At 69.1% G+C, this 920,301-nt stretch carries 861 protein-coding genes, 5 tRNA genes, 27 pseudogenes and 3 riboswitches (1 of these 896 only partly in view); of the genes and pseudogenes, 436 read left to right on the forward strand and 457 right to left on the reverse strand.

The genetic code is table 11. The annotated features are described in order from the left end of the window. The 3 genes in view from HEB94_RS05325 to HEB94_RS05335 are tightly spaced (at most 5 nt apart) and all read left to right on the forward strand, a layout consistent with a single transcriptional unit that may run on beyond the window. Positions 1-466 carry the final stretch of an MMPL family transporter gene (locus HEB94_RS05325; protein ID WP_192748878.1) on the forward strand. 1,757 nt of this gene lie to the left of the window's left edge, so the window shows 466 of its 2,223 coding nt (coding positions 1,758-2,223); its start codon lies off the left edge, out of view; it ends in the stop codon at positions 464-466. Positions 467-471: 5 nt separating this feature from the next. Continuing rightward, positions 472-1,656, forward strand: a complete 1,185-nt coding sequence (locus HEB94_RS05330) for a sensor histidine kinase (RefSeq protein WP_192748879.1) — start codon at positions 472-474, stop codon at positions 1,654-1,656. Between the two features lies 1 nt (position 1,657). Then, positions 1,658-2,323, forward strand: coding sequence for a response regulator (locus HEB94_RS05335; protein WP_192748880.1), 666 nt, complete (start codon positions 1,658-1,660; stop codon positions 2,321-2,323). Between the two features lie 240 nt (positions 2,324-2,563). Here HEB94_RS05335 and HEB94_RS05340 read toward each other — a convergent pair whose 3' ends face one another. The 3 genes from HEB94_RS05340 to HEB94_RS05350 all read right to left on the reverse strand — a co-directional run bounded on the left by HEB94_RS05340 (position 2,564) and on the right by HEB94_RS05350 (position 5,322). Continuing rightward, positions 2,564-2,857 carry a GlsB/YeaQ/YmgE family stress response membrane protein gene (locus HEB94_RS05340; protein ID WP_192748881.1) on the reverse strand — a complete coding sequence of 98 codons (294 nt, stop codon included), beginning with the start codon at positions 2,855-2,857 and terminating at the stop codon, positions 2,564-2,566. 542 nt (positions 2,858-3,399) lie between these two features. Next, positions 3,400-3,639, reverse strand: a complete 240-nt coding sequence (locus tag HEB94_RS05345) for an STAS domain-containing protein (RefSeq protein ID WP_192748882.1) — start codon at positions 3,637-3,639, stop codon at positions 3,400-3,402. Positions 3,640-4,143: 504 nt separating this feature from the next. Next, positions 4,144-5,322, reverse strand: a complete 1,179-nt coding sequence (locus tag HEB94_RS05350) for a S1 family peptidase (protein WP_192748883.1) — start codon at positions 5,320-5,322, stop codon at positions 4,144-4,146. Positions 5,323-5,514: 192 nt separating this feature from the next. Between HEB94_RS05350 and HEB94_RS05355 the strand changes: the two genes are divergently transcribed. Both HEB94_RS05355 and HEB94_RS05360 read left to right on the forward strand, forming a co-directional pair. After that, the gene (locus tag HEB94_RS05355; RefSeq protein ID WP_202896150.1) at positions 5,515-6,438 is read left to right on the forward strand and encodes an NAD(P)H-binding protein; all 924 of its coding nucleotides are present in this window, start codon (positions 5,515-5,517) and stop codon (positions 6,436-6,438) included. Positions 6,439-7,189: 751 nt separating this feature from the next. Further along, on the forward strand, positions 7,190-7,564 hold the full coding sequence (locus tag HEB94_RS05360) for a hypothetical protein (protein ID WP_192748885.1): 375 nt from the start codon (positions 7,190-7,192) through the stop codon (positions 7,562-7,564). Positions 7,565-7,860: 296 nt separating this feature from the next. Here HEB94_RS05360 and HEB94_RS05365 read toward each other — a convergent pair whose 3' ends face one another. The 3 genes from HEB94_RS05365 to HEB94_RS05375 form a co-directional block, all read right to left on the reverse strand. Then, the gene (locus HEB94_RS05365) at positions 7,861-8,355 is read right to left on the reverse strand and encodes a hypothetical protein (protein ID WP_192748886.1); all 495 of its coding nucleotides are present in this window, start codon (positions 8,353-8,355) and stop codon (positions 7,861-7,863) included. Positions 8,356-8,561: 206 nt separating this feature from the next. Next, positions 8,562-9,440, reverse strand: coding sequence for a cytochrome c oxidase assembly protein (locus HEB94_RS05370; RefSeq protein WP_202896151.1), 879 nt, complete (start codon positions 9,438-9,440; stop codon positions 8,562-8,564). Beyond that, positions 9,437-10,024 (reverse strand): DUF2243 domain-containing protein, encoded by a 588-nt coding sequence (locus HEB94_RS05375; protein ID WP_192748887.1) that lies wholly within the window; start codon positions 10,022-10,024, stop codon positions 9,437-9,439. The genes HEB94_RS05370 and HEB94_RS05375 overlap by 4 nt, the downstream gene beginning before the upstream one ends. A gap of 235 nt (positions 10,025-10,259) precedes the next feature. Here HEB94_RS05375 and HEB94_RS54375 point away from each other — a divergent pair, with 235 nt between their 5' ends. After that, complete coding sequence (locus HEB94_RS54375; protein ID WP_420481579.1) at positions 10,260-10,760, forward strand: methyltransferase; 501 nt, start codon at positions 10,260-10,262, stop codon at positions 10,758-10,760. On the opposite strand, the gene HEB94_RS05385 is transcribed toward HEB94_RS54375, so the two are convergent. Both HEB94_RS05385 and HEB94_RS05390 read right to left on the reverse strand, forming a co-directional pair. Then, the gene (locus tag HEB94_RS05385) at positions 10,672-11,244 is read right to left on the reverse strand and encodes a hemerythrin domain-containing protein (protein ID WP_192748888.1); all 573 of its coding nucleotides are present in this window, start codon (positions 11,242-11,244) and stop codon (positions 10,672-10,674) included. The genes HEB94_RS54375 and HEB94_RS05385 overlap by 89 nt on opposite strands. 56 nt (positions 11,245-11,300) lie before the next feature. Next, positions 11,301-12,290, reverse strand: coding sequence for a manganese catalase (locus HEB94_RS05390; RefSeq protein WP_192748889.1), 990 nt, complete (start codon positions 12,288-12,290; stop codon positions 11,301-11,303). 1,085 nt (positions 12,291-13,375) lie between these two features. On the opposite strand from HEB94_RS05390, the gene HEB94_RS05395 reads away from it, so the two are divergent. The 3 genes from HEB94_RS05395 to HEB94_RS49020 all read left to right on the forward strand — a co-directional run bounded on the left by HEB94_RS05395 (position 13,376) and on the right by HEB94_RS49020 (position 15,534). Next, on the forward strand, positions 13,376-13,609 hold the full coding sequence (locus HEB94_RS05395) for a hypothetical protein (RefSeq protein WP_192748890.1): 234 nt from the start codon (positions 13,376-13,378) through the stop codon (positions 13,607-13,609). Positions 13,610-14,341: 732 nt separating this feature from the next. Next, entirely contained in the window at positions 14,342-15,346 is a 1,005-nt protein-coding gene (locus HEB94_RS05405; protein ID WP_192748891.1) for an SDR family NAD(P)-dependent oxidoreductase, read from the forward strand. Positions 15,347-15,351: 5 nt separating this feature from the next. After that, on the forward strand, positions 15,352-15,534 hold the full coding sequence (locus tag HEB94_RS49020; protein ID WP_202896153.1) for a flavodoxin family protein: 183 nt from the start codon (positions 15,352-15,354) through the stop codon (positions 15,532-15,534). Between the two features lie 67 nt (positions 15,535-15,601). Here the strand turns inward: HEB94_RS49020 and HEB94_RS05415 are convergent, their stop codons facing one another. The 7 genes and pseudogenes from HEB94_RS05415 to HEB94_RS05445 form a co-directional block, all read right to left on the reverse strand. Further along, positions 15,602-16,393 carry a transposase gene (locus HEB94_RS05415; RefSeq protein WP_238361430.1) on the reverse strand — a complete coding sequence of 264 codons (792 nt, stop codon included), beginning with the start codon at positions 16,391-16,393 and terminating at the stop codon, positions 15,602-15,604. A 203-nt stretch (positions 16,394-16,596) separates the two neighbouring features. Then, positions 16,597-17,152: pseudogene (locus tag HEB94_RS05420) on the reverse strand (dihydrofolate reductase family protein). 232 nt (positions 17,153-17,384) lie between these two features. Continuing rightward, positions 17,385-18,089, reverse strand: a complete 705-nt coding sequence (locus tag HEB94_RS05425) for a VOC family protein (protein WP_192748892.1) — start codon at positions 18,087-18,089, stop codon at positions 17,385-17,387. Between the two features lie 171 nt (positions 18,090-18,260). After that, positions 18,261-18,866: an IS110 family transposase gene (locus tag HEB94_RS05430; RefSeq protein WP_337917482.1), complete on the reverse strand. Its 606-nt coding sequence runs from the start codon at positions 18,864-18,866 to the stop codon at positions 18,261-18,263. A gap of 23 nt (positions 18,867-18,889) precedes the next feature. Continuing rightward, positions 18,890-19,288 (reverse strand): VOC family protein, encoded by a 399-nt coding sequence (locus HEB94_RS05435; RefSeq protein WP_192748893.1) that lies wholly within the window; start codon positions 19,286-19,288, stop codon positions 18,890-18,892. A gap of 107 nt (positions 19,289-19,395) precedes the next feature. Then, positions 19,396-20,289 carry a glucose 1-dehydrogenase gene (locus tag HEB94_RS05440; RefSeq protein WP_202896154.1) on the reverse strand — a complete coding sequence of 298 codons (894 nt, stop codon included), beginning with the start codon at positions 20,287-20,289 and terminating at the stop codon, positions 19,396-19,398. Positions 20,290-20,314: 25 nt separating this feature from the next. Then, positions 20,315-20,860, reverse strand: coding sequence for a hemerythrin domain-containing protein (locus tag HEB94_RS05445; RefSeq protein WP_192748894.1), 546 nt, complete (start codon positions 20,858-20,860; stop codon positions 20,315-20,317). A 1,086-nt stretch (positions 20,861-21,946) separates the two neighbouring features. Between HEB94_RS05445 and HEB94_RS05450 the strand changes: the two genes are divergently transcribed. The 3 genes from HEB94_RS05450 to HEB94_RS05460 all read left to right on the forward strand — a co-directional run bounded on the left by HEB94_RS05450 (position 21,947) and on the right by HEB94_RS05460 (position 23,935). After that, positions 21,947-22,498: a hypothetical protein gene (locus HEB94_RS05450; RefSeq protein WP_192748895.1), complete on the forward strand. Its 552-nt coding sequence runs from the start codon at positions 21,947-21,949 to the stop codon at positions 22,496-22,498. 424 nt (positions 22,499-22,922) lie between these two features. Continuing rightward, entirely contained in the window at positions 22,923-23,498 is a 576-nt protein-coding gene (locus tag HEB94_RS05455; protein ID WP_192748896.1) for a hypothetical protein, read from the forward strand. 8 nt (positions 23,499-23,506) lie between these two features. Continuing rightward, the gene (locus tag HEB94_RS05460) at positions 23,507-23,935 is read left to right on the forward strand and encodes a hypothetical protein (protein WP_192748897.1); all 429 of its coding nucleotides are present in this window, start codon (positions 23,507-23,509) and stop codon (positions 23,933-23,935) included. 1,036 nt (positions 23,936-24,971) lie between these two features. Here HEB94_RS05460 and HEB94_RS05465 read toward each other — a convergent pair. The 3 genes from HEB94_RS05465 to HEB94_RS05475 all read right to left on the reverse strand — a co-directional run bounded on the left by HEB94_RS05465 (position 24,972) and on the right by HEB94_RS05475 (position 27,199). Then, positions 24,972-25,613: a hypothetical protein gene (locus HEB94_RS05465; protein WP_192748898.1), complete on the reverse strand. Its 642-nt coding sequence runs from the start codon at positions 25,611-25,613 to the stop codon at positions 24,972-24,974. Between the two features lie 646 nt (positions 25,614-26,259). Further along, entirely contained in the window at positions 26,260-26,430 is a 171-nt protein-coding gene (locus HEB94_RS05470; RefSeq protein WP_192748899.1) for a hypothetical protein, read from the reverse strand. A gap of 163 nt (positions 26,431-26,593) precedes the next feature. Continuing rightward, positions 26,594-27,199, reverse strand: a complete 606-nt coding sequence (locus tag HEB94_RS05475) for a hypothetical protein (RefSeq protein ID WP_192748900.1) — start codon at positions 27,197-27,199, stop codon at positions 26,594-26,596. Positions 27,200-27,461: 262 nt separating this feature from the next. Between HEB94_RS05475 and HEB94_RS05480 the strand changes: the two genes are divergently transcribed. Next, complete coding sequence (locus HEB94_RS05480; protein ID WP_192748901.1) at positions 27,462-27,950, forward strand: nuclear transport factor 2 family protein; 489 nt, start codon at positions 27,462-27,464, stop codon at positions 27,948-27,950. 37 nt (positions 27,951-27,987) lie between these two features. Here HEB94_RS05480 and HEB94_RS05485 read toward each other — a convergent pair whose 3' ends face one another. After that, entirely contained in the window at positions 27,988-29,304 is a 1,317-nt protein-coding gene (locus HEB94_RS05485) for a cytochrome P450 (RefSeq protein ID WP_192748902.1), read from the reverse strand. 54 nt (positions 29,305-29,358) lie between these two features. Beyond that, positions 29,359-30,987, reverse strand: coding sequence for an FAD-dependent oxidoreductase (locus HEB94_RS05490; RefSeq protein WP_192748903.1), 1,629 nt, complete (start codon positions 30,985-30,987; stop codon positions 29,359-29,361). Positions 30,988-31,389: 402 nt separating this feature from the next. Between HEB94_RS05490 and HEB94_RS05495 the strand changes: the two genes are divergently transcribed. Then, a complete protein-coding gene (locus HEB94_RS05495) occupies positions 31,390-32,475 on the forward strand; it encodes an L-dopachrome tautomerase-related protein (protein ID WP_192748904.1) in 1,086 nt (361 codons plus the stop codon). 55 nt (positions 32,476-32,530) lie between these two features. On the opposite strand, the gene HEB94_RS05500 is transcribed toward HEB94_RS05495, so the two are convergent. Next, on the reverse strand, positions 32,531-33,088 hold the full coding sequence (locus HEB94_RS05500; RefSeq protein WP_202896156.1) for a hypothetical protein: 558 nt from the start codon (positions 33,086-33,088) through the stop codon (positions 32,531-32,533). 303 nt (positions 33,089-33,391) lie between these two features. Here HEB94_RS05500 and HEB94_RS05505 point away from each other — a divergent pair, with 303 nt between their 5' ends. Next, positions 33,392-34,513: a DUF418 domain-containing protein gene (locus HEB94_RS05505; RefSeq protein WP_192748905.1), complete on the forward strand. Its 1,122-nt coding sequence runs from the start codon at positions 33,392-33,394 to the stop codon at positions 34,511-34,513. Positions 34,514-34,591: 78 nt separating this feature from the next. On the opposite strand, the gene HEB94_RS05510 is transcribed toward HEB94_RS05505, so the two are convergent. Further along, positions 34,592-35,485, reverse strand: a complete 894-nt coding sequence (locus HEB94_RS05510; protein WP_192748906.1) for an NmrA family NAD(P)-binding protein — start codon at positions 35,483-35,485, stop codon at positions 34,592-34,594. 404 nt (positions 35,486-35,889) lie between these two features. Here HEB94_RS05510 and HEB94_RS05515 point away from each other — a divergent pair, with 404 nt between their 5' ends. Continuing rightward, a complete protein-coding gene (locus tag HEB94_RS05515; RefSeq protein ID WP_192748907.1) occupies positions 35,890-36,033 on the forward strand; it encodes a hypothetical protein in 144 nt (47 codons plus the stop codon). Between the two features lie 186 nt (positions 36,034-36,219). After that, positions 36,220-36,348, forward strand: coding sequence for a GntR family transcriptional regulator (locus HEB94_RS05520; protein WP_192748908.1), 129 nt, complete (start codon positions 36,220-36,222; stop codon positions 36,346-36,348). Between the two features lie 195 nt (positions 36,349-36,543). Here HEB94_RS05520 and HEB94_RS05525 read toward each other — a convergent pair whose 3' ends face one another. Continuing rightward, positions 36,544-36,723: a hypothetical protein gene (locus HEB94_RS05525; protein ID WP_192748909.1), complete on the reverse strand. Its 180-nt coding sequence runs from the start codon at positions 36,721-36,723 to the stop codon at positions 36,544-36,546. 662 nt (positions 36,724-37,385) lie between these two features. Then, complete coding sequence (locus HEB94_RS05530) at positions 37,386-37,736, reverse strand: hypothetical protein (RefSeq protein ID WP_192748910.1); 351 nt, start codon at positions 37,734-37,736, stop codon at positions 37,386-37,388. Between the two features lie 174 nt (positions 37,737-37,910). Between HEB94_RS05530 and HEB94_RS05535 the strand changes: the two genes are divergently transcribed. After that, on the forward strand, positions 37,911-38,894 hold the full coding sequence (locus HEB94_RS05535; RefSeq protein WP_192748911.1) for a quinone oxidoreductase family protein: 984 nt from the start codon (positions 37,911-37,913) through the stop codon (positions 38,892-38,894). 7 nt (positions 38,895-38,901) lie between these two features. On the opposite strand, the gene HEB94_RS05540 is transcribed toward HEB94_RS05535, so the two are convergent. Then, positions 38,902-40,005 (reverse strand): IS630 family transposase, encoded by a 1,104-nt coding sequence (locus HEB94_RS05540; protein ID WP_192748912.1) that lies wholly within the window; start codon positions 40,003-40,005, stop codon positions 38,902-38,904. A gap of 176 nt (positions 40,006-40,181) precedes the next feature. Here HEB94_RS05540 and HEB94_RS05545 point away from each other — a divergent pair, with 176 nt between their 5' ends. Next, positions 40,182-41,699 (forward strand): IS1380 family transposase, encoded by a 1,518-nt coding sequence (locus HEB94_RS05545; RefSeq protein ID WP_420481580.1) that lies wholly within the window; start codon positions 40,182-40,184, stop codon positions 41,697-41,699. A gap of 459 nt (positions 41,700-42,158) precedes the next feature. On the opposite strand, the gene HEB94_RS05550 is transcribed toward HEB94_RS05545, so the two are convergent. The 6 genes from HEB94_RS05550 to HEB94_RS05570 all read right to left on the reverse strand — a co-directional run bounded on the left by HEB94_RS05550 (position 42,159) and on the right by HEB94_RS05570 (position 48,644). Beyond that, positions 42,159-43,565 carry an amidase gene (locus HEB94_RS05550; RefSeq protein WP_192748914.1) on the reverse strand — a complete coding sequence of 469 codons (1,407 nt, stop codon included), beginning with the start codon at positions 43,563-43,565 and terminating at the stop codon, positions 42,159-42,161. Between the two features lie 136 nt (positions 43,566-43,701). Beyond that, the gene (locus HEB94_RS05555) at positions 43,702-44,283 is read right to left on the reverse strand and encodes a haloalkane dehalogenase (RefSeq protein WP_202896157.1); all 582 of its coding nucleotides are present in this window, start codon (positions 44,281-44,283) and stop codon (positions 43,702-43,704) included. After that, positions 44,270-44,398 (reverse strand): hypothetical protein, encoded by a 129-nt coding sequence (locus HEB94_RS52265; protein ID WP_273374944.1) that lies wholly within the window; start codon positions 44,396-44,398, stop codon positions 44,270-44,272. The genes HEB94_RS05555 and HEB94_RS52265 overlap by 14 nt, the downstream gene beginning before the upstream one ends. Before the next feature lie 510 nt (positions 44,399-44,908). Continuing rightward, entirely contained in the window at positions 44,909-47,179 is a 2,271-nt protein-coding gene (locus HEB94_RS05560) for a xanthine dehydrogenase family protein molybdopterin-binding subunit (protein ID WP_192748915.1), read from the reverse strand. Next, entirely contained in the window at positions 47,176-48,162 is a 987-nt protein-coding gene (locus HEB94_RS05565; protein ID WP_192748916.1) for an FAD binding domain-containing protein, read from the reverse strand. Before HEB94_RS05565 ends, HEB94_RS05560 begins: the two co-directional genes overlap by 4 nt. Further along, complete coding sequence (locus tag HEB94_RS05570) at positions 48,162-48,644, reverse strand: (2Fe-2S)-binding protein (RefSeq protein WP_337917483.1); 483 nt, start codon at positions 48,642-48,644, stop codon at positions 48,162-48,164. Before HEB94_RS05570 ends, HEB94_RS05565 begins: the two co-directional genes overlap by 1 nt. 94 nt (positions 48,645-48,738) lie before the next feature. Between HEB94_RS05570 and HEB94_RS05575 the strand changes: the two genes are divergently transcribed. Further along, the gene (locus HEB94_RS05575) at positions 48,739-49,404 is read left to right on the forward strand and encodes a TetR/AcrR family transcriptional regulator (RefSeq protein ID WP_192748917.1); all 666 of its coding nucleotides are present in this window, start codon (positions 48,739-48,741) and stop codon (positions 49,402-49,404) included. A 123-nt stretch (positions 49,405-49,527) separates the two neighbouring features. Here HEB94_RS05575 and HEB94_RS05580 read toward each other — a convergent pair whose 3' ends face one another. Further along, entirely contained in the window at positions 49,528-50,124 is a 597-nt protein-coding gene (locus HEB94_RS05580) for a DUF4232 domain-containing protein (protein WP_192748918.1), read from the reverse strand. Positions 50,125-50,833: 709 nt separating this feature from the next. On the opposite strand from HEB94_RS05580, the gene HEB94_RS05585 reads away from it, so the two are divergent. The 4 genes from HEB94_RS05585 to HEB94_RS05600 all read left to right on the forward strand — a co-directional run bounded on the left by HEB94_RS05585 (position 50,834) and on the right by HEB94_RS05600 (position 55,749). After that, the gene (locus tag HEB94_RS05585) at positions 50,834-51,340 is read left to right on the forward strand and encodes a (2Fe-2S)-binding protein (RefSeq protein WP_192748919.1); all 507 of its coding nucleotides are present in this window, start codon (positions 50,834-50,836) and stop codon (positions 51,338-51,340) included. Then, positions 51,328-53,598 carry a xanthine dehydrogenase family protein molybdopterin-binding subunit gene (locus tag HEB94_RS05590; protein WP_192748920.1) on the forward strand — a complete coding sequence of 757 codons (2,271 nt, stop codon included), beginning with the start codon at positions 51,328-51,330 and terminating at the stop codon, positions 53,596-53,598. The genes HEB94_RS05585 and HEB94_RS05590 overlap by 13 nt, the downstream gene beginning before the upstream one ends. Beyond that, positions 53,576-54,463 carry an FAD binding domain-containing protein gene (locus tag HEB94_RS05595; RefSeq protein ID WP_192748921.1) on the forward strand — a complete coding sequence of 296 codons (888 nt, stop codon included), beginning with the start codon at positions 53,576-53,578 and terminating at the stop codon, positions 54,461-54,463. Before HEB94_RS05590 ends, HEB94_RS05595 begins: the two co-directional genes overlap by 23 nt. 128 nt (positions 54,464-54,591) lie before the next feature. Beyond that, positions 54,592-55,749, forward strand: coding sequence for a CapA family protein (locus HEB94_RS05600; RefSeq protein WP_192748922.1), 1,158 nt, complete (start codon positions 54,592-54,594; stop codon positions 55,747-55,749). 251 nt (positions 55,750-56,000) lie between these two features. Here HEB94_RS05600 and HEB94_RS53345 read toward each other — a convergent pair whose 3' ends face one another. Continuing rightward, positions 56,001-58,688 (reverse strand): metallophosphoesterase, encoded by a 2,688-nt coding sequence (locus HEB94_RS53345; RefSeq protein ID WP_192748923.1) that lies wholly within the window; start codon positions 58,686-58,688, stop codon positions 56,001-56,003. Positions 58,689-58,978: 290 nt separating this feature from the next. On the opposite strand from HEB94_RS53345, the gene HEB94_RS55065 reads away from it, so the two are divergent. Then, on the forward strand, positions 58,979-59,590 hold the full coding sequence (locus HEB94_RS55065) for a VOC family protein (RefSeq protein ID WP_238361434.1): 612 nt from the start codon (positions 58,979-58,981) through the stop codon (positions 59,588-59,590). Positions 59,591-59,802: 212 nt separating this feature from the next. Here the strand turns inward: HEB94_RS55065 and HEB94_RS05615 are convergent, their stop codons facing one another. The 3 genes from HEB94_RS05615 to HEB94_RS05625 form a co-directional block, all read right to left on the reverse strand. After that, a complete protein-coding gene (locus HEB94_RS05615; protein WP_192748924.1) occupies positions 59,803-60,273 on the reverse strand; it encodes a group II truncated hemoglobin in 471 nt (156 codons plus the stop codon). A gap of 111 nt (positions 60,274-60,384) precedes the next feature. Then, positions 60,385-61,170, reverse strand: coding sequence for a phytanoyl-CoA dioxygenase family protein (locus HEB94_RS05620; protein ID WP_192748925.1), 786 nt, complete (start codon positions 61,168-61,170; stop codon positions 60,385-60,387). Positions 61,171-61,305: 135 nt separating this feature from the next. Continuing rightward, positions 61,306-61,872, reverse strand: coding sequence for an RNA 2'-phosphotransferase (locus HEB94_RS05625; protein WP_192748926.1), 567 nt, complete (start codon positions 61,870-61,872; stop codon positions 61,306-61,308). 334 nt (positions 61,873-62,206) lie between these two features. Between HEB94_RS05625 and HEB94_RS05630 the strand changes: the two genes are divergently transcribed. Together HEB94_RS05630 and HEB94_RS05635 are read left to right on the forward strand one after the other, a co-directional pair. Further along, positions 62,207-68,671, forward strand: a complete 6,465-nt coding sequence (locus tag HEB94_RS05630) for an RHS repeat-associated core domain-containing protein (RefSeq protein ID WP_192748927.1) — start codon at positions 62,207-62,209, stop codon at positions 68,669-68,671. A gap of 13 nt (positions 68,672-68,684) precedes the next feature. Further along, positions 68,685-69,239 (forward strand): hypothetical protein, encoded by a 555-nt coding sequence (locus HEB94_RS05635; RefSeq protein WP_192748928.1) that lies wholly within the window; start codon positions 68,685-68,687, stop codon positions 69,237-69,239. A gap of 78 nt (positions 69,240-69,317) precedes the next feature. On the opposite strand, the gene HEB94_RS05640 is transcribed toward HEB94_RS05635, so the two are convergent. Beyond that, positions 69,318-69,911, reverse strand: coding sequence for a hypothetical protein (locus HEB94_RS05640; RefSeq protein WP_192748929.1), 594 nt, complete (start codon positions 69,909-69,911; stop codon positions 69,318-69,320). Between the two features lie 258 nt (positions 69,912-70,169). Between HEB94_RS05640 and HEB94_RS05645 the strand changes: the two genes are divergently transcribed. Then, the gene (locus HEB94_RS05645) at positions 70,170-70,985 is read left to right on the forward strand and encodes a hypothetical protein (RefSeq protein WP_192748930.1); all 816 of its coding nucleotides are present in this window, start codon (positions 70,170-70,172) and stop codon (positions 70,983-70,985) included. Between the two features lie 9 nt (positions 70,986-70,994). Here HEB94_RS05645 and HEB94_RS05650 read toward each other — a convergent pair whose 3' ends face one another. Then, a complete protein-coding gene (locus HEB94_RS05650; RefSeq protein WP_202896158.1) occupies positions 70,995-71,921 on the reverse strand; it encodes a zinc-binding dehydrogenase in 927 nt (308 codons plus the stop codon). A gap of 100 nt (positions 71,922-72,021) precedes the next feature. Here HEB94_RS05650 and HEB94_RS05655 point away from each other — a divergent pair, with 100 nt between their 5' ends. Further along, positions 72,022-72,597: a TetR/AcrR family transcriptional regulator gene (locus HEB94_RS05655; RefSeq protein ID WP_192748931.1), complete on the forward strand. Its 576-nt coding sequence runs from the start codon at positions 72,022-72,024 to the stop codon at positions 72,595-72,597. 107 nt (positions 72,598-72,704) lie between these two features. Here the strand turns inward: HEB94_RS05655 and HEB94_RS50260 are convergent, their stop codons facing one another. Next, positions 72,705-72,845: a hypothetical protein gene (locus tag HEB94_RS50260; RefSeq protein ID WP_238361435.1), complete on the reverse strand. Its 141-nt coding sequence runs from the start codon at positions 72,843-72,845 to the stop codon at positions 72,705-72,707. A 32-nt stretch (positions 72,846-72,877) separates the two neighbouring features. Further along, positions 72,878-73,291: a dihydrofolate reductase family protein gene (locus tag HEB94_RS05660; RefSeq protein ID WP_202897939.1), complete on the reverse strand. Its 414-nt coding sequence runs from the start codon at positions 73,289-73,291 to the stop codon at positions 72,878-72,880. 153 nt (positions 73,292-73,444) lie between these two features. Between HEB94_RS05660 and HEB94_RS05665 the strand changes: the two genes are divergently transcribed. After that, positions 73,445-73,975, forward strand: a complete 531-nt coding sequence (locus HEB94_RS05665) for a sigma-70 family RNA polymerase sigma factor (RefSeq protein ID WP_337917484.1) — start codon at positions 73,445-73,447, stop codon at positions 73,973-73,975. Here HEB94_RS05665 and HEB94_RS05670 read toward each other — a convergent pair. Next, positions 73,944-75,026 carry an IS630 family transposase gene (locus HEB94_RS05670; RefSeq protein WP_202896160.1) on the reverse strand — a complete coding sequence of 361 codons (1,083 nt, stop codon included), beginning with the start codon at positions 75,024-75,026 and terminating at the stop codon, positions 73,944-73,946. The two genes, HEB94_RS05665 and HEB94_RS05670, sit on opposite strands and share 32 nt — an antisense overlap. Positions 75,027-75,148: 122 nt before the next feature. Here HEB94_RS05670 and HEB94_RS05675 point away from each other — a divergent pair, with 122 nt between their 5' ends. Then, entirely contained in the window at positions 75,149-75,634 is a 486-nt protein-coding gene (locus tag HEB94_RS05675; RefSeq protein ID WP_202896161.1) for a nuclear transport factor 2 family protein, read from the forward strand. A 180-nt stretch (positions 75,635-75,814) separates the two neighbouring features. Then, a complete protein-coding gene (locus HEB94_RS05680) occupies positions 75,815-75,955 on the forward strand; it encodes a mycothiol transferase (RefSeq protein ID WP_337917485.1) in 141 nt (46 codons plus the stop codon). A 529-nt stretch (positions 75,956-76,484) separates the two neighbouring features. Here the strand turns inward: HEB94_RS05680 and HEB94_RS53355 are convergent. From HEB94_RS53355 to vanH, 4 genes are all read right to left on the reverse strand, one after another. Next, a complete protein-coding gene (locus HEB94_RS53355; protein ID WP_337917486.1) occupies positions 76,485-76,907 on the reverse strand; it encodes a M15 family metallopeptidase in 423 nt (140 codons plus the stop codon). Positions 76,908-77,231: 324 nt separating this feature from the next. Beyond that, positions 77,232-77,852: a D-Ala-D-Ala dipeptidase VanX gene (gene vanX, locus HEB94_RS05690; protein ID WP_192748933.1), complete on the reverse strand. Its 621-nt coding sequence runs from the start codon at positions 77,850-77,852 to the stop codon at positions 77,232-77,234. Further along, positions 77,849-78,889: a D-alanine--(R)-lactate ligase gene (vanA, locus tag HEB94_RS05695; protein WP_192748934.1), complete on the reverse strand. Its 1,041-nt coding sequence runs from the start codon at positions 78,887-78,889 to the stop codon at positions 77,849-77,851. Before vanA ends, vanX begins: the two co-directional genes overlap by 4 nt. Beyond that, the gene (gene vanH, locus HEB94_RS05700; RefSeq protein ID WP_192748935.1) at positions 78,882-79,922 is read right to left on the reverse strand and encodes a D-lactate dehydrogenase VanH; all 1,041 of its coding nucleotides are present in this window, start codon (positions 79,920-79,922) and stop codon (positions 78,882-78,884) included. The genes vanA and vanH overlap by 8 nt, the downstream gene beginning before the upstream one ends. Before the next feature lie 86 nt (positions 79,923-80,008). On the opposite strand from vanH, the gene HEB94_RS52280 reads away from it, so the two are divergent. Both HEB94_RS52280 and HEB94_RS05705 read left to right on the forward strand, forming a co-directional pair. Continuing rightward, positions 80,009-80,134 (forward strand): hypothetical protein, encoded by a 126-nt coding sequence (locus HEB94_RS52280; protein WP_273374953.1) that lies wholly within the window; start codon positions 80,009-80,011, stop codon positions 80,132-80,134. Further along, positions 80,131-81,474 (forward strand): UDP-N-acetylmuramoyl-tripeptide--D-alanyl-D-alanine ligase, encoded by a 1,344-nt coding sequence (locus HEB94_RS05705; protein WP_192748936.1) that lies wholly within the window; start codon positions 80,131-80,133, stop codon positions 81,472-81,474. The genes HEB94_RS52280 and HEB94_RS05705 overlap by 4 nt, the downstream gene beginning before the upstream one ends. Positions 81,475-81,493: 19 nt before the next feature. Here the strand turns inward: HEB94_RS05705 and HEB94_RS05710 are convergent, their stop codons facing one another. From HEB94_RS05710 to HEB94_RS05720, 3 genes are read right to left on the reverse strand one after another with little or no spacing between them, the layout of a single operon-like run. Continuing rightward, complete coding sequence (locus tag HEB94_RS05710; protein WP_337917487.1) at positions 81,494-81,979, reverse strand: GNAT family N-acetyltransferase; 486 nt, start codon at positions 81,977-81,979, stop codon at positions 81,494-81,496. Between the two features lie 20 nt (positions 81,980-81,999). Further along, positions 82,000-83,130: a peptidoglycan bridge formation glycyltransferase FemA/FemB family protein gene (locus tag HEB94_RS05715; protein WP_192748938.1), complete on the reverse strand. Its 1,131-nt coding sequence runs from the start codon at positions 83,128-83,130 to the stop codon at positions 82,000-82,002. Next, complete coding sequence (locus HEB94_RS05720) at positions 83,127-83,642, reverse strand: M15 family metallopeptidase (RefSeq protein ID WP_192748939.1); 516 nt, start codon at positions 83,640-83,642, stop codon at positions 83,127-83,129. Before HEB94_RS05720 ends, HEB94_RS05715 begins: the two co-directional genes overlap by 4 nt. Before the next feature lie 87 nt (positions 83,643-83,729). On the opposite strand from HEB94_RS05720, the gene HEB94_RS05725 reads away from it, so the two are divergent. Both HEB94_RS05725 and HEB94_RS05730 read left to right on the forward strand, forming a co-directional pair. Further along, positions 83,730-84,425, forward strand: coding sequence for a response regulator transcription factor (locus HEB94_RS05725; protein ID WP_192748940.1), 696 nt, complete (start codon positions 83,730-83,732; stop codon positions 84,423-84,425). Beyond that, a complete protein-coding gene (locus tag HEB94_RS05730; RefSeq protein ID WP_192748941.1) occupies positions 84,418-85,602 on the forward strand; it encodes an ATP-binding protein in 1,185 nt (394 codons plus the stop codon). The genes HEB94_RS05725 and HEB94_RS05730 overlap by 8 nt, the downstream gene beginning before the upstream one ends. A 47-nt stretch (positions 85,603-85,649) precedes the next feature. Here HEB94_RS05730 and HEB94_RS05735 read toward each other — a convergent pair whose 3' ends face one another. Further along, the gene (locus tag HEB94_RS05735) at positions 85,650-86,252 is read right to left on the reverse strand and encodes a TetR/AcrR family transcriptional regulator (RefSeq protein WP_337917488.1); all 603 of its coding nucleotides are present in this window, start codon (positions 86,250-86,252) and stop codon (positions 85,650-85,652) included. A gap of 168 nt (positions 86,253-86,420) precedes the next feature. On the opposite strand from HEB94_RS05735, the gene HEB94_RS05740 reads away from it, so the two are divergent. Both HEB94_RS05740 and HEB94_RS05745 read left to right on the forward strand, forming a co-directional pair. Beyond that, positions 86,421-87,440, forward strand: a complete 1,020-nt coding sequence (locus HEB94_RS05740) for an aldo/keto reductase (RefSeq protein WP_192748943.1) — start codon at positions 86,421-86,423, stop codon at positions 87,438-87,440. Positions 87,441-87,461: 21 nt separating this feature from the next. After that, positions 87,462-88,355: an LLM class flavin-dependent oxidoreductase gene (locus HEB94_RS05745; protein WP_192748944.1), complete on the forward strand. Its 894-nt coding sequence runs from the start codon at positions 87,462-87,464 to the stop codon at positions 88,353-88,355. A gap of 3 nt (positions 88,356-88,358) precedes the next feature. Here the strand turns inward: HEB94_RS05745 and HEB94_RS05750 are convergent, their stop codons facing one another. Beyond that, entirely contained in the window at positions 88,359-89,090 is a 732-nt protein-coding gene (locus tag HEB94_RS05750; RefSeq protein WP_192748945.1) for a hypothetical protein, read from the reverse strand. Positions 89,091-89,345: 255 nt separating this feature from the next. Continuing rightward, the gene (locus tag HEB94_RS05755; protein ID WP_238361436.1) at positions 89,346-89,873 is read right to left on the reverse strand and encodes an ArsR/SmtB family transcription factor; all 528 of its coding nucleotides are present in this window, start codon (positions 89,871-89,873) and stop codon (positions 89,346-89,348) included. A gap of 11 nt (positions 89,874-89,884) precedes the next feature. Between HEB94_RS05755 and HEB94_RS05760 the strand changes: the two genes are divergently transcribed. After that, a complete protein-coding gene (locus tag HEB94_RS05760) occupies positions 89,885-90,454 on the forward strand; it encodes an IS607 family transposase (RefSeq protein WP_192748946.1) in 570 nt (189 codons plus the stop codon). 293 nt (positions 90,455-90,747) lie between these two features. On the opposite strand, the pseudogene HEB94_RS54380 reads toward HEB94_RS05760, so the two are convergent. From HEB94_RS54380 to HEB94_RS05790, 6 genes and pseudogenes are all read right to left on the reverse strand, one after another. Continuing rightward, a pseudogene (locus HEB94_RS54380) lies at positions 90,748-90,945 on the reverse strand (IS3 family transposase); the annotation flags it as partial. 31 nt (positions 90,946-90,976) lie between these two features. Then, positions 90,977-91,471 (reverse strand): annotated as a pseudogene (locus HEB94_RS05770) (IS30 family transposase); the annotation flags it as partial. Positions 91,472-91,544: 73 nt separating this feature from the next. Beyond that, positions 91,545-93,347: a group II intron reverse transcriptase/maturase gene (ltrA, locus tag HEB94_RS05775; protein WP_192748948.1), complete on the reverse strand. Its 1,803-nt coding sequence runs from the start codon at positions 93,345-93,347 to the stop codon at positions 91,545-91,547. A gap of 682 nt (positions 93,348-94,029) precedes the next feature. Continuing rightward, positions 94,030-94,908: pseudogene (locus tag HEB94_RS05780) on the reverse strand (transposase); the annotation flags it as partial. Between the two features lie 59 nt (positions 94,909-94,967). After that, positions 94,968-95,576: pseudogene (locus tag HEB94_RS54385) on the reverse strand (IS3 family transposase); the annotation flags it as partial. A gap of 8 nt (positions 95,577-95,584) precedes the next feature. Beyond that, positions 95,585-95,902, reverse strand: coding sequence for a transposase (locus HEB94_RS05790; protein ID WP_192748950.1), 318 nt, complete (start codon positions 95,900-95,902; stop codon positions 95,585-95,587). Here HEB94_RS05790 and tnpB (HEB94_RS05795) point away from each other — a divergent pair. After that, entirely contained in the window at positions 95,786-97,117 is a 1,332-nt protein-coding gene (gene tnpB, locus HEB94_RS05795) for an IS607 family element RNA-guided endonuclease TnpB (protein ID WP_273374957.1), read from the forward strand. The genes HEB94_RS05790 and tnpB (HEB94_RS05795) overlap by 117 nt on opposite strands. On the opposite strand, the gene HEB94_RS05800 is transcribed toward tnpB (HEB94_RS05795), so the two are convergent. The 5 genes from HEB94_RS05800 to HEB94_RS05820 all read right to left on the reverse strand — a co-directional run bounded on the left by HEB94_RS05800 (position 97,118) and on the right by HEB94_RS05820 (position 99,089). Further along, positions 97,118-97,612 carry a hypothetical protein gene (locus tag HEB94_RS05800; protein WP_192748952.1) on the reverse strand — a complete coding sequence of 165 codons (495 nt, stop codon included), beginning with the start codon at positions 97,610-97,612 and terminating at the stop codon, positions 97,118-97,120. It lies immediately after the preceding gene. A gap of 252 nt (positions 97,613-97,864) precedes the next feature. Continuing rightward, positions 97,865-98,002: a hypothetical protein gene (locus HEB94_RS05805; protein WP_192748953.1), complete on the reverse strand. Its 138-nt coding sequence runs from the start codon at positions 98,000-98,002 to the stop codon at positions 97,865-97,867. Between the two features lie 141 nt (positions 98,003-98,143). Then, positions 98,144-98,341 (reverse strand): DUF397 domain-containing protein, encoded by a 198-nt coding sequence (locus tag HEB94_RS05810; RefSeq protein WP_192748954.1) that lies wholly within the window; start codon positions 98,339-98,341, stop codon positions 98,144-98,146. A 117-nt stretch (positions 98,342-98,458) separates the two neighbouring features. After that, on the reverse strand, positions 98,459-98,689 hold the full coding sequence (locus HEB94_RS05815; RefSeq protein WP_192748955.1) for a hypothetical protein: 231 nt from the start codon (positions 98,687-98,689) through the stop codon (positions 98,459-98,461). Positions 98,690-98,771: 82 nt separating this feature from the next. Beyond that, positions 98,772-99,089, reverse strand: a complete 318-nt coding sequence (locus HEB94_RS05820; RefSeq protein ID WP_192748956.1) for a hypothetical protein — start codon at positions 99,087-99,089, stop codon at positions 98,772-98,774. A 214-nt stretch (positions 99,090-99,303) separates the two neighbouring features. Between HEB94_RS05820 and HEB94_RS05825 the strand changes: the two genes are divergently transcribed. Together HEB94_RS05825 and HEB94_RS05830 are read left to right on the forward strand one after the other, a co-directional pair. Then, positions 99,304-100,164, forward strand: coding sequence for a helix-turn-helix domain-containing protein (locus HEB94_RS05825; protein ID WP_192748957.1), 861 nt, complete (start codon positions 99,304-99,306; stop codon positions 100,162-100,164). After that, positions 100,161-100,361, forward strand: coding sequence for a DUF397 domain-containing protein (locus tag HEB94_RS05830; RefSeq protein WP_192748958.1), 201 nt, complete (start codon positions 100,161-100,163; stop codon positions 100,359-100,361). Before HEB94_RS05825 ends, HEB94_RS05830 begins: the two co-directional genes overlap by 4 nt. Before the next feature lie 62 nt (positions 100,362-100,423). Here the strand turns inward: HEB94_RS05830 and HEB94_RS05835 are convergent, their stop codons facing one another. Further along, positions 100,424-101,050 carry an MBL fold metallo-hydrolase gene (locus HEB94_RS05835; RefSeq protein WP_238361439.1) on the reverse strand — a complete coding sequence of 209 codons (627 nt, stop codon included), beginning with the start codon at positions 101,048-101,050 and terminating at the stop codon, positions 100,424-100,426. Positions 101,051-101,186: 136 nt separating this feature from the next. Here HEB94_RS05835 and HEB94_RS05840 point away from each other — a divergent pair, with 136 nt between their 5' ends. Beyond that, positions 101,187-104,873 (forward strand): beta-galactosidase, encoded by a 3,687-nt coding sequence (locus tag HEB94_RS05840; protein WP_192748959.1) that lies wholly within the window; start codon positions 101,187-101,189, stop codon positions 104,871-104,873. Positions 104,874-105,248: 375 nt separating this feature from the next. On the opposite strand, the gene HEB94_RS05845 is transcribed toward HEB94_RS05840, so the two are convergent. Then, a complete protein-coding gene (locus tag HEB94_RS05845) occupies positions 105,249-105,614 on the reverse strand; it encodes a YybH family protein (protein ID WP_192748960.1) in 366 nt (121 codons plus the stop codon). A 165-nt stretch (positions 105,615-105,779) separates the two neighbouring features. Then, complete coding sequence (locus HEB94_RS05850; RefSeq protein ID WP_192748961.1) at positions 105,780-106,760, reverse strand: WYL domain-containing protein; 981 nt, start codon at positions 106,758-106,760, stop codon at positions 105,780-105,782. A gap of 93 nt (positions 106,761-106,853) precedes the next feature. On the opposite strand from HEB94_RS05850, the gene HEB94_RS05855 reads away from it, so the two are divergent. Continuing rightward, positions 106,854-107,312 carry a VOC family protein gene (locus HEB94_RS05855; RefSeq protein WP_192748962.1) on the forward strand — a complete coding sequence of 153 codons (459 nt, stop codon included), beginning with the start codon at positions 106,854-106,856 and terminating at the stop codon, positions 107,310-107,312. A gap of 113 nt (positions 107,313-107,425) precedes the next feature. Then, positions 107,426-107,752 (forward strand): VOC family protein, encoded by a 327-nt coding sequence (locus HEB94_RS05860; RefSeq protein ID WP_192748963.1) that lies wholly within the window; start codon positions 107,426-107,428, stop codon positions 107,750-107,752. Here the strand turns inward: HEB94_RS05860 and HEB94_RS53360 are convergent. Together HEB94_RS53360 and HEB94_RS53365 are read right to left on the reverse strand one after the other, a co-directional pair. Beyond that, positions 107,638-108,201 carry a PhoD-like phosphatase N-terminal domain-containing protein gene (locus tag HEB94_RS53360; RefSeq protein WP_192756265.1) on the reverse strand — a complete coding sequence of 188 codons (564 nt, stop codon included), beginning with the start codon at positions 108,199-108,201 and terminating at the stop codon, positions 107,638-107,640. The two genes, HEB94_RS05860 and HEB94_RS53360, sit on opposite strands and share 115 nt — an antisense overlap. 151 nt (positions 108,202-108,352) lie before the next feature. Further along, a pseudogene (locus tag HEB94_RS53365) lies at positions 108,353-109,557 on the reverse strand (aldo/keto reductase). A gap of 97 nt (positions 109,558-109,654) precedes the next feature. Here HEB94_RS53365 and HEB94_RS05875 point away from each other — a divergent pair. After that, positions 109,655-110,242 (forward strand): TetR/AcrR family transcriptional regulator, encoded by a 588-nt coding sequence (locus HEB94_RS05875; RefSeq protein ID WP_192748964.1) that lies wholly within the window; start codon positions 109,655-109,657, stop codon positions 110,240-110,242. A gap of 10 nt (positions 110,243-110,252) precedes the next feature. On the opposite strand, the gene HEB94_RS05880 is transcribed toward HEB94_RS05875, so the two are convergent. Continuing rightward, entirely contained in the window at positions 110,253-110,633 is a 381-nt protein-coding gene (locus tag HEB94_RS05880) for a DUF6223 family protein (RefSeq protein WP_192748965.1), read from the reverse strand. Between the two features lie 267 nt (positions 110,634-110,900). On the opposite strand from HEB94_RS05880, the gene HEB94_RS05885 reads away from it, so the two are divergent. Next, a complete protein-coding gene (locus HEB94_RS05885; RefSeq protein ID WP_192748966.1) occupies positions 110,901-112,160 on the forward strand; it encodes a sensor histidine kinase in 1,260 nt (419 codons plus the stop codon). Continuing rightward, positions 112,157-112,849 carry a response regulator gene (locus HEB94_RS05890; RefSeq protein WP_192748967.1) on the forward strand — a complete coding sequence of 231 codons (693 nt, stop codon included), beginning with the start codon at positions 112,157-112,159 and terminating at the stop codon, positions 112,847-112,849. Before HEB94_RS05885 ends, HEB94_RS05890 begins: the two co-directional genes overlap by 4 nt. Positions 112,850-112,899: 50 nt before the next feature. Here the strand turns inward: HEB94_RS05890 and HEB94_RS05895 are convergent, their stop codons facing one another. Next, a complete protein-coding gene (locus tag HEB94_RS05895) occupies positions 112,900-113,823 on the reverse strand; it encodes a LysR family transcriptional regulator (RefSeq protein WP_192748968.1) in 924 nt (307 codons plus the stop codon). A 157-nt stretch (positions 113,824-113,980) separates the two neighbouring features. On the opposite strand from HEB94_RS05895, the gene HEB94_RS53370 reads away from it, so the two are divergent. The 3 genes from HEB94_RS53370 to HEB94_RS05905 are packed head-to-tail and all read left to right on the forward strand — an operon-like array spanning position 113,981 to position 114,765. Beyond that, entirely contained in the window at positions 113,981-114,145 is a 165-nt protein-coding gene (locus tag HEB94_RS53370) for a dihydrofolate reductase family protein (protein WP_202896164.1), read from the forward strand. Positions 114,146-114,184: 39 nt separating this feature from the next. Continuing rightward, the gene (locus HEB94_RS53375; RefSeq protein WP_202896165.1) at positions 114,185-114,526 is read left to right on the forward strand and encodes a dihydrofolate reductase family protein; all 342 of its coding nucleotides are present in this window, start codon (positions 114,185-114,187) and stop codon (positions 114,524-114,526) included. Positions 114,527-114,555: 29 nt separating this feature from the next. Next, the gene (locus tag HEB94_RS05905) at positions 114,556-114,765 is read left to right on the forward strand and encodes a DUF4287 domain-containing protein (protein ID WP_192748969.1); all 210 of its coding nucleotides are present in this window, start codon (positions 114,556-114,558) and stop codon (positions 114,763-114,765) included. Between the two features lie 42 nt (positions 114,766-114,807). Here the strand turns inward: HEB94_RS05905 and sigJ are convergent, their stop codons facing one another. After that, positions 114,808-115,740 (reverse strand): RNA polymerase sigma factor SigJ, encoded by a 933-nt coding sequence (gene sigJ, locus HEB94_RS05910; RefSeq protein WP_192748970.1) that lies wholly within the window; start codon positions 115,738-115,740, stop codon positions 114,808-114,810. 189 nt (positions 115,741-115,929) lie between these two features. Between sigJ and HEB94_RS05915 the strand changes: the two genes are divergently transcribed. Both HEB94_RS05915 and HEB94_RS05920 read left to right on the forward strand, forming a co-directional pair. Further along, a complete protein-coding gene (locus HEB94_RS05915) occupies positions 115,930-116,460 on the forward strand; it encodes a carboxymuconolactone decarboxylase family protein (protein WP_192748971.1) in 531 nt (176 codons plus the stop codon). Positions 116,461-116,616: 156 nt separating this feature from the next. Continuing rightward, the gene (locus HEB94_RS05920) at positions 116,617-116,982 is read left to right on the forward strand and encodes a hypothetical protein (protein WP_192748972.1); all 366 of its coding nucleotides are present in this window, start codon (positions 116,617-116,619) and stop codon (positions 116,980-116,982) included. A 51-nt stretch (positions 116,983-117,033) separates the two neighbouring features. On the opposite strand, the gene HEB94_RS05925 is transcribed toward HEB94_RS05920, so the two are convergent. Continuing rightward, positions 117,034-117,807: an SDR family oxidoreductase gene (locus HEB94_RS05925; RefSeq protein WP_192748973.1), complete on the reverse strand. Its 774-nt coding sequence runs from the start codon at positions 117,805-117,807 to the stop codon at positions 117,034-117,036. A gap of 177 nt (positions 117,808-117,984) precedes the next feature. On the opposite strand from HEB94_RS05925, the gene HEB94_RS05930 reads away from it, so the two are divergent. The 3 genes from HEB94_RS05930 to HEB94_RS05940 all read left to right on the forward strand — a co-directional run bounded on the left by HEB94_RS05930 (position 117,985) and on the right by HEB94_RS05940 (position 119,876). Next, positions 117,985-118,863, forward strand: coding sequence for an RNA polymerase sigma-70 factor (locus HEB94_RS05930; protein WP_192748974.1), 879 nt, complete (start codon positions 117,985-117,987; stop codon positions 118,861-118,863). Positions 118,864-118,991: 128 nt separating this feature from the next. After that, positions 118,992-119,363: a DoxX family protein gene (locus HEB94_RS05935; RefSeq protein ID WP_192748975.1), complete on the forward strand. Its 372-nt coding sequence runs from the start codon at positions 118,992-118,994 to the stop codon at positions 119,361-119,363. Positions 119,364-119,417: 54 nt separating this feature from the next. Next, the gene (locus HEB94_RS05940; RefSeq protein WP_192748976.1) at positions 119,418-119,876 is read left to right on the forward strand and encodes a YybH family protein; all 459 of its coding nucleotides are present in this window, start codon (positions 119,418-119,420) and stop codon (positions 119,874-119,876) included. A gap of 40 nt (positions 119,877-119,916) precedes the next feature. Here the strand turns inward: HEB94_RS05940 and HEB94_RS05945 are convergent, their stop codons facing one another. Then, positions 119,917-120,846, reverse strand: a complete 930-nt coding sequence (locus tag HEB94_RS05945; protein ID WP_192748977.1) for a LysR family transcriptional regulator — start codon at positions 120,844-120,846, stop codon at positions 119,917-119,919. A gap of 247 nt (positions 120,847-121,093) precedes the next feature. Between HEB94_RS05945 and HEB94_RS05950 the strand changes: the two genes are divergently transcribed. The 3 genes and pseudogenes from HEB94_RS05950 to HEB94_RS05955 all read left to right on the forward strand — a co-directional run bounded on the left by HEB94_RS05950 (position 121,094) and on the right by HEB94_RS05955 (position 123,641). Further along, the gene (locus tag HEB94_RS05950) at positions 121,094-122,713 is read left to right on the forward strand and encodes a GMC family oxidoreductase (RefSeq protein ID WP_202896166.1); all 1,620 of its coding nucleotides are present in this window, start codon (positions 121,094-121,096) and stop codon (positions 122,711-122,713) included. Beyond that, a pseudogene (locus tag HEB94_RS52290) lies at positions 122,710-122,865 on the forward strand (SDR family NAD(P)-dependent oxidoreductase); the annotation flags it as partial. The gene HEB94_RS05950 and the pseudogene HEB94_RS52290, both read left to right, overlap by 4 nt. Before the next feature lie 152 nt (positions 122,866-123,017). Beyond that, positions 123,018-123,641 carry an SDR family NAD(P)-dependent oxidoreductase gene (locus HEB94_RS05955; RefSeq protein ID WP_337918509.1) on the forward strand — a complete coding sequence of 208 codons (624 nt, stop codon included), beginning with the start codon at positions 123,018-123,020 and terminating at the stop codon, positions 123,639-123,641. A 61-nt stretch (positions 123,642-123,702) separates the two neighbouring features. Here HEB94_RS05955 and HEB94_RS05960 read toward each other — a convergent pair whose 3' ends face one another. Further along, positions 123,703-124,230, reverse strand: a complete 528-nt coding sequence (locus HEB94_RS05960) for a DUF1707 SHOCT-like domain-containing protein (protein WP_192748978.1) — start codon at positions 124,228-124,230, stop codon at positions 123,703-123,705. 146 nt (positions 124,231-124,376) lie between these two features. Between HEB94_RS05960 and HEB94_RS05965 the strand changes: the two genes are divergently transcribed. Both HEB94_RS05965 and HEB94_RS05970 read left to right on the forward strand, forming a co-directional pair. Beyond that, the gene (locus HEB94_RS05965) at positions 124,377-125,636 is read left to right on the forward strand and encodes an acyltransferase family protein (RefSeq protein ID WP_192748979.1); all 1,260 of its coding nucleotides are present in this window, start codon (positions 124,377-124,379) and stop codon (positions 125,634-125,636) included. A gap of 40 nt (positions 125,637-125,676) precedes the next feature. Next, entirely contained in the window at positions 125,677-125,883 is a 207-nt protein-coding gene (locus HEB94_RS05970; RefSeq protein ID WP_337917489.1) for a DUF397 domain-containing protein, read from the forward strand. Positions 125,884-125,963: 80 nt separating this feature from the next. On the opposite strand, the gene HEB94_RS05975 is transcribed toward HEB94_RS05970, so the two are convergent. The 3 genes from HEB94_RS05975 to HEB94_RS05985 all read right to left on the reverse strand — a co-directional run bounded on the left by HEB94_RS05975 (position 125,964) and on the right by HEB94_RS05985 (position 128,352). Beyond that, positions 125,964-126,653 (reverse strand): maltokinase N-terminal cap-like domain-containing protein, encoded by a 690-nt coding sequence (locus HEB94_RS05975; protein ID WP_192748980.1) that lies wholly within the window; start codon positions 126,651-126,653, stop codon positions 125,964-125,966. Positions 126,654-126,751: 98 nt separating this feature from the next. Next, entirely contained in the window at positions 126,752-127,732 is a 981-nt protein-coding gene (locus tag HEB94_RS05980) for an LLM class flavin-dependent oxidoreductase (RefSeq protein ID WP_192748981.1), read from the reverse strand. Between the two features lie 5 nt (positions 127,733-127,737). Beyond that, complete coding sequence (locus tag HEB94_RS05985; protein ID WP_192748982.1) at positions 127,738-128,352, reverse strand: TetR/AcrR family transcriptional regulator; 615 nt, start codon at positions 128,350-128,352, stop codon at positions 127,738-127,740. Positions 128,353-128,647: 295 nt separating this feature from the next. Here HEB94_RS05985 and HEB94_RS05990 point away from each other — a divergent pair. From HEB94_RS05990 to HEB94_RS06000, 3 genes and pseudogenes are all read left to right on the forward strand, one after another. Beyond that, positions 128,648-129,364: pseudogene (locus HEB94_RS05990) on the forward strand (class I SAM-dependent methyltransferase); the annotation flags it as partial. 137 nt (positions 129,365-129,501) lie between these two features. Then, positions 129,502-131,019 (forward strand): GMC family oxidoreductase, encoded by a 1,518-nt coding sequence (locus HEB94_RS05995; RefSeq protein WP_192748983.1) that lies wholly within the window; start codon positions 129,502-129,504, stop codon positions 131,017-131,019. Between the two features lie 173 nt (positions 131,020-131,192). After that, positions 131,193-132,005, forward strand: coding sequence for a hypothetical protein (locus HEB94_RS06000; protein ID WP_192748984.1), 813 nt, complete (start codon positions 131,193-131,195; stop codon positions 132,003-132,005). A 119-nt stretch (positions 132,006-132,124) separates the two neighbouring features. Here HEB94_RS06000 and HEB94_RS06005 read toward each other — a convergent pair whose 3' ends face one another. Then, entirely contained in the window at positions 132,125-133,552 is a 1,428-nt protein-coding gene (locus HEB94_RS06005) for a cellulase family glycosylhydrolase (protein ID WP_337917490.1), read from the reverse strand. A gap of 1,060 nt (positions 133,553-134,612) precedes the next feature. Between HEB94_RS06005 and HEB94_RS06010 the strand changes: the two genes are divergently transcribed. Next, entirely contained in the window at positions 134,613-135,212 is a 600-nt protein-coding gene (locus HEB94_RS06010) for a LysM peptidoglycan-binding domain-containing protein (protein ID WP_192748986.1), read from the forward strand. Positions 135,213-135,457: 245 nt separating this feature from the next. Next, positions 135,458-137,326 carry an erythromycin esterase family protein gene (locus HEB94_RS06015; protein ID WP_192748987.1) on the forward strand — a complete coding sequence of 623 codons (1,869 nt, stop codon included), beginning with the start codon at positions 135,458-135,460 and terminating at the stop codon, positions 137,324-137,326. Positions 137,327-137,346: 20 nt separating this feature from the next. Here the strand turns inward: HEB94_RS06015 and HEB94_RS06020 are convergent, their stop codons facing one another. Beyond that, complete coding sequence (locus HEB94_RS06020; RefSeq protein ID WP_192748988.1) at positions 137,347-138,069, reverse strand: SDR family NAD(P)-dependent oxidoreductase; 723 nt, start codon at positions 138,067-138,069, stop codon at positions 137,347-137,349. Between the two features lie 95 nt (positions 138,070-138,164). Here HEB94_RS06020 and HEB94_RS06025 point away from each other — a divergent pair, with 95 nt between their 5' ends. The 5 genes from HEB94_RS06025 (at position 138,165) to HEB94_RS49040 (ending at position 142,013) form a co-directional block, all read left to right on the forward strand. After that, positions 138,165-138,641 carry a MarR family transcriptional regulator gene (locus HEB94_RS06025; RefSeq protein WP_202896167.1) on the forward strand — a complete coding sequence of 159 codons (477 nt, stop codon included), beginning with the start codon at positions 138,165-138,167 and terminating at the stop codon, positions 138,639-138,641. A 33-nt stretch (positions 138,642-138,674) separates the two neighbouring features. Beyond that, positions 138,675-139,664: a phosphotransferase gene (locus HEB94_RS06030; protein ID WP_192748989.1), complete on the forward strand. Its 990-nt coding sequence runs from the start codon at positions 138,675-138,677 to the stop codon at positions 139,662-139,664. 141 nt (positions 139,665-139,805) lie between these two features. Beyond that, positions 139,806-140,720: an SDR family oxidoreductase gene (locus tag HEB94_RS06035; protein WP_192748990.1), complete on the forward strand. Its 915-nt coding sequence runs from the start codon at positions 139,806-139,808 to the stop codon at positions 140,718-140,720. Positions 140,721-140,773: 53 nt separating this feature from the next. Beyond that, positions 140,774-141,301 carry a TetR/AcrR family transcriptional regulator gene (locus HEB94_RS06040; protein WP_192748991.1) on the forward strand — a complete coding sequence of 176 codons (528 nt, stop codon included), beginning with the start codon at positions 140,774-140,776 and terminating at the stop codon, positions 141,299-141,301. Positions 141,302-141,338: 37 nt separating this feature from the next. Further along, complete coding sequence (locus HEB94_RS49040; RefSeq protein ID WP_202896168.1) at positions 141,339-142,013, forward strand: serine hydrolase; 675 nt, start codon at positions 141,339-141,341, stop codon at positions 142,011-142,013. Between the two features lie 200 nt (positions 142,014-142,213). Here HEB94_RS49040 and HEB94_RS06055 read toward each other — a convergent pair whose 3' ends face one another. After that, entirely contained in the window at positions 142,214-142,942 is a 729-nt protein-coding gene (locus HEB94_RS06055; RefSeq protein WP_192748992.1) for a GbsR/MarR family transcriptional regulator, read from the reverse strand. A gap of 312 nt (positions 142,943-143,254) precedes the next feature. Between HEB94_RS06055 and HEB94_RS06060 the strand changes: the two genes are divergently transcribed. Then, positions 143,255-144,439, forward strand: coding sequence for a serine hydrolase domain-containing protein (locus HEB94_RS06060; protein ID WP_238361441.1), 1,185 nt, complete (start codon positions 143,255-143,257; stop codon positions 144,437-144,439). 30 nt (positions 144,440-144,469) lie between these two features. Here the strand turns inward: HEB94_RS06060 and HEB94_RS06065 are convergent, their stop codons facing one another. After that, positions 144,470-145,429 (reverse strand): DNA glycosylase AlkZ-like family protein, encoded by a 960-nt coding sequence (locus tag HEB94_RS06065; RefSeq protein ID WP_192748993.1) that lies wholly within the window; start codon positions 145,427-145,429, stop codon positions 144,470-144,472. 225 nt (positions 145,430-145,654) lie between these two features. On the opposite strand from HEB94_RS06065, the gene HEB94_RS53380 reads away from it, so the two are divergent. Beyond that, on the forward strand, positions 145,655-147,382 hold the full coding sequence (locus tag HEB94_RS53380) for a phosphodiester glycosidase family protein (protein WP_192748994.1): 1,728 nt from the start codon (positions 145,655-145,657) through the stop codon (positions 147,380-147,382). Here HEB94_RS53380 and HEB94_RS06075 read toward each other — a convergent pair. Beyond that, complete coding sequence (locus HEB94_RS06075) at positions 147,346-148,317, reverse strand: hypothetical protein (protein ID WP_192748995.1); 972 nt, start codon at positions 148,315-148,317, stop codon at positions 147,346-147,348. The two genes, HEB94_RS53380 and HEB94_RS06075, sit on opposite strands and share 37 nt — an antisense overlap. 326 nt (positions 148,318-148,643) lie before the next feature. Further along, positions 148,644-149,288, reverse strand: a complete 645-nt coding sequence (locus tag HEB94_RS06080) for a TetR/AcrR family transcriptional regulator (protein WP_192748996.1) — start codon at positions 149,286-149,288, stop codon at positions 148,644-148,646. Between the two features lie 91 nt (positions 149,289-149,379). Here HEB94_RS06080 and HEB94_RS06085 point away from each other — a divergent pair, with 91 nt between their 5' ends. Next, a complete protein-coding gene (locus HEB94_RS06085; RefSeq protein WP_192748997.1) occupies positions 149,380-150,096 on the forward strand; it encodes a carboxymuconolactone decarboxylase family protein in 717 nt (238 codons plus the stop codon). Positions 150,097-150,181: 85 nt separating this feature from the next. Here HEB94_RS06085 and HEB94_RS06090 read toward each other — a convergent pair whose 3' ends face one another. Next, positions 150,182-150,565, reverse strand: a complete 384-nt coding sequence (locus HEB94_RS06090) for a winged helix-turn-helix transcriptional regulator (RefSeq protein WP_425550416.1) — start codon at positions 150,563-150,565, stop codon at positions 150,182-150,184. Positions 150,566-150,633: 68 nt separating this feature from the next. Between HEB94_RS06090 and HEB94_RS06095 the strand changes: the two genes are divergently transcribed. After that, complete coding sequence (locus HEB94_RS06095) at positions 150,634-151,533, forward strand: NAD(P)-dependent oxidoreductase (RefSeq protein ID WP_192748998.1); 900 nt, start codon at positions 150,634-150,636, stop codon at positions 151,531-151,533. 8 nt (positions 151,534-151,541) lie between these two features. Here the strand turns inward: HEB94_RS06095 and HEB94_RS06100 are convergent, their stop codons facing one another. Beyond that, positions 151,542-152,510, reverse strand: coding sequence for a GDP-L-fucose synthase family protein (locus HEB94_RS06100; protein ID WP_192748999.1), 969 nt, complete (start codon positions 152,508-152,510; stop codon positions 151,542-151,544). 198 nt (positions 152,511-152,708) lie between these two features. Here HEB94_RS06100 and gmd point away from each other — a divergent pair, with 198 nt between their 5' ends. From gmd to HEB94_RS06115, 3 genes are all read left to right on the forward strand, one after another. Further along, positions 152,709-153,800: a GDP-mannose 4,6-dehydratase gene (gene gmd, locus HEB94_RS06105; protein WP_337917491.1), complete on the forward strand. Its 1,092-nt coding sequence runs from the start codon at positions 152,709-152,711 to the stop codon at positions 153,798-153,800. After that, positions 153,797-156,307, forward strand: coding sequence for a glycosyltransferase (locus HEB94_RS06110; protein WP_192749001.1), 2,511 nt, complete (start codon positions 153,797-153,799; stop codon positions 156,305-156,307). Before gmd ends, HEB94_RS06110 begins: the two co-directional genes overlap by 4 nt. Positions 156,308-156,451: 144 nt before the next feature. Next, positions 156,452-159,205 carry a methyltransferase domain-containing protein gene (locus tag HEB94_RS06115; RefSeq protein WP_192749002.1) on the forward strand — a complete coding sequence of 918 codons (2,754 nt, stop codon included), beginning with the start codon at positions 156,452-156,454 and terminating at the stop codon, positions 159,203-159,205. Positions 159,206-159,231: 26 nt separating this feature from the next. On the opposite strand, the gene HEB94_RS06120 is transcribed toward HEB94_RS06115, so the two are convergent. Next, the gene (locus HEB94_RS06120; protein WP_192749003.1) at positions 159,232-160,215 is read right to left on the reverse strand and encodes a sigma-70 family RNA polymerase sigma factor; all 984 of its coding nucleotides are present in this window, start codon (positions 160,213-160,215) and stop codon (positions 159,232-159,234) included. A 146-nt stretch (positions 160,216-160,361) separates the two neighbouring features. On the opposite strand from HEB94_RS06120, the gene HEB94_RS06125 reads away from it, so the two are divergent. After that, on the forward strand, positions 160,362-160,925 hold the full coding sequence (locus tag HEB94_RS06125; protein WP_192749004.1) for a dihydrofolate reductase family protein: 564 nt from the start codon (positions 160,362-160,364) through the stop codon (positions 160,923-160,925). A gap of 93 nt (positions 160,926-161,018) precedes the next feature. Here the strand turns inward: HEB94_RS06125 and rph are convergent, their stop codons facing one another. Further along, positions 161,019-163,628: a rifamycin-inactivating phosphotransferase gene (rph, locus tag HEB94_RS06130; RefSeq protein WP_192749005.1), complete on the reverse strand. Its 2,610-nt coding sequence runs from the start codon at positions 163,626-163,628 to the stop codon at positions 161,019-161,021. Between the two features lie 182 nt (positions 163,629-163,810). Between rph and HEB94_RS06135 the strand changes: the two genes are divergently transcribed. Beyond that, positions 163,811-164,452, forward strand: coding sequence for a TetR/AcrR family transcriptional regulator (locus tag HEB94_RS06135; protein ID WP_192749006.1), 642 nt, complete (start codon positions 163,811-163,813; stop codon positions 164,450-164,452). Positions 164,453-164,497: 45 nt separating this feature from the next. Here HEB94_RS06135 and HEB94_RS06140 read toward each other — a convergent pair whose 3' ends face one another. After that, positions 164,498-165,190, reverse strand: a complete 693-nt coding sequence (locus tag HEB94_RS06140; RefSeq protein ID WP_192749007.1) for a VC0807 family protein — start codon at positions 165,188-165,190, stop codon at positions 164,498-164,500. A gap of 549 nt (positions 165,191-165,739) precedes the next feature. On the opposite strand from HEB94_RS06140, the gene HEB94_RS06145 reads away from it, so the two are divergent. Continuing rightward, complete coding sequence (locus HEB94_RS06145; protein WP_202896169.1) at positions 165,740-166,888, forward strand: DUF3800 domain-containing protein; 1,149 nt, start codon at positions 165,740-165,742, stop codon at positions 166,886-166,888. A gap of 93 nt (positions 166,889-166,981) precedes the next feature. Here the strand turns inward: HEB94_RS06145 and HEB94_RS06150 are convergent, their stop codons facing one another. Both HEB94_RS06150 and HEB94_RS06155 read right to left on the reverse strand, forming a co-directional pair. Then, entirely contained in the window at positions 166,982-168,727 is a 1,746-nt protein-coding gene (locus HEB94_RS06150) for a helix-turn-helix domain-containing protein (RefSeq protein WP_192748393.1), read from the reverse strand. 693 nt (positions 168,728-169,420) lie between these two features. Next, a complete protein-coding gene (locus HEB94_RS06155) occupies positions 169,421-171,430 on the reverse strand; it encodes an ABC transporter substrate-binding protein (protein WP_192749008.1) in 2,010 nt (669 codons plus the stop codon). 212 nt (positions 171,431-171,642) lie between these two features. On the opposite strand from HEB94_RS06155, the gene HEB94_RS06160 reads away from it, so the two are divergent. Next, on the forward strand, positions 171,643-172,440 hold the full coding sequence (locus tag HEB94_RS06160; RefSeq protein WP_192749009.1) for a hypothetical protein: 798 nt from the start codon (positions 171,643-171,645) through the stop codon (positions 172,438-172,440). A gap of 75 nt (positions 172,441-172,515) precedes the next feature. Here HEB94_RS06160 and HEB94_RS06165 read toward each other — a convergent pair whose 3' ends face one another. From HEB94_RS06165 to HEB94_RS06180, 4 genes are all read right to left on the reverse strand, one after another. Next, positions 172,516-173,079 (reverse strand): P-loop nucleotide/nucleoside kinase family protein, encoded by a 564-nt coding sequence (locus HEB94_RS06165; protein ID WP_192749010.1) that lies wholly within the window; start codon positions 173,077-173,079, stop codon positions 172,516-172,518. 280 nt (positions 173,080-173,359) lie between these two features. Further along, positions 173,360-173,998, reverse strand: coding sequence for a nucleotidyltransferase domain-containing protein (locus HEB94_RS06170; RefSeq protein ID WP_192749011.1), 639 nt, complete (start codon positions 173,996-173,998; stop codon positions 173,360-173,362). Between the two features lie 284 nt (positions 173,999-174,282). Beyond that, complete coding sequence (locus HEB94_RS06175; protein WP_202896170.1) at positions 174,283-175,449, reverse strand: enolase C-terminal domain-like protein; 1,167 nt, start codon at positions 175,447-175,449, stop codon at positions 174,283-174,285. Beyond that, positions 175,449-176,231 (reverse strand): NAD-dependent epimerase/dehydratase family protein, encoded by a 783-nt coding sequence (locus HEB94_RS06180; RefSeq protein ID WP_192749012.1) that lies wholly within the window; start codon positions 176,229-176,231, stop codon positions 175,449-175,451. The genes HEB94_RS06175 and HEB94_RS06180 overlap by 1 nt, the downstream gene beginning before the upstream one ends. A gap of 317 nt (positions 176,232-176,548) precedes the next feature. Between HEB94_RS06180 and HEB94_RS06185 the strand changes: the two genes are divergently transcribed. From HEB94_RS06185 to HEB94_RS06200, 4 genes and pseudogenes are all read left to right on the forward strand, one after another. Beyond that, positions 176,549-176,935 (forward strand): DoxX family protein, encoded by a 387-nt coding sequence (locus tag HEB94_RS06185; protein ID WP_192749013.1) that lies wholly within the window; start codon positions 176,549-176,551, stop codon positions 176,933-176,935. A 123-nt stretch (positions 176,936-177,058) separates the two neighbouring features. After that, positions 177,059-177,763: pseudogene (locus tag HEB94_RS50290) on the forward strand (NAD(P)/FAD-dependent oxidoreductase); the annotation flags it as partial. A 502-nt stretch (positions 177,764-178,265) separates the two neighbouring features. Further along, positions 178,266-179,159, forward strand: a complete 894-nt coding sequence (locus HEB94_RS06195) for an RNA polymerase sigma-70 factor (protein ID WP_192749014.1) — start codon at positions 178,266-178,268, stop codon at positions 179,157-179,159. A 109-nt stretch (positions 179,160-179,268) separates the two neighbouring features. Next, entirely contained in the window at positions 179,269-179,742 is a 474-nt protein-coding gene (locus HEB94_RS06200; RefSeq protein WP_192749015.1) for a carboxymuconolactone decarboxylase family protein, read from the forward strand. 85 nt (positions 179,743-179,827) lie between these two features. Here the strand turns inward: HEB94_RS06200 and HEB94_RS06205 are convergent, their stop codons facing one another. Both HEB94_RS06205 and HEB94_RS06210 read right to left on the reverse strand, forming a co-directional pair. After that, on the reverse strand, positions 179,828-180,262 hold the full coding sequence (locus HEB94_RS06205) for a VOC family protein (RefSeq protein WP_192749016.1): 435 nt from the start codon (positions 180,260-180,262) through the stop codon (positions 179,828-179,830). Further along, positions 180,216-181,142: a CPBP family intramembrane glutamic endopeptidase gene (locus HEB94_RS06210; protein WP_192749017.1), complete on the reverse strand. Its 927-nt coding sequence runs from the start codon at positions 181,140-181,142 to the stop codon at positions 180,216-180,218. The genes HEB94_RS06205 and HEB94_RS06210 overlap by 47 nt, the downstream gene beginning before the upstream one ends. 174 nt (positions 181,143-181,316) lie before the next feature. On the opposite strand from HEB94_RS06210, the gene HEB94_RS06215 reads away from it, so the two are divergent. Next, complete coding sequence (locus HEB94_RS06215; RefSeq protein ID WP_192749018.1) at positions 181,317-182,657, forward strand: sensor domain-containing protein; 1,341 nt, start codon at positions 181,317-181,319, stop codon at positions 182,655-182,657. Further along, a complete protein-coding gene (locus HEB94_RS06220) occupies positions 182,630-183,310 on the forward strand; it encodes a response regulator (RefSeq protein ID WP_425550407.1) in 681 nt (226 codons plus the stop codon). The genes HEB94_RS06215 and HEB94_RS06220 overlap by 28 nt, the downstream gene beginning before the upstream one ends. Positions 183,311-183,314: 4 nt before the next feature. Here the strand turns inward: HEB94_RS06220 and HEB94_RS06225 are convergent, their stop codons facing one another. The 3 genes from HEB94_RS06225 to HEB94_RS50295 all read right to left on the reverse strand — a co-directional run bounded on the left by HEB94_RS06225 (position 183,315) and on the right by HEB94_RS50295 (position 186,319). Beyond that, a complete protein-coding gene (locus tag HEB94_RS06225) occupies positions 183,315-184,328 on the reverse strand; it encodes an LLM class F420-dependent oxidoreductase (protein WP_202896171.1) in 1,014 nt (337 codons plus the stop codon). Between the two features lie 93 nt (positions 184,329-184,421). Continuing rightward, positions 184,422-185,072 carry a response regulator gene (locus HEB94_RS06230; protein WP_192749019.1) on the reverse strand — a complete coding sequence of 217 codons (651 nt, stop codon included), beginning with the start codon at positions 185,070-185,072 and terminating at the stop codon, positions 184,422-184,424. Next, positions 185,057-186,319 (reverse strand): sensor histidine kinase, encoded by a 1,263-nt coding sequence (locus tag HEB94_RS50295; RefSeq protein ID WP_192749020.1) that lies wholly within the window; start codon positions 186,317-186,319, stop codon positions 185,057-185,059. The genes HEB94_RS06230 and HEB94_RS50295 overlap by 16 nt, the downstream gene beginning before the upstream one ends. A 324-nt stretch (positions 186,320-186,643) precedes the next feature. Here HEB94_RS50295 and HEB94_RS06240 point away from each other — a divergent pair, with 324 nt between their 5' ends. Then, the gene (locus tag HEB94_RS06240; RefSeq protein WP_192749021.1) at positions 186,644-187,006 is read left to right on the forward strand and encodes a hypothetical protein; all 363 of its coding nucleotides are present in this window, start codon (positions 186,644-186,646) and stop codon (positions 187,004-187,006) included. A gap of 133 nt (positions 187,007-187,139) precedes the next feature. Here the strand turns inward: HEB94_RS06240 and HEB94_RS06245 are convergent, their stop codons facing one another. Genes HEB94_RS06245 through HEB94_RS06260 form a run of 4 tightly spaced genes read right to left on the reverse strand, consistent with a single transcriptional unit; the run spans position 187,140 to position 190,663 of the window. Beyond that, positions 187,140-188,363 (reverse strand): ABC transporter permease, encoded by a 1,224-nt coding sequence (locus HEB94_RS06245; protein ID WP_192749022.1) that lies wholly within the window; start codon positions 188,361-188,363, stop codon positions 187,140-187,142. Next, positions 188,357-189,049 carry an ABC transporter ATP-binding protein gene (locus HEB94_RS06250; RefSeq protein ID WP_192749023.1) on the reverse strand — a complete coding sequence of 231 codons (693 nt, stop codon included), beginning with the start codon at positions 189,047-189,049 and terminating at the stop codon, positions 188,357-188,359. The genes HEB94_RS06245 and HEB94_RS06250 overlap by 7 nt, the downstream gene beginning before the upstream one ends. Continuing rightward, positions 189,046-190,143 carry a peptidoglycan-binding protein gene (locus HEB94_RS06255; protein ID WP_192749024.1) on the reverse strand — a complete coding sequence of 366 codons (1,098 nt, stop codon included), beginning with the start codon at positions 190,141-190,143 and terminating at the stop codon, positions 189,046-189,048. Before HEB94_RS06255 ends, HEB94_RS06250 begins: the two co-directional genes overlap by 4 nt. Then, complete coding sequence (locus HEB94_RS06260; protein WP_192749025.1) at positions 190,136-190,663, reverse strand: hypothetical protein; 528 nt, start codon at positions 190,661-190,663, stop codon at positions 190,136-190,138. The genes HEB94_RS06255 and HEB94_RS06260 overlap by 8 nt, the downstream gene beginning before the upstream one ends. Positions 190,664-190,786: 123 nt before the next feature. On the opposite strand from HEB94_RS06260, the gene HEB94_RS06265 reads away from it, so the two are divergent. From HEB94_RS06265 to HEB94_RS06275, 3 genes are all read left to right on the forward strand, one after another. Then, a complete protein-coding gene (locus tag HEB94_RS06265) occupies positions 190,787-191,437 on the forward strand; it encodes a response regulator (protein ID WP_192749026.1) in 651 nt (216 codons plus the stop codon). Then, entirely contained in the window at positions 191,434-192,618 is a 1,185-nt protein-coding gene (locus HEB94_RS06270) for an ATP-binding protein (protein ID WP_192749027.1), read from the forward strand. Before HEB94_RS06265 ends, HEB94_RS06270 begins: the two co-directional genes overlap by 4 nt. A gap of 73 nt (positions 192,619-192,691) precedes the next feature. After that, the gene (locus tag HEB94_RS06275) at positions 192,692-192,862 is read left to right on the forward strand and encodes a hypothetical protein (protein ID WP_192749028.1); all 171 of its coding nucleotides are present in this window, start codon (positions 192,692-192,694) and stop codon (positions 192,860-192,862) included. A gap of 97 nt (positions 192,863-192,959) precedes the next feature. Here the strand turns inward: HEB94_RS06275 and HEB94_RS06280 are convergent, their stop codons facing one another. Then, positions 192,960-193,349, reverse strand: a complete 390-nt coding sequence (locus tag HEB94_RS06280; RefSeq protein WP_192749029.1) for a VOC family protein — start codon at positions 193,347-193,349, stop codon at positions 192,960-192,962. Positions 193,350-193,480: 131 nt separating this feature from the next. Then, positions 193,481-194,725, reverse strand: a complete 1,245-nt coding sequence (locus HEB94_RS06285; protein WP_202896172.1) for an MFS transporter — start codon at positions 194,723-194,725, stop codon at positions 193,481-193,483. 144 nt (positions 194,726-194,869) lie between these two features. On the opposite strand from HEB94_RS06285, the gene HEB94_RS06290 reads away from it, so the two are divergent. Together HEB94_RS06290 and HEB94_RS06295 are read left to right on the forward strand one after the other, a co-directional pair. Continuing rightward, positions 194,870-195,796: a LysR family transcriptional regulator gene (locus HEB94_RS06290; protein ID WP_192749031.1), complete on the forward strand. Its 927-nt coding sequence runs from the start codon at positions 194,870-194,872 to the stop codon at positions 195,794-195,796. A 406-nt stretch (positions 195,797-196,202) separates the two neighbouring features. After that, a complete protein-coding gene (locus tag HEB94_RS06295; RefSeq protein ID WP_192749032.1) occupies positions 196,203-196,406 on the forward strand; it encodes a cold-shock protein in 204 nt (67 codons plus the stop codon). A gap of 151 nt (positions 196,407-196,557) precedes the next feature. Here HEB94_RS06295 and HEB94_RS06300 read toward each other — a convergent pair whose 3' ends face one another. Continuing rightward, the gene (locus HEB94_RS06300) at positions 196,558-196,812 is read right to left on the reverse strand and encodes a hypothetical protein (RefSeq protein ID WP_202896173.1); all 255 of its coding nucleotides are present in this window, start codon (positions 196,810-196,812) and stop codon (positions 196,558-196,560) included. Positions 196,813-197,248: 436 nt separating this feature from the next. Beyond that, entirely contained in the window at positions 197,249-198,127 is an 879-nt protein-coding gene (locus HEB94_RS06305; protein ID WP_192749033.1) for an SDR family NAD(P)-dependent oxidoreductase, read from the reverse strand. 121 nt (positions 198,128-198,248) lie between these two features. Between HEB94_RS06305 and HEB94_RS06310 the strand changes: the two genes are divergently transcribed. The 19 genes from HEB94_RS06310 (at position 198,249) to HEB94_RS06400 (ending at position 217,763) form a co-directional block, all read left to right on the forward strand. Beyond that, positions 198,249-198,833, forward strand: a complete 585-nt coding sequence (locus HEB94_RS06310; RefSeq protein WP_192749034.1) for a WHG domain-containing protein — start codon at positions 198,249-198,251, stop codon at positions 198,831-198,833. A gap of 131 nt (positions 198,834-198,964) precedes the next feature. Further along, positions 198,965-200,662, forward strand: coding sequence for a S8/S53 family peptidase (locus tag HEB94_RS06315; RefSeq protein ID WP_192749035.1), 1,698 nt, complete (start codon positions 198,965-198,967; stop codon positions 200,660-200,662). Then, positions 200,662-201,327, forward strand: coding sequence for an RNA polymerase sigma factor (locus tag HEB94_RS06320; RefSeq protein ID WP_192749036.1), 666 nt, complete (start codon positions 200,662-200,664; stop codon positions 201,325-201,327). Before HEB94_RS06315 ends, HEB94_RS06320 begins: the two co-directional genes overlap by 1 nt. After that, a complete protein-coding gene (locus tag HEB94_RS06325) occupies positions 201,324-201,830 on the forward strand; it encodes a hypothetical protein (protein ID WP_192749037.1) in 507 nt (168 codons plus the stop codon). The genes HEB94_RS06320 and HEB94_RS06325 overlap by 4 nt, the downstream gene beginning before the upstream one ends. Positions 201,831-201,857: 27 nt before the next feature. Next, entirely contained in the window at positions 201,858-204,515 is a 2,658-nt protein-coding gene (locus HEB94_RS06330; protein ID WP_192749038.1) for a CHAT domain-containing protein, read from the forward strand. 155 nt (positions 204,516-204,670) lie between these two features. Continuing rightward, entirely contained in the window at positions 204,671-205,012 is a 342-nt protein-coding gene (locus HEB94_RS06335; RefSeq protein ID WP_192749039.1) for a hypothetical protein, read from the forward strand. Between the two features lie 69 nt (positions 205,013-205,081). After that, positions 205,082-205,915, forward strand: a complete 834-nt coding sequence (locus HEB94_RS06340; RefSeq protein WP_192749040.1) for a hypothetical protein — start codon at positions 205,082-205,084, stop codon at positions 205,913-205,915. 2 nt (positions 205,916-205,917) lie between these two features. After that, entirely contained in the window at positions 205,918-207,192 is a 1,275-nt protein-coding gene (locus HEB94_RS06345) for a phage tail sheath family protein (RefSeq protein ID WP_192749041.1), read from the forward strand. A 1-nt stretch (position 207,193) separates the two neighbouring features. Further along, positions 207,194-207,688 carry a phage tail protein gene (locus tag HEB94_RS06350; protein ID WP_192749042.1) on the forward strand — a complete coding sequence of 165 codons (495 nt, stop codon included), beginning with the start codon at positions 207,194-207,196 and terminating at the stop codon, positions 207,686-207,688. Beyond that, positions 207,669-208,832 carry a hypothetical protein gene (locus HEB94_RS06355; protein WP_192749043.1) on the forward strand — a complete coding sequence of 388 codons (1,164 nt, stop codon included), beginning with the start codon at positions 207,669-207,671 and terminating at the stop codon, positions 208,830-208,832. Before HEB94_RS06350 ends, HEB94_RS06355 begins: the two co-directional genes overlap by 20 nt. Next, positions 208,832-209,707, forward strand: coding sequence for a CIS tube protein (locus HEB94_RS06360; protein ID WP_238362000.1), 876 nt, complete (start codon positions 208,832-208,834; stop codon positions 209,705-209,707). Before HEB94_RS06355 ends, HEB94_RS06360 begins: the two co-directional genes overlap by 1 nt. Then, positions 209,707-211,380, forward strand: coding sequence for a phage baseplate assembly protein V (locus HEB94_RS06365; RefSeq protein ID WP_192749044.1), 1,674 nt, complete (start codon positions 209,707-209,709; stop codon positions 211,378-211,380). The genes HEB94_RS06360 and HEB94_RS06365 overlap by 1 nt, the downstream gene beginning before the upstream one ends. Then, positions 211,377-211,742, forward strand: a complete 366-nt coding sequence (locus HEB94_RS06370) for a hypothetical protein (RefSeq protein ID WP_192749045.1) — start codon at positions 211,377-211,379, stop codon at positions 211,740-211,742. The genes HEB94_RS06365 and HEB94_RS06370 overlap by 4 nt, the downstream gene beginning before the upstream one ends. Continuing rightward, the gene (locus tag HEB94_RS06375) at positions 211,739-212,308 is read left to right on the forward strand and encodes a GPW/gp25 family protein (RefSeq protein ID WP_192749046.1); all 570 of its coding nucleotides are present in this window, start codon (positions 211,739-211,741) and stop codon (positions 212,306-212,308) included. The genes HEB94_RS06370 and HEB94_RS06375 overlap by 4 nt, the downstream gene beginning before the upstream one ends. Further along, positions 212,289-214,886, forward strand: a complete 2,598-nt coding sequence (locus HEB94_RS52300) for a baseplate J/gp47 family protein (RefSeq protein ID WP_192749047.1) — start codon at positions 212,289-212,291, stop codon at positions 214,884-214,886. Before HEB94_RS06375 ends, HEB94_RS52300 begins: the two co-directional genes overlap by 20 nt. Then, positions 214,867-215,355: a phage tail protein gene (locus HEB94_RS06385; protein ID WP_192749048.1), complete on the forward strand. Its 489-nt coding sequence runs from the start codon at positions 214,867-214,869 to the stop codon at positions 215,353-215,355. Before HEB94_RS52300 ends, HEB94_RS06385 begins: the two co-directional genes overlap by 20 nt. 32 nt (positions 215,356-215,387) lie before the next feature. Continuing rightward, on the forward strand, positions 215,388-216,464 hold the full coding sequence (locus HEB94_RS06390; RefSeq protein WP_192749049.1) for a COG1470 family protein: 1,077 nt from the start codon (positions 215,388-215,390) through the stop codon (positions 216,462-216,464). 24 nt (positions 216,465-216,488) lie between these two features. Then, on the forward strand, positions 216,489-216,986 hold the full coding sequence (locus HEB94_RS06395) for a hypothetical protein (RefSeq protein ID WP_192749050.1): 498 nt from the start codon (positions 216,489-216,491) through the stop codon (positions 216,984-216,986). After that, positions 216,987-217,763: a hypothetical protein gene (locus HEB94_RS06400; protein ID WP_192749051.1), complete on the forward strand. Its 777-nt coding sequence runs from the start codon at positions 216,987-216,989 to the stop codon at positions 217,761-217,763. 18 nt (positions 217,764-217,781) lie between these two features. On the opposite strand, the gene HEB94_RS06405 is transcribed toward HEB94_RS06400, so the two are convergent. Next, positions 217,782-219,257: an LCP family protein gene (locus HEB94_RS06405; protein WP_337917492.1), complete on the reverse strand. Its 1,476-nt coding sequence runs from the start codon at positions 219,255-219,257 to the stop codon at positions 217,782-217,784. 559 nt (positions 219,258-219,816) lie between these two features. Here HEB94_RS06405 and HEB94_RS06410 point away from each other — a divergent pair. Then, complete coding sequence (locus tag HEB94_RS06410; protein WP_273377672.1) at positions 219,817-220,608, forward strand: caspase family protein; 792 nt, start codon at positions 219,817-219,819, stop codon at positions 220,606-220,608. A 10-nt stretch (positions 220,609-220,618) separates the two neighbouring features. On the opposite strand, the gene HEB94_RS06415 is transcribed toward HEB94_RS06410, so the two are convergent. The 4 genes from HEB94_RS06415 to HEB94_RS06430 all read right to left on the reverse strand — a co-directional run bounded on the left by HEB94_RS06415 (position 220,619) and on the right by HEB94_RS06430 (position 225,144). Beyond that, positions 220,619-221,065, reverse strand: coding sequence for a DUF3995 domain-containing protein (locus HEB94_RS06415; protein WP_192749053.1), 447 nt, complete (start codon positions 221,063-221,065; stop codon positions 220,619-220,621). 62 nt (positions 221,066-221,127) lie between these two features. Beyond that, on the reverse strand, positions 221,128-221,607 hold the full coding sequence (locus HEB94_RS06420; protein ID WP_192749054.1) for an SRPBCC family protein: 480 nt from the start codon (positions 221,605-221,607) through the stop codon (positions 221,128-221,130). Continuing rightward, on the reverse strand, positions 221,604-222,161 hold the full coding sequence (locus HEB94_RS06425) for an RNA polymerase sigma factor (RefSeq protein WP_192749055.1): 558 nt from the start codon (positions 222,159-222,161) through the stop codon (positions 221,604-221,606). The genes HEB94_RS06420 and HEB94_RS06425 overlap by 4 nt, the downstream gene beginning before the upstream one ends. Positions 222,162-222,381: 220 nt before the next feature. After that, a complete protein-coding gene (locus HEB94_RS06430; protein ID WP_192749056.1) occupies positions 222,382-225,144 on the reverse strand; it encodes a LuxR C-terminal-related transcriptional regulator in 2,763 nt (920 codons plus the stop codon). 214 nt (positions 225,145-225,358) lie between these two features. Here HEB94_RS06430 and HEB94_RS06435 point away from each other — a divergent pair, with 214 nt between their 5' ends. From HEB94_RS06435 to HEB94_RS06465, 7 genes are all read left to right on the forward strand, one after another. Beyond that, positions 225,359-226,417 (forward strand): questin oxidase family protein, encoded by a 1,059-nt coding sequence (locus tag HEB94_RS06435; RefSeq protein ID WP_192749057.1) that lies wholly within the window; start codon positions 225,359-225,361, stop codon positions 226,415-226,417. A 71-nt stretch (positions 226,418-226,488) separates the two neighbouring features. Beyond that, on the forward strand, positions 226,489-226,911 hold the full coding sequence (locus HEB94_RS06440) for an SRPBCC family protein (protein ID WP_192749058.1): 423 nt from the start codon (positions 226,489-226,491) through the stop codon (positions 226,909-226,911). 164 nt (positions 226,912-227,075) lie between these two features. Continuing rightward, positions 227,076-228,623 carry a TIGR02677 family protein gene (locus HEB94_RS06445; RefSeq protein WP_202896176.1) on the forward strand — a complete coding sequence of 516 codons (1,548 nt, stop codon included), beginning with the start codon at positions 227,076-227,078 and terminating at the stop codon, positions 228,621-228,623. Further along, positions 228,620-229,747: a TIGR02678 family protein gene (locus HEB94_RS06450; protein ID WP_192749059.1), complete on the forward strand. Its 1,128-nt coding sequence runs from the start codon at positions 228,620-228,622 to the stop codon at positions 229,745-229,747. Before HEB94_RS06445 ends, HEB94_RS06450 begins: the two co-directional genes overlap by 4 nt. Continuing rightward, positions 229,744-233,916, forward strand: a complete 4,173-nt coding sequence (locus HEB94_RS06455; protein ID WP_192749060.1) for a TIGR02680 family protein — start codon at positions 229,744-229,746, stop codon at positions 233,914-233,916. The genes HEB94_RS06450 and HEB94_RS06455 overlap by 4 nt, the downstream gene beginning before the upstream one ends. Beyond that, positions 233,913-235,163: a TIGR02679 family protein gene (locus HEB94_RS06460; protein WP_192749061.1), complete on the forward strand. Its 1,251-nt coding sequence runs from the start codon at positions 233,913-233,915 to the stop codon at positions 235,161-235,163. The genes HEB94_RS06455 and HEB94_RS06460 overlap by 4 nt, the downstream gene beginning before the upstream one ends. 143 nt (positions 235,164-235,306) lie before the next feature. Further along, a complete protein-coding gene (locus HEB94_RS06465) occupies positions 235,307-236,359 on the forward strand; it encodes a nucleoside hydrolase (protein ID WP_192749062.1) in 1,053 nt (350 codons plus the stop codon). A gap of 19 nt (positions 236,360-236,378) precedes the next feature. On the opposite strand, the gene HEB94_RS06470 is transcribed toward HEB94_RS06465, so the two are convergent. The 5 genes from HEB94_RS06470 to HEB94_RS06490 are packed head-to-tail and all read right to left on the reverse strand — an operon-like array spanning position 236,379 to position 237,610. Next, entirely contained in the window at positions 236,379-236,543 is a 165-nt protein-coding gene (locus HEB94_RS06470; RefSeq protein ID WP_192749063.1) for a hypothetical protein, read from the reverse strand. Then, positions 236,537-236,758: a hypothetical protein gene (locus HEB94_RS06475; RefSeq protein WP_192749064.1), complete on the reverse strand. Its 222-nt coding sequence runs from the start codon at positions 236,756-236,758 to the stop codon at positions 236,537-236,539. Before HEB94_RS06475 ends, HEB94_RS06470 begins: the two co-directional genes overlap by 7 nt. A gap of 4 nt (positions 236,759-236,762) precedes the next feature. Continuing rightward, positions 236,763-236,903, reverse strand: a complete 141-nt coding sequence (locus tag HEB94_RS06480) for a hypothetical protein (protein WP_192749065.1) — start codon at positions 236,901-236,903, stop codon at positions 236,763-236,765. A gap of 1 nt (position 236,904) precedes the next feature. Continuing rightward, positions 236,905-237,081: a hypothetical protein gene (locus tag HEB94_RS06485; protein WP_192749066.1), complete on the reverse strand. Its 177-nt coding sequence runs from the start codon at positions 237,079-237,081 to the stop codon at positions 236,905-236,907. A 58-nt stretch (positions 237,082-237,139) separates the two neighbouring features. Continuing rightward, positions 237,140-237,610, reverse strand: a complete 471-nt coding sequence (locus tag HEB94_RS06490) for a MarR family winged helix-turn-helix transcriptional regulator (protein WP_192749067.1) — start codon at positions 237,608-237,610, stop codon at positions 237,140-237,142. A 147-nt stretch (positions 237,611-237,757) separates the two neighbouring features. Between HEB94_RS06490 and HEB94_RS06495 the strand changes: the two genes are divergently transcribed. After that, positions 237,758-239,371 carry an MFS transporter gene (locus HEB94_RS06495; protein WP_202896177.1) on the forward strand — a complete coding sequence of 538 codons (1,614 nt, stop codon included), beginning with the start codon at positions 237,758-237,760 and terminating at the stop codon, positions 239,369-239,371. Positions 239,372-239,437: 66 nt separating this feature from the next. Here the strand turns inward: HEB94_RS06495 and HEB94_RS06500 are convergent, their stop codons facing one another. The 7 genes from HEB94_RS06500 to HEB94_RS06530 all read right to left on the reverse strand — a co-directional run bounded on the left by HEB94_RS06500 (position 239,438) and on the right by HEB94_RS06530 (position 244,904). Beyond that, complete coding sequence (locus HEB94_RS06500) at positions 239,438-239,851, reverse strand: acyl-CoA thioesterase (RefSeq protein WP_192749068.1); 414 nt, start codon at positions 239,849-239,851, stop codon at positions 239,438-239,440. A 19-nt stretch (positions 239,852-239,870) separates the two neighbouring features. After that, a complete protein-coding gene (tnpB, locus tag HEB94_RS06505; RefSeq protein WP_192749069.1) occupies positions 239,871-241,250 on the reverse strand; it encodes an IS607 family element RNA-guided endonuclease TnpB in 1,380 nt (459 codons plus the stop codon). Continuing rightward, positions 241,247-241,459, reverse strand: a complete 213-nt coding sequence (locus HEB94_RS54390) for a recombinase family protein (protein WP_420481581.1) — start codon at positions 241,457-241,459, stop codon at positions 241,247-241,249. Before HEB94_RS54390 ends, tnpB (HEB94_RS06505) begins: the two co-directional genes overlap by 4 nt. A gap of 211 nt (positions 241,460-241,670) precedes the next feature. Continuing rightward, complete coding sequence (locus tag HEB94_RS06515; protein WP_192749070.1) at positions 241,671-242,960, reverse strand: DMT family transporter; 1,290 nt, start codon at positions 242,958-242,960, stop codon at positions 241,671-241,673. A 207-nt stretch (positions 242,961-243,167) separates the two neighbouring features. Continuing rightward, positions 243,168-243,629 carry a YbaB/EbfC family nucleoid-associated protein gene (locus HEB94_RS06520; RefSeq protein ID WP_192749071.1) on the reverse strand — a complete coding sequence of 154 codons (462 nt, stop codon included), beginning with the start codon at positions 243,627-243,629 and terminating at the stop codon, positions 243,168-243,170. Between the two features lie 64 nt (positions 243,630-243,693). Next, positions 243,694-244,605 carry a hypothetical protein gene (locus HEB94_RS06525; RefSeq protein ID WP_192749072.1) on the reverse strand — a complete coding sequence of 304 codons (912 nt, stop codon included), beginning with the start codon at positions 244,603-244,605 and terminating at the stop codon, positions 243,694-243,696. Then, positions 244,602-244,904, reverse strand: a complete 303-nt coding sequence (locus tag HEB94_RS06530; RefSeq protein ID WP_192749073.1) for a hypothetical protein — start codon at positions 244,902-244,904, stop codon at positions 244,602-244,604. The genes HEB94_RS06525 and HEB94_RS06530 overlap by 4 nt, the downstream gene beginning before the upstream one ends. A gap of 137 nt (positions 244,905-245,041) precedes the next feature. Between HEB94_RS06530 and HEB94_RS06535 the strand changes: the two genes are divergently transcribed. After that, a complete protein-coding gene (locus tag HEB94_RS06535; RefSeq protein ID WP_192749074.1) occupies positions 245,042-245,782 on the forward strand; it encodes an aliphatic sulfonate ABC transporter substrate-binding protein in 741 nt (246 codons plus the stop codon). A 36-nt stretch (positions 245,783-245,818) separates the two neighbouring features. On the opposite strand, the gene HEB94_RS06540 is transcribed toward HEB94_RS06535, so the two are convergent. Further along, positions 245,819-246,664 carry an NAD(P)H-binding protein gene (locus HEB94_RS06540; RefSeq protein WP_192749075.1) on the reverse strand — a complete coding sequence of 282 codons (846 nt, stop codon included), beginning with the start codon at positions 246,662-246,664 and terminating at the stop codon, positions 245,819-245,821. Positions 246,665-246,777: 113 nt separating this feature from the next. Between HEB94_RS06540 and HEB94_RS06545 the strand changes: the two genes are divergently transcribed. Next, the gene (locus HEB94_RS06545) at positions 246,778-247,383 is read left to right on the forward strand and encodes a TetR/AcrR family transcriptional regulator (RefSeq protein WP_337917493.1); all 606 of its coding nucleotides are present in this window, start codon (positions 246,778-246,780) and stop codon (positions 247,381-247,383) included. A gap of 39 nt (positions 247,384-247,422) precedes the next feature. Here the strand turns inward: HEB94_RS06545 and HEB94_RS06550 are convergent, their stop codons facing one another. Then, the gene (locus HEB94_RS06550; protein WP_192749076.1) at positions 247,423-248,847 is read right to left on the reverse strand and encodes an FAD-dependent monooxygenase; all 1,425 of its coding nucleotides are present in this window, start codon (positions 248,845-248,847) and stop codon (positions 247,423-247,425) included. A gap of 95 nt (positions 248,848-248,942) precedes the next feature. Here HEB94_RS06550 and HEB94_RS06555 point away from each other — a divergent pair, with 95 nt between their 5' ends. Both HEB94_RS06555 and HEB94_RS06560 read left to right on the forward strand, forming a co-directional pair. Continuing rightward, positions 248,943-249,527 (forward strand): TetR/AcrR family transcriptional regulator C-terminal domain-containing protein, encoded by a 585-nt coding sequence (locus tag HEB94_RS06555; RefSeq protein ID WP_192749077.1) that lies wholly within the window; start codon positions 248,943-248,945, stop codon positions 249,525-249,527. Between the two features lie 294 nt (positions 249,528-249,821). Next, positions 249,822-250,385, forward strand: coding sequence for a GNAT family N-acetyltransferase (locus HEB94_RS06560; protein WP_192749078.1), 564 nt, complete (start codon positions 249,822-249,824; stop codon positions 250,383-250,385). Between the two features lie 20 nt (positions 250,386-250,405). On the opposite strand, the gene HEB94_RS06565 is transcribed toward HEB94_RS06560, so the two are convergent. After that, positions 250,406-251,161, reverse strand: a complete 756-nt coding sequence (locus HEB94_RS06565; protein WP_192749079.1) for an SDR family oxidoreductase — start codon at positions 251,159-251,161, stop codon at positions 250,406-250,408. 70 nt (positions 251,162-251,231) lie between these two features. Here HEB94_RS06565 and HEB94_RS06570 point away from each other — a divergent pair, with 70 nt between their 5' ends. Next, positions 251,232-252,104: a LysR family transcriptional regulator gene (locus HEB94_RS06570; RefSeq protein WP_202896178.1), complete on the forward strand. Its 873-nt coding sequence runs from the start codon at positions 251,232-251,234 to the stop codon at positions 252,102-252,104. 191 nt (positions 252,105-252,295) lie between these two features. Here the strand turns inward: HEB94_RS06570 and HEB94_RS06575 are convergent, their stop codons facing one another. Then, entirely contained in the window at positions 252,296-252,730 is a 435-nt protein-coding gene (locus HEB94_RS06575; RefSeq protein ID WP_192749080.1) for a PASTA domain-containing protein, read from the reverse strand. A 405-nt stretch (positions 252,731-253,135) separates the two neighbouring features. Between HEB94_RS06575 and HEB94_RS06580 the strand changes: the two genes are divergently transcribed. From HEB94_RS06580 to HEB94_RS06590, 3 genes are all read left to right on the forward strand, one after another. Continuing rightward, positions 253,136-253,342 carry a hypothetical protein gene (locus tag HEB94_RS06580; RefSeq protein WP_192749081.1) on the forward strand — a complete coding sequence of 69 codons (207 nt, stop codon included), beginning with the start codon at positions 253,136-253,138 and terminating at the stop codon, positions 253,340-253,342. Further along, positions 253,339-254,913 carry an amidase gene (locus tag HEB94_RS06585; RefSeq protein ID WP_192749082.1) on the forward strand — a complete coding sequence of 525 codons (1,575 nt, stop codon included), beginning with the start codon at positions 253,339-253,341 and terminating at the stop codon, positions 254,911-254,913. Before HEB94_RS06580 ends, HEB94_RS06585 begins: the two co-directional genes overlap by 4 nt. Positions 254,914-255,108: 195 nt before the next feature. Further along, positions 255,109-255,384, forward strand: a complete 276-nt coding sequence (locus tag HEB94_RS06590; RefSeq protein ID WP_192749083.1) for a hypothetical protein — start codon at positions 255,109-255,111, stop codon at positions 255,382-255,384. Between the two features lie 20 nt (positions 255,385-255,404). Here the strand turns inward: HEB94_RS06590 and HEB94_RS06595 are convergent, their stop codons facing one another. Beyond that, a complete protein-coding gene (locus HEB94_RS06595; protein WP_192749084.1) occupies positions 255,405-255,803 on the reverse strand; it encodes a DUF2218 domain-containing protein in 399 nt (132 codons plus the stop codon). Between the two features lie 150 nt (positions 255,804-255,953). Between HEB94_RS06595 and HEB94_RS06600 the strand changes: the two genes are divergently transcribed. From HEB94_RS06600 to HEB94_RS06610, 3 genes are all read left to right on the forward strand, one after another. Further along, positions 255,954-256,544 (forward strand): TetR family transcriptional regulator, encoded by a 591-nt coding sequence (locus tag HEB94_RS06600; protein ID WP_192749085.1) that lies wholly within the window; start codon positions 255,954-255,956, stop codon positions 256,542-256,544. A gap of 325 nt (positions 256,545-256,869) precedes the next feature. Continuing rightward, positions 256,870-257,040: riboswitch (cyclic di-AMP (ydaO/yuaA leader) on the forward strand. Between the two features lie 11 nt (positions 257,041-257,051). After that, positions 257,052-258,152 (forward strand): NlpC/P60 family protein, encoded by a 1,101-nt coding sequence (locus tag HEB94_RS06605; RefSeq protein ID WP_192749086.1) that lies wholly within the window; start codon positions 257,052-257,054, stop codon positions 258,150-258,152. A 171-nt stretch (positions 258,153-258,323) separates the two neighbouring features. Continuing rightward, entirely contained in the window at positions 258,324-259,334 is a 1,011-nt protein-coding gene (locus HEB94_RS06610) for a serine hydrolase (protein ID WP_192749087.1), read from the forward strand. 42 nt (positions 259,335-259,376) lie between these two features. On the opposite strand, the gene HEB94_RS06615 is transcribed toward HEB94_RS06610, so the two are convergent. From HEB94_RS06615 to HEB94_RS06655, 10 genes and pseudogenes are all read right to left on the reverse strand, one after another. Next, complete coding sequence (locus HEB94_RS06615; protein WP_192749088.1) at positions 259,377-261,305, reverse strand: APC family permease; 1,929 nt, start codon at positions 261,303-261,305, stop codon at positions 259,377-259,379. A gap of 175 nt (positions 261,306-261,480) precedes the next feature. Beyond that, a complete protein-coding gene (locus tag HEB94_RS06620; RefSeq protein WP_192749089.1) occupies positions 261,481-262,584 on the reverse strand; it encodes a cytochrome P450 in 1,104 nt (367 codons plus the stop codon). A 256-nt stretch (positions 262,585-262,840) separates the two neighbouring features. Then, entirely contained in the window at positions 262,841-264,181 is a 1,341-nt protein-coding gene (locus HEB94_RS06625; RefSeq protein ID WP_192749090.1) for an RNA polymerase sigma factor, read from the reverse strand. Next, complete coding sequence (locus tag HEB94_RS06630; protein ID WP_192749091.1) at positions 264,178-264,531, reverse strand: YciI family protein; 354 nt, start codon at positions 264,529-264,531, stop codon at positions 264,178-264,180. The genes HEB94_RS06625 and HEB94_RS06630 overlap by 4 nt, the downstream gene beginning before the upstream one ends. Positions 264,532-264,716: 185 nt before the next feature. Next, positions 264,717-264,983, reverse strand: coding sequence for a YciI family protein (locus tag HEB94_RS50310; protein ID WP_238361446.1), 267 nt, complete (start codon positions 264,981-264,983; stop codon positions 264,717-264,719). A gap of 33 nt (positions 264,984-265,016) precedes the next feature. Beyond that, a pseudogene (locus tag HEB94_RS54395) lies at positions 265,017-265,151 on the reverse strand (YciI family protein); the annotation flags it as partial. A gap of 257 nt (positions 265,152-265,408) precedes the next feature. Then, positions 265,409-265,531 carry a type B 50S ribosomal protein L36 gene (gene ykgO, locus HEB94_RS06640; protein WP_192749092.1) on the reverse strand — a complete coding sequence of 41 codons (123 nt, stop codon included), beginning with the start codon at positions 265,529-265,531 and terminating at the stop codon, positions 265,409-265,411. Between the two features lie 303 nt (positions 265,532-265,834). Continuing rightward, a complete protein-coding gene (locus HEB94_RS49045; protein WP_202896179.1) occupies positions 265,835-266,035 on the reverse strand; it encodes a hypothetical protein in 201 nt (66 codons plus the stop codon). A 130-nt stretch (positions 266,036-266,165) separates the two neighbouring features. Next, positions 266,166-267,257, reverse strand: coding sequence for an IS110 family RNA-guided transposase (locus HEB94_RS06650; protein ID WP_192748806.1), 1,092 nt, complete (start codon positions 267,255-267,257; stop codon positions 266,166-266,168). 206 nt (positions 267,258-267,463) lie between these two features. Beyond that, on the reverse strand, positions 267,464-268,432 hold the full coding sequence (locus HEB94_RS06655; protein WP_202896180.1) for an IS110 family transposase: 969 nt from the start codon (positions 268,430-268,432) through the stop codon (positions 267,464-267,466). 271 nt (positions 268,433-268,703) lie between these two features. Here HEB94_RS06655 and HEB94_RS06660 point away from each other — a divergent pair, with 271 nt between their 5' ends. Next, entirely contained in the window at positions 268,704-270,113 is a 1,410-nt protein-coding gene (locus HEB94_RS06660) for a YncE family protein (protein WP_192749093.1), read from the forward strand. Between the two features lie 169 nt (positions 270,114-270,282). Further along, entirely contained in the window at positions 270,283-271,704 is a 1,422-nt protein-coding gene (locus HEB94_RS06665) for an alkaline phosphatase PhoX (protein ID WP_192749094.1), read from the forward strand. A 331-nt stretch (positions 271,705-272,035) separates the two neighbouring features. Here HEB94_RS06665 and HEB94_RS06670 read toward each other — a convergent pair whose 3' ends face one another. The 4 genes from HEB94_RS06670 to HEB94_RS06685 all read right to left on the reverse strand — a co-directional run bounded on the left by HEB94_RS06670 (position 272,036) and on the right by HEB94_RS06685 (position 274,942). After that, entirely contained in the window at positions 272,036-272,416 is a 381-nt protein-coding gene (locus tag HEB94_RS06670) for a type II toxin-antitoxin system death-on-curing family toxin (RefSeq protein WP_192749095.1), read from the reverse strand. Further along, positions 272,413-272,616, reverse strand: coding sequence for a DUF6290 family protein (locus tag HEB94_RS06675; RefSeq protein ID WP_192749096.1), 204 nt, complete (start codon positions 272,614-272,616; stop codon positions 272,413-272,415). Before HEB94_RS06675 ends, HEB94_RS06670 begins: the two co-directional genes overlap by 4 nt. 137 nt (positions 272,617-272,753) lie before the next feature. Beyond that, the gene (locus tag HEB94_RS06680; RefSeq protein ID WP_192749097.1) at positions 272,754-273,848 is read right to left on the reverse strand and encodes a Gfo/Idh/MocA family oxidoreductase; all 1,095 of its coding nucleotides are present in this window, start codon (positions 273,846-273,848) and stop codon (positions 272,754-272,756) included. Positions 273,849-273,871: 23 nt separating this feature from the next. Further along, the gene (locus HEB94_RS06685) at positions 273,872-274,942 is read right to left on the reverse strand and encodes a Gfo/Idh/MocA family oxidoreductase (protein WP_192749098.1); all 1,071 of its coding nucleotides are present in this window, start codon (positions 274,940-274,942) and stop codon (positions 273,872-273,874) included. 156 nt (positions 274,943-275,098) lie between these two features. On the opposite strand from HEB94_RS06685, the pseudogene HEB94_RS50315 reads away from it, so the two are divergent. The 3 genes and pseudogenes from HEB94_RS50315 to HEB94_RS50320 all read left to right on the forward strand — a co-directional run. Beyond that, positions 275,099-275,836, forward strand: a pseudogene (locus tag HEB94_RS50315) (GMC family oxidoreductase); the annotation flags it as partial. A 77-nt stretch (positions 275,837-275,913) separates the two neighbouring features. Next, positions 275,914-275,961 (forward strand): annotated as a pseudogene (locus HEB94_RS54400) (hypothetical protein); the annotation flags it as partial. A gap of 228 nt (positions 275,962-276,189) precedes the next feature. Beyond that, on the forward strand, positions 276,190-276,684 hold the full coding sequence (locus tag HEB94_RS50320) for a GMC oxidoreductase (RefSeq protein ID WP_238361449.1): 495 nt from the start codon (positions 276,190-276,192) through the stop codon (positions 276,682-276,684). On the opposite strand, the gene HEB94_RS06695 is transcribed toward HEB94_RS50320, so the two are convergent. Together HEB94_RS06695 and HEB94_RS06700 are read right to left on the reverse strand one after the other, a co-directional pair. Beyond that, positions 276,681-277,718 carry an aldo/keto reductase gene (locus HEB94_RS06695; protein WP_192749099.1) on the reverse strand — a complete coding sequence of 346 codons (1,038 nt, stop codon included), beginning with the start codon at positions 277,716-277,718 and terminating at the stop codon, positions 276,681-276,683. The genes HEB94_RS50320 and HEB94_RS06695 overlap by 4 nt on opposite strands. A gap of 118 nt (positions 277,719-277,836) precedes the next feature. After that, positions 277,837-278,856 (reverse strand): metallophosphoesterase, encoded by a 1,020-nt coding sequence (locus HEB94_RS06700; protein ID WP_337917494.1) that lies wholly within the window; start codon positions 278,854-278,856, stop codon positions 277,837-277,839. Positions 278,857-279,309: 453 nt separating this feature from the next. Between HEB94_RS06700 and HEB94_RS06705 the strand changes: the two genes are divergently transcribed. Further along, positions 279,310-280,845 (forward strand): FAD-binding oxidoreductase, encoded by a 1,536-nt coding sequence (locus HEB94_RS06705; protein WP_192749101.1) that lies wholly within the window; start codon positions 279,310-279,312, stop codon positions 280,843-280,845. Between the two features lie 99 nt (positions 280,846-280,944). Here the strand turns inward: HEB94_RS06705 and HEB94_RS06710 are convergent, their stop codons facing one another. After that, on the reverse strand, positions 280,945-283,062 hold the full coding sequence (locus HEB94_RS06710) for a Xaa-Pro dipeptidyl-peptidase (protein WP_192749102.1): 2,118 nt from the start codon (positions 283,060-283,062) through the stop codon (positions 280,945-280,947). 331 nt (positions 283,063-283,393) lie between these two features. Between HEB94_RS06710 and HEB94_RS06715 the strand changes: the two genes are divergently transcribed. From HEB94_RS06715 to HEB94_RS06725, 3 genes are all read left to right on the forward strand, one after another. Continuing rightward, positions 283,394-284,491 (forward strand): helix-turn-helix domain-containing protein, encoded by a 1,098-nt coding sequence (locus HEB94_RS06715; RefSeq protein WP_202896182.1) that lies wholly within the window; start codon positions 283,394-283,396, stop codon positions 284,489-284,491. Between the two features lie 2 nt (positions 284,492-284,493). Continuing rightward, complete coding sequence (locus tag HEB94_RS55070) at positions 284,494-284,994, forward strand: PIN domain-containing protein (RefSeq protein WP_475555079.1); 501 nt, start codon at positions 284,494-284,496, stop codon at positions 284,992-284,994. 120 nt (positions 284,995-285,114) lie between these two features. Beyond that, complete coding sequence (locus HEB94_RS06725) at positions 285,115-286,284, forward strand: hypothetical protein (RefSeq protein WP_192749104.1); 1,170 nt, start codon at positions 285,115-285,117, stop codon at positions 286,282-286,284. A 74-nt stretch (positions 286,285-286,358) separates the two neighbouring features. On the opposite strand, the gene HEB94_RS06730 is transcribed toward HEB94_RS06725, so the two are convergent. Further along, positions 286,359-287,150, reverse strand: coding sequence for a L,D-transpeptidase family protein (locus HEB94_RS06730; RefSeq protein WP_192749105.1), 792 nt, complete (start codon positions 287,148-287,150; stop codon positions 286,359-286,361). 97 nt (positions 287,151-287,247) lie between these two features. Between HEB94_RS06730 and HEB94_RS06735 the strand changes: the two genes are divergently transcribed. The 5 genes from HEB94_RS06735 (at position 287,248) to HEB94_RS06755 (ending at position 292,466) form a co-directional block, all read left to right on the forward strand. Continuing rightward, complete coding sequence (locus HEB94_RS06735; protein WP_192749106.1) at positions 287,248-288,057, forward strand: SDR family oxidoreductase; 810 nt, start codon at positions 287,248-287,250, stop codon at positions 288,055-288,057. Further along, positions 288,054-289,637 (forward strand): N-acyl-D-amino-acid deacylase family protein, encoded by a 1,584-nt coding sequence (locus HEB94_RS06740; RefSeq protein ID WP_192749107.1) that lies wholly within the window; start codon positions 288,054-288,056, stop codon positions 289,635-289,637. The genes HEB94_RS06735 and HEB94_RS06740 overlap by 4 nt, the downstream gene beginning before the upstream one ends. Then, positions 289,634-290,638: a lactonase family protein gene (locus HEB94_RS06745; RefSeq protein ID WP_192749108.1), complete on the forward strand. Its 1,005-nt coding sequence runs from the start codon at positions 289,634-289,636 to the stop codon at positions 290,636-290,638. The genes HEB94_RS06740 and HEB94_RS06745 overlap by 4 nt, the downstream gene beginning before the upstream one ends. 115 nt (positions 290,639-290,753) lie before the next feature. Beyond that, positions 290,754-291,197 (forward strand): Rrf2 family transcriptional regulator, encoded by a 444-nt coding sequence (locus HEB94_RS06750; protein WP_192749109.1) that lies wholly within the window; start codon positions 290,754-290,756, stop codon positions 291,195-291,197. Positions 291,198-291,269: 72 nt separating this feature from the next. Further along, entirely contained in the window at positions 291,270-292,466 is a 1,197-nt protein-coding gene (locus tag HEB94_RS06755) for a globin domain-containing protein (protein WP_192749110.1), read from the forward strand. A gap of 52 nt (positions 292,467-292,518) precedes the next feature. Here HEB94_RS06755 and HEB94_RS06760 read toward each other — a convergent pair whose 3' ends face one another. Then, positions 292,519-292,827: a GYD domain-containing protein gene (locus tag HEB94_RS06760; protein ID WP_238361450.1), complete on the reverse strand. Its 309-nt coding sequence runs from the start codon at positions 292,825-292,827 to the stop codon at positions 292,519-292,521. Between the two features lie 152 nt (positions 292,828-292,979). Between HEB94_RS06760 and HEB94_RS06765 the strand changes: the two genes are divergently transcribed. Then, positions 292,980-293,348 carry a DUF488 domain-containing protein gene (locus tag HEB94_RS06765; RefSeq protein WP_192749112.1) on the forward strand — a complete coding sequence of 123 codons (369 nt, stop codon included), beginning with the start codon at positions 292,980-292,982 and terminating at the stop codon, positions 293,346-293,348. Between the two features lie 17 nt (positions 293,349-293,365). On the opposite strand, the gene HEB94_RS06770 is transcribed toward HEB94_RS06765, so the two are convergent. Continuing rightward, positions 293,366-294,097 carry a TetR/AcrR family transcriptional regulator gene (locus HEB94_RS06770; RefSeq protein ID WP_192749113.1) on the reverse strand — a complete coding sequence of 244 codons (732 nt, stop codon included), beginning with the start codon at positions 294,095-294,097 and terminating at the stop codon, positions 293,366-293,368. An 80-nt stretch (positions 294,098-294,177) separates the two neighbouring features. Here HEB94_RS06770 and HEB94_RS06775 point away from each other — a divergent pair, with 80 nt between their 5' ends. The 5 genes from HEB94_RS06775 to HEB94_RS06795 all read left to right on the forward strand — a co-directional run bounded on the left by HEB94_RS06775 (position 294,178) and on the right by HEB94_RS06795 (position 296,980). Then, entirely contained in the window at positions 294,178-294,594 is a 417-nt protein-coding gene (locus tag HEB94_RS06775; protein ID WP_192749114.1) for a nuclear transport factor 2 family protein, read from the forward strand. Next, positions 294,591-294,956 (forward strand): VOC family protein, encoded by a 366-nt coding sequence (locus HEB94_RS06780; protein WP_192749115.1) that lies wholly within the window; start codon positions 294,591-294,593, stop codon positions 294,954-294,956. The genes HEB94_RS06775 and HEB94_RS06780 overlap by 4 nt, the downstream gene beginning before the upstream one ends. Before the next feature lie 13 nt (positions 294,957-294,969). Then, positions 294,970-295,839, forward strand: coding sequence for a TIGR03560 family F420-dependent LLM class oxidoreductase (locus HEB94_RS06785; RefSeq protein ID WP_192749116.1), 870 nt, complete (start codon positions 294,970-294,972; stop codon positions 295,837-295,839). 178 nt (positions 295,840-296,017) lie between these two features. Beyond that, the gene (locus HEB94_RS06790; RefSeq protein ID WP_202896183.1) at positions 296,018-296,314 is read left to right on the forward strand and encodes an alpha/beta fold hydrolase; all 297 of its coding nucleotides are present in this window, start codon (positions 296,018-296,020) and stop codon (positions 296,312-296,314) included. Between the two features lie 27 nt (positions 296,315-296,341). Then, entirely contained in the window at positions 296,342-296,980 is a 639-nt protein-coding gene (locus HEB94_RS06795; protein ID WP_192749117.1) for a DsbA family protein, read from the forward strand. A 42-nt stretch (positions 296,981-297,022) separates the two neighbouring features. Here the strand turns inward: HEB94_RS06795 and HEB94_RS06800 are convergent, their stop codons facing one another. Then, positions 297,023-297,649 (reverse strand): GNAT family N-acetyltransferase, encoded by a 627-nt coding sequence (locus tag HEB94_RS06800; RefSeq protein WP_337917495.1) that lies wholly within the window; start codon positions 297,647-297,649, stop codon positions 297,023-297,025. Positions 297,650-297,966: 317 nt separating this feature from the next. On the opposite strand from HEB94_RS06800, the gene abc-f reads away from it, so the two are divergent. Beyond that, a complete protein-coding gene (abc-f, locus tag HEB94_RS06805; protein WP_192749118.1) occupies positions 297,967-299,604 on the forward strand; it encodes a ribosomal protection-like ABC-F family protein in 1,638 nt (545 codons plus the stop codon). Here abc-f and HEB94_RS06810 read toward each other — a convergent pair whose 3' ends face one another. Then, positions 299,605-300,483, reverse strand: coding sequence for a LysR family transcriptional regulator (locus HEB94_RS06810; RefSeq protein ID WP_192749119.1), 879 nt, complete (start codon positions 300,481-300,483; stop codon positions 299,605-299,607). It lies immediately after the preceding gene. A 480-nt stretch (positions 300,484-300,963) separates the two neighbouring features. Continuing rightward, on the reverse strand, positions 300,964-302,343 hold the full coding sequence (locus HEB94_RS06815) for an IS1380 family transposase (RefSeq protein WP_192751886.1): 1,380 nt from the start codon (positions 302,341-302,343) through the stop codon (positions 300,964-300,966). Between the two features lie 242 nt (positions 302,344-302,585). On the opposite strand from HEB94_RS06815, the gene HEB94_RS06820 reads away from it, so the two are divergent. Next, positions 302,586-303,434: a class I SAM-dependent methyltransferase gene (locus HEB94_RS06820; RefSeq protein WP_192749120.1), complete on the forward strand. Its 849-nt coding sequence runs from the start codon at positions 302,586-302,588 to the stop codon at positions 303,432-303,434. A 111-nt stretch (positions 303,435-303,545) separates the two neighbouring features. Beyond that, positions 303,546-304,631 (forward strand): S66 family peptidase, encoded by a 1,086-nt coding sequence (locus HEB94_RS06825; protein ID WP_337917496.1) that lies wholly within the window; start codon positions 303,546-303,548, stop codon positions 304,629-304,631. Positions 304,632-304,650: 19 nt separating this feature from the next. Here the strand turns inward: HEB94_RS06825 and HEB94_RS06830 are convergent, their stop codons facing one another. Further along, positions 304,651-305,694 carry an NAD(P)-dependent alcohol dehydrogenase gene (locus HEB94_RS06830; protein WP_192749121.1) on the reverse strand — a complete coding sequence of 348 codons (1,044 nt, stop codon included), beginning with the start codon at positions 305,692-305,694 and terminating at the stop codon, positions 304,651-304,653. A 97-nt stretch (positions 305,695-305,791) separates the two neighbouring features. On the opposite strand from HEB94_RS06830, the gene HEB94_RS06835 reads away from it, so the two are divergent. After that, entirely contained in the window at positions 305,792-306,379 is a 588-nt protein-coding gene (locus HEB94_RS06835; protein ID WP_192749122.1) for a TetR/AcrR family transcriptional regulator, read from the forward strand. A gap of 38 nt (positions 306,380-306,417) precedes the next feature. On the opposite strand, the gene HEB94_RS06840 is transcribed toward HEB94_RS06835, so the two are convergent. Beyond that, positions 306,418-307,494, reverse strand: coding sequence for an LLM class flavin-dependent oxidoreductase (locus tag HEB94_RS06840; protein ID WP_192749123.1), 1,077 nt, complete (start codon positions 307,492-307,494; stop codon positions 306,418-306,420). A gap of 171 nt (positions 307,495-307,665) precedes the next feature. Here HEB94_RS06840 and HEB94_RS06845 point away from each other — a divergent pair, with 171 nt between their 5' ends. Beyond that, a complete protein-coding gene (locus HEB94_RS06845; protein ID WP_192749124.1) occupies positions 307,666-308,928 on the forward strand; it encodes a GAF domain-containing protein in 1,263 nt (420 codons plus the stop codon). A 24-nt stretch (positions 308,929-308,952) separates the two neighbouring features. On the opposite strand, the gene HEB94_RS06850 is transcribed toward HEB94_RS06845, so the two are convergent. Then, on the reverse strand, positions 308,953-310,461 hold the full coding sequence (locus tag HEB94_RS06850; protein ID WP_192749125.1) for a GMC family oxidoreductase: 1,509 nt from the start codon (positions 310,459-310,461) through the stop codon (positions 308,953-308,955). A gap of 222 nt (positions 310,462-310,683) precedes the next feature. On the opposite strand from HEB94_RS06850, the gene HEB94_RS53385 reads away from it, so the two are divergent. From HEB94_RS53385 to HEB94_RS06865, 3 genes are all read left to right on the forward strand, one after another. After that, positions 310,684-311,520 carry an MmyB family transcriptional regulator gene (locus HEB94_RS53385; protein ID WP_192749126.1) on the forward strand — a complete coding sequence of 279 codons (837 nt, stop codon included), beginning with the start codon at positions 310,684-310,686 and terminating at the stop codon, positions 311,518-311,520. 184 nt (positions 311,521-311,704) lie between these two features. Beyond that, a complete protein-coding gene (locus HEB94_RS06860; RefSeq protein ID WP_192749127.1) occupies positions 311,705-313,771 on the forward strand; it encodes an ABC transporter substrate-binding protein in 2,067 nt (688 codons plus the stop codon). Beyond that, positions 313,771-315,783, forward strand: a complete 2,013-nt coding sequence (locus HEB94_RS06865; protein WP_192749128.1) for an aldo/keto reductase — start codon at positions 313,771-313,773, stop codon at positions 315,781-315,783. Before HEB94_RS06860 ends, HEB94_RS06865 begins: the two co-directional genes overlap by 1 nt. Here the strand turns inward: HEB94_RS06865 and HEB94_RS06870 are convergent. From HEB94_RS06870 to HEB94_RS06880, 3 genes are all read right to left on the reverse strand, one after another. Continuing rightward, on the reverse strand, positions 315,780-316,262 hold the full coding sequence (locus HEB94_RS06870) for a peroxiredoxin family protein (protein WP_192749129.1): 483 nt from the start codon (positions 316,260-316,262) through the stop codon (positions 315,780-315,782). The two genes, HEB94_RS06865 and HEB94_RS06870, sit on opposite strands and share 4 nt — an antisense overlap. A gap of 42 nt (positions 316,263-316,304) precedes the next feature. Continuing rightward, the gene (locus tag HEB94_RS06875; RefSeq protein ID WP_192749130.1) at positions 316,305-317,063 is read right to left on the reverse strand and encodes an SDR family NAD(P)-dependent oxidoreductase; all 759 of its coding nucleotides are present in this window, start codon (positions 317,061-317,063) and stop codon (positions 316,305-316,307) included. A 220-nt stretch (positions 317,064-317,283) separates the two neighbouring features. After that, a complete protein-coding gene (locus HEB94_RS06880) occupies positions 317,284-318,438 on the reverse strand; it encodes a lactonase family protein (RefSeq protein WP_192749131.1) in 1,155 nt (384 codons plus the stop codon). 167 nt (positions 318,439-318,605) lie between these two features. Here HEB94_RS06880 and HEB94_RS06885 point away from each other — a divergent pair, with 167 nt between their 5' ends. Both HEB94_RS06885 and HEB94_RS06890 read left to right on the forward strand, forming a co-directional pair. Then, a complete protein-coding gene (locus HEB94_RS06885; RefSeq protein WP_192749132.1) occupies positions 318,606-319,307 on the forward strand; it encodes an RNA polymerase sigma factor in 702 nt (233 codons plus the stop codon). Then, positions 319,304-319,543, forward strand: a complete 240-nt coding sequence (locus HEB94_RS06890) for a hypothetical protein (protein WP_202896184.1) — start codon at positions 319,304-319,306, stop codon at positions 319,541-319,543. The genes HEB94_RS06885 and HEB94_RS06890 overlap by 4 nt, the downstream gene beginning before the upstream one ends. A gap of 33 nt (positions 319,544-319,576) precedes the next feature. On the opposite strand, the gene HEB94_RS06895 is transcribed toward HEB94_RS06890, so the two are convergent. Then, positions 319,577-321,319, reverse strand: a complete 1,743-nt coding sequence (locus HEB94_RS06895; RefSeq protein ID WP_192749133.1) for an MOSC and FAD-binding oxidoreductase domain-containing protein — start codon at positions 321,317-321,319, stop codon at positions 319,577-319,579. A gap of 231 nt (positions 321,320-321,550) precedes the next feature. After that, entirely contained in the window at positions 321,551-322,309 is a 759-nt protein-coding gene (locus tag HEB94_RS06900; RefSeq protein WP_192749134.1) for a hypothetical protein, read from the reverse strand. A 149-nt stretch (positions 322,310-322,458) separates the two neighbouring features. Here HEB94_RS06900 and HEB94_RS06905 point away from each other — a divergent pair, with 149 nt between their 5' ends. After that, positions 322,459-323,502 carry a hypothetical protein gene (locus tag HEB94_RS06905; RefSeq protein WP_192749135.1) on the forward strand — a complete coding sequence of 348 codons (1,044 nt, stop codon included), beginning with the start codon at positions 322,459-322,461 and terminating at the stop codon, positions 323,500-323,502. A 33-nt stretch (positions 323,503-323,535) separates the two neighbouring features. Here HEB94_RS06905 and HEB94_RS06910 read toward each other — a convergent pair whose 3' ends face one another. Both HEB94_RS06910 and HEB94_RS06915 read right to left on the reverse strand, forming a co-directional pair. Next, positions 323,536-324,699, reverse strand: a complete 1,164-nt coding sequence (locus tag HEB94_RS06910) for an oligogalacturonate lyase family protein (protein ID WP_192749136.1) — start codon at positions 324,697-324,699, stop codon at positions 323,536-323,538. A gap of 14 nt (positions 324,700-324,713) precedes the next feature. Continuing rightward, a complete protein-coding gene (locus HEB94_RS06915; protein ID WP_192749137.1) occupies positions 324,714-326,720 on the reverse strand; it encodes an ABC transporter substrate-binding protein in 2,007 nt (668 codons plus the stop codon). 258 nt (positions 326,721-326,978) lie between these two features. Here HEB94_RS06915 and HEB94_RS06920 point away from each other — a divergent pair, with 258 nt between their 5' ends. The 4 genes from HEB94_RS06920 to HEB94_RS06935 all read left to right on the forward strand — a co-directional run bounded on the left by HEB94_RS06920 (position 326,979) and on the right by HEB94_RS06935 (position 330,075). After that, positions 326,979-327,248: an MDR/zinc-dependent alcohol dehydrogenase-like family protein gene (locus tag HEB94_RS06920; RefSeq protein ID WP_192749138.1), complete on the forward strand. Its 270-nt coding sequence runs from the start codon at positions 326,979-326,981 to the stop codon at positions 327,246-327,248. 13 nt (positions 327,249-327,261) lie between these two features. Beyond that, complete coding sequence (locus HEB94_RS06925; protein ID WP_192749139.1) at positions 327,262-327,882, forward strand: zinc-binding dehydrogenase; 621 nt, start codon at positions 327,262-327,264, stop codon at positions 327,880-327,882. Positions 327,883-327,970: 88 nt separating this feature from the next. After that, on the forward strand, positions 327,971-328,927 hold the full coding sequence (locus HEB94_RS06930; RefSeq protein WP_192749140.1) for a dihydrodipicolinate synthase family protein: 957 nt from the start codon (positions 327,971-327,973) through the stop codon (positions 328,925-328,927). Next, positions 328,924-330,075, forward strand: a complete 1,152-nt coding sequence (locus HEB94_RS06935; RefSeq protein WP_192749141.1) for an enolase C-terminal domain-like protein — start codon at positions 328,924-328,926, stop codon at positions 330,073-330,075. The genes HEB94_RS06930 and HEB94_RS06935 overlap by 4 nt, the downstream gene beginning before the upstream one ends. A 41-nt stretch (positions 330,076-330,116) precedes the next feature. On the opposite strand, the gene HEB94_RS06940 is transcribed toward HEB94_RS06935, so the two are convergent. From HEB94_RS06940 to HEB94_RS06950, 3 genes are all read right to left on the reverse strand, one after another. After that, entirely contained in the window at positions 330,117-331,223 is a 1,107-nt protein-coding gene (locus HEB94_RS06940) for a CapA family protein (protein WP_192749142.1), read from the reverse strand. A gap of 64 nt (positions 331,224-331,287) precedes the next feature. Continuing rightward, positions 331,288-334,257, reverse strand: coding sequence for a glycoside hydrolase (locus HEB94_RS06945; RefSeq protein ID WP_192749143.1), 2,970 nt, complete (start codon positions 334,255-334,257; stop codon positions 331,288-331,290). A gap of 263 nt (positions 334,258-334,520) precedes the next feature. Beyond that, positions 334,521-335,105 (reverse strand): ArsR/SmtB family transcription factor, encoded by a 585-nt coding sequence (locus tag HEB94_RS06950; RefSeq protein ID WP_192749144.1) that lies wholly within the window; start codon positions 335,103-335,105, stop codon positions 334,521-334,523. Between the two features lie 68 nt (positions 335,106-335,173). Between HEB94_RS06950 and HEB94_RS06955 the strand changes: the two genes are divergently transcribed. Together HEB94_RS06955 and HEB94_RS06960 are read left to right on the forward strand one after the other, a co-directional pair. Beyond that, positions 335,174-335,755: a dienelactone hydrolase family protein gene (locus HEB94_RS06955; RefSeq protein ID WP_192749145.1), complete on the forward strand. Its 582-nt coding sequence runs from the start codon at positions 335,174-335,176 to the stop codon at positions 335,753-335,755. 182 nt (positions 335,756-335,937) lie between these two features. Continuing rightward, positions 335,938-336,717, forward strand: coding sequence for a DUF899 family protein (locus HEB94_RS06960; protein WP_192749146.1), 780 nt, complete (start codon positions 335,938-335,940; stop codon positions 336,715-336,717). 222 nt (positions 336,718-336,939) lie between these two features. Here HEB94_RS06960 and HEB94_RS06965 read toward each other — a convergent pair whose 3' ends face one another. From HEB94_RS06965 to HEB94_RS06985, 6 genes and pseudogenes are all read right to left on the reverse strand, one after another. Beyond that, positions 336,940-337,539 carry a hypothetical protein gene (locus HEB94_RS06965; protein ID WP_192749147.1) on the reverse strand — a complete coding sequence of 200 codons (600 nt, stop codon included), beginning with the start codon at positions 337,537-337,539 and terminating at the stop codon, positions 336,940-336,942. Positions 337,540-337,541: 2 nt separating this feature from the next. After that, complete coding sequence (locus HEB94_RS50335) at positions 337,542-338,585, reverse strand: helicase-related protein (RefSeq protein ID WP_273375024.1); 1,044 nt, start codon at positions 338,583-338,585, stop codon at positions 337,542-337,544. A gap of 437 nt (positions 338,586-339,022) precedes the next feature. Continuing rightward, a pseudogene (locus HEB94_RS52310) lies at positions 339,023-339,661 on the reverse strand (DEAD/DEAH box helicase); the annotation flags it as partial. Between the two features lie 287 nt (positions 339,662-339,948). Continuing rightward, positions 339,949-340,332: a VOC family protein gene (locus tag HEB94_RS06975; RefSeq protein ID WP_238361452.1), complete on the reverse strand. Its 384-nt coding sequence runs from the start codon at positions 340,330-340,332 to the stop codon at positions 339,949-339,951. 141 nt (positions 340,333-340,473) lie between these two features. Beyond that, positions 340,474-340,797, reverse strand: coding sequence for a tetratricopeptide repeat protein (locus HEB94_RS06980; RefSeq protein ID WP_192749149.1), 324 nt, complete (start codon positions 340,795-340,797; stop codon positions 340,474-340,476). Positions 340,798-340,932: 135 nt separating this feature from the next. Beyond that, on the reverse strand, positions 340,933-341,814 hold the full coding sequence (locus HEB94_RS06985; protein WP_192749150.1) for an MBL fold metallo-hydrolase: 882 nt from the start codon (positions 341,812-341,814) through the stop codon (positions 340,933-340,935). A gap of 129 nt (positions 341,815-341,943) precedes the next feature. On the opposite strand from HEB94_RS06985, the gene HEB94_RS06990 reads away from it, so the two are divergent. From HEB94_RS06990 to HEB94_RS07000, 3 genes are all read left to right on the forward strand, one after another. After that, positions 341,944-342,372, forward strand: a complete 429-nt coding sequence (locus HEB94_RS06990; protein WP_192749151.1) for a MarR family winged helix-turn-helix transcriptional regulator — start codon at positions 341,944-341,946, stop codon at positions 342,370-342,372. Between the two features lie 226 nt (positions 342,373-342,598). After that, complete coding sequence (locus HEB94_RS06995; protein WP_192749152.1) at positions 342,599-343,630, forward strand: LLM class flavin-dependent oxidoreductase; 1,032 nt, start codon at positions 342,599-342,601, stop codon at positions 343,628-343,630. Positions 343,631-343,665: 35 nt separating this feature from the next. Then, complete coding sequence (locus HEB94_RS07000; RefSeq protein ID WP_192749153.1) at positions 343,666-344,412, forward strand: NADPH-dependent F420 reductase; 747 nt, start codon at positions 343,666-343,668, stop codon at positions 344,410-344,412. A 44-nt stretch (positions 344,413-344,456) separates the two neighbouring features. Here the strand turns inward: HEB94_RS07000 and HEB94_RS07005 are convergent, their stop codons facing one another. The 5 genes from HEB94_RS07005 to HEB94_RS07025 all read right to left on the reverse strand — a co-directional run bounded on the left by HEB94_RS07005 (position 344,457) and on the right by HEB94_RS07025 (position 347,771). Beyond that, on the reverse strand, positions 344,457-345,122 hold the full coding sequence (locus HEB94_RS07005) for a shikimate kinase (protein ID WP_202896185.1): 666 nt from the start codon (positions 345,120-345,122) through the stop codon (positions 344,457-344,459). Positions 345,123-345,313: 191 nt separating this feature from the next. Further along, complete coding sequence (locus HEB94_RS07010) at positions 345,314-345,934, reverse strand: nitroreductase family protein (protein ID WP_337917497.1); 621 nt, start codon at positions 345,932-345,934, stop codon at positions 345,314-345,316. Continuing rightward, entirely contained in the window at positions 345,931-346,482 is a 552-nt protein-coding gene (locus tag HEB94_RS07015; RefSeq protein WP_238361453.1) for a DinB family protein, read from the reverse strand. The genes HEB94_RS07010 and HEB94_RS07015 overlap by 4 nt, the downstream gene beginning before the upstream one ends. 68 nt (positions 346,483-346,550) lie before the next feature. Further along, entirely contained in the window at positions 346,551-347,357 is an 807-nt protein-coding gene (locus HEB94_RS07020) for a methyltransferase domain-containing protein (RefSeq protein ID WP_192749154.1), read from the reverse strand. Positions 347,358-347,474: 117 nt separating this feature from the next. Beyond that, entirely contained in the window at positions 347,475-347,771 is a 297-nt protein-coding gene (locus tag HEB94_RS07025) for a WhiB family transcriptional regulator (protein ID WP_192749155.1), read from the reverse strand. A 559-nt stretch (positions 347,772-348,330) separates the two neighbouring features. Here HEB94_RS07025 and HEB94_RS07030 point away from each other — a divergent pair. Beyond that, positions 348,331-348,690: a MerR family transcriptional regulator gene (locus HEB94_RS07030; RefSeq protein ID WP_192749156.1), complete on the forward strand. Its 360-nt coding sequence runs from the start codon at positions 348,331-348,333 to the stop codon at positions 348,688-348,690. Between the two features lie 58 nt (positions 348,691-348,748). On the opposite strand, the gene HEB94_RS07035 is transcribed toward HEB94_RS07030, so the two are convergent. From HEB94_RS07035 to HEB94_RS07055, 5 genes are read right to left on the reverse strand one after another with little or no spacing between them, the layout of a single operon-like run. Beyond that, entirely contained in the window at positions 348,749-349,300 is a 552-nt protein-coding gene (locus tag HEB94_RS07035) for a DUF6328 family protein (protein WP_192749157.1), read from the reverse strand. A gap of 49 nt (positions 349,301-349,349) precedes the next feature. Continuing rightward, entirely contained in the window at positions 349,350-351,110 is a 1,761-nt protein-coding gene (locus HEB94_RS07040; RefSeq protein WP_192749158.1) for a glycoside hydrolase family 15 protein, read from the reverse strand. After that, positions 351,107-352,249 carry an enolase C-terminal domain-like protein gene (locus HEB94_RS07045; RefSeq protein WP_337917498.1) on the reverse strand — a complete coding sequence of 381 codons (1,143 nt, stop codon included), beginning with the start codon at positions 352,247-352,249 and terminating at the stop codon, positions 351,107-351,109. The genes HEB94_RS07040 and HEB94_RS07045 overlap by 4 nt, the downstream gene beginning before the upstream one ends. After that, positions 352,246-352,629: a hypothetical protein gene (locus HEB94_RS07050; protein WP_192749159.1), complete on the reverse strand. Its 384-nt coding sequence runs from the start codon at positions 352,627-352,629 to the stop codon at positions 352,246-352,248. Before HEB94_RS07050 ends, HEB94_RS07045 begins: the two co-directional genes overlap by 4 nt. After that, positions 352,626-353,675 (reverse strand): SDR family oxidoreductase, encoded by a 1,050-nt coding sequence (locus HEB94_RS07055; protein ID WP_337917499.1) that lies wholly within the window; start codon positions 353,673-353,675, stop codon positions 352,626-352,628. Before HEB94_RS07055 ends, HEB94_RS07050 begins: the two co-directional genes overlap by 4 nt. Positions 353,676-354,024: 349 nt before the next feature. Between HEB94_RS07055 and HEB94_RS07060 the strand changes: the two genes are divergently transcribed. The 4 genes from HEB94_RS07060 to HEB94_RS07075 all read left to right on the forward strand — a co-directional run bounded on the left by HEB94_RS07060 (position 354,025) and on the right by HEB94_RS07075 (position 356,159). After that, positions 354,025-354,357: a plasmid stabilization protein gene (locus tag HEB94_RS07060; protein WP_192749161.1), complete on the forward strand. Its 333-nt coding sequence runs from the start codon at positions 354,025-354,027 to the stop codon at positions 354,355-354,357. Between the two features lie 80 nt (positions 354,358-354,437). Further along, a complete protein-coding gene (locus tag HEB94_RS07065; protein WP_192749162.1) occupies positions 354,438-354,713 on the forward strand; it encodes a Rho termination factor N-terminal domain-containing protein in 276 nt (91 codons plus the stop codon). 74 nt (positions 354,714-354,787) lie between these two features. Next, the gene (locus HEB94_RS07070) at positions 354,788-355,744 is read left to right on the forward strand and encodes an LLM class F420-dependent oxidoreductase (RefSeq protein WP_192749163.1); all 957 of its coding nucleotides are present in this window, start codon (positions 354,788-354,790) and stop codon (positions 355,742-355,744) included. 4 nt (positions 355,745-355,748) lie between these two features. Then, positions 355,749-356,159 carry a DUF6098 family protein gene (locus HEB94_RS07075; protein ID WP_192749164.1) on the forward strand — a complete coding sequence of 137 codons (411 nt, stop codon included), beginning with the start codon at positions 355,749-355,751 and terminating at the stop codon, positions 356,157-356,159. A gap of 103 nt (positions 356,160-356,262) precedes the next feature. Here HEB94_RS07075 and HEB94_RS07080 read toward each other — a convergent pair whose 3' ends face one another. From HEB94_RS07080 to HEB94_RS53390, 6 genes are all read right to left on the reverse strand, one after another. Beyond that, positions 356,263-359,394 (reverse strand): FAD-binding and (Fe-S)-binding domain-containing protein, encoded by a 3,132-nt coding sequence (locus HEB94_RS07080; protein ID WP_192749165.1) that lies wholly within the window; start codon positions 359,392-359,394, stop codon positions 356,263-356,265. Between the two features lie 12 nt (positions 359,395-359,406). Then, a complete protein-coding gene (locus tag HEB94_RS07085) occupies positions 359,407-361,200 on the reverse strand; it encodes a thiamine pyrophosphate-requiring protein (RefSeq protein WP_192749166.1) in 1,794 nt (597 codons plus the stop codon). 329 nt (positions 361,201-361,529) lie between these two features. Continuing rightward, positions 361,530-362,075, reverse strand: coding sequence for a hemerythrin domain-containing protein (locus tag HEB94_RS07090; RefSeq protein ID WP_192749167.1), 546 nt, complete (start codon positions 362,073-362,075; stop codon positions 361,530-361,532). 559 nt (positions 362,076-362,634) lie between these two features. Next, a complete protein-coding gene (locus tag HEB94_RS07095) occupies positions 362,635-363,312 on the reverse strand; it encodes a DUF6766 family protein (RefSeq protein ID WP_192749168.1) in 678 nt (225 codons plus the stop codon). 93 nt (positions 363,313-363,405) lie between these two features. Beyond that, complete coding sequence (locus tag HEB94_RS07100) at positions 363,406-363,789, reverse strand: hypothetical protein (RefSeq protein WP_192749169.1); 384 nt, start codon at positions 363,787-363,789, stop codon at positions 363,406-363,408. Positions 363,790-363,965: 176 nt separating this feature from the next. Next, the gene (locus HEB94_RS53390; protein ID WP_192749170.1) at positions 363,966-364,736 is read right to left on the reverse strand and encodes a GNAT family N-acetyltransferase; all 771 of its coding nucleotides are present in this window, start codon (positions 364,734-364,736) and stop codon (positions 363,966-363,968) included. A 122-nt stretch (positions 364,737-364,858) separates the two neighbouring features. Between HEB94_RS53390 and HEB94_RS07110 the strand changes: the two genes are divergently transcribed. Together HEB94_RS07110 and HEB94_RS07115 are read left to right on the forward strand one after the other, a co-directional pair. Beyond that, positions 364,859-365,437: a carboxymuconolactone decarboxylase family protein gene (locus HEB94_RS07110; protein WP_192749171.1), complete on the forward strand. Its 579-nt coding sequence runs from the start codon at positions 364,859-364,861 to the stop codon at positions 365,435-365,437. Further along, positions 365,434-366,300: an RNA polymerase sigma-70 factor gene (locus HEB94_RS07115; RefSeq protein WP_192749172.1), complete on the forward strand. Its 867-nt coding sequence runs from the start codon at positions 365,434-365,436 to the stop codon at positions 366,298-366,300. The genes HEB94_RS07110 and HEB94_RS07115 overlap by 4 nt, the downstream gene beginning before the upstream one ends. Positions 366,301-366,399: 99 nt before the next feature. Here the strand turns inward: HEB94_RS07115 and HEB94_RS07120 are convergent, their stop codons facing one another. The 4 genes from HEB94_RS07120 to HEB94_RS07135 form a co-directional block, all read right to left on the reverse strand. Further along, a complete protein-coding gene (locus HEB94_RS07120; RefSeq protein WP_192749173.1) occupies positions 366,400-367,101 on the reverse strand; it encodes a hypothetical protein in 702 nt (233 codons plus the stop codon). Between the two features lie 78 nt (positions 367,102-367,179). Continuing rightward, positions 367,180-368,385: a hypothetical protein gene (locus HEB94_RS07125; RefSeq protein ID WP_192749174.1), complete on the reverse strand. Its 1,206-nt coding sequence runs from the start codon at positions 368,383-368,385 to the stop codon at positions 367,180-367,182. Positions 368,386-368,549: 164 nt separating this feature from the next. Then, positions 368,550-369,623 carry a molybdopterin-dependent oxidoreductase gene (locus HEB94_RS07130; protein WP_192749175.1) on the reverse strand — a complete coding sequence of 358 codons (1,074 nt, stop codon included), beginning with the start codon at positions 369,621-369,623 and terminating at the stop codon, positions 368,550-368,552. Between the two features lie 5 nt (positions 369,624-369,628). Further along, positions 369,629-371,101 (reverse strand): catalase, encoded by a 1,473-nt coding sequence (locus HEB94_RS07135; protein ID WP_192749176.1) that lies wholly within the window; start codon positions 371,099-371,101, stop codon positions 369,629-369,631. Positions 371,102-371,428: 327 nt separating this feature from the next. On the opposite strand from HEB94_RS07135, the gene HEB94_RS07140 reads away from it, so the two are divergent. Continuing rightward, positions 371,429-373,504 carry a transglycosylase domain-containing protein gene (locus tag HEB94_RS07140; protein ID WP_192749177.1) on the forward strand — a complete coding sequence of 692 codons (2,076 nt, stop codon included), beginning with the start codon at positions 371,429-371,431 and terminating at the stop codon, positions 373,502-373,504. 116 nt (positions 373,505-373,620) lie between these two features. Here the strand turns inward: HEB94_RS07140 and HEB94_RS07145 are convergent, their stop codons facing one another. Beyond that, positions 373,621-374,457 carry a phytanoyl-CoA dioxygenase family protein gene (locus HEB94_RS07145; RefSeq protein WP_192749178.1) on the reverse strand — a complete coding sequence of 279 codons (837 nt, stop codon included), beginning with the start codon at positions 374,455-374,457 and terminating at the stop codon, positions 373,621-373,623. A gap of 338 nt (positions 374,458-374,795) precedes the next feature. On the opposite strand from HEB94_RS07145, the gene HEB94_RS07150 reads away from it, so the two are divergent. Continuing rightward, positions 374,796-375,608: an alpha/beta fold hydrolase gene (locus tag HEB94_RS07150; protein ID WP_337917500.1), complete on the forward strand. Its 813-nt coding sequence runs from the start codon at positions 374,796-374,798 to the stop codon at positions 375,606-375,608. A gap of 12 nt (positions 375,609-375,620) precedes the next feature. Here HEB94_RS07150 and HEB94_RS07155 read toward each other — a convergent pair whose 3' ends face one another. Both HEB94_RS07155 and HEB94_RS07160 read right to left on the reverse strand, forming a co-directional pair. After that, a complete protein-coding gene (locus HEB94_RS07155) occupies positions 375,621-376,010 on the reverse strand; it encodes a nitroreductase/quinone reductase family protein (RefSeq protein ID WP_192749180.1) in 390 nt (129 codons plus the stop codon). A gap of 105 nt (positions 376,011-376,115) precedes the next feature. Then, entirely contained in the window at positions 376,116-376,823 is a 708-nt protein-coding gene (locus HEB94_RS07160) for a DUF2470 domain-containing protein (protein ID WP_192749181.1), read from the reverse strand. Positions 376,824-377,092: 269 nt separating this feature from the next. Here HEB94_RS07160 and HEB94_RS07165 point away from each other — a divergent pair, with 269 nt between their 5' ends. The 3 genes from HEB94_RS07165 to HEB94_RS07175 all read left to right on the forward strand — a co-directional run bounded on the left by HEB94_RS07165 (position 377,093) and on the right by HEB94_RS07175 (position 378,962). Continuing rightward, positions 377,093-377,815: a DUF4097 family beta strand repeat-containing protein gene (locus HEB94_RS07165; protein ID WP_238361455.1), complete on the forward strand. Its 723-nt coding sequence runs from the start codon at positions 377,093-377,095 to the stop codon at positions 377,813-377,815. Positions 377,816-377,973: 158 nt separating this feature from the next. After that, entirely contained in the window at positions 377,974-378,168 is a 195-nt protein-coding gene (locus tag HEB94_RS07170; protein WP_192749182.1) for a hypothetical protein, read from the forward strand. 23 nt (positions 378,169-378,191) lie between these two features. Continuing rightward, on the forward strand, positions 378,192-378,962 hold the full coding sequence (locus HEB94_RS07175) for a hypothetical protein (RefSeq protein WP_192749183.1): 771 nt from the start codon (positions 378,192-378,194) through the stop codon (positions 378,960-378,962). Between the two features lie 17 nt (positions 378,963-378,979). Here the strand turns inward: HEB94_RS07175 and HEB94_RS07180 are convergent, their stop codons facing one another. Further along, positions 378,980-381,841: a family 78 glycoside hydrolase catalytic domain gene (locus tag HEB94_RS07180; RefSeq protein WP_192749184.1), complete on the reverse strand. Its 2,862-nt coding sequence runs from the start codon at positions 381,839-381,841 to the stop codon at positions 378,980-378,982. Positions 381,842-381,867: 26 nt separating this feature from the next. Next, positions 381,868-382,128: pseudogene (locus HEB94_RS55075) on the reverse strand (glycoside hydrolase family 78 protein); the annotation flags it as partial. A 189-nt stretch (positions 382,129-382,317) separates the two neighbouring features. On the opposite strand from HEB94_RS55075, the gene HEB94_RS07185 reads away from it, so the two are divergent. The 5 genes from HEB94_RS07185 to HEB94_RS07205 all read left to right on the forward strand — a co-directional run bounded on the left by HEB94_RS07185 (position 382,318) and on the right by HEB94_RS07205 (position 385,374). Then, positions 382,318-382,671 (forward strand): hypothetical protein, encoded by a 354-nt coding sequence (locus HEB94_RS07185; protein WP_202896186.1) that lies wholly within the window; start codon positions 382,318-382,320, stop codon positions 382,669-382,671. A gap of 160 nt (positions 382,672-382,831) precedes the next feature. Continuing rightward, complete coding sequence (locus HEB94_RS07190; protein ID WP_192749185.1) at positions 382,832-383,269, forward strand: VOC family protein; 438 nt, start codon at positions 382,832-382,834, stop codon at positions 383,267-383,269. Positions 383,270-383,453: 184 nt separating this feature from the next. After that, a complete protein-coding gene (locus HEB94_RS07195) occupies positions 383,454-384,671 on the forward strand; it encodes an inorganic phosphate transporter (protein WP_192749186.1) in 1,218 nt (405 codons plus the stop codon). 39 nt (positions 384,672-384,710) lie between these two features. Further along, positions 384,711-385,019: a hypothetical protein gene (locus tag HEB94_RS07200; RefSeq protein WP_192749187.1), complete on the forward strand. Its 309-nt coding sequence runs from the start codon at positions 384,711-384,713 to the stop codon at positions 385,017-385,019. Between the two features lie 31 nt (positions 385,020-385,050). Continuing rightward, positions 385,051-385,374 (forward strand): DUF3349 domain-containing protein, encoded by a 324-nt coding sequence (locus HEB94_RS07205; RefSeq protein WP_192749188.1) that lies wholly within the window; start codon positions 385,051-385,053, stop codon positions 385,372-385,374. A gap of 41 nt (positions 385,375-385,415) precedes the next feature. Here HEB94_RS07205 and HEB94_RS07210 read toward each other — a convergent pair whose 3' ends face one another. Further along, positions 385,416-386,564: a GAF domain-containing protein gene (locus HEB94_RS07210; RefSeq protein WP_192749189.1), complete on the reverse strand. Its 1,149-nt coding sequence runs from the start codon at positions 386,562-386,564 to the stop codon at positions 385,416-385,418. Between the two features lie 576 nt (positions 386,565-387,140). On the opposite strand from HEB94_RS07210, the gene HEB94_RS07215 reads away from it, so the two are divergent. The 3 genes from HEB94_RS07215 (at position 387,141) to HEB94_RS07225 (ending at position 390,902) form a co-directional block, all read left to right on the forward strand. Next, positions 387,141-387,584, forward strand: a complete 444-nt coding sequence (locus HEB94_RS07215) for a DoxX family protein (RefSeq protein WP_337917501.1) — start codon at positions 387,141-387,143, stop codon at positions 387,582-387,584. A gap of 362 nt (positions 387,585-387,946) precedes the next feature. After that, positions 387,947-388,483: an NUDIX hydrolase gene (locus HEB94_RS07220; RefSeq protein WP_192749191.1), complete on the forward strand. Its 537-nt coding sequence runs from the start codon at positions 387,947-387,949 to the stop codon at positions 388,481-388,483. Positions 388,484-388,994: 511 nt separating this feature from the next. After that, entirely contained in the window at positions 388,995-390,902 is a 1,908-nt protein-coding gene (locus HEB94_RS07225; protein ID WP_192749192.1) for a glycoside hydrolase family 15 protein, read from the forward strand. Positions 390,903-391,013: 111 nt separating this feature from the next. Here HEB94_RS07225 and HEB94_RS07230 read toward each other — a convergent pair whose 3' ends face one another. Together HEB94_RS07230 and HEB94_RS07235 are read right to left on the reverse strand one after the other, a co-directional pair. After that, entirely contained in the window at positions 391,014-392,270 is a 1,257-nt protein-coding gene (locus HEB94_RS07230) for a glycosyltransferase (RefSeq protein ID WP_192749193.1), read from the reverse strand. A 638-nt stretch (positions 392,271-392,908) separates the two neighbouring features. Continuing rightward, the gene (locus HEB94_RS07235) at positions 392,909-394,168 is read right to left on the reverse strand and encodes an APC family permease (protein WP_273375035.1); all 1,260 of its coding nucleotides are present in this window, start codon (positions 394,166-394,168) and stop codon (positions 392,909-392,911) included. A gap of 137 nt (positions 394,169-394,305) precedes the next feature. Between HEB94_RS07235 and HEB94_RS07240 the strand changes: the two genes are divergently transcribed. Both HEB94_RS07240 and HEB94_RS07245 read left to right on the forward strand, forming a co-directional pair. Continuing rightward, positions 394,306-395,079 carry an arsenate reductase/protein-tyrosine-phosphatase family protein gene (locus HEB94_RS07240; RefSeq protein WP_192749194.1) on the forward strand — a complete coding sequence of 258 codons (774 nt, stop codon included), beginning with the start codon at positions 394,306-394,308 and terminating at the stop codon, positions 395,077-395,079. A gap of 12 nt (positions 395,080-395,091) precedes the next feature. Then, on the forward strand, positions 395,092-395,469 hold the full coding sequence (locus tag HEB94_RS07245) for a VOC family protein (protein ID WP_192749195.1): 378 nt from the start codon (positions 395,092-395,094) through the stop codon (positions 395,467-395,469). A 52-nt stretch (positions 395,470-395,521) separates the two neighbouring features. Here the strand turns inward: HEB94_RS07245 and HEB94_RS07250 are convergent, their stop codons facing one another. From HEB94_RS07250 to HEB94_RS07290, 9 genes are all read right to left on the reverse strand, one after another. Next, positions 395,522-396,364: an SDR family NAD(P)-dependent oxidoreductase gene (locus HEB94_RS07250; RefSeq protein ID WP_238361456.1), complete on the reverse strand. Its 843-nt coding sequence runs from the start codon at positions 396,362-396,364 to the stop codon at positions 395,522-395,524. Between the two features lie 165 nt (positions 396,365-396,529). Beyond that, entirely contained in the window at positions 396,530-397,132 is a 603-nt protein-coding gene (locus HEB94_RS07255) for a hypothetical protein (protein WP_192749196.1), read from the reverse strand. Beyond that, positions 397,129-397,464, reverse strand: a complete 336-nt coding sequence (locus HEB94_RS07260; protein ID WP_192749197.1) for a hypothetical protein — start codon at positions 397,462-397,464, stop codon at positions 397,129-397,131. The genes HEB94_RS07255 and HEB94_RS07260 overlap by 4 nt, the downstream gene beginning before the upstream one ends. A 683-nt stretch (positions 397,465-398,147) precedes the next feature. Beyond that, positions 398,148-399,524: a hypothetical protein gene (locus HEB94_RS07265; protein ID WP_192749198.1), complete on the reverse strand. Its 1,377-nt coding sequence runs from the start codon at positions 399,522-399,524 to the stop codon at positions 398,148-398,150. Beyond that, complete coding sequence (locus tag HEB94_RS07270) at positions 399,508-400,395, reverse strand: SRPBCC family protein (protein ID WP_192749199.1); 888 nt, start codon at positions 400,393-400,395, stop codon at positions 399,508-399,510. The genes HEB94_RS07265 and HEB94_RS07270 overlap by 17 nt, the downstream gene beginning before the upstream one ends. Further along, positions 400,392-400,727, reverse strand: a complete 336-nt coding sequence (locus HEB94_RS07275; protein ID WP_192749200.1) for a metalloregulator ArsR/SmtB family transcription factor — start codon at positions 400,725-400,727, stop codon at positions 400,392-400,394. The genes HEB94_RS07270 and HEB94_RS07275 overlap by 4 nt, the downstream gene beginning before the upstream one ends. Positions 400,728-400,813: 86 nt before the next feature. Then, the gene (locus tag HEB94_RS07280; protein ID WP_202896187.1) at positions 400,814-401,695 is read right to left on the reverse strand and encodes an SDR family NAD(P)-dependent oxidoreductase; all 882 of its coding nucleotides are present in this window, start codon (positions 401,693-401,695) and stop codon (positions 400,814-400,816) included. A 249-nt stretch (positions 401,696-401,944) separates the two neighbouring features. Next, entirely contained in the window at positions 401,945-402,790 is an 846-nt protein-coding gene (locus HEB94_RS07285) for a CPBP family intramembrane glutamic endopeptidase (RefSeq protein ID WP_192749202.1), read from the reverse strand. 430 nt (positions 402,791-403,220) lie between these two features. Then, positions 403,221-404,648 (reverse strand): aminopeptidase P family protein, encoded by a 1,428-nt coding sequence (locus tag HEB94_RS07290; protein WP_192749203.1) that lies wholly within the window; start codon positions 404,646-404,648, stop codon positions 403,221-403,223. Positions 404,649-404,956: 308 nt separating this feature from the next. On the opposite strand from HEB94_RS07290, the gene HEB94_RS07295 reads away from it, so the two are divergent. Further along, complete coding sequence (locus HEB94_RS07295; protein WP_192749204.1) at positions 404,957-405,439, forward strand: GNAT family N-acetyltransferase; 483 nt, start codon at positions 404,957-404,959, stop codon at positions 405,437-405,439. Between the two features lie 340 nt (positions 405,440-405,779). On the opposite strand, the gene HEB94_RS07300 is transcribed toward HEB94_RS07295, so the two are convergent. Continuing rightward, complete coding sequence (locus HEB94_RS07300; protein ID WP_337917502.1) at positions 405,780-406,403, reverse strand: hypothetical protein; 624 nt, start codon at positions 406,401-406,403, stop codon at positions 405,780-405,782. 770 nt (positions 406,404-407,173) lie between these two features. Here HEB94_RS07300 and HEB94_RS07305 point away from each other — a divergent pair. Together HEB94_RS07305 and HEB94_RS07310 are read left to right on the forward strand one after the other, a co-directional pair. Further along, positions 407,174-407,737 (forward strand): hemerythrin domain-containing protein, encoded by a 564-nt coding sequence (locus HEB94_RS07305; protein WP_192749206.1) that lies wholly within the window; start codon positions 407,174-407,176, stop codon positions 407,735-407,737. A 958-nt stretch (positions 407,738-408,695) separates the two neighbouring features. Continuing rightward, positions 408,696-409,118: an Hsp20/alpha crystallin family protein gene (locus HEB94_RS07310; RefSeq protein WP_192749207.1), complete on the forward strand. Its 423-nt coding sequence runs from the start codon at positions 408,696-408,698 to the stop codon at positions 409,116-409,118. Positions 409,119-409,458: 340 nt separating this feature from the next. On the opposite strand, the gene HEB94_RS07315 is transcribed toward HEB94_RS07310, so the two are convergent. Next, positions 409,459-410,409 (reverse strand): trypsin-like serine protease, encoded by a 951-nt coding sequence (locus tag HEB94_RS07315; protein ID WP_192749208.1) that lies wholly within the window; start codon positions 410,407-410,409, stop codon positions 409,459-409,461. 132 nt (positions 410,410-410,541) lie between these two features. Here HEB94_RS07315 and HEB94_RS07320 point away from each other — a divergent pair, with 132 nt between their 5' ends. Beyond that, positions 410,542-411,513, forward strand: coding sequence for a sensor histidine kinase (locus tag HEB94_RS07320; RefSeq protein ID WP_192749209.1), 972 nt, complete (start codon positions 410,542-410,544; stop codon positions 411,511-411,513). 71 nt (positions 411,514-411,584) lie between these two features. Here HEB94_RS07320 and HEB94_RS07325 read toward each other — a convergent pair whose 3' ends face one another. Beyond that, positions 411,585-412,082: a hypothetical protein gene (locus HEB94_RS07325; RefSeq protein WP_192749210.1), complete on the reverse strand. Its 498-nt coding sequence runs from the start codon at positions 412,080-412,082 to the stop codon at positions 411,585-411,587. Between the two features lie 446 nt (positions 412,083-412,528). Between HEB94_RS07325 and HEB94_RS07330 the strand changes: the two genes are divergently transcribed. Both HEB94_RS07330 and HEB94_RS07335 read left to right on the forward strand, forming a co-directional pair. Further along, complete coding sequence (locus HEB94_RS07330; protein WP_192749211.1) at positions 412,529-413,314, forward strand: mechanosensitive ion channel family protein; 786 nt, start codon at positions 412,529-412,531, stop codon at positions 413,312-413,314. Between the two features lie 41 nt (positions 413,315-413,355). Further along, positions 413,356-413,964: an FMN-binding negative transcriptional regulator gene (locus HEB94_RS07335; RefSeq protein WP_192749212.1), complete on the forward strand. Its 609-nt coding sequence runs from the start codon at positions 413,356-413,358 to the stop codon at positions 413,962-413,964. Positions 413,965-414,054: 90 nt separating this feature from the next. Here HEB94_RS07335 and HEB94_RS07340 read toward each other — a convergent pair whose 3' ends face one another. The 4 genes and pseudogenes from HEB94_RS07340 to HEB94_RS07355 all read right to left on the reverse strand — a co-directional run bounded on the left by HEB94_RS07340 (position 414,055) and on the right by HEB94_RS07355 (position 417,126). After that, positions 414,055-414,276, reverse strand: a complete 222-nt coding sequence (locus HEB94_RS07340; protein WP_192749213.1) for a hypothetical protein — start codon at positions 414,274-414,276, stop codon at positions 414,055-414,057. A gap of 388 nt (positions 414,277-414,664) precedes the next feature. Beyond that, positions 414,665-415,015, reverse strand: a complete 351-nt coding sequence (locus HEB94_RS07345) for a hemerythrin domain-containing protein (RefSeq protein ID WP_192749214.1) — start codon at positions 415,013-415,015, stop codon at positions 414,665-414,667. 51 nt (positions 415,016-415,066) lie between these two features. Further along, a pseudogene (locus tag HEB94_RS07350) lies at positions 415,067-415,891 on the reverse strand (manganese catalase family protein); the annotation flags it as partial. A gap of 50 nt (positions 415,892-415,941) precedes the next feature. Then, positions 415,942-417,126, reverse strand: a complete 1,185-nt coding sequence (locus HEB94_RS07355; protein WP_192749215.1) for an MFS transporter — start codon at positions 417,124-417,126, stop codon at positions 415,942-415,944. A gap of 702 nt (positions 417,127-417,828) precedes the next feature. Here HEB94_RS07355 and HEB94_RS07360 point away from each other — a divergent pair. Next, a complete protein-coding gene (locus HEB94_RS07360) occupies positions 417,829-418,932 on the forward strand; it encodes an IS630 family transposase (RefSeq protein ID WP_192756249.1) in 1,104 nt (367 codons plus the stop codon). A 55-nt stretch (positions 418,933-418,987) separates the two neighbouring features. After that, complete coding sequence (locus tag HEB94_RS07365) at positions 418,988-420,091, forward strand: IS630 family transposase (RefSeq protein WP_192749216.1); 1,104 nt, start codon at positions 418,988-418,990, stop codon at positions 420,089-420,091. A gap of 21 nt (positions 420,092-420,112) precedes the next feature. Here HEB94_RS07365 and HEB94_RS07370 read toward each other — a convergent pair whose 3' ends face one another. From HEB94_RS07370 to HEB94_RS07380, 3 genes are all read right to left on the reverse strand, one after another. Continuing rightward, positions 420,113-421,006, reverse strand: a complete 894-nt coding sequence (locus HEB94_RS07370) for a glucose 1-dehydrogenase (protein WP_202896188.1) — start codon at positions 421,004-421,006, stop codon at positions 420,113-420,115. A 196-nt stretch (positions 421,007-421,202) separates the two neighbouring features. Next, positions 421,203-421,532, reverse strand: a complete 330-nt coding sequence (locus tag HEB94_RS07375) for a hypothetical protein (protein WP_192749217.1) — start codon at positions 421,530-421,532, stop codon at positions 421,203-421,205. 609 nt (positions 421,533-422,141) lie between these two features. Next, on the reverse strand, positions 422,142-422,495 hold the full coding sequence (locus HEB94_RS07380) for an MmcQ/YjbR family DNA-binding protein (RefSeq protein WP_192749218.1): 354 nt from the start codon (positions 422,493-422,495) through the stop codon (positions 422,142-422,144). A 556-nt stretch (positions 422,496-423,051) separates the two neighbouring features. Between HEB94_RS07380 and HEB94_RS54405 the strand changes: the two are divergent. Then, a pseudogene (locus HEB94_RS54405) lies at positions 423,052-423,267 on the forward strand (DUF4331 family protein); the annotation flags it as partial. Between the two features lie 50 nt (positions 423,268-423,317). Continuing rightward, the gene (locus HEB94_RS07385) at positions 423,318-424,061 is read left to right on the forward strand and encodes a DUF4331 family protein (RefSeq protein WP_202896189.1); all 744 of its coding nucleotides are present in this window, start codon (positions 423,318-423,320) and stop codon (positions 424,059-424,061) included. 288 nt (positions 424,062-424,349) lie between these two features. Here the strand turns inward: HEB94_RS07385 and HEB94_RS07390 are convergent, their stop codons facing one another. Together HEB94_RS07390 and HEB94_RS07395 are read right to left on the reverse strand one after the other, a co-directional pair. Further along, positions 424,350-424,745, reverse strand: coding sequence for a Rieske (2Fe-2S) protein (locus HEB94_RS07390; RefSeq protein ID WP_192749219.1), 396 nt, complete (start codon positions 424,743-424,745; stop codon positions 424,350-424,352). 9 nt (positions 424,746-424,754) lie between these two features. Next, a complete protein-coding gene (locus tag HEB94_RS07395; RefSeq protein ID WP_202896190.1) occupies positions 424,755-425,846 on the reverse strand; it encodes an amidohydrolase family protein in 1,092 nt (363 codons plus the stop codon). Positions 425,847-426,472: 626 nt separating this feature from the next. Between HEB94_RS07395 and HEB94_RS07400 the strand changes: the two genes are divergently transcribed. From HEB94_RS07400 to HEB94_RS07410, 3 genes are all read left to right on the forward strand, one after another. Then, positions 426,473-426,760 (forward strand): type II toxin-antitoxin system prevent-host-death family antitoxin, encoded by a 288-nt coding sequence (locus tag HEB94_RS07400; protein ID WP_192749220.1) that lies wholly within the window; start codon positions 426,473-426,475, stop codon positions 426,758-426,760. Further along, complete coding sequence (locus HEB94_RS07405; RefSeq protein ID WP_192749221.1) at positions 426,757-427,002, forward strand: type II toxin-antitoxin system RelE/ParE family toxin; 246 nt, start codon at positions 426,757-426,759, stop codon at positions 427,000-427,002. Before HEB94_RS07400 ends, HEB94_RS07405 begins: the two co-directional genes overlap by 4 nt. Before the next feature lie 724 nt (positions 427,003-427,726). Then, positions 427,727-428,113: a VOC family protein gene (locus HEB94_RS07410; RefSeq protein ID WP_192749222.1), complete on the forward strand. Its 387-nt coding sequence runs from the start codon at positions 427,727-427,729 to the stop codon at positions 428,111-428,113. Between the two features lie 1,077 nt (positions 428,114-429,190). Here HEB94_RS07410 and dgoD read toward each other — a convergent pair. The 6 genes from dgoD to HEB94_RS07435 form a co-directional block, all read right to left on the reverse strand. Continuing rightward, complete coding sequence (gene dgoD, locus HEB94_RS07415; protein WP_192749223.1) at positions 429,191-430,345, reverse strand: galactonate dehydratase; 1,155 nt, start codon at positions 430,343-430,345, stop codon at positions 429,191-429,193. Between the two features lie 67 nt (positions 430,346-430,412). Then, entirely contained in the window at positions 430,413-432,101 is a 1,689-nt protein-coding gene (locus tag HEB94_RS07420; RefSeq protein WP_192749224.1) for an ABC transporter substrate-binding protein, read from the reverse strand. A 927-nt stretch (positions 432,102-433,028) separates the two neighbouring features. Then, positions 433,029-433,316 carry a hypothetical protein gene (locus HEB94_RS07425; RefSeq protein WP_192749225.1) on the reverse strand — a complete coding sequence of 96 codons (288 nt, stop codon included), beginning with the start codon at positions 433,314-433,316 and terminating at the stop codon, positions 433,029-433,031. A gap of 1,320 nt (positions 433,317-434,636) precedes the next feature. After that, entirely contained in the window at positions 434,637-434,762 is a 126-nt protein-coding gene (locus HEB94_RS52315; RefSeq protein WP_273375048.1) for a hypothetical protein, read from the reverse strand. Positions 434,763-434,925: 163 nt separating this feature from the next. Continuing rightward, on the reverse strand, positions 434,926-435,168 hold the full coding sequence (locus HEB94_RS07430; protein WP_192749226.1) for a phage antirepressor KilAC domain-containing protein: 243 nt from the start codon (positions 435,166-435,168) through the stop codon (positions 434,926-434,928). 209 nt (positions 435,169-435,377) lie between these two features. Further along, entirely contained in the window at positions 435,378-435,809 is a 432-nt protein-coding gene (locus HEB94_RS07435; RefSeq protein WP_192749227.1) for a hypothetical protein, read from the reverse strand. A gap of 971 nt (positions 435,810-436,780) precedes the next feature. On the opposite strand from HEB94_RS07435, the gene HEB94_RS07440 reads away from it, so the two are divergent. The 3 genes from HEB94_RS07440 to HEB94_RS54410 all read left to right on the forward strand — a co-directional run bounded on the left by HEB94_RS07440 (position 436,781) and on the right by HEB94_RS54410 (position 439,945). Continuing rightward, positions 436,781-437,977, forward strand: coding sequence for a helicase-associated domain-containing protein (locus tag HEB94_RS07440; RefSeq protein WP_202896191.1), 1,197 nt, complete (start codon positions 436,781-436,783; stop codon positions 437,975-437,977). Positions 437,978-438,257: 280 nt separating this feature from the next. Further along, a complete protein-coding gene (locus HEB94_RS07445; RefSeq protein ID WP_192749228.1) occupies positions 438,258-439,616 on the forward strand; it encodes a DUF2786 domain-containing protein in 1,359 nt (452 codons plus the stop codon). Positions 439,617-439,723: 107 nt separating this feature from the next. Further along, on the forward strand, positions 439,724-439,945 hold the full coding sequence (locus HEB94_RS54410) for a type IV toxin-antitoxin system AbiEi family antitoxin domain-containing protein (protein ID WP_192749229.1): 222 nt from the start codon (positions 439,724-439,726) through the stop codon (positions 439,943-439,945). A gap of 136 nt (positions 439,946-440,081) precedes the next feature. On the opposite strand, the gene HEB94_RS07455 is transcribed toward HEB94_RS54410, so the two are convergent. Continuing rightward, positions 440,082-441,473 (reverse strand): IS1380 family transposase, encoded by a 1,392-nt coding sequence (locus HEB94_RS07455; protein WP_192749230.1) that lies wholly within the window; start codon positions 441,471-441,473, stop codon positions 440,082-440,084. Positions 441,474-442,089: 616 nt separating this feature from the next. Between HEB94_RS07455 and HEB94_RS07460 the strand changes: the two genes are divergently transcribed. From HEB94_RS07460 to HEB94_RS07470, 3 genes are read left to right on the forward strand one after another with little or no spacing between them, the layout of a single operon-like run. Continuing rightward, the gene (locus HEB94_RS07460) at positions 442,090-443,019 is read left to right on the forward strand and encodes a nucleotidyl transferase AbiEii/AbiGii toxin family protein (protein ID WP_192749231.1); all 930 of its coding nucleotides are present in this window, start codon (positions 442,090-442,092) and stop codon (positions 443,017-443,019) included. Positions 443,020-443,047: 28 nt separating this feature from the next. Continuing rightward, positions 443,048-443,209 carry a transposase gene (locus HEB94_RS07465; protein WP_273375052.1) on the forward strand — a complete coding sequence of 54 codons (162 nt, stop codon included), beginning with the start codon at positions 443,048-443,050 and terminating at the stop codon, positions 443,207-443,209. 10 nt (positions 443,210-443,219) lie between these two features. Beyond that, positions 443,220-443,552: a transposase gene (locus tag HEB94_RS07470; protein WP_202896192.1), complete on the forward strand. Its 333-nt coding sequence runs from the start codon at positions 443,220-443,222 to the stop codon at positions 443,550-443,552. Positions 443,553-443,662: 110 nt separating this feature from the next. On the opposite strand, the gene HEB94_RS07475 is transcribed toward HEB94_RS07470, so the two are convergent. Together HEB94_RS07475 and HEB94_RS07480 are read right to left on the reverse strand one after the other, a co-directional pair. After that, entirely contained in the window at positions 443,663-444,346 is a 684-nt protein-coding gene (locus tag HEB94_RS07475; protein ID WP_202896193.1) for a maleylpyruvate isomerase family mycothiol-dependent enzyme, read from the reverse strand. Then, positions 444,336-445,316: an RNA polymerase subunit sigma-70 gene (locus HEB94_RS07480; RefSeq protein WP_202896194.1), complete on the reverse strand. Its 981-nt coding sequence runs from the start codon at positions 445,314-445,316 to the stop codon at positions 444,336-444,338. Before HEB94_RS07480 ends, HEB94_RS07475 begins: the two co-directional genes overlap by 11 nt. Before the next feature lie 109 nt (positions 445,317-445,425). Here HEB94_RS07480 and HEB94_RS07485 point away from each other — a divergent pair, with 109 nt between their 5' ends. From HEB94_RS07485 to HEB94_RS07495, 3 genes are all read left to right on the forward strand, one after another. Beyond that, positions 445,426-446,130 (forward strand): hypothetical protein, encoded by a 705-nt coding sequence (locus HEB94_RS07485; protein ID WP_192749233.1) that lies wholly within the window; start codon positions 445,426-445,428, stop codon positions 446,128-446,130. A 572-nt stretch (positions 446,131-446,702) separates the two neighbouring features. Continuing rightward, positions 446,703-447,962, forward strand: a complete 1,260-nt coding sequence (locus HEB94_RS07490) for a cellulase family glycosylhydrolase (RefSeq protein WP_192749234.1) — start codon at positions 446,703-446,705, stop codon at positions 447,960-447,962. 1,572 nt (positions 447,963-449,534) lie between these two features. Next, on the forward strand, positions 449,535-449,813 hold the full coding sequence (locus HEB94_RS07495) for a type II toxin-antitoxin system prevent-host-death family antitoxin (protein WP_192749235.1): 279 nt from the start codon (positions 449,535-449,537) through the stop codon (positions 449,811-449,813). 9 nt (positions 449,814-449,822) lie between these two features. On the opposite strand, the gene HEB94_RS07500 is transcribed toward HEB94_RS07495, so the two are convergent. Both HEB94_RS07500 and HEB94_RS07505 read right to left on the reverse strand, forming a co-directional pair. Next, the gene (locus HEB94_RS07500) at positions 449,823-450,035 is read right to left on the reverse strand and encodes a hypothetical protein (RefSeq protein WP_192749236.1); all 213 of its coding nucleotides are present in this window, start codon (positions 450,033-450,035) and stop codon (positions 449,823-449,825) included. A gap of 137 nt (positions 450,036-450,172) precedes the next feature. Beyond that, a complete protein-coding gene (locus tag HEB94_RS07505; protein ID WP_192749237.1) occupies positions 450,173-450,526 on the reverse strand; it encodes an MmcQ/YjbR family DNA-binding protein in 354 nt (117 codons plus the stop codon). A 209-nt stretch (positions 450,527-450,735) separates the two neighbouring features. On the opposite strand from HEB94_RS07505, the pseudogene HEB94_RS07510 reads away from it, so the two are divergent. After that, positions 450,736-450,975 (forward strand): annotated as a pseudogene (locus HEB94_RS07510) (IS1380 family transposase); the annotation flags it as partial. An 87-nt stretch (positions 450,976-451,062) separates the two neighbouring features. Continuing rightward, positions 451,063-451,266 (forward strand): hypothetical protein, encoded by a 204-nt coding sequence (locus HEB94_RS07515; protein ID WP_192757188.1) that lies wholly within the window; start codon positions 451,063-451,065, stop codon positions 451,264-451,266. On the opposite strand, the gene HEB94_RS07520 is transcribed toward HEB94_RS07515, so the two are convergent. From HEB94_RS07520 to HEB94_RS07545, 7 genes are all read right to left on the reverse strand, one after another. Beyond that, positions 451,236-451,835, reverse strand: coding sequence for a TetR/AcrR family transcriptional regulator (locus HEB94_RS07520; RefSeq protein WP_192749238.1), 600 nt, complete (start codon positions 451,833-451,835; stop codon positions 451,236-451,238). The genes HEB94_RS07515 and HEB94_RS07520 overlap by 31 nt on opposite strands. Further along, positions 451,832-453,373 (reverse strand): FAD-dependent monooxygenase, encoded by a 1,542-nt coding sequence (locus tag HEB94_RS07525; RefSeq protein WP_192749239.1) that lies wholly within the window; start codon positions 453,371-453,373, stop codon positions 451,832-451,834. Before HEB94_RS07525 ends, HEB94_RS07520 begins: the two co-directional genes overlap by 4 nt. Positions 453,374-453,529: 156 nt before the next feature. Beyond that, positions 453,530-454,198 (reverse strand): class I SAM-dependent methyltransferase, encoded by a 669-nt coding sequence (locus HEB94_RS07530; protein ID WP_337918510.1) that lies wholly within the window; start codon positions 454,196-454,198, stop codon positions 453,530-453,532. A 6-nt stretch (positions 454,199-454,204) separates the two neighbouring features. After that, positions 454,205-454,360 carry a hypothetical protein gene (locus HEB94_RS07535; RefSeq protein ID WP_192749241.1) on the reverse strand — a complete coding sequence of 52 codons (156 nt, stop codon included), beginning with the start codon at positions 454,358-454,360 and terminating at the stop codon, positions 454,205-454,207. Beyond that, positions 454,357-454,647, reverse strand: a complete 291-nt coding sequence (locus tag HEB94_RS49060) for a hypothetical protein (RefSeq protein WP_202896195.1) — start codon at positions 454,645-454,647, stop codon at positions 454,357-454,359. Before HEB94_RS49060 ends, HEB94_RS07535 begins: the two co-directional genes overlap by 4 nt. Before the next feature lie 17 nt (positions 454,648-454,664). After that, positions 454,665-454,859: a hypothetical protein gene (locus tag HEB94_RS49065; RefSeq protein WP_202896196.1), complete on the reverse strand. Its 195-nt coding sequence runs from the start codon at positions 454,857-454,859 to the stop codon at positions 454,665-454,667. A 180-nt stretch (positions 454,860-455,039) separates the two neighbouring features. Further along, positions 455,040-455,360 carry a hypothetical protein gene (locus HEB94_RS07545; RefSeq protein ID WP_192749242.1) on the reverse strand — a complete coding sequence of 107 codons (321 nt, stop codon included), beginning with the start codon at positions 455,358-455,360 and terminating at the stop codon, positions 455,040-455,042. Between the two features lie 130 nt (positions 455,361-455,490). Between HEB94_RS07545 and HEB94_RS07550 the strand changes: the two genes are divergently transcribed. Beyond that, positions 455,491-456,048 (forward strand): hypothetical protein, encoded by a 558-nt coding sequence (locus HEB94_RS07550; protein ID WP_192749243.1) that lies wholly within the window; start codon positions 455,491-455,493, stop codon positions 456,046-456,048. Positions 456,049-456,288: 240 nt separating this feature from the next. Beyond that, entirely contained in the window at positions 456,289-456,540 is a 252-nt protein-coding gene (locus HEB94_RS07555) for an SMI1/KNR4 family protein (RefSeq protein WP_202896197.1), read from the forward strand. A gap of 113 nt (positions 456,541-456,653) precedes the next feature. Here HEB94_RS07555 and HEB94_RS07560 read toward each other — a convergent pair whose 3' ends face one another. Continuing rightward, positions 456,654-457,052, reverse strand: a complete 399-nt coding sequence (locus tag HEB94_RS07560) for a hypothetical protein (RefSeq protein WP_192749244.1) — start codon at positions 457,050-457,052, stop codon at positions 456,654-456,656. Positions 457,053-457,540: 488 nt separating this feature from the next. On the opposite strand from HEB94_RS07560, the gene HEB94_RS07565 reads away from it, so the two are divergent. Together HEB94_RS07565 and HEB94_RS07570 are read left to right on the forward strand one after the other, a co-directional pair. After that, positions 457,541-458,002 (forward strand): hypothetical protein, encoded by a 462-nt coding sequence (locus tag HEB94_RS07565; RefSeq protein WP_192749245.1) that lies wholly within the window; start codon positions 457,541-457,543, stop codon positions 458,000-458,002. A 233-nt stretch (positions 458,003-458,235) separates the two neighbouring features. Beyond that, a complete protein-coding gene (locus HEB94_RS07570; RefSeq protein WP_192749246.1) occupies positions 458,236-458,715 on the forward strand; it encodes a hypothetical protein in 480 nt (159 codons plus the stop codon). Positions 458,716-458,762: 47 nt separating this feature from the next. On the opposite strand, the gene HEB94_RS07575 is transcribed toward HEB94_RS07570, so the two are convergent. Further along, the gene (locus HEB94_RS07575; protein WP_192749247.1) at positions 458,763-459,272 is read right to left on the reverse strand and encodes a hypothetical protein; all 510 of its coding nucleotides are present in this window, start codon (positions 459,270-459,272) and stop codon (positions 458,763-458,765) included. Positions 459,273-459,683: 411 nt separating this feature from the next. Between HEB94_RS07575 and HEB94_RS07580 the strand changes: the two genes are divergently transcribed. Then, on the forward strand, positions 459,684-459,962 hold the full coding sequence (locus tag HEB94_RS07580; RefSeq protein ID WP_192749248.1) for a hypothetical protein: 279 nt from the start codon (positions 459,684-459,686) through the stop codon (positions 459,960-459,962). A 188-nt stretch (positions 459,963-460,150) separates the two neighbouring features. On the opposite strand, the gene HEB94_RS07585 is transcribed toward HEB94_RS07580, so the two are convergent. From HEB94_RS07585 to HEB94_RS07605, 6 genes are all read right to left on the reverse strand, one after another. After that, positions 460,151-460,582, reverse strand: a complete 432-nt coding sequence (locus HEB94_RS07585; protein WP_192749249.1) for a hypothetical protein — start codon at positions 460,580-460,582, stop codon at positions 460,151-460,153. A gap of 312 nt (positions 460,583-460,894) precedes the next feature. After that, the gene (locus HEB94_RS54415; RefSeq protein ID WP_202896198.1) at positions 460,895-461,383 is read right to left on the reverse strand and encodes a phosphotransferase family protein; all 489 of its coding nucleotides are present in this window, start codon (positions 461,381-461,383) and stop codon (positions 460,895-460,897) included. Next, complete coding sequence (locus tag HEB94_RS52320; RefSeq protein ID WP_202896199.1) at positions 461,380-461,898, reverse strand: phosphotransferase; 519 nt, start codon at positions 461,896-461,898, stop codon at positions 461,380-461,382. Before HEB94_RS52320 ends, HEB94_RS54415 begins: the two co-directional genes overlap by 4 nt. A 196-nt stretch (positions 461,899-462,094) precedes the next feature. Further along, positions 462,095-462,215, reverse strand: a tRNA-Ser gene (locus HEB94_RS07595). Positions 462,216-462,464: 249 nt separating this feature from the next. After that, positions 462,465-463,373: a nucleotidyl transferase AbiEii/AbiGii toxin family protein gene (locus tag HEB94_RS07600; RefSeq protein ID WP_192749250.1), complete on the reverse strand. Its 909-nt coding sequence runs from the start codon at positions 463,371-463,373 to the stop codon at positions 462,465-462,467. Continuing rightward, positions 463,370-464,071 (reverse strand): type IV toxin-antitoxin system AbiEi family antitoxin domain-containing protein, encoded by a 702-nt coding sequence (locus HEB94_RS07605; protein WP_192749251.1) that lies wholly within the window; start codon positions 464,069-464,071, stop codon positions 463,370-463,372. The genes HEB94_RS07600 and HEB94_RS07605 overlap by 4 nt, the downstream gene beginning before the upstream one ends. Positions 464,072-464,348: 277 nt before the next feature. Between HEB94_RS07605 and HEB94_RS07610 the strand changes: the two genes are divergently transcribed. After that, on the forward strand, positions 464,349-464,480 hold the full coding sequence (locus HEB94_RS07610; RefSeq protein ID WP_337917503.1) for a hypothetical protein: 132 nt from the start codon (positions 464,349-464,351) through the stop codon (positions 464,478-464,480). 404 nt (positions 464,481-464,884) lie between these two features. Here the strand turns inward: HEB94_RS07610 and HEB94_RS49080 are convergent, their stop codons facing one another. The 4 genes from HEB94_RS49080 to HEB94_RS07630 all read right to left on the reverse strand — a co-directional run bounded on the left by HEB94_RS49080 (position 464,885) and on the right by HEB94_RS07630 (position 468,698). After that, positions 464,885-465,085, reverse strand: a complete 201-nt coding sequence (locus tag HEB94_RS49080; protein WP_202896200.1) for a hypothetical protein — start codon at positions 465,083-465,085, stop codon at positions 464,885-464,887. Between the two features lie 130 nt (positions 465,086-465,215). After that, positions 465,216-466,307, reverse strand: a complete 1,092-nt coding sequence (locus HEB94_RS07620) for an IS110 family RNA-guided transposase (RefSeq protein WP_192748806.1) — start codon at positions 466,305-466,307, stop codon at positions 465,216-465,218. Positions 466,308-466,513: 206 nt separating this feature from the next. After that, positions 466,514-467,449 (reverse strand): IS110 family transposase, encoded by a 936-nt coding sequence (locus HEB94_RS07625; RefSeq protein WP_337918511.1) that lies wholly within the window; start codon positions 467,447-467,449, stop codon positions 466,514-466,516. A gap of 115 nt (positions 467,450-467,564) precedes the next feature. Further along, on the reverse strand, positions 467,565-468,698 hold the full coding sequence (locus tag HEB94_RS07630; protein ID WP_192749252.1) for a GAF domain-containing sensor histidine kinase: 1,134 nt from the start codon (positions 468,696-468,698) through the stop codon (positions 467,565-467,567). Between the two features lie 613 nt (positions 468,699-469,311). Here HEB94_RS07630 and HEB94_RS07635 point away from each other — a divergent pair. Beyond that, positions 469,312-470,727 carry an IS1380 family transposase gene (locus HEB94_RS07635; protein WP_192749253.1) on the forward strand — a complete coding sequence of 472 codons (1,416 nt, stop codon included), beginning with the start codon at positions 469,312-469,314 and terminating at the stop codon, positions 470,725-470,727. Positions 470,728-471,154: 427 nt separating this feature from the next. Here HEB94_RS07635 and HEB94_RS07640 read toward each other — a convergent pair whose 3' ends face one another. Both HEB94_RS07640 and HEB94_RS07645 read right to left on the reverse strand, forming a co-directional pair. Beyond that, the gene (locus HEB94_RS07640; protein ID WP_192749254.1) at positions 471,155-471,682 is read right to left on the reverse strand and encodes a DUF302 domain-containing protein; all 528 of its coding nucleotides are present in this window, start codon (positions 471,680-471,682) and stop codon (positions 471,155-471,157) included. Then, positions 471,679-472,617: an NAD(P)H-binding protein gene (locus HEB94_RS07645; protein ID WP_192749255.1), complete on the reverse strand. Its 939-nt coding sequence runs from the start codon at positions 472,615-472,617 to the stop codon at positions 471,679-471,681. The genes HEB94_RS07640 and HEB94_RS07645 overlap by 4 nt, the downstream gene beginning before the upstream one ends. Positions 472,618-472,810: 193 nt before the next feature. On the opposite strand from HEB94_RS07645, the gene HEB94_RS07650 reads away from it, so the two are divergent. The 5 genes from HEB94_RS07650 to HEB94_RS07665 all read left to right on the forward strand — a co-directional run bounded on the left by HEB94_RS07650 (position 472,811) and on the right by HEB94_RS07665 (position 476,205). Beyond that, positions 472,811-473,122: a hypothetical protein gene (locus HEB94_RS07650; RefSeq protein ID WP_192749256.1), complete on the forward strand. Its 312-nt coding sequence runs from the start codon at positions 472,811-472,813 to the stop codon at positions 473,120-473,122. A gap of 30 nt (positions 473,123-473,152) precedes the next feature. After that, positions 473,153-474,160 carry an AraC family transcriptional regulator gene (locus HEB94_RS07655; protein ID WP_337917505.1) on the forward strand — a complete coding sequence of 336 codons (1,008 nt, stop codon included), beginning with the start codon at positions 473,153-473,155 and terminating at the stop codon, positions 474,158-474,160. A gap of 266 nt (positions 474,161-474,426) precedes the next feature. Further along, positions 474,427-474,714: a nitroreductase/quinone reductase family protein gene (locus HEB94_RS54420; protein WP_202896202.1), complete on the forward strand. Its 288-nt coding sequence runs from the start codon at positions 474,427-474,429 to the stop codon at positions 474,712-474,714. Then, positions 474,711-474,869: a hypothetical protein gene (locus HEB94_RS49085; RefSeq protein WP_202896203.1), complete on the forward strand. Its 159-nt coding sequence runs from the start codon at positions 474,711-474,713 to the stop codon at positions 474,867-474,869. Before HEB94_RS54420 ends, HEB94_RS49085 begins: the two co-directional genes overlap by 4 nt. Before the next feature lie 307 nt (positions 474,870-475,176). Next, positions 475,177-476,205 (forward strand): aldo/keto reductase, encoded by a 1,029-nt coding sequence (locus tag HEB94_RS07665; protein ID WP_192749257.1) that lies wholly within the window; start codon positions 475,177-475,179, stop codon positions 476,203-476,205. Between the two features lie 258 nt (positions 476,206-476,463). On the opposite strand, the gene HEB94_RS07670 is transcribed toward HEB94_RS07665, so the two are convergent. After that, complete coding sequence (locus tag HEB94_RS07670) at positions 476,464-476,676, reverse strand: pyridoxamine 5'-phosphate oxidase family protein (protein WP_238361461.1); 213 nt, start codon at positions 476,674-476,676, stop codon at positions 476,464-476,466. 16 nt (positions 476,677-476,692) lie between these two features. On the opposite strand from HEB94_RS07670, the gene HEB94_RS07675 reads away from it, so the two are divergent. Further along, on the forward strand, positions 476,693-477,094 hold the full coding sequence (locus HEB94_RS07675; RefSeq protein WP_192749258.1) for a transposase: 402 nt from the start codon (positions 476,693-476,695) through the stop codon (positions 477,092-477,094). A 53-nt stretch (positions 477,095-477,147) separates the two neighbouring features. On the opposite strand, the gene HEB94_RS07680 is transcribed toward HEB94_RS07675, so the two are convergent. Beyond that, complete coding sequence (locus tag HEB94_RS07680; protein ID WP_192749259.1) at positions 477,148-477,867, reverse strand: hypothetical protein; 720 nt, start codon at positions 477,865-477,867, stop codon at positions 477,148-477,150. Between the two features lie 358 nt (positions 477,868-478,225). Here HEB94_RS07680 and HEB94_RS07685 point away from each other — a divergent pair, with 358 nt between their 5' ends. From HEB94_RS07685 to HEB94_RS07695, 3 genes are all read left to right on the forward strand, one after another. Continuing rightward, positions 478,226-478,414 carry a hypothetical protein gene (locus HEB94_RS07685; protein ID WP_192749260.1) on the forward strand — a complete coding sequence of 63 codons (189 nt, stop codon included), beginning with the start codon at positions 478,226-478,228 and terminating at the stop codon, positions 478,412-478,414. Between the two features lie 265 nt (positions 478,415-478,679). After that, positions 478,680-479,189: an SRPBCC family protein gene (locus HEB94_RS07690; protein WP_202896204.1), complete on the forward strand. Its 510-nt coding sequence runs from the start codon at positions 478,680-478,682 to the stop codon at positions 479,187-479,189. 245 nt (positions 479,190-479,434) lie between these two features. Then, positions 479,435-480,202, forward strand: a complete 768-nt coding sequence (locus tag HEB94_RS07695) for a transposase family protein (RefSeq protein WP_192749261.1) — start codon at positions 479,435-479,437, stop codon at positions 480,200-480,202. A 198-nt stretch (positions 480,203-480,400) separates the two neighbouring features. On the opposite strand, the gene HEB94_RS07700 is transcribed toward HEB94_RS07695, so the two are convergent. Together HEB94_RS07700 and HEB94_RS07705 are read right to left on the reverse strand one after the other, a co-directional pair. Beyond that, entirely contained in the window at positions 480,401-480,892 is a 492-nt protein-coding gene (locus HEB94_RS07700; protein WP_192749262.1) for a hypothetical protein, read from the reverse strand. A gap of 669 nt (positions 480,893-481,561) precedes the next feature. Further along, positions 481,562-481,909, reverse strand: coding sequence for a phage antirepressor KilAC domain-containing protein (locus HEB94_RS07705; protein WP_192749263.1), 348 nt, complete (start codon positions 481,907-481,909; stop codon positions 481,562-481,564). Positions 481,910-482,631: 722 nt separating this feature from the next. On the opposite strand from HEB94_RS07705, the gene HEB94_RS07710 reads away from it, so the two are divergent. Together HEB94_RS07710 and HEB94_RS07715 are read left to right on the forward strand one after the other, a co-directional pair. Beyond that, positions 482,632-482,907 (forward strand): type II toxin-antitoxin system prevent-host-death family antitoxin, encoded by a 276-nt coding sequence (locus HEB94_RS07710; RefSeq protein WP_192749264.1) that lies wholly within the window; start codon positions 482,632-482,634, stop codon positions 482,905-482,907. A 145-nt stretch (positions 482,908-483,052) separates the two neighbouring features. Beyond that, entirely contained in the window at positions 483,053-484,129 is a 1,077-nt protein-coding gene (locus HEB94_RS07715; RefSeq protein ID WP_192749265.1) for an aminoglycoside phosphotransferase family protein, read from the forward strand. Between the two features lie 20 nt (positions 484,130-484,149). Here the strand turns inward: HEB94_RS07715 and HEB94_RS07720 are convergent, their stop codons facing one another. Then, positions 484,150-484,296, reverse strand: coding sequence for a helix-turn-helix domain-containing protein (locus HEB94_RS07720; protein ID WP_192749266.1), 147 nt, complete (start codon positions 484,294-484,296; stop codon positions 484,150-484,152). A 131-nt stretch (positions 484,297-484,427) separates the two neighbouring features. Then, complete coding sequence (locus tag HEB94_RS07725) at positions 484,428-485,795, reverse strand: cellulase family glycosylhydrolase (protein WP_192749267.1); 1,368 nt, start codon at positions 485,793-485,795, stop codon at positions 484,428-484,430. A 1,175-nt stretch (positions 485,796-486,970) separates the two neighbouring features. Here HEB94_RS07725 and HEB94_RS07730 point away from each other — a divergent pair. Next, positions 486,971-487,279, forward strand: coding sequence for a hypothetical protein (locus HEB94_RS07730; protein ID WP_192749268.1), 309 nt, complete (start codon positions 486,971-486,973; stop codon positions 487,277-487,279). 830 nt (positions 487,280-488,109) lie between these two features. Here the strand turns inward: HEB94_RS07730 and HEB94_RS07735 are convergent. The 3 genes from HEB94_RS07735 to HEB94_RS49095 form a co-directional block, all read right to left on the reverse strand. Beyond that, positions 488,110-488,490, reverse strand: coding sequence for an endonuclease/exonuclease/phosphatase family protein (locus tag HEB94_RS07735; RefSeq protein ID WP_337918512.1), 381 nt, complete (start codon positions 488,488-488,490; stop codon positions 488,110-488,112). Positions 488,491-489,369: 879 nt separating this feature from the next. Further along, entirely contained in the window at positions 489,370-489,789 is a 420-nt protein-coding gene (locus tag HEB94_RS49090) for a site-specific integrase (protein WP_202896206.1), read from the reverse strand. Then, the gene (locus tag HEB94_RS49095; RefSeq protein ID WP_202896207.1) at positions 489,783-490,211 is read right to left on the reverse strand and encodes a site-specific integrase; all 429 of its coding nucleotides are present in this window, start codon (positions 490,209-490,211) and stop codon (positions 489,783-489,785) included. Before HEB94_RS49095 ends, HEB94_RS49090 begins: the two co-directional genes overlap by 7 nt. Positions 490,212-490,400: 189 nt before the next feature. On the opposite strand from HEB94_RS49095, the gene HEB94_RS07745 reads away from it, so the two are divergent. Then, positions 490,401-491,105 carry a hypothetical protein gene (locus HEB94_RS07745; RefSeq protein WP_192749270.1) on the forward strand — a complete coding sequence of 235 codons (705 nt, stop codon included), beginning with the start codon at positions 490,401-490,403 and terminating at the stop codon, positions 491,103-491,105. 783 nt (positions 491,106-491,888) lie between these two features. Here the strand turns inward: HEB94_RS07745 and HEB94_RS53395 are convergent. The 6 genes from HEB94_RS53395 to HEB94_RS07775 all read right to left on the reverse strand — a co-directional run bounded on the left by HEB94_RS53395 (position 491,889) and on the right by HEB94_RS07775 (position 497,792). Next, complete coding sequence (locus HEB94_RS53395; protein ID WP_192749271.1) at positions 491,889-492,704, reverse strand: HupE/UreJ family protein; 816 nt, start codon at positions 492,702-492,704, stop codon at positions 491,889-491,891. Positions 492,705-492,714: 10 nt separating this feature from the next. Then, positions 492,715-493,038, reverse strand: coding sequence for a hypothetical protein (locus HEB94_RS07755; RefSeq protein WP_192749272.1), 324 nt, complete (start codon positions 493,036-493,038; stop codon positions 492,715-492,717). 182 nt (positions 493,039-493,220) lie between these two features. After that, entirely contained in the window at positions 493,221-495,452 is a 2,232-nt protein-coding gene (locus HEB94_RS07760) for an outer membrane protein assembly factor BamB family protein (protein ID WP_192749273.1), read from the reverse strand. Next, positions 495,442-495,846 carry a metallophosphoesterase N-terminal domain-containing protein gene (locus HEB94_RS07765; protein ID WP_192749274.1) on the reverse strand — a complete coding sequence of 135 codons (405 nt, stop codon included), beginning with the start codon at positions 495,844-495,846 and terminating at the stop codon, positions 495,442-495,444. The genes HEB94_RS07760 and HEB94_RS07765 overlap by 11 nt, the downstream gene beginning before the upstream one ends. A gap of 520 nt (positions 495,847-496,366) precedes the next feature. Next, entirely contained in the window at positions 496,367-496,516 is a 150-nt protein-coding gene (locus tag HEB94_RS07770; RefSeq protein WP_192749275.1) for a hypothetical protein, read from the reverse strand. Between the two features lie 1,063 nt (positions 496,517-497,579). Further along, positions 497,580-497,792 (reverse strand): hypothetical protein, encoded by a 213-nt coding sequence (locus HEB94_RS07775; RefSeq protein ID WP_192749276.1) that lies wholly within the window; start codon positions 497,790-497,792, stop codon positions 497,580-497,582. 1,009 nt (positions 497,793-498,801) lie between these two features. Here HEB94_RS07775 and HEB94_RS07780 point away from each other — a divergent pair. Further along, on the forward strand, positions 498,802-499,353 hold the full coding sequence (locus tag HEB94_RS07780) for a sigma-70 family RNA polymerase sigma factor (RefSeq protein ID WP_192749277.1): 552 nt from the start codon (positions 498,802-498,804) through the stop codon (positions 499,351-499,353). Continuing rightward, a complete protein-coding gene (locus HEB94_RS07785) occupies positions 499,350-500,168 on the forward strand; it encodes a hypothetical protein (RefSeq protein WP_192749278.1) in 819 nt (272 codons plus the stop codon). Before HEB94_RS07780 ends, HEB94_RS07785 begins: the two co-directional genes overlap by 4 nt. 45 nt (positions 500,169-500,213) lie before the next feature. Here HEB94_RS07785 and HEB94_RS54425 read toward each other — a convergent pair. Next, positions 500,214-500,309, reverse strand: a pseudogene (locus HEB94_RS54425) (transposase); the annotation flags it as partial. 351 nt (positions 500,310-500,660) lie between these two features. Here HEB94_RS54425 and HEB94_RS07795 point away from each other — a divergent pair. Beyond that, positions 500,661-501,566 (forward strand): N-6 DNA methylase, encoded by a 906-nt coding sequence (locus tag HEB94_RS07795; RefSeq protein ID WP_192749279.1) that lies wholly within the window; start codon positions 500,661-500,663, stop codon positions 501,564-501,566. Continuing rightward, the gene (locus tag HEB94_RS07800) at positions 501,559-501,810 is read left to right on the forward strand and encodes a hypothetical protein (protein WP_192749280.1); all 252 of its coding nucleotides are present in this window, start codon (positions 501,559-501,561) and stop codon (positions 501,808-501,810) included. The genes HEB94_RS07795 and HEB94_RS07800 overlap by 8 nt, the downstream gene beginning before the upstream one ends. Here the strand turns inward: HEB94_RS07800 and HEB94_RS07805 are convergent. The 5 genes and pseudogenes from HEB94_RS07805 to HEB94_RS54430 all read right to left on the reverse strand — a co-directional run bounded on the left by HEB94_RS07805 (position 501,800) and on the right by HEB94_RS54430 (position 504,570). Beyond that, on the reverse strand, positions 501,800-502,372 hold the full coding sequence (locus tag HEB94_RS07805) for a hypothetical protein (RefSeq protein ID WP_192749281.1): 573 nt from the start codon (positions 502,370-502,372) through the stop codon (positions 501,800-501,802). The two genes, HEB94_RS07800 and HEB94_RS07805, sit on opposite strands and share 11 nt — an antisense overlap. Before the next feature lie 17 nt (positions 502,373-502,389). Continuing rightward, positions 502,390-502,950: a hypothetical protein gene (locus HEB94_RS07810; RefSeq protein WP_192749282.1), complete on the reverse strand. Its 561-nt coding sequence runs from the start codon at positions 502,948-502,950 to the stop codon at positions 502,390-502,392. A 590-nt stretch (positions 502,951-503,540) separates the two neighbouring features. Further along, positions 503,541-503,894, reverse strand: coding sequence for an iron chaperone (locus tag HEB94_RS07815; protein WP_192749283.1), 354 nt, complete (start codon positions 503,892-503,894; stop codon positions 503,541-503,543). A gap of 129 nt (positions 503,895-504,023) precedes the next feature. Then, positions 504,024-504,213 (reverse strand): annotated as a pseudogene (locus HEB94_RS07820) (IS481 family transposase); the annotation flags it as partial. Positions 504,214-504,297: 84 nt separating this feature from the next. Next, on the reverse strand, positions 504,298-504,570 hold the full coding sequence (locus tag HEB94_RS54430) for a helix-turn-helix transcriptional regulator (RefSeq protein WP_420481519.1): 273 nt from the start codon (positions 504,568-504,570) through the stop codon (positions 504,298-504,300). Positions 504,571-505,083: 513 nt separating this feature from the next. On the opposite strand from HEB94_RS54430, the gene HEB94_RS07830 reads away from it, so the two are divergent. The 4 genes from HEB94_RS07830 (at position 505,084) to HEB94_RS07845 (ending at position 508,732) form a co-directional block, all read left to right on the forward strand. Then, positions 505,084-506,043, forward strand: a complete 960-nt coding sequence (locus tag HEB94_RS07830) for an NAD-dependent epimerase/dehydratase family protein (RefSeq protein ID WP_192756301.1) — start codon at positions 505,084-505,086, stop codon at positions 506,041-506,043. Between the two features lie 1,087 nt (positions 506,044-507,130). Further along, the gene (locus HEB94_RS07835) at positions 507,131-507,418 is read left to right on the forward strand and encodes a type II toxin-antitoxin system prevent-host-death family antitoxin (protein WP_192749285.1); all 288 of its coding nucleotides are present in this window, start codon (positions 507,131-507,133) and stop codon (positions 507,416-507,418) included. Positions 507,419-507,854: 436 nt separating this feature from the next. Continuing rightward, entirely contained in the window at positions 507,855-508,298 is a 444-nt protein-coding gene (locus HEB94_RS07840; protein ID WP_192749286.1) for a hypothetical protein, read from the forward strand. Between the two features lie 296 nt (positions 508,299-508,594). After that, complete coding sequence (locus HEB94_RS07845; RefSeq protein WP_192757189.1) at positions 508,595-508,732, forward strand: hypothetical protein; 138 nt, start codon at positions 508,595-508,597, stop codon at positions 508,730-508,732. A gap of 789 nt (positions 508,733-509,521) precedes the next feature. Here HEB94_RS07845 and HEB94_RS07850 read toward each other — a convergent pair. From HEB94_RS07850 to HEB94_RS54435, 3 genes and pseudogenes are all read right to left on the reverse strand, one after another. Continuing rightward, positions 509,522-510,536, reverse strand: a pseudogene (locus tag HEB94_RS07850) (IS481 family transposase). Positions 510,537-510,781: 245 nt separating this feature from the next. Continuing rightward, positions 510,782-511,108: an endonuclease domain-containing protein gene (locus tag HEB94_RS50365; protein WP_238361462.1), complete on the reverse strand. Its 327-nt coding sequence runs from the start codon at positions 511,106-511,108 to the stop codon at positions 510,782-510,784. A gap of 93 nt (positions 511,109-511,201) precedes the next feature. Then, positions 511,202-511,645, reverse strand: a pseudogene (locus HEB94_RS54435) (zinc-ribbon domain-containing protein); the annotation flags it as partial. On the opposite strand from HEB94_RS54435, the gene HEB94_RS07860 reads away from it, so the two are divergent. Beyond that, positions 511,614-513,029: an IS1380 family transposase gene (locus HEB94_RS07860; RefSeq protein WP_192749287.1), complete on the forward strand. Its 1,416-nt coding sequence runs from the start codon at positions 511,614-511,616 to the stop codon at positions 513,027-513,029. The pseudogene HEB94_RS54435 and the gene HEB94_RS07860 overlap by 32 nt on opposite strands. Before the next feature lie 110 nt (positions 513,030-513,139). Here the strand turns inward: HEB94_RS07860 and HEB94_RS07865 are convergent, their stop codons facing one another. Then, positions 513,140-514,021 carry a zinc-ribbon domain-containing protein gene (locus HEB94_RS07865; RefSeq protein ID WP_192749288.1) on the reverse strand — a complete coding sequence of 294 codons (882 nt, stop codon included), beginning with the start codon at positions 514,019-514,021 and terminating at the stop codon, positions 513,140-513,142. Positions 514,022-515,745: 1,724 nt separating this feature from the next. On the opposite strand from HEB94_RS07865, the gene HEB94_RS07870 reads away from it, so the two are divergent. Beyond that, complete coding sequence (locus HEB94_RS07870) at positions 515,746-516,132, forward strand: VOC family protein (RefSeq protein WP_192749289.1); 387 nt, start codon at positions 515,746-515,748, stop codon at positions 516,130-516,132. A gap of 133 nt (positions 516,133-516,265) precedes the next feature. Here HEB94_RS07870 and HEB94_RS07875 read toward each other — a convergent pair. Further along, positions 516,266-516,409, reverse strand: a pseudogene (locus tag HEB94_RS07875) (helix-turn-helix domain-containing protein); the annotation flags it as partial. A gap of 374 nt (positions 516,410-516,783) precedes the next feature. On the opposite strand from HEB94_RS07875, the gene HEB94_RS07880 reads away from it, so the two are divergent. From HEB94_RS07880 to HEB94_RS07890, 3 genes are all read left to right on the forward strand, one after another. Next, complete coding sequence (locus HEB94_RS07880) at positions 516,784-518,169, forward strand: IS110 family RNA-guided transposase (protein ID WP_337918514.1); 1,386 nt, start codon at positions 516,784-516,786, stop codon at positions 518,167-518,169. 810 nt (positions 518,170-518,979) lie between these two features. Further along, the gene (locus tag HEB94_RS07885) at positions 518,980-520,788 is read left to right on the forward strand and encodes an ABC transporter substrate-binding protein (protein WP_337917509.1); all 1,809 of its coding nucleotides are present in this window, start codon (positions 518,980-518,982) and stop codon (positions 520,786-520,788) included. 54 nt (positions 520,789-520,842) lie between these two features. Continuing rightward, complete coding sequence (locus HEB94_RS07890) at positions 520,843-522,297, forward strand: sulfatase-like hydrolase/transferase (RefSeq protein WP_192749290.1); 1,455 nt, start codon at positions 520,843-520,845, stop codon at positions 522,295-522,297. A gap of 438 nt (positions 522,298-522,735) precedes the next feature. Here the strand turns inward: HEB94_RS07890 and HEB94_RS07895 are convergent, their stop codons facing one another. The 3 genes from HEB94_RS07895 to HEB94_RS07905 form a co-directional block, all read right to left on the reverse strand. Further along, complete coding sequence (locus tag HEB94_RS07895) at positions 522,736-526,527, reverse strand: NACHT domain-containing protein (RefSeq protein ID WP_192749291.1); 3,792 nt, start codon at positions 526,525-526,527, stop codon at positions 522,736-522,738. Between the two features lie 1,232 nt (positions 526,528-527,759). Next, positions 527,760-527,921, reverse strand: coding sequence for a hypothetical protein (locus tag HEB94_RS07900; protein ID WP_192749292.1), 162 nt, complete (start codon positions 527,919-527,921; stop codon positions 527,760-527,762). Positions 527,922-528,178: 257 nt separating this feature from the next. Continuing rightward, positions 528,179-528,269, reverse strand: a tRNA-Ser gene (locus tag HEB94_RS07905). Between the two features lie 219 nt (positions 528,270-528,488). On the opposite strand from HEB94_RS07905, the gene HEB94_RS07910 reads away from it, so the two are divergent. Beyond that, complete coding sequence (locus HEB94_RS07910) at positions 528,489-529,325, forward strand: carbon-nitrogen hydrolase family protein (protein WP_192749293.1); 837 nt, start codon at positions 528,489-528,491, stop codon at positions 529,323-529,325. A 21-nt stretch (positions 529,326-529,346) separates the two neighbouring features. Here the strand turns inward: HEB94_RS07910 and HEB94_RS07915 are convergent, their stop codons facing one another. Next, complete coding sequence (locus tag HEB94_RS07915; RefSeq protein ID WP_192749294.1) at positions 529,347-530,783, reverse strand: FAD-binding oxidoreductase; 1,437 nt, start codon at positions 530,781-530,783, stop codon at positions 529,347-529,349. A 171-nt stretch (positions 530,784-530,954) separates the two neighbouring features. On the opposite strand from HEB94_RS07915, the gene HEB94_RS07920 reads away from it, so the two are divergent. The 5 genes from HEB94_RS07920 (at position 530,955) to HEB94_RS55080 (ending at position 535,711) form a co-directional block, all read left to right on the forward strand. Then, the gene (locus HEB94_RS07920) at positions 530,955-531,548 is read left to right on the forward strand and encodes a phosphotransferase-like protein (protein ID WP_192749295.1); all 594 of its coding nucleotides are present in this window, start codon (positions 530,955-530,957) and stop codon (positions 531,546-531,548) included. 614 nt (positions 531,549-532,162) lie between these two features. After that, the gene (locus tag HEB94_RS07925; RefSeq protein ID WP_192749296.1) at positions 532,163-533,266 is read left to right on the forward strand and encodes an ABC transporter substrate-binding protein; all 1,104 of its coding nucleotides are present in this window, start codon (positions 532,163-532,165) and stop codon (positions 533,264-533,266) included. After that, the gene (locus HEB94_RS07930) at positions 533,263-534,156 is read left to right on the forward strand and encodes an ABC transporter permease (protein ID WP_192749297.1); all 894 of its coding nucleotides are present in this window, start codon (positions 533,263-533,265) and stop codon (positions 534,154-534,156) included. Before HEB94_RS07925 ends, HEB94_RS07930 begins: the two co-directional genes overlap by 4 nt. Continuing rightward, positions 534,132-534,974: an ABC transporter ATP-binding protein gene (locus tag HEB94_RS07935; RefSeq protein WP_192749298.1), complete on the forward strand. Its 843-nt coding sequence runs from the start codon at positions 534,132-534,134 to the stop codon at positions 534,972-534,974. Before HEB94_RS07930 ends, HEB94_RS07935 begins: the two co-directional genes overlap by 25 nt. Then, the gene (locus HEB94_RS55080; protein WP_425550384.1) at positions 534,971-535,711 is read left to right on the forward strand and encodes an LLM class flavin-dependent oxidoreductase; all 741 of its coding nucleotides are present in this window, start codon (positions 534,971-534,973) and stop codon (positions 535,709-535,711) included. The genes HEB94_RS07935 and HEB94_RS55080 overlap by 4 nt, the downstream gene beginning before the upstream one ends. Before the next feature lie 12 nt (positions 535,712-535,723). Here the strand turns inward: HEB94_RS55080 and HEB94_RS49100 are convergent, their stop codons facing one another. From HEB94_RS49100 to HEB94_RS07990, 11 genes and pseudogenes are all read right to left on the reverse strand, one after another. Further along, positions 535,724-536,530 carry an RNA-guided endonuclease InsQ/TnpB family protein gene (locus tag HEB94_RS49100; RefSeq protein WP_202896211.1) on the reverse strand — a complete coding sequence of 269 codons (807 nt, stop codon included), beginning with the start codon at positions 536,528-536,530 and terminating at the stop codon, positions 535,724-535,726. Beyond that, positions 536,527-537,228 (reverse strand): helix-turn-helix domain-containing protein, encoded by a 702-nt coding sequence (locus tag HEB94_RS49105; protein ID WP_202896212.1) that lies wholly within the window; start codon positions 537,226-537,228, stop codon positions 536,527-536,529. Before HEB94_RS49105 ends, HEB94_RS49100 begins: the two co-directional genes overlap by 4 nt. Beyond that, positions 537,228-537,722 (reverse strand): annotated as a pseudogene (locus tag HEB94_RS07950) (IS607 family transposase); the annotation flags it as partial. The pseudogene HEB94_RS07950 and the gene HEB94_RS49105, both read right to left, overlap by 1 nt. 131 nt (positions 537,723-537,853) lie before the next feature. Next, positions 537,854-538,633: an endonuclease/exonuclease/phosphatase family protein gene (locus HEB94_RS07955; RefSeq protein WP_192749299.1), complete on the reverse strand. Its 780-nt coding sequence runs from the start codon at positions 538,631-538,633 to the stop codon at positions 537,854-537,856. Positions 538,634-538,657: 24 nt separating this feature from the next. Then, a complete protein-coding gene (locus tag HEB94_RS07960; protein WP_337917513.1) occupies positions 538,658-539,506 on the reverse strand; it encodes an endonuclease/exonuclease/phosphatase family protein in 849 nt (282 codons plus the stop codon). A 206-nt stretch (positions 539,507-539,712) separates the two neighbouring features. Continuing rightward, on the reverse strand, positions 539,713-540,693 hold the full coding sequence (locus tag HEB94_RS53400; protein WP_192749300.1) for a Gfo/Idh/MocA family oxidoreductase: 981 nt from the start codon (positions 540,691-540,693) through the stop codon (positions 539,713-539,715). Next, positions 540,690-541,937 carry a DegT/DnrJ/EryC1/StrS family aminotransferase gene (locus HEB94_RS07970; RefSeq protein ID WP_192749301.1) on the reverse strand — a complete coding sequence of 416 codons (1,248 nt, stop codon included), beginning with the start codon at positions 541,935-541,937 and terminating at the stop codon, positions 540,690-540,692. The genes HEB94_RS53400 and HEB94_RS07970 overlap by 4 nt, the downstream gene beginning before the upstream one ends. Next, positions 541,937-543,298: a hypothetical protein gene (locus HEB94_RS07975; RefSeq protein ID WP_192749302.1), complete on the reverse strand. Its 1,362-nt coding sequence runs from the start codon at positions 543,296-543,298 to the stop codon at positions 541,937-541,939. The genes HEB94_RS07970 and HEB94_RS07975 overlap by 1 nt, the downstream gene beginning before the upstream one ends. 165 nt (positions 543,299-543,463) lie before the next feature. Further along, a complete protein-coding gene (locus tag HEB94_RS07980) occupies positions 543,464-544,831 on the reverse strand; it encodes a CynX/NimT family MFS transporter (RefSeq protein ID WP_337917514.1) in 1,368 nt (455 codons plus the stop codon). Positions 544,832-545,236: 405 nt separating this feature from the next. Beyond that, the gene (locus HEB94_RS07985; protein WP_192749303.1) at positions 545,237-545,983 is read right to left on the reverse strand and encodes a WecB/TagA/CpsF family glycosyltransferase; all 747 of its coding nucleotides are present in this window, start codon (positions 545,981-545,983) and stop codon (positions 545,237-545,239) included. A gap of 144 nt (positions 545,984-546,127) precedes the next feature. Continuing rightward, positions 546,128-546,940, reverse strand: coding sequence for a carbon-nitrogen hydrolase family protein (locus HEB94_RS07990; RefSeq protein WP_192749304.1), 813 nt, complete (start codon positions 546,938-546,940; stop codon positions 546,128-546,130). Positions 546,941-547,042: 102 nt separating this feature from the next. Between HEB94_RS07990 and mobA the strand changes: the two genes are divergently transcribed. The 5 genes from mobA (at position 547,043) to HEB94_RS08015 (ending at position 550,674) form a co-directional block, all read left to right on the forward strand. After that, entirely contained in the window at positions 547,043-547,753 is a 711-nt protein-coding gene (gene mobA, locus HEB94_RS07995; RefSeq protein WP_192749305.1) for an NTP transferase domain-containing protein, read from the forward strand. 125 nt (positions 547,754-547,878) lie between these two features. Next, a complete protein-coding gene (locus HEB94_RS08000; RefSeq protein ID WP_202896215.1) occupies positions 547,879-548,178 on the forward strand; it encodes a DUF6457 domain-containing protein in 300 nt (99 codons plus the stop codon). A 24-nt stretch (positions 548,179-548,202) separates the two neighbouring features. Next, entirely contained in the window at positions 548,203-549,315 is a 1,113-nt protein-coding gene (locus HEB94_RS08005; RefSeq protein WP_192749306.1) for a potassium channel family protein, read from the forward strand. Between the two features lie 4 nt (positions 549,316-549,319). After that, on the forward strand, positions 549,320-550,306 hold the full coding sequence (locus HEB94_RS08010; protein WP_192749307.1) for an NAD(P)H-quinone oxidoreductase: 987 nt from the start codon (positions 549,320-549,322) through the stop codon (positions 550,304-550,306). A 200-nt stretch (positions 550,307-550,506) separates the two neighbouring features. After that, entirely contained in the window at positions 550,507-550,674 is a 168-nt protein-coding gene (locus HEB94_RS08015) for a hypothetical protein (protein ID WP_192749308.1), read from the forward strand. A 100-nt stretch (positions 550,675-550,774) separates the two neighbouring features. Here HEB94_RS08015 and HEB94_RS08020 read toward each other — a convergent pair whose 3' ends face one another. Further along, on the reverse strand, positions 550,775-551,455 hold the full coding sequence (locus HEB94_RS08020) for a DUF998 domain-containing protein (protein WP_192749309.1): 681 nt from the start codon (positions 551,453-551,455) through the stop codon (positions 550,775-550,777). A 246-nt stretch (positions 551,456-551,701) separates the two neighbouring features. Between HEB94_RS08020 and HEB94_RS08025 the strand changes: the two genes are divergently transcribed. Further along, entirely contained in the window at positions 551,702-552,307 is a 606-nt protein-coding gene (locus HEB94_RS08025) for a bacterial proteasome activator family protein (protein WP_420481520.1), read from the forward strand. Positions 552,308-552,438: 131 nt separating this feature from the next. Here HEB94_RS08025 and HEB94_RS08030 read toward each other — a convergent pair whose 3' ends face one another. Next, positions 552,439-553,251, reverse strand: a complete 813-nt coding sequence (locus HEB94_RS08030; protein WP_337917515.1) for a Cof-type HAD-IIB family hydrolase — start codon at positions 553,249-553,251, stop codon at positions 552,439-552,441. 163 nt (positions 553,252-553,414) lie between these two features. Here HEB94_RS08030 and HEB94_RS08035 point away from each other — a divergent pair, with 163 nt between their 5' ends. Beyond that, the gene (locus HEB94_RS08035; RefSeq protein ID WP_192749311.1) at positions 553,415-554,368 is read left to right on the forward strand and encodes a TIGR03619 family F420-dependent LLM class oxidoreductase; all 954 of its coding nucleotides are present in this window, start codon (positions 553,415-553,417) and stop codon (positions 554,366-554,368) included. Positions 554,369-554,434: 66 nt separating this feature from the next. Further along, positions 554,435-554,923, forward strand: coding sequence for an NUDIX domain-containing protein (locus HEB94_RS08040; protein WP_192749312.1), 489 nt, complete (start codon positions 554,435-554,437; stop codon positions 554,921-554,923). Positions 554,924-555,023: 100 nt separating this feature from the next. Here HEB94_RS08040 and HEB94_RS08045 read toward each other — a convergent pair whose 3' ends face one another. From HEB94_RS08045 to HEB94_RS08055, 3 genes are all read right to left on the reverse strand, one after another. Next, complete coding sequence (locus HEB94_RS08045; protein WP_192749313.1) at positions 555,024-555,743, reverse strand: hypothetical protein; 720 nt, start codon at positions 555,741-555,743, stop codon at positions 555,024-555,026. Between the two features lie 58 nt (positions 555,744-555,801). After that, positions 555,802-557,427, reverse strand: coding sequence for a methionine--tRNA ligase (gene metG, locus HEB94_RS08050; RefSeq protein ID WP_192749314.1), 1,626 nt, complete (start codon positions 557,425-557,427; stop codon positions 555,802-555,804). A 158-nt stretch (positions 557,428-557,585) separates the two neighbouring features. After that, positions 557,586-558,062, reverse strand: a complete 477-nt coding sequence (locus HEB94_RS08055) for a hypothetical protein (protein ID WP_192749315.1) — start codon at positions 558,060-558,062, stop codon at positions 557,586-557,588. Between the two features lie 91 nt (positions 558,063-558,153). Between HEB94_RS08055 and HEB94_RS08060 the strand changes: the two genes are divergently transcribed. Beyond that, positions 558,154-558,357, forward strand: a complete 204-nt coding sequence (locus HEB94_RS08060; RefSeq protein ID WP_192749316.1) for a hypothetical protein — start codon at positions 558,154-558,156, stop codon at positions 558,355-558,357. An 800-nt stretch (positions 558,358-559,157) separates the two neighbouring features. Here the strand turns inward: HEB94_RS08060 and HEB94_RS52340 are convergent. Genes HEB94_RS52340 through serS form a run of 3 tightly spaced genes read right to left on the reverse strand, consistent with a single transcriptional unit; the run spans position 559,158 to position 561,803 of the window. Further along, the gene (locus tag HEB94_RS52340; protein WP_192749317.1) at positions 559,158-559,631 is read right to left on the reverse strand and encodes an NUDIX domain-containing protein; all 474 of its coding nucleotides are present in this window, start codon (positions 559,629-559,631) and stop codon (positions 559,158-559,160) included. Positions 559,632-559,644: 13 nt separating this feature from the next. Continuing rightward, the gene (locus HEB94_RS08070; protein WP_337917516.1) at positions 559,645-560,532 is read right to left on the reverse strand and encodes an HAD family hydrolase; all 888 of its coding nucleotides are present in this window, start codon (positions 560,530-560,532) and stop codon (positions 559,645-559,647) included. Continuing rightward, positions 560,529-561,803 (reverse strand): serine--tRNA ligase, encoded by a 1,275-nt coding sequence (serS, locus tag HEB94_RS08075; protein WP_192749318.1) that lies wholly within the window; start codon positions 561,801-561,803, stop codon positions 560,529-560,531. Before serS ends, HEB94_RS08070 begins: the two co-directional genes overlap by 4 nt. A 132-nt stretch (positions 561,804-561,935) precedes the next feature. Here serS and HEB94_RS08080 point away from each other — a divergent pair, with 132 nt between their 5' ends. Then, positions 561,936-564,341, forward strand: coding sequence for a diacylglycerol kinase family protein (locus tag HEB94_RS08080; RefSeq protein WP_192749319.1), 2,406 nt, complete (start codon positions 561,936-561,938; stop codon positions 564,339-564,341). Positions 564,342-564,358: 17 nt separating this feature from the next. Here HEB94_RS08080 and HEB94_RS08085 read toward each other — a convergent pair whose 3' ends face one another. Further along, positions 564,359-567,559: a sacsin N-terminal ATP-binding-like domain-containing protein gene (locus HEB94_RS08085; protein WP_192749320.1), complete on the reverse strand. Its 3,201-nt coding sequence runs from the start codon at positions 567,557-567,559 to the stop codon at positions 564,359-564,361. Positions 567,560-567,655: 96 nt separating this feature from the next. Then, positions 567,656-567,741, forward strand: a riboswitch (ZMP/ZTP riboswitch). 29 nt (positions 567,742-567,770) lie between these two features. Here HEB94_RS08085 and HEB94_RS08090 point away from each other — a divergent pair. Further along, a complete protein-coding gene (locus HEB94_RS08090; protein ID WP_192749321.1) occupies positions 567,771-568,805 on the forward strand; it encodes a 5-aminoimidazole-4-carboxamide ribonucleotide transformylase in 1,035 nt (344 codons plus the stop codon). 57 nt (positions 568,806-568,862) lie between these two features. Here HEB94_RS08090 and HEB94_RS08095 read toward each other — a convergent pair whose 3' ends face one another. After that, positions 568,863-570,554 (reverse strand): FAD-dependent monooxygenase, encoded by a 1,692-nt coding sequence (locus HEB94_RS08095; RefSeq protein ID WP_192749322.1) that lies wholly within the window; start codon positions 570,552-570,554, stop codon positions 568,863-568,865. A 203-nt stretch (positions 570,555-570,757) separates the two neighbouring features. Here HEB94_RS08095 and HEB94_RS08100 point away from each other — a divergent pair, with 203 nt between their 5' ends. After that, the gene (locus tag HEB94_RS08100) at positions 570,758-571,495 is read left to right on the forward strand and encodes a TetR/AcrR family transcriptional regulator (protein ID WP_192749323.1); all 738 of its coding nucleotides are present in this window, start codon (positions 570,758-570,760) and stop codon (positions 571,493-571,495) included. Between the two features lie 18 nt (positions 571,496-571,513). On the opposite strand, the gene HEB94_RS08105 is transcribed toward HEB94_RS08100, so the two are convergent. The 4 genes from HEB94_RS08105 to pheA form a co-directional block, all read right to left on the reverse strand. Next, positions 571,514-571,807 carry a hypothetical protein gene (locus HEB94_RS08105; RefSeq protein ID WP_192749324.1) on the reverse strand — a complete coding sequence of 98 codons (294 nt, stop codon included), beginning with the start codon at positions 571,805-571,807 and terminating at the stop codon, positions 571,514-571,516. Then, entirely contained in the window at positions 571,792-572,520 is a 729-nt protein-coding gene (locus HEB94_RS08110) for a phosphotransferase (protein WP_192749325.1), read from the reverse strand. The genes HEB94_RS08105 and HEB94_RS08110 overlap by 16 nt, the downstream gene beginning before the upstream one ends. 197 nt (positions 572,521-572,717) lie before the next feature. After that, positions 572,718-573,149 carry a DUF4446 family protein gene (locus HEB94_RS08115; RefSeq protein ID WP_192749326.1) on the reverse strand — a complete coding sequence of 144 codons (432 nt, stop codon included), beginning with the start codon at positions 573,147-573,149 and terminating at the stop codon, positions 572,718-572,720. Positions 573,150-573,165: 16 nt separating this feature from the next. After that, the gene (gene pheA / locus HEB94_RS08120; RefSeq protein ID WP_192749327.1) at positions 573,166-574,104 is read right to left on the reverse strand and encodes a prephenate dehydratase; all 939 of its coding nucleotides are present in this window, start codon (positions 574,102-574,104) and stop codon (positions 573,166-573,168) included. Between the two features lie 140 nt (positions 574,105-574,244). Here pheA and HEB94_RS08125 point away from each other — a divergent pair, with 140 nt between their 5' ends. Next, positions 574,245-575,240: an aldo/keto reductase gene (locus HEB94_RS08125; RefSeq protein ID WP_192749328.1), complete on the forward strand. Its 996-nt coding sequence runs from the start codon at positions 574,245-574,247 to the stop codon at positions 575,238-575,240. A gap of 323 nt (positions 575,241-575,563) precedes the next feature. Further along, positions 575,564-576,076 carry a hypothetical protein gene (locus HEB94_RS08130; RefSeq protein ID WP_192749329.1) on the forward strand — a complete coding sequence of 171 codons (513 nt, stop codon included), beginning with the start codon at positions 575,564-575,566 and terminating at the stop codon, positions 576,074-576,076. A gap of 52 nt (positions 576,077-576,128) precedes the next feature. Here the strand turns inward: HEB94_RS08130 and HEB94_RS08135 are convergent, their stop codons facing one another. The 4 genes from HEB94_RS08135 to HEB94_RS08150 form a co-directional block, all read right to left on the reverse strand. Further along, positions 576,129-576,584, reverse strand: a complete 456-nt coding sequence (locus HEB94_RS08135) for an RpiB/LacA/LacB family sugar-phosphate isomerase (protein ID WP_192749330.1) — start codon at positions 576,582-576,584, stop codon at positions 576,129-576,131. 77 nt (positions 576,585-576,661) lie between these two features. Next, the gene (gene gndA, locus HEB94_RS08140) at positions 576,662-578,140 is read right to left on the reverse strand and encodes an NADP-dependent phosphogluconate dehydrogenase (protein WP_192749331.1); all 1,479 of its coding nucleotides are present in this window, start codon (positions 578,138-578,140) and stop codon (positions 576,662-576,664) included. Then, on the reverse strand, positions 578,082-579,572 hold the full coding sequence (locus tag HEB94_RS08145) for an anhydro-N-acetylmuramic acid kinase (protein ID WP_238361463.1): 1,491 nt from the start codon (positions 579,570-579,572) through the stop codon (positions 578,082-578,084). Before HEB94_RS08145 ends, gndA begins: the two co-directional genes overlap by 59 nt. A gap of 429 nt (positions 579,573-580,001) precedes the next feature. Further along, on the reverse strand, positions 580,002-580,184 hold the full coding sequence (locus tag HEB94_RS08150; protein WP_192749332.1) for a hypothetical protein: 183 nt from the start codon (positions 580,182-580,184) through the stop codon (positions 580,002-580,004). A gap of 194 nt (positions 580,185-580,378) precedes the next feature. Here HEB94_RS08150 and HEB94_RS08155 point away from each other — a divergent pair, with 194 nt between their 5' ends. Together HEB94_RS08155 and HEB94_RS08160 are read left to right on the forward strand one after the other, a co-directional pair. Then, positions 580,379-581,401 carry an SRPBCC family protein gene (locus HEB94_RS08155; protein ID WP_192749333.1) on the forward strand — a complete coding sequence of 341 codons (1,023 nt, stop codon included), beginning with the start codon at positions 580,379-580,381 and terminating at the stop codon, positions 581,399-581,401. Between the two features lie 63 nt (positions 581,402-581,464). Next, positions 581,465-581,830 carry an ArsR/SmtB family transcription factor gene (locus HEB94_RS08160; protein ID WP_192749334.1) on the forward strand — a complete coding sequence of 122 codons (366 nt, stop codon included), beginning with the start codon at positions 581,465-581,467 and terminating at the stop codon, positions 581,828-581,830. 31 nt (positions 581,831-581,861) lie between these two features. On the opposite strand, the gene HEB94_RS08165 is transcribed toward HEB94_RS08160, so the two are convergent. The 4 genes from HEB94_RS08165 to HEB94_RS08180 form a co-directional block, all read right to left on the reverse strand. Next, positions 581,862-582,797, reverse strand: coding sequence for a S1C family serine protease (locus HEB94_RS08165; protein ID WP_192749335.1), 936 nt, complete (start codon positions 582,795-582,797; stop codon positions 581,862-581,864). 139 nt (positions 582,798-582,936) lie between these two features. Beyond that, entirely contained in the window at positions 582,937-583,185 is a 249-nt protein-coding gene (locus tag HEB94_RS08170; RefSeq protein WP_192749336.1) for a hypothetical protein, read from the reverse strand. A gap of 318 nt (positions 583,186-583,503) precedes the next feature. After that, positions 583,504-583,731, reverse strand: coding sequence for a hypothetical protein (locus HEB94_RS08175; protein WP_192749337.1), 228 nt, complete (start codon positions 583,729-583,731; stop codon positions 583,504-583,506). A gap of 82 nt (positions 583,732-583,813) precedes the next feature. Then, a complete protein-coding gene (locus HEB94_RS08180) occupies positions 583,814-584,131 on the reverse strand; it encodes a hypothetical protein (RefSeq protein WP_192749338.1) in 318 nt (105 codons plus the stop codon). 237 nt (positions 584,132-584,368) lie between these two features. Between HEB94_RS08180 and HEB94_RS08185 the strand changes: the two genes are divergently transcribed. From HEB94_RS08185 to HEB94_RS08195, 3 genes are all read left to right on the forward strand, one after another. After that, positions 584,369-585,220 (forward strand): helix-turn-helix domain-containing protein, encoded by an 852-nt coding sequence (locus HEB94_RS08185; protein WP_192749339.1) that lies wholly within the window; start codon positions 584,369-584,371, stop codon positions 585,218-585,220. A gap of 9 nt (positions 585,221-585,229) precedes the next feature. Continuing rightward, a complete protein-coding gene (locus HEB94_RS08190; RefSeq protein WP_337917518.1) occupies positions 585,230-585,427 on the forward strand; it encodes a DUF397 domain-containing protein in 198 nt (65 codons plus the stop codon). 159 nt (positions 585,428-585,586) lie between these two features. After that, positions 585,587-585,784, forward strand: coding sequence for a DUF397 domain-containing protein (locus HEB94_RS08195; RefSeq protein ID WP_192749340.1), 198 nt, complete (start codon positions 585,587-585,589; stop codon positions 585,782-585,784). Between the two features lie 102 nt (positions 585,785-585,886). On the opposite strand, the gene HEB94_RS08200 is transcribed toward HEB94_RS08195, so the two are convergent. Further along, positions 585,887-586,873: a WYL domain-containing protein gene (locus HEB94_RS08200; RefSeq protein ID WP_192749341.1), complete on the reverse strand. Its 987-nt coding sequence runs from the start codon at positions 586,871-586,873 to the stop codon at positions 585,887-585,889. 133 nt (positions 586,874-587,006) lie between these two features. On the opposite strand from HEB94_RS08200, the gene HEB94_RS08205 reads away from it, so the two are divergent. The 3 genes from HEB94_RS08205 to HEB94_RS08215 all read left to right on the forward strand — a co-directional run bounded on the left by HEB94_RS08205 (position 587,007) and on the right by HEB94_RS08215 (position 589,410). Then, positions 587,007-587,753: an alpha/beta fold hydrolase gene (locus HEB94_RS08205; RefSeq protein WP_192749342.1), complete on the forward strand. Its 747-nt coding sequence runs from the start codon at positions 587,007-587,009 to the stop codon at positions 587,751-587,753. A 100-nt stretch (positions 587,754-587,853) separates the two neighbouring features. Continuing rightward, a complete protein-coding gene (locus HEB94_RS08210) occupies positions 587,854-588,870 on the forward strand; it encodes a helix-turn-helix domain-containing protein (RefSeq protein WP_192749343.1) in 1,017 nt (338 codons plus the stop codon). Positions 588,871-589,014: 144 nt separating this feature from the next. Continuing rightward, positions 589,015-589,410 carry a peptidoglycan-binding domain-containing protein gene (locus HEB94_RS08215; RefSeq protein ID WP_192749344.1) on the forward strand — a complete coding sequence of 132 codons (396 nt, stop codon included), beginning with the start codon at positions 589,015-589,017 and terminating at the stop codon, positions 589,408-589,410. 259 nt (positions 589,411-589,669) lie between these two features. Here HEB94_RS08215 and HEB94_RS08220 read toward each other — a convergent pair whose 3' ends face one another. Further along, positions 589,670-590,653: an aldo/keto reductase gene (locus HEB94_RS08220; protein ID WP_192749345.1), complete on the reverse strand. Its 984-nt coding sequence runs from the start codon at positions 590,651-590,653 to the stop codon at positions 589,670-589,672. Between the two features lie 151 nt (positions 590,654-590,804). Then, on the reverse strand, positions 590,805-592,115 hold the full coding sequence (locus HEB94_RS08225; protein WP_192749346.1) for a hypothetical protein: 1,311 nt from the start codon (positions 592,113-592,115) through the stop codon (positions 590,805-590,807). A 54-nt stretch (positions 592,116-592,169) separates the two neighbouring features. Here HEB94_RS08225 and HEB94_RS08230 point away from each other — a divergent pair, with 54 nt between their 5' ends. Continuing rightward, complete coding sequence (locus HEB94_RS08230; protein ID WP_192749347.1) at positions 592,170-594,011, forward strand: MBL fold metallo-hydrolase; 1,842 nt, start codon at positions 592,170-592,172, stop codon at positions 594,009-594,011. 36 nt (positions 594,012-594,047) lie between these two features. Here HEB94_RS08230 and HEB94_RS08235 read toward each other — a convergent pair whose 3' ends face one another. Beyond that, positions 594,048-595,796 carry a methyltransferase gene (locus HEB94_RS08235; protein WP_192749348.1) on the reverse strand — a complete coding sequence of 583 codons (1,749 nt, stop codon included), beginning with the start codon at positions 595,794-595,796 and terminating at the stop codon, positions 594,048-594,050. A gap of 398 nt (positions 595,797-596,194) precedes the next feature. Between HEB94_RS08235 and HEB94_RS08240 the strand changes: the two genes are divergently transcribed. Further along, positions 596,195-596,674 (forward strand): hypothetical protein, encoded by a 480-nt coding sequence (locus tag HEB94_RS08240; protein ID WP_192749349.1) that lies wholly within the window; start codon positions 596,195-596,197, stop codon positions 596,672-596,674. Positions 596,675-596,791: 117 nt separating this feature from the next. On the opposite strand, the gene HEB94_RS08245 is transcribed toward HEB94_RS08240, so the two are convergent. Then, the gene (locus HEB94_RS08245; RefSeq protein WP_192749350.1) at positions 596,792-596,935 is read right to left on the reverse strand and encodes a hypothetical protein; all 144 of its coding nucleotides are present in this window, start codon (positions 596,933-596,935) and stop codon (positions 596,792-596,794) included. Between the two features lie 16 nt (positions 596,936-596,951). On the opposite strand from HEB94_RS08245, the gene HEB94_RS08250 reads away from it, so the two are divergent. Next, positions 596,952-597,881, forward strand: coding sequence for an alpha/beta fold hydrolase (locus HEB94_RS08250; RefSeq protein ID WP_202896217.1), 930 nt, complete (start codon positions 596,952-596,954; stop codon positions 597,879-597,881). Between the two features lie 76 nt (positions 597,882-597,957). Here the strand turns inward: HEB94_RS08250 and HEB94_RS08255 are convergent, their stop codons facing one another. The 5 genes from HEB94_RS08255 to HEB94_RS08275 form a co-directional block, all read right to left on the reverse strand. Next, on the reverse strand, positions 597,958-598,569 hold the full coding sequence (locus HEB94_RS08255) for a D-sedoheptulose-7-phosphate isomerase (RefSeq protein ID WP_192749351.1): 612 nt from the start codon (positions 598,567-598,569) through the stop codon (positions 597,958-597,960). A 139-nt stretch (positions 598,570-598,708) separates the two neighbouring features. Then, complete coding sequence (locus HEB94_RS08260) at positions 598,709-601,231, reverse strand: alpha-mannosidase (protein WP_192749352.1); 2,523 nt, start codon at positions 601,229-601,231, stop codon at positions 598,709-598,711. A gap of 80 nt (positions 601,232-601,311) precedes the next feature. Further along, the gene (locus HEB94_RS08265; protein ID WP_202896218.1) at positions 601,312-602,412 is read right to left on the reverse strand and encodes a substrate-binding domain-containing protein; all 1,101 of its coding nucleotides are present in this window, start codon (positions 602,410-602,412) and stop codon (positions 601,312-601,314) included. A gap of 152 nt (positions 602,413-602,564) precedes the next feature. Then, positions 602,565-603,542 (reverse strand): helix-turn-helix domain-containing protein, encoded by a 978-nt coding sequence (locus tag HEB94_RS08270; RefSeq protein ID WP_192749354.1) that lies wholly within the window; start codon positions 603,540-603,542, stop codon positions 602,565-602,567. Next, the gene (locus tag HEB94_RS08275; protein ID WP_192749355.1) at positions 603,539-604,312 is read right to left on the reverse strand and encodes a phytanoyl-CoA dioxygenase family protein; all 774 of its coding nucleotides are present in this window, start codon (positions 604,310-604,312) and stop codon (positions 603,539-603,541) included. The genes HEB94_RS08270 and HEB94_RS08275 overlap by 4 nt, the downstream gene beginning before the upstream one ends. A gap of 214 nt (positions 604,313-604,526) precedes the next feature. Between HEB94_RS08275 and HEB94_RS08280 the strand changes: the two genes are divergently transcribed. Both HEB94_RS08280 and HEB94_RS53405 read left to right on the forward strand, forming a co-directional pair. Beyond that, positions 604,527-605,444 (forward strand): hypothetical protein, encoded by a 918-nt coding sequence (locus tag HEB94_RS08280; protein ID WP_192749356.1) that lies wholly within the window; start codon positions 604,527-604,529, stop codon positions 605,442-605,444. Beyond that, on the forward strand, positions 605,441-606,439 hold the full coding sequence (locus HEB94_RS53405; protein WP_202896219.1) for a PfkB family carbohydrate kinase: 999 nt from the start codon (positions 605,441-605,443) through the stop codon (positions 606,437-606,439). The genes HEB94_RS08280 and HEB94_RS53405 overlap by 4 nt, the downstream gene beginning before the upstream one ends. On the opposite strand, the gene HEB94_RS08290 is transcribed toward HEB94_RS53405, so the two are convergent. Both HEB94_RS08290 and HEB94_RS08295 read right to left on the reverse strand, forming a co-directional pair. Beyond that, entirely contained in the window at positions 606,376-607,239 is an 864-nt protein-coding gene (locus HEB94_RS08290; RefSeq protein WP_192749357.1) for an ABC-2 transporter permease, read from the reverse strand. The two genes, HEB94_RS53405 and HEB94_RS08290, sit on opposite strands and share 64 nt — an antisense overlap. Next, positions 607,236-608,156, reverse strand: a complete 921-nt coding sequence (locus HEB94_RS08295) for an ABC transporter ATP-binding protein (protein WP_192749358.1) — start codon at positions 608,154-608,156, stop codon at positions 607,236-607,238. The genes HEB94_RS08290 and HEB94_RS08295 overlap by 4 nt, the downstream gene beginning before the upstream one ends. 134 nt (positions 608,157-608,290) lie before the next feature. On the opposite strand from HEB94_RS08295, the gene HEB94_RS08300 reads away from it, so the two are divergent. Further along, positions 608,291-609,466, forward strand: coding sequence for a sensor histidine kinase (locus tag HEB94_RS08300; protein WP_192749359.1), 1,176 nt, complete (start codon positions 608,291-608,293; stop codon positions 609,464-609,466). Then, positions 609,463-610,122, forward strand: coding sequence for a response regulator (locus tag HEB94_RS08305; RefSeq protein ID WP_192749360.1), 660 nt, complete (start codon positions 609,463-609,465; stop codon positions 610,120-610,122). Before HEB94_RS08300 ends, HEB94_RS08305 begins: the two co-directional genes overlap by 4 nt. 12 nt (positions 610,123-610,134) lie before the next feature. Here HEB94_RS08305 and HEB94_RS08310 read toward each other — a convergent pair whose 3' ends face one another. After that, positions 610,135-610,863 carry a flavin reductase family protein gene (locus HEB94_RS08310; RefSeq protein ID WP_192749361.1) on the reverse strand — a complete coding sequence of 243 codons (729 nt, stop codon included), beginning with the start codon at positions 610,861-610,863 and terminating at the stop codon, positions 610,135-610,137. A gap of 65 nt (positions 610,864-610,928) precedes the next feature. Here HEB94_RS08310 and HEB94_RS08315 point away from each other — a divergent pair, with 65 nt between their 5' ends. Further along, complete coding sequence (locus HEB94_RS08315) at positions 610,929-611,624, forward strand: ArsR/SmtB family transcription factor (RefSeq protein WP_192749362.1); 696 nt, start codon at positions 610,929-610,931, stop codon at positions 611,622-611,624. A gap of 83 nt (positions 611,625-611,707) precedes the next feature. On the opposite strand, the gene HEB94_RS08320 is transcribed toward HEB94_RS08315, so the two are convergent. Further along, positions 611,708-612,205 (reverse strand): GNAT family N-acetyltransferase, encoded by a 498-nt coding sequence (locus tag HEB94_RS08320; RefSeq protein ID WP_192749363.1) that lies wholly within the window; start codon positions 612,203-612,205, stop codon positions 611,708-611,710. A gap of 282 nt (positions 612,206-612,487) precedes the next feature. Between HEB94_RS08320 and HEB94_RS08325 the strand changes: the two genes are divergently transcribed. Next, positions 612,488-614,743, forward strand: a complete 2,256-nt coding sequence (locus HEB94_RS08325; RefSeq protein WP_192749364.1) for an anthranilate synthase component I — start codon at positions 612,488-612,490, stop codon at positions 614,741-614,743. 40 nt (positions 614,744-614,783) lie between these two features. On the opposite strand, the gene HEB94_RS08330 is transcribed toward HEB94_RS08325, so the two are convergent. Beyond that, the gene (locus tag HEB94_RS08330; RefSeq protein WP_192749365.1) at positions 614,784-615,356 is read right to left on the reverse strand and encodes a TetR/AcrR family transcriptional regulator; all 573 of its coding nucleotides are present in this window, start codon (positions 615,354-615,356) and stop codon (positions 614,784-614,786) included. 91 nt (positions 615,357-615,447) lie between these two features. Between HEB94_RS08330 and HEB94_RS08335 the strand changes: the two genes are divergently transcribed. Next, positions 615,448-615,819 carry a DUF4267 domain-containing protein gene (locus HEB94_RS08335; RefSeq protein WP_192749366.1) on the forward strand — a complete coding sequence of 124 codons (372 nt, stop codon included), beginning with the start codon at positions 615,448-615,450 and terminating at the stop codon, positions 615,817-615,819. Positions 615,820-615,841: 22 nt separating this feature from the next. On the opposite strand, the gene HEB94_RS08340 is transcribed toward HEB94_RS08335, so the two are convergent. The 3 genes from HEB94_RS08340 to HEB94_RS08345 all read right to left on the reverse strand — a co-directional run bounded on the left by HEB94_RS08340 (position 615,842) and on the right by HEB94_RS08345 (position 617,513). Continuing rightward, positions 615,842-616,738 (reverse strand): hypothetical protein, encoded by an 897-nt coding sequence (locus HEB94_RS08340; RefSeq protein WP_202896221.1) that lies wholly within the window; start codon positions 616,736-616,738, stop codon positions 615,842-615,844. A gap of 260 nt (positions 616,739-616,998) precedes the next feature. Beyond that, a complete protein-coding gene (locus tag HEB94_RS49110) occupies positions 616,999-617,157 on the reverse strand; it encodes a hypothetical protein (protein WP_202896222.1) in 159 nt (52 codons plus the stop codon). Next, positions 617,154-617,513, reverse strand: a complete 360-nt coding sequence (locus HEB94_RS08345; RefSeq protein ID WP_420481521.1) for a recombinase family protein — start codon at positions 617,511-617,513, stop codon at positions 617,154-617,156. The genes HEB94_RS49110 and HEB94_RS08345 overlap by 4 nt, the downstream gene beginning before the upstream one ends. A 254-nt stretch (positions 617,514-617,767) precedes the next feature. Here HEB94_RS08345 and HEB94_RS08350 point away from each other — a divergent pair, with 254 nt between their 5' ends. After that, positions 617,768-618,271, forward strand: coding sequence for a cupin domain-containing protein (locus HEB94_RS08350; RefSeq protein WP_192749367.1), 504 nt, complete (start codon positions 617,768-617,770; stop codon positions 618,269-618,271). 62 nt (positions 618,272-618,333) lie between these two features. Here HEB94_RS08350 and HEB94_RS08355 read toward each other — a convergent pair whose 3' ends face one another. After that, complete coding sequence (locus tag HEB94_RS08355) at positions 618,334-619,308, reverse strand: ornithine cyclodeaminase family protein (RefSeq protein WP_192749368.1); 975 nt, start codon at positions 619,306-619,308, stop codon at positions 618,334-618,336. Positions 619,309-619,522: 214 nt separating this feature from the next. On the opposite strand from HEB94_RS08355, the gene HEB94_RS08360 reads away from it, so the two are divergent. Next, positions 619,523-622,429, forward strand: a complete 2,907-nt coding sequence (locus HEB94_RS08360) for an FAD-binding and (Fe-S)-binding domain-containing protein (RefSeq protein ID WP_337917520.1) — start codon at positions 619,523-619,525, stop codon at positions 622,427-622,429. Positions 622,430-622,564: 135 nt separating this feature from the next. On the opposite strand, the gene HEB94_RS08365 is transcribed toward HEB94_RS08360, so the two are convergent. Then, complete coding sequence (locus tag HEB94_RS08365) at positions 622,565-625,840, reverse strand: S41 family peptidase (protein ID WP_192749369.1); 3,276 nt, start codon at positions 625,838-625,840, stop codon at positions 622,565-622,567. A gap of 128 nt (positions 625,841-625,968) precedes the next feature. Between HEB94_RS08365 and HEB94_RS08370 the strand changes: the two genes are divergently transcribed. After that, positions 625,969-627,099 carry an amidase gene (locus tag HEB94_RS08370; protein ID WP_192749370.1) on the forward strand — a complete coding sequence of 377 codons (1,131 nt, stop codon included), beginning with the start codon at positions 625,969-625,971 and terminating at the stop codon, positions 627,097-627,099. Positions 627,100-627,136: 37 nt separating this feature from the next. On the opposite strand, the gene HEB94_RS08375 is transcribed toward HEB94_RS08370, so the two are convergent. From HEB94_RS08375 to HEB94_RS08390, 4 genes are all read right to left on the reverse strand, one after another. Next, positions 627,137-627,970: an NmrA family NAD(P)-binding protein gene (locus HEB94_RS08375; protein WP_192749371.1), complete on the reverse strand. Its 834-nt coding sequence runs from the start codon at positions 627,968-627,970 to the stop codon at positions 627,137-627,139. Between the two features lie 139 nt (positions 627,971-628,109). Continuing rightward, the gene (locus tag HEB94_RS08380) at positions 628,110-628,976 is read right to left on the reverse strand and encodes an alpha/beta fold hydrolase (RefSeq protein ID WP_192749372.1); all 867 of its coding nucleotides are present in this window, start codon (positions 628,974-628,976) and stop codon (positions 628,110-628,112) included. Between the two features lie 103 nt (positions 628,977-629,079). Beyond that, complete coding sequence (locus HEB94_RS08385; RefSeq protein ID WP_192749373.1) at positions 629,080-629,490, reverse strand: ester cyclase; 411 nt, start codon at positions 629,488-629,490, stop codon at positions 629,080-629,082. Between the two features lie 90 nt (positions 629,491-629,580). Then, positions 629,581-630,219: an NAD(P)-dependent oxidoreductase gene (locus HEB94_RS08390; protein ID WP_192749374.1), complete on the reverse strand. Its 639-nt coding sequence runs from the start codon at positions 630,217-630,219 to the stop codon at positions 629,581-629,583. 138 nt (positions 630,220-630,357) lie between these two features. Here HEB94_RS08390 and HEB94_RS08395 point away from each other — a divergent pair, with 138 nt between their 5' ends. Then, entirely contained in the window at positions 630,358-631,017 is a 660-nt protein-coding gene (locus tag HEB94_RS08395; protein WP_192749375.1) for a TetR/AcrR family transcriptional regulator, read from the forward strand. Here the strand turns inward: HEB94_RS08395 and HEB94_RS08400 are convergent. Next, positions 630,974-632,125 carry a dienelactone hydrolase family protein gene (locus tag HEB94_RS08400; RefSeq protein ID WP_192749376.1) on the reverse strand — a complete coding sequence of 384 codons (1,152 nt, stop codon included), beginning with the start codon at positions 632,123-632,125 and terminating at the stop codon, positions 630,974-630,976. The genes HEB94_RS08395 and HEB94_RS08400 overlap by 44 nt on opposite strands. Before the next feature lie 133 nt (positions 632,126-632,258). Next, positions 632,259-633,500, reverse strand: coding sequence for an FAD-dependent monooxygenase (locus tag HEB94_RS08405; protein WP_238361465.1), 1,242 nt, complete (start codon positions 633,498-633,500; stop codon positions 632,259-632,261). Positions 633,501-633,601: 101 nt separating this feature from the next. Here HEB94_RS08405 and HEB94_RS08410 point away from each other — a divergent pair, with 101 nt between their 5' ends. Continuing rightward, complete coding sequence (locus tag HEB94_RS08410; RefSeq protein ID WP_192749377.1) at positions 633,602-634,312, forward strand: TetR/AcrR family transcriptional regulator; 711 nt, start codon at positions 633,602-633,604, stop codon at positions 634,310-634,312. Positions 634,313-634,333: 21 nt separating this feature from the next. Here HEB94_RS08410 and HEB94_RS08415 read toward each other — a convergent pair whose 3' ends face one another. The 4 genes from HEB94_RS08415 to HEB94_RS08430 are packed head-to-tail and all read right to left on the reverse strand — an operon-like array spanning position 634,334 to position 638,445. After that, positions 634,334-635,134 carry a GntR family transcriptional regulator gene (locus HEB94_RS08415; protein WP_192749378.1) on the reverse strand — a complete coding sequence of 267 codons (801 nt, stop codon included), beginning with the start codon at positions 635,132-635,134 and terminating at the stop codon, positions 634,334-634,336. A gap of 57 nt (positions 635,135-635,191) precedes the next feature. Beyond that, on the reverse strand, positions 635,192-636,220 hold the full coding sequence (locus HEB94_RS08420; protein WP_192749379.1) for an N-acetylglucosamine kinase: 1,029 nt from the start codon (positions 636,218-636,220) through the stop codon (positions 635,192-635,194). Beyond that, entirely contained in the window at positions 636,221-637,522 is a 1,302-nt protein-coding gene (locus HEB94_RS08425) for a family 4 glycosyl hydrolase (RefSeq protein WP_192749380.1), read from the reverse strand. After that, positions 637,522-638,445: a 6-phosphogluconolactonase gene (locus tag HEB94_RS08430; protein WP_337917521.1), complete on the reverse strand. Its 924-nt coding sequence runs from the start codon at positions 638,443-638,445 to the stop codon at positions 637,522-637,524. Before HEB94_RS08430 ends, HEB94_RS08425 begins: the two co-directional genes overlap by 1 nt. A 167-nt stretch (positions 638,446-638,612) precedes the next feature. On the opposite strand from HEB94_RS08430, the gene HEB94_RS08435 reads away from it, so the two are divergent. Continuing rightward, the gene (locus HEB94_RS08435; RefSeq protein WP_192749381.1) at positions 638,613-639,878 is read left to right on the forward strand and encodes an acyltransferase family protein; all 1,266 of its coding nucleotides are present in this window, start codon (positions 638,613-638,615) and stop codon (positions 639,876-639,878) included. 12 nt (positions 639,879-639,890) lie between these two features. Here the strand turns inward: HEB94_RS08435 and HEB94_RS08440 are convergent, their stop codons facing one another. Together HEB94_RS08440 and HEB94_RS08445 are read right to left on the reverse strand one after the other, a co-directional pair. Continuing rightward, a complete protein-coding gene (locus HEB94_RS08440) occupies positions 639,891-640,250 on the reverse strand; it encodes an ArsR/SmtB family transcription factor (RefSeq protein ID WP_192749382.1) in 360 nt (119 codons plus the stop codon). A 116-nt stretch (positions 640,251-640,366) separates the two neighbouring features. After that, positions 640,367-640,624, reverse strand: a complete 258-nt coding sequence (locus HEB94_RS08445) for an SRPBCC domain-containing protein (protein ID WP_192756316.1) — start codon at positions 640,622-640,624, stop codon at positions 640,367-640,369. 6 nt (positions 640,625-640,630) lie between these two features. Here HEB94_RS08445 and HEB94_RS08450 point away from each other — a divergent pair, with 6 nt between their 5' ends. Next, positions 640,631-641,029, forward strand: coding sequence for a YccF domain-containing protein (locus HEB94_RS08450; RefSeq protein WP_192756315.1), 399 nt, complete (start codon positions 640,631-640,633; stop codon positions 641,027-641,029). Between the two features lie 48 nt (positions 641,030-641,077). Here the strand turns inward: HEB94_RS08450 and HEB94_RS08455 are convergent, their stop codons facing one another. After that, the gene (locus tag HEB94_RS08455) at positions 641,078-641,641 is read right to left on the reverse strand and encodes a TetR family transcriptional regulator (RefSeq protein ID WP_192749383.1); all 564 of its coding nucleotides are present in this window, start codon (positions 641,639-641,641) and stop codon (positions 641,078-641,080) included. Between the two features lie 94 nt (positions 641,642-641,735). Here HEB94_RS08455 and HEB94_RS54440 point away from each other — a divergent pair. The 5 genes and pseudogenes from HEB94_RS54440 to HEB94_RS08475 form a co-directional block, all read left to right on the forward strand. Continuing rightward, positions 641,736-642,176 (forward strand): annotated as a pseudogene (locus HEB94_RS54440) (MFS transporter); the annotation flags it as partial. A 241-nt stretch (positions 642,177-642,417) separates the two neighbouring features. After that, on the forward strand, positions 642,418-643,086 hold the full coding sequence (locus HEB94_RS50375) for an MFS transporter (protein WP_273377706.1): 669 nt from the start codon (positions 642,418-642,420) through the stop codon (positions 643,084-643,086). Positions 643,087-643,175: 89 nt separating this feature from the next. Then, positions 643,176-643,541 carry a nuclear transport factor 2 family protein gene (locus HEB94_RS50380; RefSeq protein ID WP_192749384.1) on the forward strand — a complete coding sequence of 122 codons (366 nt, stop codon included), beginning with the start codon at positions 643,176-643,178 and terminating at the stop codon, positions 643,539-643,541. Between the two features lie 216 nt (positions 643,542-643,757). Continuing rightward, positions 643,758-644,138: a VOC family protein gene (locus HEB94_RS08470; protein ID WP_192749385.1), complete on the forward strand. Its 381-nt coding sequence runs from the start codon at positions 643,758-643,760 to the stop codon at positions 644,136-644,138. Positions 644,139-644,268: 130 nt separating this feature from the next. Beyond that, positions 644,269-644,805 (forward strand): DUF6886 family protein, encoded by a 537-nt coding sequence (locus HEB94_RS08475; RefSeq protein WP_192749386.1) that lies wholly within the window; start codon positions 644,269-644,271, stop codon positions 644,803-644,805. 45 nt (positions 644,806-644,850) lie between these two features. Here HEB94_RS08475 and HEB94_RS08480 read toward each other — a convergent pair whose 3' ends face one another. The 4 genes from HEB94_RS08480 to HEB94_RS08490 all read right to left on the reverse strand — a co-directional run bounded on the left by HEB94_RS08480 (position 644,851) and on the right by HEB94_RS08490 (position 648,568). Further along, positions 644,851-645,360 (reverse strand): DUF3995 domain-containing protein, encoded by a 510-nt coding sequence (locus HEB94_RS08480; protein WP_192749387.1) that lies wholly within the window; start codon positions 645,358-645,360, stop codon positions 644,851-644,853. 200 nt (positions 645,361-645,560) lie between these two features. After that, the gene (locus tag HEB94_RS49115; protein WP_202896225.1) at positions 645,561-645,857 is read right to left on the reverse strand and encodes an anthrone oxygenase family protein; all 297 of its coding nucleotides are present in this window, start codon (positions 645,855-645,857) and stop codon (positions 645,561-645,563) included. After that, positions 645,830-646,030: an anthrone oxygenase family protein gene (locus HEB94_RS49120; RefSeq protein ID WP_202896226.1), complete on the reverse strand. Its 201-nt coding sequence runs from the start codon at positions 646,028-646,030 to the stop codon at positions 645,830-645,832. The genes HEB94_RS49115 and HEB94_RS49120 overlap by 28 nt, the downstream gene beginning before the upstream one ends. Before the next feature lie 102 nt (positions 646,031-646,132). Then, positions 646,133-648,568: a replicative DNA helicase gene (locus HEB94_RS08490; RefSeq protein WP_192756317.1), complete on the reverse strand. Its 2,436-nt coding sequence runs from the start codon at positions 648,566-648,568 to the stop codon at positions 646,133-646,135. Between the two features lie 676 nt (positions 648,569-649,244). On the opposite strand from HEB94_RS08490, the gene HEB94_RS08495 reads away from it, so the two are divergent. After that, on the forward strand, positions 649,245-650,600 hold the full coding sequence (locus tag HEB94_RS08495) for an MATE family efflux transporter (protein WP_192749388.1): 1,356 nt from the start codon (positions 649,245-649,247) through the stop codon (positions 650,598-650,600). A 308-nt stretch (positions 650,601-650,908) separates the two neighbouring features. Here HEB94_RS08495 and rplI read toward each other — a convergent pair whose 3' ends face one another. The 5 genes from rplI to HEB94_RS08520 form a co-directional block, all read right to left on the reverse strand. Further along, entirely contained in the window at positions 650,909-651,355 is a 447-nt protein-coding gene (gene rplI / locus HEB94_RS08500; protein ID WP_192749389.1) for a 50S ribosomal protein L9, read from the reverse strand. Between the two features lie 18 nt (positions 651,356-651,373). Next, positions 651,374-651,610: a 30S ribosomal protein S18 gene (gene rpsR, locus HEB94_RS08505; RefSeq protein WP_192749390.1), complete on the reverse strand. Its 237-nt coding sequence runs from the start codon at positions 651,608-651,610 to the stop codon at positions 651,374-651,376. A gap of 78 nt (positions 651,611-651,688) precedes the next feature. Then, positions 651,689-652,219 carry a single-stranded DNA-binding protein gene (locus tag HEB94_RS08510; protein ID WP_192749391.1) on the reverse strand — a complete coding sequence of 177 codons (531 nt, stop codon included), beginning with the start codon at positions 652,217-652,219 and terminating at the stop codon, positions 651,689-651,691. A 15-nt stretch (positions 652,220-652,234) separates the two neighbouring features. Beyond that, complete coding sequence (rpsF, locus tag HEB94_RS08515) at positions 652,235-652,525, reverse strand: 30S ribosomal protein S6 (RefSeq protein WP_192749392.1); 291 nt, start codon at positions 652,523-652,525, stop codon at positions 652,235-652,237. Between the two features lie 130 nt (positions 652,526-652,655). Beyond that, positions 652,656-653,693, reverse strand: coding sequence for a serine hydrolase domain-containing protein (locus tag HEB94_RS08520; protein ID WP_192749393.1), 1,038 nt, complete (start codon positions 653,691-653,693; stop codon positions 652,656-652,658). A gap of 91 nt (positions 653,694-653,784) precedes the next feature. On the opposite strand from HEB94_RS08520, the gene HEB94_RS08525 reads away from it, so the two are divergent. From HEB94_RS08525 to tyrS, 4 genes are all read left to right on the forward strand, one after another. Continuing rightward, positions 653,785-654,585, forward strand: a complete 801-nt coding sequence (locus tag HEB94_RS08525; RefSeq protein WP_192749394.1) for a deoxyribonuclease IV — start codon at positions 653,785-653,787, stop codon at positions 654,583-654,585. A gap of 105 nt (positions 654,586-654,690) precedes the next feature. Continuing rightward, the gene (locus HEB94_RS08530; protein ID WP_192749395.1) at positions 654,691-655,821 is read left to right on the forward strand and encodes a peptidoglycan bridge formation glycyltransferase FemA/FemB family protein; all 1,131 of its coding nucleotides are present in this window, start codon (positions 654,691-654,693) and stop codon (positions 655,819-655,821) included. A 9-nt stretch (positions 655,822-655,830) separates the two neighbouring features. Further along, on the forward strand, positions 655,831-656,865 hold the full coding sequence (locus HEB94_RS08535) for an alanine racemase (RefSeq protein ID WP_192749396.1): 1,035 nt from the start codon (positions 655,831-655,833) through the stop codon (positions 656,863-656,865). A 148-nt stretch (positions 656,866-657,013) separates the two neighbouring features. Continuing rightward, on the forward strand, positions 657,014-658,270 hold the full coding sequence (gene tyrS, locus HEB94_RS08540; RefSeq protein WP_192749397.1) for a tyrosine--tRNA ligase: 1,257 nt from the start codon (positions 657,014-657,016) through the stop codon (positions 658,268-658,270). A gap of 85 nt (positions 658,271-658,355) precedes the next feature. On the opposite strand, the gene HEB94_RS53410 is transcribed toward tyrS, so the two are convergent. Then, positions 658,356-660,125: a mannosyltransferase family protein gene (locus HEB94_RS53410; protein WP_337917523.1), complete on the reverse strand. Its 1,770-nt coding sequence runs from the start codon at positions 660,123-660,125 to the stop codon at positions 658,356-658,358. A gap of 109 nt (positions 660,126-660,234) precedes the next feature. Between HEB94_RS53410 and HEB94_RS08550 the strand changes: the two genes are divergently transcribed. Beyond that, entirely contained in the window at positions 660,235-660,528 is a 294-nt protein-coding gene (locus HEB94_RS08550) for a hypothetical protein (RefSeq protein WP_192749398.1), read from the forward strand. A 355-nt stretch (positions 660,529-660,883) separates the two neighbouring features. Here the strand turns inward: HEB94_RS08550 and HEB94_RS08555 are convergent, their stop codons facing one another. The 3 genes from HEB94_RS08555 to HEB94_RS08565 form a co-directional block, all read right to left on the reverse strand. Beyond that, positions 660,884-662,296, reverse strand: a complete 1,413-nt coding sequence (locus HEB94_RS08555; RefSeq protein WP_337917524.1) for a glycosyltransferase family 87 protein — start codon at positions 662,294-662,296, stop codon at positions 660,884-660,886. A gap of 163 nt (positions 662,297-662,459) precedes the next feature. After that, positions 662,460-665,222 carry a transglycosylase domain-containing protein gene (locus HEB94_RS08560; protein WP_192749399.1) on the reverse strand — a complete coding sequence of 921 codons (2,763 nt, stop codon included), beginning with the start codon at positions 665,220-665,222 and terminating at the stop codon, positions 662,460-662,462. 69 nt (positions 665,223-665,291) lie between these two features. After that, positions 665,292-665,708 carry a DUF5318 family protein gene (locus HEB94_RS08565; protein WP_192749400.1) on the reverse strand — a complete coding sequence of 139 codons (417 nt, stop codon included), beginning with the start codon at positions 665,706-665,708 and terminating at the stop codon, positions 665,292-665,294. A 241-nt stretch (positions 665,709-665,949) separates the two neighbouring features. Here HEB94_RS08565 and HEB94_RS08570 point away from each other — a divergent pair, with 241 nt between their 5' ends. From HEB94_RS08570 to HEB94_RS08580, 3 genes are all read left to right on the forward strand, one after another. Further along, positions 665,950-666,558: a helix-turn-helix transcriptional regulator gene (locus tag HEB94_RS08570; protein ID WP_192749401.1), complete on the forward strand. Its 609-nt coding sequence runs from the start codon at positions 665,950-665,952 to the stop codon at positions 666,556-666,558. Between the two features lie 130 nt (positions 666,559-666,688). Further along, positions 666,689-667,774 carry an inositol-3-phosphate synthase gene (locus HEB94_RS08575; RefSeq protein WP_192749402.1) on the forward strand — a complete coding sequence of 362 codons (1,086 nt, stop codon included), beginning with the start codon at positions 666,689-666,691 and terminating at the stop codon, positions 667,772-667,774. A gap of 172 nt (positions 667,775-667,946) precedes the next feature. After that, complete coding sequence (locus HEB94_RS08580) at positions 667,947-669,269, forward strand: MFS transporter (protein WP_192749403.1); 1,323 nt, start codon at positions 667,947-667,949, stop codon at positions 669,267-669,269. Between the two features lie 95 nt (positions 669,270-669,364). Here the strand turns inward: HEB94_RS08580 and HEB94_RS08585 are convergent, their stop codons facing one another. Continuing rightward, positions 669,365-670,813, reverse strand: a complete 1,449-nt coding sequence (locus HEB94_RS08585) for a CCA tRNA nucleotidyltransferase (RefSeq protein WP_337917527.1) — start codon at positions 670,811-670,813, stop codon at positions 669,365-669,367. 108 nt (positions 670,814-670,921) lie between these two features. Here HEB94_RS08585 and HEB94_RS08590 point away from each other — a divergent pair, with 108 nt between their 5' ends. From HEB94_RS08590 to HEB94_RS08625, 8 genes are all read left to right on the forward strand, one after another. Continuing rightward, on the forward strand, positions 670,922-673,309 hold the full coding sequence (locus tag HEB94_RS08590; protein ID WP_192749404.1) for a DUF6049 family protein: 2,388 nt from the start codon (positions 670,922-670,924) through the stop codon (positions 673,307-673,309). Next, complete coding sequence (gene murJ / locus HEB94_RS08595; protein ID WP_192749405.1) at positions 673,306-675,000, forward strand: murein biosynthesis integral membrane protein MurJ; 1,695 nt, start codon at positions 673,306-673,308, stop codon at positions 674,998-675,000. Before HEB94_RS08590 ends, murJ begins: the two co-directional genes overlap by 4 nt. Positions 675,001-675,181: 181 nt before the next feature. Continuing rightward, positions 675,182-676,942, forward strand: a complete 1,761-nt coding sequence (locus HEB94_RS08600; RefSeq protein ID WP_192749406.1) for a protein kinase family protein — start codon at positions 675,182-675,184, stop codon at positions 676,940-676,942. After that, positions 676,939-677,691 carry an RNA polymerase sigma factor SigM gene (gene sigM / locus HEB94_RS08605; protein WP_192749407.1) on the forward strand — a complete coding sequence of 251 codons (753 nt, stop codon included), beginning with the start codon at positions 676,939-676,941 and terminating at the stop codon, positions 677,689-677,691. Before HEB94_RS08600 ends, sigM begins: the two co-directional genes overlap by 4 nt. Beyond that, positions 677,688-678,509, forward strand: coding sequence for a zf-HC2 domain-containing protein (locus HEB94_RS08610; RefSeq protein WP_192749408.1), 822 nt, complete (start codon positions 677,688-677,690; stop codon positions 678,507-678,509). The genes sigM and HEB94_RS08610 overlap by 4 nt, the downstream gene beginning before the upstream one ends. A 124-nt stretch (positions 678,510-678,633) precedes the next feature. Further along, positions 678,634-679,605, forward strand: a complete 972-nt coding sequence (gene trxB, locus HEB94_RS08615) for a thioredoxin-disulfide reductase (RefSeq protein ID WP_192749409.1) — start codon at positions 678,634-678,636, stop codon at positions 679,603-679,605. A 22-nt stretch (positions 679,606-679,627) separates the two neighbouring features. Further along, complete coding sequence (trxA, locus tag HEB94_RS08620; RefSeq protein WP_337917528.1) at positions 679,628-679,957, forward strand: thioredoxin; 330 nt, start codon at positions 679,628-679,630, stop codon at positions 679,955-679,957. Between the two features lie 512 nt (positions 679,958-680,469). Next, positions 680,470-681,627 (forward strand): N-acetylmuramoyl-L-alanine amidase, encoded by a 1,158-nt coding sequence (locus HEB94_RS08625; protein WP_192749410.1) that lies wholly within the window; start codon positions 680,470-680,472, stop codon positions 681,625-681,627. A gap of 318 nt (positions 681,628-681,945) precedes the next feature. Here the strand turns inward: HEB94_RS08625 and HEB94_RS08630 are convergent, their stop codons facing one another. Further along, on the reverse strand, positions 681,946-682,569 hold the full coding sequence (locus tag HEB94_RS08630) for a GNAT family N-acetyltransferase (RefSeq protein ID WP_192749411.1): 624 nt from the start codon (positions 682,567-682,569) through the stop codon (positions 681,946-681,948). Positions 682,570-682,610: 41 nt separating this feature from the next. Further along, positions 682,611-682,853, reverse strand: coding sequence for a hypothetical protein (locus tag HEB94_RS08635; protein ID WP_192749412.1), 243 nt, complete (start codon positions 682,851-682,853; stop codon positions 682,611-682,613). 123 nt (positions 682,854-682,976) lie between these two features. On the opposite strand from HEB94_RS08635, the gene HEB94_RS08640 reads away from it, so the two are divergent. Beyond that, positions 682,977-684,296 carry an aminotransferase-like domain-containing protein gene (locus HEB94_RS08640; protein ID WP_192749413.1) on the forward strand — a complete coding sequence of 440 codons (1,320 nt, stop codon included), beginning with the start codon at positions 682,977-682,979 and terminating at the stop codon, positions 684,294-684,296. Positions 684,297-684,333: 37 nt separating this feature from the next. Further along, a complete protein-coding gene (locus tag HEB94_RS08645) occupies positions 684,334-685,311 on the forward strand; it encodes a D-alanine--D-alanine ligase family protein (protein ID WP_192749414.1) in 978 nt (325 codons plus the stop codon). A 1,917-nt stretch (positions 685,312-687,228) separates the two neighbouring features. Here the strand turns inward: HEB94_RS08645 and HEB94_RS08650 are convergent. The 8 genes from HEB94_RS08650 to rpmH all read right to left on the reverse strand — a co-directional run bounded on the left by HEB94_RS08650 (position 687,229) and on the right by rpmH (position 692,666). Further along, positions 687,229-688,056: a ParB/RepB/Spo0J family partition protein gene (locus HEB94_RS08650; RefSeq protein WP_420481522.1), complete on the reverse strand. Its 828-nt coding sequence runs from the start codon at positions 688,054-688,056 to the stop codon at positions 687,229-687,231. 188 nt (positions 688,057-688,244) lie between these two features. Continuing rightward, positions 688,245-689,285 carry a ParA family protein gene (locus HEB94_RS08655; protein ID WP_192749416.1) on the reverse strand — a complete coding sequence of 347 codons (1,041 nt, stop codon included), beginning with the start codon at positions 689,283-689,285 and terminating at the stop codon, positions 688,245-688,247. A 242-nt stretch (positions 689,286-689,527) separates the two neighbouring features. Beyond that, positions 689,528-690,184, reverse strand: coding sequence for a 16S rRNA (guanine(527)-N(7))-methyltransferase RsmG (rsmG, locus tag HEB94_RS08660; protein ID WP_192749417.1), 657 nt, complete (start codon positions 690,182-690,184; stop codon positions 689,528-689,530). 73 nt (positions 690,185-690,257) lie between these two features. Further along, positions 690,258-690,833, reverse strand: a complete 576-nt coding sequence (locus tag HEB94_RS08665) for a Jag family protein (protein ID WP_192749418.1) — start codon at positions 690,831-690,833, stop codon at positions 690,258-690,260. Between the two features lie 71 nt (positions 690,834-690,904). Then, the gene (yidC, locus tag HEB94_RS08670) at positions 690,905-691,867 is read right to left on the reverse strand and encodes a membrane protein insertase YidC (protein WP_192749419.1); all 963 of its coding nucleotides are present in this window, start codon (positions 691,865-691,867) and stop codon (positions 690,905-690,907) included. A gap of 12 nt (positions 691,868-691,879) precedes the next feature. Beyond that, on the reverse strand, positions 691,880-692,131 hold the full coding sequence (yidD, locus tag HEB94_RS08675) for a membrane protein insertion efficiency factor YidD (protein WP_337917531.1): 252 nt from the start codon (positions 692,129-692,131) through the stop codon (positions 691,880-691,882). Further along, complete coding sequence (gene rnpA, locus HEB94_RS08680; protein WP_192749420.1) at positions 692,128-692,496, reverse strand: ribonuclease P protein component; 369 nt, start codon at positions 692,494-692,496, stop codon at positions 692,128-692,130. The genes yidD and rnpA overlap by 4 nt, the downstream gene beginning before the upstream one ends. 35 nt (positions 692,497-692,531) lie before the next feature. Next, complete coding sequence (rpmH, locus tag HEB94_RS08685; protein ID WP_084678165.1) at positions 692,532-692,666, reverse strand: 50S ribosomal protein L34; 135 nt, start codon at positions 692,664-692,666, stop codon at positions 692,532-692,534. A gap of 639 nt (positions 692,667-693,305) precedes the next feature. Here rpmH and dnaA point away from each other — a divergent pair. The 11 genes from dnaA (at position 693,306) to HEB94_RS08740 (ending at position 705,523) form a co-directional block, all read left to right on the forward strand. Beyond that, on the forward strand, positions 693,306-694,811 hold the full coding sequence (gene dnaA / locus HEB94_RS08690) for a chromosomal replication initiator protein DnaA (RefSeq protein WP_420481523.1): 1,506 nt from the start codon (positions 693,306-693,308) through the stop codon (positions 694,809-694,811). A 554-nt stretch (positions 694,812-695,365) separates the two neighbouring features. Continuing rightward, positions 695,366-696,514, forward strand: a complete 1,149-nt coding sequence (gene dnaN, locus HEB94_RS08695; RefSeq protein WP_192749421.1) for a DNA polymerase III subunit beta — start codon at positions 695,366-695,368, stop codon at positions 696,512-696,514. A gap of 54 nt (positions 696,515-696,568) precedes the next feature. Next, positions 696,569-697,507, forward strand: coding sequence for a phosphogluconate dehydrogenase (NAD(+)-dependent, decarboxylating) (gene gnd / locus HEB94_RS08700; RefSeq protein ID WP_337918518.1), 939 nt, complete (start codon positions 696,569-696,571; stop codon positions 697,505-697,507). Between the two features lie 18 nt (positions 697,508-697,525). Next, positions 697,526-698,638 carry a DNA replication/repair protein RecF gene (recF, locus tag HEB94_RS08705; protein ID WP_192749423.1) on the forward strand — a complete coding sequence of 371 codons (1,113 nt, stop codon included), beginning with the start codon at positions 697,526-697,528 and terminating at the stop codon, positions 698,636-698,638. Continuing rightward, complete coding sequence (locus HEB94_RS50385) at positions 698,628-699,278, forward strand: DciA family protein (protein ID WP_192749424.1); 651 nt, start codon at positions 698,628-698,630, stop codon at positions 699,276-699,278. Before recF ends, HEB94_RS50385 begins: the two co-directional genes overlap by 11 nt. 399 nt (positions 699,279-699,677) lie before the next feature. Next, on the forward strand, positions 699,678-701,636 hold the full coding sequence (gene gyrB, locus HEB94_RS08715; protein ID WP_337917533.1) for a DNA topoisomerase (ATP-hydrolyzing) subunit B: 1,959 nt from the start codon (positions 699,678-699,680) through the stop codon (positions 701,634-701,636). Between the two features lie 153 nt (positions 701,637-701,789). After that, complete coding sequence (gene gyrA, locus HEB94_RS08720; RefSeq protein ID WP_202897086.1) at positions 701,790-704,315, forward strand: DNA gyrase subunit A; 2,526 nt, start codon at positions 701,790-701,792, stop codon at positions 704,313-704,315. Positions 704,316-704,620: 305 nt separating this feature from the next. Beyond that, positions 704,621-704,941, forward strand: a complete 321-nt coding sequence (locus HEB94_RS08725) for a DUF3566 domain-containing protein (RefSeq protein ID WP_192749426.1) — start codon at positions 704,621-704,623, stop codon at positions 704,939-704,941. A gap of 140 nt (positions 704,942-705,081) precedes the next feature. Then, positions 705,082-705,155: transfer RNA gene (locus HEB94_RS08730), tRNA-Ile, on the forward strand. Between the two features lie 115 nt (positions 705,156-705,270). Beyond that, positions 705,271-705,411 carry a DLW-39 family protein gene (locus HEB94_RS08735; protein WP_192749427.1) on the forward strand — a complete coding sequence of 47 codons (141 nt, stop codon included), beginning with the start codon at positions 705,271-705,273 and terminating at the stop codon, positions 705,409-705,411. 36 nt (positions 705,412-705,447) lie between these two features. Beyond that, positions 705,448-705,523 (forward strand) — tRNA-Ala (locus HEB94_RS08740). Between the two features lie 332 nt (positions 705,524-705,855). Here the strand turns inward: HEB94_RS08740 and HEB94_RS08745 are convergent. The 3 genes from HEB94_RS08745 to HEB94_RS08755 form a co-directional block, all read right to left on the reverse strand. Further along, positions 705,856-706,698: an alpha/beta fold hydrolase gene (locus HEB94_RS08745; protein ID WP_192749428.1), complete on the reverse strand. Its 843-nt coding sequence runs from the start codon at positions 706,696-706,698 to the stop codon at positions 705,856-705,858. 267 nt (positions 706,699-706,965) lie between these two features. Then, positions 706,966-707,358 (reverse strand): hypothetical protein, encoded by a 393-nt coding sequence (locus HEB94_RS08750; protein WP_192749429.1) that lies wholly within the window; start codon positions 707,356-707,358, stop codon positions 706,966-706,968. Between the two features lie 118 nt (positions 707,359-707,476). Beyond that, on the reverse strand, positions 707,477-707,815 hold the full coding sequence (locus HEB94_RS08755; RefSeq protein ID WP_192749430.1) for a VOC family protein: 339 nt from the start codon (positions 707,813-707,815) through the stop codon (positions 707,477-707,479). Between the two features lie 192 nt (positions 707,816-708,007). Between HEB94_RS08755 and HEB94_RS49130 the strand changes: the two genes are divergently transcribed. Continuing rightward, positions 708,008-708,532 (forward strand): hypothetical protein, encoded by a 525-nt coding sequence (locus tag HEB94_RS49130; RefSeq protein ID WP_202896230.1) that lies wholly within the window; start codon positions 708,008-708,010, stop codon positions 708,530-708,532. Positions 708,533-708,856: 324 nt separating this feature from the next. Here HEB94_RS49130 and HEB94_RS08765 read toward each other — a convergent pair whose 3' ends face one another. The 4 genes from HEB94_RS08765 to HEB94_RS08780 form a co-directional block, all read right to left on the reverse strand. Then, complete coding sequence (locus tag HEB94_RS08765) at positions 708,857-709,309, reverse strand: DUF1707 domain-containing protein (protein ID WP_192749431.1); 453 nt, start codon at positions 709,307-709,309, stop codon at positions 708,857-708,859. Positions 709,310-709,466: 157 nt separating this feature from the next. Next, the gene (locus HEB94_RS08770; RefSeq protein ID WP_192749432.1) at positions 709,467-710,258 is read right to left on the reverse strand and encodes a GNAT family N-acetyltransferase; all 792 of its coding nucleotides are present in this window, start codon (positions 710,256-710,258) and stop codon (positions 709,467-709,469) included. A gap of 97 nt (positions 710,259-710,355) precedes the next feature. Continuing rightward, a complete protein-coding gene (locus HEB94_RS08775; RefSeq protein ID WP_192749433.1) occupies positions 710,356-711,075 on the reverse strand; it encodes a bleomycin resistance protein in 720 nt (239 codons plus the stop codon). Continuing rightward, positions 711,075-711,515: a MarR family transcriptional regulator gene (locus HEB94_RS08780; RefSeq protein ID WP_192756326.1), complete on the reverse strand. Its 441-nt coding sequence runs from the start codon at positions 711,513-711,515 to the stop codon at positions 711,075-711,077. Before HEB94_RS08780 ends, HEB94_RS08775 begins: the two co-directional genes overlap by 1 nt. Before the next feature lie 504 nt (positions 711,516-712,019). Here HEB94_RS08780 and HEB94_RS08785 point away from each other — a divergent pair. Continuing rightward, on the forward strand, positions 712,020-712,805 hold the full coding sequence (locus HEB94_RS08785; protein ID WP_192749434.1) for a hypothetical protein: 786 nt from the start codon (positions 712,020-712,022) through the stop codon (positions 712,803-712,805). 67 nt (positions 712,806-712,872) lie between these two features. Here the strand turns inward: HEB94_RS08785 and HEB94_RS08790 are convergent, their stop codons facing one another. From HEB94_RS08790 to HEB94_RS08805, 4 genes are all read right to left on the reverse strand, one after another. Beyond that, positions 712,873-713,415: a dihydrofolate reductase family protein gene (locus HEB94_RS08790; protein WP_192749435.1), complete on the reverse strand. Its 543-nt coding sequence runs from the start codon at positions 713,413-713,415 to the stop codon at positions 712,873-712,875. A gap of 63 nt (positions 713,416-713,478) precedes the next feature. Next, a complete protein-coding gene (locus HEB94_RS08795) occupies positions 713,479-714,552 on the reverse strand; it encodes a sigma-70 family RNA polymerase sigma factor (RefSeq protein ID WP_337917535.1) in 1,074 nt (357 codons plus the stop codon). 154 nt (positions 714,553-714,706) lie between these two features. Continuing rightward, positions 714,707-715,231, reverse strand: coding sequence for a GNAT family N-acetyltransferase (locus HEB94_RS08800; RefSeq protein ID WP_192749437.1), 525 nt, complete (start codon positions 715,229-715,231; stop codon positions 714,707-714,709). A gap of 81 nt (positions 715,232-715,312) precedes the next feature. Then, complete coding sequence (locus HEB94_RS08805) at positions 715,313-716,233, reverse strand: aminoglycoside phosphotransferase family protein (RefSeq protein ID WP_192749438.1); 921 nt, start codon at positions 716,231-716,233, stop codon at positions 715,313-715,315. Positions 716,234-716,352: 119 nt separating this feature from the next. Here HEB94_RS08805 and HEB94_RS54445 point away from each other — a divergent pair. The 5 genes and pseudogenes from HEB94_RS54445 to HEB94_RS08825 all read left to right on the forward strand — a co-directional run. Continuing rightward, positions 716,353-716,991 (forward strand): annotated as a pseudogene (locus HEB94_RS54445) (ABC transporter permease); the annotation flags it as partial. Between the two features lie 317 nt (positions 716,992-717,308). Further along, complete coding sequence (locus HEB94_RS54450; RefSeq protein ID WP_420481582.1) at positions 717,309-717,551, forward strand: ABC transporter permease; 243 nt, start codon at positions 717,309-717,311, stop codon at positions 717,549-717,551. A gap of 33 nt (positions 717,552-717,584) precedes the next feature. Continuing rightward, entirely contained in the window at positions 717,585-718,238 is a 654-nt protein-coding gene (locus HEB94_RS08815) for a hypothetical protein (protein WP_192749439.1), read from the forward strand. 153 nt (positions 718,239-718,391) lie between these two features. Further along, a complete protein-coding gene (locus HEB94_RS08820) occupies positions 718,392-719,099 on the forward strand; it encodes an HAD family hydrolase (protein ID WP_192749440.1) in 708 nt (235 codons plus the stop codon). Between the two features lie 63 nt (positions 719,100-719,162). Continuing rightward, positions 719,163-719,732: a hypothetical protein gene (locus tag HEB94_RS08825; protein ID WP_192749441.1), complete on the forward strand. Its 570-nt coding sequence runs from the start codon at positions 719,163-719,165 to the stop codon at positions 719,730-719,732. Between the two features lie 27 nt (positions 719,733-719,759). On the opposite strand, the gene HEB94_RS08830 is transcribed toward HEB94_RS08825, so the two are convergent. From HEB94_RS08830 to HEB94_RS08850, 5 genes are all read right to left on the reverse strand, one after another. After that, positions 719,760-721,169, reverse strand: a complete 1,410-nt coding sequence (locus HEB94_RS08830; protein WP_192749442.1) for an MFS transporter — start codon at positions 721,167-721,169, stop codon at positions 719,760-719,762. A gap of 73 nt (positions 721,170-721,242) precedes the next feature. Continuing rightward, a complete protein-coding gene (locus HEB94_RS08835) occupies positions 721,243-721,917 on the reverse strand; it encodes a hypothetical protein (RefSeq protein ID WP_192749443.1) in 675 nt (224 codons plus the stop codon). Beyond that, positions 721,914-722,102, reverse strand: coding sequence for a hypothetical protein (locus HEB94_RS08840; RefSeq protein ID WP_192749444.1), 189 nt, complete (start codon positions 722,100-722,102; stop codon positions 721,914-721,916). Before HEB94_RS08840 ends, HEB94_RS08835 begins: the two co-directional genes overlap by 4 nt. A gap of 168 nt (positions 722,103-722,270) precedes the next feature. Then, complete coding sequence (locus tag HEB94_RS08845) at positions 722,271-722,882, reverse strand: class I SAM-dependent methyltransferase (RefSeq protein WP_192749445.1); 612 nt, start codon at positions 722,880-722,882, stop codon at positions 722,271-722,273. Beyond that, positions 722,879-723,481, reverse strand: coding sequence for a phosphotransferase-like protein (locus HEB94_RS08850; RefSeq protein ID WP_192749446.1), 603 nt, complete (start codon positions 723,479-723,481; stop codon positions 722,879-722,881). Before HEB94_RS08850 ends, HEB94_RS08845 begins: the two co-directional genes overlap by 4 nt. A gap of 442 nt (positions 723,482-723,923) precedes the next feature. Between HEB94_RS08850 and HEB94_RS08855 the strand changes: the two genes are divergently transcribed. Continuing rightward, positions 723,924-724,625: a DedA family protein gene (locus HEB94_RS08855; RefSeq protein WP_238361469.1), complete on the forward strand. Its 702-nt coding sequence runs from the start codon at positions 723,924-723,926 to the stop codon at positions 724,623-724,625. Positions 724,626-724,654: 29 nt separating this feature from the next. Here HEB94_RS08855 and HEB94_RS08860 read toward each other — a convergent pair whose 3' ends face one another. After that, positions 724,655-725,299 (reverse strand): response regulator, encoded by a 645-nt coding sequence (locus HEB94_RS08860; protein ID WP_192749447.1) that lies wholly within the window; start codon positions 725,297-725,299, stop codon positions 724,655-724,657. Next, the gene (locus tag HEB94_RS08865; protein ID WP_337917536.1) at positions 725,290-726,543 is read right to left on the reverse strand and encodes a sensor histidine kinase; all 1,254 of its coding nucleotides are present in this window, start codon (positions 726,541-726,543) and stop codon (positions 725,290-725,292) included. The genes HEB94_RS08860 and HEB94_RS08865 overlap by 10 nt, the downstream gene beginning before the upstream one ends. 226 nt (positions 726,544-726,769) lie before the next feature. On the opposite strand from HEB94_RS08865, the gene HEB94_RS08870 reads away from it, so the two are divergent. The 8 genes and pseudogenes from HEB94_RS08870 (at position 726,770) to HEB94_RS08905 (ending at position 735,467) form a co-directional block, all read left to right on the forward strand. Further along, complete coding sequence (locus HEB94_RS08870) at positions 726,770-727,408, forward strand: LysE family translocator (RefSeq protein WP_192749448.1); 639 nt, start codon at positions 726,770-726,772, stop codon at positions 727,406-727,408. A 322-nt stretch (positions 727,409-727,730) separates the two neighbouring features. Then, positions 727,731-730,772 (forward strand): alpha/beta fold hydrolase, encoded by a 3,042-nt coding sequence (locus tag HEB94_RS08875; protein WP_202896233.1) that lies wholly within the window; start codon positions 727,731-727,733, stop codon positions 730,770-730,772. Then, a complete protein-coding gene (locus tag HEB94_RS08880) occupies positions 730,769-731,683 on the forward strand; it encodes an ABC transporter permease (protein WP_192749450.1) in 915 nt (304 codons plus the stop codon). The genes HEB94_RS08875 and HEB94_RS08880 overlap by 4 nt, the downstream gene beginning before the upstream one ends. A 121-nt stretch (positions 731,684-731,804) precedes the next feature. Next, complete coding sequence (locus tag HEB94_RS08885; protein WP_202896234.1) at positions 731,805-732,344, forward strand: MarR family transcriptional regulator; 540 nt, start codon at positions 731,805-731,807, stop codon at positions 732,342-732,344. Further along, positions 732,337-733,239, forward strand: a complete 903-nt coding sequence (locus HEB94_RS08890; RefSeq protein WP_337917537.1) for an ABC transporter ATP-binding protein — start codon at positions 732,337-732,339, stop codon at positions 733,237-733,239. The genes HEB94_RS08885 and HEB94_RS08890 overlap by 8 nt, the downstream gene beginning before the upstream one ends. Then, positions 733,196-734,020, forward strand: coding sequence for an ABC transporter permease (locus HEB94_RS08895; protein WP_192749451.1), 825 nt, complete (start codon positions 733,196-733,198; stop codon positions 734,018-734,020). The genes HEB94_RS08890 and HEB94_RS08895 overlap by 44 nt, the downstream gene beginning before the upstream one ends. Positions 734,021-734,139: 119 nt before the next feature. Continuing rightward, positions 734,140-734,499: pseudogene (locus HEB94_RS54455) on the forward strand (sulfatase-like hydrolase/transferase); the annotation flags it as partial. 119 nt (positions 734,500-734,618) lie between these two features. Next, positions 734,619-735,467, forward strand: a complete 849-nt coding sequence (locus tag HEB94_RS08905; protein WP_273377718.1) for a sulfatase-like hydrolase/transferase — start codon at positions 734,619-734,621, stop codon at positions 735,465-735,467. Between the two features lie 28 nt (positions 735,468-735,495). Here the strand turns inward: HEB94_RS08905 and HEB94_RS08910 are convergent, their stop codons facing one another. Then, on the reverse strand, positions 735,496-736,365 hold the full coding sequence (locus HEB94_RS08910) for a DUF5324 family protein (protein WP_192749452.1): 870 nt from the start codon (positions 736,363-736,365) through the stop codon (positions 735,496-735,498). Between the two features lie 216 nt (positions 736,366-736,581). Here HEB94_RS08910 and HEB94_RS08915 point away from each other — a divergent pair, with 216 nt between their 5' ends. Together HEB94_RS08915 and HEB94_RS08920 are read left to right on the forward strand one after the other, a co-directional pair. After that, a complete protein-coding gene (locus HEB94_RS08915; protein ID WP_337917538.1) occupies positions 736,582-737,112 on the forward strand; it encodes a peptidylprolyl isomerase in 531 nt (176 codons plus the stop codon). A gap of 7 nt (positions 737,113-737,119) precedes the next feature. After that, complete coding sequence (locus tag HEB94_RS08920) at positions 737,120-738,043, forward strand: rhomboid family intramembrane serine protease (RefSeq protein ID WP_192749454.1); 924 nt, start codon at positions 737,120-737,122, stop codon at positions 738,041-738,043. 607 nt (positions 738,044-738,650) lie between these two features. On the opposite strand, the gene HEB94_RS53415 is transcribed toward HEB94_RS08920, so the two are convergent. Continuing rightward, positions 738,651-738,908: a cell division protein CrgA gene (locus tag HEB94_RS53415; protein ID WP_192749455.1), complete on the reverse strand. Its 258-nt coding sequence runs from the start codon at positions 738,906-738,908 to the stop codon at positions 738,651-738,653. Positions 738,909-739,004: 96 nt separating this feature from the next. Between HEB94_RS53415 and HEB94_RS53420 the strand changes: the two genes are divergently transcribed. The 3 genes from HEB94_RS53420 (at position 739,005) to HEB94_RS08940 (ending at position 742,833) form a co-directional block, all read left to right on the forward strand. Continuing rightward, a complete protein-coding gene (locus HEB94_RS53420) occupies positions 739,005-740,513 on the forward strand; it encodes a DUF881 domain-containing protein (RefSeq protein WP_337917540.1) in 1,509 nt (502 codons plus the stop codon). 126 nt (positions 740,514-740,639) lie between these two features. After that, the gene (locus HEB94_RS08935; protein ID WP_192749456.1) at positions 740,640-742,136 is read left to right on the forward strand and encodes an IMP dehydrogenase; all 1,497 of its coding nucleotides are present in this window, start codon (positions 740,640-740,642) and stop codon (positions 742,134-742,136) included. Between the two features lie 67 nt (positions 742,137-742,203). Then, complete coding sequence (locus HEB94_RS08940) at positions 742,204-742,833, forward strand: aminodeoxychorismate/anthranilate synthase component II (RefSeq protein WP_192749457.1); 630 nt, start codon at positions 742,204-742,206, stop codon at positions 742,831-742,833. Positions 742,834-742,925: 92 nt separating this feature from the next. On the opposite strand, the gene pknB is transcribed toward HEB94_RS08940, so the two are convergent. The 6 genes from pknB to HEB94_RS08970 form a co-directional block, all read right to left on the reverse strand. Continuing rightward, positions 742,926-744,893: a Stk1 family PASTA domain-containing Ser/Thr kinase gene (gene pknB, locus HEB94_RS08945; protein WP_192749458.1), complete on the reverse strand. Its 1,968-nt coding sequence runs from the start codon at positions 744,891-744,893 to the stop codon at positions 742,926-742,928. Between the two features lie 33 nt (positions 744,894-744,926). Further along, positions 744,927-746,378, reverse strand: a complete 1,452-nt coding sequence (locus HEB94_RS08950) for a peptidoglycan D,D-transpeptidase FtsI family protein (protein WP_192749459.1) — start codon at positions 746,376-746,378, stop codon at positions 744,927-744,929. Positions 746,379-746,385: 7 nt separating this feature from the next. Next, entirely contained in the window at positions 746,386-747,822 is a 1,437-nt protein-coding gene (locus HEB94_RS08955) for an FtsW/RodA/SpoVE family cell cycle protein (RefSeq protein ID WP_337917542.1), read from the reverse strand. Further along, complete coding sequence (locus HEB94_RS08960; protein WP_192749461.1) at positions 747,819-749,378, reverse strand: PP2C family protein-serine/threonine phosphatase; 1,560 nt, start codon at positions 749,376-749,378, stop codon at positions 747,819-747,821. The genes HEB94_RS08955 and HEB94_RS08960 overlap by 4 nt, the downstream gene beginning before the upstream one ends. Before the next feature lie 135 nt (positions 749,379-749,513). Next, positions 749,514-749,987 carry an FHA domain-containing protein FhaB/FipA gene (locus HEB94_RS08965; protein ID WP_192749462.1) on the reverse strand — a complete coding sequence of 158 codons (474 nt, stop codon included), beginning with the start codon at positions 749,985-749,987 and terminating at the stop codon, positions 749,514-749,516. Continuing rightward, complete coding sequence (locus HEB94_RS08970) at positions 749,987-750,766, reverse strand: FhaA domain-containing protein (protein ID WP_192749463.1); 780 nt, start codon at positions 750,764-750,766, stop codon at positions 749,987-749,989. Before HEB94_RS08970 ends, HEB94_RS08965 begins: the two co-directional genes overlap by 1 nt. A gap of 231 nt (positions 750,767-750,997) precedes the next feature. Here HEB94_RS08970 and HEB94_RS08975 point away from each other — a divergent pair. The 4 genes from HEB94_RS08975 (at position 750,998) to HEB94_RS08990 (ending at position 754,377) form a co-directional block, all read left to right on the forward strand. Further along, a tRNA-Leu gene (locus tag HEB94_RS08975) sits at positions 750,998-751,081 on the forward strand. A 151-nt stretch (positions 751,082-751,232) separates the two neighbouring features. Then, complete coding sequence (locus HEB94_RS08980; protein WP_192749464.1) at positions 751,233-752,669, forward strand: amidase; 1,437 nt, start codon at positions 751,233-751,235, stop codon at positions 752,667-752,669. 38 nt (positions 752,670-752,707) lie between these two features. Beyond that, positions 752,708-753,643, forward strand: a complete 936-nt coding sequence (locus HEB94_RS08985; protein WP_192749465.1) for a beta-ketoacyl-ACP synthase III — start codon at positions 752,708-752,710, stop codon at positions 753,641-753,643. Between the two features lie 155 nt (positions 753,644-753,798). After that, positions 753,799-754,377 carry a VOC family protein gene (locus HEB94_RS08990; RefSeq protein WP_192749466.1) on the forward strand — a complete coding sequence of 193 codons (579 nt, stop codon included), beginning with the start codon at positions 753,799-753,801 and terminating at the stop codon, positions 754,375-754,377. Between the two features lie 19 nt (positions 754,378-754,396). Here the strand turns inward: HEB94_RS08990 and HEB94_RS52360 are convergent, their stop codons facing one another. Then, complete coding sequence (locus HEB94_RS52360) at positions 754,397-754,840, reverse strand: MarR family transcriptional regulator (RefSeq protein WP_192749467.1); 444 nt, start codon at positions 754,838-754,840, stop codon at positions 754,397-754,399. A gap of 47 nt (positions 754,841-754,887) precedes the next feature. Next, positions 754,888-756,402 (reverse strand): MocR-like pyridoxine biosynthesis transcription factor PdxR, encoded by a 1,515-nt coding sequence (pdxR, locus tag HEB94_RS09000; protein WP_192749468.1) that lies wholly within the window; start codon positions 756,400-756,402, stop codon positions 754,888-754,890. Between the two features lie 243 nt (positions 756,403-756,645). Here pdxR and HEB94_RS09005 point away from each other — a divergent pair, with 243 nt between their 5' ends. From HEB94_RS09005 to HEB94_RS09020, 4 genes are all read left to right on the forward strand, one after another. Continuing rightward, positions 756,646-757,575: an ABC transporter ATP-binding protein gene (locus HEB94_RS09005; RefSeq protein WP_238361470.1), complete on the forward strand. Its 930-nt coding sequence runs from the start codon at positions 756,646-756,648 to the stop codon at positions 757,573-757,575. Positions 757,576-757,593: 18 nt separating this feature from the next. After that, positions 757,594-758,328 carry an ABC transporter permease gene (locus HEB94_RS09010; RefSeq protein WP_192749469.1) on the forward strand — a complete coding sequence of 245 codons (735 nt, stop codon included), beginning with the start codon at positions 757,594-757,596 and terminating at the stop codon, positions 758,326-758,328. A gap of 145 nt (positions 758,329-758,473) precedes the next feature. After that, positions 758,474-759,850, forward strand: coding sequence for a sensor histidine kinase (locus HEB94_RS09015; RefSeq protein ID WP_202896237.1), 1,377 nt, complete (start codon positions 758,474-758,476; stop codon positions 759,848-759,850). Beyond that, positions 759,847-760,515, forward strand: coding sequence for a response regulator (locus HEB94_RS09020; RefSeq protein WP_192749470.1), 669 nt, complete (start codon positions 759,847-759,849; stop codon positions 760,513-760,515). Before HEB94_RS09015 ends, HEB94_RS09020 begins: the two co-directional genes overlap by 4 nt. A gap of 111 nt (positions 760,516-760,626) precedes the next feature. On the opposite strand, the gene HEB94_RS09025 is transcribed toward HEB94_RS09020, so the two are convergent. The 5 genes from HEB94_RS09025 to HEB94_RS09045 all read right to left on the reverse strand — a co-directional run bounded on the left by HEB94_RS09025 (position 760,627) and on the right by HEB94_RS09045 (position 768,496). Beyond that, positions 760,627-761,793 (reverse strand): NAD(P)-binding protein, encoded by a 1,167-nt coding sequence (locus tag HEB94_RS09025; RefSeq protein WP_192749471.1) that lies wholly within the window; start codon positions 761,791-761,793, stop codon positions 760,627-760,629. A gap of 111 nt (positions 761,794-761,904) precedes the next feature. After that, positions 761,905-762,843, reverse strand: a complete 939-nt coding sequence (locus HEB94_RS09030) for an RNA polymerase sigma-70 factor (RefSeq protein ID WP_192749472.1) — start codon at positions 762,841-762,843, stop codon at positions 761,905-761,907. A gap of 131 nt (positions 762,844-762,974) precedes the next feature. Beyond that, entirely contained in the window at positions 762,975-764,621 is a 1,647-nt protein-coding gene (locus HEB94_RS09035; RefSeq protein ID WP_192749473.1) for an extracellular solute-binding protein, read from the reverse strand. A gap of 357 nt (positions 764,622-764,978) precedes the next feature. Next, positions 764,979-765,746 (reverse strand): GNAT family N-acetyltransferase, encoded by a 768-nt coding sequence (locus tag HEB94_RS53425; protein WP_192749474.1) that lies wholly within the window; start codon positions 765,744-765,746, stop codon positions 764,979-764,981. Between the two features lie 383 nt (positions 765,747-766,129). Next, entirely contained in the window at positions 766,130-768,496 is a 2,367-nt protein-coding gene (locus HEB94_RS09045; protein WP_192749475.1) for an esterase-like activity of phytase family protein, read from the reverse strand. Positions 768,497-768,841: 345 nt separating this feature from the next. Here HEB94_RS09045 and HEB94_RS09050 point away from each other — a divergent pair, with 345 nt between their 5' ends. The 10 genes and pseudogenes from HEB94_RS09050 (at position 768,842) to HEB94_RS09095 (ending at position 778,637) form a co-directional block, all read left to right on the forward strand. Beyond that, a complete protein-coding gene (locus HEB94_RS09050; protein ID WP_192749476.1) occupies positions 768,842-769,330 on the forward strand; it encodes a glutathione peroxidase in 489 nt (162 codons plus the stop codon). 156 nt (positions 769,331-769,486) lie between these two features. Next, positions 769,487-770,377 carry an LLM class flavin-dependent oxidoreductase gene (locus tag HEB94_RS09055; RefSeq protein WP_192749477.1) on the forward strand — a complete coding sequence of 297 codons (891 nt, stop codon included), beginning with the start codon at positions 769,487-769,489 and terminating at the stop codon, positions 770,375-770,377. A gap of 226 nt (positions 770,378-770,603) precedes the next feature. Beyond that, a complete protein-coding gene (locus tag HEB94_RS09060) occupies positions 770,604-771,749 on the forward strand; it encodes a glycoside hydrolase family 6 protein (RefSeq protein ID WP_192749478.1) in 1,146 nt (381 codons plus the stop codon). A 111-nt stretch (positions 771,750-771,860) separates the two neighbouring features. Beyond that, a complete protein-coding gene (locus HEB94_RS09065) occupies positions 771,861-773,513 on the forward strand; it encodes a type 2 periplasmic-binding domain-containing protein (protein WP_192749479.1) in 1,653 nt (550 codons plus the stop codon). Between the two features lie 211 nt (positions 773,514-773,724). After that, positions 773,725-774,828, forward strand: coding sequence for a FecCD family ABC transporter permease (locus tag HEB94_RS09070; protein WP_192749480.1), 1,104 nt, complete (start codon positions 773,725-773,727; stop codon positions 774,826-774,828). Then, positions 774,825-775,907: a FecCD family ABC transporter permease gene (locus HEB94_RS09075; RefSeq protein WP_337917544.1), complete on the forward strand. Its 1,083-nt coding sequence runs from the start codon at positions 774,825-774,827 to the stop codon at positions 775,905-775,907. The genes HEB94_RS09070 and HEB94_RS09075 overlap by 4 nt, the downstream gene beginning before the upstream one ends. Before the next feature lie 20 nt (positions 775,908-775,927). After that, positions 775,928-776,764, forward strand: coding sequence for an ABC transporter ATP-binding protein (locus HEB94_RS09080; protein WP_192749481.1), 837 nt, complete (start codon positions 775,928-775,930; stop codon positions 776,762-776,764). 93 nt (positions 776,765-776,857) lie between these two features. Continuing rightward, complete coding sequence (locus HEB94_RS09085; RefSeq protein WP_192749482.1) at positions 776,858-777,496, forward strand: class I SAM-dependent methyltransferase; 639 nt, start codon at positions 776,858-776,860, stop codon at positions 777,494-777,496. Between the two features lie 111 nt (positions 777,497-777,607). Then, positions 777,608-777,844, forward strand: a pseudogene (locus tag HEB94_RS54460) (alpha/beta fold hydrolase); the annotation flags it as partial. 16 nt (positions 777,845-777,860) lie between these two features. Then, positions 777,861-778,637 carry an alpha/beta fold hydrolase gene (locus HEB94_RS09095; RefSeq protein WP_202897097.1) on the forward strand — a complete coding sequence of 259 codons (777 nt, stop codon included), beginning with the start codon at positions 777,861-777,863 and terminating at the stop codon, positions 778,635-778,637. 37 nt (positions 778,638-778,674) lie between these two features. Here HEB94_RS09095 and HEB94_RS09100 read toward each other — a convergent pair whose 3' ends face one another. From HEB94_RS09100 to HEB94_RS09125, 6 genes are all read right to left on the reverse strand, one after another. Then, the gene (locus HEB94_RS09100; RefSeq protein WP_192749483.1) at positions 778,675-779,037 is read right to left on the reverse strand and encodes a nitroreductase/quinone reductase family protein; all 363 of its coding nucleotides are present in this window, start codon (positions 779,035-779,037) and stop codon (positions 778,675-778,677) included. Positions 779,038-779,246: 209 nt separating this feature from the next. Beyond that, the gene (locus tag HEB94_RS09105; RefSeq protein WP_192749484.1) at positions 779,247-780,287 is read right to left on the reverse strand and encodes an ABC transporter substrate-binding protein; all 1,041 of its coding nucleotides are present in this window, start codon (positions 780,285-780,287) and stop codon (positions 779,247-779,249) included. Positions 780,288-780,443: 156 nt separating this feature from the next. Then, positions 780,444-780,845, reverse strand: a complete 402-nt coding sequence (locus HEB94_RS09110) for a rhodanese-like domain-containing protein (RefSeq protein ID WP_192749485.1) — start codon at positions 780,843-780,845, stop codon at positions 780,444-780,446. Continuing rightward, positions 780,842-781,405 carry a cysteine dioxygenase gene (locus HEB94_RS09115; protein ID WP_192749486.1) on the reverse strand — a complete coding sequence of 188 codons (564 nt, stop codon included), beginning with the start codon at positions 781,403-781,405 and terminating at the stop codon, positions 780,842-780,844. The genes HEB94_RS09110 and HEB94_RS09115 overlap by 4 nt, the downstream gene beginning before the upstream one ends. A gap of 143 nt (positions 781,406-781,548) precedes the next feature. After that, positions 781,549-781,722: a hypothetical protein gene (locus HEB94_RS09120; protein WP_192749487.1), complete on the reverse strand. Its 174-nt coding sequence runs from the start codon at positions 781,720-781,722 to the stop codon at positions 781,549-781,551. A gap of 8 nt (positions 781,723-781,730) precedes the next feature. After that, complete coding sequence (locus HEB94_RS09125; protein WP_337917546.1) at positions 781,731-783,173, reverse strand: aminotransferase class V-fold PLP-dependent enzyme; 1,443 nt, start codon at positions 783,171-783,173, stop codon at positions 781,731-781,733. Between the two features lie 38 nt (positions 783,174-783,211). Further along, positions 783,212-783,328: riboswitch (SAM riboswitch) on the reverse strand. A gap of 105 nt (positions 783,329-783,433) precedes the next feature. Here HEB94_RS09125 and HEB94_RS09130 point away from each other — a divergent pair. The 4 genes from HEB94_RS09130 to HEB94_RS09145 all read left to right on the forward strand — a co-directional run bounded on the left by HEB94_RS09130 (position 783,434) and on the right by HEB94_RS09145 (position 788,060). After that, positions 783,434-784,954, forward strand: a complete 1,521-nt coding sequence (locus HEB94_RS09130) for an ArnT family glycosyltransferase (RefSeq protein ID WP_192749488.1) — start codon at positions 783,434-783,436, stop codon at positions 784,952-784,954. Between the two features lie 61 nt (positions 784,955-785,015). Beyond that, on the forward strand, positions 785,016-786,077 hold the full coding sequence (locus tag HEB94_RS09135; RefSeq protein ID WP_337917547.1) for a ketopantoate reductase family protein: 1,062 nt from the start codon (positions 785,016-785,018) through the stop codon (positions 786,075-786,077). A 58-nt stretch (positions 786,078-786,135) separates the two neighbouring features. Continuing rightward, entirely contained in the window at positions 786,136-787,398 is a 1,263-nt protein-coding gene (locus HEB94_RS09140) for a sensor histidine kinase (protein WP_337917548.1), read from the forward strand. After that, positions 787,395-788,060 (forward strand): response regulator, encoded by a 666-nt coding sequence (locus HEB94_RS09145; protein ID WP_192749489.1) that lies wholly within the window; start codon positions 787,395-787,397, stop codon positions 788,058-788,060. The genes HEB94_RS09140 and HEB94_RS09145 overlap by 4 nt, the downstream gene beginning before the upstream one ends. Before the next feature lie 143 nt (positions 788,061-788,203). On the opposite strand, the gene HEB94_RS09150 is transcribed toward HEB94_RS09145, so the two are convergent. From HEB94_RS09150 to HEB94_RS09170, 5 genes are all read right to left on the reverse strand, one after another. After that, on the reverse strand, positions 788,204-789,265 hold the full coding sequence (locus tag HEB94_RS09150; protein WP_192749490.1) for a hypothetical protein: 1,062 nt from the start codon (positions 789,263-789,265) through the stop codon (positions 788,204-788,206). 115 nt (positions 789,266-789,380) lie between these two features. Then, on the reverse strand, positions 789,381-790,217 hold the full coding sequence (locus HEB94_RS09155) for a carbohydrate ABC transporter permease (RefSeq protein WP_192749491.1): 837 nt from the start codon (positions 790,215-790,217) through the stop codon (positions 789,381-789,383). Then, complete coding sequence (locus tag HEB94_RS09160; protein ID WP_192749492.1) at positions 790,214-791,179, reverse strand: carbohydrate ABC transporter permease; 966 nt, start codon at positions 791,177-791,179, stop codon at positions 790,214-790,216. Before HEB94_RS09160 ends, HEB94_RS09155 begins: the two co-directional genes overlap by 4 nt. A gap of 1 nt (position 791,180) precedes the next feature. Further along, positions 791,181-792,461: an extracellular solute-binding protein gene (locus tag HEB94_RS09165; RefSeq protein WP_192749493.1), complete on the reverse strand. Its 1,281-nt coding sequence runs from the start codon at positions 792,459-792,461 to the stop codon at positions 791,181-791,183. Between the two features lie 188 nt (positions 792,462-792,649). Continuing rightward, on the reverse strand, positions 792,650-793,330 hold the full coding sequence (locus HEB94_RS09170) for an EcsC family protein (RefSeq protein ID WP_238361471.1): 681 nt from the start codon (positions 793,328-793,330) through the stop codon (positions 792,650-792,652). A 294-nt stretch (positions 793,331-793,624) separates the two neighbouring features. On the opposite strand from HEB94_RS09170, the gene aat reads away from it, so the two are divergent. After that, positions 793,625-794,344 (forward strand): leucyl/phenylalanyl-tRNA--protein transferase, encoded by a 720-nt coding sequence (gene aat / locus HEB94_RS09175; RefSeq protein ID WP_337917549.1) that lies wholly within the window; start codon positions 793,625-793,627, stop codon positions 794,342-794,344. On the opposite strand, the gene HEB94_RS09180 is transcribed toward aat, so the two are convergent. Further along, a complete protein-coding gene (locus tag HEB94_RS09180; RefSeq protein WP_192749495.1) occupies positions 794,263-794,613 on the reverse strand; it encodes a hypothetical protein in 351 nt (116 codons plus the stop codon). The two genes, aat and HEB94_RS09180, sit on opposite strands and share 82 nt — an antisense overlap. 175 nt (positions 794,614-794,788) lie before the next feature. Here HEB94_RS09180 and HEB94_RS09185 point away from each other — a divergent pair, with 175 nt between their 5' ends. From HEB94_RS09185 to HEB94_RS09225, 9 genes are all read left to right on the forward strand, one after another. After that, complete coding sequence (locus HEB94_RS09185) at positions 794,789-795,667, forward strand: Fpg/Nei family DNA glycosylase (protein ID WP_192749496.1); 879 nt, start codon at positions 794,789-794,791, stop codon at positions 795,665-795,667. Between the two features lie 254 nt (positions 795,668-795,921). Beyond that, positions 795,922-797,313 (forward strand): lipopolysaccharide biosynthesis protein, encoded by a 1,392-nt coding sequence (locus HEB94_RS09190; protein ID WP_192749497.1) that lies wholly within the window; start codon positions 795,922-795,924, stop codon positions 797,311-797,313. Continuing rightward, positions 797,310-799,436: a DUF5693 family protein gene (locus HEB94_RS09195; protein ID WP_192749498.1), complete on the forward strand. Its 2,127-nt coding sequence runs from the start codon at positions 797,310-797,312 to the stop codon at positions 799,434-799,436. The genes HEB94_RS09190 and HEB94_RS09195 overlap by 4 nt, the downstream gene beginning before the upstream one ends. Further along, positions 799,433-800,494, forward strand: coding sequence for a polysaccharide pyruvyl transferase CsaB (csaB, locus tag HEB94_RS09200; protein WP_192749499.1), 1,062 nt, complete (start codon positions 799,433-799,435; stop codon positions 800,492-800,494). The genes HEB94_RS09195 and csaB overlap by 4 nt, the downstream gene beginning before the upstream one ends. A 250-nt stretch (positions 800,495-800,744) precedes the next feature. Next, complete coding sequence (locus tag HEB94_RS09205; RefSeq protein ID WP_192749500.1) at positions 800,745-802,082, forward strand: hypothetical protein; 1,338 nt, start codon at positions 800,745-800,747, stop codon at positions 802,080-802,082. A 300-nt stretch (positions 802,083-802,382) separates the two neighbouring features. Beyond that, positions 802,383-803,840, forward strand: a complete 1,458-nt coding sequence (locus HEB94_RS09210) for a conjugal transfer protein (protein WP_192749501.1) — start codon at positions 802,383-802,385, stop codon at positions 803,838-803,840. 87 nt (positions 803,841-803,927) lie between these two features. Continuing rightward, complete coding sequence (locus HEB94_RS09215) at positions 803,928-804,206, forward strand: hypothetical protein (RefSeq protein WP_192749502.1); 279 nt, start codon at positions 803,928-803,930, stop codon at positions 804,204-804,206. Between the two features lie 63 nt (positions 804,207-804,269). Then, positions 804,270-804,806 (forward strand): hypothetical protein, encoded by a 537-nt coding sequence (locus tag HEB94_RS09220; RefSeq protein ID WP_192749503.1) that lies wholly within the window; start codon positions 804,270-804,272, stop codon positions 804,804-804,806. 2 nt (positions 804,807-804,808) lie between these two features. After that, positions 804,809-807,778: an ATP-binding protein gene (locus HEB94_RS09225; RefSeq protein ID WP_192749504.1), complete on the forward strand. Its 2,970-nt coding sequence runs from the start codon at positions 804,809-804,811 to the stop codon at positions 807,776-807,778. Between the two features lie 44 nt (positions 807,779-807,822). Here the strand turns inward: HEB94_RS09225 and HEB94_RS09230 are convergent, their stop codons facing one another. Genes HEB94_RS09230 through HEB94_RS09245 form a run of 4 tightly spaced genes read right to left on the reverse strand, consistent with a single transcriptional unit; the run spans position 807,823 to position 813,327 of the window. After that, on the reverse strand, positions 807,823-809,610 hold the full coding sequence (locus HEB94_RS09230; protein WP_192749505.1) for a dipeptide ABC transporter ATP-binding protein: 1,788 nt from the start codon (positions 809,608-809,610) through the stop codon (positions 807,823-807,825). Next, positions 809,607-810,629: an ABC transporter permease subunit gene (locus HEB94_RS09235; protein WP_192749506.1), complete on the reverse strand. Its 1,023-nt coding sequence runs from the start codon at positions 810,627-810,629 to the stop codon at positions 809,607-809,609. Before HEB94_RS09235 ends, HEB94_RS09230 begins: the two co-directional genes overlap by 4 nt. Beyond that, positions 810,626-811,603 carry an ABC transporter permease subunit gene (locus HEB94_RS09240; RefSeq protein WP_192749507.1) on the reverse strand — a complete coding sequence of 326 codons (978 nt, stop codon included), beginning with the start codon at positions 811,601-811,603 and terminating at the stop codon, positions 810,626-810,628. Before HEB94_RS09240 ends, HEB94_RS09235 begins: the two co-directional genes overlap by 4 nt. Next, positions 811,600-813,327 (reverse strand): ABC transporter substrate-binding protein, encoded by a 1,728-nt coding sequence (locus HEB94_RS09245; protein ID WP_192749508.1) that lies wholly within the window; start codon positions 813,325-813,327, stop codon positions 811,600-811,602. Before HEB94_RS09245 ends, HEB94_RS09240 begins: the two co-directional genes overlap by 4 nt. A gap of 543 nt (positions 813,328-813,870) precedes the next feature. On the opposite strand from HEB94_RS09245, the gene HEB94_RS09250 reads away from it, so the two are divergent. From HEB94_RS09250 to HEB94_RS09260, 3 genes are all read left to right on the forward strand, one after another. Beyond that, positions 813,871-814,008, forward strand: a complete 138-nt coding sequence (locus HEB94_RS09250; RefSeq protein ID WP_192749509.1) for a hypothetical protein — start codon at positions 813,871-813,873, stop codon at positions 814,006-814,008. A 203-nt stretch (positions 814,009-814,211) separates the two neighbouring features. After that, a complete protein-coding gene (locus tag HEB94_RS09255) occupies positions 814,212-816,347 on the forward strand; it encodes a hypothetical protein (RefSeq protein WP_192749510.1) in 2,136 nt (711 codons plus the stop codon). Then, positions 816,344-817,435, forward strand: coding sequence for a nuclease-related domain-containing protein (locus HEB94_RS09260; protein WP_192749511.1), 1,092 nt, complete (start codon positions 816,344-816,346; stop codon positions 817,433-817,435). Before HEB94_RS09255 ends, HEB94_RS09260 begins: the two co-directional genes overlap by 4 nt. Here HEB94_RS09260 and HEB94_RS09265 read toward each other — a convergent pair. The 10 genes from HEB94_RS09265 to HEB94_RS09310 form a co-directional block, all read right to left on the reverse strand. Next, a complete protein-coding gene (locus tag HEB94_RS09265; RefSeq protein ID WP_192749512.1) occupies positions 817,430-818,968 on the reverse strand; it encodes an Hsp70 family protein in 1,539 nt (512 codons plus the stop codon). The genes HEB94_RS09260 and HEB94_RS09265 overlap by 6 nt on opposite strands. 40 nt (positions 818,969-819,008) lie before the next feature. After that, positions 819,009-820,679, reverse strand: coding sequence for a transposase (locus HEB94_RS52365; protein ID WP_192749513.1), 1,671 nt, complete (start codon positions 820,677-820,679; stop codon positions 819,009-819,011). Further along, positions 820,672-821,250: an IS607 family transposase gene (locus HEB94_RS09275; RefSeq protein ID WP_192756341.1), complete on the reverse strand. Its 579-nt coding sequence runs from the start codon at positions 821,248-821,250 to the stop codon at positions 820,672-820,674. The genes HEB94_RS52365 and HEB94_RS09275 overlap by 8 nt, the downstream gene beginning before the upstream one ends. A 123-nt stretch (positions 821,251-821,373) precedes the next feature. After that, on the reverse strand, positions 821,374-823,410 hold the full coding sequence (locus HEB94_RS53430; protein WP_192749514.1) for a nucleotide-binding protein: 2,037 nt from the start codon (positions 823,408-823,410) through the stop codon (positions 821,374-821,376). A 28-nt stretch (positions 823,411-823,438) separates the two neighbouring features. Beyond that, entirely contained in the window at positions 823,439-824,029 is a 591-nt protein-coding gene (locus HEB94_RS09285; protein WP_192749515.1) for a type 2 periplasmic-binding domain-containing protein, read from the reverse strand. A 104-nt stretch (positions 824,030-824,133) separates the two neighbouring features. Further along, the gene (locus HEB94_RS09290; protein ID WP_192749516.1) at positions 824,134-825,765 is read right to left on the reverse strand and encodes a M23 family metallopeptidase; all 1,632 of its coding nucleotides are present in this window, start codon (positions 825,763-825,765) and stop codon (positions 824,134-824,136) included. Then, the gene (locus HEB94_RS09295; RefSeq protein ID WP_192749517.1) at positions 825,765-826,454 is read right to left on the reverse strand and encodes a hypothetical protein; all 690 of its coding nucleotides are present in this window, start codon (positions 826,452-826,454) and stop codon (positions 825,765-825,767) included. The genes HEB94_RS09290 and HEB94_RS09295 overlap by 1 nt, the downstream gene beginning before the upstream one ends. A 132-nt stretch (positions 826,455-826,586) precedes the next feature. Then, a complete protein-coding gene (locus HEB94_RS09300; RefSeq protein ID WP_192749518.1) occupies positions 826,587-827,690 on the reverse strand; it encodes an acyltransferase family protein in 1,104 nt (367 codons plus the stop codon). 85 nt (positions 827,691-827,775) lie between these two features. Continuing rightward, on the reverse strand, positions 827,776-828,579 hold the full coding sequence (locus tag HEB94_RS09305; RefSeq protein ID WP_202896240.1) for a WecB/TagA/CpsF family glycosyltransferase: 804 nt from the start codon (positions 828,577-828,579) through the stop codon (positions 827,776-827,778). Between the two features lie 112 nt (positions 828,580-828,691). Continuing rightward, complete coding sequence (locus HEB94_RS09310; protein ID WP_192749519.1) at positions 828,692-830,176, reverse strand: lipopolysaccharide biosynthesis protein; 1,485 nt, start codon at positions 830,174-830,176, stop codon at positions 828,692-828,694. A gap of 169 nt (positions 830,177-830,345) precedes the next feature. Between HEB94_RS09310 and HEB94_RS09315 the strand changes: the two genes are divergently transcribed. The 8 genes from HEB94_RS09315 to HEB94_RS09350 all read left to right on the forward strand — a co-directional run bounded on the left by HEB94_RS09315 (position 830,346) and on the right by HEB94_RS09350 (position 839,049). Beyond that, complete coding sequence (locus HEB94_RS09315; protein ID WP_192749520.1) at positions 830,346-831,419, forward strand: glycosyltransferase; 1,074 nt, start codon at positions 830,346-830,348, stop codon at positions 831,417-831,419. Then, positions 831,419-832,270, forward strand: coding sequence for a twin-arginine translocation signal domain-containing protein (locus HEB94_RS09320; RefSeq protein ID WP_192749521.1), 852 nt, complete (start codon positions 831,419-831,421; stop codon positions 832,268-832,270). Before HEB94_RS09315 ends, HEB94_RS09320 begins: the two co-directional genes overlap by 1 nt. Next, complete coding sequence (locus HEB94_RS09325) at positions 832,267-833,721, forward strand: O-antigen ligase family protein (RefSeq protein ID WP_192749522.1); 1,455 nt, start codon at positions 832,267-832,269, stop codon at positions 833,719-833,721. The genes HEB94_RS09320 and HEB94_RS09325 overlap by 4 nt, the downstream gene beginning before the upstream one ends. Positions 833,722-833,909: 188 nt before the next feature. After that, complete coding sequence (locus HEB94_RS09330) at positions 833,910-835,019, forward strand: DUF1648 domain-containing protein (protein WP_192749523.1); 1,110 nt, start codon at positions 833,910-833,912, stop codon at positions 835,017-835,019. 239 nt (positions 835,020-835,258) lie between these two features. Beyond that, a complete protein-coding gene (locus tag HEB94_RS09335) occupies positions 835,259-836,452 on the forward strand; it encodes an AAA family ATPase (RefSeq protein ID WP_192749524.1) in 1,194 nt (397 codons plus the stop codon). 189 nt (positions 836,453-836,641) lie between these two features. After that, the gene (locus HEB94_RS09340; protein WP_192749525.1) at positions 836,642-836,872 is read left to right on the forward strand and encodes a hypothetical protein; all 231 of its coding nucleotides are present in this window, start codon (positions 836,642-836,644) and stop codon (positions 836,870-836,872) included. 425 nt (positions 836,873-837,297) lie between these two features. Next, entirely contained in the window at positions 837,298-837,930 is a 633-nt protein-coding gene (locus tag HEB94_RS09345) for a hypothetical protein (protein ID WP_192749526.1), read from the forward strand. A gap of 150 nt (positions 837,931-838,080) precedes the next feature. Next, the gene (locus HEB94_RS09350; RefSeq protein WP_202896241.1) at positions 838,081-839,049 is read left to right on the forward strand and encodes a bifunctional helix-turn-helix transcriptional regulator/GNAT family N-acetyltransferase; all 969 of its coding nucleotides are present in this window, start codon (positions 838,081-838,083) and stop codon (positions 839,047-839,049) included. Between the two features lie 146 nt (positions 839,050-839,195). Here HEB94_RS09350 and HEB94_RS09355 read toward each other — a convergent pair whose 3' ends face one another. The 3 genes from HEB94_RS09355 to eccB all read right to left on the reverse strand — a co-directional run bounded on the left by HEB94_RS09355 (position 839,196) and on the right by eccB (position 841,649). Beyond that, on the reverse strand, positions 839,196-839,489 hold the full coding sequence (locus HEB94_RS09355; RefSeq protein ID WP_192749527.1) for a WXG100 family type VII secretion target: 294 nt from the start codon (positions 839,487-839,489) through the stop codon (positions 839,196-839,198). Positions 839,490-839,539: 50 nt separating this feature from the next. Beyond that, on the reverse strand, positions 839,540-839,860 hold the full coding sequence (locus HEB94_RS09360) for a WXG100 family type VII secretion target (protein ID WP_192749528.1): 321 nt from the start codon (positions 839,858-839,860) through the stop codon (positions 839,540-839,542). Between the two features lie 280 nt (positions 839,861-840,140). Further along, on the reverse strand, positions 840,141-841,649 hold the full coding sequence (gene eccB, locus HEB94_RS09365) for a type VII secretion protein EccB (RefSeq protein WP_192749529.1): 1,509 nt from the start codon (positions 841,647-841,649) through the stop codon (positions 840,141-840,143). Between the two features lie 186 nt (positions 841,650-841,835). Between eccB and HEB94_RS53435 the strand changes: the two genes are divergently transcribed. After that, positions 841,836-843,137: a type VII secretion protein EccE gene (locus HEB94_RS53435; protein WP_192749530.1), complete on the forward strand. Its 1,302-nt coding sequence runs from the start codon at positions 841,836-841,838 to the stop codon at positions 843,135-843,137. Continuing rightward, positions 843,134-843,802, forward strand: a complete 669-nt coding sequence (locus HEB94_RS09375) for a hypothetical protein (RefSeq protein ID WP_192749531.1) — start codon at positions 843,134-843,136, stop codon at positions 843,800-843,802. The genes HEB94_RS53435 and HEB94_RS09375 overlap by 4 nt, the downstream gene beginning before the upstream one ends. Positions 843,803-843,946: 144 nt before the next feature. Here HEB94_RS09375 and eccD read toward each other — a convergent pair whose 3' ends face one another. Next, positions 843,947-845,341 (reverse strand): type VII secretion integral membrane protein EccD, encoded by a 1,395-nt coding sequence (eccD, locus tag HEB94_RS09380; RefSeq protein WP_192749532.1) that lies wholly within the window; start codon positions 845,339-845,341, stop codon positions 843,947-843,949. A 150-nt stretch (positions 845,342-845,491) separates the two neighbouring features. On the opposite strand from eccD, the gene eccCa reads away from it, so the two are divergent. Next, complete coding sequence (gene eccCa / locus HEB94_RS09385) at positions 845,492-849,562, forward strand: type VII secretion protein EccCa (RefSeq protein WP_192749533.1); 4,071 nt, start codon at positions 845,492-845,494, stop codon at positions 849,560-849,562. Positions 849,563-849,581: 19 nt separating this feature from the next. On the opposite strand, the gene HEB94_RS09390 is transcribed toward eccCa, so the two are convergent. Further along, positions 849,582-850,979, reverse strand: a complete 1,398-nt coding sequence (locus HEB94_RS09390; RefSeq protein ID WP_192749534.1) for a S8 family serine peptidase — start codon at positions 850,977-850,979, stop codon at positions 849,582-849,584. 309 nt (positions 850,980-851,288) lie between these two features. Here HEB94_RS09390 and HEB94_RS09395 point away from each other — a divergent pair, with 309 nt between their 5' ends. The 6 genes from HEB94_RS09395 (at position 851,289) to HEB94_RS09415 (ending at position 856,385) form a co-directional block, all read left to right on the forward strand. Continuing rightward, on the forward strand, positions 851,289-851,714 hold the full coding sequence (locus HEB94_RS09395) for an ATP-binding protein (RefSeq protein ID WP_192749535.1): 426 nt from the start codon (positions 851,289-851,291) through the stop codon (positions 851,712-851,714). A gap of 160 nt (positions 851,715-851,874) precedes the next feature. Continuing rightward, positions 851,875-852,681 (forward strand): glycosyltransferase, encoded by an 807-nt coding sequence (locus HEB94_RS09400; protein WP_337917556.1) that lies wholly within the window; start codon positions 851,875-851,877, stop codon positions 852,679-852,681. Next, complete coding sequence (mptB, locus tag HEB94_RS09405; RefSeq protein ID WP_192749536.1) at positions 852,678-854,633, forward strand: polyprenol phosphomannose-dependent alpha 1,6 mannosyltransferase MptB; 1,956 nt, start codon at positions 852,678-852,680, stop codon at positions 854,631-854,633. Before HEB94_RS09400 ends, mptB begins: the two co-directional genes overlap by 4 nt. A gap of 225 nt (positions 854,634-854,858) precedes the next feature. Continuing rightward, complete coding sequence (locus tag HEB94_RS09410) at positions 854,859-855,809, forward strand: hypothetical protein (RefSeq protein WP_202896242.1); 951 nt, start codon at positions 854,859-854,861, stop codon at positions 855,807-855,809. Continuing rightward, on the forward strand, positions 855,778-855,951 hold the full coding sequence (locus HEB94_RS49135; protein ID WP_202896243.1) for a hypothetical protein: 174 nt from the start codon (positions 855,778-855,780) through the stop codon (positions 855,949-855,951). Before HEB94_RS09410 ends, HEB94_RS49135 begins: the two co-directional genes overlap by 32 nt. Next, positions 855,948-856,385, forward strand: a complete 438-nt coding sequence (locus HEB94_RS09415; RefSeq protein WP_192749537.1) for a hypothetical protein — start codon at positions 855,948-855,950, stop codon at positions 856,383-856,385. The genes HEB94_RS49135 and HEB94_RS09415 overlap by 4 nt, the downstream gene beginning before the upstream one ends. Positions 856,386-856,425: 40 nt before the next feature. Here the strand turns inward: HEB94_RS09415 and HEB94_RS09420 are convergent, their stop codons facing one another. Then, complete coding sequence (locus HEB94_RS09420) at positions 856,426-857,166, reverse strand: PIG-L deacetylase family protein (RefSeq protein WP_192749538.1); 741 nt, start codon at positions 857,164-857,166, stop codon at positions 856,426-856,428. Positions 857,167-857,308: 142 nt separating this feature from the next. Here HEB94_RS09420 and HEB94_RS52370 point away from each other — a divergent pair, with 142 nt between their 5' ends. Continuing rightward, the gene (locus tag HEB94_RS52370) at positions 857,309-858,367 is read left to right on the forward strand and encodes a peptidyl-tRNA hydrolase (protein ID WP_192749539.1); all 1,059 of its coding nucleotides are present in this window, start codon (positions 857,309-857,311) and stop codon (positions 858,365-858,367) included. 153 nt (positions 858,368-858,520) lie between these two features. Further along, positions 858,521-859,474 carry a siderophore-interacting protein gene (locus HEB94_RS09430; protein ID WP_202896244.1) on the forward strand — a complete coding sequence of 318 codons (954 nt, stop codon included), beginning with the start codon at positions 858,521-858,523 and terminating at the stop codon, positions 859,472-859,474. A 45-nt stretch (positions 859,475-859,519) separates the two neighbouring features. Here HEB94_RS09430 and HEB94_RS09435 read toward each other — a convergent pair whose 3' ends face one another. The 3 genes from HEB94_RS09435 to HEB94_RS09445 all read right to left on the reverse strand — a co-directional run bounded on the left by HEB94_RS09435 (position 859,520) and on the right by HEB94_RS09445 (position 865,592). Then, positions 859,520-860,137, reverse strand: a complete 618-nt coding sequence (locus tag HEB94_RS09435) for an HAD family hydrolase (protein ID WP_192749540.1) — start codon at positions 860,135-860,137, stop codon at positions 859,520-859,522. A gap of 193 nt (positions 860,138-860,330) precedes the next feature. Next, positions 860,331-863,981, reverse strand: coding sequence for an error-prone DNA polymerase (locus tag HEB94_RS09440; protein ID WP_192749541.1), 3,651 nt, complete (start codon positions 863,979-863,981; stop codon positions 860,331-860,333). A 39-nt stretch (positions 863,982-864,020) separates the two neighbouring features. Further along, a complete protein-coding gene (locus tag HEB94_RS09445; protein WP_192749542.1) occupies positions 864,021-865,592 on the reverse strand; it encodes a DNA polymerase Y family protein in 1,572 nt (523 codons plus the stop codon). Between the two features lie 156 nt (positions 865,593-865,748). Between HEB94_RS09445 and HEB94_RS09450 the strand changes: the two genes are divergently transcribed. From HEB94_RS09450 to HEB94_RS09460, 3 genes are all read left to right on the forward strand, one after another. After that, positions 865,749-866,111: an ArsR/SmtB family transcription factor gene (locus HEB94_RS09450; protein WP_192749543.1), complete on the forward strand. Its 363-nt coding sequence runs from the start codon at positions 865,749-865,751 to the stop codon at positions 866,109-866,111. Positions 866,112-866,115: 4 nt separating this feature from the next. Beyond that, positions 866,116-866,628: an SRPBCC family protein gene (locus tag HEB94_RS09455; RefSeq protein ID WP_192749544.1), complete on the forward strand. Its 513-nt coding sequence runs from the start codon at positions 866,116-866,118 to the stop codon at positions 866,626-866,628. A gap of 76 nt (positions 866,629-866,704) precedes the next feature. After that, on the forward strand, positions 866,705-867,052 hold the full coding sequence (locus tag HEB94_RS09460; protein ID WP_192749545.1) for a VOC family protein: 348 nt from the start codon (positions 866,705-866,707) through the stop codon (positions 867,050-867,052). A 33-nt stretch (positions 867,053-867,085) separates the two neighbouring features. Here the strand turns inward: HEB94_RS09460 and HEB94_RS09465 are convergent, their stop codons facing one another. Both HEB94_RS09465 and HEB94_RS09470 read right to left on the reverse strand, forming a co-directional pair. Further along, positions 867,086-867,598 carry a DinB family protein gene (locus HEB94_RS09465; RefSeq protein ID WP_192749546.1) on the reverse strand — a complete coding sequence of 171 codons (513 nt, stop codon included), beginning with the start codon at positions 867,596-867,598 and terminating at the stop codon, positions 867,086-867,088. A 61-nt stretch (positions 867,599-867,659) separates the two neighbouring features. After that, the gene (locus tag HEB94_RS09470; RefSeq protein WP_192749547.1) at positions 867,660-868,499 is read right to left on the reverse strand and encodes a hypothetical protein; all 840 of its coding nucleotides are present in this window, start codon (positions 868,497-868,499) and stop codon (positions 867,660-867,662) included. 273 nt (positions 868,500-868,772) lie between these two features. Here HEB94_RS09470 and larB point away from each other — a divergent pair, with 273 nt between their 5' ends. The 5 genes from larB (at position 868,773) to HEB94_RS09495 (ending at position 875,926) form a co-directional block, all read left to right on the forward strand. Next, complete coding sequence (gene larB, locus HEB94_RS09475) at positions 868,773-869,603, forward strand: nickel pincer cofactor biosynthesis protein LarB (RefSeq protein WP_192749548.1); 831 nt, start codon at positions 868,773-868,775, stop codon at positions 869,601-869,603. Continuing rightward, positions 869,600-870,856, forward strand: a complete 1,257-nt coding sequence (larC, locus tag HEB94_RS09480) for a nickel pincer cofactor biosynthesis protein LarC (RefSeq protein WP_337917557.1) — start codon at positions 869,600-869,602, stop codon at positions 870,854-870,856. Before larB ends, larC begins: the two co-directional genes overlap by 4 nt. 53 nt (positions 870,857-870,909) lie before the next feature. Continuing rightward, the gene (gene aroA / locus HEB94_RS09485) at positions 870,910-872,157 is read left to right on the forward strand and encodes a 3-phosphoshikimate 1-carboxyvinyltransferase (RefSeq protein ID WP_192749549.1); all 1,248 of its coding nucleotides are present in this window, start codon (positions 870,910-870,912) and stop codon (positions 872,155-872,157) included. A 57-nt stretch (positions 872,158-872,214) separates the two neighbouring features. Continuing rightward, on the forward strand, positions 872,215-874,608 hold the full coding sequence (locus HEB94_RS09490) for a hypothetical protein (RefSeq protein WP_192749550.1): 2,394 nt from the start codon (positions 872,215-872,217) through the stop codon (positions 874,606-874,608). Between the two features lie 301 nt (positions 874,609-874,909). Then, positions 874,910-875,926, forward strand: a complete 1,017-nt coding sequence (locus tag HEB94_RS09495; RefSeq protein ID WP_192749551.1) for an SMP-30/gluconolactonase/LRE family protein — start codon at positions 874,910-874,912, stop codon at positions 875,924-875,926. 70 nt (positions 875,927-875,996) lie between these two features. Here the strand turns inward: HEB94_RS09495 and HEB94_RS09500 are convergent, their stop codons facing one another. The 4 genes from HEB94_RS09500 to HEB94_RS09515 all read right to left on the reverse strand — a co-directional run bounded on the left by HEB94_RS09500 (position 875,997) and on the right by HEB94_RS09515 (position 879,649). Further along, complete coding sequence (locus HEB94_RS09500) at positions 875,997-876,911, reverse strand: fructosamine kinase family protein (RefSeq protein WP_192749552.1); 915 nt, start codon at positions 876,909-876,911, stop codon at positions 875,997-875,999. 155 nt (positions 876,912-877,066) lie between these two features. After that, the gene (locus HEB94_RS09505; RefSeq protein WP_192749553.1) at positions 877,067-877,603 is read right to left on the reverse strand and encodes an arsenate reductase/protein-tyrosine-phosphatase family protein; all 537 of its coding nucleotides are present in this window, start codon (positions 877,601-877,603) and stop codon (positions 877,067-877,069) included. Positions 877,604-877,673: 70 nt separating this feature from the next. Further along, positions 877,674-878,603: a PadR family transcriptional regulator gene (locus HEB94_RS09510; protein WP_238361474.1), complete on the reverse strand. Its 930-nt coding sequence runs from the start codon at positions 878,601-878,603 to the stop codon at positions 877,674-877,676. Between the two features lie 284 nt (positions 878,604-878,887). Next, positions 878,888-879,649, reverse strand: coding sequence for a DUF3159 domain-containing protein (locus HEB94_RS09515; protein ID WP_337917558.1), 762 nt, complete (start codon positions 879,647-879,649; stop codon positions 878,888-878,890). A 124-nt stretch (positions 879,650-879,773) separates the two neighbouring features. Between HEB94_RS09515 and HEB94_RS09520 the strand changes: the two genes are divergently transcribed. The 7 genes from HEB94_RS09520 (at position 879,774) to HEB94_RS09550 (ending at position 890,023) form a co-directional block, all read left to right on the forward strand. Next, the gene (locus tag HEB94_RS09520; RefSeq protein ID WP_192749555.1) at positions 879,774-880,868 is read left to right on the forward strand and encodes a histidinol-phosphate transaminase; all 1,095 of its coding nucleotides are present in this window, start codon (positions 879,774-879,776) and stop codon (positions 880,866-880,868) included. Positions 880,869-880,945: 77 nt separating this feature from the next. After that, entirely contained in the window at positions 880,946-882,139 is a 1,194-nt protein-coding gene (locus tag HEB94_RS09525) for a GNAT family N-acetyltransferase (RefSeq protein ID WP_192749556.1), read from the forward strand. 144 nt (positions 882,140-882,283) lie between these two features. Continuing rightward, positions 882,284-884,095 carry an ABC transporter ATP-binding protein gene (locus HEB94_RS09530; protein WP_192749557.1) on the forward strand — a complete coding sequence of 604 codons (1,812 nt, stop codon included), beginning with the start codon at positions 882,284-882,286 and terminating at the stop codon, positions 884,093-884,095. Then, entirely contained in the window at positions 884,092-885,987 is a 1,896-nt protein-coding gene (locus HEB94_RS09535) for an ABC transporter ATP-binding protein (RefSeq protein ID WP_192749558.1), read from the forward strand. Before HEB94_RS09530 ends, HEB94_RS09535 begins: the two co-directional genes overlap by 4 nt. 630 nt (positions 885,988-886,617) lie before the next feature. Beyond that, complete coding sequence (locus HEB94_RS09540; protein ID WP_192749559.1) at positions 886,618-887,952, forward strand: betaine/proline/choline family ABC transporter ATP-binding protein; 1,335 nt, start codon at positions 886,618-886,620, stop codon at positions 887,950-887,952. Continuing rightward, positions 887,949-888,992, forward strand: a complete 1,044-nt coding sequence (locus tag HEB94_RS53440; RefSeq protein WP_337917559.1) for an ABC transporter permease — start codon at positions 887,949-887,951, stop codon at positions 888,990-888,992. The genes HEB94_RS09540 and HEB94_RS53440 overlap by 4 nt, the downstream gene beginning before the upstream one ends. Positions 888,993-889,078: 86 nt before the next feature. Continuing rightward, complete coding sequence (locus tag HEB94_RS09550) at positions 889,079-890,023, forward strand: glycine betaine ABC transporter substrate-binding protein (protein WP_337917560.1); 945 nt, start codon at positions 889,079-889,081, stop codon at positions 890,021-890,023. A 245-nt stretch (positions 890,024-890,268) separates the two neighbouring features. Here HEB94_RS09550 and HEB94_RS09555 read toward each other — a convergent pair whose 3' ends face one another. After that, entirely contained in the window at positions 890,269-890,514 is a 246-nt protein-coding gene (locus HEB94_RS09555; RefSeq protein WP_192749560.1) for a hypothetical protein, read from the reverse strand. A gap of 39 nt (positions 890,515-890,553) precedes the next feature. Here HEB94_RS09555 and HEB94_RS09560 point away from each other — a divergent pair, with 39 nt between their 5' ends. Beyond that, positions 890,554-891,288: a septal ring lytic transglycosylase RlpA family protein gene (locus HEB94_RS09560; RefSeq protein ID WP_192749561.1), complete on the forward strand. Its 735-nt coding sequence runs from the start codon at positions 890,554-890,556 to the stop codon at positions 891,286-891,288. A gap of 472 nt (positions 891,289-891,760) precedes the next feature. Continuing rightward, positions 891,761-892,837 carry a sucrase ferredoxin gene (locus HEB94_RS09565; protein ID WP_337917561.1) on the forward strand — a complete coding sequence of 359 codons (1,077 nt, stop codon included), beginning with the start codon at positions 891,761-891,763 and terminating at the stop codon, positions 892,835-892,837. A 68-nt stretch (positions 892,838-892,905) separates the two neighbouring features. Here HEB94_RS09565 and HEB94_RS09570 read toward each other — a convergent pair whose 3' ends face one another. Beyond that, a complete protein-coding gene (locus tag HEB94_RS09570; protein WP_192749562.1) occupies positions 892,906-893,664 on the reverse strand; it encodes a phosphotransferase in 759 nt (252 codons plus the stop codon). Between the two features lie 128 nt (positions 893,665-893,792). On the opposite strand from HEB94_RS09570, the gene HEB94_RS09575 reads away from it, so the two are divergent. The 3 genes from HEB94_RS09575 (at position 893,793) to HEB94_RS09585 (ending at position 896,838) form a co-directional block, all read left to right on the forward strand. Then, positions 893,793-894,296: a MarR family transcriptional regulator gene (locus HEB94_RS09575; RefSeq protein WP_202896247.1), complete on the forward strand. Its 504-nt coding sequence runs from the start codon at positions 893,793-893,795 to the stop codon at positions 894,294-894,296. Then, a complete protein-coding gene (locus HEB94_RS09580) occupies positions 894,293-895,540 on the forward strand; it encodes an MFS transporter (RefSeq protein ID WP_337917562.1) in 1,248 nt (415 codons plus the stop codon). The genes HEB94_RS09575 and HEB94_RS09580 overlap by 4 nt, the downstream gene beginning before the upstream one ends. Positions 895,541-895,635: 95 nt before the next feature. Continuing rightward, positions 895,636-896,838 (forward strand): acetyl-CoA C-acetyltransferase, encoded by a 1,203-nt coding sequence (locus HEB94_RS09585; RefSeq protein WP_192749564.1) that lies wholly within the window; start codon positions 895,636-895,638, stop codon positions 896,836-896,838. A gap of 15 nt (positions 896,839-896,853) precedes the next feature. Here the strand turns inward: HEB94_RS09585 and HEB94_RS09590 are convergent, their stop codons facing one another. Together HEB94_RS09590 and HEB94_RS09595 are read right to left on the reverse strand one after the other, a co-directional pair. Continuing rightward, positions 896,854-897,504 (reverse strand): DsbA family protein, encoded by a 651-nt coding sequence (locus tag HEB94_RS09590; protein WP_192749565.1) that lies wholly within the window; start codon positions 897,502-897,504, stop codon positions 896,854-896,856. 166 nt (positions 897,505-897,670) lie between these two features. After that, entirely contained in the window at positions 897,671-899,782 is a 2,112-nt protein-coding gene (locus HEB94_RS09595) for an amylo-alpha-1,6-glucosidase (protein ID WP_192749566.1), read from the reverse strand. Between the two features lie 257 nt (positions 899,783-900,039). On the opposite strand from HEB94_RS09595, the gene HEB94_RS09600 reads away from it, so the two are divergent. The 5 genes from HEB94_RS09600 (at position 900,040) to HEB94_RS09620 (ending at position 906,067) form a co-directional block, all read left to right on the forward strand. Further along, positions 900,040-902,175: a 3-hydroxyacyl-CoA dehydrogenase NAD-binding domain-containing protein gene (locus tag HEB94_RS09600; RefSeq protein WP_192749567.1), complete on the forward strand. Its 2,136-nt coding sequence runs from the start codon at positions 900,040-900,042 to the stop codon at positions 902,173-902,175. A gap of 78 nt (positions 902,176-902,253) precedes the next feature. Continuing rightward, entirely contained in the window at positions 902,254-902,862 is a 609-nt protein-coding gene (locus HEB94_RS09605; protein WP_192749568.1) for a hypothetical protein, read from the forward strand. Continuing rightward, positions 902,859-903,608: a hypothetical protein gene (locus HEB94_RS09610; protein ID WP_202896249.1), complete on the forward strand. Its 750-nt coding sequence runs from the start codon at positions 902,859-902,861 to the stop codon at positions 903,606-903,608. Before HEB94_RS09605 ends, HEB94_RS09610 begins: the two co-directional genes overlap by 4 nt. 73 nt (positions 903,609-903,681) lie before the next feature. Beyond that, entirely contained in the window at positions 903,682-904,842 is a 1,161-nt protein-coding gene (locus HEB94_RS09615) for an acyl-CoA dehydrogenase family protein (RefSeq protein WP_192749569.1), read from the forward strand. Then, positions 904,832-906,067, forward strand: a complete 1,236-nt coding sequence (locus HEB94_RS09620; RefSeq protein WP_337917563.1) for a CaiB/BaiF CoA transferase family protein — start codon at positions 904,832-904,834, stop codon at positions 906,065-906,067. Before HEB94_RS09615 ends, HEB94_RS09620 begins: the two co-directional genes overlap by 11 nt. Positions 906,068-906,101: 34 nt before the next feature. Here HEB94_RS09620 and HEB94_RS09625 read toward each other — a convergent pair whose 3' ends face one another. From HEB94_RS09625 to HEB94_RS09640, 4 genes are read right to left on the reverse strand one after another with little or no spacing between them, the layout of a single operon-like run. Beyond that, a complete protein-coding gene (locus HEB94_RS09625) occupies positions 906,102-906,920 on the reverse strand; it encodes a DeoR/GlpR family DNA-binding transcription regulator (protein WP_192749570.1) in 819 nt (272 codons plus the stop codon). A gap of 24 nt (positions 906,921-906,944) precedes the next feature. Then, positions 906,945-907,943 (reverse strand): 4-hydroxythreonine-4-phosphate dehydrogenase PdxA, encoded by a 999-nt coding sequence (pdxA, locus tag HEB94_RS09630; RefSeq protein ID WP_202896250.1) that lies wholly within the window; start codon positions 907,941-907,943, stop codon positions 906,945-906,947. Beyond that, positions 907,943-909,154, reverse strand: a complete 1,212-nt coding sequence (locus HEB94_RS09635; protein WP_192749572.1) for a four-carbon acid sugar kinase family protein — start codon at positions 909,152-909,154, stop codon at positions 907,943-907,945. Before HEB94_RS09635 ends, pdxA begins: the two co-directional genes overlap by 1 nt. Further along, positions 909,154-910,275, reverse strand: coding sequence for a 2-keto-3-deoxygluconate permease (locus HEB94_RS09640; protein ID WP_192749573.1), 1,122 nt, complete (start codon positions 910,273-910,275; stop codon positions 909,154-909,156). Before HEB94_RS09640 ends, HEB94_RS09635 begins: the two co-directional genes overlap by 1 nt. Before the next feature lie 573 nt (positions 910,276-910,848). Between HEB94_RS09640 and pdhA the strand changes: the two genes are divergently transcribed. The 3 genes from pdhA to HEB94_RS09655 are packed head-to-tail and all read left to right on the forward strand — an operon-like array spanning position 910,849 to position 914,560. Next, positions 910,849-912,009 (forward strand): pyruvate dehydrogenase (acetyl-transferring) E1 component subunit alpha, encoded by a 1,161-nt coding sequence (gene pdhA, locus HEB94_RS09645; protein ID WP_337917565.1) that lies wholly within the window; start codon positions 910,849-910,851, stop codon positions 912,007-912,009. Beyond that, positions 912,006-912,986, forward strand: coding sequence for an alpha-ketoacid dehydrogenase subunit beta (locus HEB94_RS09650; protein ID WP_192749575.1), 981 nt, complete (start codon positions 912,006-912,008; stop codon positions 912,984-912,986). The genes pdhA and HEB94_RS09650 overlap by 4 nt, the downstream gene beginning before the upstream one ends. 26 nt (positions 912,987-913,012) lie before the next feature. After that, positions 913,013-914,560: a dihydrolipoamide acetyltransferase family protein gene (locus tag HEB94_RS09655; RefSeq protein ID WP_192749576.1), complete on the forward strand. Its 1,548-nt coding sequence runs from the start codon at positions 913,013-913,015 to the stop codon at positions 914,558-914,560. Between the two features lie 88 nt (positions 914,561-914,648). On the opposite strand, the gene HEB94_RS09660 is transcribed toward HEB94_RS09655, so the two are convergent. Then, positions 914,649-916,253, reverse strand: a complete 1,605-nt coding sequence (locus HEB94_RS09660; RefSeq protein WP_192749577.1) for an alkaline phosphatase D family protein — start codon at positions 916,251-916,253, stop codon at positions 914,649-914,651. Between the two features lie 246 nt (positions 916,254-916,499). Between HEB94_RS09660 and HEB94_RS09665 the strand changes: the two genes are divergently transcribed. After that, entirely contained in the window at positions 916,500-917,099 is a 600-nt protein-coding gene (locus HEB94_RS09665) for a hypothetical protein (RefSeq protein WP_192749578.1), read from the forward strand. Between the two features lie 200 nt (positions 917,100-917,299). Here the strand turns inward: HEB94_RS09665 and HEB94_RS09670 are convergent, their stop codons facing one another. From HEB94_RS09670 to HEB94_RS09680, 3 genes are all read right to left on the reverse strand, one after another. After that, a complete protein-coding gene (locus HEB94_RS09670; protein WP_192749579.1) occupies positions 917,300-917,842 on the reverse strand; it encodes a hypothetical protein in 543 nt (180 codons plus the stop codon). A gap of 4 nt (positions 917,843-917,846) precedes the next feature. Continuing rightward, entirely contained in the window at positions 917,847-918,506 is a 660-nt protein-coding gene (locus HEB94_RS09675; RefSeq protein ID WP_192749580.1) for a sigma-70 family RNA polymerase sigma factor, read from the reverse strand. Positions 918,507-918,716: 210 nt separating this feature from the next. Continuing rightward, positions 918,717-920,273: a 3-hydroxyacyl-CoA dehydrogenase gene (locus tag HEB94_RS09680; RefSeq protein WP_273375231.1), complete on the reverse strand. Its 1,557-nt coding sequence runs from the start codon at positions 920,271-920,273 to the stop codon at positions 918,717-918,719. Between the last annotated feature and the right edge of the window lie 28 nt (positions 920,274-920,301).

Raw genomic sequence — 920,301 nt, forward strand, 5'->3', positions numbered from 1 at the left:
GGTCCTGGTCTTCCAGGGCCGCTGGGCACAAGGGCTGCTCGACTTCACCTCCACCGGTTCGATCGGCTCCCGGGTGCCGCTGTTCCTCTTCGTGATCCTGTTCGGGCTGTCGATGGACTACCAGGTGTTCGTGATCAGCCGGATCAGGGAGACGGTGCTACGCGGCGTGCCCACCCGTAAGGCCGTCCTCGACGGCATCGGCTCCTCCGCCAGCGTGGTGACCAGCGCCGCGATCGTGATGGTGACGGTGTTCGCCAGCTTCGCCGCCCTGCACATCATCGAGATGAAGCAGATCGGCTTCAGCCTCGCGGCCGCCGTACTGTTGGACGCCGTGATCATCCGGATCCTGATCCTGCCCGCGCTGATGCTGCTGCTGGGCGAGAAGGTGTGGTGGCCCTCGCGCAGCGGGCACCAGGGCGACGGCGACCCGTCCCCGGTGCAGCGGCCACTGGCGAAAGTAGGCTGACCGGCATGGATCCGCGGCCGCAGCCAGGCGAACGGTTCCGGAGCCGGACCCTGCACCGCTGGTACGCCCTCACCTGGGTACTGCTGGGCGCGTGTCCTCCGGTCATCGGGGCGTTGGACGAACTCGACACCAGCAAGTACTGGTTGTTCGGGCTGCTGGCCGTGATCTGCCTCAGCTACCTTCTCGTTGGGGCCTTCCCCGCCAACCCGATCCTGCGCCCACGCACGTTCCTGGGTGTCCTCGTTGTCGGTCTGGCAGTGGTCGCCTACCTCCTCGAAGGCGGCGCGTCGCTGTTCATCATGTCGCTCCCGCTGTTCTGGATCTTCGCGACCGGTCCACGGCAGGCGATCGGTTTCAGCGGCGCTGCCGCCGCCACGAGCATCATCGGCGGCACCGCCCCGCAGGGCTGGAGCCCGAACTTCCTTACCGGCAACGTCATCGCCATCCTCATCGGCTACGCAGCCAGCGTGCTGCTCGGGTTGTGGATGGACAAGGTGCTCGGTCAAAGCGACGAACGCGCCCGCCGCCTGAACACCGAACTGGAACACGCGCAACACCAGCTTGCCCAGGCCCACCAACGCCAGGGCGCCGCAGACGAACGCGAACGACTCGCCCGGGAGATCCACGACACCCTCGCCCAGGGCTTCGCATCCATCGTCGTCCTGGCCGAGGCGGCCCGCTCCGACCTCGACACCGACCCCGCGAGAAGCACCCAGCAGCTGCTCTCGATCGAGAACACCGCACGGGAGAACCTCGCCGAGGCACGCGCCCTGGTCAGCTCGGCACCGGCCGGCGGCATCCCCGCCGGCTCGGTGGCCCAGACCCTGCGCCGTACCCTCGACCGGTTCAGCGAGGACACCGGACTCACCGTCAACGCCGACCTGCGCGACGTCGACTGCGACCAACCGACCCGGATCGCCCTTCTTCGGTGTACGCAGGAGTCGCTGGCCAACGTCCGCAAGCACGCCGCCGCCTCCACCGTGGGCATCGTCTTGTCCGAGCATCCCTTCGGGATCGAGCTGGAGATCACCGACGACGGCCGCGGCTTCGTCGTCGAGGAGTCCCACGGCTTCGGGCTCAACGGCATGCGCAAACGTCTCGCCGAACTCGGCGGAGAACTCACCGTCACCAGCTCGGTCGGGGACGGCACCCGCGTCCTCGCCATGATCCCCAGCAACGGTCAGGTGTGACATGACGGCAGAACCCACCATCCGCGTCGTCGTGGTCGACGACCACACGGTGATGCGCGCCGGCGTGGTCGCGCTCCTGGCCTCCGAACCCGACATCGAGATCGTCGGCGAGGCCGACGACGGCCACGCCGGCGTCGAACTCGTCGAGCACCTGAAACCCGACGTCGCGTTGGTCGACCTGCGCATGCCCGTCCTGGACGGCGTCGCCGCCACCACCGAGATCCTCACCGGCCCGACAGGCACCCGCGTGCTGATCCTCACCACCTACGACACCGACACCGACATCGAACGCGCGGTCGAGGCCGGCGCCATCGGCTACCTGCTCAAGGACGCCACCCGGGCCCAGCTCGCCGACGCCATCCGCGCCGCCGCGCGCGGCGAGACGGTCCTGGCGCCACGGATCGCGGAACGGCTGGTCGCCCGCATGCGAGCGCCCGCCCCGGTGGCGCTGACCAGCCGGGAGGTCGACGTGCTCAACGCCGTGGCCGACGGCCTGTCCAACGCCGACATCGGCAAACGGCTGGTCATCGCCGAGGCCACGGTGAAGACCCACCTACTGCGCGTGTTCGCCAAGCTCGACGTGAGCGACCGCACCCGGGCGGTGGTCGTCGCCCTCGAACGCGGCCTGCTGACCCGCCCGAGGCGGCCGGGCCTGTCCAGGGACTGAGGCCCCGTGAACTCACACCGCCATGGCGGACGCGATCTTCGCGCACCCGCTCCTGGCGGAGGGCCCCAATACCAACACCCTCTTCGCGAAGTTCGACCCCTCAGTCCGGATCAACCGAAGGAATGCTCGGCCGTGCATCGGCCCGGTGGTCGAGTCACGCTCTGCTGGTCGGCCGCTGCGGGCCACATGCACCTGAACTTGTCGAGGCCTGGTAGCGCGGTGTTCACGTCAGTCCGAGGTTCAGATGGCCTTGCCGCGCCTGCCGGTGACCCTTCCCCGCGGCCCTCCGGTAATCAAGGCGGCGATCATGACGAGTACTGCCGCCACGATGATGCTGACGATCCACCGCACCCAGTCGACACCAGGCGTAGCGGCCACCCCGAGCGCGGCGGCGGCGTAATAGCCGATGAGCACTCCACCGATCCCGCAGATAACGGTCAACCAGAGGGGGATGTTGTCCCGGTTACTCGGGGCGACCCATTTGCCGAGCAGGCCGATGATGATTCCCGCGATGATGACGCCAACGATTTCCATCTAACAATTCCTTCCGTGTCCGAGACTACTATTCCCGGTCTTTCCGGGTAGCCGGCCGAGACCAGTTCCGCCTAGCGCGCGGAGTATCAGGAAAGGTTCTTTCTGAAACTGCACGGTGTGTTCGACGTGCGGTTGGTCCTGAGGCTGCGTCTTATGCCCCGGATCCGCCGTGCGAAGCCAGGCCGCAACTCGTTGGGAGGGGCGAGCACTTCGCGGGCGGAGGTGCCGCGTTTCGCACTCGTAGAGGCGCTCCTCGGGAAGAGGATGGCGGCTTAACGGTGACAGACACAGGAAACCGCTGCTACGGTCGACCACTGCAGGCGGGACGCTTGGCCTATGCTCGGCGGCTCTCCCCTGGCAGTCGCAGAGGTCGGCGCCGTACTCCAATGAGCCGTCACCCAACAGCGACCACACGCGCGAACGCGTGCGAGCGCTTCGCGCACCGGAGCCGGAGTGAACGCCCACCGAATCCTCCTCGAGACTGCCGTGACGTCATGCGCCCACAGAGAGCCATGATCGTCGCCGGACAGTCGGCGTGATGGTCAGGCCGGAGAAGGCAAGGCCAAGCGGAACTCCACACCCAGAAGAATCGAGCGATCGCGCAAGGTGGCCAAGGTCTGCGATATGGCCTGCGGGACGGGTACCTGAGTGATCTTGACGACGAGGATCCGAGGCTGGCCGAGTAATAGCCACATCAGCTGTCTTCGTAGCTGCGAGGCGTTGGTGAGATGAACGTCGCCGGTAACAGTGACGGTGTGGCCCTGGCTGTCGCGGCTCCACAAGATCTCCGTCTCCGCGGGATCGAGTGGCCTAGGACCAACCACGAGTGAACCCGGATCTGGTCCGGGCGGGACGTGCGGGGATGCTTCCGGCGAAGAAGTCTTCCCGCGTGAACCTGGCCGCCAAGGGAGAGACCTTGGCGCAAAGATCGAACGGTCCGATGGAAATCGCTCCAGGTCAGGCATAGGGTCGTCCTCACCAACACGAATCGCTGCGGCACAAGGCCGTGTCCAACCGGGTTCGAGGCTAACAGTCTGGCCCGCTTGTCGCAGGCGGTGTACGGCCGGTGTAGCCCCTAACAGGCGTGATCCACGGCTACACCGGCCGCGCCACCACCTACTGAAGTCCGGATGATCGGCGTAGCGCGCCTCAGAGCCGCTGACCGAAGGAGAAGGCCCAGGGAAGGGCCTCCATCCCGGGGCTTCTGGTGTGATCCATCGTGAGTGTGCGACCACCAGTTTCACGGTTCCCCCCTGACGCCACGGCAACGTCCGTCCATGGAGCCGTCACGGGCTGACGCTCACCGGGTCAGATGTGGCCGTGCTGGTCCCACCCCCGTTTGCGGCAGTGACCTGGCAGGCGACCTGCTGGTCGGCGAGGTCCGCGCCCACGCGCAGATCGGCGGTGTCGGCCCCCTCGACCGGTGCCGGGAATACGAACGGACCCAGGTAGGTGACGGTCACCCACTGATAGGCCGCTGTCTGCGGCAGCCCGCCGCGCGACCGGCTCCACCGAGGCGGGACACAGTGCAAGGTGGCGCCCACGACCGGGGTCCCGCTCACGCGCGCGGCTCTGGCTGGATAAGGCTGCAGCACCGGGTGGCGGGCGAACGCCCAACGCCGGAGGTTCGTGACGTCTGCCGAGTACGCAGGCGACGGCTCACCGCACGCCTTGCCGGCCGTCTCACCTCCGAAGCTGAACAGACCCACGAGTGCGGGCCGTCCGCCGGAGTAGGACACTACGGGACTTCCACTGTCCTGGTAGCACCCCGTGACGGCACCAGCAACGTCCTGCGCACACGTGACCGAGCGGCGGTCGACAGTCGCAGGCGTTTGCCGTTCGCAGGCTTCCGCACCGAGCGCGGTCAAGTCTCCGCGGTGCAGGATGTCGTTGCGGAACTCGCCCTGCCCAGCCTGGCCGGTGGATCCGTGCGCGAACATCGAGACGGCCGAACCCGGCGACGGGCGGTGCTCCGCGATCCGAAGGGGAGCGATGTCGTGGATCGGCCGGTCCAACAGGATGACTGCGAGGTCGTTCCTCGCACTTGAAAGGTTCGGGTCCGTCGGGTCGACTGGCGACGGGAGAATCTCGTACCCGGGCAGCACCGAGATGCCACGCACGGGGCGAACCTCGCCAGCCTCCTCCGACAGAACCCGCGCGTTGATGTGCACGTCGAGTTGGCTCGGGTCCACATGGTCGACGCAGTGCACCGCTGTGAGCACCCGGTCGGGTGCCACCAACGCACCGCCGCACCCGGCGAGTTGCAGAAGAGGAGCGTCGCCGCGTACAGCCAGGGTCGCCACCCAGGGCGCGGCGTCCGGATCGTCGACCGGCTGACCGCCCGACATGGCAGCGGCGGGGCCGGCCGTACCGACCAGCAGGCTGAAGGCTCCGCCGAGCGCGGCCACCTGAGCGAGTACGCGAGCAAACCTTCGTTGTCGTGGCGATTTGATCCTTTTCTGCATGCGCGCAACGGTAGGGAGAGCGCGGGCAGCCGTAATCCGGCATTTCACCACACAATCCCCCAAATCGCCCCTTAACCTCGCCACGTCAACCCGGACCGTCGGTCCCTGCTTGACGCCCAGATGCTCACCGCACGCGGGCGCGCGCCACCGAGACCTAATCGCCGCGCCCCGCGCACGGCGCATACTGGGTGGGTGGGCCAGCACCGTGCAGCCAACCTGGACGTGGTCACTGGGGCGTTCAGCTACTCAGGCGCGGCGATCACTGCGGCGCTGCTGGCCACCGGGCGACGGGTCCGCACCCTGACCGGCCATCCCGACCGGGCACAGACCGGAACACCCGTCGAGGTCCGGCCGCTCGACTTTGACGATCCCACTGGCTTGGTCGACTCCTTGCGCGGCGCCCAGACCCTGTACAACACCTACTGGGTGCGGTTCCCTCGCGGACGGATCAACCACGACGTGGCGGGGGCCAACTGCCGCACCCTCTTCCACGCCGCCAGAACGGCAGGTGTCGACCGGATCGTGCACCTCTCGATCACCCATCCAGACATCGACTCGCCCTACCCGTACTTTCAGGGCAAGGCGCTGGCCGAACGTGCGCTCGCCGAGACAGGGATCAGCTACGCCGTGCTGCGCCCGGCGATCCTGTTCGGCGGGGACGGCGTGCTGCTGAACAACATCGCCTGGCTGCTCAGGCGCTTCCCGATATTCGCGGTCGGCGGCACTGGCGGCTACCCGGTGCGCCCGATCCACGTCGACGACCTGGCGCGCCTGTGCGTTGCGGCAGGGGCGTCGGACGTCACCTCCATCACCGACGCCGTCGGTCCGGAACGGCCATCCTTCCTCGATCTGGTCCGCACTATCGCCGAGGCGGTACGCAGCAGGGCCCGAATCGTCCCGGTGCCCGAAACCTTGATCCCGCCACTGGCCGCAGCCCTCGGCCTTGCACTGCGGGACGTGTTGTTAACCGCCGAGGAGTACCACGCCACGGCCGCCGGGCTGGCCGACAGCGATGGCCCAGCGACAGGAACGGTGCGGCTCAGCGAGTGGATCGCCAGCAACGCCGACGCACTCGGCATCCGCTACGCGAGCGAGATCGATCGCCACTTCCGATGATGCCCCTTGACGCGGCGGGTGCCCTAGCCCAGGTTCTACTCCGACGAGGGCCCACATCCGGCTCGATCGCACGGCCATGCGTCGGCACGGCTTCCGCCCAGGCCGCCTACTCGCTCTACGGCACGTTCTGAGGCGAGGCTGGTGACGGGTCGGAGGGCTGGCGCCGGCCGCTGACGACCAGGCGTAACCCCGACCACCAGAGGGTGCACGCAGCTCCGGATGACCCTTCGACACCGCCAAGTCCGGAAGGGCCAATACGCTGCCTCCTCGTCGGCGCGGCTTAGCCAGACAACTCTTCGGGACGCAGTCGACAGCGAACCAGCAGGAGCGCAAGTGCGACCCGCGTTCCGACGATGAAACTCTCGCAACAAGGGCCCTTCGGTGGAGCACCATCGCTGGTCGCGACAAGCCCGGATACCAGGTAGGTTGCCGTCATGAGTGAGCAGCCAGTGCACAGTCGGGACGAGAAATCAGGTACCGAGTCGGCGCGTACTCAGGTCTGGGCTAGTTCTGGGGAGGCCGCCCAGTTGCCACTTCACGACTCTGAGCGTCAAGACCATGTTGACAGCCCGGACGCCGACAGTCCCCCGCGCCGACCGTGAGTCCCAGCGCGGGGCCACCGCGCAGCCGCTTGTAGCGGCGGCTCCTACTGCTCTCAACACAGCAAGCGAACCGATCCAGGTGGGTCGCACCAGACACAAGAGTCGATACGACGTAGTGACTGTTCACGCTGTCATGAAGGGAGAGCGACATGGCAACGCCACTGGAAGGCAACGAAGGCCCCATCACCCAGGTGCGAGAGCACATGTCCGTCGTCGATGCTGAGGGCAAGCGGCTCGGCACGGTTGCCGAGGTCAAGATGGGCGACCCCGAGGCGGCCACCGAGCAGGGCCAGCAGATGACGTCGCGTAGCGACATCGCTTCCACCGTCCTCGCCGCCTTCGGTGGCAGGGAACCCTTCGCCGTCCCCTCCTGCGAGGCGGGCGACCTGTTGCGTAAGGGATTCGTGAAAGTCGATCCCCGCGGTGTGTTCAAGCGCGACTTCTACATCAGCGCCGAGGACGTGCTGGGGGTCGACGACCGATCAGTCCGTGTCGCCATCTCCGCTGCCCAGGTAACTGACTGAGGTCGCCGGGGCGGTCTGTGGTCCCATCCTCCTAGTGGGAGGAAGGGACCACCGGCACGCGGCCGACAGCTTGCTTGTCGCGCAGGAACACCACGCCCGCCGCCTGCACTGGACCTACGCGTGGAGCGGACGGCGTGCTCGACTCCCGGGCCCTCCCGCGTGGCTGGGCCTGAAACGGCTTGGTTGTGCTTAGCTGCCACACCTAGTGGCGGAGCTGGGCCGGCAGGCTGCGCCGCTCTCCCGGGTGTCCTCGAAGCGGACCAAGCTCAGCGGCGCAGCGATCAGTCCTCCGACGATCATGTTGCGAACACGTCGGCGGCTGTGGCGGTCCGCAGCTTCTCCAAGGTCTCCGCCTGCTGGGCGCCGCGCCGGATCAGGTCGTCCAGGCGGGTGTGGTCGAGTTTGCCGTCGGCGAGTACCCGCAACGTGCGCCAGCACGACACTTTTCCCTCGACACCCAGCCGCATCAGTTCGAGTTCCAGGACGTCACTGACCGGTGATCGCGAGATCAGGCGGCCGTTGGGCTTGAGTCGGCCGACCTTCTCGCCGAGCCAGCCCAGTGCGGCCTTGTGACGTCGGACCGGGACGCCCAAGTCTTTCATCATCTGTATCAGGGTGGCCCGGTCCTCCGACACCTCCTTGGCCAGCCTGGAGAGCTCCGGTCCCATGCCGTCACCCTGGTGGACCCGGGCGGCTCGGCGTAGCAACTCCACCCCACCGGTCGCGCCGGCGAGGTGATCGTTGAGATAGATGTGGAGGGGAGACGAAGTCCGAGCCGTGGGGCGGTCCATGGAGGTCCTCCTCGAGTCGGAGACCGATGAGCGCTCAGTTTGCTCCGGTTCTCCGCACCCTACGGCGAAGTCACTCCCGAGTCGCGGAAGGCCCGCAGCGAGGCGCCCACCGGATACATCGACCGCACCCCGATGTGGTCGCGTGACGAGATCACCCTGTGGCCGACCGACCGGGCCGCATGGAAGGCCCAGCAACACCGGACCGTCTAGCGAAGTACAGGTGTGGTTGCACGGCCGCGCGTGGGGCGCCAGGTGGCGACGAGCGCGGCAGCGAGGAGAAGTTCGGCGATGTCGCCGCCGTAGTACATGAGTTCCGCGCCACCGCGGACCTGGTGGATGGGGGCGCGGATGTCGATGAGGAACCCGCCGTACATGAGCTGGGCGACGGTGGCGTGCACGGCGACGGCGATACCGAGGATGACCAGCCGGAGAGGAACGCCGGGCCGGGCGGGTGCCGGATCAGGTCCGGCGATGACCCAGGCGAAGAGGCAACCTGAGACCAGGAAGTGCACATGCAACGCCAGATGCAGAGGCTGGTGGTTCATCGTCGCGTTGAACAGCGGGGTGAAGTACACCAGCGGCAGGGTTCCCGTGCTGAGTGTCAGTGCCGTCGCGGGGTGAGTCAGGAACCGCACCGGGACGCTGCGCAGGAGACCAGTCACTCGCCGGCCGTGCCGGGCGCGGAGAGCGCACAACAGCACCGTGATGGGGGCGCCCAGTACCAGCGCCATCGGCGCGTACATGCCGATCATCAGGTGTTGGAGCATGTGCCCACGGAAGTCCCGGTCGGCGAAGACGTCCAGCGGCGCTGACAGGGCGAGAGCGAGTACGACGCATCCAGCCACGAACATCGTGGCACGCGCCGGGCCGGGAGCCCGCACGGTGTTGCGGCGGCGCGCACGCCACCACAGCAGCAGATAGACGACCGCGGCGAGCGCTACGCCCAGCAATGGCAGCAGCCCTTCCAGCATCGACGTTCCCGTTCCACCGCCGTGGCCGTGCATGGGATGGGCGAGCAACGAACGGCCGTGAATCAGGTGTCCGAGTACGGCGGACGCCGAGGTCGACGACAGGGCGGACATCATGCGTCCGGTCCGGAGGCGGCGGTGGTCCCGTCCGGGCGGGGCGGGCGTGGGGTGTCGGAGGTGGGGTCGAAGAATCTGCCGCTGCGCTGCAGGAGGTAGCCGACGACGACCAGCGCGGCGCCCAGGAGCAGGAAGCCGATGTCCCACCAGACCTGCTGCGGACCACCGTGGACGTGATGAATGGCCAGGATGTGATGGTCGACGATTCCTTCAACGAGGTTGAACAGGCCCCATCCGGCCAGCACCCAGCCCCACAGCACCCGGGAGGCCCACACCTGCCGACGATGACGGGTGACCCGCGAATACAAGGTCGCCAGCCCGACCAGGACCGCCACCCAGCACACCACATGGAAGATGCCGTCCCACACCGTGTTCATCTCCAGGCCCGACACGGTGTGGGGGTTGTAGTACCTCACTCCGATGTTGTCGGAGTTGGTGCTGGACAGCATGTGATGCCATTGCAGCAACTGATGCAGCAGGATCCCGTCAACGAACCCGCCCAACCCCACCCCGAGCACGAGTCCCGGCAACCGCAGGCTCACCGGGCGGTCGTCCGCCCTGGCGCGGTCGGCGATGCTGGTCATGGTCGCCCCTGCCCTCGGTGCCTTCGAGAAGATCAAGCTGCTGCTTGATCCCCGCTACCCGTCCAGGCGGCGGGTAACCCTCGGCGTAGCGCCGCTGACAACAGGCCACCCGGGCATTGGCAACTCCAGGACGAGTGATCTATCAGGACCCGCCCACGAAGACCCACGATGGGCGTGAAGTCCGACCTGACCACATGAGGTCGGGCGGCTCGCCCCGCAACACGACTCGCGGCTGCTGGTCGCTGCCCTGGGCAGGGAGCGGCTGCCGAGCGGGGCGCGGGTGCTGGACCTGTGTACCGGCAGCGGGCTGCTCGCCGTGGCGGCCGCCCGCGCCGGCGCCAAGGAGGTCACGGCGGTGGACATCTCCTGGCGGGCGGTCTGGACGGCGCGGACCAACGCGAGACTTCGCCGCCTTCCCGTCACGGTGCGCCGGGGCGACCTCGGCGCACCCGTGCTCGGCGAGCGTTTCGACCTCGTCCTGGCGAACCCGGGTCGCGGACCGGCTCGTGGTCCCGTTCGGCCCGGTGATGCTGGGCCGGGCGTCCTGGTTGGAAGAACGCGGCTACATCCGACCGGGGCAGCGCGAGGAGGAGCTGGTCGTGATCCGGGGAAGCCCATCCCGAGCCAGGAGGATGCAGGACTGGTGGTCACGAACTCTTGTCGGACCTGCTCCAGTCGCGGACGGCGTCTCGGACTCGGTCGAAAACGGCGACTGGAGGACCAGCCAGCAGGTTGACGACAGCTGACTCCCCCGCCGATGGATGCGGTCGCGTGGGTGCGGTCGCTTCCGCAGCCCGTACGGCGCCAGCCATCTTCCTAAGATCCTCGGCCGAGATCTCGCGACGCAAGCCGGGGAACTCCTCACTCTCCTCATGAGAGGCATGCTTGGCCACGGCGTCGGCTAGGGCCGCGAACTTGGTGTCGAAATCCGGATGGCCCACTCCAAGGTCATAGAGCTCGGCCAGTTCGTCCTTGGCCTGTGACTCCTCATTCAGCCGGCTCTCGACCACACGCTCACCGTCTGGAATCTCCCGGCGAGCCGTCGGATGGACGATCTCTTCCTCGGCGGTCTCGTGCACCGCAAGCAACCGCACCAGATCCTCGAACCTCTCCCGCTTACGGTCACCGGTGGCGCTCTGCACCTGGGCGATCAGCGTCCTGATCTGCTCATGCTGCTCGAGCAGCAATTCGATGACGTCCTGATCCTTCGATCCAGCCATCTGCACAGTCCTTTCGTCGTGGCGCTGTCTCGACCCCGTTGGCGGACACTCAGTGACTACCTGCGCTTGCTGGCCTTCTTGGAAACCTTCTTCGCGGCCTTCTGTGCGACCTTCTTGGCCATCTTCGCCGGCGTCTTCTTTGCGGGTGCCTTCTTCGTGGTCTTCTTGGTGGTCTTCTTGGCGTCCTTCTTCACCCCGGCTGCGCGCCTCGTCGCGGGCGGCTTCGGTGTCGTGCCGTGGAAACGTTCGTCCGGAACGGTCGGCGGTGGCATCGGCACGCCGGCCTCGGGCTCGTCGAGGTAGGTGAACTCGCCCTTACCGTCGGGAGTGGGCCCGCTGGCCCACAGTCCGTCGGCCGCCGCGGGGCCGTCAGAGAAGTTGATGTACTGGTAGGACACGCGCCGGTCCTCCAGGTCCAGCGGGAAGGTGTTTGGCACGGGGAGGTCCTCGACCCCGTTCTCCTTGAGATCCTCGATGGCGGCGAGCCACTGGTTCTGGTGCATCGTGTCCCGGGCCAGAAGGAACGACAACAGATCTCTGACGCCGTGGTCGTCGGTCATGTGGTACAGCCGCGCCACTTGGAGCCTTCCCTGCATCTCGGCGTTGGCGTTGGCAGTGAAGTCGGCGAGCAGGTTGCCACTGGCCGTGATGTACGAACCCATCCACGGGTTGCCCATACTGTCAACTGGCCGCACCCCGGCTCCGGCGACGATAGCGTGTTGCACGTCGGTGCCCCCAATGATCGCCGCGACGGTCGGGTCGCTCTGGATGGCACCCTCGGCCACTCCGACCGGGGCGTCCTCCAGAAGCTGCGCGATCATGGTGGCCAGCATCTCCACATGACCGAACTCCTCGGCTCCGATCCCATAGAGCAGGTCGCGATACTTCCCAGGAATGTGGGTGTTCCATGCTTGGAAGCCGTACTGCATGGCCACGGTGATCTCGCCGTACTGCCCGCCCAGTACTTCCTGAAGCTTCCGTGCATAGACCGCGTCAGGACGCTCTGGACTCGCGGCGTGTTGAAGTTCCTGCCTGTGGAAGAACACGATCCACCTTTCAGCCGGTACTCCGGCTCGCCGTTTCGGCGCTTGCAACAGCGCCAGTGCGGATTTGCTGCCACAACTCATCGCACGATAGACCTGCGATGCGCCTCGCCGTACTCGCCAGCCCGCGCCTGACGACGCAAGGCCCAACACATGAGTAGACCCTCACAGATATTCCTAGGCGGCGCCGGCAGACGCGGGACGGCGGGCCGCGTTGCCTTGGGGCGACTGCATGCCGGACGAGACGGATGCGAGGGAACTGGCGAGCATCTGGATCCGTCAGCTCAGAACCAGTATCGCCTACCTGCCACTGGGCGCCCGACCGCGCCAAGGATCCAAAGAATGGCGCCGACAACTAGCAGTACGATTCCTATGATCCATAGGACCTGGATGCCCAGTACGAACCCCAGTACTAACAGGATGATCCCAAGAATGAGCATTCAGTCACCCCGATGCTGCGATGTTCTGTGTGGTAAGAGTCGTGCGTCAAGTGTCTGTGGTTGCGCATCCAGGTGCCGAGCGTTCCGACGAACCCGCACCCGATTTTGGGTCTCGGAGCGAGAGCTATAGTGCATAGCGACGACGCCACGTCAGGTGCGCCAGATGCGCGCCGCGCCCTTCAGGTGGCTGAGTTGACTGTCCTGTTGCTGACCGATTAATCGGTCGGGCGGGAAACCAGGCGTCGGGCCATCCGGCCAGGGCATCACCGAATCCGCCCGGTCATCTGCTGCCCGATCTACTGCTGACCCTGGGTGAGGCGCTCGCCGGCTTAGGTCTTACGGCGCGCCGGAGCGGGTGTTTTCAGAGCCGCCACCCACCCCAGCCCGCGCGACAACGCGTACTTAGCCTGGAAGTAACCGGGGGTGAGCGCAGTGACTACACGGACGACAGCCCGAGGGGCCAGCCAAGCCGCACGGCGTAGATTGCAGCCAGAGGGTCCGCGAGGGCGATCTACCCAAACGAGAGGTTCGCCCTCTCCAGAGAGACGCTCCCGTACGGCGGGGCCGGGGCCTTCCGGACAGCCTGGGACAAGCCGCCCATCGCAGCAAAGGCGCCCTTCACGGCCGAAGACCGCACGCCGAGCCGCAATGGACCGCGCAATCGAACGTCGACGTCTCCACCTCACTCTTCCGCTTGTCGGTTCGATCTCCCTGCCACCGCCCGAACGACTGGGGTGGTACGCCGGCTTGGTGGCGATGGGTGCGCTCGGTATCGTCGACTGGCCCGTGGTCGTAGTGATCTCGGTGGGCCACCTCATGACCGAGGATCAGCACAGCCGACTGGTGCGGGACTTCGGTGATGCCCTCGAACAGACAGGCTGACCAAGCCGGACACTGCAGCGAGCAGCGCGACGGGAGCGCGTGCCCACAAAAGCCAACGGCCCCAGCCCTCTACAGCGCATCACCGAGTGCCGGACGTCCCTTCGTCGTGCGCCTACGTTGGCTAGGCGGAAGAAAGCCTACTTGCCAGATCGTGTTAGTAGGTCGTCTCGAACTCGATCGTGCCGTCACGAATCACCAGCTGGCTAGGCCGCTCAGCGCGACCACGTTCACGGTGCTCTTCCTCGATCGATGGGCGCGCCGATACTTGCAACGCGCAGGGCGGGCCGGGCCGTTTCATGTCGCTGCACCGTGGAAATAACAACGACGGGAGATCAACGGACGGTCTCACCCGGGGGACGCCTACGCCTGGTTCCGGCTGCGGTCGATCATCTATCCGTGGCGTAGGCGGCTTCCCTTTTCGGAGCGTAGGGCTCCACATGTTGAGCCGCTCCCACCACCGCTGGACCGCGCTTCAGAGGGTTACGACGCCTTCGAGCACGAGCGAGACGGCGCACTGGCTACCGCGTCCATCCTGAGTCCGACAAGTGGAAGCTGACCAGGAACGGCGAAGGAATCGGCCACTTCCCGACGCGGGCCGCGGCCGCGGAGAAGGGCACGAAGGCACCTCGGGCCTCGCCAGCCCCCCGGCCACGGGAATGGCACACCGCACGAACATACCGTCCCGCCTTGAGATCAGCATGGCCCCTTCGGCCCGATGGGTAAGTCAAAGTCATGAGTGAGCGTCGAGACCTCCGAGACGGTGATCCGCCCGAGCCGGTTGCCCTGGTGACCGGAGGGTCAAGAGGATTGGGTCTTCTCCTGGCACGCGAGCTGGCCATCCGTGGAATGCGTCTAGTGATCTGCGCTCGGTCAAGCGACGATCTCGCGAGGGCATGCGAGGACCTTCGAGAACGTGGCGCCGAAGTCGTCGCCCTCCCCTGTGACGTGAGTGACTCAGCCGCCGTGCAGAAGATGGTAGGCGAGGCGCTGACGCACTTCGGACGCATCGACGTCGTGGTCAACAACGCGGGAATCATCCAGGTCGGCCCGCTCGACGCGATGACGGTGGAGGACTTCCACAGCGCGCTCGGGGTGATGTGCCTCGGGCCTGTCCACGTGACCTTGGCCGTGCTTCCGCACCTGCGCCGACGGGGTTCTGGGCATGTCATCAACATCACCTCTATCGGCGGCAAGATCGCCGCGCCGCATATCCTCCCGTACGCATGCGCGAAGTTCGGCGCCGTGGGATTCTCCGAGGGGCTTCGAGCAGAGCTCGCTGGTACCGGCATCACCGTTACAACGGTCGTCCCCGGCCTGATGCGCACCGGCTCCCATCTGCGCGCCGAGTTCAAGGGGAACGCTGCCAGGGAGTACGCGTGGTTCGGTGCGGGTGCGAGCCTGCCTCTTGTCTCCATGGACGCCGAACGAGCCGCCCGGCGGATCATCGCTGGCGGCCTATCTGGGAAGCCGGAAGTGACACTGACACCGGTCGCGGTCGCCGCCGCCCGCATGGTCGGCCTCGCACCCGCTCCGACGACCCGTCTGCTCGGCTTTGTCAACCGGCTGTTGCCGAAGCCTCCCCGGCACGGAACGAGCAGATCCGCCCCAGGGTGGAAGGCCGGGCGGGATCTTCAGTCGCGGTTGCACGAGATCCTCACCGCGGCGGGCCACCGTGCCGCCAAGCAGTTCAACCAGACCAACGGGCGAGACCAGTTTCCCCGCCCTCGAGAAGGGTGACTCGGATGCGCGCGGTGGTTCTGAACTGCACCCTCAAGCCGTCGCCCCAGGAATCCAACACCGAACTCCTGGCGCGCGTGGTCATGGACGAGTTCTGCTACCTCGGCGTCGAGGTCGACCACGTTCGAGTGGTCGACCTGCGCAACCACCCGGCGTGGAGACGGACCTCGGGTTGTGGCTGCTCATAGGTGTTTCGCGGGTCGCTCCACGCGCTGCCACCAAGCGGGTGTCGACGAAGCGGATCGTGGGTGCTGTTTAGTCGAGGATGGCCAGGGACCAGCACCAGCCGGCGAGCTCGCGGGCGATGGCGACGTTGGCGATCACGTGGCGTTTGCGGCGCTGGGTGAACTTGTCCCAACGGGCGTGCAGTCGCCGGTTGCCTTGGTCTCCGCGGGCTCGTGCGGCCGCAGACGCCAGGTCCCACCGGTCGCGCAGGGTCTTCCCTGCGACGTAGCGGGCGCGGTGGTGCCAGGCCGCTTCGACCAGCAGCCGGCGCACGTGGATGTTGCCGGTCTTGGTGATCGGTCCCTGCACACGGGAGGCGCCTGAGGAGTGCTCACTGGGCACCAGGCCGACGAAGGATCCGATCGTGTTGCCGGTGAAGCGGTGCCAGTCGCCGATCTCGACCGCCAGGGCGAACCCGGTCAACGTGCTGATCCCTCGAAGGCAGCCGAGTCTGCGCACGATCGGGGTGAACTCGGACTCCGCGGCCATCGTCTCGATCGCGGCGTGGAGGCGGTCTCGGCGTGCCTGGACGGCCAGGACGGCTTCGTAGTCGGACTCGAAGGTCATCGCCACTGCGGCGGTTTCGAAGTGCTGGTGTGCCAGCCAGGTGTGGTGGGCGCCGGTCCAGGCCTGGCCGGCGCAGTAGACGATGCCCTGGCGAAGCAGCAGTTTCGAGAGCCGGTGCCGGGCCCGCATCAGATCACCGCGGCAGTCTTCTCGGGCACGCACGAGGTCCCTGGCAGCCTCTTGGGCGACCGAGGGGACCGTCACGGTGTCGACGATCACGAGTTTCCCCACCCTGACGATCAGTGGCGACCCCATGGGGACGACGTATCAATTCCCCGGTGGGACGACGTACGAAGTGTCGCCGGGCGTCTCGTGCTGTCCGCAAGCCGACCCCTATCCGGACTGATCGTCTGCGGTGAAGAACAGGATCCGGCAGGGACGTCACGATCGCCTCGGAACACAGCGCCACGAGAATCCTTGGGTGGCCCGAAGCCTGCGCTGATCCGAGGTTGGGGTACTCAGCGCCTGGTCTCGTACCTGGTCAGGAGCACGCCGTCGGGGAACGTCCGGGTCTCCACCAGGTTCAGGTTCACCCAGTTGTCCAGGGCGGTGAAGAACGGCGTGCCGCCACCCACCAGGACCGGGTGGGTGACGATCGCGTACTCGTCGATCAGCCCGGCCCGCATGGCCGCCGCGGCGAGTGTGGCGCCGCCGACGTCCATGGGGCCACCGTCCTCAGTCTTGAGCCGGGTGATCTCGGTGACCGCGTCGCCGGTGACCAGGCGGGTGTTCCAGTCGACCGCGCTGGTCGTCGAGGAGAACACCACCTTCGGCATGTCCCGCCAGCGGCGGGCGTACTCGATCTGCGCCGGTGTGGCGCCAGGCTGCTGGTCGGCGGTCGGCCAGTGGGAGCTCATCGCCTCCCACAGTCTGCGCCCGTACAGCGCCAGGCCCCACCCGGTCCGACCACCACTGGAACCACTCGTCGCTCGGCACGCCCCAGCCGAGGTCGTCGCCGGGCGCGGCGATGTAGCCGTCCAAGCTCAGGTTCATACCGAAAGTCAGTTTGCGCATAGCGTCAGCCTCACGTGAATCGCTATTCGGGCGTACAGGCCGCCCCTCACCCCTCCTACGAACGCCTCACTCCGGATCCGACAGGCATGCCGGCAGAAACTTCACACGGACCACAGCGACGCTAGGCGCCGACCCTAGGAATGTGTACCGACTTCGGTTCGATGGCCCTGGTCTATTGCCTTCGTTGAAGGAACCCTGACCGGCACGCGTACCGGAGTCGGTGGCTCGACGCTCAGTCTGCGTGAAGGTCGAATTCGTTGCTGTCTGGGTCGGCCAGTTCGACGCCGTCAGCGAGGTCGGCAAGACGGGTCGCACCGAGCGAGACCAGTCGTTCCGCCTCGCTGGTCGGGTCAGCGGTGACCAAGTCGAAGCGCTGCCGGTTCCTTCCGGCCTTGGGTTGGATCGGCGGTCTGCCCCATGGGTCCCATGAGATCTTGGTGCCGCCGAGCGGCGACTGGACCGCGGTCTGCTCGTTCTCCTCCCACACCAGCGGCCAGCCCAGCGCGTCGCGCCAGAACAGGCCGACGTCCCGGGAACCGTCACAGGTGACCTCGCCGAGGTAGCCGGTGCCGGCCAGGTAGTTGTTGCCCGGCTCGATCACACACAGCTCGTTACCGCCAGGGTCGGCCAGTACGACGTGGTGCTCATCGGCCCCTTGGCCCACGTCAAGGTGGCGGCCGCCTAGGCACAGCGCCTTCTCAACGGTTCGCTGCTGGTCCTCGAGGCTGCTGCTGGTCAGGTGGAGATGCAGCCGTCGCGGGCCAATCTCCTTGGCGTCGGAGGTGACGAAGCGGAGCCCGACCTGAGTCTTGCCACCCGCCACCAACGCGCCGCCGGACTCGGTGCGTACCTCTCGGTCGAGCAGCCCGGCCCAAAAGGCCGCCACCGCGGTCGCGTCGCCCACATCAAAGGTCACCGCTTCCAGTCGCAGAGCCACCTCTGCACCCTAGGGCGGGCTCCTGGCGTTGGCGACCCGGTTTCAGCCGCGGCTGAGCTTCGTGCGGGGCAGCGCGACCCGATAGATGCGGCCCTCGCGTACCGATTGAGGAACACCATGCGTACATACGTGTGGTGCGCGGGAAGCGAAAGCGCTCTGACCAGCGGAGTCTCACATACCCCGTCCCGCAAAGATTCTCACTGAGCCGGGACTATCCGGACGCCACCGGCAGTCACGGCTCGCTCCACCCTCCTCCCACAAGGGGACCGCGATCACGATGTACGTCGTCACGTGGGAACGACATCTACGCCCCTGGGGAATTACGTGATTGTCGACAGTCACGGCAGTCAGTTCGTCCATCCGCAGCAGACGCGCCAGATGCATCGCGTCCCTGGCGTCGGCCTTGACCCGGTCACCGGATGGACGCTGCAGTTTCGACGGTGCCGCGACCACACACCGCACACCCTCCCCGGTCAGCACCCGAGCCCGACCGAACCCTGTCGGGCCAGCCTCATAGGCAACCGCGACCGGTCCGGGCAGCCCACGCAGCCACCCCCGGACGTGATCATGAGAAGGCGTCAGGCGCTCTTTAAACACCTCACCCGTGGCTGTGTCGATCGCTGCCGCGACCACCGACCGGGCGTGCACATCCAGCCCAACGCTCGTACGCTCAACAAACACCGGGGCCTCCCACACATGTCGGACAGGCCGAGCAGGGGCTTCTGCACGGCAACCCACGAATCTGTGTGAGCGAGGCCCCGGACCGCAACCACCCACGCGGAGCGGTCACTCCACACCGTCTAGTCCTCGTGGTCGCGGGCAGGCCAGACGCCTGGGATGAGACAGAACGGGTGCCCGGCGGGATCGGCGTAGATGCGTAGCTGGCCGGCACGGTCCGGTGGCTCCGGCAACCTGGTACCGCCCAACTCCAGCACCCTCCGCTCTACGCGTTCGAGGTCGTCCTGGTCGTCGACGGCGAAGTCGAGGTGAACCTGTTGAGGTCGGCTCGGATCCGGCCATTCCGGCGGCTGGTGGTCGGCGACCTGTTGGAACGACAGGCGCAGGCCGTTGTCGTTGGTCAGGACGCACCAGTCAGGCGCACGCTGCGCGAGTCGCCAGCCGAGCAGTTCACGGTAGAACTCGGCGAGCTTCAGCGGCTCCGGACAGTCGAGGACGGTGGCCCGAAAGAGTGCCGGCACAAGGAACCTCCCAGCGTGTGGACGCTCTCTTCCATCAGGTCGGCGGCCAGGGTCGCGCGTGGACAGTTCGGCGCGCCGCGAGGGAACGTCCGCGACCCGCCTTCGCGCTACGCCAACGGTTTGCCGCCGGTGACGCCAAGGATCTCCCCGTTGACGAAGCTCGACTCACCTGATGCCAGGAACACGAACGCCGGCGCGAGCTCAGCTGGCTGGCCGGGACGCCCGGTGGGAGAGCTGCCACCGAACTTCGCGGCCTTCTCCCCCTCCATCGACGCCGGAATGATCGGCGTCCACACCGGGCCGGGTGCCACAGCGTTGACCCGGATGCCACGTTCGATGAGTTCCTGCGCCAGCCCCTTGGTGAAAGTGACGATGGCACCCTTCGTGGTGGCATACGGCAGCAGCGGCGGCGAGGGCTGGTAGGCCTGGATGGAGGCAACGTTGATGATCGCCGAGCCCGCCTTCATATGGGCAACCGCCTCCTGACACAACCAGAACATCGCGACGATGTTGGTCCTGAACGTGTGCAGGAGAAGATCCTCCGGGATCGACTCCACCCCATCGAAGGTCATCTGATAGGCCGCGTTGTTGACGAGAATGTCGACCCGGCCGAACTCCTCCACAGCCGTGCGGACGATCCGCTCGCACTGCGCCTTCTGACTGATGTCGCCCGGCACCCGCACCGCCCGCCGGCCCGCCTCCTCCACGACCCGTGCCGTCACCGCCGCGTCGGACTCCTCCGCCTCCAGATAGGACAACACCACGTCGGCGCCCTCGCGTGCGAACGCCAAGGCAACCGCGCGACCAATACCGGAGTCGCCCCCGGTGATGACCGCGACGCGATCCTTCAGCCGCCCCAAGCCGCGATAGGTGTCATACCCATAGTCAGGCTCGGGCTCCATCTGCTCATGCAGACCAGGATGCTCTTGTTCCTGCTCGGGAAAATCCGGCCGCGGATAACGCGTGCGGGGATCCTCAGGCGTCATCTGGTCACCAGCCATCAGCCCACTCCTTCACGTCGCGCGGCTACTCCGGCTTGAGCGCCTGCGTCAACTCCTCCTTCGACATCGACGACGCACCCGCGATGTCAGCATTCTTGGCCTGCTGCAGGAGTTCGGCCTTGGTCTCCTCGCCCGGAGCCTCGCCCAGGTGCGCTTCGCGACTTGCCGCGAAGGCGGCACCCAACTCCGCTCTGCGGGCGTCGTCGATCCGCTCCCGGATCCCCGGCAGCACGTCACTCTCTTCCTCGCCTATGTGGTGCCGAACTGCCTTCACGAACTCGTTCAGCGCAGGACCGAACTCGGCCGCGGCAGCGTCGATACCCTGGAGCTTTTCCAGCAACTCCTCCGCCTCGGCGTGCTCCTCCTGGCTGTGCGCTACCTCGTCCGTCTCCCGAGCCTCGCTGCGCGCGACCGGATAGACCTCGGCCTCCTCCGCGCGACTGTGAGCGACGAGCAACGCGGTGACAACCGGCAACGTCAACACCCGCTTGCCCGGCTCGTTCTCTAGGACCTCGAACAGCCGCTCAAGCTCACGATGGTCCGCGATGATCAGGTCAACCACGTCAGACATGTGCCCCTCCAACTGCCCGTACAGCTCCTCGTTTTCGCACCATACCCGGCATCTCGGCTTAACGCAGGGAGGCCATCTGTCTACCAAACCGCAGGGGTGAAGGACCTCTCATGCGGGCGGACATCTGGGCGGTCGCTTCCCGAGATCGCCGCCGTCATGGGCCCGCCCGCGCGATACCGACGTATGGCGACCCGCGAACATGAGCAACTTCTCATCGACTGATGGATGACTGCTCCTGTCGTGGATGGAAGTGTGTGGCCTGGGTCCGCCGCCGGAACAGTCGATCATCCCGCCCGGTTGGCGGGCCCGCCCTACGGTCCGCCGGTCCCGCCGGTGGCGTCCTCGTGATGGATCCCGACGGACTTGGAGCCCGGTGATCCGTGCTCGCACAGGAGACACGCCCAGGACGGCCATCGGCACCCGGTGCGAGGAGTTCGGACCGTCAGGTCTGCAGAGAGCGTTGTTGCACTCGGCCGAGCGGACCGCTCGGCGCACTGCGCGCCGGGACACGAACGCGGCACTGCGGGCTGAGGTCAGCCTCCGCCTGGCTATGGGACCGGGCGCAGGCCGCTCGCGGATGAGGTGCCCTCCTCTTCATGGAACGCCAGCGCGGCGAGGGCGAGGGCGAGGGCGAGGGGTGAAGTCTCGCACGCTGCGCTGGTGGGTCCCGACGTCGTGGACCGGAGGCTCAAGGCTGTGCGGCGTCCGATCTTCATCCGGCAGGGCGGCGGGCTAAGTCGCGCTTTGGGTTACGCCGTGAGTCCCTGTCACGACGGGCCCATCGTCTCGTGTCCCGCGCTCCTTCCGGTGCCTACGGTCGCGGTGGAGACGAGAGGCACAGCATAAGGGCGGATCCGTTGCGCAAGCACCGATGTGCAGTGACTTGTATGCGAACCGATCGCCGCCGCCAGCAGTGCAGTCGCCCACTTGCTTGCCCGACATCCGCCCGCGCGCACGTCCACGCGAGCGCCTCCGTCGGGTTGTGCTCGAGAAGCAGCGGATCACCCATGGACCTACCAATCAGACGACTTTCGCCGGCCATGCGCTGAGTGGAAGGCGATGGGCGCAGGGACGCGTAGGAGGATCATGACGGAGCAAGACACAGTGATGCGTGAGATGCACGATCTTGGCTTGGCAGCTTGGTTCGGGGGATCGATGATGGGTGCGATCGGACTGAACCCCGCCGCCGAGGAAGAGTCCACCCAGGAAGGAAAGCAGCGCGTTGCGTCCTCGGGATGGGCAAAGTGGACGCCAGTAAACGCGGCTGCAATCGCCCTCCATCTCGTCGGTGCGGCCGGCCTGGCCTACGCGAATCGACGCCGTATCGGCGCACAGAAGGGCGTGCTAGCAGCAACCGTCGCCAAGACCGCACTGACCGGAGCGGCATTGGGCGCGACCGCGTACGCGCGAGTGCTTGGGAAGAGAATCGAGCTGGCGGCCTCCCCCGACCAGAAGCAGGCGGACAAGGCAGAGAAGCACCCTGTTTCTGTTGGCAGCGCGCAGAGTCAGCTACGCCTGGTCAAGTGGGCAGTCCCCGCCCTGACCGGAGGGATCGAGGTGCTCAACTCACTCCATGGAGAACAACAGCGGCCATCCCGGCAAGCGCGGGGAGTGCTCCGAAGGCTCGCAGCCGTCTGACTCTCCAGTCGCCTGCGGCGGCGCCGCAGTCTGGACTTCGTTCGGTGAGTGACAGACAGGAAGGGCCCGAGACGCGTCGGCGCCCCGTGCACTCACGTTGGCGGCACTCACGCTTGACATGCGCGAGGCGTGACGAGCCCCCAAAGGCAGCGGCACCACCACGCGCGGCCCGCAAGCCAAGGCCGCAAGACCTACCTGCGGCGGGTCCAATGTGTGGCGCGAGCGCTCGGCTCCCGTGCCCAGGCGTGGGTCCGCACCGGTCGATTGACACGGCATCGCCTGAGCGGCCACTGGACTTGGGGCTGCCGCGGCAGCTCCCTAAGGGTCTTTTCGAGGTGCTGACGAGGAGATACTTCTCGACCGGCTCGGGGGTCCCACCGTCGCATGGTTCTGACGAGCGGGGTAACCGTTTGAGGAGAGGAACATGAACGATTCGAGCAAGATCGCCCTGGCGGTGGTGGGCGGTTACGTTCTGGGCCGGCGAAAGAAGGTCAAGATGGCACTTTTGTTGGGCTCGGCGCTCGTCGGTAGGCATCTCGATGTGCGCTCGCTCGGGAAGGAAGTGCTGGGCCGGCTGGCCGGGTCACCCGAGGTTGGCCGGATCGTCGGCGATGTTCGCGGCGAAATGATGTCGACTGGCCGGGCCGCGGCGGTGGCCGTACTCAGCCGGCCGCTGGACAATCTTGCCGACCGGCTGGAGGAGCGCACCTCGCGGTTGGCTGGCGCTCCGCCGAAGGGCCGGCGGGAAGACGAAGACGAGGACGACGAGTACGAGGACCGAGCCGAAGACCAGGAGGAGGAGAAAGAAGAAGAGCCGGAGCGCGGCCGTGGCGAAGAGGAAGAAGAGGCACCTCGACGTCGACGGGCTGCCAGGAGGGAGTCGGGATACGGCGGCTCCGAACGGCGTCGTTCACCCAACGCCGTATCGCCGCGGCAGGGACGTGACCGAGAGTCCCGTACGACGAACCGCACCGGACGGCGCGGAAGCGGCCGAGGCTAGCCCTACCCGTGCCGATCCCGCGATGGCCAACTCGACAAGCCCGGTCTCTGGCACCACGTTCCCGGCATCGCATCCACAGTGACGACATCAACAACTACCTCAAGGAAGTGTTCTCCGCCGACGTGACGGCGAAGGCCTTCCGCACCTGGCATCCCACCGTGCTCGCCGCCGTCGGACTCGCGGTCTCCACCACCGCACGAACACCAACACAGCGCAGGCAGGCCGTGGCCCGGGCGATGCGCGAGGTGTCTGGATATCTCGGCAACACGCCGGCAGTCGCGAAGTCCTCCTACGTCGATCCTCGGATCGTCGACCGCTACCTCGCCGGAGACGCCATCGTAGATTCGTTGCCTACACTCGGGAAGGACACGGCCACCGGACATATGGCCACCGAGGGTCCTGTCGAGAAGGCCGTGATAGCCATCCTCGACGGTTGACGGCTGTCGACCGGCCCACCGACGCGAACAACGCGCAACAGACGGCCTTCTCGAGTTCCGCTTTCTTGATCTTCGAACAACCACGGACGCCCCTGGAAACGCCTCCCCCGCTACAACCGCCGGTTACGACCGCCGCGACGAACGGGCGAAGGATCTTGGCCCGAGCGCAATCCACATTCCTGGACGCCTTCGCGGTGACTGGCCGAGCAAGACCAAGGCAGCGCGACATCAACGAACTCGGCCAGCGCCAGCAGCGATGACAGTGGACGAGTGCGTGAGATTAGAGCCTTACCGCCCCAGCGAACACCGCAAGGACGCTTCCGTCCTAGAAACCGCGCCCCGAAGATCCACCACTGGGATGAGGTCTTGTTCCAAGCTGAGCCGGGACCCCCTTATTGCGGTACGTGGATCCGCTAGCGCCCATCGGCGGCGGGAGGGGGTTCGCCCTCTCGCTCGCGCCCGGTATCGGCATCCGTCACGGCTCCAGCGGTTCCGCCCTTCGCCTCCCGATCAGCCGCCTCCGCGCGCTTCTCGGCACCCGTCGTCTCGCCCACGCCCGCATCATCACCCGCGACCCGGCCGACGAAACTACTGCTCGGAGTGGTGCCAGTGGTGCTGTGGCGGTCTGGGCCCTCGGCGTCGGGAACGCCGCCGGTAGCCCGAGACCTCGCGGTCCCGGGGTCTCCAGGAGCATCGACCTCGCCGAACCGGCGACTCTCGCGGTCTCGCCTAAGCCGATCACGTAGCCATGACCAGACCGACATGGCAACCTCCATGTCAATTCGGACGGGACGCCACATCCCCTTCGGTACCGGCCGGGCGTACCCAGGCTGGTGAGCGCCTTCTACCCAGTCTTCAGCCTAACAACGCAACGTCCAGCACAGGCCGCACGCGGCGATGCGCGGTGCCGCTGCCGGTTGTCGCCTCGAAGACGCGGACCTGTCTGTCGCCTCGAAGACGCGGAGCCTGTCCAGCTCCAACTTTGCCAGGGCGCGGAAACCGGCTATGTCGACAATGTGGCAAGGTAACTAGGCACCTACAGCGCCCACTTGTTCTCGTCGTACTCCCCAGACCTCTGCTCGGATGCCTTGGCGTCAGGGGCACCGCACATCTCGCGGCCCCGTTTCACGGCGTAGTCGGCGGCTTCGGTCCATTCACTTGCCGGAAGCCCCAGCCACTGGCGCAGGCCCTGACCGTGCGCGGCGAGCATCCGGGGATGTAGCCGCCCTTGGGCCATGGCATGCAGCACCAGGTCCACGGTGTCGTCCACCTGGACAGCGGAGACGGGCTCGAGGAGTCCGGCGCCTATGCCGGCGTAGGGCACTTCGGCGATGCGGTGGCGGGTGAGCATGCGGGGTGAGGCGTAGTGCCGGGACCGGTACAGCCGGTCCTGGATGTCCTCGCGGGTCTCGCTGGGATGGGCGGCGAGGATGGTGTCGGCGCCGTCGACGCGCTCGCCGCGGCGTATCCGGTCCGGTCCCTCGAGCATCGGGGCGAGCAGCTGGTCGGTCGCGGCCGCGCGCCAGGTCCCGTCGCCGGAGTAGATGCCAGCCTGCCCGGTTCGCCGTACATGATCGTAGATGGCCTGCACGGCCACCTCGAGCTGCTGCCGGCGCCCTCCGGTCGGCACCTCATACCCATCGACGCCCTGCTTCCCGTACCTGCGCTGCTGCCCCACACCCGCATTCTGACTCGAACAGGCGTTCGACGGAAGGTTGGGTCTGCCTGCGGAGAGTGGAACCGCCCGCGCCAGGCTTGGGTTGCTGGCGCAGGCGGCAAGGGAGGGGAATCTCTCCCGAGAGCCGGACCGACTGGTGATGTGACCGTTGTCCGGCAGGGCCCGCCCGCCTCCGGAGATGGCATTTGAGTCGGCGGGCGGGGCACCTTCACCACGTGTCGTACCCAGCGGCCGGTGCCTACCGCCCTGCGGACTCATGAAGATCTGCACACGCGACCACTCAGGCTTACAACGTAAGTCCCGGTCGGGTCAGGCCGATCGTCCCCTCCCCCAGGCGCGGACCGGTGCCTACGGTGCCGGGTAGACGACAGGAATTCCATGACTGCGGACCCACAGAGCAACGGACAGATGTGCAGCGACCCCGCGTGCGAAGGGGCCGGGTATCACCGCCACTGGGTCGATCCCGGGCACGCGCTCGCGGCTTGTCTGTTCGACATCGTTCACGGAGGTCCGCCCAGTGAGGCCGACCTGGCGGCGCTCCCGCCGGGATGGCGACGGCTGGTCAGGTCGGTCCAGAAGCGGTGCGAGCACAGCCACGCACACGCGCCAGCGGATCGTGGGGGCTCGGCGTAGCGCGGTGCACCGCTCACAGCGGCCGGTGTAGCCCCGTTCCCACCAGGAGTGCGGGGGCTACACCGGTCCGCATGTCCGGTACGACTTGCACGCGGCGGAACAGCCGCTCCAGGACCCCGCGCCGCTCCTTCAGCGGCCGGCGACGCGCGTCGCCGTCCTCCCGTATCTCCAAGACGTCGAACACCAAACCAGGTAGCAGGTGCTACAGCAGGTGTCGCACCGATCAAGCGACCACACTCGTCATCTCGACCCTCTTCACGTTAGGCGTCGCATTCGGAGACCACCCCTGGTCGGACTTGCTGGTCGTTTCTGAGCCGGTGCTCGACCAGCACTGGTAGCGGTTGAGTTCAACGGGGGAAGTGCAGCCACGGCTCGCGGAGGTCGATGTAGGTCAGGTCCGCCCTCATGTCCTGGAACACCCGTCTGGCGTCGGGCGAGAGCAGTGCCTTCTGCTCACCCACACGCGCTTCGTACTCGCTGGTGAAGTACACCGCCTCGGTGATCCAGGACGGGTCATCGTCATGGATGGCGATCACTGTCCCCAGGAGTTCGGGTCGTTCCCTGCGCAGCACTTCTTCACTCTGGGCCACCACCGCTTGCCACCTGTCCGGATTCGTGACCCTGCATTGCAGGACCTGGACGAAGCCCGCATGGAAAGACTCGCCGAGACTCATGGTCATCACGTCGCGGCAGTTGTGAAACCTCACCTCACCGGTGAAGAGATCCCTGGTCTGCTGCCGCCAGGCGGCCTGCTCAGGTCGCTCGCCGCCGGCCCGCGCTGCAGCCTCCGACTCGAACATCGCCAACGCGATCACCGTGCCGTCGGAGGCGACGCCCGATGTCGAACCGAGCCATCCCCGCGCATGCGGCGCGAGATCCTCCATCCAGCGCTCGACCGCAGCTTTCAGGGCTGTCGGGTTCTCGACGTGTCCTTGGACGACCTGAATGAACACCGGCGTTACCCTCTCTCACCGCCCAGCTACGTGCGGTCGGCTTCGACGCTACGCCGGCCAGGCGCTCTGCCCACGCGCGGGCCGGAACTGCGGACGATTCGCAACAAAACCGACGCCCACATCGGCCTCGCTCGCACCCGCTCCCGGGGCTGACCCGGTTCCCGGTCCTGCGCGACGGCTCGGACGGAGGCCGAGCGGGGAAGGGACCCAGACATGCCCCACCGAGCAGCGGCGCGGGCGCGGATCTGCGGGAGCAGCACCCATGAACTCCTCGGCACTGGACGGCTTCGATGCGATCAATGTGATCAGCAGGTACTTCCAGTTCTGCGACGCCAAGGACTTCGACGGAATGCGCTCACTCTGGGCGGATGTGGTGAGCGTCGACTACGGCGGAGTTTTCCCGCTCGAGGGCCAGGTCGAAGCCGACGCGCTGAAGCGCGCCATGGCCGAAGTCATCGGCCCGATCCCGCTGACCCAGCACATGATCACCACCCCGGTCGCGGACGTCGAAGGAGACACGGCCACGGTCCGGTTCCACCTGGAGGCCCTGCACCACCACCCCGACCTGGGCAAGGACGAGCGGAGCACCGACTGGACCATGTACGCCCGCGGGGTGATCGGCCTCAGCCGGACGCCGGACGGGTGGAAAGTGTCCTCCGAGCGCCTGAGCGTGGTCCACCAGACCGGGAACCTGGACTTCGTCAACGCCGTCGCCCAGCACGCCGCCAAGCGCGACCCGTCCTCTCCATAGCCGGTCCACTGCGATCGGGTAGTGGCGCTGCCCTCCCTCAGCCGACGGCGGTGGGGCGTTCCGCTCCTGGTCGCGCGGGGTCGACGCCGTCGATCTCGACCAGCAGATGACGGGGGCCGCGCAGGCTCGGACTCGCGCGGTAGGGCGGTGGGTCGGCGAGGAGTCGGGGGTTCCTCAGCCGGCATGCGAGCTCGGTGAGGGCGATCTGCGTCTCGGGGCGGGCCAGCGGCGCACCGAAGCAGTAGTGGATGCCGCCCCCGAAGCCGAGGTGCTCGTTGTGCTCGCGGTCGGGGTCGAAGCGGTCGGGATCGTGGACGAAGTCCGGGTCGCGGCTGCCGGCGGCCAGCACGAGCGTGACCGGTGAACCCTTGGGGATGGTGGTGCCGCCGACCTCGATGTCGTCAAGGGTGTTCCGGGAGTTGGCCAGAAACTGCACAGGCGGTTCGTAGCGCAGAAGTTCCTCGACCACCCGGGCAGCAAGATCGGGTTCGTCGCCGCGGCGCAGCCGATCCAGCACCTCGGGGTGCCGCAGCAGGGTGAGCATGCCGTTGGTGATGAGGTTGACGGTTGTCTCGTGGCCGGCGACGAGGAGCAGGGCCGCGTTGCTGAGCACCTGTTCGTAAGGCATCGCCGCCTCGGCCCCGTCGCCGCTGAGCAGGCCGGAGAGCAGGTCGTCGCCGGGTTGGCCGCGGCGTGCGTCGAGCAGCTCAGCAAAGTACTGGCCGAGGTCGGCGTTGGCCTTGTCGCGCCGGCGCTGCCGCTCCGTGATCCCTCCGGTGGTCGGGTCGACAGCCTTGATGACCGCGTCCGACATTGCTTGGAAACGCGGTTCGTCGTCGCGGGGCACGCCCAGCAGGCGGCAGATCACCGTGACCGGGAAGGGATAGGCGAAGTCGTCGACGATGTCGACGCGGGTCGTGCCCGACCGGTCCTTGCCCGCAACATCGTCCTTGCCCGCGAAGTCGTCGATCTCACCAGTCACGATCCCGAACATGTCGGGGATCATGCTGTCGATTCGACCGGGGCGGTGGGGCGGCCCGAAGTTCCACGTGAGCAGGCGTCGGGCCCTGTCGTGGTCGGGCGGGTCGGTTTGGATGAAGGGGGGCGGCAGCCCGGCAGGGCCCTCTTCGGACGCCTGCGTGGGCGCGTCGGCGTCGTACTCGGGGAAGTTGCGCCGGTCCGAGCTGAGGCGTGGGTCGTGGAGCAGGGCGACGATCTCCCGGTAGGTGCTCACGACGTAGCTTCCGTCCTCCGCCCACACCACGGGTGTCTTGCGCAGCTCCGCGTACAGCGGGTACGGGTCGGCGCGGTGGGAGTAGTCGAGGATCTGCTGCCAGATACTGTCCTGGGGCATGATGCGCGACCTCCTGGGAGTTGGATCGCGGTGCGTCGGCTCCGCCGGCGGGCGTCACAGGTAGGTTCTGCGGACAAACGTGGCCCGCCGTTCGCTGGGTCCGTGGCCGGTCACCACGACGGTGGCTTGATGGGTGGGCCGATCTGGGACCTGTGCTGGGACCGGGCCTCCCTCGGTGGGCTGGTCGACGGTGCGGAAGGAAGGCGGGAACGGCGCCGCCCGGTCGATCAACCCCTCATAGAAGTCCAGCCATTTGGACTGGTTGAAGGCGACAGCCGCGGTGATGCGTCCGCGGTAGCCGTAAGCGGCGACGAATCGGTAATCGGGCACGGACCCTTGGGCGATGACGACGTGGTCGGCGTAGGTCGGGACGCCGACGGACTTGATCTCGGTGCCGAACTGGGTGGACCAGAACTCCGGTAACGCCAGGTGCGGCCAGCGTTCGCTCTGAGCGCTGATCATGTTGTGTGCGGCGATCTCCGCCTGGGCGACGGCGTTCCCCCAGTGCTCGAGGGCGAGGTACTGGTAGTCATAGAGGGGGTGGGGGAATCGGGCGATGTCGCCTGCGACGAACACATCGTCGGTAACGACGCCGTTCACGTCGACAGCGCGGCACCCCGCATCGCACGCCACCCCCCAGTCCCCCGCGGCCAGCCCTGAGCCTTCCAGCCACTCAACGTTGCGGATGCTGCCGAGCGCGGCCACCGCGACGTCGACGTCGAGGGTGCTGCCGTCGGACAGCCGGGCTCGCCGCAACCTCCCGCCCGGATCGCCTTCCAGCGCCTCGACTCCAACGCCGCACCGCAGGTCGACACCGTGGTCGCGCTGGATCTGGGCCGCGACGCCGCCGATCACGGCGCCCAGCGAGCCGACCAGCGGGGCCGGGCCCTGCTCGACTACCGTCACCGGCACGTCCAGCTCGCGGCAGGCGGAGGCGACCTCAGAGCCGGTGAACCCGGCGCCGATGACCAGCGCCCGGCTGGGGCTGGCCGCCAGCCGTCGCCGCAACCCGTCGGCGTCGTTCGGGCTGCGGAGTACGTACACCCCGTCAAGCCCGGCCTCCGCCTCGTTCGGCCACGGCCGAGCCCGCGCCCCAGTGGCGATGAGCAACCGGTCGAACCCCACTCTCTCGCCGTTGGCCAGGAGCACCTGTTTGCTGCCCAGGTCAACCCCCGTGGCCGCGACACCGAGCCGCCAAAGCGCGTCCAGTTCGTCGCGGCGGGGCAGTGCGCTTGCCCGCGCCGAAGCCTGGCCGATGAGGACTTGTTTGGACAGCGGTGGCCGGTCGTAGGGACGGTAGGGCTCGTCTCCGATCACGGTGAGCGAACCGGTGAAGCCGGTTCTGCGCAGTACCAAGCCTGCCCGCAGCCCTGCCAGGGACGCCCCGACGATGACGATGCTCCCGGTGCGTTTGGACGCCTCCTCCGGACCCGCGACGGGCACGTGCGCCGGGGCAACTGACGGTTGGCGCGGCTGCGGGACGTTCGCCTGGCTGGGCGGGTCGAAGGCGATTGCCTGGACCGGGCAGGCCGCCGCGGCGCGCGCGATCTTTGCCCGCTGCGCGTCGTCAGGAGTGGGGTCGTACAGCAGCGCCTCGTCGCCCCGCATTTCGAACACATCCGGCGCGGCGAAGGCACACTGTGCATAGCCCTGACAGCGCGTGAGATCCACAACGACCTTCACGAGGGCCTCCGTTCCCCCGGGGAAGCCTCTCATTCAGTGGACCACGGACCGGTGGGATCCGCACAATGCCTGCGCTGTTGTCACGCCAGGGTCACTGGGAGATCAGGCCGCCTACGCCCTCAGCGCTGGGCCGGAGGCGAGGCGTAGGCGGCCATCCCCCAGGGGAACTCACCCTCGGGGCCCAGGTACCCACCTGCGGGCCCGCGCCGGCCGGCCCAAAGTCACAGGAGCTCAGAGCCTTCAGGCCCATCAGACACCACAAACACCCGAAGCGACCTTGAGACTCTGACGTGGTTGGAGGACGCGGGCTGCGTAACACTGGTCAGACAGGCTCCGCGTCCGGGCCCCTCTCTGGTCGAGCGCGGGACTTGCCGCCGTGGAGGTCCGGAAGGAATGTCTGCCATGGTCGACGAAGAGCGCGAGGGCGACGTACCTGCGCCGCTTGGTTCCTGGATCGCACCGGACTACGAGGTCGTCGCCGAATTCGACTTCATGCAGACCGGCGTCACCGTGAGCCCTACTGGTCGGATCTTCGTGTCCTTCCCCCGCTGGGGAGATGACGTCTCGTTCACTGTCGCGGAAGTCGTCGACGGTCGTCCGGTGCCTTATCCGGATTCCACCGTCAACCGGCTCGACGAGGCGAACCCCGCAACCACGTTCGTGTCCGTGCAGAGTGTCATCGTCGACCCGGCCGAGCGTCTCTGGGCGGTCGACACCGGCAGCCTGGCCTTCGCTCCTCATCTTCCGCGCGGGCCCAAGCTCGTCGAGATCGACCTTGGGAGCGACAAGGTCGCGAGGATCATCCCGATCGAGGGCGCGGCGACCACGCCGACGACCTACATCAACGACGTCCGCTTCGACTTGAGCAGGGGAGAAGACGGCTACGCCTACGTGTCCGACTGCGATCCGACCGGCGCCTTGATCGTCGTCGACCTCGCCACCGGAGACTGCTGGGCGAAACTTCGCGGCCATCCGACCACGTCCGCCCAGCCCGACTTCCGAGCGATCGTCGAGGGCAGGATGCGGGACAACTACGTCGTCGGCGTCGACGGCATTGCAGTGAGCGCGGACGGTTCGCGGCTCTACTACTGCCCGTTGTCGAGCAGACGGCTCTACAGTGTCGCCGCGGACCTGCTCACCGACGAGTCCGCCTCCGACGAGGCGGTCGCCGAATCCATCATCGACCACGGTGACAAGGGAGCCTCCGACGGGCTCGAGTCCGACGCGGCCGGCGCGGTGTATTCCACCAGCTACGAGCACAGCGCCGTCCTACGCCTTGATCCCGACGGAACCTGGACGACGCTCATGCACGGGCCGGATCTGCTCTGGCCGGACACGCTCGCCCTCGCCGACGACGGGTACCTCTACCTCAGTGCGAACCAACTGCCCCGCGCACCGCTGTTCAACGCGAACGTCGACGACCGACTCCCGCCGTACAAGATCGTCCGCAAGGCGATCACAGGAGCTCCCGTCCGCCTGACCAGATGAGGTGCTCGGGAACTTGGGGAATGATGGTGCGTCACACGTACGAAGAGGTGGGCACTCACGCGAGCTCGGCCGGTGGCTGCGCATCCAGGGCCACCAGGAGGGCGGACACCTTCTCGTCCAGTTCGTGGCCGACCGCCGTGATGGCTGGATCGTGGAAACTGGCGAAGAGCGTGCTGGGCTGGTCGATGACGAAGACGGCCTGGCCGGACGCATCGGCGTGGATGAGCAGGTGGAGGGGGGCGTAGAGCATCACCGAATGGTCGTGGCGGTACATGCGTTCGGCGATGACATGATTTCCCATCAGGTAGACCACGCACTCCCCGGCGGCTCCGGAAGTGGCCATGAACGGCGATATGTCAAGGCTCTGGTAGCGCAGGAAACCGTGCGGGGCCTCCTCGCTCATAAGCCGGACGACGGCATCCCAGGTGTCGAGCTTAAAGAAGCTGGCGGCGTCGGCGGCTGGGACCAAGCGCTCAAAGGTGCGGACTGCGTCGTCGTACGGTCGGTTGAGAGGGACGGTGAGCCGCCGGGCTGTGTAAGTGCTGGTCGCCGGAGCGTTCGCCATGGTTCTGAGCATTCCCTGACAAGCCTGGGTTGCACCTTGCGACTCCAAGAACCGACCTGACGTAACTGGCCGCGGGGTGATCACAAGCGGTGTACCCGCGTCAGAGGCTCTGTTCGCTGGCGGCGGTCCGGGTGAACAGCTTCGCGTCGATGTTCCAGGTGCTGATCGATGGAGAGCACCACCGCCCTACCGGGTGGGTCCGGACAACTTGACGCTGCCATACCGGTGCGGTGCACAGAACGTGCATCGCAGTTGTTTGTCCACTGACCGGCCGAAAGTACGATCTCGGGCGCTTCGGAGCCTACTTTTAGCTGATGCCGTCCCCCTGGGTGGCCCTAAAGGATGAGGCCCATGCCACGCGAAGATCTCCCCCAGAAATCGCGGCGCCCCAAGGGTCCGGCCAGCCATCCCGACCAGCGTTTCCCGCACGACGGGCCCGCCGCCGCCTCCCCCGATCGGCCCCAGACCGTCGCCTCCGCGGCGGGCCAGCCCCAGACCGCTGCGTTCTCCTCTGGTCGGCCCCGGATCGTCGCACTCGACGTGCTGCGCGGGTTCGCGCTGTGCGAGATCCTGCTCGCCAACATCCAGCTCATTGCCACCGGCAGCTCTGCCGTCGTGACGCAGCCCATGGGCCACTGGGACCCCTGGCTCGGACTGCCGATCTTCTCCCTACTGTTCGGCATTGGGTTCGCGCTGCTGCTGGACTCCGCCGCGAGCCGCGTCCCCCGCCCACGGCTGGTCCTGCTGCGCCGGCTTGGGGCGCTGCTCGCGATCGGCCTCGTGCACATGCTGTTATGGCCGGGCGAGATCCTGACCAAGTACGCTGTCGTCGGCCTACTTGTTCTGCTGCCCTCGACCTGGCTGCCGCGGTGGGCCATGGCCGGCCTTGCCGCCGCACTCATTCCGGCGGCGCTGATCTTCGGCGGGGGCGGGCCCATGCTGATCGCAGGGCTGTTTCTGCTGGGCTCGGCACTGGTCCGCTACGGGGTGATCGAGCAGGTCGAGCGCTCCACCCGAGGGCCGCTTCTGCTGGGCCTGCTCTTCGCGGCGGGACTGGCCTCTGCCCTGTGGGTACAGGCCAGCATGCGGGCCGTGGGGGCCACGACGTACCTGTCATCCGCGTCCAGCCTTGCCGATCTGCTGCTCGTCGGTGTGTACGTGTGCGGCCTGCTGGTCCTGCTCAGAACGCCGCTGCGACCGGCGCTGCAGTTCGTCTTCGCGCCACTGGGCCGGATGGCACTGACCAATTATCTGACCGCCACACTCCTCGTTCTGGTGGCCAGTCACATCCTCGGTCTGCCGATCGGCCAGTCCTTGACGGCGGCGTACCTGGCCGCGGGAACCATCCTCACGGCCCAGTGGCTTTTCTCAACCCTCTGGCTGCGCCGCTACCGCCAGGGCCCCATCGAGTGGCTCTGGCGCTGGGCCACCTGGGCTCACCGCCCGCCCCTCGGCCGGGCCAGGACGTCATGAGCTCGGGGCCGGAGTCGATGATGACGACGTCGTCTTCCTCATTGGCGCCGACGACCGCACGCTTCAGACGGAGAGGCGTCACCGCGATGCGCGGTCGAATTCCCGCCTGTTCCTCTCGACAAACTCCTCGACCCCCATGGGTGGCCTGCCGGTGATGGTCTCGATGACGTCGTTGGTGCCGGCGAAGATGCCGTTCTGGTAGTCGATCGCGACGTTTCGCAGATGCTGGATCCGGTGCGGATCCCAGCCGCGGCCACGAAGGATGTCAGCGAAGGTCGCCGGAGAGATCGGTTCGTACCGCACCGGTCTGCCGAGCGCCTTGGACACTCGAGCCGCAATCTCGTCGTGGTGGAGCTCCACCGGGCCGAAGATCGGGTATGTCTTCGCAGCGTGCGGACCGGGGTTCGCAACGATGGCAGCTGCCAACCTTCCGAGGTCCTCGCCCGCGATCGGCGCGTGACGGCCGTCGCCCATGGGAAATCGAAGAACGCCACCCTTCTCGTCGTACTCCCCATACACGATCAGCCACTCGGCGAAGAAGGTCGGCCGTAGGTGAGTCACCTGTGCCGGGAACCTGTCCAGAACGCGCTCCGCAAGCCAGTGTTGACGGGCGGCGTCACTCTTGGCTTCGCGACGGGCGGAGATCTGCGACATGTTGACGATGGCGTCCACGCCGTTCTCGGCCGCCGCCTGGGCGAAGATGACGGTCGCCTCGATCAGACCTGGCGCGATCGGATGGACGAAGTACGCACTTCCCACGTCACGTGTCGCCCCGCCGACATCATCCAGGTCGTGGAGGTCACCACGCACCACCTCGGCCCCGGCCGCCGCCAGCTGCTCGGATCGCTCGTCCTCGCGGTGAACCAGAGCGCGTACCCGGAGCCCATCCCTCAGCAGAAGGCGGACCGCGTGGCCGCCCGTCTTGCCGGTGGCTCCCGTGACGAGAATCGACTTCTCATGATCGGTGTCCACTTGGCCTCCCGAAACTCTGCTTGATCGGTGTGACAAGAGCCGGAGGGCTCTGGCCACCGCGATGCGCCGCTGAGGGACCGCTCTGTTGCGCGTTCCAGGTGCTCCGGCGACAACGACGCAACCGTAACCCGATTGCCTATGTCGGGCAAGAGTCAGCGCGACGTCGCGATCGCCGCGTCGTCAGCGCTCTATGTCCCCTGCTGATCGACATACGCACAGTTCGCACGGGTTCTGTCTCCCCGGGGCACTCTGGCGGGGTGATCTCCTGGCCCGCCACCCACCGCCACGCGCTGACCGGCCTTGCCCTGATATAGGAGCTGCTGAACACCAGCGCCGCCCGGAACGACCTGCTCGACGACATCCCCGGCGCCCTGGAGTGGGCCGAGACGGTTGTGGACTCCTACGTGCAGACCACGCATCGCGATCGACTCGAGGTGACCGTGGGCACGGCCGACGTCGAAGCTCTGCGGGCATTGCGGACCGACATCTTCAGCGTGATCAACGAGAGCACGGGGGCCGCCAAGGGCCGGATGTTCCGAAATCGGTGACGCTCGGGTTTTCCATCGCCGACGGCAATGTGGACCTGCGCCCACGAGGTGAGGGGTGGCGAGCGATCGCCGCGCCCGCCGGCACGCCTCCACGCAGACGGTCCCGCCCTTTGGCCCGGCGAAGCGGCCAGGTGGTGATGGGGGACCCTCCGTGCCCGGATTCCCGACTGGGAGAAGCGCCGGCCGATGGCGAGTGATCTGCGGCTCATCCAGGCCTACGGCATCTCCCGAGGGACTGCGCGGCGTGCCATCGCCGTCCTGGTGGACGAGGGCCCCCTAGTCGTGGCACCGCAGTGCGGGACGTACGTGAAATGAAAAGAGCCCCGCCTGCCCGCCCGCCCGCCCGGGGACTAGAAGGCGGGGCCTGCCTGCACAACTCTCCGAGTTCAGCGTTGGTTCCCAGCGCCAGAAAAAGAAAAAGGAGCCCTATCTCACGAAGAAGTAGGGCTTTACCTTTTAGGCTAGGCCGCTATGGAACCTCATACTCAGGACGTCCATGATCGCCTCGGGTCATGGGCTTCCACCCATACTGCTAATCAGAGCCTCTGGGTTACAACCGCGCTGCTCCCCAAATTCCACGGCATCATCGAGGTCAACAGGGTCGGGCAACTCCCGCATGGCCTCATCGGCTGCCTTGAAGTACCCCGCCTTGCGCAACACGTCAACGATCACCTGCCTGCTGTACTGCATGTCGGGGATCACCGTCTTCGCTAAAACGAGCTGTGCGCTCGGCACTTGAGAGCCGCCACTACTTCACGCTACGGCCGGGAGCAGCTAGACGGGAGCACTCCCGCCGCCGACGCCCGCCGATCAGTTCCCTTCCAAGATGATCTCAACCCCTCTGCGCCGGAGAAGTGAGAAAGAGCCCCGCCTCCGAAGAGACGGGGCCCTAGGTCAGACCGGCTGACCGTTGAACCGAGCTTCCAAAATATCCAGGATTGCCGCGACGCCGCACCTGACCCCGACGTCCAGGGCGTGCAGCTCGTCCTCGGACAGCTCTACGTTGTCGACGTTCCTCTCGGCACTCAGATGGGACCACGCGCATCGCCATCCCCGAGAGATCGCTGCCTTCCGCATCTGATCACTCCCCGCTGATCTCGCCTTGTATGCAAGCTGTATCTATGACAACCCATCCGCCCCCGATTTGATTACCGAGTGCGAGTAGCGCGCTTCCTATGGAAGCGATAAGCACAGGTACTGAGGTGACGTGCGGACTTCTTGCTGACATAGGACGACTCAAGCCGCCGATCCTGGTCTCGTGGTCGCCTGCTTGGCTAGGATTCCTCCTGCCTTGATGGTCGGATTCTGCCGTCTTCACCACTACCGCACAGATGTCCGCAAGTGTGACCTTCCTACAGGCTGACCTTCTCTATCCTCACCAGCCGGCCGGAGGGAGCCTCCAGACCGAAGTCCTGCAGCTTGATCAGGTCACCCGCATCCTCGATCGCCTGCAACGCTGCGAGTCGGTCACGGACCCAACCATCGTGGCCATCCAGTTGGCCGCTCTGCCACGTCTCAAAGTCAAAGCAGCTCAAGAGCAGTTGGAGCACCCGCTGTGGCTTGACCGCGGGTAGCGCCTTTACGCCGTAGCTGTGGACGACCGGGCCCTTGGTGGAGTCAGTCACCTTGCGAGTGACGGTGAACCGGAAGCCGAGCGACGTCTGCGGTCCGAGGTTGGTGGGATGGTCGCCTGCAGCAGGCACCCACCAACCTCGTTGTGCTCAGTGCATTTCGTCAGATTGGCGGCATCGCCGTGTGTGAGGAGACGCACGCTTCAGGCGCATGTCAAGTTTCCGTGACGGCGTAACCTGAAGGCACCGGAGGAGCGCATCTGGTGGCGGGTGTCCCTCCACGAGTGGCTACGAGGCGGCAGCTTCATGACGCAGACGATCCCGGAGTCGTTTCTCGGCGTCGGTTACACGAGCCACCGCGCTGGGCTACCACTCGAGGCCGTGCGCTTTCACGTCCCTCAGCCGTCGGCCGACCAGGTTCTGATCCGCGTCGCCGCCTCGTCGCTCAATCCGCTGGAGTACAAGCTGGCCGACCTCAATTTCATGGGACGGACGCCACCGGTCGCTCTCGGTCTTGACCTCGCTGGCGTGGTGATCGCCGTGGGCCATGCTGTGGGTGGCGTAGACGTCGGCGACACGGTGACAGCCATGGCCGATTTGAACGGTGATGGCGGCTGGGTCGCAACCAGCGGCAACAAAGACGTAGGCGGCTACGCTCTCGCACGCCAGTTCCTCACCGTTCACAAGCCAGCATCGCTGAGCTTCCGCGATGCGGCCGCGCTCCCCATGTGCTTCCTGTCGGCATTCGCAGGTCTTTACCCGGCTGCCCAGGCCGGAGACACGGTCTATATCCCGGGCGGCGGGGGCGGTGTGGGGCACCTCGCCGTGCAGATGGCGGCGCGTGCCCTGGGGGCCGGATCGGTCATCAGCAGCGGCAGTACGCCGGAATCGATCGCGCTGGCCCGGCAGTCCGGAGCCCACCACGTTTTCGATTACAAGCGCGACGACATCCCCGCCGAGATCGCCAAGCTGACCGGGGGCCGGGGCGTTGACCTGGTCTTCGACGCCACCTACAGCGAGCACAGCTTTGTCGAGGCCGCGAAGACCGTCCGGCGGGGCGGCAGCTGGATCGTGCTCGGCGTCGGCCCTGGCAAGACGACACGATTGGCCGAAACGCGCAGCCCTGTGTCTACGATCCTCGCTGAGCGCGCCGCCAAGCACGTCAACGTCAATCTGCTGCGCTACTTCTCCGAACCTGCCACGCTCGACAGCGAGGCGCGCGCATTTCTCCAGCGCGGGATGGCACTGGCGATGGAGTGGGCGGAGCAAGGACTAGTGTGTCGTAATTAAAAGTGCTTTACTTGGGGTTGTAGTTGTTGGCGACCAGCTTCACGTAGTCGCGGTCGAGCATGGCTACTTTCTCAAGGATCTGATCGGCTGTCGCTGTCCACTCGAACGGCTCGGCGTCTTCGTTCCAGTGGTCGATGTAGTTCTCGATATGGCGGATCAGCTCGGCGAGGGATTTGAAGGAGCCGCGGCGGATGGATTGCCGGGTGATGATGCCGAACCATGTTTCGATCTGGTTGATCCAGGAGCTACCTTTCGGCGTGAAGTGGAACTTCACGTTGGGGTGTTTGGCCAGCCATTCGTTGACGTCGCCGTTGTTGTGAGTTTTGAGGTTGTCGAGGACTACGTGGATTTCTTGCTCTGCCGGGTACCGTTTGACCAGTCGTTCCATGAAGCGTAGGAACTCTTTGGTCCGCTTTCGGTGGAAGGTTTGTCCGGTGATTTTTCCGGTGAGCACCTCAAGGGCGGCGAACAGGTTCGTGGTGCCGTGGCGGACGTAGTCGTGGGTGCGCTTCTCGGTCTTGTCGAAGCTGATCGGCAGTAGCGGCTGGGTCCGGTCCAGAGCCTGGACCTGCGTCTTCTCGTCGAAGCTGAGCACCACCGCACCCTCGGGCGGATCGAGGTAAAGGCCTACGACGTCGACCACTTTGGTCGCGAACTCCGGGTCGGTGGAGGTCTTGAACGTGCCCTGCCGATGTGGCTTCAAGCCGTGCTCACGCCACAATTCGGCGACGAAGTTGTGCGAGACGCTGATACCTTCACGGCGTCTCAGATACTTGGCCATCTCATAGCTCGACCAGTGCGTCAGCCCCGTTTCTTTCGGCGGGCCGAGCTTCGTTAACGCCACAATCCGCGACCGCACCGAATCAGACACAGAACGAGGCCTGCCAGTCGACGTACGGTCCTCTAACCCCGCTACGCCGGCCTCTTCGAACCGGTCCACCCACTTATACACCGTCGGCTTCGACGCTCCGAAGCGCCTCGCAATATCCGCGGCACTCTCACCATCGAACCACGCCAGCACCATCTGTGCCCGCATCGACTCCGAGCCGTCGTACCCGACAGACACAACCGACTCCAACTCGCTACGCCGCTCCTCCGTAAGCTGCTGCATACCAAAATTGTTTCACAAGCACCATTGAAAGTAAAGTGAATTCAATTACATGACACTAGTCCTCGAGCAAGCGTGTCGGCTGGGCTGGATGGCTGTTTTCATAGGCAAAGGCCTTATCTTGCTGGGTTAGCGCTCGCAACGCAGTCCGGCAAGAAAAGGCCTTTGTGGTGAAGAAGATATCGCATGTTCAGAGTCGGCGGAACGCGGCGCGTCGGCGGCGCAGGGTGGCGGCGCGTCAGGGGTTGGCGGGGCATTGGGGCGAACAGCGTTCCCCGATGTTGACGTCGGGGAAGGTGGCCTACGAGGTCGGCGGGAACCTCGACGCGACCTGTTTCGGCGGGATCGCCGCGGTGCACCGGCTGGTGACCAAGCTGGGCCTGGTCGACCAGATCAACGACGGTCTGCACCTGTTGAAGGTGCACCTGCCCTACCACGAGTCCGACCATGTGCTGAACCTGACCTACAACGTGATGTGTGGCGGCACCCGCCTGGAAGACATCGAACGACTCCGGCACGACACCGCCTACATGAACGCCTTAGGCGCGGACCTGATCCCAGACCCCACCACGGCCGGTGACTTCTGCCGCCGCTTCGCCGAGGACGACGTGGTGGAGTTGATGGAAGCGATCAACGCGGTACGCCCACAGTTGTGGACGGGTCGGGGAGGCGACCTGCTCGCCCCGATCGCCTACATCGACGCCGACGGCACGATCGCCCCCACTTCCGGGCGCCGTAAGGCCGGCATGGACATGTCCTACAACCGGATCTGGGGATACGCGCCGCTGATCGTGTCGCTGGCCAACACCAAGGAAGTGCTCTACCTGGTCAACCGGCCAGGCAACGCACCCAGCCACCAAGACGCGGCAAGCTGGATCGACAAGGCCATCGACCTGGTCAGACCGCACGCCGATCGGGTGTGCCTTCGCGGTGACACCGACTTCTCCCTCACCGCCAACTTCGACCGCTGGGCGAACAAGGTCGACTTCATCTTCGGCATGGACAACAACACCGCACTACGAGCCCGTGCCGAGGCGCTGGCCCAGACCTGCTGGACCCGGATGCGTCGAGACACCCCCGGCCAGAACGCCACCGGCCAGACCCGGGCTCGCCGGGACAACCACAAGCAGGCCATCGTGGCCGAACGCGGCTACCTCAACCTGGAACTCAACTACGAAGACGTCGCCTGCTTCGACTACCAGCCCGGCAAGTGCGACCGCTCCTACCGGGTGGTCGCGCTGCGCAAGAACATCAGCCGCAGCCGCGGTGAGCAGGTGCTCATCGATGAGGTCCGCTACTTCTTCTACATCACCACCCGCACCGACCTGACAGCCGAACAGGTCGTGGCCTGCGCCAACCAGCGCTGCGACCAGGAGAACATCATCGCAAGCCTCAAGTCCGGCGTCGGCGCACTGCGGGTGCCGCTGCACGACCTGGTCTCCAACTGGGCCTACATGGTCATCGCCGCGCTCGCCTGGAACATCAAGTCCTGGTTCGCGATGATGATGCACCGCAAAGCTGACCGCCGCGACTACATCCGCATGGAATTCCGGCGCTTCTTCAACACCATCATCCTCATCCCCGCCATAGTGACCCGCCGAGCCCGCGCCATCACCATCCGACTCATCGGCTACAACCCCGCCCTGGACCGGCTCTTCAGCGCCTGGAACACCACCGAACGAACCCGCTTCGGCTAACCCACAACCAGATGCCAACCCCGAACCGACCGCCGCGCAGCCGCGGCGGCAACCACACCTGCCCAGACACCAAAAACCAGCGCCGAACACCCCCACACAGCCCCCGACCAGGCCACTCCAACCCGCCACCGACACCTTCAGGCGCCCCACCGACATGCCCGACACGACAGCCGACATGATCAAATCGCGTTCAGCCACCGACACGGAACCGACTCGCTTATTTGAGGACTAGTGGTCCCCCATATCAGCCAGACCATCGACAGCACCGTCGAGGCAATCAACGCGGGACTGCAGTCGCTGAAGGCAGGCCACAGCGTCCTGGGCAAGGTTGCAGTGATCGTGGACCGCGACCTGGCCCTGGGCACTTCTTCTGCACCCTCACGACCGCGCCCCACTGGCCGCCCGTAAGCGCCTTGGCAGCGTTCGTTGATGCCCAACGGGGTGGGCCTCCCCCGGCTGTCAGAGGGCGGGGTGTTGGTCGCGGACCGGGCTCAGTGTCTCCAGCAACGAAGCGACGTGCAGGATCGTCGACTCCGCGTACCAGGTGGCCGCCAGCTGCACGCCGATTGGCATGCCGTCTCTGGTCGTGCCAAACCGCATGGACAGGGCAGGGAGTCCCGTCAGGCTGAACGGGACGGTCGTCGAGCTCACGTGGAAGGGGCCCACCGTCTGGCCGTCGAGAGTGAACTGCTCGAGCCCATGCACGTGCGCGGGGATCGTCGTCACCGGAAGCAGCAGCACGTCGTACTGGTGGAAGTACTCCGCGAAACCGTCCCGGAGCCGCTCGACGCCCTGCTCGGCCCGGACATAGTCCCCCACAGACGTGTCGGGTGTGGCGAGCAAGGTCTGGGAGTAGGTGAACATCTGGTCCTCACGACCCGCAGTGGTCTCCCGGACGGCCGGCTTCATCTCCATGACGTGCTGCCGGGCGAAGAGATCGAGGGGGTTGTCCCGCTCGAGAGCCGGGATACCTACGGCCTCGACCCGAACCCCCGCCCCCTGCAGGGCGTCGGCGGCCTTCTGCACAGTTGCCGCGACCTCTGCGTTGACCGGACCGAGTCCTGAGTCGACCAGCCAGCCGAGGCGGACAGGCCGGTCCGGTGAGGCGCCCAGGCCGGCGTCGAACTCGCGCGGGACCACGGAGAAGCCGTCAGCGCCGTCAGGACCGGCCAGCAGTGGATACGCGAGTGCGAGGTCACGGACAGTGCGGGCCATGGGACCGGCGTGCCAGTCACGGCGCGGCTCCCGCGGCCAGAACCCCGTCATCGGGACCCGCCCGTGCGTCGGCTTGAGGGAGGCGATACCGGTGTCGGCCGCCGGCCCACGCACCGAGATGGACAGGTCGCTTCCGAGACCAAGCGGCGACATCCCAGCCGCGATGGCCGCGGACTCCCCGCCGCTCGAACCGCCGGAGGAGCGGTCGAGGTCCCAGGGGTTGTTCGTCTTGCCCGTCAAGAGGTTGTCGGACTCAACCCAGTACGAGAACTCCGGGAGATTGGTCTTCGCCAGAACGATCGCGCCGGCCCGCTTCAAGCGGGCCACGCTGGTGGCGTCCGTGTCCGGGACACGCCCCGCAAAGATCGGCGAGCCGCGCTGGGTGAGCACCCCGGCGGTGTCGAAGGCGTCCTTGACCGTGAAGGGCACACCATGAAGCGGCCCCACCTGCGCACCCGCCGTGAGCTCCTCGTCCGCCGCCCTCGCGGCGGCCAGCGCACCGTCGGCGAGCGTGACGATGGCGTTGACCCGCGGATTGGTGGCCTCGATGCGGTCAACGTGCGCCTGCACCACCTCAACGGAGGAAACCTTTCCGGTGCAGATCAACTCAGCGAGTTCAGTCGCGTCCGAACGGATGAGGTCAGTAGTCATGATGATTCCCTCCTTAGACCGGTCTTTGGATCGCTCAAAGCGATGCACAGCAGGTCCACGGCGTCGCACAACTCACCAACCCTGCCCGCCATCTTGGTCATCCGCCTGGTCATCGACACCCCTCTCCTGACCGCCGTCAGCCCGAGGCTCGCATCCAGTCGACGATGGCCCGGCCGATCTCGTCCGGCGAATCCTCTTGGACAAAGTGCTTCCCCGCGACCGTCACCTCAGCCTGAGCAGGCCACCCCCGGACGAAGTCGACCAACGCTCCACTGGCGAGGATCGCCCCGGGCTCCGCCTTGAGGAACAGCTTGGGTACATCGCTGGTCGCCAGCCAGTCCGCAGAGGCGGCCACGATCGCCTCCACGTCGGCGGGCTCGCCCTCGATGGGGATCTCCCGAGGCCACGTCAGTGTCGGTCGCCGCCCCTCGCCGGGCTCGGCGAACGGCCGCCGGTACGCCGCCATCTCCTCGTCGGAGAGGGTACGCAAGATCGCCTGCGGCAACAGTCGCTCGACGAAGAGGTTGTCTCGCAGGATCATCTCCTCGCCGGCCTCGGAACGCAGCGCCTCCAGGACTGGACGCGTGAACAGTCCACTGATCGCGTCCCAGGTCCCAGGCCGCACGATCGCCTCCATGTACGCGATCCCCTTCACGGCCTCGCGGTGGCGGTTGGCCCAGTCGAACCCGAGGGCCGAGCCCCAGTCATGGACGACCAAAGGTGACCCGCTCGCGTACCTCCAGGGCGCCGAGCAGCGCGTCGAGGTAGCTGCGATGCTCGACAAAGCGATACGAACCCGGGCCACTGTCAGGCAGCTTGTCCGAATCACCCATGCCGACCAGGTCGGGAGCGATGCAGCGGACCCCGTGGCTGCAGGTGCGGCAACACGTTGCGCCACAGAGTAGGACGAGGTGGGATTGCCATGCAGCAACACGATCGGGTCGCCCTCTCCGACCTCCACCTACGCCATCTCGCAGCCGAAGATCAGCCGCCGCTGCTTTTCGTACGGAAAGACCGCAGAGATCATGGTCGCTTCGCCTTGGTTGTGGTACGACTCCTTCTCTCTAGTAGCCGAACATGATCTCTGCCCCCGTGACAGACGTTGGACGCCAGTCATCACCGGGACCTTCTGCCCTGACCAGTCGCGATGGGGCGCCGACATCTCCTCCAACCAAGCCCTGAGAAGCGGCAAGCACGGTGCGTATTCGCCTCGGATCAACTCAAATCGAGTGGTGCGTCCGCCCGACTGACCGCGGCCGGTGTAGTGCCCTTCCACAAGTGCCGGGCCACACCGGTCGCTACGCGGGCTAGCGTCCTCGCATAGTCATCGTCAGCTCGCACTCTCACCGCAGCTTGTCGAGGGTGATCGGCAGATCGAGCACACGTTTGCCGGTGGCGTGCCGCACGGCGTTGGCCACGGCGGCGGCAGCTCCGGTGATGCCGATCTCTCCGATCCCGAGCAGGCCGAGTGGCATTGTGGGGTCCGGCTCGTTCAGGTAGTGCACGTCGATGCGGGGGATGTCGGCGTGCACGGGCACGTGGTATTCGGCCAGGCTCGGATTCATGATCCGGCCGGTGCGGTGGTCGATCAGCGTCTGCTCCGAGAGCGCCATGCCGATACCCATGACGATTCCGCCGCGCAACTGGCTCGCAGCCGTGCGAGCGTTGATCACCGTGCCGACGTCGAACACGCCCAGCCAGCGCGACACCCGTACCTCTCCGGTGTCAGGGTCGACTCGGACCTCGCAGAACTGTGCCCCCGTTGCTGCCTTCACCCACCGCCGGTGGTCACGCACTGTTCGGGCCAGGAAGCCCGGCATGGTCTCCTTGGACTTCGCCTCCACATGGCCGCGTCCGGCCGCGGCGAGGATCTCGGTGTAGGTCTGGCCGCCGCCTCGGTAGTAGAGCCCACCGTCGCGGGCTTCCACTTCCTCCAACTTGCGGCCCTTCAGAGGTGAGCCAGGTGTGCGGCGGGCCAGGGTGAGCACGGACTTTCTCAGTTTGGCGCAGGCGGCCAGCACGCCCGTAGCTACGCTCGCGGTCTGCACCGAGCCGATCGCGCCGGCACTCGGCGGAAGGTCGGAATCGCCGTACTCCACGCGTACGGATTCCAGCGGCACGCCCATCTCGTCGGCGGCGATCTGCGCCTGCGCGGTCGCCGCGCCCATGCCCATCTCGTGCAGGCCGCAACGCACCACGACCATGCCGTCCGCGTCGAGCCGGACGGTGACAGTGGCGGGCATGCGCATCGAGGAGTGATGGGCGGTGGCCACACCCATGCCGACCAGCCACCGGCCGTCCCGCATCGCACCCGGCCTCGGGTCCCGCTCGCGCCAGCCGAACCGCTCGGCGCCCAGCGCGTACGCCTCCCGCAACATCCGGTGCGCGAACCTCTGGCCTCCCACCGGGCCGCGCTCGGGCTCGTTGACCATCCGCAGCTCGATCGGATCCATCCCCAGTTCCCACGCCAGCTCGTCCACGGCCGACTCCAGGGCGAAGTTGCCGATCGACTCACCAGGCGCTCGCATGAAGGTGTTGCTCAGCAGGTCGAGCTGGACGACGTTCTGGCGAAGGTGGATGTTCGGGGCCGCGTACAGGTGACGGGAGACCTCGGTGATCTGTTCGGGCATGCCGCCCACCCGCGCCGTCCTGGACACGCTGGTGTGGATGAGCGCGGTCAGCCTTCCCTGCGCGTCCGCGCCCAGCGCGACCCGCTGCGTGCTGGCGGTCCGCCCGCCGACGGTGTGGTAGACGCCCTCACGGGTGAGCGCCAGCCGTACGGGGCGCCCGGTCGCCCGCGCGGCCAGCACCGCCAGCAGGGTCCCTGCCCAGGGCCGCCCTTTGCCGCCGAACCCGCCCCCGACGAACGGGGACAACACCCTGATCGCGTCCTCGGGCACCCCGAACCGCTGCGCCAGATGCTTGCGCAGCCATGGGATGTTCTGCGTGCCCTCGTGCAGAGTCAGGCGGTCTCCCTCCCACACGGCGGTCGTCGCGTGCGGCTCGATCGCGTTGTGGGTGTGCTGAGGGGTGGCGAACTCGAGGTCCACCACGAACGGCGCGGCGGCCAGCGCGGCCGCCGCGTCTCCCTTGTCTGCCCTGCCCGGGAGGATCAGATTGCCCTTCTCCGGGACCGCGTTGTGTACCTCGGCGGCGAAGTCCACCGCAGCGGGCGACTCCCGATACACCGGCGCCACCAGCGACGCCGCGTACCTCGCGGCCTCCAGCGTCTCGGCGACCACCACCGCTACCGGCTGGCCGTTCCAGTGCACCTCGTCGGTGGCCAGGTAGTTCACCGACGTACTCGAGACGACCGAGCTGATGTCGAGGAGGCTGACCTTGGGGGCGGGGTTCATGGCGGGCGCGTTCTCGTGGGTGAGGACCTCGATCACGCCCTGCACCGCACGGGCAGCGGCGGTGTCGATGGCGGTGATGCGGCCCCGCGCGATGTTGGCGTGCACGAGCGCGGCGTAGGCCAGGTCCGGGTAGGGGTGTTCAGCGGCGAAGCGGGCCTGGCCGGTGGTCTTGGCCGGCCCGTCGAGCCGGTCGACGGCGCGGCCGACGTACTTGGTGGCGCCGGTCGTGCGCTCGGTCTCGGCCTCTTTGATGCTCATCGCAGGGCCCCCTCCTTGCCCAGCTCGCGCAGCGTGGCCACGATCGTGGAACTGGCGAGGTCGACCTTGAACGCGTTTCCCTGCCGAACGTTCGCGGAGGCCAGGTCGGCCTCGGCCGCGCGGCGGAAGGCCGCCTCGTCCGCAGGGCCTCCGACCAGCAGCCGCTCCGCCTCACGGGCCCGCCAGGGTTTGGGGGCGACACCGCCGAGCGCCAGCCGGACCTCCGTGACCGTCCCGTCGCTCACCCGCAGCGCCGCGGCGACCGAGACCAGGGCGAATGCATACGATGCGCGGTCGCGGACCTTGCGGTAGCGGGAGTCGGCCTCGACCGGCGGCACCTCGACCGCGGTGATCAGGTCGCCAGGGGCCAGCTCGGTCTCGATCTCCGGGGTATCACCGGGGAGCCGATGCAGATCCGCTAGCGGGACGCGGCGGATGCCGTCCGTGCCGCGTACCTCGACAACGGCGTCCAGGGCGGCCAGCGCCACACACATGTCGGAGGGGTGCGTGGCTATGCAGCTCTGGCTCACGCCCAGGATCGCGCAGCTGCGGTTGAACCCGTCGAGCGCGTCGCAGCCGCTGCCTGGCTCGCGCTTGTTGCAGGCCGAGGCCGCGTCGTAGAAGTACGGGCAACGGGTGCGCTGCAGCAGGTTGCCACCCACGGTGGCCATGTTGCGCAGCTGGCCGGATGCTCCGGACAGCAGCGCCTGGGACAGCATGGGGTAGCGGGTGCGCACCCGCCGGTCGGCGGCCAGGGCACTGTTGCGCACCAGCGCCCCGATCCGCAGCCCACCGCCGGGCAGCTCCTCCACAGTGTCGAACGGCAGCCCGGTCACGTCCACGACGGTGTCGGGCCGCTCGATTCCCTCGCGCATCAGGTCCACCAGGTTGGTGCCGCCGCCGAGGAACTTCGCGCCCGGCTCGGAGGCGGCCAGGACGGCGGCCTGGGCGTCGACCGGCTTGACGTAGGCGAACGGCCTCATCACGCGTCCTTCCCAGCCACGTCCAGGATCGCGTCCACGATCCCGTTGTACGCGCCGCAGCGGCACAGGTTCCCGCTCATCCGTTCCCTGATCTCAGCATCACTGAGCCCACGCGCCTTGGTCACCGCGCTCGGCATGCCGGCCTCGTACTCGGCCAGCATCCCGATCGCCGAGCAGATCTGGCCCGGGGTGCAGTAGCCGCACTGGAACCCGTCGTGGCGCACGAACGCCTCCTGCAGCGGATGCGCCACACCCTCGATCGTGGTGATCTCCCTGCCGTCGTACTGAACGGCCAAGGCGAGGCAGGCATTGATCCGCATGCCGTCAGCAAGCACTGTGCACGCACCGCAGGCGCCCTGGTCACAGCCCTTCTTGGGACCGGTCAACCCGAGCCGCTCGCGGAGCGCGTCGAGCAGACTCACCCACGGCTCGACATCGAGGGACTCGACGGAACCGTTCACCTTCATCCGAATCTCGGTCACTCGATTCCTCCAAGTCCAGCCACGCTAACAGGACGCCGTTCCCTTAACAAGTGAACAGTGTTCCCTTAACTCGCGTCAGTACGCTTGACGCGAGATGACGCGATCGGCATTCCTCCGGGCCAGACGGCCAGAGCACAAGCAGCAGCGGCGCGAGGCGATCCTCACCGCCGCGCGCGACCTCGCCCGCGCCTCCGGAGTACGCAACGTGAGCCTGGGCGCGGTCGCCGAGGCCGCGGGGCTGGCCAAGTCGAACATCGCGCGATACTTCGGCACTCGCGAAGAGATCTACCTCGAACTGCTCACCGAGGAGTGGGGACACTGGGCCCAAGCAGTCTCCGACCGACTGCGTGACGCCACAGGCACAGTCGAGGCGATCACCGCCCTGGCCGAAACACTTGCGGACCGACCACTCTTCTGCGACCTGCTCAGCCACGTCTCCACAAGCCTCGAGCACAACGTGTCCGTCCCAGCCGCCCGCACGTTCAAGCACGCAATGCACGACAACCTCACCGCGATGGGCGCCGAGGTCGCCCGCGCGACCGAACTGACCGAGCGCGAGAGCAGCGAGCTGGTCGCCATGGCCGGTGGCCTGGCCGGCATGCTCTATCGGGCCGCCAACCCACCCCCCGTCCTCGCCCAGCTCTACGCCGAGGACCCAGAACTGGCCGACTCCCGCCCCACGCTGCTGCCCACACTCGTCCGGACACTCTCGGCACTGGCGGCCGGCCTGCCCACCCTCAGGGACAAGGGCAGTCGGTAACAAGCGTGCCGTGACGCATCCGGCAATGACTTTCGCTCACGCGACGGCGACCACGTACGCAGTCGGATCAACGCCTCACCCCTCGCCCGCGGCGCCGCCTTGGCGCGCCCTGAGCCGGGTGCCTCAGTCGGTGGTGGCGATGCTGTGGGCGACGGATGTGACCGAGAGGTCGCCGTTGTCGACCCACTCAGGGAAGGCCAGGGTCTTGTGTGTGGTCGCCGCGGGCGGGGTCACCTCGAGGTAGGCGGCGTGCACGGCGCCCGAGGTGCCGATGTTCGCGTGCGACCAGGCGATGACCGCCTGCGCGAACTGGCCGGGCCGCAGGGAGATGACCTTCTTGCCCGGGTCCTTCGCGTACCACGTACTGCCCCATGTCACCTGCGACGTCAGGACCTGGTGCTGCGCGTTCTCCAGGCCCAGGCCCGGGTAGCCCAGTAGCGCGCACGTGCGGGTGCCGGTGTTCTTCAGTTGCAGCTCGACGCCCTGGTGGTTCATGCCCCCGGCCAACGGGTTGTGCAGGGACGCCGTAAGGCTCGAGGCCGTGCACGTCGGCAGCGCCGCAGCGGCGTTCACGGGCTGCGCTGCTTGAGCGACCCCGGCTCCGGCCGCGCTCAGCAGAGCGGCGGCCGCGAGCGGTGCGGCGACCCTCCGGGTCAGTCGTCCACGGATGACACCTGTGCTCCTCGGCCCATCGCCTCGTGAGTCCTGGTGCTTCGCCATCTGTTTCGCCCCTTTCGGCTCGGCTCGGTACGGCGGCCCTTCTCGTCGCCGCGCCGAAGTCCGACACTCAGCGTCCGGCCACCATGGCACGCGAGCCTGGGAGGCCTCACCACGCGGGCTGGGCGTGTCACGTCGAGACTGGAGCAGATCTGGCCCCGGCCGCGGGCGGGCGCCGCCTACAGGTGGTGAGGGGACGGAAAATCCGCGGTAGCGGATGCCGCAGGAAACCGTGTGTGATCCGGGTTCGACCGCGACGGAACATGGAACGCCCCAGCGGGCCGGATGCTCTGCCCCGTCGATCCGAACAACAGGACGGCTCATCAAACGCAGGAACCACGCGCTCAGCCAGTAGGGCCTCACCGTCACGGCAATCGAGCTGGCCACCAGGCGATGCTACGCGCGGAGGAATCAGGCGCTTCTGTGCGTCCGTACGCCGGTCGCCCAGCACGCACGGCGACGCGGCCCGTGGTGGGTTCACCGAGGCAACCGCGCCGCAGCACCACGTGAGTCAGCGATGTCGCGACCCTGATCCGCAACCGCAGCCACTACCGGATGGGCCGGTGCTGGACACAACCCGGCGCGGGGCCGGAGGATAGCCGGAACGATGGGAGCAACGGGGGGCGCTCTGTTTCAGACCGGCACACGATGAGGGACGGCCAATGACGACCGAACGACGGGTTCCTTCGCAGCCGAGCATCCGGCGCATGTCATGACGGCCGAGGTCGCGCCGCACCCCAGCGACGCCGCACCCGACCCCGACGACGCGGCCGGACCCGACACCATGAGGGTCAGGCTCAACGGCCAGCGCTACCAGGTCGACGCGCCGATCGGCCGTACCCTCGCCGAGGTTCTACGCAACGACCTCGGCTTCACCGGTACCAAGGTGGCCTGCGGCGAAGGACACTGCGGCGCCTGCACGGTGCAGGTCGACGGCAGGCCCACGCTGTCCTGCATCACCCTCGCCCACACCGTCGACGGCGCCGAGGTCACCACCATCGAGGGACTGCGCGACCACGCCATGGTCGACGCGTTCGTCCGCTGCGACGCGCTCCAGTGCGGCTTCTGCACGCCTGGGCAGATCGTGTCCGCGACCGCCCTCGTCGAGAACAACCCCGAGCCGAGCCGCGAGGAGATCCGGCACGCGATGGCGGGCAACATCTGCCGCTGCGGCGCCTACCCGAAGATCGAGGAGGCGATCCTGACATGGCGCGACTGATCAGGACCGAGAAGGAAGTCGAAGGACGCTTCGAGACCATCTGGCTGGTCGTCGACGAGGACTCACTCGACCAGTGGCCCTCCGGCCCGCTCGACGTCGTGGGCCGGCCCGCCACCCGCAAGTCCGGACGCGCCCGCGCCCGCGGCGAGGCCATCTACACCGCCGACGTACGCCTGTCCGGCATGCTGTCCGCCGCAGTCCTGCGCTCCCCCTACGCCCACGCCCGCGTCCGCCACATCGACCTGTCCCGCGCCCTGCAGGCGCCCGGCGTGCGCGGCGCGATCGGCCCCGGCGACGCCCCCGAGGTCGAGGCACTCGCCGGCTACCACGGCGCACCCGTCGCCGCGATCGCCGCCGACAGCGAAGGCCAGGCCCGCGCCGCGCTCAGGCTCATCGACGTCGACTGGGAGGTCCTGGAGCCCGTCCTGGACCCCGACGACGCCGTACGCCGCGGCCACTTCACCTCCGAACCCCGCCACTATGAACGCGGCGACTTCGACGCGGCGGTGGCCGAGGCCGACGTGGTGGTCGAGTCGGAGTACCGCACCCAGGTCGTGCTCCACAACTCCCTCGAAACCCACCAGTCGGTGTGCACGTGGGAAGGCGACACCCTCGTCGTCTACACCTCCACTCAGGACATCTGGGGTGTCCGCAGCGGCGTCGCCCAGGCGCTCGGCATGCCGGCCGACAAGATCCGCGTGATCTGCGAGTACATGGGCGGCGGGTTCGGCGCCAAGAACGACCCCGGCCACTACACCTTCATCGCCGCCGAACTCGCCAAGCGCACCGGCCGCCCCGTCCGCTGCGCGCTGACCCGCCGCGAGGAGAACCTCGCCGCCGGCAACCGCAACGCCACCATCCAACGCCTCACCGTCGCCGCCCGCCGTGACGGCACGATCGTCGCGCTGGGCGGGGAGTTCGTCGCCGCCCTCGGCTGGGACGGCTGGATGGCCTCGACCGCCGGTCCGATGCACGGCCTCTACGCCTGCCCGAACGTCAGGACGGTCGAGTACGCCGCCCGCGTCAACACCCCGCCGATGGCCGCGTTCCGCGCACCCGGCTTCGTCGAGGGCACCTTCAGCCTGGAGTGCCTGATCGACGAGCTCGCGGTGAAGCTGGAGATGGACCCGCTGGAGATCCGCCGCCGCAACTTCTCCCCGGCCGACCCCTCCACCGGCACCGCGTACTCCTCCAACAACCTGATGGAGTGCTACGCCCGCGCCGACAAGCACTGGGCCCGCCGTCACGACGTCCGCGCCCGCAGCGAAGGACCCTGGCAGCGAGGTGTGGGTATGGCGTCCCAGATCTGGTACGGCGGCGGCGGACCGCCCGCCTACGCCTGGGTGCGGGTCGGCTCCGACGCCCGCGCCACCGTCGTCACCGCGATGCAGGACATCGGCACCGGCACCCGCACCGCCATGTCCCAGATCGCCGCCGAGGAGCTCGGCCTCCCCCTGGACAGCGTCGACCTCGTCCTCGGCAACACCGACCGCGGACCGTACGCCGTCGCCGCGGCCGGCTCCTCCACCACCCCGTCGATGGGTCCCGCGATCCGCGCCGCCGCCGGCGACGCCCGCCGCCAGATCCTCGACATCGCCGCGCAACGCTACGAACGCGAACCCGACCAGCTCACCCTGCGCGCCGGTCGCATCGAGGCCGCCGACGGGGAGTCCTGGCCGGTCGGGGAGGTCCTCGGCCTGCTCGGCAACGCCCAGATCCTCGGCAAGGGCGCCCGCGGCCCGAACCCCACCGGCATGGGCGTGCACACCTTCGGCGTGCAGGTCGCCGAGGTCGCCGTCGACATCGAGACCGGCGAGGTACGCGTCGAACGCCTCGCCGCGATCCACGACGTCGGCCGCGTCATCAACCCGCTCGGCGCGTCCAGCCAGCTCGAGGGCGGCGTCATCCAGGGCATCGGGCACACCCTGTCCGAGGAACGCCTGATCGACCCGGCCACTGGGCAGATCCTCACCCAGACCCTCGACGCCTACCGGATGCCCACGATCGCGGACGTCCCCGAGATCATCACCGAACTCGTCGACGTACCCGACCCCAACCTCACCAGCCTCGGCGCCAAGGGACTCGGCGAACCGCCGATCATCCCGGTCGCCGCCGCGATCGCCAACGCCATCCGCGACGCCACCGGCGCCGACGTCCACGAACTCCCCCTCGACCGCGAGGAGATGCTGCGCGCCCTCCGCGACGCGGCCGACCGACGAGCAGCGAAGGAACGCCATGAAGCTCCGGCGACTGTCTAGCCTCGCCGACGCCGAGTCCAGCGAGGCAGGGTTCGGCACCGGCTCGGTGGCCCTGGCCGGCGGCACCGAGGTCGTCCCGCTGCTGCGCGACGGGCTGCTCGCCGCCGACACCCTCGTCGACGTCCGCGCCGTCGTACCGGGCGGGATCAGCGCCTACGACGGCGGCGTACGGATCGGCGCGGGCACGACCCTGGCGGAGCTGGAACACGCCGACGCCTCACTCGGCCTGCCCGAGGTCCTGGTCGAGGCGTGCCGGCTCTCGGCGTCCCCGCAGATCCGCAACATGGGGACCATCGCCGGCAACCTGCTGCAGGCGACCCGCTGCTGGTACTGGCGGCTCGGCCACGGCTGCTGGCTCGCCGGTGGCGAGAAGTGCCTCGCCCGGGACGGACGCAGCGACGAACACGCCGTGTTCGGCAACAGCCGCTGCGCCTCCGCGCACCCCTCCGACCCGGCGGCAGCCCTGCTCGCGTTGGGGGCGAGCGTGCGAACGTCGCGGCGGGAGCTGCCCGTCGCCGACCTGTACCGGCTCCCCACCGACGACGACCGGAGTGTGACCGCGCTGGAGCCGGGTGAGCTGATCCTCGAGATCGACGTACCCCGGCCCGATGCCAGTGCCTACCTCAAGGCGATGGACCGCAAGAGGTACGCGTTCGCCCTGGTCGGCGTCGCGGCGGTCCGCTCCGGCGACGACGTACGGGTCGCACTGGCCGCGGTGGCGCCGGTGCCGTGGCTGCTGGAGTCCCCCGACGGGGATGCGGTCGGGTTCGGCGACGCGACACCGCTGCCCGGGTCGGCGTACAAGATCGAGCTCGCCCAGGCACTCGTCCGCCGCGCCAAGGACGCGATCGCACCAGCAGGCTGATCGGTCCCATTGATCCGGGAAGGCGCGACTGTCGTTGATGACCGACGACGGTCGCGCCGACGGCGTATGTTGTCAGCGATTACCGGATGGTTGCGCACGTCTCTTCTGCGCCACCTAGCGTTCGTGGCGTGCCGCGCTTCCAGGCTCCTGCTCCGTTCCTGCCCCTTCTCGTCGCCGGCGTCGCGCTGACCGCGTGCGGTAGTCCACCAGTGGCGGACCCGACCAAGCCCGCACCTGCACAGTCCGCATCGAGGGCGCCGGTGAACCGTGCCGACACGGCCAAACTGCCCGTTGATCCAGGCACGTCCACACCCGCGACGCACGAGCGGCAGCCCATCACGTTGTCGTTCGCGGGCGACATCCAGTTCGAGGACCACGTGCGGCCGCGCCTGGACAGTCCGGCCACCGCGCTCGCCCCGATCAAGGAGCAGTTGCAGGCGGCGGACCTCACCATCGCCAACCTGGAGACCGCCATCACCACGCGTGGACGCGCGGAAGACAAGACCTACACCTTCCGGGCTTCCCCGGCGGCCTTCGATGCGCTCGATGCGGCCGGCGTCGACGTCGTCACGATGGCGAACAACCACGGCGTCGACTACGGCCCGCAGGGGCTGTCCGACACTCTCGCCGCCATCAAGCGCGCCCCGCTGGCAGTCGTCGGGATCGGCGCCAACGCCGATCAGGCGTTCGCGCCGCATGTCGCCACGATCAGGGGAACCAAGGTCGCGGTCATCGCCGCAACGGCGTTCAACGATCCGACCGCGAGGAACTACCCGGCTGGACCGAACAAGGCCGGGGTCGCGGCCGCCGTCGACCCGGAGCGGCTGCTCGCGGAAGTACGGAGCGTGCGGCGCGCCGCCGACGTGGTCGTCGTCTTCCTCCACTGGGGGATCGAGCAGGACCAGTGCCCCTCCGACCAGCAACGCTCGCTCGCCGAGGAACTCGCGCAAACAGGCGCGGACATCGTGATCGGCAGCCACGCGCACGTCCTGCACGCCGGTCGCCTCGCCGGGTACGACACCTACGTCGCCTACGGACTCGGCAACTTCGTCTGGCGCAATCGCCGTTCGGTGCAGGAGACCATCACCGGACTCCTCACCCTGACCGTCGACGGTCGCAAGGTCACCGCAGCGCAATGGTCCCCTGCCATCGTCGGGGCGAGCGGTCTCCCCGGCTTCACGCATGGCGACGAAGCCGAGCGGATGCGGCGTGACTTCGCAGACCTGCGGGGCTGCGCGGACCTCGACGCCGTACCTGCTTCCCGAACGGCTGCCCACATTCGGTGAGCACCGCATTCGAGCCGCAGAGCCCCCTACGGCAGTATCCGAACACCTTCACTGCCCTGTCGTTCGCCCCGCCGGGGTCGGCGTACAAGATCGAACTCGCCCAGGCACTCGTCCGCCGCGCCAAGGGCGCCACCTGCCTGTCTGACGCCGAAGGGCGGACCCGATACCGGGTCCGCCCTTCAGCCATACACAGCAGCCCCGGTCGAGGCATCCAGGGAACTCCCGGTCGACCACCTCGACGGAGCTGACTGTTAGCCCTTGCGGTGCGGGGCGAGTGTCGTCTCGTCGACCAGCCGGCCGTCGACGGCGTAGGTCGCCACGGACAGCCCCGCGTCGGTCGACCTCAACACGGTGCCCATCTGCGTGTCGGCGTCGTCCACGACGTCGTCCCAGGGCTTGGCGGTGTTGGTGCCGAAGTTCGGCCCACCCGGGCCGAGGGTGACGAACGTGATCGCCTTGGCGATCTCCTCAGGCGTGGCCGCCAGCCGGCCGTCATAGATGGCGGAGCGCTTGTAGACATCGTCGTGGCCGCCGAGGTACAGGTCGACGCCGAGCTGACCGAACACCCGCGAGACCTTCGCGCGTGCGTCCGCCATGGCGGGGGTCTCAGCGGCCTGCCCGCCGAAGTAGGACGTGTGGCCCACGACGACGGTCGACCGCTGGTGCGAGGCACGGACGTCCTCGGCCAGCCAGTCGAGTTGCTTGTCGAGGTCGTAACTGGTGTTCAGGACGGCGACGTGGACATCGCCGCGGTCGAAGGAGTAGTTGCTCTCCCCGACAGCGCCGTCCCGCGGCAGGGCGTACACGTTGGAGAAGATCGCGTTGCGGTCGGCGTTCTGGGTGTTGTACTCCAGATCACCCGCGCTCTCACCGTCACCGACCACCGGCGCCACCTGCAGTCCGAGACCGTCGTACACGTGGTTGTCGACGTCCTCCCAGTACTCCCGGTGGGCGCCTCCGGCCACCAGATCACCGGTCTGGACCAGGGTTGAACCCCCGGGCGCCTGGTCCCGCAGCTGGTCGACCACCTTCTGGGTGAGCCCAAGGTCGCCCGGCGCGCGGGAGGTGGCGGCGAGGTCGCCGACCAGGTAGATCGGCTCGTTCTTCGCCCCCGCGGCCCGGAACTCACCGCGTACGTCGGTCCAGGCCCGCTCGTCGGTGGCGCGGGGAGCGGTGCCGGCCTCGGAGACCCCGAAGCGGTACTCGTACTCTCCGCCGTTCTTCAGCCCTCGCAGCTGGAACTCGTGGCTGCGCAGCGGCTGCCCGGTGACCGTGTCCTGGTAGACCGCGCCCGGCTTGCCGATAGTGTTGAGCTCGTAGGTCGTGTCGCCGGTCGAGGTGAGGACCGGGACGTTGCGCCAGGTGCCGTGGCCCATCGGTCGGACCTGCGCGTAGACGTGGTCGATGGTGCTGTCCGTGGCAACGCTGAGGCCGGCCGTACCAGGGCGCTCGCCGACAGTGGCGGTGCCGTCCATGTACTGGAAGGCGCCCTCCGGGTCGGCCTGCTCCTGCGCGACCTTGATCCGCAGCATCTGCGCACCGGTGCTCCCGGTAGCGTCCGCGGCCTTCACCACCACGATGTGATCGGAGTAGCTGCGTACGGAGAAACCGCCGTCGGTGACCGGCACCTGGCCGTTGTCGTCCCAGACCTCGTAGGTCACCTTCGGCTCGGCCCCGCTGTCGTCGACGGCGGTGACGGCTGGCAGCTCGATCCGGTCACCGTAGGCCGCCTGGGTCGGCACCTCGGAGTCGACGGTGATCGTGGGTGCGTAGTTGGCGCCGCGGGTCGTGTCACCGATCCAGACCGGTGCGGACACGATCACGTCGCCGTCGGCCTGCTTCGCGACGACATAGAAGTAGTCCCCGTCGGCAGCAGCCAGGTCATGGGTGACGTGTACGTCCCGCCCGGACACCTCCGGGACCTCATACGCCACCTTGCCGCCGTTGGTGAGCACCTGGACGGAGGTGAAGGAGTCACTGGCGTCGGTGTCGGTGAGCCCGATGTCAAGGGAGGCTTTCGTGGTGTCGGCCGGCAGGATCGAACCCATCAACTTGTCATTGACACCGAACGTCAGGACAGTGTTGACGTCCTGGGTGGAGTACATGCTCCGGTCCCGCATCGCCTGGTAGACGGCCGACTGGCTCTTGCCCGTCGCCCAGACGCCCGTGATCGACTCGTCGCCGCTGACCCAGTTCGCGGCGTGCTCATCACCGTTGAGGACGGGGGCCAGGTGCCACCCGGCGTCGAGCGCGTGCTGCAACTGCACGCGATTGGCTTCGGTCTTCACCTCGATCAGGTCGACACGGTCATCGACCTGCCGGTCGAGGTGCTTGAAGTCGGCGAAGGCGCCCTTGCCGGCGGGGTCGGGGTGGTTGAACTGCGCGATGGCCTTCGGGTCCTGCTTGAGCCGGGCGTAGAACGTCGGCAGGTCGTACTTCAGATCACCGGTCGCGGCGCCGAAGGAGAGCGAGTCACCCTCGCTGCGGGCGGTCATGAACCAGTCGGTGTTGAACAGGTTCATGTGACCGGAGGTGTCGTACCAGGTGATCTCCTCGGCCGGGATCGTCACGAGGTCGTCCTGGCTCGCGTTGAACGACGCGGACACCTCGTGCAGGTAGCGCCACTCGTCGGAGACGGCGTGCCGCCAGTCGGTGGTGAAGTCGTCGCTGTTGCGTCGGTCGTAGAGCACGTCGTGCTCGGAGAGGGTGAAGAAATCCGCGTCGCTGTTCGCGGCCACGTGGGTGAAGGCGTCCATCGGCATCTGGACGCCGTCGCTGATCGAGGTGTGGGCGTGGAACTCACCGGTGAAGTAGGTCTTTCCGAGGTACGTCGGACGCTCGGGCGCCGCCGTGGCCGGATTCGCCGGCAGCACCGAGAACGCACCTGCGCTGATGGCCAGAGCCAGAGCGGCGCCGATACGGATCTGCGCGGGTCGCACGGTCGTGGACGCGCGCCTTTCCTTGCTGCGATGGGGACGTCCTGATGATCGCATTCCACCGACACTGCCGGTCGAGAGGCACCGGACGCTTCTGCGCAAGGCGACGTGAGGTGAAGAGACAGTGAAGAGTCCGAGGAGACCCCTCCATCCGAAGGTGGCGTGCGCTGCTGGGGTCCGAGTGAGTCCACCGGCAGAGTGGCCGACCGCGCCCTTACGAGGGTCGACACACCCCAGGATTCCACGGCCACCGGGTTGTGGCGCGCGCCCGGTCCAGCGAAGAATGACCAGGCATGACTGATGCCGCGGAGTTCCCGCAGATGATGCACACGGCCATCGACACGACGAACGCCCGGGAACTCGCGGAGTTCTACCGGCAACTCCTCGGCCTGCGCTACCGGCCGGGCGACGAACCACCGGCAGAGGGCCCCGACGACGGAGCCGACTGCCTGGTCCTCCTCGACGCTGACGGCACCCGGAAACTCGCCTTCCAGGAAGTCGAGCATCTGAAGCCGACGACGTGGCCCACTCACGACGTCCCGATGCAGATGCACACGACTTCCGGGTCCCCAGCGTCACCGAACTGGATCGGCACCGGCAGCGGGCCGAGGTACTCGGCGCCCGAGTGCTCCTGGACCGGACCGCTTCCGAGGAGCCGTTGTACGTGCTCGCCGACCCGGCCGGTCACCCGTTCTGCCTCCTCGTCGGCTGAGCGGGGCAGGCGTTACTGGGGTCCGAGTGAGTCCACCGGCAGCGTGGCCGTCCGCGGCTTGTCGACCAGGAGCCGCCACTGCCAGGTTGGGTCTGGACGGCGTTGTCAGCGGCTGATGAAGTACTGCTGGGGGTTGCTCTGCGCGGGGGTACCGAACAGGTACTCGTCGAGCATCCCGTCCGGCACGTTGTGAAAGTTGTTCTTGACGACTCCGAAGCTCGATCCGGACGACGAGAGGTCGCGAACGACTGGGATTCGGCCACCGTGGCGATAACGGTTTTTTAGTATGAACGTGAAGATCGCGTCTTTCCACGATCCAGTTGGGCTTGTCCACTTGCTGACAACACGGACAGCCTGACAACACCCCTGCCGTTCGTCAGAGCAGCCCGTGCGATCAGCAGGCGATCAGGTCTCGTCAGGGCTGCTCTCGCCGACGAGACCGTTCCACGACCATCGCGGGATGCACAGTCCGTCCGGGACGTCATCCGCGGACCCGTGGTAGCGGGACATCGTTGTGGTCGTCGTCCACGCGAAGTAGTCATGCAGCACCTGATGGAGCCGGTCGTCCCTGGCGAGGCCGACGTCTACGAGCGCCTGATCGAAGCACGCGATCGCTCGACGGTCCATCTCCTCGTGTGGGCCGTTACCGCTGTGTATCCGCACTACTGAGGTCTCGTCCCCGTAGGAGTCCGAGTAGGTCTTCGGGCCCCCGAGCGCCTCCGCCCAGTAGGCGGCGAGCCGTTGGCTGTGGTCGGCGCGGACCCCGCGGATGAACGCGTGGCTGACCACCTCGTCGGCCATCACCCTGGCATGCCATGCGTGCGCCAAGCGCAGCAAACCGTCGGCGGCACCGGCGACCTCATACACCGTCTGCATGTGCCAAAGATGCCACGCCACGACTCCTGCGCCCCGGAATCGACGTGAGGCCGGCAGTGCTGACGGACCGGCTGTCAGCGCTGACCAGGCGTCCGAGCGTGGGTTCGAACGTTACTGGGGGCCGAGTGAGTCCACCGGCAACGTGGCCGTCCGCGGGTTGTCGACCAGCAGCCGCCACTGCCCGCTCGTCCGGTCCAGCCAGCGGACGTCCTCCCGGTGGTACTGCAGCGCGTAGGCCACCCGAGGCGCGTCGGTGACGTTCGGTCCCGAGCCGTGCACGGTCCACCGCGAGAAGGCCACCGCGTCGCCGGCCCGCATCCGGATCGGCAGGCAGGACAGCGGATCGACCTCCACCTGCTGGTGCTGGTCACCGTCGTCGCTGTTACGCGAGGGGATCTGCTGGTTCAGGTGGGAACGCGGCACGATCCCAAGGCAGCCGTTGTCCGGGGTCATGTCCTCGAGGGCGACCCAGATGTTGATGGAACCGAGCGCTGGGTCGTGACGGGTGTAGTTGTTGTCCTGGTGGAAGTGGAAGGTGCCGCCACCGCCTCCGGCCTTGACTGCGGTGAACGGGAGATACCGTACGGCGCGGCCACCAATCAGTTGGGACGCCACCGCGAGGGTCTCCTCGCAGTTGATGAGCTGGTCGAGCGCGGAGCCCGACAGGTACTGCGAACACTGGCGAAGCTTGTCGGCCGTCTCACTCGCGCGCTGCAGCGATTGGCGGGACACGCCGTTGGCCGCGAGGGCCTCGAACACCTCTTCGCGCAGCGTTTCGACCGCCGCCTGGTCCACGAGTCCTGGCAGGACGAGATAGCCCTCCTGCTGGTAGAAGTGGACCTCGCTCTCGGTCAGGGTCATCGGCCTGACCACCATGTCCAGCTTCGTCTTCGGCACGTTCATCTCCAGGGGTGGTGAACCTTCGGCCACGACTCCTCACGATTCTGGTGCAGGCGCATGCCATCCCCATGGCTGAACCGTCCCTTGTTGCCTATCCCGACCGATGCCGGCCACCACCGAGCCGGCTGGCGGTCAGCCGGTGATGAAGTCCGGCGGCACCTGGTCGGCGAGCCACACCTTCTCGTTGCCGGCATAGAAGACGACGCCTCTGGATGCGGCGTCACCCGCCGCGACGGTGAGGATCACCGGGCGGGAGGCCTTCCGCCCTCCGACGGCCCGCGCGGTCGCCTCGTCGACGGAGAGGTGGACGTACTGCCGGCCCATCGGGCGCAGCCCGCTCGTACGGATCGCCTCGGCAGCGTCGGGAGACGTCCCGTGGAACAGCACAGCCGGAGGGATCCCTCGCACCACGACAATCCGGCCCGGCACCGAGTGTCCGTACAGCGCCCGGATCCGTCCCTCGTGTATCTCGTAACGGCGCTTGGTGGCCGACGCCACCATCGCCTCGACATCTTCGACGGTCAACGCGTCCCAGCATCGTTCCCGTCGCAACCCGGCGACCAACGCGTCGAGGGACGTCCAGCCGAGTGCGTCCAACTCCAGCTCGAACAGCCACGGTTCATGCCGCAACGCGTACGCCACCGCCTTACTCAGGTCCGCCACCCGCAAGCCGGGCTTACGCGACCCGCCGCCACTCATCCGCAGAACCAGACCCTCGATCGCCGTTGATGGGGCGCGGCGCCCGCGCCCGAGATCACCTCGCACAGCCTGCCAGCTCTGCCGCGCAACGACCTCCGGATTTCCCGGCATGGCGACATCGCCACACAGGCGAGGCAGGCGACCTGCCCCGGCTCGTCCCGAGCCTACGCGGCCCGACCGGTCCGCCCGCTTGGTTAACCTTGTCCTTTTTAAGGTAACTACGGCATTGACGGCCTTCGTCCCATCTGGAAGCCTCGAAGGCCAACTCACTGGGCATGTCAACCGGAGACGGGAGATCGCCTTGTCACGGGGACGTCTACCTTTCATCGGGACCATGGCCGTCGCGCTGGTCCTCACAAGCCTTCACTCGCCCTTCACCAGATCCGCCGCCGCGGACGACCCGACACCTCCGGCCGATGCCGAGAGGTCGGTGGTGCAGGTGCCACGGACGGAGGTCGGTACGGGATCTCTTCCATCCGCCTACGAGATCGGCGTCGATGGCAAGCCACTGCGGCAGGCCAAACCCGCGTCGGTGATCTGGCCCAGCGCGGGCACGGCCACCGTCGACGTCCCCGGTATCGGCAAGCCGGCGCGGGTCGGCTCAACCGTCGTCGCCGTGACCGCACCGAAAGCTTCAGCGAAAACAGAGCCGAAGGCCACGAGCACGCCCGAACGCGTCTCCGTCCAGGCGTACGGCAACGACGTCGCCCGCAAACTCGGCGGTCACGGCACCGCCTTCCGGCTCAGCCGCGCCGACGGTGTCCGGGCAACCGGCACCGTGCAGGTGAGGGTCGACGTGTCCGGCTTCGCCGACGCGTTCGGCGGCGACTTCGAGACCCGGCTACGCCTGATCTCAAAGCCCGGCTGCGCCCTCGTCACTCCCTCCGCGTCGGCCTGCGCGACCGGCACGCCGGTCAGGAGTCACGTCGACCTGAGGACCCACACCCTCGTGGCCGAGATCTCCACGACGGCCACCCCGGCCGGCGGCCCAGCCGGCACCCCCGCTGGCGACGAAGCACCACCTGACCCGGCCGGCCCGGTGTTCGTCGTCGCCGCCGCGCCCTCGGGTGAAACAGGCTCGGCCACCGCGACGAAGCTATCGAGCTCGAGCAAGTGGTCGGTCGGACTGCAATCCGGCGACTTCAACTGGACCCTGCCGCTGCCGAAGGTGCCGGCCATCTCCGGCAACGCACCGGAATTCGACCTGTCCTACTCATCCCAGGCCGTCGACGGCCAGGTCGCGGCAGAGAACAACCAGCCGTCGTGGGTGGGTCAGGGGTGGGACCTCGCGCTGCCCTTCCTGGAACGCCGTTACAAGGGGTGCGCCGACGACGGCGGCGACACCGCCGACCTGTGCTGGGGCGGCGACGAACTCCGCCTGTCCCTGGAAGGCACCTCCTCCTCCCTGGTGAAGGACACCCAGGCAGGCGGTGACACCTGGCGTGCCCGCCAGGACCCTGGATGGAAGGTCGTCCGCCACCGCGGCACCGACAACGGCGACAACGACGGCGAGTACTGGGTGGTCTCCACCCCGCAGGGCACCACCTACACCTTCGGCCGCGGTAAGCAGGCGACCACCGGCACACAGACGGACTCCGTCTACACGGTGCCGGTGTTCGGTGACGACTCCGGCGAACCCTGCCACACGTCGAGCACGCAGGACTCCTGGTGTGTGCAGGCCTGGCGCTGGAACCTCGACCAGGTCGTGGACGCCCACGGCAACTCGAGCACCTACTTCTACTCCCCGGAGAAGAATCGCTACGCCCGCAACGGCAACGCCGACCGCTCCACCGACTACACAGCGGGCGGATCGCTTCGCGACATCGTCTACTCCCAACGCTCCGGCTCCGAGGACGTCCAAGCGCCCGCCCGCCTGCACTTCTCCACCCAGCGCCGCTGCGTGGAGGCCGCCGACGGCTCCGGCACCTGCCCGGCCTACGACCAGGACCACGCCACCTCCTACCCGGACGTGCCGATGGACTCCCTGTGCACCGGGCGCTGCACCGGGGAGGAGCAGAAAGCGCCGACGTTCTTCACCGGCTACCTGCTCCGCTCGGTGACCGCCCAACGCTCCGGTGCTGACGGCGGCTGGGTGGACGTCGATCGTCTCGACCTCACCTTCTCCTTCCCGAAACCCTCCGACGGCACCAGCGCCGCGTTGTGGTTGCGGAAGGTGCAGCAGAGCGGGCTGGCCGGCTCGAACACGAAATCGCTGCCCGCGGTGGAGTTCACCGGCAAGGAACGCGTCAACCGCGCCGACGCCGACCCGGGCGCCGGCGCGCCGGAGATGCGCAAGCTGCGGATGACCTCGGTCGTGGACGAGATGGGCCGCCGGGTCGACGTCAACTACGGCCAGCCCCACGCCTGCCCGAAGGGCGACCTGCCACCCGCCTACGACACCAACACCCAGGACTGCTTCCCCGGCTGGCGAACCAACGGTGACAGCTCCGGGTTCGGCGTCTGGAACAAGCACCTGGTCACCCGGGTCACGGTCAACGACACCGGCGGCGGCTCCCCACCACAGATCACCAGCTACCGCTACCGCGGCACCCCCGCCTGGCACTCCGACAACGACCCGCTCGTCCCGAACGACCGCGAGTCCTGGAGCGACTGGCGCGGCTACGGCAGCGTCGACGTCGTCCAGATGTCCGACCCGAAATACCGCGGCGAGAAGGCCAGCCGATCGCTGTCGACGACCCGCACCCTGTTCTTCCGCGGCATGAACGGCGACCGCCGATCCGACGGCAGCAAGAAGTCGGTCATGGTCACCGACTCCCGCGGAACCTCCCTGACCGACCAGCCCTACCTGCGCGGCAAGGAACGCGAGACCCAGCAGTTCGCGCTGGACGCCAAGGGCGACCCCAGCTACGAACTCGGCGGCAGCCTGAAGAACTACACCTCCGCCCGCACCACCCCCAAGGACCCCGGCGAAGCCGACCCGGACGCCGACGCCCACCTGGTCGTCGAAAGCGACTCGGCCAGCCGGGAGACGGTGATCGCTGACGACGGCACCCGCACCTCCCGCTCCAAGAGCCTGGCCACCTCCTACGACAGCTACGGGCAGGTCATCTCCGTCCTGGACGAGGCCCGTACCGGCGACGACATCGACCAGCGGTGCACCAAGACCTCCTACGCCCGCGACAACGACACCGTCGACCGCTGGATGCTGGCCTTCCCCTACCGGGTCCGCACCTACGCCGGATCCTGCGACAAGCCGAGCAGCTTGGTCACCGGCAAGGACCAGTACTACGACAGCTCAGACAAGCTCGGCAGCCCGGTCCACAAGGGCGACGTGACCCGTACCGTGTCCGCGCGAAAGGCGTCCGGCCCTAACACCGTCACCGACACGATCACCACGCAGGCGACCTACGACGCCTACGGCCGTACCCTCACCGAGACCGACGCGAAGGGCAACGTCGCCCGTACGGCGTTCGAACCCGCGACCGGACGACCCACGACGGTCACCGAGACCAACCCGCTCGATCAGGCTGAGGTCACCACCCTCGAACCGGACCGGCAACAACCGGTCCGCGTCAAGGACGTCAACTCCCAGGTCACCATCAACACCTACGACCCGCTCGGCCGGCTCACCAGTGTCCGCCAACCCGAGCAGGCACCCGACGCCCCACCGGCGCAGGTCTTCTCCTACGACCTCGACCCCGCCCACAAGAGGGCGCCGCTGGTCACCACCAAGCAACTCCAGTCCGGCGACACCTACGTCACGACGTGGGCGTTCCTGGACTCCCTGGGCCGCGACCGGCAGAGCCAGGAACTCTCACCGGCCTCCACCGCCGAGCACCCGAAGACGATCGTCAAGGACACCCGCTACGACGACGCGGGACACGTGGCCGCCGAGCCGATGCCGGTCGTCGCCCCGGGCAAGGCCGGGTCGGCGCTGCTCGCGCTGCCCGCGGACGAGATCGACGAGACCCGCCACACCTACGACGCGCTCGGCCGGGACGTGAAGTCGACGCAGTACGGCCAGGGCAAGCCACTGTGGTCGACCACCACCGAGTACTTCGGTGACCGCACCCGCGTCACCCCGCCCAAGGGCGGTGTCGTCACCACCTCCTGGACCGACGCCCGCGGCCGCGAGATCCGCAAGCAGGACGGCACCGGCGCCCACGCCGCCACCACCTCCTACATCTACACACCCGCCGACAAGATCGACTCCAGCACCGACCCGGAAGGCCACCGCGCCTCCTACACCTACGACTTGCTCGGCCAGCGGATCGGTGCCGACGACCCGGACGCCGGGAAGTCCCTGACCAGCTACGACGACAACGGCAACCCGCTCGCGGTCTGGGACGCCAAGACCCTCGCCAAGGGCGGCGACACCCCGACCCTGTCCACCGACTACGACAAGCTCGACCGGCCGGTCAACCGCTGGGCAGGCGCCTCGAAGGAGGGCCGGCTCGTCTCCTCCTGGAGCTACGACTCGGCCCGTATCACCAACGGCGTCGGCCAACTCGCCGACATGACCACCTACGACGGTCACCACCGCTACACCGTCTCCGCCACCGGTTACGACTCGCGCGGCCGGATCACCGGAAAGAGGTGGAAGTTCCCCGCCGGCCTGATCAGCGGCCTGGTCAAGGACCAGACCTACACCGTCACTTACGGCTACGACGCCGCCGACCACCTGAAGACGATCGGCTACCCGGACAAGGTCCTCGGCGCACCGGCCGAGACCCTCACCACCGGCTACGACGACCTCGGCAACCCCAAGACCCTGCAGGGCACCACCAGAAACCCGCTGACCGGCCGCGACACGACCACCACCTACATCTCCGACACCAGCTACGCTTCCGACGGCAAGATCGCCGGCCGCGACTACGCCAACCCCCACCACCCGCTGCGCCGCGCCTACGGCTACGACGCCGAAAGCCAACGCCTGACCCACGTGCAGACCCTGGTCGGCGGACCGGGCGACGACGAACCGAAGGCCAAGCAGGACGACACCTACCGGTGGGATCCGGCCGGCAACCTCACCTCCCTCACCGACAACGCCCTACCCAAGCCGGTCGCGACCTGCTTCAGCTACGACGACCTGAGCCGTCTCGCCCACGCGTGGACGACCAAGCAGACCGACTGCGGTGACTCCGACTCCACCCACACCCACGACGGGCCTGCCGGGTTCAACTCCTCCTGGACCTATACCGGCGACGGCAACATCGCCTCGCGCCGCTCCCTGCTCCAGGGGACGACAAAGTACGACTACACCGACCCCGACCACCCGCACGCGGTGACCAAGGCCGGCGCCAAGTCCTTCAAGTACGACACCAACGGTGCCATGGACACCAAGGTCAAGCTCGGCCTGGTCCCCACCACCATGGACTGGGACGCCCAGCACCAGCTCACCTCGGTTACCACCGAACACCTGCTGAAGACGAAGTTCGTCTACGCCCCCGACGGCACCCGGCTCGCCCGGGTCGACCCGACCGGTACGGCTACTCTCTACATCGACGGCCAGGAGATCACGCTGCTCCTCGGCGTCGGCCTGACCGCGAAGGCCACCCGCTTCTACCAGATCGCCGACACCACCGTCGCCGAACGCGTCCACGGCATCTTCAAGTGGCAGTTCAATGACATGCAGGGGTCCGCCCAGATCGCTGTACCCAAGGGCACCAGCCTGGTCGAACGCACCTACTACGACCCCTACGGCGACATCCGGCCAGGCTCGGCCCCACCGGTCACCGACCACGGGTTCCTGGGCAAGGTCAAGGACCCGACCACCGGCCTCAACGCCCTGGGCGCCCGCTACTACGACGCGGATCTCGGCCGGTTCATCTCCACCGACCCCGCCTCCGATCCCGCCTCGGCGCAGACGCTTAACCCCTACTCGTACGGGGCGAACAACCCCATCATCTACGCCGACCCGACCGGCCTGTGGTCCCTGTCCGGAGCCTGGAACTCCGTCAAGAAGGGCGTCTCCGCCGCCGCTGACTGGGCCAGCGAACACAAGGGCCTGATCGCCAACGTGGCGGTCGGAATCGGTGTCGGCATCGCCGTCGGCGCGGTCTGCGCGACCGGTGTCGGCTGCCTCGTCCTCGCCGGCGCTGCAGCCGGCGCGGCCGGAGCCGCCGCCGGCTACGGGGTCGACGTCGCCGAAGGCAAACAGGAGTTCTCCTGGGGCGGACTGGCCAGCAACGTCGCCGTCGGCGCCGTCACCGGCGCGGCAACCGCAGGCCTGGCCAAGGGCGCGGGAGCCCTCGCCAAGACCGGGGCCGGCGCACTCGCCCGAAGTGGGGCGGGTCAGGCCGCCAAGGCCGCCGCGACGACCGCCGGCCGAGCCGTCTCCAACACCGCCCGCTCCGCCGCCACCAAGGTCGCGGCCTCTGGTGCGGGTAAGGCCGCGGCGTCGGCCACCAGCAAGGTCGCCCAGGCCGCGAAGTCGGCAGGACGCAGCTTCTCCAGGGCGGCCCGGCCGGCCGCCGCACAGACCGACGACGCGGCCGCCGCCAGCGGTGCCAGTGCCACCAGCGCCGCCAGCAACGCCGCTCGACCACCGGCGCGGATCTTCTCCGCACGCGTGCTGAACCGGGCGGGCGAGGAGCCAGGACCGTTCCACAACTTCCCCGGCTCCTTCGACGAGACGATCTTCTCCTCCGGGAACCGGACCGTGAACCCCGGCTACTTCAACAAACCCAAGCCGGGACTGAGCAACGACTCCGTGCAGTACCGTCTTCCCGGATCGCTCAACGGCAGGAACGGCGTGTACGAGATCTTCACCCGACCATCCCTTTCCGGCCGGACCGAGGTGATCATGCACCGATTCTTCAACCCACGCGGGCAGTGAGGGGAACCAGGCGATGAAGGACGGCTTCGCGGCCGACTACGCGGCAGAGACACTCGAGGAGTGGCCGAGTTCCTTGCCCGACCACACCTTCACCCCGCCAGGCACCTCGCAGGGGAGGGCGTCCCTCATCCGGGTCATGCCCTACGACGGCCCGGAGTGGACCGCCTCGGTCTCCGCCCTCCCCGACCCGCCCCGCCGGGCCGTTACCGGACTCTTCGCCACACCGAACCCCGCGACCCTGTGCGTGCTGCAGCAAGGCACGCCCTTCCTTATCGAGGTGATGGCGCCGCGCACGGGCAGATGTATCGACACCGGCGCCGCCGTCACCTCGGTGCGGGAGGCCGGCCAGGCGCGGCTCCTCCTGCTGGCCACCGACTGGGACGTCCTCGCCGTCGGCACCGACGGGGTTGCGTGGAGGACCGACCGGATCTCAGTCGAGCGGCTCCGCATCGACGAGATCGACGACCTCCGGTTGCGGGGCGTGGCAGACCCCGACGACGACGAACCACGTGACTTCGCGATCGACCTCACCGACGGCACCACCGTCGGCGGCGCCGGCCCCTTCTGACCAGACAGCCTGTTGCGACGAACCGCCGTCCTGCCCAACCGCCGTCCTGCCCAACCGCCGCTCTCGGGCGGGGACCGTTCAGAGCGCGGGCATCAGACCGAACGCGGCCAGCAGGGTCGGAACGGCCAGCAGGATCAGGCCCAGCAGGGCCGGTGCGCCCAGGACGCCCAGGACAGCGCGGGACCTGCGCACCTGGTGTCGCCGCGAGTACGACACGGCCAGCACACCGAACCCAGTCGCGGCGACCAGGAACAAGCAGACGTAGGCGACGCCCGCCGCGTCGATGTCGTCGGCCGAACCCATCAGGCCGGTCAGCATGCCGACCGCTTCCACCAGGCTGCCCGCGACGTAAAGTGCCAGCGTCGCGAACGCGCCCCACAACACCACCGCGAGCTTCGACGGCGCCACGAACCTGGGGCGCTTCGCCACCGCCAGCAGCGCCACCGCCGCCCCGACGATCTTCAGGGCGACGACGAACCAGTCCATGACCGCGAATCCGCCCGCATAGTCGGCGTAGGGACCGCTCTCGAAGTGGTCGGTGAACTCGAAGGCGATGTTGAAGACCGCGAACCCGGCGCACCACAACGCCGTCAGCACTCCGATCCCGGTGACGACGACGCCCGGTTGCGCCCGAACGTCGGAACGCGCGGTGGTGGTGGCAACAGAACTCATGAAGACAGTCAACCTCGCGCCCCGGCCCGAACCCTCCGCCCGCGGGACGAGTTCCATCGGCGGCGACCCCGACCGATGGCCCGGCGCCGACACCGCTTTGGCCCAGAGCCGACCCTGACGAAAGTGGTGCCGCTCCTCGACCCGAGGCGGCCCAGCGCACCCCCGTCGCTTCGAAAAATCGGTTCCCCAGCCGATCGGCGCGGCGATATGTTGGTCTGCTTTGTTCAGGCCAGCCCGCTCCGACCGAATGAGGCGCTCATGAACCTGCCCCACGATTACAACCGATTTTTGGAGACATTGCTCCAGCAGATCCAACGCGACGACCGCTTCATCGGCCTGGCCGCCGGCGGGTCGCTGCTCTCGGACGAACTGGACGAATACTCCGACCTCGACCTGATACCTGTCATCGACCCCGCCCACCACGCGTCGGTGATGGAGCAACGCCTGGACCTCACCGCGGCCTGGGGACGGCAGGTCACGGCGTTCACCGGTGAGCACGTGGGCGAGCCCCGGCTGGTGATCAGCCTGTATGAGGACCCGCTTCTGCACGTCGACTACAAGTTCGTCACACCTGCCGAGCTCGCGACGCGGATCGAGGACCCGGTTGTCCTGTGGGAGAGGACCACGGAACTCACCGACGTGATCGGTCGCACCGAGAGTAACCACCCGATGCCGGACCCGGCCTGGATCGAGGACCGCTTCTGGGCCTGGGTCCACTACATCGCGACCAAGCTCGGTCGCGGTGAACTCTTCGATGTCCTCGGTGCGCTCAACTTCGTCAGGGAACAGGTACTCGGCCCCTTGGCGCTGGTGTCGGCGGGTCACCTGCCCCGCAGCGTACGGCGGCTGGAGACACGGGTCCCCGCCTTCGCCGAACGTCTCCAGGGCACCGTCGCGGGCTACGACTTCAAGGAGTGCGGAGAAGCGACCCGCACCTGCGTGACCCTCTACCGCGAACTCCGCGACCAGCTCGCCCCGGCCGACCTCACCCGCAGGACCGAGGCGGAGCGGGCCAGCCTCGCCTATCTCGAGGAGGTCCTGAGCCGAGGCCCCCGCCAGAAGACCACGGGGTGACTCCGCCCGTCAGACCCCCGCGACCGGGGCCACGTCCAGGACAGCTTTGCCGGCGATACGCCGGTCCAGCAGCGCCTGGGCGGCCTCGGCGACGCGTTCCCAGGAACCTCGCCAGTCGATCTCGGGCGACAGCCTCCCGTCCGCGGCGAACCCCAGCAGGGTGGCGAGGTCCGGCCCGACCTCATGGACGTCGCCGAAGGTGCTCATCGTCTTGGCCGGACCGACAGAGAACAGCGAGTACGGCGCGAACACCGTCGGCTCCCCGGACGCCCAACCGATGTTCTGCACGCCCCCTCCGGGCGCGAGGAGTTCCCAGGCGGCGGCCAACTGAGGTCCCCCCACATTGTCGAGGATGAGGTCGACCGGCTCCTCGATGCCCTCCAGTCCGACGACCACCTCGTTCGCGCCGAGTTCGGTCAGGCCCTTCGCGCGGCCGGTCGACCCCACCGAGGCGATGACGTGGGCACCGCCCAGGGCCGCCAGCTGGATCGCGTAACGGCCCACGCCGCCCGCAGCGCCGGTGACGAGGACCCGTCGGCCCAGGATCGGGCGAGTCCGTAGCGTGCGGAGCGCGGTGACGCCGGCCATCGGCAGTGCGGCGGCCTCGGCGAGGTCGACATTCTCCGGCACTTCGGCCACCGCGGTCGTGTCCACAGCCATCCGCTGCGCCCAGGCGCCCGCGCCGAACGCCGCGACCCGCGCTCCGACGACGGGGCCGGTGCCGTCCGCCGCGGCGCGCACCACGACTCCGGCGGAGTCGTAGCCGTGCACGGTGCCGGGCGGACGCTGGCCGGCGAACGCCACCTCGCCCCGGTTGAGGGAGACGTGCCGGACGTCGAGTACCAGCTGATGCGGCGCGGGCTGGGGTTCGGGCGCCGTGCCCAGGCGCAGGGATCCGGGGCTGTCGGGGTCGACGACGAGCGCACGCATGTCCATCGGGGACACCTCCGTGGAAGGACAAACTACTCGGACCGACGGTCCGGTTGATGCACGCTAGCATAATCCGGACCGATAGTCCGCCTCAGGGGATGAACGCATGACCGAGAAGCGCGCCGAACGCGCCGACGCGGCCCGCAACCGCCGCGCGGTGCTCCAGGCGACCGAGCAGCTGCTAGCCGAAGGTGGCGGCGACCATGTCTCACTCGACCGCGTCGCCACCCTGGCCGGAGTCGGGAAGGGCACCGTGTTCCGCCGCTTCGGCAGTCGCGCCGGTCTGCTCCAGGCACTGCTGGAGGAGCGGTCCCGCGAACTGCGTGAGGCCGTCCAGTACGGCCCCCCGCCATTTGGGCCGGGCGCCCCGGCCCGCGAACGCCTGCTCGCCTTCCTCGACGGGCTCGGTGCGATCGCCGAAGGCAACGCCGTCCTGCTGTCCGCGCATGATGCGGCCTGCGCCGCGGACAAGTACGACGACCCCAGCTACCAGTTCTGGCACCGCCACCTCATCGCCCTGCTCACCGATGGGCGCCCCGGTCTCGACGCCGATTTCCTGGCACACGCCCTGCTCGCCGTCTTCGACGGAGACCTCATCCGTCGGATGACGCCGCCCGACGACCCTCACCGCTTCACCCGTTCCATCCAGCAGATGGCCACCGCTCTGCTCGATCAGGACTGATCGTCGGCCGAGGAGCGAGTGCGGCATGCACCGGGCCGTAGCGACCCGCTACGGCCCGGCTCTCCCGCCGCTACCAGGCCACCATCGCCGTCGCCGGTAGCCAGGGGCTAGGCGTCTCGGACGGGCTGGTAGATGAGGAAGGCGAGGCCGTCGCCGACGGTGCGGGTGTCGACGAGACGCATGGGCTTCACCCCGCTGGTCTCGTTGAAGGGCCGCTCACCTGCCCCGACCACGACCGGGTAGGTCATCAGCCGCAGCTCGTCGACGAGGTCATGCCCTATCAGCGTGTGTGCACGAGGCGGCCGCTGCCGTAGACGACGATGTCCCCGTTCACCTGGTGCCTCAGATTCGAGACCTCCTCCACCACATCGCCCTTCAGGACCGTCGAGTTGCCCCAATTGGGGCCTTCGAGGGCGGAGGAGGAGACAACGTACTTGGGCAGGCTTCGCAACCTGTCCGCCCACCCGCCACTGCGAGAAGCCCAGCCACGCGCGACGAACCACGCGTAGCTGCGTCGCCCCAGCAGCAGGGCCTCGGCCCCCAGCGCCTCCTCGAACTCGACCTTGGCCCACTCTTCGCGGTCCTTGTCCCCAATACAGCTGAACCAGCTGCCGCGCCCCAAGCCGTCATCACCGGTCGGGTCCTGGATGACTCCATCGAGCGAGACGTTCTGGCTGACGACAATCTTTCCCATGCCGGTTCTCCCTTGCTGGCGTTGTCGGTTACCACTGATCTAGACACCGCGATGCCAGGGAAATTGGCGTCCACCAACCGCCCAGTTCGCCCCTCGGTCGGTGTCCGTACAGGATGGAAGGGCGACGAGGCGCGGAGAAGAAGGTGGTGCGACGTGGAGCTGGTGACAGCCGAGCTGATGTCGAGGGCGCGGGCCGGGGACGGCGACGCGTTCCGGGAGCTGACCGAGCCACACCGCCGGGAACTACAGGTGCACTGCTACCGGATGCTCGGATCCTTCCAGGACGCCGAGGACGCGCTTCAGGACACACTCCTGGCCGCCTGGCAGGGCCTGCAAGGGTTCCAGGCCCGGGCCTCGCTCCGCACCTGGCTCTACCGGATCGCCACCAACCGGTGCCTCAACGCTCGTCGCTCGGCCAGCCGACGACCCGCCAAGGCGTGGGACGTGCCCGGGGTTGTGCCGCCCGAGCCGACCCGGCTCGGCGAAGTCGTGTGGCTCGAACCGTTTCCCGACGCGCTCCTGGAAGGCGCGGTCGACGTGCCGCTCGGCCCGGAAGCCCGCTACGAGCAGACCGAATCGATCTCCCTGGCCTTCGTGACCGCCCTTCAGATCCTGCCGCCTCGCCAGCTAGTGTTGCGTGATTCTGGTCGTGTTATTTTGCGTTGTTGTCGACGAGTTTCTTGATGTTGGTCTGGACGAGGCGGACCTTGGCGAGGATCTCTTCGCTGGTGGCGGTCCAGGTGAACGGCTTCGCGTCGACGTTCCAGGTGTCGATGTAGTCCTTGATCTGCCTGATCAGCACGTTCACCGAGGTGAAGGTGCCGCGGCGGATCGCCTGGCGGGTCAGGATCCCGAACCACGTCTCGATCTGGTTGATCCAGCTCGATCCGACCGGGGTGAAGTGGAACCTGACGTGCGGATTCTCCTCCAGCCAGGCCTCCACCTCCGGCGTGGTGTGAGTGGACAGGTTGTCCAACACGACATGGACCTCTTTGCCCGCGTGGGGTTTGACGGCCTTCTTCAAGAAGGCCAGGAAGTTCACCCCGTCCCGGGTCGGCGTGGCCTCCCCGACGACCTGGCCGGTGCCCACATCCAGGGCAGCGAACAGGTTCGTGACACCGTGCCGCACATAGTCGTGGGTGCGTTTCTCGGTCACGCCGAAGTCCAACGGCAGCAACGGCTGGGTCCGGTCCAACGCCTGGATCTGAGTCTTCTCATCGATGGAGAGCACCACCGCCCCACCGGGCGGGTCCAGATACAAGCCGACCACATCGGAGACCTTGTCCGCGAACGCGGGATCCTTGGACAGCTTGAACGTGCCATGTCGGTGCGGTGCGAGGCCTTCCTCCCGCCACACCCGAGCTACGTAGCTCCACGACACGCAGATCCCCTCGGTCCGCTTCAGATACCCAGCCAGACCACGACAAGACCAGTGCGACAGCCCCGTCCCAGCCGGCGGAGAAGTCCTGGTCAACGCCACCACCCGAGCCCGCACCCGCGGTGGAACCTGCACCCGCGGCGCAGCCCGATCCCGATCGTCCAACCCGGCCACACCATGCTCGGCGTAGCGGCGGACCCACCGATCCACCGTCGGCAACGCCACCCCAGCCAACTCCGCGATGTCCTTACGACGCCGACCCTCCCCATGCCACAACACGATCCGCGCCCGAGTCGCCAGCACAGCCGACACATCCCGACTGTTCACCAACGCCCGCAACTCAGCGTCCTGCTCCACCGAAAGCTCCACACTCAATCAACGAGCCACGGCCAGAAAAGTAACGCACCCAGAATCACGCAACACTAGCCGTCCTCGTCCTGCGCGACGTGCTTGGATTCCGCGCGAACGAGGTGGCCGAGATGCTGGACTCGACCGTCGAGTCCGTCAACAGCGCCCTCAAACGAGCCCGCGCCGGCCTGCAGCGCCGGCAGCCGACGACCGCGGACCGCGAACCGCCCCCCGCCTCCGACTCACCCGCCGAGGACGCTGTCGTGGCGAAGTTCGTCAGCGCGTACGAGTCCGCCGACGTCGACGCGCTGGTCGCCCTTCTTACCGACGACGTCTTCATGTCGATGCCGCCGATGCCCCTTGAGTACGAGGGCCGGGAGGTCGTGGCCCGCTTCTGCGCCAGCATCTTCGGTTCGGGCCGCACATTCGACCTCGTGCCGACGCGAGCCAACGGCCAGCCGGCGTTCGGGTCCTACCTGCGCGTTCCTACCGGCATCCGCCACGGCACCGGCCTGTTCGTCCTCACGCTCAGCGGCGACCGGATCTGCGCCATGACCCGCTTCGAGAACAGCGTGCTCCCGTGGTTTGGGCTACCGCGGTCGCTCCCGAGCCGGTAGCGGTGACGACGCGGGGCACGGTCATGCCGGCGGCCCACACTCGGGGGAGGCGTGACCGTTCCGGGTTTGTGCTGGAACGTGTTCATCACCGCCCACCCATCCAGCTGGGGGTCGTAGAGATTCTGCACACCAAACTGGAGTACCTGCCAGAACGTCCCCGGGTTCTTCTGGTCGACGTAGATGTCACCGAGGCCCACTGTCCGCGCCATGCTCTTGGACATGGTTGAGGAGTACGCACGCCACACGGGACACGCGGACATCCTGCGTGAGGCAGTGGACGGTCGCGTGGGGGAAGGCGCGCCCGACGACTTCACCGTCTAGCACTCCCCTCATCTGCCGCTGACCTCGCGTCGCTGGCATCTTGAACGTACGAGCGCCCAAGAGTGCCGCCGGGATGTTGGCCGACCTGTTGGGAGCACCCGCATGACCACTACCTCCTCCTCCCGCCCGTCCAAGCTCTAGAGCCCTCTTGGTGCCGGCGCGGCCGCGCTGGCGACCTGCGCGGTGTGTGGGGTCGGCCGGGCACCTGCCCGCGGCGTTCGCCGCATGGAGGCGTACGTCCCCACCTTCGCCGAACGCCTCCAGGGCACGGTCGCGGCCCACGACTTCGAGGAGTGCGGGGAGGCGATCCGTACCTGCGTGACCCTCTACCGCGAACTCCGCGACCGCCTCGCACCGGCCGACTTCACCTGCAGAGCCGAGGCGGAGCGGGCCAGCCTCGCCTATCTCGAGGAGGTCCTGAGCCGCGGATCCCGCCATACCTCGGGGTACTCCGCCCGTCAGGTAGCAGCGAGCTACCAGTCGAGGGACAGCCCGGCGGCCGGAGTCACCCGGCCGGCCCGGCGTGCGGTCACTGCTGCATCCTCGGATCGTGCGTGGGGTCGGCGTACCTGGGCGGGCAGCCATGATCGATGGCTTGGGGGCGCAGTTCGTAGTGCCAGGGTTCGTTGTCGTAGATCTGGCACAGCCCGTACGCGGCATCGCGCCTGGACAGCCACGCCGTGGCCTCGGCGGGCCCGAGGTCGACCGCGTCCCCGGACACGTGCGGGGAGGTGTCGGGGGTGGCGACCCATCGGGCGGCTTCTACCTCTGAGCCGTACTTGAGGACCGCCTCACGAAGAAGCTGATCCTGGTAGTCCGGGGAACGCCAGCCGCTGTTGACGAACAACTCGACCCCGTCGTCCGCGGCGTCAGTCGCGGCTTGTCGGAGGGCACGGAGGAGATCGGGGTCGAGGTTGGTCACGGCCGGAATCCCGTCCTCGGAGATCGTCACGCCGTCAGGGACGGCGCCACCGGCCTCGCCAAGTGCGGGTTGGCGAGGCCGGTGACCGTGACGGGTGGGGTCGGGCGATGCGGGCGAGAGGGGCGATGCGGCCGCGGAGGGCGGAGGCGAGGACGCCAGCGATCGGCCGATGAGGACCCCGACAGTCGCCGCTGTGAGGAGGAGAAGGGCAACGAGGATGGTCGATCTGGTACGGCGGGTCGCTGATCGCGCCGGCGCATTGGTGAACATGCCTCCAGTCAAGGCAGCGCGGTGTTGCCAGCACGTATGCGGTTCTCGATACGCGGACGATATGCGTGCGACCAGCCGTGATCATCAGCACCGGTGACCAGCTGACGGAAAATCGAAGTAGGTGTCCGGATAAGGCTCGTCTTTCAGTGTGTAATGCCACCACTCGCAATCGTAGAAGCCGAAACCACAGGCCTCCATGATGGAACGAAGGCACTGACGGTTTCCCGCTTCGGCTCGCGCGATTCCTTGTGCCCCATGGCGTGAGACCGAATCCATCAGGTCATGGCCGCCGCCCATGGGAGCGAGTTCACCGGTGGCCAGGTGATAGAGCGTCAGGTCGACGGTGCTGCCCCGACTGTGTCCTGACTTTGCGGCAACATATCCTCGTTCGAACATCTCGGCTCGGTCGATGTTCGGATAGTGCCGTAGTTTCGTCCGTCCGTCCTCCGGCTGCTTCGACCAGCGCAGAAAGCAGTCCACGGCGCGTTGGGGGCGGTAGCCGTCCCACAGGAGCAGGCCGAAGCCGAGGGAGGCGGCCCGTGCTCGCACTCTTTCCAGGGCTACGCACAGGGCCCTGGTGCCGACGATTCGATTGGCCAGGTATCCGTCGACCGGCTTGCCGGTGAAGTTGTCCCAGGTGGCGTACTTGGCATCCCAGCGGATGCCGGGCACGAGTTCGTCGACGAAGACGAAGTCGTCCTTCATCGCCCGGTGCCCGTCAGGGCCAACGCCACCATCCGGTCGATCACGTCGGACAGCGGCAACCCCACGGCGGCCATCATCCTCGGATAACGACTGTAGGAGGTCATCCCCGGCAGCGTGTTGACCTCGTTGAGTACGACCCTTCCGTCTTCGGTCAGGAACATGTCCACCCGCGCCAGTCCCCGGCAGCCCAGGGCGCGATAGATGGACTTGGCCGTCTCCCGAACGAGCGCACGTAACTCGGTCGGAATATCCCCGGGAACGATGAAGGTCGCGTTCTCGGATCCGCTTTCGGGATCGTCTTCCTGATGGATCTTGAAGAAGCCGTGGGACAGAGAGATTCGGTCCACCTCGCCTGTCGCCAGATCCGAATCGTTCCCCAGGACGGCACATCCGACCTCGCTGCCTAGGACCGCCTCCTCGATCAACACCTTCGAGTCGAACTGTCGTGCGGTTTCCAGCGCACTCGGCAGTTCTTCCTTCCCGGAGACCTTGCTGACTCCAAAGGATGATCCCGAGCGGGCCGGCTTCACGAAGACGGGATAGCTGAGCTGGTCGGCATCGAGGTCTTCGTTCGTCGTGACGGTCCAGAACTTCGGCGTGGCGATTCCCGCGCTGCCGGCGACGATGTAGGCGAGGGACTTGTCCATGCACACGGCGGAGCTCTGGACATCGCAGCCCACGTAGGGGATGCCGGAGAGCTCGAGCAAACCTTGGATCACGCCGTCTTCGCCGAGCTTGCCGTGCAGGACAGGCAAAACGACGTCCAGGCTGATCGTTGCGTACCGGCCCCGCTCCAGCACGAGCAGTCCGGGGACGCTCCGGTCCGGTGACAGCACAACCGAGCGGGAACGGCCGTCCTCCCAGTCGACGTCGGGGCTGTCGCAGAGCATCCACGCGCCGCTTTTTGTGATCCCGACGTAGAACGGTTCATACTTGTCGAGATCGAGGTTCTTGGCGACTTCCTGCGCGGATTTGACGGAGATGGGGTGCTCCTCGAAACCGCCCCCGAATATGATTCCGATCCTCAACCTATCCATGCTGACGCCTGCTTTCGAATGTGAGGCAGTTGACGATAGACTTTTCAACGGTGTCGCCCAGTGCGCGGTCCGTGTAGTAGGCGGTGTGCGGGCTGACAAGCACATTCGGCAGCTCTTGCAGTCGCAGCAACGGCCCGTTTTCGATGGGTCTGTTCCTGCAGTCGGCGTAGAATATTCCTTCCTCTCCTTCGAGGACGTCCAACGCCGCACCGCCCAATCTGCCGCACGCCAGTGCTGGAATGAGGGCCTCGGTGTCAAGCAGCGCACCGCGTCCGGTGTTGATGACGAACGCGCCGCGCTTCATCTGCTCGATACGTCGGCGATCCAGGAGGTGACGTGTTTCCGCGGTGAGCGGCGTATGGAGGGTTACGATGTCGCTGCGCTGTAGCAATTCATCGAGAGGAACGTAGTGGGCAGCGGTCTTGGGGCGGATGTCGTACGCGAGTAGCCAGCAACCGAAACCCCGCAGTCTGTCCATGACCGCCGCGCCGATGCGCCCCGTTCCAATGATCCCGATGGTCAGATCACGGAGTTCTCTCCCGCGTACCTCGTTCAGTCTGTAATCATGCGCGTCCGCGCGGCGGATCATGGACTTTGCATGTCGCACCGCCATCAGCATCAGCATCAGCGTGTAGTCAGCCACGCTGTCGGGCGAATAGGTGACGTTTTCCACTGAGATGCCGACGCTGTCCGCGTAGCCCACGTCGATGTGGTTGTAGCCGATGCTTCTGGTGGAGATGTAGCTGACGCCGACTTGGCTGAGCGCGAGAAGGGTGGAGTCCGTGACCTGGGTCTTGTGACCCACACTGATGCACCGGTTCCCGAATGCCAGGTCAATATTGACCTCGGAGACCGCCGCCTCGGTGATCTTCGGCATGACGCCGAGACGAGGTGCCAACTCTCGGAACAGAACGGCCTCGTCCTGCCCGCATCCATAAATGGTGATCCCCAACTTCGGGGCGGCTGAGGAGGACGCGGACGCCAGCGATCGAGTGCGGCGGGCCGCGGTCAGTGCTGGTTCGCTGTAGGTCATGCCCCCAGTCAAGGCAGCGCGGTGTTGCCAGCACGTATGCGGTTTTCGATATGCCGACGATATGCCCCGCCGCGTTGGCTGGGGGCATGACTCACAGGGAACCAGCCTCCGTCACCCGTTACCTTCTCAGCCTGCTCCGGATTGCCGTCAGCTCGATCGCGGTCAGCGTCAGCGGCCGGCTGTCGCTGCGCATCCCCGGCGTCCGGGCATGATCCCGCTCAGCCTCGGCGAGATCGCGGCGGTCGTCGGCGGGACGGTCGCCGGCGACGGCGCCGTGCTGGTCACCGCGCCGGCCGTACTCGACGGCCGGCAGGCCGAGCCGGGCGGTCTCTTCGTCGCCTTCGCCGGCGAGCACGTCGACGGCCACGACTACGCCGGTCAGGCGGGCCGGGCTGGTGCGGTGGCCGTGCTCGGCTCCCGGCCCACGCCGCTGCCTACCGTCGTCGTCGAGGACACCCAGGCCGCGCTGCAGACGCTCGCTGCCCATGTCGTGGCCCGGCTGCGCGATGGGTTGACCGTCGTCGGGCTGACCGGTTCCCAGGGCAAGACCAGCACCAAGGACCTCCTCGCGGCCGTGCTGTCGAGCGCCGCGCCGACGATCGCCACGATCGGCTCCCTCAACAACGAGCTCGGCGTGCCGCTCACCATGCTGCGGGCCACCCCTGACACCCGTTTCCTCGTCCTCGAGATGGGAGCCCGCCGCATCGGCGACATCGCCGCGCTCACCGGCCTGGTCGCGCCCGACATCGCCGTCGTCCTCAACGTCGGCCAGTCCCACCTCGGCGAGTTCGGGTCGCGCGGGGCCATCGCCAAGGCCAAGGGCGAGCTGGTGCGGGGGCGGGCACCTGGCGGCACCGCCGTCCTCAACGCCGACGATCCCCGGGTCGTCGCCATGCGCGCACTCACCGACGGCCCGGTGCTGACCTTCGGTCGGGCCGACCACGCCGACGTGCGGGTACTCGACCTGGCACTGGACCGGCTCGGCCGGCCGTCCTTCACGCTGCGCACCGCCGACGCCTCGGCGACGGTCGCGCTGCCACTCGTGGGCGCCCACCAGGCGCTCAACGCCTCCGCCGCCGCGGCGGCGGGGCTGGCGGTCGGCGTACCCCTCGACGTGAGCGCGGCGGCGCTGGCCACCGCCGCGTTGTCCAGGTGGCGCTTGGAGCTGCGCGGCCTCGCCGGCGGCGCGACGCTGCTCAACGACTCCTTCAACGCCAATCCCGACTCGACCCGCGCCGCCCTGGACGCGCTGGCGGCGATCGAGGCCGGTCGTCGCATCGCCGTCCTCGGCGAGATGCTCGAGCTCGGCGACGACAGCGAGGCCGAGCACCGCGCCATCGGGGTGTACGCCGCGCGCACGGCCGACCTCATCGTCGCGGTCGGCGAGGCCGCGGCGCCGATCGCCGAGAGCGCGGGCGACCGGGCGGTCGCGCTGGCCGACAACGACGCGGCCGTCGACTTGCTGCGCCGCACCCTTGCAGCCGGCGATGTCGTACTCGTCAAGGCCTCCCGCGAGGCGCGCCTCGACGAAGTAGCGGCCGCGCTCGCGTAGTTCGGCGGCGGGTCATACCTCAACGGGCTGGCAGGAGTTGATCCTGGTGGTCGTCGACGTCGGGTAGGTCTCGCAGGAACCGGGACGACCTCCCTGCCTGGTCGATGTATCCGCGGCGCCGGTAGAACTCGTGCGCGTCGAGCCGACGATCCGCACTGGTGACCTCCATGCGGAGGCATCCGCGGGTGGCGGCGAAGGATTCCGCGGCCGCGACAAGTCGAGAGCCGACACCGCGGCCGCGTGCTCGATCGGAGACCACCAGGGCAACGATCCGGCCCCAGGAGCCGTCACGTTCGAAGAACGGGCAGACGTGGACGGCGATGACCCCGAGCAGGTTGTCGCCGGCCTCAGCCACATAGGCCGCGCCGGATGGATCCTCGGCCCAGGACCGGATCCGGTTCGCTGTCACCGCCCGGCCGACTTGTGGATAGCCCAGCTGGTCCAGGAGCTCGTTCACGGCCGAGGCGTCGGCGGGGTGTGCCGGTCGGATTTTCACGCTCTTCACCCTGTCAGCGTGGTCCGGGTTCATCGCCCACGCCGCCTCATGTGCCCGCGCCACCTTATGTAGAGGTCGAAGGCTCGGTAGACCATCGGCCGCAGCGGCAGGTCCCACTCGCCGACATACCTCACCGCCTGACCGCCGGTGCCGACCTTGAACTGGATCAGCCCGACGTGCGAGTCGTCGGTGTCGAGGGTCGAGGTGATACCGCGCAGGTCATAGACGTCGCAGCCGGCCGCCAACGAGTCGCGGATCATCGCCCACTGGCAGGCGTTGGAGCCGCGCACCTCGCGCTTCTCGGTGGAGGAGGCGCCGTAGGAGTACCACGCGTGGGCGCCGACGCGGACCAGGATGGTGGCAGCGACCAGGTCGCCTTGGTGGCGGGCCAGGTAGAGCCTGATCCGCTCGGGATCCTCAGCGCTCATCGCCGCGAACATGGTCTCGAAGTAGTGCAGCGGCCGGGGCGTGAAGCGGTCGCGCTCGGCGGTGTGGACGTAGAGGTCGTGGAACGCCTTCAGGTCCTCACCGACCGTGACCTCGACACCCTCCCTGGCCGCCTTCTTGATGTTGCGGCGCCAGAGCTGGTTCATGCCCCCGAGCAGGTCGTCCTCGGTCCGGCCGGCCAGCGGAATCTCATAGGTGTACTGCGGCTGCCCGGCCCCGAACCCGTCCTCGGGTCTCGGCGGCAGCCAGCCGGCGTCCCTGAGCCGGCCGGCCACGCGGGCGCCGACCGGGTCGACCTGCTCGCTGGGCAGCTCGGGGAGTCGCTTGACGCCCGGATCGGCGATGCCCACCTTGACCTGGACGGCACTCCAGGTGTTCGTGCGCACCGGCGGGCCGAGCCGGATCGCGAACGCGCGGTGTGCCTTGAGATAGGCCGTCAGCGGGTCGAGCCACAGGTCGAGCTCGCCCGTCCAGTCAAGGGCCGGGCCCTGGGGCAGGTAGGCCAGCGTGAAGCGCCCGAGCCGCGGCACTGGGCGGTGCAGGACGAGCCCGGCGCCGACCAGCCGCGGGCCGTCGTACCAGCCGAGGGACTCACTGCGCCACTCGGTCTTGACGCGGCCCCATGCTGGGGTCTGCAGGAAGCTGACCGACCGCTGTTTCTGCACGAACGCCAAGTGCTCGGCGGCGCTGATCGACTCGACGGTCAGGCTCACGCCCGACACCGACTCGATGCCGTACGTGCTGGTCCCGGCTGAGTCCTCGGGTCGTGCGTAGGGTCGGCGTACATGGGCGGGCAGCCATGATCGATGGCTTGGGGGCGCAGTTCGTAGTGCCAGGGTTCGTTGTCGTAGATCTGGCACAGCCCGTACGCGGCGCCGTGCCTGGACAGCCACGCCGTGGCCTCGGCGGGCCCGAGGTCGACCGCGTCCCCGGACACGTGCGGGGAGGTGTCGGGGGTGGCGACCCATCGAGCCGCTTCCTCCTCCGAGCCGTACCTGAGGACCGCCTCACGAAGAAGCTGATCCTGGTAGTCCGGGGAACGCCAGCCGCTGTTGACGAAGAACCCGACCCCGTCGCCCGCAGCGTCACTCGCAGCCTGGCGGAGGGCCCTGAGCAGATCGGGGTCGAGGTTGGCTACGCCGGGATACTCCTCATCGAACACTGTCACACCGTCGGGGACGGCACCGTCTTCCTTGGTAGGCGTTCCGCTTGCGGCTCGAGTCATGCTGCCAGTCAAGGCGGCGTGGGGTTGTCAGCGCGTATGTGGTTTTCGATATGCCGGCGATATGTCCCGGCACGTAGCATCGAGAGCATGCGGGTGTTGATCGTCGAGGACGAGCCCTATCTGGCAGACGCCATCCGCGACGGTCTACGCCTGGAAGCGATCGCGGCCGATACCGCCGGTGACGGTGACACCGCGCTGGAACTGCTGAGCATCAACGCCTACGACATCGCCGTCCTCGACCGCGACATCCCCGGCCCCTCCGGCGACGAGATCGCCGAACGCATCGTCGCCTCCGGCAGCGGCATGCCGATCCTCATGCTCACCGCCGCTGACCGGCTCGACGACAAGGCCTCCGGGTTCGAACTCGGCGCCGACGACTACCTCACGAAGCCGTTCGAACTCCGAGAGCTCGTGCTCAGGCTCAGAGCACTTGACCGCAGGCGCGCGCACAACAGGCCGCCCGTGCGAGAGATCGCAGGCCTGCGGCTGGATCCGTTCCGTCGCGAGGTCTTCCGGGACGGACGCTACGTCGCGCTCACCCGGAAACAGTTCGCCGTGCTCGAGGTCCTCGTCGCTGCCGAAGGCGGTGTCGTCAGCGCCGAAGAGCTCCTGGAACGGGCGTGGGACGAGAACGCCGACCCCTTCACCAACGCCGTGCGCATCACAGTCTCGGCACTACGCAAACGACTCGGGGAACCCTGGATCATCGCCACCGTGGCCGGCGCCGGTTACCGCATCGACACGGCGCCCGGCACCGGACCTGAGGGAGCCGACCGTGGATAGGGCTCCCGGTCTGAGCGTTCGCCTCAAACTCACCCTCAGCTATGCGGGGCTCATCATGCTTGCCGGTGCCTTGCTGCTCGCGGTCGTGTGGGTGTTCCTGCTGCGTTACATACCCGACGAAGCGATCAGACTTCCCGGGCACAACGCACCCGGTCATGTGCTCAGATCCCCCGGTCTCCCCGGTCGCTTCGTTCCCGGCCGGTACGACCTCTGGCGCGCTTTCGCTCCGCGGGCATTACAGGCGTTTGCGTTCCTGCTGGTGTTCGGTCTCGTTGGGGGATGGATCCTCGCCGGCAGGATGCTCGCTCCCCTGACTCGCATCACCCACGCCACCCGCAGGGCCGCGAACGGATCGCTCTCCCACCGGATCCAGCTGGAAGGGCGCAGAGATGAGTTCCGCGAGCTCGCCGACGCCTTCGACACCATGCTCGCGCAGCTCGAGGCACACGTCGAGGAGCAGAAGAGATTCGCGGCCAACGCCTCCCACGAGCTGCGCACCCCCCTGGCGATCACGCAGACCCTTCTCGAAGTGGCCCGCAACGATCCGAACCGCGACGCCGGCGAGCTCGTCCGCATCCTCCACGCCGTCAACACCCGAGCGATCGACCTCACCGAAGCACTGCTCCTGCTCAGCAGGGCAGACCAGCGGACCTTCACCCGTGAGCACGTCGACCTGTCCCTCCTGGCCGAGGAGGCCACCGAGACGCTTCTCCCGCTCGCGGAGAAGCACGGCATCACGGTCGAGACCTCCGGCGACGTCACGCCCACCATCGGCTCACACGCGCTCCTGCTGCAGATGACGACGAACCTCGTGCACAACGCGATCGTCCACAACCTGCCTGACCAGGGCACCGTGTGGGTCACGACCAGCGTTCACCAGGGGAGTGTGGTGCTCACGGTCGAGAACACCGGTGAGAAGCTCGCCCCGCAGTTGGTCTCCACGCTTGTCGAGCCGTTTCAGCGCGGCACCGAACGAATACGCAGTGACCACGCGGGTGTCGGCCTCGGCCTGGCAATCGTCAAGAGCATCACCAAGGCACACGACGGAACCCTCACCCTCACCCCCCGCCCCGCTGGCGGGCTCCGCGTCAGGGTGCAACTGCCCGCCGCGCCACCGCCCCCGCCGCCTGGGCCAGGAGCCGGTCCGCAGACGCCTGCTCGCCTTCCTCGACGGTGACCCCATCCGTCGCATGACGCCGGGCTGATCGTTACCGCTGCAGATCGTTACCGCGGTCGCCGTAGCCCGGCGACGAGGAGTTCGACCAGTCGCCGTGCGTCGTAGCGGGGATCACTGTCCGCGCCTATGCAGAGGTTCCCGACGCCGCGCATGAGCGCGTAGGCGTCCAGGTCGGATCGAATCTCGCCGGCATCGGCCGCGGCCTGGAGCAGTTCGGAGCACACGGGCACGAGGCGGTCGAGGAAGTAGGCGTGCAGCGTGTCGAAGCCGGCGCTGTCGGACTGCAGTACACCCGCGAGTCCGTGCTTGGTGACCAGGAAGTCGACGAAGAGGTTGATCCACTGTCCCAGTGCGGCGTGCGGAGTCTCGCTGGTCGCCAGCAGGGCTGGACCGGCCTCGGCGCAGGCCTCCACCTGGTGCCGGTAGACGGCGATGATGAGGTCCGCCCGCGTCGGGAAGTGGCGGTAGATCGTGCCCGTCCCGACGCCGGCCCGGGCCGCGATGTCGCGTACCGGCGCGTCCACGCCTGCCGTCACGAAGATCGCGGCGGCCGCCTCGAGCAGCGTCTTCTCGTTGCGGCGGGCGTCCGTCCGCTTGGGCCGGGCACGCCCCGCGCCCCCATCGCGGTCGCCGTCGCCGTCGCTCGCCACGCCATCTCCTCCAGGGTCGACCTTGCCAAACGGAACATCGTTCCGTATCGTCATTACCGGAACCAGGTTCCGCTTGCTCATGATGCCAGAGCCGGGGCCTGACGACCAAGCCACGGATCGGCACCACCCGTCACCGACCCCCGGATGACCCGATAGAGGAGACGCAGCATGCAGTACCGCACCTTGGGCCGCACCGGCGTACAGGTCAGCTCCCTCGTGCTCGGCGCGATGAACTTCGGCACGATCGGACGCACCACCCAGGACGAGGCCACCGCGATCATCGACACCGCCCTCGATGCCGGGATCAACCTCATCGACACCGCCGACCGGTACAGCGACGGCGAGTCGGAAGAGATGGTCGGCAAGGCCATCGCCGGCCGCCGCGACGACATCGTGCTGGCCACGAAGGCGAGCATGCCGATGGGTGAGGAGCGCAACCACCAGGGCAGTTCGCGCCGCTGGTTGGTCACCGAACTGGACAACAGTCTTCGTCGCCTCGGCGTCGACCATGTTGATCTCTACCAGATCCACCGGTGGGACCCGACCACCAGCGACGAGGAGACGCTGTCGGCGCTGACCGACCTGCAGCGCGCGGGGAAGATCCGCTACTTCGGCTCCTCGACCTTCCCCGCGTACCGCGTGGTGCAGGCCCAATGGGCCGCGCGGGACAACCACCTGAGCCGTTACGTCACCGAGCAGCCCAGCTACTCGATCCTGCAGCGCGGGATCGAGGCCCACGTCCTGCCCGTGACCGAGCAGTACGGGCTTGGTGTGCTCGCGTGGAGCCCGTTGGCCTCGGGCTGGCTGTCGGGCGCGATCCGCGAGGGCCAGGAAGTCACCACCAGCCGCTCACGGTTCATGCCGCAACGTTTCGACCTCACCATCCCCTCCAACCGGGCCCGGCTCGACGCGGTGGAGCAGTTGGCCACCCTCGCCGACCAGGCCGGTTTGACCATGATCCAGCTGGCGCTCGGATTCGTGACCGCGCATCCCGCCGTGACCAGCGCGATCATCGGCCCCCGAACCCTGGACCACCTGCACTCCCAACTCGCCGCCGCGGACACGGTGCTGCCCGCCGACGTACTCGACGCGATCGACACGATCGTCGCGCCCGGCGTCGACCTTGCCCCGCAGGAGAAGTTCGACACCCCACCCGCGCTGCTCGACCCGTCGCTGCGGCGCCGCTGACCAGCGAAAGGACCACTGCCCATGCCGCACACATCCCTGCCCCGTTTCGGGATCATGACCGCACCCATGCAGGTCGACTACGACGACATCCAGCGGGTCTGGCGCGAGGCGGACACGATCCCGGAGATCGAGCATGCGTGGCTGTTCGACCACCTCATGCCCATCGCAGGCGACCCGAACGGACCGATCTACGAAGGCTGGACCCTGCTCTCCGCCCTCGCCGCGCAGACCAGCCGGCTCCGTCTCGGCCTGCTCGTGACCAGCAACCGTTTCCGACCGCCCGCGATGCTGGCCAAGATCGCCACGACCGTCGACATCGTCTCCGCCGGACGGCTCGACTTCGGTATCGGTGTGGGCTCACGCCCCAGCCATCCACTGGCGAGGCGGGAGTACGAAGCACACGGCCTGCCCTTCCACGACTCCGCCCACGCCGTGGGGAGCCTCGCCGAAGCGTGCACGGTGATCCGGCGGTTGTGGACCGAGGCCGAACCGTTCGACTTCCACGACACCCACCTCGACCTCACCGGCGCGTTCGGCAACCCCAAGCCCGTCCAGCGACCCCACCCGCCGATCATCATCGGCGGACGCTCCTCCGCGACGCTGCGCGTGGTCGCCGAGCACGCCGATATGTGGAACATCCCGGGCGGCGACATCGACGACGCCGTCCGCCGCAGCGCGTTGCTGGACCGCTACTGCGCCGAGATCGGTCGCGACCCAGCCTCGATCACCCGCTCGATGCACCTGCCCGTCTCCTACGACCAGCCCAGCGCCACCCAGGACGCGATCGGTGAAGCGATCGACGCCGGCTTCGGGCACATCGTCCTCGGACTGGCAGCGCCCTACCCCGCCGACGTGGCGGCGTGGGTCGCCGACAAGCTCATCCGCACAGCGACCCAGACGATCCAGACGATCTAGGTGTCACCGTGGCGGCTGGCACTGCGCGGGCAGCGTGACCGTTCCGGGCTTGTGCTGGAACGTGTTCATCACCGCCCACTCATCCAGCTGCGGGTCGTAGAGATTCTGCACACCGAACTGGAGCACCTGCCAGAACGTCCCCGGGTTCTTCTGGTCGACGTAGATGTCACCGAGGGCGAACGGGAGGCGCGGGAACTTCCCAGGAGGCAACTGCGGCAGGACGACACCGACCCGCCAGTGGTTCACCTTCCGATCCGTGGTGCGCTCCGCACCGCGCTGCAGGATCTCCGGTCCGACGAAGCGCGAGCCCTCGAGTGCCTCGTTCAGCGTCTCCAGGCTGAAGCCCGGGATCTGTGAGCACCGGTGGTCGGTCAGGTTCGGCCACTTGTAGGTCAAGGTGTAGAGGGTGTCGTTGTAGATCAGGTTCGTGAACCAGATCGGGTACTGCGGGCCACCCGCGACCATCTGGCTGTCACCGTCCTTGCCTTCCCAGGTGAACGGAACGGTGATACCGAGATCCCGGACGATCCACTTGCCCTTCCCACGGAAGTTCCGCGGCAGGCGAGGTGGCTGTGGCGTGTGCTTGCTGTACGCCTTCGCAACGTCCGCCTCGCCTGAGGGCGTGGTCGCGGTGGTGGCTCCACCACCGGCCGGGGAGGGAACTGTCGGGCCGATGGCGACCAGTCCGCCGAGTACGGACGCCGCGATCATCCGAAGTATGCGTGTCCAGTCCATGGTCTCCCCCGGCTGTCGCGTCGCATTCCCGTCGTGGCAGAGACTTCGAACGCAGCGATGCGACTACACCGTCCCCGGCCCGGAGGGCCTGAAACCGGGCTGTCGAGCGACGGCATATTCCTGGACCGGCGCGAAAAGCATTGTGACGTTGACAATGCCTCACCGCCAATATCCACGATGACAAAGGCTCGTTGGTGACACCGGCGAGAGCTCAGCCGCCCACGTCTGGGTGAGGTGCGAACGCCCGGACGCGGGTCAGGTTTCCGCCAGGACTCGAACCTGGGGGAAGATCGCGTGCAGGAGGCCCGGAAACGAGGCTTCCATTTCCGCGGTGCGCAGGACGTTGAGGGCTTGCCCGCCTTCACGATGGGTGGCGATGATGCCCGCTTCGCGGAGGATCTTGAAGTGGTGGCTGAGGGTGCTCTTGGCCACCGTGGTGTCGAAGCGGCCGCACGCGATCGCCGCGTCCGACTCCCTCAATTGCCGGACGAGGTCCAGGCGCACCGGGTCCGCAAGTGCGTTCAGTTTCGCGTCCCTGAGCAGTTGCCGGTAGTAGCGCGGCGTGTAGGAGCGTCCGGTGGAGGTGTCCCGCAGGACGACCTCCCGGTTGCCGAACACCTCGGGGTCGGCCGCGGACATGTAGGTGGTCGGGGCGGACCGGTACAGGCGCGAACTGCTGGCGGCGTTACGCGGCGTCGCGGGGTACTCGAAGTTCTGGACGTTGAGCCCGGTGAACAGGACGGGGTCTTTAATAGCTGAATTTGAGTTGTCATTAGCTGTCATATAGTAGTGACGTGAATTTGAAGGAGTGGGCGACTTCCCAGGGCGTCAGCTACGCCACTGCGCTGCGGTGGTACAAGGCTGGGAAGTTGCCCGTTCCCGCCTACCAGGCCGGGCGGTTGATCGTCATCGGTGAGCCTGGAGTCGCTGCAACTGCGACCGTGGCCGTCTACGCCCGTGTCTCTTCAAGCGACCAGAGCGCCGACCTCGACCGGCAGGTAGCTCGGGTGTCGGCGTGGGCCACAGCCAACGGCTACCAAGTTGGCAAGATCGTGACCGAGGTCGCCTCCGCGCTCAACGGGAAGCCTCAGAAGTTCCTCGCGCTGCTTCGTGATCCCTCAGTTTCGACAATCATCGTTGAGCACCGCGACTGCCTCGCCCGCTTCGGTGCCGAATACGTGGAGGCCGCGCTCGCGGCATCAGGGCGGCGTCTGGTCGTGGCGGACCCGTCTGAGGTTGATGAGGATCTGGTTCGGGACGTGACCGAGATCCTGACCTCATTGTGCGCACGGCTCTACGGTCGCCGCGGCGCCGCCAACCGCGCGGCTCGTGCGGTTGTCGCGCTCTCCGAGGACCCGGCGTGACCCTGCTGGGGTACAAGTACGCACTCTGTCAAGCCCCGGGTTTCGTGGAGACTGATTTAGTTGGTTCCTGCCGCGGCCAAGACCGGGTTGGTCTGGGCGTGTGATGCCGTGCCGGCATCGGTCTGGGACGCTTTGGTGACGTCGTGGTGGTGGCCATGCTGGGCGTCGGGCTGCTCGTCGTGGTCGTCAGGGTCGGTGGCCTGACGGGCCCAGTAGGCGGCCTCGTACTCGGCGGGCGGGACGTGCCCGAGCTCGCCGTGCAGGCGTCGTTGGTTGTACCAGTCGGCCCACTCCGCGACCGCGATCTCAAGGTCGTCGATCCCGCGCCACGGTCCCTTCCGCCGACGCGCTGGACCGCGGACGAGCTCGGCCTTGAACAGCGAGTTCAGCGCCTCGGCCATGGCATTGTCGTAGCTGTCTCCTCTACTTCCAACCGACGCGACCGCGTCGGCCTCCTCCAGCCGCTGGGTGTAGCGCAACGCGCGGTATTGCTTAGGTTCAAGGGGTCGTAGCAACACCGTCCTAGGAAACTAAGGATAGGTGGTCTTTGAACGCTTCGGCGGGTGTTCTCCATCCGAGTGTTTTGCGGGGACGTGTGTTGAGGGTGGAGGCTATGGCGTCGAGGTCGGTGATGCTGTGCCGCGACAGGTCGGTTCCTTTGGGGAAGTACTGGCGCAGCAGGCCGTTGGTGTTCTCGTTGGTGCCGCGCTGCCAGGGTGAATGGGGGTCGCAGAAGTAGATGTCCAGACCGGTTTGGAGTTTCAGCTGTAGGTGTTGAGCCATCTCGGCTCCTTGGTCCCAGGTCAACGAGCGGCGCAACTGCTCGGGCAGGCCGCCGATCTGGGCCGCGATCGCGTCGCGCACCGCCAACGCGCCGTGTCCGGCTAACGGTGGGCCGTTCTTCGTCGGTAGGGTGAGTCCGTAGCTCTCCATCCGCGGCAGGTGCAGCAGGACGGTGAACCGCGTGGTGCGCTCGACAAGCGTCCCGATTGCCGATTGGTTGAGTCCGATGATGAGTCGGGTAGCGGGGACGCATTACTGCGTCCCCGCCCCCTCAGAACCGTGCAAGCAGCTATTCACCGCACACGGCTCAAGCAAGCCCGAAAGGCGCACCGGCAGGAGAAGGTGCGGGACTCGTCATCACGGCGGCTCCGTTCCGCCGTTGACAATGGGTGTGGAGGAGACGGACTCGTTGATCGCCAGGCGTGCTCTCCTCCGGGAATGCGATGTATTGCTTGGAGATCGCCTTCCGGATGACGACCCGCCATGCTTCCCATTCTTGTGGGCTTTGTGGCGGGTGGTCGGCGTGCAGCAGGAGCCCTCCGCAGACCGAGCAGCGGCCGTGTTGAGCCTGTAGGAGGCGCACGGTCATAGCGGCGACTGGCAGAGGTGTTCCCTTGCGGCGCCGCTGAGCCCAGTATGACTCCAGGGTGGGGTCGTCCGGGGACGCCTTCCCCTTGACCAACTGGTGCCGGACTATCTTCGTCCAGGAGAACTTGAGCAGGTAGGCGCCGCTGTCGCGGTCACCGAACACCCATCGGTCCCTCCTGGTCTTGTTGAACCGGCCGAAGTACTTGTCGCAGATCCAGTGCTTCGGCTTGTTCGGGTGGCCGTGCTTGGCCCACTTGTAAGCGAGCTTCCACATGTAGCTGTCCAGCGCCGTGAAGATTTCGCTGGACACCACCGTCCGGTAATAGGCCGACCAACCCCGCACAATCGGGTTGATCTTCTTGAGTACCGCACCAGCGTTGGCCCCTCGCAGGGCCAGCATTTCGGTGCGCAGCCGTTCCCGGATCCGTCGTTGAGCCGCTGCACTCGGTTTGATCAGCAGCTTGCCGTGATAGCGGCGGACATTGAATCCCAGGAAGTCGAACCCGCTCTCCGCGTGGACAATGCGTGTCTTGCCCTCGTGGAAGGCGAGCCCCCGGGGCGTCAGCCATACCGCCAGCCGTTCCTTGACCTGTTCGGCCTGCTCACGGCTGGTGCACATCGCGACAAAATCATCTGCGTACCGCACCAGCACGGGGCTACCGCTCTGCGCACTCCCGGCATCTCTGCCGGAGGTGTAATAGCGGACCCCTGCGGCTTCCTCCATCCCATGCAAGGCCACGTTGAAGAGCAAAGGGCTAATAACCCCGCCCTGCGGAGTTCCCTCCTCGGTCGGGGCGAACCGACCGCGATCCACGACCCCGGACTTCAGCCACTGCCGGACCAGTCCCCGGGCTGGGAAGGTGCCGAGCGCCGCCATGAGCCGGGCATGGTCGATACGGTCGAATGCCGCCGTCAGGTCAGCGTCGAGCACCCACGCACGCTGCGGGTTCTTCCCGTTGAGCGTGGAGTAGATGGCCCCGATCGCGTCGTGACAGCCGCGGCCAGGCCGGAAGCCATACGACTTCGGCTCGAACCGCGCTTCCCACTCGGGCTCCAGTGCACCCAATGCCACAGCTTGCAGGCATCGGTCAACAATCACTGGAATCCCGAGCCCGCGCTTCTTCTTCGTCCCCGGCTTGGGGATAAACACCCGCTTGACGGGCCAGGGAATCCACGGTCGGGCACGGTGCTGGACCCAGTCGGCCAGAGCGGCCTTTGACTGGGAAAGCAACACCACCTTCCCGTCGACTCCCGCCGTCGCACGTCCCGCGTTGATCTCCGTCACCCGTCGCACGCTCAGGAGCGTGTTCGAGCGGGACCGAAGCATCAGCTTCTGCAAATTGCGGACCTTCCTCAGGTCCCCTGCCTGCGATGCCGTGAAGATTCTCTGCCGCAGACGTCGTACGTCTTCCTCGACCCGCCGCCAGTCAACCGACGCCCAGTCCAAGTCTTCGCCCTCGGGTCCGTTCACCAGCGCGGAGGCGGCAGAACGACCGAGGCCGTTCCGTCCCGCGATCAACATGGTGTCCAACTTGCCCCTCGGTTCCGTCGTCTTTCTTCAGTGATCTCTGCACAGGCTCACCTGGCCCACGTCAGCACCCTTTCGGGCCGGGCAGCACACCCGTATCCGGACGGTTATGCGGGGCGGCCGGCGGAGAGGCCGGCCATACTGCCCCGGGTTCCCGTTTCCTTTCGGCTTCCGGCATTGGCTTCTTGGGTCATCCTGTTCCCGCTGGGGAATTTAGCCTTCCTCACAGTCGGCCGACCGGGCTCCTAACAGCCCGGACCCCAACGGGGTTTCCACGTTCCACACGAATGAGATACGACCGGGGTGGGTGCTCCCTTTACCCCGAGGCGGCGGTGTCCACCTGGCCGGAGTGACCTCTACCAGCCAGCGCCTACCGCTTCACAACGGCTAGCCATACACCCCACTAAGAACTTCCATCGGCGAGGCTTGGGATCACGAGGCATCATCGGGAGTTCACTTTCGTTCACCCGTCCGGTCTTCCCCTTGCCTGTAACTCCCGGATGGAACGGGAGTCCTTGGGCTTTCCCCTGAGCTTCGCACCACCCCGTTACCGGCGTCGCACGTCAAGGGCGGGGACGGGCCATACGGACACAGACCCGTGACTGCACCTACGGCCTTATCAACCGCCTCTCCAACTGGACAGTCCACTCAAATTCGTGCGGCTTCGTGTCGCACGGTCGCCTTCCCAATGCCCTGGAACGGCCCGGTCCTCAACCTCAGCAGGCCGGTTGGTGATCAGCACCTCGGGCGTGACGAACTTCTTGCCCCGTCCACGGGTGCGGGCGCGGGGAACTCGAAGGGCACGGCCAGTGCGTAGGCAGGCAGTCAACTCGCGCTTGAGGGCGCCACGCCCTTGGATGTATAGCGCCTGGTAGATCGTCTCGTGCGAGATCCGCATTGACTCATCATCACCGAAGTCGACCTGCAGCCGCTTGCTGATCTGCTCTGGACTCCACGCAACTCCCCAGCGCCGGTCCGCGCGGCGGCCGTGACGCCTTCCCTTCCACGGCACGTTCGGTCCCGGGATCGGCCGGCCCTCGGCGTCGCGGACCACTCCTGCCAGCCGCTGTTCGACATAGCGACGGAGCCGATCGTTGACGGCCAGCTTCGCGACCTTCGGGCGCTTACCGCGACTCTCGGCGTGCCACTGGGCAACGGATGCGCGGTAGTCCACACGCCCGCCGCGGGTGGCGGCGTTGCGGCGCAGCTCCCGAGAAATCGTCGAGGGGCTGCGACCCAGCTGTGAGGCGATCTGACGAAACCCATGGCCTTCGACTCTCAGCAGCGCGATCTCCTCACGCTCAGTGAACGACAGATACCGACCCGACGGCTCGGCAAGACTGATCGGTGGCATACCGCCACCCTCACGAAACCAGCGCGATCCCACCGGCACCGACACGCCGCACGCGACAGACGCGTCCTCACTCGACAATCCCTTCCTGACCTCACGCCAGAACCGTCGCTGAACCTCGCGAGCGTTGCCCCCTGGCCGACCCGACGACCGCATCGCCGGCCTTCCCGTAACAGCTGTCGTCCATCCCGGCGGACGCCCCATCCACACACCTCCTCATCGAGGTGTTGCGACGACCACTGGAATCCGCCTTGCACGCCTCTGTCGCTGTGATGGACCAGGCCGGCCACGTCCTGACTAGCGTGTTCACGCCGCCAGATACCCATCTGCAGCGCATCCAGTGCGAGCTCGGTATACAGGCTGATCGACACCTGCCACCCGAGGATCATGCGGGAGTAGACGTCGAGCACGAAGGCCACATAGACCCACCCGTCCGCGGTGCGCACATAGGTCAGATCGGCCACCCACAACTGGTTCGGACGTGACGCGGTGAAGTCGCGTCTGACCAGGTCACAGGGTCGCTCGGTCTCAGCGGCCGGCTTGGTGGTCCGGGGGTGCTTGTCCCGGGTGACGCCACGGACACCTTCGGCGCGCATCAGCCGTTCGACCGTGCACTTGGCCACCTGATGGCCCTGACGGCGCATCTCGTGCCACACCTTCCTCGCGCCGTAGACCTCCAGGTTCTTCACATGCACCTCCTTGATCTGCTCGACCAGGATCTGGTCACGGACAGACCGAGCCGACGGCGGCCGGGACTTGTGGGCGTAGTAGGTCGACGGCGCGATCTCAGCAGGCGTTCCCTTCAACGCCGTCAGGACCGGCTGGACGCCACCGTGCTCCGCTTCCACGGAGTCCACGAACTCGACCTTCAACGCCGTGTCTATCGACTCGGACGGTCCAACTCCGCCGCGAAGAAAGACGCCGCCGACTTCAGAATCGAGTTCGCCCGGCGCAGCTCACGGTTCTCCCGCTCCAGCTCCGCGATCTTGGCCGCGTCCGATGTCGTCGTCCCCGGCGCCACCCCAGCGTCAACCTCAACCTGCTTCACCCACGTCCGCAACGCTTCCGGATGCACCCCGAGTTGGTCCGCGATCCGCTTCACCGCGCCCATCCGAGACCCCGGATCCTGCCGAGCCTCCACCGCCAACCGCGTGGCCCGCTCCCTCAACTCATCCGGGTACTTACGCTGCGCTGCCATCGTCCTCGTTCCTCCAGGCTTCGATGTCTCCATCTAACCCGGGGCGAGACACCTCGTCTCAACTGGTCGTTGTACGCGCTGCGTAAGGACTGGAACCAGGCCAAGAACGACGTAGCGCCATGGTGGGCCGAGTACTCCAAAGAGTCCTACTCCTCCGGGCTCGATGCTCTGGCGGCTGCCTTGAAGAACTGGGGCGCTTCGCGCACCGGCAAGCGCAACGGTGCCCGCGTCGGGTTCCCTCGGTTCAAGTCCAAGCGCCGGGCTGTGCAGTCGTGCCGGTTCTCCACCGGAACTATCCGCTGTGAACAGCGGTACGCCGTACTGCCGCGCATCGGGCGGGTGAAGCTGCACGAGCACCCAACCAAGTTGCTCGCCGCGCTGGCTGAAGGGTCGGCGCGCATCATGTCCGCCACGATCCGTTTCGAACGTGGCCGCTGGTTCGTGTCCTTCACCGTGGAACAGTCGCTTCCCGAACTCACACCCGCTCGGCCCGATGCGGCTATCGGCGTGGATCTTGGTATCAAGACCCTCGCGACCATCTCCGAAGGCCCACCCGTTGAGAACCCGCGTCACTACATCCAGGCCCAGCAGAAGCTGGCCCGCCTGTCCCGACGCGTGTCCCGCCGTCGCGGCCCGGACCGGCGTAGTGGCCAGGCCGCGTCGAAGCGGTGGCAGCGCGCCAACGCCCAGCGCAACCGGGTGCATCACCATGTCGCTGACCAGCGGCGCGACGCCATACACAAGCTGACCACCCGGCTCGCGTCCACCTACGCCACGGTCGTGGTCGAGGACCTGAATGTCACCGGGATGATGTCCAACCGCCGCCTTGCCCGCCACGTTGCCGACGCCGGTTTTGGCGAGTTCCGGCGCCAACTGGAGTACAAGGCCGAACGGTTCGGCAGCCGGGTAATCGTGGCGGACAGGTGGTTCCCGTCAAGCAAGACCTGTTCGGGCTGCGGAGCAGTGAAAGCCAAGCTGCTCCTGTCCGAACGCGACTACGTCTGTAAGACCTGCGATCTGATCATGGACCGCGACGCGAACGCGGCCAGGAACCTTGTCGCACTGGCAGTCGCCGCGAGTAGTGCGGAGACGTTAAACGGACGTAGAGCCGACCAGAAGACCCGGGTTACCGGGCAGGTGGCTGAGAAACGTCAACCGGGCACGGCATCTGCCCCTCAGGCCCGGACTCCTTCGCCAGAAGGTGCAGGTGTATAGCTAATGACTACTCACTTGCAACGGTGAGCCGCCCGTCGTACCCGGCCGCGACGCGGATGCTCGTGTTCCGCACGTACCCCGCCGACTCCAACCTGTCATACATCGGCTCGTAGAAGGGAGCGCTGCCGGTCCGTCCGTAGTCCTTGACACGGCGTCGACCCCGGGCTGGTCGGAGAACCTCGACGGCATCGGCTTCGCGGGATCCCGGTCATAGCGGAGCGTGAGCAGCTTGTCCTGGCAGACCTGGTTGAACGTCCGGCTCGGATGGCTGTTGCGGTACCAGTCCTCGAACCTGCCGGAGCGAGGGCACTCCGGCGCGGTCGTCTGGTTGTGCACCGTCACCGAGAGCTTGGTGAGGTGGAACGCCGGGAAGAGGATCACCGGTGCGCCGACCGGAGCCGCGGACGCCGGAGCCGATGCCGAGACCGAACTCAGTACCAGGGCCAGCACGGCGAGGGCGACACCTGCCATCCGGCGCGGCGCACGCGCCGGCACACCCCGGTCGTAGCGTCCCCGCTCCGCGCATACCACCCCCATCGGGTACGGCCCGGAACTTCTCGCCAACCCGGCGGATCCGTCGGTGCTTCTTCTGCCGGCACCGTAGACACAGGCCCCCGCTGGGAGCACGGGACGACCGGCCCGACCAGTCGGGGACCCAGCGCGTAGGAGTGCCAAGCGAGACCGTATGAGTTACTGCACAGGACAGACCCCCGGGGTGGGGCCGGGGGCCTCTCCGCTACTGATCGATCAGAACTGGTCGGCGAAGTGGCCGATCGGGTCGCCCGCGGAGGTCTTGAACTGCTCGACCGTAGGGACCTGCTCGGCCAGCTGAACGCTCGAGGACCCGTTGCCGCACGAGCTGCCATTGCCGGGGGTGTACTGCATGGTGGTGCGTGCCTTCCTGTGAGTGCGGGCCCGGGGCAGGGTCCTTGCGTGGGGCCTGTCCCGGGCACCTGCCTTGCTGCCCGCCGCCGTTGCGTTGTCGAGCCCTCTGTCAGGTCTCGCGGCGACAGGACACCTGTGGGGTTAGGACAGGTCGAACCGGCCGGCGCGGACGCCGGCAAGGAACGCCTGCCACTGGGCGGGCGCGAAAGCGAGGGTGCCGCCGTCGCGGTTCTTCGTGTCGCGCACTCCCACGTGGGTGGCTGAGGCGCCGATCTCGACGCAGTTGCCGCCGCCGTTGGACGGGGTGGCCTTGCGCCACCCGCTGAACTGCTGGTGCACCCTTACTCCTCTGTGGGTTAGGACAGGTCGAAGCGGCCGGCCCTGAGGCCGGCCATGAACTACTGCCACTGCCCTTCTGGCACCTAGATGGCACCGGCCTGGCGGTGGAGAGATGGTCTAGGGGGTCGTCGACGGCGGGGACTGAGCCTCGATGAACTCGCGGACCTGGCGGTGCTCCGCGAGCCAGGCGTTCATCTCGTTGCGGGGTAGCCGCTCCAGCGTCTGCATGATCTGCTCGCGGAGTTCCCAGCTCCGCATTCGTGGCTTGCCGCCTTCGGCGACGGCCTTCTCCAGGTCGCGCAGGCGGGTGTAGACGCGCTCCTTGCGGAGCGCCCATGCAGTTGTCACTTGTCGTACACCGCCACGACGTAGCCGAGCCCAACGATGGCGGCCAGCAAGAACTCCAGCGCTTTCCACGCGCGGGCCCCCATCAGGTGAAGTCCCCGGCGAACAGTCGGCCCAGGTAGGCGACGACGGCTTCGAAGTCGTCGCCGTCGGCGATGGAGCGCAGCCAGCGGGACCACTCCCACTTCGGCCGGTCGTCGTACATGACGCATCGGATCGTCAACCAGGTCGTGCGATCTTCGGGGTAGCGGACCTGCACCGCCCAGGTCTCGCCCAGCTCGTAGAGCTTCGTCTCATACAGACCGTCGAGACGCTCTTGGAGCTTGCGGGCGTACTGCTCGCTGGTGTCGCGGCGCGCGGCCAAGCGCGCTTCGACAGCTCCCAATGCGTCATTGAGGGACACGCTGCGCCTCCCGTCGAGGGCGGAAGTGGGGTTCGAGGTAGGAGGCCAAGTTGAGATCGCGTGCACTGTGCAGTACCGCAAGTGTGGCCAAGCGCGGCAACGTTGTCGAGCGAATCGCCCACATTGAGTGAAAACGTCATTACGTGCTGTAACGTCACGTGCCGCGGATATGGTGGTGCTACGTCCTGCACATTGCACAAAGGGGGCATGTGGAGTGATAAGTCCCTACGTCCGCCGCCTTCGGCTCGGGCGGGAAATCGAGAAGCGCCGCAAGGCGGCGAAGCTCACCACAGACAAACTCGCCAAGATGGTCAGTGCCGACCGCTCCAAGCTCAGCCGGTTGGAGGGCGGCAAGATCCGCCCCGACCTGGACTTCGTCTACAAGCTGCTGGAAGCGCTCGGCGTGGACGGCGAGGAGTGGGCGCACCTGGCGACGATCGCCCGCGAGGCCACCGAGAAGGGCTGGTGGGAGTCCCAGCCCATGGACCACAGGCAGGCGATGTTCGCCGACCTGGAAGCCGGGGCGACCACGATCCGCGAGTACCACCAGACCGTCGTCCCGGGACTGCTCCAGACCGAGGCCTACACCCGCGCGCTGAACGAACACGACGACCTCACCCTGGCGGCGCCGGCGCCGTCGCCGCAGGAGATGACGATTCGGGCTCGAGCAGGACGTCAGCGAATGCTGCGCCGGCCAGGCGGCCCCAGCTACGAGGTGGTCCTGGACGAGTTGATCGTGCGGCGCGAGACAGCCCCACCGCGCGTACTCGCCGAACAGCTCCGAGCCCTGGCTACCACCACGGTCGCGACCGTGCGGGTGCTCCCGGTGTCCGCGCGGATCGAGGTGTACAGCGTCCCCAAGTCCGCATTCTCGCTGTACACCTACGCCGATCCGGGAGACCCTACGGTCGCCGCTGTCGAGATGGTGGCAGCGGACCTCGCTCTCACCGATGTGGGCGAGGTGAAGTCATACGAGCAGTTGTTCGATCGCCTCCGCAAGGCCACGCTGCCGGAGAAGGACAGCGCGGGCCTGCTTGCGGAGGCTGCCGATGAAATGGAGAGGATCGCGGCGTGAACCACAACTTTACTGGCTGGAGGAAGGCTTCCTACTCCTCTGGCGCAGGCAGCAACTGCGTCGAGGTGGGCGCAGCGCCCGGCGTCGTGGGTGTTCGTGACACCAAGGACCGAGAGGGCGGGACCCTTGCCGTGCCGGCCGCGCAGTGGTCGGCCTTCCTGGCCGGTGTGAAGGCAGGCGAGTTCGACCTGTCGTAAGCGCCATCCAGCTCTAACCCGAACGGGCCCGCCATCCGGTGGGCCCGTTCCGTGTCCGGGGTTCAGATCGACTCGCCGGGGCTGAGGTACCGGTAACCATGGTTGGTTTCCTCGCTGAGCCACCCGACCACGCTGGCGAGGCCTCGTTCGTTGATCTGGGCTTCGTGGATCGCGAACGCCCGTTGCGGACTGACCGCTTTCACGAAGTCGATCGCCTCCGCCGTCTTCAACCACGATCCCTGGGCTGGCACCAGCAGCGTCTCGATCGGCTGCTCGGGCACGTGCAACGAGTCACCGGGGTGGTAGACCGCTCCCTCGACGATGTAGCCGAGGTTCGCGCAGTCCGGCTGGCCGCCGTAGATGAACGCGTGCCGGCCGCCGACCGCGTGGACGCGGAACCCGGCGGCGGTGAACTCCTCGCCGCAGGACACCCCGGTCACCTCCACCTGTGGGATGGTCGCGTCGGCGGGGGCGTAGACCGGTACGCCGAGCCCGGCCAGGCGAAGCACGTCGATGTGGTCGGTGTGCTCATGGGTCACCAGTACGGCATCCGCGCCGGCCAGCGCGGACGGCTCGCTCCACGTCCCGGGATCGATGACCAGCACGCGTCCCTGGTGTTCGAGGCGTACGCACGCGTGGGTGTACTTCGTGATCCGCATGGCCACCAACGTACTGTCCGCGATGGTCATCGGCTGGCCTGCTTCGGTCGGCTCGTGAGGTGGACGGTGCCGGCGCCGACACCTACAGTCAAGGCCGCCCGGTCTGGGTTCTGATTCGTGAACGTCCGTGGTCGGACTTCGACGCCGCGGGCGGGACGGAGGCCGCATGTCCTCGTTGCTCCACGCTGCTCGCGGGTCGGTTCCTGTGTCGCGTCGCCGCCCCACCCGCCGCCGTACCAGGCTTCTCACCCTGGTTCTGGCGGCGTTGCTGGTCGCGGTGTCGCTGCTCCAGGCGAGGATGGCGCCGAGTGTTCGGGCGCAGGACAGCGAGTCCTTCCTCGACTGGTCGGCGCTGCCCGGCGAGATCGGCAAGGGCGCGTTCGCGCCGGTGGAGCCGACGACCGGCCTGAACCTGGACGGCGACTTCGAGAAGTGGCGCGCCTACACCGGCATCCAACTGCCCAGCCGCGAGGGCCAGAACAAGGTCAACGGCTGGACCGGGCCGGAGGACCTGTCCGCGCGGGCGTTCTTCACCTACGACGCCTCGACGTTCTACCTCGCGGTGAAGGTGACCGACGACCAGCACACCGCCGTGCCGGGCGGCAACAACTGGCAGGGCGACGGTTTGCAGTTCTCGTTCGGGGAGCCGGCGTTCGCGTCGTTCCGCACCGAGTACGGACTCGCGTTCGTGGACGGCAAGCCGGACGTGGCGCGCTTCTCCGACGGCATGGCGGTCCTCGGTCCGGACTCGATCGACGCCAGGATCACCCAGTCGGGCGACGATCTCGTCTACGAGCTCGCCATCCCCTGGACCGCGGCGATGTCGGTGGCGCCGAAGCCGGGCCAGCTGGTGCCGTTCACGATGCTCGTCAACGACAACGACGGCAACGGCCGGGACGGCTTCATCGAGTGGACGCCCGGCATCGGCGACACCAAGGACGTCGGAAAGTTCGCCCGCCTCGAACTCCTCCCGACCGGGCAGCCATGGAGTTCGTGGCTGTCCGGCGTCGACCAGGTCGACAAGGGCGAACCGGTGACGCTGACGTTGTACGTGCCCAACTACGGCGACCAGGCCCGCGCGGTCACCCTCGACATCCCGGCCGCCGACGTGTCCGGCAAGAGCGTGTCGATCCCTGCCCGGCAGGCGCTGCGGGAGGAGTTCTCGGTCACTCTGAACTCCACCCAGGAAATCGCCGCGACCGTCACCGACCCGGCCACCGGCGCGCACCGCACCGAGAAGCACACCGTCCACGTCCTGAAGACCGCGGCTGAGCTCACTGCGATGTTCGACGACATCCAGTCCAACGTCCTGCCGGCGCTGAAGGGCAAGCTCGCCGCCGTGAAGGCTGCGGGCCTCTCGACGGACTACGAGTCGGTGAACGAGGCGGTGATCGAGGAGTTCCTGCCGTTCGGCCGCGAGGACATCGACCACGAACGGCTCGACCGGGCCGAGTACATCGCCGACAGCCTCATCCAGCTGGCCGAGCAGGCGCAGACAAAGCTGGACGACTACCTGGCCGGCACGGCGACACCGCTGACCGTGCCCCGCTATGTGACCGGCAAGACGAAGATTCAGGGCTACTCCATGGTCGGCCAGACCACGACCGAGCCCGAGCGTCCGATCCTGTTCACCGGCTACGGGATGTTCGACCGGATCCTGCGCGACGTGCCGAAGTTCCCCAAGCTCGGAACGAACCTGGTCGACTACAACTTCGGCCCGGTCAACGTCATCAACCCGGCCAGCCCCATCCCGCACTGGTCGTCGTGGTCGGAGGACGGCCAGGGCAGCTTCACCCCCGACGACGCGGTGGCGCACGAGGGCTCGTACTCCCTGTGCTACGTCAACGGGCCCAAGAACGGCTACGTCGTCCAGAGCTTCGACGCCGAACCCAACACCACCTACCACGTCCGCTTCTGGGCCAAGGGCGACACCGTCAACGCCGCGGTCCTCTTCTCCAAGAACTACGGCTACTCCCACAACCTGCCCGCCGGCACCTACGACTGGCAGCAGATCGACGTCGACATCACCTCAGACGCCTCCGGCAGCCTGGAGCTCCTCTTCCTGCAGAGTGGTCCCGGCACGCTGTGGCTGGACGACGTCAGCGCCACCAGGGACGGCTCCACCACCAACCTGCTCCAGAACGCCGGCTTCGAGGCGGGCCTGGACACCTCCGACTTCGAGGTCAGCACCACCAACATCGACAAGACCATCAGGCCGTTCCTGGACGACGCCGAGAAGAACAACGTCGCCGTCAACCTCGACCTTGCGATCCACTACTGGCCCGAGTGGACCTACACCAAGTGGCCGGACCTGCGTAACGACGCGAACCTGTTCGCCAACAAGTTCGACATCGAGCACCCGGAGACGCAGAAGATCCTCAAGGCGTTCATCGACGCGGTGATCCCCGCGATCAAGGACTCGCCCGCCCTGCAGTCGGTCACGCTGTCCAGCGAACCCATCTACGTGAAGAACAACGGCGCCTACCACCTCGCCCACTGGCACCGCTGGCTCGCCGAACGCTTCTCCTCGGTCGCTCAGATGAACGAGCTGTACGGCAGCTCCTACGACTCCTTCGACGACGTGCCGGTGCCCGACGTCGACAAGGCGACCGGCTCGCCGCTGTACTACGACTACCTGACGTTCAAGAGCAAGGTCTTCTCCGACTTCCACAAGATGCTGGCCGACGAGGTGCACAAGCTGGCACCCGACCTGCCCGTGCACGCCAAGGTGATGGGCTGGGGCATGCTCAACCGGGCACCGCTGCTCACCTGGGGCATTGACCCGGAGGACTTCTCGGGCGTCACCGACATCAGCGGCCTCGACGACGGCAACGCCCAGGAGTCCGGACCGGGCGGCTACGACAACTACTTCAGCCTCTACGACATGCAGTCCTCGATGGCGCGGCAGCCGGTGTTCAACTCCGAGGACCATCTCGTCACCGACGGGGACGAGCGCTACATCCCGCAGATCGCCGACTCCGCCGGCAACGGCATCTGGGGCGGCGCCCTGCACGGCCGTACCGCCTCGGCGATCTGGGTGTGGGACCGCTCCTACGACATCGCCAACCAGCCCTACCTGCAGGGCAGCATCCTCAACCGCCCCGACGCGGTCGCGAAGGTGGGCCAGGCGAGCCTCGACCTGAACCGCCTCGCCCGGCAGGTGACTGCGTTCCAGGACGCCAAGGCCGACGTGGCGTTGCTCTACTCCTTCACGCCGAACCTCTACTCACCGGACTACTTCCCGATGCTGCAGCGGTCCTACTCCGCGCTCAGCTCCACCGGGCAGAAGGTGGGCTTCATCTCCGAGGACCAGATCAACGCCCGCAACTCCTCACTCGACGGGTACCGCGTGGTGGTCCTGCCCGAGACGACCAACCTCTCCGCCAACACGCTCAGCCAACTGCGGGCTTACGTCGCCCGCGGCGGGCACGTCGTCACCATCGGGTCGGACTCGACCCTGCTCAGCGCGGACGAGTACGACAAGCCGTTGCGTTCGGGTGAGCGGCTCGCGGTCCTGAACAGTCCCCGCACCACCAAGGTCGCGGCGAACCCGTCTGAGGCCGACCTGCGCGAGGTGTTCGTCACCCTGCTCGACTCCCTGAAACTCAACGACGTCGTGGTCTACGACACCGCGACCGGCCGGCCCGCCGTCGACCTGGAGTGGCGTACGGCGACCTACGACGGCAAGCGGCTGCTCAGCCTCATCAACACCAGCGAGGACGCCCGATCCCTGCAGGTGAGGGTGAACGGCCAGACGGTCACCCCGACCAGCGAGCTCATCTCCGCCAAGCCCAACAGCAGCTCAACTCTCCACCTCCCCAACCTGGACCACGCGATGTACGTCCTCCCGTAGTCGCCGCGGCCCCGCCTCGACACCTGAACCGGCCCTCAGCCAGGTACCTCGGCGGCGACCAGGAACAAGGGGCCGCCAGCCAGAAGGCGCCCAGAGTTGGCCTGGGCGGTCCAGGTGGCGGCGGTCGCGGCGAGGTAGCCGTGCGTCGATGACACGGATCGTGTTGCGGTGCAGGCCGAGCGTGGGATCGGCCGACGGAAGTCGCGAAACAGCGGCGTGCGACGGTCGCGGCCGCACCGCACCGCACCGCTCGACGTTCCGCAACATGGCCAGCACCGCCTGACCGCGGCTTTGTGCCCGTGATGAGAGTGCTGGAAGTGCGGCGAGCGTGGACGGCGCGTTCGGCGGTCGGTGCTGCCGGTGTCGAGGGCGTCGTTACCGCTTGTGTTCCGTGGTGATGGGCAGGGCGGGCTGGTCTATTGCCCACTTCCAGGAGCCGTCGTGTTGGCGGCGGGCGACCTCGACGGTGACGGGGCCGCCGGGCAGTCGTGTGGAGGTTAGTGCGAGGTCGCCGTTGAGCAATGCTTCGGTCTGCTGCCCGAGGGTCACCGTGATTCCGGTGGTCAGGAACTGGGTCCAGAACTCTCGGATCGCAGCGGAACCGATCGCAAGACCGTCGCCGGTGTCGAGGACCGCGTCGTCCTCATAGAGCGCGACGAGTCCTTCAACGTCGCGGGCGTTGATGCGTTCGACGAGCAACTGCGAGAGGTGGTTGGGCTCGACCGCGCGTTGTGCAGTCATGGGGTCGTTGCTCCATCTCGTCATCGTTCGCCCTGATCGCGCTGCGGTCCGGCCAGTCTCCTGCATCCTTGCCTGCACGTTTGGGGCGAGCCACCCTCCCGGCCCGTCGTCCGCGCTTACAGGACGCGGGCAGGCACCTCGGAAGGCACCCCGAGCGCTACACCACTACCAGGGACTTGACCTGTGGCCTGTGAGGTTTTCTGAAGCCGCGCGGTATCGCTCGGCAAGGAGTCGCACCTGGGCGAGCAGTTCCGGCGAATCGAGGACTTCGAAGTCTGTCTCCCACCAGCTGAGGTAGCGGGCGACGGACGCGGCGGTCTCCGACCCGACCGTGACGATGCACGCGTCGTCCCCGTCGGGTTCGACGTCGACGGCGAGTGGGGCTCGAGCACGGATGTCAGCGGCGGGCGCCTTCAGACGCACTCGGTAGCGGGTCTGCCAGGGCGCGGTCTGGAGCGAGCGCACGAGGCGATCTTCGAGGCCGCCGTTGGGTTCGGGCCGTGGAGTGAACCGCCGGCCGTTCGGGGTCTTGACGCGTAGCCGGTCGACGCGGAACGTGCGCCAGTCATCGCGGAAGGCGTCCCAGGCAAGCAGGTACCAGCGACCTGCGCGCAGAACGAGTCGGTAGGCCTCAACCTCGCGATGTGACTCGTTGCCTGCGGCGTCTTTGTACGCGAAACGAAGCCGCTCCTGAGTGTGAATCGCCGCTGCGATCGACCAGAGGGTGTCGGTGTCGACGGCGGCGATGCCGTAGGGCGCGCTGCTCGTGGCCCGTGCGAGCGAGGCAAGCCTGGGGCGAAGCCGGGCAGGCAGCAGGGTGAGCACCTTGTTGAGCGCTCGCGCCGACGCGTCAGCGATGTCGGTGACGCCGTGGCTGGCGGAGAGGCTCATTCCCATCGCGAGGGCGACGGCTTCGTCGTCGTCGAGCACCAGCGGCGGCAGACGGCTGCCGGACCCGAGGCGGTATCCGCCCGCCACTCCGGGCACCGCGTGCACGGAGTAGCCGAGGTCGCGCAGTGCGGCGACGTCGCTGCGCAGCGTCCGCGCGGAGATGCCGAGCCGGGAAGCGAGGTCAGGTCCGGTGTGAGCGCCTGGCACCTGGAGAAGAGCGAGCAGCCGCAACAGACGGGCAGAGGTCGACAGCACAAGGTCGACGATAGATCGGGGAGCGGAAGCAGACTCGCCGCAATCACTGATCTGCTTGGCGTCCATGAGATCCAGAAACGATGGAAGCAGGTCATGAGCAGCCCAGTTATCGCCACGGTCGTCTTCCCGGCACGGAACTTCGATGCCGGCGTGCAGGCATGGTCGACAGTCTTCGGAACCGGTCCGACCTTTTCCAGCAACGGCGTCGAACGCCAGCCCGGCGACGCAGACTTCGCAGTCTTCAAGACCGCGGACATCGAGATCGGTCTGACGTCGCTGCCGTGGGTCGACGAGCCGCTCGTCCTGCTCGACACCGACGACATCGAGGCACGCCGGCAGGAACTGATCGACGCCGGCGCAGTCGGGCTCGGCGAGGTCGCCGACGGGTCCCTCGCCCCACTGGGCACCGCACCGGTCACCAACGGAAACCCCACCACCGGGATCGTCGAGGTTCCCGGGGCCAGGCTCGCGGTCATCGAACTCGCCAACGGCAACAGACTCGGGCTGCGCCAGACCCTGCCGGAGCAGTCGGGGCGTCGCGATCCACGGTGACCTACGGCGGGTCGGCGCGCCGTCCCGCCGTAGCTCGGCATCACGTCGCGCATCCGGGCCATCTCGCCACGTGTCCAACTCACCACTCACCACTCACCAACGAAGGAATGCAGATGCCCGTCTCCATCGCCACGCTCGTCGTCGACTGTGACGACGCCCTCAAAGTCGCACGGTTCTGGTCCGAGCTTCTCGACGCGTCGCTGGCACAGGACGCCGACCAGGACTGGGCCACGATCGACACCACCCCACAGCTCGCGTTCGCGCGAGTCCCGGACAAGACTCCCGGCAAGAACGTGATCCACCTCGACCTGTCTACTGGCGACAGTCACGTGGCCATCGAGCGAGCCGTCGGTCTGGGCGCCACACGCGTCGCGGACCACGACGGCTGGACGACGCTCGCCGATGTCGAGGGAAACGTCTTCGACGTCGCTACCTCCTGAGCGCACAGCACAGCACCCTGGACCTTCAGGCTGCTTGAGGGTTCAGGGTGCTGCCGCGACACCAAGCGCTGGGTGCCGTCGTAAGGACAGTCGTCGGGGGGCAAGGACTGAAGTCCGGTCCCTGCGCGAAACTCTAGGCCTCGCCCAGTAAGGGGCAGCGGTACTCGTATCCAGCCACCAACTGGCCGAGGTACAGCAGTCGCGACCTGCCAGTTCACCACGACTGACCGATCGTTCATCCCGCCCGCAGGATCCAGGGGCACCGGAGCGAGCCGCGTCCAGATCACCACCGCCGTCGGTAGCGGATCGCCAGAGGCCACCCCGAGGGAGAACAGGTCCTCGCCGCGCGGCGCTCCCGCCTCGGCCCGGGAGGGGATGAGGATGGGGAGGCCGACGGCGAGCGCGCCGACTCCGACGCCCGTGATACCGAGGAAGCCGCGGCGCGACATCGGGCCGGATCTGGGAAGGGTGAGGCTCGGCGAGCCGCCGGCCCGCACGCGTTCAGACGCTTCGACGACCGGCCGCTCAGTCACGAGGATTCCCCACCCATCCGTTTCGCCTGTCCCGTAAGGCGCCGTCAGCGCCCACGGGAGGCAGTGGTCACTTCACACGAACCGGGTGATCCTTTCGAGCCAAGACGATCAAGTAGGTGGTGCGCTGGTGACCGTGGGATGAAGACGTGGGCACCACTGAGAGTGTGGTCAGCTCGTGGTTCCTGCATAAGCCCGACGACGTGATGCCAACCCGGGGTCTCTTCGACTTCCCTGCGCGTCGAGGAGACCCCGGGTGGTGGTGCTCAACGAGCCGGCGTGACGCCGTTGAACCAGTTCCGCGCGTCGACGGCGGCGCCGTGTTGCGGTCGCCGGCCACGGTGATGCGCTCGAGCGCGGCAATGTGTTCGGCGGTGAGCGTCAGGTTCGAAGCGAGGCTGTTCTCCTCGAAGAAGGCGAGCCTGCGGGTGCCGGGGATCGGGACAACATCGGGCGCCTTGGCGAGCAGCCAGGCGAGCGCGACCTGGCCAGGGGTGGCGTCGACCTCGGCCGCGATGGCGCGGACGACGTCGATGGTCGAGAGGTTGTGGTCGATGTTCTCCTCGGAGTACCAAGGCATCCCGCGACGATGGTCGGTGTCCTTCAGATCGTCACGAGAACTGACCGAGCCGGTGAGCGCGCCGCGACCCAGCGGGCTGTAGGGCACGATGCCGATCCCGAGTTCACGGGTGAGTGGGAGGACCTCCTCTCGATCCCGCGCTCCCACAGTGACCACTCGGTCTGGATCGCGGTGATGGGATGCACGGCCGCCGCGCGGCGGATGGTGTCGGGTGCTGCCTCGGAGAGGCCGAGATGGCGGACCTTGCCCTCGGCGACGAACTCGGCCATCGCGCCGACGGTGTCTTCGATCGGCACCGTCGGGTCGACACGGTGCTGGTAGTACAGGTCGACCTGGTCGGTGCCCAGGCGACGCAGGGACCGCTCGAGGCGCTCTCGGGCGTAGGCGGGGCTGCCGTCGATGCGAGCCTCTGCCCCGCCGAACGGAGCGGAGACGATCCCGAACTTCGTCGCGATCACGAACTCGTCGCGACGTCCGGCGATCGCGCGGCCAATGATCTCCTCACTCTGGCCGTAGCCGTCGGCGGTGTCGATCATGGTGACGCCAAGCTTGCCGGTCCGGTCGAGAATCTCGCGGGCCGCGGCGTCCGGGTCATAGCCGGCCTGTCCGTAGGGGTTGGCGAAACTCATCGCGCCGTAGCCGATCGCACCGACCTCCAGGCGCTGGGGCCCGAGGAACCGGCTGGGAACGCTCATGGTGATGTCCTTTCCTGGAGGACCCTATGTCCTCACCTGGGGACATAGGTTAGTCCTCAACTGAGGACTTGTCTCCCCCGCCCCGTAGGATCACCCCATGACAGACGCCGTGTCCGCCGCCCCACGTCGACGGGCACGCGATGCGGAGGCGACCCAGCGCGCGATCCTGGACGCCGCCATCGACGCGTTCTCCCGGAGCGGATACGACGGCGCGAGCACCCGTGACATCGCTCGCGAAGCCGGAATCGACCCCCGACTGATCTCCCGCTACTTCGGGTCGAAAGAGGCATTGTTCGCACAGGCGGTCGAACACACCTACCGGCACCCGCTCATGATGGTCCCCGGCCACAACCGTGCCGTGGCCGCGGCCCTGCTCAGCGACGCACCGCTGGAGCAGGCGAAGGGGCTCCTGCTCACGATCCGCTCGGCCGGGAACGAACGCGCCGTGGAAATCATGCGCGACCACCTCGAACGCCACTACCAACGCCAACTCGCCGACGCCCTCCCCGGCCCGGACCCCGTTACCCGCGCCGCTCTGCTCATCGCGATCTGCACCGGCGTACAGATGCAACGCAACGTCCTGCGCAACCGCGCGCTGCAGCACGGCGGCACAGACGCCGTCGTCGACCAGCTCGCCGCCGCTCTCGATGTCATCGGCTCCGGGCAGCGGCCCTCACCCGCCTGAGAGCGACGGGTCATGCGGTGCGGCGGGGGCGGGCCAGCACCAGCCCGCCGAGAACCATGCCGATCAGTCCCAACCCCACGGCCGCGATGGCCCCGGCCAGCCCGTTACCGGTGCCCAGGCCACCGGCGGCGTTGGCGCCGTGCACCCCACCGACGACCACGCCGACCAACCCCAACACCAGCGCCAGCATGGCCCCGTTTCGCCCGGTGCCGGGGCCGGCGCCGGTGCGGACACGCCCGGTGGAGCGGGCCAGGGCCAGCCCGCTGATGATCACGCTGACCAGCCCCAGCACGGCGGCCAGGGTGGGCACGGTTCGCCCGACGCCGAGTTCGTAACCAGCGGCGACGATGTGCGTGGCGGCCGGTGCGGCGAGAGAGTGAAGGACGGACATGGCAGCATCCCTTCGGTCGACGGCGAGTGCGGCCACATGTCTTGCGTCCTACGGGTCGTCGGACGATGACCCGTCACGCACGACGGCCCTCACCGTGAATGGACACACACGATCGTCGCGTCCGAAGGCCGGGGCGTCCTCTGTCAGCAGGCGCCAGGTGATGCGGGATTCGACGTAGGTAGCTCGCGCGGAACCGCGCTCCTCGACGTAGGGGGCTACGCACGTGGCGGGAGTCGTTTCCTCCCCGGTCACCCTATGATTCGCGGCATGCAGGACAGCATCAGGAGGTTCCGCCCGCCCGCCTGGGCGCAGGACCTGCTGCTGGCGCTGTTCATCACGGTGATGCAGGTGCAGGGCACCATCTCCCGCACCGCCAACGACCCCGACGCGGTGCTCCGCCCCCTCACCGACCTCGGGCATCTGGGGTACGTCCTGCTTGTCACCGGTGGCGCGGTCGTCGCCGTGCGCCGGCGCTGGCCCGTCGCGGTGTTCACCGCGACCGCGCTCACCAGCCTTGCCTACTACGCACTCGACTTCCCGGACGGGCCCGGCTGGCTCGGCCTGTTCGTGGCCCTCTACACCCTCACCGCCCACGGCGACGGACGCCGTTCACTGGTGACGGCCGGCGTGGGGATCACCGCTCTGTCCGCTTGCTGGCTGATCGCCGCCACCGACATCGAACCACGAGCCGCCATCGGCTGGGTCTTCTTCCGAATCGGCGCCTCGGTCATGAGTGCCGCCCTCGGCGAGAGCGTCCGTTCGAGGAGATTCATCGCGGCCGAAGCACTGGAACGCGCCGAAGTGGCGGAACGAACTCGCGAGGAGGAGGCACGGGCCCGAGTCGACGCGGAACGACTCAGGATCGCGCGCGAGGTCCACGACACCGTCGCGCACGCCATCGCCATCATCAACGTCCAGTCCGGCGTCACTGCCCACGTGCTCGACAAGCGACCGGACCGCGCACGCGAGACCCTGAAGGCCATCGAGCAGACGAGCTCCCGAGCACTCCAGGAGATGCGGGCCATCCTCGGGGTCCTCCGCGACGACACCGATGACGGCGACGGCCGCGTCCCGTACCCCGGACTCGGGCAGATTGACGAACTCACCGCCAAGGCACGCGAAGCCGGGCTCGACGTCGACCTCGAGGCGACCTCACCTCCTCCGCCACTGCCCACCGCGGTAGGCAGCGCCGTCTACCGGATCCTGCAGGAGTCGATCACCAACGTGATCCGTCACGTCGGCCCCACCCGGGTCACCGTCGTAGTGGACTACGGCGCCGACACCGTGGAGGTCCGCGTGAGCGACGAGGGCCGACGAAACGGCTCGCTCGCGGCCGGCGCCACCCGCCCGGACGAGGGCCGGAACGAGAACGGCATGCCCGGCTCGGGAAAGCCGGGGCGCGGGCTCATCGGGATGCGCGAACGGTGTCAGCTCCTGGGCGGAGAACTCGACGCCAGCCCACTCCCGGGCGGGGGCTTCGCGGTCACCGCACGGCTGCCCATGGCTCCGACCGGACCGCACGTATGAACACCACGACAGCCGCGGCGAAGCACGTTGATCCGATCAGGGTGCTGCTCGTCGACGACGAGCGGCTGGTGCGGTCCGGGTTCCGGCTCCTGCTCGATCTGGAGGACGACATCACGGTGGTCGGTGAGGCCGCCAACGGCGCCGAGGCCGTGGAGCAAGCCCGCGTTGCGCGCCCGGATGTCGTCCTCATGGACATCCGCATGCCGAAGATGGACGGCATCCAGGCCACCCGACTGATCGCCACCGCGAACGGACTTCACCACGTTCGCATCCTCATCCTGACCACCTACGACACCGACACCCACGTCTTCGAGGGCCTGCAGGCCGGCGCCAGCGGATTCCTCCTCAAGGACTCCGGCCCTGCCGAACTCCTGCACGGCATCCGGGTGGTTGCCGCCGGAGAGGCCCTGCTCGCACCGCGCATCACACGCCGCCTCATCGCCCACTTCACCGCGCAACGGACAGCCGACAAGGCCGCCGAACATCGGCTCGCCGTCCTCACCGAACGCGAACGTGAGGTCCTGGCGCTCGTGGGGCGGGGCATGAGCAACGACGAGATCGGCGCCGAACTCTTCCTCAGCCCGGCCACTGCCCGCACCCACGTCAGCCATGCCATGGTGAAACTCGGTGCCCGCGACCGCGCACAACTGGTCGTCATCGCCTACCAGACAAGGCTCGTCACTCCGTAGCGATCGGCCTACGGTCACGTCGTCCAGGCCGTGGAGCTTCTCGGGGTTGCCTACAGCCCAGCTGCACCTGATCCCGAGACGGTTTGCTGGCTGGCCTCACCTGCCGCCTGGGCGAACTCGCGGACCCGGTGGGTGGTGTTGGTCTTCAACCACATCGGCCCCCATCGGATCGGTTCGGCGTCGGTGAAGGGCAGGTAGGCGATGTCGGGGCGGGGATAGAGGCGGGCGACGTTCGCTCCCACGGGGAAGACGCCGCGGCCGGCCGCGACCAGTGTCAGGGTCTCGGTGAAGCTGGCCGCGCGGGGACCATGGGTGACTGGTGCGCCCGCGGGTGTATGTGTCGGGTTGCGGTCCAGCTTGAAGGCGTCGGGCATGCCGGCGGGCACCAGGACGACCGGATGATCGGCCAGTTCCTCCGCCGACACCGCATTCTCGCCGGCCAGCGGGTGTCCGGCCGCCACCGCGAGCATCCGCGGCTCGGACAGCAGGACCGGTCCGGCCACCACGTCGGGCTGGGACGCGATGAGGAGGTCGGTGATCAGGACGTCGACGTCGCCGCCGCGCAGCCGGGCGATGGCGTCGTAACCCTGGGTTTCGTGGATGTGCACCTCGCAGTCGGGGTGCCGCTGGCCGAACAGCGCGACCGCCTTCAGCAGCAGCTGTCCAGCGATGGCGCTGAGGAACCCGACGCGCAGGTCCCCGGTGATCCCGCGACCGGCGTCGATCGCCCGGCGCACGGCGTCGTTCATCCCGGCGACCAGCGGGGCCAGGTCGTCGGCAAGTTGCCGGCCGATCGCCGTGAGACGTACCTGGCGGCTGGTGCGCTCGAACAGGGGCGCGTCGATCATGCGTTCCAGCTTCTTGACGGTCTGGCTGACCCGCCCGGTGGTGACCCCCACCCGTTCGGCGGTGCGCCCGAAGTGCAGTTCCTGCGCCAACGTCAGGAACACCTCGACCTCGTGCCGCTCCAGCAACGCCTCTCCCTTGAGTTGAACTAAACGATCGTAGCGCGATCGTGCGTTGATCCCCGTCACGCCTGGGCGGCATCGTTGATCCCACCTCACCCCGGTGACCAGGAGAAACCTGTCGGTGAGGGCTGAGACACAAGCCCCCTTTTCTGAGGAGCATTCGATGACCGCTGCGCGCAAGATCGTGGCCGGGCTGTTCATGTCGCTGGACGGCGTGGCGGAGGCGCCGGAGACCTGGAACCTCCCGTACATGGACGAGGAGATGGGCGCGGCGGTCGGCCAGATGCACGCCGAGGCCGACACACTGCTGCTGGGGCGGGTGACCTAGGAGGCCTTCGCCGCGGTCTGGCCACACCAGAGCGGCCCGATGGCCGACGCGATCAACGGCATCCGCAAACTGGTCGCCTCCACCACCCTGCACGAGCCCGGCTGGAACAACACCACCGTCATCGACGGCGACGTGATCGCCGCGATCAAGGACCTCAAGCGGCGGCCGGGCAAGAACGTCACCGTCTCCGGCAGCATCAGCCTGACCCGCGCCCTGCTGGAGGCCGGCCTCCTGGACGAACTTCGGCTGCTGGTCCACCCGATCGTGCTCGGCACCGGACAGCGGCTGTTCCCCGACGGCATGACCCAGGTGCCGCTGGCCCTCACCCGTTCGGCAACGTTCTCCACCGGCGTGCTGGACCTGACCTACCAGCCCGCCTGATCCACCCCACCGAACAAGAAACGGAAGTCATGACCGCGCCGACAAAACCCAATCCCGCCAGCTACTTTCCCTCGATCGAGAAGAAGTACGGGCGTCCGGTCCAGGAATGGATCGACCTCATCAACTCCTCACCCCTGACCAAGCACATGGAGCTGGTCAACTGGCTCAAGTCCGAGCACGGGCTCGGGCACGGCCACGCCAACGCGCTGGTCGCCCACACCCTCGCCGGCAGGAAATAGGCCAGGAGTGGCGGCCAGGTTGGATCTGGGTCAGCCCGCCGTTCACACGGTCCAGGGGCGGAGCTTCTCGGGGTTGCGGACGCCCCAGACGTGCTTGATCCGCCCGCCCGTGACCTCGAACGCGAACACCCCCACGATGGCGCCGTCCAGCTCGGCCACCAGACCAGGCTGGCCGTTGACCGTACGCTCCACAAGGATCATGTCGGGTGCCCTGCTGGCGATCTCGATCGCGTAGCGCGCGACCTGCACGCCTCCCTCGATCGGGTGGAGCACGGCGCTGACCAGGCCGCCACCGTCGCCGACCGCCGTGGCGTCGGGGTCGAGGAGACCGATGAGGGCGTGGATGTCCTTGGCCTCCCACGCGGCCTTGAAGTCCCTGATCAGGCCGGCCTGCTGGGCGGTCGGCACCACGGGCGTCTGCGACGCCTCGACGCGACGGCGGGCCGAGGAGGCCAGCTGGCGGCATGCCGCCGGCGTACGCCCGACGATCTCGGCCACTTCGGCGAAGGGGTAGCGGAAGACGTCGTGGAGGATGAACGCGACGCGCTCAGCGGGGGTCATCGCTTCGAGCACGACGAGGAACGCCATGCTGATCGACTCGTCCAGGGTCACCCGGTCGGCCGGGTCGACGGTGGCGCTACCTGACCGTCCGCTGATCCACTCGCTACGGTCAGGCAGCGGCTCCGGGATCCACTCGCCCACGTAGCTCTCCCGCCTGGCCCGTGCCGAGCCGAGCATGTCGAGACAGATACGACTGGCGACCTTCATCAGCCAGGCACCCGGGACCTCGATGGCTTCCTGTTGCTGCCGGGACAGGGCGTACCAGCGGGCGTAGGTCTCCTGAACGACATCCTCGGCGTCGGCGAGCGAGCCCAGGAGCCGGTACCCGAGATTGATCAGCTGACGGCGCTCGCTCATGATCGCGCTCAGGCTCGGATCGAGCGGTCCGTCGCCCGGCTCGGACTGGGTGCTCATGGTGTCGCCGACTCCCTTGTTCGCAGCTGCCTTCACCCCTCCGACGAGACAGCGCGTCGAAGTGTGAGGTTGTGCCCCCGCCTGACATTCCCAGCAGCCGCGTCGTCGGACTACCGGAATACCACCCAGGACGCAGCAGGGGCCCGACCACCCCGGCCGGGGCCGCGGATCCAGAAGGGAAACCTCTCCATGTCCACGCCCACGACGACACCGACGCCGACGCCCACGACGACCGAGGACGACAACCTCCAGTCTCGTCTGCCCGACCCGATCCAGCTCTTCCCCGAGATGGGAGGAGTCGCCGCGGCCATGACCAAGGTCGCCCACAACGGTCTGATTCCGAAGACCACCATCGCCCTGGTGCACCTGCGCGCCGGACAGATCGTCGGGAGCACGTACCACACCGTCCGGCAGGCCGACATCCTCCGCAAGTCCGGGGAGGCGGAGGAGCGCATCACCGCCGTGGCGTCCTGGCGTGACGCGCCGTACTTCACCGACGCCGAGCGGGTCGCGCTGGAGCTCGTGGAGGCCGTCCTCAACCCGAACCCGTTCGGAGAACGCGTCCCCGACGAGCTGTTCGCCAGGGCATCCGCCCACTACGACGACAAGGCGCTGTGGACGCTGACCCTGGCGATCAGCCAGATCTACTTCTTCATCCCCGTCGCCCTCATCGCCAAGCCGATCCCCGGTAAGCCGCTGGGCAGGAACTACAGCAAGTGATCGACACCGGCTCAGGGTGGGGCGTGGCCGTACCTCACCCTGAGCCGGCCGTTCATCGGCTTCGCTTGGCCCTTCCGTCGGGCCGGTACGGCCATGCAAAAACCTGGCTGCGACAACCCCGAGCCGATGCCCAGCGACTGCCGTTAAGGTCGGCAGGTGACCATCCCGTTCCGACTGCTGCGTGACGCGCTGATCCAGTTGGCGCTCGACCCCCAGCAACAGCGTCAAGTCCTCGCCGGCACCGTGGTCACCGACGAACTGGTCCTCGACCTCGACAACGCGGTCGCCTCGCTCGAGCACGAAAGCCAACGCACCGGCATCACCCTCGACGAGGCCCTCCTGAGCGCCCTACGAGAGCTGAACGACCTTCTGGGCGCGCAGTCCTCTGACGAGCTCTGGGACGACGAGTCCCTCGACACACACCCGACCTGGGCCCACGCCCGCCAGAAGGCCCGTGAACTGCTGCCGCAACTCCCCACGGCGGCCGACAGCGCCGACTCCAAGGACACCACCCCGGCGTGACGATGTGCACTGCGTCGCTGGCCGGGGCTCGTCACCTCACCAGGGCAGCGGTCACCAGGGCAGCGGGCCCTCCTCGCCGAAGAACCCTGCGGTCGGTCCGTCCGCGCCGAGTGTGGCCAGGCGCACCAGGACCGCGGCGCCCTGGGCGACTGTGAGGAACCCGGTGTGGTTGTTGCTGTCGGTGTCGACGTAGCCGGGAGCGACGGCGTTGACGAGGATGCCGTCCTTGCGTAGCTCGTTGGCGTACTGAACGGTCAGCGCGGTGAGCGCGGACTTCGACGGCGAGTACGCGGCCGAGGGCAGCAGCGCCGCGAAGGGGCCGTCCGGGTCGCTGCTGAGGGTCAGCGACGCGGCGTGGGAGCTGACGTTGACGATGCGCGGCGCCGATGACCGCCGCAGCAGCGGCAGCATGGCGTTGGTCACCGCGATCACCCCGAAGACGTTGGTCTCGAACACCGCCCGGACCATGTCCAGATCGACGGTGCTGGGGAGCTGGTCGAAGGCGTCTTGGGGCGAGACCTGCCCGGAACCGGTGACGCCGGCGTTGTTGATCAGCACGTCGAGGTGGCCGAAGCGTTCCCCGACCTGCTTCGCGGCCTCGCGGACGGTGACCGGGTCGGTGACGTCCAGGGTGACCGCGTGCGCTTCACCGCCTGCCGTGCGCAGCGCCGCGGCGGCCTCCTCGCCTCGGCGCGGGTCTCTGGCCCCGAGCAGAACCGTCATGCCCAGTGCGGCGAGTTGCTCGGCCGCCCCACGGCCGATCCCCTTGTTCGCGCCGGTGATCAGCGCGATCTGCTGGTGAGTGGTGTGCCCTTCGGCGTTCATGGCGTCGTCCCTTGCTCGTGGTGTCGGGTGTTGGACGACCACAAGATGTCGGTGCCCGCGCCCGTGTGACAGCGCGGCTGTGTGACGGACGCCACCGGAGCACGGGTGTCACACAACGACGAGGAGCGGCATCTAGTGCGCGTGCCAGAGTCGAGAGCGAACAGGCAGGAGATCACCATGGGCGAAGACATGGACTGCGCCACCGAGACGTTCGTCGCCCACCGCAACCTGCTGTTCACCGTCGCCTACGAGATGCTCGGCTCGGCCGCCGACGCCGAGGACGTTCTGCAGGAGACCTGGCTGCGATGGGCGGGCGTCGACCTCGCCACGGTGCGGGACCAGCGTGCCTACCTGGTCCGGATCACCACGCGGCAGTCGCTGGGACGGCTGCGTACGCTCGCCCGCCGCAAGGAGTCCTACGTCGGTCCCTGGTTGCCCGAGCCGTTGCTGACCGCACCTGATGTGGCCGAGGACGTCGAGTTGGCCGACAGCGTCTCGATGGCGATGCTGCTGGTGCTGGAGACACTCGCACCCGTCGAGCGGGCGGTGTTCGTGCTGCGCGAGGTGTTCGACCTGGCCTACGACGAGATCGCCGAAGCCGTCGACAAGACCCCCGCCGCGGTCCGCCAGATCGCCCACCGGGCCCGCGCCCATGTCGCGGCGCGCCGACCACGCGGAGTCGTCTCACCGGCGCAGGCCCAGGGCGCGCTCGAGGCGTTCCAACGCGCGGTCGAAACCGGCGACCTGCGGAGCCTGTTCGACCTGCTCGCACCGGACGTCGTCCTCCTGACCGACGGTGGCGGAGTCGTCCAGGCGGCGCTGTCGCCCGTCGTGGGCGCCCGCAGAGTGGCCCGCGTCCTGGACCGGATCGCCGGAACGGTGTCACTGCAGCCGATACAGATCAACGGCTACCCGGCGCTGGTTCTCCGGCGGGACGGCGAGGTCGACACCGTCGTGGCCGTACGGATCGACGACAACCTCATCACCGGGCTCTACGCCGTCCGCAATCCCGAGAAGCTGTCGCGCCTCGAGCAGAAGACCACGGTGAGCCGCTGAACCAGGGCGGCCTTCCCGCCCGACCGGGCCGACTGGGCCAACGGGCAGGGCGGGCGGCGGCGCCTGACATTTCCAAGGGCTGTCTCGTCGGAGTGCTGAGGCGACACCAACGACGCGGAGGAACCTTGATGAACGTGTTCTTGTGGATCGTGCAGGCATTCCTGGGCGCCTCCTTCGCCGGGTCCGGCCTGATCAAAGCCACTCGGCCCAAGGACAAGCTGCTCGGCATGTTCCCGTGGGTGGAGGACTTCTCCCCCGGGACCGTCCGGTTCATCGGTGTGATGGGGCTCCTCGGCGGGCTCGGGATGATCCTCCCGGCCGCCACCGGCATCGCACCCGTCCTGACACCACTCGCCGGAGTCGGGATCGCGCTCCTGATGGTCCTGGCGGCAGACGTGCACATCCGCCGTAAGGAGTCCTCCTCGGTGGTCGTCAACGCCATCCTGCTCATGCTCGCCGTACTCGTCGCCTGGGGTCGCTTCGGCCCCTACGGCTGGTGACCCCCGAAACGGCGCAACGTCGCGAGCAGCTCAACTCTGACAAGGGAGAAACCGATGAGTGACTTTCAGGCCATCGCCGACCGCTTCGAGATCGAGTCACTGCGCGGCGAGTTCACAGACGCGGCGCTGATGCACGACTACGACCGCCTCGTATCACTGTTCACCGAGGACGCCGTGGTGCGGATCCCCGACGCCAACGTCGAGATCGTCGGCCGGGAGGCGTTCCGCGCCGGGACCGAGCGCCTGCAGGACATGTGGGAGTTCTTCCTGCAAACCACCCACCCGGGCACGATCCAGCTTGACGGCGATGTCGCCTCCGGCCGGGCGTACCTGGCAGAGTTCGGTCGCCTGTGCGACGGCAGCTCGCACACGAACTACGGCGTCTACCACGACCGTTACCGCCGCACCCCGGACGGCTGGAAGTTCGCCGAACGCGTCTACGAAGTCAGGTACGTCGACACCACCCCGCTCCCGGGCACCGCGCCTCACACCGCGCCAAGCGCCCGGCAGTAGCGGGCCCCAGCCCGGGGCGGCGCGCCGGCGGGGCGCCGCGTCACGGATCCGGGACCGCGTCGGCGTCGAGGGTCACCGCACGCAGAGCTGCCGCGAGGAGGGCCACAGGTTCGGTCGGGGGTTGGGGTAGCCGTGCCAGGAGCAGGCGTCGCCGCTCCTGCGGCCCACCGGGTACCGGCAGAATGCGTACGCCTGACGGCGCGGCCGAGGCCAGCGCGGAGGGTACGGTCGTCAACCCGCAGCCCATGGCCACCAGGTGCAGTTTCGCCAGCCAGTCCCGGGCCGTGTGGACGATCTCGGGCCGTTCGTCCAGGCCCGGCCACACCCCCAGGAGCCGGTCCGCACTGGACGACGAACCCGCGATCCACTGCTGTCCTCGCAGGTCGTCCACGTCGATGAAATCTCCGCGAGCCAGCGGGTGCGCTGCGGGCACGGCCACACACAGCGCGCGCTCCGTGAGCGTCTGCAGCGCCAGTGGGGGCGAGTCGGTGTCCGGTGCACGAAACGGCGGCGGCGCCGACAACACGGCAAGATCAATGCGACCCGACCGTAGGGCGCGCGCCAGCGCCGGGGTGCTTCCTTCGCGGCTGATGACGTGCACGCCCGGAGCGCTGCGCCGAAGGGCGGCAAGGGCGTGCGGCACCACAGTCGTACCGGCGGTGGGCACCCAGCCCAGGCGTACCGTGCCGCCCTGTTCGGGCAGGCCGGACAGCTCGCGGGCGGCCGCGTCGATCTCGTCGAGGACGACCGTCGCACGGCGCATGACGAGCCGCCCGGCCGCGGTCAGCCGCACCCCGTCATGGCGCCGCTCCAGCAGTTCAGCGCCCGCGATCCGCTCGATGGAGGCGATCTGCCTGGACACCGCCGACTGCGTATATCCCAGCGCGGCCGCCGCGGCGGTGAAGGTCCCCTGCTCAGCCACCGCACGAAAGACACGCAACGAGGTGAGCGACACCTCAGTGAAGTCCATGACGTCTATGAATAATACCTGTGCGGAAGTTTCGCGGAACTCATGAAGCAGGCGGCGAACAAGCCGTGCAAACCGCCTAACCGCGACACTGCCGCACAACGAAGCGGCGATCACAGCACCTCTCGATCGGTTGCCCGTCCGCGCTGACAAGGCGCGGTTGTCAGCGTGTCGGTCATGCAAGGCACGCACATGGGGTGTGCGCAATCCTTGTTGGACTCATGAATCGCACGACCGTAGCGTCGTTGCCATGGGCATGTCCACGAGTGAAGGTGCCTCCGCCGCAGCCCCGCATGACCCGAATGGAACGTTCGACCACCTCATCGTGGGGGGAGGCGCCGCAGGAAGTGTGCTGGCAGCCCGCCTGAGCGAGAACCCTTCGGTTCGTGTGCTGCTGCTGGAAGCGGGGCCGGCGGACACCGATCCGCGGATCGCACCACCACACGGGCTGTTCGGAGGGCTTCTGCGCGGAGAGCTCGACTGGAGCTACGACACCGTGCCACAGAAGTGGCTCGGCGACCGCTGCGTTCCCACCTCCGCCGGCCGGGTCCTGGGCGGGGGCGGCTCCATCAACTACCAGGCCTGGTACAGGGGTCACCGGTCGGACTACGACGGCTGGGCAACGCTCGGGATGGAGGGCTGGAGCTTCGATGAGGTCCTGCCCGCCTTTCGTCGCAGCGAGGACCACGAGCTGGGAGCTTCGCCCCTGCACGGGGTCGGAGGTCCGATTCCAGTCACCACGCCCAAGGACGTCAACCCGCTGTCACTGGCGTTCATCGCTGCCGGTGTTGAATATGGCCTGCCACTCAACCGGGACTTCAACGGTGCCGAACTCGACGGCGTCGGCCCGCTCTACAGCAACGTTCGTGACGGCGAGCGATACAGCACCGCCCGCGGCTACCTCCACCCCGCCATGCGCCGCCCCAACCTGGCTGTCCGCGCCGGGGCGCTCGTGCACCGCGTCCTGCTCGACGGCACCCGAGCGACCGGCGTGGCATACACCGACGCCGCGGGCGCGCACCACGCCTACGCCCACTCGGTGATCCTGTCAGCAGGCGCGGTTCGCTCCCCGCAACTGCTCATGCTCTCCGGCATCGGCCCTGCCGACCACCTCGCCGACCAGCACATCCCTGTGGTGCAGCACCTACCAGGGGTGGGAGTCGGCCTACAGGACCACCCCTCAGCTCTGATCGGCTGGCCGGTCGTGCGCGGCGCTACGTGGCTCGACGCCTTCAGCAATGAGAACCAAGCCCTCTACACCGAACAGCGCCGAGGACCGCTGGCGTCCATCGGCCAGGCCGGGGCATTCCTGCGTTGCGGTGACGGCGCCGAAGCACCCGACGTCGAGCTCACGCCGATGCTGATCGACCTGCTCGGCAACAGTGCCCCGGGCTTCTCGTGCATGGTCACCGTCCTGACGCCGAAGGGCAGGGGCACCGTGCGGCTCGCCTCCACCGATCCAGCGGCAGCCCCACTGATCGACCCGCGCTACTACGCCGAGCCGGCGGATCGGCACCTGGTCGTCGAGGGCCTGCACCGGACCGTGGAGATCTGCGAAAGCCCGATCATGCGGGCGCTCATCGGACCTCCCTCGTTTCCCACCACCACAGACGACGCGTCACTCCTGAAGTCCGCGCGCGAGTCCACCATCTCCATCAACCATCCCGCCGGAACGTGCCGCGCGGGCGAGGACGAGGACTCCGTTGTCAACCCCGCCCTGCAGGTACACGGCATCACCGGGCTGCGGGTCATCGACGCCTCCGTCATGCCGGCCATACCTCGCGGGAACATCCATGCTCCCTCCGTCATGATCGGAGAACGCGCGGCCGACCTCATCCTCACAGCAGGTGAGGAAGAAGTTCGCCCATGACCGCCCTCACCACTCCCTACGGCTTCTCCAGCACGACCGCCGAAGTCGTGCACGGCATCGACCTCACCGGGTACCGCGCGCTTGTCACCGGTTCCTCCTCCGGGCTTGGCGCGGAGACGGCCCGGGCGCTGGCCTCGGCCGGGGCGCAGGTGGTCCTGGCCGTCCGCGATCTGGCCGCGGGCGAGCGCGTCGCCCGGGGCATCGCCGATGCGACGGGAAACATGACCTGCCCGTCACCTACCTCGACCTCGCCGACCTGGCGTCCGTCGCCGCCTTCACCACGGCCTGGCGGGGGCCGCTGGACATCCTCGTCAACAACGCCGGAGTCATGGCCTGCCCCGAGCAGTACACCGAACAAGGCTGGGAGCGGCAGTTCGTCACCAACCACCTGGGACACTTCGCCCTGGCCACCGGGCTGCACGACGCGCTCGCCGCGGCCGGTGTCGCCCGCATCGTCGCCGTCACCTCCAGCGGCCACCAGTTGTCCCCGATCGTGTGGGACGACATCCACTTCGCCTTCCGCCGCTACGACCCGTGGCTCGCCTACGGGCAGTCCAAGACCGCCAACGTCCTTTTCGCGGTGGAGGCCACCCGCCGCTGGGCCAGCGACAACATCACCGCCAACGCCGTGATGCCTGGCGCCATCTACACCAATCTCCAGCGCCACACCGACGGCGGTCGTGGCAGCGGCACCATCCCACCCGAGCTCATCAAGACGATCGAACAGGGCGCCGCCACCGCTGTCTTCGCCGCCACGTCTCCGCTGCTGAAGGGTGTCGGTGGGCGCTACTTCGCCGACTGCAACGAGGCCGAGGTCCTCGACCGCCGCGGCGCACCCCTGCAGGGTGTGGCTCGCTACGCCGTCGACCCGGACAACGCCCCGCGCCTGTGGACGCTCTCCCAGCAGATGCTCCTCGACGCCCACTGAACCGCTGCGCGCGGCGCGCTGGTCTGGCCCAACGTGGCTCCGGCCGTCACCGGCGCGGACGCTACCGGGGATGGCGGATCTTGATCGGGCTGTAGGGGCTCTCCGCGACGATGCGGAGGGTGGGTGCACCGGGGTCGGCCGGGGCATCCGCCTGGTTCTTGAACCTGATGGTGGACGCCTCCTCTACGACGACCGACCAGCCACGCGGCACCGTCAGCACGATCGCGCCATAGTCGGCGCGCGCTTCGAGCGCCACTTCGCGGTGCAGGCAGACGGCTTCGGAGAAGTCGAGCCGGATGCCGCCGGAGTGGGCGTGCGCGGTGATACGGCGCGGCACGGTCCAGCGGCCGGCCTGCCGGATGCCGCTCGGGGAGCGCAGCACCATGTGCTGCTCCTCGGCAGTCCGGCCCGCGCCCGCGAGGTCGGCGACGAGGCCGTCCAACTCGCCGTAGGTCTTCGCCGCGTGGGCCCGTTCCAGCCGCTCGTCCAGTTCCGCCAAATCGATCCGGCCCTCTCCGGCCGCGACCCGCAGCAGTTCGATGACGGCGTCACGGTCGGCGTGGGCGGCACGTGCCGTGGGATCGGTCATCTTGTCAGCGTAACGACGCGGGACGGTCCTCCGCCGCTTCCGCCAGGGCTCCTCGACACCCAATGATCCGCCCGGCATGGAATTCACCTGCCGTCACGGCGAAGCCGATGAGATGATCTGACAGCGAAGCGACGACGACGTACGGCATGCCATCCGCGGGGGGCGACGTGACGACCGAGCGCGCAGAGCCGACACCGGTGGTGGTCGCATCGACCCGCCGACCCGAGCTCGACGCCATCCGCACCCTGGTCGTGATCGGCCTGGTGTTCTTCCACGCGTCGTTGGTGTTCGACACCCGTGACGACTTCTACGTCAAGAACGCCCAGACCACCGAGCTGACCACGATCATCTCGGGACTCTGTGTGGTCTGGGCGATGCCGATCCTGTTCCTGATCGCCGGGCTCGGCGCGTGGCACTCGCTGAGACGGCGCGGCTCGGGCGGATTCGCCGTGGAGCGGCTGCTCAGGCTGGGCGTACCGCTGGTCGTCGCGACACTCACGATCATCCCGGTGCCGCAGTGGCTGCGGTTACGCACCGACCCGGACTATCACGAGTCCTACCTGAGCTTCCTGCCACGGTTCTTCGATGTCCACCTGGATCTGACCGACTTCCCGTTCGTGCTCGCGGGGGAGCATTTCGAGACCGGGCACCTGTGGTTCGTGGTGCTGTTGCTCACCTACGCACTGCTGCTCGCCTTGGCGGCCCGCTGGCTCCCCAGCGCGCCGATCGGACGGGTTCGCGAGCGGATCGCTACATCGGTGCGGCGGCGCGGGATGGTGCTCCTCCCGGCGGTGCCGGTCGCTTTGATCAGCGCGTTCGCCGGCCTCGAGGAGCCCATGGCGGGCTGGAGCCGCTGGGCGTACCTGCTGTTCTTTCTCTACGGCTTCACCCTCGCGTGCGACGAACGGTTCCGCTCGGCGTTTCGGCGTGACGCGGGGCTGGCCGCGGTGATCGGCCTGGTCCTGCTGCTGATCGGCATGCCGGCGTTCCTGATCGCCGGGGAGATGCAGGACGTCGACCCGTTCACCGCGCTGACGCCGCTGGCGATCGGAGCTCGCACGTTCTACGGCGCGACGGGATGGTGTTTCCTGGTGGCGATCACCGGGCTGCTGGACCGCCGCCGTACCCGCACCGCCGTAGTCCCGGAACGGCCGGAGGGCGAGGCACCACGGGTCAGCCGGGTCCGCCGGATCTACGTCTACCTCGTCGCGGCCGCGTTGCCGTTCTACGTCCTGCACCAGCCGATCCTCGTCGGCGTCGCCTACGAAGTGGTGCGCTGGGACGCTCCGAGCCTGCTCAAGTACGTCGTGATCGTGGCGGCCTCGATGGCGCTGACGATCGCGGCGTACGACCTGCTGGTGCGACGTGTCCGCGTGGTCCGGTTGCTGCTCGGCGTGCGCGGCTGATCCATCGAGACCAATCCCTGACGAGAGAAAGGATCATGTCGTGAGCAACGTGGAGAACGAGATGACCGCCTGGCGTAAGGCCAGTTGCTCCGGAAGCGGCGCGAACTGCGTCGAGATCGGAGCGTCGTCGACGCACGTCGGCGTGCGTGACACCAAGGACCGCGAGGCTGGGCACATCGCCGTGCCGTTCGCGCAGTGGTCGGCCTTCCTGGCCGGCGTGAAGGCGGGCGAGTTCGACCTGTCCTGACCGTCATCCAGCCACAACAAGAAACGGGCCCACCTCTCGGCGGGCCCGTTTCTTGTTGCCCCGTGGGACTTCCGATCCGGTCAGGGTGCCGTGTCGTAGAGGACGGCGAACACGCCGCGGTTCTCCTCGCCGTCCGGGCCGCGCCAGCCCGCGGCGACGTGTCCCCGGGCCGTGGTCGCGCCGGGTTCGGGGGCCTCCTGCTGGCCTGGTCGGAGAAGTCGGCTCACCCGGATGGTCAGGGGTCCCGCCGGGTCGCCACCTTGCGCGGATCCAACGGCAACATCCGTGCCGTACGACCCGCTGGTGACGGCGCTCGGCCCGGCCACGCCGGAGAGGTCGGCCCCGGAGAAGGAACGGGCGACCGTGGGGTCGGGGGTGTCGGACACGCTCTGCGCCTGCGCCTCGGCGCGGCCCTGGAAGAAGGCGAGCAACTGGGCCACGAGCACCGGGTCGTGGGTCCCGTCATAGACCCACCGCTGTCCCAGGACCCCGTGCTCGGGGGTGCCGATGAGCGCCTGCTCGGCGCCGTCGAGTGGTGCTCCGCGGTAGGTGACCGGCACGTGGTAGGAGACCGGCCGGTCCCCTGATGCGTCGGTGACCACCATGAACTCGATGCCCACCTCACCCTGCGGGTCGTCGAGTCGGAAACCGCCGACCCTGGTGAGTTCGGGCTCACGCTCCGTACGGACGTACCACGGCTGCGTGGGGAGCCAGGGCGCGAGGAGTTCCATCTTGGTGGGACTCAGGGTGGTCTTGTGGATGACAGCCATGTCTGCTGAACATCTTCCCAATCCGTGCGCTTCCCCGATGCCACCTGATCGGGTGGCAATCTTCGGTGACCAGCCCGTGACCCCCGAGACAACCTGGGTTATGCGAAGTGCGGGATCACCTTGGTGGCGAAGAGTTCCAGGTGCTCCGTGAGCTCGCGTGCCGGCACCCCTGGTGGCGCGATGCGAAGGGTGAAGGTCTCCATCGGCATCTCCGCCGTCAGCGCGGCGATCGTGTGTATCGCCTCGTCGGGCGTGAGGATCTGGATCAGTCGCAGCCTCACCAAGTCCTCCGCCGTCTCGGGGACCGGCCACATGCCGGTGCGCTCAGCATGCGCGTACCAGTAGAGGAGGCCAGGCGCGTAACGGGCGAGGGTGCGCTCCGGGTCTTCCGACACCACCAACCACGGGTGCCCGGTGCCGATGGCCCGTGCACCATCGGGGTCCTTCCCGGCGGCCGCGAGTTCGGCGCGGTAGAGGTCCCAGGTCTCCTTCTTGGCCGGCCCTGTGTAGCCATCACCCAGCCAGGCCGCACGACGTACGGCGAACCGGCTGGGGCCACCGACCCAGATCGGTGGTGTGTCCTGCACGGGCCGTGGCGTGATGCGTGCGCCATCGATTTGGAAGTGCGTGCCGTGCACGCTCATGGTCTCGCCGCGCCAGAGCCCTCGGATGATCTGTAGTGCTTCATCGGCGCGGGTCCTCTTGGTCTTCGGATCGATCCCGTAGCCGGCGAACTCCTCAGGTGCCCAGCCGAGTCCCACGCCGAGTTCGAACCGTCCGTTGGAGATGACGTCGAGTACGGCGCCGTCCTCGGCCAGCCGCACCGGATCGTAGAACGGCAGGATCGCGATGTTCGTGGCCACCCGCATGGTCTTCGTACGTGCGGCGACAGCGGTGGCGGCTACCAGCGGCGAGGGGAGGAATCCGTCGGCCGCGAAGTGGTGCTCACCGAACGCCGCGTGGGAGAAGCCCAACGACTCCGCCCACACCAGGTGGTCGATGATGTCGGCGAAGACCTCCGCCGACGGCCGGGCCTGCTCCGGCGGGTTGCGGAAGTCGGCTGAGAGTCCAAAACGCACGTCGATCACTTCCTACTGAGATCTGCGAGGGTTGCCGGGTCGCCGGGCAACGATGAACGTGCCGGCGCCTCGAGCCCGTCCAGGAACAGCTGCAGGTTGCGGTGGGTCAGGCGGCTGGTGGTCGACCAGTCCGCGCCCGCGACCGGGCGGGTGAGTTGGGCGAGCGCCATCATCAGATCGCCGAGGCTCACGTCGTCCCGCAGCCTGCTCGCCTCGTGCGCGCGGTCGACCAGGGCCTGGAGGCCGCGCACGAGCCGTTCCTTCTCGGCGCTCAGGTCGGGGTAGTCCGCGGCTCCCGCGAGGAGCGGGCACAGAACCGCTATCCGTTCGTCGGCCGCGGCATGGACGAACTGGCAGAGCGCGACGAACGGATCATCGGCCTCGGGCTCCACCGCGTCGGCGGCACGCGTCATCACCGTGAGCACGACCTCGTGTAGCAACGCGTCACGGTCGGCGAAATGCCGGTAGAGCGTGGCGTTCCCGACGCCCGCCCGCCGGGCGATCTCGTCCAAGGGCGCCTCGGCCCCGAGCTCCACGAACGACTCGCGGGCGGCCGCCAGGATCCTTGTCCGGTTGCGCAGCGCATCGGCCCGCAGCCGGCCGGTTGTGGTCCTCTTCATCCTGACCTCCTCTAACCGGGGAAATTACCCCCGGTTATGCGAGGCGTCAAGAAACTGGAGAAGGACTCCCCGTTTAGCTCAGGGTGCGAGCGGGATGGCCTGACTGGTGGCACCGACCTCGGTCAGCGACCCGTACGTGGCCACCCGTGGGTGGATCATCGTGGCGATGACAGGACGATCGCGTGCAGGCGACGGAAGGACGACGTACACGGTGAGCGTAGACCGGGACGAGATTGCCGCGGCGTTCGACGACAGGGCACCGACGTACGCCCGCGGCGACTGACACCGCCACTATGCCGAACGCCTGGTCGAGCTGGCCGGGCTCCGGTCGGGGTGGTGCGTCGTCGACGCCGGGACAGGCACCGGATTCGCGGCGGCCGCGGCAGGACGAGCAGTCGGACCCACCGGCCGCGTCGTCGGCGTGGACATCTCCCCCGACATGCTCGCGCGAGCTGCCGTGTCGATCAGTGGCTCCGAACCGGCCAATGTCCTCCTCGCGCGAGCAGACGCCACCCAGCTCCCTCTTCCCTCCGGGTCCGTCGACGCGGTGATCTGCTCAGCGGCACTGCTGTATCTGCCGGTGCCGGCGGCGCTGGAGGAGTGGCGGAGGATCCTGCGACCGGGTGGCCTCGTCGGGTTCTCGACCATGCAGCGTGACAATCCCCCTTCGGCGGCGCTGTTTCGGCGGCTGGCGGCCTCCTACGGCTTGCCGCTCGCCGATCCGAGCGCCCCGCTCGGTTCTGCCCAGCGCTGCCGCCAGGTCTTGCGTACGCACGGGTTCGAGGTCCGGTCGATCGCCTCCGAAACGGTCCGGTTCCAGGCGGCGGACGTCGAGCAGGCCTGGGCGGTTCATGCGCGCATGTACGCCGCCGACATGAGGGCGCTGTCCCAGGCCGATCGGGCCCGCCTCGAGGCGGAGTACGTCCACGCGCTGAAGGAGGGAACCCTTGGTCCAAGCGCGTCGGTCGACACGGCGGCGGTCCTGTACGCCTTCGGCGCCCCAGGCCTCTGATATCGGAGCTGACCAGCGCGACGGGGGCCAGAAGTCCCTTCCATGACGGGCCGATCGTCGTGTGGTCGACCAACTTTTGCCGTGCCTACTGTGGACGTCGCGGCACGGGGGTCCGGCGTCGAAGCGAGGGGAGTGTCTTGGCGTACGACTACATCGTGGTGGGTGCGGGTACGGCGGGGTGCGTCCTTGCTCACCGACTCTCCTCCGACCCCTCCCGAACGGTTCTGCTTCTGGAAGCGGGGGCCGCCGATGTCGTGGAGGGGATGGTCGAGTGGCGGGCCTGGCACAGTCTCCTCGGGAGCGACGTGGACTGGGCCGATCGCACCATCCCGCAACGGGCGGACGACCAACGCGTGCATCTCCTGTCACGCGGAAAGGCACTCGGCGGATCAAGCGCGATCAACGGGTCGATCCACATCCGCGGCCATCGGGCAAGCTACGACGAATGGGCCGAGGGCGGCGCCACCGGGTGGGACTACGACTCGCTGCTGGCTTGTTTCAAGCGGAGCGAGACCGCGCCCGGCCGGGACTACGACTATCGCGGCTCAGGTGGGCCCATGCTTGTGCGGCCGCCGGGTCGAAGCGGTGTGCTGCTGGACCACGTTCTTCGCGCCGTGCTGGACAGCGGGCATCCCTTCTCCGGCGACCTGAACGGTGCCGCACAGGAAGGCGTGGGCTGGAACGATTCGACGGCCATCGACGGCCGACGGCAAAGTGCCGCCGACGCGTACCTGACCCCTGTTGTCGACCGCCCCAATCTGACGGTGCGCACCGGGGCGCTCGCCCGGCGGCTGAGCATCGAGAACGGCCGCTGCACGGGTGTCGAGTACACCGCGAACGGCCGCGCGGTGCGGGAGGAAGCCACCGAGGAGGTTGTGCTCACCGCAGGGGCTTTGGGCTCTCCACAGCTCCTCATGGTGTCGGGAGTGGGGCCCGCCGTCCACCTGCGTGACGTCGGCATCGACGTACGGGTCGACCTGCCGGGCGTGGGAGCGAACCTCCACGAGCACCCCAGAGCCCCGGTGCACGTGCGAACGACCGCGTGTGTTCCCGCCCCGAACACGTTGGGGTCGACTGACCAGTTCCTGCTGCGGTTGTGCAGCGATCCCGCCAGAGTCGAGCCGGACATCGAAGTCGTGGGCCTCGACGCACCCATCCCCTCCCCGGACACCGGCGAACCGGTCACGGGGTTCTCCCTGTGGTTCGGCGTCATGAAGCCCGCCAGCAGGGGCTCGGTGCGGCTTGCCGGAAGCGACATCGACACACCGCCTGTCGTGGATCCTGGCTATCTGACCGCGCGCTCCGACCTCGACCGGATGGTCCAGAGCTTGCGTGCGGTCCGGAGGATCATCGAACAGAAGTCGTTGGCCCGCTGGGTCGAGGAGGAGATCGCCCCCGGGCCCGGCGTCGACTCCGACGAGGAATGCGCGGCCTACGTGCGCGCCTCTCTCATCCCGTTCTTCCACCAGGCCGGGACCTGCCGCATAGGCGGCGACGCCCAGGCGGTTGTCGACCCGACGCTTCGCGTCCACGGGGTGCGGGGCCTTCGCGTGGCCGACGCCTCGGTGATGCCGACCCCCGTCTCCGCCAACAACAACGCCACGGTCCTGGCCATCGCGGAGAAGGCCTCCGAGCTGCTCACCGAGCACGTGTAGCCGCGTCCGGATCCAAACACCCGGGACGGTGGCCGTGCTGGTACTAGTCTGGAACGTGCGCGAGAGGGCACCGCTGGACCGCGGAAAGGACTGAGTCCACCTCTCCACGTTCGGTTTTTGGCGTTGGGTTCTTCTCGGCTCGGACGCGGGGCGCCGGCCGGTCAGGAGAAGACATGAGCCCCCGTTCACTTCCGGCCCGCGCCAGTCTCCATCAGCTCCGCCGGCAGGCCAAGGACCTGCACCACGCAGCGGCCACCGGAGACCCGGCGGCGCTGGCGAGGTTCGCCGCGTTCGCCAAGGCGATCTCGCTCACCTCCGCCCACCTGGTCCTGGCCCGTGAGTACGGATACAGCAGTTGGGCCAGGCTGAAGGATGAGGTCGAACACCGCCGGCGCAGCGATGTCCGCGACGGCGAGACCGCGGAACCGGCCGACCGCTCCTGGCCCACGTTCGGCATCGACCCGCCCGACGACGAACTCGGCACCGTCGTCGCCGTCGAGACCGTCGCGGCGTCCTCGCCCCGAGCCACCATCGCGATCACCGACATCACGGTGCACAGCACCGGCTGCCTGATCAACCTCGAATGGGTACTGCACCGCACCGCCGAGAGCACGACCGAATGGCAGGGGATGTTCGAGGAAGTACTCGGCCACCCCTTCCACGACCTGCGGCCCGTGGAGACCCGGCCACCAGGCAACCAGCTCATCTTTGCCGCCGAGTTCTCCGACGGGCGCAGGGCCACCCTCATGCAGGAGGGGACGAGCGACGGCCACAGGCCGATGATCCTTGATCGCGGCGGAGGTGTGGGGAACCGCGTCGACGATGGCGACTGCCGTGGCAGGACCACCCTCTACCTGTGGCCCGTCCCACCGCCCGGCGAACTCCGCTTCGTCGTGGAGTGGCCGACCTTCGGCGTACCCAGGACAACCACGCTCCTCGACGCCGATGAGATTCACGCCGCGAAGGCTCGGATCAGGCGGCACTGAAAGGACGCCGGCACCGGGCGTCAGACCTGAGGTCAGACAACCCGGTGCCGGCGCACCTGGGCGATCAGTGGGCGATCAGTGGGCGATCAGTGGGCGATCAGTGCGGGATCAGTGCGGGATCAGCGCAGTCGAAGCCGCTGGTTCGGGACGACCACCTCGGGGCTCTTGAGTACGTCGCGGTTGAGGTTCCACAGGGTCTGCCAGCCGCCGGTGACGTGGTTGGCACGGGCGATCCCGTCGAGGGTGTCACCTGGCTGGACCACGTAGGTTCCGCTGCCCGTGGGCGCGGGCTTGCCTGCCGGTCGCCCGTGTGAGTTCTTCAGCAGCGGCGCCTGGTAGCCCTTCAGCATGGACAGCTTGGCCTGGTCGACGGTCTTCCAGTCGCTCTGGACGATGCCGCCGGTGTCCTCGGAGTCGGGGTTCCACGCCCAGTAGGTGTAGGAGATCCCTTCCTCCTCGAGGAAGCTGAGCAGTTTGCGCTGCCACTTTCCCTCGACGGTGTTGGGGTCGACGGAGCGGCCGCCGAACTCACCCATCAGCACCGGGGCGGTGTTGTCCATCGCGAGGTAGGCCCACTCCTTCTTCCACAGGGCGGGCATGTTGTCGGGGAAGTTCTTCGCCTTGAACCACGTCTGCTGCCACACGCTCGGCCCGTAGTCGTGCGCGGAGTAGACGAGCTTGTCGGGCTTGGACAGCCGCACCGGGTGATCCTTCGCGCCGGTCAGGTTGCCGCCCCACCAGTAGCCGTCGCTGATGCCCTCGACGACGATGAGCCAGTTCGGGTTCGCTGTCAGGACGGCGTTGCCTGCGCGTTCGGCGGCGAGGCGCCAGTCGTTGGCCTTGTTGCCGCTGCCCCAGGTGGCCGGGTCGTGCGGCTCGTTGTGCAGGTCGGCGCCGATGACGAGTGGGTTGTCACGGTAGTGGCGGGCCAGCATGGTCCAGTCCTGGATCCACTTGTTCTCGCTGAGGGTGGGGGTGTACCAGAGCTGACCCTGCCCCTTGGTGTCCGGCCGGTGCTGGTCCAACAACACCATCAGGCCACGGTCGGTGGCGCCCTTGACGATCTTGTCCATCAGCGCGAGACCGGACAGGCCCTGCAGGTCGGGGTTCCTGCCGTAGTCGATGCCGGAGGGTTTACTGCCCTCGGCGAAGAGCTGGTTGGTGTAGGGCAGGCGCAGGGTGTTGAAGCCGGTGGCGACCATCTGGTCGAGGATGGCCTGCCAGTTCTGGGTTCCGAGCCCGCTGGGAACGAAGTTGCCGGTCTCGAACCCGAACCAGTTCACGCCGGTGAGGGTCACCTGGTCGCCGCGGGCGTCGACCAACTGGGAGCCTTCCGCGTGCAGGGGACCCGGCGGCCCCGTGGTCTGGGCGGCGGTCTCGACCGGGTCGGGGCTCTCGGTGTGCACCGGATCCGCCGATGTCGAGGGGGTGGCGTCGGCCGTCGTGGACTGCTCCGGGTGGAGGGGGCCGGTGGATCCGGTGTCGGTGGCCGAGGCCTGGTTGGGTGCGCACGCGGCGACCAGGGCGGCGACCAGGAACGCGGACACCGTGGCAGGCGCCGAGATGCGCGCGAATCGGCGCGATCTCGGCTTTCGCTTCCATAGGCGTCGAGAACTATGTGAGGTTGACAATGCTCCTCCATCGGAGTCTTTCGAAAGAACCCGCATCGCTGGAAGGTTGGATGCGGACCGGTGAGATCTGCGACCGGCCCGGCGGTCCCGCGTCGCCCTGCCGCGTTGTCGTCGGCTGGTGCGACGGGATGGACGCGCCCCGCGGGTTCCGCCCGGCGCCGTTACGCAATGGCGCCAGCTGATGCCTGTTCTCAGGGTGAGAAAAGGGGCGTTTCGTCCGGGAAGTGAACCAAGGTGACGGCTTCCCTGTCGCTGCGGGAGATTCCGGATTCCGCGCGGTCAACTCGCGCCGCGGATATGGCCGGCTCCGACTGCGATAAGTGACCCCCCGACGACTTCACTGCTGGCTCCTTTGTCCTTCTCCTGGGCAGGCGCCTTTGATGCAGTGCAATTAATGCAATTGCAGGCTCGGGTGGTCGCCGTACAGAGGGACGAAGTTTCCCTCCTACGAATGCGTCGGCGCGGCTACCTCAATTGGTCGACCCCGATCCTGCCGACGGTGACGGCGATGCGACGCTTCGCGATCATCAGGGAACCCCGAGCCGAGTCGCGGGGCGTTGCCCACAAGGCGATCCAGGCATCGCTCCCCGCAGCACCCCTCGAGCGGTCGCCCGGGCGGGCAACCTTCCCGGGCAACTTCTGGGCCCTTGGGGGAAGTCCCTGCAAGATCATCTGCCGGGCGATGCGTTGCCGTCTAGCGTTGATCACACCGCCAGGGCGATGGCGTCTCATTTCCACACCTATGAAGAGGTCGGGTGTCGGAGGCCGTCCACCAGCAGATGTCGCATGACTATTCGTCTGCTGCGGCAGCCCCGACCGAGCTCGCTGACACGCTCGCCACCCGGCCACACCCGAAGGAGCCATGCCATATGAGTGAACCGCTTGACGGCGAATTCGACGAAGCAGAGAACGAAATCCAGGACAGCGACGACTTCAACGACCTGCCGATTCCGGAGGACCTGGAGGAGGAGGTCTGATGCGTACCGTCACTCAGGTCCTGGCCGCCGCCAAGGCGCAGGTGTCCAAGCCCAGCCGGGACTGGACGGGCTGGTGTCTCGCGTTCACCCGGACAGCGTGGGGCATCAAGCCCACCGGTATCCCCGACGCGAACGCCGCGTGGGCCCGGGCGAAGAAGAAGCGGACAAGCGGAACGGCGCCGGCCGGCGCCCCGATCTACTGGGCGGTGGGCCGGTTCGGTCACATCGCCATCAGCGCGGGTGACGGCAAGTGCTACTCCACCGACATTCGCCGAAAGGGCAAGGTCGACCTGGTGCCCGTCAGCGAAGTCACCAGCAGGTGGAACGCGAAGCACCGCGGCTGGTCCGAGGACTACGCGGGCACCGCGCTGCCGCTGGGCACGAGCACGCCAAGGTCCCCTGCGCCCAGGCCCGCACCCAAGCCGGCACCGAAGCCGGCGCCCAAGCCCCGGGCGCGCAGGCAGTACAGGGTTCGTCCTGGCGACACGATGGGCAAGATCGCCGCCAAGCACGGCGTCACCCTGTCGGCGCTCATCAAGGCGAACGACCTCGCCGACCCGGACGTGATCAAGGTCGGGCAGTTGCTCTATCTGCCCTGACCCGACGTCTGCCGTAGCTCGACATCAGGCAAGCAGTGCGCAGGCGGGCCCGTCACCACGACGAGCCCGCCTGTCGCATGCCGCACTGGTTCGGAGCGGATCTCCGGTACCTCCCCGGACGTAGCGTCTCGCAGCCGCCTTACCCCCTGTGGAGTAGGGACGAGAGTCCTCCCCAGGTGGATGACCCGGGCGGCACCGCGACGGCATCATCGCTGACTCCACGGCCCACTCGCTGAGGAGAACCGATGGCCAAGGCCGTCCCCCACACCCTCGTTCATGCCACCCGAACGCTCGCGTTGCTGTCCAGCGGCCTGCTCGCGGGTGCCTTCGCCTACGGTGCCGTGAACGTGGCGCCGACCTTCGAGGCCGTGCCGCTCGACGTGCGCCTGACGTTCCACTCCGCACTGATGCGGATGAACGGTCCGGTCATGCAGAGCGCGATGGCGGTGGCGTTCCTCACCACCCTGGCCCTCACCATCCAGCTCCGCGGACCACTCCGGCTGCTGGCCGGTTGCGCCGGCGCGATGACGGTGGCGACGTTCCTGGTCACGCGGTTCGGGAACGTCCCCATCCACCCCCAGATCGAGGCGTGGGCGGTCGGTACGCCTGCAGCCGACCACGCCGAGATCCTCGCCCGGTGGGGAACCTTCAACCTCATCCGCACCGGGACCGCGCTGGCGGCGTTCGTCCTCCTGCTGGTCCTCGTCGACCGCACCATCCGCCGCCCGGCACCCGCCGTCGTTCCGCACCCTGATCCACCGATCCCGATGGAGACAACCATGCGATCCGACGTACCCAGACGCTCGCTGCTGCTCACCGCGCTGGCCGGGGCGGGCGTGGCCGTCCTGGCGAAGCCCGCGTTCGCCGCCGCCCCGGCGCGTAACCGGCTCGTCCAGGCGCTGACCCGTGCGGCTGACGGCCTGTCCTCGACCGAACCCTCCGGCGACCTCGCCGACCTGCGACCGTTCGGCCGCCTCGTCGGCCACGCACCGGTGGTCGGAGTCGGTGAGGCCAGCCACGGGGCGCACGACTTCTTCACCCTCAAGCACCGGCTGATGCGCTACCTCGTACAGGAGAAGGGATTCACGACGTTCGCGCTGGAGGCGAGCTGGAGTACGGGGCTGCGCCTCAACGCGTACGTCCTGCACGGAACCGGCGACCCGCGCCAGATCATGCACGAGGACTTCCAGAGCAACTACCAGATCTGGAACACCCGCGAGTACCTCGACCTGATCGAGTGGATGCGCGACCACAACCGCCGCCACGGCACGAAGCTGCAGTTCATGGGCGACGACATCTGCTACACCGGCCGCGAACTCTTCGATGCGGTGACCAGCTACGTGCGCCGCCACCACCCGACATCCCTTGCCCGGTTCACCGACCTCTACGACGGGCTCGCACCCACGATCGGCGCCGGCGCCTGGATCGACAGCTACCGGTTGGGCCCACGAGACCAACGACAGGACGCCGCCACCCGCGCGCAGGACGCGGTTGACGAGCTCGAGCGGCTCGAACCCACGCCGGATCCGCGGGAGGCCGCCTGGGCGCTCCAGCACGCCCGGGTGATCGCGGCGGCGCTGCGCATGTGGTCGGCCGACTTCACCGATCCGCTCCAGGCGGCACAGGCGTTCGGCTACCGCGAGCAGGTGATGGCCGACAACGTGCTGTGGTGGCAACGGCGGACCGGGCACAGGATGCTGGTCTCCGGCGCGAACGGGCACATCGCGCGGAGCAGCTTCTGGGCGGGATACCCGAAGGTGCAGGGCACGTTCCTCGCCGAACGGCTCGGCGACCACTATGTCAGCGTCGGCTTGACGTTCGACCAGGGCTCCTTCCTCGCCCGGACCGACAACGACGCATCGCCCGCGGAGGTGAGTGTCGGGCCGGCGGTCGAGGGCAGCAACGAACACACCCTCGACCAGGTGCCGTTCACGGACTTCCTCCTCGACCAGCGTGCCGCTCCCCAACCCGCCCGGTCCTGGCTGGCGCAGGCGCACCCGACGCGTTCGATCGGGGAGTTCTACCCGGAGCCGGACCAGAACGTGGCACTGTCGCAGTCCTACGACGCGATCATCCACGTGTCCCGGATCTCCGCCGCACAACCACTGTCCTGACCACCAGGGACCCCCTCCCCTCACGGGCCGAGGAGACCCTCGGGGTAGGTCACTTCCGGCTGGCTCTTCGTGTGGTGCATGGCCCACAGGAGGTCGGCGAGATGGTCGGGATCGACCGTGGGCACCTCGGCGACGAGCGTTCCGGCGGCTCTGGCCCTCTCCTGTGCGGCGTGGAAGGGGGTGTGTTCGATGGCCGCGCCGACATGGAGGCTGCCGACGTAGACACCCTGCTTCGAGACCTCCTGGTGCAAGGACTGGAGGTAGTTGCGCCGAGCGGCCAGAACGGGACCGGTGCCGCTCATGTTCGCCCAGCCGTGTACGGCGCTGGCGCCCTGGGCGGTCAGGATGGCGCCGCGTCCTCGTTCGACCATGGGCGGCAGGAACTCCTGGACGAGCGCGAGCAGCGTGTAGAGGCCGAGCGGCATGGTGTCGTAGGCGTACTCGGGGGTCAGTGTGGTCGCGGAGACAAACCCACCGACGCTGGGGCCGTAGTAGAGCACGTCGGGGTCGCCCACCTGCGCGCGGATCCGCTCGGCAAGTCCGGGCACGGCACTGGGCTCGGACAGGTCGGTGGGCAGGACGTGCACGGTCGCTCCGGTCCCGGCCAGGTCGCTGGCGAGGTCCTCGAGCGGCTGCCGGCGGCGAGCCACGAGGACGACGGCGTAGCCCTCGCGGGCATAGCGGTGGGCGACGGCCCGACCGAGGCGGGGACCTGTTCCGAACACGGCGATGGACTTCGGCATGGATCCTCCAGATGGTGGGCGCAGCCCCGTGAGCACGATCAGTGGCGCTGATCGTCAGTGTCACTGACGATCAGTCTTACCACTATCATGGCTTCGTGTCACCCGACCGTGAAGCCACCCAGCCGAAGCACCAGGTGTCTCAGCACCAGGCCTCGGGGCAGCCGTCTCCGCGTCTGGGTTACCTGCTCAAGCACGCACATCTGCGATTCATCGAGGTCACCCGGGACACCCTGGCGCCGTTGGGCGTCGACAGCCGCCAGTGGGCGGCGCTGCTCTGCCTCGGCGATCAGGAGCAGCACTCCCAGGCCGAGGTCGCTCAGCTCCTGGGCGTCGACCGCACGACCATGGTCGCCCTCGTGGACGACCTGGAGGCTCGCGGGCTGGTCCGGCGCCGCCCGCACCGCGACGACCGCCGCAAGAACGTCGTCGAACTCACGGCCGCGGGCCGCGACATCGCGCGACGCGGTGCCCGACGAATCGACGACGCCGAACGACGATTCCTCGACCGACTCGACGAGCGGGACGCCCAACAGCTCAAGGACGCCTTGGCCTCCTTGCTCGAAACCGAGTAGGACCTGCCGGGCGGCAACGATAGGTTCACCACTGTGATCGGGTCCGAGGCGATCGCCGAGCAGGCGGCGGAGGCGTTTCGGCTGGGCCCGGTCCTAGCCAGTCCGGCCGCGGTCGACGAGGCATGGTCCAACCAGGTGTTCCGAGTCCTGACCCGCTCAGGGCGATACGCCGTCAAGGTGCTCACGACCACGTCCCGCGAGGCACTTAGCACCGGAGCGGCCATCGAGGCCGCCGCGGCGGCGACCGGAACGATCCCGATGCCGACGCCTGTCGCCGCCGCCGACGGCACCTTCTTCGCGGAGATCGAGACGGACCACGGGCCGAGGCTGGCGCGCTGCCACCACTGGGTCGATGGCACACCGTGCTCCGCGGCACCACCGAGTCCCGCCATCGCGAGGGAGGTGGGGCGGTCCCTCGGGATCCTGCACGCGCTCCGTCTGGACGGCGGCGACAGTTCCCGCCTGCCCCCGGTCGAGCTGGATCGTTGGCACCGTGCGGCGGCCGACGCTTCGCGCGGCGACCTTAACTGGGCGCGGCAGGTGAGCGACCTCACTCCGCTTGTCGAAGAGGTCGCCGACCAGGTCGAGCGACTACGTCAGGCGCGGCTGCTCCTTCGGTTGAGCCATGACGACCTCGACCCGAAGAACGCCGTCGTACTTCCCGACGGGCGCGTCGCCATCACCGACTGGGACTACGCCGGACCCGTCCTGCCCGACGTCGAACTCGTCGTCGCCGCGACGTCCTTCGCCGGCGGTGACGACTGCGCCGACGTCGACCTGGTACGGCACTTCGTCACCGCCTACCGGGACGCGGGTGGGGACGCGACGCCCGTCGATCCGGACCGGACCGTCGTGGAGGCCGGGAAGATCGACTGGATGCTGCGCAACATCGAAGGAGCCCTGCACCCCGTACCCGGCGACAACGCGGCGTTGCGTCACCAGACCGCGCAGGAGCTCCTCGCGTCCTTCGCCGACAGCATCGTCTGGCTGCGGACGTGGGCAACGACGATCCGCGACCTGTAGCTGGCAGCTCGAAGGAGCCTGGCCGTTGGCCCGTCCGTCTGGGCTGTCACGGGTGGCCGACGAACGCGCTTCATCGACTGCCTCAGGATGCCGCGCGTCCTCGAGCTTGAATATAAATGCACATTCATTTATGGTCGAGCTATGATCACACGTGACTTGTCAGGTCGGATCGCTGTTGTGGCCGGAGCGACAAGAGGGGCCGGGCGCGCGATCGCCATCGAGCTTGGCGCGCTGGGCGCAACGGTGTACGGCACGGGCCGGAGCACGAGAGAAGGCCGATCCGTCATGGACCGGCCGGAGACGATCGAGGAAACCGCCGAGAGAGTCCACGCGGCCGGCGGGACCGGAAACGCGGTCCGCTGCGATCACAGCAAGCCGGGTGAGGTCGCCGCCCTTGCGGAGCGGATTCGCGCTGAGTACGGACGGGTCGACATCCTGGTCAACGACATCTGGGGCGGCGACCATCTGGTCGACTGGGAGAAGAAGCTCTGGGAGCATCCCCTCGACGACACCCTCGCCGTGATCCGCAACGGGGTGGAAACCCATGTCATCACCTCGCACCACCTGCTCCCGCTGGTGTTGGAGAGCGATGCGGGCCTGATTGTCGAGGTCGGTGACGGAAAGGCCGAGGTCCCCTACCGCGGCAACATCGCCTACGACATCGTGAAGTCCACCGTCGTGAGGCTTGCCGGGTCCCTCAACGCCGAGGTGTCGGCCGGCGGTGCGATGGCGCTCAGCGTGACACCGGGGTTCCTTCGATCCGAGGCGATGCTCGAACGCATCGGGGTCACGGAACAGAACTGGCGCGAGGCCAGCGACTTCGGCGGAGGGTTCTTCTCACATTCGGAGACACCGCACCTGCTGGGACGGGGACTGGCAGCACTGGCCGCAGATCCGGGGCGCTCCCGATTCGCGGGCGCCTGCCTCGGCTCCTGGGACCTGATGCACGAGTACGGGGTCGTGGACCTGGACGGGAGTTCACCAGACTGGGGAAGCGTCGATGCCGAGGCCCGCCGGTCGATCGTCGACGACGGCTTCCCGGACGTGGGCGCCTGATGCCACGGAGCAAGAACCTCAGTGACGAGGCGGTACTGGCTGGCGTACTCCGGTTGGTGCAGCGCATCGGCCCGGAAGGTTTCACCCTCGCCGCGGCAGGGGCCGAGGTCGGGCTGTCCGCCTCAACTTTGGTGCAGCGATTCGGATCGAAGCGAGCGCTCTTGCTGGCCGCCGACCGATGGGGGGTCGAGCGTTGGGTGGGCGGCATGGACGAAACCCCGTCCGGCGGACCGGCGCTCGATCGGCTGATCGCCGGCCTGGTGCATGGGGTGGATTCTGAGACGACGGCAGAGGAGATGGCGAACTCGGTTTCCCTCCTCCAGATCGCTCTTGCCGACAGCGAGTTCCATGAATCCACCAGGGACGGAGCTGTCCGGCTGCGCGCCAAGATCGTCGAACGACTGCGTGAGGCCACAGCGAATGAGGAACTTCGGCCCGGGATCGACATCGACGCCTTGGCCGAGTTGGTCGAGATCACCTATCACGGCGCGATGATCAGCTGGGCCATTCATCGCGACGGCCCGCTGGTCACCTCGTTGAGAGCGAGGTTCGCCCAACTCCTGCAGCCTTACCGCGTCTGATCGAAGATCAGAAAGACATCGATGGGACTGCTGCACGATGAGTTGCGGAGTTCCTTCCTGCCGCTGGGGCGAGGATCGAACGAATGAAAGCATTCGCGCACAACACCGAGACCATCGAGGTGGTGGGGGCGCGCACCAACAACCTCCGCGATGTCACCGTGAGCATTCCCAAGAGATCGCCTTTACCGGGGTCAGCGGCCGCGGCAAGACCTCGTTGGCGATCGACACCATTCACAGCGAGGCGCAACTCCGTTACCTGAAGGGGCTCTCGCCGTTCGTCCGGCAGTTCACTACGCGCACCTGGCGCGCGGCTGAGTTCCCGGCCGCCAACATGCTCTCCGACGCGCGATCGGTGGCGCGGATATATGCGGCCACGGTCAGCGACGTCGACGTGGTGCGGCTGCTCGATCCGTCAACAGTCGAGAGCATGACAGTCGTCCAGACCGACAAGACGCCCATGTACGGGCTGCCGTCGGGGCTGCACATCCCGGCTGACCGCTCCTTCTACATGTCGCTCGGGTTCATGCGATCCTGCCCGCCAATGCCGATGGTCGGGCCGGGGTCGTTCGGCCACCCGGGCTCCGGCGGATCGATCGGCTTCGCCGACCCCGATGCTGGTGTCGGCTTCGGCTACGTCACGAACCTCTGGTCCTTCCGCGACGACTCGCGGGCGGCAAACCTGGCCAAGGCCGTCCGGTCCTGCCTCGGATGACGGGAGCGCCCTCGCGTGAGGGGGCTCCAGGACACTGCTGGAACTGGCAGCCCACCACGGCATCCCCGGCGCCGTGGTGGGCGTCGCCGAGGACGGAGGGAACCTCATTGGTGGCCCGCAGTTGCGCCTCGCACGCCGGACTGTCGGCGAGAGCGACGTTGCGCACGATTCCTTGGATCCACGCCGAAAGCGGCGAGAGGTCAAGCCTGTCGCCCGGCGTTCCGGACGGCCAGGCTGTGCTGCCACTCTTCGATGGCCTTGCGGTGGGACTCACTCACCAGGAGAAGGAGTTCGGCGGTGGACTCGAAGCGGGCGCCCGCAGGAGTCCCGACCCCGAGAACTTCGGCTCCGCGCTGCGATGCGGCCATCAGGGCGTTGTTCATCTGCAGAGTCGCGAGGAGGGATCGGAGCCAGCTCTGGTCGTCGATGACATAGCGTTCGCGGCGCATGCCGGGAGTTCGTTCCCGCCTGAGCATTCCCTGCTGTTCGAGGTAGGTGACGGCATGCGAGACGGACGCGGGGCTGACGCGAAGCCGCTGGACCAGGTCGGCGGCGGTGAGGATGCCGGCGTCGGTGATGTACAGGCAGGTCATCACCCTGGCCATCATCCGGGGCACCCCCTGCTGAACGAGGAGGTCGGTGAAGGACTCGGTGAAGTCCTGGACCGCTCGAGGGTCCCGCCCACGGCCGCTGTCGGGGGCCAGCGGCGCCGGAGGTTGAGGCTGCTTGCGTCGGCGCGCACGATGCCGTGTGGCCTCGTGCGCCCGGTCGGCCCTGTAACCGTCGGGTCCGCCATTGCGGGTGACCTCCCGCATGATGGTCGAGGCGGGCCGCGCCAGGCGCTTGCCGATCTCTGTGTATCCGAGCCCCTCGGCCAGCCCCGCAGCGATGTGCTGCCGATCCTGGTCGGTCAGTCTGCCTCCGGGCATCGGTGCTCGTCTCCCAACCGGTCGACGTGCGCGGACCTCGGCGCCCGCACACCCCGCTGCACAGTATGCATTCACGCGGAGGTCATTGCAATAGAAGGTCAGGGCGACCCATTGCGTTCAGCCTCAGGTTCATTGCAATATGGGCCGCGTTTCTCGGACTAGGTGAGACAAACATGCTCAGTTATTCGTTGACGAATTGTGAACGCAATGTACCGTCGCAGGAGTTCAGCGATTCCCGAACGTTGGCGAGATGCCAGTGGCGCGGTGATCCTGTCCGTTCAGTTGGATTCCACGACAGTTCCGAAGGAGCTCATGACCATGTCCGGCACCCACACCGACCACGACGAGACCTCAGCTGCCGGGCCGGATCGCCCGGAGTTGCAGAAAGCCATCCAGGAGCTGGTCGATTCCGGTTTCGCCGGGGTGCAGTTGCGCGTCAACGATCAGCGGGGAGAGTGGGTCGGCAGCGCCGGGGTGCGCAAGCTGGGCGAAGCCGCGAAGCCACCGACGAACGGGCGGTTCCGGATCGGCAGCAACACCAAGACCTTCATCGCGACCCTGGTGCTGCAACTGGTGGCCGAGGGCACGATCGGACTGGACGACCCGGCGGCCGACCACCTGCCCGAGTTCGAGCTGGACGGGCGGATCACCGTGCGGATGCTGCTGCAGCACACCAGCGGGGTGTTCAACTTCACCGGCGAGTTCTACGAGGACGGGACGATTGTGCCCGGAATCCCCTGGCAGGGCCAGGAGCGCGTGGACACCCTTTTCCACACCTACCAGCCCGAGGAGCTGGTACGGCTGGCATTGTCCAAACCGGCGCGATTCGAGCCGGGGACGGACTGGAGCTACTCCAACACCAACTACGTGCTCGCCAGGCTGCTGATCGAGAAGGTCACCGGCTGCCCGCTCGCTGAGGAGATGCAGCGGCGGATCCTGAGTCCTCTCGGCCTGTCGGGAACCGTGGTGCCGGACGCCTCACCGGAGATCCCCGAGCCGCATGCCCACGGCTACTACACCTACCAGGACGCCGGCCAGTGGAAGACGGTCGACGTCACCCGCCAGAACCCCTCCTGGGTCTCCGCCGGCGGAGACATGATCTCTACCACCCAGGATCTGCACACGTTCATCTCCGCCCTGATGAGCGGCAAGCTTCTGCCGGCCCCGGTGCTGGCCGAGATGCGCAAGCCGCACCCCAAGCTCGGCTACGGCCTGGGATTGTTCGTGCAGGACGGTACCTCGCCGTCTCCCTTTCCCGCGCCAAGCTGTGGCGTCACCGTCCTCACCCACAACGGCGGCTTCGCGGGTTATGGGGCGCTGATGTACAGCACGCCCGACGGCGGTACGACCCTGACCGCCTCGCTGACCACCGGGGACGCCAAGCTCGACTTCGCGCAGGTGGCGGAGGCGTTCGGGCAGGCGCAGCAGAGGCTCGTCGACGAGGTGTTCTGCGGCGGGCAGGCCGGGTCGGATGACTCGGCGGAGCCGGCTCGCTAGGCACGGCTGAGCAATGTGGACAGCAGGCGCTCAGGGCGCGGGCAGGATCCGCACGGTCATCGAGGCGCCCGGAACCGGCATGGACAACGCCTCCGCCTCGATGGCCGTCCTGGTCTCCTCCGACACGGGCTCGTCCAGTTTCACGACCACGCGGCCCTGCTTGCGTCCCCACCGGCCCGCGACCTGGCCGTCCACGACAAGTGCATGTGGATGGAACGTGTCATCGGCTGTGGACGCGTCGGTGCGCGCGAACAGCGACAGCAGCTTGGAGTCCTCCGCCGGCAGTAGCCGGACACCCTCGGCAGCCGGTGCTGGGGCCAGCGCCTCCTCGTCCGCGCGCAGGATGACCGCCGCACGGCCTTCGTAGTCGACCTCGAACAGTTCGTTCGACATCCGCTGCCACGTCGGCCTGGCGTCGCGCGGGGTGAGGCCGGCCCACCAGGCGAACGTCGCGGGCGTCGTGGGGCCGAACGCGTGTACGTAGCGCCGGCACAGCTCCAGCCGGGCGGCGTCAACGTCGACCTGCGGTCGTGGCACCTCGAACACCGCCATCGATCGAGCGTCCCAGCGGATGGCGATCCGGCCCGTGGGAGCGGCGCCGCGCACGATCCGGGCGATGGGCTGGGGCAGGTCACGTCCGCGCACGCTGCGCCCGTCGAGAAATGCGCACACCTGCTCCGCGTACGCCTCGGCGGCACGGCGTTCGTCCGGGTCGACCGGGGAACGGCCGAGGGTGAACACGCCGAAGTCCCTGCGTGGGAGGACGTAGGCGGCGGCGCGGGGACTGTAGGTCTGGATCAGCCGCGGGTCGGCCCAGCCGTCCGGCTCGCAGCCGTTCACCCGTGCGTGCAGCGACAGCAACGCCGACCTGGGGAAGCTGTCCTGCAGCCCGACGTGGGCGGCCTGCTCGTAGGCCCCGAAGGGCAGCCGGTCGATCAGGTGGTGGACCCGCATCCGGTGGGCGACGGCCTGTGCGTGACTCACCCGCATGGCAACCCTCCGGATCGACAGGGACACGCTCCACAGCGACACACAAGGAACGCCGCGCCTGCGCGTTCGCTCCAGGGAAGCTACCCGGCAAGCAGGACAGCGGCCGTCCCACTTCCGCACCCACCTCGCGGATGCGTTGTTGGCTGTGCGCGGTGCGCACCGGCTCCCAGGTGTTCGCCATGGAGGGTCCGATGCCCCGTCCGGGGCTGTTCATGTCATGGCCGGGTGCCCGCTGGTTCGGGCGCCTACCGTCGGGAGACCAGCATCATGATCGAGGAGTCGCCCGTGAGACGTCCGTTCCAGCTTGGCGCAGTCGCCGTGACACTCGCCGCCGCGAGCATGGCCGCATCCGCACTGCCCGCCATCGCCGCTCCGCCCGCCACCGCGCCGGCGGCCTCGGCGAAGGGGCCCGCCGCCAGCGGGTTGCCCGCCACCCCGCTCCCGCTCGGCCCGGCAGACCTGCCGGAGACCCGCGACACCGTGGAGCTGGCGCCCGGCGTGGACCTGACCACGATCGTGCGTGGCGCCGCCACCACGACCGACGGCTGGCAGGACCGGGTGCTGCTCCCACCGGACGGGCAGGCCGGTTCGACGCCCGACGCGACGAAGGCGACGCGGGCACTGGGCAGTAAGCAGACCGCTGAGGCGGTCGCCGGGCAGCTGCGCGCCGCCGGGTTCGGGCCGACGTTGCTGCCGGTGAACACCCCGGCGTTCGTCGGGGTGCCCGCCGGCACCGTCGGCTACGAGGTACGCCTCGGCCACTACGCCAAGCAGGCCGACCTGGCGCCGCAGGAGCAGCAGCTGAAGGCTGCCGGCTTCAAGTACGGAGGCGTCTGGACCGCCGAGGACGCCAACTCCACCAACGGGCCGTGGCGGGTGTACGTGCTGAGCGTCGACCCGCACAAGTTCGACGGTCACATCGCCTCGGCGATGGGCAGCTCCGTCGACGTCCGCACCCACCTGACCACGCTGGCCGAGCGCTACGGCGCACTCGCCGGCACCAACGGCAGCTACGGCACCGCCTACGGCGACACCGCCGGCATCCACGTGGCCGACGGTCAGCTGCTGTCGGAGGCCAACAACGGGCGCACCGGGCTGATCCTCACCGACCACGGGCGCAAGACCAGCCTGCGCATCGACCAGCTCTGGACGCACCTGTCGGTGTCCAGCAACGACCACGCGCAGACCACCCTGTCGGGCTTCAACCGGCACCCGGGCGAGATCCTCGACTGTGGCGGGCGGCCTGACGACCAGCCGACGTCCATCCCGCAGCACGACGTGACCTGCAAGAACCCCAACGAGCTGGTCCAGTTCACCTCGGAGTTCGGGGCGAACAGCTTCACCGGCACGGCCCCGGGCGTGGAGGTCACGCTGAACGCGGCCGGCACCGTCACGGCGGTGCAGGAGAGCCTCGGTGCGGCCATCCCGGCCGGTGGCTCCACGGTGCAGGGCATCGGGACCGGCGCCGAGTGGCTGCGCCAGCACGCGCAGGTCGGCCGGCGGCTGCGGTTCGACGAGCGGGTCACCGACTCCAAGGGCAGGACCGTCCCGCTGCGCCGTGGCGTGTCGATGATCGGCGCCGGGCCGACCCTGGTCCGCGACGGCAAGGAGTACGTCACCGCCCAGACCGACGGTCTGGTGCACGTCGACGGCGACCCCACCTTCTACGACAACTGGGTGGCGCGACGCAACGGCCGCACCATGATCGGCACGGACGCCCGCGGCCGGATCCTGATGGTCGCCGCCGACGGCCGTAACCCGGGTGTCAGCGTCGGGTTGACGATCGGGGAGACCGCCGGGGTGATGCGCGCGCTCGGCGCCACCTCCGCGCTGAACCTTGACGGCGGCGGCTCGACCGCCATGGTGCGCGGTTCGGAGCTGGTGAACCACCCCTCCGACGCGACCGGTGAGCGCTTCTACGCCGACGTGCTGCTGCTCCTGCCCCGCACATAGGCCACGGTCTCACCCGCTGGGGCCTCGGCCAGGTTCTCACCTGCCGGGGCCCTGGCCGGTGACGGGGCCGGGTAGACCGGAAGGTCCCAGCCGCCCGTCTCGACGCCGCTCCGTATCCGGAGGAGAAGCTCGGCGCTCTCGTCCAGAGGCCGGTTGTAGAAGAGCACGACCGCGAAGCTGCCGCGGTCGGCCCAGGCACACACGGTCATCGGGAGCACGCTGCCGGCTGTGGTCTTCTCCTTCGCGGAACCACAACGGACATAGCCTCCGTGTGGGCCAGCGGGCACGTCATGCAGGTTGCTGATCGGCAGCTTCATGTTCCTGAAGCCGCTCTCGAGCGCGATCTGAGGACTGGGGAAAGCGCCGCTCGCACCGGTGAGGTGGACGACTCTGTCCTCGGCCGACGGGTCCTGATAGTAGGCGTCGAGGGGTTCGACCCACGGCACTTGCTCGCGCAGTTGCGCGACGACTCGCTCCGTCTCGCGTTCGAACGCGGGATCGGTGATGAGCTCCAACCCCGCCAATCTCGCCGGCCGCTTCAGGTTCGTGCTGATGCTGCCGGGCCCTTGGGCGGTCTTGTGCGTTGGTGTGGCGCCCGTGACCGGCGTGGAGCTCGGCCCAGGCGTCTGGGCGGAGGTGGCGCTGGATCTGCCGGCGTCGGCCTGGGGGCGGCCGGAATCCTGCTCGGCCGGGTCGGTGCCGGACAGGTCGATGCCGGAGAAGCTGAGGGCGGCGACCAAGGCAAGGCCGATCGGACCGACCGTCAGGGGGTAACGCCACCATGCCCACCTGATGCCGCTTCTGCGGGCGAGCAGGACGGTGACCAGCCCGGCGAGCGCGGCTGGAGCCGCCCAGCTCACCGTCCGGCCGGCGAAGGCCTGGCCGCTGGTGGGCGCTCCCAGAACGAGGTCGGCCGCCAGGATGCCCACGGTCACGAAGACGACGGCGGTGACCGAACTGCCGGCAGTGGCCGACCGGTTCGCACCTCGACTGGTCGGTCCTTTACGTTGCCTCACTGCGAACCCCTCTCACCTGCCGCGCCGCCGCCTCTGGTGGACGGACCCGCGCATGCCGGGCCAGGTGGAGTAACGCCGCCCCCGCCGGCCAGGTCACGGAGGCATCCCGGAGAGGTCACGCGGAAGCCGAGGAGCGGGAGTCTCAGCCCTGGCCTGCTTCGTGACGTCGCTCGCCTCGTCGCCGAGGCTCAGCACCACCCGCAGGATCGCGGCGAGCTCGTCGTGCTGACGCTGAGCGCGCCGCCCTACTTCTGGTTCGTGCGGTCGGGTGGCTGCGGGAGGCCGACGAGTTTGACGAGAAACCGGTCGACCTGCTCAGAGGCCGGCGACCAGGGCAGGTCGGGCTCGTTGATGCGCTGCGACAACATGCCGTTGACAGCGGTCCGTAGGTCGATCGCGACGGTCGCGGCATCATCAGGCGCTGCGACCCCCGCGTCCATGCACTGCTGCACCTCGGCGACGGTGCGTGCGACCAGGACCTCCTTGAACGGCATTCCGAGCCGCCGGTGGACCTTGCTCTCGTGGAGCACCTTGTAGAGGCCGGGGTGCCCCTCCGCCCAGGCGACCTGCGCCAGGATGCGCGCACGCAACTGAGCCGCCGGGCCATCCGCCGCTGCCGCGGCATCGTCGCCGGCACGGACCAGGTCCTCATGACACCGCCGCATCGCCGCCAGGACGAGCGCGTCGCGGTCGGCGAAGTGCAGGTAGACCGAGGTGGCGGCGATCGACACCTCGCGCGCCACGGCACGCAACGACAGCGCCTCGTCGTCGGCGAGCTCGTCGAGCATCCGCACGGCAGCCGAAACGATCTCCTCGCGCAGCCGTTCACCCTGCCCTCGGGCGTTGGGCCGGCGACGGGCAGCCGTACTCGAGCCCGGATTCGCATCCATAGGACCAGATTGTAACTGGACACCGATAGCGCTACGGTCGTAGCACTACGGCTGTTCAGTTAGCGTGACAGGAGTCCTCACCGTGACCCTCATGAGCGACACCAAGACCAACTCCGACACCACGACGAGCACCCTCGACCTCACCGAGCTGGATCCGGTCTTCGCCCAGATGGGTGCCGCGACCGTCAGGCACGCCGGCGCGGTCCCCGAGCTGACCGACCGGGAGAAGGTCTTCCTGCAGGTCGTCGCGGACGTCTGCCAGCCGGCCCTGGGGCTCCCCTTCGAGATGCACGTACGCCGGGGCCTCAACAGTGGCGTGTCCACCGCGGACATCCGTGCTCTCCTGCGCCTCGTCTCCTACGACACGGGCTACCACGCGGCACTGGCCGCGTTCGAGCGACTCGCAGAGATCGAGGCCGCTGCCGGTCTGCCCAGACCCGACACCGAACCACTCGCCGCCGACCTGCTGGAGACCGGACCCGGACCGGAGGCGGCCCGCGCCTTGCTGGTCGAGCTCGACGACCACTTCGCCGAGCACTTCCTCCTGCAGTCCCGGATGCGGAGCGGATACGGGCCCGGCACGCTCAGCGTCCGGGAACGCGCGTTCGCGACCATGAGCGTGGACGTTCACTACCAAACCCTGGAAGAGAGCTTTCAGATCCACATCGGCCGGGCCCTGGGCGCCGGCGCGTCCCGCGACGACGTGCGAGCCGTGCTGCGCTTCAACGCCCAGTTCGGCATGACCAGGGCCTGGCGCGCCTGGAAGGCACTGAACGCCCACCTCGCCCAGCTCGACACCGCCGACTGAGCCCGAAGCCCCACTCCACAGCAGTGCACCGGCCGCCGCTGGGGCCCCGTCGTGGCGGCGGCCGGCGTTGGCCGGACGGCTTGCCCTAAGCCGGCGCGCCGTGCGTACTCTCGACGCCGCCGAGGACGTTCTCCCGTCCCCACGCGCCGAGCGGCGCCAACGCCTGGTTGAGGGAGACACCGCGGGGGGTGAGGGAGTACACGACGCGGGGCGGCACCTCGTTGTAGTCCTCCCGGTGCACGATGGCGTCGTCCTCCAGCTCCCGCAGATGGGAGGCGAGGACCTTCTCGGTCACCCCGGGCACCAGCCGGCGCAGCTCACCGAAGCGGCACGGGTGCTCACCGAGCGCCCACAGGATCAGCACCTTCCACTTGCCGCCGATGACGTCCATCGCGGCGTCGATGCCGCACACGTACGCGCCCGGCCGTCGCAGCGTCGCCATCGCGGTGCCTCCCACCTGCTCGCTCACCTCGGGGCCACCACCCACTTCGAAGTGCGTACTTGTTGGCCCCTGACCTGCCGACCACCCTAGACGGCATGACCGCGAACGCCACGTCCCCAACTCCGCTCACCCTTCTCGGGACCGGCGCCATGGGCAGCGCCCTGGCCCGCGCCTGGCTCGCCGCCGGGCACCCGGTCACCGTCTGGAACCGCACCGCCACCAGGGCGCAACCACTCCTCGCCGAAGGCGCGACCCTCGCCGCGACGGCGGCGGAGGCGGTCGCCGCGAACCAGCTCGTGGTGGCCTGCCTGCTCGACGACGCCTCGGTGGGTGATGCCCTCGCCGACGCCGACCTGGCGGGCAGGGACCTGGTCAACCTCACCACCGGCACACCCGGGCAGGCCCGCGACCGTGCCGCGTGGGCGCAGAAGCGTGGCGCCCGGTTCCTGGACGGCGGGATCATGGCGACCCCGCCGATGATCGGCCAAGCAGGCGTTGGCGGCTACGTCTTCTACAGCGGCTCCCGCGACCTGTTCGAGGAGCACCGGGACACCCTGGCCGTGCCGACCGGCACCACCTACGTCGGGGCCGACCCGGGCTTCGCCGCCCTGCACGACGTGGCGCTGCTGAGCGCGATGAGCGGCATGTTCGCCGGCATCTCGCACGCCTTCGCGCTCATCCGCCGGGAGGACATCGCGCCGAAGGAGTTCGCCCCGCTGCTGGCCGGGTGGCTGGCCGCCATGGCCCCGGCCGTGCACCTGACCGCGGAGCACCTCCACAGCGGCGACTACACCAGGGGCGTGGTCTCCAACCTCGCCATGATGGTCGCCGGCAACACCACCTTGCTCCGCACCGCGCAGGAGCAGGGCGTCAGTACGGAGTTGCTCACGCCCTACATGGACCTGATGCAACGCCGCCTTGCCGCCAGGCACAGTGAGGAGGACGGTACCGGGATCATCGACCTGCTGCTACGCGAACCCGGCTCGCTCAGGTAGCCGGCTCCTCACTCTGCCCCGGCGCGAACCTGGGTGTCGAGGTGAGCGACGGTGCGCTCGTACCACGCGTAGGTGGACTCGATGCCGCTGCGCAGACTGATCCGTGGGGCCCAACCGAGCCGGGTGATCCGGGAGATGTCGAGCAGCTTGCGGGGAGTGCCGTCGGGCTTGCTGGTGTCCCATTCCAGGTCGCCGTCGTAGCCGACGACGTCGGCGATCGTCTCGGCGAGTTCGGCGATGGTGAGGTCGGTGCCACTACCGACGTTGACCGGCCCCGCGTCGTCGTAGGTCTCCAGCAGGTGCAGGCAGGCGCGGGCCAGGTCCTCGACGTGCAGGAACTCCCGCCTGGGACGGCCCGAACCCCACAGCTCCACCCGCTGCGCCCCCTGGAGTTTCGCCTCGTGGAAGCGGCGGATCAGGGCGGGCAGCACGTGGGAGGTGAAGGGGTCGAAGTTGTCGCCCGGACCGTACAGGTTGCAGGGCATCGCGGTGATGTAGGGCAGGCCGTACTGGCGGCGTAGCGCCTGGACGTGGGTGATGCCCGCGATCTTCGCGATCGCGTAGGCGTCGTTGGTGGCCTCCAGGGGGCCGGTGAGTAGTGCGTCCTCGCGGATGGGCTGCGGCGCGAACTTGGGGTAGATGCAGCTCGATCCCAGCAGGAGCGCGTGTTCGACGCCGTGCTCGGCGGCGGCGTCGAGCACGTTCACCTGGATGCGCAGGTTGTCGGAGAGGAACTGTGCGGGGTAGGTCGCGTTGGCCATGATGCCGCCGACCTTCGCCGCGGCGAGGATGACAACCTGGGGTTGCTCGGTGGTGAAGAACCCTTCGACGGCTGCCCGGTCGCGCAGGTCGAGTTCTCCCGATCCGCGTCCGACCAGGTTCGTGAAGCCCTCCGCGAGCAGGTGGCGCCACAGCGCCTGGCCGACCAGGCCACGGTGACCGGCCACGTAGATCCTGGCCGAGCGGTCCACTCGCATGCGACCTCCGGGAAACTTCGGGGCGCCTCCACACCGGGAGGTTCTGGCGTCGTTGACACTTTCCGCGACCCCGGGGACCGGAAACCACGCAACAGCGGGAGCCCAGGAAAGATCGACCACCCGGCGATGGCGCGTTCGTGGATTTCCGGAGGGGTTGAATGGGTTTATCGGCCCCCACTGTACGGAATTGACGGGATTGTGGGGACGCCGAATTCGGAGCGGGACCTGTCGCGAAAGAGGGTTGCCGATTTGAAAACGGCTCTGATCACTGGGGTGACCGGGCAGGACGGGTCCTACCTCGCGGAACTGCTGCTGGACCGGGGATACACGGTTCACGGGCTGGTGCGCCGCGCCTCGACGTTCAACACGCACCGCATCGACCATCTCTACAGCGATCCGCATCACAGCGACACCCGCTTCTTCCTCCACCACGCGGACCTCTCCGACGCGTCGCGACTGCTGGAGTTGTTGCAGACAACGGCGCCGGATGAGGTCTACCATCTGGCCGCCCAGTCCCACGTACGCGTCTCGTTCGAGGAACCCACCTTCACCGGCGACATCACCGGCATGGGCACCGCGCGACTGCTGGAGGCGATCCGGCTCACCGGAGCGGAGTGCAGGTTCTATCAGGCGTCCAGTTCGGAGATGTTCGGTTCCTCCACACCCCCGCAGCACGAGGACACGCCGTTCCAGCCGCGCTCGCCCTACGGGGCCGCGAAGCTCTACGCGCACTGGATGACCCGCTCCTACCGCGAGGCGTACGGCATGTTCGCCGTCAACGGGATCCTCTTCAACCACGAGTCGCCACGGCGGGGCGAGACGTTCGTGACGCGGAAGATCGCCCGGGCCGCGGCACGGATCAAGGCCGGCCTGCAGGACCGGGTCTACCTGGGCAACCTCGACGCGGTCCGGGACTGGGGATACGCCCCGGAGTACGTCGAGGCGATCTGGCTGATGCTCCAGCAGGACTCGCCGCAGGACTACGTCATCGCCACCGGCACGGCCAGTTCCGTCCGCGACTTCGCCCGGCTCGCCTTCGACCGGGTGGGCCTGGACTGGACCCGACACGTTCACTACGACCAGCGCTACGAGCGGCCCGCCGAGGTGGACGCGCTGATCGGGGACCCGTCCAAGGCCGGGCGCGTCCTCGGCTGGAAGGCCCGGGTGCTGGCCCCCGAACTCGCCGCGATCATGGTCGACGCCGAGGCCCGCGCCCTCGCCGGTCAGGCACCCGAACGCCAGGAGTGGCCGGGCGAGCCCCTCCCACAACGGCGGGAGTGGAAGGGATGAGCGACGACTGGAGCCTGGCGGACTCAGCCACCCTGGAACACCTCATCCTGATCCCCCGGGGCGGGCTCGGAAACCGCATCCGGGCGATCGGCGCGGCCCGACGCCTGTGCTCCCTGTCCGACGCCAAACTCACCGTGGTCTGGGACTTCGGGAACTACGAGGCGCTGTTCGCCGCGGGCCCGGAGGTGGAGGTACTCGACCGACTGCCCGCGAACGCGGACTCCCTGCGCCGCATCAACGTTCCGATGTGGTCCGAGGGCGGCACCCGCAACAACCGGCGCGTCCCGCTCCGCGAGGACCACACCCTCATCGTGCAGTCGCTGTTCTGGTTCTGCGCCGCGGAGGAACCCCTGGTCGGCGAGGACGAGGCGCTTCGGGAGTGGCTGCCGCAGCCCGCCCAGGCCATCCAGGACACCGTCACGGAGATCACCTCGGCGCACTTCACCCGCACCGTCGGCATGCACATCCGGCAGGGCGACAACAACAGGCGGCTGGTCGTCACCCCGATCGAGGACTTCGTACGCGAGGCCGAACGCGTCATCGCCGAGGACCACACGATCTTCCTCGCCACCGACAGCGCCGAGACCGAACAGCTGATGCGCTCCCGGTTCGCCGACCACATCATCGTCTTCCCCAAGAACTGGGAGATGCCCTTCCGCTGGCCGCGCCTGGCCCCGGGCGGGGGAGGAACCGAACTCCTCGCCGCGGGTGAGGAACTGGTCCCCGACTTCGTGGACATGCAACTCCTCGCCGCGTGCGAGTACGTCATCGGCTCGACCATCTCCAGCTACAGCCGCCTGGCGGCCCGCTACAACGGCTCACCACGCTGCCTCCTGCTGCCCGCCCCACCCATGCACCCGGTCTGGGGAAGGGGACTCGAACCCGAGCGGAAGTGGCGCGACCGGGCCAAGGCAGCAGGCGACCCGGGAGCCGAGCGGGACGGCCAGCCACGGATCCGGCGCAACGACCACAGCATCCTGTCGGCTCCTGAGCTCGGGCAGTGGGAACCCCGGCTGACGGTGTCGGTGGTGATCCCCGCCTACGGCCGCCAGGACAAGCTCGACCTCACCCTGGCCAGCCTCGCGGCGCAGACCTATCCGAGCCACCTGATGCAGGTGATCGTCGTCGACGACGGCAGCGACCCGCCGCTCCGCCTTCCCGAGATCGCGCCGGAGAACACCACGCTGATCCCCAGCGCACCGGGCGGTTGGGGGGCCGGGCACGCCCTGAACACCGGCGTCCAGGCCGCCGACGGTGAGGTGATCCACCGCCTCGACGCCGACATGCTCCTCCACCGCGACCACGTCGAGGCGAGCATGCGCTGGCATCACCTGGCCGACTACCTCGTGGTGATCGGTTACAAGCGCTTCGTCGACTACGGTGCGGACCCGCACTCGCCCCACGACGTGCACAACGCCGTCGCGGCAGGAGACGCCGACAAGCTGTTCGACCTCGACCAGACCCACCCGAGCTGGATCGAGACGGTCATCGACGCCACCGACGGGCTGCGCAGCGCGGACGCGGGCGCCTACCGGGTCGGGACCGGCCAGACCATCTCCTTCACTCACCGGCTGTGGGACGCGTGCGGAGGGGCCGACACGGAACTGATCCGCGGCCAGGACGTCGAGTTCAGCTTCCGGGCCGCACAGGCCGGCGCCGTCTTCGTCCCCGATCCCCAGGCGCGCGCGTTCCACCTCGGGCTGTCGGAGATGCTGACCCGGACAGCTGAGGGAACCAGATTCCGGGAGCCCTACCTGGGCAACCGGGTGCCCTGGCGGCGCCGCTGGCGCCAGGAGACCGGACGTCAGTGGATGGTGCCCTACGTCGACGTCGTCGTCGAGGTGGGGACGGCTTCCTATGAGGAGGCGCGCGCCACCGTGGTGGGCGCGCTGGCCAGTGACATCCCCGACGTACGCGTCACCCTCGTCGGGCGATGGTCGGAGCTCACCGATGAACGCCGCCCGCCACTGGACGACCACCTTCTTGATCTCAGGCTGCTGCACGAGTCCTTCGTCCACGACGCACGGGTGCGGCTCCAGGACTCGGTACCGCCCACCTCCGCGCCCGTTCCGTTCCGGTTCCACTGCTCGCCCGGCTGGGTGCTCAACGCCGACGCGCTACGCAGGCTCGTCGAACTCGCCGACAGCCAGTGCGACGGCATCGTGTCACTGGCCCCTCCCCGCGGATCCGGAGCGAGCATCGGGCGTCTGGAGCGAACCGCTGCGATCGCCCGGGCGCGGTGGCTGGCCAAGGACGGCGAGGACCTGGACGACATCGTCGCCACGGCCTTCGGGACCCACTGGATCGACGGCACCCAATGGGCGTTGACCCCGGCCGCGGACAAACCCAAGCCAGCATCGGTGACCGCACTCCACGACCAGATTCGCACGTTGAAGACCGAGGCCGCGCGATGGGAGAAGGAAGCCACGCGACTCAAACGCAAACTGCAGGAGCCACTGAGTAAGAAGCTGCTCGAAGCCGCCCGCAGGAGGATCACCCGCCGATAAGAAGCGGCTCATCCCGCCCAGACGGACGCCCCGAAAACCCTTTCAGCGGCGATAGCCCAATCGCCGTTAAACAAAAGTGATCACGTCGTCCATGATGTACATCTGAGGCTTCGTGTGTAACTCGAGAAAGTGTGTCGGAATTTCATGAAGTCTCTCGTTGACCCGAGCGGTATTCCCCCCGACGCGGCGCCCGGCAAGCACCTGTGGACCATGCCGACGGCACGGGGCGCCCGGGAACGCATCGAGTGGCTGGTCGGGCAGGCCCGGGGCGACGTGCTCGACGTCGGCTGTGGACAGGGCGGCGTGTCCATCCTGTGCGCCCGGCGCGGCCTGAGAGCGGTGGGTGTCGACATCGACCCCTCCCGCATCGAGCAGGCACTCGCCACACGCGTCCGAGAGCCCGACCCGGTGCGCAACCTGCTGTCGTTTCGGGTGGCGGACGCCACCGCGCTGGACCTGCCCGATGCCACGTTCGACTGCGTGGTGATGGCCGACACGATCGAACACGTCGAGAACGCCTCCTCCCTTCTCGCCGAGGGGGCCCGGCTGTTACGTGCCGACGGCGTACTGGTGCTCACCGCAACCTTCGGTTTCGTGCCCCGCGATCATCCCGTCACCTTCTACGTCGCCTCGCTCCTCGAACTACTCGCCCGGCACATGACGATCCAGTCCCTGGACATCGTCGACGGCTACTTCCGGGTCGTCGCGCGGCCAGGCCCCACCTCCATCGAGGACCGGCTCCGACTCGACGCCGACCTCCAACCCGCGTTCGAGGCGGCGCTGCTGGACGCGCAACGCAAGGCCCACAACGAACGCGCCGCCATGGAGACCCGGCTCCGCGAGGAGATGCACCGCACCGAACGCTCCCTCCGCCAGCGCCTACGGGAGGAGACCTACCGCGCCGAGCACGCCCTGTGGCAGGCCCAGTCGATGAAGGCCCGCCGCTGGTGGCGCCTGGGTGAGGTCTTCTTCACCGCGGGACAACACCCCTCGGCGGTGTGGCGGATGCCACGCGACCTCGGGCGGGTGCTGCGCCCGGTGCCACGCCCGAAGAAGCCGGAACGGCTGCTGCCGGCCGCGGCGGCGAAGGAGCAGCCGAGCCTGGACGCGGTGAACACGCCGCGACAGGTCCCCGGCACGGGAACCGCCCTCAGCCAGGCCACCTCGGGCCCGCTCTGCGCCGTCGAACTCCCCACCGGGGCCGGCTTCCCTGACGGCCCGGTGGCCCGACCCGACCTCACCGTGGCCGCGATCCTCGACAAGTTCTCCGAAGCCGCCCTCGCCTATGAGTGGAACCAGGTCCAGCCCGGACCGCAGGACTGGCAGGAGATGCTGGAAGCCACCCGCCCGGACCTGCTGTTCGTCGAGTCCGCGTGGTGGGGCAACGCCGGACGCTGGCGGGCCATCGTCACCGCGGCCGGGGCGCCCAAGCAGCAACTCTGCGACCTGGTCGCCTGGTGTCGGCAACGCTCCATCCCCACCGTCTTCTGGAACAAGGAGGACCCCTCCCACTTCAACAAGTTCATCGAGACCGCCAAACTCTTCGACCACGTCTTCACCGTCGACGCGGACTCCGTCCCCCACTACCGGGAGGTTCTCGGCCACGACCGGATCGGGCTGCTGCACTTCGGAGCCCAGCCGCGCGTCCACAACCCGGTGTCCGTGCCCGGCGGCCGCAAGTACCCCGTGGCGTTCGCGGGCACCTACTACACCCACAAGCACCGCGAACGGGTCGTCCAGATGGACACGGTCCTGGCCCCCGCCCGCGAGTTCGGCCTGCACATCTTCAACCGGATCCACGACAACCCCGTCTACCGCTTCCCGGCGGCCTACGCCGATCACGTCGTCGGCACCCTGCCCTACGAGCAGATGCTCACCGCCTACAAGGCGTACAAGGTCTTCCTCAACGTCAACTCCGTGACCGGGTCGCCGACGATGTGTGCCCGGCGGGTCTTCGAACTGTCCGCCTGCGCGACCCCCGTCGTCTCCGGTCACTCCCGCGCGCTGGAGGAGGTGTTCGGGGACCTCGTCCAGCTCAGCCAGTCCCCCGCGGACACCACGACGGCTCTGAAGGAACTCCTGGGCGACGACGAGACCCGCGACCGGCGCGGCCACCTGGCGATGCGAGAGGTCTTCACCAAACACACCTACGGGCACCGCGTCGACACCGTGCTGGGCGCGCTCGGCCGGCCCACCACCCGACCCGAGCCCACCGTGTCGGTGATCTTGTCGACCTGCCGACCCGAGCAGCTGACCCACGCCATCGAGCAGGTGGCCCAGCAGGTCCACCGCCCCCTCCAGCTCGTCATGGTCCTGCACGGCATTGGCATCGAACCCGAGGTGGTCCAGGACAAGGCGCGGGCCGCGGGAATCCACGACGTCGTGGTCCGCGCGGCCGACGCCGGCCTGAGTCTGGGGGCGTGCCTGAACCTGGGCATCGAGGCGGCCGACGGCCGCTACCTGGCCAAGATGGACGACGACAACCTCTACGGCGAGCACTATCTGGCCGACCTGCTGCACGCGTTCTCCTACACCAGCGCCGGCGTCGTCGGGAAGGGCGCCCACTACGTCCAACTCCAGGCCAGCGGGGTGACGATCCTGCGCTTCGACCATCTCGAGCACACCAGGTCCAAGCGGGTCCAGGGCGGCACCATCGTGGCCGAGGGCGACCTGCTGCGTCAGTTGCGTTTCGCCGACCTTCCCCGTGGCGTCGACTCCGACCTGCTGCGCCGCGTCCGCGCCGAGCAGGCGGAGATCTACTCAGCCGACCGGTTCAACTTCGTCAGCGTCCGCAGGGACGACCCGAGCACCCACACCTGGAAGATCAGCGACGACGAGCTCATGGCGACCGGTCGGGTGGTGTGCCACGCGGACGAGGCGAACCAGGTCCTGTTCTGAGGCTTCTGAGGCCCGCCCCGCCTCGGTCAGTGGCCTGGTTCGAGGACGGGGCTGAGTTCGAAGGCCGCGAACACACGGGCGTCCTGGAACACCACGTTGGACGCGATCCCCTGCGCGGTCACGGTCAGCACCTGCAGCGTGTGCAGCCGCAGCACGCCGGCCTCGTCGGGGCAGTAGGCCGCCAGCGCCGGCTGGCCGTTCGCCGCCGTCGCGACCATCCGCCAGCCACCGCCCCGCGTCGCGAAGACGCGGGCGATGAACCGGCCGTAGTCGAGTCGACCGGCGTACCACAGCGGCACCGGCGGCATCTCCAGGACGGCGTCGTCGGTGAGCAGCGTCACCAGCGTGTCCACGTCCGCGGCCTCGAACGCCCGGACGTACCGCTCGACCGTCTCCCGCACCGCCCGGTCCTCCGGCGCGCGCACCGTGGTGTCGCGCGGCGCCGCCTGCGCCAGGGCGGCCCGGGCACGCTGCAAGGCGCTGTTGACGGCCGCGGTCGAGGTGTCGAGCTGCGCCGCGACCTCCGCCGCACTGAACTCCAGCACGTCCCGCAGCACCAGGACGGCCCGCTGCCGCGCGGGGAGCAGCTGCATGGCCGCGACCAGCGCGAGCCGCACGCTGTCGCGTTCACTCGCCCACGCCGCTGGGTCCACCTGGTCTCGGCGCAGGTAGGTGTCGGGCAGCGGCTGCAGCCAGGGCACCTCGAAGTCCGGCACGATCGGTGCGTCCGGGTCCTGACTCGCCGCGCCGAGCCCGGACGGCAACGGCCGCCGCGCCCGCCCCTCCAGCTCGGTCAGGCACGCGTTGGTCGCGATCCGGTAGAGCCACGTACGCAGCGACGCCCGCCGCTCGTCGTAGCGGTCGCGGGCCCTCCACGCCCGGAGCAGGGTCTCCTGGGCCAGGTCCTCCGCCTCGTGCACCGAACCCAGCATCCGGTAACAGTGCACCACCAGCTCGCGACGGAACGGAGCCGTCGCCGCGTCGAAGTCCGACCCGACAGCGGCGGCCATCCGCGTACTCCCTCATCCGTCCTCCCCGTCCCGGGGATCGATGCCGACGATATCCGCGGTCACCGATGAGTCCGGCGGTGCCCGCCGGTAGGTACCAGCGACGGCACCACGGCAGGGCCCGCGTCCGGGCCCAGGAAAGGATCACCATGAACCGCGTCATCGTCATCGCGTTCACCACGCTGGACGGTGTGGTCGAGGATCCAGACGGATCCGATGGCACCCCAGGCGGTGGCTGGGCGTTCCGGCACGGCCCCGAAGCCGTGGCCGGGGACAAGTTCAGGCTCGGCTCCCTGCTGGACACCGGAGGGCTCCTGCTGGGCGGTGGGACCTGGCAGCTGTTCGCCAAGCTCTGGCCCAACCGGACCGACGACTTCTCCCAGCGGATGAACGCCGCCCAGAAGTGGGTGGCCTCCCGCACCCTCACCGACGTCAGCGCGTGGAGCAACTCCACCCTGATCAACGGCGACCTGGGCGCTGAGGTGAAACGGCTACGGGAGGAGCGGGACGTCATCGTCATCGGCAGCCCCAGCATCGCCCAGGCCCTGATCGAGGTGGACCTGGTCGAGGAGTACCGGCTGATGGTCTTCCCGACCGTGCTCGGCTCCGGGCGGCGGCTGTTCACCAACCCCGCCGGAGCAGGCGACCTGCGGACGGTCTCCATCGAGCAGGTCGGCCCGACCGCGTTGCTGCGCTACGAGCGGGCCCGTTGACCTCGAACGAGGCGACAGCCTGATCCGCGGCTCCACGAGGAGAATCGGTCGCCGCCGACCTTCCGACTCGATCGGGGTCGGCGGCGCGGTTCGTCATGTCGCGGGGAGGATCTCGACGTAGCCGTCGGTTCCGTTCACCCGGATCCGCTGCCCGTCCTCGATCAGCCGCGTGGCGTTCTGCACCCCGACCACGGCGGGCAGGCCGTACTCCCGTGCGATCACCGCGCCATGGGTCATCAGGCCCCCGACCTCGGTCACCAGGCCCGTGACCGCGACGAACAGGGGCGACCAGCTGGGGTCGGTGTAGGCCGTGACGAGGATGTCGCCCGGTTCGAGATCGGCCTCGGCGATGTCCAGGATGACGCGGGCCCGCCCCTCGATGGTCCCGGCGGAGACCGGCAGACCGACCAGCGCATCGGTGGGCAGGTCCTCGCGTCGGTAGGTTCCGGCGATCGCCTCGCCGTCCGAAGTGAGCACCCGAGGCGGGGTGAGCGCCTGGTAGGACCTGAACGCTTCCCTGCGCTGACCGATGAGCTCCTCATCGACCTGGCCCGTACGTACGACCTCGTGCAACTCCTGGAACCTCAGGAAGAAGATGTCCTCCCTCTTACCGAGCACGCCGGCCCGCACGAGGCGTTCGGCCTCCTCCAGCAAGGCCTGCTTGTAGACGAAGTAGCGGCTGACCATGCCGTACTTCGGATACTCCCGGTACCCGGTGAACGTCCGGAGGCGGTCGATCATCGGCTTGGTCTCTTCGGCCTTCGACTCCCCGTCGGGCAGGGCCCGCAGGCGCTCCAGCAGTTCCTGTTCCTTCTTCGCTGCCTCCTGCCGTCCCTGCTCGAAGCGGCGCGCGCCGGCGCCAGGCTCGAAGTTCTCGACGTTGGCGAGGATCATGGGCACGAGCGTCGTGGGGCGTTCACCCCAACGGGGCCGGGTGATGTCGATCTCGCCGACGCAGCGCATGCCGTAGGTGTCGAGGTAGGCCCGGATGGCCTCGGCCGCCTCCCGCCCTCCCTCCAGCTCGGCCAGCTTGTCGAGGAAACCCTCGTCCTCATCGCCGACCTCGTGCAGGAAGGCGACGACCTTGGGATACGGGCGGATGACGTCCGCGACGTCCAGGAGCGCCAACCCCATCTCCGAGGTGACGTTGTGCGGGGCGGACTGCGCGAGCGTGTCGGCCACGTTCTTCTCCCCCAGCCACTCCTGCAGCTGCTCGTTGAGCCACCAGGCGGCTTCCATCCCCGCCATGATCACCTGCATGCTCCGCGGATCGAACTGGACCCGCTTCATCTCCTGGATGTCGGCCAGGATGAAGTCGAGCAGCGCCGAACCGGACGCCGCCCGGATGTCGCGCTTCGCCTCGGCGATGGAGGCCTGGGTGCGCTCGATCAGCTCGGTGACAATGGCCGGATCGGTCTCGACCGCGGTGGACGACCCGCTGCCCGGCGGCACCCAGGCGGGGCCATCGTCGGTGACCGACGGGAGGAAGCCGTCGCGCTCGAGGACGGTCTGCAGTGCGTCCCCGATCAGCGGATCGGACTTCCCCAGGGCCCCCACCAGGCCGGCCCGGCTCGCCGGGGAGGCCAGGGGCTGGGTGACGTCGACGAACAGTCGCCCGCCGGCCTCGGCCATCGGCCGCGGCGTCGTCATCTGCCAGAACGAGAGCCCCAGCGGCTTCATGGGGTCGGTCATCATCTGCTGGTGACCGACGGAGACGTAGACGTGGTTGTCCTGGTCGTCGGTTTCGGGGATGGGGAACAGCGTGGTGATCGGCCGGCTCTGGACGATCTGGAAGTCGTCGTCGACCAGGCACCACTCGATGTCCTGGGGGGAGCCGAAGTGCGCCTCGATCCGCCGGCCCAGCTGCGCGAGCTGTACGACCTGCGCGTCGGTCAGTGCCGGCTCGTCCTGCCGCGCCGGCTCGATCGGTTGTTCCTGGGTTCCCCCTGCCGGTGAGGCGACGATGGCCCGCTGCTTGGTGGCGACCGTCCTGGCCACGATGTCGCCGTCGCGCACCTGGTAGACGTCGGCGTTGACCAGGCCGGAGACCAGGGCCTCGCCGAGACCGAAGCTGGCCTCCACGGAGGCGACCTTTCGGTTGGACGTGACGGGCTCGGCCGTGAAGAGGATGCCGGCCGCGTGCGGGAACACCATCTGCTGCACGACCACGGCCATGTCGACCTTCCGGTGGTCGAAGCCGTTGCGCAGGCGGTAGGTCACGGCCCGCTCGGTGAACAGCGAGGCCCAGCAGCGGCTGATGTGCTCGAGGATCGCCGCCGGCCCCACGATGTTCAGGTAGGTGTCCTGCTGCCCGGCGAAGGAGGCCCCGGGGAGGTCCTCGGCCGTGGCGCTGGATCGGACGGCGTAGGCGGCTTGGTCACCGAACCGGGCGAGTGCCTGGCCGATCGCCGCCGCCAGATCGGCCGGGATGACGATCCGTTCGAGGCTCTGCCGGACCTCCGCGCTGATCGCGCGGATCGCGTCCCGGTCGTTCGAGTTCAGGCGCGAGAGCCGGTCGAGCTGCCCGTCGATGGAGGCTGCGTCCGCCATGACCTGCCGGAAGGCGTCCGTCGTCACGCAGAAGCCGGCCGGCACGCGGACGCCGTCGATGCGCGAGAGCTCTCCCAGGTGCGCACCCTTGCCGCCGACGACCGCGACCTGCGTCTGGTCGATCTCCTGCAGATCGAGCACATAGCTACCCATCCGCCTACCTTCCCGTCGAGCCTCTGCTTCTGAACTGCCACGGCTTCTCGACCGCCATGGCTTCTCGACTGCTAGGGCTTCTCGTCTGCCGCTGGCCCGTGCCGCACAACCCGGGCGTTTGCGACAAGCCCCAGCCTGTCGTTACAGTCACTGAATATATACCGTCGCTAAAGGACAGGACGATGTCAAGCGCCCAGACCGAAGGACTCCGCGCACGCAAGAAACGCGCCGCCCGAGAGGCCATCGCCGCCACCGCCCGGCGGCTGTTCGCCGAACGCGGCTTCGACACCGTCACCGTCGCCGAGGTCGCGGCCGCCGCCGACGTCTCGGAGAAGACGGTCTTCAACCACTTCCCGACGAAGGAGGACCTCGCCTTCGCCGGGCGCGAGAACGGCCTCGAGCAGCTCGTCGCCGACATCACCCAGCGCCCAGCCGGCGCCTCCGTCCTCGACGTCTTCCGCGCGCTGACCACCTCGGTGATCGACAACTTCGTCATTCCCGGGAACGAGGACCTCCTCGCGGTGGCCAAGATCATCAGGAACAGCCGCACCCTGCAGGAGCGCCTGACCGTGGGGTGGGAGTCAGGTGCCGCGGCCGTCACCGCCGCGATCGCCCAGACGACAGGCGCGGCCGAGGACGACCTCGTGCCCGGAATCGTCGCCCGCACGCTGTGGTGGACGCACCGGTCGATCTTCCTGCACGCGCTGCACGGCCTGCTCGCCGAAGAGGACCGTGACCAGCTCGTCGTCCGGCTCCGCGACGCCGCCGACCGGGCCTACGACCAGCTCGCCAGCGGGCTCGGAAACTACGGCAGGCGCAGCTGACATCCGCGTCGGAGCTGGTTCAGGGAAGGCAGGCGCCGAACGCGCCTACACCAAAGGAGGAGGAGGTACGGACCGCGCCTTGCGCGCCGACGGTGCCCACGCCAGGGCGTAACCCCCGGTGCGCAGCGACCGCCGGAACCAGATGTAGGACGCGGCGAGCCCGGCGAGGAAGAACGGGATGGACGCCGTACCCGCGACCGGGACCGACCACGCACCCGCCGTCAGCAACATCCCCAATGTCAGGCTTGCGTTGACAAGCAACACCCCTGCCCACAAAAGGGATATGCGTTGGAAGAAGTTCCGGATGGGCGCCGACTTCACCAGCTCCGCCGGCAGCGGACAGAAGTCCTCCGCGAGCCGCTGGATGAGCGGCCGGTTGAACGGGATCGTCACCAGGAAGGCGACCGCGAACAGATACGTGGTGATGGTCGGCTGCAGGAAGTAGACCTCGGCCGAACTGGTCAGGGCCGACATGGCCACCTGGATCGTCGTAAGACCGGCAGTCGCCACGAGTAGGGCGGAGGGCCCCTTCCGGGTGATCACCCGCACCAGGATCGCCGCGTAGGCCCACGTCAGCGAACCGATCAGGGCATAGTGCAGACCGGCGAACATGAGCACGACGTAGAAGACGACAAGCGGGGCGACGACCGTCTCCATCAGGTTGACGGTGGCGTCCAGGGCGAGTCGCAGCCGCGCCGGCAGGGTGATGACCTGAGGTCTGGCCAAGTGGTGCGACATGGCACGTAACTCCCTGCTCCGGCGGACGGGAATGGCTCCCAGCGTATGTCTGGCCCCTTGGGGCCGTGGCCAACCTGGAATGCCTGGATCTCGCGGGTCGTCGGTCCTTGCTGGCCCACGTCCGCGTGCCCCTCGACACTCGCCGACGGTCGTCGACGTCGTTGCCGCTCGGCGTCCTTCGGTGTTGTCACCGTCGTCCCACGCCGCCTGTTCAACGCTCCGAACCCAGGTTGCGTTCCTGGCCAGGCGTCCCGCCGCGCGTCCTGCGGATGTTTGCCTTCCCTTTGCCCGATACCGCTGTGACCGCCTTCACAGGGCCACGACCGACGCCTCAGATGCGCCTCACAGGCGCCTCGACGCACGCCTGACATGGGAGTCGCCCCACACGGACAGCAGCGAAGGGCCAACGACAAATCGATCGCGTCGTCCAGGCGCAGCGACTAGGCTCCGCCGCAACGCGGCAGCGACGCGCGGCGGCAGCAAGGAACGACCAGGCAGCCGTCACCGAAACTTTGGCGCAGTCGATACCGCCGTGCGGAGGTGGTGCCGGTGGTGTCTGCGACGGGCGGAACAGTACGCCTGCACCAAACACCCACCACCGTGTGCCCTGACGCCCAACCCAGCCAAGCCGCTCCCCGCGACACCGACGCGGACCAGCCCCTCGAGATCGCCTGCGACGAGTCCGGTCACGAAGGCGAGAACCTCGCCCGCGCCGTGACCGACGTGTTCGCCCACGCCAGTGTCGGACTGGACACCCAGGCCGCGACCGCCTGCATCCAGGAGATCCGCGACCGGATCCGCTCCCCCGCCACGGAGTACAAGGCCAACCACCTGCTGCGGGCCAAACACCGGGCCGTCCTGGTGTGGCTGCTCGGGCCGTCGGGTCCGATGCTGGGGAACGCCCGGGTGCATCTCACCGAGAAGAGCTACTTCGTGGTCGCCCGGGTGGTCGACCTGCTGCTGGGCGAGGCCGCCTACCAGGCGAGCAGCGGCCTGTACCAGGACCCGCGCAACGGAGCCATCACCGACGCCCTCTACCGCGACGGCGAACGCGTCTTCGGCGCCGACCGGTGGCAGGCGTTCCTGGAATACTCCAACGGCCTCATGCGGACCCGCAAACCATGGCGCGTCGCGGCACCGGTCGACCCGTTCTTCCACATGGTCGATCTCCTCCGCGTCGCCGGCGGGCGACACCGGGTCGGCGAGATCATGGACCTGTTGTGGCACACCCGCGCCCGCGCGGAGGTCTTCCAGCAGAACCTCCTGGAAAACTCCACGACGACCGCGCCGCTGGACCCACTGCTCCCGGCAATCGTCCAGGCCGTCGTGCACTGGGGCGAGGGCGGCTACGACGTGTCGATCGTCCACGACGAGCAGAGCGCCCTGACCCGCACCCGCATCGAGCAGATCCGCGCCGTCCTGGCCCGACCCCAACCACACACGCCTCGCCGCCGCTCCACCGGCCGGCTCACCGGCGTACGATTGGTCGACTCCCAGTCCGACCCGCGGGTCCAGGTCGCGGACTTCCTCGCCGGCGTCGCCAGGCGCATCGCCTCCGACGAGCTCAACCACCGAAGCGACCCGGAGCTGGCCGACCTGCTGCGCCCCTACGTCGACGCGTCCTCCATCTGGGGCGACGACCGCAGCTGGACGGTGCTCGGGCCGGCCTCCAGCGAGCTGGAACGCCGAGCCACCTGACCCGCCCGCTCCGTGCGAACCACGGCGCGCACATGGCCACCTACCTGTGCACCTAACGCTGATTCTCGCGCAGCGGATTCAACCCCAGCTTGATCACTCGTATTCGTAGCGGAGGTGTCGTCCGCCCCACCAGGGGACTTCGGTGGTGGGGAGGTCGGCGTGGCGGAGGACGGGTGAGTAGGCGCGTCGGTCGAGGCGGACGATGGTTTCGTTATCGCGGTTTTCGATTGTGCCGCCGGTGGAGAGGAATCGGCGTTGCAGGGTGTCGGGTGTGGCGGTGGCGTAGCCGGGGAGGCGTCGGCGGAGCGCGGCGCAGATGGTGTGGGCGAGTACGGAGAGCACGACGTCGAGGTCGATGTTGAGGGGGACCGCGCCGGCGAGGGCGTCCAGGCCGAAGGAGCGGATGGCTTCGGCGAGGCGTTGTTCGATGTTCATCCGCCTGGCGTAGGCCTCGATCACGTGTTTGGTCGGGGTGGTGCGATTGTTGGTGATCAGGATGGTGGGTTCGTCGTGCCCGAGTCCGGTGATGGCGAGTTGGCGTAGCGTGCTGGGGTAGGCCGAGAGTGTGGCGGCGGGGTCTTCGATCACGCGGACACGGCGGGTTTTCCCGCCCGCTCGGGCGATGGTGAGTGGTGTCCAGTCCTTGGCGGGCAAGGCATGTAGGTGTTCGGTGAGTTTCGGGGTGCGGGCGCGCAGGGTGATGAAGGCGATGCCGCGGGCGTCGAGGTCGGCGAGCTGGGCCTGGGTGGTGACCTTGGAATCGAAGATCAACAGTTTCGGGTCCGCTCCGGAGGTTGTGCGCCAGTGGTCGGCGAAGGCGAGGATTTCGTTGTTCTGGTTGGCTTTGGCGAGGTCGGCGTTGGCGTAGAGCAGGGTGTGGGTGGCCGCGTCTTCGGCGAAGAAGGTCAACACTGAGCGGGTGCGTTGCGAACGTCTGGGCACGTAGTGTTTTTCCAACGCGGGGTCGGCGCCCCAGTGCATGACGGCGTGGAAGTCGAGGTTGATCGCCTCGCCGTGCGCGAGCCCTGCGGCGAGGCTGGCTTTGTCCAGTGCGGCAAGGAATCGTTGTTGCCGGGTGTGGTCGAGCCGGTAGGAGTAGGTGGTCAGCGCGGTGGCCTTGGGCAGGCTGGTCAGCCCGGCGAACAACGCCGCACCGGGGTCGGTGGCGATGTCGTCGATGTGGGAGACGCGGCGGGTGGTGGTGAGTTTGATCGCCAGCAGCGACAGGATCGAGCTGATCGCCGGGATCACAGACGTGCCGGGATAGCCCGCGGCCCGCACCAGGCCGGGCAGGTCCAGTGCCACCAGATCGGGGATGGTCAGCAGTAGCCCGGCCATCCGGGTGTCGGCGTGGGCGGGCAGGACGGCGAAGTCGATCACCTTGGTGCGGGGCTGGGATTCGCGTCGGGGTAGGCCGCGCTCGGCGTGCGGACGGGGCCACAAGCGTGGGAACCCTTCCTCGGCCAGGACTTCGGCGACCCCGGTGCGGTTGAGCGGAGTGTCCTCCTCGGCGAGCGCGGCAGCGATCTCCTGGGCCGAGTGGCCCAACCGGCGCAGCTCGATGATCCTGGTGCGGGCCGCTTCCTTGGCCGGGGCCGTCTTCGGGCCCGGACGCGAGCTCTGGAAGAACTCGCAGCGTCCGGCCCGGAAGTCCCGCACCAGCGACTGCAGCGTCGTCAGGGTGTAGCCGAAGCGGGTCGCCGCCTCCGCCGCTGAGACTCCCTCGAACAGGTACGCGCGCAGTGCCTCGTAACGACGCTGGTTCGCCGCTGCTGGGGCGGCGAAGTACTCACTGCCCCGACGGGCCGCTTCTGGGGTGGATATCGCTGCTTGTTCCACGATTCAACTACAGCAAGCGACACGATCGCGGTCAACGTGACACGCCGATCACTGGCGGCGACAGAGCGCAACGGCAGCCATCGCTGCGTCTCTCCCGCCGTCGTACTCCAAGTGAGATCGTGCTCGCTCATCACATCCGGGTCGGACGACAATCCGAAATCCGCCACAACAGGCAGTCAGATCGACCCTGACCGATCACCCGCTTCGGGCGCAACGACCATCACAATCACATGCCCATAGGCGAAAGCAGCCCGGAGCCGCCCAACATCCTGGAGCCACCGACGCGCCACCGCTAGACACGAGAATCGGCGCTAACCGCGAATCTGGTACATCCCCAACCCGACTGCCTGGTTGCCGGTGTCGACGAAACTCATGATCAGCGTCGTCTCGGTCGCGGTCAGCTACGTCGTTTCGACGGGGCGATGACCCTTCGGGTTGCTCTTGCAGGTGGCGTACGTCCCGCCCTTGGCACCGCTGAGCGAGTCGACCCATCCGATCCCGCGCACATACTCCAGCTCAGCGCCACAGTGGGCGCAGACCCTCACAGTGCTGACCTCATGATCTCTGTCCTCTCCGTCGTCTCACTCCAGGATGTTGCTTCGCCGACGCACCCCGCGCCGCTCGCGCCGCGCGGTCCCGCTGCGAGGACTTCTGCAGTGATGGTAGGCGCACAACCACGCTTCGCCCGAACACTCAGCCTTGTTCGATGAAGTACTGGCAGGGATTGGTCGGCGCGGGTTCGGGGAACGTCGCACCCGTGCTGGAGAACATCTCCTTGGGCACGTTGTGCACGTTGTTCTTGACGATGCCGTAACCCTTGGCGGGGTAGGCGATCCCGATCGCCCAGAACGCGTCGACCGCCAGCGAGAGGATCTCCTTCATCAACTCGACCCGGCGTCCCCTCTCCGGCGTCTCCTTCAACGTGTTGTAGAGCTCCATCTGGCGCTGGGCGATCTCCGGTGGCTCCTCCCCGCCCGAACCGCCCGAGGTGTACCACTGCACCCAGCGAACCGCGTGTTCGTTGCCGGAGAACGGGAAGTACCAGCGCGGGTCGGTCATCGCGCTGTGCCCACCGAACCCGGGCTGGATTCCGCAGTCGTGGACGCTGGAGTCCTTGCGTTCCTCGGCCAGGGACCGGCTGATCGTGTTGGAACTGGCCGACACACCCACCGCCCGCCAGTACCGCACGATCAGCTCCGACACGTCGATCCACTCCGGACCCTCCTCGACCGTCACGTCGATACGGATGTCGATCCGCTTCCCGTCCGGACCGAGCCGCAACCCGCTCCCGTCGCGGGCGGTGTAGCCGGACCGGTCCAGGTGCTGGTTGGCCAGGTCGACGTCGTACTGCGTGTACTGCTTGGCCAGCTGCTCGTCGTAGAACTCCGAGTCCTTGCCCGGCGCGCCCTGCCAGGGTTCACCCTGACGCCGGTAGACGACGTTGATGATCTCCGCCCGGTTGATCGCGTGGGACAGGCCGATCCGGAACTCCTTGTTCTGGAAGACCTCCCGCTTGACCGGGTCGGTGTGGGTGAGGTTGAGCGCGAACATCGCGACGTTCATCGTGTCCGGGATCAGGTCGTAGAAGTCGTAGTCGCCGTCCTGGCGGCCGCGGCTCAGCACCGGCTTGTTCTGCAGGGTGTTGATGTGGCGACCGTGGATGTCGAGGTCACCGTTGACCGCGTTCAACAGCAACGCCTCGTTGTTGTTGACCCGGTTGAACACCACCTGGTCGATGTAGGGGAGCTGGTTGCCCTCGGTGTCGACCTTCCAGTAGTACGGGTTCCGCTCGCAGACGATCCGGCTGGCCGACCCCTCCGCCCCGGACTTCACCTCCCAGGAGTGCAGCGTCGGAAGGTCGGGGTTGGTCGCATAGTCGGCCTTGTTGAGGAACAGCTGCACCCAGTCCTCGACTCCCTCCGCCTCCACCAACGCGTCGAGACCGTCGGCGTTGTACTTCGGGTGGAACTTCCGCAGATAGTGCAGGGGCTTGGACACCGGCTCGTCGCCCCGCCCGGCCGCCATGAGTTCGGCGAACAGCCCGTGCGGGTGCTCGAACCTGAACGCGACCCGCCGCTCGTCGAGTTTGGCCACCACCACCGGCCTGCCCCGGGTCAGGAAGTTGGCGTCCTGCACCGGGGTCAGGTCGGCGTTGGTGAAGTAGTCGGAGTACCAGAACATCACGTCGTTGACGCCGAACGGCTCACCGTCGGACCACTTCATCCCCTCGCGCAGGGTGAAGACGTACTCGGTCGCGTCGTCGTTGACCTCGTAGGCCTCCGCGACGTTGGGCACGATCGCGTCGAAGGTCGGGTTGTGCCGCAGCAGCCCCTCCCAGTCGATGGTGCGCTGCATCCACGGCTCGTCCGCGCTGCCCACCAACGCCGTACGCCAGGTCCCCCCGTAACGGCCGACGCGTTCGACCGGCTTCACCACCACCGGCTTCGCGGGCAGCCGGTCGGCGAGCGCCGGCAGGTCACCGGCCTTCACCTGCGCTGCGAGGGCGGGAGCCTCCTTCGTACGCGGCGCCGACGTCGGCCCGGCGTCCCCCTCCTTGTCCGGGTCGGTGGCGAAGAAGCTGCACCCGCTGGTCGCCAGGGCCGCGCCGGTCACCCCGGCGGTCAGGAAACGCCTGCGCGTGAGCGGGAACGCGCGGGTCGAGCGGCTCGTGTCGTGCGGTGTCGCGTGGTCGCGGTGACCCATGGCGTGTCCCTTCCAGTACGCGCGCCACCGCGAAGATGGCGGCCGGATCGAGGAATCACCAACTGCCGTGACTCGGTTGATGCGTGCCAGATGCGTGCCAGATCTGTGCCACCTGATGCCTGACTCACAATCTAGAAGAATGAAGGGCCCCGCACGCGGCCGATTCTGGCTACGAGCGCGGCGATCTATACTGCGGGTTCCCGGTGGGCCTGGTGGCCGACCTCACAGATGGTTCCGGCGTACCGATGAACGTCGTCGACATGAGCGATGCGCGGCGGACCGCGAGAAGCGGTCTCTCCATCCTGTCCCTGAAGTTCCAGGTGTTCGACGATCGACCGGACTGGCCGGTGGTCCAGGTGCTGGTCGACGGCGAGGACCCGTTCGCCGAAGCCGCACCCGGTTGGCGCGGCTTCGACCCGGAGAAGATCCTCGGAACCCACTCACCGTTGCTGCCGGTTGACCCGGGAAGGCGTGTGGCGGTGTACCGGTGCTCGTGCGGGGAGGCCGGGTGCGGGGTCATCGCCCCGGTCATCGTCCCGGCACCGGATCGCCGTCGCGTGTCATGGGTCGACTTCCGGGACTACGTGGGCATCTTCGACGGCCCGGTCGAGGAGTCGGTCCACGAGTACGAGGGCAAGCCCTGGGACCTGCCCGACCCGCACTTCGACCGGGAGCAGTACATCGCGGAGGTGCGGCGCGCCTGCGCCGACGACTCCTGGGAGACACCGCGGCGCAGGACGGCACGGCTGCTGTACGCACGACTGGATCCCAAGCGGCTCGTCCTGCCGCCCGACCTCAGGCTGGCCTGGGCCTCAACCGCGTGGAGCGAGGAGGGCATCACACTCATGTTCCAGCACGTGAGCCCCGCGCCCAGACTAGACGTTCGCCAACAGATGCTTCGACTCACCAGCGCACACGACGACCCCGACGACGCGGCGCGGGACATGGCAGACCAGCTGCTCGCCACCTCCCCCCACGACTGGGTACGCACGTTCGGTTGGCAGGCCTGAACCCGCTGGCCGACCGGACTTGGTGGTGCGGACCGGCAGGATGGTGGGCGGCGAAGGGTCGGACCGCGCCGGTGTTCACGAGGTCGAGGAGGGCCAGCGCTCTGACGCCCATGCCTTCCAGGTTGAGTATCCCGCCGGCGGTTGGTCGATCTGCGAGGACGTGAGTTCGTCGCGGTTGGGAACCTGGAACTGTCTTCTGAACGTGTCGAGGTCGTCGTCGCTCATCTCGAAGGTCGATCCCGGGGCGTCGGCGAACCGGACGCGAATGCGGCGACGCTGCTCGGCCTCGTCAACCGCCAGGTATACCAACTCACAGTTGGCACCCGCATCCGCGGCGAGAGCACGGAGGGCCGAGCGTTCGTCCTTGCCCCATACTCCGAAGTCCAAGATCACGTTCATCCCCAGGTGCAGGGCTCGGATCGCCAGCCACACGAACCGGCCCTCGAGTACGTCTCGCTTGCCACCGGCCTCAGGCTCTCCGAAGATCGGGATCATCCACTCGTCGGGGGTCAGGCGCAACGTCTGCCGCTCTACCTCGAGTTCGCGGGCCAGCACGGTCTTGCCCGCGCCGGGCAGCCCCACCATGACGTACATGGTGGGCCGCCGTGTCTGCACGTTGGCGACCAGATCGTCCAGCATCCGTCTTCTCCGCTCGCAGCGCGCGTCCGTTCCAGGTGAGCCAGGCGAGCTTAGCCGCAGGACGCCGCCGATCAGGATGGGCCGACGCGCCCGGCGGCAAGCATGTGGTGGCACACGACTGTCTGCATCAGCCGGCACAGGACCGAGGGATCCGCACCTGTGATCCGACAGCTGAGGTGCGACACATGTCCGACACCTGATGTGACGCCTTGGCCTAGATCTCCGAGGGCTCTGTGGGGTCGAGGTGGCGGCTGGTCTTGGGCTGGGCTGGAGCCGTGGGTTACAAGTCCGCGAGCCAGTGATGTTCCGGGTGAGCACGGTCGAGTAGCTCGGCCAGGGTCTCGCGTTGAGCTGGGGTCATGTGTGGGACGGTTTCGTCGAAGTCTGCCTGGTCCTTTGGGCGGACGTGTTTGGCCTTGAACAGCAGGACCAGTTCGGGCGCGAGGTACGGGATGCCGTCCTGGGTTTGGTGGATGATGTCGCTGTAGGGAAGCCGGATTGTCTCATCGCGTCGGCAGATCCAGGTGTCGCCGTCGTGTGGTTCGCGGAACACGTCGAGCAGGTAGTTGTCGGTTGCCGGGTCGCGTAGCCAGGTCTGGTGTGTGGCCGCCAACACGTCCAGCGTGGCGTTCTCCCAGATTCGGCCGCTGCTGACCGCATCGAAGACATAGCCGAGGAAGCGGTCGCGGACCTCAGGGAAGCGTGCGGCGGGGATTGCAATCTCGATGTCGCCGTGCTCGCGTGTCTGCCTGCCGCGGAACAGATCCAGCGCCCATCCCGCGGCCACGAACCAGGGCGTGGCGATACCGGTCAGGTGATGTGCGACGTCGCTCGGGGTCCAACAGGATGACCACCTGGCGCCGAGGGCTTCGATCTCGGCGGGTGAGAGTTGGATGCCGCCGGGCAGCTGCTCGCTCACCGTACGAGGCTATCAACGGGATCGAAGACGCTTTCGCGTGGTCGATCACGGACGCAGCGGGACCGGCTTGCACGGACAAGTTGGGCGCCTGTGCACGTTCATCCGTACGCAGCTGTGCACGCTGATCAGTACGCCGGCACCACCAACCGATTTACCGCCACCATCCCCGGAAGGCCCAGTTCCCGTTGGCGCGTCGTGGGACCACCACACGACGAACACCACGCCGTGTCGCGCGTCAACTGACGGACGCGTGTCGCACATCAGCCGACGGAGCACACGAGGAATCACCAACTGGCGATGGTGTTCTCCTCTATGTAGTCGAGGTTGAGGTCCTCGCCCAGTCCCGGCAGCGTCGGCATGTGGACGAAACCCTCGGCGTCCAGGTCGTCGATGCGGGAGTTGAGGTGCGGCGGAACCTCGTCGTAGTCGTAGTGGGGGTGCAGCAGGCCACGCTCGTACCAGCGGCCGAAGATGGTCCCGCCGAGCACCGCGAGGTTCCCGGCGCCACCGCCGTGGATCTCACACTCCATGTTGAACGCCTCGGCCAGGTGGACCACCTTCATGGTGGGCGTGATCCCACCGAGGTCGCCGACCCCGGCCCGGACGATGTCGCAGGCCCCGGCGACGATCCACTCCGCGCGGGCGTACCCCTTGCCCCATGCGGTCTCCGGGCCGATCACCGGGATGTCGAGCTGGTCGGCGAGCCACTTGTAGGACTGGACGGAGGCCTCCTCCATCGGCTCCTCGTACCAGTAGTAGCCGAGCTTCTCCAGCGACCGCCCCAGCGCCAGCGCCTCCAGGCGGGTGTACCAGTGGTTGGCGTCCAGCATCAGCGGGACGTCCGGCCCGACGGCCTCTCGCACAGCGGCGCAGGCCTTGGCGTCCATGCCGGTATCGGGTGCGAAGGACACCGGCGGCATCCAGGTGTGCAGCTTGATCGCGCTGTAGCCGCGTTCGACGAGCTGGGCGGCGAACGCGCCGTAGTCCTCCGGTGTGGCGAGCCCGCCGGGGATCTCGTCGCCGCACATGGTGCTGGCGTAGGCCGGAACCTTCGTCCGCCCACCGCCGAGCAGCTTCCACACCGGCATGCCGAGCCGGCGTCCCTCCAGGTCCCACAGCGCCATATCGACGGTGCCGAGCGCCCGGTCGGTGAACCCGCCGCCGGACCCGCGCTGGGTCTGCGCCATCGTCTGCCACAGCCGTTCCCGGCGGCTGGCGTCCTGCCCGAGGAGGTGGTTGCGAACGTGGCCGGCGAGGATCGGCTCCCGCAGCTGGTCGGCCGAGGTCAGGCTGTAGCCGGTCGCGCCGTCGCTGTCGGTGATTCGCAGCAGCGCCTGCCGTACCTCGTGCGCCTCGCCCGGGTGGGTGTGACCGTCGCTGTCCCTCGACGTCTTCGACACCGTACGGAACACGCTGACGGTCACACTCTCGATCACCGCGGTCATGGACATCACTTCTCCTCGATCTGGTCGGCGAACGCCTCGCCGTCGTCTTCGGGATGGAAGCCAAGGGCCCTGGCGGCGTCGAGGGGCCAGGCCGGGGGACGCCGCCGGTTGTTCGAGACACCCCAGACCACGACGAAGCCGGGGCCCGGGTGGCACAGCGACGCCTCGACCAGCCGGCCGGCGTCATCGGGTGAGAGCCAGGTGCCCAGGGAGCGAACGTCGGTGGGGTGGTCCTTGCAGGTACCGATCCGCAGGCACACCACGTCCATGCCGTCCCGGTCGTGGTAGAGGCTGCCCAACGCCTCACCGAACACCTTGGTCACGCCGTAGAAGGAGTCCGGGCGGGGCAGCCCGGCCTGCCCGGTGATGACGCGTTCACCGAAGCCGGCGGCGTGGTTGCTGCTGGCGAACACCATCCGGCGGACCCCGCGCAGCCGGGCGGCCTCGAAGACGTTGGTGGTGCCGGTGATGTTGACGTGGGTGAGGTCGCTCGCCGGTGCCCTCGTCGACGCGATCCCGGCCAGGTGCACCACCGCGTCGACGCCCTCCATCGCCGCGTGGACGGCGGGGTAGTCCGTCACCGACGCGAGGACGTGTTCGACGCCGTCGGCGTCGTCTGTCTGCCGCTCCGGTGGGGTGACGTCGAGCAGCCGGAGGGTACGCCCGGGGCGCCGCAGCCGATCCCGCAGATAGCCGCCGATCCGCCCGGCGCCGCCGGTGATGAGGACGGTCTGGCGCTGTCCGGCCTCGGTTGGGGTGCCGGTCGCGCCGTGGGTCTGGTCAGGCATACGGCGAACTGCTCCTGGTGGGGTCGGCGAGCCGCCGCGACACGGAGGCTGAGCAGCTCGGGGCATCAGTGGGTGCGACCGGGTGTGTCGCCTGGCAGTCGTCTCCGGATCGTAGGCAGCACGAAGCCTGGACCAGGAGGCGATCGTCCGGGTCAGGACGGCCCACTCAGGCCACCTACTCCCCGACGCGGCGGCTTCGACCGTGAGCACTCCGCGGGCCCGGCCCACGCCGGTGGAGTGATCTGCCTCACGCGCTGTCACAGCGCTCGACCACCCGGTGTCTTGAGGCCGACCGCCTGGAAACCAAGGAGCACCTCATGAACCTCGCACTGTGGATCGTCGCCGGACTGCTCGCCGCCGTCGCCCTGGTCGGCGGCATCAGCAAGGCGTTCGTGCGCAAGGAGAAACTGGCCGGGACCCCCGGCGGGGAGTGGACCGAACACGCCAGCGTCGGCTTCGTCAGGACCCTCGGGGTCCTCGAACTCCTCGCCGCGGCCGGCCTGATCCTGCCCGCCGTGGTCGACATCGCACCGGTCCTGGTGCCGGTGACCGCCGCCTGCTGGGTCGTACTGATGGTCGGCGCGATGCTCACCCACGTCCGCCACGGCGGTCTCAACAAGTTCGTGGCGCTGAACCTGACGTACCTCGCCCTCGCGGCGTTCCTCGCGTGGGGCCGCTTCGGCCCCCAGTCCTTCACCTCCTGACCGACGACACAACCGACCAACGACAGAGCTGACCGACGACAGAAACGAAGACGACGGGACGAAGGAGACACCATGACCGGGAGCACCGAGGTGGTCGTGATCGGCGGCGGATACGCCGGTGTCATGGCGGCCAATCGACTGACCCAGCGCGACGACGTGAACGTGACCCTGATCAACCCGCGGCCGACCTTCGTCGAGCGGATCCGCCTGCACCAACTGGTGGGCGGGTCCCACGACGCGGTCGTCGACTACCGGACGGTCCTGGCCGAGGACGTCGCGCTGGTGGTCGACACCGTGACCCGAATCGACCCGGCCGAGCGCGGCGTGACCCTGGCGAGCGGCAGCACGCTCGGCTACGACTACCTGATCTACGCGGTCGGCAGTGGCAGCGCCGACCCCCGCGTGCCCGGAGCGGCCGAGTTCGCCTACCCGATCGCCAGCCTGGAGGAGGCGCAGCGGTTGCGGCCCGTCCTCGACGCCGCTCCCGCCACGGCCGTGGTGACAGTGGTCGGAGCGGGTCCGACCGGTATCGAGACCGCCGCCGAACTGGCGGAGCTGGGCCGCGCCGTGACCCTCGTCTGCGGTGGGGTGCTCGGCCCGTACCTGCACCCTCGTCCTCGACGCTTCGTGGCCCAGCGGCTGGCCACGCTCGGGGTGACCGTGGTCGAGGGCCCCGGTTCGACGGTGACCGCTGTGACAGCCGACGCCGTGCGACTGCGCGACGGCCGCGAACTCCCGAGCACGGTGACCATCTGGACCGCCGGGTTCGGCGTGCCGGACCTGGCCGACCGCAGCGGGCTGAGCACCGACGCCCTGGGCCGCCTGCGCACCGACGAGACGTTGACGAGCGTGGACGACGTACGCGTCGTCGCCGCCGGGGACTCCGCGGCGCCATCCGACCTGCCGTTTCGGATGAGCTGCCAGGCCGCGGGCCCGCTGGGTGCGCACGCCGCCGACACGGTGCTGCACCGGATCGCGGGTGAACAACCCGCACCCATCGCGCTGGGGTTCCTCGGCCAGTGCATCAGCCTGGGTCGCCGGGCCGGCATCTTCCAGTTCGCCCATCGCAATGACACCGCGACGCGGCTCTACCTCGGCGGCCGTCCGGGTGGCAAGCTCAAGGAGCTGGTGTGCTGGGGCACCGTGCAGCAGCTCGCTGCCGAGGCACGCAAACCGGATCGCTGCGCTGGGCCTGGGCCAGGGACAACAAGCGTCAGCAGGTGCTGCGGGCCAGGCGCGGCGAGGCGCCGGCCACCGCGGAACCGGCGGCCTAGCCAGGCAAGACTGTCAGCGACCAGAGCCGGCCGCCATGAAGGAGAGGGACGAAGGCATGAGCGACGCCACCAACCCGGCGACCGAAGCCTTCCTCGCCCACCGCAACCTGCTCTTCACCGTCGCCTACGAGATGCTCGGGTCGGCCGCCGATGCCGAGGACGTCCTCCAGGAGACCTGGCTGCGATGGGTCGAGGTCGACCTGGAGCAGGTACGCGACCAGCGCGCCTACCTGGTTCGGATCACGACCCGGCAGGCGCTCAACCGGCTCCGCACGATGAGGCGCCGCAGGGAGGCCTACGTCGGCCCCTGGCTGCCCGAACCTATCCTCACCACACCGGACGTGGCCGAGAACGTCGAACTCGCCGAGAGCCTGTCGATCGCGCTCATGCTCGTCCTGGAGACACTCTCGCCGACCGAGCGCGCCGTGTTCGTGCTGCGCGAGGTCTTCGACGTCAGCTACGACGAGATCGCGGCAGCCGTCGACAAGAGCCCCGCGGCGGTCCGCCAGATCGCCCACCGCGCCCGGGCGCACGTCGAGGCCCGCCGCCCCCGCGAGGTCGTCTCCGCCAGCCAGACCCGGGCGGCGCTGGAGTCCTTCCAGCGCGCGCTGGAGAACGGGGACATGCAGGGCCTGCTCGACGTGCTCGCCCCGGATGTCGTCCTGCTCAGTGACGGCGGCGGCATCAAGCAGGCCGCGCGGCGACCGGTCATCGGCGCCGAGAAGGTGGTCCGCTTCATCGTCGGTGGCACCGGCCGGACCGAGGCGACGCTCGCCACCTCCCCCACCGTGGTCAACGCCAACCCGGCGCTCGTCCTACGCCTGGACGGCCAGGTCGACGGGGTGATGGCGGTCAGGGTCGAGGGCGGCCGGATCATCGGCCTCTACTACGTCCGCAATCCGGAGAAACTGTCCCGGGTCGAGTCCGAGACCCCGCTCACCCTGCGATGAACACCGGCGGCAGCGGTAAAGGCGACGTACGTCACATCCGTTCCTGTCACAGATCGCCGAGCAGATCTGTCAAAGAGGTGTACCCACCGACGACAGCAAGGAGCCCATCATGGATGCTCGCCTGAACCTCTTCGGCAACCAGGTCTCGGCCAAGGCCCTGCGCTACATCACCTCCGCGAGCAAGGTCGTCTCGGACTCGACCCTGCCCACCACGATCCAGCACCTGGTCGAACTCCGCGCCAGCCAGATCAACGGCTGCGGGTTCTGCACCGACATGCACACCAAGGACGCCACCCACGCCGGGGAGACCTCGGTGCGCCTCAACCTGGTCGCGGCCTGGCGTGAGGCCACGGTCTTCACCGAAGCCGAACGCGCCGCCCTGGAACTGACGGAGGAGGGCACCCGCGTCGCCGACGCCGCGGGTGGAGTCTCCGACGAGGTGTGGACCAACGCCGCCAAGCACTTCGACGAGGACCAGCTCGCCGCGCTGGTCTCCCTCATCGCGCTCATCAACGCCTACAACCGCGTCAACATCATCACCCGCCAGCCCGCCGGCAACTACCAGCCCGGCCAGTTCGGATGACAGGCAGGAGCGGGCCGGGACCAGCGATGGACTGCGTCCCGGCCGGTCACCGTGCAGCCGCGCGACCGTCCAGCCGTGCGACCGCTCAGTCGGCGGCGGGCGCGTCGACAGGCGGCCAGTACCGCCGCTGCTCCTCACTCGGGCTCATGAGCCCAATCTGGTAGCCGTCCGGGTCGTCGACGATGGCGAAACGGGAACCCCAGAAGGTCCCGTAAGGCTTCTGCCGGGACTTGTATCCCGCATCGACCATCCGCTGCCACACCTCGTCCACGTGGTCGCGCTCGGACACCGAAAGGCTGAGCACGACGCTCCCTCCGGCGACATCGGGAGTGCCGCTGCTCCACTGCCGGGCGAACTCATGTTGGTCCAGGTCGAAGGCAACGCCGTTGGGGAACGTCATCCCGGCGTGCGGGCCGGTCGGTTCCCCGATGTCAAGGCCGAGTAGACGGTAGAACCTCAGGCTCGCTTGCAGGTCACGGACGACCAGGTTGATCTGGCCCAACACCGGCTTCGCATCCATACCGCGGTCTCCGTTCGTCTCGGTCCGTGCGCATGGCCCCGTCGAGTGGTTCCTGGCACGCTACCGCCAACGGTCGCGCCTGGTACCTGCCGCTGAGCAGAATCCAGCAGGCGACCACCACCATCGGCGCGGTCATGAGGGCGATGCCGGCCGTGGCGCCGATGTTCGCGCCCAGCATCATCCCGGTCAGCAGCGAGAGGGTCATGTTGTTCCCGGCGTGGGCGACGCTGGTGGTCCAGATGCTGCCACTGCGCAGCCGTAGCCAGGTCAGAATGACCTCCTGGCACAGGAACGACACCGTCCAGACCAACAGGCCCAGTGCCACGTTTCCGAATTCGATGTACCCCAGGAACGCCAGCGGGTAGTGCCAGATCGCCCAGATCAACCCGGTGGCCAGGGTCGCGGCCAGTGGACGTCCGGGGAAGATCCGTAGCCGCAGATAGCTGGTCCAGCCGAACTCCTCACCCCAGTAGAGCGGGGCGAGCAGCGGCACGACGAGCATCAGCACGCCCAGGAACGCCCACCAGGGCAGCCCCGGCACCAGCTCCTCCAGCGGCGTCAGGGTCGGCTGCCACATCCCCAGTACGGCGGCCAGCCCAAGGGCGGCCGCGGTGAACGCCAGCGGTCCGAGCCAGGCCGCGAGGTAGTGCTGCCAGGAGGCGCGCATCCGTAGCGCCAAGCCGGCATCGGCGAAGCCCTCGCGCGTCACCCAACGGCGGACGATGAAGGCCGCGGCGGCGGGCGCGATCCAGCCCAGGGACAGGAGCTGGACGAGTGGGTTCGCCAGCGAGAAACCCAACAGGCGCAGGGTGATCTCGACGGTCCAGGTCACGCCGAAACTGATCAGCAGATACGTGACGAGCCCCGTGGTTCTCGACATCGGGCCGGTTCCTTCCGGTTCGGTTGCGGGGGTTGCGACAGCGAGCCCAGCCGACCATCCAGCCGGGCGAACATCACTACGTCCACGCACCGAAACGGGGGTAGGGCCAGGCATACCTGGTCCGTATGGCTGGCTACCAGGACGCACCCCGCCGCGCCGGTTACCGTGAGGGGCGTGCGCACAGGTGTCCCGCAGACGGCGCTGGAGGCCCTCGCCAGCCGTCGGCTCCTGGCCAGCAGCTGGCCGTGGCGGTCCGCGGGCTACCTCCTCACGACGTTGCCCGTGGCGGTTCCGGCGTTCGTGGTGCTGGCGATTCCCTGGCTGGTGCTCGTGGCACGGTTGGCGGAAGGCGGCCATCCGGTCGCCACGATCGTGTCGCAGATCCTGCTCGCGGCGGCACTGACCGGCGTGCTCGGTCCGCTGGTCGCGCCGCCCCTGGCCCGGCTGGAGCGCAGACGCCTGCGCATGGTGGACAACCGCCCGGCCGGGACCAGCCACCACAGGCCGGCTCCCGCCGGGCTGACGTCATGGCTGCGGCACCGCTACACCGACCCGGCCACCTGGCGCGAGGTCGGCTACGCCTGCCTGCTGGCCACCCTGGCACCCGTCCTGTCCGTCGCCGCACTGCTCGCGGTCCCCCTGGTCGGCACGTTCCTCACGAGCCCCCTGTTGGTGCTGGCACAGGCGCCGGGAGGGAAGCCGGTGGCGCTGGGCTTCGACACGGCGGCAACCGTCGGGCAGACCCTGCCCTACGTGATCGTCGGCGCCCTCCTGCTCCCCCTGGTTCCCTACCTGTGGACCCTGCTGGCCGGCGGACACGCCGGGCTGGCGCGTGCCCTGCTGCTGGGCGAAACCACGCAGCAGTTGCGGGCGGAACTGGTCGAGGTGTCCCGCTCCCGGGCGCGGCTCGCGGACGCCTTCGAGGCCGAACGCAGACGCATCGAACGGGACCTGCACGACGGCGCCCAGCAGAAGCTGGTCAGCCTCACCCTGCGACTCGGGCTGGCCCGACTCGACCTGCCACCCGACTCCCCCGCCGCCGACAGCATCGCCCTCGCACACAAGCAGGCCAAGCAGCTGATGGCCGAGCTACGCCAGCTCATCCACGGCATCCAGCCGCAGATCCTCACCGACCTCGGCCTGGCCGCCGCCCTGGACGAACTGGCCGACCAGTCCCCCGTCCCGGTGACCGTCAACGCGGACCTGCCCGGCAGGCCACCCCACCAGACCGAGAACACGGCGTACTTCGTGGCCGCCGAGGCGCTGACGAACATTGCCAAACACAGCGACGCCACCAGCGCGGCGCTGTCCCTACGCCAGCACAGTGACCTGCTCACGGTCGAGATCAGCGACAACGGTCACGGCGGCGCCGACCCCGAACGCGGCAGCGGCCTGACCGGGCTGGCCGACCGGGTGGCGGTCACCGGCGGCAGAATGCTGCTGTCCAGCCCGGTCGGCGGCCCGACACTGCTACGCGTGGAGCTCCCGTGTACCCACACCCAGCCATCCGGGTAGTCATCGCCGAGGACGGAGTCCTGCTGCGGGAGGGACTCGCCGGCCTGCTCGAACGCTTCGGCCTGCACACCGTGGCGGTCGTCGGTGACGGCGACGCGCTCAAGGCCGCCGTGGCCGAGCACGGCCCGGACCTGGTGATCACCGACATCCGGATGCCCCCCAGCTTCACCGACGAAGGGCTGCGCGTCGCCGTCGAACTGCGCCGCGCGCACCCCGACCTCGCGATCGTCGCGCTCAGCCAGTACGTCCAACACCGCTACGCAGCCGATCTGCTCGACTCCGGCGACGGTCGCGGCATCGGCTACCTGCTCAAGGACCGGATCGTCGACGTCGAGGACTTCATCGCCGCGCTGCGCCGCGTGGCCGCCGGCGGAACGGTCATCGACCCCCAGGTCGTCAGCCAACTGCTGCGCCGCCGCGGCGACCCGCTGTCCTCCCTGTCCCCGCGCGAACGCGAGGTACTCGCCCTCATCGCCCAGGGCCAGTCCAACTCGGCGATCGCCCGGCACCTCGTCATCTCCGAGCCGGCCGTCGGTAAGCACGTCGGCAACATCCTCGCCAAGCTCCACCTCCCCCAGACCGATGACACCAACCGGCGCGTCCTGGCCGTCCTGGCCCACCTCCGAGGCGAGAACAGCGACAGATCCACCTGAGGCGTCAGCCCGCGGCGGGGCCCAACTTCCTGAGGACGTCGAGCACGGTCTCCTGGCTGGAGAGAGCCTGCGGAGGCAGGCTGACGTACAGCTGAATCGTGGTCACACCGGGCTGGTGGTAGCGAAGGATCTGCTCCCGACACTGCTCGGGAGAGCCGCTGACGAACAGTCCGTCGACCACCTCGTCGGGGACCGCCTTCTGGGCACTCTCAGGGTCCGCCGCGTCCCATGCCGCATGGACCTCGCGCAGCAACCCGTCGTTGCCCAGCCACTCGTGGAACCTGCGGTAGGGCTCCCGATTGAGGATCCAGGCGAGGAAGGGACGCGCGTTGCCGCGCGCGTGGTCCTTGTCCGCCGTGGGACAGACGAAGACCTTGACCACGAGTTCCTTGCCCACTGGCTGCGGCCCCACGACGTCCAGGATCTTGGGTACGTCCTCGGGGAACAACAGGTTGGTGATCGCCCCGTCTCCCTCGCTGAAAGCGAGCCGCAGCATGCGGGGGCGCAGCGCCCCCAGGATGACCTTGACCGGCTCGGTGGGCGGGTCCGGCAGGCGGTAGCCGGCGATGGAGAAGGTGTCGAAATCATCAGCGACGTACTCCCCACGTAGGGCGCGGGTGACGAACCGCAGCACGTCCCGCGTGCGTGTGAAGGGTTCCTCGAACGGGATGCCGTTGATGTCGCTCACGTGCGCGGGCACCGATGAGCCCAACCCCAACAACAGCCGCCCGGGGGCGAGCTGCGCCAGCGTCGCCGCGGTCTGCGCGATCACGGCCGGGCCACGGGTGAAGACGGGGACGATACCGGTGCCCAGGCGCAGGGTCGGCGACCACGCCGCGGTGGCCGCGAGCGGTGTGAAGACGTCGGTGCCGCTTCCCTCCGCCGTCCACACGTCTGAGTAGCCGAGGTCCGGGAGCGCCTCGACGATGTGCCGGTGGTGGCCGATGCTGATACCGGGGAGTGGGAGCGTGACACCCCAGTGGGGCTGCGCCAGCGGCGAACGGTCGCTGTCAGACACGGGTGAGAGGTCCCTTCCGTTAGCAGTGCGTGCGGCCCACGTCGGCGCCCTCCGGCGCGTTCGGCGTCCGGCCCGCCACAGGCCCAACCAGTCCTAGTCGGCTTGGCTGAGATAGGTGAGGACGGCCAGGACGCGCCGGTTGATGTCCTCGTCCTCCACGACCGCGAGCTTGGTGAAGATGGACGTCGTGTGCTTGCTGATACCGCCCTCGCTGAGGTGGAGCTGACGCCCGATCGCGGTGTTGGACAGCCCCTGCGCCATGAGCGCGAGCACGGAGCGTTCCCGTTCGGTGAGCGTGGCGAGCGGGCTCGTCCTCGGTTGGCCGCCGATCAACGCGGACACGACGGCCGGGTCCAGGGCGGTCCCGCCGGCGCCGACCCGTTCCAGGGCGTCGATGAACTCATCGGCGTCGACGACGCGTTCCTTCAACAGGTACCCGGTGCCGCCGGCCCTGTCGGCGAGGAGTTCGCGGGCGTAGAGCTGTTCGACGTGCTGGGACAGGATCAGGATCGGAAGGCCCGGCCGCTCGCGCCGCGCCGCCAGCGCCGCCTGCAGGCCCTCGTCGGTGTTGGTCGGCGGCATCCGCACGTCGATGATCGACACGTCGGGCTGGTGTTCCAGGAGCGCCAGCTGGGTCGAGGGTCCGTCCTCGGTCGTGGCGACGACAGTGTGGCCGTAGTCCTCGACGAGCCGAGCCAGACCGTCCCGCAGGAGGTAGAGGTCCTCGGCTATGAGTACGCGCACGGCACCACCATCGTCGCTGTCGTCGGACCGCCTGCCGGGCTGGAGATCCTCAGCGTCCCACCGAACGGCGCGAGTCGGTGCTCCAACCCCCGTAGGCCGCCGCGCTCGAGGACGGCCGCACCGCCGACGCCGTCGTCGCTGACCGCGATCCGGGCCGCGCCCGCCGCGTAGTCGGCGGTGATCGTGACCGAGCAGGCCTGCGCGTGCTTCACGATGTTGGCGAGCAGTTCGGCGACACCGAAGTACAGCGCGGACTCCGCCGGGAGCTCCAACCGGTCCTTGATCGTGGAGCGCACCTGGATCGGCAGCGGGATGTCCATGGCCATCGCCCGGATCGCGTCGACCAGGCCACGTTCGATGAGGATGGGCGCGGTGATGCCGCGGACCAGTTCGCGCAGTTCCGCCACCGCGGCGGTCGTCGACGTCCGCGCTTCGGCGAGGAGTTGCTGGGCGCGGCCCGGGTCGGACCGCAGGGCGCGTTCGGCGGCGCTCAGCGTCATGCCGAGCGCGACGAGCCGGGCCTGGGCGCCGTCGTGGAGGTCACGTTCGATCCGGCGGATCTCGGCTGCCTGGGTCGCGGTCATGTCCGCCTGGGTGGCGACGAGGTCCTGAACCCGCTCGGCGAGGCGAGCCGACCTGGGCGAGCCCAGGACGGCCACCGCCACCGGCCCCACCGCACGCCACCCGTACGGCGCGCTCACGACTCCGACGAACAGGGGCAGCAGCGCCCACCACCGCTGCCCGCCGGACTCCCAGACGCTCGCCACGACGCCGATGCTCGCCAACGGCAGCACGACCACGACTCCCACCGTGAACGGTGCCACCACCAGCCACACCATGTCCCGCCACGAGGCCGGGTCCCGGGTACGCGAACGCAGCCAGCGTTGGACGACGCTGGACCGCCTCCACCGGTTGTAACCGTAGCCGTTCCACCAGTACCCGGTCGACATCCTCCGCGGCGACAGCATCGGCCGATACAGGGTGGCGATCTCGACGCCACACCACCGGCGGACCAGCACCCGGAAGGTCCAGCAGAGCGGGCGTCCACCCACGACGAAGAGAACGAACGCCCCGACAACTGTCCACCACGCCGCCAGGACGGGATTCTGCGCGATCCGGAAGCTCCACACACCGAGCACGGCCACCACCGCGGGCAGCGCGAAGAACAGCACCGTCAGCACCAGCGAGCGGTAGGCGCCCACGACGACGCCGGCCATCCACGCGGCCACCCGGCGGGCAGGGTCCATACGGCCAGTGTTCCAAAGGCAGAGGCCGCGTCGGGCCGCAGGAGGGTGGGGCCGGCCCCACCCCGTGGTGTCCCCCACCCCACCCCGACCGTGGGGCTATGTCGGTTCCTGCCGGCCGCGCCCGTTCCTAACGTCGATGACGACCACGCATCGACAACCGCTTGAGCAGACGGGACGCAGGCCAGCTCATGACTCAACCGTATTCCGGATTCGTCATCGCCGCCGTCGTGGCGTACGTGATCTACTACTTCGCCCGCCAGGTGACCTGGCAGCGTTTCAGATCCAGGACCGTCTACACCATGCCGTTGGTGATGCTCGGCGGCGGTGTATCTCCTTCACCTACAGGGACCGACGCTGCCCACGATCAGGCCGCTCGATGTCGGCGTCCTCGTCGCCGAACTGCTCGCGGGTGTCGTCGTCGGGTGCGTCCTGGGTTCCTTGACACAGTTCTCCCGTACGGCGACCGGGCTTCGGTATCGCCTACCTGTCATCGGCCTCGCCCTGTGGATCGGCTTCATCGCGGTACGCGTGTTGGTCTCCTACGTCCTGGCCGGGCTCGGCGCGCACTGGACCGCCGCGGCGGCCGCGAGTTTCTTGCTGGTGCTCGGAACAATCAGACTCGGCCAGCTTCCCTTCATCGCGATCCGCAGCCAGACATCCGTTGGCAGCCAGACCACTGCTCGCTAGCGGGATGGGGAATGCCTGAGGCGCGAAGCGTCCCGACCCCGGTGCGTCCATGGCCGCCCACGTCCCCGACTCGTGGGCCCGACCGTTCGACCCGGACGGTCGCACCGCGGCGGTGGGTAGCCAGGTCAGCCCATCAGGGTGTGGCCAGTGCTTCCGTCGGGGACAGCCTGGCCGCACGGATCGCCGGGTAGAGCCCGGCGACGCCACCGATGAGCAAGGTGGCGGCGAGGGCACCTGCGGTCGCCCACGCCGGTACGACGGCCGGCCAGGTCTGGTAGGCGGCGTACCCGGTGGTGACGGCGACGCCGAGGAGTACCCCGCCCACGCCGCCGAGCGCGGACAGCAGGAGCGATTCGGTGAGGAACTGCACCCGGATCTGTCCTCGGGTGGCGCCGAGCGAACGGCGTAACCCGATCTCGGCCCGGCGCTCCAGCACCGAGATGACCATCGTGTTCGCCACTCCGACGCCACCCACCAGCAGCGCCACCGCGCCCAGGCCGAGCAGCAGCCCGTTCAGGGTGTCGTCGGCGGCTCGGCTCGCGGCCAGGATGTCGGAGGGGCGGGACACGTTGACGTCGCCTGGTGTCTGCGGGTTGGCGGTGGCGGCCAGGACAGCGCGTACCGCCTCGACCTGGCTGTCCCGCGACCTGGCGTAGACGGTCGTCGCCCGCCCGTCGAAGCGGAACGCTTCGGTGGCGATGTCCCAGCCGATCAGGACGGCCGTGTCCAGTTCGGGCGCGAGCAGGACTGGGTTGAGCACGCCGATCACGGTGAAGCGTGCTCCGTCGACCAGAATTTCCGTCTGCGGGCTGGGTCGACCGATGCCGAGCCGGGCGGCCGTGTCGGAGCCGAGCACGGCCGCTGGGTACCGGCTGATCACGCCGTTCAGCCAGACGCCACTGCGCACGGTGGCGCCGACGGTCCGCGGCAGGCTCACCCTGGCGGCCAACACGGTCAGCCCGTTGGTCTCCACCTTGGGGATCTTGTCCGACCGGTAGGCCCTGGTGCTCCTGATCGCCCCGGTCGCAGAGGTGGCGGTGACCGGGCCGATCCGGGCGATCATCGCCTCGGCCTCGGCGGGGAGCTTGGCGTTCTGGCCCTCGAGGGTCTGTCCTGGGGAGACGGTGAGCATGTTCGTGCCGAGCGCGGCGAGCTGTCGGTTCAGCTCCTCGCGGGAGGAGGAGGAGGAGATTCCCACCACGGCGACCATCGCGGCGATGCCGATCGCGATACCGAGCGCGGACAACAGCACCCGGGTCGGGCGGGTGCGCAGGCCGGCCGCGTCGACCCGGGCCACGTCACGCGAGGCCAGCCGAGCGGGCGCGAGTCGGCGCCGGTCCGGGTGCGCGCTCACCATGGGGCCACTGCGACCGGCCGCCGGATCGCGCTGTCGTTGACCACCTGGCCGTCGCGCATGTGCACTTGCCGGTCGAGGTTCGCGGCGAGGTCACGGTCGTGGGTAATGACCACCACCGTGGTACCGGCGGCATGCAGTTCTCGCAGCACGGCCATGACGCCCTCGCCCGAGGCGGAGTCGAGGTTGCCGGTCGGCTCGTCGGCGAGCAGCAGCGCGGGGCCGCCGACCACCGCCCGAGCGATCGCCACCCGCTGCCGCTCACCACCGGACAGTTCGTGCGGCTCATGGTGGAGCCGATGTCCGAGCCCGACCCGCTCCAACGCGCTCTGCGCCCGCCGCCTGCGCTCCTTCATCGGAACGCCGGCGTAGAGCAGGCCGCCGGCGACGTTGTCCTGCGCCGGTACGCCGGGGGCGAGGTGGAACGGCTGGAAGACGAAGCCGATCCGGTTCGCGCGCACGGCTGACAGCTGCCGGTCGGACAGGCACGACACGTCGTACCCGTCGACTACCACCCGACCAGACGTGGGGCGGTCGAGCGTACCCAGCATGTGCAGCATGGTGGACTTGCCCGAGCCGGACGGGCCGACCACTGCGACGAGTTCGCCGGCGCCGATGGTCAGGGTGACGCCGGCGAGCGCGTGCACGTCGCCTGGGTACACCTTCGTCACTTCGGTCAGCTCGATCATCGCGGCATCCCCACGGTCATGCCCTCCGTCAGCCCGTCGCCGGTGACCTCGACCCGGCCGCCCGCGTACAGGCCGGTCTCCACCTCGAGGTAGTGCGTGGTCGATCCCTCGACGACCTCGACGCCGTACCCGCCCTCGGCCAGTGCCACCAGCGCCGCGACCGGCACAGAGAGCACGTCCCTGCGCTCGGCCGAGGTGAAGGCCACGGTGACCACGGCCGCGTCGATCCCCGCGGCGGCCGCCGGGTCGCCCAGCGAGATGGCAGTTTCGATCCAGGTCTCGGCCTGGCTGCCCTGGTCGGTCGGCTGCTCGACCACTGTGTGGACCCGTTCCACCCGGCCGGTCACCTCCTTGCCGTCGGGCACCTGGACGCGGACCTCGACCGCCTGACGGGCCAGCCGTTGCTGGGACACCTCGAGCCGGGCGCTCACCTGGCGGCCGGTCCCGGTGTAGCGCAACACCTCCTGCCCGCCGCCGGTGGACTGGTTCACCCCGGCCGTGACGGTGGCGACCCGGATCGCGCCCGCAGCGAACAGCACCCGCCCCAGCTCGACCCGACCGGTCTGTGACAGGCCCAGATCCCCCTGCCATCGCCTCACCGCGGCCGCGGTCGCCCAGGTGTAGGTGCGGTTCACGGTGAACCCGCCGTAGCCGAGGGCCCTCAGGTTGCCTTCGAGCTGCCGTACGTCCGCGCCGGTTACGCCCGGGCCGAGCGTCCGGTAGGCGGCGACGTCGCCGTACATGAGTACGACCGGGGCGTCGTCCACCCGGTAGATCGGCCGGCCCCGGCCGATGACGTCACCGGCCGGCGGCACCTTGGTGATCACACCTGCGATCCGGCCCACCAGCGTGATCTCGGCGCCGTAGCCCAGATCGCCGGCCACCTCCTCGGTGTCCAGCATTGTCTGCCGGGTCACCTGCGCGGTGTTCGGCGGCAGATCCGCCGTCGTCGGCGTGGTCGTGCCGCTCTCGCCGAACCCCACCGCGGCCACGGTCGCCGCCCCCGCCGCGAGTACGACCGCACCGGCCACGGCGACGGCCCGGCTTCGCCGCCGGCGACCGGTGCGTCCATTCGCCGCCACCGTGTCACTCATGGGCTCGGCCCGACGACGACGCCGCGTCCTCCTGCGCGTCGCAGGTCTCCTTCGCCGGGGGGAACTGCGGGTCGTTCTCAACCGGGGGTTTGATGTCGAAACGGCCGTCGGGCTCGGGGTCGGGGAAGTTCGCCACCCCGTGCTCCCGCATGCACCGCGCGAACAGGCGCGACAACTCCACCTTGTGCGCCATGTCGCTGGCCGGCAGGACGGGGCGGTACCGCTCGCACGCCTCCTGCGCCTTCTCCAGCACCCCGGCGTCGACCCCGTCCTTGTGGGCTCCTCCGAATCGGATGCCGTCGCCGTTGACCACCTCCGGGTCTGGCTGCGGTACGTCGTGGCCCCGCATGCACCGCGCCCACCTGACTCCTTGCTCCAGAAGGCTCAGGCTCGGTGTCGCGCTCGGCACGGCGGAGCCGTCTACCGAGGCCACTTCCCCGCCATCGTCGGACGTCGTGCAGGCCGTCACCGTGACCAGCAGGAGCGGTAGCAGGCAGGCGACCAGAAATCTCGTTCTCATCGGCGATCTCCTCTGGTTCGGTCAGGCCAGTGGAGCAGCGGACCGGCAACACCACCGTCACAGCGGGTGTAACGCCGGTGTAATCCCCGACCGCGGAGACTGCTGGGCAGGGAGGATGTGCGGGTGCGAGTACTGCTGATCGAGGACGAGGTGCTGCTGGCCGAACAGGTCGCCGACGGGCTGCGGGACCAGGGCATGGCGGTCGACCTCGCGGCCGACGGGCTCGACGGGCTCCACAAGGCCGGCGCGAGCCGGTACGACGTGGTCGTACTCGACCGCGACCTGCCGCTCATACACGGCGACCAGGTGTGCATCGCGTTGGCCGCGGGCGGAAGCGACGCACGGATTCTCATGCTCACCGCGGCCGGGGAGGCGGCGGACCGGGTCGCCGGCCTGATCCTCGGTGCCGACGACTACCTGCCCAAGCCGTTCGTCTTCGACGAGCTGGTGCTGCGGATCCGCGCACTGGCTCGCCGAGCCAACAACGCGCCCAGGATCCTGCGGCGCGCCGGCCTGACCTTCGACACCGCGCGACGCGTCGTCACCCGCGACGGCCGCATCATCCCGCTGACCACGAAGGAGTTGGCCGTGCTGGAGATCCTGATGGTCGCCGACGGCGCCGTCGTCAGCGCCGAGGACCTGCTGGAACGCGCGTGGGACGAGCACGCTGACCCGTTCACCGCGACCGTCCGGGTCGCCATCGCCCGGCTGCGCCGCAAGCTGGGCGACCCGCCGCTGATCGAGACCGCAGTTGGCGCGGGGTACCGGCTGTGAAGCCGGGCTGGAAGCACCCGTCGATCCGGCTGCGGCTGGCTCTCGTGTACGCGGTCGTCCTCGTAGCGACCTGCGCCGCGCTCCTCGCGCTCAACTACGCGCTGCTCTACAACAGCCTCTACGGCCCGATCGATGCGGACCAGGCACGGCCCACAGCGGCAGCGGAGAAGCAGCAATGGTCGCCGACACGGGCCGACAAACTCAAACAGACCATGATCGACCAACTGCGCACCACCACCCTGGCGAACACCGCCGGCACCTCGGCGATCGCGCTCGTAGTCGCCGCGCTGGCGGGGCTCGGCGTCTCCTGGGCAGTCGCCGGCCGCATGCTCCGGCCGCTACGAACACTCACCGCCGCCACCCGACGGATCTCCCACGACCGGCTGCACGAGCGCGTCGCGCTCAGCGGACCACACGACGAGCTCAAGGAACTGGCCGACACCTTCGACCAGATGGTGACCAGACTGGAAGCCTCGTTCAACAGCCAGCGAAGGTTCATCGCCGACGCCGCACACGAACTGCGAACCCCGCTGTCGATTGTGCGTACCGGTGCCGAGGTCCAGCTGGCCAAGCGGCACAACACACCCGAACAGTGGGAGGCCATGGCGCACCGCGCACTTGTCGCAACCGGCCGAGCCGAACGCATGCTGGACGGCCTGCTGGCACTGGCCCGCAGCGACAGCGGCGTCATCGCGGTGGAGACGCACGACCAGGCGGTCGCGGCAGCGGAGGCGCTGAGCGAGGCGGACGGCGAAGCCGAGCGCGCCGCGTTGGCCATCACCACCGACCTGCGCCCGGCCTCGGTCAGCGGTGACCCGGCCCTGCTTGACCGTTTGCTGAGCAACCTTGTCGACAACGCGATCCGGCACAACCATCCAGGCGGTTGGGTCGAAGTGGTCACCGGTCACGGCCGCGGGGAGGCGATCGTCACGGTACGCAACAGCGGCCTCGGCGTCCCCCCGGCGGAGGTCGACCGGCTGTTCGAGCCGTTCCAGCGGCTGGCGTCCGACCGCACCGCGGGCTCCAGGTCGACGGGTCTGGGCCTCGCCATCGTGAGGTCCATCGTCCAGGCCCACCGCGGCACGGTCACGGCGGCACCGAACGCGGGCGGCGGGCTGACCGTCACCATCACGCTGCCGGCAGGACAGCCCCTCTGCGTGTCCAGCTGTTCTGGGTCATGACGTCCTTGCCGTCGGGACGACTTGGGCAAGAATCCGAATCGGTTTGGTTCGGTGAGAGGCACAACGACGGAACATGCCGGTCCGCGACGACGCACCCGCTGTCACGGCGGCCGAACACGAGTTCCGCACCGATCTGGCCCTGCGACTTCTGGAGGCCAAGGTGTTCGACGGCGGATGCGTCCTGCACCGTTACGAGGTCGTCACACCCACCGCCGACTCACCACCTACACCCGAGCGGCAGTGACGGAAGCCAGGCGCTGAGGTGGACCTGACGTGCGATCCGCCACCCAGGTGGGCCCGCCAGGTGGAAACGTCCTTCCGCTGACCCGCGTCGGGCGGGCTCAGAACTCCGCGGTGTCGGGTTCGCGGGTGATGGCGAGGATCGCGCCGGCCGGGTCCTGGATCACGGCGTACTGGTCGTTCTGGGTGAGAACCTTCCCACCAAGATCGACACAGGTCTTCGTGCTCTGCTCGAGATCGGCGACGCTGACATACACCAACCACACCGGTGGCAAGGCCCGGTTGTCACCGCGCGCGTGGCAGACACCGCCCACGGGCTGGTCACCGTCGGCGGTCTTGAGCAGGTAGTCGTTGTAGTCACCCATGTCGAAATCCTCGACCTGCCAGCCGATGACCGCCTGGTAGAAGTCACGCACCTTCTCGGCATCCGGCACCGTCAGGTCCGCCGAGATGATGCTGCCCACACGAAAGGGCATCCGTGCGTCGGTCATGTCCTTCTCCCTGCTGGAAGCGATCGGAGGCTTTGCGTACGAGCGAGTCAGCGTACGCGGCCATGCGCGACGCAGGAGTGATATCCGCGCCGTGGCGCCGTCAGCGTCGAGGAGTTGGGGTGTCGTTCACCTCAACCGACCTCCACCGGCGCCGCCACTTCCTGCTCCTGATGCGCCGCGCGATCGTGCCGGGGAAGCAACAACGGCGTTGCCAGCAGGAGGACGCCGGCCACCGCGATCGCGACACGTGGGCCCGTGACGGCGGCCAGCAGCCCCCACAGGGCGGTCATCGCCGCGATGGTGGCCTTGCTGGTGATCGACCACGCCGACAGCGTGCGGGCCACCCGGTCCGTCGGCGTCTGCTCGAGGCGGTAGGTGGCGAACACCGGATTGAACACCCCGTTACACGCGATCAACCCGAACTCGACGGCGATGACAAGGACCAGCCCGGCCAGGCCCGGACCGATGAACGCCAACCCGACCAACCAGAACGCACGCAGCACCCCGGCCGTGAGCATGACCCTGTACTGCCCGAACCGGGCGACGAGTGGACGCGCCAGTCGGGAGCCGAGGAGACCACCGACACACGGCGCGGCGAAGGCAAGGCCGTACTGCCAGGGCGTGAACCCGAGATCGGAGAGCATGAGGACGGCGAGCAGCGGCGCGGTCGCCATGATCAGACCGTTGTTCAGGATCGTGTTGAGGAACAGCGGGCGCAGCGCTGGGTGGGACAGGATGGAACGCCACCCGTCGAGCAGGTCACCTGCTCGCAGCCGCTGCGCGTCGCTGCGCACCGGACGCTGCTCCCGCCCACCGATCGCACGAATCCCCAGCGCCGAGAGCAGGTAGCTGACCGCGTCGCCCGCCACCGTCACCACCGGGCCGAACAACCCGATCGCGGCCCCACCGATCGGCGGTCCGAGCACGCTCGCGGTCCAGGTCGTGGACTCGAACCGCCCGTTCGCGACGAGCAGGTCCTGCCGCCGTAGGAGCGTCTTGAGGAACGAACCGCTCGCCGCGGTGAAGGCGATGTCGGCCGCGGCGACGACCACCGACACCACCAGAAGCTGGGCGAAGGTGAGCCAGCCGAGCAGGTACGCGGCGGGGACGCTCGCCACCGCGACGAACCGGGTCAGGTCCATCGCGACCATCACCGGCCGCTTGCGGTGGAACTCCACCCAGGGGCCGAGCGGCACCGCCACCACCGCACCCACCGCCAGCCCGACCGCGGCCAGGACCGACACCTGGGTCGCCCCCGCGTGGAGCACCAGGATCGCGACCAGGGGGAACGCGTCGAAGGCGAGCCACGTACCGAACGTACTGACCGCGAACGACGCCCACAGCCACTCGAACTGCCGCCCCAACGACCGCCTCATCCGCATCCGCAGCACACCCCTCACCGGCCGCCTCGAACAACCTCATGTTGACCGGTGACATCAAAGCGAGCGGCGCGACAGCGGATCAAACAACCGGGCTTCCGGTGAGCCACAACCACAGGTTGTACGGCTAGGGTGCCCGACGTGGACCTCACCGCCGTGCGCACCTTCGTCACGGTCGCCGAGGTGGGCCAGTTCCAGGACGCGGCCACCGACCTGTCGATCACCCAGCAGGCCGTGTCCAAACGCGTCGCCGCCCTGGAGAAGGACCTCGGTGTGCGGCTGTTCACCCGCACCGCGCGCGGCGCCCAGCTCACCATCGACGGCCAGGCGTTCCTCCCCCACGCCCGGGCGCTCCTGCAGGCCGAGGAGCGGGCCGGGGCCTCGGTTCGGGCCGGCCGGCGGGCACTGCGCGTCGACGTGATCAACTACCGGATCGGACCGGCGGTACTGCTGCGCGCCTTCCACCAGGCGCACCCCGCCATCGACCTCGACGTCGTCACCCTCCCCAACGTCGACGCGGCCATCGCCGCCATCCGGTCCGGGACGATCGACGCGTCCTTCCGCGCCGTCCCGGCGCCGGCGCGGCAGCTCACCGACGGCATCGAAGCTGTCCGCGTCCTCGACGACGCCCACCAACTGCTCACCGGACCACACCACGCGCTCGCCGGGGCCCGTGCCGTCACGCCCACCGAGCTTCGGGGACACCGGATCTGGATGCCCGGCATCGTGCCGGGTACCGAGTGGGGCACCTACTACGACGACCTCGCCGCCGCGTTCGGGCTCACCATCGACGGGATCGGACCCAACTTCGGCACCGACCATCTCCTGGACGTGCTCATCGACTCCACGACGCTGGCCACCCTCGTCGGCGAGAACACCCGGATGCTCTGGCCCGCCCACTACGACCTGCGCCGCATCCCCGTCCAGGACCCGACACCGGTCTACCCGCACGCACTGATCTGGCGCCGCGACAACCCGCATCCCGCGCTCGCCGCACTGCGCGACCACCTCGCCGCCACCAGGCCCGAACCCGGCGTCGACACCTGGGCACCGGCGTGGGCGCGGTGACGACGCCCTGGCTCCGCAGGCACATCCGCCGGTTCGCGCGGTGTGGCCGGCGCGTTCCGGGGAGTGCCGGGAGGCGCGGGGCCGCCGTCGGCCGTCGCGAGCGGACGCCGGTCCGGTGGTGGCCAGGACTCCTTGCGCCACCGCCGAACGTCCCTCGCCCGCGGACAGAGGTCGAGCCTCGCGCAAGACTTTTTAACGACTCCCATCCATGCGCCACGCCTCGTGTCGTGCTACGGTCGAACTTGGTTGCAGTTGTGGTTCCTCAAACTTCGAGTGCTTCCCGGGTCGCATCTGCCCGCGGAGGCGCTTTTTCTTACCGGGTCATTCCGGATGGGGCAATCATCGCGGCGACACCAGTTCTCGCACGGTGCGGGTTCTGGGCACTGCCCCAAAGGAGAACATTTCAATGGCTAGTGGCACCGTCAAGTGGTTCAACTCGGAAAAGGGCTTCGGCTTCATCGAGCAGGACGGCGGCGGCCCCGACGTCTTCGCGCACTACTCGAACATCGCTGCCCAGGGCTTCCGTGAGCTTCAGGAAGGCCAGAAGGTGACGTTCGATGTCACGCAGGGCCAGAAGGGCCCGCAGGCGGAGAACATCGTCCCCGCCTGACAACAACGCAAGTCGTAGCTGGGGCTCACACCACGGTGTGAGCCCCAGTTTCGTTGTCCGTGGCCGCCGCCCGAGCACGGTCGCACCGTCGGCGAACAGACCGTTCGGTCGCCATACTCAGCGCGACGACTACGTGACGGAGCGCGGTCGGTCAGTCCTGGTCGGACGGCTCGACCGGCACCGCACGGTGCTGGTCCAGGACGTCGGCCTCCGACGCCTCCAACGGCACATCGGCCGGGTCGTCCTCCTCCTCTGCCTCGCTGGCGGGATCGGAGGGCAGATGCTGCTCGAGGACGTCCGCGTCGGGCTCCTCCGGGCCGAGATCGAGGTCTGGTGTCGCCGGCTCCGGTGGTTCCTCCGCCTCGATGGGCGGCTCCTCGGGCAGGTCAGGCGGATGCCGTGTCATGCGCACCTCCTTGCTCCGTTGAGGCCTGGCCACGGGCCGACGCCCCCGGTGGGACCACCCGCGACGCCACGCGTCGGCTTCGCGATCGGCACCTCAATTATTCGCCCGGCCACGTCGCTCCTGACAGCTTCCGCTCGGATTCCGCTCGGATTCCGCTCGGATCCGCTCCGATCCGCTCCGATCCGGTCGGATCCGAGCAGCGAGGGACGCCACGAAGAATGGCGCTATCGGCCGAGATTGGTCGCGGACACGTGGACCGCCGCGGTGTTCACCTCGAAGGCCCAGACTGTTCACCTCGAACGTCGAGGCGCTGCCGAAGCGTGCGGAGTGGCCGCACCGAGACGAACGTTCGCGTGTCCGGGGGACAAGCACCGGTTGACGGCGACGATGGCCCAACCTGGCCGCCGCGACGGCGGGCAACCGCGGGCGCGGCGTCTCAGTCGGGAAGGCCGACCAGGCGTGCACTCTCCACCCACAGCCGCGCGCAGCGTTCGACGTCGGTCGTGTGCGCCGCGGTGGGGACCTGCTCGCGCCGGACGAAGAACCGTCCGGTCACGCCCTCGACCTCCGGGGCGCTCGCCAGCCAGGCCGGCGTGTCCGCTCCGTCATCCGGTTCGAGCGTCCGCGAGCTTCGTTCCAGGAGGGAGCCGAAGATCCGCAGCGCGCCGCGAGCGTCCCGGCCGAGTCCGGTCCTCTTGACGATGCCGGGGTGCGCGCCGTTCACGGTGATGCGGCTGTGCGCGAGGCGACGGGCGAGCTCGTAGACGAACATCGCGTTCATGTTCTTGGTCCGCCCGTAGGCGAGGAAGGGACGGAAGCTCGGTACGGGCCCCAGCCCGCGACCGGTCCGGAAGCCCAGGTCGTCCAGGTCGACCGGGACACGGGACAGCCCGGCGGGGTCGGCGCCGACGACGACGAACCGTGCCGAGGCCTCGCCGATCGCTTCGGCGAGGCGGCGCAGAAGGAGGTACGGCGCCAGATGGTTGGTCGCCAGGCTTCGTTGCACTCCCTCGACGGTGAGGTCGGCGACGTCCGCGATGACGGCCGCGTTGCTGATCACCACATCCGGCAAGGACCGGTTGACAAGGCGGTCGGCGAGGGCACGCACCTGCTCGCGCAGGGACAGGTCCGCGCGTTCGGCTTCGAGATCGGCGTCGGGTACCGCGGCGAGGACGCGGCGCCGTGCCTGGTCGAGGCGTTCCTCGTCCCGGCCGACCATGACGACCGTCATCCCATCCGCCGCCAGCCGTCGGGTGATCGCCTCCCCGATCCCGGTCGTCGCGCCCGTGACCACCGCTCGTTGCCGCTGTTCCATGGCTTTCCATCTCCCTGGTTGACGTTGTCAACCTAACCGCCGAGGTTGACATCGTCAACCTCACCGGTGGCGTCCCTCGCGGCGAGCCGGCGCGTCCCGGAGCGTGTCCTACGATGACCCGGTGGCGCCGGGGACTCGCGAGAAACTGATCGAGGTGGCCACGCGACTCCTCGACGAGGGCGGCGTGGAGGCAGTGACGCTCCGCGAGGTCGGCCGGCTGGCGGGCGTGTCCCACAACGCGCCGTACAAGCACTTCGCCAGCAAGGAGACCCTGCTCGCCGCGATCGCCGCGAGCGAGCTGACCCGGCTCAACACCGTCCTCACCGAGACGACGAAGCGGCGGCGCACACCCGAGACGGCACTGCGTACAGCGATGCACCGCTACGTCACCTGGGCACTGGAGCACCCCGAGCGGTTCCGGCTGATCTTCGGCCGCTGGTCGATCGAGTCCGCCGAACTCGGCGAGGCCGCCCACCTCGCCCAGACCACCTTCGTCTCCATGGTCGCGGCCGCCCAGGACTCCGGCGCCCTGCCCGAGGGTGACCCCGTACGCCTGGCCTCGCTGCTCCGCGCGCTCGCGCACGGGGCCGCCGACCTGGCCTCCGCCGGGCACCTGGCCGCCCGCGGCAAGGGCAACGCCGGGCCGGGCGACCTCGTCGACGACCTCTTCGACTACCTCCGCACGGTACCGAGCACCTCGGCCTGACCAGCGACCCCGCGACCCGGCAGAACGTGATCAATTCGTGATCTTGTGCGGGTATCTCGCGACCTCTCACGTGGCTCTTAATGTGCAGTTGGGAGCGGGTGTCGATCCGGCACGACCGGGATGGGGGCAGCATGAAGGTGTGGTTCCGGGCGGAGAGCCCTGACCAGACCATTGGTGGCAAGGGCGAGCCGCGGGCGACCGACGTGACGACGGGGGCCATTCCGTTCTCGGCGGCGGTCCTGGATCGGCACCGGGCCAGGGTTCTGCGACCGGGCGAGGCGGTTCTGGCGCCCAAGCAGCCGACGCCCCGCCCGACCGCCTACCGCAGCGACGTCCTCCTCGTCCCGCACGAGTTCCTGACCGACCCCGACCTGACGAAGGCCATCACCGAGGTCCTCAGCAAGGCGAGCCTCGAACCGATCGTGCCGGTGGATCCCGCGGCCCCGAACCCCTCCGGCCCCAGGCGGCCCCGCCAACCACTGTCGCGTTTCCGCGCGCAGATGCCCCGGCCGCTGCGCCTGCGGGCCCGCGCGGACGCTCCGCCCATGGCGGTGGACGCGTGGGCCGCGTTGCAGACGCTGCGGGCGGCCGCTGACACCGGGCAGCTCTCGAAGAAGATCGTCGACCGGATCGGCCTGGAGCACCTCCTGGTCGGGTCGGCGCTCGTCGGTGCCGGTGGCGCGTCGATCGGCGGGGTGAACGTCGCGACCGAGGGCAGCACCCCGATCCCCGGCGGCGTCGGCTCCTACACCCTCGCGGGCTACGGCGGCCGGATGCCCGTCGACATCGTCCTCGCCGCACCGCCGCGTCGCCGCGCGGAAGAGCTTCCGGGCCAGCGGCGTCGCGTGGTCGCCGTCCTCGACAGCGGCCTGCAACCCACCCTTGACAGCTGGATCGACATCGACGAACGCTGGACGCCGGGAGATCCCGTCGCTTCGGTGGACTCCGCCTTCCAGCAGATGATGACCGACTACGGCACCCTCGCCGCCGACCCGGACGTCACCGGACCCGCCATCGACGGCCCCTGGGACGGGCCCTACACCGCGGAACCGCTGGTCGGTGAGGTCACCACACACTTCGGGCACGGCACCTTCATCGCCGGCATCATCCGCCAGGTCGCCCCCGACGCCCACGTCCGCTCCATCCGCGTCATGCACAGCGACGGCGTCGTCGAGGAGGGCCTGCTGCTCGCCGCCCTGCACCTGCTGGCCGAGGAGGTGGAGGGGCAGGTGGCGGCCGGTGGGCCTCTGCCGGTGGATGTGGTGTCCCTGTCGCTCGGCTACTTCGACGAGGGACCGGCCGACCAGGTGACCCCGTTGCTGGCGGGCATCATCGCCGACCTCGCGGCCCTCGGCGTGGTCGTCGTCGCCGCGGCCGGCAACTACGCGACCACCCGGCCGTTCTATCCCGCGGCCTTCAGCGACACTCCTCCGGACGAGGCCGTCCCGATCCTCAGCGTCGGCGCGCTCAACCCCAACGGCACGGTCGCGTTGTTCAGCAACGACGGCCCCTGGGTGACCTGCTGGGCCACCGGCGCGGCGGTGCTGAGCACCTTCCCCGTGATGCCGTCGGGTTCGGAGCAGGCCGCCAACGCGCCGGTGCAACAAAGCGCCGGCCTGCCCCGGCAGACCCTCGACCCGGACGACTTCACCAGCGGCTTCGCCGTGTGGAGCGGCACGTCCTTCGCGGCCCCGCTGGTCGCCGCGAAGGTCGCGCTGGCGCTGCAGGAAGGCGCCGACTCCGACCTGGTGCGCGCCGACGTCCACGACCCGGCGAACGTCCTCGCCAAGGTCGTGGCAGCCGCGGAGGGACGAAGGAAGGTCCTGTGATGACCGCCGACCAGGCACCCACGGTCGAGCCGGTCGGACCGATCGAGCCCGTCCCCGTCGACGTCGCCGCGTTGCCCGAGCCGACGCCGGGCGAGGACCACACGCGGGAACGCTGGGCCGACCTGCTCACCGCCGCCCGCGGCGGCGAACGGGAGGCCCTGGGCCAGATCGTCGCCGGGCTCACCCCGCTGCTGTGGCAGGTGGCGCGGTCCCACCACCTCGACGTCACCACCAGCGAGGACGTCGTCCAGACGACCTGGCTGCAACTGGTCAGCCACCTCGACGACATCCGCACCCCGGAGGCGCTGGTCGGCTGGCTCGTCACGGTCACGCGGCGGGAGGCACGCCGGATCCGCGACCGGCAACGCCGCGAACAGGGGACACCTGACGACACCTCGCTGGAGCGGCTCCCCGACTCCGTGGCACTGCCCGACGACCAGGTGGTGCGGGGCGAGCAGGACCGGACGCTGTGGCTGAGCTTCGGTCGACTTCCCGAACGCTGCCGCGCCCTGCTCCGCGTCGTCGCCTTCGTGGAACGCCCCGACTACGACGAGGTCTCGGCGGCACTGGGCATGCCGCGCGGCAGCATCGGCCCGACCCGCGGCCGCTGCCTGGCCAAGCTCCGTGCGCTCCTGCTCGCCGACCCCTCCTGGAGTGAACGATGAACGAGCACGATCGGTCCTCACTCCGGCGATCCGCCGACCCCCACGACGACCTCGACGCCACCGACGCGGCGATCCTGCGTGGGCTACGCCGGGTCGTCACCGCCGCCGACCCCGTCCCGGCGGGCCTGGTCGAGCGGATCCGGTTCGCGCTGGCGCTGGAGGACCTCGAGGCGGAGATGATGCGGCTGCAGGAGGAACCGGCGCTCGCGGGCGTCCGCACCGCCGAGCAGGCGACCCGCACGGTGACGTTCGAGAGCGAGACGTTCACCATCATGATCAGCATCCGTTCCTCCGGTGAGGGCGCCGTACGCCTGGACGGCTGGATCGCACCGGCCGCGGCACACCGGGTGGAACTGCGGCTCGTCGGGGACCGGCGCGTGGTCATGGCGGACGAGCAGGGCCGGTTCGCCTACGACGACGTACCCCGGGGCCTGCTGCAGATGGCCGTCTACAACGCCTCCGGCCGCCCCAAGTCCGTCGTCACCCCGTCGATCGTCGTCTGAGCCGACCCACCCCGAGCGCGGAGGCCGATGAACCCGACCCGGTCCGCACCCGCTCCCCCGACCCCCGCCGACACCTCCACCGTCGAGGACAGGGCTCGGGCGCTGCAGGCTGCCGGGGTCGAGGCCACCGCGGGAGGACGACCAGACGTCGGCACCCGCACCCTCCGCTCCGGGCTGCGCCTGCTGGGCTGGAGCGCCGCCGGAAGCGGCGACGTCCACCCACCCACAGAGCTCGACAGCGACCCCCACCGCAACGCGCTCGCGGCCCGGCTCCTCATCAGCCTCGCTCACGCCGAGGCCGAGCAGGGACACGGCCCACTCGGCTTCGGCCTCCTCGACCTCGCCGCGACCGTCGTCGCCCCCGCCGAGGAGGGCATCCTGCTGCAGCAGCGCGGACTGCTGCTCCTGCGCGCCGGGCACCTCGAGGAGGCCCTGACCTTCCTCAACCGGGCCGAGCCGAGCCTTTCGGCCCACGGCCAGCACGTCGTCCTGGCCCGCACCCTGCTCAACCGGGCGGCCCTCCACCTCTACACCGGACGGATCCGCGCCTCCCGGCAGGACTCGGCCGCCTGCGCGGAGCTCGCCGCGTCCCTGGACCTGCCCCTGCTCGCCGGCAAGGCCACCCACAACGCCGGCTACTGCGACCTGCTGACCGGTGACATCCCCACCGCGCTCGCTGCGTTCAACACCGCCGAACGGCGGTACGCCCAGCACGGGCCGGGCTTCCTCCCGGTCGTGGTCGCGGCCAAGGCCCGCACGCTGCTGGCCGCCGGGCTCGCCACCGAGGCCGGCCGGATGCTGGAGACCGCGATCGCCGACTTCGCCCGGCAACACCTCACCCGCGACGTCGCCGAGGCCGAACTCTGGCGCGCCCAGGCGGCGCTGGAGGCCGGCGACCTGCCGGCGGCGCGGCGCTGGGCGCTCACCGCCGAACGGCACTTCCGGCGCCGCGGTGACCAGGCCTTCACCGCCCGGGCCGTCCTGATGCGGCTGCGGGCGGAGTTCCCCACCACACGCTCCTCCGCCCGGTTCGTCACCCGCGCCCAACGCGCCGGCGACCAGCTGCGTCAAGCCGGGCTTGCCCGCGACGCGGAGATGGCGGACCTGCTGGGGATCCGCGCCCTGGTCGCGGCGGGACACCTCGAGGACGCCCACGCCCGGATGGCCCGCCAACGACGTCCCCGAGCACCCCTGGACGCGATCCTGATGCGCCGCCTCGCACGCTCCGAACTCGCGCTGCGCGGCGGGCACCGTGCGAGCGCCTACATCGAACTGCGTGCCGGCCTCGCCGCGCTGCACCTGCACCGCAGCACCCTCGGCAGCCCCGACCTGCAGGCGGGCGCCGCCGCGTTGGGCAGCGAACTCGCCGCCGCCGGGCTCGGCATGGCGATCGAGGACGCTACGCCCCGCCTGGTCTTCGCCTGGTCCGAACGCGCCCGCGCGCAGGCGTTCCGGATCCCGCCGGTCCGCCCACCGCAGGACCCGGAACTGTCGGAGACCCTCGCCGAACTCCGCCAGGTCCGACACCTGATGCGCACCGCCGAACTGGAGGGCCGGAAGGAACCGGGCCTGTCCGCACGCAGCGGCGAACTCGAACGCGTCCTGCGCGAAGCACACTGGCGGCTGCGCGGCCCGGGCGCGAGCAAACCCGTCGTCGCGATCCGCGACGTGCTGAGCGAACTCACCAACACCGGACTCACCAACACCGGACTCACCAAGACCGGACTCACCAACAGCGGCGCCCACCGGGTGATGGTCTGCTTCGTGAGCCGGCAGGGCCGGCTGTACGGGGTCGTCGTCGGCGCAAGCGGCGTCCGCCTGTGCCCGCTCGGCGACCGGGCCGCCGCCGAGGAGGCCACCCACCGCCTGCTCGCCGACCTGGACGCCCTGGCCGGACGCATGCTTCCGGCCCGCCTGGAAGAGGTCATCCGCGGCTCACTCGACCGACAGCTCGACATCCTCACCGACCACCTCCTCACCGGGCTGCGCGGCGAACTCGGCGACGCCGACGTCGTCATCGTCCCGACCCGCGCCCTGTCCTCCCTGCCGTGGGGCATGCTGCCGGACCTGCGCGGCCGCGCGGTGACCGTCGCGGCGTCGGCGTCGGTGTGGCACACCGCCACAACGGCCGCCCGGACCCCGGATCCCTCGCCCACCCGCCCGCCGCTGCTGGTCGCCGGACCGGACGTCCCGAACGCCGCGGCCGAGGTCGCCGAGATCGCGACCGTGCACCCACGCAGCGCCCGGCTCACCGGCGACGCCGCCACCGTGGCGGCGACCCTGGCCGCGATCGACGGGGCACCGACGGCACACCTCGCCGCGCACGGCCACCACGAACCGGAGAGCGCGTTGTTCTCCCGGCTGGAACTCGTGGACGGGCCGCTGATGGCCTACGACATCCACGGTCTGCGCCGGCCGCCGCGACACGTCACGCTCTCGGCCTGCGACGTGGGCCGAACCACGGTGAGCACGGGGGATGAGATCCTCGGCTTCACCGCCGCCCTCCTCTACGGCGGGACGTCCAGCGTCGTCGCCAGCGTCGCGCGGGTCGCCCACGACGCGGCCGTCGAGGTGATGTGCGGCTACCACCGCGCCGTCGCGGCCGGGGTGTCTCCCGCACGCGCGCTCGCCACCGCCGCCACCGCGGCTCCACTCGCACCGTTCGTCTGTTTCGGGGCGGGCTGACCCGGCCGCGTCCCGGCGCTGCACGCCTCGCACACGAATCCTCAACAAAAACAGGCCGTCGAGGTATCTGGGCGCGGTCTCGTCCCCCTTATCGAACGACAGAACTTCACCGTGTGACCACCTGATCCGCGGCGCACGTCTTCCAGGGGGAAGCCATGGAGAACCTCGATTCTCTGTTCACGATCACGAGCCTGCTCACCCTGCAGGGCTCGGCCGGCATCGCGTGGTTCGTGCCCAACACGTTGGGCTGGCTCTTCGGTACCGGTTTCGACAAGGCACGCAAGTGGGTCGCCCTCGGCGTCTCGCTGGCGCTGGCCCTCCTGGCGGCCGGAATGGTCTCCGACTCCAGCTTCCTGACCTGGGTCGTGGCGCCCATCAACGGCCTGCTCATCTTCGCCACGGCGATGGGGATCAACCAGTTCCCCACCCAGAACCGGCCGCAGCCCAGCCCGGTCAAGGTCGCCCAGAACCAGCAGTTCATCCGTACCTGGGCCTAGGTCGTGGGCCTGGGACACCAACGAGGAACGCAAGGCTCTTCCACCCCGTGAGCCAAGGGGGCTTAGGCCATGAGTGACTCCCGAGCCGACCTCGCGGCGGCGCCGCCCGACTCCTCGGGCGGCCCGTTCGCGGGCGCCACGGCCGCACTGCTGGACTGGCTCGCCCGGGTCAGCGACGTACCGGTCGTCCTCGGACCACCGGTCGACGACCTTCCCGAAGACCCGGAGCAGGATGCGTCGAAACCCTCACCGGGCAAGCCGGGCAAGCCCTCCACCTCGATGCCCGTGCGCCTGCACGTGTGGCCGCTTGAGTTCCTGCGCGAACCGGAGCTACGCAACGTCCGGCAGCGGGAGCCGTTCCGGTTCCGGGTGCGCTACCTGCTCACCGTCGCCGGCACCCACGACATCGCGCCCGTCCTCGACCCGGTGCTGGTGGCCGCCGTGACGGCACGCGAGGTCACCCTGGTGCTCAACCCGCCGCAACCCGCGCAGTGGCAGGCCCTGCGGGCCCGGCAACGCGCGGCACTCGTCCTCGACGTGGCGGCCCAGGTGGCGCGCACCCTGCCCGAGGCGCCGATGGTCCGTTCCCAGCTTCGGATCCGCGACGTTCCCCTCCGTCAGCTGCGGGGACAGGTTCTCGGCCCCGACGACGTACCGCTGCCCGGTGTGGAGGTCGAGGAGCTCACGACCGGCAAGCGGACGCGGACCCGTACCGACGGCACCTTCACGATCAGCGCCGTCCCCGCCACGACCAGCTCCAGGCTTCGCCTCACCGTCAAGGGCCGGCAGCTGCTGGTGGAGGCGACGGGACCGACCGACCACGACGCCGGCCAGGTCCCCGGCACCGACGCGGCCGCCGACGGCGACCTGTTGGTCATCCACTGCGATCTCGAGGAGCTCTGATCATGCCCTTCTACGCCGCGCCTGGCGTCTACGTCCAGGAGGTACCCCGAGGTGTCCGCCCGATCGGCACCGTCGGTACCAGCACGGCCGCCTTCGTCGGGCTGGCACAGAACCGCAACGCCGGTCGGGGCCGCGCCGTACCGGTGAACAACTGGACGGAGTTCGCCTCCACCTTCCTGGACCAGGACGACGACGCCCCGAGCACCCCGCTGGTCCGGGCCGTCTACGGCTTCTTCGCCAACGGTGGTGGCCGCTGCTACGTCGTGAACCTCGGCGAGAGCGAGCCGATCGCCGGTGGTGCCCGCGGCCGGTCCGGACTGCAACTGCTGGAACCGATCGACGAGATCGCGATCGTGGCGGCGCCCGGCTACACCGACGCCCTGTCCTACGAGAGCCTGCTCAGCCACTGCGAACGGCTCGGTGACCGGGTCGCGATCCTCGACGCGCCGGCCCAGGTCAACAACGTCGAACGCCTCACCAGGGTCATCGGCTCCGATGCTCCATCTCCGTCCCCGTCCCCGACGGGCACGGGCACGGGCAAGCCGGACGAGCATGCCACGACCGCGAAGCCCCCGACCAACCCCGGCGACCCGGACGAGGACGACACCTCCGCGCTTCGGCCCCGGGAGTCCGACCACGGCACGTTGTACTTCCCATGGCTGCTGGCCTACGACCCGGTCACCGGCACCACCACCCCCACCGCGCCCAGCGGCCACGTCGCCGGCGTGTGGGCCCGCACCGACGCCCAGCGTGGCGTGCACAAGGCCCCGGCGAACGAGCCACTGGCCGGAGGCGTCGTCGACCTCACCTACCAGGTCACCCGCCAGGAGCAGGAGCTGCTCAACCCCAGGGGCGTGAACTGCATCCGAGGGTTCGCCGACGCCGGGATCCGGATCTGGGGCGCGCGCACCCTCGCCGCCGAGGCGAGCGAGTGGCGCTACCTCAACGTCCGCCGTACCTGCAACATGCTCAAGGAGTCCATCGAGGAAGGCACCCGATGGATCGTCTTCGAACCCAACGACCACTCCCTGTGGACGTCGATCCGCTGCGAGATCAACGCGTTCCTCACCCGCGTCTGGCGCGACGGCGCGCTGTTCGGGCGGACACCGAACGAGGCCTTCTTCGTCAAGTGCGACGAGGAGACCAACCCACCCGAGGTACGCGACGCGGGACAGGTCGTCGCCCTGATCGGTGTCGCACCGGTCAAGCCGGCGGAGTTCGTGGTCTTCAAGCTCAGCCAGTCGATGGACGTCGCCGAGTCGAACGTAGGAGCCTGACATGCCGGAGAGCACAGCCCGCCCCGCCGCGGCGCCGGGCACGACCGTCGATCCCTACCGGGACTACAACTTCAAGCTCGTCATCGACGGTGTGACCGAGGGGCACTTCACCCAGGTCGCGGAGCTGCGGGCCCGCGTCGAACGCCTGTCCTACCGCGAGGCCGGCAACAACGCCGTCGTCCGGGCCATCCCCGGCAAGGTGACCTACGGCCCGGTCGTCCTGCGCTACGGCCTCACCTCCTCCCGCGCCATGTGGGACTGGCTGATGTCGGCGGTCGACAGCCGGAACTTCCGGCGCAGCGTCTACATCGTCGTGCTCGACCCGTCCGGGTCGCAGGAGGTCATGCGCTGGCACCTGCTCAACGCGTGGCCGGAGCAGTGGGAGGCCCCGGCGCTGGACGCGTTGAGCGGCGGGATCGCCATCGAGACGCTCGTCCTCGCCCACGACGGCATCGTCCGGGAAGAAGGTGGCGGCGGTGCCACAGCTGCTCCGTAGCCTGCTCGCCAGCTGGCTGCACGTTCTGGCCGGCCGGGCCACCCGGCTGGAGGAGACGCTCGTGATGCGGGCGCAAGCCGCGGTTGCGTTCGACGACTCCGGCCGCCCCACGCGGGGCGGTCGGGCAACGCCCGGCCAGGCGGAGGATGGCCGGGCGTTGGATGGCCGGACGTTGGATGGCGCGCGGAACAGCCACACTGCAACCGAACGCGGACCGGACGACGGACCGGACGACGGGCCGGGCCGTGGAACGGGCGACGGGCCGGGGATCGACGACGACGAGTTCGCCGGGCCGCCGCCGCGGCACTGGCTGGCACAGGTACGCGGGAACCCACCCGCCCACTGGCCCGGCACCGAGTCGCCTGCACCGGCACCGGCCGAACCATCGGTCGACCCGGCCGGCGCCGTCGCGCCGCGCCGTCGGAGCGGATGGGACCGACCACGCAAGGCCTGGGCGGAGCTCACCCGGCGGGCGAAAGGTGCCCTTGACGGCTGGCAGCGGGCGGGCGACGCCGAGGGCAAGCCGACCTTGCCAGCTTCGCCGACCGAGGTTCGACGGCCGGAGGCCGACCCCACCGCCGACGCTGCGAGGACCGACCCACCGGCGGCAGACCGAGCGGAGACACCACAGACACGGGATTCCCACCGACCGAGCCAGGGACGTCCGGCGGACTCGGCGCTGCCGAACGTGCCGGCTGCCGACTCCGACCAGAAGCCGGCACACCCGCCGGTCGAACCGCCGCCGGACGCAGACGGCCCGTCCGCACAGGCGAAGTGGACGCCATCGCCCTGGGACAGGCGCGCGGGCGGGCGCGCACACGTGGACGTCCCGACCCAACGGAAACCCGCCGACCCGCCGCACCCCCACCACGACCAACCACGCCACGACGCACCGCCGCACGACCGGCCACCCCACGACCCGCCACCTCACGACAGGCGCCCGCCCACGCACCCGCGCGCACCCGGCTGGTTCTGGATCCCGACCGGACCGGACCCCCGTGTCCCCACCGACGATGCGAACCCGCCCGCGACCGACCCGTGGCCCGCGCTGCCCGATGACGAGCCGCTGTGGATCCCGCCGGACACGGCGTTCTCCGACTCCGACCAGCTGCGGCGTCTCGACGACGAACAGCGGGGTTCGTGATGGAGCGGGTGGCGTTCCTGGTGGAGGAGACCGGGGAGCGGATCGACTGCCTGCTCAACCCGGAGACGTTCGAGGTGAGCCGCCTCGCGGGAGTGCGCACTCGGGGCACGGCGCGCGGGCAGCTGATCGGTGCCGGGCTCGCCGACGACCCGTTGCAGTTCACCGGCGGCGGCCGCACCGAGATCCGCCTCGATCTGCTCTTCGACGTGGACTTCGTGGAGGGCAAGGTCGTCCCGAGCGACGTCCGTACCCTCACCCGGCGGCTGTGGCTGCTGGCGGAGAACTCCGCGGAGGAACGCGGATCGGTCCGCCCTCCACTCGTGCGGCTGGTCTGGGGCAAGACGTGGAACATCCCCGGCGTCGTCACCTCGGTGGCCGAACGGTTCGACTCCTTCGACGGTGACGGCAGTCCACGGCGGTCCTGGCTACGGATGAAGCTGGTCCGCGTCGCGGAGAGCGCGGCCGAGGCCCGAGCGAGCTTCGAGGAGGAACTCGCCCGCGCGAACGCGGCCGCCGCGCCCGGCGTCAGCCCGGGCCAGCCGAACCTCGACGCGGGCTCGGCCGTCCGGGCGGTCGGCGACGGTTCGGGCGATGCCGACAACACCGGCGTCCGGTTCGACCTGCTCGCCAACGACGGCCTGGGCAGCCCGTTCCGGTGGCGGCTGCTGGCCCGGCACAACGGCATCGCCAACCCGTGGGCCGTCCAGCCCGGCACCGTCCTCGCCGTCCCACCCGCGAACGCCACGACCGCGGCCACCACCCCAGCCACCGGCGCCCCCGCCACCACGAGCACGAGCACCACGACCGGCACGACCAGCACGACCGGCACCGCCGTCACGACGTCGACCGGTACGACCGCGACAGGAGGGTTGTGATGACCGCGATCGACACGCGCGGCCCGGCCGCCACCGGCCCGCGGGCAGGGACCATCCCCCGCGTGGACGTCCGCGTCGACGGCACACCCATCGCCGAGGAACTGCTCCGCCGGCTCGTCAGTGTCCGGATCGCGCACCAGCTGTCGAGGCCGACGCAGTGCGAGCTCGCGTTCGCGACCTGGCGCGGCACCGCCGCCGAGTACGACGCCATCGCGCTCGGCGCGCGGATCGACGTCGCGGTGGCCGGCCCCAACCCCACGACCGTCCCCGGCTTCGACGGCGAGGTGACCGCCCTCGACGTGGTGTATGGACCGGGCGGCGAGACGCTGCTCCGGGTCCGGGCCTACGACGTGCTGCACCGGCTGCGGGGACGGCAACAGTTCCGCGTCTTCGACGACCTGACCGTCGCCGACCTCACCCAGGAGCTGACCGGCGACCTCGGGCTCCGCCTGGTCGCCGAGGATCCCGGGCCGCGGCGGGACCGCATCGTCACCCGCGGCCAGTCCGACCTCGACCTCCTGACCGAGGTGACCGGGCGCGCCGGACGCTACGTCGTCGTGCACGACGACGAGATCTGTCTCCTCAGCCTCGCCGGGACCGGCGAGCCCGTCCGGCTCGAGCTCGGCACCTCCCTGCTGGAGGCCCACCTCGGCGTCAACGCCACCGGCGTGCACCACCGCGTCCGCGCCCTCGGCTGGCACGCCCAACGGGCCGAGTTCCTGGACGAACCCGCGACGGCCCCACGCGGCGGCCCGGACGTCGGCGTCGACCTGACGTCGACCGATACCGCGCCGGAGTGGACCGCCGTCGACCTGACCGGGCGCAACGCCGACGAACTCGCGGCGTTCGCCCAATCCCGACTCGACGCGAGTGCCGGACGCACGGTGACGCTGCGCGGTGTGGCCGAGGGGGACACATCGCTACGCGCCGGCACTCGCGTCGACGTCGCTGGCGTCGCCGCCTCGCTCCAGGGCACCTACGTGCTCACCGAGGCGATCCACACCGTCGACGCCACCGGGTTCCGTACGACGATCTCGACCGAACCACCCGCATCCACCCCGGCCACCGCTCCTGCAACGGCCGGGGCGGCCGGGCCCGGCGGGTCCTCGGTCACGCTCGGGCGGGTCAGCGAGGTCGCCGACCCGGACGGGCTGGGCCGGGTCCGCGTGAGCCTGCCGGCCTACGGCGACGTCGACGCCGGCTGGCTCGCCGTGACCTGCCCGGGCGCCGGACCGGGCAAAGGCCTCGTGGCGCTGCCCGACGTCGGCGACACCGTGCTCGTCGCGCTGCCGCACGGGGGACCCGCCGACGGGATCGTCATCGGGTCGGTGTTCGGGCAGGTGGCGCCACCCGACGCCGGCATCGTCGACGGCGCCGTACGCCGCTGGTCGCTGTCCACCCCGTCCGGCCACTCGATCCTGCTCGACGACGACCAGCGGCGGCTCCGGATCGACGACAGCACCGGCAACCTCGTCGAACTCGGACCCGACCTGCTTCGCCTGCACGCCCAGACCGACCTCGTGATCGAGGCGCCCGGCCGCACCCTCACCATCCGCGCCGCCGCGGTCGACTTCGTCCACGCGCCCGAACCGGAGGCGCCACCAGGCCGCGAGGGTTCCGCCGGGGTCAGGGGGCCCGGCGGAACCCTCGCTGAACAGGAGGTCCCGGGATGAACCCAGGACCCAGCCACCCAGACCTCAGGTGGGTGAACGCGCGGGCGGTGATCCGCTGCGGCCACGACGGCACGGTCGCGACCCGGCCGTCGCAGGAGTGGGTGCGCGTCGACGGCGTGGCGGTGCTCGTCGTCCACGACCCCGAGGGCCGCGACATCACCGCCTGCCCCAACTACGGGCCGATGATGAAGCCCTGCGTCACGACCCTCCAGGTCGCCGAGGGCTACAGCGACTGGCTCAGCGTCGACGGGCACCGCGTCGTCCTGGACAACCTCGACGGGCTGACCGACGGCACCGTCCCGGGCACCGTGCACTACGACGTCCGCGACCCCGGCCAGCCGTTCGTGAGGGCCGACCGATGAGCCCACGTTTCGCCGCCCCACGCTTCTCCGGCCTCACCGTCGGCGGCCCGGCCTCCACCACCGGTGGGGGCGTCGGCCTCGGCATCACACCCACCGGCGCTTTGGCGATGGTCGACGGAGACGCCTCGGTCCGCCAGGCGATCCTGCTGCTCCTGTCCACCCGGCCCGGCGAGCGGCTGATGCGCCCGACCTACGGCTCCCACCTGCACCGCCTGATCTTCGCGCCGAACGACCAGACCACCGCGGGCCTGGCCATCCACTACGTCCGCGAGGCGATCGAACGCTGGGAGCCCCGCGTCCAGATCCTCGCGATCGACGCGAACGCCGACCCCGACGTGCCCGAACGGCTCACGGTCGAACTGCGCTACCTCATCCGTTCGAGCCTGGCCACCGAGACCGTCCACTACCCGCTCGACCTCGACCCCGCCATGGGCGGCCACGCACCGACCAGCCCGCACCGCGGCCCGGCCGGCCACCCCGACCTCGCCACGGACCCCGACCCGGAATCGCCCCAGGACCACGACACCGCTTCTGGAGGAACCCCAGATGTCCCTGCCGGTCCCTGACCTCGACGACCGCACGTTCGCCGACCTCGTCCTGGAGGCCCGCGAACGGCTCGCCCGTTCCTGCCCGGACTGGACCGACCTGTCCGTCCACGACCCCGGCCTGGCCCTGATCGAGGTGTTCGCGCACCTCACCGAGGTGATGATCTACCGGCTGAACCGGCTGCCGGAGAAGGCCTACATCGAGTTCCTCGACCTGCTCGGCGTCCCCCGGCACCCACCGGCTGCCGCCTGGGTGGACCTCACCTTCCACCGGGCCGGGACCACCGAGACACCGATCCCGATCCCGGCCGGGACCAGGGTCGCCGCCGCCCGCGAAGGAGCCTCCGAGCAGGTCGTCTTCGTCACCACCGAGGCCGGCGGGATTCCCACGGGACAGACCGAGACGACCGTACGGGCCTACCACTGTGCCCTCATCCCCGGCGAGCTCATCGGCACCGGAACCGGCCTGCCCGGCCAGCGCCTGCGCTCCCAGCACGCACCGATCGTGACCACCACCGAGCCCTCGGACCTGCAACTCGGGGTGGAGATCCGGCCCGGAACAGCGACCGAAGGGGCAGTCCTGCGGGAGTTCGCCGGACGGACGTTCCAGATCTGGCAGCCCGTGCCGACCTTCGCCGGCGCGAACCCCGGCGCCCAGGTCTACCTACTCGACCGCGCCTCGGGCGGTGTGACGTTCGCACCCGCCCTCGACCTGCGCACACCAGACGGCACCAGGCCCGGCCAGCTCACCACCGTCGCCGCGGTTCCACCCGCCGGCGCGCAGGTCCGGCTGTGGTACCGCACCGGCGGCGGGCCCGGCGGCAACGTCGCCGCGAACACCCTCACCAAGCTGGTCGACGCGCTGCCCGGCGTCCAGGTCACCAACCCCGCGCCCGCGCGCGGCGGCTACGGACTCGAACCGCTCCAGGCGGTGCTGGCACGCGGCCCCGCCGAGGTCCTGTCCCAGCAGCGTGCCGTGACCGCCCGCGACTTCGAACTCCTCGCCACCGCCAACGCCGGCGCGGTCGCGCGGGCCAGGGCGATCACCCGGGCCGCGATGTGGACGTTCGCCAAGCCCGGCGAGGTCGAGGTCGTGCTGGTCCCCCACGTCGGAGAGGCGGCCCGCCCCGGCTGGCGGCTCCCCGCGAGTGTGCTGTTCGACCACCAGGTCGAGGCGGCCCGCACGGGCGTCCAGGACGACCTGCGCGACCGCCTCACGGTGGGCACGACCTGCCTGGCCACGTGGGGCCGCTACAAGGAGGTCTGCGTGCTCGGCCGGGTCGTCGTCCGCCGGGGTGAGGACCTGGAGGCCGTACGACGGCGGCTGCACGACCGGCTGCACCAGACCATCAGCCCGCTGCCGAGTCCGCAGAACGCGACCGGATGGGGCTTCGGCGAGTCACTGCGCGCCTCCAACGTCTACCGCATGCTCGAACAGGCCGAACTCGGCGTCCGCTACGTCGAGGACGTGCGCTTCGTCGTCCCCGACGCCCCCTCCGAGCGGGTGCGCGCGATCGCGGCCGACGAGTACGAGAAGGACACCTGGTACGCGGGCGCCGGTGAGCTGCTGTGCCGCTCCACCAACGGCGCGCGCGGCTGGGAGCCGGTGCGGCGCTTCCCCGAGGAGGAGGTGCGCCGGGTCGTCCCCGCACCCGCGGCGACACGGCCCGGCATGAACGCCCGACCCGGGCGGGTCGCCGTCGTCACCCGACACCTCGGCGGGTCCTCCCGTGTCTACGTCTCCACCGACCTCGGCGAGAGCTGGCAACGCGTCGCCGAACTCGAGGCCGGCATCACCGACCTGGCCTGGACCGACCGCGACGCCGCCGGCGGCCTGCTCGTGGCCACCGACGCCGGGCTCTACGACCTGCCCCTGCTGCCCAACGCCGTACCGCTGCAGGTCCTGGTCGAACCGACCGACCCCAGTCGCGGCTTCACCGCCGTCGAGACGTTCGTCTCCGAGCGCGGTGTGGCCGGCGTCGCGGTCGCCGCGCAGGCGACGGCCGGGGTGTATGTGTCCACGGCCGGTGGCCAGCCCGGAACCTTCGTCAACGTTGGCTTGACAGGCATCGACACCCGCGCCCTCACCGTGCAGCTCGACGGGCCGGCGACCGTCCTGTGGGCGGGCGTCGGCGAACCGGACGCGAACCGTCCCGGCCGGGGATGCTTCCGGGCCCGGCTGTTCGAGGCCACCGTGCGCTGGGAACAGCTCAGCTCCGGCTGGACCGGCGGAACCTGCTGGGACCTGGCGTTCACACCCGGCCGGGCGGTGGCGGCCACCCAGAGCGGCGGCGTACTCGTCGCGGACACGACCTCGGCGACACCGACGTGGCTGACGTCCTCTGTCAACAGCGGCTTGCCGTTGCGGGACCGGACCAGGTTCGACCCCGTGCAGGCCGTCGCGACCAACGCGGCGACCGCAACGGCGCACGTCAGCCTGGTGGGCACGAACCGCGGCGTCTACGCCAGCACCGACATGGCGACCTGGACGGCCGCCCACCAGACCACGGATGTCGTGACGATCCCCGACACCTGGCTGCTGTGCTCAGGAGACCACAACATCGAGGTGGTGTACGACGATGCGACGCCCAGCGATTGACCGACTGCTCCCCACCACGTACCAACAGGCCGCCGGACCCGGCACCGTGCTGGGTGGCCTGCTCGACGCGATGGAACGACTGCACGCACCTGATGAGGACCTGTTGGACCGGGTCGAGGACATCGCCGCCCCCTATCGCGCTCCCGACCAGCTCGTCCCCTACCTCGCCCGTTGGGTGGTCCTGGACCACCTCTCATCGGCGCGGATCCCGGTCGGCCGGCTGCGGGACCTGGTCGCCAACGGCGCCGACCTGGCCCGCTGGCGTGGCACCAGACGCGGACTCGTCCGGTTCCTCGAGATCGCGACCGGCGTGCCCGGGTTCAGCATCGAGGAACCACGCCCGTTCGCGTTCGTGGTGCGGGTACCCGAGGCGGCGGCCGACCAAGGCGACCTCATCCGCCGGATCGTCGAGGCGGAGAAGCCCGCCGCGACGACCTACGAGGTCGCCCTCTCCCAGGGCACGACCTGAGCACGACCTGAGTACGGGAACAGGGGTTCACGATGACATGGGCGATCACCTCCGCGGCCGAACGGGCCGAGCTACGCCCCGACCACACCGTCGAGGTCAGCTTCACCGTCACCAACAGCGGGGCCGTCACCGACGAGGCGGTCTTCGACGTCGTGCCCGGTGACAACGCGGCGGCGACCTGGTTCAGCGTCCAGCGCCCGCACGAGCGGGTCGAGCCGGGGAAGTCGGTGACGTTCCTGGCCGCCGTGGCGATCCCGCCGGACACCGCGGCCGGCTCGTACTGGTTGCAGGGCCGGGTCTACTCCGCCAGCAACGCACCGGAGGAGAGTTCGGTGCTGAGCAACCGGGTGACCTTCGAGGTGGAGGCCGCACCGGTGCGCAAGGCCAGGCCGTGGTGGCTGCTCGCCGTCGCCGGGCTCGTGGTCGCCGTCCTCGCCGTCGGCGGCTTCCTCCTGTTCCGCCCCAAGGACGTCGCGGTGCCCGACCTGACCGGGGCGAAGACGACGCTGGCGCAGGCGAGGGAGAAGCTCGAAGGGGTGGGACTCACGCTGGGCACGGTGCGGTATCGCCAGCAGCCAAGCGATGCCGGCAGCGTTGTCCAGCAGTCCTTGACACCCAACAGGGACGTCGGCAAGGGCACACCGGTCGACCTGATCGTCGGGGTCAGCCTGCCCGCTCCGACCCTGCAGTCGCCGGGCAACGGTGAGTCCATCACGGTCGACCAGGCGATCCCTCCACTGACGTGGAAGAAGGTCGAGCACGCGGCGAGCTACCTGGTCGACGTGCGCCGGGAAAGCTGCGCCTTTTTCTTCCTGAAGGACCAGCCTCGTCCGTGCAGCTTCGAGACGACGCAGCCGAAGCCGACCGACCAGACGTCCTTCACCCCGACCCTGTCCTTCGCGCCGGTCACGATCGACATCGATTCGAAGGCGACGATCGGCCCCGCTCCCGGAAAGGTCGGCCAGAACTACCGGACCAGCCAGCGGCTTGCGCCCATCATCCTCCGCACCTACAGCGGTCGGGTGCAGTGGCGGGTCACCGCGGTCGACGAGTTCGGCAACCCCGGCCCCCCGAGTGAGTTCGTCATCTTCACCAAGAAACTCACCTGACACCGGATGGTCGAGGGGGCCGACATGGGCAACGGACCGAAGATCGTGGTGGTGGTTCTCGTCGTGCTGGTCGGAACGTTCGTGGCCGGCGTGCTCCTCCACCAGCGCGGCAACGACACCGCGACGGCCGGCACAGGTGGCGCCTCCGACCGGCTCACGACGGTGTACGAGCGCTGGTTCGGGGACGTGGCAGGCGTCGACCGGAAGGACCTGCGCGCCGACTGCTTCGCACCCGACACCGGCGACGACGGCGACAACGCCGATCGCCTGGTCGTGCAGGGGGCCTGCACCCTCTGGGTCGAGCCGAGCCAGACGCGGCTACGGCTGGTGCGCCTGCACACGGTGGACGCCGGCGACGGCCTCACGGTGTCGAGCCGGGCACCGGAAAGCGACTTCGTCATCGAGGACGAGATCGGCGACGACAAGGACGTGAGGGTCGCGGTCGACGGCGAAGGAACCGGCATCGGGCTGGTCTGCGGGTTCGCCCGGACGTGTGTCCTCACCCTGACCGGGGAGGCGTAGATGGGCCGGCTTCGGGTGCCGTTCTTCGTCATCGCCCTGGTGGCGATGGGTCTGGTCGTCCTGGTCGAGGTCGCCTCGCCCCTCCTGCTCGGCGGCGGCTCGGCGGTCGGTGGGCTGCTCCAGGCCGCCACCGACCGCGGCCTGGAGGTGTCCGGCATCTCCGGTGTGGAGGAACCACCCGGACGGGCGATCGGCTACCTCGCCCTGGTCGACGTCATCGGCCTGTACAGCATCGGGCTGATGGCGGTCGGGCTGCTTCTGCCCGACCGGCTACACGGCCGGCTGCAGGGGATCGTGACGCTGGTCGGTTCGATCGTGCTCATCGTCGTCTCGGTCGTCGCGCTGATCGTGGCGTTGGTCGAAGTGCTGGTCATGGTGGCGCTGCTGAGCGCCGCACCGTTTGGGACGATGGCCTACCTCGCGCTGTGGGGCTTCTTCCCCCGCGCGGACGCGGCGGCGCTGTTGTCGCTGCTGATGTTCCTGAAGCTGGTCGTCGTCGTGACGCTGCTGCTAGCACACCAGCGGTTCCTGCAGAACAAGGGGCTTGTCCTGTTGCTCCTGACCTCTCTTGTCTGCAACGTGATCGTGGCGTTCCTGCACGGCCTCGTCCCGATCCCGCTGGTCTCCATCGCCGACGACATCGCCGCGATCGTCCTTTCCGTCGTGGCGATCATCTGGGCGCTCGTCCTTCTGGTCGGATCGATCCCCGCGATCGTGAAGGCCGTCCGGTCCACGCTCAGCGCCGCACGCGACATCCGACGGCCGGCCAGCCCGTAGGCGTGGGCGATTGTCTGCCTACGTCCCGTTCTGGGCTCTTGTCACGCGGGCTTCGGACGTCGCCGCGTCGCCTGACTGCTTGCCCTTGTAGGCGCACACGTCGTTCAGGCTGTCGGCCGACTTCGACCCCGAAGTCGACTTGGCGCTCTCCTTGATCGCGTTCTGGACCATGGACCTGATCAGCTTGTAGTCCGGGTTGGCGACGTGGATGACGTCGTTGGTGAACGCGATGTTGGTGAGGTTGCCCGTATCCTTGACCTTCAACGACAGGTCGACGAGGTTGGGCAGCACCTGCGCCGGGATGTCGGTCGTGATGATCTGCTTGGACGCGGCCGCGAGCTTCTCGTACCTGGTCAGGAAGTTGATGGGGTTGGCCTGGTCGACGATCGCCTTGATGACGCATCGTTGCCGCAACATCCGGTCCCAGTCGGCCGCACCGTAACGGCCACGGGCGAACCACAGCGCGGTCCAGCCGTCCATGTGCTGGTTCGGTCCCCGCTCGATGTAGCCCCACGGCTTGAGGTTCGCGTCGGCCTCGCCGCCGATCGCGACCCGCTCGTTGACGTTGACCGTGATCCCGCCGAGAGCATCGACCAGAGCCTCGAAGCCCTTGAGGTTGACCAGGGCGTAGTAGTCGATCGGCAGATTCAGCGCGCCCGAGACGGCCAGCTTCGTCGCCTGCGCACCCGGGTGTGGTCCCTTGAGGAGACCGGGATGAGCCTGGGGAACGTTCTCATAGATCGACGTGAGCATCCACTCCAGCTGGTCGCCCGCGCCGGCGTAGATTCCGCCCGGGTATGCCTTGGCGAGCACCGAGCCGGCTTCGAACGGAATCCTCTCCAGGTTTCGGGGAAGGCTGAACAACACGGTGTGACCGGTACGGGTGTCGATGCTGGCGAGGATGACCGTGTCGGTGCGGATTCCCACCCGGTCCGACCCGCCGTCGCCACCGAGCAACAACACGTTGACCCGGGTCCGACCGTTCCAGGGGTCGGCCGGCGCCCGGTTGGCCCGGCTGGTGCCTTGGTCGGGCGCGGGCGTGTCGACACCGGTGTCACGGCCGCCGGCCTGCTCGCTGCCGTCGGCGCCGCTGCGCGCGTTGTCGTTCGGGCTGGCCGGGGCGGCGAACACCGTCTGGATCAGGTCGCGTTGGGTCAGGGCGTACCGCCCACCCACCGCGAGGGGTGTCAGCACCGCCAGCGTCAAGACCCCGACGACCACGGAGCCGAGCAGGCGCTGTGGGATCGTCGCCGTGGTGGGCCGCACACTGCGGTACGTCGCGACGATCAGTGCCGTCCACACCACGGCCAGGCCGCACAGGGCCGCCGTCACCACGACCAGTGCGCGGGGCTGAACAGCCCAATGGAGAAGGGTCAGTCGTTCGTTCATGATCATGTAGGCGACCGCGGCGCACGAGGCCAACACGAGCACGTTGATGAGGCCGCCGACTTTGCGGCGCCCCGCGATCCACAAAACGACGCCTGGCAGGACCACCCCGAGTACTGTCAGACCCAAGGCCGCGCGAAACGACCACATCTTGTGTCGTGCGTGCTGGCCGGTTTCATCGGTCGACGACGAACCAGGGTGTGGCTCCATATTTTGGCGTGACATCGGTCTTCCCCCCGCTGAGAATTCCAGATGAATTCCCGGGGAACTTTCCGATAAACGCCACATCGGCCCACTCCAGCATGGAGCGACACTTTCGATACCTCCGCTGTGCGGTCCGCCTTCGACTCACGCCACCGCGAAGTTCCCGGCGAATGGCCTGCACGTCACTGTTCAGGGAATCTGTCGTGCGGTTGCCACAGAAACGCCCGAGGCGGGTCCAACGTCCTCCTCGGATCCGAGACAGATTCCTTCTCCGCCTCGTTTCCGTCTCGGGTTGTCGCGAGGCGATCGCCGGCGAAGCATTCACATCAGGCGACCACATGAGCCCGTATCGGACTGGGCGCCACCGGACAATGCCTCCCGCGACTCATGGAGGTGAGACCATGGCGAAGGGCATCTCCCTTCACATCGGACTGAACTCCGTCGATCCGGACCACTACGACGGCTGGGACGGAAGCTCGCCGCGTGTGAGCTCGACGCGAACGACATGCTCACGATCGCCGACGCGCGCGGGTTCGACAGTGACATCGTTCTCACCACCCAGGCGACGGCCGAGACGGTGAAGGACGCGATCCACGACGCCGCGCAGCGACTGGGGAACGGTGACCTCTTCTTCTGCACCTACTCAGGACACGGCGGTCAGGTTCCGGACCGCAACGGCAAGGAGGAACCTGACGGAATGGACGAGACCTGGGTCCTGTACGACCGTCAACTGGTCGACGACGAGTTGTACGCGATCTGGGGCGAGTTCGAGGCGGGCGTCCGCATTCTCGTGCTCTCCGACAGCTGCCACAGCGGGACGATGACCCGCGACGCCGCCGAGATATTCGAAGCCGTCGTGCCGATGATCGTCGAACGCGGGCTCATCGACGACGACAATCCACGAACGAAGTGCCTGCCCCGCAACGTCCAGGACGTCACCTACACCCAGCATCGCGAACTCTACGACGACATCCAGGCGACCCACCGGACAAGCGGCGACGTCGACCTCCAGGCCGCGGTGTTGCTGGTATCGGGCTGCCAGGACGATCAGCTGTCGTTGGACGGGCAACGAAACGGCCTGTTCACCCAGACACTTCGCCAGGTGTGGCACGACGGCCAGTTCTCCGGGCCCTACAGCCGGTTCCACAAGGAGATCGTCGCGCTCATGCCGCCGACGCAGACACCGAACCTGCTGCCGCTGGGTGGCGGTATTCAGCGTTTCGTGCGCGAGCAACCCATCGCCATTTCGCCGTGACCATGGTCGATCAACCGCTGGCGAGCACGACCGTGGCCGCACCTCCCAACGCCAGACAGACCGGGGTGTAGGCGATCAGGTTGAGCCGGTAGAAGGCGGTGTCACGGCTGGCCCCGATCCCCGCCGCCCAGACGATCCCGGCCCCACCGCGCACGAACGCGCCCGCGGCCACGGCGAGAGTCCCCACGGTCGGCACCCAGCCCGGGAGCCATCCAGGAAGCCACCCGCCCAGGAGGTCGGCCCTGGCCAGCACCAAGCCGGCGCCGCCGACGAGGACGACGATCAGGGGGAGGAGTACGCGCGGGGTGAACGGCACCTCGGCGTTGAGCACCACCCTCGACAGCGCCCGCACATCACGGGCGGGCCAGGTTCGACCGGTCAGCCAGTACACGTGGACGAGGGCATCCAGACCGAGGACCGCGGCCACCACGATCGCCGCCACTTCGTAGCTCTTCATACCTGGGAAGAGGCGGACGCCGGCCCGAACACTCCTGTGGCATGGGACACACCGCCTGAGGATCAGCCACCCGAGGTGTCGGGAGGAGCGAAGCGGGCCTCGAACCGGCGCAGGACGGCCCGGCCGAGCATCCGCTGCGCCGGCGCCAGCACCGGCCGCAGGATCCTCTTGCCCGGGAGACGCAGGCCCGCCAGGTAGCCGAAGCGCGTCTGGTCACCCTCGGGCACGGCGGCCATGCCGAAGACCAGCCAGCGGCTCTGCATCAGGCACCAGCCAGGGCGCAGGATCATGTCGAACGGCGCGCGCAGCCCGGACCGGCCCCGCACGACCGCCCGCATCCGTTCGCCGTCGCGGGTGAGGACGCGGATCGAGGCGACGTCTGGCACCAGACCAGGGAACTCCTTCTCCACGTCGCTGAGGGCCGACCAGACCTCCTCGAAACGGCGCGGGAGCACCGTCTCGGCGAGCAGGGTGCCGGGCAGCGACGCGTGCAGGACGCGGAGCCGGAGCAGGTCGTCGAGTTCACCGATCGGCCAGTTCACCGGCGGCCTCCTTCTGAGTGCCATGCCCGACGGAAACTCCGTCGGGCCCGGAACAGCCGCGACCGCACCGTGCCGGTCGGCACACCCAGGTGCTCACCGGCCGCCTGTTCGTCCAGACCTTCCAGGTCGCGCAGCATCAACACCGCCCGGTGCTCGGCAGACAGCCGGTCCAGCACGTCTCGGACGTCCACGGCCAGCGCCGGATCACCCGGTGCCGGAACGTCCACCAGGTCAGCGGGCGCGGACCGGGCGGGCTGCTTGGCGATCCGCACCGCCTCCCGCACGGCGATCACCCGTACCCAGCCGAACAGCGCCGCCGGGTCACGCAGATCCCCGAGCCGACGCAGCACCACGATCAGCGTCTCCTGAATCGCGTCCGGCGCGTCCTGCAACGCGATCGGCCCGCACAGCCGGCGCACGTAGGGCGTGACCGCGTCGAGGAGGTCGTGCATCGCGATCAGGTCCCCGCGCTGGGCCCGCCGTACGGTCGCGGCCAACCAGGCCGGATCGGCAGGAGCCGCCCCGGTCCGACGCTGGTCCGCGTCACCGTCCATCGAACCGCCGCTGGAACGCCACCACGCCAGGCAGCGTGCCGGTGTGCGTCCGGGCCCGTCTCCAGGTCAGCATCCGGGCCGCCACCTGGGTCCACATCCGCGCTCCTCTCGTGGCCGTTCACCCAAAGGAGGCGGCTCAACCCTCCTACGCTCCCCCGCGTGACGCACATCACTCCGCCACTCGGGGAGTCCCCACGCATGACCGGGCGACATCACCCGGTTAACGGGAGCGTTGTGCTTCATCCCGGGAGGCGACGCGCGCCAGGTCCCGGGTCTGCTCGAGTTCGAACCGCGCGCCGATCCGCTCCCATCCGGCAACGGAGGCGGCGAGGGCGTCCATGTCGCCGTGGAGCCGGCCGGTGGCGCGGGCGAGGCAGGCGGCCGCCCAGTCGTTCTGCTCGGCGGCGGGTGCGGCGGCAACCAGCCGTTCGGCAGCGTCGGGGAGCCCGGCCACCACGGCGAGTTCGGCCCCCACGGCGCGGGCGTAGGTCTCGTGCCGGCTCAGCGGGTAGGCGGCGAATGCGCGGGCGACCGGGCCCTCCGCGTCCGCGAACCGCCCCGTGTGGACGGCGAGGCGGGCCCGCACGAACACCGCGAACGGCGCCATCCCGGGGTCCTCGTCGACGTCGCCGTACCCGAGCACCTCGCCGGCCCGCTTCCACCACAGGGCGTGGTCGTCACCGCCGAGAAGTCCGTGGGCGAGGGCCACCGCGAGAACGCCGGGCGCCAACGCCGGCGCGACGGGACGGCCCGCGCGTTCCCAGCCCGCCCACATCCCGGGCGCCAGGTCGAGCGCCTCGTCGAAGTGGCCGCTCAGCACCAGCGCGGTGACCAGTGGGCTCAGCGACGCGTACGGGTGTTTCCCGATCAGGTCGTCGGTGTGCCCCAGCCGGGCGGCGGAGATCGCGGCGGGCAGGTCCCCGGCCGCGATGGCGTACTTCGCGACCATGTTCAGCGCGTCGGCCACCTCGACGCCGACGGCGGGATCGGTCCGCGACATCCCGCTCGTCAGGGCGAGCCGTTCACCGGCCACACGATGCGCCTGGCGCAGCCGCCCCGCCCTGGTCGCCGCGACACTGACCGCGTCGAGGCTGGCGCTGAGGACCACCGGGTCGCCCGTACGGCGCGCCAACGCGGCCGCGGTCTCCGCGAGTTCCGGGTCGGGTTCGAGCCAATGTGAACCCGCCGTCCACGCATCCGCCACGGCGATCGCCGCGCGTACCTCCGGCCGGCCCGGGTCACCGCACCCGCGCGCCTCCTCCAACAGCTGCTGGAGCCGATCGCGTGGGATGTCGTCGGCCGGGTCGCGATGAAACCTGGCGGCGATCTCGACCGCGCGGGCCAGCGCGATCGCCCGCGTGTCGCCGTCACCCGCGCGCCCCGCCTGCTCAGCACAGGCCAGCATCGACTCGAACGCCCGCGTCCCCGCGACACTGCCGACCGTGGCGGCCTCGGCCGCGCCGCGCCAGTCGCGGACCGCCTCAGCCGGGGTCGGCGCAAGCTCGGCCGCCCGCTGGTAGTGGTCGGCGGATTCGACCAGGAACCTGCGCGCGTAGGTCAGGTGCCCCAACGACCTCGCCAACCCGTGTGCGACCTCGTGCGGCCCGCCCCGCGGAACGGACCCCAGCGCGGCGCGCAGATCGTCCACGACGATGTCGAAGTCAGCTCGCCAGTCCCCATCCGCCCGGTCTGGATCCGTCCGGTCCGGATCCGCCCGGTCCAGCCGGGCCTCCAACGCCGTCGCGGTCGTCGCGGCCCACCGCAGGTGCCGCTGCCGGACGTCGGCCTCCTCCTCGTGCGCCCGCACCTGCTCCACGGCGAAGACCCGGATGGTCTCCAGCAGCCGCCACCTGCTCACGGGTCCCCGCTGGAGGACGAGCATGCTCTTCTGCGCCAACCGGCCGAGCAGGTCCACGACCGTGCTCGGCGAACCGGCCGGCGCCACCGACACCGCCGCGTCCAGGTCGAACGCCCCTGCGAACACCGCGAGGCAGCGCAACAACGCCCGCTCCTCCGGCTCGAGCAGGTCGTGGCTCCAGCCGATCATCGCCCGCAGCGAGCGGTGGCGTTCATGGGTGCCCCGACCCCCGGACAGCAGCCGCAGCCGGTCACCGAGTCCGGCCAGCAACCCGTCCGCGCCCAGGGACGCCGCCCGGGCGGCGGCCAGCTCGATCGCCAGGGGCATGCCGTCCAGCCGCGCGCAGAGCTCGGACACGATGCCCGGCTCGGCCACGAACTCCGGGGCGACGGCGTGCGCGCGTTCCTGGAACAGCGTCTCGGCGTCGGAGGCCAGCGGCAACGGCGCGACGGAGACCACGCGTTCACCGGGGACGGCCAGGCGCTCCCGGCTCGTCGCCAGCACCGTCAGCTCCGGGCAGTCGCCCATGACCCGCTCGACGAACTCCGCCGCCTCCTCCAGCAGGTGCTCGCAGTTGTCCAGGACCAGCAGGGACGGGCCCCGCCCCAGCTGCTGGACGATCACCTCCAACGGTGGCTGCTGGGCCGACCCGACCACCCCCAGCGTGGCCGCCACCGCCTGGGCGACGAACCCCTCCGCCACCGGCACCAGGTCCACGAACGCGCCGCCGTAGGGGAACGCCGGTGCGGCCGTCGACGCGATCACCGTCGCCAACCTCGTCTTGCCGACACCCCCCGGCCCCACCAACGACAGGAGCCGGCGGTCGCGGAGTTCGGCGAGGATCGCGTCGCGTTCCAGGTCGCGACCGATGAACGTGGTGCGGGGCTGGGGCAGGCCGGGTAGCCGCCCGGGCCGCGGCGCGGCCTCCTGCGTAGGCCCGGCGATCGACGCCAACGCCGACCGGTCGGCCACGCCGTACTTGCGCAGCAGCGACGACACGTGGCTCTCGACGGTACGGACCGAGATGTGCAGCCGGCTCGCGATCTGGGCGTTCGACAGCCGCGTCCCCAGCAGGGTGAGGACCTCGGTCTCGCGCCTGGAAAGCTCCGCCGGCTGGGCAGTCACCTGGCCGAGTATCCCCGATGGGCCGCATCGTTTCGGACCAGCCGCGGGCGTGGTTTCTCGCACGCCATACCTGCTCCACCCGTTGTGGGTCAGTAGTGGACATCCGTGGGCGACATCCGTGCTGGATCCGTGCTGGATCCGTGGTCACCACGGATGCCCTGCCACCCTTCCTGGCCGCAGGATTCCTGCTGTCAGGACCGACAGAGAGGCGAAGATGGACGGCGGCAACCTCAACGAAGCGTACGAACGGTTCCACCGCACCGGCCCGGAGTGGGGCGAGAACCAGCTCACCAACCACGGGCCCATGGCCGCCGAGGTCCTCGTGCGCCGCGGCCACGGCGCGCAGCTGACCGGATGGGTCGACGCGTACGCCCGCCGGCTCGACGACCTGCCGGCCCCCACCAACCCCGTCACCGACCTCAACTGGCGAACGGCCCTCGGACAGCGGCGGCGGCTCGCCGACTGGACCACCTACTTCACCCACCAGCTCGACGAAGCGCCGTGGCGGGACGTGCTGGCCACCTGGTGGCCGCGCCTCCTCCCGGGCATCGTCGCCGGGACGACGCACGGCGTGATCCGCGTCGGGCACGTCGTCCGGGTGCTCCTGGTCGGTGTCGAGAACCCGCAGGCACTCACCGAACTCGCCCACGGCCTGGCGTTCTGGGCGGCCTGGTCCCAGCCGGTGCCCCCGGCCGCGGCACCCGCCGGGGTCCTCGACCCTCTTCGCGCACTCGACGCGTTGCCCCGCATCCCCGACCAGCAGGGCAACGTCGCGGCCAGGTTGGGTCAACTGGCCGAGGTCGGCGCCTGGTCGGCCTCGGTCGCCGCACTGCGACCCGCGGCCGACGCGGAGGATGCCCGCACCCGCCTGACCGACCTGGTCACGGGAGCGACGCTGCGCTACCTCACCCACGGCCACGCCAGCCCCGTGCTGCTCGTGCACACCGCGACCGCACCGAACGCCGTCCTGCACACCCTCCCGGCGCTGCCCGAGACGCTGTGGGCGCCGAGCCTGACCGCCGTGTGGACGGCCGTCGCCGCGGTCTTCGCCGCCTACGCACCGACGGACCCGTTGCCCGCCTCGGCCCTCCCGGTCCCGGCCACCCCGACCGGCGCCGCCGTCGCCGACGTCCTGGACCGGGCGGTCGACCACGGCGACGAGCACGTCATCAAGTTCACCGACACCGCCGCCGAGGTCTACACCCGCACCGGAGACACCCGTGCGCTCGACGCGGCCGTCCACGCCAGTGGCCTCATCGCCGCCGGCCGCTGACCCCGGACACCATCAGCTCCCCCCACCCGACCCGGGAACCACGACAACCAACAACAAGAAGGAGACCCACGATGACCGAGAACGCCGGATACCCCTACACGCTCACCCGCACCCTGGACGTGCCGGTGGCCGCCGTGTGGAAGGCGTGGACCGACCCCGAGCAGTACACCGTGTGGGCACACGCGGTGCCGGGATCGGTGGAGATGGACGTACGACCGGGCGGCGCGTGGAAGGCCGTCATGTCCACGCCGGGCGGTGACTTCCCGCTCGCCGGTTCCTTCCTCGAGGTCAAGGAGAACGAGCGTCTGGTGCTCGCGATGGGCGCCCCCGACGAGCCCCACCCGGCGGTGATGGACGCGGACTTCACCGCGCAGGGCGAGCAGACCACGCTCGTGGTCAGCCAGACCTGCGCCAGCGAGGAGGAGCGCGACATGACCCAACAGGGCAGCACCATGCTGCTCGACGGACTCACCGCGTTCCTGCACAAGTCCTGACCCACACCCTGCTCCGAGCGGGACCGGGCCCTCGGACGTCATGGCCGAGGGCCCGGGCATGTGTTGTTCGCCTGCTCCGCACCCGCGGTACGGCGCCATAATCCCGAGCCGGCGCGTCGGCGCTGCGACGCCTCCTGTCGGCATGTACGCGTACCGTTTGGCCCGTGGAAGGGACGGAGTCGACCGCGCCAGCCGACCTCGACCGGCTCGCGGCATACACCTACCTGACCGTGCCCGACCCCGGGAGCCGGCTGGTCTATCTGCAGATCATGCGAGTGTTCGCGGCAACCCTCCTCGCGGACCTGTCCGCTCACGACGTCGCCGACCGCCTGCCCCACCTCGACGGAGCCCCGCTCACCCCCGAGTCGGTAGCGGCCAGACTCGAACAGCTCAAGGAGTGGGGCAATCTGCTGCCCAGCTCCCGCCCGGTGAAGGCGACCAGTATCCGCGACTACCACCGCGCACGTTCTCGCTACCAACTCTCCCCACTGGGCGAGCACGTCCAGCGACAGGCCGAGGAGATCCTGTCCACAGCCGACGCCGTACGTGAGGTCAGCCGCGAACTCCTCGCGCTCGTCGCGCGCGGGCTCGACGAACTCGCCGCTCAGGCCAACGGCACTCCTGGTGGCCCCGAACCACAGGCGGCGCTGGAGGAGATCTCCTCGCTGTTCGCGCAGTTCGGCCAGTTCGCCGAATCAGTGCGTGACTTCTACGCCTACCTCGGGCAGGTGATCTTCCGCTACGACCTCGACTCAGCCGAGTTCAGCGGCTTCAAGGAACTCCTCCTCGACTACGCCGAGACGATCACCGACGATGTCGCGCACTTCGCGCCGCGGATCCAGCGCAGCCTCCAGGAGCTGACTCCCCGTCTGCCTGACATCCTGAAACGAATCGACGACCACGACCAGGGGCTGCAACGCCTGCAGGCGGGGGACGGTGCAATCGCCGTGCAGCGCAGCCGCGGACGCGAGCTCGATGACTGGAACGGGCTACGTGCATGGTTCTTCGACGAGACCGGCCAGGGCAGCCAGGTCGACCAGCTGCGCGAAGCCACCCTACGCGCCCTTCAGGCGTTGCTGGCCAACGCCAAACGAATGATCCGCTCGTCGACCGGCGAGCTGTCTCGCCGCCGGGACCTGCTCAAGCTCGCCCAGTGGTTCGACGCCGCTGATGATGCCACCGCCCACGACCTGCACGTCGCGGCCTTCGGGCTCTACGGCGCCCGCCATCTCGGCATAGCGCCCCACCCCGACCATGAGGTGTCCGCGACGACAAGCTGGTGGACCGGCCCGACGGTGGCGGTGCCAGTGGCCCTCCGCGAGAGGGGTTCGCGCGCACCACGTGGCCGCACCGCGGGCGCTGAGGACTACACCGGCCAACGTGAACTTCTCCGTAAGGAAGCCGAAGCCGAGGCAGCGCGCCAGCACGCCGCGGCCGCCGAGCTGCGTGCCGCCGCACGCCGATGGGGCGACGTACGCCTGTCCGGCGCCGCGGGCCGGCTCCTGCTCGACATGCTCGCGCGCTGCCTCGCAGTCGCACCGCCGGGCTTCGAGGAGGCGCTCGCCAGCGACGACGACCTCGACCTGCGGCTGCGCCTGACGCGCACGCCCGAAGCCAGGACGGTGATCCGCAGCGCCGACGGTGACCTGATACTCGACGAACTCGACGTCGCGGTCCACGCTATCGCGCACAGCCGGGAGGCCACCGGATGACCGACTTCGCCACCGAACTGGCCGCCGAACGCAGGATCGCCGCCCGGCTCCTGCTGAAGTACCCGCTGGTAACTCGGACGAGCCATCCCGAGGAGTTCCCGTTGGTACGCCGGCACGCCGACGACCTCGTCGCACAGTTCCGCCAGCTCCTCGGCTACCGCCTCGTGGTCGAGGCCGGATTCGCCCGACTGCACAAGGCGGGCCTCGACCGCGACGCCGGCCACCACCTCACCCGCACGTCCGGATCGCCGTTCACGCCGCGCACCTACGCCTACCTCGCACTCGCGTTATCGGCGTTGACCACCGCGCCGGAGCAGTTGTTGTTCTCAGAGTTGCTCACCCACATCCGGGCAGCCGCGGCCGAAGCGGGCATCGACCTCGGCGACGTCAACAGGGCCGTGGAAAAACGTGCGCTGGTCGCCGCCCTCAAGCAGCTCACCGCGTGGGGAATCCTCAGCGAGGACGAAGGGTCGATGGAATCCTATGTTGGGGACGAACGCGCCGAGGCGCTGCTCACCATCGACCGCGAGATCGCCCGTCGGATGATCAGTGGCCCGGTCGGGCAGGCGACCTCCGCACCCGACCTCATCGCCCGTGCCGCCGACCCCGGCCCCGGGGGCGCGCGTCACAGCGTGCGTCGGCGTCTCGTCGAGACGCCCGTCGTATACGTCGACGACCTCACCGACGACGAACGCGACTGGCTCCGCCGCAACCAACGCCGCGAGCAGCGAATCTTCGAAGAGGCTCTCGGCCTCGACACCGAGATCCGCGCCGAGGGTGTGGCGCTGTTCGACCACGCCGAGGAGCTGACCGACCTCGACTTCCCTGCCGCCGGCACGATCGGCTGGCTGGCACTGCTGCTTCTGGAGCGGCTCGTGACGAGCCTGCGTCCAGCTGAGCCCACTGTCTCGGTGCCGGTTCCTGACGACCTGATCGGCGAGCTTCTCGATCAACTGGTCGAACGGCACGGCAAGGCGTTCGCTAAGGAACTCCTCGACCATCCTGACCAGCTCCGCCACGCCGTACTCGACCGACTGCGTGCCATGCGCTTAGCCGCCCAGGGCCCGTCCGGCTGGGTGCTGCTGGCCGCGGCCGCCCGCTACGCGCCCGAGGGACACCGATGACCGCCGCTCCGCTGCCCGTCCAGGCACGTGATCCGCACCGATACCGACTGGCCAGAGCTGGGATCCACCAGGTCTGGCAGTACGACGAGCAGTTTCTCTTCGGCGACGGCCGGCTGCTCCTGCGGGGCAAGAACGGCGCCGGGAAGTCCAAGGCCCTGGAAATGCTGCTGCCGTTCCTGCTCGACGGGGACAGCCGCCGGCTCGACGCGGCAGGCGGCGCCAAGACGACCCTGAAATGGCTGATGCTGAGCGGCTGGAGCGGCGGCACCAACCGGCTCGGCTACCTCTGGCTCGAGTTCGTACGCACCACACCAGAAGGCGGCACAGAGCGGCTCACACTCGGCGCCGCGGTCAAGGCGTCGACCTCCACCGGCGAGGCCAGGACGACATACTTCGTCACCTCACTCGAGGTCGGCGAAGAGCTGCCGCTGCCCGACCCGCGCCGCCGGCCGTCGCTGGAACAGCTGCGCGACCTCGTCGGTCCCGCCCACTGCTACGAACGAGCCACTGACTACCGGGCCAGGGTTGCCCGGGAACTCTTCGGTCTCACCGACCTCGCCCGCTACCGCAACCTGATCCACCTGCTCTACAACCTCCGCCGACCAACCATCGGCGACAAGATCGAGTCAGGCGAGCTGGTGACCGTCCTGGGCGAGGCGCTGCCACCTTTGGACGACGACGTCCTCGACAAGGTCGCCCACAACCTCGACGACCTCGACTCCGTACGCGAGGAACTCGGCCGGCTGGAGCAGACCAACGCCGCACTCACGACGTTCCTCACCAGCTACCGCGGGTATCTTCGCGGCGTCCTGCGGGCGCGGGTCGGTTCGGTGCGGGATGCGTTGGGCGACCTACGAGAGAAGCGACGCGCCGCCGGCACCGCCGAACGAGTGTTGAGTGAGCTGACCGAGAAGGAGCGGACCGCACAGCGGCAGGCCAGCGAGCTCGACCAGCTCCGAGACGACGCCGACACCGAACTCCGCGCCCTTCGCGACAGCGCTGCCTACCGCGCCTTGGGCGACCTGCGCGACCGCCGCCGGCTGGTCGCGGCGGTCGAGGCCACGGCAGGCTCGAGGTGGACGACCGCGACCATCGCCAGGTCGGCTGAGGAGTCTGCGGCGCAACGGCTCCGCGAGGAGTCGGAACAGATCGGTGCCGAACTGACCGACCTGCGCACCGGCGTCCGCGACGGCCGCCGGCTCGCCCGTGCCTGCGGGCTCGACGAGGCACTCGTGGCCGAACTCCCGGCCAGCCGTACCTCCACCCTCGTGGCAGCGGCCACCGTGGTGCTCACTGACGACGCCGGCAGCTCACACGAAATCGTCCGACCCGCCGCCCACACGTTGGACGACGGGCTCCCCGACGCCGTGCAGGGCTGGCGAGCCGCCCTGTCCGAGGCGGCGACGGTCACCACCGCTCGCCGCCGGTCGGCCACCCAACTGCTCGCCGACCTGGGCAAGCTCGCCGAGGCCGACGCGCGAGCGGGCCTGCTGCGTGAGCACGCCGAGCGCCTGGACGCCGAGGTCGGCGAAGCAAGGACCCGCCAAACCGCACGGAGTGCCGCGGTGGTTGAGGCCTCCGACACCTACGCCGCCGACGTCACCAGCTGGGCGCGGCGGCTGCCCGACCCCACTCGCGTCACGGCGCTTGTCACACTCCCCGACGACAACGAGCTCCCGCTGGAGGAGCGCGCCCTCGACCGCGGCGCCGCCGAGCGGATCGCCGACACCGGGCACGAGATCGCCGCGCCCATCCTGGGGTCCTACGACGAGCGGCGAGACGAGATCCTCGCACGGGAAGGCGCGATCCGCACAGACCTCGACACCGCCCGAGCGGAAAGGTCGCGCTGGGAGCGCGACCATGACCCGGAACCTCCACGCTCGGCCTACTCCGGGGCGGTCCGCGACCCGAACACCGGCGCACCGTTGTTCCTGCTCCTCGACTTCGACGAGACGTTTCCCGAGCAGGATCGGCCAGGTATGGAGGCGGCGCTGGAAGCGAGCGGCCTGCTGAACGCGTGGGTCTGCGCCGATGGCACCGTCCTCGCACCCGACACCCACGAGATACTGGTGCACCCCGATCAGCCCGTGCCCGGGCCACACCTGGCCGCCGCGTTGCGCCCCGTGCCCGGACACGGGGTCAGCGGGCCAGCACTCCACCACCTCTTGCGATGCATCGGCTTGGGCGAGTCCACATCGGCACCCAGCTGGATATCCACCGGCGGACGGTGGCAGCTCGGTGCCCTGCGCGGCGCTCACCACAAGGACCGAGCCGAGTACATCGGCGCCTCTGTCCGGGCCGCCACCCGCGAACGCCGGATCGCCGAGCTCACCACCCGGATCGAGGACCTGCGGGCCAGCCTCGCCGAGCAGGCCGCGGCCCGCGAGGAGGTCGAACGCGGCCGCGACCGGCTGCGTGGGGCCCTCCGCGACATCCCGAACGGCCAGAACCTGGCCACCGCGTGGGCCGCTTACGACGCCGCCGTCGAGGAGACGGGACGCCTCGCCGCCGCACTCTCGACCGCGACCCGGGACGCTGAGACGGCCTGGTCTGCAGCCGTCTCCCTGCGAAGCAGAGCACAGGCTCACGCGACCGCGGACGGGCTGCCCTTCGGCCGGGACCTTCTCGTCCAGACCCTCGGTGACCTTGGGCGACTACTCGACGCGCTGCGCAGGTTCGACAGCTCGGCTGGGCGGATCGTCGTTCGACTGGGCACCCACCAGGCAAACCGGACGTCCTGGGCGCAGGCACGGCAGAAGCGTGAGAAAGCGGAGTCGGAGTACGACGAGGCGCGGCGCGACCTCGACACAGCCCGGCAGGAACTCCACACCCTCGAAACCGCCATCGGGGCCAGCGAGCAGGAGATCCTCGCCCAAGAGGCGGCCGCCGCCGCACGCCTCACCGAGGCGACCCGCTCGTTGCCGGCCGCACGGCACACATTGTCCGTCGTTCACGACGACCGGATACGCGCCGAACAGGAACGCGACCAGGCACTCGCGGCGCTGGCAGAGAAAGAACAAGCCGTTCTGGCAGGCAGCGGCAGACTCCGCCGTCCACTGGGCCTGCCCGGGTTGACGGCAGCGGCCAACCTCGGCGGCCTGGAAACAGAGGTCGCGGCCTTCGACGAAAGCCAGGACGGCAGTGTGCGCAGCAGGGTCAAGGCCCTCGGCGACCTCACCGACGCCGTTGAATCCAGGCTGGGACCCACCCGCCACGACGTCAGCGACTCCACGATCCTCGGCCACGGCGAACGCATGCGCGACGGACTCTCCGGCGGCTACGACGCGGAGGTAAGCGAGGTCGACGGGATCAAGCGCTTCGCCCTGCACGACGACACCGGAGCCCACGACGTCGCCGTCGTCGGCCAACGCATCCAGGCCGCGGCCGACGAGGCGCGGCTCCGCCTGTCGACTCGCGAGCAGGAAGTGTTCGAACGCTATCTGCTCGGGGAACTCGGCGACCACCTCGCCCGCCAACTCCTCGCGGCACGTAACCTCCTCCACACGATGAACGACACGCTCGAGGACGTGCGTTCCTCGCACGGCATCGGTGCTCGCCTGCGGTGGGAACTCCCCAAGGACACCGACGCCGACGTCAAAGCCGCCGTCGGACTCCTCGACCACGTGTCGGCCCTGCGTAGCCGCGAACAGTCCGCCCAGCTTCGTGACGTCCTACGCCGCCGGATCGAGGACGCCCGGCAGGCTGAACCGAGCGCCGGCTACGCCACACACCTGCGAGTGGCACTGGACTACCGGTCGTGGTTCACCTTCACGGTCATGGTCACCGACACCGCTACCCCCAGCGAACGCAGGCTCAGCCACCGGACGGCACTGAGCCAGGGAGAGCAACGCGTCGTGGCCTACCTGGTGCTGTTCGCCGCAGCGGCCGCGCACTTCGCCTCGGTCGCCCGCTCGGCGCCGACAGCGCCGCGGCTCATCCTGCTCGACGACGCGTTCGCCAAGGTCGACGAACCGACCCACGGGCGGCTTCTCGGACTTCTGGTCAGCCTCGACCTGGACTTCGTTATCACCAGCGAACGACTGTGGGGGTGCTTCTCCACCGTCCCCAGCCTGCACATCTACGAATGCCTGCGCGACCCCTTGGCGCGGGGAGTCGCGACCGTCCACTTCACCTGGGACGGCAAGAGCCGCCGGCTCGTCGGCGTATGAACCCAGAAACCCGGGCATGGCTCGACCGTCCCGAACTCGCCGCCCTCTGGGATCTTCTCCGCGAGCGACTCCAACGCAACGGGCTCACCGTTCGCGGCCGCGTCCAGCTTCGCGACGTCACCGACGAGGAACGCCAAGCCCTCAGCCTGCTCACCGGACGGGTGTTCTCGACAGGTCCGGCCTCGATCTCCCTGCCTGACCTCGACGTCCGGCTGCGCGACGGCGCCGCGAACTGCGGGCTCGTCGAGGTAGTCACCGCGCTACGCGGGACACTCGTCGATCGGCCGGCACTGCGACAGGCCCGCCACACCGCCAACGAACACACCTGGCAGGCCGCCCTCACCGCCGTGCAGACCTCAGGTCTGGCCACGACCGACTGGGCGAACGACTGGCTCGCCGACCTCCGGCGCACCGGCACGATCAGACGCCTGGGATCCGAGGCCGCCAGCCGCCTCCTCAGCCAGGCCACCGACATCCTCGCCCGGATACTCCTCCACCAGGAGTCGCTGTCGCGCCCAGAACTCGCCGAACGGGTGACCGGCACCACCCACGGTCTCGATGATGACACCGTGCTCGCCAGGATCGTCCTGCGCGGCCTCGCCCGAGCCACCGGTCAGGAACCGCCCGGGAACCTGCGAGACCGACGCGAGCTGTGGGAAACCGCTGGCGTGTCGACGGATGCCGTGTCCAGCACAGTTCTGACCTACGGGCTCGCACCGCTGGGCAACGACTGGCGGGCACGACACCTCCGCGGGCGGGCCGACGCCCATGCCGAGACCCACCTAACACTGCGTGATCTGCGCCGGATGACCTGGCGCCTGCCACCCTCAACTGAGGTGTTCGTCTGCGAGAATCCACGAGTCGTCGAGGCCGCGGCCGACAGCCAGTGTTCCGGCCCACTCGTCTGCACTTCAGGAAATCCCGCCACCGTCGTGCTCGTCCTCCTTGACGCCCTCCTCGCCGCCGGGGCGCGGATCGCCTACCGCGGCGACTTCGACTGGCCCGGCATCGCCATGGCCAACCGTATGATCACCAGGCTGTGCGCTCGCCCATGGCGCATGTCCGCCACTGACTACGAGGAACACGTCGCGAACGCACACGCCCGCGGCACACCACTGCGTCCACTCACCGGCACGGCGATCGAAGCGAGCTGGGACCCCGAACTCACTCCCGCGATGCGGGCACTCGGTGTAGCCGTCCAAGAAGAGTCCGCCCTCGAACTGCTCCTCACCGACCTTGCCAGATGAACGGCCAGAAGCCCGCCCCGAGGCCGATCCCGGGCCCGTAGCACGATGATCATTTCCCCTCTCGTAGCCTCTAGTTGATCAGCCCCTGGGAGGTCCTCCTCCACGGTGGCGCCCGCCGGAGCCAGTAGAGCGCGGAGATGGTGATGACTACGCCGCCGGAGGATGAAACACGGACCGGGCAGTCCCGGACCCGCCTCGTCATCGACACCGACGGGGGCGTGGACGACGCGGTCGCGTTGTTGTACGCGCTCGCCCGCCCCGAGGTCGACGTCCTGGCGGTCACCTGCGTCGTCGGCAACGTGGACGTCGAACGCGCCGCCCGCACCATCCGCGCGCTGCTCGACCTGGCTGGCGCCAAGGACACACCCGTCGCGACCGGTACGGCGCAACCACTACGCGGCGCGCGAGCGCTCAACCGGTGGTACGGCGACCACGGGACCGGCTACGCGAAACTGGCGGACAGCACCGGGCCCGTCGACCCGCACGGCGTCGAGACCATCGTCCGCCTCGCCCGCCAGCATCCCGGTGAGCTGAACCTGCTCGCGCTCGGCCCGCTCACCAACGTCGCCGCGGCCGTCCTGGTGGAGCCGGAACTCCCGCGGCTGCTGCGCTCGGCGGTGGTCATGGGCGGCGCCTACACCGTCCCGGGCAACGAGGGAGCCCGCTCGGAGTTCAACATCGACGTCGATCCGGAGGCCGCGCGGATCGTCCTGCAGGCCTGGGAACACGCCGACGGCGCCATCCCGCTCACCCTCGTGGGCCTGGACGTCACCCAGCAGGCGTCCCTGTCGACCTCCGACGTCGCCTCGCTCATCCGCGCGGCCGGTGTGGAGTACTCCGAGGAGGACGCGGCGACGCTGTCCGGTGAGGTCGCCCACCCGCTGTGCCAGTTCCTGCTCGACGGGCTCAGGCACGCGTGTGAGAGCGCTGAACGGACCGGAGGCGAATATGCCGCGGTCCTGCACGACGCGCTCGCGGCGGTGGCGCTGGTGGAACCGCAGGTGATCTCCACCCGGGCCACCACCGTCGATGTCGAGATCGCCGGTACGCTCACCCGGGGTGAGACGGTCGCGGACTGGTTCGGCACCTGGGGACGCCGCCCGAACGCGGAGGTGGCCCTCGGCTGCGACGTCGACCACTTCCGGAACCAGCTCACCGCGAGCCTGGCCAAGCTCCTGTCCTCCGCGACCGGCTGAGCGGACCGGGCCGCGTCGCTCACTCGCCCGGGGACCGGTTCCAGCCGGTTGGCCACAGACCGGGGAGCACGCCCAGCGCGAACGTCACCGCCGAGGCGACGAGCAGCGGCCGGGCGGGATCGACCGCGAGGTCGACCGCGAAAGCCGGGGCGACCAGCAGGAGACCGAGCGCGCCGGTCAGCATGAGCAGGCCGAAGCGGGCGGCTCCCGGCGGCGCGGTGCGGTGAGGACCTTGGCGACGGTGGCGACACTGGTCACGACGACGACGAAACACACAACCGCGAAGGCGGCCGGCATGGCGTCGGAGGTGAGGGTAAACACTCCTCCGGCGAGGAAGACGAACGCCGTGAACACCATCAGCCCTACGAACGCCGCGCGGGAGGGTTGACCGCCAGCCATGCGTTCACTCCGTTCCTGAGATCAGTCCGCGGAGGGCGCCGGACTCGGTCGCTCGCCGCACAAGGTCGTCGATGAGTCGTTTCGCCTCGTCGATGAACTCGCGGTAGTGGCGTTCGGGATTTCCGCCGAACTCGAACGACGGCACGTTATTGCCTCCCCCGGTCGGCGAACGCGGCTCTCATCGCGGCGATCACGTCCTCGTCGACGGGCTTCGGCGTGCGGGGAAGCTCCTCGCCGAGGTCCGCGAAGGCGGCCCGGGCCTGTTCGGCTGCCGCCTCACGGGCAGAGGCCACAGCGTCCATGACGTTCCGGGCGAGACTCACCCCGACGTTGTCCGGCGGCGTCCCACGGCGCCGCCACGTCAGCGCCGCCCGCGCGGGTTCAGAGCTTCCGAGCGCCGCCCGGCTGGTCGGGGACCGGCTTGGTCGTCCTGAGTTCGTCGACCAGCAGTTCGAGCGCCGGCAGGGCCTGCAGCAGCGTCCGCGCACTCTCCTCCGGCAGCCGGTCCAGGCACTGGGAGACGACCCGGGTCCGCTGGGCCCGGATGCGTTCGTGCACCTCGCGACCCTCGGGGGTGGCGTCCGCGCGTACCGCACGCGCGTCCGCCGGATCGGGGAGCCGCCGGACCAGCCCGAGTTCGTCGAGCCGGCCGACGACCCGCGACAGCATGGTGGGGTTCAGCCCTTCCAGCCCGGCGAGTTCTGCCATGCCCAACGGCCCGCGCCCGGAGACCAGGCCGAGCACCGACGCCTGCGTCGGCGTCAGGCCCTCACCAGTGGCCGTCGCGTTGAGTTCGCGTGCGAGCCTCCCGATGACGACGCGTAGCCGGGCCACCGTGTCGGCGTCAACCATCTCCACCTCTCAATTGCCTGCCGGCAAGCAATGTAGTCTGGGCTGGTGCACTCATCGGAGCCGTCATCATCCGAGGATCAACGTCACCTCGAGCGACAGGTTGACTCCACCATCCATCACGGATGGGAGCGTGGGAAGCGCAAGCATATGGGGCGACAACCAGGGTCGGTCCTGACGTCGCCGACCGAGAACCCCTCGGCCGTCGCCACCGAGACCACCGCCGCAGACGTCGCGGCCGTCGACCCCTCGACCGCCGAGGCGACCACCACAAGCCCGTCCCGCAACGGCACCACACCCAACGGGAGCGCGGCCAACGGCAGGTCGGTCAACGGCACGGCGGCGAGTGGGACGACCACCGGCACACCCCCGGGCCCGACCGCCACCGAGACGCGGACCAACGACGACGAGCCGCTGCCCCGCCGTGGTCTCGTCTTCGCGATCGTCTCGATCGCGTTGTTCATGGGTTCGATCGACCAGACCAGCGTCGCGACCGCGCTGACCGCGATCCAGCAGGACATGGGCACCCAGATCAACTGGAGTGGGTGGACGATCACCATCTACTCACTCGGCCAGATTGTGGTGCTGCCCCTGGCCGGCAGGATCAGCGACCAGTACGGCCGGCGGCGGGTCTTCCTCGGCTCCATCGTGTTGTTCGTGACCGCGTCCCTGCTGTGCGGTCTCGTCGACAACATCTATCTGCTGATCGTGCTCCGCGCCCTGCAGGCACTCGGCGGCGGCGCGTTCATGCCCTCGGCGACCGGCATCGTCGCCGACCACTTCGGCCGTGACCGGGACCGGGCGCTCGGCATGTTCACCAGCATCTTCCCGATCGGCGGAATCGTCGGACCGATCGTCGGGAGCCTGTTCGTCAACTACTGGTCCTGGCGCGGGATCTTCCTCATCAACGTCCCGATCGGGATCGTGTTGTTCGTGCTCGCGGTGAAGCTCATTCCCGAGACCGGCACCAGGGTTCCCGGCCGCACCGACCTACGCGGCATCACCCTGTTCGCCCTCATGATCCTCACGGCGATGTACGGCGTCACCTCCCTCGGCAACGCCGGCACCGGGATCCTCAACCCCGCGTTCCTGATCGCGGAGGCCGTCGCCGTCGTGCTGGCCGTCTTCTTCGTCCGACACACCCGCACGGCCGCGGCGCCGTTCATTCCGTTGCACCTACTGCGCGGGCGCGGCTTCGGGATCATGAACCTGATCAACCTGCTCTACGGCACGGCTGCGCTCGGGTTCGGGGCGCTGCTGCCGCTCTACGCCGAGGAACGCTTCGGCATGGACGGGCTGGAGGGCGGCACGCTCCTCACCGCCCGTGCGGTCGGCATGATCTGCGTCGCTGGACTCGCCGTGTTGATGTTGCGTCGTACCGGATGCCGCATCCCGATCGTCGTCGGCTTCCTCATCGTCGCCGCCGGCCTGGCCGGGTTGTCCTTCGCACCGCCGGGCAGCGAGTCCTACGTGTGGCTCGCGATCGCGGCCGGGGCCACCGGCGTGGGCATGGGCTTCTCGGTACCCGCGTCCAACAACGCGAGCCTGCGCCTGGCGCGGGACCACATCGCGGCCGTCGCGGGGCTGCGCGGGATGTTCCGCCAGTCCGGCGCCATCGTCGCCGTGTCGATCTCCACCGCGGTGCTCGCGCGAAGCACGGACGCGGGTGCGACGCACACGCACATCTTCCTCGTCTTCGCGATCATGCTCGTCCTGGTCACGCCTCTCGTCTACTTCGTGCCGGACCAGAAGGGGAAGTGGTAGAGAGCGCACGGACAGCCAGGCGTTCGGACCAGCCGAGGCGTTCGAAGGGGTCGGGTCGGCGCGCGGTCAGGCTTCGTCGTCGCGCAGCGTCTCCAGCCAGGACCGTTCCCGCTCCGACAGCGGACGCGTCGCTTCGGCCGCCGCGTCGTAGGCAGCCATCACCGTGGCGGCGGTGGCATAGAGGGTGTTCTCGTCACGGACGTCGTAGCCGAGGGAGAACGAGGTGTTCCGGATCCCGGTGACCCAGGTGTCGATCAGGATCGGCTCGGGACGGAACTCCAGCGGGCGGCGGTAGTCGATCTCGTGCCGGACAACGACGACCTGGCCCAACAGGGTCGTCACGCCGGCATCTGCCGCACCCTGGAACAACAGGGCGATCCGCGCCTCTTCGAGATAGGCCAAATACTCCGTATTGTTGACATGCCCGTACGCGTCCATGTCGGCCCACCGCAGTGGGCAGCGAAAACAAAAACGGCTCAACGGACGTGACCGTTACCTTTCAGTGCGCTTTAGCATGCACATGGTTGGTAGTCCCGCCTTGCGGTGGGACGGTCCCGGTCTGACCGGCGGGCGCCGTGCCGGGTTCACGCTTCACGGCCACCCGCCCGCGGGGGCGGGTCTTCTGGTCGGCTCCACGTGCTGCCACCGAGCCACTCCCGGCGGTGTCGTACTCAGCCGCGAGGGCGGCGAGGTTGCGTGCGGCGTTCGCGTCTCGGTCGAGGATGAATCCGCACGCCTGGCAGGTATAGCTCCGCTCGGCTAGGGCGAGTTTGGCTTTCACCGCGCCGCAGCCCGAGCAGGTCTTTGATGAGGGGTACCAGCGGTCTGCGATGACGAGCTGGCCGCCGTTCCAAGCGGTCCTGTATTCGAGTTGGCGGCGAAACTCGGCGAACCCGGCGTCGGCGATGTGGCGGGCCAGCCTGCGGTTGGCGAGCATGCCGGCGACGTTGAGGTCTTCCACCACGACCGTGCCATGCATCGCCGCAAGCCGGGTGGTGAGCTTGTGCAGGCCGTCGCGGCGCAGATTGCTCACACAGGCGTGTGCGCGGCCGAGCCGGGCGGCGGCCCGCTGCCACCGTTGCGAGGGGCGCTGCCCGCTGCGCCGGTCCGGTCCGGTCTTACGCGACAGGGCGCGGCCCAGCCTGCGAAGGCGGTTCTGTGTCATGGACAGGTGGCGCGGGTTCGGTATGACCTCTCCAGTCGACAGGACGGCGAGGTGTGTGATGCCGACGTCGACGCCCACCACCGAGCCGGGTCGGGCAGGTGCACGGTCAGCCCGCTCGACCTGCACGGTGAAGGCGACGTGCCAGCGTCGCCCGTCTCGGCGCAGGGTCGCCGACATGATCCGCGCGGTGCCGGCCTCCAGGCGGCGGGCGAGCTTGCGGGAGGACTCGTGGAGCTTCAACCGACCCAGCCGTGGCAGCACCACGTGCTTACGGCCGGGCTCGACCCGGATCGTACCGGTCGTGAACCGCACGGAGGGTGTGCTGCGCCGACGGGACTTGAACCGGGGGAAACCCACGCTGCGCCCGGTCCGCTTGCCCGAGCGGGACTCCGACCAGTTCTTCAACGCGCGGGCCAGCGCGTCCAGGCCGGTGTTGAACGCCTCTTTCGAACACTCCGCCCACCACGGCGCCACATGGCCCTTGGCGGCGTTCCACGCCTTACGCAACCCAGGCAGCGTCCACGAGATCGACTCGGTGAGCTGGTCGTCGGAGATGCCGTACGTTCGCTCGGCGGCGCGCTGGTCCATGACAGCCTTCACCCGGGCCAACGCCCAGTTGAAAGCGACCCGGGCCGCACCCGCATGCGCGAGAACCGCACGCTCCTGACCCGGACTCAGGTCCAGGGCGAACCGATACGCCTGCAACGTCCTCACCCCGAACCACCCCCAGTCGCTGCCCCAGTGGCTGCTGAGCCGACCTCAGTCACCACCCGGTCAACGGAGAGCCGCTGGCTGGTAGCCCACGTGGTGACCCGAGCGACCTGCCGATCCAGATCAGCGCACTGGCCAGCCGAGGAGACCCGTGCGTACACCACAACCTGCCCGACCTCTGGTCGGGCCGGGGCCAGTGGCTCGCCAACCATGATGAGCCGGCCCAGCCGGTACGTGGGAACAGGCAAGGCCCCAGGCCCGTAGCGCCGACGCGCGGTCGCACACGAGACACCCGTCGCCACAGCGCACCCCTTCAAGTGCACGCCGTCACCTCAGCCGACTCATGAGCACTCTTGACTACCACCCCGCCACAGCAAACAGCCCTCCCGTCCACTTCAGCCTCTCACGGGTCGGCGCCCACGCTCAGCCACCGCCCCGTGGTGGCGTCTCCTCACCGCCTGGTTCGAGTCTCAGCTCCTCGACCCGCCGCCGCAGCCGAACCGACCACTGCTCCAGCCTGCGGGCGCCGGCGTCGAGCTCACGCTCGCGTTCGGACAGTTCCAGGTCGTAGCGTTCGAACTCTTCACGTTCCTGTGGTGTGAGCGCACGGGTCCGCTCCTTCACCCGCTCCGCCTCCCGGTGCCGACTGATGTCGGCCCGCAGCTCAGACAGCCGGACAAGCTCCTCGTCGATCCGGTCGAGGTGACGCTGCAGATGCTGGTGGCTGCGCACGGCCCAGCTTGGTCGTGCACCGCCGGCCGCGACCTGGTCCAGCTCCTCGCTCAGGACCTGCAGGTCGTGTTCGAGCGTCTCCTCCGTCCGGTAGGCCAGACCCTCCTCCCGGCGCCGTTCGAGCAGGTCGAGCTGACCGGTGACGAACGGCGAGCTGGCGAGTACGTACACGCCGGCGATCATGATGGCGAGCCCGACGAGCGCGCCGGCGAACGTGATCGGGGACAGGTTGAGTTCGCCGCCCTGGACGCCGACACCGATCGCGATCGCGGCCAGCGGCTCGGCCACGACCAAGGTCGGGAACGACGCCGACAGTGGTGCCAGGTTGAAGGCGCTCTGGGTGAGCAGGATGCCCACCAGCGCGCACGCGAGCACTCCGTAGGCCTGCCAGGTCTGGAGCAGGGTGAGGAGCCCGCCGGTCTCGAGCGCGTCGATCGCGTCGTGGGTCAAAGCGCCCTGCAGCCCGAAGAGGATCCCGGCGGCGGCGGCGAGCAGCGGGGCCTCACGGATCGCGTCGAGTCGACGGCCGATCAGGACGAGGGCCAGGGCGAGCGCGAGGATCGTTCCGCCGACGATGACCCAGTCCAGCGGCGGGGCGGTCGAGGTCGCACCCTGGTGCGGACGCCCGGCGACGATGAAGATCGCCAGCCCCACCGCGGTGGCCACGGCACCCATCCAGTCGCGCAGTGGTACCGAGCGGCGTACCCAGGCGGCGGCGAGCGGCAGCGCGAACAGCAGCCGGGTCACCTGCAGCGGCTGAACCAGGGCGGCGTTACCGGCGCCCAGGGCGATCGCGGACGCGACGTTGCCCACGGTGGACAAGGCGATACCGGAGAGCCACAGTGGGCGGCGGGCCAACCAGATCACCAGGGTGAACGACAGCACCTTCTCCGGCGGGGCGTGTGAGGCAGCCCGTTGCTGAATGACGGAACCAGCCGCGAAGAACGCCGAAGCGACGAGCGCCAGCACGTAAACCGTCACGCAGCGCCACCTCTCCGCCAACTGCCAGCAGAGGCCTCGGAGACCGCCTTCCTGTCTACTGTTACGCCTGTGCGGTCGCGTTTACGCTCAGGCGGCGTACTCCCGCGATGATTGCGGGGTCATCCGTGCCTGGTTGTCCGAGACGAGGCGCTTGTCGCGGTGCGTCCGAGCTGGCCTGCTCGGGCTGGTTGGCGGTTGCCGAACGGCTTACTCGCCGGCGAGCTTACGGATCTGTTCGAGGATGCCGGTGAGTTCGCCGTCGACGCGGATGGAGTCGCGCATCAACTCGTCCAGGGAGCTCTGCAGCTCCGCCGCCTGCTCACCGATCTCCTGCGCGGAGGGCTGCCCGTCGGCGCCGAGGGCGTCGTTGAGCAGGTCCTGGATCTGTCCCTGCGCATCCGCCAAGGCCGCGTTGACGACCTGCTTGATCTCCGCGGCGAGGTCCTCGGAGGCCAACCGCAGTGCCCGCGGATCCAGGCGCAGCTCCTCGACGCCGTTCGCCTCGGAGAACGACGCGGAGATCCGCTGGTCGTCGCTGGTCGCGGAGCCGGTGACCGCGCCGATTCGGCGCTGCAGCTCCTCGGCCTTCTCCAGCTGTTCTCGCTGCGCCGCGAAGATCTCCTCCGGGCTCCGCAGCTCATCGCCCAGATCGAAGCTGCCCGACACCATGCTTTCGCTCGCCCCTGTCCCTGTCGACTGTCCCTGTCGACGTCGCCCGCCAACGCGTCGTGAGTTAGAACCCGCTCAGGCCGTTGATCCCCTTCATGCCCGCGCGCTTCCACTTCTCGATCATGTTTCCGACGATGTCGATCGCGGAATGGCTGAGATTCTGCCAGCCCTCGCCCTCGACCCCGTCGATCTTGTATCCGTCGACGGCAGCGGCGTTGACTCCCATGACACCGACGAGTCCCGCGTGCGCCCAACCAACCTTGATCATGATCTCGTCCATCACACGGATGATGGTCTGCACGGTCTTGATCAACGGGCGCCCGAAGTTGCGAATGGACATCGCGACACCCTGACCGCCGGGAATCGCCATCGCGATCCAGAAGGCTACCGCCATCGCGGCCAACGCCACCATGACCGCCATCGCGACCATGAGCTGGATGAACCGCAGCATCGCGACCACCGCGGTCATCGCCGCGGTGACGTATCCGAGTTGGGCGGTGGCGAGAATGCCGGCCCGGTGCACGGTGAGCAACGAGGCGAACCGTTCCTGGTCGTCGGCCTTCCAGTTCTGATCGGTGATGCTGTCACCGTGCTCGCGCAGGTCGTCGTAGAGCTGGCTGCCGAGCTTGGCGGCCTCGTGCATCTTCGCGCAGGCGTCCATCATCGCGGCGGTGTCGGTGCGAATGAGGAACAGCCGCATCGGCACGGAGGTCAGCGCGTCGGTCGGCATGAACTGCGTCACGATGCTCTCCGAGCGCCCGAGCCGGATCACGCGGGTCGTCCGCATCGTGCGGTTGGACACCTGCGTGGACAGCCGCTGCAGAGCACCGAGCAGAACACCGCTCTTGGCCGCGGAAACCGGCATCAGCAACTCGGGGAATGCCGCGCAGGCCGCCAGGGAGGAGTAGAAAGCGATGTCGCCGAACTCCTTGCCGGGCCCCACCGCGCCGGCCATCGAGTCGTAGGCGTTGCTCATTCGCCACCCCTGATGGTGTTGACCTCTTCGGTCGCCTCCCAGTTTCGGGACGTCTTCTGTGCGGCGGTGTTGACCTCGGCGGACACCTCTTGCTTGATCTTGAAGGACTGCTCGACGTATTCGGAGCCGAAGAAGAAGGAGGCGACGACGAACATCCCACCGCCCTGGCCGGCGCTCATCATGGCTTCCTGAGCCTCGGCCGCGAGCCTGCTCGCCTTCGGCATGGTGTCGTTGGCCGAGCGTTCGATGCGCTTGCCCAGCTCACTGACGTAGTCCCAGTCGACGACCTTCGGTGCCATGAGGAGAAGGGTAGCGGCGAGATGTCCGGATGCGGAACCGTGCCTTATACCCATGTGACCGGCAGGTGAACCACCGACCACTCGCGGCCACGTTCTGGGCGCCGCTGCGCGACGAATCGCTCAACTAGGGTAAGCCGATGGACTACACGATCCTGCAGATCGCGGCGGACGTCACCAGCGTGCGGGACGCCCTCACCACGCTCGCGCCAGGCTGGCCCGACGGTGCTGCCACAGCACACGCGCAGGGCTGGACCACCGTGCCGCTGGACGCGCAGGCGGCCGGCCGGTTCGCTCCGCTGCTCGCGCGGATGCTCCGACGTGGTGTCCTGGTCTGGACAGTCGACTCCGAACACTGCCGGGTCTCGCTCTTCCGTACCAACGGCGAGGTCGCCGAGGCGGCCGACCACCCCGACCAGGTCGCCGCGCTCCGCGAGGTCTTCGAGCAGACGCACGTCCTGGTCTCGAGCACCGACGACGCCACCGACAGCGACGACGACAAGCGCGCCCTCGCCGCGAGCGCCTCCGACCCGAGGCGCCCGGCCACGCAACGACACCGCGCCTTCGCGCACCTGCTGGGCGTGCCCTACGTCGTTCCGGCCGAGCCGCCGGCGCGGACCCCGACCGCGCCGGCGCTGACCGGCGCCAGCCTGCCGCTGGGCGCCGACCAGTTCCGGCGCCGGCAGCGGATCCGGACGGCGCGCAGTTGGCTGCACCTGGTCTCCGGGCTGGCCCTCGTCGCCATCGTCGGAATGGTCGTACGCGGACCCTGGATCGGCATCCCGATCGCGCTCGTCGTCATCGCCGTGTTGCAACTCGTCCGCTACCTGCTCGGACGGTCCCTCCCGCCGGAGGCGACCTACACCGTCAACAGCGCCTGAGCACCGGGAGCGGTCACCGCCACGGGAGGCTGGTCCTCACGCGAAGGCGGCGACGTTGCGGGCCGCCCAGTCGGCGAAGGTGCGCGCGGTACGACCGAGAACCCCTTCGACGTCGGGACTGACCCGCTGCTCGGCCGGCGTCGGGTTCCCGAGGATGTCGAGGGTGGTCTCGGCCACCGGTTCCGGCATGAACCGCAGCAACTGTCCGCGCGCCTCGTCGCGGGACAGTTCCACGAACCGGATCGGCTCGCCGAGCGCCGCGCCGATCGCCTCGGCCTGCTGCCGGGGTGTGATCAGGGCCGGCCCGGTCAACTCGTAGATCTGCCCGGCGTGGCCGTCCTCGCGCAGGGTCACGGCGGCGACGTCGGCGATGTCGGACGGATCGATGGTCGGGAGACCGACGTCACCGAACGGCGCGGCGACGGTCCGCTCGGCACGTACCGACTCGACCCACGCGTAGGCGTTGGAGGCGAAACCACCGGGTCGCAGGATCGTCCAGTCCAGCCCGCCCTGGCGGACGGCGTCCTCGATGGACCGCCCGGTGCCGCCGTGGGAGGCGGACTGTGGCCGGGTCGCGATCCCCTGCGACGACAACAGCACGACCCGCTTCACGCCACCGGTCTTCGCGGCGTCGAGGATGTCGTTCGGGCTCAACAGGTGCGCGCTGGGGCCACCGTTTTGGAGGAACAGCGTGTCGGCACCGTCGAAGACGGGCCGGAGACTGTCCACGTCGGCGAGGTCGCCCCGCCTGGTCCGGACGCCGGAGGGCACATCCCCGTCGGTGATTCCTCGCGACGTCGCCGTCACCTGCTCCCCGGCGGCCACGAGTGCCGCCACGAGCGCTCGACCGACGTTCCCGGTCGCTCCAGTCACCACGATCACGTACTTCTCCCATCGAACCGAGATCTCGCGCCGCGGGATCCCACGGCGCGAGTTAGTTGACTAACTAACTCGGACGTTATCGTGTCGGACCGTCGCCGTCTATAGTTAGTTAGGTGACTAACTCGCAGCGAACCGACCGTGCACCGGCCACCCCACCGGCCACCGCGCGGGGAGGCAAGCGGGAGCGGCTGGCGGCGGCAGCAGCGCGGATGCTGCACGAGCAGGGCGTCGAGAAGACCACCCTCGCCGACATCGCCCGGGCCGCGAACGTGCCCGTCGGGAACGTCTACTACTACTTCAAGACCAAGGACGAACTGATCGAGGCGGCCATCGGCGCACACGCCGAGGGTCTCCACGCGATGATCGCCTCGCTCGAGGAGCTGCCCACCCCGCAGGAGCGACTGAAGGAGCTCATCGGCGGCTGGGTACGCCAGCGCGACCTCGCCGTCCAGTTCGGCTGCCCCTTCGGCACCCTGTGCTCGGAGCTGGACAAGCGCGCGGACGGGCTCGACCGCACCGCGGCCGAGGTCATGCGCATCTTCATCGACTGGAGCGAGCAGCAGTTCCAGGCGATGGGCCGCGACGACTCCCGCGACCTCGCGGTCGCCCTGCTGGCGGCGTACCAGGGGATCTCCCTGCTCACCAACACCTTCCGCGATCCCGAACTCATGGTCCGCGAAGGCGACCGGCTCGAACGCTGGATCGACTCCCTCGCCTGAGGCCGACGACGCTTCCCCTGATCGCGCGGCGGGTGCGCCTCAGGCGGCGATCCAGCCCTCCGTCGATCCCGTCGTCGATGCCACGTAGCCGTCCGGACGGATCAACGCCCGCGCGAGGTCGGGCCAGGGCAGTCGGGGGACGAGGGCCACCGTCACCTCGGGATGGGGCGCCGGGGTGGGCCGGGTCGTCAGGAGGACGAACCCGCCTCTGTGGAACAGGTCGCTCGCGTAGCCGTCCTCCAACTCGAAGTCCGGGAGGCGGGTGCCCGTCGCCGGGTGGGCGTCCGGGGAGGCCGGGTAGCGGACGTCCAGGCCTGAGACCAGCCCGGACAAGTGGTGCTCGACCTCCGGCAGGGCGGCCAACTCCATGACGAGAGCGCGCACCGCCCGTTGCTCCGCACTCGTGGGGATCAGCGCCGACTGGGCGGCCACGTTGTCCAGCACCCGGGCCGCCACCGGGCGGCGCTCCGATTCGTAGGTGTCCAGCAGGCCCGCGGGCGCTCGGCCACGCAGCGCCGACACCAGCTTCCAGCCCAGGTTCATCGCGTCCTGCACGCCCAGGTTCAGACCCTGACCGCCCGCCGCGAAGTGGATGTGGGCGGCGTCGCCCGCCAGGAGAACGCGGCCCACCCGGTACCTCTCCGCGATCCGCGAGTCATCCGCGAACCGGGACGCCCAGCGGATCTCCTCGACCTCGACGTCCTCGCCGTAACGCTCGCGCACGACCTGGCGCACCTCCTCGTCGGTCACCTTCGCGCGCATGTCGGCCGGACGGGTCAGCCGGTCGCCGTATCCCAGCCGGTACAGCCCCGGCTCGCCCAGCGGGATCAGAGTGTGGAACACCCCCGCGCCGTGCGACGCCACGATGTTGCGCATCGACCGCCACTGCGTCGGCGCCCCGGACGGCGCCACCGAGAAGACGACGTCCGCGACCACGCCGTATCCCCTGCCCTCCACCCCGTCGAACGACAGCCCCAGGCCGCGGCGTACGGCGCTGCGCCCACCGTCGCAGCCGACGAGGTAGTCGCCGCGGACACGCGCGCCACCCGCGGTGACCGTCACGCCGGTCGCGTCCTGGGCGAACCCGGTCAGCTCGTGCCCGCGGAGCACCGTCACGCCCTGCTTGGCCAGCCGCTCCTCCAGCGCCGCCTCGACCTCCGCCTGCGGGATGCCCACCTGGTACGGGTGCCGCGTGTCCCAGCTGGTGTAGCTCACCGGGATCGCCGCGAAGTGCCCCTCCCCGACGGTCGCGAACGACCGCCGTTCCGCACCTCCCAGCAGTCCCCGCAGGTCGAACACCTCCGCCGTACGCGGCTGCAGGTTCAACGCCTTCGACAGCCCGGTCCGCGCGCTCAGCCGCTCCAGCACCACGACGTCGGCGCCGGCCAGCGCCAGCTCGTTCGCCAGCATCAGCCCGGTTGGTCCCGCCCCCGCGACGACCACCTCCGTGGTCAGCTCGCTCATCCCGCCCCTCCTTAACGTTGTTAAATTGAACCCGGCCGAGGATGCCCTTAACATCGTTAAGCTGTCAACCCTGCGTCCCGAGGAGCTCCCGACAGATGGCCTTGACCAGGCAGGACATCGCCCGCGCCGGCCTGAAGCTGCTCAACGACGTCGGGCTCAACGGGTTGACCCTGCGCCTGATCGCCGCCGATCTCGGAGTCAAGGCGCCGGCGCTGTACTGGCACGTGAAGAACAAGCAGGAACTGCTCGACGAGATGGCGACGCAGATGTACGCCGACGCCGCGGCCGACCGGGAACCGCCCGAGCCGCTGGAGGAGTGGGACCTCGTCGCGCACCGCGCCCGCGCGCTACGCCGGATGATGCTCGCCTACCGCGACGGCGCGAAAGTCTTCTCCGGGACCTTCCTCGGCGAGGTGGACCCGGCCGAGGAACCGCCGCTGCGCCGGAGCATCGCGTCCGGGCTGGACGAGGGGCGCGCAGGGCTGGCGCTGTTCACCGTCTACAGCTTCGTCGTCGGGTTCACGATCGAGGAACAGGCCGTGTACCCCGTGCCGGGCGAGCTGGACGAGCGCTATGTCGGGGCACCGGGCGGAGCGGTGTTCAGGAACGTCGACGCGCGGTTCGACGACGGGTTGTCGATGGTCCTGGACGGAGCCCGCCGGTGGCTCGGGACGGACTGAGCGGCGCCTCGCATCATCTTGCGATCGCTTCGGGCCACGCGACTTCGCCTCCACTACCCAACTGGTCGCCAGCCGCTACGACGTGCTCAGTGAGCCACGCCATGCCGAGGACGGCCGCCAGCACCTGGCCCGACTCGCTCTGACGAGCCCGCCCACCACCTGACCCCCAGCTTCGAGCACGGAGTTCGCCGACCTTGCCGGGTCGGCGAACTCCGGCGTCTGTCGGACACCCCTCCTACGATGCTGCGGGGCGGACGTGACGTCCGGCCGCCGTGAGCGACGAGGGGACTCCGCATGACCGCGCCACAGTTGCGTACCGCAGGACCCGACGACGCCGAGCAGGTCGCGCGTCTGCACGCCGACAGCTGGCGGCGCCACTACCGCGGCGCCTACACCGACGCCTACCTCGACGGCGACGTCGTCTCCGACCGCTACGCCGTCTGGTCGGCACGGCTGGCCGCCCCGGACAACGCCAAGACCGTCGTCGCCGAGGACGAGACCGGACTGGTGGGCTTCGGGCACGTCGCCTTCGACGAGGACGACCAGTGGGGCAGTCTCCTCGACAACCTCCACGTCACCCGTGACCGCCAACGGTCCGGCATCGGCGCTGCCCTGCTCACCTGGATCGCGCGGGCCGTGACCGAGCAGGCGACCAACCCGTCGATGTACCTGTGGGTCCTCGAGCAGAACACCGCCGCCCAGAGCTTCTACGCGGCCTTCGGTGGTACCTACGTCGAGAAGGTGCCCGTGTCACCGCCCGGTGGCGTTCCGTCCCGCCTCGACGGCGCACCCAACAAGCTTCGCGTCACCTGGTCCGACGCCTCCGCCCCGGCACGCGGACGCGGGCCAGCCGCCTGACACGGCTGTCTGACACCGCCTCACCAGGCCAACGCCCCCTCCTCGTCGAAGAACCCACCCGTGGGTCCGTCGTCCTTCAGGGTCGCCAACCGGACGGCGATCTCCGCGCCCTGCGCGGCGGTCCGGTAGCCGCTGTGTTCGCTCAGGTCGGTGGCGCAGTAACCGGGGTCGGCCGCGTTCACCAACACCCGACCCCGCAGCTCACGGGCGAACTGGACGGTCATCGCGTTCAACGCCGTCTTCGACGGGACGTATGCGACCGAGGCGGGCATGGGGGCGAACCGGCCGTCCGGATCGCTCATCGCGGTCAGGGAGCCCACGCCACTGGACACGTTCACCACCCGGGGCGCCACAGAGCGCAGCAACAGCGGGAGGAATGCGCCGGTCACCGTCAGTACGCCGAAGACGTTCGTCTCGAAGACCTCCCGCACGGTGTCCACGTTCGCGGTGCTGGGCACCTGCTCCGAGCGGGGGCCGGTGATACCGGCGTTGTTGACCAGTACGTCAAGGCGGCCGAACCGCGCCTCGACCGTCTTCGCGGCCGCACCGACACTCACCATGTCGGTCACGTCCAGGACAAGCGGGATTACCTCACCGCCCTCGGCGCGCAGCTCGGCGGCAGCCTGCGCGCCCCGGCGCTCGTCGCGCGCGGACAGCAGCACCGTCATGCCCAGCGCGGCCAGCTGACGCGCGATCTCGCGTCCGATTCCCTTGTTCGCCCCGGTGACCAGGGCAATCGTCGGCGTGGTGGTGTCGAAGGTGGGGTTCTGTGCCATGTCGCCCACTCCACCAGCGCAACCCCGGCGTGACGAGCACCGATCAGGTCACGGGCCATACCCTGCCGGTATGAACCGACTGGAGACCCGCGAGTTGGCGTACTTCGTCGCGGTGGCACGGGAACGGCACTTCGGGCGGGCGGCCCAGGCGCTCGGCATCGCCCAGCCGCCGCTGTCGCGGGCGATCCAGCAACTGGAGCGCCGGCTGGGCGTGCCGCTGCTGGTCCGGGGCAGCCGGGGCGTCAGCCTCACCCCGGCCGGCGAGGTCCTGCTGCGCGAAGGGGACCACGCCCTCGCCGCGGTCGACGCGGCGGCCCGCCGGACCCAGCGCGCGGGACGGGAGGAACCCCGCCTGGTGGTCGTCATGAAACCCGGCGGCGACTCCGGTCTGCTCCCCGACACTCTGGCCGCCTACGCCACCAGCCCCGACGCTGTTCCGGTGGAGCCCCTGGTCTGCGGCATCGGCGAGCAGGCCCGACTGCTCCGCGACGGTAGCGCCGACGTGGGCCTTCTGCAGGCCCCCTACGACGACCCGACGGGGCTGGACAGCGTGGAACTGTTGGAGGAACGCCAGATCCTGGTCGTCGACCGCTCGCACCGGCTGGCGGGGCGGACCGAGGTGTCCGTGGCCGACCTGGACGACGAACGACTGCCCCGGTGGCCGCACCAGCCGCCCCCGGACGACGCCGCCCACCGCCCGCTGGTCCACGACGCCGGCCAGCTCATGCAACTCGTCGCCCTGGGCGACGTCGTCGTCGTCCTGCCGGAGTCCGCGCGTGACCACCTGCGCCAGGACCTGGTGGCCGTCCCGGTGGTCGACGCCCCTACGACCCGGGTTCTGCTCGCCTGGCCGCCGGACACCCGCGGCCGGGCGCTGTCGGCGTTCGTGCGGGCGGCCGTCGAGGTCGCCGACCGGCGCCGTCAAGCAGGGGTTGCGGGCTGAGGTCTCCGCAGGCCTCTGATCCGTCACATCGCGAACACGATGATCTTGTATGTGGTCCGTTGATGTCCGCACGCCCTTGGCGACGTTCGCGGACGACGGCTTCGACGCGCGGTCAACCCGTCCTTGCCTCGAGGCCGTCCGACCCCCGCAGGGGTCGCACCCACGTACCCGCGCGGCGGGCCCTACCTGCTTCAGCAGTCTTCGCCGTACTTGACCACCTTCAGGGTCACCGGGGCTCCTGCCAGCGAGCCCCCCGCACGGGGACTCTGCTCACACACCTGCCAGTTGGAGGTGACGAGCACGGCTCGGTCCTGGCCGGTCGCGTCGCGCAGCAGGACGCTCGCGTTGGACCCGAGGGTCTCCTCGGCCGCGCGTGCGCTCCTGCCGAGGAGGTTCGGCATGACGGCCGGCACATCGGAGGCGGGTCCGGGGGCGAGGTCGGAAGAACGGGCGTCGGAGGAGGGACAGTCCTCCTCGAGCCTCCCCAACCCCACCGCCAGCACCGTCACCGTCAGCAGTGACCACGAGCCCGCCCGGAGCCCGAACCGTGGCCGCGCCAGCCGAGGCCGACCCGGATCCTCCGACACCGCCTCGCCCGACACCGCCTCGTACATCTCGACACGCACCTGTCCCCCCGTTGTGTCGGTGGCCACCCTCGCGGCGGCGTAGGCAACTTCGCACACCCGGCCACCAGTGCTGTCGCGACACGCGAGCAGCCCGATCCGGGGCCGCCGCGGCTGACGTGACCACCCACCCCCGGCAGTGGACACCCGCGGTCTGTTCCCTGGCCTACCAGCGTCGGGCCGGACGTCCCACCCACCGGTGTGCTCACCGGCGACCCCGGCCCAACCGCCCGTGGATGTCGGCGCGATGTCGGCGATGTTGACGGATTCTTCCCTTGTCCGCATGGTGACCCGCCACGTTACGAAGCTGATGATCTTGTATTTCGTCCATTGATGCCGGTCCGGTCTCCCGTCATCGTCTGGGCCATCGGGGCCCCAGCCCCCGGCTCCCGTCGACGAAGGAGACCGATGCCACCGCCCTACACCAACGAGACCGCACTGGAGTACGCCCGACAGGTCGGGCCCGCCTTCGGGCTCGGAGACGCACAGATGCCCACCGCGATCCTGGCTGACGTGCTCAACGGAGCGGCCGAGGTCCGCGCCGTGCTGGACGCCATCCCGCAGGACTCCTCGCCCGTCCCCGTCGTCCAACTCGTCCCGGACTGGCTGCCATGAGCGCCGCCACGGGACTGAGCCGGCGCGGGTTCGTCACCGGCGCGGCAGCCGTTGCCGCCACCACCACGGCGGTGACCGCCGCCACGACCGGGGGCGCGGCCGCCGAACCGACCACGCGCAGCGGCACACCCTCGACCGACGTGCCGTTCAAGGGCCACACCCCCGACGTTCCGCTGTACGACCTCGAGGTCTGGCAGGCCGCGCAGCTGATCAGGTCGCGCAGGCTCTCACCCGTCGACCTGGCCGAGGCCACCCTCGCCCGGATCGCCGAGGTCGAGTCGCGGGTGCTGGCCTTCGTGAACCCCTACCCGGCGGCGGAGGTCCTGGCCGCCGCGCGCGCGGCCGAGCAGGAGATCCGCCGCGGTCACTACCGCGGACCGCTGCACGGCATCACCATCGGCCTGAAGGACATCTACTTCACCAAGGGCAAGGTCACCGAGGGAAACTCCAAGCTGTACGAGGGATTCGTCCCGGACTTCGACGGCACCGCGGTGGCCAGGCTGAAGGCGGCCGGGGCCATCGTCTTCGGCAAGGTGGGCACCAGCGAACTCGCGACGGCCACCGTCAGCGCGGCCAACAACCCGTGGGACCTGCTGCGCACGCCCGGCGGCTCCAGCTCCGGTTCGGCCGCCGGTATCGCCGCGTCGGAGTTCATGGTCGGCGTGGGTACGTGCACGGGCGGCTCGATCCGGGGCCCCGCCGCCAACGTCGGTGTCACCGGCTTCAAACCGACCTACGGCACGGTCAGCCTGCACGGCATCTTCCCGCTCGCCTGGTCGATGGACCATCCCGGTTGCCTGGTGCACAGCGCCCGTGACGCCGCACTCGTCATCGACGCGGTAGGCGGCCAGGACGACCTCGACCCACTGACCCGGCAGGTGAAGCGCTACCAGATCGCCAAGGAGATGGGCGACAACGGCGGCCGGCGCCCGCTGCGTGGAGTGGTGGTCGGCGTACCCGCGCCCGGCGACTTCCTCCTCGGCGTCCCCAACGACGAGGAGCTGGCGGCGTTCGACCGGGCCGTCTCGGTGGTCCGCTCCCTCGGCGCGACGGTGCGGACCGTGCGGTCGAAGGCGCTGCTGCCCGGGCTGAGCAGCGTCAGCTCCTTCTACGACACGGTGCGCAGCGTGGAGGTCGCCGCCTATCAGCACCAGAACCTGCTGACCCGTCCGGAGAAGATGTCGGAGGACTACCGCAACAAGGTCGTCGCGGGCGTCCTCGTCCCGGGGCACACCTACGTGCAGGCGCAGCGGGTACGGCGGCTGTGGCGGGACGAGTTCCTGTCGATGTTCGACGACATCGACGTGATCATCCACCCGGCCGACAACATCGCCGGGCTCAAGGCCGGCGGCGGCGTTCCCTCGGCGCGGCCCTCCAGCGGCAGCAAGACCAACATCTGGAACCTCAGCGGCGCACCCGCGGTGGCGATCCCGACGGGGCTGTCCCGCGCCGAACGCATGCCGCTGTCGATGCAGTGCGCGGCCAAGCCGGGCAACGACGCCCTGGCGCTGAAGGTCGCCGACGCCTTCCAGCAGGCGACCGACTTCCTCCTGGCCCGACCGGCGCTCTGACCTGTCGATCCCTCATCGCCCTTGGTGGGCGGTGACCTCGAAGCGCCGACAACCCGTACGCGCCTCGAGGCCACCGCCCTACCCAGGAACGCCTACCGTCCGAGCCGATGACGGGCACTGCGCCGGCGGTGGCACCATAGCTGCAGGTAGCCAGATGCCAGCTGCTTCGACAGAGGGTCGAGGAACTACTGCGCGATGCAAGTTTTGTACAGGTTTGCCCCGCCCGGGTTCACGTACGAGCAGTACGACAAGATCGTCCAACTGATGGACGACGCGGGCTGGGGCTCTCCGGAAGGGCGCCGTTACCACGTGTGCTACGGCGAGTCCGGCGCGCTACAGGTCGTCGACGTGTGGGACTCCGAACAGCATCTTCGGGCCTTCTACGAAGCGCTCTTCCCCATCCTGCACAAGGTCGGGGTCGAGGCGACCGAACCGTTCTACGGGCAGGTGCACAACATCATCGAAGGCTGAACCCTCCCGAGTCCGGATGGTCACTTCTTCGGAACGGGAGCCGCCTTCGTGGGCCCCTCGACCGGATCCGCGTCCAGGCGCCAGGTCACAACCAACTCGTCGCGGCGGCCCATCAGCTCCAGCCGCCCACCGAGCAGTTCCCGCATCCGGAGCAAACTCGCCTCATCGGCGGCTTCGACCCGAAGCATCAGCGCGTCCGAGGTTGCCGCCGCGGTGAACTGTCCCATGTCCAGGCGAAGGGTCCCGTGCGTGTCGGAGTAGTCGACGTGCCGCACGTCGGGGCGCGTCGACATCTCGCCGTCTGTGCCGCCGTGCGACGGATGGGCGGACGGGCCGCTCAGGTGCTCGAGATGCCGGAAGAGCTGCACGAGGTATCGACTCGCGCGTTCCGTCTCGATCCGAGCTTCGGCGGTGAGCATCGGCTCCCCTTCCGGTCGTGGCGTTCACGTCGGTGACGTCGGGCCGCGTCAGCACTGGGCTGGCGCGCCCTTCGACCACCAGATTTATCGATACAATCTGTCTCTGTCAATACAGATCGCCCCTCCAGTGCCGTTGTGTAGCCTGAGCCGGTGCCGAGGCTGTGGAACGAGACGATCGACGCGCACCGTCGCGCGGTTCGCGACGCGACCTTGGACACCGCGGCGGCACTGCTCGCCGAGCACGGACTCGCGTCGGTGACGATGTCGAAGATCGCCGAACTGACGGGGATCGGTCGCGCGACGTTGTACAAGTACTTCCCCGACGTCGACGCGATCCTGCTCGCCTGGCACGAACGCGAGGTCGGCCGCCATCTCGACGAACTCACCAAGGTCCTCGAACGCGCGGGCTCCGATCCGAGTGATCGTCTCCGAGCCGTCCTCACCGCCTACGCCATCATCCATCAACGGCGAGCACGCCAGCACCGACACCATGGCGCCGAACTCGCGGCGTTCCTCCACCGGGACGAGCACACCTCCCTGGCGCACACGCGGCTCCACGGCCTCGTCCGCGACGCGGTCGAGGCGGCCGCGCTGGCCGGCGGCGTCCGCGATGACGTCAGTCCCGACGAACTCGCGCTCTACTGTTTGCACGCGCTCGCGGCGGCAGGTTTCCTGCCGTCGACGGTCGCGGTCGAACGACTCGTCGACGTCACGTTCACCGGGCTACGCCACAGCCACTGAGGGCGATTTCACCGGCCGGGAGCGCCCGCCCTTTCCCACAATGGCCACGCGATCACTCCCGTCGGCGTGAAATCTGACCGCCCAGCCTGGTCGCTCACCCATCGCCGCAGGTCAGACGACGTGCGCAGAGAGCCTGACCACGCGTGACCGAAACCTGAGAACCGCGCATAACGGACGTAATGGCCTGCGTCGGGAGAATTCCGCAGAGTGACTTAACGAAGTCTTGCCTCGTCGGCACCGACGCCAAGGTTGAAAGATCACGAATCGGTTACTAGCGTGTCCACTCAAGGCTTCTGTCCGAATTGAGTCGACCATCCCGGTCGGCGCAGAGGCTTCGCTTAATCCCCGTCGGGCCCGTCCCGCCGGGGAGCCGGGGAACCAGGTTCCTGGGGTGAATCGGCGCGGCGTCCGGCCAACAGGCCACGGCACCGTTTCGTAGGGCGACCTCCCCGCCCGAACCCGTCAGCTAACCCGGTAGGCGTCGTGGAAGGAAGGGGCGCACTGCCCGTGCCGCACCATCGCAGGCGCACGCCGTGGTCAGCGTTGCTCGCCTTCGGCACCGCGACCGTCATCGTGGTCGCCGCCGTACCTGGTTCCAGCTCCGCTGAGCCCGTCACCAGCTCCAACATCGAACAGGTCCGCAAGCAGGTCGACCAGCTCTACGCGCACGCGGAGCAGGTCACCGAGCAGGCCAACGCTCTCGGTGAGAAGTTGAAGGTCATCGACCGCCGGGTCCACACGCTGAACGGCGACGTGGCCCGCCAGCAGCAGACGGTGGAGTCACTGCGTTCCGACATCGGGAAGTTCGCCGCGGAGGAGTACCGCGCGGGCGGCACCGACACCACCGTGCGGTTGCTGGTCGCCGAGAACCCCACCGAGTTCATGGCGCAGATGAGCACGGCCGACGCCCTGTCCAAGCAGCAGGCCGACCAGCTGCGCGGGTTCGAGTCGGCGCGCAAGCGGCTGGCCGAGCAGCAGGCCGCGCAGGCCGCCAGCCTCGCGGAGTTCCGCAAGGCCAAGCAGGCCGTCGACACCCGCCGGCAGACCGCCCTCCACCAGGCCGCCGCGGCGAAGGCCATCCTCGACCGGCTCACCGAGGAGCAACGCCGTCGCCTCGCGGCCGCCGCGGAGCAGCGCCGCAAGGAGCAGGAACGCGCCGCCCGCGAACGCGCGGAGCGGGAGTCCACGCCGGAGTCGCCGAAGTCGCCGGGCTCGCCCAAGCCGCCGTCGACGCCCCAGCCGCCGCCCCCGCCCGGCAGTGGTCGCGGCGCGACCGCGCTCGCCTTCGCCAAGGAGCAGCTCGGCGAGCCGTACGTCTTCGCCGCCGCCGGGCCGGACAGCTGGGACTGCTCCGGCCTGACCATGAAGGCGTGGGAGCAGGCCGGCGTCTCGCTGCCGCACTCCGCGCACGAGCAGTACAACGTCTCGGCCAAGGTGTCCAAGTCCGACCTGCAGCCGGGCGACCTGGTCTTCTTCTACAGCGACATGCACCACGTCGGCCTCTACGTCGGCAACGGTGAGGTCATCCACGCGCCCCGACCGGGCGAGGGTGTGCAGTACATCAAGATGGCCTACATGCCCTACGCCGGTGCCGCCCGACCAGGCTAGGCGGACCGCTCCACGACGAAGGCCAGGCTGTGGCCGCAACCGGTCCGCAGCCTGGCCCACCTGCGCAGATAACCGTGCCGCAACCAGGCGTGACATCGACGAAAAGTCGTTGACCTTCGATGGGGGCATCCCTGCCGCGCGAACACGGCGCTCTCGAAAGGTCATGCCTTCATGAAGCCTGCTCTGACCATGCTCACCCGAGCGGTGGCCGCCTGCGTGACAGCCGCGACGGTGGTTGTGACCCTGGCGGCGCCCGCCCCCGCGGCTCCGCTGCCCCCGCCGCTACCTTCGCACTCCGCGTCCGCACCTCCGCTGACGGCGGCAGTCGCGGCGCCACCCCCAGGACGGGCCGAGCCGAGTTGGCCGCAGCTGAGCCGACGGCTGGAGGCCGTCGTGAAGGACGCCGCCGCCGCGGGCGTGACGATGAGCGTCACGGTCGAGGACGTCTCCGGAACCTCGCACGGCAAGGTCGCCCGCGCGGGCCGCGACGAGACGGTGAAGGCGGCCAGCATCATCAAGCTCCCGCTGCTCGCCCTGCTCATGGACCGGGTCGACCACGGCACCCTCAGCCTCGACACCATGGTGACCATCCCGGCCGGTGACCCCAACATCGTCGGCGGCTCCGGCACGCTGCGAACCAGGTCGTTCCCGCTGGACATCAGCGTCCGCGAGCTGATGGAGCTCATGGTCCAGGTCAGCGACAACACCGCGACGAACGTCCTGATCGACATCGCCGGCGGCCTCCCCGCCGTCAACGCCTACATCGACCACCTGGGCTTCACGACCCTCCACCTCGGCCGCAAGATGATCCAGCCGGCGAACCCGCCGCTGCAGGAGAACTACATCGACTCCGCCGAGGTCACCGAGTTGCTCACGATGATCTGGCAGGGGAAGATCCTCAGCCGGTCCTCCAGCGACCACATCATCGCGCTGATGAAGGGGCAGCTGGTCAACACGAAGTACGGCGCCGTCATCCCGCGCCAGTACCTCGCCAACAAGACCGGCGAACTCGACGACGTCTCCCACGACTCCGGCTACATCCTGCTCCCCGGCCGCGAGGTCGCCCTCGCCACGACGACGTCGTTCTCCGGCCTGCCCCGCAGCGTGGCCGACAGCTACGTGCAACGGACCGCGACCGTGGTGTACGAGTGGCTCCAGCTGCCGGTGCCCGGCCGCCGGTGAGGCCGGCGAGGTCCTCGCCGCCGCGACCACGCACGGCAGACCTCAGCCGACGTGGACGTCAGGACGCCGGGACCGATCCGGTTCGGCCTCACGCAGCACCTCATGGGTGACGGCGGCGACCTCGCCCACCCCGAAGAGAAGGAACCGTAGGAGGTTGTGGACCGGGTTGCCCTCGGTCCACTCGAAGTGGATGTGCGGCCGGCAGCCGGGCTCGTCGCGGATGTGCAACAGCAACGCCGCGAGCGCGTTCGGCACGGTCGCGCTCTCCATGGTCAGCACCCGGTAACGGTTGTGGAGGACCTCGCCACGCACCCGCAGTTCACTCTCGAACCGCGACGGGTCGCGCACGGTCACCTCGACGAACAGGACCGGGTCCTCCTCCGGGATCCCGTGGCTGGCCCGTATCTGGCGAAGCTTCTCCCGGTACTCCGCCACGTCCCGGGGGCCCGGCTCGTTCGCGATCAACCGCACCTTCCGCCTGGCGCAGTCACGCACGAACAGCTGCGCCCGCTCGTCCAGCACCACGTCGGTGATCCGCAACTCGAAGGCACGGACGAACCTGGACAGGCACGAGAACGCCACGATGGCGCCGATGAAGATCGCACCGATCTTCACCCCTTCGGGCCGTTCCACGATGTTGGCCAGCGTGGTGTAGACGAACACGGCGGCCACGATCCCGAAGAAGACCATCGTGCGGTGCTGCCGGGCGTGCCGGGCGGCGAGCGTCACGGCGAACGTGGCCGAGGTGATGACCACGAGCACGCCGGTGGCGTAGGCGCCACCCTGCGCCTCGACGTCCGCCTGGAAGATCCAGGTGATGAGGAACGCCACCCCGGTCAGCACGAGGACCATCGGCCGCACCGCTCCCGCCCAGTGCGGCGCCATGCCGTACCGGGGCAGGTAGCGCGGTAACAGGTTGAGCAGCCCCGCCATGGCCGAGGCTCCCGCGAACCACAGGATCGCGATGGTGGAAACGTCGTACACCGTCCCGAAAGTGCGGCCCACGTGCTCGTGCGCCAGATAGGCCAGGGCCCGGCCGTAGGCCTGACCGCTCGGCTCGAACTCCCGGTGCGGGATGAGCAGCGTCGTGACGATACTGCTGGTGATCAGGAACACCGACATGATCAGCGCGGCGGTCGTCAACAGCCTCTTGGCGCCGCGGATCCGTCCGACCGGCCGCTCCTCGGTGTCGGAGGGCCGGCCCTGGATGTGCGGCATGACGGCGACGCCGGTCTCGAACCCGGACAGGCCCAGGGCGAGCTTGGGGAACACCACCAGGGCCACCGCCACCATGAGCAGCGGGCTGCCACGTTGGGCGGTCAGCGCCGTCGCCCAGTCCGCGACGACGTGCGGTGTGGTGGCGACCTGCCAGAGCCCGACCGCCACGACGACCACGTTCATCGCCAGGTAGACGGCCACGAGGACGACCGCGACACCGATCGCCTCCCGGAACCCCTTGAGGAACACTCCGCCCAGGACGGCGAGCAGCCCGAGGGTGATGGGCACCTCGTGTCCGCTCAGCACGTCCCGTACGTGTGGGTTCTCCACGATGTGGGCCGTCGCGTCCGCGGCCGACAACGTCATGGTGATGACAAAATCGGTGGCGGCGAAGCCGAGCAGGATCAGCACCATCAGCTTGCCCTTCCAGAACGGAAGGAGCCGCTCGAGCATCGCGATCGATCCCTGGCCGTGCGGACTCTCCTGCGCGACCCGGCGATAGACCGGCAGCGCCCCGACGAGGGTGACCACCACCAGCACCACCGTCGCGACCGGGGACAGCAGACCAACGGCCAGTGCCGCGATACCGGGCTGGTAACCAAGGGTGGAGAAGTAGTCCAGCCCGGTCAGACACATCACCTTCCACCAGGGTTGGCGACGTTCCGTGGCGGCCGGCTCGGCGTGTGGGCCCAGTCTCTGCTTGGCCTGGTCGGGAAGATCCTCCAGTAGCCAGGCTCGGAAACGATGCCACATGGTGGTGGGGACCCGATCGGCCGAGAAACGGTCACGGTGCTGTGCCTGTCGTATCCCCGCACCCACGGCGACACAACCCTGCCCGCCGCCGGCGCCGACGTCTCACGGCTGAGGCCCCACCAGGCTGGCGCAGCCGTGGCGACGCGGGCCGCCGTGCGGGTGCCAGAGCACCCGACTACCAGGAAAGGCGTACGTCCTGCAGACCTCTGAAGAACATCGACGGGAAGTACTCCGGCACGAACCCGTCCGCGAGTCTCGCGTTCGGCAGCGCCCGGGCGAGGAGCTCCAGAGCGATCGCGCCGTCCGTCCTGGCGAGGTAGGCACCGATGCACAGGTGGATACCCCGGCCGAACGCGAGATGCTGCTTGACGTTGTCCCGGAGCGGGTCGAAGACGTCGGGATCGAGGAAGACACTCTCGTCGCGGTTGGCCGACCCTACGAGCGGCATCACGAGCGATCCGGCCGGAACGTCAGTGTCGCCGATGCGGGCGTCCCGCGTCGCGATTCGGCTCAGTCCCTTGTGTGGGGCATCCTGACGCATGGACTCCTCGATCACCGACGGCGCGATCTCCGGGTTCACGCCGAGTTCGTCCCAGTACTTTCGATTGTCCGGATGCATCAGCGCGACCACACAACTGGAGATCATGTCCCGTGTGGTGTAAATACCGGCGGTGAGAGCACCCTCGACATACTCCCTGGCCCGGTCGGAGTGCCCCGCGGCGATCATTTCGCTCACCATGTCGTTCTCGGGGTGTGACGTCCTGATGGCGACCAGCTCATCGGCGAACGCCTTCCAGTCGTGGACCGCCCTGGCCGCGGCCATCTTGTTCTCGATGGACGCCGTCGGGTCGACGAGTGTGATGATCTGGTCGGTCCACGCCCTGACGTCGTCCCTGGCGTCCTTCGGAATTCCGATGAAGTCGCAGAGGACGTGGTACGCGAACGGCTCGGAGAACCGACTGATCAGCTCTACCTCTCCCGCATCGACGAACCCGGAAATGAGCTCGGCACCTATCTCCCGCACTCGGGGCACGAACACATTCACCCGGTCGCGGCGGAACAGCCAGCTCCCGATGCGCTTGTGATCCGCGTGTTCGGGGGGATCGGCGACGACCATCTTCACGCCGGCCACCCCCTGGAAGTCCGGGCCGAGTACCTCCCTGACCTCCGAAGGATTGGTCCGGTAGGAGGGGATGGAGACCGAGGAGGAGAAAGTCGCCGGGTCGTTGAGAACGCTCACCACATCGTCATACCGAGTGACGACGTATGTTCCCAGCATCGGATTATGGTCCACCGGGCATTGCGCGCGAGCCTCTTCGAAATACGGGAAAGGGTCGTTCTTATGGAGGGAGAACGGGTCGTAATGTCCAGGACCCTTGTTCTCTGCGTCCACGGTCTCTCCTTGTACTGGTGACTCCCGCACATTCGGTCCGACGCAATTCCTGGATCGGACATCCGTAACATACGGTGCGATTTCGCTGGAGAGAGGACGCGTCTGCTAACGATGCCTTTCCATCCGGTGAACTCGCCCGCCACTACGAAGTGGTCGGGGCCTGGCTCTCGGCGATGCGTTCGGCGAGGAACTCCCGCTCAGCGTCGTTCCTGGTCAGCTCCAACGCCTGCCGGTAGGCGACCGCGGCCTCCTCGCGTCGGTCCAGCTGCCGCAGCAGGTCGGCCTTGACCGCCGGCAGGTACTGGTACCCGGCGAGCTGACCCGCCGCCTCCAGCGCCTCGACCTCCGCCAGCGCCCGCTCCGGCCCGGCGACGCGCGCCAGCGCGACCGTACGGTTCAACGCCACCACCGGAGAGGGCCACACCACCAGCAGCTCGTCGTAGAGGGTCACGATCTGCGGCCAGTCGGTTTCCTCATACGTCGGCGCCTCGGCGTACAGCGCCGCGATCGCCGCCTGCACCACATAGCGGCCCGGCCGCCCGCCGCGCAGCCCGGCCACGATCAGCTCGTGCGCCTCCGCCATCGCCGCGCGATCCCAGCGGGAGCGGTCCTGCTCCTCCAGCCGCAGCAGCCGGCCGCGGTCGTCGACACGGGTCGCTCGCCGAGCGTCGGTGACCAGCAACAACGCGAGCAGCCCCCGTACCTCCCGTTCGTCGGGCATCAGGTCACGCAGCATCCGGGTCAGGTGCAGCGCCTGGTCCACGAGGTCGGTCCGCACCAGCGCGGCACCCGACGGCGCGGTGTGCCCGGTGGTGAACAGCAGATGGATCACGCCGAGCACCGCGCGCAGCCGATCCGGCAACTCCGCCGCTCCCGGCACCCGGTAGGGGATGCGCGTGGCGACGATCTTCTTCTTCGCCCGGGTCATCCGGGCGGCCATCGTCGACTCCGAGACCAGGAACGCCCTCGCGATGTCCGCCGTCGACACCCCGCACACCAGCCGCAGGGTGAGAGCAAGCTGCGCCTCCTGCGCCAGCGCCGGATGGCAGCACAGGAAGATCAGTCGCAGCCGTTCGTCCGGAACGACGTCCTCCCCGGCGTCGATGGCCGCGGCCACGCCCTCCGGGCCCGACCCCGCGGCACCCGACTCGCGACCCGACTCCACACCCGACTGTTCGTCCATGGCGACCTCGTCCACCATCTCCTCGGGCTCCACCAGCAACGGCAGCTTCGAGCGGAACACCTGCTCGCGCCGGATCGCGTCCATCGCGCGCCGCTTGGCCGTGGTGGTGAGCCACGCTTCGGGGTTGTTCGGGATCCCGTCGCGGACCCAGGCCGTCAGCGCGGCGGCGTAGGCCTCCTGGACGCACTCCTCGGCCAGGTCCAGGTCCCGCGCGACACGCGCCGTCGCGGCGAGCACCAGGGCCCAGCCGCGACGGTGCGCGTCCGCGACCGCCGTCTCGACGTCCGTGCGGTCCGTCATCCCTCGCTCGAGCTGACGAAGCCGCTGTGGACGGGCCGTACCTCCACGCCGCCGCCCTGCTGGGTGGCGGGGTTGGTACGGGCGATCGCCAGGGCCGCGTCCAAGTCGGGCGCCTCGATCACGTAGAAGCCCGCGACGACCTCCTTGGCCTCCAGGAACGGACCGTCGGTCACGACGTCGCCGCGGATCGAGGTCGCGGTGTCGACCGGCTGCAGCGCGAACGCCGCGACCATGCTCCCGGACCTCTCGACCTGCTCGGCGTGCCGGTTGTGGAGTTCGAGGTCCTCCGGCGTGGCGTCCGTGCTGTGGGCGGAGTCGCCCGCGTAGATCAGGATCGCGTACTGGGCCATGGTGGCTCTCCGTTCGGTTGGGGTTGTCGCCCTACACCCCTACGTCGGACGGCCGACACGGATTCGACAACACCGGCGCCCCAGATTAGGCGATCAGTTTCAGGGACGGCGATGCCGGATACGTCCCCGTTTGGTGCGGTCCTGCGCTCTCAGGCGCACGCGGAGGGCAGAAAGTGTGGGACACCCTAGGACCGCTGGGCGGGTCTGCCGCCGAAGCGCCATGGATGGACCTCCGTGCGGCTGTCGCGGCCGGCCGGCAACAACGTCGCCGCCGCTTCCCGGTCCGGCGCCTCCACGAGCGCCGCCCGGCCCAGCCGCGCCTCGCCGTCGAGCGCGAGCAGTTCGCCGTACACGATGATGTGTTTCGACCTGACCGGCGCGGGGTCGGACTCGTCCATGGTGATCACCAGGAATCGGCCGTAGCCGTCGACCGCCTCGGTGAAGTCCCACATCGTGTGGCCCAGGACGTTGTGGAAGCGGCACAGCAGGACCGACTCGAAGACGCCGGCGCGGTAGTACGGCTCTTCGTACGCGAACGTGCGGGCGGCGTCCGCGTCTGGAAGGTCGACAATGTGCAGGCTGCCCGTCGACTCTGCCTCCTCGCCATCGCCGGTCAGCGTGGGGCCGCGGGCGACCTACCCATCCATGAACGACCAGTGGTCTTCGCTCAGACTCATCTTGAGCGCGAAAGAGCCGGGGCGGTCGCGGCCGTACACGAACTACTGCACGGTCGTCGAGCCTAGGACGTGTCCTACGGACCGTGCCACCTGCCGGCAGCGAAACGAGAACGGCTCGGCCGGTCCCCAGACAAGGGGTCCGGCCGAGCCGTTCGACGTTCAGCTGCGCGGCGCTACCGCCGGCGCGGAGGTGAGGCGCACTAGCCCTGGCGAGCCTTGAAGCGCGGGTTCTTCTTGTTGAGCACGAACACGTGTCCACGGCGCCGGACGACCTGCGCACCCGGCTTGGCCATCAACGAACGCAGCGAGTTGCGTACCTTCATCGGGTCCGTCCTTCCTCTCACCGGAGCAGGTCCCCTGTCGGGTTCCATGCCCCGCGTCGGGAAGAACACAGTTCCGGGCCGATTTCATTCCCCGCACCAGCACGGCGCCGGGGCGCGCGGACCTACGTCGGATGCCGACCGCGCGTAACGAAACCGGTCCGGGCGCCGATAACCCCCTTAGGCCTTGCGCTGGTGGAGCCGGGAGTCGCTGGCCGGCTCGGGCGTGAGCCAGCGGGGCCCACGGTTCCGCACGGTCGGGATGCGATCGTGCGCGAAGAGAAAGACATCCCTGGAGTTTGAATGTCAAGCCGCAACCGCAGCTTCCTCTGGTTTGGCCGAGCGGTGAGCCCAGGCGGTTTCCTCGTTGTAGAGGGTGCGGGTCTTGAGGCAGCCGTGCAGGATGCCGACGAGCCGGTTGGCGACGTGTCTGCATGCTGCGAAGTGGTCGGTGCCGCGGGCTCGCAGCTCGTCGTAGAGGGCTCGCGCACCGGGCGAGGCGGTCATGGCGGGGACGACCTGGCTGAGCAGGGCGTCGATGAGCCTGTCGTTGTGAACGTAGCGGGCGGCGACGACCTTCTTCTTGCCCGAGGCGCGGGTGATGGGGCTGGTGCCGGCGTAGATGCCCCTATGGATGTCAAGCCGCTGCGGGACTGGCGGTTGTGTCTGGTGTGGACTTGGTGATGATCTGGTGGACTTCGCGGGCGATGTAGCGTTTGAGGCAGCGCAGAACCTCGCGTCGGGTCTTGCCTTCGCTGATGCGGCGTTGCATGTAGTCGCGGGTGGCCGGATCCCAGCGCAGGCGAGACAGGGCGATGCGGTAGAGCGCGGCGTTGGCGTTGCGGTCGCCGCCACGGTTGAGGCGGTGGCGGGTGGTCTGCCCGGAGGACGCCTCGACCGGGCTGACACCGCACAGCGACGCGAAGGATCCCTCGCTGCGCAGCCGTTCGGGGTTGTCGCCGACCGTGATCAGCAGGGTCGCGGCGTTGTCGGGGCCGATGCCGGGCCGGTCCAGCAGCCTGGGTGCTCGGGTTTTGACCGCCTCGGTGATGCGTTGCTCCAGGTCGCTGATCTCGGTGGTCAACGCGAGGATCCGGCGGGCCAGGATGCGCAGCGTGTAGGCCGCGGCGCTGACGACATCGTCGGGCGTGCTGGCCTCCAGCGCTGCGCAGTGCCGGACCAGGGCGGTGTTGCTCAGTCCGGACATCGCCTCCCGCAGAGCCGGGTCGGCGGCGACGAGCACGGCTTTGAGCTGGTTGATCGTCTGGGTGCGAGCCTTGAGGGCGGATGCTTTGGCCAGCTTGAACATCCGCAGCATCTCCACGGGCCCGTCCCCGGTCTTCGCCGCGGCCGTGGCCCGGCCCGACAGCAGCGCGCGGGCGGCCGACTCGGCGTCGATGACGTCGGTCTTGCCCCGCCGGCGGCGGGTGGCCTTGTCAGGCTGATTTACCTCGATCACCTCGACACCCTTGCAGCGCAAGTACCGGGCCAGCGCTGCGCCGTAGGAGCCGGTGCCCTCGATGCCGGCCCGCCGCAGCGTCCCGAAACCACGCGTCCAGGCCACCAGCTCCCGGTAGCCAGCGGTGGTCGCGGGGAACGTCGCGGTGGCCAGCAGCGCACCCAGAAGCGTGACCACCGCCGCGGTGTGCGTGTTCTTGTGTGTATCCACGCCGACGACGACGTCGTCTAGGTTGGTCTCATCCTGGTCGCGCCGCACGGGTTGGGACATGCTGGGCATGGTCGTCTGACTCCTGATCGCCATGGGGACGGAAGGCCACCGCCGGTCCAGGCGTGGGCGGTCAGAACTGTGATGGTGCCCTGTTCACGGCAAGGCCCCTATCGGGACACGCCCCGCCGGTCCGGCGGCCGCACGCACCGCCCCAGGCCGTGGCCGACAGATCTACACGAAGGCATCACGGCCAGTTCTTGCGCGGGTCAGGCCACGGCCTGGGACGACACGCCATGATCCTCACAGTTCTTGCGGGCGCGGGCGTCGGTGTAGCGGTGCTGGTCGTCGCCGAACTCGGCGAGCACCCGGGCACCGAGAATGGGCCCCAGGCCCGGCTGAGACAGGACGATCTCAGCGTCCGGGTGTTGGCCAAAATGTTGCTCCACCTGCCCTTGCAGGGTCTTGATCTGCTCGTTCAGTGTGGCCAGCACGGCAGTGGCAGCGCGGATGGTGGTCGCGTACGCCTGTGCCACCACGGCGGGCTGGCCGAGGTGCTCGGCGCGCAGGGCAGCCTGGATCTTGCCCGCTTTGGTGTCGATGTCGCCGCGTCGACGTGCTCGTTTCAGCGCCGTGCGGATCTGGGTGAGCGTCAGCTTCGCCGCCGACGCGGGGTCTGGTGCCTTGGCCAAAAGTTCCAGCGCATCGGGCGTGGTCAGCTCTTCGAACGCCTCGAGCGCAGCCGGGAAGTAGTCCCGCAGGGCGTGCCGCAGCCGCTGCATGTGCCGGGTCCGCTCCCAGATCATGCTCTTGTGGGCACGAGACACCACCTTGATCGCTGCCGCCTCGGCACTGTCGCCGGCCACCGGGCGCAGCTGGTGGGAATCGGTGCGCACCATGTCGGCCAGCATGTGCGCATCGGCGCCGTCGCTTTTGGCGCCAGACATCCCGTACCGTTCCCGGTACCTGGAAGCCTGCAAGGGATTCACCGCACACACCCGGTACCCGGCAGCGATCAACGCCTGCACCCATGGGCCCTTATCGGTCTCGATCCCGATCACCACCTGCTCGGCGGTCTCGTCGGCGTCTTCACCGAGCTGCTCGCCGATCAGCGCGTGCAGCCGGGCCATCCCGGCCACGCCCTCGGGCAGCCGCGCTCTGGCAAGCCGCCTGCCAGAGGCATCCATCAGCTCGATGTCGTGGTGGTCTTCGGCCCAGTCATCTCCTACGAACAGCAACGCGCCTCCCAGGCTCGATGTTGGTCATGGTCAACATCGGCGGCCGTACGAGAGAACCATCGGCGACCTAATGAACCAGTGCTCACGCCCACCAGGGACAAGCACGACATCCCATCAGCGATCAACTCTCTCGGTCACCGGCGGGGGCACGATCTTTCATCGGAACTCCCACAGGGGTTCAGGAGCAACAAGTGCTCACCCGCCGGCGGCCACCAAACCCGAAGTCTGCCCGAACCCGGGCCGACCCCGTTAACAACCATTAGGTGCACAGATGCGCGCACGGATACTGACGCTAGGAATGGTCAGTGCGATCGCCGCGGTGAGTGTCACCACGTCGGCCTACGGCGCGCCCCCGGCGCCCGCTGCCGACTCCGGTGGGACCACTGCAGCCGCTGCACAGGTCAGTGCCGTCAAGAGTGTCGGTACGCCGCTCCCGGTCGACGACTTCCGCGCGATCGAACTGGACGAGGACCGCGGCCGGCTCTACCTCGCCCAGGGCGTGGGCACCGGACTGCCGCTCGTCGTCACCGATCTCGACGGCCAGTTCCAACAGCGCGTCACCGCGGTCACCGACGTCTCCGACCTCGTGTTGGCCGACGACCATCGCAGGCTCCTGGTGGCACAGGGCTTCAACCGGGTCACCGCTCTTGACGCCGACAGCCTGACGGTCAAGGCCGCCTATCCCGTTCCGTCCGGTGCCTGTCCGTACGTCGTCGAACCCACGGGCGACAAGATCGTCGCCGGATTCCTGGACTGTGGCCTCGGCTCGGGTGGGCTGCTGGTGTGGTCGAGCCCCGATACCCCGCCCACGGTCTACACCGCCGGGCCCAACTACGAGCCGGTCATCGACGCCAGCGCCGGCGCGCCCGGCCTGATCGTCGCCGGCGACACCGGATACTCACCGGTCACCACCTACGTCATCGACGTCACCGGCACCACGCCGCAGATCCGCAGCAGGCGCACCGACACCGGCGAGAACCTGCAGGACTACGCGCTCAGCCCCGACGGCACCGAGGTGGTGGAATCGACCGGCTACCCCTACGAACACCACGCGTACCGGATGCCCGATCTGGCCGACGCCACCGTCTACCCGAGCGGCGCCTACCCGGCGGACGCCGCCTGGTCGGCCGACAGCAGCACCGTCGCGATCGGACGGTCCGACACCAGTTCCTTCGACCCCGACGTCCTGCTCTACAAGAAGGGCAGCACGACCCCGACCTACGCGGTCGACTTCCGCAGCGGCGACAACCTCTGGAAGGGCACGCTCCTGGTGAACCGCGACGGGAGCCGGGCCTGGGCGGTCAGCTACGACGACTACTACCAGGAGCGGTACCTGCTGCACTCCTTCGGCCCGGCGCATCCGCCGAAGGCCCCGGTCACCGATCTCGCGGTCACGGCGGCGACCGGTAGCGGGAAGCAGAAGGGCACCGCCAACCTCACTGTGACGTGGAGCTCGCCCATGTCCGGACCGTCAGGAGCGGGCGGCGACCACTACTGGTGGATCACCGCGTCCACCAACGGCGGACCGGAGAAGGAGTTCGGGCGCGGCCGGATGGACACGACCGGAAAGGCTTCCGCGACCTACGCGCTCCCCAAGGGCACGACCACCTTCACGGTTCATTACCAGGACTTCGAAGGGTGGTACCCGCCCGGCTACGACACCGCGACCCTGACCCGCTGACGTTCGCGCGGCTCGCGACGATCCGGTCGGCGATCCGGAGCGAACAGTGGCCGGGCACTCTCCTGCGACGCGACCACGCTTGGACGCTCAGGGGTCAGCGCGCGTTCAGCTGCAGGACACGTGGGGCGCGCACGATCGGCGGAGATTGTCAACGATCTAAGGAGCACGCATGACCACTCTGGATCCGGCCTCTGAGCAGCCGCAGGGCGTGTCGCGACGGTCTTTCCTGAGCCGCTCGGCGGCCACCGGGCTGGGAATCGCCCTGGTCGGGAGCGTCGACGTTGTTTTCGGCGCCGGTGCGGCGCACGCCGCTCCCGGCGGCAAGGGAGGGCGTCCGCACGTACTCGGGTACGGGCCGCTGATCCAGGACCCAGCCGGACTGCTGTCGCTCCCCGCGGGGTTCAGCTACAAGCTCATCGCCCAGGCGGGCGTCACCCGCCTCGAAAGCGGTGAGCTCACCCCGTCCGACCCCGACGGCACCGCCTCCTTCCCCCGACGCGGCGGCAACGGCAGCGTGCTCGTCAACAACCACGAGATCGACGGCGCGGAGCCCTTCCCGGTCCCGCACCTGAGCGGGCTCGTCTACGACGAGCAGGCCAACGGCGGCACCACCAACATCGAGGTGGACGGCGACGGCAACCGCATCCGGGAGTACGTCAGCCTCGCTGGCACGCACAACAACTGCGCGGGCGGGCAGACACCCTGGGGCACCTGGCTCACCTGTGAGGAAACCGAGGAGATCCTCGGCAAGCCGCACGGCTACGTGTTCGAGGTCGACCCGCACAACCAGGACGCCAACCAGAACCCCAGGCCGATCAAGGCGCTCGGTCGCTACGCCCACGAAGCCGTCGCGGTCGACCCGGACGAGGGCCTGGTCTACCTGACCGAGGACGCCGGCAACCCGAACGGCCTGCTCTACCGCTACACTCCGCCCCGGGCCGCCCTTCCGCTGGGCAAGGGGTCGCTGAAGGAACTCGCAGACGACGCCGGGACGCTCGAGGCGCTGGCGGCCACCACCGAGGACGGCACCCTCGTACCCGACCTATCGGTGGCCACCGAACCGGGCACCACCTATCGCACGACCTGGGTGAACGTCCCCGACCGCGACGCCAAGACGACACCGACCCGCAAGCAGTTCAGTGACACGCAGATCACCCGCAGCCGCAAGCTCGAAGGCATGTGGTGGGCCGACGGCGGAACCTACTTCGTCGCCTCTTTCGCGCGTACGGACGACGGAAGCGCGGTGGCGCACGACGGTCAGGTGTGGTTCCTCGACCCCAGCCGCGGCACCATCGAACTCAAGCTCCGCTTCGCCTACACCCCCGGCGACCAGGACAGCGACCCCGACGGTCCGGACAACATCACGGTCTCCCCGTTCGGCGGCGTGATCCTCGCCGAGGACGGTGAGGGCGCCAGCCACCTCGCCGGCGCCAACGACCGAGGCGAGGCGTTCTTCTTCGCCCGTAACGACCTGAACGACTCCGAGTTCACCGGGCCGAACTTCTCGAGGAACAAGAAGATCCTGTTCGCCAACATCCAAAGCCCTGGCCACGTCTTCGCCATCCAGGGCCCCTTCGTCCACCAGCACTGAGCTCGCAGCACCACCCGCCGAACACCGACATCGCCGGGTTCCTGTCGCTCTGCCCGCGACAGGGACCCGGCGCCACCCTTTCCCGTCGGTGTTACGTCAGGGCCCAGGGCCGGCGGGGTGGTGCGGATCCGCGTCCGGGACTCGACCGCCTCGCGGACCGTCACCCTGTCAGCTGCCGGGGTGACGGTCGTCTGGACCGGGGTCGCCAGGTCGGACAGGTACGTCAGCTTGTCGTCGATCACCTCGCCGCACCCGGGAGTCCGGCAACAACGGCATCCGATCGACGTCAGGTCGATCAGCTGAACGTGAGCGGACGTGGCCGGACCATCCGTCACACCCGAGGTTTGGTGCTCCGTTCGAGTATCGGCGCGATGGCGTCGACCTCGTCGAGGTCGCCGGCAGCGATGGCCATGATCAGGTCGTAGGCCTCGTCGTTGGACAGAGTAAGCCGGTAGCCATTCATCCCGTAGAACGCGATCAGCCCACCCAGCGCCAGGCGCTTGTTACCGTCCACGAGAGCGTGGTTTCGCGCCAGGGAGTGGACGAGCGCGGCTGCCTTCTTGTGCAATGACTGGTAGGCATCCGCGCCGAACACACTTGTCTGCGGACGGGCCAGGGCGGACTCCAGCAGCCCGTAGTCACGCACGTCCCACTGCCCGTGGATAGCCCGTTCGGCCACGTGAAGAAGCTCGGCCAAGGTCAGATAGATCACTGACCGAGCCGCTCCAGCGCCTCGGCGTATCGCGGGAGCTCCTCGTCAAGGACTCGATCGAGCAGGTCGACTCGGCTGTGGGATTCGATGTATTCCCGTACAGCCTGCCGCGCTACGTCCTGCATCGACCGGTGCTCCAATTCGGCGCGCATACGCAGCGCCTCGGCTTCCTCGTCGGTCAGTCGCAGTGTCATAGCCATGGGCACATGGTATCATCGGTGATACCTGGACCGGCTCGATCGCAAGCACAGCGCCTGCAACGGGCGACCGGCGATTCCATCCGGAATGCACGCTTTGACCCGAGCCCACCGACGTTCAACAGGGGTTCCCACAGCCGTCAGTCGTGGGCCCAGGGCTGGCGGGTGGTGCGGATCCGGGTCCCGGTCTCGACCGCCTCGCGGACCGTCAACCCGAGGTAGTGGTCCTGGCAGGCGTCGGCGAGGGAGTACCCGCCTTCCCCACCGGCGATCCGGTCGGCGAGCCGCGACATGCAGGTCGCGATCGCGATCTCCTCGTCGGCGAGCCGGGCCGGCGCGTACGGGTTCGTGAACACCTGACGCTCCCCCGCGTACAGCGTCCGCAGGTGGAAGCCCTCGAGGTCGGCGAGGAGTCCTGTCTGCTGCCGGGTGAACGTCGTCTGGACCGGGGTGCCCGGGTCGGACAGGTACGTCAGCTTGTCGTCGATCACCTCGCCGCGTTCCCCACGGACCAGGATCCGGTTGCCGAGGATCGGGTGGAACCACTGGCCGTCGGTGAAGTCGTACACCGCGAGCTGGTCACCGAAGTCGAGCGTCGCGATCACCTGGCCGAGGTCGACCAGCTCCTCCCGCGTCGGCCAGCCGTCGCGGCCGGGACCGCGCTGGACCCGGTTGGTGAACGCCGTTCCGGCCACCTCCGCGTCGGCGAAGCCCACGCCGAGCAGCCGGCGCAGCACCGCGATCGCGTGGTAGGTCTGGGTCGCGGACAGGTGCGCCGAGGTCACCCGGCCGAGCAGCCCCGAACGACACACCGCGATCCGCGCCGCGTACTCCGGCAGGAACGGGTACTGCTCGGCGACCTCCACGATCGCCGTGTCGCCGACCGCGTCCCACAGGGCCCGCATCCCGGGCAGGTCGGGGGCCGGCGGGGTCTCGCTCAGCACCGGGATACCGCGCCCGGCGAGGTCGACCACCACCTCGGGGTTGGTGGCCCAGGGCAGCGAGGTGACGGCGAAGTCGGGCGCTCCGGCGCCCAGCAGGTCCTCCAGCGAGGCGAACGTCGGCACGTCCCAGCGCTCGCGCAGCTCCTTCGCCCGCTCGGGCCGGCGGGCGACGACCCCGGTGACGGCGAACCGGTCCGGCAACGCCGCCGCGATCCGCAGATAGAACTCCGCCCGCCAACCACTTCCGACCACACCGAACGACGTCTTCGGCGTCGACAGCCCAGCGTCCACAGCGCCTCCTTCGACCATGCTCATCAGGCGCCCAACCTACGGCCGTCGCGCCCGCCACCCTCACCGGGATACGGGGTGCCGGCGTCCCAGTTGCTCGGCTCGGGCGGCTGGAAGTCGGCCAGTGGGAACGTGACCAGGCAGCCGTGCCGGTGCGACAGGTACGCCGCCTCGCACAACTCCAGCGCGCGCAGCGACGCGTCCGCCACGGTGTAGTCGGGCGTTCCCTCGTCGATGTGGCGGGCCAACTCCTCGAGGTGGACCTGGTGCCCGGAGCGGTCCAGCTCCGGCACCGGACCGACCTCGGCCGCTCCGGTTGGGCCGGTGATCCGGTAGCCGTTCTCCCAACCCCAGAACTCGATCACGCCGCCGGTGCCGACCAGCCGGAACAGCGTGTCCTTGCCGGGACGGCTGTGGGCCACGTGGTCGCCGCTGTGCAGGACGACCCGGGCACCGCTGCGGGTCCACCCGTACGTCACGGCCTCGGTCTCCACCCGCATGCCGTCACGGAAGGTGCGGCTGGAGGTGTCGACCGCCGCCAGGACACCGGCGAGCGGGTCGTCACCGATGAGGGTGACGAAGAACTGGAACCAGTGGATGCCGGCGTTGATGATGTCCCAGCCGGCGTTCTCGATCTCGACCAGGCGAAGCTCGCCGATGTCGCCGGCCCGTACCCGCCCCAGCACCTCCAGCGAGGTGGCCCGGGCGACCAGCCCGTGCGGAACGGCGAGCGGCGTCCCACTCTTCACCATGGCGTCCAGGATGCGCCGACCCGCCGCGGCCGTGTCACCGAGCGGCTTCTCGACCAGCATGCCGCGCGGGCGCGTCTCCAGCGCGGCGAGCGCGATCTCCTCGTGCGAGGGCGGATAGGTGGACACGCACACCACGTCGGTCGGCGACTCGGCCAGCAGCTGGCGGTAGTCGGCGTAGGTCCGGACTCCGGGGAACTCCTTCGCGACCGTGTCGCGAATCTCCTGCCGCTGGTCGCACACGGCGACAAGCTCGTAGCGTTCGGAGGCTGCCAGCGCCCTGATGCTGAGCGTGCCTCCCGCGCCACATCCGACCACGGCCGCGGAATACACCGGGCGCTCACTCACCGCGACTCCTCTTCCTTGCAGCTTCATGCAGCAGATTCACCGAGGGATCAGCCTGCCACCACCGGCCCCGCCGTACTGCACCGCGACCACAACCGGCCCCGCGACGCGGCGACGTAGGCTCGCCAGGAACCCGGGAGTACGGCGGGGGCGGTGGAAATGTCTGCGAACATCACGCCCGAGCAGGACATCGACGGCCGCTACTTCGACCACATCGTCGTCGGTGGCGGAGCGGCGGGCTGCGTGGTGGCGGCCCGGCTCAGCGAACGCGGAGACCGCGACGTGCTGCTGCTCGAGGCCGGCGCCCCCGACACCGATCCCGCCATCTTCGCGCCGCGCGGGGTGTCCCAGCTCCAACGCGGCGAGCATGACTGGTGCGACGTGACCGTCCCGCAGCCCGCGCTCGGGGGGCGCGAGGTACCCGTCTCGGCAGGGCGGGTCCTCGGCGGCGGCGGTTCGATCAACTTCCTCGCGTGGTACCGGGGACACCGACTGGACTACGACGGCTGGGCCGCGAACGGCATGCCCGGCTGGAGCTGGTCGGAGGTGCTGCCGCGGTTCCGGCGTAGCGAGGACCACGAGCTCGGGACCTCACCGCTGCACGGCAGCGGCGGGCCGATCCCCGTCACGACGGCGAAGAGCATCCATCCGATGTCGCTGGCGTTCATCGCCGCCGGAGTCGAGGCCGGCCTGCCGTTCAACCGTGACTTCAACGGCGCGGAACTCGAGGGTGTGGGGCTGCTCTCCAGCAACGTCGGCGCCGGCGAGCGGGTCAGTACGGCGCACGGCTACCTGCGCCCGGTGAGGAACCGGCCCCACCTGAGCGTCCACACCCACGCCCTCGTCCAGCGCGTCGTCCTGCACCACGGTGCCGCGCGAGGCGTCGTGTTCACCACCGCCGACGGGCGGGAGGTCAGCGTCCGGGGTCCTCGGTGGTGCTGTGCGCGGGACCATTGCGTACCCCGCAACTCCTCATGCTCTCCGGCATCGGCCCGGCCGGGCACCTGCGGGACCTGGGAGTCGAGGTGGTCTGGGACCTGCCCGGCGTCGGCGCGAACCTGCACGACCACCCCTCGGCGCCCCTTGCCTGGCCGGTCGTCCACGGGACCACCTGGCCGGACGACGACACCCCGGACAACCGGCAGCGCTACGCCGACCAACGGCGCGGTCCGCTGGCGTCGTTCGGTGAGGCGGGCGGGTTCCTGCGCTGCGGCAGGAACGCGCCCGCTCCCGACGTCGAGCTGACCCCGATGCTGATGGACTTCACGGGCGAGACAGGTCCCGGATTCACCTGCCTGGTGACGCTGCTGCGGCCGGAGAGCCGGGGAACCCTGCGGCTGCGCTCCACGGACCCTGCGGCCAGGCCCGTCCTCGATCCGCGTTACCTGGACCGCGAAGCCGACCACCACCTCCTGGTCGAAGGGATGCGCCGAGCCCTCGACCTGTGTGCCGCACCGGTCCTTCGCGCCTACCTCGGGGAGCCCACGACACCGTCACCGGTCAGCGACGACGCGTTGTCCAGCCACCTACGGGACAACCTGATCTCGATGGACCACCCGGCGGGCAGCTGCCGGGCGGGCACCGACGGCGACTCCGTCGTCGACCCGACGCTGAAGGTGCACGGCGTCGACGGCCTGTCCGTCGTGGACTCCTCCGTCATGCCCGCCCTCCCCCGCGGCAACACCCACGCCCCGTCGGTCATGATCGGTGAGCGAGGTGCCGACCTGCTGCTGGGCGACCCCTAGGACAGGCTGCGCCGCCGCAGCCGGGCGTTCTCGATCGCCGGTGGCTGGTAACCCGCGTCGGCCTGGTTGATGGTCGTGCCGGGCGGCACGATCTCGTCGATCCGGTCCAGCACCTCCTGCGACAACGAGATCTTGTCCGAACCCAGCGCCGCCTCCAGGTGCTCGAACGTGCGCGGCCCGATGATGACGGAGCTCACCGCCGGGTGCTCCAGGACGAACGCCAGCGCGAGATGGATGAGGGACAGTCCGGCCTGGTCCGCCAGCTCGGTCAGCGCGTACGTCGCCTCCAGCTTGCGGGCGTTCTCCGGCAGCGCCTGGTCGTGCCGGGCCGGCTGGCGCGCCGCCCGGCTGGAGACCGTGCCGGGCTCCTCGCCCCGCCGGTAACGCCCGGACAGCCAGCCACCCGCGAGCGGGCTCCACGGCAACACCCCGATGCCGTACTGCTCGGCCAGCGGCAACACCTCCCGCTCGACCGCGCGGGCCAGCAGGGAGTACGGCGGCTGCTCGGTCACCGGCCGCTCGCGCTGCCGGCGTTCGGCCACCCACTGCGCCTCGACGATCTGCGACGGCAGGAAGGTGGAGGTGCCGATGTAGCGGATCTTGCCCTGGCGCACCAGGTCGGTGAGGGCGCCGAGGGTCTCGTCCAGATCGGTCTCCGGCTCCGGCCGGTGCACCTGGTAGAGGTCGATCCAGTCCGTCCGGAGGCGACGCAGGCTGTTCTCGACCTCGCGGATGATCCAGCGGCGGGAGTTGCCCGCCTGGTTGGGGTCGTCACCGAGTCGGCCGTGGAACTTCGTCGCCAGGACGACGTCGTCGCGGCGGCCCCCGGCCAGGGCCTTCCCCACGATCTCCTCGGACTCGCCCTGGGAGTAGACGTCGGCGGTGTCGATGAAGTTGATACCCGCGTCGAGCGCCCGATGGATGACGCGGATGCTGTCGTCATGGTCGGGGTTGCCGTAGGCCCCGAACATCATCGTGCCCAGGCACAGCGGGCTCACCTTCACACCGGTTCGGCCCAGGGTGCGGTAGGTCATGCGCGATCCTTCCGTCGAGGCGTGCGAGACGTCCCCAATTGTTCCCCTTCCAGGTGGGAGCTCGCGCGGAGGACGGCGGCTCGACCTCCGTCGGTCACAAAGGCCGAGCCGCCACCGCTCAGTTCTCGAACGGAACCCGGACCCAGCTCAGCACCTGGGGGTCGTGCGGGTCGATGGTCACCTTCAGCCAGTTGTCCACGCCGTCGGAACCGTCCACCGTGACCCGGCTCAGGTTCGGAACGGGGGCGGAAAGGCCGTAGACGGACAGCCACTGCGACCCGGCGGCAAGAGGCTGGTCGGAGTTGTAGGTGTGGGTGTCGCCGTTGAAGATGTAGACCGGGCCGTCGAACGCGTTGGCCTCCTCCGCGAGCGCCTGGATGATCGGCCGGAAGCCGGAGTAGTTGGCGGGGTTCGGGTTGGTCGTCCCCGGGCTGAACATGTCGGCCTGAGTGAGCAGCGCCACGGCCTTGTTCTTGTCCTTTCGCGCCTGCTTGAAGGTGTCCCGAACCAGCTGGACGTCAGCCGCCGTACGGCCCTCGACCTCCGCGCGTTGCTCGGCGGTCGGTGCGGTGTTGCCGGTCCAGGGGGCGAGGCTGTTGTTGCTGCCCACGATGTGCACCGCGGCGAACGCCACGCCGTCGCGGGTGAACCGGACGTTCTCCGGGTAGCCCTGCGCGGCCTGGGAGGTCACGGCGACGCTGTGCTCGCCGAGGGTTCTGCCTGGCCGCGGGAAGAACGTCTGGCGGATCGCCGCGAGGCGCTCGATCGGGTTGTAGGACCCGTTGTTCTCCCGGTGGCAGTCGGTCCACTCGTTGTCGCCCGGGGTGTAGACCATCGGGTCGGCGAACATGTCGAAGTCCGACTTCACCATGGCGAAGTACTCGTCAGTGCACAGGGACCCGCCATCCTTGATGTCGCCCAGGTGGTTGACGATGCGTACGTCACGGTCGGCGTTGATCTGGTCGATGATCGAGGGGAAGTTCTCGATCTGGGCCGCGCCGTAAGGGATGTCGCCGATCACCGCGAAGCTGAAGTCCCGGCCGTGCTGGCCGGCGGCCGATGCCGTACCAGGTGCGGCGTTCACCGCCACCGCGGTTGCCGCTGCCACGCCGAGGGCCACGCTCTGCCACTTCCGCACGTTTCCTCCTGTGTCTTTGGCTTCTGTCGATCGCAGCCAGCCACTGTTCCGGCACGGCGTGAACCGCAGGGGCCTCGGAGAAGGATCATCCGTAAACGACGCGGAACGTCGGGCCTGACTCACCGCTCCGGCGGCGGCCAGGTCTTCCTGGGCGGCGGTCCGAACCACTGCCAGCGGGTGATGTACGCCGGCCGCGTTGGCTTCGGCTGCCTGCCCATGCCCATGCCCAGGCCTTCGCGCACCGCGCCGAGATCGCAACGCGATCGAGACACCGGACGCCAACCGGCTGACCTCGACCCGCGTCCTAGAAGGGAGAAACCGTGCACGCAGGCGCCGCTCGGCGAAGTCGGGATGTCGGGACGCGCGTGGTTGCCAGCGGTCCGCGCAGGGCAGTTCGGCCATGGACCCGAGGCGTTGGGGAGCGCCCTCGTGTCCGTCGAGGAGCGCATACACATGGGGGGAACGATGGCAGGAGTAGGCACGGACCAACGGGGCCTCCAGCGGCGCGCGTTGTTGACCACGACCGCACTCGCGGCGGTGGGTGGTCTGGTCGGCTGCGGTTCGGGTGCGCGCACCCGCGACCTGGCTCCGGCCGACGGGGGTTCGGGCACGGGGTTGCCGACGGCCATCCCCGCCCCGCGGAATCCGGCCCCCACCGCACCGTCGTCCACGCCCACACCAGCGGATTGGAAGGCTCTCGCCGAGAGCCTGTCGGGCAAGCTCCTTCGTCCCGGGGACGCCGGCTACCCGGCCGCCCACCAACTGTTCGATCCGGCGTGGGACAGCGTGCTGCCGGCCGCGGTCAGCGAGTGCGCGGACCCGGCGGACGTGGCGACGACGCTGAAGTTCGCCGAGCGGTTCAAGCTCCCGCTGACCAGCAAGTCCGGTGGGCACTCCTACGTCGGCGCGTCCACCACCAACGGCGGCATCGTCATCTCCGTCAGCTCGATGAAGAGCATCACCTTCAGCGGCACCACGGCGCAGGTCGGCGCGGGCGCGCCACTTGTCCAGGTGTACAGCGCACTCGAAGCCAGGAACCGGATCATCCCGGCGGGCTCGTGCCAGTCGGTCGGTGTCGCCGGCCTCACGCTGGGCGGTGGTCTCAGCCTCGCCAACCGGGTGTTCGGGCTGACCTGCGACACGGTGACCCAGGTCCAGGTCGTCACGGCCGACGGCGCCGTGCACACGGCGAACACCTCGGCCGAACCCAACCTGTACTGGGCCTGCCGTGGCGGTGGCGGCGGCACGCTCGGCGTGGTGACCGCGTTCTGGTTCCGCACCGAGGCCTCACCCCTGATCGGGACGTTCAGTGTCGGCTGGACCTGGGCGAACGCGGCCGCGGTCGTCCGTGGCTGGCAGCGCTACATGGAGACGGCCTCGGAGGAGGTGTGGGCGTCGCTGCGGCTCACCTCGAACCCCAACGGCACCTTGTCGGTGAGAGTGTTCGGCGTGGATGTCTCCAACGACCCGAGTGCGGCTCTGGACAAGCTGATCAGTGCCGTGGGCGTGGAGCCGGAGCACCAGACGGCCACCAAGAACAAGCACTTCTCCCCGGATCCGCCCAGCGGGCGCGTCGGGTTCTACGCGGGCACCGACATCCTCGGACAGGCCCTGCCCGCCTCCGGTGTCACCGCCCTCCTCGACGCGATGACCGGCGCGGCGCGTGCCGGGGTCGGCGCGACGGCGGCCTTCGACCCGCTCGGTGGGCAGGTGGAGCGACTGGCGGTCAACGCCACGGCGTTCCCGTGGCGGAAGGCGTTCGCGTCGATCCAGTGGTACTCCCAGAGCAGCAACGCCAAGGGCGCCCGAGCCTGGATCGCCTCCGGCCACAAGGCGGTGGCGTCCTGGGCGGTCGGCGGGTATGTCAACTATCTCGAGGCCAACCGCACCAACGGCTCCCTCTACTTCGGGCCCAACCTGGCGAAGCTGGCAAGCATCAAGAAGACCTACGACCCGAACAACGTCTTCAAACTTCCGTACACGCTGTAGGGACGGACGCCCGCCGGCCATGACTTCGGCCGGCGGGCGTCCACCTGTCTGTCCTCCCGCGCCCCAGGCTGACAAGCGCGGGTTGACATTCCTACCGGGTCAGGGGCAGGTCCGTGCCTGGACCGGGCAGGTCGCCCGGATCAGCGCGGACGGCCCGCCGACGACGGGAAGATCCAGGCTGCTCTGGTCGACCCTGACGCTGAGCTGGGTCCCCGGCGCGGGCCGGATCGTGTAGATGTTGTCGCTGGACATGACGACCAGGCCGATCCGTTCACCGACAGCGAACACGTGGTCGGTGGGCTGGAGCGCGAACCGCATCGGGTAGAACTCCCCGGCGGCCATGGGATCCTCGTGGCTGAGTGAGTTGCGGTTGAGCGGGTCCGCCCACCCACGGGTGATGACGGTCGGGTTCCCGGTGGCCGGGTAGCTGACGAGGTACATCGTGAGGTTGGCCCGCGGCTTGTCGATGGCCAGGCGCAGGCTCACCGACGGCGCACCACTGATCCGGACCTGCTGGCGTAGCGGCGGGGACTTGTACACGAGCCGGTTCGGTGAGGACGCCGCCGCGACCAGGTTCTGCGGGTTGATGGTCGCGTCGTCGGTCAGGGTCTCCACGCTCGACCCGCCCGCGTGCGTACGCAGAAGGCCACCGGCGGTGCGTCCACCCGGGGTGAGGTTCAGGTTCGCGTCGCCGGTCTTCGGGTCGGGCCACTCCGGGTACGGCGTCGGGTTGGCGTTGCCGCAGGCCAACCGGACGGACGCGCCGTCCGCGACCCGTTGTCCCGCGCCGGTCGCGACCGCCGAGGCCAGGGTGATGTGCGTGGAGTCGGGGATCGAGGCGATCACCCGGGTCTGGGAGCTGACGGTTCCGTCCGCCGCGGTGACCGGGATGGTCGCGGTGAAGCCCAACGTCAGTTCGCCTGAGTCGGCCACCGCGAGGGTGGCGGTGTTCGCCTGGTCGCCGGCCGCGCTCGTCTGCCGGGCCGGGCAGGCGTAGCTCTCCCGCACCACCCACGACCGAGGCAGCTCCTCCACGCCGTTGTGGACGCCGTACAGGTAACGGGTGAACCAGCGGTTGATCATGACGTCCGGTGGCGCCCCACCGTGCCCACCCTGGTGGAGGTAGAACATGTGCGGCACGCCCTGGTCCTTGAGCGCCTCGTAGAACTGTGCGGCGTTCTTCATCTTGACGTTGCCGTCGTTGGTTCCGTGCGCGAGGAGAACCGCGGCGTGGACGTTGCGCACGTCGTTCATGTAGTTCCGGTCGTCCCAGAAGGCGTTGTAGTCGCCGGTGATGCGGTCCTCCTCGACCCGCATCCGGGCGAACTGTGCCTGGCAGATCTCCTGGTCCGCGCGGCTGTAGACCGACTCCGCCAACACGTCCTGGTCGCCGCCACGGTTGGTGTTGGTGTTGATCATTGCACCGTTGGACCGGCGGTAGTCGTACACGCTGGAGATCGCGGAGATCGGCACGATCGCCGCCAGGCCGTCGACACCGGTGGTGGCGACCTGGATGGGCAGCGTGCCGTTGTAGGAGGTGCCCATCATCGCGACCTTGCCGGTCGTCCAGTCCGCGGTGACCTCGGTGGTCGAGGTGAGGCTCGTGAATCCCTTGGCGCGACCGTTCAGCCAGTCGATGACGGCCTTGCCGGCCAGCGTCTCGTTGCGTCCGCCGGTCGGGCAGCCCTCGGAGAGTCCGGTGCCGGGCGACTCCGAGTGCACCACGGCGAACCCACGCGGCAGCCACGTCGACTCATAAATGGTGCTGATGGTCGGGCTGGTGTCCTCGGTTTCGAAGGGTGCCTGACGCGGCTTGGACGTCGGAGGCTGCCCGAGTTCGTGGTCGACGGGCCACCAGCTACCAGGACCGATGCCCGCGTAGTAAGGGCTGTCCTCGTAGATGACCGGCACCTTCAGGCCGTCGGTCTCCGTCTCCTGCGGACGGGTCACGTCGACGTGGATGCGGTCGAGTTTGCCGTCGCCGTCGTTGTCGACGCTGGACTCGACCCACAACTCGTCATGTACCCAGTCGCTCGAGTCAGCCGAGAACACCGGCTGGGCGAGCCCGTCGACGAAGGTGGGTACCGCCGCGCTGGCCACCTGCGGGACGGCGATCGAGGTGAGGACGGCGGCCGCGCTCGACGCGACCGCGACCACCAGACCCAGTGATCGTTTCCGGAACCCGCGCGCTCGCGCCCGTGGATGCTTCACGTCCATGCCGCCTCTCCAGCTCTCTGACCGGATTCGCGCCGTGTAGATGATCTTGGGAACCGGAGACAGTTAACTCCCGAGCGAGGCTGCGCGGACCGCGCCGCGATGGCCGGTCTGGACATGCCGTCCGACGCGCCCCGTCGAGGCGATACCGCGCAAGCAGCCTCCAACCTGTGGCGCGGCCAGTTGGTGGGACGCAGTTCGGCGACCCGGACTCACAACCACAGGCTGCAGCCCCGGACGCACACCATTTGCACCGTCCGTCACCCTCGCCCAGCTCGGCCCAGGTCAATCGGGCGAGGTTTACACGGCTCGCAGCCTGTGCGATATTCGCACTATGGGCAGGGTGGACAGCTGGGAGCAGGTCGGCAGCCGGATACGGGAGGCGCGGGTCGCGGCGGGGTTCAGCCAGGGCCAACTGGCCGGCCAGCTCGGCATCGACCGCTCGGCGCTCGTCCGCGTCGAAAGCGGTCAACGCCAGGTGTCAGCCCTCGAACTCTTCCGTCTCTCAGAGATCCTCGGAGTTCCTGTCGCACACTTCGTGTCAACACCGCCCGCAGCGATCGTTTCGCTGCGGGCCGACCTGGATGATGACGCTCAGCCGGTGGCCCGCGAAAGGTACCGCTTCGACGCGATGCTCGAAGCTCACGCTCGCGACGCCGACTTCCTTCGCGCCCAGGGCTATCTCCGGACAGGAACGTCTCTCCCACCCCAGAGCGTGACCCAGAGTTCGGAGGCTCGCCAGTTGGCCTTGACAGCTCGTCGAACCGCCGGATTTGGCACAGGTCCGCTTCCTGGCATAGCTCAGGTGGCCGACACCTTCGGCCTTTACCTCCTGGTCCTTGACCTGCCTGGCGAGGGGGCATCCCTGCGCCTGGACGACGACCAGTTCGGCGTCGCCGTCCTCGGCGGCCGCGCACCCGCGGGGCGTCGGCGGTTCACGGCGGCACACGAACTCGGCCACCATCTACTGGGGGACGAGTACCAGTCCGACATCGGCGTTGCGGCCGGCCGCGACGAACGTGAAGCACTCATTGACACCTTCGCTGCCGAGTTTCTCCTTCCCGAGTCAGAAACCGCGTCCCAGTGGGAACAGCTCTCGGGAACCCCGCGCGAACGACTCGTGAAGTTGGCGGCGAGCTTCCGCGTCTCATGGAGTGCCGCGGTCCGCGCCGCCGCACGGTGCGGCGCCCTGGACGCGGAGGAGGCGCGGCTTCTGCGGGCGCAGGCTCCGCAGCGAGGGGACTTCCTTGCGGTATGCGGCGTCGAACCCACAGAGGATCTGGTCTCCGGGCAGACGAGCCCGATGTGGAGCCGCGCGGTCCTCGCCGCATACCGCGACGGGGTAGTGACGCCGGAACGTACGGTCGAGTTGCTCCACGGTGCTCTTGGCGAGGCCGACCTTCCGGATCGGAACGGCCAGTTGGAGCCGTGACAGTGTTGGTCTGGGACACCTCTCCAATCCTTCATGCGGGCAGAATCGATCGCCTTGACGTCCTCGGTGACATCGCCTCCGGCTGGGGACGTAACGTCACGACGGCGGCGGTCGCGCAAGAGTTGGAGCGTGAGGACGTCACCGTTCCCGAATGGCTCGGCGTTGTCCACGTCGACGGCTTGGACGAGATCATCGCTCTGGGCGAGTGGCTTCAGCGGGTCTCGGCGGGCCGCCGCGACAGAGGCGAGGCCACCGTGTTCGCCTGGGCTGAGGTTCACGGCGCGATCGCGATCGTCGACGACAAGGATGCTCGAATGGCGGCTCAGCGCGCCGGACTCGCCGCACATGGCACGCTCTGGGTCATCGCCAGGGCGGTGGTGGCTGAACGCATCACCTGTGCTGGCGCAGTCGGTTTCGTCGACGCGATGTTGAGTTCTGGTGCTCGCTATCCCTTCGGGTACGGCGGCTTCGTTCCCTGGGCTGAAGCGCAGGGACTTCTGTAGCGCGGCCAGTTGGTGGGACGCATTCCGGCGACCCCGTTCTCTCCTGGCGCTACGGCAACCTTGCGGAGCTTTGGCGCATCACTCCTTCAAAGACGTATGTCTTCACGGGGAGGTGACCCGATGCCGAGGAGTCGAGCGTTGGGGCGATGTGTCGGAACGCTGGTGGCCGCGGTACTCGCGGCCGTGACAGCTTCGGTGGGTGGTGCGGCGCCGTCGGTGGCGCAGGAACGCGTGAGCACCAGTTGGGAGGTCGTCCCGGTTTCGGGGCTGAGGGGACAGACGGACCTGACCGGCGTCGTGGCGTTCGGCCCGTCCGACGCGTGGGCGGTGGGATCGGTCCGGGAAGGCGCCACCGTCCGTACGCTCACCCTGCGCTGGGACGGGACGCGGTGGCGGCGGATCCCCAGCCCGAACCGCAGCGACGTACAGAACTGGCTCTTCGCGGTGGCCGGGTCATCCTCGCGGGACGTGTGGGCCGCGGGCTATGACGTCACCCCGGACGGGGAGCACCGGAGCCTTCTCCTGCACTGGAACGGCGCCCGGTGGCGTGTCGTCGCGAGCCCGAACGTCGACGCCTCGGACACCATCCTCACCGGCGTCACGGCCCTGTCGCCCACGAACGCCTGGGCGGTCGGAAGCGCGACGGCCTGGCCGTTCGTCGGACAGACGGTCGTCCAGCACTGGGACGGTGCCAGCTGGTCGATCGTCCCCAGTCCCAACCCCAGCACGACCGGCCTCGGCAGCTACCTCCTGGACGTCGCCGCGGCCGGCCCGGACGACCTGTGGGCAGTGGGTGACTACGACAAGGGCGACGGCGTGTTCCAGACGCTGACCGAGCGTTGGGACGGCACCGCCTGGTCGGTGGTCCCAAGCCCCACCGCACCTGAGGGTGCGCTGCTCGGCGCCGTCGCGGCGGGCAGCCCCGACAACGTGTGGGCGGTCGGCTGGCGACAGGCGGAGACCGGGCTCCAGCCGCTGGCGCAGCGCTGGGACGGTACACGGTGGTCCGATGTCGCCACGCCGGACTTCGACGGCGACACCACCTTCGCCGACGTGGTCGTCTCCGGTCCCGACGACGTGTGGGCCGTCGGTGGCCAGGCGACGAGCACCCTGGCCACCCACTGGGACGGACGGTCCTGGACCGTGACACCCAGCGCCAACCCCGGGACGGTCAGCTCCGGCCTCAGCGACGTGGCCGCGATCCCGGGCACCGACTGCCTGTGGGCGGTCGGCCAGTCCAGTGACGGCGCACGAGGACAGGCCCTCGTCGAGACCTACTGCGCCGACTGAGGCGAGGCGTCCCTCGGGAGCGTGCCGGCCGCCACACCAGGCTGGTCCGGCGCTCGGCACGCTCCTTCCGGGCCTTACGGCGTGGCGGCCAGCCAGGCGCTGGTGCCGATGACGATCCTGGGCTTCTCGGCCGGCTTCAGCCAGCGCACGATGCTGAGGTCGTACTTCTCCGTCACGCTCACACATCCGGCGGTGGCGCCCGATCCGTTGGCGTGCAGGAAGATCCCGCCGCCGAGGCGGACGTCGCTGCGGCCGGTGCCGGCCTTGTTGAAGTCGACGACGGTGGCGTACTTGTACTCCTGGTCGCCCCAGTCGACGAGGTGCTCGGCCGACGACGGACTCCAGGCGTAGCTCTTGCCCGGCAGCCGCTGCTGGATCATGTTGTAGGTGGCCGGGTCCTTCGGGTCGTACACCCAGTAGTGCCGCTCGTCGAACCTCGTCCAGCCGTTCGTGGTTCCGGGGTTCGGCCCCGGCCCGAACGAACCGAGCAGCCTGAACATCCCACTCGGCGTCTTACCGGAGCCCTGCACCCTCGTCGGCGACACGCCGTTGTAGCCGACCCGGCCGGGCTGCGGGCCGCTGGTGCGCACCCACGGCTGCGATGCCGAGGCGCGGCGCCAGGTCTCCACCTGGGCGTAGCTGGTGCTCGCCGAAGCTGTGCGGACGAGGACGACCTGATGTGTCTCCGCGGGAACCGCGAACCGGTTGATCCCGGGGATCCGTGTGTTGGTCGCGGCCTCGCTCTGCTGCGCGGGCGTGGCCACCACACCTACGACGGCGAAGATCGCGGCCAGGGCCAGCCCGACTCCGATCGTGAGGAGGGACCTGCCCGCCAACCGGCGGTGTGTACGGGGTGTGACGGCCATGCTGCTTCCTGTTCCCGCCTGACAAACCGGCGGTCGATCTTGTGATGCATCTCGGGAAATACTTTGGTGTTCCCACAATGAGGAAGGCAGTCACCAGATGTCCAATCAGGCAGGACCGGACGGCCAGGCAGGACTGGATGGCCGGACCGTACTGGTCACCGGTGGCGGCGCCGGTATCGGCGCGGAGACGGCTCGCCGGTTCACCGCGACCGGGGCCAGCGTCGTGATTTTCGAACGTGACGCGGAACACGCGGCCGCCATCTCCGAGGAACTCCCGAAGGCGCGGGTGCTCACCATCGACGTGGCCGACTCCGCGGCCGTCGACGACGCGTTCCTCGACCTGGACCGGGACGGTGTTCATGTCGACGTCCTGATCAACAACGCCGCGGCGTGCGCCTCCGACTCCCTTCTCACGATCTCTCCGGACCTGATCGAGCGCGACCTGAAGATCACGCTCGCGGTGCCGATGCTGATGGCCCAGCGCGTACTCCGAGGCATGGTCCCGCGACGGTCCGGAGTGATCCTGAACGTCGCCTCGGTCAACGGGCTCGGCTTCTACGGCAACGAGGCCTACTCCGCGGCCAAGGCCGGACTGATCAACTTCACCAAGTCGGTGGCCGTCGAGTTCGGCCAGTACGGCATCCGCTGCAACGCCGTCGCCCCGGGAACGGTCGCGACCGGGGCGTGGCAGCGCCGGCTGGACCGCGATCCGGACGTCCTGTCCAACGTCCAACGGTGGTATCCGCTCGGCCGGGTCGGCGAGCCGGCCGACATCGCCAACGCGCTGGTCTTCCTCGCCTCCGACGCCGCGTCCTGGATCTCCGGCGTCTGCCTCCCGGTGGACGGCGGCCTGACGGCCGGGAACTTCCACATGACCCACGACATCCTCGTGGACCAGGTCCGATGAGCGCCCAGCCGAGTACGCCGGTCACGCTGCTGCGCGGTGGCACCGTCGTCGACCCGGTGGACGGTGAGTACCGCGCCGACGTCCTGCTCTCCGGTGACCGGATCGCCGCGCTCGGGGACTCCGCCACCTCCGCACCGGATGCCGAGGTCGTCGACGCCGACGGGCTGCTGATCCTCCCCGGCGGAATCGACGTCCACTCCCACGCCGACGCCCGGGTCTTCGACGACGACGTCCAGCTGGCCCTGCTGCGCTCCGGCGTGACCTCCGTCGTGGCGGGACAGGACGGGGTTTCCTTCGCGCCTGGCGACGGCACCTACGCGCGTGACTACTTCGGACCGCTGAACGGCGACCACCCCAGCTACCGCGGTGGCGGGGTGGCGGCGTTGCTGAAGGGATACGACCAGACCACCCGGATCAACGTCGGCTACCTCGTCCCCGCGGGCACCGTCCGCTACGAGGTGATGGGCCGCGACCCGCGACCGGCCACGCCCACGCAGCTGAGCGCGATGGTCGCGCTGGTCCGGGCCGGGCTGGCCGACGGCGCGCTGGGGTTGTCGACGGGGCTGGACTACGTGCCGGGCTGCTTCGCCGACGCCGCCGAACTCGCGGCCCTGTGCGAGCCGGTCGCCGCCGTCGGCGGGGTCTACGTCACCCACATGCGCGGCTATGAGGAGAGCACCCCGACCGGCATCGCCGAGGTGGTCGAGATCTGCCGCCGCAGCGGTGCCGCCGGGCACATCTCCCACTTCCACGCCCGATCCGACCTGGTTGCGCAGTCGCTGGAGACGGCTCGGGCGGAGGGTGTGGACCTGACCTGGGACGCCTATCCGTACTTCCGTAGCTTCACCCTGCTCAGCATGGTGCTGCTGCCCAAGGACCTCATCCGTGAGGGCAACGCGGCCGCGGCGGCCCAGCTCCGCGACCCCGAGCGGCGTGCCGCGCTTGTGCAGGCGCTCGGCCGTTCCGGTGAGGAGACGATCGGCCCGCGCTGGGCGGAGCGGATGCGGATCGCGCTGGCCGGATCGCAGGCCTACGCCTTCGTCGAGGGGCAGACGATCGCCGACGCGGCGGCCGCTCGCGGTGAGGATCCGCTGGACCTGGCTCTTCGGATGCTCGCGGAGTCGGAGCTGGCGACCACGACGGTGGTGGAGATTCCGTCCATGCGCGACGACGAGCACCTCGCCCGCCAGTACGCGCTGCCGGGAGCGACCTGCGGGTCCGACGGCATCTTCCTCGGCGGCGCGCCGCACCCGCGTGCCTACGGCTGCTTCGCCCGGTTGCTGAGCCAGTTCGTCCGCGTACGCCAGGACCTCTCCTGGCAGGACGCCGCCGCGATCACCTCCGGCACGGCGGCGGCACGGTTCGGGCTGCCCCGGCACGGCCGGGTCGCCTCGGGCGCGATCGCCGACCTGGCGTTGGTGGACCCGGCGACCATCGCGGACCGCGCCGACTACGACGTACCCACCCGACTGTCCACCGGCATCGAGCGGGTCTTCGTCCGCGGGTCGCTCGTCCTCGACGGCGGGGAGCTGACACCCGCCCTCGCCGGCCGGCCGCTGCTGCCGGAGCATGCCGCATGAGCGCGGACCGGATGCTCCTGGTCGCCTCCCGCGGCGACAGCACCCACACCGGGCCCGGGGTCGGTCCCTCGGGGCCTGGCGCCGGGATCTACCTGGTCGACACCCGCGACCCGGACGCCCGCCCGCGCCGCCTGGCCGAGGTGGCCGGACTGTCCTGCCTCGCCTGGCATCCGACCCTTCCGGTCCTGTACGGCCTGGCCGGCGGTGAGGTGGTGGCGTGGCGGGTCACGCAGGACCACGGCTTGGAGCGGCTCGGCGCGCTGGCCCTGCCCGACGGGGGCGCCTGTCACGCCGCGGTCGCCCCGGACGGGCACACCCTCGTCGCCGCGATGTATGAGTCGGGGCAGGTCGCGTTCGTCGACCTCGAACCGGACGGCGGGCCGGGAGCGTGCGACACGATCCAGCTCACTGGTTCCGGCCCCGACCCGGAGCGGCAGGAGGGCGCCCACCCCCACCACGTCCTCGTGACCGGCGAGACGACGGTGCTCGTCACCGACCTGGGGGCCGACCTCCTCCGTACCGTCGACCTCGGCACCCGCACGGTCACCGACGAGCGGACGCTGCTACCGGGATCCGGACCACGCCACACCGCGCTCCTGCCCGACGGGCTGGTGACGACCGGCGAGCTCGACGTCTCGCTGATCCGGACGACCGGCACGGACACCGCCGCCGAACGCGCCAGCAGCCGGCGACCCGACGAACGCGTCTACCCCAGCGACCTCGCCGTCGACTCCGCGTCCGGGCGGGTGGTGGTCGCCAACCGTGGCGCCCACACCCTGGCCTGGTTCGATGTGGGCCCGGACGGGCCGAGCCGAGTCGGTGAGGTCGACGCCCACGGCGCCTGGCCGCTCAACCTCGAACCGCTCGAGGACGGGCTGGCGGTCGCCAACCGCGACACCTCCCTCGTCGCGCTGTTTCGCTGGGACGCCGAGGGGGAGCTGACCTTCGACCGCGGCTACGACGTTCCCCGGCCCGTGTGGGTGCTCACCACCCGGGCGTGATCTCCAAAAGTGGCACTCGGAGATTGGTGCCCGGAGGTAGGCGCCCAGTAGCTGTGACGCGTCCCACACCCGCTTAATTGGAATCTCAGCTTCGTATTAAATTAGGCTCCTTCCTGTGCGACTGACCAAGGGCACCGACCTGGCACTGCGGATCGTGATGCGGTTGGCGGTGCTGGAGGAGGAGGCGGCGCCGACCACCCGCCAGGTGGCAGGCGCCGTCGCCGTGCCCTACACCCACGCGGCGAAGGTGGTCACCCGACTGCAGCACCTGGGCGTGGTGGAGGCCCGTCGCGGTCGCGGCGGGGGCCTGGCCCTGACCGCATCGGGACGCGCCATGTCCCTGGGCCGGCTCGTCCGGGAGTTGGAGGGCGCGGGCGACGTCGTCGGCTGCGAGGACGATCCGCCCTGCCCGCTGAGGTCGGCCTGCCGGCTGCGCGGGGCGCTACGGGCCGCCCAGGAGGCCTTCTACGCCGCGCTCGACCCGATCACCATCGAGGACATCGTGGCCACTCCGACCGGCCCGGTCCTGCTGGGTCTCCCGCTGAGCCCGGCCGACTGAAACGAAGCCGCGCGTCACGGGGGAAACCATGCCACAAAAAACGAATCTCATATACGAATATGGAGTCCGAGCATGCTGTCCGCCACGTCGGCCGAGACGATCCGCGCCACCCTGCCCGCCGTCGGCGGCGCCATCGGTGAGATCACCACGTCGTTCTACGCCAGGCTCTTCGAGGCCCATCCCGAACTGCTGCGGGACCTGTTCAACCGGGGCAACCAGGCCAACGGCTCGCAACAGCAGGCCCTGGCCGGGGCCATAGCCGGCTTCGCCGCGGCGCTGGTCGAGCACCCCGACGTCTCACCGGAGGCGATGCTCGCCCGCATCGCCCACAAACACGCCTCCCTCGGCATCACCCGCGACCAGTACCGCGTCGTCCACACCCATCTCTTCGCCGCCATCGCCGAGGTGCTGGGTGATGCGCTCACCGAGGAGGTCGCAGCCGCCTGGGACGAGGTCTACTGGCTGATGGCACAAGCCCTCATCACCCTCGAGGCCCAGCTCTACCTCGACGCCGGCACACCGGCCGGTGACACCTGGCGTGACTACCGCGTGGTGGGCCGCCGCCCGGAGACCGACGACACCGTCACCTACTTCCTGCGCCCGACAGACGACCTTCCGCTACCGACGTTCCTCCCGGGGCAGTACGTCTCGGTGCAGGTCGAGCTTCCCGACGGCGCCCGCCAGATACGCCAGTACAGCCTGTCGGGCCTGCACACAGACGCGCTGCAGTTCACGGTCAAGAAGGTCACCGGCGCACCCGACGGCGAGGTGTCCGGCCATCTCCACGAGCATGTCCACGAAGGTGACACTCTGCGGATCAGCGCCCCCTTCGGCGACGTCACCCTCGACGAGAACGACAACCCCGTCCTGCTCGTCTCCGCCGGTATCGGCTGCACACGCCTGATCGGCATGCTCAGCCGCCTCGCCGACCTGGACTCCCCACGACAGGTCGTCGCCGTCCACGCCGACCGCGCCCCGAGCACCCACGCCTTCCGCGACGACCTCGAACAGCTCGTCGGCAAGCTCTCCAACGCCAGCGCACACGTCTGGTACGAGCAGCCCGAGGTCGACTGGCCCGCCGAGCGAACCGGCTTGGTCGACCTGTCCACCGTGCCCGTTCCGCCCAACGCCACGGCCTACCTGTGCGGCCCGCTTCCCTTCCTGCGCGGGGTCCACGTCCAACTCCTGGAACTCGGCGTCGCCGCGACCAACATCCACTACGAGGTCTTCGGTCCCGACCTCTGGCGCAACGCCACGTCCACGCCGTGAGCGACCCGCGAATCAGCGGGACGGCGGAGCGAGCAATGGCCAGAACTCGAGATCAGGCGCCTGGCGGGCGGAACGCGACCGACTTCGCGACGGCCGCGTCGATCTCCTCAGGCGTCAACAGGACGACAGCCTTCGTCGTGAGCGCGCCACTGGCCGTGACCGCCAGACTCAGGGCCGCGGCCGAAGCGTTGTCCGGAAGCTCGAGGATGCTGTAAAGGTCATCTGACCCGAAGGCAAAATACACGCATTCGACAGTGCCACCCACCTGCTCCACGGCCTCGTGAACGGCGGCCTTACGGGCACTTCCGCCCTTCTCCAGCAGGCCTTTCGAGCCGGAGGCCGTATAACTTGCCTGCTGCATGAATTTCGGCATGAGAATCCCCCCGATTTCGCGATCCAGCCTACGTCGACCACCATCGCCGAGTTCGGGGTTCGGAGTTCGGGTGACAGACGTGCGACATATCCTCGCGGTAGGCGATCCGGGCGATGTCGCCAACCGCACGGAGGTCGGCAATGGCAGGAAAGACGAAGGTGCAGGTACGCCGGGTCTATGAGGAACCGGCACGCGGCGACGGCACCAGGGTGCTGGTCGACCGGGTCTGGCCGCGGGGGCTGACCAAGGCCAAGGCCAGTCTCGACGAGTGGTGCAAGCAGATCGCCCCCTCCACGCAGCTACGCAACTGGTACGGCCACGAACCCGACCGCTTCGAGGAGTTCGGGCGCCGCTATCGCGACGAACTGACCGAACCGGAACGCGCGGACGCGCTGGCCCACCTGCGCGAGCTTGCCGGGAAGCGAACGCTGACCCTGCTCACCGCGACCAAGGAGCCCCGGATCAGCCAGGCGGAAGTGCTCGCCGAACTACTCGAGGGACCGGCCTGAGCCTCGGCGGCGAGGCGTCAGTCGGCTCGACGTCTGGTGCCGGCCGCCGGCCGTCTCGCCGAGGTTCCCCGCCGCGCCGCCGCAGTCGTCTTCGCCGCAGTCGCCACCGTCGTCGTTTCCTTCGCCCCGGTGAGTCCCCGCTCGAGAACGTCGAGCGCGTGGGTGCCGTGCGCGAGCAGATCGTCGGTCAACTTCCTGTCCCGGCGCCCGGCCAGCAACTGGCTGTGGAGGTAATCCTTCATGGCACGGTGCACGCCGACGAGAGCGTTGGCCACCACCCACGGTGCGAACACGTCATCAGTACCGGACTGCTCCGCGATCAGAGCCGCGAGTTTGCCGGTGGTCTGGTCGAAGATCTCCCGCTCCCGCGCCTGCAAGGTCGCACTGCCCCGGATGATCCGCGCGACGGTCGCGATCCGGTCCAGGCCGGCCGGGTCATCGCTGGCCAGTAGGCCGCGTGGGCGTACGGCGACGTCCCGGAACGCGTCGATCACCGACATCGTCCCCGGGCGGTCGCCGATCGCGGCGAGGAGCTCGGCCTCGAAGCTCTCCATCCCGCTGTAGACCAGGGCTTCCTTGGTGTGGAAGTAGTTGAAGACGGTGGCGACGGAGACCTCGGCGGCGCGGGCGATCGCGGCGACCGGTACGGCGTCGAAGCCCCGCTCGGCGAACAACTCGAACGCCGCCTGGGCGATCTGCGTCCGCGTTCGCTGCTTCTTCCGGTCGCGCAGGCCGGGCTCGGTTGGCATCGCCCCACGATAACAGTTGACTTGGAGTGAGACTAATTTTAGAGTCGCTCTACGATTAGCGTCGACACGAGGGGCTGAGGATGACCACGACCACGGACCAGATCCAGCAGTTGGGAAGAGACTGGGCGAACGCGGAGGTACGCGGTGACGTCGCCGCGCTGCAGGCCATGACCACCGACGACTTCACCCTCGTCGGCCCACTCGGATTCGTGCTGGACAAGCAGCAGTGGCTGCGCCGCTACCAGGGCGGCGGCCTGGTCACCCAGCAGCTGAGCTGGGAAGAAACCCAGGTGCGCGACTACGGAAGCGCCGCCGTCAGCGTCGGCGTCCACGACCAGAAGGCCGAGTACAACGGACAACCCGCCGACGGCAGGTTCCGCATCACCCACGTCTTCGTCCACGACGGCGACCGGTGGCTGCTCGCCGGCGTCCACCTCTCCCCGATCGGCGGACCGCCACCGTTCGCCCAGCGCGACACCACGGAGAGTCCACGATGACCGTCGAACTGAACCACATCATCGTCCCGGCACACGACAAGCACATCTCGGCGCGGTTCCTCGCCGACGTCCTCGGCCTCGAGGCCGGCATGGAGATCGGACCCTTCGTCCAACTCCAGGTGGACAACGGCGTGACGCTCGACTTCATGGACGCCGAAGGATTCGAAGCACACCACTGCGCCTTCCTGGTGAACGACGCCGCCTTCGACGCCGCGTTGCAGCGGATCCGCGCGACCGGGGTGACCTACTGGGCCGACCCGTTCCACGCGCGGGAAGGCGAGATCAACCACAACAACGGCGGCCGGGGCCTCTACTTCGCCGACCCGGGCGGCCACAACATGGAGCTCCTCACCGCCCCCTGAGAGGAACAGGCGCATGCGTGTCAGCATCAGCGTGACGAACTACTCCTGGCCCAAGGGCGGTGCCGGCATCGGGCAGCGGCTCACCCGGATCGCCCGCGTCGCCGACGAGGAAGGCATCGACACGGTCTGGGTGGCCGACCATCTGGTGCAGGCGGACCCGTTCGCCGATCCCGGGCACACCGAACACCTCGAGGCCTGCACGACGCTCGGCTACCTCGCCGCGAGCACCGAACGGGTGCGGCTGGGCACCATGGTGGCCGGGGTGACCTTCCGCCCGCCCGCCGTCCTGATCAAGGCGATCAGCACCCTGGACGCGCTGTCCGGCGGACGCGCGTGGTTCGGGATCGGCACGGGGCACCACGAAGGGGAGGCCCACGACATGGGCCTGCCGTTCCCCTCGGTCTCCGAACGTTTCGAACGGCTGGAGGAGACGCTGCGGCTCGCGCACCAGATGTGGTCGGGCGAGGAGTCCCCCTTCGACGGCAAGCACTACCAACTCGCCCACCCGGTCGACAGCCCTCGACCGACCAACCGGCCACGGATCCTGGTCGGCGGCACCGGCGAACGCAAGACGCTACGGCTGGTCGCCCAGTACGCCGACGCGTGCAACGTCTTCGACATCCCCGACGGCGGCGCGACGGTCCGGCACAAGCTCGGCGTCCTGGCCGAGCACTGCGCGCGGCTCGGCCGCCCTTACGGCAACGTCGAGAAGACCATCGGCACCCGGCTCGCGCCCGGCGAGTCAGCGGAGGACTTCACCCGCCGCTGTGCGGGCTTCACCGACCTCGGCATCGACCACGTCGGCGTCATCACCCACGGGCCCTGGACCGAGGACGCCGTACGCACGGTGGGCGCCGCGGCCCGCACCCTGGCCGGCGCCTGATCCGGGGAAGCCGACCGGAAGCCTGGGCCCGCCGCTCCCTACCCGCCAATACCCGACGCGCCAGCCCCCGGTCACACCCGTGAGGCCCTGCCCGCTGGGGGCGAACTACCCAGGTCAGCACACCCCGACGGTGAAAGCGTTGAAGCGGATCGAAGGCCGCGATCCGTGGAGGCGTCTCATGGGCACGATCACCACCAGGGACGGAACCGAGATCTTCTACAAGGACTGGGGTTCGGGTCAGCCGGTGGTCTTCAGCCACGGCTGGCCGTTGAACTCCGACGCCTGGGACGACCAGATGGTGGTCGTCGCCTCCCGCTGCTTTCGCGCGATCGCCCACGATCGTCGTGGCCACGGACGTTCGGAGGATCCGTGGGACGGCAACGACATGGACACCTACGCCGAGGACCTCGCCCAACTCATCGACACCCTCGACCTCCACCCGCAGACCCTCGTCTCCCCACGCCGGGCCGGGTAGCCGGCGAGCAGCGCAGCGGAGGGCGCCATGACCATCCCGACGCCGCGGTTCCCGGTGCCGGAGCACGTGCCGGCCAACAGTTCCACCGAGAAGGACGGCATCGTCGTGGGCGTCGGACCGGTGACCGTCGACGCCTACATCGACTTCCTGTGTCCGTTCTGCCGACAGTTCGAGGCGACGTCCGGGCCGACCCTGGAACGGTTGGTGGACGAGGAACTGATCAGCCTCGTCCACCACCCCATGGGCTTCCTCGACGAACTGTCCACCAACCACTACTCCTCCCGAGCCTCGGCGGCCTCGGGCTGCGCCAGCGACCAGGGTCGTTTCCTGGAGTTCGCCGCGGCGCTGTTCGCCCACCAGCCACCCGAGGTGGGACCCGGACACACCGACGAGGAACTGGTCGCGCTCGGCGCTCTCGCCGGTGTGACGGATCCGCCGTTCGCCGCCTGCGTCCTAACGGGGACGTATCTGGACTGGACGACCTACGTCACGCGCATGGCCGTCGGGCGTGGAGTGGGCGCGACCCCCACCGTGACGGTCCAGGGCGTCCCGGTGCCGGCGAACCCCCGCACCATCGTCACCGCGGTCGACCAGGCCAGCAACGCGCCGACCCGGCCCGAGCACGAGACGCGGCCGGAGAACCAGTGGCGCACCCACTGGCTCTAGTAGTGCGTGTTCCGATGCCGGTGGTGCCCCAAGCCCGCCTGCCTAGCGATTGGCGGCGTGTCGCGGATCGACAGGTGGGGAGATCTCCGGGCGAGGGTCCGTGGCGAGGCGTGCGTGGAGATGGGAGTCGTAGCGTTGGCCGGTGGGGTCGACGAACTCCTCCCGCATGGTCACCTCCATTCGGAAGCCGGCCTTCACGGCGACCCGACACGATCCGGTGTTGACCACCGCGTGGTAGAGGTTGAGGCGGTGCAACCCGAGGCCGCCGCCGTTGGTCGGCGTGAACGCCCAGCGGGCCACCGCGTCCAGGGCGCGCGGCGCGATGCCTCGGCCTCGAAACCGCGGCGACACCCAGTACGCCATGACCGCCTGGTCGGGGATGCGGTTGACGTCGCGCACGCTGACCGCACCGACCACCGTGCCGTCGGCCGCGTCGGTGACGGCCAAGGCCGCGGTGCCGTCCTCCCAGCCGGTGATGCGCGGCCCCAGCCAGCGTCGGCCGCGCTCAGCCTCCGGTGCGTCCAGCACCGCCAGGCCAGCTGCCCAGCGCAGGATGCCCGGGTCGCGCATGGCCGCGGCGACAGCGGGCTCGTCGGCCTCGACGAAGGGGCGCAGCACCAGGTCGGCCGCATCGATGGTGGCGGGGGCGAGGAGGGGCCGGCTGATCACCCCAACGTTCTACCCGACCGCCGGCGGCATCAGCGCGCTGACCCCGACCCCGGTCTCCGGCCGTGCCGAACACTCCGGGTGATCACTTCGATCGCCATGATCGCCTCGTCCGAGGGTCCTGGTGTTATCGTGACGGGCGAGTATCCCCGCTCGAGGAGACCGACATGCTGGGTGAGGACGACATCTCCGGGTGATCCCGGAGCAATCGGCCACAGGTGTAGGCGCAGCAGCGCCCCCGTGGCCCCTCTCGTCGTCCACACACCCCTCCTGATGCGAGCGTCTCGACGCGCCCGCACGCACCCACGAGGTCTTCTCCCATGTCCGACGCGTTCGTCGTCTGTTCCAACCTGTCCTTCTCCTGGCCGGATGACACCCCGGTCTTCCAGGACCTGTCCTTCACCATCGGCGCCGGCCGCACCGGCCTGGTCGCGCCGAACGGCGCCGGCAAGAGCACCCTGCTCAGGCTGATCGCCGGGGAGTACCGGCCCAGCCGCGGATCCGTGACCGTGCAGGGCGTTCTCGGCTACCTCCCGCAGACCCTGCCCCTGGTCGGCGACCTGACCGTGGCGGAGGTTCTGGAGATCGCCCCGATCATCCGGGCACTGGACGCCATCGAGTCCGGCGACACCGGTGAGGAGCACTTCGCCACGGTCGGCAACGACTGGGACATCGAGGAGCGCACCCGGGCCCAACTGGATCGGCTCGGACTCGCGGACGTCTCCCTCACCCGGCGCCTGCACACCCTCAGCGGCGGGCAGGTCATCTCCCTCGGCCTGGCCGCGCAGTTGCTGAAGCAACCCGACGTCCTGCTGCTGGACGAACCGACCAACAACCTCGACATCGACGCCCGACGCAAACTCCAGGACGTCCTCGACACCTGGAACGGCTGCCTGGTGGTGGTCAGCCACGACCGGGCCCTGCTCGACCGCATGGACCGTATCGCCGAACTGGAGCGGGGCGAGATCCGCTTCTACGGTGGGAACTTCGGGGCCTATGAGGAGGCGGTGCGCCTGGAGCAGGAGGTCGCGGAGAAGAACGTCCGCAACGCCGAGCAGGAGGTCAAGCGGCAGAAGCGGGAGATGCAACAGGCCCGTGAACGGGCCGACCGACGGGCCAGCAACGCCGCCCGCAACCTCGACAACGCGGGCCTGGCGAGGATCTTCGCCGGAAACATGAAGCGTGGCGCCCAGGAGGCGGCCGGTCGGTCTCAGAACACCCACGCCGCAAGGGTCAGCGAGGCCAAGGACCGACTCGACGAGGCGAGCCGCGCCGTCCGCGACGACCAGAAGATCACGCTGACCCTGCCCGCGACCAACCTCCCGGCCGGTCGAACAGTCTTCCTCGGCGAAGGTCTGCGGCTGCGCTACGGCGACCGCGCCGTCTTCGCCGGCGACGGTGTCGACCTGACCATCCGCGGACCGGAGCGGATCGCCCTGACCGGCCCCAACGGTGCCGGCAAGTCCACCTTGCTGCGGATCATCAACGGCGACCTGGACCCGGAGGGCGGATCGACCAAACGCGCCGACGGCCGGGTCGCCTACCTGTCACAACGACTGGACCTGCTCGACCCAGACCGCACGGTCGCGGAGTCGCTGGCCGCCTTCGCCCCCACGATGCTGGAAGCGCAGCGGATGCATCTGCTCGCCCGGTTCCTCTTCCGCGGGGAACGCATCCACCTGCCGGTCGGCGCGCTGTCCGGCGGGGAACGCCTCCGCGCAACCCTGGCTTGCGTGCTACACGCCGAACCGGCGCCACAACTGCTGCTCCTGGACGAACCGACCAACAACCTGGACCTGGTCAGCGTCGACCAACTGGAGAGCGCGTTGAACGCCTTCGAGGGCGCCTTCGTCGTGGTCAGTCACGACGAACGGTTCCTGACCGACATCCACGTCAACCGCTGGTTGCGGCTCGCCGAGGGTCGACTGGTGGAGACCAGCGCCCCGGAGGTGCCGTAGTCAGGCGGCAGGACGGATGGCCACGGCGGTCTCCGCGAACGCCTCGATCAGGTCGGTGTCACGGTCGGCCGGGCCCGCCAGGCACACCGGATGGGGCGGTATGTCGGTGACCGGTACGCAGACGACGTCGCGACGCAGGTAGTAGTGCGCCGCCGACTCGGGCAGGAAGGTGATGGCCCGACCGGCGGCGACGTGTTCGAGCTTCTCGTCCATGGTGCGGATGGCCGGGCCCGGTACGGGGTGCCGGCCGTCCGGACGTGGATCGGTGTTGCAGAAGGCGTCCCACGCCGGTGAGGCGTTGAGATGCATGACGACCGGGTCGTCGGCGAGTTCCATGATGGACAGGCTCCTGCGCCCGGCGAACCGGTGGGAGGCCGGCAGCACAGCCAGCCGGGGCTCCGCGTAGAGGGTGCGGATCCACAGACCCTGGTCCTCGATCGGCGGCCGGACGAAGGCGACGTCGACCACGCCGTCCCGAATCACCTCGGCCTGGTCGTACCACTCGATGCGACGGATGTCGACGTTGATGTCTGGATACCTGTCACTGAAGGCGTTGATGGCCCGATTGACCGACAGGCCGGCCATGAAACCGACGGTGAGTGTCCGAGGTCCGTTGCCGGCGGCCAGGACCCGTCGCTGAGCGGCATCCGCGCCAGCCAGCAGCGACCTCGCCTCCTCCAGAAGTTGCTCGCCGGCTTCGGTGAGGCTGACCTGGCGGCTGCTCCGATGGAACAGGCTCACCCCCAGCTCGCGCTCCAGTCTGTTGATCTGGCGGCTCAGTACGGGCTGGGTGATGTGGAGGTTTTCGGCGGCCCGGCCAAAGTGCAGTTGCTCCGCGACCTCGACGAAGTAGCGCAGCTTCCTCAGATCCAGGTCCATGCTGCCAGGGTATCGATCTGCCTGACCGACCTCGGACATGCACCCTGCACCGAAAAGAGGGCCTGGTCCCCAAGCGGCCAAGGACTCCTCGGCAGCTGTCGTGCGGCGCGGACAATGCGGGCGAGACGCAAGGCGCTCATGACAGCGCCCGTGAGCGCCGCGAGACACAGCGCGCACTCGGCCCACCCATCGGCCCACCGATCACCCACGCGCCGTGCGACGCGTCGTCGAACAACCTCACCTGCCCCAGCCCTTGACCGACCATATGGTTGTAGTTTATCTCTAGAGTTCAACTCTAGCCTCAACTATTCACGGAAATTGATCTAGTGGTGATCGATTCTTGTTTGGGCTTGCGTGGTTGTGAAAGCTGCTTGCGGGTAGGCTGGCGGGCCCGGCGGTTGGGGGCCGGTTGTTGTTGTTCAGTGGGGGTTTGCGGGTCTCCGTTTCTGCGGCTCGCGAGGTGGTCAGGGACGGCGGGTGTTAGCCGAAGGCCGTACGGATGCGCGTCCAGCCTTTCTCGATCGCGGGGCTGGGGGTCCAGGAAGAGTCCAGTTTCAGATACAGCTGTCGGGCGGTGGAGACGATTTTTCCGGCGACGTGTAGGACTTTGTAGCGGAAGGTTTCGGGTGTGGCTTTGGCGATCCCGGGGTGGTCTTTGAAGCCGAGCAGTTTCGCCCAGCTGATCAGATCCGCGGCGGCGAGCGCTATCTCGAACCAGGCCTGGTTGTGGCAGAACGCGTCCAGCGGCAGGTTGCCCAGGCCGAGGTGGCCGGAGTCTTTGATCCGTGCTTCGACGTGGGCGTGCTGGCGGTGTCGTAGCTCCAGTCCCTGGATCTGGTGGGGGACTACACGGGCCGGGGTGTCGGTGATGAACGCGGTCAGCCGCATCCCGTCACTGGTGGTGTTGTGCAGTTGGAGTTGGGCGCCCGGATGCGGGCGTTCCTTGCGTAGGATCAGCCGGGTGCCTTGCGGCCACTTCGACAGATCCACACAGTGTGTGGCTTCGAACACCATGGCACCGTCACGGATCCCGTCGTCTTCGATCGCGGTCGCCCACAGCTGCTCGTCCACCGCGTCGGCGATCCCCACATAGGTGGGGGTCGACTCGGTGGAGAAGCTGAACTCGCAGTGTTTCTGCCGGCAGTAGGCGGCGAAGTCGTAGGTCGCCCCGGCCGCATCGGCCCGGATCAGGATCTCCGGCGCACCGTCGACGCCAGGCCGGTAGGACTCCGGGAGCGCTTCAAGGGTCAGGTCCAGCAGTGTCTTGTGGTCGGCGATGGTGTTCGACCCGGCGTTTCCGGGCCGAAGGATCCCAGCCAGCGACTCCCCGCCGGAGATCTCGGGCCGGTCCAGATAGGAGTGCAGCGGATGGAACCCGAAGCTCTTCTTCCAGGTCGGTGCCGCGCCGGACTTCTCACTGTGAGCGATGGTGATCGTGGCATCGAAGTCGATGTGCAGATACCCACCGGTGGCCTCCAGGTCCGGGGCCGCTCCCGCCTGCCAGGCCCGCTCACGCGCCTTCGCCCGCGCCTGACGCACCAGCCCCAGATGCCGTTCATCGATCCTGTCGACCAGCCGCCACACGGTCGGCTGACTGGCCACCGCCCCGTGCAGCTGCGGGCGGTCCCGCAACACCGCGATCCCCGACGTCGACGTCGCCCCATCGGCGATCGCACACGCCTGATCAGCGAACACCTGCCCCGGGGAGTGAAGCCACGGGCCCCGATACGTGTCAGCCAACGCCTGGGTGACGAACCTGGTCAGACCCACGAACTCAGCGAGCTCGCGCAGCATCGACACACCCGCATGCGAGGCCAACCCGTGCCCATCCGAGCTGACCCGAAACCGCGGCCCAGCCACGCCACCCCTGCCGCCAGCCGAACCATCCTTGCCTCGGCGTGCCTTCTTCCCACCCGACGAACCCTTGCTACGCTTCACCTACGGAGTGCCTTTCTGCAAGAAAGATCGTTGTCCTCAAACACCGATTCTTCCTTACAGACAAGGCACTCCGCCGCATTTAGACCCCGTGCCGCCGACCCACGTGAATAGCCGAGGCTAGTCAGGAGCGACAGAAGCCGCCCCTGAAAGCCGGAGGAGAACCCATGCAAGCCATTGCCAACACCCAGCAGGCCAATGCGTGGAACGGTTGGGAAGGCGTCAACTGGGCGCGCAACGCCGCCCGGTACAACGCGATGGTCGACGCCTTCAACGAGGCCCTCTTCGAAGTCGCCGCGATCGCCGAGGACGACCGGGTCCTCGACATCGGCTGCGGCACTGGCCAGATCACACTGCTGGCGGGCCGCAAGGCGCACCGAGGGCAGGTGGTCGGCGTCGACATCTCCGCACCGATGCTGGAGCGTGCCCGTTCCGACCTGACCGAACAGAGCATTGCCAACGTCAGTTTCGAACAGGGGGACGCTCAGGTCCATCCGTTCCCCGACGGCGGCTTCGACGTGGCGATCAGTCGCGGCGGAGTGATGTTCTTCTCCGACCTGGTGGCCGCGTTCACCAACATCCGACGAGCGTTGCGACCCGGTGGACGGTTCGTGTTCATGGGCCCGCAAGGTGGGTCCGCCGACACGCCTTACGCCCGCGCCACCGCCGCGCTCGGTCCGCTGATGCGCGCACCGTCGCCCGCCTCGCAGGGGATGGGATCCCTTGTCGAGCCCGACCGCATCCGCCAGATCCTCGGCGACGCCGGGTTCGTCGACGTGACCCTCACCCCGGTCGAAGCGCTGATGGACTACGGCCGTGACGCCGCCGACGCGGCGGAGTTCATCCTCAGCCAGGGCCCGGTCGCCTTCAACCTCGAAGGCGTCGACCCGCAGGTCGTCGAGCAGAAGCGCCAGGAACTGCGAGCCGGGCTCGAACCGTACGTGACCCCACACGGCGTCCGAATCCCCGGCTCCGTCTGGGTGGTGCGCGCCACCCGCCCCACCCTGTCCGTCTAACGCTACGGGCGGCGGGCTTCGCGGTACGCCTGCGGCGACAAACCCAACTGCCACGTCCCTGAGTTCCTGCTACAGGCCGGCGGCCACGGGGCGGAGGGACAACTCGGTCACGTGACCCAGTTGAATGAGCTCATGCGCCCCGACTTCACCGTCCCCCCGAAGCTGACCGCCGGAGACCGGGTGGCGGTGGTCTCGCCGTCGTTCGCCGCGCCGGGGATGTTCCCGGCCGTGCACGAGGCTTCGACGCGACGGCTGCGTGAGGACTTCGGCGTGGAGCCGGTGGAGTACCCGACGACCCGCCGCCTGAACGCAACACCACAGGACCGTGCGGCCGACCTGATGGCGGCGTTCGCCGACCCCACGATCCGGGCGGTGCTGGCGAGCATCGGCGGCGACGACCAACTGACGGTCCTGCCGTTCCTCGACCCGCGGGTCATCGCCGCGAACCCCAAGCCGTTCTTCGGCTACAGCGACAACACGAACCTGCTCAACTGGCTGTGGAACCTCGGGATCGTCTCCTACCACGGCGGATCCACCATGGTGCACCTCGGCCGGAGCGGCGGACTCCACCCGGTGTCGACGGGTTCGCTGCGCGCGGCGCTGTTCACCGGCGGTAACCTCGACCTGCACCCGGTCCAGGAGTTCAGTGAGGACCCGCTCGACTGGAACGACCCCGCGTCGCTGGACAAGCAGGCACCGACGCTGCCTGCCCCGGAGTGGATCTGGCACCAACCCGACCAGGTCGTCACCGCCCCGACCTGGGGCGGCAATCTGGAGATCCTGCACTGGAACCTCGCGGCGAACCGGTGGATCCGCCCGGTGGAGGACTACGCCGGCTGCGTCCTGCTGCTGGAGACCTCGGAGGAGATGCCCTCGGCGACCGAGGTGTTCCGGATGCTGCGCAACGCCGGCGAACGTGGACTGCTGGCGCAGTTCCCGGCGGTCCTGGTCGGCACCGCCAAGGCGAGCGACCTGGGACGCCAACCGCCGCTGGAGGAACGCGAGCGCTACCGCGACGACCAACGCGAGGCGATCCTGCGCGCCTTCAACCACTACAACCCCACCGCCATGGTGGTGTTCAACATCGACCTCGGCCACACCGACCCGCAGTGGGTCCTCCCCTACGGCGGAACGGTCACCGTCGACGGCCCGGCCCGCCGGATCACCGCGCACTACTGCGACAAGACGGCCGAGTGAGGCCTTGACTCCTCCTCGGTCAGTCCAGGTCGGCCAGGTCGAGGACGAAGCGGTAGCGGACGTCGTTGTGCTGGAGGCGGTCGAGGGCCTCGTTCACGTGCGCCGAGGGGAGTAGCTCGACGTCGGCGGTGACGCCGTGCTCGGCACAGAAGTCCAGCATGGCGGCGGTCGCAGGTCTACCGCCGCTGCCTGCGGAGCTGAGTTTCTTGCGTCCCACGAGCAGGTCGAGGGTCTCCACAGTGACGGGACCGAGGTGCCCGAGGTGGCTGAGCGTCCCGTCCATGGCGACCAGCTGCAGGTAGGGCCCCAGGTCATGCGGGGCGGAGATGGTGTCGATGACGACGTCGAACCGATCGCGGGCCGCGGCCATCTGCTCCGGGTCTGTCGAGACGATGAGAGCGCGGGCGCCGAGGCGACGAGCGTCGTCAGCCTTGTCCGGCGAGCGGCTGATGACCGAGGTTTCGGCGCCGAGCGCCACTGCCATCTTGACGGCAAGATGGCCCAGGCCGCCCAGCCCTGCCACGGCGACCCGGCTCTCCGGCCCCACGCCGAGGGCCCACAGCGGCTCCCAGACGGTGATCCCGGCACAGAGCAGCGGGGCTGCGGCGGCTGGGTCCAGACCGGCGGGAAGAGGGTAGGCGAACCGGTCGCGCAGGACGTACTCGCGGGAGTAGCCCCCGAGGGTGGTCGATCCGTCGTGCCGGTCGACGCCGTCATAGGTCAAGGTCGGAAAGGCGTGGCAGAAGTTCTCCTGGCCGGCCCGGCACATGGCGCACTCGCCGCATGAGTCGACGATGTTGCCCACCGCCACCGGGTCGCCGGCGCTGAAGTGGGTGACCGCGCGCCCGGTCTCGGTCACCGTGCCCGTGAACTCGTGGCCCGGCACCAGGGGCGGGCTCGCCGCGCCGTCACGGGCGTGGATGGCGTGCAGATCGGTGTGGCAGACGCCGCAGTAGTCCACGCGTACCGCGATGTCGTCGGGGCGCAGGTCGCGCCGTTCCAATGGTGCCCGGCGCAGCGCCCTCGCGCCGCCCTCGGTTCGCCAGCCAACGGTGGTCCTCATGGCCCTCTCCCTCAGACAGACTGTTCGGTCTGTTTTGACGATAGGCACCTGCTGGAGGATTTGGCAAACCGACTGTTCTGTTGGCTAGGCTGTACGCATGCCTGATCGGCCCCTGACGTCACGCGGGTCCGCGACGTACCAGCGCATCCTCGATGTGGCGACCCAGGAGTTCGCCCAGTACGGGATCGCCGGGGCGCGAGTCGAGCGGATCGTGGCAGCGGCCTCCACCAACAAGGCGCAGCTCTATGCCTACTTCGGCAGCAAGGAAGGGCTCTTCGACGCCATCTTCCTCGGCTCTCTGGAGCGGATCGTGAACGTCGTCCCGATCGACGCCACCGATCTCGCGGACTGGGCCGTGCGCCTCTACGACGAGTACCTACGCCGCCCCGACCTCATTCGGCTGGCCACCTGGACGCGCCTGGAGCGACGCCCGGAGGGTCACCTGGTCGAGGACCGCGACCGGCTCGACGACGACAAACTGCGCGCCATCGCCGAGGCGCAGGCCGCTGGCCTGGTGCGCGAGGGAGACCCGTTCGACGTGCTGGCGATGGTGATCGCCATGTCGATGGCCTGGTCGCCGGTCAGCAACGTCTACGCCGCGACCGCACAGGAGCCCCCAGAACTGCACGAGCAGCGCCGCGCTCTGCTCCGCGAGAGCGTCCGGCGCGCGGTGACCACCAGCTAGTTCCTGGTCGTGGCCCGGATCCGGTCGAGCTCGCGCGGTCAGGCGGCCGCGGGCTCGTCGAACAGGCTCAGCAGCTGGTCGCCGACTCGGACGATCTCTTGTTTGTAAGGGGTGTCGGAGAGGATGAAGTGGGTGATGCCCAGCTCCTGGTACTTCCGCAGCGCGTCCGCGACGTCGGTCGGCGAGCCGACCAGCCAGGTGGTGCCGGCTCCCCCACCCCCGAAGCGTCCCGGCGCCGTGTAGAGGCAGGAGTCGAGGACCTCACCCTGCTCGGCGAGGGCGAGGAGGCGGTCCTGACCGACCGCCTGACGCTGGTAGCCGTCCGAACGCGGCACCCGCTGGTTCTGCGCCATCTTCGCGACCTTGGCCTCGGCGTCTCGCCACGCCTCCTCGGTGGTGTCACGTACCAGCGTGGTGATCCGTAGCCCGAACTCCAGAGGTGCGTGCGTACGTCCAAGCGACTGGCTCAGCGTCGTGAGTCGGTCGATCCGTTCGGCGACGCCGGCCAGCGGCTCACCCCAGAAGAGCTGGACGTCGGCTTCGGCCGCCGACACCCGCTCGGCCGCGTCCGAGGCGCCGCCGAAGTACAGGCGGGGGTGCGTGCGGTCACCGACGCGGTAGGGGCGCGGCGCCAGCGTGGAGCCCTCCACACCGAAGTGGTCGCCGTGGAAGGTGACGTTCTCCTCGATCCACAGGCGCCGGACGATCTGGAGGAACTCCCTGGTCCGCGCGTAGCGCTGGCTCTGGTCGCCTTCGGTGTCGCCGTAGGCGGCGACGTTGTCGCGACCGCTGACGATGTTGACCAGGAGGCGCCCGCCGCTGAGCTGGTCGAGGGTGGCCGCGGCACTGGCGAAGTGGGCGGGTTGCCAGTAGCCGGGCCGGATCGCCACGAGCGGCTTGAACGTGGTGGTGCGGGCCGCCAGGGAGGTGGCGACGGTGAAGGTGTCCGGGCGGCCCCAGCCGGTGCCGATCAGGGCGCCGCCCCAACCGTGCCGCTCGGCCGTACGAGCGAGGTCGGTGGAGAAGTCGAGCGTTCCCCACCCGTCCTTCGTCTCATCGCCCCGGTGCCCGGGCTCGACGGTGTTCGGGATGTACCAGAGAAACTCGAGGTTCATTTCGCCCCTTCGCCGAGGAAACGCGACTCGAATATCCTACTCATCCCATAGGCTTTATAGGTAGATCGGGAGTGGGGCAGCGTGCCTCGACATTTCGGACCATCCGGTCCCGCCGGCGCAGGCGATCGCGGTGACGCCGAGTGGGACGAGGGCGACCTTTACGATGGAGCGATGTTCGGCGCCGAAGCCGGCGGAAGCCGGCCCACGGCTGGTCCCCCCAGCGACGAACCCGCCCCTGACCTGATCATCACGCTGCGAGCGATCGTCAGGTCGGCGGCGGAACAGGTGTCTGGGCACTACGCCGTCCTCGCCGCCGACATTCCCGGGGACGGCGGCATGTACCTCGTGACCTGCGGCCTGCCCGAGGAGGCCGACCCCCACGAATGGTGCGCGCTCGAAGGAACCGGGGACATTCTCGACTCCACCGAAGTGTTCCGCGTCGATGATCTCGCCCAACTTCGCGCCCGGCACGGGCTCCCGCCCCTGGCATCCGCGCTCACCACGCTGATCGGGGCACCGATCCGCCTCGACGAACAGCTCTACGGCTACCTCTACGTCGCCAACAAGCGATGCTCGGGCACGTTCACCAGCGAGGACGAGGAACCGGTGCTCGCCATGGCCACCGCCGCGGCCGCCGCGATCGAGAACGCCCGGCTACTCAACCTCGAACACCGCCGCCAACAGTGGCTGGAAGCGTCGTTGGAGATGACCCGGGTCCTGCTCAGCGACGACGAACGCAGCCGGGCCTCGCGGGTGGCGGTCCGCCTCCTCCAGGACGTGACCGCGGCCGACTTCGCCGCCCTCGTGCTCGTCGTCGACAACACCAGCACCAGTGAGGGCGCGATCGCCATCGACGCCGTGAGCGGTATCGACGCGGGGCGCCTGCTGGGCGCCTCAGAACGGCTCCAAGGGCTCAGCGCCAGGGTCGCCGCGACCGGTGAGCGGGTGATCAGCCCCAACATCACAGAGGAGCCGGGTTTCGACCCGCCGGCGGGCGCGGTCAAGGCGATGTCCATGCTCGGCCCGGCCATGTATCTTCCGCTCACCGCCGCGGGGGAGGTGCTGGGCCTTCTCATCATCGGGTGGCTGCGTGGCGCCTCATCTGACCACGTCGCCCCGACCGAGGTGGGCCTGGCGGAGATGATCGCCGGTCAGGTCGCCCTCGCACTGCACCAACTCCAGGCACGGGAGATGGTGACCGACGACCGGGATCGCATCGCCCACGATCTCGACGAGACAACGGTCGGCCGGCTCGTCGCCGTCGACGCCCACCTCGCCGACACCGTCAAGATGATCTCCGAGCCCGGCGCCCGGGACCGGGTCAACGCGGCGATCGACGGACTCCACGAAGCCAACCAGCAACTCCGCGCGGCGATCACCACGCTGCAGCGTCGACGCCCACCCGACGAGGACCGCGGCGAAGGTGCACCCTGAGACCGCGACGGGACACCACCGCCGCTAGCCCGTGAGGATCGAGGCGGCGCGCTCGGCGATGGCCAGGACGGTCGCGTGCGTGTTCGCGCCGATGATCTGCGGCATCACCGAGGCGTCCACCACACGGAGCCCACTGACACCGTGGACGCGCAACTCGGCGTCGACGACACCCAGCGGGTCCTCGCCGATGCGGCAGGTTCCCACCGCGTGGTGGTAGGGCCCCGTGACCTGACGCACATAGGCGCGGAGCGTGTCACCGTCGCGGACGACCGGGCCCGGCAGACACTCCCTGTCCCGCCACTCGGCCAGGGCCCGGGTCTCGCCCACCTCTCGAGCCATCTCGAGCGCGGTGACCATCGTCGACAGGTCCCGCTCGTCGCCGAGGAAGTTCGGGTGGATCAACGGGGCGGTGGCGGGGTCGCTGCTGGCGAGCCGGACGCTGCCTCGGCTGTACGGGCGCATGAGGGAGAACCCGATGGTGTAGCCGTGCACGGGACCGACCAGCGTCGGCGGATGGTAGGCGATGGTGAGGAAGAGCAGTTCGACGTCAGGAACCGACAGGTCCGGGCGACTGCGGAGCATGGCGACGACGTCGCTGTGGTTGTTGGGTCCCGATGGGACGGGCCTGGTCGCTGCGTAGGTGACCCCGGCCAGCGGGTGGTCCTGGAGGTTGCCGCCCACCCCTGCCAGATCGGCCACCACGTCGATGTCGAACTCGCGCAGGTGGTCGGCCGGACCGATGCCGGAGAGCATCAGCAGGTGCGCGGATCCGAACGTGCCGGCGCTGAGGATGACCTCCCGGTCAGCGCCCGCCGAGTGTGAGTGCCCGCCGACCGAGTACTCGATGCCGGTGCAGCGGCCTGCCGACAGGCTCAACCGACTGACCGACGCGTTCGGGACCACCGTGAGGTTCGGCCGGGTCAGGACAGGGCGCAGGTATCCGTCGGCGGCGGACTGCCGCGCACCGTCGACGATGTTCATCTCCAGCCAGGACACGCCCTCCGCGTCCTTGCCGTTCAGGTCGACCGAGACAGGGTGACCGACCTCGACGGCGGCGGCGAAGTACGCCGGGGCCATCGGGTGGACATCGGCGGGCGGAGACACCCGCATCGGCCCCTCGGTGCCACGGTAGGCCGGGTCGCGGCCCACCGCCCGTTCGGAACGCTTGAAGTAGGGCAGCAGATCCTCGTATCCCCATCCGGCAGCACCGTGTCGAGCCCACCCGTCGTAGCCCGCACGATGTCCCCGCAGAAAGGCCATCGCGTTGATGCTGCTGGACCCGCCAAGACCCTTCCCGCGAGGGTAGGGGAGAACGAGATCGTCCATGCCGGGCTGCGGCACGGTGACGTATCCCCAGTCGGCGGCACTCCCCATCAGACTCGGCCAGGCCGACGGGACACCCATCATTTCCGGCCCCTCGGCCGCACCCGCCTCGACAAGAAGCACTCGCGTCCTGGGATCTTCGGACAGTCGGGCAGCAAGCACGCATCCGGCGCTCCCCGCTCCAACCACCACGTAATCGAATGACTGCATCTGTTTCCCCTCACCCGCCCGACTCGGTTGCTTACCGCTCGACCTGAGGACCAGCGCCCCCAAGGTGCGGCGACGGGCCCGAATGGAACCCGCACCTGAAAACCAGAAAAGCAACGCGCCACGGGTCACAGGTGGGCCAAGGTCACCCAGATGTCCCTATGACTGACGGGGTTACGCTGAAGCTGTCACAGCGAATCGGATGAAGAGGTGGTGTGTGAAGCGGTGAAGGACGTTGCGCTCGGCGATTTCCTCCGCGCGCGCCGCGCCTCTCTCGCGCCGGACGAGGGCGAGGTGACGTCGGCGCCGCTGAGGCGGGTGCCTGGACTACGCCGCGAAGAAGTGGCGCGACTCGTCGGTGTGAGCGTCGACTATTACGTCAAACTGGAACAGGGCCACAGGATTCCCTCCGAAGGGGTCCTTCACTCACTTGCCGAGGTGCTGCAGCTGGACCAAGCAGCCAGGGAGCACATGCGCAACCTTGCCTGGCGCGACTCCCAACCCAACCGACACCCTGGCTCGACGGCGCAACACGTCCGGCCCGGGATGTTTCGCCTGATGGAGTCCTTCGGCGGCCTGCCCGTGGTTCTTCTTGGCCGGCGAACCGACATCCTCGCGGCCAACCCGACGGCTCGCCTTCTCTTCGCTGATTTCAACGCGATGCCTGCTCATGAGCGGAACGCGATTCGATTTGCTCTTCTCAGCGAGCGGGCCCGCGAACTGCACCTGGACTGGGAGTCCATCGTGGCCGGATTCGCCGGCATGTTGCGTATGGACGCCGGACGGCACCCGGATGACCCGCGGACCGCGGAACTCATCAACGATCTCTGCTCTCGGAGCCGGTATTTCGCCCGAGTGTGGAGCGGCTACCACGTCGCGACGAGCGTGGTCCCGGAGTCGAAACTGATCGAACATCCGGTGGTCGGCCGGGTGCGCTTCCAGGTTGAGGCGGTGACGACTCCGCAGGATCCGGACCAGGTTCTCCAGGTGCTCTTCCCGGCATCCGATCCCGCCTCCCAGTCGGCCGCGAGGGACCTCCTGGCCCTGGCCGGTGTCAAGTGAGCCTTGCCACTCACCGCTGACCCGGGCGACGTCGCCAGACCCGTCTTCACAGCCCGCGTTACCGGTGGTCATACCACCGTTCGCGCGACCCGGCACTGGTCAGACCGTCCGAAGATGGCCGCCCCGAGCCGTGTACGCCCACACAAGTGCCACCTAGCCTTCCGTGAAAAGGGAGGCGGTTGCGATGCGCGAACACAGCCAGGGCAACGTGAACAGCCAGACCGAGAACGCGAGGACCCCCTTCGCGCGTGACCCTTCGCGTCGACATCTGCTGCGCGCGGGCGGGATGGCGGCCGCCGCCCTGTTCGCGTCCGGCTGCGACGCCTTGTCCACCAAGCCGCAGGCGAAGGGCCAGCAGGGCCCCACAGACGCCGCGGCGAACGCCAAGGAGGCGCCCGCGCTGGCCGCACGGGTCAAAGCGGGGGAACTCCCAGCTCTGGGAAAGCGTCTTCCCACCAAGCCGATGGTGATCCAACCGGTCGACCGGCCCGGAACCTACGGCGGGCAGTGGGATCTGTTCGGTGACAGCCCGCCGGCCGGCGGCGGTGCGGAGGTCTACTACGAGTGGCTGGTGCGGTGGAGCCCGGACTGGTCCAAGGTGGTGCCCAACGTCGCGGAGTCGTGGGAGATCGACGACGACGGCCGCCAGTACACGTTCCACCTCCGCGCGGGCATGAAGTGGTCGGACGGGAAGCCGTACACGACCGAGGATATCGCCTTCGCCTACAACGACGTCCTGCTCAACAAGGAACTCTTCGCCGCACCGCCGGGCTACCTCGTCACCGGCGACCAGCCCGCGCGGCTGGAGGTGCTGGACGAGCAGACGTTCCGGCTGACCTTCGCCCGGCCGAACGGACTGTTCCTGGAGCTGTTGGCGTCCAACGGAACCCACGTCCTGACCAGCTGCGCCAAGCACTACTTCTCCCAGTTCCATCCCAAGTACAACGAGAACCTCGATGCGCTGGTGAAGAAGGAGCAGTTCGACCACTGGTACGAACTGTTCTCCACCCGGGGCGGCCCGCAGGGCGGCAACGGCCTGATCTGGCAGCCGAACGTCCCGGTGCTGACCGCGTGGCGCACCACGCAGATCCTCCAGCAGGGCACCCGGATGATCCTGGAGCGCAACCCCTACTACTGGAAGACCGACCCGCAGGGCCGCCAGCTTCCCTACCTGGACCGCATCGTCCGGCACGTGATCAGCGACCAGGAGGCCGCGCTGCTGCGCGCGATGGACGGCGACTTCGAGTTCCTGTCCCCGACGTTCTACAACCCCAACCTCGGCACGCCGAAGAACAAGCCGGTCCTCGCGACCAACCGGGAACGCGGCAACTACGACTTCGTCGACGGGCTGGACTCGACGATGAACAAGACCGTCATCGCGTTCAACCTGACGTGCAAGGACCGTCAACTCCGTGAGGTGTTCCGCAACCGGGACTTCAGGATCGGCCTGTCCCACGCGATCAACCGCGCCGAGATCATCGCGGCCGTCTACCAGCGGCAGGGCGAACCCTGGCAGGCGGCTCCGCGTAAGGAGTCGGAGTTCTACCTCGAACGGCTCGCCACGCAGTACACCTCCTACGACGTGAACCTGGCCAACCAGCACCTGGACAAGGCCGGCTACACCCAGCGCGACGCCAGCGGGATCCGACTGCGCCCGGACGGCAAACCGATCACGTTCAACATCGACGTGATCACCGAGGAGCCCACCCAGATCGACGCGCTCCAACTGGTCAGGGGCTACTGGCAGGCCGTCGGAGTGAAGCTGAACCTCTACACCATCGACCGGTCGCTCTACTACACCCGCAAGGAGGGCAACCAACACGAGTCCAGCGTGTGGACCGGTGACGGCGGCCTGCGGGACGGCATGGTCGACCCACGGTGGTACTTCCCGGCCAACAGCGAGTCGAACTTCGCGCTCCTGTGGTCGACGTGGTTCACCTCCCGTGGCCAGGAGGGCGAGGAACCACCCGCGGCGGCCCGTCGCCAGATGGAGCTGTACGACCAGATCGGCGAGACCGTCGACGCGGCGAAGCGGCGCGAACTGTTCATGGAGATCCTGGCCATCGCGGCCGAGGAGTTCTACGTCATCGGGACCGTGCTCCCGGTCGGGACGTTCGGCATCAAGCGCAACAACTTCCACAACGTGCCGAAGTCGATGATCGCGTCGTGGCGCTACCCCACACCGGGGCCGACCTGTCCAGAGCAGTACTTCGTCGCACCCGGCCAGGGCGGCGCGGGAGAGGATCAGTGATGACGCCGACGACAGGCACGTTGCGCTGGGGAGTTCTCGGCCTGGGCCGGATCGCCGGCCGGTTCGCCCAGGACCTACCGAACTCCAGGACCGGCACCCTGGTGGCGGTGGCCAGCCGCGACCTCGCTCGGGCAAAGTCCTTCGCCGACCAGTACGACGCCGAACGTCCCTACGGCGACTACGACGAACTCCTCGCCGACGACAGCGTCGACGCGGTCTACGTCGCGACACCGCACCCCTCGCACGCGCGGTGGGCGGTCCGCGCCGCGCAGGCGGGCAAGCACGTGCTGTGCGAGAAACCGCTCACGGTCAACCACGCGGAGGCGATGGCCGTGATCGAGGCGGCGCGCGACCATGACGTGTTCGCCATGGAGGCGTACATGTACCGCTGCCGCCCGCAGACCGCGCGGCTGGCGGAGCTGGTCCGCTCCGGCGCGATCGGCGCCGTCCACCAGATCCAGGCGTCGTTCGCGTTCGCGTCCAACGGGGATCCGGCGAACCGCCTGTTCCGGCAGGACCTCGCGGGAGGCGGGATCCTCGACGTCGGCGGCTATCCGGTGTCGATGGTCCGGCTGCTGGCGGGCGCCGCGCGCGGCGAGGCCTTCGCCGACCCCGACGGCGTCGAGGGAGTCGGCCACCTCGGGCCGGACAACCGGATCGACGAGTGGGCCGTCGCGACGCTGCGGTTCGCCCCGTCCGGCTCTACTCCGTCGATCACGGCCCAGGTGGCGACCGGCGTACGCCAGTCCGCCGAGAACGTCGTGCGCGTCTTCGGCAGCCACGGCTACCTCGTCGTCGCCTCGCCGTGGGGATCCCGCAGGGACGGAACGCCCACGACCATCGAGGTGCACCGGGTCGGCTCGGCGGCGGAGATTGTCGAGTTCGGCCCGGACCGCTCCTACGCGCTGGAGGCCGACGCCGTCGCGGACCACCTGGACGACCGTCAGGCCCCGGCGATGAGCTGGGCCGACACGCTCGGGAACATGGCGACCCTGGACCGCTGGCGGGCCGCGATCGGGCTGGAGTACGACGCCGAACGTGCCGACGCGGCGATCCCGACCGTCCACGGCCGCCCGGTCACGGCCCGCCCCGACCACCGGATGCGCTACGGCGAGGTGCCCGGTGTGCGCAAGCAGGTCTCCAGGCTCGTCCTCGGCTCGGTCGGTCGCGGCCTGCCGCACGCCAGCGTGATGTACGACGACTTCGTCGAGCGCGGCGGCAACTGCTTCGACACCGCCTACCACTACGGCGGTGGCAGGGCCGAGCGCCTGCTCGGCCAGTGGATGCGCAACCGCGGCAACCGGGAGGAGGTCGTGGTCATCGGCAAGGGCGCCCACACCCCGCACTGCGACCCGGAGTCGATCCGCAGCCAGCTCACCGAGAGCCTGGAGCGGCTGCGCACCGACTACATCGACCTGTACTTCATGCACCGGGACAACACCGATATCCCTGTCGGAGAGTTCGTCGACGTGCTGGACGAGCTCCACCGGGCCGGCCGCATCCACGCCTACGGCGGATCGAACTGGACCACCGAACGTCTGGACGAGGCGAACGCGTACGCGCAGTCCCATGGCAGGAAGGCGTTCGTGGCGCTGTCCAACAACTTCAGCCAGGCGCGGATGGTGGAGCCGCCGTGGGCGGGTTGTCTGGCCGCCTCCGACCCGGCCACGCGGGAGTGGCTCGAACGGCAGCGGCTGGCGTTGTTCCCGTGGTCGAGTCAGGCTCGCGGCTTCTTCACCGACAGGTCCGCGCACGACGACCTGTCCGACCCCGAGCTTGCCCGCTGCTGGTACAGCGAGGACAACTTCCTCCGCAAGGAACGCGCGCAGACCCTCGCCCGGCGCCGTGGTGTCTCGGCTGTCGCGATCGCGTTGGCGTACGTCCTCGCCCAGGAGTTCCCGACGTTCCCCCTGATCGGTCCGCAGCAGCTCAGCGAGACCCGTGACTCCTTCGCGGCTCTCGACGTCGAGCTCAGCCCGGAGGAGGTGCGCTGGCTCGACCTGCGCGACTAGGCGCCGGCGTGTTCCTTGTGGTACTTGATCAGGCCCATGACGTCCTCGGGGACGAGTCGCCCGATCGCGCCGCTGGAGTACACCGACACCACGATGTCACCTGAGGGGTCGAGGACGAACCCGGTCGACTGGAGGTACTCCGGGTCGGGGTTGACGAAGGCCCCGGTCGCCTCGGCCACCGCGTGGGCGTCCGCGCTGTGGCCAACGGGGAAGCTGAGCCGGAGCTTGTCGACCAGCGCCTTGGTGGTGACTTCGTCGTCCACGGACAACGCCACCACCTTGGCGTCGACTGCGGCAAGACCGTCGTGGGCACGCTGGAACGCCCGGAGCTGGGCGTTGCAGTAGGGACACCAGGAGCCGCGGTAGATCAGGACCACGCCGAAGTGCCCGGCGAGTTCGTCCCGGACGGAGACGGTCCCACCTCCGATAAGCTCGAGCCTGAGGTCGGGAAAGGCGGAGCCTGGATGCAGCAGTGTCATGGAGTTCCTCCTCGATAGGGACATCCGCCTCAACAGGCGGACTCAGAGTTGGTCGTGCGCGGCCCAGACCTGACCTGTGGCCGCGCCGTCGAGTCTGGCCACGAGGGACCGGGCCGAGTCCTCGGGTCTGATGAGGCTCCCGTTGGCGTGGGAGTCGACGAAGTGCATGTAGGTCGACGCGCTGAGGCGTCCCTTCCCGCTGTCGCGGAGCCACGTCTGCATGGCCGTGTCGACCATCCCGGGGCGGTACACGTTGACGGTGACGCCGGTGCCGCTGACCTCCTCGGCGAGGTTGAGGGTGTGCGCCTCCAACGCGGCTTTGGTCGCGGCGTAGGCGTTGCCACCGACCATGAAGCCCGGCCGGGCGACGACGCCGCTGGACACGTTCGCGACGCGTCCCCAGCCACGCTGGACCATCCCGGGAACGACGGAGAGGGCGAGTTCCACCGCGGCGAACACGTTGAGGTCGAACGCGGCCGCCCAGGCCGTCATGTCGAGGTCGACGGTCGGGCCGACCGGCTGCACCACGGCCGCGTTGTTGACGAGGATGTCCACCCGCCCCATCGCGCTGGCGGCCCTCTCCGCGACCTTGACGGCGCTCCCGGTCTCACCGAGATCGGCGACGATGGCCACCGCCTCGCCGCCGCGCTCGCTCACCAGCCAGACTGTCTCGTCGAGCTCGGTTGCCGTCCGCGCGACGACGGCCAACGTGACGCCCGCGTCGGCGAGCTCGAGCGCGATGGCACGCCCGATCCCCCGCCCCGCGCCGGTCACCAGGGCAGTCCTTCCACTCAGGGACATCGATCGCTCCGTTTCTGGGTCCACCGCCCGGCTCAGGGGCGCACAGATGCACGTCGACTAATAGGCGTCGTTCGGTCAGGAGTTCTTACATCACCGGCTCCCAGATCCCGAACCCGGCAGCAAGGCCCGGGACGAACCACGGTTGGCGGACATCCCGCTGCCGGGTGTGAGGAGCCACACACCCGGCATCGGGTAAGAACCGTCCGGCACCCGTCCTCGGTCAGGAAGCCGCGATGCCCTGACCGCCGAGAGCGCCGGGTATGTCGGCACTGCCGACCTTGGTGAGAGTGCCGTCCTGGTTGACGCGGAAGGCGTCCACCAGCCCCATACCGCCGGTCTGGGCGTAGAGGTAGCCACCGTCGGAGGACACCGCGAGGTCGACGCTGCCCGGGTGGGTGGACGCGACGCCGACGGAGGTCAGGCGGCCCTGCCGATCCTCGCGGTACTCGCTGATGGTGGCGCTGCCCGCGTTGCCGACATAGACGTACTGACCGTTTCGCACGATCCAGCAGGTGGCCTGCTGGCCCGTGGCGACGTCGCCGGTCCTGGTGAGCCTGCCACCGGGTGCCCACTGGTAGGTGGCCACGGAGTTCGGTACGCCTTCTGTGGCCAGGATCCGGCCGGCACCGTCGAAGGTGAAACCGAACGGGTCCGTGCCGGGTGCCGTGGTGGTCGTGGGTGTGGACGGGAGGCCGCCGAGTCGGTCCACGTCGAAGACGACGATGCTGTCGCTGTTGGACTTCGTGGTCACGACGAGACGACGGCCGTCGGGGGTGAACTGGACCTGGCCTGGTGTGTGGGTGAACTCCGGGCTGGCATCGGGGTCCAGCCCCAGGGTCCGGTGCCAGGTTGGGATACGCAACAACACCCCGCCCACGCGGCGGTAGCCCTGCACCGAGCCACCGCGCCGAGCATTCAGGACGTAGGCGACGTCGCCGTGAACCGTGACGGAGACGGGGAAGCGTCCACCCGACGGCAGAACCTGACGCCGCACCAGCCGGTCGCCGTCCACCCCGAAGACGGTGATGGTGTCGCTGCCGGCGTTGACGGCGTAGAGAAGCCGATGTGCCCGGTCGTAGGTCAGCGAGCCCTGCGATCCAAGGTTGTCCACCTCGGCGCCCTGGAGCTTCCCGCCCCTGCCACCGGTGGAGTAGGTGCCCCGCCGTGTCAGGGAGCCATCTGACCCACGGTCGTAGGCAGTCACGGTGTTGTGGTGGAGGTTGTCGCTCTGGGCGAACACCACACCACTTCGTCGAGCCGGCCGATGGTCGGAGCCCGGGTGCGCCGCCCAGGCAGGTGAGCCCACGAACGTCGCCGAAGCGGCGGCGATCATTCCGACGCTGGCCGCTCGGGCCGCGGTGACCTTGATACGCATCAGATGCACTTTCCTTCCGGGAGGGCACGTCATCGCGTGGGAAGTCGACGACCTGGTGCTGGTCGTCACTCTTCTTTCGCATCGGCGGCAGGGCTGCTCTTACCGACCCAGACGAGGCGAAGATGTGACGAAGAACGACGCGTGGCGGGCGTCCCTAAGATGAGGTCATGGGCCCCGAGGACAGCGGCGAGGACGGCGACGTGGTCTCCCCGCACGCACGCCCGGGGCTCCTGTCGGCTCCGCGAGATCTCGACCCGGTGTCCAGGGAGTGGGTCGAGGTCCTCGCCTCACGAGGACCCGCGTACGAGCAGGCGTGCGCACGACTACACGGCAATCTGCTGCGCATCGCGTTCAAGGAGCTGGAACGCCGCCGCAGCCAACACGGCATCCTCGGACCCGAACTCGACGACCTGGCCCATCAGGCGGCCGACGACGCGCTCCTGGCGATCACGAGGAAGGTCGGACAGTTCCGCGGCGAGAGCCGCTTCACCACCTGGGCGTACAAGTTCGTGATCTTCGAGGTGTCCACCAAGATCGGCCGCCACTTCTGGCACACCCACGGGGTCGCGCTGGACACCGAGGACTGGGAACGCCTACCCGACCAGCTGGCAGTGGGTCCCGCCGAGGCGTCGCAGGCCCGCGAGCTGGCCGCCGCACTCCGCGCCGGCGTCGACGCGGTGCTCACCGCCCACCAACGCAGAGTGTTCGCGGCGCTGGTCCTCGACGGCGTCCCACTCGAAGCGCTCGCCGCCGAACTCGGAACCAACCGCAACGCCCTCTACAAGACGATGTTCGACGCCCGGCGCAAGCTGCGAACCTACCTGGAAGCCAACGGCTACCTGGACGACAACACACAGAGGCAGTCATGAGTCACCCCGACGAATCGGCCACGATGGCCCGACTGCGCCAGTTCCTGGACACCGATCCGCGCGACGTGGCATGCGAACGCGCCATGGAACTCCTCCACGTGTACGTGGAGCTCAAGGTCGCGGGCCAGGACCCCGAGGAGCACTACCCGGGGATCGCCGTGCACCTTCGGGCCTGTGGGCCCTGCTCGGATGAGTACAAGGGACTGCTGGCCGCCGTCACCGAGCGCTGGCCCTGAGCAGCGCATCGTGGCGGAACGGACGGTCCGACCTCACAGGTCGAGGACGATGTCGCCCTTGGCCCACGAGCAGCAGATGAGCGCCTCACCCTCGCGCGGCGGCTCCAGTGGCTCCGGGTCGTAGCCGACCCCACCGGACAGGACCGCGGTGCTGCAGGTGTGGCAGACGCCGGTCCGGCACGACCACCTGGTCGGTACGTCACACGCCTCGGCAAGCTCGAGCAGTGACTCAGAACCGGCGCGGGCGCGGACGGTCAGGCCACTGCGGGCGAACGTCACCTGGGGGCCGGTGCCGGGCCGTCCGTCCGGAGGATGCGGCGTGCCCGGGCGCTCGCCCTTGATGCCGGGGGTGATCGAGGCCAGAGCCCCGAACACCTCGGTGTGGATGTCCTCGGGCGCGGTTCCGAGCGCGCTCAACGCGTCTCGCATCTCCGCCATGAAGGCGTCCGGCCCGCACAGGTAGGCGACCGCGTGCCTGGGCAGCCCCAGTTCGCCGAGGCTGTGCGCGGTGGGCCGCACGTACGTCGTGTCCGTCTCCTGACCGTCGTCCGGCCTGGCGCGCGTGTAGTAGGTGTGGTGACGCGCGTGGGGTAGGGCGGCGAGCAGGTCTCGGGTCTCCGCCAGGAACGCGTGGTCGGCGCGTCCCCGTGCGGCCTGGATCCACCAGACCTCGCGAGTGGATCGCTCGTCGGCGAGTTGGTGCAACATCGCGAGGACGGGTGTGGCGCCGACGCCTGCGGAGACCAGGACGACGGGACGGTTGTCGGGCGCGAGCACGAAGTCGCCACGAGGTTTGGCGGCCTCGACGGTCGCCCCCACCCGTAGCTGGTCGTGGAGCCAGGTGCTGACGCTGCCGTGCGGCTCGCGCTTGACGCTGATCCGGTAGGACCCGAGCCCAGGCGAGGACGACAGGGAGTACGCGCGTACCGACGGCACCTGGCCGCCGGCCGGCACGCGAACGGTGAGGTACTGCCCGGCAGTGGGCGCGGGCAGGGGTCGACCGTCGGGGCTCGCGAAGTAGATCGAGGTGATGGTGGGGGTCTCGGCCACGATCGCGGTGACGCGCAGCGGCCGGAATCCGTCCCATCCAGGTTCGGCGCCGACCCGTGGCGGTGACGGCTCCAGGTCGGCGTCGACGGCGGCGAGCAGGTCGTCGAAGGACTGCTTCCAGCCTGGGCTGAGCGCGGGGATGTCCACCGCGGCGCGGAGTTGGTCGATGTCGCGGTCGGGGAGGTAGAGGAGGGCGTCGATGTCGGCGACGCTGAGTTCGTGTGGTCCGACTGCCGTACGGATGATCTCGTCTCCGGCGCTGATGCGGCCTTCCCGGATCACGCGCATGTAGAAGCCGGGTCGACGGTGCGACACCAGCAGCGCGGGTAGCCGCGGTTCGCCCAGGCGCATGCCGACGCGGTAGCAGGTCACTCGCGGCTGGGTGACCTCGAACTCGGCCTCTCCGATCCGGTACCGGTCACCGATGCACACCTTGTCGTCGGTCAACCCGTCGATCGTGAGGTTCTCTCCGAAATGACCGAAGCGGAGATCGTCCCGCTGGAGGAAGTCGGCCCAGTGGGCGTAGGCCTCGATCTGGTAGACGAGGACCGCCCGCTGCTCACCACCGTGACCGGCCAGATCTCCCTGCCCGTCACCGTCGACGTTGAGGGTTCGCACCATCGCCGGGCCGGTCACCGGCCGCTTCCAGATTCCGGTGTAGACGGTCCGGTCCTGCCACCGCACGTTCTTCGGCATCCCCACGTTGACAGACAGCAGGGTGGCCATCTCAGTTCCTCCCGGGCCCACGGATCCTGTCGGGCCCACGGACACACCTCAGGCATCCGCGAAGCTGCGCCCTGGACATCATTTCCTCAGAAACCGCCCACCTTGTCACAGCGGGCCGCTCACGCCGCAACCCGCCGTTGACGTGTCCAGGCTAACCACCCACGCCGCCCGGCCTGTTGGTCGGGATCAACGCCGGCCACGAGGGCTGAGAACTGCTACTCGGCACCGGAGTTACTCGGCACCGGAGTGCACGGGCTTCGTGGTCCCGGACTGTCCTTCGACGGGTGCGGGCCTGCGAACGGGCCGGATGATTCCGAACGGGGTACCCGTCTGCCGCTGGCCGAGCGGATTGTCGACGAGCACGTCGGACAACAACCGCGCCGGCAGCGCTCCGCGCGAAACTCCACGAATCGAGCCGTAGGCGTCGTTGATGTCGACGATGGCGACACCCGTGCCGAGCTTGAGTTCCAGATCCGCGCAGATCTCGGTCGCCTCGTCGGTTGTGAACGGCGGGAACAGTTTGTCCTCGTAGGGCCGCCGGCCGCCGTCGATGTCCCGCGCCAGGGTGGGCGCGACACGATAGAAGGCACCGCGAATTCCGAATGGCCGGGTGAGAGCGGCCGCGGCCGCGGCGGCGTAGATCCGTGGCCGTCCCGCGGTGTTGATGACGTACTGCATCTTCTCCGGGTGGGACAACCCGCGAGCGCCCGGTCCGGGGCGGACGAAACGCGCGATGAGCCGCGCGTCCCAGCGGGCGCGCACCGATGCGACAGGGACCCAGCGGTCCAGGAGAAGGACGGCGACCTTCTCACTGACCACCACCGTGTCACCCGGTTGCCGACCCTCGGTGTATTCGAGCAGTGCCGCGGCGAGGCCATCCTTCTCATCGAGCCACCGCGTCGGAACAGCAAACCGCTGGAACTCATTGCCGTGGACAGTAACTGTCGTCCATGCGGACGATTCGATGGCTGGAATGGTGATGCACCTCATTCTGTAATCGATGACGTGTGCCGCGTCCCCCCATCGTCGCGATGAGCTCCACAGGCGCGCCCGGATGGAGAGCTTCCTCATCCCAGGGAAATCGACGGTGGCCTGTTTCCGAGGCCAGCGCCTGGGCACCGGTCCGGTGAAGGAGGCTGGTGCCCTGCCGCGCCGACGCGCTGATCGAGGCGATCACCGCGGCCAACTCCGCGGGCGGTGGGACCCTGCGGCTGACGCCGGGCTGCCGCTACGCCCTCACCCAACCCCGGCCCGACACCGACAGCGGGCTTCCCCCGATCGCCGCCCCCATCACCATCAATGGCAACGGTGCCACCATCACCCGGTCCACGGCCGCGACCACCCCGGACTTTCGGATCCTCGAGATCCTCGGCGCACCGGCGAAGCTGACGATTCGTCTGACGACGATCAGCAACGGCATCAGCATCGGCGACCAGGTACCCGGCGGCGGCCACAGTGGCGGCGGGATCCTGGTGCGGGAGGGTGGCGCGCTGGCCGCCGCGGTGATCACCGTGACCGGGAACAGCGGCTCCGTCGGCGGCATCCACAACTACGGCACCGCACAGCTCACTGACAGCGGGGTCACCGGCAACACCGGCGCCTGGGGTGGTGGCCTCAACAACACCGGCGGGACGTTGAGCCTCGTGCGGACCCTGATCCGCGACAACGTCACCCAGTCCGACATCGGTATGGGCGGCGGCATCTACAACAGCCAGGGCGGTACGACAACGGTCACCGGCAGCGTGATCAGCCGCAACCTGGGCATCGACAACGGCGGCGGCATCCACAACGAGGGCAACCTCGGCGTCAGCGACTCCTGGATCACACAGAACCGCGCGGCCTCGCTGTTCGGTGTGCCGGTGGTGGTCCAGGGCGGCGGCATTTACAACGCCGGCACCGCGAGGATCCTCCGGTCGCTGGTCAGCGGGAACCACTCGCAGCGCCAGCAGTCCCCCACCGCCACCACCGCGATCGCCGGTGGCATCTCCAACGACGGCACGGAGAACCCGGACGTGGTGACGACGCTCGAGCGCAGCCTGGTCGTCGGCAACACCGCGGTCGACCAACCCGGCGGCATCAGCAACGCCGCCGGCGCCTTCAACCTGGACGACTCACTGGTCGTGCTGAACACCCCGACGAACTGTGCGGGCAGCCCCGACCCCGTTCCCCACTGCTCCGGCTGACCCGGCCGGTTCGCCCGCGGCGGCGCGGCTCGATCAGCCCGCCTCGTCGTCCAGGGGCGGCAGCGAGTCGAAGTCGGGAATGTCGACCAGGTGCGGGTTCCCGTAGCCGCGGGCGTCTGTGGTGTAGAGGATCTGGCTGCCGTCGGGGCTGACGCGCGGGTGGACGTGGACGGCCTGGATGTGGAACGAGCCCCGATGCCGGAGCAGGACCCTGGGGCCTTCGAAACCCGTCTCCGTCAGCCGCCACAGCAACAGCCTGGGCAGGTTGCGGTTTCCGTCCCCCACGATCAGGTTGAGGTCGTTGCTGTGGAAGTGCATCGACGTGTGCGAGAGCGGATACTCACCCACAGCCGTGTTGTCGTAGCGGACCGCTCCGTGGAACGCGCTGCCGCCTTCGGTCCAGCCGTGGTATCCGACGTGCTCCCCGTCGGTGAACCAGTACTCGTGGCCGACACGTTCCCGGGGCGCGGTCGGCCGCAGCTTCCAGGCGTCTCCTGTGTCCAGGTCGAGCATCCAGATCCGATGGTCGACCTTGTGCCATGGCCCCTCGTGGCAGAAGGTGAGCAGGTTCGGCCTGGTCGGTGAGGTGTTGATGTGGCCTATCCAGCTCTCCTCCTCCCAGACCACCGCCGCCTCGCCACCCTGCGTTGGTATCCGCAGCACCTGGCACCGTGGGTTGGCCGCCCAGTACTCCGCCATCCCGACGTACCCCGCCCCGAGATCCATCCGGAAGCGGTCGGACATGTCCTGCCCGATGTTGACGCACACGTACGCGCCATCGGCTGAGACGTTGGTCTGCCCGCCGCCCCTGAACCCTGCCGGGACGGTGTAGAGGAGGCGCTCCTCCAGGGTGTCCAGGTCGATCGCGAAGAGCTTTCCCTGCCGCCAGAAGTACGCCTCGGCCCGCCGCGGATTCACCGACGTCGACTGGAACGAGCCGGATCCCGCTCCCCGCGGCTCCTCGAGGTCGGTGAGCTGACGGAACTCACCGCTGCGCAGGTCGAGGCTGTAGAGGTTGCTGGCCCCGCCACGGTCCGAGCCGAACAGGAGCCGCTGGTTGTCGTCGTACCAGCCGGAGTTGGTGAAGTAGAGGTGATGGCTGTGCGCCTTGTGATCGGTCAGCTGGCGGGACTTCACCCCCGTCTCGAGGTCCTCCACCTCGTGCCACTCAGGCGCGAACACCTCACCTTTCGCCATGACGGCCTCTCTCCCTAGCTGCTCTGGATGAAGTACTGCTCGGGGTTGGACGGTCCGGGGCTCGGCCAGATGAAGGAGGCCGGCATCTTCTCGGGAACGTTGTGGAAGTTGTTCTTCACGATGCCGAAGCCGGGCGGCGCCAGGCTGATTCCGATGTGGTAGAAGTACTCCTTCGCGATCCGGAGCACCTCTTTCATCTGGGTGATGCGCTCGTCCGGGTCGACCGTCTCGTTCAGCTTGCGATACAACGCCATCTGCTGTTGCACGATCTCGGGTGGGCGCTCACCGGACCGGCCGTTCGACTCGTACCACTGCATCCACAGGGGTGCGTAGTTGATCGACTCGAACCTCGAGGGCAGGAACCAGTCCGGACGCAGGATCGGCTCGATCTTCCCGCCGCCCTCGGCGCCCCAGGTGGTGGCGTCGTGTTCGTTGGCGGTACGGCGCTCCTCGAACAGCGAGCGGTCCTCGGGCCTGTTCTGCAGCTCCACTCCGACCTGTTTCCAGTAGTTCTTGACGAGTTCGAGGGGGTCGGTCTGCGAGGTCGGACCGCTGGGATGCTCCACCCTGATCGAGATGCGCCGCCCGTCCGGGCCGAGCCGGAAGCCGGAGCCGTCGCGTTCGCGGTAGCTGGCACGGTCGAGATACTCGTTCGCCGACGCCGGGTCGAACTTCGTGTACTGCTTGGCCATCTCCTCGTCGTACATCGGTGAGTCGGGCCGCGGAGCGACCTGGAACGGCTCGCCCTGACGCTGGTAGGCGACGTCGATGATCTCCTGCCGGTCGATCGCGAGGGACAGGCCGACACGGAAGTCGCGGTTCTGGAAGATCTGCCGCTTCACCGGGTCCTTGTGGTTGAGGTTGAGCGCGATGGCGAAGGTGACACAGCTGGTGGGAACCTCGTCGAAGAAGTCGAATCCGCCGGACTCGCGGTAGCGCGCCAGCACCGGCTTGTTGACCGGGGTGTTGATGGTCCGGTCCTGCATGTCGATCTCGCCGCCGGACGCCCGTAGCGTCATGGTCTCCGGCTCCCCGATGACCGCCATGACGAGCCGGTCGAGGTAGGGCAACTGGCTTCCCTGCGGGTCGACCTTCCAGTAGTAGGGGTTGCGCTCGTAGACGAGCCGTTGCCCCTCCCCGAACACGGTGACCGGGACCCACGGGAAGAGCACCGGATGCTCCGGGTTGCTCCAGGTGTCCATCTTGGCCTGGAAGAGGGTCGCCCAGTGCCCCTCACCCTCCTGCTTGGCCAGGGCCTGAGCGTCCGGATTGAACTCCGCGTGGAACTTCTCGAAGTAGTGCCGCGGCAGGTTCGTCAGGTCGGAGGAGTACAGGGTCGCGAGGTTCTCCAGGAAGAGCCCGTTCGGTGCGGCGAAGCTGAAGCGTACGGTCTGGTCGTCGACCTTCTCGATCGTCCCGGGCTTTCCCCGTACGTTGCAGAAGTCCGGCGGGCCGTCGGGGTAGAGGTCGGTGTTCCCCATCACCGAGTCGTAGGCGAAGACGATGTCGTCGGCGGTGAAGGGTTCTCCGCTGGACCAGCGCATGCCGCGCCGAAGGGTGAAGACGTAGGTGCGACCGCCGTCCTCGACCTTGACCTCCTTGGCGACGTTCGGGATCGCCTGCTCGAACTGCAGATCCCAGCGCATGAGCGTTTCGTAGCCGGTCGTCCGCTGTAGCCAGGCGGCATCGGAGGGGCCGGCGATGGCGCTGCGCCAGTCGCCGCCGTAGACGCCCACCCGGTCGTTCGGTTTCACGGTGAGCGGCTCGGCGGGCAGTCGCTCCTGCACGGGTGGGAGTTTTCCGGCCTTGACCCGCTCCGCGAGCATCGGCGCCTCCCGCCCGTTGCGGGCCGAGGCGGCCTCGTTTCCGCGTGGGGGCTGCCCGTTGGCGCCCTTGTCGGAGGGATCGGTCGAGAGCAGGTCGCAGCTGGTGGTGGCCGTCGCGACCAGGAGCGCACCTGCGCCAGTGCGAAGAAGCTCTCGCCTACTCAGTTCACCAGACCGATGACGTACGCCAGTCATGGGCACGGTCCTCCTCACCACGATCATCCGGCGGGCCTGAACACATGCGGGATAGCGCTTGCCAGTGTTACGGAGCTAGGAAACCGACGAACGGTGGCGGCGAATGGCTGTCGACAACGCCGTGAGCGTTCGACGCTAACACCGCCACGCACAGGTCTCCAGGGTGCTGAGCCATCCCGGACAATCGCGTGCCGGATCTGGTCGGCGGCCTGCGGATCGACCCGTGACCGTCGTTATGGTGACGGAGGAGGCGCCCTTATGCCGCACGCCAACCGCGTCGTGTTCACCACGCCCGGCACCGTCACGCTCCAACCGCGCACGGTCGACGTCGACGACCTCGGACCTCACGAGGTGGTCGTTCGTACGCACGTGAGTGTCATCAGCCCAGGGACCGAACTCGCACGACTCTTCGGATGGACGCTCGCCGACTCCGGCCGGCCGCCTTCCTTTCCCCGGGAGGACGTCGGCTACGCGAACGTGGGCACGGTGCTCGCGGCCGGTCGCGAGCTCGCCGTCAGGCCCCGGTGATCGGGTCTACACGATGGCGCCGCACGCGTCGGTGGTGCGGGTGGACGCGCGGAGGGCTCTGTGCGTGCCGGTTCCCGACGGCCTGCCGGACGAGCAGGCCGCCTTCGCCAGGTTCGCGGTCGTCTCGATGACCACGATGCTGACGACGACGGCTCGAGGGGGCGACGAGGCAGCGGTCGTCGGGCTGGGACTCGTCGGCAACCTCGCCGCCCAGGTCCTGCAGAGCGCCGGGATGCGCGTGCACGCGCTCGACCTGTCAGAGCACCGACGCGAACTCGCGCGACGCTGCGGCGTCGGCCACGTGAACGGTCCGGAAGCCGAAGGCGATCTGGGGCGAGGCCATCGGCTCGTCGTCGAGGCGTCGGGTTCGGCGCAGGCACTGGTCACGGCCGTACGCCTCGCGGCCGACGGCGGTGAGGTCGTGATGGTCGGCGCGCCCTGGGCGGGCGAAACCAACACCGTCCCCACCGGAGCGGTCATGGGCGAGATCTTCCTGCGTTTCCTCACCCTGCGCAGTGGCTCCGAATGGCGCATCCCGGTGCTCCCCGTGCCCTGGCGGTGGGCTCCATCCAGCAGAACACCGTCACCGCCCTGGACTGGCTCGCCTCGGGGCGCCTGCGCGTCGAGCCACTGATCACCCACCGGCTGCCCGCGGAGCAGGTGGCGCAGGCCTACGACGGTCTGCGGGAGAAGCCGAACGACTACCTGGGAGTGGTGCTGACATGGCTGTAGCGGACGAGGCGGCAGCAGCCGAGGCGGTGGCGGACGGGGCACCCGGATCGCGGCGGGACCTTCCCGCGCTGCACGGCATCGTCCCGATCCTGTTGACGCCCTTCGACGAGCAGGGCCGCATCGACGACGAGAGCCTTCGCCGCCTGGTCGACTTCACCATCCGCGCCGGCGTCCACGGACTCGGCATCGCCCTGGGCAGCGAGGTCTACAAGCTGACCGAGCCAGAACGCGACACGGTCCTGCGTACCGTCGTCGACGAGGCGCGCGGGCGGGTCCCGGTCATGATGAACACCGGGACGCAGGCGACGGACACGGCGGTCAGCTACAGCATGCGGGCCCAGGACCTCGGCGCTGACGCCGTCATCTGCACCTCACCGGGCCCCGCGCCGGCCGCGGAGGTGGGCCACTACTTCTCCAGCATCGCCCAGCGGGTCGACGTACCCGTGATCATCCAGGACACCGCGACCAACCACGTACCGCCCGCGCTGATCCGCTCCCTCGGCGAGGAGAGCGCGAACATCCGCTACGCCAAGGTCGAGAGCGCACCGGCCGTGTTGCGTGTCTACGAAGCCGTCCAGGCATGTGGGCCCTCGATGGGCATCTTCGGGGGAGCCGGCGGAGGCGGGTTCCTCCAGGAGCTTCGCCGCGGCTCGGTCGGAACGATGCCGTGGGCGAGCATCCCCGGACCGTTCGTGGAGATCTGGCGGCGCTGGCACCTCGACGACGTGGACGGCGCCGGGCAGATCTTCGACACCCAACTCGCCCCCGTGCTGCGGATCGCGACCGGTTCGCTCGGCGCGGGACACCTGCTGCACAAGGAGCTGTTGCGCCGCCAGGGCGTGATCGCGTCAGCACACGTACGCCGACCCGCCGAACAGCTCGACCCGGTCACGTGGGCGGAGCTGGACGAGGTGTGTGCGGCACTCGGACTGGGAGCTCACGCATGAAGATCACCGACATCACGGTGCGACCGTTCACGGTGGAGGTCGACCGGTTCCACCAGGGCGTCCCCCGCCGGGCGGGCGTCGTCCAGACGGTGACCACGGTCCACACCGACGAGGGCGTGGCCGGGCACTACTTCGGCGGGCACGGACACGGGGACCAGGACGGACTCGCGCAGCCGGCGAGGGACCACATCGAGCACCGCGTCAAGCCGATGCTGGTGGGAGAGAACCCCTTCGACCGGGAGCGGTTCTGGCACTGGATGTGGGGAGCGAAGACGCCCGAGAACGTCATGAGCGTCATCGACATGGCCCTGTGGGACCTCGCCGGCCGCGTCGCCGGCCAGCCCGTCTACAAGTTGATGGGTGGCTGCCGCGACCGCGTCAAGGCCTACGCGAGCACGTATCCGAACCTCGGCAGCCCGCAGGTCTACGCCGCGCACGCCGCCGAGTGCGTCCGGCAGGGATATCCGGCGTACAAGATCCATCCCTACTATTACTGGGATCCCGAGACCGGACAGTCCGTTCCGGCCCGCCCCTCCCACACCCGCTGGGACATCGAGGCGAGCCAGGCGGTGCGGGACGCGGTGGGTCCCGATGTCGTTCTGATGTTCGACCCGTGGGGCACCTACCACACCTACGAGGACGCTCTCACGGTCGGTCGCGCGCTGGAGAAGCTCGACTTCTACTGGTACGAACACCCGATGCCCGAGCACCGCGTCGAACCCTACGTACGCCTGTGCCGGGAGCTGGACATTCCCGTCTGCTCGCCGGAGATCCTCGAAGGGCACGTGTTCACCCGCGCCGAATGGATCCGGCGCGAAGCCTCCGACATCAGCCGCATCGACGTCCTCCGCGGCGGGATCACCGGCGCGCGGAAGACCGCCATCGTCTGCGAGGCCTACGGCGTGCGCTGCGAGATCCACATGAGCGGCATCGGCAACCTGCACGTGATCGCCGCCACCCACGAGGACACCAGCGAGTTCTACGAACGCGGCCTGCTCGCACCCGGGGTCGACTACGACGAGGCTCCGCCCTACCTGCGGGAACCCCTGGACCAGATGGACGCCGCCGGCTACGTCCACCTCCCCCAGCGACCGGGCCTGGGATACGACATCGACTGGTCCTACATCGACGACCATCCCGCCGAGTAGCCGCCGCCAGTAGCAGCGGTCACAGTCGGGCCGCGGTGTGCTCACCGGAGAACGAGCATGCCGTCCGGCTCGAGGTCGATGCGTGAACCGAAGCGGCTACTGACCCGGTCCAGGATCGCGCGTAGCCATTGGGAGTCCTCACCCGACGCGTGCCGCAGGCGCATCTGCCGGGCGTGCAGCGGCGCCATCCGGAGATCGGACAGTCTCCCGGTGTCGGGGTCCAGGGAGACGAGGAACAGGAGTCGCAGGTCGTCGCGATACTCCTCATAGCCGGCGATGCCTTCGTAGTCGTCGACGAAGTCACCACAGCCGTACAGGATCAGCTTGCCCTCGTACACCTCGACGGGGCGCGGATGGTGCGCGGAGTGCCCGTGGACCACGTCGACGCCTCCGTCGATCAGTGCATGCGCGAAGTGGACCTGATCGTCTCCGATCTCGTAGCCCCAGTTGGACCCCCAGTGGATGGAGACGACTGCGACATCGCCAGGACGTTTCACCGCACCAACCCGGTCGGTGACTTCGGCGGCGGCCGCCCGAGACGGCTCGGCCAGGAAATCGACGCCGGGTTGCTGTTCAGAGGCGGCCCAAGCTTCTGGAATGCCGCTGGAAGCCATCCCGATCGCGAGGATCACCGCTCGTCCCCCACCCAGGAGGGGAAGGATCGCAGGTCGGCGGGCCTCGTGCACGTTCCGGCCCGCGCCCACCGACCGCAGGCCCGCATCAGACAGCGCCCGGAGGGTTTCCTCGAGCCCCGGGTAGCCGAAGTCCAGCACGTGGTTGTTCGCCAGGACGCAGACGTCGGGTCTGGCCGCGTTCAGGCAGGGAAGGTTCGCCGGGTTCACTCGGCAATGGATCCCTTTGTCCGGGTCGAAGGTGTCGCTGCGGGTGATGCTCGTCTCGACGTTCACCACCCGCACGCTGGGCTCGAACTCCTCCAGCAGGTGCAGCGCCTCACCCCACGGCCAGGCGAAGTCGACCGGACGGGCGATCGGGCCGTTCACCTCTTCCGCCAGTTCGACGTAGGTCGCGGCATCCCGCGCGAAGGTCTCCCGCAGCGCCGGGTTGCCGGGATGGGGAAGGATCTGATCGATCCCCCGACCGAGCATCACGTCGCCGCACAGGGACAGCCGCACGCTCCGGGTGCGCATGTCACCACGCTAGGGCGCGTTTCGAAGTCTGTCGCCTGGCGCGCTGCTCGGGCTCGGCGCCGCCTCACGTCGGGGACTTGGCGAACACCTCCACCTCGCTGACGGTCATGTAGCCGTTCGCGGTCATGACGACCCGCACCGCGCTCGTACGGACCAGGGTGACGGGCACCGAGACCACCGGGGCGGCGGGGCCGGTCGCGTCGACGGTGACGACCTCCGACACCGGCTGCCACGCGCCCGCGAGGAGGGCCTCCACCTGCACGGTCCTGGCATAGCTGACGTTCCCGCCATCCTGGTAGAAGCGCGTCACCACGCGGGTCACGTCCCGTGGGACAGGGAGGGTGACGGAGAGCGTGTCACCGGGCCGTTGCGTCCCCGAGCGCCAGTTCGACCACGCCTTGTCCGAGGGGTCGCCGTTGACGACGCCCTGCGCGGAGTAGCCCGGCTCGGTGTAGGTCGCGGCGGCGAGGGTGCCCGGCGTGAGCGCGGCGTTGGCCTCGACCGGCTCGGTGACGGTGACGACGACGGAGGCCGGGAGCGTGGACCCGTCGGGCAACGTCGCCGTCCCGGGTACGGTCACCTCGCCGACCTGGCCGTAGGTCACGTCGTCGGTCATCCACGCGACGGGCAGGCGCACCCGCGCGTCGTGCCGGTCGGACACGGCGGTGACCGTCGAGGGGAGCTCCGGCGTGCCACCCACGTAGGTGCGCGCCGACGCCGGTTCGGTGCTCGACACGGTGTCCACGACGACCACCGCCCGCACCGCGTAGGTACGGCTGGTGGCAGGGTCCGTCGCGGTACCGACGACGACCACCCTGCCCACGCGTTCCCATCGCAGCGGCGGCACGGGCCGCCACTGCACCGGGATGGCCGCTCCCGCACCGCCGACGCGCTGCGGGGTCACCGTCGCCGGAAGCGTCGGGGCGACGCCGGGCATCGTGAACACGTCGACGTCGGTGATCGCCTGGATCGTCTCGTCGACCAGCCGCCACCGCTGGTTGGGGCCGGCGGTGGGCTGCCAGGTCCCGACGGCGGACCCGTCGGCGCTGGCCTCCCCACCGACCTCGATGTTTCCGGGTCCGGTGACGCTGGCGATCGTGTAGGTGCCGTCGCCGGTGGTCGAGAGATACCACTGCGCCGCCTCATCGGGCGCCTTCTGTGCCGGTTCGAGCACGAGGGAACCGGACCGCAGCGCCACCTGGCGGCCGTCCAGTGCGCGTACCTGGTAGCGCTCGCGGTTGCTCCAGCCCTGGCTCAGCTGGGTGAGGGTCCACAACTGGTCGCCTCTGGCACCGTCGGTGGTACGGATGACCAGGCCCTGCTGCTCGGCGTCGAGCGACCTGCCGCTCTGGACGCCCACGAACCGGTAGGCGTGACCGGCCCGGATCGTGGCGGCGTCCTCGGCCACCCCGCTCACGTCGGAGACGACGAGGGTGGTGACGGACTGGCCGGGTACCCGCACGGTGGCCGTGGCGGCCTCGACCGGCACCGCGGCCCTTTCGACCAGCGCGCCCGACGCGTCGGTGACGACGGCGGTGACGGCGGCGTTCGGACCGACGGTCGAGAACTTCGACAGGTCGATGCGCACGTCCCGCGCGGACGTGGACTTGTTGGTGTGGACGAGGGTGGCGCCGCGTGCGTCGGAGCGGATCGCCGCGACGGTGTTGGTGTCGTCGACCTTGACCAGCTGGTCGCCGCGCCGGATGTAGTGGGTGAAGTTGCGGGCCGTGTTGAACTTCTGGTTCGTCCGGATGGCGCAGGTCTGCAGCGTGTCCTGCGCGGTGCAGTCGAAGGGCAGCTGGATCTCGCCCCAGTTGCCGCCGAGGTCGCCTTCCCCACCCGGCGCCATGTTGTCGTAGTCCTCGACCGGCTGCCAGAAGACCCAGGCCGACGGCTCGAGCTCCCTCAGGTCGTCGGTGATCTGCTGGGCCAGGCCCAGCCCCGGAGTCATGTCCTCGAAGTCCTGCCCGTTGCCCCAGTCCCCTTCGACCTCCGACATCCACAGTGGCCTGTCGTCGGACTTGGCCAGGTCGCGGACCGCGGTGCGCTGGCCGGTGCCGTAGGTGTGGACGTTCATCCGGCTGACCGCCGCCTTGACCTCGGCGGGGTAGCTCGTCCAGTTCCGTACGAAGGTCGACGGGTTGGTCTCGTCCATCGCCGCGATCCGCGCCTCGGTGGTCGAGGCGTCCAGGACCGGCGCCAGTGCCCGGATCACCTGCTGCTGCGGGCCCGGGCCGATGTGGGCGCCCTCCTGCCGGCCACCGACCGGCTTGCCGTCAGGGCCGAGGGTGGTGCCCCAGTAGCTCGTGTTCGGCTCGTTGAACGGGTCGATGGTGTCGACGCGAATGCCGTGCGCGTCTTCGAGGTGTTCGGTCGCCCGGACGAGGTACTGCGCGAAGTCGTCGACGCTGCCCGGCTTGAGCTGGTCCTGCGAGGCGTCGAACCCGCCCGAGACGTACCCGGACTCGGTCATGAACCACGGCGGAGAGTTGCTGAACGTCTCCCACGTCGTGATGTCCTGCTTGATCCGGTCGACCCACCAACGCTGCGTCTGGTCGGCATCCCAGTTCCAGTCGGCCGGGTCGTCGGCCGACCACCAGTCGACGTCCTCCCGCGTGGTCCCCTCCGGCGCCTTCCACCATCCCTGCACGGCACCACCGGGACGCAGGTAGTCCGCGACGTCAGGGGCGTTGCCGCCACCGATGTTGTAGCGGGCGATGTTGAGGTTGAGGCCGTCCTCGCCGAACACGAGCTGTGCCAGGCGTTCGCGGATGGGCTCGGGGTACTCGCCGGTGGCGTTGGCGAACCACACGAGGCTGGTTCCCCAGCCCTCGAACGCCGGCTGCTGGTACGACGGATCGGGCCGCACGGTGACCACGGGCACCGTCTCTGCCGTCTCTGTCGGGTCCGCCGGGTCGGCCGTGCCGGTCGCCGAGACCTCGGCCTGGCCCGGGCCCGCGGCGAGGAGGCCACCGGCCGCGAGGGCGAGCGTGCTGAGCCCGAGGGCGAGCGGGCGTAGGGACCAGGATCTCATCGGCGAGGGCCTTCCCGGAGCGGCGGCAACAGCGGACCGAACAGGGGAACGCCGGCGAGCCACACGTCCCCTTCGCCCGCGGGTTCCCCACCAGAGCAGGATGCGGTTGACCCTCCAGCCATCCCGGCGGACTGTCAAGCATCCGGGAGAGCCCCGAGCCAGCCTCGGCCACACCAGGCCACACCAGCTTGTTTCCCTGACACTCGCGGGGAACGGCACTACCGATGTGCCGGCCCGAACCCGTCGCGGGTCAGTCCTCCTCGTCAGTCCTCTTCGTCGGCCCGGGGCGGCAGGGTCGGGTAGTCGAGCATGGGATACAGGCCCACGGTGAAGCCGTAGACGGTGTCGCCGGAGCGAGGCAGCCGGTCGAACTCGTGGATCACCTGCTCGACGCGGTCCCAGAACTCCGCCGCCCGCTCCTCGGGGATCCGGGCATGCCGGATGAAGGAGCGCATCTGGCCGGCGTCGTAGGCGGCGACGGACTCCTTCGCCGCGACCTCGAAGTCGTTGAAGTCCGGCGGGAGCGCCTCGCCGTTGGCCTGCCGGCCCAGGCCGACGTAGAACATGCGCGCGGTGCGGCCGTAGTAGCGCTCGTCGATGGCCCGGACGCGCCGGGTTCGTACGACGCGCAGCAGGCCCGCACCGGCCAGGACGTTGACGTGGTGCGCCACCGTGCTCTTGGGGCGTTTGACCGCGCCGGCGAGTTCCGTCACGGTCGCGGCCCGCTCGTGCAGCAGGCCGAGGATGGTCGTGCGCAGGGGGTCGCTGATCGCCCGCACCTGTTCGGCGGTGGTGAGTTCGACGGTGTCCTCGAGGTCGTAGTCCGGGACCGGGGGATTGCTCGACATGGTCCGATCAGACTAGCATATCGGTTCGTTCGAATTATTTGGATCATTCGCGTCGAAAGCAGGTAGCTATGGCCGAGGTCGTGCTCTACCACCACGCGCAGGGACTGACACAGGGAGTGAAGGCCTTCGCCGACGAGCTACGTCAGGCGGGCCACACCGTCCACGTTCCCGACCTCTACGAAGGACAGACCTTCCAGACCCTCGACGACGGACTCGCCTACGCGCGGCAGACCGGGTTCGACACGATCCTCGAACGCGGCGTCGCGGCGGTCGAGGGACTCGGCGACGCACTGGTCTACGCGGGCTTCTCCCTCGGCGCGATGCCGGCGCAGCACCTCGCCCAGACCCGCGCCGGGGCCCGGGGAGCGTTGCTCCTCCACTCCTGCATTCCGGTGTCGGAGTTCGGCGGCTCCTGGCCCGAGGGCGTTCCCGTCCAGGTGCACGGCATGGACGCCGACCCCTTCTTCGCCGAGGAGGGCGGCGACATCGACGCCGCGCGCGCCCTGGTCTCCTCCACCGACCAGGCCGAACTCTTCCTCTACCCCGGCAAGGAGCATCTGTTCACCGACTCCTCGCTGCCGGCCCACGACCCGGCCGCGACCGCCCTGCTCACCCGCCGGGTGCTCGACTTCCTCGAGGACGTGCGCTGAGAACCGGACTCCTCACGTCGCGTAACGTCCACGCGGATCAAGCCCCGTCTCGTCGACCGATGGGCTTCGGGCGCGCCCGCCCGAAGCCTGATTCGGTGTGCTCGTCGCGATGAGTTTCGCTCCCGGCCGCGGTCCAAGCATGGAAGGAACGCTCCACGGGAACACAGCACACGGAGGCGATCATGAACGACGAGCCCACCACTGACGCCGCTCCACTCCCCACGGTGGTCGACCGGGCCCACTGGCAGGCCCAGCTTGACGATCTGCTGGTCCGGGAGAAGGCCCACACCCGCGAGGGGGACGCGATCGCGGCGGCCCGTCGCCGGTTGCCCATGGTGGAGGTCGATCCCACGATCGAGGTGGTCGGTCCACACGGGCCCGTCCCGCTGCTGGAGGTCTTCGAGGGCCGTCGCCAGCTGATCGCGTACTTCCATATGTGGCACGCCGGCCGACCCGCGGAAGGCCAGTGCGAGGGCTGCACGTTCTTCAACGGGCAGGTTCGCGAGTTGTCCTACCTGCATTCGCGCGACGTCACCTACGCGACGTTCTGCCAAGGCCCCTACGAGGAGGGCGTCCGCTACCGCGACTTCATGGGGTGGGACATGCCGTGGTACTCCGCCAGGGACTCCGCCGAGGCGCTGCTCGCCGGACGCTGGTTCGGCATGCAGGTCTGCTACCTGCGGCACGGCGACCAGGTGTTCGAGACCTACTGGAGCAGCGGACGTGCCGCGGAGGCGCTGTCCAACACCTACGCGCTGCTCGACATGACCCTCTACGGCCGGCAGGAGACCTGGGAGAACTCGCCTTCTGGCTGGCCCCAACGGTTCGGGACGGACGGCGACCAGTTCCGCAGCAACGGCCGGCCCACCGCCCAGTGGTCGCGCCTGGAAGCCGGACGCTCCGACGATCTCGGCACCAACGGCACAGGCGACGCCGCACCCTGCTGTCACAACCACCACTGAGCGCCGACGGTGATCCGGGACGGGTTCACGAGCGCGAGGTCATGACGCGCATGGGCCGACTCGCCCATGAGGGCATCATTTCGGACGAGCCGCGCCGTCGAGCGCGTACTGGTCAGCTCACTCGGCGGACGTCGGGTCCTGCTTCGAGGCCGTGGCCGCCCACTCGAGCGTGATCGAGAGCAGCTACGCGTTCGACGTCACTAGTCCAGCCCTGCTCGCCGGCTACGCCGACAACGTCTCGTTAGGCATCGTTTCGTCAGATACCGTCTGCTCGTCCGCCGCGACGACGGCACCGCGGCGCAGCGCGACGACGGCAGCCCGCGCGGGTGTCTGGTGGTCGCCAGAGATGGTGGCCAGTTGGTCCAGGAGTTCGGCCACCTGGCGTATCTCGCGGACGACGTCTCCGACCAGGACGCCGCTGGTGCCCACCGCGACGTCGAGCGGCGATCCCGCGGCCCATCGGTGGACTGGTACGCCGAGCGCGGGTTCGGGGTGAGGCGTCGGGGACAGCCCCTCGGCGATTTCGTCGGCCTGGACTGCCCGGGTGATGGCGCGGACGGTCTCCCATCGCTGGGCCAGCTCCGGCGTGGCGATGCCGGTCGAGGGTGGCCCGCCGAGGCGGCTGCGCGCCGTGAACCACGACGCGGCCGACGCGAGCGAGGCGGGCTCCAGTCCGTCCAGGACTCCAGCCACGAGGCACTCCCCGAGCAGCAGCCCGGAGGGATGGAACAGTCGCCGTACCGCCTGACCGGACGGCGCCAAGGTCCAGTTGACAAGGTGTCCCCGGTGGTGGAGGAGTCGGATCACCCGATCGAGCTCCATCCTCACATCGGCCGTCGTCTGCGCGAGCAGCGTCTCCAGACTCTCGAGTGTCGAGGCCAGTCGGTTGCGTCGTTCGGCGAGCCGTCGTCCGGCCGCGGCTGACTTCGCGGGGGGACGCGGGCTTGGCGCAGTGGCGGGGTCGAGCCCGGCGGGCGCGAGGTCGAGTCGGGCCAGCGCGTCGACGGCGCGCTTGGCGTGCCCGCGTTGGGTCGGCTCCCAGTCCGGCAGGTCGAGGTGGGCGAGGACAGCCGGGCGGCCACGCAGGCTCGACGGCGTGACCTGGATGCGCGCCCGCTGGTGTGGATGGCCTCGACGCAGGTGGCGCCCCGCTTGGTACTCACGGCCAGGACGACCGTCGGGCCGTAGGACGGCCGGCCGGTGTCGACGACGACATCGCCAGGGCGGACGCCGGCCAGGTCCGCCTCGAGGGAGTCGCGTCGCGCCGTTCCTGTCTCGTCCCGAGCGGCGACGAGCGCGTCGGATTCAGCCTGCTCGGCGAGTTCGGCGAGTTCGGCTTGTCGAGCGGCCAGATCGGTACGCAGGATCGCCGCCTGCTCCTGGGCGCAGCGGTGCCGTAGCGACGACTCGACCGTGGCGCGCGCCTCGTCCGGCGTACCCGTGCGTACGAGGTTGAGGGCCATCGCGGGCGTTACCCGGAACGCTGACCGGATCGCCGCCAGGTGCCCGCCGACGAGCGCGCCGACCCGATGGAAGGGGACGTGCGGCGACCACGGAACCACCACGTGCCCCGCAACGTCGATGCCGCGGCGGCCGGCCCTGCCGGCGAGCTGGGCGAACTCCCCCGCGTCCAGCAGCTCCCCGCTGGCGCGCAGCACGCGGTCGATCACGACCGTGCGGGCGGGCAGGTTGACACCCAGCGCGAGCGTCTCCGTCGCGAAGGCGACCTTCAGGAGTCCTTCGGCGAACGCCGCCTCGACAACCTCGCGCTGGACCGGTGCCAGCCCGCCGTGGTGGGCCGCGACGCCGGACTCCAGCGCGTCCTGCCAGCCGGCGGCGTCGATCGCGCGGAGTTCCCCTCCCGACAAGGGGGCCAGCGATTCGCTGACCAGGGCCCGGATCCGTACCCGTTCCCCTCGGTGGTGAGCTGGACACCGTCGGCCAGGCAGTCGGCGACGGCCTGGTCGCAGCCGGACCTCGACAGGACGAACCAGATCGCGGGCACAAGGTCGTTCACCCGCAGGTGTTCGATCAGGTCGGGCCTGGACGGCGGGACGGGGCGGTCCCGGTCGCGGGCGCGCAGACCCTCGCCACGGGCGTCGCGTCGCGTACCGTCGAGGAGTTCGGCCGCGGTGTTGAGGCGTCCGTCGATGCACACCGGAAGCAGCATCGGCGCGGCCCGGCGTAGGTTGCCGACGGCGTAGAGATGGTTGAGCTTCACCGGCCGTTGGTCCGCGACGACCAGCTCGGTCGCACCGTGGACCTGGGTCAGCCAGTCGTGCACGAGTGTGACGTCCGGGATCGTGGCGGACAGACAGACGAGGGGTACGTCGGCAGGCGTGTTGATCACGACCTCCTCCCAGACCGCGCCGCGCTCGGCGTCCTGGAGATAGTGGAACTCGTCCAGGACGACGACACCCAACCGGGCCAGTGCCGGCGCTCCCGCCGCCGGGCGGCCCTCCGACGACGCAGCCGTTTCGCGTTCGTTCGGGGTTCCTCGCAACTCGTAGAGCATGGCCCGCAGCACCTCCGTCGTGACGACGAGCACCGCAGCACCGGGGTTGACCGTCCGGTCTCCGGTGATGAGCCCGACCCGGTCCTGACCGAGCCGGGTGGACAGGTCGCGGTACTTCTGGTTGCTGAGTGCCTTCAGCGGCGTGGTGTAGACGGCGGTGGTGCCGGCAGCAAGGCTGCGCGCCACCGCGTAGTCGGCGACGAACGTCTTTCCCGCCCCGGTTGGTGCCATGACGAGAACGGAACGGCCGTCGTCGAGCCCGTCCATGGCGTGGAACTGGAACGGATCGGGTCGAACGTCGAGTTCGTCGAGGAACGCGCGACGGACGCAAGGAGCGGACAGTCGGCCGGAGAGTCGTTCGGACAAGCGGTCGGACCTGGGATCGGACCTGAGATCGGACAAGGTGACCTCCGCGGGGGCTGGAGCCACCCGCCCTGGTCCGCGCTCAGCGGAACGGTAGGGGCGGTGGCGCGGGCATGACCGGCAGGTTCAACTCCGCACCCCCTTCCCCTGCTGTTCCGTCGGCGGGCGACTGGCCAGCAAGCCATGTACGGCTCCCGGCCCACGTCGCGGTCAGGCCAGCCTGCCCACGACGGTCACGACCGTCAAGCGGATTCCGCCGCCGGCACACCGATGCGCCAGACGGTTCGGAAATCCGGAAGCGGCCGGAACCTTCTGACACGTAGGGGTTGATCGATTGTCTGTGGAGGCTGGGATCAGCCGTCGTCTCGGCAGAGACAGAAGGGGTGCCCGGCTGGGTCGAGGAGCACGCGGACATTCTCCCGCGGTTGGACCGTGGCCTCCGTGGCTCCCAGTACGAGTGCGTCAGCGACCGCGGAATCGAGGTCGCCGACCTGGAAGTCGAAGTGCATCATCGGGCGCTGCTGCCCGTCGGCCGGTGGCCATACGGGGGCTTGGTAGTCGGTCGCCTGCTGGAAGACGATGTAGATCCCCGGCTGGGGAGCCGCGAGGATGGACGTTCCGGGCTCCTCGTGGCCGATGGGCCAACCAAGCAGGTCGGAGTAGAACCTCGCCAGAGCGCCGGGGTCGGGTGCCTCGATGGCCGTTCCCCACCACATACCGTCGGTTCGAGACTTCATCGTGAAAGCCTGTCGCGCCGACCCGGTGCTGTCCAGTTGTGCACGCCGTTCACGTGGCATGGCCCCCGTCGGCTCTCAGGGGTGTCGGTGGATCAGGGCGGGTCTTGGGCACCGGCCCTGATCCACCGACGTGTTACCGGGTCAGGCGGCCCCGGTCATCGCCGCGTGCAGCCGCAGATACGGCGCCGCGTCGGATTGCCTGCTCTGCCGCTCGAGGGTCCGCCCGAGCAGCAGGTAGGCGTACTCCTCGCACGGGTTCTGTTCGAGGATCAGCCGCAGTTCGGCCTCGGCCCGGCCGAGCTGGGCGGAGTGGTAGTAGGCGCGAGCCAGCAGCAGCCGGGCCGCGGTGTTGTCCGGGGCGGCGGCGACGACCTCGGCCAGGATGCGCGCGGCGCCGATGTAGTCCTTCAGGAGGAAGAACTGCTGGCCACGTTCGTACTCTTCGGCGAGCGTCTCGATCGACATGTCACTCCTGTCCGGGGACGGGCCCGTCGGCACGCGGGCACTCTGTTGAAGTTTCAACATCCCTTGGAACTCCCCGCACCTCTCCGGCATTCCCACGCGAACGCCAGTCAGGGCGCCCGCCCGTCCGCGGGGGATTCAGGCGTTCAGGGGGCGCCAGGCGGGCCCGTCACCGTCCTGCCGGACCTGCCCGAACACCACGTCGGCGAAGTGGATGCCGAAGCCGATCGTGTCGGATTCCTCCAGTTCGGCGACCAGGCGACGGCGGTGATCGGCGGACCGGGCCGGGTCGTGGTCGACGGCCGCGGACCATTCCGGGTGGTCGACCTGGATGGGTGAGTGCAGGGCATCACCGAAGGCGATCAGGCGCCGCCCGCCGGAGGTGATGACGTACTCCGCGTGCCCGGGCGTGTGACCGGCGGTGATCCGGACCCGCACACCAGGAAAGATCTCCTGCCCTTCGGTCACGGTGCGGACCCGCGGCGTCAGTCCGGCGAGCATCTCCGTGGTCATGCCCTGCGCGTCGCGTTCGGCCCATTCCGGCTCCGACACGAGGTAGTCGGCATGGGCGAACGCGGGACGGTCACCACCTGGAGCGGGATGCCAGGCCCAGCCGAGGTGGTCGGAGTGCAGGTGTGTGAAGGCCACCGCCTCGATCTCCGCCGGCCCGCGCCCGAGCTCGGCCAGGCTGCCCAGGAGCGCGCCGCCATGGATCGCGCCGCGCGGAGTGCCCGGGTCAGGCGGGAAGGACTGCGGCCCGAACCCGGCGTCGATCAACAGGGCGCGGTCGCCGGTCTCCACCAGGAGGCCGCCGATGCTCGCCACGAGGTGGCCGGAGGCGTCCAGGTAGTGCGGATGGGCGGCCCACACCGCATCGGTGGTGTCCGGGAGCCAGCCGCGTGGCGGGAGCCGCACAGCGCCGTCCGGTACGAACGACACCCTGGTGTCGCCCAGCCGTACCGAGCGGATTCCCGCCGGCCGCCGCAGCCGCTCGTCCTGGCCAACCGCGAAGTTCGCCATGGTCCCCTTCTCCTACGGGTGTCGGGTCGTCGCCGCTCCCCTCGAGGCGACGACGCCACCATAAACATCAAGCCAGAACTATTCAAGCTTTAAATGTTCTGACTTGATGGACTTGCTACGATGGGGCGCATGACGAAGTCCCCGGAGTCCCAGGCCGTCGCCGAGCGAGAGCTGTGCGGCCTGGTCAACGGGCTGGCCCAGCAGATCGCCGACCACGTACGCGAGCGCGCCGTCACCTTGGGTCTCACCGCGCCCCAGGCGACCGCGCTGCGAGAGATGACGGGTCCGATGACCATGCGCGAGCTCGCCGACCGCATGAGCTGCGAGCCCTCCAATGCCACCTTCGTCGTCGACAGGCTGGAGACCCAGGGCCTGGTCGAGCGTCGCGCCCACCCGACCGACCGCCGCGCCAGGCAACTTGTCCTCACCGCCGAGGGCAGCGCCCTGCGCGAGCGACTCCTCGAACTCCTCACCCAGGACTCACCGCTGGGCGGCCTGACGCCGAAGCAGCAGGGTCTCCTCCAGGACCTGCTCGAGCAGGCCATCACCCCTCGGTGAGGCATGCGGCGCGGTCCGCGCGGGCAGGACGGTCTGGGCAGGTCAGGGCGACCGGGGCAGCCTCGGCAAAGGCCGCCAAGTACGCACCTCGGGTCCCAGCGCTACCTGCCTGACCTGCGGTTTTGTGGCTCCCGCCTACTCCCCGTAAGGTTTATTGACGCGTCAACCATTTCCCGGCATGATGGGCGCGCACCAATCAACCGAGCTGGTGGGAGCGGACCCCCTCATGAGCGATCTCGTCTTCGGACTCGACACGTTCGGCGATGTGCCGCAGGACGACTCCGGCAATCCTGTCTCCCACGCCGCCGCGATCCGGCAGGTCGTCCGTGAGGCCGAGCTCGCCGACGAGCTGGGCGTCGACGTCATCGCCCTCGGCGAGCACCACCGGCCCGAGTACTCCATCTCCACCCCTGAGACCGTGCTCGCGGGGATCGCGACCCGCACCTCACGCATCCGCCTCGCATCCGGTGTGACGGTCCTGAGCTCCGACGACCCGGTGCGGGTCTTCCAGCGGTTCGCCACCGTCGACGCGCTCTCCAACGGGCGCGCCGAGGTGATCCTCGGCCGCGGCTCCTTCACCGAGTCCTTCCCTCTGTTCGGCTACGACCTGCAGGACTACGACGAGCTGTTCGAGGAGAAGATCGACCTGTTCGTCAAGCTCCTCGACGAGAAGCCCGTCACCTGGAGCGGCACCAAGCGCGCATCGCTGGAGGACGCCGACGTCTTCCCCAAGACCGAGTCCGGGCGCCTGTCCACCTGGGTCGGCGTGGGTGGCTCACCGCAGTCGGTCGTCCGCACCGCGCACTACGGCCTGCCGCTCATGCTCGCCATCATCGGTGGCGCACCGGACCGCTTCGCTCCCTACATCGACCTCTACCGCAGGGCCACCGACCAGTTCGGCACCGTCGCGCATCCGGTCGGCATGCACTCACCGGGCTTCATCGCCGACACCGACGAGGAGGCCAGGGAGATCTTCTGGCCGCACTACAAGGTCATGCGGGACCGGATCGGGCGGCTGCGAGGCTGGCCGCCGATCCGGCGCGAGGAGTACGACGCCGAGATCGAGCACGGCTCCATGTACGTCGGCTCACCCGAGACGGTAGCCCGCAAGATCGCCCGCGCGGTCGACAACCTCGGCGTCGGGCGCTTCGACCTCATCTACACCGCCGGAGCGCAGCCGATCAGCGCACGCCTGCGCGCGGTCGAGCTCTACGGCACGAAGGTCATGCCGATGGTCCGCGACATCCTCGCCGGCTGACCAGCGCCTTCACACGCCACCTACCTGGAGGGGACATGAACGCCACCGCGGAGCACCGCCCGACCCTGGGCATCCTCGGCGCCGGCAAGCTCGGCACCGTACTCGCCCGGCTCGCGGTGGCGGCGGGCTACCAGGTGCTCATCGCCGGGTCAGGTGATCCCGCCAAGATCGCCCTGACGATAGAGGTCCTCACCCCCGGCGCGGTCGCGACCACAGCCGCGGATGCCGCGGCCCGATCCGACATCGTCGTCCTTGCCCTCCCACTCGGCAAGTACCGCAACATCCCCGTCGAGGCCCTGCGCGGCAAGCTGGTCGTCGACGCGATGAACTACTGGTGGGAGATCGACGGTCCGCGCGAGGACCTCACCGATCCGCGGACCTCCTCCAGCGAGGTCGTCCACGCGTTCCTCCCGGACTCCCACGTGGTGAAGGCGTTCAACCACATGGGCTACCACGACCTCGAGGACGGGGCACGACCCGCCGGGGCCCCGGGACGCAAGGCGATCGCGATCGCCGGTGACGACCAGGACGACCTCGCCGCCGTCGGGTCCCTCGTCGACGACCTCGGGTTCGATCCGATCGTGGCAGGCCCGCTCGCCGAGGGGATCCGCCTCGACCCGGGCTCTGAGCTGTTCGGCGCCAACGTCGACGCCGAAGAACTGCGCGCGATGCTGGACCGTTTCCCCGACTCCGAGCGGGGACGCGTCCTCGCCCACGCCCGGGCGGAGCGCTCGACCACCGACTTCGTTCGCGCCGCGGACAGCCCCGTTCGACTGGACTGAGGAACGCACCCCGTCCACGCCGGCCGCGGCGGGTGCCGCCCCGCTCAGAGTTCGAACAACCCCGCCACTTCCTCGACCAGGTCGTCCTCGGTCATCGTCTCCTCGACCTCGATGGCGTACAGTCCGAGCCCCTTCACCTCCGCCAGGAGGCGACTGGTGAACAACCGGTCGCGCTCGAGCAGGTTGTGCAGAGCCTTCCCAGGGTTCCCGGTCCTGCTGGCGATGCTCCACGTCGAACCCCGACTCTCGAACGCGGACCAGCGAAACTCCGGCGTCGGGGCAAGCCACACCGCGTGGCTGGGTACGGTGAGCAGCGGCTTCACCAGGCCCGGAAGCGCCCGGAAACCCTCGACGATCACGCGGGGCTCACCGGGCAGGCGGAGGAGGTCCTCGAGGATCAGGTCGAAGCCCTCACCCCGGTACCAGTGGAACGTCTCGAGCATCACCTCCGGAGACCGGTTCACCCACCGCTCGTCCATGTCCATGGCAGCGAACTCGCTCAGGAACGGGCTGTCCTCGCGGGTGCTCCGCCCGGCGTGATCGGACATCACATCGTCGGTCGCGTACAGATGCAGGCCGTACCGAGCCGCCAACCGACGTGCGACGGTCGACTTGCCGGCACCACTCCCACCGCCGATCCAGTAGACGTGCTGGAGTCGGGAACGCAGCGCCGCGGCGTCAGCGATCACTCGGTGTCGGTTGCTTCCCACGCTCGTCTCGTCCACGAGTCATGAGTCTGTTGCACCCAACACCCGAAAGAAAAGTCTTGTACTTGCCCCCCGCCCCGTGCGAAAAAGGAAGGGTGGGGGCGCGTTCCGTGATACCTGCTCCCTCGTCAACCGTTTCTTGACGGCGTTCGGACAGGCGAGACGACTGCGGCGTGGGTGTGTGCCGTGCGCTGCTACGACTCCGCGCCGGACGCCTTGAGCGGCGCCTGCCGAAGGTGAGTCAGCGTTCGACGCTCCCGCTCCGGGGACTCACCCAACGGGCGTCCCACGGCGGTCATCGACAGCACCTGCCAGCCCGGCGCGAGCTCGAGGTCGGCGGTGAGCCCGTCCAGGTCGAAGGCACGAAACTGACGGCAGGCCAGGCCCATCGCCTGTGCCTGCAGGGTCATGTGGGCCACGGCCTGGCCGAGGTCGTAGTCGGCGAACTCGGAGAACTCCATCGAGGTGTCCTCGACGTAGCGGTGCGCGACGTTCACCACCAGGAGGTTGGCATCGGGGGCCCACCGCCGTGAACTCGGCGCGAGACGGTGCGTGATCCGCACATGCTCGGGGCGTCCGCGCACCGCGGTGACGAACGCCCACGGCTGTGAGTTGCCCGCCGACGGGGCCCAGCGCGCCGCCTCGAGCAGGAGATCCACCGCCGCGTCGGTCAGGACGTGGGAGGAGTCGAAGGCGATCGGGCTCCACCGGGCACGAAGCAGCGGATGAAGCTCGGGCACCGGATGCGCGATCGGGCGGGGAACCATCCCTGACTCGGCCCCTTCGCCGTGGTGGGAGTCGCGGAAGGGAGTCACACGCCCACCACACCGTCGATTCTTTCGCGCAACAGGTCCGCGTGGCCGTTGTGTCGGGCGTACTCCTCGATCATGTGGACGTAGATCCAGCGCAGCGTGGGAGCGATGCGTCGACCGCCTCGGATGCCGGTGCCGGTCGAGTCCAGGCTCTGTTGCCGCCCGCCCACCCGACGACTGTGATCGACTTCCTCCCGATACGAAGCGAGATCGCGGGCGACATCGGCCTGGTCGACCCCGTCGAAGGCATCCTCGACCGGTTGGTCCGGGTCCTCGGCCGCCACTGAGCCTGCTTCGTACGCCAGCCGGAACCAGTTGCGCTCGACCGTGGTGAGGTGACGTACGAGACCCAACAGGGACAGACCGGACGGGGGAACCGAACGGGTCCTCAGCTCCCTCTCACCGAGTCCGTCCAGCTTCGTGAGCAGCGTCGCCCGGTGAAACTCCAGCCAGGACTCCAGCATCGCCCGCTCGTCAGCGCCCACCGGAGGGTCATTGCGAACCGGCTGCGGCAGCGTGGTTTCGCTCATCGCGACGGAACCTTCGTTCATCGGTCGAGCCTGTGGCGCAGACTCTCGGACAGGCGGGCAGAAATTCTACGCGCGCCCTCCACCCAGCCTCACGCGCTCGGGGGCTTCTCCCAGACCGACACCTGCTTGGTGCTCTGCGCCGTCAGCTCCGAACGGTCCCAGCCGGCCCAGCGGTACTTCAGGTTCATCCCGGCGATGCGCGCCATGAGGTGCATCTCAGCCGGCCAGGCGTAGCGGAACGGGATGCGGAAGAAGCGCCCCTTCCCCTCCGGTGTCACCGTCACGTGGTTCGACGTGAACTCCTGCGTCACGACGTCGTACTGGTCGAAGCCGACATAGCCGCCACCCTCGCGGCCGGGCGCCACCGTGAACGGAACGGTGTCCTGCCCGGGCGGCAGCCGGCGCAGGTCCGGCAGGCCCACCTCGACGAGGAACAGCCCGCCCGGCCGTAGGTGCGCCGCCGCGTTGCGGAAGACGTCGACCTGACCGTCCTGCGTGGTCACGTTGCTGATCGTGTTGAACACCAGGTAGACCAGCGAGAACTGACCGGCCACTCGCGTCGTCGTCATGTCGCCGATCGTGACGTCGATCGCGTCACCCGCCGGCTTGCTCGCGATACGCGCCGCCATGGCCCTGCTCAACTCGATGCCGCTCACCGCGACGCCTCGCGCGGCCAGCGGCGCGGCGATCCGCCCGGTCCCGACAGCGAACTCGAGCACCGGACCGCCATCGGCCAGGTCTTCGAGGACGTCCACCGCGGGCGTCACCACCTCGGGTGCGTTCGCGCCACCCGGTCCGTCATAGCCCGTGGCCACGCTCTCGGGGAACCAGCCGTCCGCGGGGTCGTCTCCCCGTCCGACGGTAGAGGGACCGCTCGCCTTCGCCTCATCGCTCACGGTCCCCGACCCTAGAACTCGACGCCGCCGCCGCTCATCCCATTTTCGCCATCGCCACGAGGCTCCCCCCTCACCGCCGACTTCGAGGCCGTTCAGCGCGGGCTCCGGTCGTGCGCGTCAGGCGGCGGACACCTTCCGTCGCTCCGCTTCCCTGCTCGCCTCCGTGGTGCCACCCCAGACGCCGTACTTCTCGCGTGCCGCGAGAGCGTGCGCCGCGCACTGCTTGCGAACGATGCAGCCTCCGCACAGCGCGACCGCCACCTGCTCACGTGCGGTGCGTTGAGCGTGGTCCTCGCCCTCGGTCCCGTAGAAGAGTTCGACCGGCTTGCCCTTACAGGCTGCCGATTCGTGCCAGCGCGTCGAGAACCTGCCAGGAACGTTGCGGCCACCCGGGATTGCGCGTCGCTTTGCCATCGTGGCGCTCCTTACTGGTCGTGGCGTTACACCAGTCGCCTGAAACTCGGATCTGCCTGCTTCGGTGGAAAGTTGGTGAGAGTCGTCAGTGCACGTCGTCGGGTTCGGTCAGAACCGGGCGAGGATCACGGTGCGAGTGGGCAACCTGACCTCGATTCGCGGAGGCCGTGAGGCACAGCGCGCGCAGCACCGAGGTTCCGGTCGGCGGCGATGACGGAGAGTAGCTCCGAGTACCCCGTCCGCTTCAGCATCGTGGCCACTGTCTGCCTCCTGTCACTCAACCAGGACTCGATCGCGAAGACTTGAGCCGGTACGACTCATCACTTCGACTTTCTAGAGGTAGATAGTTCGCATGTCAAGTCGCACAAACCTGTCGGATCACGTAAGCCAACGTACCGGTGGTCGTGAGGCAACGTGCCTACGGGTGTGAACGAACATGGTTGTGGACGTAAGTCAAGGTGGCCGAGAGCGTGAGGAATCGCTTCGGCGCTGATGAGGTAGTCTCCCTAGGTAGCCGAAGCCTCCGGCTGGCCTACCGACGAAGGAGGCTGAGCGAGCCATGGCCAACGAGAAGTCCGTACCCGACCGGCGGGCTGGTTCCCGGACGGCGCAGGACGATCGACCACCCGGCCACCAAGGCGTGTACCCGATCTCGATCGTCAGCGAACTGACCGGAGTCGAGCCGCACCTGCTACGCGCGTGGGAGAAGGCCGGGCTCCTCTCCCCTGTCCGTTCGGTGGGCGGTACCCGCCGCTACAGCGCAGACGACCTCATACGCCTCCGCCACATCCGGGCACTCGCCAGCGAGGGGCTCAACGTGCCGGGCATCCGAACCGTTCTCCAGCTGGAGGAGGAGTTGGCGCTGCTGCGAGCCGAACTCGACGAGCTCCGCGCCGGCGACAGAAGTTCTTCCCAGTAGCCCCCGAGCAGAGCGAGCCCAGGAGCGACCGCGGCCCTGTGACATAAGGGCATGGTGCTCAGGCAGGAGAGCCGGAGTCGTCGCCCCCCGCGCTGTGGGCCTCGCGCTCGCGAGCGAGGGTCTGTAGCCGCCGCAACGGGACGACGTACCAGAGCACGGCGAAGAACACCGCGACCCCGGCGGTGACAATACTGGCGCCGAGCAGCCCGAAGACCGCGTCCAGGACGAGCAGAACCGCGCTGATGATGGCCAGGAACAACGCCAACATCCCGGCCCGCGCGAAACGGTTCGACACCCGCACGATCTCAGGTTTCACACCCTTGGCGAACAACGCCCGGTGATAGGCCACCGGCGCCATCAACAACGCCGCCGCCGCACAACACAAAGCCAGCGCGACGACATAGGTCACCCGAGCGAACGTGCTCGGATCGGCGAAACGAGCCTGCACCGCCAGGATCAACAAGAAACCGAACAGGAACTGCACCCCGGTCTGCAACACCCGCAACTCCGAGATCAACTCGGCGAAGTTGCGATCGGCACGCTGCACCGGCGACTCACCCGGACGCGCCGGCCCGTGCTCGTCACCGCCGCTGGTGCCAGGGAACTCCATGCCCGCATCATGCCTGGAGAAGAGGTCTGCGGCCACTGGTCCGCGCCGATCACCGGGCGAGGCGCTGCGCTGCCTCCAACAGCATGGCGTGGACGAAGGCTTGGGGAAGGTTGCCGCGGAGTTGGCGCTGTCGTACGTCGTACTCCTCGGCGAGGAGCCCCGGAGGGCCGCAGGCGGCCCGGTTGCGTTCGAACCAGCGATAGGCCCGCGCGGTCTCACCCTGGTGCCAGTGGGCGAGGGCGAGCTGGAACCCGCAGAGCAGAAAGGCGCCCTCGGCCTCACCGAGCGGACGGTTGTCGTGGGCGAAGCGGTAGACGTAGCCGTCCTCGGTGAGTTCCCTGTGAACCGCGTCGATGGTGGCGCGGGTCCGTGGGTCGGACGGCGGGAGAGCCCCGCGAACCGGGGGAAGCAGCAGCGAGGCGTCGGTGCCCTCGTGGTGTGGGCTCCGTCGCCAGATCTGGTCGGCACCCAGGCAACGTCGGGTCGTCGTGGCCAGGATCGTGTCGGCCAGGTCGGACAGCCGGCTGGCCTCGCGGGCCGGGAGTTCGGCCGCGGCCGTCCGCAGTCCGGCGACGGCGGCGAGTCGGGAGTGGGTCCACCAGTCGTCGTCGAGCTCCCAGATGCCGGCATCGGGTTCGTTCCATCGCCGCCCGATGACATCCACGGCGAGATGGAGAGCCCGGTGGGCGTCGCTGTCCAACCGGTCGTGCCGGGCGGCGATGGCCAGGAGTTGGAGGATCTCCCCGAGCGTGTCGAGTTGGAACTGCCCGTCCGCCCAGTTGCCCACGACGTCCGCGCCGCCTGGGTAGCCGGGCAGGTTCAAGGTCGACTGCGCCGGGATGGGCGTCCCGTCGGTGCGGTAGCCGGGTGCGAGGTTGTCGCCGTGTTCGAGCAGGCGTGCCGTGGTGAACGCGACGGCAGCGTCAAGGAGGGGTTGCGGTTGGTCGGTTCCGGCGGCGATACCGGCGTAGCACTGGTCGCGGATCCAGGCGTACCTGTAGTCGTAGTTGCGGCCCGCCCTGGCGTGTTCGGGCAGTCCGAGCGTGGCGGCCGCTACCATGCCGCCGTCCCGGGTGGTCAGGCCGCGGAGGAGCGCGTAGGCGTGCTGGGCGTCGCGGGGGGCGAGTGAGGCGGCGAAGTCGGGGACGCTGGAACGCCAGGCGGCCTCGGTCGCCGACCAGGCCTGCTCGACGTCCACGGGGTTCGGCATGGGACCGGCGGAGATCTCCAGGACCAGGTCACGGTGTTCGCCATGACGCACCTCCACCTCAAGCGCGAGGGCACCGGACTCGTCGAGGTGGGCCTCCCGCGCGCCGCTCCAGCGGATCCGCAGCGGTCCGCTGCGTGCCGTCCATCGCCCGTCGTCGTCCCGGCGGACGTCCTGCTGGGGATGCCGGCCGAAGCCCGCGCGGAGGTCGAGCAGTACCCGCACCCGGATGGGATCCTGGGGCGCCTCGATCCGGCGTAGGAGGACCACCCGGTCCGGATCCCCGGGAAAGGCGAGGGCGTCGCGGCATTCCACGATCGTGGAGGTGGTGACCCATCGGTTGTGCCAGACGAGCGTGCCCGGTTCGTAGAAGCCGCCCCACACGAACGTGTCGGTCGGGCTGACGACGTAGCTGCCCCCGCCTCCGACGAGACCCGACAGGACCGCCTCGTCGTCCCAGCCGGGAGCGCACAGCCAGGCCACCTCACCACGGGGGCCGCACAGGCCGCCGCGTTCGCCGTCCGCGATCAGGGCGTACTCGCGCAGGACGGTCGGCGGGATGGACGGACCGACCCCGCCCCGGTCGTAGGAGCGCTTCGTCATCGCACTCGGTACGCCTCGATGTCGGCGTCGCGTACGCACAGGCCGTGGCCAGGTCTGGTCGGATCTGGACGCAGCGCACCCCCAGTGGGATCCACGGTGCCGTCGAAGAACATCCCCTCGATGCGGACGTGGTCGTGGAACCACTCGAGGTGGCGGAGGTTCGGGATCGCGGCGGCCGCGTGCAGGTGCAGGTGCGGTGCGCAGTGCGCCGAGATCTCCAGCCCGTACGCCGCCGCGACCGCCGCGACCCGCAGCCACTCGGTGATGCCGCCGCACCTGGACGCGTCGGCTTGCAGGCAGTCGACGGCCTGGGCCTCGCACATACGCCGGAAGTAGACCAGATCGTGGCCGTATTCGCCGGCGGCGACGTCCGCCCGCACCTCGCGGCGGACCTCTCGCAGCCCTGCGAGGTCGTCGGAGGAGACGGGCTCCTCGAGCCACCGCACGTCCAGATCCTGGGCGGCCGCCATCACCCGGACGGCCTGCTTGGCGGTGTATCCGCCGTTGGCGTCGACGTACAACTCGGTGTCCGGGCCGATGGTCTCGCGGCACAGCCGCATCCGCGCCAGGTCACGGCCCTCCCTGCCGCCCCACGACTCCGCGATCTTGATCTTCACCCGCGGTATCCGCTGATCCCGCGCCCACAGCTCCAGCTGGTCCCGAAGCCGCATGTCGTCGTAGGTGGTGAAACCCCCACTGCCATACACCGGCACGTCCTCACGTACTGAGCCGAGCAGCTTGTGCAGCGGAAGTCCCAACAACCGCGCCTTCAGGTCCCACAACGCGACGTCGACCGCGGAGATCGCATATCCCACCAGGCCCGGCCGGGAGGAGTTGCGGGCGCTCTTGACCATCGCGTCGAAGGCACCGGTGACGTCGAGGGCGTCCCGCCCGGTCACGACACCGGCCAGGTCGTCGTCGATGACGGCCATGCACCCGGTCGACCCGTAGGTCCATCCGACACCAGTCGCGCCGCCGGCGCTCGCCCGGACGAGAACGATGGTGGTGGAGGTCCACGCCAACGTGCCGTCCCCCTCCGGCGCGTCGGTGGGGACCGTGTACGCCGCTACGTCCAAGCCGTCGATCCGGCGGTCGAACGACGACGCGCGGCTGTTGCCGTCCGTACCGATACCGCTCACCGGCGTCGAGCCCTCCGTCCCCGCCTGGGACCACTGAGCGCCCTGGCCATGCACAGGCCGGCGACCGCGAACACTCCCGCCGAGACCGCCTCGGCGAGGGCGATCCGGCGCCGCGGAGGGTCGGCGGCCGCGAGCGCCACCATGCTGAGTGCGTGCAGACCATCCACACCCGCGCCCAGCCGATAGGCGGCCGGTGTGGGCAGCGCCGCCGTGGCTGCTGCCTGGACGACGTGCCGGGCCCCGAGCACCCGTGAGGCACGCCGCTCCACCGGTGTCAGCGGGGCACCGAGCAGCCGGGTCGCGAGCAGGTTGGGCACGGCGACCTGCAGCGACCCGTAACCGGCACGCGTGGCCTCCAGGCTGTGGCGGAGAACCCTCATCGGCGGGCGACCTTCGTAACGAGCCCGGCGATCCCGACCAGGCCGGCGGCGGCAGCGCCAGCGGACAGGCGCGGATGGTGCGCAAGCCACTGTTGCGTGCTCTGGCCGTGTGCCCGCGAATCGAACGGGCCGTGTGCGCCGTAGTCCTCGCCGTCCTTGCCGTCGAGCGGCTCCCAGAGGTTGGCGGCCTGGTCGGGGTCGCGTTGCTGGTCGGTCTGCTGGGACGCGTATCCCTTGCGTCCGAGGTAGCGGTCGAGCAGGCCAGGCGCGATGGCGTTGGCGACCAGCGTGCCGACCGTGCTCCCGCCGACCCAGTACTCGCGCCGGCGTGGATGGTCGGCCGCCCACAGCACGGCCTTGGCCGCGACTTCCGGTTGGTAGATGGGCGGGACCGGCTGGGGGCGTCGCGGCAGCCTTGACAGCACCCAGGAGAACTGCGGTGTGTTGACGGCCGGCATCTGGACCATGGTGACGTGCACGTTGCTGCGCTCGTGCAGAAGCTCGCAGCGCAGTGATTCGTTGAATCCCTGAATCGCGTGTTTGGCGCCGCAGTAGGCGGACTGCAGCGGAATACCCCGGTAGGCGAGCGCCGAACCCACCTGGACGATCGTTCCCGCGTCACGACTGCGCATGCGTCTCAGCGCCGTCAGGGTGCCGTAGACGAAGCCGAGGTAGCTGACTTCGGTCACCCGTCTGAACTCCTCCGGACGGATGTCCTGGACCGGCGCGAACACCGAGGTGAACGCGACGTTCACCCACACGTCTATCGGCCCGAACGTCTCCTCCACCGAAGTCGCGGCGGCTTCGACCTGCGCGGGGTCGGAAACGTCCACGGGGATGGCGAGGTCCTCTCCGCCGGCGGCGCGGACGTCACGCGCCGTACCGGCGAGCCCGGTCTCACCCCGGGCGAGCAACCCCACCTTGTCACCGCGTGCACCGAACGCCTTTGCTGCCGCTCGTCCGATGCCCGCGCTTGCTCCTGTCACTACAACAACGGCCACCTTCCACCTATAACCGCAACGATCAGGTGACGCAACCGAGGTCACGGGCCAGGCGCGAGGTCCGGTTGCGTCAAGCCACCCCGTCTGTCACGATCCGGTCGGACAGAGAGTCTGGGAACACCTCGTCGGCCGACCACTCTTCCTGACGGTGCGCGCCGTAGTCCGCTCACGCCGGATGAAACGCTCGACCAACTCGCCGCGGCAGCGGTGGTCGTCGGACCATGCGAAGATCCAGATCGCGGTTCGGCGGACTGAGCCGGGCGACGCCCGCGGTCCATGTCGGCCTGACTCGTTGCGACTAGGTGGGGACCTCGGTAGCGTCGAACTCAGTGATGGATTCGTCGCCATCGTCCGATGACGGCGTCGAGACGTCAGCGCATGATCGGAGGTTCTCATGCCTCAGCAGGCCTGGAGCTCCAAGCGGGAGCGGCAGTACGAGCACATCAAGGATTCGGCGAAGCAGCGCGGCACCGGCGAGGATCGAGCCGAGGAGATCGCCGCGCGGACCGTCAACAAAAACCGTGCACAATCCGGTGAGTCCAAGCAGGCCAGCAAGGAGTCCGTGCAGGACACCTCTCCGCAGCGCCGTGGCGGCCAGCGTTCGGGCAAGGCCGGGCCTCGCGGCCAGACCAAGCAACAGCTCTACGGCGAAGCACGCCGCCGCAACATCAAGGGCCGCTCCAGCATGACCAAGCGCGAACTGGAGAGCGCCCTCAGCCACAAGTGAGACATCTGCGACAAGAGCCCTGATCGGCCCGATAGGTGGTCGTCCCTCGCACGGTCCGAGGAAGAAGGGGAGCGTGCAGCATGACCCGTAAGCAGACCGAAGCAGCCAGAAGGAACGTTCAGAAGGCACAGAAGGCAGCTCGCGCCAAGAAGACGTTGACGAAACTGCCCAAGCAGACCAGGCGCGACCTCGGACACCAGGCCGCCATGACACGGCAACGCGGCGGACAGCCTGGCCACAGGTTGGAGGACCGGACCCGGCGGGACCTCTACGAGGTCGCCAAGGCCAAGCACATCGACGGACGCTCGAAGATGGGCAAGTCAGACCTCATCGCCGCGATCCGCAACGCAGGCTAGCCGGTCCACACGACCCTTCCGGACCACCGGAGCGGGACGACACCTTCGGACCACAGGCGTGGAGGAGATCGACGATGCGACTTGGTTACATCCTGTCCTGCGAGGAGTTCGCCCCAGCAGAACTCCTCGCGCAGGCTCGCATGGCCGAGCAGGCAGGCTTTGACGCCCTGTGGATCTCCGACCACTTCCACCCGTGGAACGACGAACAGGGCGAGAGCTCGTTCGTCTGGTCGATGATCGGGGCACTGTCCCAGGCCTGCGACCTGCCGATCACCACGGCAGTCACCTGCCCCACCATGCGGATCCACCCGGCGGTCATCGCCCAGGCGGCCGCCACCAGCCAGGTCCTGCTGGGTGGCCGGTTCCGGCTCGGCATCGGGAGCGGGGAGGCACTCAACGAGCACATCCTCGGCGATGCCTGGCCAGGCGCGGACGTCCGGCTGAACATGCTCGAAGAGGCGGTGGAGGTGATGCGGAAGCTGTTCACCGGGAAGGTGGTCGACCACCGCGGCGAGCACTACACCGTCGAGCACGCCCGCCTCTACACCCTGCCCGACGAGCCCCCGCCCATCTATGTCTCGGCTTTCGGCCCTGAGGCGGCCACCCGCGCCGCGCGGTTCGCCGACGGGTTCGTCTCCACCAAACCCGATCCCGCACTGCTGGCGACGTTCCGGAAGGCCGGTGGGAACGGCAAGACCAGCCAGGCGGGGCTCAAGGTCTGCTACGGCCCGGACGCGGCCCAAGCTCGAGCGACAGCGCACCGACTCTGGGGCAACGAACAACTGCCCGGCGAACTCGCACAGGTACTCCCCACACCCGAACACTTCATGCAGGCGTCCACTCTGATCACCGAGGAGATGGTCGGCGACGCCCTCGTCTGCGGCGACGACCTCGACGCCCACGTGGCGGCGGTCCGCGAGTACCTCGATGCCGGCTACGACGAGGTCTACGTCAACCAGATCGGGCCTAACCAGGAGGGCTTCTTCGAGTTCTACGGCAAGGAGGTCCTGCCGCGCCTGCGTGAGCGGTGACCCCATGCGGGTCCTCGACAGCCCCGAAAAGTTGGCCGACCTGGTATCTGACCAGCCAGGGCACTTCGTCCGCTTCTCCGACGGGCCCGACAGCGACGCGAGCGCGGACAGCGTCGACTACGAGAGCCGTCTTCCCCTGCCCGGGCTGTCGGTCAACATACTCGATCCTCCGCGATGGTGGATCCGTCCGCTCCCCGACTGGCTCGCACGACAGATCTGCCAGTACCTCCACCTGACGGACCGGTCAGACAGCCACCGAGGCTGGGTCCTCACCGGCACCATGACGGGACGCGGCCCCGACGACGAGCCGCTCCTCAGCGACGTCGAACCCGTCGCCTGGCTGGGCGCGCCACTGATCACAGCGGCCCAGGCCCGCTATGAGGATCGGTTTCGGCCTGGCCGCTTCCAGGAGTAGCCGCCCGGCCCCGTCAGAGCGGCCGCGGCCTTCGGTGTCCATGCTTCAGTACCGATGTCATCGTGCCCATGCCTTCGGTACGCATGCCATCGGCGCCCATGCTTCATCGGTGCCGGCCCAGGCGACGAAGAGCCCGGCGCGCCAATCCACGGACGGCGTACCCGGTCCCCACCGAAGCCAGCCCGGCGGCGGCCGCGGTGCACACCAGCGCCGCGGATCTCCTGATCGCGGTCGGCAGCTGTGGACGGGTGGGGCGGAAGGGCTGGGCGTCGGAGGTGTGCTGGAGGCGCAGCAGCTCGGCGACGTGCAGAGCCTCACGTCCGGCGCCGGCGAGCTCGTGGATCTGGGTGCGACAGCTGAAACCGTCGGCGAGGACGGCGGTCGACGCGTCGGCCTGACGTACCGCGGGGAGCAGAACGCTTTCCGCGCAGGCCGTGCTCACCTCGAGATGACCGCGCTCGAATCCGAAGTTTCCGGCCAGGCCGCAGCAGCCGGCGTCGAGCCGCTCGACCTCCGCCCCCGCCTGTTCGAGGATGCGTTGGTCGGCGTCCCAGCCCAACACCGCGTGTTGGTGGCAGTGCACCTGCGCGATGCCGCGTACGCCATCGAGTCGGGGCGGTGTCCAACCTGGTGTGTGCTCGGTGAGCAGCTCCGCCAGCGTCACCGTCTGCTTGCTGAGGCGCTGGACGTCCAGGTCGTCGCCCAGGAGTTCGGGCGCGTCGGAACGGAAGACCGCGGTGCAGCTTGGTTCCAGGCCCACGACCAGCCCGCCGGCACGGACATGGTCCGCGAGCGCGTCGACGGTGCGCCGGAGGATCCGTTTCGCGGTCGAGAGCTGGCCGGTCGAGATCCAGGTGAGTCCGCAGCACAGCGGCTGGTCGGGCAGGGCGACGGTCCAGCCGGCGTCCTCGAGAACCTCGATCGCGGCCTTGCCGATCGCCGGGTGGAACGTGTTGGTGAAGGTGTCCGGCCACAGGAGCACGGTGCCCCTGTCTCCCCTTGGCACCTTGTCCCGGCCTGCCCACCATTGGCGCAGGGTCTGCTCCGCGAACAGGGGAATCTCCCTGTGCTCCAGTCCCGCCGCGCGAGTGGCGATCCTCGGCAGCACCGGTGCGTGGGTGAGCGCGTTGACGGTCCGGGCGAGCCGAGGGGAGCGTCCGATCGCCGCGGCCAGTACGGGGAGCCAGCCCAGGCTGTAGTGGGCGCGGGGTCGTAGGCGGCCGCGGTAGTGCTGCGCCAGGAACTCCGCCTTGTACGTCGCCATGTCCACGTTGACGGGGCAGTCGGTCTTGCAGCCCTTGCACGCCAGACAGAGGTCAAGTGCGTCACGTACGGCGGTCGAGCGCCATCCACCCTTGACGGGGCTGTCGTCGTGACCGCCGAGCATCTCGAACAGGAGCCGGGCCCGGCCACGGGTGGAGTGTTCCTCCTCCCGCGTCGCCTGGTACGACGGGCACATGACGGCACCGCCCGCATGCTCGTGCTGGCGGCACTTCCCGACACCCACACAGCGGTTCGCGGCCGCCACGAAGGACCCCTGGTCCTCCGGATAGCTGAAGAAGAGTTCTCGCCCGGCATGCGGGCTCCAGGAGTTCCCCAGGCGGAGGTTCTCGTCGAGGCTGTACGGCGCGACGACCTTGCCGGGGTTCATGCGGTCGGCGGGGTCGAAGATGGCCTTCAGCTCCCCGAACGCCCGCGTCAAGCTCTCCCCGAACATGCGCGGGAGAAGCTCACCGCGGCTCTGACCGTCACCGTGTTCGCCGGAGAAGGATCCGCCATAGGACGCCACGAGGTCGGCCGCGCGTTCCATGAACCGACGGTAGTGCGCGACCCCGTCGGCGCTGGCGAGACCGAACGGGATGCGGGTGTGGACACACCCTTGGCCGAAGTGGCCGTAGAGGCTCGGCGCCGTCTCGTCGGCGTAGCCGAAGTCCGCGAAGAGCCGCTCCAGATCACGCAGGTAGTCGCCCAGTCGGTCCGGGGGTACCGCGGAGTCCTCCCAGCCCTCCCAGGTGTCAGCTTCGCCGGGCACGTGGGCGGTGGCGCCGAGTCCGGCTTCGCGTACTCGCCACAGCTCGTCCTCGTGCGTGGGATCGTCGAGGAAGGAGATGCGCGGATCACCATCGGAGATGCCGAGCGCGGCAAGCATGCGTTGCGCCGCGTCGTCCACCTCCTCGGTGGTGTTCGCGCCGAACTGTACGAGGAGGAAGCCTGACCCGTGGGGCATCTTCTCCCGAGCCTCGGGGTTGAGGTGTTTGATCCGCTCGTCGGTGATCAGCCGCTCGTCGATGCCTTCCAGAGCGATGGGCTTGTGCGGCAGAACTGCCGGTACGGCGTCTCCGGCCCCGGCGATGCTGTCGAAGCCGATGACGACGATGCTGCGCTGCTTCAGCACGGGAACGAGTTCGAGTTCTGCTCGTAGGACGGTGACCAGGGTCGACTCGCTGCCCACCAGCAGGCCGGCGACGTCGAAGTTGTGCTCGGGGAGGAGGGAGTCGAGGTTGTAGCCCGAGACGCGTCGTGGGATGTCGGGGTAGCGGTGCCGGATCTCCTCGGCGTAGCGGTCCCGCAGTCGACGCAGGCTGCGATAGACGCTCGCGCGTCGGTCCCCGCGCCGCTCGATCGCGGCGTACTCCTCCTCGTTGGTTTCGCCACACCAGAAGCGCGTGCCGTCGTAGAGCAGGACCTCCAGCCGCGCGATGTTGTCGACGACCTTCCCGGTCCGCTGGGCGGTCGCTCCGCAGGAGTTGTTGCCGATCATCCCGCCGATGGTGCAGTTGGGGTGTGTGGCCGGCTCCGGTCCGTACCGGAGGCCGTGCGGTGCGAGCTGGCGGTTCAGCTCGTCGAGCACGATGCCCGGCTCGACCACGCAGGTGCGGGCTTCTACGTCGACCGAGAGGAGCTTGTGGCAGTACTTCGACCAGTCGATGACGACGGCGGTGTTGGTGCACTGTCCTGCCAGGCTGGTGCCTCCACCCCGCGACAGCACTGGCGCATCGAACTCGTGGCACACCGCGACGGCTTCCGCGCCCGCCTCGATCGTGCGCGGTAGGACGACCCCGACCGGCACCTGGCGGAAGTTCGACGCGTCCGTCGAGTATGCGCCCCGGCTGCCGGCGTCGAAGCGGACCTCGCCGTCAACGCGGGTCATCAACGCCTGCCGGAGAGACGCAACGTCGATCCGCGGCGTCGGTGGACGCTTGGTCAGGGGATCAGGTAGCTCGACTGTCGCCATCGCTACGCCACCTCACCCTTCGCGGTGGGGTAGGAACTCCTGCAGCTTCGTCTTGACTCCTTCCCTGATGAGGCCCCATCGGTTCTCGTCGCCGGCGAGGACGGCTTTGGCGGTGTCTTTCGCCTGTTCGAAGCTGGCATGTGGCGGGATGGGCGGGACGTCGGGGTCGCAGCGGACGTCGAGAACCGTCGGCCGGTCGGCATGCAACGCCTGGTCCCAGGCCGGGCCAAGCTGGTCGGGCGTGTTCACCGTGTGAGCGGCGAGACCGATGCTCTTCGCGAAGCCGGCGTAGTCGACGTCGGGCAGAGTCTGGGACTCGGGGAACTTCGGGGATCCGCCCATGGCGCGCATCTCCCAGGTGACCTGGTTGAGGTCGTTGTTGTGCAACACGGCGACGACCAGGCGCGGATCGGACCACTCCTGCCAGTAGCGCTTGACGGTGATGAGTTCGGCCATGCCATTCATCTGCATCGCGCCGTCACCCACCATGGCGATGACGGGTCGGTCGGGGCAGCCGAACTTCGCGCCAATCGCATACGGCACGCCCGGCCCCATGGTGGCAAGCGTCCCGGACAACGATCCGCGCATGTGGCCACGGAACCGCAGGTTGCGGGCGTACCAGTTGGCCGCGGACCCGGAGTCGGCGGTCACGATCGCGTCGTCGGGCAGCCGGGTGGAGAGTTCGGCGAACAGCCGCATCGGGTTGATCGGGTCGGCGTTCACCATCGCTTCCTTGTCGATGGTCTCCCACCAGCGGGCGACGTCGTCCTCGATCCCTTCCCGCCACGCTCGCTTCGTCTTCGGCTCGAGGAGAGGAATCAGGGCGCGTAGCGTCGCCGCGGAGTCCCCGACCAGGTTGACCTCGTAGGGGTAGCGCATCCCGAGGAACTTGCCGTCAATGTCGATCTGCACCCCACGGGCCTGCCCGAAGTCGGGCATGAACTGGGTGTAGGGGAAGTTCGATCCCACCGTCAGCAACGTGTCGGCGGCTCGCATCATCTCGTAACTCGGCCGGGTCCCGAGTAGCCCGATCGCGCCCGTCACGTAGGGAAGGTCGTCGGGCAGGACGTCCTTTCCCAACAGGGCCTTGGCCACCCCGGCACCGAGTATGTCGGCGACCTGCTCGAGTTCGGCCCGTGCGCCACGCGCACCGCTACCGGCGAGGATGGCAACCTTCTCCCCGGCGTTCAGCACCTCGGCCGCGCGCCGAATCGACTCGTCGTCGGGCACGACAACCGGCCAGTCGATCCCAGTGCTGGACGGCACCATCTTGAACGCGTGCCCGGGCGGCGTGTAATCGAGTTCCTGTACGTCGGCGGGGATGATCACCGCGGTCGGTGCGCGCTCGGCGAGTGCGACCCGGATAGCCCGGTCGATCACGTTCGGCAGCTGTTCGGGGACGGTGACCATCTCGACGTACTCGCTGGCCACGTCCTTGTACAGGCTCAGCATGTCGATCTCCTGTTGGTAGGAGCCGCCCATCGCCGACCTGTTGGTCTGCCCCACGATCGCCACCACCGGTACGTGGTCGAGCTTCGCGTCGTAGAGACCGTTGAGCAGATGGATCCCACCAGGACCCGACGTGGCCGCGCACACGCCCACCCGGCCGGTGAACTTCGCATAGCCCACCGCCTGGAACGCGCTCATCTCCTCGTGCCGCGACTGGACGAACGCCGGCTCGTTCTTCGCCCGTACCCACGCCGCCAGGAGTCCGTTGATGCCGTCGCCGGGGTAGGCGAACACCTTCTCCACGCCCCAGGCACGCAACCGCTCCAGTAGATAGTCACCAACCGTCTGGGTGGGCATCGTGACCTCCTCCACAAAGATCGCGTCACGGTCTCCTCTTCCGTCATACCACCGAACCGAAACACAGGCAGGGTGGCCGACGAAGGACCGCGTGGGTGGTCAGCCACTCGCAAGGGCGACATGACCAAGCGGCTGGCAGTGTGGTCACACCGGCCGCGTACGGGTAGTTCACCAACGACATCCACGTCCAAAAACTCCACCAACGTCTGGCAATGTCTGCCCCACGCTGGACGAGTCCGAGCGCTGGTGAGATGTGCTCAGGCGCAAAGGCGCGTCAGGCGACTGGTTTGCCGCTGTGACGCCGAGGATCTCCCCGTTCGACCTTGCGCCTACTCCGGCTTGAGTGCCTCGGTCAGGTCCTCCTTGGACATCGACGACGCACCCGCGATGCCGGCATTCTTGGCCTGCTGCAGGAGTTCGGCCTTGGTCTCCTCGCCCGGAGCCTCGCCCAGGTGCGCTTGGCGACTTGCCGCGAAGGCGGCACCCAACTCCGCCCTGCGGGCGTCGCCGATCCGCTCCCGGATCCCCGGCAGCACGTCGCTCTCTTCCTCGCCTATGTGGTGCCGAACTGCTTTCACGAACTCGTTCAACGCAGGACCGAACTCGGCCGCGGCAGGGTCGATACCCTGGAGCTTCTCCAGCAACTCCTCCGCCTCGGCGTGCTCCTCCTGGCTGTGCGCTACCTCGTCCGTCTCCCGAGCCTCGCTGCGCGCGACCGGATAGACCTCGGCCTCCTCGGCGCGACTGTGGGCGACGAGCAACGCGGTGACAACCGGCAACGTCAACGCCCGCTTGCCCGGCTCGTTCTCCAGGACCTCGAACAGCCGCTCAAGCTCACGGTGGTCCGCGATGATCAGGTCAACCACGTCAGACATGTGCTCCTCCAACTGCCCGTACGGCTCCTCGTTTTCGCACCATACTCGGCATCTCGGCTTAACGCAGGGAGGCTCATCGGGCGCTTCTGCGAGGGCCGACCGCGCTCCGGCGGGCGATTCGGCGTGTCAGTCCTGGAGGTGGAAAGAAAGCGAGCCAGCGACGTACGTGTACGTCGCTGGCTCGAACAATCTTCGCTGCGGTAGGGGCTCCTGCCTCATTACCACCAGTATCGCCGGCCACCCACCGGGCGCCCCACCGCCCCAAGGATCCAGAACACGACTCCGATGACAAGCAGGATGATGCCGAGCGTCCAAAGAATCGAGATACCCAGCACGAATCCCAGAACCAAAAGTATGACGCCGAGAGCGACCACGATCTTCCTCCCCAAAGAGGTCAGGCATGGCTCTGCAAGCATGCTGTCGCAGCTTGCGCGCTGACGGTTCAGCGCTGCCTCGTCACCGACGCTACACACCCCCAAGGCTTAACGCATCTCGCCCGATCCCGAGTTCCCGAAGGTTGCTGGCGCCCCGACCCCGCGTCACCGGTGGTAGCTCTTCGTCAACCGGTGCGGCCGGTGGCGTCGTCGTTCGGCGTGCCGACCGGCTTGGACTCCGGTGAGCCGCGTTCGCGGAGGAAGACAGCGAGGATGGCCATCGAGACCAACGCCAGCAGCTCCGACTGCCAGTTCTGCAGGGTGCGGTTCCAGAAGTCCGGCGCCAGGATGTACTGCGACCAGGAGATCGGTGCCTGCAACTGGCCCAGCTGTTGCTCGTTGTAGGACACGACTCCGGTGACGGACTGGGTGAACCACGAGGCGAGAAAGATCAACGCCATGACCAGGCCGAGGGAGTGGGAGTAGATCCCCAACCTCAGACCACGAGACCGCGCCCAGGACGGGGAGTTCAGCCGGGCGTAGGGGCCGACCTGCTGCTCCTTGTCGGTTTGCTGCCCCACTTCGTCCGGGGGCTTGGACTCCGGCGACCCGCGCTGAACCAGCCACACGGTTCCCATGATGTAGAGGAAGAACTGGAGGTACTCCGACTGCCAGTTCTCCATCACGTCGACGCCGAAGTCCGAGGACGTCAGATAGCTCCACAGCGAGATCTGCTGGAACCCTTCCGCGAGCTGACGCTCGTTGAAGTCGGCGTGTCCTACCAACGCCTGGGCGACCAGCACGCCGAGGAAGGCGACTCCGAACACGAGTGTCAAGGAGTAGTTGCGGAAGAAGTGGCGCATCGCTCGACCTACCTGTGGAGAAGTCCGACTGCGATGAAGAAGACGAACGCGAAGCCGAGCATGATCAGCAAAGCGGCGAGGGCGGCGCGCACGTCAGTCTCCCCTGAGCTCACACTGGTAGGGCCGTTCGCCTCGGGGATGGCAGCCAGCCGCGGTGATGCGCCAGCCGGCGGAGAACGCCGACAGGAACACGGTGTCGTGCGCGAACACCACGCGGGCCTGGTCACCGTAGACGTCGATGTGGCCGACCGCACCAGCGGACCGGATCCTCGCCGACATGATCGCCTTCGAGCAGCCCTCGCCCGCGGAGTGCTCGAGGTCCTCCCGCGTCGCGGGCGCCAGCAGGCCACACGCCCGCGCGGCGTCCCGGTCACCGACGGCGGCATGGAACCCCTCCGCCGCCTTCCTCGCCGCGTCCTCGCGCACTGCCGTGGCACCGCAACCCGTGCCGACGACAACGAAGATGAGCAGCGCCATGATTCGGACAGTTGGCCACACCCGACTCACGACGCCTCCACCTCCTTGCGACCGTCTCGTATCTTCGCACTTGAGACCGTACTCGCAACTCGGCGACCGGCTGTAGTCGGCTGTGGACCCACAGCACGAGGTCCCCTGCCGGCAGGGGTTCGGGATCGACCGGCCTGCCGAACCCGTCAGGCCGAGATCGCCGTCAGGTGTTCCTCGGTGCGGAAGCCTGCCGACTCATACACGCGCGCGCCCATCTTGCTGGCGTAAAGGTAGGCGGTGGTCGCGCCGGCGACATAGCCTTCGCGCGCGATCTCCAGCGTGAGGGCACGACCGTACCCGCGCCGACGGTATCGCGGCAGCGTCGTGATGTTGAAGATGCCGAGCAGATCCTCAGAAACAGAGGCCATCCCGGTACCCACCGGGACTCCATCTACTTCCGCGAGGTAGAAGGTGATCCCAGGCATCTCGGCCAGGGACGGACTTGCCATGACCTCGAACGTCCCGTGCGGCGCTTCGAAGCCGTCCTCCAGGAGTCTGGTGTAGGCGCCGAGTTGGTCCGCGGGGACGGCTCGTACTCTCAGCGCGCCGTGGTCCGACTGCGGTGGCGGTCCCTCGTCGGGCCACCTGATCATGAGCGGCATCGCGTTGCGCCGGGTGAGGCCGTGGGCGGCCGCCACCTCGGTGACCAGCGGAGTCGGCTCGCCCCGCACCTGGATGCTCCAGGGGAACCCCGCCTCCTTCGCGGAGTCCGCCAGGTCGGCTATCTCATCGGCGTCTGGCTCCAGAGCAGGGCTGATGATCGCGTTCAGGGAAGCGACCGGCGCACCGGAGATTGCCAGCACCGCACCGCGCGGACCTCTTCTGGCTCGGCCGGTGGTCGCGGCCCGCGCCAGGCTCTCGCAGGTGTCGGCATAGGCCCGGACAGCCGCCTCCACATGATCATTAGTTAGTGCCACTAACTGAGTATAGGAGGGCCGGATCGCGGGACGGGGGCCTGTACGCGGCGGCGGACGTTGTCACGCTCGCGGGTCTGGCGGTGTCTTGATGGGCGACAGGCACTACCTACAAGGAGGACACCATGGCGCTACGCGTACCGAAGGCCGAGCTCCCCGCAGAGCTCAGGGACACCATGATCGCGCAGCTCGGTACCGTGCCCGAGAACGTCGAGGTGCTCTGGCACAGCCCCCAGGTCACCCAGGACAACCTGGAGTTCGGCGCCAAGGTGGGCGCGTGGGACGCGGCCGACGAGAGCCTCAAGTCCTTCGCGCACATGGCCGTCGCGGCCCAGGTCGGCTGCAGCTGGTGCCTCGACGTCGGCTACTTCCAGGCGCAGAACCAGAACCTGGACCTGACCAAGGCGAGCCAGGTGCCGCGCTGGCGGGAGTCGGAGGTGTTCACGCCACTGGAGCGGGACGTGCTGGAGTACGCCGAGGCCATGACGAACACACCGCCGACCGTCACCGACGAGCTGTACGCGGGCCTGCTCGACCGGCTCGGTCCGGCCGCGATGGTCGAGCTCACCGCGCTCATCGCCTACGTCAACCTGGCGACCAGGGCCAATGTGGCGAACGGGGTCAGGTCGCAGGGCTTCTCCGACGCGTGCGAGATTCCGCTGGCCGCGCGCCCCGAGACGACCGGCGTAGCGTCGACGGCATGAGCGAGGATCCGTTCGTCGCCCATCGCAGCCTGCTCTTCACGGTCGCCTACGAGATGCTCGGGTCGGCGACCGACGCGGAGGACGTGGTGCAGGAGTCCTGGCTGCGCTGGGCCGACGTCGACCAGTCCCAGGTGAGTGACCCGCGGGCGTACCTCGTCCGGGTCGTCACCCGCCAGGCACTCAACCGCCTGCGAACGTTGTCCCGCCGCCGTGAGGAGTACGTCGGGGAGTGGCTGCCGGAACCTTTGCTGACCAGCCCTGATGTCGCCGAGGACGTCGAACTCGCGGAGAGCGTCTCGATCGCGATGCTGACCGTGCTGGAAACACTCGGGCCGACGGAGCGGGCGGTGTTCGTGCTCCGCGAGGTCTTCGACCTGCCGTACGGCGAGATCGCCGAGGCCATCGGGAAGTCCGCGCCCGCGGTCCGGCAGATCGCGCGGCGGGCACGCGACTACGTGGCGGCCCGGCGACCGCGGGTGCAGGTGAGCCGTCCGGAGCAGCAGGCCGTGGTGGAGCGGTTCCTCCTCGCGGTGCGCACCGGTCAGTTGCAGGAGCTGATGCGGGTCATGGCGCCCGACGTGGTTCTGGTCGCCGATGGCGGCGGGCTTGCGGCCGCCGCTCGGGTTCCGATCCACGGCGCCGAACTGGTGGCGACGTTGCTCGCACGCGCGGACCGGGTGGTGGCCAGTTTCGAGGCGACGCCGGTGTGGCTCAACGGCGCACCCGCGGCCCGGATCGAGATCGACGGCCAAGTCGCCGCGGTGAGCCTGGTGGTGGAGAACGGGCAGGTCACCCGCATCTACGCGATGGCGAACCCGCAGAAGCTGACGCGCCTGGATACACCGGCCGAACTCGCCAGGTAAGTCAGCCGCCGCTTCGGCGCTCGGGGGTGTTCCGGGCGGTGCGAACCGCCCGGAACACCCCACGACCGCACCCGAAATCACCCGTAGGCGGCGAGGCCGTCAGGGGGCGGCCGGGCCTCCCTGCTCGGCGACCGTCCCAGCCGCCGCACGCAGCCGGAAGTAGCCCATCGTGAGGACGAGCGAGACGAAGGGCGCGACCACTGTCCCGGAGACGATGCCGCTGATGAATGCTCGGATCTCGTTGGGCAGGGCCAGGAGCAGCACGTTGAGGACGATCTGGGCCGCGAGCGTCAGGAGGAACACGCAGGCGAGCGTGCCGAACACCTCCAGGCCGTGGCCCCGGACAAGAGCGCGGCTGCGCCCGAAGGAGTCGAACGCCGACGCGCGCTCGAGCACGATCACCGGAACGATGAGGCACCAGAGCGTGAGCATGACGAGCCCCGGAATGATCAGCAGGACCAGACCGACCGCGATCACCAGGCCGGAGACGAGGGACGCGATCGCGACCTGCCCGAGGTAGGGCCGCGCCGCGTTCACGGTCGCCCCGAGGGAGAGGTCGGCCCGCCCGTCGCGGACGTCCTCGACCGCCTTGACGAGCGCCGCCTGCAGCAGGAAGGCCGCGGCGAAACTGACGACAACAGCGAGGAAATCGCCCAGGACCGACCCGAACAGGACGGAGAGCAGTGTGCCAACGACCGTGGCGACGACGTAGACGACCAACGCGATCGTGAGGAGATGCTGGGCGTGCGCCCGATACATCGCCCAAGCCTCACGGAGCACTCCAGCCAATGGTGGGTTCATGGCCGAAGGGTAGTTGCCGATCAGGGCCCCGTCACGGGTTGCATCCAGACCTCAGACTGCCGCCCCGCGACACGCGTGTCAGGCGGAGGCCCAGGCGACCAGGGATCCGACCACGGCCAGCATCACGTTGACGCCAACGGTTATCCAGACGTTCAGGAGCCAGCCGAAGTACTGCAGCAGAAGAGCCGCCCCGGGGTTCACCCAGGCAAGCGCCGAGAGGGCGAGCATGGCGATGAACTGTGTCATGGAGAACGCGAAGACGGCCGAGTGCATGATGTTGAGGCGCTCGACGACGGTCTGGAGTGAGGCCCCCATGTGCTCGGCCCGGTCCGCGAGTGCCGTCCCGTCGGAGATGAAGGCGGCCAGCCGCCGCTGGGCTGCGGTGCTCGCCTCCCCGGTCCAGTCCGGGACCATCGACTGGCGGATCGCGGGCATCCAGTCGTGGAAGATCGTCCGCGCTCCGGCCGCGACGCCATACCAGGAGCCGATCGCCTTGTCGATCAGGTCGTCCGACATCACCAGGGCCTCAGCGGTCCACAGCACGGACGCGACCGTGGCGGCGATGTTGAACCTGCTCGACATCTTCAGGACGGCATCGGTCCGTAGGCTCAGCGCCCGGAGCTGGGAAACCCTCCTCTCGGCACCGAAGTGATCCTGGATCGTTTCGAGTAAGGCACGGTCCAGGCGACCATTCGCAAAATCGTTGTACCGGGACTCCAGGAGTAGAGCCTCTTCGGCGGAAAGAGACATCTTCATGGCCTCCGTGTCCGCCATCTCCCGCCAGACTCTCGTGGCTACCTCGATGGCGTAGTCGGCTTCGACGGTCACAGATCGCGCATGAGCCGCCGCCTCTGCCAACTTTTGTTGCTGCGCGTTGCCCAGGCCCCACCGGGCCAACAAGGAGGCGGACAAAAGGCCGTTGGAAACGCCCTCGCCCACGCGCCCGCCTCTGGGAACTGAATCGGAATGGGCTGACCCCGCGGCCTGGACGATTGTCAGCAGGTTGGCGACCTCAGCCGAGACGTATCCCACGGCGGCCTTTCCCATTCCGTTGGCGATCGTGACGCCCTCTGTCCGCAGGGCGTTCATCTTGGTGTCGATGTCGTCACAGCCGCCGTTGTAGCGACCGCAGGCAAAGATCCCGACGCCACCCAGTGCCAGGGCAGGGAGTTGGCAGTCCCCGCCGAGCAACTTTCGGAGCTCCGCGAGCTGCTCCACGTCGGCGTCCATGTCGACCGCCGTCTTTATGAGGCTCTTCGAACTCACCTGCACCGGATCGGGCATGCCGTGCCTCCAGGACACTCATTCAGCCTTCGTCAGGGCACGCTATCGCGCGAGGGCTTCCCCGACGACGGCTCGCGACTCAGCCTGTGGATCATCGCGCCGTCCGTCGTCCCGGTACCGGGACAAGGCCACAGCGAACTGTCGCCGGTGGCGTACGTGCGTGCTCAGGCCGGGTCGTCGACGTGGATGGGATGCGCGAGTACGGCGTTGTACAGATAGCCGAGATCGTTCCAGGGTACGGCGTCGGGTTGGGTCCCTCCCCTGTCGTCGGTGGCACGCACCCGGAGCTCGTGCTCGCCAGGCACGGCGTTCCAGCCGAACTGCCAGCGCACCCAGGTCGCCTGCTCGACGGGCGGCAAAAGGACGGCGTGCTGCCACGGCCCGTCGTCCACCCTGCACGTCACCTGGTGGATCCGCGCCTCCCCGGCGTACGCGCGGCCGCGGATCACCTGCCTGCCCGGGCGCAGCCGCGCGGGCCAGGGTAGTTCCACCAGGCTGGCCACCGGGATCTCGTTGATCGGTACGCCGGCGGATTCCCCGGTCGGTGGGTAGCCGGGCCCGATGAGCACGTAGTCGTCGGTGTTCCACGGCACGGACAGGTCCTTGTCGGACACCTGGATCCGGCCGACCCACTTGACACTCGCGGCACCCAGCCAGCCGGAGACCAGCACGCGGGCAGGGTAGCCGTGGTCGGGTAGGAGTACTTCGCCGTTCATGGCGAGGACGAGCAGGGTGTCGTCGGCCAGCGCCTTGGCCAGGGGCATAGGTCGTCGACCGGGACCGTCGAGTCCCTCCGGCATGACCTGCCGCGCGTTCGGCCCGATGCCCGCCGGGGACAGCACGTCCCGCAGTCGTACCCCCGTCCACTCGGCGGTGCCGATCGCGCCCCGACCCCACTGCGTGCCTTCGAAGGTCCGGCCGCTGGCCCGCCCGAACAGCGAACGACGGTTCCCGGCACACTCGATCGTTCGTACGACAGACGTCAGGGGCAGGTCCCACAGGTCGCGGTAGGTGTAGGTGACCGGCGCACGCACACCATCACCGTCGATCCGGAGCCGCCAACTCAAGACGTCGATCATCGGGGTCGGCGCATGGTTGCGGATGAAGAACCGGTCGAGTGGGGTGAGAAGACCAGGTAGCCGATCGGGCCTGGTCTCGTAGTCGAGCCCGCTCCCAGGATCATCCATCAGGTCCGACAGGATCGGCTTGACGACCCCACGTTCGGCAGGCGTGGCCACCTCCTCTAGCGCCCCTGGGTCGCCAGGTCGAGACCGCGGGCGATCCGTGCGCCGAGGTCAGCGTCGACCTTGCCCCAGTACTCACGGACCGCGCGCTCCTGGATGGTGCGTTCCACGCCCTGGCTCAGATGCCAGACGGCGTTCTCGACCAGGCGGTCCTGTTCGGCGGAGGAGAGCACCTGCCGATAGAGCGTGCCGGGCTGGATGAAGTCGTTGTCGTCGCGGTGCGCGACGTAGGCCGTCCGCATGATCTCCGCGGCCTCGACGAACCAGCTCGGATCCGGATAGCGCTGTTGGTCGCCCCGGGGGCCGCCGTAGCTGTTCGGCGCGTAGACCGGCTGGCTCCCGTTGTGGGCGAACCGCATCGGACCGTCCTTGTTGTAGTTGTGCACCTCCGACAGCGGCTTGTTGATCGGCAACTGGTTGTAGTTCGTTCCGGTGCGGTAACGCTGGGAATCGCCGTAGGCGAACATGCGTCCCAGCACCATCTTGTCCGGGCTGGGTCCGATGCCCGGGACCATGTTCGACACCTCGAAACCCGACTGCACCACCTGGGCGAAGAAGTTCTCCGGGTTGCGGTCGAGCACCATCCGCCCGACCGGGATCGTCGCGTAATCCTCGTGCGGCCACACCTTGGTGATGTCGAAGGGGTTGAAGCGGTAGTCGGGCGCGTCGTCGTAGGGCATGATCTGCATCTCGAGGCGCCACGACGGGTACTCCCCGCGGCGGATCGCCTCCCACAGGTCACGTCGGTGGTAGTCGAGATCCTCGGCGGCCATCGCCCTGGCCTCGGGCCCGGTCATGTTCTGGATGCCCTGCTCGGTCCTGAAGTGGTACTTGACCCAGAACCTCTCACCCGCGCCGTTCTGCCACATGTAGGTGTCGCTGCTGAAGCCGTGCATGTGCCGCCACGTGCGCGGCGTACCCCGGTCGCTCATCAGGATCGTGACCTGGTGGGCCGACTCCGGCGAGAGGCTCCAGAAATCCCACTGCATGTTGTTGTTGCGCAGTCCGCTGTCAGGCATGCGTTCCTGGGAGTGAATGAAGTCGGGGAACTTCATGGGGTCCCGTACGAAGAAGACCGGCGTGTTGTTGCCGACCATGTCGTAGTTGCCGTCTTCGGTGTAGAACTTGATCGAGAACCCGCGCACGTCGCGGTCGGTGTCCGGATAGCCCTCCTCACCGGCCACCGACGAGAAACGCACGAACAACGGGGTGCGCTTGCCGACCTGGTTGAGAAAGGCGGCCTTCGTCCACTGGGCCACATCGGCCGTCACCTCGAAGTAGCCGAAGGCACCGCCCCCCTTGACGTGATACACGCGATCGGGCACGCGTTCCCGAACGAAGTGAGCGAGCTTCTCGATCAAGTAGGTGTCCTGCAACAGGACGGGTCCGGAGCCGCCGACCGCGAGTGAGTACTCGTCACTGGCTACCGGGGCGCCCGCGTCCGTCGTGGTGTTCGGTGGCTGATCGCTCATTCCATCTCCCGCCTGATTTCCCGCAGAACATGGTCCCAAGGTGATCAGGCAGCCGGAGTGCACTCTGCAGAGTTCTCATCCGCGTAGGTCCGGCCACGCGGAGAACGCGTGTCGCACGAAAAAGCAGGGACCGCACGAAAAAGCAGGGACCGCACGGGTCAGGCCCCGGTCACGCTGTGTCACGTCGCGGTTCGAAACTGGCGCACCAGCGGCGGCGCTCGAAAGTGGCTGTGCGTTCTTGTCACACAAGTCGTTTACCCTGAAATCGTGTTTTGGCGACGAATTGGGGAAGATCACCGGCCAACTCGGCGGCCGCGTCTCCTCCTCGTGCGGTTCCTTGTGCTCAGCGTGTTGACCGGCGGCTTGGTCGCGGGCATCGCGATCCCCTTCGCGGCCCTGGCCGGTCTCACGGCGAAGACGGCCTCCGACCGGTTCCAGGACCTGCCGGCCGGCCTGCAGGCACCGCTCCTGCCGCAGCGCACGATCATCGAGGCCGCCGACGGTTCGCCGATCGCCACCATCTGGGGCGACGCCGGCAACCGCGTGGAGGTGTCGCACGACAAGATCGCACCGGTGATGCGACAGGCCCTGGTGTCCATCGAGGACAACCGCTTCTACTCCGAAGGACCGCTCGATCTCCGGAGCACCCTGCGCGCGCTGATCACCAACGCCTCCACAGGCGATGTCACGCAGGGAGGCTCCACCCTCACCCAGCAGTACGTCAAGAACGTCTTGCTGACTGAAGCCGGCACCGACAAGGCGGCACAGCAGGCGGCCGTCGAGGACACCGTCGGTCGCAAGCTGCAGGAACTGAAGTACGCGACCGAGATCGACAAGGACCTGTCGAAGGACCAGATCCTTGACGGCTACCTGAACCTGGTCAACTTCGGTGAGTCCGCCAACGGAGTCGAAGCCGCAGCCGAACGTTACTTCTCCACCACGGCCGCGAAGCTGACGCTCACCCAGGCCGCGACCTTGGCCGCGATCGTCAAGAGCCCGACGGCCTACGATCCGATCCAGCACCCGCAGAATGCTCTGGCGCGCCGCAACCTCGTCCTACGGGACATGGCCTACGTGACGCACGCCATCACGCCCGCGCAGGCGGCCGAGGCCGAGCAGCAGCCCCTCGGGCTCGCGCCGACCACACCGCGCAACGGCTGCATCACAGCACAGGCCAGCGCCGCCTTCTTCTGCCAGTACGTCGTGAACGAACTCCGCACCAACCCGGTCTTCGGGAAGACCAAGGCCGAGCGCCAGACGTTCCTCGACCATGGCGACCTGACGATCAGGACGACGATGGTTCCGGCAGCGGAGGAGGCGGCACAAACGGCCATCTTCGACAACGTGGCGCCGTCGGACTCCGTCGCCTCCGACATGGTGATCGTCCAACCTGGCACCGGCCAGATCCAGGCGATGGCCCAGAGCCGGTCGATGGGCAGCGGCCAGGACCAGACGTACTTCAACTACGCCACCAGCACCGCGCTCGGTGGGACCAGTGGTTTTCAGGCCGGCTCGACCTTCAAGGCCTTCGTCGCGCTGGCCGCGCTGGAGCAGGGCATCGCCGGTCCTGACACCGAGATCGACTCGCCGTACCAGCTGACCGACGGTCCCGACATCGCGACCTGCGTTGACGGCAAGCCCGGAGAGTGGGACTGGCTCGACTGGCAGCCAACCAACCAGACCCAGGCCGAGTCCGGCGCCAACACGATGACCAGCGCCTTCGCCAAGTCGGTCAACACCTACTTCATTCAGCTGGAGGAGCAGACCGGCCTGTGTGACCCGGCGCGGATCGCGCAGTCCTTCGGTGTGACCCAGGACAGCGACGACGGAACCGGTAAGCCGCTGGAGCAGTACGGCTCGTTCACCCTCGGCACCAACCTGATCACGCCGGTCGAGATGGCCAACGCCTACGCGACGCTCGCGGCGGACGGGAAGTACTGCAAGCCGACGGCGATCCTCAGTGTCACCAGCAACACCACCGGCGAGCAGCACGCCGTCCCGCATCCCGACTGCCGGCAGGTGATCGATCCGTCCTACACCCAGACACTGACCTCGATGCTCGAGGACGTCATCCAGGACCCGATCGGCACCGGTTACGACGTCGCGGATCCTGGTCGGCCCGCGGCCGGCAAGACCGGCACCAACGACAGCATGGCGATGACGTGGTTCGACGGCTACACGCCGAACCTCGCCGCCGCGGTGTGGGTCGGCGACCCGGACCACCCCAACAGGCCCGAGACCGACGTGTCGCTGCACGGCACCAACTTCCCCGAAGGCCGCTACATCGGCTCGCTCTACGGCTCCGCGGCGGCCGCACCCATCTGGGGCGAGGGGATGAAGGAAGCACTGGACGGCGAGAACCTCCCGGTCCTTCCCTTCACCGCGAGCCCGGCACCCCTCTGATCCGGACGCGCCCAAACGAAGGCATCCGTGGCCTGCCGTGGCTGGCGGGTAGCCGCATCCTCTGACCTGCCACACCGTCGTTCTGCCGGCGTCAGCGACAGAGGTTCGAGGTGTGCTCAGGCGGTACGGCCGTCGTAGAGCACGGGGTTGCGCGGTGTGTCCGGGACCTGGCCGATCTCCGTGCCAGGCATCCAGTTGCGGTCGGCCAACTGGTTGTCGTTGACCGGATCGCAGACACGGATGTCGGCATCCATGTAGATCACGGTCATCACCCGGCGCGGGATGGTGCTGTGGTTCGGACCGGCGTGGTGGAAGGTCCAGCCGCGGTGGAAGCTGGCATCACCCAACGCGAACGGCTCCACCACATCCTCGAAGTTCTGCTCGGCGACCGTCTGCGCCAGCTTCGCCTCCGACTCGTCGCTGATCGCCAGGTCGCGGCCATGCGCGAAGTTGTGACTGCCGCGGGCGAAGGCCAGTGGGCCCATCTCGTACGGCGTCTCCTGCAGCGGCAGCCAGATCGTGCAGACCCGGTCACTCGACAGCGGCCAGTAGTACTGGTCGGCGTGCCAGGGAGTGATGCCGCCGCCGGACTCCTTGTACAGCGCCTGGTCGTGGTAGAGCCGCACCGCGTGCACGCCCAGAATCCGGGTGGCGATCCCGGCGAGGCGGCGAGAGAAGACCAGTTCCTTGACCTTCGCGTTGTGCTCCCACAGGTTGGTCACCTGCAGGAAAGCCTTGCCGTAGGTGTCGCGCTCTGCCAGCGGCAGGTGCTGGGTGTTGAGTCGGATGACCTCGCTGGTGACCACGGGCTCGTACTCGGCGATGGTCTCGGATGAGAGCACCCTCGACAGATGGATGAAACCGTCCCGCGCGAAGTCGGCGGTGGCGGTCCCTGGGAGCCCCTCGTAGGGAATGTCCAGCTCGGACCCCAGCGCTGCTGTTGTCACCGTCATACAGCACTACTCCTCGTGTCATCTGGTGTGCGCCTCGCCGGCATCCAGAGTTGCAGGACGCCCGGGAACCACACCTGCCCTTGTCCGGTTCCGGTACCGACACTTCGCTTCCACCGAAGGATCGCCGCTTGGCCACGGGGGCTGACATGTGTACGGCTTCGACGTTCCTGCGGAACGTAGCCTTGGCAGTGAGGAATCGCTGGTCGACCATGTGCGCGGTACGACCAGGTAGGAACGGGCTTACTACGACCAATACTCAAATGGGGCTTGCCATGCGGTATTCCTCGCCCTCTCAGGGTTTCAGGCTTGCTTACGATCGGCTGGGTTCTGGAGAGCCGGTGGTCCTCCTGCACGGCTGGCCTGGTGATCGGACCGACTACGACGCTCTGGCGCCGTTGCTGGAGGGTTTCGCCGATGTTGTCGTTCCCGATCTGCGCGGGTTCGGCGAGTCCGACAAGCATGCGGCCGATGCCGAGGAGATCTACTCCGGCCCGGGCCAGGCCCGGGGCGTCATCGCGCTCATGGACGAACTCGGCATCCGGGATGCGGTCCTCGCCGGATACGACGTCGGCAGCTTCGTCGCCCAGACGGTTGCCGCCATGCGTCCGGACCTCGTGCGCGCCCTGGTCGTCTCGCCGCCACTGCCTGGGGCGGGAGCACGGGTGCTCGAGTTGGATCCGGTGAAGGAGTTCTGGTACACGTCGTTCCACAACCTGAACCTCGCCGGTGAACTGGTCGACGGCAGACCCGAGGCGGTCCGCGCTTACCTGCAGCATTTCTGGTGCCACTGGTCAGGACCTGAGTACGTCGTCGACGAGCGTCGCATCGACCACCTGACAGAGATGTACTCACCACCGGGAGCGTTTGTCGCGTCCGTCATGTGGTACCGATCGTCAGGAAATCCCGTCACCGCGTACGCGCAGGAGACCACACCGACACCATCGGAGCGGCTCGCGGTTCCGACGACGATTCTCTGGCAGGAGAACGACCCGATCTTCCCTGTCTCCTGGTCGGACAGGCTGGATGACTTCTTCAGCGACTACACGTTCGAACGCCTTTCGACGGTCGGCCACTTCACTCCCCTGGAGGCGACCGATCGGTTCGTCTCGGCGATCCGGGAACGCACCCGCGTAACGGAGGCGCGTTCTTAGCGCGGACGAGCTTCAGGAGGGGATGTGCCGTCCGGCCTTCGCCCGATATTCCGCGAAGCCGGGCTGGACCTCGACGGCCAGGGCGAAGAGCCGTTCGTACTCGGGCCCGGCCGGGACTTCCTCGGCCCTTGCGGCAAAGCTCTCGGTCCCGAGTTCGACCGTCAGGTCCGGGTGGGCTGCGAGATTGCGGTACCAGTCGGGGTGCCGGGGCGCGCCCCCGGCGGAGGCGATCACGAAGATGCCGTCACCGTCGCGGAAGTAGACGACCGGAGCGGTGCGCGACCGCCCACTGCGAGCCCCGGCGGTGGTGATCAGCGCCAGGTCGACCGTGGCGAATCGGCCACCCACGCGGCCACCGTTGCCCCGGAACTCCGCGATGACGTCCTTGTTGTGTTCCCACATGCCCTTGGACCCACGATCAGCCCAGGCCAGCCCGGCTGGGTCTGGTCGCGACCCTAGCGCGATCCGGTCGCTCGGCCCAAGGACCCGACGACCGCACCCGAAGCGTTACGGAGCCTGCAGGCGATGAGGGCAGAGCGGGGTGCCGGTCGCCATGGCTCGCACGTACTCACCCGCGGCGGACGCGTCGTCCAGCCGGCTCGGGAAGGGCAGCCGGACGTCCGTGTGGCCCTGTGCGCGTTCGAGGCGAAGAGTGATCCCGTAACGATCCATCGCCGACGGAAGCACGCGGGCGGCCTGCTCCAGCGTCGCCGATGGGATCAGGCGCGTGAGCCCTTCGACGAGATCGGCGTGGGCGTCGGCGAGATGGACGAGCAGGTCCGCCTCGTAGGCGGCCAGCGGGTCGGTCTCCGCTGCCGCGAACGCCCCTGGATGCACGACGAGCACGCTGTCCAGAGTGTCGAGGGTGATCAGTTCTGGAGCCAGAACGCCCACTACGCACTCACATCCGCGGTCCGGTCGCGCACTCAGCGCTCCGGCGAGGGTCAGCCGGGCGCGGACGCGGGAGCGCACCGCCGTCGGAGCGACGTCGGTGAACTCGAGAACCGTCGGAACAGAGGTGTCCCCGGAGCAGGTGATGGTCTCGGCCGTCTCGCAGTCGGCAGGCAGATGGAGAACGACCTCGCCTGCCCTGTCGAGGGAGTGTCGGCCGGCCAGCGCCTGGCTGTCCGTGTCGGTGGTCATGGTCAGAGAAGCCGCCGCCGCGACCACCGATCGGGTTCGCTCCGCGACGGTGGGCTCGAAGCTGACATCCATAGGACCTCCTTAGGCCAGCCTAAGCTAACTTATCGGCTCGTGGGTCGACTGGCCAGCACTTCCGCCAACCGGGGCCAGCCATGAGGAGACACCCGAGCCCGAGAGGTCCGAGGGTGGCGCGACACCTCCCGCGGAGCGTTCACTCTCAACCCAATGCAACGGAGGGGTCGACGACCGTTGCGTTAGATTTGGGACCCTTGCAACAATATCGAGGCGCTCACCTGCACATATGCCGTTCCGAAGCAACGCACGTGTTGCATCGATCTGGAATGCAACGTAGCGTTTCCGGCGTCAGAAACAAACAGAACACGAACCCGCCGGAGACCACGATGCACACCTTCGACACCCCCGCCCCCATCACCGCCGTCCTGGACATCCCCGCCGGACGCATCCAGCTCATCGCCGCCGACCGCACCGACACCACCGTCGAGGTCACACCCACCAACCCCGCCAAGAACCGCGACATCAAAACAGCCGAACAGACCAGCATCGACTACACCGACGGCGTGCTGACGATCCACACCACGGTCAAGAACCAGGTCCTCGGCCCCTCCGGCTCCATCCAGGTCACCATCCAGCTGCCCACCGGTTCCCAGGTCAACGCCAAAACCGCCGCCAGTGAACTGCGCGGCGTCGGCCGCCTCGGCAACCTCACCTTCACCGGCGCCTACCGCCACATCAAGATCGACGAAGCCGCCAACCTCCACCTCACCGCCATCGACGGCGACGTCGAGATCGGCCGGCTGAGCGGCCCCGCCGAAGTCACCACCGCCAGGGGCGACATCACCATCACCGAAGCCACCCACGGCAAAGTCGAACTCCGCACCCAGTACGGCGACATCACCGTCACCACCGCCACCGGAGTCTCCGCCACCCTCGACGCCGGCACCACCTACGGACGCATCAACAACACCCTCAAAAACAACGGCACCCCCCAACTCGACATCCGCGCCACGACCTCACACGGCGACATCACCGCCCACAGCCTCTGACCCACACCTTCGACAAGGCTTGACCGTGAACTGGCCGAACAGGGCCGTCGGACCAACGGGTCTGGCGGCCCTGAGCGTTTCCGGACGAGACGCCGGATGCCCTTGGCTCATCGAGCTTAGGTAAGCCTAAGGTTGCCGGGTCTCGGGAAGGACACGACATGACGCGCGTCAGCAACGAGGTGGAGTCGCTCGCCGACGCCTCGGTGGAGCGGGGTGGTGCTGCCCTGCTGACGGACGTCCCCGACGCAGTGGACGTGCCCTTCCCAGCCGAGACGGCAACCCGGTGGGTCCGGCGGCACCACGCGGCACTCTTCCGCTACCACGACCCGCGGCGGAGGGTGGGCGGCTGCTGACCACCGAGGAGTTGGTCCGCGACGTGCTGCCGTCCCAGGCCGAGCAACTCGTGGCCGACGGCACTCCCCGTCCTGCCGCCGGGATGTATCTCGCGGGCTGGTACGCCGGTACCGCCGCGGAATTCGTGGGGTTGTCGCTCCTGGGGTCGGGCGCGGGATACCTTCTCGCCCCCGTCTCGACGCGGTGGTGGCGCAATCCCGACGGCTACGCGGACGCGCTCGACTTCGCGGACGTCACCCGCGTCGTCGTCCTCCCGGACCACCCGTGGAGCGGCCAGCCGGATACTCACACGGTCACGACTCGGGCCGAGCAGGCCGAGTTCGTCGTCACCGCCCTGGTCGAGACGGTGGCGCCCGCGATCGACGCGCTCCAGCGCCTCACGCGGGCGGGGCGCGCGGGTCTGTGGCACCAGGTCGCTGACGCGATCGGCGCGGCACTGGTCGACCAGGACGCGGTCCCGGCGACACCCGAGGCGGTCGACCTGCTCCGCGGACTGCTCGCCGCCGACGCGCGGCCGTGGAAACGTCCGCCACGCGTCGAAGTGCTCGCCACCGGGGGCGGGCCGGTGTGGGTGACCCACAGGGGCGGCTGCTGCATGGCCTTCACCGAGCCTGCTGCGGACGACCTCGATCTCGACGACTACGACGCCGCGTTCCAGCAGGCGTTCCCCCGCACGGACGGACGCCCTGACTACTGCCTCACCTGCAAGTTCCGGCCGTTCGCGGAGTCGGTCCGCATGCAGCTGTGGCGGCGCGAGCGCCTCGCCAACGAACGGTCCGCCCAGGCCGGGTGACGCCTGACGCGCCGCACCTAACTCAGGACGCTGGTCGACTCGACCCCACCCCTCGACAGGTGCCAGCGTCCCGGCCCGACCTCGAAGACCGCTTCGTCGCCGCCCGGCTCCGGCAGGCGGACGGTCGCGACGACGTTCGCGGGGACATCGACCTGGACGCGAAACTCCTCACCTCTGCGCGCCCAGTCCACCGACACGACACCGCGTTCGGTGGGCACCGCACCCCGGGCGTAGGTCAGCACACACCGCGGTGGCGCGACCTCGACCGTCGCCGCGCCAGGTGTGGTGACCCGGACACCCAACAGGAACTCGAGAACGTCAACTGCGGCTTGCGCACCCCATCCGTGCGACTGGCTGTGGTTGGTCCCTTCGTCAAGGGTCCACGCCTCCCAGGTGAAGGAGCCACCGTCGGCGAGGACCTTCGCCCAGCCCAGGTCCTCGGCGTTGGTCAACAGGCGCAGGATGGCGTCCGTCCGCCCCACGGCGCCGAGCGCCCGCAGGAGACGGTGCACGGTCAGCGGTCCCTGTCGCATGCCCAGACCCGCGAGGTGGTTGGCGGCCGGCTCCCACACCTCGCGTGGCGCGATGTCGAACGCGAGCGCGAACGACGTGGCGTGCTGCCCGGCCTGCTCGCTGGAGGTGCCGTCCGCGTGCAGGCCGTCGGAGTAGCGCCCGTCGGGCCGAAGCAAGCTACGGTTGACGGCCTCGGTGAGCCGGTCGGCCTGCTCGTCGTAGGACGCCGACTCGGCCTCGGGGCGCCCCAGGACGCGTCCGAGGTAGGCGACGTCGCGGAGGACGCCGACACTCTGCGCGTTGACAGTCGTCCGCGCCGCCGTCGCCATGTCGTACCCGAACCGTCCGCTCGCGGGCCAGTCGACGATGCCGTGGAGGTACGGACCACCGCCGCCGGCCAGGTCGGTCACGAGACCCGCGCATGGCCCGTCCACGGCGATGTGGCGCACGACGTAGCCGGCCGTGTCACACAGCGCGGGGTACGCCTCGCGGACGAGCTCGACGTCGCCGGACTCCAGGTGGTAGCGGCGTACCCACGACGGCATCATCAAGGAGAAGTCGGGGATGTCGCGCTTGCCGTCACCGTTGGGGTAGACGGCGTTGTAGCGGCCCCGCTCCTCCTCGCTGTGCCAGTATCTGCTGGCCGAGGCGAGAAACTCGCGAATGGCCTGCCGCGTCGATGTCCGCTCGCCCAGGACCGCCATCGTGGCGTAGGAGATGTTGACCGCGTCGGCGAGGAACTGGCCCTTCTCCCGGGTGGGCGTGTCGACGAACTGCTCCTGGATGCCGTAGAGCGCGGACCTTCGCAACAGGTCGAACACCGCGTCGAGCGTGGGGTCGGAGGACTCGAAGCGGGCGGCGGGAAGGAACGACGGCGGCTCGGCGTGGACCACGACCGCGCTGATGCCCTCCGTACGCAACTCCTCACCGGCATCGGGGACCTCGAGGTAGCGGAAACCCAGATGCGTGAACGCGGAGTACGTCTGCGGGCCGTCGACCTGGGTGCAGGGAAAGGACATGTCGGTGCCCTGGGTGAGCAGCTGGGAGGCGTCCACCCGTCCGGCGTCGGTGAGGTTGTAACCGGCGCGGATGCGGACGACCCGGCCGGCCGTGCCCGCCGCGAACCGCACCACCGGTCGCGCGGGGATGACCCGACCGAAGTCGGCTACCGGGGTCCCGTCCGCCGCCGTCAGCAGCGCGACCGGTTCGGCGGGCACCTCCGCGAGCTGCGCTTCCTGAGGCCGCAGGCGGGTGAACGGAGAGACCGGGTGCCGGCCGATCACCTCCGCGTGGTCCCACGCGTCGTCGGCGTAGCCCGGCTGGTCCCAACCCACCGGGACCCTGCCCAGGTCGAGGTGCTCGATGGGATCGCCCTCGTCGTTGCGGTAGCCGGCCTGAAGGTACGGGCCTTCGTGAACCTTCCAGGACCCGTCGCTGACGACCACCTGAGAGGCGCCGTCGGCGAAGTCCAGCACCAGACGGAGGAGCAGGCCGGGCTCCCCGGCCGGTCGGCCCTGGCCGTTGCCGTACCAGTGCAGGAGGGCGCCGACGGCCGCGCGGCGCGAGCCGGCGAGGTGGTCGGTGACGTCGAGGACCTGGTAGTACCCCTCACCCGGATACGCGAAGGAGGCCCGTCCACCGACCCGCCCGCCGTTGATCCGCAGCTCGGCGTTGTGGTGGGAGGCGATGTAGGCACGGGCGCGGGTGACTTCGCCGTCCCGCACCTCGAACTCCCGGCGCGCCAGCGTCCACTCGTCGATCTGGCGGACCGTGGAGGTGTTCTCCCACGTCGCGAGCTGGCTGGTCGCCGGAGGGGTGAGGAGCGGCTCGCCGGCGACCGTGCGCACGGTGAGGTCGGAGAACTCCGCCTGCTCGCCGTCGCGTTGGAGCACACCGAACCGTCCGGTCGGGTAGGTGTCGTCGCGGCGGCGATCGACCACCACGCCGTCGACCGAGGTCTGAAACGATCCGCCGGCCGCGTGGACGACGACCCGGTGGTCGTGGTCACGCCGGACCTCGACCGGCACGACCTCCGCCGGACCGAGTACGCCGTCGCGGAGGACATGGAACGCGAGGCCGTGGCCAGGGACCAGCCGCCACACGTAGCCGTTCGTGCCGTCGACGCTACGCAGCACCCAGCCCGCCGAGCGGATCTGGACACGTACCCCGAACTCGATGGTGCAGTCGTCCGGGGCCGAGGTGGTCCGGTGCAGCAGGGTCGCGGCGCCGCCAGCCGCCCGGATCACGTCGTCGACGTACGCGAGTGGGCCAGCACCGCCGGGCCGCCGCCTGATCCAGTCCGCGTGCCAGTCGGCGTCCGGCAGTCCGTACTCGAACGAGGCGGCGGGCGCCCAGTCGGAGGGCACCTCCGCACCGGCGGCCAGACCCGGATCGTCCAGGTGTAGGCAGCTGCGGGTTCGAGCGGCGCGCCGGCGTAGGGGACGTGGCGCTGCTGGGCCGAGTGGACCGTGCCGGAATCCCACACGGTGCGGCCCGATCCGTCCGTGACGAGGATCTGGTACGCGGCCTGGCGAGCGTCCACCGCGAGCTCTCCGCCGATGGTGAGAAGCCAGCCGAACCGCGGGACCTGCCCGGTGGCAAGCGGCTCCGTCCGGTCGTCCACGGTCAGCGCTGTCGGGTGTATTGCGGTCATCTCATCCCTGCCGTCGACGGGTCGTTCCGCTACGTCACGGTCCGCGGCAGGCGTGCTCGCCGGCCACGGTCGCGAGGTCAGCTACGGCAGTCTCCCACGGGTGGGACAGCGCTTACCCGCGTCCGTCCGCGCACGGCCGCCGTGGACAACTCCGTGCTGGTGCCGCACGACTCTCGTACCCTGATCTGCGTGACGAACCAACTGCTCACGACCAGCCGGACCCTCGCGACGGCCGTCCGTGTCGGCGCCTCCTCCGCGCTCGGCGCCGCTCTCCTGGTCGGCTGCAGCTCCGAAGCGGCGTCCACCAACTGCGGGCTCGACCAGTGCACGGTGACCTTCAACCGCGGAGTCGAGGGCAACGTCAACGTCATCGGCGTGGACGCCAGGTTCATCGGCGCCAACGGCGACCATGTGACGATCGAGGTCGCCGGCGAGCGGCTCTCGCTGACCGTCGACCAGGCGGCGGAGGTCGCCGGTCTGTCGGTCTCCGTCGCCAGCGTGACGGACACCCAGGTCGCCGTGCGCATCGCGCGTCCGAACTGACACGTCCTCCGCCCCGGACCTCGCACGCCCGCCGCTCGTGGGGCCGCCGTTCGAGGTGTTCGGGGATGGGTACACACCGGTGTGTGAGAGGAGCAGCCGTGTTCCAGTACCCAGCCTCTTCCGGGCCGCGCGTGTCCCGACCCTTCGCCGGGCTTCGACCGTGAGCTCCCAGGACCTGCCGGCGCCGCGGACGGGCCTGGTGTTGACCCACTTCCTCACGGTGCGCGATGTTCCCCGGTCGCGGGCCTTCTATTCCACGGTGTTCGGTGGCCAGGTGGTGCTCGAGGAGAATCCGTGCATCATCAAGATCGCCAATGGGTGGATCATCATGAACCCGGGCGGTGGCCCCACACCCGACAAGCCCGACGTCACGCTGCTCCCGCCAGAGGACCGCTCACACGTGTCGAGCTTCCTCAACGTCCGGGTAGCCGACATCCAGGGCTTCTACGAAGAGCAGGTAGCTCGCGGCGTCGAGTTCCTCACACCACCACATGATCGGCGCGCCGAACTACGGTGCTACATCCGCGACCCAGATGGCTATCTGATCGAGATCGGACAGGCGACCGGCCTGCTCACAGGCGACCTCGCCGACACCTGAGCGCCAGCTAGCGCCCCCAGCACCGCCATGGCTTCGCCCCGGGTAGTTGTGATGCCGGGGCCGACTCGGCTGACCCTGCGCGCGGCCGGGCACAGTAGACCTGAGATCAACGCTGGTTGAACAGTCGTCGACATGACGCTGCCAGCCCTCGCGTTCGGCGTGTCTGCGGGTGGACTCTGTCGAGGTGTCCACCGAGTCCGTGATCCTTGTCCTGGTGGTCGTGACCGCTCTCGGGTTCGACTTCACGAACGGTTTCCACGACACCGCGAACGCGATGGCGACCTCGATCGCGACAGGCGCCCTGAAACCCAAAGTTGCGGTCCTGCTGTCCGGAGTTCTGAACCTGGTCGGCGCGTTCATGTCCGTCGAGGTGGCGTTGACAGTGACCAACGCCGTCATCCGGATCCAGAACGCCGACGGAACCCCGAAGGCGTCACTTCTCGCAGACGGCGGTGACGCTCTCCTGCTGATCGTGCTCGCGGGCCTGATCGGCGCCATCGTCTGGAACCTGCTGACCTGGTTGCTGGGTCTGCCCTCCAGTTCCTCCCACGCGTTGTTCGGGGGCCTGATCGGCTCGGCCGTCGCCGGGCTGGGGTGGGGCGGGATCAACTGGGTCGGCGACGGGAAGAAGCTGGACGGTGTTGTCGGCAAGGTGATCCTGCCCGCGGTGATGTCCCCGGTCATCGCCGCGATCGTGGCCGCCGCCGGAACGTGGCTGATCTACCGAATCACCGCGCGGGTGGCCCGCCGCTATCAGGAGACCGGGTTCCGCTGGGGTCAGATCGGAACGGCGTCACTGGTCTCGCTGGCGCACGGAACCAACGACGCGCAGAAGACGATGGGAGTGATCACGCTCGCTCTCATCGCGTCGGGACACTGGACCGACCCCGCGAGCATCCCGCTGTGGGTGAAGGTCGCCTGCGCGTTCACGATCGCCGCCGGAACCTACCTCGGCGGTTGGCGGATCATCCGCACCCTGGGCAAGGGCCTGGTCGAGATCGCGTCACCGCAGGGTATGGCTGCCGAGAGCGCGTCGGCCGCGGTCATTCTGACCTCCAGCCAACTCGGCTTCGCACTGTCCACGACACATGTGGCCACCGGTTCCGTGCTCGGCACCGGTCTCGGTCGTCCGGGAGCGTTGGTCCGCTGGGGTGTCGCCGGGCGGATGGTCACTGCATGGCTGATCACCCTCCCGTGCGCCGCTGTCGTCGGCGCGCTCATGTGGGGCCTCGCCCACGTGCTCGGCGGTCTGCCCGGCGCGGGCGTCATCTTCGTCATCCTGGTGGCCACCGCGGTCGTGATGTGGTTGCGGTCCCGGCGCCAACCGGTGACCCACGCGAACGTCAACGACGAGTGGGCCGGTGCCGGCGCGCACCGAGAGCCCGCGCAGGCCGCCGCCTGACCGCCTCCCTGGCGTCACTGCCGAAAGCAGGTCACCGTCATGCACACCGTCACACTCGCCCTGGAAGGTGCCTGGAAGGTCTTGGTGGCAGGGCTGCTGCTGGGCGCGGGGCTCCCCACGATCTTCGCCGTCGGCGTCCGGGCCCTGGCCCACGGTCACAACGGTGACAGCGACACCCAAGCTGTTGCCCGGCCAGGCCCGAACGCGGTCGGCTGGTCGGTCGCCGTCGTGTGCTTCGCGGTCGTCGTCGCCGCGGCCGGGCTCGGCATCACCTACATCGTGGCCTCAGGCCTGGGCCAGCAGCTGAGCTTCGAGCACATCTACCCCACGTTGGTGCACAAGAAGTGACACCGCCCGGAGAGACTCCCAGGAGTACACGGTGAACGAGGCCCGCGACAACTTCCTCCGACGATTCGTGGAGTGGGTGCGCAAGGGCTACCCGACAGGAGTTCCGCGCCAGGACTATGTCGCCCTCCTCGGGTTGCTGCGCCGCAAGCTGACCGAGGAGGAGGTCCTACGGATCGCCGACGACCTCGTAGCGCACGCAGTCGGCGGCGGCGACACGATCAGTCGCGAAGACATCGAGGCGATGATCCGTGGTGCCATCGTGCAGGCCGCTTCCGACGAGGACGTCGCCCGGGTCTCGGCCCACCTGGCCGCCGGCGGATGGCCGCTCGCGGACCCTCCGGCCACCGACGAGTGAGCCAGACCTCGCCGGCCGCCCGCCGCGCTGTCCGGCGCGCCCTAGCCGTTCAGTGGGACGTGCCAGTCGACGACCGTTTCGCTGCCTCCGCTCGTGCGCACCGTGCACGAGCCATCGAGGCGTTGCGCGCTCTCGTGCAGCTCGGTGAGTAGTGCGCCGGGCTTGGCGCGCCTGGCCAGCTGGCCGTTGTCCGTGACGGTGAGGGTGAGCTGGTCGTCGGTCATCTCGAGCGCGACCTCGACGGTGGTCGGTGAGGTGTGGCTGGCGGCGTTCGTCAGGGCTCCCCGGATGGCCTGGACGAACGCGCGCTGGACCTGCGACGGGAGAGCCCGGTCGAGCCGGCCGTGGACGACGAGGCGTGGCGTGAACCCCAGAGTGGTTCGGGCGGCGTCGATCTCGTCGAGCACCTGGAAGCTGGCGGTCTGTTGGGCAGCCGGCGGATCCTGACGGAGGGCGAAGATCGCGTCGCGGACCTTCTGCGTGGTGTCGTCCAGCTTGTCGATCGCCTCGTGCGCCCGTTGCCGCACCTCCGGCCGGGCGACCATGCCGGAGATGGTGTGCAGGTCGGTGCCGATGGAGAAGAGCTGGTCGATCACGTCGTCGCGTAACTCGGCGGCGATGCGGTCACGATCCTGCGTCAGCAGGAGCTGGGACTGCTGCTGCTGGAGAGCGACCGCGGCCGCGCCGGCGAAGATCTCGACAAGCTCCGTCTCCCGGGCCGCGGCAGTTTCGTAGCGGGAGCCGCGTCGCCACCCGGCGACCAACGCGCCGAGCATCGTCCCGGTCGCGCTGAGCGGAATGTACATACCCAGGCCAAGGACCGACAGCGCCTCGACGAACGCCGGCGGAGGGCCGAAGCTCTCCTCGAGGGTGATGTTCGGGCTGATGATGCTTCTGCCGGTATCCATGACGGCGCCGTAGGCGCCCTGTCTGGGCACAGGCGTGCCGGCGAAGTGTTCGAGGCCGAGACCGTCGACGGCCTCGACGTTGACGACGTCCTCGCCGTAGGTCGGATCGATCGACACGATCGCGACATAGTCCGCTCCGGAGATCTCCCGCAGCTTCCCGGTCACGAACCGGAGCGCCTCATCACGGTCGATCCCGCTGAGCAGCACCCGTGACATCTCCAGGGCCGCTAGCAGCCACTGCCGATGGCGGTTGTTCGGGTCGAACGCTTCGATGGGTGACACAGAACCTCTGGATGCTTGGCGTATGCCGGCACCGGCTACGACCACGCCGCCACGGTCCCCGCGGGCATTCGCTGCTCCGCAGTGGGTGGCCTTCCGTCAAGGGTCACAGTAGCCCCGGCGCTGGTGGGTGGTCAGCACGGCTTTGGGCCGCCACCGGACTTGTCGCCGGCTCCGGTGTAGCCAGCTAAGTGAGGTAAGCCTAAGCTACCTCGTGATCATTTCGGCGGAGACCGGCAGACGGCAGGGGTAGGGATGGCTAGCGCTTCGCGATGCCGCCACAGAAGAACCCGGCACCTCGATGCCCGCCTCGTGATCCCCATCGCCGGATCGGCTCGTCGTCGCCGATCAGATCGCTCGCAGCCGCTCTCCACAAAAAGCTCGAGCCGAGCATTAGTGCAGCACCGTCGCTGTCCTCTGTGACCCGCCCGCGAGCGAGTTGACCGTAGGGTCGCGCCGGTAAAACCGGCGTCCCCCTCTGGCCATCATTGAACCGGGTTTTCGATTGGTTCGTGGAGTCTGTTGTTCCGTGGAGTCTGCGTTGTATCCGCCGGCGTACTCGCACGAAAGGGAATGACCGTGAGTCGCCTCCAGCACTGGAGAGAAAAAGTCCTGTCCTCATACCGACTCGTGGTCGGGTTACTGTTCACGTGCCACGACCTGTCGTCGATATTCGGCATCATGGGGGGCAACATGGGTCATGGTGACACCATCCCGGCGGGAACCTGGCCGGGCTGGTGGGCGGCGCTGATCCAGGTGGTCGCCGGGGTTCTGGTGCTCGTCGGACTCTGGACCAGAGGGGCCGCACTGCTGGCATCGGGCTCGATGGCCTTCGCCTACTTCACTGTTCACCAGGAGAAAGCCCTGCTTCCCATTCAGAACGGCGGGGAGGCTTCGGCGATGTTCTGCTGGGCGTTCCTGCTCATCGTGTTTTTCGGCCCCGGTTCATGGTCCATTGACCGACTGTTCAATCGTCGCCAGGGCCAGCCCGCACAGGCCGCACTGGTCTCCGAAGTGAGCTAAACAGAGCCAGGCAGTAAATGGGGCGCGCCGTGGCCGCCGATGGCCGGCGGTCACGGTCTCGCCAACCCTGTTTCCCGTGCGACGTCGCCCTCCTGATCGCCCTGATAACCCGAACCAGCTCGTGGACCGTCTCGGATGCTGAATGGGCTGATGCACCGACTAGTGCATCGGACGACCCTGTCCGGCTAACAAGGGCGGTCCCGAACGGGCCGCCGCGCCCCGCCTCGATGGCGGCAGACCCTTCCTCTCCACATTGACCGGAGCTAGGCGTCCACGCCTCGGACGCGATTACCCACCACCGCCGACCCTAGGCATGATCGCTGGCTGGACGCCCGAATCATCGCCCTACGTCGAACCTGGACATGGAGGAGTTCATGAAGCGACTGGTGCAGGTCCAGCGCGACATCCCCTGGTTGCCCCAGGCCAAGGGACGGACATACATCGCGGACGAGCTGCCACCACTTGAGCGGTGTGCGACAGCCTTCGGCCTTGCGTTCGAGGGCAACAGGTTACTGCTGACGCGGCTCCGGGACCGAGACTGGAACCTCACCGGCGGATGCATCGACCCAGGAGAAACTCCCGAGCACGCTGCCGTCCGTGAGGTTCGGGAGGAGGCATCGGCGAAGGTAGAGGTCATCGAACTGATCGGATACCAGGAGCTTCAGAAGTTCTTCCCGAAGCCACCTGACTACCGTTGGCCCCACCCAATCGACTGCCAGGTCTACTTCCGATGCAGGCTGATCGAGCTCAGCCCGTTCGAGCCCAATCCGAAAGCTTCGACCGCGCGCTCTTCGAACCCAGCGAAGCGCGACGTCTGCCTTCGATGGCGGGATTCGCGCCGATCTACGAAGAGGGCCTACGGCGCGCTCAGACCGGGTAACCAGGGCCAGCGCGGCTAAGCGTCCCTTCTTGCCCTGTATCCACTGTGGCAAGGAGTACGGGTCCAGTGCCTGCATCAGGATCCACGGGTCCAGCTCGAGTCGTGAGCTCGTCGATGCCGCGCCGCAGCTCGGGCATCGATCTCGGCGATGACCGCCGGCCAGCGGCACACCGACGCCAGCGACGGTCCTGACCGGATCCGAGCGGTAGCCGGAGGCATCGCGTTCTATCTCCTGACGATGCGCTGCTGCTCCTTGTCGCCGCCGATCTGCTGGCGTTGGTCACAGCCGCGAACGACCTGATCGTCCACAGTTGGACGTATTCCAGGACGGCCGGCGCCCGACCACCCCACGCGCCACGCGCTTACATCTTCATTTTGTCCTGCGGAAGCTTCGACAAGTGATTCCCTTGACTTCAAGAGGAATCTGCCGCCGGTCTTGACCCGCTTTCCGCAGCAATGCGACGCCCGTGGCGGCTGCCTGTCTGGATCGTGTCGTAGATGCCAAACGCGCACACATTGGGAGGGCTTGAATGGATAGTTATCCAGCGATAGCGGATCACGCGCTGATCGGTGATCTGCAGACAGCTGCCCTGGTGGCGACCGACGGCACGATCGACTGGTTCTGTGCCCCGCGATTCGACTCACCCAGCATCTTCGCCGCCCTCCTCGATCAGAAGCGTGGCGGCAGTTTCCGAATCGCCCCGGTAGGAACGGACTATGTGACCAGGCAGCTATATCTGCCCGGAACGCCGATCGTGGTAACACGGTTCCTGAGTGCTGATGGGGTAGGTGAAGTCATCAACTTTGCCCCCATAGCTGGCGATCAGGCCACTGACCGACACCGACTGGTGCGGATGGTACGAGTAGTTCGCGGCCAGATGCGATTCCGTCTCCTTTGCGAGCCACGGTTCAACTACGGCCGGGACCGGGCCGAGATCGACGTGACGCCCGGCGGTGCCCTCTTCCGCAGCCCGACCATGACGATGAGTGTCTGCGCCTCGAGGTTTCCGGACAAGCGCCTGGTGCGGGAGGAAGACGTGCACCGCACGGACCACGGCATCGAACTCGTGGCGGACCTGGCTACCGGCGACGTCGGTGGCCTCATGCTCGAGACCGCACCCACCGGCCCTGTACGCGTGATCCCACCGGCCGAGCTGACCGAGCTGTTCGAACAGACCCGCGACTTCTGGCGCTCCTGGATCGGCCAGTCCCGATACCGTGGCCGCTGGCGCGAGATCGTGGAGCGCTCCGCAATGACCCTGAAGCTCATGACCTACGCGCCGACTGGCGCCCTCGTCGCCGCGCCCACCGCAGGCCTGCCCGAACAGGTCGGTGGCGAACGCAACTGGGACTACCGTTTCACCTGGGTACGCGACGCCTCGTTCTCGGTGTACGCACTGTTGGGGCTCGGATTCACCTCCGAAGCGCAGGCGTTCCTCAGGTGGCTGGGCGACCGGGTCCGCAACGCCTCGGAGGACTCGGGCGCATTGCAGATCATGTACCGGATCGACGGGTCCCCGAACCTGAAGGAAGAGGTCCTCGATCACTTCGAGGGCTACAAAGGCTCCAGTCCGATCCGTATCGGCAACGCCGCCGCCGACCAACTCCAGCTCGACATCTACGGCGAAGCTCTGGACTCGCTGTACCTCGCCGACTCCCACGACCTGCGTATGTCCCACAAGGCCTGGCGCAACACCATCGACGTGGTCGAGTGGCTCTGCGACCACTGGGACCAGCCCGACGACGGGATCTGGGAGACCCGCGGCGGTCGCCAGGACTTCGTGTACGGCCGACTCATGACCTGGGTCGCCTTCGATCGCGCCATCCGGCTCGCTCAGAACCGTGGCCGTCCGGCCAACATCAGCCGCTGGACCGCAATTCGCGACAAGGTCTACGACCAGATCATGGACCACGGTTTCAACGAGAGCCGCCAGGCGTTCGTCCAGCACTACACAACGGACGTACTCGACGCGTCCCTGCTCTATATGCCGCTCGTCGAATTCATCGGCCCCCACGACCCCATGTGGCAGTCCACCCTGCACGCCATCGACAACGAGCTCGTCTCCGACAGCCTGGTCTATCGCTACGACCCGCTGGCCTCACCGGACGGACTTCGTGGCTCCGAAGGCACCTTCACCATGTGCACCTTCTGGTATGTCGACGCACTCGCCCGGTCAGGACGCCTCGAAGAGGCCAGACTCACCTTCGAGAAAGTGCTGACCTACTGTAACCACCTCGGCCTGTACTCCGAGGAAATCGCACCTACCGGCGAGCAGATCGGCAACTTCCCCCAGGCCTTCAGCCACCTCGCTCTCATCACCGCGGCGATGAACCTCAACTACCAACTCGACCATGGCTCTGGCTACGTCGAACCGGTTCTGGGACACGACCCAGCCAACAGGGGACGTACGCCTGATCAGCGACGGGCCCAGCCCTAGGACCCAGACAGGTCAGGCCCAGTCTCGGCCGGGACGGCGTGAGGCGCGACCTTGATCAATGCACAAGCCTTGGGGGAGACGCCATGACGCGACGCTGATGGACGTTGCCGGCTAAGCCGCTGCCTGCTGGGGCTTCGTTTCAGGTGGTGGCGTCAGAGACACCTCGACCTGCTGTCGGGATCCCCACTTGCCGACACGCATCGTGGCGAACGAGTAGAGCCGCACCGGGAACATCACGGCCAGGTGGAAGTAGCCGTAGAGCGGGGCGACCGCGGCCGTGGTGAGCCGGGACCAGATGGACTGGTCGAAACGGCGCATGTCGAAGTACCGGATGGCTCGCGCGGCCGACATCAGCCCGATGAACATCAGGTAGGGACCGATCAGCAGCCCTCCCCCGGTCGTGATCGGATGAACGACCGCGACGACCAGGAGGAAGGTGGAGTACACGGCCCACTGCGCGACGTCGATGAAGGTGAACCACCAGGCGGCGCGGGCTGGACTGCGATGCGTGAGAAGCCACAGCGACTCACGGAAGAAACTTCTGCCCCAGCGGGCTTGCTGGCGTATGAAGTGGTTGAACTTCTCGGGCACCGCGGTGTGCGCGATCGCCGATTCGACGAACACGACGCGCCCTTCCCGCAGGCAGTAGTTCGTCAGCCGTCGGTCTTCCCCGTTCAGTGCCGGCTTGCCGAGGAACGTCTGCGTGAGGAAGTCGTCGAGGTACTTGACCATGACGTCACGCCGGTAGAAGGCGATCGCGCCGCACACACACAGGACCGACTGGAAGCGGGAGGTGGCGGTGCGGTCGTTGAGGAAGGAGTTGACGTAGAGGATGTCCTGAAATCGCGTCAGGATGCTCTTGTCATAGTTGAGTGGCAGCACGAGGCCGGTCACAGCGGTGACGCGCTTCGACCGGAACGGCCGCATCCCCTCATAGATCGCGTTCGGTTCCAGGAACGAATCCGAGTCCAGGCACAGGTACACGTCAACGTCGTCCATGGTGTGGAAGCCGACCGCCAGGCCCTCGCGCTTGCCCAGGTTGACGGGCTGGCGGACCACCCTGATCCGCGGATCGAAGGTGGCGTACACGCGTGCGATGTCGTAGGCGTCGAGGTTCGTGGAGCAGTCGTCGACGATGAGGATCCGGGTGGGCTGGTAGGTCTGCGTCAGGATCGAGTCGATGCAGCGCCTCAGCAACGCCGGATCCTCGTTGTAGACCGTCACGATGACACCGAGACGCATCGATGGGTTCGGGTCGGGCCAACGCCGCGTCGGCAGTAGTGACAACAACAGCTTGACGCCGACGATGCCGAAGAACACGGCGGTGAACCAGGCGACGGAGCCGTAGTAGGACCACTTCGCTGCCACGGCGGCTGCGACTGCGCTGAAAAGCAGGACCGCGGTGACGGGTCTACGCCTGACAACGGCGGACGGACGCTGAAGAGCTGCGCGCCGGCTCGCACGAGTCGCGCGGGCAGTAGCTATGGAGGCGACCTCTGGGAAGTCCTTCCTGTCGCCGTGCACTCTCACCCAGTCACCGAACCGACATCGGCTCAACGTATGAGGCACCCAGAAAACGCATCGCTTCCCCCCAGGGATCAACAATCTGTTACGCCACCTCAGCGCAACGACACGTTCTTCGGTGCATCCCCCAAGGCGCCGGAAGGCCGTGCGATTTACCTACGGAAAGCAGCGATGAACAGTTACGCGGCAAGGGCGAAAGTCCACAGGTTGGAACAGCCCGCGACTATCCGCCATCTCATCTGTCCGACAGGTAGCCGCCGGGTCGGGCTCCCGCAACAGCCCAGGATTCATCACCGCCTCGGCGTGTGATCGCCCGGCGCCTGACCGACGTCGCAGGAACACGGATGCCGGGCCCATCAAGGCGAGTACAGGGCATCTCACCACGTACGTATCCAGCATCACCTACAACGGGGTCTTCATCGTCCGCATCGTAGGTGGCAGCGTCGAGACCTGGAGCCTTCGACGCGACTGGCAAGGCGGTCTCAGGTCGCCGCTGACCGACGGGCGTTGGCGGTCTTGCGTCGCAGAATCAGCCACCGACCGGCCAGGCCCGCGGCGAACATGACCGCGCCGGCGAGTACGGATTGCCAGGGCAGCGTGGCGACCAGGGTCAGACAGCCGGCGGCGCCGAGCAGGTTGAGCCAGCGTGGCCAGCGGCGATCTGCCGCGGGTTGGGTGAACGCGGATGCGTTGGCGATGGCGTAGTAGGCGAGTACGCCGAACGAGGAGAAGCCGATCACGCCGCGCAGGTCGACGGTGGCGACGAGGGCGCTGACGACGACGGCCAGGGCGATCTCCGCGTGGTGTGGTACCTGGTTTCGGGGATGGACGGCGGCGAGCCAGCCGGGCAGGTCGCGGTGGCGTGCCATGGCCAGGCTGGTGCGGCCGATGCCGGCGATCAGGGCCAGCAGCGCGCCCAGCGCTGCCAGCGCGCCGCCCACCCGCATCACTGGAGCCAGAGCGCCGGCACCTGCCGATTCGACTGCGGCGGTCAGCGGAGCGGTTGCGGCGGCGAGCACGTGCGGCCCGGCGGCCAGCAGCGCCGCGACACCGACCACCAGGTAGACGGCCACAGTGATGAACAGTGCGATCGGGATCGCGCGGGGAATGGTACGGCGCGGATCGCGGACTTCCTCGGCCATGGTGGCGACGCGGGCGTAGCCGGCGAAGGCGAAGAACAGCAGCCCCGCGGCCTGGAGGGTGCCGTAGGCGCCGCCGGCGCCAACGGCTGACCAGCCGCCCAGGTGCTCCGCGTTGGCGTGTCCGCCTGCCGCGATGCCGACCACCACGACGGCCAAGGCGGTCAGGCTGGTGGCGACAAGCACACGGGTGAGTAGGACGGTCTTGGTCACGCCGCGGTAGTTGAGCGCGGCCAGCCCCAGTACACCCGCGACGGCAACGGCGCGTTGCGCCCACCAGGGACCGGGGACCGCGTAGGTGGCGAACGTGAGTGCCATGGCGGCGCAGGAGGCAGTCTTGCCGACCACGAAACCCCATCCCGCCGTAAACCCCCACCAGTGTCCGAGGCGCTCGCGGCCATAGATGTAGGTGCCGCCGGAGGTCGGGTAGGCCGCCGCGAGTTGTGCGGAGGCGACCGCGTTGCAGTACGCGATCAACGCGGCGATCACCAGCCCGATCAGCAGGCCCGTGCCGGCAGCACGCGCAGCGGGCCCGAACGCGGCGAACACGCCCGCCCCGATCATTGACCCAAGCCCGATCACCACCGCGTCCCCGGTACCCAAGCGGCGCGCGAGCTGGTCGCCTCTGCCGTGAGATGGCTTGCCCGATCCAGCTTCCCGACGACGCTGCGTTCGGGACGCCACAGCCCACCTCCACAAACAGGCATTCCATCAAATGAGTTTGATGTATCGTCCTGGTCATGGCGTCCTCGAGTCAAGCCGTCCCCGCGTTTGTGCGCCTGGCCGCGCATCCACTGCGCTGGCGGCTGTTGACCGAGCTCGCCGCCAGCGACCTGCGTGTCCGCGAGCTCATGGCACTGGTCGAAGCGCCGCAGAATCTGGTCTCCTACCACCTTCGGCTGCTGCGCGACGGCGGGCTGGTCGCCGCCAGCCGCAGCAGTTTCGACGGTCGCGACAGCTACTACCGGCTGGACCTGGAGCGCAGCGCGCAGGCCCTGGCCGCGACCGAGGCCGCTCTGCATCCGGCGCTGCGCCGCGACGCCGCGCCATCGGAGTCGCCAGCCGCCCCACAGCGGTGGCCCCGTTCCGCGGTGCTGTTCGTGTGCACCGGCAACAGCGCCCGATCACCGATCGCCGAGGCGCTGCTGCGCCACCACACGGGCGGCCGTGTGACCGCGCGCAGCGCCGGCAGCAGACCCAAGCCGCGTCTGCACCCCCAGGCGGTCCAGGTGCTGCGTGATGACTACGGCATCGACATCGGCGAGCAGCAGCCTCGCCATCTGGACACCCTGCGCGGCCGCCGGTTCAACTTCGTGATCACCTTGTGCGACAAGGCCCGAGAGGTCTGCCCCGAGTTCGGCGACGACTCGCGGCGAGTCCACTGGAGCATCCCCGACCCCGCGACGGCCGGTGCCAACGAACAGTCCACCCATGCCGCCTTCGGTCGTGCTGCCGCGGACATCGACAAGCGCATCCATTACCTGCTGCCCGTCCTCACCACGACGAACACCTGAGGAGTTCACGACATGACGACCACCGAGCAGTACGCCAGCGTCCGCTACCTCGTCGACAACGTCCAGGCGGGCATCGACTTCTACACCAACCACCTCGGCTTCACCCTGAACAGCAGCGCTGCACCCGCTTTCGCCGACGTCGTACGCGGGCCACTCCGCCTGCTGCTGTCGGGACCCGCCAGCTCCGGCGCCCGCGCCACACCCGCCGAGTCCGCCGGCGCCGGCCGCAACCGCATCCACCTGACCGTCGACGACCTGGACGCCGAGATCGCCCGGCTTCGCGCTGCCGGACTGTCCTTCCACAGCGACTTGGTCGCCGGCCCCGGCGGCCGCCAGATCCTGCTCGCCGACCCCGCCGGCAACCTGGTCGAACTGTTCCAACCTGCCTAACGGCTACCGAAGGATCCCTGATCTGAACGTCCGCGAGGGACTGGTCACATGCCTACCGCCCGGTGTTCGGCAACCGGGTGCGCGGGGAGGGGCAAGGGATCACAACGTCTTGACTTGCCCGCCGTCGATGGTGAACTCGGCTCCGGTGATGTTGCCGGCCAGCGGGGGAGGCGAGGAAGAGAGCCAGGTCGGCGACTTCGTGGGCTTCGGTGACTCGCCCTGTGGAGATGCCCATGGTCTGTGGCACGACTACGTCGATGGCTTCCTGCGCAGTGGTGCCGGCCTGGGCCGCTGTGGCATCGGCGAAGCCACCTGGCGCGGTCCAGAAGGGGGTGCGAACCGGTCCCGGGCAGATCGCGTTGACCCGGACGCCTCGCGGTGCGAACTCCTCGGACAGGGACTTGCCCAGGTTGCTTAGCCCGGCCTTGGCCGCGGAGTAGTCCACGACCATGGGGAATGGCAGGCGCGCGTTGACGGAGCTGATGTTGATGATGGAACTCCCATCCGCGTCCAACAGGTGGGGAAGCGCGGCGCGGCTGGCCCGGACCGCGCTGAACAGGATCAGGTTGAAGATCCGCTGCCACTCGGCGTCGTCGATGTCCAGAAAGCTCGAGCGTGGCGTCCCGGCGCCCAACCCGTTGATCAGAACGTCGAGCCCGCCGTACTGGTCCACCGCGTGCCGGACGAGTGCGTCCGGTCCGTCAGCCGTGGACAGGTCGACCGAGACCGCGGTGACGCCGTAGGTCTCGCGGAGCCCTTCGAGCTCGGGAGTCATGCTCCGGCTGCCGGCGACGACGTGGGCGCCTTCGCGGGCGAAGCCGTCGGCGATGGCAAGGCCGATGCCCTTGCTCGCGCCGGTGACGACGGCGACCTTGCCCTCGAGCTGAAGGTCCATGGCAGTCACTTCTGAAATCGGTCACCCATATACCCGGGGTGGGCGGGAACCAGTGCTGTCAACTCAGGCTAGGCGGTCCGACAGGCCCTGGTCTCCCGGACCAAGCCAGGCCCACGCCGTTAACACGGGTTTCTCACATGGGCTGGGCCCGCCGCGGAGGACCAGTCAGGCTGCTGCCGTGCACCGCAGGTAGTGCGGTGAGAGCGTGGCGACCAGTCGGACGTTGCCGATCACGGTCGCGTCGTCGTTGTCGACGTTCGCGGTCGCCCATGCCAAGGCCTGCCTGCGCAGCCCGTCGTCTCTCGCCAACAGAACACCCGCGAGACCCGTGAACAGCTCCGCGCAGATCTTGGTGCCCGGGCCTCGATCGCACAGGAGGTTCACCTCCCGCACCCGCCTGTCGTCGTCGTACTCGACATTGACCCTGAGGCCCTGCACGGTGTCGTCGCGCGGGGTGCAGGCGGTGCGTTTCAGCGCTCCGTTGAGGAGTCCAACGCCGGTACCGGACAACTCGCACTTCCACGACCTGGTCTTCACCAGCCAGTCCTCGGTGATGGCGCCGACGGTCACGCCGCGCAGATAACTCTGATCCGCGTGGGGAAAGTCGCGGGTGAGCGTCGGCGTGGAGGTGGGACCGTTCTGCCTGGAGCCCAAGGTGCTTCCGAGCGCCACCCCGGCGGATCCGCCTACCAGCAACGCGAGGACGCTCACGGCAACGGTCAGCAGTACCCGTGGCCGACGCCTGGCAGCCGTAGGTGCTGGGATCATTCTGGCGTCACCGCTTCCACGTCGAGGTTGAAGATCTGCGGCTCCGACGCGTCGACCTTGTAGGTGTAGCCGCCGACGTCCGCGACGGTCGTACCTCCGCCTTCCACCTGTCGGCTGAGCCAGGTTCTGATCTGTGCGGCGAACTCCCTGTCATGGGCGTAGGGCAACCCCGCCGACCACAACATGTAGGCCATCGCCGTCTTGCTCGGCGGTGCGAACGTGTTGTCGAACGGGCCGATCTCGGCGCTGCTGACACGCGCGGAGTACGCGCGAACCTGACCGCGAACCTCCCACAGCGAGAAGGTGTACTCCGTAACTCCGATCTGCAGCACACATGTCCACCTGTCAGCACTCGCCTTACATGTGTGACCCTGTGCCTTCAACCTGCCGATGACGGTCGCAGCCCGAAGGTTCGGGACGCAGGTCCTCTCCGAGCGTTCGCAGTTCACCGGACCGAAGTCGGGCGTCGCATCACTCGCCATGGCGTAGCTTCCGATCCCGCCTGCCACGCACGCGAACAGGCCCACCAGCAGGGTGAGCGCCAGGATCCGGCCCCGGCGGCGAGGCGGAGGGGCATCGGCAGCCGCATGGACGCTTGGCGCCGGCCGCGGCTGGTTCGGCCACGGCTCGTTCGGCCGCGGCTGGTTCGGCCATGGCTGATCTACTGCTGGCGGCTGCTGCGACGGTCCACTCGGTCGCGGGGGCAGGTGCCTCGCGTGCGGTGGCAGGGTGTGGGCCGGTCCGCTCGGTCGCGGGGGCAGGTGCCTGCCCTGCGGCGGCTGCGGCCACGGCGCGCCCGGTCGCGGCGGCGGCCCACCCGGAGGCTGCTGCCATGGCGCACTCGGTCGGGGCGGCAGGTGCCTTCCCGGCGACGGTCCATCCGGAGGCGGCTGACCACCCGGAGGCGGTTGTCCACCAGGGGGCGGTTGTCCACCCGGGGGCGGCTGCTGCCAGTGCCCGGACGGCGGTCGGGCGTCTGCGGGCGGCCGGCTGTGGGGATGCGGCGTCTCGGCCATCAGTCGCCCCTCCTCACGAAGTCGGCCCACCGCTGGAGGAAGGCGGATCTCCGCATGCCGAGCACGTCCCAGCAGATCTCGTCGAAGACGGGCGTCGCGGTCAAGGGTGAGTCGGGCTCCTCGGCGTGCGCGATCACCCGGGTGTAGAACTCGACCGCGGTGTCCTGGCCCCGGACCCGTGCGATGAAGCGGTACACCGATGCGCCGAGGTCGTAGTTGAAGACGCCCTTCTCTCCGTAGAAGTCCTTCGAGGACGGCGGCCGCCCGGAGAAGTAGCCGGTCTCGACCGCCACCCTCACCACGTAACGTGAGAACGCCAATCGCTCCGGGTTGTCCACGGTTTCCACCCACCGGGCGAAACCCTCGACCGCCCACTGGGGTGCCGATGCCTGCTGGGAGAGGTACGAGCCTCCCACGATGGTCGCCCGCGCGGTCACGGCGTGGGCCAACTCGTGCCGCATCACGATCTCCGGGTCGTCTCGCGGGGTGGTGCCGCCCTCGAGGCTGACGACGATGCGTGATCCGGCGTACTGACCCGCGTACACTTCGCCGTTCCGGCGTACACCCTGCAAGGGAATCTCGACACCCTCAACTGCGGGGTTGAAGTTGCCGAACGCGCCGATGCTGTACCACTTCTTAAAATTCTCGATGTTCCTCGTGAAGAACAGCACGTAGCCGGGGAACTTCAGCCGGTTGCCCCAGATGGCTTCGACCTCGTGCAGATGGGTCCGCGCCGCGGCGGCATAGCGGTCGAGATCGGCGACGCTGGAGTCGCCGACCAGCCAAGCCTTGCCCGCACGGATGACGCGCAGAGCCGTGAAGTTCCAGGGCGCATCGGCCATCGGGCTGCCCAGGACCATGTCCCCGAGGCTGTCCACGGACAGTCCTCGGACGTCGGTGACGATCCGCTTACCACCCTGCGTCTCCAGCTTGAACTGGAACGTCTCCGCGGGGGCGACACTGCCGGGGCCGGTGTCGGTGACGAGCTGGGTGATCTGGATCACCGGTTTGAAAAGGTGACCGCCACCCTCCGCAATGTGGGTGGACCTGTCCAGGACATAGGAGAAGTTGGTGAACTCGAACTGCCGCAGGTTGGCGAAGAGCCTCTTCTGCTCGCTGATCAGGCGTTTGTTCCGCTCGTCGAGGTCGGCGAGAAAGGCTCGCTCGTCCGCGTTTCGCAGGGCCTTCGCCCTACGGTCGAGGATCGCCCGGAGCGCATCGGCCTCCGGGTCACCTGACTCCTCGCGGCTGACGGTCCGGATGGTCGGTCGTTCCACCTGGCCACAACCCGCGACCGCGAGTCCCGCCAACAACACCGCTCGTCTGGACAAGGCCACCCTGCGGGTGCTCGTGTCCAGGTCACGCTGTCCCCTCATGCGATGGTCGGGGCCGGCACCGGCGAGGTGACCCGCCGGGGCAACCTGAACCGGGTACTTCGGGCACGACGAACCCAGGCAGACATGACGACTTCCCACCCCAGCTGACAGCGATACAGACCGGACAAGATCCGCAGGAAGTAACGGCGCCCAGAACCAGACCGTCACGCGACGTCCGTATCCGGACAACTCCAGGGCCCGAACTCATGCCGCCGATGCGGCCGCCGCTCGCCGTCCGCTGCCTGACCCCGTCCCGCGCCTCACCGCTCCGGAGGGCCGGTCGGCGCGGGCGGGGTACGCAGGGAATCGGTGGACTACTCCCCGCTCGCTGCCGCCTTGAGGCATGGCAGACCACCACCACTCGAACCACCACGGACATCACCACCACGGGCATCACCACCACGGCGCGGGCGAACCGCTCCAGGAGAACGGTGCGCCATCCGCCACCGTTGCTGATCCCGTCGCGCAGAGCCTGGCCATCGACGAGACGGTCGAGGAACCGGTGTTGCAGTTCTACCCTGGTCTGCTCGGGCCCGTCCGCGGTGAACCGCACCTCGATCTCGCTGGCGTGCTCGGGATCGGGGTCGAACTGCCATTGGCCGTTGATCTGCCAGGTCACGACCAGCCGGTGCGGTGGCTCCCAGACCAGCACCCGTCCCCAGTCGGACTCGCTGCCGTCGGTGCCGCGTTCGTACCACCGTCCACCTTCGCGAGGTTCCAGGACGGCCTCAGCCAGATCCGCTGCTCCGATCTGGAAGTCAGACGGCCACCAGGTGTTGAACGAGTCGGTGAAGACGTGGAATGCCCGTTCGACTGGTGCGGCAACGGTGACGGTTCCGTGCAGATCCGGGATGGCGGGTTCGGTGCTCATGAGTTCTCCTGTTCGGGGTCGTCGGGGGCCACTTCGGCGGCCTTGTGGAACGCCGTGAGTGCGTCGTCCCAGATGCGCTCCAGGTACGCCCGCAGGGCGGTCACCCCATCCGGATTCAGCCGGTAGACACGGCGGGTGCCCTCGGCCTGGTCGACGACCAGGCCGCCCTCCTTGAGGACACGCAGATGCTGAGACACGGCCGGACGGCTGATCGGCAGCTCCTCCGCCAGTTCGCCCACCGATCGTGGACGCCTGGCCAGTAGCTCGAAGATCGCACGCCGAGTCGCGTCGCCGAGGAGCCCCAACCCCTCACCATCTCCGTAAGTACCCACGAACGGTAAGGTTAGACTTACGCTTTCCTCGACACAACCCCAGCGAGCGCGTGGCCCCCGGACCACGACCACCAGGTCGCATGCCCCTAAGCCCAGTCGGGCGGCACCCTTCCGTCCACGTCGGTGAACCCGTACTGCCGGGCAAGCTCGCGGGTGCCCAGCGTCTGACCGGACTTTTCGAGTACGGCCTCGTCAGCCGCAAGCGCTGCCACCGCCCTGCCGGTCAAGTCGGTTGACTCGGTGGGCTTGAGCTCGGGCAGGGTGTGCCAACCCTGCGCGTTGGTGCCAAAGCCTTCCATGATCTCCTCGGTGCGCATGAAGCCAGGGGACAGCGCCACAACAGCGACGTCATGTCCGGACCATGAAAGATCCTTGGCCATGTACAGCACCATCTGGTTGATAGCCAGCTTCGCCGTGCGATAGAAGAGCGCGGTTCCCGCGTGGGTCTCGCCTGGCGGCTTCTGCAGGATCGCGGGCGATGCCCCGGTAAGGGCGCCGACATCCTCGCCCAGATCGAACATCAACGTGGTGTTGACCACCAGGCCGCGCCCGGCGGCGAGCATCAGTGGAAGCCCGAGCCGAGTGGCAACCAGATGTGACCGGACACCGACGGTCCACATCCGATCGAACCTGAGCATGGGCTGTTGCCAGAACGGCTCGTCCAAAGTGCCATCGTCGATGCTGTAGCCGGCCCATGCGTTGTTGACCAGGACGTCGAGCCGACCCTGCTCGTGCCGTACCTTCGAAAACAGCACCTCTACCTCGGCGTCGACGGCGTGGTCCACCTCAAACGCGATGCCGGTGCCGCCTCGCTCTGACACCATGCGAGCCGTCTCGGCCAGGCTCAGATCCTCGCCAGCAGCCTCCGCGCGGCTTCGCCCGGTGACGTAGACGGTCGCTCCGCACTCGCCAAGTACGCGAGCGATCCCACGGCCTGCGCCCCGATTCGCCCCCGTCACCACCGCCACGACACCACTCAGGTCAGGTGGGCTCCAGTTGTCGTCCCGACCTGCTGTCTGCGAACCTGCCGAACCCGTCCCACCCATCTCGACCAACCCCCCACGTGGAGTGATGACACCCGGTCGGGACCGTAGAGGCAGGCGCCGACATAGCCCGAGGCAGTGAGCTTTGCCGAGCTTCGCCGGTCCACAGTGAGATCAACCGAGCCGCCGAAACGAACAGTCTCCAGAGCAACCACGACCGTATTTGTGTCTTGTTCACATGCGCTTGGCTGGCTCCCGATCGAGGCGCCCGGATTCCCCGTGGCCCCACAGCGCCGGAGTCGCGGTGGGCGCGGGATGGCGGCGCCACCAGGCGCCGAGGAGGAGCGCGACGGCGACCAGTACCGCCAGTTGTAGTACGGCGCCGGCGCCTCGGGTCGGCGGCATCAGCGCGCCGGTCATGTTCCAGGCCGCGTGCAGCAGGATCGCGGCGGGGACGCCGCCGCGCAGCCGCTCCGTGAGGAGCAGGGCGACGAAGCTCAGGGGGAAGAACGAGGCGAGCAGACACAGACCGGAGTAGGACAGGAGTCCATCGTCGTGCTGCCTGGTGCCGGGTACGAAGAAGAGCGGCAGGTGCCAGCACGCCCAGGTCGCTCCGATGACCGCGGTGAGCGCCAGCGGATGGTGCATGACGAGCCGCAAACGTGGTTGCAGATAGCCCCGCCAGCCGAATTCCTCTGAGAGCGGTCCCGACACCAGGGTGTATGCGACGACACCCAGCCACCCTCCGACGCTCGCGACGGTCGAGGACGCGTGTGTGGCGATGCTGGCCGGGTCGAGGATCACCGCCGCAGCCGCCGGCGATAACGCGCCCCCCATCAGGGCCAGGCACGCCCAGGAGACCCGTGGCCGAGTGCGAGCCGCAATGCGTACGCCGGGGCGGCGGAGCCAGAGGGCGACCGCAGCGATCGATGGCCCGCTCGCCGCCACGGCGAACACCACCGCACCCGTACCGGTCGAGATATCCGTGTGCGTCGCGGCGAGCACGATCCAAGGAATCCAGGCGATACCGAACGTGAGGGCGCCGAAGGAAACGACGCCAGTTTTGCGGAGGAAGTGCATGTGTTCACACTCCCGACTTCGGTGCAACGCGCACCAGGCGGCGGCCCCCCGAGAGCTTCCGGGGGTTCTCCCCAGCCGCCGCGGCTGCGCAAGGCGGCGCCAGTCGCGCTGACCCCTCGCCCGGGAAACGAGGCCTTCGTTCGAGGTTGATGGCGCCGACGTCGGGGGTGATGGAACCTCTTCACTCCACCGGAGTTCCCTTTGACGTCATAGCGATCCCACAACTGGGCGAAGTCCGAGCTCTCGAGCCCACCGGCGAGATGAAGGGCCTGCTGCGGTGAGCTGACGCCTTGCCTCGCAGTGGTCGATGCCGGTGCCGCCGCACAGCTGGAGGAGGGAAGCAGCTGTGCGGCGCTCCGCTTTGGATCCGGCGGCGCGGACCGCGCGGTGGCGATCGAGGAGGCTTAAGAGAGAGCGTGGCCGAGTTCGCTCACCGAGAACCGAGCCGCGACCTGGTCCACTGCTCCAGCCCGTCGGTGGTGATCGGCAGGTCCTTGGTAAGGATCTCCAGGCGGTCGGCATGCACCACGACGTTGTCCTCGATCCGGATGCCGATACCGCGCAGCTCCGGCGGTACGGTCTCGTCGTTCGGGTGGAAGTACAGCCCGGGCTCGACGGCGAGTGCCATCCCGGCCTCGATGGTGGCGTCGATGTACGCCTCGGGCCGGGACGCGGCGCAGTCGTGGACGTCGAGGCCGATGTAGTGCCCGGTCCCGCAGACGATGTACCGCCGGTGCTGCTGCCCGTCCGGGCCGAGCAGTTCGTCGATCGTGGCGTCGAGCAGGCCCCAGTCGCGCAGTCCCTCGGCGAGCACTCGCATCGCTTCGTACTGGAAGGCGCGGTACTGCGCTCCGACCTTGACCGCCTCGAGCGCGGCCAGCTGGGCTTTGTGGACGAGATCGTGGACCTGCCGCTGCGCGTCGGTGTACTCGCCGGTGGCCGGGAACGTTCGGGTCACGTCGGCGGTGTAGAGGGTGCGGGTCTCGACACCGGCGTCGAGCAGGATCACGTCACCCTCGTTCACCGGGCCGTCGTTGCGGACCCAGTGCAGCACCGGCGCATGCCTGCCGGCGGCAACGATCGAGGCGTAGCCGACGTCGTTACCGGCCGTCCGTGCCCGGCGGTAGAAGGTGCCCTCCAGCCAGCGCTCGCCGCCGCCCCGGATGGCTTCGGGGAGCTCGCGGGCGACGTCCGCGAAGGCGAGCACGCTGGCCGCGACGGCCTCGCGCAGCTGGTCCAGCTCCCAGTCATCCTTGACCCGGCGCAGCTCGGCCAGGGTCTGGCGTAGCGAGTTGCGGTCGGTCGGCGACGTCTTCACCAGCCCATCGAGCATCGGCTCGACGCCGGGGACCGACAAGATGAACGGAAGCGTGCCGCGGACCGCCATGGGCAGCTCCTCGATCGGGCGGCAGGCGATCTGCAAGGCGTCCGACCAGTCCTTCAGTCCCGGCACCGGGCCGATCCAGAGCTCGCCATCGCGGGCGTTCGCAAAGAAGTCGGCCTCCTCCGGGCCGGCCGTCTCCCGCAGGTACAGCGTGGAGTCGCCGTCCGCGGAGATCACCAGTACGGCACCTTCTGCCTGGCATCCGGTCAGCCAGACGAAGTCGCTGTCGGCGCGGAACTGGTAGTCGGTGTCGTTCGAGCGGACCGGCGCCCGGCCGGCGCCGAGGGCGATCCGCTGGCCCGGCAGCGCGGCCGTCAGCTTGCGCCGATGGTCGGCGGCGGCCTCGGCCAGCCCTTTCGGCACCGCCACCGATCGGTCCACCGGACCCCAGCTCCGCGAGATGGATTCCCTGAAACCCCTGGCGTCGATAGGGCGGTACGCCGGCAACTTCTTCGTCCGGTCGTCATTGGTCATGAAGTGGGCTCCTCGTGCTCGGAGTTGCAGTTCACATTCAGGTCATCTCGCCCAACCACAAGGTCGATCATGACCGTCGCGGACCCCTAGTCGCCAGGAGCGAGTCCAAGTCCACCTCTCTTGGGATCCAACGACGTAGCCGGACTAGGCCCCGACCAGCTGAGCAGACCAAGCCAGGCCACCTACGAAATCCGCGAGCCCTTCGCGCTCGGGTGAAGCGACGATGTGCTGTCCGGCGCGCAACCCCGTCCCCAGAGCCTGCTTCCGCGCCCATCTCGCGGCAACGCTCGTGGTGCCAGGCTTGCGACATGACCATCGCGATCCGAGCGGCCGAGGCGAACGACGCACCAGCAATGGTCCAGATCTATGTCGACTCGTGGAACGAGGGCTTCGGTGAGCTGATGCCGCACCTGGTCGTGGACGCCGATCGGATCAGCCGCTGGACGACCGAGCTGACGGAGGGGCAGACCCGATGGTGGATCGCGGAGCACGGCGGATCCATCGTCGGTTTGGTCGGCATCGGGCCCAGCCGCGATCCTGTGGACCCCGAACTCGGCGAACTCGACACGATCGCGGTGGATCCGGCGCGCTGGCGCGAGGGCATCGGGGCCGCGCTCATGCGAACTGCGCTTGATGCGCTTGTCGACGCCGGCTTCGCGGAAGCCATTCTCTGGACGCTCACCGGATACGACCGAGGACGAAGCTTCTACACCTCGATGGGCTGGACCCGCGACGGCGGAACGCGTGACGACGGGCACCAGGTCTCGTTCCGGCGCAGCCTCCACAGGTGATGTAGCGGATAGAAACGTAGCCACAAGCGCTCCACTGGCAACAGTGCTATCCAATACGTCTACCGGCGTCCACCCATCGCCACGGATCCGCTTCAGCCATCCCGCGTCGACCCGTCGATCGTGATCGACAGCGCAGCTTGTCGGCAGCACGCCCACCTTGGCGGCCCTGACTTTCGCGTACGCCGTACCCGAGTACATATTCACGTCCGCCCAGGTCAGGCGGCTACTTCGCCCGTACGACGTCGCAGGGTGGGACCCAACCCCGCCGTGTGCGCAAAGTACGTCGCGTAAGCGGACTCTTATCCAGCATCGTGAGCTCTCGACGTCCGAGTATGTTTCCTCAGAGTGACTGGAGCCATGGGTGCCCTGGGTGGGCGATGCTTATGGCTCGCCTCAACCATGCGCGGTGTCGCTCTTGGAGCAGTGGCAGGACCGAGTCGAAGTCCTGCTGGTCCTTCGGGCGCAGTCCGCGCGATTTGTGGAGCAGTCGGATCTCGGGACGCAGGTATGGCACCTCGTCCTTGTGCCAGACGATGGATTCGAGTGGCAGCGAGATTCGCGGGTCACGCTTGTAAACCCAGCGGTCGCCATCGGTGGTCATCAAGATGATGTCGAGTTCCCAGGGGTCGGCGCCGCTGGGCCGAGTCCAGACGTTCTCGCATCGCGGTTGAAGGTCGTCGTCGGCGTCGGAAGGCAGGAGAAGCGTGAGGTTCTCCTGGTCGGCGGCCCAGAGGTCTGTGCGCCCGGCCATGTGGCGCCGCAGGGCAGGCAGATCGCGGCGCGGAATGCTCGGATCGATGTCTCCATGAGGCCGGGCCACCCCAGTGAAGGCCTCGAGAGCCCAGCCGCCCGCGATCCACCACATCCCGGGGTACCCATCGAAGAAGAGGGGCACGTCTGACGGGGAAGGTGGATTCCACGGGCCGTAGATTCGGTGAATCTCTTCTGGCGTCAGCTCACTCACCGGCATCTCGTTGACACTACCGGGCCCAGTCGGGTGGCAGACGTCGAGTCTGTCGACTCTGCGCGGATGGCCGCTCTGGAGTGCCTACCGAGCGCTCCAGCCAGCGGGTGGGTCGTCAGTCGCTACGCTCGACTCGAACCTGCGCGCGTTGACCAGTCGGGCCCCCGATTGCGGATTGCGCTTTAGACAGGACTCCAGATCTTACGACTCTCGCCAGTCTGCAGCGACGCTAGCCGCTTTTCTTGGCGCCTGATTGCTACGCGAGTCCTTCGTCGCATTGAGACTTAGCCAGACGACCATACGAAGCTCATGGAAGTCAGCCAGAGTTTCATAACCTGGCATGCCATCACGTCGAATCCGTACGTTTGGCAGAATTCCGAGTACTCCTCCTTCCTTCGTGCGCCAACCGAACCGGTCAAGACGAGAACCGCCACCGATGGCGCCGGCCCTCCCTCCGCGCCTTCGGCGCCGGGGCGACCGGCGCGACTGGGCGCGAACACAGCGAGAAGGGCCGCCAGAAGGTCCGCATCAACACGGCCACCGCCACGGCGCCACCGGAATCCTCATCTGAGTGTCAAATAGTGAACCCCGCGTCATGAGCCAAGGTCTTCCCGAGCCGACACCAGCCGCCACCGCCGAGGTTGTCACCATCAGTACTTCCGCATAGCTGTGCGCATTTTGGGTAGGAGTTTATCCTTGCCTCAGCGAGGAGGCGTCCCGCAGCGTGTGGGCCGGCACGTCGATGAGCACGAACGACAGGAGCGCAAGCCGTGGCACGGAAGCAGCAGCAAGATGTCGTGGATCTACTCGTCGAGCAGCACGAAATGATCAGGTCACTCTTCTTCCGCGTAAGCGATGCGAAGGGAGCCAGCAAGCGCGAGCTCTTTCAAGATCTCGTTCGCTTACTGGCCGTGCATGAAACGGCCGAGGAGGAGGTTGTCCATCCCATCGCCTGTCGGGAAATCGCTAACGGGGAACGAGTGGTGAAGGCTCGACTGAAGGAGGAGGCAGATGCAAAGACACGCCTCGCGGAGCTGTATGAGCTTGGCGTTGATCACCCTCAGTTCGACGCCAAGCTGGAGACTCTAGCCAACGGCGTCCTCAAACACGCTGACGAGGAAGAGATTGAGTTCCCTGGCCTGCGCGAAAGGATGTCTCCAGAAGAGCTGCGAAAGCTGGTTGGTGTCTTGGAGACAGCGGAGGCAACGGCGCCCACCCGCCCTCACCCTGCTGCAGGCGAGTCCGCAGCCGCCAATACGCTTGCAGGACCACCGATAGCAGTGTTCGATCGCGTGCGAGACCGAATCAGAGACTGGACCGAAGACAACACTTGATCCGCATTGATGTGACGGGGCCGGATTCGGCGGCGGGTCTTCGGATGTGCTTGGAAGTGTGAATCCGCAAGACTAGAGCCCTCGATGGATCGAAGACATGCTGGTCTCGCGGTGCTCGGACTTGGCTGGCGCAGGCGGCTCCAATCTTCACGCGCCGACCTGCACAAATCCGACTGGAACTGCGGCCTGTCCATCGACGAGGCCACACCCCCGGATCGTGATGGCCTTGGTCCCCGCACCACTGGCACTCCTCGACCGCGCCCACAGCCAGAGGCGCACGCGGGTCCGATCGGCTGAGGGTACCGCCGTCCCGGGACCGGGCCGGAGCGGCGACTCCGGTGGCTGTCTCGCGGTCGCTTGGCCCTGTATGAACCAGAGGCTCGTGACCCAGCGAAGGCGGGCGGCGATCTGGCACCTGCCAGCGACCCCCGTGCGCGGCTCGCCCGGTGTGCACGGCTCCCATGTGCACGATCGCCGCGGTGCGCAGCGCCGTGAACATGTCGAGGGGTGTTGGAGCTGACCGCGGCGTCGTGCCGAGCCCAACCGAGACCCCGCGCCGAGCGGTCGGGTATCCGGGGCACCCCTGAGACGAGCTTGAGGTTCGACAGCGGGCAGTGCGCCACAGCGGTGAAGCTACCTACGGGCCGGCGCGTCGGTCTCGGCGTCTGTGAGATGCATCTCCTGGGCCAGCACCGTAACGCGGCCCGAGCAATCCGAGGTCGTCGAGGAGCTCGGATGGGCTGACCCCCGGTCTCCCGCTGACCGTCTGGATGTGCGGCGGAACTGCCGCCATGCCCGGCCCCTCTCGCCGGATCCCTTGACGGGTCCGAGTTACCGACCTGCTGCTTGACACGGAGAATACCTCGCGCTAAAAACTTGCCTAGTTGAGCCAGTCAGGCTCAACCTTCGTCGACCGCCGTACGACATCAAGTGAGAGAGGAAGAAGGAAGTGGTGGCGATGTTGATGCGCACCGATCCGTTCCGCGAGTTCGACCGGCTTACTCAGCAGCTCCTCGGAACGGCCACCAGGCCTGCGGCAATGCCGCTGGACGCCTACCGCAAGGACGACTGGTTCTACGTCCACTTCGACCTGCCGGGTGTCAAGCCCGACGACATCGAGCTCACGGTCGAGCAGAACGTCCTCACCGTGCGAGCCGAGCGCGTGGGAGCCCACTCCGACGGCGTCGAACTGATCGCAGCCGAGCGCCCACAGGGCACCTTCACCCGCCAACTATTCCTCGGCGAGACCCTCGACACCGACAAGCTCGAGGCTGACTACGACTCCGGCGTCCTGAGCATCCGGATCCCCGTCGCCGAACAAGCCAAACCGCGCCGCGTACAGATCAGCGGATCCGGCGGTCGTCGCCAGATCAACCCCTGACCCATCTGGACATCGATCTGCCACCTCATCTCCCGGCGGGCCGGGCCTCACGCCCGGCCCGCCGCCCGATCCCGCCTGTGAGTCACCGGCATGGCACAAGCCGAGAGATTTCGGGGGCCGCAGCCCGCCACCGCTGGACCACCGGCGCGCCCTCGATGCCCGCATCGAGCATCTGGAGCGGTTGGGGTCCGGCGGCGTCCCCTGACCGAGCGCCGGCTCCGTTCCTAGTTCATCCCCCGCAGGGAGCGAGCGTGTGCGCGTCGCCGATGCCCAGGAGGACCTCAGCAGGTCGTGGAGCGCGCTCTCGTACACGGCGAGGAACCCCCTACCGAAGGAGCCGTCACGGGCTGACGCTCACCGGGTCAGATGTGGCCATGCTGGTCCCACCTGCGTTTGCGGCGGTGATCTGGCAGGCGACCTGCTGGTCGGCGAGGTCCGCGCCCACGCGCAGATCGGCGGTGTCGGCGCCCTCGACCGGTGCCGGGAAGGCGAACGGACCCAGGTAGGTGACGGTCACCCACTGATAGGCCGCTGTCTGCGGGAGCCCGCCGCGCGACCGGCTCCACCGAGGCGGGACACAGTGCAAGGTGGCGCCCACGACCGGGGTCCCGCTCACGCGCGCGGCTCTGGCTGGATAAGGCTGCAGCACCGGGTGGCGGGCGAACGCCCAACGCCGGAGGTTCGTGACGTCTGCCGAGTACGCGGGCGAGAGCTCACCGCACGCCTTGCCGGCCGTCTCACCTCCGAAGCTGAACAGACCCACGAGTGCGGGCCGTCCGCCGGAGTAGGACACTACGGGACTTCCACTGTCCTGGTAGCACCCGGTGACGACGCCGGCGGGGTCCTGTGCACAGGTCACCGAGCGGCGGTCGACAGTCGCAGGCGTTTGCCGTTCGCAGGCTTCCGCACCGAGCGGGGTCAGGTCTCCGCGGTGCAGGACGTCGTTGCGGAACTCGCCCTGCCCAGCCTGGCCGGTGGATCCGTGCGCGAACATCGAGACGGCCGAACCCGGCGACGGGCGGTACCCCGCGATCCGAAGGGGAGCGATGTCGTGGATCGGCCGGTCCAACAGGATGACTGCGAGGTCGTTCCTCGCACTTGAAAGGTTCACGTCCGTCGGGTCGACTGGCGACGGGAGAATCTCGTACCCGGGCAGCACCGAGATGCCACGCACGGGGCGAACCTCGCCGGCCTCCTCCGACAGAACCCGCGCGTTGATGTGCACGTCGAGTTGGCTCGGGTCCACATGGTCGACGCAGTGCACCGCTGTGAGCACCCGTTCGGGCGCCACGGGTCTGCATCGGGGGACTTCGGAGTGCCCGCGGTGCACTGGAAGCGCCCGACCGCCTGGTAGGTAGGCGTCGGGCAGTAAGCGAGGCATGCTTGGTGGGGACGGGACGTCGCTATCGCTCTGGTGTAACCGATGAGTTCAGTCCGTGGTCAGCGCACACCAGCCGATTCGTCGTTGCATGAGGCGTGCCTCTACACGGGCATGTCTGACCTCGCTGACTTGATCGTGCGACTTGGTGGAAGGCCGGGGCTGGACCCGCCGATGCTGGCGGTCGTTTCTTCAGCAGTGATCGCCACACTGCGGGAGGAGTTGGGCGACGAGGACTCTCCCAGGCTGCGCCTTGTTGACATCCGGTTGGCTGGACGGAACCCGACTCGGATGATCCCTGAGCTGCTTCGGTTCATTGACGACCACCCAGACCAGCCAGTTCTAGTCGTGACCGAGCCGATGTGGCCGGGCAGATCTCCTGCCGAATACGCCACCCTGGTGCAGACGGAGGCACTGTGCAACGTCGCGTTGCGGAAGCACGCCGCCACCGTGATCTGCGCCTACCACGTCCCAATTGTCGATGGTGTCGCCGTTCACCACGAGATCGTCCATGACGCTGCGCGGACACATCCGGTCATCATCGAGACCGACGGTGAACGATGGGAGAGTCTCCGGTACGCCGATCCAATGGCCCTGGCAGGTTCCTGCCTACACCCGCTGCCTGATCCTCCACCGGCGGCGTACACGCTGGCCTTTGACGCGACCGACTTGTACGGGCTCGGCCAGTCCGTCATCAGCAGAGACCCCCATACGCGCCTTCTCGCAGAACGCCTCCCGGACCTGGAGCTCGCTGTGACCGAGGCCGCCGCCGAGCTCATCGCCCACACCGGCGCCTCAGGCCGTCTGCGCATCTGGGCAGAACAGAACGTATTGATCTGCGAGCTTCAAACCCGACATCAGCTCACAGACGCTCTCGCGGGCCGCCGGCCCAGCAGCAACACCCCGCATGGCCTCCTGGTCGCGAACGAGCTGTGCGACCTCGTCCAAATCGATGCACACCCAACCGGGACAACCGTCCGACTTCACATCACCATCCCAAGGCAAGGACTAAGTTAAGGGCACGCCTCGGCACTGGCCCCATCCGGGATGGACGCGTGGTCGGCCCCTACTTGCCAGTTGTCCGAGGATCACCTGGCGACCATGTCGGCGGCCGCGGAGGTCCGGAGCTTTTCCAAAATCTCGGCTTGCTGGGCGGCGCGGCTCATCAGCTCGTTCAGGCGGTTGGCGTCGAGTTTCCCGTCAGCGAGTACCCGCAGCGTGCGCCAGCACGACGCCTTGCCCTCGACACCCAGCCGCATCAGCTCGAGTTCCAGGACGTCACTGACCGGTGATCGCGAGATCAGGCGGCCGTTGGGCTTGAGTCGGCCGACCTTCTCGCCGAGCCAGCCCAGTACGGCCTTGTGACGTCGGACCGGGACGCCCAAGTCTTTCATCACCTGTATCAGGGGGGCCCGGTCCTCCGACACCTCCTTGGCCAGCCTGGAAAGCTCAGATCCCAAGGCGTCACCCTGGTGGACCCGGGCGGCTCGGCGTAGCAACTCCACCCCACCGGTCGCGCCGGCGAGATGGTCGTTGAGATAGACGTGCAGGGGTGGAGACGAGGTCTGAGCCGTGGGACGGGCCATGGAGGTCCTCCTCGAGTCGGAGACCGATGAGCGCTCAGTTTGCTCCGGTTCTCCGCACCCTACGGCGAAGTCGGCCCCGAGTCGCGGAGACGGTGCGGTGAGGGATTCAGTACAGAGTCCAATCTCCTGTCATGCTCGCCGCACCGTAGGCAGGCCGCCTTCGTGCGGCCGCGGCGGGCCAACCAGCCTGACCACACCGGGACCTACGACTTGGGCCTGCAGAGTTGTAGGCCTTGCACTGCCAGAGGCTGCAAAGGGGAACCGCACGCTCGACGCATGGGACGTCCGTCACTTGCGTCGTCGGCGGTATCAGCGCAAGCGTTGAGATCGGTGGTTCGACCCAATTGGGAATCTCCGGGTAGCCGCTGATCAGCATGGCGCGAGCCGGGGGGTTGTGCGTTGGTGTTCGCACCTTCGGGACTGTGCCGTGACCTGAAGGAGTCTCCATGAATATTGTTGACAGCTTCTGGGATGCGATAGGTCGGATTATCGGGTTTCTCCCGAACCTGATCAGCTTTCTCGTCCTACTCATCGTCGGCTACATCGTGGCCCGAGTGGTGGCGGCTTTGGTCCGCAAGCTCCTTGAGAAGGTTGGTGTCGACCGGCGCCTCCAGGAGTCTCACGCGCGCAGGTACATGCAGCGAGTGTTTGGTGGCGCGAGCGCCTCGCGCGGCATCGCCCGGGTGGTGTTCTGGCTGATCTTTGCCTTTTTCCTCTTCTCCGCGATCGGCGCCTTGAAGATTCCGGCCCTTACGATGTTCATGAACCGGGTTGTCGACTACCTGCCGAACGTCATCGCAGCGATCGTGATCTTCGTGCTTGCCGCTCTCCTCGCCGGCGGGGTTGCCGCCGGAATCGCGAGGGTGATGGGTGACACGCCGACCGGCAGGGTCGCTGGCACGGTGTTTCCCACTTTGGTCATGGTCGTGGCTGTGTTCATGATCCTGCAGCAGTTGAGAATTGCTGAGCAGATCGTGCAGATCGCATTTGCGGCCACCATGGGGGCACTCGGGCTAGGGCTCGCGTTGGCGTTTGGTCTGGGCGGTCGGAGCGTCGCGCAGCGGATGCTGGAAGACGCCTACAACAAAAGCCAGGAACCGCGAGGTGAAGCGAGCGGAGTGGAGCCCGGTCGGCGCGGTGCAGGGGAGGTCACCGATGAAGGCGCGACCGGCGAGGGAAGGACACCTCCACCCGGTGCCGGTCCGGGCGGCGGGCCTGGGACGAGGCCGTAAAGCCCATCAACCTCCAGACGACTCCTGATGGAGTGCCGGCCATGCACATCAAGCAGGCGTTCCGGCTGGAGTCGGTGGAAGCTGCGCGCCGGCTTGTCGAGGAGTATCCATTCGCGACGATCGTCACTCCCGACCTCGCCGCCACGCACATGCCGTGCCTGCTCGACGAGGACGCAGCAGGACTGACGATCCTTTCCCACGTCGCTCGAGCCGATCCCGTCGCCCAGTCGCTGGACGGCCCGCTGCTGCTGATCTTCCAGGGACCCCATGGATACGTATCCGCGAGTTGGTACGCCGCGGACACGATCCCGACCTGGAATCATGTCACCCTGCACGTCCGTGGAACAGCAGAGTTGCTCAAGGATGCCATGCCCGTGCTACGACGTACCGTCGACCACTTCGAGTCCGCCACCGAACACCCCTGGTCGCTCGGCCGGTTGGGACAGCAAGGGCGGGAGATGGCCGATCAGGTCGTCGCCTTCCGGTTACGCGCGGACAGCTGGTATGCCGAAGCGAAGCTGTCGCAGGACAAGCCGGACAAGGAGCGGGCGCGAGTCGTCGCCGGCCTGGAAAGCCCAGGTCCCTACGCCAACCCGCCGTTGGCGGTGGCCATGCGCCACGTCCCTGGGACCGCGACGCAAGTGTTCTGATACGTGCTCTTGAGACACGTGAGCAGAGAGGTCGGATTGTCCGCAGTCCCGCGTCTTCCCCGGCGGCCCTCTGGCGTACCGCGTCTACCCCTAGAGTCGACTACGCAGCAACTCCTTTCCCTGTTCCGCACCTTTACGGCTCTCGCCCTGAGCTCGACGGAAGAATTCCGCCAACTCGGTATCGCCAGCACGCTCCGCGTCCTGAGCATAGCTCTCCATTCGCAGCGCATTGGCGAGGCACTGCTCGACGAACCAAATGATGTTGTAGTCCTTGTCCTTCGTGCCGGTGACTTGGCCGGTTTCCTGTGACATCGAGCCTCCCTGGTTGCGGTTCGTCGTTTTGCCTACCCCAATCCGCCATGATCCAACTGCCGAAGGCGGAGATCCGAGCGCGCTCGATGCAATTCTGAGCATTGCACACACCTGCGTGTCAGACGGCCTTCCCGGGGTAGTGGGTGACAGACCAGGTCCTCCGGGCCAAGGAGGTGCGATGGATACCTGTACGACCTGTGGCAACAGCTACGACAAGGCCTTCACTGTGGTGACCCACGATGGCCGTGAGCACATCTTTGACAGCATCGAATGCGCAGCTGAGCGCATCGCTCCACGATGTGCCCATTGCAATTGCCGCATCCTAGGACACGGCGTAGAGGCGGACTCGAGCAACTACTGCTGTGCATCATGTGCACGGGCGGGCGGCCTAACCGAGATACGCGATCGCGCCTAGTCTCATGGTGCGGGCCCTCCTACGCCGAGACCGACCACAGGCACCGTTGGTCGGATCAAACCGGCCACACCGTGGCTCGGCCTGGGACTCCTCGTTCAGCCGAGCCTCTACCACACGCTCACCATTGGCGATCTCGCGACGAGCCCTGGGGTGGACTACCTCTTCCTCGGCGGTCTCGAGCACCGCGAGCAGACGCACCAAGTCTTCGAAGCGTTCTCGCCTGAGGTCACCCGTCTCACTCCTCACTTGGGCGATCAGCGTCCTGATCTGCTCATGCTGCTCAACGAGCAACTCGACGACCCCCTGATCCTTCGAGGCGGCCATGTTCGATCCCTTCTCCCCGGGTGTTACGAACGAACTGGCGGGCTGCACGCGCTATCTCTTCTTGACGGCCTTCTTGACAGCTTTTTTCGCCATCTTCGCGGGCGTCTTCTTTGCCGGAGCCTTCTTCGTCGTCTTCTTGGTGACCTTCTTGGCGTCCTTCTTCACCCCGGCTGCGCGCCTCGTCGCGGGCGGCTCCGGTGTCGTGCCGTGGAAACGTTCGTCCGGAACGGTCGGCGGTGGCATCGGCACGCCGGCCTCGGGCTCGTCGAGGTAGGTGAACTCGCCCTTACCGTCGGGAGTGGGCCCGCTGGCCCACAGTCCGTCGGCCGCCGCGGGGCCGTCAGAGAAGTTGATGTACTGGTAGGACACGCGCAGGTCTTCCAGGTCCAGCGGGAAGGTGTTTGGCACGGGGAGGTCCTCGACCCCGTTCTCCTTGAGATCCTCGATGGCGGCGAGCCACTGGTTCTGGTGCATCGTGTCCCGGGCCAGAAGGAACGACAACAGATCTCTGACGCCGTGGTCGTCGGTCATGTGGTACAGCCGCGCCACTTGGAGCCTTCCCTGCATCTCGGCGTTGGCGTTGGCAGTGAAGTCGGCGAGCAGGTTGCCACTGGCCGTGATGTACGAACCCATCCACGGGTTGCCCATACTGTCAACTGGCCGCACCCCGGCTCCGGCGACGATAGCGTGTTGCACGTCGGTGCCCCCGATGATCGCCGCGACGGTCGGGTCGTTCTGGATGGCACCCTCGGTCACTCCGACCGGGGCGTCCTCCAGAAGCTGCGCGATCATGGTGGCCAGCATCTCCACATGACCGAACTCCTCGGCTCCGATCCCATAGAGCAGGTCGCGATACTTCCCAGGAATGTGGGTGTTCCATGCTTGGAAGCCGTCGTCAGTTTCGCCAGCGAGGAACGAGTCGGGTGTTAGTCGACGCTTCCAGCGCGGTCAGTGCCGCGACGCTGCCCTCGGCGCTTGTCCAGCGCCGCAGAGACGAGCGCCAGGAAGAGGGCGGAGATGGTGAGTATGGCGCCGACCCCGTTGGCTGAGGTGTAGCCCAGGCCGGCGGCGATGACGAGGCCGCCGAGCCAGGCAGCGAGTGCGTTGCCGAGGTTGAAGGCGCCAATGTTGACGGCGGACGCGAGCGTGGGTGCGCCGGACGCCTGGTCCAGGACGCGCTTCTGTAGCGGTGGAACGGTAGCGAAGCCGAGGGCGCCGATGAGGAAGATCGTGACCGCGGCGGCGACTTTGTTCTGAGCGGTCAGGGTGAACAGCGCTAGGACGACGGCCAGGGAACCCAGAGTCGCGAACAGCATCGGCATGAGGGCCCGGTCGGCGTACCTTCCGCCGATCAGATTACCTAAGACCATGCCCAGGCCGAAGATGACCAGCAGGTAGGAAACAGCGGCGTCGGTGTAGCCGGTGACATGGGTCATCATGGGTGCGAGGTAGGTGATGGCCGCGAACACGCCGCCGAAGCCGAGGACGGTCATGGCCATGGCCAGCAGGACCTGGGCGTCGCCGAAGACGGCAAGTTCGTTGCGTAGGTGTACTCCTTCGCGCTTGGGGATGTTGGGAACCAGCAGCACAACACCTGCCAGGCCGACGACGCCGAGGGCGGCGACGATGAGGAAGGTCACGCGCCAGCCGGCGCTCTGCCCGACGAAGGTCCCGAGCGGCACTCCAATGAGATTTGCCACGGTGAGGCCTGTGAACATCATCGAGATGGCAGCAGCCTTCTTTTGGGGTGCGACCAGTTCGGCGGCGACGACCGCTCCGATGCCGAAGAATGCGCCGTGGGCGAAGGCGGCGACGACGCGACCTATCAGCATGAGGCCGAAGAACGGCGCGGTCGCGGAGACAATGTTGCCGATGACGAAGAGCCCCATGAGCAACATGAGCATGTGCTTTCGGGACACCTTGGTACCAAGGACTGTCATGATCGGGGCACCGATCAGGACGCCGAGAGCGTACCCGGTCACGAGGAGGCCGGCGGTGGGAACGGACACCGCGAAGTCAGCGGCGACCTCGGGCAGCAGCCCGACGATTACGAATTCGGTGGTGCCGATCCCGAAGGCGCCAATGGCTAATGCCAGTAGCGCGAGAGGCATACGATCAGCCAGCCGATCGTGTCTGTGCATTCAGGAAGCGCCCCGTGTGCAGCCTCGAGTGGTGCCTCGGTGGCGTCCCCGTGCACCATTGTCTTCCGCACGTCGGCAAGCTCGCACTCACCCAGTGCTTCACTGACACAACCGGAATGGGACTTGTCTACCCAAGCGGCGAAGTGGGGAATGCTGACAGGTGCGTTGTATCCCAATGTGGACGGTTATACCAAACGGTCAGTGCCCCACATTCGCGTAGTAAGCCGAGCCTGTCCCGCCGCCCAGCGCAGCACTGCCCGGGACCCTTGCGAGCCGTCAACTCCTGCGACGATTCGTCGCTCATGCGCTACGGGCATCGCTAAATTCTACCGGCACCAGCAGGGCCCGACATCGATTCAGCCCACGGAGCGCAGGACGCACGATGCGCACAACGCACCCCTGCGCTGACTGCTTGTGGGGCCGCAGCGCGAGGGCGAGCATCGCTGATAGCGGCCGGCCGACTGTCCTTTCCCAGCAGTGCGAGGCTACACCGGCCGCCGCATGCCCGCACGGCACCTTGGCCGCGAAAGCGGGCTATCCGCGAGGCGGGAAGGGATCGTCTCGGCAGGCTGACTCGCCCTCGATCTTGCCGCGTGGTCGTGAATGATGAGGTAGACCGTCTCGCTGGAGGCTAGTGTTCCCCGCCGGAAATTCGTATGTTAAATCGGTATGATGGTGTCCGTGGCTCGTACTGGGCGGCCGAAGGCCGAGTTGGTGTTGTCTGCTGGTGAGCGGGAGCAGTTGGTTCGTTGGTCGCGTCGGGCGAAGTCGTCGCAGGCGTTGGCGTTGCGGTCGCGGATCGTGTTGGCGTGTGCGGTGCCGGGGGCGGTGAACAAGCAGGTGGCGGCCGACTTGGGGGTGTCGCCGAACACGGTGAACAAGTGGCGTCGGCGGTTTGTGGCCAAGCGGTTGGACGGTTTGGTCGATGAGCCGCGGCCGGGTCGTCCACCGTCGATCTTGTTGGACAAGGTGGAGGAGGTGGTGGTTGCGACGCTGGAGGAGACGCCGGTGAGTGCGACGCACTGGTCGCGGAGGTCGATGGCGGCGCGTTCGGGTTTGTCTGAGTCGACGATTGGGCGGATCTGGGCGAAGTTCGAGTTGAAACCGCATCGCAGTGATGGGTTCAAGCTCTCCACGGATCCGTTGTTCGTGGAGAAGGTGGTCGATGTGGTCGGGCTGTACCACAACCCGCCGGAGCGGGCGGTGGTGTTGTGTGTGGATGAGAAGTCGGGCATGCAGGCGTTGGACCGCTCCCAGCCGGTGCTGCCGGCCATGCCCGGGATGCCGGAGCGGCGCAGCCACGATTACGTCCGCCACGGTGTGACCAGCCTGTTCGCCGCGTTCAACATTGCCGATGGCACGGTGATCTCCCAGACCCACCGACGACGCCGCGCCCTGGAGTTCAAGAAGTTCCTGATCGCGATCGACAAAGCGGTCCCTGCCCAACTCGACGTCTACCTCGTCTGCGACAACCTTTCCACTCACAAGACCCCCGCCATCAACGACTGGCTCGCCCGCCATCCGCGCTTCCACATGCACTTCACCCCGACCGGGGCCTCCTGGCTCAACCAGGTGGAACGCTGGTTCGCCTTCCTCACCGACCAACTCCTACGCCGCGGCGTCCACAAAAGCGTCCAGGCGTTGGAGAAAGACGTCCGCGAATGGATCAAGAACTGGAACACCGACCCGAAACCGTTCGTCTGGAAGAAGACAGCCGAAGAAATCCTCGACTCCCTCGCCCGATATATCGCACGAATTTCCGGCGGGGAACACTAGTGTCATGTAATTGAATTCACTTTACTTTCAATGGTGCTTGTGAAACAATTTTGGTATGCAGCAGCTTACGGAGGAGCGGCGTAGCGAGTTGGAGTCGGTTGTGTCTGTCGGGTACGACGGCTCGGAGTCGATGCGGGCACAGATGGTGCTGGCGTGGTTCGATGGTGAGAGTGCCGCGGATATTGCGAGGCGCTTCGGAGCGTCGAAGCCGACGGTGTATAAGTGGGTGGACCGGTTCGAAGAGGCCGGCGTAGCGGGGTTAGAGGACCGTACGTCGACTGGCAGGCCTCGTTCTGTGTCTGATTCGGTGCGGTCGCGGATTGTGGCGTTAACGAAGCTCGGCCCGCCGAAAGAAACGGGGCTGACGCACTGGTCGAGCTATGAGATGGCCAAGTATCTGAGACGCCGTGAAGGTATCAGCGTCTCGCACAACTTCGTCGCCGAATTGTGGCGTGAGCACGGCTTGAAGCCACATCGGCAGGGCACGTTCAAGACCTCCACCGACCCGGAGTTCGCGACCAAAGTGGTCGACGTCGTAGGCCTTTACCTCGATCCGCCCGAGGGTGCGGTGGTGCTCAGCTTCGACGAGAAGACGCAGGTCCAGGCTCTGGACCGGACCCAGCCGCTACTGCCGATCAGCTTCGACAAGACCGAGAAGCGCACCCACGACTACGTCCGCCACGGCACCACGAACCTGTTCGCCGCCCTTGAGGTGCTCACCGGAAAAATCACCGGACAAACCTTCCACCGAAAGCGGACCAAAGAGTTCCTACGCTTCATGGAACGACTGGTCAAACGGTACCCGGCAGAGCAAGAAATCCACGTAGTCCTCGACAACCTCAAAACTCACAACAACGGCGACGTCAACGAATGGCTGGCCAAACACCCCAACGTGAAGTTCCACTTCACGCCGAAAGGTAGCTCCTGGATCAGCCAGATCGAAACATGGTTCGGCATCATCACCCGGCAATCCATCCGCCGCGGCTCCTTCAAATCCCTCGCCGAGCTGATCCGCCATATCGAGAACTACATCGACCACTGGAACGAAGACGCCGAGCCGTTCGAGTGGACAGCGACAGCCGATCAGATCCTTGAGAAAGTAGCCATGCTCGACCGCGACTACGTGAAGCTGGTCGCCAACAACTACAACCCCAAGTAAAGCACTTTTAATTACGACACACTAGGTGAGCGGTTTGCCGCCGGTGACGCCAAGGATCTCCCCGTTGACGAAGCTCGACTCACCTGATGCCAGGAACACGAACGCCGGCGCGAGCTCAGCTGGCTGGCCGGGACGCCCGGTGGGAGAGCTGCCACCGAACTTCGCGGCCTTCTCCCCCTCCATCGACGCCGGAATGATCGGCGTCCACACCGGGCCGGGTGCCACAGCGTTGACCCGGATGCCACGTTCGATGAGTTCCTGCGCCAGCCCCTTGGTGAAAGTGACGATGGCACCCTTCGTGGTGGCATACGGCAGCAGCGGCGGCGAGGGCTGGTAGGCCTGGATGGAGGCAACGTTGATGATCGCCGAGCCCGCCTTCATATGGGCAACCGCCTCCTGACACAACCAGAACATCGCGACGATGTTGGTCCTGAACGTGTGCAGGAGAAGATCCTCCGGGATCGACTCCACCCCATCGAAGGTCATCTGATAGGCCGCGTTGTTGACGAGAATGTCGACCCGGCCGAACTCCTCCACAGCCGTGCGGACGATCCGCTCGCACTGCGCCTTCTCACTGATGTCGCCCGGCACCCGCACCGCCCGCCGGCCCGCCTCCTCCACGACCCGTGCCGTCACCGCCGCGTCGGACTCCTCCGCCTCCAGATAGGACAACACCACGTCGGCGCCCTCGCGTGCGAACGCCAAGGCAACCGCGCGACCAATACCGGAGTCGCCCCCGGTGATGACCGCGACGCGATCCTTCAGCCGCCCCAAGCCGCGATAGGTGTCATACCCATAGTCAGGCTCGGGCTCCATCTGCTCATGCAGACCAGGATGCTCTTGTTCCTGCTCGGGAAAATCCGGCCGCGGATAACGCGTGCGGGGATCCTCAGGCGTCATCTGGTCACCAGCCATCAGCCCACTCCTTCAACCTCGCGACTACTCCGGCTTGAGCGCCTGCGTCAACTCCTCCTTCGACATCGACGACGCACCCTCGACGGTGACAGGGCGGGCTCACCACACTGCCCTTCAGCAACGGCCCGGATGGTAGAGGCCAACCCGGGCCGCGGCTGAAATTCGGCAGGATCAGTGAACGCCACACAGAAAGACGTCAGGTGTTGTCTCTGGTCCAGTCCCTGATCCGGTCTCGCGCGCGGTCGAAAAGAGCCAACGGAGGTCCCGCCAGCGTGTTGACGGTCCCGGACTCGCCTGTTGCGGGGTGAGGTCGGGTAGGTGCCGTCGCCTCCGCCGTCTCCAAGACCCCAGCCAGCTTCATCAAGTCCTCTGGAGACATCGTCTCACGCAGACCGGGGAACTCTAGATTTTCCTCGGCTGATAAGTGTTTCTCGACCGCGTTGGCCAGGGCTTCCAGTTTGGTGTCGAACTGAGGATGATCACCGCCGAGGTCGTACAGCTCCTCCGAACCACTTCCCGCTCCCATCCACTTGTCTATCAGACGCAGCGCGCGTGTTACGGGCCGGGGCGCGCGGCTTTCTGAGCAGTGAGGTCGTACCCGAATCAAGGCAAGGCAAGCCGCAAGGGCCATTAGGGCGTGTCCCGTAGATCATGGGGTGGGGTCGCGTAGCCAGATTTTGATAAACTGATCCCGGCGCACGCTAGCCGACGCCGTCCACTCGCCCGGTAGCAAGGCACCACCCGGGAAGAGATCGGCCAGTCCCTAGGAGTCAGCCGCCAGTCCGCCTGGGAATGGTTCGCGACTGACTGAGACCAGCGCCAGCCTTGACGGCGGCCGTCGAGCACAACCGCCGCGGAAGAAGGATCCAATCTGGCCCGCGTCTGGCCCGCAAACGCCGAGATTTGGCCGGACGAAGCCAGCCACATCGATCTCCGCTGAGCACCGCTCCCGCATACGGATCGGCCGTTAGCGCATCGTGTACGAGGTCGAAGGTCACACCGTAACCGTGTTCGTAATCGACGTCGGCCGCACCAGCTGACCGAGCAGGTGTTGCCGACGGCCGGGCGGCGGGGCGGCGCATTGGACCGGTCCGGTCCATCGCCGGGCTGTCAACAGCGGTCGACGCGATGACCCTTACCCGGCGTCGTGGGTGGCGACCAGTCGCTTGGGCGCCTTGTTCCGCCAAGCGCCCTCGATGAGTTCCCGGATGTGTTTGGTGGAAACCTTCGCGAGATCGACACGCAGCCCGACGAAGCTTCGCGTCGCTGCGTTGCGCCAGACCTCCTCGTAGACGGCCGGTTCCGCGGCGACCACCGCCGCCGCGTCCTCCTGGCTGATGGAGAACACCGCGGTCCGCCCGCCCCTGTCCATCCCGGCGAAGACCTTGCCCCTGACCTTGAATACCGGCAGTTTCCACACGTGGTGGACGTCTTCCTCGACCTCGGGGAACGCGGTCGCGTAACGGCGAATCTCTTCAGAGGTGATCACATGACTCCTTCGAACTCGGCAGACCGCCGGGGCGCGGGATAACCGCACCGCGCCAGTATCTCCACCTCCTGGAGACAACACCTGCTGCCACTCGTGGTTCTACTCATCGTCTTGGATGGACGACGCTTTGCGCCCACGGGCCAGTTTGCGGGGGGAATACCTCGAGTGTTGCTCAGCCGTCTGTGGAGATGATGTCGAGTTCGCGCACGCTTCCGGCTAGACCTAGACGTGTCCGCCGACCGTTTCCTCGCGAGCCTGGCCTTTATGTTCGCCCGTCAACGTTACGGCTGTGCCGACTCCTTGATCGGCGCTGGCTTCGGCGGCACCGCAATGGGCTCAATCGCTCGCAGTCTGCCTATTGACGCATTGCGCTGGTTGTGGATCGCAGATCAACCCGAGCGTCGCCGATCCCTTCTGGGCGATCTACTTGTGGAACGCAACCGAATCTGCGTCGTACTGCTCGACGCCTCGTCCCGTCGATGCAGCACGCACAGACACGCAGACGGGACAGCCTTTAGCAGCGTTCCAGCGAGCGAGCGATGGGTAAGGGCCTATCATGTCCAACCACTTCACCGGCCTCAGCCTTGGGCCACCGCTCGGCGACCAGCGCCTCGATCTGTGCGACCTATACGCCTTCGCAGCGCCGGGCGATCCGAGCAGGACCGTGCTCATCCTCAACGCCAATCCCAACGCAGATGCCCTGCACCCCGAAGCCGTATACCGCATGAACATTGACAACGACGGTGATCTCCTGACCGACATCGCCTTCAGCTGGTCTTCAGCCCGCCGGCATCCGGCGGCTCCCAGACCTACACCGTCTTCATGGCCACCGGTGAGGAATCTCGCAGGCCTGAGGCCGCCGGCGTCGAGATCGTGTCGGGCGTTGACGTCTCCTTCGGCCCCCAGGCCAACGTGGTCAGCAGCGGCGACTACCAGGTGGCCGCCGGCAGCCGCAGTGACGCCTTCTACTTCGACTTCGACGGAATCAAGAATCTGTTCGATACCAGCGGTAAACGGAACTTTACCGCACCGCATCTGGGCGGGAAGTCCCCATGGACCGGCGTCGACTCCAACAGCACGGCCAACGTCTTCTCCATGGCCATCGAACTGCCGACAGCGGAACTGGCGCCCAAGCCTGAGCTCCGCATCTGGGGCCGATGCAGCGTCCTACGCGACGGCGAACTCATCCACGCGGACCGGGCGGGGCACCCGTCGATGAGCAGCTTCTTCAACACCGACGACACGAAGGAGGAGTACAACGCCAGCGAGCCGGTCAACGACCGGGCCAGGTGGACGGACCAGTTCGTTCACCTGTTGGGCCACACTGGTGGCTACTCGCGTGACGAAGCGATCGCCGCACTCGACGAGCACGGCCTTCTACCGGACGTGCTGCACTTCGACCCTTCCAAGCCAGCCGCATATCCGAACGGCCGAACGTTCACAGAAGACGTCATCGACATCCGCGTGGCGTTTCTCACCAAGAACGAGGCGCCGCCGACCGGTCTAACACCCCACACCGACACCCTGGACCGATTCCCGTACCTCGGAGACCCGCACCCGGGGTAGGACAGGCGCCAGACCGTCCAGTCCGGACGGGCCAAAATCTACGGAGCATTGCAATCTCCGGCCCTCGCAACTCTGTGGGCTGCGGTCTAGTGTCGTGTAATGAAATCTGCTTGCCACCAGGAGCAGCTTCGGACCGCCCTGACCTGCGGCGATGCTGTCTGCGGGAGTAAATGCTCAACCATTACGCGACACTAGTCGCCACGGAACCGTGCGTCGCTTGACCGTCTCGATCAGACGGCACGCTGATCTGCTTCCCTGCCTCCGGCGCAAACGCGGTCGTCGGCCTGTCTATAAATGCAGGACGACCACATTGTTGTCAATTGATACCGGGAAGGTCTCCACCTTGGGCTCCTCGCGTTCGATACTCACCTCGTAGGCGCGAACAAGAGTTCTATGAGGGTTGTGAATGCTCCGCCCGTTCTTGACGTCGAACTCCCAACCATGCCAGGGGCAACGAAGGATTTCACCCTCCCTGGACCATATGTATTCGCCGGGCTTCGAGGGCGAGGTGGTGCCTTTTAGCGAGCCGAGGCATAGGGGTGCGCCCTGGTGCGGGCATGTGTTCCGGAGGGCGTAGAATTTCCCGCCTACGTTGAATACTCCTATCGAACGCCCGTTCACTTTCACAATTTTACGCTGTCCCGGCGGCAACTCGCTTACGGCACAGATTATGTGGCGGTCCATTTTTAGTGCCTACCCTATTCCATAGAATTCGAAAGCGTTGCGGGAGAAGATCCGCTCGCGTTGCTCTCTCGGGAGCCTGGGGAAGGCGTGCGTTGGCGAGTCGAAGTCCCAATGAGGGTAGTCGCTCGAGAACATGAGAATATGCTCGGCGTCCATGGCCTCAAGGAGATTTATCAGGTGGGTGTTGCGTTCGGGACGCTCCAAGGGTTGCGAGGTGAGTCGCACATGGTCGATAAGGTATTCACTCGGCGATTTTTTGACCCACGGCACTTCGGAACGCAGAGCCTTCCACTCGGCGTCCAGCCTCCACATGAGAGGGGCAAGCCATGACACGCCGCCCTCAACCAGCACAACCTTGAATCCTGGGAACCGCTCAAAGACTCCTTCTGTGATCAAGCTGACCAGGTGGGCTTGAAAGCTCAGACTCAGGCAGGTATGCCACTCGATGTAGTGGGTGGGGTAGCCAGGGCTTGGCTGAATATTGATTCCCATCCCGTCGGTGCCGGGATGGATCGCGAGAGGTAGCCCATTTCGTTCGCACGCCTCGTAAATCGGATAGTACATCCGCTGTCCGAATGGCGCTCGAGCACCAGAATCCGTCATTACTTGCACAAAGTGTGGGTGGCCGGCCCATCGATCTATCTCGCGCGCGGCCGCCTGTGGATCCTGATGGTTGACAGTAATTGATCCTTTGAACACACCGTCATGGTTGTATTCGCCGAGCCATGTGTCTGCGAGCCACGAGTTGAACGCGCCAGCGATCGCTGACCCGAAATCGGGGTCGGGGTGTAGGTTGCAAAAAGCCCTGGGGAGTAGCACGGCGTGCGCAACCCCATACTCATCGATCAGTTGTTTCCGCATAAACGAGGGGTCGGACCCGGGCGGGCCACCGTTAGGTGGGGTGCTGTCGAGGCGTGAGCCGTGTACCGGGTTACCGAAGAAACCGCGACCACCGCCCCGGTAGCGATCGCGCCACGGCTGGGCGAGGTGCTGACGAATCTCATCGAGACTGCGCGGATACGGATGAACATCACAGTCGACAATCGCCAGAGCGCTGCGTTTCGAAGCATGGATTTCGGATTGTTCATGAGTTAGGGTCACATCGTCTCCTACTCAGTGTCTGATACCGCGCCTGCCTGGTCTCGCTCTCGCACACTCTGTCCTATTTAATCATGAGTCGCATGTCTCGGCGACGAACCTGTGAGGACTTTCTCTAGGTCTTCAAGGGCGGCCTCGAACGGGCCGCCGCCGCGCCCGCCCGATGGCGCCGGCCCTCCCTCCGCGCCTTCGGTGCCCGGTCGGCCGTCGCGGCTGGGCGCTACAAGAAGGGCCGCCAGAAACTGGCGACCCTCATCACGTCCCGCTCCCCGCAGGACCAGGTGCGTGGGTGGCCGGTGCCGGGCCGGAGGCTTTAACCACCGAACCACTACCACCGCGGCCAGGTGGCTAGCGAAGATGCCGAGTTCGGGTCACCGGATGGGCCTGGAGGGACTCATCGTGGTGAGGGCGGCTCGAAGGACGTGGCCTTCGTCCGGGGCCGCCACGCTGGCGATAGGGACATGCGCTGATCCGCATCGGCGCCGGTGTCGACGCCCCGATGCGATGGCGTACGTCTGTCGGCACGTGCTCCGAAGGCTCGGACGTCGGCATGAACACCGCCACCGCCACCGCCGACACGGCCGCCACCGGCATCCTCATCTAAGTGTCAAATAGTGCACACTTGTGTCATGAGCCAAGGTCTTCCCGAGCCGACACCAGCCGCCCCCGCAGAGATCGTCACCATCACCGATGCGAGAAGTCGTTTCGGCAGCCTCGTGCGACGCGCCGCGCACACCCGGCAACGGGTCATCATCACCGACCATGGCCAGGCCGCAGCCGCGATCATCAGCGCCGCCGAACTGGAGGACCTCGAGGACAGGCTCGCGATCGCCCAGTACGAGATCGAGAAGGCCAACGGCACGCTCCGGACCGTTCCGCACGAGGAGGCCAAGCGCCGGCTCGGGCTCGCCGAGTGACCTACGCGCTGGACTGGCGCGAGAACGCGCTGAACAGTCTCGCCGGATACCTCGACGACGACCCAACCGGAGTAGGAGCAGTCTTCAACGCGCTCGACCAGCTCACCGCCAACCCCTACCCGCCCTACGCCAGCAAGATCGGACCCGCCTTTCGCATGCGGATCGGCCGCTACCGCATCGTGTACGAGGTCGACGGTCACGCCGTGACCGTGTTCGTGATCCACGTCGGCCGCACCATCTGACCGAGCAGGTGCCGCGACGGCCCGGCGGCGGGCCAACAGCGGGCGGAGTGCGGCGCACTGGACCGGTCCGCCGCCGGGCCTCACCACAGGCCCGTAGCGGGCGGGTTCACCCACTCCGACAATCCGCGGCCGAGCTCGTCGACGGCTAGGCCGCGAATACGGGTTAGTCGCCCCGCATGGGTTCGGCCCGCTGAGGAGGCGGCCCGAGCCGGTCGTCCCACGGGTGATACAGCCGATAGAGGCGACGCAGGTCAGGGCCACCCGCGCGAGCACGCGGCTTCGGGGCGCCCGCAGCACCATCCACTCTCACACGGGCCTTCTCCACGACCTCCAAACTCCGCACGAACCTGGCCCTCGACGCCGCCCACTCCTCAGGGCCACCCGTCCGGGCGTGAATCGGGAGATCACACGCCGCGGCCGCCACCAAGTCCAGAGATTCGGACTCCAGCCGCGGTGCGGTTCCTCAGCTGCGAGCCGCTGCTCGGGTCAGGCGCCCGGGCGGCCTGTTCGGCGGTGAAAGTAGCGAGGGTCCTGCCGCTCATGACTGGCACGATCCGCCACAGTTCTTCTCCTTGCGAACCGATGCGGAGATCCACGAGTTCGAGGGACCGCTCCTTGGAGGTGGAGGACTTCCATGTCGTGACAGCGGACGCGTGCCGCGTCTAGTCGCTACCACTGCGCCGACCCACGTCCTGATGCGTCCTGCCTGGGGCAGGATGTCGAGATGGAGGTACTCACCAGCCGGCTGATACTGCGACCGACCGACCTGATGCGCAGCCAGCGGTTCTACCGGGACGTGCTCGGCCTGGCGATCTACCGGGAGTTCGGACCGCCGGACAGCCCAGGAATCGTGTTCTTTCTCGGCACAGCGCTACTGGAGGTGTCAGGCACATCGACGGCTCCTCCGCCGGCGAACCTCACGATCTGGCTGCAAGTTCGCGACGCGGCCGCCGAACACGCCCGCCTGGCCAAGGCCGGGGTCGACGTCGTGGCGCCTCCACGGCGTGAGCCCTGGGGCCTGATCGAGATGACGATCCAGGACCCAGACGGCACGCGGCTCATCCTCGTCCAGGTCCCCGACGACCATCCACTGCGCCGCGACCAGCGCTGACTCACCGCCACCCCAAGCTGCCCGGCGTGACACGGGAGCAATGTGTTCAGTTGACTGCACCAACTCATATTGGGACTTTGGTCCTGCTCAGAGATGGGCTTAGCCCGGCTCCATCTCCAGCGGCATGGGCCTGGCCTTATGGACGTCGACTGCACGCACTTGTGCGGGGCTGGTAGGCACATCCCTCGGGCTGGTAGAAACACGAGCACAGTGCTCGGGGTCACCCATCGCATCACTTCGAGCGCGCTGAACCGCGCCTCGGCGGCCTAGTCCCCCGGTCTTCGCTTCCTTCCTTCTCCCCCCTTTGCGATCAAGCTTGGTTCGGGCACAGGACCTGGGCAGGAACACTGGCTATAGCTCGGCGCCGCCCGGTCATACAAGCTCGCATCCCCGTCCAGTGGTGGCAACCACATCATGACGATTCCCTTCACGGCATGGGCTTGCGTAGAAGTCGGCCTCCAGCCTGCGTAGCTGCGGCAGCAGCTCGGCGGCTGCTTCGTCGCCGAGTTGGCTGGCGAGGCGGGCGCGGGACAGCACCTCGCGGGCTGCCGCCACACGGAGAGGCTCTCGCTCGCCCGCGCCACCGTCAGAGCTGACCCTGAGCACGGCGACACCTGAGCACGCCGACACGCCTCCACCTGGTACGGACCGGGCACGTTGTCCAGGCCGGTACGAACGAACTCGGCGGCGTCGGCGGCGGGCAGGTCACGGGGCTGAAACTCAAGTAATTCCCCACCCTCACACCGCATAGAGCCCGCAAGACAGCTCGGAACTCGCACTCCCCATGTCCACGACCTAGGCCGCAATCACCAACGCCTCAGCTCCAGCGACCCGAAGTCCGCCGCACCCGGACCTGCGGCACAAATCCCAGCAGTAGCCAAGATCTCTTTCCACTCCCGGTAATCCATGTTCGGGCCGAGCGCCTCTCCGGTTCGCTTGGCGAAGACCCACCCCTCGTCCTTCCAGAGCTGCCGGGCACGTGTCCTTTCGGCTGCCTGCTCTTTCCAGTGCTCCTGCAGAACCTTCGTCAGCTCCTTCGGTAGGCCGATCGTCCGGCGTCGGGATTGGCGACCGCGCCTACCAATCCGCTACCGAGCCGTCGTTCTCGTGATACGTCTCTCCGCCTAGCTCGGCGTGGTACCCGTACGACTCGCCCGTGAACTCCTTCGTGGCCTCCGCCTCGTCCACCTCCACCCCAAGGCCGGGCGTCTCCCACAAGGGGATATGCCCGTCGATCACCTCCCAGTCCTTCTTCAGCAGGCCGTTGCCGAGCCCGGCGTCGACCTGCTCCTGGATCAGGAAGTTCGGGACGACGGCATCGACGAGCATGCACGCGCCCAGCGCAAGCGGGCCGATCGCGCAGTGCGGCATGATGTGCTGGTAGTACACCTCCGCGTAGTTGGCGATTTTCTTCAATTCGCTCGGTCCGCCGCAGTGCGCCACATCCGGTTGCAGCAGCGCCACGCACTGCTTCTCGATCACCTCGCGGAACTCCCACCGGGTCAGGAGCCTCTCGCCCGTGGCGATCGGGAACGGGACGTGATCCGAGACCAGCTTCAACGCGTCGGTGTTTTCCTGCGGCACAGGCTCCTCGACGAACATCGGCCGCATGCCCTTGATCTCGTTGCACACTTCGATCGCCAGCGCCGGCGTCATCTTGGCGTGGAAGTCGAAGCACAGCTCCACGTCCGGGCCGACCCACTCACGCATCTTGTAGGCCGCCTCGACAAACTGGTCGATCCTCGACGGCGGCTCGTGGGCGCGCCAGGGGCCGGCTGGACCGGCCTTGTACGCCGTGTAGCCCTTCTTCTGAAGCATGTCGAGCCGCTTGCGAGAGGCCTCAAGTCCCTCGTCGGACAGGTCGCGGATGCCCCAGTGCGCATACACCCTGATCCTGTCCCGCACGGCGCCGCCCATCAGCTTGTAGCTGGGCACCCCGTAGTGCTTGCCGGCGATGTCCCACAACGCTGCATCGACTGCTGCCAAAGCGCTCATGTTGTGTGCGCCGCCCCTGAAGAAGGCCGATCTGTAGATCTGCTGCCAATGATGCTCGATACGAAGAGGGTCCTTGCCGATCAGGTACTGCGCATATTCGTCGATGACCGCCGGGACCGACTTCGGCTTGCCCTCCAGCGTGCTCTCCGCCCATCCGTCGATTCCCGCGTCGGTGCCGATGCGGATCAGCCGGGTGCGGTTTTTCGGAGCGAACTGTTCGACGTGCGTGATCTTCATGCTGCGGCCTTCTTCTCTTGTGAAAAATGGGGCCTAGCGTCCGGTTGACCCACTAGGTGATTTATGCCTAGCCATCTCCTTCGGACCAGTAGTACTGTTCCGGTTGCGTGAAGCCCGGCGTTGGCACTTGCCCACCGCTTCCTTGCATCTCGTCCGGTATGTTGCGCAGCTCGTTCTGCACGATGCTGTATCCCATTCCGGGGAGTGCGATGCCAATGACAAGGAACTCGTCCTTGGCGATCTGAATTATTTCCTTGAATAGCTCGCTCTGACGTGACGGTTCGATGGAGGCCTTCAACTGGTCGTAGAGCTCCATTTGTCTTTTTATCGACGCGGGCGGTTCGGAACCTTCTTTTCCACCGGTTTCGTACCAGGTTCCCCACGGCACGGCGTACTGACATCCGGAGTTGGAAGGGAAGTACCAGATCGGGTCCAGCAAAGCGTCGTCCGAGCCGGGATAGCCGTCATCGATCGTGGCGTCGTGGTCATTGAGCTCGACCTTGTCAAATACCCGTGTTCCGGGTTCGGCTTGGACTCGCATATCGATTCCGACCTTCTTCCAGTCGGTCCGGACTAGCTCAGCCATGTCGGGCCAAGTTGCAATGCTGTCTACCCGCACGGAGAGGTTGAAGGTTATACGGCGACCGTCTGATCGAAGGCGGAATCCTTCCGCGTCGCGGCTGCTGTAGCCCGCACGGTCGAGGTACTCGTCTGCGGCAACCGGGTCGAACTTCGTATATTGCTTCGCGAGCTCCTTGTCCAGAAAACTCGATTCCCGCAGCGGCGAGGTCTGCCAAGGTTCGCCTTGCCGTTGAAACACCGTCTTGATGATTGCTTCTCGATTGATGGCATAAGACATCGCTATACGGAAGTCCTTATTTTGGAAGACCTCACGCAGAGCAGGGTCCTTGTGCGTCAAGTTGAAGCACAGAAGGGCGTTGTTCATATTCGACAGCAGGACATCGATGAGATGGTAGCCACCGGTCTCACGGGACCGAGCGACAACGGGTTTGTCGCGCAGAGTCATGAACTCGTCCTGAAGGAGGCTGTATTGCCCCTCGGTTGCACGCAGGACGGCCACCTCCGGTTGGGTGATGATGTCAACGACTAAGTCATCCAGATAGGGAAGCTGCCGCCCATCGGGGTCCGTCTTCCAGTAGTATGGGTTACGCTCGGCGACCATCCGGGCCCCTCCGGTGATCGGCTTAGTTACCCGCCATGGGAATAGCGTGGGTATGTCGACGTTTTGCCACCAGGAGGTAGCGGTTGCCGCACCTAAGCCGCCCTTCCCCGTGAACAGCGTCGGCCAGTCCGCGTAGCCTTCATCCTCAGCGAGGCGCTGGACATCGGGGTTGTACTTCTGGTGAAACTGTTTGAAGTAGTTGAACGGTATCGTGGTGAAGATGTTCGCCTCAGGTGTGGCGAGACGCTGCAGGAAGAGACCGAACGGCTCGGCAAAGACGAAACGCACCGTGTAGTCGTCAACCTTCTCCACCTCGACGGGCTTACCCCCGGCCATAAGCCAGTCCGGAATGATGGGGAACAGCTCGGGCACACGGACCACGTCGTCGTACACGAACAGGATGTCGTCAGTTGAGTACAGCTCCCCGTCCGATCGCTTCATGCCACGCCGCAAGTGGAACGTGTACTCGCGTCCATCGCCGCCGATCTCCCAGGACTCCGCGACGTTCGGGACAACCCCGGTCCAGTCGCGGTTCCAGCGTGTGAGGCCGGCGTCACCGATGAACTGGTACATCCAGGCGCCGTCAGTATTCGAGCTAGCCGTCCTCCATGTTCCACCGTAGACCCCGACACCATCAAGAGGCTTAACAACGAGTGGCTCATCCGGCAGGCGCTGGCCCAGAGGAGGGAGATCGCCGCTCTTGACCTTCGCAGCCAGTTCTGGCGCCTCCCTTTGAGACTCGCCGGGACGACCCTCCCCAGGACGACCCTCCCCAGTCGCGCCGCTATCCGGGCTCATCGAGAGGGCATCACAGCCGGCCAGCGATGACCCAGCCAGCGCGACGGCGCTCCATCCGAGGAGTTGTCGCCGAGTTGCTCCCGTTGGTTCACCTGTCATTGGCGCTCCTATGCATAATCGGACCGCTAGGGTCGTGTGATGGGGAGCATCAACTTCTACAGACGGCATCGCTGCAAGGTCACGCGGATGCAAGAGCGGTTCCGGAATCAAGACATTTTCATTAGGCGACGCTAGTGCACATGCGGGCGCAGAACGCTCCACGTATATGTCACCGCGAGCTGTAGGGACAAGGATCTCGTCACCATCTGGCCAGCGGCATGACCTGACCGAACTTCTGGCCGGACGGGGCACCAGGGTGGCCTGAACGCAGCTACGAGGCTCAGGAATAGCGGTAGCCGCGTACCTGCAGGCCCTCGAGCAACGCGTGCTAAAAGCACCCCATGAACGACACAAATTGCTGACCTGCGAAAACGCAAGGCTCGCTGACACCCCGCCCGGCGGGTTGTTTCCACGCTCGAAGCCCGCCCATCCGCCCCCTGCCGCGGCGGCCGCGGACACCTTCGCCGATCGCCTGGCGACGGCCACGTTGGAACTATCGGACGTGATTTGCGACCCCTCGTCGTCGTTCAACCTGGCCGCGGCCGCCGCGGCGTACGCCGGTCTGGCAATCGCCAGCGTGGAGCTCCGCACGCCGGTAAAGGTCTATCGGACCCGACCGGCCGATCCGTAGGCAGGCGGGCTGCTCGTTGGTGCCGGGCTGGAGATTGCGACCGCGAACACCTCGATCCGCTGATTTGGGCTCGCACGGCGCTTGGAGCGTCCGGCGCTCAGCTCAGTCTGGCTTGCCACGAAGATCGTCAGCCCGTGCACCTCACCGATCCAGGCGCTGTCACTGCTGGTGGGCCACCACACCGGTACACCGGAGACCTCCATCCGGTCAGTGTGCGCCCGGAGGTCGTCGACCGTGATCTGTGCCAGCTGCGCCTCCACGTCATGCGACGGCCTCCGTCTGGACTTGTGGTCAGGACGTCTGCACGCCACCCGTCTCCAGCCAGCTCGAGCTCTGCGAACCGACCGGCGTCACGAATCGCGGAGGCGAGGCTGCAGGTTGAGAAGTCTATGAGCGATCGTCTTACCTGCGAGTGAGCAGTCGAGGGCGACGGCACCGTGCGCGAGGAATCGCAAGCCCTTCGGCGAGAGCTTCGCGTGGAGGCCGTGCCCGCACTCTTGGCAGGTGAGAGGCGCACGAGGCCGCGCTCAGAGAATCGAGGCCAGGCCAGGCCAGGCCAGGTCAGCGCCGAGCGGGGTTGCGTCGAGGCCGCCGGCCCCGGCCTGCTGGGCGCTATGGGCACGGCCGCACTTTGCCGGACGGCTCCGACTCACGTCCTTTGGTTCTGGCAACGGCTTCATCCCTCACAGCAGGGGGAACCAGTCGAAGACACCGGTCGATCAGGGCGCCGGACTTCACCGCGTATTCGCTGCGAACAGCCGACGGCCGTTCACAGCCAGACCTAGCCGGACCGGCCGCCGACCCGGCGATCACGCATTGTCGCAGGTCGGAGGCCGGTTTCCGGCTTGAGCGGAGGGCATGGGATTCGAACCCATGACCGAGAGGGGTCCCTCGGTAGCGGTTTTCAAGAACGATGCACACCCTCATACCACCTGCACGTTCGCCGATCCGAGCCAAACTTCGCCGCGTATACGCCGTGTGCTTCGGGCGCGTCATCGCCTACCGGACACAACCGAATTGTTGCCGCCCCACTCAGCTGTGCATCGAGTAGGCGTTACCGGCCGGCGTAGGCGGTCTGGGGTTGACCAGAGCAGATCCCCTCTTGCAAATTTGTCCGCTGTGCTGTCGCGCCAACCACTGTCGTGTGGATGAGGGATGGCCTGCGCCAGGGTGATAGGCCCTGGCGCAGGCCCTCTCGTGGATGAGGTTCCCACCTCTCAACCAGCCAGCGTGCGGGCGGAGGGACGGAGACACCCGACACCGGTGGTGGGTCCGCCCGCAGAAGATGATCGAAAACCCGGGGCGGACCCGCCCCCACGCTTCCACCGCGACCAGGGGCTGTCACCCAAAAGTCGATGAGGATCTGCTCATGGTTGGGCGGCCCGGCACTGCCAGCAACGCTCGCGGCCGCCACACTGTGGATGGACGGGCCGGGGAGGACTGTTGAGGCGTTCATCGGTGTAGTCGCGGGACACAACGCCGACGCGGCCACCATGACGGCCTCCTGAACTGCGGGGTGGCGGCGGCCAGCACCTGGGGGTCGCGCTGTCCGCGCAACGTCGGCACGATCGCGTCCGGGGTCATCGGCGCGGACGCTGAAGGTGCCGCGCCGCCGACCGGCCTTTCAGCATCGCAGCGTGGGCGGACAGCATGCCGGCGACCACCTCGGCGTGCAGCTCCGGGGCGTCGAACCGGAGCCGTCGCATGGCATACGCCATCGACGTGCCCCGCAGCTAGACGCACACAGACTGCCGACCTTCACCACCTCAAGCCGGCGGCGCAGTTCGTGTAGCCCTTGACCCTGACACCGACCTCCGGCGCGTCCAGCACCAGCTCACCGGTACGCGGCCGGTAGTGAGACTGCGGGGATCATCGACAACCGACCGTCCTCGACCTGCGCCTGGTAATGCCTCCCCGCCCGTCCAGGCCCGCCCGGTAGATCCACCCGTCGTCGCCCAGCAGGGCGAAGAGGCGGTCCCGACCGACCCTGATGCCGAGGTCACGGGACAGGTCCTTCGCGGTCTCGGCCCCGCCCACGCCACCCTCGGCCCAGGCAAGGACGTCCCAGGACTTGCACCTCGGGCTCGGCAACCTCGACTTCGACGCGTACACGATCACGCTCCTCGACGGTGCAGGCCCCGCCCGCACAGCGGCGGACCGCCTACACAGCGGCCAACCTCGCCCATCCCCATCACCGGCGAAGCCGACCGTAGCCGCTCAGCCACAGCGACGCCTTCCTGACCAACCCACCGACAACCCCCTCAAGGCATAACCACAGCCGCGCGGAACCACAGGCACCGAACCAAGCCTCGGGGCTTGGCTCAGGAGTCTCCGGCCCAGGTGAAGCCGGTGAGTTCGATGAGAACGCTGAGTCCTTCAGCGGCGTCGCCGTAGTCCTCGTCGAGGGCCTCGAGGACGTCGCCCTCGGCGACCGTCGCTTCGATCTGGCGGAGCCAGGCCGTGATGGCGGGCGTGGCGGCGGTCTGCCAGTCGGTGCTGCCGTACTGGCGCCTGAGTCGGGCGAGATAGAGATCGCCCCACGCGAAGGCCTCGAGCCGCTCCTCGACCAGGCCAAAGCCGAGCAGCAGCGGCGGGTCCAGGCGGCTCGCGGGGCCGGCCGCGGTGGACAGGCAACCGGCGAACATGGCGCCGTCCTCGGACCAGCCGGCGGCGACCTGCCCGCCGAGTTCGATGGCGAGGGCCTGGGTGAAGCCAGTGAGAACGGCGACGTCACGGTGCTCGGCGTTCCACACTCCGGTGAGGCATTCGCGGCTGAAAGCGCCACTCCAGCCGGCGCCCGCGGCTGATCACCGCGCCGGGCTCCGGCAGCCAGGTGATCACACCGCTACGGGCGATCCTCTTCATCGCCCGCCGCAGACGGACCATCGACTGGTCACCGCGGCGAGACGGTTCGCGCATGAGATCATCGGTGACCGGAGGTTACGGCATAAGAACACCCTGGCCGTCGCAACCGCGCCTGACCTGGAGCTTCCCGTGCCTCGTGAGCGGCGAGATAGTGAGTCCGCCGATCTCCACCCGCCCGCATGGACGGTCCGTTCGTGATTGTGACTGCGCCCGCCGCAGCTCAACTGCCGGGCCACATGCAAAGGCAGAACGGGTGGCCGGACCCGGTCCAGCGCCTGCCTGGCCGACGGACGGGGACCCATCATCACGCCGGCACCGACCGGCGAATCGGCGTACACGCCGGCACTTCCTCGGATCAGCTCACCGTCGGCGACCCTCCGGCTATCGGGCCGGTCAATCAGGTCGGGGCATGGTCACCGTGACCGTGAGGCCGCCGCCGGATCGGGGCTCCGCGGCGAAGGTGCGCATGCGCGCACACGAGATCGACATGTCCGATCCAACCCCCGGAAGGCAGCCTGACGGTCGGCGGCCGGCTGGAGCACGCCACCAAAGCCCAACTGGAGGCCGACCCTGATTACCTGGCCGCGCAGGAGGCGTGCAAGGACAAGGTGCCCGCGAAAGAGGCCAAGTAGTGAAGTGGCCCGTGCGCGCCGCGCTGATGATCGGCCCTGCGGTCCTGGCGGGTGCGGCGGTGGCCGCCGCCGCGATCGGGTTCGGCGGCGGCTCAGCGGCAACGACGGCCAGCACCCCGCCGGCGCCGGCGACTCGCAACGGTGACCAAGACCACGTTGACACAGATGCAGCAGGTGAGCGGGACACTCGACTACGGGGTGCCGGTCACGGTCAACAGACGCGTGGCATGTCTGAGTCAGCCGCCGCACTGATCGACCACCACCCGAAAGTGGACGAACTGCGTCTGACCGAGCGTCATGCGTTGGCTGATCTGCACGCCGTGCTGCGGCTGTGCGACTCGGGGCGGTTGCGCTGCAGTGACAAGACCCGACGACCAGCTGCGGCCAGCGTCGTTATGATCGCCGACACCCTGTCAGGTGGCGACTTCTACCCGGACGAGGCGATCGCCGCGTACGCTTGGCCCCTGCTCGTGCAGACCGGCGGCCTGGCCGAAATCGTGGGCGGGAGACTCCAACTGACCGCCCGGGGCCGGTCGGCACTCGGGAAACCGGCTGCGGAGGTCATCAGGGGCCTGTGGCGTTCCTGGATCACAAAGGCCGTGCTCGACGAGCTGAGCCGGGTCGAGCACATCAAGGGCCAGCGCGCCACCAACGTGCTGACCTCGGCGAAGACTCGGCGGCAGCGGGTGTCGGCGGCGCTGGCCACCTGCCGCCCCGGGGCCTGGGTCGAGTTGGATGATCTGTTCGCCTCAATGCGTGAAGCGGGCCTGTCGCCGACGGTCGCCCGCAGCGACCGGGCGCTGTGGAAGCTGTACCTGGTTGACGCTCAGTACGGCAGTCTCGGCTACGCCGGGTTCGGTGAGTGGGAGATCCTGGAGGGCCGGTACACCCTTGCGGTCATCTTCGAGTACGCGGCCACGCTGGGTCTCGTCGACGTCGCCTATGACGAGCCGGACGGTGCCCGCGACGACTACCATGGCAACTGGGGCGCCGACCACCTCGACTACCTCAGCCGCTACGACGGGCTGCGCGCGGTGCGGCTCAACGGGCTCGGCGCATACGCTCTCGACCTGACCGCGTCGTACCGGCCGCCGGCAGACGCGGCGCCGATTCGTAATCTGAAGGTCTTGTCCAACCTGGATTTGGTCGCCACCGGTGAGCTGAGCCCGGCCGACCGCCTCGTCCTCGACGCCTATGCGAAACGGACCGCCGAGCGGGTCTGGGCGCTCACCGCGGACACCGTACTCGCCGCCGTCGCCGCCGGTCATACCGCCGACCAGCTCCGCGACTTCCTGGGAGGTCGCATGGAGCAGCCAGGGCTGCCCGCCACTCTGCTGGTGCTACTCGACGACGTGACCGCCCGCGCCGGGCGACTACGTGACCTGGGTCAGGTGCGCCTCACGAATGCGCCGATCCGGCACTAGCCGCACTGATCCACCACGACTGCCGGCTCCGGACGCTCTGCCACGGCGATGGGTGAACGGCACATCGCCGTCACGGCGGAACACGAACCGGCCTTCCGCCGGGCGGTGCAGGCGCTGGGTTACGCCTTACCCCTCAGATGGGCCTGGACTGAGGGCTATCTTCGCTGACACGGCGGGTTCGGTGCCGGTGTCGCGCCCAATCCGGTGCCATCGTCGTCGAGCCGTGGCTGCCCTTCGTGCCGGCTTGGTAAAGTCTTCGGTTCGGTGTGGGCGGAGGCTAATGGGCAAGAACAGTCGTCAAGGGCACAAGGCCAAGCGGAAGGCTGCGGAGGCGACTCAGCGTCGAAGAGCCGGCGGGGCGCCCGGCGTCGATGACCCGATGCGCCTGTTCGGCGCGCCACGCAGTCCCTCCCAGCGCCAGTTCGCGGAACAGATCATCGACCAGGCAATCCACGCCAGACACCTCGAAGAGGCCGCCGAGCTCGAGCGCTGCCGTGCCCTGCTGACCGCCGGCGCCGGCGGAACTGCCGGCACCCAGGTCGTCAACCGGGCCTTGTTGGCCTCGCTGCTTCGCGAGGTCGAGCACGCGTGGCGGCGCGGCTGGCAGCCGGCTGAGCTGGTACGGGTGGCCCGCCGCGAGTACACCACGCGTCACGGCCGGCTCATGGTCGACGCCATCGCGGCGCAGATGCGCAGCTATTCCACGGCGACCGTCGATCGGCGGTTGCAGTCGCAGTTGGCTGCCCTCGACGCGCAGGTGTGGTGGGAGCACGACGACCACTACGTGAGTGTTTGGGGCGATCGGCAGGGCCTCGACCGCGCCGGGGTGATCGCCACCATGATCGAGGTGCTTCATCTTCTCGCGACGCTGCCCCCAATCGAGCCGGTCGGCCCGATGCCGGGCACTGCCATGTCCGCCGCGGTGACACCGCCCGCGGACCTCGATCAGCGGAGGCTCGATCGGGTCCGGGCGTTGCTGGCCAAGGCGGAGTCCACCGACTTCCCGGAGGAGGCCGACGCGTTCACGGCAAAGGCACAGGAGCTGATGGCCCGTCATCGCATCGATCACGCCCTCCTCGTCGCCACGACGGGCGAACGCGACCGGCCGGCTACCCGCCGGGTGAGCATCGACAATCCGTACGAGGCGCCAAAAACGCTGCTGCTGCAGGTTGTCGCGGAGGCCAACAGCTGTCGGGCGGTGTGGATGAAGCGGTTCGGCTTCACCACCATCGTCGGCTTCCCGGCCGATCTGGAATCGACCGAACTGCTGTTCACCTCGCTGCTCGTGCAGGCGACGAGGGCGATGACACAGGCCAAGCCGAGCACTGACAAGTACGGGCGCAACACGACCCGCTCGTTTCGGCAGTCATTTCTGACCGCGTACGCGTCACGGATCGGTGAACGGCTCAGCGCCGCCACCGAGGGGGTGGACCGGGAGATGACCGCGTCGGCGGGCGCTGCCCAACTGCTGCCTGTGCTCGCAGCGCGCGACGACGCGGTGCGTGATGCCTTCGAGAAGCAGTTCCCCGAACTGACACGGCATGCGACGGCCATCAACAACCGGGAGGGCTGGGCGTCGGGCCGGGCCGCGGCTGACCAGGCTTCACTGCACGGGCGGCAAACGGTCGCACACGAGTGATCGGCTGCTGCGTCGAGCCGTGACGGATCGCACAGATAGAACTGGCTCGGAGCCCGCGATCTCGGTCCTACGTTCATGTCCGACGCTTGGGGGATAGAACCCCTCGTATGTCGGACGTCGACCACGAGCAGCTCTATCGGCTCGCGGAGTCCCAGGCTGGCTACTTCACTACCGGACAGGCGGAAGAAGCCGGAATGGACCGCACTACCCTGCGCTATCACGCCCGTCCCGGCGGGCGGTACCAGCGCGTTCGACGAGGGCTGTACCGGCTGCGGCACTTCCCGTCCAGCCGGTTCGAACACGTCCTGGCTAGCCCCGGTCTTTCATGAGGGCCGTCGCGATGGTGTTGGTGCTGTGTGATCGGGTGAGACTGTGCTGTGCGTGATCGTGGGTAGGACGTTGCGCCGGCTGGCGCTGCCGGGCTGCGGTTCTCCGGGTGGTGATGTCGTGGGCGGACAGATCGGGTCAGGCTGGTTGTGGGATGGCGGCGATGTTGGCGAAGACCGCGATGATGGCCGCGGCCCAGGGCCACGATTCGGGGATCCGCAGGCGGCGACGTCGGGCGCTGTGTGTGAGGCGGGCGGGCACGTGGAGGAACCGGTAACGCATGGCCTTGGGCTCACACCCCGCCAGGACGACAGCGTCACCGGTGCAGCCCAGCAGCCGGGTCCACGCGGTCAGGTCGGCAGCGACCTGGGTGAGCATCAGCCATGCCTGGTTGATGTCGAACTCCCGCGACGGGAATCGGCCGAGCCCGGTGTCCTTGGCGTGCCGGATCCGGTCCTCGACTCGTGCGTGGGCACGGTGACGGGCTTCGAGGAACCCCAGCTGCCCGGTCATGGTGTTGGTGACGAAGGCTTGGTAGCGCCACCCGTCGCGCTCCTCAAACAGCGACAGCTGCGCGCCGGGGTGCGGTCGTTCACGGCGGACGATGACCCGCATCCCGTCGGGCCAGGTCGTCAGGTTTAGCACTCCGGTGAGCTCGGCGACGTCGCCGCCTTCGCGGATCCCGCCGTCGGCGTCGACCGCTGGCGTCCAGGCCCTCTTCGGGAGGAGTCTGATGGCGTCGCGGATCTTCTCGGTGATGCTGAACCCCACCGAGTACTCCACGCTGCGGCCGCGGACCTTGCCCTGGGCGGTGAGCCAGTCGAGTAGCCCATGGGACGCGCCCGCGCCATCACTACGGATCAGCAGCTTGCGGCGGTGCGTGCCGGGGATCTGTGCGATCGCGTCGGTCAGGACCTCGATGTGATCGGTGGCCGTGTTCGACCCGGCGTTCCCGGCCCGCAGCTTCGCGGCGAGGAACTCGCTGGTGTTGTCGCACCACACGCCCAGTGGGTGGTAGCCGAAAGTCCGCTTGAACGTCGCCGCAGCGTTCTCCTTCTCCGAATGGGCGATCACGATCGTGGCGTCCACATCGAGCACCACCACCTCGCCGAGGTCGGTCCCGGCCACCTTCGCGGCAGGCACGCCGTCAGGAAGCTGGGCCCACACGTGGCGGCGGACGCGGGCTCTTGCGGCCGCGATCTTCTTCAACCGTCCCGCAGCAACCTCCTCGAGTACCCGCCAGACCGTCGGCGGCGACGCGACCGGGCCGAGCACCCCGGCCTGGTGGCGCAGCACGTCGATGTCGGTGATCGCCTCGCCGCCGTCGGCGAGCATCACAGCAACGTCGACCAGCACCTGGCCGCGGTCGTGGCCCGGATCGAAGTCCCGGCGCGACATCGCCTTCGAAAGTCCGGTCGTAAGGCCCGTCCGGTTGCCCAGCAGCCGGGTCGCGACGCTGCCCGAGTGGGCCACCACACCGACACCATCAGCGGACACAGACAAGCCGGCAGACCACGAAGTACGCTTCACCTACGGAGTGCCTTCCACTTGGGGAACTTGAACCTTCGACAAGTCCAAGGATCCCAAGCAGGAAGGCACTTCCGTGCTTCTACACGCCGATCACCCACCGAGCCGTGAACGATCCGGGCTAGCTGGCTGCCGCTCCGCCCAGCAGGCGGAGTCGTTTCGCATGCCACCGCGCTGGAACTCTACGATCTCGCTGACGTGATCCCTGACCTCGTGCACATTTCGGTGTCCAGAGCCAGGCGGGGGCAGCGGCCCCGCCCAGGGGTACGGATCCACACCCTCCAAGATCCTCCATGCCCGGCCCAGGTACGCATCGTGCATGGGGTGCCGGTGACAACTCCGGAGCGCAGCATCGTCGATTCGCTAGTGTCGCGTAATGGTTGAGCATTTACTCCCCAGACAGCATCGCCGCAGGTCAGGGCCGTCCGAAGGTGCTCCTGGTGGCAAGAAGATTTCATTACGCGACACTAGGAAACGGAGTACAGCCAGAACAAGTGGAACTCGCCATACGTCAGGCCCTCGAACGACGGCTCACCACACCACGCCGACTCCGCGCGGCCGCAGCCGACCGGACGACCAACACACGCCTGTTCTTCGATGCCGCTCTCAAGGCACAGCCATGAAGTACGCCGACCCCCCAAGCTTTCGCCGTGCACTCGAAGATCGCTTGAAGACCCACGCCAAAGGCGATGGAGCATTTGTCGCTCGAAACAGAAAGCGGGTAATCTTTGACCGTTTCCTTGCTCGGCTCTGCGCCGTAGCTCCAGGCCGTTGGCTTCTCAAGGGAGGATTTGCACTCGACCTCCGGCTCGCGGAGAGGGCCCGCGCCACCAAAGACATCGACCTGGACTGGCACGACAACGCGGACGAACTTCTCGACACACTTCTCGACGCCGCCGTTCACGACACCGGCGACTACTTCACCTTCACCGTCGAGCGCACGGGCATGCCACCCGACCGCCTGGGCGGAAGCCACCGCTTCCGGATCGCCGGAGCGCTTGCGGGCCGGGAATTCGATACATTCCTGCTCGACGTCGGCCAGTCCGGTGGTCCGATGGGGAAGGTCGAAACCATCACCACACCTGACCTACTTGCCTTCGCAGGAATTGGAGCCGGTAACCGTACCCGCCCTCCCCTGGCAGAGCAGGTCGCCGAGAAACTGCACGCCTACACCCGAACCTACGACGGAGGACGACCCAGCACCCGAACCAAGGACCTGGTAGACCTCGCACTCATCGCCCAACTCTTCCCCCTCGACGCGAACAACCTCAGACACGCGATCGATGCGACCTTCACAAGCCGCGCAACGCACGCGCAGCCCACGACACTGCCACCGGCGCCCAGCCAATGGAGCCGGCCCTTCCGCGAACTCGCCGACACCGTCGGCATAGGCAGTGAACTCACCACCGGGCACCAGATCGCCGCCAACATGCTCAACCCTGTCCTCGACGGCCGAATCAGCTCGGGAACCTGGCAACCACACGCACAGCAATGGGTCACAAACCGTCGAGTGAGGTGCCCCGAACCTTCCGGACAGCGGCCCAACTAAGATTGGGCAATCCGGAAAGGGAAGAAAGTTGCCACCACACCGCAGGAACTACTCTGCCGAGTTCAAAGAAGAGGCCGTGAAGATGGTGATCGAGACGTCTCGTCCGATCGCCCAGGTCGCAAAGGAACTCGGTATCCACGACGCGACCCTCGGTAACTGGGTTAACGCCTATCGCCGCGAACTCCGATGACGAGCCGGCATTGACCGTCGGTGAACGTGCGCGACTTCGGGAATGCGAGGCCGCGTTCGCCCAGATCGCCGGCACCTGCCCGATCCCGGCATCCTCGGGCAACACAGTCCGGCACCGGCTCAACCGCGGTGGCGACCGACGCCTCAACCGGGCGCTCAACACCATCGTGCTCACCCGGATGCGCACCGACCCCCACACCCGCACCTACATCAAGCGGCGCCTGGCCGAGGGCAAGACGACCAAGGAAATCCGCCGCTGTCTGAAGCGCTATGTCAGCCGCCAGATCTTCCGTGCCCTGGCAGCAACCCACCGCGCACCCGAAGAGATCGAGTCAACGGCTTGACACGACATAGAAGCATCCCGGGCGACACCCCATGATCGCCTGACGGGCGCTACCCGTCCCGGACACCCGTCGGGCCGCGAGCGCGGCTTTGCGGAGTTGGGCAGGGGTCGTCACCGGCTCGCTCCAGGGACCTCGTTGAGCGGTCGTCGTCCGGTGACCACGAGGAGAATCTCCCTGGCTGTCATCGTCACGACGGTCGATCCCTCGCCGACGGACACGTCCGTGTCGATGGCGGCCAGTTTTCTCCCGTCAAGGTCGACCCCGAAGTAGTTCATCTGCCGGGGCCTGGTTGACGCTAGAACCAGCGCGACGCGATCAGCCGGTGCCGAGGGGAGGCCGAGTGGTTCAGTGACGTCGAGGCCGTGGATGACGTCGTGGCTGAGGGCACCGGCCTCTCCGCCACCGGGTGGCTGCCAGGGGTGGTCGATGTTGCGCCGGAGAAGGTCGACGAGCTCGGCCTCGCTCATCGCCTGTGCTGCTGACCGGGCGTCCCGGTCGGCGTACCTGTTGAACGAGAACCTGGCCCGAGCCACACCTGCCATCACCCCGAACGGCTTGGTCCGGAACGGCATCGTCATGTGGGCGACCACCTCACGGACCTGCCAGCCATCGCACAGGGACGGCATGCCCCACTGCTTTGGCGTGAGGTCGCCAAAGAGGCTGGCGAGCCGCTCCCGCTCCGTCCGGGTCTCGCTTGTCAGGTGGGCCGAGGGTGTTCCCATCGGGCTGTCCTTCCGCATCGTCGGTGTGTTCATCGACTTGTACGACACGGGGCGGGAGAACTCATCGGTCACCCCTGACATGCTCCGCACGGAGGGACTCTGGGAGGCCGAACTCGGCGAACCGATGCTGCGTGCCGAGGAACGTCACGAGTTGGGTGATCTGTCCGTCTCGTATGTCAACCGAGACGAGTGCGAACGGGCGGAGGACGCCGTCGCTGGGCCGGTATTGCCCGAACCCTGGGGCGCCGTTGATGGGGCATGGAACCAGTCGCGCGCCCGCACAGGAGTCGCTGGCCCCGGTGACCGCTGCGATCTTCTGTGCGCCTTCCAGCCGCCACTGGAACGGTGGCATCGAAGCCACGGCGTCCTCACGCAGGACTGCGGTCAACTCGGCGATGTCGTGGGACTCAAAGGCAGTCACGTACCGACGCAGCAAGTCACGCTGCCCGGCGTCCTCAGGGCTGTAGATGTCGAAAGGGTCTGGCCGGTTTGCGTCCAGCGAGGCCCGTGCACGCTGCAACGCGCTGTTCACCGCGGGAACCGTGGTGTGGAGAATCTCGGCAGTCTCTTGGGCGGTGAACACGAGGACATCACGGAGCACCAGGACAGCCCGCTGATGCGGAGTGAGGTACTGAAGTGCCGCGATGAACGCCAGACGAACCGACTCCCGCTGCAGAACCACTCCACCGGGGTCCCGGCTGTCCAGCAGACGTGAGTCGGGCATCGGTTCCACCCACATGTCTGGAGGGAGCGGCGCACCGAGGTCCGCGGTATCGCCTGTCGACCCCACGTCCATGACCAGTGCCCGCCGCTTCGCCGCCCGGAGCATATCGATGCAGACATTGGTAGCGATCCGATGGACCCACGTGCTCAACCGTGCTCTGCTCGGGTCGTACTGGTCCCGCTTGGACGACGCTCGAATCAGGGTCTCCTGAACCGCGTCATCCGTGTCAGACGAGGAGCCGAGGAGCCGGTAGCAGTAGCCAGTCAGTGGGACGCGCAGAGCCTCCAGGTCCTCGATTGCCAACCCGCCTGCCAGCACGCGCCACCTCCATCATCTGACTGCCATGTCCCCAAAGGCTAGTTCTCGGCCCTCTGACGGCCGGAACCGACCGGTGACGCGGCTCCGGAGCGGCGCTTACCCTTCGGCCATGAACTCACCACTTGCTGGAGTACTCCGTGAGGCTTGGGCGATGTACCGGGCGCACGCCCGGCATCTCCTCACCCTCGCGTTGGTCGTCTACGTCGTCGCCGCGGTCGTCGAGGCGGTCCTGGCCGCACTGCTCGGGGCGGTCGTCGGCGGCTTCCTCGCCCTTGTCGTCAGTCTCATCGCGGCCTTCGTGCTGCAGGCCGCACTCGTCAAGGCGGTCGAGGACGTCCGCGACGGGCGGGCCGACCTGTCCTTGGGGGAGACCGTGGGCGCGGCCCGGCCCTACCTCGGGCAGGTCGCGATCGCCTCCATCGTCTCCGGCCTCGTGATCGGCGTCGGTCTGTTACTCCTGATCATTCCGGGGCTCGTCGTGTTGACGCTGTGGTGCCTCATCGTTCCGGTGATCGTGCTCGAGGGTGCGTCGGTGTTCGACTCCTTCGGGCGGAGCCGCGCTCTTGTCCGGGGCCATGGCCTGCAGGTGTTCGGCACGCTCGCCTGCGTGTTCCTCCTGACGCTCGTGGCCCAGATCGTCCTCAACGTGCTGCTCCTGGTCCTGCCCGCCGAGATCCGTGGCTTCGTCAGTGGCATCGTCTCCGGGACCCTGGTCGCGCCCTTCGTCGCGCTCGTCCTCACCATGGGCTACTTCCGGCTGCGCGCGGCGGCGGGCGGGACGGTCGGCGAGCAGGCAGGGCCGGCCGCCTCCTGACGGGACTCCGCGCAGATGACGGGTTGCCGCGCGGGTGACCGGGCCGGCTGCGCTCGGATCTTGCGGGGAGGAGACCTGGGTTTCCGCGTGGTCGGCGCCCTTGTGGAGCACCAGCGTGGCCCGCCCGGGTGGGTGGGTGGGTGGGTGGGTGGGTGGGTGGGTGCGATGTGCTGCTCGAAGTTTGTTCACGGCGTCGGGCTCACGGTGATGGTGCCCCGGAACCGGCGCGGCGGCACCGTGCGGCGCTCGGCCGGCTCGGTTCCCCGTGGCAGACCATCGCCGTCCTCACCCGCGGCCAACAGCTCGCCCCACTGCCCAGCGGCTGATCGCCAGCTCCCCGCCGCACAATGTGCTGAGCGGCCCGCCGTGGAGCAGCTTGCAGCGTCAACCACCGTGTGATTGGTCGGCCGAGTCCGGTCGAGCCGGTCGCTGCTCCTTGACGCACTTCGCGAGGGCCGAGAGCGTATGCGACTGTGGCCGAAGCGCACTGTGAACCCTCTACCAGCTGGTTGAGCCGACGAGCCCTGATAAGGGCGTCCTCCCTTGTTCCCGCTGTTGCTCTGCTGGGCGGCATGCCGCCGGCACACACAGAACGCAATCACTGGTTCGTCAGGACCAGCGGGACCGGATTCACCTACCGCGGAAAGTCCTTTGGCGTCGCTGGCTTCAACAACCACTACCTCGGCTGGGGGTCACGTGCCGAGGTAGACGATGTTCTCGAAACCGCGAAGCGAGCCGGCGCCAGTGTCGTTCGGAGCATCTTGCATTCGGTCATCGGATCCGTTGATGAGTCTGTTCCGAACACGTGGAACTGGAGGAGCACCGCAGACTCGTCCAACCTAGGCATGCACGGGACCTACCTCTTGTCATGGGACTCCTCACGCCATACGTGGGCGTTCAATGACAGCACTATAACTGGACTCGGGCGCTGGGACTACGTGATCTGGAAAGCCGGCCAGCTTGGGCTGAAGCTCGACATCGCGCTACTCGACTTCTGGCAATGGGCTGGCGGTGTCCAGCAAGTCTGCCGATGGTTTCTGCCTGACTACAACGTCTCCAACGACCCACGGCGATACACGTTCTTCTTCACGGACGAGCGAACGCGAACGTTCTACCAGAACTGGGTTGGGCATGTCCTCAACAGGCGCAATACGCTGACCGGTCGTAAGTACAAAGACGAGCCTGCCATCTTCGCGTGGGACTTGATGAACGAGCCCGAGGTTGACAATACGAAGACGACCGCCGACGGCCAACCGCTCGCGGAAAATTGGATTGCCGAGATGTCGGCGTACGTGAAGTCGATCGATGTGAACCACTTGGTATGCGTTGGCGGCGAAGGGTTTTATGACCGCTCAAGCTTCGTCGACCCTGCGCGAGAGCTTGCAATTCCGACTGTAGACTTCGGCACCTGGCACACCTATCCCGATTATCACGGCCTCACGCCAGGGCAGGTGGTAGATCTGATCCACCGGCACAGCGAGACAGCACGGAAGGCCGGGAAACCTGTTCTCCTCCAAGAATTCTCCTACAGCGCACTTCACGACGACCAAGCCGAGGCTCTGCGCTCGTGGGTCGACGCGATTGCGCAGGACGAATCCTCTGCGGGATGGCTCTACTGGCGTCTCGTCGGGCGTGTCATATCTGCTCCTACTCGCGACTTCCCCGCCGCAGAGGACGATCCACTGGACGGGTTCGCACCGGACAACGGCGAACACTTCGACGTCGCCGCTAATCCAGATGCGACGCCCGCCACGGTGTGGGGTTCGATGCAAGTCCTCGCCACTGCGGGACGCGAATTCACCAACCGGAACGCGCCCGCCGAGAAGCTCTGAACCGGCCGACAGTTGGTCGATGGACCGACCAATCGGTAGTCGCCCGAGGCGGTCAGCACGGGGACCAAGAAGGGCCGGTAGACGCCAAGGACTTCGACCTGACCGGGACGGTGGCGCGGGAGGGGAGCGCCAGGCCGAAAGCGACAGTGGCCCAGCGAATGGTCGTATCATTCCGGCGTCGCGACGGAGGTCGGACAACGGTGGGCGACCTGGCCGACGCTAGCCGCCACGGCCGGCACGGCCGGCACCATCAACGCCGTTCCCTGCCGAACTCGTTGTCGTGCGCACTGTCGCCCCGCCAGCCGTGTGGTTAATCGGAAGCAACTGACCTCTCTATCCGGAGGAGCGGGCATCGTGATCACGAGGTGCTCGGCAGCACTCTGGGGGTCGTCGGCGTGGCGCTCATCGTCGCCCTTTGTTGCAGCTTGTTGGGGTCCTTCTTCCGCCGCCAGCTCGGCCAACTACACAAGTATCGGCTTCAGCTGGCCCCAGTGCGTCCACCTGCTCGGAGTCCAGCGCCAGGCGGTCCAGTGGGTGTACCCACGATGACGCCGGGCCCGAACTGGACGCACACGCGGGAGACGAGGACAGCAGCACCTTGGTGGATTCTCCGGCTGGACGTTCCGCCACAGACCGTCCACCAGGCGCCTGGTGCCGCAGTAAGTACCAGGACTTCCGGCCTGAGGCGACCGCGGCAACCAAGTCCATTCCATGACCGAGGTCCCCGCGGCGCGAGCTGGTGCCACCGACTCGACGACCCCGACCGACGGCGGGTCCCCCCGCGCGCCGCACAATCCGCACAATCCGCAGACAACCAGCCGCTCTCGCGTCATCGCAGGTCAGCACCAGTGCACACCGCCAGAAGGCGGATGCCGCAGAAATCCGCAGAACCGCCGCACAAACTCGCGCGACCAAGCAAGACCAGCGATCGGTCGCGGACGTACCTCGCCCACTCAGCCGGAGTCGCCACCCCCCGAGCTGCACTGCCGAAGACCAACCAACGGCGCAGCACCTACACGAGCCAGCACCAACCACCAGCCTCGGCGGAGCCTCGCGACCATCGACGCCCGGCTTTCACCTGAGGCCCGTTTGCGGGTCTTCGACAACCGCAATAAGGTCAACGACACGCCGCGAAACTGCCGCCCTTGACCTCCGCACCGTTTGCGCAGATCAGAGGCCGTACTTGCCAGAGCGGAGGGCATGGGATTCGAACCCATGTGGCAAGGGGGTCCTTGCCAAGCGGTTTTCAAGAAGAATGCCTACCCGCATACCACCTGCACGTTCGCCGATCCGAGCCGGACTTTGCGGCGTATACGCCGTGCCATGCTTCGAGCGAGCCGCAGTCCGCCGGGCGCCACCGGACAGACCCTGGCGCCGCCTGGCGACCTCAGCCGAACCGCTACCACTGCGGCCAAGTGGCTAGCGAAGATGCCGATCTGTCAGAACGTGTCCCTGAAGGGGCGGACGTCCGCATGAACACCTCCACCGCCACCGCCGACACGTCCGCCACCGGCAGCCTCGTCGACCATCTGTACGCCGCGCCTTGAGTGTCAGATAGTGCACGCTTGTGTCATGAGCCAAGGTCTTCCCCAGCAGGCACCAGCCGCCCCCGCCGAGGTCGTCACCATCACCGATGCGAGAAGCCGATTCGGCAGCCTCGTGCGACGCGCCGCGCACACCCGGCAACGGGTCATCATCACCGACCATGGCCAGGCAGCGGCCGCGATCATCAGCGCCGCCGAGCTGGAGGACCTCGAGGACCGACTCGCGATCGCCCAATATGAAACCGAGAAGGCGAACGGCACACTCAGGACCGTTCCGCACGAGGAGGCCAAGCGTCGGCTCGGGTGACAGAGTGACCTACACGCTGGACTGGCGCGAGAACGCGCTGAAGAGCTCCCCGGATACCTCGCCGACGATCCGACCGGCGTAGGCGAAGTCCTCAAGGCGCTCGACCAGCTCACCGCCAACCCCTAGCCCTACGCCAGCAAGATCAGACCCGCATTTCGCATGCGGATCGGCCGCCACCGCATCGTGTAGGAGGTCGAAGGTCACACCATGTTCGTAGTCCACGTAGGCCGCACCATCTGACCGAGCAGGTGTCGCGACGGCCGGGCGGCGGGCCAGCAGCCGGCCGAGTGCGGCGCATTGGACCGGTCCGGTCCGGGCTGTCAACAGCGGTCGGCGCGATAAAAGTCGCGTCCCGACCCTTACCCGGCGTCGTAGGAGGCGACCAGTCGCTTGGGCGCCTTGTTCCGCCAAGCGCCCTCGATGAGGCCCCGGATGTGTTTGCTGGAGACCTCCGCGAGATCGACACGCAGCCCGACGAAGCTTCGCGTCGCGGCGTTGCGCCAGACCTCCTCGTAGACGGCCGGTTCCGCGGCGACCGCTGCCGCCGCGTCCACCTGGCTGATGGAGAACACCGCGGTCCGCCCGCCCCTGTCCATGCCGGCGAAAACCTTGCCCCTGACCTTGAATACCGGCAGTTTCAACACGTGGTGGACGCCTTCCTCCACCTCGGGGAACGCCCTCGCGTAACGGCGAATCTCTTCAGAGGTGATCACATCGACTCCTTCGAACTCGGCAGCCAGACCGCCCGGGGCGCGGAATAGACGCTCCGCGCCAGTATCTCCAAGGCTGTCCCGAGCACACCTCTGAGCGACCGAGCGCGCCCCCCGCCGGCATCCAAGCGTGCTCGGGGATGGAGACGATCGCATCGGTGACCGCCGGGTCCTTGGCCAGCACCACCGAGAACCGCGCCCCGGCCTTGATGCACGCGCCGACCACGGCGTGGTTGCCCGCCGTCCACGTTGGGTTGTTCCTGCGGTCGTTCGCCTTCGGTCATGTCCGCCAACTCGACGCGGTCGCTTCCCGGTTCCTGAGGGGTCTGGCCCACCACACACCCCGGCTGGTTGCCGGGCTCGGCGATCCCCAGGCCCGTGTGCTGGTCGACGTTGACAACACGATCATCGAGGTGCATGGCTATGCCAAGCAGGGACCAGGCTACGGCTACGGTTCAGCGGTGTTCGACGATCCCAATCTGGGCCACCAGCGGGGACACGCACTTGGCCATTGACACGCGTGGTCGCTCGACTCGCCGGTGCATGTGCTGTTCGGTCTGCTGCCGACCTACTGGCCGGCCAAGTCCTACTGGCTGGCCGCCGAGGCCGCGGCCTACTGGCCGTACGTCCTCGGCGGACTCGCCTACAACACCCTGCTTGCCTACGCTCTGCTCCGCCGCCTGACCAGAACCGCACAACCTGACGAGTCCAGCTACGTGGCCAGGAGCCCCACCTGGCGGTAGACATGGCGAAGAAACCTCACCATCTGAGTGCGATCGGGTGGATCGGGCTGGAGTACGCGGTACATCACTGCGCCGGCCATCATGTCGATCAGGACGTCCAGGTCGGCGTCGGCCGGCACGGTGCCTTGTTCTTGAGCTCGTCCCAGCAGCCGCTTGGTGAGCTCGCGGCGCGGCAGGAGGTAGTGCTTCCAGTATGCCGCCATCAGGGCCGGATTGCTCACGCTGGACCCGAGGACTCTGGCGATCAGCGCGCGAAACCTGGAGTCGCTCGCAGTCGCAGCCGCGGCATCCAGCGCGGCCTCGACCAGGTCGCTTGGCGAAGCCGCCGCGATCTCCTCATCCGACGGCCACGGTACGGCCTGGGCGACCAGTTCCTCGATCGCATGCGGCAGGAGCTCTTCCTTGCCGGCCCAGCGCCGGTAGACCGTGAGCTTGCCGACGCCTGCCTGCTTGGCGATCTGCTCGATGCTGGTGCCTTCGAAGCCACGCTCGATGAACAGCTCGAGCGCGGCCTTGAGAATCACACGGTCGGTGCCCGGGTTGCGCGGGCGCCCGCGGCCACGGCTCATCGGACGGGCCGAGTCGTCGCCTGGCCAAGGCCAAGCGCGCCGTCCAGCCAGCGGTCCAGTCCGTCGCAGTCGTTGCCGCGCCAGGCCATGTGTGCGTCCGGTCGTACCAGCATCGCCTTCTCATCGTTGTGCCGAAGCAGACTGACCTGATCTTCAAGCCGGCGGTGCACGGCCGCTTCGACGTCGTCCGATCCGGCGCGCGGCACCAGCAACGCCCATCGTCCACCGAGCTCGGCATGCAGCCGCGAGGCGGAGCCGTCTGCTCGTACGACCGCGACATCGGGCACCCGATCCCCCGGCCGCGGCTTGCTTCCGCGTCCACCCAGCGGGCCCTTGCGGTAGCTCACCCACAGCTGTGACGTCGTATAGGTAGCCCACCGCTGAACACTTGGCAGGTTGAATAACTTCACCACCACTCGATCGCGCAGGAACCGCCCAAACGGATTGCCCGCGACGTTCATCTTGGTGACCCCGCTCGTCCCGCGCAGCACCTCCGTTGCCAATGGCCGGCGCTCGGCTTCGTACGTATCCAGCAAGTCGCCGGTGGCCTTGCCATGTATGACCAGCGCAAGCTTCCAAGCGAGGTTCTCCGCATCACCCACGCCGGTCAGCATGCCCTGCCCACCAAACGGCGCGTGTGCGTGCGCGGCGTCACCGGCCAGGAAGACCCGGCCCTCGCGGTAGCGGTCCGCCAGCCGGCGATGAATGGTGAACAAGGACAGCCACTCGGCATCGCCGATCGTGACCTGCCTGCCACTGCGTTCGGGCAGGATCATTCGGAGCCGATCGAGGATCTCTTGCTCACTGGACTTGTCGCCGCCGTGCCCTGGGTCGTAGGCGATCAGCCGCCAGAGGTCGTCTCCACCGTCCCGGCCGGCCGCGCCTTCGGGGTCGGGCATCGGCATCGCTCCGAGCAGACCCCCCGGGTGGATCCAGCCCGACGTACCCGAACGGTCGAGGTCCCAGTCCAGGTGCAGGTCAGCGAGGAGGAACCGCTCGGTGAGCTTGACACCGGGAAAGCCGATGCCGGCCACCTTGCGCGTAGAACTACCGGTCCCGTCGCAACCGACCACCCAACCGAAACGCTCCACCTGCGGCGCTTCGCCGCTCATGCCACCCAGCGTCGCGGTCACGCCGTGTTCGTCCTGCTCGAGGCCGACCAGCGGCAAGTGCCACGTGACCGCACCGCCGAGCTCGGCAAGGCGGTCGCGCAGCGCGGACTCGACCTTGGCCTGGGACACCACCATCGGTGGCGCTGCGGTCTGGAGACCTGGATCGCCGAACACCAGGCGCATGATCGGCCGGTCGCCGAGGTAGGTCGTGACCTGCAGCGCCCGCAGCGACTCCTCCGGGAGGCGGCCGAGGGCTCCCAGCCGATCGAGCACCTCGGATCCACGCGCATGTAGGAAGTTGGCCCGCGACGTCGAAGCCGGTCCCGGAGCGCGGTCGACAACCCGCACCGGGACACCCTGCAGCCGCAAGCCACAGGCCAGCGCCAGACCGGTCGGCCCGGCACCCACCACCAGAACCTCGGACATGCGCACCTCCGCTATTAATTAACGACCCTGTGTCGATAACTAATCTATCCCGGGTAGGTTGGCGCAGCAAGGTGCACGGATCCTGGGGCCCGCCCTGCGAGAGACCCTCGGCTAGGTCCTTGTCCGCCAAGACGAAGCGTTCGATGGTCATCGCGGTCAGGTCCCGTCCGGCAGTTTCGAAGTACCCCTTGCGGTAGTCCCTCGCGCCGACCTGTTCGCGTTCGGCCCAGTCGTACCGGCGCAGGAACTCGCCGACAGCCGCAGGGTGGAGGCCGAAGGTCCACACCTCGTCCTCCGCGACCACTTTCGATGCACCGACTCCCAACCATCGAGGTCCCGCCCGTCGAGGAAGTTCTGGTCGATGTAAGTGAAGATCAGACGACTTGCGGCTGGAGCCGTGGCCAGGAAGGAGAACAGCCGCTGTGCGGCGTCCTGGGTGAGGTACTGCGTGATCGCCTCCACTACATACATCGAGGAAGCGTCCGGCTCGAACCCGCTCGCGGCAAGCCGTTCGGTGAGATCATCGGTCTCGAAGTCAGTGGCCATCAGAGTGACGTGCCGCGGCACCTGGCCGAAGCGCTTCTCCAGGAGCCGCTGCTTGCGCGCGATGTTGTCCGGGAGGTCGACCTCGAACGCCTTGGCTCCCGCCGGTGCGATCAGCCGGAAGGAACGGGTGTCGAATCCCGCGCCTAGGATGACGAACTGACCGATGCCCGCCTCCAGTGCGTCGGTCACCATGTCATCGGCGTACCTCTTCCGGCCCACCATGCCGCCCCACAGGCCGGGTAGCTGTTTGGCAACGGACCGTCCGATCAGGCCGCGCAGCCATCGCTAGCGCATGGCTTGAACGGCCAGCCGCACACCGGGTGACAACATGGCGATCGCGTAGGGGTCGTCGGTAATCCGCTGCGCGGGCGGATAGTGCGCCCCGAGCGCGGGGAACATCATCGTTACGTCGGCCGACTGCGCCTTGAAGGTTCGCGTCATCGCGATTGCCCTTTCTGGGACCTGATCCTTGTCCCGTTCCTGCGCATCGGTGGGGCGTCGGCGAACACGCGCTCCAGCCAGCCGAACACCTCTGTCGCCTCGCGCAGTCGCCGGCCGTGCTCAGCGGGACCGGCGAGGTCCGCGCCGCCGGCCAGGATCTCGCGCAGCTGCCCCATCGATTCCACCTGCTGGCGAATCATCCGACCGAACGCCTCCTCGTCAGCCCGGTAGTAGAACGAACGGTTACCCGGATTGGTGCGCTGAGTGAGAAATCCGATCTGGTCCAACAGCCGCAGGTTGTTCGTCAACGACGCACGGCTGGCGCCGATCGCGCCGCGATCTGGGCGGCGGTCTGCTCCGTCGGATCACAGATCATCAACCAACCGAAGATCCTGCCGGCGATCAGCGGCATCCGGTCCTGATCCCGTAAGTACTTGGCGGTCTGCTCGACCCACCCAAGCACGTCCGCCTGGTCAACGTTTTCCCTGCGGCGTCCCACGACTCACTCGTCACCAACCCAGGCCACCGGCCAAACCCTCCGACCCTTCGCGAGCAGTTGGAGCTAGTACTACAGGAACAGTTAGTTGTTGATCATGAGGAATCCACAGGTCAGGGGTTCGCCGCCGAACGGCCGCACGCGGCGTCGTCGCAGGTCGCTCGAACAAGTGTCTCTGTAGTACTAGATGACCGTGACTGCTGCAGCCATCAGGAAGGTAACAACCGACGACACCAACGCAACCGAGGCTGCGGCGGCCACACGCCGACTTCTCGAAGTTCCTCGGGCTACCAGAATGGCTACGGCAATGACCCAGGGCGCGGCGGCGATGCAGAGATCGATGGCGGTGGCCGCGGCGAAGCCCGTCCCGCCCTGTAGTTGCTTGTAAACGAAGGTGGCCCAGATCGCGGACGCGTACACGCTCACCGCGACTGCGACGACCGTCAACGCAACGACTCCGACCGTCTTTGCACTCATCGCCATCAACGTCTCCGCCTTGCGCATCTCCGGGAACCCAGGCACATGGTCCCACCCCAGCGGGGAGGTCCGGTATGAGATCTTGCTGACAGGAGACCGCCGCTTCGGTGGTCCCAAACCTTCCCAGCGGTCGGGCGGAACCTGCCATCATGCGACCGTGCAGGTGATCAACGTACGCCCAAGAGCCGGAACGATCGGCGTCTTCCTCATCGTCGCTATCGCACTCGGACTGATCGCCTACTTCATCCTCGGGGTCGGACGACCAGGCCCGACCGATCGCGAGTACGTCCGCGCCAAGCTCCACCAGGCCGTGGGCGTGCCCATGGCCCTGCCCGTCGAGCTGCCAGCTGGCTACTCGGTCCCGGACTACTACTACTTCCTCCCCGACGACGACCGCATGGTCCCGGTCGGCCCAGACCAAGAGGTCGCAGCTGCCTGGGCGGTCAACCTCGAGCCGAGCCATCCCGACCTCTTCGAGCACGACCCACCGCAGGCCCAACTGTGTGTGCAGCTACTCGACGACCCGCGCAAGCCATGCAACGTGCCCGTCGGCAGCGACCCCGAGAGCCCCGAAGCAGCATCCGGGACCCGCGTCGAACGCCAAGTCGGTCCCGTCCTCGTCGTCGTCCACGCGATGGTCGACGTACCAGAGATGGACGAGTGGGAGACCGTCGACTTCACCACCGACCTCAACAAGGTCACCTGGCTCTACTGACCCCGCAGTGGTCTCAGTTCCCGCTCGTTCAGGCCTGTTCAGGACCCATCCGAGCATCGCCATGCACGCCTGAGCATGGCCTGCCAACCATCCGCGAACAGGCTCCGTGCTGCCTCGTAATGCGTAGCTCCCGAGCGTGACTCCCACTGGCCGGTTCACCCGACATGGGGCCTCACCTGCGGAAACTGGAGGGCGCTGACAGCGACGGCGTGACCTTGCCCAAGCAACTACAGTTCCACCGTGATCGCTGATGGTGCACGTCTGGGGGCAGAGGCCGCGCGCCGGCTGGCTCAGCTGGGTTGCTACGAGCTCGCCCCGGGCCTGACCGACGCAGAGTTCGCCCGCATCGAGGCTCAGTACGGCTTCGAGTTCGCCGACGACCATCGAGCCTTCCTCGCGGCGGGACTGCCCATGAATCGTCCCTGGCAGCCAGGCGAGTCCTGGGAGGAGCCTTGGAGCAAACCCTGCCGCTCCTTAAGCCTGGCCCGGTGACTGCCTACCGCTACGCTCCAGCAACTTACGTCACCACGGGAGCCATGGCGCCGCTACCAACGCACCAACGGCACCACCGACGACCACGCAGCGAGGGGACTTCAGCACGCTGGTCATCGTCGAGAGAGATCGGCAAGGTCTTCCGGGAGTGGCAGGCCAAGTGTCTCGAGGAAGCGAGCGGTCTTAACCTCAACGAAGATCTCCGCATCGTCCAGTTGATCGACGTCTTCATCCTCGTCCAGGTCGATCTCTGCAGGGTCCTCATCGTGGGCAAGGAAGCCGCCTAGCTCAGCTTCCTTGTCAGACCGCTCGACCTCGTTGACACCGCCGCGGAGCTGTGCCCACCAGTTCGCAAGTCCTGCCGCTTCGCGGGCCACGTCCGTCGGTGCGGAGGCGTTTTCGTCTCCGAAGTGAGTACGTGGGGTGATCCCGAGATAGGCCACACCGGTCCCACGTCCTATCGGACGATAGCGAACCGTCGTGATGTCGCTGTCATGTATGTCCAGCTGCAACCATGGCTCAGCTACGGGTTGCGACTGACCTGCCACCCATCGGCTGCCGTCATAGGCGTAGGTACCGAAGAAGCCCACTTAGACTCCACATCCACTTCGTGTATGCACCCAGGACCCGCTGTGTTGACCACGCGAGGTTATCCAAACGAAAGGTCCTCCAGCCATATGTGCCCCTGAGGTGCCCCAGAAGACCCGTCGCCCGCCCTCAAGAACCCTGACACTGACCCAGTGTGTGACCCAGCGAACTGCCACGCCGAGCGAACATGAGCACCAGGCCGACGACCTCCGGAACGCGGATGAGCAGCTTGTCAGCACGTCGTGCAACCCGCGTGCAATTACGCGCGGCACATGCCGGCCACGAGCGGTCTGTCAGGAGTAGCCGCCAAGCGAGACGTGAGCAATGACCAGCGGGCCACGCCAGCCTTCCGAGCTGGTGCTGCGATCTCGATGCGTGCTGGCGGGCCCGCCTGGGCGTACGTTCCTCAGATATGTACGCCATCCCGCCAATCATGCTCGAACAGCAGCGGCTCAAGCCCACGCGGAGCGCTGCGGAGGACTACGGCAGTGAGCATCCCGACGAGTTCGGTGGCGTTGACTGGGCGAAGGAGCCATGCGTGCACGTCGTCCTCCTGGTGACGGCCCACGTCGACGCTTATCTTCGTGCGCTGTGTAGCCGGGTCCCACATCCGGATCGGATCGAGGTTCGGAAGTGTCGCTATACCGATTGCCAGATTGACGCCTGGTTGGGGGAGGTGGGCCGTCGGTTGCGTCCCAGGTGGCAGGAACTGAGCGTCAACGCCTGGGGTCGGGGTCGTATCGACCAGGGCTTTGGCGTGCATGTCTTCATCTGGCCCTGGTCTGACGAGGCCGCCGAGGGTGTGCGCCGCGAACTTGCTCCGATCCCGGTCGTGATGGGCGCGCAGGGCCCGGCCATGTTCGGTGGGCGATGAGCACCTGGTCGACGATCAGCCGGAGCAGCGACCAGGACCCGCGCGAGTCGCGGAAGCTTACGGCCCCCGGCCTCCGCGACCCGAGTCAGGCCACCGGCCAAACCCCGACGCTCCTTCCTGCCTCCGAGACCATCGCAGACGCCGCGACCCTGGGCTTTGGGCGATGCCGAGGACTACAGCGAATGGGAAGATGCCCGCACTCGGCTCACGACCCCCGAGTAGAGGAGGGCCAGGTGTCCAGACCCGTCGGCCGGCAGGCGTTCGTCCTTGACGACACCGCGGACAGGCCCACTGTGATCGCCGCTCACCGCGAGGCACTGCATGTTCTGCGTAGCACGCTTCGTCGGGCCTGGGTGGATGCCATCTCCGACGACCCCTGGCCCGAGGACACCCAGAAGCCCGTCCAGCGTCTGATCGACCTCGCCAGAGTTCGAGATAGCTGCCAAGACGATCCGAGCCAGTCGGTGGGCTACGTCGGCATCGAGGTGGATGTCAGTGATGACGACCAGTTCGAGCTCCTGGTGGCCCTGTCGCCTTTCACCATCAACGCGGAGGGTTACACCGAAGCGGATGAGCTGGTCTACAGCGCCAGCGACACCGGAACGGGGCTCTGGATGCTACTCACGCCGGCCCAGTACGAAGAACTCGTCGAACGCCTAACGCGCCAGCGGTGCCAACTCGAGATGCGTCGCCCGGCCCTGACCCCAGCGTGACCCCAACGAGCTGCAACCGGTCCCACGCTGCTAGCCCGTCTGCTGCGTCAGCACCCCGCCTCGCCGTCGTGGCTGGCGGTCAGTTCGACGCCGACGTCGGCGCTTTTGTCGCCGAAGTCGCTTGGGAACCACACGGCCAGGTAGCTGGTTGTTCCTTCGTGGGTGCGGGTGAAGCACAGGCGGGCGCCTGAGATGACCAGCCCCTCAGGCGGCACCGGAGCGTCGTCGGCACGCTCGAGCTTCCAGCCCGCGGTGGTCGCGGCGGCCCGGTAGTACGCAGTCGCGGCGTCGATGTCCTCGATTCGACGGTAGGTGCGGCCAGCATGCGCGAAGCCGTCGTCCTGGTCGCAGCCGGCGTACTGATCGTGGAGTGTTGTGCCGTGCGGGTGCAGTTGAAGTTCGGGGACGTCGTTCAGCCTTGGCGCGAGGCGCTTGTCTTGGTCGGAGCATCCTGGTGCGTCGGGGTGTACGGAGCAGCCCGTCACGCCCGCGAACCCGACCAGGACACCGGCCGCGAGCGTGCATGCGACCGCTCGTCGATGATCTCTGCCCGCCACGGAGCCGATTGTGCCGCACTCAGCCGGCAGCCGAGTGACTTTCCTGCGCCGCCGACGTGACCCCAGTCTGACCCGAACGAGCTGCAACGCCGGGCGGCGACGACCTCCCGCGCGCGGGCGAGCAGCTCGTGATCACGGTGGCTGTTCCTACGGATAGGAAGGTCAGCCGTTTCCGGCTAGCTCCGCCGTTCCATTCGCGTGCCATAAGGAAAGGATGGGTCGGCACCGGCCATGGGCGGTCTGTCAGGGGTAGCCACTACGCGAGACGGTAGGCGCTGCCTGGGGCACGCGCCAGCCTTCCAAGCTGGTGGTTCGAGACGCCCGCGTGTTCAGCGACACCGAGCGGGATCTTGGTCGATGTGCGCGGCGCAAGCGGTCCCAGTTGAGTCGGCTGTCGGGCATCATTATGCGGTGCCGACGAACGGTGGGTCCAACAGGGTAGAAGGGTTCGTGGAGGAGATGTCACGGCGATTGGAGTCCGAAGGTGTCGACTTTCGAATCGAGGTGCGCCCGGTGTCCCTTGGGCCCGGCCTGATGGACGTCTTCGTCGAGTTGGCGACAGGCGCTGACTTGTTGGTCATGTGCGCCGAGCATTCCGAGACGGCAAGGATCGTTACCGACACCTGGGAGTACGAGGTGCCGTGGCATGAGCTGGCACAGCGTGTGCACGAGCTCCTAGACCGATCATGAGGCTCAGGGATAGCGCCGCAGGCACGAGGGTTGGCTGGTTAGTCCAGCCAAGACGTTCTGACCCCAGTCTGACCCCAACGAGCTGCAACATCGGGCGACGGTGGGCACTAGGCCGACGACCTCTTGAGCGCGGACGAGCAGCTCGTGATCACGGTGCTCGTGCCTACGGATCAGGGGCCGGGGGTGTTTCAACATCCGAGGTCATGCCGTCGGAGTGAATCCGCAGGCAGGACGGTGAGGACCACTCGGCGGAACTTTGCGGTGAAGGTCACGTTGTACGACTGGAAGTGCAGGAGGTTCGGAGGGTAGAAATCAAGGCCGTGGACCTCTCGCCCCACGCCAGGTGGAAGGTGCTCGACTGGCTCGTCATCCCAATCCACCACCCGCGCGCGTTGCAGGTCCAGGCGCGCTAGGGGTGCGTCGCGGAACGGGTCCGGTAGGTAGTCCGGGTCCCACTCGAACCATAGGGTCAGTTGCCGTAGCTCTGGCTCAATCTCGATCTTGAGCAGGTTCATGTCGTGGAAGTGGAGGATCCTGCCGTCGAGAAGTTCCGGCTCATAAGCGTCACTCGGCTTAGTCCAGGGCCGACAGCCCTCGAAGGTCACGGGCGACTCATCCACGCCCATATGATCCCACGTGGATAGAGGCCACCACTACGTGGCGCTGGATCACAGAAGGGACCTTGGACAGCCGCTAGTCCGATGCCCCTGACGTGCCCCCGAACGGCCATCAACAACCATCACTCCCCCGCCTACCAAGGCTGGGCCACGCTCAGGGGCACCAGCCCGAGGCGACGACCTGCGCACCAGAACCACTCGTAATGCGTCGCTCCGACTGACGCCAGCCGACCCCAACGGCCTGCAACTCAGGACGACGGTTAGCACCAGGCCGACGACCTCCAGAGCGCGGACGAGCAGCTCCTGATCAACCGATCAGCCACTCCCGGCGCATATTCCACGAGCACATGGGCGTACGCCCGCAGAGTGATCGCATATTAGAGGGGACTCCATGTTGTGCGGCTCTCGCCAGTCTGCAGCGAAGCGAGCCGCTTTCTCAGGCTCCTGATTGCTACGTGAGTCCTTCGTCGCATTGAGACTTAGCCAGACAACCATACGAAGCTCATGGAGGTCGGCCAGGGTTTCATAGCCTGGCCATGTCATGATGTCGAACCCATACGTCTGACGGAACTCCGAGTACTCCTCCTTCGCATGCCAGCCGAAGCGGTCGAAGAAGAGAGCTGTCTGGACAAGATTCCACTCACGTGGCCCGTGACAAAATCCGTCCAGGTCGATCAGAACAGGATTTTTCAGCCTGTCGAGAAGGACGTTGCCAACATTGGCGTCACCGTGGATGACACCGTGAGGAAGGGCGAACTTCAGCGAGTCATAGCGCGCTTGAAATGTCGGAGATCTTCGCCTCAAGGAAACGTGCGCTCTCCTGCAGTGAGCACGTCGCCAGCCGCGGCGAGTCTGCTCATTATCCGGTCGAATGCCTTGAACGTCGGAAGGTGGAGTGATGGTGGCGCGTCCAGTTGGTGCAAGCGACGAATGAGATCCGCCACCTGGGAGATGGGGGCGTAGTTCTCACCTTCTGAGAGGGACTCCCAGAAGGTCGCGACACCTCCGCCTGTGTGGACGGGCTGGTCTACCTCAAGGGCTCGGGTGGCGGGGTAGTCGGCCGATTGCAGCCAGCGTGCGACCTCGACCTGCCGGCTCGCGCTCTCGGCGACGTCGCGCCCTTGAGCGATGCGAACGATCACCGGCGTCCGCAACCGAAAGACAGCGTTGGAGCCGATACGAATCAGCTCACCGCTCGGGTCGAGATTCACCTGCCCGCACGCGGTGGCGAGCACCCGGCGGGCAGCTGCCGGGGTCATGGCGTCCTGGTCGCCGACGGTGTCGTCCGTGCCCGAAGCGGTGGCACCTGGCTGAGTCATGGCACCGACCGTACTGCCCCAGTCCACACCCACGCAGCACCAGATCGCGGCCGCGGGCCAGGCGGAAAACCCACCGCGACGCTGGGGCACACATAGGGCACAGACGCCCGTGGATGGCCGGGTACAGCCGGGCAAAGTGCGAACCGGGCAGCCGCATCGGCCGGCACGTTTCCCCAGGTCAGGCGGCTAATTCTCCTGGTGGCGGAGGGCATGGGATTCGAACCCATGACCGAGAGGGGTCCCTCGGTAGCGGTTTTCAAGACGAATGCACACCCTCATACCACCTGCACGTTCGTCGGGCGGAGCCAAACTCCGCCGCGTATTCGCCGCGCCATGTTTCGAGCAAGTCGCAACCCGCCGGACTTAGCCGGATCGGTGCTGACGCGGGGTCGTAGGCGGATTGAACCGCTGCATCCTTCCGCGTCCGCTAGCGGAGGAGGTGGAGGGCGACTGACGAGCGTTCAGCTCAACCCGCGTACGAATGGCTAACCGGCGGAGCGCAGCGACGGACTCCACAGGGCCATCCCGTTCTGTCGTCGGAGCAGGTCGTGGGCTGCGCGGCTAGTTCAAGATGTTGCGGTTGTCCACCCGGTTCCTGGGAGCCACGGTCCGGCGGCGGTACCGGCGAGCACAGGGTCGAGGAAGGGCCGTACGGCGCCGAGTGCGTCGTCGAGGGTGAGTGCTGAAAGCCCAACCGCCCGGGCAGCCTCGGCCTGGTAGCCGCGCTGCCACAGGCCGCGGTCGGGGGCAGGGAACCTGGTGGGCAGGATCAACTGCCGGCGCTTGGCCTCGCTGAGCAGTGCTTGGGTTTGCAGGCTGGCGTCGAGGGTGCTGTTGGCGACGATGGCTACCAGGTCGACCAGGTCCTTGAACCGGGTCGAGGGGCGACCGCCGTGTCGCTCGAGGATGGCGCAGGTCTTGTCTGCAACGTGGTCGACCAGGGGGTAGGCACGCCAGGCGACCCGTTCCTGGTCGAGTACCTCGACGTCGATCAGCGGAGAGACCTGGTCCGGCTGTCCGATCATGTGGATCCCGTCGGCGACAACGTCGACGTGAAAGGCGGCCCACGCCTTGGCGCCGATGAACGAGGTGACCGGCAGCCGCGCGGCTTCGGCCCCGGTGGTGCGTATCCGGCCGGTACGTCCAATCTGGAACCGCATCCAGTCCCCGATGTCCAAGGTGGCGGCCTGCCGCAGGTCGCGCTCCACGTCGCGGATCGCCCCGGCCCGGTAGATGTCGATGTCGACGGTGTGGCGGACCGCTACCCGGCGGGCCAGGAGCGCGGTGGCACCCTTGATGACCCAACCACCGTCGACACGATACAGGCGCTCGACAAACTGGTCGTATGCGTACTGTCGCTGAAGATCCGCCAGCGCCCACCTGCCGTCCGGTCGGGCCTTCCCCCGCAGACGGTCGGTGACGGCGCGCCGCGCGGCGTCGGGGGTCGTGTAGCGGCCGGCTGCGCTGGTGGTCATCCCGTGGCCTCCGTCCGGACGAGGCTGTCCGCGGCCTCGCGCAGCCAGACCTCCCGCTCTGGGTCACCCGATAGTTCGAGGAGCCACCGCAACAGACCCACGCCGTCGCCGCGACGCACTCCGAGAGCAGCCGCGTGGGGGGCGATCGTGTCTGCGACCGAGCCTGGGTAGTCGTACGCCCCCCGCAGCGCGTCGGCGATCACCTGCCCGACCGCGCCCGGGTCTTCCCGGACAGCGAGCAGATCAGCGGCGATGCGCCCGGGTCGGGTCGCGGGCAGCCCCTGCCGCCACGTCCAGTCGCCGTCGCCCACATCCGCGCGGTGCAGCCGCACGTCGTGGCGGCGGGACTGCTTGCGCCGGGGCAGCGTGAATTCGTGCACATCGGCCGGCAGGTCTCCCAGCCCGTACAGCACGGCCGCCGACCGGTGCGAAACCACGCCCTCGCCCGCGCCGCGTTCCCACACCGGGGTTCCCGGGTCCAGCTGCAGCCACGCCGCTCGCAGCTCCAGATGATCCGGCTCGCCCGCGCCGCGGACCCGGTACACCCCGCGTGCGACCCGCACAAGTACTCCGTCGCGGACCATCCGGGCCACTGTCGACCACGCCATGCCAGCTACCTCCACCTGCCGTGTGGTCAGCAGGCCCCACTGCTCCTCGGCGACTGTCAGCAGCTCCGGCCACACTTCAGACCTGGACATGGCTGCAGTCTAGCGCGGTACCGCTATAAACTGCAGCGGCTCCTGCATCAAGTCACTGCAAAATGATGCGCTTCCGCATCATTATGAAGCACAGACATGGTGGGCTCCACGGAGCACGTCGGCCTCGGTTCCACACTCCCTTGCTCCGGTGGCGAAGGGGAGCGGAAGCTCGCCAAGGGCACGACATACCCGAAGCCGGCAAATCGGCCACACCCGAGAGCCGTTCGGGAAGCGCCGTGCCCGCCTGCTCTTCCATCTCGCAACGACTGCCCGGTTGGTGACTACGGCCGCCGCGATCATGGTCGTGGTCTTCGCGGCGTTACTGCTGGACCCGAGCCGGATGCTGCAGCAGTTCGGCCTCGGCCTTGCCGTGGCCGTCCTGCTCGAAGCTCGTCGGCGCTCAGGGTGACGACCAGCGGCCCTAAGCATCCACATGGCTCAACGCCGGCGTGGCGCCGAGCAGGGCCGCGCGACGCAGTTCTTCCGCAAAAACCTTGGTGTGAAGGTGGGGGGTGCCCGCCGGGGTTGCGCACGCGTGCCGCGGACCTTCCCCGGGCGCGGGCGTACCACCTGCACGTTCCTCGGCTGAAGCCGAACTTCGTCGCCTATACGCCGTGCCGCACCTGGAGTGAGCCGCCCCACTCCCTCGAGCGCACGAGCACGCACGTCCTATCGGCGACGAACGGCACCGCATGCACGTTCGATACGCGCGAGAGCGCCAGCAGCATTGGCCGAAACTGGACGGTCACGCGCCCTTCCGAGAACGCCTTACCCACCACAAGCAGAAAGAAAGACATCCCTGGAGTTTGAATGTCAAGCCGCAACCGCAGATTCCTCTGGTTTGGACGAGCGGTGAGCCCAGGCGGTTTCCTCGTTGTAGAGGGTGCGGGTCTTGAGGCAGCCGTGCAGGATGCCGACGAGCCGGTTGGCGACGTGTCTGCATGCTGCGAAGTGGTCGGTGCCGCGGGCTCGCAGCTCGTCGTAGAGGGCTCGCGCACCGGGCGAGGCGGTCATGGCGGGGACGACCTGGCTGAGCAGGGCGTCGATGAGCCTGTCGTTGTGAACGTAGCGGGCGGCGACGACCTTCTTCTTGCCCGAGGCGCGGGTGATGGGGCTGGTGCCGGCGTAGATGCCCCTATGGATGTCAAGCCGCTGCGGGACTGGCGGTTGTGTCTGGTGTGGACTTGGTGATGATCTGGTGGACTTCGCGGGCGATGTAGCGTTTGAGGCAGCGCAGAACCTCGCGTCGGGTCTTGCCTTCGCTGATGCGGCGTTGCATGTAGTCGCGGGTGGCCGGATCCCAGCGCAGGCGAGACAGGGCGATGCGGTAGAGCGCGGCGTTGGCGTTGCGGTCGCCGCCACGGTTGAGGCGGTGGCGGGTGGTCTGCCCGGAGGACGCCTCGACCGGGCTGACACCGCACAGCGACGCGAAGGATCCCTCGCTGCGCAGCCGTTCGGGGTTGTCGCCGACCGTGATCAGCAGGGTCGCGGCGTTGTCGGGGCCGATGCCGGGCCGGTCCAGCAGCCTGGGTGCTCGGGTTTTGACCGCCTCGGTGATGCGTTGCTCCAGGTCGCTGATCTCGGTGGTCAACGCGAGGATCCGGCGGGCCAGGATGCGCAGCGTGTAGGCCGCGGCGCTGACGACATCGTCGGGCGTGCTGGCCTCCAGCGCTGCGCAGTGCCGGACCAGGGCGGTGTTGCTCAGTCCGGACATCGCCTCCCGCAGAGCCGGGTCGGCGGCGACGAGCACGGCTTTGAGCTGGTTGATCGTCTGGGTGCGAGCCTTGAGGGCGGATGCTTTGGCCAGCTTGAACATCCGCAGCATCTCCACGGGCCCGTCCCCGGTCTTCGCCGCGGCCGTGGCCCGGCCCGACAGCAGCGCGCGGGCGGCCGACTCGGCGTCGATGACGTCGGTCTTGCCCCGCCGGCGGCGGGTGGCCTTGTCAGGCTGATTTACCTCGATCACCTCGACACCCTTGCAGCGCAAGTACCGGGCCAGCGCTGCGCCGTAGGAGCCGGTGCCCTCGATGCCGGCCCGCCGCAGCGTCCCGAAACCACGCGTCCAGGCCACCAGCTCCCGGTAGCCAGCGGTGGTCGCGGGGAACGTCGCGGTGGCCAGCAGCGCACCCAGAAGCGTGACCACCGCCGCGGTGTGCGTGTTCTTGTGTGTATCCACGCCGACGACGACGTCGTCTAGGTTGGTCTCATCCTGGTCGCGCCGCACGGGTTGGGACATGCTGGGCATGGTCGTCTGACTCCTGATCGCCATGGGGACGGAAGGCCACCGCCGGTCCAGGCGTGGGCGGTCAGAACTGTGATGGTGCCCTGTTCACGGCAAGGCCCCTATCGGGACACGCCCCGCCGGTCCGGCGGCCGCACGCACCGCCCCAGGCCGTGGCCGACAGATCTACACGAAGGCATCACGGCCAGTTCTTGCGCGGGTCAGGCCACGGCCTGGGACGACACGCCATGATCCTCACAGTTCTTGCGGGCGCGGGCGTCGGTGTAGCGGTGCTGGTCGTCGCCGAACTCGGCGAGCACCCGGGCACCGAGAATGGGCCCCAGGCCCGGCTGAGACAGGACGATCTCAGCGTCCGGGTGTTGGCCAAAATGTTGCTCCACCTGCCCTTGCAGGGTCTTGATCTGCTCGTTCAGTGTGGCCAGCACGGCAGTGGCAGCGCGGATGGTGGTCGCGTACGCCTGTGCCACCACGGCGGGCTGGCCGAGGTGCTCGGCGCGCAGGGCAGCCTGGATCTTGCCCGCTTTGGTGTCGATGTCGCCGCGTCGACGTGCTCGTTTCAGCGCCGTGCGGATCTGGGTGAGCGTCAGCTTCGCCGCCGACGCGGGGTCTGGTGCCTTGGCCAAAAGTTCCAGCGCATCGGGCGTGGTCAGCTCTTCGAACGCCTCGAGCGCAGCCGGGAAGTAGTCCCGCAGGGCGTGCCGCAGCCGCTGCATGTGCCGGGTCCGCTCCCAGATCATGCTCTTGTGGGCACGAGACACCACCTTGATCGCTGCCGCCTCGGCACTGTCGCCGGCCACCGGGCGCAGCTGGTGGGAATCGGTGCGCACCATGTCGGCCAGCATGTGCGCATCGGCGCCGTCGCTTTTGGCGCCAGACATCCCGTACCGTTCCCGGTACCTGGAAGCCTGCAAGGGATTCACCGCACACACCCGGTACCCGGCAGCGATCAACGCCTGCACCCATGGGCCCTTATCGGTCTCGATCCCGATCACCACCTGCTCGGCGGTCTCGTCGGCGTCTTCACCGAGCTGCTCGCCGATCAGCGCGTGCAGCCGGGCCATCCCGGCCACGCCCTCGGGCAGCCGCGCTCTGGCAAGCCGCCTGCCAGAGGCATCCATCAGCTCGATGTCGTGGATGTCTTGGCAGACGACCTCTCCTACCGGAGCTCCGCCCCCATTACCGGCCCGACATGCCGAAGATCAACATCTTGACCACAACAGCCGCCGCCTAACTGAACGGCCTTGGTCCTAGCTATGCGGTCAGCGGTACGCGCCACTCCACGATTGTGTTCGCCTGATCGTTCGCGCGTACGGTGCAGGAGCCTCCGAGACGGAGCGCTCGGTTCCGCAACTGCGGGAGAGCACTGTGGGGCATCGCCTGCTCGCTCAGCCGACCGTCGTCGGTGACGGTGAGGGTGAGCTGGCCCGCACTCACCCGCACCACGACCTCGACCATGCTCGGTGCGGAATGCGCGGCGGCGTTGGCGAGGGCTTCCCGGACGGCTCGCGCGAGTTCGCGTTGGAGGTCCCGAGACAGCCGCTGGTCGACCGGCCCGTGGATGACGAGGCTGGGAGTGAAGCCGAGGATGGCCCGGGCCCAGTCGATCTCGTCCAGCACCTGGGCACTGGGTGTCTGCCCGCCCGCGGCTCGCTCCTGAGGGAGGGCAAAGATCGCGGAGCGGATCTGCTGGGTCGTCTCGTCGAGTTCGTCGATGGCTTTGTCGACCTTGAGCTGTACCTCCTGCCGGCGGACCAGGCCGGCCACGCTGTGCAGGTAGGTGACAATGGAGAAAAGCCGGTCTATCACCACATCACGCAGGTAATTGGCGATGCGGTCGCGCTCTTCGGCCAGCAGGAGGCGCGCGTCGACCTGCTGAAGGGCGAGCGCGGCAAGACCAGCGCACATCTTCATCATCTGCACCTCCTGTTCGGAGATGCGTGCATTGGGTGAGCCGCGGCGCCAACCGACGATCAGCACGCCCAGCACCTTGCCGCCCACGGCGAGCGGAAGGAGAACACCGGGACCAAGAACGGAAAGTGCCTCCGCAACCTGCGGAGCCGGGTCCCACCCCAGTTCCTGGGTGATGTCCTCGCTGACGACGCCGGTACCCGATTCCACGACCGTGGCGAGAAGGCCCTGCAGCGGCACAGGCGAGCCGTCCATGTGCCCCAGACCGAGACCTTCCGCGGCTTCGTAGACAGCGGTCTCCTCCGGATAGGCAGCATTGACCGTGACGATGGCGGCAAATTCCGCACCGGACACAACATGTATATGTTCTGTGACTGTACGTAACACGTCGTAGGGGCTAACCCCTTCGAGCAGCAGCCGGTTCGTTTCCAATGCCGACTCCAGCCACTGCTGGCGGTGGCGTTCCTCTCCAGCCATGAAGCTTCACGTCCCACGCTAGACGGTAGGCCGCGCGTCTCACGCTAGTGTCGCGTAATGGTTGAGCATTTACTCCCGCAGACAGCATCGCCGCAGGTCAGGGCGGTCCGAAGCTGCTCCTGGTGGCAAGCAGATTTCATTACACGACACTAGAGGGTAGGCCGCCTGGCGGAACAGGCCGCCTTCATCACTTGGCCTGGGCCTCCGGCGCCAGCGGTGCTGGGACAGAAGCCGGGTCGGGGGACATGTGCTTGCAAGGACAGAACAACGCGGGATGATCGCGATGGCAGCGAAGGCGCCGAATGTCCTCGATTCTCAAGTAATCGGCTCACGGAATCAACCGCCTGAGTCATGACCAATGGAGCATTGCCCCAATAGGCCCGATCCCCGCTGCGTCGATCGCCCGCGCCGCGAAGGTGTTCCGCCGACTGCGGCCGTGCGGTCCAGCCGGAACGGGCTCGCGTGTTGTCCTTGACGCCGATCTCTTCACTTAACCTCGATCCGTGGACTGATGGCTGATCGTCGGCGGGTCGGAGTAGAAGAAATGCCTTCTGGATCGGGAGAATCTGGAGTGTCTAGGTCCTGATCCAACCCGATCCAAAAGGCACTGAGAGTGAAACTACCGTACGGGTGGTCGCGAGCCACGCCGGTGTTCGATGATCAGAACCTGGTGTCGTGTGCGGGCCTGGCGCCGGTGATGGCGTTGGCCGAGCGGGCGGGCCTGTCGGAGCTGGTGGACGAGCGGGTCGCGATCCGGACCACGACGGTGAGGTCGGCAGCGGCCAACCCGGCGGGCAAGCTCACCTCGATCATCGCGGGGATGGCTGCCGGCGCGGACTGTATCGACGATCTGGATGTGATCCGCTCTGGTGGGATGCGCCGGCTGTTCGGCGGGGTGTATGCGCCGGCGACGCTTGGCCAGTTTCTGCGGGAGTTCACCCACGGCCACTGCATGCAGTTGGCGTCGGTCGCGCGGGCTCATCTGGTCAACCTTGTCCAGGCCAGCGGGCTGCTGCCCGGCATCGAGACCCAGGCGTTCATCGACATCGACTCACTCCTACGCCCGGTCTATGGGCACGCCAAGCAGGGCGCGAGCTTCGGGCACACCAAGATCGCCGGCCGGCAGGTGCTGCGCCGGGGCTTGTCACCGCTGGCGACCACGATCAGCACCAGCCAGGGCGCGCCGGTGGTGGCCGGGATCCGGCTCCGCGCCGGACGGGCCGCCTCGGGCAAGGGTGCGGCGAGCATGGTGGCCGAAGCGATCGCCACCACCCGCGCCGCCGGGGCGGCCGGCGAAATCCTGATGCGGGGCGACTCGGCGTATGGCAACCACGCCGTGGTCGCCGCGTGTGTGAAAGCAGGGGCGCGGTTCTCCGTCGTGCTCACCAAGAACCCGGCAGTCACCGCTGCGATCGCCTCCATCCCCGACGACGCCTGGACCCCGGTGCACTACCCCGGCGCGGTGGTCGATCCCGACACCGGTGAGTTGATCTCCGACGCCGAGGTCGCCGAGACGGAGTTCACCGCCTTCACCTCCACCAAACACCCGGTCACCGCCCGGCTGGTCGTGCGCAGGGTCCGTGACCGAGCCCACGACCAGGCCGGCGATCAGGAGCTGTTCCCGGTATGGCGTCACCACCCGTTCTTCACCAACAACACCGAACCCACCGCGCAGGCTGACATCACCCACCGCCGGCACGCGATCATCGAAACCGTGTTCGCCGACCTGATCGACGGACCACTCGCACACCTACCCTCAGGCCGGTTCGCCGCCAACAGCGCCTGGGCGATCTGCGCAGCCATCACCCACAACCTGCTCCGCGCCGCCGGCACCCTCACCAGCCCCCGCCACGCCGCCGCCCGCGGCGCGACGCTTCGCCGCCACATCGTCACCGTCCCCGCCAGAATCGCCCACCCACAGCGCCGCACCGTCCTACACCTGCCCGAGCACTGGCCCTGGGCCAAACACTGGAACACCCTTTGGCACAACGTGTTCCGCCCCGCAACCGGGCCACCACGCGTCGCCTAAAACTAGCCACCCGCCACCAAGGCCCGACCGGAGACCAAAGGAAAGCTGGGCAGACCAGCAATCCCGGCCTGCCCACCCACCACCAACCACGAGCGACCCGCAACCAAAACCATCAACTCAGCGGGTCCACGGATCGAGGCTTAAGGCAATTGCTCAGTGATGGGTCTATGTCCGGCCTGGACCTTGTTACTCGAGCCGGAGGCCGACGTCTGCTTGCGTTGACGTTGGGTATCGCTGATGACGGTGCGCGGTGTGGTGGTGATGCTCGATGCGGCGGCGTACACGATGTCGCCCTGGTTGAGGCCGGACGACATGGTCGCGGTTCGCGGGGGAAGATCCGCTCGCCTATCCCTGGGCTGTGGGTAGAGGAACCCGCCGCCGCGGGTATGAAGGGTTGTCGGGCTTACTTGATCGGTCCCAGCGCTCCTCAAGCCGTGAGACACGTTGGCACGGGCAGGTACAGAGCCTCGAGCAGGGCGGCAAGCTTGTGGTCAAGTTCGATGCCGACCGCGGCGATGTCGGGGTTTCCCAGCGACGAGAACTGCCGGCTGGGCTGTTCTGTCGAGAAGAGTGTCGGACCGCCGGGTACTTGCGAGATGACGGTACGCAGTGGTGCGTACAGCATGACAGCTGGGTTGTGGTGGAACATCCGCTCGGCGATCGTATGGTTGCCCATGAGGTAGGCGGTGCATCGGGCAGTATCTCCGGCGAGGCGCATGAGGGAATCGGCGGCAGTTTTCCAGTAGATCAGAAATCCGTGTTCGGCGATTTCGTCGGTCAGGTCGAGCACGGTTTGCCATCCGGCATTGTCCGCCATGAGTTGTTCGAAGCGTGCAGCGGGGTACGTGGGCACGGCAGCCTCATATCGCGCAACAGTGTCCTCGAACGAGCCATCGACCTCGATTGCCAAGCGACGTGCTTCCCAATCCACAGCGGCGATCTGCGGTTGGGTCACGGCTTCCTCCTGGCTTCTGGCCTTGCGAAGAGCGCCGCGTGGCCCGCGACCCAGCCGTGGACGCTCGTCGGTTGCCGTCCGATGACGGCCTCGACATCGTGGGTCAGTCGATCGTAGCGATTCTCCCTGTGCAGACGCGCCATGGTGGCGACGTGCTCGCGCAGGTGCTCCGGCAGGCCGAGCACATTCAACTCCTGGTCAACCCATTGCTGGAGCGGAATGTCCACGTAGGTGATCGGTCGGCCCAAGGCTGCGGAGTACTCGGTCGCCATCGCGGTCATGTCCTGCGATCGTGGTCCGGTGAGCTCGTAGGTCCTCCCGATATGGGAAGTCGGGTCGACAAGCACCGCGGCGATCACTTCGGCAACGTCGCGGGCTGCGATCGGTGACGTGCGTCCAGAGCCGAACGGCAACCGCATCGTGTCGCTCCTGGCTATCGATGAGGCTGCGATCGTCATGAAGATTGGGTTTTCGAGGAATACGCTCGGCCTTATGTGGACCGCCGGAAGACCGGACCAGTTGAACACCTGCTCGCAAAGCCAATGCTGGCGCTGTTGCGCCGACTCCGTGGTGCTCGTGAGCGTCATCTGGGAGACCGTCATCTGCGAGATGTTGACCAGCGCCGCCAGCTTTCCGTACTCGCGTGCGGCAGCCGCCACGGTGACCGTCGCCTGCAGATACCGCGAGGACACGCTCATACCGAAGTACATGCGGCGGCAACCGGTCATCGCGTGAATAACGTCGCCCGCCTCAGCGAGATCGCCCACCACGACCTCGGCACCGGTAGAACGCAGGGCCTCTGCACGCTCGTCCTCGCGGTGCACAAACGCACGGACCGGCACTTCCCGATTCCGTAGGAGTTCCACGATGGTCCGACCGACCGCTCCCACGCCCCCGGCCGCACCGGTTACGAGAACTGGTGACACATCCGGCATCGGCACCTCCTGTGTGCGCCAATGATCACCTACCCAATAAGGTGCCTGCTACACAGCCTCCGGACAGGTCAAGCCACCGTCGCACCCCGTCGGTGCGGTCGGCGCACAACGCCGGTCGCTCGCCTCCCAGAAGTTCCGCGCCGTGGCTACCAGCGCTAGAGGAGCTGGCGGGCTGACCCGATCCGCTGTCCGCATGCGCGCCGAGCATGTGGATCATCTCGTCGACGGCCTCCAGGCCCTGCTGGCGACGGTCGGGCAGCCGGTGCTGGCCGCCTGGAACGCTAAGGAAGACCTGCTCGACCTGCTCGCCAAAGCCCGCACCCGCCCCGACCGGACCACATTCAGCCACCTGCTGCGCCTGTTCGACCAGCGGTGCGCCGCCACCCACCCTACCCAACTACACCGTCTCGCCACTGCGGTAGATCTCGACGCGGCGAGGGGTGCCGGTGCGTGCGCCCAGTGTCGTGATGTCGATCGTGTACTCAGCCGCATATCTCTGCCGTGACCAGTGCGATCACGACGAAGAGGGCTTACTGTGTCATCGACGCTCGGCGGACGGTTGCACGAAACTCGCGAATTTTTGCACGATCCTCTCGCTGCCGGGCGGTCACCGCGGTTTTTGTGCTGCACTCGTGACATGTCTCTGGACGAGCTTCGCGAACTGCTGGAACGGCACGTGCGTCCCGATTTGACCACTGCCATCGAGGGCGTCCGGATCTGTAAGGCCGACCGCACAACTTCGCCGGAGTCCTCGATGTCCGGCACGGTGCTGGCGGTCATCGCTCAGGGCGGCAAGCGTCTGGCGCTGGGAGACAGCGTCTACGAGTACGGAGCTGGTCAGTACCTCGTCGCCTCGGTCGACCTCCCGGTGACGGGGCAAGTCATCGACGCCGTCCCGGGACACCCCGCGTTCAGTTTCGGGATGACTCTGGAACCTGCCGCCATCGCGGAGTTGCTGCTGCAGGCCGCGCCGGGGGATCTTCCGCGGTCCCCCGGCACCGCAGGGCCGGGAATCGCGGTCAGTGACGCCCCGGAGGAGTTGCTCGACGCTATCGTGCGGCTACTGCGCCTGCTCGACCGGCCACGGGACCGGAAGGCACTGGCCCCGTTGTTCAAGCGCGAGATCCTCTGGCGGTTGATGACCGGAGAACAAGGTGACCTCGTCCGTCAGCTCGGCCTCGCGGACAGCGGCCTGAGCCACATCACACGGGCAGTGCGGTGGATCCGGGAGAATTACACCCGGCCGTTCCGCATCGAGGAGGTGGCACAGCTTTCGGGGATGAGTGTCTCCGCCTTCCACCGGAACTTCCACGCGGTAACGGCGATGAGCCCGATCCAGTACCAGAAACACATCCGGCTGCAGGCGGCGAGATTGCTGTTGGCGAACAGCCCGAACGACATCACCGGTGTCGGCTATCGGGTTGGGTACGACAGTCCGTCCCAGTTCAGCCGGGAGTATCGGCGCCTGTTCGGTGCTCCGCCCAGCATCGATGCGGTGCGCTTGCGTGGTGGAGCCGGTCGCGCCGCTGCGGCGCTGCCCTGAGAGCCGCCGGAACGAAGAGGATTGTGCAACCGCGCGAGACGATTTTGCTAGCCCGGCATATACAGCGCTGTTTTCATGGAGGTACCGGAACGTGCCATGGAGTCCGGGACAGTCATCACGATGAAGGAGGCGCGGGTAATGAGGTTGCCGACCACTCACCGAACGCCTCCAAGGAGGCGAAGTATGAAGTACCGCACGCTGGGGCAGACTGGAATCGACGGCGGCGACATGCCCCTCGCCCACGAGCGGCAGAGCGGACAGTGACCGTGGACGACGCCGTTGCCCGTGCTCTCGACGTCGGGCCGGACTCCTCCAGGGCCGAGCGCACAATCGACATCACAACGCTGGGTAGACACAGCGGCACGCCGCGCCGCGTCGAGGTCTGGCTCCACCGCGTCGACGGTCGCTGGTACCTGACTGGCATGCCCGTTCCCCGCGGTTGGTACGCGAACTTGCGCGCCCATCCGCGGTTCGTCGTGCATCTCAAGCACGGGTCACAGCCGACCTGCCCGCGACCGCGAGGCCGGTCGACGAGCCAACCCGGCGACGGGTGATCACTGCGGTCCTCGACCTGCAGAACCGACCCGAGATCGCGGCGCGGGTCGCCCGGCGCCAGGAGTTCGACGACTGGCTCGCGCGTAGCCCGCTGGTCGAGATCGTGTTCGACGACGAACAGTTGCGAGCAGCGTCCTCAACGCGGTCCGGATAGTCCGAACCTCAGGAAACGGTCACGTCGTGCCGTCGGTCGTCGGGTCAGGTTCCCGGCGTCAGCACGCCGAGTCCTTCCGCCACGCGTCCGCCGCAACGCAATACCGCAACGTTGTTTCCGGCGGTCAGCCGGTGATTCGACCTCGCTATGCGGGGCCGTGGCGCCGTAGCCGAGCCCGTCGATCGACAGAGCCACCAGGCGCTGGGCCTGATCGGCGTCATCGGCGTCATCGGCGACGGGGATAGGGCACCGGCACGGGGCCGACCACTCACCGACCACCGTCGAACGCCCCCCAAAGGAGAGAACCATGAAGTACCGCACACTGGGCCGGACCGGAGTCCAGGTCAGCCCGTACGCCCTGGGCGCCATGATGTTCGGGGCCATGGGCAACCCGGACCACGACGACTCGATCCGGATCATCCACAGGGCTCTGGACGCTGGGATCAACTTCATCGACACCGCCGACGTGTACTCGCAGGGCGAGTCCGAGGTGATCACCGGCAAGGCAATCAAAGACCGCCGCGACGACGTCGTGCTCGCCAGCAAGGTGCACTACCCGATGGGCGACGATCCGAACCACCGGGGGAACTCACGGCGCTGGATCATCGCCGCGGTCGAGAACTCCCTGCGCCGCCTGCAGACCGATCACCTCGACCTCTACCAGGTCCACCGCCCCGACCCGGCGGTCGACCTGGAGGAGACTCTGTCGGCCCTGTCCGATCTGATCCACAGCGGCAAGGTGCGCGCAATCGGTGCGTCGGGCTTCCCGGCCTCGGAGATCGTCGAGGCGCAGTGGGTCGCGGAGCGGCGCGGCCTCGAGCGCTTCCGGACCGAGCAGCCGCCGTACTCGATCGTCAACCGGGGCATCGAACGCGAGGTGCTGCCGGTCTGTCAGCGCTACGGGATGGGCACGCTGGTCTGGAGCCCGCTGGGTCAGGGCCTGCTCACTGGCCGATTCCGCAAGGGCCAGCAGATCGACACCCACCGGTCCGGCGGCATGCCGCGGCACTTCAGCGACGAGCGCAAGCTCGACGTGGTCGAACAGCTCGTTCCGCTCGCCGACAAGGCAGGCCTGCCGATGACCCACCTCGCGATGGCGTTCGCGATCGCCCACCCAGGCGTCACTTCGGCGATCATCGGGCCGCGCACCATGGAACAGCTCGACGACCTGCTGGCCGGAGCCGACGTCATCCTGGACGACGAGGTCCTCAACCGGATCGACGAGATCGCTCCACCCGGTACCGACGCCGGCCCCAACGACGTGGCCTACACACCGCCGGCCGTCTCGAACGTGAGCCTGCGTCGCCGGCCGGTCGCCGAGCGCTCCGCTGCCTGAACGACGACCGCGTAAGAGTCCGACCGAAATCTTTGATCGCGAGTCACCCTCCACCCCTGAGTAGCGTCGATCACGAGGTGACCGGCATGACTACCGCCGATGCTCGGCGTCGCAGTCGTGATCGTCCCCGCGGTCGTCCTTATCCGCCGCTCGCCGCCCCGGCTTCCGGGTCGCCGTGTCCGGCTCGCCTGGCCACAGGCTCACCGCGGTGTCATCCTCCACTTCGACCATGCCGCACCACATGACCACAATCAGTAGTCACCACCTTGCGCGGAAAGGCTCATATCGGCAGGGCTGTTGGCGTCCTCGCGCGTCGGTGGCGGAGAGCCAGTAGAACTCCCGGTCGCCTGCCGGGGCGAAGTAGACCGGGGACGTCCACGGGCGGCCATCCGGGTCGGCCGTGCCCAGGATCAGGTAGAGGTTGGCGTCGATGATGGCCCGCGCGTGGGCCGCGAGGTCGTCGTGTGTCATGGCAGGAAGTCCCTGCTTGCGCCGCGATATGCGCACCGGCCGGGTGACGATCGAGCGGTTGTCCGCGGTCACCAGTTTGACGGGTTTTCAGGCGAGCGCGGCCGAGCTCGCGCGTTGGGTGCGCGGGCACTGGGAGATCGAGGCACTGCACCATGTGAGGGATGTGACGTTCGGGGAGGATGCGTCGAAGGTCCGTACAGGCAGCGCACCGCGGGTGATGTCGATGCTGCGCAACCTCGCGATCGGGTTGGCCCGCCTCGTCGGCTGGCGCAACATGGCCGCCGCGGTTGATCACTACCGGTCATGCCCCGGCGACGCACTCGACCTGATCATGACCGCGCCCCGAGAACGCTTTTGCCCTGACGCCAGCAGGAGTGGGCGATATCAAGGTCAACAGATGACCCGCTCGGCGGCATGATCCACGAATATGCGAAGGTCGCACAGGCCGACCGAGTTTCGGGCACCCACGAGCTATGTCGCGAGCTTGAAATCACTCAGGTCGAGCGAGATCAGCAGCAGGTCGCGAATCGGTTTCAGGCCAGGGCCACGCACGTATGCACGGCGCTTGGTCGGAAAGCGGAGCCCATCAGCCTCCACAATGTCGTGGACATATTGCGCCACCGGAACTCTGCCCGCCACATCAATGTGATAGTCGTGCCGGCGCAGGAGGAAATCGTCACCGAAGTAGAAGTCCTGTTCTTGGCTATGGCTGGCGATTGCCTTTGGGAACCGTGCGCGCAACCCGCGCCAGAGCTCTCCGCCTTCTTGCCAGGGCGAGATTTCGGCGACCTCGAACCCCGGCATTGCCAACAAGAATGGTGTCGTGAGGTATGTCCATATCGTGTAGCCGCTCCAGTACGCACGGTGAAGAGAATCCCACGCCGTCTCGAGAACGTGGCCAGCGAAAGAGTCCCTTGGAGCGGAGCGCTCGCTGACGATGGCGCCCGTGGTGGTTTCGATCGCGACCCGGTCGGGAGTGAAAACCATGCGCCAGTCCGGCTGGCCGAACGAGCTGATAGACGTAGTTTCCTCATGAAGCGTGATCGTCCTCTCCTGTGCGGGATCATTTTCGAGGCCTTTCATCGGCCTCAAGCCCCCGCCGGCGAGGACCGTAGCGGTCAGCTTGTTGAATGTGTTGAAGCGTTCAAGGCCGCCATGTGCGGCAATGGCCTGTGCAAGCAGATCGTCCACAGGTTCCTCCTGTTACGCCAGGTTGTTTCTCCGAGGTCGTCCTGATCGCCCGAGGTCAAGGGGTCAGAGCTTAAAGCGCAATACTGACTGTTTCTGATCGTCTCCGCTATTGGCATATCGCGCCCGGCATGCATCTCGCGGTATGCCAACTGCGCACCAGGCGCAGCGTCGCATCAACCGCTTCCCCACCGAGTGCGGCTGCAGATACGGGGGTAAGGTGCCAGCGTACTTGCTGAGGTAGACGTCGGTGACCGCAGGGAGCGCATCGTCGACCACACCACCCACTAACAAACACCGCTATACGGTGCGAATTCCGATAATTCATCCGTTCAGCTCAGGCTTGGCCACCGGTACTCCCATGGCCGAGATCCGGCTCGATCCGCACGGCCAGGAGGAGGTTCACCCCTTCTGTGGCAATCTGCGCCGGGCGGTCGGCCCGGGCCGCGATGACACACTTCCGCCGCTGCACATTGCATCCATCGCCATGGAACTCGGCGGGAACGGAGAGGTCCGCCCGGAACCGCTCGGCGGCGAGTGGCGGCCCTGACCTTGATCGAGATCTTCCGGGCCTAGCAGGCAGGGACCTGGCAGCGGTCGCGAAACACCAGCGGGGCCTGGCACGACGTAAAGGGGGCTTATTCATAAGGTTGCCAGAAGTAACAGATCTCCGACACCTGATCTGCGACACGTGGGCCGAGGAAACTTAGAATTAGCGGTCCGGGAGGCGGTGTCGGATCGGGGTTGAGGCGTTCGTGGAAGGGGTGAGCGCCGCCCACGAGGGGCGCCGCCCAAGCCACAGGAGATGATCCGAGATGCCAAGGAGCGTGCACACCGTGGCCGCGGAGAACGTGAGCGCCACCCTGACCGTCGCCGTGCCCGCCGCGAGGGTGTTCGCGGTGCTGGCGGACCCGACGACCCATTCTGCGATCGATGGCACCGGCTGGGTTCAGGAAGCTGTCGACCGGGCGCCGCTGACCGAGGTCGAGCAGATTTTCCGGATGGACATGTATCACGCCGACCATCCGAACGGTGGCTACCAGGTGGCCAACAAGGTCCACGTGCTCGACCCGCCGCGCGCCATTGGCTGGCTGACGGGGTACGACCCCAAGGGCGACGGTCACCTGGAGTTCGGCGGCTGGTTCTGGCGTTACGACCTGGCGCGGTTCGGTCCGTCCGAGACTGAGGTCACGCTCACCTACGACTGGTCGGCCGTGCCGCAGTCCATCCGGGAGTACCTCCAGTTCCCGCCGTTCGGCCCTGAGCATCTCTCCAACTCGCTGCACCACCTGGCCGAGCTTGCCGCACCGACGTCCCGGGCCTGACCGCCGACATTGAGCAGGCAGCCATCCAGGCAGCCACTCATCGTCGGGCGTCGGGCTGTAGCTTCCAATTGAGTGGACGAATTCTTTTGAATTTCCTCAGTGGTTACTCGGGTCAGCTAACAACATCTGATCAATCTCGCAGATGATGCGTGTCGGGCTGGAAAAGCAACGGCTCCTCGCATGAGATTTTCGCGGACGTCCAAATCTGCGGAAACCATCTGGAGAAGCCGTTGCGGCATGAGGCTATGACAGGGCTGACCGATGGGCAACTGACCGAGCTTGCCGGGCGTGTCCACACACTGATCGGAGACCTCCACTCGCGCGGCCGTCCGTACGCGCTGGGCCTGTACCGCTCGATCGCGATGGTCGTGTCGCTGATGCGCAAGAACATCACCCAGGACTTCGCCGGGGCCATCTTCGGGGTCAGCCAGCCCACGGTGAGCCGCCGATGGGACCTGCTACGCCCGGCCATCGGGCAGGCCCTGGCCGAGTTCGTACCCGACCCGCAGCGGGTGGTCGGAGCTGGAACCGTGCTGGTCGACGGCACAATCTGCCCGACATGGGACTGGCGAGGGACCCCCGACCTGTTCTCCGGCAAGGCCGGCTACGCCGGCATGAACATCCAGATCGCCGCCACCATGGACGGAACACTGGCCGGCGTCGGCGCCACGCCGGTACACGGTGCTCGCCACGACGCCTACGCCTACTCCGCGTCCGGACTCGCAGAGAAGCTCACCAACATCCACGCCCTCGCCGACCTCGGCTACGTCGGAGTCGATGGCATCGACATCACCCCGATCAGAAAACCCGCCAACGGCGAACTTCACCAAACCCAGGCCGACTTCAACACGCAACTGTCCAAAATCCGAGCCGCCGTAGAACACGTCATCGCACACCTCAAAACATGGCGAATGCTCAGCGAAGAAGGCGGCCGCTACCGGCCACCAATCTCCAAATACGCCAGCATGCTGAAAGCTGTCACCGGCCTATTCTTCTTCCGCACTTATGAATAAGCCTCAAGGTCTGCGGCAACGCCGCGAACGGGGCTTTACCCCAAGGCCGGGCAGTTAGAGTTCTCGCAGGTCACGCAAAGGGGTATCAACTGGTTGCCGATGTAGAGCAACGGAGCTCGTTGGTACGGGCAGTCGTCCGAGACAGCTTGCCCCGCAAGGAGCTCCGTTGCCGTCGCGCCTCAGTTTCTCCCGCTGCGGCTATCTCGGCGTCGGCTGGCGGGGCAGCAGGATCGACATGCTGATCAGGATGAGTCCGGCAGCCATCAAAATCAGATCAAAGATCAGCTGCCTGTCCGTCGGTGGTGACGGCAACCGCACCTCGTCGAGCGCTGGCGAGATAAAGTTCTCCCAGATCTTGTAGGCACGCATGCCTGCCTCAACGAGTGTGGCGTTCGTGACGGCCTTATAGAGGCTGATGGGTTTGCCGTCGTCCTCGGTCCTGCTGTATGGAATCTCGACAAAGAGCTGCGGATGGCTGCTCTGCTCGGGTTTGAGCGACGCGATCGGCTTGACGTCTTTTGGTGAGGAGTCCTTGCGAGGGTCGGGTGTCCAGAAGGCCTGGAACTCGATTGCGCGGCCGGTCGCAGGGTCGACGGTGGTTCCACGGCCGAGCAAGGATGGCGGTATCGAAGTTCCGATACCTGCAGATCCCCACATCATCTTTGCGCCGTCAGGTGTCACTGCGCCCATCTGGGGTTGACCAGAGCAGATCCCCTCCTGCGACTTTGTCCGCTGTGCTGTCGCGCCAACCACTGTCGTGTGGATGAGGGATGGCCTGCGCCAGGGTGCTGGGCCCTGGCGCAGGCCCTCTCGTGGATGAGGTTCCCACCTCTCAACCAGCCAGCGTGCGGGCGGAGGGACGGAGACACCCGACACCGGTGGTGGGTCCGCCCGCAGAAGATGATCGAAAGCTCGGGGCGGACCCGCACCCCACATTTCCACCGCGACCGGGGGCTGTCACCCAAAAGTCGATGAGGATCTGCTCATGGTTGGGCGGGCTGGCTGGCACTGTCAGCAACGCTCGCGGCCGCCATGCTGTGGATGGACGGGCCGGGGACGACTGTTGAGGCGTTCATCGGTGTACTCGCGGGACACAACGCCGACGCGGCCACCACGACGGCTTCCTGAGCTGCAGGGTGGCGGCGGCCAGCACCTCGGGTCGCGCTGTCGGCGCAACGTCGGCACGATCGCGTCCAGGGTCATCGGCGCGGACGGTGAAGGTGCCGCGCCGCCACCGGCTTTCAGCATCGCGACGTGGGCGGACAGCAAGCCGGCGACCACCTCGGCGTGCAGCTCCCGGGCCGTCGAACAGGAGCCGTCGCATGGCATACGCCATCGACGTGCCCCGCAGCTAGACGCTCACAGACTGCCGACCTTCACCCTCAAGCCGGCGGCGCAGTTCGTGTAGCCCCTGACCCTGACACCGACCTGCGGCGCGTCCAGCACCAGCTCACCGGTACGCCGCTGGTAGTGAGACTGCGGGATCATCGACAACCGGCCGTCCTCGACCTGCCCCTGGCAAGGCCTCCCCCGCCCGTCCGGGCCCGCCCGGTAGATCCACCCGTAGTCGCCCAGGAGGGCGAAGAGGCGGTCCCGGCCGACCTTGATACCGAGGTCACGGAACAGGTCCTTCGCGGTCTCGACCACGCCCACGTCACCCTCGGCCCAGGCAAGGACGTCCCAGGACTTGCGCCTCGGGCTCGGCAACCTCCAGCTGGTGCCACGCAACCCCAACCCACACTGCCGCCACCCGCCGCCGCACAATCCGCAGAAACCGCAGAAACCGGCCCGCCTCGCGTCCTCGCAGGTCAGCACCAGTGCACACCGCCAGAAGGCGTCCGCCGCAGAAATCCGCGGAATCCCCGCACAAACCCGCGCGACCAAGCAAGACCAACAACCAGCCCCGGACCTACCCCGCCCACCCAGCCGGACTCGCCACACCCCGACCCACACTGCCCACCACCCACCAACGGCGCAGCACCCACACCAGCCAGCACCGACCGCCAACCTCCGCACAGCCACGCGACCACCGACGCCAACCCCACCCGAGGCCCCTACGCGAGTCTTCGACAACCGCAACCAGGACAACGGCGCGCCGCGAACCGCCTCTGACCTCCGCACCGCTTGCGCAGACCAGAGGCCGTCTCCAGCCTGAGCGGAGGGCATGGGATTCGAACCCATGTGGCAGAGGGGTCCCTGCCAAGCGGTTTTCAAGACGGATGCACCCCCTCATGCCACCTGCAGGTTCGTCAAGCTGGGGCGGACTTCGCCGCGTATACGCCGTGCCATGCTGCGAGCGAGCCGCAGTCCGCCGGGCACCACCGGACTGGCGCGCTGGCACGGCCTGGCGGCTCAGCCGAACCGCTACCACCGCGCAGCCCGCCACCTGTACGCCGCATCCTGAGTGTCAAATAGTGCACGCTTGTGTCATGAGCCACGGTCTTCCCGAGCCGACACCAGTCGCCCCCGCCGAGATCGTCACCATCACCGATGCGAGAAGCCGTTTCGGCAGCCTCGTGCGACGCGCCGCGCAGGTCATCATCACCGACCATGGCCAGGCCGCGGCCGCGATCATCAGCGCCGCCGAACTCGAGGACCTCGAGGACCGACTCGCGATCGCCCAGTACGAGATCGAGAAGGCGAACGGCACGCTCCGGACCGTCCCACATGAGGAGGCCCAGTGTCGGCTCGGGTTCACCGAGTGACCTACACGCTGGACTGGCGCGAGAACGCGCCGAACGCGGGATACCTCACCGACGGGCCGGCCGTTCGGTTGCTGCTCAAGCCCCCGTCTCTAGCTCGAGCGCGGCGACCATCACGACTGCCCAAGGCTCCGTTACGGTGACTGAGATGACCAGCAAAGATCAACTCGCCGCGGTGCGGGCCTACGCATCTGACGCGATGGGCTGGCCTTCTGAGGCCGTCACTGCCGTGACCCCATTCGAGGAGGGCAACCGCCATGCGGTAAACCGGGTCTCCTTCCGCGACGCATCAGATGGCATCCGGGACGTTGTAGTCAGAGTCTCCTTCGGCGGCGACGCCTCCGAGCTCGCTCATGCTGAGCGCGAGGCGGCGGTCCTTGAGAACGTGGGTGGCGTTGCAGCCCCTGAGCTGTACGACTTCCGCCGCACGAGCGATTGGTTCGATGCGCCAGCGATGTGCATGCAGTTCCTTCCCGGACGCCAGCAGGATTTGCAGACGGTGGGCTTGACACAGATCGGGCAACTTGCCTCGCTCGTGGCCTGGGTCCATGAGCGCCCCGTCGACGGCCTGGGCGAGTCAATGGGGACGGCAACCACGATCGCGTCGTATGCCGGCGACCGGCTTCGTGCAATCCTGTCGACCCTCGCGTGGGCTCGTGACCCATTGCCTGAAACGCTCCAGGACCGGTTCCGGAGCGCCGCCGGCTCGCTGGCAGAGAGCTTTGAAGCTTCCCGGGATTCCGGCGGTTTCAACTCCGGCGAGACCCTCTCGCTACTGCACGGTGACATCGGTCCGGGAAACGTGCTCTGGAACCCCGGCCCCTGTCTGATCGACTGGGAGTACACGCGGCTCGGAGACCCCGCCGACGAGATGGCGTACACGTTCGACCAGAACGCGCTCACACCATCCCAGCGCCGGGCGTTCTGGGACGGGTACCAGCAAGGAATAGACAGCCACTCGCGACTGGCCCACATCATTGAACGCGTCAACTGGTGGGAACCGGTGACCCTGCTGGGTTCCGCCCTCTGGTGGGTCGAGCGGTGGGTGCGCCGCACAGAACTCGACACCGAAGGCAAGGCCGATCCGGGAGTGCCGCGCGAACCGGGCTACTACTTCGGCCACGTCATCAGCCGCATTAATCGGCTGGATACCCTCGTGGGGAGCAGACCAAGTAAGCCGGAAAGGGGCAACGACCGTCTGGTGGGGCCGCCCCGGCGATGGTGACGATGAGGTCTGAGAGGGGGCTACTGGTCCCGCTGAGCCTCTCCGGCCTCGGCCAGGGTTTTGTGGATGATGCCGACGGAGACTTTGACTCCGGCGGCGATGGTGCGGATGGATTCTCCGCGCTGGCGGCGGGCCAGGATCGCGGCGCGTTTGTCGTCGTCGACCACGGGTCGGCGGCCGCCGACCCGGCCGCGACGGCGCGCCGGACGGCCCGCTGCTCCGCCAACGTCGTGACTCCCGCCGCTGAATCCGCAGAGGTGATGCGACGGCGGGAGTCAACGCGCTGACCGGCTCGGGATCAGCGCAGTCGCAGCCGCTGGCCCGTTACGATCAGGTTCGGGCTCTTGAGCACGTCGCGGTTGAGGTTCCACAGAGTCTGCCATCCGCCGGTGACGTGGTTGGCCCGGGCGATCCCGTCGAGGGTGTCGCCGGGCTGGACCACGTAGGTTCCGGCGCCCGTGGGCGCGGGCTTGCCGGCCGGTCTTCCGTGGGCGTTCTTCAGCAGTGGCGCCTGGTAGCCCTTCAGCATGGACAGCTTGGCCTGGTCGACGGTCCTCCAGTCGCTCTGGACGATGCCGCCGGTGTCCTCGGAGTCGGGGTTCCACGCCCAGTAGGTGTAGGAGATCCCCTGCTCCTTGAGGAAGCTGAGCAGCTTGCGCTGCCACTTTCCCTCGACGCTGTTGGGGTCGACGGAGCGGCCGCCGAACTCACCCATCAGCACCGGGGCGGTGTTGTCCATCGCGAGGTAGGCCCACTCCTTCTTCCACAGGGCGGGCATGTTGTCGGGGAAGTTCTTCGCCTTGAACCACGTCTGCTGCCACACGCTCGGCCCGTAGTCGTGCGCGGAGTAGACGAGCTTGTCGGGCTTGGACAGCCGCACCGGGTGATCCTTCGCCCCGGTCAGGTTACCGCCCCACCAGTAGCCGTCGCTGATGCCCTCGACGACGATGAGCCAGTTCGGGTTCGCTGTCAGGACGGCGTCGCCTGCGCGTTCGGCGGCGAGGCGCCAGTCGTTGGCCTTGTTGCCGCTGCCCCAGGTGGCCGGGTCGTGCGGCTCGTTGTGCAGGTCGGCGCCGATGACGAGCGGGTTGTCACGGTAGTGGCGGGCCAACATGGTCCAGTCCTGGATCCACTTGTCCTCGCTGAGGGTGCTGGTGTACCAGAGCTGACCCTGCCCCTTGGTGTCCGGCCGGTGCTGGTCCAACAACACCATCAGGCCACGGTCGGTGGCACCCTTGACGATCTTGTCCATCAGCGCGAGACCGGACAGGCCCTGCAGGTCGGGGTTCCTGCCGTAGTCGATGCCGGAGGGTTTACTGCCCTCGGCGAAGAGCTGGTTGGTGTAGGGCAGGCGCAGGGTGTTGAAGCCGGTGGCGACCATCTGGTCGAGGATGGCCTGCCAGTTCTGGGTTCCGAGCCCGCTGGGCACGAAGTTGCTGGTCTCGAACCCGAACCAGTTCACACCGGTGAGGGCCACCTGGTCGCCCCTGGCGTCGACCAGGTGGGAGCCCTCCGCGTGCAGCGGACCCGGCGGCCCCGTGGGCTTGGCGGCGACGCTCTCCGAGCCCACCGTCTGAGCCGCTCCCGCGGCCTTGGCCGGTGCCTCGTTCGATGCGAACACGCCGAACGCAGCGGCTACGAGTGCTCCCGAGACAATGACGGGCACCGAAATGAGTGCCAATCGGTGAAACCATGTTTTTCGGCTCCGCAAGGGTCGGGAACTAAACGACGTCACCAGTGCTCCTCCCTCGGAGTCTCAGAAGAACCCGCATCGCCAGGCTCCTGGCGGGCCGAAGGAAAACCCCTTTCAGTCTGTCGGCCGGCCGCGTCATGCGGTGTCGCATGCGAGTACAGCGGGCGGACCATAAGGGTTCTCGCTGGGCCGTCACAGAATGGCGCCAGTTGACGCCTGTCAGCCGAGGAAAGGGCAGACGTTCCGCAGAGACACCGCTTCAAAAGGGCAGCTTCCTCGCCGCCCTGGACGACACCTGCCAGGGCGGCGCGGTCCGATATTTCCGCGACCGACTCGGCGGCCGTCCCCGGCGGTGAGGAGTTTTCCCCGATGACTTCAATGCGGCTCCTTGGATGTCTTCTCCTGGACACGCGCCTTAAATCCAGAACAATTAATTCACCCAAGGCCCGCATGGTCGCCGTACGGATGGACGAAGTTTCACTCATCCATTTGCGCCGCTCGAGTAACGCAGCTGGCTGACGTCCGCGAGGGCGAGTTGGCTAGGCCGTGTGTCCATATTGGCGGAGCCAGGTGAGGACGGCGGCCAGGACGATGCCTCCTCGGTAGGTGAGCGCGAGTTTGATGCCCCATCGATGTCGCGTCCATCAAAATCTGGCTCCGCAACCCAGCCCGGTGATCCAGCAACACGCCCTAATTGAAAGTCCCCGGACCCGCTAATTGACCTTCTGAGAGTCGGGACCGGCGTGTCGCCGGTGCTGTGGGGGGCCTTCCGGTGATGGTCCGCGTGTTCGAGCAGACCTCGGCTGGAGGTCTTGGATGCTCTCGCTGGACGAAATGTGGAAGCGCAGGCGCTGCGTGATCGGGGTTGGTCGATCTCCCGCCATCTGGGGCGTGACCGCAAGACGATGCGTGCATACCTGTCCGGCCAGCGACGCCCGGGCTACGTCGTCGGAGCAGGCCGGACCAATTCGCGTCGTTCGCTGAGTACTGCCGGATCCGGCTGGCTGAGGACCCGCATCTGTGGGCGTCGACCCTGTTCGACGAGCTGGTCGAGCTCGGCTATCGCGGCAGCTACTCGGCGCTGACCCTGGCGCTGCGCCGCCGCCCGTTGTCGCAATCATCGATCACCCGGCTGGAGAGGAAACCCAGTGGGACTGGATCGAGCTGCCGGACCCGCCGGGTTCATGGGTGTCGGCAAGCGGGCCCACCTCCTGGTCGGTGCGCTGGCCCACTCGAGCAAGTGGCGCGGGGTCCTGGCCAACGCCGAAGACTTCCCGCACCTGGTAGAGGCGATCGACCAGGTGCTCGCCCGGCTGGGTGGGGTGACCCGCAGGTGGCGGTTCGACCGAATGGCCACCGTTGCCATCCGGGCACCGGCCGACTGCGGGCCGAGCTCGCTGCGGTCTGAGTTCGCCTCGGTCGCCAAACACTACGGCGTCGCCGTAGACATTCGCTGACCAGCCGCCCAGGTGCGCCGTATCGGCGTGTCCGCCTGCCACGATTCCCACCACCACGACCGCCAAGGCGGTCAGACTGTGAGCGCCATGGCCGGACAGGAGGCGGTCTTGCCGAAGACGCCTCCCCGGGGACCGGCTCAGGACATGCAATTACTGGAACACGCCACACTCGTGACCGCACCGCTTGCTCCATCGCGACTCTGGTCAGGCGCGCGGAGGTTACGCAGATACGAGTTCGCCGCCTACGAGGGGTGGGAGAACACTGGCAAGGGCGGCCGTGGGAGGACATTGGATGGGCGCTGGGCCGGGTGACTCTCTTCCACAGCAGTTTGGCCCGTACCGTCGGAGACGCTCACACCGTCAACCTCCGTCTCGGGGTCACGCTCATGGTCGGCCCTGGTTTCCGAACGGTAGGACGCAGCGTTAGCCACGGACAGAATCCTCCGGGTCACGGTGACAGGAACACTCAATGTCACGCCACCCTCGCCGCCTGCAGCAAGCGGCGAAGCGCCGACGCGGACCGGAGAGATGGCGGAGGCGCCGAGAGTGCGCGCGCGTTCGACCCAGCTCTCGACGTCGGCCAAGGTGATACCCGATTCTGTGGGGAGCAGCAAGAACGCAGCCATCCGGCCATCGTGGCACCCAGCAAGCTCAACCTCGCCGAAGGGGCCTCCTTGTCAATGCGACGGTCGACCGTAACGGGGCCAACCGCACACGATCCACGCCAATCGGGGCGGGGCGATGGCGTCCAAACTCGTGTCCGAGCTGTTGGTCGATCTCGGGGTCCTGTGGTGGCATTCCCGCCCCGCAGATCGAATGACACTGCAGGCTCAGCGGCCGTGCCGCTGAAGCAGCAGATCGCTGACCACTGGGCGGTGATCCGACGCAGCCGTCGCCTCCACCCTGGCGGAACGCACGGTGATGTCGGGTGAAACAGTCACCAAGTCGATGGTCTTCGCCGGGCGGGTGGCGGGATAGGTCTTGCCAGCGTTCGGGCCAACGTTCACCAGCCCCTGCTGCCACAGCGCTGCGATTTCGGGAGCGTCCGCCTTGGCGTTGAAGTCACCGACCAGAACCTTCGGGCCGTGATCGGGCGCCATGACGTTGAGCATGTCCGCCACCTGGGCACGCCGCACCGACGGGTCGTGCCGGGGTGGCGGGTCCGCCCGCAGAAGATGATCGAAAGCCCGGGGCGGACCCACGCCCCACATTTCCACCGCGACCAGGGGCTGTCACCCAAAAGTCGATGAGGATCTGCTCATGATTGGGCGGCCTGGCACTGCCAGCAACGCTCGCGGCCGCCACACTGTGGATGGACGGGCCGGGGACGACTGTTGAGGCGTTCATCGGTGTACTCGCGGGACAAACGCCGACGCGGCCACCACGACGGCCTCCTCAGCTGCGGGGTGACGGCGGCCAGCACCTCGGGTCGCGCTGTCCGCGCAACGTCGGCACGATCGCGTCCGGGGTCATCGGCGCGGACGCTGAAGGTGCGGCGCCGCAGTCCGGCTTTCAGCATCGCGACGTGGGCGGACCATCCAGAACGACGGTCAACACCTGCCGCTGCCCCGGTCATAGCCCCGGCAGCGCCCCCCGACACACCCCGCACCGGCCCCGCGCACCACCTCGGGGCCGAACATGGGCCACCACCACCGGCTGGTCGCCATCCTCCTCCACCTCGACCCGCTCGATGACCGCACGCTCGACCCAACACCGCACGCCATACCCTGAACACCAGACACACCGTCCTCCCCCTCCCGGTTCCGATTCCTTCAGCAAGGTCGAAACCTGCGCAGGAGACCGCGTGTCGCCATCACAGCATCCTCAACCCACCCACAGATGCGTCACGAGAGCCAGAAAACCGTGAAGAAGCCGCCTTGACTGAAGGCAGGCTCCGAGTCCGCGTCCAAGCCTGGCAGCGCGAACTGACATGGGCACCGCCCTACGCCGACGACGCGTTGCGCGCCGCGCCCCTCGGACCGAGGACGCCCGTGTGGCGGGGATCCTCGCCGGCGACGAGGCGACAAGAGCGGACCAGGATGGGCGCCGCGAACAGCAGGAAGCCATCGCACGGGTCGCCGAAACAGCCGTCACCAGGGCTGCGGCCGAGCGTGCCCGCTCGAGGCCCGCGACGTCCCCCTCGACCAGGAGGATGACCGCACCACCGCAGAGGGCTTGGCCGGGACCGTCTCACGTAGCCGGCTGCCCTTGCTGACCACCGTGATCGTGTTGCGGCCGGCGTCCAGATCGCCGTCGTGGCGGAGTCCGAGCAGCTCGGCGGCGCGCACCCCGCTGGACAGCCACAACGACACCAGCGCCCGGTCACGGTTGCTGGTTTGGGCCGAGAACAGCGCGCCCGCGGCATCGCCGGGGATCGCCCGCCACACGGGTTTCGGCACCTTCTGCCGGTACGTCGCCCTGCGGTGCACGACGAAGTCGTCCATCGGGTTGTGATGCGCGTACAGGCGCTCACCGGCGCGCGAGCGCTGCGCCGGAACCGGGTTCAGCATCGGTCCCAGGTCGGTGCGGCAGGCGAACTCGTAGACAGAACGCTCAGCTGATGGTTGATCGTGCGGCTGGCGTACTTCGCCGGCAACACCGGTTTGCCGGTGATCGGGTTCACCGATCCCGGTGATGGTGCGTCCGCGCGGCGCCGCAGCCGCTGCGTGTTCGGGGCCTCGCGCAACCATTCAACGAACTCGCGGACATCCAGCCGGTCAGCCCGCTCCCAGGCCGTGAACCGCGGGTAGTGGAACCGGAACCAGCGCAGCAGGTCGAAGCCGTAGCTGCGCAGCGTCGCCGGACTGCAATCAGAGGCCGCGAGGTCGCGCAGGTACAACGACGCGACCTGATGCTCGACCTCAGGGAACAGGACCCTCCACCGCAAACCGGACTCGACCTCCACCACACGGCCCAGCTCACTCAACGACATCCGCACCCTCTCCTACCCGGATCGACGTGCCGATCGGCACGCAGAAGAGTTCAGTCAACTAGCCGTGCGGTGGCCCCCCAACTCTGCTGGGGTTCAGGGTGCTCGAGACCATGCGGGAGTGGCAGCAGGCCCTCTGACGGCCGGAACCGACCGGTGACGCGGCTCCGGAGCGGCGCTTACCCTTCGGCCATGAACTCACCACTTGCTGGAGTACTCCGTGAGGCTTGGGCGATGTACCGGGCGCACGCCCGGCATCTCCTCACCCTCGCGTTGGCCGTCTACGTCGTCGCCGCGGTCGTCGAGGCGGTCCTGGCCGCACTGCTCGGGGCGGTCGTCGGCGGCTTCCTCGCCCTTGTCGTCAGTCTCATCGCGGCCTTCGTGCTGCAGGCCGCACTCGTCAAGGCGGTCGAGGACGTCCGCGACGGGCGGGCCGACCTGTCCTTGGGGGAGACCGTGGGCGCGGCCCGGCCCTACCTCGGGCAGGTCGCGATCGCCTCCATCGTCTCCGGCCTCGTGATCGGCGTCGGTCTGTTACTCCTGATCATTCCGGGGCTCGTCGTGTTGACGCTGTGGTGCCTCATCGTTCCGGTGATCGTGCTCGAGGGTGCGTCGGTGTTCGACTCCTTCGGGCGGAGCCGCGCTCTTGTCCGGGGCCATGGCCTGCAGGTGTTCGGCACGCTCGCCTGCGTGTTCCTCCTGACGCTCGTGGCCCAGATCGTCCTCAACGTGCTGCTCCTGGTCCTGCCCGCCGAGATCCGTGGCTTCGTCAGTGGCATCGTCTCCGGGACCCTGGTCGCGCCCTTCGTCGCGCTCGTCCTCACCATGGGCTACTTCCGGCTGCGCGCGGCGGCGGGCGGGACGGTCGGCGAGCAGGCAGGGCCGGCCGCCTCCTGACGGGACTCCGCGCAGATGACGGGTTGCCGCGCGGGTGACCGGGCCGGCTGCGCTCAGATCTTGCGGGGACGGACCTCGGTAGCGGTACCCAAGAAGGATGTGCACCCGCATACCCGGCTCAATCGGCACTACGGCCGCCTCCGACGCCCACCCGGCCCGCACCCACTTCCCGAGATCATCGGTTATAGGGCGCGAAGCTTCCGGCAGCGTTGATACGCAGGCCACCGGGCCGGGGAGGGCCTCCCCAGTTCCCACCGTTACTGTCCGAACGTTCCGCACCCTCTACGCCGAGGAGTCCTTCGCGGCTGCTCTTCCAGGATCTTCACCGCTTCCATGGCCTTCACCCTCAGACTCCGGGCTCGGCACTCCCTCGTTCCCACCTCACAGCGGGGTATTTAACGACGCGGCAGGTTTCGCTTGATGCTACGGACCGCTCGGTTGCTCCCCCCAAAGGGGCTTTCGACACTGGGCTTCGACACCGGGCGTTTCCCCCCGACGCCCCCAGTCTGCTACCGGGCTGCCTGACAACTACCCGGACCGGACTCCCACCGGCAAGCAACGGCGAACTTACGGATAGCGATCAACCAACTACGTGATCATCCCCCACCCTCCTGGGCGCACAATCGGTCAACACCAAGCTACGGCTACTGATGCGCATGGCCCTCGGGTTCACAGACACCGACGCCCTCATCGGCCTGGCCATGTTCGCCGTCGGCGGCTACCGACCCGACCTCCCCGGACGAACCACAGCCTGAACCACCAACTGATCAAGCAGAAGAGCCTTTAGAAGCGTTGGAGGAACCAGATGAGCCCAACGACGCCGGCCACGGCGGCCGCTGCGGTGTGCCCGTACAAGGACCACCGGAAGCGGCGGACGAACAGCAGCAGCGGGAAAAGCAGACCGACGATCAGCAGCTGCCCGAGCTCGATTCCGACGTTGAAGCTCAACAGCGAACCGAGCAGTCGGCCGCTCAGCCCGTCGGTGAAGCTGAGCGCGCTGGCGAAGCCGAGGCCGTGCAGCAAGCCGAAACCAAACACCACAAAGGGCCGATGCCGCGACTCACCACCGAAGATGTTCTCCACCGCGACGTACACAATCGACAACGCGATCAGAGGTTCGACAATCACGGCCGGTACCTCGACCCAACCGAGCGCGCCGAGACCAAGCGTCAGGCTGTGGGCCACCGTGAACGCTGAAGCCAGCCGCAGCACGCTACGCCAGTTGCGGGCGCCGAGCAGCAGGGTGACGAGGAAGAGGATGTGGTCGAATCCGCCGAGGATGTGTTCCCCGCCCAAGACCACGAAACGGGCAACCGCGGAGAAGAACCCGGTCTTGCCGGCCTCGAACTTGTGGTGCCCGGCGTCGAACACGAACGTTCCAGTGGCCCCGCCGAGCTGGTAGTCGACAATCTTGGTGTGTTCGTCGACGACGGCTTCGGCTTCGGCTTGAGAGAAGACGTTGTAGGCCACGGTGAACGCGCCGGAGGGTGAACCAGGGCAGGAGTGGACTAGCAGGCTGCGCGCGTAGCGCAGCCCTTGGCGATCCTCCACTCCAGTGCCCTCCAGCTTGGCCGTACACCGGACGCCGTCCACCGACACCACGACATGCTCAGTTAGGTAAGACTCGAGCCGCTCGTGCAGGCGCGGATAGCAACCGTTCCCGCCCCTGGGCTCCCTCGGCCGGGTCCGGCGAACCTAGCCCCGCGGCCGCGACCAGCAGGTCGTACTCCAGGCTCAGCTCGTAGCGCACCGTCGAACCGTCCTGCCGGATCTGCGAGGTCCCTTCCGTCGCCCGAACGTCCGCGGAGGCGGACGAGGCGAGCATGGTGAGCAGGAGGACGCCCGCGAGTACCGCGACGCTCGCGGCCGTACGTGACCACACTGTTGCCGAATCGGGCCCGACGCACTGGCGTCTACGCAAATAGCCTGCCACGGCCGCCATGATCTTTTATCGGCGATGCCAGGATGAGGACTCTCGGTACCGCCAGGGTGAACAGCTGTTGGGCGGTGGGTGGCGTTCTGTCTGAAACCGCGCTCCTCCCCACGAGACAGAAGGGAGCCAGGCGAGGACGCAATGGTCCCTCTCCCGGCTCCCGACCACGTGCTCGCTATGAGCTACTTCTGCTCGGTGAAGGCATACAGGTTTCCGTCCCAGGCAGCCGCCACCAGCGTGTTGCCGCTGATGGCTGGCGAGGCAGCGACCCAGGTTCCGACTTCGTACTTCCACACGATCTTGCCGGTCGATCGTTCGAGGCCGTAGAGGAAGCCGTTGTTCGATCCGATGTAGACGGTGTCGCCACTGATGGTCGGGGAGGAGGACACCCCACCGAGGTAGGTCGATCCCGGGATGCGGTTGGTCCACCGCGGGGTTCCGGTCGCCACGTCGAGTGCTGTGACGTTACCGTCGGGGAAGCCCATGTAAGCGGTGTCGCCGACCACAGCCGCAGTCGACGGGTTGCGGCTGCCGTCCATATACGACTCGCCGGGGCTCTTGTAGGTCCACAGGACCTTACCCGTGGCCGCATTCCTGGCGACCAACCGGTTCAGGGAAGCGATGAACACCCGGCCACCAGCGATCGTCGGGGTGCCGTCCTGGACCGCGCTGGTCCTCTCTGTCACCCACAGTCTTTCCCCGGTGGCGGCGTCGTAGGAGAGGAGCGTCTCGTCCTGGCCACCTACGTAGACCCGGCCATCCACCACGGCAGGCGCGCCCTCAACCTCATCCCCGCCCATCAGTTGAGCCTTCCACACCGTCTTGCCAGTTTTCGCGTCGAACGCCAGGAGTAGACCGTTTCTGGCCTCGCCTTCCTGCGCCTGGTACGCGTAGTAGACCTTGCCGTCGTCCAACGCGACGCCGTAGTAGGACTGTTGCCCCTGGACCGGCAGTTCGGGGTTGCGTTGCCAGCGCAGTTCGCCCGTGCGGGCATCCAGGGCGTACAGCGTGCCCTTCAACGTAGGTACGTACACCAGCCCGTTGGCCACGGCAGGACTACCGTGCACGGAGGCGTCCGTGGGGAACTCCCGCAGGCGCTTACCGGTCGCCAACTCGACGGCATAAAGGGACGCCTTGCCGTCGCCGCCGTCATCGCGGGTCCCGGCGTAGACGATGCCGTCAACGATCACCGGTGATCCGGTGAGGAACATGTCCGGGGTGCGGTAGCTCCATGCGAGCCCAAGGTCTTCGGGGCTCAGCTCGTCCGTAGCGACTCCGAGGTGAGCGGGGTCGCCGTGGTGCTGGCTCCAGTCGGCACCGGCGCGGGGCGCCTGCACGGGCTGGTCGGAGAGCGTGAACGTGGCGCTCTTGGTCCAGGTCTTACCGGCCTCGTCCACCGCGCGCGCCTCGATCGAGTGCCGTCCGGCCGGCAGACCAGAGCGACCGTGTTCGGTGAACCAGGTGAAGTCGCCGGTGGGCTTCAGTTTCGTCCACTGCCCGCCGTCGAGGCGGTAGCTGACCTCCCGCACCCTGTTGGCGGTGTCGTAGGCGTTGACCTGCACCTGCGTGAACGCCCCGCGGGCCACCTCACTGCCGGGAGCGGGGTTAGTGATCGTCAGGCTCTTCTCCAGACCGAACATCCGGAACGGGTTCGCCAGATCACCATGCATCTCGATGAACCGGAAGCCCCGCGGGCTGTTGTCAGCCGTGTTGTAACTGGAGTTTGTCTGGATGTAGCGGGCGCCGTCGACGAAGTCGTCGTCCACCTGATTGGAGTGCCGGTGGCCGGTCAGGAACAACTCGACATTGTACTTCTTCAGGAGGTTCAGCAGTTCGGCGTGTCCGGGACCACCAATCCTCGTGTTCTGAGGGGCGTGTTTGATCACGACGATCCGCTTGTCCCCGGCGTTGAGCTCCAGATCACGCCGAAGCCATTCCAGCTGCTCCGGCAATTGCTCGGATCGGTTGTTGTCCAGCGTGACGAAATGCCGGTTCCCGTAGTCGAACGAGTACCACTCCGGGCCGACGTAACGCCGGTAGTTTTCCACCAGTAACTTGTACTCGTTCCACCGCTGGCTCTTGGAATACTCGTGGTTGCCCACGGCCGACCACACCGGAACCGCCGACCTCGCAGTGAGCTTGCGGAAGTCGATGAACTCCTGCTCCTCACCGTCTTGGGTGATGTCACCGCTGATCTGGATGAACGCCAGGTCCCGCGCCGTGGAGCTGACCTCAGCCACTTGGTCGCCGTACTGGGCGTTCAGATGGGTATCGGCCAAGTTGCCGAAGGTGAACGATCCGCTTCTGGTATTCGGCCGCGACAGGAGCGGGAAGTCCGCCACCACCGCTTGAGCCGGGGCTAACTGGCCAAGGTTACGGTAAAATTGAGGCATTTTGAACTCGTCAACCGGCACAGCATAGCCGGCCCGGCTGGGACACGAACACCAGATCCGTGATCCGCCGCTCCGAATCCGTCTCGATCCGGTAACCGCCAGCGCCGTCGGTCTGAACGATCGTTCGCCCGTCAGAGACGCTGACCCCCTTGAGCCCACGCTCCCCCTCGTCGCGTTCCCCGTTCTCGTTCCTGTCCTCATACACCACGCCGCTGATGACCGCAGGATCGCGCAGCGCATCCTGCGCCAAGGCCACAGCATCCGCGGCCGCGGGTTTCACCACCACCACCGCGGCCAACACGGCAATGGCGGCCATGAGTGCCTTCCTCAGCCGCACACCACCCCGCAGCGCTCCGCTGCCCGACGTACCCTGATCCACCATCTGCTGTTCATTCACAGGTTCGCGTTCATGCACGTTCCTCTGTCCTCCCCGCCTCGCGAAAAATCCGGTCCCGCGGCCCCACCTCGGCAGGCTCCGAACACTCGACGACCTGGTCGACGAAAGATCATCGGAGCACGCCGACGTTGCCCGAGAAGGCAGTCGCACACGCTGATCGGGTACCACCCGCGACGTGCCACCCACGATCGCGGGCGATCACGCCAACACAACAACCCCGCTCTTCGGGCGCCGGCCCACGGTGTCGCGTCAGCCCAGACATCCCCTCGAGCTGATTTCGTGGCTGGCAGCATCCTTCCGCCAGCCACAGCGATAGGAAGGATTTCGTCCAGCAGTGAACGTAACGCAACGACAAGGCACCCAGTGCGTTGATTCCAGGCGGACCCAGAACACCAGGGCCCTAATTGGCTCGCCACCGGCCAGTAGCTGACGCAGCATTGTCGCCGGTAGGCATCCACGTGGCGGCCTACGAGTGCGTCCCAGATGTGGCGCCGGTCGTCATCGTCGTTGGGTTCTCCGACCACCGCCGCATGCGCGGCTACCACGCCATCCCCCGGGCCTGCTCGCTGCTGGCCACCAGGTCGGCCAGCCGACGTTCGGACGCCGCCCGCGCCCGGTCGATGATGCGGCGCGGGTACTTGCGGTACCGGTCGTGAAGGATGAACTCCTGGAAGGGTGGGTACCTCACCGAGGCGGCGGAGGCGGTCCACACCACTTTCTACGCACCGATCGACGGTCAGGTCATCAATTACTGCCCTGGCAGTTCAAGCACGTGTCGTTCAAACCTGGCGGCGAACACGTCTGCGCTGGACAGACGAGAAGGACGCACTGGACGGCTACGAGGGGTGGCAGACGCTGACCCGGAAAGCGCTGGCGCAGATCCCAGACCTGATCCTTGGCGCATACGTGACGGTGTGGCCGCACGACCAGTACACGTCCGCCCGCATCGGGGGCCCCGAGGCTGCCGTATACCTCGGCACCCGACTACCTCTCCAGGCCGCAGAGCCCGCGACGTAACGACCCACCGCACCTACACACAGGAATCGTTCGCTTTGCTCGGCCACGGGAACAGGAACGAGCGCGCGGCAACCCCGTGAACCCCTCGCTGCAGTACTGGGCTGCCCGTCCCGCCCCGCGCAATGATCCCGGACTTGATCCGCCCGGGCGGGGCAACCCGGATCAGGTTCGCATCCTTCGACGGCGTTCTGCTGCCGCGGGGGCTGGGTGGTCAGGTCATTGCCGGCGTGGGCGGCCCGCAGCCGAGCACGATCGTGAACAACTGGGTTCACGCCGTTTGCCAGGGGCCAGGCGGCCGGCAGTGCAGAGTGATCTGTCTGCCGGAGGATGCCAGGCATGCGGGGGACGGTGGTCAGCTTGCGGCGGATAGTGGCGGTAGTCGTCCGGTCGGACGACAAGCGCTGCTCGCGAGTGCCGCGACCGCCGCAGAATCCGCACAATACGCAGAATCCCCGGCCAGCGCCCATATGCGCAGGTCAGCGAGCCTCAGGCTCTTCGGGTGGCGCGTCCGCAGAATGCCGCACTAATTGCCGCACAATTGCCAGGCTTCCGCGGGGACGGGACCTGGTGTCCACTCCAGCCAGGACCCGCGCCCACGCGATTGCGCGGAGATTCTGCGTCAGTTCTGCGGCGGCACCCGACTCCAACGCCATACGCCGTCTGACCTGCGCAGACGGCGGTCAGCAAGGGGTTCTGCGTATTGTGCGGATTCTGCGGCGAGCAGTCAGCCAGCGCTACTTCGGAAGCCCGGGCAGACCCTCGGCCACGTCGACAGACAAGGCGTCCGCCGGCAATGCGGGGAACGGCCAGCCCGGGTCCGGGGGCACCTCACCGATCCAGGCGCTGTCACTGTTGGTGGGCCACCACACCGGTACACCGGAGCCGTCCATCCGGTCAGTGCGCGCCCGGAGGTCGTCGACGGTGATCTGTGCCAGCTGCGCCTCCACGTCATGCGACGGCCTCCGTCTGGACTTGTGGTCAGGACGTCTGCACGCCACCCGTCTCCAGCCAGCTCGAGCTCTGCGAACCAACCGGCGTCACGAATCGCGGAGGCGAGGCTGCAGGTTGAGAAGTCTATGAGCGATCGTCTTACCTGCGAGTGAGCAGTCGAGGGCGACGGCACCGTGCGCGAGGAATCGCAAGCCCTTCGGCGAGAGCTTCGCGTGGAGGCCGTGCCCGCACTCTTGGCAGGTGGAAGGCGCACGAGGCCGCGCTCAGAGAATCGAGGCCAGGCCAGGTCAGCGCCGAGCGGGGTTGCGTCGAGGCCGCCGGCCCCGGCCTGCTGGGCGCTATGGGCACGGCCGCACTTTGCCGGACGGCTCCGACTCACGTCCTTTGGTTCTGGCAACGGCTTCATCCCTCACAGCAGGGGGAACCAGTCGACGACACCGGTCGATCAGGGCGCCGGACTTCACCGCGTATTCGCTGCGAACAGCCGACGGCCGTTCACAGCCAGACCTAGCCGGACCGGCCGCCGACCCGGCGATCACGCATTGTCGCAGGTCGGAGGCCGGTTTCCGGCTTGAGCGGAGGGCATGGGATTCGAACCCATGTGGCAGAGGGGTCCCTGCCAAGCGGTTTCCAAGAAGGATGCACACCCGCATACCACCTGCACGTTCACCGACCGGAGCCAGACTTCACCGCGTATACGCCGGCCATGCTTCGAGCGAGTGGTAGTCCGCCGGGCACCACCGGACTGGCGCTGCCGCCGTTGTGGCGACTCGGCCGAACCACGACCACCGCGGGTCGGTCAGAAATGCGCCCGAGTCCGGATGGACCGGCGTGAGGGCAGACTGCGGTCAAGATGAGGGCTGTGCTCGTGAGGCTCGCTCGTCGACCGCTTGCGGCTGGAGTGGCCGAGGCGATCTCCGCATGGAACGCGGCGAAGGTTTATTTGAGCACCCTGATCGAGAATCTCGTTGAAACGGTGGGTGCCTTGCTGGACAGGTAGGGGACGTGAGGACACCGATACCAGACCGGGAGACGCGCTTCCGGGCGCTCTACGCCGACGCATACGCCGACGTGCTGCGCTTCGCGCAACGGCGCGTGCACCCCTCCCATGCGGAGGACGTCACCGCAGACGCCTTTCTGGTGGCATGGCGGCGCTTCGACGACCTCCCGAACAGGCGAGACGACGTGCGGGCGTGGCTGTTCGGAATCGCTCGTCACTGCCTCCTCAACACCCAACGGGGCCAGGAGCGACGTGATGCCCTCGCCGTCCGGGTCGCCGAGGCGGTGTCGTCGGTGGGCTCGGCGGACGGACTCGACGCTGATCTCCTCGCGCAGCGGATCGACCTGGCGGCCGCATGGCGGCGACTGAGCGAGACTGACCAGGAGGCGCTGTCGCTCACCGTCTTCGAGGACCTCACCTCACCCCAGGCGGGGCGGGTCCTCGGCATCACCGCCGCTTCCTATCGCCTCCGGCTGCTGCGGGCCCGACGCGCCTTGCGCCGCCAGCTCGACCTCGCCGAGTCCTCCTCTTACGAGCAGATGGAGACCCAATCATGAACGTGCACACCGACTCCGCACTCCGCGCCCTCGACGCTACGACCGCAACTCTGTCTGCCGGGGAGCAGGAGCGCGCCCGGGCAACGCTCGAACGGATCGTCGCGACGACCCCATCAACCCCGGCCGCGCAGCCCGCAGCCCCCACACCGGCTCGAGGATCCCGGCGCCGCCTAATTCTCCTCCCCATGGCCGCGCTCACACTGGCCCTCGCCTGGATGGTGATTCCTGCGCTGGGAGGCGACAACCCGGCATACGCGTCCTGGACTGCCACCCCCGCGTCCGTCACCAGCGTCGAGCTGAGCGCGGTGGCAGCTGCCTGCCGAGACAAATTGCGTGGCTCCTCCATCGACCTAGACAGGGCCAGGCTGGTGCTGTCCGAACGCCGGGGCGACCACGTCGCACTGCTCTACCGGACAGAGGACCCGGACATGTCAGGGGCATGCCTGGCGCGTAACCCGCGGGGGTCCACCGACGTCGACGACGTTGACGACGGGGTCGGCGGCAGCACCGGGCCTGCACTGAAGGCACCCGCGACCGGATACACCCAAGGCGCGATCTCCCAGTTCGACGGAGCCTCGATCACCGACGGCGCAGTGGGCGCCGCGGTGACGGGCATCACCATCCACGCAGGCACCCTCACCGTCAATGCATCCGTGCAGAACGGCCGCTACGTGGCCTGGTGGCCCGGTCCCGCGTTCCCCAGCGGGTATGTCCAGCCGAGCGGCAAGGGGGGACCCGAGCCGATTCTCACCTACGACCTCACCCTGACCGACGGCACCGTCATCCACAACGCCCAGCCAACCCTCCCCTCCTGACATGCCCCGACCGGAAAGGTGGAGGACGCGCACGTGAGGATCGCGGACGCGACGGATTTCCACGTCGTAGTCGAGGAACGGCACGAACTCGGTCCAGGTGTTCTCCCACAGCCGGGTGATCGCCGGGTACCTCGCCCCCCAGGCTTAGACCAGCTCCTGCCCTATAACCCGTCGCTGATTCATAGGTCTGCCCCAACTGTTCGCGAGCGGGCGGGTACGGATCGCTAGGCTTCCGGCTCATGCGATCATCGCTCGGCGCCTATCCAAGCCCCTCTTCTCTCGGCTGGAAGTAACCGAGTGGCTAGAAGGCCGCGGCCACAAACCCAGAAAGGACGCGGGGGAGACCGACGTCTGGGCAGCGCTGAACCTCCTGCGCGGAGCGGTCTCGGCGGACGAAGCCGCCGAACTCGTGCTGTCGCTCGCAGTGGAGCGGAAGACGGGAGCTGCTACGGCCGGTGAGCATCTGCAGTCGGCCCCTCGACCCTCGCTCGGGTGCAGGAGGCGGTCGAGCGTGTCGACCCGGACAAGCTCGCCTCGGCAGCAGACTTCGCGCTGGAACGGCTCGCCAAGTCACAGGGCAAGGTCGGTGCGAACTTTGGCTTCGTCGGTTCGCGTACCACAACGATGCTCGCCAACCTTGCGGCCGCTCGTCCCGGCGGAGTGCTCTACGACCCGGCCTGCGGGATCGGCCCCGCACTACTTGAGTCGGTCACGCTCGGGGCACGCCCGGAGCGAGTCATCGGACACGACATCAACGAGCGGGCGCTCCACATCGCTGAGCAGCGTGCGGAGCTGCACGGCATTGACATCGAGCTGACGAAGACCGACATTCTCTCCGCGGATGTGGACCCGACTCTGCGCGCAGATGTGGTCATCCTCGAGCCAGCCTTCGGGCTCAGGTTGGATGCTTCAGCACGCCTCACCGACGCCCGCTTCCAGTTCGGGACGCCGCCGCGCTCCTCGGCCGACACTGCATGGCTTCAGCACGTTGTCGCTCACCTGGCTGAGACAGGACGCGGATATGTTCTCAGCCCATCCGGCACGCTCCTTCGCGGTGGCGAGGAGCGGAGCATCCGCACGGAGCTCGTACGCCGCGGCTGCGTGGAAGCCGTCGTCGGGCTGTCGGGCAAGCTGCTTCCGCACACTTCGATCCCGCTGGCGCTGTGGGTGCTCCGACGACCGGTCAGCGCGCCTGCCACCGAGCAGGTCCTCTTCATCGATGCCTCTGAGGCGGTAGCGCCCGAGAACCGCGTGGCGACATGGCTCAACGATCCCGCCACTCGTCAGGACGTCCCGCACGTCGAAGTCCCAGTTGCAGATGTGGCTCGCGGCGGAGTCGGTGTTCACGCCGCAGCGGTGGGTCGACCGGATCGAGCGCGAGCCTGGCGAGGTGTCTGATGCCTACGCCGACGGGTGGCGCGCCATCCACGACACCATGCGCAAACTGCAGAACGTCTTGTCGGCGTTCGCACACTTTGCGACCTTCTCCAAGTCTCGTGTGATGAGCGTTGGGGAACTGGTCGAGCAAGGCGTACTGGACCTTCGCCTTGGCCGACCCAAGGAGCGCTACGAGGGTGCTCCCGATGAGCTGCGCGAACGGATCGCGACGGCGGCAGATCTTCGTGACGGCACTAGCCGGTGAGTTCGGCGAGGCGCTGAGTCCTTCGGCGGCGTCGCCGTAGTCCTCGTCGAGTGCCTCGAGGACGTCGCCCTCGGCGACCGTCGGGTCGATCTGGCGGAGCCAGGCCGTGATGGCGGGCGGAGGCGGTCTGCCAGTCGGTGCTGCCGTACTGGCGCCTGAGTCGGGCGAGATAGGGATCGCCCCACGCGAAGGCCTCGAGCCGGTCCTCGACCAGGCCAAAGCCGAGCAGCAGCGGCGGGTCCAGGCGGCTCGCGGGGCTGGTCGCGGTCGACAGGCAACCGGCGAACATGGCGCCGTCCTCGGACCAGCCGGCGGCGACCTGGCCGCCGAGTTCGATGGCGAGGGCCTGGGTGAAGCCAGTGAGAACGGCGACGTCACGGTCCTCGGCGTTCCACACTCCGGTGAGGCATTCGCGGCTGAAAGCGCCACTCCAGCCGGCGCCGGTCGGCCAGTCCTGCAGGTCGAGGTCGACCTCAAGGCTGCGTTGCAGGTCGGCCACCGCCTGGGTGGCGGAGATGGCGCCGGGAGCGTGGGTAATGATCCACGAGCCATACATCGACATCGGTATGTCTTCCTTGCTCAGTCCGACAGGATCCGGGACGGCCAGTCGTTCGGGTCGTACTCGCGTGGTTCCCTCTTGATCAGTACCGGCTCGAGCAGGTCCCTGACCGCGCGGAGCTGGTCGTCGGTGTAGGCCGTGATGGGTGCGCCGATGGCTACCACGGTGTAGTCGTGCCCGGCGTCGTCGGGGACGTGTTCGACCCGCAGACCGGAGGCCTGGGCGGCCGCGGTCAGCGCGGCGGTGCAATAGCCACGCGGATGCTCACGCGCCAGGCGTGACCCCTCCCGCAAAATCCCGTACCACTCGTCGTACGGCGTGCTGAACGGAAGTGTCTCCGGGTCGCAGGTCACGAACCCCCACACCGCGTCCAACCGCTCGCCAACTGGCGCAAGCCAGGTCCAAAACGCCTCCGCGACGGCGTCCTCCTCCCACGGGCGCAGACAGGTCGACAACACCGACACCCGCACATCCGCGCCCTCGTGCGGATCCTGGAAGCCCACATCGATGTCGACCACTGTCGGGTCGTCCGGATCCGGACTACGACCCTCGATGGCCAGGTGAGCACCTGCCGAGTCCACATCCCGGGCGTCCAGCCGCGACTGGAGCCTGTCGAACCTCTTCTCCGTCCACCGCCCACCGGCGGGAAGACGGTCCGCTCCGCGACGAAGCCCAGGGTGCGCTGATCCTCGTGGGCGTACGTGACCAGGACGCGGGCCCGTTGACGTGACGTCTCGCCCCGGGCCTGGTGCAAGAGGTTGTAGAGGGCCTCGGCTCCGGACCACGCGGCTTCGTAGTCGCGCCTCGTCGCTGAGCTCTTCCGCCTGGTCCTCGGGCAGGAGTTCGGCGCGGATGCCCTGAGACCAGGACAGGGACCGTTTCCCCAGGGTGGCTTTCTCGTACTCGTGCCACACGTCCAGGGCGTCGGCGTCGCCGGTGATGCGGATGTACTGCAACCAGGAGACGACGAAGGACGGCCCAAGTGGGAGATCCAGGTCCTCGCCGGTTTCCGTGACTTTCGCGCACGTAGAGCCGTGCCTGTGACCAGTCGGCCAGCAGCGCCGTACCGGTCGGCAGGGACGTGGACACCACGTACGGGCGCGGTCCAAGGATGTTGGAGGCAGTGCCCAGCAGGGGAGTGCTCCAGGTTTCCTAGTTGTACTCGGAGCGGTCAGGCTCCGGCGGCTTTTCGCGACGCCCGCACCAGTCGTTCGACGAGGTCATCCGGGATCGGTTTCCGTGGCGAGAAGGTGATGCCGGTCTTGGTCGCCTTGAGGCCGACGGCCGCGATTTCTTCGGCATGTTCGGAGATGGCGCTGGGAAGGAGATACAGCCCGCACTGCTTACTGAACGCCGCATAGCTCGCGACGACCGAGCCACTGATACTGAACCCCGGCATGTTGTAGGCCACGACCTCCTCCGCCTCCGGCAGCGCGCTGGCCAAAAGCGCGCGCAACCGTTTCAGTGAGGGCCGGAATGGCTCGGGTGCCGCGGCAATGTAGGCGTCGTGGTCGACCATCGTCATGGTTGTGCCTCGCTTCTGATTCCGATTCTTTTCAAGATTCCGTTTCCTTCAGTGCCGACCCCAGACTCGGCCGCTAGGCGTATCCGGCCAGGACGTTGGTTACAGGCGGCTGATCGGTGGTTTGCCTGCTCGGCCGTGAGCGCGCCAGCCGCCGCCGTCGGGGATCTTGCCGAGTTTCTTGATGTCCATGTGCACCAGTCGCCAGGCCGGTCCCGTTCGTAGCGCTGCGCGGTCTGTTTGGAGGATCGGATGACCTCACCGGTCATCGGGTCACACGCACGCAGACACGAGACGCCGTGAGGCGCAGGATCCGTGACACGACCGCCCTGCGGGCGGCGCGCCGACGTCTTCCACCTCGTCTCGCTCGAACCACTCGCCGGGAACCTTCACTGAGCCACTCATGTCAGGCCAACTGGTCGTCGACGGACACGGCCAGGAGCTCGGCCATGTGTGCAGCAACGTCGGTCGGTGGCTGGCGACGGCCGCGTTCGTGGCTGGCGACGGTGTACGTGGTTCGCCCGATGGCGGCGGCCAGCTGGGTCGTCGACAGGCCGGCGGTCTCCCTTCGATCCAGAGCTGCTCCTGCCTGCCACGACTGTCCCCTAACGTCATCATTTGTAGGGTCCGATCCTGCCACCTTCACTCGTTGAACCGCGCGAACCCTCGTTGTGGCCATGTGTTGCGACACCGATTGCGTGCGGCAGCAAACAGCGTGCGGACCCTCCGCGCCACCTCAGTCACCAGCCCCTCCGGCGGGGTGGTGAGGACTTTCTGTACGTCTTCAAGGGCGGCCCCAACCGGGCCGCCGCGCCCGCCCGATGGCGCCGGCTCTCCCTCCGCGCCTTCGGCGCCCGGTCGGCCGGCGCGGCTGGGCGCGAAAAGAAGGCCGCCAGAAGACTGACGACCCTCACAGCGTCGGCACCGATCCTCGAGGACCTGGCGGTGGCCGGGGCGGGCCGGCGGCTTTACCCACCTCGCTTGGTCCGGGTCCCGAAGACCGGGGGCCCACGGCGGACGGTTGGCGGCAGGCAGCAAGCTGGCCGCCGAGCCGGGACAGGCTACGGGCCCCCGGCCTCCCGGACCAAGCCAGGCCACCGGCCAAACCCGCCGCCCCTCCGGGCGCGACCGCCCAAGCTCTGTCATCCATCCCGATCGATCCCGTGAGCCAGTCCCAGTAGCCTTGGCCGGCATGCGACTTCTTATCCTTGGCGGTACGTCGTTTGTCGGGCGTGCGATTGTGGCCGACGCGCTGCAGTCTGGTGCCGAAGTGACACTGTTTGGGCGCGGTAAGACCGGCGCAGACCTGTTCCCCGATGTTCCGCGACGGATCGGCGACCGGGACTCCGGGGACTATGCAGCGCTTCAGGATGGCAGCTGGGACGCGGTGGTGGACGTGAGCGGATACGTGCCACGTCACGTCAGACAGGCAATGGAGACGCTCGACGACCGGGTAGATCGCTACTTGTTCATCTCCAGCCACGCGGTCTACGTCGACGAGGCAGGACCAGGCAACGACGAGAGCACACCACGCCGGCCGCCTGAACGCGACACCGAGAAGCTCGACCAGGACACCTACGGGCGATGCAAGGTCGCCTGTGAGGACGACGTAGTAGGACGCTACGGCTCGCGGGCCACGATCGTCCGGTCGGGCAAGGTCGCCGGCCCGCATGACACCCAGGACACCTTCACCTACTGGGTGCGCAGAGCAGCTTGTGGCGGTCGAGTAGCCCTCCCAGGGGAGCCTGAACAGCCCGTACAAGTGATCGACGTTCGCGACCTGGCCCGCCTTGTCGTGCAGCTCCTGTTCGACGAGCGAGGCGGAGCGTTCAACGCCGTCGGCCCTGCCCAGCCGTCCACCCTCGCCGAGCTCATCCATACCTGCGCGGCCGCGGCGGGCACGCAGGTCGAACTTGTGCCCATTCCCGCCGACACGGTGCCGCGGTTATTTCCGCTTGTCCGGCCAGCCTGGTCGACGCAACAGCGAAGCGCAGACAAGGCCCGAGGAGCCGGTTTGCCAGCAACTCCACTTCACACGACAGCAGCCGACGTCTTGGCATGGGACCGCCTGCGCGGACAACCGCCCCTGCGATGCGGACTGTCTCCCGCGGACGAGGAGAAGCTGCTCCGCGAGCACAGTGGATCCAGATGAGAGGGAATCGAGCCGCCCGTGGTCGCCTACGTCGCGATCTTCGTGGTCTTCGAATCGATGGCCGGTGACCCATGAGGCGCACGTCCGCGGGAGCCATGCCGACGCGGCGCAGACCTTTAGCGCGGTGAAGCTGGCCACGATCTGGCCACACAACGCCATACGGAGACGACAGACGATCGAGAGCACCACGCCTCGCACCCGCAGGTCAGAGTCCACTTGCGCTGTGATCCGAACTGCTCCAACCGAGTTCCTAACCCGTGTCTCGACCGAACCCGCCCGCCCGCGGTGTCGGCTTCGCGCCCCAGGTGGCTCCGGATCTGCCATGATCCCGATGTGAGCCAATCCCGACGAGTGCCGACCTGGGTATGGTGCGTGCTCGCACTCGTCCTGGCCTTCGTGGTCTGGTCGTTTGTCGGCGACCTGACGTCCTCGAGGTAGCCCAGCCTGAACGCGACGCCAGTCGTGACGCCAACCGAGCCGGGCACGCCCAGGCAGTAGCCAACTGAGCAAGATCACCGCGAGGGCCATGCAGTACCGCCCGTCGACATGCCCAGGCCTGAAAAGCGGAAGCTCGGCGAGCCGAAGCGCCGCGGGAACTGCCCCCCGTCTGGCCCCGAAATAGCCCCCGAGCAGTGAGATCCGCCGAGCTTCGCCGGACCAAAGCGAGACCCAGCGAGCCGCCAGGACCAGCGCCGCTAGAACGGCGTTTCCGCAGGTCAGGACGGCTAACCACCAGGTCAGAGCGGAGGGCATGGGATTCGAACCCATGTGGCAGAGGGGTCCCTGCCAAGCGGTTTTCAAGACGGATGCACACCCTCATGCCACCTGCACGTTCGCCGATCCGAGCCGAACTTCGCCGCGTATACGCCGCACCATGACCCGGGCAGCCACAGCCCGCCGGACACCACCAGACCGACATCAGCCCCGCCTGATGACGCAGCCAAACCGCTACCGCCGCGCCGATGTCGAACGCCTGCCGGCAGGCGTCCCGAAGGTGCGGACGTCGACCATGGGCACTGCCAACCGGCGCTGCCGACACGGCGGCTGCTGGCATCGTCGTCAGTGTCAGGTAGTACACACTTGTGTCATGAGCCAAGGTCTTCCCGAGCCGGCACCCGACACCTCCGCCGAGGTGGTCACCATCACCGACGCCAGAGCCCGTTTCGGCAGCCTCGTAAGACGCGCCGCGCACACCCGGCAACGCGTCATCATCACCGACCACGGCCAGGCCGCGGCCGCGATCATCAGCGCCTCCGAACTCGAAGACCTCGAGGACCGGCTCGCGATCGCTCAGTACCAGCTCGAGAAGGCCAACGGCACCCTGCGCACCGTCGCCCACGCAGAAGCCAAGCGCCGGCTCGGGTTCACCAAGTGACCTACGCCCTGGACTGGCGCGAGAACGCCGTAGACCAGCTCGTGCGCCTCACGCCGCGCAGCGCACCACACCGCATCGTCGGGCGCTACGAGCAGGCCGTCGTCGTCCAGGCCGACCAGTCAACCGGCCTAAGCTTCGTCTACGCCCTGGCCGACGCTGATAGCGGGCCGTGCGACGGGTCGGTCGAGTTCCGGGGGCTGTCAGAGACGTGCGCCCACGGGATGGCTCGCGTCCGGCGAGGATCACCAAATGAGCTCCACGATCCAATGGGTTGCCCTGATCGTCCCCCTCCTGATCGCCGTGGTCGGCTGGGCCTGGACGGTTGGCGGACATCAAGCCTTGCTACGGCGTCGGCTGTCACAGGAGCTGGAGATGCCGGCTTGTCGTCGGGCGGGATACTGCGGCGCGTCCGTGCCGCCCTGTCCATGGCGGCCGCGTGGCGTTCCATGAACTCTTCGCGGCGCTCCAGGAGCTCGTCGGAGCGTTGTACGCGGCCGGGACGGTGGTGGACGCGGAGGTCGTGTGCTGGCGCGGTGATCCGCTGGACTTCGCCGCATTACCGCCTCCCAAGGTCGCCGACGCGGTGGACCCGCGGATCCTGGTCGATCGTAGATGGGCCGAGGCCATCCTCACCGCCGCCGCGGCTCAGCCGACCGCGATGGGCCCGCGCATGGTCGCCTTCTACGCCTGCATCTACTACGCCGCGATACGTCCGGCCGAGGTGGCTGACCTCCGCGCGTCGGACATCAAGCTGCCGCCCCTGGTCTGGTCCAATAAGGAGAACCGCGAGATCGAATCGGGCGAGTGGGGCGAGCTCTTGTTGAGCCACTCCTCACCCGCCCTCAGTACGGCGTGGACCAACGCGCCAGTACCCGACTGACACCGACGTGAGTCCCGCCAGCTCAAGCACCGCGCCAAGCAGGAGGTGCGGCCTGTGCCCTGCCACCCTCGGCTGGTCGAGTTGCTCCGCAGCCACATGAACGAGTTCGGCACAGCTCCCGATGGTCGTCTCTTCCGCAGCCGCTACCACAACCGTCCGCTGTCGGAGAGCACCGTCTGGCAGGTCTGGCGCAAGGATAGAGCCGCGGCGCTCAGCCGGCAGGAGCGTGCCTCCGCGCTCGCCCGTCGCCCCTACGACCTGCGTCATGCGTGCGTGACCACTGGCTCAATGCGGGCGTGGACCCCGCACAGGTCGCCGATTGGGCCGGCCACAGCGTCGCGGTCCTCCTCCGCGTTTACGTCCGCTGCATCGCCGGCCGCGACGAAGTGGCCAAGAAGCGCATAGAGGAGGAGCTCGCATGGAACGTGGGTTGAAACATCTGGCCCTCACCTCTCGATACGGGTATCTGGAGACCTGACCATGAGTCTTGAGAGTTCTGGCGAGGAGTCAGACTCCTGCTGCCAGCCACAGCATCTCGGGGTACCGCCCTCAGGTCTGCGACCGGGGCCACTGCGTTATTCCCGAGGAGACGACGGCGTGGCCGCGCCAGTCGGCCATTCCTAACTCCCCGCCTCAGGCGTTCGTGCATACTCAACGGCGCGAGCGGTGCTGGGAGTGCCACTGGGCGATGGGGGAACGATGATGAAGAAGCTTGTGGCAACTATGCTGCTCGCCGTGACTGCGTGCCTCGCCACGACCTCTTGTGGTGGAGGCGACAGGGACACGGCATTGAAGCTAGCGCGGCAGGCCTGCCAGTTTCTTCCCGACCAGGACGGCCCTGAGCCTGCAGCCGCCACGGGCGCCAGCTCGATATCCGCCGAGAGAATGGAAGAGCTGGTCAAGCATGCATCTGACGCCGCGGACCAGTCCGGTCGGGCCGCAAGACTGGATCCCACATGGAACGAACTCGCCAGAGCGCTGTCGAACATTACGGACGACCTACGAGCCCTGTCCCCGATCATGCCCACGCCCCAGGACGATCGGACCTATGAGCAGCGTATGGCGGCCCAGGCTCCCGCCGGGGACTTCTCCAAGTCAATCAGAACCGCATCAGCTGAATGCCGGAAGGCCTCCTGAACAGGAGCAGGCGAGGTCCTGCTCCTGTTCACCGCCACCTGGTTGGCGTCGAGGGAAAACGATGAGTTCGCCGCCGGGTGTCGGCGCTAGTTGTTCTGGGTCATGACGTTGGTGACGCGTTGGGGTAGGCGTGTGGCGGGGGGCTTGTCGCCGGCGGCGGTGTGTGCTCGATGATAGTTGTAGTGGATGTTCCAGACCTGGATCGCGTTGGCTCGTTGGGTTTCGCTGGTCCAGACGCGGGCGTAGAGGAGTTCTTCGGCCAGGGTGCGCTGGTAGCGCTCGACTTTGCCGTTGTGCCGGGGCGTGTAGGGGCGGGTGCGTTGGTGGCGTGAGACGAAGCCGGAGATGGTGCGGGCGAAGGCACCGGCACGGTAGTTGCCACCGTTATCGGTGACGAGGCGGGTGATGCGGTGGATGCCGTGGGCGGCGAAGAACGCCCTGGCGCGGTGGAAGAAGGCGATGGTGGTGGTCGCGGTCTCATCGGGCAGGTGCTCGGTGTAGGCCAGCCGGGAGAACCCGTCCACCGCTGAATGCGGGAACACGTACCCGGCCTTGGCGGCGCCGTTCTTCTTCGCTTTCGCGTTGGGCGGCCCGGTCGGCGTCGCTGCCGCGGCCGTGTGCCCGCCAGCCACCGCCATCGGGGATGGCGCCGACCTTTTTCACGTCCAGGTGGACCATGTGACCCGGATACCGCGCAGTGATCCGCCCCGGTCGCCGGTTGGACGCGCCGGTGGGATCCAGGTCGCGGCGGCGGTTGATACCCAACCGGACCAGCCAACGCCCCACCGTCGCCGTCGAGAGTTGGTGACCCACCGCGGCCAGCTCGACCGTGATCTTCCGTGCCGACCACTTGTGCTCTCGCCGCCAGCCCTCGATCAGCTCCACCACCTCCGGTGGCGTCTGGGCCGGTGAAGTGTGTGGGGCGCTGGACCTGGCCAAGAGCCCAGCTTCGCCGCTGGCTCGGTAGCGGTTCACCCACTTCGACAAGCACTGACGCGACACACCGGCCTCGGCGGCCACATGAGCGATCGGACGGGACTGGCACCGCTCAACCAGACGCAGCCGGCCAGCAGGAGTCAACGGGGCGCTAGCGTGGGACACGAGGGGTAGATCCCTTTCCGTGAGCAGAACGGTTGGTCGCACATCCATCCTGCCGCCAGGTGATCTACCCCTCCCTCACACCCCGGCCACCGTCACCAACGTCATGACCCACAACAGCTAGTTCGTGCAAGTTCCGAGATGAGGACGAGGGCGAGCCGGTACGCCAGGCCGAGGGTGGTGTAGCCGCAGCCGGTGAAGACGTCCCGCTGCCGCCACGTCCGCTGCCGGCCGGCCTGAGGTCGGGGTCAGGGCATCGCCGCGGCGGCTGCCGCCGTCAACCAAGCCTCAACCTCGCCCATCAACTCATTGGTCCGCGGAGCGGCCGCAAGTACCCGACGCTGTACCAGCCTCGGGTGCTCCAGGCTCAACGGCGGCAGATTGTTCTCGCGCAGCCGAACAACCGCGTACCCCGCAGCCAGCAGGTCCAACGTCTTGCGCTCGTCAACCAGGCGCTTCGCGTCCGGAGCGTGCCAGTACTCGCCGTCGTACTCGACGACCAGCCGCCTCCCCTCGAGCTCGACAAGGATGTCGACCGTCCACGATGGACGGGTTACAAACTCCTTCTCACGCAACCGAACCCCTGACCGAGCAGCACCGAACCGCTCCTGCGCAGCGGCCAGGTACTCCAGTTCGACACGAGACTTTCCGACTTCACGACAGTCCGGGCAGCCGCTACCGTTCGACCGCGACGTCAGGGACATCTCCCACACGTGGGATGAGTTATGAGCGCACACCCAGGCCGGCGTGAACAGGGTCCCGGCGTGCGGGCGCACGTGCCACGCGCTCACCTGATTCTGCGGGCTCCACTCCGCGGCCAACCCCGGGTCCACCCAAGCAAGGGACCCAAGGATGGTCCGGCAGGAGGGGCACCGCAGGCGCTGATACTTGTCCCGGTCCCGAGGGCTGGCCTGCCACTCATGCCCGCAGCAGTCCGACCGCCACCACACGACCCGCTTAGCCTGGATCCGTGGACCGGGTGAGTGGTCCTTCGGCGTGGTAGCAGAGGAAGTGCCTTCTGGATCGGGAGAATCTGGAGTGTCGAAGTCCTGATCCAACCCGATCCAAAAGGCACTGACAGTGAAACTACCGTATGGGTGGTCGCGAGCCACGCCGGTCTTCGATGAGCAGAATCTGGTGTCGTGCGCGGGGCTGGTGCCGGTGATGGCGCTGGCGGAGCGGGCGGGCCTGTCGGAGCTGGTGGGCGAACGGGTCGCGATCACGGCGACGACGGTGGCTTCGGCGGCGGCCAACCCGGCGGGCAAGCTGGCCTCGATCATCGCGGGGATGGCCGCGGGCGCGGACTGTATCGATGATCTGGATGTGATCCGGTCGGGTGGGATGCGTCGGCTGTTTGGTGGGGTGTATGCGCCGGCGACGTTGGGTCAGTTTCTGCGGGAGTTCACCCATGGCCACACCCAGCAGTTGGCCTCGGTCGCGCGGGCCCATCTGGTCAACCTTGTCCAGGCCAGCGGGTTGTTGCCGGGTATCGAGGATCGGGTGTTCATCGATATCGACTCGTTGTTGCGCCCGGTGTATGGGCACGCCAAGCAGGGCGGGAGTTTCGGGCACACCAAGATCGGCGGCCGGCAGGTGTTGCGCCGGGGCCTGTCGCCGCTGGCGACCACGATCAGCACGATCCAGGGGGCGCCGGTGGTGGCCGGGATCCGGCTGCGCGCCGGACGGGCCGGCTCCGGCAAAGGCGCGGCGAGCATGGTGGCCGAGGCGATCGCCACCGCCCGCGCCGCCGGCGCCAGCGGGCAGATCCTGGTGAGGGGCGATTCGGCGTATGGCAACCACGCCGTGGTCGGCGCGTGTGTGAAGGCAGGCGTGCGGTTCTCGGTGGTGCTCACCAAGAACCCGGCCGTCACCGCCGCGATCGCCAGCATCGCCGAAGACGCCTGGACACCGGTGCACTACCCCGGTGCTGTCGTCGATGACGATACCGGTGAGTTGATTTCGGATGCTGAGGTCGCGGAGGTGGAGTTCACCGCGTTCACCTCCACCAAGCACCCGGTCACCGCCCGACTGGTCGTGCGCAGGGTCCGTGACCGAGCCCACGACCAGGCCGGCGATCAGGAGCTGTTCCCGGTATGGCGTCACCACCCGTTCTTCACCAACAACACCGAACCCACAGCCGATGCTGACATCACCCACCGCCGGCACGCGATCATCGAAACCGTGTTCGCTGACCTGATCGACGGGCCGTTGGCGCACCTGCCCTCAGGACAGTTCGCCGCCAACAGCGCCTGGGCCATCTGCGCAGCCATCACCCACAACCTGCTCCGCGCCGCCGGCACCCTCACCAGCCCCCGCCACGCCACCGCCCGCGGCGCGACGCTTCGCCGTCACATCGTCACCGTCCCCGCCAGGATCGCCCGCCCTCAGCGCCGGCCCGTCCTGCACCTGCCCGAGCACTGGCCCTGGGCCCAACACTGGAAAACCCTGTGGAACAACGTGTTCCGCCCTGCGACCGGGCCACCACGCCTCGCCTGAAACCTGCCCACCCGCCGTCAAGGCCCGACCAGAAACCAAAGGAAAGCTGGGCAGACCAGCGAGCCCGACCTGCCCAGCCGCAGCCCACACCACCAAACCCACAACCAAGATCACCAACCCACCCGGTCCACGGATCCAGGCTTAGAGTCCCACACCACATTGGCCGGTGTGTACCTGCCGTTTCGAGTCGGGTGCCACTGCTTAGCCAGCTCCGGCGAGATGTCGGCCAGCCACTGCTTGTTCTCCTGACTCCTGACTCCCCGGCAGTGGGGACACCCCGCATCGAGGAACCGGGACGGCGAGATGCGGGGCATGTGACCCGCCGAACACCGGAACTTCCGCATGCCGAAGTCGCCGACCATGACCGTCCTTGGGTCTGCGTCGTCAGCCCATGCCGCGGCCAGTTCTGGTATCTCTGAGATCGACGTTACCTTCAGCCGGGCCCACCTCTCCTTCCAGGCCGCGCTGGCGACCTCCCGGCAGGCCGGGCAGTCAGGGTTCTGCACCATGAGGTACACCTGCTCGGTGAACTGCAGAGCGCACTCTGGACACACCCAGCTGGCCTCCCGACGGGCCCGCAGCGTGACAGTTCCCAGGACGTCTTCACTGTTGCGGTCGTGGTCCCACCAACCGAGCGCCTCCGCGCCCGAGTCGACCAGCAGCTCGCGCCGCTTCCCACCACCTGCCGGCTTAGCGGTCGGGTGCTCAGAGCGGGTGTTGCGGCGACAACTACATGCCCACCCAATGTCCGAAAGGCGGTCTGCCGAGACCCGCCCGCAGGACCGGCACCTGGTCACCACCGGTTCATCCCACGAAGTCTCAGGCAAGAGGAGCCGGACAAGGTCATACCCGTGCTGGTCGACGTGCCGAGCGATGTCTTCCGCGGGCACTCGCACTTTGGGGAGCCCGGACGCCGCTCGTGCGTCGACAGCCCACTGAATCCAGAAGCATGCCCGGCAGGTCTTAATGCCGGCGCTGTTGTTGCCCAACACGTACTCAAGCCGGTAGTGCGCCTCGACACCGCACGTGAGACAGCAGGTCAGCCACCGCTTCCTTGGGGTGCCAGGAAACGGCTCGGCCGGCCGAAGGCCACCGGCAGCCAGCAGACCCTCGAGGCAGTCCGTACACCACGCCGGCCGACTCCTTGTCCGGAAGGCAGCCGCCTTTCCGCATCCACTTGTAGCGCACTCCTGGACGGATGGCCTGAGCGCTGCGTCGTCTCCCCCTTGAACGGACACAGAGCCGAACCCTATAAACGTTGATCGTGTCGGTGATCAATGGGTTGGCCATGTTCAGCGGAGTCGACGGCTCACCGGCACCACCAGGCCCCATGCCTGACGATAACTTGCCAGCGACCACCATGGGATCGGGCGCTAGACGGCAAGGCTCCTCGTCCACCTTGGTGCGAATGTCCTCGTAGGACGTGCCCTCGCTGAGTGAGCGAGTGCTGGAGCGGCAGGCATCGGCGAACCCAGTACCTACCGCACCGGCCCGGCCGCTCGCCAGGCTGCAGGCGGGACAGCGCGCCGACCCGCCGAGGCGCTGGAGTTCATCGCCAGCAAGATCCAGACCAACATCCGCCGCTCGGCTTAACTGAGGTGAACTCACTCGGACTGTCTTCGTCGCCGGCGGCCGACTCCACCGAGTCGGTGTCGTGCAGGTGGCGGCAACGTTCGCCAGGTCCCCCCGCTTGCCGGACGTCATCAGCTCGAGGTTGTCGAGGACGATCAGCCGCAGGTCGTTGCGCTGGCGCAGCCGACTGGGCGCGGACGGCCCGGCGGACGGGCGAGGTCTCCGGAGCGCCGCGCTACATCGACGACTCGCCCACATGAGGCTGATGGAGATCCGGGCCAAGTGCCGACGTCGTTGGTCGGCTGCGGGCCTGATGGCCACCACCGGCTGCCCGTCGGGGAGATCTCCACCCGCATCCGGCTCAGCCAGGAGAAGGAGGCACTGGACGCCTCGGGGCCGAACACGACGTACCCGTCGACGGTGTTGATCGACCCTCACCGGTTGGGCGGCCCGCTGGTGACGGCGCCGCGCAGGTGCCGGCGGTCGGTTCGACGGGCCATCTCGCCGACGCCGATGCTGTCGGCGGCGAGGAACTTGAACGCTGGGAGCCCTTCCTCCTAACTACTTACGCTAGCCACCGCGCTTGAGGTGAACGGCATGACGCAAGCCAGCGAGGCCGGGGCAAAACATCGCCGCGTATTCGCCGCAGACGGTCGTGGACGACCATCGACGGCCGGACACCGCCGGACTGGCTGACCAGCCCGATGGTCACGCATCGCCGCAGGTCAGAGGCCGTTTCCGGCTTGAGCGGAGGGCATGGGATTCGAACCCATGTGGCAAGGGGGTCCTTGCCAAGCGGTTTTCAAGAAGGATGCTCACCCGCATACCACCTGCACTTTCGCCGATCGGAGTACCGAACGCCGACCTTCCGCCCCGCTCAAGGCCATCCAGCCGGTGCTGCGCCCGGGCGGCCTGTTCTTCCTCGGTCCCTACGGCGGTGAAAGTAGCGAGGGTCGGCCGCTCATGGCTGGCACGATCCGCCACAGTTCTTCTCCTGGGCACCGATGCGAGATCCAGAAGTTCGTGGGGCGCTTCTTCGAGATGGAGGACTTCCATGTCGTGACAGCGGACGCAAGCCGCTTCCAGTCGCTGCCACTGCGCCGACCCACGTCCTAATGCGTCCTGCCTGGGGCAGGATGTCGAGATGGAGGTACTCACCAGCCGGCTGATACTGCGACCGACCGACCTGATGCGCAGCCAGCACTTCTACCGGGACGTGCTCGGCCTGGCGATCTACCGGGAGTTCGGACCGCCGGACAGCCCAGGAATCGTGTTCTTTCTCGGCACAGCGCTACTGGAGGTGTCAGGCACATCGACGGCTCCTCCGCCGGCGAACCTCACGATCTGGCTCCAGGTTCGCGACGCGGCCGCCGAACACGCCCGCCTGGCCAAGGCCGAGGTCGACGTCGTGGCGCCTCCACGGCGAGAGCCCTGGGGCCTGATCGAAATGACGATCCAGGACCCAGACGGCACGCGGCTCATCCTCGTCCAAGTCCCCGACGACCATCCACTGCGCCGCGACCAGCGCTGACTCACCGCCATCCAAGCGAGACCGGCGTGACACGGGAGCAACCTGTTCAGTTGACTGCACCAACTCATGTTGCACGCCACGGCCGAGGGCTAGCTAGGTGAGATCGAGGGCATCGACCGAACATCGCCCTGCCGGGCGCCCGAACGTTCTTGGGCAGCCGATCCAAGGACAGGGCCTTCGCAACCGTGTTCCTCGAGATCCCCAACCGCCGAGCGATCGCGACCTGCGAGAGCCTCTCCGACCTGTACAGCCGACGGATCTCGGCCCGGTCCTCCAACGTGATGACACCCAAGGCGCCCTCGGGGTCTCAGCTTTCACCCACCGACATTCAATCTTGGTGGTGGCCCTTCGGTACTCGCCTTGTCCGGCCGGCGGCGTGAGTATCGGGGGTGACCGGCGCCCGTTCGTCACCACTGGTTCACCGACCGAAGCTTGTGCTTCTTGCCTGTTGATCGTGGGGCGGGCGGGGCCTTCGCCGGGAGAGTGCGTGTCCTGTTGGGAACCCGGTGACTGCTGGCTCTTGGCGCTGGTCTGAGCTGGTCAGATCCCTGTTGGTGAATGTCCGGTACGGCATCCTCCCGTGACGTCGGCGTCGTCGGTCGTCGGTCGTCGGTGACTCTTCAGACGAGCGGACGGAGCGGACCGTTGCAGGTGTGGTTGGGGATCGATATCGCCTGTCGGGCGGCGCATCAGGCGAGCCTGGCCGACGAGCGGGGTCAGTTCGTGTGGTCCGGGCGCAGGTTCCGCACCAGCGCGGAGGACCTGGAACGACTGTGGGCGATGCTGCCTGCCGGGACCGACCCGTCATCGGTGACGGTGATCATGGAACCGACCCGCAACGCGTGGGTGCCGCTGGCCGCGTGGTTCCGCCGCCGCGGAGCCAGGGTGGTGATGGTGCCGCCGGAACAGTCCGCGGATCTGAGGGCCTACTACAGCAAGCACACCAAGTCCGACCGGCTGGACTCCCGCCTTCTTGCCCGGGTGCCGCTGTTGCACCCCGAAGGTCTACAGACCGAACAGGGTCTGGGCCCGGGAGATCCGATGCGGCGGGCTGTCAAGCTGCGTTCCACACTGGTCAAGCGGCGCACCAGCACCATGGCCCGGCTGGACGCCCTGCTGGAGATCCTCGGCCCCGCCTGGGTCGGCGCCCTGTCCTCGGACATGTCCAAGACCGCTCTGCTGTTCCTGGCCAACTACGCCGACCCGCACCAGGTCAAGCGGCTAGGACAAGCCCGGCTCGGCCGGTTCCTTCACCGCCACTCACGCGGCACCTGGGGCCAGGCCAAAGCCGAGCAACTGCTGGCCGCCGCAGCCGAGACTCTCGCCCTGTGGGAAGAGGACCTGGACTTCCCCGACCTGGCTGACGACATCGCGATCGAAGCGCGGCTCGCTCTTGCCCTGACCGCGGAGATCAAGGAACTCGACGAACGCATCGCCGTCCTGCTCGCCCACGCCGACCCCACCGGCATCCTCCTCTCCGCGCCGGGCGTCGGCCCCATCCTGGGAGCACAGATCCTGGGCAGACTCGGCGACCCGAACCGGTTCGCCTCCCTGGCAGGCATCCGATCCTTCAGCGGCCTAATGCCCCACCTGGACTCCTCCGGACTCAGCGGACGTCACGGCGGCCCCACCAAAGCCGGTGACGCCTGCCTACGGGAGGCGCTGTTCATGGCCGCCGACCAGGCCCGCCGCAGCGACCCGTCCCTGGCAGCGAAGTACCACCGCCTGATGACCCAGGCCGGCAAACACCACACCTCCGCGCTCTGCCACGTCGCGACCACGCTGCTCACCCGCATCGCCGCGTGTTGGCGCCGCAGCGAGCACTACACACTGCGCGACACCGACGGACGCGCGCTCACCCTCAGCGACGCCCGCACCATCATCGCTGAGCGCTACACCATCTCCAACGAACTCCGCGCCGCCAGACGCACCACAACCACCACCCGCAAGGGAACGGGCCGACGAAGTAAGGAGTCGCAACGCGCTCCGTCGACCGGCCCGTCCACCACCCACGCTACGACCCCACGAACCACTTGACATCCATTAGGAACTCAACGGCTCAGGTTTCACGCGTCGTCGACAACTCGACCCTCGGACCGCGGCGCAGCCGGCGTAGTACAGGCAGCCAAAGAACGCCACGCATCTCCGGCTGGGTCTACGCCGCCTTCAACTCGACGTGTTCTCCCGCATGGTCGTGGGCTGGCAAGTGTCCACCTGTCTGCGTACCGACCTCGCCCTGGACGCCCTCGACATGGGCCTGTGGGCCCGCCACCGCGCCGGGCACGACATCACCGGGCTCACCCATCACTCCGACTGCGGTGAAGCGAAGACCGATGCCCGCGACGCATATGTCATCGGTGAGACGCTTCGACACCGCAGCGATCGGCAGGAGGTGGAGGTCTCCACTTCGCTGGTGACCGAGCCAGCCCGATTGGTCGGCGGCGGACGCAGAACCTGCCCGGTCGGAGGCTGCCTCGGAAGCCCAGTCGCGACTGTGAGAGGTCCGCAGGACCGCCACGCCCAAGGCCGACACCGGCCAGACAATGGAGCCCCGTGTGAATGCCTCGGACTGACGTCGGGACCTCAGCTGCGCGGCCAGTCACCGCCAAGGAGCGCCTCGACCGGCTCGCTCGGACGGAAGTATCGATCGGCCGACACAACACCGCGCCCTCTGCCGGTCAGCGTGTGGATCCCGGCACATACTGTCCATCTTCGGACCGCGCATCGCGTCCCGTTCGGGCACAGCGCGCCTAGACTCCCGTGAGCTCACGCGTGATAGTCACGGCGAACGCCAACCGACGCCCGATCCAGGAGTTCGCCGCCCACATGCACAAAGGGAGATTGGCCGTGGTCCCCTCACCCAGCTCGACGACAACAGAGCTGTCCCGGCGACGGATGCTCGAAGTCCTCGGTCTCGGCGCGGCCGGCGCGACGATTCTCGCCGGATGCGGCGACGACAGCCGACGCGGCGGCACCCGGGAAGCCGTCTTCTCCAGCGGCTGGCCCTACCAGGTGCCACCCAAGGGCCACTTCAACGTGATGAGCGGGGTCAGCGACTCGCTCAACCCGGGGCTGTACTTCGACCTGATCTTCCTTCCCGGCGCCGTGTACTACTGGCACGACCGGAAATGGCTGAACCTTCTCGGACAGGACTGGAGCTTCGACGAGCAGGCGAAGACGTTCAGCTACCGCATCAGGAAGGACGTCTCCTGGAGTGACGGCAAGCCGGTCACCAGCGACGACGTCCTGGCGACCTTTTGGTGCCGGCGGATCATGCGCCAGGTCGAGTGGAACTACATCGACAGCGTCGAGGCGACCGACGACCAGACCGTGGTGTTCACCCTGTCCAACCCGTCGACGGTCGTCGAGCGCTACGTCGTACGCCAGCAGATCTTCAGCGCGGCCACCTACGGTGACTTCGCCGACCGCGCGCAGGAACTCTTCGCTTCCGGGAAGAACCTCGACAGTCCCGAAGGCAAGAAACTCAACGAAGACCTGCAGGCGTGGCGGCCCAAGGACCCCGCCAAGGAGGTCCGCACCAGCGGCCCGTTCACCTACGACTTCCAGACCATCACCAACGCGCAGATGACCCTGGTCAAGAACGCCAAGGGTTACCTCGCCGACCAGGTGAAGTTCGACAAGATCACCCTCTACAACGGCCGCGCACCCGAGATCGCACCACTGGTTCTCGCCGGCAAGATCGACTACGCCACGCACGGCTTCCCAGACGCGTCGGCACGGGAGTTCGTCAAGAAAAGGATCCGGATCGCCCGGCCACCGATCTACTCCGGACCGGCCATCTTCTTCAATCTCGGCAAGCTCCGCGAGTTCTCCGACGTCCGCGCACGCCGTGCGATCGCGCACGCCATCAACCGCAAGGAGAACGGCACCGTCTCCCTGGGCGAGTCCGGAGTCGGCGTGCGGTACATGGCCGGATTCTCCGACGTCCAGGTGCCGGACTGGCTGAACGAGCAGGAGCTCGCCCACCTCAACCGCTACGAGTACGACCAGCAGAAGGCGGCCGGCCTGCTCACCCAGGCCGGCTGGACCAAGCGTGGCGACGCCTGGCACACACCTGACGGCAAGCCCGCCGCCTACGAGCTGACCTTTCCCGAGTACGCCGACTGGTCCTCGGCCGGGCAGAACGCCGCCCGGCAACTCTCGGCGTTCGGAATCAAGGTGACCGGCACCGTCGTCGTCGCCACCCAGCAACCCATCGACGTCGACAAGGGCCGCTTCGAACTCGCCATCCAGGCATGGGGAGCCGGCGAACCGCACCCCCACTTCTCCTTCGCCGCCGACCTGTTCACCCACAACATTCCGATCGCCGCCAACCAGGGCGGCAAGGGCATGGACTTTCCACTGGAGCAGGACACCGAGGCGTTCGGAAGGATCGACCTGGCGAAGACCGTCAATGCCGCCGGACAGGGGCTCGACGAAGCCGCCCAGAAGAGTAACGTCGCCCGCGCGGCTATCGCCTTCAACGAACTCCTCCCGATCGTGCCGCTGTGGGAGCGTTACGGCAACAACCCGGTCCTCGACGAACGGGTAACCGGATGGCCGAAGCAGGACGATCCGATCCTGCTGAACTCGCCGTACAGCGACAACTTCGTGACGATGCTGATGCTGCGGGGAACCCTTCGCCCGAAGGTGTAGCCGCAGCGCGGTACCTGTGGTTGACCCCGGTACGACGAGTGGAGGAATCCCGCGGTGACGAGACCGGCCCCGAACATCCTGCTCATCACGACAGACCAGCAACGCTTCGACACCATCGGGCCGCACGCCCCGGACCTCCTGCGCACACCACATCTGGACCACCTGGCCCACGAGGGTGTCCGGTTCGACGCCGCCTACGCGCAGACCCCGATCTGTGTGCCGTCGCGAGTGTGCATGATGACCGGCCGGAGCCCCTTCGAACACGGGATGATTCGCAACGGCTCGAGCACCTCCGTGATGGGCCGCACCGAGACCCTGCCGGCGCTGCTGGGCGACCAGGGCTACACGACCGCGGCCATCGGCAAGATGCACTTCACACCACCACGGGCGCGGCACGGGTTCGACGAGATGACCCTGCCCGACGACTACTACCGCTGGCTGCGCGAGTCCGGCATCCCCGAGCGACCCATGCGCACCGGCCTGGGCCAGAACGAGCTCTACCCAGGAGCCGCGACCGTTCCGGCGCCGTTGACCCTGACGTCCTGGATCGCGGAGGAGTCCATGCGCTTCATCCGCGAACGCCGGGACCCAACGACGCCGTTCTTCCTGTGGACATCGTTCAGCAAACCGCATCCTCCCCTGGACCCACCCGAGCCCTACGCGTCGATGTACCTCAACGCCCCGATCCCCGAACCACGCTACGGCGACTGGAGCACCGACGAGCGCTGCCCGGAAGCCCTGCTACGCCAACGGCAGAAGCACAGCTTCGACCTCATCAGCCCTGAGGTCATCCGCGCCGCTCGGGCGGCCTACTACGGGCTTGTCACCCACATCGACTACGTGCTCGGCAGCATCTTCGCCGCCCTGCAGGACATGGACCTCTTCAACGACACCCTGATCCTGTTCACCTCCGACCACGGCGAATTCCTCGGCGACCATCACGCCGGCAACAAAGTGATGTGGCACGACGTCTCCGCCCGCGTCCCGTTCCTGCTCCGCCCTCCGAAGAGCTGGCGCACCGGCTGGCACGGAACCACCAGCGACGCCCTGGTCACCCACGCCGACATCCTGCCGACACTGCTAGCCGCCGCGGCCGGCACACCGCCAGACGGCGGCGAAGGCCTGAACCTGCTCGACGTCCTGTCGGATCAAGCCACGCCTCGACCCTTCCTCTGCGGGACCGCCGGCGAAGGCCCGGGGGACGACGTGCCGCAGTACTTCGCGATCACCGACGGGCGATGGAAGTACATCTGGTACCCCGAAGGTCCCTCCGAACAGCTCTTCGACCTGGCCGAAGACCCGCACGAACTCACCGACCTCAGCCAGAAGTGCGACGTCGCCCCGCACCGCGAGCGGCTGACCGCCTACCTACGCGAGCACACCCCGAACGCGGTGTCCGAGCAGGGACTCGTCCGTATCCCGCCACGCGATGACAGCGTCGCCGACCGCCGGGCGTCGAGCTGGCCCGGCTACCACACCGAGTGGTCGGTACCCGACGTACGGCACTGAGACCGAAGGGAGTTCGGCGGCCCTCGAAGAAGCATTGAATCTGGCTGCCGACGAGAAGCCCCCTCAAATGGTGCTCGAACACCATCTTGAGCTACTTCGGGTCTGGGGAGGTCGTGCACGTCGACGAGCGACGTTATAGCTCTGTTGAACTGCGATCCCGACACGCTGACCCACGCTGAGGTTAGGCATCCTCTGCCTGCCACCGGACCGGCCGCTGCACCGGCCCGTGACCCGCAACCTGCGCCGAGAGGGATCGGGACTCTCCGCGTCTCACGCTCGCCACGGTGCGAGTGGAAGCTTGGAAGCTGCGAAAGGACGGACAAGGTCGGGCACTTCAAGATCCAGGCGGAAGCGCGGAAGGATGGCCGGGCTCAGGCCGCGGGCGCTGCAGCCGAGCCAGCTGGTCATCCATGACCACCAGGGCAAGATCGAGGACGATTATGCCTCGAACCAGCTCTCCGAATCCGCGATACTCGCCACTGACCGAACCTTCTTGGAACGATCGCTAATCACTCGTTCTCCCATATCAAGTAGACGCGATGGAAGATCCCATGGCCGCTCCATCCTCTTAATCCACCAGGACAACGGTATGGAGGAACGTACACGTACTCCTCCATACTGTTCCCACACGCTGCTAGCCTCTTGGCCGGCCAGGTTATACAGCTGCTCTAGCACGGCAACGTCCTCCTCAGATCGGATGGACGACTGCAACAAGGAAAGAAGAACTGTCGGGAAGCATCGATTAGCAAGCCAGGGATATTTCTCTACATTGGGAAGCAACCCCTCTCGTACCACTTGGGAAGTGTCACTGGCACCGCGCACGTCGACCAATATGTAGAGCGTAGCTGGATGAAGGCTGCCCACCATGTCCGCCGGAACCCGGACCGAACGCCGATGTTGTGGCTGGTCAACAACAAGACCGATATTCGACAGTGAGGAAGCGAATGCTGCCTGCTGGACATCAGAAAGATCGCGGATGACAGCATCAATCTCTCTGAGCAGCATTTCGATGACCGAACTGTCTGCCCAGACGAGTAGCGTCATTACCCAGAAGGCTCGCTCGAGGTAATCACCCGCGTCCGAAAGTTGCAGCTTCCACCATTCCAACCGCCTTGCGCGTCTGCGGGCATTTCTGACCCTAGCGGGAAGCGGATATTCGGTGGAGAACAACGAACCAGCTCCTGCGCCACGCTCCTTCGGATCGAGTATTGCCGCGGAAAGAACCGCTAGCTGGTAAGCCACCCAGGTACGGCCAAAGGCGCTATCCAGTTCGTTGATCGCTTTGATCCAGGGTTGCAATGACTCACGGACCTCGCCAGTACGGATTTTGTCAAGCGCCTCATGGACCTCATGAACAGACTCAAGAACCTCTGAATGACGCGGAGTCCCTGAACAGGCCGGTTCAACTGGCGGGACACCACCAGCACGAGAGACAGAGAATCTCCACAGGACCGTGGAGGACGCTTGCGCGAGTCCATTGATACACCCAGGTTCACCGTATCCGTAATATATCTTTCCACTACTTAAACCTAATACGCTACCGACAACCTCGGCGCGCAACTTCTCTGGCAACCGATCTACCGCCGTAGGTGCAGACCCAACGAAAATGCTTCGCGCATAATCCCGATATGCAGCTGGTATCTCATGGTCAATTATTCTCTCTATTAAGTCGACACTCAGAACGTCCAATACGCGTAGCCACTTTCCCACTTCCAGCCAGTCTGGACGTTGTTCCTCTGATCGGTTGAGAAACTCTTCGACCCATAGCTGGGCACGCTCATTCGTGTCTGAGTGGTTTGCCATCAACTCGGCGAGGCCGCGAGCCCGACTATTGGCGCGTTCACCTCGCAGTCGACGCCAAACAATTGAGGCCAACCTCCTCCCACCAGCCGTCTCGTGTAGAGCGCTGCCCTCCCCGACGACGCCTCCAGGCACAGCCGCGAAGCGCAGGCCGAGGTCGTCGAACACTGCATCTACCACTGCGTTCGTCGACCGCACTGACTGCGTGAACACCCAATCCTGAAGAAGTTGCACCGAAAGCGCTCTTGGGTATCGTGAATAACGCAGGTCAGGGTCGTCGAGCAGTTCTATTAGGCAATCGGCTAGTGCCGGGAGTTCGCCCTTGCTGAAGCATCCGCCCAGGAACCGAGCAACATTCATCCAGTATGGACTACGTGCAACCGCTAGAAACCGGTCCGGGAGTGTGCCATCCCTTTCGCGCCCGGTCGGTGAATAAGGCGCAGTCTCATATAGATAGCGGGCAGCGAAATACTCCCGAATGGGTTGAACCTCGAACTCGTAGGTTCCTTGGATATTCGATGTCAGAGCGAAGAAACGCTCCACCACCCCCATCCGCAGGTTAGCCACTATGTCGAGCGGTTGACCTTCCGACTTCAAATACGTTGTGAGTAGCTCCTCCAACTCCGCTGCATTAATACGGCCGGACGCGCGGTCATTCTCCGCCATCGAGTGGAGGGTGAAGGCTAGATATCTATGAATGTCTACGATTAGCGGCCGCTGTTGGCGAACGATCGGGCTCTTTTCCGCTTCCCGATTTAGAAAAACATCCATGTACGTGTCGTACAACTCGGTCCGCTTGTCCGGCAGGCTAGAGCCACGATGTTGGATGAGGTCAAGAAGTATGGAGAGCTGCATAGTATTCTTCGCCAAGTCCGCCATATGTGGTGCGTCCATCTTTGAAGACAGCACACTTCTAAGCTCTCTGATATCCCGATCATTTACTTTCATCGCCCGAGCCCATTTGTCCGTATAATCTAGGGCCAATTCGGGGCTGATTGGGGCGAGCTTCAGATACGTGAACCTCTCTTGAGGGAAAGTCGGAGAATTGGCGATCGCCGTCGGTCGACTTGTTATGACAACTCGAAGGTCCTGCGCGGATGATTCCAGCCTATTAATCCCCGACGAAACCTGCTCTACGACAAGTCTGCGATCTTCGAGATCGGCAACTTCGTCCAGCGCGTCTAGGAGAAGTACAACCGGTGTCGAGCGCACCGTGCTGTGCAGGTCCCCCACATCAAATTGGATCCCTCCAGAGAGCGTTCTGATCTGACCTGCTAGGGCTGTTTCGAACGTCGGCTGCTCGCCATGCTCCGTCCTTCGGCTTGGCTCCCAGGGGTTATATCCATTCAGCCATACCGCAAGGTCTCGAAGTTCGAGCTTTAACGGCAACACAAGCGGACTGTGCCAATTGTGCGAGGGGTCGCTGGTATCTAGCTCGCCCAATAACCGCATCCTTTGGAGCTCTGCGAGATACTGAACTAACGTCGACTTGCCTTGCCCTGGAGCACCCTCGAGCACAATACGTCGCACGTTCGACGAGAAGTGGTCGTCCAACAGCAAGTCAGCGCCGCCGATCGCCGCCGGTTGCCACCGCCCTCGCGAAAGCATCACCACTTCGCCAGTCTCATTCGACATCAGCATGCGCAACTGAGAGAATTGGCCGATGGAGCTAGATTCGTCGTGCCGACTATGAAGAACATCAATAAATACCGAGAGGGCTTTATTCTCTTTGTCCCTAACCGGCCGCAAGGTTGCAGGAACGTCGATAAATAAATCGGCAAGCGGTGTTGGAGAGAGTGCAGCCTGCTTAAACCGTACGGTGTTCTCCTGTGAATGCTGGTGAGTGACGTAGGCCTTAAGGGCATCGGACCGACGCTCGTTTCGGCCATCACTAGTAGAGCGCTCCCACAGGAGGCGCACAACATCTGGGCCATTCAAGAGATCGGGATATCTCAGTTTGAGGTCCCAGGCCGAATCTACCCGGCGGTCTAAGTCGTCCGCCCACCAGCACTGGGCCGGTAATGGCAAGCTGTCGGCGAGAAACCGGTCAACCCGATCTATACTTCCAACATCGAGATGCGAACTACCGGATATATTAGTAATCAGAAGGTAGTTCGACATAACTCCGCGAAGAGCGAGCTTATTGACTTTTTCGAGTTCGCCCTTTACGGCATCGATTACCCACTCGGCATAGTCGCGGATCTTTTCAGGTGTTCGCGCCAACTTTACCTGAAATACAATTCCTTCCCTATTTGGTCCGGCAGGCAATAGCGCGTCTCGGCCACCGTCGGGCATATTTATGGGAAAGCACTGCACGCCAGGGAACTCGCGTACAAGGAGCGCTTGGCAAAGCATCTGGAACTTGCCTTCGTGAAGTTGCTCGTAGCGATAGGTCCCCACCGGTGCAGTCCCCTCACTGTCGGCGCTCATAAATATGACAGAGGTACATATTAGATCTTATCGAGAGAGATACCATCTGTTCCACGATATGTCAACTTTGCCAACTGCCCGAGCCGCTGCACGGGCCAGAGGAAACGCCAAACACACCGCGCTATCGCCGCTCCACAACCGAGACAATCACACGAACAGAGAATGGTCATCCACGCCGGTGACGGTAGACACCCCGCCACCAGATACCAACCCAGCCAGCCATGCGCCGACTACCGCGACACCCCAACCGCCGTAGCCGCCTCCGTCACCGTCGTATCCGCCAAGACAGCACGCACGGCATCAAGACGTTGCTCCACAACCGACAACGCAGCGAGCGCCAATCCCGACCTCCCCCAGTCCGGAACCTCACACGGAGACGCTCCGGCCCACAGTGCCGGTCTCGACCGGTGTCGCACATCAACTGTCGGAGCATGTTGCACATCGGCTGACGGAGCACAACGGAGCACAGCTCGTGCCGGTGATGACTTTCCCTACGTCTTCAAGGGCGGCCTCAGGCCGCCGCGCGCCCGCCTCAACGGCGCCGGCCTTCCCTCCGCGCCTTCGGCGCCCGGTCGGCCGTCGCGGCTGGGCGCGACAAAAGGGCCGCCAGAAGACTGGCGACCCTCATCACGTCCCGCTCCGCGGGACCAGGTACGTGGCTGGCGTCGGGCCGGAGGCTTTAGCCACCTCGTTTGGTCCGGGACCCTACGAGCGGCGGCCCACGGCGGGCTGTTGCGGGCGGGCAGCCAGCTGCCCGCCCACGCCGGGACAGGCTACGGGCCGCCACTCTCCCGGACCAAACGAGGACACCGGCCAAACCCTCCGCCCCTCGAGCTTCACCTGGAGGACGCCGCAGTCGACCCTCGATCCAGGCCGCGGACCCTCGGTCACGCGCTGGCGGCCCGGAGAATCTCCCAGCGATCCCGCGTGTGCGGGCCGAACTGTTGCGAGCCAGCCACGTCGCACCTCACCACATGGAACTCCGGCGCACCGTGGCTGTAGTCCACGCCAACCATCGCGTCCACACCTGCCCGGCTCATCTCATCCGAAGCCCACTCACGTTCCTTCCGGCGCGAGACGACCCCGACGAGCGTGTCACCGATCTTGATCCTGTACCGCCGGCCGGCATCGACCAGAACGGCATTGAACCCCTGCAGGATATCGCCTCCTTAGTGGCGTCCAGGTAGGCGACGTCGTTCGCCTTGTCGTTGCTCAGGTCACCAACATCCATGTCAGTCCTCCTCGGCCTGGAGGTCGCCTATCAGCCACAGCAGGTTGGACACCGCACCGGAGTAGTGCAGGTAGCGCGGGTTCCCGTTGTTCTTCGGTTCGCAGCTGTTCCGCATGGACCGCAGATCCGACACCATGCGCTGCAGGCGCTCCACGTCAGTCATTGCCTGAGTGTCGTCCTCGCGGCCGTGTTGATCAACGCGGCGCCCCCGAGCGTTCCGGGGCTTGAACCGCGGCGCGAGTCCGCTCGGTGGCGCCCGAGCCCGCCACATGACAAGCGCAGACGTGGCCCCGAAATAGCCCCCGAACGCCGAGATCTGGTCGGATAGAGCGAGCCACACCGAGCCCCGCTGAGCGGCCCTTCGAAGCCCCGCCCAGACCGCGTTTCCGCAGGTCAGGGCGGCTAACCACCAGGTCAAAGCGGAGGGCATGGGATTCGAACCCATGACCGAGAGGGGTCCCTCGGTAGCGGTTTTCAAGACCGCCGCACTAGGCCACTATGCGAGCCCTCCTGCCCGCGGTGAACCCGCGCGGACCAGCGCGCTGCCGCCCCACCCGAGATCTGCCGCAGATCTGCCCCCGAAACCAGGTCTCGGGGGCAACGCCGCCCATTCTCCCACTCGGGGGTATTCTGTCCGGCCCCCGGTCTGCCCTGCGGGCCCGGGAGCGTGCCCGAGACACGCTCCACCAAACGCCCACGAGCCGGGCGTCCCCGATGACATAGTGCGGCGATGACGACAGTGCCGTTCCGTATCGCCGCTGCTCAGAGCGTGATCTCCACCGACGTACGCCACAACGGACAGGAGATCCGGGCCCTCATGCGGCAGGCCAGCGAGGCCGGCGCGCGGCTCGTGCAGTTCCCGGAGGGGGCGCTGTCTGGGTACTGCAAGGCGCAGATCACGGACTGGGCCGACGTCGACTGGGCCGCGATCCGGGAGGAGCTGGAGAAGACGGCCGCGCTGGCGGGCGAGCTGCGCATCTGGACGGTCCTCGGCTGCGCGCACCGGTTGTCCCGTCCGCACCGGCCGCACAACAGCCTGTACGTCATCTCCGACACCGGCACCCTGGTCGACCGGTACGACAAGCGGTTCTGTTCCCACACCGAGATCAGCGACTGGTACTCACCGGGCTTCCGGCCGGTCGTGTTCACGGTGGACGGCTTCAGGTTCGGGACGGCGTTGTGCATCGAGGTGCGCTTCCCGGAGGTGTTCGCGGAGTACGAGCGCCTGAACGTGGACTGCGTGCTGGTCTCGTCGTACTCCGAGGACCCGGTCTTCGGCGTCCACGCCCAGGCCCACGCGGCGACCAACTGTTACTGGCTGAGCTTCTCCGTCCCCGCGCAGTGCGGCCACGCCGTACCGGCCAGCCTCATCGCCCCGAACGGCAGCTACCTCGACCAGGCGACATCCACTGGTGGGTCCGCGCTCGCGGTCGGGGAGCTGAACCGGAACGACGCCGACATCGAGCAGGTCTTCGCCCGCGCCTGGCGGGCCACCGCGCGGTCCGGCCGGATCTACGCGTCCCGTCGGGTCGCGGATCCCCGCAGTGTCGACACCCGCCGCTTCTGAACCGCCCCGCGGAACCCGGACTCATGGGGCTGGCGGGATGTTGTGGTTGAGCCGGAACAGGTTCATCGGGTCGTACCGCTTCTTCAGCGACGCCAGCCGGCGGAAGTTCGGGCCGAACGTCTCGCGGACGAGGTTCTCGTCCTCGTAGAAGCCGGGGAAGTTGACGTACTCCCGCCCGGTCGAGAAGGGCTCGACGTCCGCATGCACTTCGCGTACCCAGGCGAGGTTGGCCGTGTCGTCCTCGGGTCGCTCCCAGTTCGCTTCGACGCCTAGCAGGTACGGTGCGGACCGGTCACCAAAGGCGGAGTCCTGCGTGGCCACCCGGGCGGCCGCACCACCGAGCGACCACATCTCGAAGGTGTTCAGCGGGGACGGCGATGCTTCGTTTCTCTGTACGAGCAGGTCGATGAGGTCGTCGGGGAGCCCGCTGAGGTAGCGCGACTTCCAGTAGTAGCGGAGGTCGTGGGCGGGATAGTCGACGTCGAGGAACCGCTGCAGGTCGACGTAGCGCATCGGCCCGCTGAGGTCGGCGATCGGGTTGCCGATGTCCCGGGCCGCGCGGAGCGCCCGCTCGCCCTCGGCCGGGTCGCCCGCGTACACCGCGAGGTGGATCGCCACGGGCTTGCCGTGATGCTCGGCCGGGATCTGCTCCAGCGGCGGTCCGTGCCACAGGACGGCGACCGACATCACCCCCTCCGGCGCCTGCTCGATGAAGGCGCGGATTCCACGCAGCGCCTCGCCAGCCGCGGACCCGGCGTGGACGACGAAGCCGAAGTAGACCTCCGGCCCGATCGGGTGTGCCCGGAAGTCGAACGACGTGACGACCCCGAAGTTCCCGCCGCCGCCGCGTATCGCCCACAGCAGGTCCAGGTCGTCGTCAGGTCCGGTGCCCGCACGGACCCAGCGCCCGTCGGCGGTCACGACGTCGGCGGAGAGCAGGTTGTCGCAGCTGAGCCCGTACTTGCGGGTGAGCCAGCCGTACCCGCCGCCGAGGGTGAGCCCGGCGATGCCGGTCTCGCTCACCACCCCCATCGGCACCGCGAGTCCGAACGCCTGCGACTCGTGGTCGAGGTCCCCGATCCGGACGCCGCCCTGGGCGCGCACCGTGCCCGCACCCGGGTTGACCCGGATGGCCTTCATCGGGGACAGGTCGACGACCAGGCCGCCGTCACACACTGCTGCGCCGGCGACGTTGTGTCCGCCACCGCGGACCGCGAGGAGTAGCTCGTGCGCACGGGCGAACCTCACCGCGGCCATGACGTCTGCGGTTCCGGTGCAGCGGGCGATCAGCCCGGGGCGCTTGTCGATCAGGCCGTTCCACACCGCCCGCGCTTCGTCGTAGTCCAGGTCCGCCGGACCGACGAGCCGGCCGCGCAACTGGCCGGCGAACGCCTCGATGTCGGTGTCGGAAACCTCGATATCCGCGCCGTCGAGTGCGCGGAGGCGGGTGCTGGCCATGGGTCCTCCTCGCCGGACGGGCGCGCACGTGTGGGGCGCGAGGCAACAGGCCCTCTCGGCCCTTGTTACCTCTCCCCGCCGCCGCATCGCAGCGGTTTACCGGGACGGCACGCGGCGACTCCGGTCCTTTTGTCGATGCGATCCTGCAGACGTGCGGACAGAATGTCTGGGATGACCACACCAAACCACTCCAACCAGAGCAGCTTTCCCGACCGGGCGGCGCAGGCGGACCAGCCACCGCGGATGATCGTCGTGACGGGAGTGATGGCGGCCGGCAAGTCGACCGTCGCCCAACTGCTGGCGGAGCGGCTCGAACGCTCGGTGCACCTGCGCGGCGACTCGTTCCGGCGCATGATCGTGTCCGGCGCGGCGCCGATCACCCCGCAGGGTGGCGGCGCGATGATCTCCGAACTCGCGTTGCGCTACCGGATCTCGTCCATGGTCGCCGACACCTACGCCGACGCGGGCTACACGGTCGTCGTCCAGGACATCATCGGTGGGCCCGACCTGCCTGCGTACACCTCCCTCGTCCGGAGTCGCCCGCTGTCGGTCGTCGTTCTCGCCCCACGACCGGAGGTGGTGGCGCGCCGGGAGGCGGGGCGCCCGAAGTCCGGGTACGTCGACGGCTGGAACGTCGAGGATCTCGACGCCGCGTTCCGTCGGGAGACGCCCCGGGTCGGGCTGTGGCTGGACACCTCCGAGCAGACGCCCGACGAAACGGTCACCGAAATTCTGAAGCGGCTCCCCGAAGCCGACGTTCGCTAGCGGCCAGCGTCCCTGATCCCTTCCGCCAGGTCCTCCGACGCGCTCCGCATGATGCGCGGGTTGAGTTTGAGCGCTTGGACGTCGCCCTGGGCGTCGACGGTGCCCGCGACCCCGAGCGGAAATCCGGAGCCGTGTTCCGAGATGGACGTCTCAGGACGTGGATATGCCTAGTATTCCCACCAGATTGGTAGGTAATATCCGGGGCATGTCCTCGCGGATCCTTCTGACGAGGCGACGCGAAGTCGACCAGATGCGCGTCGCCAGCGCTGCCTGTCGCTGACAACTGGTCCCGCCGCGACGGCGCTCGCGGTACGACGCTCGCACCTCGAGCCCTTGTGTTCACTCAGCCCCTTTGAGATGTAGGGCTTCCTCGACGGGACACCCTCCGGTGGTCCCCGCCAGCCGCGTCCGTTCCGGCCGCGGTTTCGCCGCCGTCTCGGGGCTCGTCGTCGCGCCCTGAGGCCGACCGGACGTACCGCACGCTCGAAGCCGCTGCCATCGATCGGCCAGGCGAGCGCGCCGGCCTGCGTCGTCGTGCCCCGCCGACCCGCCCCGGCAGCTCAGCCCAACGGCTGCCAGCACGCCAGACATCGGTTACCGAAGGAGTTCCCGCCATGTCCACTCGTTCCCGCCCTGACCCCCTGCCACAGTCACGGCCACCGCGCATCACGCGCCGCTCGGCGCTGGCCGGTTCGGTGTTCGCCGGGCTGGCCCTGCTCGGCGCGTGCGGCCGCGACGAGGTACGCCCCGTCGCGAAGACGGGCTCACCCGACGCGCCCCTACCGAAGAAGGTGCCGAAGGGAACGAAGCTCACCATCGGAGACCCCTCGATCCAGAAGGCGCTCGAACTGTCCGGCCAGGTCGACCAGATCTCCTTCGACGTCGAGTGGGCCAACCTCAGCGGCGGTCCGCAGACCCTGGAGGCGTTCCGCGCGCACGCCCTGGATCTCGGCGCGGTCGCCGACATCCCGCCGATCCACTCGGTGTGGACGGGTGTCCCGACGAAGATCGTGGCGGCGAAGTTCCGTCAGGACCCGCTCCACCACCCGGTCTACCAACTCGGCATCGCGCCCGGCGCAGGCGTCGACACCCTCGCGGACCTGCGGGGCAGACGGGTCGCCTACAGCCCGGGCCAGGCGCAGGGCGCGCTCGTCCTGCGCCTGTTGAAGAAACTGAACCTGGTCAAGACCGACGTGCGACTCATCGAACTCCCGAGCACCGGCGACGTGTACCCGAACTCCCTCGCCGCCCGCCAGGTCGATGTCGCGCCGATCGGTGGGGTCAACGTCAAGCGGTACGTCGCCAAGTACGGCAAGGACGGCGGCAAGACCATCCCGCACGGGCTGCGCGACGACCCGAGCCACCTGTACGCGCCGATCAGCACGCTGGAGGACCCGGGCAAGGCCGCGGCGATCCGTGAGTACGTCCAACACTGGGCGCGTGCCGTCAGCTGGATCGAGGAGCACCCGAAGGAGTGGATCGAGGGCTATTACGTGAAGGACCAGGGCCTGTCCGTCGACGACGGTGAGTACCTGGTCAAGGCAGAGGGCGAGCCCGACATCCCCGCCAGTTGGACCGACGTCATCAAGCGTCAGCAGGAGACCGTCGACCTGCTCGCGGCCGAGACCGACAAGCCGAAGCTGAACGCCAGGGATCTGTTCGACCTGCGGTTCGAGTCGGTGGCTGCCGACGCGTTCCGGGCGGGTGGTCAGGGATGAGCGCATCCAGCGTTCCCGCGACCGCCACCCAGGACACGACCAGCGACGCGGCACACGACGCGACGCCGACCGAACGCGACGCGGGTACGACCCGTGTGGACGTCCGGCCGCTGCACCGCCGGCTGGGCCCGGGCGACCGGATCCGGTTCGGCTCCTTCCTCGGCGTCCTCGTCCTGCTGGTCGTGTGGTCGGCCGGTTCAGCGCTCGGCCTGATCGACCAGCGCATCCTGTCCGCGCCGTGGACCGTCCTCACCACCGCCGGCGACCTGATCGCCGACGGCCGGCTCCAGCAGAACCTCGCGATCTCCGCGCAGCGGGCGTTCCTCGGGCTCGGCATCGGCATCGTGCTCGGCACCGTCCTGGCCCTCGTCTCCGGGCTCAGCCGCTGGGGCGAAGCCCTGCTGGACGGACCGATCCAGGTCAAGCGGGCGATCCCGTCGCTGGCGCTGTTGCCTTTGCTGATCCTGTGGGCCGGCATCGGCGAGACGATGAAGGTCGTCACGATCACGCTGGGCGTGTTCGTGCCCATCTACATCCACACCCACAACGGTCTGCGCAGTATCGACAGCAGGTACGTCGAACTCGCCGAGACGGTCGGCCTGCGGCACTGGGCGTTCATCCGCAAGGTCGTGTTGCCTGGTGCGTTGCCGGGATTCCTGCTCGGTCTGCGTTTCGCCGTGACCGGCGCGTGGCTCTCCCTCGTCGTCGTGGAGCAGTTCAACTCCACAAGCGGTATCGGCTACATGATGGAACTCGCCCGCACCTACGGTCAGACGGAGATCATCATCGTCGGGCTGGTCCTCTACGGACTGCTCGGCCTCCTCTCCGACGGTGCGATCCGACTCGTGCAGAGGAGGGCGTTGTCATGGCGACGCACCCTGGCGGACTGACCGAACCGACAGCCCGTACGGCAACCAGCACAGCGATCGCGGACACCGCGCCCGCGAGCAGACCGACGTCCCACACCGGCCCGGCGGTGCGGATGCGGAGCATCGTGCGCAGCTTCGGCGACCGCAGAGTCCTCGACGCACTCGACCTCGACATCGGGCAGGGAGAGTTCGTGGCGCTGCTGGGCCGCAGCGGATCGGGCAAGAGCACCTTGCTCCGGGCGCTGGCCGGCCTCGACTACGGCGTCGCCGGCTCCGGCACGATCGACGTACCTCCGACCGTCTCCGTCGTCTTCCAGGACTCGCGACTCCTACCCTGGCAACGTGTCCTTGACAACGTGGTACTCGGCCTGGACGGGCAGTCGGCACGGGAGAGAGCACGGGAAAGCCTCGCCGAGGTAGGCCTGGCCGGCCGCGAACGAGCCTGGCCCACCCAGCTCTCCGGTGGGGAGCAACAACGGGTTGCGCTGGCCCGTTCTCTGGTCCGCGAACCCGAACTCCTCCTCGCCGACGAGCCGTTCGGCAGTCTCGACGCCCTGACCAGAATCCGGATGCACCGGCTGCTCCGCCAACTCTGCGACCGGCACCGCCCCGCGGTCCTACTCGTCACCCACGACGTCGACGAGGCGATCGTGCTCGCCGACCGGGTGGTGGTCCTCGACCAGGGGCGGATCGTCTCCGACCTCGCCATCGACCTCGGCCAACCACGCAGCCCGGCCGACCCGGAGTTCGCCCGGCTCCGAACGCACCTGCTGACCACCCTCGGCACCGGCGGCGGGTCGGACCCGTCCGCCCGCGACCACGCGACGGAGCCCCGATGAGTACGAAACACCTGCACCTGAACGCGTTCCTCATGAGCACCGGACACCACGAGGCGTCCTGGCGGCTGCCGGAGAGCAACCCGATCGCCAACACCGACGTCGAGCACTACCGCGAGCTCGCCCGGATCGCCGAACGGGGAACGTTCGACTCGATCTTCTTCGCCGACAGTCCCGCGCTGTTCAACGAGGTCGGACGCCGGCCCTCCGGTGCGTTGGAGCTGACGGTGCTGCTGACCGCGATCGCCCCGGCGACCGAACGGATCGGACTGATCGCCACCGCCTCCACGACCTACAACGACCCGTACAACCTCGCCCGCCGGTTCGCCTCCGTCGACCACGTGAGCGGCGGCCGCGCCGGCTGGAACGTCGTCATCACGGCGACACTCGAGGCGGCCCGCAACTTCGGAATGGAGGAGTTACCGAGCCACCGGGACCGCTACCAGGCGCGGCGGAGTTCATCGAGGTGTCGCACAAGCTGTGGGACAGCTGGCAGGACGACGCCACCCTCGCCGACAAGGAGCGCGGCGTGTAGGGCGACGGGGAGCGCGTCCACCGGATCAACCACGTCGGGCGGTACTTCAGGGTGCAGGGCCCGCTCAACCTGCCCCGCTCGCCGCAGGCGTACCCGCTGCTCGTGCAGGCCGGGTCGTCGGAGGATGGCAAGGAACTGGCCGCGAAGTACGCCGAAGCGGTGTTCACCGCACAGCAGACCGTTGCCTTCGGGTGAGCAAACGTGAGCATGCTCATCATCAGGCAGCCTCACCTTGCGGTGAGGCAGTCCCCGTCTGATCCAGTGGTTGCTGGTGCGGGGTTGACGTTTCGCGGCCTGCTGCGTTGACCACTGGCGTGGTCGCGGTCTCCTGCGTGGCTCCACGTCCGTCTCCCACCCTGCCGTCGTTGGTCTGGTGGGCGGCCGGTCTACTCCCGGTACCGGTCCCCGTTCCACCCGTGTGCAGGGTGTCGCCGAGGCGGGCGAGGTTGATCGCGGCGTTGCGATCACGGTCGATCATGACTTCGCAGTGTTCACACGCATAGGTCCGGTCGGCCAGGGTCAGGTTTGGTTTTCGCCTGCCGCAGGCCGAACAGGTCTTGGATGAGGGGTAGAACCTGGGTACTTCCACCAGGGTGGAGCCGTACCAGCGGGTCTTGTAGGCGAGCATCCGCCGGATCTGCGCCAACGCCGCGTCAGCAAGTGCCCGGTTCAGGCCCCGCTTGTAGGCACCACCAGCCGAGCGCATGCCGGAGGCGTTCAACGTCTCCACCGTGATGACCTGGTGGCGTTGCGCGAGGAAGGTGGTGGCCTTGTGCAGCACGTCCCGACGCAGGGCCGCCGCACGGGCATGCGTTCGGCCGATGCGGGCCTGCGTGTGCTGCCACCCCTTCGACGGAGCCCGCCTGGCCTTCGTGGCCGGATCGTAGGGACCGATCTGGCGCGCCGCGCGTCGTTGCAGCACCCGCAGCCGGGCCTGCGCCGCGGTCAGCGACTTCGGGGCACCAACCCTGCCCAGTTCACGACCATCCGGGGTCGCGACCACCAACAACGCGTCCGCCTTCACCTCGCCTTCACCCCCACATCCACGCCCACCACCGGTTCGCGACGCCCGACATGCCCGGGCACCCCTGCGGCGCGCTGAAGGACGGCCTGGAAAGACACATGCCAGCGTCCAGCAGAGTCATGGGCCAGGGTGGCGGACAGGATTCGGGCGGTACCCGCCTCGACGCGGCGGGCGAGTTTGCGGGTGGACTCATGCGTCTTGAGCCTGCCCAGTCGCGGGAGGGTGACGTGGTGCCGGTCGGGTTCGACCCGGATCGTTCCGGTGGTGAACCGCACCGACGCGTGGGACCGCTTCGACTTGAACCGGGGGAACCCAACCGCCCGCCCGGCGCGCTGGCCCCTCCGCGACTTGGACCAGGCATCCAAGCCGCGCGCTAGGGCATCCAGGCCGGTGCTGTAGGCCTCCTTGGAGTTCTCACCCCACCACGGCGCCACGCTGTCCTTGCGGGCATTCCACTCCCGCCGCAACGCGGGAAGGAACCAACCCAACGTCGGGGTGAGGCCCTCCTCCGGCACGGCGTAGCTGCGCTCGGCCACCCGCTGGTCCATCACCGCCCGCACCAGACCGAGCATCGTGTTGTGCGCCTTACGGGCACCACCCGCATGCGACCAAAACCTCCGCTCCTGGACGGGCGTGGGGTCAAGCGCGTACCGGTACGCCTGCACCACCCAGCCATCGGGGACCTCGAACCTGGCCATCACACCACCCCCGCGTGCGACAACGCGTCCGGCACCGCCACTGGCTCCGGGGCGGTGGTCTTGGCGGCGGTGACCGCCCCCATCGCCCGGGCCCTAGTACCACGACGGCCGTACAACCTCACGCACATTCCGGTGAGCACCTCGATCATGTCGGCCACCAGATCATCGGTGGTCTCACCATCGTCGGTGGTCTCACCGGGGTCGGCGACAACGATCCGGCGGCCCTGGCCCGACAGGGCCGCTTCCAGATGCTCCACGCCGAAGCGGGCGAGCCGGTCGCGGTGTTCCACAACCACCACCATGGCAGACGCCTCCGACAAGACGCGTGTCAACTTCGGCCGCCTCCCGTTCAGCCCCGACCCAACCTCGGTGACAACCTCAGCAGCGCTATGGCCGTGAGTCATGGCCAGAGGACGTGCCCAACCAGAAAGCCGAGCGACCTGCCGATCCAAACCCGCGCGCCGGTCATGCGAAGACACCGGTTCATACACCACCGCCCGACCGCCCCTCAGCAACATCGAAACAGACCGTGCCCGACCTCAACCGCCGAACTCGCGGCTGTCGCCGGGCATACATGCGCCGAGAACCTTCAAGATCGCGAGCGTCCGGCGGACCGCGACCGCGTTCACCAGGTCAGGTCGGCGACCAGGGGCAGGTGGTCGGAGGCGTCGACGTCGGTGCGGACCCTGACGGCTTCCACCGTGATGTCGGGCGAGACGAGTACGTAGTCGATCCGGCGTTCCGGCTGGGCGGCGGAGAAGGTGTAGCCCGCGTCCTCCTCGGCTGCGTGAACGGCAGACCAGGCGTCGACCAGCACCTCGGTGAGCAGCTTGAGTTCTGGCGTACCGGGAAGGGCGTTCAGGTCGCCGGTCACGATGGTCCGGCGGGGCGTGGGGCCGAGGAGTTCGCGGATCCGCGCCGCCTCCTTCTCCCGGGCGCGCGGGCTGGCTTCGCTGAGGTGGGTGGTGGCGAAGCACAGCGGTTGCGGCGCTCCCTGTCCCGAAGCCAGGTCGACTTCGGCGGCGAGGAAACCCCGTGGCTCCCCGCCCTGGACGCCTGGCAAGGAGGAGTTGACGAAGGAACGGATCGGGTAGCGGGACAGGATCGCGGTGCCGTACTGGCGGCGTTCCTGGCCCACGGCGACAGGGTGCAGGTCGAGGTTGGCGGCGTAGACGACCCGCATCTCCAACCGTTCGGCGAGCCAACCGGCCTGGTCGGCGAACGCGCTGCGCTCCGACCAGTGCCGGTCGACTTCCTGCAGGCCCACGAGTCCGGCCCCGGAGGCGGCGATCACCGCCGCGGTTCGGGCGAGGTCGAGCCGGTCGGCGACGTCTGCTCCGTGATGGATGTTGTACGTCGCGACCCGCAAACTCGTCAGCCCCTGCTCGTGGTGCCCATCGTTCATCTCAGGGGCATCTCTAGCACATCGTCACCGGCGGACGGCGAAGTCGGCCACCATCGGCAGGTGGTCGGAGCCGTCAGCGGTGGTGAGCACCTGGGTCTTGCGGGGCTGCAGGTCCGGCGAGCTCAGCACGAAGTCGATGCGGGCGTGCGGGTCCTCCTGGGAGTAGGTGTAGCCGTCACCCACGCCGACCTCGGCCCAGGAGTCGGTGAAGACACTGGTCAGCGTCTTGATCTCGGTCGTGTCGGCGGTGGCGTTGAGGTCACCGGTGAGAACCGTCCGCTTGGGGTTGTCACCGAGGAGTTCGACGATCTTCTCCGCCTGCATGATCCGCTCAGCGGAGTTGTCGTGCTGCAGGTGGGTGTTGGCGAAGCGCATCTCCACACCGCGCACCTTGATGTCGGCGACCAGCAGACCGCGCTGCTCGTGGTTGTCGATCTTCGGCAGGTAGGTGTTGCTCCAGGACCGGATCGGGAAGCGGGACAGGATCGCCGTGCCGTACTGGCGACGCTCCTGGCCGGGCGCTGCCGGGTCCATGTCGAGGTTCGCGCCGTACACGACGTGCATGTCCAGCGCGTCGGCGAGCCAGGCCGCCTCGTCGACGAAGGCGCTGCGCTCGCTCCAGTGCCGGTCGACCTCCTGCAGGCCGATCACGTCCGCGCGGAGTTGGCGGATCTCTCCGGCGACGTCGGCCAGGTCGAGCACGTCGTCGGGGCCGGCGGCGTGGTGGATGTTGTACGTCGCCACCCGCAGCCGGACCGGCTGCCCCTCCGCGTTGGCGGGCACGGCGGCCGCACCGACCGAGGTGGCCAGCATCACCGCGGCGGCACCCACGAGGGTGAGGACACGCGCGAGGCGCGGAATACGTCGAAGCACGAACAGCTCCCTTCCCGGCAACTGAACTGGGTCGAGCACCCATCCCACAAGGCCCGCAGGGCCTGAGCGTGCACGGCGCATTAACACTCGGCGACGAGCCCGACCCCGGCGGTGCATGCCAAGCTAGCGCTTTCCGGTCCTGGGCGGATCTGCGCGCGCCCGGACCGGCCGATGCCGGTCAGGACACCACGGAGGGCAGCCCGGACTCAGGCGAGCAGGCTCGAAGGGTCGACCGGCCGGCCGTTGCCCGCCGACCGCGTCGCCGCCAGCGCGATGGTCAACGCCATCAGCCCGTCCTCGGCGGTGACCCGCGGCTGCCCCTTGCCGTCGAACGCGGCCACGAACTCACGCAGTTGCTCGGCGAACGGGTCCACCGAACCGTCCTCGGCGAAGACCACCGCACCCGAGCCGTCCGTGACCACGGGCTCGGGCAGCGAGGCGAACCTCAGCACGCCCTCGTCGCCGACGAGTTCGAACGTCGACCGCAGCGGCGTACCCGGAACGTCCCACACGGCGACGATCTGCGAGGTCAGCCCGCCGACGTGGGTGAGCGTCGCGCTCGCCCGGACGGGCGGCTCGGCCTGCAGGCTGAGCGTCGAGCGCCCCACGACCTCGGTGACCTCACCACCCACCCAGCGGGCGAAGTCGATGTCGTGGATGGCCAGGTCGACCAGGACGCCGCCGGACCGCTCGGTGTCGGCGAACCACGTCTCGGCTCCGGGGCTCTCGACCTGGCGAAAGAAGCGGAACTCCCGCGGCGTTCCGATCCGTCCGGCCGCGATGGCGTCGCAGGTGGCGAGGTAGGCGGGGAAGAACCGCAGCACCTGCGCGACGCACAGGCCCACCCCCGCGCGTTCGCACGCCTCGATCATCGCCCGCCCCTCGGCGGGGTCACGGGCGAGCGGCTTCTCACAGACGACGTGCAGCCCCGCCGCCGCGGCCCGGTGGGTGAGGTTGGCGTGGGTGTCGGTCGGCGTGCAGATGTCGATGATCTCGGCGGCCTGGAGGACCTGCGCCAGGTCGGAGACGGCGGTGACTGCGTGGGCGGCGGCGAACGCCGTGCCGCGCTCGGGTGATCGGGAGTGGACGAGGACGTCGGCGCCCAGTGCCTGCCAGGCGACGGTGTGCGTCTTCGCCATCTGACCGGTGCCGATGAGCGCGACCCTGCGCTGCTGCGTTCCGCTCACGTGGCCTCCACCAGGGTGTGTGCCGCCGCGGAGACCTTCTCCGCAGCCGCGACGATATCCGCCAGGTCGGCCCGCGAACCCAGCAGGACTTGCTGCGGGATCCACACCAACTCCTCGCAGAAGCGTTGGGTGACGGGCAGGTCGAGGCTGCCGTAGTCGGTCGCGGCGTAGGAGGGGTCGAAGCCGGTCGCCTTCAGGTCGAAACGTCGGTTGGCGAAGACACCCTGCCGGTCCAGGGGTAGGCCGTAGCCGACGCTGACCGGCACGCCCTCCGCGCGCAGTGCCGCCACGAAGCGTTCCCGAGGCAGCCCGCCGAACCCCGCCGGGTCGTAGCGGAACTGGTAGAGGTGGTAGCCGTGCATGGTGCAGCGGGGATCGCGGGCCAGCGGTGACAGGCCCTCGATCGGGGCGAGCCCGGCGTCCAGGACGGCGGCGCCGCGTTCCCGGCGCACCAGGTCGTCGTCGAGGGTGGCGAGTTGGGTCAGCAGGATCGCGCTCTGGAACTCCGTCAGCCGGTAGTTGCCGCCGAGGATCGCGTGGTCGTACCACTGTCCGTCCCGGGAACGGCCGCAGTGGTGGAAGCTCCAGGCCAGGTCGGCCAGAGCGTCGTCGCTGGTGACGAGCATGCCGCCCTCACCGGAGGTCATGTTCTTGCTGGCCTGGAACGACCAACTGCCGAACGTTCCGAACGAACCCACCCGCTGACCGCGCCAACTGGCCCCGTGCGCGTGCGCGGCGTCCTCGATGACCGCCAGCCCGTGCCGGGCGGCGAGGTCGTTGAGGCGGTCCATGTCGGCCGGGTGCCCGGCCAGGTGAACCGGGATGATCGCCCTGGTGCGTGGCGTGATGGCCGCCTCGACCGCGTCGGGGTCCAGGCAGACGTAGTCGGGGTCGACGTCGGCGAAGATCGGCAGCGCGTCGACGCCAAGGACGGCGGTCGCGGTGGCGAGGAACGTGTAGCCGGGCACGATCACCTCGTCCCCGCTGCCGATGCCGAGCGCCTTGAGCGGGATCTCCAGCGAGATGGTGCCGTTGCACACGCCGAGCCCGTGACGGGCGCCGTGGTAGGTGGCGAACTCCTGCTCGAACCTCGTCTTGACCGGTCCCTCGGCGTCGGACCAGACGCCGGCCTTCGCGACCTCGGCGACGGCCTGGACGGCCTCGTCGGTGGCGGGTGGCCAGGCGGGGAACGGCGCGGTGCGCACCGGCACTCCTCCGAGCAGGGCCAGTTGGTCAGCGCTCATCACTGCCTCCTCGGTACGGAGCCCGTGTCGGTCCCAGCGTCGGTGTCGGTGTCGGGTCCGGGGTCGGTGTCGTGTTCGGCGGCGCGCGCCAGGATCTGGTCGATCGCGGCCGTCACGTGCTGCTCCACCGCGGTGCTGAAGCGGCCGGACCGGTAGACGTAGGGGTAGGAGTGGTCCGGTTCGTAGCCGCCGGCCCGGACCTGTTCGGCGGTGACGACGTACCCGATCATCCCGTTGGTGTAGGGGATCGGCAGCACGCCCGAGGCCGACTGCCGCCGTACGTGGTGGCCGTAGGCGACGCTCACCTCCGCGTCGAAGCCGAGCAGCGCGAGTCCGTCGGCGAGTTCGAGCAGCGTCAGCCGCAGCGGTACCTTCTCGACGAGCCGCGCCGGATCGGCCAGCAGCCAGCGGGACCAGTCGCCGTCGATCCCGGGCGCCTCCCGCGACCGGGCCAGCGCGTCCCGCGAGGGTGTCTGCAGGGGCAGGTCGACGGTGTGCGTCCTGGTCCGCGGTGGCCGGGCGGAGAGCGGGCGCATCGGTGCGTCGAGGACGCCCAGCACCGCACCGGCGAGTTCGTCCCCGAGGGCGGCGATCTCGTCGTCGCCGCCGCGGTACCAGTCGCCGTCGCGGACGACGTTCGGGTTGATGTCGCCGCAGCAGCCCTGTAGGAACCCGATCACCGCGCCCTGGCCGACGGTTCCGGACAGCCGGTCGCGCATGGCGCCGGGGTAGTCGGGTGAGACCTGTGGGTCGGCGCTGGTGACGGGGTGGCAGGTGTAGTGGACGAGCAGCGCCTTGGTCGTCCCGTCCGTCCGCCGCATCCGGACGACGCCGACCTCGGGGTCGTTCGGTCCGTTCGGGTCGGGGCCGCCGACCGTGCCGTCCGGATTGATGCGGCGCCGGTTCATCCCGAAGCCGCACGTGCCGCTGCCCCGTTCGAGGGTCACCGGCTCCAGCGAGGTGACCGCCCGGCCCACCGCCTCGAGCACGACCTCGGTGAGCCGGGCGAGGTAGCCGGGATCGCCGCGTCCGATGAACGGGGAGAACGTCAGCCCTGGCTGGGGCGCGCAGTGGGTGTGCGAGGCGTGCAGCACCACCGCGTCGGCGGGCACGCCGTACTCCGCCGCGATCCGGCCGGTCAGTTCGGCCACGAGGTCCGGCCCCCACCACAGCAGGTCCGCGCACACGAGCAGGGCGGCGCACCCCTCGGCGGGATCGGGACGGCCGAACGCGAACACCTGGGCGGCGAGCGGGGCCCGCACCTTCTCCCACGGTTCGAGCCGGACCGCGAAACCGGCCAGCGGCACGGGTTCGGTCGGAGTGATGTCCGCCGTCGCGGTCCCGACGTAGAGATGTGTCACGGTCGCGTCGCCTCCCGGCCGCTCTCGCCGACAACTCGCCTGACGAACTGCCCCCACGACATGGTCGGACGGGCTGCTCCGACGGTCCGACCGAGTGGGCCCCACATACTGGTATGGGCAAGTATGACGACGCTCGGTGTCGAGCGGAAGGCTCTGCGGCGCGCCCTACGACGCCCCGGACGTGGCCGGTTCCTGCCCCCGCGCCGAGGCGGCCGCCAACTCGTCGTCGACGTACCTCGCCCGCGCCGCCAGCAGACCCGTCGCCACCTGCGGCACCACCAGCAAAAGCAGCAGTCCGATCGGGATCGTCCACCCACCGGTGACGTCGAACAACGCACCCATCGCGAGCGGCCCGACTGCGGCGATGAGGTAGCCGACGCTCTGGATGAAGCCGGACAGCCGCGCCGTCACGTCGTGCGACCGGGAACGCAGGCTGATCATCGTGAGCGTCAGCGGGAACGCACCGCCACCGAGGCCGAGCATGACCGACCACACGATCGCACCCGAGCGGGGCGCCAGGAGCAGCCCGACATAGCCGACGACGTACGCGGCGCCGCACGCCCACACGAGCGGCCGCTGGTCGGCCAATCGGGCCGCGAGCGTTGGGAAGAGCAGCGAGAGGGGGACGCCGACCAGCGGGACGAGCGAGAGCATCAGTCCCGCCTGCGCGGCGTTCAGCCCGGCGTCGCGGAAGATCTGCGCCAGCCACCCGAACGCGGCGTAGGCCTGCAGCGACTGCATCCCGAAGTAGACCGCCAGCGACCACGCCAGCGGCGAGCGGCCCAGCGACCACAACGAGGAACGCTTCAGCGCGGAGTCACCTGATCGGACCACCCCGCCACGGTTGCGGGCCAGCACCAGCCACGGCAGCAACGCGACCGCCGCGGCGACCGCCCAGAAACCCAACCCCATCCGCCAACCGCCGAGCGCGTCCGCGATCGGGACGGTGAGCGCGGCCGGCAGGGTCGTCCCGATGGCCATCGAGGTGGTGTAGGCGGCGGTGGCCAGACCCACCCGGCGTGGGAAGTACGCCTTGACGAACGCCGGGACCAGCACGTTCCCGGCGGCCATGCCGGCGAGGGCGACCACCGTGGCGACCAGGAACAGCGGGATGGAGGAGACGAACGCGCGGGCCGCCTCGCCGACCGCGACCGCGGCGAGGGCGGTGGCGAGTACGCGCTGCGACCCGAACCTGCGCGCCCAGCCGGCGGCCAGCGCGCCGAATCCGGCGAAGCACAGCACCGGCAGGGTCGTGAGGACACCCGCGACGAGCGGGGAGATCCGCAGGTCGGCCTGCACCTCGTCGAGAACGGCACCGAGGCCGGTGACGCCCGTGCGCAGGTTGAAGGCGAGCAGGACGACGGCGCCCAGCAGCAGCCACGCTGGCCAGCTCTTGCGGGCCGGGAGCAGCGTCGGCACCTCGGCCGGCGGATCCGAGGGACCCTCGTCCGTCCCGTCACCCCCGTCGGGGTCCCCGGACACCGCCGGCTGGGAGGGGGAGGCGTCCAGAGCGCCGACCTGGGCGGTGCTCACCGTCCAGGTCTGCGAAACCGGGTACTCAGGTGGAGCCTGGGAGGTCTCGGCTCCCGGACCGGCGCTGGGGCCAGCGGAGCCGGCCTCGGGACCGGAGCCCACGTCGGGGCCGACACGGGGTGCGACAGAGCGCTCGCCCGTCAGCTCAGGGGACCATTCGCGGCCGAAGTCCTCGAGCCGAGCGGCCCGCGCGCCGACAGCGTCCGCGGTCGAGCCTGTCTGGAAGGTGGAGCCTGCCCCGTCGACCGCCGACGGATCGGGCGGTAATGACGAGGCTGGGGGACGAGCGGTGTTCGATGAGGGTGACACGTGGGCCAATCGTATGGTCTCGCCCCGGATCGGCCCACTTGTTATCTCACCTTGTCAACGGTCGGTCACCTCGCGGTGACAAGGTGTCCGTGCCCCTCAGGTTCGGGAGGCGCGCGGCTGGCGGGAACGGTTCAGCATGGCCCGCGCGACGATGGCGAGGAACTTCGTGTTGGTCACGGCGTACCTCGCGAAGAGCCGGCGAGGCTCCTGCGCCAGCCGGAACAACCACTCGAGCCCGAGTCGCTGCAGGTAGCCGGGCGCCCGGCGGAGTTCGCCGACGAGGACGTCGAAGCTGCCGCCGACCCCGATGCACACGGGGACACCGGCGAGCGAGGCGCCGTCGACGATGAAGTGTTCCTTCGCGGGTGTCGGCATGCCGACGAAGACGACCTCAGCCTCGGCGTCCCGGATGTCGGCCCAGATCTGGGCCTCGTCCTCGGTGCCGAAGTAGCCGTTGCGGTAGCCGGCGATGCGGACGCCTTCGGCGCTGAGCTGGTCGGCCAGCTTGCTGACGATGTGTTCGCGGCCACCGAGCAGGTAGATGCGCCACCCGACCTCGCGGGAACGGGCGAGAACCTGCTCCATCAGATCGATCCCCGCGACCCGCTCGGGCAGCGGGTGTCCGAGGATGCGGGCAGCCCACACGAAGGGCTGCCCGTCCGACCCGATCAGGTCGCCTCGTTCGAGGACGGCGAGATACTCAGGATCGTCATGCGCACGTACGACGTTGGCGGCGTTGACACACAGGTGGGTACCTGACACGCGGGTCTTGACCCGCTGCTCGACCCACTCGAGTGTTCCCCGCATGTCGACAGCGTCGACGGGTACACCGAGCACACGCATCCTGCGGCTCCCGTTCACCAACGCCATCAGCTGCACCCCTCACGGCGGTCCTGGGTTCGTCCGGCATGGCCAGGAGGCGAACCAGCCAGCGCCACGCCGAGCAGGGTCATCGTGGAACGAGACCCCCGCCACCCCCAGCGCGGCTCAGAATATGTCACGGATTGTTGGTTTTGCGACAGCGAAGCGACGGTGCTTCAGAGTTGGGTTACGGGTTCGGACCTCCGCCACGCGTTCGGCGCTGATCTCCCCCACGGCCACTCCGACCTGTTCACCCAGGGACGTCACGACCACGCCCATGGGATCGACAAGCATGCTGCATCCAGAAGACGCACCACCACACTGGTCGGCTGCAGCGACGTAACAGGTGTTTTCGATCGCCCGGGCCCGAACCAGCGTCGTCCAGTGGTCCTCCTTCAGCGGCCCGCGCATCCAGGCCGCCGGAACCACGAGCACGTCGGCGCCCGCGCCGGCGAGGGCGCGCGCGAGTTCGGGGAACCGCAGGTCGTAACAGGTCAGCAACCCGAGCCGATGCCCGTCGACGTCGACCAGCACGGGGTCGTTGTCACCCGCCACCAGCTTGTCGGACTCGCGGTAGCCGAACGCGTCGTAGAGGTGGATCTTGCGGTAGGTGCTGAGGAGCTTGCCGTCTGGCCCCAGGACGACCAGCGTGTTGTAGGCCCGCTCGGCGTCGCCTTCGGCGGTCTCGAACATGCCCGCCACGATGACCGTCTCGAGCTCTCGGGCCAGGTCCGCGAGCGTCCGCACGAAAGGTCCGTCGAGCGGCTCGGCCACGTCCGCGAGCGAGTCCTCCGGCGAACCGAACGGGAACATGCTCGCCTCCGGGCAGACCAGGACAGCCGGTCGTTGCACGGCCACGTCGCGGGCCAACCGCTGGATCGCCTGAAGGTTGGCGTCCTTGTCTGGGGCCGCGGCGAACTGCAGCAGGGCGATGTGCACGCGCACAGTCTGCACTGCCCGGGGTGCGAGACTCGACTCGTGGGTGGTCCAAAAGATGACCTTGGGTCTAACGACACGCGACCGACCAGTTCGTCCGACCCGGTGAACCCGGCATCCGAGCCTGGATCGGGCCCGGTTCCCGCGGCCTTCGACGCGGTCGTGCTCGCCGGCGGCGCGGCCCGCCGCTTCGGTGGCGCCGACAAGGTGCTGTTGCCGGTCGCGGGCCGGTCGATGCTCGACCGGGTGGTGGCGGCCTGCGTGCGGGCCGAGTCCGTGGTCGTCGTCGGTCCGGAGCGGGCGGTACGCGTACCGCCGGGCATGCGGCTGGGCTGGACCCGGGAGACACCGCCGGGTTCGGGGCCGCTGGCGGCCGTCGCCGCGGGCCTGGGCGCGGGCAGCGCCGCCGTGGTCGTCGTCCTGGCCGCGGACATGCCGCTGCTGGACGCCGACGTGGTGCGCTCGCTGGTGGCCCAACTGTGCCGTCACCCCGCCGACGACGGTGACGACGACGTGCGCGACGAGCGCGACGAGCGCGACGAGCGCGACGAGCGCGACGAGCGCGGCGGCGACACTCCCGTGGACGCCGTACTCCTCCTCGACGCGGATGGCCGAAACCAGCCACTGGCCGCGGCCTACCGCCGCTCCGCCCTGCGCCGGGTCCTCGCTCTCCTCGGCGACCCGCGGAACCAGCCGATGCGGCTGCTGACCCGGAACCTGCGCTTCGCGACGCTGCCCGCCGACCGGGCCGCCCGGGACTGCGACACCCCGCAGGAGTTGGCCGAGGCCGACGACCTGGCGCGCCGAGAACGCTGACAACCCGGACGCACGGTGAGCCGAACGACGGCCCTCGGGCACGATCGAGCCAGGCCGTCACCTCGACCCCGGATGCCTCCTGAGACGCACGGCCTCCGCCCGCCCGCCGTACGGAAGGCAGCCGCATGCTCCTGGACTGGGCCCAGCAACTGTCCGCCGCCCTCGCCGCCGACCAGACACCGCACACCCCTCACGCGGCCGATCGGGCCGAACCCGGCCTGCCGGTCGACGAGGCGCTCCTCACCACCGTTCTCGACCTCGCCCGGGACGCGGCCCACGCGGTCGAACGCCCCGCGGCCCCGCTGACGACGTTCCTGGTCGGCTACGCCGCGGCCCGACGCGGCGGCACCCCGGCCGACCTCGCCGCCTGCGCCGAGATCGCCCGCGAGCTGGCCAGTGCGTGGGAGCGCGGCACCGAGGCCTGAACCTTCGCTAGGGTCATCCCCGCCATGCCACTCAACCGCCCGCGCATGATCACCCAGGCCGTGTCCGACGTCCGGCTGCCCGAAAACTACGTGGCACCCCTGCGTCAGATCGGGTTTCGGGTCCTTGTCGCACTCGGGTTGCTCGCCCTGGTTGTCGTGGTTGTCTACGTTGGGCGGGACGGCTACCGCGACGCCGACGGCAGCACGCTGACCCTCCTCGATTCCTTCTACTACGCGACGGTCAGCCTCACCACCACGGGCTACGGCGACATCACGCCGATCACCCAGGGTGCACGGCTGATCAATGTCGTACTCGTCACGCCGCTGCGTATCGCCTTCCTCATCGTGTTAGTTGGTACGACCCTGGAAGTCCTGGCCACGAGGAGCCGGGACCAGTGGCGCATCTCGCGATGGAGGAGCCAGTTGCGCGATCACACCGTTGTCGTCGGGTTCGGCACCAAGGGCCGCAGCGCCGTCGACACTCTCATCAACGGCGGCATCCCCGCGGACCAGATCGTGGTCGTCGATCCGTCGCCCGCGGCGGTCGCCGAGGCGAACGCCGCCGGCCTGGGCGGCGTCGTGGGTGACGCCACCCGCGCCGACGTACTGCGGCGGACCGAACTCTCCCAGGCCAGCCGCGTCATCGTCACGACCCACCGCGACGACGCGGCGGTCCTGGTCACCCTCACCGCGCGCCAGCTCAACCCGACCGCGACCGTCGTCGTCGCGGTCCGGGAGGCGGAGAACATCCCGCTCCTGCGGCAGAGCGGCGCCGACGTGACGGTGACCTCCTCCGACGCCGTGGGTCGGATCATGGGTCTGTCCACGGTCAGCCCGGCGCTCGGTGCGGTGCTGGAGGACCTGCTCAGCTACGGCGAGGGCATGGAGGTCGCCGAGCGCGCGGTCCTCCCCCGCGAGGAGGGCCGCTCACCACGCCACCTCGACGACGTGGCCGTGGCGGTCGTCCGTGGCGGGGAGGTCTACCGCTACTTCGACCCGACGGTCTCCCAGCTGCTGCGCGGCGACCGGGTCATTGTCGTCCGCCCGGCGGAGGAACTCCCCTGGGCGCCACGACCAGGCACCGACGAAGCACACCCGAACGGCGAGGAACCCCAACCCTCCGAAAGCGAGAGCTGACACGATGCGCGCGGTGGTTGTCCGGGATGCGGGCGGACCGGAGATGCTGGCGGTCTGGGATGTCATCGACCCCCAGCCCGGTCCCGGCGAGGTCCTGATCGACGTGGTTGCGGCCGGCGTCAACCGCGCCGACCTGCTCCAGCGGCAGGGCAACTACCCACCGCCGCCGGGTGCGTCGGAGCTGATCGGCCTGGAGTGTTCGGGCCGGATCTCCGGCCTGGGTCCCGGCGTCGAGGGCTTCGAGATCGGCGACGAGGTGTGCGCGCTGCTCGCCGGTGGCGGCTACGCCGAACGCGTCGCGGTCCCCGCCGGGCAGGTTCTCCCCCGCCCCGAAGGGGTCACCCTCGTCGAGGCGGCGGCCCTGCCCGAGACCGTCTGCACGGTCTGGTCCAACATCTTCATGCTCGCCTCGCTGCGCCCCCAGGAGACCCTGCTGGTCCACGGCGGCGCGAGCGGCATCGGCACCACCGCGATCCAGCTCGGCAAGGCCGTCGACGCACGGGTCATCGCGACCGTGGGCGCCGACAGCAAGGTGGCGAAGTGCCTCGAGCTCGGCGCGGACACGGTGATCAACTACCGCAAGGACGACTTCGTCGAGGTCGTCAAGCAGGTCACCGAGGGACACGGCGCCGACGTGATCCTCGACGTGGTCGGCGCGCCCTATCTCGACCGCAACATGCGGACCCTCGCCACCGCCGGGCGTCTGGTCGTGATCGGCATGCAGGGCGGCCGGACCGGCGAACTCGACCTGGGCCTCCTACTCGCCAAGCGGGCCGCGGTGCTCGCCACCGGCCTGCGTGCGCGGCCGGTGCAGGAGAAGGCGGCGATCGTCGCGAGCGTCCGCGACAACGTCTGGCCACTCATCGCCGACGGCCACCTGCGACCCGTCGTCCACACGGTGCTGCCCCTCGAGGAAGCTGGCGAGGCGCACCGCATCCTGGAGGACAGCGAGCAGATCGGCAAGGTCCTGCTGCTGGCCAGGGAACCCTGATCCGCCGCACCATCACCGCTCGCCACGCCTCCGCGAAGCTGGGCGAAAACGGACAATTAGAAATTTTGTGCCGATCGAGGCAACCCGATCGACACCCAAACCGTCCCATCCAGTAACTCGGGGTGGACGGCCTGACGCCCACCGCGGTTCCGGTTCAGTCGCGCCAGAGTGGGCGCGGCCAGAAGGAGGCGGGTGAGCGGATGAACATCGACTACACGCAGCGGGTGCAACGACTCGCGAGAATCCGCCTCCGAGCCGAGGTCGCGCGCCGTCGCGCCGAACGCCTGCGCAGCTCCGAGGAGCCCCCCGGCGGAAGGTCCACCGGCCCACGCCGGCGCGGGGCCGACGCCACCGAGCCGACGGAGTAGTTCCACCGGCCGGGCCCCAGTAGTTCGGGCCCAGTAGTTCGGCCCCAGCGCCCACCCTCGCGCCCCGGCTTGCACACACGCATGGAGCATTCCGCGATCCTTACGGTCCGTGCCGTCCGACATGGACAGGCGCCGATTCGTCGGTGTTGTGCAGGTGGATCGCGAGGAGGGTCACCCACCCCCAGCCAACGGCGATGGTCAGTCGCTGCGACAGCCCGGCGATCTCGACCAGACCTTCGACCTGCGCGAAGCCCAGGCCGAACAGGAAGAAGCCGATCACGACCAGCGCGCCGGTGAGGGTCGAGTAGGCGGCCCACCCGCGTCTGCCCCAACCGGCGAAGCGCCGAGCGAAGACGAGGCACGCGGCGGCCAGCGCAGCGAAGACAAGCAGCGAGAAGGAGTCGTGGAGCGTGCCGTGCCAGGTGTGCACGCCCTGGCCCGGCGTACCGGGCGGGTAGCCACCAACAGGGTCGGTCACGAAGGCACCAGCACCGACAAGTCCGACCGCGTACGTCCCGACCAGCAGCGGCCCCCAGGTCGAGAGTCGTCCAGTGGCGTGAAGGGCTCGGCGTAGACCGACGGCGAAAAGCATCATCAGCAGGCCGGTGACGAGGAAGTTGAGGACCTGGATCCACCCCGACGGGCCCAGAGCCAGTGAACTGACCGGATGACGGAGTGGGTCGTAGTCGGCGCGGGTGGCGCCCTGGACGAGGAACGCGATGACGAACAGGGGGCCGCCGATCGCACCGCAAAGGAGCAGCTTCTTCGTCGATGCGTTCATCCGATCCGATCGGGACGAGATGTGCGCGGGCGGGGCCTGGAAGAAGGAAGATCACCCATGCCTGTCAATTTAGGTTGACGTAGAAGTGCTTGTCCACCCATGGTGAGGTCGAACGTCCACGGGTCCGCGTGACCCGCGTACCACCGCAACTCCACTGACCTGGCCAGACGCCGGGCGGCCTGATGAGGCGCAGAGTGGTCCGGGGGCGGCCTCGCATCACCGACCCGATGGGGTAAGGATGGGGCCATGACCGATCCGTACCAGACCTATGGCGCCGACGCTGAGGGCGCCGACCACCCCCAGGGTGTCGAGGATTCACCGCGAGTTGTGATCGTGGGACCGGACGGTATGGCCGTGGAAGGGCCGCCGACCAAGGGCGGGCCCGACTCGGGTGCCGAGTCCGGTGAGGACGAGGAGCGGTCGGTGACCGACCTGGTCGAGCAGCCAGCCAAGGTCATGCGGATCGGCAGCATGATCAAGCAGCTGCTGGACGAGGTGAAGGCCGCACCCCTCGACGAGGCGAGTCGGCAGCGCCTCCGTCAGATCCACAAGTCGTCCATCGCCGAGCTGGAGAAGGGGCTCGCCCCCGAGCTCGTCGAGGAGCTGGAGCGGCTCTCCCTGCCCTTCGACGACGGTGTCGTTCCGAGTGAGGCCGAGCTGCGGGTCGCGCAGGCCCAGCTCGTCGGCTGGCTCGAAGGACTCTTCCACGGCATCCAGACGGCGCTGTTCGCCCAGCAGATGGCGGCACGCGCCCAGCTGGAGCAGATGCGCCGCTCGCTTCCGCCCGGCACCCAGCTCCCGCAGATGCAGCCCGCGCCCGACGCGGAGCGCCCCGGAGGCATGTACCTCTGACCTACCTGTGACGCGCGGGTGTCTTCGAGCGGACGACGCCGCCAGGCCGCCTCGAGGTACCCGCCTCCCTCACCCTCCCGTGCCCGGACCGAGTGGCGTCCGGGCATGCGGGGTCAGGGTGATGCCGTGGATCAGCGGAACAGGCTCTCCAGCACGCTCGCCACACCGTCGTCGTCATTGGACGGGCAGCGCCGTTCGACCGCGGCCAGAACGTCCGGATGACCACCGGTCACGGCGTAGGGGGTGCCGGCCCAGGCGAGCATCGCCAGGTCGTTGGGCATGTCGCCGAAGGCCACCACCTCCGAGGGGTCGATCCCGCGCTCGGCGCACAGCGTCGCGAGGGTCGACGCCTTGGAGATGCCCTGCGCGGAGACCTCCAGCAGCCCGATCTTGCTCGAGTGCGTCATGGTGACGAGGTCGCCGGCCACTTCGCGGGCCTTGGCCAGAAGCTGGTCGGGTTCGTAGCTCTCGTGCTTGACGAGCAACTTCAGCACGGGCTCGGCGACCAACAGCTCGGAGATCCGCCCGATGAACGTCTCGTTCAGTCTGTCCCCGGCCACGAGGTAGGTCTCCTCGTGGCCGAACCGGTCGCCGAACTCCACCCCGAACGACACCCCCGGGATCGACGTCCGGATCGCCTCCACGACGGCACGGCCGATCTCGGGAGCGAGGGGGAACCCCTCGATGATCTTCTCCTGGTGCAGGTCGTAGACCAACGCGCCGTTGGAGCAGACGGCGATACCTCGGTGTCCGGTCGCCTGGGCGACCTCCCGCATCCAGCGGGGCGGGCGACCCGTCGCGAACACCACGGTCGCACCCGCGTCCTCGGCCATGGCCAGAGCGCTCCTGGTCCGCGCGGAGACACTCCCGTCGGAGCGGAGCAGTGTTCCGTCGAGGTCGCTGACGATGAGTCGAGGCGGGCGAGGTGTGGGCCGATCAGTCACCGCCCCATCCAACCAGAGGCCCGGGACCCGCCCGCTGACCGTCGTCCCAACCCCTGGTGAACGCCCAGGGCGGCGCGAATCCGGCGGACGAGACATTTGCGGCTGGTGAGAGCACCGCTCGTACGGTGGGGGGAGGAAGAGACCCAACCATTGGGGATCGCACATGGAACTCGGTGTCAAACTTCCCGTTTCTGGCCCGCTGGCCTCCCCCGAGGCGATCGTTCGGATCGCCCAGGAAGCGGAGCGGCTGGGCTACACCACCGCATGGACCTACGAGCGGTTGCTGCGTCCGGTCGAGAAGGTCGTGATGTGGACGGGGGGCGAGCCGCAGGAGGTACCGGAGGTCTACCGATCGACCTTCGAACCGCTGGAGACGCTGAGCTACGTCGCCGCCCTGACCGAGCGCATCCAACTCGGCACCAGCATCCTGGTGGCGCCGCTCCACGTGCCGGTCATGCTCGCCCGCCGGTTCGCCACGCTGGACCACTTCAGCCGCGGTCGGGTGATCGCCGGGCTGGGCCAGGGCTGGCAGCACCACGAGTTCGAGACGGCGAACGTGTCGAGGAGCCGGCGGGGCGCCCGCATCGAGGAGATCGTGGAGGCGATGCGCGCGGCCTGGGGTCCCGACCCGGTGAAGTACGAGGGCGAGTTCTACCGGATCGCGCCGTCCGAGGTGAACCCGAAGCCCGTCCAGGCACACCTTCCGGTTCTGGTGTCCGGTGGCGCTCCGCCCGCGATCAGACGTGCCGGCCGGATCGCTGACGGCCTGATCCTGATCGCCTCCTCTGCGGCAGACGTACGCGGCATGGTCGAGACCTTCCACGACTCCGTCCGGGAGGCTGGACGCGACCCCGAGGACCTGGCGGTCGTGGCCCAGGCGCCCGTACCGATCACGCACAAACCGATCGACGCGGACCGGCCCTACCTCGGTGGCGCGCCGAGCCAGATCGCGGAGGATCTCGCGAACCTGCGCGGCAGCGGTGTCACCCAGGTCTACTTCGCGGGCATGGGCCTGGGCGCGGACGGTCTGGAGGACTGGGTGGAACTCCTCGGCGAGGTCCACCAGGCTGCCGCGGGCGCGGGTGCCCTGGCGGGCAGCACGTCATCGGCGGCGTAAGCCCACGAACCCGGACGAGCCGCACGGAGGACCGAGCAACCCAAGGACACCCCCTAGCCTGGGGATGTGAGCTTCGAGGGGTCCTACCTATGGCGACTCCGGCAGAAGATCGGATCCGACCTGGTGCTGGTCCCCGCCGCACAGGTGCTCGCCTTCGACAGTGCCGGGCGGCTTCTTCTCATCAAACGCGGTGACACCAGACGCTGGGGACTGCCGGCGGGCGGCGCCGAACCGGGCGCGACGTTCGAACTGACCGCGATCCGGGAGCTGGAGGAGGAGACCGGGCTGCGCGCCGAGCCGGGCGACCTCGAAGCCTTCGCCTGCGTCTCCGATCCCGACATGTACGACGTGACCCTGCTCAACGGCGACCGGGTGCATTCGTTCGGGATGTGCTTCGCCGTCCACCGTTGGAGCGGTACGCCGCGACCCGACGGCGACGAGTCGCTCGAGGTGGAGTTCTTCGCGGACCTGCCCGAGCCGCGCCACGAGCACATCGACACCACGCTCGCGCTGTGGCGGGCCTACCGCGAGACCGGCCGGTTCCAGACCGGCTGAGAACGAACAGCGCCCCCGGAGCGGTGTGCTCGGGGGGCGCTTTCGGTGTCCGGTTCGCTGTGCTGGTCCTGCTCGCTGCTCGGCTTGAGTCGTGGGTCGGTCAGCCCACCGCGGCCTTGAGGCGGTCGGCGACCTTGGGCGCGAGGTCGGAGGCGACCTCCTGGGCCTCGTCACGGCTGTCGGCCCAGACGTAGACGACGCTGAGCAGGTCACCGTCGGTCTGGTAGACGACGAGGATGGAGTAGTCCTTGCCCTTGCGGTCATCCACGCCGCGCCAGGCGAACGAATCCTTCAAAGCCCCGTCCGGCGCGTCGACGGTTGCGACGTCCTTGTACTCGCCCTGCGGGTGCTTCCAGCTGTCACAGTCGTCGAGGGCCTTCTCGATCTCGGCGAGCGCGGCCGCTCCCTTGCCGGGCTGGTAGGCGACAGCCTCGTTGCTGACCACGAGCTCCGCGGTCTTGGCCGACGACTTCCAGAAGAAGTCCTGGTTGCGGGCGATACGGGTCTTGTTGCTCGCCCAGTCCTTCGCGCAGATGTCGTTGGTGGGTGCCTGCAGGCTGTCGTCCTGGTCCTGGACCTCGACGTCCCGGCCGATCTCCCCGTCGTTGAGGATGATCTTGCCGATGGCGTTCTTGAGCTGCGCGGACGTCGGCGGCTCATCCTTGACGGCACCGGCGGCTTTTTGGTTGGCGACCTTCGCCGGGGTTTCCTGGGTCTGCTGCGGTTGCTGAGCCTCGTCGGAGGGCTTGTTGTTACTGCAACCGGCTAGGGCCACCAGTCCGGCGGCGACCACGGCGAGCACAAGTCGGAATCTGGGCACGAGTCGGAACTCTAGCCAATATCGGGCACTTCGGCTCACCCTCCCCCTCCGGGCGATCTCAAGGCGTGACCAGATCCAGGGGCAGCTCCAGCCGCGGGAACACCGCCGCCGGTGGCGGCAGGATCCGCTCCGCCGTGCCCGACGCCGTGCCCGATTCCACCGTCGACTCCGCTGTCGATTCCGCTGTCAACCCACACTGGGCGGCGACGCGTGCGGCGAGGTCGGGGACGAACGGGCGCAGTTCCGTCGCCAGCGCCCGGACCGTCGCGGTCAGCGCGCCGAGGGCCACGTCGAGTCGCCGGCCCGCGTCCTCCTCACCGTCGCGTTCGGCCCGGGCGAGGAGCCACGGCGCCACCTCCTCGACGTAGCGGTTGGCCTGCGCGATGATCGCGGTCACCGCGGCCGCCGCCGTACGTAGGTCGAAGTCGGCGAGCGCACGGTCGATCCGCCCGGGCAGTTCCCCGCACGCCGAGGTCAACGCGGCGCCGTTCGGGTCGTCTCGGCGTACGTCGGCCAGCACCGGGTCGTCGAGGTCGGGGACGACACCATCGCGGTAGCGGTGGACCATGCTCACGACCCGCTGGGTGAGGTTGCCGATGCCACCGGCGAGGTCGCGGTTGGCGGCGGCGACCAGCCGCTCCAGGGTGAAGTCGGTGTCGCCGAGCTTGGGCACCTTCGCGGCCAGCCACCAGCGCAGTGCGTCCACGCCGAACTCCTCGGTCAGCTTCACCGGATCGACCACGTTGCCGAGCGACTTGCTGAACTTGCGGCCGTTCGCGGTGAGGAAGTCGTGGACGAAGATCTCGGTCGGCAGCGACAGCCCGGCCGACAGCAGCATCGCCGGCCAGTAGATCGCGTGGAAGCGCACGATGTCCTTGCCGATCACGTGCACCCGTCGGTCGCTGTCGTGCCACCAGGTACGAAACGCCTCGGCGTCCTCGCCCGTACCGAAGTCGAGTGAGGTGATGTAGTTGCCGAGCGCGTCCCACCACACGTACATCACCTGCGCCGGGTCGCCGGGCACCGGCACGCCCCAGCCGTGGGCCCGGTCGATCGACCGGGAGATGGAGAAGTCGTTCAGCCCGGCGTCGAGGAACGCGCGGACCTCGTTGGCGCGCGCCTGCGGCTCGATTCGGAGTGCCCCGCTGTCCAGCAGGTCGCGCAGGGCGTCCTGGTAGCGGGACAGCCGGAAAAACCAGTTCTCCTCGCTGACCAGTTGCGGGGGTACCTCGTGCTGGGGACACAGTCCGTCGAGGAGTTCGTCCTCGGTATAGAACTGCTCGCACCCCACGCAGTACAGGCCCTCGTAGTGGCGGCGGTAGAGGTCGCCGGCGTCGGCGCAGGCCTGCCAGAGCCGGTCCGCGCCGGGCCGGTGCCGCGGGTCGCGGCTGGTGCGAAGGAAGTCGTCGTAGGACAGGTTCAGGACCTCGCGCTGCTTCTCGAAGGCGAGGGCGTGGGCGTCGACGAACTCCTGCACCGGTACGCCGGCCCGTTCGGCGGCCTGCACGTTCTTCAGCGCGTTGTCGTCGGTGCCGGACTGGTACCGGACCTCATCGCCGCGCAACCGCCGGTGCCGGGCCAGCACGTCGGCCTGGACGAGCTCGAGCGCGAAGCCGAGGTGCGGGTCGGCGTTGACGTAGGGAATCGAGGTGGTGACGTAGAACCGCTGCGGAGCGGTGGACATCGGGCTTTCCTTCCACGTGTGCTCGCGGCAAGGGCCCGGAAGATCCGTAGACGCGACGAAGGCCCCTCCGCGAGGGGCCTTCGGCAGTAAGAACGGCACGTAGGCGACCCCTAGCGGGGCCGCATCATCTCCTGGTGCCGGAACGTCATGAGGCGATCCTAGCCGAGCCGTCCACGCGTTTGGTCAGGAATGGTCGCCGCTCCCACTCGCGAGGCAGGGGCGACCACCGGTCCGGCGCCCCGCGACACCCGCGCCCTCAGATCGGGCTCGGACAATCGGGACGGCTCGTCGAGCAGGTTGAAGACTCGCAGCAGCGCGGCGGCGAGCACGGCGTCGTCCACCGCCACCTCCCGGTACCGCTGGAGGTACTCCTCCATCTCGAGCATCTCCGGGCTCGGCTCACCCTCGACATGCGCGAACTGAAGATCGCCGGCGGTCGTCAGGTTCCACGGAGTGTCGACCAGGCTGGCCGCGGCCGGGAAGTAGCGGCCGCCGAGGTCGCCGTCGTGTTCCCGTAGCAGGCGTTCCAGAAGCAGGGCATCCAGCGCGGCGACGCTCATGCCCTGGCCGTAGAGGGGATTGAAGCTGCAGAGGGCATCGCCGACGACGAGGTAGCCCCCCCGGGAATCGATCAAGCTGTTCGTAGTGCCGCCGAATGCTCTCCGGGAAGCGCATGAGCACGGGCTCGCTCAGCGGCGTCGCCGTACGGATGATCTCGGCGATGTCGTGGCCTCCGACGCTCTCGGCGAACTCGGCCATCTCCTCGTTCCTGGTCGGCAGTTCCTCACCACCGCAGGTGCTGAGCAGAACCGTGAAGCGGTCAACGCCCACAGCCGCGGCGCCGGCACTGCGGGTCTGTTCGGGATGGGCCGGGTACACCGAGCAGACGTCGCCCGCGAGATGTTGGGGTTCACGGCGGTAGGAGCGTGACTGGTAGGCGAGCTTGATGCGGACCCGCTCCTCGGGTGCTCGCTGTAGCCCAGCGATTCCAGCCACGTCGCGCTGCGCGTGCCTCGCCCGCAGGCGTCGACCACCAGGTCCGCGCCCAGCGTGATCTCCGCTTGTGTATCTGCTCGGCTTCGGGCGCGTACCCCGGTGACCCCGCGCCGATCAGGATCGGCCCGTAGACCTGTCACGTCGCAGCGCTCGATCACTGTCACCGTGGGCAGCCGCATGACCCGCGAACGAAGCGTGAACTCCAGGAGCGAGCGGGTCACCCCGATCCCGACCAGATCCGACGGCGCCTTCCGCATCGGGTGACCGACGAAGTTCCAGTTGAAGTCGGCCTGCATGTCGGCAGCCACCGCGCCGGCCCTGATCAGGTCCTCACTCACTCCGGGAAAGAGTTCGTCGAGCGCCTCGCGTCCCCGCACGAGTAGGAAGTGCAGTTGGCGACTCTGCGGAACGCCACGTCGTGCGACCGGTTCCGAGGGCAGTTCGTCACGATCGATCACCGTCACGTGATCGAAAATCTCACTCAGCGCGCGGGCCGCGCACAGGCCTGCGACCGAGGCACCGATGACAATGGCGTGTTGACGTGATGGAGTCATTCACGATCCTTGGACACGTTTGGCGCCCTGAGCCTTTGGGGCTGGTGGCCCTTCGTCTCGACCCGCACCCCTTGTGTCAGCGTGCCTCGCTCGAACGCCCGTGTCCAAAACCTTTGCGGCACCGATCCATAGCCGGGAGGCATGAAGCCGCGGCCTATTGAAGCCGCACCACGTCGAACGTCAGCGTTCGTGACGAAGCAGTCCGATCCCGTAGGCCGCGTGCGCGGACAGGTCGAGCCGATCGAGTTCGGTGGGGCCGAACCAGCCGAGATCGTCGGTGGTGTCGTCTCGTTCCCGACGCGGTGAGCCGCCGGTGATCTCCACGAGATAGAGCAACCGTACGCCGTGGATGGAGGTCCCGTCGGAGTCGTAGACGTTGCTGTGAACGCCGAGGACGCGGTGGACCTGGCCGCTCAGACCCGTCTCCTCCGCCATCTCCCGGAGCACAGCCTTGGCCGGGTCCTCCCCGTGTCGCACCCCGCCGCCGGGAAGGGTCCACCGGCCCGGCGTGCGGGTACGAGCCGACATCCGGCACAGCAGGAGGGGAGCAGATCCCGACGCTCCCCGACCCGGGCCCCGGGTGTCCTGGCACAGGGCGTAGGCGCCGACGCGCTGCTTGCGAGGCGTGGAGTCCGGTCCCCGGGTGCCGGTCACGACCGGTCGGCGGTCACGGGAGTTCGACCTCGCTGAACCAGCGGCTGAGCTCGACCGCGACGCCGTCGTCATCGAGGGAAGCGGTCACGTCGTCGGCGACCTCCTTCACCTCCATGGCGGCGTTGCCCATCGCGACACCGCGGCCGGCCCACGACAACATCTCCGCGTCGTTGTCGCCGTCACCGATCGCGAGGACGTCCTCCCGCTCGACGCCGAGCCGTTCGGCGATCTTGGCCAGGCCGGTCGCCTTGCTCACCCCTTCGGGGGCGAGGTCGAGCCACGCGGTGTAGCCGATGTAGTAGGCGACGCCGTGCAGGCCGACCCGGTCGACGACGTCGAGGAACTGCTCGGCCTCGATGGACGGCTCGCGCAGGATGACGCGGGTGGCGGGTTGGGCGACGAGCTGGCTGATCGACTGGACCTCGATCTCACCGGTCAGCTCACCGGCCGGAAAGTGCGCGTTGACGCGGTAGCCGACGCCGAGTTCCTCGACCGCGACGAGCACCTCGGGCAGCCGCGACAGCAGCATCCGCACGACCGGCTCCGGGTCGAAGGTCACCACGTCGATCAGCTCCACGCCCCGCTCGTCGATGATCCCGGCGGGCGAGAGCGGCGGATCCGACTGGTTGTGCAGGCGTATGGTCACCGCGCCGTTGCTGCACACGAGGTAGGGCGTCGGCAGGTCGAAGTGCAGCGCCAGCGGCCGGGTCGCGGTCAGCCCGCGCCCGGTCGACAGGACGACGTGCGAACCGGTCCCGGCCACCGCGCGAACGGCGGCGTCCACCACCGGAGACAGCTGGTTCTTCGCGTCGACAAGGGTGCCGTCGATGTCGAGCGCCACCAACTGCGGGCGCCACATCTCGGCGAGCTGGTCCGGTCCGGTCGTCGAACGGGCCGTCACGTGAGCGGCTCCAGGAGGCTGCGGCCGGCGAGGTAGGGCTGGAGCGCCTTCGGGATCCGAACCGACCCGTCGGCCTGCTGGTGGTTTTCCAGCACCGCGACGATCGCCCGGGCCACCGCGACGAGGGTTCCGTTGAGGGTGGTCACGTGGCGTACGCCGTCCTCGTCGCGGAACCGCACCGAGAGTCGGCGGGACTGGAACTCCGTGCAGTTGGACGTCGAGGTCACCTCACGGTGCCGGCCCTGGGTGGGGATCCAGGCCTCGATGTCGAACTTGCGGGCGGCGCTCGCCCCGAGGTCACCGGCGGCCGTGTCGATGACGCGGTAGGGCACCTCGAGCTTGTCCCAGAACTCCCGCTCCCAGGCGAGGAACCGGCGGTGTTCGGCGGCCGCCTCGTCGGGATGGCAGTAGGAGAACATCTCCACCTTGTCGAACCAGTGCACCCGGAAGATGCCGCGGGTGTCCTTGCCGTAGGAACCGGCCTCGCGCCGGAACGCCGGGCTGGTCCCGGCGTAGCGCAGCGGCAACTGGTCGGCGTCGAGGATCTCGTCTGAGTGGTAGGCCGCGAGTGGGACCTCGGCCGTACCGACGAGGTAGAGGTCGTCCTGCTCGAGCCGGTAGACATCGGCGGCGGCCTGGCCGAGGAAGCCGGTGCCCTCCATGGCCCGCGGCTTCACCAGGGACGGCGGGATCATCGGCGTGAACCCGTAGGACAGTGCCTGGTCGACCGCCATGTTGATCAGCGCCATCTCCAGCAGGGCGCCCCAGCCGGTGAGGTAGTAGAACCGCGCGCCGGAGACCTTGGCTCCGCGCTCGACGTCGATCGCACCGAGCAGCCGGCCGAGCTCGACGTGGTCGCGGGGCTCGAACCCTTCGGCGGCGAAGTCGCGGGGGGTGCCGACCTCCTCGAGAACGACGTAGTCGTCCTCCCCGCCCGCGGGTACGCCGTCCTCCACGATGTTGTCGAGCTCGAGCATGAGCCGCTGGAACGTCTGCTCGGCTTCGGCCTGCTCGGCCTCGGCCGCCTTCACCTGGGCGGACAGCTCCTTGGTGCGGGCCAGCAGGGCCTGCTTCTCCTCACCCTGCGCCCGAGGGATCTGCTTGCTGAGCGACTTCTGCTCCGACCGCAACTGCTCGAACGAGGCGATCGAGGACCGGCGGCGCTCGTCGGCCTCGAGCACCTGGTCGACAAGCTCGACCGAGGAGCCGCGGAGCCGTTGGCTGGCACGCACGCGGTCAGGATCTTCACGGAGCAGTTTGGGGTCGATCACGGGACTGAGGGTACGCGGGTCAGAGGGTACGTCCGCCACCGGTTTCCTGCTCAGGCCGACTTCACGACCGGCCCTGGCCGGGAGGCGGTCTTGACCCCCGAGGTCGGACCCGCTTCCCGAGGCGGGGTAGACATGCGTTTCGTGAGGAAGAACACGGGGGCCGGAAGCCGCCGCCTGCGCGGTGGTGGTGCTGGGAACACGCCCACCGGCGCCCTCGAGGGTACGACGTCTCCTCCGGAGCGCGAGGACGGCACCCCCATTCGTCGTATCCGCCGCATTCCGCTCATCGGTTCGGACCGGGGTGGACACGACTCCCACAACGCCGACAACGCCGACAACAGGCACGACAGGGACAGCCGGGACGGCAGGGACAGCCCGCGCGGGTCCGAGCCCGAACACACCGCCGCGCGGCGGCCCGACCCGGGAACCGATCGCCGTTGGTCGGCTGCTCGACCCGACCGCGAGCCTGACCACGACCGCCCCGGCGCCGAACCTGACCGCGGCGACGGCGGCGAGGAAGAAGTCGCCGCCTCCGACGGCACCGCACGCGCCGACTCCGATGACACAGCACGCGGCTCCGACGGCGAGCCGGAGCGGCGGGAGCGGCGTCCGCGCCGACGGCGGCGGCGCAGGCGGCGGCGGCGCAGGCGGCCCGAGCAGACCGAGGCCCGGCGGGAACCCGACGACGTCCAGGTCCTTCGGGACGTCCCGGACGAGCGCGCCGTCCAGCCGGCAGAGGAACTCCGGGCCGAGAGCGACGTCCAGGCGGCCCGTGATCTTCGGGCCGAACGTGACCTCCGGTACGCCGGGAAGGTCACCCCGGACGACACGACAGACGGCACGACGGACGCCACAACGGAGCGGCCGCGGGAGGTGGCGGAACGCGCCGTCGAGGCGGGTCGCCCTGCCCGTCGACGGACCGGGCACCGGCGAGCCGCCCGCAGGCAGGCCCGGCGCAACCGAGCCGTCGAACGCCGTGCGACCTTCGCCGCCCTCGCGGGCAGTGCGCTGTTCGCGCTGCTGCTCGTCCTTGTCGCCACCGAGTGGGTGCCGCTGCTCGACGTGGACCGCGCCGTGCTCACCGACATGCCCGCCCACGTCCCGCGCGGATCCGCGGCGGCGACCTTCTTCCTCGTCGTCCAGGCCATCTCCCAGCCGTGGGTGCTTCGCGGTGCGACGGTCGTGGCGGCGGCGCTGGTCATCCGCGCCGGATACCGCCGGCTCGGGATCTGGCTGGTGGGCACGGTCGCGGTCGGCGCCCTGCTGGAGACGTTCTTCAAGGCGCTGGTCGCGCGCCCCCGGCCGGCGCCCGCGGACGCGGTCACGCACCTGGGTGGGTACTCGTTCCCGTCCGGCCACGCGTTCACCTCCGCGCTGGTCGTCTGCGCGCTGCTGATCGTGGCGGGCCGCCTCGGCGTACGGCGCCGCACCCAGGTCGTGCTCTCCTGCGTCGGGGCCGCGGTGATCCTTCTGGTCGGATTCGATCGCATCGCGCTGTCAGTCCACTACGTTTCAGACGTGATCTCCGGCTGGATGCTCGCACCCGCCCTGCTCGGCGCCACGGTCCTGGCCTTCGGGCTGGGTCGCCCCCGCACGCCCGCCGAGCGAGATGACGGTGAGCGGCCACGCCGGGTCGCCGTCATCCTCAACCCCTCCAAGGTCGACGACGAGGCCGACTTCCGCCGTCAACTCGAACGCCACGCCGCCCGGACGGGCTGGGATCCTCCCCGCTGGTTCGAGACGACCGTCGACGATCCGGGCCGTGCCCTGACCAGGGCCGCGCTGGGCGACGGGGTCGATCTGGTGATCGCGGCCGGTGGGGACGGCACCGTTCGGGTCGTGTGCGCCGAACTCGCCGGCACCGGCGTCCCGGTGGGGATCGTGCCGGCCGGCACCGGCAACCTGCTGGTCCGCAACCTCGGCCTGCCGCTGGACCTGCAGGAGGCGATCGAGGTCGCCTTCACCGGTGTGGACCGCCGGCTCGACCTGGTACGCGTCGAGGGCGACCACCTGGAACCCGACCGGTTCGCGGTGATGGCGGGGCTCGGCCTGGACGCGGCCGTGGTGGGCGAGGCGCCAGCGAAGCTGAAGGCGCGGATGGGCTGGGCGGCCTACGGCGTCTCGATGGTCCGCAACCTGTCCTTCCCGGCGGTCCGGGTCGACATCACCGTCGACGACCAGCCGCCGGTACGCCGGTGGGTGCGGACGGTCCTGGTCGGCAACGTCGGCACGCTGCACGGCGGGCTGTCGGTACTGCCCGACGCCGAACCCGACGACGGGATGATCGACGTCGTGGCGGTGGCGCCACGACGGCTGACCGACTGGCCGGAGCTCGCGTGGCGGGTGCTGCGCCGGTCGCCGGCCCAGGACGAGCGGCTGCGGACGTGGCGCGGCAAGCGGATCGTCGTCCGCGCGGGCGACGCGTGCCCGCGGCAGCTGGACGGCGACGTGATCGAGCTCGGCCAGGAACTCCGCTGCGAGGTGGAGCCGGGTGTCCTGCTGATCCGGATGCCGAAGAACAGCGCCGACCAGAGCTGATCCTGGTGGTGCGGCGCTCAGCCGGACGGGTCGAACGCCGCCTCCACCAGCAGAGTCGCGGCCTGGTCGGGTTCGGCGAGCACGGTGGCGAGGGCGTGCCGCAACTCCCACCGCCCGGTCGCCCAGGCCAGCGCGCGGGCCAGCCCGTCACCCGTCGCCGCGTGCGGCCGCCCGTCGGGTCCGACCCACCACTGCACCGGGTGGCCGTCGACGAGCAGGTCGTCGTGCTCCCACCAGGTCGTGGGAACCTCCGGGAGCAGTCGGAGTACGCCCTCGGGTACGTCACGCGGCTCACCGCCGTCACTGGTCTCACCGGCGGCGATCTCCGCGGCGATCGGGAGGTCCAGCAGCTCCGCCAGCGTCTCGGCCGTGGAACCGGAGGCGATGACGTGTCCGCCCAGGTCGGTTCGCTGCGCCCACATCGGCGAGTCGACGATCACCGCGTCGTCGGCCTCCACCACCCGGGTCTCCCCCTCGACCAGGACGCGGATGCGTTCGGGGGCGAGACCCGAGGCCGCGAGCGCGGGGTCGAGTGAGCCGAGCTCGGCCCACAGCCGGACCATCGTCCCCGCGTCCACCACGATGGTCAGGTCGGCGAGCCCACGCAGGACCCGGCGTACTCCCTCGGTGTCGAGGTCGGGGACCGAACGGACCAGGCCCAGCGCCCGCCGCGCCGTCGGATCGAACGCCGCGAGCCACTGCGGTGCGGCCCGCAGCAGCGCCGCGATCGTCGGGTCGGCGTCGGGGTCGGCGAACGCCGTGAGCGGCCGCCCCTCGACCTGGACGTGCCGGCGTACCCACCACGACGTGTACGACGGGACGTCCACGGCGTGCAGGTCGGGCTCCTCGACGTCGAGGAGCCGGGCGGGTTCGACCAGGGCCCGACGCAGCGCCGGCTCACGGGTCAGCAGCGTGAGGGCACGCGGCCAGGCGTCGTCGCGGACGAAGTCGGCGTCGCGGACGGCCAGCAGCTCCCCGACCGTGCCGCCGAACGCCCTGCCACCCTCGGCGCCCTCGCCGGAGGCGGCGACCCGGTCCAGCGCCTCCGACGCCTCACTCGCCCAGGTCTCGATGTCGTCGAGTTCGGCGAGTTCGTCCGGGGGCGCGGCGAGGTCGACGTCGGACGCCGAGACCAGGCCGAGCGTCCGCACCACACCCACCGCTTCCAGGGCCTCCTCGCCCCAGCGGTCGAAGACCTCGACGTCGAGCGGGGCGAGGTCCTCCGGGTCGAAGATCGCCTCCGCCTGCGAGCCCGGCAGTACGAGCGCGCTGGCCGGGGCCAGCTCGCCGGTGTCGTCGGGCAGGGCCAGGTCGCCGAGCCAGGGCAGGTCACCGGGTTCGAGGTCGCCCGAGCGCACGGCCGCGGCGACGAGGGCGAGCACGGCGTCGGCGACCTGCGCCGGGTCGTCGGCCTCGGGTGAGTCGTTGACCGCTGCCCGGACGGCACCGTCCTCGAGCAGGCTGCGGGGGCTCGCCGGCACCGCACCGAGTCGTTCCAGCGTGTCGAAGGCGGGTTCGGCGCCGGCGAGTGGATGCACGAGGCGAAGGCCGTAGGCCGCGAGGACGCTGGACGCCTCGGCGGGTACCTGCGCGCCACCAGGAAGGAGCAGGCCCCGCGCGCCGCGGGCGATCCGCCCGTCGGCCAGCGGGACGGGCAGGGCGCCCAGGGCCTCCCGGCGTTCGGGGTCGGCGACGGTGGCGGCGAGCGCGACGTACAGGTCGTGCCACCACCGCGGCCCGTGGGCGTCGGCCACCGCGCCCAGCTCGTCCACCAGGTCGGCGAGCGGCAGCCGGCGCACCCCGAGCGCGTCGGAGGCGGCCCGGTCGCGCCGGTCGAGCGACACCAGCCCACCCACGACGGAGGCCAGCATCCGGACCAGGTCCTCGTCGGCGCCCTCGACGACCACGGCGTCGCGGGGCCGCAGCAGGGTGTGCGGATCCTCCACGGAGGGCAGTAGCGGTGTCGCCGGGAGCCGGCGGAGGATGCCGTCGCGCAGCGCGCCGTCGAGCCGGCCCACCGGCAGCCCGACCGGGACCAGGCCCAGCGCGTCGGCACCGGCTTCGGCCCGGCTGCGGGCGAGGTCGCCGTAGGCGGCCGCGGCCTCCTCCACCAACCGGTCGGTGAGCGGCCCTGGCGCGACGTGTCGGCGGGTCGGGTCGAGCGGGAACGATGCCAGCAGCAGCGCCGGCAGGGACAGCGGCTCGTCGGTGGGGGTCGGCGCGTGCACGACTCCCGGCAGACCCGGAACGCCACCGGCCTCGGGCGCGGCCATCCCACCAGTGCGCCCGCCCGTGGGCCCGGCGGCGATTCCCGCCAGCGGATCGGCCGGCGCACCGTCGCGTGGCACCGCCCACAGCACCGACCAGTACGGCCGGTCGCGCTCCTCGGTGGGCCGGTCGGCGAGCAGCGCGGCCCGCTCCGCCGGCGTCCACGTCCCGCCGGTGCGGGCGGAGTGCCAGCGGCTGCCGGCGTCGGCGAGCACCCGGAACGGTCCACCGCCACCGTCGAGGTCGATCTCGATCCGCTCCAGCTGCGGCAACGCGAGCAGCAGCGCGTCGTCGGCCTCGGTCAGCAGCCGGCGGACCAGGTCGGCCGCCGCCTCGTCGCGCAGCGGCAGGAGGACCGCGGTCTCGAAACCCGCGGGTGGTTCCCCTTCGGCGGCGAAGGGCAGCCGCAGGGTCGGGACGTGACCTCCGCGCCGGCGTACCTCCTCGGCCAGGGCGGGCGAGGTCTCCGCCGCCTCGCCGACCAGCGCGGCGGTGTCGTCGCGGGAGAAGCGCACGCCGCCGGTCCGGGACAGCACGGTGGGTTCGTCGGTGACGGCGAGCACGGCCGCGAAGCCCACACCGAAGCGGCCGACCACGTGCGGGGCGGCGGAGGGTTCGTCACGCTTGGCCGAGGCGCGCAGCGTCGCGAGCGCCTCCACACCTTCGGCGGTCAGCGGCGCACCGGTGTTCTCGGCGACCAGGACGGGTCCTCCGGACTCCTCCCAGGCCCGCGGGTCATCGCGCAGGGTGAACCGCAACAGACCGGGCACACCGGCTCGCGCGGCGGCGTCCGCGGCGTTCTGCGCGAGTTCGACCACGAGGCGGTCGCGGTAGCCGCCGAGGGCGAGGTCCTCCTCGGCGTTGGCGTCCTCACGGAAGCGGGCCGGCGACGCGGACCACGAGGCGAGGACTCGGTCACGGATCTCCGCGGTCGCGAAAGGGTCGGTCACTGTTGTGATTATCGACCCTCCGCCACCGAATATCCGCCCAGGGCGCGCGCCTTCCGGATCATGGTCCGCCCGGGGGCACGTCTTCTGGGGGTGAGGTCGACGTGCCGCGACTGGCGAGGATGGGTTCAACCATCGGGGAGCGGCACACCGTCCGACCGGCTTCGACCGCCTGGGGGCCTCGGTCAGCTCAGCTGCCACCGAGGAGGATCCCGTGAAGCTGCGTTACGGCCTCAACCCACATCTGCGCCCGGCATCGGCCGAGCCGGTCACGCCAGGACGCTCGCCCGTAGGCGTCGTGCACGGCGCGCCGTCCTACATCAACCTGCTGGACGCCCTCGCCGGGTGGCGACTGGTCCGTGAGGCCTCCGGCCTGTTCGGGCTCCCCGCCGCCGCGTCGTTCAAGCACGTCTCACCCGCCGGGGTGGCGCTGGCCGGGCCGGTCGACGAGGCGATGGTCGCGACGTTCCGGCTCGACCAGGCACCACTGGCGCCGGAGGACCTCAGCCCGGTCACGCGGGCCTACGTCCGGGCGCGGGACGCGGATCCGAAGTCGTCGTTCGGCGACTTCGTGGCGGTATCGGAGACCGTCGACGTGTCCCTCGCGCGGGTGCTGCGCCGCCAGGTGAGCGACGGCATCGTCGCCCCGGGCTACACACCCGAGGCGCTCGACATCCTGACCGCCAAGAAGAGCGGCGCTTACCTCGTCCCGCAGGCCGACCCCACCTTCGAGCCGCCGGAGCAGGAGGTACGCGAGGTGTTCGGTCTGCGCCTCGTCCAGCCAACTGACAAGACGCCCTTGACACGGGACCTCGTGCACGTCGACGTCGCCGGTCGACCCGTCCCGGACCACGCGGTCGAGGACCTGCTGCTCGCCCTCGTCGTGCTCCGGCACACCATGTCCAACTCCGTCGCCTACGTACGCGGTGGCATGACGCTCGGCATCGGCTCCGGGCAGCAGTCCCGGATCGACTGCACCACCCTCGCCGGAGCCAAGGTGGACACCTGGTGGGACCGTCGGCGCCCGCCCAGCCTCGACCCCGACGACCACCGCGCCGCGCTGGCACAGGTCTGCGTCGGATCCGACGGCCTGGTGCCCTTCCGCGACAACATCGACGAGGCCGCCCGACACGGCGTGGAGTGGTTCGCCGAGCCGGGCGGCTCGGTCCGCACGGGTGAGGTCGAGGACGCCTGCCGCGAGCACGGGATCGGCCTGGTGCGCACGGGCATCCGGCTCTTCCAGCACTGACCCCACCCGATCCAGGGCAGGCGCGGTTCAGCCGGCCGCGCCCGTCGGCAACGCCCGTCAGGCGCGGGCGAGGACGGCGCGCAGAACCCGGGACAGCTCGGCGCCCGGGTTCTCCGCCGCACCCGCGCACCGCCACGCGACCACGCCGTCAGGTCGGACGAGGAGCGCACCGTCGGGGTGCAGGCCGTGCCTCGCCCCGATGTCCACGCCCGCGTCCGCGCCGTCCGCGCCGTCCAGGCCAACCACGCCAGCCACACCGTCCGCCCCGGCCACACCGTCGTCGCCACCTCCGGCGGCGTCGTCCGGCGCGCCGAGGCGGTAGCAGCGCACCGGGACGCCCAGGTCGGCCGCGCTGGTCCGAGCCGCGTCCAGCCAGCCGTCCGCCTCCGCTCCGGCGAGCAGCACGAAGTCCTGGCCGTACAGGTCGATGGTGGAGATCTCCTTGCCCCGCGTACGGATCGGCACGTGCGGGGCCCGGGTGCCGGGTTGTCCGGCGAGTTCGCTCTGCGGCAGCGGGCTGGCGTCCTCGGCCGCGCCGAGCACGGCGGTGGAGCGGTACTGGTAGCCCATCGACACCGCGGAGTACTCCAGCAGCGGCACCTGCGTGCCCGGACCCATCCGGGCGCCGAAGCGGGCGAAGGCCTGTCCCATGGTGAGGTGACCGGTCGCGTGGCGCTCGTCGTGGTAGCTGTCCAGCAGCGCCGGGCCGGCGTTCCCGCGCAGCACCGCCGCGAGCTTCCAGGCGAGATTCTGCGCGTCCTGGACGCCGGTGTTGCCGTTCAGCCCGCCGGTCGGCGGCATCAGGTGGGCGGCGTCACCGACCAGGAAGACCCGGCCGCGGCGGTACTCCCGGGCCACCTGCGCGCCAATGCTGAACCCGAAGATCTTCCGGTCCGTACCCGGGATCTGCGGCCGCAAGGTGACCTTGACGTCGGGCAGGCCGGCGGCCGCCCGCACCATGTCGGCCACCCGCTCGTCGGTGAAGTCCTCCAGGGACTCCTGGTCGGGTGCGTAACCGGTGCTGAAGACCCAGCGCCGGCCGAGGTCGTCGTGGGCCATCAGGGTGGTGTAGGGCTGCGGACGTTGCAGGTAGGCGATGGCGACCTCGCGGCCCCGGGTCGCCGGGGTGAGGTCGGCGTCGACGAGTGCGGTGACGAGGTGGAACAACGCACCCGGACCCTCGACCTCGATCCCCAGGTGCTCACGGACGGGACTGCTCCCGCCGTCCGCGGCGATCAGGTAGTCGGCCCGGACCTCGTACGCCTCCCCGCCCCTGCGGTCCCGGAGCAGGGCGCGGACGCCGTCGTCGTCCTGCTCGAACGACGTGAGCTCGGTCGAGAAACGCACGTCCGCGCCGAGTTCGCGGGCCCGTGCCCGCAGCAACAGCTCCACCTGGTCCTGGTCGATCGGGCCGAACGAGCAGGGAGTGGTGCCCGCCGGGTTGGGGTCACCCTCCTCCTCCGTCGGGCTGGCGTACTCCGCGTCGGCCAGGGTCTCGGCGCGGATCAGGACCCACTCGAAGGTCTCGCCGGGCGCGAAGCTCGCCTCCCGGATGGCCGGCTCCAGGCCCACCTGACGGAAGGCCTCGACGGTCCGTGGGCTCACGCCACGCAGCCGGGGGTGCATCAGGAGGTCGGGGTGGCGTTCGACGAGTGTGACCGGCACTCCGTGCCAGGCCAGGAAGACCGCGCTGGCCAGCCCGGTCAGCGAGCCACCCACCACCAGGACCGAGGTCTGCTCTGCCGCCATCGTCGTACTCCTTCGTTCGGGGTTCTCGTCATGGGTTCTTGGGGACTCGGTCGGTCGCTTCGAGGCGGTCAGTTCGAGGAGGTGCCTCAGGTCCCGCGGTCTCGAGGCCCCGACCGGAGCCACATTCAACCATCCGGATGATTCTGTCAACCAGTTGGATGAGACATTCATCCGTACGGTTGACTCCTGGTAGGGTCGCGACCATGGCGAGGAAGCAGGCTCCCGAGAAGGCCGAAGCGACGCGGCCCGAGGGCGGCGACCCGGGCTCTCGACGGCGTACGCCCGCGGCCGCCGATCGGCGCCGCGATCCCGAGCGCACCCAGGAGCGGATCCTCGACGCGGGCCTGGCGGAGTTCTCCGCGAAGGGCTACGCCGGCGCCCGGGTCAACGAGATCGCCGAGCGAGCAGGCGTCAACAAGCAGCTCATCTCCTACTACTTCGGCGGCAAGGCCGGCCTGCACCGTGCGTTGCTGGCACGGTGGCGACAGGGCGAGGACGAGGTGGTCGCGGGCCAGCGGGAGCGGACGCTGCCCGACCTCGTCACCGGCTACGTCGCCCGGCTCCCACGCGACCGCGACCTCGCCCGGCTCCTCGCGTGGGAGGGCCTCACCACGCCCGACGGCACCGGGACCAGTCGAAGCGCCGAGGAGCCCGAAGGTGCCGCCGAGGACGCCGACGACCCCAGTGGACAGGTGCGCACCTCACGCATGCAGGAGGCGCTGGCGGACCTCGACCGCCGCCAACGCGACGGTGAGATAGCCGACGACCTCGACCCGCGGGCGTTCCTGCTGGCGATCATGGCCGCGACGACGGCGCCGGTGACCCTGCCGCACCTCGCACGCAGCATCTACGGCACCGACCCCGACTCCGACGATTTCGCCGCGGCCTACGCCGAGCAGTTGGCCCGGATGGTCCGCCATCTCGCCGGACCGAAGAACTGACCCGCCGCGGCCCGGAAGCTAGGCAAGGATCGACGCGTCGTAGGCGAGGAGGTCGAGGACGCACACCAGCGCGGCGTGCCTGCTCCGGACCGAGTCCACCGCCAGGGGCGTCCCGAACTCCTCCGCGGCCGCGAGCACCGTGGCGAGCCGCCGCAACGCCTCCCGCAGCAGCATCGGCCCGACCAGGGGGCGTTCGGCCGCGCTCCATGGACGGTCGGCGGCATAGGCGGCGAGACCCGAACGCAACCGGCCCATGAGGTCGGCGACCGTGCCCCGGTCAGATCCGCCGGGCGCGTTCACGTAGGGATGCACGTGGAACCAGTACAGCGCGCACGCGACGCCGAACAGCACCGGTTCGTGTGTGGTGAGAAGTCGAGGACGACGACCGCCCGGCCATGCCGCTCCGTGCCGGCTTCACCGCTCCCGTCGTCGAGCACGTTGTCCGGACCGTGGTCGCCGTGCACGACCTGGCGGCGCGACGCCTCGAACGCCGGCGCCCAGCCCGCCACCGTCTCCAGGGCCTTCGCGACCGGGTCGGGGGCGAGCCAGCCCGGTCCGCGTTCGACCAGGCGGGGCAGGTGCGCGGCCAGCCAGCCGGGCGAGACGACCCGGGTCCAGAGGTGGTCGCGGGTGCGGAGTTCGGCGGGGACGTCGACGCCCGCGAGCGCCCGGTCGTACGCCGCGAGATGGCCCAGCACAGCATCGGCCTGTGCACGGGTCGGCCAGGCGGGCAGCACCGAGCCGGGGAGGAACTCCTGCACCCAGTACCCGGAGCTGGTCACCTCACCGCCGGTCGTGCGGAACAGGCGCGCCTGGCGGACGCCCACGGCGTTCAGATGTTCCTCGACGGTCGCGTACAACTCGACGTCCGCGCGACGGTAGACCGGCTTGAGGAGGAAGACACCGCGGGAGGTGGTGAGCTTGGTGACCACCTCCGAGCCACCGGTCACCGGCTCGACGGACAGCGGCGTACCCAGGTCGAACTCCCCGGCGAGCCGGCGCCCAACGTCGTCCGTCACGGGCATCCGATGCTCCTCACTCGGTCTCCGGTACGACACGCCGGGGCGATTCACACCCTCACCGGCCGGCTTGTCGGTGGTCCCTGGCAAGGTATGTCTCGCCCTGGCACCGCGGTGACCCACGCCCACCGCGGTTCCGGGGCAAACAGGGGCCAAGCAACGGGCAAGCACGCGTCCGGCAAGTCACGGTTGACGGCGAGCGCTCAGCTCCGAACGATCGCGCCCATCGCGTAGCCGACGGCCTCGAACTCCTCCGGAGACAGGTGCACGTCCCCGTTGCCCCGTCGGACGTTCTTGGCGTAGGAACGGCCACCCTCGGTGTCGTTGATGGTCGTCAACACCACACCGTCTCCGGCGTCGTCCAGCAGCGCGACCGACCACGACGTCGGGGCCTCACGCGAGCCGAGACCGGCGTACCGCACGACCGCGACGTGCCTGAGTGCCTGCGACAGGCCGGCCCGGAGATCACCGAGTTCGGCGCGCAGGCGCGCGGAGTTGCGACCGTCGTAGGCCGCGATCACCGCCTGTTGCCGGCGCGCGGCCAGGAAGAGAGCGACCCCGCCGAGGACGACGGCGAACGCGCCGAGCACCACCGCGACGATGGCGAGGTTGCGGGCGAGGGTGGGATCACTCATTCGCCGGCAAGGCCCATCAGGTACGCCCTTCCTTCAGGCTGGCGAGCCAGCTGGCAGCGTCACGGAAGTCCACGTCGCTCGTGCCGGGTCGCGTACTGATCCGGGCACCGTCGGCGCGGGGGTAGGAGCCGAGGAACCGTACCTCTCCACAGACACGACGTAAACCCATCAGCGCCTCACCGACCCGGGCCTCCTCGACATGGCCCTCGCAGTCGATGGAGAAGCAGTAGCGCCCGATCCCGTCACCGGTCGGGCGGGACTCGATCCGGGTGAGGTTGACCCCTCGGACGGCGAACTCGTCGAGGATCTCCAGCAGCGCACCGGGGTGGTCGTCCCGGATGAACGCGACCAGCGAGGTCTTGTCGGCCCCGGTCAGCGGAGGCGGCGGGACCGGCCTGGTCGCCAGTACGAACCTCGTGACCGCGTCGCGGTTGTCCTCGATCTGGTCGGCGAGGACGTTCAGGTGGTACTGCTCGGCGGCGATCCGCGGCGCGATCGCGGCGTCGAACTCCGAACCCGGTTCGGCCACAGCCGCGGCAGCGGCGGCGGTCGAGGAGGCGAGCATGACCTCGGCCCGCGGCAGGTGATCGGCCACCCAGTGCCTGGTCTGCGCGGCGGCGTGCGGGTGGGTGGTGATCCGCTTGCAGTCCTCGAGGTGGGTGCCCGGCCGGGCCATCAGGGCGAACGACACCCGCAGCAGGATCTCGCGGGTGATCACCAGCCGGCCGTCGGCGAGCTCGTCGAGGGTGACGGGCACACCGCCCTCGACGGAGTTCTCGATCGGAACGACGGCGCCGTCTGCCTCGCCGGAGCGGACGGCCTCCAGGGCCGCGGGCACGCTGGCGCACGGCAGGAGTTCGGCGTGCTCGACGTCGGGGACTGTGCGCAGGGCCGCCTCGGTGAACGTCCCGGACGGGCCAAGATACGCATATCGGACTCGTACTGCATCAGTCACGCTCCGAGAGTAGACCGGCCGATCTCCCCTTCCCGCGCGAGGGGACCCCGCTACCCGCGGACTGGCCTGCGGATTGGCTCGGGAACGCACGCCCTGGGCGGCCCGGCCAACCGAACCACATCAGCCCTACCGTGAAGCCCATGCAGACTCACGACAATGCGAGCACGACCCGTCGACTGGGCCGGAGCGACCTGGAGGCGAGCGCGCTCGGCCTCGGTTGCTGGGCCATCGGTGGACCGTTCACCATGTTCGGCGTCCCCGACGGCTGGGGCGAGATCGACGACGCCGAGTCGATCCGCGCGGTCCAGCGCGCCGTCGACCTCGGTGTGACGTTCTTCGACACCGCTGACGCCTACGGCACCGGGCACAGCGAGCGCGTCCTCGGCCAGGCCCTCGCCGCCCACCGGGACCGCGTGGTGATCGCCACGAAGTTCGGCTACACCTACGACGAGGACAAGCGCGACCTGACCGGAAGTGACACCTCGCCCGCCTACGTCCGCCGCGCGTGTGAGGCCTCGCTGCGCCGCCTCGGCACCGACTACATCGACCTCTACCAGCTCCACGTCGGCGACCTGCCCGCGGCCGAGGCGGCCCCGGTCCGGGACACCCTGGAGGAGCTCGTGGAGGCCGGACTGATCCGGGCCTACGGCTGGAGCACGGACGACGCCAGCAAGGTCACGGTGTTCGCCGAGGGGCCACACTGCGTGTCGATCCAGCACGACCTGAACCTCTTCACCCCCGCCTCGGACCTGCTGGCCGCCTGCGAACGCCACAGCCTGACCAGCATCAACCGCACCCCGCTCGGGATGGGACTGCTGACCGGGAAGTTCCGCGCCGACTCCACGCTGCCTGCCGACGACGTACGCGCGAACGCGCCGTGGCAGCGGTGGTTCAAGGACGGCCGGCCCTCTGCGGAGCTGCTCGGCAAGCTCGAGTCGGTCCGCGAGATCCTGCGCAGCGACGGCCGCAGCCTCGCCCAGGGCGCGCTGGCCTGGATCTGGGGTACCAGCGACCGGACGATCCCGATCCCCGGGTTCCGCACCGTCGCCCAGGTCGAGGACAACGCGGGCGCGCTCGCCCTCGGACCGCTGAAGCCGGCCCAGGTGGCGGAGGTCAACGCTCTGCTCGGGACCTAGGGTGCGTCTCCCACATCCCGCCTGACTCGCGATACCCCGCATCCACGCTGGCCACGTTGTCCTCGTCGCGCGTAGAACACCGCTACGCGCTCCTCCTCCGCCTCGCCACCGCGGCGCGGATGCACCGCTCGCTTCACCGGCTCGATGTGGGAGACGCACCCCAGTAGGGCGGCAGTCCGGTCGCGCTCGTCGCGCGGCGGAAAGCCCCGGGCGTGTCGGGCCCGGGGGTTTTGTGGGGGGACTGACCGGTCGGGGTGGGTCCGCTCCGATGCCGGTGCCAGAAAGCACCTCGTCGATGGTCGGTCCCGGGCAGGATGACGAACATGGGGGCCTCAGTCGTCCGGATGAACCTCGCGTTTTCCCGCACGCTGGCTCGGATCGCCCTGGCGATCGAGGCGGTGGTGGCGATCTCCGTGGTGGCCTGGCTGGACGGGATCAACCCCCTGTCGTTCCTCATCCTGCTGGCCCTCGCGCTGCTGGCCGCGTGGCTGGTCTCGGTGGCGGTCGAAAGTATCGAGCTGCGCGCGGACGACACCGGCCTGACGTTCGTGCGGCGGGGCACCGAGGTTCTCTTCCCCTGGTCCGACATCGGCGCGCTGGGGACAACCTCGTTCAACGGGATGCTGTGGATCGCTCTGTGGCCCGCTGCGGATGCGACCCGGCCGGGCCAGAGCTTCATGCGCCGGGCCTGGTCGGACCAGGTGGGCGGCTACCTGCTCGGCCGTTTGAACCAGTGGGAACGCGAACCCGACGCCGTGTGCGACCTGCTCCGGGAACACGCGGGTGACAAGTGGACCGACGACCCGACGGCCACGCCTCAGGAGCCGGCCGGTTAGAGGTTCGCGGACCCCGCCGCGGGCACGGCCGAGGACCCGGCCCGCGCGATCCTCACCGGGCGGAGGGCTGCGCGGCGATACCGTCGACGTGGGCGACGTTGGCCCGGTCGTCGGGCTCCTCACTCGCCGCGCCGGCGAACCACGCGTCCAGGATCTCCCCCAGCAGCGGCTCTGAGACGACACGGAGGCTGAGGGCCAGCGCGTTCGCGTCGTTCCAGCGCCGCGCGCCCTGTGCGGTGTAGGCGTCCGCGCACAACGCGGCCCGGACGCCCGGAACCTTGTTGGCGGCGATCGACGCGCCGGTGCCCGTCCAGCAGCACACGACGGCCTGGTCGGCGCGACCGTCGGCCACGTCGCGCGCCGCGGCCTCCGACGCCCACGCCCAGTCGTCGCGTTCCTCCGGGCTGAGCGCGCCGTGCGTGAGGACCTCGTGGCCGCGGCTCTCCAGCTCGGCGACGAGCTTCCCGGCGACGCCGGAGGTCATGTCGGAGGACACCGAGATGCGCATGCGGTGACGCTACCGCCACCGAGCCAGTCCGCGGACGGTGCGGCGTGGCCGAGCTCGTCCGCGGACCGGAAAGGCGCTCAGGCCTCCTGCTCGGACTTGTCTCCGGACCAGTCGAGGTGGAAGGACCCCTCGGCGTCGGTCCGGCGGTAGGTGTGCGCCCCGAACAGGTCGCGCAGACCCTGCAGCAGCGCGGCCGGCAGCCGGTCGCGGCGCAGCGCGTCGTAGTAGGACAGCGCGGCACCGAACCCGGGCACCGGAACTCCGGCGGCGGCGGCCGTCGCGACCACCCGGCGCCAGGACTCCTGACCCTCGTTGACCGTGCGCGCGAAGTACGGGTCGACCAGCAGCGAGGGCAGGTCGGGGGTCTTCTCGTACGCCTCGCGGATCCGGTCCAGGAACCGGGCCCGGATGATGCAGCCGCCGCGCCAGATGGTGGCCATGGCGCCCAGGTCGATGTCCCAGTCGTAGGCCTCCGCGCCGTCGCGGATCATGTCGAAGCCCTGCGCGTAGGCCACGACCTTCGACGCGTACAGCGCCCGGCGGACGTCCTCGACGAACTCCTCCGGCTTGTCGATCGTGATCTTCGTCGACGGCCCCTCGAGCACACCGTTGGCCGCCTGGCGCTGCTCGGCGTGGCCGGAGACGGACCGCGCGAAGACCGCCTCGGCGATCCCGGACACCGGCGTACCGAGGTCCAGCGCGATCTGCACCGTCCAGCGTCCGGTGCCCTTCTGCTCCGTCTGGTCGAGCACGACGTCGACGAAGGCGCCCTCACCGCGCGGGTCCTTCGCGGCGAGGACCTCTGCGGTGATCTCGATCAGGAACGACTCGAGGTCGCCGGAGTTCCAGGTCCGGAAGATCTCGGCGAGCTCCTCGGTCGACTTGCCGAGCACGGTCCGGAGCAGGTCGTACGCCTCGCCGATGAGCTGCATGTCGGCGTACTCGATGCCGTTGTGGACCATCTTCACGAAGTGCCCGGCACCGTCGGCGCCGACGTGCGTGCAGCACGGCGTGTCGTCGACCTGCGCGGCGATCGACTCGAGGATGGGGCCGAGCGTCTGGTAGGCCTCGGCGGTGCCGCCGGGCATGATGCTCGGACCCAGGAGCGCGCCCTCCTCGCCGCCGGAGATCCCGGTGCCGACGAAGTGCAGGCCGCGTTCGCGGAGCGCCGACTCACGGCGACGCGTGTCGATGAAGTGCGCGTTGCCCCCGTCGACAACGATGTCGCCGGGTTCGAGCGCGTCCGCCAACTGCTCGATCACCTCGTCGGTACCCGCACCCGCCTGGACCATGATGATCACCTTGCGCGGCCGCTTCAGCGAACGCACCAGGTCCTCGATCGAGTCACACACGATGAAGGTGCCCTCATCGCCATAGGTGGCGACGAGCGCGTCGGTCCGCGCCTTCGTACGGTTGTGAACGGCGACGCTGTGGCCGTGACGGGCGAGGTTGCGGGCAAGGTTGCGGCCCATGGTGGCGAGTCCGGTGACCGCGATGTCAGCCTGCGCCGGCTGCTTGGCGGAGCTGCCGTTGGGCTCGGTCGTCGTTTCCGTCATGCTTCGATCCTCTCGCTTGCGCGGGCTCGATCCTCAGTCGGGTCGGAACGGCGCCCGATGGTTCGGGGAGCCGAAGCGGGCCGTCACCGGGCGTGAGACTTCCCAGGACGGAGGCTGTGTCCGCACCTGTGCAGGCCGGCACCGTCCCCGGTACCCCGTGGAACGTGAGAAAACCCAACAAACCGAACGCGTACGCCTCCTTGCTGTCGGCCGGGAGCCCGAGATCGTCGACCGGTCGGATGACGAGGGTCCCCGCAGAGGTGGCCGCGGTCTGGCCACTGGGCGGCGCGGGCTCGGGACTACCGGCCACGGGTCCGGTCGGGTTCTCGGTGTGTGCTCGCTCGGTGTGTGCTTGCTCGGTGTGTGCTTGCTCGGTGGAGTCGCCGACGGCTGCACTGACACCGGCGAGTTCGCTGATCCGACGCATCAACCACGCATTTCGGACCCCTCCACCTGACACGATCAGCTCACCCACGGCGTGGGTCCGGCAGTCGCGGACAACGACGCGGGCGGTCAGCTCGGTCACGGTCGCGATCACGTCGACCGGTGCCAGGCCGGGGAAACGCTCGAGGCGGGCGTCGAGGTATCCGGAGTGGAAGAGTTCCTTGCCGGTCGACTTGGGCGCCGGCCGGTCGAAGTACGGGTCGTCCAGCAGCGCGTCGAGCAGCCCTTCGTGCACGGTGCCGGAGGCGGCGAGGGCGCCGTCGACGTCGTAGGGCCGGTCGAAGTAGTGGCGGCAGGCGAGGTCGATCAGGGCGTTCGCCGGGCCCAGGTCGTAGGCGAGGACGGTGCCGTCGGGTCGGACGAGGGTGAGGTTGGCGATGCCGCCGAGGTTCAGCGCCGCCCGCGCGACCGGCCCGGGCGGCAGCAGCAGGACGTCCAGGATGCTGACCAGCGGCGCTCCCTGTCCGCCCCGGGTGATGTCGCGGCTGCGGAGATCGGAGACGACCGGCGTATCGGTGCGCTGCGCGATCCACGCCGGTTGGCCCAACTGGAGGGTGCCGCGCGCCTGCCCGGACTCGATCCAGTGGAAGACGGTCTGGCCGTGGGAGACGACGAGGTCGGCCCGGCCGTCTGCGAGCTCCGCGATTCCGCGGGCCGCCGCCTCGGCGAACGCCTGCCCGAGCAGCGTGTCGAGCCGGCAGACGTCCTCCAGCGACACCCGCGCGGGCGGCAGCACCTGTCCGATGAGGTCGCGCACGGCCGGGTCGTGGGGGTGTTCGAGGTCGCCGAGGGGCTGGAGCACGATCTCCGCGCCGTCGAAGTGGAAGTCGGCGGCGGCCACGTCGATCCCGTCGTACGACGTGCCGGACATCAGCCCGATCACCCGCGTCGTCGTACCCGGCCCGACCCCTGACCTGTCACCTGACCTGTCACTCGTCGTGTCGCGCCCCATGCCCTGGGACGCGATCCCTGGCACGATGCTGCCCATGTCCGCCGCCTCCACTCCAGACCCGACCCTTCGCCCCGACATCGACTGGTTCGACTGGCACGCACCCTACGGTGACCCCGGAAGCGAGCTGTCCCGAAGACTGCAGGTGGTCCAAGGCCACATCCGGCGCGCGCTCTCCGAACGGGCACCGGGTCCGATCCGCGTGGTGAGCCTGTGCGCGGGCCAGGGACTCGACCTGATCGGCGTCCTGGCCGACCACCCGCGCCGGTCCGACGTCTCCGCCCGGTTGGTCGAACTCGATCCGCGCAACGTCGCCATCGCGCGGGAGGGGGTCGCCGCGACCGGGCTGAGCTCCGTCGAGGTGGTGGCCGGGGACGCCGCGGTCACCGACGCCTACGCCGGCGCCGTCCCGGCCGACCTCGTCCTGTGCTGTGGTGTCTTCGGCAACGTCAGCGACGAGGACATCGCTCACACGCAGCCGACCCCGAACGACTCACCGTCCACCCCCGGTGTCCCCGAGTCGAACCCGCGCTCCTCGAACCCCGCGTCCGCGAACCACGCCCGGATCTGGGGAGTCGCGTCGGGCGCGGCCCGGTGCCGGGTCCAGACGACGACCGCGTCCGGCGCGCACAGCTGCGGCAGGGTGGCCACGTTATGTCCTACGGGCGACGCCGTCACCGCTTCGGACCGGCGTACGGATGTTCCGCTTCGTACGGCCGGGGCAGGCACGCCACCTGACCTGAGAGCCCAGTATTTCACCATTGACTTATATAAGTCTGCGGTGAATGATCGGCGCAGCGCCGCGGCCTCACGAGCACGCGGCCCGACCCGAGGACGGCTCCGCGATGGCAGATCCGAGCAGCATGGTCACCGGTACCGAACGACGTGTCTTCCGGTTCGGGCGGAGTCGGGGCGTCGCCGCCCTCCGCCACTACGACGCCGCACCGGAGGAGGTGTGGAACGCCTGGACCGACCCGGCTCGACTCGCTCGCTGGCTCGGCGAGGTCACCGGCGACCGGCGTGAGGGCGGGACCGTCCGGGTTCACCTCGGGAACCCCGGCGAGCCCGACGCGGTGGCGACGTGCCAGGTCCTGCGCTGCGACCCGCCCCGCCGCCTGACCGCCACCTGGTCCTTCCCCGGCGAACGCGACTCCGCCGTCGACCTTCGGCTCCACCCCGACGGATCGGGCTCGACGCTTCGACTCGAGCACGTGGGCCTGGCGCAGGCCCGCCTCGCACTCGGATCCGGATGGGAGACCGTCCTGCTGCGGCTCGGGGAGTTCCTGCACGGCGCGGACCCGGCGCGACTCCCCTGGTCGGAGACCGAGCCGACGCTCGCACCCCTGTGGTCGGCCCGCGCGGAGGTCGCCGAGACCGACGACCGTTGGCCCTCAGCGGTCTCGACCGCCGAGACCTCGACGCTCGAGTGCGGCCGCGACGTCGCCGCACCCGCCGACCAGGTCTGGGCGGCGGTCACCGACCCGAACCGGCTCGCCCGGTGGTTCGCCTCCGTCGAGGGCGAGCAGCAGATCGGTGGAGCCTGGACCGCGACCTTCTCCAACGGGAAGGCCCACGGCGTGGTCGAGGAGTGCGTGCCCGGCGAGCGCCTGGTCACCTCGTGGCGCTGGGACCACGAACCCGACGGCGCGACACCCGCCCGGGTGACGCTCAGCCTCCACCCGAGCGAGTCGGGCACCTCCGTGACGCTCACCCAACGCGGTCCGGCCACGCCGGCCGCGACCGGTCTCGCCGCGGGCTGGTACGCCCACCTGGCCGGCCTCGCGTCGTACCTGGGAGGCAGCGAACCGGCCGAGACCGACTGGAACGCCGACTTCGCGCTGGCCCGGGTGGTGCTCCGCGACCAATGACCGGAGACGGGCGTCCACCTATCAGAATTGACTTATATTCAAACGCTCCGAACAATCGAGGACATGCACGCCTTCGACGTTCTCGGTGACCCCGTACGCCGGCGCATCCTCGACCTGCTCGCCGACGGCGAACAGACCGCGGGATCGATCGTGGAGACCGTGCGAGAAGAGTTCGGGATCAGCCAGCCGGCGGTCTCCCAGCACCTCCGGGTGCTCCGCGAGAACGGCTTCGCGACGGTGCGCGCCGAAGGCACCAGACGGCTGTACTCCGTGGACGCCACCCCGCTGCAGGAGGTGGACGCGTGGCTCGACCGCTACCGCGGCTTCTGGAGCCAGCGCCTCGACGCCCTCGGCACCGAACTCCGCCGCGGCGCGCGGAACCGAACGGGGCAGACGGGACGGACGAACCGCAAAGCCCAGCAGGGCTGAGCCCTCCCGCCGACCTGCGGCGGGCGGGGGGTCAGCCGCTCGAGGCGGTGAGTTCGGACGGTACGGCGACGACGTCGACCATCGCGCCGTTGCGGAGCACCGTCAGCTCCACCGAGCGGCCGATGGCGTCGGCGAACATCAGCCGCTGCAGGTCCTGCGCCCCCCGCGTCGGATGCCCGCCGGCCGCCAGCAGTAAGTCACCCGGACGCAGGCCGGCCATCGCGGCGGGGCTGCCCGGGACCACCTCGACCACGCGGAGCGCCCGTGGGTGGCCGAGCCGTTCGGCCAACTGGGTGGGTACGGGGGCGGGCGTACTGACCAGGCCGAGATAGGCGCGGCGTACCCGGCCCTGCTGCAGGAGTTCGCCGACGATCCGCCGGGTGGTGGAGTTCAGCGGCACGGCGAGCCCGACGCCGACCCCGGCGACCGCGGTGTTGATCCCGACGACCTCGCCGTCGGCGGTCGCGAGGGCGCCACCGGAGTTGCCCGGGTTGAGGGCCGCGTCGGTCTGGATGACGTCCTCGATCAGCCGGACGGTACGGCCGTCCCGCGCGGGCATCGACCGGCCGAGGGCGCTCACCACACCGGCGGTGATCGAGCCGGCCAGGCCGAGCGGATTGCCGACCGCGACCACGAGCTGGCCGACCCGCAGCGCGTCGGCGTCACCGAGCCGGGCGGGTCCGGGCACGCCGCGCCGTACGCGCAGCACGGCGAGGTCGGACAGCGGGTCGGTCCCGATCACGTCGAACGGAGCCTCCGTCCCGTCGGCGAACGCCGCCGTCCCGCTGCTCGCCGGGCCGACCACGTGGCCGTTGGTGAGGAGGTAGCCGTCGTCGGTGAAGACGACGGCCGAACCGGCGCTCTCGCCGCGGCCACCCCAGGAGGTCTGGTGCGGCACGGTCAGGCTCGCCACCCGTGGGATCAGCTCGTCGGCGACCCGGGTCACGATCTCCGAATAGGGATCCATCGGGCGCCCTCCAGGCTCAGGCCGCACAGCATCGACTTGCTGCGATTACACGCTTACAGCGTCGATGCTACGTGCGGGCGTCAACCGGCGACTCGCCTTCCGCGCCCCACTCGTAGGCCCCCTTGCCCGCGATCACGGGTCAGTCCGGGGCGCCAGCCCGCGTGGGAGCCGGTTCGATGGGCGTAGTCGGCGTGGCGGTCGGATCCGGCGCGGGAGGGTCGTAACAGACCCAGCCACCGACGCGTTCCCACAACGGCCTGTCGCACTGGTCCGCCGGCGACGAGTCCGCGGCCAGATCCGGTGGCACGAAGGCGACGACGGCGCCGGCCCCGCCACCGACAAGCCCGATGAGGACGGCCGCCCCCGCCAGCACGCGTGGTCCGTGCATGAGTCCACCCCCGTGAACCGTCGAGATCCCGGCGAACCATCGAAGCCTCCGCGAGCCGTCGAGATCCCCGTGAGCCGGTTCGACCGCTCGAGTGGGCCCGGGCACTCCTCCGCGGCGCCCGGGCCCACTCGCGGAGCAGATCGCTCCAGCAGCGCGAATCGGCGCTTACAGGTGCGACATACCCATATCGGCGTCGAATAGTGCGCCGGACTCCCGCCCGTCTTGGGAGCGGATGACCCGGCCGACGTCGTTGGCGGCCGGGACATCCGGGCAGGACCGCCCGGCTGCGCGGGCGGCCCGTTCGTGGTGAGAAACGGTCTACGGGGCCTGGGGCGGTGGCTGCGCCTCGATGAACTCGCGGGCGTGCCGATGCTCGGCGAGCCAGACGTCGGCCTCGCGGCGGGGCAGGCGTTCGAGGTTCTGCAGGATGCGCTCGCGGAGTTCCCAGTCCTTTCGTGGGTGAAGTCCACCCTCGACGACAGCGTTCTCCAGATACGCGAGACGACCGTAGATGCGCTGCTTGCGCACCACCCAGGCACTGCTCAACGGCCAAACACCGCCGCGGCGTAGACGAGGCCAAAGGCCGCGGCCACCAGGAACTCCAGCGCTTTCCACGCGCGGGCCCGCATCAGGTGAGTTGTCCGGCGAACAGCCTGCGCAGGTAGACGACGACCGCCTCGAGGTCGTCCCCGTCCGCGATCGAACGCAGCCAGCGGGACCATTCCCAGTGCGGTTTGTCGTCGTACATGACACACCTGATCGTGAGCCAGGTCGTACGGTCCTGCGGATAGCGGACCTGCACGGCCCAGGTGTCCCCGAGTTCGTAGACCTTCGTCTCGTACAAGCCGTCGAGGCGGTCTTTGAGCTTGCGGGCGTACGTCTCACTCGTGTCTCGCCGCGCGGCTAGCCGCGCCTCCACAGCCCCTAGTGCGTCGTTGATGGTCACGGCCGAGCCTCCCCGTTGAGGTGGTGAACCCTTCAACTAAACGGGTGATGATCTCTTTCGGACCATCCCGTTATGAATGATGCAGCTACATCGTGAATGTCACACTGGCATCCTTAAGGGAGCGACGCAAGCATTTGCGTGACATGGGGGGAAAGAGTTGGTTACGGTTAGTGAGCGATTCGCTTGTAATGCTCATCCAGTTCCGAATCATGCGGTTACTGAAGGGACGTTCCGAACGTGATCAGTCCGTATGTCCGGCGTCTCCGCCTAGCCCGCGAACTCATCGCACTGAGGGAGTCGGCCAAGTTCACGCACGCACGACTCGCCAAGGCGACCGGTGAGTCGGCAGCAAAGATCAGTCGTCTCGAGAACGGGCACATCCGCCCTCGTCTCGACGACGTCCTCAAGATCCTTGATGCTCTGGGCGTTACGGATGGGGAGCAGTGGACGAGGCTCGTCACTATTGCGCGTGAGGCCGCCGAACGGGGCTGGTGGGACGGAAGTGACATCGACAACCGGCAGGCGTTGTACGCCGATCTCGAGGCGGGTGCGGCCACGATCCGTGAGTACCAGCAGACGATCGTGCCCGGCCTCCTGCAGACCGAGGAGTTCACCCGAACCATCGCGGTGACCGATGACCTGACGTTGGGGACGGCCCCCGCGACCCCCGACTCGGTCAGCCGAGCACGTGCTGGCCGGCAGCGAATGCTGCGCCGGCCGGGTGGTCCCAGCTATGAGGTCATCCTCGACGAGGTTGTGGTTCGGCGACCAACCGCTCCGGCGCAGGTGCGGGCCGCCCAACTACGTCGTCTCACCGAGTTGGGAGCGTCGACGACACTCCAAGTGCTACCCGTGGACGCCGAGATCGAGGCGCACACCGTGCCGCGCTCACCATTTTCGCTGTACACGTACCGCGATGCGAACGATCCTGTCATCGCCGCGGTGGATACTGTGACGTCCGATTTGGTACTCACTGCGGAGAATCAGATCGACCCGTATGAAACCCTGTGGGCACGCCTTCGCGAAGCCGCACTGTCCCCGACAGACAGCGCGGCTTTCATCGCGAAGGTGGCTGACGAGATTAACTAGGAGGATCTCGTGATCGTTCAGTTTAGCGGCTGGAAGAAGTCCAGCTACAGCAATGGAGGCGGGAACTGCGTCGAGGTCGGCCAGGTGCCAGGCCTCGTCGGTGTCCGCGACACCAAGGACCGTGAGGGCGGGACGCTCGCCGTCCCGAACGCTGCGTGGTCCGCGTTCCTGACTGGTGTGAAGGCAGGCGAGTTCGACCTGTCGTAACCTCCAGCACCTGCGGAACGGGCTCGTCTTCGACGGGCCCGTTCTTGTCGTTCGCTGTACTCGGAAACAATCCGCGTGCACCCTGCGGTGGCAGCCGACGAGCCGTCTTCACCGACGCCACGTCGAGCCCATGGCGAGCCAGGCCACTGGAGGGAGCCCATGTCCATGCAGGTCAGCGAATGGAAGAAGTCCAGACACAGCGGTAACGGCGGGAACTGCGTCGAGGTCGGCCTCACACCAGGCCTCGTCAGAGTCCGCGACACCAAGGACCGCGAAGGCGGGACGCTCACCGTCCCGACAGCCGCATGGTCGGCGTTCCTGACGGGTGTGAAGGCAGGCGAGTTCGACCTGCCCTGAGCGCAGGATCGCACCATCGCACCACCTGAACGGGCTCGTCTCCTTGGCGGGCCCGTTCGTGGTCGCGAGGGCAGCCTCGGACTCGCGGGCGCTGTTCCGTGCTCATGGGGACGGATGGGCCATGGCGTCGGCGTGGAGGGCGTCGGCGAGTGAGCGGACGTGCTCGCGCAGCTCCTCGGGCCGGCGGATCTCGAACCGCCAGCCCAGGCCCGCGAGCATCAGCGCGACCCCGTCGAGTCGCTCGGCGCGAAGCGTCACGAGGACGCCGCCATCCACCTCGGTGAGCGTCGCCATCGTGGCCGGGATCCGCCGGCGTACGTCGGCAAGCGGCGCCCGCAGCACGAACTCCACCTCGTGCGCCCACGGCACCTGGGCCAGGGACCGGCTCACCGAGGCCACCGCGTCGAAGTCGCCGGGTGGTTCGAAGGTCTCCGGCAGCGACTCCAGAGTGGAGATCCGGTCCACGCGGAACGTCCGCACCTCGGCGCGCCGGTGGTCGTGGCCCGTGACGTACCAGCGGCCACGGTCGACGACGAGCCCGTAGGGGTCGAGGTCCCGTTCGGTCCGCTCGCCCTGCCTGGACTCGTAGCCGATCCGCACCCGCCGACCCCGCTGCGCGGCCGAGGCGAGCCCGAGGACCACAGCCGTCCGCGGCGCCCGGGCGTCGCGGGCCGAACCGGTGAGGCCCAGCGTCTCCTGCACCGCGTCCACGCGTTCTCGTACCGCCACCGGCAACACCCGGGCGATCTTCGCCAGCGCGCTCTCGGTCGCACTCGCCGTCGTGGACGTCACCAGGCCGACCCCACGACTGGCGACCAGGCCGAGCACCACGGCGGTCGCCTCGTCGTCGGTGAACATCAGCGGCGGCAGCTTGTATCCCGGCCGCAGCCGATAACCGCCGTAGCGTCCGCGTTCCGCCTCCACGGGCACGCCGAACTCCGCGAGCCGAGTGGCGTAGCGGCGGACCGTCCGCGGATCGACGCCGAGGCGGTTGGCGAGTTCGGCACCACTCATCCGGTGGTGGGCCTGGAGGAGCTCGAGCAGCGCCAGGATGCGGGTGGTCGGGTGCTGGCTGTCGTCGTCGGGCACGAGTTCAAGAATGCCGTTCAATGCGGGCGGAAACGGTCCGGATTAGCTTCTAGTGTCGTCCACGAGCGGGCCGGCACCGGACTCGGGGCCGAGCAGAGAAGGACCCGCCCACCCCAGCGGAAGGACTCCTCGCATGGCCACCTACGTACTCGTCGCGGGCAACTGGCTCGGCGCCTGGGCCTGGACCGACGTCACGAACCGGCTGCGCGCGGCCGGCCACGACGTACACCCGGTCACCCTCACCGGACTCGGCGACCGGGTGCATCTCGCGTCCCGCGAGGTCGACCTCGACACCCACATCACCGACATCGTGCACACGATCGAGTACGCCGACCTGCGGGACGTCATCCTCGTCGGGCACAGCTACGGCGGCTTCCCGGTCACCGGCGTGGCCGACCGGATCCCCGACCGGCTCGCCCGCGTGGTCTACGTCGAGAGTGGCCCGCTTCCCGACGCGTCCCAACTCGACATGCTCGGCCCGGAGGGGCGCGACGCCACGCTCCAGCGGATGAAGGAGCAGGAGGACGGCTGGCTCGAACCCGCGCCGACCGCGGCGGACCTCGCCTCCGACGATCCGACGTACGCCGGTCTCGACGAGACGGCGCGGGCGCTGTTCACGGCGCACGCGGTGCCGCAACCGCTCGGCGCGAACGCCCAACCGCTGCGCCTGTCCGGGGACCCGCGTCGCGACGCACTGCCGCACACGCTGGTCACCTGCATGTTCCCGCTGGAGCAGGTGCGGGCGATGGTCGCGCAGGGACATCCGTTCTTCAGTGGCTTCGCGGGCAAGGAGTGGACCTACGCCGAACTGCCGACCGGTCACTGGCCGATGCTGTCCGAACCGGCCCGGCTCGCGGAGGTTCTCGCCGACCTCGGCTGACGTTGCCTTCCCAGAAAGCCTTCCCAGGTAGGACGCGTAGTCTCCATGGCGATACTCATCTGATGAACCCAGTGTCGTCGCCGTACGGGGAGGGCGAGAGATGCGGGAAGTCTTCGACAGTGCGCAGCTACCACCATCGGACCGGTTGGACGCCTACCACGCCTTGATGTTGGCGTCCCGCATGCGCGCGCCGACCATGTTCGCCACCGACCAGGCCACGGACGCGCGGGATGGTGAGTTCCGGGCGGTGCTGCGAGCGATGGAGTTGGGCGCGCAGCAGGTCTCCACCATGAGGTGTACGCCGATGCGGGCGAGGCGGACGCCCCGGCTGATCCGGCAGTCCGATCCGGAGTCGTACGCGGTCACACTCGTCCAGCGCGGGCACCAGGGCGTCGAACAGGTGGGGCGCCAGGCACTGGTGGGCGAGCGTGACCTGGTCGTCTACTCCACGTCCCTGCCCTTCGACGCGCAGGCGTTCGCCGACGGTCCGGAGCCGGCCTGCTCTGTTCTGGCGCTGGTGCCCCAGTCCCTGGTGCCGCTCCCTCCGGAGCGGGTGGAAGGACTGTTGGCGGTGCCGTTGTCCGGACGCGAGGGGGTCGGCGCGCTGCTGGCCGGCTTCCTCGACCAGGTGACCGCCTCTTCCGCGGGTCACCTGCCCGGCGACGGGCCGCGGCTGGGTACGGTCCTGGTCGACCTGGTCACCGCGCTGCTGGCCCATCACCTCGAGGCGGAGGAGTCGGTGCCGGCGCCGAGCCAGCAGAACGCGTTGTTCCTGGAGATCCAGGCCTTCGTCCAGGAACACCTGGGTGACCCGGGACTCTCCCCCGGCATGGTCGCCGCCGCGCACCACATCTCCGTGCGGGGCCTGCACCGGCTGTTCCGGCGGCACGGGCGCACGGTGAGCGCGTGGATCCGGCAACAACGCCTTGACAGATGCCGGAGCGACCTGGCGGAGCCGGCGCTCCATCTGACGCCGGTGCACGAACTCGCCGCCCGGTGGGGTTTCACCGACGCGGCGAGCTTCAGCCGGACGTTCCGCGCGACCTACGGCGTTCCGCCGGGCGAGTATCGCCACCAGGTCCTGTTGGGATCGTGGCACCCAACGTCAACGAGGTAGGCGCTTCAGGCCAACGACAGCACGAAGCCGACCCACTTGGATGAGAGCGACATACCACCCGGGAATCCACGTGCACCGTCGACGAGCCGACGTCACCAGGTTCGGCTCCCGGCTCGACGTGGTTCCCCTCATCCGGGAGGAACAATGCCCAACAGACCAAGGGCGATCGCGCAGCGACTCACCCGCGGCGTCATCGCACTGATGCTGGCGATCCTGGCCACCGCCGGAATCGGCGCGGCGACCATGGCACCCGCCCAGGCCGCCATCATCCCAGGGCGCTGCACGTACACGGGCTCCCAGCCCACGTTGTCGTATGCCCCCAGCACGTACAAGGTCGCCGTGAAGCAGCTGCAGTGCGAGTTGAACGCTTCGCTCTACTACACCAAGGTCACGGTGGACGGCTACTTTGGCCCAGCGACCCGGAGCGCGGTCAGGACGCTCCAGTCCTGCACCGGCATCGGGGTGGACGGGATCGTCGGAGGGCAGACCTGGGGCGAACTCAACTACTGGGCCGGATCCAACTACTGGGTCTACTGCTGACCCGTCCGTTCCAACGACCTTTACGACGTACATCGAGGCCTGGCGGGGGGCATCGATGTCATCCATCCACGCAAGTTCACCTTGACACCCCGGCACGACCTCATCGCCCGTTGGTGAGGAGCTCGAAAGCGGCGTTCCGCGTCAGGATCCCTGGCGCGGAACGCCGCTGTTCTGTTCTCTCTCCTGGGCAGCGCTCCTTCGGCAACGCTCCCAGGGCACCGTTGCTCCCAGGGCAACGCTCTTACGCAGGCGCGGCGCGTCAGCGGGGTCCGGCGGCCGCGGCACCCATCGCCGCGCCGTACCGGTCACCGACCGGCGCGGGCATGGCGTCCAGCTCCGCCAGGGCGTCGGCTGGGAGCACCAGGTCACCGGCGGCGGAGTTCTCCTCGAGATAGGCGAGCCGCTTGGTGCCCGGGATGGGTACGACGTACTCGCCCTGGGACACCGTCCAGGCCAGCGCGACCTGTCCGGGCGTGGCACCGACGCGTTCGGCCACCTCGCGGACCTTCGCCACGATCGCCTGGTTGGCGTCGAATGCCTCACCCTGGAACCTCGGCATCTTGGTGCGCATGTCGTCGCCGCTCAGCTGGCTCGCCTGGAGCCGGCCGGTGAGGAAGCCGCGGCCCAGCGGTGCGAACGGCAGGAAGGCGATGCCGCGTTCCTCGGTGTAGGGGATGACCTCGGCGAGCTGTTCCCGGGTCCACAGCGAGAGCTCGGACTGCACGCTCGCCACGGGGTGGATCGCGTCCGCCTCCTTGATCTCCTCCAGGGTCGCTTCGGACAGGCCGATCGCGCGAACCTTGCCGGCGGTGACGAGTTCGGCGAGGGCACCCCAGCTCTCGGCCAGTGGCACGGCCGGGTCGACGCGGTGCAGCTGGTAGAGGTCGACGTGGTCGACGCCGAGCCGGGCGAGGCTGCCCTCGATGGCGCCTCGGATGTATTCGGGTCGGGCGTTGCGGTGCAGTTGCCGGGCGCCGTCGGGGACCAGCCCCACCTTGGTGGCGAGGACGGCCTGCTCCCGCCGGCCGCGCAGCGCGCGTCCGACGAGCTGCTCGTTGGAGTACGGGCCGTAGGCGTCGGCGGTGTCGATCAGCGTCGCGCCCAGGTCGAGGGCGCGCTGGATCACCTCGATCGAGGTGGCGTCGTCACGTCCGGCCTCGTCGTACCCCCAGGACATTCCCATGCAGCCCAGGCCGATCCGGCCCACCTGCGGGCCGTTCTTGCCGAGCGTCGTCGTCCGCATCACGCGCGTCCTTCCTGCCGGTCGAAGCCTGCTGGTCAGCCCTGCGAGGTCGACCCTGGCGGTCGACTCTGCCAGTCAACTCAGTCGATATTTCCAGATTGTGCAGCGCAGACGGTGCCCGCGCATTCCACTACCGAGCGCTTTCGTGGCACTACCCGGACAGGGAGCGGTGGGCGAGCACCTCGACCGCGCGTTCGTAGGCCATCCGTGGCGCACCGGTCGCGACGATCACGGCGACCACGAGCAGGACGGGCCGCAACTCCGGGACGGACGCGGCGAGTCCGGGTAGCCACCACGGGAGCGCCAGCGCGACCACGGCCACGGCCACCGCGACCAGCGTCCGGGCGGCGAACCGCTGCGCCAGCCGCCGCAGCGCGGACGGCGCCTCGGCGACCGCGAGCGTCTCCCACCGACCCCAGGCGGCAGACCGCAGCCCGTCCGCGAGCGCCTCGGACAGCCGGTCGTCGCTGTCCAGGCCGCCCAGCGCGACCTGATGCCCGTGCACGCGCAGCGTGGTGGCGATCCGGGCCGCGGTCGCCGTCAACCGCTGCCGCGCGAGGCGTTGCGAACGTGGCACGAGCCGGGGCAGGCCACGCTCGACCCGGCCGGCGGCCGCACCGAACATGACGGCGTACGTGCGCCTCGACTTCCGGTCGCGCCGCCAGTAGACGTGGGATCCGAGCTGGATGGCGATGGCGTCCTCGAGGTCGGAGAGCTCCCTCCCGTCGTAGGCCGCGATGCCCAACAACCGGGTCAGGTCGGCGACGAGCTGGGCCCGCGGGTCCCGCGTACCCAGCCAGGAAGGCCCGGCCACCACGACCAGCAGCCAGGCCGCGAGCCCTCCGACAACCGCGGCCACGGTGTCGACGAACGCGCACAGGAGGACGTCGACGAAGCCGCCGTAGAGCACCTGGTCGGCCAGCAGGACGAGTACCGCCGTGATCCCGGCCGCGGCGAGGGCCCGCAGCAGCCAGGTCGCGACCCGCCGGAGGTTGCCGTGCACCTCCGGGATCTCCAGGCTGTCCGTCCACGCCGAGGCCGGTGAGTCCAGGAAGGACGGCCGGGCGAGGACGGCGACGACGACCGCGGCGGCCACCACGGCGAGCAGCTCCAGCAACGGACCGACGAAGGTCCGCCAGCTCAGGCCGAGTTCCCACCGGAACAGGTCCAGCCGCCACTGTGCGAACGCCGCCGCCAGGCACACACCCAGCGGAGTGAGCACCGCCGCGCTGAGGACGAGCGAGCGTTCGGCGCGCTCCCAGAACCGGCTTTCCTCACCGAGCGCCGCCGCGACGGCGGCGGTAACCTGCTCCCGGTCATCCGTTGACATCCGGCGTACCCACGCGCTGCTCGACACCCACAGGGTGAGTCGGCGGTCCGCGTCGACACCCGCTGGCGGCACCTCCGTGTCACTGTCTTCGTCGACCGGGAAAGGCAGTTGACGGGCTCCGGAGTCGATCACGCAGGCAATAGTCGGGGGAGCGCGCCAGCGAGCGCAAGACGGAGGGGAGATCGGATGCGCCAGATCAGCGAGAACGTCTTCTGCTTCAGCGATACGTGCAACGTCTACGTCATCCGCAACGGCGACCGGGCCGTCCTGATCGACTACGGCAGCGGGGCGGTCGTGCCCCACCTGAAGGACATCGGGGTGAGCCGGGTCAGCGGCATCCTGGTCACCCACCACCACCGCGACCAGGTGCAGGGAGTCGGTGCGGCCCCGCAGCGGCTCGGTGTCGGCCTCTCGGTGCCGCCGGTCGAGGTCGACCTGATCGCCGGCGTCGACCAGCACTGGCGTGGCAGGCAGATCGACAACGACTACAACCTGCGCGAGGACCGCTTCTCCCTGCTCGAACCCGTCAGCAGCGTCGGCACGGTGGCGGAGTACCAGACCCGCGAGTACGCAGGCATCGAGGTCTTCACCCTGCCGACGCCCGGACACACGGTCGGCTCGGTCAGCTACCTGGTCACCGTCGACGACCGCAGGTACGCCTTCACCGGCGACCTCGTCTACGGCGCGGGCAAGGTCTGGTCCCTCGCCGCGACGCAGTGGACCTACACCGGGGTGGAGGGAATCAGCGCCACCGTCCACTCCTGTCAATCACTGCTTGACGAGGAGCCGGACGTCGTCCTGCCCTCCCACGGTGACCCGATCACCGACCCACCCGCCGCTCTCGGCCTGCTCACCGAACGCCTCACCAGCCTCGCCACGATGCGGCTCGGCACGCCCTGGGACCCCGACGCACACCGGGGCGACGTGTGGGAGGTCATCACACCGCACCTGCTGCGCAGCCGGATCAGCTTCGCCCAGACCTACGCCCTGCTGTCCGAGAACGGCACCGCGCTGTTCTTCGACTTCGGCTACGACGGCACGACGCTCGCGTGGACGAGCAGTGACCGGGGCGCACGGCGGCCGCTGCTCGCCTCCCTGCGCTCACTTCGCCGCGACCACGGAGTGGACAAGGTCGAGGTTGCGATCCCCACGCACTACCACGACGATCACGTGGCCGGCCTCAACCTGCTCCGCGACGCCGAGGGGACACAGGTGTGGTCCGCGGCCAACGTCACCCCGGTGCTCGAGAGCCCACGCTCCCACGACCTGCCCTGCCTGTGGTACGACCCGATCCCCGTCGACCGGATACTCCCGCCGGGCCGGGCGGTGCGCTGGCGGGAGTACGAGTTGACGACGTACGACCTGCCCGGACACACGTTGTACGCCACGGCGATCGAGGTGGTGGTCGATGGCCGGCGGGTCGTGGTCACCGGCGACCAACAGGACGGCGGCTGGGTCGAGGGTGAACGCCGCGAGGTCCTCAACTTCCAGTACCGCAACGGCTTCCACCCCGACGACTACGTCCGCAGCGCACAGCTCTACCGCAAGCTCGCCCCGGACCTGATGATCAGTGGGCACTGGGCGCCCCGCTGGGTCGACAGCGCCTACCTCGACATGTTGCTGGCCGAGGGACACCGTCTCGCCGAGCTGCACCGCGAACTTCTTCCGCTGGACCAGGTGGAGCTGGGCCGGTTCGGGCTCGGCATCCGCATCACGCCGTACCGGTCGCGGATCAGACCCCGCAGATCCACCGTCTACTCCGTCCTCGTCCGCAATCCACTCCCGCGCGCGGAGCAGGTGACGCTGGAGCTCGTCGTTCCCTACCAGTGGAGCGTCGAGGAGCCGCGTCGAACCCTCCACCTCGGCCCCGGGCAGGAGGCGACCGTGACCTTCGCCGTCCAACCACCCGACGATGCCGGCCAAACCGGCCCGAACGGCAGGGTCGTCCGGGCCCGGATCGGCGTGGACCTCACGGCGGGGGAGGTCCGGTTCGGCCAGGTCGCGGAGGCCCTCGTCGACGTCTGGTGACGGCGTTCGACACCGGCGTTCGATGACGGCGTTCGGTCAGACCGCCCGGGCGAGGAGCACCGCCATGTCCAACGGGAGCGGATGCTCCGCGTCCAACTCGAAGCCGGCCGCGTGGAGCAGGGCGCGATACTCCGCGACGGTGCGCTCCCGCCCACCCAGGTTGTTCACCATCATGTGCACGTCGTAGGAGAACGCGAGGGAGTCGGAGTCGGTGGCGGGCACCGGCCGCTCCACCACGGCGAGTCTCGTGCCGGGGGTGATCCCGGCCCGGATGTTCGCAAGGATCACCGCACACCTGTCGTCGTCCCAGTCGTGCAGGATCCGCGACAACAGGTAGAGGTCCGCACCGGAGGGAACCGGGTCGGCGAAGAAGTCGCCGGCTACGAGGTCGCAGCGGTCGGCGCAGCCGAGCCCGGCCAGGACCTCCGGCGCGGCCTCGATGACGTGGGGCCGGTCGAACAGCACCCCCCGCGCGCCGGGCGCGGCCCGCAGGATCTCGCTGAGCAGCCGCCCGTTGGCGCCGGCCACGTCGACGACGACGCGCACCGTGGTGAGGTCCAGGGCGGCGGGAACGGCGGTGAGGAAGCTGCTGCCCGCGGCCATCCCGCGCTCGAAGAGCCGGGCGTGGTCGGGATGGTGGGCGAAGTAGTCGAACGGCGCCTCACCGAACATCTTCAGGAAGGCACTCTCACCGGTACGGATCGTGTGTGCCAGCGCCTCGAAGGAGTGGTAGAACGCCCCGCCGTACAGGAGAGCAAGGTCGCGCAAGGAACCGTTGACACCCCCGGCCAGCAGCTCACCCACCTCGGTCAGGGCGTAGGAACCGTCCTGGTCCTGGGTGAGGACACCTTCGCTCGCGAGGTAACGCATCAACCGGCTCAGGTTGTCCGCTTCGGTCCCGGTCGCGGCGGCCAGCTCGGTGGTCGAGGTGAGCCCGTCGAGAAGGTGGTCGGCCACGCCGAGTTCGGCGAACGCGGCGACGGCCTGGGTCCGCCACGCCCCGGTCATGAGCCGCAGCAGGTCGCGGGCGGGTCGGTCGGGCACCAGCTCCGGGCGGCCGAGGTGGGCCGCCAGGATCGCGCCGTGCTCACCGGGGACGGTCAGCTCGAGCCTGCGCGGCCAGCCCTGCGACGTCCGCCCCTCCGCGGCGAAGTAGAGGACGGTGACGTTCAGGTGCTGGTTGTAGCCCCCGCCGTCGGGGCTCATCCCGCCCGTGCCGACGAGGGTGTCGTAGACACCGCGCAACACCACCTCGTCGCAGGCCCACAGCTCGAACGCCAGGTGAGTCTCGTGCCAGTGCAGGCGTTCGGAGGCGACGAGCTGGTCGAGGCCGCTCACGCCCCGCATGGCCTGCCGTTCGAGAACGAACAGCTCCAGCTCCCGCTGGCGCCCGTCGGCGCAGGTCGTGGCGCAGTGCAGGATCCCGACCTCGAGTTCACCGGCCGGCATGTGCAGTCGTCGCGCGAGCCGGTCGCGGACGACGACGCTGGACTTGCGGCCGTCCGCGGTGACGTCCAGCGTCCCCAGGAAGGACAGCACAGCGTCGTGGTCTTCGGGGAAGACCAGCAGGGCGCCGTGGGCGAAGCGACAGTGCCGGGCCAGTGCCTGCACGACGTCCGCGCCCGACGGCGGCAACACCACGGCGAAGGCATGCGCCGCCGTGCTCGCCCGCACGAGGTCGAGCATCGCCAGGACTCGCTCGGCGTCCTCCGGGTGCATTCCGGCGTTCGCGACCACACCGGTCTCCTGCGATCCGGTGGATGCCGGCATGCGCGACGGTTTCATCAGTCCCCCTTGGTCTGAACGTCTCCACGCAGGATCGAGTGCCTGGTGAGGTAGCCCGGATGTGGTGACACGCGAAACGGGTGTCAGGTGCTGGCGGCCCGAACCACGTCGTGTGGTTGCCGTCATGGGGTGGACCTGGACCACCCCGGTGTGAGTCCAACTCCACGGCGGTGTGCGCGGCCGTGAAGATCATCTGCCCCGCGAGTAGTGATCGTATGGGCGCGTTCGGTCATACGGAGATGACCGAGCATGAAATTGAGGTGACCTTAACGTGGCCAGCGACAGCGGGATTCGCGTTGGACGACAGGGCCCTTCGAGCTTCTTGACATGAGACGTCAAGTACTTGACGATAGGCGTCAAGTAGACGGGAGGTCGGGCGATGGTGAGTGAGCGCTGACATGACAACCACTGACGCCGAACGCGAGCAGTTGGCCGCACACCTCCGCCAGCTCCTCGACAACCGGCTGCTCGACCCGATCGACATCCTGCTCGCCCCGGGCCCGGTGCTCGACCAGCTCCGCGACCGGGCGAACGACCAGGCACGAGCCTGGGCCGATCAGCTCCTCGACGGCACCGAACAACAGGCGATGTACGTCGTCGTGCGCCTGGTCAGCGCGTTGTACCCGGCCGACGAGGTGTTCGACCCGCCCGCACAGTGGTGGCGGACACCGCTCGGCCAGGTCACCGCGCGCCGGCTCGGCCACCCGACCGTCCCGGCCGTGACCAACGCCGTGGCCGCGGCGATGCTCGGCGTCACCCGGCAGGGTGTCCACGACCTGCTCAGCCGCGGCAAGCTCACCCAGCACCCCGACGGCGGCGTGGACGTCACCTCCGTCCGCGACCGGCTCCGTCGACGCCATGACGCCATGACGCCATGACCTGAACCTGAGCGTTCCACGGTTCGGGCGTCACCCCACCAGCCCGACAACCCGCCACCACACATCGCCTCGACGCCCCGCCACCACCCGTGCCCACGCCGGCCGGGCGGCCGGCGGTCACTGCCCCATGCCCTCATCCGGGAGGATCACCATGCCCATGGCACCTGAACCGAACATCCCCACGTCCCCACCTGAGTCCACCGCCACGTCTGCCGCCACGTCCACCGCTACGTCCACGGCCAGTTCCGCGGCTGAGTCCACCGGCACCTCGACGGCCGTGAGCGCGCCCTCGACGCCGATCGACCTGATGGTCGAGTCCGGCCCGGTCCCCATCGCCGTCCGCGACTTCGGTGGCACCGGCCTTCCGCTGATCCTGGTGCACGGCGCGGGTGGCAACCTGCTCGCCTGGACGACGACCGCCGAGCGGCTCACCCCCCACCACCGCGTCGTCGCACTGGACCTGCGCTGCCACGGACGTTCCGGCGACGGTCCGTGGAGCTGGGCGGACGCACTGACCGACATCGCGGCCGTGGCCGACCACTTCGGCTTCGACAACCCGGCGGTGGCCGGCCACTCACTCGGCGGCAGCATCGCGACCTGGTGGGGCCGCGAGCACCCGAACTGTCCGGGGATCGTCAACTTCGACGGGCATCGCGGCGCGGAGACCCACCCGGACAACTACGTCGGCATGGACCCCGCCCAGCTCGCCGCCGACCTCGCGAGGCTCTCGGAGCTGTTCACCGGGCAGGCACACGCGATGGGCCAGCCGCTCGCACCGGAGCAGGTCGAGGCGATGCGAAACCAGCACCGGGCGCAGGCGGCCGGCCTGGTCCTCACCGAGGAGCAGGCCGTGGAGATCTTCGACCGCAACCTCACCGTCCGCGACGGGCAGACGTTCCTGCGGCCCGGGCCGGAGTTCGTCAGCGCGCTGCGGGCTTCCCTCCTCGAGGATGACCTCTTCCCCGTCCTGCATGAGGTTCGGTGCCCGATCCTGGTCTGCCTGGCGACCAGGGACCTCCCGGCCGCGCAGGCGTTCGGGGACCTGATGGCGGCGTTCCGCCGTGGCCTGGACCGGGACTTCGCGCGGCTGCGGGCGGCCAACCCGGCCGTACGCGTGGTGGAGGTGAACGCCAGCCACGCCATGACGCTGGAACAGCCGGAGGACCTCACCGACCGGCTGGTCGAGTTCCTCGCCGGACGCGGCTGACCACGCCCAAGCCCCCAACGGCCGACCCCACGGCAGGCCTCCACGGCCGACCACGGCAGCGGGCCCCTGCCCGCGCTCAGGCGCGGGCGGGAGCCGCCAGGTAGGTCCCGCGTTCGTCGGCCTCGCCCGCCGCCCAGGCGTCGACCCATTCGCTGACCAGGTGCAGCAGGAGCAGGTGCATCTCCTGCGTTCGGGCCGTCGTGAGGGCCGACACCAGGAGCGGGAAGTCGGCATGGCGTACGGCGTCCCCGCCCGACCCGGCGGCGAAGAGGACGGTCTTCGCCCCGGCCTCCTGGGCGGCGGCCAGACCACGAACGACGTTCGGGGACCGCCCGCTGGTGGTGAAGGCGGCCACCACGTCACCGGGGCGGGCCAGCGCGCTGACCTGGCGGGCGAAGACGTCCTCGAAGCTGTAGTCGTTGCCGATGCAGGTGAGCACGGACGGGTCGACGCTGAGCGCGACCGCCGGCAGGGGGCGGCGCTCCCGCTTGTAGCGTCCGATGAGCTCACCCGCGAGGTGTTGGGCGTCGGAGGCGCTTCCACCGTTGCCGAAGGTGTAGAGCCGACCTCCGTTGTCGAACGTCGTACACAGCAGTTCGCCGAGGTCGGCGACCTGGGCGAGAAGCGGCTCCACCGTCCGGGCGGTCTCGACATGGTCCGCCAACTGTCGAGCCAGGAGGTCACGCATACATTGCTCCTTCGTTCGTGTGGAACCCCCGACACCCAGGTCGATGCGCGCACGGCACGCCTGTGTGGGTCACCCGGCACCCGCGCCGCCCGTCGCGCCCGTCGACGGCGGCGCTGGGCGGCCCGGCTGAGCGCTCCTCTCAGCCGTCCGCGACGAGCCGGTCCTCGAGCAGGTCGGTCTCCACGACCGGCTGGTCGGCCTCGGCCGGCACGAGGAAGGTCTTGATCTCGTGCGGCTCGAACGTCGCCTCGATCCGGCGGCCGACGAAACCGAGGTCCATGCTCCAGGCGGTCCGCGTGCCCGCCGACTCATAGGCGCGGACGACCAGCGCCCCGGAGCCGTCCTCCGCCCGCTTGAGCACGGTCGGGACAACCGAGTCCGACGACGTGGCGGACTCGCCGTCCGAGCCGCCGGTGACCTCCGACACCGCCGCGTAGGACGTCGTCGCCGGCCGAGGACCGTCGTGGTAGGACTCATACATCGTCTGAACGGGCTCGTTCAGCTCCGCCGCGAGCCGGTTGACCTGCCCCGTCGGGCGTTCACCGGCGTAGGGCACCAGGAGGTAGCGGAAGCGCTGACGGCCCTGGTCCTGGTAGCTGTAGTGCCCGTCAGGGTCGAGTTGACGGGGCTCGTGCCAGGCGTAGACCGGGCTGCGTGCCACGGTGATGCCGATGTCGCCGCCCGGGCTCACGTCGTAGGCCGCCTTGGCGTCGTTGACGACGGTGAGCCCCACCGGTTCGTGGTGCCGGTTGGTGCCACTGACGTCGACCCAGGACTGGCCCGGTTCCTCCGCGCCGTCGACCGGCCGGGTGAGGTGGCCGAAGGGAATCTCGTAGGTCGCCGTCGCCTCTCTAAGGGCCGTGGGGATCCGCAACTTCAGCAGCTTCAGGCGTTCGTGCCAGTCGAGGGTGACGCGGACCTCCACGTGCCGCGCGTCGACGCCGAGAACGAACTCCTCGACCAGGCGGGAGGTGCCGTAACTGCTCTCGACGCGCGCGATGGTACGCACCGGTCCGTCCTCGACGATCGAGGCGGAGTCGACAGTGAACTCCGCCCCACTCCCGGTGTAGGAGACGACCCGGTGACCCCAAGTGTCGGTCGGGTCGTCGCTCACCACGGTGTGCGGGGTGCGTACGCCGTCCAGCACGAACACCCCGCCCTCCTTGAGGAACAGGCCCGCCACTCCGCCCCGGTCGACGCTGAGCACGACGCGCAGATGGGCGTTCTCCAGCACGGGCGCGGCAGCCAGCGGGGTGGGAGCGGCCGGGGCGGGCGCGGGTGAGCCACCGGGTAGGGACTCGGGATGGATCCAGTACAACCGCCGGCCGAGCGGGGGCAGCTCGACCGGGAAGACCAGGCGGCGCGGATCCCAGGTCGTCGCGAGGGCGCGCGTCCGCTGCGCCGGCACAGGCGTGCCCGTGTCGTCTTCCACCCAGGCCCGGTCGGCGCTGAGCGCGAACTCGCACTCGACGTCGGTACGGACCGGCCAGGGGTGTGGGTTGAAGACCAGCACCGGCTGACTACCCTCCCGGAACGGGATGTCCGCGTCACGCGCGAGCGTCTGCAAGGCGAGGTTGACGGTACGCCGGGCGATGGACCGCGCCTCGCCGAGCTGGTCGCGGGCGTCGTCGTAGGCGGGTTCGATGGAGGTGCCGGGCAGGATGTCGTGGAACTGGTTGAACAGCACCAGCTTCCAGGCGTGGGTGAGCTCCTCCTGCGGATATCTCGTCCCGGCCACCTGCGCCGCGACGCTCGCCCAGCGCTCTGCCACCATCAACGCGTGCTCGGCCCCGCGCATCCACGCCTTGATGCCGGAGTGGGCGGAGTAGCAGCCCGCGGCGTGGTGCTGCAGGTCGCCGCGCCACACCGGCAGGTCGGCACCTGATGCCGCGACCTGCGCGACGTAGGCCGGTGGGCTGGACAGGCGCAGCTCGCCGTAGGAGCCGAGCTGGTCCAACCGGTGCACGCTGTCGAGGTTGGCCTTGGTCGGACCGCCGCCGTGGTTGCCGACGCCGTAGAAGACCATCGCGCAGGACAGTCCGGGCGGAAGCTGCGCCACCGCCTTGTCGATGTGGTGGGCGATGTCGGCGCCGGGGCTGCAGTATTCGTGCGGGATCCGGTAGGCGAGCACCCGGGACCCGTCGGCCGACTCCCACCAGAAGGGGTTGCCGGGCAGCTGCGCCTCCTGCGCGCCGGGCCGCAGGAAGCAGTAGGCGGACAGACCCTGCTTGCGCAGGATCTGCGGAAGGTTCGCGTGGTGGCCGAACGGATCGGCGTTCAGCCCCACCGTCGCCGGTTGGCCGAACTTCTCCCGCAGGTAGCGCTGGCCGTACAGGCCCTGGCGGACGAAGGACTCACCGGTCGGAAGGTTGCAGTCGGGCTCGACCCACCAGCCACCGACGTTGACCCAGCGCCCCTCCGCGACCCGTTTGCGGATCTGTTCGAACAGGGCCGGGTCGCTCTCCTCGACCCAGGCCAGCAACGCGACCTGGTCGCAGGTGAAGACGAAGCCGGGGTACTCCTCCATCCGCTGGATCGCGGACCGAAACGTCGCCCGCGCCTCCTGGAAACCCTCCGGCCACTGCCACAGCCACACCGGGTCGATGTGTGCGTTCCCGACCATGTGCAGGACACGACTCGGTGACGCCTGTGGTCTCGACATCGCTGGCGCTCCTCGCATGCCCACCGGGGGCCTGGGTGGCATCGTTCCCACCCGGAACGTAGGGCGCGCGTCCGCTTACGTCAACGAGCGGAACCGGCGACCGCGGTCGCCTTGCGGGCGGCGCGGCGGCGCCTAACCAGCCGTGCTGTAGAGCCCCGCACGATCAGGGGACAGTCCAGCCGGCTGGTACGCGGGCGACCGGGCTTGGCCATCCGGTTGAGCAGCAGCCGCGCCGCGCGGGCGCCGAGTTCGACCGAGGGCTGGGCGACCGTCGTCACCCCCGGATCGACCATGCTCATCCAGGGCGAGTCGTCGAAGGCGACGAAGGAGAGGTCCTCCGGAATCCGCAGGCCGAGGCGGGCGGCCTGTCGCCAGACCGCCTCGGCGACGACGCTGTTGGCGGCGAACACCGCGGTGGGACGGTGCCGGTCGGAGAGCAGCTCCGCCGTACTGTCCTCGATCTGCTTCTCGTCGAAGCCGCAGAGCAGTACGGCGTCGTCGGGCATGCGCCGGCCCGCGGCGCTCCACGCCTGCAGGTAGCCCTTGTGGCGTCCGGCGTTGGTGGTCCACTCGGTCTCGTTCACGATCATCGTGATCCGCCGGTGGCCGAGTCCGAGGAGATGCTCGGTGAGCTGGCGGGCGCCGGTCACGTTGTCGACGAGGACCGCGTCGCACTCACCCCGGCAGAACTGCCGGTCGATCTCGATCAGGGGGACGCCGTTCCTGGTGATCAGCTGGCTGGCCGCCGGCGAGACCGGGGTGAGCAGGACACCGGCGACCCGCATCTCCAGGACGGTGCGCGCCGCCGCCATCTCCTCCAGGTCGCTGCCGGTGTCGTCGACCAGGACGATCGTGTAGCCCTCTTCCTTCAGCACCGAACTCGCCCCCGCGGCGACGTCGGCGTAGAAACGGTTTCGCAGGTCCGAGACCAACAGCCCCACGGTGAGTGCGTGGCGGGCCTTGAGGCTGCGGGCGTTGGCGTCGGGCACGTACCCCAACTCCTCCGCGGCGAGCAGCACTCGTTCCTTGGCCGCCGGTGCGGCGTAGCCGCGACCGGTCAGTGCCCGCGACGCCGTGGAGCGGGACACCCCGGCTCGGTCGGCGACGTCGGCAAGCGTTGTCCGGGTGGGCGGCAACTCAATCGCGGCAGCACTGACGCGTTGATGGCTGGGTTCGACCACGTGACCTCCAGGACTGACGGCGGCCATGCGGCGGCCGGGACTGGGAAAACTGCCGGGAAAACCGACACGAACTCCACGGACGGTAGTCATCCCCGATCAGAAGCGTCAACGAAGAATTACCGGTGTCGCCGGATTTCACCGTTACGTGGTGATCATGTGGTGGCCGCTGGTTCGTCGCCGTCCGGGCCGCCCAGGTGCGCGGTTCCAGTCCCAACGCGGAACGCTCCCGGCGGGACTCCCCAGTGCCGGCGGAACGCCGTCGTGAAATGCCGGACGTCTGGATACCCGCACGCGCGGGCGATCTCGGCGAGGGAGGGCGGCTCGGCGGCGGACCGTTCGAGCAGGCGCTGGGCCGCGATCTCGAGCCCGAGCCGGAGCCGGACGAGGAACGCGTGGATCGTCGTCCCCGTGAACGCTCGGAACAACCGGCTCACCTGCCGCTCGCTCAGGTGCACCTGCGCGGCGACGTCGCGAACGGCGACCGCCCGGTCGAAGTTGTCCTGCAGGTAGCGGACCATCCGCGCCGCCGCCTGCTCCTCCCGGCTGCCGGAGGCCGGATCGGGACGCGGCCGGGTCCCCGACTCGCCCACCACGGCCCGGGCGGTGTCGACCACCAGGACGCCGGCGAGCCCGGGCAGCACCTCGCCGTACGCCGGACCCGGCGCGGCGGCCTCGCCCGCCAGCAGGTCGAGGACCGCCGGTATCGGTCCGGCGGTCCTCGACACGACGGGAGCGCCCGGCGCCGCGAACTGGTCCAGTAACTCCCGGCCCGCCGCCTGGTCTCGCCGGCGGCCCGGAGTCGGCACCAGCGTGTAGGACCAGAAGTGGACACACAACGGGTCGTCGTCGCTGGACACGATCTCGTGCACGTCACCGGGCCGGGCGACGAACAGCGTGCCCGCGTCCACCGGGTACTCGCGCCCACCGGTCCGGAAGACACCCTGGCCGGTGTAGGCGTAACAGATCTCGAAGAAGGAATGGGTGTGCAGGTAGTTCCGCCACGGCCGGGGCTCGTAGAAACCCCAGTACAGGAACTCCGCGCGGTGTCCCGCGACGTCGACACCGACGCGGACAGGGGTCAGCGCCTCGATCGCCCGACCGTTGCCAGGCACCCCCGGCCGGGGCGTCACCCCGTGGCCGCTGCTCGCGACGTCGGGTCGATGCCGCGCAGGATCATGCCCTGGCCGAGCGAACCGGTGTGCAGGTCGGTGGTCGGCGGGTCGGCCGGGTCGCGGTACTGCACCAGCAGCGTCGTCCGCGCCTTCGAACTGGCGTTGATCCCCGAACCGTGCACCGTCAGGTAGGTGAAGAACAACACGTCACCCGCCTCCGCCTCACACGGCACCGCCTTCTCCAGCGGCCACTCCGAGAACGGCAGGTGCCAACTGCCCTCCGGCGCGTGCTGCAGCGGCCCCTGCTTGTGGCTGCCGGGCACCACCCGCACGCAGCCCTTCTCCAGGGGCGCGTCGTCGAAGTGGAAGATCGCGGCGCCCATCGAGTCGTTGGTGTGCGGGAAGAACGGATAGTCCTGGTGCATCGGGAAGGGAGAGCCCTTCTCCGGCGGCTTCACGAACAGCTTCGTGTGGTGCAACTGGACGTTCGGGGTCCCCATCACGGCCGCCGCCACGTCGGTGAACCTCGGATCCACGATCAGCCGGGCGAACGCCGCCGCGTAGAACTGCGCGTCGTGACAGTGCTTCAGCTCGGTGTTCTGACCCATGCCGAGTTGCCGGGCACTCTCCCAGGTCGGGTCGTAGTCCCGGTTGAGCCGCTCGATCAGCGCGTGGCTCTCCTCGCGGTAGGCCTTCGCCTCCGCCTTGTCCAGCACGCCCTTGACGAGCACGTAGCCGTCCTCGGCGTACGCCTTGGCGTAGGAAGCGAGCTGCGAATCGTCCACCATCGTTCCTCCTGGCATCGGGATCCGACGACGTGGCGCCGCCGATGCGTCGACCGTAGGTGCGCCAGGCACCCGGACCGCAGGCCCTCGACGGACATCCTTGTTGAGGAAACGGACACGCGGGAGGCCGTCGCCGGTGTCGGACACGACGGGTTGACCGCGCCTCGGCGCTCTGGTTCGGTCGTCGTGCGACCCGTCCCAGCCCGGAAGGAACCGCATGCCCGACCCAGGCCTTCGCAGACTCGCCCGCGACGACGGCACCTTCGTCATGGTGGCGATGGACCAGCGTGAGTCCCTGCGCGCGATGCTCGCGCAGACGTCGGAACGCAGGCCGGACGACGTCGCCGACGAGGAGCTGAGCAGCTTCAAGCAGGAGGTCGCCGCCGCCCTGGGGCCGCACGGGTCGGGCTTCCTCCTCGACCCGGCGTTGGGTGGTTCGATCCTCGCCGCCGAGGGCGGCGGGTCGGCCGTTCCGGGCGAACGCAGCGGGCTGATCGTCGCGGTCGACCTGCTCACCGCCCGTCCGGGCGAGGTCGTCGGTGAGGCGCGGTTCGACGAGACGCTCGACCTGCCCGGGTACGCCGCGCGCGGTGTGGCGGCGGCGAAGCTGCTGGTCGTGTGGCGGGAGGACGACCAGGCCGACGAACGGCTCGCCGACGCGGAACGGTTCGTCGCCGCCTGCCGCGCGGCGGGCCTGCCGAGCATCGTCGAAGGGGTCGTACGTCCGACCGGGCGGCAGCGGGAGGAGGACACCTTCGACCGCGAGGCGACCCTGCTGCGGTGTGCGCGGGCGCTGGGCGGGCTCGGTCCGAGCCTGTACAAGGCGGAGGTTCCGTATTTCGGCCGTGACGACGCCGGCCGCATCACCAAGGCCGCGCGGGAGGTGACCGACGCGGTCCCCTGCCCGTGGGTGGTGCTGTCCTCCAACGTCACCCGGGCCGACTTCCCCGCCGCCGTCGCCGCCTGTTGCAGGGGCGGCGCCTCGGGTCTGCTGGCGGGCCGGGCCCTGTGGACCAACGCGCTGCCCGCCGCCGACCGGACCCGCGCCCTGCGCGAGGAGTCGGTCCCCTACCTGCGGGAGCTGGCCGCGATCGTCTCGGCCAACGCCCGCCCGTTCCAGGCGGTGGGCGCGTGAGCCGGCTCGTCTTCGTCGGGTCGGTCAACCACGACGCCATCGCCGTCGTCGCGCACCTGCCCGGACCCGACGAGCGGATGCTCGCCGACACGCTGGTGCACGCGGGCGGTGGCAACTCCGCGACCGCCGCGGTGACCGCCGCCAGGCTCGGCGCGGACGTCGCGTTCATCGGACCGGTGGCCGAGGACGCGACCGGGGAACGGATCCGCTCCGACCTCGCGGCCGAGGGGATCGACCTGTCCGGCGTGGCCCCGGTACCCGCGGGAGCGGGTGGGGCGAGCGTGATCCTGGTCGACCAGTCCTCCGGCACCCGGTCGATCTGCACCCGGGCGCTGCCGGCGTTCGACATCGGCGCGCGTGGCCGGGAGCTGATCGCGGACGCGACCTGGGTGCACCTCGACCACCTCGGCTGGCCGGCTACGCGGGGGATCCTGCCCCCGCCCGGGGCCCGGCCTGGTTCCGGCTCCGGCTCCACGTCCGGCCCGCGGGTCTCGGTCGACGCGGGCAACCCGATCCCCGGCTTCCACCCGCGCGGGGTCGATCTGTACGCGCCGACCGTCGTCGCACTGCGCCGCGCCTACGGCGACCTCGGTGTCGACGACCTGCTCGAACGCGCCCGCCTGGACGGCGCGGGGCTGGTGGTGGCCACCGACGGCGGGGACGGCGCGGTGGCCCTCGACCTCGACGGCCGCCGCGTCGACGTACCCGGCTTCACCATCGACGTCGTGAGCACCCTCGGGGCCGGCGACGTCTTCCACGGCGCCCTGCTCGTCGCCGTCGACCGTGGGCTCACACTGACCGAGGCGATCCGGTACGCCAACGCCACGGCCGCGATGTCCTGCCGCGCCATCGACGGGCGATCGGGTATCCCGACCGCGAGCGAGCTCGAGGACTGGATGACCACCGCCACCACGACATCGGCTGGTGAGGGCTACGCCATGACGTCGCGGCGTCGGGTGAGTGCGGCCGACAGGACCAGGAACGCCAGCAGGTAGCCGCCGAGCAGCGCCGTCGCCGTAGCGCCGTCCAGGGTGGTGAGCACCCCCGGTGTCCCGTCGGCCTCGCCCTCGGCCAGTGCCCCCAAAGCTCCCGCCAGCGAACCGGCCGCGGTCCCTGGCAGCACGTCGGTGACGGTCGCGATCGACCCCAGGAGACCGGCGACACCGCGCAGCAGGTTCTCGACCACGAGCACCCAGACCAGTCCGAGCCCGGCGGCCAGGGCGGGTCCGCGCGCGACGGTTCCGAGCAGGACGCCCGCCGTGGCCCACATGGCGCTGATCAGCAACGCCGAACCGAAACCTTCGAGCAGGTTCGGGACACCGGGCCAGGTCACCGGCTGCGACTCCAGCGCGGCGACCGTGAGCGCCGTGGCGAGGTCGAGCGCGAGAGTCAGCAGGAGGATCGCCGCCAGCGCGACACCGATCGCGCCCACCGTCCCACCCCACACCGTGAGTCGCCCAGGTCCGGTCGTGAACACGGTCTTCCACGTGCCCCACGCGTAACCGCCGCCGACCGCGAGCGCTGCGAAGATCAGGATGAGAGCCGAACCGAACATCGGGAGTCCCTGGACGAGCACGACCGGCGCCCGTTCCGGCAGCAGCTGGGTGAGCAGCAGCTCGGCCGGAGCGTCCCCGGCCGAGGTGGCGGCGAGTCCGCGGCCGTCCTCGCTGCGGTAGGCGAGGTAGTTGAAGAGATAGCCGAACGCCAGGTTCAGGACCACCCATGTGCCGGCGATGACCCAGGTGACCGGCCAGCGAGCCAACCGGAACAGTTCGGCGCGAACACTCGTGATCATGAGGCGACCTCCTCAGGCGTCGTCAGCTCGGGCGTTGTCAGCTCGAAGAAGACCTGCTCCAACGTGCGCTCCACCGGTCGGACCTCCGACACCTCGACGTCAGCGCGCACGAGGGTGCGGACGACCTCCGCGACACCGGGCGGGTCGGTGACCAGGCGGAGCGCACCGTCGACCGCCGCCACGTTCGCGGCGCCGAGGAGCCGGGTCGCCACCTCCGTCGCCCGGCTCAGCGGTTCGGCGCGAACCAGCAGGCCGGTGGCGCCGCGCAGTTCCGTGAGCGTCCGCTCGGTCAGCAACCTGCCCCGGGAGATGACTCCCACCCGATCGCACACCTCCTGCACCTCGCCGAGGAGGTGGCTGGAGAGCAGCACGGTCTGACCGGCGTCGACGAGGGCGCGGACGAGGTCACGCATGTCGGCCATCCCCGCTGGATCCAGGCCGTTGGTCGGCTCGTCGAGGATCAGCAGCTCCGGGTCGCCGAGGAGCGCCGCCGCGACCCCCAGTCGTTGCTTCATGCCAAGGGAGTACGACCGAAACGAGTCAGAAGCCCGGCCGCTGAGATCGACCTGCTCGAGCGCCGCCTCGACCGCCACGTCGCCGAGCCGGGCATGGCGGGCGAGTACGCGCAGATTGTCCCGGCCGGACAGGAACGGGAAGAAACCAGGCCCTTCGATCAGGGCGCCGACCCGGGCGAGGGCGGCGGGCGCGCCCGGGGCCACGCCGAGCACGCTTGCCCGACCGCTGGTGGGGCGAACCAGGCCGAGCAGCATCCGCAGGGTGGTCGTCTTCCCGGCCCCGTTGGGACCCAGGAAGCCGTACACCTCGCCGCGCCGGATCGTCAGGCTCACCGAGTCCACCGCGAGCCGGTCGCCGTACCGTTTCGTCAGCTGGCCAGTGACCACGATGTTCTCGCTCATGACCGGCAGCGTCGCAGCCCGCGGGGCCATCGGTCGTCCGCCACCTGACGACACCTGCCCCACGTCAGAACGCGTAGGCGGGGTACGTCGCGGTGTTGACGACGCGGGCGGCCCGGCCGACCTACCATCGGCGCATGCCGCCCCCCGAACGCCGTCATCGCTCGTGGGTCGACGTCGTTGTCGCGGCGGCCCTTCTCGCCTTCGGGCTCGTCGGCTCAGGGCCGGCGGCGCGAAGCCAGGGAATGCCGGACCTCGACACCGTGGCGTACGTGCTCGTCGTGGTGGCCTGTGTCCCGCTCGCGCTCACGCGCCGCCACCCCATGAGGACGTTCGCCGTGACCGGTCTGGCGGTCATGGCCTACGTCGCGTTGGGTTACGCGTACGGTCCGATCCTTTTCGCCTGCCTGGTCGCCGTCTACACGATGGCCTCCCGGTATCCGCCGCGTGTGGCGGTGCCGGCGGTGGTAGCGCTGCTGGGACTGACCGCGGTGGCGGTGCTGGTGAGAGGAGCCGCCACCGGCGCCACCGGCTGGGACCAGCTGCTCGACGTGCCAGCCTGGGTCATCGCTCCCGCGGCGGCGGGCCTCACGGTCCGGGCACGTCGGGAGTTCCAGGCTGGCCTGCGGGACGAACAGGTACGCCGCGTCCTGACCGAGGAACGCCTGACATTGGCGCAGGAGGTCCACGACGTCGTGGGCCACGGGCTGGCGGTGATCGCCATGCAGGCCGGCGCCGCCCTGCACGTCCTGGACCGGAACCCGGGCCAGGCACGCGAGTCCCTGGAGGCGATCCGCTCCACGAGCAAGGAGTCGCTGGCCGGATTACGGGCGGAGCTGGACGCCCTGCGCGGCCAGACCGGCCAGTCCGAGCCGCGCTGGCCAGGCGTCGGGTTGGCCGACGTTCCGGCCCTCGCCGCCCGGATGCGGTCGACCGGCCTGCCGGTCCTCCTGGACCTCGACGCCTGCCTCGCCCCCAGCCGGCGCGTCGCCACGCACGACCGAAGCGACGGGGACGGCTCACGGGCCCAGGTCGACCAAGTCGCCTACCGCATCGTCCAGGAGTCCCTGACCAACGTGCTCCGCCACGCGGGCCCGAAGGCCACGGCGTCCGTGCGCGTCCGGCGCACCGGAAACGAACTGCTCGTGGAGGTCGCCGACACGGGATGCGGCGGCACGGCCCATCCTGGTTACGGCATCGCGGGAATGCGTCGACGTGCCCTCGCCGTGGGCGGGCGATTGGAGGCCGGGCCAGCCCCGGACGGCGGATTCGTCGTCCGCGCCCACCTGCCGGTGCGAGGATCGGCGACATGATCCGCGTCGTGGTGGTCGACGACGAGCCGCTCATCCGCATGGGACTGCGCATGGTTCTCGACGCCGAGGACGACGTCGAACTGGTCGGTGAGGCCGCGGACGGCGGGGCGGCGCTCACGCTGCTGCGCCGTACCACGCCTCACGTCGTCTTCATGGACGTCCGAATGCCGGTGTACGACGGGCTGGAGACACTGCGCCAGATCACGACCGAACCAGCGCTGGCCGAGGTGCGGGTGGTGATGTTGACGACCTTCGAGCTCGACGAGTACGTCTTCGAGGCGCTACGCCTGGGAGCGAGCGGCTTCCTGCTCAAGGACGCCGAGCCGAGTGAGCTGCTGCGGGCGATCCGTGCGGTGGCCGACGGCGGCTCGCTCCTGTCCCCGTCGGTGACCCGCCGCGTGATCGCAGAGTCCGCGGTGCGGCAACCGTCCGCGGTGGCGCCCCATCCGGAGATCGACCGGCTGACCGAACGCGAGCGGGAGATCCTCACCTGGGTCGCTACCGGCCGCTCCAACGACGAGATCGCAGCGGAGTTGGTCGTCAGTCCGGCGACTGTACGCACCCACGTCGGCCGGGCGATGGTCAAGCTCGGCGCCCGCAACCGCGCCCAACTCGTCGTCTTCGCCGTGCAGTCCGGCCTCACCCGCTCCCAGTGAGCTGAGAAGCGCTCAGGTTTCGGCCTTGAAGGTCCGCCCGAGCCGCTCACCGATCCCGAAGTAGTGCCGGAAGACGTAGAGCAGGGGATGCCAGCGGCCCGTGTCGATGTGCTGGGTACCCGGGATGGTGATGTCCTCGGCCGCGTGGACCCGGCGTACCAACGTCTCGACGATCTGGAAGCCGCCCTCCTTTCCGGGCTCGATGGAGACGACCTCGGCCTCGAGTTGCAGCGGGCACTCGGCGATCCGCGGCGCACGGACGGTCTCCGCCGGCTGCGGGGTCAGCCCGGCGGCGGCGAACTTGTCCCGCACGTGGCGGTACCTGTCCGCCTTCGCCGCCGGAACGGGGTCGCGGCCGGTCAACGGTGCCAGGCGTTCGACGTCCTCCCACAACGGTGCGGAGGGGAGGTTGAGGACGCACTCCCGCTCGCGTTCGAGGTTCGGGACCGCCTGGCCGTTGTCGGAGAGCCCGAGCACGACGCTCGAGCCGAGCGCCCAGGCCGACGACATCGGGGTGATGTTCGCCGACCCGTCGGTGTTGCGGGTGGTGACCAGGACGACCGGCGTACCGAAGTAGAGCACCGACGGCGTGATCCTTCGATGCCTCGCCCCTGGCCGGCCGGGGCCCAAGGTGTCCGGTGTGGCCGGGTATGTGCGGGCCGGAGCGGCTGTCGAAACGGTTCCGTCGGCGGAGCCCGTCGGGGCGGGCGGGGTCGGCGCGGAGGGGTTGACGTCGGACATGCCGGCGACGCTAGGGCGGGAACGGTTCGGTCCGTGCCGAAGCGTCCCGTGGGTAGCGTGGGGTCATGCCCGCCGATGTGGATCTCGCCCGGGTGGCCGGCCTGCTCGCCGACCAGAGCCGCGCCCGGATGCTGCTGGCCATGCTCGACGGCCGGGCCTGGACGGCCGGGGAGTTGGCCCGTGCCGCGCAGATCGCGCCGTCCACGGCCAGTGACCACCTCGGCCGCCTCGTCAAGGGCGGCTTGACAAGCGTGGTCCCGCAGGGACGGCACCGCTATTACCGGCTCGCCGGCCCGGAGGTGGCCGAGGCGATCGAGCCGCTGCTCCAGCTCGCCCCGCGCGAACCCGTCCGCAACCTTCGCGACTCCTCCCGCGCCCGCACCCTCGCCGCCGCGCGGCTCTGCTACGACCACCTGGCCGGGCGCGCGGGAGTGGAGCTGACCGACGCTCTACGCCGCCGCGGAGTCCTGGCCGCGGACGGGCCGGCCCTCACCGCCGAGGGCCGGGAGGAACTCGCGGCGTTCGGGATCGACGTCGCCACCCTGTCCAGGCGACGCCGCCCGCTGGTCCGGGACTGTCTGGACTGGACCGAACGCCGGCCCCACCTCGCCGGCGCCGTCGGCGCGGCGTTGGCCGACCGGCTCTTCACCCTCGGCTGGATCGTCCGGGTCGGCACGGCGCGCGCCGTCCGGATCACCGCGGAAGGCGACGACGGGCTGCGGACGGTGTTCGGGTGTGGACCACTCCGCGAGGTCGCCTAGCGGTGAGCGGCCGGTGACCGTCCGTTTCCGGCGTCCTCACGCCGGGTACGTGATCCACACCGGCGACGCCGCCTCGGTCTGGGTCAGTCGGCGGCCAGGTCGCGCTGGTACCAGGTGCCTGGCTTACCACCGAGGTCTGCCGGGTCGGCAGGGCCAACCGGGACGAACCCGGCCTTGGTCAGCACCTTCTGGGACGCGACATTCCCGTGGGCGGCGGCCGCCCTGAGTGTGCTCAGTCCATGCCGCGCCGCCGCCAGCCGGCACAGATCCTGGACGGTCGCCGTCGCCACGCCGCGACCGGCGACGTGCTGCGCGACCCGGTAGCCCAGATGCGCGGTGCCGTCCTCGATGTCGAACAGGTTGAACCGGCCCAGTACCGAGCCATCCCCGGCGACGAGCACGTAGAAGGCGCAGACGCCGGCCTCCTGCTCATCCAGCGAGGCGTTGAGCCGGTCGGTGAACTCGGCGAAGAAGGCGTCGCCGCGGTCGGAGATCGAGGCGGCGAAATAGGCGCGATTCGCCAGCTCGAACGTCAGGACCGCCGGGGCATGACCAGCGTTCAACTGCTGCAACTCAGACACTGCCCAACGGTACCCAGGTGGTGTGCTGAGGCCTGGCCCTGGCGGCCGGCCGACGTCGACGCTGAGATTCGTCCACGCGATGGCTGCCGGTCGGGCCGACCATGGGTTAGGCTGCCGACGATGCGCAGCCATAGCCAGCTTCAGTGGTGGCGCCGCCTCCAGGCGGCTGCCCCGATCTGCGCATTCTGACGATCGAACGACGCGACCGCCCTCACCGGCGGTCGTTTTTTGTGTCTGACGGCACGAGCCACCGGTGCGGGCCCTCCCGAAAGGCCGACCGACGTGTCAGACACGACCAGATTCTCGACCGCGGGTGGCGTCACGGTGACCCGGACCGCCAGCCAGGTCGATGACGCCGTCCTCACCACCCTCGCCGCCGACATCGACCACCGGCGTGGCGGCGTGCTCAGTTCCGGCGTCGACTATCCCGGCCGTTACAGCCGCTGGCACCTGGCCTACGTCGACCCGCCGGTCGAGATCATCGCCCGGGGCCGCCGAATCGAGGCCCACGCCCTCAACGACCGTGGCGTCGTGCTGCTGCCCGCGGTCGCGGCGGCGATGGCGGAGACCGGCACGGTCGCACACCAGAGCGCCGACCGGATCGTCGTCGACGTACCTCCCTCCGACAGCGTCCCCACCGAGGAGGAACGCAGCCGCCAGTCGACGGTCTTCACGACGTTACGGGCGATCCTTTCGGCGTTCGCGAGCCCCGCGGACCCCCACCTCGGGCTGTACGGCGCGTACGGATACGACCTCGCGATCCAGTTCGAGCCGCTGCGGCTGCGCCACGACCGGGCCGCGACCGGGCACCGTGACCTCGTCCTGCACCTGCCGGACGAGATCGTCGTCGTCGACCGCAAGCGCGAGACCAGCGTGCGCTACGCGTACGACTTCGTCGTCGGGGAACGGAGTACGGCCGGGCTCTCCCGTCACACCGAGCCCACCCCGACGGTGGCCGACCGTCCCCTCCCGGCGTCACCGACGCCGGGGCGCTACGCCCAGGTCGTCCGTGACGCCAAGGAACGCTTCCATCGGGGTGACCTGTTCGAGGTCACCCCGAGCCACCTCATCCACAGCCGGTGCGACTCGCCCGCCTCCTTCTACGAGCGGCTGCGGACGAAGAATCCCGCACCGTATGAGTTCTTCTTCAACCTCGGCGAGGGCGAGTACCTCGTCGGCGCCTCTCCGGAGATGTACGTGCGGGTGTCCGGCGACCGGGTGGAGACCTGCCCGATCGCGGGGACGATCCGGCGTGGGCGGGACGCGTTCGAGGACGCCGAGCAGATCCGGACCCTGCTCAACTCCCGCAAGGACGAGTCGGAACTCACCATGTGCACCGACGTGGACCGCAACGACAAGGCCCGGGTGTGCGTGCCTGGCAGCGTGCGGGTCATCGGCCGACGTCAAGTCGAGCTTTACAGTCGGCTGATCCACACCGTCGACCACATCGAGGGTCGGCTGCGGCCGGGCTTCGACGCGTTGGACGCGTTTCTCACCCACATGTGGGCGGTGACGGTGACCGGCGCGCCCAAGCAGTGGGCGATGCAGTTCATCGAGGACCACGAGGACGCTCCCCGCAGGTGGTACGGCGGCGCGGTGGGGTTCGTCGGGTTCGACGGATCGATGAACACCGGGCTCACGCTGCGAACCGCGCACATCGAGGGCGGCATCTCGGCCGTCCGGGCCGGCGCGACCCTGCTCTACGACTCCGACCCGGACGAGGAGGAACGCGAGACCTTCCTCAAGGCGCAAGCGCTGCTTGACGCGGTGGCGACGCCGACGGCGGAGTCGGTGTCCACGTCGGAGTCGGTGTCGGCGAGTTCCGCGGACTCGGCGCAGGCGCTGCCGGGCGACGGGCTCCGTGTCGTCCTGGTCGACCATCAGGACTCCTTCGTGCACACGCTCGGCGACTACTTCCGCCAGCAGGGGGCGGAGGTGGTGACGCTGCGGTTCGGCTTCCCGGAGTCGCGGTTGGATGACCTCGCTCCCGACCTCGTGGTGCTCTCCCCCGGCCCTGGCCGGCCGGTCGATTTCGACACCGAAGGGCTGCTGCGGGCCCTGGACGCACGAGGACTGCCGGTCTTCGGGGTGTGTCTCGGCCTGCAGGCGATGGTCGAGCAGCAGGGCGGCCGGATCGACGTGCTCCCCTACCCGGCGCACGGGAAGCCCGGGTCGGTGCGGGTCGTGGGATCGGCCGGTGAGTCGAGTGGTCTGCTGGCCGGGCTGGGGCCGGAGTTCACGGCGGGCCGGTACCACTCGCTGTACGCGACGCCGGAGAACGCGCTCGGGTTCGAGGTCAGTGCCGTGATGACCGACGCGAGCGGGGCGACCGTGGCGATGGCGCTCGAGGACGACGTACGCGGCCGGTGGGCGGTGCAGTTCCACCCGGAGTCGATCCTGACGGCGGCGGGCCGGTCGGGGCACCGGCTCGTCGCGAACGTGCTGCGGCTCACGCGGTCGCGGGCCCGAGCCGCGGCGGCGAGCGGCGGGGCGGCCGGAAGCGAGGCGGCAGGTAGCGGGGCGGCGTTCCGCGCCTGACGCCGGAGTGCGGTGCCGCGCCCGGACGGGCGCGGCACCGTCAGTTCGAGAAGCGCCTGATCAGGATCGCCATCCGCCCTTCGTGCTCCTCGCGCCGCATCCGGCCGTTGCGCATCAGGGTGACGAGCCCGTGCAGGGCACTCCAGAACGTCTCGGCGAGCGCCTCCGGAGGGTCCTCGCCCGCCAACGGCCGTACCGTCTCGAGGAGTTCGGCGAACCCCTCCTGCAGGGTCGCCGGCGCCTGCGGACTCGCGAACGGCAGATCGACGGCGTGGGTGAACATCGCGTCGTACAGCGCCGGACGCCGTTCGGCGAAGGCCGCGTACGCCGCCCCGACGTCGGCGAGGGCCTGTCGGGGATCCGATGCCGAGGTACGGGCGGTGTGGAGTTCGGCCGTGAGTTCGGCGATACCCTCCACCGCCACCGCGGTCATGATCGCGTTCTTGCCCTTGAAGTGGCTGTAGAGAACCGGCTGGCTGTACTCGATCTCCTCGGCCAGCCGACGCGTGGTCACGGCGTCCCAGCCTTCGGCCTCGGCCAACTCCCGCGCCGCCGTGACGATCAGCCGTTCCCGCTCTGCCCGCTCGCGCTCTCGGCGCGTCTGGATCGACATGACCCACATCCTAGCGCCGCTAGCGTTCCTACTAGCAGCATGCTAGGTTCGCTCTCGAATCTAGCGCTGCTAGAAACAACTGGAGGAGATCGTGCTCACCCCGCTCGCCTACGGGCTCGCCATCCTGCTCAACCTGTTCGTCGTCTTCATCGGCGCGCGGTTCCTCCTGGTCCCCCGCGCGTCGGCCGCCGGCTACGGTGTCCCGGCCAAGGAGGACGGCGACGCGGCCTACCTGACCATCAAGGGCCTGCGCGACGGGACCTTCGGCATCCTCGGACTGGTCCTCCTGGCGGTCGCCGGCGCTCACGCCGAGGCGTGGTTCATGCTGGTCATCGCCCTCGTCCCACTCGGCGACACCGCGATCGTCCTGCGCCACGGAGGCACCAGGGCGACCGCCTTCGGCATCCACTTCGCCACTGCCGTGGTCGTGCTCATCAGTGCCGCCCTACTGTTCGCCGTGTGACCGGGCAGCCGCCGAACCGTTCCTAATCAGTGTCCAGGGGTGGCATCTGGTGCCACGTGCTGGAACTGCGCGCATCCCGAACGGTGTTGGATGCGCTGGTCTCCCGCGTTCGCTGAGTCTCCGGCCGGCGACGTGCATCGTGTGCACGCTCCGTGACGGGTGGGCGGGTTCCCTCACGTCCTCGTGCCTCTGGTCCGGCCTGGGCGGTCCGGTGCCCACGAGGATCGCTCTGGTCGTCGTGGGGCGGTGCCGTCCGTCGCCGGACCGGGTGCCCGAGGGCGCGTCGCCCGATCGCGATACCAGCGGCATCGTGTCGGGACATCTTTCGCTTGTTGCTGGTCAACGGCTTGCGCCAGTGCTCCTCGCCCCACATCGACGTGTACGCCGCATCGACGGCCACGATCGACAGATCCTGGGCAGCAGCCATGCTGATGAGCCGGGCCTTGAGCTTGCCGGTAGGGATCCCGGAAACGAGCTGCCGAAAACGTTTCTTGCGGCCGTGTTTCTCACGGGTCTTTTCGGCGGTGAAGTCCAGGTTCTCGATACCGATCGCAGCCACGCTGCAGCGTTTGGCCCAGTGCAGCAGGCGGCTGATGGCGTGCCGGATCTGGGCGTCACGGTGGTCGGCGGTTGCGGACAGGTCGTAGAAGAACCGCTTGGGTTCGCCGACGGGGTTGCCGTGCTGGTCGAGGTGGTAGGCGGCGAAGTGGTCGGCGTTGGTGTCCACGCCGAGGATCCCGGCGGCGCGGACCGCCTGGAGCGGGATCGTCTGGACCACCGGCCGCCTCCACGCCGCGGTGAGGTACCAGCGCCCGCGCGCCACGTCCAGGTGGATGCGGTAGGCCACGGCCTGGTTCACCGAGATTCGGTCGCGCCACTCCACGCCCCGGTGGGTGAAGGCAACCACGGAGGCCAGCACGTAACGACCGTTGCGGGCGTTGGCCAAGTGGGCGAGCGGGGCGGGCAGCTTGATGTTGATCTCGCCGTCCGGGCTGACGCGGATCGTCTCGTTGCCGAAGGGCTTGCCGGACTCCCCGTCAGCGGCGAGGAACCAGCGCTTGGCCTCCCACCGCTGCCGCCACTGGACTTCGCTGAGCTGGGCCTTATCCAGGTGTAGCGCCCACTGATCGTGGGACGCCTTCGTGATCGACCCGGCCCAGCGCGACGACTACTTCGCTGTCAGGCCCTGCTTGCGGGACGGCCCAGATGCTCACCGACCAGCCGCAACACCTTCTCATCCTCAGGCGTGAGGTGTTTGAGGCGGTCGCGTATCGCCACTCCGGACGGGCCGAGGGCGACGAACGCAGCTTCGATGGTGCGGAGCCGCTTCTTACTCATCGGCAGCCGCCCCCTCCAGGGCCCTGCGGGCGCGGTCCTTCGCCGAGGCCCGCCCGTACAGGCGGGCACACAACGACGTTCATGCGGCCGAGGCGGTCTTTGTGCTCGACCACGACCGTGGTCACCTTCGGATCGGCCAACAGACGCTGCGCTTTCCAGCGGCAGCCGTCCATGCCCGAGGCGATCTCGGATTCCATCCGCACGACCTTATGCCCAGCCTTGCCAGCCCACGCCGACAAACGCGCCGTCTGCCGCTCCAGATCGGACCTCTGCTCAGGGCAGCAGACGCGGGCATACAGACCTACACCACCAGCCACCGAGGGTGAAGTGTTCGCGTCGATGTTCACCAGGATCATGCGCGGCCCCACTCGTTCCGCAGCCACCGGCAACGAGCCCCACGGAACCAGCGGTATGCGGTCCGCGGAGCGATCCCCTGCGCGCGCCCAATCCGTCAGATTCACACACAAGACCATACAAACACGCGACACCTAAAGCACACTCATCGACAGTTATTCGAGAGCAGTAGTCGACCCTCGCCAGAGCCCCGTCAGAATCTCCCTGACGTCCACTCGACCGCGGTCCGCAACACTTCCAGTAAGGAGTCATCCAGATGTCCCTGATCGCGCCGGACTTCGACGAGTTTGTGATCGTGCGTGCCGCGGACGCCGAGGTGGTCGGCAGGACCCCGACCACCATCCAGCTGCTCGCCGACAGCAGCGCCACCGGCGGTGCACTGTCGACCGTGCGGGTCAGCCTGACGAGCGGCGCGGACGGCGCCAAGCCGCACCACCACACCAAGTCGGCCGAGCTGTTCTACATGCTGGACGGCACCGCCCAGCTGCTCTCCGGCGAGCAGGTCGTGACCGCCCAGCGCGGCGACCTGGTCGTCGTACCTCCCGGCCTCGCGCACGCCTTCGCCGCCGCACCGGGAGAGGACGCCGACATCCTCATCGTCATCACCCCGGGAGTCGAGCGGTTCGAGTACTTCCGCCACCTGGAGCGCGTCGCCTACGGGAAGGTGCCGCCCGCGAGCCTGCTCGAGGTCCAGGAGCTCTACGACAACATCTTCTGCACCAGCAGGGCCTGGGACGACGCCAGGTCCGCACAGTCCTGACGCCGGGGACCCTCCAGCCGCGTCCCCGCCCGGCGATCGCGCACCGCCGGCAACAGACCGGGTCAGCTCAACCAGTCGTACGTCGTTCCCGCACCAGCCACCCGGGCTGCCTGGTAGGCCACCCAGCTCAACGCGAGGTCCTGCCACGGCAGCCCGATCGGCGCGTAGACCGTGACCTCCTCCGCGCCGGTCCGGCCGGTGCGCGCGCCCGAGAGCACCTCGCCGAGGGTCCCGGCGGCGTGGTCGGGTCCGAGCCCGACGTTGCCCAACGCGCCGGAGGCGGACGCGAGGTCGACGTCGTCGACGAACACCCGCGCTGACGAGAGCAGATCCGCCGCCAACTCCACCTTGCCGGGTTCGTCCGCGCCCAGGGAGGTGAGGTGCGACCCGGCGGGTACGTCCGCGCGGGACAGCAGCGGCGAGCGGGACCAGGTGGCGAGCACGACGATCCCGCACCGGCGGGCCACCTCGGCCGGATCCGCCGCGACCGAGACCTCGACGCCTCCCTTCGCCGCGTGTGCCGCGGCGAACGCGCCGGCGCGGTCCGGCTCCAGGTCGTGCACGACCAGAGAACGGACCGGCCGCAGCGCCGCCAGGCCGCGCACCACCAGGCTCGCCTGTGCACCGGCCCCGATCACCCCGACCCGGTCGGCGTCGGGCCGGGCCAGCCGGTGGGTCCCGAGCGCGGCGGCCAGTCCAGTACGCCACGCGGTCACGGTCGCTGAGTCCAGGACGGCCAGCAGCTCACCGGTGGCCAGGTCGTGCAGGCACACCACCCCGCGCAGCGCCGGCCGGGCGTCGGGAAACTTCGCGTTGACCTTGACGGTGTAGGCCGGGACACCCTCGAGCAGCCCGGGGATCATCAACGCCGTCGCGGTACCCGGGCCGGGCAGGTCGGTCCGGATCCGTTGCGGCCGCACCCGCCCGGCACTGGCGGTCGCGGCACCCTGGGCGACGAACCCGCCGCGCAGCGCGTCGAGGCAGGTGGCTACGTCCAACAGTCCTTCGAGATCGGACCGGCGCAGGAGCAGTGTCACGGGAGGAAGTGCACCACAGCGGCGAACGGAACGACCGAAGCGGGACGTCGAGGACGAGCGGGACGACACGGGCGATGTGGGCGGGGTCGATCGAGGCCTACGTCACGGACACCACCCGACACCACCGGACCCGACACGTCTGGTTCGGCCGGCCGACACCGTCAGCGCACCCCGGTTCCTCGCCCGGCGGGACCGCCGTGGAAGGCTCGGAGGCGTGCAGAGCCCGACCCTGGCCCAGACCTCACCCGTCCAGCGGGAGCTCGCGAAGGTCGTCCGCGGACCCGTCCGGTTCGACGACGGGTCCCGCGCCCTCTTCTCCGCCGACGCCTCCAACTACCGCCACATGCCCATCGGTGTGGTGCAGCCCTACGACGTCGACGACGTGCTCGCCACCCTCGACGTCTGTCACCGGCTCGGCGTCCCGATCCTTCCGCGCGGCGCGGGCACCAGCATCGCCGGCAACGCGGTCAACACCGCGGTCGTGCTCGACTTCAGCCGGCACCTGAACGCCGTCCTGGAGGTCGACCCCGAACGCCGGCGGGCCCGGGTCCAGCCCGGTGTGGTCCTCGACGACCTGCGCAAGGGGGCCAGCACGTACGGCCTGACCTTCGGGCCTGACCCGTCGACGCACAACCGCTGCACGCTCGGCGGCATGATCGGCAACAACGCGTGTGGTTCCCACTCGGTGGCCTGGGGCAAGACGGTCGACAACGTGGCCGCCCTGGACGTCGTCCTCGCCGACGGCACCCGGCTCAAGGTCGGTCCCACCCCGGAGGACGAGCTCACCCGCCTGTGCGCGGAGCCCGGCCGGGTCGGCCAGCTCTACCGCGACCTGCGCGCGCTGCGGGACAAGTTCGGCCCGCTCGTTCAGGAGACCTTCCCCGACCTCACCCGCCGAGTCTCCGGCTACAACCTCGACCAGCTGCTGCCGGCCAACGGCTTCCACCTCGCCCGCGCCCTGGTCGGCACCGAGGGCACCTGCGTCACCCTGCTCGAGGCCGAGGTCGACCTCGTCGAGTCCCCGCCGGTCCGCGCCCTGACCGTGCTGGGCTTCCCGGACCAGTTCATCGCGGCCGACAACGTCGTCCCCCTGCTCGACCTCGCCCCGCTCACCATCGAGAGCGTCGACTCCGCCATCGTGGAGATCGTCCGGGCCCGCAACCCCCGCAACCCCGCACTCGACGCCCTCCCGCCCGGCGGCGCGTGGCTGTACGTCGAGACCGGCGGGGAGTCCGTCGCCGAGGCCGAGCACCGCGCCCAGGTCGTCGCGCAGACGATGGCGGGATACGGCGCGACCAGTCTGGTCGTCACCGAGCCCACCCAGCTGCGGGCGCTGTGGCGGGTCCGGGAGGAGGGCGCGGGCAGCACCACGCGGCTCCCGGACGGCAGCGAGGCCTATCCCGGCTGGGAGGACGCCGCCGTACCCCCGCAACGCCTCGGCGGCTACCTGCGCGGCTTCGACACGCTGCTGAAGGACCACGGCCGTAAGGGCATCTACTACGGCCACTTCGGCGACGGCTGCATCCACGTCCGGATCGACTTCGACCTGTTGACCAAGCAGGGCGTCGCCGGGTTCCGGCGGTTCATGGAGGACGCCGCCGACCTGGTGACCTCCCACGGCGGATCGCTGTCGGGCGAGCACGGCGACGGGCAGGCCCGCGCCGAGCTGCTGAAACGGATGTACCCGGCGGAGATCCTCGGCGCGTTCGAGGAGTTCCGCTCCGCGTGGGACCCGGCCGGGCTGATGAACCCGCACCGCATCGTCGAGCCGGCCAAGCTGGACGAGGACCTGCGGGTGTTCGTCGCGCCCCCGACGATCCGGTCCGACACCACACTGGCCTTCTCCCACGACAAGGACGGCTTCTTCGGAGCGACCCGCCGCTGCATGGGTGTCGGCAAGTGCCTGTCCGCCGACGGCGGGGTGATGTGCCCGAGCTACCGGGCCACCCGCGAAGAAAAGCACTCCACCCGCGGCCGGGCCCGACTGCTGTTCGAGATGGCCAACGGACAGGTCGTCAAGGACGGCTGGCGCTCGGAGGAGGTACGCGACGCCCTCGACCTGTGCCTGTCCTGCAAGGGCTGCAAGACCGACTGCCCCGTCAACGTCGACATGGCCAGCTACAAGGCGGAGTTCCTCAGCAAGCACTACGCCGGACGGATCCGCCCCGCCTCGCACTACTCCATGGGCTTCCTCCCGCTGTGGCTGCGGCTGTCCGCGCCGTTCGCGAAGGTGGTCAACGCCCTCGCGAAGGTGCGGCCGTTGGCGAGCCTGGCGAAGAAGGTGGGCGGCATCGCACCTGAGCGGGCCATCCCGGAGTTCGCCCCGGCGACGTTCGTACGCCGATTCCGTTCCCGACCCGCGCCCGCCAAGGCCCTACCGGCCGACGCGCCACGGGTGCTGCTGTGGCCGGACTCCTTCACCAACGCCTTCGACCCGGACCTCGGTATGGACGCGGTCGAGGTCCTCGAGTCGCTCGGCTACCGCGTGGAGGTTCCCGACGGACCGGTCTGCTGCGGGCTGACCTGGGTGTCGACCGGACAGCTGGGCGTCGCCAAGCGGGTGTTGCGGCGTACGTTGAAGACGCTGAAACCCTGGCTTGACGCGGGCGTACCCGTGGTCGGGCTCGAACCCAGCTGCACCGCGTTGTTCCGCGGCGAGCTGACCGAACTGCTGCCCGACGAGCCGGACGCCGCCACGCTGCGGGCGTCGACGAAGACGTTCGCGGAACTGCTCGCCGACCGCACCGAGGAGTTCGACGTACGCCGGCCCGGCCAGCGCGCGCTCGTCCAGGTGCACTGCCACCAGCACGCCGAGCTCGGCTTCACCTCCGACCGGAAGGTGCTCGCGGCCCTCGGCGTCGAGGCCGAGGTGCTCGACTCCGGCTGCTGCGGCCTGGCCGGCAACTTCGGCTTCGAGAAGGGCCACTACAAGGTGTCGATGGACGCCGCGGAGCGGGTGCTGCTCCCGGCCGTCCGGGCGGCCGACGGCGAGGTCGTCATGCTGGCGGACGGGTTCAGCTGTCGGACGCAGGTGCGCCAGGCAGGCGAACGCGAACCCGCCCACCTGGTCCAGATCGCGGCTCGCGCCCTCGGCGTCGGCTCGGGCGCGACGCGCTCCTGACGGCGTCGAGGTCGACGCCGCCGACCACGCGTGCACGCCGCTCCGGGAAACCGGGCACCGGCCACCTTGGGTTCAAGGGGCCGATGACCGGTCTCCCGGTTCGCGGCGAAACTCCCGGCTGGCCGGCAGGCTCGGTCAGGAACGGATCCGGGGCGTGAGGGCGGGGGCCGCCAGCCGCGGCCGCTCGACCCGGCGGGGCGTGTGGGGCGGCTGCCCCGCGAACGCCTCCAACGCCACTTCGACCGCGCGTTCCAGTTGCGGATCCTTGCCCGCGACGTAGTCCTGCGGCCGGATGTCGACCTCGATGTCGGGGTCGGTGCCGTAGTTCTCGACCCGCCAGCCGACGTCGTCGAAGGCGAAGGAGTGCTCGGGCTGGGTCGTGATCGTCCCGTCGGCCAGAGCGTGCCGGGGGGAGATGCCGATCACGCCGCCCCAGGTGCGCTTCCCGATCAGCGGGCCGAGCCCTCTCATCTTGAAGGCGTGGCAGAAGATGTCGCCGTCGGATCCGGCCCACTCGTTGGTCAGCGTGACCAGCGGCCCGCGCGGCGACTCATAGGGGTAGGGCTCGGGCTCGGTCCAGCGGGAGAAGTCGTAGCCGAGCCGGCGCCGGGCGAGCTTCTCCAGCAGCAGGGCGGAGACGTTGCCGCCGCCGTTGAAACGGACGTCGACGACCAGCCCCTCCCGGTCGTACTCGCGCAGGAAGCCGCGGTGGAACTCCGCGAACCCCCGGCCACCCATGTCGGGAATGTGGAGGTAGCCGACCCGGCCGCCGGTGCGTTCGGCGACGAAGGCGCGGTTGGCCTCCACCCAGTCGCGGTAACGCGCCGCCCGCTCCGAGCCGATCGCCCGCACGCTCACGGTGCGGGGCTTGTCCTCACCGCGGACGAGGGTGAGCTGGACCTCCTCCTCGGCCTGGTTGACCAGGGGTGCGCCGGGCGGCAGGTGGGTGCCGTCGGCGGCGGTGCCGATGGGCTGGCCGTTGATGGCGAGGACGACGTCGCCGATCGCGACGTCGACACCCGGACGGTTGAACGGGGAGGTCAGGTCGTCGTTCCAGCGGTCACCGCCGAGCAGGTGCCCGATCCGGTAGCGGCCCGACTCGACGTCGAACTCCCAGTCGACACCGAGGAAGCCCTGGTCGTAGTGGGGTCCCGGGCGGTAGGCGCCGCCCATCTCGTAGGCGTGGGAGGTGCCGAGCTCGCCCTGCAGCTCCCAGATCAGGTCCGACAGCTCGGCCCTGGTGGAGACCCGGTCGACCAGCCGCAGGTAGCGGTCGTAGATGTTCGCCCAGGCGACGCCGGACATGTCGGCCACCCAGAAGTGGTCGCGCTGCAGCCGCCAGGTCTCGCGGAACATCTGCCGCCACTCCGCGCCCGGGCGCACCGAGACCTTCACCCGGGACAGGTCGATCCAGCCCGTCGCCCGGCGCGGGTCGTCGCCCTCCTCGGCCGGCTTCTCACCGGCCCGCAGGACCCGCAGCCGCTCACCGGCGAGGTAGAGCAGCGTGTGCGCGCCACGGTCGAGACTGAAGTCGCTCAGCCCCTCCAGCAGGCGTTCCTTCTTCTGGCTCTCGAAGTCGTAGACGTCGAGCACCGCACCGCCGCCGTCGTGACCGCCATGCTCGGAAGCCTCCGGCGCGTCCTGCAGAGGCCAGCTGGAGAAGAGGACCTTCCCGCGGATGCCGGCGATCCGGTGGTAGCGGCCCTCCGGCACCGGGAACGCCAGCACCCGGTCGGCCAGGCCCTCGACGGCGATCTCGACCGGCTCCACCCGCTCCTTGTCGGCCTCCTCCTCGACCTTGCGTTCCTCCTCCGCCTTCTTCTGGGTCGCGGCTGCCTCACTCACCACCGGCCGCGGTTCGGGGACGAACGGCGAACCGACGTCGCGGCGCAGCGTCACGACGTAGGGCCGGGTGCCGAGCGGGAACCCGGCCGCGAACTGCAGCGCGTCGTGCACGGGCACGAAGTCGCGCTGTCCGATGAAGTAGAGGTACTTGCCCTCCGGGTCGAAGCTCGGGGAGTGGTCGCTCAGCACCGGCCGGGAGGCGGGCCACGTCTGACCGGTCTCGACCCGGCACAGCACGATCGCCCTGGTGTTGGCGGACTCCGGCCGCGCGTAGGCGATCCACCGCCCGTCCGGCGCCCAGGTCACGCCGCTGATCGAACCGTGCGGGGACTGGTCGATCACCCGCACCGCCGGCGTCTGCGCGGCGAGGTCGACCAGCGCCACCTCGTTGCGGTGGTTGGTGAGCGCTACCTGATCGCTGTGCGGGGAGACCTCCAACTCCACGACCCGACCGACGTCGAGGTCGTCCAGCCAGCGGGCCGGGACGCTCCCGTCGGCGGTCAGGATGACCAGCCGCTCCTCCTCCCGGTCATCACTCGCGGCCGCCACCAGCCGGGCGTGGTCACCGAGCCAGGTGAGCAGGCGGTAACGGACACCGTCGGGTTCGCCGTGCTGGCGTACGGCGCCTTCCCAGTGGGCGAAGGAGAAGGCCTTGCCCCGGGTGGTGATCGCGAGGTCGCTGCCGTCGGGTCCCAGGCTGGCGGAGTCGAGGTAGAGGCCCGCGGGCACGAACTGCCGGTTGCGCTGGGTGCGTGAGCTCCCGAGCTGGACCGGGATCAGGCGCGGCTCGTCGGTCTGCGGGTCGAGGAGGTACAGGTCGCCCGCGTGGTGGTAGACCAGCCGGCTCCCGTCGGTGGACAGGTTGCGGGCGTAGTAGTCGTCGTGGTCGGAGTGGCGGCGCAGGTCGTCGCCCTGCGGCGTACAGGAGTAGATGTTTCCGACGCCCTCGTGGTCGGAGAGGAAGTAGACCCGTTCACCCACCCAGCAGGGGCTGGCGATGTTGCCGGGCAGGCTGATCAGCGGCCGGAAGTCACCGCTGCCGGCAGGGTCGGTCCACAGGTTGCCGGCGGTGCCGCCGCGGTAGCGCTTCCAGCGGGCCGGGTCGGCGGTGTTGCGGCCGAGGACCACGCCGCCGGAGGGACCGAACGCGATCGACTGGGCCTGGCCGTAGGGGAGTTCGGCGCTGGGCCCACCAGCGGCGCTGGTCCGGCGCAGCCGGTATTCGTCGACGGGGCGGCCGGTCGTGCTGGCGTAGACGATCGTGTCGTCGTCGAGCCAGCCGGCGATCGTGCACCGGGCGGCCTCGAAGGTGAGCCGCTGGGCGACCCCGCCGGTCGCGGGCATGACGTAGACCTCGCCGGGGCCTTCCTCCTGACCGACGAAGGCGAGGCGGGTGCCGTCAGGGGAGAGCCGCGGCCGGGTGGCCTCGGCCACCCCGGCGGTCAGCCTCCAGGCCCGCCCACCCTCGACCGGGACGCTCCACAGGTCGTCCTCCCCGCAGAACACCACCATGTCGCCGTTGATCGTCGGAAACCGCAGATAACCCGCGTCACCGCTGCCGCCCATACGTGGTTTTCCTCCTGCCGACGCCGGCACATCGAACCGAGTCTCCGAGCCTATGCCGCCATTCCGACAACCCGGGATCTCCGACCCGCCACCCGGATCGAGGTCGCGGGCGGCATGATGATCGCACCATGGACGCCACCTGGATCCTCCGCTTGGACGCCGTAGGCGACGGCCCCCGCATCGCGGTCAAGGACTGCATGGACGTCGCGGGTACGCCGAGCACCGTGGGCTGCCGCGTCATCGCCGCGGACGCGCTCCCGGCCACCCTCGACGCACCCGTCGTGGAGACCGCCCGCCGGCAGGGCGCCCGGATCGTCGGCAAGGCCAATCTCGTCGAACTCTGCCGGCACGCCGACGGCATCAACCCCTGGACGGGAACACCGGTCAACCCGCTGGACTCCGCCCGCGTCCCCGGCGGCTCCTCCAGCGGCTCCGCCGTCGCGGTGGCCGAGGACGAGGCCGACATCGGGTACGGCACTGACACCGGCGGCTCCGTCCGGGTCCCAGCGGCCTGCTGCGGCCTGGTCGGGTTGAAGACCACCGCCGGCCGGATCAGCACCCAGGGCGTCTTCGAGTTCTCCCGCACCCTCGACACCGTGGGCCCGCTGGCGCGCGACGTGGCGGGTGCCGCCCTCGGGATGGCGATGCTGGAGCCGGGGTTCACCATCGCCGAGCCGCCCACGGGGACACCCCCACCGCTCGCTCGGCTCCGCCTGCCCGACGTCGATCCCGCCCTCGACGCCGCGATCGACGACGCGTTGCGGACCGCCGGCCTGCAGACGACCGACGTACGGCTGCCGCAGTGGCGGTCGTGGATCACCGCCGCCAAGGACCTGGCGTCGGCGGAGGGCTACTGGGCCCACCGCCACCTGCTGGACCGCTCCGAGCATCTGGAGGACCGCCACGCCGGCGGCATTCGGCAGGGACGGGACTTCACCGCCGCGCAGGTCCTCGCCTGCCGGCGTTCCGGCCGAGCGGCCAGCGCCCACCTGAACGCGCTGCTCGACCGGTTCTCCGCGCTCGCGCTCCCCACGCTCGCGTTCGAGCCACCGCGCATCGGTGAGGTACGCCGCGGCTCGATGACCTACCTCACCGCGCCCTTCAACCTCGCCGGACTGCCCGCCCTGGCTCTGCCGGTCCCCCGTGGCGCCGGTGCGCTGCCGGCGTCGCTGCAACTCGTCGGCGCGGCCTACACCGAGGAGTCGCTGCTCGCCCTCGGCGCACACGTCGAGGCCGCCCTCGCCGCCAACCGACGCTGACCGGCGGTACGCATCGGGCGCTGCACTGACGGACACCTCAGCGGAAGGCGTCCACGTGCTCCTCGACCCAGGAGCGGAACGTCCGCGCCGGCCGCCCGAGCAGTTGGTCGACGGTGTCGGTCACCCGCTCCGGTGAATCCACGAACGACTCCCACGCCCTGAGCCGGGCCTCCACGAACGCCGCGTTTCCCCAGGCGGCGGTCAGCTGTTCGCGTGCCGTCTCCGGCGGCAGGTCCTCCCACCGCACTGCTCGCCCGACCACCTCGCCGATGAGCTGGGCGAGGCCGGCCTGCGTGATCGACTCCGGTCCGGTGATCACGTACCTCGCACCCTCGTGCCTGGCGGAGGTGAGCGCCTGGACGACCACGTCGGCGATGTCGCGCTCATGGATCAACGACCTCGACGCCTGTCCGTAGGGCAGCCGCACGACCCCCTGCCTGATCTGGTCGGCCCACGCGAGAGTGTTCGTGGCGAAGTCGATGGCCCGTACGAACGTCCAGCTCAGACCGGAGCTTCTGATCAACCGCTCGTTGTCCTGATGGAAGGACGTGGCCTGTTCTCCGTCGGCCAGGTCAGCCACGTCGGTCGAGAGGTACACCACCCGCTCGGCGTGCTCGGCGATCAGCTCGATCACCCGCGGTTCCACCGGTATCCCCGGCCACATCAGGTAGACGCGTTCCACACCGCGCAACGCGGGCTCCAAGGTCCGCGGGGACGACAGGTCGCCCACCACCACGTCGACCCCGTCGGGCAGCGAGGCCGTGTCCGGGTCGCGTACCAGCGCCCGCGTTTCGAACCCCTCTCCTGCCAGCGAGGAAACCACGTGCCCACCCACACTGCCGGTCGCGCCGGTCACCAAAATCCTGCTCACACCCAACACCCAGCGCTGGCCGCCGACCGGTTCTTCCCTGAGCGTGGTGCCGATCTCGAACTCTGGGCCGAACCCACTGGCAGCGACCGCCCGGCTTGCACATCTCGAGCCGCGCGAACCGGACGGACGTGTGCCGCTGTCAGTCGTCCTCGTCGAGGATTTGACGCAGCGTGGCCGCGAAACCGTCGGGGTCGCCCTTCATGCCGAACTCCCCGCCGGCGAATCCGGCGTGGTGGCTGGGGAAGGTGACGGCCTTCGTACCGAGCCGCTCCGCGACAGCTTCACCCGCCCGGTGGGCCAGCTCCCCCTCCGACTCGGATCCGACACCGAGGACGATGCGCGTGGAGGCCGCGCGCAGAGCGTCGACGTCGTGCTCGTAGTGCGTGCAGCTGAGGAGGTTCTGGCCCAGCATCACGTCGTCGCGGGAGCCGTCGTCCTCGCTCGGCAACCCGAAGTCGGCCGGGCGCGCCGGCAGTTCGGCGAAGTCGGCCGGGACCGGGCCCCGCAGACCGACGACCACGATGAACTTCGCCATTCCCGGGCCGAAACCGTCCCGCTGGTAGGTCTGGTGAATGTTCACCACCGCCGCCAGCGCCTCCGCCCGGTCGGGCAGGACCGTGGCCGCCGGCGGCTCGTGCGCCACGAGGGTCCGCACCTGCTCCGGATGCCGGGCCACCAGCACGAGCCCGTTGACGGCGCCGCCGCTGCTGGCGAGGATGTCCACCGGCCCACCGCCGAGCGCGGAGATCAGCCGGTGCAGGTCGTCCGCGTGTTGGTCGGGGGTGGACTCGCCGCTGACGCTGCGCTGGCTTCGCCCGGCTCCACGCGGGTCGTAGGTCACCACCGTCCGGTCCTGGAAGTGTCCGACCAGGCTGGCGAATCCGCTGGCGTCCATCGGCGAACCGATCATCAGCAGGATCGGCGCGGTGCTCGGCTCGACCTCCCGTACGTCGTAGTGCAGGACGGCGCCGGGCACCTCGAGGGTGTGGGTCTTCGGGTCGGTCATGGGCTGGCCCCTTTCGTGGTCGACGAGCGTTGGACCGGTGGGAGCGGTGAAACTCATCGGTCGAGCCTGTCGCCGGGCGCGTCGACCTGGGCGCCGAACACGGTCAGGCCGCGCTCGCGGCCGCCTCGATCAGGCCGGGATGGTCGATCAGTGGCCACAGTTCGGCCAACCGTCCGTCGACGACGCGGAAGATGACGATGGCGTGCAGGGCGACACCGGCGCCGGTCGGCGGGATTCCGAAGTACTCGCCGGTGTGCCTGCCCCGCATGGTCCAGCGGACCGCCACCCGGTCGCCTTCGGCCACCAGGTCGTCGATCTCGAAGGTCGAACCGTCGAAGCCCGCGCGTAGTCGCTCGCCGATCCCCGTCAACGCGCGCGGTCCCCTCGGTGTGCCGGGCGCCCCACCGTGGACGACGAAGTCGGCGGCGACGATCTCCTGGGCCACCTCCGGCCTGTTCTGGTTGAGCACCTGCTCGTAGAAGCGACGTACGACAGCCTTGTTCTCCTCGGTCATGGCCGAGTCTCCTGTCTGGGTCGAGTTCGCTGGGTCGAGTCGTCTGGGTCGAGTCGTCTGGGTCGAGTCGTCTGGGTCGAGTCCGTGGGATCAGTAGCCGATGCCGACCGTGGTGCGGAACGTGGCCGGATCGGTGAGCGTGCGCAGCATCTCCGCGGCGAGGTCGGCCCGGGAGATGAGGTGGCCGCCGGGAACGTTGCGGCCGAGCGCGGTGCGGTAGGTGCCGGTGGCCGGCTTGTCGGTGAGCCTGGGTGGCCGCACGATCGTCCAGTCCAGGTCGCTGCGCCGCGCCTCGCCCTCCATGACGGCCAGATCGGTGTAGAGGTCCTTCAACACGGCGCGCAGGACCTTACGGATGGTGAGCCGGTAGAGCACCTTCTCCCCGGCGTCGTGGTCGGGTACGGGTGCCGCGCTGACGGCGACGAGGCGACGGATGCCGACTTCGCGCATCGCGGCGATGACGTGGGCCACGCCGGGACCACAGACCGGGCCGTCCCTGCGACTGCGCGGACCGACGGTCGAGAGGACCGCCTCGGCGCCCGACACCGCCTGCTCGACCGAGGCCCGGTCGAGGATGTCGCCGCACACCACCCGGAGCCGGTCGTGGCGCAAGGTGATCTTGACGGGATCGCGGGCGACGGCCGTCACTTCGTGCCCCTTGGCCAGTGCGAGTGGGAGGAGATGAGCCCCCACACCACCGGTCGCGCCGAAGACCGTGAGTCGGGGCATCGGAGCCCCACCGGCGGCTTGCCTCCCCATCGCTGAACCAACCTCCCACTGTGGTGAGTAAGTGTTCACTCACTACCATGGTGAGTGTCCACTCACTAACCTGTCAAGCAGAATCTTCGAGAGGAGAAACGCGACCGCATGCCGCTTCCCGACGAACTCACCGGCGAACTCCGGCCGGAGAGCTCACCCACCCGGTCCCGGATCGTCGACGCCGCGGCGGAGGTGATCGCGACCCGAGGGCTCGCCCACACCACCACCAAGGAGATCGCCCGCGCCGCCGGCTACTCCGAGGCCACGCTCTACAAGCACTTCCGGGGCAAGGACGAGCTCGTCTTCCGGGTGATGCGCGAGCGGCTGCCGACCGGGTTCATCGAGACGCTGGCCGAGCTGCCCACACGTGCGGGCAAGGGCAGCGTCCGTACCCAACTGGAGGACGTCGTACGCCAGGCGGTGACCTTCTTCGTCCAGAGCATCCCGATGATGTCGGCGCTCTTCGCCGAACCCGCCCTGCTCACCCGTCACAAGGAGGCACTCCAGGCGTCCGGCCTGGGCCCCCACCACGCCAACCGGGCGGTCGCCGGCTACCTACGGGCCGAGCAGCGCTCGGGTCGGGTGGCTTCTGGCGTACGCCCCGACGCGGCGGCCGCAATGCTGCTCGGCGCCTGCTTCCAGCGCGCGTTCCTGGAGCACTTCGTCGGGGAGTACGCCGTCGAGACCTCGGTGGAGAAGTTCGCCCGCGACCTGGTGAGGTCGCTCATGGAAGGCGCGCGCCCGCGAGCTGACGACCAAGCCAGCTGAACGCCGAGGCCTGCATCGCCAGGTCGAACTTGTGCGGCCCGTCGTAGAACTCCCCGACGTAGGCGTCGGGACGGCCCGCGCCCTGGTAGTGGGCGGCGATCGCCGCGTCCGCCGCCCGCATCCCGTCCAGGGTGAACAGGTCGTCCTCCCGGTCGTACTGCACCAGCAGCGGCGAGGGGGCCCGGCTCGCGGCGAGGTCGGGCCAGTCACACAACCGGGCAAGACCGGGCGGGAAGAACATCCAGGTGTGGTTGTCGACCAACCGGTCCAGCAGGGCGGCATGCGTGCTCATCATCCCGACGACCACGGCGGCTCCGATGTCGTCGCAGGTCGCCTGCAGCAGGGCGGCGCGGCATCCGCCGCCCGAGAGTCCCACGCATCCCAGCGGTCCGGCCGCGACGTCGGGTCGGGACCGCAGGTAGGCGGCGGCCGCGCGGTCGTCGCGCGCCACCAGGCCCGCCACACTGGTGCCGAGCACCGTGGCGTACTTCGCGACCAGGTCCTCGTGCAGGCGGGCGGCCCGCTCGTAGGTCTCCTCGGGGTCACCGGCGCCCGCGCCGTCGGCGTGGCCCGCGTGGTCGGCGAGCGCCCGGACGCGGGCGGGCATCGCCTCGACCGGAAACCGCCGGCTGCTCCACAGGAACGCGTCGGGGACGACGACCACGAAGCCCTCGGCGGCCAGGGCGTTGGCGAAGGCCCGCCCGCCGTAGGCCTTGTCCCGGAGCCGCCGCACCGCGGCCGGGGCGGAGTCCGGACCGTCGGCGATCTTCTCCTTGCCGTAGGTCTTCACACCGTCGTGGCTGTGTAGGGCGACGACGCCGGGGAGGGGCCCGGTGGCACCGGCGGGCTTGAGGACGTAGGCGTGGGTGCGAGGGCCGTAACCGACCGACCAGGACAGCTCCTCACCGGCGACGCCGTCGCGTTCCCAGCTTGTCTCGACTCCGATGTCGCCGGGGAGGGCCGGAGCCTCTCCCCGCACGTCGGCGGAGAAGCCGAGGACGTCCGCGATCGCCGCGCGCAGCCGCTGCCCGGGCTGGACCTGTGGGCGCAGCCGGGCCTCACGTTCGGCCAGTTCGACCATGTCCTGGTAGGCACCGAGGTGCTCCACGTCCGACCTCCTCCTGCGAGCAGCGATCCGAGGGACATCCGAGGACCGCCGTGTCGTTGCTTTGATCCCCGCCCAGGATCGCGAGGGACCCCACCCTGCGGCCAGCGATCTCCGCTGCCGCATCCGGCCAGCATCACGCGGCGGCGTAGTCGGGGTAGGCAGGGTAGTCGGGCAGGGCCTGGTCGGTCGCGAGCACCTTGCTGCTGCTGACCAGCATCTTGCGGACCAGTCGGGTACGGAACAGGCTGTTGCGGGTCCACAGGCCGAACGACGTCGACGGGGCGAGGAACTTGCCCGGGCTGGCGCCGCGCTGCCAGCGGCCGGCGTAGGGGCGCATCCGACGTTCGTAGGCGGCGAACGCGGCACGGTGGTCCCCACCGGTGGCGGCGAGCTCACCGGCCAGGACGTACGCCCCGACCAGGCCGGCACCCACGCCCATCCCGCCCAGCGTCACTCCCCACGCGGCGTCGCCGAGCAACGCGACGCGCCCGGAGACCCAGTTCGGTGCGCTGACCCGGCTGATCGAGTCGAAGTACAGCTCCGGCGCCTGGTGCAGCCCGTCGAGCAGTCTCGGCACGTGCCAGCCGAGGCCGGTGAACGCGTCGGCGATCGCCGCCTTCTGCTGGTCCAGGTCGCGCCAGTCGTGGCGCAGGGGCGGCGAGGCGAACACGACGAACGCGCCGGCTCGGGCCGGGTCCTGCTGGTCGGCGGCGACGCTGGCCATCCGACCGGGCACGTTGTACTGCCGCGGGGTGGTGTCGACGCCGAGGTCGTTGGGCATGTCCCAGCCGGCCAGGTAGTAGCCGAGGTGGCGCACGTACCGATCCTCGGGTCCGAAGGCGAGGCGCCGTACCCGCGAGTGCAGTCCGTCGGCACCGACCACGAGGTCGAACGTGCGGGACGCGCCACGGCTGAAGTCGACGCGTACACCGTCGGCGGTCTCGGTCAGGGCGGCGATGGCGTCACCGAACAGGTACTCCACCCGGTCCGCACCGCGCTCGTACAGCACCCGGGACAGGTCGCGCCGGTAGACCTCGATGTCGCCGCCGGCGAACTCGGCCGGCAACTCGAAGATCAGCTCGCCGTGCTCGTCGACGCTGCGCATCGCACCACCGTGGGTCTGGGCGGCGCGCAACTCCTCCAGGACCCCCATCTTCTCCAGCACGCCGAGATGGGTGGGGCCACGGAAGTCGACCGCGAAGCCGGAGGCGCGCAGCGCCGGGGCGATCTCGACGACGGTGGTGTCGGCGCCGTAGTGGGCGAGCCAGTACGCCAGTGCGGGACCGGCGACGCCGGCGCCGGAGACCAGGACGCGCAGCCCGGCCAGGGGCGCGGACGAGGGCATGAAGGAGGGGGTGGACGAAGGCATGGTCATCAGAACTCTCCCGTCGAGAAACTGTGTCCGTCGGACACGGTGTATCTTAGACACAGTTTCGCCGGAACGACAAGGACAGGCGACAAGGACAGGGGCGTGCGATGGCAGCGGACACACCGGCGATGGCGGTGCTCTGGGGCCGGACCTCGACACCGAGGCGCGGGCCGAAACCGACCCTGAGCGTGGAGACGATCGCCCAGGCCGGGATCCGGGTCGCCGACGCCGACGGGTTGGCCGCGGTGACGATGCAGCGGGTCGCGCAGGAGTTGGGCGTCACGAAGATGGCGCTGTACCGCTACGTGCCCGGCAAGGTGGAGATGGTCGCCCTGATGACCGACGTCGCGATCGGCGCGCCGCCCGCGGACCGCGCTGGCCGCCAGGCCGGCGGACCCGCGTGGCGGCCGCGGCTGGAGACGTGGGCGACGCGGATGTACGAGCGGTTCTCGGCCCATCCCTGGGCACTGGAGGCGACCGTCGGCGCCCGACCGATCGGACCCAACGAGGTCGCCTGGCTGGAGGAGGTCGCCGCGGCGCTCGCCGACACCCCACTGAGCGGCGCCGAGACCCTGGACACGGCGGCGGCGCTGTCCGGCCAGGTCCGGATGGTCGCGCAACAGGCGGCGGCCTATGGCGCCGACTCACCGGAACAGTCGCTGCTCGCCACCCTCGGCGCCGTGCTCGCCGAGGACGAGGACCGCTTCCCGGCGGTGGCCGCGGCGCTCGCCGACACCGCCGGCGCCACCGACCAGGCCCTCGACTTCGGGATCCAACGGCTGCTCGACGGGGTGGAACTGCTGATCAGCCGCCGCTGAGACAACCCGTCCGAGCCGGGGTCAGGACAGCGGCCGGTACAGGTCGGCCTCGAAGCGGTAGGCGTCGCCGCGGTAGACCGACGTGCCGATCAGCACCGGCAACTCCGCGAGGTCGTAGGCCACCTCGTGCCCCACCAGTACCGGCGCGCCCTCCTCGACGTCGAGCAACCGGGCCGTCTCCGACTCCGCGGCCCGCGCCTGCACGGCGTAGGAGCTGCGCTGCAACACGATCCCGCACAACGTCTCGAGCGCCTCGTACAGCGAGCGGTCCTCCAGGTCGGCCTCGACCAGCGCCTCGGCCCGCTGCAACGGCAGGACCGTGGTGTCCACGCAGACGGGTACGGCGTCCATGCCGCGCAGCCGGCGTATCTCCAGCACCTTCGCCGACGGCGCGATCCGCAGCCGTTCGGCCTCGTCGAAGTCGGCCGGTCGGACGGCCTGGGCCAGGATGTGGGAGGTCGGGCGGAGTCCCCGGGCCCGGGCCATCTCGGTGAAACTCTGCAGCACACTCGGCGGTTCGCCGACCACGCGCCGGGTGACGAACCAGCCGCGCTGGGAGGACCGCTGCAGCTGCCCCTGCCCGGCGAGCCGGCCCAGCGCCTGCCGCAACGTCGTACGACTGACTCCCAGCTGAGCGGCCAGCTCACGTTCCCCGGGCAGCCGGCTCCCCTCGGGATAGAGCCCGCGTCGCAGCGCGTCGGTGAGCTGGGCGTAGGCGAGGTCGGCCGCCGTACCGGGGGCCGCCCCTGAGGCCGACCCTGCGACCAGCTCTGTGGTCGACCCGGCAGCCGACTCGGTGGTCGACTCGGTGTCCACGCCCATCCGGTGGACGCTACCAAGCGGGTCGTCGCGTTGCGGGGAGGTCATCGGCGTCCCGCCTCAGGTGGCGAGGAACTCCGGCGGCGGCGCGGACTCGCGCAGCCGGTCGAGGACGGCGGGGGTGATCGCCACGCCGGTGTCCGCCAGCGCGTCCAGGGTCGCACCGGAGACCGGCGGGAGGACGGCACGCACCGGCCGTCCCGCCGGGAACCGTGTAGGCAGCGCCGCGAGCAGGGACGCCATCACCGGCGAACCCTCCGAGCCCAGCACCGGTCCGGCGAGTACGACGGGAACACCCATCTGCTCACGCGAGGCGCCCTGGTCGGTGAGGGGGAAGCCGACCATGCGCGCGGTGACCAGGGCGTAGTCGGCGAGGTGCTCACCCTCGGCCCTGGCCAGTGCCGAGGCCACCTCGTCGCCCTCGAGAGCGGCGGCGACCACCTCCCGCGCCGCCGAGGCGTGGAAGCCGAAGGCGCGGCGCGGGCCCTCCCGCCGGGTGAAGTCGTGCAGCATCGACTCGACGTCGGGATACCCGAAGAACCGCAGCAGCCGACCGGTGAGCGTGGTCGCGGGACCCAGGCCCAACGCGGCACGGTAGACCGCCCGCAGCGCCCTGGCGACCAGCCCGGAGGCCCCGTGGGCGTCCTGGATCCAGAAGCTCATGCTCCACTCGTCGCCGCGTGGCCCACGACCCGCGACCGCCGAGCCGGTACCCGCGATGACCGCCACGCCGACCCCGCTGGGTTCGCCGCAGCGGATCGCGGCGAACCCGTCGTTCAGGATCGAGCAGCGGGTGAGCTCGGGCAGCCTGGTGGCCAGGGCTTCGACCCAGTAGGCGCGGTCCTCCGGCCAGTCGACCCCGGCGAGTCGGAAGGCCGCCGCGGCCACCTGCTCCACACTCACCCCGGCCACTGTCAAGGCTTCCTTGACGGCACCGACGACGGAGTCCGTCGCCGCCCGCGCGGACTCGGCGCCGTAGATGTCGCCGTTGCCGCTCCGGGCCTGACCGACGACCCTGCCCTCGACGTCACACAGCAGGGCGACCGTCTTGCTGTTCCCGGCGTCGACGCCGAGGTGCAACGGCTCCATCTACGGGACGAGCCGGCTGGGCAGGTGCGCCACGTGCGCGCGGGCCATCTCGGTGTAGAGCTCCTCCGCCACCGGAAGGGACGGCACCAGAGGGTGCGCGGCGAGGGCGCGCACCGCGTCCTCCCGGCTACCCTCCCAGCCGGCCTTGGCGGCGAGCACCTGGTGCTCGGCGAGCGCCTGCACCAGACCACGAACGGCGTGCGGCAGCGGCTTCTGCGGCAGCGGGGTGAAGCCGGTCGCGTCCACCCGGGTCGAGACCTCCACCACGACGTCCTCGTCGAAGCCCGGCAGCGCGCCTCCGATGTTGGGAAGGTTGACCGGGAGCACGTCGCCGGTGTTGTTGTAGAAGGCGTTCATCGCGTCGATGGCCAGCTCCAGCTCGTGGATGCCGCCACGGGAGCGGGCCGGGTCGAGGTTGGGCGCCGCGGACTTCGCCTGCTCGGTGTAGTGCTCCCAGTAGCCCGGCACCTCGGCCATGATGTCCTCGGCGCGGGTGGTGGGGCTCGCCTGCAGCCGGCGCAGCACGTCGTCCCGGAAGTAGTAGTTGAGGAAGTAGTACGACGGCACCGACTCCATCGCGACGGCGAGCCGGACCAGCCGCAGGTCCTCCTCGGCCGTGGCCGGGTCGTCGCGGCGCGCCTCGTAGGCCTCACGCAGGACGGGGATCAGGTCCTTGCCGTCGTAGGTGTGCTCGGTGCTCCAGCAGTTGTGGTTGATGCCGACCATCGTCGTCTGCAGCAGGTCAGGGTCGAGGCCGGCCGCCTCGGCGAGGATGCGGGGGAAGATGATCGGCCCCTCGCACAGCGACACGATGGGGATGTCGGTGTAGCTGGTCATCGCCTGGGCCACGATGTTGACCGGGTTGGTGTAGTTGAAGATGCGGGCGTTCGGGGCGACCGCGGCGAGGTCGTCGGCGACCTGCTTCATCACCTGGATCGACCGCAGCGCCATGAAGAACCCGCCCGGGCCCTGGGTCTCCTGGCCGATCACGCCGTGCTTGAGGGGGATGCGCTCGTCCAGGGCGCGCGCCTCGAACCCGCCCGGCCGGAAGCTGGACAGGACGGCGTCGACGTCACGCAGGCCCTCCCGCCGGTCCGTCGTCGCGGTCACCGTCAGGTCGAGCCCGGCGTTCTTGGCCATCCGGTCGGCGAGTTCCTTGACCAACGCGAGCCGGTCGGCGTCCAGGTCGATCAGGACGACCTCGGATCCGTCGAACTCCGCGCCGTGGTGCACGAACGACGCCATCGTCCCGGCGGCGCGGGTCGAGCCGCCACCGAGATAAGCCATCTTGATCCGGGCCATCAGTTCTCCTCCGAGCCTTGTGCTGTCAGGGATGTCGGTTCCGGGCCGGCCGAGGTGTTCGGCGTCCGGGAGTCTTGCGTGGCGGGCAGGCGTACGGCGGCCGCCTGGTCGACGTAGAGGTCCGGCGCGGCGCACTCACTGAGCACGGTCGCCGGCCACGTCGGGTCGTAGTGGTCGGCTGCCGCGAGACGTGCGGCCGCCTCGGCCTTGTCGGCGCCGAGCACCACCATGACCGCGCTACGCGAGTGCCGGCGGATGGTGGCGACACCGACACCCACGCCGTGGTGGGGAACCCGGTCCAGGGTGCGCAGGTGCGGGAACGTCACCAGGTTGTCCCGGCGGGTGGTCTCGGCGAGCGGGACGACCCGGGTGGGCGCGTCGGCGGGCGTGCCGGGCGGGTTGAACGCCACGTGCCCGTCGGAGGCACCCGAGGCGAGGATGAACAGGTCGACGCCACCGGCGTCCGCGAGTCGCCGCTCGTACTCCTCGGGCTCGGCCGGGTCGGGCACCCACAGGTGCTCCTCTGAGACGCCCCGACCGGGCCCGGCGGCGGCCGAGAGTGGATCGGCGATCACCTCGCGTCCGAACCGGCGGCAGCTGTGGGCAAGCTCAGCGTCGACCCAGGCGAAGGTCCCTGGCGTCGGCCCCGGTTCGACGTACTCGTCCATCATCACGATGACCAGCCCGGACAGGTCCAGGTGCCGTCGTTCGACCTCGCGGGCCAACTCGGCGTACGTCGTCATCGCGCTGCGACCGCCCGGGCAGCCGAGCAGGTAGCGCCGGCCCGAGCCGGAGGCGGTCTCGATGCCGTCGGCGATGCGGACCGCCAGCGCGCGGCCCAGCGCGGTCGGGTCGGGAAACAGCGTGGGTTCGACCCGCGCGCCGCGGCGCTCACGTTCGGGTTCTCGTGCGGCGTGTGCCACCTACTCGACTCCCACCCTCGATCTGGACCAACTGGCCCTCAGGACCTTAATTGGTCCAACTGGTCTGATCAAGCGGTGATTCGGGTGGGACAGCTCACGTCCGTTCTCAGTCTCCTCTCAGGTTGGTCACGGGGTCCGCACAGACTCGGTTGGCAACGTGCGACGAGATGACCCTCTCGCCGCGCTCACCCACGCCGTCCACCGACGGCACGGCAGACGGCGTGGCGGACGGCACGGTCGGCACCACGACCGCCACGGCGACGCCACCCTCGGTCACCTCGCCCGCATCCGATCCGCCCGCTCCGGCAGGTGCCGAAGGTGCCCGACGACACCCGCCCGCCGGACGCAGCGCCGGCGTGGACGGACTACGCGCGGTCGCCGCGGGCACCGTCATCGCCTACCACCTGCACTCCGAACTTCTGCCAGGTGGCTCCATCGGCGTGGACGTGTTCTTCGGGATCAGCGGATTCGTCATCACGCGGTTACTGCTCGCGGAGTTCGACCGGACGCGCGAGATCTCGCTGCGGCGTTTCTACGTGCGCCGCTTCCTGCGGCTCGGGCCGGCCCTGATGCTGCTGTGCGCCGTGGTCGCGACGCTCGCTCTCGCCACCCCGCTGAAGGCGTTCGAGGGACAGTGGCTCGCCGCGCTGCTGGCGATGACCTACGCCGTGAACCTGATCCGCGCCGCGCAACCGGGTGCCTACGACCACGTGATGGGTTCACTGCCGCACACCTGGTCCCTCGGCATCGAGGAGCAGTTCTACCTGTTGTGGCCCTTCGCCCTGCGCGGTCTGCTCCGACGGGTGGCGGCACGCACAGTGGTGATCGTCGTGGCCGTGCTGTGCCTGACGCCCACGGCGATCCGGTTCGCGTTGTGGGACGAGCACGCCGCCCACCGCATCTACAACGGCATCGACACCCGCGCGGACGAACTGCTGATCGGCTGCCTGCTGGCCCTGCTGCTGTGGCACCTGCGCGAGAACCAGGCGGCGCTGGACCGGATCCGGACCTGGGCGGGCCGCCTGGTCTGGCCGGCCGCGGTCCTGATCGGCATCGCGGCGTGGAAGATGCCGATCACCGCGTGGGTCGACGGCTGGACGCCCGCGTGGTACACCGTCGGCTTCCTCTGCGTCGGGCTCCTCACCGCCACCGTCATCGCCGTCCTGGTCTTGGACGAGTTCCACCCGCTCACCCTGCTTCTGGCGCTGCCGCCGCTCGCCTGGATCGGGCAGCGGCTCAGCTACGGCCTCTACCTGTGGCACTACCCGATCCTTGCCTACGTCGGCACGCTCGGACTGGTGCCGCAGGTCCGGGTGATGCTGGTGGTCACCGGGGCCGTGCTGATGGCCGGACTGTCCTACCGCTTCGTCGAACGGCCGCTGCAGCGACGCAGGCAGCGCTCCGCCCCCGCGCTCGCCGGCTCCTCGGCCTGAACGGCGCGAGGCTCACCCGGCCGGACGACCCCCGGACCCGCCGGCGTCCTCAGACGACTCCGCGATTCGCTTGATCGCCCCGAGCCGGCTGTCCCAGTCGGCGGCCAGCCGGGCCATCCATCGGGCCGTCGCCGCCAGGCGTTCCGGACGTACGGCGTACCGCACCTCGCGACCCTGCCGACGACCCACCACCAGCCCGGCCCGGTCGAGGATCGCGAGGTGCTTGACCACCGCCTGCCGGGACACCGGCAACTCGGCCGCGAGCACGGTCGCGGTCGCCTCGACACGGTCGGCGAGGACCTCGAGCAGCCGTTGACGCGTCGGGTCCGCCAAGGCGGCGAAGACGTCGTCGGGCTCGGCGTTCACGTCCATTCCGCCTCCGTCGATCTCCCCATGGCCCCACGCATGGTCCGCCATCGTGCTCCAGGGCGGCGGAACGGGCGGCTCCACCCCGCCCGTCCACCCACTCCGCCGCCATACCCGAACCGTCAGCCCGCCAGCCGCTCGACGTACTCCACCAACTCGGGGAGTTCGGCCGCCCACCCCTCGACGTTGTGCAGGACGGCCGTGGCCCGGTCCTCCTCCGAGACGGACAGGTCGGCGAAGCCGGTCTCGACCACCCGGAGCCGGGTGCCGTCGCCTTCGGGCGTCAACGTGAACTCGACCAACGTCGATCCGGCCTCGCGTGGGTCCTTGGACGTGGCGGGGTCCCAGCGCCAGGAGAACAGGTGCGGCGGGTCGAGAATGACGACGTGCGGCTCATCCTCAACGTCGTCTGGCTGATCTTCGGCGGACTCTGGCTGGCGCTCGGCTACGCCGTCGCCGGCGTGATCCTGTGCATCCTGATCATCACGATCCCCTTCGGCATCGCAGCGTTCCGGATGGCCAACTTCACGCTCTGGCCCTTCGGCCGCAGGCTCGCCGACAAGCCCGACGCCGGCGCCGGATCCCTGGTCGGCAACATCGTCTGGCTCGTCCTCGCCGGCTGGTGGCTCGCCCTCGCCCACATCGTCACCGGGATCGCGCAGTGCGTCACGATCATCGGGATCCCGCTCGGCCTGGCCAACTTCAAGCTGGTGCCGGTCTCGCTGTTCCCGCTGGGCAAGCGGATCGTCGACGTCGACGACCCGATGGCCTTCGCCGCGCGCTGACCACGCGCCCAGGACGAGTCCCTCACCCGCGCCGTCGCGCGGGGCACCTCACAGACGCGACTTCTGGCCGAGGATGACCTCCGCCATCGCGCGCGCGGCCAGCGCGGGGCGGGCGTCGGGGCGCGTCACCGCGTGGGCGAGAACCCCGTCGATGAGCACGAGAAGCTGGTCGGCGCCAAGGTTCGGGTCGGGGTGCCCGTTTCGGGTCAGCTCGGCGGCGAAGAGGTCGTGCAGCCCCGACTTGTATGCGCGGACCTCGTCGTGCGCCGGATGCGTGGGGTCGGTCAGGGCGAGCTCGGCCGAGGTGTGACGGCAGCCCCGGAACGACGGCTGCGTGGTGATCCTGTCCAACTCGTCGAAGACGGCCAGGACCCGCTGCCGTGGATCCTCGCCGGCGGCGTCCATGGTCCGGCGATAGCGATCTTCACTCGAGGCGGTGCGTAGCACCTCCGCGATGAGCCCGTCCTTGCCGCCGAAATGTTGGTAGAGGGAGCGTCTCGCGACGTCGGCCTCCTTGAGGATCGCGTCCACGCCCACGTGCACGCCCTGCGCGTACATGAGGTCGTGAGCCGCGGCCAGAAGCCGCTCACGGGGACCCGGTCTCGTCGTCACGGCGTCGATTCTGACACGAAGTTGACAGTAGATCAACCGGTCTATCTAATAGTCCAGCGCGTGCACCGATCGGTCTATCTACTGGAGTGACTCAATGCCTCGTGCGGGCACCCTGCCAACCGTGCTGGCCGGCGTCTTCATCACGATCCTCGACTTCTTCATCGTCAACGTGGCCATCCCGACCACTCAGCGCGACCTTCACGCCACCACCACCACGGTCGAGTGGATCGTCGCGGGCTACGGCCTCGCATACGGTTCCGGCCTCGTCCTGGGCGGTCGCCTCGGCGACATCTTCGGCCGTCGGCGACTCTTCGTCGTCGGCATGGCCCTGTTCACACTCGCCTCGATCGCCTGTGGGCTGGCGCCCGACGGCGCCACGCTGGTCGTCGCCCGGATCGTCCAGGGCGCGGCGGCCGCACTGCTCGCCCCGCAGGTGCTCGCGATTCTGCGGACCACCTACAGCGGTCAGGCGCAGGTCAGGGCGATCAACCTGTACGCACTGACCATGGGCCTGGCCGCGGTGTTCGGCCAACTCGTCGGTGGCCTGCTCATCCAGGCCGACCTCTTCGGCCTCGGCTGGCGAGCCTGCTTCCTGATCAACGTGCCCATCGGCGCCGCCGCGCTCGCCCTGAGCGGGCGCGTGATCCCCGAGAGCCGCCTGGCCACCGCCACCCGGCTCGATCTGGGAGGCACCGCCCTCGTCACACTCGCACTGGTCGCCACCCTGCTTACCGCTGATCGAGGGCCGTGCCCAGGGCTGGCCGCTGTGGACCTGGCTGTCGTTCGCCGTCGCCGCCCTGCTGTTCCTCGCCTACGGCAGGCGCCGACACGAGTCACCGCTGATCGACCTCACCCTCTTCCGCGACCGGGCGTTCACCGCGGGCCTGCTCACCCAGCTCGCCTTCACCATGGGCATGGCCGCGTACTTCCTGATCTTCGCGCTGTACGCCCAGGAGGGCCGCGGCCTGGACGCACTCCAGGCCGGCCTCATCTTCACACCGATCGGCGCCGGCTACCTCTCGGCCTCACTGCTCGCGCCCAGACTCACCGCACGGTTCGGGCACCAGGTCATCGCCTTCGGCGGCCTCACCAGGGCGCTCGGCCTGGCCGCGCTGCTCGTCACGGTCGCGATGAACGTTCCGCTCGGCTGGCAGATCCCCGCCCTCGTCGTCGACGGGTTCGGCATGGGCCTCGCACTGGCTCCCATCATGGGCACCGTCCTCGCCAAGGTCGCCCCACACCACGCCGGAGCGGCGGCCGGCGTCCTCACCACGACCCAGCAGGTCGGTTCGGCCATCGGCGTGGGCCTCGTCGGCATCGTCTTCTACGGCAGCCTGGCCGGCGGGGTCAACCACGCGTTCGAGCACGGGCTGGTCTACCTGATCGCCGTCACCCTCGCGATCGCCGGTCTGGTGCAGATGCTGCCCCGCACCGCGAAGGCGTGAGCTTTCCGCCGCCCGCTTCCCACCCTGACATTCCCCTCCCTGCACCGACCCGCCACGTGCCGGCGCCACACCACCGAAAGGGACCTTTCGTGAGCGACCTGAACGACCTCGCCCGCCGCTACATCGAACTGTGGAACGAACCCGACGCCGAGCGCCGCCGCCGCGCGATCAGCGACCTCTTCGCACCGGATGCCGCGCACTACACCCCGACGCGTGAGTTCCACGGTCACATCGAACTGGAGGCGCGCGTCACGACCGCCTACGAGCAGTGGGTCGAGCCCGGCGAGTACGTCTTCCGGTCGGTCCCCAACGCCAACGGGCACCACGACGCCGTGCGCTTCAACTGGGAAATGGTCCGGCTGGACTCCGAAAAGGTGGAGTCGGTCGGTTTCGACTTCCTCGCACTCGACGAGAACGGACTGATCAGGAGCGACCACCAGTTCCTCGACCAGTGAGAAACGCCTTCAACAGCTACGACACAAAGAAGTGGCCCGGTCGGCTGCGCGGCTGGTACCTTCGGCGCGACTCGCTGGCACCACGGTCGGCGGACGACGCACGCGAAGGGGGGTGTGGATTCCGATGTACGCCAGCACTCCACGCCTCCGCCGGGCCGGCTGAGCCGATCTCCTCGGTTCACGGCTCGCGGGAGGCACCCCTCACAGGAGGACCCCGTGAGTTCCGTCATCCACTTCATCACCATCGACTGCTCCGACGCCTACGCGATCGCGCATTTCTGGAGCAAGGTCACCGGCGCACCGCTCGCGGACGACGACTTCCCGGGCGACCCGGAGGCAATGGTCAAGCTGCCAGACGGGCCACCACTGCTCTTCGTCCAGGTGCCCGAGCCCAAGCAGGTGAAGAACCGCATGCACCTGTGCCTCGAGCCCAGCGCGCTCCGTGAGACCGAGGTCGAGCGCATGCTCGAGTTGGGCGCGACGGTGGTCGACGACCGGCGCAAGCCCGACGGCGCCGGATGGGTGGTCTTCGCCGATCCGGAAGGCAACGAGTTCTGCGTCCTGCGCAGCGCCGCCGAACACGCGGTGACGTCCTGACGTAGCAGGCGGCGGTCAGGTCCGGCCACGGTCGGACCTGACCGCCGCGTCCGTCTCACCCGTCCCGCTTCGCGGCAGCCCATCCGGAAGTCGGTGGCGCGAGCGTTAGCCGGCCCGATACAACTCTTCGGTGCGACCGAACGCGACGGAAGTGCTGCACTTCTCCGAAGACCCCACCATCACGAGGTTCGTTCCCCTCGTCGCCCTCACCTCCTCCCACGGCGAAGCCCTCGTCTGGGCGGTCGACGACGCCCGCGCACCGGACTACTGGTTTCCGCGGCAGTGCCCGCGCGCCATGGCCTGGGTGGGTCCGAACACCACGCGCGCCGACCAGGACCGCATCATCGGCGCGGGCTGCGGCGACCGCGTCCACGCGATCGAGTACGACTGGCTGCAACGGCTCCTGAGTGTAAATCTGTACGCCTACCGGCTGCCGGCGGAGCGTTTCCACCCCTTCGGCACGCCACCGTCCGCGATGGTCTCCACCGACACGATCGAGCCGCTCGGCCCGGCCGAACCGGTGCGCGACCTGCTCGAACTCCACCGGGCGGCCGGCATCCAACTGCGGCTGCTCGACAACCTCTGGGAGTTCTGGGACGAGGTCGTCGAGAGCACGCTGGAGTTCAGCGGCATCCGGCTGCGCAACGCCAAGCCCCGCCCGGAGTGAGCCGACCAGCCGGGGATCATTTCGGTCAGGCAGGGGCGCGGTCCGTCAGGGCCGGCGCGCCGACCACAGCAGGTAGGCCGACCACACGAAGATCAGACCCCCGGCGGTGAAGACGACGTCGTAGAGGGCGCCGACGCCGATCTCGTCGATCAGGAAGACGTCCTGCACCAGGCCCAACCCACCGCGCACCAACGCGAGGACGCCGCCCCACGCAGCGTCCCGGACCAGCCAGACCTGGAGCCGTCCACTGCCGCGTCCCGCCGCGAGGACTCCCGCCCCGCCGGCGAACCCGACGAAGGCCAGCCCCGCCACGAGGTCGTACACCAGGAACCAGGTCCGGTCGCTGATCGGGCCCACCTCGGCCGGAAGTCCAAGCCGACCACCCACCGCCCAGTAGAAGTGCACGAGGCCGAACGACAGAGCTCCGAGGGCACCCACCCCAAACCACCCCCGCCCGGCCACTGCCCTCCTGGACGCAGGGCTGACCGGATCCGCCCCTCGTCCGTCGTCGAACTCGTGGGTGACATCGGTGTGCCGAGCGGGTTGGTCGATCACGGCGGGCTCCCTCCCGAGGTGACTCCGCCGGTCGGTCGGCGGGTCTCGACCAGACTCGCGTCGTCCTCGGCGCGGGCCTTCCCCCGCGCGAGGGAGACCGGCCGCCTCGCGGGGGATCCCTGGGTCTCTCAGGAGGGCGGGGACTCTAGTCACGGAGTTGTCGGACGGGAGCCGGCGCTCCCGCGAAGGCGGTCCCGGCGTTACGTCAGTGAGATCGTGAGGACCGCCGAGGCGGCGAGCCCGGCGACCGTGCGGAGGTGGTTCCAGGCGTGCCACCCCGAGAAGTAGGTGTTCCACGCCGATGCCGCCCGCGTGTCCTCCGGGTCGACGGTCGCCAGGGCGTTGTTGCGCGGGACATGGTAGACCGCCGTCACGATGACCACGACGAGGTAGATGGCGGCGCCGATGATGTGGAACGCCATGTCGGTCGTCCCGTCCCGCAGCGACAGTCCGGCCAGCGCGATCGAGCTCAGGGCCGTACCGAACAGCGCGGCCATGAACCACGGTTCGGAGCGGCCACGTTGATGGCCTGCATGGCGGCCAGCCCCTGCGCCGATGGCAACCGCCGAAGAGCCTGCATCACGAACGTCGAGAACCCGAAGAAGACCCCGCCGACCAGCCCACTCCCGACCGCCGAGATCACCGCCAACACCTGCACCACGCCACCCATCGCCCCTCCTTGTCGCGCCGGATCACATCCTCACCTACCGGCCGGAGCTGAGCGACACCCCTGCTGCCGCTGAGGAGATCGTCGAGGCTCTGGGACGCGCTCCTAGCCCTGTGCCATGTCGACGAAGCGGGAGTAGTGGCCCTGGAAGGCGACCGTGATGTTGGCGGTCGGACCGTTGCGGTGCTTGGCGACGATGAAGTCGGCCTCACCGGGACGGGTCGACTCGCGCTCGTAGGCGTCCTCGCGGTGCAGCAGGATGACCATGTCGGCGTCCTGCTCGATGCTGTTGTGGACCGGGATCCCCTCGGCGAGGAAGTTGTGCGTCCCGAGCACAGTCGCGTCGTAGACCTCCTGCTCACCGAGGCTTTCGACGGAGACAACCGAGTCCCAGAAGACGTCGTTGGTGGCGAGCACGTCGAGTTCGGCACAGTCCAGGACCGCCGCGACCTTGGCGAGCCGAGTTCGGCTCGGGGCGCGCTTCCACAACGTGGAACCGGAGAACTGTGTCCCCGTCGCCGCGGCGAACTGCCGATGGCTCAGCTTCGTCTCCTCGAGGACCTCGCGAACGCGGTCCCACACGTCGCGCGGGACCGTGTCGACGTTGGGGTTCGCGGTGATTCCGCGAAGCTCGGCGAGGATCTCCGCGGCGAGGACACCGCGGACACCGTGAACTCCGACGTCCTCGATGAACCGCACCTGGTTCTCGGCGCTGACCACGTGCACGTGGAAGGAGTCCCGGTAGCCGGTTTTGTGCACCGTCTCGATCCTGGTGAGGATGTTGAAGCGGAGCAGCAGTCTGGCGACGTCGTCGGCAAGTCGACGACTGGTCGACGCGTAGTAGATCCGTACCTGCTCGCGGACGTCGCGATGAACGCAGCCGTCAGTGGCCCACAGATGCCGCAGGAACAGGCCGACCTGCTTCTTGGGCAGCGAGAACACGCCGGACGGTACGAACTTCTCGTGCGGCGCGGCGTCGGTGACGGCTCGTAGGTCGGCTTCGTCGATGCTCGCGTAACGGATCGGCTGGTGGCGGACGAACGAACCGTCGCCCAGCAGGTGAGCGAGCATGACGACCTCGTCGTCGTTCCACGGCTTGATCTCAAGCGGCGGCGGGACGTGACGGGCGACGGCGAGACGGGTGCCGGTCGCCAGCTGACCGAGTGGCTTCCAGCCGTCGTAGGTCAGGAACGGATGGTTGGCCGTCGCGGTGATCTCCCGGCCGGAGGCGAGCCGAAGGCGGAAGACCTCCTTCACCCCACTGGGGAAGACATGCGTCATGGTGCGCGGCACCAGTTTGAGACGGTCGTCCAGTGACCAGACCGGCACGTCCCGAGCGTCGGAGGCGAGCAGTTCGCCCAGCGACACCTCGTGCCCGGTGTCGGCCCGCATCAGCCGGGTGTCGGCCGTCAGGCAACCCGACTCGCGAAGGTCGGAGAGCATGGGGCGCTTGTCGGTGCGCTGCTCGGGTCCACGGTTGAGCTGGGAGAGGGCGACGACGGGGACGCCGAGCTCCTTGGCCAGCAGCTTGAGGTTACGGGAGAACTCCGCGACCTCGACCTGGCGACTCTCCACCCGCTTGCCGGACGTCATCAGCTGGAGGTAGTCGAGGACGACGAGGCGCAGGTCGTTGCGCTGGCGGAGCCGGCGGCACTTGGCCCGGATCTCCATCAGGGTCATGTTGGGCGAGTCGTCGATGTAGAGCGGGGCGCTCGACACCTCCCCCATCCGGCGGGCGAGGCGGGCCCAGTCGTCGTCGCTCATACTGCCCTGCCGCATGTGGTGCAGCGGGACCCGCGCCTCCGCGGACAACAGCCGCATCGTGATCTCCGTACGGCTCATCTCCAGCGAGAAGATGACCGAGGCGAGCCCGTGCTTGACCGAGGCGGCTCGCGCGAAGTCGAGGGCCAGGGCGCTCTTGCCGACACCGGGACGGGCCGCGACGACGATCAGCTGACCCGGGTGGAGACCGTTGGTGAGCGCGTCGAGGTCGGTGAAACCGGTGGGGACGCCGACCATCTGGCCGCCGCGGGAGCCGATCGCCTCGATCTCGTCGAGGGCGGACTCCATGATCTCGCCGAGGACGGCGTAGTCCTCGCTGCTGCGCTTCTCGGTGACGCCGTAGATCTCCGCCTGTGCCCGGTCGACCACGTCGTCGATGTCGCCGTCGCCGGAGTAACCGATCTGGGTGATCTTGGTGCCGGCCTCGACCAGCCGGCGGAGGATGGCCTTCTCCCGGACGATCGCGGCGTAGTAGCCGGCGTTGGCCGCGGAGGGTACGGAGGCGATCAGGGTGTGGAGGTAGGGGGCGCCGCCGATCCGGCCCAGGTCACCCTTGCGCTGGAGTTCGGCCGCTACGGTCACCGCGTCGGCGGGCTCGCCCCGGCCGTAGAGGTCGAGGACCGCTTCGTAGACGGTCTCGTGCGCGGGGCGGTAGAAGTCGGTGCCGCGGATCTCCTCGATCACGTCGGCGATCGCGTCCTTGGACAACAACATGCTGCCGAGCACGCACTGCTCGGCGGCGAGGTCCTGCGGCGGCATCCGGTCGGGAGCGCCTTCGACGGAACGCGGGACAGGAAACTCGCTGACACTCACTGTCGCACTACCTCCGACGTTCCACCCGTGGCGAACACCTGTGCGACGTTCTAGCGCAGTGCACCCCCAAGCCGGTTCTCGTTCGGCTCGCTCGCACCCGCGCGCTCGCAGGGTTCGACGTGACAGCCGACCGTACGCGCTGGGGGGAGGCGACGTGCAAATTTGTCATGCACAGGCCCTGTGCGTAGCCCCCGGAATCCCTGGGGATTCTGTGTGCACAGCCTGGGGATTTCTCTGTGGAGAACGGCTGGGGACTCCGGCGATCAGGCGCGCCGCCTGCACATTCGGCATCCCCAAGTTGTGGACACCTGTGGATACCAAGAAAGTGCCGGGCAAATCGTTGCCCGGGCGTGTCGCCCACGGCGTGCCGAGACCGGTAGTCGGGTCCGTGCTCTGGGTCGGCGTTCGGTGCGCCTCGGTGAGGACGGCATCATGGAGGGCGCAAGCATAAGGAAGGCCACCCCCAAGCCCCTGACCTCCCGAAGCCGCCGGAAGGACCCCCGTGACCGTCCCTGGTTCCTCCCGACCGACCCCGAGGGGTAGCGACGACGACTCCGACGGCAACCATCCCGGCCCCGGTGGATCCGGGGCGGCCCCCGCTCCGGGGCCTGGGACTCCGGCGGTGGATGTCACGCGTGGCTCCGGACTGCGCCGCCGGCTGCGCAGTCCGCACGACCGGGAGATCCTGCGCCTCGCGGTCCCGGCGTTCGGCGCTCTGATCGCCGAACCCGTCTACCTGCTCGCCGACTCCGCGATCGTCGGTCACCTCGGCACCCCGCAGCTCGGCGCGCTCGGCCTCGCGGGCACGGCGCTGCAGACGCTGGTCGGGCTGTGCATCTTCCTGGCCTACGCCACCACCGCCTCGGTCGCGCGGCAGGTCGGCGCGGGCGACCGGCGGTCGGCCCTGGCGTTCGGTATCGACGGGCTGTGGCTGGCCCTCGGGCTCGGCGTCGTCCTCGCGCTGGTCGGGACGCTCGTCGCCCCCGCGGTGGTCGAGGCGTTCGGCCCCTCCGAGGCGGTGCACGAGTACGCCGTCACCTACCTGCGGGTCGCGATCCTCGGGATGCCGGCCCTCCTGCTCACCTTCGCGGGCACCGGTGTGCTGCGCGGCCTGCAGGACACCCGCACCCCGCTGTGGGTCGCGGGTGCGTCCTACGTCGGGAACGTCGTCCTGAACGTCCTGTTCGTCTACGGCTTCGACTGGGGCATCGCGGGGTCGGCGTGGGGGACCGTGCTCGCCCAGACCGGCGGCGCCGTCGCCCTCGTCGTCGTGGTGGTGCGTGGCGCCCGACGGCACGGCGCCTCGCTGCGCCCGGACCTCTCCGGCATCAGGGCGTCGATGCACGCGGGGGTCCCGCTGATCATCCGCACCCTCACCCTGCGGGTGGCGCTCCTCGCCACGACCTACGTCGCGACGTCGTCCGGCGACACGGCGCTCGCCGCGCACCAGGTGGCGTTCACCCTGTGGAACACCCTGTCCATCGCCCTGGACGCGATCGCGATCGCCGGGCAGGCCATCGTCGGCCGGTATCTCGGCGCCTCCGACGTTCGCGGCACGCGGGCCACGACCCGGCGGATGATCGAGTGGGGCATCGGCGCGGGCGCGCTGTTCGGGCTCGTCATCGTGCTGGCCCGGCCGCTGTACGTCCCGCTCTTCACCAGCGACACCGAGGTGCAGGCGCTGCTCGCCCAGGTGATCCTGGTGTTCGCGGTGTTCGAGCCGATCGCGGGTGTGGTGTTCGTCCTCGACGGCGTCCTGATCGGTGCGGGCGACGGGCGCTACCTGGCCTACGCGGGTCTGCTGACGCTGGTGGCGTTCCTACCGCTGGCCTGGCTGGTCTACGCGACGGACGGCGGGCTGACCGCGCTCTGGTGGGCGTTCGGCGGGTTCATGGTGGCGCGACTCGTGACGCTCGTCGTCCGAGAACGCGGCACGGCCTGGCTGATCACCGGCGCCCAGTCCGCCGGTCGCTCCTGACGACCAGGCCGCGCGACCACCCGACTGTCCCCAGGGGCGACAGATATCCACAATGATCTTCCACGTGCTGTTGAATGGCTACGAACGTGCACGTGAGAGACCTGCCATGGCTGTGGAAAAGGGCAGCAGAAAGGGCGGTCCCGCCTAGGGGACCGCCCGATCTGTGGAAACACTGAAGCACTGCCGCCGGGGTTCGGTCGTACTCGACCGAACCGCGACGCCGCCGCGCTGAACCAGGGCCGAGCCGTAGCCGTAGCCGTACTGGCCGGCCCGGCCCCTGACGATTCAGCGACTCGGCTGTGGAGGACTCAGCTCTCGACGACCTCGAGCGACAGCTTGGCGCTGAGCTCGGGGTGCAGCCGGATCGACACCTGGTGCGAACCGAGGGTCTTGATCGGCGTACCGATCTCGATGCGGCGCTTGTCGATGTCGGGCCCACCGGACTGCTTGACGGCGGACACGATGTCGGTGACCGTCACCGAGCCGAACAGCCGGCCGCTGTCACCAGAACGCGCCAGCAGCTTGACCGACAGCGCCTCGAGCTGCGCCTTGATCTGCTCGGCGTGCCCGAGGTCACGGACCTCCCGGACCTCGCGTGCCTTACGGATCGAGGCGACCTGCTTCTCGCCGCCCTTGGTCCAGCGCATGCCGAGACCGCGCGGGATGAGGAAGTTACGGCCGTAGCCGTCCTTGACCTCGACGATGTCGCCGGGGGCGCCCAGACCGGACACCTCCTGCGTGAGGATGAGCTTCATAGCGTGACAACCTCCTCGTCAGCGCGCGGTGCTGGTGTAGGGCAGCAGGGCGACCTCGCGCGAGTTCTTGATGGCAACCGCGACGTCACGCTGGTGCTGAGTGCAGTTGCCGGTCACCCGGCGGGCACGGATCTTGCCGCGGTCGGAAATGAACTTCCGCAGCAGCGCCGTGTCCTTGTAGTCGACGTAGGAGATCTTCTCCTTGCAGAACACGCAAACCTTCTTCTTGGGCTTGCGTACAGGGGGCTTGGCCATCGTGGTGCTCCTCCAAGGAAGCCCCGCGTGATGCGGGAATGGTCGCGGATGGAAACGAACGGGATGGACGTCGGTGGATCAGAACGGGGGCTCGTCCTGGAAGCCGCCGGACTGCTGTCCGCCACTCCAGGGGTCGCCGCCACCGGACTGACCGCCGGACTGCTGGCCGCCCTGTCGGGCGCCACCGCCGCCACCTTGCGGCGTCTGCCACGGGTCGTCACCGCCGAACCCGCCGCCTTGCGAGCGGCTCGTCCGGGTGACCTTGGCAGTCGCGTTGCGAAGACTGGGCCCCACCTCTTCGACGTCGACCTCGAAGACCGTGCGCCGCTCACCCTCGCGGGTCTCGTACGAACGGGACTTCAACCGTCCTTGAACCACGACTCGCGTGCCACGGGTCAAGGACTCGGCGACGTTCTCGGCGGCCTGCCGCCACACACTGCAGGTGAGGAACAGCGTCTCGCCGTCCTTCCACTCACCGCTCTGCCGGTCGTAGGTGCGCGGCGTGGACGCGAGCCGGAAGTTCGCGACCGCCGCACCGGAGGGGGTGAAGCGCAGTTCAGGGTCGTCGACCAGATTGCCGACGAGGGTGATGACTGTCTCGCCTGCCATGAACGCCTCCCGGGTTCAGCGGGTGTCGGGGCGGATGACCTTAGTCCGCAGCACCGACTCGTTCAGGGTCAGCTGACGGTCCAGCTCCTGGACGACCGAAGGCTCGCAGGTGAGGTCGATCACGGAGTAGATGCCTTCGGACTTCTTGTTGATGTCGTACGCCAACCGGCGCCGGCCCCAGATGTCGACCTTCTCCACACTGCCGCCGCCCTGACGGACGAGGGTGAGGTACTGGTCGAGGGACGGGCCTACGGTGCGTTCCTCAAGGTCGGCGTCGAGGATGACCATGACTTCGTAACGACGCATGCGGAACTCCACCTCCTCTGGACTCGGGCGGCCACGGTCTTTCCGTGACAGGAGGGCTTGCGTCAGGTCCGGGCGATTCGTGCCATGGGGCGCGTTCTTCCAACGAACCAGCGGCTAAGGGTAGCAGGACTCAGGCGAGTCCCAGGTCTTCGTACAACGCCGCGAGCGTCGCGGGCTGGCGGACCGCCTGGGTGCCGGGATCGACCTGGCCGTTCCAGTAGACCGCGGCGGCCAAGCCCACCTTCGGGTCGGCGAACGCCACGCACCAGTTTCGCCCGCCGTGTCCGAAACTGTGACCTGACGCATGCGGACCGTAGGAATGCCCGGCGTAGGACGATCCGAGCAGGAAGCCCAGACCGCGGTCCACGGTCGCGTCGACGTACTCGTCGTACACCCCGGCCAGCTCGCGCCGGGTCATCGCGGCGACGAGCGCAGGAGGGCACAGCCGACCGGCGAGGAAGGCGGCGTAGAAGAGGCCGAGATCGCGGATCGGGCCATGACCGCCTCCCGTCGGACGCTCCCAGGTCACCCAGTCCCGCGTGCCCGAGGTCGGCGATCCCGGAATCACCGCGAGGTCGTCCCGGCGGGCGGCGTACTCCGTCGCGGGCATCCCGATCCACGACTCGCGGATGCCCGCCGGAGCGAAGACCTCGGACCGGACGAAATCCACGAAACGGCGTCCCGAGAGCCGGGCGACCAGCGCCGCGACGATCCACATCGCGACCGAGTTGTACGCGCAGCGCCGGCCAGGCTCCCATCCCTCGCGCAGGGGCGCGGCGCAGATGTCGGCGATCACCTGCTCGGGCGGGGCCACGCCGGTGATCGTGCTGGTGAGGCCCGCGGTGTGGGTGAGCAGGTGGCGGACCGTCACCGCCTCCTTGCCGGCCGTCCCGAACTCCGGCAGATGGAAGCACACGGGGTCGTCCAACCCGAGCGATCCGCGGTCGACCAGGAGCATGAGGGCCGTGCACGTGACCGGCTTGGTGGCCGAGGCCCACTCGACGATCGTCGCGGGGCTCATGGGACGGCCCGGACGGGCCTGGCCGGTCGCGAGGCCGACCACCTCCTCACCGTCCACCCAGGCGTGGACCTGGGCGCCGGTGTGCCAGCCCAGTCGCTGGCCGCGCCGCAGTTCGGCGAGTGTCCGCTCCGCGTCGATCATGCGCATCCCCTCCACTCTCCGGGTGGCCGCAGCCTCCACGCGCCGTACCCGCGGGTCCCGACCGAAGGTGTCGGTGTGTCCTCATAAGGTGCGGTGCATGACCAGCTTGCCGCTCGGAGCCCACGTCGACCAGGAAGATCCGATCGCCGAGGCGCGTGCGCGCTCCGCCGACCTCGCACAGTTCTTCCTCGGCGACCCGCAGGGATGGAAGGGCCCGGTCGTCGCCTACGAAGGTGGCGGCGCCGCCCTGACCGCCGCGGCGAGCGAGGCGGGGATCGGCCTGTACGTCCACGCCCCCTACGTCATCAACGTCGCGACCACCAACAACCGCATCCGCATACCGTCCCGCAAGCTGCTGCAGCAGACGGTCACCGCGGCCGCCGAGATCGGCGCGCTCGGGGTGATCGTGCACGGCGGTCACGTGCTCAAGGACGCCGACCTAGACACGGGGTTCGACAACTGGCGCAAGGCCATCGACCAGCTCGACATGGCCTGCCCCGTCCTGATCGAGAACACCGCCGGCGGCGACAACGCGATGGCCCGCCACCTCGACCGGATCGAGCGGCTGTGGGCGGCCATCGGCGACGCCGAGGGCGGCGACACGGTCGGGTTCTGCCTCGACACCTGCCACTTCCACGCCGGCGGTGAGGAGCTGTCCAGCGTGGTCGACCGGGTGAAGGCGATCACCGGCCGGATCGACCTGGTGCACGCCAACGACTCCCAGGACGGGTTCGACTCCGGCCGCGACCGGCACGCCAACCTCGGCCAGGGCCAGATCAGCGGAGACGACCTGGCCGCGGTGGTCCGGTCGGCGGGCGCACCGGCGATCGTGGAGACGCCGGGAGGCTCCGACGGCCAGGGTGCCGACGTCGCCTGGCTGCGTCAGCGACTCGCCTAGGCCGCCCCTGAGGCCGGGCCGGGGCACCCCGGGGCGGAATCCGTCCTCGCGGGAAGCGCGCCGGGCCGCCCGCGCCCGGGGGCGGAGAACGGTAGCCTCGCCTGCGTGGTTCTCCGCGTTCGTACCCTCACCCCCGAGGAACACCTGGCCTTCCTCGACTCCCGGGAGTCCGCCAGCTTCCTCCAGACCCCCGCGTGGGGCGAGGTCAAGCGCGAGTGGCGGGCGGAGTCGGTGGGCTGGGTCGACGACTCTGACAGCGGCGAGAAGATCATCGGCGCCGGCCTGGTGCTCTACCGCCGGCTCCCCAAGATGCGCCGATCCCTCGCGTATCTGCCCGAAGGTCCGTTGATCGACTGGACCGACCCCGACCTGCGCCGCTGGCTCGCGCCGCTCACCGAGCACGTCTCGGCCCAGGGCGCCTTCGGGATCCGGATGGGCCCGCCGGTGGTCACCCGCCGCTGGTCCGGGGCCACGGTCAAGGCCGCGCTCTCCGAGGGCGGCGCGCGCACCCTCGGCGCGATCCCCGCCGACCAGACCGACCACGCCGCGATCGGCGTCACCGAACAGCTCAAGGCCATGGGCTGGCGACCGCCGGCCGACGGCGACGGCGGGTTCGCGGCCGGACAGCCGCGCTACGTCTTCCAGCTACCTCTGGAGGACCGCGACGAGCAGGCCGTGCTCGCCGGAATGAACCAGCTGTGGCGGCGCAACATCAAGAAGGCCGCGAAGGCCGGGGTCGTGGTCAGCCACGGATCGGCCGACGACCTGCCGGCGTTCCACGAGCTGTACCTCGAGACCGCGCGGCGGGACCACTTCACCCCCCGGTCGTTGTCCTACTTCTCCACGATGTTCCGTGCGCTGAACTCCGAGAACCCCGACCGGGTGCGCCTCTACCTCGCCCACCACGAGGGTGAGTTGGCCGCGGCGACCATCGGCGTCCGGGTGGGTACGCACGCGTGGTACTCCTACGGCGCGTCCTCCACCGCGAAGCGGGACGTCCGCCCCTCCAACGCACTCCAGTGGGAGATGATCCGGGACGCCCTCGCCGCGGGCGCCCGCCTCTACGACCTGCGCGGCATCACCGACACCCTCGACGAGTCCGACTCACACTTCGGCCTGCTGCAGTTCAAGCTCGGCACCGGCGGCGAGGCGGCGGAGTACGTCGGGGAGTGGGACCTGCCGATCTCGCGGCTGCTGTACTCCGCGTTCGACCTCTACATGCGACGGAGAGGGTAGAACCGACCCATGTCCCTCACGCTGCACATCGACGCCGCGCGTTGGCGGGGGCACCTCGACTCCGTGGTCACGGGGTTCCCCGGACTCGTCCCGGTGGTCAAGGGCACCGGCTACGGGTTCGGTCACGCGCTGCTCGCCACCGAGGCCGTACGGCTCGGTGCCGACATCCTCGCGGTCGGCACTTATGAGGAGCTCGCGACCGTCCGTGGCGTGTTCCCCGGGGACCTGCTCGTCCTCACCCCGCTACGGCCGTTCGACCAGGCCGTCGAGGACCCGCAGGTCATCCACACGGTGAGTCGGGTGGTCGACCTGCAGACCCTCGCCGACGGTCCTGGCCGGCCGCGCGTGGTGGTCGAACTCCTCACCTCGATGCGGCGCCACGGCGTGACCACCGAGGACCTCCCGATCGTCGCCAAGCTGCTCGAGGGAGTCACCTGCGAGGGGTTCGCCCTGCACCTGCCACTGTCGTCGGCCGGCGCGCACGGGCCGGAGGTGGCGTCCTGGATCAGGACGCTGCAGGACGCCGAGCTGCCGTTGCGGCGGCTGTTCGTGTCCCACCTCACGGCGGAGGAGTTGTCGGCGCTGCGCTCGACACACGCCGACCTGGAGATCCGGTCCCGGATCGGCACCAAGCTGTGGCTGTCCGACCGGTCCGCCTACGACGCCCGCGCCCATGTCCTCGACGTGCATCCCGTCCGCCGCGGCGACCGGTTCGGCTACCGGCAGCGCCGGGTTCCCGGTGAGGGTCACCTCGTCGTGGCCAGCGGCGGCACCGCCCACGGTGTCGCGCTGGAGGCGCCGAGCCACGTCGCCGACCTGCGCACCCGGGCCAAGGTCCTCGCCGCCAGCGGGCTCGAAGCGGCCGGGCGGGCGCTGTCGCCGTTCACCGTGGCCGGTCAGCGGCGCTGGTTCGCCGAACCTCCGCACATGCAGGTGAGCGTGCTCTTCCTGCCCGCCTCCGTCGCTCCGCCAGAGGTCGGGACCGAGCTCGCGGTCAACGTCGGCATGGCGATGACGACGTTCGACCGGGTCGTCTTCGACTGATCCGGACTTCGTCGTCTGCGCACCTGAGGGACTTCGAGGCGGTAGCCTGGACGGCGTGATCGGGTCCCAGCAGCGATATCGGCGCTGACGCGCCGTCCTGGCCGCCTCGCTGAGGCGGCTTCCGCTGCTTCCGAAGGAAACCCGAGCCATGTCGACCGTTCAGGGCTCTGATCGCCCTACCCGTCTGCTCGCCGACCTCGCCCGCACCACCGACGAGGTCGTCTCCACTCCCGAGCTCACCGACCTCCTCGCGAGCGGCCGCCCGCTCCGCGTCAAGTACGGCGTCGACTGCACGGCGCCCTTCCTCCACCTCGGCCACGCCGTCAACCTGTGGATGATGCGACGCCTGCAGGAGGAGGGCCACAAGGTCGTCTTCCTCCTCGGTGACGTCACCACCCAGGTCGGCGATCCGACCGGCCGGACGGAGAGCAGGCCCGTCCTCACCCCCGAGGAGATCGACGCCAACGCCGCCGCGTTCCTCGAGCAGGTCTCCCTCGTCCTGGCGACCGACCCCGAGGTCTTCGAGGTGCGCCGCAACTCCGAGTGGTTCGAGACGCTCACGACACGCGACTGGCTGACCCTGCTCTCCCACGTCACCCACGGCCAGCTTCTGGCGCGGGACATGTTCCGCCGCCGGATCGCCGCCGGACGGGAGATCGCGATGCACGAGCTGTGCTACCCCGTGCTCCAGGGCTACGACTCGTTCGCGATGAACTCCGACCTCACCATCGTCGGCAGCGACCAACTCTTCAACGAGATGCTCGGACGACACTTCCAGCAGCGGCTGGGCGCCAGGCCGCAGGTGGTCATCACCACCCGGATCACCCCCGGCATCGACGGGAGGGCCAAGCAGTCCAAGAGCCTCGGCAACTACGTCGCGCTGGCCGACTCTCCGCGGGAGAAGTTCGGGAAGTTGATGAGCATCCCCGACTCCCTCGTCGCCGGCTACCTCGAGGTCTACACGACCCTGCCCATGCGGGTGGTCGAGGACGCCCAGGCGGCGGTCGAACGCGGAGGTCCCGCGGTGCGGGACGCCAAGCTCGGTCTGGCGCACGCGGTCGTCGCCCGCTACCACGGTGAGGAGCGGGCGGAGTCCGAGCGGGAGTGGTTCCTGTCGGCCTTCTCCGACCGCCGCGAGCCCACCGACGTCCCGACGGTGAGCGTCGACACGGACTCGCTGCGCGTCCTGGACCTGGTGTGCCTGGCCCAGCCCGAGCTGAGCAGAAGCGCGGCCCGCCGACTGGTCGAGCAGAGCGCCGTCCGGATCGGGGATCGCACGCACAGCGATCCGGACGCGGTGGTGGACGCCGGCGTCGGCGACCTGCTCCGGGTCGGCCGCCGGCGGTGGTTCCGGGTCGAGTGGGCAGCCAGCCAAGGACCGGGCACCGACTCACGGTCCGGGTGAGACGGACGGATCCGCCTGACCAGGAGCGGTCAGTCCGCGCACCTGGTCAGGCTGGGATGTGCCCGTCAGTCAGCCCGACGCCCGGTCAGCCCGACCACTTGCCGGTGAGATAGGCGACCGCCCAGATCCCGAACAGCGGGACGGCGATCAGCACGTACGCTCGCCACACCCATGGTCGTCGGGCGGCAATCGCGCCGAGACCGATCCACAACGGGAACCAGAGCAAGACCGCGCGAGGCACCGAGAAGAACCAGTACGACGTCGCGAACGCTGCCACCTGCACACCGACCCAGGTGGCCTCTCCCCACCTGCGCAGCACCAGCAGGACGACCGTGATGACCACGCCGACCAGCATCGCCACCATCTCGGCCCGGAACATCCACTCGAAGTTGGCCGTCAGTGCGTCGCCCACGTCGCCGAACGTCGTGCGCCCGGTCGCGGCGTCCCAGGTGTGGAAGAACGACTGCCACGGCATGGTGAAGCCGCGGTACCACTCCTCCGACTGAGCGTGGTACCAGCGCAGCCAGTCACCGGTGTTGACCTTGAGGTAGGCCATGTAGCCGCCGAGCGGGACCAGCGGCAGGAGCAGCCAGAGACCGTCGAGCCACTGCTTGCGTTTGCTGGAGGTGAGGAACTCGACCGCCAGGGCGACGACCAGGAAGATCCCCGAGACCCGCACGGTGGAGGCACCGGCGGCGAGAACGGCCGCGAGCCACCAGTGGCCTCGTCGGGCGGCCAGCCAGGCCGGGATCGCGAGGCCGAGGAACAGCGCCTCGGTGTAGGGGGCGGCGAGGAAGATGGCCGGTGGGGCCAGCATCCACATCGCCGCGGCGTACCGACCGGCTCCCGGGCCCCACTCGGACTCGGCCAGGCGAGCGAGCGCGACCGCCGCGATGCCGCCGGCCACAAGGGACAACACGAGACCGGCGACCACCGTCGGCAGCCCGATGTAGGTCCCCAGGCGTAGGAGCGCCGGTAATCCCGGGAAGAACGCCTCGATCGGTGTGTCCCAGCCGGGTGCGAAGTAGCCGTGGGTCGCGATCCGGTCGAAGTGCCAGAAGTCCCACTGCTTCCAGCTGTCCAGGAAGCTGGGCACCTTCCCCTGGCCGTGGAACAGCCAGGGACCACTCACCGCGAGCATGAGGATGCCGACGCGGGTCAGCAGCCACCAACCCAGCACCTCCACGTCGGCGGAGGTCGGACGGAGCCGGACCGGGAGCCACTTCAGCCAGGACGGCACCGGCAACCGCGTGGCGGCCGCGGTCGCCGCCGGCTTGGTCGCGGTGGCAGGACTCGCGGAGGCCGTCCTGGTCGTACGGCGAGCCGCGGGTTCCTCGGGCGTGGCCCCGTCCGCGGGCGTCGTGGTGTCGGTCTCGGCGGCGGCCGTCAGGTCGATGGCGGCCGTGGCGTCTGTGGTGTCCGTGGTGTCCGTGGTCCCCGGAGTACCGCCACCCGATCCGGCCGTCGTGGGCGTTCCGGCCTCGGACCGGGTGGGGCGTCCGCCGTCGGCGTCGAGGTCGAGTGACCCCTCACCCCCGGCGCTGGACGGCGACCACAGCTCATCGCCCGGATCGACCGGGGCCGCCGCGGTGCTCGTGCGCTCCTGCCAGTCGGTGTCGCGCCAGGGGGCGTCGTCGCCGGGCCAGTTCGGGTCGTCGAGCGGGGACGAGGTGCCGTTCCAGTTCGCCGCCCACTCCGGGCGCGGTGTCGGGTCGAGGTCAGTCGACCAGCGAGGCGCCGCGTCGCCGGAGGTGGGTTCGTCCGGTGCGCCGTAGTCGTGATGGGGTGGCGGCCAGTCGGAGGAGGGGGATCGGGACTCCACGTCGCTCGCGGTGTACCAGCCGACGTCGGTCACCGGACCGCCACCGGCCGGTTCGGACCCGCGGCTGTGCTCGGAGGAAGCCGACCAGTCAGGTTCGTCGTCCCACCCCGGCAGATCCTCCTGCCGGCGCCTGCGTCCGGGCGTGCTCAGGCCCGAGCCGGTCGACTCCGGTCCCGATGAGGAGGGCGCGGCGTCCCGGCCGGGACGGTTCGAACGCGCCGGCTCCTGGCCGGGGCGCTCCCAGGGCGGCACGTCCCTCGTCGGCACGTCCCTCGTCGGCACGTCCCTCGTCGGCACGTCCCTCGTCGGCACGTCCCTCGTCGGGGGATCCCAGGCGGGTCGCTCCCATGCGGGCGATGCCGGCGCGGGTGACGTCGAGAACGGCGGCGAGGAGGAGGTGCCCCCACCAGCCGGCGGCGGTGCGCCCCACGGGTAGGACGGCTCGTCCGGCGCGGACCCACCACGTTCCCGACCCGGGGTCACACCCGAACCACGCCCACCTGCCCCACCGGGCGGCACCGGCGATCCGCCGGGCGTCCCCGGACCCGGTTGGGAACCGGACTGGCCTGGTTGGCCGGGCTGACCGGGTTGGCTGGGCTGTCCGCCACGCCTGCGGCCCTGCTGCTCGGCCGTCGGCGGTACCAACGGCGGCGGAGTGTCGCCCCAACCGGGGTTGTCTCCCCTCCGCCGCGCACGCTCGCTCGGATGCTGATCCTCCGGCCAGACCGGATCGCCGCTCCCGCGACGGTTCGGGTCCTCCGGCGGATCGTCGCCCCACCTGCGTCGTCTACTCACGGTGCCACACCCTCTCGCAGGGGAACCCGCGCGAACTGTCGGGCGCCGAGCAGTCGGCGCCGCAGGTCCGCGTCACGTGCCCGGTCGAACGGGCCACCGGTCGGGTCGTCGACCAGACCGCCCTCACGTACGACATCACCCGAGGGTTGGAAGATGTCGCGGATCACCATGACGCACAGGTACAGCGTCGCGGCGATCCGGATTCCGACGGCCAGCCAGTAGAGCCGGTCGGCGCCGGAGCCGGCAGGCGCCATGCCGCCGGCAAGATGCAGCCAGATGGCCACCCAGTAGATCAGCTCGCCGGCCTGCCAGATCGCCCAGTCTCGCCAGTTCGGCCGGGCGAGGGCGACCAGGGGCAGCAGCCAGAGCACGTACTGCGGCGAGTAGACCTTGTTCACGAGCAGGAACGCCGCCACCGTCAGGAACGCCAACTGCGCCAGCCGTGGCCGGTGTGGGGCCAGGATCCCGAGCGCGGCCACACCGACACATGCCAGCGCGAACAGCCCGAGGGAGATGGCGTTGACCCCCGGCACCGGGTGCCCGGCCAGCCCGAGGACGTACCAGATCGAGCCGAAGTCGCCGGCGCGTTCGGTGTTGAACGTCCAGAACACCTTCCAGCTGTCCTCGGCGAGGAGCATCAGCGGAAGGTTGACGACCAGCCACGCGGCGAGCGCCGACAGTGCCGTGACCCCCCACAGCCGGAGCTTGCCCGACCGCAGGGCCAGCACCAGCAAGGGCCCGAGCAGCAGGAGCGGATAGAACTTCGCGGCCACGCCGAGTCCGAGCAGGATCCCCGTCGCGAACGGTCTGGACCGTGACCAGGTGAGCAGCGCGCAGGTGGTGAGCGCCACCGCGACGAGGTCCCAGTTGATGGTGCCGGCCAACGCGAGCACGGGCGCCGCGGCGAACAGCATCACGTCGTAGCGGTGCGGGGTGATCCGGCCGAGCGCCCATGCGGTCAGCAGCGCGAACGCGAACAACACGACCACTGTGAGGTCGAAGTAGGTGACGCTCGCACGGACGGCGTCGACACTACCGACGGCCTGGGTCACCCAGGCGGTCACCTGCATCACCGCGCCGGTGAGCACGGGGTACTCGAGCGGCGGGTAGTTGCCGGAGTCGAGGTAGGCGAGGTGGCCCTCGGAGAAGCCGCGCTCGCGGTAGAGGTAGGGCACGTCGGTGTAGCAGAGGTGGCTGAACGCGAAGCCGTTCTCCCGCGGCCAGCCCTCGGCGTGACAGGGCACCTTCTGGAGGACACCCACCACGAAGATCGCCGTGGTCACCATGAACGCCACGGCGAGCGGTGTCCAGCGGGAGACACCGAGCCGAGCGTGCAGGCCGATCGGGCCGCCGAGCCAGGTGGTGGCCAGGCGAGCCAGTGGGTCCTCTCGGGAAGGGCTCCTGCTCACCACGCCTCCGTGCCTCGTGTTCCGCGTCACTTCCCGGCACATCGTGCCTTATCTCGCTGTGGGTGTCGGTACCCTCCCGGGGCACTTCACAACAGATTCGCGCGAACCACGCCGGTCCGGGCCCGGTGGGCCTGTCCGGATCCGGGCCCGGGACCTCCGGCGGTCAGGGACGCGGCCACTTGGTGTTGGTTGGCCCGGGCAGGGGCTTGCGCGGCGTGAACGTCGGTGTCGGGTCCGGCGGCTCCTGGGTGAACGTCGGCGTCGGGTCCGGCGACTTGGGCGGCTTGGGCTGCTTGGGCGGCAAGGTCGGATCGGACCTGTGGGTGAACGTCGGCGTCGGGTTCGGCGACTCCGGCGCCCGAGGCGTCAAGGTCGGATCGGGCACCGCCGTGGTCGGCGTCACCGACGGGACCGGGTTGCGCCGCGTCGCGCTGTTGGTGGGCGTCGGCTTCTTGGACCTGCCGATGTGCGACGGCGGCGGGAACTGCTTCACCGGCTGTCCCGCGAGGGCGTTCTTCATGAACGACGTCCAGATCTGGGCGGGGTAGCCACCACCGAAGAAGGTGTCCATGCCGCCCACGTCGTCCAGCGACTCCTTCACGCCGTCACCGTTCGCGTCCTTGTAGAACGCCACCGACGCCGCCAACTGGGGCGTGTAGCCCACGAACCACGCGGTCTGGTCCTCGTGGGTACCGGTCTTGCCCGCGGCCGGGCGGCCGAGGTCCTTGGCCGCCTCCTCGGCGCTGCCGTGCTCCACGACGTCCTGGAGGGCGTAGTCGACGTCACGGATCACGTCGCCGCGGAACTCCTGCTTCTTGCTCGACTTCGCCTGGTAGGTGATCTCGCCGCTGCTGCTGGTCACCTTGTCGACGACGTGCCACTGCGCGCTCACACCGCCGGTCGCGAACGTCGCGTAGGAGTTGGCCATGTCCGTCGGCGACACCGACGCGAACCCGAGTGAGATCTTCGCGTGTTTGTCCAGGCCGGGCGAGTCCTTCGGGACGCCGGCGCGGACGGCCGCGTCGTAGACGTCGTTGGGGCTGATCGCGTGCTCGGTCATGTCGACGTAGGCGGTGTTGATGGAGTCGCGGGTGGCCTTCAACAGGTCGACGGTGCGCCCGTAGTCGCGGTCGAACTCGTTGGAGACCTCGTCACCGTCGGGCAGTTCGAGCGGTGAGTTGCCCGCGAACCGGCTCTCCAGTGAGACGCCGTGTTCGAGGGCGGCCGCCAGCGCGAACGGCTTGAACGTCGAGCCCGGCTGCAGCTTCGCCTGCGTCGCGTCGTTGAACTGCCGCTTCAGGTAGTCCTTCCCGCCGTACATCGCCACCACGGCGCCGGTGCCGGGCTGGACCGCGGCCGCGCCCGCGTAGACACCGGCGGCGTTCTCGGTCGGGAAGTTCTCCGCGAACGCCTTCTCCATCGCCTTCTGGGCCTTCGCGTCGTACGTCGTGGTCACCTGCAGTCCGCCGGACTCGATCTGCTGTTCGCTGTAGCCCAGCTTGAGGAGTTCCTTGCGGACCTGGACCAGGAGGTAGCCGCCCGGTCCGGCGTAGGTGTCGCTGGTCTTCGCGACGTGGAGCTTGGGCAGCGGCGCGGTGGCGGCCTCGGCGCGCGGGAACTCACCCATCTCGGCCATGCCCTCGAGCACGTAGTGGTAGCGCCCCGCCAGCCGGCTCTCGTTGGAGGGGTCCACCGCCGGGTCGTAGTTGGACGGCGCGCGCAACACGGACGCGAGCACCGCCGCCTCCTGCGGTGTGAGCTGCTGCACGTGCTTGTCGAAGTAGGCGTTCGCGGCCACCTCGATGCCCCAGGCACCCCGGCCGTAGTAGCTCGTGTTCAGGTAGTTCTGCAGGACCTCCTGCTTGGACACCTGGCCCTGGAGCTTCAGGGTAATGAACAGCTCCTTCACCTTGCGGGTCAGGGTCTGGTCCTGGGTGAGGTAGTAGTTCTTGACGTACTGCTGGGTGATCGTCGACCCGCCCTGGGTCGACCCGCCGCGGAACTGGTTCCATGCCGCCCGCGCGATACCCGACGGCGAGATACCGGTGTCGGTCCAGAACGACCGGTTCTCCGCCGCGACCACCGCGTCCTGGACGCGCTTGGGCACCTGGTCGAGCGGCACCGAGATGCGGTTCTGGGAGTGGAAGGTGCCGAGGACGCTCTTGCCGTCGCCGTAGTACAGCGTCGTCGTGTTGGCGTTGAGCAGGGTGTTCGGGTCGGGGATGGGCGTGCGGATGTAGCCGATGACGAACGCGACCACGCCCGCGACACCGAGCCCGAGGATGGTCAGGAGCACGACGAGCAGGACTCGGCGCAGCCGTCGCCGCCCGCCCTTGCGACCGCGAGGACCCTCCGGTGGTTGGCCGTCGCCGTCGAGGAGGTCGTTCTGGGTGTCGTCGCCGCCACCGCCGGTGGCGCGCTGACCCGCGTCGTCGCGCTCGTCGGCGAACAGCGGACGCCGCACGGTGGACGTGGCGCCCGGGTCGGCGTAGCCGTCCTGCTCGTCGGCGAACAACGGACGCCGGGTCGTGGAGGTTTCGCGCGGGTCGCCGTAACCGGTGCTCTGGTCGCCGTAACCATTGCGGTGGTCGCCGCGATAGGTAGAGCGGTAGTCGCCGCCGGGAGCGTCCTGGTCGTCGGTGTGACCCTGCCGTCGGCTGGGGTAGTCCTCGTACTCCTCGGCATACAGCGGGCGCCGGGTGGTGGGCCGGCGCCGTCGGTCGCCGTAGTCACCCCCACGGTCGTACAGCTCGGCCTGGTCGGCGGGGCGGTCGTACCGGTCCGCCGAACCGTCACGGTAGTCGTCGCGGCGCGGTGCGTAGTCACCATAATGGTTGACGTCGCGCTCCGTCGACTCTTCGACCGGTCGCCGCCGTTGTGAGGCGCGGCGGGCATACCCGTCATCGTCGCTGTACGTCCGTGTCACAGTGTCGTCCCAGGGGGGGTCGGCCGGGCAGCTACTGGAGCTGTCGCAGGGTACGGCAAAGTGTCCGGTCTAGTTGTATTCGTCCTCAACCGTCCGCTGTCGACGCGGGGGTCGTCTCGGTACGCCGTCGCCGAGGACGTAGGACGTGGTCAGGTGGTTCCACGCGCAGCCCTGGCACACCTCGATGACGTAGACCCGAAACTCACCGTGCTCGCGCGCCATCGCCTCCAGCTCAGGTGTCTGTCGAATGCGACCGGAGTACTGTCCGAGCTCGTCACCGAAGACATAGGTGACGTGTGTCAGCTTCTCCTTCCGGCAGATCGGACAGGTCCGATCTGTCGGCTCCCCGTGGAACTTCGCCGCCCGGAGGAGATACGGGTCGGCGTCGCAGACGTCCTCCATCACGGTCGCGTTGCCACCAAAGACGGCCTGCAGAGTCGCTTTGCGCTGCAGGCTGTAATCGACGACGGACCGCTGGGACCACATGGCATCGAGAGTACGGCCTCTTGCTGAACCGATGAAGGTCACTCCCGCAACCTGCCGATCACCGTCCGTTTCTGTCCGGAACACTTGCGCATCCTCGCGTGCCCGATCTATCGTCCTTGCATCTCAGAATGATGTATCGAAGTGATACATCGGGTCGACGTATCATGTGACCCCATCGGCGCGAGCGCGCCAGCGGCTGGGTCGACCCGCAGCCAGCTACAGAGAAGGTCGGTGAGATCTGGTGGCACGTCGCAGCGGTGTCCTCGAGCTCGCGGTACTCGGGCTCCTGCACGAGGCTCCGATGCACGGCTACGAGCTCCGCAAGCGACTCAACGCGCGGTTCGGATGGGGGCGGGCGCTCTCCTACGGCTCGCTCTACCCCTGCCTGAAGGCCATGCTCGCCCGGGGCTGGGTCGGCGAGGACGCCGTACCCGAGACCGGCGCGCCCGCGGTCCGGCGCGCGAAGATCGTCTACCGCCTGACCGCCGCCGGTGAGGAACGCTTCACCGAACTCCTCGCCGAAGGTGGCCCCTCCGCGTGGGAGGACGACAACTTCGGCGTGCACTTCGCCTTCTTCGCCCGCACCGACGCGGCCGTACGCCTGCGCATCCTCGAAGGGCGCCGGCGGCGGTTGGAGGAGCGGCTGGACCGCACGCGAGCGCAACTGCACCGCACGCAGGAACGCCTTGACACCTACTCCCTCGAACTCCAGCGCCACGGAGTCGAGTCGGTCGAGCGGGAGGTGCACTGGCTCAGTGACCTCATCGCCTCCGAACGCGTCGCCGGTGCACGACCCGGCCGGGAACGCCCGCCGGAGCCCGAACCCACCAGGGACACCGAACGACCGTGACCGGGTGCGGACGGAGCACCCGGGCAAACACGCCGAACCCACCGCGGCCGACGGCCGGCGGACCGGAGCCACGCCACCTTCGCGGACTCCCGTGGACGGCCAACTCTCATCCAACAGAGGAGAAGATCTCATGAACGCGCAGTCGATCCGGGTTGCCATCGTCGGCGTGGGAAACTGCGCGACGTCACTCATCCAGGGCGTCCACTACTACCGCGACGCGGACCCGAGCCAGCAGGTGCCGGGCCTCATGCACGTACGCTTCGGGCCTTACCACGTTCGCGACGTGGAGTTCGTGGCGGCGTTCGACGTCGATGTCAAGAAGGTCGGACTCGACCTCGCCGACGCCATCGGTGCGAGTGAGAACAACACGATCAAGATCTGCGACGTTCCGCACACCGGTGTGACCGTGCAGCGCGGCCACACCTTCGACGGGCTCGGGAAGTACTACCGGGAGACCATCACCGAGTCCGACGCCAACCCCGTCGACGTCGTTCAGACGTTGAAGGACGCCAAGGTCGACGTCCTCGTGTCGTACCTGCCGGTGGGTTCGGAGACGGCTGACCGTTTCTACGCGCAATGCGCCATTGACGCCGGTGCGGCCTTCGTCAACGCGCTGCCGGTGTTCATCGCCACCGATCCCGTGTGGGCAAAGAAGTTCGAGGACGCCGGACTCCCCATCGTGGGCGACGACATCAAGAGCCAGGTGGGCGCGACGATCACCCACCGGGTGCTGTCCAAGCTGTTCGAGGACCGCGGTGTCCTGGTGGAGCGGACCTACCAGCTCAACTTCGGCGGCAACATGGACTTCAAGAACATGCTCGAGCGGGATCGCCTGGAGTCCAAGAAGATCTCGAAGACGCAGTCGGTGACGTCCCAGATCCCGCACGACCTGGAGAAGCGCAACGTCCACGTCGGCCCCAGCGACCACGTGCCGTGGCTCGACGACCGCAAGTGGGCCTACGTCCGGCTGGAGGGTCGCGCGTTCGGCGACGTGCCGCTGAACCTCGAGTACAAGCTGGAAGTGTGGGACTCGCCCAACTCCGCCGGAATCATCATCGACGCGATCCGGGCCGCGAAGATCGCGAAGGACCGCGGCATCGGCGGCCCCATCCTGTCCGCCTCGTCGTACTTCATGAAGAGCCCGCCGGAGCAGTACTCCGACGACGTGGCTCGCGAGCAGGTGGAGAAGTTCATCCGCGGCGAGGTCGATCGCTGAGCCGAGGCCTCGGCCTCGCCTGACCGGGCGCGGGTGGACGGACGATCCGTCCCCCTCCCGGACCGCTCCCTCCCCGGACCGCTCCCGTGGCCATGACGTGATCATGAAGGTTTCAAGGCCCATACGCCCGACAACCTTCATGATCACGTCGTGCGCGGCCTAGCCTGCTCACGTGCAGTTCCTGCGCGATCTCCGGACACTTCTCCGCCACCGTTACTTCCGGCGGCTCTTCGCCGTCCGTCTGGTTTCGCAGCTTTCGGACGGCATCTTCCAGGTCGCTCTCGCGTCCTACGTCCTGTTCTCCCCCGAACGCCAACCCAACGCCACCGCCATCGCGATCGGATTCGCGGTGCTGTTGTTGCCGTTCTCCCTGCTCGGACCGTTCTGCGGTGTTCTGCTGGACCGTTGGTCGCGACGCCAGACGTTGTTGTGGTCGAACGTGATCCGGACCGGGCTCGTCCTGGTCGTCATCGCCACCGTGCTCCGCGACAACACGGGGCCGCTGTTCTTCCTCGCGGTCCTCGCCTGCCTTTCTGTCAACCGCTTCTTGCTCGCCGCGCTGTCAGCGGCGCTTCCGCACGTCGTCCCCACGAACCGGCTCGTGATGGCCAACGCCGTCTCACCCACCTGCGGCACGCTCGCCTTCCTCCTCGGGCTCGCCGTCGGGTCGGGACTGGAGGCGGTGAGCCCGGTGACCGGACGGGGTACCGACGTCGTCGTTCTCGGCGTGGGCGGCCTGGGATACCTGACGAGTGCCCTGCTCGCCCTGCGGATGCCGCGCCGCCTGCTCGGTCCCGACCTGCGGACCGAACAGCAGTACACCCGTGAGGCGGTCCGCCACGTCGTCCGTGGGCTCGTCGACGGTGCCCGGCACGTGCTGGACCGTCGGCCCGCGGCGTTCGGCCTGGCCGCGATCGGGGCACACCGTTTCTTCTACGGCATCTTCAGCGTCGTGATCATCCTGCTCTACCGCAACTACTTCGAGCCGAACAACGCCGACGCCGGGATCGCCGGCCTCGCCACGGCCGTGCTGGCCTCGGGGATCGGCTTCGGCGCCGCCGCCCTGCTCACCCCGATCGTCGTCCGCCGGATCCGCAAGGAAGCCTGGATCGTCATCCTGCTCCTGGCCGCCGCCGTGGTGGTCCTGGTGCCGGGCGCGTTGTTCACCCAGCCGGCCGTCCTGGTGACGGCCTTCGTGCTCGGCATCACCGCGCAGGGCATCAAGATCTGCGTCGACACCCTGGTGCAGGAGAACATCGACGACGCCTACCGCGGCCGGGTGTTCTCGCTCTACGACGTCCTCTTCAACGTCCTGATCGTCGCCTCCGCCGCCTGCGCGGCCGCCACGCTCCCCGCGACCGGCAAGTCCTACCTCGTGCTCGTGGTCGCGTCGATCGCCTACGTCGTCACCGCACTGGTCTACGCCCGGGCCACCGGCGTCGGGACCCGGCCACGCTCGCCCGCCGACGGCCGGAGTGAGGGCACGCTCCGCTGAACCGCGCCGTGCCAGCGCCGCGCTGCCGGGCCGTCGGACTCAGGGACTCGGACTCAGGGACTCGGACTCAGGGACTCGGGCTCAGGGCCTCGGGCTCAGGCCTTCGACTCCGGCTGCTCCTGCCACCAGCGCAGCAGCTCCGCGCGCACCGCGTCCTTGTCCATCGGACCCTGGTCGAGGCGGAGGTCGAGCAGGAACTTCCACGCCCGACCGACCAGCGGCCCGGCGCTGATCCCGAGCAGCTCCATGATCTCGTTGCCGTCGAGGTCGGGCCTGATCCGGCCGAGTTCCTCCTCCTCGGTCAGCCGCGCGACGCGTTCCTCAAGCTGGTCGTAGGTACGCTGCAGGGCGGCCGCCTTGCGCCGGTTGCGGGTGGTGCAGTCGGCGCGGGTCAGCACGTGGAGGCGGTCGAGCAGCGGGCCGGCGTCACGGACGTAGCGGCGTACGGCGGAGTCGGTCCACTCACCACCGCCGTAGCCGTGGAACCGCAGGTGCAGCTCCACGAGCCGGGACACCGCGTTGACCTGGTCGCTGGCGAAGCGCAGGGCGCGCATCCGCTTGGCGGTCAGCTTGGCGCCCTTGACCTCGTGGTGGTGGAAGGTCACCCGGCCGCCGCCCTCGAACCGTCGGGTCGCCGGCTTGCCGATGTCGTGCAGCAGCGCCGCGAACCTGGTGACGAAGTCCGGGCCACCCGAGCCGATCCGGTCCTCCATGGCGATCGCCTGGTCCAGGACGGTGAGGCTGTGCTCGTAGACGTCCTTGTGCCGGTGGTGCTCGTCGACCTCCAGCCGCAGGGCGGGCAGCTCGGGCAGGATCTGGTCGGCGAGGCCGGTGCTCACCAGCAGCTCCAGCCCGGCCCGCGGGTCCTCGCCGGTGATCAGCTTGACCAGCTCGTCGCGGACGCGTTCGGCCGAGACGATCGTGATCCGGTCGGACATCGCCCGGATCGCCGCGACGACCTCGGGCGCCACCGCGAAGCGCAGCTGGCTCGCGAACCGCGCCGCGCGCATCATCCGCAGCGGGTCGTCGGTGAAGGAGTCCTCGGGACGCCCGGGGGTACGCAGGACACCTGCCGCGAGGTCGGTCAGACCACCGAAGGGGTCGACGAGCTCTGTCCCGGGCAGCTTGACGGCGAGCGCGTTGACGGTGAAGTCTCGCCGACCCAGGTCGCCCTCGAGGGTGTCACCGTACGTCACCGCCGGCTTTCGACTGTCGGGGTCGTAGGCCTCCGCCCGAAACGTCGTGATCTCGATCCGCCAGTCGCCCTTACGCGCCCCGATCGTCCCGAACTCCCGGCCGATGTCCCAGACCGCGTCGGCCCAGCCGGCGATCAGCCGCTCGACCTGCTCGGGACGGGCGCTGGTGGTGAAGTCGAGGTCAGGACCCAGCCGGCCGAGGAGCGCGTCCCGTACGGAACCACCCACCAGCGCGAGCTGCTCTCCGGCTGCCCGGAAACGGGCACCAAGCTCGTCGATGACGGGGGCGATCCGCAGGAGTTCACGCACCCCGCGCTGCTGGGCCTCGCTCAGGCGCTCGTTCGACACGGGGAGCAAGCGTACGGCCTGGCCGCCCTCACGCCGAGCAAGGTGTCACGCGCAGTGGCCGGCGCCGAGGAGAGCAGACGATCAAGGTCGATGCCCTAGCATCAAGGGGTGCTGGCGGGTCGAGCGAAGTTCGTGGCCGCCGTCGTGGCGGTGCTGGCCTGCGTCGGGGGTCTCCTCACCGCGACCACCAAACCCGCCGCCGCGCAGACACCGAGAGTGCAGGTCCAGCTCGACTCGCTGACGCCCTACGCCACCAATTCGACGAAAACCCTGCGAATCACCGGGCGGGTGACCAACACCGGTGACATCCCGCTGTCCACGGTCAACGCGATGTTGTGGTTCGACGGGACGCCGCTCACCAACCGTGACCAACTCAACGCCGCGGCGGCCGAGACGCCGGGCGAACGGCTCGGCACCCGGCTGGACGAACCCTGGAGCCTCGTCGACGAGGTCGCTCCCACACTGCGGCCGCGGGCCACCGCGAAGTTCACCCTCAACGTGCCGATGAGCCGGATCGGCTTGCACGCCGCCGGCGTCTACGTCGTCGGCGTCGACATCCGGGCGACCTCGCCGGACTCCCAGATGCGGGAGACCTGGCGAGCCCGGTCGTTCCTGCCCTACGTCCCGAGCGGGACGAAGATGACCCCGGTCGAGGTCGCCTTCGTCCTCCCGGTCGTCGACCGGCCCCGCCTGGTGGAAGGCGACGTGCTGCAGGGCGCGACCGGGGTGAACGACGCGGGCGAGACGCCGAGCCTCTCGGAGTTCGCGCCGAACGGCCGGCTCAGCGAGCTGATCGACCTCGGCGCCAAACACGACCTGAGCTTCGCCGTCGACCCCGCGCTCCTCGACGAGGCCAGACGCATGTCGGACGGCTTCACCACCTCGGCCGGCACCCGGATCAACTCCGCCGCCACCACCGACGTCCGCAACTGGCTCAGCCGCGCCCGCGGCGTCCTGGGCGCCGGCGACACGCTGATGTTGCCGTACGCCGATCCTGACCTTCCGGCACTGCAGCGATACCGGCTCAGCGACCGCTTCACCCAGGCGGTCCAGGCCGCCGACCAGACCTCGGACCAGTTCCATGCCGCCGGGACGCTCGCCTGGCCGGGCAGCGGCTACGCCGACGCCGGGACGCTGGAGACGATCGCCGCGAGCAAGGCCCGCACGGTCCTGCTCTCCCAGAACGCCCTTCCCGGCCTGCCCAAGGACGGGTCCAGCCCGGTGGCCTCGCTCGCGACCCCCGAAGGCGCGGTCACCGCGCTCGTCTCCGACCCGACGTTGACCGCCGGTGGCCCGGCCGGCCAGACGTCCCCGGCCAGCATCCAGCAGCGGTTCCTCAGCGAGACCGCCCTCCTCGCGATGCAGCAGAACCCCGCGAGCGACCCGCCCACCAGCGACCTCCGGCGCGTCGTGGCGACGCTGCCACGCACCTGGGACCCCGGCCCCTCCGGCGAGACCCTGTTCAACACGGTCGAGTCGACGTCCTGGCTGCGCTCCCTGTCCGTCGGCGCGCTGCTGTCCCAGGCCCCGACCGCCTACGGCGGCCCGCTGCGCCCCTCCACCGCCGACCGCAAGGCCGAACTCGACCCCGACGTCGTCGACCATCTCCGGCAACTCTCCGCGACGAGCACCACGCTGCTGGACATGCTCGCCGAACCAGAGCGGTCCCGACCGGGCCTCGACCGGGGCTTCCTGCGTGGCGCGTCGACCGCCTGGCGGCAGAACCCGACCGAGGCCATCGCCCTCATCGACACGATGGACGAGCGGGTCCAGCAGGCGATCACCCGCGTCGAGGTGGTCCCGCCACGCCTGGTCACGTTGTCCAGCCAGAGCGGCCGCTTCCCGGTGACGATCTGGAACCGCGGCACCGAACCCGCCCTCGTCCGCCTCGAGGTGCGGCCGAGCGACCCGAGCGCGCTCAAGATCGCGCCCATCGAACCGATCCGCGTCGACCGCAACCGCAAGGCCACCGTGAGCGTCACCGCCGAGACGTCGACCGGCGGCGCGGTCCAGATGGAAGCCCGCCTGACGACCCGCTCCGGGACGGCGTTCGGCCCCACCCAGTCCTTCCCCGTGCGGGTCACCGGCTACGGTCAGGTCGGCTGGGTCGTCATCTGGATCGGCCTCGGTCTGATCCTGCTGGCCGCGAGCACCCGGATCTTCAAGCGGGTCCGGGGGGCGATGAGCGGCCAGAACGCCGACACCGAGACCGGTACGGAGACCGCTCGACCGGCCGATCCGAAGGCTCCCGCCGGGAGCGGCGGAGCACCGGCGCGGGCATCCCGGGACGGGCCGGATCCAGAACCGACGTCGGAGGCCACAACGGAGCCGACAACGGAGCCGAGGGCTGAAGGGACAGCGGAGCCGAAGGCGGCCTCCAACGGCCACGTCACGACGCCGGAGGAGTCCGGCACGTCCGAGGAGTCCGGCGAGCCGGGCGGCCACGACACCCCGCCCGGTCCACCCGACCACGACATGACGAAAGCGAAGCGTTGAGCGGAGACATCGCTGCTACCGAGAAGACGCCGCAGCAGGAGGAGTCCAGCCTGCTGCGTGCCGGCGCCGTCATGGCGCTCGGCACCATGGTGTCCCGCGTCACCGGCTTCGGCAAAAGTGTGGTGCTCGTCTGGGCCATCGGCACGACGTTCTTCGCCGACACCTTCAACCTCGCCAACACCGTCCCGAACTCGCTGTACTTCCTGATCGCCGGCGGCGCCCTCAACGCCGTCTTCGTGCCCCAGCTGGTCCGTGCGATGAAGAACGACCCGGACGGCGGCCAGGCGTTCGGGCAACGCCTGCTCACCCTGGCCACCACCATCCTCCTCGGGATGAGCGTGGTGGCGGTGCTGTGCGCCCCGCTGCTGATCCGGGCCTACTCCGGCAGCGACATGACCTCGCCCGCCAACCGGCCCTACTTCGATCTCGCCGTGGCCTTCGCGTGGTACACGCTGCCGCAGATCTTCTTCTTCGGTCTGTACGTCATCCTCGGGCAGATCCTGAACGCCCGCGGCCGCTTCGGTCCCATGATGTGGGCGCCGATCCTCAACAACCTGGTCGCCATCGCCGTCTACGTGTCGTTCATCGTCGTCTCCGACGCCGACACGCCGCAGGAGATCACCGGCGGGGAGATCGCGTTGCTCGGCCTCGGCGCGACGCTGGGGATCGCGGTCCAGGCGCTGTGCCTCCTCCCGGTGCTACGCCGGGCCGGCTTCAAGCTCCGCCCGCGGTTCGACTTCCGCGGTGGCGGCATCGGCAAGTCCAGCAAGCTCGCGCTGTGGACGATCGGCTTCGTCCTGGTCAACCAGGTGTGGTTCGTCGTCGCCACCCGGCTGACCACCGGAGTCAGCACCGAGGCCCTCGCGAAGTTCGGGGACGAGAGCGCCTACGGCCTCACCCCGTACCTCAACGCCTACCAGATCCTGATGCTGCCGCACGCCGTGATCACCGTCTCGATCGTCGCGGCGCTCCTGCCTCGGATGAGTCGCTCCGCTGCGGACGGTGACCATCGACGGGTCCGCGCGGACCTGTCGTACGGCCTGCGCGTCACCGCGGCGGCCATCATCCCGGCCTCGGTCGCGTTCCTCGCCCTCGGTCCGGACCTGACCGGCACGCTGTACTTCTTCCTCGACAGTGGCGGAGGCGACGCCCACGCACGGTTCGTGGGCTACGTGCTGATGGGCTTCGCACTCGGTCTGGTCGGCTTCTCCAGCCACCACATCGTGCTGCGCGGCTTCTACGCCTACGAGGACACCCGTACGCCGGTCTTCGTCCAGATGGGCCTCGTCCTCGCCGGCATCGCGTGCGCGGTGACCGCCTACTTCGTCCTCCCGGTGCAGTGGAAGACCGTGGGGATCGCGGCGGCCTACGGCATCAGTTACTGGGTCGGGTTCTTCATCAGCCTCACCGTCCTGCGCCGGCGACTCGGCGGGGTCGACGGCCGACACCTGCTGAGTACCTACCTGCGGGCGGGCGCGGCGGCCCTGATCCCCGGAGTGGTCGCCTACGGCCTGTCCCGGCTGCTCACCACGGCCTTCGGCGACGGCCTGCTCGTGGAGGTGATCGCCCTGCTGTCCGGCGGTGTCATCCTCCTCGGCGGCTACCTCCTCCTCGCCAGGGTCTTCCGGATTCGGGAGATCTCCGAACTCCTCGGCCTGGTCCGTGGCCGGCTCGGCCGCAGCGCGGCATAGCCCACACTCCCAAGACGCAACCAACAACGCACCCTGATGCGTCTGCTGTATGGGCCCCTGTGCCCACAACTCAGGGGAGGTCGTCGTCGCCGGGCAAGCGCCGGGCGACTTCGGGCATTAGCATGTAACCGCCAGTCAGACATCCGGGACGGATCACCGTCCCTCGGCGAGCAGGAGGGCCGTGCATCCGACTGATGTCGACCCAGGCGTGACGCTCGCCGGCCGCTACCGGGTCGCCGAACTGCTCGCGGAGACACCCGGCGACGGCGGGGTGGCTCAGACCTGGCGTGCGATCGACGAGGTGCTCTCGCGCTCGGTGGTCGTCCACGTGCTCGCGGCCGACGACCCACGCGCTGAGCAGCTACTCGAGGCGTCCCGTCGGGCCGCCACGGCCGCCGACGTCCGCTTCATTCGCGTCCTCGACGCGCTTCGTGACGACGGCGTGGCCTACGTCGTCCGCGAGTGGGTGGCCGGCCGAAGCCTCGGCGCCCTGCTCGCCGACGGCCCCCTTCCCCCGCAGCAGGCCGGGCTGCTGGTCCGTGAGGTCGCCGAGGCACTCGCCCGGGCACACGACCAGGAGCTGGCCCACGAGCGGCTCGATCCCGACAGCATCGTCGTCACCGACACCGGATCGGTGAAGATCGTCGGACTCGCGACCCAGGCGGCGCTCTCCGGTGACGGCGGAGCCACCCACTCCGAGACCGACGCGCAACGCATCGACGCCCTCGGGCTCGGCCGACTGCTCTACGCCGCGCTGACCGCGAAGTGGCCGACCGGTCCACGCAGCGGACTCAACGCCGCCCCGCGCGCCGCCGACGGCACCCTGTTGTCCCCACGGCAGTGCCGCGCCGGCGTCCCGCGCTCCCTCGACGAGATCACCGAACGCATCCTGTCCGAGCATCCTCGGCACGGCTCCCCGCTCACCACGCCACGGGAGATCGCCACGGCGTTGACGGAGGTCGTCGGCGTCACCCCCATCGAGGGCGTTCTGCCGCCGGGATCGATCCCTGCCGGCCGTGAGCACGGCAGCAGGGTGAGCGTGCCAGAGTCCCACTCGTCGTCCTACTCCTCCTACACCGACGAGCCGACCCAGGTCGGCGCGCCACCCGTCGGTGGCCGGCCCGCGCACAACGGCACCAACGGCAACAGCGGCGCCCCTACCGTCCACACCTCGTTCAACGGCGACGACCAGTCGTCGCACATGTCGGCCGAGGACGAGGCGACCCGCACCGCGATGCGGCCCCGGGGCACCTACCCGCCGCCGCGGACCGCGCCGCCCCGGCCCTACGTCACGCCGTCACGGCAGGGCCCCCACTGGTGGCGCATCGCCGGCGCGGTGGTCGGCCTGCTCCTGCTGGCCGGCGCAGGTCTGCTCGGCTGGCAGCTGATGACCGCGGCGTTCGACAACCCCGGACCCAACCCCACGACCTCGGCCACGGGCGGCACCTCGCCCACCTCGACGCCGACCCGCACGGCGGCAGCCGGCACGGTCGTTCCGATCGCTTCGGCCAAGGACTACGACCCACCGCCGGACGGCAACGGCGAGGAGCATCCGGAGGAGATCCGGCAGGCCTACGACGGCAACCCGTCCACGATGTGGACCACGATGTCCTACCACAACGACCCGAACCTCGGCGGCATCAAGGCGGGCGTGGGTCTGTGGGTCGACCTCGGCAAGGTCGAGGACGTCGGCAGTGTCGACGTCAGCCTGCGCAAGGGCGGCACCGACATCGAGCTGCTGGCGGCACCGGAGAGCGCCGCGAGCGCGCCCACGGGCATCGACGGATGGCAGCGAGTCGCATCGACGTCCGCTGACACCAAGGTCAGCCTCAAACCAAAGGAGCCGGTGCGCGCCCGCTACCTCCTCCTCTGGCTGACGAAGCTTCCGCCAGACGGCGGCGACTACCGCGGTGGTATTTCGGAGATCGTCGTACGCCGATGACCACCAGCACACCGAGCAGCCTTGCCGGGGGCGACGAAGCACTCGATGACAAGGAACTCCTCGCTCGGCACGTGGCCGGAGACCCCGAAGCCTTCGCCAGCTTGTTCCGTCGACACCGCGACCGGTTGTGGGCGGTGGCCCTCCGTACGCTGTCCGACCCCGAGGAAGCCGCCGACGCGCTGCAGGACGCCCTGATCTCGGCGTTCCGCAACGCCGCGCAGTTCCGGGGCGAGTCCGCGGTCACCACCTGGCTGCACCGTGTGGTGGTCAACGCGTGCCTGGACCGCGTACGCCGCCGCGCGGTGCGGGCCGCCGACCCGCTGCCCGAGGACGACCACGCCGCGGAGCTCGCCGCCGCCCGGCCGCCGGACCCGGCCGAGGCGCAGGAACTCCGGATCGACGTCCTCACGGCGCTCGACACCCTCAACCCCGACCAGCGGGCCGCGATCGTTCTGGTCGACATGGAGGGCTACTCCGTGGAGGAGGCGGCTCAGATCCTGGAGTGCGCGCCCGGCACAATCAAGAGCCGGTGCGCGCGCGGTCGGGCCAAGCTCGTCCCCCTTCTGACACACCTGCGACCAGGTTCGGCTGGCGTCGCCGGAGAGACCGATTCCGGCGGGAACCACGCTGTGTCACCTGACGTCCAAGGCCTGCGGAGGACCGGATCAGACGTCGAGCCGTCTCCGCCCAGGCCAACGGCCGGCAGTAGCCGGCGCAGCGCACAACGACGTGGAGGTGAGGCGAAGTGACCGCCAGCTCGCACGTCGACGACGACGTTCTCGCCGACGCCCACGCCGGGTTACTGTCCGAAGCGGACGCCGCCCAGGTCGAGGCGCACCTCGCCGGCTGTGCCGAGTGCGCGGCCGCCGACCAGGCGCTGACTGATCTTGAGGACCTGCTCCGCGACGCGGGCGCGACCCCGCTCCCGATGCCGGCGGCGGTCGCCGACCGGTTGGAGGCGACACTCCAGGACGAGTCCCTCGCCAGGTCGCGCGAGACCGGCGTGGCCTCCCTCGTGACGGCGCGCCACCGCGATCACGTCCGGTCCGGGCGGCTGCGGCCGCGACACATTCTCGCCGCGGCGGCCAGCGTCGCCGTCCTCGCGGTGGGCGGGATCGCCGCCGTGTCCCTGGTCGACCGTGACGGCGGCACACCGGTCGCCGAAGGGCCCGGCACCACCCGCTCGGCGACGGCCACTCCCGGCCCGACCACGCCGGGCAACTACGCCTTCAAGCCAGACGCCGGCCGGACCGATGTGTCCAAGGCCGGATTCGCCGCGGCGGTGGGTGGGATGGTCACGGCCGCACCGGCCGGCACCGGCAAGGATCTTCGGCCCAACGGCAGCACCGGCATCGCCGGCAACCCCAACGTCTGCATCGCCCGGCTCCTGAATAACAAGGACGCCGGAAACGTTCTCGACACCGTGCCCGGAAAGTTCGAGGGCACCGCGGTGATCCTGGTGCTCACGGCCGCCCGAGGCGGGTCCGACCTGCACGTGTACGCCGTGGCGGGCTGCTCCGGCGGGCAGGGACGAATCGTGCAGGACGCTCCCATTTCGACGCGCTGACCGCCTCGCCGGTCCCGTCGGGGAGTCGCACACCGCCCGACGCGCTGACCATGGAATGCCGGGCACCTAGGATCGGTTACCCCAGGGGCAACGACAGGGTTGCCGTTCGAGAGCGAGGTAGTCCGTGTCCGATGTCCGCAATGTGATTGTGATCGGATCCGGCCCGGCCGGTTACACCGCAGCGCTCTACGCCGGCCGCGCGCGGCTCCAGCCGCTCGTCTTCGAGGGGTCGGTCGAGGCCGGTGGCGCCTTGATGAACACCACCGACGTCGAGAACTTCCCCGGCTTCCCAGACGGGATCATCGGCCCGGACCTGATGGACAACTTCCGCAAGCAGGCCGAGCGCTTCGACGCCGAACTCATCGCCGACGACATCCAGAGCGTCGACCTGACCGGTGAGATCAAGGTCGTCCGGGACTCCGCCGGTGCCGAGTACCGCGCCTACTCCGTGATCCTCGCGATGGGCTCGGCCTACCGCAAGCTCGGCATTCCGGGCGAAGCGGAACTGTCCGGGCACGGGATCTCCTGGTGTGCGACCTGTGACGGCTTCTTCTTCCGGGAGCAGGAGATCGCCGTGGTCGGTGGCGGTGACTCCGCGCTCGAGGAGGCCATGTTCCTCACGAAGTTCGCGACGTCGGTCACCGTGATCCACCGGCGTGACCAGCTTCGGGCCAGCAAGATCATGCAGGACCGCGCGTTCGCCAACGACAAGATCCGGTTCCTGTGGGACACCGAGGTGCTCGAGGCGGTCGGCGCGGGCAAGCTGGAAGGCTTGCGGGTCCGCAACGTGAAGACCGGTGAGGAGTCCACGCTCAACGTGACGGGCTTCTTCGTCGCGATCGGTCACGATCCGCGCAGCGCCCTGGTCCGTGGCCAGGTCGACCTGGACGAGGAGGGGTACGTCCAGACGCAGGCCCCCTCGACCCGGACCAACCTGCCCGGTGTCTTCGCCGCCGGAGACCTGGTCGACAGCACCTACCGCCAAGCCATCACCGCAGCCGGCACCGGCTGCTCCGCCGCCCTGGACGCCGAGCGTTACCTGGCGGCACTGGAAGACGACACGGCCGTGCGCAGCGCGCAGACCGTGGAGGCCTGAGAAAGTATCGAGAGGAGACACCGTGGGCGACATCAAGCCGGTGACCGATGCCGAGTTCCTGACAACGGTCCTGCAGAGCGACAAGCCAGTGGTCGTGGACTTCTGGGCTGAGTGGTGTGGGCCGTGCCGTCAGGTCGCGCCCGTGCTGGAGGAGTTGGCCGTCGAGTACGCGGACAAGATCACCTTCGTCAAGCTGAACGTCGACGAGAACACCCAGACGCCGCTCGAGTACCGCGTCACCGGTATTCCGACCATCAACGTCTACGTCGGTGGTCAGGTCGTCAAGTCGCTGGTCGGGGCCCGCCCCAAGGCGGCGATCAAGGCCGAGCTCTCCGAGCTCGTCCCTGCCTGACGAGCGAGTACGGACGCGCTTCGGCGCCGTCCGCGCCAGCAGCACCAACGGGGCCCCGGTCGGGCGCCGCCCGCTCCGCCACCAGGCGGGCGGGCGGCCTCTCGGCCGGGGCCCTTCACTGTGTCGACTCACTGTGTCGACCCGCCCGGAACGACGGGTATGTCCGGTCACGGCCGATGTGCACCAAGCCATGGCGGCGGCCTCCAAGGCCCCGCGAGCACTCGGGCGGAAGCCGCTCCCCACGGGGGTGGCCCGGCCGGGCCACCCTCGATCCCCCACCGGTAACCCCCTCCCGGGTAGGCCACTCCGGCGTAGGGGCCCAGGGGTAGGCCCCACCCGGCGGAGGCCCGGGGCTCCGTGGTCCCCTCCCGTACCCGCCGGAAGCCACGAACCCCACACTGGTCAGGGAGGCACGGCGACGAGAGGTGAGTGCGGTAGGTCAGCATGGATAGCATGGCGACGCCGATCGGGCCCAGCCTGAGCTCGTACGCACAGTCACATCGGAGGCGCCCATGACCGAGCACCGATACGGGCTGGGCGACCGCGGTCCCGCGGTGGCCGAGATCCGCACCAAGCTGGTCCAGCTCGGAATTCTTCCCCCGACGGAGGAGTCCACCGAGTCCACCGAGTCCGCAGTCGACGCCGTCTTCGACCAGAGGGTCGACCAGGCGGTTCGGCAGTTCCAGCAGCAGCGCGGCCTGACCGCGCACGGTGTCGTCGACTCCGAGACCTACCGGGTGCTCGAGGAGGCCCGCTGGCGCCTCGGTGACCGACTGCTGTCGTACGTCGCGGGCCATCTGCTCATCGGGGACGACGTCGGGACCCTCCAGCGCAGGCTCCTCGAGCTCGGCTTCGAGATCGACCGTGTCGACGGTGTCTACGGACCCAAGACCGAGCACGCGGTCAAGGAGTTCCAACGCAGCGTCGGCGCGCCCTCCGACGGCACCTGCGGTCCGGCGACGTTCAAGGCGCTCGCCCGCCTCTCCCCGATCGTCACCGGTGGTCGGGCTGACGCGCTACGTGAGTCCGAACGCGTCCACCGGTCCGGGCCCCGGCTCCCCGGGAAGGTCGTGGTCATCGACCCGGGTCACGGTGGTGCCGACCGCGGCTGCTCCGCCAACGGCCTGTCGGAGGCGGAGATCGCCTTCGACCTCGCCTCCCGCATCGAGGGCCGGCTCGCGGCCACCGGCGTCCGCGTGTTCCTGACCAGGGGCCGCGACGCGAGCCCCGACGAGGCCACCCGGGCCCGGTTCGCCAACGAGACGAACGCCGACCTGGTCGTCTCCCTCCACGTCGACGAGCACCCCAACCCGCAGGCGAGCGGGGTGGCGACGTACTTCTACGGCACGGCGGGCTCTGACGACGACATGCGTTCCACCCTCGGCGAACGCTTCGCCGGCCTCGTCCAGCGGGAGATCGTCGCCCGCACCGACCTGCGGGACTGCCACACCCACGCCAAGACCTGGGATCTGCTCCGCCACACCCAGATGCCGACCGTCCGGGTGGAGCTCGGCTACGTCAGCAACCCCGGCGACGCGAGCCGCATCTCCGACCCGGGGTTCCGCGACGTCGTCGCCGAGGCCATCGTGGTCGCCGTCCAGCGGGTCTACCTTCCGCCGGACATGGACACTCCGACCGGCGTCCTACAGCTCGGCGAACTGATCCGCTAGGTCTTCTCCTTCCGGAGCACCTCCGGAAGGAGGCCGAAAGGTCCGACCAGGCGTGGAGAAACCTCCGTCAACCGGTGGTTGCGCAACGACCTCGGCGGGCGGCCGGATCCCTCGTCGCCGTCAACCAGTGGTTGCTCACCCGCGCCCGTTGTGACGTCAATCCGTCCTTGCCAGCCCGGCGAACCCACCGCGACAGCCGCTGTCGCTCTGTCAACGCTCACCTGACACGCGAGGGCTTCGTCCGACCGGCTTTCCCACCGGGGGCTGTGCGAGCTGTGACCCACGAGTACGCCAGGCGAGGTGGAGCCAGGACACGACCTAGGCGGGGTGCGGGACGCCCTCGGGTGTCATCGAGTCGATCAGCTTCTCCAGCGCGGCTTCGACGTCCTCCTTCCAGGTGAGGACGTTGCGCAGATCGATCCGCAGCCGCGGATAGCGGTGATGGGGGCGTACGGTCTTGAAACCCACCGAGAGCAGGAACTCCGCCGGGACCACACACCCCGGGCGCTCCCACTTCGCGTCGCCGAACACCTCGACCGCGCGGACGCCGCGTTTGAGCAGGTCCTTCGCCACGCTCTGGATCATCACCCGGCCGAGCCCGCCCCCTGCGAAGTCGGGCAGCACCCGCACCGTCATCAGCAGGACCGCGTCGGCGCTGACCGGGGAGGTCGGAAAGGCCACCGAACGCGGCACGTAGGAGGGTGGTGCGTACAGGGCGAAGGCGGCGAGAACATCCCCGACGTAGCAGACCTTCCCGCACGAACCCCAGTCCAGCAGAGTCGCGGAGAGCCACGCCTCCTTCTCCAGCGCCGGGTCGCCGGCGTCCTCGGCCCGCTGACGAGCCACCGGATCGAGTTCCCAGAACACACACCGGCGGCAGGGCCTTGGCAGATCGTCGAGGTTGTCGAGCGTGACGTTGACGAGGCGGCGTGTCGTACTCATGTCTCCTCGCTACCCGGATCCTGACCGGTCTACGGCGATGTCTAGGCCCGGTTGTCGCGGCCCGCTTTGTCGGAAAGGTCCGCAACCGCCGCTCCGTCCGGATGCGTGGGTTGCGTGGGTTGCGTGGCGGTGTGGTCGGCCGAGGCGACAGGCGCGGCGTATCCGCCCGCGTAGGCCGTGACTAAAGGCTCCGGTCCGGATGAATGTCGCTTCAGGAGGCCGGTGGCAAATCCGGCAAGCGCCCCCGCACCGATCCCCATCAGAATCCAGGTGACGATCCGCATGACTACCCTTCTGGCGATGACCCCACTCCCCGCGGGCCCGCTCTATAGGGCATCGTAGTAGCGAGTGGGCAGCCTGGGTGCCAAGGGCTGCGCGCTTCCACCGTGAGAGGAGCGTACGCCGCTATGGAGGACAGTCCGGAGCACCGGCCCGTACACCGCGAGACCCGGTTCGACGCCGATGTCGCGAGGTACGCGGCACGAGCTAAGGGCATGGTCGCCTCCGAGATCCGCGCACTGTTCTCCGTCGCCAACCGGCCCGAGGTCGTCTCCCTGGCCGGCGGCTCGCCCAACATCTCCGGCCTCCCTCTCGACGTGGTCGGTTCCCTGCTCAACGAGCTCGTCGTCGACCACGGCACGATCGCGATGCAGTACTGCGGCGCCCAGGGAGACCCCTTCCTGCGTGAGCAGATCACCGACGTGATGTCGCAGGTCGGCATTGACGCCAGCCCCGACGACGTCGTGGTGACTGTTGGTAGCCAGCAGGCGCTCGACCTGGTGACGAAGATCTTCTGCGACCCCGGCGACGTCGTTCTCTGCGAGGCTCCGAGCTACGTCGGAGCGCTGGGCGTCTTCGCCGCCTACCAGTGCGACGTCGTGCACGTCGAGATGGACGACGAGGGCCTGATCCCCGAACACCTCGAGAACGCCCTTGCCAGGCTCACCGCGGTCGGCCGCCGCGTGAAGTTCCTCTACACCATCCCGAGCTACCACAACCCGATGGGCGTGTCGCTCGGCGCGACGCGACGGTCCCAGATCCTCGACATCTGCCACCGCTACGACGTCCTGGTGGTCGAGGACGACCCCTACGGCCTCCTCGGCTTCGAGGGCGAGCCGTACCGCGCGCTGCGCGCGGACGACACCGCGCGGGTGGTCTATCTCGGCTCCTTCTCCAAGACGTTCGCCCCCGGATTCCGGGTCGGCTGGGCGCTGGCCCCCCACGCGATCCGCGACAAGCTGGTGCTCGCCCAGGAGTCGGCGACGCTGTGCCCGCCGACGTTCAGTCAGTTCGCCGTCTCGACCTATCTCGCCAACCACGACTGGAAGGGCCAGATCAAGTCCTTCCGGGAGATGTACCGCGAGCGGCGCGACGCGATGCTCGAGTCCCTCGCCGACCTCATGCCCGCGACCACGAAGTGGACCACCCCGAAGGGCGGTTTCTTCGTCTGGGTGACCCTCCCGGAGGGGATCGACTCCAAGGCGATGTCGCCGCGCGCTGTGACGGCTCGGGTGGCGTACGTGCCGGGAACGGCGTTCTACGCCGACGGATACGGCAGCCAGAACATACGGCTGTCGTACTGTTTGCCCCCGCCGGACCGGATCCGGGAGGGTATCCGCAGATTGGCCGCCGTGGTCGAACGGGAAATGGAACTCCGGGAGACCTTCGGACCGCTGGACAGCGGCCGAGGTGAAGGCGTCGAGTTCCCCGGCCCCGAAGTGCAGTGATGGTCGGCGGGTCCGGGTGGTGACGAAGGGACGACAGATGAGCGATCTTGGCCGCGTTCTGGTACTCGCGGGAGGGCTCTCGCACGAACGCGACGTGTCCCTTCGTTCGGGTCGCCGCGTCAGCGAGGCCCTTCGTGCGGTCGGTGTCGACGTCGAGGAACGGGACGCCGACGCCGGGCTCATCCCCGCACTCCAGGACGACCCGCCCTCAGCCGTGTTCCCGCTGCTGCACGGCGTGGCCGGCGAGGACGGCGCCCTGCGCGAGGTGCTCGACCTCCTGGGCGTTCCCTACGCCGGCTCCACGCCGGTCGCCTGCCGGTCAGCCTTCGACAAGCCGGTCGCCAAGACGATCGTCGCCGCGGCCGGGGTCCACACCCCGCCGTCGGTGGTCCTCCCGCACGAGATCTTCCGTGAGCTCGGTGCGCAGACGGTCCTCGAACGCATCGTGGACCGGCTCGGGCTGCCCCTCGTGGTCAAGCCCACCCGCGGCGGCTCCGCGCTCGGCTGCAGCGTCGTGCGCGGAATTCCCGAACTCCCCGCGGCGATGGTGAGCTGCTTCGCCTACGGCGACGTCGCGCTCCTCGAACGCCACATCGCCGGCACCGAGGTCAGCGTGACGGTCATCGACACCGGTGAGGGTCCCCGGGCACTCCCCGCGGTCGAGATCGTCCCGGACAGCGGCATCTACGACTACGCGGCCCGCTACAACGCCGGCGCCACGGAGTTCGTCGCGCCGGCACGCCTCACCGAGGAGACCGCCGCGGCGTGTGCCGAGGCGGCGCTCGCGGCGCACCGGGCGCTCGACCTGCGCGACCTGTCACGTACCGACCTGATCGTCGACTCCGACGGGATCCCGTGGTTCCTCGAGGTCAACGTCGCCCCCGGGATGACCGAGACCTCGCTCGTACCGCTGGCGTTCGAGTCGGCCGGGCTCGACCTGGGCGTGGTCTGCCGCGAACTCCTCGACAGCGCGGCCCGTCGACCCCGTCCGGCGACGGATCCCGCGTCTTCCTGACCTCCACCCGCGATCGGTTACGCCCAGCCCCAGGAGCACGGGGCTCGGGCACCCGCGCCTCGCGTCTGTCTCACCGGCCCTGGTAGCGAGCCTGGCTCCTTCATGCGCCGACCCCGCCGCGTTGGAGCCGCAGAGGACCTGCGGACTGGTGCACTCCGGGACCTGACCATCCTCCGATCGCGTCGCGCACCCTGCGGCCCCCCAGTCACATCGCGCACCTGGTCGTGCCATGCCCGTCGGGAGGTCCACAGCGCCGCCTCCCGTACGTACGGGCGGCTTGGATGCCCTGGCACCCTCAGGGGTCCTGGTGGCTTCACAGGCCCTCTGAGGCCGTGCTGGCCCCCCACGACTGGGCAGACCGGACTTCGCCCGACGCCGTTCCCTCCGAAGGTTGGTTTGGTCCGACAGACTCCGGGCAAGTCTTGGGATACGCCCTGACGGCGACTCCCCGACTTCCAGCACACGCAGCTCCGTCGGTCCGCTGTCGAGCGTCTCGGTTACCACAGCGCTCCTGTTGATCGGGTCCCCGTGCTCTCCCACGCGACCGACTCTGAACTCGGGTTCGCGAAGGCTCCGGAACGCTACGCACCAACCTGTGGATCACCTGTGGATATCTCTGTTGTTGTCCACCTCTGGCGGTCCGGAACGGCGCTCCGCGTGAGCTCCGGTCGCCGTAACCCACAGCGTGGCGGTCGTGCTCACTGCGTACACCACTGTGGAACTCGATGTGGAAAAAGCTGGGGATACGTGCGTGTGAGTGCTGCCCTCACCGGCCGCCGACGCCTGGGCTCGCCGGTCGCACATGCGGTCATCAGCCGCCTGCTGGCGACGTGCACGGCCTCTGACCTGCGACGTTGTGCGCTGACGCGCAGGTTTCCCTTAGCGGTGGCGGTGGTTCCACGTGAAACCAGGACCCCGCCAGCACTGGCCTCCTGGGCTGGGGAAAGAAGCAGCCGCTCCGACGTCGGGTCGCTGTCAAGCCAATCCTTCTGGGGATAACCAAGCGATTCCGTGGACAACCGCGATCCCTGTGGATGGTTGCCTGCTGCGTCCCGTCTCACCCGGATGGCTTCGGCAGCTGTGCCGCTGCTGGGGTAGGACCGCCCAAAGTGCTCGACGGTTGTCCGGCCGTCAGTTGGCGCCGAGCAAGGCTGCCCGGTGCAGTCGAACGGAGCCCGCTCCCATGCGCCGACCTTCCCAGTGCGACCGGCGTCGCCAGGACGTCACCGAGCCCCCGGGTCAGCGCGAGGCCGACCCGGTGCGGCCCTCGGCTCACCGAGGACATCATCGACGCGCACGGGTCGGAGTCAGCGTCGGTGCGTGGTCAGCGGCGGGGTCTCTGCGCCGCCGCCAGCATCGGGGCACCCGGGGCACCAACACGCCGTCCGGCACACCGCTCGCGGGAGCCGGCGCCATCCCCCAGGAGCCCCGGAGCGCGGACAACTAGCGGACCAGGTCGACGACGCGTTGCCCTCCGACCGCCTGCGTGTGGCCGCCGACTGCCGGACTGGACCGCGCGCGGGTTCTCAGCGCCGCAGGCCGCACTCAGGCCGTGCACTGAATCTCGTGCCCGCTCGAACGACCGAAAACCACGAACAAGTCACGGTCGCGGCTCACGGCTCACGACTCACGGCCGGGAGCTACGGCGGGTTGGTCGGGGCAGTGGTCACCCGGCCAGGCCGGCGGCGTCCAGCGAGCGGCACGACGCCGTCTGTTTCACGTGGCCACTGTCGCCGGATGCCACACCCAGAGCTGCACGGCGCCGGGCTCAGCCAGCGACCCGCGCCGGATCCGCGCCAGCTGCGCGATGGTGCCGATGGCGGCTTCTGAGGATCAGATCGTTCGGCCGTCGTCGGTGACCGGCGTCGGCCCTCGCCCTCGCCGGTCGTCGGCGCGCGGTTCAGGCGGAGCGAGTGCTCAGCTTTCGTGCGGAGTTGGCGGGTCCATCAGGCCGATGATGCGCTCGAGGTCGTCGATGGAGGCGAACTCGACGGTGATCTTGCCCTTGGAGCGGCCCAGATCGACCTTGACCCGCGTCTCGAAGCGGTCGGCGAGCCGGACTTCCAGGTCGGCCAGGCGCGGCGCGACCGGCTTGGCGGTACGAGCGGGACGAGCCGGCTTGTCCTGCTGGCCGATGCCCATTGCGACGATCTCTTCGAGCGCCCGAACAGAGAGCCCTTCGGCGACCACCCGGTGCGCCAGCCGGTCCTGGGCCTCCTCGCTGTCCACGGCGAGCAACGCCCGCGCGTGGCCGGCGCTCAGAACGCCGGCGGCGACCCGACGCTGCACGGCCGGTGGCAGCTTCAGGAGCCGGAGGGTGTTGCTGATCTGTGGACGGGAGCGTCCGATCCGGTGCGCGAGTTCGTCGTGCGTGCAGCCGAAGTCCTCCAGGAGCTGACCGTAGGCGGCAGCCTCCTCGAGCGGGTTGAGCTGCGCCCGGTGCAGATTCTCGAGCAGGGCGTCGCGCAACATGACGTCGTCGTCCGTGTCGCGCACGATCGCCGGGATGACCTCCAGCCCGGCTTCCTGCGCGGCTCGCCAGCGACGCTCGCCCATGACGAGTTCGTACTTGTCGGCGCCAAGGTGGCGCACGACGATCGGCTGCAGGAGCCCGATCTCCTGGATGGAGTGGACGAGCTCGGCCATCGCCTCCTCGTCGAACACCTGACGCGGCTGCCGGGGGTTCGGCGTGATCGCACCGACCGGCACCTCCGCGAAGTGAGCGCCGGCAACCATCGGTGGCATTGCCGGAAGGTCCGGAGCCTGTTCCTGATGACTCTCGACGGGTAGCGGGACTGGCTCGGGGCTGACATCCGTTTCGCTCGACGGCGGCGTAACGGAAGGCGACACAGGCGGCGGCGTAGGGGTCGCAACAGGTGCGGGTGCGGCCGGTATCAGCGCGCCAAGGCCGCGACCCAATCCACGTCGAACCGTCATCGGACGTCTCCTCGCTCGAATCCACTCGCGGTGGTCGAGCCTAGTACGCCCCCATTGCCCGTATCGGTGGATGTGTCAGTTTCCACACTGTTCGCCCAAGGATCCCGAAGCGCGAGCTCCCGTGCGGCCTCGAGGTAAGAGAGGGCGCCCGGCGAGCCCGGGTCCCAGGTCATCGCCGTCTGCCCGAAGCTCGGCGCCTCCGAGATACGCACCGACCGCGGGATGGCGGTGCGGAGAACGGCCTGGCCGAGGTTCTCCCGGGCGTTCTCCGCGACCTGCGCGGAGAGTCGGGTGCGCGCGTCGTACATCGTGAGCAGCACGGTGCTGACGACGAGGTCGCGGTTGAGCTCCCGGACTAGGTCGACGATGCGGAAGAGCGTCTCGACGCCTTCCAGCGCGTAGTACTCGCACTGGATCGGCACCAGCACCTCGCGGCCGGCGACAAGAGCGTTCATCGTGAGGAGGCCCAGCGACGGCGGGCAGTCGATCATCACGTAGTCGAGCGGCTGGCCGGCCTCCGCCTGCTCCCGGATGTACACGTCGAGAGCACGCTTGAGTCGGGCCTCACGAGCGACCACGCTGGCGAGTTCGAGTTCGGCGCCGGAAAGGTCGATCGTCGCGGGGACAGCGAAGAGCGTGGGAAAGCGCGGCACCGAGTACACGAACTTGCTGATCGGCTCACCGTCGACGAGTACGTCGTAGATGTTGGGCAGTCCTTCGCCGTGCTCGATGCCAAGCGCGGTTGAGGCGTTGCCTTGTGGGTCCAGGTCGATCACCAGCACCCGAGCGCCGGATCCCGCGAGCGCCGCGGCCATGTTGACCGCCGTGGTGGTCTTCCCGACGCCGCCCTTCTGGTTCGCGACCACGAAGACCCTGGTCCGGCGCGGCCTCGGGAGAACTGGATTGAAGACCATAGGGGTGTCGACGTCTCGCGCGACGGCCGCCGCCGGCGGAAGCTCCGATGTTTCACGTGAAACGAGAAGGTCGTCGGTGTTCTGGATCGTGGCCGGGCCTACATGCACGGGGATCTGGTCCATTGGCTCCTGCCGTTCGTCTGGGGCTTGGACCGCGTGGTCCGCACCTTGGGGAGCATCTACTGCCGGGGGGTCGCCCTCCGCCTCGGCTTCGTCGTCCGCGACGTGCCGCCCTGCGGGTCCATCGGCTGGGTGCTGGATGGGCCAGCCGAGACCGGTTTGATGCTGCTCGTGCACCTCGCTGGAGGTCGGCGACGGTCGAACGGGCCAACCAAGTCCGGTCACCGCGTGCACGTCGGTCACAGTCATACTCCTCTAGCTGAACCGGACCCGCCGCGGCGATTCCGTCCCTGCCCTGGTGGGCGTCTGCGTTTCGGTTCCCCCGCGACGAGGCGCACCACGGTCGTGGGGATGGGTACCAGCCCTTCGCCGAGCCGCTCGATGGCCGACTCGACAACTCCCAGCTTCGCGAGCTCCGGACGAGCCTCGTCGAGTTCAGCGGCGGCGCGCTCCCCCTTCATCGCCAAGACTGACCCACCCGGGCGACACAGGCCAAGCGCGACACGGGCCAGCCGGGAAAGAGGAGCGACCGCTCTCGCCGTCACGACGTCGTAGGCGCCGGAATGATCCTCGGCCCGTGAACGGACGACCTCGACGTTGGACAACTCGAGGACGTCGACCGCCTCTGACAGGAACTCCGCGCGACGGAGGAGCGGCTCCAGGAGGGTCAGCCGAAGATCCGGCCGGGCGATCGCCACGACGATGCCCGGCAGACCGGCGCCCGAACCGACGTCACAGACCGTCGAGCGCGCCGCGATGGCCGGTGCCAGTACCCCGCAGTTGAGAAGGTGCCGATCCCAGATTCGCTCGACCTCGCGCGGGCCGAGCAGCCCGCGTTGCGTACCAGGGCCGGCCAACAGATCGGCATAGCGTCGGATGACGGGTAGCCGATCTTCGAACACGAGCTCCGCGGCAGGCGGAGCCTCTGGCACATCGACTGCCTCGGCTGTTTCACGTGAAACAGCCGATGGCTGCTCACGCCTGCTGGACGACGACCCTACGCTCGGGCTCTTCGCCCTCCGACTCACTCGTCAGTCCCTTCGCGGCTACTGCGTCATGGACGATCTTCCGCTCGAACGGCGTCATCGGCTCCATCCGAACCGGCTCACCACTCGCGCGTACCTCTTCCACGACCTTCTCCGTCAACGCGATCAGGTCCTTGCGCCGCTGTGCGCGGTAGCCGTCGACGTCCAGCATCAACCGGCTGCGCTCCCCGGTCTCGCGGTAGACCGCGAGACGGGTCAGCTCCTGCAGCGCTTCCAGGACCTCGCCGCCCTCACCAACCAGAAGCTTCAAGTCGCCACCCACGATGGCCACCATCGCGCGGTCGCCTTCGACGTCCAGGTCGATATCGCCGTCAATGTCGGCGATGTCGAGGAGTTCCTCGAGGTAGTCAGCCGCGACGTCCCCTTCACCCTCGAGCCTGGACACTCGCTCCTCGGCGGTCTCCGCGGGGGCCTTGCGCTCTGCGGTCGACTCGGCGTGGTCGTCGTTGCGACCTTCACCGTCGGCGTCGCCACCTTCAACGAACGACGTAACGCCCTCAGTCACGACTTCTCCTTCATCTCGCGCCACAGCCGGCGCACACAACAAGACTTTGGGGACGGCGGCGCCGTCCGTTGTCAGCGACTCTTCCGCTTGCTACGCGGGAGTCGCTGGGGCTGTACCCGCTTGGCGGCCGCCTGCGTCGCCTCGTCGCCGTTGACCGATGCGGTGGCGCCGTTCGGCGACTCCTTGTCGCCGCCCGGAAGCAGCGCGGACAACCCCTTTCGGGCCGTCTTGCGGCCCTTGCGTGCCTGATAGGCATCGAAGGCCGGGGTGCCCGGAGCGGGGTTACGGCGAATCACCCAGAACTGCTGGCCCATGGTCCACACGTTGGTGGTGAACCAGTAGATGAGCACACCCACCGGGAAGTTGACGCCGCCGACCGCGAACACCAACGGGAGCACGTAGAGGAGGAGCTTCTGCTGCTGCGCGTACTGACCGGTCAGCGCCTCCGGCGGCATGTTCTTACGCATGAGCTGCCGCTGGGTCGTGAACGTCGTCGCCGTCATCATGATGATGAGCACGACCGTGACGACCTGGACCGACAGGCTCGTGGAGCCGATGAACTTGTCCGAGATGTGCGCGCCGAAGATCGACGCGTGGCGCAGCGAGTCGACAAGGCGCTGGTCCAGGCCCGACCCACGGACGACGCCGTTGGCCGCGCCATCGAGTACGCGGAAGAGTGCGATGAAGATCGGCGACTGCAACAGGATCGGAAGGCACGAGGAGAACGGGTTGGTTCCGCTCTCCTTGTAGAGCTTCATCATTTCCTGGCCCATGCGTTCCCGGTCATGGCCGAACTTCTTCTGCAGCTCCTTCATCTTCGGCTGCAGCAGGGCCATGTTGCGGCTCGCACGGATCTGCCGGACGAACAGCGGGATGAGCAGGATCCGGATGACCACGACCAAGCCGACGATCGACAGAACCCAGGTCCAGCCCGAGTTCGCACCGAGCAGGGGCGAGAAAACGGTGTAAAACGCTCGCAGGATCCACGACACGGCGTCGTAGAGCGGCGTAAGGATCGTGTCGTACCAGCTCACGCTTCACGCACCTCAGCTGTGGGTGTGCGCGCCCACACCGGCGCGCGGTCGGGGTGGCGGGACCGGGTCGTACCCGCCAGGGGTCCAGGGATGGCACCGCGCCAGCCGACGAGCGGCCAGCCAGCTACCGCGCAGCGCCCCGTGCGTTTCCACAGCTTCCAGGGCGTAGGCCGAACAAGACGGGTGATAACGGCACACCTGCCCATACAAGGGACTCACGAACATCCGGTAGCCCTTGAGAAGTAGGACAAGAACGGCCTTCACCGCGCACTCTCCGCTGCGAGATATCGCGGTCGCGCCATCGCTGTGCCGAGCGCCGCGTCGAGGTCGCGCCCTAGCTGGTCGCTGGACGCCCTCGCTGCAGACGGTAACGCGCGGACGACGAGGAGGGTTCCGGCCGGTAGCGAACCGACCCTGTCGCGAAGCAGATGGCGGAGTCGTCTTCGCACCGAATTGCGCACCACCGCGCTCCCGACGGCGCGGCTCACCACGAATCCAACCCGGGCCGGTGTCTCCTCCCCGGCGACCACCAGATGCACGACAAGCGTCGCTCGGCCGGCGCGGCGACCATGTCGGACCGCCGTCGCATAGTCGACCGAGCGACGCATTCGGTGGTGGGCCGGGACCACGACATCGAGCTCGACCTGGATGGACCTCGACCGTCTCAGACGGCGAGGCGCTGACGGCCCTTACGCCGCCGAGCTGCGAGGATGGCGCGGCCGGCTCGAGTCCGCATCCGCAGCCTGAAGCCGTGCGTCTTGTGCCGGCGCCGGTTGTTGGGCTGGAAGGTGCGCTTCACGGGGAGTCTCCTGGTCAGTGGTGATGATCGCGGGCGCCGTCATCTCGACATCACCGTCCACCCGCGGCCCAGCGACACGCATCGAGCGCGGCGTTGAAACTGATCCGTGAGCATACGGCGATCGCCGAGAGAACGGCACCGTGACCGACCCACGGTACGGGCCAGCCGCTCGGCCGGTCAAACTGAGTCGTTCGAGCGCGCTCCGCAGGATACCTATCCGGCCTCACCCGGCCATCAGCGGATACCTCTCGGCGCTCCGGCCCAGGCGATCCGCCCGGCCGGCGGGCGACCGGGACCGGCCGCGGACCCAGTCACCGGCACACAGTCACGACCCAGTCACCGGCACAGTCACGACCCAGCCGTGGATCCGGGGCCAGAACACGGCCGGCGTACGGAAGCTCGCGGATGGGAACCGTTCGCTCGGACCGGCCCTTGATGGACAGATTGTGCGCTTGTTACCGTCCTCCACCCCTTAGGGTCGTCCACAGACGCTTTACACAGGCTGTGGAAGGATCTGTGGACGCTGTGGCGCCTGAAGGAGGCCGCTGAACCGATCCGGAAGCCCACGACCGCGGACGGACATCCACAGGCACGCGGGGGCGTGCAAGTGATCGCCTGACGGAGACAGGAGTTGAAGTAGTGCCCGGGGAGCCTGACGCGCTTAGTGCCACCTGGCGACTGGTCCGGGACAGCCTGGACCAGGACCTTCCGCCGAACCACCGGGTGTGGCTCGCCTACAGCCGGCCGGTGACGCTGCACGGCAACACCGCCATCATCGCCGTGCGGGACGACTTCACCCGAACCCAGCTCGAGACCAAGCTGCGGCCGCGCCTCGAGGACGCCCTGTCCAGGGCACTCGGTGAGTCCGTACGCCTCGCTGTCACCGTCGAACCCTCGCTCGCCCTCGACGGGCCCGACGACGGAGACGACGGGACGCCGTCCCCGGAGGAGGGTGAGAGCCGGACCTCCGGGACGTCGGGTGGCGTGCAGCCGCTCGGCGACGACGACGAACCCCACCGCTCGGGACTCGCCGTGGGGCCGAGCGGCACGGACGCGTTCGCCCTGTCCTCCGCGCCTCCCGGTCAGCCGGTCCGCGCCGACACCGAGCCGCCCCGGCTGAACCCGAAGTACCTCTTCGACACGTTCGTGATCGGCTCGTCCAACCGGTTCGCCCACGCGGCGGCGGTCGCCGTGTCCGAGGCTCCGGGCAAGGCCTACAACCCGTTGCTCATCTACGGCGACTCCGGCCTGGGCAAGACCCACCTGCTCCACGCGATCGGTCACTACGTCCGCAACCTGTACGCGAACGCGCGGATCCGCTACGTCTCCAGCGAAGAGTTCACCAACGACTTCATCAACTCCATCCGCGACGACAAGGCGCCGACGTTCCAGCGCCGCTACCGCGACGTGGACGTGCTCCTGGTCGACGACATCCAGTTCCTCGAGAACAAGGAGCGGACGCAGGAGGAGTTCTTCCACACGTTCAACGCTCTGCACAACGCGAACAAGCAGATCGTGATCTCCTCCGACCGCCCGCCCAAGCGCCTCGAGACCCTGGAGGACCGGCTGCGAAACCGGTTCGAGTGGGGTCTGATCACCGACATCCAGCCGCCGGACCTGGAGACGCGGATCGCGATCCTGCGCAAGAAGGCGGCCCAGGAGCGGCTCACCGCACCGCCGGAGGTGCTGGAGTTCATCGCCAGCAAGATCCAGACCAACATCCGTGAGCTCGAGGGTGCGCTGATCCGGGTCACGGCGTTCGCGAGCCTCAACCGGCAGGCCGTCGACCTCGCCCTCGCCGAGATCGTGCTGAAGGACCTCATCCCGACCGGTGGCGAGCCGGAGATCACGGCGGGCCAGATCATGGCCCAGACCTCGTCCTACTTCGGGCTGTCCATGGACGACCTGTGCGGATCGAGTCGGAGCCGGGTCCTGGTGACAGCCCGCCAGATCGCGATGTACCTGTGCCGTGAGCTCACCGACCTCTCGCTCCCGAAGATCGGTCAGCAGTTCGGTGGCCGCGACCACACCACCGTCATGCACGCCGACCGCAAGATCCGGCAGCTGATGGCCGAACGGCGCAGCGTCTACAACCAGGTGACCGAGCTCACGAATCGGATCAAGCAGCAGGCGCGTTCGTCCTGACCCTCGGGCGTCGGCCCGCCGTCTTCGGCGGCGCCGGCGACGTGCGGCGCGAGGCGTCGCAGCGGGGGCTGGGAGAGGGCCGGACGTCCGGTTGGGCCGGTTTGATCGCGAACGAGGCTTACTCCTCACAACCTGGGGACAACTCTGTGGATCAATCTCGACCTTGTCGGGGAAGGATTGTGGATCGTGTGGGACAAAAGTCGACAGTCCACCGGAGCCCCTGCGCTGCCCCCAGCTCGCCACACAGCCTGTGTGCATGAAAGTTCAGCCCCTGACCAGCGCAAACACGAGTTGTCCACACTGTCCACCGCACCTATGACGAAGCTGAGTCTGCTTACGTAAATGACAAGAACTCCACAATCCTCAGCGCGCCAAACCTGGGGACGAAGCGTTCCGAGCCCGATCCCAGGCCCCGTTCGTGGCCCCGAACCGAGTCCGATCACGCGAGCGGACTCCACGTCCAGCCGCAGCGGACCCGGCACCACCCGCCCACTTCCAACCGGTGTAGCGTCGTGCTCCCAGTTGGCCGCTGTACGTCGAGGAGGCGAAGAGCGGTGAAGTTCCGCGTAGACCGTGACGTCCTCGCCGATTCGGTGGCCTGGGTCGCACGCAGTCTCCCGTCCAGGCCTTCGCTTCCGGTCCTTGCCGGCATGTTGGTCGACGCTCGCGACGGTGAGCTCCTGCTGTCCGGCTTCGACTACGAGACGTCGGCCCGGGTCAGCGTGCCCGCCGAGGTGTCGGCCGAAGGTTCGGCGCTGCTGTCCGGGCGACTGCTCGCCGACATCAGCCGCAGCCTTCCGTCCCAGCCGGTCGATCTCACCGCCGAGGGCGGCAAGGTCGTGGTGACCTGCCGCAGCGCGCGGTTCACCATGCAGACCCTGCCGGTGGAGGACTACCCCGAGCTGCCGCAGATGCCGACCGCGTCCGGCACGGTCAAGGGCGACGTGTTCGCCAACGCCGTCTCCCAGGTCGCCGTCGCCGCCGGCCGCGACGACATGCTGCCCGTCCTCACCGGCGTGCGCATCGAGATCGAGGGCTCCTCGGTCACGCTCGCGGCGACCGACCGCTACCGGCTCGCCGTCCGCGAGTTCACCTGGTCCCCCGAACAGTCCGACCTGTCCGCCACCGCGCTCGTGCCGGCCCGCGTCCTCGCCGACACCGCCAAGGCCTTCGGCGCGGGGTCGGAGGTGACGATCGCCCTCGCAGCTCCGGGTTCGGGCAGCGGCGAGGGTCTGGTCGGCTTCGCCGGCACCACCGGTGGGTCGGTCCGGCGTACGACCACCCGCCTGCTCGACGGCGAGTTCCCGAAGTACCGCACGCTCTTCCCGCCCGAGCAACAGACCGTCGCCCGTGTCGACACGGGTGCGCTGGTCGAGTCGCTCAAGCGGGTCGCCCTCGTCGCCGAACGCAACACGCCGATCCGGCTGACCCTCGGGGACGGCATGGCCACCCTGGAGGCGGGCAGCAGCGACGAGGCGCAGGCATCGGAGTCGATCGAGGCGAGCATCGAGGGCGAGGCGCTGACCATCGGGTTCAACCCGCAGTACCTCCTCGACGGGCTCGGCGCGATCGAGGCGCCGGTGGCACAGTTCGCGTTCACCCAGCCGACGCGTCCGGCGGTCCTCACCGGTCTCGCCGCGCCGGAGGCCGAACCGAACGCCGACTACCGCTACCTGCTGATGCCGGTCCGCCTGCAGAACTGAACCAAGGAACGGGTGGACCACCCCGGCGCCGCCGCGCTCGGTCGAGGGTGGGCAGTGCAGCGGCGGGGAAGGAACTGGTTCGGCATGGAGATTGGGCTCGTCGGCCTGGGCAAGATGGGCGCGAACATGCGGGAGCGCCTACGAGCCAAGGGACACACCGTCGTCGGATACGACACGAACCCAGAGGTCTCCGACGCCGACACCCTCGCCGACATGGTCGGGCAGTTGTCTGCTCCCCGCGCCGTCTGGGTGATGGTGCCGGCGGGAGACATCACCCGCTCCGTGATCGACGAACTGTCCGGCCTCCTCGGTGAGGGGGACGTGGTCATCGACGGCGGCAACTCCCGCTGGACCGACGACGTCACCAGCGGCAAGATCCTGGGCGAGCACGGCATCGGTTTCATCGACTGCGGGGTCTCCGGCGGCGTGTGGGGCCGCACCAACGGCTACGCCCTGATGTGCGGCGGCCGCGCCGAGGACGTCGTGAAGGTGCAACCGGTGTTCGACGCGCTCAAGCCCGAGGGCGAGTTCGGCTTCGTCCACGCCGGCAAGGTCGGTGCCGGGCACTTCTCGAAGATGGTCCACAACGGCATCGAGTACGGCCTCATGCAGGCCTACGCGGAGGGGTACGAACTCCTCGAGGCCACCGACATCGTCGACAACGTCACCGACGTCTTCCAGTCCTGGCGGGAAGGAACGGTGATCCGGTCCTGGCTGCTCGACCTGCTGGTCGCCGCGCTCGAACAGGACACCGGTCTCGCCTCCATCAAGGGCTACGCCGACGACTCCGGTGAGGGCCGTTGGACGGTCGAGGCCGCGATCGACAACGCCGTACCCATGCCGGCGATCGCCGCCGCGCTCTTCGCCCGCTTCGCCTCCCGCCAGGACGACTCCCCCGCGATGAAGGCGATCGCGGCGATGCGAAACCAGTTCGGCGGCCACGCGGTGCACCCGGACGCGACCGCGGTCCGTCCGGACACCGAGGCACCCTAGGCCACGGCGGACGTCGCCGTGTACGTCGCGCACCTGTCACTCACCGACTTCCGGAACTACTCCGCCGTCGAGTTGCCGCTCGAGCCAGGTGTGACCGTCTTCGTGGGCCAGAACGGCCACGGCAAGACCAACCTGGTCGAGGCGGTCGGCTACCTCGCGACGCTCGGATCGCATCGGGTCCCGCACGACGCGCCGCTGGTGCGGTCCGGTGCCAGCCGCTCCGTCGTACGCGGGGACGTGGTCCGGCACGGCCGGCACGCGTTGATCGAGCTCGAGATCACCCCGGGCCGGGCCAACCGTGCGCGGCTCAACCGGTCACCGGTCTCCCGCCCGCGTGAGGTGCTCGGCATTCTCCGGACCGTGCTGTTCGCTCCGGAGGACCTCGCGTTGGTGAAGGGTGATCCCGACACTCGGCGCCGGTTCCTGGACGAGTTGCTGGTGGCGCGGGCACCGCGACTGTCCGGCGTGCGGCAGGACTACGACCGGGTGCTCCGGCAGCGCAACACCCTGCTGAAGACGGCGGGGCAGGCCTCCTCCGGCGCGCTGCGGACGCTGGACGCCTGGAACGAACACCTCGCCCGGCTGGGTGGGGAGCTCCTCGCGGCGCGCCTCGCTACGATCGACGTCCTTCAGCCGCTCGTGGCGAAGGCCTACGCCCACGTCTCCCCCACCCAGGAGGAGGTGCGGGTCGACTACCGCAGCTCCGTCGAACTCGGTGACCACACCACGGCGGAGGCACTCGCCGGCGACGTCGCCGCGGCTCTGACGGAGCGCCGCGAGGAGGAACTGCGCCGCGGCGTCTCCCTGGTCGGACCACACCGCGACGACCTGCTGCTCAGCCTCGGCGAGTTCCCCGCGAAGGGATACGCGAGCCACGGCGAGTCCTGGTCGGTCGCGCTCGCCCTGCGGTTGGCGGCGTACGACCTGTTGTGCAGCGACGGTGGCGAACCGGTGCTGATCCTGGACGACGTCTTCGCCGAACTCGACACCGGACGTCGCAGCCGCCTCGCCGCCCTGGTGGCCGACGCGGAGCAGGTCCTGGTCACCGCCGCCGTACCCGACGACGTCCCGGACCAGCTACGGGGAGTGCGCTACGTCGTCGCGGACGGGGAGGTCGAACGTGCCGAGTGAACCCGGCGAGCAGGAGCCCGCGCGGCGGGACCCGGTCGACGGACTTCCGGATCGACCGGACGCGACCGGCGGGTCGGAGGCCTCGCCCGATCACGACCCCGCGACCGCTGCCGATCCCTCCTGGAACCCCACCGGCGTCGAACTCGCCCGCGCGGTGGCGGCCTCCATCGGGAAGGTCGTTGGACCGGCCGGTTCCTCGACCGGGAAGACCCGCGGCCGGCGCAGGGGCGACCGGCGCGCGGGCGGCGACCGGACCGCGCGTTCGGGTGCGCGACCCGACGACCGGGATCCACAGATGCTCGACTCGACGATCGACCGGCTGGTGAACGAGCGCGGCTGGAAGACCGATGTCGCGGTCGCCGGTGCGATCGCCCGCTGGGATCACATCGTCGGCCCCGATGTCGCGGCGCACTGTCGGGCCGAGCGCTACGCCGACGCCGAGCTCACGGTCCGCGCCGACTCGACGGCGTGGGCGACGCAGGTGCGGTTGCTCGCGCCGAGCCTGGTGCGGCGACTCAACGAGGAGCTCGGGGATGACACCGTACGTCGCGTCGTCGTGCACGGACCGACGGCGCCGAGTTGGCAGAAGGGACCGCGTCGCGTACGCGATGGCCGCGGACCGCGGGACACCTACGGCTGAGCCGCCGAGTCGCTGAACTGTTGGTGGGACCGGCCGGGATCGGCGCCAGGATCGGCGGCCGAACCCGATCGGGCGCCCCGCCGGTTTGTCCGGATTGCGGCGTACGGCCCTCGATGTGGGCCGCTCGTGCGGCCTGTCCGAACCCTCACCGCTCGCCGCCACACAAGCGCCACAGATCGCTTCGGAGAGTGCGAGGTAGAAGGGGGTATACCTCTGTGGGCGCTGTGCGGGCCAGCAGGGCCTCTAGGGCCTGCCACGCGGGTGTTTAGGTCGCCGGCCAGGTACACTGAACAGGACTTTAGGCCGCTCCAACGTCTGGGGCGCCTCGTTCCGTCGGGCACCGGACGTCCCCACCGGAGCGGTCCTTTTGTGTGTCCGTTGGCAGGAGGTCAACCGCACGTGACGACTGGTGAAGTGCCGCAGTACGACGCTAGCGCGATCACTGTTCTGGAGGGCCTGGACGCTGTTCGTAAGCGTCCAGGTATGTACATCGGATCCACCGGTGAACGCGGACTCCACCAGCTGGTCACGGAGGTGGTCGACAACGCGGTGGACGAGGCCATGGCCGGCTACGCCGACCGGGTCGATGTCACCTTGCTCGCCGACGGCGGCTGCCGGGTCATCGACAACGGCCGAGGGTTCCCGACCGGGATCATCGAGTCGGAGGGCCGCTCGGCGGTCGAGGTCGTCCTCACGGTGCTGCACGCGGGCGGCAAGTTCGGCGGTGGCGGCTACAAGGTTTCCGGCGGTCTGCACGGCGTTGGCATCTCAGTCGTCAACGCGCTGTCCAGCCGTGTCGAGGTCGAGGTCAAGAACGCCGGCTACCGCTGGACCCAGAGCTACCGCGTGGGCGTGCCCGACCACCCGCTGCAGCGGCACGAGGAGACCGGCGAGACCGGGTCGACGGTGACGTTCTGGGCGAGTGAGGAGATCTTCGAGACGACGACGTACTCCTTCGAGACGATCTCCACCCGCCTGCGGGAGATGGCCTTCCTCAACAAGGGCCTGACGATGACGCTCCGGGACGAGCGCCTCGAGCTCAGCGACACGGGCGAAGCGCGCGAGGTCGAGTACCGCTACGACAACGGCCTCCTCGACTACGTCCAGCACCTCAACGCCGCCAAGGACCCCATCCACCGCAGCGTGGTCGCCTTCGAGTCCGAGGACAACGAGGTCGGGATGAGCCTCGACGTGGCGATGCAGTGGAACACCTCCTTCACCGAGTCGGTGCACACCTTCGCCAACACGATCAACACCCACGAGGGCGGCACCCACGAGGAAGGGTTCCGGTCCGCGCTCACCAGCCTCGTCAACAAGTGGGGCGAGGACTGGGGCATGATCAAGAAGCGCGAGGACCGGCTCTCCGGCGACGACGTCCGTGAAGGACTCACCGCGATCATCTCGGTGAAGCTGGAGGAGCCGCAGTTCGAGGGTCAGACCAAGACCAAGCTCGGCAACACCGAGGCGAAGACGTTCGTCCAGACCCTCCTCTACGACCGGCTCGGTGAGTGGTTCGAGAAGAACCCGGGCGAAGGCAAGGACATCGTCCGTAAGGGCATCGCCGCCGCGACCGCCCGCGTGGCCGCCCGTAAGGCCCGCGACCTCGCCCGCAACCGCAAGGGGCTGCTGGGCGGCGGTGGCCTACCCGGCAAGCTCGCCGACTGCCAGTCGACCAACCCGGACGAGTGCGAGGTCTTCATCGTCGAGGGTGACTCCGCGGGTGGCTCGGCCAAGGGTGGCCGCGATCCCCGGATCCAGGCGATCCTCCCGATCCGCGGCAAGATCCTCAACGTCGAGCGGGCCCGCATCGACCGGGTCCTGCAGAACAACGAGGTCCAGGCGATCATCGCCGCGCTCGGTACCGGCATCCACGAGGACTTCGACCTCGACAAGCTCCGCTACCACAAGGTCGTACTGATGGCCGACGCCGACGTCGACGGCCAGCACATCACGACGTTGCTGTTGACGTTGCTGTTCCGGTTCATGAAGCCGGTCATCGAGGCCGGACACGTCTACATCGCCCAGCCGCCGCTGTTCAAGATCCGCTGGTCCAACGCCGCGCACGAGCTGGCCTACAACGACCGGGAGCGCGACGGGTTGCTCGCCGCGGGCCAGGAGGCCGGCCGCAAGCTGCCCAAGGACAACCCGATCCAGCGCTACAAGGGTCTGGGCGAGATGAACGCCGACGAGCTGTGGGAAACCACGATGGACCCCGAAGGTCGCATCCTGGGGCAGGTCACGCTTGACGACGCCGCCCAGGCCGACGAGATCTTCTCCATCCTCATGGGTGAGGACGTCGAGCAACGACGTTCGTTCATCCAGCGGAACGCCAAGGACGTGCGCTTCCTTGACATCTGACCGGCTCGGCACGTCACGGCGGCTCCAGTGGGCCGCCGTGACGTGCGCGACGAAGGACTGTTTTTCTCCTAAGGAACGGGCCAAGTGACCGAAGACACCACCGCCATCCCCCCGCCCCCCGGACGCATCAACCCTGTCGATCTCCAGTCGGAGATGCAGCGCAACTACCTCGAGTACGCGATGAGCGTGATCGTGGGCCGGGCGTTGCCGGACGTCCGGGACGGACTGAAGCCGGTTCACGTGCGGGTGCTGTATGCGATGTACGACGGTGGCTACCGGCCCGACCGCGGCTTCTCCAAGTGCTCGCGCGTCGTCGGTGACGTCATGGGTCAGTACCACCCCCACGGCGACAGCGCGATCTACGACACCCTGGTCGGCCTCGCCCAGCCGTGGACCAAGCGGTACCCGCTCGTCCAGGGCCAGGGCAACTTCGGTTCGCCGGGTAACGACCCGCCCGCCGCGATGCGATACACCGAGTGCCGGATGGCGCCGCTCGCCATGGAGATGGTGCGCGACATCGACGAGGACACCGTCGAGTTCCGGCCCAACTACGACGGCCGCGGCCAGGAGCCCGTCGTCCTGCCGAGCCGGTTCCCGAACCTGCTCGTCAACGGCTCGGCCGGCATCGCCGTCGGTATGGCGACCAACATCCCGCCGCACAACATGCGCGAGGTCTCAGCGGCGGCGCTGTGGGCACTGGAGCACCCCGAAGCCTCCCGTGAGGAACTCCTCGAGGCCGCGATGGAGCGGATCCCGGGGCCGGACTTCCCGACGGGTGCGCTGATCGTCGGCCACCGCGGGATCGAGGACACCTACCGCACCGGCCGGGGTTCGATCACCATGCGTGCGGTGGTCGACGTCGAGGAGGACTCCAAGGGACGCACCTGCCTCGTCATCACCGAGCTTCCCTACCAGGTCAACCCGGACAACCTCGCGCTCCGCATCGCCGAGCTCGCCGACTCGGGCAAGGTCACCGGGATCGCCGACGTGCGGGACGACTCCTCCTCGCGCACCGGCCAGCGGCTGGTCGTCGTCCTCAAGCGTGACGCGATCGCGAAGGTCGTCCTGAACAACCTCTACAAGCACACGCAGCTGCAGGACAACTTCGGCGCCAACATGCTGGCGCTCGTCGACGGGATCCCCCGCACCCTGTCGCTCGACCTGTTCCTGTCGTACTGGATCGACCACCAGATCGAGGTCATCCAGCGGCGGACCCGCTACCGCCTGCGAAAGGCGGAGGAGGACGCGCACATCTACCGCGGCCTCGCCAAGGCGTTGGACGCGTTGGACGAGGTCATCGCGTTGATCCGGCGTAGCCCGTCCGCCGACGAGGCGCGTACCGGTCTGATCGAGCTGCTCGAGATCGACGAGATCCAGGCGCGGGCGATCCTCGACATGCAGCTGCGCCGGCTGGCCGCCCTGGAGCGCCAGGCCATCCTGGAGCGCCTGCAGGAGCTCGAGGACCGCATCGCCGACCTGCAGGACATCCTCGCCTCGCCCGAGCGGCAGCGCACGATCGTCGCGGAGGAGCTCACCGCGATCGTCGACAAGTACGGCGACGACCGGCGTTCGCAGATCATCCCCGCCGACGGCGACCTCACCGCGGCCGACCTCATCCCCGACGAGGAGGTCGTGGTCACCATCACGATGGGTGGCTACGCCAAGCGGACCCGAAGCGATCTCTACCGCAGCCAGCGGCGCGGCGGCAAGGGCGTCCGGGGCGCGGCGCTGCGGGGCGACGACGTGATCGACCACCTGTTCGTGACCCGCACCCACCACTGGTTGCTGTTCTTCACCAACCGAGGTCGCGTCTACCGCGCCAAGGGCTACGAGCTTCCCGAGGCGGCACGTGACGCCAAGGGCGGCCACGTCGCGGGTCTCCTGTCGTTCCAGCCGGACGAGGAGATCGCCCAGGTGCTGGCGATCGAGGACTACGAGCAGTTCCCCTACCTCGTTCTCGCGACCAAGAAGGGCCTGGTCAAGAAGACGCCGCTGCGGGAGTACGACTCCAACCGCGCGGCCGGCGTCATCGCGCTCAACTTCCGCGACGAGGACGACGAGCTGATCGGCGCCGAACTCGTCCACGCCGAAGACGAACTACTCCTGGTCTCGCGCAAGGCACAGGCCGTGCGTTTCATGGCCGATGACGGACAGTTGCGGCCGATGGGGCGCGCCACCTCCGGTGTGACCGGCATGCGGTTCCGTGAGAGTGACGAACTTCTCTCCATGGCGGTCATCCGCGCAGGTGAGGAGGAGGGTCAGTTCGTCTTCACGGTGACTGACGGTGGGTACGCGAAACGTACGGCCGTGACGGAATACCGTCGTCAGGGCCGTGGCGGACTCGGAATCAAGGCTATGCGTATCTCCGATGCCCGGGGCTCGCTCGTCGGAGCGATCGTCGTAAGCAACGGGGATCGGGTTCTGTGCGTCAAGGCAAGTGGGCAGGTAACCAGGAGTCCGGTTGCGGACGTCCCGGCCAAGGGTCGTGACACCATGGGGGTCATCTTCGCGGGCGTCCGCGGGGGGGACACGGTCGTTGCGATTGCTCGTAACACCGAGGACGATGCTGGGGACGAGGGGAAACCGGAGACGCCCGATGACCTGCCCGCCGATGATGGACGTACAGAAGATGGCCCGGATGAGCAAGACCGGGCCGACAGCCAGGAGGACAGCACGTGACACGGAACGGCGGGCCTGACGAATCCGCTACCCAAGTCATCTCCACGTCCGGGGGCGGAGCCGGCCAGAACGAACCTCGGGGGCAGAACGGACCAAACGGTCCCGAAGCGCCTCCGAGGGGAGCGCCGCAGCGCCCCGACCTGCGTCGGCCCGAGCCGCAGCGCTACACGGACCCGGTAGCCATCCGGGAACGTAACGGGCTCCGCCAGCGGGTGATGTCGGCCCCACAGCAGCCCGCAGCGGACCCGCGAAACCGGGTCCGGCGGGCGCGCCTGCGGGCCGTCCGCCTGGACCCGTGGTCTGTGATGAAGACGGCGTTCCTGTTGTCGATCGCGTTCGCCATCGTCACGGTCGTCGCCGTCACGGTTGTCTGGTATGTCCTACAAGCGGCGGGTGTGTACGAATCGATCAGTCGTACCGTCACCGACGTGCTCGGCAGCGCGTCCGAGACCCGCTTCAACCTCGAGGACTACATCGGGCTCCAGCGCGTACTCGGCTTCACCGCCCTCATCTGCGTGGTCGACGTGGTCCTCATCACGGCCATCTCCACACTTTGCGCCTTCCTCTACAACCTGTCCGCCAGCCTGCTCGGCGGCCTCGAGGTCACCCTCGCCGAAGAGGAGTGACCCCCCTCCGTCCCCGGTGACACCCACGACGGTCTGAGCTGCACCCGCCCCGCTACCTGGTCCCTCTTGCCCATCAATGCCCCCGTGGCCAACCGGTTTGGGTGGGACGCTAGGGTTGCGGTAACGTTCGTCGGCGCCCCGGGCCTATAGCTCAGACGGTTAGAGCGCTTCCCTGATAAGGAAGAGGTCACTGGTTCAAGTCCAGTTAGGCCCACTCCCCGGAATGCTCGGAGACGAGCGAGTGCAGTGGTCAGCGGCGAGCCCCTGCCCCAGGAGCTCGCGAAGTCATCACGACGATCCAGCCGTGTTGTTCGCTAGGAGGCTTCCCTATGGCCAAGAAGGCACTCCTCGCCGCGATTGCCATTGTCGGCGGGTGGCTCGCCTACAAGCGGTTGCAGGCCGACAAGGCAGAGCAGAATCTGTGGGCAGAGGCCACCGACCCGGTCCCGCCCTCCGGCAGCCTCCACTGACCCGATCGACGTCCCGACGCCTCGGCGTCGCCCTCCGGGGGCGTAGCTCAACTGGCAGAGCACTGCCTTTGCAAGGCAGGGGTTAGGGGTTCGAGTCCCCTCGTCTCCACCACCACAAAACACCAGGTCAACCCTCATCCGGCTCACCGGACCCATTCTCGGGGTGGTGAGCGAAGACCTGAAGACGCGCCCTTCCGGATCTGGCTCGGCGAACTCGGAGACGTGCCAGCGAAGCGCCGGGAGGAGTTCGCTCGGGATGCCGACCCGGCGTCGACCAGCCGCCGACCTCGGTCCCTTGATCACCTCGTACGCCTGTTGTGAGCGATCCGACAGCGGGACGATTTCGGGGCGACTGCGCCGGATTCCGCTGGCCGACGCCGGCCCGCTGCGGCGCAACTGTCTCAACCAGCCTGCAACCTACGACGGGCGGGGCCGGAGCGGCGGTCAGGAGGTGTGGCGCAACAGGGCGTCCACGACTGCCGGCCACGTCACGCGCGGCACGCCCTGGCCGACGCCGGGCAGTGTGAGCAGCGTGGCGCCCGGGATCTCCGCGGCGAGCGTCACCCCGTTCCCGTGGGGGAAGAACGGATCCTCGTCCCCGTGCACTACCAGGGTCGGCGCGGTGATCTCGCCGAGCCGCTCGCGCCACCGCGGCTGGCAGTCGATGGCAGCGAACATGGTGCCGAGGTGGCTCGCACGCTGCGCCTTCGCCGTCCGTCCCGCTCGGTCGAAGATCGACCCGGCAGACGCCCGTACGTCCTGCTCGTCGAATCCCCACGACCCGGACATCAGCGACGCGGAACTGGTCACGTAGTCGACCACGCTGTTGCGATCGGTCCAGTCCGGCTTCGGACGCCCGAACAGCTGCTCCATGACCTCCGGCGCGTGGTCGGGTAGGTCGGGATCGACCGGACCGGGCGCGACCGGACGGGTGGAGACCAGCGTCAGCGACGCAACCTGGTCGGGATGGTCGAGCGCGAGCAGCTGCGCGATGAAACCGCCGACGCCCATCCCGACCACGTGCGTACGCCCCAGATTCAGCGCCACCAACAGCTCGGACGCGTCTTTCACCAGGTCGCGCAGGTCGTAGGTGGGCGCGTCCGGGTCGACGAACGTCGACTGGCCCGCGTCGCGCAGGTCGTAGCGCACCACATACCGCCCGGCCAGCGCCGCGCACAGCTGGTCCGGCCAGCTCAGCATGGTGATGCCGACCAGCAGCGCCGGCGGATCGGCCGGGTCTCCGAAGGTCTCCACGCACAACTCGACACCGTTGACCTTGATCCGCATTTCCGCTCCTTCTGAATCAGCAGCTGGTACAGGACAGCGCCCAGAAACTCAGCGCGTTGGCCTGTAGTAGACAGACCACCTGCCACCACAAAACTCATCGGTCGGCAACGCACGTAGGTGCCCCGTCGAGGCCACGCGACGCCGAAGGTTCGTGGCCGGGCCGCCCTCCGCGTGCCGCCCCGCCGGTCCTCCATGCTCACCGTGTCGACGGGATGAGACGGGAGGCGTGTGCGGGGGCGCCTCCACGGCGTGGGCGTGTCGAAGGCGTCAGCCCTGTGCCCGGGCGGGCAGCGCTCTGAGCGCGACCGCTTGACTGGTGGCGAACAGCGCAATGTCGATGGCGATTGCCAAGATCGCCAGGACGACCAGCAGGGTCGCTGCTGTGGCGGACGCCACTGCGACGACGGCGGTGGCGAGCACGTTGACCGCCATGACCAAGCGGAGAGCCCACCGCAGCGGGACACGAGAGAGCAGCCACAGAACCGCACCAGCCCAGACGACAACCACGCCCCCGGCGACCACGAAGACCAGGGCAGGGAGCGTCACCACGTGGGTGAGGTGTGGCGCGGCGAGGGCGACGGCAACACCCAACACGGCGCAGTAAGCGGCATCAAGCCGGAGACTCCAGCGGCCGACCTTCTCGCCGTTGATGTGCGCCACCTCGTACCCCTCGTCTGCGGTGAACCTGTCCCGACTCGCCGCAATCGTAAGCCGGGCTTGAGGAAAGTCGACACAGTCATGGGTGCCGAAGAGTCCGTGGGTGAGGTGGCAGGGCTGTTCAGCCGGGAATGACTCCGAACCCGACCTCGTTGCCGTCGGGGTCGCGATACACCGCCTTGCGCGCCTCCCCGTAGCTCTCCCATTTCACCGGGTCGATCCCGCGTTCGGCGATCTCGGCAGTTCGGGCGTCCAGATCGTCGATCATTATCGCGTGCTCGGCGTGACCGGCGTGCTCAGCATCCTCCTTGATGTACAGCCATCGATGCTCGGCGAGTTCCCATACCGCCTCTGTGTCGGTTGCGACAAAGGTCGGCTCGGATCCGAGTAGGCGCTCGTACCACGGTTTCGCAGCCTCGTAGTCTCGAACGTAGATTCCGGCGAACAGATCGAGCGGCACGGTGAACCTCCGGTCGTTGATGTCAGGGTCTATACGTGAACAGACCAGCGGCGCGCCCGAAACTCATCGACTGCTCGGCGCCGGGAGCCCACGCGCTTCCTCAGCCAGATTTCCTTGGTGCTGGCGCGTCGAGGCCTCTAGCCTGACCGGATGGTCACGAGGGCCCGGGACGGGCGCACATGGCGCATCGGAATGAATTCCGAGGTCGCCTGGATCGCCGATGGCATCTCCGTGGACCGGACCATCACCGCCGCCATCCCGCCGGTCTTCGAGGCCTACGCGACGGTCTTGCTGCCCCACGGAGGCCAGGGGCAGGACGAACATGACCGTGCCGTGCTCACACTGCTGAGCGAGCAGTCTGTGGGCCAGCCGTGGTGGTTGGGCTATCTCGACACCGGCGCCGACGACATCGTCTTCCCCGATGCGCCCAAGGTGACCCTGTACTCGGCCTGGCACTACGTGTTGGTCGAGGCTGGACCGGAGCAGGCCGCCACCTGGCGCCAGGGTGGCGACTGGTCGTTCTGGAAGGGCGCCTTGCCGAACCTGATCTTCCCCAGCGACCGCTCGTGGCTGGTCTCGACGCTGTGGGATGACGATTGGACCTGCCTCGGCGGATCGGCAGACCTGGTGGGCACGTTCCTGCGTCACCCCCTGCTGCGCGCCAGGGAGGTCACCCTCGGCCAGGACGCCACACCGCCCGGCCATCAGGCGCTGTGACGAACCGGGCCCAGCCGTGGCCTTGTTCATGGCTGGACTTTCTCTTCGACAGGAACGTGCCCTGCGGACACGCGCTAGTTGTCGTCGAGATACGCCTGCGCCGGATCGTCGTCGAGGTTGTACTCCAGGACCGGAGTGCTTGTTCGAGGAGTTCGACGATCTCGGCCTCGAGTGAGCGTCCGTCGATGTCGGCCGCCATCTTGAGCTTCACATGCAGATTGATCGGAAGCTGCAGGTTGATGTCCATGGTCACCCGGTGACCATACTCAGATCAGCCCACTGTGATGGCGTTTCGGCACGATTACACCATCTCCTGTACGTGGCCTAATGATGGTCCTCCCGCCCTCGACTGGGGCCGCTCAGCCGACCACGAATGCCGCGCACAACCAGGAGGGTGGAGATGACACCAGCCACGCTCGTGACCAGTGCCAGCGCACCGGCGTCCTCCCCTACAGAGTCGACCCAGAGGAAGATCAGGAGCCACGAGAACAACAGCAGAAGGACACCGCTGCTCACCCAGATCAACGGGTGCATGAGATATGAGGAAACAGAGCGGCGGGGTCCGGATGGTGCCGCCTCCGATATCGGCAGGTCGGCGAGGAGTCGGCCAAGGTCGCCGGCGGTTCGTGCGGTGAGTGCGAGCCCGAGTCGTTCCTCGAACTCCTCCGGGTCCAACCTGCCCGGTGCGTGATGGGCGGCGAGCAGTTCGGCACACGATTGACGTTCCTCATCACCAATGAGTGGTGGCCTTCGAACCGGAGTGTGCTCGATACTCACCCGTACCCCCTGACGTGTCGCGGTGCTGTACCGAACCGTAGCGCCGGCCAGATCAGCCGAGAACATTTGCGCCAGGGTGTCGTGTGTCAGTTGGCCGAGCTGGCCAACTGACCCCGCGAACGAACAGTTCCTGCGGGGGTTTGCCGTTGTCCGGGGGTTAGGAGAAGTCGCACACGAAGATGGAGTACGTCTCGACCCGGTGGAGGCCAACCTTCCCCGCCACCGCGACAGAGGGCAGGTTGTCCGTCCAGGCATCCCAGTAGGGCGTGAGCTTCCGGCCAACACAGTGCTCCACGAACGCGGCCGCGGTCAGCGTCGCGAAGCCCTGCCCCTGGAACGCTTCGACCGTTTCGATACCGATACCGCACCGCGTCTCACTCACACATTCGGCTGTGCACCAGCACACGATCTTCTCGGCGTCGTGGGCGACGAAACCGAATCCCTGCCGTCGAAAATCCTCCACGGAGTTCCAGCATGAGGCGATCTCCGCGACGACGTCGGCGAAGTGGGTGAGCTCGCGGAGTTCGTCGACATGCTTGTCGATCGCGCTGATCCGGAAGCCGGCGGGGATCCGCGGTGACCGGACCAGATCGGGTGCCGTTACGCCGTTTCCCTGGTAGAGAACGCGTTCTCGCCGTCGCAGCGGGTACCCGGCGAACACCGAATCGGCACTATCGTCAGTAACGTACAGCTTGAGAAAACCAGGCCGGTTCGACACGACCTCCCGTTCGAACAACTCCCGCCAGTCTTCGGGCCGGTCGGCGGGGCCGGCGAGATAGACACAGTGTGCGCCGTCCCAGACCAGCGCGGTTCGCGGCACCGGGAGGTCGTCGACCCACACCCGTGCGGGAGCGTTGCCCGCGATCACGGCGTCGATGACGAGGGTGAGGTGCTCCGCGTCGAAGAGCTGCCGTACGCGGCCGATCTCGCGATCCAGCGGCAGGGCCATCCCTCGAAGGTAGTGCTGCCTTTCATGTCGCTCCAGCCGTTATCGGAGCCACGCCCGAATGCGGCTCCGACAACGGCTGACGAACCGTCTCACTGGTTCAGCTGGCATCCGAAACGGTGTCGAGGCACAGTTCGTCGACCGCCGCGAGCGTCTCGCCCAGGCGTTCCCGATCCTCGCTCGTCAGCGGGATGGCGCGCAGCTCGGCCAGTACGGCGGCCGCGCGGGTCGGGTCCTGCAGGGTGATGGCCAACTCGGCGCGATAGGCCAGGGCCTCCACGCGCTCCGCGGCGCTCGCGTCGGTGGTTCGGGTGAGGGCGCCGTCGAGGATCTTGGCCGCCTGGGCCGCCTCGCCGTGACTGTCGGCCAGGACGACGGCGTTCTCCAGGGTGCGGGCGAGCTTTCCGGTCTCGACCGACGGCGCGGGAGACGCCGTCGCCTTCGCTGGAAAGATGCGGATCCAGTTCCCGCCCGGGTCGATCACCGTGAACCCGGACAGGCCTTCGGCGTTCTTGCGGGGCCTCGGCCTCGTCATCCGCGGGATACCGGACAGGGGAACCTTCCCGTACGCCGCCCGCAACCCGTCGGAGAAGGCGCGGTGCAGAGTCGCGGTGTCGGGGACCTGCAGAATGCAGCTGCCGTAGGAGTTCGCCGGCTCGAAGTCCGGCATGCCGAAGAAGTGCAACTCGATGTCGTCCAGGCTCATCGCGAGATAAGGGTCGGGCCTCGTCTGCCGGTAGGTGCGCCGGAAACCCAGCGCCGCGTAGAACGTCTGCATGTCGTCGATCGATGCGCACGGCAGGAGCGGGACGGCGATCATCATTCCTCCAACAGGTCGCCGAGATCGCGCAGCGTGCTGCTGGCCGCGCGGAGTTCGGAGAGGGAGAGACGGGAGGAGATCTGGTTCGCCCACGCTGCCTGGCGACGTTCGACCTCTCGCAGGGCTGAGGTTCCGCGTGGGGTGAGAGTGAGGAGCCGCGCTCGCCGGTCACGGGGATTGTCCTGGAACGTGATCATGCCGTCGTGGGCGAGACTGTTCGCCGTTTGCTGCACGGTCTGTCGAGTCAGGCCCATCGCCCTGGCCACCTGCGCGACGGTGCTCGGGCCATGGTCGACGACCCCGAGAACCTGCCACCTGGCGCTGGTCAGCCCCGCCGGGCGGGCGAGTTCGTCGCCGGCGGCGAGCAGGAGGCCGTTCAGCCGGAAGACCTCGACCAACAGGTGGGAGAACTCCAGTCCGCGACCCGTCAACGCTTCCACAGCGCCCAAGCTGCCAGATTGACAGGTACCTGTCAATGCGGCGGCCCACGTGTAGGGCGTGCTTGACGGCGCGGAACCAAGTCATCAGTTACGGAGTTCCGTGCCGCTCCACGAGTCGGGGCAGCCTTCGTCGCGCTTCCGTGCTGTCCTCAAAATCCAATCGAACTCCAGTGTTCTCGCGGGAGACCGTCACCTTCCTGACATCCATGCCGTTTATTCCCATGGGTGGTCGGCGTGATCGTCCCCGGGTGAGTAGCGACAGTCTCCCCGACCGCGCACGAAGTAGTTGGAAGGATCCTGGCCATGCTGAATCACGATCGGAGGCGTGCCCGCATTCGAGACCGGCAGATCCTCGTTCTCGCGCTCATGTTCGTTCCATTCGTTCTGAGTGGCTGCGGACCCGCGACAGTCCAGCGCCTCACCGGTCATGGCAATGGCGCCGAGAGCTCATCGCCAAACGCTCGCGCCACCTCGCGAGGAGCGAAGCTCGCCGAGGTCGAGCAGGTGCTCAAGGAGCAGGACTACGTCTGCTACGAGACCGTGCCCAAGCCGAACGTCATCCATTCCTGCTACCTGACCGCCCCTGACGGAGCGGAGATGGCCGTCCGCATGAGGGCGGCGGCTGACGGTGAAGTCGTCGAGGTCACCCTCAAGGGACGGCAGTCGGGGACGAGAGGATCGACCAGTCCCGACCCGCGGGGCGACGTGCTCGAGCCGTCCAAAGATGCGTTAACGGCCATCAGCCATGTCTTGTTGAGTGTTGAAGACACCAAGCACCTTCAGGTGGAGAACGTCAGGGTGACGAAACGTATCTCGGTGCCGTGGGGGAGCGTTCAGGTCGGCCTCTCTACGCAGCAGGCCTTCGCGAGCTTCGTCAGGGCTGGAAGCAAGCCACTCGGGGGCAAGCACCCGTTGCCTGTCCCGAGGGAGGAGGTGGTACGAGGTCTGCGCGCGGCAGGATTCGTTTGTGAGGGCGACTTCTCCCTGAACTGCGGCAAGCGCGACGTCAACGTCTCGATTCGAGAGACCGTGATTCTCCTCGCCGTCTGGGGCCATCCACCGTTGGCAGACACCGTCGTAGCCGCTCACACCGAGACTTTGCTCCAGCAGGTCGCGAAGGGAGCCACCCGGGACGCCGTGACGTCGTGGGCGAAGGCGAGGCTGAACCCGGAGTACGGCTTCGTCCAGGGTGATGTCGGCGGGTTGCACATCGAGATCGTCCGCGACGAGTCCATTACGCATCGGGACGCTGCCGAGGTCATCATCCACGACGCGCGATCGGCCCTCTGACCTCTCGGCCACGTCCGGGAGGCGGTCCGACCGCGATCGGTCGGACGGTCAGGTCACCGCGCAGGGCCTACTTGACGACGCGGAGCCAGATACCCGTCGCGTGCGGCGCGTTGGTCTGGGTGAGGGTTTCGAGTTTGATGTTGGCGCCGCCGGGACGATCGAACAACCGGACGCCGTCCCCGAGCAGGACCGGCGCGACGAACACGAGGATCTCGTCGAGTACGCCGGCGTCAAGGCACTGCTGGGCGACGTTCGCGCCGATCACGTTGACGTACTTGTCGCCGGCCGCCGCCTTCGCCGCGGAGACGGCGCTGTCGAGGTCGGTGACGAAGGTGATCCCCGGTACGGGAGTGTCCGGGGCGTGATGAGTGAGGACGAACTGCGGTCCGCTCCAGCCGCCCCCGAAGGGCTCGCCTTCCTGGGGCGTGCCCCGGTGCGGATCGTCACCGCCGAAGCTGCGCCGGCCGACGAGCAGCGAACCGATCGTGCTGATCAGGGTGTCGACGACCGGGTTGGGGCCGAAGTGTTCGGTCAACCAGGACATGTCGCCACCGGGCCCGGCGATGTAGCCGTCCAGCGACATGGTGGCGGAGTACAGCAACCTGCTCATGACCTACCTCCGAGGAGCCATCGTTGGGGTGGTCCCCGTTGAGACGGCGGCTCGTGCGGAAAGTCATCGGTGGGCGGGCGGCAGTGTCATGGGCAGGTCGAACGCCGGAAACAGAGCGAGGTCGTGGAAGGAGATGAGCTCGGTGATGAGACCGTCCTCGATCCGGAGTACGCCGACCGCGAAGGCGCGGAAATCTCGCTCACCCGGAAGTCGTACGTAGAGTCCCAACGCCGGCTGCTGGTTGGCTCCGGTCGGCACCGTCCTGAACTCCCCCGAGTAGTGCGGAGAGTCGGGGTTCCAGCTCACCCTCAGCGTCGCGAGGACGGCATCGCGGCCCCGGAACCACATCGGCCATGGCGGCATCATGGCCCGGACGTCCTCGGCCAGTAGCTCGGCGAGGGCGGTGAGGTCGGCGTGCTCGACCGCCTCCATGTAGCGCCGCAGGACCGCACGTTCCTGCTCCGACGGTTGGGCGGCCGGTGCCCACTCCAGACGCCGCTCGGGCAGATGCTCACGAAGGGTCGCCCGAGCCCGCTGCAAGGCGCTGTTGACGGACGCCACACTGCCCTCGAGTTGCTCGGCGGTCTCCTTCGCCGACCAGCCGAGGACGTCGCGCAGGATCAGCACCGCCCGCTGCCGGGGCGGCAGATGCTGGATCGCGGCCAGGAACGCGAGCTCGATCGTCTCCCGGTCCACGGCCACGGAGTCTGGTTCGTCCTCGCTCGGCGCGACCGGCTCCCAGCGCGGATCCGGCTCGGTCAGCCGGTCCGGAAAAGGCTGCAGCCACGCGATGTCGGCCGTCGGCGGCAGCGGGGCGTGCGGATCCGACGGTCCTTCGACATGGTGCGGGAGGACACGGCGGGACCGCCCGTCGAGGGCGTCCAGGCAGGCATTCGTCGCGATCCGGTACAGCCAGGCACGGAACGTCGACCGGCCCTCGAAGCGAGCGAGGTTGCGCCAGGCACGCAGGAACGTCTCCTGCACCAGGTCCTCCGACTCCTCGAAGGAGCCGAGCATCCGGTAGCAGTGCACCCGCAGCTCACGCCGGTGCCGCTCCACCAGCGTCTCGAACGCCGCCTCGTCGCCCGACCGCGCGGCGGCGACGGTCGTCTCCTCGACACCTGTGCCTGTGCTCACCAACGGTCCTCCGTCCGCGGTCCCGACCAGAAGCTTCGTGGACGGCACACGCTACGGCAGACCGACGACAGATCTAAGTCACCCGCCCGGTGGAGACGGAGGAGTCGCGCGTCGTCCCCGCCGACGCAAGGACACCTTGCCAGGTGGCGACCGGTCAGGACGCGCGCTGATGCGGCCCGTCGTAGAGGATCCGCTGGAACAGGTGGTTGTCCCGCCACTCACCGTTGATGTGCAGGTAGCGCGGGGCCGTTCCGATCTGCTCGAACCCGCACTTGTGCAGAACCCGTTGCGACACGACGTTGTCCACCAGCGTGCTCGCTCCGACCCGGTGCAGGCCGAGGTCGTCACGGGCCGCCCGGCAGGACTCCTCCGCGAGCCGGGTGGCCAGCCCGCGGCCGGTGTAGGCGGCGTCCACCCAGTACCCCAGGTCCACGCTGGACAGCGCTCCGCGTACGAGGTTGGAAAGCGTTGCCTCGCCGACGATGAGGTCCCCGTCGACCAGGTGCCAGCGGTGGACGTCGGGGTTGGCCAGCCGCTCGGCCTGTGCCTCGGGGGTGAAGAAGCTGGCCGGACGGTCGGGATCCCAGCGCCGCATGTGGTCCCGGTTGCGGATGAGGGCCGCGGTGACGGCTTCCGCATGGTCCGGCGTCGCCGGCTTGAGGGCGATGGAGTCGAGCATCCGGCTACGGTAGCGAGGGCCCTCCCGGACGGGGCCAGCCAGTCCCGGACCGCCGGTGGACCAGTGGCGGATTAGTGGCGATCAGTCGGTCCCGGACCGTTGCCCGCCGGTACGAGCGTGATCTGCGAGGACCTCCCGGATGACGTGGCGCGCGTTCGCGGCCATCACGGGATTGGTGTGCTGGTAGTAGGGCAGTTGGATGAGGGCGATGGCCAGGGCTCGACCACGTCCCCGCGCCCAGGCCGCGTCATCGGCTGCCAGGGCCTCGCGGAAGTCGTCCCGGACACTGGCCGGAAGGACACTCCACGCGACGATCAGGTCACAGGCGGGATCGCCGACGCCGGTGGTGGCGAAGTCGATCACGGCGCTGAGTCGCCCGCGGTCGACGAGCAGGTTTCCGGGTAGCAGGTCGGCGTGCACCCAGACGGGCGGACCGGACCAGTCGGGCACCCGCAGGGCCTCGTCCCACGCTGCGGTCGCCGCGTCGGTGTCGATCATGCCGTGCAGGTCCTTGATCGCCGAACGCGCCGGCGCGTCCATGGCGGACAGCGGTCCGCCACGATAGGCGGGCGGACCGTCTGGCAGGTCCACCGCACGGAAAGCCGCGACGAACCCCGCGAGGTCGGCGGCGAGTGACCGCGGATCCTCCAGCGAGTCCTCGAGCGGGTTCTCCCCCTCGAGCCAGCGGTAGACCGACCAGGGCCAGGGGTAGTCCGGGCCAGGCGTCCCTTGGCCAAGCAGTGTCGGGATCGGGACCGGCAGCAGTGGGGCGAGTCGCGGCAACCAGACGTGGTCCTTCGCCACGTCCTCGATGCCCCACTCGACGCGTGGGAGTCGCACCGCCAGGTCGTCGCCCAGGCGAAAGAGCGCGTTGACGGTTCCGGACGAGGCGAACGGACGGATCGGCAGGTCCGCCCAGTGCGGAAACTGGTCGGTGAGCAGTCCACGTACGAGGTCGACATCGAGGTCGATCTCGTCGGCGTGCATCTTGCCTGCGCTCATGAGCACCTTTCCGGCTGGAACCGAACCACCGCGCGACCTCGACGGCCCGCCGCGGGAAGGACTGGCCGGTGACTCGCCGAGATGCCGGCCGACGGTATCCGAACGGTTCGGGACCCGGTGTGTCAACTCGTTCCCGAAGGGCTACGGCGCCTCCGAACCCGCTCAGCCTGGGTCTGGGTGCCCCCGGCGCTGGACGGAAGTCGCACCGTGAACGTCGAGCCCTGCCCGGGGACACTCGTGGCGGCGACCTCGTCACGGGGATACCGGCATCGAGTCAGGCCGCGCTGCTCGACCAACTGACCGCGCTCGGCACCAACATCCTGCGTGTCGACCCACTCCCACAGCAGGGTCAGCCCGCCCAACTGCCCACCAACGCACGCGCCCTGGTGGAACGCATCGGCCCGGTCACCGACTCCGCGGTCGTCGCCAACACGCACACGAACGTACGCCGTAACGACCTTCTCGACCCGCTCGACGGCGGCGGACTCACGGTGCTCGCCGCCAGCCCCAACCTGCTCGACGTGCTCAACGCACACGTGCGATCCGGAACCTTCCTCACCTCGGCAGGCAGGAAGTTCCCGACGGTCGTCCTCGGGTACGTCGCCGCGAGCAGGCTCGGCATCGACCGGATCCGACCAGGCCAGGAACCTCCCCAGGTCGTGATCGGCCATACCTGGTTCACCGTCGTCGGGGTGCTCGGTCCCATGCCACTCGCCGAGGACATCGAACGTTCGGTGATCGTCGGATGGGAGGCCGCCGAATCGACACTCGCGTTCGACGGGCACCCGACGGTCGTCTACGTCAAGTCGCGCGAGGACGCGATCGAGTCGGTGCGCACCGTCCTGCCACCCACCCTGTATCCACGAGTCCCGGGCCTCCTGCAGGTCAGCCAGCCCTCACAGGCCCTCGCCGCCAAACGGGCGACACAGAGCAACTTCTCCGGCCTGTTCCTCGGCCTCGCCGGAGTCGCGCTCCTCGTCGGAGGGGTCGGAATCGCCAACACCATGGTCATCTCCGTACTCGAACGGCGGGGTGAGATCGCCCTCCCCGCGCGCTCGGCGCCACCCGAGGGCAGATACGTGCGCAGTTCCTCACCGAGGCGGTCGCTCTCTCCACGCTCGGGGGCCTCGGCGGGATCGTGGTCGGCGTCCCCGTCGTCCTCGGCTATGCGACCTTGCAGGGCTGGCCTCCCGTGGTCCCGGTGTCGGCGATGGCGCTCGGGATCGTCGGCGCGGTCGTGGTCGGGATGCTCGCCGGGCTGCACCCCTCCATCCGCGCCTCCCGCCTGACGCCGACCGAAGCGCTCGCGTCGACCTGATGACGTCGCGTTCCTGACACTGAAAGGACCCACATGAAAGCAAGCGTGAAGGCGCTCGTCGTCGCGTTCCTCGTCGGTCTCGCACTGGTGGCGGGGGGATGCGCCAACTCCGGGAAGGCCGACGACCCGCCCGGGACGACGAACGGCGCGGCTGGAAGCGATGCGGACGGAGGCGCTGCGGGATCAGATGGCGCGGGATCGGGGGACGTCGCCACGCTCCAGGACCCGTCGACGTCCAGGGCCACGCCGACGCAGGCGCCTCCCGAAGACTCCGGGCGTCCCCGCCGACGCCTCGACATGAGCCCGTCGGACATCAAGTTCCTCTACGCGCCGTACAACAAGTGCATGGCCAAGCACGGGGTCACGGGCCTCGACGACGCCACGGGGGGCCAGGTGATCCCGGGCGTCGCGATCCCCGAGGATGCCCTCGAAGCCTGCATCTCGCTGCAGCCGCTGCCGGCGTGGGAACAGGATCGCAACAACCCGCAGGCGATGGACTTCGCCCAGAAGATCCTCGAGTGTCTGAAGGGGAAGGGCGTCAAATACGTCGAGCTCTACAACGGTCCCGCCTCCGAGGCCGTCGGACCGGTCTTCGGCGGACCACAACACGACGAACAGTCGAACGTCCTCGGGCAGAAGTACCTACCGGTGTGCACGCAGGAGGTCTACGCCGCCCAGCACAAGTAGGGCATCCGCGGCGGGTCCGGTACGCGCCTTGGGCGAGGTCGCTCGGAGGTGGCCTGATCGCACCGATACTCGCCCAAGGCGGCGTCGCTTCTGGGAACACACCGGTCGGAGCTGGGAGGGTGGGACCCACGCGTCGAAAGGAAGTGGGTCCGCATGACTCCCGTGCCGAGCGAGAGCCTGGAAAGCGTCCTCGATCGGACCTGGCCGGTGTTGATGGACTTCGACGGACCCGTCTGCCCGATCTTCTCCGGAGGTCGCAACGCCGTCGTGGCCGAACGGATGCGGGAGACGCTCCGTTCCGCCGGCGTCGAGGTTCCCGACGACGTGGCGGCCACCTCCGACCCGATCGACGTACTCCGGTTCACCGCAGGGCTCCGGCGCGGCGAACTCACCCACCATGTCGAGGACACGTTCGTCGCGGGAGAGACCGGGGCGGCGCGGGAGGGTACGCCAACCCCGGGCGCCCACGACGCGATCAGGGCCTGCGACCAGGCCGGCCGACCGGTCGTGGTCGTCAGCAACAACTCCGTCCAGGCCATCCGTACCTACCTCGAGCTCCATCACCTCAACGACCTCATCCACGCCGTCATCGGACGGGTTCCGGCCCGGCCGGACCTGCTGAAGCCACACCCGGAGCCGGTACGCAGGGCCCTGCGCGTCCTCGGCGACGGCCGGCAGTCTCCGGTCCTCGTCGGCGACTCCACCACCGACATGGAGGTCGCCCAGGTGGCGGGGCTGGCGAGCATCGGATACGCCAAGGCACCCGAGCGGGTTCCCGGGCTCGTCCGGGCGGGCGCTGACGCGGTGACCGAGGACATGGCGGAGATCGCCAGGGTCGTACGCGCCGGTCGCTCCGCCTGACGGCCCTCCCGCGGTTCGTCGACCACCGTCCGGGGCGTCGTTCGGGCATCTACCGTGGGTGGCATGGAAGAGGATGTGCTCGCCTGCCAGAAGGTTCTCCACGACGGTCTGCCGGAATCCGTACCCGCGGAGCTCGACGATCAGCACCCGTTCATCCCGCTGGGCGTCGACATCGACGGCGACGTGGCGGCGGTGGCGCTCGTCGTACGGTGGATGGAGGGACCGATGGCCGGTCGTCCGGGGATCCAGAAGTATGCGTTCCGGCGATGCGGCGGCGAATGGGTCTACCTCGGCGGCGGTGGCGGCAACGTGCACGACTACCCGCTGAGGAACCGACGCCCAGCCGGCGAGCAGCGCGGAGGCTACCTGCGCCCATGTTCCTTGGGACAATCACTCCGCGATCGCGACCGTATCCATCCACCGGAAGCCAGCTGGGTGTTCAGCGCCGAGCTCCAGGCCTCGATCGAGGTCGAGCGGGTGCAGATCGACCACCGCACGTTGCCGGTGCCGTTCCATGGTCACGTCCTCGTCGTCTGGTCCACGCCGAAGCCGCCGCCACTGACAGCTCTTGCCGCCGACGGAACTCCCCTCGCCTCCGTCGATCTGACCGACCCGGCGTCGTCTGTGCGATAGCTCCGACTGCGGCCGTGAGCCCTTCACCTACTGGGGATCGTGCTGCCGGCCGCGCGCGAGCGAGAGGAACGTGCCGACCACGCAGCACGCGAAGAGCACCAGACCGGCCACCTGGAACGACGAGGCAGACACCCGGGCTGCGACCGAAGGACCCGCGACGACAGCGAGGACGAGTGCCGTTCCGGTGAGCCCGGCGACGTTCGCGATCGTCGAACGAACCGCCCCGGCGACGCCACGGCGGTCGGGTTCGACGCTGGCCATGATGGCGTGAGTGTTCGGGGTCGTGAAGAGACCGGTGCCCACACCGATGGCCGCCAGACAGACGCCCGTCACCCAGTACGGCGGATGCGCGGGAAACGCGAACACCAGTCCCAGCAGGGCGGCCGCGTGCAGCGCCACTCCCCAACTGCTGAGCACCCGGCTCTCGTACCGCCTGGCCAACCGGCCGGCGAGGGGCGCCGCGACCAGCGCGCCGACCGTCGACGGAACCAGCCGCAGCCCGGCGTCCAGGGCGGTCAGCCCCATGACGCGTTGGAAGTACAGCGACAGCAGGAGCGCGATGGAGAAGTCGGACACCGCGACGAGTCCGTGGCAGACGTAGGCAGCCGCCCGCGACCACACGGTGAACAGACTCAGGTCGAGGAGCGGGTGTCGCCGGCCGCGTTCGAACAGTACGAACGCCACGAGCATGCCGGCCGAGAACGTCGCGACGCCAAGCCCTACGGGGTTTTCCCACCCCCAGGACTGTCCACCGGAGAGGAAGACCAGCAGTCCGGTCAGCGCGACCGCGGACAGGCCCGCGCCCGCGTAGTCGAACGACTGCCGGGTCGTGGGTAGGTGGGGGCGAAGGAGGAGCAGCGCACCCACCAGGCCGATGACACCGAAGGGAACGCTGAACCAGAACACCGCCTGGCCGCCGAACCTCGTCACCAGCGCCCCACCCACGACGGGCCCGGCCAGCCCGAACGCGGAGAAGATCGACGCGCTGATTCCCATGCCGGTGCTCAACAGGTCGCGTGGGAATGCGTCGGTGAGCAGGGCCGAGGAGTTCACGATGATGGCCGCGGCGCCGACGGCCTGCAGGATTCTCATCAGGATGAGGACGTCGGCTGATGTCGCTGCCGCGCAGCCCGCACAGGCGAGTGTGAACGTGGCGATGCCCGCGATGTAGAGGCGGCGACGTCCGAGCATGTCCGCGAGTCGTCCGAAGCTGAGCAACAGAACGGTGCTCACCAACCAGTACGCCGAGACGACCAGCGTGATCTGCGTGTTGGTCGCGGACGTCTGCCGAGTGATGTCGGGCAGGGCGAGGTTGAGCATTCCGGCGTTCAACGCCGGTTGGGAGACGACCACGACGTTCAGTGCGAGGACCCGCCAGGCGTAGCGTCGTTGGGCGGGGTCTGATCGTTCCTGGTCGTCGGGCTCAGAAGATCCCACGGGAGAAGGATATTGGAGAACCAGTGCCTTCGGGGTGAGAGAAAGGCTCGGTTGTCAGTCTGGCCGTTCCGGCTCACACGTCGGCGTGGTCGCCGTCAGACGCGGGCAGCGGCTCACCGAACCAACGCCATCTCGTCAACGGCTCGCGGCCTTCCAGCGGTCCGCGACCCGTGCACCACAACACCGTCTGCCACCTGGGGGTGTCGAGTGGGGCGTCGCGAAAGAGTCGCCGCAGAACGCGGTCGCACAGGTCCACGTCCGGAGCCCAGGGGAGGTCCAGAGCCCGCGTCACGTCGTAGGTGTGTACGAGAGTTTCGAGGATCCCCATGGCGGCGAAGCCTTCGGGATCAGAGACGCCGAAGATGTGGTGGGCCCGCACCTGGGGGGCTGTCGTACGCACGAGTGCGGAAAGGAAGGCGCCACACGCGTCCAGAACCTGTAGCAGCCCGTCGGTGCCGGAGTCAAATTCGACGAAGATGGAGCTGTTGGGCCCGCCGGTGCGCTTGGCGTGGAAGGCGAAGGGGACGTGAGTGGTGGTCGGCGGCGTCCTGGGAGCGATCTGCCCGGCGTAGGCGAACAGGTCGTCACAGACGTGTTCGACGGTCTCCCAGCAGGTCCACTCGAGACCGTGCGCCAGAACGGACCACGCGTCACCATGGACCACGGACAGCGCCGTCACCGCGGCACCGACCGCGGCGTCAACGTCGTCGGCGGTCACGGGCCGGCGAGGGTGGGACGAGGCGTTCATCGAGGCTCTCCGCGGGAGTCGTGTCCGGATGGGTCGGACTGTCCAGGTGGGTCGGGCTGGTCACCTCGGTCGGGTACGTCACCGGAGCGACCGTTGGCGTCGCCGTCGGATCGCCTTCGGGAGCGGGCCTCCACCAGGACCACACCGACCGCGATGAAGATGACGAGCAGGAGTCCGTAGTGCACGGAACGAGTCTGCCGGACCACCCCGGCCGCATCGCCCGTGGGCACCCGGGCGCTGCGGAGTGGGGCGATCAGGTGACCAACGGTGGTCAGCCCGCGGGGAGCGGGTCGGCGACCGTCAGGTAGCGGTTGACGGCGTGGCGCACCCTGGGATGGGGCACGAGCGGGTCCCTACCGCGGTCGACGCAGCGTCAGGGACTGGAAGTTGGCGCTCTCGACCACGTGGAAGTCCACTGTCTCGAAGTACCGACTGGTGAACCGCTGGATCTGCTCGTCGGTACACCAGGAGAAGAACCTCCACGGCACGTGGTCGTCGCGTTCGAGCGGCCCTTCGTGCCCGCGTCCGCGATAGACGCCCAGAAAGAACAGTCCACCGGGCTTCATGACGGTCTGGATGGCCTCGAGCGCGGCGGACAGATCGGTGTTCGGTACGTGCAGCAGACAGTTGAAGGCGTAGACGGCGTCGAAGGAGGCAGGTGGCACCTCCAGGTTGAGGAAATCGGCGACCCGTGCGTCGACGCCCTTCGCTCGACAGTGGGCCACCATCACCGGCGACAGGTCGGTAGCAAGGACGTCAAGGCCCTCGTGCAGGAAGAACGCGCTGTCCTGTCCGGTGCCCGCGCCGACCTCGAGCAGCCGCTGACAGTCCTCCGCTCGGAGTCGTTCCAGGAACGTTTCGCGCTCCTGGCGCTTCCATTCCGGTTTCTCACTCCGTTCGCGGTCGGCGGCGCCACCGTCGTAGGCCGTCCGGAGGCTGTCGAGGACTTCGTTGTAACGGGTCATGGTCGCTCCCGATCGGGACGTGGGCCGGATGGGACGGGGTGGTGAGGAGCGGGCGGTGTGGTGGGTTCGGCGTCGAGGCCGAGTTGGGCCAGCACGTCCTCGGCGCACTCCTGCGACGATCTCACCGAGGTGTCGACCAGGGCGGCGTAGCGCATCCCGTCGTGGATGTCTCGTGCCTGGCGGGACGCCCAGCCCACGGGACGCACCTCCGGCCGGGTTCGCTCTCGCGCTGTGAGCTCCGGGTCGGCACAGGTGACCCCCACCAGGCGGAGATCGTAGGGCGCGAAGACGCCCATGCAGGCATCCCGCAGGTCACGATCCTCATAGGGCAGCGAACCGTCCAGGATCACGTGGAAACCGGCCCGCGCCCACGTCGCGACCGACTCATGGAAGGCCAGGACGACCGCTCCCGGGTCGCCAGCTGGGGAATCCCAGCCAGGATGGGTGTGCGGCACGTTGGGGAACGCCCGGTCGGCCTCGACCAGGACCGCGGGGACGGGCAGGCGCTGCTGCAGAGCTCTCGCCAGGCTGGTCTTTCCAGACGAGGACGGGCCGGACACCAGGATGACGAGCGTCGGGCTGGGCTGCCGATTCGTCATGGTGTCATTGTCGTGCCGACCACCTCCATCCGGAAGCCCCGACAGCGATGTCAACTTCTGCTTGACATTCGTCGGTGGTGGGCGGCTGTACTCCCGGGCTCGCGCAGCGGACCCACCAGAGGCGTCGTCGTGGGCCACCACGACGCGCGACAGGCGCGCGAGCATCTCCACAGGCTCGTCCACAGCCAGGGGACTGGCGGCGGGCGTGGTTCGGGCGCCGATGCCGGTCAGGGGTTCCGGAGGCTGGTGTCGGACGCTGAAGCCCGTCAGTTCGTGATTCAGGGAGAGACCGGGCACCCTGGGTCGTTGGGGACGGTGAAGGGTCCTGTGGTTTTCCACAGTTCGAGGGCTGTGGATGTGTCAGGTGACTGTGCGGCGTACCTCATGGTGGCGACACCGCAGGACTCCGTAGCGTCCATCCCATGAACGAACGGAGTGCAGCTTGAGCGCCCTGAACCTGGTGGCATCCAGTAGGCCGACCGGTGGAGTCGTTGGCTGGGTCATCGGGCTGATGGAGACGCTGGGCGGGCCCGGAGCGGGCCTCGCCGTCGCCCTGGAAAACCTCTTCCCACCCATCCCGAGTGAGCTGATCCTTCCGCTCGCCGGCTTCACCGCGAGCCAGGGGCGGCTCAGCCTGGTCGGCGCGCTCCTGTGGACGACGCTGGGTTCCCTCCTCGGCGCGGTGGTCCTCTACTACATCGGTGCGCTGGTCGGCCGCGACCGCACCCGTGCGCTCGCGGCGAAACTGCCGCTCGTCAAGCTGTCCGACATCGACAGGACCGAGGCGTGGTTCCTGCGCCACGGACGCAAGACGGTCTTCTTCGGCCGGATGGTTCCGATCTTCCGCAGCATGATCTCCATCCCCGCCGGTGTGGAGCGGATGCCGATGGCGATGTTCCTGCTCTTCACCGCCCTCGGCAGCGCCATCTGGAACACCACCCTGGTGATGGCCGGCTACCTCCTGGGCGAGAACTGGTCGATCGTCGAGACCTACGTCGGAGTCCTGTCGAAGGTGGTCGTGGCGGCCGTCGTGCTGGCGGTGGTGGCGTTCATCGTGGTCCGGCTCCGTGGGCGCCGCCGCGGCAACCACGGGCGCAGGTCTTCCTCCGGCCGCCGCCGGCTGGAGGACGAGCCGGGCGAGTAGCCACTCGCCGAGTCAGGCCGGCCCCGACCTCAGCTCTCCAGATAACGCAGCACAGCGAGGACCCGGCGGCTGTAGCCGCCGGTCCGCGCCAACTCGAGCTTGTCGAAGATCGCGTTGACGTGCTTTTCCACCGCGCTCTGCGAGATGTGCAGGTGGCCGGCGATCGAGGCGTTGGTGTGGCCCTGCGCCATCTGGTCGAGGACCTCGCGTTCGCGGTCGGTGAGGCGGCTCACCGGGTCCGTATGGGTCGTCCGCGCCACCAACTGTCGGACGACCTCCGGGTCGAATGCCGCTCCGCCCCCGCCCACGCGCCCCAGGGCGTCGAGGAACTCCTCCACCTGGGCCACACGGTCCTTGAGCAGGTAGCCGATCCCGCCGCCGTCGGCCGCGAGGAGATCGGCGGCGTACCGCTTCTCGACGTACTGCGAGAGGACGAGGACGCCGATGCCGGGCCAGCGGCGGCGGATCTCCAACGCGGCACGAAGCCCTTCGTCGGTGTGATGAGGCGGCATCCGGACGTCGGCCACCACGACGTCGGGCGTGTGCACGGCGACCGCGTCCAGCAACGCGGCACCGTCACCGACCGCGTCGACGACCTCGTGCCCCTCCTCGACGAGGAGGCGGGACAGGCCCTCCCGCAGCAGCACGGAGTCCTCGGCCAGGATCACCCGCACGGGAGCTCCACGGTGATCGTCGTCGGCCCACCGGCGGGGCTGTCCAACCGGAACGAGCCGTCGAGGGCGAGGACGCGGCGGGCAAGGCCGGACAGGCCACCGCCGTCCGGGTCGGCACCACCAACACCGTCGTCACTGATCCGTACCCGTACGCTCCGCCGCGGTCCGCCATCGCCGGCGTCGTAGCCATGACCGGACTCGTGTCCGCCGCTCCCCGGCCGCTCGAGGATCCCGAGGTCGACGCTGACCAGTGCGGCCCCGCCGTGCTTGGCGGCGTTCGTGACGGCTTCGCAGACCACGAAGTAGACCACCGTCTCCACCTGGGAAGGAAGCCGCTCGGGCAGGTCGTACCCGATCCGGACCGGCACCTCCGAACGCTCCGCCACCGCCGCCAGCGCGTCGGCCAGGCCGAGGGTGTCCAGCGCCGAGGGATACACCCGCCACGCGACCTCGCGCAGGTCGCGCAGAACCTGTTGGGACTCCTCGTGGGCCTGCCGCAGCAGGTCGGCGTGCTGGTTCGGATCGTCGCTGCGCCGGGTGCGGCCGAGCAGCATGGCGAGGGCGACCAACCGTTGTTGCACGCCGTCGTGCAGGTCGCGCTCGATCCGCCGGCGTTCGGCGTCCACGGCGGCGACGATGCCGGCCCGGCTGGAGGCGAGTTCGCTGATTCGGCTCTGCAGGAGTTCGCGCTCGCTCGGGCCGAGGAACCGGCGGGCGAGCCGACGGTCCATGGCGGCCACCCCGGCCAGTCCCTGCAGGGCGAGGTAGAGCAGCACCAGGCCGGCGATCCCGAAGTAGAGGGCGAGGGGCCAGGTCAGGGCGATGCCGTCGGGTTCGAGTCCGATCGTCCAACCGGCGACGATCGCGACCCCCACCACCGCGCCGTAACAGAGCAGGCCGAGCACCGCCCCGCCGAGCAGTCCGACCGGCCACCGCACCGCGATGTAGGTGAGTGCTCGTCGGTCACCGCGTGGGCTCGCGCTGTCGGCGCCGAGGTAGGCCGCCAGCCGGGCACGTTCGAGGTCGGCCAGGCGGCGGCTCCCGCTCTCGATCCGGTCGAGCACCCGGAGTCGGGGCCGCGGCCAGACCGCGACGGGAAGCAGCGCGACGCCGGCCGCGAGCAGGAAGACCACCTCGAGGACCGCGGTGAGGCTGCCGAGCAGGAGTCCGACCAGGAGTCGACAGGACCGGCGTACGACGCCATCCACCCGGCCTGGTTCCTCGACCCGACCCGGTTCTCCCACCTGGACGGGTTCCTCGAGACGAGTCGGTCCGACACGGGCCGTGGCGACACGAGCAGAGGCGGTCTTCTCACCGCCGGTCACCACGACGTCTGCTCCCACACTCGCCGAGGGTAGTGCCGCACGGCGCGGGAATGTCGGGCCGGTGTCGGGGCGTTGCGCCGTGGTCGATATTCACGCCCTTTTGACGGCCGCCCGCGTGCGGCCGTTCTTCGTGGAAGGAGGGAACATGAGCCACACCCTGCTCGTCACCTTCATCGTCGCGGTCGCTCTCATCAGCGCCGTACCAGGCCCGGACATGATGTACATCGTCGCCAACGCGCTCGTCGGCGGACGGCGGTCCGGAGTGGTCTCGGCGCTTGGCATGTCGACCGGCCTCGCGGCGCACACCGTCGCCGCGGCGTTCGGCCTGGGCATGCTCATCCAGGCCGCCCCTCTCGTCCTCGAAGCCATCCGGGTCCTGGGGGCGTTGTTCCTGATCTACCTCGCCGTGATGACATGGCGGGCCAGTCGGGGCCGTGGAACCACCATCGAGGTGGAGTCCCGGCCGCGGCCGCTGTCCCGGGTGTATGGCATGGCCGTCCTCACCAACCTGGCCAACCCGAAGGTGATTCTGTTCTACCTCGCGTTCCTGCCACAGTTCCTCACCAAGGGCGAGGGAAGCTGGCCCGCGACCGTACAGTTCCTCGTCCTCGGTGGGCTGTTCATCCTGGTGGGGCTGGTGGTCGACGCCTCGGTCGGAACGCTGGCCGGCTCCATGCCGGAGCGCATGCTGCGCCGCGAGGGGTTCCGGCGTTGGCTCGAACGTGTGTCCGCCGGGGTGTTCGGTGGGCTCGCGATCCGGCTCGCCATGGACGCCGCCCGCTAGGGTGCGTCTCCCAAATCCTGCCTGACTCGCGATACCCCGCATCCACGCTGGCCACGTTGTCCTCGTCGCGCGTAGAACACCGCTACGCGCTCCTCCTCCGCCTCGCCACCGCGGCGCGGATGCACCGCTCGCTTCACCGGCTCGCTTTGGGAGACGCACCCTAGGGGAGTTTCGACACACCCCAGGACCTGCCGGGCCCGGAATCCCTGTACTCATTGGATTCTGGGAGACATCGAGGCCCTGGCCAAGGGACCGGGGGTACTTCGTCCCCTCGGGATGAAAGCCGGTCCCCGGCCAAATGTCCCACGCGTACGGTGGCCGCATGGTCGCCCTGCGTACGCGAAGTCGCAGGTTGGCTGTGTCGATCTCGATCGCGCTGGTCGTCGCGGTGGTGGCCGGTCTCCTCGCCTGGCGCACACTCGACGACGGACCCGCGTACCGCGTCGAGGACGCGAGGGTGACGGTTCTCACCGGACCGCGCGGCGACGAGCCGGTCGCGTTGGACACCAGGCTGTACGTGCCGGAGTCCGCGACGGCCGAGCATCCGGCGCCCGCCGTCCTGCTCGCCCACGGATTCGGCGGCACCAAACTCAGCGTCGCCGGCCAGGCACGCGACCTGGTCCGTCGGGGTTACGTCGTCCTCACCTGGTCCGCCCAGGGGTTCGGCGCCTCCGGCGGCCAGATCCACCTGGACAGTCCGGACTACGAGGTCACCGACGGGCGGCGGCTGATCGACTGGCTGGCCCGGCGCCCGGAGGTCCGCCTGGACGCCCGCGGTGACCCGCGGGTCGGTGTCGTGGGAGCGTCGTACGGCGGGGCGCTGGCGCTGCTGCTGGCCGGCTACGACCGCCGCGTGGACGCCATCGTCCCGCAGGCGACCTGGAACGATCTCGGGCGTTCGCTGTTCCCCGAGTCCACGGGCAAGGGGCCAGAGGACGGGGTCCTCAAGCGGATGTGGGCCGGCTGGCTCTTCGCCGCGGGCCTGGGATCCAGCACCGACCTCGTCCCCGCTGATGTCAGGGACCGGTTGGCGCCCGCGCAGAGCTGGACCGGCATGGCGCCGGGCGGTTCCCTCACCGGTCCCGATGGGAGCCCTGGTGAGCGTCCCGGTGGTGGACCGTCTCCACACCCGCCGGCGACAGGCGGATCGGTCCAGGCGGGCCCGACGCCGCGACAGCCCGCGCGTCCCCCTGCCGACCTCGACGTGAACGCCGGCGCCGCCCCCACCCCGTCGCCCGGGCCGGCCTGCGGCAGGTTCGCCGCGGACGTGTGCCGGATGTACCAGCGGGTCGCGCTGACCGGACGGGCCGACCCGGCCGCGCTCCGGTTGCTGGAGAGGTCCAGCCCCGCCAGCATCCTGCACCGGATCACCGCGCCCACCCTGGTGATCCAGGGGACCGTGGACACGCTCTTCCCGCTCGCGGAGGCGGACGCCAACGCCATGGGCATCGCCGCCGCCGGTACGCGAGTCCGGGCGGCGTGGTTCTCCGGTGGCCACGACGGCGGTGACGGGTCGGACCTCGACCGGCGCCGGGTGAAGTCCGCAACCCTCGGCTGGCTCGACTACTACCTGCGCGGCACCGGCAGCCGGCCGTCTCGGTCGTTCGCGTTCAGCCGGGTGACCGGAACCGACTTCGGTGGGACGGGCATCCGCACCCTGGGGCTCTTCTCCGGCGGCTATCCGCGCCTCGACGGTGACCAGCCGGCCCGCGAGGTCCCGTTGCGTGGCGCACCACAGGCGATCAGCAATCCGCCCGACGGAACTCCCGCCGGTGTCTCCTCGGTGCCGGGCCTGGGTGCCCTCACCGGGTCGCTGCTCGCGCAGGCCCTGACACTCGACATCCCGGGGCAGAGCGTGTCGTACGAGTCCGACCCGCTGAGTGGGCCGGTGGACGCGACCGGGTCGCCCACGGTACGAGTGCGCGCGGCGTCCCCCACCGGTAGCGCGGTCCTCTTCGTCAAGCTGTACGACGTCGCGCCAAGCGGCGCCGCCGAACTGCCCGGTGGCGTCGCTCCGATCCGGTTGACCGGGCTGCCCACCTCGATCGCCGACGCCAGGCCGGTGACCGTGACGCTGCCCGCGATCGTGCACAGGTTCGCCACCGGGCACCGGCTCCGCGTCGCCATCGCCACCTCCGACCAGGCCTACGCCGGACCACCCGCGCCGCAGGTCTACGTCGCCGGGCTGGCCGCCGGTTCCGGCGTCCTGGTACCGCAGGTCGCCGCCTTCAGCGCGAGTGACCCGGCCGGACCGTGGATCGCGCTGTTCCTCGTGGTGGCGGTCGCCCTGGCCGTCGCGGTGGCCGGAGCCTGGCTGCTCGCCCGCTGGCTCGCCCGGCGCCGGGTGCGGCTCCGGGAGGTCGAGCACGCCGAGACGCCCCTCGTCGTACGCGGCCTGTCCAAGACCTACAAGGGCGGTCTGACGGCGCTACGGGACGTGGACTTCACCGTCCGCCGCGGCCAGGTGGTGGGCCTGCTCGGCCCGAACGGCGCCGGCAAGACGACGTGCCTGCGCATCCTCCAGGGCCTGATCCGGCCGACCACGGGCGAGGTGCGGATGTTCGGGCACCTCGTGGCGGCCGGCGCGCCGGTGCTGTCCCGGGTCGGGGTCCTCGTCGAGGGACCCGGCTTCCTTCCCGACCTGTCCGGCCGGGCCAACCTCGAACTGTTCTGGCGCTCGACCGGACGGCCACGGGCCGACGCCCGCTTCGAGGAGGTGCTCGCGATCGCCGCGCTCGGCACCGCCATCCACCGCAGGGTCCGGTCCTACAGCCACGGCATGCGCCAGCGCCTGGCCATCGCCCAGGCGATGCTCGGCATGCCGGAGTTCCTCATCCTGGACGAGCCCACCGACGGTCTCGACCCGCCCCAGATCGCCACCCTGCGGCGGATGCTGCGCCGCTACACCGAGGGCGGCCGGGCGGTCCTCGTCTCCAGTCACCTGCTCGCCGAGGTCGAACGCACCTGCACCCACGTGGTGGTCCTGCACCGCGGTGCACGGGTCGCGGAAGGGACGGTCGCGGAGATCGTCGCTGATTCTCGGACCGTGATGGTGGACGTGAACGACGTCGAGCGGGCCGAGGCGTTGCTCGACGAACTCGGCGTCCGCTCCGTCGTCCGCAACAACGACGAACTGGTCGTCGACCTGGACGGCGTGGCCCGCACCGACCTGGTCCGGACCCTGGTCACCGGTGGGGTCGGCGTGTCGCGGGTCGCACCGAGAGGTCGGCTGGAGGACGTCTTCCTGAACCTCGTCGGCCAGGAACGCGGTGCCGTCGACGTCACCGCGGACGGCACGGGCGTCGCCGAGTCGCCCGCCGGCGACGGTCCCACCCGAGGGCGCGAGAAGGGCGAACCGGCATGAGCGAACAGACCGGGCACGCCGATCCCGCGCGGGTGCCTCCCCGCGACGAGGGGGTTCTCGGTGCCGAGGAGGCCGACGGGGCCGCACCCGGTTACCAGGCGGAGGCCACGCTCACGGTCCGGACCGAGATCCGCCGGCAGCTTCGACGCCGGCGTACCGCACTGTGTCTCGGGCTCGTCGTCGCCCTGCCCCTCGTCCTGGTGGCGGCGTTCAAGCTGGGAACGCCGGAGAACGCCAGCGGCGTGTCGTTCGGCGACCTCGCGACCTACAGCTCGGTCAACTTCACCGTCTTCACGCTGGCATCGACCGCGCCGCTGCTGCTCATCCTCATCGTCGCGCTGGTGTGCGGGGACGCGGTGGCCAGTGAGGCGAGCTGGGGCAGCCTGCGATACCTCCTCGCGATCCCCGTACCCCGGGCGCGGCTGCTCGGTGTCAAGCTCACCGTGAGCCTGCTGACCTCGGCGGTCGCCCTGGTGGTGCTGACCGGGACCGCCCTGGCCATCGGTACGGCGGCGTTCGGGTGGCTGCCGCTGCGAACCGCGCAAGGTGACGACCTGCCCGCCGTCGACGCGCTCTGGCGGATCGGCGGGATGCTCGGCTACCTCGCCATCAGCCTGCTGCTCGTCGCCGCTCTCGCGTTCTGGCTGTCGACCTGCACGGACGCGCCGCTGGCGGCGGTCGGCGGCGCCGTGATGGTGGTGATCCTCGCCTCCATCCTCAACCAGGTGGAGACGCTCGGTGTCGTACGCAGCCTGCTGCCGATGCACTACTCGGACGCCTGGCAGGGGTTGTTCACCGACCCGCTGCAGCTCGAGGACATGGCCAAGGGGGCGGTGTCGGCGCTGATCTACGCGACCGTGTTCTTCGGCTGCGCGTGGTGGAAGTTCCTCCGCAAGGACGTGCTGTCCTGAACGTCCCGATCGATGGGCACAGGTGACGCTACGGGCCCGATCGGAGGGTTCGTCCCGGTGCTGTTCCTGCGTTCTCCGGGCTGCCTGGAAATACCTCTGTGACAGAGCTACTCTGGCGGGCGTGAATGCGTCGAACCAGTCCTTCGCCCAGCCCGCCAGCCGGGCATCCTCGGCGACCGACGCGCCGGAGCTGTCCGCCGAGGACGCTCTCGCCGACGAACTCCTCGCCGGCATCGGCGCGCTCCGGCGCGGGCTGCGCCGATCCGCCGGCCCCGACTGGCCGTTCAGCCCGTTGACCGGCGCGCAGGCGGAGCTGCTCAAGCTCGTCCGCCGGCAGCCCGGCATCTCGGTCGCCGCCGCGGCGGCGGAGCTGCGGGTCGCCGCCAACACGGTCAGCACGCTCGTCCGTCAGCTCTCCCACCAGCAGCTCCTCACCCGCGACGTCGACCCCGACGACCGGCGGGTCGCGCGGCTGCGGATCACCGAGGAGGCGGCGGCGCGGTTCGGTCGCTGGCGGGACGGCCGCACCCATGCCCTGTCCGCCGTACTCCCGGAGCTCTCGCCCTCACACCGGCAGGCCCTGGCCGACGTCGTTCCGGCCCTCGCCGAGCTCACGCGGCGCCTCGACGGACCGGATGGAAAGGAGGCGACGCGTGAGTGAGGTCAACGCCGGAATCAACGCCGGAATCAACGCTGGGATCAACGCCGAGGCCAATGCTGCGGCCGGCCCTGGAAGCAACGCCGTCGACGGCGCTGACGGCATGACCGCGGTGAGCCTGCACGGCCTGTCCTACCGCTTCAAGGAACACCTGGCCGTCACCGACCTCGACCTCGACGTGTGCACCGGCGAGGTCTTCGGCCTCCTCGGTCCCAACGGGGCCGGCAAGACCACCACCATTCGGGTCCTCACCACCCTGCTGCCACTGCAGGACGGCGAGGTCCGCGTCTTCGGCTACGACGTGCGCCGCGACAAGATGGCCGTCCGGCGGACGCTCGGCTACGTGCCGCAGCAGCTGTCAGCCGACGCCGCGCTGACCGGCCGGGAGAACGTCATGCTCTTCGCCCGGCTCTTCGACGTCCGTCGCCGCGACCGCAAGCGCCAGGTCGACGAGGCGCTGGAGGTGATGGGCCTCGAGGACGCCGCCGACCGGCTGGCGAGCACCTACTCCGGCGGCATGATCCGCCGCCTCGAACTCGCGCAGGCCCTCATCAACCGCCCCCGGCTCCTGGTGCTCGACGAGCCGACGATCGGCCTGGACCCGATCGCCCGCGGCACCGTCTGGGAGCGCGTCGAGGAGTTGCGCGCCGACACCGGCATGACCGTCCTCGTCACGACCCACTACATGGACGAGGCCGACCAGATGTGTGACCGGATCGGCCTGATGCACCTCGGCAAGCTCCGTGCGGTCGGCGCGCCCGAGGACCTCAAGTCCGCCCTTGGCCCCGACGCCAGCCTCGAGGACGTCTTCCGGCACCACTCCGGCAGCACCTTCGACGAAGGAGGTGGCTTCAGTGACGTCCGCAGCACGCGTCGCACCGCCCACCGACTCGGTTAAGCGGGCACCCCGTACGGCGGGGTGGCGGCTGCCGAGCCGGGTGGTCACCCTCTGCCTGCTCGAACTCCAGAAACTCCGCCACGACCGCACCGAGCTCGTCACCCGGGCGATCCAGCCGGCCCTGTGGCTGGTGATCTTCGGTACGACGTTCAGCCGGTTGCGGGTCATCCCGACCGGCGACGTGCCCTACCTCGACTACCTCGCGCCCGGCATCCTCGCCCAGTCCGCGTTGTTCATCGCGATCTTCTACGGCATCCAGATCATCTGGGAACGCGACGCGGGCGTTCTCGCGAAACTGCTGGTGACTCCCACGCCGCGAGCCGCCCTGGTGACCGGGAAGGCGTTCGCGGCCGGCATCCGCGCCTCCGTGCAGGCGGTCATCGTGCTGATCCTCGCCGTCCTCCTCGGCGTCGACATCACCGCCAACCCACTGCGCATCATCGGCGCGTTCGTGGCACTGATCCTGGGTGCGGCGTTCTTCTCCTGCCTGTCCCTCACGATCGCGGGACTGGTCCTCAAACGGGACCGGCTGATGGGCATCGGCCAGGCGATCACCATGCCGCTCTTCTTCGCGTCGAACTCGCTCTACCCGATCGCACTGATGCCCGACTGGCTGCGCTGGCTCGCCCACATCAACCCGTTGAGCTACCAGGTCGACGCGCTGCGCGGACTGCTGGTGGGCACCCCCGCCAACCTGTGGCTCGACTTCGGGGTCCTCGTCCTCGCGGCCGCCGCCGGCATCACCGCCGCCTCCGCGCTGCTCGGCCGGCTCGCCCGCTGACCACCGGCGTTCCCCGACCCGGCCAGGTCGGGGTCCGGGTGCACGCGACCCGCGTGCGACACGTCCGGTCCCTGACGCAACCCTGGCCGTCGCGGCTCGCCCTTCCCTAGCCTCGGCGGGTGACTTCGAGCAAGCCCGACCGCCCCAACATCGTCCTCGTCCACTGGCACGACCTGGGTACCCGCCTGGGCACCTACGGCGTTCCTGGCGTCGCCAGTCCCGCGGTCGACCGGCTCGCGGCCGACGGCGTGCGCTTCGACCGTGCCTTCTGCGCCACTCCGCTGTGCAGCCCGGCCCGCAGCGCCCTGATGACCGGCCGCTACCCGCACGAGACGGGGATGTTCGGCCTGCAGCACCGGGGCTGGGAGTACCACGAGGGCGTGGAGACGCTGCCGATGCACCTACGCCGGCTCGGCTACCACAGCGCCAACTTCGGCATGCAGCACGAGTCGGCCCACACCGAACGCCTCGGTTACGACGAGGTGGTCGAGGCCCGTGACCCCGCGACCGGCTGGCAGCGCGCCGACACCGTGGTCGACGAGGCCACCGCCTGGCTACGTTCGCCCGAACTGCTCACAGATCCGGTCGGTGCGGTGTCCTGCCACGTCGGCGGGAGCCGTTCCTCGCCGTCGTCGGATTCTTCGAGGTGCACCGCCCCTATCCGGACGACCTCTATCCGCCCGACGACCCGGCCGACGTGTCGGTCCCGCCGTTCCTGCCGGACAACCCGCACACCCGGGCCGACCTCGCGGCGTTCCAGGGATCGATCCGGGTCGCCGACCGGGCCACCGGGCGCCTTGTCGACACGTTGCGGGACGAGGGCCTGCTGGACAACACCTGGATCGTCTTCACCACCGACCACGGCATGGCGTTCCCGGGCGGGAAGTCGACGCTCTACGACCCCGGCATCCGGGTCGCGCTCATCATGCGGCCGCCGGACGGTTCGGCGTACCGGCGGGAGGCGACCGACCGGCTGGCCGCGCACGTCGACGTGCTGCCGACGCTCCTCGACCTCGCCGGTGGCGAACCGCCGACCGGGATCGGGGGCATCAGCCACGCCGACTGGCTCCGCGGTGGGACGGCTAGTCCGGAGCGGACCGAGGTGTTCGCGGAGAAGAGCTACCACGACGTCTACGACCCGATGCGGGCCGTGCGTACGCGGGACTGGAAGTACGTCCGGAACGCCGAACCCGGCCCGCTGCTCGTGCTGCCCGGCGACATCGAGGCGAGCGCGACCAGAGCCGGCATGGGCGACGCGCACCTCGCGACGCGACCCGACGTGGAGCTCTACGACCTGTCGGCCGACCCGTGGGAACGCGACAACGTCGCCGGTCGGCCAGACCTCGCGGACGTCGAACGCCAACTCGCGGCGAGGCTGGAGGAATGGCAACGGGAGACGGGGGACCCACTGCTCGTGGGCCCGATCCCGCCTCCCGTGCTGGAGTGACGGACTCCGGGGCTGGCTCCGGGGCTGGTCAGCCCGAGTGCCGGCCCGAGTCCTTGGCGTTCTTGCTCGACTGCTCGTCGCTGGCCGCGCCCTCCGCGACGGCGGCGTCCGGCGTCTCGACGTGCTCGGCCGGAGCGTCAGGAGTGGTCGGCACGGTCGGCGTGTCGGTCGCGCGGTCGGCGACCGCCTCGCCCGGGCTGGCACCGACGGTGTCCGCCGGTGCGGGCGGCGTGGTCGAGCCGGAGTTGCCGCCGGTCCAGGTCGACCCCTCGGCGTGTCCAGCCGGGCGGGAGTTGCCGCCGCTGGTCGGCGTCGGTGTCGTGGCGGCCATCGGCTGCCACTGGCGGTCGCTGCCACTCTTGAGGACCCGGTACGCCGCCACCGCGGCCCCGCCGAGCGCGGTGACCGTGATGAGGATGCGGGCCCACTTGTGCTTGCGGCGTGGCTTCGGCGCCTCGAGTTCTCCCCGCAGGGCGGCGTAGGCAGCCGTTCCGCGCCGTACGGCCTCGTCACGGTAAGGCTCGCTCGCGGTCACCGCGTGTGACATGGCGGTCGACACGCGGGGGACCACGTCGTCGACCAGGACGTTGCGCGCGTGCTCGACCGCCGGGCCGACCTTCTCCCGGGCCTCCTCGACGGCGGGCCCGATGTGGGTGCGTGCGTTGTCGACCGCGGGGACGATGTGGCCGCGGGCGCTTTCGACGGCCGGGACGATGTGGCCGCGGGCGCTCTCCACGGCCGGGACGATGTGTCCGCGCGCGTTCTCCACCGTGGGGGCGATCCGCTGCTTCGCGTTCTCCACCGCGGGAGTCAGCCGGTCTCGCGTGTAGTCGGCGGCTGGGGCTACTGCCTTGCGGACGTCCTGACCCAGGCCTGCTCGCTTCTTCTGGCGTCCCATCTGGTTGCGCCTCCTTGTCCACACGTCGTGTGGCGTTCTACTCGGTCCCCGTTTCCTGGCCCCCGAGGCCGGGGACTACTCGGGATGCCTTCCCAGGATGTTTCCCGATCATGCCCTGCTGAAGCCGCCCTGTCGCGGGGGCACCCCGCAAGCATTCCACTCGTTGGCGTGAAAGGATCGCCGCTACGGCATCGGAAGCGGAGAGAGGACCTGCTGGTGAGTGAAGAGACGTTCGCCACACTCCGGACGTCAGCGGGCAATGTTGTGATCCGGTTGTTCCCAGACCATGCGCCCAAGACTGTTCAGAACTTCGTCGGCCTTTCCGAAGGCACCCGGGAGTGGGTCAACCCCGAAACCGGAGAGAAGAGCAAGGACCGCTTCTACGACGGTCTTACCTTCCACCGGATCATCCGGGGCTTCATGACCCAGGGCGGCTGCCCGCTCGGCACCGGCACCGGTGGCCCGGGCTACCGGTTCGCCGACGAGATCCACCCCGACCTGCGCTTCGACCGGCCCTACCTCCTGGCGATGGCCAACGCCGGTCCGGGCACCAACGGCTCGCAGTTCTTCATCACGGCCGGACCGCAGCCGCACCTCAACGGCAAGCACACGATCTTCGGCGAGGTCGAGGACGCGGAGAGCCGCGCCGTCATGGACGCCATCAACTCGGTCCGGACCGGGCCGATGGACCGGCCGGTCGAGCCGGTCATCCTCATCTCGGTCGACATCGAGCGCCGGGAGGTGTGACCTCGGGATGACGGAGAACCCACGGCCGGACGAGAGCGCCGAGGCCCAAGGGGCCTCCGGCCCCTCGACCGTGCCGCGGTGTTACCGCCATCCCGAACGCGAGACCTACATCCGCTGCCAGCGCTGCGGGCGACACATCTGCCCTGACTGCCAGCGCCAGGCCGCCGTAGGTTTCCAGTGCGTCGAATGTGTCAACGAAGGACGCCGGTCGACGCCCGCTGCCCGCACCCGTTTCGGTGGCGTCATGCGCGGCGGCGACGGCGCCACCGTCACCAAGGTGCTCCTCGGCCTCAACATCCTGGTCTACGTGCTGACCCTGCTGCTCGGCCCCGCGGTCGAGCAGCAGCTCTCCCTCGTGGGCAACCGCTCCTTCTTCGCCGACGCCATCGGGGAGTCCAGCGGTGTGGCCGGGGGCGCCTACTGGCGGCTGATCACCTCGACGTTCCTGCACATCCAGCTCTGGCACCTCGCCGTCAACATGTTCTCACTGTGGGTGCTGGGTCCCTCGCTGGAGCGGCTGCTGGGACGGCTTCGGTTCACCGGCCTCTACCTCGTCGCGGGCCTCGCCGGCTCCGCCGTGGCCTACGCCTTCACCTCGCCGCTGACGCCGATCCTCGGTGCGTCCGGGGCGATCTTCGGGCTCTTCGGCGCGACGGTGGCCGTCGCCCGGCGGATGCGGGCCGACATGAGCTGGTTCGTCGGCGCGCTGATCATGAACATCGTCCTGAACGTCGTGTTCCGCTCCTACCTCTCCTGGCAGGGGCACGTCGGTGGGTTCCTCGCCGGACTCGCCCTGGGCGCCGTCGTCGCCTACGCGCCTCGGGACCGCCGCAACCTGATGCAGGGGCTGGGCTTCGGGGCGGTCATCCTCGCCTCCGTCGCCCTGATCATTTGGCGGACCGTGCAGCTGACCTCCGGCGGCGTGGTCTAGCCACCCGCCCGACCACGAACCATCTGCAGGTCGACCGCCCGCTCCACATCCCCCGTCGGCCGGCAGCCACTCGCCTCTGCCATCCCCAGCGGCCGGTACTACGTGGCAATCGATCCCCGCGAGCACCTCGCGAGCCCCGACGGCTCTCGACTATCCCCGGGTCGGTGTGTGCTCCACCGCGGATATCCCCAACCAGCCTGTGGATGTTGGGGACAACGATCTCTCAGCTGTGGACAGTCTGGAAGTCGCCGTCGATGGCTCCGCCCCAGGGGGCTCTGACCTGCGGGTTTTCGATCCGCAGTGGATCATGGGCGACGTACGCGAGGCTGTCGGGTGCACTCGATCCGGGCGTCAGGGCGGGAGTCGCGGGTCGACGAACTCACGTCACGTCGCGCCTTCTCCACAGGCTGGGGACGTTTGTGTGGAGAACTACACGTGTGTAACTCAGGTTGTCCACACGTCAGCGGCTCGCGGCCTTGGGATCGACCAGTAGCGGGCCGTGAGGTCGGAACGCGGCGAGCACGAACCGGGAGAGAACACCGACAAATGCCGCGTGGTCCCGATCGGGCTCCACGCGGCATCGACAGAGCTGCTGGTTAGAGACTCCTCAGCGCCACTGGGTGGACACGACGAAGCCGATGGCGATCAGCCCCATGCCCACGAGGATGTTCCAGTTGCTGAGATCCCGCATCCCGGGGATGTCGCTCCCGGCAAGGTAGAAGACCACGATCCAGGCCAAGCCCACCAGGAAACAGACCAGCATGACGGGCACGACCCAGCGCCCCGCGTGCTGACGAGCGGCGGCCGGCGCCTTCTCCTGGGGCGGGGTGTATACCTGCTTCTTCCGGCCGTGCGATTCGGGCACCTCGCCACCTTCCGTATAGGACGTCCGACAGGTCGGCTGACCCTGATGTCGGCTAGCGTAGTCAACACGCCGGATGCGGAGGACGACGGAGGGCACGTGGCTGACCAACGGGCCGAATCCTCGGCGTCCCGACCGCCGTCGGATTCTTCCGACGCCGTGCACGCCGAGCCTGGCACGAAACCGCGCCCGGAAGGTGAGATCCCCGAGATCGAGACCGATGATGACGCTGCGGCGGCATCCGGTAGCGATGACGCTCTGGCCGATGGTGGTCAGGGTGACGGCGAGGCGGTCGAGACGGAGTCCGCCGAGCGGGTGAGCGCCGCCGACCAGGCTTCCGTTGAGTCGACTGGCGTCGAGCCTGGCTCCGCCAAGTCCGAGACCGCCAAGTCCGAGCGCGTGGATGAGCGGGCGGACGCCGGGTCGGCGGAACCGGAGTCCCCGGAAACCGGCAACAGCGGACCCCCTGAGGACGACCCCACCTCCACCGACCGGGGCGAGTCTGATCCCGCGGCGCGGGTCGACCCCCAAGCCAGCGGCGCGGAGTCCGCCGAGCCGGTGGCTGCCGACTCCGAACATGTCGACTCTGAACATGTCGACTCCGAACGTGCTGACCGCCCCGCCGAAGCTTCGGCCTCCGGCATCACGGACCACGAGGGCACCGACAGCATCGAGCGCACCGACAACGTCGAGCGCACCGGGCCGTCCGATCCCGACGCCGGGCAGCGTCCGAGCTACCACCCGCACCCGACGGCCCCGGCGTTCGACCCGATGCGAGCCGACACGCTCACCATGCATGCGGTCGCGACGGAAGCTGGCCGGGCCGAGGATGACGACGATCCTCAGGCACGACGGCGCCGCAGGATCCGGCTGACCAGCATCCTCGCCGCCGCGACGTTCGGGCTGGCCGGATTCCTCGCGGTCACCAGCGCCGTCAACGCGAAGGGCACTGACCTGCGGGCGGAGCGGCAGACGGATGTCGCTGATCTCGCGCGTGCCCAGCTACGCACCAACCGTGAGCTCGACGCGAGGCTGGCGGAGCTTCGCGGTGAGGTCGACGAGCTACTCGCCCGGCAGCTCCGCAACGACAACGCCGGCGCGGCACAGAAGAAGGTCGACGAACTCGCTCCTGCCGCGGGTTTGACGCCACTCGTGGGGCCGGGAGTCACCGTCGTGCTCGACGACGCGCCGCCCAGCGTTCGTAGTGACGACACCGATCCGGATGCCCTCGTCGTCCACCAACAGGACATCCAGGCCGTCGTCAACGCCATGTGGGCAGGCGGTGCCGAGGCGATGATGATCCAGGGACAGCGGGTCATCTCCACCTCGGCGATCCGGTGCGTCGGCAACTCCGTCGTCCTCCACGGCGTGCCCTATCCGCCGCCCTACCGCATCGAGGCCATCGGCAACGTCGGCAGCATGGTCCAGGCGATCAACGACTCTCCCGCGGTCAACACCTACCTCGAGTACGTCGCCGACCCGAGATATCGGCTGGGCTGGCAGCTGGATCGTTCGGGTCAGCTCCATGTCCCCGCGTTCGAAGGTTCTCTCAAGCTGGACCACGCGGAGGAACGCGACGTCTCCCCCGGCCAAGATTCCGACGACTGATCACACTCTCCGCGCACGCGTCAGCGGAGTGCGGCCAGGAATGCCGTGGCGTGCTTTCTCGGCCGCGTAAGGTGCGTGGTTTCATCCACCACGGTTCGACGGCCGTGAGCAGATCAGGAGGAAGTGGTGGCGCAGATCATCGCCGGAGTTTCGCGGACGTTCAACGAGTTCCTACTCCTGCCGAACCGTACGTCGATCGACTGCTCACCCGACGCGATCGACCTCAGCACTCCGCTGATGCGCCACGTAGTGGGCGAGGCATCGCCGATCGAGCTTCGCTCGCCGTTCACGTCGGCGATCATGCAGTCCGTCAGTTCGCCCGAGTTGGCCATCGCGCTCGCGCGCAACGGAGGGCTGACCTTCCTGCACCACAACCAGTCGATCGAGGAACAGGTCGCCGACGTCCGTCAGGTGAAGAACTTCAAGGCTGGCTTCGTCGTCAGTGACACGAACGTCCGTCCGGACGACAGCCTGGCCGAGTTGGCGCGCGTCATGGAGCGTACGGGCCACAGCACCGCGGCGGTTACTCATGATGGCAGTGCCTCGGGCCGTCTGCTGGGTCTGGTGACCTCCCGCGACTTCCATCCCCAGCGTCACGACCTGAGCGACCCGGTCAGCGGCCGGATGACTCCAATCGAGAACTTGCCTCACGCAGCCTGCGACCTCACGTTGTCGCAGGCGAACGCCCGGCTCTGGGACGAACGGTTGGACTGCCTGCCCGTCCTGGATGTCGACGGGCACCTCGAGTACCTCGTCTTCCGTTCCGACTACACCGACAACAAGCGGTACCCCGGTCAGCTCGTCGACCGTGACAAGCGGCTTCGGGTAGGTGCCGGGATAAACACCCACGACTACCGCGAGCGCGTACCTGCTCTCCTCGACGCGGGTGTGGATGTCCTGTGCCTCGACTCCTCCGACGGATACAGCGACTGGCAGAGCCAGGCGCTCAGCTGGGTCAAGAAGCACTATCCGGAGATCCCCGTCGGGGGTGGCAATGTGGTCGACGGTGAAGCCTTCACGTTCCTCGCCGAGGCGGGTGCCGACTTCGTCAAGGTCGGGGTAGGCGGTGGCGCCATCTGCATCACCCGTGACCAGAAGGGCATCGGACGCGGTCAGGCAAGCGCGGTGCTCGACGTCGTGGCGGCCCGCGATATCTTCGCCGAACGGACGGGGCACTACGTGCCGGTCTGTTCCGACGGCGGCCTAGTGCACGATTATCACGTGGCGCTCGCCCTCGCCATGGGCGCCGACTTCGTGATGATGGGGCGCTACTTCGCCCGCTTCGATCAGGCCCCAGGCGCGAAGCTCCCCACGCGGGACGGCTTCGTCAAGGAGCACTGGGGCGAGGGATCCAACCGCGCCCACAACTGGCAGCGTTACGGTCAGGGCGGTCAGGCTTTGATCTTTGAGGAAGGCGTCGATGGCTACGTGCCGTACGCCGGAGATCTCAACGAGGGCCTGGCTCTCACCATTGCGAAGATCAAAGCCACGATGGTCTCTTGTGGCGCCACAACCTTGCCGAAGTTCCGGGACACCGCCCGATTGACCCTCGTCTCCGAGCAGAGCCTTCAGGAGAGCCACGCGAACGTCGTCGTCCGGGAAACGCCGGCCAGCCTCGATTGAGCGCGGACTGACGGCGGAGTTCCTGGGCGGGCGACATCGCGGTCCGTGTCACCAGCACAATGGTGGGGTGACCGCACGCATTCTCGTCGTCGACAACTACGACTCCTTCGTCTTCAACCTGGTGCAGTACCTCTACCAGCTCGGGGTCGAATGCGACGTCCGCCGCAACGATGAGGTCGAGCTGTCCGAAATCGACAGCTTCGCCGGGGTCCTGCTCTCACCCGGCCCCGGCACCCCCGAACAGGCGGGCATCTGCGTCGACCTGGTGAAGCTCGCCGCCGGGCGGGTCCCGGTGTTCGGCGTGTGCCTGGGCCTGCAGGCGATCGCGGTCGCCCATGGAGGGACCGTCTCGCGGGCACCGGAGCTTCTGCACGGGAAGACCAGCCTCGTCCACCACGACGGGGTGGGCGTCCTGGCCGGGCTGCCGGATCCGTTCACGGCGACCCGCTACCACTCACTCGCCGTCGAGCCCGGCTCGGTGCCCGCTGAGCTGGAGGTCACCGCGCGGACCGAGACAGGCGTTCTGATGGCGCTGCGGCACCGGGAGTTGGCCTGCGAGGGTGTGCAGTTCCACCCGGAGTCGGTGCTCACCGAAGGCGGTCACCGGCTCCTGGCCAACTGGCTGGTCGTCTGTGGCGAGGCCGACGCGGTGGAACGCTCGGCCGGCCTCGCGCCCGTGGTCAGCCGGTCGAGCTGACGCATCCCTGCGCGCTCGACCGGTCGTCGGCCGCTGGACCGGTCGCCGGCCACTGGACCGCGTAACCGCTGAGGTCGACGGGTTCGCGAGATCTACGGGTTCGGAACGCCAGGGACGACCGCGCCGTTGGCGGTGTTCCCACCACCCGGCGCCACACCGGCGGGGTTGGCCCCGCCGGTGTCCGAAGGCGGTGCCGACTGGACAGGGTTCTCCGTCCCCGGGGGCTGCTGGCCCACGCCGGGCAGGTTCGGCTCGGTCGTCGTGGGCGTCGGGTCCGGCGGCGAGGGATCGTTCGTCGGGGTGTCGCTCGGCGTGGGATCCGGATCCGGGGTGGGGGTGTCACTCTGCGTCGGCGTGGGATCCGGCGGCGGCGGTGGCGGTTTCTGCTCCTCGGGAGCGCGGGCGATCTCGATCGTCACGGTCGAGTTGGGTTCGCGCCGCTGGCCCTCGCCCGGCACCTGCCTCAGGACCGTTCCCTCGTCCTCGTCCGAGGTCGTGGTGAAGGTCCTGCGAACCCGGAAGCCGGCGTCCTTGAGCTGCGCCTCCGCCACGTCGGCGCTCTCACCCTCGACCCCCGGAACCTCGATCAGGCCGCTGGAGTAGTAGATGGTGATCTTGCTGCCGGCGGCGACGGTCGATCCCTCGGCCGGCACGACGCGGGTGACGGTGCCCGCGTCGCCGTTCGCGTTCGGGTCCTCCTGGGAGTCGACCTGGAAGCCGTCGCTCTCCAGGAGCGTCGTCGCGTCGGCGACCTGCTTGCCGGTCACCGCGGGGACGGAGGAGGTGGGCTTTCCGCTGGACACCGCGACGTCGACCCGGGAGTTGACCTCCGCGGACGCGCCCGGAGCCGGGTTCTGCGAGACGATCTGACCCTTCGGGGCGTCCTCGCTCGCCTGCTGGGTGACCGCGCCGAGCTGCAACTGGGCGGCCACGAGGTCGGCCCGTGCCTGGTCGAGGGTCTTCCCGCGCAGCGTGGGCGTCGACACCGTGTCGGGTGAGCCGTTACCGAGGCTCCGCAGTCCGATGAACGCGGCCACGCCGAGGACGAACACGATGGCGACGGCGAGCAGGATGTACGCCGCCTTCCGGCCGCGGTCGGGTCCTTCGTCGTCCTCGTCGTCGTAGCGGCGCCGGTCGTTCTCGGGTGGCGCCGGCGGCGCCTCCTCCGGCGGCATGAACCGGGCGGTCGCGTCGGCGGCCATCATCGGCGCGGCCACCTGGAGCCCGGCCAGCCCGCGCTCGATGTCCTGGCGCATCTCGGCGGCGGACTGGTAGCGGTCGAGCGGCTTCTTCTGCAGCGCCTTGAGGGTGATGGCGTCGGCCATCGGCGACACCTCAGGGTCGAGCATCGACGGCGGCCGAGGCTCCTCCCGCACGTGCTGGTAGGCCACCGAGACCGGCGAGTCACCGACGAACGGGGGTCGCCCGGTGAGGAGTTCGTAGAGCAGGCATCCGGTCGAGTAGATGTCGCTGCGCGCGTCGACCGACTCACCACGCGCCTGCTCCGGGGAGAGGTACTGCGCGGTGCCGATCACCGCGGCGGTCTGCGTCATCGTCGCGGAGGCGTCGGCGACCGCGCGGGCGATGCCGAAGTCCATGACCTTGACGTCGCCGTTGGGCGTCAGCATGACGTTTCCGGGCTTGATGTCGCGGTGGATGATCCCCGCGCGGTGGCTGTACTCGAGCGCCTCCAGCACGTCCGCGGTGATCTCCAGGGCCCGTTCGGGAAGGATCCGGCGCCCTTCGCGGAGGACGTCGCGCAGCGTGCGGCCCTCGACGTACTCCATGACGATGTAGGGAACGGAGACGCCGTCGACCTTCTCCTCGCCCGTGTCGTAGACGGCCACGATCGAGGGTTGGTTGAGCGCGGCGGCGGACTGTGCCTCCCGCCGGAACCTGGCCTGGAAGATCGGGTCCGTCGCCAGGTCGGGCCGCAGTGTCTTGACCGCGACCGTGCGACCGAGGCGGCGGTCGACACCGATCCGTACCTCGGCCATGCCGCCGTGACCGAGCACCTCGCCCAGCTCATAGCGGCCGCCGAGGAATCGCGGCTCAGGCATGAGTTCCCTCTCTTCGGGGGGCAGGGGTCAGGGTCACCGCCCGATCACCGCCTCCATGACGGCCTTCGCTACCGGTGCGGCGAGCTTTCCGCCCGAGATCTCGTCGCGGCCGACATTGGCATGCTCGATGACGACGGCCACCGCCACCTTTGGGTTCTCCGCCGGCGCGAAAGAAGTGAACCATGCGAACGGTGGACGGTCGGGAGTGGTCTGGGCAGTACCCGTTTTGCCCCCCACCCGGACTCCAGGGATCTTGACCGGGTCGCCGGTGCCGTTTTCGACCACGTTGACCATCATCTGGTTGAGCTGGCTCGCGACCTCCGGCGTGACCGCCTGGTCGACCTCCTCGGGCTCGGTCACCTCGAGGGTCTTCAGGTCCGGCCCGCTGGTCTTGGCGACGATGTAGGGCTTCATCAGCTTGCCCTGGTTGGCGATCGCTGCGGTGACCATCGCCATCTGCAGAGGCGTGGCGGCGACCTCGAACTGGCCGATCGAGCTCTGCGCGAGCTGCGGTGGGTTGAGCTCGTCGGGGAACACGCTGGAGGAGGCGTCGAGCTCGGGCAGGAACTTCTGCCCGAACCCGAACTTCTCGGCCTGCTCCCGGATCGCCTTGTCACCGATCGCCAGGCCCAGTCCACCGAACGCGGTGTTGCAGGACGTGGCGAGAGCGTCCTGGAGAGTGACCTGCGGGGCGGGCCCGCACAGGCCTTCCTGCCAGTTCCTCATGTTGAACGTCGTCTGCGGCAGGTCGAGCTCGGCGGGCGCGGGCAGCATCGTGTTGGGGGCGTACTTACCGGTCGAGAGGGCGGCGGCCGAGGTGACCAGCTTGAATGTCGATCCCGGCGGGTAGCGCCGCTGAGCCGCGCGGTTCTCGGTCGGCTTGTCGGGATCTTCGTCGAGATCCTTCCACGCCTTGATGATGGAGTTGGCGTCGTGCGACGAGAGCCGGTTGGGGTCGTAGCTGGGGTTGCTGACCATCGCGAGGATCTCGCCCGTCGACGGGTTGATCGCGACCGCGGCGCCCGTCTTGTTGCCGAGCGCCATCTCGGCGGCCTTCTGGGCGGCGGGGTTGATGGTGAGGAGGACGCTCCCGCCCTGCGGCTGCCGGTTGGTGATCAGGTCGACGATCCGGCGGACGAACAGCCGGTCGTCGGTGCCGGACAGCACGGAGTTCTGGGCCGACTCGATGCCGTGCCGGCCGTACACGAAGGAGTAGTAGCCGGTGAGGAGGCCGTACAGCTTCGGGTCGCGGTACTTGCGGAGGTAGACCAGGTCGTCCTTGGTCTTCACCGAGTAGGCGACCTGGGTGCCGCCGACCAAGATCGGCCCGCGCTGGCGGGCGTACTCGTCCAGGGTGACGCGCCGGTTGTCCGACCGGTCGTTGAGGTCGGAGGCCTGGAACACCTGGATGTAGTTGGCGTTCGCCATCAGCGCCAGGAACAGCACCATGAACGCCACGGCGACACGGCGAATCGGACGGTTCATGAGGTCATCACCGGCGCACCACCACTACCTGGGTCAGGGCATCTTCGGTCGGTGCGGACGGCACGAGCGGCGCCGGCCGCCGGGCGAAGTCACTGATCCGCAACATCAGGGCTATCAACGCCCAGTTGGCGACCAGTGATGATCCTCCGTAGGAGAGGAAGGGCGTGGTGAGACCGGTCAGCGGGATCAGCTTGGTGACACCGCCGATCACCACGAAGACCTGGATCGCGAAGACGGCCGCCACGCCGGTCACGAGCAGCTTGCCGAACTGGTCGCGGCACACCAACGCCGTACGCAGACCGCGCTCGACGATGATGCCGTAGAGCAGCAGGATCGCCATCAACCCCGTGAGGCCGAGCTCCTCGCCGATGACGGCGATGATGAAGTCACTCTTCGCGAGCGGCACGAGCGTCGGGTGTCCCTCGCCCAGGCCGCGGCCGAGCAGTCCGCCGTAGGCGAAGCCGTAGAGCGACTGGATGATCTGGTAGGCGCCGTCGGCGTTGGCGGGGTCGAAGGGGTGCAGCCAGGCGTTGACGCGGTTGGCGATGTGGGAGAACTGCGAGATGTGCAGCGAGGTGGCGGCGAGGTAGGCGAAGTACGTGCCGCCGGCGAACATCCCGCCCCCGAGGACCAGCCACCCGGGGCGTTCGGTCGAGACGTAGAGCAGGATGACGAACCCGCCGAAGAAGAGCGTGGCCGTACCGAGGTCGCGCTGGAAGACCAGAATGGCGAGGCTGATCAGCCAGGCGCACAGGATCGGACCGAGGTCGCGGCCGCGCGGCAGGTCGATCCCGAGGAAGCGTCTGCCGGCGAGGGCCAGCGCGTCCTTCTTGACCACGAGATAGCCGGCGAAGAACACGATCAGGCAGACCTTGGCGACCTCGCCGGGCTGGAACGACAGGCCGAACAGCCGCACCCAGATCTGCGCACCCGAGAAGCGCACGCCGATACCGGGCACGAGCGGGAGCAGCAGGAGCCCGACGCCGAGGAAGAGCGCGGTGTAGGTGGCGCGCTGCAGCCGCCGGTGGTCACGGATGATCAGCAGCGTGGCGACGAACGCCAAGACGCCCACCGCGGTCCAGGTCAGCTGCACCGGTGCGTCCGCGCGGGGAAGACTCTCTCCCGCGTCGCGAGCCGCCTCGATCTTGGAGAGGTCGAGGCGGTGGATCAGGGCGAGGCCGAGGCCGTTCAGGAGGACGGCACACGGCAACAGGATCGGATCGGCGTAGGGCGCCAGGAAACGGACGATGAGGTGGGCGATCCCGACCAGCAGCGTGAGTCCGAGACCGTAGGACAGGACCTGCGAGGAGACCTCGCCTGACACGGCAAGCCCGACGATCGCGTAGGCGCCCACGGCGACGATCAGGGCGACGACAAGCAGCACAAGCTCCGCACCGCGGCGCTTGCGAACCTGGACCGTGGGGTTCGCTTGGACCTCGCTCACTTCGTACCTGTCGGGTTGGGGGCGTCGGGCTCGGTGCCGCCACATTCCAACGGAATGGCCGGCGGGGTCGCGGCGGCACGCGTGGAGGGCACCAACTGCCGTTGTGGGGGCAGCGGGGACCTGGTCGCCGGGATCGTGGGTGGGCGGGTCGTGCCCGGAGTCGCGGTGGTGGGACGGCCCGGCGGCGTGGTGGCGGTCGGCTTGGGAGTGGGCGTTGGCGCGGGGGCGCACCGGCGGGCGACGTCGGACAGCATCGCGACGATGGTGCGGGCCTCGCTGAGGTCGTTGGCCGTGATCGTGCTCGCGACCCGCTCGCGATGGTAGGAAGGCAGCTTGGCGAGGGTCAGCGGCTCGAGTTCGTAGAGCTGGGAGACCCGGATGCCCGGGATCTGCTGGGCGATGCCACGGAAGATCGCGACCCGGCGGGGCTGGGACGCGTCGCCGTTGTCACCCGGGTAGGCGCCGACGTAGTACTGGCGCTGCGTCCAGTCGTAGGCCCAGCGGGCTCCGACGCCGAGCAGCCCGAGGATCACGACGAGGCCGACGACCCGAAACAACCACTTGAACCGGCGCGGAGGCCGCGGCGCGTACCGGAGCTCCTCCTCCATGTCCGGCTCCGGCGGCAGGCCGTCGGAACCGGTCGCTCCCTGCGTCACGCTCGCCGGGTCGGCGGGGCTGTCGACGATGTCGTGGGAGGTCGTGGGGTGGGACTGGGTGATGCTGCTGCGGCCCGAGGTCACTTCCGGGTCGACCAACGCGGCGGACCCCACCAGGGTGCCCGCGCCGACGCCGAGCAGCGGAGGACCGTCCGGGCCGGCGTCGACGATGTCGGCGACCACACAGGTCACGTTGTCGGGGCTGCCGTGGTCGAGTGCCGCCTCGATCAGGGTGGCCGCCGCGTCGTCGGGAGTCGGCGTACGGCTGAGGATCTCCGCGATCAGGGGATCCTTCACGCCGGCGTTGTCCAGGCCATCGGAGCACACCAGGATCCGGTCGCCGGGTTCGAGTTCGAAGTGGTGGAAGTCGGGCCGGGCGTCCTGGCGGCCCTCGAGGACGCGGATGATCAGCGAGCGGTGCGGGTGGTACTCCGCTTCCTCCGGCGTGATCCGACCCTCGTCGACGAGGGTCTGGACGAACGTGTGGTCCTTGGTGAGCATCCGCAGTCGGCCGTCGCGGAGCAGGTAGGCACGCGAGTCGCCGATGTGGGCCACGTGCGCGTTGGCGCCGTCGAAGAGGATCGCGGTGAGGGTGGTCCCCATGCCCTCGAGGTGAGGGTCGGTCTCGATCCGGGCGGCGATCCGCGCGTTGGCCTCGACGGCGGCCCCTCCGAGGACCTGCTCGGCTCCGAGGACCTGCTCGGCGTCGGTGTGGCCGGGTGAGTCCAGCTCACGCACGGTCGTGATCGTGATCGCGCTCGCGACGTCACCGCCGACCGCTCCGCCCATGCCGTCGGCGATGGCGAGAAGGTACGGGCCAGCGTAACCGGAGTCCTCGTTCCGCTTCTTCGGGCCGAGACCGATGTCGGTGTGTGCGGCGTAACGGAGCGCGAGCGTCATCCTGCCTTCTCTTGGCCATGAGAGGTCGCCGAGCAGGCACAGGGAGTGTGGACGCGGTCGCATCGCCGCGCGGCGCCGGGCTCGCCGGCCGTCACTACGCTCATCCGTGCAACCTCGGAGGTCATCGTTGCGCGCCTACTTGTACAGCTCGATGATCGTCTTGCCAATCCGGACCGGGACGCCAGACCCGATCGCGGTCGGACCCTGGATGCGTGACTCTCCCACGAAGGTGCCGTTCGTGGAACCGAGATCCTCGACGTACCACGCGCCGGACTGGGGTCGTAGCACCGCGTGCCGAGTCGACACGTATTCGTCGTCGATCGCCAACTCGCACTCGGCGCCCCGGCCGATCACCAGGGGCGCGTCGCCCAGGGGCACCTGCAGGCCGGCGCTTGCGCCCTGCGTCACGACCGCGGTGGTGGGTTCGCCTCGCTTGCGTTTGGGTGGCCGAGGCTGCTTGACCGGCTTCGGAGCGCGCTCGGCCTTGGTCGAGCCGCTCACCCGGGCTCCGAACAGGTCGGAGCGGATCACGGAGACAGCGGACAGCACAAAGAGCCAGAGCACCGCGAGGAACCCCAGCTTGATGATCGTGAGAGTGAGTTCGGACACTACCGGTGAGCTCCGTCCGGATGGCGTAGGACGAGGAGCGTATTACCGAGGAGGATCTGACTGCCTTCCCGTAGCGGTGCGTAGTCGACCCGTTGGCCATTGACCACGATGCCGTTGGTGGAACCGAGGTCGTGGATCGTCACCGTGAAGCCTGGGCCGTCCTGGACGACCCGGATCTCGGCGTGCCGGCGCGACACGCCCGGATCGGTGATCCGCAGATCGGCCTCGGTGCCCCGACCCAGGACGATGCCCGGCGGCTCGAGCGGGTGGCGCTGGCCGTTGACCTCGAGAAAGGGCGCGGGAGGCCGCGGCGGCATGCCGTTGGGACCCCGCAGCGGCGCCTGCGGGCCAGGTCGGCGTTCGGCGTACTGCGGTTGCGGCTGAGGCGGTCGCCGGCCATGGCTCACCTGGGCAACCGCGCTGCCCTGGACGCGGAAGCGGCCGGTGGACAGCCCCTCCTGGCGCTGGAACGCGATGTTGACCGGGCCGGTGAAGGCGTAATTCTGGGTGCTCGCGTGCCGGTTGACCACCTCGGCGAGCTCCTTGCTCAGGGTTTGGGCGTAGGGCCCTAGCCGTTCGTGGTCACTCGGTGACAGTTCGACGACGAAGTCGTTGGGGACCAGGCTCGAGTCCCGTGACAGGACCTGCGCGGAGTTGTCGAGTTCGCGCTGTAGGGCGGAGGCGATCTCCACTGGTTGGACGGCCGAACGGAACACGCGTGCAAAGGTCCCGGTAACGAGACCTTCCAGGCCTCGTTCGAATTTTCGGAAGACTCCCACAGGTACCTCCTTCCCGCGCAGGCGCTGCCCATGTTCCGGTCGATCGTAACTGTCGTTCCAGGGTGGAGCGGAGTCCAACCACCTCTTGCCCTCAGAACTCCGTGCGGTGCCCGGATCGTGCCCGGCGCCCGCGCGGTACCTCGGTGCACCCAGTGTGGCGAGCTGGCGACTCGGTCGCCAGTGGGCTCGTGCTAGCCTCTAGGCGCTCCAGATCCCTGGAGTGCAGTGCGCGCGCGAGTGGCGGAATAGGCAGACGCGCAGGATTCAGGTTCCTGTGCCCGCAAGGGCGTGGGGGTTCAACTCCCCCCTCGCGCACCCGATCAAGGCTCCTTCACCTCCCGGGATTCCTCCCAGGAGGGTTCTCCAAGCTTCACCTCCCCGTTCGAGGGCCCTGGCCAGCACTCCGCTGGCCGGTGCGGCTTCATGTGTCTCGCTCTCCCTCAGGAGGATGTGGCACTGTTGAGCAATGACGGAGTCGCGGGTGGGAGCTGAGGCGGGTCCGCCTTCTTCGAGTTCACCATCACCAGCCTCACCATCACCAGCCTCACCATCACCAGCCCCACCCTCGACAGGTTCCCCGTCCGCGGGTTCTTCGACCTCGGGTTCCCTGTCTTCGAGTCGGCGCGCGGTCGACGAGCTCCCCGGTGCCGGTGAGCACGTCGAGTTCGTCGAACACCTCCTCGCCCGTATCGAGGCCGTCGACCCCGACCTGCACGCCTTCGTCGCCGAGCCCGACCGGGCCGGGCGGCTGCGCGACGAGGTCTCCTCGCTCGCCCGCCGCTGGCCCGTTCCCGACAGCCGGCCGGGTCTGTACGGCGTACCTGTCGGCGTCAAGGACGTCTTCCACGCCGACGGACTCCCCACACACGGCGGGTCCCAGCTTCCGGCCGAGGTGCTCACCGGGCCACAGGCCTCGGCGGTGACCCGGCTGCGCGAGGCGGGTGCGGTCGTCGCCGGAAAGACCGTCACCGCCGAGTTCGCCTTCATGGCGCCGGGGCCCACCCGCAACCCGCACCGGCTCGGCCACACGCCAGGTGGTTCCAGCAGCGGTTCCGCCGCGGCGGTGGCTGCCGGCCTGGTTCCCCTGGCACTGGGCACGCAGACCGTCGGCTCGGTGGTCCGACCTGCGGCCTACTGCGGGATCGTCGGGTTCAAGCCGAGCTACGGCCGGATCCCCGCCGACGGGCTGATCGCCAACGCGCCGACCTTCGACACGGTCGGGGTCCTCACCCCGGACGTCGCCGGTGCGGTGCGCGCCGCCGCCGTGCTCCTCGACGACTGGGACGTGCGGACCCACGCCGAGCAGGCAGGGGGGCGTCCCGTCCTCGGCGTACCCGAGGGGCCCTACCTCGGCCAGGCGACACCGGAGGCGCTCGCCGCCTTCGCCGCCCAGGTGGCCCGGCTCGAGGCGGCCGGTTACGCCGTACGCCGTGTCCGGCTCCTCGCCGACATCGACGCCGTCAACGAGCGCAACACCCTGATCAACCTGGTCGAACTCGCCCGCTCGCACGAGCCGCTGTTCGCGAAGTACGCCGACAGCTACAACGAGGTCAGCGCGACGGCGATCCGGCAGGGCGAGCGGATCCCCACCGCCGACTACGCCCGCGCCCTGGACGAACGGGCCACCTACGCCTCCGACCTGGTCGGCGTGATGGAGACCGAACACATCGACGCGTGGATCGCGCCGTCGGCGACCGGCCCGGCCCCCGAAGGCCTCGCCACGACCGGCAGCCCCCTGATGAACCTCCCCTGGACCCAGGCCCGGCTCCCCGTGGTCGGTGTCCCCGCCGGACTCGTCGCCGGGCTCCCGGTCGGGCTCCAGTGTGTCGCCCGGCCTGGTGAGGACGAGCGGTTGCTCGCCTGGGCCGGCGCCATCGAGGCCACGTTGGGCGAACGGCAATGACGGGAACAACACCTGTGACCCGACAGCAAAGGACTCCCATGACCGGTTCGCAGATCGTCGCGATGGGCCACTACCAGCCCGCGAAGGTGCTCACCAACGACGACATCGCCGCGTTGGTCGACACCAACGACGCCTGGATCCAGAGCCGGGTGGGCATCCGTACCCGGCACATCGCGGAGACCGAGACGGTCGACGAGATGGCGGCCTTCGCCGGGGAGAAGGCCCTGTCGGCCAGCGGCCTCACGGCAGGCGACGTCGACCTCGTCGTGGTCGCCACCTGTACGGCGGTCGACCGGTCGCCGAGCATGGCCGCCCGGGTCGCCGCCCGGCTCGGAGTGCGCTCGCCGGCTGCCTACGACATCAACACCGCCTGCTCGGGGTTCTGCTACGGCCTCGCCACCGCCGACCACGCGATCCGGGCCGGCGCGGCGAGTACCGCACTCGTCATCGCCTCCGAGAAGCTCTCCGAGGTCACCGACTGGACCGACCGCTCGACCTGCATCCTGGTCGGTGACGGTGCCGGAGCCGCCGTCGTGACCGGCTCCGACGAACCCCGCATCGGACCCGTCGTGTGGGGGTCGGAGCCGGAGATGGGCGACGCCGTACGCATCGAGGGAACCCCTGCCGTCTTCAGCCAGGAGGGCCAGTCGGTCTTCCGGTGGGCGACCACCGCGCTGGCGCCGATCGCCCGCCAGGTGTGCGAGCGCGCCGGCGTCGACCCGGCCGACCTCGCGGCCGTCGTACCCCACCAGGCCAACCTGCGGATCATCGAGCCGTTCGTCCGCCAGCTCGGCGCGACCAACGCCATCCTCGCCCGTGACCTGGTCGAGTCCGGCAACACCTCCGCGGCGAGTGTGCCGCTCGCACTGTCGAAGCTCCTCGAGCGTGGGGAGATCCCCTCGGGCGCGCCGGTCCTGCTCTTCGGGTTCGGCGGTGGCCTCGCCTACGCCGGTCAGGTGATCCGCTGCCCGTAGCGCGTCCCCCGGCACGCGGGTGCGCGCGTCGCCCGGTCGGTGTGCTGGCCGACCCGCGACGGGTGATGAGCGGGGGAGGCCGGCGTTAAGGTCCGATTCCACCGAGGATCTGACCGCGGAGCCGGCCGCCGCGGGCGAGCGTAAGGGGTGTTGACGTGACCCACGTTGGTGCATTCCGATCGACGTCGAGCGACGCGCACGTGACGGGCTACTGTTCCCTTCGGCTGCCGGTACGCGATCTTGTGCGGTCGACCGACTTCTACTGCGATGTGGTCGGCTACGAACGAAGCGGCCCGAGCGCCGAGTTCGAGTCGTTCATCTGGCCGGCCGCGGGGGCGGGCCCCTGGCTCTACCTCATGAAGGCGACCGAGAGCGAATTTCGCCACCTTCACTGGGAGCAGTGGGGCGATCTGCATGCGCCCTTCGAAATGTTCGTCGACGACCTACCTGCGCTCCAGCAACGCCTGGAACGGGCAGGGGCCAAGATTCACAGCGAAGCCCATGTCAAGGGCGGGTACCTGACGATGGGTTTCTTCGATCCGGACGGCCACTATCTGTTCGCCGTCGACCGCCGCGGCCGCTACTTCGGTATGAAGTCGCAGATCGAGGAGCTCCTGGGACGAGCGTTTTCGGAACGGGAAGCCGATCGACTGCAGCTCGCCTGCGCCGTGACGGCCGCACACGATGAGATGGATGTGGTGCAGTCCATCCTCTCTGACCTGCGCCGCCGCTAGCGGTCCTGGTCCAGCGGGGTCACGAGCTGAGGTTGGCCCGGATCTGGGTCAGAGCCTCCAGTAACTGCCGACGCTGGGCGTCACCGAGGCCGGCGAGCGCCCGGTCGGACAGGGCACGCATCTCGGCGTCGAGGATCGTGCGCAGCGTGCGTCCGCGCTCGGTGAGGTGGATGCGCACCAGCCGCCGATCGTGCAGGTCGGGCTCGCGGGTGACCAGCCCGGCCGCCTCCATCCGGATCGCGGCCCGGGTCACCGTGGGGGTGGCCAGGCCGAGCCGGCGGGCGAGCTCACCCGGCGCGAGCCCGTCCTCCTCCCAGAGCGCCATGAGAAGGAACTGCTGACCGTCGCGGACGCCGTGCCGGCGGTAGGAGACGTCGGCGGCTTCGGCGAGGGCCCGCTTCGTCGCCCAGAAGACAGCCTGGAACCCGTCGGTCGGCCACTGGCTCGGCGTCTCCTCGCTCACGGCGCCATTGTCCTCCACGCTGGGTTCCCCGGTCAGCGCCGGACGGCTCAGTCCAGAGCGGAGGCCGGCTCCCGGGTGCCCGCGGTCCGGATCGTCTCCTCGGCGCCGACCGTCGACGCCGCTGCCGACGCTGTCGACGCCGCCGCTGCCGCCCTCAGCGCGGCGGCGAGCCGCTCGACGGCGGGGACGACCGCGCTGTCGGGCAGGTTGCCGTACCCGAGGACCAGCGCCGGAGTGGCCGGATCCGGCCGCATCCGGTAGCCGTCCAGGTCGGCGACCCGGACGCCGTGCGTCTCGGCGCGGGCCACCACGGCGGCCGCCGGGACGGCCGGGACCAGCCGCAGGACGAGGTGTAGTCCGGCCGCCGCGCCGGACAGCGTGCACCCGGGCAGGTTGGCCTCGAGGGCGGAGACGAGCGCGTCGCGGCGGTGCCGGTACCGCTGCCGGGCGGCGCGCAGGTGCCGGTCGTAGCCACCCACCTCGACGAACGCGGCGAGCGCGAGTTGGTCGAGCACCGGCGGACCGGCCGGCGCGCGTTCCGGCGCGGCGCGCAGGGCGTGCGTCCAGCGCCCGGGCGTCACCATCCAGCCGATCCCGAGGGCGGGTGACAGCGTCTTGGACAGGGAACCGAACAGCGCGACCCGGTCCGGGTCCGCGCCCTGCAGGGTTCCGACCGGCCGCCGGTCGTAGCGGAACTCGGCGTCGTAGTCGTCCTCGAGCACCACGCCGTCGACGTCACGGGCCCAGGCGAGCAGGGCGGCGCGGCGTTCGGGCCCGAGCACCACACCGGTGGGGAACTGGTGGGCCGGCGTGACCAGTGCAGCGCGTACGTCGGTCCGGCGTACCAGCTCCTCCACCCGCAGGCCGTGGTCGTCGACCGGGATGCCGACGGGTTCGAGGCCGACTCGCTCCAGTGCCTGCCGCAGCCGCGTCCAGCCCGGGTCCTCGACCGCGATCCGGGTGTGGCCCTCGGCGCGCAGGACGCGGCCGAGCTGGGTCACGCCGTCGGTGACTCCGGTGGTGACCGCGACCTCCGTGGCCGTCGTGTGGGTGCCCCGGCAGCGTCGCAGGTAGTCGGTGAGCATGTCGCGCAGCCGTTCGGTGCCGCCGAGCGGTGGATAGCCGAGTTGGTCGTAGGGCATGGTCGACAGCTGGGCGCGGATCGCCTCCGCCCAGCGGCGGCGCGGGAAGGCCCGCAGGTCGGGGAGTCCGGGAGCGAGGTCGTAGGGCGTCGGTGTGGGCGGCGTCGACGGTGCCGCCGTGGTGGCCCGGCCGCGGGGTGGTTCGGAACGTTCCACGGCCCGAACGACGGTGGCCGACCCCGTCCTGGCGGTGAGGTAGCCCTCGGCGACGAGTTGCTCGTAGGCCTGGGTGACGACCCATCGCGAACAGCCGAGATCGAGCGCCAGCGTCCGGCTCGGAGGGAGCGCGCTGCCCGGGCCGAGTCGCCCCGAGCGGATGGCCTGGCGCAGAGCGCGGGACAGGCGCTCGTGGAGCGGGCCGGTGCCCTGTTCGATGTCCAGCAGGGTGTCCCAGGCGAGTTTGGCTCGGGGAGGCGGCACGTTGCCGGATCGTACGCGCGGGCCAATTCACCAGCCAACCCGGCGACCACGTCGCGGGCGGCCTGCGCCGACAGGCGTCCGCTCGACGTTCCTGTCAACCGATCGGTGGATGGGTGGACACCGTTCGACGGAGCCCGACATCCACCCGCGCAGCTGCCGATGAGCGCCGTTCGGGCGATCCGCCGAGGCCCTGTCCAGACCGAGACTGGACAGGGCCGCGGGACGTGTCGACGGATCGCGGGAATGACGAGAGAACGGACGAACATGCCGGTCATCGAGGTGACGGAGCTACACAAGGCCTACGGCGAGAAGGTCGCCGTGGACGACGTGTCGTTGACGGTCGAGCAGGGCGAGATCTTCGGGATCCTCGGTCCCAACGGCGCCGGGAAGACCACGACGGTCGAATGCGTCGCGGGCCTGCGGCACCCCGACAGCGGCGAGATCCGGGTGCTCGGACTGGACCCGCGACACGACCGGGAGGAGCTGCGGAACCGGCTCGGCTGCCAGTTGCAGGAGAGCGAGCTGCCCGGCCAGCTCAGGGTGGCGGAGGCGCTGGAGCTGTACAGCTCCTTCTACCGCAACCCCGCCGACTGGCGGTCCCTGATGGCCGACCTCGGGCTCACCGAGAAGCGCGACACCCCCTTCAAGAAGCTCTCCGGCGGGCAGAAGCAGCGCCTGTCCATCGCCCTGGCCCTGGTCGGCAACCCCGAGATCGCCGTCCTCGACGAGCTGACCACCGGACTGGACCCACAGGCCCGGCGCGACACCTGGAACCTGATCGAGCAGATCCGGGTGCGCGGCGTCACGATCCTGCTGGTCACCCACTTCATGGAGGAGGCGGAGCGGCTCTGTGACCGCCTCGCGGTGATCGACTCCGGCCGGGTCGTGGCCGTCGACACCCCCGCGGGCCTGGTGGCCCTGGTGAACGACGAGCAGCGGATCAGGTTCCGCCCGTCGGTTCCGGTGTCCGACGAGCTGTTCACCGATCTGCCCGAGGTGAGTGACGTGACCCGGGCCGGCAACCACATCACGATCACCGGCACCGGAAACGTGCTGGCCGCGGTGACCTCGGTGCTCGCCCGCAACCAGGTCGTCGCCCTCGAACTCCGGGTCGATCAGGCCAGCCTCGACGACGCGTTCGTCGAGCTGACCGGTCGCAGCCTGAACGCCTGAACCCAGGAGAAGGAACTCATGACCGCTCTTGCCAAACTGACCGCCGTCGAGGCGAAGCTGTTCCTCCGGGAGGGCGCGACGGCCTTCTTCGGCATCGCCTTCCCCTCACTTCTTCTCGTCGTCCTCGGGCTCATCCCGGCCCTGCGCGAGTCCAGCAAGGACTTCGGTGGCCTGCGTTTCATCGACATCTTCGTCCCGTCGCTGGTCGTCCTGACCCTGGCGGTCCTGGCGGTGAACACGATGCCTACCCGCCTCACGACCTACCGGGAGAAGGGGATCCTGCGCCGCCTGTCGACCACGCCGGTCCACCCCGGCAAGCTGCTCACCGCGCAGGTGCTGATCAACTGCGTGGCGGCGCTGGTGGCCATCGCACTGTTGGTCGCGGTGGGCAGGATCGTCTTCGACGTTCCTCTGCCCCACCACCTGTTCGGCTTCGTGGCTGCCGTGGTCGTCGGCGGCGGGTCGATGTTCGCCCTGGGCCTGCTGGCCGCGGCGACGGCGCCCACGGCCAGGTCGGTGGCCCTGATCGCGCTTCCGATCTATTTCGTCTGCATGTTCTTCGGCGGGGTGTTCCTTCCCCGGATCATGCTGCCGGACCTGGTTGTCACGATCGGCTCCTACACTCCGCCGGGGGTGCAGGCGCTCCAGGACGCCTGGACGGGCGCCGGTCCGCAGCCTCTGCAGCTGGTGATAATGGCGGCGGTCGCCGCGGCCGCGGGCCTGGTCGCCGCCCGGATCTTCCGCTGGGAGTGAGAGCGCGACCAGCGGAACGTCGAAGGAACCGGAGTACGTGGACGGACTGAGCGGGCTGATCGGCCCAGGTGGATCGAGTGGACCGGGTGGACCGGGTGGAGTGGCGGGGGGACCGCCCGGCCCGGGTGGACCGAACGGAGTGGACATGGGCTGCACCGTGGGAGGCACACCGGTGCCTGGAACGGGTATCCCGCCGCAGGGGCCGCCCAAGCTCCCCCTCGGGGCGCCGACGCCGCCCCGCCGAAGCCGGCTGGCGAGGAGGCTGGCCGCCTTCGAGAACATGGAGCAGCCCGCCTACGCGGCGATCCCCTACTTCCTCCTCGTCTTCTCGATCATCGCCACTCTGCTCCAGACGGGCGGATCCGTGCCGCTGCCCGTCCTCGGGTTCACCCTCCTGACCGCGGCGTGGATCTTCTTCCTGGTGACCATCCGCCCGCACCGGGTCCGCAGGCCAGTCTGGGGCCTGGTCTACTACGCGGGCCTGATCCTGCTGACCGGCATCCTGGTCGTTATCGCCCCATGGTTCGGGATCTTCGCCTGGCTCGGATACCTGCACGGCCTGATGTTCCTCACCGGGCGGTGGCGGTTCGCCGGTGTCGTGGCGACGGCGGTCGTGAACGCGATGTCCCAGGTCGGAGGCGGCGTTCCGCGGTTCGACGGGACCTACCTGGCGGGGTTCGCGGCGCTCTTCGTGGTCAATCTGGGTCTCGCCGGGACGCTCTCCTACTTCGCCCTGGCGGCCGAACGCCAGAACGAGGAGCGCGTGACGACCATCACCGAGCTGGCCGAGACCAACCGGAAACTCCAGGAGGCGATGGCCGAGAACGCCGGTCTCCACGCGCAGCTGCTCGCGCAGGCACGCGAGGCCGGCATCCTGGACGAGCGGCAGCGGATGGCCCGCGAGATCCACGACACCCTCGCCCAGGGGTTGACCGGGATCATCACCCAGCTCCAGGCCGCCCAGCAGGCCGGGTACGAAGGTGTCGGCTGGCAGCGCCACATCGACAACGCGACCCACCTGGCCCGGGAGAGCCTGTCGGAGGCGCGGCGTTCGGTCCAGGCGATCCGGCCCGAGGCGCTGGAGACCGCCCGGCTCCCGGAGGCGCTCGCCGAGGTGGCCGAACGTTGGTCGGGCCGCAACTCCGTCGTCGCCGAGGTCACCACCACCGGCACGCCCAGACCGCTGCACCCCGAGGTGGAGATGGCCCTGTTGCGGACCGCGCAGGAGGCGTTGGCCAACGTCGCCAAGCATGCGCAGGCCTCCCGGGTCGGTCTCACCCTCTCCTACATGGAGGACGTCGTGACCCTGGACGTACGAGACGACGGTGTGGGCTTCGTGCCCGACCGTTCGAACCAGACCGGACCCGTCGGGCCGAACGGCGCGGACGGGCACTTCGGCCTGACCACGATGCGCCAGCGGGTGCAGCGGCTGGCCGGACACTTCGAGATCGAGTCCGAGCCCGGCGGCGGCACCGCCCTGTCGGCCGTCGTCCCGGCGATCGCGGCGCGAGGTGCCGAGTGAGCGACCCAGGGGGGAACGCCGGCACCGAGCCGATCCGGTTGCTCATCGTCGACGACCATCCGGTCGTGCGTGACGGACTGGACGGCATGTTCAGCGGCGACCCGCGTTTCGAGGTGCTCGGCCAGGCCGCCGACGGTTCCCAGGCCGTGAGCCGGGTGGAGGCGCTTCGGCCCGACGTCGTGCTGATGGACCTGCGGATGCCGGTCATGGACGGCGTCACCGCCATCTCGCATCTGGTGGAGCGGAAGCTGCCGGTGCGCGTCCTGGTCCTCACGACCTACGACACCGACAGCGACGTGGTGGCCGCGATCGAGGCCGGTGCGACCGGCTACCTCCTCAAGGACGCGCCACGGGAGGAGCTGTTCCGCGCGGTGATCGCCGCCGCGCGCGGCGAGGCGGTGCTCTCCCCGGCGGTGGCGACCCGGCTGCTCGGCCAGGTACGCCAACCGGCGCGGGAACCACTCAGCCAACGGGAGCTGAAGGTGCTCGGGTTGATCGCCCGCGGCTCCACCAACCGCGAGGCCGCGGCGCGACTGTTCATCAGCGAGGCCACCGTCAAGACCCATCTGCTGCACATCTACGCCAAGCTCGGCGTCAACGACCGCGCCGCGGCCGTGGCGACCGCCTTCGAACGGGGACTCCTCACCCCCGGCCGGGGTGCCTGACGGCCGGGGTGCCTGACGGCCGGGGTGCCTGACGGCCGGGGTGCCTGACGGCCGGGGTGCTTGACGCCGGAACGCTTCGGCGCCGGCACCCCACGCCGGTCCTTGCCTCGTTCAGGCGGCGGCCAGCACTCTCGGTGCCGGCGCGCCGGCGGCCAGATGCGCGGCCTGCCGCGCACTCGCCAAGGTCACCTCACTCAGCAGTCCCGGTGCGGCCACCTGGTCACCGACGAGGTAGATGCCCTCGCCGCGGTCGATGGCCGGCCGGTCCCGCCAGGTCGTGCCCGGCAGGTCGAGCGCGCCGGTCCGACCCAGCGCGACGGCGCTGCGGTGCCAGGTCTTCCGCTCGCGCCAGTCCGGCAGGGCCAGGTCGAGCATCGCCTCCAGCCGAACCAGCGCCGCCTGCTTGGACTCGCCCGCCGGAGCGGGCATGTGCGCCTGGATCAGGGAGTGTCCCTCCGGCGCGACCGTCGGGTCGGGGCTGCTGAAGCGCTCCAGGAAGCCGGCCTCGTCCAGGTCGAAGACGAGGTAGGCGTCACCCGGATGCCGACGGACGCCGAGGTCGAGCAGCGTGGTCCGGCCGCTCTCCCAGGTCAGCGACGGGTCGCCCAGCAGCCGTCCGGCCGCCTCGAGCGAGGTCGCCACGATCACCGGGGTCGTGGTCGGCAGGGTGTCGACCCGGGCGCCGGTCTCGATCCGGACGCCGACCTTGCGGGCGTGGGCGGCGAGTCGGTCGACACCCGCCTGCCAGCCGCCGACGACGTACCGGGAAGCGGGATACCCGGGCCGGCTGACCCGCAGGAACCGCTCCCAGACGAACGCCGCGGAGAGCCGGCCCGGATCGGCGTCGAACGCCACCACCCCCATCATCCTGGCGATCGCCCGCGCCGCCTCCGCCCCGAACATCCTGCTCGCCCACGAGGTGAAGTCCTGGTCGACCGGAGCGCGCAGTCGCCGCCTGGTCGCCGGCCCGGCGACCGCCCGTGGCGGCAGGGCCCGCAGTCGCCCGCCGTGCCGGAACCGCAGCCGGCGCACCTCACCGAGCGGAACCCGCCGGGCCGGGGTGACGAGGCCGCGTTCGACCAGCCACGACCAGTGCGGCCCGTCGCAGTAGAAGACGTGCGGGCCGTCGTTCGCGACGTAGGGGCCCTGCGTGGAACGCGCCCGGCCGCCCAGGGTCCGGTGCGCCTCGAACAACTCGACCTGCGCCCCGGCCTCCGCCGCGGCCACGGCGGCGACCAGGCCACCGAGCCCTCCGCCGATCACTGTCACCTTCGTCATGGTGGTCCCTCTCGTCCGTTTCGGTCGGGGACCGCGCGGTGCGGTCGTCACGGGCACGACGAGGAAGACCGCCCGGCCGTGACATCGCGTGCTCCCGCGCCGACGTGACCGTCACCACAGGTCGATCGGGACACCCACCTCGGAGACGTCGTCCAGCGCGGTCAGCTTCTCCGGGTTGGCGAGGAGATGGATCCGGGTGATCGTCGTGCCGCTGACGTCGAGCGCGATGACGGTGTTGGGCTCGCCGTGTGAGGTGACGACCAACGCCACCTGGCCGTTGACGGTAGCGAGGTAGGCGCGCGCCTCCGGCGGCGGCTGCTGCGCGATGCTGGCGAGGAACCGGGCCACCTTGTCGGCACCGAGAATGAGGCGCCGGGGTGCCTTCTGCACACCGCCACCGTCGCTGTGCAGGGCCACGTCGGGAGCGAGTAGCCGCATGAGTCCCTCGACGTCGCCGGATCCGCACGCGGCCAGGAACCGCTGGGTCGCGTCCCGCTGCGTCGTCTGGTCGGCGTCGAACCGCGGCCGCCGCGCCTCCACGTGCTGCCGGGCCCGCCTCGCGAGCTGGCGTACGGCGTCCTCGGCCCGGCCGATCACCTCGCCGATCTCGGCGTAGGAGAAGCCGAACGCCTCCCGCAGGACGAACACGGCCCGCTCCAGCGGCGACAGGGTCTCCAGGACCACGAGCATCGCGAACGACACCGAGTCGGCGAGCGCGACGTCGTCCGCGATGTCCGGCGTGGTGAGGATGGGCTCCGGCAGCCAGGGCCCGACGTAGGTCTCGCGCCGGTGCTGGGCGCTGCGGAGCCGGTCGACGGCCAGCCGGGTCACGACCCGGATGAGGTAGGCGCGGGTGTCGAGCACCTCGGCGTGGTCGACCTCCCGCCACCGCAGCCACGCGTCCTGGACGACGTCCTCGGCGTCGGCGGCCCGTCCGAGCACGCGGTAGGCGACCCCGAAGAGCAGGTCACGCTCGGCGTCGAAGGCTGCCGTCGGATCCTGGTCGGCACCGGACCGTGCCGCCTGCTGGTCGCCCTGTCGTCCGGCCATGGTCGTCTCCCGCCGTCCCTCGCCCCGAGGCCTCGGTCGTGCACCTGCGGAAGCACACATCTACCAGACGCGGGGGCCCTGGGACACCAGGAGCCGCCGAACCCTACGACGTCGACCCTCCCGGCGGACCGTCAGTGGAACTCCGCGTAGGACTCCTCGTACTCCTTCTTGATCTGGTCCCCGCCGTTGCGCTTCCACTCCTTGACGCCCTCGTCCCAGGCCGACATCGGCTTGCGTCCCTGGAAGACGTCGGACCGCACGTCGGTCAGCTTCTCGTCGATCTGGCCGCCCTTGCTGCCCTGGCTGTCGGAGTACAACCCGACGGTGGGGTTACGGACCAGGACCTCGTTGGCGCGGCCCTGGTAGGCGTGCCAGGTCTTCACCGCCTCGGGCTGGCCGGGCAGGTAGAGCACGTACGGCGCGTCGACGATGTAGCCGGTCGGAAGCTGGATCTCGAGCTTCGCCTTCGGTGTGGGTACGGGGTCGGAACCCTTGAGCGTGTAGTGGACGTCGGGCAGGCCGTACTTGCGGAACATGTACTCCTGGGTGCCGAACGGCGCGGCCATCCAGTTGGCGAGCCGCAGCACTTCCTCGATGCGGGCCTTGCTGCCCTGCTTCAGTGCGGCCACTCCGAACGACGGACCGCCACCGGCGTGCGAACCCGGGCCACCGTCGAAGCCGGGCGCGACGATCCCGTCCACCTTCATCTTCGGGTTCACCGCGACGTAGGTCGTGACGAATCCGGGCCAGGCGGAGTAGCCGTCGAAGTTGACGACGATCTCGCCGCCGCCGTACCACTCCTTGCGCTTCACGGTCTCCGCGGTGAAGGTGTCCGGGTGGAAGAGACCTTCCTTGAGCATCGACGTGACGGTCTCGATCGCCTTCCGCATCTCCTCCGACTCGTTGGCGGAGGTGAAGATGCCGTTCTTCTCCGTCCAGCCGTTGGGCAGGTGCAGCATCGCGCGGATGAAGTTGGCAGCGCCGTGGGCGTCACCGAGCGCCCACCGGTTCTCCTTCGGGTCGGTCACCGCCTTGCAGAGTTCGTGGAACTCCTCGAAGCTTTCCGGCTGGGCGGTCAGCCCGTGTTCCTCGATGATGTCCTGGCGGACGAAATTGCAGCCGCCGGTGAGCGCCCGCGGCATCGGGAGACCGAAAATGCCGCCGTTGTAGAGCGTGGCCCGCCAGGAGTCGGTGGGCAGGTTGGCGAGGAACGGATACTTCTTCACGGCATCGCCGGAGAGGAACTCCGTGAGGTCCTGGAACTTCGCGGCCAGCAACTCCGGACGGTGCGGCGCGGCGCCCGCGACGAGCGCGATGTCAGGCAGGTCGTCGCTGGCCATGATGACCGAGAACTTGTCGGTGTACTCGGCGTCGGGGACCATCGAGAAACTGATGTCGAACCCGGTGCGCTTGTTGAGTTCCTGCCAGTAGGTGTTCTTGCCCACCCCCGGCGGAATCGGCGCGTACATCGTGCCGAGCGTGCTGATCTTCCCGTTCTTTCCCGGCTTTCCCTCATACGCCTGGACGGGATTCTCCGGATAGGCGAGGAAGCCCGGCACGATGCCGTCGGCCGTACCCGGCAGGTCGGCCTGCACTCCCTTGTACTCCACGTACGTGGGGAGTTTCACCGCCGCCGTGCGCTTCGCGACGTCCTTCGACTTCTGCGCGGTCGACCCGTCACCACAGGCGGCGAGAGTCGAGCCGGAAAGACCGGCCAACGCGATGGCTCCACCGACCTGCTGGAGAAAGCGGCGGCGATCGACCATGGGACTGTCCATCGGGGCTTTCCTTCCACACCATTGGGTAAGCGCTCTCCGAGTGATCTACCAGGGTCCGGGCCACTGTGCGGCCATGTCAAGGACTGCCTCCGGACCGTGTCCGGCCACTTCTTCGGCGCGGTGTGGAACGGTTCAGACGTGGGTCAGTCGGCGAACCGCTTCGACGACACTCGCCCGCTGGACTGCGAGATCGCCGCTTCCTTGTGCTGAGAGCGCCGCGGTGGCGTTGGGCCAGGCCTGCACCAGCGCCATGACGAAGAGCAGCAGCGCCGTCGTTGAACGAAGCCCCAGCGCCTACCCGCCACCGAATTCAGCTGGCTGAAAGGGGTGGGGCGGCCGAGGCCGCCCCACCTTCACTCAGCTTTCGAGTGCCATGTAGAGGCGGGTTCCCCGGGGCTGGTAGCCGAGGGATTCATAGATCCGGCGCGATCCGTCGCCGGAGAACTCGAGCCACACCGACCGCGCACCCTGGGCGAACATCGCCTCGGTCACGGAGGCGGTGACGGCGGCGGCGATGCCTCGGCGGCGGTGGGCCGGTCGGGTGCCCACGCCGGCCAGTTCCGTGGTGCCCACGGCGGGCGCGGAGCAGGAGGCCGCGCCGGCGCAGGTGCCGTCGTCAGCACGGACGAACCGGACCGCTCCGCCGGCCTCCTGCAAACGCCGCAGCCGCGCCGCACCCTCCGGGGAGGAGGCGAACTCGCCGGAGAACGCTTCGGACAGGGCGCCGTCGATCGAGGTGTAGTCCTTGTCGGTGGAAGGGATCTCCACGAGCGGCCCGGGCACCGAACCGTCGACGGCGCGCGGCATCGCGAGCGTCGCCGGGGTGCAGACGAGGTACTCGTGGACTTCCTCGACGCTGAATCCCGCCGCTCGTAGCGCGGGCTCCACGGTGGGTGCGGTGTCGGGTGCGAACTCCAGTCGCGGTTTGAGGCCGCGCTCGCGGAACGCCTCGATCAGGGCCGAGACGTCCCGGCCCGTCGGCTCGGCGCCGGGCACTGGGGTCGCGTAGTTGATGAAGGGACTGGTCGTACTGGGGTCGAACCCCGCCACGAAGATCGCGGTCTCGACGACCACGGGACGGCGGCGGAGGTTGGCGACGGCGAAGCTCTGGACGTTGGTGTCCACGGTTGTGTTGACCTCACGGGAAGACGTCGTGAAAGGGACGGCGGTGCGTCGAAGGCACCGCATCGTGGGGCCGCCGTGAGGGCCTGGGACTGGTGACGCTGCTCTGGTGACTCGGTGGTGCTGGTGGTGGTGAGCAGACCACTCAGTGCCGACGGCGGCCGCTGTGGGACGCCGAGATCATTGGCTTTCGTTCCTCTGTGTCTTGCCCGGCTGTCGCCTGGGCACTGCAGGTGGAGGGTGCCCGCGCAAGGCAGGACGGCGGCAACTGTCTCACGACGGCGCGCGGGTTCGCAACAGACCTCACAACAGACCGCTGGCCGGGCCCCTGGTGTCAGGGACCCGGCCAGCGGTGGGTACGGCGTCAGATGTCGCCAAGCGGCGGTTTACTGCTTGCCGAAAACCTTCTTGCTCGAACCAAGGTGCAGGAACACGGTCTCACCGGTGGCGTCCTTGAGGGCGTCGTTGTCGCTGATCGCGTAGACCTCACCGTCGCCGGCGACGGTGAGCCCTTCGAGCTTCTCCTGGGTCCAGCCGTTCGTGGCGCGCAGGTCCGGCAGGACGTCGTACGCCAGGGTCTTCGGCAGCACCTTCACCGGTCCGCGCCTCGCGGCGACCGTCGGCATCTCAACCGTGTAGACACGCTTGATCTTCGCGGCCGGACCGTTCAGCTTGTCCCGTTCGATGACGGCGAGCTTGTCACCGACCACCGTGATCTCCGACAGGCCGATCCAGTCACCGGGCGTGGTGGTGCTGCCGAGCTGGTAGCCGTAGAAGCTCCACAGACGCGTGGTGACGTCGTAGCGCGCGAGCCGGACGATGCCGGTCCCGTCGCCGGTCACCTCGCGCTGCAGCGCCGCCCAGACGACCTCGCGGCCGTGGTCGGTGGTGGCGGTGACGCCCTCGAAGCCCCACTTGTCCAGGCCGGCGGCCACGTCGGCGGGGAGGGTGACGACCTGCTGGGTCACGCCCTTGTCGTCGAGCCGGACCAGCTTGTTCTCGGCGCCGGTCGCGCCCTCGACACCGAGCCAGAAGCCACCCTGCGGGCGGGCGTAGATGCCTTCGGCGTCGTAGCCGACCGGGTTGCCGTCGGCGTCGCGGACGGTCAGCTCCTTGTTGATGACCGCCGGAGCCTTCCTCGGGTCGATGGTGAGGATCCGGGTGGGCGAGTACGCGGCGTCGGTGGCGGTGTAGAGCAGGTGCTTGTCACCGGGTACGGCAGACAGCGCGCCGAGCGCACCCCAGCCGATCGGGGCGCCGGACTTGTCGTCGGCGGAGACGATGGTCGGGAACGCCGGGGTGCCCTTGCCCAGACGGTAGAGCGAGACGGAGGCGCGCACGTTGACCGAGGCGTCGTCCTCCTCGCTGGAGACTGCGAACAGGTCGCGCGACGGGATCGGCAGCAGCCCCTCGGGCCCGTTCGTGGCGGGCAGGACCTGCTTGAAGACCGGCTTGGTCGGCCGGGTCATGTCGTAGACCGCGATGAAGTTGCTGCGCTCGGAGCCCACGAAGGCGTACCGCGTACCGTCGAACTCCGCGATCGCCAGACCCTCGGGCTCGGTGCCCTTCTTGTCCGCGCGGTCCTCGTTGAAGAAGCCGTAGCGGACGGCGAGGCGCTCGAAGGTGTTGCCCGCGTCCCAGGCCACCTTCCCGGTCTTGCTGTCGAAGACGGTCCAGCCGCGGGTGCCGCCGTGCCAGTCACCCTCGTTGGCGGTCGCGAGGTAGCGGTTGTCGATCCAACCGATCGCGTCGGGCTCGCGGGGGACGTCCTTGATCGAACCGGTCAGGTCGATCTTGCCGTCGTTCTCGGTGTCGATACCGCTCACCGACGCGGTGCCGGCGCTGAAGACGTCGTCGATCCGGCCGGTCCGCAGGTCGATCAGGGCGACGCCGTTGTTCTCCTGCAGCGTCACCGCGAGCTGGTCGCGGCTGTTGATGGAGACGTACTCCGGCTCCGGGTCGGTCGGCTCGGCGAGGCCGGCGTCGACCAGGGCGGGCAGCGCGCGTCCGTCCCTCTTGGTCAGCGGTACGGCACGGGTACGCCACTGCGCGGGCGTCTTCCCGGTCAGGTCGACGATCTGCACGAAGCCGGCGGGGGCCTGGGGCAGGTCGCCCTCCTCGCCGCCGGGCGGCGTGGCCTCCTCGTCGCGCTCGTTCTCGATCGCGATCGCGGCGTAGCGCTTGTCGTGGCTGATCGCGATGGAGTCCGGCTGGCCGCCGAGGTCGAAGCTCGCCACCCGCTCGCGGTCGCGCAGCCGGATGACGTCCATCCGGCCGGAGGGGTTGGTGTAGCTGTCGCTGGTGTTGACCACGACCAGGACGTAGGAGCCGACCACCGAAACCGACGTCGGCTCGTCCTCGGCGTCGCCGAGTTCCTTCAGCGACAGCGTGCCGAGGCCGCGGGGCTTGTCGGCGTCGGAGATGTCGAGGAAGCCGATCCGCCGGGACAACGCGTCGGTGTAGATCAGGGTGCGGCCGTCCGGGCTGACGGTCGAGATCTCCGCCACCGTGGGGGTGGCCGGGTCCTCACCGGTCGGGCGGTTCTGGAAGACGGGGTAGGTGGCGGTGCGGTCGAAGGCCGTCGCCCGCCCGTGGCCGCCGGAGTTGTGGCCGGCGTTGTGACCGCTGGTGTCCTGGCCGCCCGAGTGGTGGCTGTCGCGCGCCTGCGCGGCGTTCGCCGTGCCCGCGGTGGCGGCGCCGGTGGCGGCCACGGCCGCGACGGCGAGGGCGGCGAACGTTTTGCGTGCCTGCATTCAGTTCTCCAGTTGCTGTTGGTTCCTCGGCGGATGGTCGCACCGACGGGCGAGCGAGAACCGGCACCGGGATGAACAGTCGGCGAAGATCACCCGAGCTGAACGAGACCGTCGGGCGGCGGGGACATGATCGGCACGCGGCACGACCAGGCACAGCACTCTTCGTGTTCGTCGACCCCCTGACCGGCCGGTCGAGGAGGGCGACGCGCCCGTCGCGGAGGTGGCCGCTGGCCACAGGGAATGTCGGTTCGCCGATCCGGCGTTGCCAGCATCGGGCCCGCAGCGTCGCCGGGGGATCGGGCGGAGTTTGATGAGGGAAGCACTCACCCGAGGAAAGGACCACGCGTGAGCATCTACGAGAGCCCCGTTCGTACGCTGGCCGGCGAGCCCGGTTCGCTCGGCGACCTCGCCGGTCGCACCCTGCTCGTCGTCAACGTCGCGTCGAAGTGCGGTCTCACCCCGCAGTACACCGGTCTGGAGCGCCTGCACGAGAAGTACGCCGACCGCGGCTTCTCCGTGGTGGGTTTCCCGTGCAACCAGTTCGGCGGGCAGGAACCCGGGAGCGCGGAGGAGATCCAGGAGTTCTGCTCGACGACCTACGGCGTGACGTTCCCGATGTACGAGAAGGTGGAGGTCAACGGCCCCGGCCGGCACGCGATCTACACCGAGCTGACCGCCGTACCCGACGCCGACGGCGAGGCCGGTGACATCCAGTGGAACTTCGAGAAGTTCCTCGTCTCCGGCGACGGCGAGATCGTCGGCCGCTTCCGCCCCCGCACCGACCCCGAGGACCCGGCGCTCGTCGCGGCGATCGAGGAACAACTGGCGCGCTGAGAACGCGGTACGCCGCGCCCCGGCCGGACGACACCTTGGACGACTCCGCACGGGGCGCGGCCGGACCCGCAGCACGCACCCGCACCACACACGCGCACCGCGCACCCGCACGACACACACGCAGCACGCGCACCACGCAGCACCGGAGGAGTGGCCATGCCCGACTACGGACGGGAGCTGTCGTTCGGGTACTTCCTCGTGCCGAACGCCGCCGACCCCCTGCTCACCACCGCGAGGGAGGTCGAGGACCTGGGGTTCGACTACCTCGGCGTCCAGGACCACCCCTACCAGCGGCGCTACGTCGACACCTGGACGTTGCTCAGCATGATCGCGGCCCAGACGACCCGGCTGCGGCTGTTCCCCGACGTGGCCACCCTGGCCCTTCGCCAACCCGCCCTGCTCGCGAAGTCGGCGGCCAGCCTGGACCTGCTGAGCGGTGGCCGGTTCGAGCTGGGGCTCGGAGCCGGTTCGTTCTGGGAGGCGGTCGAGGGGTTCGGCGGCGTTCGTCGTTCACCCGGTGAGGCCTACGCCAGCCTCGCCGAGGGCATCGAGGTGATCCGGCTGCTCTGGAGCGGCGGCCGCAACCTCCGCTACGAGGGCCACATCCACCGGCTGGCCGGTGCCGTCTCCGGCCCGGTGCCGCCCCACCCGATCGGGATCTGGCTCGGCGCCTACGGTCCTCGCATGCTGGGGCTGACCGGACGGGTCGCCGACGGGTGGGTCCCGTCCCTGCAGGGCGGGGACGCCACCTGGGTCGCCGAGGCGTCGGCGCGCGTCGACGAAGCCGCGACCGCCGCCGGGCGCCCGCCGAGCGACGTCCGACGGATCCTCAACGTCTCGGGCACCCTCACCAGCGGTCCCTCGAAGGGGCTCCTGCAGGGACCCGCCGACCAGTGGGTCGACGAACTGACCGACTTGGCGGTCGGTATCGGCTTCGACACGTTCGTGTTGTGGGTGTCCGGAGGGGACGAGGCGGCGCAGCGCCGGGAGTTCGCGGAGCGGGTGATCCCGCGCGTCCGCCAGCAGGTCGCCCAGGAACGCACCTGAGGTCCTGCCCGGGTCGGACCCAGATCCTGCCCAGATCCGACCCGTCCCGTCCCGTCCCGTCTCGGCCGGGCGCCGCGCCGGTCCCGGAAAGCCCCCTCGATCGGGTGAACGTGCCGGGGAGACCGCCCTCCACTAGTCCTGAGCCCACCCGCTTGTGTCCACCCCCGGGTTACGTTGGCCGAACATGCCAGTGGGTCCGCCCAGCGAGTGGGTCAAGGGGAGCAGGATGGGCCTTCGGGACAGCTGGAAGCATTTCCGGCGCGGGCGGATCGGTGCCCGTGCCCTCGCGATCTCGGTGATCCTCGCCGTCTCCGCCGGCATCGTGGTGATCACCAGCCCCTCCCGGCCGACGGCGTTGTGGTCGACCGGCTACACGTGGCCGCTGGCCGCGCACCCGGAAACGAGCGATCCGGTGTCGAGGACGGGCGGGCTCTACGTCGACCCGGACAACCAGCCGACGGCCTGGGTCCGGGACAACCCGACCGACCCGCGCAGCGCGGAGATCCGCAGGGGCATCGCCGACCTGCCGATCGGGCGCTGGTTCCTGGGCAACTGGGACGAGTCGCAGGTGGCCCGCAAGTACACCTCCGACGCCCAACGGGTCCAGCGGCTGCCGGTGCTCGTGCTGTACAACATGCCGCAGCGGGACTGTGGCGGCTACAGCTCCGGCGGCGCCGGCGACGAGGGGTCCTACCGGTCCTGGGTCGACGGCGTGGTGCGGGGAGTCGGCTCGCGCCCGGCGCTGGTGATCGTCGAACCCGACGCGCTCGCGGGCCTCAGCTGCCTCGACCAGGCCGGCCAGGAGCGCCGACTGCGGCTCCTGTCGTACGTCGTCAACCAGTTCGCGACGCGGGCACCCGCGACCTGGGTGTACCTCGACGCCGGCCACTCGAGCTGGGTCGATCCCCCGACGATGGCGGACCGGCTGATCCGGGCCGGCGTCGGCGAGGCGCGCGGCTTCGCCCTGAACGTCTCCAACTACCAGTCGACGCAGGTGAACGTGGGGTACGGCCAGGCTGTGGCGAGACAGCTGGAGGAGCACGGGATCCAGGCGCGGTTCGTCATCGACACGAGCCGCAACGGCAGCGGCGGCAACACCACCGAATGGTGCAACCCACCCGGGCAGCGGGTCGGCGTGTCGCCTCGGCTCGGCGGCGCCGACGGCCTGGACCTGCAGCTGTGGGCCCGGCCGCCCGGTGAGTCCGACGGCCAGTGCGGGATCAGTCCCTCGGCGCCACCGGGTGCGTTCGTCCCCTCGGTGGCGTTCACCCTCCTCACCGGCTCCGATCCGCCGGGCTGGGTCTTCGGACTGGAGGCGCCCAGCAACCTGTGGCACATGCTCCAGTCCGGTCAGGCGCCGCGCCCGTGGTGACCGGGTGACCGGGTGGTGACCGCGTCGGTGCCCGACCACTGACCGGCCAATCCGGTGAGAAGCGGGGGGGAGGGCATGGCCGCGAAGGCCACGATCGTTGATCATGGCTGGGTGACCCACGCGAGAAGCCTCGACCACCTCGACCGGAGGCGCTTCCTGCGCGGCCTGGCCGGTGGTGCGCTTCTCGGCCTCGCCGCTCCGGTGCTGAGCGGCTGTCAGTTCGGTGGTGTCGCGGAGGGCTCCGGTGCCGACGGCGGTGGTGCGCGGCTGCCGAAGTACCTGCCCTACGCCGGTCCGCGACCCGACCTGCCGGGCACCGAGGACGGCGTGAACCCTGCGTTCTTCCGGTTCCCCACCAACCCCGTGCGGGGCGTCGCGGAGGGGCCCGGGCAGGGCCGTCGGGTCCGGATCGTCACCACGGTCGGCGGACCCGTGCCGCCCGGCCCCAACCGCAACGGCTACTGGGCCGCGCTGAACGCCCGCGTCGGGGCCGACCTCGACTTCGAGATGGTCCCCGCCGCCGACTGGCAGCGCCGGTTCGCGAGCCTCGTCGACGGCGACGATCTGCCGGACCTGGTGCGGATCCACCCCGGGGCACCCGACCGGTCGGCGTTGCTGAACGAACGCTTCGCCGACCTCACCGAGCTGCTGGCCGGCGACGCGGTCGCCGACTTCCCGTTCCTGGCCAACCTCCCGACCTACTCCTGGCGCGGCGTGCTCAACGACGGCCGCCTCTACGGCGTCCCCGTCCCACGGCCCCTCGCCGACACCACCATGTACATCCGCACCGAGCTGGTCCCGCACCAGGGCCGGCTCACGCCGTCGTCGTTCGCGGAGTTCCGCGACCTGTGTCGCTCGGTCACCGACCCGAAGGCGCGGCGCTGGGCACTCGCCTGCCCGGACGAGCTCGTGGCGTGGGTCTACGGCATGGCCGGGCCGGCGACGGTGTGGGTGGAGGACAACGGCCGCTTCACCCACCAGTACGAGCGGGACGAGTACCGCCGGGCGCTCTCCGCGGTGATCGAGCTGGTGCGGGCGGGCTGTCTGCACCCGGAGTCCTTCACCGCCGACCTGGTGAAGCGACGGACCCTGCTCAACACCGGGCAGGTCGTGATGAACCACGACTCCTTCACGGTGTGGGCGGACACCCACGGCGACCCGGACGCGGACCCGAACGCCACGACGCAGGTGGCGACCCTGCGCGGTCTGGTGCCACCCGGGTTCGACGGAGGGGAGGGCGCCCAACGCGGCGGGACCGGCAACTCCGGCTTCACGGCGTTCCGCAAGGCCGACACCAAGACCCTGCGCCGGCTGCTCGGCGTCCTCGACTGGCTCGCCGCCCCGCTCGGGACGCAGGAGTACCTGCTGCGCAAGTTCGGCCGGTCGGGCGCCGACCACACCCTCGTCGACGGTTACCCGGTTCTCACCGAGACCGGCAGGCGGGAGACCGGGCTGCCCACCAACTACGTCACCGACTCCCCGCCGACCCTCGGCCCGGCTCCACAGGTGGACGTCGCACCGGCGTACGCCTGGCAGGCCGCGATCATCCCGATCACCCGGCACGACCCACGAGTCGGGCTCTTCGCGCCCACCGAGGCGGTCAAGGGGGCCGCGCTCGCGGCCAGGATGACGGCGCTCCAGCGTGAGGTGGTGCAGGGCCGCCGCACGCTCGCGGAGTGGGACGACGCCGTGCGGCGGTGGCGCGAGGACGGCGGGAACACGATCCGGTCGGAGTACGAGCGATCCTTCGAGCAGAACTCCTGACGACACTCCAGGCGACACTCTGACGACACCGGGGGGACGCGCCGCACGGCCGGAAACGGGCCTCTCGCCGTGAACTTGGTGGGCGGTGCAGACAGCGGCGCCCAGTAAGGTTAGCCTTCTCTTGGTTCGCGGCCGGGGCGACACGCGCACGCCGTGAAACCGACCCGGGCATCGGCGCCAGGTGTGCCCCCATTTCGACCGGAGGACGTTGATGGGCCGACTCGCAGGTGCGCCCGAGCGCCCAGGCGGAACGCTCCTCACGGATGGTAGAGCGGACGACACCGAGCCGTCGCAGGGGGCGCCCGGCAGGAGTCGACGCAGCAACACGGTCCGTGGGGTCGGCCTGCTGATCGCCGTCGGTGTCCTGGTCCTCGCCGTCCTGCTCAGCATCGCCGTGGGCTCGACCCAGATCCCGCTCTCCACCGTGCTCGACGTACTGGCGCATCGTGGCAACTCCAACGCCGCCATCGTCATCTGGGACCTCCGGCTTCCGCGCACGGTGCTCGGCATCGCCGTCGGCGCCGCTCTGGCCGTCTCCGGCGCTCTCATGCAGGCGCTGACCCGCAACCCGCTCGCCGACCCCGGCCTGCTCGGGGTCAACGCCGGAGCCTCCGCCGCCGTCGTCATCGCCATCGCGTTCCTCGGCCTGTCGAGCCTGGTCTCCTACGTCTGGTTCGCGCTCATCGGAGCCGCCCTCGCCTCGGGGGTGGTCTACCTGCTCGGCTCGCGCGGGCGGGGCGGATCGAGCCCGGTCCGCCTGGCACTCGCGGGCACGGCGATCACCGCGGCGCTGACGGCGTTCATCTCCGCGATCACCCTCACCAACACCGACGTCTTCGACCAGTACCGCTTCTGGTCGGTCGGCTCGCTGGCCGGCCGGGACGCATCCGTCCTCACCCAGGTCGCGCCGTTCCTGGTGATCGGCCTGGTGCTCGCCCTCTTCCTCGGCGGCGCCCTCAACGCCATCGCGCTCGGCGACGAGACCGGACGCGCCCTCGGCGCCCACCTCACCCGGACCAGGATCCTCGGCGCCTGCGCGCTCACCCTCCTGTGCGGAGCCGCCACGGCGGCCGCCGGGCCGATCGGCTTCGTCGGGCTCACCATCCCCCACGTCGCCCGCGCCATCACCGGACCCGACCAGCGCTGGGTCCTCGCCTACTCCGCCGTCCTCGGACCGATCCTGATGATCGGCGCCGACACGCTCGGCCGGATCGTCGTCCGCCCCGGTGAACTCGAGGTCGGCATCATCACCGCCATCGTCGGGGCACCCGTCTTCATCGCGCTGGTCCGCCGACGCAGGATCGCCGCCCTGTGAGCGCCCCCACCCGCGACGCCGCGCCGGCGGAGGTAGTCCACCCCACCGGCCGGATCCTGCGGACCCGAAACGGCGGGCTGTCCCTGCGCATCGACAGCCGTGTCCTCGTGGTCTGCCTGCTCATCCTGGCCGCGGCACTCGCCGTCTGCGTGGTGAGCATCGGCACCGGCGACTTCCCGCTCTCGCCCGCGGAGGTCCTGCGTACGCTCACCGGCCACGGCTCCAAGGCCACGGAGTTCGTCGTGATCACGCTCCGGCTCCCCCGCATGCTCACCGGCCTGCTGGTCGGCGCCGCGCTCGGTGTCGGCGGAGCGGTCTTCCAGAGCCTGTCCCGCAACCCCCTGGGCAGCCCCGACATCGTGGGCTTCACCACCGGAGCCGCGACCGGCGCGGTGATCGCCCTGCTGGTCTTCCACGCGGGGGCGGCCGTCGTCGCGGTAGCGGCGATCGTCGGCGGTCTCGTCACCGCCCTGCTGGTCTACCTCTTCGCCTGGAAGCGCGGAGTCCAGGGCTACCGGCTGGTGCTCATCGGTATCGGGGTCAGCGCGATGCTGGCCTCCGTCAACAGCTACCTGCTCACCCGGGCCGACGTGCGAGACGCCCAGGCCGCCGCCGTGTGGCTGACCGGAAGCCTCAACGGGCGCGGCTGGGAGCACGTCCTACCGGTCGCCGCCGCCCTGCTCGTCCTGCTCCCCATCCTGCTGCTGTTCGGCCGGCGGCTGCGCCTGCTGGAGATGGGTGACGACACCGCGACCGCGCTCGGCGTACCCGCGGAGCGGTCCCGACTGATCCTGATCGTCGTCGCCGTGGCGATCACGGCGGTCGCGACCGCCTCCGCCGGCCCGATCGGGTTCGTCGCGCTGGCCGCGCCGCAGGTCGCGCGCCGGCTCGTCCGCGCACCCGGCGTGGGCCTGGTGTCGTCGGCGCTGATGGGAGCGTTCCTGCTCGTCGCGAGCGACCTCGCGGCGCAGCGGCTGCTGGCGCCGACCCAGCTGCCGGTCGGTGTCATGACCGGCGCGGTCGGCGGTGTCTACCTCGCCTGGTTGCTCGCCCGCGAGTGGAGGTCGAGGATCACGTGAGTGGAGGAGGAAGGAACGCCATGCCCGCCATGCCCGCCGAGCCGGCCACCACCAGCCGGCTCCACGCCGAGCAGGCCACCCTGGCGTACGACGGCAGAGTGGTCAGCGAGAACCTCGACGTGGCCATCCGGGACCAGTCGTTCACGGTGATCATCGGCCCGAACGCCTGCGGGAAGTCGACACTTCTGCGGGCCCTGGCGCGGATGCTCAAACCGCGCACCGGCGCCGTCTACCTCGACGGCCAGGTGATCTCGTCGTACGGCTCGAAGGAGGTCGCCCGCCGGCTCGGCCTCCTCCCGCAGACCTCGATCGCACCGGACGGCATCACCGTCGCCGACCTGGTGGCGCGGGGACGCTACCCCCACCAGCGGCTGCTGCGGCAGTGGTCCCGCGACGACGAGCACATCGTCGCGGAGGCGATGCGGTCCACCGGGGTCACCGACCTGGCCGACCGGTTCGTCGACGAGCTGTCCGGTGGCCAGCGGCAGCGGGTCTGGCTCGCCATGGCCCTCGCACAACAGACCTCCCTGCTCCTGCTCGACGAGCCGACGACCTTCCTCGACATCGCACACCAGATCGAGGTCCTCGACCTCTGCGCCGACCTGCACGAACGCGAGGGCAGGACGATGGTGACGGTGCTGCACGACCTCAACCACGCGGCGCGGTACGCGACCGACCTGCTCGTCATGCGCGACGGTGAGGTGGTCGCATCCGGACCGCCGGCCGAGGTGATGACCGCGGAGCTGGTCGAGAAGGTGTTCGACCTACGCTGCCGGGTGATCGAGGACCCCGAGACCGGCACGCCCCTGGTGGTGCCGGCCGCCCGGGCCCGCACCGCTGTCGGCGTCGGTCGCTGACCCCGCCGAACCTCGCCCGCGTCCGATCCCACCCGCGATCCCGCCCCCGATAACCGCTCGACCCCGCGGCCCCTCGCTTGTAGCGTCCGGCGGATGCGAGGTGTCGATCCGAAGGACGTCGTACGCCGCGGATACGACGCGATCTCCCACGCCTACCGCGCGGACGACGCGGACGAGGGCGGATACGCGCCCTGGATCCGTGGGCTCCGGCGCCGCCTTCCCGCTCGGGGCACGGTCCTGGATCTCGGTTGCGGGTGCGGCATCCCGGTGGCCAGGGCGCTGAGCGAGGCGGGTCACGCGGTCACCGGCGTCGACCTGAGCGAGGTACAGATCCAGCGGGCCCGCACGCTCGTGCCGCGAGCCACGTTCCGCACCGCCGACGCCACCGAGGCCGAGTTCCCGGCGGCGTCCTTCGACGCCGTGGTCTGCCTGTACGCGTTGATCCACATGCCACTGTCGGAGCAGCCGGTACTCCTGCGCCGAATCGCCACCTGGCTACGTCCCGACGGCTGGTTCCTGGCGAGCGGGGGACACCAGGCCTGGACCGGCACCGAGGACGACTGGCTCGGCGCCGGAGCCACCATGTGGTGGAGCCACGCAGACACCGCGACCTACCGGACCTGGATCATCCAGGCCGGGCTGGTCGTGACGGATGAGGAGTTCGTACCCGAGGACGAGAGCGGGCACAGCCTCTTCTGGGCGCGGCGCCCGGCGACCGCGACGACCCCTTAGAGGGGGTTTCCCCGGCGCCCAAGCCCAGCGCGGTCGTGGCTTGGACGAGGTGGGCGAGCAGGTAACGCTGGAGAGGAGAACCGGATCCTGCCGCCCAGGGAGGAGAGTGCGATGACCCGGAAACAGCGGTCCACCCCAGTTCAGACGACGTCCTACCTTGAGGCCGGACCGAGGGACGGCCCGGTGGTCGTCCTGGTGCACGGGTGGCCAGGGCTGGCGGTGACCTGGCACCACCAGATCGACCACTTCGCAGCTGCCGGCTGTCGGGTCATTGCGCCCGACATGCGGGGATACGGCGCGTCCACCGTTCCTGAGGAGTCGTCGGCCTACCGGCAGGAGCTGATCGTCGCGGACATGAATCGGCCTGCTCGATCACGTCGGCGCCAAGAAGGCGATCTGGGTCGGCCACGACTGGGGAAGTTCGACCCTCTGGAACATCGCCGCGCATTTCCCCGAGCGCTGCACCGCCGCGATCAGCCTCGCCATCCCCTTCGGGACACAGGGTTTCGGTGGCCGGACGTCGAGGATCGACCGGGAGCGCTACCCCGAGGAGTCCGACCCGTTCGGCCAGTTCGACTACATGGCCTTCTACGAGCAGAACCCGCGCCGCGTCACCGGCGTTTTCGACGCCAACCCCGCCAGCACCGTGCGGTACTTCTTCCGCCGGGGGGATCCCGCCGTCCTGACCCGGCGGGCGCCCTCATCGAACATCACCCGCGACGGGGGCTGGTTCGGTGGCGCCGACCAGGCGCCGGACGTTCCGCTGGACCGGGCCATTCTGGACGACAACACCTACGCCGCCCTCACCTCCGCGCTGCGGACCAACGGGTTCCACGGGCCGCCGGGCTACTACCTCAACCACGCGGACAACGCCCGCTACGCCGAGTCGGCGTTGCACGAGGGCCGGCTCGACATGCCCGTCCAGTTCGTCGGGGCCGAGTACGACGACATCGCCGACATCCACGTCCCGTCCGCCCACACAGCGATGCGGGACACGTGCCGGGACCTCACCGAGTCCGTGGTTTCCGCCGGGCACTGGCTCCAGCTGGAGAAGCCGGACGAGGTCAACCAGCTCATCGAGGACTGGCTCCACACCAAGAACCTCGTTCCGACGGGCCAGCACGTCCGCGTGAGCGACTGAGATCTCGATTCTGTGGGTGGTCCCGAGCTGACCCGAGCTAGTCCGTGGGGCCTTCGGCAAAGTCGATCTCGACCATCGGCGCGTTGCGAACCAGCTCCTCGAGCGAGGACTGACCGAGGTACCACGAGGTCTGCGCGTCGGTGAAGACCAGGTGGCGCAGCCGCGGATCGGTGATCGGCCGCGCCGTGGCAGGCAGGTCCTGGTCTGCGACGTGCACGATCACCGCGGGGTTGGTGAGGACGTTGGCGTACCAGTGCCGGGGGCCGGGCGTGCCTGTGACGACGAAGCGCCCGTCCACATGGAACCACCAGATCTCGATCCGCAGCGGCCGTCCTGACCGGCGTCCCCGCGTCGTGAGGTCGATGGTCCGAATGGCCGCGAGTGCCGCGATGTCGATCATGCACCTCAACCTAGAAGCTCTACCGTGGTTCAGGTCAAACGACGGGTGCGGGAGCTACCCAGCAGCCGTCTCCGGCCCGTCGACCTGGACCCTGAACATGGAAACGCCCCGGGGAGAAGGGTCGCCGACCTCTCCCCGGGGCACCGGTCGTCACCGGTCACGCTTCCCCCGCCTGTTGTCCCCCGCCTGTTGCTCCACGCCTGCGTTCACTACCCCCGCTGGGCGTCCACGCCGAACGTCTTGGCCAGGTCGTCCAGGATGTAGTCGGCGCCCTGGATGCTGCACGGCGTCATCCACAGTGCGTCGTCGACGTCGTGCACCTCACCCTTGAGTCGCTTCCACAGCGGGTTCGCCTCGAACTTCGTCTTGGTCTTCGCCGAGGAGCCGGCATCGTCGGCGTACGTCGTCACGAAGATGTGGTCGGCGTCGGCGTCCGGGATGCGTTCCTCGGAGATCTCGATGGCGATGTTCGCGGGATCGGCGACGTCCTGTGGCTTCGGGCGGGCGAGCCCGGCGTCGGTGAGGACGATGCCGCTGAACGACAGCTTGGTGTAGAGCCGGGTCGGACCGTCGACGAACCGGACGACGGAGATCGTCGGGTTGTCCGCCTTCGCGTTGATGGCGTCACCGATCGCCTTGGCCCGCTGCTCGTAGGCGGCGATCTTGGTGGCGGCGAGCTTCTCCTCACCCAGCGCCTTCGCGAGCAGGGTGATGTTGGACTTCCAGGTGGGTCCGCTGCTCTCCGACATGATGGTCGGCGCGATGGCGCTGAGCTTGTCGTACAACGCCTCGTGCCGGACCTTCGCCGTGACGATCAGGTCGGGCTTGAGCGCGACGATCTTCTCCAGGCTCGGCTCCTCCAGGGAGCCGACGCTCACGGCGTCCTTGCCGAGCGTCTCGCGGGCGGGGCCGAGGTAGCTCGGAAGCTCGTCGCTGATCGCGCGGTAGGAGGTGAAGCCGACCACCGGAGTGTTCAGCAGCAGCGTGTCGTCGACGAAGCTGCTGTCGAGCGCCACGACGCGCTTCGGCTTGGTCGGGATCTCCGTGCTGCCCATCGCGTGCTTGACGGTCCGCGGGAAGCCGGTGTCGGACTTCGCGGAGTCGCCGGCTCCGCCGCCGGCGGCATCTCCACCGGAGCTGTCGGTGGTCGCGGCGCCGCCACCGCAGCCGACGGCCAGGGCGAGGACCGCGATGAGCGGGGCGAACGTCGTCGCCAACCGGCGAAGCGCTGGAGGCCTCGAGTTCGTCATGGGGGCGTACTCCCTTCGGGGCGACCGCCGGGATGGAGTCGCACGAGGAGACATTAGCTTAGGCACGCCTAAGTCGTGACGAGTCCTGCGATGTTGGCCCAACCGGTCCGACAACCGACCCAACCGACCCAACCGTCCCAACCGGCCCAACTGTGCCTAGCCGGGCGGGCGGGACGGCAGCCCGGCCGCCACCCACGCGACGAAGCCGCCGTCGACGTCGGTCGCCCTGGACAGCCCGAGGTCCTGCAGGCAGGCCGCGGCGAGACTCGAGGTGTAGCCCTCCGAGCACAGGACGATGACCTCGACGTCGTAGCCCTGCGCCTCGGGTAGCCGGGCGTCGCTGGTCGGGTCGAAGCGCCATTCGAGGACGTTGCGCTCGACCACCAGCGCGCCGGGTACGGCACCCTCGACGTGGCCCTCCCGGGCGCGCTGTTCGCTGGGCCGGATGTCGACGAGAACCGCGCCGCCACGGACCCGGTCGTAGGCCTGCGCCGGGCTGAGCCGGCGGAGCCGGGCCCGCGCCTGCGCGAGCACCTCGTCGATGGTTCTTCTGGTCACCAGTCGACTCCCGCGCGGTCGGAGGAAACGATCGTCAGCCGATTCTCCGCCAGCGAGTAGCGCGTCATGGCGGTGAGTGACGGCGCGTAGGCGTGCACGCTGATGGCGGGCTGCCCGTCGGCGTTGCCGACGTCGTGGATGTGCTCGTAGCCGAAGCCGCGGACCTGTCCCGCCGCGAACCTTCGCCGCACCCGCCGCACGGTCCCGGGAACCACGTCGGGCGCGAGGGTGGTCTCGGTGAGGGCGCCCTGGATCACCGCGAAGGCACCGAGTGCCTCGCCGTGGTCGTGCAGCCCGGTCTCCTGACCGGGCAGCCAGGAGATCAGCCAGACCTCGTGCTCGGGGTCGACGTCGAGCCGGGCATACCAGCGTTCGGCGCCCTGCCCGTAGCGGACGAGGTCCCGCCATCGGGTCGGGTCGGCGGCGACGCGGCGTACGAGCGCGGCGGCGGCCGCCACGCTGGGGCCGTCCGGCGTAGGCACGCCGGTGCCGAGGGTGCTGGCGAAGGAGGTGCCGAGGCGGTCGGAGTCGTCACTGAAGTTGAGCGAGGTCGCGGACATGGGTGTTCTCCCGAACGGTCGAGCGGACGCCGTCGGTGACGGCGGAAGGGCTACTCGAACCGCTGGTCCCACGGCCGGACGTCCGGCGGTGAACGGGTGTGCGGAGAATGTCGTCGCAGGGGACGGCGTCGACTGGTTCGGCGTCAGCCGAGCGGACCAGCGGCGCGCAGACACCGCTCGTCGAAGTGGTCACCGCGCCGGCCGATCCAGAAGACCTCGAGCGTGGGACGCCGGAAGGTGCGCAGGGCGGCGCTCGCGGCCGGAGACACGACCGGGCTCGAGACGGGCAGCACGGCCGGACTCGCGACGGGACTCATGAGGAGGCTCACCGGATGGTCCCGCTCTCACACGGGGACGCCCCACCGGCGCTGCCGAGGCTGGCTCCGGCCCACGCGGGTGCCGTCCGGGGATCGCCGACCGGGCTCCACCGGCCCTCGACCCGGGCGTACTCCCACCGCGGACCGACGCTGAGCAGGCGCTCCACGGCGTCCGCGAGCCGGTCGACGTCGCTGAGGGTGGTGCCGACCCCGACGCTGGCCCGCAGGGTGCCGGCCTGGGCACCCAGCCGGGACAGCAGCGGGTGCGCGCAGAACTTCCCGTCGCGGACGCCGATGCCGTGCTCGGCGGAGAGGTACGCCGCGACGAACCCGGGCTCGTAACCCTCGACGGTGAACGCCACGACTCCGATGGCGCTCGGGCTGTCCCGCCAGATCTGGTGCAGTCGAACGCCGGCGAGCGCGTCGAGTCGGCTGGCGAGCCGGTTCCGCAGTGCCTCCTCGTGCTCCTCCAGCGCGCCTTCGGGGAGGTCGGCGAGGACCAGGCAGGCCCGCGCGAGAGCGGCCGCGCCGAGCACGTTGGGGGTGCCGCCCTCATGACGCTGGGGCGCGCTCGCCCAGGTCGTACCGGTCAGGGTGACCTCACGGACCGCGCCGCCGCCGGGCAGGTAGGCGGGGGCCTCGTCCAGCCAGTCACGGCGCCCGACCAGGACACCCGAGCCGAGCGGTGCGTACACCTTGTGCCCGGAGAACGCGACGTAGTCCACGCCGGTGGCCGCGAGGTCGATCCGCCGGTGCGGGGCGAGTTGGGCGGCGTCCAGGACGACGCGGGCGCCCGCCTCGTGCGCGAGCGCGACGATCTCGGTGAGGGGGAGCACCTCGCCGGTGACGTTGGAGGCACCGGTGATCGCGAGCAGGGCCGCCGGCCGCGCGGCGAGTTCGGCGCGCAGCGCGACCAGGGTGGCGCGCTGGGTGGTCCCGGCGACGACGTAGCGGTGCCGACCGCGTTGCCAGGGCAGCAGGTTGGCGTGGTGCTCGATGTCCAGGAACAGCACGTCGCCGGCCCGCTCGCCCGCGCCGTCGGTGGGCACGCAGTGCGCGAGGAGGTTGAGCGCGTCGGTCGTGTTGCGGGTGAAGACGACGACGTCGTCGGCGCGTGCTCCCACGAACGCCGCGACCTGGGCGCGAGCATTCTCATACAGCGACGTACTCACCTGGGAGGCGTAGCCGGCGCCTCGGTGCACGCTCGCGTAGTAGGGCAGCACCTCGGTCAGATGCGCGGCGACCTCCTCCAGGCAGGGCGCGCTGGCGGCGTAGTCGAGGTTGGCGTACGTCGTCTCCTGGCCGGTGACCAGGGGAACCCGTAGGTTGGCGCCGACCACCGGCAGCAACGGGCGGACCCCGACCGCATCGGTGGGAGCGGAGACATCCTCGTAGGACGGGAGAACGATGTCGGGCGAACAGCGCTCGGCTTGGACGTCGATCAGGGGCACGGCACACCTCACAGGTCTCGGGGACCCGGTGGGCGTGGGGTCCGCGCTTGCCGCGCCGGTCGGCGCGGCCTGGTCTTCACCCGGGGCACCCCACCGCGGAGGAGGGTTGCCGGCCAGCGAGCCGGGGCTGGCGAGGCGCCGCCACCGCGAAGAACGCGTCCAGTCCGGACGGCTACCGTGCGGTGGTCGAGCCTCCTGCTGGCACTCATGACCGGAAGTCACGGTAACGGGTCGGGAGGGCCTGCGAAACTATGTCTCAAATGTTGAGAGAGCGGTCTGTCATCTGGACAGAACGCGCGACTCTCCGCGCTCGCATCGTTCCGACCTGGGCTTTTGTGCTCGTCGTCCTCGGGCTCACGACAGCCGTCTGGGCGGCACTCCAGTCATCGGCGCCCTACCTCGGGCACGACGAGGCCGTCTACGCGACCAAGGCGCGCTCCTGGCTCACCGACATTCCGGCCTCCCAGTGGGGTCTGCACAGGGCGCCGGGACTCCCCGTGCTCGGTTACGTCGCGCTCACGTTCCACGACGGTGAGCTCGCCGTCCGGCTGGTCGGGTTGGCCCTCGCCCTGGCCGCCTTCGGGCTCTTCTTCTGGACCGCGGCCCGCCTCCTCGGGCCGCGTCGTGGGTTCGTGGTGGCGCTGCTCGTGCTGTCGGCACCCGGTGTCATGCGCCGAGTCCCGGAGTACCTCAGCGACGTCGGCGCCGCCGGCATGCTGGCTGGGATGGCGTACTGCCTCGTCCGCGCACAGGAACGCTCCCGCGGCCACCACCTGGTCGGCGCGGCGGCGTTCGCGCTGGCGGCGTTCTACCTGCGGTACGGCGCCGTCGCGGGCATGTTGGCGCTGGTGCTGGCGGCCCTGCTGGTGTGGGGTCCCCGCCCCTGGCTGGCGCGCGGCCGGGATGTGGCCGGCGCGATCGTGGTGTTGTTCGTCGGGCTGGTGCCCCACCTGGTGGAGGCCGAACGCCTGACCGGTTCGGTGTTCGGCCTCGTCCGCGCGGCCGGGGAGGCCGGCAACCCCGTCTTCTTCGGCGACGGCCTGCGCTACTACCTCTCGATCCTCCCGATCATGATCGCCGGCCCGTGGGGCGGTGTGGTGATGGCCGCGGGTGTGGTCGGCGCCGTCCTCGCCGGCTGGCGGCTGCTGCGTGCACGGACGAGCCGAACCCGTGGCGGCGGCGGTGGTCGCCAGGTCACGGCGGCGCGTCCGGAGGACCGTCGGACGGTCTTCGTGGTCCTCGCCGCCGTTGCGCTCGTGGTGATGCTGGGGCTCACCGCGCACGGCGAGCCGAGGTTCGTGTTCCTGTCGGTCTTCCTGCTGCTGCTGGCCGGCGTCCAGACCCTCTCGACGTGGGCGGGCCGTAGGTCGGCGGTGCTGCTGGGCGCTCTCGCCGTGGTGGCGGTGGCCACGATGCCCGTGAGCGCCCGGCTGCTGATCGACAACCAGCTGATCCCGGTGAGCCGCGAACGCGCGTCGGTGGCGCTCGCCGCGGCGGCGGTGCGGTCCTCGGAGTCCGCGGGGCCGTCCGCGCCCTGCGTGGTGGTGGCGCAGGCGCCGCCGGAGGCCGGGTGGTACTCCCGCTGCGCCACGGCGAACCTGCGCCAGGCCCGCGCGGGAGACCTGCCACCGGGTCCGGTGTCGTACCTCCTCTTCGAGCACGGGCAGGGCCAGCCCACCGAGGCAATGGTCCGGAAGCTCGCGCGGGGTCGCCCGGTCCGTACGACGGACCTGCCGGCAGCCGGCACGCTCGGGCGCGCCCGGATCCTCACGGTGGGGTGAGAGTCTCACCTCCGGCCGGGCACGCTTGGCGAACGCCGCGCCCACTGGCAGGCTCGGGTCCGTGGCCCTGGACCAGTCCGAATCCCCCGCGGTCGGCTCGCCCGCACCGCTCCCCGACATCCGTCGTTTTGTCGTCTACGGCGCCGGCGCCATCGGGGGCGTCCTCGGTGCCCGCCTGTTCGCCGCCGGTCACGACGTCGTGCTGATCGCGCGTGGTGAGCACCTGGCCGCGATCCGTGCCGACGGGTTGCGGGTCGACTCGCCTGACGACTCCCAGACGCTGCGCATCCCGGCCGTGGAGCACCCCAGTGAGATCGACTGGCGGCCCGGTGACGTGGCGCTCCTCGCGATGAAGAGCACCGGTACCGAGGAGGCACTGCGCGCCCTGGCCGCCGTCGCCGACCCCGGCACGCCGATCGTGGTGGTCCAGAACGGCGTCGCCAACGAGCTCGCCGCACTGCGCCACTTCGCCAACGTCTACGGCGTCCACGTGAGGTTCCCGGCCACGCACCTGACGCCCGGCGTCGTGGAGGCGCAGTCGGCACCGGTCACCGGGATCCTCGATCTAGGGCGCTACCCCGACGGGGTCGACGACATCGCCGAGCAGGTCGCGGCGGCGTTCCGGTCGGCGACCTTCCTCTCCGAGGCCCGACCCGACATCATGCGCGGCAAATACACCAAGCTCCTCGGCAACATCGGCAACGCCGTCGACGCGCTCTGTGGCGGGCGGGGCGAGGACATCTCCCCGGTCAACAAGCTGATCCGGGAGGAGGGTCGGGCCGTGCTGGAGGCCGTCGGCATCTCCTACCTCTCCTTCGACGACGACCGGGAACGCCGTGGCGAGGCGATCCGCACGCGCCCGGTGAACGGAAAGGCGCGCACCGGGAGTTCCTCCTGGCAGAGCCTCGCCCGGGCGACCGGCTCCATCGAGGCCGACCATCTCAACGGCGAGATCGTGCTGCTGGGCCGGATCCATGGCGTACCCACCCCGGCGAACGAGCTCGCCCGCCACCTCGCCAACCGCGCGGCCCGCGAGGGCACGCCGCCCGGATCGCTGTCGGTCGCGGAGTTCCTGGCACTTCTGTCCAAAGCCGGCTCCGGAGCCGTACTCCCCACGGCGTAGGCGGGCTGACCCCCTGCGACCGATGCCTGGACGCCGGGGTGTGGCCTAGCGTTCCTCCGTGACCACACCGCCCGTCGGCCCCGGGTCGGCTCCCGCGAGCCGGCGCTCGGCCGCGCCCGAACGTGGTCCGATCGAGTGTGACCCGGCCGGAGCGGGCGAGGCGTGGTGGCACGGCTGGCATTCCTGGCCGGTGAAGCTGCCGCTGGTGCTCGCGGTGGTCCAGGTCTTCGGCACGCTCGGCGCGGCCAGGCACCTGGGCGCCGCTCCGGAGCCGGTCGCCCCGCTGGCGATTGTCCTGCTGGTGGCCGGGCCGGCGGCACTGGTCTTCCGCCACCACCGGATCGTCGCGGTCCTGTGCTTCCTGATGGCGCTCACGCTCGCCTACCTCGGGCTCGGCTACCCGCTCGGGCCCTTTGTGTTCAGCCCGATCATCGCCCTGATCGAGGCGGTCCGGCAGCGACACCGGCTGGTCGCCTGGGTGAGCGCCGGGGTGCTCTACTTCGGGCACCTGGCGATCGGCTGGCTGAGCGGCGCCGACGCGGGTCCGTCCCTCGTCAAGGCGGTGATCGTCGCCGGCTGGCTGCTCGTCGTCCTGATCGGCGCCGAACTGACCCGGATCCGCGTCGAACGAGTGGAGGAGAGCCGCCGCGCCCGGGCCGCCGAGGCCGCCGGGCGGGTGACCGAGGAACGGCTGCGGATCGCCCGGGAGCTGCACGACGTGGTGGCCCACAACATCTCCCTGATCAACGTGCAGGCAGGGGTCGCGCTACACCTGATGGACGCCCAACCCGAACAGGCTCGGACCGCGCTCACCGCGATCAAGCAGGCCAGCAAGGAGACGCTGGTCGAGCTACGGTCGGTGCTCGGCGTCCTCCGACAGGTCGACGAGTCCGGCCCTCGCCACCCCGCGCCCAGTCTGCGCCGGCTCGACGACCTCGCCGCCCGGACCCGTCAAGCCGGCCTTGACGTACGGGTCTCCGTCGGAGGACGACCGGTGCCGCTGCCCTCCAGCGTCGACACCGCCGCCTACCGCATCGTGCAGGAGGCGCTGACGAACGTGCTGCGCCACTCCGGCGCGCGGACGGCCTGGGTGCGGGTGGACTACGGCGGGCGGATGCTCGTCGTGGAAGTCGTCGACGACGGGCTCGCCGTGGCTTCCGGTCTGCCGAACGCGAACCCGAACGACGGCTCGACCGGCGGCAGCGGGCTCGCGGGCATGCGCGAACGTGTGACCGCCCTCGGCGGCGACCTCGTCGTCGGACCCGTGCCAGGCAAGGGTTTCCGGGTGTACGCCGAACTCCCACAGGAGGGAGCACCATGATCCGGGTGCTGCTCGCTGACGACCAGGCGCTGGTGCGGGCCGGGTTCCGTTCCCTGCTGGACGCCGAACCCGACATCGAGGTCGTCGCCGAGGCGGGCGACGGAGACCAGGCCGTTGCCGGGACGGTCGCGCAACGGCCCGACGTCGTCCTCATGGACATCCGGATGCCCGGCGTCGACGGGCTGGAGGCGACCCGCCGGATCGTCGCCGACCCCGACCTCGCCGGGGTGCACGTCGTCATCCTCACCACCTTCGACCTGGACGAGTACGTCTTCGAGGCGCTGCGCACCGGCGCGAGCGGCTTCCTCGTCAAGGACACCGAGCCCGTCGAACTCCTGCGCGGCGTCCGTGCGGTCGCCTCCGGCGACGCGCTCCTGTCGCCCGGAGTGACCCGCCGGCTCATCGCGGAGTTCGCCAACCGGTCGAAGGAACCCGTCGTCGGGGCCGACCTCGAGGTGCTCACCGACCGCGAACGCGAGGTGCTCGCGCTGGTCGCCGAGGGACTGTCGAACGACGAGATCGCCGCCCGGCTCGTGGTGAGTCCCGCGACCGCGAAGACGCACGTGAGCAGGGCGATGATCAAGCTCGGCGCGCGTGACCGGGCGCAGCTGGTCGTCTTCGCCTACGAAGCCGGACTCGTCCGCCCCGGCTGGCTCAGCTAGCGCCGCACGGCGTCCCGCATCCACGCCGGCTACGTTGTCGTCGTCACCAACAGGACACCGCTGTTGGCTCCTCCTCCGCCTTGCCGGCGCGGCGCGGATACACCGCGCGTGGCGTCCCACATCCAGGCCGGCGCGGCGGGTTGTCAGCCTCGGCGTGGTGGAACCCAGCCGGGTCGCTCCGGACCTCCGGAGGGGTTCGGCTGGGGTCGTTGCCCCGACCCGCGCGGACCGGGTCCCGGCGGCTGGTGAACCGGTGGCTGGTGTGACTGGGGCGCGGGCGCGACCTCGTCGTAGGCCACCCGCTCCTCGCTGGCCTGCGGCCGGACCAGCCCCGCGACCTCACGGACGATCTGCTGCGCCGCCTGCATCGTGGCGGCGCCGACGTCGCCGAGCCTGGCCAGCCCGTCGGCCCGGATCGCCTTGTCGTAGGGGACCCGCACGAGCGCGGCGAGGCGGCCACGCACGGTGTCGAGTTCGCCCTGCATCCACTTCGGCGGGTCGGTTCCCGCGACGTTGACGACGACGGCGATCATCCGATCGATCGGCAGGCCGTCCTGGGCCAGCACCGTCACGAGCCGGGCGAGCGCCGTCGCCCCGAACCCCGTCGCCGCGGTCACCAGGACGGGTACGGCGTCCGTGCGCCGGGCCCACAGGTCCAGCACCGACGGCCGGGCGGCGTTGCGGGCCGCGACATGTGCCGCGGCGAGGGGAACCGCGGTGTCGACCACGCCGGCGAACCAGCCACCGGTCTGGAGCAGTTGTGCGTACCAACGGGGGTCGTCGGGCACCGAGACCGGTGGCCGCGTCCACGGCCGTACGTCGGCGAGGACGTCGTAGCCGGGTCCGCCGGCGGCGTCGGTGCCCATGTCGGGCAGGTCGTCCTTGCGGAGCCGGCCGAGGGGGACGCCGCGGCGGACGACGGCGGTCTCGAGGGCGGCGAGGTCCAGCGGACGTCCGGGTGGGCTGAGCACACCGGGCAGCCCGACCGCCTCGTCACGGGCGACCCCGACGCCGAGCCAGTCGGCCCACGGCGACGCGGCCCGCGGCGAGGTGTCCACCAGTACCGTGCGGGTGGTCGGCGCGAGCGCCTGCGCGAGCAGACCCGCCAGCGTGGAGCGGCCACTTCCACCCGAGGCCGCGAAGACAGGCACCAGGGCCCGCACGCCGTGCGGGAGGAGCAGGGCCTGTGTACCGCGTTTCCTCACACTGGCTGAGGATAGTCAGTCCGTGAAGCGAAGGAGCGGCCGGCGAAGATCTCGCCGGCCGCTCCCAGGCCCAACTCGCTGACCAGCCCGGCCGGGCCGATCAGGTACGCGTCGACTACTGCTTCACCGCACCCGCCGCGAGGTCGGAGAGGAACTGCCGGGCCCCGAGGAAGAACACGATGATGAGCGGGATCACCGCGATCAGTGTCCCGGCCATCACCATGCTGTAGTCGGTGATGTAGAGCCCGTTCAGCTGGGAGAGCGCGACCTGCAGGGTCTGCCGCGCGGGGTTGGTCAGAACGACCAACGGCCAGAAGTAGTCGTTCCACGAACCGATGAACGTGAAGATGCCGAGGAACGCCAGCGCCGGCCGCAGCAGCGGCACGGCCACGTGCCAGTACTGCCGCCAGTAGCTGCACCCGTCGATCCGGGCGGCGTCCAGCAGTTCGGTGCTGATCGCGCCCTGGGCGTACTGCCGCAACAAGAAGATCCCGAACGCGTTGACGGCACCGGGGACGATCAGCGCCTGCAGCGATCCCACCCAGCCGAAGTTCGCCATGATGACGAACGACGGGACCGTCGACAGCTGCGCCGGAACCATGAACGTCGCGAGCAGGATGACGAACAGGATGTTCTTGCCCGGGAACTCGTACTTCGCGAAGGCGAACGCCGCGATCGAGTCGAAGAACATCACCAACACCGTCGTCAGGACCGCCACCACGAGGGTGTTGAAGGTCGCGCCGAGGACGTCGATGCTGTCAAACACCTTCTGGATGTTCTCCAGCAGGTGGGTCCCGGGGACGAGCGCCGGTGGGAACTTGAAGATGTCCTGGGTGGTCCGGCTGGCCATCACGAACATCCAGTAGAACGGGAAGATCGAGAGGGCGACACCGAGCAGGAGAACGACGTGCGTGAGCGTCGACCTGAGCCGCTGCGCGAGGACGGGGTTCATGCGCGCACTCCCTTCGGGCCGCGCTCGCCGCGCCCTTGGACCAGGCGCCAGTTGATCAGCGAGAACGCGATCATGATGACGAACAGACCCCAGCCGATCGCCGCGCCGTAGCCGAACTGGTTGTTCACGAATGCCTGCTCGTACAGGTAGAGCACCATCGTCTGGCCCTCGTTGCCGGGCCCGCCGCCGTTACCGACCAGGACCTGCGGCTCGGTGAAGAGCTGCATACCGCCGATGGTCGAGGTGATGACGGTGAAGAGAATGATCGGCCGCAGCATCGGGACGGTGATGCGGAAGAACACCTGCCGCAGGCTCGCGCCGTCGACCCGCGCCGCTTCGTACAGCTCCGTCGGAATGGCCTGCAGGCCAGCGAGATAGATGATCGCGTTGTAGCCGGTCCATCGCCAGACCACCATCGCCGCGATGGAGAACTTGATTCCCCACGGCGTGTTCAGCCACTCGATGGTGTCGAGGTGCAAGGAGCTGAGGAGTGCGTTCGTCAGACCGAACTGGTTGGCGAAGATGGAGCCGAAGATGATCGCGATCGCCACGATCGAGGTCACGTTCGGAATGAAGAACGCGATCCGGTAGGCGCTGCGGCCGCGAATCTTCTGGTTCAGCAGGAAGGCGATGACTAGGGCGAAGAACAACATCGGGATCGTGGAGATGAACCAGATCTCGAAGGTGTTCAGGATCGACTTCCAGAACGTCGGATCGGACAGCATGAACTGGTACTGCGCCAGCCCGACGAAATGCATGTCGCCGATGCCGTTCCAGTTCTGGAACGACAGGTAGAAGGAGAACAGGATCGGGAAGAGCCCGAAGATCGCGAACAGGATGTAGAACGGCGAGATCGCGAGATACAGCGAGAACAACTCCGACTTCGACCGGCCCGCGTGCCGGCGGGCGGTCGAACCCGGCTCGCCGGCGGAGGCCGGGGCGGCGAGAGGCGTCGTGGTCATGTCAGATCAACCCCAGGTGCGAGAGCTGCCGGTCGACCTCGACGAGTGCGTCCCGCCAGGCGACCTCCGGGTTCTTGTCTGCGCTCCAGACGTTGGTGAGCTGGTCGAGGAAGGCCGGCTCGATCACGTTGTCGTACGGGCTCAGATAGACCGGCTTCACCGCCTTGGCCGAGGTGGCGAAGACCTCGTTGACGACCTGGCCGCCGTAGAGCTTGACCTCCTGCATCGCGCGCTGGTTCTCGATGGCGGAGATGGCCGCGGGGTAGAGCTGGATCTCGTTCAGGCCGTAGACGAGCTGGTTCTCCGGTGACTGGAGGTACTTGATCACCTCGAACGCCGCCTCCGGGTCGCGGCACGCCTTCGGGATGGCGAGGAAGGACCCGCCCGCGTTGCCGGCGCCGCCCGGCGCGCGGCAGACCCGCCACTTGCCAGAGGTGGTGCTGGCCGCCGCGTCGGAGAGGATCTGGCCCGCCCAGACCGCACCGACGAAGCTCGCGATCCGGCCGGAGGACAGGCCGGCGTTCCAGTCGTTGCCGAAGTCCGCCGCGTTGGCGGTGATCTTCCGCTTGTACGCGTCCACCGCGAGGTCCCACGGCTTACGGACCTGCGGCCCTTCGCCGATGAAGTTGTTCTTGGTGTCCATGTAGAGCTTGGCCTGCTGGGAGGTGGCCTGGTCGTAGATCATGTTGACGCTCGTCGCGAGGGCGACGTCCGGCGTCGCCTTCCGCATCGTCGATCCCGCCTCGAGATAGGCCTCCCAGGTGGCCAGGTGCTGCGCCACCTCGTCCGGCTCGGTCGGCAGGCCCGCCTTCTCGAACAGGTCGGCCCGGTAGAAGAGCGCGGTCGGCCCGGTGTCCATCGGGAAGCCGACCATCTTGCCGTCGGGTGTGACGCCGCGTTGCCACTTCCAGTCCAGGTACTCCGACTGGACGTCCTTCGCGCCGAGCGTGTAGAGGTCGACGAACTGGTCCGCGTCCGGGAAGTACGTCGCCACGTCGTCGTTGAGTCCGACGACGTCGGGAATGTAGGCCTTGCCCGCGAGACTGGTGAGGAACTTCGACTTGTAGTCGCCGCCGATCTTCTGCGGCACGAGCTTGACGCCCGTCGCGGCTGGCGTCTTTGCTAACAGGTTGTCGCTGATCGACCGGTTCCAGTACCAAAGGCTCAACGTGCCGTCTGGGGTCAGATAGGAACTCCGGCTACAACCGGAGGTACCCAGGATTGCGGTGCCGAGGAGTCCCGAGGCCGCCGCGGTGAGGAACGCGCGTCGGGTGGGCGCCATGGTTCACCTCGTTTCAGTCGCTCTGCGGGATGTGTTGACGCCCACGGGAGTATGACTCCGAGCAGGCCTAACTCACTTCGCCGATCGAGGTGTGGTCGTCGAAGCGTTTCCGCAGCGTAAACGCTGACCGAATCAGGCGGAAGGCGCTTGCCGTTTCCGGACTTCTTTCACAAGGACGAATGTCCTACTTATGCCGAACGGCGCGGGGGAAGCTCACTCTGCGCGTACCGACCCACGCGATACGTCGCGACCGCGTCGACCACGGCGCCGACACCGCCACCCAGCAACGGGATGCGCCGGCCGACCGTCAGACCGAGCCGCTTGCCACCCACCTGGGTGGCCAGGACGGCACCGAGCTCACCCGCGACACGGTTGTCGAGCTCGGCGTCGTGCACCGGGGCGGTCGCCATCGCAAGTGGGGTGGAAGGCAAGGTGCCCTTGCGTACCAGCTCTTCCACGACCTCATCGCCCAGGAGGCACGCGGTCACCGCGGTTCGGACACGCGGGTCGGACAGATCGTAGCCGCGCAGATGGGCGATGGCCGCCACCATCCGGGCCTGGAGGACCGCGAGGCCGGTGACGTTGGCCGGAAGAGCGATCGGGAGGACGGCGAAACCGCCGAGGCTCGTCACGAATCCCTGGGCGCCGGCGAGCCGGACGTGCTGCTCCACGACCTCGTTGGCCGCGCGTACGGGATCGCCGTCGTGGCGGGCGAGTTGGCGTTCGGCGACGGCCAGGGCGCCGGAGAACCGGCCCCGTCCGTCGATGGCCGCGTCGAGAACGTTACGGAAGAGGCCCGCGGCGGCACGTGGTGTCACCTGACGGGCCATCGGCGCGAGGCTGCGCGCCACCATCTTTCCAACGGCCATGGTGCACCTGTCCCATCCGAAGGGGAATCTGACCGAAACGATACGTCGTTTCGTGCCTGTCCGGGTCTCTGTCCGGATCTTGCCGTTCGTTCCCTCCTACCCATGAACTGCGGAGAGCCGATCCGCGGTTCCCCGCGATCTGGTCATGAAGGTCGACGGGCTCCATCTGACGGGCTCCATCTGACCCACTCCGTCCGACCGCCAGCCTTCATGAATCATGGACGGGGTCACGAAGTACCGACGTGGCCACCCCTCCGGGCGGCGCGAAGCCGTCCGCTTCGGCAGGATGGTCCTGTGCCGACCGAGCTGCCACCCACCCGCTGGGAGTTCCCGTCTCCAGAGCTTGCCGGTGACGAGGACCTGGTCGGCGAGGGCGCCGACCTCGAGCCCGCGACGATCCTGGCGGCCTACCAGAAGGGCATCTTCCCGATGCCGGTACGCCGAGGGCCCGGCCAGGTCACCTGGTGGTCGCCGGCCCAGCGCGGGGTCCTCCCCATCACCGGGCTTCGCGTCTCGCGCTCGCTGCGCCAGTCCTGCCAGCGCTTCACCGTCCGGATCAACACCGTCTTCGACGAGGTCATCCGCGCCTGCGCCGACCCGGGCCGGCCGGGGGGCTGGATCACCCCGGAGGTCCGGGCCGCCTACATCCGGCTGCACGAACTCGGCTGGGCCCACTCCGTCGAGGCCTGGACGCCCGACGGCCGGCTCGCGGGTGGGCTGTACGGGCTCGCGATCGGAGGCCTGTTCGCGGGCGAGTCGATGTTTCACCGGGAACGCGACGCGTCCAAGGTCGCCCTCGTCGGGCTGGTCGACCTCCTCGGCAAGGAACCCGACGCGGAGCGGCGCCTGCTCGACCTGCAGTGGCGGACGCCGCATCTGGCCTCACTCGGCGCCCTGGAGATACCGCGGTCGGACTACCTCGAGCGGCTCGCTCAGGCGCTGCGGCTTCCGGCGCCGGCGGCGTTCGGTGGACCCGCCGACCTGCGGTGGGCCGGGAACGGCGACGGCGCGTAGCCCGTGGAGTAGGGCTCCGCGCTGCTCGCGTACGTGTGGGACCCGGTCTGGGCCTGCTCGGCGCCGCGGGCGAGAACGTCGCACATGAGCGGGACGTCACGCGCCCGCATCCGGAAGGTGCCGACGCAGGTGCCCTCACGCCAGAGGGACAGGACCAGGAGTCCCTCCGGTCCGGCCTGTTGGTGCCAGTTGACCCGGAGAGACCGGTCGTCACCCCGGGCATCCAGGAACACCTCGCCGTGAACGGGCAGGGTGGTGACGTCGGACATGGGTTGATCATGCCTTGAAGTCCGTGCCCCGAACAGCCCCCTCCGACCGGTTGCGGTCCGCGTCACGCTCGGAGGGACCGCACGGACCGGGGTGAGCGGTCCGTTCTGCCCGCATCCGGGCACATCTGTTCTCATCCGCTGGTACGGCACTTGCGCGGCGCGGCAGGATATGGCCATGCCCGAGCTGCCCGAGGTGGAGGCGCTCGCCGACTTTCTCCGCGAGGAGGCCGTCGGCCGCTCCGTGACGCGCGTCGACGCGGTGGCGATCAGCGCCCTGAAGACCTTCCAGCCCCCGATCACCGATCTCGTCGGGCGGACCGTGACTGCCGTCGGGCGGCACGGCAAGTTCCTCGACCTCACCATGCACGTCGACGGAGCCGACGACCTGCACTTCGTCACCCATCTGGCCCGGGCCGGCTGGCTGCGGTGGAGTACGTCGCTCGCCGACAAGCCGCCGCGACCCGGTAAGGGACCGCTCGCCCTGCGTGTCCACCTGGGCGACGGTGTCGGCTTCGACCTCACCGAGGCGGGCACCCAGAAGCGGCTCGCCATCTACGTCGTACCCGACCCGGCCCTCGTCCCCGGTGTCGCGCGCCTCGGCCCCGACCCGCTCGGCTCCGACTTCACCGCCGAACGGCTCGCCGAGATCCTGCGCGCCGCCGGCCGGTCCCAGCTCAAGGGCGTGCTGACCGACCAGGCCAGGATCGCCGGCATCGGCAACGCCTACTCCGACGAGATCCTGCACGCCGCCCGGCTCTCACCGTTCAAACCGGCCAACGGCCTGTCCGAGGAGGACAACGCCGGGCTCTACGCCGCGATCCACGGTGTCCTCACCGACGCCGCCGGCCGGGCCCGTGGCCTCGCGGCCAAGGAACTGAAGTCGGAGAAGAAGACCAACCTCGCGGTGCACGGCCGGACCGGGCAGCCGTGCCCGGTGTGCGGCGACACCGTCCGTGAGGTGTCCTTCGCCGATTCGAGCCTGCAGTACTGCCCCACCTGCCAGACCGGCGGCAAGCCCCTCGCCGACCGGCGACTGTCCAGGCTGCTCAAGTAACCCGTCCGGGCCGCTCACGTGCCCGTCTCCGGCCGTGAGCGCCCGCACCGGCTCGGGTGGCCGGCGGAACTCTCGGCGTACCCGTCCGGGTCGTCCCCACGTTTTACGCCTTAGGGTGACAGGCGGCATTCTCGAGGCCGCACCAGCGCCGCGGGACGGCGTGAACCCTAGTGGCCCTGATCGGCCTTACCTCGACGCACCGGAGGCTGTGCGTGTCGGACGCTGCGAACCGGCGAGGATCGCTCGGCTCCGCCATGGTCGCCCTGACGGCCGCCCGGCTGGCCTCGGTACTGGCGACCTTCCTCGCCGGAGTCGTCGCGGCGCGGCTGCTCGACCCTGCCGCGCTGGGAGTCTCCGGAGTCGGCCTCACCCTCGGCTGGGCGGTCGCGATCGTCGCCAACGGCGGGCTCAACATCTCCGCGATCTACTTCCTCGGCCGCCGGCCCGAGGACCACCGCAGGATCGTCGCCGCCATCCTCGGCCTCGCCCTGGTCGCGCTCGTCGTCGCCGTCGTGCTCACCGGAGCCGCCGGGCTCGTCGTCGGGAACCTCGTCCTGGACCAGCAGACCCCCCTGCTGCTCGTCGCCGCCGCGGTGATGGCCGCCGCCACCATCGGCTACGAGGTCGTCGGATCGCTGCTGCTCGGACTCGAACGCCGTCGCGCCTACGTCTGGGCCGACGTCTCCCGCAGCGTCGCGACGTTCGCGATCACGTTGGTGATCCTCGGCCTGGTCAGCCGGACCGCGGAGGGCTACGTGCTCGCCACCGGGCTCGGCGTCGCGGTCCCGGCGCTTGCGACGCTGCTGGTGCTCCGGCGCGTCACCGGGTCGCTGCGGCCGAGGTTCGACCGGGCGCTGTCCCGCGACGCGCTCCGGCTCGGTCTCGCCGGACAGGTCGGCAACGTCCTCACCTTCCTCAACCTGCGGCTGGACCTGCTCCTCGTACCCGCGCTGCTCCGGCTGGACCTGGCCGGCATCTACTTCGTCGCCACCCGGGTCTCCGAGGTCGTCGGGCAGGCGTCGACGGCGGCGTCCTCGATGCTCTTCCCCCACGTCGCGGGTCAGTCCGACCCGAACGACACCACCACGACCGAACGCACCAGCCGGCTCACGCTGCTCGCGACCGGCGTGGTCGCCGTCCTCCTCGCAGCGGTCTCACCGTTCGTCCTCAGCCTGTTCTTCGGCCCCGTCTACCGGCGGGGTACCCAGGCGCTGCTCATCCTGCTCGCCTCGATGCTGCCCCTGGCGCTCGCCCGGATCCTCGCCGCCGACCTGAAGGGACGGGGCCGGCCCGGACTCGTCTCCATCGGCACCGGAATCGGTGCCATCCTCACCGTGATCGCCGACGTCACCCTCATCCCGGTCCTGGGCATCGAGGGCGCCGCGCTGGCGTCGCTGCTGGCGTACGCCGGAACCGCCGTGATCCTGCTCGGCTGCTACCGCCGCGTCAGCGGTGGCCGGTTGCTGGCCCTGCTGCCCCGGCCCTCCGACATCCGCGACGTCATCGCGCTCGGCCGGGCGCGGCTGCGTCCCTCCGCGGCGCCGGCGGCGCCCGTGGAGTCAGTGGAGCCCGTGGAGTCAGGGGCGGACGACATCACTGCGGTCGAGGCGAACGGAGGCACTGTGCGCGAGGCGGGCCGGTCGTGAGGGGGACCAGGGTCGCCCTGGGCTGCCTGCTCGCCGTCGTCCTCGCAGCGCCGGCGCTGGCCCTGCGGGTCAATGCCGAACACCACCAGAACACCATCGACTTCGCCGTCGTCGACTCCTCGGTCGACAACTGGACCGCCGGCCAGGACCAGGCGGAGACGACCGCGCTCGTGGACCAGCTCACCGGGCACGGCATCGGCACGGTCGTCGTGGGCATGCGGTCGGTACGCGCCTGCCTCGACGAGGGCGAACTCGTCGTCGTCGGCATCGGAGGCCCCGGCGCACTCCCCGCCGATCTCGCCGGACCTGGCGAGGCAACCGTCCTCAAAGGCCGTCCCGGCGATCCGGACGGCGTGTTCGCGCAGGTCGTGGAGGCGCTGAAGGAGCGGTACGGCGACCGGGTGACCACCGCCACGGAGCCGTCCGACACCGGCACCGTGTCCTTCGTCCGGGTCGACGGCGTGGACGACGTCAGGGCCATCCCCATCGGCTACGACTCCAACCGGCTCCGGGCCCTCGCCCGGTCCGGCTTCCGGGTGATCCTGGCACTGCCCGCGCAGTTCCTCCCCGATCGCGCATGGCTCCAACGCGAACTCGACCGGGCCGCCTCGACGGCCGGTGTCAAGGCGGTCCTCGCGCTCGGCCCGTTGCCGTTCCTGACCCAGGCGGCCGACCTGCGAGGCTTCGCCGACCACCTGCGCGCCAGCGGTCTCGACCTGGCGTTGCCCGACCTCGGTGCGCTGCCAGGCGCCGCGGCCTACGGCGAGCAACTTCCCGGGCTGATCATCCGCGCCCACGTCATCCCCATCCCGCCCGGCGCCGACGACCACGCGCTCCTCGTCCGCAGCCACCGCGCCGAGAAGGAACGCGGCGTCCGGCTCATCGTGCTTCGGGCGCCGACCGTCGACCCCGACGCCCGACTCCCACTCGCCACCGTCCTCCGGCTCGCCCCCCAACTCACCCGCGACCTCCCCGGAGGGCTCGAGCTCGGCGTGCCCGTACCCCAGGTCGAGGTGCGTCCCGCGCTGTGGATGGAAGGCGCCACCCTCGCCGCGGGGCTGGTGCTGCTGTGGCTCGCCGGGCGGTGGTGGGTCGGCGTGCCTGTCCCGCTGCCGGTGCCGGCCCTGCTGGCCCGCCGGTCACGCGGCTCGGAGCGTGGTCGGCCCCGGCGCCGAGGTGGACCGGACGACGAAGCCGCTGGAGATGACGGAGCCGGGGAGCTCGCGGACCCAGGACCGACGCCGCGTCGGTCGACCTGGTCGGTGCCCCATTGGCTCGTCGTCGTGGCTGTGGCCCTCGCCGCCCTCGTCGGTGTCGCCTCGATGGTCACCGAATCGCTGCTCCTGTGGCAGCTGCTCACTCTGGTCGTGGCCATCGCGGGGGCCTCGCTCGCCGTGCTCGCCGCGATGGGCCGACGCCTGCCCGAGCCGGGCCGGTGGCGGGTGGTCACGGCGTACCTCCTGGGCGCGGGAGTCGCGGTCGCGACCGGACTGGTCGTGGCGGCCCTCGGCAGCCGGAGCATCTTCATGACCGGCCTCGCGCCGTTCCGGGGGGTGAAGATCCTCCTCGCCGCGCCACCGCTCGTCGTCGCCGTCTACGGCCTGCTCGTCACGCGGGACCGGAGTCGCGCGGCCGCCCTGGGGCCGATCGCGTGGGTGCGCACCGCGGTCTCGGCGATCCGGCTCTGGCATCTGCTCGTCGCCGCCGTCGTCGTCGTCCTCGGTGGCTACTATCTCCTCCGCTCGGGCAACTCCGGTGTCGCACCCGCCTTCGAGCTGCGGTTGCGCGACGGTCTCGACGAGGCGCTTTACATCCGGCCGCGCTTCAAGGAGGCGCTGGCCGGTCTGCCCGCGCTGGTGGTGGCGCTGGCCTGGCGCCGGCCCGCGAGGGCGCGCTGGCTCCCGGCGATCGCCGCCGCGATCGGTACGGCGAGCATGGTCGACACGTTCGGGCACTTCCACACGCCGTTGGCGGTGGCGCTGCTGCGGACGGGGTACGCCATCCTGGTCGGGCTCGTTCTCGGGGCGCTGGCCGCGGCGGTCATCGGATGGATCGCCGACCGGTCGAGCCGCCGCGTCGACGAGGCGCCCAGTGGAACGGAACGGGAGGAGGTACACCGATGAGGCTCGCGATGCTCGGCTACTTCGGGTTCGGAAACGCGGGGGACGAGGCCATCCTCGCCGCGGAGCTCGCCGCGCTCCGGGCGGCGCTGGAGACCACCTCACCCGCCTCGACGCCCCCGGAGTTCGTCGCGATCTCCGGCGACCCCGCCCGAACCGAGTCGGCCCACCGCATCTCCGCGGTCTCGCGGACAGACTTCCGCGCCGTCGTACGCACCCTGCGCTCCTGCGACGCGCTCGTCGCCGGCGGCGGCAGCCTGCTGCAGGACGTCACCAGTGCCCGGCCGGTCGCGTTCTACGCCGGCACGATGCTGGTCGCCCGGGCGCTGCGCAAGCCGGTCTTCGTCTACGCGCAGGGGCTCGGACCGCTGCGCCGACGCGCCAACCGGATGCTTACCGGGCTCGCGCTGCGCTCGTCGCGGTACGTGTCGCTGCGCGACGAGGGTTCGACCGCCCTGGCTGCCCGGATGCGGGTGCGGGGTGTGGACCTCGTGGCCGACCCGGTGCTGGGCATCGACCTCTCCCTCGTACGCGCCCGGCCGGTGCCGTCCACGCCCCGCCTCGCGGTGGCGCTCCGCCCGTGGGCCGACTCGGCGACCTGGCTGCCGGTCGTTCGTGACGCGTTGCGCGAGCTCGCGGCCGACGTCGAGGTCGTCCTCGTGCCCTTTCACGCCGGCCAGGACGTCGACCTCGCCCGCGACCTCGCCGTCGACCTGGGCGCCGAGGTGGTCGACCCGGCGAAGGGCCACCGAGCGGTGCTGAACGCCGTGGTCGGAGCGAGCGCGGTCCTGGGCATGCGGCTGCACGCCCTCATCACCGCGGCCGCGGCGGACCGGCCATTCGTCGCACTGTCGTACGACCCGAAGGTGACGGCGTTCGCGGAGCAGGTGGGACAGCCGGTCGCGGCCACTCTGCCCGGCCCGATCGACCGCGACGCCCTCGTGGCGGGGGTACGGAAGGCGCTCGAGGGTGCGGACGAGACCTACCTCCAGCGACTGGCCGCACTACGGGTGAGCGCCGCGCGTCCCGCCACCGAGATCGCCCGCCTCCTCACCGTTTGAGGTCCGAGTTCGGGCTCGACGGTCCGTCGATTGACCGCGTGGACTGCCCGGCTGTTGCCTTCCAGCACTGGCGAGGTGGTCATCCACAGGGCGAGTCAGGCGAGGCGGGGGCGGCAGCACGCTTAGCCCTAGCATGGGCACCCATCGTGATCTTGCCTTTTTGGGGGGAACTGTGGGGACTGCCCGGCACCGTTTGAGTGCGGTGGTTGTGGTGACCGCTCTGCTTCTCGCGGGTTGTAGTGGTGTGAGCGTGAGTTACACGGGCGAGAAGATTCAGGCGCCCGAGACGGTGCTCTCGACCGTCGAGCGGCAGTGGCGAACTCAGGTGGCCGACGGTTCCGCGACCTTGCACAAGGAGGCGCGGTGCTATTTCTCCGGGCCTGAAGAGGCGAAGGATGTCGACGCGTTGGCCTACTGCGGTCCGCTACGCCACTACATTGACCCCAACCCGTCAGCGACCGACGCGAACTCCCGACCGGGCGACGGTATTTGGGACACCTACGTACTCAAGACCAAGAGCACCGGCGACGGGCTGACGTTCACCGAACCGCGGATCAAGTCCCGAGGCACCAACCTTCCGGCCGGGATCCGAATCTTTCGTATTGACGAGAAGGAGCCGCCCAAGGGTGGCGCGGACCTTGTCCCACCGCCACCTCCGGCCGCACGCCCCGGCCTGATCGCGACGCCCGATGAGGTCGAGATCAAGGGTGCGAAGAAGCCCTCGGACGGATATGTCGTCACACCCATCGAGCAGATCAGCGTGGACCAGGCCGGGACGGTGTCGCAGGTCGTGACCGACGAGGGAACCCGGTCTCCCGCCAAGGGTGAGCAGTTCCGCGTTCTCGTCCTGAGCTTCTCTCCCGGCCCGTTCGCCGACGACTACGAAGGGACTTACAACGACTCTGACCTCGTCGATCCCACCGTCAGTTACTCGGTCAAGGTGGGCAGCGACCGCCAACCGCTCGACTGGGGACTGGGGCATCGCCCCAAGAACCTCGTGGTGTCCGCGCACACCGGGGTCGAGCCCGAACTCGTCGCGACCGTGTTGGGGAAGGACCAGAGCCTGTCCGTGACCTCCGGTAGCCGCACCAGCGAGGTGGCGACCGCCTTCTACGCGAGCAGTTCGGAAGCGGTACTCAACCGTGCCTATCCCAAAGACACCTATCAACAGGGTGACTTCCGCTTCTCCTACTCCGCGCTGTTCACCAGTGCCACGCTCTCACCGTTCGACCCGAAGCGCGGCTGGGCGCCGGATGGAAAGTCGTGGCTGAGCCTGGGAATGGACCAGGAGACTGGCACCGGGAATGTGTCCTATGACGTCCGGTTCGACAACAAGAACAGCATCGGCGTGACCGATCAGAATGGAAACAAGTCGACGGACGTCAGGACGTCCGACTCGCACTCGCTCCTCTACAACGCGGCCATCGGGAGTCCGCTGATAGAAGTTGATTCAACCTCGCTGAAGTACACGGTTCGCTTCCAGCCAACTTTCCACTTCGCACTCACCCCACCCGCGATCGTGTTCACTCCCGTATCCGGGTCTGGCTCGACCAAACCGCTGACGTTCACGGTCGAGTTCTCGCGCTGACATCGATGTCTCCGGGGAACCCGCCCGCGATGATGAGTGGCCTCGTCGGTGGTGCCTCCCGGCTGTGGGGGTGGGTGTGCTGGCACCGGCCCCGCAGGGATCGACCGACTTCAGACTCCGTTTAAGTCCGTTCTGTAACCTTCGCCCGTCAGTCGGTCCGGAGGGCAACGAGGCCCGTTGGGCGGGTGACTGACGCTCGCTCCACCTGGGGATCCAGATCCGAGGGGTCCTGAGAGGCGCATAGGGGGCGTTCACGCTTATCGTGACTACAACGGGCAAGCAGCCGAGAACAGTAGGGTCATGACAGAGCCAGACGAACCCACCACACCGCTGTCCCGGATGCGTTTCTCCTGGCAGCGAGATCAAGACCAGCCGGACGCGCCGGCGAGCGAGCGAGCGCCGGCGGCACAGGCGGACGACGTTGCGCTGCCCTGGGACGACGAGTCCGAGACCACAGAGGCGACACCGGCGCGCAAAGGGTTGGAGCGCCCCGCGCCTCCGAGTGTGCCGGACGCACGCCGGACAGACCCCGACGCCTGGGCTCGTGAGGATCTCGGTGAGCTGAACGACAGCCCGACTGCTCGAAACGGTCGCGAGCGCCCCGCCAACAAACAACGACGGTCAGGCCGGAGTAGCCCCAAGGGTGCGCCCGCCGCCGAACGCCGACCAGCCGGGGAACAGCCACGGGCGGCCCGTCAGCAGGCGTCCGCGGCAACGGCGACCGCACTCCGTCCCTCCGCGAAGGGTGACTTCGACGTCCCCATGGCGGGTCGCCGGTTCTCCGGGGGGCGAGGAGCGCACGCGACGCTGAAGGTCGGGCTCATCCTCACGGCCTGCCTGGTGGCCGTCGGCGTCGTCGGTTACATGGCGTTCGCGTTGGGCCTCTCCGCTGGGCGGGACAACAACTACCAACTCAGCAAGGCTGACATCGCGCGCTACCGGCTGACGACCTTCCCGCTCGACCAGGCCGGCAGGTTCGCCGCGGACTACGCACGCATCTGCCTCACTCACGACGCAACGCCCGGGGCCGGCGATCAGCGCGAGGCGCAGTTGTCGCGCTACGTGTCGGCCGGGACCGACAGCCGATGCGGGTGGAACGGCCAAGGGTCCCAGACCGTCCTCGACGCGAGTTGGACCGGTGAGTCGGAGCCGATCGACGTTCCCGGCTACACGGGCAAGTCCAGGATGATGACCGTCCGCGTGCTGACGAGTACCGGCAGCAGAATCGTGGCGGTCCCGGTCTACGTGGCGGACCTCGCCTCCGGGAACGGCATGCGCGTCATCGGCGACGTGGGAGAGATGCCGCAGCCCACGCTCGCAACGGTGCCGGAAGCGCAGCCTCCGGCCGCGGTCGACGCTCGACTAGGTGAGGCGCTGACGCAAGGCGAGTTCTTCCAACAGTTCTTCGCCGCGTGGGGGCAGTCCAACGGTGCGGCACTCCAACGCTTCGTGACGCCCGACGCCAGCAGCCGAACGACCGGCGGACTCGGCGGCTCGGTCTCGACGCCGACGATCCAACAAGTCGAGGTCTTCCTGCCGAAGGGCGTCGACCCGTCCACTCCATACAACTGGAAGACCGGCATGGTCACCCAGGCGTGGGTCTGGGTCTCCTGGCAGACACCTGGTGTTGGGTCCAAGGCCACCGAGGTACGCGCGTACCGACTCCAGCTGGTCAAGACGACAGAGGGCACGAGCCCCAGCCAGGAGTGGGCCGTGAGAGACATCCGGGGCGGCGTCCCCGACATCCAGGGAGGATGACGTGCGTTCTTCCAGCCAAGGCGACGCGAGTTCACTACAGTGCACGCGCCGCGTAGTTTCACGAGAAACAAAGGGAGGTGAGCCGAGATGACTGGGACTGAGATCCTGGTATCGGGGGGCTCTCAGCTCGATGCACTCTTCCGTCGGATCGAGGGTCTGCTCGGAGGAGTCGCGATTGGCGCTCTGACCGTGGCCATCATCATCATCGGGTTCAAGATCATGTTCGCGATCCGGAGGGGCGACAACTTCCGGGAAGCGATCCAGAACATGGGCATCGTGGCCTTCGCCGCGCTCCTGATCGGCGGCGCGTCCGGGATCGCGGCGCTTCTCAACGCGATCGGAGTCCAGATCGGCGGACGACAGTAGGACACGAGCTTGCGCGCGGAGCGCAGCTGAGAGAGCTTTGACCGTGCCGGAAGGGGGTGACGGATGGCAGATCAGCAGGGGCAGTACATCGCCTATGACCACACAGACCTCGAGCGTCGACGCAAGAAGCTGTGGAACCTCGCCGAAGGGGTGCCGCTGACGGTCCTCGGCGGTATCGACCTGCGTGCTCTCGTGATGGCCGCGGTGTCCTTCCTCGGTCTCCTCGGCCTGGCCATGCTCCTGTCGCCGGTGCTTCCGGCCATCTCGCTCAACCTCTGGACGATCCTCGTCTGCCTCTCCGTCTCGGTCGGGCTCTACGTGCTGTGGCCACGGCGCTGGCGCAACGGCCTGACCACCGAACAGAACATCCTCGTCGCGGCCGACTACCTCTTCCTCCAACCACGTCGCATCCACGGCCTGGCGGAGGACGTCGAACCAGAGGTCGTGCACTGGCGAGTCATCCTGTGGAAGCCGCTGCATCCTCGGTGGCATGACGCGCTGGCGGAAGCCCGGTCCCGGCGTTCCGACCGGCTGCTCCGACCCTGTCCTGACGACACGTTCCCCGAGCGCGCGACCTCGGCGCCCGAGTGGGGGTCCTGACCATGAACCCGTTCTACCTCCTGCCGATCCTCGCCCTCGTGGTCGTCGGCATCGGCGCCGTCGCGATCTTCGTCTTCAACCTCGGCGGTGGCGACGACAAGACAGGCCGGGAGAAGAAGGCCAAGGAGCCGAGAACGGAGCGCGAGCGGCTTCCCTACCGCTACGGCGACGACATCATCTTCATCTGGGGAAAGTCGGTCTGGACCGGCTTCTTCGTCACCACGACCACCGACGAGCACATCTCGAGCGACGAGCTCATCCCCGAGGCGCTCAAGCTGCCGAACCTCATGCACCAGATCGCCCGGGAGTTCCACCGGCCGCAGTTCCAGCTGATGCTGGTGCCGCGCCGCCCGGACCTGTCCGGCTGGTCGCTCGACCTGGTCGGACGCTCCTGGCGCCCCACCGACAACTACCGCAAGCTCATCCGGCGTGAAGCCGACCGGGCCACCTCACAGGACCGCCTCGGCGCGCAGTACGACGTCGTGTTCCTGATGCGCGTCGGTCAGCTCGCGGACGGGCGGGGAGGCGGCTCCGCCGTCGTCTCCGCGATCGCCGACCAGGCGACCGGCGTCCACGACGAGTACTTCGACCCCTCCGTGGTCGCCGAGTGGCACGAACGCGCGGACGAGGTGTACGCCGTGGCGGTCGACTCCGGCGTCGGCACCCAGCCGCTGATGCGTCGCGACCTCGTCCGCATCATCCGCACCTGCCTCTTCGGGCACCTGCCGATCCCCGACGAGGGCGCCGTCGACCGCCGGCCGTGGGGCGCGCACGAGTTCGAACTCGCCGCCGACTTCCGCGCACCCAACCACAAGAGCCGGCTCGAGGTCAGCGTCATCGACGACGACACCGGCGAGGACCAGAAGACCTACCTCACCACCCTGGTCGCGACGGGCTGGCCGGACGCCATCCGGTTCGCGAAGACCCGCGCGTGGGGCAGGATCCTGAAGCGACTCGACTTCCCCGTCGTGGTGTCCTGGCGCGGCATACTCCTCCCGCCGGAGGAGTTCCGCGACCGCGGCAAGAAGATCCGCGACAACCTCGAGGACGAGGCGCGTGACATGGACCGCGCCAGCGCCCGCATCGACTCCCTGCTCGTGGAACAGGTCGAACGCGCCAACCACCTCGTCGACGAGCAGGACAGCCGCCCCTTCCCGGGCATGGAGTCCCAGCTCCTGCTGACCATCTCCGCGCCGACCACCGAAGAACTGGAGAACCGCCGCAAGCGCATCGAACGACTCTTCGCCAAGACCCTGGACGCGACGGTCCTGCGGCCGAAGCGGCTGCAGTACCGCCTGCTCTACAACGTCCTGCCCGGCGACGGCGACCGCTCGCCCATCGGCCGCATCGCGCCGTTCCGCCGACTGCAGGAGCTCGACCAACTCGGCGTCGCGCTGCTGACCACCGCCACCCAGGTCGGCGACCGCGCGGTCGTCGGCCGTGACGGCATCGCCAAAGGCTGGGAGGGCATGCTGGTCGGGCGGACCCGCGACGGCCACAACCCCGTCCACTACTCCGCCCACTCCGCGATCGCCCGGGAGAACGGCGCCGGCGTCGTCCTCGTCGGAGCCTCCGGTGGCGGTAAGACCACGCTCGCGCTGAAGGTCTTCCACTACGAGTCCGAGGCCGGTGTCCGCTGCGTCTTCATCGACCCGAAGATCGACGCGGCCCGGATGGCGTACTTCCTGGCGTTCGGCTCCCAGGTCCTCGATTCGGAGTTCATGCGGCACGCCGGCGAGGGCTGCCTGGGCGAGCCCGGTTGCCCCTTCCAGCCCGTCAACGAGGCGTACTGGCGGGAGACCGAGATCATCGACCCCCTCCGCGGCCGCGCCGGCAACCTCGACCCCCTGCTGACCGCCGCGACGGTCACCGAGGGACGGATGCACGCGCAGGCGATGCTGGAGATCTTCCTGGGCGACGTCGCCTGGAGCCGGATCAGCGGGTACGTCGTCGAGGCGTTCTCGCGGATGGTCAACGAGTACGACCGGGAGGTGGCGGCGTTCCGCTCGTCGCACCCGAACGCGACCCGGGAGGACATCGAGCGCAACGTCACGCGGCCGACCACCTGGAACGTCCTGCAGTTGGTCGTCGAGGAGTTCGACCGGGTGAAGGACGCGGGCGTCGCCGACACCGAGGTCCGCGACCTGCGCTTCGCCGCCGCGGTCCTGGAGGACCTGCGCAAGAACCCCTACGCGCGGGTCGCGTTCGCCCGGGAGGCCACCGCCGCCGTCGACGACGCGGGCAAGCGCCGGACCATCATCACCCTGCGCGGCCTGCCTCGCGCCCACGGCAACAGCTCCTCCGCCAACATCGCCCGCGGCATCATCTACCTCGTCACCCGGCTCGGCTTCCAGATGCTGGAGGAGACCACCGAACGCGACCCGGTCAAGGGTTGGCGACCGCAGCTGCTCTTCGTCGACGAGGCCTACAGCGTCGCGAGCACCGGCGAGGGACGCGACCTGATCAGCTTCGTCCTCAAGCAGGGCCGCGCGTTCAACATCGGGATCGTGCTCATCACCCAGCAGGCCGGCGACCTCGCCCGGATCGAGTCCGAGGACGTCGACGCGAAGGCCGCCGGCACCAACCAGATCCACACGGTGTACGCGTTCCGGCACCACTCCGACGCCGACGCCGCGCAGACCCTCCCACTGCTCAACCGGTCCCCGGCCGAACGATCCATGATCGAGACCCTCAAGTCGCTGCGGGACGGCGAGTGCGTGATGCGGGACGTCGACGCGGAGTTGGCGAGTGTGGAGGTCGACCGGGCCTTCTTCGAGTTCGCCGCCGCCATCCAGAGCAACCCGGCTCTGGAGGCGCGGTTCAAGTCGATCGACCCGTCGCCCGACGTGGACGACTGGCGGACCGTGGAGGAGGCCTCGACCCTGGTCGAAGAGGTCATGACCGCCGCCACTGCCGCGACCACGACCCCCGAACCTGTCGACGACGACGCCTTCGCCCGCCCCATGGTCTGAGCGGTCCCCGCATCGCGCCTGGGTGGGTGGAGGGCACTCTCGGGTCAGGCGAGCGCGCGACGCTCCTCGCGCCGGGCACGTGCCAACGCCGGGTCGAGCACCGGCACCGCGGCGAGCAGGTCCCGCGTGTAGGGATGCCGCGGGTCCTCGTAGAGCACGTCGGCGTCGGCGAGTTCGACGACCTGGCCGCGCTGCATGACGGCGACCCGGTCACTGACCTGCCGGACGACCGCGAGGTCGTGGCTCACGAACACCACCGCGAACCCGAACTCCGTCCGCAGTTCGTCGATCAACTCCAGCACCTGCGCCTGGGTCGTCACGTCCAGGGCCGACACCGGTTCGTCGCAGACGAGCACGGCGGGACGCGTCGCGAGGGCGCGGGCGAGCCCGATCCGTTGCCGCTGACCCCCGGAGAACTCGTGCGGGTAGGCGTTGGCGCGCTCCGCGTGCAGCCCGACCCGTACGAGCAGGTCCCGCACCGTCGTACGGCACTCGGCCGCTCCCGCCCCACGCACCCGCAGCGGCTCGGCGATGCTGTCCCCGACGCTCCGGCGGGGATTGAGGGAGGACGCCGGGTCCTGGAAGACCATCGCGATCTCGCGGCGATGCTCGCGCAGCCGCCGACCGGACAGCCTCGCCAGGTCCGTGCCGTTCAGCAGCACGCTCCCCGAGGTGGGCCGCAGCAGGCCGACCATCATCCGCGACAGGGTCGTCTTCCCACTGCCGCTCTCGCCCACCACACCGAGGACCTCACCCCGGTACAGCTCGAGGCTGACCCCGTCGACCGCCCGGACGACATGCTGGCGCCGGGTCGCCCCGCGCGCCTCGAAGTGCCGGTGCAGGTCGCGCAGGGACATCACGACGTCCTTCGCCGCACCTGTCCCGTCCGCACCTGCCCCGTCCGCACCCGTCCCGTCCGCACCTGTCCCGCCCGCCTCGCGGGTCGACGCCTCCGACGTAGGACGGTTCGCGACCCGTACCGGCGCGACGTCCACCCGAGGGACGGCGGCCAGCAGCCGCCGGGTGTAGTCGGCCGTGGGTGCGCCGAGAACCTCCGCGACCGCGCCACGCTCGACCTCCCGGCCGGCGCTCATCACCAGAACCTCGTCGACGCTGCCCGCGACCACACCGAGGTCGTGGGTGACGAGAATCAACGCCATCCCGGTCGTCGCCCGGATCTCCGCGAGCAGGTCGAGGATCTGCGCCTGCACGGTGACGTCGAGGGCGGTGGTCGGCTCGTCGGCGACCAGCAGCCGAGGCTCGCAGGACAACGCCATCGCGATCAGCGCCCGCTGGCGCATGCCGCCGGACAGTTCGTGCGGGTAGGCGTCCACGCGGCGCTTCGGGTCGGGAATGTGGACCTGGTTCAGGACGTCGAGGGCACGCTCGCGCGCCGCCCGCCGGTTGGCGCCCGTGTGCAGCCGGTAGATCTCACTGATCTGGTCACCGACCCGGTAGTACGGGTCGAGGGCGGAGAGCGGGTCCTGGAAGATCATCGCGGCCTGTGCGCCGCGCATCTTGCGGAGGGCGTCGTTCCGCGCGGTCAGCACGGGCACGCCGGTGACGTCGACCTCGCCGGACACCTGCGCGCCGATGTCGTGGTGCAGCCCGAGCAGGGTCAGCGCCGTCACGGTCTTCCCCGAGCCGGACTCACCGACCAGACCCAGCCCGCCACCGGGCGCGAGGTCGAAGGACAGGCCGTCGACCGCGTGGGTCGTCCGCGTCCCTTCGGAGAACGTGATGCGCAGGTCGCGGACGGACACGACGGACGCGTCGCCGCCCATGGCGTTCCCACCGGCGGTGCCCGTGACGCCGCTCGTACCGCCGTTCATGCCGTCCCCCGGATCCGCCTGCGGCCACTGTCGAGAACCTTCACCCGTGGGTCGGCCACGGCGTAGAGCAGGTCGGCCACCGCGTTGGCCACCACGATGAAGAAGCCGGACAACAGGGTCAGCCCGACCACCACCGGTAGGTCGACGACCCGCACCGAGTCGACGAGCAGCAGCCCGAGACCGGGTAGCCCGAACACGCTCTCGGTGATGGCCGCACCGCCGAGCAGTGCGCCGAGGTCGAGCGCGACCAGCGTCACCAGCGGGGTGAGGGCGCTGCGCAGTGCGTGCCGGCTCACGATGGCGCGTTCGGACAGGCCGTAGGCACGACCGGTACGGATGTGGTCCTCGGCCATCGTCTCGAGGATCGCCGTCCGGGTGATCCGGGTGTAGACCGCCGCCTGCACGATCGCGAGCGTGATCCAGGGAAGGATCAGGTTGGTCGCCCAGCCGGCCGGGTCCTCCAGCAGCGGGATGTAGGACGGGAACGGCAGCCAGCGCAGGTAGGCGCAGACCAGCATGAGCAGCAGGATGCCGACGAGGAAGGTCGGTGCCGACATCCCCGCCAAGGTGGTCACGGTGACCACCTTGTCCGCGGCCCGGCCACGTCGCAGCGCGGAGATCACACCCGCGACGACGCCGGCGACGAGCCAGAGCACCAGGGAACCGAGCGTGAGGGAGAGGGTGACCGGCAGCCGGTCCAGCAGCAGCGACAGCACCGGTTCGTCGGTCTGGAAGGAGTAGCCGAGGCACGGCGCGGGGCAGTGGTCGACGGTCGGCCCGGCGCTGAAGTCCTGGCCGACGACGATGCCCTGGAGGAAGTGCCAGTACTGCATCCAGATCGGCTGGTCGACGCCCATCTGGTGCTCGATCACCTTCAGGTGGTCCGGCGTACATCCCTTGCCACACGCGAGCAACGCCGGGTTGCCCGGCATGAGGTAGAAGATCGCGTAGACGACGGCCGACAGGACCAGCAGCACGACGAGGGCGCCGAGCAGTCTGCGCAGCAGATAGGACGTCACGTGGCGGACCTTCCCTGGACCCGGGCCTTCGACCGCGGGTCGAGCGCCGTCCGCAGGCCGTCACCGACCAGCGTGAACACCAACACGGTGAGGAAAAGCAGCCCGGCCGGGATCAGGATGTAGGCCGGGTCACCGCGGAACCACGTCGTCGCGTTGGACAGCATCTGCCCCCAGGACGACGTAGGCGGCCGGACGCCGATGCCGAGGAACGACAGCGCGGCCTCGGCGACGACGTTGCCCGGCAGCAGCAGCGCGGCGTAGGTCAGCACGGGTGCCGCGAGACCGGGCAGGATCTCCCGCCGGGCCACCCGGACGGGGTGGGCACCCGCGAGGCGCGAAGCCGCGACGTAGTCGGACTCGCGCAGGGTCAGTGACTGCCCCCGGACGATCCGGGCGACACCGGCCCAGCCGAGAACGCCCAGGACGACGACCAGCAGCACGGGGCGCGGGAACGACGAGGGCACGATGGCGAGCAGCGCGATCGAGAAGACCAGGCCGGGGAACGCGAGGATCAGGTCGATGAACCGTCCGAGGACGCCGTCGACGACGTACCCGCCGAGTCCGGCGGCGAGCCCGAACACCAGCCCAAGCACGACCTGCAACACGGTCGCGCCGATGGCGACGCCCAGCGAGACCTGCGCGCCGTAGACGACGCGGGCGAACAGGTCGCGGCCGGTGGTCGGCTCGACGCCGAGCCAGTGGTCGCCGCTGATGCCGCCGAACGCTCCGATCGGTGCGCCGCCCCGGGCGGAGTCGATCAGGTTGTCGTGGAAGGAGGTCGGGTCCTGTCCCTCCAGGGCGGCGAGCAGCGGAGCGGCCAGCGCGACCAGGATGAGCAGCCCGACGACGACGGCCGCGACCAGCGCCGCCCGGTTGGCGGCGAACCTGCGCAGGACAGCGCGCCGAGCCCCCGCGTCCGGATTTGTGGTGGAGCCGGACGCGGCGGGCGGGGGTGTGGAGACGGTGGCGCTCACTTCACCGACAGCATCGAGACGTCGTACACGCCGGTCCAGTCACTGACGAAGGCGTTCTTGACGTTCTTGCCGTACAGCGCGAGGTCCTTGGTGCTGTAGAGCGGCACTGTCAAGGCTTCCTTGCCGATCTTCGCGTCCAGGGCGCCGTAACGCTTGGCGGCCTGCTCCGGGTCGGTGATCTTCGCGATCGCGTCGAACTCCGCGTTGATCGCCGGGTCGTCGAGCTGCGCCAGGTTGTAGTTGCCCTGCGGCGGGATCTGGCGGCCGTCGAAGATCGGCTGCAGGAACGGGAAACCGGAGGGCCAGTCGGCACCCCAGCCGAACAGCATCATCCCCGGCTCGGTCTTCGGCTGCCCGGTCACCTCGTAGAACGCGTCGGACTCCCGGCCGTCCGGCTTCACTGTGATGCCGGCCTTCTTGAGGGCGTCCTGGACCGCGGTCGCCACACCCGGACCCATACCGTCGTTGGAGTCGGAGGTGTAGGTGAGCGGGATCGTCAGGCCGTTCGGGTGGCCCGCCTGGGCGAGCAGGGCCTTCGCCTTCGTCGGGTTGCCGCCCTTGCCCGCCGGGAAGTAGTCGTAGGGCTGGTAGCCCATGGACTTCTGGGCCGGCAGGAACGTCGTCGCCGGGTCCGCGAGGGCGGTGCCGCCGACCGCGTTGATCACCGAGGTGCGGCTCACGGCGTAGGAGATCGCCTGCCGGACCAGCGGGTCGTCGAACGGCTTCACCTTCGGGTTGAACGCGATGTAGTACAGGAAGGGGAAGTGCCCCTTCGCGACCCGCTTCTCAAGCTCCGGGTCGTTGCCCAGCCGGGCCAGCTCCGCCGGGCCGAGGTCGGTGTCGGTGGTCACCGCGTTGGCGTCCTTGCCGGCGCTCGTCGACAGGCGCTGGTTGATCACCGCGGCGTCCAGACCGGAGGTCACCTCGATCTGGTCGGGGCAGGCGAGCCGCTCCTTGTCGGTGGCGCGGTTCCAGTTCTTGTTGCGGGTCAGCACCAGCTTCTTGTTCTTCTGGTACGACTCCACCTGGTAGGGCCCACTGGAGACCGGGTCGTTCTCGTACTTCGCGCCGGTGTCCTTCTTCTGCGGCACCGGGGAGAACTGCGTCGCGGAGGCGAGGAACGGGAAGTCGCCCTCCGGCTTACGCAGGTGGAACACGATCGTCTTGGCGTCGGGGGTCTCGATCGCCTTGATCCCGCCCGGGGCCTTGTAGACGCCGGGGTAGTCCTCGGCGTCCTGCAGCCAGTCACGCAGATACGGCGCGCCGCCGGGAAGCTCGGGGGCGAACGAGCGTTCGATGCCGTACTTGATGTCCTTCGACGTGATCGGCGTACCGTCGCTGAACTTCAGGTTGTCCTTGAGCGTGTAGGTCCAGGTCTGCGCGTTGTCGCTCGCCACGCCGGTGTTGGTGGCGAGGTCCGGGACGACCTTCGCGCCCTCGGCTCCGCCCGCGCGGTTGCGGGTCGTCAGCGTACGGAACAGCAGGGACGGGATGTTGCCGCCGCCGGAGGTGTAGAGCCGGGCCGGGTCGAGGTGGGTGATGTCCTTCTGGTTCAGGACGTAAAGCGTGCCGCCCTGGCAGGAGGCGGCGTCGACCTTGCCGCCCGTCGCCGAGCTGCTGTTGTCATCTCCGCTCGGCCCGCACGCGGCCGCGATCGAGACGGTGAGGAGGGCGGCGCCGCCGAGGGCCGCGACACGGGTGAGGACGGGTGGGACGTGACGCATGGGGATTCCTTCGGGAGCGGCCAGTGACACCGTCGCTCGACAGTGGGCGGGGTAGCGGTGGCCGGTGGTGTTGCGGGGGGAATCGGATCGCGAGGCCGGCAGAAGCCATGAGGACCCCGGACCCTCCGGGAGGTCGGAGGCGGGGTCAGCGACACAGGATGTCGGCGACGTCGTGCGCGTGGACGGTGAGCAACGCGACAACATGACGGTGCGCCAGGGCTGCCTCCAGCCGAGCACCGCCCCCGAATCTCGTCACAGGGCACGACACGAACGCAAAGAGTACGACTGATTGGGTGCTTCGGCAAAAGCAACCAAACGTGAGGTCTGGCGAACGATTGGTGACCTGTGAGCACTCCGTGACGGTCGGCACGGTTCGGTCCGACCGGGATCCAGGAAGCTCCGCTGCGCCCGGTGACGACGCCTTCGTGTCGCTCCGGAAACCCGACCATGAACCATGCCCACAACTCCTGGCGCTAAGCCGCACATTCACGGCTTTCCCGCTTATCGTGACTACAACGAGAAGCCGTCCAGAACAGTAGGGTCATGACACAGCCATCCGAACCGGGCACACTGCTGCCGGTGCCGCGCCCGCGCACCCGCGGCGCGCGGGCCACCGCGATGCTCGGCGGGCAGCAACGTCGCCGCCGTCAGGTACGAGTCGACGAAGGGATGTCCGCGTGAGGCGACTCCCCTGGCATCGTTCGCGCGAACAGCGTTCCCAGGGGCACCGGCCGCCGGGTCGCCTTTCACTGGGTGGCTTCTCGCCGCGCCGCCGTGCCGTGCGGCCCCGGTCGACGGGCCGGCAGCGCCCCGACCCACTCCTCCTGGCCGTCCCCGCGGCCGGACCCACGCCGGTGCGGAGGCGGCGTGTCTGGCGGAGCCGGATGATGGTCGCCGGTCGGGTCCTGGTCGCGTTCGGCGTCGTCGCGGTCACCCTGCTCGGCGCATCCCTCGCGATGCGCCCGGCGAGCGCCGCTCCCTGGGACTGCCCGTTCGGCAGCGGTGAGATCACCAACGCCGGACCCGAACACGGTGGGTCCGGCATGACGGCCTGGATCCCCGTCATCGCCAAGGAGGACGTCAACCCCGCGACCGACCCCGACGAGCAGAAGCGGGGCCGGCAGACCAATCCCTCCGACCACACCCTGCTCGAGGTCGCCGGTCCGCGCGGGCTGCTGTGGTCCTATACACCGAAGGCGATGAAGCCCGAGGTCAAGGATGACCCGAGCAGCTTCAACACCGACGAACCCGAGGAGAACTTCGAGTCGCAGTGCTCGGTGATGGACGCCTCCGCCACCGGCATCGCGCAGATGCTCTTCTCCTTCGGCGGGTTCTTCGGTGGTCTGACGATCGGCATGAAGCAGTTGTCGAGCAACGAGGCGCCGTTCGCCACGTTCTACGACGCGCAGCACAACCTGCTCAGCAACCTCAACGACAAGATCGGCGTACCCGCGATCGCGGTCGCCGTCGCGGTGACCGGCCTGTGGGTGCTGACCAGGTTCCATCGCCGGGCCGACGCGCGGGAGACCTACGCCGGGGTGATCAGTTCGGCGCTCATCGTGGTCGTCATCGCGGCGATCCTCACCGGTGACAACTACGTCAAACTCACCGCGGCCGTCGACAAGTACACCTCGGAGTTCAACTCCGCGGTGATGGACCTCGCGATCATCAACCGGAACCTCGACGGCTCCAGTCCCTGCTACCTGCCCATCGTCGCCACGACACCGGACTCCGCGGGGGTCGACTCCGCGGGCCTCGCGCCCGCCCCCGAGCCCCGCGATCCCCAGCTGACCTACAACCTCGGCAAGCGGATCTCCTCCTGCATGCTCTACGAAGTGCTCTTGTTCCAGCCGTGGGTCAACGGCCAGTTCGGAACCGAACGCCAACTGAAGGCCGCCGACCTGAAGGTCGGTGGCCAGGACTACTGTCCCGACCACCAGGCGCCGATCTACGAGAGACGGCCGCCGGAGGCCGAGAGCATCGAGTACCGGTGCAGCACGCGGGTCCCCGCGCCCGGGCAGGACAACGCGGAGATCAACCTCGCCGTCCAGCAGGTCGTCGCCCAGGCGCTGTCCAGAAACCAGACCCTCGACGAGGCGGACGGCAAGGACGTCGACACGGGGCAGAACTACTTCCTGTGGAAGGGCGTGCAGTACAAGGTCGCCCAGCAGTATCCGCAGAACTACGAGTTCTGGGAGGGCACCCAGCCGACCGGCCGGATGGCCACGGCGATCGCGGCGTTGTTCGTCAACCTCATCGCCTTCGTCTTCGTGGGGATCCTCGCCCTGCTGACCATCTTCTGGCACGCCGTCTTCCTGATGGCGTGGATCTTCATACCCCTGATCGGGGCGATCGCGGCGTTCCCGCCGGCCCGTCGGATCGTCCGGATGACGGCCGGGGTGATGGTGCAGGCCGTCTTCCTGCGCTGCGTCTTCGGTCTGGTTCTCGCCATGCTGCTCGCCGTCCTGAACATCCTCCAGGTCGCCGAGGGCGGGATGGTCATCAAGATCTTCCTCATGCTGGTGGCGACCGCGGCGATCTGGAAGATCCTCACCGCTCTGCGCACCGGCGCGATCGCCCCGCAGGTGGTCCAGGAAGCCACGCAGGTCGGCATCATGCCCTCCGACACCGCCGCGATGGCGCGCGGACGGCAGGCCGCGGGCAGCGCCTACCGGATGCAGCGCAACGTCCGCGCGGGTGCGCGGGCCGGCGCCGCCACCGGAGCCGAGTCGGCGGACCGTGTCGGCTACGAGCGTGGCTCCCGGGAGTGGCGGACCGAGGTACGCCGCGGCCGGATGCAGGGCGCGGTCACGGCGGCGAGATGGACGACGGACGCCGGGCGCGAGCGGGTCCAGGCGGTCGACCGGGCGCAGGCGGCGGCCGGCAACAACCCGCGGATCCGCAAGGTCGCGAGGACGAAGGAAGAGAAGGGCAAGCAGGCCAAGGCGGCGCAGGAGGCACGCCGGCACAACGAGGTTCTCGAGGAACTGCAGAAGCAGACCCCGCCCCGACCAGAATGAGAACACCCCGATCGGATCAGACCGCCCGTGCGCGGACCCGGCAGCTCCGCCTCGCCGGAGCAGCCGCTGCCCTTCTGGTCGTGTTCGTCTTCGCTCTGCAGGACGGGCTCACCGTCGTGCTCGCCGCGACGGGTCTGGTCGTGGCCGGCTTCGTCTGGTGGGTCCGGCGTAGTCGGACCGGCGCGCTCGCGGTGCTCTCCCTGTGCGTCGCGTGCGTCGTCACCTCCGAGGTGGCACGCGCGGCCGCGGAGAGCAGCAGGGGAGCATCACCACTCGGCCTGGGCGTCGTGTTCTGGCTGTTCCTCGCGGTCGTGACGGTCACTGCTTGGGCCGCCACCCGCGAACGGCCGCGGCGACGCCTGCTCACCGTCGTCGCCGGACAGGTGACACTCGTCCTGGCCAGTCTGCTGTCCTACCTCTCGGTGACCGTCATGCCGGTCGCGGGGCTGGTCGTGGCCATGGCCATCGTCGTCGTCGCGTCCCGGCTGCGCTACGCACCGCACCTCGTGACACCCGAGGACGCGGCCACCTCGCAGGGTCCCGCCATCCTCGCGCGCGGGACCGAGCGCACCAGGGCGGCGCTGACGACGGCGTTGGACGAGGAGTGGCTCGTGCGCAGCGGTGTCGACCTGCCAGGTGGAGCGACGGTCGAGCACCTCGTGGTCGGACCCGCCGGGGTCTTCGTGGTCGAGTCGCGGACCTGGCCGGGGCGAGTCGGACTGGTCTCGGTCGAGCGCGACGGAGAGACCGTCGAGGCGTACGGTCTGGACGGCGACGTACGTGAGTTGGCCGCCCGCCTGGAGCCGGTCCTGCGCACCGTGACCGCGGCGGCCGACCTGCCCTGGCTGGCCGAGGTGGACGTCTACGCCGTGGTGGCGCTGTGGGGGACGGCGGTTCCGGAGCAGCCCGTCGACCTTGAACTGCGGGACCCCCGCCGGCCCGGGCGCGGCGTCGCCGTACGCCTGGTCAGTGGGGAACAGGTGGGTGAGTCGATGCGCGCCCGGCCACGGACGCTCAACGACAGGGAACTCTCCCGCGTGCGCGGTCGGGTCGAGACGCAGGCTCCCGTTGGCCGCAGCGGTTCATAGCGGGCTGATCGCGCTGATCCGCATGGCCGAACGTGCGAGCTGGTCGCCGTCCAGGTTCTGTGCGTAGAGGATCTCGAACGTCCCGACGACGGAGTCGGCCGTCACGTCCTTCACCTTCACGAAGATGATCTGGTTCTCGTCGTAGGCGAGAGTGGTCTCGAAGGGTGCGCCCTTCGGGTAGGGAGGCACCTCGATGTCTTCCTGGCCGATGATTCTGACGTGCGCGGGGTCGGTGTCATCGCCTTCGGTGATGCTGGTCCTGATCGCGGGTTGATCGTCGAATCTCGTGTGGAAGACGCGGGACCACTCAGCAGGTACAGGTGAGTTCCGGGGGATGATCACGCGGTTCTCGGTGGATCTGGTGCCGCGCTTGTGGACCAGCTCGCCGAGGCCGTGGGAGGTGACGTCCCGGATGACGGGCCGCATGCCGCTGACGGTCGGCGCCGCGACCGTGGACATGCCCGACGCGGTCCCGTCCCCGTCGTCGGTGTCGGTCGCGAGGAGCTGCGCAAGAGTCGCGGCACCCAGGGCGACGATCTCGTCCGGGTTCGCCGAAGCGTCCGGGGTCAGACCCGACACCCGCTCCAGCATCCGGCGCACCATCGGCATCCGCGTCGCACCGCCGGCCAGCAGGATCCGGTCCACGCCGTGCCAGGTGAGCCCGGCCTCCTCGACCACCAACTCGGTGATGTCGCGGGTCCGGCTGAGCAGGGCCGAGGCGGTGTCCTCGAAGTCGGCCCGAGTGAGCGGCACGGTGTGGGTGAATCCGTGCGCGGCAAGGGCGACCCGCGTCCGCTCGACCGTCGTCAAGGTGTGCTTGGCAAGCTCCGCCTTCTCCCGCAGGACCGCTTCTGTGGTGTCGTCCGCGAGCAGGCTCGGCCCGCCCGCCGCGACGAAACGTTCGTCGAGCAGCCGCATCAGCAGATTGTCGAAGTCGAAGCCGCCCAGGTTGCGGTCGCCGTGGGTGGCGAGGACGCGGAAGTCGCCGTCCTCGATCCGCAGTGCCGTGACGTCGAAGGTCCCGCCGCCGAGGTCGTAGACCACGACGGTGCCCGACACCAATCCGTCCAGCCCGTAGGCGAGGGCCGCCGCCGTGGGTTCGTTGAGGATGCGCCGGACGCGCAGGCCCGCGATGGTGCCGGCGTCGATGGTGGCCCGGCGGGCCGCGTCGCCGAAGTACGCGGGGACGGTGACGACGGCGTCGGTGACCTTCGCGCCGAGTAGCCGTTCGGCATCCTCCTTGAGCCGCTTGAGGACCAGCGCCGAGATCTCCTCCGGCCGGTACGGCGTCCCCCTGGAGGTCTCGAAGCGCCAGGACGGATCGCCCATGGCCCGTTTGACGAACTGCGCCACGTCCAGCGGCGAGCTCACGATCGAGCGCTTCGCCATCGTGCCGACCAGCGGCTGCTCCCCGTCGAAGAACACCACCGACGCGGTGAGGGTCTCGCCGTCACGGTTGGGGAGGACGACGGGCTTACCGAACTCGTCGACCCGCGCCACGGCGGAGAACGTCGTACCGAGGTCGATGCCCACCCACAACCCCGGCCGTGCCGCCGGCTCGGGTCGCGGTCGGCTACGTCGGAACCGCATCAGTCCGCGACCGTTCCTGAACAGTGTCCAGGGGTGGTATCTGGTGCCACGTGCTGGAACTGCGCGCATCCCGAACGGTGTTGGATGCGCTGGTCTCCCGCGTTCGCTGAGTCTCCGGCCGGCGACGTGCATCGTGTGCACGCTCCGTGACGGGTGGGCGGGTTCCCTCACGTCCTCGTGCCTCTGGTCCGGCCTGGGCGGTCCGGTGCCCACGAGGATCGCTCTGGTCGTCGTGGGGCGGTGCCGTCCGTCGCCGGACCGGGTGCCCGAGGGCGCGTCGCCCGATCGCGATACCAGCGGCATCGTGTCGGGACATCTTTCGCTTGTTGCTGGTCAACGGCTTGCGCCAGTGCTCCTCGCCCCACATCGACGTGTACGCCGCATCGACGGCCACGATCGACAGATCCTGGGCAGCAGCCATGCTGATGAGCCGGGCCTTGAGCTTGCCGGTAGGGATCCCGGAAACGAGCTGCCGAAAACGTTTCTTGCGGCCGTGTTTCTCACGGGTCTTCTCGGCGGTGAAGTCCAGGTTCTCGATACCGATCGCAGCCACGCTGCAGCGTTTGGCCCAGTGCAGCAGGCGGCTGATGGCGTGCCGGATCTGGGCGTCACGGTGGTCGGCGGTTGCGGACAGGTCGTAGAAGAACCGCTTGGGTTCGCCGACGGGGTTGCCGTGGGGGTCGAGGTGGTAGGCGGCGAAGTGGTCGGCGTTGGTGTCCACCCCGAGGATCCCGGCGGCGCGGGCCGCCTGGAGCGGGATCGTCTTGACCACCGGCCGCCTCCACGCCGCGGTGAGGTACCAGCGCCCGCGCGCCACGTCCAGGTGGATGCGGTAGGCCACGGCCTGGTTCACCGAGATTCGGTCGCGCCACTCCACGCCCCGGTGGGTGAAGGCAACCACGGAGGCCAGCACGTAACGACCGTTGCGGGCGTTGGCCAAGTGGGCGAGCGGGGCGGGCAGCTTGATGTTGATCTCGCCGTCGGGGGTGACGCGGATCGTCTCGTTGCCGAAGCGCTTGCCGGACTCGCCGTCAGCGGCGAGGAACCAGCGCGCTGCCTCCCACCGCTGTCGCCAGGCGACTTCGCTGAGCTGGGCCTTATCCAGGTGGTGACGGGTGTTGATCAGGCGCCTGCCGCCACGCACGACGTGCACAGCCCCGGCCTCAGCCTCAGCGCGGGCAACATCGAGGCGGTGTTGCAGGGCCGCCAGGCGGCGGGACTTGTGGAACCACTCACCCGCGGAGCGGTACCCGCCCCCTGCCCGCTTGGTGCCCTTCTCCCCCAGAGGCTGAGACAGGCGGTGGCGCAGGATGCGCACACCGACCTCCAGGCCCTGGATGTGCGCAAGTTGGCAGCGGCGCGACAGCGCCCACTGATCGTGGGACGCCTTCGTGATCGACCCGGCCCAACGCGACGACGACTGCGCCGTCAGGCCCTGCTTACGGGCCGCCCACGCCTCCGCGCTGTGGTCCAACCCATCGGCGCACCGCGCCTTGAGATCCCCCGACGCCAGAGCGCCCAGATGCTCACCAACCAGCCGCAACACCTCCTCGTCCTCGGCCGTGAGGTGTTTGAGGCGGTCGCGTACCGCCACCCCGGACGGGCCCAGGGCCACGAACGCAGCTTCGATGGTGCGCAGCCGCTTCCTACCCATCGGCAGCCCCCGCCTCCAGAGCCCTGCGGGCGCGGTCCTTCGCCGAGCCCCGCCCGTACAGGCCGGCACACAACAACGTCAACACCTCCACGAAGTCGCGCACCAGATCCTCTTCGACCTCGCCGTCATCGAGGACGACCAGACGATGGCCCGTCGCGGACAGGGACGCCCCGATCAACTCCACGTTCATACAGCCGAGGCGGTCTTTGTGCTCGACCACAACCGTGGTCACCTTCGGATCAGCCAGCAGACGCTTCGCTCTCGGCCGGCAGCCGTCCACGCCCGAGCCGATCTCTGACTCGACCCGCACGACCTCATGCCCGGCCTTGCCAGCCCACACCGACAAACGCGCCGTCTGCCGATCCAGATCGGACCTCTGGCCATGGGAGCAGACGCGGGCATACAGACCTACACCACCGGACATCGAGGGTGAAGTGTTCGCGTCGATGTTCACCAGGATCATGCGCGGCCCCACTCGTTCCGCAGGGACCGGCAACGTGCCCTCAGGGAACCAGCGGTACGCGGTACGCGGCGCGATCCCCTGTGCGCGTGCCCAATCCGTGAGGTTCACACACAAGACCATACAAAACTCGTAACACCTAAACGACGCTGATGGACACTTATTCGAGAGCACTTAGTCGACCCGCACCGGATGCGGCGGCACGCGAGCCGGCCATGATCCATCAGAGGCGCCCTAGTCCACCAAGTCGTCGATCACGATGGCGGCGAGCCGGCGTACGGCGGCCCGGGTCTGTGGGCGCAACAGCTTGTTGACAGCGTTCGGGTCGCGGAAGGGGATCTTGCCGCCGCCGTCGAGGGAGGGATCGTAGGGAATGACGACGAGCTCCCGTACGTGGTCGGTGAAGGCGCGTTCGATCGCCCGCACCTTCACCGGGCTCGCGGTCTCCTTGGCGACGACGGCGAGCACGATGCGACGCCGCATGTCGGGGAATCCGTTGTCGGTCAGGAACTGCAGGGTCTTGCGGGCGAGGTTGGCGCCGTCCTTGGTGTTGTCGGTCACCAGCACCATGCCGTGCGCGACCCGGAGCGTGCCGAGCATCGCCTCGTGGGTGATGTGGGTGCCGTTGTCGAGGATGGCGAAGGAGAAGAACGGCGCGAAGAGCTCGGCGAGGAGTTCGACGTCGTTCATGCTCAGCTGGTTGCGGATCTTCCGGTCCGTGGAGGCCGCCAGCACCCGGACGTTCATCTCGGGCACCTTCTCCATGAAGTCGTGCACGTGATAGCGCCAGGGGATCTCGTCGACGTGCGCGAGCAGGTCGCGGATCGAGTGGTGGGGGCGGACGCCGAACCGGTCCGGGAGTGTGCCGAGGTCGGGGTTCAGGTCGGCGACCCCGACGGACTCTCGCCGGCCTTCGGCGAGTTCGGCGGCGAGGAGCGCCGCGAGCGTCGTCTTGCCGACGCCGCCCTTCTCCGACGCGATACCGACGTAGCCGCAGTAACCGCGGGTACGCCGCAGTTGGCGGTTGAGGCGCTCGCGGATGTCGATTTCCTGGCGGTCGCGCTTGCTCGGCCCGACGTTGATGCGGCTGATGCGGTAGACGACGCCCTGCCAGCCGTGCCGTGGGACCGGCCGGCGGCGCTGGGTCGCGAGGTCGCGGATGAACCCCTCGTCCTCCTCGTCGTAACCGGTGCCCGGCGCGGTCTCGATCCTGGCCGGCGCGCGGCGTTCCTGTCCCGGAGCGAGTCCTGGCCCGGCCGAGTTGGTCCGGCCGAACCTGCTGACCTCGCCCGTGGGCGCGGTCGAGTGGCTGAGGTGCGTCTGGCTCACGGTCTGGTCACCCGGCAGGCGGTGTGGCTGGTCGGGTTGGACCGGGTCGGGCGCCTGCTCCTGGCCCGGCTGGGCGGGTTGGCTCGAGCTGGGCTGGCTTGGGCTGGGCTGGCGGGGATAGGTCTGGCCAACGTAGGAGGGCGCGGAGGGCGCGGACTGCGGGGACTGCGCCGATCCGGAGGACCGCGGCGCGTCCGGCTCCTGACCACCGGCCCGTGGCGCGGCGAAGAAGGAGGCATCCTCACCGCCGGACTGGGTGGTGGGAGCAGCCGGTGGCGCGGTCGGCTCCGCCACAGGTTGGGCCGGCTGCTCGCTGGTGGGCCGCGGCGGAGACCAGTACGACGGCGCGTGGGGGGAGACCGCGCCGACACCGATACTGAAGCCGGAGGCCTCGCCCTCCCCGGGGTTGGACGGATCGTGGCTTCGCGAGCTCGCGGGCGAGGACTCGGCCGGCGCCGGTGCGGGTTCGGTGGACGTCGTGGTGGTCGTCGACTCCAGGCGAGGCTCCGCCTCGGTGGAAGGGCCAGCCTCGAACGTCGGCTCGTCGGACGCGGTCTGCCCGGCTGCCGGTGGCTCGGCGTCGCCTCCGGCCTCCGGCCGCCCCGGCCATCCGGTGGCCGAGCCACCCGACCAACCAGACGGCGCTGTCGACCAGCCGGTGCCGGAACTCGCGACCCAGCCGGTCGCGGGGTTCAGCGGCGACTGCGAGGAAGCCGGATCCGAAGACCTCGACGGCGCCGTACCGCGGCCGTCCTGGCCCGTTCCGCCGGCGTCGGGTCGGGTCGAGCGCTGGTAAGGACGTCCGACACCGATGTGCTCCTCCTGCGCGCTCTCGTCGTGCTCGGGTCCGGCGTGCGGCCCGGAGGACGACACCGGTCGGCCGCTGCCGTTCCGCGCGTCGGACGTCGACGTGTCGTCGTCGTGGGGCTGCTGGTCACTCACAACTTTCTCCCTGCGGTGGGGCTGCACGCTATCGAGTGAAGACGGAGGCGAGGAATCCGAGCAGGACGAAGAGCACGGCACCGCCGATGATGACCATCCTCCCCTTCAGGGAGGTGTTCCACAGGCGTGCGACCGAAGCGCTCCCGGTCGCGAACCTGGCCGCCTGCGTCATCTGCCGCAGTGCGCCTGGGCGTCGCTCCTCCGGTTCGGAAGGCTCATCTGGGCCCGGGATGTCGTCGGGGTCGACGCCGAGCGCGATCCGCTGAGCGTCGCGTACCTCGCTCAGTGCGGTGACGAGGTGGTCCAGGCTCTTCGGTGTCAACGGCAGAACCGTCACCGCATGCTCGTTCTCGACGCAGAGGACGGCATTCCAGGGATCGTCGGGATCATAACCCTCGATGCCGTACGCCGTCGCCGCCTCCAGTGGCAGGTCGTCGTCTTGTTCGGCCCTGGTCTCGAGCGCCTCGAACGCCGGCAGGGTGTCCGGCCCGAGCTGTTCGAGGCGGCCGTCGTCGGTCGCGGCGGCAGAACCCGGAGCCGGCTGGCCGCCGTCGGCTGCGGTGTGGGGGACGCCGCCCGGCCTGTCGAACGAAGGGCCGGGTCCGGAGTTCGTCGTCACGACATGTCCCCCCTTCTACGGCCGTGCATCCGGCACCATCATGATGTCCTCGGCGTACTCATGGCGAACAGTAGTTGGTCAGCGTGCTTGTGCAACTGAGCCGATCACGGGGGTACGCCGTGGTCGGAGAGCCACACCTCCGGGTCCACCGGCTCGCCGCGCCGTCGTACCTCGAAGTGCAGGTGCGGGCCTGTCGTGTTGCCGGTCTGGCCGACCTCACCGATCATCTGCCCGGGGATGACCGTGGCGTTCAGGACGTTGCGCGAGAAGCTGCGCAGGTGCGCGTAGTAGGTCACGATGCCGTTGCCGTGGTCGATCTTGACCAGGTTGCCGTAGCTTCCGCTGCGAGCGGCGAACACGACTCTTCCGGCCGCGGCCGCACGCGCCGGGGTGCCCTGGGGAGCGGCGAAGTCGAGGCCGGTGTGGCAGTTCTCCCAGCGTCCACCGCAGGAACCGAAGCGCGCGGTGAGGGTGTAGGTGCCGGGGCTGACGGGGAGCACCCAACTGCCGGTTTCGGGGAGCGTCGCCGCGTTGCCGAAGACCGAGACGTGGATGTGGTCGTAGTGCAGGCAGGTGTCGCTGGTGCAGCCGCCGTAGTGGGTGTAGTCGCGCCAGCCCTCCCCGTCGCGGTCGATGTTCCAGATCTTCTTGTCGAAGATGACGTAGTGCACGCCGAGTCGGGCGTGGTTGGCGCGGACCCAGTTGGCGACCTGCCAGCCGAACGCCTTCGCCGGCTGGGACCGGTAGTCGTCGAAGGGCAGCATCATGTCGACCGCGCGGCCGTTGGCGTGGTCGCCGTCGCCGCCGGCGGGACGGTCGCCAATGCCGTAGATGGTCGTGAACTGGGAGAACTGCTGGTAGGTGCAGCGCATCACCTTGACGGCGTCCGGGGTGAGCGGCTCCTCGGTCTGCGGCCAGGGCGTGGGCGGGCAGATCGTGCCGGGCGGGTAGCCGCAGGTGCCCCCGTCTACGCCGCCGTACAACGAGACGAGTTCGCGGGCGAGTGGTTCGTCGTCGGCGTAGGCGCTGGGGAACGCCGAGATCTGGACGGCCTGGGCGGCCTCGGTGACGCTCATGTTCTCCCAGCCCGGGATGTCGAGCAGGCCGTTCTGGCCGCCCCGTCCCCCGGTGTAGAACATCGTCGAGGAGATCTCGGGGTTCTGGCGTTCTTCCGCGGAGCCCCAGGGCTCACGCTGCTGGAACAGTCCGAGTGAGTCCCGGTCGCCGTAGTCGAGGTTGTGCAGGGTCGACTCCTGCATCGCGGTGGCGAGAGCGACCACCCAGCCGTACTCCGGCACCTGGGCCCGCTTGCCCATCATGATGATGGTCTTGGCGTTGTCGACCTGTTCCTCGTCCAACTCCTCCGCGGTGACGCCCGCGCGGGAGGGGGGCGCCTCGTCCGGAGCCGCCGCCGGTCCGTCGGCGGAGGCCGCGTTCGCGACCAGCCCGGACGGTCCGCACAGGACGGTGGCCTCCGCCTGGCCGTTGCCCGCCCCGAGCGGGGCGAAGAGCGCGACGCTGGCGGCGGCGACCAGGCCGACGAGCACCAGCGGGAACACCAACACGGCCAGCCCGAGCGCGACGTAGAGGTTGCGGCGGGTGGGTGTGCCGCCGACCCGCCCGCCGGTTCCTCGCCGGACCGCGCTGTCGGCGGCCCGGCGGCCCAGCCGTTTGGCGGCCGCCCTGGCGATTTTCTGGCCGGCCGCCTTCGCGGCAACGACGACAGGTGCGGCCATCAGGGCGCCCCGACCGCCGGCCGTCCGGTCGGGCTCGGGGTGTCGCCGGTGCCCGGGGCGTTCGGCGTGGCCGGCGGGGTCGTGAGCGGGTTCTGGCCGGAGGCGGCGTCAGTGGGGGTGGGTGTGGGCGAGGCGGTGGTGGGTTCGGGCAACACCTCCGAGACGCGCCATCCGGTGGTGTCGAGGACGAGGTTGCAGCGGATGCGCAGCCCGTCGTCGAAGGGTGTGGTCGTACTCGCGGCGTACGGCGTCGCACTGACGATGGCCGGTTGGCCGTCGACCGCGGCCGTGGGCAGCTCCGCGGGGTCGACCTTCGACAGCTGGGAGGACAGCCACTCGGTCGCGTAGGGCCGCAGCCGCGCGGCTCGTTGGGCCGGCGTACCGGGTCGCTTCCACTCCGCGATGAAGCGCACCGTCACGTCGACCAGCGCCGCCTTGGTCTTCGCGTCGGGTTCGTAGGGCGCCTCTTCGTGGTCGGAGCCCTCGTCGGGCGGCGACGGCGCTTCGCTGGTGGGTGTGATGGGTCCCGCGGGCGCGGGTGTTCCGTCGATCGGTGTGGATGTGGCTTCCGGCGGCGGCGCGTCGGCGGCGCCGGTGTTGCGGTAGGTGTTCACCATCAAGGCGACGACCGCGAGAACGGCGACGACCGCCGCTGCCACCGCGGCGATCCGGGCGTTGCGGTTGTCCACCGGTCGCTCCCGACGGGCCGGCCCGGGCACGTGGCCGCGGGGCTCTGCTCGACTCCTGGTTGTGTGACTCGACTACCGTACGCGAGCGGGCGGCTCCTCGGCAGATCCGACGGCCGCCCGACCGCGCCTGCTCTACACCAGTCGCCGGATCACCGGAATCCGGTGCGCCACGAAGGTGACCAGTCCGCAGCCGACGACGAGCGCGACGATGACGCCGACGTGAAAGGCGATGTCGACGTACGCCGAGGAGAACACCGGTTGGTCCCGCCGCACCAGGAGTTCCAACGGGATCGGGTGCAGCAGGAAGATGCCGAACGTCAGGTCGGCCAGTCCACGAACCCGCCGGGACCTGGCCGGTGTGGAGGCCCGGTCGCCGAACAACGCCCGCAGCAGGAACGCCATCGCGATGGTGGCCAGGACCACCGGCGGCGCGTAGTACTCGTACAGCACCCGGCCCTGCTGGGCACCGGTCTGGGCGAAGAGCCACCACGTGCCGAAGTGGGTGACCAGCACGGAGACGACGAGGGCCGCGAGTGACCAGCAGAGCACGGTACGACGGGGCCGGCGCGGTCGCGTGGTCGCCACGACGTAGCCGAGCAGGTAGTAGCCGAGGAAGGGCAGGAAGTAGGTGAAGGCGTTGAAGCCGCCACCACCGCCCATCGCGACGTGCTGCATCTTGTCGGCACTGGCGAGGCCGAGGGTCACGGCCGCCGCGGCGACGAGCAGACGGCGGTCGGCGCCCACGATGAACGCGCGCAGGAACGGCGTCACGAGGTAGAGGCCGGCGACGACGTACAGGAAGTACAGGTGGTAGTAGGGCCGGCCCCACAGGAAGCCCTGCACGAAGGTGTACGCCGTGACCTCGCGGCCGTGGCTCCAGGCGTCCAGGACAAGGAAGAAACAGGTCCAGACCACCAGCGGGATCGCGATCCGGCTGGCCCGACGAAGGTAGAAGTCGCGCCGTCGTTCGCTCGGGCGTGGGACCAGCAGTACCGCACCGGACACCATGACGAACAACGGCACGCTGAATCTCGCCGCCGACTCCGCGAGGTTGCCGAAGTGCCACTGCTTGGCGCTCGTCGTTCCCCACTCCAGGACGAGGTGGGAGCACACGTGGATGGTGACCACGGCGACGATCGCGACGATCCGGGCCCAGGACAGCCAGTGCACCTGGCCTCGCGGCTGGTCGGGGGTCTGGTCGGCCGTCTGGTCGGGCGCCCCGACGCGTGTCTCCACGGGTGCCTGACCAGCGCGCTCGGTCCCTGGCGTTTCCTGGACGCCGGCCGGTCGGGGCCCCTCCGCGGTTACCGACATGGTGAGGTCAGGACGGCCGGCGGGCGTGGGTGACCGCGTCCTGGGCAACCATCAGCATGAACTGCAGGTTGCTCACGAAGTAGCGGCGGACCAGCCGTCGCGGCTCCTGCCGCATCCGGTGCACCCACTCCAGGCCGGACCTCTGCATCCACGCCGGTGCTCGGCTCACCTCGCCGGCGATGACGTCGAAGGATCCACCGACGCCGACCGCGAGCGGGGTGCGCAGGCCCTTGAGGTGGCGGTGGAGGAACTCTTCCTTGCGGGGTGTCGGAATGCCGACGAAGAGCAGGTCGGCCCGGCTGCGGGCCACGTCGGCGACGATGTCGGCCTCCTCCTCCGGCGTCCAGTAACCGCTGCGCGCACCGACGATCCGCACGCCACGGGAGCGCGCGACGTCGGCCACCTTCAGGACGGTCGCGGGCTTGGAGCCGAGCAGGTACACGCCGTATCCGTGGTCGGCCGCGAGCTCCCACAGGCCGAGCATGAAGTCGATGCCCGCGACGCGTTCGGGCAGCCGCGATCCGAGCAGCCTGCTTGCCCACACGATGGACTGGCCGTCGGCGTTGGCGAGTGCGCAGGACTCGATGATGTCGCGCAGTTCCGGGTCGTGCCGGGCGGCGACGACCTTCGCGGCGTTGATCGCGACGTGCTGGTGGGGCTTTCCGGTCTCGATGAGTTCCCGAGCCGCCTCGAGCGACTCCTCCATCGTCAGGACGTCGACCGGGATGCCGCAGATCCGGGTCCGTCGCGACTCGACCAGGTCGGTGGCGACATGCTGACCCTCGGCGTGGGCGTGCCGCGGTGTCGTCACACATTCCCTCCCATGCCGGGCCCCCCTGAGAGTGCCGGACCAGCATGCCAGTCGTTGTTTCGGCCGAAGCGGCGGGTCACCCAGTGATCCGCGGTGGGCCACGGCGGTGCGTTCAGCGGTGGGCCGCGGCGGTCCGCAGCTCGCGAACGAGTCGTACCGTACCGGCAATCTCGCGCGCGTGAAGGAGCGCGAACACCAGGACAAAGCCGCCGACGCAGACCGCCAGCATGCCGGGACTCCCGGTGACCAGGGCCAGTGTCGACAGCGCTATCCCCGCGCAGGTACTCGCGGCGTAGCGCAGCAGCCGAGTGCCCCATCGGATGCCGAGTCGACGGAACGCGACGGCGACCGGTACCCCCGCCTGCACCACCATCCCGGCGAGGTATCCGACGGCGACGCCGCCCGCGCCCCATCGGCCGCCAACCGTGAGCCAGACCGCCACTCCGACCACCACGCCGACCGTGGAGGCGAGCGGGGGGATCCGCGCGAGGGCGAGGTCGTGGGCGGAGAGCACGTTCACCGAGGGCACCGCGACCACGTAGAAGAACACCGCCAGGACGAGGATCGCGAAGACCGTGCCACCGTCGCCGTACCCCGATCCGAACACCAGCCGCAACACCGGCCCGCCCACCATCGCCGCCACCGCGAACGCCGGCAGTGCCGCCAGCAGCAGAAGGCGTGTCACCGCGTCGGTGTGCCGGGCGAGCGCCGCCGTGTCACCGCGTCCGACCGCCTCGGCCGCCGCCGGGAAGAACGCCATCGCCATCGCCCGCGGCAGGAAGAACGCCGGACCGATCAGGCTCATCGCCGCGGCGTAGGCCCCTGCCTCGGGTGCGCTCGTCGCGTGCCGGGCCACGAGCATGGAGACCTGGAAGAAACCCTGACCGGCGGCGATCCCAAGCGCTGTGTAGGCGACGAAACCGCCGAGTTCGCCACCCATCGACGGCATTGCGCCGGGGCGCGTGCGGGGCGTCGACACGGTGGCACCGATCGCGAACAGCGCGTAGCCCACGACGAGCGGGGCCAGGAGCATGCCCGGAAGCCACAGGACGGCGGCGATCGTGAGGACCAGGATCACCACGTCCGCGCCCAACTCCAGCACGGCGTAGCGGCTCGGCAGATGGAACCCGTACAGCACCGACTTCGTGTAGGAGCACGCGCCGTAGGCGGCGATGAGGGCGCACACCCAGACCACGTCGGAGAACGCCGAACCCGGCAGGAGTTCGGGGGCGAGCAGGCCGAGCCCGACGATGACGACGCCCGAGGCCGCCACGGTCCACCAGGTGAGCTTCCGGCGTACGGCGGCCGCGGCGGCGGGTCCGGACCGCGCGGCCGTGAGCGGGAGGAACTTCTGGGCGCCCGCACCGGTCGCCGCGGCCGTCGCGAACGTCGCGAGGAACGCCAGGGAGACCTGGGAGTTGACCTCGGCGAGCCGGGCCGGATCGCCGGTTCGGCCGATCAACGCGGTGTAGACCAGCCGGGTGATTCCGAGCGCCGCGATGCCCAGCATCGACCACAGCGTCCCCCGCACCAGCCGGCCTGTGAGCCGGCGGCGTGCGGACTCTGCGTCGGAGTCGGGCAGGGTATCGTTCGGCACCGTCGTGTCCTAGAGCCTGGGATCGGGGCGGCGTAGTCGCCGTGTCGCATCATGCCTGAGCGGTCGGGTTCACTCCGAACAGGTACCAGCCAGCGAGGAGCCCCTGCTGCGCGTCGTCGTCGTCACCAACCTGTGGCCGAGTCCACGCAGGCCGGCCTGGGGCTCGTTCGTGGCCAACCGTGTCGACGCACTGATCCGACTCGGTCACGACGTGCGAGTGGTGCCCGTTCACGACCACCGCATGGCACCGCTCCGCTACGCGAGCCTCCTCTCCGGCGTCGTGCGCGCCGGGCTCACCGGCCCTCCCTCGCCCGCGAAGAGCGGCACCGACACCGTCGTCGAAGCGCACATCGCCCATCCCACCGGCGCCTTCGCCTGGCCGCTCGCCGTACGCCTGCGTGCCCCGCTGGTCCTGTTCGCCCACGGGTCCGACGTACTCCGGCTCCCCGAGCGCTCCCGCATCGACCGTGAGCTCTGTCAGGCGGTCTTCGCCCGGTCCGGCCTGGTGATCGCCAACAGCCGCTACCTCGCCGGTGAGGTGGAGCGGCGCTTCGGCCTTCCCGGCGAGCGGATCGCGATCGTCTCGCCCGGCATCAGGTACGCCGAGTTCGCGGCGGCGCGCGACCGGTCGGCCCGGCGTACCCAGGAGCTGTTGTTCGTCGCCAACCTCATTCCCCGCAAGGGCCTCGACGTCCTGATCGCCGCGCTCGCCCAGCTCGCCCGGGACGGTGCGCACGTTCCCGCGCTGCGGGTGGTCGGCGACGGCCCGGAACGCTGGCCGCTGCACCGCCAGGCCGCCGCGGCGGGGGTACGCGTCGACTTCGCCGGCGCGTTGCCGCAGGAGGCGGTCGCCGAGGAGATGGCGCGGGCCGAGGTGCTCGTCGTTCCCTCCCGGGAGGAGGCGCTCGGTCTCGCTCCGCTGGAGGGGATGGCGGCCGGTTGCGTCCCGGTCGTCTCCGACCTCGGCGGGCTCGCCGAGTCCGTCGAGGACGGCGTGACCGGGTTCGCCTGCCAGCCGGAGGATCCGGGTTCGCTGGCGTCCGCCCTGGTCCGCGCACTCGCGGCGGTTCGTGATCCGCAACGCCGCCGTGCCCTGGTCGCCGCCGGCGACCGGACCGCGCGCGGCCATGACGTCGACGCCGCGGCCGCCGCGACGATCGACCGGTACACGGAGCTGTTGGCCGCCCGGTCGGGCCGGTCGAGCCGCGCCGATCGTCTCGGTGGGACCGAGGTGTCGACGTGATGACCAGGCGGAGGGTCCTGACTCTCGTCGGCGCCGCGGTCGGCGTCCTCGGGGTGAGCCTGCTCGCCGACGCGCTGGTGCCGCCGGCGAGTGCGACTCTGCCGCTCACGCTGTACGTCGACCCTCGGATCGGTAATGACGACTACGCCGGTCGGCTGCCCGACCAACCGCTCGCCACGATCGAGGAGGCCGCCCGCCGCGCCAGGCCGGGCACCGACATCCTGCTGACCGGGTACGGCGAGCGCCTGTCCTACCCCGGGACCGGCACGAAGTGCCTCACCGTGGTGGGCTCGGCCGGGCGGCCGGTGGTGATCCGGCGCAACATCTACACCAACACCCTGCGGCCGACGGTGCTCACGACCGTCACACCCGTCCGCGGCCCCTGGACGCTGCGGGAGGAGACGGCGACCCACCGCACGTGGAGTACGCCGTGGCCGGACCCGATCAAGCTCATCGGTGACCCCGACTACGGCTTCATCAAGATCGGCGGGATCGCCCTGACGGGATACGCCCGACCGCCTGGCGCGACGGTGGACGAAGCCGGCTGGTGGGCCGACGGCCAGCTGTATCTGCGCAGCGGGCAGGCCGACCCGCACCGTTACCCCGTCGCGGTGAAGGACGGCGACGGCATCTGCCTGTCCTCGAAGTCCCGGCACGTCCGGATCAAGGACCTCATGATCATCGGCGCGGTGCACGCCGTACGGGCCGAGCCGGGCGCGGTCGACATCCAGGTCGAGCACGTCGTCCGTGGCAACGTGCTCGACGGAGACCGGCTCCCCGGCGAGGATCCCGAAGCCGGCGAACCCGGTGCGGCGGCCGGCGGCCCGGACGGCGCCGGAGGCACCCGGTGACGGCGTTCGCGTTCGGCGCGGCCGCCCTGCTCGTGGCGGTCGGGGTGTGGTGGTTCGTACCCGCCCTGCGCGCCTGGCCGCCGTCGCTCGGCCTGTTGGTTGCGGTGTTCACGGTCATCCCCCCGCACGAGACGGTCGCCCTGGGCCTCGGGGCGGACGACGTTCTCTTCCTCATCGGTCTGGTCCTGCTGCTGCCGCACGCGCTGCGCCGTGGCGCGCTGGACCGCGTGCCCTACGGCCGGTTGCTCGCCGTCGGCGTCGGCCTGCTCGCGGCCGGGGCGACGGTCTCGGCGTCCGTCAACGCGGAGACGCTGCCCGAGACGATGGGCCTGCTCTTCCGTGGGCCGGGCCGGGTGCTGCTGTACGCCGCGATGGTCCTCGTGGTGATCGGCCAGGCGCCCCCCGACCGCACCCGGTGGGTCGTGGCCCGGGGGCTTGCCGGCGTCGGCACGTTCGAGTCGGTGTTCAGCCTGGTCGCGTACCTCGTCGGGTTCCCGGGCGGGTTCGGACTGCAGGCAGCGCAGGGCAACACCAGCCTGGTCGGGGAGATCCCCGGCCGGGTCACGGGCACGCTGGACCTCTCGCCCAACTTCCTCGGCGCCCTGCTCGTCCTGTCCATCCCGGTCTCCCTGGGCATCGCGCTGGACGCGACGAGTCGCGCGCAGCGGCTGGGCTGGTCGGTCTGCGTCGTCGCGCAGGTGGTGACGCTCGTCCTCACCTACACCCGGAGCTCGCTCGCGGTGACGTTGCTCGCGTGCGCCGTCCTCATCGCCCTGCGTGGCCGGCTGCGGTGGTTGGTCGCCGGGGCGGCGGTGGTGGTGGGCGTCCTGGTGCTGGTGCCTCCGGCGTTCGAACGCATCGCGAGCGACCGCACCGACCGAATGGCGCTCTACACCTCCGCGCTCCGGGTGTTCCTCCGCCACCCCCTCGCCGGCGTCGGTCCGGGCGAGCAGGCCGCCTTCACGGCCGCGGACCCGGAGGGCTACCGGACCACCTCCTTCGGGGTGGCGGGCAACAACGCCCACAACACCGTGCTGCTCGCCGCGGCGGAGAACGGCGTGCTCGGCCTGCTCGGTGCCTTCCTCCTCAACGTCGCCCTCGCCCTGGTGGCGATCGCGGTCATCCGGCGGGCGCGCGCGATCGCGGCGGCTGCCGGCCTGCCCGGCGCAGGCGACCTGGCACCGAGCGTGAGCGGTCCGGCGAGCCGGCCCCGGTGGTGGCCGCTCGGCCGGCGCGGAGCGGCCGCACCACCCGGGGAACCCCTCGGCATCGGTGTCGCGGTGCTGGCGTTCCTCGTCCAGGGCATGGCCAACAACCTGTTCACGGTCACGCTGACCGCGAGCGCGCTCGTGATGCTCATCGGTGGGTGCGCGTTGCCCTGGCTGCTGGGCCGCCCGGGCGAGGGGAGGCGACCCCTGGATCAGCGGCTGCCAGCCTCTCAGAAGGTCTAGGGGAATCTAGTCCGTACGCTAGACGGCGCCAGATTCCTCGATCGACTGACGTCAAGGATGCGTATGACCTGCCGTTTCCCGCGTGGCGCCGGCCGGCGGAAGCGGGAGAGTGGCCTCCTGACCGTCCGTGACGCGCGGGCCCGGGTTCCGGGGTGTGTCGGGGCGGCTTGGTTCCCTGGAGCGTCGTGATGTCGGTCGGGGTGGCGCTGGCGTGGGCCGCTGGTTCCGCGGTCGTCCTGCTGCTCGCCTGGTCGTTGCCGGCCCTGATCCGGCCGACCCTGCAGTTCGGCGTCCGGATCCCGCCCGGCCACGTGCACGACCCGGTGATCGTCGAGCAGCGCCGTACCTACCGGCGTTGGGTTCTGCTGGTCGGCGGCGGCTTGCTCGTGGCGAGTGTCGTCGTGTCCGCTGTCGTCGCGTCGCCGGTGGTCGGGGTGGCCCCGATGCTCGTCGCGGTGTTGGCTCCACTGCCTGCCTACGTACGGGCACATCGCGCGATCCGGGCGGCCAAGGACCGCGAGAACTGGTACGCCGGGCTGCGCCAGCGGGTGGCCGCCGACACGTCGCTTCGCACCTCGCCGCCGCGGTTCCCGTGGTTGTGGGGACTGCCGGCCGTGCTGGTGATCGTCGTGACTCTCGTGGCCGGCATCGTCCGCTACCCGCACCTGCCGTCGACCCTGATCACCCACTTCGCCGTCGACGGTACGCCGGACCAACAGGTGCGGACCTCGGTCGGCAGCGCCCTCGCCTTCGTCATCGTCCAGGTGGCACTCACCCTCCTGGTGGCGGGCCTCATGGTGCTGTCCTTCCGGGCGAGACCAGACATCGATGCCGCCGCGCCGGTGACCACGGCCCGGCAGCATCGCGGTTACGTCGTACGGACGACGAAGGGCCTGCTGCTTCTCGTCGCCTGCGTCGACGGGTCGATCCTGGCGGGAGCCTGGCAGATCTGGGACGGGTCGAGGCGCCTGTCCGTCCTCTCGGTGATCCTTCCGATCGTGCTGGGGGTCGTGATCCTGCTCGCCTTCACCATCCGAAGCGGGCAGGCTGGCAGCCGACTGGTGGTCGACGGCGCCCCGGAGCAGGACACCGGCGTGGTGCAGCGCGATGACGACGGCCTCTGGCGTCTGGGTGCCGTCTACGTCAACCGCGAGGACTCGGCGGTGTTCGTGCCCAAGCGGTTCGGTATCGGCTGGACGCTCAACCTCGGCAACCCGTGGAGCCTGGTCGTCCTGCTCGGCATCGTGGCGGTGCCCGTTCTGGTCACCGTCCTCTCGGCGACGCTGGCCACCCGCTGACCAGGACCGCTCGCAGGGTCCGGACTCTCGTCAGGGGCCGGACCCGACTTCCGGCTAGCTGGTTCTACCGCTGTCTAGCGATCACGCTAGACAGCGGTATACGAGGCGATCGGTTCCGATCGAACGCCGCGCTCGGGTCGGAGCGGGTACCTTCACCGTCGCACTCTGGTCGCGACACGCCGCTAGCGCCCTCTAGCGAAATCTAGGTTTCCTCCTAGACGGGCTCATACAGTCTGAGCGTGGACCCCGTGCGCAACCCCTACGCACCCGGAGCCGGCCAGCGTCCGCCCGAACTCGCCGGTCGCGATCGCGAGGTACGCCAGTTCGAGGTCGTTCTCGAACGCGTCGCCGCCGCCCGGCCTGAGCGCAGCCTCGTTCTGTCCGGCCTGCGCGGCGTCGGCAAGACCGTGCTGCTCAACGCGCTGCGTTCCCTCGCCCTCAGCCGCGCGTGGGGCACCGGCAAGGTCGAAGCACGTCCCGACCGGTCGATCCGGCTGCCGATCGCGCAGGCCCTGCACGCCGCGAGCCGCGAGCTCACACCCCGCCACCGCGATCCCGAACGCGCGGAGGAGTTCCTCGGCGTCCTCAAGGCGTTCGCGCTGGAGACCTCGGTCAAGGACCGCAAGGGTGTGCGGTGGCGGCCCCCGTACGACGTACCCGCTCTTCGCGGGCGCGCGGACTCCGGCGACCTCGAACTCGACCTCACCGAACTCTTCACCGCCGCCGGCGAACTCGCCCGCGACCTCGGGGTGGGCGTGGCGGTCTTCATCGACGAGATGCAGGACATCCAGCCGGACGAGCTCGCGGCGCTGTGCGGTGCCTGCCACGAGATCAGCCAGCGAGGCGTCGCCTTCGTCGTTGTCGGCGCGGGGTTGCCGCACCTGCCGACGGCGCTGTCGGCGAGCAAGTCCTACGCCGAGCGGCTCTTCCGCTACATCTCCGTCGACCGGCTGGAGCGGGACGCGGCCGATCGGGCCCTCACCGTGCCGGCCATGAGCGAGGACGTCGAGTTCGAGCCGGACGCGCTGGCCGCTCTGCACGAGGTCACCGACGGCTATCCGTACTTCGTCCAGGCCTTCGGCAAGGCCACCTGGGACGTCGCCCCGACGAGCCCCATCTGCGCCGAAGACGTGAAGGTCGCCGCGCCGGAGGCGGAGGCGGAGTTGGCGGTCGGCTTCTTCGGCTCCCGGTACGAACGCGCCACGCCGGCCGAGCGGGAGTACATGCGGGCGATGGCCGAACTCGGCGCGCGACTCGCCGACCGGCCGGTGCCCACCGCCGACGTCGCGGCGCTGCTCGGCCGCAAGCCGCAGAGCCTGTCACCGGCGCGCGACGGCCTGATCAAGAAGGGCCTGGTTTATGCCGCGGAGCGCGGGTCGGTGGCGTTCACCGTCCCGCACTTCGGGGCCTTCCTGCGCTCCCAGCACGGCTGAGGCTGTTCTCGGACCCTTCGGACCTGTTCGGACGTTCGGACGGTTCGCAGGCGAAGGCCGCGCTCGCCCGGCGTTGGCGCTCCGGTCACCGATCTGCGCCCACCCGGCGTGGGCGGTCATGCCGGTCCGGGACGTCGGACTGGTTTCCGTCCGGCTCCGGGGTGGGTAGTTCGAAGGATCGCAGGTCTGGTGCGAGGGGCCTTCGGGCTGCCCAAGTCGATCATCGCGATCCGGGGTGATCCGGTCGACGCAGGACGAACGCACGGGAGGCGACGGGACTTGCTGGTCACACCGTTGAGCCGGCGCCCTGGCATCGACGTCCCGGTGGTGGGCGCACCGATGGCCTGCCCCGGCATCGGCTCCCTCGCCGACGCCGAACGGCACCCGCGCGCGGCGGCCGACGTGATCGGTCCGTCGTGACCGGCCACGGTGATCCACGGCCTGCCGGCGCGCTTTGCCCCGGTAGGCTCGCGCGCGTCCCACCCCTGCGGCACGACGAGATGACGAGGCTCCCGTAGATGCGCTGCCCACGTTGCGGCTTCGACAATCCGGACAGCCCTCGCGCGTGTGCGCGGTGCGGCTTGGCGTTGACCGAAGCCCGGCCGCCGGTGCAGGGACCACCACCGGGACCGGGTGCCCCGTCACCGCGGCCGACCGGACCCTCCCCGTCCGAGGGCCCGTCCCAGCCAGGCGGACAGGGACAGCCCGGCGGACAGGGACAGCCCGGCGGACAGGGACAGCACCACATCCGGCCCTCCTGGCAGCGCCGGCCCGACGGTTCGGCTGAGTCGCCGCCCTGGTCGGGGTCGCAGGACGCCGCTCCCTGGCAGACACCTCCGCAGCGCATGGCCGGGCAGTGGTCCTCGCCGCCGCCAGGGACGTCGCCCTCGGCGATCCCCACGGAGCCGGCCCGGCAACCGTCGGCCTACCCCAGCGCGCTCGGCAAGGTCCTTGTGGTGGTTCTCGCGATCGAGACCGTGCTCGCCCTGGCCTACGCGGTGTTCGCCCTCGGGCCGCGCCGCGGCATCTTCGCCGACCTCGGCTCCCACCCCGCGCTGGTGACCCGCGACGCGGCGACCGGTAGCGACACGGTCAACCTGGTGTTGTTCGTGGCGTTCGGACTGTCCACGATCCTCGCGATCGTCCTCGGCGTCGGCTGGGCGATGGGAGTACGCCGCGCACGTCCCGATCGCCCGCGGCCGTTCGGCCTGGCGTGGTGGCTCGAGACGGTTGCCGGCGTCATCGTCGTGCTGGTGGCGCTGGGGCTTCACACCAGCGGTGAACCCGCCCGGATCGCGCTCGGATACGTCGTCCTGGGTATCGGCACCCTGCTGATGGCGGGCTCGGCCGCGTGGGCGCTGCTGACCGTACGCCGTGCGACGCCGACGTCCGACGTGCCAGGTGGCCCGGCGGCCGCTTCCCCCGCACCGCCGACGGGGCGTGGCCCTGGCGGTGCGCCAGCACAGCCCGGCCCCTGACCTCTCGGGCCGAGTCCGCGGCCCTTCTCATCGACCGTCTTCGACATCGGCCGAACCCGCGCCTCGTCTGCGAACACCCCCGCGCGCTTGCCATGACCCGGCGTCGACAGGAATCATTGGACGGAGTCCAGTAGTTCGTGGAGGTGGTCCATGATGTCCGCGTCGACGTCCAACGGCACTCCCGCCGCCACGCACGTGGAGGAGGTGCGTGCGTTCAACCGCTTCTACACCACGCGCATCGGCGTGCTCGGGGAAGGCCATCTCGACACGCCCTACTCGCTCACGGAGGCGCGGATCCTCTTCGAGCTGGCGCACCGGGACCAGACCGAGGTCGCCGAGCTTCGTCGTCAACTCGCCCTTGACGCGAGCTATCTCAGCCGTATCCTCGCCCGGTGGGAGGAGGCGGGCCTGGTGGTCCGGGCCCCGTCCGAGGCGGACGGTCGGCGTCAGGTGGTCACCCTGACCGAGGAAGGACGCGCGGTGTCCTCGACCCTCGACGCACGCGCCTCCGACGACGTGAGCGGCCTGCTGGAAGGGCTCACGCAGGAGGAACGCCACCGGCTGGTCGCCGCGATGGGACTGGTCAGCCGTCTGCTGGGCGAGCGCCCTGCGCCGTCGGCGTACGTCATCCGGCCACTTCGGGCCGGTGACCTCGGCTGGATCGTCCACCGCAACGCCGTGGTCTACGCGGAGGAGTACGGCTGGGACGCGAGCTACGAGGCGCTGGTCGCGAGGATCGTCGCCGACTACATCGACCACCATGATCCCCGGTGCGAAGCCGGGTGGATCGCCGAGATCGACGGTGACCCCGCCGGCGCTGTGCTCTGCGTCCGCAAGGACGACCGCACCGCGCAGCTGCGTCTCCTGCTGGTCGAGCCCGCCGCGCGGGGAAGCGGGGTCGGTTCGCGTCTGGTCGAGGAGTGCGTGCGCTTCGCGCGCCGGGCGGGCTATGCGGATCTGGTGCTGTGGACGAACGACGTTCTCGCCGCCGCCCGACGGGTCTATGAGCGGGCCGGCTTCGTCCTCGAACGATCCGAGCCCCATCGAAGCTTCGGCCAGGACCTCGTGGGGCAGTGGTGGCGGCTGGGACTCACGCCGGGCCCCTCGCCCCAGGCCTGATCGGCACCCGCGAGCCCCTTTCTGGAAGGGGATTCGGGTCCGGTGCGCGGTGCGATCCGGACGGCCACGCCGTGGTCCGGGCAGGAAGAATCCCGGCCACCTTCACGGTAACCGGGATCTTCGGGGGTCGGTGGGAGACGACCAGCTCAGTCCTGAAACATGGTGGCGTTGCTGCGCTCGGTGCTGGTGAAGTTCTCGTGGATGTCCTTCACGCCCGCACCCAACCTGTCGAGGATGGCGTTGAGCTCACGGATCGCCTGCTCCCACTCGGCCTTCTTCTGCCAGTAGGCCTCGCGAGCCTCACCAGTCCAGTCCTGGCTCTTGTTTTCGATCGCCTTCTCGAGGTCGTTGGTCTCGTCCTCGACGCCACGGTAGGCGAGCCGGAGGTTGGCCTCGAGCTCGTCCATCGTCTGGCTGTCCCAGGCAGTGAATTCAGTCATGAATGTCTAACCTCCCGTGCAAGTGGGCGTGCGGAGTCGGGGTGCGAGGATCAGGTGGTGCCGTTGAGGAGCGCATCGATCTTGCTGACGGCTTCCTGCTGCTGCTGCTCGGTCGCCTCGTAGCTCATCCGCGCCGCACCCAGCTTCTCCCGCAGGTCGTTGAGGGAGTCGCAGATGGTCATGAACTGCTTGTCGAACTCCCCCATGACGTTCTGGAAGCTCCTGGAGGACTCGCCCTTCCACTTCCCGGCTGCCGTGACGGCGTAGTCCTGCAACTGGCCCTTGATACCGACGATGACGTCGAACGAGTCGCCCACGCGCTGGGCGGCCTCGGCCATCGCGGCCCGGTCTTGCGAAGCTGCTGTTCCCACACCTACCTCCTCTTTCAGCCCGTACCTGCTCGGGCGTGTTGTCGCTTCGTTGAGGTCTCGCTCGCGTCCCGGATCTGCTTGCCATGTCCCCGAGTGCCCGTGGGGCTGGAGATCGTTGGTGGGTTAGCACCAGACGCGAGAACACGCTAACGCGAAACAGGGTCTCCGCGTGAGGGGGTACACCCAGGCATGTGGATAACCCGAGCGCTCGAACTCGGCCCGTCGTCACGCCGTCGGCGAATCGTCCCTCGCCGGTCGACGGGCGTTCGCCGAAGGCTCCCTAGTTTCCTGTGGTGGAGGCCGCGGTGAGCTGGTCCGCGTGTGATGCGGCCTGCGAGCTCAACGCGGGTCCGGTCGGGATGAGGTTCAGCAACGGAGGTGGGACCGGCAACGGGTCGACTCCGTCGTATCCGAGCAGGGCCAGCGTCTCCTTGTTCGGCACGGGGAACTTCTCCCCGGACTCGGTGATGAGGTAGAAGCCGGACGGCGCCACGCCGGGTGCCGGGAGCAGCGCGGCGAGCGCACCGCCACCAGGAGGAACGACGATGCGCGGCCTGGCGCCCCTGCCGGCGTCGATGTCGACGCTCGGCGGCAGCGTCCCGCCCGTGGTGAGGTGCTGCTGCGCCTTGTCGCCTGCGGGGTTGTTGTCGTACCACAGGCACAGCGGTGTGTCGCGGCTCGGCAGGCTGACGAGTGCGGGCGTCTTCGCCGGCAGATCGGCCACTCTCAGGTCGCCGTCGTGGTCGGCGGACAGGTGCGCGAGGACGGTGCTCAACCCGACCTCGGTGCGCGACGTCTGGGGCTGCCCGTCGGAGAACGCGACCCCGGTGCCGAGCAGGATCCTCGCCTGGACCTCGGTGATCTCGGCGAACCCGTCATGGTTCATGAGGTAGAAGCGGTCGGGATCCGAGACATGGAAGACCTCCCCGATCGTGGTCCCCGTGCCGTCGTCGAGGGTCACCGGGCCGGGGTTCTTTCGTCCCTCGACCGTCGGCCCGGCCAGGTCCTGGCCGGCGGGCAGAGCGCGCAGCCACTCCTCACTGACCTGGATGGCCGAGGACGCCGAGAGATCGATGCTGGCGAGGGCACGCGGCTCGGTCGCGAGGCGCTTGCCATGCCACACGAGGTAGTAACGCTTGTCCGGTCCCTGCACCAGCAACCCGCGTTCCCCGACGGTCCTGCCGCCGACGGTGCCCTCCTTCGTACCGATGAGCAGGTCGACCTCGGGCGTCGTCTCCTCGTCGATGACGTGGGCCGTGGCACACATCGCCCACGGAGCGGACACCAGGCTTTCCTTCACGGGGACGGCGTTGGGCGCCTTGGCGATGCCGATCTCCGGTCCACGGGGAATGCCCGCCAGCGAGTCGCGACCCACCGAAACCTTGGTCATGCCGGCGCCCATGAGGAGCATGGCGGAGGTGGCGTTGCGGATGGGCATCAGCAGCATGTTCTTGTCGGACCCCTGGCCAGGGACCTGTGGGGGCTGGTTCGATGTCGTCGGGTCGAGGAGGGACTTGTCGCGGTAGACGTAGAGCGCGCCGGTCTCCTTCTCGACGATGAGCGCGCTGGCGGCCTCGTTCTTCCACTTGCTCGAGTTGCTGTCGGCCAGCCATGCGTAGAGCGCGACACCCGCACACGCGACGGCGCCGACCATGATGCCCGCGAAGGTGGACGTCGTGACCCGGCGCATCGGCTGCTCGATGGCTTCGGGGTCGCTGCCCAGCATCGCCGCGAGAACGCGACGGACGAGGTACCGGTACGCCTGCAGTTGGTCGCGTCGGGTCTGCATCGTCGTTCCTCGTGAGGGCGCTTGACGTCAGCGCGGGCGGTGGCGACGGATCGGGTGCCGCCGGCCCGGGGCGAATCCAGATCGGCAACACTACGATATGCCGGCGAGCCGCCGTGATCCCGCGGCGTGCCCGCCATCGGGTCCGCCCCGGCGGCGCACCCTCGGCCAACGGGAGGAGGGGTTCCGGTGTCCGCCGTCCGCACCGACCGCGCGACCAAGCGAACTGGAACGACGGGCAAGCGCCGGAGCGCGCGCGGGTCCGACCGCGACAACCGCCGCCGGAGCGATCGCGGGTCGGCGCGGATGAGCCGGGCCTACGCGGGTCGCCATCTCGGTCCACTCCCTGTCGCCACCGTGGTCGCCTGGCAGGTGGGGATCGGCCTGCTCGCCGCGGGCGTCGCACAGGGTGGATGGCTGCTCATCGTGGGTGCGGTCGTGTTTCTCCTCGTGGCCGCGGCGACGGTCGTGTACTGGAACGGCCGCCCGGCCTGGCGTTGGCTACGGGTCTGGGGGAGCTACCGCGGCCGCAACGCCCGTGCCGGCGTCGGCCCACCACACGACCCCGGGCTCGCTCCCGTCAGGGAGTGGCTGCCCGCCTTCGAACTCGCCTCGGTGGCCGGCCGTCGCGGCGAACGGCCGGTGGGCGTCGCCCACGACGGTGCCGGTTACGTCGTCGTGCTCGGCCCCCGCAGCGAGGACCTCATCGCCTCGGCCGACCCGGTCCACATCCCCCTTCGCGCCCTCGCGAGCATCGGTGACGCCGAAGGCGTCCGGTTGGCCTCGGCCCAGTTGATCATCCGTACCCTGCCCGCGCCGGCTCCCACCCTCGGTGCCTACGGCGCCCAGGTCGGTGCGTCCTACCACGAGATCAGCGGGGGCTCGACGCCTTCGCTGATGTCGTGGTGGATCGCTCTGCGCCTCGAACCCGGCAGGGGCGGCACCGCGGTGACGTTGGACAGTGACGACATCGACGCGGTCCGGCGCGCGTTGCGCACCTCCGTCGGCTGGGCGACCAAGGTGCTGTCGTCCTCGGGCCTTCCGTGCCGCCCGCTCGACGAGAGCGAGTTGCGCGAGGTCCTCGACCTGACCCTGGGCGTCGACCCGCAGCACGTCCCCGGATCACGCCGGGAACGACGTACGGCGGAGTCCTGGCGTGGTTGGACCTGCGACGGCGTGGCCCACGTCACCGGCTGGCTGCGGAGCTGGCCCCGCGCGGGGATTCCGTCCATGTCCCGGCTGCTCGACGCGATGGCGGGGCTGCCGGTCAGGTCCGCGACCGCCTCACTCGGCCTCACCTGGACCCCCGAAGGCACCGTCCGCACCACGACCTACGTGCGGGTCAGCGCCGAAGACCCCAAGGCCGCACGTACGGCGTTCCGGCAGCTCACCAAGCAGTCCCGGAGTGCGCGGATCAGTGTCGTCCGACTGGACGGCGAACAGCTTCCGGGCGTACTCGCGACGATCCCGTTGGGAGGTGGCACCCCGTGAGCCATATCCCGCGGGTGCAGTCGCACGAGATCCATGCCGAGGAACTCGGCGACACGACCCTTACGCTGCCCCCGGCAGGCCTGGTCCTGGGATCGGGGCAGGCGGGCGCGCTCGTCGTACGACTGTTCCGGAGCGACCCGGTGCGGATCTGCGTGGTCTCCGGTGGCCAGCTCGCCCAGCTCATCGCCTACCGCGCGCTCGCGGTGGGAGCCCACGTCACGGTCGTCACCGACGCGGTGGCCGCGTGGGGTCGGCTGGTGTCGGCCGTTCCTCGCGGCCCGGCCTGGCTGACGGTGCTCCCCACCGGCGCCCGGGTGACCGCCGCGGGCAGCCTGTCCCGGCCCTCCCTCGTCATCGACGCCACCCGCGACCACCAGGCGCTTCCTCGCTGGGAGCAGGGCGCCTGGCAGACGTTCGTCTCCGTCCAGTCCGACCTCGAGCCCGCCGACGAGTCGCGCCTGCGATCCTCCGACCTCCTCGTCGCCCAGCGGCTCGAACCCGCCTCCGCCGACGTGGCACGGCGCGGGTTCGGGCTCGCCAAGGACCGCGCCGGCTGGCTCACCCAGATGCCCAACGGTGTGCTCGCGGTGGCTGCCGCGGGGCAGCTCGCGTTCGGTCAGCTCGCGCTGAGCACGATGGAGCAGCGGCTCTTCGGCGGTCGCTGACGCCGACAACGCCGCGATCGTGGATGCGGGCGTGTGCGGTTGAGCGGGTCATCCGCGCCCGGCTGGCAAGGCGGAGGAGGAGGCGCGTAGTGGTGTCCTACGCGTGACGACGACAACGCAGCCAGGCGGGATGCGGGGACCCGCTCAGGAGAGGAGTGCGATGATGGAGTCGTAGATGCCCATCGCCCCGAATGCCAGCGGAACCACCGCCAGTAGCACGAACACCTCGAAGAGGTCGGTGTAGCGGGCCCAGTACGGCGAGAGACGCCGCCCCGGCATGCTCACCGCCCAGCCGCCCAGGGCACCTGCGGCGAGCAGGCACGGTATGCCCACCGCGAGCAACATGACGACGCCGTCGCCGCTGGTGGCGAGGCGCCACACCAGCAGGGTCGCGCAGGCGACGCCGCCACACACCAGCCACAGCCGGTGGGTCCGGCCCCGGAAGTGGCGTGAGCGCAGGAACAACGCGAGTCCGATGACGCCGGTGAGTGACACACCGAACCAGCTCGGCTGCGCCGTGAGGTAGATCGCGCTCAGCCCACACACCGTGGTGGTGGCGGCGATCAGGGCGGCGACCAGCTTGTCGGCCACGACCGCCTGCTGGAGCACGGTCGGACCGGGGAGGACGTCGGTCTGCTTGCGGAGGTCCTCCGAGCTGGTCGGCAGCTGCGGCAGCGGGAGCGCGGCCAGGCGTGCGCAGACCGTCGGGAGGAACGGCATCGCGCCGAGCGCGACCGTGGCGGCGGCCGCCGCGACCGCGCCGGCACTCGCGGAGAAGATCAGGACAGCCGCGGCGGCAAGGACCCCGACCAGGGCACCGGTGGCGACGCCGAGGAAGCCGTCCCAGCGGGCGACGACCGCGAACGCCGAGACGGTCGACATCACCAGCATCAGCGCGAACGCCATGAGCAGCTGGATCGCGCCGAAGGATCCGAGCGGGTCGTCCCCGCCGAGGGCGAGCAGGCCACCGACCCCGGCGTAGAGCACTCCGGCGGCGCCGAGCAGCATGCCCGCGTGCAGGTGGCCGAACGCCCGCGACATCGCGGCGCCACCGGCGACGAAGCCCACCGCGGCGACCAGGGCCACCAGGGTCTGTGGCAGCCAGGAGGGCCCGGTCGTCAGCGCCACCAGCGCACCGAGCACGAAGAACGCACCCGCCACGCACAACGCGGCGACGCGGGCGTCGGAGGGTTGCCAGGCGGCCCGGCGGTCGCGGGTCGCGACGGCGATCGCGTCGGCGACGTCGTCGAAGGCGAACTCCGGGATGGCCGTCTCGCGGTGCCGCAGATGCAGGACGTCACCGTCGCGGACACCGAGCCCGGACAGACGTTGGGAGGGATCGAACGCCGACTCACCCAACCGCTGCAGGATCCAGCCGCCGCGAAGGAACGCTGGGTCGTCGGGGTTCTCCCCGGCGTAGCGGAGCAGCGTCGGCAGCAGGTCGGCCAGCGGCGTGTCGGTGGGCAGTGCGAGATCCATGCGGGTGCGTGGTGCGACCACGGTGACGCGGCAGAGCTCGACCCCGCTGTTCGCGTCCACGGTTGATCTCCTTATCGCACTGGGGCAGCCTGGACAGACGAACCCGGAGAGTACCCACTTTGCGACCAGGTGGGCGTCGGTGGCACGTCGTTAACATTCTCTCGGACACGTCGGTCGTTCCGAAACGGCCATGTCTTCAGGAGGCGTCGAGTGAGCACGGTGCTCTACCGTCGGCCAGGGCGCAAGTCCCCGCCGACGATGCCCAAGGGCGAGGTGCTCTTCGAGGCGCCTCCCGAACTCCCCGAGGCCACGCCCGGTGGAGCGATGCAGAAGATGTTCGGCATCCTGCCGATGCTGGGCGGTGGCGCTGTCATGGCGTTCATGCTGAGCAGCGGTACCGGCGGCAGCAACTCGATGCGCATGCTCATGAGCGGCACGATGGCCGTCTCGATGGTCGGGATGTACATCAGCCAGCTCGGTGCCGGCGGGAAGGCCGCCGAACGCAAACACCAGGTTGACGGAAGTCGACGCGACTACCTGCGCTACCTCGGTCAGCTCCGTCGCCGGGTCCGCACCGCGGCCAACCGGCAGCGGGAGGCGCTGGAGTGGCGCTACCCCGACCCGGACAGCCTGTGGGTGCTGCCGCTCAGCCGGCGCCTGTGGGAACGCCGACCCACCGACCGCGACTTCGGTCACGTCCGGGTGGCGAAGGGCGTGCAGCGGTTCGTCCTCAACCTGATCGCGCCGGAGACCAAGCCGGTGGAGGACCTCGAGCCGGTCGCGGCGGGGGCGCTCCGGCGCTTCATCCAGACCTACCGCACCGTGCCCGACGTTCCGGTCGCCCTGTCCCTGCGGGGCTTCGCCCACGTCCGGCTCGAAGGCGATCCCGACGCCGTACGGGCCCTGACGCGGGCGATGACCGCCCATCTCGCGGCGTTCCACGCCCCCCACGAGCTGCTGGTGGCCGCCTGCCTCGCCCCCGACCGGCGCGCCGAGTGGGACTGGCTCAAGTGGCTGCCGCACTCCCTGCACCCCACCGCGACGGACGGCGCCGGCCAGATCCGCTTCGTCACCTCCTCGCTGGCGGAGCTCGAGCGCCAGATGGTGAACGAGCTCGCCAACCGACCGTTCTTCTCCGCCAACGGCAACCCGCTCCCCGACCAGCCGCACGTCGTCGTGATCATCGACGGCGGCCACGCCAGCTACGACTCGAGGTTCCTGAGCGCTCCGCCGCAGGGCGTCACCGTCATCGACCTGACCGGAGACGCCGTACGCCGGTCCGGTGAGGGTGTGATGCGGCTTCGGGTCACGCCCGAGCAGGTCTTCCACGTCACGGCGGACCGCGACGGCACCGAACGGGAGAGCCGGCTCGGCCGGCCGGACGAGCTGACCGTCGCCCAGACCGAGTCCTTCGCCCGCCAGCTCGCGCCGCTGCGTTCGGCCGTGGTCACGTCCACCGGAACCGTCGAAGAGGAGGAGGAGACGGCGGTCGAGGAGAAGCCGCAGCACGAGCTGGAGCTGATGAGCCTGCTCGGCATCCCCAACGCCTACCACCTCGATCCCGACGTGGTCTGGAAGCCGCGGCCCCGTCGCGACCGGCTGCGCATCCCCTTCGGCCTCACCCCCGAAGGTGAGCCGGTCGAGCTCGACATCAAGGAGTCCGCCCAGGGCGGCATGGGTCCGCACGGCCTGGTGATCGGCGCGACGGGTTCCGGCAAGAGCGAGGTGCTCCGCACCTTCGTTCTCGGTCTCGCGGTCACCCACTCACCCGACGCCCTCAACCTCGTCCTGGTCGACTTCAAGGGCGGTGCGACCTTCCTCGGCCTGGACAGCCTCCCGCACGTCTCCGCGGTGATCACCAACCTCGAGGACGAGCTTGTCCTCGTCGACCGCATGCAGGACGCCCTCGCCGGTGAGATGAACCGCCGGCAGGAACTCCTCCGGCAGGCAGGCAACTACGGGTCGCTGCGCGACTACGAGGAGGACCGCGCCAAGGGGAAGCCGCTCGACCCGATGCCCTCGCTGTGGATCGTCGTCGACGAGTTCAGCGAGTTGCTCTCTGCCAAGCCGGAGTTCATCGAGCTGTTCGTGATGATCGGCCGGCTGGGACGAAGCCTCGGCGTCCACCTGCTGCTCGCCTCCCAGCGGCTGGAGGAAGGCCGGCTGCGCGGCCTCGACACCCACCTGTCCTACCGCATCGGTCTGCGGACCTTCTCCGCCGGTGAGAGCCGGGTCGTCCTCGGTGTCCCCGACGCCTACGAGCTGCCCCGTGAGCCCGGTGGTGGATACCTCAAGGTCGGTACGGAGAGTCTGATCAGGTTCAAGGCCGCCTACGTCGGTGGCGTCTACCAGCCGTCCACGGCCGCCCAGGTCGTCTCCAAGCCCGCACCGAAGCCGGGCGAGCAGCACTGGGTACCCCAGATCACCGCCTACACCACCGACTACGTCGAGCCACAGATCGTGGAGGTGCCGCCGGAGCCGGAGCTGGAGGAGGCGCAGCCCCCGGCCGTGCAGGAGGGCCAGGAGCCGAAGGTCCTCGTCGACCTGGTGGTCGACCAGCTGCAGACGATGGGTCGCGCCGCCCACCAGGTCTGGCTACCTCCGCTGGAGGACCCGCCCACCCTCGACGGGCTGCTGCCCGGGCCCCTGGAGGTCAGCGAGGAGCACGGACTCACCGTGGCCTGGGAGGGCCGCGGCATGCTGCAGGCACCTGTGGCGATCGTCGACAAGCCCTACTACCAGCGCCGCGACCCGATGTGGCTCGACCTGGCCGGTGCGGCCGGCCACGTCGGAATCGTCGGCGGGCCGCAGAGCGGCAAGAGCACGCTGCTCCGCAGCCTGATCGCGTCGTTCTCCCTCACCCATCGCCCCGACGAGGTGCAGTTCTACTGCCTCGACTTCGGTGGCGGCACCCTGCCCGCCCTGCTGGGGCTGCCGCACGTCGGTGGGGTCGCGACCCGGCTGGACGCCGACGCGATCCGTCGTACGGTCGGTGAGATCTCGGCCCTGCTCGACCAACGCGAACGCGCCTTCACCGAGGCCGGCATCGACTCCATCGCGACCTACCGACGGATGCGCCGGATGGGGCGGGTCCAGCCCGACCGGTTCGCCTCCGACGTCTTCCTGGTGGTCGACGGATGGGGAACCGTCCGTAGCGACCACGAGGCCGTCGAGACGAGCCTCACCCGGCTGGCCGCGCGCGGCCTCGGCTTCGGGATCCACCTCGTGGCCACGGCCAACAAGTGGTCGGAGTTCCGGATGGCGATCAAGGACCTCATCCAGACCCGGCTGGAGTTGAAGGTCGGTGACCCCTACGACTCCGAGATGGACCGGCGGGCCGCGGCCAACGTCCCCGCCAGCCGGCCTGGTCGTGGACTCTCAGCCGACCTGCTGCACTTCCTCGGCGCGCTGCCCCGCATCGACGGGGTGGAGGACCCCGAGGACCTCAGCGACGGTGTCAAGGCGATGACCGAGGCTGTCGCCGCCGCGTGGCCGGGACCCTCGGCACCGCCGGTCCGGCTGCTGCCCGACGTCCTCCCGGCCAGTTCCCTGCCGCCACCAAGGGCCGAGCAGTCTCCGGGGCTCATCCCGATCGGCATCGACGAGGACGAACTCGCTCCGGTCTTCCTCAACCTGGAGGACGAGCCACACCTCGTCGTCTTCGGTTCCAACGAGTGCGGCAAGTCCAACCTGCTTGACCTGGTGGCCAAGGGCATCGTCGCGCGGTACACCCCCGCGCAGGCGCGGGTCATCATCATCGACTACCGCCGGTCGCTGCTCGACTCCATCAACGGCAGCGAACACCTGATCGGTTTCGCCCCGTCCTCCGATGCCGCGACCAAGCTGATGAAGGATGTCAACGGCGCCTTGCGCAAGCGGACGCCCGGACCGGACGTCACTCCCGAACAGCTGCGCAACCGCTCGTGGTGGCAGGGCTCCGACCTGTTCCTCATCGTCGACGACTACGAACTCGTCGCGTCGTCGACAGGTAATCCGCTGGCCCCGATCGCCGATCTCGTGAGCCAGGCCCGTGACATCGGCCTGCACATCATCCTCGCGCGCGGCTTCGGCGGTGCCGGCCGAGCGATGTACGACCCGGTCATCCAGCGGATCCGCGATCTGGGCAACCCCGGCCTCATCATGTCCGGAAACAAGGACGAAGGAGCGCTCTGGGGCGGCGTCCGCGGCGCCCCGCTGCCGCCCGGTCGTGGCACGTTGGTGAGCAGGCGAGTCGGTACGCGGCTGATCCAGACGGCCTACGGCAAGAAAACCGACGACTGAGGTCGACGGCGGTCCCGGGTCAGGTGGTCGGTGTCTCCTGGTGCGCCTGGCCCGGGCGCCAGCCACGGACCCGGCCCCTGCGGTAGGTCGCGACCCCGGCGAGCACGAGCAGAGCCACACCCACGGCGCCACCACCGGCCGCAAGGGCGATGGTGCGGGGCAGCGGGTCCGGGGCCGCGGGCAGGGTGAGCGGCGCGATCGTGGCGCCCGGGGCGGGCGTGGGCGCGGCGCCGAGATCCGGCCGCAACTGGGTCAGCGCCTCGTACGGATTGATCACGCCCCACCCGGACCGCTGGTCGGGAAGGTCGAGGCCCGGATGGTCGGCCGTCGACTCCAACAGCCGCTTCACCTGGAGCGGGGTGAGCCGGTGGTCGTACTTCTCCAGCAGCAGAGCCGCCAGCCCGGACACGAACGGCGCCGCGAAACTCGTGCCCTCCTGGTTGGTCGCGAGACCGCTCAGGGGTGCCAGCCCGGTGAGGTTCTGTCCGGGCGCTGCCACCGTGATCGGGACCGACGTCGTGGAGAAGGTCGGGACGTTGCCCGCCTCGTCGACGGCGCCGACGACGATCAGGCCCTCGAACCCCTTCTGGCGGGCGTACTCCGCGGGCCAGGTCTGGCCGTTTCCCTTCGTGCCGGTGTTTCCGGCGGCGACGACCACGACCACGCCCTTGTCCAGGGCGTACCGTACGGCTTTGCCGAGCAGGTCGTAGGCGCCCTCGGTGACGACGGAGACGTTGATGACATCGGCGCCATGGTCGGCGGCGTAGTGGATTCCGGCCGCCAGCGACCTGGCCGATCCCGTCTTCTCGCCTTCCGCCACTCGGACGGACAGAATCTTCGCGGACGGCGCGACGCCGCGGAAGCCGGAGTCGCCGGCCGGCCGGCCAGCGATGATGCCCGCCACCATGGTCCCGTGCCCTTCGCAGTCCTGCCACGGTGCGATGGCGGCGTCCTCGTCGAAGACGAAGCTGGCCGCTGGCGGGACGGACGCTTTGTCGAGTTGCGGATTCGCGAAGGAGACGCCGGTGTCGACGACGGCGACCGTGACCTGCCTGCCGGCGGCGAAACTGTCCAGCCGGTCGAGGACGAGGCGGCGCTGTTGCCAGGGGGTCTGGGTGGTCCTGGTGCTGCTCGGGTACTGGCTGCGGCAGGAGTTTCCGCCGTACTTGCTCGAGTTGACGGGATCCGGGTACGCCTCGGACTCACTGGAGTCGCCGGTGTTCGTCGAGTTGCCGGCACCCGTGGAGTCGGAGGAGTCGCGCGGAGTGTCGGTGGGGTTGGGGGCACCGTCGCTGCCGGGCGTCCTGGTGGGTTCGGGCGTCCCGGTTGGCGTCGGTGCCGCCTGGAGAACGCCGCGCGCCACGTCGGCGTAGGCCTCGGTCGTCCCGGGTCCGACCAGGCTGGGGGTCACCAGCACGCCGAGGACCGGGGACAGCCCGAGTAGGATTCCGGCTGCTCGAGCGGTACGCCTTCTCGCCCACCTCACAGTGGGTGAGGTTACCCGGGATCGCCCACCGGGCCGGCTCGGCGGTGAGGCAGCGGGCGAGGGCACGCCTGTGGCCGGATCCGGAAGCTCCCCGGGCGTACGCCGTGTAGAAGACGCCGAACATCTCCACGGCGTCGCGAGCAGGGGTTTCCCATCGGGTGTGGGCGGGAAGCAAAGCGTCATGCCTGCGCAGGAAGGCTGCGGCACGAGGTGTGGCGAGCGGAGGTCTAAGGAGACGGCGTGACTGTGGTATCGGTCGAGAGTTCGACGACCTCCACTGCCTTGGTGCTGCCGTTCGAAGTGGGCAGCGCCCGGAAGGCACGGCGCAGACTCGCCGCCGACCTGCGGGGCGCCGGGGTTCATCCAGACGATGTGCACGATGCTCTCCTGGTCCTCAGCGAACTCGTGGGCAACTCCCTGCGGCACGCGCGACCGCTCCCATCCGGGACGCTGCGGGTCACCTGGACCCGGCTCGCGCATCAGGTCGAGGTGAGCGTGACCGACGGTGGTGGGCCGACGGAGCCCCGCCCGTTGGAGCTACCGGCCTCCGCGTTGGGTGGCCGCGGGCTGGCGATCGTGGACGACCTCTCCGCCCGGTGGGGCGTACGACGGGGTGAACGCGCGACGACGGTCTACGCCGTACTCGATCTCACGCCTTCCCGCTGAGAACGGGTCGCCGCCGTGGCCGACACCCCACACCGACTCCGGCTCCTCCACCCGCACCCACGTCAGCCGAGACTTCGGCACCGACGTCGCTACCGACACGGACGCCGGTAGGCGCCGGAGGCGCTGTCCGTAAGCGGTCATAGCCGTTACGCTCATTCCCGTGTCGCCTGGTATGCCGACCCACGTGCCGCGGGTGGCCGTCGTCATCCCCGCGCGCGACGAGGCCGCCCGGGTGGCCTCGACCGTCCGGGCCGCGGCGAAGGTTCCCGGCGTCGACCTCGTGGTCGTCGTCGACGACGGTTCCGGTGACGCGACCGCCCAGCGTGCTCAGGAGGCCGGCGCGGTCGTCGTCGGCCACCGCCGCTCACGCGGGAAGGCCGCCGCGATGACGACCGGTGCGAAGACGGTGGCGGCCATCGACTCGCGGGAGGACCGCACCGCTCCTCGTCATCTGCTGTTCCTGGACGCCGACCTCGAGGAGAGCGCCGCCGAGGCCGAACGGCTGCTCCGCCCGGTCCTCGACGGCGCGGCCGACATGACCATCGCGACCATGCCCGCGCAGAGCGGAGGCGCGGGCGGTGGCCACGGCTTCGTCGTACGCCTCGCCCGTTCCGGCATCAGTCAGGCGACCGGATGGGAGGCCACCCAGCCGCTGTGCGGGCAACGCTGCCTCACCCGGTCCGCGTTCGACCTCGCCAGCCCGCTGGCCTTCGGCTTCGGTGTCGAGGTCGGCCTGACGATCGACCTGTTACGCAAGGGGTTCCGTGTCGTCGAGGTTCCGGTCGCCTTCCAGCACCGGGTGACCGGGAGCGACTGGCGCGGTCAGATCCACCGCGGCAAGCAGTGGCTGCACGTCGCGGGCGCGCTCCTGCGCCGCGGCTCCCTGCCCGTACGGCCCCTGCTGTCGCTGCTGCCCATCCCCGCCGCCCGGGTCGGGCGGGGGAACCGAAACCGCGCGGGCCGGTGAGCGCGTCCACGACCGCCGCGCTTCCCTCTGACACCGTCCCCACGGCCGACCGCACCGGCCGGCTCGCCCTGGTCTCCACCGGCGCCAGCATCGCGCTGTTCACCGTGACCGGGCTGCTCGGCCCGTCCGTCGTCGTCCTCACCCTGCCGCAGCGGGCCGCCTGGCGCCCGCCGTACTGGTGGGACGCGCATCCACCACCGTCGCTGGTCGTCGGACTCGCGCTGGGCGGCCTCGTCGTCGGTGCGTACGGCCTGTATCTCGGCTTCCGAGCCCTCGCCGCGGGCTGGCGGCCCCGACCGGCCCGACTGGTCGCCCTCGGAGTGGTCGGCGTGACCGCACTGACGCTGGTGCCGCCGATGACCTCGGGCGACGTCCTCATGTACGCCGCCTACGGTCGCATCGCCGAGCTGGGCGGCGACCCGTACCACGCCTCCCCGGCCGACGTCGCCATGCTCGGCTACGACCCGGTGGTCGCGGCGATCGAGCGGCCGTGGCAGGACGCCACCTCCGTCTACGGTCCGGTCGGCACCTGGCTGCAGCAGGCGGCCGCCTGGCTCGGCGCCGGCTCGACCCACGCGACCGTGTTCGGGCTGCAGGTCACCAACGCAGTCGCCTTCCTCGCCATCGGCTGCCTGAGCCTGGTCCTGGCCGGGCGGGACCCCGCGGCCCGGGCCCGCGCCGCGCTGTGCGTGCTGGCCAACCCGATCCTGATCTGGGCGGTGGTCGCGGGCGCGCACAACGACGCGCAGGCCGTGGTCTTCGCGGTCGCCGCGCTGGTGGTGGTGCGCAGGTCGCCGTTCGCTGCCGGCCTCCTGCTCGGCCTCGGCGGTTCGGTGAAGCTGACCGTCGGTCTGTACGGGCTCGCGCTGGTGTGGAGTCTGCGCCGGTCGCCGCGGTCGATGGTGATGCTGTGCCTGGGCTCGCTGGTGACGCTCGGCGGGACGTACGTGTTCGCGGGACCGCACGTGTTCGACCGGGTACTGATGGCGCCGAGCTTCGTCTCCTCCGGTACGCCGTGGCGGCTGCTGTTCGGGCCGCTGCACCTGTTCGTGTTGCCCGAGTCGGCGGCCCGGGCGCTGATCGGCGTGGCATCGGCAGTCACGACGGTGCTGCTCGCCGCCCTGCTGTGGCGGGCGCTGCCGGGACCGGGGATCCGGCCCGCGGACGAGGACGGGCGCGGTGATCCCAGACCCGAGGCGGTGCGCGCCGCCGCGGCGCTGTGCCTGGCCTGGGTGTTCACGACGCAGTACAGCCTGCCGTGGTACGACCTGCTCGGGTGGGTGCCACTCGCCGCCCTGCTCGCCAGCCGGCTCGACCCGATGGTGGTGGTGCGCTCGGGGATGATGGCGATGGCCTACGTGCCCGGCCGGGTGGTCGAGCTTCCCTCCGGACTGGGCTTCGTCGTCGACCGGATCCGGGACACCGTGACGCCGCTGGTCCAGTTCGCGGTCCTGGTGTGGCTGGTGCGCTGGTGCGTCCAACGCGGAGACCACGCCGGACCGAGAGAGGATGTGGGTATGCGCACGCGTTCGGGCGGCTCGTGGTCCCGGTTCGGAGACGGACCGCCCATCCTGCTCTACGACGGCGACTGCGCCTTCTGCACCCGCAGCGTGGACGTCCTCGAGCGGTGGACGCACACCCGTGCGCAGTTGCTGCCCTGGCAGTTCGCCGACCTCGCGGCGGTGGGGACGACACAGGCCCGGGCCGAACGCGAGGTGCTCTGGGTGGGGCAGGACGGCCGCATCGACGGCGGCGCGCAGGCCGTGGCCCGGCTGCTGCTGCACGCCAGAGGCGGCTGGTCCGTCCTCGGAGCCCTGCTGCGCGTTCCGCCGGTGCGCTGGATCGCCCACGTCGTCTACCGCGCCATCGCCAACAACCGTCACCGACTCCCGGGCGGTACCCCCGCCTGCGCACTCCCGGCACAGGACCGGCCCGGAGGCGGCGGCCCCTGACGCCGGAGCGTGCGTGTCGGCTGCGGTCATCGGGGAACGATCAGGGCATTTCTCGCGTCTGCCTGTCGAACGGCCGCACGGGATCGCCCCGTGCACCGCGACAACCGAACGTGACCGAACGCCGGCCACCTCCCGCTCCTGCGTGGCGCACCGGAGGGTCGCGGTTGGAGAGGGAACGACCGGCGCCGGTTCGCCCGGTGGAAACCCGGTGGAAGAGGTGCGGCGATGACCGCGACAGTGGAAACGACCGTGCTCGCGCGGTGGGATGCGCTGGCCCGCGAGCACCACGTCCCCTGGACCGACGTGCTGCTGATCGGCGTCAACCTGTACGGCATCCGCACTCCGCTCGGTGCCCGCGTCCGGCTCCGGGTGCGGGTCGCGGGTGAGCGGACGTCCCGGCTGGTCGTCGTCCCCTCCGGCCGACCCGACTCGCCCTTCGAGGTGTTGGGCGATCGGCTGTGCGTCGACGGCCGGCGGGTCGCGACCATCGAACGACGGGCCCTGGACGACGCCGTACCCGGCTACCTCCGGCGCCGGGACGGACGGCGCTGGCGGGCCGCGACCCTGAACCCGAACTCGCGGAGCAGGTGCACCGGGTGCGCGTTCTGCCCGACGTCGCTGGAGGACGCCGTCGATCCGCGGCTGCGGCTGGAGGACGAGATCTCCGCCCTCCTCGCGGGACTGGAGGCGCAGCTCCCGCCCGGCGGCTCGCTCGGCGACCTGACGGAGATGACGATCTCCACCGGGTGCTTCCACACCGAGGCCGCCGCCCTCACGCACCTGCGCACGGTGCGACGGGTGCTGACCGACCGGGGGCTGACGCCGCGGATCGGCCTGCTCACCTCGGTTCTGCGCAGCCAGGCCGCGTTCGAGGAGATCGCCGCCGAGGTCGGGCCGTTCCTGCTCTACCTCACCGCGGAGTGCGGCTCCCGGCGTGACGTCCTGCTCAAGTCCAGCAAGGCGAGCCTGCTGCCGGAGGAGATGCCCGACCTGTTGGCCCGGGCCGGTGCCGCCGGGCTGGAGACGTCGTTCACGTACGTCGCCGGTCTCGACCCGTACGCCGAGATGCGCGACTTCCTGCTCTCTGCTGCCGCACGCCACGGTCTTCCCGTCCGTGCAGATCTACCAGTCGCACACCACCTTGATGGACCTGCTGCGCTCGGAGGAGGCCGGTGACCTGGGCTACTACCTGCGCATCCGGCATGAGCTCGAACGCGCCGCCGCCCCGATGGGGCTGGTCCCGGAACGATGGCGGTGCTACCGCCCGCTGTGGTACTCGACGTACGCCGGTCGGTCCCTGACAGGTCCGTGCCGATGACGCGGCTCACGGTCCGCGGGCGCCGCCACGACCATGCAGGAGCGCGGGCCTACGTGCTCGACCGCCGGATCACCGGCCACGACAGCTTCCGACCGGCCGACCTGCTCGTCGAGGGCTCCCCGAGTCACCGGACGCTCGCCCGGGTGCGGGTGCTCACCCTCGACGATCTGACGCTGGTCTGTCCGCTTCCCGACCAGCCGGCGCTGACGCAGGAGTGGGAGGGCGTCCTGGTGCTGCCGGACACCCCTCGCGCCACGGACCTGCCCGCCGACCTGGCCGCGTCCCTCGCCGCCGTCGGGATCACGCCCGACCGGATCGAGGAGGCGCAGCGCCGCTATCTCGCCGGCTTCGTGGCCGAGGCGCGGCCGGGGCCGACGCGGGACGCGCGGGTGGCGGTCGCCGTGTCCGCCGTACGTCGGGGCCTGGCGGACTGACCCGGCTGAGTCGGCTGACTGGGACGGCCCCACCGGGCGCTCAGCGGCTGTACAGCTCGAACGACACGGCCGGCCGGCCACCGAAGCGGTCCGCTGTGCCCGCGGCGAAGCGCCGCAGCAGGTCACTGGCGTACTCCACCGGATCGTGGTCGCCCAGGCCCTCGATGTAGGCGCGGTGCTCGGCGAGGGAGGCGATCGCCTTGTCCAGCGTGTGGCCGACGTCGACCGCGTGGGAGGGGAACGGGGATCCGGCGACCGCGACCCAGCGCACGCCGTTCCACGGGGCGAAGCCCTCCTCGACCAGCTCCGGGAAGACCCAGCGGTTGCCGGCGTCGCCCGCGGCGGCCAGGACGGCCCGCCCGACGGCCTGGTGGTCGGGGGTGTTCCACGCACCTGGCCCCCAGGTGTCGTGATGGTTCAGGGTGACGAGGAGCTCGGGCTGGTGCCGGCGGATCGCCCGGGCGAGGTCGCGGCGCAGGTCGAGGCTCTCCTCGATCACGCCGTCCCGGTAGCCGAGGAACTCCACCTCGTCCACGCCCACCACGGCGGCGCTGGAGCGCTGCTCCTGCTCCCGGACCCGCTCGGCCTGCTCCGGTGGCATGCCGTCGATACCGGCCTCGCCTCGCGTCACGAGGAGGTAGTGGACCTCGTGCCCGGCGGCGGTCCAGGCGGCGATCGCCCCGGCCGCGCCGTACTCCAGGTCGTCTGGATGTGCGACGACCGCGAGACAGCGGCGCCAGTCCGTCGGCATGGGCTCCAGATCAGCCACGTGGTCGGTCATGGGGGACTCCCTCCAGTCCGATACGGCCCGCTCAACCTATCCACATCGGGTCCGTTGCTGGAGAACCCGGTCACCGTCGGGGCCTCAGGCGGGCGTCGACACCACGCGCGGCCGGGCCCGGGGCGGCGCGCATACTGGCCCCGTGACCGGACCCGTTCACTCCCACGTCGACCCCAACCCGCAGTCCAGTCTCGACTCGGGCGGCACGGGTGAACCCCGAACACCGGAGTCCGTCGAAGCGCAGCGCTCCGCGGTGACCTACTGGCGGGAGCACTGGCGACGCCAGGCGGTGGCAGAGCGGGCGGCCCTGGACCAGGGCGAGCCATGGGCGCTTCCGCTGGTGGTGCGGGTCGAGAAGACCGATCCCCCGACGCACGAGGACGCGATCGCGGCGTCGGCCCTGGCCGTCGTACGCCTGCTCGCGGATCCAGACAGCGCACCGGGCGGACAATGGCACGCCGACCTCGAACGCTGGACGGACGGCCGGATCCGCAAGGTCGTCCGCCGGGCCCGTGGTGTCCGCTGGCCGGAGGTCTCCGACCTCCCCGGCGTCACCGTCGAGGTGGCGACGGCGCAGGTGCGCGCGCTGTTGCCGCACCCGGTCTCGCAGGCTCCGGCGGTGGTGGCCAGGCTGCAGGTGCAGGGCCTTGACCTCTCGCCCCGCTCGGTCCGGGCGCTCGCGGTGGACGCGGCTGGCGACGCGGACGACAGAGGAAACGCGGACGCGGTGGACTCGGTGGACTCGGGGGACGCGGTGCCGGACGCCGACGTGCGCGACGGCGAGGTTCCGGTCGACCGGCCGCAGTCGAACGGCGTTCCCGGTGCCGGGGGCCGGCCTGGAGAGGCGCGACCCGCGGAACCCCGGCCGGCCGGCGAGGCCCCGGGACGTGAGCTGGCCCGGACCGGTCCGCGCGAGTCGGGAGCGCCTGTGCTCTCGATCGTGCTGGCGCCTTCGGTGCCGATGACGACCGGCAAGGCGTGCGCCCAGGTGGGGCACGCCGCCCAGCTCGGGATGCTCGAACTCGACCAGGACCTCGTCCTCGCCTGGACGGAGGCCGGCTTTCCGCTGCGGGTCGTCGAGGGGACGCCGACTACCTGGGCGCGGATCCTGTCCGGCACGGTGCGCGCGGCCCTGGTCCAGGACGCCGGCTACACCGAGGTCGAGCCGGGCACCCGTACCTGCGCGGCGACCTTCGGCTGACCGCCCGCTGACAGGTGCTGGCCGATTGCTGGCCGAATGCTGACCGCCTGCTGGCCGAACCTGTCCTGTCTTCGGGAAGCGGATGCATGAAGCGCAGGCTCTTAGGTTAGCCTTACTTTGCTTCCTAGTCCCGACCTGATCGGAGCCGGCCGGATGTCCACGACCACCGTGAAGAGAGCCTCCCGCCCCCTTCGTCGACGGCCCGCACCGGCGATGGGCTTCTTCCGGACCGAGGTGACCGGCGTACGGCAGCTCACCCCCAGCATGATCCGGGTCAGCCTCGGCGGCCCCGACCTCGCCAGCTTCGTCAACGATGGTCCCGACCAGCGGATCAAGATCTTCCTGCCGTTGCCGGGCCAGCAGGACCCCATGCTGCCGACCGAGCTGGGCGAGCACGACAACTGGTTCGCCGCCTACCGCGCCATTGCGGCGGACATCCGTCCGACCATGCGGACGTACACGCTCCGCCGGCACCGTCCGGAGACCGGCGAGGTGGACGTCGACTTCGCCATCCACGGCGACCTCGGCCCTGCCTCCCGCTGGGCGACGACGGCGAAGCGCGGCGACTCGCTCACGATCTTCGGCCCGTACGCCGACTACGACCCGACTCCCGGCACCGACTGGCAGCTGCTGCTCGGCGACGAGACGGCCCTGCCCGCGATCGGCGCGATCGTCGAGTCGTTGCCGGCCGGCGTGCAGGTGCACGCGTTCGTGGAGGTCGACGACGAGGCCGAGCAGCAGTCGTACCTCACGATGGGCGACGTGACCTTCACCTGGGTCCACCGGCACACAACCGCGAACGCGCTGCCGACCGCGACCTCCGGGTCGGAGGCGAACGCCGCCCAGGCCGGTGGCAGCGTCCAGGTCAGGTCCGCGAGGGGCCCGCTGCTCGACGCCGTACGCGCGGCGGAACTCCCGACCGGCAAGCCCTACGTCTGGCTCGGTGGCGAGGCCGGCGCGGTGAAGGAACTGCGCCGGCACCTGGTGAACGAGCGTGGGATCGCTCGGGAGGACCTCTACTTCGTCGGGTACTGGCGCCGCGGCCGCAGCGAGGACGACGCCTACGCCGCCGCCGAGCGTGGCGAGGTCGACGAACTCGACGACTAGGTCGTGTCCTAGCCCCGGATCAGAGCTGGATCAGAGCTGGCTGGATCAGAGCTGGACCGGTGTCAGCGCCTGGCGCAGGCTGGGTGGCCCCGCGTAGAGGAGACCCGTCATCCCGGCCACGCGGGCCGCGTCGACGTTGCCTGCCTGGTCGTCGACGAACAGGCAGCGGGTGACGTCGACCCCGGCGATCGCGGCGGCGTGCACGTAGACGCGGGAGTCGGGCTTGGCGACGCCGATCCGTGCGGTGTTGACGATCGCGTCCACCTGGTCGAGGAGGCCGAGGGCGGCGAGATCGTCCTCCAGGCGCGTCGTGGCGTTCGTGACCAGGACCACCGGGACGTGTGCGCGGGCCGCGGCGAGGATCGCGAGGACGTCCGGGTCGACCCGGCCGACCGGACGTGACCACGCCTCGACCAGCGTCCGTGCGCGGTCGGCCGAGCCGCACAGGTCGTGCAGGTCCTCGGCGATCCCGGCCCGCCACTCGGCGTCACTGACCTGCCCGGTGATCGCCGGCAGCAGCCGGGTGGGATGGAACAGGGTCGCCGCCAGCGTGCCCGTCGCGAGGCCGTAGCCCACCTCGAGGTCACCCAGGATGGCCGGGTCCCAGTGGCGTAGGACTCCGTCCAGGTCACACAGGACGGCGTCGAAGGGCAGCGGGTTCATGGGCGCCGATGATTCCACGGAGTACGCCGACGGGTCTCCCACTTATCGGCGACCGTCGTCCACCGCTGTGGAAACACGCCGCGATTTCTGTGGAAAACGCGGGTAGGCCTGTGGAGAGGGCTGCGGTCGTGGCGCGTCAAGATCGCCTTGCGGTAGGACATGGCAAGGTCGCAATCAGGACGATTCGCCGTGCTCAGTGGAAGTCGCGAGACATCGTGCGGATGTTGAGTGGAAGGCGGGCGAATTTCTCGGCGACCAGGTTGGTCACGCCTTCCGCACGTTCGAGTCGGCCCCGGATCAGGAGAGCTGGGGAGTCTCGGGCCACTCGTCGGTGGCGGTTCCACACAGCCTGTGGACAAATGATGTTGATCATGCCCGTCTCGTCCTCCAGGTTGAGGAACGTGACCCCCGCCGCGGTGGCGGGTCGCTGGCGATGGATGACAACACCGCCGACCAGGATGCGGCGGCCGTTCTCGACCGTGCGCAGACGGGCGGCCGGGATCACTCCCAGCTCCTCGAGTTTGTCCCGCACGTGCCGGGTCGGGTAGTCGTCCGGGGAGATCCCGGTGGCCCACAGGTCGGCCATGACGTGTTCGGCGGCGTTCATGTCGGGGAGCAACGGAACCTGCTCCGGGATCGGCGTTCCGGACCCCCGCGCCGAACCCGCCCGAGGTGTGGGTGCGGCCGCGGGAGTGGCGTGTCTGGGCGCGGCGACGGTGGGCGTGGTGGCAGGGGTGGCGGCGGCGTCCCTCCGGGCTGGAGCGGTGGCCTTCGCCGCCGGAGTCCCCGGGGCAGTCGGGGCCGCCGGGGTCAGGTGGTCGGGGCGTTCCTGGGCGGCGCTTCCGGCGAGCCACAGCGCCTCCCGGCGAGACAGGCCGAAGCACCCGAAGGCCCCCGCGGTGGCCAGTGCCTCCATCTGCGCCGCGGTCAGCCCGACCCGCCGGACGAGGTCGGCCTGGTCGGCGTAGGGGCCGTTGGTCTCGCGCTCGGTGACGATCCGGGTGGCGAGGTCCGCGCCGATCGACTTCACCCCCGCGAGGCCCAGGCGTACGGCGAACAGCCCGTCCCGGCGGTGTCGGGCGTCCTCGACCGGGCCGTCCGGATCGAACGGCCCGGTCATCGGATGCTGCTCGGCCACACACGCCGGATCTCCGGTGGCCGGCGAGGTCGCCTGCTCGGCGGCTCCGTCCTTCGTGGCGGCAATCGATCCGGCCTCTTCGGCGCCGGCCCGCTCGGACGTGACTGGGGCTGGTTCCAGGTCGGCGTGAACGCCGGACGCGTGCAGGTCGGCGCGGCGGACCTCGACGCCGTGCCGGCGGGCGTCGGCGACCAGACTCTGCGGGGAGTAGAAACCCATCGGCTGGGCCCGGAGCAGCCCGGCGAGGAACATCGCCGGATAGTGCAGCTTGAACCATGCGCTGGCATAGACGAGCAGAGCGAAGCTGATCGAGTGGCTCTCGGCGAACCCGAAGTTGGCGAAGGCCTCGATCTTTTCGTAGATCATGTCGGCGGTGTCGCCGGTGATGCCGCGCGCCGCCATGCCGGCGTACAGCTTCTCCCGCAGTGAGGAGATCTTCTCCAGCCCTCGCTTGGAGCCCATCGCCCGGCGCAGCAGGTCGGCGTCGTCGCCGGTGCATCCACCGACCTCCATGGCGATCTGCATCAGCTGTTCCTGGAACAGCGGGACGCCGAGGGTGCGTTCCAGCGCGGGCGCCAGGGTGGGATGCGGAGGCGTCGGAGGTTCGCGGCCGAGCTTGCGGCGGATGTAGGGGTGGACGGCGCCGCCCTGGATCGGGCCGGGGCGGATGAGAGCGATCTCGATGACGAGGTCGTAGAACCGGCGCGGCCGAAGCCGGGGCAGCGTCGCCATCTGCGCGCGACTCTCGACCTGGAACACCCCGACCGAATCGGCTCGGCAGAGCATGTCGTAGACGCCCGGCTCCTCCTTGGGGATGGTCGCGAGCGACCAGTCCTCACCGACGTGCTGGCGGATCCCGTCCATCGTGTACTGCAGAACGGCGAGCATGCCGAGCCCGAGCAAGTCGAACTTGACAAGGCCCATCCAGGCGCAGTCGTCCTTGTCCCATTGGAGAACCGTGCGGCCGTCCATCCGGCCGTGTTCGATCGGACAGACCTCGCCCACCGGACGGTCGGTCAGCACCATCCCGCCGGAGTGGATGCCGAGATGGCGCGGGAACTTCAACAGCTCCTCGGCCATCGCGACGACGGGCCCGGGAACGTCGGAGTCCTCCGTGGTCGCCGTGGACCCCCACGAGTCGACCTGCTTGGACCAGGCGTCCTGCTGCCCGGTGCTGTGGCCGAGCGCCTTCGCCATGTCGCGGACCGCCATCTTCGGGCGGTAGCTGATGACGTTGGCCACCTGGGCGGCGTTGTAACGGCCGTACTTCTCATAGACGTACTGGATGACCTCCTCGCGGCGGTCGGAGTCGAAGTCGACGTCGATGTCGGGCTCCTCCTCGCGGGTCGCGGACAGGAAGCGCTCGAACGGGAGGTTGTAGAAGATGGCGTCGACCGCGGTGATGCCGAGGACGTAGCAGACCGCCGAGTTGGCCGCGGATCCCCTGCCCTGGCAGAGGATGTTCCTGCTCTTCGCGAAGTTGACGATGTCGTGGACGATGAGGAAGTAACCGGGGAAGTCCTTCTCCTCGATGACGCGGAGCTCCTTCTCCAGCCGTGCGTAGGTCTCCTCGCGGAGCCGGCCGGTGTAGGTGCCGTAGGCGCGTTCGGCTCCCTGGCGGACCAGATGGCGCAGCCACCGCATCGGCGTGTAGCCCTCGGGGACGTCCTGCCGCGGCAGCCGCGGCTTCGCCTTCCGCAGCGAGAACGCCAACGCCTCGGCGTAGTCGACCGTCCTGGCCACAGCGCCCGGGTAGCGGGCGAACCGCGCGGCCATCTCCGCACCCGACCGCAGGTGGGCGGCGCCGGCGGCGGGCAGCCACCCGTCGATCTCGTCGAGGCTGCGCCGAGAGCGGACAGCGGCGAGCGCGGTCGCCAGCGGCCGGCGCTCGGGGGTGGCGAAGTGGACGTTGTTGGTGGCGACGACCGGCAGCCGCCGGACCCGGGCGAGCTCGGCCAACGCGTCGTTGTGGCCGGAGTCGAGCGGGTAGCCGTGGTCGATGAGCTCCACCGCGATGTTGTCCTGGCCGAACAGCCCGACCAACCGGTCGAGCTCACGCCCAGCCGCGTCGGCGCCCTCCCGGAGGAGAGCCTGCCGCACCGTGCCCTTGCGACAGCCGGTGAGCACCAGCCAGTTTCCCCCGGCCCTGGCCGCGAGGTCGTCGAGGTCGTAGACCGGCCGGCCCTTCTCGCCGCCACGCAGCTGCGCTTCGGTGAGCGCTCCCGCGAGCCGGTGGTAACCCTCCTCACCGCGGGCCAGAGCCAGGAGATGGCTGCCCTCGGGGTCGGGGATGCCGTTCTGCGGTTGGGACAGGCCGAGGGACATCTCCGCGCCGAAGATCGTCGCCAGCCGGTAGTCGGCGAGCTCGGCGGCCTCGGCCATCCGGACCACGCCGTAGAAGCCGTCATGGTCGGTGAGGGCGAGCGCCTGAAGACCCAGGCGCACGGCCTCCTCGACCAACTCCTCGGGGTGGCTCGCGCCGTCGAGGAAGCTGAAGTTGGAGTGGCAGTGGAGCTCGGCGTAGGGCACCACCGGCCCGTCCGGGCGCTGGGGGCGTTGGTCGGGCGGTGGGTCGTAGGGCGGCCGGACGGAAGTCCAGGCTGGGCTGTCGCCACCGTCGGCGCCGCTCGGCGGACCACCCGGCCGCCGGCCGGAGAGCATGCGCTCGAGCTCCGACCAGGGCATCCGCGGGTTGTTCCACCCCATCAGGACCACCCCGCCCGGGCGCCCGGGGAACGAGGTCGCTCAGTCATAGCAGGCCTCGATCCACCAGCGGCCGTTCTCGTGCAACAGGACGAACGCGCTCCCGTCGGCGCAGGCGACCTGGAACCGCGAGTAGTGGCGAGCGGCCTGGGGATCCCACCACCGCTCGTCGACCGGCCACGGCCCGGCCCAGCCCACGATCGGCAGCGTGGCGGCCCCGGAGTCGGCGTTCGGCCGGGTCAGGACCCGACACTCGCCCGACATCTCGCCGCGTCCGCCGACGTCGACCACCTGACCGGTCGGGTCGAGTACGTCGACCGGCTCGGGGGAGGAAAGGACCGTGGACGGGGCCGGAGGCGGAAGATGCCCCGTCCACGGTGGCTCGGTGGGGCGGGTGGGGGTCAGCTCGTCGCCCCACGGCACCCAGGTGACGCGTTCGGTGGCGGCCCGTCCACCGGACAGGACGGCGGTCACCACGCCTTCGTGCCCGAGCATGCTCTGCACCCGGGTGAAGGCCCGGTGGATGCGCTCGTCGGGCGCCTGGTCTCCCCACAGCCCGTCCTGGTAGGCGCCGGTGGGAGCGACCTCGTCGGGGACCAGCCGGATCCGCACCACCCCGGAGGTCAGCTCCTGGGCGGGGCCTCCGGTGCTCGTGCGGGTCCCCTGCAGCTGCCAGCGGACCCGGTCGACCACATCGGGTGCGTTGAACCAGCGGGGATGCCGCCACTGCCGGCTGCCCGGCTCGTCGCGTTCGGTCTCGACCTCCACCCGCAGGCAGGTGCAGACCAGGTCGCGCTCGGCGAGGCCGGCCACCAGCTGGTCGGACGCGCCACGGATCGCGAAGGCCACGTGATCGACCCGGTCGACGGGTGGCTCGAAGGTGACCTCGGTGGCGAGCTCCGGTGGTGGCCGGCGGGTGGCGAGGGTGCGGGGGTCACGGCCGGCGGCGAGTCGGTGGGCGGCCACTCCGTCGTTGCCGAACCGCCCGAGAACGTTCCGGGCCGGCAGGGCCGCGAACGCGCCCAGCGTGCGGATGCCCAACCGGCGGAGCAGGTCGACGAGATCCGGTCGGTCGAGGGTGTCGATCGACAGCGGAGCGAGACAACGGGCGGACTCACCCGCGGGGAACGCGAGATCCGCCTCGCCCGCCTGCTCCGCGAGCCGAGCGGCCTGCTCCGCCGCGAACGGGCCGTCGGCGATGCCGATCACGCTGTCGAAACCCGCCTCGGCCAGGTGCGCGCGCAGGGCGTGAGCGAACGCCTGCTCACCGCCGAAGTAGCGACTCGGGCCCCGAACCGCGAGCGCGCACATGCCCGGACGGATGATCTCGACCCCCGGCGCGAGCACCTCGACCGCGACCACGACCGGCTCGAACGCTCGGGCGTCGATCGCCGGGTCGTAGGTGAGAACGACGAGGTCGGGGCAGCGGGACTGCGCCTCCCGGATCCGCAGACCTCTCCGGACGCCGTGCTGGCGGGCGGCTTGTGAACACGCGAAGACCCGACCCCGGTCGAGCACCGCGACCGGGGCGTCGGGCGGGCATCCGGCGTCGCGTCCGGCCGCGATCACCGGCCAGTCGGGACACCACACCACCGCGGTCCGGACAGCGCTCATGCCACCACCCGAAGGTGGCGGAGAGGCGCGGTCGGCCGGCGGGGAACCATGCGGCCATCGTCGAACACGTGTTCGACGAAGTCAAGCCCGAGATCGCACACAGAAAACTTAAGTATCTGCTTGACCGTTGTCGCCGGCCGCCCTATGGTTAAGTACATGCTTGACTATCGCGGGTCGCCGGATCGGCTCTTCCACGCCCTGGCCGACCCCCATCGGCGAGCGATGGTCGAACGACTGACTCACGGGCCCGCGTCGGTCAGCGAGTTGGCGGCGCCCCTGCCGATGTCCCTGGCGGCGGTGGTACAGCACCTGAAGGTCCTGACCGACTGCGGGCTGGTCCGCTCGGAGAAGGTCGGTCGCGTCCGCACCTGTCACCTGGAGCCCGCGGGCCTACGGATGGCCGAGGAGTGGCTCCGGGGTCAGCGCACCGCCTGGGAGAACCGCCTGGACCGGCTCGGGGCCCTGCTCGCCGAGGAAGCAGATCCCGCCGAGGATTCGACCCATCGTGATGAGGAGTGACGCCATGACCGGCAGTTCCGTACCGCACCCGAACCCGCACTCGAACCAGCAGTCGACACCCGAGGCGGAGTCGCCCTCCACACTGCACTCGACGTTCAGCCTGGAACGCGCCTACGCCCTACGACCCGAACGGGTCTTCGCTGCGTGGGCCGATCCGGTCGCCAAGGCGCGTTGGTTCGCCGGCCCCGACAGCGAACACGACCTCGACTTCCGCCCCGGTGGTCGGGAGCGGGTGCTCCGCCCCGGTGATGGCGGGGACCCGACGCTGCGGTTCGAGTCGGTCTACCACGACATCGTGCCCGCTCGCCGGATCGTCTACGTCTCCGCGCTGTACGCCGACGACCGCCTGAGCACGGTGTCGCTGACGACTGTGCGGTTCGACTCCAGCGGCGAGGGAACCCACCTGCTCCTGACCGAACAGGGCACCTACCTCGACGGGCAGGAACCGCCGGGTTGGCGGGAACAGGGCACCAGCACCTGGCTCGACGCCCTCTCCGCGGAACTGGAAACGACCTAGCGCGGTGCGCGTTCGCGACGCGCTGACCCACCAAGCACGACGATCCCAGGCCTTCGAACCGGAAAGGAACCACACCATGTCCCTGACCAAAGTCCTCGCCGCCGTCCCGGTCGCCGACTTCGAGGCGTCGCTCGCGTGGTACGAACGCCTCCTCGGCCGACCGGCCGACGCCCGCCCCATGCCCGCCTTGGCGGACTGGCATCTCACCGACACCGCCTGGGTCCAGGTCCACCTCGACCGCGACCACGCCGGCCACACGGCGCTGAACTTCGCCGTCGACGACCTGGACGCTCACACCGCCGAACTCGCCGGGCGCGGCATCGCCCTGGGGAAGGTGACCATCACCGACAAGAACGCGAAACTGGCGCCCGTGACCGACCCGAGCGGTAACCGGATCACGGTCATCGAGAACCCCTCCACCTGAGCGGGGACGGCCACGACTCCCCTGTCGGGACGGTCAGTAGTAGCCCGTCTCGCCGTCGAGGAGTTCCCGGATGGTGTCGAGGTGACCAAGGTGCCGGGCGGTCTCCTCCACCATGTGGATCACCATCCAGCGCAGGGTGGCGCCGGCCGAGGTGAAGTCGGGGTGCTTGCCCACGTCGTCCAGGGAATGGGCAGCGACGATCTCGTTGGACAGCGCGCACTGCTGGCCGTACTCCTCCAGCAGCCGGGCGAGCGGGAGACCCTCGACCATCATGTCGGCGTCTTCGGGATCCTCGCTGAACTGCGGCCCGTCGGCCGGCCGTCCCAGGAAGAGGACCTCGAACCACATCTGCTCGGTCCAACGCAGGTGGGACACGATCCCCGCCATCGTCATCAGGGGCGAGGTCGCAAGGACGGACCGGTGGGCGTCGACGTCGGACAGCCCCTCACATTTCCAGTGCACGATCGCGCGCTGGGTTTCGAGCCAGCCGATGAGCTGGGTCCGTTCGTCGGCGACAAGGGGTGGGCGGATCCGGGGAGGCGTCATGGGCGCTGACGCTATCTCCGGGGATTCCTGCTCGCATCGGGCTTTCGGGTCGGACGGCGCCTCAGCTCACCCGCTCGAGCCGGCGCTCGGAGAACGGAATCACGTCTCCGTCGGGGGTGTCGACGGTCGCGGCGTCGGTGGTGACCGGGCTGACGGGGCTGGCCGTGAGCGCCGGGCTGATGCCGCCGGCCTGGTCGGGCAGCCACAGCCGGGAGGTACGCCGTCGGCCACCCGTGCCGCGTCCGGTGGCCTCGACGGTGACCTCGCGGGAGGTCAGGTGTCCGTGCCCGGAGCCCAGCCCGTGCCAGGTGCTCGAGGTGATCGACAGCCGCAACTCGGACCCGGACCAGTCGGATCCCTGGACGACGAGGACGGCACCGCGCTCGCGGACCCGGGCGGCCAGTCGGCGCGCCTCGGCGTCGTAGGCCGGGGTGGGTGGTCGGATGACCACCACGTCGAGTACGTCGATCAGCGCGGCGACCACACCCAACCACTGCCGACCGGGGCTGGGGACCAGGGCGAGCCGGCTCAGGTCGACGCCCAGCCCGGTGGCGGCCTCGGCACCAAGGGTCGGCATTCCGACCAGACCGCACCAGGACCCCGCTCGGGAGGCGCCGGCGACCAGGCCGAGGCCGAGCATGGTGGACCCTTCGACGGTGTAACTCGCGCCGCGACGAAGGCCCCGGTCGGGCAGCAGGTCGACGAACGCGGGCAGAGCGGGGAGAGTGGGCACGGCCCGGCCGGCCACCCCGGCGGTGGTCGGCCGGGCGGCCAGCTCGGCTCGGAGCTCGGCGAGGACGGCGGCCCGGTCGGCTGCGGAACGCTTGGGCGTCCGCGCCGTGTCGAGCGCACCGAGGGTGCGCGCCTCCAGGGATCCGACCACCCTTGAATCCTCGAACACGTGTTCGAGGATGTCAACCTCCGCGGGTCACTGGGTGAGACCGCTCACGGGGCCCCTCACCTGCGGCGATGGGCGGATCCGCGCCGGCTGCACCGGGTGGCTGGAACCGGCCGGGGTGCTCAGCCTGCCAGCCGCCACCGACACCCCTCGTTCCCCGTGATCATGATCATGGGGATCTGGCTGGGGCCGGCGATGGGACTTGCCCAGGGCGGGCGCCCGGGCAAGCGGGCTCCCGGAGCGCGCCGACACCGGGCCCGGACTTAGGGTCGGGCCATGACATCGAGCGACAACGCCCCCTCCGGCCGCCAACCTGAACCCGCGGGGCAGAACGGCGCCGGGCACGGGTACGTCGACCTCGGCTACGCGCGGCTCGACACCGACCGGCTCTCCCGTACCGGCGACCCGGAGGTCGTCTACGGCGCCGGCAAGACCCCCGACCAGGTCGTCGACCTCCTGCGTCACCTTCACACGGCACACCCCGACCGCGCCGCCCTCGCGACCCGCCTGGACTCGACCGCGCTCGCCATGGTCCGCGAGGCCTTTCCGCAGGCGCGGATCGACGAGGTGGCCGGAGCTGCGACGCTCGGCCCGCTGCCGGCGCCGGCCGGGCTGGTGTGCGTCCTCGCCGCCGGTACGTCCGACGCGCGCGTGGCCCGGGAGGCCGTGTGCACGGTGGAGGCGTTCGGCGCCGGCGTCCGCACGATCACCGACGTCGGTGTCGCGGGCGTACACCGGCTGCTCGCGGCGAAGGAGGAGTTCGACGACGCCGACTGTCTCATCGTCGTGGCCGGGATGGAGGGCGCGCTGCCGTCGGTGGTCGGCGGACTCACCGGCGTACCCCTCGTGGCCGTGCCGACGAGTGTGGGGTACGGCGCCTCGTTCGGCGGCCTCGCCGCCCTGCTCGGGATGCTGAACTCCTGCGCGCCCGGTGTCGTCGTCTCCAACATCGACAACGGCTTCGGCGCCGGCGTGTTCGCGGCGCGGGTGGCCAGGCGGGCCGCGCGCCCGAGAGCCGACCAGCCGACCCCCGACCAGTCTTACGACCAGACCCAAGACCAGGCCCCCGGCCAGACCCGCGACAGCGCGAACGGAGCCGCCCGGTGAGCAACGCGCCCCACACCGACCACCCGACCGCCACGAAGGTCGGCTGGCTCGACTGCGCGTCCGGCGCGAGCGGCGACATGCTGCTCGGCGTCCTCGTCGGCGCGGGCGTACCCCTCGACGTCATCGCCCACGCCGTCGACGCCGTGGCGCCGGAACGGATCAGGCTGAGCGTCGAGGAAGTCGTCCGCAACGGGCTCGGCGCCACCCTGGCCCGGGTGGAGGGCACCGACTCCACCCACCACCGCACCTGGGCCGACGTCCGCAAGCTGCTGGACGCGGCCGACCTGGACGAGGCCGTACGCCGTTCGGCGCACGCGACGTTCGAGCGGCTCGCGCAGGCCGAGGCGAAGGTCCACCGCACCACTCCCGACGCGATCCACTTCCACGAGGTCGGCGCGCTGGACGCGATCGCGGACATCGTGGGCGTCTGCGCGGGCTTCGTCCACCTGGGCCTGGACGAGGTACTGGTCTCGCCGATCGCGGTGGGTTCGGGATTCGTCCGGGCCGCGCACGGCCGACTGCCCGTGCCCGTACCCGCTGTCGTCGAACTCCTCGCCGCGGCCGGCGCGCCCTCCTACGCGGGGGAGATCGACGGCACCCCGGTCGGTGAGCTCTGCACACCCACCGGCGCGGCCCTGCTCACCACGCACGCCTCCGGCTACGGCCCGCAGCCGCCGATGCGGGTGACGACCCAGGGGTTCGGCGCGGGTACCCGGGAGACACCGGGCCGCGCGAACGCCGTACGCCTCCTCGTCGGCGAGCTCGCCACCGACGTGCACCGGCCGTCACCGGCAGGCCCGCCGACGTCGACCCAGCTGGTCGTCGAGTCCAACGTGGACGACCTCGATCCGCGGATCTGGCCGGCGGTCCTCCAACGCCTCCTCGACGCCGGCGCAGCCGACGCCTGGCTCACGCCGATCCTGATGAAGAAGGGCCGGCCGGCACACACCCTCTCGGTCCTGGTCGAACCCGACCGGCAGGACGACGTGTGCCGCGTCATCTTCACCGAGACCTCCGCGATCGGCGTGCGCAGCCACGAGGTGACGAAACAGCCGCTGGAGCGGGAGTTCCGCACCCTCGAACTGCCGGACGGACCGGTCCGGCTGAAGATCGCCTCCTACGCCGGACAGGTGGTCAACGCCCAACCGGAGTACGACGACGTGGTCGCGCTCGCGGAACACACCGGCCGTCCTGTCAAGACGGTGTTGGCGCAGGCCCTCGCCGCCGCGCAGGAGCACCTGTCGGAGTCGTAGCAGAGCTGTCAGAGCGGTGGGAGAGCGGTCCCAGCCGTAGGAGAGGATGAGGCGTGACCGTCGGCGAGGTGCCAGGTTCGAAGTCCATCACGGCCCGGGCGTTGTTCCTCGCCGCCTGCGCCGACGGGACGACCGTGCTCCGTCGTCCGCTGTGGTCGGACGACACCGAGGGGTTCGCGACGGCGCTGTCGACGCTCGGCTACTCCGTCGACCGGGCACCGGACCGATGTGTCGTCGAGGGCAGCCCGCAAGGTCCGCCCGCCGGGGGCGCCGAGGTCTACTGCCGGGACGCCGGGACCGCCGCCCGGTTCCTGCCCACCCTGGGCGCACTCGGGCACGGCACGTTCCGGTTCGACGGCTCGGCGCAGTTGCGTCGCCGCCCGATCGGACCGCTCACGGGAGCGTTGCGCGCGCTCGGCGTCGACGTCCGACACGACGAGCAGGAGGGGCACCTCCCCGTCACCGTCACCGGTGCTGGCCTCAGTGGTGGAGCGCTGACGCTCGACGCGAGCCTGTCCTCGCAGTTCCTCACCGGACTGCTGCTCGCCGGACCGTTGACGGAGAAGGGCCTGACGGTCACCGTCACCGACCTGGTCTCGGTGCCCTACGTCGAGATGACCCTCGCCATGATGCGGCGGTTCGGGAACGACGTCACCTGGTCCGGCGACACCTTCCACGTCCCGCCGCAGCCCTACCGCGCGGCCGAGTACGCCATCGAACCCGACGCCTCCACCGCCAGCTACTTCCTGGCCGCGGCGGCACTGACCGGCCGGACGGTGACGGTGCCCGGGCTCGGCGCCGACGCGCTCCAGGGTGACGTGCGCTTCGCGAAGGTCCTGCAGGAGATGGGCGCCGACGTACGCCTCCGCACCGACTCGGTCACCGTGACCGGGCCCGAACGACTGTCCGGCATCACCGTCAACATGCGCGACATCTCCGACACGATGCCGACGCTCGCCGCGATCGCGCCGTTCGCCGACGGTCCGGTACGGATCGAGGACGTCTACAACACCAGGGTCAAGGAGTGCGACCGGCTCGACGCCTGCGCGACCAACCTGGCCCGCCTCGGTGTCCGCGTCGAGACGGGCCGGGACTGGATCCAGATCTGGCCGGGTACCCCCCGCGCGGCGGAGATCGACTGCCGCGGCGACCACCGCATCGCGATGAGCTTCTCCGTCACCGGGCTCCGCACACCGGGCCTGACGTTGGACGACCCGGGCTGCGTCCGGAAGACGTTCCCGGAGTTCCACGAGGTGCTGGGCGCGCTCCTGCGCGACTGGGCCGCTGAGGACGTGTCCTAGCCCGGGAAGCGGTGCGGCGCGGGCAAGCCGTCCCGAACTCCACATAGCCTTGACGCGATGTCGCGTCGGTCACTGCTCACCGCCACCGTCCTGCTGCTGACCGTCCTGTCGGTCGCCGGGACGGCCGACGCGGCTGCCCCGCAACCCCGCCCGGTCGTCGTCCTGGTCGGCATCGCCGGCCTGAGCGCCAAGGACGTCTCACCGCACGCCACCCCCGCCCTCGCCAGGCTCGCCGCCGACGGGGCGTCCGGCGTCCTCGTCGTCCGCTCCGTCCGCGACCGCACCTGCCCGCTCGACGCGTGGCTCACGCTGTCGGCGGGCGAACGCGCGGCCGGTCCCGCTGAGTGCGCTCCGCTGCCCAGGGTCACGCCGCGGCAGGCCGGCCGGGCGGCACGCCCCGGCCAGCCGGCCGAGTACACCGTCGCCGACTGGGCCGGACTGGCCCGCGACCAGGCGTCCACCGGCTACGGCGCGGAGCTCGGCCTGCTCCGCGCGAAGCTCGGCCGCGAGAGCACCTGCGCGACCGCGGTCGGCCCAGGCGCGGCGGTCGCGCTCGCCAACGCGCACGGCATCGTCAGCAGATACACCCCGACCTTCGACCCGACTGTGCTCAGCGCGAGCGCGCCGGCGGCAGGAGCCAGTGCCGGCTGCCCCCTCACCGTGATCGACGCGGGCGGTCTGCCCGTCGGCGCCGGACGGGAGGAGGCGCTCCGCCACGCGGACGCCCTGGTCGCGCAGGTGCGGGCGAACGCCGGCCCGCGTGCCACCGTGCTCGTGGCCGGCATCTCCGACGAGCCCCACAGCAGCCAGACGGCGCTGCGGTTCGCCGCCGCGGTCGGCCCCGACATCGACCGGAGTTGGCTCACCAGCGGCAGCACCAGGCAGAACGCCCTGGTCCAGCTCACCGACCTGTCGCCGACTCTCACCGAAGAACTCGGCATCGGCACCGAGGACGGCTTCGTCGGCAGCCGGTGGCGGACGACCACGGGTGAGTCCGCCCACGGGCCGGCGAGCGCGACCACCGCGCTGGAGCGGCTGCGGGCCTTCGACACCACGAACGACGTGGTCGTCCGCTACGGCCTGTGGGTGTTCGTCGCGCTGGTCGGTGTGCAGGTGGTCGGCTACGGCCTCGCCCTCCTCGTCCTCGCCCGCACCCGGCGGGCGGTCTGGCACGACTGGGCCGGCAGGGTCGCCTTGGTCGCCGCGCTGGTGACCGGCGCCGTGCCCTGCGCGGCCTTCCTCGCCGGCCTGCTCCCGTGGGCCACCTCGACGTTGCCGGCCCAGTCGCTGGTACTCGCGCTCGCCGTCCTGACCGGTGTCCTCGCCTACCTCGCGGCGCGAAGTCCGCAGGACCCGCCGTGGGCGGCGCCGACGACGCTCGCGCTGCTCACCGCGGTGGTGCTCGGCGTCGACGTCATGACCGGATCCCATCTGCAGGGCAATCTCGTCACCCCAGGCGACCTTCCCCTGGTCGGAGGGCGGTTCTTCGGCTTCGGCAACGTCGCGTTCGCGATCTTCGCGACGTCCATGCTGGTCGCCGCCGGCGGCCTGGCCGCGCGCAGGGTCCAGCGCCGGGACCGCCGTTCCGCCGTCCTGATCGTGCTCGGCATGGGGCTCGCGGCCGTGGTCGTCGACGGCTGGCCCGGCTGGGGCGCCGACTTCGGCGGCGTGCTCGCCCTGGTGCCCGGGGTGGCCGTCCTGGTCGCGGGCGTGGCCGGGATCCGGCTGAACCTCCGCCGAGCCGTGCTCATCGCCGTCGCCGCCGTCGCCGCGGTGAGCGCCGCCGCGGTGGCCGACTGGCTTCGCCCGGCGGAGAGTCGTTCCCACCTTGGCACCTTCGTCCAGCGCGTCATCGAGGGCGAGGCCGCCCCGGTGATCCTGCGGAAGGCCGAGGCGACGCTCGCGAGCGTGACGTACGGCGGACCGCTCGGCTGGCTGGGCATCCTCGGCTACCTCGCGATCGGCGCCCTCGTCCTGCGCCCCCGGCGGTTCCGGGCTCGCGCGCTCCTCGACGCCTACGCCACCTGGCCGACCCTGGCGCCCACGCTCCACGCCGTGCTCGTCACCGGGCTGGTCGGCTTCGCCCTGAACGACTCCGGTGTCGCGGTACTCGCGGCGGTCCTGATGGCCGGGGTACCGCTGGCGGTCCTGGGGGTGGTCCGCTCCGCCGCGCTGACCGCCCCGAGCCCGATGCCCGTCGACGTCGAGGTCGGCACGGTCGAGGCGGGTCCGGCCGAGGCAGGTCAGGACGAGCCAGCGCCGGACTCGGGCGAGGAGCCGGTCGCGGAGTCCACCGGAGGCAGGGACGAGGACACCGACGGGGGAGCGTACAAGAAGGCTGCCCACAGGGGCACGGTCGAGGAACCGGTCGAGCAGAGCACGGAGCCGTCCGAGGTCCCGGAGAAATCTTCGGTTGAACCTCCCGCCACGCGGGTCCGTGAGAACCTGTAGGGAACGCCCTGATGATCATGGTCGCGCCGTGAGCGGGTGCTCGCGAGCGGACCGGGATCCGTGGGGCGGGCCCTGCGCCCTCCGGTCGGTGTCACGCGCTGCCCACCCGTTCGCCGCGTGAGGCCCCGCCAGCCGAAGAGCGGGCGCGCAGTTCTCGACGCCCCGCGGCGGTCGGCTGTGGAACCAGCCGGGCTCGGGACCGTCACCGTTCCCAACGAGGGCTCCGAGCTCTTCGGACGCGTCGACGGAGCCCCTTCGACCCATCGGTACGCAGCATGTCTGGCAAACGAAGGGACCACCCATGCAACGCCGTACCTTCCTCTCGACCGTCGCTCTGGGCAGCGTCGCGGGCGCTGCCTCCGCCCTGACCGTCGCCAACCCCGCGCTCGCCGCGACGACCCCAGCCGCCGGCGCGGACACGGCCACGAACTCCGGCGCGGCGGCCGACGTCGCGGCCCACGCCTCGTCGGGCTCGCGGCCGTTCCCCACCTACTTCTCCCTGCCCGACGGCTTCCAGCCCGAGGGGATCGCGATCGGCCCCGGGGATGTCGCCTACTTCGGGTCCCGGCTCGACGGCTCGATCTACCACGCCTCCCTGCGGACGGGCCGCGGGAAGGTCTTCAGCGACGGCCCGGGTACGCCGTCCCTGGGCATGAAGACCGACTCGAGCGGGCGGCTCTACGTCGCCGGTGGCACCGGCGGCGACGCGCGGATCATCGACACCAGAAGTGGCGAGGTCCTGGCGAGCTACCGGTTCGCGACCGGGACCAGCTTCGTGAACGACGTCGTGCTCACACGTGACGCGGCCTGGTTCACCGACTCCGCCAACGCCGTTCTCTACGCCCTTCCCCGCAAGCGCCTCCGGCTGCCGAGCCAGGACGACGTCGTGCGGGTGCCGCTGCGGGGCGACATCGAGTACGCCGCGGGCACGAACGCCAACGGGATCACGGAGACGCCGGACGGTTCCGGGCTGCTGGTCGTCCAGTCCGTCACCGGGAAACTGTTCCGGCTCGACACCCGCACCGGTGGTACGCGGGAGGTCGACCTCGGTGGCGACGTCCTGACCAACGGCGACGGCCTGCTGCTGCACGGCCACACGTTGTACGCCGTCTTGAACCGCCTGAACACCGTCGCTGTCCTGTGGGTCGACCGTGCCGGGCTGCGGGCGCGCGTCATCCAACGCAGGACGGACCCGCGGTTCGACGTACCCACCACGATGGCGGCGTTCGGCAGCCGGCTCTACCTGCCCAACGCCCGCTTCACGACCCCGCCCGAGGCGACCACGGAGTACTCCGTCGTCGCGATCCGGCGCTGGTGACCACCAGCACTGTCAGGCCGGTGTAGCCGGCGTCGCGAGTGGATGACTCGCACGGGACGTGGGGTCGGCCTCACGTCCCGTTCGGCTCGCAGGTGCCCCTCGCGCGCTCGTCGTACGCCGCCATCAGAAGGCGCGCGGCGTGGCCGGCCCGGCTTCCGTAGCCGCCACCGAACAACGCGGCATGGGTGAGGAGCGGGTGCAACTGGTGCAGCTGCACCCGTTCCCGCCAGCCGTCGGCCAGGGGGAAGACCTCCTCGTACGCCGCGACCAGCCGGTCCAGGTGCGGCGTGCCGAACAGCGCGAGCATCGCCAGGTCGGTCTCCCGGTGCCCACCGTGGGCGGCGGGATCGACGAGGCGGGGTTCGCCGTCGAGGGCCCAGACGATGTTGCCCGACCAGAGGTCACCGTGGATGCGTGCGGGCGGTTCGGGTGGTCCGGCGTACTTCTCGATGCGGTCGAGGACCGCGCAGACCGCGTTCGCCTCGTCGGCCTCGAGCCGGCCCCGGTTGAACGCCATCCGCAGGTAGGGCTCGACCCGGTGTCGTACGTAGAACTCCGTCCAGGTGTCGGTCTCCTGGTTGGACTGCGGCAGCGGACCGATGAAGCCGTCGGTCGAAGCGCCGAACGTCGGAGCACCGCCGCGGTGGGTGAGCGCGAGGGCATGGCCGAGGCGTTCGGCCGACTCCGCGGACGGGCGGCCGGACTCCAGCCACTCCAGGACCAGGCACTCCCGGTCGAAGCCGAGGACGGCGGGCGTGGCCGCCGCGCCCGCACCGGCCGAGGCCAGCCACTCCAGTCCGCGCGCCTCCGCCTCGAAGAAGCCGCTCGGTGCGCTCGGGCGGGCCTTGACGAAGACACTGCGGCCGTCGCCGAGCCGGACACGGGTGGCGACACAGATGTCTCCGCCCGCCACGGGGTTCGTCGCCACGACGGCGGTGTCGAGGAGTTCTTCGACGTGATGGGCGATGCTCGTCTGCCGGGCCATTGCTCGATACTAGGGTGGCAACGTTCACGGTACGTAGGCGGACCGTAGCTGTACGGTGACAATGATGTCGACCCGTGACCACCGGGCTCCCGTCGCCGGCCGGGTCGGAACGGGTCCACGCCGGCCGGTCACGCCGGTCCGGCCTCTCTGGTCGGTCAGTTCCCCGTGGCCCGCTCGCGGTGGTCGAGCAGTCGGGCGAGTTCGTCGCTCAGCTTCGTCGCCGCGTCTTCGACCAGGTCGAGGACCAGGTCGAAGGCCTGCCCGTCGGCGTCGTAGGGGTCCGGGATATCGCCTCCGTCGGCGCCGAACCAGCCGAAGAGCCCGATCCGCTCCCGCTCGCCCGGGGCCGCGAGCCGGCGCAGGGCGGAGAGGTTGGAGTCGTCCATGCCGAGCACCAGGTCGCGCCCGGCGAGCCATTCCCGCTGGAACTGTCGGGCCCGGTGCCCGTCGATGTCGTTCTCGTCGTAGCCGGCTGCCCGCAGGACGCCCGCCGACCGCGAGTCCATGCGGTGGCCCACGTGCCAGTCGCCGAGGCCCGCGCTGTCGACGGTCACGGTGGTGAGTCCGGCGTCCGCGAGCCGCTGCCGGAGCACGACCGCGGCGATCGGTGAGCGGCAGATGTTGCCGAGGCAGACCAGGCTGACACGGTAGGGCGACCCGGGGTCGCCGTCACGGGGTTCGGGAAGCTTCACCCACCCAGCATGCCCGTGGGCTCGGCGCGGCCGGACCGGTGCTCCGGTCCGGCCGCGTGAGTGGAACGGGTTACCGCCGCGTGCCGGTGTCGTCATCGCCGTCGTCCTCGGAGTCGCCGGCGTCGTCCGGCCGGTCGTCCTCGCCGAGGATCCGGTAGATCTTGGACCGCGCCTCCCGCAGGGTGTCGGCGATCCGGTGCAGCTGGTCCTCGTTCGCGGCCTGGGCGCCCTGCATCGCGGCGGCCATCAGGCCCATGCCGGCCCGCCGCAGCTCGTGCCACGGTGAGTCCGAAGGCTCGACGAACTCCTCCCAGGGCGCGTTTCCGTGAGCTTCGACGTGCTCACGTCCGGCGTCGGTGAGGGAGTAGAGCCGCTTGCCGCCCTCCTCGGTGGAGGTGACGAGCCCTTCGTCCTCGAGGAGCTGGAGCGTCGGGTAGATCGAGCCGGCGCTCGGACGCCAGGCGCCCCCGCTGCGTTCCTGAAGCTCGCGGATCATCTCGTAGCCGTGCATGGGTCGCTCGGTGCTGGCCAGCAGGTGCAGGATTCCGGCGCGGACGTCGCCGCGCCGCGCCCGCGGCCCGCGACCGGGGAAACCGAACGGAGGACCCCAGCCGCCGCGACCACCCCACGGGCCGAACCCGCCGGGACCGAAGCCTCCGGGACCGAAGCCGCCCGGACCGAACCCGCCGCCTCGGCGCCCGCCGCGGCCGCGGCCGCGGTGCGGACCTTCGCCGACGCCGCCCAGGCCGAAGCCCGGGCCGCCGAACCCGAGACCTGCTTCGTGGTGGCCTTCGTGGTGGCCGGCTTCGTGGTGTCCAGGGTCGTGATGCCCGGGGTCGTGGTGCCCCGAACCGTGGTGGGCGGCGCCGTGCTGACCCGCCCAGGCGCCCGGGCCGTAGGCGTGACCCCAGCCGGACCGGCTGGCTGCCCGGATGGCCCTGGCGGCCAGCGGAACCGCGACCGGAAGGACCCGGACGAAAGGTGGCATCTGCCGTGTCATGTGAACCACTCCTTGTGGATCTCGATGGAACGCTCTGTCGTATCGATGGTTCACGATATATCGCCGATACGACGCCGACAAGGCCTGAGAGATCATCGAGGTGGTTGGGCGCGACGAAAGATCGGCCCGCGGCAGGAGTGACGGGGACGCGGGCAGGAGCGAACAACCTCGCGACGCCGAGGAGGAGTGCGCGGCGGCGTTCTACGCGCGACGACGAACGCGGCCAGGCACGATGGCGGGCCGCGAGTCAGGCAGGACCTGTGGAAGGACCTGTGGAACGGCTGCTAGGTACTCGCCGGCTCCCGCGGCCGCCGGAACCCCGGATGATCGGCCGGCAGTGAACGCCGCAGCACCCAGGCGCTCACCGCTACGCAGGCCGCGACCAGTGGCCAGGTGAGCGCGGCCCGGGCCACGGCCAGGCCGAGTACCGCGTCGGCGGCGTAGAGGACGCTGAAGACGGCGACCCGAACGACGTACTGGCCGACCCAGACCCACGACGCCATGGCGTACGCGTGCAGCAGAGCGGGGTCCCGCCGCCACCGGCCGCGCTGCCGCAGCGCCGTACCGACCACGACGCCGAGCAACGGCCAGCGGATCACGATGCTGACGATCCACGCGAGCGCGCTCGCGGCGTTGGTCGCGAGCTGGACCAGGAAGAAGTCGGCCGCCCGGCCGGTCCGCAGCACGATCACGGCCGCGACCGCGACACCGAGCAGGCCGAGCACGACGGCGCGGGGCCGTTTGCCCTGGGCCAGCCGGTAACCGGCCAGGGCCAGACCGACCGCCATCGCGGCGACCGCGCCCCAACCGACCGAGCTGTCGCTGAGCAACCAGCCGACCACGAAGGCGATCGGGGGAAGTGCCGCGTCCGTGGACGCCCGCCAGCCGCCGAGGACCGCCGCCAGGGACTCCGGCTCGGTGTCGTCCGCTCGCTCCGGGGCTCGGGCCGGATCGCCCGGCACGTCCGGGTCGCCCGAACTGCCGGGACCATCCGGCCCGCGCCGGTGATCCTGGCCGCCCTCTTCGCCTGCGTCGGAGCTGCGCACGGCACCAAGACTGCCGCACGCTTCGAGCCGCCGGGCAGCTGGCTCGCGGCTCGTTGGGCGGGTCGCGAGCCTGATCGTCCGGGCCTGGACACGTTGCGTACTCCCGGGCCCTAAAGTGACTGGTATGACTCCACCATCGACCGGACCCCGCCTGCGGGAGTCGCTCCAGGGCATTCCGTCGTACAAGCCTGGCCGCCCGGCTCCCGTCGCGACGGGGCGGACGATGTACAAGCTGTCCAGCAACGAGAACCCCTTCCCCCCGTTGCCGGAGCTGGAGGAGGCCGTCCGCGCCTCGGTCCACGTGATGAACCGCTACCCCGACCTCGCCTGCGGTCGGCTGGTCGGCTCGCTCTCCGAACGGCTCGACGTTCCCGTCAACCACTTCGCGCCCGGGACGGGCTCGGTCGCGCTCCTCTACCACCTGCTGCAGGCCGTCTGTGAGCCCGGCGACGAGGTGGTCTACGCCTGGCGCTCCTTCGAGGCCTACCCGATCGCGGCCCAGGCGGCCGGCGCCAACCGGATCCAGGTCCCGCTCACCGCCGACGCGCGGCACGACCTCGACGCGATGGCCGCGGCGATCACCGACCGGACCCGCGCCGTGATCGTGTGTACGCCGAACAACCCGACCGGACCCACGGTCTCCCACCGTGAGCTGGCGGAGTTCGTCGACCGCGTTCCGTCCGACGTCCTGATCGTGATCGACGAGGCCTACCTGCAGTTCATCCGCGACCCGCAGGCGGCCGACGGCCTCGCGCTCTACCGCGAGCACCCCAACGTGTGTGTGCTCCGTACCTTCTCCAAGGCTTACTGCCTGGCCAACTTTCGGGTCGGCTTCGCGATCGCGCACGACCCGGTCGCCGAGGCGCTGCGGGCGTGCACCCCGCCGTTCGCCGTCTCGACGCTGGCCGAGGAAGCCGCCCTGGCCGCGCTGGCGTGCGAGAACCGCCTCCTGGAGCAGGTGGAGGTCCTCGTCAAGGAGCGCTTCCGGGTGGTCGACGGCCTGCGGGCTGCCGGCCTGCGCATCCCGGCGACGGAGGCCAACTTCTTCTGGGTCCCGGCGGGTGCGGAGACCGACGACTTCGCCCAGGCCTGTGAGGACGCCGGTGTGGTCGTCCGGGCGTTCCCCGGCGACGGCTGCCGGGTCAGCATCGGCGAGCCGGCCGCCAACGACATCGTGCTCGAGGTCGGCACCCGCTGGGCCGCCAGCCACCCGGGCTGAAATCCCCGCCGTTCGGGTAGGACGCAGGTCGGACGCGAGGGCGACAGTTCGACTGCGGCGGGCTCGGGTGGGGCGGCATGGGCATCCTGGACGACCATCTCGCCCTGACCCCTCCCGCCCAGGAGGGATCGGCTCTGCGGGTGACCGCGCTGATCCGCGATTCGAGGCATCGGGTCTTCGTCCGTCGCCTCCTCCCCTCGGACTCCCGGCCGGGCGGGTGGGAGGCCGTCGGCCGCGACGTGCCGGCGGGTGAGTCGGCGGGAGCGGTACTCGTCCGCGCGGTCGCCGAGGAGACCGGCTGGACGCTCGGCCAGGTCGAGGCGTTGCTGGACGACCGGGAACGCCGTGACGGCGCGCACCGGCTGCGTGACCTCGCTTTCCTGGTGCGGGTCGACGGCGACCTCACCGCGCCTCGCCTGGCCGAGGGCCGCTACGACGCGCACGGCTGGGTCGGCGTCCGGGACCTCGGACCGTTCCGGACCGGTGGCACCCAAGGTCGGACCCGCGGTGGGCACGCCCTGACCGAGCGGCCGGATCAGGAACTGGCCGGCGAGGGGGCCGACGGCAGGCGGGGTGACGGTCACCGGACCGACGGTGAGCAAGGTGACCGTCATCGGACCAGCGGTGAGCGGGGTGACGGTGACAGCATCGACGGTGCCCCCGCCGACGCCGCCACGGCGGAGGTCGTGGTCAAGGCCGCGCGGACCCGCCTGAGCGCGCGGCTGCGGCTGGAGCCGGTCGGTCCCGAACACAGCGAGGACCTCTGGCGCCTACACGTCCACCCGGACGTCGCGGCGTGGCTCGGCGGCCCGTGGACGCAGGAGGTGGCCCGCCGCAGCGCGGTACGCGTCCGGGCCGGCTGGGACGCCGCCGGCGCGGGCATCTGGGTTGCCTACGACCGGGTCACCGGTGAACTCGTGGGACGGGGCGGGCTGGCGCCGTACAGCCTCGACGGGTTGGCGACCTACGAGGTCGGGTGGATCGTGCATCCGGATCGGTGGGGACAGGGCTACGCGACCGAGATGGGAATGGCAGGACTCGAGTTCGCGTTCCAGGAACTTGGCGCGCGTGAGGTCGTGGCCTTCACCCTCCCGCACAACACGCGATCGCGGGCTGTGATGGACCGACTCGGCATGCGCTACGACCGCGAGATCGTGCATGCCGGAATGGGTCACGTTCTCTATGTCCGACGCAATCCAGCGGCCGACGACAATGGCCGGAACCGGCCGTATTCGCGCCACGATGAGGACAGTGGGACGTCCAGGATCTGAACTCGTCCGTCTTACTTAGTTGACGGAAAGGCTTATCCTTGATGGGTCTCTGCTGACCTGATCGGATCGCCCCGAGGAGGGGCCTGCTCGCGATCCGGCAGTCTTCTTCCGGTCGATACTCGGTGAGGAGTGGCCTGCCCGACAATGCCATCAGATAGCACGGCGAGAACCGCCGACCAGCCTGGCATTCCCGTTCACACCCACAATCGATTCCGCGGCCTCGACTCACTGTGGCGGCTGCGGAGCTACCTTCGGCCCTACGTCGGCCGACTGATCGTGATGTTCGCCGCGGCCCTCGCCGGGGTCGGCGCCAGTCTGGCGATTCCCCTGGTGAGCAAGCAGATCATCGACGGTCCGGTGGCGGACCGTGACACTCGCGGACTTGTTCTGCTGGGTGTACTCGCCATCGTCCTTGGTCTTACCGAGGCGTTCCTGATCTTCGCCCGTCGCTGGATTCAGTCCCGCGCCGTCCTTGGTCTGGAAACCGCCATCCGAGATGACCTCTACGCTCACATGCAGCGACTGCCCATGGGGTTCCATGGCGGCTGGCAGAGCGGCCAGTTGCTGTCCCGGATCACCACCGACCTCTCGGTCATCCGGCGGTTCCTGGGCTTCGGCATCCTCTTCCTCGTCACGAACATCGTTCAGCTGGTGGTCGTGACGATCCTGCTGCTCCACATGTACTGGCAGCTCGGCCTGCTCGTGGCGGCCTCGGCGGCCCCGATCGTGGTCCTGTCGCTGCGGTTCCACAAGAAGTACATCCGCATCTCCCGGCAGGTGCAGGACCAGCAGGGCGACCTCGCGACCGTCATCGAGGAGGGCGCGGTCGGCATCCGGGTGATCAAGGCCTTCGGCCGGCGTCACCACGTCTACGACATGTACGACGAGCACGCCCGCAAGGTCTACGACACCTCCATCGAGAAGGTGCGGATGTCGTCGAGCTTCTGGACGTTCCTCGGCCTCGTCCCGAACCTCACGCTCACCTTCGTCCTGCTGCTCGGCGCCCTCGCGGTCGGTCAGCACTCGATGACACTCGGCACCCTGGTCGCGTTCACGACCCTGCTGCTCCAGCTCGTCTGGCCGATCGCCTCGCTCGGTCAGATCCTCGCGATGGCGCAGGAGTCGATGACGGCGGCCGACCGGGTGATGGAGGTCCTCGACACCGTTCCGACCATCGTCGGTGGTGACGCGGCTGTCACCACTGCGACCGGGCACCTGAGGTTCGAGGGAGTGGGCTTCCACTTCCCCGACGACGACACCCCCGTGCTCCACGACGTCTGGCTCGACGTCGAGCCGGGTGAGACGGTCGCGGTCGTGGGCGCCACCGGTTCTGGCAAGACGACCTTGACAGGGCTGGTGCCGCGGCTGCACGACGTGACCGCGGGTCGCGTGACGATCGACGGAGTCGACGTCCGTGACATGACCCTGCCGTCCCTGCGCTCGATCGTGGCGACGGCGTTCGAGGAGCCCACGCTCTTCTCCATGAGCGTGCGGGAGAACCTCACCCTGGGTCGCACCGACGCGACCGAGGAGGAGGTTCACGAGGCCCTGCAGGTCGCGCAGGCGAGGTTCGTCTACGACCTGCCGTGGGGACTCGACACCCGGATCGGTGAGCAGGGGCTCTCCCTCTCCGGGGGTCAGCGGCAACGGCTCGCACTGGCGCGCGCCGTCCTGTCCAGGCCGAAGATCCTCGTCCTCGACGACACCCTGTCCGCACTCGACGTCGAGACCGAGGCGCTGGTCGAGGAGGCCCTGCGCCACGTGCTCGCGGCCGCGACCGGCATCGTCGTGGCACACCGCGCGTCGACGGTGCTGCTCGCCGACAAGGTCGCCCTGTTGCAGGGCGGGACGATCACCCACGTGGGTACTCACCACGAGCTCCTCGCCCAGGTTCCCGCATACCGCGAGCTGCTCGGCCAGGACGCCGACCTCGACGCCGAGGAGGTGTACTCATGACGGCCCCCACGACCACGGCCGCCGACGAGGCTGGTGCCGAGGAGAGTTCCAAGGACTCCGACGCGTCCAGACCGGCCGAGGAGAAGGGCTGGCGCGGCGTCGCCGCCGAACAGCAGGACGACATCAGCGGCCAGGCCTCGGTGTTCCTCCGGGAACGCTCGCGGAAGCTGCTCGGTGAGCTGCTGCGTCCCTACCGGAAGCTGATCGCCATCCTGGTGGTGGTCGTCGTCCTGGAGAACGCCGCCCGCCTCGCGATCCCCTACCTCGTGAAGGTCGGAATCGACCGAGGCATCCCCCCGCTGGTCGACAACGAGGGCGCCACCACCCTGATCACCGTCGTGGCGATGGTGCTCGTGGTTGCTGTCGGCCAGGCGTACTTCCGGCGGACGTTCCTGCAGCTGTCCGGACGGATCGGCCAGGACATCCTGCTGCACCTGCGGCGACGGATCTTCAACCACTTCCAGAAGCTGTCGCTGTCGTTCCACGAGAAGTACACCTCTGGTCGGGTGATCTCGCGCCTGACCTCCGACATCGACGCGATCTACGAGCTCCTGCAGTCGGGCTTCGACGGTCTGGTCAGCGCTGTGCTCACGCTGCTCGGCACCGCCATCCTGCTGCTCGTGCTCGACGTCCACCTCGGTCTGGTGGCGCTGATCCCGATCCCGATCCTGCTGCTGTTCACCCAGTGGTTCCGCAAGCAGTCGAGCCTCGCCTACCGCAAGACACGAGAGACCGTCGCGGTCGTCATCGTGCACTTCGTGGAGTCGATGCAGGGCATCCGCGCCGTCCAGGCGTTCCGGCGCGAGCCGCGTAACCAGGAGATCTTCGAAGAGGTCAACGAGAACTACCGCGCGGCCAACATGCGCGGCATGCGCCTCATCGCGATCTTCATGCCGGGCGTCAAGGCCATCGGAAACCTCACCATCGCGGTGGTGCTTCTGTACGGCGGTTGGCTCGCCTTCCATGATGCTGTAACGGTTGGTGTGCTCGCGGCGTTCCTGCTGTACCTGCGACAGTTCTACGAACCCATGCAGGAGATCAGCCAGTTCTACAACACCTTCCAGTCGGCCAGTGCCGCGCTGGAGAAGCTGTCGGGTGTACTCGAGGAGCAGCCGGAGGTCTCGGAGCCGGCCAAGCCGGCCAAGCTCGAGAACGCCCGTGGACAGGTGCACTTCGACGGCGTGGAGTTCGGCTACGTCGACAAGCGTCCGGTCCTGCCGCACCTGGACCTGCTGGTCCCGGCCGGTCAGACCGTGGCGTTGGTCGGTGCGACCGGTGCGGGCAAGACGACGTTGGCCAAGCTCCTGTCCCGCTTCTACGACCCGACCAAAGGGAAGGTCGTCCTCGACGGAGTCGACCTGCGCGACCTCGACGAGGCCACCCTCCGCAAGGCGGTCGTCATGGTCACCCAGGAGAACTTCCTCTTCACCGGCACCGTGGCCGACAACATCCGCTTCGGTCGGCCGGACGCCACCATGAAGGAGATCGTGGCGGCGGCCCGGGCGATCGGCGCGGACGAGTTCATCGAGGCGCTTCCGGACGCCTACGACACCCAGGTCGGCAAGCGTGGCGGCCGGTTGTCCGCGGGACAGCGACAGCTGATCGCGTTCGCCCGGGCGTTCCTCGCCGACCCGGCGGTGTTGATCCTCGACGAGGCGACGTCCAGCCTGGACGTGCCGAGCGAGCGGCTCGTGCAGCGCGCGCTCCGCACCATCCTGGCCGACCGCACCGCGCTGATCATCGCCCACCGGCTCTCCACTGTGGAGATCGCCGACCGGGTGCTGGTCATGGACCAGGGCCGGATCGTCGAGGACGGCTCACCAGACGAACTCGTCCAGCAGACCGGGCGCTTCGCTCATCTGCACCAGGCGTGGTTGGAGAGCCTGGCCTGAGTTCGGCCACCGGTGGCGCGAGCGATCGGTGGTGCGAACAGAGGTGAGCAGGCAGTGACGAACAGGCAGTGACAACCCGGTCCTGACACCCGGCAGAACCCAAACATGGTTGGCCGGAACGAGGCCGAACAGGCGAGTGAGAGCCGCTTCTCCTTCGGGAGAAGCGGCTCTCGCCGTTTCACGGGTTCACATGCGCGGGCTCCCGCCGCTGGTGGCGTGCCGGTCTCGTCGGCGTGGCACATCTCACGTTCGACGTCAGAACGCCGTACGGAAAGGCGGCACGGCGTACGTCACCAGCTCCGTACGCCGTACGGAAAGGCGGCACGGCGTACGGAGCTGGTGACGCGCAGTGCGACGGCGCTAGCGAAACGCTCACCGACTTGACCGCCTACCCTTCGATGACGGTAGCGTCAAGGGACGAACTGCCCGTCAGGGGTAGGCCGGAGGATCGTCCGTACGCACCTCGCGTACCGATCAACGTCGATCGTGTCGACCCGTCATGTCCGGCCGGACAGCCGTGCGCGCAACGCGCCCAGATGCGCAACCCACGGTTGACAACCCCGAGTGCACCGACGTGCCAGCTGCTTGGACAGCTGTGCCGTGGCGCGCGCCGGAAAGATGAGGGAGCCTGTGTCCGCAGTCCGTGCCGACAAGCTCTACAAGGTCTTCGGTCGCCGCGCGAGCGATGCGATCCCCCTGCTGGAACAGGGGCGAGACGCACAGGACGTCCGCAAGCTCGGGGTGACACCAGCCGTGATCGACGCGTCCTTCCACGTCGAGGAAGGCGAGATCTTCGTCGTCATGGGACTGTCCGGCTCGGGGAAGTCGACCCTGATCCGGATGCTCAACGGGCTGCTCACACCCACCTCCGGCAGGGTGTACCTGGGCGAGGTCGAGCTGAACGGCCTGTCCGCCAAGCGGATGCGGACCGTCCGGCAGGAGAAGATCAGCATGGTCTTCCAGCACTTCGCGCTGCTGCCACACCGGACCGTGCTGGAGAACGCCGCGTACGCACTGGAGATTCGCCAACTGCCCAAGGGCGAACGCGTCGACCGGGCCCGCGAGGCGCTCGGCATGGTGGGCCTGGAGGGCTGGGAGGATCACCTGCCGACCCAGCTGTCCGGCGGTATGCGCCAACGCGTCGGTCTCGCTCGGGCGCTCGCCGCCGGCACCGACATCCTGCTGATGGACGAGGCGTTCAGCGCACTCGACCCGCTGATCCGGCGGGAGATGCAGGACCAGCTGCTCGAACTCCAGTCCCGGTTGGGGAAAACCATCGTCTTCATTACCCACGACCTCAACGAGGCGATGCGGATCGGCGACCGGATCGCCATGATGCGCGACGGCCGGATCGTCCAGATCGGCACGTCGGAAGAGATCCTGCAGGATCCGGCCAACGACTACGTCGCACAGTTCGTCCAGGACGTCGACCGGTCGAGGGTGCTGACCGCGAGCGCCGTGATGGAAAAGCCGGTCGCGCTGGTCCGAGCGCAGTCGGGTCCGCGCCAGGCTCTCCGGGTCATGCGCGAGAACCAGGTGGGTGCGGCGTTCGTCGTCGACCGGGAGCGCCGCCTCGTCGGCGCCGTCCGCGACGGTGCCGTCGCCGAGGCGACCAGGCAGGGGCGGGAGTCGCTGAACGGCCTGGTCAGTGCGGACGACGCGGTGACCGTCGGGCCCGACGTGCTGGTCGCGGACCTGCTCACCTATTCCGCGGAAGCGGCGGTGCCGCTTGCGGTCGTCGACGACGAACGACGGTTGCTCGGGGTCATTCCTCGGGTCACCCTGCTCGCCGCGCTGGGCAACGGACACCACCTCGAACCGGCCACGGCCGACGACACCACCTCGTCCTCGCGTCAAGAGTCTCCTGACGGTGCGAAGGGCCACGAGTCGGCGCACCGTCAAGAAAGTCTTGACGACACGCAATCCGAAACTGACAACGCCGGCACCGAGGAGGTCACGCCGTGAGCCCTCTCGCCGTATCGAGCCTTCGGGCCGAGTCGAGTCCGCTCGCCGCGGTAGGGATTCCACGTCTGCACGTGGGCGACCTGTTCGCGGCACTCGTCGACTGGCTGACCAACAACCTCGGCGCCGTGTTCGACGCGATCGGCAGCGCGATCGGCTGGACGGTCGGCGGCCTGGCGGGCTTCTTCTCCGCGCCCGCCATCATCGGCCTAGCGATCGTGTTCGGCCTGCTCGGCCTCGCCCTGCGCGGCTGGAAGTGGGGTGTGGCAGCACTCGTCATCACCGGCGTGCTCGGCTACCTCGCCGCACTCGGCGGCGTACCTCCGGCGTTCGTGCTGGCGGTGGCGTTCGGCGTCCTCGGCCTCGCCATCCGGGGCTGGAAGTTCGGCCTGTTCGCGGTCGTCGCGTTCGCGCTCATCGACAGCATGGGCCTGTGGAAGCCCGCGATGGACACCCTCGCACTCGTCCTGGTGGCCAGCCTGGTGGCGGTGGTGCTGGCGATCCCGATCGGGATCGCCGCGGGCCGCAGCGACACCTTCAGCCGGATCGTCAAACCCGTACTCGACCTCATGCAGACGATGCCGGCGATGGTCTACCTCATCCCCTCGATCTTCCTGTTCAGCATCGGGGTCGTGCCAGGCGTGGTGGCCACGGTCATCTTCGCGATGGCCCCCGGCGTCCGCCTGACGGAGCTGGGCATCCGCCAGGTCGACAAGGAGGTCGTGGAGGCTGGCGAGGCCTTCGGCGCACCTCCCGGCCGGATCCTCGGCCGCATCCAGCTACCCCTCGCACTCCCGACGATCATGGCCGGGGTCAACCAGGTGATCATGCTCGCCCTGTCCATGGTCGTGATCGCCGGCCTCGTGGGCGCCGGCGGCCTGGGCGGCGAGGTCTACACATCGATCTCCACCATCGACCTGGCGGGCGGCTTCGAGGCCGGCCTGGCCGTGGTGGTGCTCGCGGTCTACCTCGACCGGCTGACGGCTTCGCTGACGAGTCGCTCGGCCGTGGTCCGCGCGCAGGCGGCGGCGAGCAACCGGTGAGTCCGGGGCGCTGACACCGATCAGACGGGGCGGTCGGCGCCGACTGGCGCCTGACCCGAACTACCCGACGGAAAGGACAGACAACCGTGCGAAGTGGAGGACTCCTGCGGCGCCTGACGATGGCGTCGGCCGCTCTCCTCACGATGGCGCTCGTGGCCGCTGGCTGCGGCACCATCGGTGGGACCGACAATGCGGGCGGTAGCAAGACGACCTCGCAGTCCGGTGACTCGGGCGGCTCCGGGAACGGCAAGACCATCAAGATCGGCTGGATCCCGTGGGACGAGGACATCGTCGTCAGCAACCTGTGGAAGCAGGAGTTGGAGAAGAAGGGCTACAAGGTCCAGCTCGTCCAGCTCGACCCGGGTCCGCTGTTCACCGGCTTGGCCAAGGGTGACATCGACCTGTTCTTCGACACGTGGCTGCCGGTGACCCACAAGAGCTACTGGGACCGGTACGGCAAGCAGCTGGAGGACATGGGGATCTGGTACGACAACGCGACGCTCGCGTTGACCGTCCCCAACTACGTGACCGACGTGAAGACGATCTCTGATCTCAAGGGTAAGGCGTCTGAGTTCGGCGGCCGGATCACCGGAATCGAGGCGGGGGCCGGTCTCACCCAGGCCACCGAGCAGAAGACGATCCCCGGCTACCAGCTGACCGGCGAATACGAACTCGCCAAGTCCTCGACGCCCGCGATGCTCGCCGAGTTGCAGAAGGCGATCAAGGCTAAGAAGCCGATCGTCGTCACCCTCTGGCGTCCGCACTGGGCCTACGCGAAGCTGCCGATTCATGATCTGCAGGACCCGAAGGGCACCCTCGGCAAGGCCGAGAAGCTGCACGTGGTCGGGCGGCAGGGATTCGGCAAGGACTTCCCCGAGCTGAAGACCTGGTTGTCGAACTTCACCATGGACGACAAGCATCTCGGCACCCTCGAGGACGTCGCCCTCAACCAGAACAAGGGCAAGGAGGCCGAGGGCGTCGCCGAGTGGTCGAAGCAGAACGCCGACTTCGTTTCACAGCTGACGAAATAGGAGCTCGCGGGCGGAGCCGCGTTCTGGACCGATCGGGTTCGGAGCCGGCGCCGCCCGACCGGCCACACATGGTGCCCGGCGCTCACCGTAACGGTGAAGTGTCGGGCACCATCGTTTCGCGGAAGGCCCAAGATCAGGAAAAGTGCTGATATGTCACTTCCGCGAGCACCGCGACACGGTGCGGGACCGGTGTGACAAAGGTCACCGCATGACCGCTCTGGCCCGACTTGGCTTGATCTCGCCGGTCATGCGAGCCTAAGCGGAACATTGCGGGTCGACATTGTTTTGGTCCGCGCCAATTCGGCGGAGCCGAATCCGGTCAACCGGTCATCCGGCCGGTTCAGGTCGATCGGAATTCTCCGTGCATAAAGAAATTCCTGTCCCGATCCGGGAAATTCCGGATCGGTGATTTTGCGGTCGGGGGATACATTCCGCAGCTGTGCGAACGGTTTGTCCTCGACCGAAAGGGATTGCTTGTGTCCGGGCGTCATGTGTCAGCAAGGGTGCGTCGAAGGATCATCATCGGCACGGTGGCCACCGCCCTGGCGCTGACCGGTGTGACGGCCGGCGGCCTGGTGCTGGTCAACCGCTCGTCCGACCCGGTGCCCGCCGCGGCTGCCCTGGACCGACCGATCCAGGCAGCCGAACGGGGCCACCGGGCCTCGCGCAGCCTGGAACGCACCGCTCCCGGCCAGTCCGACGGGCACCCGGCCGCAACGCCGACCAGCCAGGCGGACGACGAGCCCGGCGCGAACGCCCGTCCCGCTGACGCGACGGCCACACCCCGGGCCACAGCCAAGGCCACCCCCCGGGCCACCGCGCCGAAGACGCCGAAGCCGGAGGCGACCGAGGTCCACAAGCAGGACGCCCCGGCCGCCAAGGAGTCGCCGAAGGCGAAGTCGTCCGGTGATGAGGAGTCCACCTCGGAGTCCAGTTCGGGTGGCAGCGAGGACGCGAACGTCGTGGAGACCAAGAGCGGTCCCGCGACCTTCTTCGGCGACGCCTCGGAGTACCAGCCGATGGCCTGTGGCGGGCACACCCGCACCACCACCAAGGGCGTCGCGCTGTGGAAGGTGCCCTGCGGCACGATGGTCCGGATCACCAGTGAGGACACCGGCAAGAGCGTCATCGCCCCCGTCGAGGACCGTGGGCCGGCCAGCTGGACCGGCGCGGTGATCGACCTGCTGCCCGACACCTGGGATGCCCTCGGCGTCTCCCGCGACCAGGGCCGCCAGGAGGTCACCTACGAGGTGCTCGGCGACTGAGCACCAGACCTCGGTCGGAGGTCCAGCCCGTGGATCAGGTGATCCTGGTCCACGGCCACACTGCCTAGGGTGAGCTGGTGGATCACCACGTCGGGCGCCGCGTCCAGCACGACCAGGACACCGACCGTGAGATCGGCCGCGACCTCGCGCCCGGGCCACTCCCGGTGACTGTCGGCCGTGGCGAGCTCGCGGCGTGCGTGGACGCGCTGCTCTTTCGCAGGCCGTCCCGGTCGGACGCGTCCGCCTCCGCGGCCGACGCCCTAGGCTTTCAGCAGACCCCGACAGCCCCGTTCCGGACGCCGGAGCGGGCCTGCGGCGCGATCAGGGGTGGTCGCCGGCGAAGGCGCTGGCCGAATCTGGCTCCCCCAACTCGTGCCGCCTCGAGAGGCTGACACAGTGGAAGAGGCGGGCGACGTGAGAGCGCGTGTCGTCCGCCGATCGCACTGCCACGAAGCGCTACCGGAGGACACGGGTGACGAACGAAGGCGCGGCCAGTGGGGACGCGGGCGACGACGTGACGGGCCGCGGCCGGACCGGCCGCGACGCCACGAAGAGGCCGCTTCCGCCGACGGCGTGTTCTGCCCTGTCCGAGGCGCTCGAGGAGCCCATGGCCGGAACCGCGGCCAACGCCACGACCTGGCTGTGCATCGAACAGTCCGGCCCCTACGGCGCGGACGCCCTCACCGAGAGCCACTTCGACCCCATCCTCGGCGCCGAGCTGGCGGCCCGGGTCAAGGGCACCGGCGTCCGCGTCCAGCTCATCCGGCGCCCTGGCCGGCACGCCGACCGGCACCTGGACGAGGGGGCGCAGCACAGCGACCGTCGAACCGTCTACGTCGCGCACACGCGGCCGGGCGGGACCTGGATCCACAAGGGCGCGTTCGACGACCTGACCAAGCTGCTCAGCTTCGACTTCGAGGCACTCGCGGCCGGCGTGGAGCCGCAGACGTGGGGGAGGCGGGACGACACCCCCTTGATGCTGGTGTGCAGCAACGGGCGCCGCGACGTGTGCTGTGCGGTGCTCGGCCGGCCGATCGCGGCCGAGCTCGCCCGCCGTCATCCCGACGGCACGGTGTGGGAGACCACCCACACCGGCGGCCACCGGCTCGCCCCCACCGCGGTGGTGCTTCCCACCGGTTACCTCTACGGCCGGCTCGACATCGAGCACGCGGATCGGGTCCTGTCACAGGCCCGACGCGGACTGATGGTGGTCGACCGGTGCCGTGGCCGCTCGACCTGGACCGCTCCTGGCCAGGTGGCCGAGCTCGCCGTCCGCGAGCTCATCGACGAGCCGCTCCCCGACGTCGTACGCGTGGAGGCCGAGGAGCCGGGCGAGCCCGCGGTGGAAGACGACCCCGCCATCCCGTACGCCGCGCAGTCCGACCGGCGTGGCTGGCGGGTCCGGGCGAGTGCGGCGGGGCGTGAGTTCGTGGTGTGGGGCCGGGAGGAGGTCCTGCGACCGGAGCGGCGTACCAGCTGCGCGAAGGCGCCGGTCACGCCGACGGCCCACCAGGTGACCCGGGTGGAGGAGACGACGCCCGCGGGCTGACGACGGCCCAGCCGGCGCCCAGGCGTCGTCGGGAACATCGGCCCGAAGATCAGGAGCCGCGGTCGGGGTCAGCTCGAGGCGAGCCTCAATCCGGCCTCGAGTTCCACGCGGTTCTCGGCCACCCAGGCGAACGCGTCCTGGATCCCCTCCACGACACCGCTGTCGAGGAGGCGCTGTTTGGCCGGGTCTCCCGCGGCGGCCTCCGCCGCGATCCCGCGCCAGCACCGGTCCTGCCACCACATGATCGTCTCGACGAGTTCGCCCCGGTCGCGGGTGGTCAGGCCGTACGTCTCGCCGATCAGCGCGAGCAGCCGGGCAGGCCCGGCCGGACTGGAGCGGCGCGGCCCGAGGTCGAGGAACTGCCAGCACACGTGGGCGACGTCGTGCAGCCGACGCCCCGGTGCGGCGAGGTCCCAGTCGATGAAGGCGTACGGGCGCAGGCCGGCGGCCTCGCGCCGATAGACCGTGTTGCGGGGCGCGAGGTCGTTGTGGCACACGACCTCCTGGTCTTCGGCGAGGTCCGTACCGGCGCTCAGGTCGTGGAACTGCCGGACGAGCTTGGTCACCTTCACCAGGCTGTCCTCCGACCACACCGCGGGCGGCTGGGCCGGCTCCCACGCGACGTGGCCGTCGAGGTGGGTGAGGATCTCCCGGCCGTCGGTGTCGGTGCCGAGGTACCTCGGCGCGCCGGTCCAGTGGTAGTGGTCGAGGAGCCGCAACAGGTCGTGGACGTACGCCGCACGCTCGGGCATCGGCCGTCGTACGGTGTCGCCCACGCGGACGACGGTGTTCACATGCCCTCCGGCGAGGTGGTGTTCCGCAGCCATGGCGCACAGCCTGCCCCTGGAAGATTCCCCTGACCACAGGGCGCGCGGCGGCGACCAACCCCTTCCGTCGTCCGAGTTCCACGAAAATTCGTAACAGCACTTATATAAGTGCTGTTACGATTCCTGGCGTGCCGAAGGCCCGCGAGTTCACCGACCCGACCGAAGACAGCCTCTGGCGGCCCCTGCGCCTCCTGCTGGCCTCGATGGACGACGACATCGCCCGGCTCTACGCCGAGGCCCGCATCGAGGGGCTCAAACCGAGCTTCGTGATGGAACTGATCAGGCTCCACGCCCGGGGTCCGATGACGATCCGGGAGCTGGCCGACTCGGTGCGGCTCACCCACTCCGCGGTGAGTCAGAAGGTGGCCGCGATGCGTGCCGCCGGCCTCATCCGCACCACCACGGGGCCCGACGCCCGCAGCAAGACGGTGACGCTGACGAAGAAGGCCGAGGGCATCATCGCCCGGCTGGCCGCGGAGTGGCGGGCCACCGAGGCCACGCTGGCCGAACTCGAGGCGGAGATCCCGTACCCGTTGAGCCGCGTGGTCACCGACATCGAGGACGCGCTGCGGCGCAGGAGTTTCCACGACCGGATCGCCGAGAAGCTCGCCGACGACGAGGAGTGGTCGTGAGGCATCTCCTCATCGACCTGACTCCCCTGCGGGTCTCGCCGGCGTTCCGCAGGTTGTGGCTCGGTCAGGCGCTGTCCGGGCTCGGCGGTCACATGGCGATGGTCGCGGTGATGTTCCAGGTCTGGCAGCTGACCCGGAGCACGGTCTGGACCGGCGCGGTCGGCCTGGCGCAGGCCGTCCCGGTCATCGCGTTCGGTCTCTTCGCCGGGACGCTCGTCGACCGCCGCGACCGGCGCCGGCTCTACCTGGTCGCCGTCGCGGGGCAGGCGGTGGGTTCGCTGGCCCTGGCGGTCCAGGCGTTCGTCGGGCTGCTCCCGGTCGGCGGGGTGCTGGCGTTGGTCGCCGTCCAGTCCTGCTTCGTCGCCTGTGCGGGCCCGGCGTCGCGCACGTTCATCCCGCGGCTGCTGCCCAAGGAGCAGGTGCCGGCCGGGCTGGTGCTCAACCGGATCTCCTTCCAGGCGGCGTTCCTGCTGGGGCCGGCGTTGGGCGGACTGCTGCTGGGCTGGCTGGGTGCCGGCGGCTGCTACCTGGTCGACGCCGCGACGTTCCTGTTCGCGTTCTACGGCGCCTTCGGGTTGCCGGCCATGCGGCCGGAGGGTGAGCTGTCGCGTCCGGGGCTGTCCGGCGTCGCGGACGGCCTGGCCTTCCTGGTCCGCAGTCCCATGGTGCGAGGAGCGCTCCTCACCGACCTCGCCGCCACCGTCCTGTCGATGCCGATCAGCCTGTTTCCCCTGGTCAACGCCGAACGGTTCGGGAACGACCCGCGCACCCTCGGGCTGTTCCTGTCCGCGATCGCCGTCGGCGGGGTCACGGCCTCGCTCCTCTCGGGCACGTTCACCCGGTACCGCCCAGGCCTGGTGATGCTCTGCGGCTCCGCGGTCTGGGGCGGGGCGATCGCGTTGTTCGGGGTCGCTCCGAACCCGTGGCTGGGACTGGTGTTCCTGGCGGTCGCGGGCGCCGCCGACACCCTCGCGGTGGTCTCCCGCGGCACCATCGTCCAGCTGCACACCCCAGACGCCCTGCTCGGCCGGGTGGTCGCCGCCGAGCAGATCGTCGGGCAGGGCGGACCCGACCTCGGCAACATGCGTGGCGGTCTGGTCGCGGGCGCGACGTCAGGGGTGACCGCCCTGGTGAGCGGTGGCCTGCTGTGCGTGGCCGCGGTGGCACTCGTCGGTGCGACCACGGCCGAACTCGCCGGCCGCCGGCCGCGCGTTCGCCCCGCCCCGCCTGGAATGTCGGGCTGAACCGGACGGAGCCGACGTCTGGTGGGGTCCCGGACTTTCCCGAACGGGCGCCGATTACGTCGCTGCATCCTGGCCGAAGGGGCAAGCTGGAGAGCATGACCGAGGCCTATCTCTTCGACGCCGTCCGTACGCCCCGAGGCCGGGGCAAACGGGGCGCCCTGCACAGCGTGAAGCCGGTGACGCTCGGATCGGGCGTCCTGACGGCCCTGCGAAACCGGCACGACCTGGACACCTCCCGGGTGGACGACGTGATCTTCGGGATCGTCACCCCGGTGGGTGAGCAGGGCGCCGACCTGGCCAGGACCGCCGTCCTGATGGCGGGCTGGGACGTCGGGGTGCCCGGCACGCAGCTCAACCGGTTCTGCGCCTCGGGCCTGGAGGCGGTCAACCTCGCCGCCCAGAAGGTGGCGTCGGGGTACGACGACCTGGTGGTGGCCGGCGGCGTCGAGTCGATGTCGCGGGTGCCGATGGGGTCCGACGGCGGGGCATGGTTCATCGACCCCGAGACGAACCTCAAGACCGGCTTCGTTCCCCAGGGCATCAGCGCCGACCTGCTCGCGACGCTGGAGGGGCTGGAGCGGGAGGACGTCGACGCGTTCGCGTGTACGTCGCAGCAGCGGGCGACGCTGGCCCGGGACAAGGGCTACTTCGAGCGGTCGGTCGTCCCGGTCCTCGACCAGAACGACGCGGTGCTCCTCGACCAGGACGAGGCGATCCGGCCGGAGACGACCGTGGCCGGCCTCGGTGCGCTGAAGGCGGCCTTCGAGGGCGTCGGCGCCCTGGGCTTCGACGACGTGGCGATGGACCGCTACCCCAGCGTCGAGAGCATCCGGCACGTCCACACGGCCGGGAACTCCTCCCAGATCGTCGACGGCGCCGCCGCGGTGCTGATCGGCAGCGAACGCGCCGGCGTCGACCTCGGGCTGACACCACGCGCGCGGATCGTGAGCGTCGCGGCCGTCGGCACCGACCCCACCCTCATGCTGGTCGGGCCCGGTCCCGCCGCGCGCAAGGCGCTCGACAAGGCGGGGTTGACGCCGCAGGACATCGACCTCTACGAGGTGAACGAGGCGTTCGCGGCGGTGGTGCTGCGCTTTATGCGCGAACTCGACCTCTCGCCCGACGTGGTCAACGTCAACGGCGGCGCGATTGCACTCGGCCACCCGCTCGGCGCGACCGGCGCGATGCTGGTCGGGACGCTGCTCGACGAGCTCGAACGCCGGGATCTCCGGCGCGGGCTGGTCACCCTCTGCGTCGGTGGCGGCATGGGTGTCGCCACGATCATCGAGCGGGTCTGAGCGCGACGTCCGTGATCAGGCGGGGTCGGGGGCGTGGGTCTCGTCCCAGGCGCGGGTGAGCGCCTCGCTGAAGAGCTCGACCGGCTGCGCGCCGGAGACGCCGTACCGGTCGGCGACGACGAAGAACGGTACGCCGTTGGCGCCGAGTTCCTGCGCCTCGCGTGCGTCGGCGACCACGTCGTCGGCGTAGGTCCCCTGCTCCAGGGTTCGACGCGCCTCGTCCGGGTCGAGGCCGGCTTCGGCGGCGAGATCCACCAGCGAGTCGTGGTCGAACAGTGACCGGTGTTCGGTGAACTGGGCGCGGTAGAACCGCTCGACCACCGCGTCCTGGAGGCCACGCTCCTTGCCCAGGTGCAGGAGTCGGTGCGCGTCCGCGGTGTTGCCCGACAGGCTGCCCTTGAGGTGGTACTCGAGCCCTTCCTCGGTCGCGAGGCCCTCCAGCCTGACCTGTTGGGCCCGCATCTCCTCGATCGACATGCCGTACTTCGCGGCCAGCTGCTCGACCTGGTGTTCGGCGGTCGGGGGCGCGGTCGGGTCGAGCTGGAAGGAACGATGGACGACCTCGACGTCCGCGGCGTGTTCGAAGCCCGCGAGGGCCTTCTCGAAGCGGCGCTTACCGAGGTAACACCACGGACAGACCAGATCGGCCCAGATCTCTACCCGCACGGAAGGTCCTTCCACTACTCGACGTATGGGCTCGGGTACGGCGGTGGCACACCGCACCACCGAGCCTCCACGCAAGGATGCGGCACCTGTCCCGGCAGCGCCGCGGGGCCCTCCGCTATTCCGGGTGATCAGTCGTTCGGGACGCTCGGCCGGGCGCGACTGACCCTCAGGGCCGACCGATCGACACCCGCACGGGCGCGCTGGTCTCGACGGTGGCGGTGCCGTCGCCCGCCACCGAGACGCTGAGCGGGTGGCCGGCGATCCGTAGTCCGCTGACTCCGAGCGGCCACCAGTCGGAGTACGCCGGGTCCGGCGCGATCCGCAGCGTCCCGCCCGGTACGTCGGCGTCCAGGCCCAGCGCCGCGGACAGCAGCGCCACCGCGGCCGCTGCCGACCAGGCCTGCGGCCGGCAGGAGGCCGGGTAGGCGAGTACGGCGTCCCCGGCCCGCGCGTCCGTGCCGGCGAGGAGTTCGGGCAGCCGGTACTCGAAGGACGGCCCGACCCGGACCAGCCCCGCGGCAAGCGACGCGGCGGCCCGGTGCTGGCCCGCCCGGGCGAGGCCGAGGACGCCGATCGCGGTGTCGTGCGGCCACACCGAGCCGGCGTGGTAGCCGAGCGGGTTGAACCCGGCGACGTCCGCGCTCATGGTGCGCAGGCCGTACCCGCAGTCGAGGTCGGGTTCGGCGAGCCGGGCCGCCACCTGCGCGGACTCCGCGGCGTCGAGCAGGCCGGTGCCGAGCAGGTGACCGAGGTTGGACGTCGCGGTGGCCACTGGCGCCTTCGTGCCGTCCAGCGCGATCGCCGGGAAGCGACCGCGCGCGTCGGAGACCCAGAACGTCGTACGGAACCGCTCGCGCAACGCCCGTGCCCACTCCCGCAGCCGGTCCGCGCCGGGGCGGCCGAACGCGGTGAGCAACGCGGCCCCACCGAGCGCCGCCTCGTGGGCGTAGGCCTGCGCCTCGCTGAGGGCGATGGACGGCTTGGCGATGGTGCCGTCGGGGAACTGGATGGAGTCGCCGGAGTCCTTCCACCCCTGGTTGGCGAGCCCGTGACCGCTCTCGTCGACGTACTCGAGGAACCCGTCGCCGTCGGCGTCGGCCGGACCGACGAGCCAGCCGAGCGCGGCCTCCAGCGGGTCGAGCAGGGCGGCCACGTCGGCGGCCGGGAGTCCCCACGTCCACGCGTCGTGGAGGAGGCAGATCCACAGGGCCGTCGCGTCGATGGTCCCGAAGTAGACCGGCGGCAGCCCGGTGGGTCCGCCGACGCTGACGGGCTCCTGGCGTACCTCGTGCAGGATCTTGCCCGGCGCCTCCGCGGTGTCGGGGTCGTGGCGGGTGCCCTGGCGCCGGGCGAGGGTCCGCAGCGTGCCGCGGGCGAGGTCGGTTCCGAGGGGCAACGTGAGCCGGGCGGCCCACAGGGAGTCGCGCCCGAAGAGCGTGAAGAACCACGGGGTGCCCGCCGCGAGGAACACGTCGACCGGCGCCATCGGGTCGGCCAGCGAGAGGGCGGCCAGGTCGTCGACGCCGCGTTCGACGAGCCGCACCAGGTCGGGCGGCCCCGACACCGCGACCTCTCCCCATCCGGGTCCCTGCGGGGCGGGCAGGAACGCGTTGTCGAGCGAACCGGACGCGGTACGGGTGTCACCGGCCGCCGATCGGGTGTCGGCGGCGACGGTGAGGCGCAGGGTGACAGCCCAGCGGGCGCGGGCCGGGACGATGACCTGCCAGCCGAACCTCGCGTGGCCGTCGCCGTCGGTCGCGAGCGTGGCGTCGTAGGGCGTTTCCGGATCGGCCCGCAGTGTCACGGTGACCTGGTGGCCGGCCCAGGCGCAGACCTCCGGACCCTCCTGCGTGGCCGGCAGGGCCGGCGGTGTGGCCCCGTGCTTCACCTCGTCCATCGCCGCGAGATCGACCCCGGCGCGGACCGAGAGGGTGCAGGTCACCGGTGTGCGGGCGGCGTTGACCAGGACGAGGCGCTCCTCGATCCCGTCGGCGTGCGCGCGGCGTTCGCGTTCGAGCCGCACGGTGGGATCAGCGCCCGGGTCGCCGAGGTTGCGCACCACGGCGACGAACCTGGTCAGGTCCGCCGACACCAGCTGGTGTCCGACCGGAGCGGGCTCGTCGCCGTCGACGTCCACCACCAGGGTCGAGAGCACCCGTCGGTCGTGCAGCAGCACACCCTGGACACCGCCGGGACGGATCTGCCCGTCCGGGCCGGACAGCGCGACGGCGGGCGCTCGCACGCAACTGACCAGGTCATGGAGGAACGGCTGGCGCATCCACACTCTCCTCACGGGACGACGGGCCGGGACGCCGAGCCGACAGTCTGGCCGGTCACACCCCCGGACCGCATCCCCGCCGCCTCCCTCAGCCTCGTCGCCGCGGCGTCTCCCCGCCCAGTCCCGACCCCGTCCCCACCTGTCCTGCCGGTGCCCACCCCGGGACTGAACGCCGGGCGCGGCGGGTAGCGTCACCAGAAGACTTGTCACGCCCGGTGCCGTCGATCGAAGTCACGTCGAGTGTGGGTGAGGACCGTATGACAGACGCGGTGCGGTACGACCGGGACGCGGACGGTGTTGTCACGCTGACCCTCGACCAGCCCGGCCAGTCGGCGAACGTGATGAACGCCGACTACGTCACCGCCATGGGCGCGGCGCTGGACCGCCTCGAACACGACCGAGACGCCGGCGACGTCCGCGGGGTCGTCGTGACCTCGGCCAAGTCGACTTTCTTCGCCGGCGGCGACCTCGAGCTGCTGCGCGACGTCACCAGCCACAACGTCGCCGACTTCCGCCGGTTCCTCGACCACGCCAAGGGTCAGCTGCGCCGGCTGGAGACGCTCGGCCGTCCCGTCGTCGCGGCGATCAACGGCTCGGCCCTCGGTGGCGGTCTGGAGATCGCCCTCGCCTGCCACCACCGGATCGTGCTCGACGATCCCGCGGTCAAGCTCGGCTTCCCGGAGGTGACCCTCGGTCTGCTTCCGGGTGGGGGCGGCACGGTCCGTTCCGTGCGCCTGCTCGGCCTGACCGCCGCGCTGCCGCTGCTGGTGGAGGGGACGCAACTGCGCCCGGGCGCCGCGCTGGACCTCGGACTCGTCCACGACCTCGCCAACTCGCCGGAGAACCTGCTGGCGAAGGCCCGCGCGTGGGTCGACACCGCCGCCGAGTCCGAGCCCGCCCAGCCCTGGGATCGCAAGGGCTTCCGGATCCCGGGCCTTCGACTCGGCGACGCGCAGTCCTACGCCGCCCTGTCCGCGGCCCCGGCCATGCTCGCCAAGCGCACCCACGGCGCCTACCCCGCGCCCGAGCGCATCCTGGCCGCCGCGGTGGAAGGCGCGTTCGTCGACGTCGACACGGCCTTGGAGATCGAGAGCAGGTACTTCCTCGAACTCCTTACCGGCCAGGTCGCCAAGAACATGATCTGCACCCTGTGGTTCGGACGGAACGAGGTGGCGCGCGGCGCGTCGAAGCCGACCGGGTACGACAAGCGTCCGGTGCGCCGGCTCGGCGTGCTCGGCGCCGGGATGATGGGCTCCGGCATCGCCCACGTCAGCGCGTACGCCGGCATCGAGGTCGTGCTCAAGGACGTCTCCGCCGACGCCGCGCAGGCCGGCCGCTACCGCGTCGTGGCCCTGCTGGAGGAACGCGTCGCCAAGGGCACGCTGACACCGGAGCGGCGCGACGAGGTGCTCGCCCGGATCGTCCCGACCGAGAACCAGGCCGACCTCGCCGGCTGCGATCTGATCATCGAGGCGGTGTTCGAGGATCGCGGCTTGAAGAACTCCGTCCTGGCCGCCGCGGAGTCGACCGCCCTGCCCGAGGCGCTCATCGCGTCCAACACCTCGACGCTGCCCATCACCGGGCTGGCGGCGGCGGTGCGCTCACCCGAGCGCTTCGTCGGGCTGCACTTCTTCTCCCCGGTCCACAAGATGCCGCTCGTGGAGATCATCCGCGGTGAGCAGACCTCGCCGGTCACGCTGGCGCGGGCGTTCGACTACGTGCGCCAGATCGGCAAGCTGCCCATCATCGTGGGCGACAGTCGCGGCTTCTTCACCTCGCGCGTCTTCGGGACCTACGTCAACGAGGGCATCGCGATGGTCGTCGAGGGCGTCCCGCCGGCCGTCGTCGAGAACACCGCCCGCCGGGCCGGCTTCCCGGTGGGGCCGCTCGCGGTCGCCGACGAGGTGAGTCTGGCGTTGCTGGCCCGCGTCCGGGCCCAGGAGGTGGCCGACCTCGAGGCCGCCGGTGAGTCCCCGGTCGCGCATCCGGCCCACGACGTGGTCGAGGCCATGGCGGGTGAGCTGAACCGGCCGGGCAAGGCCGCCGGCGCGGGCTTCTACGACTATCCGCGCGACGGCGGGCGCAAGCGGTTGTGGCCCGGGCTCGCGGACCGTTTCGCGGTGGGGGCCGGCGACGTACGGCCGGAGGACGTCCGCGACCGGCTGCTGTTCGTGCAGGCCCTGGAGACCCTGCGCTGCCTGAACGAGGGCGTGGTGCAGACGGCGCGCGACGCGAACGTCGGGACCGTCTTCGGCATCGGTTACCCCTCCTGGACCGGCGGCGCCGCGCAGTTCGTGGAGGCCTACGGCGGTCGGGCGGCGTTCGCGGCCCGGGCGAAGGAACTGATGGCGCGCTACGGAGAACGGTTCCAGCCGCCGCCAATCAAGCGTTGAGCCTTGATTAGTGGTGATCAAGGCTGCTGCCTGGATATTCTCGGCCCTCGTCCCGCATCTGTGAGATCGGAGGGTCAGATGCTCGTTCTGACGCTCGACCAGCGGGCCAGCCGTCACCAGGAGGACAAGATCGACGGCCTGCTCGGGAAGCTGCAGGGCAGCCCCTGGGCGGCCCGGTTCGTCCGCGCCTTCGAGCGGACCGCCGGCGACGAGGTGCAGGGCCTGCTCGACGAGCCTGACGACGTGGTCGACGTCGTACTTCACCTCGTCCGCACGGGGGACTGGTACGCGGGGGTCGGCGTGGGCCCGGTGCGTGAACCGATTCCGACGAGTGTGCGGGCCGCGGCCGGGCCGGCGTTCGTGAACGCGCGCAAGGCCGTCGAGCGCGCCAAGGGGAGTGCCGCCCGGTTGGCCGTCGTCGGACCCGACGTGGTGAGCGCGGGCGACGCCGAGGCGTTGCTGGCACTCTTGTCCGCGGTGGTGCAACGCCGGAGACCGCAGGGCTGGGAGGTGGTCGACCTGATCAGGCAGGGTCTGGCCCAAAAGGACGTCGCCGCCGACCTCAAGATCAGCCCGCAGGCGGTCAGTCAGCGGCTCCGCTCGGCCCTGTGGCAGGAGGAGCGACGGGCCCGTCCGGTCGCGGGCCGGCTGCTCGGTGTGGCCGACCGGGCGAAGGGACGCGGATGAACGGCTGGGCGGCACTGGCTCTCATCGTCCTCATCGTCTTGATGGTGATCTGCCTCGCCGCGTGGAATCCGGCGTACTCCCAACGCCTCGACCGCTCCCGCTGGTGGGTCGTCGTGGTCGTCTTCGCGGCTCTGCTCGCCCTGGCGGGCCTGCTCGCGACCGGCGCGTCCGACGTGGAACGCGCGGGCCACGTCGCGGCCGTGGTGCTCGCCGTGGTGGTCGCCGTCGCCGGCGGCGCGCCGGTGACCAGCGCGATCCTGCGCGGGGCCGAGCAGTCGGGGATGCCGGACATCACCCACCCGACCGCGCCCGGCCCGGTGCCACCGACCGGCCCCGCCACCGGTGCCTCCGGTCCCCCCGGTGGGGTGGGCCCGGGAGGTCCCGCCGGCGGCTATTCGTCCGGGTTGGGTGGCGGCTCGGGTCAGGGTGGCCCGGGTGGTCAGGGCGGTCAGGGCGCCACGCGGCGTCTCACCGGAGGAGCCGCGCCGCCACCGCACCAGCCCGCACCCGGTCGGCCGGTCCTACGCGGCGGCGTGTGGATCGGAGCCCTGGAGCGCGCCGCTGTGGCGAGCTGCCTGCTGGCCGGCTTCGGCGAGGGCGTCGCGATCGTCCTCGCGGTGAAGGGCCTCGGCCGCTACCCCGAACTCCGCGCGCCGGGCGCGGCCGAGCGGTTCATCATCGGCACGTTCACGAGCCTGCTCTGGGCCGGCGGAGCGGCCGGCGTCGCGTCGCTCCTGCTGCGCTGAGCGCAGACCACCGACGCGACCGCTTCGTCCCGGGACGTTTACCCGCTCTTCACAACGCGGCAGGATCGTTGCCATGCGGGCACCTGGGTACTACGACGCCGACCACGAAGCGTTCCGGAGCTCGTTCCGGGAGTTCTGTGCCCGTGAGGTGGTGCCGAGACAGCCGGGCTGGGACAAGGCCGGCCTGGTCGACCACGAGGTCTGGCTGGCCGCCGGCCGGCAGGGATTCCTGGTCCCGGCCGCGGACGAGGCCTACGGCGGGCTCGGCATCCACGACCTGCGCTACGAGCAGGTGATGATGGAGGAGTTGGCCGCCGTCCACGAGTCGGGTTTCGGGCTGCCCCTGCACAACGGAATCGTCGCGCCGTACCTCATCCACGCCGGTACGCGGAACCAGAAGCGGCGCTACCTCACCCGCGCGGTGACCGGGGAGAGCGTCCTCGCGATCGCCATCACCGAGCCGGAGGCCGGCTCCGACGCGGCCGCCCTGCGCACGCGAGCCGTCGACGCGGGCGACCACTGGGTCCTCGACGGCGCCAAGACGTTCATCTCCAACGGCATCACCGCCGACCTCGTCGTCGTGGCGGCGCGCACCGACCCCGACCGACGGCACGGCATCGGACTGTTCCTGGTCGAGACCGAGACGCCGGGCTTCACCCGGGGACGCAAGCTGGACAAGCTCGGCCTGCGTACCCAGGACACCGCCGAGTTGTTCTTCGACGGCTGCCGCGTCCCGAAGGAGAACGTGCTCGGCAACCCCGCCGAGGGCTTCGCCCACGTGGTGCGCCTCTTCGCGCAGGAACGCCTGGTCGTGGCGATGAGCGCGGTCGCCGGTGCCCAGGTCGCGCTGCGCGACACGCTGGCCTACGTGCAGGAGCGGCAGGCGTTCGGCCGCCCCCTCGCGGCGTTCCAGGACACGAGGTTCCGGCTCGCGCAGATGCGCACCGAGATCGACGTCGCGCAGGCCTACGTCGACCAGTGCGTCCTCGCCGCCAACACCGGAGCCCTGGACGCCGCGTCGGCCGCCCAGGCGAAGCTGTTCGCGACCGAGATGCTCGGTCGGGTCGTCGACGACTGCGTGCAGATGCACGGCGGCTACGGGTACATGTGGGAGTACCCCATCTGCCGCGCCTACGCCGACGCCCGCGTCCAGCGCATCTACGCCGGCACCTCGGAGATCATGAAGGACATCATCAGCCGGGCGATGCTCGACACACCTTCCGGTGCGCGGTGACGAGCCCGGGGACGACGAGCCTGGGGACGACGAGATGAGTGGTCCGCTCGCCGGCCTGCGGGTGCTGGAGTTCGTCAACCTCGCGCCCGTCCCGTTCGCCGCGATGCTGTTGTCCGACCTCGGCGCGGAGGTGGTGCGGATCGACCGCGCCGACAGCGTGGGCGGCGGTTCACCGATCCCGGCGTTCGACCGGCCGCCGGTCGAAGGGCCACCCGACCCGCTCGGCCGGGGCCGGCGTTCGGTCGCGCTCGACCTCAAGCACCCCGACGGCGTAGCGGTCGCGCTGCGTCTCGCGGACCGCGCCGACGTCCTGGTCGAGGGCTTCCGGCCCGGCGTGTGTGAGCGGCTCGGTCTTGGTCCCGACACCTGCCTGGCCCGCAACCCGCGCCTGGTCTACGCCCGCATCACCGGCTGGGGGCAGGACGGCCCGCTGGCCGCGACCGCGGGCCACGACCTCGACTACCTCGCCGTGTCCGGCGCGCTCGCCCCGATCGGCCCGGCGGGCGGACCGCCCACCCCTCCGATCAACTACGTCGCCGACTTCGCCGGCGGTGGCATGCTGGCCGTTCTCGGCATCCTGGCCGCGCTCTGGGAACGCGAACGCTCCGGGCACGGCCAGGTCGTCGACGCGGCCATGGTGGAGGGGGCGGCGCTGCTGTCGACGCACCTGCACAGCCTGATCGGCCGCGGCATCTGGAACGGGCCGCGCGGAGGAAACCTGCTCGACGGCGGCGCACCGTTCTACCGCTGCTACTCCTGCGCGGACGGCCGGTTCGTCGCGGTCGGTGCGCTGGAGCCGCGGTTCTACGCCGCCCTGCTCGCCGGGCTCGGGCTCACCGAGGAGGAGCTACCCGGACAGTACGACGAGTCCGGCTGGCCCCGGCTGCACGAGCGGTTCGCGGCGGTGTTCGCCACCCGCACCCGGGAGGAGTGGACGAAGCGGTTCGGCGGAACGGACGCGTGCGTGACGCCGGTACTGGAGCCCGCCGAGGCGCCGCGCCATCCGCACCTCGCCGCGCGCGGCACCTACGTCGACGTGGGTGGGCTCGCGCAGCCGGGTCCGGCGCCGCGGCTGTCCCGCACACCGGGAGCGGTCCAGGGACCCGCGCCCGTCCCAGGCGGGGACACCCGCGAGGTGCTCGCCGACTGGGGGCTCGCCGCGGACGAGATCGCCGGGCTCCTACGCTCCGGCGCGGTCGCCGTCGCACCCTCCACGCGGGGATGACCACGCTGACGTCCCGGTCGACGACCGCGTCCTGTCAGGTCGCCTCGGCCACCACGACCTCGACCAGCGGGTCGGCCCGGAACGCCGCCAGTTGGGCCGGGGTCGCGCCCGCGTCCGTGATGAGCGTCCACGGCCGGTCCAGCGGCGCCCAGGCGTCGAAGGGCGCGTGCCCGAGCTTGCTCGCGTCGGCCAGCACGTAGACCTCCCGCGCCCGCGCCGCCATCAGCTCCTTCAACGCCGTCTGGGACAGGTCCGCCTCACAGATGCCGCGCCCGGCGACCAGCCCGTCCGCGCCCAGGAACGCCTGGTCGGCGCTGATCCGGCGGACGACCTGCTCGGCGAGCGGGCCGATCGTGCTCTCGCTGATCCGGCGGAACGTCCCGCCCACCCAGACGAGCTCGACGCCCTCGGCGCGCAGGAGTTCGAGGGCGGCGGTGGCGCCGTTGGTCACGACCCGGATGTCCTGCCGGTCGCGCAGGTGGTGGGCGAGCCGCCCGGTCGTCGTACCGGCGTCGAGCAGCGTGGTGTCGCCGGCACCCACGAGCGTCGCCGCCAGCCGGGCGATGGCGTCCTTCGCGTCCTGGGCGATCCGGGCGCGTTCGCGCAGCGAGGGCTCGGGTTCGTGTGGGGTCGCGAGCGCGCCGCCGTAGGTGCGGGCGATCCGGCCCTGGCCGGTGAGCCGGGCCAGGTCGCGACGCACCGTGGACGCCGACACCCCGAGGCGCAGGCTGAGCTCGTCGACCCGGGTCTCGCCCGCGAGGACGAGGGCGTGGATGCGCTCCCGGCGTTCGGCCGTGCGGGCCCGCTCGGCCGCGGACTCGCTGGGCTGCCGCCCCGCTCCCTTGTCGCTCATGGCTTCGCCCCCACCCCGAAAGTCCTACCCCGCGCGCTTGGGCGCGAGTTCGGTCGCCTGACGGAGCGCCTCGAGCATGCTGCGCTCGTCGGCGGTCCCGGTGCCGGCGATGTCGAACGCCGTACCGTGGTCGACCGAGGTCCGGACGACGGGCAGCCCGATGGTGATGTTGACACCGGCCTCCAGCCCGAGCACCTTCACCGGGTTGTGTCCCTGGTCGTGGTACATCGCGACCACCAGGTCGAAGTCACCGCGGACCGCGCGGAAGAAGACCGTGTCGGAGGGCAGCGGGCCGATCGCGTCGATGCCGTCCGCGCGCGCCGCGGCGATACCCGGGGCGACCTTGGTCTCCTCCTCGCCGTGGCCGAACAGGCCGTTCTCACCCGCGTGCGGGTTGATCCCGCACACCGCGATCCGGGGCGCCTCGATGCCGGACTTGACCAGCGTCTCGTGGCCGCGGCGGATGGTGCGTTCGACCAGCCCGGCGTCGATCTTCGCGATCGCGTCGATCAGTCCGATGTGGGTCGTGCAGTGGACGACCTTCAGTTTGGGGGCGGCCAGCATCATCGACACCTCGGGCGTACCGGTCAGGTCCGCGAGGATCTCGGTGTGCCCGGGGTAGACGTGCCCGCCCGCGTGCAGCGCCTCCTTGTTCAGTGGGGCCGTGCAGATCGCGTCCACGTCGCCGGCGACGGCGAGCGCGACCGCGCGTTCGATGTAGCGGAACGCCGCGTCCCCGGCCACCGGCGACAGTTCGCCGAAGGGCAGGTCGTCGGGGATGAGGCCGAGGTCGACACAGTCGATGGTCCCGGCCTTGTACGTCGCGTCGGCCGGACCGTCCACCGAGCGCACGTCCACCGCCACCCCACTGAGCTGGGCGGCCTTCACCAGCCGGGCGGCGTCACCGATGACGAGCGGGCGGAAGGAGTCGTAGGCCTCCGGCCGCGCGAGTGCCTTGACGACGACCTCGGGTCCGACACCCGCGGCATCGCCCATCGTGATCGCGATGATCGGACGGTTCATCATTCTCCTTCGGAGTTGAGCAGCGCTGTGAGCCTGGCACGGGCCAGGGTGAGGGTGGAGGCGTTCCCGAACCCGCCCGCCTTGGTCACGACCGGGATCGGACGTGGTGCGACGGTGATGGACAGCGGAACGCCGGGCTCGACCTCCTCGACGAGCCGGAGTGCGTTCGTACGCCAGGCCTGGAGGACGCCGGTGGCGGTGTCGCCGCCGGTGACCACGAGGCCCCCGACCAGGGTGGCGCAGGGCCGCAGCAGTTCGCCCAGCCGGACGGCCAGCCGGTCGTCGTCGGGGCCACCGGCACCGATCTCGGCGCCGAGGGTGAGTACGACGTCCGTCGCGCGCCGGAGGTGGTCCTGGACCTCCTTCGCGAACGCCGCGCCGGCGGCGTCGTCGGTGCCGTCCAGGGCGGCGATCGGGACGGACAGGTGGGTCGCGCCGGCGGCCACGAGGTCGGCCGCCTGGGCCCGGGCGATGTCGCTCGCGCTGCCGACCGTGACCAGCACCGGGCCGGTCGCGCCGACGTGCCCTGGCGACTCGGCGCCTGTCAACCCGAGGTTGGCGGACAGGACGGGCGCCAGCCCGCCCGAGCCGACCCAGACCACGCCGGCTCCGAGGGTGCTGCCCGCCCGCGCGATCGCCTGGAGGTCCGCGTCGGTCTCCGCGTCGCAGACCAGAGCCCGGGCGCCGGCCCGCCGGTGCGCCTGGAACGCCTCGGTCAGCGCGGGGCCGCGGACGACCGCCAGGTTGGCGCGGGCGGTCGCGATACCGGCGCCCTCGAGGATGGTGGGGATGGGCGGCATCGCGAGCGGTATGCCGCCGACCCGCTGCCGCCCGTCGACGGTCGTCCGCCCGGTGCCGGGAAAGGCGAGCGCGACGACCGCGACCGAGGCGGGGTGCCAGCCTGTCAAGGCGGCCTTGACTTCGATGCCGACGTGCCCCCGCAGCGTCGAGTCGGCCTTCTTGTACAGCGTTCTCACGCCGATCTCGCGCAGGGTCGTGACGACCTCACGGGTGATCTGCTCGGCGCGTCCCGGGTCGGCGGCGCGGGTCCTGGTGTCCACCGCGAGGACGTCCGCGTGCTCGGCGAGGTCGGGATCCAGGGCGGGGTCGGCCCACGCGACGCTGGTGGCCAGGCCGGCCCGCAGGAAACCGACTCCGGTGTCGGCGGCTCCGGTCAGGTCGTCGGCGACGACGGCGACAGTGGCGCGCATCAGGCTCCCGAGGTGGGGTACGTGGATCCGGTCGGGTCGGCCGGGTTCTGGTGTTTCGTCGATGATCCCCCACCGGCGGAGGCGGCGGCTTGGTCGGTCGCAGGCCGCGGAGTGGAGGCCCCGTCCGGCGAGCTGTGCCCGTCGGGGGACCCGCTCCCCTCCGAGCCGCCGGAGTGGCCGAACCGGCCCGCCCACCAGGCGGTGACCAGGGGCGTCAGGATCGCGGTGACGACGACGCTCGCGGCCACCAGGACGGTGGCGGGCTTGGCCGCCGCCGCGTACGCCGGGTTGGCGCTGGCGACGATGGCGGGCACGGCCGCGGCGTTACCCGCGGTCGACGCGGCCGCGATACCGGCGACGCCGTTCCCGTGGGTGACCTTGTCGGCGAGGATCAGCACCGTGCCGCTCACGGCGACCACCCCGACGCCGATCAACAGGCCGAGCAGCCCCGCGTGCCAGACGGTGGTGAGGTTGATGCCGGCGCCGAGAGCGAAGGCGAAGAAGGGAATCATCACGGGAACGGCGCGGCCCAGGAACTTCCGCATGTCCGGGTCGAGGTTGCCCAGGGCGATGCCCACCGCGAGCGGAAGGATGGCCCCGACCAGGGTCTGCCAGGGGAACGCCGAGAGTCCGGCGACGCCCAGCGTCACCATGGTGAGGAACGGCCCGGACTCGATGCTCATGATGGAGTACGCCGCGACGTCGCGGGACTTGCCGAACTGCCCCATCAACGCCATGTAGAGGCCGCCGTTGGTGTCGTTGACGGCGGCGACGATCGCGAGGGTGGACAGGCCGGCGAAGAGGCCGCCGGAGATGGGCAGTTCGCCGAGGAGTCGGCCGAAGACGAGGCCGAGGACCACCGCGGTCGCGACCTTGGCGACGAACAGCGCGCCACCCTTACGCAGGATGTAGGGGGTCGAGCGCAGTTCGATCGTGGAGCCCATGCACACGTAGAAGACGGCGAGGATCGGCAGGGATCCGGTGAACAGCGCGCCGGTGAAGGAGCCGAAGTAGTCTCCGGCGCCCGGCCAGATGGTGGCGATGATGGCGCCGACGAAGAGCGGCACGATCATCATGCCGCCTGGTACGCGTTCGATGGCTCGCTTGAGGGGCAGGTGCATGCGCATCCTTCCGTCGAAGCACCCATTGCTGCGCGTATTGCGCAACTCCGCCGCCCCGTACTGCGCAATCGCAGGCTGCTGATTCGACCTGAAGGGTACGTCTCGTGCGTGCAACGCGCAACATGGCCCGATGGTTCTGCGTAATTCGATCAGCTGGGTGTGGCCTGCTCGCACCCAGCTCCGACCCGACGGGTAAGAGCCCTTCGACCCATGGAAACGCCTTACCAGGCAGATAGTCGGGGCCCCGACCATAAGTTCGGGCGTCCGACAATGTGTGGGAGCTGTACGACAAAAAGGTGCGGCTAACCGTGGTTTCCGACATGGCGCGCTCCGGGCGCCGAGGAAGATCCTGGGACACAGCTCCCATGTACGGATCATGGGACGACCGGGTGCACCCGTCGTTCGGGTGCGCTGAGCGGGCGCTGTCGGTACGTTAGGTGGCATGGCTGTGTTATGCGTCACAGCTGTGCGTGTCGGACGCTAGTCGCGCCCACCGGTGGCGACGAACCCGACCCGCTGAGCTCCGGCCCGGTGGCGGTGACCCCGCCCACCGATGGACTGAAGGAGTGCACGGTGACGACGGAAGGCTTGTGGTCTGCGCAGGATGGCGGCCCCGAACTCGTCCAGCTTCTCACCCCCGAAGGTGAGCGGTGCGAACATCCCGACTACGCATTCGACCTCGACGACGAGGCCATCAAGGGCTTCTACCGCGACATGGTCCTCACCCGGCGCGTCGACGCCGAGGCGATCGCGTTGCAACGTCAGGGTGAGCTCGGCATCTGGGCCTCGCTGCTTGGCCAGGAAGCCGCGCAGATCGGTTCCGGCCGGGCCGCCCGCCCGCAGGACTTCATCTTCCCCACCTACCGCGAACACGGTGTCGCGTGGTGCAAGGGCATCGATCCGCTCGCGCTGATCAGCCTGTTCCGCGGCGTCGACCACGGCTCGTGGGACCCCAAGGACGTCAACTTCCACCTCTACACCATCGTCATCGGCGCGCAGACCCTGCACGCGACCGGCTACGCGATGGGCATGCAGCGCGACGGCTGCGTCGGCACCGGCGACCCCGACCGCGACGCGGCCGTGCTCGCCTACTTCGGTGACGGGGCGAGTTCGCAGGGCGACGTCAACGAGTCGTTCATCTGGGCCTCGGTCTTCAACACCCCCATCGTCTTCTTCCTGCAGAACAACCAGTGGGCCATCTCCGCGCCCCAGGAGAAGCAGTCCCGCATCCCGCTCTACCGCCGGGCGCACGGCTTCGGCTTCTCCGGCGTCCGCGTCGACGGCAACGACGTCCTCGCCTGCTACGCCGTCACCAAGGCGGCGCTGCAGCAGGCGCGCGAGGGTGGCGGCCCGATGCTCATCGAGGCGTTCACCTACCGCATGGGCGCGCACACCACCACCGACGACCCGACCCGCTACCGCCTGCAGGACGAGCTCGAACACTGGAAGCTCAAGGATCCGCTGGCCCGCGTCAAGGCCTACCTGACCCGCGGCGGCCTGGTCGACGACGACTTCTTCACCGCTCTGGAGGCGGAGGCCGACGAACTCGCCGCCCACGTCCGCACCGGCACCCTGTCGATGCCCGAGCCGGACCTCGGCGCCGCGTTCGATCGGGTCTACGCCGAGATGACTCCCGAACTGCGGGCCCAGCAACAGTGGTTCCGCGACTACCACGCATCGTTCCAGGACGCGGCGCCCGAAGGCGCGACCCACTCGGCGGAGGTGGCCCGATGACCAATCTCACCCTGGCCAAGAGCCTGAACGCCGGGCTGCGGCGGGCGATGGAGGATGACCAGAAGGTCATCATCATGGGCGAGGACATCGGCCGGCTCGGTGGCGTGTTCCGCGTCACCGACGGACTCCAGAAGGACTTCGGCGAGGACCGGGTCATCGACACCCCCCTCGCCGAGTCGGGCATCGTCGGCACCGCCATCGGCCTGGCCCTGCGGGGATACCGGCCGGTGTGCGAGATCCAGTTCGACGGCTTTGTCTACCCGGCCTACGACCAGATCGTCAGCCAGGTCGCGAAGATGCACTACCGCTCGCAGGGCCGGCTCTCGGTCCCCCTGGTCATCCGGATCCCCTTCGGCGGCGGCATCGGAGCGGTCGAGCACCACTCGGAGTCCCCGGAGGCCTACTTCGCCCACACCGCCGGGCTGAAGGTCGTCGCCTGCTCCAACCCCGCCGACGCCTACTGGATGATCCAGCAGTGCATCGCGGGTGAGGACCCGGTGATCTTCCTCGAACCCAAGCGGCGCTACTACGAGAAAGCCGAGGTTGACACCGAACTCTCGACGGCGCCGTATCCCTTGTACGCCTCGCGTGTCGTCCGCGACGGCACCGACGTGGTGCTGCTGTGCTACGGCCCGACCGTGAAGACCTGCCTGGAGGTCGCCCAGGCCGCGCAGGAGGAGGGCCACAGCGTCGCCGTCGTCGACCTGCGCACGCTGTCGCCGCTCGACCTCGACCAGGTCTACGACCTCGTCCGCCGTACCGGCCGGGTCGTCACCGTCCACGAGGCACCGATCAGCGGTGGCCTCGGGTCGGAGCTCGCGACCCGGATCACGCAGGAGTGCTTCTACTCACTGGAGGCGCCGGTGCAACGCGTGGCCGGCTTCGACCTGCCCTACCCAGCCGCCCGGGCCGAGGAGGAGTTCCTCCCCGACCTCGACCGCATCCTCGATGCCGTCGACCGAGTGCTCGCGTACTGAGGGACCAAGGGGACTGAGGAGAAGTCATGACGCAGGCGCGCGAGTTCAAACTCCCCGACGTCGGTGAGGGTCTGGTCGAGGCCGAGATCGTGTCCTGGCGGGTGAAGCCGGGTGACGCGGTCAAGGTCAACGACGTCGTGGTCGAGATCGAGACCGCGAAGTCGCTGGTCGAGCTTCCGTGCCCCTACGCCGGCACGGTCGCCGAACTGCTGGTGCCGGAGGGACAGGTCATACCGGTCGGTACGCCGATCATCCGGGTCGCCGATCCGGGCGCGGTGGTGGGCGAGCCGGCGGCGCCGGCCCCCGAAACCACCGCGACGCCGGCCGCCGCCTCCGAGGCCGCTGTCGCCGGTGCGTTCGACGTCGGAACCAGTGGTGAGGCCGCGGGCGCGAGCGGGCAGACCGTGGCGAGCGCTGTCGCCGGCGGAGCCGACGAGGGCAAGACCAGCATGCTCGTCGGATACGGCCCGCGGGCGACGTCCGCGCGGCGTCGGCCACGCTCCGGCGCGGGCTCCGGCGCGGCACCCCAAGCCGCCTCCACGACACCGACCGCCCCGGCTGTCAGCGTCCAGCCCACACCACCGGCACCGGCACCCACGCCGCCGGTGGCCACGCCGGCCGCCCCCGCGGCCGTGCACAACGGTGGCCGTGGTGCACCTGTCCTGGCCAAGCCGCCGGTCCGCAAGCTGGCCAAGGACCTCGGCGTCGACCTGCGGGAGGTGCCCGCGACCGGGCCGGGCGGAACCGTCACCCGGACCGACGTCGAGACGTTCGCCACCGCCGCCGCGGCACCGGCCGCCGCGGCACCGGCCGCCGCGGCACCGGCCGCCGAGCCGGCCGTCGAGGCGGCGACGCCCACACCGGCCGCGGGGGTTCGGGAGACGCGGATCCCGGTCCGCGGCCTACGCCGCTCCACCGCGCAGGCCGTGACCCAGAGCGCGTTCACCGCGCCGCACGTCACCGAATGGGTGAGCGTCGACGTGACGGCGACGATGGACCTGCTGGCCCGGCTCAAGACCCGCCGCGACCTGGCCGACGTCAAGCTGTCGCCGCTCACCGTGGTCGCGAAGGCATGCTGCCTCGCGCTCCGGCGTACCCCCGAGCTCAACGGCGCCTGGGACGAGGCGGCCGGCGAGATCGTCGTCAAGCACTACGTCAACCTCGGCATCGCGGCCGCGACGCCGCGCGGGCTGATGGTCCCGAACGTCAAGGACGCTGACCGCCTGCCGCTCCCCGACCTGGCCCGCGCCATCGCCGACCTGGCCCAGACGGCACGGTCGGGCAAGACGCCACCGGAGGACATGCGGGGGACGTCGTTCACGATCACCAACGTCGGCATCTTCGGGGTCGACGGCGGTACGCCGATCCTCAACCCGGGCGAGTCCGGAATCCTCGCGGTCGGCGCGATCCGCAAGCAGCCGTGGGTGGTCGACGACGAGGTCGTCCCACGCTGGGTCGCCACGCTGTCGTTGTCGTTCGACCACCGGGTCGTCGACGGCGAACACGGCTCGCGCTTCCTGATGGACGTGGCCGGTGTGCTGGAGGACCCCGCCTCCGCGCTGCTGCTGGCCTGACGCCGGGCGTAGGAGAGAGCGCCGACGTGAAGGGGCCCGCGACGAGACCGTTCGTCGCGGGCCCTTCCCGTCGGCCTACGCCGATCGTTCAGTGGCGCTCGGGGCTGAGCTTCTTGCTGTAGAGCACCTTGGCTTCCTGGTCACGCAGCCGCACGGTGAGTTCGCCGCTGCGTCCGTCGATCTCGACCTCGCCGAAGTGCTGGAACCCCTCCATCGGAGAGGCACCGGCGCGGTCGGGTGCGTGGACGTAGACCGCCTCCGGCCCGAACGTCGAGTCGAGCGCGTTCGGCCCGAACGCACCCGCGTTCAGCGGTCCCGACACGAACTCCCAGAAGGGCGCGAAGTCGGTGTAGCTCGCGCGCTCCGGTGAGTAGTTGTGCGCCGCGGTGTAGTGGACGTCCGCGGTGAGCCACACGACGTTGTGCACCTTGCGGCGGCGCAGGGTGGACAGCAGGCCCGCGATCTCCAGCTCCCGCCCCTTCGGCGCACCCGGGTCGCCCTGCGCGACACCCTCGATCAGGTCGCCGTCGGGAACGACCAGTCCGATCGGCAGGTCGTTGGCGACGATCTTCCAGGTGGCGCGGGACTTCGTGAGGCCCTCGGTCAGCCACTCGAGCTGGCGCCAGCCGAGCACGCCGCCGTCCGGCACGGTCTCCAGGCCCGGGGTGTTCGGGTCCTTGTAGGTCCGCATGTCGAGCACGAAGATGTCGAGCAACGGACCGTAGGAGATCTTGCGGTAGACGCGCCCCTCCGGGTCGTGTGGCGTGTCCCGGATCGGCATCCACTCGAAGAACGCCTGCCGGGCACGCTTGGCGAGCACGTCGACGCGCTTCTCGGTGTAGTTCGGGTCCTCGAGGATCTCGCCCGGGTACCAGTTGTTGAGGACCTCGTGGTCGTCCCACTGGTTGATCTGGGGGACGTGTGCGGAGAAGTCGCGCACGTTCGCGTCGAGCAGGTTGTACGCCCACTGCCCGCGGTACTCCGCGAGCGTCTCGGCGACCTTGCTCTTCTCCTGCGTGACGACGTTGCGGTAGACCCGCCCGTCCGGGAGGGTGACCGAGTCCTGCAGCGGCCCGTCGGCGTAGATCGAGTCACCGGAGTGCAGGAAGAAGTCCGGGGAGAGGGAGCGCATCCGCTCGAAGATGCGGATGCCGCCGAGGTCGGGGTTGGAGCCGAAGCCCTGGCCGACCATGTCGCCGGACCACAGGAACCGAACGTCGGAGCGGTGCACCGGCGCGGTCACCAACCGGCCGTCGAGGGCGGGGCCGCGCACACCGTGCCGGTCCGGGTCCTCGAGGTGGACGCGGTAGAAGACCTCCTGGCCGGCGGGAAGCCCACGCAGGTCGACCTGGCCGGTGTAGTTCGACGACGAGGTGAGCACCGGTCCGCGCACGGTCTGGGACTTCTCGAACCTCGGTGAACGGCTGACCTCGACGTACATCCGGGCGGTCCGGTCGGCGCGGGCCCAGACGACGGCGCTGTTGGAGGTGGGGTCGCCGCTGGCGATCCCGTGGCTGAGCATCGGGCGGTTCGAACGGACGACGCCCGGGCCGCGGTGAGTGAGGGGAGCCGCGACGGCGGCCGGCGTACCCAGCAGGCTGGCGAGACCCGGCAGCGCGGCGGTGGTGAGGCCCGCCCGCAGCAGGGTGCGGCGTGGCAGGGCGAGGCGCTCGGAGGGACGGCGATTCGACATGCCCTTGGTGTATGGGGTCGCGATGAGCGTTGGCCTAACACCGGTTGGCCGCACTATGACCGAATCATGGAGCGGCCGCCGCGAAACGGTGAAAAAGGCAGTTACCTGCCAGGTCAAGGGCACCACGCCGCAGGTATGAATCGGACCAAAACCGGTCCTATACCGTGGGTGATTGGTGACAAGCGTAACGACAGTGATTTGCCTCGCATGTCATCATGCGTTCCAGGCGATCCAGGAGGTGTAGCCGTGCGTCGACGTCGAAGTACGTGGCTGGCTGTGCTGGCCGCGTTGATCCTTGTGTCATGGCAGGCCCAGGCGGCGCAAGCCGCTCCCGGCCCCGACAAGAGTGCCCGCCACTGCGTCGCGGGCCTCCAGGCGCTGCCCACCGGCGCCAGTGTTTCGACCGCGAAGACCACCGAACTCACCTGTTTCTCGTCGTTCGCGCAGGCCATCGCCTACGCGACCGGCGACCGTGTCAAGCTCGCACCCGAGGCCACCACCGTGACCGAGAAGCAGTTGGTCGGCGCGGGTGCGGTGTCGACCAGGTCGGCCGTGGCCGCCCGGCCGCTGGTCGGAATCGAGTACGAGGACTCCAGCTACGGAGGGGACTCGCTCACGCTCTACGGCTCCAGCGGCACCGGTTGCTACTCCGGCACGTGGTACGGCTTCCCGAGCATGGCCAGTCTCGGCTTCGACAACCGGATCTCCTCGGCCCGGACGTACTCCAACTGCCTCGGTAAGCATCACGACGGTACGAGCTACACCGGGACGTTCACCTACTGCGACTCGAGTTGTTCGTCGCTCGGTTCGATGGGCGACAAGACCTCGTCCATCAAGTTCATCTAGGCGCGGCGGGCCCGCCCTGGGGTCGACACGACCCGCCAGGTCGAGGCGGCCTGCCCAGTCGACACGGCCGAGGTCTCACCGACGTGGGCTGACACGAGCGGGACGTCAGGTACGGCGACCTCGGCCAGGACACTCCGGCGAGGGGTCCCCCTGGCCGCGCTGCCGCCCGGGGGCAGCGCGGCCAGCCCTGCATGGGCATCTCATCCCGCGACCTGGGGAAGGCCGAGGCGTTCGCAGGTGGAGGGATTTCCTGGGAACACCGCGGCTACACCCTCCTCGAGGGTGCAGGCCACGAGAGTGGGGACCTGGTGACGGGCACCCACCGACGGTGCTGAGGGGGCTTTTCCGGCGGTGAGGAGACCGTCCTGCCAGGCTTGGGAGCATGCCGCCACCGGGTCGGCGATGGCGACGGTTCCGCTGTCGTCAGCGGAACTTCCGGCGGGCATGCTGCGGGCGACCGCGATCCGGGTGCCGTCGATGTGCTCCGACTTCAGCTGCGGTGCTGAGTAGCACAGGACGCTGGCCGTGTTGCTTGGTGCCTTGAACGCGACGTAGGCGGTGGCGGCGCCACCGGCGAGGACCATGGCGAAGGCGCTCCCGCCCACAGCGGCGCCCTTCCAGGTGCGGCGCCACCACGGCCGGCTGCTGCCTCGCACCTCCTCCATCAAGACGTCGCGGAGGGCACCTCGGCGCCTCGCGCCCAGCTGACGAGGCAGCGGGATCTGGTCGATGTCGTCGGTCATTTCTTCATTCCCCGTTCACCACGTTGGTCGAGCGGTGTGCCGACAGGGCAGCTCCCGGGCTCGGGGTGGGCGCGGGACCCCCCGTACGTCCCGCGCCCACCTCGAGCCCGGCGAGCCGGCGAAGGTGTTCGCGTGCGCGGGAGAGGCGGGACCGCACCGTGCCCACCGGAATCCCGAGGGCAACGGCGGCGTCGGTGTAGCTGAGTCCGGCCCACACGCACAACGCGAGCACATCCTGCTCGTCAGGCAGCAGTCGGGCGAACACCTCGAGTACCCGCTGCATGGCCCGCTCGTCGTCGACTCGTGACACTGCCTCGTCCGCGGGGTCGGGCGCGACCACCGCGGGAGGCAGCTTGGCGAGCAGACGCCGATGTCGTCGCAGACTGCGGTCGCGGTTGCGAACGACGTTGTTGGCAACCGCGAGCAGCCAAGGAAGGATCGAGTCCCCACTGAGCGACACCTCACGCCGTCGTCGCCACGCCTCCAGGAACACCACCGAGGCGAGATCCTCGGCGGCCTCCCACGATCCGGTACGCCGGAAGCAGTGGTTGTAGACGGCGTCGATGTGCCGCTCGAAGAGGGCCCCGAACGCCGATGGGTCGCCTTTGGCGGCCTTACGCCAGAGCTCTCCGTCGGACACGTCGGGGGTTCCGAGCTGATCCACACCCGGTATATGTCCGGACGGCACTGCCGGTTCGGATTTTTCTTCGCGCCTGTTGCTCGGCATGTCGGAGTCCCTGTGGTCCCGCCGGTTCGGGGTGCCCCCGTCGCCGGTCGTCCGGCCTCGCACCCGTTCCGACGACGTCCGCGAGCATGTGGAGGGTTGCCCGGACGCCGAGGTGTCCCGGTGCCGGCTCCTCCACCGGGCAGGTGGCTACAGGCTGCGCAGCGTCCGCCCGGTGTGCGCCGCCCGGGTGAGCAGCGGGCTTGGCCGGTAGCGGCCACCGGGGTAGGTGCGACCCAGGTTGGTCAGCACCTCCAGGACGAACTCCGGACCGATCCGGTCGCCCCACGCGAGCGGGCCGTAGGGGTAGCCGGTGCCGAGTCGCATCGCGGTGTCGACGTCGGGCGCCGCGGCTTCGCGGCGAGCCACCAGGTCGACGGCTTCGTTGACGAGCATGGCGATGGTCCGCGCGACGACGAGGCCGGGTACGTCGTCGATGACGCTGACGGCGAGTCCGGCGGCCTGGAACATCCCCACCGCCTCGTCGAGCGTCTCCGGCTCGCACGCGTCGCCCGGTGCGATGCAGACCCGCGTCGCGCCGGCCGGGTCGCCGACCCAGTCGAGGGCCACCGCGTCGCCGTCGACCGTGGCGCACTCACCGACGGTCTCGAGCACGAGGCCGCCACTGGGCAGTTGGATGCCGTACGCCGGTTCGCCGGGTTCGAACTCCGTGGTGGCCGCCCGCGGTCCGGCCGGGCCGGTGTCGTACCGCTCCACGCCCACGCCCGCGGCGGCGATCCGGGCGACCAGCCCGAAGCAGGCGGCGAACCCGCCGTGGTAGGTCACACGCTCGGGCGCCGGACGCGGCTCGGCCGTCTGGGCGGGGGGTCGCTCGTCGGCCTTGCCGTATTCGTACCAGCCGCGGCCGGACTTGCGGCCGAGCCAGCCCGCGTCGACCACCTGCTGCTGGGACACGAACGGTGCGTAGCGGGGGTCGCCGAACGTCTGTTCCCACACCGACCTGCCGACGGCGAGGTTGACGTCGTTGCCCACCAGGTCGGCCAGCTCGAAGGGCCCCATCGGGAAGCCGCCCGCCTCGCGGAGCACCGTGTCGATGGTCGTGCAGTCGGCGCCGCCCTCCTCCAGAACCTGCATCGCCTCGCCGTAGAAGGGTCGGGCCACCCGGTTGGCGACGAATCCCGGCGTCGAGGCGCAGCGCACCGGTGTCTTGCCCCACGCGGTCGCGGTGTCGGCCACGGCCTGGGCCACGTCGGGATCGGTGGCCGCGCCCGCGGGAACCTCGACGAGACCCATCAGGGGCGCCGGGTTGAAGAAGTGCATGCCGGTGACCCGGCGGGGTAGGCGCAGGCCGGCCGCGATGGCGGTGACCGACAGGGTGGAGGTGTTGGTGGCGAGGATCGTGTCGTCGGCGCAGACCTTCTCGAGGGTCCCGAACACCTCGCGCTTGACCGGAAGCTGCTCGACCACCGCCTCGACCACCAGCCCGCACGGGGCCAGCGCGTCCAGGGACTCGACGGCGGCGAGTCGGGCCTTGGCGGCGGCCGCGTCCTGCGGCGTCAGGCGCTCCTTGGCGACCAGACGGTCCAACCGGCCATGGATCTGTTCGACACCGCGTGCCGCGGCACCCTCGAGCGCGTCGTACAGCCGCACCTCGTGTCCGGCGACGAGTGCCACCTGGGCGATGCCGGCGCCCATGGTGCCGGCGCCCACGACGCCGACCGGTGTGGAAACAGGAAGTCCCGCCATGCGGTCCATCCTTGCGGACCGTGCACGT

This window comes from Actinopolymorpha pittospori (assembly GCF_014873875.1).
GTDB lineage: Bacteria > Actinomycetota > Actinomycetes > Propionibacteriales > Actinopolymorphaceae > Actinopolymorpha > Actinopolymorpha pittospori.

Coding starts and splice junctions, on each gene's coding strand:
- HEB94_RS06725 (WP_192749104.1), top strand. CDS start 285,115: ATGCCGAGGAGTCGAGCGTTGGGGCGATGTGTCGGAACGCTGGTGGCC.
- HEB94_RS06165 (WP_192749010.1), bottom strand. CDS start 173,079: ATGCTGGACGATCTGGTCGCCAACGTGCAGACACGGCGGCCCACCATG.
- HEB94_RS08510 (WP_192749391.1), bottom strand. CDS start 652,219: ATGGCAGGCGAGACAGTCATCACCCTCGTCGGCAATCTGGTCGACGAC.
- HEB94_RS06370 (WP_192749045.1), top strand. CDS start 211,377: ATGAACCCAGGACCCAGCCACCCAGACCTCAGGTGGGTGAACGCGCGG.
- HEB94_RS06570 (WP_202896178.1), top strand. CDS start 251,232: ATGAACCGACTGGAGACCCGCGAGTTGGCGTACTTCGTCGCGGTGGCA.
- HEB94_RS06015 (WP_192748987.1), top strand. CDS start 135,458: ATGGCCAAGGCCGTCCCCCACACCCTCGTTCATGCCACCCGAACGCTC.
- HEB94_RS49115 (WP_202896225.1), bottom strand. CDS start 645,857: ATGGCCGCGCTGTTCGGTACGGCCCTGAGCTCGATCGCGCTGGCCGGA.
- HEB94_RS09215 (WP_192749502.1), top strand. CDS start 803,928: ATGACTGGGACTGAGATCCTGGTATCGGGGGGCTCTCAGCTCGATGCA.
- HEB94_RS09245 (WP_192749508.1), bottom strand. CDS start 813,327: ATGCGTCACGTCCCACCCGTCCTCACCCGTGTCGCGGCCCTCGGCGGC.
- HEB94_RS06120 (WP_192749003.1), bottom strand. CDS start 160,215: ATGGCCGCCGCTGTCGGGTCGGACTTCGACGCGGCGACGGCTCCGTTC.
- HEB94_RS06530 (WP_192749073.1), bottom strand. CDS start 244,904: ATGGCACCGAAGGTCGTCGACTGGGACTACGTCAGTGAGCTGGGCAAG.
- HEB94_RS07445 (WP_192749228.1), top strand. CDS start 438,258: ATGGGCAAGAACAGTCGTCAAGGGCACAAGGCCAAGCGGAAGGCTGCG.
- HEB94_RS08240 (WP_192749349.1), top strand. CDS start 596,195: ATGACAACCACTGACGCCGAACGCGAGCAGTTGGCCGCACACCTCCGC.
- HEB94_RS07365 (WP_192749216.1), top strand. CDS start 418,988: ATGCAGCAGCTTACGGAGGAGCGGCGTAGCGAGTTGGAGTCGGTTGTG.
- HEB94_RS08815 (WP_192749439.1), top strand. CDS start 717,585: ATGAAAGCAAGCGTGAAGGCGCTCGTCGTCGCGTTCCTCGTCGGTCTC.
- HEB94_RS09355 (WP_192749527.1), bottom strand. CDS start 839,489: ATGACTGAATTCACTGCCTGGGACAGCCAGACGATGGACGAGCTCGAG.
- HEB94_RS09650 (WP_192749575.1), top strand. CDS start 912,006: ATGACCAATCTCACCCTGGCCAAGAGCCTGAACGCCGGGCTGCGGCGG.
- HEB94_RS08350 (WP_192749367.1), top strand. CDS start 617,768: ATGTCCCTGATCGCGCCGGACTTCGACGAGTTTGTGATCGTGCGTGCC.
- HEB94_RS05930 (WP_192748974.1), top strand. CDS start 117,985: ATGGGCGAAGACATGGACTGCGCCACCGAGACGTTCGTCGCCCACCGC.
- HEB94_RS06735 (WP_192749106.1), top strand. CDS start 287,248: ATGTCCAATCAGGCAGGACCGGACGGCCAGGCAGGACTGGATGGCCGG.
- HEB94_RS06255 (WP_192749024.1), bottom strand. CDS start 190,143: ATGAGTGACACGGTGGCGGCGAATGGACGCACCGGTCGCCGGCGGCGA.
- HEB94_RS05805 (WP_192748953.1), bottom strand. CDS start 98,002: ATGCAGTACACCCCCGGCAATGGCAGCTCGTGCGGCAACGGGTCCTCG.
- HEB94_RS06535 (WP_192749074.1), top strand. CDS start 245,042: ATGGACTACACGATCCTGCAGATCGCGGCGGACGTCACCAGCGTGCGG.
- HEB94_RS07095 (WP_192749168.1), bottom strand. CDS start 363,312: ATGCGCCACTTCTTCCGCAACTACTCCTTGACACTCGTGTTCGGAGTC.
- HEB94_RS06425 (WP_192749055.1), bottom strand. CDS start 222,161: ATGGACGGTGACGCGGACCAGCGTCGGACCGGGGCGGCTCCTGCCGAT.
- HEB94_RS06810 (WP_192749119.1), bottom strand. CDS start 300,483: ATGGACCTGGATCTGAGGAAGCTGCGCTACTTCGTCGAGGTCGCGGAG.
- HEB94_RS05550 (WP_192748914.1), bottom strand. CDS start 43,565: ATGACTACTGACCTCATCCGTTCGGACGCGACTGAACTCGCTGAGTTG.
- HEB94_RS09120 (WP_192749487.1), bottom strand. CDS start 781,722: ATGAGTCCCGTCGCGAGTCCGGCCGTGCTGCCCGTCTCGAGCCCGGTC.
- HEB94_RS08280 (WP_192749356.1), top strand. CDS start 604,527: ATGCCCGACCCAGGCCTTCGCAGACTCGCCCGCGACGACGGCACCTTC.
- HEB94_RS09655 (WP_192749576.1), top strand. CDS start 913,013: ATGACGCAGGCGCGCGAGTTCAAACTCCCCGACGTCGGTGAGGGTCTG.
- vanH (WP_192748935.1), bottom strand. CDS start 79,922: ATGACCTACAGCGAACCAGCACTGACCGCGGCCCGCCGCACTCGATCG.
- HEB94_RS05635 (WP_192748928.1), top strand. CDS start 68,685: ATGAAGGACGGCTTCGCGGCCGACTACGCGGCAGAGACACTCGAGGAG.
- HEB94_RS09260 (WP_192749511.1), top strand. CDS start 816,344: ATGAGAACACCCCGATCGGATCAGACCGCCCGTGCGCGGACCCGGCAG.
- HEB94_RS09080 (WP_192749481.1), top strand. CDS start 775,928: ATGCCCGCCATGCCCGCCGAGCCGGCCACCACCAGCCGGCTCCACGCC.
- HEB94_RS08745 (WP_192749428.1), bottom strand. CDS start 706,698: ATGCGGATCAAGGTCAACGGTGTCGAGTTGTGCGTGGAGACCTTCGGA.
- HEB94_RS07255 (WP_192749196.1), bottom strand. CDS start 397,132: ATGATCCCAGCACCTACGGCTGCCAGGCGTCGGCCACGGGTACTGCTG.
- HEB94_RS06395 (WP_192749050.1), top strand. CDS start 216,489: ATGGGCAACGGACCGAAGATCGTGGTGGTGGTTCTCGTCGTGCTGGTC.
- HEB94_RS05575 (WP_192748917.1), top strand. CDS start 48,739: ATGACGCGATCGGCATTCCTCCGGGCCAGACGGCCAGAGCACAAGCAG.
- HEB94_RS09455 (WP_192749544.1), top strand. CDS start 866,116: ATGACCGGCAGTTCCGTACCGCACCCGAACCCGCACTCGAACCAGCAG.
- HEB94_RS06900 (WP_192749134.1), bottom strand. CDS start 322,309: ATGAGGTGCATCACCATTCCAGCCATCGAATCGTCCGCATGGACGACA.
- HEB94_RS06470 (WP_192749063.1), bottom strand. CDS start 236,543: ATGCTGACCGGCGCGCTCGGTCTCCTGCTGGTCGCCCCGGCTTTCGCG.
- HEB94_RS07700 (WP_192749262.1), bottom strand. CDS start 480,892: ATGGGCGCAGTGACACCTGACGGCGCAAAGATGATGTGGGGATCTGCA.
- sigM (WP_192749407.1), top strand. CDS start 676,939: ATGACCACCAGCACACCGAGCAGCCTTGCCGGGGGCGACGAAGCACTC.
- HEB94_RS05485 (WP_192748902.1), bottom strand. CDS start 29,304: ATGCCCCAGGACAGTATCTGGCAGCAGATCCTCGACTACTCCCACCGC.
- HEB94_RS07925 (WP_192749296.1), top strand. CDS start 532,163: ATGTCCACTCGTTCCCGCCCTGACCCCCTGCCACAGTCACGGCCACCG.
- HEB94_RS05455 (WP_192748896.1), top strand. CDS start 22,923: ATGAACGATTCGAGCAAGATCGCCCTGGCGGTGGTGGGCGGTTACGTT.
- HEB94_RS07355 (WP_192749215.1), bottom strand. CDS start 417,126: ATGCCTCTCGCGCTACTGGCATTAGCCATTGGCGCCTTCGGGATCGGC.
- HEB94_RS08520 (WP_192749393.1), bottom strand. CDS start 653,693: ATGCGCATGATCGACGCGGAGCGGACACTCGCCGAACTGCGGCGCGGC.
- HEB94_RS49110 (WP_202896222.1), bottom strand. CDS start 617,157: ATGAGTAAGAAGCGGCTCCGCACCATCGAAGCTGCGTTCGTCGCCCTC.
- HEB94_RS06740 (WP_192749107.1), top strand. CDS start 288,054: ATGAGCGCCCAGCCGAGTACGCCGGTCACGCTGCTGCGCGGTGGCACC.
- HEB94_RS08950 (WP_192749459.1), bottom strand. CDS start 746,378: ATGAACCGTCCGATTCGCCGTGTCGCCGTGGCGTTCATGGTGCTGTTC.
- HEB94_RS07605 (WP_192749251.1), bottom strand. CDS start 464,071: ATGTCCAGGTCTGAAGTGTGGCCGGAGCTGCTGACAGTCGCCGAGGAG.
- HEB94_RS05630 (WP_192748927.1), top strand. CDS start 62,207: ATGGCCGTCGCGCTGGTCCTCACAAGCCTTCACTCGCCCTTCACCAGA.
- HEB94_RS05840 (WP_192748959.1), top strand. CDS start 101,187: ATGTCCTCGTTGCTCCACGCTGCTCGCGGGTCGGTTCCTGTGTCGCGT.
- HEB94_RS07495 (WP_192749235.1), top strand. CDS start 449,535: ATGAGCCAAGGTCTTCCCCAGCAGGCACCAGCCGCCCCCGCCGAGGTC.
- vanX (WP_192748933.1), bottom strand. CDS start 77,852: ATGAAGGACGACTTCGTCTTCGTCGACGAACTCGTGCCCGGCATCCGC.
- HEB94_RS07125 (WP_192749174.1), bottom strand. CDS start 368,385: ATGCCCGATCCGGTGCAGGTGAGTTCGAAGAGCCTCATAAAGACGGCG.
- HEB94_RS49090 (WP_202896206.1), bottom strand. CDS start 489,789: ATGCTGAACCCGGTTCCGGCGCAGCGCTCGCGCGCCGGTGAGCGCCTG.
- HEB94_RS06585 (WP_192749082.1), top strand. CDS start 253,339: ATGAGCGCCGCCACGGGACTGAGCCGGCGCGGGTTCGTCACCGGCGCG.
- HEB94_RS53375 (WP_202896165.1), top strand. CDS start 114,185: ATGGCCGACGCGATCAACGGCATCCGCAAACTGGTCGCCTCCACCACC.
- HEB94_RS05655 (WP_192748931.1), top strand. CDS start 72,022: ATGACCGAGAAGCGCGCCGAACGCGCCGACGCGGCCCGCAACCGCCGC.
- HEB94_RS06275 (WP_192749028.1), top strand. CDS start 192,692: ATGCCGGTCCGCGACGACGCACCCGCTGTCACGGCGGCCGAACACGAG.
- HEB94_RS06960 (WP_192749146.1), top strand. CDS start 335,938: ATGAACGACGAGCCCACCACTGACGCCGCTCCACTCCCCACGGTGGTC.
- HEB94_RS06450 (WP_192749059.1), top strand. CDS start 228,620: ATGACCGACTTCGCCACCGAACTGGCCGCCGAACGCAGGATCGCCGCC.
- HEB94_RS09430 (WP_202896244.1), top strand. CDS start 858,521: ATGTCCACGACCACCGTGAAGAGAGCCTCCCGCCCCCTTCGTCGACGG.
- HEB94_RS09680 (WP_273375231.1), bottom strand. CDS start 920,273: ATGGCGGGACTTCCTGTTTCCACACCGGTCGGCGTCGTGGGCGCCGGC.
- HEB94_RS07240 (WP_192749194.1), top strand. CDS start 394,306: ATGGCGTCCTCGAGTCAAGCCGTCCCCGCGTTTGTGCGCCTGGCCGCG.
- HEB94_RS07090 (WP_192749167.1), bottom strand. CDS start 362,075: ATGTCTGACGTGGTTGACCTGATCATCGCGGACCACCGTGAGCTTGAG.
- HEB94_RS06155 (WP_192749008.1), bottom strand. CDS start 171,430: ATGGGTCACCGCGACCACGCGACACCGCACGACACGAGCCGCTCGACC.
- HEB94_RS53360 (WP_192756265.1), bottom strand. CDS start 108,201: ATGTCGCGCCGCGGCTTCCTCGGTATCACGGGCGTCGGAGTCGGCGCG.
- HEB94_RS05725 (WP_192748940.1), top strand. CDS start 83,730: ATGCGGGTGTTGATCGTCGAGGACGAGCCCTATCTGGCAGACGCCATC.
- HEB94_RS49020 (WP_202896153.1), top strand. CDS start 15,352: ATGCGCGCGGTGGTTCTGAACTGCACCCTCAAGCCGTCGCCCCAGGAA.
- HEB94_RS05625 (WP_192748926.1), bottom strand. CDS start 61,872: ATGAGTGGCGGCGGGTCGCGTAAGCCCGGCTTGCGGGTGGCGGACCTG.
- HEB94_RS08275 (WP_192749355.1), bottom strand. CDS start 604,312: ATGGTGGACGATTCGCAGCTCGCTTCCTACGCCAAGGCGTACGCCGAG.
- HEB94_RS07330 (WP_192749211.1), top strand. CDS start 412,529: ATGAATATTGTTGACAGCTTCTGGGATGCGATAGGTCGGATTATCGGG.
- HEB94_RS06595 (WP_192749084.1), bottom strand. CDS start 255,803: ATGCTCACCGCCGAAGCTCGGATCGAGACGGAACGCGCGAGTCGATAC.
- sigJ (WP_192748970.1), bottom strand. CDS start 115,740: ATGAGCACCCAGTCCGAGCCGGGCGACGGACCGCTCGATCCGAGCCTG.
- HEB94_RS49045 (WP_202896179.1), bottom strand. CDS start 266,035: ATGACCGCCTCGCCCGGTGCGCGAGCCCTCTACGACGAGCTGCGAGCC.
- HEB94_RS08130 (WP_192749329.1), top strand. CDS start 575,564: ATGGGGGCCTCAGTCGTCCGGATGAACCTCGCGTTTTCCCGCACGCTG.
- pknB (WP_192749458.1), bottom strand. CDS start 744,893: ATGCCTGAGCCGCGATTCCTCGGCGGCCGCTATGAGCTGGGCGAGGTG.
- HEB94_RS08850 (WP_192749446.1), bottom strand. CDS start 723,481: ATGACGAATCGGCAGCCCAGCCCGACGCTCGTCATCCTGGTGTCCGGC.
- HEB94_RS55065 (WP_238361434.1), top strand. CDS start 58,979: ATGACTGATGCCGCGGAGTTCCCGCAGATGATGCACACGGCCATCGAC.
- HEB94_RS09420 (WP_192749538.1), bottom strand. CDS start 857,166: ATGACCGACCACGTGGCTGATCTGGAGCCCATGCCGACGGACTGGCGC.
- HEB94_RS05965 (WP_192748979.1), top strand. CDS start 124,377: ATGCCATCCGCGGGGGGCGACGTGACGACCGAGCGCGCAGAGCCGACA.
- HEB94_RS08115 (WP_192749326.1), bottom strand. CDS start 573,149: ATGAGTGATCCCACCCTCGCCCGCAACCTCGCCATCGTCGCGGTGGTG.
- HEB94_RS06465 (WP_192749062.1), top strand. CDS start 235,307: ATGACTACGCCGCCGGAGGATGAAACACGGACCGGGCAGTCCCGGACC.
- HEB94_RS08100 (WP_192749323.1), top strand. CDS start 570,758: ATGGCGAGGAAGCAGGCTCCCGAGAAGGCCGAAGCGACGCGGCCCGAG.
- HEB94_RS08790 (WP_192749435.1), bottom strand. CDS start 713,415: ATGAGCAGGTTGCTGTACTCCGCCACCATGTCGCTGGACGGCTACATC.
- HEB94_RS09465 (WP_192749546.1), bottom strand. CDS start 867,598: ATGACGCCTCCCCGGATCCGCCCACCCCTTGTCGCCGACGAACGGACC.
- HEB94_RS08295 (WP_192749358.1), bottom strand. CDS start 608,156: ATGAGCGAGAACATCGTGGTCACTGGCCAGCTGACGAAACGGTACGGC.
- HEB94_RS09345 (WP_192749526.1), top strand. CDS start 837,298: ATGGCCGGGCAGTGGTCCTCGCCGCCGCCAGGGACGTCGCCCTCGGCG.
- HEB94_RS06115 (WP_192749002.1), top strand. CDS start 156,452: ATGAAGTCTCTCGTTGACCCGAGCGGTATTCCCCCCGACGCGGCGCCC.
- HEB94_RS06185 (WP_192749013.1), top strand. CDS start 176,549: ATGAACCTCGCACTGTGGATCGTCGCCGGACTGCTCGCCGCCGTCGCC.
- HEB94_RS05560 (WP_192748915.1), bottom strand. CDS start 47,179: ATGAGCATCAAAGAGGCCGAGACCGAGCGCACGACCGGCGCCACCAAG.
- HEB94_RS08005 (WP_192749306.1), top strand. CDS start 548,203: ATGCCACTCAACCGCCCGCGCATGATCACCCAGGCCGTGTCCGACGTC.
- HEB94_RS07715 (WP_192749265.1), top strand. CDS start 483,053: ATGACCAGCAAAGATCAACTCGCCGCGGTGCGGGCCTACGCATCTGAC.
- HEB94_RS08775 (WP_192749433.1), bottom strand. CDS start 711,075: ATGATCGCCGTCCCGCTCCTGCCGTGCGCATCGATCGACGACATGCAG.
- HEB94_RS06085 (WP_192748997.1), top strand. CDS start 149,380: ATGAGCGACACCAAGACCAACTCCGACACCACGACGAGCACCCTCGAC.
- HEB94_RS09500 (WP_192749552.1), bottom strand. CDS start 876,911: ATGGCCCGGCAGACGAGCATCGCCCATCACGTCGAAGAACTCCTCGAC.
- HEB94_RS05855 (WP_192748962.1), top strand. CDS start 106,854: ATGAGCAGCCCAGTTATCGCCACGGTCGTCTTCCCGGCACGGAACTTC.
- HEB94_RS06390 (WP_192749049.1), top strand. CDS start 215,388: ATGACATGGGCGATCACCTCCGCGGCCGAACGGGCCGAGCTACGCCCC.
- HEB94_RS07335 (WP_192749212.1), top strand. CDS start 413,356: ATGCACATCAAGCAGGCGTTCCGGCTGGAGTCGGTGGAAGCTGCGCGC.
- HEB94_RS05365 (WP_192748886.1), bottom strand. CDS start 8,355: ATGGACCGCCCCACGGCTCGGACTTCGTCTCCCCTCCACATCTATCTC.
- eccB (WP_192749529.1), bottom strand. CDS start 841,649: ATGCAGACCCGACGCGACCAACTGCAGGCGTACCGGTACCTCGTCCGT.
- HEB94_RS08370 (WP_192749370.1), top strand. CDS start 625,969: ATGGACGCCACCTGGATCCTCCGCTTGGACGCCGTAGGCGACGGCCCC.
- HEB94_RS06055 (WP_192748992.1), bottom strand. CDS start 142,942: ATGCCCGGAGGCAGACTGACCGACCAGGATCGGCAGCACATCGCTGCG.
- HEB94_RS49130 (WP_202896230.1), top strand. CDS start 708,008: ATGAATTCCGAGGTCGCCTGGATCGCCGATGGCATCTCCGTGGACCGG.
- HEB94_RS08960 (WP_192749461.1), bottom strand. CDS start 749,378: ATGACGCTCGCGCTCCGTTACGCCGCACACACCGACATCGGTCTCGGC.
- HEB94_RS09025 (WP_192749471.1), bottom strand. CDS start 761,793: ATGACGAAGGTGACAGTGATCGGCGGAGGGCTCGGTGGCCTGGTCGCC.
- HEB94_RS05535 (WP_192748911.1), top strand. CDS start 37,911: ATGACGCAGACGATCCCGGAGTCGTTTCTCGGCGTCGGTTACACGAGC.
- HEB94_RS06385 (WP_192749048.1), top strand. CDS start 214,867: ATGCGACGCCCAGCGATTGACCGACTGCTCCCCACCACGTACCAACAG.
- HEB94_RS06525 (WP_192749072.1), bottom strand. CDS start 244,605: ATGAGCAACGCCTACGACTCGATGGCCGGCGCGGTGGGGCCCGGCAAG.
- HEB94_RS06785 (WP_192749116.1), top strand. CDS start 294,970: ATGCGTGTCAGCATCAGCGTGACGAACTACTCCTGGCCCAAGGGCGGT.
- HEB94_RS07525 (WP_192749239.1), bottom strand. CDS start 453,373: ATGTCCGAGGTTCTGGTGGTGGGTGCCGGGCCGACCGGTCTGGCGCTG.
- HEB94_RS07440 (WP_202896191.1), top strand. CDS start 436,781: ATGTCTGAGTCAGCCGCCGCACTGATCGACCACCACCCGAAAGTGGAC.
- HEB94_RS08910 (WP_192749452.1), bottom strand. CDS start 736,365: ATGGGACGCCAGAAGAAGCGAGCAGGCCTGGGTCAGGACGTCCGCAAG.
- HEB94_RS05645 (WP_192748930.1), top strand. CDS start 70,170: ATGAACCTGCCCCACGATTACAACCGATTTTTGGAGACATTGCTCCAG.
- HEB94_RS06880 (WP_192749131.1), bottom strand. CDS start 318,438: ATGCGTATCAAGGTCACCGCGGCCCGAGCGGCCAGCGTCGGAATGATC.
- HEB94_RS07035 (WP_192749157.1), bottom strand. CDS start 349,300: ATGGAGTTCCCTGGCACCAGCGGCGGTGACGAGCACGGGCCGGCGCGT.
- HEB94_RS09490 (WP_192749550.1), top strand. CDS start 872,215: ATGTCGCGTCGGTCACTGCTCACCGCCACCGTCCTGCTGCTGACCGTC.
- csaB (WP_192749499.1), top strand. CDS start 799,433: ATGAGGCTCGCGATGCTCGGCTACTTCGGGTTCGGAAACGCGGGGGAC.
- HEB94_RS07815 (WP_192749283.1), bottom strand. CDS start 503,894: ATGACGATGGTCGACCACGACGCCTACATTGCCGCGGCACCCGAGCCA.
- HEB94_RS06200 (WP_192749015.1), top strand. CDS start 179,269: ATGGATGCTCGCCTGAACCTCTTCGGCAACCAGGTCTCGGCCAAGGCC.
- HEB94_RS08820 (WP_192749440.1), top strand. CDS start 718,392: ATGACTCCCGTGCCGAGCGAGAGCCTGGAAAGCGTCCTCGATCGGACC.
- HEB94_RS09115 (WP_192749486.1), bottom strand. CDS start 781,405: ATGTCCGCGACCTCGCTCAACTTCAGTGACGACTCCGACCGCCTCGGC.
- HEB94_RS08845 (WP_192749445.1), bottom strand. CDS start 722,882: ATGACCCGTTACAACGAAGTCCTCGACAGCCTCCGGACGGCCTACGAC.
- HEB94_RS08230 (WP_192749347.1), top strand. CDS start 592,170: ATGCGCCAGATCAGCGAGAACGTCTTCTGCTTCAGCGATACGTGCAAC.
- HEB94_RS06890 (WP_202896184.1), top strand. CDS start 319,304: ATGAGTCACCCCGACGAATCGGCCACGATGGCCCGACTGCGCCAGTTC.
- HEB94_RS49105 (WP_202896212.1), bottom strand. CDS start 537,228: ATGGCCAGGTTCGAGGTCCCCGATGGCTGGGTGGTGCAGGCGTACCGG.
- HEB94_RS07630 (WP_192749252.1), bottom strand. CDS start 468,698: ATGGCTGGAGAGGAACGCCACCGCCAGCAGTGGCTGGAGTCGGCATTG.
- HEB94_RS08330 (WP_192749365.1), bottom strand. CDS start 615,356: ATGTCGATCCAGACGCGCCGAGAGCGCGAGCGGGCAGAGCGGGAACGG.
- HEB94_RS07160 (WP_192749181.1), bottom strand. CDS start 376,823: ATGGATGTCAGCTTCGAGCCCACCGTCGCGGAGCGAACCCGATCGGTG.
- HEB94_RS09130 (WP_192749488.1), top strand. CDS start 783,434: ATGTTGAGAGAGCGGTCTGTCATCTGGACAGAACGCGCGACTCTCCGC.
- HEB94_RS06860 (WP_192749127.1), top strand. CDS start 311,705: ATGCGCGAACACAGCCAGGGCAACGTGAACAGCCAGACCGAGAACGCG.
- HEB94_RS08315 (WP_192749362.1), top strand. CDS start 610,929: ATGCCCGCCGATGTGGATCTCGCCCGGGTGGCCGGCCTGCTCGCCGAC.
- HEB94_RS06610 (WP_192749087.1), top strand. CDS start 258,324: ATGAAGCCTGCTCTGACCATGCTCACCCGAGCGGTGGCCGCCTGCGTG.
- HEB94_RS06995 (WP_192749152.1), top strand. CDS start 342,599: ATGAGCGATCTCGTCTTCGGACTCGACACGTTCGGCGATGTGCCGCAG.
- HEB94_RS05405 (WP_192748891.1), top strand. CDS start 14,342: ATGAGTGAGCGTCGAGACCTCCGAGACGGTGATCCGCCCGAGCCGGTT.
- HEB94_RS08010 (WP_192749307.1), top strand. CDS start 549,320: ATGCGCGCGGTGGTTGTCCGGGATGCGGGCGGACCGGAGATGCTGGCG.
- abc-f (WP_192749118.1), top strand. CDS start 297,967: ATGTCCGACGCGTTCGTCGTCTGTTCCAACCTGTCCTTCTCCTGGCCG.
- HEB94_RS08415 (WP_192749378.1), bottom strand. CDS start 635,134: ATGGGCGTGGACACCGAGTCGACCACCGAGTCGGCTGCCGGGTCGACC.
- HEB94_RS08565 (WP_192749400.1), bottom strand. CDS start 665,708: ATGTGGTCCCAGCGGTCCGTCGTCGATTACAGCCTGCAGCGCAAAGCG.
- HEB94_RS08985 (WP_192749465.1), top strand. CDS start 752,708: ATGACCGGTTCGCAGATCGTCGCGATGGGCCACTACCAGCCCGCGAAG.
- HEB94_RS08095 (WP_192749322.1), bottom strand. CDS start 570,554: ATGGCGGCAGAGCAGACCTCGGTCCTGGTGGTGGGTGGCTCGCTGACC.
- HEB94_RS05525 (WP_192748909.1), bottom strand. CDS start 36,723: ATGCAGTACAGCAGGCAGGTGATCGTTGACGTGTTGCGCAAGGCGGGG.
- HEB94_RS06935 (WP_192749141.1), top strand. CDS start 328,924: ATGAAGATCACCGACATCACGGTGCGACCGTTCACGGTGGAGGTCGAC.
- HEB94_RS06835 (WP_192749122.1), top strand. CDS start 305,792: ATGCCTGATCGGCCCCTGACGTCACGCGGGTCCGCGACGTACCAGCGC.
- HEB94_RS05890 (WP_192748967.1), top strand. CDS start 112,157: ATGAACACCACGACAGCCGCGGCGAAGCACGTTGATCCGATCAGGGTG.
- HEB94_RS06020 (WP_192748988.1), bottom strand. CDS start 138,069: ATGCCGAAGTCCATCGCCGTGTTCGGAACAGGTCCCCGCCTCGGTCGG.
- HEB94_RS06795 (WP_192749117.1), top strand. CDS start 296,342: ATGACCATCCCGACGCCGCGGTTCCCGGTGCCGGAGCACGTGCCGGCC.
- HEB94_RS07650 (WP_192749256.1), top strand. CDS start 472,811: ATGCGCGCCGAGCATGTGGATCATCTCGTCGACGGCCTCCAGGCCCTG.
- HEB94_RS09435 (WP_192749540.1), bottom strand. CDS start 860,137: ATGAACCCGCTGCCCTTCGACGCCGTCCTGTGTGACCTGGACGGAGTC.
- HEB94_RS05590 (WP_192748920.1), top strand. CDS start 51,328: ATGGCGCGACTGATCAGGACCGAGAAGGAAGTCGAAGGACGCTTCGAG.
- HEB94_RS52280 (WP_273374953.1), top strand. CDS start 80,009: ATGACTCACAGGGAACCAGCCTCCGTCACCCGTTACCTTCTCAGCCTG.
- HEB94_RS09600 (WP_192749567.1), top strand. CDS start 900,040: ATGACAGACGCGGTGCGGTACGACCGGGACGCGGACGGTGTTGTCACG.
- HEB94_RS08380 (WP_192749372.1), bottom strand. CDS start 628,976: ATGACCGACCCGAAGACCCACACCCTCGAGGTGCCCGGCGCCGTCCTG.
- HEB94_RS09160 (WP_192749492.1), bottom strand. CDS start 791,179: ATGACCACGACGCCTCTCGCCGCCCCGGCCTCCGCCGGCGAGCCGGGT.
- HEB94_RS06550 (WP_192749076.1), bottom strand. CDS start 248,847: ATGAGCGAGCTGACCACGGAGGTGGTCGTCGCGGGGGCGGGACCAACC.
- HEB94_RS06080 (WP_192748996.1), bottom strand. CDS start 149,288: ATGGATGCGAATCCGGGCTCGAGTACGGCTGCCCGTCGCCGGCCCAAC.
- HEB94_RS05415 (WP_238361430.1), bottom strand. CDS start 16,393: ATGGGGTCGCCACTGATCGTCAGGGTGGGGAAACTCGTGATCGTCGAC.
- HEB94_RS50310 (WP_238361446.1), bottom strand. CDS start 264,983: ATGTGGGACTTCACCGAGGCGGTCGACGGCTACGGCCGATTCCTGGTG.
- HEB94_RS07390 (WP_192749219.1), bottom strand. CDS start 424,745: ATGGACCGCCACATAATCTGTGCCGTAAGCGAGTTGCCGCCGGGACAG.
- HEB94_RS09180 (WP_192749495.1), bottom strand. CDS start 794,613: ATGTCCGACGTCACCACCCTGCCCGTTCACGGCGAGGTGTTCCTGGAT.
- HEB94_RS06565 (WP_192749079.1), bottom strand. CDS start 251,161: ATGGCACAGAACCCCACCTTCGACACCACCACGCCGACGATTGCCCTG.
- HEB94_RS06335 (WP_192749039.1), top strand. CDS start 204,671: ATGGAGAACCTCGATTCTCTGTTCACGATCACGAGCCTGCTCACCCTG.
- HEB94_RS05335 (WP_192748880.1), top strand. CDS start 1,658: ATGACGGCAGAACCCACCATCCGCGTCGTCGTGGTCGACGACCACACG.
- HEB94_RS09445 (WP_192749542.1), bottom strand. CDS start 865,592: ATGAGCGCTGTCCGGACCGCGGTGGTGTGGTGTCCCGACTGGCCGGTG.
- HEB94_RS09155 (WP_192749491.1), bottom strand. CDS start 790,217: ATGAACCCCGTCCTCGCGCAGCGGCTCAGGTCGACGCTCACGCACGTC.
- HEB94_RS07265 (WP_192749198.1), bottom strand. CDS start 399,524: ATGAGGGGACAGCGTGACCTGGACACGAGCACCCGCAGGGTGGCCTTG.
- HEB94_RS08535 (WP_192749396.1), top strand. CDS start 655,831: ATGTCCCTCACGCTGCACATCGACGCCGCGCGTTGGCGGGGGCACCTC.
- HEB94_RS09225 (WP_192749504.1), top strand. CDS start 804,809: ATGAACCCGTTCTACCTCCTGCCGATCCTCGCCCTCGTGGTCGTCGGC.
- HEB94_RS05640 (WP_192748929.1), bottom strand. CDS start 69,911: ATGAGTTCTGTTGCCACCACCACCGCGCGTTCCGACGTTCGGGCGCAA.
- HEB94_RS09595 (WP_192749566.1), bottom strand. CDS start 899,782: ATGCGCCAGCCGTTCCTCCATGACCTGGTCAGTTGCGTGCGAGCGCCC.
- HEB94_RS05540 (WP_192748912.1), bottom strand. CDS start 40,005: ATGCAGCAGCTTACGGAGGAGCGGCGTAGCGAGTTGGAGTCGGTTGTG.
- larB (WP_192749548.1), top strand. CDS start 868,773: ATGACATCGAGCGACAACGCCCCCTCCGGCCGCCAACCTGAACCCGCG.
- HEB94_RS07310 (WP_192749207.1), top strand. CDS start 408,696: ATGTTGATGCGCACCGATCCGTTCCGCGAGTTCGACCGGCTTACTCAG.
- HEB94_RS09525 (WP_192749556.1), top strand. CDS start 880,946: ATGGGCATCCTGGACGACCATCTCGCCCTGACCCCTCCCGCCCAGGAG.
- HEB94_RS09495 (WP_192749551.1), top strand. CDS start 874,910: ATGCAACGCCGTACCTTCCTCTCGACCGTCGCTCTGGGCAGCGTCGCG.
- HEB94_RS08735 (WP_192749427.1), top strand. CDS start 705,271: ATGGCCAAGAAGGCACTCCTCGCCGCGATTGCCATTGTCGGCGGGTGG.
- HEB94_RS07400 (WP_192749220.1), top strand. CDS start 426,473: ATGAGCCAAGGTCTTCCCGAGCCGACACCAGCCGCCCCCGCAGAGATC.
- HEB94_RS09055 (WP_192749477.1), top strand. CDS start 769,487: ATGCCCGACTACGGACGGGAGCTGTCGTTCGGGTACTTCCTCGTGCCG.
- HEB94_RS08650 (WP_420481522.1), bottom strand. CDS start 688,056: ATGCCACCGATGGTTGCCGGCGCTCACTTCGCGGAGGTGCCGGTCGGT.
- rph (WP_192749005.1), bottom strand. CDS start 163,628: ATGGGTAGCTATGTGCTCGATCTGCAGGAGATCGACCAGACGCAGGTC.
- HEB94_RS07835 (WP_192749285.1), top strand. CDS start 507,131: ATGAGCCAAGGTCTTCCCGAGCCGGCACCCGACACCTCCGCCGAGGTG.
- HEB94_RS05350 (WP_192748883.1), bottom strand. CDS start 5,322: ATGCAGAAAAGGATCAAATCGCCACGACAACGAAGGTTTGCTCGCGTA.
- HEB94_RS08640 (WP_192749413.1), top strand. CDS start 682,977: ATGGAGGACAGTCCGGAGCACCGGCCCGTACACCGCGAGACCCGGTTC.
- HEB94_RS06195 (WP_192749014.1), top strand. CDS start 178,266: ATGAGCGACGCCACCAACCCGGCGACCGAAGCCTTCCTCGCCCACCGC.
- HEB94_RS08135 (WP_192749330.1), bottom strand. CDS start 576,584: ATGCGCATCTCGGTGTCCTCCGACATGACCTCCGGCGTCGCCGGGAAG.
- HEB94_RS05940 (WP_192748976.1), top strand. CDS start 119,418: ATGAGTGACTTTCAGGCCATCGCCGACCGCTTCGAGATCGAGTCACTG.
- HEB94_RS07520 (WP_192749238.1), bottom strand. CDS start 451,835: ATGAGCCGTGGCCGCGGGCGCCCGCGCAACCCGGGCACCGACCGTGTG.
- HEB94_RS09570 (WP_192749562.1), bottom strand. CDS start 893,664: ATGGCTGCGGAACACCACCTCGCCGGAGGGCATGTGAACACCGTCGTC.
- HEB94_RS05495 (WP_192748904.1), top strand. CDS start 31,390: ATGGTCGACGAAGAGCGCGAGGGCGACGTACCTGCGCCGCTTGGTTCC.
- HEB94_RS08635 (WP_192749412.1), bottom strand. CDS start 682,853: ATGCGGATCGTCACCTGGATTCTGATGGGGATCGGTGCGGGGGCGCTT.
- HEB94_RS52365 (WP_192749513.1), bottom strand. CDS start 820,679: ATGGGTAGGAAGCGGCTGCGCACCATCGAAGCTGCGTTCGTGGCCCTG.
- HEB94_RS08110 (WP_192749325.1), bottom strand. CDS start 572,520: ATGCCCGTGACGGACGACGTTGGGCGCCGGCTCGCCGGGGAGTTCGAC.
- HEB94_RS09170 (WP_238361471.1), bottom strand. CDS start 793,330: ATGGCCGTTGGAAAGATGGTGGCGCGCAGCCTCGCGCCGATGGCCCGT.
- HEB94_RS07100 (WP_192749169.1), bottom strand. CDS start 363,789: ATGGCGCTGCTCATCTTCGTTGTCGTCGGCACGGGTTGCGGTGCCACG.
- HEB94_RS09085 (WP_192749482.1), top strand. CDS start 776,858: ATGCGAGGTGTCGATCCGAAGGACGTCGTACGCCGCGGATACGACGCG.
- HEB94_RS05880 (WP_192748965.1), bottom strand. CDS start 110,633: ATGTCCGTCCTTCACTCTCTCGCCGCACCGGCCGCCACGCACATCGTC.
- HEB94_RS06010 (WP_192748986.1), top strand. CDS start 134,613: ATGCGTACCGTCACTCAGGTCCTGGCCGCCGCCAAGGCGCAGGTGTCC.
- HEB94_RS07110 (WP_192749171.1), top strand. CDS start 364,859: ATGGCGCTACGCGTACCGAAGGCCGAGCTCCCCGCAGAGCTCAGGGAC.
- HEB94_RS08920 (WP_192749454.1), top strand. CDS start 737,120: ATGACGGAGAACCCACGGCCGGACGAGAGCGCCGAGGCCCAAGGGGCC.
- HEB94_RS05835 (WP_238361439.1), bottom strand. CDS start 101,050: ATGACCATCGCGGACAGTACGTTGGTGGCCATGCGGATCACGAAGTAC.
- HEB94_RS08875 (WP_202896233.1), top strand. CDS start 727,731: ATGGTCGCCCTGCGTACGCGAAGTCGCAGGTTGGCTGTGTCGATCTCG.
- HEB94_RS06965 (WP_192749147.1), bottom strand. CDS start 337,539: ATGGAGCTCGATCGGGTGATCCGACTCCTCCACCACCGGGGACACCTT.
- HEB94_RS09185 (WP_192749496.1), top strand. CDS start 794,789: ATGCCCGAGCTGCCCGAGGTGGAGGCGCTCGCCGACTTTCTCCGCGAG.
- metG (WP_192749314.1), bottom strand. CDS start 557,427: ATGTCCACCGCTCCGCAGCGGTTCTACGTCACCACCTCGATTCCCTAC.
- HEB94_RS09320 (WP_192749521.1), top strand. CDS start 831,419: ATGACCAGGCGGAGGGTCCTGACTCTCGTCGGCGCCGCGGTCGGCGTC.
- HEB94_RS07370 (WP_202896188.1), bottom strand. CDS start 421,006: ATGGCTGGTGACCAGATGACGCCTGAGGATCCCCGCACGCGTTATCCG.
- HEB94_RS05755 (WP_238361436.1), bottom strand. CDS start 89,873: ATGACAGCTAATGACAACTCAAATTCAGCTATTAAAGACCCCGTCCTG.
- HEB94_RS09005 (WP_238361470.1), top strand. CDS start 756,646: ATGACGAGAGAACGGACGAACATGCCGGTCATCGAGGTGACGGAGCTA.
- HEB94_RS06065 (WP_192748993.1), bottom strand. CDS start 145,429: ATGCGGGTGAGTCACGCACAGGCCGTCGCCCACCGGATGCGGGTCCAC.
- HEB94_RS07870 (WP_192749289.1), top strand. CDS start 515,746: ATGGAGGTACTCACCAGCCGGCTGATACTGCGACCGACCGACCTGATG.
- HEB94_RS05580 (WP_192748918.1), bottom strand. CDS start 50,124: ATGGCGAAGCACCAGGACTCACGAGGCGATGGGCCGAGGAGCACAGGT.
- HEB94_RS06285 (WP_202896172.1), bottom strand. CDS start 194,725: ATGAGGCGGTCGTTGGGGCGGCAGTTCGAGTGGCTGTGGGCGTCGTTC.
- HEB94_RS53370 (WP_202896164.1), top strand. CDS start 113,981: ATGACCGCTGCGCGCAAGATCGTGGCCGGGCTGTTCATGTCGCTGGAC.
- HEB94_RS07360 (WP_192756249.1), top strand. CDS start 417,829: ATGGTGTCCGTGGCTCGTACTGGGCGGCCGAAGGCCGAGTTGGTGTTG.
- HEB94_RS08835 (WP_192749443.1), bottom strand. CDS start 721,917: ATGAACGCCTCGTCCCACCCTCGCCGGCCCGTGACCGCCGACGACGTT.
- HEB94_RS05370 (WP_202896151.1), bottom strand. CDS start 9,440: ATGATGTCCGCCCTGTCGTCGACCTCGGCGTCCGCCGTACTCGGACAC.
- HEB94_RS07345 (WP_192749214.1), bottom strand. CDS start 415,015: ATGGCCGCCTCGAAGGATCAGGGGGTCGTCGAGTTGCTCGTTGAGCAG.
- HEB94_RS08260 (WP_192749352.1), bottom strand. CDS start 601,231: ATGTCGAGACCACAGGCGTCACCGAGTCGTGTCCTGCACATGGTCGGG.
- HEB94_RS06520 (WP_192749071.1), bottom strand. CDS start 243,629: ATGGTGTCGGGCAGCTTCGATCTGGGCGATGAGCTGCGGAGCCCGGAG.
- HEB94_RS06940 (WP_192749142.1), bottom strand. CDS start 331,223: ATGCGCACCCGGAGCGTGCGGCTGTCCCTGTGCGGCGACGTGATGCTC.
- HEB94_RS52265 (WP_273374944.1), bottom strand. CDS start 44,398: ATGGGTGATTCGGACAAGCTGCCTGACAGTGGCCCGGGTTCGTATCGC.
- HEB94_RS09210 (WP_192749501.1), top strand. CDS start 802,383: ATGACAGAGCCAGACGAACCCACCACACCGCTGTCCCGGATGCGTTTC.
- HEB94_RS06705 (WP_192749101.1), top strand. CDS start 279,310: ATGGGGGGAACGATGGCAGGAGTAGGCACGGACCAACGGGGCCTCCAG.
- HEB94_RS06650 (WP_192748806.1), bottom strand. CDS start 267,257: ATGTCCCAACCCGTGCGGCGCGACCAGGATGAGACCAACCTAGACGAC.
- HEB94_RS07935 (WP_192749298.1), top strand. CDS start 534,132: ATGGCGACGCACCCTGGCGGACTGACCGAACCGACAGCCCGTACGGCA.
- HEB94_RS09640 (WP_192749573.1), bottom strand. CDS start 910,275: ATGCACCTGCCCCTCAAGCGAGCCATCGAACGCGTACCAGGCGGCATG.
- HEB94_RS08630 (WP_192749411.1), bottom strand. CDS start 682,569: ATGAGTACGACACGCCGCCTCGTCAACGTCACGCTCGACAACCTCGAC.
- HEB94_RS06870 (WP_192749129.1), bottom strand. CDS start 316,262: ATGACACTGCTGCATCCAGGCTCCGCCTTTCCCGACCTCAGGCTCGAG.
- HEB94_RS08235 (WP_192749348.1), bottom strand. CDS start 595,796: ATGAAACCGTCGCGCATGCCGGCATCCACCGGATCGCAGGAGACCGGT.
- HEB94_RS05945 (WP_192748977.1), bottom strand. CDS start 120,846: ATGGACTTCACTGAGGTGTCGCTCACCTCGTTGCGTGTCTTTCGTGCG.
- HEB94_RS08870 (WP_192749448.1), top strand. CDS start 726,770: ATGAGCCACACCCTGCTCGTCACCTTCATCGTCGCGGTCGCTCTCATC.
- HEB94_RS09625 (WP_192749570.1), bottom strand. CDS start 906,920: ATGAGCGACAAGGGAGCGGGGCGGCAGCCCAGCGAGTCCGCGGCCGAG.
- HEB94_RS08575 (WP_192749402.1), top strand. CDS start 666,689: ATGAACGCGCAGTCGATCCGGGTTGCCATCGTCGGCGTGGGAAACTGC.
- HEB94_RS07665 (WP_192749257.1), top strand. CDS start 475,177: ATGAAGTACCGCACACTGGGCCGGACCGGAGTCCAGGTCAGCCCGTAC.
- HEB94_RS09615 (WP_192749569.1), top strand. CDS start 903,682: ATGCGGGCACCTGGGTACTACGACGCCGACCACGAAGCGTTCCGGAGC.
- HEB94_RS07645 (WP_192749255.1), bottom strand. CDS start 472,617: ATGCCGGATGTGTCACCAGTTCTCGTAACCGGTGCGGCCGGGGGCGTG.
- HEB94_RS09410 (WP_202896242.1), top strand. CDS start 854,859: ATGACCGCGACAGTGGAAACGACCGTGCTCGCGCGGTGGGATGCGCTG.
- HEB94_RS06850 (WP_192749125.1), bottom strand. CDS start 310,461: ATGCAGTCATTCGATTACGTGGTGGTTGGAGCGGGGAGCGCCGGATGC.
- HEB94_RS05450 (WP_192748895.1), top strand. CDS start 21,947: ATGACGGAGCAAGACACAGTGATGCGTGAGATGCACGATCTTGGCTTG.
- HEB94_RS09250 (WP_192749509.1), top strand. CDS start 813,871: ATGACACAGCCATCCGAACCGGGCACACTGCTGCCGGTGCCGCGCCCG.
- HEB94_RS08195 (WP_192749340.1), top strand. CDS start 585,587: ATGTCCATGCAGGTCAGCGAATGGAAGAAGTCCAGACACAGCGGTAAC.
- HEB94_RS07245 (WP_192749195.1), top strand. CDS start 395,092: ATGACGACCACCGAGCAGTACGCCAGCGTCCGCTACCTCGTCGACAAC.
- HEB94_RS06495 (WP_202896177.1), top strand. CDS start 237,758: ATGGGGCGACAACCAGGGTCGGTCCTGACGTCGCCGACCGAGAACCCC.
- HEB94_RS06985 (WP_192749150.1), bottom strand. CDS start 341,814: ATGGCGAACTTCGCGGTTGGCCAGGACGAGCGGCTGCGGCGGCCGGCG.
- HEB94_RS06615 (WP_192749088.1), bottom strand. CDS start 261,305: ATGTGGCATCGTTTCCGAGCCTGGCTACTGGAGGATCTTCCCGACCAG.
- HEB94_RS08145 (WP_238361463.1), bottom strand. CDS start 579,572: ATGGGCAGCATCGTGCCAGGGATCGCGTCCCAGGGCATGGGGCGCGAC.
- HEB94_RS07930 (WP_192749297.1), top strand. CDS start 533,263: ATGAGCGCATCCAGCGTTCCCGCGACCGCCACCCAGGACACGACCAGC.
- HEB94_RS09585 (WP_192749564.1), top strand. CDS start 895,636: ATGACCGAGGCCTATCTCTTCGACGCCGTCCGTACGCCCCGAGGCCGG.
- HEB94_RS06375 (WP_192749046.1), top strand. CDS start 211,739: ATGAGCCCACGTTTCGCCGCCCCACGCTTCTCCGGCCTCACCGTCGGC.
- HEB94_RS06980 (WP_192749149.1), bottom strand. CDS start 340,797: ATGTCGATCGAGACGCTCGCCGAAGAGTACGAACGTGGCCAGCAGTTC.
- HEB94_RS07420 (WP_192749224.1), bottom strand. CDS start 432,101: ATGTACCAGTTCATCGGTGACGCCGGCCTCACACGCTGGAACCGCGAC.
- HEB94_RS06305 (WP_192749033.1), bottom strand. CDS start 198,127: ATGGAACAGCGGCAACGAGCGGTGGTCACGGGCGCGACGACCGGGATC.
- HEB94_RS06345 (WP_192749041.1), top strand. CDS start 205,918: ATGCCCTTCTACGCCGCGCCTGGCGTCTACGTCCAGGAGGTACCCCGA.
- HEB94_RS06360 (WP_238362000.1), top strand. CDS start 208,832: ATGGAGCGGGTGGCGTTCCTGGTGGAGGAGACCGGGGAGCGGATCGAC.
- HEB94_RS05960 (WP_192748978.1), bottom strand. CDS start 124,230: ATGACCGATCCCACGGCACGTGCCGCCCACGCCGACCGTGACGCCGTC.
- HEB94_RS09070 (WP_192749480.1), top strand. CDS start 773,725: ATGGGCCGACTCGCAGGTGCGCCCGAGCGCCCAGGCGGAACGCTCCTC.
- HEB94_RS07970 (WP_192749301.1), bottom strand. CDS start 541,937: ATGAGCGCTGACCAACTGGCCCTGCTCGGAGGAGTGCCGGTGCGCACC.
- HEB94_RS06755 (WP_192749110.1), top strand. CDS start 291,270: ATGCTGTCCGCCACGTCGGCCGAGACGATCCGCGCCACCCTGCCCGCC.
- tyrS (WP_192749397.1), top strand. CDS start 657,014: ATGTCGACCGTTCAGGGCTCTGATCGCCCTACCCGTCTGCTCGCCGAC.
- HEB94_RS07000 (WP_192749153.1), top strand. CDS start 343,666: ATGAACGCCACCGCGGAGCACCGCCCGACCCTGGGCATCCTCGGCGCC.
- HEB94_RS06125 (WP_192749004.1), top strand. CDS start 160,362: ATGAACCGCGTCATCGTCATCGCGTTCACCACGCTGGACGGTGTGGTC.
- HEB94_RS55080 (WP_425550384.1), top strand. CDS start 534,971: ATGAGTACGAAACACCTGCACCTGAACGCGTTCCTCATGAGCACCGGA.
- HEB94_RS06765 (WP_192749112.1), top strand. CDS start 292,980: ATGGCAGGAAAGACGAAGGTGCAGGTACGCCGGGTCTATGAGGAACCG.
- HEB94_RS06475 (WP_192749064.1), bottom strand. CDS start 236,758: ATGGCTGGCGGTCAACCCTCCCGCGCGGCGTTCGTAGGGCTGATGGTG.
- HEB94_RS07565 (WP_192749245.1), top strand. CDS start 457,541: ATGTACGCCATCCCGCCAATCATGCTCGAACAGCAGCGGCTCAAGCCC.
- HEB94_RS09555 (WP_192749560.1), bottom strand. CDS start 890,514: ATGACGCCCGGACACAAGCAATCCCTTTCGGTCGAGGACAAACCGTTC.
- HEB94_RS06875 (WP_192749130.1), bottom strand. CDS start 317,063: ATGTCCCTGAGTGGAAGGACTGCCCTGGTGACCGGCGCGGGGCGGGGG.
- HEB94_RS07375 (WP_192749217.1), bottom strand. CDS start 421,532: ATGGGAGCGGGAAGTGGTTCGGAGGAGCTGTACGACCTCGGCGGTGAT.
- HEB94_RS09660 (WP_192749577.1), bottom strand. CDS start 916,253: ATGTCGAATCGCCGTCCCTCCGAGCGCCTCGCCCTGCCACGCCGCACC.
- HEB94_RS08420 (WP_192749379.1), bottom strand. CDS start 636,220: ATGGAGCCGTTGCACCTCGGCGTCGACGCCGGGAACAGCAAGACGGTC.
- HEB94_RS06435 (WP_192749057.1), top strand. CDS start 225,359: ATGGACGGCGGCAACCTCAACGAAGCGTACGAACGGTTCCACCGCACC.
- HEB94_RS08805 (WP_192749438.1), bottom strand. CDS start 716,233: ATGAGCGCAGGCAAGATGCACGCCGACGAGATCGACCTCGATGTCGAC.
- HEB94_RS06555 (WP_192749077.1), top strand. CDS start 248,943: ATGGCCTTGACCAGGCAGGACATCGCCCGCGCCGGCCTGAAGCTGCTC.
- HEB94_RS07830 (WP_192756301.1), top strand. CDS start 505,084: ATGCGACTTCTTATCCTTGGCGGTACGTCGTTTGTCGGGCGTGCGATT.
- HEB94_RS05885 (WP_192748966.1), top strand. CDS start 110,901: ATGCAGGACAGCATCAGGAGGTTCCGCCCGCCCGCCTGGGCGCAGGAC.
- HEB94_RS06580 (WP_192749081.1), top strand. CDS start 253,136: ATGCCACCGCCCTACACCAACGAGACCGCACTGGAGTACGCCCGACAG.
- HEB94_RS05925 (WP_192748973.1), bottom strand. CDS start 117,807: ATGAACGCCGAAGGGCACACCACTCACCAGCAGATCGCGCTGATCACC.
- HEB94_RS07225 (WP_192749192.1), top strand. CDS start 388,995: ATGGATAGTTATCCAGCGATAGCGGATCACGCGCTGATCGGTGATCTG.
- HEB94_RS07165 (WP_238361455.1), top strand. CDS start 377,093: ATGCAACGTAGCGTTTCCGGCGTCAGAAACAAACAGAACACGAACCCG.
- HEB94_RS08410 (WP_192749377.1), top strand. CDS start 633,602: ATGGCAGCGGACACACCGGCGATGGCGGTGCTCTGGGGCCGGACCTCG.
- HEB94_RS05650 (WP_202896158.1), bottom strand. CDS start 71,921: ATGGACATGCGTGCGCTCGTCGTCGACCCCGACAGCCCCGGATCCCTG.
- HEB94_RS06455 (WP_192749060.1), top strand. CDS start 229,744: ATGACCGCCGCTCCGCTGCCCGTCCAGGCACGTGATCCGCACCGATAC.
- HEB94_RS07745 (WP_192749270.1), top strand. CDS start 490,401: ATGAACTCACCACTTGCTGGAGTACTCCGTGAGGCTTGGGCGATGTAC.
- ltrA (WP_192748948.1), bottom strand. CDS start 93,347: ATGTTGATCGCGGGACGGAACGGCCTCGGTCGTTCTGCCGCCTCCGCG.
- HEB94_RS06730 (WP_192749105.1), bottom strand. CDS start 287,150: ATGGCCGTCACACCCCGTACACACCGCCGGTTGGCGGGCAGGTCCCTC.
- HEB94_RS08205 (WP_192749342.1), top strand. CDS start 587,007: ATGGCCACCTACGTACTCGTCGCGGGCAACTGGCTCGGCGCCTGGGCC.
- HEB94_RS08345 (WP_420481521.1), bottom strand. CDS start 617,513: ATGATCCTGGTGAACATCGACGCGAACACTTCACCCTCGGTGGCTGGT.
- HEB94_RS05705 (WP_192748936.1), top strand. CDS start 80,131: ATGATCCCGCTCAGCCTCGGCGAGATCGCGGCGGTCGTCGGCGGGACG.
- HEB94_RS07805 (WP_192749281.1), bottom strand. CDS start 502,372: ATGTCGATGTATGGCTCGTGGATCATTACCCACGCTCCCGGCGCCATC.
- HEB94_RS07385 (WP_202896189.1), top strand. CDS start 423,318: ATGGCCACCGGTGAGGAATCTCGCAGGCCTGAGGCCGCCGGCGTCGAG.
- HEB94_RS06490 (WP_192749067.1), bottom strand. CDS start 237,610: ATGGTTGACGCCGACACGGTGGCCCGGCTACGCGTCGTCATCGGGAGG.
- HEB94_RS06330 (WP_192749038.1), top strand. CDS start 201,858: ATGAACCCGACCCGGTCCGCACCCGCTCCCCCGACCCCCGCCGACACC.
- HEB94_RS06590 (WP_192749083.1), top strand. CDS start 255,109: ATGCAAGTTTTGTACAGGTTTGCCCCGCCCGGGTTCACGTACGAGCAG.
- HEB94_RS07320 (WP_192749209.1), top strand. CDS start 410,542: ATGAGTTCAGTCCGTGGTCAGCGCACACCAGCCGATTCGTCGTTGCAT.
- HEB94_RS07070 (WP_192749163.1), top strand. CDS start 354,788: ATGCGACTTGGTTACATCCTGTCCTGCGAGGAGTTCGCCCCAGCAGAA.
- HEB94_RS07270 (WP_192749199.1), bottom strand. CDS start 400,395: ATGAGCACCGAACCCGCCATCCCGGATCTGCACGGAACCGTCACCGTT.
- HEB94_RS07915 (WP_192749294.1), bottom strand. CDS start 530,783: ATGGCCAGCACCCGCCTCCGCGCACTCGACGGCGCGGATATCGAGGTT.
- HEB94_RS05330 (WP_192748879.1), top strand. CDS start 472: ATGGATCCGCGGCCGCAGCCAGGCGAACGGTTCCGGAGCCGGACCCTG.
- HEB94_RS06440 (WP_192749058.1), top strand. CDS start 226,489: ATGACCGAGAACGCCGGATACCCCTACACGCTCACCCGCACCCTGGAC.
- HEB94_RS05385 (WP_192748888.1), bottom strand. CDS start 11,244: ATGGCTGGATCGAAGGATCAGGACGTCATCGAATTGCTGCTCGAGCAG.
- HEB94_RS08490 (WP_192756317.1), bottom strand. CDS start 648,568: ATGCCGCCGCAGGACCTCGCCGCCGAGCAGTGCGTGCTCGGCAGCATG.
- pdxA (WP_202896250.1), bottom strand. CDS start 907,943: ATGAACCGTCCGATCATCGCGATCACGATGGGCGATGCCGCGGGTGTC.
- HEB94_RS09610 (WP_202896249.1), top strand. CDS start 902,859: ATGAACGGCTGGGCGGCACTGGCTCTCATCGTCCTCATCGTCTTGATG.
- HEB94_RS08770 (WP_192749432.1), bottom strand. CDS start 710,258: ATGGCCCTGCCGCTGGATCGCGAGATCGGCCGCGTACGGCAGCTCTTC.
- HEB94_RS08310 (WP_192749361.1), bottom strand. CDS start 610,863: ATGTCCGACGTCAACCCCTCCGCGCCGACCCCGCCCGCCCCGACGGGC.
- HEB94_RS08365 (WP_192749369.1), bottom strand. CDS start 625,840: ATGGGCGGCAGCGGTGACGCGGGTTATCTGCGGTTTCCGACGATCAAC.
- ykgO (WP_192749092.1), bottom strand. CDS start 265,531: ATGAAGGTACGCAACTCGCTGCGTTCGTTGATGGCCAAGCCGGGTGCG.
- HEB94_RS07145 (WP_192749178.1), bottom strand. CDS start 374,457: ATGACGGTGACAACAGCAGCGCTGGGGTCCGAGCTGGACATTCCCTAC.
- HEB94_RS50295 (WP_192749020.1), bottom strand. CDS start 186,319: ATGGACCCTGCCCGCCGGGTGGCCGCGTGGATGGCCGGCGTCGTCGTG.
- HEB94_RS06790 (WP_202896183.1), top strand. CDS start 296,018: ATGGGCACGATCACCACCAGGGACGGAACCGAGATCTTCTACAAGGAC.
- HEB94_RS09330 (WP_192749523.1), top strand. CDS start 833,910: ATGTCGGTCGGGGTGGCGCTGGCGTGGGCCGCTGGTTCCGCGGTCGTC.
- HEB94_RS06770 (WP_192749113.1), bottom strand. CDS start 294,097: ATGCCAACCGAGCCCGGCCTGCGCGACCGGAAGAAGCAGCGAACGCGG.
- HEB94_RS07485 (WP_192749233.1), top strand. CDS start 445,426: ATGAACTCACCACTTGCTGGAGTACTCCGTGAGGCTTGGGCGATGTAC.
- HEB94_RS09035 (WP_192749473.1), bottom strand. CDS start 764,621: ATGGACAGTCCCATGGTCGATCGCCGCCGCTTTCTCCAGCAGGTCGGT.
- HEB94_RS08160 (WP_192749334.1), top strand. CDS start 581,465: ATGCACGCCTTCGACGTTCTCGGTGACCCCGTACGCCGGCGCATCCTC.
- HEB94_RS08390 (WP_192749374.1), bottom strand. CDS start 630,219: ATGCCCCGACTCACGGTCTTCGGCGCGACCGGTGGTGTGGGGGCTCAT.
- HEB94_RS50320 (WP_238361449.1), top strand. CDS start 276,190: ATGCTGATGGACTTCACGGGCGAGACAGGTCCCGGATTCACCTGCCTG.
- HEB94_RS08170 (WP_192749336.1), bottom strand. CDS start 583,185: ATGCACGGACCACGCGTGCTGGCGGGGGCGGCCGTCCTCATCGGGCTT.
- HEB94_RS06325 (WP_192749037.1), top strand. CDS start 201,324: ATGAACGAGCACGATCGGTCCTCACTCCGGCGATCCGCCGACCCCCAC.
- HEB94_RS06920 (WP_192749138.1), top strand. CDS start 326,979: ATGCCGCACGCCAACCGCGTCGTGTTCACCACGCCCGGCACCGTCACG.
- HEB94_RS06365 (WP_192749044.1), top strand. CDS start 209,707: ATGACCGCGATCGACACGCGCGGCCCGGCCGCCACCGGCCCGCGGGCA.
- HEB94_RS09105 (WP_192749484.1), bottom strand. CDS start 780,287: ATGACGAACTCGAGGCCTCCAGCGCTTCGCCGGTTGGCGACGACGTTC.
- HEB94_RS05395 (WP_192748890.1), top strand. CDS start 13,376: ATGGACCGCGCAATCGAACGTCGACGTCTCCACCTCACTCTTCCGCTT.
- HEB94_RS05875 (WP_192748964.1), top strand. CDS start 109,655: ATGACAGACGCCGTGTCCGCCGCCCCACGTCGACGGGCACGCGATGCG.
- HEB94_RS07155 (WP_192749180.1), bottom strand. CDS start 376,010: ATGTGGGAACACAACAAGGACGTCATCGCGGAGTTCCGGGGCAACGGT.
- HEB94_RS05675 (WP_202896161.1), top strand. CDS start 75,149: ATGCTGGACTCGACCGTCGAGTCCGTCAACAGCGCCCTCAAACGAGCC.
- HEB94_RS05740 (WP_192748943.1), top strand. CDS start 86,421: ATGCAGTACCGCACCTTGGGCCGCACCGGCGTACAGGTCAGCTCCCTC.
- HEB94_RS07490 (WP_192749234.1), top strand. CDS start 446,703: ATGCCGCCGGCACACACAGAACGCAATCACTGGTTCGTCAGGACCAGC.
- HEB94_RS05860 (WP_192748963.1), top strand. CDS start 107,426: ATGCCCGTCTCCATCGCCACGCTCGTCGTCGACTGTGACGACGCCCTC.
- HEB94_RS05720 (WP_192748939.1), bottom strand. CDS start 83,642: ATGACTCGAGCCGCAAGCGGAACGCCTACCAAGGAAGACGGTGCCGTC.
- HEB94_RS06630 (WP_192749091.1), bottom strand. CDS start 264,531: ATGGCCCAGTACGCGATCCTGATCTACGCGGGCGACTCCGCCCACAGC.
- HEB94_RS08435 (WP_192749381.1), top strand. CDS start 638,613: ATGACCCTCTCGCCGCGCTCACCCACGCCGTCCACCGACGGCACGGCA.
- HEB94_RS09605 (WP_192749568.1), top strand. CDS start 902,254: ATGCTCGTTCTGACGCTCGACCAGCGGGCCAGCCGTCACCAGGAGGAC.
- HEB94_RS07685 (WP_192749260.1), top strand. CDS start 478,226: ATGGCCGAGATCCGGCTCGATCCGCACGGCCAGGAGGAGGTTCACCCC.
- HEB94_RS06400 (WP_192749051.1), top strand. CDS start 216,987: ATGGGCCGGCTTCGGGTGCCGTTCTTCGTCATCGCCCTGGTGGCGATG.
- HEB94_RS52320 (WP_202896199.1), bottom strand. CDS start 461,898: ATGACTCAGCCAGGTGCCACCGCTTCGGGCACGGACGACACCGTCGGC.
- HEB94_RS09100 (WP_192749483.1), bottom strand. CDS start 779,037: ATGATCGACATCGCGGCACTCGCGGCCATTCGGACCATCGACCTCACG.
- HEB94_RS08300 (WP_192749359.1), top strand. CDS start 608,291: ATGCCGCCCCCCGAACGCCGTCATCGCTCGTGGGTCGACGTCGTTGTC.
- HEB94_RS07040 (WP_192749158.1), bottom strand. CDS start 351,110: ATGACGAAGCGCTCCTACGACCGGGGCGGGGTCGGTCCGTCCATCCCG.
- HEB94_RS08625 (WP_192749410.1), top strand. CDS start 680,470: ATGACCGAGCACCGATACGGGCTGGGCGACCGCGGTCCCGCGGTGGCC.
- HEB94_RS08425 (WP_192749380.1), bottom strand. CDS start 637,522: ATGGCCCGGATCAAGATGGCTTATCTCGGTGGCGGCTCGACCCGCGCC.
- HEB94_RS09290 (WP_192749516.1), bottom strand. CDS start 825,765: ATGGCCGCACCTGTCGTCGTTGCCGCGAAGGCGGCCGGCCAGAAAATC.
- HEB94_RS06695 (WP_192749099.1), bottom strand. CDS start 277,718: ATGACCTACCGCACCCTGGGCCGAACCGGTGTGAAGGTGAGCCCGCTG.
- HEB94_RS07695 (WP_192749261.1), top strand. CDS start 479,435: ATGACAGGGCTGACCGATGGGCAACTGACCGAGCTTGCCGGGCGTGTC.
- HEB94_RS08020 (WP_192749309.1), bottom strand. CDS start 551,455: ATGAACGCATCGACGAAGAAGCTGCTCCTTTGCGGTGCGATCGGCGGC.
- gyrA (WP_202897086.1), top strand. CDS start 701,790: ATGCAGCGCAACTACCTCGAGTACGCGATGAGCGTGATCGTGGGCCGG.
- HEB94_RS07900 (WP_192749292.1), bottom strand. CDS start 527,921: ATGACTGACGTGGAGCGCCTGCAGCGCATGGTGTCGGATCTGCGGTCC.
- HEB94_RS52315 (WP_273375048.1), bottom strand. CDS start 434,762: ATGCGACGGCTCCGGTTCGACGCCCCGGAGCTGCACGCCGAGGTGGTC.
- HEB94_RS09350 (WP_202896241.1), top strand. CDS start 838,081: ATGATGTCCGCGTCGACGTCCAACGGCACTCCCGCCGCCACGCACGTG.
- HEB94_RS06830 (WP_192749121.1), bottom strand. CDS start 305,694: ATGAGGACCACCGTTGGCTGGCGAACCGAGGGCGGCGCGAGGGCGCTG.
- HEB94_RS05750 (WP_192748945.1), bottom strand. CDS start 89,090: ATGGACTGGACACGCATACTTCGGATGATCGCGGCGTCCGTACTCGGC.
- HEB94_RS08165 (WP_192749335.1), bottom strand. CDS start 582,797: ATGGATCCCTATTCGGAGATCGTGACCCGGGTCGCCGACGAGCTGATC.
- HEB94_RS06915 (WP_192749137.1), bottom strand. CDS start 326,720: ATGACTGGCGTACGTCATCGGTCTGGTGAACTGAGTAGGCGAGAGCTT.
- HEB94_RS08825 (WP_192749441.1), top strand. CDS start 719,163: ATGGAAGAGGATGTGCTCGCCTGCCAGAAGGTTCTCCACGACGGTCTG.
- HEB94_RS08305 (WP_192749360.1), top strand. CDS start 609,463: ATGATCCGCGTCGTGGTGGTCGACGACGAGCCGCTCATCCGCATGGGA.
- HEB94_RS07535 (WP_192749241.1), bottom strand. CDS start 454,360: ATGACGCGAACCTTCAAGGCGCAGTCGGCCGACGTAACGATGATGTTC.
- HEB94_RS07065 (WP_192749162.1), top strand. CDS start 354,438: ATGACCCGTAAGCAGACCGAAGCAGCCAGAAGGAACGTTCAGAAGGCA.
- HEB94_RS06135 (WP_192749006.1), top strand. CDS start 163,811: ATGTCAAGCGCCCAGACCGAAGGACTCCGCGCACGCAAGAAACGCGCC.
- HEB94_RS06415 (WP_192749053.1), bottom strand. CDS start 221,065: ATGAAGAGCTACGAAGTGGCGGCGATCGTGGTGGCCGCGGTCCTCGGT.
- dgoD (WP_192749223.1), bottom strand. CDS start 430,345: ATGAAGATCACGCACGTCGAACAGTTCGCTCCGAAAAACCGCACCCGG.
- HEB94_RS06205 (WP_192749016.1), bottom strand. CDS start 180,262: ATGGATGCGAAGCCGGTGTTGGGCCAGATCAACCTGGTCGTCCGTGAC.
- HEB94_RS06140 (WP_192749007.1), bottom strand. CDS start 165,190: ATGTCGCACCACTTGGCCAGACCTCAGGTCATCACCCTGCCGGCGCGG.
- HEB94_RS09255 (WP_192749510.1), top strand. CDS start 814,212: ATGATGGTCGCCGGTCGGGTCCTGGTCGCGTTCGGCGTCGTCGCGGTC.
- rpsR (WP_192749390.1), bottom strand. CDS start 651,610: ATGGCCAAGCCCCCTGTACGCAAGCCCAAGAAGAAGGTTTGCGTGTTC.
- HEB94_RS08880 (WP_192749450.1), top strand. CDS start 730,769: ATGAGCGAACAGACCGGGCACGCCGATCCCGCGCGGGTGCCTCCCCGC.
- HEB94_RS06035 (WP_192748990.1), top strand. CDS start 139,806: ATGATCACACGTGACTTGTCAGGTCGGATCGCTGTTGTGGCCGGAGCG.
- HEB94_RS07690 (WP_202896204.1), top strand. CDS start 478,680: ATGCCAAGGAGCGTGCACACCGTGGCCGCGGAGAACGTGAGCGCCACC.
- HEB94_RS05975 (WP_192748980.1), bottom strand. CDS start 126,653: ATGGCTGTCATCCACAAGACCACCCTGAGTCCCACCAAGATGGAACTC.
- HEB94_RS06245 (WP_192749022.1), bottom strand. CDS start 188,363: ATGGTGAGCGCGCACCCGGACCGGCGCCGACTCGCGCCCGCTCGGCTG.
- HEB94_RS06210 (WP_192749017.1), bottom strand. CDS start 181,142: ATGTCGAGAACCACGGGGCTCGTCACGTATCTGCTGATCAGTTTCGGC.
- HEB94_RS09030 (WP_192749472.1), bottom strand. CDS start 762,843: ATGGCCGGACGACAGGGCGACCAGCAGGCGGCACGGTCCGGTGCCGAC.
- HEB94_RS06660 (WP_192749093.1), top strand. CDS start 268,704: ATGCGCGCACGGATACTGACGCTAGGAATGGTCAGTGCGATCGCCGCG.
- HEB94_RS06315 (WP_192749035.1), top strand. CDS start 198,965: ATGAAGGTGTGGTTCCGGGCGGAGAGCCCTGACCAGACCATTGGTGGC.
- HEB94_RS07135 (WP_192749176.1), bottom strand. CDS start 371,101: ATGAGCGATCAGCCACCGAACACCACGACGGACGCGGGCGCCCCGGTA.
- HEB94_RS07895 (WP_192749291.1), bottom strand. CDS start 526,527: ATGAGCGCCGACAGTGAGGGGACTGCACCGGTGGGGACCTATCGCTAC.
- HEB94_RS08210 (WP_192749343.1), top strand. CDS start 587,854: ATGCGGGAAGTCTTCGACAGTGCGCAGCTACCACCATCGGACCGGTTG.
- HEB94_RS08980 (WP_192749464.1), top strand. CDS start 751,233: ATGACGGAGTCGCGGGTGGGAGCTGAGGCGGGTCCGCCTTCTTCGAGT.
- HEB94_RS49040 (WP_202896168.1), top strand. CDS start 141,339: ATGAGTTGCGGAGTTCCTTCCTGCCGCTGGGGCGAGGATCGAACGAAT.
- HEB94_RS05440 (WP_202896154.1), bottom strand. CDS start 20,289: ATGGCTGGTGACCAGATGACGCCTGAGGATCCCCGCACGCGTTATCCG.
- HEB94_RS06930 (WP_192749140.1), top strand. CDS start 327,971: ATGGCTGTAGCGGACGAGGCGGCAGCAGCCGAGGCGGTGGCGGACGGG.
- HEB94_RS05520 (WP_192748908.1), top strand. CDS start 36,220: ATGGCGAGTGATCTGCGGCTCATCCAGGCCTACGGCATCTCCCGAGGG.
- HEB94_RS07910 (WP_192749293.1), top strand. CDS start 528,489: ATGACGACAGTGCCGTTCCGTATCGCCGCTGCTCAGAGCGTGATCTCC.
- HEB94_RS06340 (WP_192749040.1), top strand. CDS start 205,082: ATGAGTGACTCCCGAGCCGACCTCGCGGCGGCGCCGCCCGACTCCTCG.
- HEB94_RS07410 (WP_192749222.1), top strand. CDS start 427,727: ATGGAGGTACTCACCAGCCGGCTGATACTGCGACCGACCGACCTGATG.
- HEB94_RS05375 (WP_192748887.1), bottom strand. CDS start 10,024: ATGACCAGCATCGCCGACCGCGCCAGGGCGGACGACCGCCCGGTGAGC.
- HEB94_RS07955 (WP_192749299.1), bottom strand. CDS start 538,633: ATGAACGATGGGCACCACGAGCAGGGGCTGACGAGTTTGCGGGTCGCG.
- HEB94_RS05360 (WP_192748885.1), top strand. CDS start 7,190: ATGGCAACGCCACTGGAAGGCAACGAAGGCCCCATCACCCAGGTGCGA.
- HEB94_RS49095 (WP_202896207.1), bottom strand. CDS start 490,211: ATGTCGTTGAGTGAGCTGGGCCGTGTGGTGGAGGTCGAGTCCGGTTTG.
- HEB94_RS50260 (WP_238361435.1), bottom strand. CDS start 72,845: ATGACCTACCCGGTCGTGGTCGGGGCAGGTGAGCGGCCCTTCAACGAG.
- HEB94_RS05585 (WP_192748919.1), top strand. CDS start 50,834: ATGACGGCCGAGGTCGCGCCGCACCCCAGCGACGCCGCACCCGACCCC.
- HEB94_RS05445 (WP_192748894.1), bottom strand. CDS start 20,860: ATGTCTGACGTGGTTGACCTGATCATCGCGGACCATCGTGAGCTTGAG.
- HEB94_RS06945 (WP_192749143.1), bottom strand. CDS start 334,257: ATGAGATCCTGGTCCCTACGCCCGCTCGCCCTCGGGCTCAGCACGCTC.
- HEB94_RS09440 (WP_192749541.1), bottom strand. CDS start 863,981: ATGGGGTGGAACAACCCGCGGATGCCCTGGTCGGAGCTCGAGCGCATG.
- HEB94_RS06100 (WP_192748999.1), bottom strand. CDS start 152,510: ATGCGAGTGGACCGCTCGGCCAGGATCTACGTGGCCGGTCACCGTGGC.
- HEB94_RS06060 (WP_238361441.1), top strand. CDS start 143,255: ATGACCATGTCCGGCACCCACACCGACCACGACGAGACCTCAGCTGCC.
- HEB94_RS06990 (WP_192749151.1), top strand. CDS start 341,944: ATGACGAAGTCCCCGGAGTCCCAGGCCGTCGCCGAGCGAGAGCTGTGC.
- HEB94_RS07290 (WP_192749203.1), bottom strand. CDS start 404,648: ATGACCAATGACGACCGGACGAAGAAGTTGCCGGCGTACCGCCCTATC.
- HEB94_RS07170 (WP_192749182.1), top strand. CDS start 377,974: ATGACGCGCGTCAGCAACGAGGTGGAGTCGCTCGCCGACGCCTCGGTG.
- HEB94_RS05480 (WP_192748901.1), top strand. CDS start 27,462: ATGAACTCCTCGGCACTGGACGGCTTCGATGCGATCAATGTGATCAGC.
- HEB94_RS05985 (WP_192748982.1), bottom strand. CDS start 128,352: ATGAAGAGGACCACAACCGGCCGGCTGCGGGCCGATGCGCTGCGCAAC.
- HEB94_RS05615 (WP_192748924.1), bottom strand. CDS start 60,273: ATGCAGACGGTGTATGAGGTCGCCGGTGCCGCCGACGGTTTGCTGCGC.
- HEB94_RS07285 (WP_192749202.1), bottom strand. CDS start 402,790: ATGCACTTCCTCCGCAAAACTGGCGTCGTTTCCTTCGGCGCCCTCACG.
- HEB94_RS06625 (WP_192749090.1), bottom strand. CDS start 264,181: ATGACGGACCGCACGGACGTCGAGACGGCGGTCGCGGACGCGCACCGT.
- HEB94_RS54430 (WP_420481519.1), bottom strand. CDS start 504,570: ATGGCCACAACGAGGGTTCGCGCGGTTCAACGAGTGAAGGTGGCAGGA.
- HEB94_RS08080 (WP_192749319.1), top strand. CDS start 561,936: ATGCGTTTCGTGAGGAAGAACACGGGGGCCGGAAGCCGCCGCCTGCGC.
- HEB94_RS07985 (WP_192749303.1), bottom strand. CDS start 545,983: ATGCGTGTGCTCGGTGTACCCGTCGACGCTGTCGACATGCGGGGAACA.
- HEB94_RS06975 (WP_238361452.1), bottom strand. CDS start 340,332: ATGAAGTCTCGAACCGACGGTATGTGGTGGGGAACGGCCATCGAGGCA.
- HEB94_RS06775 (WP_192749114.1), top strand. CDS start 294,178: ATGACCACGACCACGGACCAGATCCAGCAGTTGGGAAGAGACTGGGCG.
- HEB94_RS05565 (WP_192748916.1), bottom strand. CDS start 48,162: ATGAGGCCGTTCGCCTACGTCAAGCCGGTCGACGCCCAGGCCGCCGTC.
- HEB94_RS07920 (WP_192749295.1), top strand. CDS start 530,955: ATGACCACACCAAACCACTCCAACCAGAGCAGCTTTCCCGACCGGGCG.
- HEB94_RS05595 (WP_192748921.1), top strand. CDS start 53,576: ATGAAGCTCCGGCGACTGTCTAGCCTCGCCGACGCCGAGTCCAGCGAG.
- HEB94_RS08385 (WP_192749373.1), bottom strand. CDS start 629,490: ATGACCGAGGAGAACAAGGCTGTCGTACGTCGCTTCTACGAGCAGGTG.
- HEB94_RS09060 (WP_192749478.1), top strand. CDS start 770,604: ATGGGCCTTCGGGACAGCTGGAAGCATTTCCGGCGCGGGCGGATCGGT.
- HEB94_RS06260 (WP_192749025.1), bottom strand. CDS start 190,663: ATGAGAACGAGATTTCTGGTCGCCTGCCTGCTACCGCTCCTGCTGGTC.
- HEB94_RS08155 (WP_192749333.1), top strand. CDS start 580,379: ATGGCAGATCCGAGCAGCATGGTCACCGGTACCGAACGACGTGTCTTC.
- HEB94_RS07295 (WP_192749204.1), top strand. CDS start 404,957: ATGACCATCGCGATCCGAGCGGCCGAGGCGAACGACGCACCAGCAATG.
- HEB94_RS05745 (WP_192748944.1), top strand. CDS start 87,462: ATGCCGCACACATCCCTGCCCCGTTTCGGGATCATGACCGCACCCATG.
- HEB94_RS08025 (WP_420481520.1), top strand. CDS start 551,702: ATGACCGATCCGTACCAGACCTATGGCGCCGACGCTGAGGGCGCCGAC.
- HEB94_RS06560 (WP_192749078.1), top strand. CDS start 249,822: ATGACCGCGCCACAGTTGCGTACCGCAGGACCCGACGACGCCGAGCAG.
- HEB94_RS08000 (WP_202896215.1), top strand. CDS start 547,879: ATGCTCCTGGACTGGGCCCAGCAACTGTCCGCCGCCCTCGCCGCCGAC.
- HEB94_RS06955 (WP_192749145.1), top strand. CDS start 335,174: ATGGCCGAGGTCGTGCTCTACCACCACGCGCAGGGACTGACACAGGGA.
- HEB94_RS08255 (WP_192749351.1), bottom strand. CDS start 598,569: ATGCGTGACCTCCTGGCTCGACAGTTGGCGGACCATGTCGAGACCGCC.
- HEB94_RS05660 (WP_202897939.1), bottom strand. CDS start 73,291: ATGGGAAAGATTGTCGTCAGCCAGAACGTCTCGCTCGATGGAGTCATC.
- HEB94_RS08395 (WP_192749375.1), top strand. CDS start 630,358: ATGCCGCTTCCCGACGAACTCACCGGCGAACTCCGGCCGGAGAGCTCA.
- gndA (WP_192749331.1), bottom strand. CDS start 578,140: ATGACGGAAACGACGACCGAGCCCAACGGCAGCTCCGCCAAGCAGCCG.
- HEB94_RS06000 (WP_192748984.1), top strand. CDS start 131,193: ATGAGCCCCCGTTCACTTCCGGCCCGCGCCAGTCTCCATCAGCTCCGC.
- HEB94_RS07085 (WP_192749166.1), bottom strand. CDS start 361,200: ATGCCCACCCAGACGGTTGGTGACTATCTACTGGAGCGGTTGCGTGCC.
- HEB94_RS08800 (WP_192749437.1), bottom strand. CDS start 715,231: ATGCTCGACTCCATCGCCCTCAAGCCGGCGACGCCGGACCATGCGGAA.
- HEB94_RS09230 (WP_192749505.1), bottom strand. CDS start 809,610: ATGAACGGCGGTACGAGCGGCGTCACGGGCACCGCCGGTGGGAACGCC.
- HEB94_RS05935 (WP_192748975.1), top strand. CDS start 118,992: ATGAACGTGTTCTTGTGGATCGTGCAGGCATTCCTGGGCGCCTCCTTC.
- HEB94_RS09670 (WP_192749579.1), bottom strand. CDS start 917,842: ATGACCGACGACATCGACCAGATCCCGCTGCCTCGTCAGCTGGGCGCG.
- HEB94_RS09520 (WP_192749555.1), top strand. CDS start 879,774: ATGACTCCACCATCGACCGGACCCCGCCTGCGGGAGTCGCTCCAGGGC.
- HEB94_RS05950 (WP_202896166.1), top strand. CDS start 121,094: ATGGGCATGTCCACGAGTGAAGGTGCCTCCGCCGCAGCCCCGCATGAC.
- HEB94_RS05505 (WP_192748905.1), top strand. CDS start 33,392: ATGCCACGCGAAGATCTCCCCCAGAAATCGCGGCGCCCCAAGGGTCCG.
- HEB94_RS08440 (WP_192749382.1), bottom strand. CDS start 640,250: ATGGACGTGAACGCCGAGCCCGACGACGTCTTCGCCGCCTTGGCGGAC.
- HEB94_RS08655 (WP_192749416.1), bottom strand. CDS start 689,285: ATGGACCAGATCCCCGTGCATGTAGGCCCGGCCACGATCCAGAACACC.
- HEB94_RS06895 (WP_192749133.1), bottom strand. CDS start 321,319: ATGGCCACCCTGCTGTCTGTCAACGTGGGGATGCCGAAGAACGTGCGG.
- HEB94_RS07025 (WP_192749155.1), bottom strand. CDS start 347,771: ATGGCAAAGCGACGCGCAATCCCGGGTGGCCGCAACGTTCCTGGCAGG.
- HEB94_RS09415 (WP_192749537.1), top strand. CDS start 855,948: ATGACGCGGCTCACGGTCCGCGGGCGCCGCCACGACCATGCAGGAGCG.
- HEB94_RS07115 (WP_192749172.1), top strand. CDS start 365,434: ATGAGCGAGGATCCGTTCGTCGCCCATCGCAGCCTGCTCTTCACGGTC.
- HEB94_RS09220 (WP_192749503.1), top strand. CDS start 804,270: ATGGCAGATCAGCAGGGGCAGTACATCGCCTATGACCACACAGACCTC.
- HEB94_RS08015 (WP_192749308.1), top strand. CDS start 550,507: ATGAACATCGACTACACGCAGCGGGTGCAACGACTCGCGAGAATCCGC.
- HEB94_RS08405 (WP_238361465.1), bottom strand. CDS start 633,500: ATGACCATGCCTTCGTCCACCCCCTCCTTCATGCCCTCGTCCGCGCCC.
- HEB94_RS06760 (WP_238361450.1), bottom strand. CDS start 292,827: ATGCAGCAGGCAAGTTATACGGCCTCCGGCTCGAAAGGCCTGCTGGAG.
- vanA (WP_192748934.1), bottom strand. CDS start 78,889: ATGGATAGGTTGAGGATCGGAATCATATTCGGGGGCGGTTTCGAGGAG.
- HEB94_RS07460 (WP_192749231.1), top strand. CDS start 442,090: ATGAAGTACGCCGACCCCCCAAGCTTTCGCCGTGCACTCGAAGATCGC.
- HEB94_RS06280 (WP_192749029.1), bottom strand. CDS start 193,349: ATGACCGACGCACGGATGCCCTTTCGTGTGGGCAGCATCATCTCGGCG.
- HEB94_RS08035 (WP_192749311.1), top strand. CDS start 553,415: ATGGAACTCGGTGTCAAACTTCCCGTTTCTGGCCCGCTGGCCTCCCCC.
- HEB94_RS07710 (WP_192749264.1), top strand. CDS start 482,632: ATGAGCCACGGTCTTCCCGAGCCGACACCAGTCGCCCCCGCCGAGATC.
- HEB94_RS08125 (WP_192749328.1), top strand. CDS start 574,245: ATGCAGACTCACGACAATGCGAGCACGACCCGTCGACTGGGCCGGAGC.
- HEB94_RS09010 (WP_192749469.1), top strand. CDS start 757,594: ATGACCGCTCTTGCCAAACTGACCGCCGTCGAGGCGAAGCTGTTCCTC.
- HEB94_RS07220 (WP_192749191.1), top strand. CDS start 387,947: ATGGAGGAGTTCATGAAGCGACTGGTGCAGGTCCAGCGCGACATCCCC.
- HEB94_RS07545 (WP_192749242.1), bottom strand. CDS start 455,360: ATGCGCAAGGCGGAGACGTTGATGGCGATGAGTGCAAAGACGGTCGGA.
- HEB94_RS08525 (WP_192749394.1), top strand. CDS start 653,785: ATGACCAGCTTGCCGCTCGGAGCCCACGTCGACCAGGAAGATCCGATC.
- HEB94_RS06745 (WP_192749108.1), top strand. CDS start 289,634: ATGAGCGCGGACCGGATGCTCCTGGTCGCCTCCCGCGGCGACAGCACC.
- HEB94_RS07325 (WP_192749210.1), bottom strand. CDS start 412,082: ATGGCCCGTCCCACGGCTCAGACCTCGTCTCCACCCCTGCACGTCTAT.
- HEB94_RS07340 (WP_192749213.1), bottom strand. CDS start 414,276: ATGTCACAGGAAACCGGCCAAGTCACCGGCACGAAGGACAAGGACTAC.
- HEB94_RS06665 (WP_192749094.1), top strand. CDS start 270,283: ATGACCACTCTGGATCCGGCCTCTGAGCAGCCGCAGGGCGTGTCGCGA.
- HEB94_RS07015 (WP_238361453.1), bottom strand. CDS start 346,482: ATGAACGAAGGTTCCGTCGCGATGAGCGAAACCACGCTGCCGCAGCCG.
- HEB94_RS06925 (WP_192749139.1), top strand. CDS start 327,262: ATGGCGCCGCACGCGTCGGTGGTGCGGGTGGACGCGCGGAGGGCTCTG.
- HEB94_RS09535 (WP_192749558.1), top strand. CDS start 884,092: ATGACGGCCCCCACGACCACGGCCGCCGACGAGGCTGGTGCCGAGGAG.
- HEB94_RS09635 (WP_192749572.1), bottom strand. CDS start 909,154: ATGCGCGCCACTGTCGCCGTCGTCGCCGACGACCTGACCGGAGCCGCC.
- HEB94_RS06710 (WP_192749102.1), bottom strand. CDS start 283,062: ATGGACGTGAAGCATCCACGGGCGCGAGCGCGCGGGTTCCGGAAACGA.
- HEB94_RS52300 (WP_192749047.1), top strand. CDS start 212,289: ATGTCCCTGCCGGTCCCTGACCTCGACGACCGCACGTTCGCCGACCTC.
- HEB94_RS06175 (WP_202896170.1), bottom strand. CDS start 175,449: ATGTCCATGACCGCGGTGATCGAGAGTGTGACCGTCAGCGTGTTCCGT.
- HEB94_RS06095 (WP_192748998.1), top strand. CDS start 150,634: ATGACCGCGAACGCCACGTCCCCAACTCCGCTCACCCTTCTCGGGACC.
- HEB94_RS06110 (WP_192749001.1), top strand. CDS start 153,797: ATGAGCGACGACTGGAGCCTGGCGGACTCAGCCACCCTGGAACACCTC.
- HEB94_RS09165 (WP_192749493.1), bottom strand. CDS start 792,461: ATGGCGCCCACCCGACGCGCGTTCCTCACCGCGGCGGCCTCGGGACTC.
- rpsF (WP_192749392.1), bottom strand. CDS start 652,525: ATGCGTCGTTACGAAGTCATGGTCATCCTCGACGCCGACCTTGAGGAA.
- HEB94_RS09450 (WP_192749543.1), top strand. CDS start 865,749: ATGCTTGACTATCGCGGGTCGCCGGATCGGCTCTTCCACGCCCTGGCC.
- HEB94_RS07620 (WP_192748806.1), bottom strand. CDS start 466,307: ATGTCCCAACCCGTGCGGCGCGACCAGGATGAGACCAACCTAGACGAC.
- HEB94_RS06350 (WP_192749042.1), top strand. CDS start 207,194: ATGCCGGAGAGCACAGCCCGCCCCGCCGCGGCGCCGGGCACGACCGTC.
- HEB94_RS07785 (WP_192749278.1), top strand. CDS start 499,350: ATGAACGTGCACACCGACTCCGCACTCCGCGCCCTCGACGCTACGACC.
- HEB94_RS06620 (WP_192749089.1), bottom strand. CDS start 262,584: ATGCTGGGAACATACGTCGTCACTCGGTATGACGATGTGGTGAGCGTT.
- HEB94_RS05790 (WP_192748950.1), bottom strand. CDS start 95,902: ATGGCAGCGCAGCGTAAGTACCCGGATGAGTTGAGGGAGCGGGCCACG.
- HEB94_RS06320 (WP_192749036.1), top strand. CDS start 200,662: ATGACCGCCGACCAGGCACCCACGGTCGAGCCGGTCGGACCGATCGAG.
- HEB94_RS06820 (WP_192749120.1), top strand. CDS start 302,586: ATGCAAGCCATTGCCAACACCCAGCAGGCCAATGCGTGGAACGGTTGG.
- HEB94_RS06180 (WP_192749012.1), bottom strand. CDS start 176,231: ATGCCTGACCAGACCCACGGCGCGACCGGCACCCCAACCGAGGCCGGA.
- HEB94_RS07600 (WP_192749250.1), bottom strand. CDS start 463,373: ATGACCACCAGCGCAGCCGGCCGCTACACGACCCCCGACGCCGCGCGG.
- HEB94_RS06460 (WP_192749061.1), top strand. CDS start 233,913: ATGAACCCAGAAACCCGGGCATGGCTCGACCGTCCCGAACTCGCCGCC.
- HEB94_RS06780 (WP_192749115.1), top strand. CDS start 294,591: ATGACCGTCGAACTGAACCACATCATCGTCCCGGCACACGACAAGCAC.
- HEB94_RS08725 (WP_192749426.1), top strand. CDS start 704,621: ATGAAGACGGCGTTCCTGTTGTCGATCGCGTTCGCCATCGTCACGGTC.
- HEB94_RS05905 (WP_192748969.1), top strand. CDS start 114,556: ATGACCGCGCCGACAAAACCCAATCCCGCCAGCTACTTTCCCTCGATC.
- HEB94_RS07050 (WP_192749159.1), bottom strand. CDS start 352,629: ATGAGGGTTCTCCGCCACAGCCTGGAGGCCACGCGTGCCGGTTACGGG.
- HEB94_RS09460 (WP_192749545.1), top strand. CDS start 866,705: ATGTCCCTGACCAAAGTCCTCGCCGCCGTCCCGGTCGCCGACTTCGAG.
- HEB94_RS08220 (WP_192749345.1), bottom strand. CDS start 590,653: ATGCGGACGACGACGCTCGGCAAGAACGGCCCGCAGGTGGGCCGGATC.
- HEB94_RS06845 (WP_192749124.1), top strand. CDS start 307,666: ATGTTCGGCGCCGAAGCCGGCGGAAGCCGGCCCACGGCTGGTCCCCCC.
- HEB94_RS06250 (WP_192749023.1), bottom strand. CDS start 189,049: ATGATCGAGCTGACCGAAGTGACGAAGGTGTACCCAGGCGACGTGCAC.
- HEB94_RS09510 (WP_238361474.1), bottom strand. CDS start 878,603: ATGACACGGCAGATGCCACCTTTCGTCCGGGTCCTTCCGGTCGCGGTT.
- HEB94_RS07060 (WP_192749161.1), top strand. CDS start 354,025: ATGCCTCAGCAGGCCTGGAGCTCCAAGCGGGAGCGGCAGTACGAGCAC.
- HEB94_RS08290 (WP_192749357.1), bottom strand. CDS start 607,239: ATGATCACGAGTGTTCGCGCCGAACTGTTCCGGTTGGCTCGCTGGCCG.
- HEB94_RS07075 (WP_192749164.1), top strand. CDS start 355,749: ATGCGGGTCCTCGACAGCCCCGAAAAGTTGGCCGACCTGGTATCTGAC.
- HEB94_RS06865 (WP_192749128.1), top strand. CDS start 313,771: ATGACGCCGACGACAGGCACGTTGCGCTGGGGAGTTCTCGGCCTGGGC.
- HEB94_RS07670 (WP_238361461.1), bottom strand. CDS start 476,676: ATGACACACGACGACCTCGCGGCCCACGCGCGGGCCATCATCGACGCC.
- rplI (WP_192749389.1), bottom strand. CDS start 651,355: ATGAAGCTCATCCTCACGCAGGAGGTGTCCGGTCTGGGCGCCCCCGGC.
- HEB94_RS09045 (WP_192749475.1), bottom strand. CDS start 768,496: ATGCAGGCACGCAAAACGTTCGCCGCCCTCGCCGTCGCGGCCGTGGCC.
- HEB94_RS08215 (WP_192749344.1), top strand. CDS start 589,015: ATGCCCAACAGACCAAGGGCGATCGCGCAGCGACTCACCCGCGGCGTC.
- HEB94_RS09190 (WP_192749497.1), top strand. CDS start 795,922: ATGGTCGCCCTGACGGCCGCCCGGCTGGCCTCGGTACTGGCGACCTTC.
- HEB94_RS49080 (WP_202896200.1), bottom strand. CDS start 465,085: ATGACCGCCTCGCCCGGTGCGCGAGCCCTCTACGACGAGCTGCGAGCC.
- HEB94_RS06910 (WP_192749136.1), bottom strand. CDS start 324,699: ATGGCGAAAGGTGAGGTGTTCGCGCCTGAGTGGCACGAGGTGGAGGAC.
- HEB94_RS07080 (WP_192749165.1), bottom strand. CDS start 359,394: ATGGCGACAGTCGAGCTACCTGATCCCCTGACCAAGCGTCCACCGACG.
- HEB94_RS09015 (WP_202896237.1), top strand. CDS start 758,474: ATGGGCTGCACCGTGGGAGGCACACCGGTGCCTGGAACGGGTATCCCG.
- HEB94_RS06950 (WP_192749144.1), bottom strand. CDS start 335,105: ATGTCGAGCAATCCCCCGGTCCCGGACTACGACCTCGAGGACACCGTC.
- HEB94_RS06675 (WP_192749096.1), bottom strand. CDS start 272,616: ATGGCTATGACACTGCGACTGACCGACGAGGAAGCCGAGGCGCTGCGT.
- HEB94_RS07200 (WP_192749187.1), top strand. CDS start 384,711: ATGCACACCGTCACACTCGCCCTGGAAGGTGCCTGGAAGGTCTTGGTG.
- HEB94_RS07735 (WP_337918512.1), bottom strand. CDS start 488,490: ATGTGGGGCGTGGGTCCGCCCCGGGCTTTCGATCATCTTCTGCGGGCG.
- HEB94_RS05680 (WP_337917485.1), top strand. CDS start 75,815: ATGTCACCGAGGCCCACTGTCCGCGCCATGCTCTTGGACATGGTTGAG.
- HEB94_RS06885 (WP_192749132.1), top strand. CDS start 318,606: ATGGGCCCCGAGGACAGCGGCGAGGACGGCGACGTGGTCTCCCCGCAC.
- HEB94_RS06840 (WP_192749123.1), bottom strand. CDS start 307,494: ATGAACCTCGAGTTTCTCTGGTACATCCCGAACACCGTCGAGCCCGGG.
- HEB94_RS05340 (WP_192748881.1), bottom strand. CDS start 2,857: ATGGAAATCGTTGGCGTCATCATCGCGGGAATCATCATCGGCCTGCTC.
- HEB94_RS07120 (WP_192749173.1), bottom strand. CDS start 367,101: ATGAACCCACCATTGGCTGGAGTGCTCCGTGAGGCTTGGGCGATGTAT.
- HEB94_RS06715 (WP_202896182.1), top strand. CDS start 283,394: ATGGGCAGGGTGGACAGCTGGGAGCAGGTCGGCAGCCGGATACGGGAG.
- HEB94_RS09145 (WP_192749489.1), top strand. CDS start 787,395: ATGATCCGGGTGCTGCTCGCTGACGACCAGGCGCTGGTGCGGGCCGGG.
- HEB94_RS05915 (WP_192748971.1), top strand. CDS start 115,930: ATGTCCACGCCCACGACGACACCGACGCCGACGCCCACGACGACCGAG.
- HEB94_RS06300 (WP_202896173.1), bottom strand. CDS start 196,812: ATGACACGGCATCCGCCTGACCTGCCCGAGGAGCCGCCCATCGAGGCG.
- HEB94_RS49120 (WP_202896226.1), bottom strand. CDS start 646,030: ATGGGTGGCGTGGTGCAGGTGTTGGCGGTGATCTCGGCGGTCGGGAGT.
- HEB94_RS54390 (WP_420481581.1), bottom strand. CDS start 241,459: ATGGTTGGCGAGCCACTGGCCCCGGCCCGACCAGAGGTCGGGCAGGTT.
- HEB94_RS06295 (WP_192749032.1), top strand. CDS start 196,203: ATGGCTAGTGGCACCGTCAAGTGGTTCAACTCGGAAAAGGGCTTCGGC.
- HEB94_RS54410 (WP_192749229.1), top strand. CDS start 439,724: ATGTCGGACGTCGACCACGAGCAGCTCTATCGGCTCGCGGAGTCCCAG.
- HEB94_RS08645 (WP_192749414.1), top strand. CDS start 684,334: ATGAGCGATCTTGGCCGCGTTCTGGTACTCGCGGGAGGGCTCTCGCAC.
- HEB94_RS07030 (WP_192749156.1), top strand. CDS start 348,331: ATGGCCAACGAGAAGTCCGTACCCGACCGGCGGGCTGGTTCCCGGACG.
- HEB94_RS07250 (WP_238361456.1), bottom strand. CDS start 396,364: ATGGACCTTCAGCTCGAGGGCAAGGTCGCCGTCGTCACCGGCGCGAGC.
- HEB94_RS49135 (WP_202896243.1), top strand. CDS start 855,778: ATGGACCTGCTGCGCTCGGAGGAGGCCGGTGACCTGGGCTACTACCTG.
- HEB94_RS05845 (WP_192748960.1), bottom strand. CDS start 105,614: ATGACTGCACAACGCGCGGTCGAGCCCAACCACCTCTCGCAGTTGCTC.
- HEB94_RS09530 (WP_192749557.1), top strand. CDS start 882,284: ATGCCATCAGATAGCACGGCGAGAACCGCCGACCAGCCTGGCATTCCC.